The sequence below is a fragment of the Bradyrhizobium sp. 604_D8_N2_3 genome, assembly GCF_051810765.1.
Lineage (GTDB): Bacteria > Pseudomonadota > Alphaproteobacteria > Rhizobiales > Xanthobacteraceae > Bradyrhizobium > Bradyrhizobium barranii.
This window is the reverse complement of sequence record NZ_JBPWPM010000001.1, coordinates 964461-1887206: the sequence shown is the minus strand read 5'-3', so window position 1 is coordinate 1887206 and position 922746 is coordinate 964461. Positions and strand designations below refer to the sequence as shown.

At 62.3% G+C, this 922746-nt stretch carries 756 protein-coding genes, 2 tRNA genes, 1 other RNA gene, 101 pseudogenes, 1 riboswitch and 2 other annotated features (2 of these 863 running past the window's edge); of the genes and pseudogenes, 385 read left to right on the top strand and 475 right to left on the bottom strand.

The window, feature by feature from the left end:
* From AB7245_RS08825 to AB7245_RS08800, 6 genes are all read left to right on the top strand, one after another.
* Positions 1 to 491: the 3' portion of a sugar phosphate isomerase/epimerase family protein gene (locus tag AB7245_RS08825; protein WP_085403280.1), read on the top strand. Its footprint begins 343 nt before the window's first position; only the last 491 of its 834 coding nucleotides appear in the window; its start codon lies beyond the left edge, outside the window; the stop codon is at positions 489 to 491.
* A gap of 19 nt (positions 492 to 510) precedes the next feature.
* Positions 511 to 1590: a Gfo/Idh/MocA family protein gene (locus tag AB7245_RS08820; RefSeq protein WP_094184291.1), complete on the top strand. Its 1080-nt coding sequence runs from the start codon at positions 511 to 513 to the stop codon at positions 1588 to 1590.
* Positions 1591 to 1690: 100 nt separating this feature from the next.
* On the top strand, positions 1691 to 2359 hold the full coding sequence (locus AB7245_RS08815; RefSeq protein WP_085403278.1) for an amino acid ABC transporter permease: 669 nt from the start codon (positions 1691 to 1693) through the stop codon (positions 2357 to 2359).
* Between the two features lie 9 nt (positions 2360 to 2368).
* Positions 2369 to 3010: an amino acid ABC transporter permease gene (locus tag AB7245_RS08810; RefSeq protein WP_063985335.1), complete on the top strand. Its 642-nt coding sequence runs from the start codon at positions 2369 to 2371 to the stop codon at positions 3008 to 3010.
* A 22-nt stretch (positions 3011 to 3032) separates the two neighbouring features.
* Positions 3033 to 3875, top strand: a complete 843-nt coding sequence (locus AB7245_RS08805; protein ID WP_167768141.1) for a transporter substrate-binding domain-containing protein — start codon at positions 3033 to 3035, stop codon at positions 3873 to 3875.
* A gap of 41 nt (positions 3876 to 3916) precedes the next feature.
* Positions 3917 to 4675, top strand: coding sequence for an amino acid ABC transporter ATP-binding protein (locus AB7245_RS08800; protein WP_085403328.1), 759 nt, complete (start codon positions 3917 to 3919; stop codon positions 4673 to 4675).
* Positions 4676 to 4728: 53 nt separating this feature from the next.
* Here the strand turns inward: AB7245_RS08800 and AB7245_RS08795 are convergent, their stop codons facing one another.
* The 7 genes from AB7245_RS08795 to AB7245_RS08765 all read right to left on the bottom strand — a co-directional run bounded on the left by AB7245_RS08795 (position 4729) and on the right by AB7245_RS08765 (position 9536).
* Positions 4729 to 5526, bottom strand: coding sequence for an adenylate/guanylate cyclase domain-containing protein (locus AB7245_RS08795; RefSeq protein WP_085403327.1), 798 nt, complete (start codon positions 5524 to 5526; stop codon positions 4729 to 4731).
* 86 nt (positions 5527 to 5612) lie between these two features.
* The gene (locus AB7245_RS08790; protein ID WP_014497603.1) at positions 5613 to 5825 is read right to left on the bottom strand and encodes a hypothetical protein; all 213 of its coding nucleotides are present in this window, start codon (positions 5823 to 5825) and stop codon (positions 5613 to 5615) included.
* A 1-nt stretch (position 5826) separates the two neighbouring features.
* The gene (locus tag AB7245_RS08785) at positions 5827 to 6012 is read right to left on the bottom strand and encodes a hypothetical protein (RefSeq protein ID WP_085403277.1); all 186 of its coding nucleotides are present in this window, start codon (positions 6010 to 6012) and stop codon (positions 5827 to 5829) included.
* A gap of 79 nt (positions 6013 to 6091) precedes the next feature.
* Complete coding sequence (locus tag AB7245_RS08780) at positions 6092 to 6304, bottom strand: hypothetical protein (RefSeq protein WP_063985337.1); 213 nt, start codon at positions 6302 to 6304, stop codon at positions 6092 to 6094.
* Between the two features lie 704 nt (positions 6305 to 7008).
* On the bottom strand, positions 7009 to 8202 hold the full coding sequence (locus AB7245_RS08775; RefSeq protein WP_085403326.1) for an adenylate/guanylate cyclase domain-containing protein: 1194 nt from the start codon (positions 8200 to 8202) through the stop codon (positions 7009 to 7011).
* 126 nt (positions 8203 to 8328) lie between these two features.
* Complete coding sequence (locus AB7245_RS08770) at positions 8329 to 8913, bottom strand: HutD/Ves family protein (RefSeq protein WP_085403276.1); 585 nt, start codon at positions 8911 to 8913, stop codon at positions 8329 to 8331.
* A 101-nt stretch (positions 8914 to 9014) separates the two neighbouring features.
* Entirely contained in the window at positions 9015 to 9536 is a 522-nt protein-coding gene (locus tag AB7245_RS08765; protein ID WP_135215557.1) for a hypothetical protein, read from the bottom strand.
* An 800-nt stretch (positions 9537 to 10336) separates the two neighbouring features.
* Here AB7245_RS08765 and AB7245_RS08760 point away from each other — a divergent pair.
* On the top strand, positions 10337 to 10636 hold the full coding sequence (locus AB7245_RS08760) for a hypothetical protein (RefSeq protein ID WP_085403273.1): 300 nt from the start codon (positions 10337 to 10339) through the stop codon (positions 10634 to 10636).
* Positions 10637 to 10693: 57 nt separating this feature from the next.
* Here AB7245_RS08760 and AB7245_RS08755 read toward each other — a convergent pair whose 3' ends face one another.
* From AB7245_RS08755 to AB7245_RS08745, 3 genes are read right to left on the bottom strand one after another with little or no spacing between them, the layout of a single operon-like run.
* Entirely contained in the window at positions 10694 to 11539 is an 846-nt protein-coding gene (locus AB7245_RS08755; protein WP_085403272.1) for an SDR family NAD(P)-dependent oxidoreductase, read from the bottom strand.
* 10 nt (positions 11540 to 11549) lie between these two features.
* Positions 11550 to 12101, bottom strand: coding sequence for a carboxymuconolactone decarboxylase family protein (locus AB7245_RS08750; protein ID WP_085403271.1), 552 nt, complete (start codon positions 12099 to 12101; stop codon positions 11550 to 11552).
* A complete protein-coding gene (locus AB7245_RS08745) occupies positions 12079 to 12777 on the bottom strand; it encodes a TetR/AcrR family transcriptional regulator (protein ID WP_085403270.1) in 699 nt (232 codons plus the stop codon). Before AB7245_RS08745 ends, AB7245_RS08750 begins: the two co-directional genes overlap by 23 nt.
* 132 nt (positions 12778 to 12909) lie before the next feature.
* On the opposite strand from AB7245_RS08745, the pseudogene AB7245_RS08740 reads away from it, so the two are divergent.
* The 5 genes and pseudogenes from AB7245_RS08740 (at position 12910) to AB7245_RS08720 (ending at position 17473) form a co-directional block, all read left to right on the top strand.
* A pseudogene (locus AB7245_RS08740) lies at positions 12910 to 14111 on the top strand (ABC transporter substrate-binding protein).
* Positions 14112 to 14115: 4 nt separating this feature from the next.
* A complete protein-coding gene (locus AB7245_RS08735; protein WP_085403268.1) occupies positions 14116 to 15009 on the top strand; it encodes an MBL fold metallo-hydrolase in 894 nt (297 codons plus the stop codon).
* Between the two features lie 11 nt (positions 15010 to 15020).
* On the top strand, positions 15021 to 15989 hold the full coding sequence (locus tag AB7245_RS08730; RefSeq protein WP_085403267.1) for a Bug family tripartite tricarboxylate transporter substrate binding protein: 969 nt from the start codon (positions 15021 to 15023) through the stop codon (positions 15987 to 15989).
* Between the two features lie 31 nt (positions 15990 to 16020).
* On the top strand, positions 16021 to 16560 hold the full coding sequence (locus AB7245_RS08725) for a VOC family protein (RefSeq protein WP_135215556.1): 540 nt from the start codon (positions 16021 to 16023) through the stop codon (positions 16558 to 16560).
* A gap of 100 nt (positions 16561 to 16660) precedes the next feature.
* Positions 16661 to 17473 (top strand): class I SAM-dependent methyltransferase, encoded by an 813-nt coding sequence (locus tag AB7245_RS08720; RefSeq protein WP_085403265.1) that lies wholly within the window; start codon positions 16661 to 16663, stop codon positions 17471 to 17473.
* A gap of 10 nt (positions 17474 to 17483) precedes the next feature.
* Here AB7245_RS08720 and AB7245_RS08715 read toward each other — a convergent pair whose 3' ends face one another.
* Positions 17484 to 18449 (bottom strand): GlxA family transcriptional regulator, encoded by a 966-nt coding sequence (locus tag AB7245_RS08715; protein WP_439034200.1) that lies wholly within the window; start codon positions 18447 to 18449, stop codon positions 17484 to 17486.
* Between the two features lie 265 nt (positions 18450 to 18714).
* Here AB7245_RS08715 and AB7245_RS08710 point away from each other — a divergent pair, with 265 nt between their 5' ends.
* Both AB7245_RS08710 and AB7245_RS08705 read left to right on the top strand, forming a co-directional pair.
* The gene (locus AB7245_RS08710) at positions 18715 to 19008 is read left to right on the top strand and encodes a hypothetical protein (protein ID WP_085403325.1); all 294 of its coding nucleotides are present in this window, start codon (positions 18715 to 18717) and stop codon (positions 19006 to 19008) included.
* A gap of 151 nt (positions 19009 to 19159) precedes the next feature.
* A complete protein-coding gene (locus AB7245_RS08705; RefSeq protein ID WP_063985350.1) occupies positions 19160 to 19564 on the top strand; it encodes a hypothetical protein in 405 nt (134 codons plus the stop codon).
* Positions 19565 to 19657: 93 nt separating this feature from the next.
* Here AB7245_RS08705 and AB7245_RS08700 read toward each other — a convergent pair whose 3' ends face one another.
* The 17 genes from AB7245_RS08700 to AB7245_RS08620 all read right to left on the bottom strand — a co-directional run bounded on the left by AB7245_RS08700 (position 19658) and on the right by AB7245_RS08620 (position 38137).
* Positions 19658 to 21220: a L,D-transpeptidase gene (locus AB7245_RS08700; protein ID WP_085403263.1), complete on the bottom strand. Its 1563-nt coding sequence runs from the start codon at positions 21218 to 21220 to the stop codon at positions 19658 to 19660.
* Between the two features lie 220 nt (positions 21221 to 21440).
* The gene (locus AB7245_RS08695; RefSeq protein WP_085403262.1) at positions 21441 to 21659 is read right to left on the bottom strand and encodes a hypothetical protein; all 219 of its coding nucleotides are present in this window, start codon (positions 21657 to 21659) and stop codon (positions 21441 to 21443) included.
* 102 nt (positions 21660 to 21761) lie between these two features.
* Positions 21762 to 22955: a CaiB/BaiF CoA transferase family protein gene (locus AB7245_RS08690; RefSeq protein ID WP_085403261.1), complete on the bottom strand. Its 1194-nt coding sequence runs from the start codon at positions 22953 to 22955 to the stop codon at positions 21762 to 21764.
* An 88-nt stretch (positions 22956 to 23043) separates the two neighbouring features.
* Positions 23044 to 24258 carry an ABC transporter substrate-binding protein gene (locus tag AB7245_RS08685; protein WP_167768139.1) on the bottom strand — a complete coding sequence of 405 codons (1215 nt, stop codon included), beginning with the start codon at positions 24256 to 24258 and terminating at the stop codon, positions 23044 to 23046.
* A 235-nt stretch (positions 24259 to 24493) separates the two neighbouring features.
* Positions 24494 to 25189 carry an ABC transporter ATP-binding protein gene (locus AB7245_RS08680; protein WP_063985355.1) on the bottom strand — a complete coding sequence of 232 codons (696 nt, stop codon included), beginning with the start codon at positions 25187 to 25189 and terminating at the stop codon, positions 24494 to 24496.
* Positions 25189 to 25980, bottom strand: coding sequence for an ABC transporter ATP-binding protein (locus AB7245_RS08675; RefSeq protein WP_085403260.1), 792 nt, complete (start codon positions 25978 to 25980; stop codon positions 25189 to 25191). Before AB7245_RS08675 ends, AB7245_RS08680 begins: the two co-directional genes overlap by 1 nt.
* On the bottom strand, positions 25977 to 27257 hold the full coding sequence (locus AB7245_RS08670) for a branched-chain amino acid ABC transporter permease (protein ID WP_439034199.1): 1281 nt from the start codon (positions 27255 to 27257) through the stop codon (positions 25977 to 25979). Before AB7245_RS08670 ends, AB7245_RS08675 begins: the two co-directional genes overlap by 4 nt.
* Complete coding sequence (locus AB7245_RS08665) at positions 27254 to 28201, bottom strand: branched-chain amino acid ABC transporter permease (protein WP_038936438.1); 948 nt, start codon at positions 28199 to 28201, stop codon at positions 27254 to 27256. Before AB7245_RS08665 ends, AB7245_RS08670 begins: the two co-directional genes overlap by 4 nt.
* Before the next feature lie 119 nt (positions 28202 to 28320).
* Entirely contained in the window at positions 28321 to 29553 is a 1233-nt protein-coding gene (locus tag AB7245_RS08660) for a branched-chain amino acid ABC transporter substrate-binding protein (RefSeq protein ID WP_085403258.1), read from the bottom strand.
* A gap of 245 nt (positions 29554 to 29798) precedes the next feature.
* On the bottom strand, positions 29799 to 30923 hold the full coding sequence (locus AB7245_RS08655) for a mandelate racemase/muconate lactonizing enzyme family protein (RefSeq protein ID WP_085403257.1): 1125 nt from the start codon (positions 30921 to 30923) through the stop codon (positions 29799 to 29801).
* A gap of 48 nt (positions 30924 to 30971) precedes the next feature.
* Positions 30972 to 32009, bottom strand: coding sequence for a tagatose 1,6-diphosphate aldolase (locus AB7245_RS08650; protein ID WP_085403256.1), 1038 nt, complete (start codon positions 32007 to 32009; stop codon positions 30972 to 30974).
* The gene (locus AB7245_RS08645) at positions 32006 to 32965 is read right to left on the bottom strand and encodes a sugar kinase (RefSeq protein ID WP_085403255.1); all 960 of its coding nucleotides are present in this window, start codon (positions 32963 to 32965) and stop codon (positions 32006 to 32008) included. The genes AB7245_RS08650 and AB7245_RS08645 overlap by 4 nt, the downstream gene beginning before the upstream one ends.
* Positions 32962 to 34035 carry an ABC transporter ATP-binding protein gene (locus AB7245_RS08640; RefSeq protein ID WP_085403254.1) on the bottom strand — a complete coding sequence of 358 codons (1074 nt, stop codon included), beginning with the start codon at positions 34033 to 34035 and terminating at the stop codon, positions 32962 to 32964. The genes AB7245_RS08645 and AB7245_RS08640 overlap by 4 nt, the downstream gene beginning before the upstream one ends.
* Positions 34036 to 34041: 6 nt before the next feature.
* A complete protein-coding gene (locus AB7245_RS08635) occupies positions 34042 to 35046 on the bottom strand; it encodes a zinc-dependent alcohol dehydrogenase family protein (RefSeq protein WP_439034198.1) in 1005 nt (334 codons plus the stop codon).
* An 8-nt stretch (positions 35047 to 35054) separates the two neighbouring features.
* Complete coding sequence (locus tag AB7245_RS08630) at positions 35055 to 35882, bottom strand: carbohydrate ABC transporter permease (protein WP_439034197.1); 828 nt, start codon at positions 35880 to 35882, stop codon at positions 35055 to 35057.
* Between the two features lie 4 nt (positions 35883 to 35886).
* A complete protein-coding gene (locus tag AB7245_RS08625; protein WP_063986668.1) occupies positions 35887 to 36774 on the bottom strand; it encodes a carbohydrate ABC transporter permease in 888 nt (295 codons plus the stop codon).
* A 61-nt stretch (positions 36775 to 36835) separates the two neighbouring features.
* A complete protein-coding gene (locus tag AB7245_RS08620) occupies positions 36836 to 38137 on the bottom strand; it encodes an ABC transporter substrate-binding protein (protein WP_085403323.1) in 1302 nt (433 codons plus the stop codon).
* A gap of 192 nt (positions 38138 to 38329) precedes the next feature.
* Between AB7245_RS08620 and AB7245_RS08615 the strand changes: the two genes are divergently transcribed.
* Both AB7245_RS08615 and AB7245_RS08610 read left to right on the top strand, forming a co-directional pair.
* Complete coding sequence (locus AB7245_RS08615) at positions 38330 to 39370, top strand: LacI family DNA-binding transcriptional regulator (RefSeq protein ID WP_063985365.1); 1041 nt, start codon at positions 38330 to 38332, stop codon at positions 39368 to 39370.
* Positions 39371 to 39380: 10 nt separating this feature from the next.
* Positions 39381 to 40115 (top strand): SDR family NAD(P)-dependent oxidoreductase, encoded by a 735-nt coding sequence (locus tag AB7245_RS08610; RefSeq protein ID WP_085403251.1) that lies wholly within the window; start codon positions 39381 to 39383, stop codon positions 40113 to 40115.
* A 9-nt stretch (positions 40116 to 40124) separates the two neighbouring features.
* Here AB7245_RS08610 and AB7245_RS08605 read toward each other — a convergent pair whose 3' ends face one another.
* Positions 40125 to 41561, bottom strand: a complete 1437-nt coding sequence (locus AB7245_RS08605) for a lipopolysaccharide biosynthesis protein (RefSeq protein WP_085403250.1) — start codon at positions 41559 to 41561, stop codon at positions 40125 to 40127.
* Between the two features lie 353 nt (positions 41562 to 41914).
* On the opposite strand from AB7245_RS08605, the gene AB7245_RS08600 reads away from it, so the two are divergent.
* Positions 41915 to 42982: an endo-1,4-beta-xylanase gene (locus tag AB7245_RS08600; protein ID WP_439034196.1), complete on the top strand. Its 1068-nt coding sequence runs from the start codon at positions 41915 to 41917 to the stop codon at positions 42980 to 42982.
* Positions 42983 to 42991: 9 nt separating this feature from the next.
* On the opposite strand, the gene AB7245_RS08595 is transcribed toward AB7245_RS08600, so the two are convergent.
* From AB7245_RS08595 to AB7245_RS08585, 3 genes are all read right to left on the bottom strand, one after another.
* The gene (locus tag AB7245_RS08595) at positions 42992 to 43945 is read right to left on the bottom strand and encodes a DUF6492 family protein (protein ID WP_085403321.1); all 954 of its coding nucleotides are present in this window, start codon (positions 43943 to 43945) and stop codon (positions 42992 to 42994) included.
* 95 nt (positions 43946 to 44040) lie between these two features.
* Positions 44041 to 44835, bottom strand: a complete 795-nt coding sequence (locus AB7245_RS08590; protein WP_085403249.1) for a protein-L-isoaspartate O-methyltransferase family protein — start codon at positions 44833 to 44835, stop codon at positions 44041 to 44043.
* Entirely contained in the window at positions 44832 to 48302 is a 3471-nt protein-coding gene (locus AB7245_RS08585; RefSeq protein ID WP_439034195.1) for an ATP-binding protein, read from the bottom strand. The genes AB7245_RS08590 and AB7245_RS08585 overlap by 4 nt, the downstream gene beginning before the upstream one ends.
* Before the next feature lie 135 nt (positions 48303 to 48437).
* Between AB7245_RS08585 and AB7245_RS08580 the strand changes: the two genes are divergently transcribed.
* From AB7245_RS08580 to AB7245_RS08565, 4 genes are all read left to right on the top strand, one after another.
* On the top strand, positions 48438 to 54881 hold the full coding sequence (locus tag AB7245_RS08580) for an amino acid adenylation domain-containing protein (RefSeq protein WP_354079376.1): 6444 nt from the start codon (positions 48438 to 48440) through the stop codon (positions 54879 to 54881).
* Positions 54882 to 55023: 142 nt separating this feature from the next.
* The gene (locus AB7245_RS08575) at positions 55024 to 55194 is read left to right on the top strand and encodes a hypothetical protein (RefSeq protein ID WP_014497648.1); all 171 of its coding nucleotides are present in this window, start codon (positions 55024 to 55026) and stop codon (positions 55192 to 55194) included.
* A gap of 233 nt (positions 55195 to 55427) precedes the next feature.
* Positions 55428 to 56159 carry a 4'-phosphopantetheinyl transferase family protein gene (locus AB7245_RS08570; RefSeq protein WP_085403246.1) on the top strand — a complete coding sequence of 244 codons (732 nt, stop codon included), beginning with the start codon at positions 55428 to 55430 and terminating at the stop codon, positions 56157 to 56159.
* Positions 56156 to 57136, top strand: a complete 981-nt coding sequence (locus AB7245_RS08565; RefSeq protein ID WP_085403245.1) for an LLM class flavin-dependent oxidoreductase — start codon at positions 56156 to 56158, stop codon at positions 57134 to 57136. Before AB7245_RS08570 ends, AB7245_RS08565 begins: the two co-directional genes overlap by 4 nt.
* Here AB7245_RS08565 and AB7245_RS08560 read toward each other — a convergent pair.
* The 3 genes from AB7245_RS08560 to AB7245_RS08550 are packed head-to-tail and all read right to left on the bottom strand — an operon-like array spanning position 57133 to position 60138.
* A complete protein-coding gene (locus AB7245_RS08560) occupies positions 57133 to 57972 on the bottom strand; it encodes an ABC transporter ATP-binding protein (RefSeq protein WP_085403244.1) in 840 nt (279 codons plus the stop codon). The genes AB7245_RS08565 and AB7245_RS08560 overlap by 4 nt on opposite strands.
* On the bottom strand, positions 57969 to 58769 hold the full coding sequence (locus AB7245_RS08555; RefSeq protein ID WP_085403243.1) for an ABC transporter permease: 801 nt from the start codon (positions 58767 to 58769) through the stop codon (positions 57969 to 57971). Before AB7245_RS08555 ends, AB7245_RS08560 begins: the two co-directional genes overlap by 4 nt.
* 4 nt (positions 58770 to 58773) lie before the next feature.
* Entirely contained in the window at positions 58774 to 60138 is a 1365-nt protein-coding gene (locus tag AB7245_RS08550; RefSeq protein ID WP_094184296.1) for an ABC transporter substrate-binding protein, read from the bottom strand.
* Between the two features lie 19 nt (positions 60139 to 60157).
* Between AB7245_RS08550 and AB7245_RS08545 the strand changes: the two genes are divergently transcribed.
* The gene (locus tag AB7245_RS08545; RefSeq protein ID WP_094184283.1) at positions 60158 to 60412 is read left to right on the top strand and encodes a hypothetical protein; all 255 of its coding nucleotides are present in this window, start codon (positions 60158 to 60160) and stop codon (positions 60410 to 60412) included.
* Between the two features lie 87 nt (positions 60413 to 60499).
* Positions 60500 to 61339 carry a Crp/Fnr family transcriptional regulator gene (locus AB7245_RS08540; protein ID WP_135215550.1) on the top strand — a complete coding sequence of 280 codons (840 nt, stop codon included), beginning with the start codon at positions 60500 to 60502 and terminating at the stop codon, positions 61337 to 61339.
* A gap of 156 nt (positions 61340 to 61495) precedes the next feature.
* Here the strand turns inward: AB7245_RS08540 and AB7245_RS08535 are convergent, their stop codons facing one another.
* The 3 genes from AB7245_RS08535 to AB7245_RS08525 form a co-directional block, all read right to left on the bottom strand.
* Positions 61496 to 62521: a histone deacetylase family protein gene (locus AB7245_RS08535; protein ID WP_085403242.1), complete on the bottom strand. Its 1026-nt coding sequence runs from the start codon at positions 62519 to 62521 to the stop codon at positions 61496 to 61498.
* A 128-nt stretch (positions 62522 to 62649) separates the two neighbouring features.
* Positions 62650 to 63591 (bottom strand): SMP-30/gluconolactonase/LRE family protein, encoded by a 942-nt coding sequence (locus AB7245_RS08530; RefSeq protein WP_439034194.1) that lies wholly within the window; start codon positions 63589 to 63591, stop codon positions 62650 to 62652.
* On the bottom strand, positions 63548 to 65614 hold the full coding sequence (locus AB7245_RS08525; protein ID WP_085403240.1) for a PQQ-dependent sugar dehydrogenase: 2067 nt from the start codon (positions 65612 to 65614) through the stop codon (positions 63548 to 63550). Before AB7245_RS08525 ends, AB7245_RS08530 begins: the two co-directional genes overlap by 44 nt.
* Before the next feature lie 207 nt (positions 65615 to 65821).
* Here AB7245_RS08525 and AB7245_RS08520 point away from each other — a divergent pair, with 207 nt between their 5' ends.
* Both AB7245_RS08520 and AB7245_RS08515 read left to right on the top strand, forming a co-directional pair.
* Positions 65822 to 66055 (top strand): DUF6894 family protein, encoded by a 234-nt coding sequence (locus AB7245_RS08520; protein ID WP_014497658.1) that lies wholly within the window; start codon positions 65822 to 65824, stop codon positions 66053 to 66055.
* A gap of 9 nt (positions 66056 to 66064) precedes the next feature.
* A complete protein-coding gene (locus AB7245_RS08515; protein WP_201266224.1) occupies positions 66065 to 66241 on the top strand; it encodes a hypothetical protein in 177 nt (58 codons plus the stop codon).
* A gap of 136 nt (positions 66242 to 66377) precedes the next feature.
* On the opposite strand, the gene AB7245_RS08510 is transcribed toward AB7245_RS08515, so the two are convergent.
* The gene (locus AB7245_RS08510; protein WP_028149550.1) at positions 66378 to 67151 is read right to left on the bottom strand and encodes an enoyl-CoA hydratase-related protein; all 774 of its coding nucleotides are present in this window, start codon (positions 67149 to 67151) and stop codon (positions 66378 to 66380) included.
* 119 nt (positions 67152 to 67270) lie between these two features.
* Between AB7245_RS08510 and AB7245_RS08505 the strand changes: the two genes are divergently transcribed.
* Positions 67271 to 68860 (top strand): gamma-glutamyltransferase family protein, encoded by a 1590-nt coding sequence (locus tag AB7245_RS08505; protein ID WP_085403318.1) that lies wholly within the window; start codon positions 67271 to 67273, stop codon positions 68858 to 68860.
* Positions 68861 to 68951: 91 nt separating this feature from the next.
* Positions 68952 to 69182 (top strand): hypothetical protein, encoded by a 231-nt coding sequence (locus AB7245_RS08500; RefSeq protein WP_041955033.1) that lies wholly within the window; start codon positions 68952 to 68954, stop codon positions 69180 to 69182.
* 56 nt (positions 69183 to 69238) lie between these two features.
* Here AB7245_RS08500 and AB7245_RS08495 read toward each other — a convergent pair whose 3' ends face one another.
* Genes AB7245_RS08495 through AB7245_RS08480 form a run of 4 tightly spaced genes read right to left on the bottom strand, consistent with a single transcriptional unit; the run spans position 69239 to position 72704 of the window.
* The gene (locus AB7245_RS08495) at positions 69239 to 70525 is read right to left on the bottom strand and encodes an NAD(P)/FAD-dependent oxidoreductase (RefSeq protein ID WP_085403239.1); all 1287 of its coding nucleotides are present in this window, start codon (positions 70523 to 70525) and stop codon (positions 69239 to 69241) included.
* A gap of 12 nt (positions 70526 to 70537) precedes the next feature.
* Positions 70538 to 71269 carry an amino acid ABC transporter ATP-binding protein gene (locus AB7245_RS08490; RefSeq protein WP_085403238.1) on the bottom strand — a complete coding sequence of 244 codons (732 nt, stop codon included), beginning with the start codon at positions 71267 to 71269 and terminating at the stop codon, positions 70538 to 70540.
* The gene (locus AB7245_RS08485; protein WP_439034193.1) at positions 71266 to 71919 is read right to left on the bottom strand and encodes an amino acid ABC transporter permease; all 654 of its coding nucleotides are present in this window, start codon (positions 71917 to 71919) and stop codon (positions 71266 to 71268) included. The genes AB7245_RS08490 and AB7245_RS08485 overlap by 4 nt, the downstream gene beginning before the upstream one ends.
* A 26-nt stretch (positions 71920 to 71945) precedes the next feature.
* Positions 71946 to 72704: an ABC transporter substrate-binding protein gene (locus AB7245_RS08480; RefSeq protein WP_085403237.1), complete on the bottom strand. Its 759-nt coding sequence runs from the start codon at positions 72702 to 72704 to the stop codon at positions 71946 to 71948.
* A gap of 179 nt (positions 72705 to 72883) precedes the next feature.
* On the opposite strand from AB7245_RS08480, the gene AB7245_RS08475 reads away from it, so the two are divergent.
* The gene (locus tag AB7245_RS08475; protein WP_085403236.1) at positions 72884 to 73525 is read left to right on the top strand and encodes a helix-turn-helix domain-containing protein; all 642 of its coding nucleotides are present in this window, start codon (positions 72884 to 72886) and stop codon (positions 73523 to 73525) included.
* A gap of 266 nt (positions 73526 to 73791) precedes the next feature.
* Here the strand turns inward: AB7245_RS08475 and AB7245_RS08470 are convergent, their stop codons facing one another.
* Both AB7245_RS08470 and AB7245_RS08465 read right to left on the bottom strand, forming a co-directional pair.
* Positions 73792 to 75057 (bottom strand): D-amino acid dehydrogenase, encoded by a 1266-nt coding sequence (locus AB7245_RS08470; protein WP_039146040.1) that lies wholly within the window; start codon positions 75055 to 75057, stop codon positions 73792 to 73794.
* Positions 75058 to 75127: 70 nt separating this feature from the next.
* On the bottom strand, positions 75128 to 76456 hold the full coding sequence (locus tag AB7245_RS08465; RefSeq protein ID WP_085403317.1) for an aspartate aminotransferase family protein: 1329 nt from the start codon (positions 76454 to 76456) through the stop codon (positions 75128 to 75130).
* 149 nt (positions 76457 to 76605) lie between these two features.
* Between AB7245_RS08465 and AB7245_RS08460 the strand changes: the two genes are divergently transcribed.
* Together AB7245_RS08460 and AB7245_RS08455 are read left to right on the top strand one after the other, a co-directional pair.
* Positions 76606 to 77154 (top strand): cupin domain-containing protein, encoded by a 549-nt coding sequence (locus tag AB7245_RS08460; protein WP_014497670.1) that lies wholly within the window; start codon positions 76606 to 76608, stop codon positions 77152 to 77154.
* A 147-nt stretch (positions 77155 to 77301) separates the two neighbouring features.
* Entirely contained in the window at positions 77302 to 77454 is a 153-nt protein-coding gene (locus AB7245_RS08455; protein ID WP_166082130.1) for a hypothetical protein, read from the top strand.
* A 43-nt stretch (positions 77455 to 77497) separates the two neighbouring features.
* On the opposite strand, the gene AB7245_RS08450 is transcribed toward AB7245_RS08455, so the two are convergent.
* From AB7245_RS08450 to AB7245_RS08440, 3 genes are read right to left on the bottom strand one after another with little or no spacing between them, the layout of a single operon-like run.
* Positions 77498 to 79759: a xanthine dehydrogenase family protein molybdopterin-binding subunit gene (locus AB7245_RS08450; RefSeq protein ID WP_135215545.1), complete on the bottom strand. Its 2262-nt coding sequence runs from the start codon at positions 79757 to 79759 to the stop codon at positions 77498 to 77500.
* Entirely contained in the window at positions 79752 to 80807 is a 1056-nt protein-coding gene (locus AB7245_RS08445) for an FAD binding domain-containing protein (protein WP_085403234.1), read from the bottom strand. Before AB7245_RS08445 ends, AB7245_RS08450 begins: the two co-directional genes overlap by 8 nt.
* Positions 80804 to 81301 carry a (2Fe-2S)-binding protein gene (locus tag AB7245_RS08440; protein WP_085403233.1) on the bottom strand — a complete coding sequence of 166 codons (498 nt, stop codon included), beginning with the start codon at positions 81299 to 81301 and terminating at the stop codon, positions 80804 to 80806. Before AB7245_RS08440 ends, AB7245_RS08445 begins: the two co-directional genes overlap by 4 nt.
* Before the next feature lie 252 nt (positions 81302 to 81553).
* On the opposite strand from AB7245_RS08440, the gene AB7245_RS08435 reads away from it, so the two are divergent.
* Together AB7245_RS08435 and AB7245_RS08430 are read left to right on the top strand one after the other, a co-directional pair.
* Positions 81554 to 82204, top strand: a complete 651-nt coding sequence (locus AB7245_RS08435) for a TetR/AcrR family transcriptional regulator (protein WP_193560905.1) — start codon at positions 81554 to 81556, stop codon at positions 82202 to 82204.
* A 65-nt stretch (positions 82205 to 82269) separates the two neighbouring features.
* On the top strand, positions 82270 to 82677 hold the full coding sequence (locus tag AB7245_RS08430) for a DUF4864 domain-containing protein (RefSeq protein ID WP_085403231.1): 408 nt from the start codon (positions 82270 to 82272) through the stop codon (positions 82675 to 82677).
* Here the strand turns inward: AB7245_RS08430 and AB7245_RS08425 are convergent.
* The gene (locus AB7245_RS08425; protein ID WP_071916413.1) at positions 82674 to 83939 is read right to left on the bottom strand and encodes an MFS transporter; all 1266 of its coding nucleotides are present in this window, start codon (positions 83937 to 83939) and stop codon (positions 82674 to 82676) included. The genes AB7245_RS08430 and AB7245_RS08425 overlap by 4 nt on opposite strands.
* 150 nt (positions 83940 to 84089) lie before the next feature.
* On the opposite strand from AB7245_RS08425, the gene AB7245_RS08420 reads away from it, so the two are divergent.
* The 8 genes from AB7245_RS08420 (at position 84090) to AB7245_RS08385 (ending at position 91530) form a co-directional block, all read left to right on the top strand.
* Positions 84090 to 84527 (top strand): hypothetical protein, encoded by a 438-nt coding sequence (locus AB7245_RS08420; protein WP_085403230.1) that lies wholly within the window; start codon positions 84090 to 84092, stop codon positions 84525 to 84527.
* A 79-nt stretch (positions 84528 to 84606) separates the two neighbouring features.
* Positions 84607 to 84891 (top strand): hypothetical protein, encoded by a 285-nt coding sequence (locus AB7245_RS08415; RefSeq protein WP_085403229.1) that lies wholly within the window; start codon positions 84607 to 84609, stop codon positions 84889 to 84891.
* A 9-nt stretch (positions 84892 to 84900) separates the two neighbouring features.
* Positions 84901 to 86325: a TolC family protein gene (locus AB7245_RS08410; protein ID WP_085403228.1), complete on the top strand. Its 1425-nt coding sequence runs from the start codon at positions 84901 to 84903 to the stop codon at positions 86323 to 86325.
* Between the two features lie 13 nt (positions 86326 to 86338).
* Positions 86339 to 87670 carry a copper oxidase gene (locus AB7245_RS08405; protein ID WP_085403316.1) on the top strand — a complete coding sequence of 444 codons (1332 nt, stop codon included), beginning with the start codon at positions 86339 to 86341 and terminating at the stop codon, positions 87668 to 87670.
* A gap of 32 nt (positions 87671 to 87702) precedes the next feature.
* Positions 87703 to 88158 (top strand): cupredoxin domain-containing protein, encoded by a 456-nt coding sequence (locus tag AB7245_RS08400; protein ID WP_028149531.1) that lies wholly within the window; start codon positions 87703 to 87705, stop codon positions 88156 to 88158.
* A 14-nt stretch (positions 88159 to 88172) separates the two neighbouring features.
* Entirely contained in the window at positions 88173 to 88475 is a 303-nt protein-coding gene (locus AB7245_RS08395) for a copper-binding protein (RefSeq protein WP_085403227.1), read from the top strand.
* Between the two features lie 414 nt (positions 88476 to 88889).
* On the top strand, positions 88890 to 91031 hold the full coding sequence (gene flhA, locus AB7245_RS08390) for a flagellar biosynthesis protein FlhA (protein WP_071916417.1): 2142 nt from the start codon (positions 88890 to 88892) through the stop codon (positions 91029 to 91031).
* 295 nt (positions 91032 to 91326) lie between these two features.
* Positions 91327 to 91530, top strand: coding sequence for a hypothetical protein (locus AB7245_RS08385; RefSeq protein ID WP_014497685.1), 204 nt, complete (start codon positions 91327 to 91329; stop codon positions 91528 to 91530).
* A 270-nt stretch (positions 91531 to 91800) separates the two neighbouring features.
* Here the strand turns inward: AB7245_RS08385 and AB7245_RS08380 are convergent, their stop codons facing one another.
* The 6 genes from AB7245_RS08380 to fliI form a co-directional block, all read right to left on the bottom strand.
* On the bottom strand, positions 91801 to 93021 hold the full coding sequence (locus AB7245_RS08380; RefSeq protein ID WP_135215542.1) for an NAD(P)/FAD-dependent oxidoreductase: 1221 nt from the start codon (positions 93019 to 93021) through the stop codon (positions 91801 to 91803).
* A 115-nt stretch (positions 93022 to 93136) separates the two neighbouring features.
* The gene (locus AB7245_RS08375) at positions 93137 to 94096 is read right to left on the bottom strand and encodes a helix-turn-helix transcriptional regulator (protein ID WP_135215541.1); all 960 of its coding nucleotides are present in this window, start codon (positions 94094 to 94096) and stop codon (positions 93137 to 93139) included.
* Positions 94097 to 94291: 195 nt separating this feature from the next.
* The gene (locus AB7245_RS08370; protein WP_085403224.1) at positions 94292 to 95353 is read right to left on the bottom strand and encodes an anti-sigma factor; all 1062 of its coding nucleotides are present in this window, start codon (positions 95351 to 95353) and stop codon (positions 94292 to 94294) included.
* Positions 95354 to 95390: 37 nt separating this feature from the next.
* Positions 95391 to 95936, bottom strand: coding sequence for a sigma-70 family RNA polymerase sigma factor (locus AB7245_RS08365; RefSeq protein ID WP_041955015.1), 546 nt, complete (start codon positions 95934 to 95936; stop codon positions 95391 to 95393).
* 180 nt (positions 95937 to 96116) lie between these two features.
* The gene (gene fliJ, locus AB7245_RS08360; RefSeq protein ID WP_439034192.1) at positions 96117 to 96536 is read right to left on the bottom strand and encodes a flagellar export protein FliJ; all 420 of its coding nucleotides are present in this window, start codon (positions 96534 to 96536) and stop codon (positions 96117 to 96119) included.
* A 121-nt stretch (positions 96537 to 96657) separates the two neighbouring features.
* The gene (gene fliI / locus AB7245_RS08355) at positions 96658 to 97983 is read right to left on the bottom strand and encodes a flagellar protein export ATPase FliI (protein WP_085403223.1); all 1326 of its coding nucleotides are present in this window, start codon (positions 97981 to 97983) and stop codon (positions 96658 to 96660) included.
* A 431-nt stretch (positions 97984 to 98414) separates the two neighbouring features.
* Between fliI and ctrA the strand changes: the two genes are divergently transcribed.
* From ctrA to AB7245_RS08335, 4 genes are all read left to right on the top strand, one after another.
* Positions 98415 to 99116, top strand: coding sequence for a response regulator transcription factor CtrA (gene ctrA, locus AB7245_RS08350; RefSeq protein WP_008138878.1), 702 nt, complete (start codon positions 98415 to 98417; stop codon positions 99114 to 99116).
* Positions 99117 to 99286: 170 nt separating this feature from the next.
* Positions 99287 to 99691 (top strand): DUF350 domain-containing protein, encoded by a 405-nt coding sequence (locus AB7245_RS08345; RefSeq protein ID WP_014497691.1) that lies wholly within the window; start codon positions 99287 to 99289, stop codon positions 99689 to 99691.
* 1 nt (position 99692) lies between these two features.
* Positions 99693 to 100085 (top strand): hypothetical protein, encoded by a 393-nt coding sequence (locus tag AB7245_RS08340; RefSeq protein ID WP_439034191.1) that lies wholly within the window; start codon positions 99693 to 99695, stop codon positions 100083 to 100085.
* Positions 100086 to 100170: 85 nt separating this feature from the next.
* On the top strand, positions 100171 to 101331 hold the full coding sequence (locus AB7245_RS08335) for a glutathionylspermidine synthase family protein (RefSeq protein WP_085403221.1): 1161 nt from the start codon (positions 100171 to 100173) through the stop codon (positions 101329 to 101331).
* A 56-nt stretch (positions 101332 to 101387) separates the two neighbouring features.
* On the opposite strand, the gene AB7245_RS08330 is transcribed toward AB7245_RS08335, so the two are convergent.
* The 7 genes from AB7245_RS08330 to chpT all read right to left on the bottom strand — a co-directional run bounded on the left by AB7245_RS08330 (position 101388) and on the right by chpT (position 108833).
* A complete protein-coding gene (locus AB7245_RS08330; protein WP_223153690.1) occupies positions 101388 to 101828 on the bottom strand; it encodes a hypothetical protein in 441 nt (146 codons plus the stop codon).
* Positions 101829 to 102125: 297 nt separating this feature from the next.
* Positions 102126 to 102998 (bottom strand): CheR family methyltransferase, encoded by an 873-nt coding sequence (locus AB7245_RS08325; protein WP_085403220.1) that lies wholly within the window; start codon positions 102996 to 102998, stop codon positions 102126 to 102128.
* Positions 102995 to 104188 carry a protein-glutamate methylesterase/protein-glutamine glutaminase gene (locus AB7245_RS08320; protein WP_085403219.1) on the bottom strand — a complete coding sequence of 398 codons (1194 nt, stop codon included), beginning with the start codon at positions 104186 to 104188 and terminating at the stop codon, positions 102995 to 102997. The genes AB7245_RS08325 and AB7245_RS08320 overlap by 4 nt, the downstream gene beginning before the upstream one ends.
* 74 nt (positions 104189 to 104262) lie before the next feature.
* A complete protein-coding gene (locus tag AB7245_RS08315; RefSeq protein ID WP_007600538.1) occupies positions 104263 to 104628 on the bottom strand; it encodes a response regulator in 366 nt (121 codons plus the stop codon).
* Between the two features lie 71 nt (positions 104629 to 104699).
* Positions 104700 to 105173 (bottom strand): chemotaxis protein CheW, encoded by a 474-nt coding sequence (locus AB7245_RS08310; protein WP_166082010.1) that lies wholly within the window; start codon positions 105171 to 105173, stop codon positions 104700 to 104702.
* A 27-nt stretch (positions 105174 to 105200) separates the two neighbouring features.
* Positions 105201 to 107984: a hybrid sensor histidine kinase/response regulator gene (locus tag AB7245_RS08305; protein ID WP_166082008.1), complete on the bottom strand. Its 2784-nt coding sequence runs from the start codon at positions 107982 to 107984 to the stop codon at positions 105201 to 105203.
* 195 nt (positions 107985 to 108179) lie between these two features.
* A complete protein-coding gene (gene chpT / locus AB7245_RS08300) occupies positions 108180 to 108833 on the bottom strand; it encodes a histidine phosphotransferase ChpT (protein ID WP_063985400.1) in 654 nt (217 codons plus the stop codon).
* A gap of 170 nt (positions 108834 to 109003) precedes the next feature.
* Between chpT and AB7245_RS08295 the strand changes: the two genes are divergently transcribed.
* Entirely contained in the window at positions 109004 to 109834 is an 831-nt protein-coding gene (locus tag AB7245_RS08295; RefSeq protein ID WP_094183830.1) for a 3'(2'),5'-bisphosphate nucleotidase CysQ family protein, read from the top strand.
* Here AB7245_RS08295 and AB7245_RS08290 read toward each other — a convergent pair.
* Positions 109828 to 110313 carry a YHS domain-containing (seleno)protein gene (locus tag AB7245_RS08290; RefSeq protein WP_085398734.1) on the bottom strand — a complete coding sequence of 162 codons (486 nt, stop codon included), beginning with the start codon at positions 110311 to 110313 and terminating at the stop codon, positions 109828 to 109830. The genes AB7245_RS08295 and AB7245_RS08290 overlap by 7 nt on opposite strands.
* Positions 110314 to 110452: 139 nt before the next feature.
* On the opposite strand from AB7245_RS08290, the gene AB7245_RS08285 reads away from it, so the two are divergent.
* The 3 genes from AB7245_RS08285 to AB7245_RS08275 all read left to right on the top strand — a co-directional run bounded on the left by AB7245_RS08285 (position 110453) and on the right by AB7245_RS08275 (position 112809).
* Positions 110453 to 111058: a DUF1134 domain-containing protein gene (locus AB7245_RS08285; RefSeq protein ID WP_028151234.1), complete on the top strand. Its 606-nt coding sequence runs from the start codon at positions 110453 to 110455 to the stop codon at positions 111056 to 111058.
* Positions 111059 to 111278: 220 nt separating this feature from the next.
* Positions 111279 to 112577 (top strand): hypothetical protein, encoded by a 1299-nt coding sequence (locus AB7245_RS08280; protein ID WP_085398735.1) that lies wholly within the window; start codon positions 111279 to 111281, stop codon positions 112575 to 112577.
* A 157-nt stretch (positions 112578 to 112734) separates the two neighbouring features.
* Positions 112735 to 112809 (top strand) — tRNA-Val (locus AB7245_RS08275).
* An 844-nt stretch (positions 112810 to 113653) separates the two neighbouring features.
* Here the strand turns inward: AB7245_RS08275 and AB7245_RS08270 are convergent.
* From AB7245_RS08270 to AB7245_RS08260, 3 genes are all read right to left on the bottom strand, one after another.
* On the bottom strand, positions 113654 to 113857 hold the full coding sequence (locus tag AB7245_RS08270) for a cold-shock protein (RefSeq protein ID WP_439034190.1): 204 nt from the start codon (positions 113855 to 113857) through the stop codon (positions 113654 to 113656).
* A 659-nt stretch (positions 113858 to 114516) separates the two neighbouring features.
* Positions 114517 to 115041, bottom strand: coding sequence for an HK97 family phage prohead protease (locus AB7245_RS08265; RefSeq protein WP_439034189.1), 525 nt, complete (start codon positions 115039 to 115041; stop codon positions 114517 to 114519).
* Between the two features lie 1723 nt (positions 115042 to 116764).
* On the bottom strand, positions 116765 to 116977 hold the full coding sequence (locus AB7245_RS08260; protein WP_439034188.1) for a hypothetical protein: 213 nt from the start codon (positions 116975 to 116977) through the stop codon (positions 116765 to 116767).
* Positions 116978 to 117408: 431 nt separating this feature from the next.
* Between AB7245_RS08260 and AB7245_RS08255 the strand changes: the two genes are divergently transcribed.
* Positions 117409 to 117900, top strand: coding sequence for an ATP-dependent DNA ligase (locus tag AB7245_RS08255; RefSeq protein WP_439034187.1), 492 nt, complete (start codon positions 117409 to 117411; stop codon positions 117898 to 117900).
* Positions 117901 to 118238: 338 nt separating this feature from the next.
* Here the strand turns inward: AB7245_RS08255 and AB7245_RS08250 are convergent, their stop codons facing one another.
* Complete coding sequence (locus AB7245_RS08250; protein WP_439034186.1) at positions 118239 to 118451, bottom strand: hypothetical protein; 213 nt, start codon at positions 118449 to 118451, stop codon at positions 118239 to 118241.
* Positions 118452 to 118581: 130 nt separating this feature from the next.
* Positions 118582 to 118812, bottom strand: a complete 231-nt coding sequence (locus AB7245_RS08245) for a DUF6894 family protein (protein ID WP_439034185.1) — start codon at positions 118810 to 118812, stop codon at positions 118582 to 118584.
* 333 nt (positions 118813 to 119145) lie between these two features.
* On the opposite strand from AB7245_RS08245, the pseudogene AB7245_RS08240 reads away from it, so the two are divergent.
* Both AB7245_RS08240 and AB7245_RS08235 read left to right on the top strand, forming a co-directional pair.
* Positions 119146 to 119846, top strand: a pseudogene (locus tag AB7245_RS08240) (transposase); the annotation flags it as partial.
* 83 nt (positions 119847 to 119929) lie between these two features.
* The gene (locus tag AB7245_RS08235; protein ID WP_439034184.1) at positions 119930 to 120058 is read left to right on the top strand and encodes a hypothetical protein; all 129 of its coding nucleotides are present in this window, start codon (positions 119930 to 119932) and stop codon (positions 120056 to 120058) included.
* Positions 120059 to 120469: 411 nt separating this feature from the next.
* On the opposite strand, the gene AB7245_RS08230 is transcribed toward AB7245_RS08235, so the two are convergent.
* Positions 120470 to 121591, bottom strand: coding sequence for an IS630 family transposase (locus AB7245_RS08230; protein WP_063981152.1), 1122 nt, complete (start codon positions 121589 to 121591; stop codon positions 120470 to 120472).
* Between the two features lie 757 nt (positions 121592 to 122348).
* Positions 122349 to 123092, bottom strand: a complete 744-nt coding sequence (locus AB7245_RS08225; RefSeq protein WP_439034183.1) for an outer membrane protein — start codon at positions 123090 to 123092, stop codon at positions 122349 to 122351.
* Positions 123093 to 123842: 750 nt separating this feature from the next.
* Here AB7245_RS08225 and sbmA point away from each other — a divergent pair.
* Positions 123843 to 125057 carry a peptide antibiotic transporter SbmA gene (gene sbmA / locus AB7245_RS08220; protein ID WP_439034182.1) on the top strand — a complete coding sequence of 405 codons (1215 nt, stop codon included), beginning with the start codon at positions 123843 to 123845 and terminating at the stop codon, positions 125055 to 125057.
* 1504 nt (positions 125058 to 126561) lie between these two features.
* Here the strand turns inward: sbmA and AB7245_RS08215 are convergent.
* The 3 genes and pseudogenes from AB7245_RS08215 to AB7245_RS08205 all read right to left on the bottom strand — a co-directional run bounded on the left by AB7245_RS08215 (position 126562) and on the right by AB7245_RS08205 (position 129847).
* A complete protein-coding gene (locus AB7245_RS08215; protein ID WP_439034181.1) occupies positions 126562 to 127149 on the bottom strand; it encodes a GNAT family N-acetyltransferase in 588 nt (195 codons plus the stop codon).
* An 882-nt stretch (positions 127150 to 128031) separates the two neighbouring features.
* Positions 128032 to 128244 (bottom strand): annotated as a pseudogene (locus tag AB7245_RS08210) (cytochrome P450); the annotation flags it as partial.
* Positions 128245 to 128290: 46 nt separating this feature from the next.
* A complete protein-coding gene (locus tag AB7245_RS08205; RefSeq protein ID WP_354081003.1) occupies positions 128291 to 129847 on the bottom strand; it encodes an ISL3 family transposase in 1557 nt (518 codons plus the stop codon).
* Between the two features lie 107 nt (positions 129848 to 129954).
* Between AB7245_RS08205 and AB7245_RS08200 the strand changes: the two genes are divergently transcribed.
* Positions 129955 to 132117, top strand: a complete 2163-nt coding sequence (locus tag AB7245_RS08200) for a hypothetical protein (RefSeq protein WP_439034180.1) — start codon at positions 129955 to 129957, stop codon at positions 132115 to 132117.
* A gap of 56 nt (positions 132118 to 132173) precedes the next feature.
* Here AB7245_RS08200 and AB7245_RS08195 read toward each other — a convergent pair.
* A pseudogene (locus tag AB7245_RS08195) lies at positions 132174 to 132298 on the bottom strand (IS110 family transposase); the annotation flags it as partial.
* 147 nt (positions 132299 to 132445) lie between these two features.
* On the opposite strand from AB7245_RS08195, the gene AB7245_RS08190 reads away from it, so the two are divergent.
* Positions 132446 to 132640 (top strand): hypothetical protein, encoded by a 195-nt coding sequence (locus AB7245_RS08190; RefSeq protein WP_439035788.1) that lies wholly within the window; start codon positions 132446 to 132448, stop codon positions 132638 to 132640.
* Between the two features lie 357 nt (positions 132641 to 132997).
* Here AB7245_RS08190 and AB7245_RS08185 read toward each other — a convergent pair.
* A pseudogene (locus AB7245_RS08185) lies at positions 132998 to 134196 on the bottom strand (cytochrome P450).
* Between the two features lie 138 nt (positions 134197 to 134334).
* On the opposite strand from AB7245_RS08185, the gene AB7245_RS08180 reads away from it, so the two are divergent.
* From AB7245_RS08180 to AB7245_RS08160, 5 genes and pseudogenes are all read left to right on the top strand, one after another.
* The gene (locus tag AB7245_RS08180; protein WP_439034179.1) at positions 134335 to 135063 is read left to right on the top strand and encodes a TetR/AcrR family transcriptional regulator; all 729 of its coding nucleotides are present in this window, start codon (positions 134335 to 134337) and stop codon (positions 135061 to 135063) included.
* 241 nt (positions 135064 to 135304) lie between these two features.
* A pseudogene (locus AB7245_RS08175) lies at positions 135305 to 135502 on the top strand (hypothetical protein); the annotation flags it as partial.
* Complete coding sequence (locus tag AB7245_RS08170) at positions 135486 to 135812, top strand: hypothetical protein (protein ID WP_439035787.1); 327 nt, start codon at positions 135486 to 135488, stop codon at positions 135810 to 135812. The pseudogene AB7245_RS08175 and the gene AB7245_RS08170, both read left to right, overlap by 17 nt.
* Before the next feature lie 20 nt (positions 135813 to 135832).
* The gene (locus AB7245_RS08165) at positions 135833 to 136276 is read left to right on the top strand and encodes a hypothetical protein (protein WP_439034178.1); all 444 of its coding nucleotides are present in this window, start codon (positions 135833 to 135835) and stop codon (positions 136274 to 136276) included.
* Between the two features lie 200 nt (positions 136277 to 136476).
* Positions 136477 to 138009 (top strand): PLP-dependent aminotransferase family protein, encoded by a 1533-nt coding sequence (locus AB7245_RS08160; protein ID WP_439034177.1) that lies wholly within the window; start codon positions 136477 to 136479, stop codon positions 138007 to 138009.
* Positions 138010 to 138283: 274 nt separating this feature from the next.
* Here the strand turns inward: AB7245_RS08160 and AB7245_RS08155 are convergent, their stop codons facing one another.
* The 12 genes and pseudogenes from AB7245_RS08155 to AB7245_RS08100 all read right to left on the bottom strand — a co-directional run bounded on the left by AB7245_RS08155 (position 138284) and on the right by AB7245_RS08100 (position 148809).
* Positions 138284 to 138928 carry an FMN-binding negative transcriptional regulator gene (locus tag AB7245_RS08155; RefSeq protein WP_439034176.1) on the bottom strand — a complete coding sequence of 215 codons (645 nt, stop codon included), beginning with the start codon at positions 138926 to 138928 and terminating at the stop codon, positions 138284 to 138286.
* A 61-nt stretch (positions 138929 to 138989) separates the two neighbouring features.
* Positions 138990 to 139208: a rubredoxin gene (locus AB7245_RS08150; RefSeq protein WP_439034175.1), complete on the bottom strand. Its 219-nt coding sequence runs from the start codon at positions 139206 to 139208 to the stop codon at positions 138990 to 138992.
* A 304-nt stretch (positions 139209 to 139512) separates the two neighbouring features.
* Positions 139513 to 141055: pseudogene (locus AB7245_RS08145) on the bottom strand (tripartite tricarboxylate transporter permease).
* Entirely contained in the window at positions 141056 to 141523 is a 468-nt protein-coding gene (locus AB7245_RS08140) for a tripartite tricarboxylate transporter TctB family protein (protein WP_439034174.1), read from the bottom strand. It lies immediately after the preceding pseudogene.
* A gap of 11 nt (positions 141524 to 141534) precedes the next feature.
* Positions 141535 to 142068 carry a helix-turn-helix domain-containing protein gene (locus tag AB7245_RS08135; protein WP_439034173.1) on the bottom strand — a complete coding sequence of 178 codons (534 nt, stop codon included), beginning with the start codon at positions 142066 to 142068 and terminating at the stop codon, positions 141535 to 141537.
* A gap of 89 nt (positions 142069 to 142157) precedes the next feature.
* Entirely contained in the window at positions 142158 to 143108 is a 951-nt protein-coding gene (locus AB7245_RS08130; RefSeq protein WP_439034172.1) for a PDR/VanB family oxidoreductase, read from the bottom strand.
* Positions 143109 to 143618: an MOSC domain-containing protein gene (locus AB7245_RS08125; protein ID WP_439034171.1), complete on the bottom strand. Its 510-nt coding sequence runs from the start codon at positions 143616 to 143618 to the stop codon at positions 143109 to 143111.
* Positions 143619 to 143652: 34 nt separating this feature from the next.
* Entirely contained in the window at positions 143653 to 145296 is a 1644-nt protein-coding gene (locus AB7245_RS08120) for a thiamine pyrophosphate-dependent enzyme (RefSeq protein WP_439034170.1), read from the bottom strand.
* Positions 145293 to 145970: a 3-oxoacid CoA-transferase subunit B gene (locus tag AB7245_RS08115; protein WP_439034169.1), complete on the bottom strand. Its 678-nt coding sequence runs from the start codon at positions 145968 to 145970 to the stop codon at positions 145293 to 145295. The genes AB7245_RS08120 and AB7245_RS08115 overlap by 4 nt, the downstream gene beginning before the upstream one ends.
* Positions 145967 to 146629, bottom strand: a complete 663-nt coding sequence (locus AB7245_RS08110; RefSeq protein ID WP_439034168.1) for a 3-oxoacid CoA-transferase subunit A — start codon at positions 146627 to 146629, stop codon at positions 145967 to 145969. The genes AB7245_RS08115 and AB7245_RS08110 overlap by 4 nt, the downstream gene beginning before the upstream one ends.
* Positions 146630 to 146649: 20 nt before the next feature.
* A complete protein-coding gene (locus tag AB7245_RS08105) occupies positions 146650 to 147828 on the bottom strand; it encodes an acyl-CoA dehydrogenase family protein (RefSeq protein WP_439034167.1) in 1179 nt (392 codons plus the stop codon).
* A gap of 18 nt (positions 147829 to 147846) precedes the next feature.
* Complete coding sequence (locus AB7245_RS08100) at positions 147847 to 148809, bottom strand: Bug family tripartite tricarboxylate transporter substrate binding protein (protein ID WP_439034166.1); 963 nt, start codon at positions 148807 to 148809, stop codon at positions 147847 to 147849.
* Positions 148810 to 149087: 278 nt separating this feature from the next.
* Here AB7245_RS08100 and acuR point away from each other — a divergent pair, with 278 nt between their 5' ends.
* From acuR to AB7245_RS08080, 4 genes are all read left to right on the top strand, one after another.
* A complete protein-coding gene (gene acuR / locus AB7245_RS08095) occupies positions 149088 to 149756 on the top strand; it encodes an acrylate utilization transcriptional regulator AcuR (protein WP_439034165.1) in 669 nt (222 codons plus the stop codon).
* 13 nt (positions 149757 to 149769) lie between these two features.
* On the top strand, positions 149770 to 150753 hold the full coding sequence (gene acuI, locus AB7245_RS08090; protein ID WP_439034164.1) for an acrylyl-CoA reductase (NADPH): 984 nt from the start codon (positions 149770 to 149772) through the stop codon (positions 150751 to 150753).
* A gap of 351 nt (positions 150754 to 151104) precedes the next feature.
* The gene (locus AB7245_RS08085; RefSeq protein WP_439034163.1) at positions 151105 to 151731 is read left to right on the top strand and encodes a LysE family translocator; all 627 of its coding nucleotides are present in this window, start codon (positions 151105 to 151107) and stop codon (positions 151729 to 151731) included.
* A 169-nt stretch (positions 151732 to 151900) separates the two neighbouring features.
* Entirely contained in the window at positions 151901 to 153457 is a 1557-nt protein-coding gene (locus tag AB7245_RS08080; RefSeq protein ID WP_354081003.1) for an ISL3 family transposase, read from the top strand.
* Positions 153458 to 153483: 26 nt separating this feature from the next.
* On the opposite strand, the gene AB7245_RS08075 is transcribed toward AB7245_RS08080, so the two are convergent.
* The 3 genes from AB7245_RS08075 to AB7245_RS08065 form a co-directional block, all read right to left on the bottom strand.
* Complete coding sequence (locus AB7245_RS08075) at positions 153484 to 153894, bottom strand: SDR family oxidoreductase (protein ID WP_439034162.1); 411 nt, start codon at positions 153892 to 153894, stop codon at positions 153484 to 153486.
* 160 nt (positions 153895 to 154054) lie between these two features.
* Positions 154055 to 155410: an MFS transporter gene (locus tag AB7245_RS08070; RefSeq protein ID WP_439034161.1), complete on the bottom strand. Its 1356-nt coding sequence runs from the start codon at positions 155408 to 155410 to the stop codon at positions 154055 to 154057.
* A 101-nt stretch (positions 155411 to 155511) separates the two neighbouring features.
* Positions 155512 to 156501 (bottom strand): NAD(P)H-dependent flavin oxidoreductase, encoded by a 990-nt coding sequence (locus tag AB7245_RS08065; RefSeq protein WP_439034160.1) that lies wholly within the window; start codon positions 156499 to 156501, stop codon positions 155512 to 155514.
* A gap of 85 nt (positions 156502 to 156586) precedes the next feature.
* On the opposite strand from AB7245_RS08065, the gene AB7245_RS08060 reads away from it, so the two are divergent.
* Positions 156587 to 157555, top strand: a complete 969-nt coding sequence (locus AB7245_RS08060) for a LysR substrate-binding domain-containing protein (RefSeq protein WP_439034159.1) — start codon at positions 156587 to 156589, stop codon at positions 157553 to 157555.
* Here AB7245_RS08060 and AB7245_RS08055 read toward each other — a convergent pair.
* Positions 157530 to 158417, bottom strand: coding sequence for a LysR family transcriptional regulator (locus tag AB7245_RS08055; protein ID WP_439034158.1), 888 nt, complete (start codon positions 158415 to 158417; stop codon positions 157530 to 157532). The genes AB7245_RS08060 and AB7245_RS08055 overlap by 26 nt on opposite strands.
* 104 nt (positions 158418 to 158521) lie before the next feature.
* Between AB7245_RS08055 and AB7245_RS08050 the strand changes: the two genes are divergently transcribed.
* Complete coding sequence (locus tag AB7245_RS08050; protein WP_439034157.1) at positions 158522 to 160021, top strand: CoA-acylating methylmalonate-semialdehyde dehydrogenase; 1500 nt, start codon at positions 158522 to 158524, stop codon at positions 160019 to 160021.
* Positions 160022 to 160566: 545 nt separating this feature from the next.
* Here the strand turns inward: AB7245_RS08050 and AB7245_RS08045 are convergent.
* From AB7245_RS08045 to AB7245_RS08035, 3 genes are all read right to left on the bottom strand, one after another.
* A complete protein-coding gene (locus AB7245_RS08045) occupies positions 160567 to 161850 on the bottom strand; it encodes a type II toxin-antitoxin system HipA family toxin (protein WP_439034156.1) in 1284 nt (427 codons plus the stop codon).
* On the bottom strand, positions 161847 to 162134 hold the full coding sequence (locus AB7245_RS08040; protein WP_439034155.1) for a helix-turn-helix domain-containing protein: 288 nt from the start codon (positions 162132 to 162134) through the stop codon (positions 161847 to 161849). Before AB7245_RS08040 ends, AB7245_RS08045 begins: the two co-directional genes overlap by 4 nt.
* Before the next feature lie 251 nt (positions 162135 to 162385).
* Entirely contained in the window at positions 162386 to 162961 is a 576-nt protein-coding gene (locus AB7245_RS08035; protein ID WP_439035722.1) for a TauD/TfdA dioxygenase family protein, read from the bottom strand.
* A gap of 59 nt (positions 162962 to 163020) precedes the next feature.
* On the opposite strand from AB7245_RS08035, the pseudogene AB7245_RS08030 reads away from it, so the two are divergent.
* Positions 163021 to 163233, top strand: a pseudogene (locus tag AB7245_RS08030) (LLM class flavin-dependent oxidoreductase); the annotation flags it as partial.
* A gap of 208 nt (positions 163234 to 163441) precedes the next feature.
* Positions 163442 to 163618: a hypothetical protein gene (locus AB7245_RS08025; RefSeq protein ID WP_439034154.1), complete on the top strand. Its 177-nt coding sequence runs from the start codon at positions 163442 to 163444 to the stop codon at positions 163616 to 163618.
* A 633-nt stretch (positions 163619 to 164251) separates the two neighbouring features.
* Here the strand turns inward: AB7245_RS08025 and AB7245_RS08020 are convergent.
* Complete coding sequence (locus AB7245_RS08020) at positions 164252 to 164521, bottom strand: DUF3551 domain-containing protein (RefSeq protein WP_439034153.1); 270 nt, start codon at positions 164519 to 164521, stop codon at positions 164252 to 164254.
* 1362 nt (positions 164522 to 165883) lie between these two features.
* On the bottom strand, positions 165884 to 166129 hold the full coding sequence (locus AB7245_RS08015) for a DUF6894 family protein (protein WP_439034152.1): 246 nt from the start codon (positions 166127 to 166129) through the stop codon (positions 165884 to 165886).
* 274 nt (positions 166130 to 166403) lie between these two features.
* Here AB7245_RS08015 and AB7245_RS08010 point away from each other — a divergent pair, with 274 nt between their 5' ends.
* The 21 genes and pseudogenes from AB7245_RS08010 to AB7245_RS07910 all read left to right on the top strand — a co-directional run.
* Positions 166404 to 167687: an IS256 family transposase gene (locus AB7245_RS08010; protein WP_439034083.1), complete on the top strand. Its 1284-nt coding sequence runs from the start codon at positions 166404 to 166406 to the stop codon at positions 167685 to 167687.
* 433 nt (positions 167688 to 168120) lie between these two features.
* A pseudogene (locus tag AB7245_RS08005) lies at positions 168121 to 168246 on the top strand (ModD protein); the annotation flags it as partial.
* A gap of 539 nt (positions 168247 to 168785) precedes the next feature.
* Positions 168786 to 169341: pseudogene (locus AB7245_RS08000) on the top strand (HupU protein); the annotation flags it as partial.
* Positions 169338 to 170761 (top strand): annotated as a pseudogene (locus tag AB7245_RS07995) (nickel-dependent hydrogenase large subunit). The pseudogenes AB7245_RS08000 and AB7245_RS07995, both read left to right, overlap by 4 nt.
* A gap of 198 nt (positions 170762 to 170959) precedes the next feature.
* Positions 170960 to 172050, top strand: a pseudogene (locus tag AB7245_RS07990) (hydrogenase small subunit).
* Between the two features lie 29 nt (positions 172051 to 172079).
* Entirely contained in the window at positions 172080 to 173870 is a 1791-nt protein-coding gene (locus AB7245_RS07985) for a nickel-dependent hydrogenase large subunit (protein WP_439034151.1), read from the top strand.
* A gap of 9 nt (positions 173871 to 173879) precedes the next feature.
* Positions 173880 to 174623 (top strand): Ni/Fe-hydrogenase, b-type cytochrome subunit, encoded by a 744-nt coding sequence (gene cybH / locus AB7245_RS07980; RefSeq protein WP_439034150.1) that lies wholly within the window; start codon positions 173880 to 173882, stop codon positions 174621 to 174623.
* A 14-nt stretch (positions 174624 to 174637) separates the two neighbouring features.
* Positions 174638 to 175219: a HyaD/HybD family hydrogenase maturation endopeptidase gene (locus AB7245_RS07975; RefSeq protein ID WP_439034149.1), complete on the top strand. Its 582-nt coding sequence runs from the start codon at positions 174638 to 174640 to the stop codon at positions 175217 to 175219.
* Between the two features lie 26 nt (positions 175220 to 175245).
* On the top strand, positions 175246 to 175569 hold the full coding sequence (locus AB7245_RS07970; RefSeq protein ID WP_439034148.1) for a HypC/HybG/HupF family hydrogenase formation chaperone: 324 nt from the start codon (positions 175246 to 175248) through the stop codon (positions 175567 to 175569).
* A gap of 163 nt (positions 175570 to 175732) precedes the next feature.
* On the top strand, positions 175733 to 176179 hold the full coding sequence (locus tag AB7245_RS07965; RefSeq protein ID WP_439034147.1) for a hydrogenase accessory protein: 447 nt from the start codon (positions 175733 to 175735) through the stop codon (positions 176177 to 176179).
* Positions 176176 to 177039, top strand: a complete 864-nt coding sequence (locus AB7245_RS07960) for a hydrogenase expression/formation C-terminal domain-containing protein (protein ID WP_439034146.1) — start codon at positions 176176 to 176178, stop codon at positions 177037 to 177039. The genes AB7245_RS07965 and AB7245_RS07960 overlap by 4 nt, the downstream gene beginning before the upstream one ends.
* Positions 177036 to 177234, top strand: a pseudogene (locus tag AB7245_RS07955) (rubredoxin). The gene AB7245_RS07960 and the pseudogene AB7245_RS07955 overlap by 4 nt, the downstream one beginning before the upstream one ends.
* Complete coding sequence (gene hybE / locus AB7245_RS07950) at positions 177231 to 177758, top strand: [NiFe]-hydrogenase assembly chaperone HybE (RefSeq protein WP_439034145.1); 528 nt, start codon at positions 177231 to 177233, stop codon at positions 177756 to 177758. Before AB7245_RS07955 ends, hybE begins: the two are co-directional and overlap by 4 nt.
* Positions 177755 to 178849: a nickel-dependent hydrogenase large subunit gene (locus tag AB7245_RS07945; protein ID WP_439034144.1), complete on the top strand. Its 1095-nt coding sequence runs from the start codon at positions 177755 to 177757 to the stop codon at positions 178847 to 178849. The genes hybE and AB7245_RS07945 overlap by 4 nt, the downstream gene beginning before the upstream one ends.
* A complete protein-coding gene (hypA, locus tag AB7245_RS07940; RefSeq protein WP_439034143.1) occupies positions 178842 to 179183 on the top strand; it encodes a hydrogenase maturation nickel metallochaperone HypA in 342 nt (113 codons plus the stop codon). Before AB7245_RS07945 ends, hypA begins: the two co-directional genes overlap by 8 nt.
* Positions 179183 to 180103, top strand: a complete 921-nt coding sequence (gene hypB / locus AB7245_RS07935; RefSeq protein ID WP_439034142.1) for a hydrogenase nickel incorporation protein HypB — start codon at positions 179183 to 179185, stop codon at positions 180101 to 180103. Before hypA ends, hypB begins: the two co-directional genes overlap by 1 nt.
* Before the next feature lie 2 nt (positions 180104 to 180105).
* The gene (gene hypF, locus AB7245_RS07930; protein ID WP_439034141.1) at positions 180106 to 182595 is read left to right on the top strand and encodes a carbamoyltransferase HypF; all 2490 of its coding nucleotides are present in this window, start codon (positions 180106 to 180108) and stop codon (positions 182593 to 182595) included.
* On the top strand, positions 182592 to 183749 hold the full coding sequence (gene hypD, locus AB7245_RS07925) for a hydrogenase formation protein HypD (RefSeq protein WP_439034140.1): 1158 nt from the start codon (positions 182592 to 182594) through the stop codon (positions 183747 to 183749). Before hypF ends, hypD begins: the two co-directional genes overlap by 4 nt.
* The gene (gene hypE / locus AB7245_RS07920) at positions 183746 to 184786 is read left to right on the top strand and encodes a hydrogenase expression/formation protein HypE (protein WP_439034139.1); all 1041 of its coding nucleotides are present in this window, start codon (positions 183746 to 183748) and stop codon (positions 184784 to 184786) included. Before hypD ends, hypE begins: the two co-directional genes overlap by 4 nt.
* Positions 184787 to 184794: 8 nt before the next feature.
* Positions 184795 to 186495, top strand: coding sequence for a hydrogenase maturation protein (locus AB7245_RS07915; RefSeq protein WP_439034138.1), 1701 nt, complete (start codon positions 184795 to 184797; stop codon positions 186493 to 186495).
* A pseudogene (locus AB7245_RS07910) lies at positions 186492 to 187516 on the top strand (sigma-54-dependent transcriptional regulator); the annotation flags it as partial. The gene AB7245_RS07915 and the pseudogene AB7245_RS07910, both read left to right, overlap by 4 nt.
* A gap of 476 nt (positions 187517 to 187992) precedes the next feature.
* Here AB7245_RS07910 and AB7245_RS07905 read toward each other — a convergent pair.
* The 6 genes and pseudogenes from AB7245_RS07905 to panB (AB7245_RS07880) form a co-directional block, all read right to left on the bottom strand.
* The gene (locus tag AB7245_RS07905; RefSeq protein WP_439034137.1) at positions 187993 to 188562 is read right to left on the bottom strand and encodes a GNAT family N-acetyltransferase; all 570 of its coding nucleotides are present in this window, start codon (positions 188560 to 188562) and stop codon (positions 187993 to 187995) included.
* A gap of 1179 nt (positions 188563 to 189741) precedes the next feature.
* A pseudogene (locus AB7245_RS07900) lies at positions 189742 to 190514 on the bottom strand (polysaccharide deacetylase family protein).
* 842 nt (positions 190515 to 191356) lie between these two features.
* Positions 191357 to 191557: a hypothetical protein gene (locus AB7245_RS07895; RefSeq protein WP_439034136.1), complete on the bottom strand. Its 201-nt coding sequence runs from the start codon at positions 191555 to 191557 to the stop codon at positions 191357 to 191359.
* Positions 191558 to 191984: 427 nt separating this feature from the next.
* Entirely contained in the window at positions 191985 to 192200 is a 216-nt protein-coding gene (locus tag AB7245_RS07890) for a hypothetical protein (RefSeq protein WP_439034135.1), read from the bottom strand.
* A gap of 255 nt (positions 192201 to 192455) precedes the next feature.
* Positions 192456 to 193354: pseudogene (gene panC, locus AB7245_RS07885) on the bottom strand (pantoate--beta-alanine ligase).
* 13 nt (positions 193355 to 193367) lie between these two features.
* A pseudogene (gene panB / locus AB7245_RS07880) lies at positions 193368 to 194232 on the bottom strand (3-methyl-2-oxobutanoate hydroxymethyltransferase).
* A gap of 453 nt (positions 194233 to 194685) precedes the next feature.
* Between panB (AB7245_RS07880) and AB7245_RS07875 the strand changes: the two are divergent.
* The 5 genes and pseudogenes from AB7245_RS07875 to AB7245_RS07855 all read left to right on the top strand — a co-directional run bounded on the left by AB7245_RS07875 (position 194686) and on the right by AB7245_RS07855 (position 197667).
* A pseudogene (locus AB7245_RS07875) lies at positions 194686 to 195359 on the top strand (GntR family transcriptional regulator).
* 70 nt (positions 195360 to 195429) lie between these two features.
* Positions 195430 to 195695, top strand: a pseudogene (locus AB7245_RS07870) (Dabb family protein).
* Positions 195696 to 196009: 314 nt separating this feature from the next.
* Entirely contained in the window at positions 196010 to 196291 is a 282-nt protein-coding gene (locus AB7245_RS07865) for a hypothetical protein (RefSeq protein WP_439034134.1), read from the top strand.
* A gap of 216 nt (positions 196292 to 196507) precedes the next feature.
* A pseudogene (locus AB7245_RS07860) lies at positions 196508 to 197044 on the top strand (chorismate-binding protein); the annotation flags it as partial.
* Positions 197041 to 197667: an anthranilate synthase component II gene (locus tag AB7245_RS07855; RefSeq protein ID WP_439034133.1), complete on the top strand. Its 627-nt coding sequence runs from the start codon at positions 197041 to 197043 to the stop codon at positions 197665 to 197667. The pseudogene AB7245_RS07860 and the gene AB7245_RS07855, both read left to right, overlap by 4 nt.
* Positions 197668 to 198199: 532 nt before the next feature.
* On the opposite strand, the gene AB7245_RS07850 is transcribed toward AB7245_RS07855, so the two are convergent.
* From AB7245_RS07850 to AB7245_RS07835, 4 genes are all read right to left on the bottom strand, one after another.
* A complete protein-coding gene (locus AB7245_RS07850; protein ID WP_231144133.1) occupies positions 198200 to 198472 on the bottom strand; it encodes a hypothetical protein in 273 nt (90 codons plus the stop codon).
* Positions 198473 to 199715: 1243 nt separating this feature from the next.
* Positions 199716 to 200159: an EAL domain-containing protein gene (locus AB7245_RS07845; protein WP_439034132.1), complete on the bottom strand. Its 444-nt coding sequence runs from the start codon at positions 200157 to 200159 to the stop codon at positions 199716 to 199718.
* Between the two features lie 11 nt (positions 200160 to 200170).
* Positions 200171 to 200758, bottom strand: coding sequence for an EAL domain-containing protein (locus AB7245_RS07840; RefSeq protein WP_439034131.1), 588 nt, complete (start codon positions 200756 to 200758; stop codon positions 200171 to 200173).
* Between the two features lie 470 nt (positions 200759 to 201228).
* Positions 201229 to 202467: a cytochrome P450 gene (locus AB7245_RS07835; RefSeq protein WP_439035721.1), complete on the bottom strand. Its 1239-nt coding sequence runs from the start codon at positions 202465 to 202467 to the stop codon at positions 201229 to 201231.
* Between the two features lie 2771 nt (positions 202468 to 205238).
* Here AB7245_RS07835 and hemN point away from each other — a divergent pair.
* From hemN to tnpB (AB7245_RS07800), 7 genes and pseudogenes are all read left to right on the top strand, one after another.
* Positions 205239 to 206573: an oxygen-independent coproporphyrinogen III oxidase gene (gene hemN, locus AB7245_RS07830; RefSeq protein WP_439034130.1), complete on the top strand. Its 1335-nt coding sequence runs from the start codon at positions 205239 to 205241 to the stop codon at positions 206571 to 206573.
* Positions 206574 to 206793: 220 nt separating this feature from the next.
* On the top strand, positions 206794 to 207045 hold the full coding sequence (locus AB7245_RS07825; RefSeq protein WP_439034129.1) for a hypothetical protein: 252 nt from the start codon (positions 206794 to 206796) through the stop codon (positions 207043 to 207045).
* A 605-nt stretch (positions 207046 to 207650) separates the two neighbouring features.
* Positions 207651 to 208864, top strand: a protein-coding gene (locus AB7245_RS07820) for an IS3 family transposase (protein WP_425364335.1) whose coding sequence is annotated in 2 segments (ribosomal slippage) — positions 207651 to 207927 and positions 207927 to 208864 — 1215 coding nt in all. Because the reading frame shifts where the segments join, the coding sequence is not laid out codon by codon here.
* A 391-nt stretch (positions 208865 to 209255) separates the two neighbouring features.
* Positions 209256 to 210224 (top strand): carbohydrate porin, encoded by a 969-nt coding sequence (locus tag AB7245_RS07815; RefSeq protein ID WP_439034128.1) that lies wholly within the window; start codon positions 209256 to 209258, stop codon positions 210222 to 210224.
* A gap of 775 nt (positions 210225 to 210999) precedes the next feature.
* Positions 211000 to 212283: an IS256 family transposase gene (locus AB7245_RS07810; RefSeq protein WP_439034083.1), complete on the top strand. Its 1284-nt coding sequence runs from the start codon at positions 211000 to 211002 to the stop codon at positions 212281 to 212283.
* Between the two features lie 48 nt (positions 212284 to 212331).
* Positions 212332 to 212754 (top strand): IS66-like element accessory protein TnpA, encoded by a 423-nt coding sequence (gene tnpA / locus AB7245_RS07805; protein WP_439034127.1) that lies wholly within the window; start codon positions 212332 to 212334, stop codon positions 212752 to 212754.
* A pseudogene (tnpB, locus tag AB7245_RS07800) lies at positions 212748 to 213052 on the top strand (IS66 family insertion sequence element accessory protein TnpB). The gene tnpA (AB7245_RS07805) and the pseudogene tnpB (AB7245_RS07800) overlap by 7 nt, the downstream one beginning before the upstream one ends.
* On the opposite strand, the gene AB7245_RS07795 reads toward tnpB (AB7245_RS07800), so the two are convergent.
* Positions 213040 to 215127 carry a recombinase family protein gene (locus AB7245_RS07795; RefSeq protein WP_439034126.1) on the bottom strand — a complete coding sequence of 696 codons (2088 nt, stop codon included), beginning with the start codon at positions 215125 to 215127 and terminating at the stop codon, positions 213040 to 213042. The pseudogene tnpB (AB7245_RS07800) and the gene AB7245_RS07795 overlap by 13 nt on opposite strands.
* Positions 215128 to 215632: 505 nt before the next feature.
* Between AB7245_RS07795 and tnpC (AB7245_RS07790) the strand changes: the two genes are divergently transcribed.
* Entirely contained in the window at positions 215633 to 217198 is a 1566-nt protein-coding gene (gene tnpC, locus AB7245_RS07790; RefSeq protein WP_439034125.1) for an IS66 family transposase, read from the top strand.
* Complete coding sequence (locus AB7245_RS07785; protein WP_439034124.1) at positions 217147 to 217797, top strand: plasmid pRiA4b ORF-3 family protein; 651 nt, start codon at positions 217147 to 217149, stop codon at positions 217795 to 217797. Before tnpC (AB7245_RS07790) ends, AB7245_RS07785 begins: the two co-directional genes overlap by 52 nt.
* Before the next feature lie 216 nt (positions 217798 to 218013).
* Here AB7245_RS07785 and AB7245_RS07780 read toward each other — a convergent pair.
* A pseudogene (locus tag AB7245_RS07780) lies at positions 218014 to 218942 on the bottom strand (TauD/TfdA dioxygenase family protein).
* A gap of 445 nt (positions 218943 to 219387) precedes the next feature.
* Entirely contained in the window at positions 219388 to 220632 is a 1245-nt protein-coding gene (locus tag AB7245_RS07775; protein ID WP_439034123.1) for a pectate lyase family protein, read from the bottom strand.
* Between the two features lie 727 nt (positions 220633 to 221359).
* On the opposite strand from AB7245_RS07775, the pseudogene AB7245_RS07770 reads away from it, so the two are divergent.
* Positions 221360 to 221773: pseudogene (locus tag AB7245_RS07770) on the top strand (FMN-binding negative transcriptional regulator); the annotation flags it as partial.
* Positions 221774 to 221855: 82 nt separating this feature from the next.
* On the opposite strand, the gene AB7245_RS07765 reads toward AB7245_RS07770, so the two are convergent.
* Positions 221856 to 223069 (bottom strand): IS3 family transposase gene (locus AB7245_RS07765; RefSeq protein ID WP_425364335.1). Its coding sequence is split into 2 segments (ribosomal slippage): positions 221856 to 222793 and positions 222793 to 223069, totalling 1215 coding nucleotides; the frame shifts between segments, so codons are not numbered across the junction.
* Positions 223070 to 223384: 315 nt separating this feature from the next.
* Between AB7245_RS07765 and istA (AB7245_RS07760) the strand changes: the two are divergent.
* From istA (AB7245_RS07760) to AB7245_RS07750, 3 pseudogenes are all read left to right on the top strand, one after another.
* Positions 223385 to 224898 (top strand): annotated as a pseudogene (gene istA / locus AB7245_RS07760) (IS21 family transposase).
* Positions 224895 to 225706, top strand: a pseudogene (istB, locus tag AB7245_RS07755) (IS21-like element helper ATPase IstB). The pseudogenes istA (AB7245_RS07760) and istB (AB7245_RS07755) overlap by 4 nt, the downstream one beginning before the upstream one ends.
* A 130-nt stretch (positions 225707 to 225836) precedes the next feature.
* Positions 225837 to 226106: pseudogene (locus AB7245_RS07750) on the top strand (P-type DNA transfer ATPase VirB11); the annotation flags it as partial.
* Positions 226107 to 226335: 229 nt separating this feature from the next.
* On the opposite strand, the pseudogene AB7245_RS07745 reads toward AB7245_RS07750, so the two are convergent.
* Positions 226336 to 226602 (bottom strand): annotated as a pseudogene (locus AB7245_RS07745) (IS3 family transposase); the annotation flags it as partial.
* A gap of 223 nt (positions 226603 to 226825) precedes the next feature.
* On the opposite strand from AB7245_RS07745, the pseudogene AB7245_RS07740 reads away from it, so the two are divergent.
* Positions 226826 to 228182 (top strand): annotated as a pseudogene (locus AB7245_RS07740) (IS110 family transposase); the annotation flags it as partial.
* Between the two features lie 21 nt (positions 228183 to 228203).
* Here the strand turns inward: AB7245_RS07740 and AB7245_RS07735 are convergent.
* Positions 228204 to 228461 (bottom strand): annotated as a pseudogene (locus AB7245_RS07735) (transposase); the annotation flags it as partial.
* A gap of 1273 nt (positions 228462 to 229734) precedes the next feature.
* On the opposite strand from AB7245_RS07735, the gene AB7245_RS07730 reads away from it, so the two are divergent.
* From AB7245_RS07730 to AB7245_RS07720, 3 genes are all read left to right on the top strand, one after another.
* Entirely contained in the window at positions 229735 to 229983 is a 249-nt protein-coding gene (locus tag AB7245_RS07730; protein WP_439035720.1) for an oleate hydratase, read from the top strand.
* On the top strand, positions 229931 to 230938 hold the full coding sequence (locus AB7245_RS07725) for an oleate hydratase (RefSeq protein WP_439034122.1): 1008 nt from the start codon (positions 229931 to 229933) through the stop codon (positions 230936 to 230938). The genes AB7245_RS07730 and AB7245_RS07725 overlap by 53 nt, the downstream gene beginning before the upstream one ends.
* Positions 230939 to 231186: 248 nt before the next feature.
* On the top strand, positions 231187 to 232620 hold the full coding sequence (locus AB7245_RS07720; protein ID WP_439034121.1) for a hypothetical protein: 1434 nt from the start codon (positions 231187 to 231189) through the stop codon (positions 232618 to 232620).
* 61 nt (positions 232621 to 232681) lie between these two features.
* Here the strand turns inward: AB7245_RS07720 and AB7245_RS07715 are convergent.
* Positions 232682 to 233193, bottom strand: a pseudogene (locus tag AB7245_RS07715) (IS66 family transposase zinc-finger binding domain-containing protein); the annotation flags it as partial.
* Between the two features lie 216 nt (positions 233194 to 233409).
* Here AB7245_RS07715 and AB7245_RS07710 point away from each other — a divergent pair.
* A pseudogene (locus tag AB7245_RS07710) lies at positions 233410 to 233652 on the top strand (transposase); the annotation flags it as partial.
* Between the two features lie 94 nt (positions 233653 to 233746).
* Positions 233747 to 234444: pseudogene (gene istA, locus AB7245_RS07705) on the top strand (IS21 family transposase); the annotation flags it as partial.
* 206 nt (positions 234445 to 234650) lie between these two features.
* Here istA (AB7245_RS07705) and AB7245_RS07700 read toward each other — a convergent pair.
* A pseudogene (locus tag AB7245_RS07700) lies at positions 234651 to 235684 on the bottom strand (IS110 family transposase).
* A gap of 80 nt (positions 235685 to 235764) precedes the next feature.
* Here AB7245_RS07700 and AB7245_RS07695 point away from each other — a divergent pair.
* Positions 235765 to 236019 (top strand): annotated as a pseudogene (locus AB7245_RS07695) (IS21 family transposase); the annotation flags it as partial.
* A 134-nt stretch (positions 236020 to 236153) separates the two neighbouring features.
* Positions 236154 to 237676 (top strand): annotated as a pseudogene (gene istA / locus AB7245_RS07690) (IS21 family transposase).
* Between the two features lie 223 nt (positions 237677 to 237899).
* Here the strand turns inward: istA (AB7245_RS07690) and AB7245_RS07685 are convergent.
* The 3 genes from AB7245_RS07685 to AB7245_RS07675 all read right to left on the bottom strand — a co-directional run bounded on the left by AB7245_RS07685 (position 237900) and on the right by AB7245_RS07675 (position 238692).
* Complete coding sequence (locus tag AB7245_RS07685) at positions 237900 to 237992, bottom strand: Mu transposase domain-containing protein (protein ID WP_439035719.1); 93 nt, start codon at positions 237990 to 237992, stop codon at positions 237900 to 237902.
* A 6-nt stretch (positions 237993 to 237998) separates the two neighbouring features.
* On the bottom strand, positions 237999 to 238193 hold the full coding sequence (locus AB7245_RS07680; RefSeq protein ID WP_439034120.1) for a hypothetical protein: 195 nt from the start codon (positions 238191 to 238193) through the stop codon (positions 237999 to 238001).
* A gap of 70 nt (positions 238194 to 238263) precedes the next feature.
* The gene (locus tag AB7245_RS07675; protein ID WP_439035786.1) at positions 238264 to 238692 is read right to left on the bottom strand and encodes a hypothetical protein; all 429 of its coding nucleotides are present in this window, start codon (positions 238690 to 238692) and stop codon (positions 238264 to 238266) included.
* Between AB7245_RS07675 and tnpA (AB7245_RS07670) the strand changes: the two genes are divergently transcribed.
* The gene (gene tnpA, locus AB7245_RS07670; RefSeq protein WP_439035718.1) at positions 238573 to 239028 is read left to right on the top strand and encodes an IS66-like element accessory protein TnpA; all 456 of its coding nucleotides are present in this window, start codon (positions 238573 to 238575) and stop codon (positions 239026 to 239028) included. The two genes, AB7245_RS07675 and tnpA (AB7245_RS07670), sit on opposite strands and share 120 nt — an antisense overlap.
* A 29-nt stretch (positions 239029 to 239057) precedes the next feature.
* Positions 239058 to 239476 (top strand): annotated as a pseudogene (locus AB7245_RS07665) (hypothetical protein).
* Between the two features lie 16 nt (positions 239477 to 239492).
* Here the strand turns inward: AB7245_RS07665 and AB7245_RS07660 are convergent.
* Positions 239493 to 239633 (bottom strand): annotated as a pseudogene (locus tag AB7245_RS07660) (IS66 family transposase); the annotation flags it as partial.
* Positions 239634 to 239919: 286 nt separating this feature from the next.
* Between AB7245_RS07660 and AB7245_RS07655 the strand changes: the two are divergent.
* The 4 genes and pseudogenes from AB7245_RS07655 to AB7245_RS07640 all read left to right on the top strand — a co-directional run.
* Positions 239920 to 240507 carry a GNAT family N-acetyltransferase gene (locus AB7245_RS07655; RefSeq protein WP_439034119.1) on the top strand — a complete coding sequence of 196 codons (588 nt, stop codon included), beginning with the start codon at positions 239920 to 239922 and terminating at the stop codon, positions 240505 to 240507.
* A 147-nt stretch (positions 240508 to 240654) separates the two neighbouring features.
* Complete coding sequence (locus AB7245_RS07650) at positions 240655 to 241239, top strand: hypothetical protein (protein ID WP_439034118.1); 585 nt, start codon at positions 240655 to 240657, stop codon at positions 241237 to 241239.
* The gene (locus AB7245_RS07645; protein WP_439034117.1) at positions 241188 to 241955 is read left to right on the top strand and encodes an integrase catalytic domain-containing protein; all 768 of its coding nucleotides are present in this window, start codon (positions 241188 to 241190) and stop codon (positions 241953 to 241955) included. Before AB7245_RS07650 ends, AB7245_RS07645 begins: the two co-directional genes overlap by 52 nt.
* A gap of 583 nt (positions 241956 to 242538) precedes the next feature.
* Positions 242539 to 242935, top strand: a pseudogene (locus AB7245_RS07640) (transposase); the annotation flags it as partial.
* A 225-nt stretch (positions 242936 to 243160) separates the two neighbouring features.
* On the opposite strand, the pseudogene AB7245_RS07635 reads toward AB7245_RS07640, so the two are convergent.
* The 3 genes and pseudogenes from AB7245_RS07635 to AB7245_RS07625 all read right to left on the bottom strand — a co-directional run.
* Positions 243161 to 243565, bottom strand: a pseudogene (locus AB7245_RS07635) (transposase); the annotation flags it as partial.
* 358 nt (positions 243566 to 243923) lie between these two features.
* Positions 243924 to 244262, bottom strand: a complete 339-nt coding sequence (locus AB7245_RS07630; protein ID WP_439034116.1) for a helix-turn-helix domain-containing protein — start codon at positions 244260 to 244262, stop codon at positions 243924 to 243926.
* 1145 nt (positions 244263 to 245407) lie between these two features.
* Positions 245408 to 246743: pseudogene (locus AB7245_RS07625) on the bottom strand (IS5 family transposase).
* 169 nt (positions 246744 to 246912) lie between these two features.
* Between AB7245_RS07625 and AB7245_RS07620 the strand changes: the two are divergent.
* From AB7245_RS07620 to AB7245_RS07605, 4 genes and pseudogenes are all read left to right on the top strand, one after another.
* Positions 246913 to 247092 (top strand): annotated as a pseudogene (locus AB7245_RS07620) (ISL3 family transposase); the annotation flags it as partial.
* Between the two features lie 26 nt (positions 247093 to 247118).
* A pseudogene (locus AB7245_RS07615) lies at positions 247119 to 247483 on the top strand (ISL3 family transposase); the annotation flags it as partial.
* A gap of 94 nt (positions 247484 to 247577) precedes the next feature.
* Positions 247578 to 248048 (top strand): hypothetical protein, encoded by a 471-nt coding sequence (locus AB7245_RS07610; RefSeq protein ID WP_439034115.1) that lies wholly within the window; start codon positions 247578 to 247580, stop codon positions 248046 to 248048.
* A gap of 194 nt (positions 248049 to 248242) precedes the next feature.
* Positions 248243 to 248605, top strand: a complete 363-nt coding sequence (locus AB7245_RS07605; protein WP_439034114.1) for an MFS transporter — start codon at positions 248243 to 248245, stop codon at positions 248603 to 248605.
* On the opposite strand, the gene AB7245_RS07600 is transcribed toward AB7245_RS07605, so the two are convergent.
* Together AB7245_RS07600 and AB7245_RS07595 are read right to left on the bottom strand one after the other, a co-directional pair.
* On the bottom strand, positions 248581 to 249864 hold the full coding sequence (locus tag AB7245_RS07600; protein ID WP_439034083.1) for an IS256 family transposase: 1284 nt from the start codon (positions 249862 to 249864) through the stop codon (positions 248581 to 248583). The two genes, AB7245_RS07605 and AB7245_RS07600, sit on opposite strands and share 25 nt — an antisense overlap.
* A gap of 98 nt (positions 249865 to 249962) precedes the next feature.
* Positions 249963 to 250206 (bottom strand): annotated as a pseudogene (locus tag AB7245_RS07595) (FAD-dependent monooxygenase); the annotation flags it as partial.
* Positions 250207 to 250348: 142 nt separating this feature from the next.
* On the opposite strand from AB7245_RS07595, the gene AB7245_RS07590 reads away from it, so the two are divergent.
* The 3 genes and pseudogenes from AB7245_RS07590 (at position 250349) to AB7245_RS07580 (ending at position 252572) form a co-directional block, all read left to right on the top strand.
* Positions 250349 to 250675 (top strand): helix-turn-helix domain-containing protein, encoded by a 327-nt coding sequence (locus tag AB7245_RS07590; RefSeq protein WP_439034113.1) that lies wholly within the window; start codon positions 250349 to 250351, stop codon positions 250673 to 250675.
* Positions 250608 to 251221, top strand: a pseudogene (locus tag AB7245_RS07585) (IS5 family transposase); the annotation flags it as partial. The gene AB7245_RS07590 and the pseudogene AB7245_RS07585, both read left to right, overlap by 68 nt.
* 76 nt (positions 251222 to 251297) lie before the next feature.
* Entirely contained in the window at positions 251298 to 252572 is a 1275-nt protein-coding gene (locus AB7245_RS07580) for an IS256 family transposase (RefSeq protein ID WP_439034112.1), read from the top strand.
* Between the two features lie 88 nt (positions 252573 to 252660).
* Here AB7245_RS07580 and AB7245_RS07575 read toward each other — a convergent pair.
* A pseudogene (locus AB7245_RS07575) lies at positions 252661 to 252904 on the bottom strand (PRC-barrel domain-containing protein).
* A gap of 584 nt (positions 252905 to 253488) precedes the next feature.
* Here AB7245_RS07575 and AB7245_RS07570 point away from each other — a divergent pair.
* Complete coding sequence (locus tag AB7245_RS07570) at positions 253489 to 254979, top strand: SGNH/GDSL hydrolase family protein (RefSeq protein WP_439034111.1); 1491 nt, start codon at positions 253489 to 253491, stop codon at positions 254977 to 254979.
* Here AB7245_RS07570 and AB7245_RS07565 read toward each other — a convergent pair.
* The 3 genes from AB7245_RS07565 to AB7245_RS07555 form a co-directional block, all read right to left on the bottom strand.
* Positions 254879 to 255610 (bottom strand): ATP-binding protein, encoded by a 732-nt coding sequence (locus AB7245_RS07565; RefSeq protein ID WP_439035717.1) that lies wholly within the window; start codon positions 255608 to 255610, stop codon positions 254879 to 254881. The two genes, AB7245_RS07570 and AB7245_RS07565, sit on opposite strands and share 101 nt — an antisense overlap.
* A 222-nt stretch (positions 255611 to 255832) precedes the next feature.
* The gene (locus AB7245_RS07560) at positions 255833 to 256141 is read right to left on the bottom strand and encodes a hypothetical protein (RefSeq protein WP_439034110.1); all 309 of its coding nucleotides are present in this window, start codon (positions 256139 to 256141) and stop codon (positions 255833 to 255835) included.
* 265 nt (positions 256142 to 256406) lie between these two features.
* A complete protein-coding gene (locus AB7245_RS07555) occupies positions 256407 to 257963 on the bottom strand; it encodes an ISL3 family transposase (protein ID WP_439034109.1) in 1557 nt (518 codons plus the stop codon).
* Positions 257964 to 258104: 141 nt separating this feature from the next.
* On the opposite strand from AB7245_RS07555, the pseudogene AB7245_RS07550 reads away from it, so the two are divergent.
* The 5 genes and pseudogenes from AB7245_RS07550 to AB7245_RS07530 form a co-directional block, all read left to right on the top strand.
* Positions 258105 to 258398: pseudogene (locus tag AB7245_RS07550) on the top strand (IS110 family transposase); the annotation flags it as partial.
* A 68-nt stretch (positions 258399 to 258466) separates the two neighbouring features.
* Positions 258467 to 258790, top strand: coding sequence for an IS66-like element accessory protein TnpA (gene tnpA / locus AB7245_RS07545; RefSeq protein ID WP_439034108.1), 324 nt, complete (start codon positions 258467 to 258469; stop codon positions 258788 to 258790).
* Between the two features lie 63 nt (positions 258791 to 258853).
* Positions 258854 to 259201, top strand: a complete 348-nt coding sequence (gene tnpB / locus AB7245_RS07540) for an IS66 family insertion sequence element accessory protein TnpB (protein WP_439034107.1) — start codon at positions 258854 to 258856, stop codon at positions 259199 to 259201.
* Between the two features lie 45 nt (positions 259202 to 259246).
* Positions 259247 to 260899 carry an IS66 family transposase gene (gene tnpC / locus AB7245_RS07535; protein WP_439034106.1) on the top strand — a complete coding sequence of 551 codons (1653 nt, stop codon included), beginning with the start codon at positions 259247 to 259249 and terminating at the stop codon, positions 260897 to 260899.
* Positions 260900 to 260950: 51 nt separating this feature from the next.
* Positions 260951 to 261730 (top strand): annotated as a pseudogene (locus AB7245_RS07530) (IS110 family transposase); the annotation flags it as partial.
* Between the two features lie 498 nt (positions 261731 to 262228).
* On the opposite strand, the gene AB7245_RS07525 reads toward AB7245_RS07530, so the two are convergent.
* The 4 genes and pseudogenes from AB7245_RS07525 to AB7245_RS07510 all read right to left on the bottom strand — a co-directional run.
* Complete coding sequence (locus AB7245_RS07525; protein WP_439034105.1) at positions 262229 to 262987, bottom strand: glucose 1-dehydrogenase; 759 nt, start codon at positions 262985 to 262987, stop codon at positions 262229 to 262231.
* Between the two features lie 26 nt (positions 262988 to 263013).
* Complete coding sequence (locus tag AB7245_RS07520) at positions 263014 to 264627, bottom strand: oleate hydratase (RefSeq protein ID WP_439034104.1); 1614 nt, start codon at positions 264625 to 264627, stop codon at positions 263014 to 263016.
* Between the two features lie 1010 nt (positions 264628 to 265637).
* Positions 265638 to 265925, bottom strand: a complete 288-nt coding sequence (locus AB7245_RS07515; RefSeq protein WP_439035785.1) for a hypothetical protein — start codon at positions 265923 to 265925, stop codon at positions 265638 to 265640.
* A 145-nt stretch (positions 265926 to 266070) separates the two neighbouring features.
* Positions 266071 to 266391: pseudogene (locus AB7245_RS07510) on the bottom strand (MFS transporter); the annotation flags it as partial.
* A gap of 141 nt (positions 266392 to 266532) precedes the next feature.
* On the opposite strand from AB7245_RS07510, the gene AB7245_RS07505 reads away from it, so the two are divergent.
* Positions 266533 to 267816, top strand: coding sequence for an IS256 family transposase (locus tag AB7245_RS07505; protein WP_439034083.1), 1284 nt, complete (start codon positions 266533 to 266535; stop codon positions 267814 to 267816).
* A 49-nt stretch (positions 267817 to 267865) separates the two neighbouring features.
* Positions 267866 to 268265 (top strand): annotated as a pseudogene (locus AB7245_RS07500) (hypothetical protein); the annotation flags it as partial.
* Between the two features lie 12 nt (positions 268266 to 268277).
* On the opposite strand, the pseudogene tnpC (AB7245_RS07495) reads toward AB7245_RS07500, so the two are convergent.
* The 10 genes and pseudogenes from tnpC (AB7245_RS07495) to AB7245_RS07450 all read right to left on the bottom strand — a co-directional run.
* A pseudogene (tnpC, locus tag AB7245_RS07495) lies at positions 268278 to 269363 on the bottom strand (IS66 family transposase); the annotation flags it as partial.
* Between the two features lie 15 nt (positions 269364 to 269378).
* Positions 269379 to 270335: pseudogene (locus AB7245_RS07490) on the bottom strand (IS3 family transposase); the annotation flags it as partial.
* A 302-nt stretch (positions 270336 to 270637) separates the two neighbouring features.
* Positions 270638 to 270841: a hypothetical protein gene (locus AB7245_RS07485; RefSeq protein ID WP_231145775.1), complete on the bottom strand. Its 204-nt coding sequence runs from the start codon at positions 270839 to 270841 to the stop codon at positions 270638 to 270640.
* Positions 270842 to 270911: 70 nt separating this feature from the next.
* Positions 270912 to 271469: a cysteine hydrolase family protein gene (locus AB7245_RS07480; protein ID WP_231145776.1), complete on the bottom strand. Its 558-nt coding sequence runs from the start codon at positions 271467 to 271469 to the stop codon at positions 270912 to 270914.
* A 289-nt stretch (positions 271470 to 271758) separates the two neighbouring features.
* Complete coding sequence (locus AB7245_RS07475) at positions 271759 to 272316, bottom strand: hypothetical protein (protein ID WP_231145777.1); 558 nt, start codon at positions 272314 to 272316, stop codon at positions 271759 to 271761.
* Positions 272317 to 272318: 2 nt separating this feature from the next.
* Positions 272319 to 272753, bottom strand: a complete 435-nt coding sequence (locus AB7245_RS07470; RefSeq protein WP_439034103.1) for a hypothetical protein — start codon at positions 272751 to 272753, stop codon at positions 272319 to 272321.
* Entirely contained in the window at positions 272750 to 273556 is an 807-nt protein-coding gene (locus tag AB7245_RS07465) for a hypothetical protein (RefSeq protein ID WP_231145779.1), read from the bottom strand. The genes AB7245_RS07470 and AB7245_RS07465 overlap by 4 nt, the downstream gene beginning before the upstream one ends.
* An 11-nt stretch (positions 273557 to 273567) precedes the next feature.
* A complete protein-coding gene (locus tag AB7245_RS07460) occupies positions 273568 to 274038 on the bottom strand; it encodes a hypothetical protein (RefSeq protein ID WP_231145780.1) in 471 nt (156 codons plus the stop codon).
* A 37-nt stretch (positions 274039 to 274075) separates the two neighbouring features.
* Positions 274076 to 275608 carry a hypothetical protein gene (locus AB7245_RS07455; protein WP_231145781.1) on the bottom strand — a complete coding sequence of 511 codons (1533 nt, stop codon included), beginning with the start codon at positions 275606 to 275608 and terminating at the stop codon, positions 274076 to 274078.
* A gap of 2 nt (positions 275609 to 275610) precedes the next feature.
* Entirely contained in the window at positions 275611 to 277173 is a 1563-nt protein-coding gene (locus AB7245_RS07450) for a pyridoxal phosphate-dependent decarboxylase family protein (protein WP_231145782.1), read from the bottom strand.
* A gap of 1030 nt (positions 277174 to 278203) precedes the next feature.
* On the opposite strand from AB7245_RS07450, the gene AB7245_RS07445 reads away from it, so the two are divergent.
* The 3 genes from AB7245_RS07445 to tnpB (AB7245_RS07435) are packed head-to-tail and all read left to right on the top strand — an operon-like array spanning position 278204 to position 279287.
* Complete coding sequence (locus AB7245_RS07445) at positions 278204 to 278596, top strand: hypothetical protein (protein ID WP_439034102.1); 393 nt, start codon at positions 278204 to 278206, stop codon at positions 278594 to 278596.
* 29 nt (positions 278597 to 278625) lie between these two features.
* Positions 278626 to 279048 (top strand): IS66-like element accessory protein TnpA, encoded by a 423-nt coding sequence (tnpA, locus tag AB7245_RS07440; RefSeq protein ID WP_439034101.1) that lies wholly within the window; start codon positions 278626 to 278628, stop codon positions 279046 to 279048.
* Positions 279042 to 279287, top strand: coding sequence for an IS66 family insertion sequence element accessory protein TnpB (gene tnpB, locus AB7245_RS07435; RefSeq protein WP_439034100.1), 246 nt, complete (start codon positions 279042 to 279044; stop codon positions 279285 to 279287). Before tnpA (AB7245_RS07440) ends, tnpB (AB7245_RS07435) begins: the two co-directional genes overlap by 7 nt.
* On the opposite strand, the gene AB7245_RS07430 is transcribed toward tnpB (AB7245_RS07435), so the two are convergent.
* From AB7245_RS07430 to AB7245_RS07415, 4 genes and pseudogenes are all read right to left on the bottom strand, one after another.
* Complete coding sequence (locus AB7245_RS07430; RefSeq protein ID WP_439035784.1) at positions 279258 to 280229, bottom strand: hypothetical protein; 972 nt, start codon at positions 280227 to 280229, stop codon at positions 279258 to 279260. The genes tnpB (AB7245_RS07435) and AB7245_RS07430 overlap by 30 nt on opposite strands.
* A gap of 63 nt (positions 280230 to 280292) precedes the next feature.
* Positions 280293 to 280436: pseudogene (locus AB7245_RS07425) on the bottom strand (hypothetical protein); the annotation flags it as partial.
* Positions 280437 to 280510: 74 nt separating this feature from the next.
* Positions 280511 to 280951 (bottom strand): annotated as a pseudogene (locus AB7245_RS07420) (recombinase family protein); the annotation flags it as partial.
* Between the two features lie 70 nt (positions 280952 to 281021).
* Positions 281022 to 281303, bottom strand: a complete 282-nt coding sequence (locus tag AB7245_RS07415) for a hypothetical protein (RefSeq protein ID WP_439035716.1) — start codon at positions 281301 to 281303, stop codon at positions 281022 to 281024.
* 539 nt (positions 281304 to 281842) lie between these two features.
* On the opposite strand from AB7245_RS07415, the gene istA (AB7245_RS07410) reads away from it, so the two are divergent.
* Together istA (AB7245_RS07410) and AB7245_RS07405 are read left to right on the top strand one after the other, a co-directional pair.
* Positions 281843 to 283381 (top strand): IS21 family transposase, encoded by a 1539-nt coding sequence (gene istA, locus AB7245_RS07410; RefSeq protein ID WP_439035715.1) that lies wholly within the window; start codon positions 281843 to 281845, stop codon positions 283379 to 283381.
* 11 nt (positions 283382 to 283392) lie between these two features.
* Positions 283393 to 283716, top strand: a pseudogene (locus tag AB7245_RS07405) (ATP-binding protein); the annotation flags it as partial.
* A gap of 34 nt (positions 283717 to 283750) precedes the next feature.
* Here the strand turns inward: AB7245_RS07405 and AB7245_RS07400 are convergent.
* The 3 genes and pseudogenes from AB7245_RS07400 to AB7245_RS07390 all read right to left on the bottom strand — a co-directional run.
* On the bottom strand, positions 283751 to 285820 hold the full coding sequence (locus AB7245_RS07400) for a recombinase family protein (RefSeq protein ID WP_439034099.1): 2070 nt from the start codon (positions 285818 to 285820) through the stop codon (positions 283751 to 283753).
* Positions 285801 to 286001, bottom strand: coding sequence for a hypothetical protein (locus tag AB7245_RS07395; RefSeq protein ID WP_231145832.1), 201 nt, complete (start codon positions 285999 to 286001; stop codon positions 285801 to 285803). Before AB7245_RS07395 ends, AB7245_RS07400 begins: the two co-directional genes overlap by 20 nt.
* Before the next feature lie 64 nt (positions 286002 to 286065).
* A pseudogene (locus AB7245_RS07390) lies at positions 286066 to 286290 on the bottom strand (DUF5372 family protein); the annotation flags it as partial.
* A 22-nt stretch (positions 286291 to 286312) separates the two neighbouring features.
* On the opposite strand from AB7245_RS07390, the pseudogene AB7245_RS07385 reads away from it, so the two are divergent.
* Positions 286313 to 286735 (top strand): annotated as a pseudogene (locus AB7245_RS07385) (ATP-binding protein); the annotation flags it as partial.
* Positions 286736 to 287118: 383 nt separating this feature from the next.
* Here the strand turns inward: AB7245_RS07385 and AB7245_RS07380 are convergent.
* From AB7245_RS07380 to AB7245_RS07365, 4 genes and pseudogenes are all read right to left on the bottom strand, one after another.
* Positions 287119 to 287475: a hypothetical protein gene (locus tag AB7245_RS07380; protein WP_439034098.1), complete on the bottom strand. Its 357-nt coding sequence runs from the start codon at positions 287473 to 287475 to the stop codon at positions 287119 to 287121.
* Entirely contained in the window at positions 287472 to 287735 is a 264-nt protein-coding gene (locus AB7245_RS07375) for a hypothetical protein (protein ID WP_439034097.1), read from the bottom strand. Before AB7245_RS07375 ends, AB7245_RS07380 begins: the two co-directional genes overlap by 4 nt.
* 748 nt (positions 287736 to 288483) lie before the next feature.
* Positions 288484 to 288728 (bottom strand): annotated as a pseudogene (locus tag AB7245_RS07370) (TrbI/VirB10 family protein); the annotation flags it as partial.
* A 1452-nt stretch (positions 288729 to 290180) separates the two neighbouring features.
* Entirely contained in the window at positions 290181 to 290606 is a 426-nt protein-coding gene (locus AB7245_RS07365; RefSeq protein WP_439034096.1) for a hypothetical protein, read from the bottom strand.
* A gap of 779 nt (positions 290607 to 291385) precedes the next feature.
* On the opposite strand from AB7245_RS07365, the gene AB7245_RS07360 reads away from it, so the two are divergent.
* The gene (locus AB7245_RS07360; protein ID WP_439034095.1) at positions 291386 to 291805 is read left to right on the top strand and encodes a hypothetical protein; all 420 of its coding nucleotides are present in this window, start codon (positions 291386 to 291388) and stop codon (positions 291803 to 291805) included.
* 26 nt (positions 291806 to 291831) lie between these two features.
* Here AB7245_RS07360 and AB7245_RS07355 read toward each other — a convergent pair.
* Positions 291832 to 291969: pseudogene (locus AB7245_RS07355) on the bottom strand (IS66 family transposase); the annotation flags it as partial.
* Positions 291970 to 292279: 310 nt separating this feature from the next.
* Between AB7245_RS07355 and AB7245_RS07350 the strand changes: the two are divergent.
* Positions 292280 to 292867 (top strand): GNAT family N-acetyltransferase, encoded by a 588-nt coding sequence (locus AB7245_RS07350; protein ID WP_439034094.1) that lies wholly within the window; start codon positions 292280 to 292282, stop codon positions 292865 to 292867.
* Between the two features lie 512 nt (positions 292868 to 293379).
* Here the strand turns inward: AB7245_RS07350 and AB7245_RS07345 are convergent.
* Positions 293380 to 294509, bottom strand: a protein-coding gene (locus AB7245_RS07345; protein WP_439034093.1) for an IS630 family transposase whose coding sequence is annotated in 2 segments (ribosomal slippage) — positions 293380 to 293951 and positions 293951 to 294509 — 1131 coding nt in all. Because the reading frame shifts where the segments join, the coding sequence is not laid out codon by codon here.
* Between the two features lie 38 nt (positions 294510 to 294547).
* Here AB7245_RS07345 and AB7245_RS07340 point away from each other — a divergent pair.
* The 3 genes from AB7245_RS07340 (at position 294548) to AB7245_RS07330 (ending at position 296497) form a co-directional block, all read left to right on the top strand.
* Positions 294548 to 294841, top strand: a complete 294-nt coding sequence (locus tag AB7245_RS07340) for a LexA family protein (RefSeq protein WP_439034092.1) — start codon at positions 294548 to 294550, stop codon at positions 294839 to 294841.
* A gap of 85 nt (positions 294842 to 294926) precedes the next feature.
* Entirely contained in the window at positions 294927 to 295226 is a 300-nt protein-coding gene (locus AB7245_RS07335; RefSeq protein ID WP_439035714.1) for a M24 family metallopeptidase, read from the top strand.
* Positions 295227 to 295729: 503 nt separating this feature from the next.
* Positions 295730 to 296497: an outer membrane protein gene (locus AB7245_RS07330; protein ID WP_439034091.1), complete on the top strand. Its 768-nt coding sequence runs from the start codon at positions 295730 to 295732 to the stop codon at positions 296495 to 296497.
* Positions 296498 to 296588: 91 nt separating this feature from the next.
* Here AB7245_RS07330 and AB7245_RS07325 read toward each other — a convergent pair.
* Positions 296589 to 296768: pseudogene (locus AB7245_RS07325) on the bottom strand (WGR domain-containing protein); the annotation flags it as partial.
* 392 nt (positions 296769 to 297160) lie between these two features.
* Between AB7245_RS07325 and AB7245_RS07320 the strand changes: the two are divergent.
* Positions 297161 to 297778: pseudogene (locus tag AB7245_RS07320) on the top strand (IS3 family transposase); the annotation flags it as partial.
* Between the two features lie 129 nt (positions 297779 to 297907).
* Here AB7245_RS07320 and istB (AB7245_RS07315) read toward each other — a convergent pair.
* The 5 genes and pseudogenes from istB (AB7245_RS07315) to istA (AB7245_RS07295) all read right to left on the bottom strand — a co-directional run.
* Positions 297908 to 298719: pseudogene (gene istB, locus AB7245_RS07315) on the bottom strand (IS21-like element helper ATPase IstB).
* Positions 298716 to 300229, bottom strand: a pseudogene (gene istA / locus AB7245_RS07310) (IS21 family transposase). Before istA (AB7245_RS07310) ends, istB (AB7245_RS07315) begins: the two co-directional pseudogenes overlap by 4 nt.
* 510 nt (positions 300230 to 300739) lie before the next feature.
* Positions 300740 to 301465 (bottom strand): annotated as a pseudogene (locus AB7245_RS07305) (IS5 family transposase); the annotation flags it as partial.
* A gap of 272 nt (positions 301466 to 301737) precedes the next feature.
* Complete coding sequence (locus tag AB7245_RS07300) at positions 301738 to 302529, bottom strand: outer membrane protein (protein WP_439034090.1); 792 nt, start codon at positions 302527 to 302529, stop codon at positions 301738 to 301740.
* 640 nt (positions 302530 to 303169) lie between these two features.
* Positions 303170 to 304302 (bottom strand): annotated as a pseudogene (gene istA, locus AB7245_RS07295) (IS21 family transposase); the annotation flags it as partial.
* A 1253-nt stretch (positions 304303 to 305555) separates the two neighbouring features.
* On the opposite strand from istA (AB7245_RS07295), the pseudogene AB7245_RS07290 reads away from it, so the two are divergent.
* The 4 genes and pseudogenes from AB7245_RS07290 to AB7245_RS07275 all read left to right on the top strand — a co-directional run bounded on the left by AB7245_RS07290 (position 305556) and on the right by AB7245_RS07275 (position 312190).
* Positions 305556 to 306814 (top strand): annotated as a pseudogene (locus tag AB7245_RS07290) (IS1380 family transposase).
* Positions 306815 to 307161: 347 nt separating this feature from the next.
* Positions 307162 to 309555 (top strand): DUF3141 domain-containing protein, encoded by a 2394-nt coding sequence (locus AB7245_RS07285; RefSeq protein WP_439034089.1) that lies wholly within the window; start codon positions 307162 to 307164, stop codon positions 309553 to 309555.
* Positions 309556 to 309598: 43 nt separating this feature from the next.
* A pseudogene (locus tag AB7245_RS07280) lies at positions 309599 to 310867 on the top strand (malic enzyme-like NAD(P)-binding protein); the annotation flags it as partial.
* 138 nt (positions 310868 to 311005) lie between these two features.
* Positions 311006 to 312190, top strand: a pseudogene (locus tag AB7245_RS07275) (IS3 family transposase).
* Between the two features lie 99 nt (positions 312191 to 312289).
* Here the strand turns inward: AB7245_RS07275 and AB7245_RS07270 are convergent.
* The 3 genes from AB7245_RS07270 to AB7245_RS07260 all read right to left on the bottom strand — a co-directional run bounded on the left by AB7245_RS07270 (position 312290) and on the right by AB7245_RS07260 (position 315627).
* Entirely contained in the window at positions 312290 to 313099 is an 810-nt protein-coding gene (locus AB7245_RS07270; protein ID WP_439035713.1) for a VOC family protein, read from the bottom strand.
* A gap of 166 nt (positions 313100 to 313265) precedes the next feature.
* Positions 313266 to 313634 (bottom strand): avidin/streptavidin family protein, encoded by a 369-nt coding sequence (locus tag AB7245_RS07265; protein WP_439034088.1) that lies wholly within the window; start codon positions 313632 to 313634, stop codon positions 313266 to 313268.
* 205 nt (positions 313635 to 313839) lie between these two features.
* Positions 313840 to 315627 (bottom strand): di-heme-cytochrome C peroxidase, encoded by a 1788-nt coding sequence (locus AB7245_RS07260; protein WP_439034087.1) that lies wholly within the window; start codon positions 315625 to 315627, stop codon positions 313840 to 313842.
* Between the two features lie 267 nt (positions 315628 to 315894).
* Between AB7245_RS07260 and AB7245_RS07255 the strand changes: the two are divergent.
* Positions 315895 to 316152: pseudogene (locus tag AB7245_RS07255) on the top strand (transposase); the annotation flags it as partial.
* Between the two features lie 181 nt (positions 316153 to 316333).
* On the opposite strand, the gene AB7245_RS07250 reads toward AB7245_RS07255, so the two are convergent.
* The 5 genes from AB7245_RS07250 to AB7245_RS07230 all read right to left on the bottom strand — a co-directional run bounded on the left by AB7245_RS07250 (position 316334) and on the right by AB7245_RS07230 (position 322339).
* On the bottom strand, positions 316334 to 316507 hold the full coding sequence (locus AB7245_RS07250) for an NAD-dependent epimerase/dehydratase family protein (protein ID WP_231144188.1): 174 nt from the start codon (positions 316505 to 316507) through the stop codon (positions 316334 to 316336).
* Between the two features lie 45 nt (positions 316508 to 316552).
* Positions 316553 to 318601: a squalene--hopene cyclase gene (shc, locus tag AB7245_RS07245; RefSeq protein ID WP_439034086.1), complete on the bottom strand. Its 2049-nt coding sequence runs from the start codon at positions 318599 to 318601 to the stop codon at positions 316553 to 316555.
* A gap of 65 nt (positions 318602 to 318666) precedes the next feature.
* Positions 318667 to 319536, bottom strand: a complete 870-nt coding sequence (locus AB7245_RS07240; RefSeq protein WP_439034085.1) for an IS3 family transposase — start codon at positions 319534 to 319536, stop codon at positions 318667 to 318669.
* Positions 319477 to 319591 (bottom strand) — a sequence feature (AL1L pseudoknot). Its footprint overlaps the gene before it by 60 nt.
* Before the next feature lie 599 nt (positions 319592 to 320190).
* Positions 320191 to 320808 carry a phasin family protein gene (locus AB7245_RS07235; RefSeq protein WP_439034084.1) on the bottom strand — a complete coding sequence of 206 codons (618 nt, stop codon included), beginning with the start codon at positions 320806 to 320808 and terminating at the stop codon, positions 320191 to 320193.
* Positions 320809 to 321055: 247 nt separating this feature from the next.
* Positions 321056 to 322339, bottom strand: a complete 1284-nt coding sequence (locus tag AB7245_RS07230; protein ID WP_439034083.1) for an IS256 family transposase — start codon at positions 322337 to 322339, stop codon at positions 321056 to 321058.
* 162 nt (positions 322340 to 322501) lie between these two features.
* Between AB7245_RS07230 and AB7245_RS07225 the strand changes: the two are divergent.
* Positions 322502 to 323591 (top strand): annotated as a pseudogene (locus AB7245_RS07225) (IS5 family transposase).
* Positions 323592 to 323994: 403 nt separating this feature from the next.
* On the opposite strand, the pseudogene AB7245_RS07220 reads toward AB7245_RS07225, so the two are convergent.
* Positions 323995 to 325112, bottom strand: a pseudogene (locus AB7245_RS07220) (IS110 family transposase).
* 292 nt (positions 325113 to 325404) lie between these two features.
* Here AB7245_RS07220 and AB7245_RS07215 point away from each other — a divergent pair.
* Positions 325405 to 325611, top strand: a pseudogene (locus tag AB7245_RS07215) (FMN-binding negative transcriptional regulator); the annotation flags it as partial.
* A 355-nt stretch (positions 325612 to 325966) separates the two neighbouring features.
* On the opposite strand, the gene AB7245_RS07210 reads toward AB7245_RS07215, so the two are convergent.
* Both AB7245_RS07210 and AB7245_RS07205 read right to left on the bottom strand, forming a co-directional pair.
* Positions 325967 to 331528 (bottom strand): trifunctional serine/threonine-protein kinase/ATP-binding protein/sensor histidine kinase, encoded by a 5562-nt coding sequence (locus AB7245_RS07210; RefSeq protein WP_439034082.1) that lies wholly within the window; start codon positions 331526 to 331528, stop codon positions 325967 to 325969.
* 1455 nt (positions 331529 to 332983) lie between these two features.
* Positions 332984 to 333112 (bottom strand): hypothetical protein, encoded by a 129-nt coding sequence (locus AB7245_RS07205; protein WP_439034081.1) that lies wholly within the window; start codon positions 333110 to 333112, stop codon positions 332984 to 332986.
* A gap of 1789 nt (positions 333113 to 334901) precedes the next feature.
* On the opposite strand from AB7245_RS07205, the gene AB7245_RS07200 reads away from it, so the two are divergent.
* From AB7245_RS07200 to nolL, 4 genes and pseudogenes are all read left to right on the top strand, one after another.
* Entirely contained in the window at positions 334902 to 335585 is a 684-nt protein-coding gene (locus AB7245_RS07200; protein ID WP_439034080.1) for a response regulator transcription factor, read from the top strand.
* Between the two features lie 90 nt (positions 335586 to 335675).
* On the top strand, positions 335676 to 336065 hold the full coding sequence (locus AB7245_RS07195; protein WP_439034079.1) for a response regulator transcription factor: 390 nt from the start codon (positions 335676 to 335678) through the stop codon (positions 336063 to 336065).
* Positions 336066 to 337060: 995 nt separating this feature from the next.
* Positions 337061 to 338312, top strand: a pseudogene (gene ectB / locus AB7245_RS07190) (diaminobutyrate--2-oxoglutarate transaminase); the annotation flags it as partial.
* A 934-nt stretch (positions 338313 to 339246) separates the two neighbouring features.
* A complete protein-coding gene (gene nolL, locus AB7245_RS07185) occupies positions 339247 to 340368 on the top strand; it encodes a nodulation factor fucose acetyltransferase NolL (RefSeq protein WP_439034078.1) in 1122 nt (373 codons plus the stop codon).
* Between the two features lie 6 nt (positions 340369 to 340374).
* On the opposite strand, the gene AB7245_RS07180 is transcribed toward nolL, so the two are convergent.
* The 11 genes and pseudogenes from AB7245_RS07180 to AB7245_RS07130 all read right to left on the bottom strand — a co-directional run bounded on the left by AB7245_RS07180 (position 340375) and on the right by AB7245_RS07130 (position 352043).
* A protein-coding gene (locus AB7245_RS07180) for an IS630 family transposase (protein ID WP_439035712.1) occupies positions 340375 to 341323 on the bottom strand; the annotation gives its coding sequence in 2 pieces (ribosomal slippage) (positions 340375 to 340986 and positions 340988 to 341323; 948 coding nt in all).
* Between the two features lie 418 nt (positions 341324 to 341741).
* Positions 341742 to 342931, bottom strand: a pseudogene (locus AB7245_RS07175) (IS91 family transposase).
* Between the two features lie 56 nt (positions 342932 to 342987).
* A complete protein-coding gene (locus AB7245_RS07170; RefSeq protein WP_439034077.1) occupies positions 342988 to 343851 on the bottom strand; it encodes a site-specific integrase in 864 nt (287 codons plus the stop codon).
* A gap of 382 nt (positions 343852 to 344233) precedes the next feature.
* Entirely contained in the window at positions 344234 to 344773 is a 540-nt protein-coding gene (locus AB7245_RS07165; RefSeq protein ID WP_439034076.1) for a pantoate--beta-alanine ligase, read from the bottom strand.
* Positions 344774 to 344977: 204 nt separating this feature from the next.
* Positions 344978 to 345850 (bottom strand): 3-methyl-2-oxobutanoate hydroxymethyltransferase, encoded by an 873-nt coding sequence (panB, locus tag AB7245_RS07160; RefSeq protein ID WP_439034075.1) that lies wholly within the window; start codon positions 345848 to 345850, stop codon positions 344978 to 344980.
* Between the two features lie 821 nt (positions 345851 to 346671).
* Positions 346672 to 347937 carry an adenosylmethionine--8-amino-7-oxononanoate transaminase gene (locus AB7245_RS07155; protein WP_439034074.1) on the bottom strand — a complete coding sequence of 422 codons (1266 nt, stop codon included), beginning with the start codon at positions 347935 to 347937 and terminating at the stop codon, positions 346672 to 346674.
* On the bottom strand, positions 347934 to 348566 hold the full coding sequence (gene bioD / locus AB7245_RS07150; RefSeq protein WP_439034073.1) for a dethiobiotin synthase: 633 nt from the start codon (positions 348564 to 348566) through the stop codon (positions 347934 to 347936). The genes AB7245_RS07155 and bioD overlap by 4 nt, the downstream gene beginning before the upstream one ends.
* A complete protein-coding gene (locus AB7245_RS07145; protein ID WP_439034072.1) occupies positions 348563 to 349717 on the bottom strand; it encodes an 8-amino-7-oxononanoate synthase in 1155 nt (384 codons plus the stop codon). Before AB7245_RS07145 ends, bioD begins: the two co-directional genes overlap by 4 nt.
* A gap of 84 nt (positions 349718 to 349801) precedes the next feature.
* A complete protein-coding gene (gene panD, locus AB7245_RS07140; protein ID WP_231144112.1) occupies positions 349802 to 350155 on the bottom strand; it encodes an aspartate 1-decarboxylase in 354 nt (117 codons plus the stop codon).
* 51 nt (positions 350156 to 350206) lie between these two features.
* On the bottom strand, positions 350207 to 351202 hold the full coding sequence (bioB, locus tag AB7245_RS07135; protein ID WP_439035711.1) for a biotin synthase BioB: 996 nt from the start codon (positions 351200 to 351202) through the stop codon (positions 350207 to 350209).
* Between the two features lie 421 nt (positions 351203 to 351623).
* The gene (locus AB7245_RS07130) at positions 351624 to 352043 is read right to left on the bottom strand and encodes a DUF7694 domain-containing protein (protein WP_439034071.1); all 420 of its coding nucleotides are present in this window, start codon (positions 352041 to 352043) and stop codon (positions 351624 to 351626) included.
* A gap of 2822 nt (positions 352044 to 354865) precedes the next feature.
* Between AB7245_RS07130 and AB7245_RS07125 the strand changes: the two genes are divergently transcribed.
* From AB7245_RS07125 to AB7245_RS07105, 5 genes are all read left to right on the top strand, one after another.
* Positions 354866 to 356440 (top strand): hypothetical protein, encoded by a 1575-nt coding sequence (locus AB7245_RS07125; protein ID WP_439034070.1) that lies wholly within the window; start codon positions 354866 to 354868, stop codon positions 356438 to 356440.
* 3684 nt (positions 356441 to 360124) lie between these two features.
* On the top strand, positions 360125 to 361210 hold the full coding sequence (gmd, locus tag AB7245_RS07120; protein WP_439034069.1) for a GDP-mannose 4,6-dehydratase: 1086 nt from the start codon (positions 360125 to 360127) through the stop codon (positions 361208 to 361210).
* Positions 361191 to 362168, top strand: a complete 978-nt coding sequence (gene fcl, locus AB7245_RS07115; RefSeq protein ID WP_439034068.1) for a GDP-L-fucose synthase — start codon at positions 361191 to 361193, stop codon at positions 362166 to 362168. The genes gmd and fcl overlap by 20 nt, the downstream gene beginning before the upstream one ends.
* A gap of 170 nt (positions 362169 to 362338) precedes the next feature.
* Positions 362339 to 364165 carry a glutamine--fructose-6-phosphate transaminase (isomerizing) gene (gene glmS / locus AB7245_RS07110; protein WP_231144106.1) on the top strand — a complete coding sequence of 609 codons (1827 nt, stop codon included), beginning with the start codon at positions 362339 to 362341 and terminating at the stop codon, positions 364163 to 364165.
* Between the two features lie 622 nt (positions 364166 to 364787).
* Positions 364788 to 366137 (top strand): MFS transporter, encoded by a 1350-nt coding sequence (locus tag AB7245_RS07105; RefSeq protein WP_439034067.1) that lies wholly within the window; start codon positions 364788 to 364790, stop codon positions 366135 to 366137.
* A 599-nt stretch (positions 366138 to 366736) separates the two neighbouring features.
* Here the strand turns inward: AB7245_RS07105 and AB7245_RS07100 are convergent.
* The 13 genes and pseudogenes from AB7245_RS07100 to AB7245_RS07040 form a co-directional block, all read right to left on the bottom strand.
* Entirely contained in the window at positions 366737 to 367603 is an 867-nt protein-coding gene (locus AB7245_RS07100; protein WP_231144104.1) for an electron transfer flavoprotein subunit beta/FixA family protein, read from the bottom strand.
* A 408-nt stretch (positions 367604 to 368011) separates the two neighbouring features.
* On the bottom strand, positions 368012 to 369766 hold the full coding sequence (gene nifA, locus AB7245_RS07095; protein ID WP_439034066.1) for a nif-specific transcriptional activator NifA: 1755 nt from the start codon (positions 369764 to 369766) through the stop codon (positions 368012 to 368014).
* 256 nt (positions 369767 to 370022) lie between these two features.
* Positions 370023 to 370789 (bottom strand): annotated as a pseudogene (locus AB7245_RS07090) (SDR family NAD(P)-dependent oxidoreductase).
* A gap of 989 nt (positions 370790 to 371778) precedes the next feature.
* The gene (locus tag AB7245_RS07085; RefSeq protein ID WP_439034065.1) at positions 371779 to 372753 is read right to left on the bottom strand and encodes a nodulation protein NodZ; all 975 of its coding nucleotides are present in this window, start codon (positions 372751 to 372753) and stop codon (positions 371779 to 371781) included.
* A 193-nt stretch (positions 372754 to 372946) separates the two neighbouring features.
* Positions 372947 to 374959, bottom strand: coding sequence for a carbamoyltransferase family protein (locus tag AB7245_RS07080; protein ID WP_439034064.1), 2013 nt, complete (start codon positions 374957 to 374959; stop codon positions 372947 to 372949).
* Positions 374960 to 375152: 193 nt separating this feature from the next.
* Positions 375153 to 375941: an ABC transporter permease gene (locus AB7245_RS07075; RefSeq protein WP_231144100.1), complete on the bottom strand. Its 789-nt coding sequence runs from the start codon at positions 375939 to 375941 to the stop codon at positions 375153 to 375155.
* A gap of 3 nt (positions 375942 to 375944) precedes the next feature.
* A complete protein-coding gene (gene nodI / locus AB7245_RS07070; RefSeq protein ID WP_231144099.1) occupies positions 375945 to 376859 on the bottom strand; it encodes a nodulation factor ABC transporter ATP-binding protein NodI in 915 nt (304 codons plus the stop codon).
* Between the two features lie 4 nt (positions 376860 to 376863).
* Positions 376864 to 378576: a nodulation protein NodU gene (gene nodU / locus AB7245_RS07065; protein WP_439034063.1), complete on the bottom strand. Its 1713-nt coding sequence runs from the start codon at positions 378574 to 378576 to the stop codon at positions 376864 to 376866.
* A gap of 12 nt (positions 378577 to 378588) precedes the next feature.
* The gene (gene nodS / locus AB7245_RS07060; protein WP_439034062.1) at positions 378589 to 379218 is read right to left on the bottom strand and encodes a nodulation methyltransferase NodS; all 630 of its coding nucleotides are present in this window, start codon (positions 379216 to 379218) and stop codon (positions 378589 to 378591) included.
* 26 nt (positions 379219 to 379244) lie between these two features.
* Entirely contained in the window at positions 379245 to 380603 is a 1359-nt protein-coding gene (nodC, locus tag AB7245_RS07055; RefSeq protein ID WP_439034061.1) for a chitooligosaccharide synthase NodC, read from the bottom strand.
* A gap of 15 nt (positions 380604 to 380618) precedes the next feature.
* A complete protein-coding gene (nodB, locus tag AB7245_RS07050; protein WP_439034060.1) occupies positions 380619 to 381278 on the bottom strand; it encodes a chitooligosaccharide deacetylase NodB in 660 nt (219 codons plus the stop codon).
* Positions 381275 to 381907 (bottom strand): NodA family N-acyltransferase, encoded by a 633-nt coding sequence (locus AB7245_RS07045; protein ID WP_231144094.1) that lies wholly within the window; start codon positions 381905 to 381907, stop codon positions 381275 to 381277. Before AB7245_RS07045 ends, nodB begins: the two co-directional genes overlap by 4 nt.
* Positions 381904 to 382320, bottom strand: coding sequence for a response regulator transcription factor (locus AB7245_RS07040; RefSeq protein WP_439035710.1), 417 nt, complete (start codon positions 382318 to 382320; stop codon positions 381904 to 381906). Before AB7245_RS07040 ends, AB7245_RS07045 begins: the two co-directional genes overlap by 4 nt.
* A gap of 444 nt (positions 382321 to 382764) precedes the next feature.
* On the opposite strand from AB7245_RS07040, the gene AB7245_RS07035 reads away from it, so the two are divergent.
* The 14 genes and pseudogenes from AB7245_RS07035 (at position 382765) to AB7245_RS06970 (ending at position 401766) form a co-directional block, all read left to right on the top strand.
* Positions 382765 to 383709 (top strand): LysR family transcriptional regulator, encoded by a 945-nt coding sequence (locus tag AB7245_RS07035; protein WP_439034059.1) that lies wholly within the window; start codon positions 382765 to 382767, stop codon positions 383707 to 383709.
* Between the two features lie 85 nt (positions 383710 to 383794).
* Positions 383795 to 384019 carry a hypothetical protein gene (locus AB7245_RS07030; RefSeq protein WP_439034058.1) on the top strand — a complete coding sequence of 75 codons (225 nt, stop codon included), beginning with the start codon at positions 383795 to 383797 and terminating at the stop codon, positions 384017 to 384019.
* A 2346-nt stretch (positions 384020 to 386365) separates the two neighbouring features.
* Entirely contained in the window at positions 386366 to 387085 is a 720-nt protein-coding gene (locus AB7245_RS07025) for a MerR family transcriptional regulator (protein ID WP_439034057.1), read from the top strand.
* A gap of 652 nt (positions 387086 to 387737) precedes the next feature.
* Positions 387738 to 388850 carry a branched-chain amino acid ABC transporter substrate-binding protein gene (locus AB7245_RS07020; RefSeq protein WP_439034056.1) on the top strand — a complete coding sequence of 371 codons (1113 nt, stop codon included), beginning with the start codon at positions 387738 to 387740 and terminating at the stop codon, positions 388848 to 388850.
* A 656-nt stretch (positions 388851 to 389506) separates the two neighbouring features.
* The gene (hisC, locus tag AB7245_RS07015; RefSeq protein ID WP_439034055.1) at positions 389507 to 390604 is read left to right on the top strand and encodes a histidinol-phosphate transaminase; all 1098 of its coding nucleotides are present in this window, start codon (positions 389507 to 389509) and stop codon (positions 390602 to 390604) included.
* 219 nt (positions 390605 to 390823) lie between these two features.
* Positions 390824 to 391858 carry an LLM class flavin-dependent oxidoreductase gene (locus AB7245_RS07010; RefSeq protein ID WP_439034054.1) on the top strand — a complete coding sequence of 345 codons (1035 nt, stop codon included), beginning with the start codon at positions 390824 to 390826 and terminating at the stop codon, positions 391856 to 391858.
* A 1215-nt stretch (positions 391859 to 393073) separates the two neighbouring features.
* Positions 393074 to 393418, top strand: a complete 345-nt coding sequence (locus AB7245_RS07005) for a hypothetical protein (protein ID WP_439034053.1) — start codon at positions 393074 to 393076, stop codon at positions 393416 to 393418.
* Positions 393419 to 393496: 78 nt separating this feature from the next.
* A pseudogene (locus AB7245_RS07000) lies at positions 393497 to 393583 on the top strand (hypothetical protein); the annotation flags it as partial.
* Entirely contained in the window at positions 393544 to 394611 is a 1068-nt protein-coding gene (locus tag AB7245_RS06995) for an IS3 family transposase (protein ID WP_439034052.1), read from the top strand. The pseudogene AB7245_RS07000 and the gene AB7245_RS06995, both read left to right, overlap by 40 nt.
* A 975-nt stretch (positions 394612 to 395586) precedes the next feature.
* Positions 395587 to 395904, top strand: a pseudogene (locus AB7245_RS06990) (chitooligosaccharide deacetylase NodB); the annotation flags it as partial.
* A 14-nt stretch (positions 395905 to 395918) separates the two neighbouring features.
* Positions 395919 to 397404 (top strand): annotated as a pseudogene (gene nodC, locus AB7245_RS06985) (chitooligosaccharide synthase NodC).
* A 2229-nt stretch (positions 397405 to 399633) separates the two neighbouring features.
* Entirely contained in the window at positions 399634 to 399861 is a 228-nt protein-coding gene (locus AB7245_RS06980; protein WP_439034051.1) for a hypothetical protein, read from the top strand.
* A gap of 1397 nt (positions 399862 to 401258) precedes the next feature.
* Positions 401259 to 401576, top strand: a complete 318-nt coding sequence (locus AB7245_RS06975; RefSeq protein WP_439034050.1) for a transglycosylase domain-containing protein — start codon at positions 401259 to 401261, stop codon at positions 401574 to 401576.
* Positions 401476 to 401766: a transglycosylase domain-containing protein gene (locus tag AB7245_RS06970; RefSeq protein WP_439034049.1), complete on the top strand. Its 291-nt coding sequence runs from the start codon at positions 401476 to 401478 to the stop codon at positions 401764 to 401766. The genes AB7245_RS06975 and AB7245_RS06970 overlap by 101 nt, the downstream gene beginning before the upstream one ends.
* A 36-nt stretch (positions 401767 to 401802) precedes the next feature.
* On the opposite strand, the pseudogene AB7245_RS06965 reads toward AB7245_RS06970, so the two are convergent.
* Positions 401803 to 402105, bottom strand: a pseudogene (locus tag AB7245_RS06965) (integrase core domain-containing protein); the annotation flags it as partial.
* Between the two features lie 43 nt (positions 402106 to 402148).
* On the opposite strand from AB7245_RS06965, the pseudogene AB7245_RS06960 reads away from it, so the two are divergent.
* Positions 402149 to 403521 (top strand): annotated as a pseudogene (locus AB7245_RS06960) (IS30 family transposase).
* A gap of 40 nt (positions 403522 to 403561) precedes the next feature.
* On the opposite strand, the pseudogene AB7245_RS06955 reads toward AB7245_RS06960, so the two are convergent.
* Positions 403562 to 404467: pseudogene (locus AB7245_RS06955) on the bottom strand (IS3 family transposase); the annotation flags it as partial.
* Positions 404067 to 404183 (bottom strand) — a sequence feature (AL1L pseudoknot). (Overlaps the previous pseudogene by 117 nt.)
* Positions 404468 to 404656: 189 nt before the next feature.
* Here AB7245_RS06955 and AB7245_RS06950 point away from each other — a divergent pair.
* A pseudogene (locus AB7245_RS06950) lies at positions 404657 to 404770 on the top strand (LLM class flavin-dependent oxidoreductase); the annotation flags it as partial.
* An 805-nt stretch (positions 404771 to 405575) separates the two neighbouring features.
* On the opposite strand, the gene AB7245_RS06945 reads toward AB7245_RS06950, so the two are convergent.
* The 3 genes from AB7245_RS06945 to AB7245_RS06935 form a co-directional block, all read right to left on the bottom strand.
* The gene (locus AB7245_RS06945) at positions 405576 to 405890 is read right to left on the bottom strand and encodes a hypothetical protein (RefSeq protein ID WP_439034048.1); all 315 of its coding nucleotides are present in this window, start codon (positions 405888 to 405890) and stop codon (positions 405576 to 405578) included.
* 603 nt (positions 405891 to 406493) lie between these two features.
* Positions 406494 to 406883, bottom strand: a complete 390-nt coding sequence (locus AB7245_RS06940) for a hypothetical protein (protein WP_439034047.1) — start codon at positions 406881 to 406883, stop codon at positions 406494 to 406496.
* A gap of 57 nt (positions 406884 to 406940) precedes the next feature.
* Positions 406941 to 407885: an IS4/Tn5 family transposase DNA-binding protein gene (locus tag AB7245_RS06935; protein WP_439034046.1), complete on the bottom strand. Its 945-nt coding sequence runs from the start codon at positions 407883 to 407885 to the stop codon at positions 406941 to 406943.
* A gap of 1414 nt (positions 407886 to 409299) precedes the next feature.
* Here AB7245_RS06935 and AB7245_RS06930 point away from each other — a divergent pair.
* Positions 409300 to 409449 (top strand): hypothetical protein, encoded by a 150-nt coding sequence (locus AB7245_RS06930; protein ID WP_439034045.1) that lies wholly within the window; start codon positions 409300 to 409302, stop codon positions 409447 to 409449.
* Between the two features lie 397 nt (positions 409450 to 409846).
* Here the strand turns inward: AB7245_RS06930 and AB7245_RS06925 are convergent, their stop codons facing one another.
* Positions 409847 to 410572 carry a helix-turn-helix transcriptional regulator gene (locus tag AB7245_RS06925; protein WP_439034044.1) on the bottom strand — a complete coding sequence of 242 codons (726 nt, stop codon included), beginning with the start codon at positions 410570 to 410572 and terminating at the stop codon, positions 409847 to 409849.
* Between the two features lie 1509 nt (positions 410573 to 412081).
* Here AB7245_RS06925 and AB7245_RS06920 point away from each other — a divergent pair.
* From AB7245_RS06920 to AB7245_RS06885, 8 genes and pseudogenes are all read left to right on the top strand, one after another.
* Entirely contained in the window at positions 412082 to 412867 is a 786-nt protein-coding gene (locus AB7245_RS06920; protein ID WP_439034043.1) for a transglycosylase domain-containing protein, read from the top strand.
* Positions 412868 to 413136: 269 nt separating this feature from the next.
* A pseudogene (locus tag AB7245_RS06915) lies at positions 413137 to 414343 on the top strand (IS30 family transposase); the annotation flags it as partial.
* A gap of 43 nt (positions 414344 to 414386) precedes the next feature.
* Positions 414387 to 415422, top strand: a pseudogene (locus tag AB7245_RS06910) (IS630 family transposase).
* A gap of 609 nt (positions 415423 to 416031) precedes the next feature.
* Positions 416032 to 416934, top strand: a pseudogene (locus AB7245_RS06905) (IS110 family transposase); the annotation flags it as partial.
* Positions 416935 to 417085: 151 nt separating this feature from the next.
* Complete coding sequence (locus AB7245_RS06900; protein WP_439034042.1) at positions 417086 to 417562, top strand: enoyl-CoA hydratase/isomerase family protein; 477 nt, start codon at positions 417086 to 417088, stop codon at positions 417560 to 417562.
* Between the two features lie 411 nt (positions 417563 to 417973).
* A complete protein-coding gene (locus tag AB7245_RS06895; RefSeq protein ID WP_439034041.1) occupies positions 417974 to 418696 on the top strand; it encodes a helix-turn-helix transcriptional regulator in 723 nt (240 codons plus the stop codon).
* 94 nt (positions 418697 to 418790) lie between these two features.
* Positions 418791 to 419423 (top strand): acyl-homoserine-lactone synthase, encoded by a 633-nt coding sequence (locus tag AB7245_RS06890; protein WP_439034040.1) that lies wholly within the window; start codon positions 418791 to 418793, stop codon positions 419421 to 419423.
* Between the two features lie 71 nt (positions 419424 to 419494).
* Positions 419495 to 420448: a LysR substrate-binding domain-containing protein gene (locus tag AB7245_RS06885; protein WP_439034039.1), complete on the top strand. Its 954-nt coding sequence runs from the start codon at positions 419495 to 419497 to the stop codon at positions 420446 to 420448.
* Here AB7245_RS06885 and AB7245_RS06880 read toward each other — a convergent pair.
* The 14 genes from AB7245_RS06880 to AB7245_RS06815 form a co-directional block, all read right to left on the bottom strand.
* Positions 420421 to 420663 (bottom strand): DUF2274 domain-containing protein, encoded by a 243-nt coding sequence (locus tag AB7245_RS06880; RefSeq protein ID WP_439034038.1) that lies wholly within the window; start codon positions 420661 to 420663, stop codon positions 420421 to 420423. The genes AB7245_RS06885 and AB7245_RS06880 overlap by 28 nt on opposite strands.
* The gene (locus AB7245_RS06875; RefSeq protein ID WP_439034037.1) at positions 420663 to 421871 is read right to left on the bottom strand and encodes a TrbI/VirB10 family protein; all 1209 of its coding nucleotides are present in this window, start codon (positions 421869 to 421871) and stop codon (positions 420663 to 420665) included. The genes AB7245_RS06880 and AB7245_RS06875 overlap by 1 nt, the downstream gene beginning before the upstream one ends.
* The gene (gene trbG, locus AB7245_RS06870; RefSeq protein ID WP_439034036.1) at positions 421868 to 422839 is read right to left on the bottom strand and encodes a P-type conjugative transfer protein TrbG; all 972 of its coding nucleotides are present in this window, start codon (positions 422837 to 422839) and stop codon (positions 421868 to 421870) included. Before trbG ends, AB7245_RS06875 begins: the two co-directional genes overlap by 4 nt.
* A 2-nt stretch (positions 422840 to 422841) precedes the next feature.
* The gene (gene trbF / locus AB7245_RS06865; RefSeq protein WP_439034035.1) at positions 422842 to 423522 is read right to left on the bottom strand and encodes a conjugal transfer protein TrbF; all 681 of its coding nucleotides are present in this window, start codon (positions 423520 to 423522) and stop codon (positions 422842 to 422844) included.
* 48 nt (positions 423523 to 423570) lie between these two features.
* The gene (gene trbL / locus AB7245_RS06860) at positions 423571 to 424806 is read right to left on the bottom strand and encodes a P-type conjugative transfer protein TrbL (RefSeq protein WP_439034034.1); all 1236 of its coding nucleotides are present in this window, start codon (positions 424804 to 424806) and stop codon (positions 423571 to 423573) included.
* A 3-nt stretch (positions 424807 to 424809) separates the two neighbouring features.
* Positions 424810 to 425181, bottom strand: a complete 372-nt coding sequence (trbK-alt, locus tag AB7245_RS06855) for a putative entry exclusion protein TrbK-alt (protein ID WP_439034033.1) — start codon at positions 425179 to 425181, stop codon at positions 424810 to 424812.
* Positions 425181 to 425915, bottom strand: a complete 735-nt coding sequence (gene trbJ, locus AB7245_RS06850; protein ID WP_439034032.1) for a P-type conjugative transfer protein TrbJ — start codon at positions 425913 to 425915, stop codon at positions 425181 to 425183. The genes trbK-alt and trbJ overlap by 1 nt, the downstream gene beginning before the upstream one ends.
* The gene (gene trbE / locus AB7245_RS06845) at positions 425912 to 428353 is read right to left on the bottom strand and encodes a conjugal transfer protein TrbE (protein WP_439034031.1); all 2442 of its coding nucleotides are present in this window, start codon (positions 428351 to 428353) and stop codon (positions 425912 to 425914) included. The genes trbJ and trbE overlap by 4 nt, the downstream gene beginning before the upstream one ends.
* An 8-nt stretch (positions 428354 to 428361) precedes the next feature.
* Entirely contained in the window at positions 428362 to 428625 is a 264-nt protein-coding gene (locus AB7245_RS06840) for a VirB3 family type IV secretion system protein (RefSeq protein ID WP_439034030.1), read from the bottom strand.
* The gene (locus tag AB7245_RS06835; RefSeq protein ID WP_439034029.1) at positions 428625 to 428951 is read right to left on the bottom strand and encodes a TrbC/VirB2 family protein; all 327 of its coding nucleotides are present in this window, start codon (positions 428949 to 428951) and stop codon (positions 428625 to 428627) included. Before AB7245_RS06835 ends, AB7245_RS06840 begins: the two co-directional genes overlap by 1 nt.
* Positions 428948 to 429868 (bottom strand): P-type conjugative transfer ATPase TrbB, encoded by a 921-nt coding sequence (gene trbB, locus AB7245_RS06830; RefSeq protein ID WP_439034028.1) that lies wholly within the window; start codon positions 429866 to 429868, stop codon positions 428948 to 428950. Before trbB ends, AB7245_RS06835 begins: the two co-directional genes overlap by 4 nt.
* 677 nt (positions 429869 to 430545) lie before the next feature.
* A complete protein-coding gene (gene dctA, locus AB7245_RS06825; RefSeq protein ID WP_439034027.1) occupies positions 430546 to 431841 on the bottom strand; it encodes a C4-dicarboxylate transporter DctA in 1296 nt (431 codons plus the stop codon).
* Between the two features lie 531 nt (positions 431842 to 432372).
* Positions 432373 to 433575 (bottom strand): TlpA disulfide reductase family protein, encoded by a 1203-nt coding sequence (locus AB7245_RS06820; RefSeq protein ID WP_439034026.1) that lies wholly within the window; start codon positions 433573 to 433575, stop codon positions 432373 to 432375.
* Positions 433576 to 433795: 220 nt separating this feature from the next.
* On the bottom strand, positions 433796 to 435091 hold the full coding sequence (locus AB7245_RS06815; RefSeq protein ID WP_439034025.1) for an MFS transporter: 1296 nt from the start codon (positions 435089 to 435091) through the stop codon (positions 433796 to 433798).
* A 7-nt stretch (positions 435092 to 435098) separates the two neighbouring features.
* Between AB7245_RS06815 and AB7245_RS06810 the strand changes: the two genes are divergently transcribed.
* From AB7245_RS06810 to AB7245_RS06795, 4 genes are all read left to right on the top strand, one after another.
* A complete protein-coding gene (locus tag AB7245_RS06810) occupies positions 435099 to 435335 on the top strand; it encodes a hypothetical protein (protein ID WP_231144062.1) in 237 nt (78 codons plus the stop codon).
* A gap of 90 nt (positions 435336 to 435425) precedes the next feature.
* Positions 435426 to 435821 carry a hypothetical protein gene (locus AB7245_RS06805; RefSeq protein WP_439034024.1) on the top strand — a complete coding sequence of 132 codons (396 nt, stop codon included), beginning with the start codon at positions 435426 to 435428 and terminating at the stop codon, positions 435819 to 435821.
* An 826-nt stretch (positions 435822 to 436647) separates the two neighbouring features.
* Positions 436648 to 436863, top strand: coding sequence for a hypothetical protein (locus tag AB7245_RS06800; protein WP_439034023.1), 216 nt, complete (start codon positions 436648 to 436650; stop codon positions 436861 to 436863).
* Positions 436864 to 437008: 145 nt separating this feature from the next.
* Positions 437009 to 437215 (top strand): hypothetical protein, encoded by a 207-nt coding sequence (locus tag AB7245_RS06795; RefSeq protein WP_369726319.1) that lies wholly within the window; start codon positions 437009 to 437011, stop codon positions 437213 to 437215.
* A gap of 782 nt (positions 437216 to 437997) precedes the next feature.
* On the opposite strand, the pseudogene AB7245_RS06790 reads toward AB7245_RS06795, so the two are convergent.
* The 9 genes and pseudogenes from AB7245_RS06790 to AB7245_RS06750 all read right to left on the bottom strand — a co-directional run bounded on the left by AB7245_RS06790 (position 437998) and on the right by AB7245_RS06750 (position 448477).
* Positions 437998 to 438993, bottom strand: a pseudogene (locus tag AB7245_RS06790) (carbon-nitrogen hydrolase family protein).
* 71 nt (positions 438994 to 439064) lie between these two features.
* Positions 439065 to 439610: an SDR family oxidoreductase gene (locus AB7245_RS06785; protein WP_439034022.1), complete on the bottom strand. Its 546-nt coding sequence runs from the start codon at positions 439608 to 439610 to the stop codon at positions 439065 to 439067.
* Between the two features lie 101 nt (positions 439611 to 439711).
* Positions 439712 to 440038: a hypothetical protein gene (locus AB7245_RS06780; RefSeq protein WP_439034021.1), complete on the bottom strand. Its 327-nt coding sequence runs from the start codon at positions 440036 to 440038 to the stop codon at positions 439712 to 439714.
* A gap of 614 nt (positions 440039 to 440652) precedes the next feature.
* Positions 440653 to 441072: a CopG family transcriptional regulator gene (locus AB7245_RS06775; protein ID WP_439034020.1), complete on the bottom strand. Its 420-nt coding sequence runs from the start codon at positions 441070 to 441072 to the stop codon at positions 440653 to 440655.
* 13 nt (positions 441073 to 441085) lie between these two features.
* Complete coding sequence (locus AB7245_RS06770) at positions 441086 to 443065, bottom strand: conjugal transfer protein TraG (RefSeq protein WP_439034019.1); 1980 nt, start codon at positions 443063 to 443065, stop codon at positions 441086 to 441088.
* 1310 nt (positions 443066 to 444375) lie between these two features.
* Positions 444376 to 446103: a relaxase/mobilization nuclease domain-containing protein gene (locus tag AB7245_RS06765; protein ID WP_439034018.1), complete on the bottom strand. Its 1728-nt coding sequence runs from the start codon at positions 446101 to 446103 to the stop codon at positions 444376 to 444378.
* A 501-nt stretch (positions 446104 to 446604) separates the two neighbouring features.
* Positions 446605 to 447501, bottom strand: a complete 897-nt coding sequence (locus AB7245_RS06760; RefSeq protein ID WP_439034017.1) for a lytic transglycosylase domain-containing protein — start codon at positions 447499 to 447501, stop codon at positions 446605 to 446607.
* Positions 447501 to 448016 (bottom strand): S26 family signal peptidase, encoded by a 516-nt coding sequence (locus AB7245_RS06755; RefSeq protein ID WP_439034016.1) that lies wholly within the window; start codon positions 448014 to 448016, stop codon positions 447501 to 447503. Before AB7245_RS06755 ends, AB7245_RS06760 begins: the two co-directional genes overlap by 1 nt.
* The gene (locus AB7245_RS06750) at positions 448013 to 448477 is read right to left on the bottom strand and encodes a DUF2840 domain-containing protein (RefSeq protein WP_439034015.1); all 465 of its coding nucleotides are present in this window, start codon (positions 448475 to 448477) and stop codon (positions 448013 to 448015) included. Before AB7245_RS06750 ends, AB7245_RS06755 begins: the two co-directional genes overlap by 4 nt.
* 281 nt (positions 448478 to 448758) lie before the next feature.
* On the opposite strand from AB7245_RS06750, the gene AB7245_RS06745 reads away from it, so the two are divergent.
* Positions 448759 to 449808, top strand: a complete 1050-nt coding sequence (locus tag AB7245_RS06745) for an IS110 family transposase (RefSeq protein ID WP_439034014.1) — start codon at positions 448759 to 448761, stop codon at positions 449806 to 449808.
* A gap of 587 nt (positions 449809 to 450395) precedes the next feature.
* Here AB7245_RS06745 and AB7245_RS06740 read toward each other — a convergent pair.
* The 5 genes from AB7245_RS06740 to AB7245_RS06720 all read right to left on the bottom strand — a co-directional run bounded on the left by AB7245_RS06740 (position 450396) and on the right by AB7245_RS06720 (position 452922).
* Complete coding sequence (locus tag AB7245_RS06740) at positions 450396 to 451277, bottom strand: replication initiator protein A (RefSeq protein WP_439034013.1); 882 nt, start codon at positions 451275 to 451277, stop codon at positions 450396 to 450398.
* A gap of 21 nt (positions 451278 to 451298) precedes the next feature.
* The gene (locus AB7245_RS06735) at positions 451299 to 451580 is read right to left on the bottom strand and encodes a helix-turn-helix transcriptional regulator (RefSeq protein WP_018454787.1); all 282 of its coding nucleotides are present in this window, start codon (positions 451578 to 451580) and stop codon (positions 451299 to 451301) included.
* Positions 451581 to 451711: 131 nt separating this feature from the next.
* Positions 451712 to 452104, bottom strand: a complete 393-nt coding sequence (locus AB7245_RS06730) for a DUF2285 domain-containing protein (RefSeq protein ID WP_439034012.1) — start codon at positions 452102 to 452104, stop codon at positions 451712 to 451714.
* Positions 452105 to 452290: 186 nt separating this feature from the next.
* Positions 452291 to 452485 (bottom strand): transcriptional regulator domain-containing protein, encoded by a 195-nt coding sequence (locus tag AB7245_RS06725; RefSeq protein ID WP_439034011.1) that lies wholly within the window; start codon positions 452483 to 452485, stop codon positions 452291 to 452293.
* A 164-nt stretch (positions 452486 to 452649) separates the two neighbouring features.
* Complete coding sequence (locus tag AB7245_RS06720; protein WP_439034010.1) at positions 452650 to 452922, bottom strand: DUF2285 domain-containing protein; 273 nt, start codon at positions 452920 to 452922, stop codon at positions 452650 to 452652.
* 158 nt (positions 452923 to 453080) lie between these two features.
* Between AB7245_RS06720 and AB7245_RS06715 the strand changes: the two genes are divergently transcribed.
* The gene (locus AB7245_RS06715; protein ID WP_439034009.1) at positions 453081 to 453332 is read left to right on the top strand and encodes a helix-turn-helix domain-containing protein; all 252 of its coding nucleotides are present in this window, start codon (positions 453081 to 453083) and stop codon (positions 453330 to 453332) included.
* Between the two features lie 183 nt (positions 453333 to 453515).
* Here the strand turns inward: AB7245_RS06715 and AB7245_RS06710 are convergent, their stop codons facing one another.
* The 3 genes from AB7245_RS06710 to AB7245_RS06700 all read right to left on the bottom strand — a co-directional run bounded on the left by AB7245_RS06710 (position 453516) and on the right by AB7245_RS06700 (position 457275).
* Positions 453516 to 454706: a DUF932 domain-containing protein gene (locus tag AB7245_RS06710; protein WP_439035709.1), complete on the bottom strand. Its 1191-nt coding sequence runs from the start codon at positions 454704 to 454706 to the stop codon at positions 453516 to 453518.
* Between the two features lie 539 nt (positions 454707 to 455245).
* Positions 455246 to 456490, bottom strand: coding sequence for an IS110 family transposase (locus AB7245_RS06705; RefSeq protein ID WP_439034008.1), 1245 nt, complete (start codon positions 456488 to 456490; stop codon positions 455246 to 455248).
* A gap of 473 nt (positions 456491 to 456963) precedes the next feature.
* A complete protein-coding gene (locus AB7245_RS06700) occupies positions 456964 to 457275 on the bottom strand; it encodes a DUF736 domain-containing protein (protein WP_439034007.1) in 312 nt (103 codons plus the stop codon).
* 259 nt (positions 457276 to 457534) lie between these two features.
* On the opposite strand from AB7245_RS06700, the gene AB7245_RS06695 reads away from it, so the two are divergent.
* Positions 457535 to 457663, top strand: coding sequence for a hypothetical protein (locus tag AB7245_RS06695; RefSeq protein WP_439034006.1), 129 nt, complete (start codon positions 457535 to 457537; stop codon positions 457661 to 457663).
* 316 nt (positions 457664 to 457979) lie between these two features.
* Here AB7245_RS06695 and AB7245_RS06690 read toward each other — a convergent pair whose 3' ends face one another.
* Positions 457980 to 459989 (bottom strand): ParB/RepB/Spo0J family partition protein, encoded by a 2010-nt coding sequence (locus AB7245_RS06690; RefSeq protein WP_439034005.1) that lies wholly within the window; start codon positions 459987 to 459989, stop codon positions 457980 to 457982.
* A gap of 473 nt (positions 459990 to 460462) precedes the next feature.
* Between AB7245_RS06690 and AB7245_RS06685 the strand changes: the two genes are divergently transcribed.
* On the top strand, positions 460463 to 461500 hold the full coding sequence (locus tag AB7245_RS06685; protein ID WP_439034004.1) for an IS110 family transposase: 1038 nt from the start codon (positions 460463 to 460465) through the stop codon (positions 461498 to 461500).
* 723 nt (positions 461501 to 462223) lie between these two features.
* On the opposite strand, the gene AB7245_RS06680 is transcribed toward AB7245_RS06685, so the two are convergent.
* The 11 genes from AB7245_RS06680 to AB7245_RS06630 all read right to left on the bottom strand — a co-directional run bounded on the left by AB7245_RS06680 (position 462224) and on the right by AB7245_RS06630 (position 472732).
* Positions 462224 to 463267 carry an IS110 family transposase gene (locus AB7245_RS06680; protein WP_007594558.1) on the bottom strand — a complete coding sequence of 348 codons (1044 nt, stop codon included), beginning with the start codon at positions 463265 to 463267 and terminating at the stop codon, positions 462224 to 462226.
* 141 nt (positions 463268 to 463408) lie between these two features.
* Positions 463409 to 463600: a hypothetical protein gene (locus tag AB7245_RS06675; protein WP_439034003.1), complete on the bottom strand. Its 192-nt coding sequence runs from the start codon at positions 463598 to 463600 to the stop codon at positions 463409 to 463411.
* 134 nt (positions 463601 to 463734) lie between these two features.
* Complete coding sequence (locus tag AB7245_RS06670) at positions 463735 to 464415, bottom strand: thermonuclease family protein (protein ID WP_439034002.1); 681 nt, start codon at positions 464413 to 464415, stop codon at positions 463735 to 463737.
* Positions 464416 to 464694: 279 nt separating this feature from the next.
* A complete protein-coding gene (locus tag AB7245_RS06665; protein ID WP_231144032.1) occupies positions 464695 to 465699 on the bottom strand; it encodes a nucleotide kinase domain-containing protein in 1005 nt (334 codons plus the stop codon).
* Between the two features lie 370 nt (positions 465700 to 466069).
* Positions 466070 to 466933, bottom strand: coding sequence for a hypothetical protein (locus AB7245_RS06660; RefSeq protein ID WP_231144031.1), 864 nt, complete (start codon positions 466931 to 466933; stop codon positions 466070 to 466072).
* Positions 466934 to 466938: 5 nt separating this feature from the next.
* Positions 466939 to 467586 carry a C1 family peptidase gene (locus AB7245_RS06655; RefSeq protein ID WP_231144030.1) on the bottom strand — a complete coding sequence of 216 codons (648 nt, stop codon included), beginning with the start codon at positions 467584 to 467586 and terminating at the stop codon, positions 466939 to 466941.
* Positions 467587 to 467588: 2 nt separating this feature from the next.
* Positions 467589 to 468599, bottom strand: coding sequence for an ImmA/IrrE family metallo-endopeptidase (locus AB7245_RS06650; RefSeq protein WP_439034001.1), 1011 nt, complete (start codon positions 468597 to 468599; stop codon positions 467589 to 467591).
* Positions 468589 to 468981 (bottom strand): helix-turn-helix domain-containing protein, encoded by a 393-nt coding sequence (locus AB7245_RS06645; RefSeq protein ID WP_231144028.1) that lies wholly within the window; start codon positions 468979 to 468981, stop codon positions 468589 to 468591. The genes AB7245_RS06650 and AB7245_RS06645 overlap by 11 nt, the downstream gene beginning before the upstream one ends.
* A complete protein-coding gene (locus AB7245_RS06640) occupies positions 468978 to 469319 on the bottom strand; it encodes an acyl carrier protein (RefSeq protein ID WP_231144027.1) in 342 nt (113 codons plus the stop codon). Before AB7245_RS06640 ends, AB7245_RS06645 begins: the two co-directional genes overlap by 4 nt.
* 324 nt (positions 469320 to 469643) lie before the next feature.
* A complete protein-coding gene (locus AB7245_RS06635) occupies positions 469644 to 471317 on the bottom strand; it encodes a MazG nucleotide pyrophosphohydrolase domain-containing protein (RefSeq protein ID WP_439034000.1) in 1674 nt (557 codons plus the stop codon).
* A gap of 1232 nt (positions 471318 to 472549) precedes the next feature.
* Positions 472550 to 472732 carry a DUF3606 domain-containing protein gene (locus AB7245_RS06630; protein WP_439033999.1) on the bottom strand — a complete coding sequence of 61 codons (183 nt, stop codon included), beginning with the start codon at positions 472730 to 472732 and terminating at the stop codon, positions 472550 to 472552.
* 103 nt (positions 472733 to 472835) lie between these two features.
* On the opposite strand from AB7245_RS06630, the pseudogene AB7245_RS06625 reads away from it, so the two are divergent.
* A pseudogene (locus AB7245_RS06625) lies at positions 472836 to 473365 on the top strand (ATP-dependent DNA ligase); the annotation flags it as partial.
* Positions 473366 to 473542: 177 nt separating this feature from the next.
* Here the strand turns inward: AB7245_RS06625 and AB7245_RS06620 are convergent.
* The gene (locus tag AB7245_RS06620; RefSeq protein ID WP_439033998.1) at positions 473543 to 475003 is read right to left on the bottom strand and encodes a ThiF family adenylyltransferase; all 1461 of its coding nucleotides are present in this window, start codon (positions 475001 to 475003) and stop codon (positions 473543 to 473545) included.
* A gap of 23 nt (positions 475004 to 475026) precedes the next feature.
* The gene (locus AB7245_RS06615) at positions 475027 to 475848 is read right to left on the bottom strand and encodes an E2/UBC family protein (RefSeq protein ID WP_231144023.1); all 822 of its coding nucleotides are present in this window, start codon (positions 475846 to 475848) and stop codon (positions 475027 to 475029) included.
* A gap of 117 nt (positions 475849 to 475965) precedes the next feature.
* On the opposite strand from AB7245_RS06615, the gene AB7245_RS06610 reads away from it, so the two are divergent.
* Positions 475966 to 476319: a helix-turn-helix domain-containing protein gene (locus AB7245_RS06610; protein ID WP_231144022.1), complete on the top strand. Its 354-nt coding sequence runs from the start codon at positions 475966 to 475968 to the stop codon at positions 476317 to 476319.
* 67 nt (positions 476320 to 476386) lie between these two features.
* A complete protein-coding gene (locus AB7245_RS06605) occupies positions 476387 to 477214 on the top strand; it encodes an ImmA/IrrE family metallo-endopeptidase (protein WP_439035708.1) in 828 nt (275 codons plus the stop codon).
* A gap of 638 nt (positions 477215 to 477852) precedes the next feature.
* Here the strand turns inward: AB7245_RS06605 and AB7245_RS06600 are convergent.
* The 14 genes and pseudogenes from AB7245_RS06600 to AB7245_RS06535 form a co-directional block, all read right to left on the bottom strand.
* Positions 477853 to 479199 carry an alpha/beta hydrolase gene (locus AB7245_RS06600; RefSeq protein ID WP_439033997.1) on the bottom strand — a complete coding sequence of 449 codons (1347 nt, stop codon included), beginning with the start codon at positions 479197 to 479199 and terminating at the stop codon, positions 477853 to 477855.
* An 11-nt stretch (positions 479200 to 479210) separates the two neighbouring features.
* Positions 479211 to 480365: a S1 family peptidase gene (locus AB7245_RS06595; RefSeq protein WP_439033996.1), complete on the bottom strand. Its 1155-nt coding sequence runs from the start codon at positions 480363 to 480365 to the stop codon at positions 479211 to 479213.
* 20 nt (positions 480366 to 480385) lie between these two features.
* Entirely contained in the window at positions 480386 to 480961 is a 576-nt protein-coding gene (locus AB7245_RS06590; RefSeq protein WP_231144018.1) for a M12 family metallopeptidase, read from the bottom strand.
* A 103-nt stretch (positions 480962 to 481064) separates the two neighbouring features.
* The gene (locus AB7245_RS06585; RefSeq protein ID WP_439035783.1) at positions 481065 to 482147 is read right to left on the bottom strand and encodes a hypothetical protein; all 1083 of its coding nucleotides are present in this window, start codon (positions 482145 to 482147) and stop codon (positions 481065 to 481067) included.
* A 234-nt stretch (positions 482148 to 482381) separates the two neighbouring features.
* Positions 482382 to 482685 (bottom strand): annotated as a pseudogene (locus tag AB7245_RS06580) (transposase); the annotation flags it as partial.
* A gap of 97 nt (positions 482686 to 482782) precedes the next feature.
* On the bottom strand, positions 482783 to 483832 hold the full coding sequence (gene fni, locus AB7245_RS06575; RefSeq protein ID WP_439033995.1) for a type 2 isopentenyl-diphosphate Delta-isomerase: 1050 nt from the start codon (positions 483830 to 483832) through the stop codon (positions 482783 to 482785).
* 85 nt (positions 483833 to 483917) lie between these two features.
* The gene (locus AB7245_RS06570) at positions 483918 to 484820 is read right to left on the bottom strand and encodes a terpene synthase family protein (protein ID WP_439033994.1); all 903 of its coding nucleotides are present in this window, start codon (positions 484818 to 484820) and stop codon (positions 483918 to 483920) included.
* Entirely contained in the window at positions 484817 to 486367 is a 1551-nt protein-coding gene (locus AB7245_RS06565) for a hypothetical protein (protein ID WP_439033993.1), read from the bottom strand. Before AB7245_RS06565 ends, AB7245_RS06570 begins: the two co-directional genes overlap by 4 nt.
* Positions 486368 to 486675: 308 nt before the next feature.
* On the bottom strand, positions 486676 to 487674 hold the full coding sequence (locus AB7245_RS06560) for a polyprenyl synthetase family protein (RefSeq protein ID WP_439035707.1): 999 nt from the start codon (positions 487672 to 487674) through the stop codon (positions 486676 to 486678).
* A gap of 154 nt (positions 487675 to 487828) precedes the next feature.
* Positions 487829 to 489172, bottom strand: a complete 1344-nt coding sequence (locus tag AB7245_RS06555; RefSeq protein WP_439033992.1) for a cytochrome P450 — start codon at positions 489170 to 489172, stop codon at positions 487829 to 487831.
* The gene (locus AB7245_RS06550; RefSeq protein ID WP_439035706.1) at positions 489172 to 490017 is read right to left on the bottom strand and encodes an SDR family oxidoreductase; all 846 of its coding nucleotides are present in this window, start codon (positions 490015 to 490017) and stop codon (positions 489172 to 489174) included. Before AB7245_RS06550 ends, AB7245_RS06555 begins: the two co-directional genes overlap by 1 nt.
* The gene (locus tag AB7245_RS06545) at positions 490004 to 490312 is read right to left on the bottom strand and encodes a ferredoxin (protein ID WP_439033991.1); all 309 of its coding nucleotides are present in this window, start codon (positions 490310 to 490312) and stop codon (positions 490004 to 490006) included. Before AB7245_RS06545 ends, AB7245_RS06550 begins: the two co-directional genes overlap by 14 nt.
* Before the next feature lies 1 nt (position 490313).
* Entirely contained in the window at positions 490314 to 491603 is a 1290-nt protein-coding gene (locus AB7245_RS06540; RefSeq protein ID WP_439033990.1) for a cytochrome P450, read from the bottom strand.
* A gap of 94 nt (positions 491604 to 491697) precedes the next feature.
* A complete protein-coding gene (locus tag AB7245_RS06535) occupies positions 491698 to 492900 on the bottom strand; it encodes a cytochrome P450 (RefSeq protein ID WP_439033989.1) in 1203 nt (400 codons plus the stop codon).
* A 273-nt stretch (positions 492901 to 493173) separates the two neighbouring features.
* Between AB7245_RS06535 and AB7245_RS06530 the strand changes: the two genes are divergently transcribed.
* From AB7245_RS06530 to AB7245_RS06515, 4 genes and pseudogenes are all read left to right on the top strand, one after another.
* Complete coding sequence (locus tag AB7245_RS06530) at positions 493174 to 493425, top strand: recombinase family protein (protein WP_439033988.1); 252 nt, start codon at positions 493174 to 493176, stop codon at positions 493423 to 493425.
* Positions 493422 to 493547, top strand: a complete 126-nt coding sequence (locus AB7245_RS06525) for a recombinase family protein (protein ID WP_439033987.1) — start codon at positions 493422 to 493424, stop codon at positions 493545 to 493547. Before AB7245_RS06530 ends, AB7245_RS06525 begins: the two co-directional genes overlap by 4 nt.
* Entirely contained in the window at positions 493544 to 493774 is a 231-nt protein-coding gene (locus AB7245_RS06520) for a hypothetical protein (protein WP_439033986.1), read from the top strand. The genes AB7245_RS06525 and AB7245_RS06520 overlap by 4 nt, the downstream gene beginning before the upstream one ends.
* Positions 493771 to 495533: pseudogene (locus AB7245_RS06515) on the top strand (DUF4158 domain-containing protein); the annotation flags it as partial. The gene AB7245_RS06520 and the pseudogene AB7245_RS06515, both read left to right, overlap by 4 nt.
* Positions 495534 to 495818: 285 nt before the next feature.
* Here AB7245_RS06515 and AB7245_RS06510 read toward each other — a convergent pair.
* The 7 genes from AB7245_RS06510 to AB7245_RS06480 all read right to left on the bottom strand — a co-directional run bounded on the left by AB7245_RS06510 (position 495819) and on the right by AB7245_RS06480 (position 502449).
* On the bottom strand, positions 495819 to 495986 hold the full coding sequence (locus AB7245_RS06510; RefSeq protein WP_439033985.1) for a hypothetical protein: 168 nt from the start codon (positions 495984 to 495986) through the stop codon (positions 495819 to 495821).
* 517 nt (positions 495987 to 496503) lie between these two features.
* Positions 496504 to 496656 (bottom strand): hypothetical protein, encoded by a 153-nt coding sequence (locus tag AB7245_RS06505; RefSeq protein ID WP_439033984.1) that lies wholly within the window; start codon positions 496654 to 496656, stop codon positions 496504 to 496506.
* A gap of 287 nt (positions 496657 to 496943) precedes the next feature.
* Positions 496944 to 497216, bottom strand: a complete 273-nt coding sequence (locus tag AB7245_RS06500) for a hypothetical protein (protein WP_425364268.1) — start codon at positions 497214 to 497216, stop codon at positions 496944 to 496946.
* A 224-nt stretch (positions 497217 to 497440) separates the two neighbouring features.
* Complete coding sequence (locus AB7245_RS06495; protein WP_231144009.1) at positions 497441 to 497635, bottom strand: hypothetical protein; 195 nt, start codon at positions 497633 to 497635, stop codon at positions 497441 to 497443.
* 708 nt (positions 497636 to 498343) lie between these two features.
* A complete protein-coding gene (locus tag AB7245_RS06490; protein WP_439035705.1) occupies positions 498344 to 499666 on the bottom strand; it encodes a M16 family metallopeptidase in 1323 nt (440 codons plus the stop codon).
* A gap of 50 nt (positions 499667 to 499716) precedes the next feature.
* On the bottom strand, positions 499717 to 500988 hold the full coding sequence (locus tag AB7245_RS06485; protein ID WP_439033983.1) for a M16 family metallopeptidase: 1272 nt from the start codon (positions 500986 to 500988) through the stop codon (positions 499717 to 499719).
* A gap of 1278 nt (positions 500989 to 502266) precedes the next feature.
* Positions 502267 to 502449 carry a hypothetical protein gene (locus tag AB7245_RS06480; RefSeq protein WP_439033982.1) on the bottom strand — a complete coding sequence of 61 codons (183 nt, stop codon included), beginning with the start codon at positions 502447 to 502449 and terminating at the stop codon, positions 502267 to 502269.
* Between the two features lie 1012 nt (positions 502450 to 503461).
* Here AB7245_RS06480 and AB7245_RS06475 point away from each other — a divergent pair.
* Both AB7245_RS06475 and sugE read left to right on the top strand, forming a co-directional pair.
* Positions 503462 to 504304 (top strand): SPASM domain-containing protein, encoded by an 843-nt coding sequence (locus tag AB7245_RS06475; protein WP_439033981.1) that lies wholly within the window; start codon positions 503462 to 503464, stop codon positions 504302 to 504304.
* Positions 504305 to 504425: 121 nt separating this feature from the next.
* Complete coding sequence (gene sugE / locus AB7245_RS06470) at positions 504426 to 504740, top strand: quaternary ammonium compound efflux SMR transporter SugE (RefSeq protein ID WP_439033980.1); 315 nt, start codon at positions 504426 to 504428, stop codon at positions 504738 to 504740.
* Between the two features lie 1769 nt (positions 504741 to 506509).
* On the opposite strand, the gene AB7245_RS06465 is transcribed toward sugE, so the two are convergent.
* The 3 genes from AB7245_RS06465 to AB7245_RS06455 all read right to left on the bottom strand — a co-directional run bounded on the left by AB7245_RS06465 (position 506510) and on the right by AB7245_RS06455 (position 508229).
* The gene (locus AB7245_RS06465; RefSeq protein ID WP_439033979.1) at positions 506510 to 507031 is read right to left on the bottom strand and encodes a thermonuclease family protein; all 522 of its coding nucleotides are present in this window, start codon (positions 507029 to 507031) and stop codon (positions 506510 to 506512) included.
* The gene (locus AB7245_RS06460; RefSeq protein ID WP_439033978.1) at positions 507019 to 507414 is read right to left on the bottom strand and encodes a hypothetical protein; all 396 of its coding nucleotides are present in this window, start codon (positions 507412 to 507414) and stop codon (positions 507019 to 507021) included. The genes AB7245_RS06465 and AB7245_RS06460 overlap by 13 nt, the downstream gene beginning before the upstream one ends.
* A gap of 71 nt (positions 507415 to 507485) precedes the next feature.
* A complete protein-coding gene (locus tag AB7245_RS06455) occupies positions 507486 to 508229 on the bottom strand; it encodes an energy-coupling factor ABC transporter permease (RefSeq protein WP_439033977.1) in 744 nt (247 codons plus the stop codon).
* Positions 508230 to 509088: 859 nt separating this feature from the next.
* Between AB7245_RS06455 and AB7245_RS06450 the strand changes: the two genes are divergently transcribed.
* The 3 genes from AB7245_RS06450 to AB7245_RS06440 all read left to right on the top strand — a co-directional run bounded on the left by AB7245_RS06450 (position 509089) and on the right by AB7245_RS06440 (position 510534).
* The gene (locus AB7245_RS06450; protein WP_439033976.1) at positions 509089 to 509631 is read left to right on the top strand and encodes an RMD1 family protein; all 543 of its coding nucleotides are present in this window, start codon (positions 509089 to 509091) and stop codon (positions 509629 to 509631) included.
* Positions 509537 to 509791: an RMD1 family protein gene (locus tag AB7245_RS06445; RefSeq protein ID WP_439035704.1), complete on the top strand. Its 255-nt coding sequence runs from the start codon at positions 509537 to 509539 to the stop codon at positions 509789 to 509791. The genes AB7245_RS06450 and AB7245_RS06445 overlap by 95 nt, the downstream gene beginning before the upstream one ends.
* Before the next feature lie 536 nt (positions 509792 to 510327).
* Positions 510328 to 510534, top strand: coding sequence for a hypothetical protein (locus AB7245_RS06440; RefSeq protein WP_439033975.1), 207 nt, complete (start codon positions 510328 to 510330; stop codon positions 510532 to 510534).
* Between the two features lie 213 nt (positions 510535 to 510747).
* Here AB7245_RS06440 and AB7245_RS06435 read toward each other — a convergent pair whose 3' ends face one another.
* From AB7245_RS06435 to nifH, 9 genes and pseudogenes are all read right to left on the bottom strand, one after another.
* On the bottom strand, positions 510748 to 511143 hold the full coding sequence (locus AB7245_RS06435) for a hypothetical protein (RefSeq protein ID WP_439033974.1): 396 nt from the start codon (positions 511141 to 511143) through the stop codon (positions 510748 to 510750).
* 655 nt (positions 511144 to 511798) lie between these two features.
* The gene (locus tag AB7245_RS06430) at positions 511799 to 512095 is read right to left on the bottom strand and encodes a ferredoxin family protein (protein ID WP_085383486.1); all 297 of its coding nucleotides are present in this window, start codon (positions 512093 to 512095) and stop codon (positions 511799 to 511801) included.
* A gap of 41 nt (positions 512096 to 512136) precedes the next feature.
* Positions 512137 to 513444, bottom strand: coding sequence for an FAD-binding protein (locus AB7245_RS06425; RefSeq protein ID WP_439033973.1), 1308 nt, complete (start codon positions 513442 to 513444; stop codon positions 512137 to 512139).
* A 10-nt stretch (positions 513445 to 513454) separates the two neighbouring features.
* On the bottom strand, positions 513455 to 514570 hold the full coding sequence (locus tag AB7245_RS06420; RefSeq protein WP_425364267.1) for an electron transfer flavoprotein subunit alpha/FixB family protein: 1116 nt from the start codon (positions 514568 to 514570) through the stop codon (positions 513455 to 513457).
* A gap of 87 nt (positions 514571 to 514657) precedes the next feature.
* Entirely contained in the window at positions 514658 to 515224 is a 567-nt protein-coding gene (locus AB7245_RS06415) for a hypothetical protein (protein ID WP_439033972.1), read from the bottom strand.
* 504 nt (positions 515225 to 515728) lie between these two features.
* Positions 515729 to 516061: a nitrogenase stabilizing/protective protein NifW gene (gene nifW / locus AB7245_RS06410; RefSeq protein ID WP_439033971.1), complete on the bottom strand. Its 333-nt coding sequence runs from the start codon at positions 516059 to 516061 to the stop codon at positions 515729 to 515731.
* Between the two features lie 177 nt (positions 516062 to 516238).
* Positions 516239 to 516700 (bottom strand): annotated as a pseudogene (locus tag AB7245_RS06405) (homocitrate synthase); the annotation flags it as partial.
* A 595-nt stretch (positions 516701 to 517295) separates the two neighbouring features.
* Complete coding sequence (locus AB7245_RS06400) at positions 517296 to 518024, bottom strand: nitrogen fixation protein NifQ (protein ID WP_439033970.1); 729 nt, start codon at positions 518022 to 518024, stop codon at positions 517296 to 517298.
* Positions 518025 to 518090: 66 nt separating this feature from the next.
* Positions 518091 to 518981 (bottom strand): nitrogenase iron protein, encoded by an 891-nt coding sequence (gene nifH / locus AB7245_RS06395; protein ID WP_026233535.1) that lies wholly within the window; start codon positions 518979 to 518981, stop codon positions 518091 to 518093.
* Between the two features lie 537 nt (positions 518982 to 519518).
* On the opposite strand from nifH, the gene AB7245_RS06390 reads away from it, so the two are divergent.
* The 9 genes and pseudogenes from AB7245_RS06390 to AB7245_RS06350 all read left to right on the top strand — a co-directional run bounded on the left by AB7245_RS06390 (position 519519) and on the right by AB7245_RS06350 (position 529498).
* A complete protein-coding gene (locus tag AB7245_RS06390) occupies positions 519519 to 520073 on the top strand; it encodes a peroxiredoxin (RefSeq protein ID WP_439033969.1) in 555 nt (184 codons plus the stop codon).
* A gap of 221 nt (positions 520074 to 520294) precedes the next feature.
* Entirely contained in the window at positions 520295 to 521155 is an 861-nt protein-coding gene (locus AB7245_RS06385) for a tyrosine-type recombinase/integrase (RefSeq protein WP_029085027.1), read from the top strand.
* Between the two features lie 20 nt (positions 521156 to 521175).
* Positions 521176 to 522400, top strand: a pseudogene (locus AB7245_RS06380) (IS91 family transposase).
* 2022 nt (positions 522401 to 524422) lie between these two features.
* Positions 524423 to 524611, top strand: a pseudogene (locus AB7245_RS06375) (FAD-dependent oxidoreductase); the annotation flags it as partial.
* Between the two features lie 51 nt (positions 524612 to 524662).
* Positions 524663 to 525937, top strand: a complete 1275-nt coding sequence (locus AB7245_RS06370) for a GMC oxidoreductase (RefSeq protein ID WP_439035703.1) — start codon at positions 524663 to 524665, stop codon at positions 525935 to 525937.
* A 36-nt stretch (positions 525938 to 525973) separates the two neighbouring features.
* Positions 525974 to 527284, top strand: a complete 1311-nt coding sequence (locus tag AB7245_RS06365; protein ID WP_439033968.1) for an aminotransferase class III-fold pyridoxal phosphate-dependent enzyme — start codon at positions 525974 to 525976, stop codon at positions 527282 to 527284.
* 29 nt (positions 527285 to 527313) lie between these two features.
* Positions 527314 to 527976 carry a sulfotransferase gene (locus AB7245_RS06360; RefSeq protein ID WP_439033967.1) on the top strand — a complete coding sequence of 221 codons (663 nt, stop codon included), beginning with the start codon at positions 527314 to 527316 and terminating at the stop codon, positions 527974 to 527976.
* Positions 527907 to 528254, top strand: coding sequence for a sulfotransferase (locus tag AB7245_RS06355; RefSeq protein WP_439033966.1), 348 nt, complete (start codon positions 527907 to 527909; stop codon positions 528252 to 528254). Before AB7245_RS06360 ends, AB7245_RS06355 begins: the two co-directional genes overlap by 70 nt.
* A complete protein-coding gene (locus AB7245_RS06350; RefSeq protein WP_439033965.1) occupies positions 528251 to 529498 on the top strand; it encodes an MFS transporter in 1248 nt (415 codons plus the stop codon). The genes AB7245_RS06355 and AB7245_RS06350 overlap by 4 nt, the downstream gene beginning before the upstream one ends.
* 55 nt (positions 529499 to 529553) lie before the next feature.
* Here the strand turns inward: AB7245_RS06350 and trbL (AB7245_RS06345) are convergent.
* The 14 genes and pseudogenes from trbL (AB7245_RS06345) to AB7245_RS06280 form a co-directional block, all read right to left on the bottom strand.
* Positions 529554 to 530487: pseudogene (gene trbL, locus AB7245_RS06345) on the bottom strand (P-type conjugative transfer protein TrbL); the annotation flags it as partial.
* 367 nt (positions 530488 to 530854) lie between these two features.
* Entirely contained in the window at positions 530855 to 531121 is a 267-nt protein-coding gene (locus AB7245_RS06340) for a hypothetical protein (protein WP_439035782.1), read from the bottom strand.
* 666 nt (positions 531122 to 531787) lie between these two features.
* Positions 531788 to 532054, bottom strand: a complete 267-nt coding sequence (locus tag AB7245_RS06335; protein WP_439033964.1) for a DUF6129 family protein — start codon at positions 532052 to 532054, stop codon at positions 531788 to 531790.
* Between the two features lie 11 nt (positions 532055 to 532065).
* On the bottom strand, positions 532066 to 532425 hold the full coding sequence (locus AB7245_RS06330) for a DUF3024 domain-containing protein (RefSeq protein WP_439033963.1): 360 nt from the start codon (positions 532423 to 532425) through the stop codon (positions 532066 to 532068).
* Between the two features lie 11 nt (positions 532426 to 532436).
* Positions 532437 to 532676, bottom strand: a complete 240-nt coding sequence (locus AB7245_RS06325) for a nitrogen fixation protein NifZ (RefSeq protein ID WP_439033962.1) — start codon at positions 532674 to 532676, stop codon at positions 532437 to 532439.
* Positions 532676 to 532993: a nitrogen fixation protein NifZ gene (locus tag AB7245_RS06320; RefSeq protein WP_439033961.1), complete on the bottom strand. Its 318-nt coding sequence runs from the start codon at positions 532991 to 532993 to the stop codon at positions 532676 to 532678. The genes AB7245_RS06325 and AB7245_RS06320 overlap by 1 nt, the downstream gene beginning before the upstream one ends.
* The gene (locus tag AB7245_RS06315; RefSeq protein WP_439033960.1) at positions 532990 to 533373 is read right to left on the bottom strand and encodes a 4Fe4S-binding leucine-rich repeat protein; all 384 of its coding nucleotides are present in this window, start codon (positions 533371 to 533373) and stop codon (positions 532990 to 532992) included. Before AB7245_RS06315 ends, AB7245_RS06320 begins: the two co-directional genes overlap by 4 nt.
* A gap of 745 nt (positions 533374 to 534118) precedes the next feature.
* Entirely contained in the window at positions 534119 to 534343 is a 225-nt protein-coding gene (locus AB7245_RS06310; protein ID WP_231143989.1) for a 4Fe-4S binding protein, read from the bottom strand.
* A 15-nt stretch (positions 534344 to 534358) separates the two neighbouring features.
* Positions 534359 to 535915 carry a nitrogenase cofactor biosynthesis protein NifB gene (gene nifB, locus AB7245_RS06305; RefSeq protein WP_231143988.1) on the bottom strand — a complete coding sequence of 519 codons (1557 nt, stop codon included), beginning with the start codon at positions 535913 to 535915 and terminating at the stop codon, positions 534359 to 534361.
* Between the two features lie 637 nt (positions 535916 to 536552).
* Positions 536553 to 538658 (bottom strand): prolyl oligopeptidase family serine peptidase, encoded by a 2106-nt coding sequence (locus AB7245_RS06300; protein ID WP_439033959.1) that lies wholly within the window; start codon positions 538656 to 538658, stop codon positions 536553 to 536555.
* A gap of 471 nt (positions 538659 to 539129) precedes the next feature.
* On the bottom strand, positions 539130 to 539351 hold the full coding sequence (nifT, locus tag AB7245_RS06295; protein WP_439033958.1) for a putative nitrogen fixation protein NifT: 222 nt from the start codon (positions 539349 to 539351) through the stop codon (positions 539130 to 539132).
* Positions 539348 to 540541, bottom strand: coding sequence for a cysteine desulfurase NifS (nifS, locus tag AB7245_RS06290; protein ID WP_439035702.1), 1194 nt, complete (start codon positions 540539 to 540541; stop codon positions 539348 to 539350). The genes nifT and nifS overlap by 4 nt, the downstream gene beginning before the upstream one ends.
* Positions 540542 to 540559: 18 nt before the next feature.
* Positions 540560 to 540853, bottom strand: a complete 294-nt coding sequence (locus AB7245_RS06285) for a NifU family protein (RefSeq protein ID WP_439033957.1) — start codon at positions 540851 to 540853, stop codon at positions 540560 to 540562.
* Between the two features lie 39 nt (positions 540854 to 540892).
* On the bottom strand, positions 540893 to 541213 hold the full coding sequence (locus AB7245_RS06280; RefSeq protein WP_231143986.1) for an iron-sulfur cluster assembly accessory protein: 321 nt from the start codon (positions 541211 to 541213) through the stop codon (positions 540893 to 540895).
* A gap of 326 nt (positions 541214 to 541539) precedes the next feature.
* Here AB7245_RS06280 and AB7245_RS06275 point away from each other — a divergent pair, with 326 nt between their 5' ends.
* On the top strand, positions 541540 to 542130 hold the full coding sequence (locus AB7245_RS06275; RefSeq protein ID WP_231143985.1) for a hypothetical protein: 591 nt from the start codon (positions 541540 to 541542) through the stop codon (positions 542128 to 542130).
* A gap of 887 nt (positions 542131 to 543017) precedes the next feature.
* Here AB7245_RS06275 and fdxB read toward each other — a convergent pair.
* From fdxB to AB7245_RS06230, 9 genes are all read right to left on the bottom strand, one after another.
* A complete protein-coding gene (fdxB, locus tag AB7245_RS06270; protein ID WP_439033956.1) occupies positions 543018 to 543302 on the bottom strand; it encodes a ferredoxin III, nif-specific in 285 nt (94 codons plus the stop codon).
* 13 nt (positions 543303 to 543315) lie between these two features.
* Positions 543316 to 543516 (bottom strand): CCE_0567 family metalloprotein, encoded by a 201-nt coding sequence (locus tag AB7245_RS06265; protein WP_231143983.1) that lies wholly within the window; start codon positions 543514 to 543516, stop codon positions 543316 to 543318.
* Positions 543517 to 543523: 7 nt separating this feature from the next.
* Positions 543524 to 543994 carry a NifX-associated nitrogen fixation protein gene (locus tag AB7245_RS06260; protein ID WP_231143982.1) on the bottom strand — a complete coding sequence of 157 codons (471 nt, stop codon included), beginning with the start codon at positions 543992 to 543994 and terminating at the stop codon, positions 543524 to 543526.
* A gap of 10 nt (positions 543995 to 544004) precedes the next feature.
* A complete protein-coding gene (nifX, locus tag AB7245_RS06255) occupies positions 544005 to 544400 on the bottom strand; it encodes a nitrogen fixation protein NifX (protein WP_439035701.1) in 396 nt (131 codons plus the stop codon).
* A gap of 22 nt (positions 544401 to 544422) precedes the next feature.
* On the bottom strand, positions 544423 to 545805 hold the full coding sequence (gene nifN / locus AB7245_RS06250) for a nitrogenase iron-molybdenum cofactor biosynthesis protein NifN (RefSeq protein WP_439033955.1): 1383 nt from the start codon (positions 545803 to 545805) through the stop codon (positions 544423 to 544425).
* Between the two features lie 9 nt (positions 545806 to 545814).
* Positions 545815 to 547458, bottom strand: coding sequence for a nitrogenase iron-molybdenum cofactor biosynthesis protein NifE (gene nifE / locus AB7245_RS06245; protein WP_439033954.1), 1644 nt, complete (start codon positions 547456 to 547458; stop codon positions 545815 to 545817).
* A 117-nt stretch (positions 547459 to 547575) separates the two neighbouring features.
* Positions 547576 to 549135, bottom strand: a complete 1560-nt coding sequence (gene nifK / locus AB7245_RS06240; RefSeq protein WP_231143979.1) for a nitrogenase molybdenum-iron protein subunit beta — start codon at positions 549133 to 549135, stop codon at positions 547576 to 547578.
* Positions 549136 to 549216: 81 nt separating this feature from the next.
* Positions 549217 to 550719 carry a nitrogenase molybdenum-iron protein alpha chain gene (gene nifD / locus AB7245_RS06235; protein WP_439033953.1) on the bottom strand — a complete coding sequence of 501 codons (1503 nt, stop codon included), beginning with the start codon at positions 550717 to 550719 and terminating at the stop codon, positions 549217 to 549219.
* Positions 550720 to 551878: 1159 nt separating this feature from the next.
* Positions 551879 to 552220 (bottom strand): helix-turn-helix domain-containing protein, encoded by a 342-nt coding sequence (locus AB7245_RS06230; RefSeq protein WP_439033952.1) that lies wholly within the window; start codon positions 552218 to 552220, stop codon positions 551879 to 551881.
* Between the two features lie 2628 nt (positions 552221 to 554848).
* Between AB7245_RS06230 and AB7245_RS06225 the strand changes: the two genes are divergently transcribed.
* Complete coding sequence (locus tag AB7245_RS06225) at positions 554849 to 555916, top strand: cytochrome-c peroxidase (RefSeq protein ID WP_439033951.1); 1068 nt, start codon at positions 554849 to 554851, stop codon at positions 555914 to 555916.
* Positions 555917 to 556741: 825 nt separating this feature from the next.
* On the opposite strand, the gene metE is transcribed toward AB7245_RS06225, so the two are convergent.
* A complete protein-coding gene (metE, locus tag AB7245_RS06220; RefSeq protein WP_439033950.1) occupies positions 556742 to 559057 on the bottom strand; it encodes a 5-methyltetrahydropteroyltriglutamate--homocysteine S-methyltransferase in 2316 nt (771 codons plus the stop codon).
* Positions 559058 to 559156: 99 nt separating this feature from the next.
* Positions 559157 to 559356: riboswitch (cobalamin riboswitch) on the bottom strand.
* A gap of 412 nt (positions 559357 to 559768) precedes the next feature.
* Here metE and AB7245_RS06215 point away from each other — a divergent pair.
* Entirely contained in the window at positions 559769 to 560890 is a 1122-nt protein-coding gene (locus AB7245_RS06215) for an IS630 family transposase (protein ID WP_063981152.1), read from the top strand.
* A gap of 988 nt (positions 560891 to 561878) precedes the next feature.
* Here the strand turns inward: AB7245_RS06215 and AB7245_RS06210 are convergent.
* Together AB7245_RS06210 and AB7245_RS06205 are read right to left on the bottom strand one after the other, a co-directional pair.
* Positions 561879 to 562082 carry a 4Fe-4S binding protein gene (locus tag AB7245_RS06210; RefSeq protein WP_231143972.1) on the bottom strand — a complete coding sequence of 68 codons (204 nt, stop codon included), beginning with the start codon at positions 562080 to 562082 and terminating at the stop codon, positions 561879 to 561881.
* Positions 562083 to 562655: 573 nt separating this feature from the next.
* Complete coding sequence (locus tag AB7245_RS06205) at positions 562656 to 563870, bottom strand: EAL domain-containing response regulator (protein ID WP_439033949.1); 1215 nt, start codon at positions 563868 to 563870, stop codon at positions 562656 to 562658.
* A 648-nt stretch (positions 563871 to 564518) separates the two neighbouring features.
* On the opposite strand from AB7245_RS06205, the gene AB7245_RS06200 reads away from it, so the two are divergent.
* Positions 564519 to 564977, top strand: a complete 459-nt coding sequence (locus AB7245_RS06200) for a GNAT family N-acetyltransferase (protein WP_439033948.1) — start codon at positions 564519 to 564521, stop codon at positions 564975 to 564977.
* A gap of 226 nt (positions 564978 to 565203) precedes the next feature.
* On the opposite strand, the gene AB7245_RS06195 is transcribed toward AB7245_RS06200, so the two are convergent.
* Genes AB7245_RS06195 through AB7245_RS06170 form a run of 6 tightly spaced genes read right to left on the bottom strand, consistent with a single transcriptional unit; the run spans position 565204 to position 570342 of the window.
* Positions 565204 to 565542: a hypothetical protein gene (locus AB7245_RS06195; protein WP_439033947.1), complete on the bottom strand. Its 339-nt coding sequence runs from the start codon at positions 565540 to 565542 to the stop codon at positions 565204 to 565206.
* Entirely contained in the window at positions 565539 to 566366 is an 828-nt protein-coding gene (locus tag AB7245_RS06190) for a citryl-CoA lyase (protein ID WP_439033946.1), read from the bottom strand. Before AB7245_RS06190 ends, AB7245_RS06195 begins: the two co-directional genes overlap by 4 nt.
* A 55-nt stretch (positions 566367 to 566421) precedes the next feature.
* Positions 566422 to 567687, bottom strand: coding sequence for a CaiB/BaiF CoA transferase family protein (locus AB7245_RS06185; RefSeq protein ID WP_439033945.1), 1266 nt, complete (start codon positions 567685 to 567687; stop codon positions 566422 to 566424).
* A 50-nt stretch (positions 567688 to 567737) separates the two neighbouring features.
* Positions 567738 to 568760: an ABC transporter substrate-binding protein gene (locus AB7245_RS06180; RefSeq protein ID WP_439033944.1), complete on the bottom strand. Its 1023-nt coding sequence runs from the start codon at positions 568758 to 568760 to the stop codon at positions 567738 to 567740.
* A 33-nt stretch (positions 568761 to 568793) separates the two neighbouring features.
* Positions 568794 to 569567: an ABC transporter permease gene (locus AB7245_RS06175; RefSeq protein WP_439035700.1), complete on the bottom strand. Its 774-nt coding sequence runs from the start codon at positions 569565 to 569567 to the stop codon at positions 568794 to 568796.
* Complete coding sequence (locus tag AB7245_RS06170; protein WP_231143966.1) at positions 569551 to 570342, bottom strand: ABC transporter ATP-binding protein; 792 nt, start codon at positions 570340 to 570342, stop codon at positions 569551 to 569553. Before AB7245_RS06170 ends, AB7245_RS06175 begins: the two co-directional genes overlap by 17 nt.
* Before the next feature lie 164 nt (positions 570343 to 570506).
* On the opposite strand from AB7245_RS06170, the gene AB7245_RS06165 reads away from it, so the two are divergent.
* From AB7245_RS06165 to AB7245_RS06155, 3 genes and pseudogenes are all read left to right on the top strand, one after another.
* The gene (locus AB7245_RS06165) at positions 570507 to 571196 is read left to right on the top strand and encodes an IclR family transcriptional regulator (protein ID WP_439033943.1); all 690 of its coding nucleotides are present in this window, start codon (positions 570507 to 570509) and stop codon (positions 571194 to 571196) included.
* A 251-nt stretch (positions 571197 to 571447) separates the two neighbouring features.
* Positions 571448 to 571991, top strand: a pseudogene (locus AB7245_RS06160) (tyrosine-type recombinase/integrase); the annotation flags it as partial.
* Positions 571992 to 572013: 22 nt separating this feature from the next.
* Positions 572014 to 573269: pseudogene (locus tag AB7245_RS06155) on the top strand (IS91 family transposase).
* A 16-nt stretch (positions 573270 to 573285) separates the two neighbouring features.
* On the opposite strand, the gene tnpC (AB7245_RS06150) reads toward AB7245_RS06155, so the two are convergent.
* The 4 genes from tnpC (AB7245_RS06150) to AB7245_RS06135 form a co-directional block, all read right to left on the bottom strand.
* Positions 573286 to 574938 carry an IS66 family transposase gene (gene tnpC, locus AB7245_RS06150; RefSeq protein ID WP_439033942.1) on the bottom strand — a complete coding sequence of 551 codons (1653 nt, stop codon included), beginning with the start codon at positions 574936 to 574938 and terminating at the stop codon, positions 573286 to 573288.
* 44 nt (positions 574939 to 574982) lie between these two features.
* Positions 574983 to 575330: an IS66 family insertion sequence element accessory protein TnpB gene (gene tnpB, locus AB7245_RS06145; RefSeq protein WP_439033941.1), complete on the bottom strand. Its 348-nt coding sequence runs from the start codon at positions 575328 to 575330 to the stop codon at positions 574983 to 574985.
* Positions 575327 to 575725, bottom strand: coding sequence for an IS66-like element accessory protein TnpA (gene tnpA, locus AB7245_RS06140; protein WP_439033940.1), 399 nt, complete (start codon positions 575723 to 575725; stop codon positions 575327 to 575329). Before tnpA (AB7245_RS06140) ends, tnpB (AB7245_RS06145) begins: the two co-directional genes overlap by 4 nt.
* Before the next feature lie 728 nt (positions 575726 to 576453).
* Complete coding sequence (locus AB7245_RS06135; RefSeq protein ID WP_085361588.1) at positions 576454 to 576759, bottom strand: hypothetical protein; 306 nt, start codon at positions 576757 to 576759, stop codon at positions 576454 to 576456.
* A 415-nt stretch (positions 576760 to 577174) separates the two neighbouring features.
* Between AB7245_RS06135 and AB7245_RS06130 the strand changes: the two genes are divergently transcribed.
* The 7 genes and pseudogenes from AB7245_RS06130 to AB7245_RS06100 all read left to right on the top strand — a co-directional run bounded on the left by AB7245_RS06130 (position 577175) and on the right by AB7245_RS06100 (position 585767).
* Entirely contained in the window at positions 577175 to 577381 is a 207-nt protein-coding gene (locus AB7245_RS06130; RefSeq protein ID WP_439035699.1) for a cold-shock protein, read from the top strand.
* An 896-nt stretch (positions 577382 to 578277) separates the two neighbouring features.
* Positions 578278 to 578587: pseudogene (locus tag AB7245_RS06125) on the top strand (transposase); the annotation flags it as partial.
* Between the two features lie 880 nt (positions 578588 to 579467).
* Positions 579468 to 580673 carry an MFS transporter gene (locus AB7245_RS06120; RefSeq protein ID WP_439033939.1) on the top strand — a complete coding sequence of 402 codons (1206 nt, stop codon included), beginning with the start codon at positions 579468 to 579470 and terminating at the stop codon, positions 580671 to 580673.
* A 1359-nt stretch (positions 580674 to 582032) separates the two neighbouring features.
* Positions 582033 to 583154: an IS630 family transposase gene (locus AB7245_RS06115; protein ID WP_063981152.1), complete on the top strand. Its 1122-nt coding sequence runs from the start codon at positions 582033 to 582035 to the stop codon at positions 583152 to 583154.
* 58 nt (positions 583155 to 583212) lie between these two features.
* The gene (locus tag AB7245_RS06110; protein ID WP_439033938.1) at positions 583213 to 583593 is read left to right on the top strand and encodes a LysR family transcriptional regulator; all 381 of its coding nucleotides are present in this window, start codon (positions 583213 to 583215) and stop codon (positions 583591 to 583593) included.
* A gap of 41 nt (positions 583594 to 583634) precedes the next feature.
* Positions 583635 to 584267, top strand: a complete 633-nt coding sequence (locus AB7245_RS06105; RefSeq protein WP_439033937.1) for a LysR substrate-binding domain-containing protein — start codon at positions 583635 to 583637, stop codon at positions 584265 to 584267.
* 99 nt (positions 584268 to 584366) lie between these two features.
* Positions 584367 to 585767 carry an aspartate ammonia-lyase gene (locus AB7245_RS06100; RefSeq protein WP_439033936.1) on the top strand — a complete coding sequence of 467 codons (1401 nt, stop codon included), beginning with the start codon at positions 584367 to 584369 and terminating at the stop codon, positions 585765 to 585767.
* Between the two features lie 742 nt (positions 585768 to 586509).
* Here AB7245_RS06100 and AB7245_RS06095 read toward each other — a convergent pair.
* Complete coding sequence (locus AB7245_RS06095) at positions 586510 to 586773, bottom strand: hypothetical protein (protein ID WP_439033935.1); 264 nt, start codon at positions 586771 to 586773, stop codon at positions 586510 to 586512.
* A 61-nt stretch (positions 586774 to 586834) separates the two neighbouring features.
* Here AB7245_RS06095 and AB7245_RS06090 point away from each other — a divergent pair.
* Positions 586835 to 587238: pseudogene (locus AB7245_RS06090) on the top strand (IS630 family transposase); the annotation flags it as partial.
* Between the two features lie 78 nt (positions 587239 to 587316).
* On the opposite strand, the gene AB7245_RS06085 reads toward AB7245_RS06090, so the two are convergent.
* Positions 587317 to 588744, bottom strand: coding sequence for an MATE family efflux transporter (locus AB7245_RS06085; protein ID WP_439033934.1), 1428 nt, complete (start codon positions 588742 to 588744; stop codon positions 587317 to 587319).
* A 715-nt stretch (positions 588745 to 589459) separates the two neighbouring features.
* On the opposite strand from AB7245_RS06085, the gene queD reads away from it, so the two are divergent.
* Positions 589460 to 589822 (top strand): 6-carboxytetrahydropterin synthase QueD, encoded by a 363-nt coding sequence (queD, locus tag AB7245_RS06080; RefSeq protein WP_439033933.1) that lies wholly within the window; start codon positions 589460 to 589462, stop codon positions 589820 to 589822.
* Between the two features lie 1377 nt (positions 589823 to 591199).
* Here queD and AB7245_RS06075 read toward each other — a convergent pair.
* Positions 591200 to 594304 (bottom strand): efflux RND transporter permease subunit, encoded by a 3105-nt coding sequence (locus tag AB7245_RS06075; RefSeq protein WP_439033932.1) that lies wholly within the window; start codon positions 594302 to 594304, stop codon positions 591200 to 591202.
* 451 nt (positions 594305 to 594755) lie between these two features.
* Positions 594756 to 595388 carry a reverse transcriptase domain-containing protein gene (locus AB7245_RS06070; protein WP_439035698.1) on the bottom strand — a complete coding sequence of 211 codons (633 nt, stop codon included), beginning with the start codon at positions 595386 to 595388 and terminating at the stop codon, positions 594756 to 594758.
* A 393-nt stretch (positions 595389 to 595781) separates the two neighbouring features.
* On the opposite strand from AB7245_RS06070, the pseudogene AB7245_RS06065 reads away from it, so the two are divergent.
* Positions 595782 to 595942, top strand: a pseudogene (locus AB7245_RS06065) (IS256 family transposase); the annotation flags it as partial.
* 825 nt (positions 595943 to 596767) lie between these two features.
* Positions 596768 to 598471, top strand: a complete 1704-nt coding sequence (locus tag AB7245_RS06060; RefSeq protein WP_439033931.1) for a recombinase family protein — start codon at positions 596768 to 596770, stop codon at positions 598469 to 598471.
* On the opposite strand, the pseudogene AB7245_RS06055 reads toward AB7245_RS06060, so the two are convergent.
* The 7 genes and pseudogenes from AB7245_RS06055 to AB7245_RS06025 form a co-directional block, all read right to left on the bottom strand.
* Positions 598453 to 598524, bottom strand: a pseudogene (locus AB7245_RS06055) (acyl-CoA thioester hydrolase); the annotation flags it as partial. The gene AB7245_RS06060 and the pseudogene AB7245_RS06055 overlap by 19 nt on opposite strands.
* A 78-nt stretch (positions 598525 to 598602) precedes the next feature.
* Positions 598603 to 599517: a metallophosphoesterase gene (locus AB7245_RS06050; protein ID WP_085401795.1), complete on the bottom strand. Its 915-nt coding sequence runs from the start codon at positions 599515 to 599517 to the stop codon at positions 598603 to 598605.
* Between the two features lie 150 nt (positions 599518 to 599667).
* Positions 599668 to 600720 (bottom strand): Holliday junction branch migration DNA helicase RuvB, encoded by a 1053-nt coding sequence (gene ruvB, locus AB7245_RS06045; protein ID WP_085401794.1) that lies wholly within the window; start codon positions 600718 to 600720, stop codon positions 599668 to 599670.
* Positions 600717 to 601247 carry a hypothetical protein gene (locus AB7245_RS06040; protein WP_071916641.1) on the bottom strand — a complete coding sequence of 177 codons (531 nt, stop codon included), beginning with the start codon at positions 601245 to 601247 and terminating at the stop codon, positions 600717 to 600719. Before AB7245_RS06040 ends, ruvB begins: the two co-directional genes overlap by 4 nt.
* The gene (gene ruvA, locus AB7245_RS06035; protein WP_063981036.1) at positions 601244 to 601861 is read right to left on the bottom strand and encodes a Holliday junction branch migration protein RuvA; all 618 of its coding nucleotides are present in this window, start codon (positions 601859 to 601861) and stop codon (positions 601244 to 601246) included. The genes AB7245_RS06040 and ruvA overlap by 4 nt, the downstream gene beginning before the upstream one ends.
* Complete coding sequence (gene ruvC, locus AB7245_RS06030) at positions 601858 to 602385, bottom strand: crossover junction endodeoxyribonuclease RuvC (protein WP_039156321.1); 528 nt, start codon at positions 602383 to 602385, stop codon at positions 601858 to 601860. Before ruvC ends, ruvA begins: the two co-directional genes overlap by 4 nt.
* 235 nt (positions 602386 to 602620) lie before the next feature.
* A complete protein-coding gene (locus AB7245_RS06025) occupies positions 602621 to 603367 on the bottom strand; it encodes a YebC/PmpR family DNA-binding transcriptional regulator (RefSeq protein ID WP_085401793.1) in 747 nt (248 codons plus the stop codon).
* 203 nt (positions 603368 to 603570) lie between these two features.
* Here AB7245_RS06025 and AB7245_RS06020 point away from each other — a divergent pair, with 203 nt between their 5' ends.
* The 5 genes from AB7245_RS06020 (at position 603571) to AB7245_RS06000 (ending at position 611533) form a co-directional block, all read left to right on the top strand.
* Complete coding sequence (locus tag AB7245_RS06020; protein ID WP_085401792.1) at positions 603571 to 605319, top strand: methyl-accepting chemotaxis protein; 1749 nt, start codon at positions 603571 to 603573, stop codon at positions 605317 to 605319.
* Between the two features lie 108 nt (positions 605320 to 605427).
* Positions 605428 to 606852 (top strand): methyl-accepting chemotaxis protein, encoded by a 1425-nt coding sequence (locus AB7245_RS06015; protein WP_439033930.1) that lies wholly within the window; start codon positions 605428 to 605430, stop codon positions 606850 to 606852.
* Between the two features lie 699 nt (positions 606853 to 607551).
* A complete protein-coding gene (locus tag AB7245_RS06010; RefSeq protein WP_201266187.1) occupies positions 607552 to 608016 on the top strand; it encodes a (2Fe-2S)-binding protein in 465 nt (154 codons plus the stop codon).
* 8 nt (positions 608017 to 608024) lie between these two features.
* The gene (locus AB7245_RS06005; protein WP_085401790.1) at positions 608025 to 610193 is read left to right on the top strand and encodes a xanthine dehydrogenase family protein molybdopterin-binding subunit; all 2169 of its coding nucleotides are present in this window, start codon (positions 608025 to 608027) and stop codon (positions 610191 to 610193) included.
* Positions 610190 to 611533: a c-type cytochrome gene (locus AB7245_RS06000; protein WP_085401789.1), complete on the top strand. Its 1344-nt coding sequence runs from the start codon at positions 610190 to 610192 to the stop codon at positions 611531 to 611533. The genes AB7245_RS06005 and AB7245_RS06000 overlap by 4 nt, the downstream gene beginning before the upstream one ends.
* A 269-nt stretch (positions 611534 to 611802) precedes the next feature.
* Here the strand turns inward: AB7245_RS06000 and AB7245_RS05995 are convergent, their stop codons facing one another.
* A complete protein-coding gene (locus tag AB7245_RS05995; RefSeq protein WP_439033929.1) occupies positions 611803 to 612900 on the bottom strand; it encodes a cyclase family protein in 1098 nt (365 codons plus the stop codon).
* Between the two features lie 120 nt (positions 612901 to 613020).
* On the opposite strand from AB7245_RS05995, the gene AB7245_RS05990 reads away from it, so the two are divergent.
* Positions 613021 to 614088, top strand: a complete 1068-nt coding sequence (locus tag AB7245_RS05990; protein WP_085401787.1) for a CobW family GTP-binding protein — start codon at positions 613021 to 613023, stop codon at positions 614086 to 614088.
* 212 nt (positions 614089 to 614300) lie between these two features.
* On the opposite strand, the gene AB7245_RS05985 is transcribed toward AB7245_RS05990, so the two are convergent.
* The 5 genes from AB7245_RS05985 to AB7245_RS05965 all read right to left on the bottom strand — a co-directional run bounded on the left by AB7245_RS05985 (position 614301) and on the right by AB7245_RS05965 (position 616810).
* Positions 614301 to 615125: a TIGR00282 family metallophosphoesterase gene (locus AB7245_RS05985; protein WP_085401786.1), complete on the bottom strand. Its 825-nt coding sequence runs from the start codon at positions 615123 to 615125 to the stop codon at positions 614301 to 614303.
* Positions 615103 to 615699 (bottom strand): 5-formyltetrahydrofolate cyclo-ligase, encoded by a 597-nt coding sequence (locus tag AB7245_RS05980; RefSeq protein WP_071916650.1) that lies wholly within the window; start codon positions 615697 to 615699, stop codon positions 615103 to 615105. The genes AB7245_RS05985 and AB7245_RS05980 overlap by 23 nt, the downstream gene beginning before the upstream one ends.
* Before the next feature lie 190 nt (positions 615700 to 615889).
* Positions 615890 to 616050: non-coding RNA, 6S RNA (ssrS, locus tag AB7245_RS05975), on the bottom strand.
* A gap of 59 nt (positions 616051 to 616109) precedes the next feature.
* Entirely contained in the window at positions 616110 to 616493 is a 384-nt protein-coding gene (locus tag AB7245_RS05970; RefSeq protein ID WP_028150902.1) for a cell division protein ZapA, read from the bottom strand.
* Entirely contained in the window at positions 616490 to 616810 is a 321-nt protein-coding gene (locus AB7245_RS05965) for a DUF4164 domain-containing protein (protein WP_020608063.1), read from the bottom strand. Before AB7245_RS05965 ends, AB7245_RS05970 begins: the two co-directional genes overlap by 4 nt.
* 286 nt (positions 616811 to 617096) lie before the next feature.
* On the opposite strand from AB7245_RS05965, the gene tkt reads away from it, so the two are divergent.
* The 8 genes from tkt (at position 617097) to AB7245_RS05925 (ending at position 626619) form a co-directional block, all read left to right on the top strand.
* A complete protein-coding gene (tkt, locus tag AB7245_RS05960; protein WP_085401785.1) occupies positions 617097 to 619082 on the top strand; it encodes a transketolase in 1986 nt (661 codons plus the stop codon).
* Positions 619083 to 619250: 168 nt separating this feature from the next.
* Complete coding sequence (gene gap / locus AB7245_RS05955) at positions 619251 to 620258, top strand: type I glyceraldehyde-3-phosphate dehydrogenase (RefSeq protein WP_085401784.1); 1008 nt, start codon at positions 619251 to 619253, stop codon at positions 620256 to 620258.
* A gap of 138 nt (positions 620259 to 620396) precedes the next feature.
* A complete protein-coding gene (locus AB7245_RS05950; RefSeq protein ID WP_063981025.1) occupies positions 620397 to 621593 on the top strand; it encodes a phosphoglycerate kinase in 1197 nt (398 codons plus the stop codon).
* A 52-nt stretch (positions 621594 to 621645) separates the two neighbouring features.
* On the top strand, positions 621646 to 622713 hold the full coding sequence (gene fba, locus AB7245_RS05945) for a class II fructose-bisphosphate aldolase (RefSeq protein ID WP_071916654.1): 1068 nt from the start codon (positions 621646 to 621648) through the stop codon (positions 622711 to 622713).
* Positions 622714 to 622954: 241 nt separating this feature from the next.
* Entirely contained in the window at positions 622955 to 623980 is a 1026-nt protein-coding gene (locus AB7245_RS05940; protein ID WP_085401783.1) for a class I fructose-bisphosphate aldolase, read from the top strand.
* Between the two features lie 3 nt (positions 623981 to 623983).
* Positions 623984 to 624658, top strand: a complete 675-nt coding sequence (locus AB7245_RS05935; RefSeq protein ID WP_085401782.1) for a thiamine phosphate synthase — start codon at positions 623984 to 623986, stop codon at positions 624656 to 624658.
* Positions 624659 to 624666: 8 nt separating this feature from the next.
* Complete coding sequence (locus AB7245_RS05930) at positions 624667 to 625749, top strand: tetratricopeptide repeat protein (RefSeq protein ID WP_085401781.1); 1083 nt, start codon at positions 624667 to 624669, stop codon at positions 625747 to 625749.
* An 84-nt stretch (positions 625750 to 625833) separates the two neighbouring features.
* Entirely contained in the window at positions 625834 to 626619 is a 786-nt protein-coding gene (locus AB7245_RS05925; protein ID WP_028150910.1) for an inositol monophosphatase family protein, read from the top strand.
* Between the two features lie 161 nt (positions 626620 to 626780).
* Here AB7245_RS05925 and AB7245_RS05920 read toward each other — a convergent pair whose 3' ends face one another.
* The 4 genes from AB7245_RS05920 to AB7245_RS05905 all read right to left on the bottom strand — a co-directional run bounded on the left by AB7245_RS05920 (position 626781) and on the right by AB7245_RS05905 (position 633355).
* Complete coding sequence (locus AB7245_RS05920) at positions 626781 to 629936, bottom strand: multidrug efflux RND transporter permease subunit (protein ID WP_439033928.1); 3156 nt, start codon at positions 629934 to 629936, stop codon at positions 626781 to 626783.
* Positions 629937 to 629942: 6 nt separating this feature from the next.
* Positions 629943 to 631136, bottom strand: a complete 1194-nt coding sequence (locus tag AB7245_RS05915; protein ID WP_094184113.1) for an efflux RND transporter periplasmic adaptor subunit — start codon at positions 631134 to 631136, stop codon at positions 629943 to 629945.
* A gap of 327 nt (positions 631137 to 631463) precedes the next feature.
* Complete coding sequence (locus AB7245_RS05910; RefSeq protein ID WP_063981018.1) at positions 631464 to 632027, bottom strand: hemerythrin domain-containing protein; 564 nt, start codon at positions 632025 to 632027, stop codon at positions 631464 to 631466.
* A gap of 302 nt (positions 632028 to 632329) precedes the next feature.
* Positions 632330 to 633355, bottom strand: coding sequence for an SAM-dependent methyltransferase (locus tag AB7245_RS05905; protein WP_085401779.1), 1026 nt, complete (start codon positions 633353 to 633355; stop codon positions 632330 to 632332).
* A 382-nt stretch (positions 633356 to 633737) separates the two neighbouring features.
* Here AB7245_RS05905 and AB7245_RS05900 point away from each other — a divergent pair, with 382 nt between their 5' ends.
* From AB7245_RS05900 to AB7245_RS05885, 4 genes are all read left to right on the top strand, one after another.
* Positions 633738 to 634763 (top strand): flagellar motor protein MotA, encoded by a 1026-nt coding sequence (locus tag AB7245_RS05900; RefSeq protein WP_085401777.1) that lies wholly within the window; start codon positions 633738 to 633740, stop codon positions 634761 to 634763.
* Positions 634764 to 634915: 152 nt separating this feature from the next.
* Positions 634916 to 635944: a peptidoglycan -binding protein gene (locus AB7245_RS05895; RefSeq protein ID WP_085401776.1), complete on the top strand. Its 1029-nt coding sequence runs from the start codon at positions 634916 to 634918 to the stop codon at positions 635942 to 635944.
* Positions 635944 to 636390: a GNAT family N-acetyltransferase gene (locus AB7245_RS05890; protein WP_085401775.1), complete on the top strand. Its 447-nt coding sequence runs from the start codon at positions 635944 to 635946 to the stop codon at positions 636388 to 636390. The genes AB7245_RS05895 and AB7245_RS05890 overlap by 1 nt, the downstream gene beginning before the upstream one ends.
* Positions 636391 to 636666: 276 nt before the next feature.
* Positions 636667 to 637842: an IS481 family transposase gene (locus AB7245_RS05885; RefSeq protein WP_085398134.1), complete on the top strand. Its 1176-nt coding sequence runs from the start codon at positions 636667 to 636669 to the stop codon at positions 637840 to 637842.
* Positions 637843 to 637891: 49 nt separating this feature from the next.
* Here the strand turns inward: AB7245_RS05885 and AB7245_RS05880 are convergent, their stop codons facing one another.
* Positions 637892 to 639736 carry an ABC transporter ATP-binding protein/permease gene (locus AB7245_RS05880; protein WP_439033927.1) on the bottom strand — a complete coding sequence of 615 codons (1845 nt, stop codon included), beginning with the start codon at positions 639734 to 639736 and terminating at the stop codon, positions 637892 to 637894.
* Between the two features lie 200 nt (positions 639737 to 639936).
* On the opposite strand from AB7245_RS05880, the gene rpmE reads away from it, so the two are divergent.
* Positions 639937 to 640164 (top strand): 50S ribosomal protein L31, encoded by a 228-nt coding sequence (rpmE, locus tag AB7245_RS05875; protein ID WP_007599895.1) that lies wholly within the window; start codon positions 639937 to 639939, stop codon positions 640162 to 640164.
* Between the two features lie 179 nt (positions 640165 to 640343).
* On the opposite strand, the gene rcdA is transcribed toward rpmE, so the two are convergent.
* Together rcdA and AB7245_RS05865 are read right to left on the bottom strand one after the other, a co-directional pair.
* A complete protein-coding gene (gene rcdA / locus AB7245_RS05870) occupies positions 640344 to 640853 on the bottom strand; it encodes a protease adaptor protein RcdA (protein ID WP_028148425.1) in 510 nt (169 codons plus the stop codon).
* Between the two features lie 626 nt (positions 640854 to 641479).
* Positions 641480 to 641671 carry a DUF1192 domain-containing protein gene (locus tag AB7245_RS05865; protein ID WP_085401848.1) on the bottom strand — a complete coding sequence of 64 codons (192 nt, stop codon included), beginning with the start codon at positions 641669 to 641671 and terminating at the stop codon, positions 641480 to 641482.
* 275 nt (positions 641672 to 641946) lie between these two features.
* On the opposite strand from AB7245_RS05865, the gene metG reads away from it, so the two are divergent.
* From metG to AB7245_RS05850, 3 genes are all read left to right on the top strand, one after another.
* A complete protein-coding gene (gene metG, locus AB7245_RS05860) occupies positions 641947 to 643626 on the top strand; it encodes a methionine--tRNA ligase (protein WP_085401849.1) in 1680 nt (559 codons plus the stop codon).
* 67 nt (positions 643627 to 643693) lie between these two features.
* On the top strand, positions 643694 to 644692 hold the full coding sequence (locus AB7245_RS05855) for an NAD(P)H-quinone oxidoreductase (protein WP_085401850.1): 999 nt from the start codon (positions 643694 to 643696) through the stop codon (positions 644690 to 644692).
* Between the two features lie 154 nt (positions 644693 to 644846).
* Positions 644847 to 647723 carry an EAL domain-containing protein gene (locus tag AB7245_RS05850; protein WP_085401851.1) on the top strand — a complete coding sequence of 959 codons (2877 nt, stop codon included), beginning with the start codon at positions 644847 to 644849 and terminating at the stop codon, positions 647721 to 647723.
* Here the strand turns inward: AB7245_RS05850 and AB7245_RS05845 are convergent.
* The 3 genes from AB7245_RS05845 to AB7245_RS05835 form a co-directional block, all read right to left on the bottom strand.
* Positions 647720 to 647884, bottom strand: a complete 165-nt coding sequence (locus AB7245_RS05845) for a hypothetical protein (RefSeq protein ID WP_439033926.1) — start codon at positions 647882 to 647884, stop codon at positions 647720 to 647722. The genes AB7245_RS05850 and AB7245_RS05845 overlap by 4 nt on opposite strands.
* 389 nt (positions 647885 to 648273) lie before the next feature.
* On the bottom strand, positions 648274 to 648522 hold the full coding sequence (locus AB7245_RS05840) for a hypothetical protein (protein WP_144030762.1): 249 nt from the start codon (positions 648520 to 648522) through the stop codon (positions 648274 to 648276).
* 11 nt (positions 648523 to 648533) lie between these two features.
* Positions 648534 to 648791: a DUF7662 domain-containing protein gene (locus AB7245_RS05835; RefSeq protein WP_028148420.1), complete on the bottom strand. Its 258-nt coding sequence runs from the start codon at positions 648789 to 648791 to the stop codon at positions 648534 to 648536.
* A gap of 137 nt (positions 648792 to 648928) precedes the next feature.
* On the opposite strand from AB7245_RS05835, the gene AB7245_RS05830 reads away from it, so the two are divergent.
* Positions 648929 to 650425: a sensor domain-containing diguanylate cyclase gene (locus AB7245_RS05830; RefSeq protein ID WP_085401853.1), complete on the top strand. Its 1497-nt coding sequence runs from the start codon at positions 648929 to 648931 to the stop codon at positions 650423 to 650425.
* 106 nt (positions 650426 to 650531) lie between these two features.
* Here AB7245_RS05830 and galU read toward each other — a convergent pair whose 3' ends face one another.
* Positions 650532 to 651407, bottom strand: coding sequence for a UTP--glucose-1-phosphate uridylyltransferase GalU (gene galU, locus AB7245_RS05825; protein ID WP_014498169.1), 876 nt, complete (start codon positions 651405 to 651407; stop codon positions 650532 to 650534).
* Positions 651408 to 651661: 254 nt separating this feature from the next.
* Between galU and AB7245_RS05820 the strand changes: the two genes are divergently transcribed.
* Positions 651662 to 652993: a lytic murein transglycosylase gene (locus tag AB7245_RS05820; protein ID WP_245344109.1), complete on the top strand. Its 1332-nt coding sequence runs from the start codon at positions 651662 to 651664 to the stop codon at positions 652991 to 652993.
* 158 nt (positions 652994 to 653151) lie between these two features.
* On the top strand, positions 653152 to 654831 hold the full coding sequence (locus tag AB7245_RS05815; RefSeq protein ID WP_085401854.1) for an SGNH/GDSL hydrolase family protein: 1680 nt from the start codon (positions 653152 to 653154) through the stop codon (positions 654829 to 654831).
* 188 nt (positions 654832 to 655019) lie between these two features.
* Here the strand turns inward: AB7245_RS05815 and AB7245_RS05810 are convergent, their stop codons facing one another.
* Positions 655020 to 655394 carry a CsbD family protein gene (locus AB7245_RS05810; RefSeq protein ID WP_063981006.1) on the bottom strand — a complete coding sequence of 125 codons (375 nt, stop codon included), beginning with the start codon at positions 655392 to 655394 and terminating at the stop codon, positions 655020 to 655022.
* A 73-nt stretch (positions 655395 to 655467) separates the two neighbouring features.
* On the bottom strand, positions 655468 to 656205 hold the full coding sequence (locus AB7245_RS05805; protein ID WP_085401898.1) for an SDR family NAD(P)-dependent oxidoreductase: 738 nt from the start codon (positions 656203 to 656205) through the stop codon (positions 655468 to 655470).
* A 99-nt stretch (positions 656206 to 656304) separates the two neighbouring features.
* On the opposite strand from AB7245_RS05805, the gene AB7245_RS05800 reads away from it, so the two are divergent.
* A complete protein-coding gene (locus tag AB7245_RS05800) occupies positions 656305 to 657084 on the top strand; it encodes an SDR family NAD(P)-dependent oxidoreductase (RefSeq protein ID WP_085401855.1) in 780 nt (259 codons plus the stop codon).
* Between the two features lie 113 nt (positions 657085 to 657197).
* Positions 657198 to 658085 (top strand): TauD/TfdA dioxygenase family protein, encoded by an 888-nt coding sequence (locus AB7245_RS05795; RefSeq protein WP_085401856.1) that lies wholly within the window; start codon positions 657198 to 657200, stop codon positions 658083 to 658085.
* Between the two features lie 237 nt (positions 658086 to 658322).
* Here AB7245_RS05795 and AB7245_RS05790 read toward each other — a convergent pair whose 3' ends face one another.
* A complete protein-coding gene (locus AB7245_RS05790; protein WP_063981003.1) occupies positions 658323 to 658967 on the bottom strand; it encodes a YqgE/AlgH family protein in 645 nt (214 codons plus the stop codon).
* Between the two features lie 142 nt (positions 658968 to 659109).
* On the opposite strand from AB7245_RS05790, the gene AB7245_RS05785 reads away from it, so the two are divergent.
* The 3 genes from AB7245_RS05785 (at position 659110) to AB7245_RS05775 (ending at position 662656) form a co-directional block, all read left to right on the top strand.
* Positions 659110 to 659949 (top strand): protein-disulfide reductase DsbD domain-containing protein, encoded by an 840-nt coding sequence (locus tag AB7245_RS05785; protein WP_085401857.1) that lies wholly within the window; start codon positions 659110 to 659112, stop codon positions 659947 to 659949.
* A 325-nt stretch (positions 659950 to 660274) separates the two neighbouring features.
* The gene (locus AB7245_RS05780) at positions 660275 to 661642 is read left to right on the top strand and encodes a flippase (protein ID WP_439033925.1); all 1368 of its coding nucleotides are present in this window, start codon (positions 660275 to 660277) and stop codon (positions 661640 to 661642) included.
* 189 nt (positions 661643 to 661831) lie between these two features.
* Entirely contained in the window at positions 661832 to 662656 is an 825-nt protein-coding gene (locus AB7245_RS05775; RefSeq protein WP_071916674.1) for a sulfite exporter TauE/SafE family protein, read from the top strand.
* A gap of 125 nt (positions 662657 to 662781) precedes the next feature.
* On the opposite strand, the gene AB7245_RS05770 is transcribed toward AB7245_RS05775, so the two are convergent.
* The 12 genes from AB7245_RS05770 to cysG all read right to left on the bottom strand — a co-directional run bounded on the left by AB7245_RS05770 (position 662782) and on the right by cysG (position 674012).
* Complete coding sequence (locus AB7245_RS05770) at positions 662782 to 663570, bottom strand: 3-hydroxybutyrate dehydrogenase (RefSeq protein ID WP_028157423.1); 789 nt, start codon at positions 663568 to 663570, stop codon at positions 662782 to 662784.
* A 1-nt stretch (position 663571) separates the two neighbouring features.
* Entirely contained in the window at positions 663572 to 664747 is a 1176-nt protein-coding gene (locus AB7245_RS05765; RefSeq protein WP_085401859.1) for a DUF3734 domain-containing protein, read from the bottom strand.
* 78 nt (positions 664748 to 664825) lie between these two features.
* Positions 664826 to 665329, bottom strand: a complete 504-nt coding sequence (locus tag AB7245_RS05760; protein ID WP_063980998.1) for a CAP domain-containing protein — start codon at positions 665327 to 665329, stop codon at positions 664826 to 664828.
* Between the two features lie 96 nt (positions 665330 to 665425).
* Entirely contained in the window at positions 665426 to 666460 is a 1035-nt protein-coding gene (locus AB7245_RS05755) for a sulfate/molybdate ABC transporter ATP-binding protein (RefSeq protein WP_063980997.1), read from the bottom strand.
* Positions 666450 to 667361, bottom strand: coding sequence for a sulfate ABC transporter permease subunit CysW (gene cysW / locus AB7245_RS05750; RefSeq protein WP_085401860.1), 912 nt, complete (start codon positions 667359 to 667361; stop codon positions 666450 to 666452). The genes AB7245_RS05755 and cysW overlap by 11 nt, the downstream gene beginning before the upstream one ends.
* A 9-nt stretch (positions 667362 to 667370) precedes the next feature.
* On the bottom strand, positions 667371 to 668207 hold the full coding sequence (cysT, locus tag AB7245_RS05745; protein WP_071916676.1) for a sulfate ABC transporter permease subunit CysT: 837 nt from the start codon (positions 668205 to 668207) through the stop codon (positions 667371 to 667373).
* A 33-nt stretch (positions 668208 to 668240) separates the two neighbouring features.
* A complete protein-coding gene (locus tag AB7245_RS05740) occupies positions 668241 to 669242 on the bottom strand; it encodes a sulfate ABC transporter substrate-binding protein (RefSeq protein ID WP_085401899.1) in 1002 nt (333 codons plus the stop codon).
* Positions 669243 to 669366: 124 nt separating this feature from the next.
* Positions 669367 to 670098, bottom strand: coding sequence for a phosphoadenylyl-sulfate reductase (locus AB7245_RS05735; protein WP_085401861.1), 732 nt, complete (start codon positions 670096 to 670098; stop codon positions 669367 to 669369).
* On the bottom strand, positions 670095 to 670610 hold the full coding sequence (locus tag AB7245_RS05730) for a DUF934 domain-containing protein (RefSeq protein WP_085401862.1): 516 nt from the start codon (positions 670608 to 670610) through the stop codon (positions 670095 to 670097). The genes AB7245_RS05735 and AB7245_RS05730 overlap by 4 nt, the downstream gene beginning before the upstream one ends.
* Positions 670597 to 672252 carry a nitrite/sulfite reductase gene (locus AB7245_RS05725; RefSeq protein ID WP_085401863.1) on the bottom strand — a complete coding sequence of 552 codons (1656 nt, stop codon included), beginning with the start codon at positions 672250 to 672252 and terminating at the stop codon, positions 670597 to 670599. The genes AB7245_RS05730 and AB7245_RS05725 overlap by 14 nt, the downstream gene beginning before the upstream one ends.
* Positions 672253 to 672282: 30 nt before the next feature.
* Positions 672283 to 672591, bottom strand: coding sequence for a DUF2849 domain-containing protein (locus tag AB7245_RS05720; RefSeq protein WP_071916679.1), 309 nt, complete (start codon positions 672589 to 672591; stop codon positions 672283 to 672285).
* On the bottom strand, positions 672588 to 674012 hold the full coding sequence (cysG, locus tag AB7245_RS05715; protein WP_085401864.1) for a siroheme synthase CysG: 1425 nt from the start codon (positions 674010 to 674012) through the stop codon (positions 672588 to 672590). Before cysG ends, AB7245_RS05720 begins: the two co-directional genes overlap by 4 nt.
* 236 nt (positions 674013 to 674248) lie before the next feature.
* Here cysG and cysD point away from each other — a divergent pair, with 236 nt between their 5' ends.
* The 3 genes from cysD to AB7245_RS05700 all read left to right on the top strand — a co-directional run bounded on the left by cysD (position 674249) and on the right by AB7245_RS05700 (position 679443).
* Positions 674249 to 675043, top strand: a complete 795-nt coding sequence (gene cysD / locus AB7245_RS05710; RefSeq protein WP_063980990.1) for a sulfate adenylyltransferase subunit CysD — start codon at positions 674249 to 674251, stop codon at positions 675041 to 675043.
* Positions 675044 to 675063: 20 nt separating this feature from the next.
* Positions 675064 to 676980 (top strand): adenylyl-sulfate kinase, encoded by a 1917-nt coding sequence (gene cysC, locus AB7245_RS05705; protein ID WP_085401865.1) that lies wholly within the window; start codon positions 675064 to 675066, stop codon positions 676978 to 676980.
* A 297-nt stretch (positions 676981 to 677277) separates the two neighbouring features.
* Complete coding sequence (locus AB7245_RS05700) at positions 677278 to 679443, top strand: malate synthase G (protein WP_085401866.1); 2166 nt, start codon at positions 677278 to 677280, stop codon at positions 679441 to 679443.
* Positions 679444 to 679601: 158 nt separating this feature from the next.
* On the opposite strand, the gene AB7245_RS05695 is transcribed toward AB7245_RS05700, so the two are convergent.
* Complete coding sequence (locus AB7245_RS05695; protein ID WP_011084288.1) at positions 679602 to 679757, bottom strand: Thivi_2564 family membrane protein; 156 nt, start codon at positions 679755 to 679757, stop codon at positions 679602 to 679604.
* A 274-nt stretch (positions 679758 to 680031) separates the two neighbouring features.
* On the opposite strand from AB7245_RS05695, the gene AB7245_RS05690 reads away from it, so the two are divergent.
* A complete protein-coding gene (locus AB7245_RS05690; RefSeq protein ID WP_085401867.1) occupies positions 680032 to 682125 on the top strand; it encodes a methyl-accepting chemotaxis protein in 2094 nt (697 codons plus the stop codon).
* 225 nt (positions 682126 to 682350) lie between these two features.
* Here the strand turns inward: AB7245_RS05690 and AB7245_RS05685 are convergent, their stop codons facing one another.
* Positions 682351 to 683004 carry a DUF2865 domain-containing protein gene (locus tag AB7245_RS05685; protein ID WP_085401868.1) on the bottom strand — a complete coding sequence of 218 codons (654 nt, stop codon included), beginning with the start codon at positions 683002 to 683004 and terminating at the stop codon, positions 682351 to 682353.
* A 13-nt stretch (positions 683005 to 683017) separates the two neighbouring features.
* Positions 683018 to 683800: a L,D-transpeptidase gene (locus tag AB7245_RS05680; RefSeq protein ID WP_063986079.1), complete on the bottom strand. Its 783-nt coding sequence runs from the start codon at positions 683798 to 683800 to the stop codon at positions 683018 to 683020.
* A gap of 204 nt (positions 683801 to 684004) precedes the next feature.
* Here AB7245_RS05680 and AB7245_RS05675 point away from each other — a divergent pair, with 204 nt between their 5' ends.
* The 5 genes from AB7245_RS05675 to AB7245_RS05655 all read left to right on the top strand — a co-directional run bounded on the left by AB7245_RS05675 (position 684005) and on the right by AB7245_RS05655 (position 688223).
* Positions 684005 to 685117 carry an AI-2E family transporter gene (locus AB7245_RS05675; RefSeq protein WP_085401869.1) on the top strand — a complete coding sequence of 371 codons (1113 nt, stop codon included), beginning with the start codon at positions 684005 to 684007 and terminating at the stop codon, positions 685115 to 685117.
* Between the two features lie 75 nt (positions 685118 to 685192).
* Positions 685193 to 685564, top strand: a complete 372-nt coding sequence (locus AB7245_RS05670; RefSeq protein WP_028148389.1) for a DUF883 family protein — start codon at positions 685193 to 685195, stop codon at positions 685562 to 685564.
* Between the two features lie 82 nt (positions 685565 to 685646).
* Complete coding sequence (locus tag AB7245_RS05665; RefSeq protein ID WP_085401870.1) at positions 685647 to 686102, top strand: hypothetical protein; 456 nt, start codon at positions 685647 to 685649, stop codon at positions 686100 to 686102.
* 187 nt (positions 686103 to 686289) lie between these two features.
* Positions 686290 to 687432, top strand: coding sequence for an OpgC domain-containing protein (locus AB7245_RS05660; protein ID WP_085401871.1), 1143 nt, complete (start codon positions 686290 to 686292; stop codon positions 687430 to 687432).
* 182 nt (positions 687433 to 687614) lie between these two features.
* Complete coding sequence (locus tag AB7245_RS05655; RefSeq protein ID WP_038959396.1) at positions 687615 to 688223, top strand: TetR/AcrR family transcriptional regulator; 609 nt, start codon at positions 687615 to 687617, stop codon at positions 688221 to 688223.
* A 73-nt stretch (positions 688224 to 688296) separates the two neighbouring features.
* On the opposite strand, the gene AB7245_RS05650 is transcribed toward AB7245_RS05655, so the two are convergent.
* From AB7245_RS05650 to urtA, 15 genes are all read right to left on the bottom strand, one after another.
* Positions 688297 to 689955, bottom strand: a complete 1659-nt coding sequence (locus tag AB7245_RS05650; protein WP_014498206.1) for a CHASE domain-containing protein — start codon at positions 689953 to 689955, stop codon at positions 688297 to 688299.
* A 299-nt stretch (positions 689956 to 690254) separates the two neighbouring features.
* On the bottom strand, positions 690255 to 690878 hold the full coding sequence (gene ureG / locus AB7245_RS05645; protein WP_063980981.1) for an urease accessory protein UreG: 624 nt from the start codon (positions 690876 to 690878) through the stop codon (positions 690255 to 690257).
* A gap of 39 nt (positions 690879 to 690917) precedes the next feature.
* Positions 690918 to 691646: an urease accessory protein UreF gene (locus AB7245_RS05640; protein ID WP_085401872.1), complete on the bottom strand. Its 729-nt coding sequence runs from the start codon at positions 691644 to 691646 to the stop codon at positions 690918 to 690920.
* A complete protein-coding gene (locus tag AB7245_RS05635; RefSeq protein WP_085401873.1) occupies positions 691627 to 692238 on the bottom strand; it encodes an urease accessory protein UreE in 612 nt (203 codons plus the stop codon). The genes AB7245_RS05640 and AB7245_RS05635 overlap by 20 nt, the downstream gene beginning before the upstream one ends.
* Before the next feature lie 12 nt (positions 692239 to 692250).
* Positions 692251 to 692550, bottom strand: a complete 300-nt coding sequence (locus AB7245_RS05630; protein WP_014498210.1) for a putative quinol monooxygenase — start codon at positions 692548 to 692550, stop codon at positions 692251 to 692253.
* 128 nt (positions 692551 to 692678) lie between these two features.
* Entirely contained in the window at positions 692679 to 694394 is a 1716-nt protein-coding gene (gene ureC, locus AB7245_RS05625; protein ID WP_085401874.1) for an urease subunit alpha, read from the bottom strand.
* A gap of 34 nt (positions 694395 to 694428) precedes the next feature.
* Positions 694429 to 694968 carry an HD domain-containing protein gene (locus tag AB7245_RS05620; protein ID WP_085401875.1) on the bottom strand — a complete coding sequence of 180 codons (540 nt, stop codon included), beginning with the start codon at positions 694966 to 694968 and terminating at the stop codon, positions 694429 to 694431.
* 3 nt (positions 694969 to 694971) lie between these two features.
* A complete protein-coding gene (locus tag AB7245_RS05615; protein WP_085401876.1) occupies positions 694972 to 695277 on the bottom strand; it encodes an urease subunit beta in 306 nt (101 codons plus the stop codon).
* A gap of 10 nt (positions 695278 to 695287) precedes the next feature.
* Positions 695288 to 695590 carry an urease subunit gamma gene (locus AB7245_RS05610; protein ID WP_085401877.1) on the bottom strand — a complete coding sequence of 101 codons (303 nt, stop codon included), beginning with the start codon at positions 695588 to 695590 and terminating at the stop codon, positions 695288 to 695290.
* A 39-nt stretch (positions 695591 to 695629) separates the two neighbouring features.
* Positions 695630 to 696460 carry an urease accessory protein UreD gene (locus AB7245_RS05605; protein ID WP_085401878.1) on the bottom strand — a complete coding sequence of 277 codons (831 nt, stop codon included), beginning with the start codon at positions 696458 to 696460 and terminating at the stop codon, positions 695630 to 695632.
* A 36-nt stretch (positions 696461 to 696496) separates the two neighbouring features.
* Positions 696497 to 697192, bottom strand: coding sequence for an urea ABC transporter ATP-binding subunit UrtE (gene urtE / locus AB7245_RS05600; protein ID WP_008131878.1), 696 nt, complete (start codon positions 697190 to 697192; stop codon positions 696497 to 696499).
* 3 nt (positions 697193 to 697195) lie between these two features.
* Positions 697196 to 697957 (bottom strand): urea ABC transporter ATP-binding protein UrtD, encoded by a 762-nt coding sequence (gene urtD / locus AB7245_RS05595; RefSeq protein ID WP_014498216.1) that lies wholly within the window; start codon positions 697955 to 697957, stop codon positions 697196 to 697198.
* Positions 697958 to 697962: 5 nt separating this feature from the next.
* Positions 697963 to 699129, bottom strand: a complete 1167-nt coding sequence (urtC, locus tag AB7245_RS05590; RefSeq protein WP_085401879.1) for an urea ABC transporter permease subunit UrtC — start codon at positions 699127 to 699129, stop codon at positions 697963 to 697965.
* Complete coding sequence (gene urtB, locus AB7245_RS05585; RefSeq protein WP_085401880.1) at positions 699126 to 700733, bottom strand: urea ABC transporter permease subunit UrtB; 1608 nt, start codon at positions 700731 to 700733, stop codon at positions 699126 to 699128. The genes urtC and urtB overlap by 4 nt, the downstream gene beginning before the upstream one ends.
* A gap of 82 nt (positions 700734 to 700815) precedes the next feature.
* Entirely contained in the window at positions 700816 to 702138 is a 1323-nt protein-coding gene (gene urtA, locus AB7245_RS05580; RefSeq protein WP_063980975.1) for an urea ABC transporter substrate-binding protein, read from the bottom strand.
* Positions 702139 to 702645: 507 nt separating this feature from the next.
* On the opposite strand from urtA, the gene AB7245_RS05575 reads away from it, so the two are divergent.
* The 3 genes from AB7245_RS05575 (at position 702646) to AB7245_RS05565 (ending at position 704994) form a co-directional block, all read left to right on the top strand.
* Complete coding sequence (locus AB7245_RS05575) at positions 702646 to 704217, top strand: DEAD/DEAH box helicase (RefSeq protein WP_085401881.1); 1572 nt, start codon at positions 702646 to 702648, stop codon at positions 704215 to 704217.
* Positions 704218 to 704240: 23 nt separating this feature from the next.
* Positions 704241 to 704528: a translation initiation factor IF-1 gene (gene infA, locus AB7245_RS05570; RefSeq protein ID WP_008131890.1), complete on the top strand. Its 288-nt coding sequence runs from the start codon at positions 704241 to 704243 to the stop codon at positions 704526 to 704528.
* Positions 704529 to 704781: 253 nt separating this feature from the next.
* Positions 704782 to 704994: a cold-shock protein gene (locus AB7245_RS05565; protein ID WP_028148374.1), complete on the top strand. Its 213-nt coding sequence runs from the start codon at positions 704782 to 704784 to the stop codon at positions 704992 to 704994.
* A 203-nt stretch (positions 704995 to 705197) separates the two neighbouring features.
* Here AB7245_RS05565 and AB7245_RS05560 read toward each other — a convergent pair whose 3' ends face one another.
* Together AB7245_RS05560 and AB7245_RS05555 are read right to left on the bottom strand one after the other, a co-directional pair.
* Positions 705198 to 705695, bottom strand: coding sequence for a pilus assembly protein N-terminal domain-containing protein (locus tag AB7245_RS05560; RefSeq protein WP_063980973.1), 498 nt, complete (start codon positions 705693 to 705695; stop codon positions 705198 to 705200).
* 157 nt (positions 705696 to 705852) lie between these two features.
* Positions 705853 to 706680 (bottom strand): sterol desaturase family protein, encoded by an 828-nt coding sequence (locus AB7245_RS05555; protein WP_085401882.1) that lies wholly within the window; start codon positions 706678 to 706680, stop codon positions 705853 to 705855.
* A 269-nt stretch (positions 706681 to 706949) separates the two neighbouring features.
* On the opposite strand from AB7245_RS05555, the gene AB7245_RS05550 reads away from it, so the two are divergent.
* The 10 genes from AB7245_RS05550 (at position 706950) to AB7245_RS05505 (ending at position 715867) form a co-directional block, all read left to right on the top strand.
* The gene (locus tag AB7245_RS05550; protein ID WP_014498224.1) at positions 706950 to 707114 is read left to right on the top strand and encodes a Flp family type IVb pilin; all 165 of its coding nucleotides are present in this window, start codon (positions 706950 to 706952) and stop codon (positions 707112 to 707114) included.
* Between the two features lie 70 nt (positions 707115 to 707184).
* Positions 707185 to 707331: a hypothetical protein gene (locus AB7245_RS05545; RefSeq protein ID WP_167768029.1), complete on the top strand. Its 147-nt coding sequence runs from the start codon at positions 707185 to 707187 to the stop codon at positions 707329 to 707331.
* A gap of 123 nt (positions 707332 to 707454) precedes the next feature.
* Positions 707455 to 707979: an A24 family peptidase gene (locus AB7245_RS05540; protein WP_014498226.1), complete on the top strand. Its 525-nt coding sequence runs from the start codon at positions 707455 to 707457 to the stop codon at positions 707977 to 707979.
* A gap of 126 nt (positions 707980 to 708105) precedes the next feature.
* A complete protein-coding gene (gene cpaB, locus AB7245_RS05535; protein WP_063980971.1) occupies positions 708106 to 708900 on the top strand; it encodes a Flp pilus assembly protein CpaB in 795 nt (264 codons plus the stop codon).
* A gap of 11 nt (positions 708901 to 708911) precedes the next feature.
* Positions 708912 to 710387, top strand: coding sequence for a type II and III secretion system protein family protein (locus AB7245_RS05530; protein WP_085401900.1), 1476 nt, complete (start codon positions 708912 to 708914; stop codon positions 710385 to 710387).
* A gap of 20 nt (positions 710388 to 710407) precedes the next feature.
* Positions 710408 to 711142 (top strand): CpaD family pilus assembly protein, encoded by a 735-nt coding sequence (locus tag AB7245_RS05525; RefSeq protein ID WP_085401884.1) that lies wholly within the window; start codon positions 710408 to 710410, stop codon positions 711140 to 711142.
* The gene (locus tag AB7245_RS05520; RefSeq protein WP_085401885.1) at positions 711139 to 712404 is read left to right on the top strand and encodes an AAA family ATPase; all 1266 of its coding nucleotides are present in this window, start codon (positions 711139 to 711141) and stop codon (positions 712402 to 712404) included. The genes AB7245_RS05525 and AB7245_RS05520 overlap by 4 nt, the downstream gene beginning before the upstream one ends.
* A gap of 21 nt (positions 712405 to 712425) precedes the next feature.
* Complete coding sequence (locus AB7245_RS05515; protein ID WP_071916702.1) at positions 712426 to 713889, top strand: CpaF family protein; 1464 nt, start codon at positions 712426 to 712428, stop codon at positions 713887 to 713889.
* Between the two features lie 16 nt (positions 713890 to 713905).
* Positions 713906 to 714883 (top strand): type II secretion system F family protein, encoded by a 978-nt coding sequence (locus tag AB7245_RS05510; RefSeq protein WP_063980967.1) that lies wholly within the window; start codon positions 713906 to 713908, stop codon positions 714881 to 714883.
* Positions 714884 to 714892: 9 nt separating this feature from the next.
* On the top strand, positions 714893 to 715867 hold the full coding sequence (locus tag AB7245_RS05505; protein ID WP_063980966.1) for a type II secretion system F family protein: 975 nt from the start codon (positions 714893 to 714895) through the stop codon (positions 715865 to 715867).
* A 62-nt stretch (positions 715868 to 715929) separates the two neighbouring features.
* On the opposite strand, the gene AB7245_RS05500 is transcribed toward AB7245_RS05505, so the two are convergent.
* The 3 genes from AB7245_RS05500 to AB7245_RS05490 all read right to left on the bottom strand — a co-directional run bounded on the left by AB7245_RS05500 (position 715930) and on the right by AB7245_RS05490 (position 718800).
* Complete coding sequence (locus AB7245_RS05500) at positions 715930 to 716742, bottom strand: tetratricopeptide repeat protein (protein WP_085401886.1); 813 nt, start codon at positions 716740 to 716742, stop codon at positions 715930 to 715932.
* 94 nt (positions 716743 to 716836) lie between these two features.
* Positions 716837 to 718339, bottom strand: a complete 1503-nt coding sequence (locus AB7245_RS05495; protein ID WP_085401887.1) for a metallophosphoesterase family protein — start codon at positions 718337 to 718339, stop codon at positions 716837 to 716839.
* Positions 718340 to 718596: 257 nt separating this feature from the next.
* Complete coding sequence (locus tag AB7245_RS05490; RefSeq protein WP_018454690.1) at positions 718597 to 718800, bottom strand: hypothetical protein; 204 nt, start codon at positions 718798 to 718800, stop codon at positions 718597 to 718599.
* 220 nt (positions 718801 to 719020) lie between these two features.
* Here AB7245_RS05490 and AB7245_RS05485 point away from each other — a divergent pair, with 220 nt between their 5' ends.
* A complete protein-coding gene (locus AB7245_RS05485) occupies positions 719021 to 720394 on the top strand; it encodes a leucyl aminopeptidase family protein (protein ID WP_085401888.1) in 1374 nt (457 codons plus the stop codon).
* Positions 720387 to 721241: a C40 family peptidase gene (locus AB7245_RS05480; protein WP_085401889.1), complete on the top strand. Its 855-nt coding sequence runs from the start codon at positions 720387 to 720389 to the stop codon at positions 721239 to 721241. Before AB7245_RS05485 ends, AB7245_RS05480 begins: the two co-directional genes overlap by 8 nt.
* An 88-nt stretch (positions 721242 to 721329) precedes the next feature.
* Here AB7245_RS05480 and AB7245_RS05475 read toward each other — a convergent pair whose 3' ends face one another.
* The 6 genes from AB7245_RS05475 to AB7245_RS05450 form a co-directional block, all read right to left on the bottom strand.
* On the bottom strand, positions 721330 to 722967 hold the full coding sequence (locus AB7245_RS05475) for an ABC transporter ATP-binding protein (RefSeq protein WP_085401890.1): 1638 nt from the start codon (positions 722965 to 722967) through the stop codon (positions 721330 to 721332).
* 7 nt (positions 722968 to 722974) lie between these two features.
* Positions 722975 to 724153 carry an ABC transporter permease gene (locus AB7245_RS05470; protein WP_085401891.1) on the bottom strand — a complete coding sequence of 393 codons (1179 nt, stop codon included), beginning with the start codon at positions 724151 to 724153 and terminating at the stop codon, positions 722975 to 722977.
* Positions 724153 to 725262, bottom strand: a complete 1110-nt coding sequence (locus tag AB7245_RS05465) for a microcin C ABC transporter permease YejB (RefSeq protein ID WP_028148358.1) — start codon at positions 725260 to 725262, stop codon at positions 724153 to 724155. The genes AB7245_RS05470 and AB7245_RS05465 overlap by 1 nt, the downstream gene beginning before the upstream one ends.
* A gap of 2 nt (positions 725263 to 725264) precedes the next feature.
* A complete protein-coding gene (locus tag AB7245_RS05460; RefSeq protein WP_135214688.1) occupies positions 725265 to 727163 on the bottom strand; it encodes an extracellular solute-binding protein in 1899 nt (632 codons plus the stop codon).
* 14 nt (positions 727164 to 727177) lie between these two features.
* The gene (locus AB7245_RS05455; protein ID WP_085401893.1) at positions 727178 to 729079 is read right to left on the bottom strand and encodes an extracellular solute-binding protein; all 1902 of its coding nucleotides are present in this window, start codon (positions 729077 to 729079) and stop codon (positions 727178 to 727180) included.
* 212 nt (positions 729080 to 729291) lie between these two features.
* Complete coding sequence (locus tag AB7245_RS05450; protein WP_071916710.1) at positions 729292 to 729846, bottom strand: c-type cytochrome; 555 nt, start codon at positions 729844 to 729846, stop codon at positions 729292 to 729294.
* A gap of 219 nt (positions 729847 to 730065) precedes the next feature.
* Between AB7245_RS05450 and AB7245_RS05445 the strand changes: the two genes are divergently transcribed.
* On the top strand, positions 730066 to 730806 hold the full coding sequence (locus AB7245_RS05445; protein WP_014498245.1) for a 3-deoxy-manno-octulosonate cytidylyltransferase: 741 nt from the start codon (positions 730066 to 730068) through the stop codon (positions 730804 to 730806).
* A gap of 21 nt (positions 730807 to 730827) precedes the next feature.
* Positions 730828 to 731688 (top strand): prephenate dehydratase, encoded by an 861-nt coding sequence (locus tag AB7245_RS05440; protein WP_014498246.1) that lies wholly within the window; start codon positions 730828 to 730830, stop codon positions 731686 to 731688.
* Positions 731689 to 731810: 122 nt separating this feature from the next.
* Here the strand turns inward: AB7245_RS05440 and AB7245_RS05435 are convergent, their stop codons facing one another.
* Entirely contained in the window at positions 731811 to 732824 is a 1014-nt protein-coding gene (locus tag AB7245_RS05435) for an LLM class flavin-dependent oxidoreductase (RefSeq protein WP_085401894.1), read from the bottom strand.
* A 399-nt stretch (positions 732825 to 733223) separates the two neighbouring features.
* On the opposite strand from AB7245_RS05435, the gene metF reads away from it, so the two are divergent.
* From metF to AB7245_RS05420, 3 genes are all read left to right on the top strand, one after another.
* A complete protein-coding gene (gene metF / locus AB7245_RS05430; protein WP_085401895.1) occupies positions 733224 to 734165 on the top strand; it encodes a methylenetetrahydrofolate reductase [NAD(P)H] in 942 nt (313 codons plus the stop codon).
* Between the two features lie 6 nt (positions 734166 to 734171).
* Positions 734172 to 738020: a methionine synthase gene (gene metH, locus AB7245_RS05425; RefSeq protein WP_354115631.1), complete on the top strand. Its 3849-nt coding sequence runs from the start codon at positions 734172 to 734174 to the stop codon at positions 738018 to 738020.
* 697 nt (positions 738021 to 738717) lie between these two features.
* Positions 738718 to 739506 (top strand): hypothetical protein, encoded by a 789-nt coding sequence (locus AB7245_RS05420; RefSeq protein WP_071916715.1) that lies wholly within the window; start codon positions 738718 to 738720, stop codon positions 739504 to 739506.
* 12 nt (positions 739507 to 739518) lie between these two features.
* Here the strand turns inward: AB7245_RS05420 and AB7245_RS05415 are convergent, their stop codons facing one another.
* Positions 739519 to 740148 (bottom strand): glutathione S-transferase family protein, encoded by a 630-nt coding sequence (locus tag AB7245_RS05415; RefSeq protein WP_085403570.1) that lies wholly within the window; start codon positions 740146 to 740148, stop codon positions 739519 to 739521.
* 195 nt (positions 740149 to 740343) lie between these two features.
* Here AB7245_RS05415 and AB7245_RS05410 point away from each other — a divergent pair, with 195 nt between their 5' ends.
* The gene (locus AB7245_RS05410) at positions 740344 to 741498 is read left to right on the top strand and encodes a BBP7 family outer membrane beta-barrel protein (protein WP_161495885.1); all 1155 of its coding nucleotides are present in this window, start codon (positions 740344 to 740346) and stop codon (positions 741496 to 741498) included.
* Between the two features lie 17 nt (positions 741499 to 741515).
* On the opposite strand, the gene AB7245_RS05405 is transcribed toward AB7245_RS05410, so the two are convergent.
* The 9 genes and pseudogenes from AB7245_RS05405 to AB7245_RS05365 form a co-directional block, all read right to left on the bottom strand.
* Positions 741516 to 742109 (bottom strand): GNAT family N-acetyltransferase, encoded by a 594-nt coding sequence (locus tag AB7245_RS05405; RefSeq protein WP_085403568.1) that lies wholly within the window; start codon positions 742107 to 742109, stop codon positions 741516 to 741518.
* Positions 742110 to 742303: 194 nt separating this feature from the next.
* The gene (locus AB7245_RS05400) at positions 742304 to 744751 is read right to left on the bottom strand and encodes a penicillin acylase family protein (protein WP_135214683.1); all 2448 of its coding nucleotides are present in this window, start codon (positions 744749 to 744751) and stop codon (positions 742304 to 742306) included.
* Between the two features lie 122 nt (positions 744752 to 744873).
* The gene (gene glpK / locus AB7245_RS05395) at positions 744874 to 746379 is read right to left on the bottom strand and encodes a glycerol kinase GlpK (protein ID WP_085403566.1); all 1506 of its coding nucleotides are present in this window, start codon (positions 746377 to 746379) and stop codon (positions 744874 to 744876) included.
* Positions 746380 to 746643: 264 nt separating this feature from the next.
* Positions 746644 to 747422 (bottom strand): annotated as a pseudogene (locus tag AB7245_RS05390) (SDR family NAD(P)-dependent oxidoreductase).
* A gap of 155 nt (positions 747423 to 747577) precedes the next feature.
* A complete protein-coding gene (gene pimD / locus AB7245_RS05385) occupies positions 747578 to 748720 on the bottom strand; it encodes a pimeloyl-CoA dehydrogenase small subunit (protein ID WP_085403565.1) in 1143 nt (380 codons plus the stop codon).
* Positions 748721 to 748883: 163 nt separating this feature from the next.
* Positions 748884 to 750074, bottom strand: coding sequence for a pimeloyl-CoA dehydrogenase large subunit (pimC, locus tag AB7245_RS05380; protein WP_085403564.1), 1191 nt, complete (start codon positions 750072 to 750074; stop codon positions 748884 to 748886).
* Positions 750075 to 750126: 52 nt separating this feature from the next.
* Positions 750127 to 751314 carry an acetyl-CoA C-acyltransferase gene (locus AB7245_RS05375; RefSeq protein ID WP_085403563.1) on the bottom strand — a complete coding sequence of 396 codons (1188 nt, stop codon included), beginning with the start codon at positions 751312 to 751314 and terminating at the stop codon, positions 750127 to 750129.
* Entirely contained in the window at positions 751311 to 752993 is a 1683-nt protein-coding gene (gene pimA / locus AB7245_RS05370; RefSeq protein WP_085403562.1) for a dicarboxylate--CoA ligase PimA, read from the bottom strand. Before pimA ends, AB7245_RS05375 begins: the two co-directional genes overlap by 4 nt.
* Positions 752994 to 753152: 159 nt before the next feature.
* Positions 753153 to 755249: a 3-hydroxyacyl-CoA dehydrogenase NAD-binding domain-containing protein gene (locus AB7245_RS05365; protein ID WP_063980943.1), complete on the bottom strand. Its 2097-nt coding sequence runs from the start codon at positions 755247 to 755249 to the stop codon at positions 753153 to 753155.
* 130 nt (positions 755250 to 755379) lie between these two features.
* On the opposite strand from AB7245_RS05365, the gene AB7245_RS05360 reads away from it, so the two are divergent.
* The 9 genes from AB7245_RS05360 (at position 755380) to AB7245_RS05320 (ending at position 765309) form a co-directional block, all read left to right on the top strand.
* Positions 755380 to 756246, top strand: a complete 867-nt coding sequence (locus tag AB7245_RS05360) for an IclR family transcriptional regulator (protein ID WP_085403561.1) — start codon at positions 755380 to 755382, stop codon at positions 756244 to 756246.
* A 66-nt stretch (positions 756247 to 756312) separates the two neighbouring features.
* Positions 756313 to 757110, top strand: a complete 798-nt coding sequence (locus tag AB7245_RS05355) for an ABC transporter ATP-binding protein (protein WP_085403560.1) — start codon at positions 756313 to 756315, stop codon at positions 757108 to 757110.
* Positions 757107 to 757820, top strand: a complete 714-nt coding sequence (locus tag AB7245_RS05350; protein ID WP_014498266.1) for an ABC transporter ATP-binding protein — start codon at positions 757107 to 757109, stop codon at positions 757818 to 757820. The genes AB7245_RS05355 and AB7245_RS05350 overlap by 4 nt, the downstream gene beginning before the upstream one ends.
* Positions 757821 to 757832: 12 nt before the next feature.
* On the top strand, positions 757833 to 758711 hold the full coding sequence (locus AB7245_RS05345; RefSeq protein ID WP_063980940.1) for a branched-chain amino acid ABC transporter permease: 879 nt from the start codon (positions 757833 to 757835) through the stop codon (positions 758709 to 758711).
* Positions 758712 to 758713: 2 nt separating this feature from the next.
* Positions 758714 to 759733, top strand: a complete 1020-nt coding sequence (locus tag AB7245_RS05340) for a branched-chain amino acid ABC transporter permease (RefSeq protein ID WP_028151939.1) — start codon at positions 758714 to 758716, stop codon at positions 759731 to 759733.
* Between the two features lie 40 nt (positions 759734 to 759773).
* Positions 759774 to 761003 (top strand): ABC transporter substrate-binding protein, encoded by a 1230-nt coding sequence (locus AB7245_RS05335; protein WP_071916729.1) that lies wholly within the window; start codon positions 759774 to 759776, stop codon positions 761001 to 761003.
* Between the two features lie 142 nt (positions 761004 to 761145).
* On the top strand, positions 761146 to 762372 hold the full coding sequence (locus AB7245_RS05330; RefSeq protein ID WP_085403582.1) for an ABC transporter substrate-binding protein: 1227 nt from the start codon (positions 761146 to 761148) through the stop codon (positions 762370 to 762372).
* A gap of 240 nt (positions 762373 to 762612) precedes the next feature.
* Complete coding sequence (locus tag AB7245_RS05325) at positions 762613 to 763842, top strand: ABC transporter substrate-binding protein (RefSeq protein WP_085403559.1); 1230 nt, start codon at positions 762613 to 762615, stop codon at positions 763840 to 763842.
* Positions 763843 to 764025: 183 nt separating this feature from the next.
* Positions 764026 to 765309 carry a glycerate kinase type-2 family protein gene (locus AB7245_RS05320; protein ID WP_135214681.1) on the top strand — a complete coding sequence of 428 codons (1284 nt, stop codon included), beginning with the start codon at positions 764026 to 764028 and terminating at the stop codon, positions 765307 to 765309.
* 196 nt (positions 765310 to 765505) lie between these two features.
* Here AB7245_RS05320 and AB7245_RS05315 read toward each other — a convergent pair whose 3' ends face one another.
* Positions 765506 to 766027, bottom strand: coding sequence for a MarR family winged helix-turn-helix transcriptional regulator (locus AB7245_RS05315; RefSeq protein ID WP_071916733.1), 522 nt, complete (start codon positions 766025 to 766027; stop codon positions 765506 to 765508).
* 177 nt (positions 766028 to 766204) lie between these two features.
* On the opposite strand from AB7245_RS05315, the gene AB7245_RS05310 reads away from it, so the two are divergent.
* From AB7245_RS05310 to AB7245_RS05300, 3 genes are read left to right on the top strand one after another with little or no spacing between them, the layout of a single operon-like run.
* The gene (locus tag AB7245_RS05310; protein ID WP_085403557.1) at positions 766205 to 767245 is read left to right on the top strand and encodes a branched-chain amino acid ABC transporter permease; all 1041 of its coding nucleotides are present in this window, start codon (positions 766205 to 766207) and stop codon (positions 767243 to 767245) included.
* A 5-nt stretch (positions 767246 to 767250) separates the two neighbouring features.
* Positions 767251 to 769020, top strand: a complete 1770-nt coding sequence (locus AB7245_RS05305; RefSeq protein ID WP_085403556.1) for a branched-chain amino acid ABC transporter ATP-binding protein/permease — start codon at positions 767251 to 767253, stop codon at positions 769018 to 769020.
* On the top strand, positions 769017 to 769748 hold the full coding sequence (locus tag AB7245_RS05300) for an ABC transporter ATP-binding protein (RefSeq protein WP_063980934.1): 732 nt from the start codon (positions 769017 to 769019) through the stop codon (positions 769746 to 769748). Before AB7245_RS05305 ends, AB7245_RS05300 begins: the two co-directional genes overlap by 4 nt.
* Positions 769749 to 769964: 216 nt before the next feature.
* On the opposite strand, the gene AB7245_RS05295 is transcribed toward AB7245_RS05300, so the two are convergent.
* On the bottom strand, positions 769965 to 770600 hold the full coding sequence (locus AB7245_RS05295; protein WP_439033924.1) for a pyridoxamine 5'-phosphate oxidase family protein: 636 nt from the start codon (positions 770598 to 770600) through the stop codon (positions 769965 to 769967).
* Positions 770601 to 770721: 121 nt separating this feature from the next.
* On the opposite strand from AB7245_RS05295, the gene AB7245_RS05290 reads away from it, so the two are divergent.
* On the top strand, positions 770722 to 771606 hold the full coding sequence (locus AB7245_RS05290; RefSeq protein WP_085403554.1) for a LysR family transcriptional regulator: 885 nt from the start codon (positions 770722 to 770724) through the stop codon (positions 771604 to 771606).
* A 146-nt stretch (positions 771607 to 771752) separates the two neighbouring features.
* On the opposite strand, the gene AB7245_RS05285 is transcribed toward AB7245_RS05290, so the two are convergent.
* Together AB7245_RS05285 and pobA are read right to left on the bottom strand one after the other, a co-directional pair.
* Positions 771753 to 772172: a PaaI family thioesterase gene (locus AB7245_RS05285; protein WP_085403553.1), complete on the bottom strand. Its 420-nt coding sequence runs from the start codon at positions 772170 to 772172 to the stop codon at positions 771753 to 771755.
* Between the two features lie 316 nt (positions 772173 to 772488).
* Entirely contained in the window at positions 772489 to 773658 is a 1170-nt protein-coding gene (gene pobA / locus AB7245_RS05280; protein ID WP_085403552.1) for a 4-hydroxybenzoate 3-monooxygenase, read from the bottom strand.
* A 260-nt stretch (positions 773659 to 773918) separates the two neighbouring features.
* On the opposite strand from pobA, the gene AB7245_RS05275 reads away from it, so the two are divergent.
* From AB7245_RS05275 to AB7245_RS05235, 9 genes are all read left to right on the top strand, one after another.
* A complete protein-coding gene (locus AB7245_RS05275) occupies positions 773919 to 774935 on the top strand; it encodes a TRAP transporter substrate-binding protein (protein ID WP_135214680.1) in 1017 nt (338 codons plus the stop codon).
* Between the two features lie 233 nt (positions 774936 to 775168).
* Positions 775169 to 775678, top strand: coding sequence for a TRAP transporter small permease (locus tag AB7245_RS05270; protein ID WP_014498282.1), 510 nt, complete (start codon positions 775169 to 775171; stop codon positions 775676 to 775678).
* A 2-nt stretch (positions 775679 to 775680) separates the two neighbouring features.
* A complete protein-coding gene (locus AB7245_RS05265; RefSeq protein WP_071916741.1) occupies positions 775681 to 777000 on the top strand; it encodes a TRAP transporter large permease in 1320 nt (439 codons plus the stop codon).
* Between the two features lie 12 nt (positions 777001 to 777012).
* The gene (locus AB7245_RS05260; protein ID WP_085403550.1) at positions 777013 to 777474 is read left to right on the top strand and encodes a DUF3237 domain-containing protein; all 462 of its coding nucleotides are present in this window, start codon (positions 777013 to 777015) and stop codon (positions 777472 to 777474) included.
* A gap of 252 nt (positions 777475 to 777726) precedes the next feature.
* On the top strand, positions 777727 to 778536 hold the full coding sequence (locus AB7245_RS05255; protein ID WP_063980927.1) for a crotonase/enoyl-CoA hydratase family protein: 810 nt from the start codon (positions 777727 to 777729) through the stop codon (positions 778534 to 778536).
* Positions 778533 to 780416 carry a feruloyl-CoA synthase gene (locus AB7245_RS05250; RefSeq protein ID WP_085403549.1) on the top strand — a complete coding sequence of 628 codons (1884 nt, stop codon included), beginning with the start codon at positions 778533 to 778535 and terminating at the stop codon, positions 780414 to 780416. Before AB7245_RS05255 ends, AB7245_RS05250 begins: the two co-directional genes overlap by 4 nt.
* A 25-nt stretch (positions 780417 to 780441) precedes the next feature.
* Positions 780442 to 781203 carry a 3-hydroxyacyl-CoA dehydrogenase gene (locus AB7245_RS05245; RefSeq protein WP_085403548.1) on the top strand — a complete coding sequence of 254 codons (762 nt, stop codon included), beginning with the start codon at positions 780442 to 780444 and terminating at the stop codon, positions 781201 to 781203.
* 25 nt (positions 781204 to 781228) lie between these two features.
* On the top strand, positions 781229 to 781648 hold the full coding sequence (locus tag AB7245_RS05240; RefSeq protein ID WP_085403547.1) for an acyl-CoA thioesterase: 420 nt from the start codon (positions 781229 to 781231) through the stop codon (positions 781646 to 781648).
* Between the two features lie 90 nt (positions 781649 to 781738).
* Positions 781739 to 782890, top strand: a complete 1152-nt coding sequence (locus AB7245_RS05235; protein WP_439033923.1) for an ABC transporter substrate-binding protein — start codon at positions 781739 to 781741, stop codon at positions 782888 to 782890.
* A 255-nt stretch (positions 782891 to 783145) separates the two neighbouring features.
* On the opposite strand, the gene AB7245_RS05230 is transcribed toward AB7245_RS05235, so the two are convergent.
* Positions 783146 to 783874, bottom strand: a complete 729-nt coding sequence (locus tag AB7245_RS05230; RefSeq protein ID WP_085403545.1) for a glutathione S-transferase family protein — start codon at positions 783872 to 783874, stop codon at positions 783146 to 783148.
* Between the two features lie 68 nt (positions 783875 to 783942).
* Positions 783943 to 784215: a hypothetical protein gene (locus tag AB7245_RS05225; protein ID WP_085403544.1), complete on the bottom strand. Its 273-nt coding sequence runs from the start codon at positions 784213 to 784215 to the stop codon at positions 783943 to 783945.
* Positions 784216 to 784328: 113 nt separating this feature from the next.
* Here AB7245_RS05225 and AB7245_RS05220 point away from each other — a divergent pair, with 113 nt between their 5' ends.
* Positions 784329 to 785027, top strand: a complete 699-nt coding sequence (locus tag AB7245_RS05220; protein ID WP_063980922.1) for a helix-turn-helix transcriptional regulator — start codon at positions 784329 to 784331, stop codon at positions 785025 to 785027.
* A gap of 5 nt (positions 785028 to 785032) precedes the next feature.
* Complete coding sequence (locus tag AB7245_RS05215) at positions 785033 to 785356, top strand: YkgJ family cysteine cluster protein (RefSeq protein ID WP_085403543.1); 324 nt, start codon at positions 785033 to 785035, stop codon at positions 785354 to 785356.
* On the opposite strand, the gene AB7245_RS05210 is transcribed toward AB7245_RS05215, so the two are convergent.
* Positions 785353 to 785766 (bottom strand): hypothetical protein, encoded by a 414-nt coding sequence (locus AB7245_RS05210; protein ID WP_085403542.1) that lies wholly within the window; start codon positions 785764 to 785766, stop codon positions 785353 to 785355. The genes AB7245_RS05215 and AB7245_RS05210 overlap by 4 nt on opposite strands.
* Positions 785767 to 786144: 378 nt before the next feature.
* Positions 786145 to 786492, bottom strand: coding sequence for a DUF3307 domain-containing protein (locus tag AB7245_RS05205; RefSeq protein ID WP_038933545.1), 348 nt, complete (start codon positions 786490 to 786492; stop codon positions 786145 to 786147).
* 402 nt (positions 786493 to 786894) lie between these two features.
* On the opposite strand from AB7245_RS05205, the gene AB7245_RS05200 reads away from it, so the two are divergent.
* The 4 genes from AB7245_RS05200 to AB7245_RS05185 all read left to right on the top strand — a co-directional run bounded on the left by AB7245_RS05200 (position 786895) and on the right by AB7245_RS05185 (position 790738).
* On the top strand, positions 786895 to 788340 hold the full coding sequence (locus AB7245_RS05200; protein ID WP_085403541.1) for a TAXI family TRAP transporter solute-binding subunit: 1446 nt from the start codon (positions 786895 to 786897) through the stop codon (positions 788338 to 788340).
* Positions 788341 to 788464: 124 nt separating this feature from the next.
* Positions 788465 to 788683 carry a hypothetical protein gene (locus AB7245_RS05195; RefSeq protein WP_135214674.1) on the top strand — a complete coding sequence of 73 codons (219 nt, stop codon included), beginning with the start codon at positions 788465 to 788467 and terminating at the stop codon, positions 788681 to 788683.
* 147 nt (positions 788684 to 788830) lie between these two features.
* Positions 788831 to 789940 (top strand): cyclic nucleotide-gated ion channel, encoded by a 1110-nt coding sequence (locus AB7245_RS05190; RefSeq protein ID WP_085403539.1) that lies wholly within the window; start codon positions 788831 to 788833, stop codon positions 789938 to 789940.
* 12 nt (positions 789941 to 789952) lie between these two features.
* On the top strand, positions 789953 to 790738 hold the full coding sequence (locus tag AB7245_RS05185; RefSeq protein ID WP_439033922.1) for an enoyl-CoA hydratase/isomerase family protein: 786 nt from the start codon (positions 789953 to 789955) through the stop codon (positions 790736 to 790738).
* Here AB7245_RS05185 and AB7245_RS05180 read toward each other — a convergent pair whose 3' ends face one another.
* Both AB7245_RS05180 and AB7245_RS05175 read right to left on the bottom strand, forming a co-directional pair.
* Positions 790739 to 791173 (bottom strand): DUF6157 family protein, encoded by a 435-nt coding sequence (locus AB7245_RS05180; protein WP_085403537.1) that lies wholly within the window; start codon positions 791171 to 791173, stop codon positions 790739 to 790741.
* A gap of 17 nt (positions 791174 to 791190) precedes the next feature.
* The gene (locus AB7245_RS05175) at positions 791191 to 791835 is read right to left on the bottom strand and encodes a glutathione S-transferase family protein (RefSeq protein WP_085403536.1); all 645 of its coding nucleotides are present in this window, start codon (positions 791833 to 791835) and stop codon (positions 791191 to 791193) included.
* Between the two features lie 84 nt (positions 791836 to 791919).
* Between AB7245_RS05175 and AB7245_RS05170 the strand changes: the two genes are divergently transcribed.
* Entirely contained in the window at positions 791920 to 792903 is a 984-nt protein-coding gene (locus AB7245_RS05170; RefSeq protein WP_085403535.1) for a helix-turn-helix transcriptional regulator, read from the top strand.
* Positions 792904 to 793041: 138 nt separating this feature from the next.
* Positions 793042 to 793275 carry a hypothetical protein gene (locus tag AB7245_RS05165; RefSeq protein ID WP_014498305.1) on the top strand — a complete coding sequence of 78 codons (234 nt, stop codon included), beginning with the start codon at positions 793042 to 793044 and terminating at the stop codon, positions 793273 to 793275.
* A gap of 56 nt (positions 793276 to 793331) precedes the next feature.
* Here AB7245_RS05165 and AB7245_RS05160 read toward each other — a convergent pair whose 3' ends face one another.
* The 3 genes from AB7245_RS05160 to AB7245_RS05150 form a co-directional block, all read right to left on the bottom strand.
* Positions 793332 to 794279 (bottom strand): fatty acid desaturase, encoded by a 948-nt coding sequence (locus AB7245_RS05160; RefSeq protein ID WP_085403581.1) that lies wholly within the window; start codon positions 794277 to 794279, stop codon positions 793332 to 793334.
* Between the two features lie 15 nt (positions 794280 to 794294).
* On the bottom strand, positions 794295 to 795314 hold the full coding sequence (locus AB7245_RS05155; RefSeq protein ID WP_085403534.1) for an alpha/beta fold hydrolase: 1020 nt from the start codon (positions 795312 to 795314) through the stop codon (positions 794295 to 794297).
* Positions 795315 to 795470: 156 nt separating this feature from the next.
* A complete protein-coding gene (locus tag AB7245_RS05150; RefSeq protein WP_085403580.1) occupies positions 795471 to 796274 on the bottom strand; it encodes an MBL fold metallo-hydrolase in 804 nt (267 codons plus the stop codon).
* A 131-nt stretch (positions 796275 to 796405) separates the two neighbouring features.
* Between AB7245_RS05150 and AB7245_RS05145 the strand changes: the two genes are divergently transcribed.
* Entirely contained in the window at positions 796406 to 796933 is a 528-nt protein-coding gene (locus tag AB7245_RS05145) for a hypothetical protein (RefSeq protein WP_245344209.1), read from the top strand.
* A 69-nt stretch (positions 796934 to 797002) separates the two neighbouring features.
* Here the strand turns inward: AB7245_RS05145 and AB7245_RS05140 are convergent, their stop codons facing one another.
* Positions 797003 to 797143: a hypothetical protein gene (locus AB7245_RS05140; RefSeq protein ID WP_244623153.1), complete on the bottom strand. Its 141-nt coding sequence runs from the start codon at positions 797141 to 797143 to the stop codon at positions 797003 to 797005.
* Here AB7245_RS05140 and AB7245_RS05135 point away from each other — a divergent pair.
* Entirely contained in the window at positions 797142 to 797831 is a 690-nt protein-coding gene (locus tag AB7245_RS05135; RefSeq protein ID WP_245328533.1) for a helix-turn-helix domain-containing protein, read from the top strand. The two genes, AB7245_RS05140 and AB7245_RS05135, sit on opposite strands and share 2 nt — an antisense overlap.
* On the opposite strand, the gene AB7245_RS05130 is transcribed toward AB7245_RS05135, so the two are convergent.
* The 3 genes and pseudogenes from AB7245_RS05130 to AB7245_RS05120 form a co-directional block, all read right to left on the bottom strand.
* Entirely contained in the window at positions 797828 to 798835 is a 1008-nt protein-coding gene (locus AB7245_RS05130) for a zinc-dependent alcohol dehydrogenase family protein (protein ID WP_439033921.1), read from the bottom strand. The two genes, AB7245_RS05135 and AB7245_RS05130, sit on opposite strands and share 4 nt — an antisense overlap.
* A 16-nt stretch (positions 798836 to 798851) precedes the next feature.
* Positions 798852 to 800464: pseudogene (locus tag AB7245_RS05125) on the bottom strand (acyl-CoA synthetase).
* Positions 800465 to 800532: 68 nt separating this feature from the next.
* Positions 800533 to 801300, bottom strand: a complete 768-nt coding sequence (locus AB7245_RS05120; RefSeq protein WP_085403530.1) for a FadR/GntR family transcriptional regulator — start codon at positions 801298 to 801300, stop codon at positions 800533 to 800535.
* Positions 801301 to 801466: 166 nt separating this feature from the next.
* On the opposite strand from AB7245_RS05120, the gene AB7245_RS05115 reads away from it, so the two are divergent.
* Positions 801467 to 802672: an ABC transporter substrate-binding protein gene (locus AB7245_RS05115; RefSeq protein ID WP_439033920.1), complete on the top strand. Its 1206-nt coding sequence runs from the start codon at positions 801467 to 801469 to the stop codon at positions 802670 to 802672.
* Positions 802673 to 802717: 45 nt separating this feature from the next.
* Here AB7245_RS05115 and AB7245_RS05110 read toward each other — a convergent pair whose 3' ends face one another.
* Positions 802718 to 803662 (bottom strand): helix-turn-helix domain-containing protein, encoded by a 945-nt coding sequence (locus tag AB7245_RS05110; protein ID WP_028148873.1) that lies wholly within the window; start codon positions 803660 to 803662, stop codon positions 802718 to 802720.
* A gap of 279 nt (positions 803663 to 803941) precedes the next feature.
* On the opposite strand from AB7245_RS05110, the gene AB7245_RS05105 reads away from it, so the two are divergent.
* The 6 genes from AB7245_RS05105 to AB7245_RS05080 all read left to right on the top strand — a co-directional run bounded on the left by AB7245_RS05105 (position 803942) and on the right by AB7245_RS05080 (position 812683).
* Complete coding sequence (locus AB7245_RS05105; RefSeq protein ID WP_354115960.1) at positions 803942 to 805825, top strand: AMP-binding protein; 1884 nt, start codon at positions 803942 to 803944, stop codon at positions 805823 to 805825.
* Between the two features lie 40 nt (positions 805826 to 805865).
* Positions 805866 to 806837: an ABC transporter permease gene (locus AB7245_RS05100; RefSeq protein WP_085403528.1), complete on the top strand. Its 972-nt coding sequence runs from the start codon at positions 805866 to 805868 to the stop codon at positions 806835 to 806837.
* Between the two features lie 41 nt (positions 806838 to 806878).
* Positions 806879 to 807895 (top strand): sugar ABC transporter substrate-binding protein, encoded by a 1017-nt coding sequence (locus tag AB7245_RS05095; protein ID WP_135214673.1) that lies wholly within the window; start codon positions 806879 to 806881, stop codon positions 807893 to 807895.
* An 83-nt stretch (positions 807896 to 807978) separates the two neighbouring features.
* Positions 807979 to 810096 carry an ABC transporter permease subunit gene (locus tag AB7245_RS05090; RefSeq protein ID WP_167768027.1) on the top strand — a complete coding sequence of 706 codons (2118 nt, stop codon included), beginning with the start codon at positions 807979 to 807981 and terminating at the stop codon, positions 810094 to 810096.
* The gene (locus AB7245_RS05085) at positions 810093 to 811190 is read left to right on the top strand and encodes a hypothetical protein (protein WP_085403578.1); all 1098 of its coding nucleotides are present in this window, start codon (positions 810093 to 810095) and stop codon (positions 811188 to 811190) included. The genes AB7245_RS05090 and AB7245_RS05085 overlap by 4 nt, the downstream gene beginning before the upstream one ends.
* Positions 811187 to 812683: a sugar ABC transporter ATP-binding protein gene (locus AB7245_RS05080; RefSeq protein WP_085403526.1), complete on the top strand. Its 1497-nt coding sequence runs from the start codon at positions 811187 to 811189 to the stop codon at positions 812681 to 812683. Before AB7245_RS05085 ends, AB7245_RS05080 begins: the two co-directional genes overlap by 4 nt.
* Before the next feature lie 10 nt (positions 812684 to 812693).
* On the opposite strand, the gene AB7245_RS05075 is transcribed toward AB7245_RS05080, so the two are convergent.
* The 3 genes from AB7245_RS05075 to AB7245_RS05065 all read right to left on the bottom strand — a co-directional run bounded on the left by AB7245_RS05075 (position 812694) and on the right by AB7245_RS05065 (position 817844).
* Positions 812694 to 813182, bottom strand: coding sequence for a DUF2059 domain-containing protein (locus tag AB7245_RS05075; protein ID WP_085403525.1), 489 nt, complete (start codon positions 813180 to 813182; stop codon positions 812694 to 812696).
* A 41-nt stretch (positions 813183 to 813223) separates the two neighbouring features.
* Complete coding sequence (locus AB7245_RS05070; protein ID WP_085403524.1) at positions 813224 to 814444, bottom strand: OpgC domain-containing protein; 1221 nt, start codon at positions 814442 to 814444, stop codon at positions 813224 to 813226.
* A 343-nt stretch (positions 814445 to 814787) separates the two neighbouring features.
* The gene (locus tag AB7245_RS05065) at positions 814788 to 817844 is read right to left on the bottom strand and encodes an ATP-binding protein (RefSeq protein WP_085403523.1); all 3057 of its coding nucleotides are present in this window, start codon (positions 817842 to 817844) and stop codon (positions 814788 to 814790) included.
* 284 nt (positions 817845 to 818128) lie between these two features.
* Between AB7245_RS05065 and AB7245_RS05060 the strand changes: the two genes are divergently transcribed.
* The 5 genes from AB7245_RS05060 (at position 818129) to AB7245_RS05040 (ending at position 823120) form a co-directional block, all read left to right on the top strand.
* Positions 818129 to 818623 carry a hypothetical protein gene (locus AB7245_RS05060; RefSeq protein ID WP_439033919.1) on the top strand — a complete coding sequence of 165 codons (495 nt, stop codon included), beginning with the start codon at positions 818129 to 818131 and terminating at the stop codon, positions 818621 to 818623.
* Between the two features lie 241 nt (positions 818624 to 818864).
* Positions 818865 to 819902 (top strand): thermonuclease family protein, encoded by a 1038-nt coding sequence (locus AB7245_RS05055; protein ID WP_085403522.1) that lies wholly within the window; start codon positions 818865 to 818867, stop codon positions 819900 to 819902.
* 354 nt (positions 819903 to 820256) lie between these two features.
* The gene (locus tag AB7245_RS05050) at positions 820257 to 821789 is read left to right on the top strand and encodes a tyrosinase family protein (protein ID WP_085403576.1); all 1533 of its coding nucleotides are present in this window, start codon (positions 820257 to 820259) and stop codon (positions 821787 to 821789) included.
* A 9-nt stretch (positions 821790 to 821798) separates the two neighbouring features.
* Positions 821799 to 822578 (top strand): DUF2182 domain-containing protein, encoded by a 780-nt coding sequence (locus AB7245_RS05045; RefSeq protein ID WP_085403521.1) that lies wholly within the window; start codon positions 821799 to 821801, stop codon positions 822576 to 822578.
* Between the two features lie 188 nt (positions 822579 to 822766).
* A complete protein-coding gene (locus AB7245_RS05040; RefSeq protein ID WP_085403520.1) occupies positions 822767 to 823120 on the top strand; it encodes a hypothetical protein in 354 nt (117 codons plus the stop codon).
* Between the two features lie 10 nt (positions 823121 to 823130).
* Here AB7245_RS05040 and AB7245_RS05035 read toward each other — a convergent pair whose 3' ends face one another.
* From AB7245_RS05035 to AB7245_RS04975, 13 genes are all read right to left on the bottom strand, one after another.
* Entirely contained in the window at positions 823131 to 823568 is a 438-nt protein-coding gene (locus AB7245_RS05035; protein WP_085403519.1) for a VirK family protein, read from the bottom strand.
* Between the two features lie 75 nt (positions 823569 to 823643).
* The gene (locus AB7245_RS05030) at positions 823644 to 823955 is read right to left on the bottom strand and encodes a chorismate mutase (protein ID WP_085403518.1); all 312 of its coding nucleotides are present in this window, start codon (positions 823953 to 823955) and stop codon (positions 823644 to 823646) included.
* Positions 823952 to 824641, bottom strand: coding sequence for an urease accessory protein UreG (gene ureG / locus AB7245_RS05025; RefSeq protein ID WP_085403517.1), 690 nt, complete (start codon positions 824639 to 824641; stop codon positions 823952 to 823954). The genes AB7245_RS05030 and ureG (AB7245_RS05025) overlap by 4 nt, the downstream gene beginning before the upstream one ends.
* On the bottom strand, positions 824638 to 825222 hold the full coding sequence (locus AB7245_RS05020; RefSeq protein ID WP_244623152.1) for an urease accessory protein UreF: 585 nt from the start codon (positions 825220 to 825222) through the stop codon (positions 824638 to 824640). Before AB7245_RS05020 ends, ureG (AB7245_RS05025) begins: the two co-directional genes overlap by 4 nt.
* A gap of 137 nt (positions 825223 to 825359) precedes the next feature.
* A complete protein-coding gene (gene ureC / locus AB7245_RS05015) occupies positions 825360 to 827063 on the bottom strand; it encodes an urease subunit alpha (protein WP_085403515.1) in 1704 nt (567 codons plus the stop codon).
* Positions 827064 to 827075: 12 nt separating this feature from the next.
* Positions 827076 to 827414 carry an urease subunit beta gene (locus tag AB7245_RS05010; RefSeq protein ID WP_085403514.1) on the bottom strand — a complete coding sequence of 113 codons (339 nt, stop codon included), beginning with the start codon at positions 827412 to 827414 and terminating at the stop codon, positions 827076 to 827078.
* Entirely contained in the window at positions 827411 to 827986 is a 576-nt protein-coding gene (locus AB7245_RS05005) for a HupE/UreJ family protein (RefSeq protein ID WP_439033918.1), read from the bottom strand. Before AB7245_RS05005 ends, AB7245_RS05010 begins: the two co-directional genes overlap by 4 nt.
* A 9-nt stretch (positions 827987 to 827995) precedes the next feature.
* Positions 827996 to 828298, bottom strand: coding sequence for an urease subunit gamma (locus AB7245_RS05000; RefSeq protein ID WP_028148889.1), 303 nt, complete (start codon positions 828296 to 828298; stop codon positions 827996 to 827998).
* Positions 828299 to 828324: 26 nt separating this feature from the next.
* A complete protein-coding gene (locus AB7245_RS04995) occupies positions 828325 to 829236 on the bottom strand; it encodes an urease accessory protein UreD (protein ID WP_245344206.1) in 912 nt (303 codons plus the stop codon).
* A 111-nt stretch (positions 829237 to 829347) separates the two neighbouring features.
* Positions 829348 to 830622, bottom strand: a complete 1275-nt coding sequence (locus AB7245_RS04990; RefSeq protein WP_085403511.1) for a lactonase family protein — start codon at positions 830620 to 830622, stop codon at positions 829348 to 829350.
* A 62-nt stretch (positions 830623 to 830684) separates the two neighbouring features.
* The gene (locus tag AB7245_RS04985) at positions 830685 to 831266 is read right to left on the bottom strand and encodes a cytochrome P460 family protein (protein WP_085403510.1); all 582 of its coding nucleotides are present in this window, start codon (positions 831264 to 831266) and stop codon (positions 830685 to 830687) included.
* 24 nt (positions 831267 to 831290) lie between these two features.
* Entirely contained in the window at positions 831291 to 831899 is a 609-nt protein-coding gene (locus AB7245_RS04980) for a cytochrome P460 family protein (RefSeq protein WP_085403509.1), read from the bottom strand.
* 247 nt (positions 831900 to 832146) lie between these two features.
* Complete coding sequence (locus tag AB7245_RS04975; RefSeq protein WP_085403575.1) at positions 832147 to 833685, bottom strand: amidase; 1539 nt, start codon at positions 833683 to 833685, stop codon at positions 832147 to 832149.
* A gap of 222 nt (positions 833686 to 833907) precedes the next feature.
* On the opposite strand from AB7245_RS04975, the gene AB7245_RS04970 reads away from it, so the two are divergent.
* From AB7245_RS04970 to AB7245_RS04955, 4 genes are read left to right on the top strand one after another with little or no spacing between them, the layout of a single operon-like run.
* Entirely contained in the window at positions 833908 to 834525 is a 618-nt protein-coding gene (locus AB7245_RS04970; RefSeq protein WP_085403508.1) for a sulfite oxidase-like oxidoreductase, read from the top strand.
* Positions 834485 to 835273: a ferredoxin reductase gene (locus AB7245_RS04965; protein ID WP_245344205.1), complete on the top strand. Its 789-nt coding sequence runs from the start codon at positions 834485 to 834487 to the stop codon at positions 835271 to 835273. Before AB7245_RS04970 ends, AB7245_RS04965 begins: the two co-directional genes overlap by 41 nt.
* A gap of 5 nt (positions 835274 to 835278) precedes the next feature.
* On the top strand, positions 835279 to 835545 hold the full coding sequence (locus AB7245_RS04960) for a DUF6510 family protein (protein WP_224517587.1): 267 nt from the start codon (positions 835279 to 835281) through the stop codon (positions 835543 to 835545).
* Positions 835511 to 835804: a hypothetical protein gene (locus AB7245_RS04955; protein ID WP_144030811.1), complete on the top strand. Its 294-nt coding sequence runs from the start codon at positions 835511 to 835513 to the stop codon at positions 835802 to 835804. Before AB7245_RS04960 ends, AB7245_RS04955 begins: the two co-directional genes overlap by 35 nt.
* 29 nt (positions 835805 to 835833) lie before the next feature.
* Here the strand turns inward: AB7245_RS04955 and AB7245_RS04950 are convergent, their stop codons facing one another.
* The 7 genes from AB7245_RS04950 to AB7245_RS04920 all read right to left on the bottom strand — a co-directional run bounded on the left by AB7245_RS04950 (position 835834) and on the right by AB7245_RS04920 (position 842785).
* Positions 835834 to 836244 carry a DUF2000 family protein gene (locus AB7245_RS04950; RefSeq protein WP_085403505.1) on the bottom strand — a complete coding sequence of 137 codons (411 nt, stop codon included), beginning with the start codon at positions 836242 to 836244 and terminating at the stop codon, positions 835834 to 835836.
* A 123-nt stretch (positions 836245 to 836367) separates the two neighbouring features.
* Positions 836368 to 837138 (bottom strand): SDR family oxidoreductase, encoded by a 771-nt coding sequence (locus tag AB7245_RS04945; RefSeq protein ID WP_085403504.1) that lies wholly within the window; start codon positions 837136 to 837138, stop codon positions 836368 to 836370.
* 32 nt (positions 837139 to 837170) lie between these two features.
* Positions 837171 to 838145, bottom strand: a complete 975-nt coding sequence (locus AB7245_RS04940) for a zinc-binding alcohol dehydrogenase family protein (RefSeq protein ID WP_439033917.1) — start codon at positions 838143 to 838145, stop codon at positions 837171 to 837173.
* Between the two features lie 41 nt (positions 838146 to 838186).
* Positions 838187 to 839056, bottom strand: coding sequence for an alpha/beta fold hydrolase (locus AB7245_RS04935; RefSeq protein WP_135214669.1), 870 nt, complete (start codon positions 839054 to 839056; stop codon positions 838187 to 838189).
* A 186-nt stretch (positions 839057 to 839242) separates the two neighbouring features.
* Entirely contained in the window at positions 839243 to 839815 is a 573-nt protein-coding gene (locus tag AB7245_RS04930; protein WP_245344204.1) for a helix-turn-helix transcriptional regulator, read from the bottom strand.
* A gap of 706 nt (positions 839816 to 840521) precedes the next feature.
* On the bottom strand, positions 840522 to 841136 hold the full coding sequence (locus AB7245_RS04925) for a response regulator transcription factor (protein ID WP_085403500.1): 615 nt from the start codon (positions 841134 to 841136) through the stop codon (positions 840522 to 840524).
* A 2-nt stretch (positions 841137 to 841138) separates the two neighbouring features.
* Positions 841139 to 842785: an ATP-binding protein gene (locus AB7245_RS04920; protein ID WP_161495883.1), complete on the bottom strand. Its 1647-nt coding sequence runs from the start codon at positions 842783 to 842785 to the stop codon at positions 841139 to 841141.
* Between the two features lie 168 nt (positions 842786 to 842953).
* On the opposite strand from AB7245_RS04920, the gene AB7245_RS04915 reads away from it, so the two are divergent.
* Together AB7245_RS04915 and AB7245_RS04910 are read left to right on the top strand one after the other, a co-directional pair.
* Positions 842954 to 843151, top strand: coding sequence for a hypothetical protein (locus AB7245_RS04915; protein ID WP_135214668.1), 198 nt, complete (start codon positions 842954 to 842956; stop codon positions 843149 to 843151).
* Positions 843148 to 843420 (top strand): annotated as a pseudogene (locus AB7245_RS04910) (TMEM175 family protein); the annotation flags it as partial. The gene AB7245_RS04915 and the pseudogene AB7245_RS04910, both read left to right, overlap by 4 nt.
* 283 nt (positions 843421 to 843703) lie before the next feature.
* On the opposite strand, the gene AB7245_RS04905 reads toward AB7245_RS04910, so the two are convergent.
* The 6 genes from AB7245_RS04905 to AB7245_RS04880 all read right to left on the bottom strand — a co-directional run bounded on the left by AB7245_RS04905 (position 843704) and on the right by AB7245_RS04880 (position 847408).
* A complete protein-coding gene (locus AB7245_RS04905; RefSeq protein WP_085403497.1) occupies positions 843704 to 844216 on the bottom strand; it encodes a YkgB family protein in 513 nt (170 codons plus the stop codon).
* A 19-nt stretch (positions 844217 to 844235) separates the two neighbouring features.
* Positions 844236 to 844922, bottom strand: a complete 687-nt coding sequence (locus tag AB7245_RS04900) for a sensor histidine kinase (RefSeq protein WP_439033916.1) — start codon at positions 844920 to 844922, stop codon at positions 844236 to 844238.
* A gap of 37 nt (positions 844923 to 844959) precedes the next feature.
* A complete protein-coding gene (locus AB7245_RS04895; protein ID WP_063980878.1) occupies positions 844960 to 845214 on the bottom strand; it encodes a hypothetical protein in 255 nt (84 codons plus the stop codon).
* Positions 845215 to 845349: 135 nt separating this feature from the next.
* Positions 845350 to 846297, bottom strand: a complete 948-nt coding sequence (gene egtD / locus AB7245_RS04890; protein ID WP_439033915.1) for an L-histidine N(alpha)-methyltransferase — start codon at positions 846295 to 846297, stop codon at positions 845350 to 845352.
* An 89-nt stretch (positions 846298 to 846386) separates the two neighbouring features.
* Positions 846387 to 847010: a sigma-70 family RNA polymerase sigma factor gene (locus AB7245_RS04885; protein WP_439033914.1), complete on the bottom strand. Its 624-nt coding sequence runs from the start codon at positions 847008 to 847010 to the stop codon at positions 846387 to 846389.
* Positions 847011 to 847042: 32 nt separating this feature from the next.
* Complete coding sequence (locus AB7245_RS04880; RefSeq protein ID WP_063980875.1) at positions 847043 to 847408, bottom strand: response regulator transcription factor; 366 nt, start codon at positions 847406 to 847408, stop codon at positions 847043 to 847045.
* Between the two features lie 476 nt (positions 847409 to 847884).
* Here AB7245_RS04880 and AB7245_RS04875 point away from each other — a divergent pair, with 476 nt between their 5' ends.
* The 4 genes from AB7245_RS04875 to AB7245_RS04860 all read left to right on the top strand — a co-directional run bounded on the left by AB7245_RS04875 (position 847885) and on the right by AB7245_RS04860 (position 855814).
* A complete protein-coding gene (locus AB7245_RS04875; protein WP_085403493.1) occupies positions 847885 to 848412 on the top strand; it encodes a YkgB family protein in 528 nt (175 codons plus the stop codon).
* 314 nt (positions 848413 to 848726) lie between these two features.
* Positions 848727 to 854303, top strand: coding sequence for a trifunctional serine/threonine-protein kinase/ATP-binding protein/sensor histidine kinase (locus AB7245_RS04870; RefSeq protein ID WP_439033913.1), 5577 nt, complete (start codon positions 848727 to 848729; stop codon positions 854301 to 854303).
* A gap of 161 nt (positions 854304 to 854464) precedes the next feature.
* Entirely contained in the window at positions 854465 to 855385 is a 921-nt protein-coding gene (locus AB7245_RS04865) for a DUF427 domain-containing protein (RefSeq protein WP_135214666.1), read from the top strand.
* 111 nt (positions 855386 to 855496) lie between these two features.
* Positions 855497 to 855814, top strand: a complete 318-nt coding sequence (locus AB7245_RS04860; RefSeq protein ID WP_071916798.1) for a hypothetical protein — start codon at positions 855497 to 855499, stop codon at positions 855812 to 855814.
* A 29-nt stretch (positions 855815 to 855843) separates the two neighbouring features.
* Here AB7245_RS04860 and AB7245_RS04855 read toward each other — a convergent pair whose 3' ends face one another.
* Entirely contained in the window at positions 855844 to 856839 is a 996-nt protein-coding gene (locus AB7245_RS04855; RefSeq protein ID WP_135216232.1) for an AraC family transcriptional regulator, read from the bottom strand.
* A gap of 130 nt (positions 856840 to 856969) precedes the next feature.
* Between AB7245_RS04855 and AB7245_RS04850 the strand changes: the two genes are divergently transcribed.
* Together AB7245_RS04850 and AB7245_RS04845 are read left to right on the top strand one after the other, a co-directional pair.
* The gene (locus AB7245_RS04850; RefSeq protein WP_439033912.1) at positions 856970 to 857506 is read left to right on the top strand and encodes a carboxymuconolactone decarboxylase family protein; all 537 of its coding nucleotides are present in this window, start codon (positions 856970 to 856972) and stop codon (positions 857504 to 857506) included.
* A 45-nt stretch (positions 857507 to 857551) separates the two neighbouring features.
* Positions 857552 to 858061 carry a YkgB family protein gene (locus tag AB7245_RS04845; protein WP_439033911.1) on the top strand — a complete coding sequence of 170 codons (510 nt, stop codon included), beginning with the start codon at positions 857552 to 857554 and terminating at the stop codon, positions 858059 to 858061.
* 74 nt (positions 858062 to 858135) lie between these two features.
* On the opposite strand, the gene AB7245_RS04840 is transcribed toward AB7245_RS04845, so the two are convergent.
* Complete coding sequence (locus AB7245_RS04840) at positions 858136 to 859023, bottom strand: LysR family transcriptional regulator (RefSeq protein WP_135216233.1); 888 nt, start codon at positions 859021 to 859023, stop codon at positions 858136 to 858138.
* 125 nt (positions 859024 to 859148) lie between these two features.
* Between AB7245_RS04840 and AB7245_RS04835 the strand changes: the two genes are divergently transcribed.
* The 5 genes from AB7245_RS04835 (at position 859149) to AB7245_RS04815 (ending at position 863653) form a co-directional block, all read left to right on the top strand.
* Positions 859149 to 860252, top strand: coding sequence for an NADH:flavin oxidoreductase (locus AB7245_RS04835; RefSeq protein ID WP_085403487.1), 1104 nt, complete (start codon positions 859149 to 859151; stop codon positions 860250 to 860252).
* A 594-nt stretch (positions 860253 to 860846) separates the two neighbouring features.
* Positions 860847 to 861143 carry a putative quinol monooxygenase gene (locus AB7245_RS04830; protein ID WP_063980866.1) on the top strand — a complete coding sequence of 99 codons (297 nt, stop codon included), beginning with the start codon at positions 860847 to 860849 and terminating at the stop codon, positions 861141 to 861143.
* A gap of 113 nt (positions 861144 to 861256) precedes the next feature.
* The gene (locus tag AB7245_RS04825) at positions 861257 to 861982 is read left to right on the top strand and encodes an alpha/beta fold hydrolase (RefSeq protein ID WP_085403485.1); all 726 of its coding nucleotides are present in this window, start codon (positions 861257 to 861259) and stop codon (positions 861980 to 861982) included.
* Positions 861983 to 862037: 55 nt separating this feature from the next.
* A complete protein-coding gene (locus AB7245_RS04820; protein WP_135216235.1) occupies positions 862038 to 862964 on the top strand; it encodes an MBL fold metallo-hydrolase in 927 nt (308 codons plus the stop codon).
* Between the two features lie 320 nt (positions 862965 to 863284).
* Positions 863285 to 863653, top strand: a complete 369-nt coding sequence (locus tag AB7245_RS04815; RefSeq protein ID WP_085403483.1) for a hypothetical protein — start codon at positions 863285 to 863287, stop codon at positions 863651 to 863653.
* A 206-nt stretch (positions 863654 to 863859) separates the two neighbouring features.
* Here the strand turns inward: AB7245_RS04815 and AB7245_RS04810 are convergent, their stop codons facing one another.
* A complete protein-coding gene (locus tag AB7245_RS04810; protein ID WP_014498385.1) occupies positions 863860 to 864612 on the bottom strand; it encodes an SDR family NAD(P)-dependent oxidoreductase in 753 nt (250 codons plus the stop codon).
* Positions 864613 to 864707: 95 nt separating this feature from the next.
* Here AB7245_RS04810 and AB7245_RS04805 point away from each other — a divergent pair, with 95 nt between their 5' ends.
* On the top strand, positions 864708 to 865019 hold the full coding sequence (locus AB7245_RS04805) for an ArsR/SmtB family transcription factor (protein WP_085403482.1): 312 nt from the start codon (positions 864708 to 864710) through the stop codon (positions 865017 to 865019).
* A gap of 192 nt (positions 865020 to 865211) precedes the next feature.
* Here AB7245_RS04805 and AB7245_RS04800 read toward each other — a convergent pair whose 3' ends face one another.
* Positions 865212 to 866093, bottom strand: coding sequence for a PhzF family phenazine biosynthesis protein (locus AB7245_RS04800; protein WP_135216236.1), 882 nt, complete (start codon positions 866091 to 866093; stop codon positions 865212 to 865214).
* 263 nt (positions 866094 to 866356) lie between these two features.
* On the opposite strand from AB7245_RS04800, the gene AB7245_RS04795 reads away from it, so the two are divergent.
* The 3 genes from AB7245_RS04795 to AB7245_RS04785 are packed head-to-tail and all read left to right on the top strand — an operon-like array spanning position 866357 to position 869476.
* Positions 866357 to 867406 carry a type III polyketide synthase gene (locus tag AB7245_RS04795; protein ID WP_085403480.1) on the top strand — a complete coding sequence of 350 codons (1050 nt, stop codon included), beginning with the start codon at positions 866357 to 866359 and terminating at the stop codon, positions 867404 to 867406.
* Positions 867403 to 867921, top strand: a complete 519-nt coding sequence (locus tag AB7245_RS04790) for an isoprenylcysteine carboxyl methyltransferase family protein (protein ID WP_085403479.1) — start codon at positions 867403 to 867405, stop codon at positions 867919 to 867921. The genes AB7245_RS04795 and AB7245_RS04790 overlap by 4 nt, the downstream gene beginning before the upstream one ends.
* 46 nt (positions 867922 to 867967) lie before the next feature.
* A complete protein-coding gene (locus AB7245_RS04785; RefSeq protein ID WP_085403478.1) occupies positions 867968 to 869476 on the top strand; it encodes a DHA2 family efflux MFS transporter permease subunit in 1509 nt (502 codons plus the stop codon).
* Between the two features lie 199 nt (positions 869477 to 869675).
* Here the strand turns inward: AB7245_RS04785 and AB7245_RS04780 are convergent.
* Positions 869676 to 869752: transfer RNA gene (locus AB7245_RS04780), tRNA-Met, on the bottom strand.
* A 315-nt stretch (positions 869753 to 870067) separates the two neighbouring features.
* On the opposite strand from AB7245_RS04780, the gene AB7245_RS04775 reads away from it, so the two are divergent.
* From AB7245_RS04775 to AB7245_RS04760, 4 genes are all read left to right on the top strand, one after another.
* Entirely contained in the window at positions 870068 to 871513 is a 1446-nt protein-coding gene (locus AB7245_RS04775) for a coniferyl aldehyde dehydrogenase (RefSeq protein WP_439033910.1), read from the top strand.
* Between the two features lie 196 nt (positions 871514 to 871709).
* Positions 871710 to 873308, top strand: a complete 1599-nt coding sequence (locus tag AB7245_RS04770) for a GMC family oxidoreductase (protein WP_085403476.1) — start codon at positions 871710 to 871712, stop codon at positions 873306 to 873308.
* A gap of 105 nt (positions 873309 to 873413) precedes the next feature.
* Positions 873414 to 874385, top strand: coding sequence for an HlyD family secretion protein (locus tag AB7245_RS04765; RefSeq protein ID WP_085403475.1), 972 nt, complete (start codon positions 873414 to 873416; stop codon positions 874383 to 874385).
* Complete coding sequence (locus AB7245_RS04760) at positions 874382 to 875470, top strand: FUSC family protein (protein ID WP_085403474.1); 1089 nt, start codon at positions 874382 to 874384, stop codon at positions 875468 to 875470. Before AB7245_RS04765 ends, AB7245_RS04760 begins: the two co-directional genes overlap by 4 nt.
* Positions 875471 to 875637: 167 nt before the next feature.
* On the opposite strand, the gene AB7245_RS04755 is transcribed toward AB7245_RS04760, so the two are convergent.
* On the bottom strand, positions 875638 to 876399 hold the full coding sequence (locus tag AB7245_RS04755) for an SDR family oxidoreductase (RefSeq protein ID WP_085403473.1): 762 nt from the start codon (positions 876397 to 876399) through the stop codon (positions 875638 to 875640).
* A 121-nt stretch (positions 876400 to 876520) separates the two neighbouring features.
* Here AB7245_RS04755 and AB7245_RS04750 point away from each other — a divergent pair, with 121 nt between their 5' ends.
* The 3 genes from AB7245_RS04750 to AB7245_RS04740 all read left to right on the top strand — a co-directional run bounded on the left by AB7245_RS04750 (position 876521) and on the right by AB7245_RS04740 (position 878986).
* A complete protein-coding gene (locus AB7245_RS04750; RefSeq protein WP_085403574.1) occupies positions 876521 to 877033 on the top strand; it encodes a CvpA family protein in 513 nt (170 codons plus the stop codon).
* A 184-nt stretch (positions 877034 to 877217) separates the two neighbouring features.
* The gene (locus tag AB7245_RS04745) at positions 877218 to 878000 is read left to right on the top strand and encodes an SDR family oxidoreductase (RefSeq protein ID WP_014498394.1); all 783 of its coding nucleotides are present in this window, start codon (positions 877218 to 877220) and stop codon (positions 877998 to 878000) included.
* Positions 877997 to 878986 carry an NADPH:quinone reductase gene (locus tag AB7245_RS04740; protein ID WP_085403472.1) on the top strand — a complete coding sequence of 330 codons (990 nt, stop codon included), beginning with the start codon at positions 877997 to 877999 and terminating at the stop codon, positions 878984 to 878986. Before AB7245_RS04745 ends, AB7245_RS04740 begins: the two co-directional genes overlap by 4 nt.
* Before the next feature lie 4 nt (positions 878987 to 878990).
* Here AB7245_RS04740 and AB7245_RS04735 read toward each other — a convergent pair whose 3' ends face one another.
* On the bottom strand, positions 878991 to 879422 hold the full coding sequence (locus tag AB7245_RS04735) for a DUF3775 domain-containing protein (protein ID WP_028149244.1): 432 nt from the start codon (positions 879420 to 879422) through the stop codon (positions 878991 to 878993).
* A gap of 121 nt (positions 879423 to 879543) precedes the next feature.
* Here AB7245_RS04735 and AB7245_RS04730 point away from each other — a divergent pair, with 121 nt between their 5' ends.
* The 9 genes from AB7245_RS04730 to AB7245_RS04690 all read left to right on the top strand — a co-directional run bounded on the left by AB7245_RS04730 (position 879544) and on the right by AB7245_RS04690 (position 888854).
* Positions 879544 to 880395 (top strand): MBL fold metallo-hydrolase, encoded by an 852-nt coding sequence (locus AB7245_RS04730; RefSeq protein WP_085403471.1) that lies wholly within the window; start codon positions 879544 to 879546, stop codon positions 880393 to 880395.
* Between the two features lie 224 nt (positions 880396 to 880619).
* Entirely contained in the window at positions 880620 to 881462 is an 843-nt protein-coding gene (locus tag AB7245_RS04725) for a fumarylacetoacetate hydrolase family protein (RefSeq protein ID WP_439033909.1), read from the top strand.
* 186 nt (positions 881463 to 881648) lie between these two features.
* Positions 881649 to 882260 carry a glutathione S-transferase family protein gene (locus AB7245_RS04720; protein ID WP_085403469.1) on the top strand — a complete coding sequence of 204 codons (612 nt, stop codon included), beginning with the start codon at positions 881649 to 881651 and terminating at the stop codon, positions 882258 to 882260.
* A gap of 23 nt (positions 882261 to 882283) precedes the next feature.
* Complete coding sequence (locus AB7245_RS04715) at positions 882284 to 883474, top strand: serine hydrolase domain-containing protein (protein ID WP_085403468.1); 1191 nt, start codon at positions 882284 to 882286, stop codon at positions 883472 to 883474.
* 17 nt (positions 883475 to 883491) lie between these two features.
* Entirely contained in the window at positions 883492 to 884361 is an 870-nt protein-coding gene (locus tag AB7245_RS04710) for an MBL fold metallo-hydrolase (protein ID WP_085403467.1), read from the top strand.
* 126 nt (positions 884362 to 884487) lie between these two features.
* Positions 884488 to 885630, top strand: coding sequence for an alpha/beta hydrolase (locus tag AB7245_RS04705; protein WP_085403466.1), 1143 nt, complete (start codon positions 884488 to 884490; stop codon positions 885628 to 885630).
* Positions 885631 to 885697: 67 nt separating this feature from the next.
* Positions 885698 to 886669 (top strand): iron exporter MbfA, encoded by a 972-nt coding sequence (mbfA, locus tag AB7245_RS04700; protein WP_085403465.1) that lies wholly within the window; start codon positions 885698 to 885700, stop codon positions 886667 to 886669.
* Positions 886670 to 886901: 232 nt separating this feature from the next.
* Positions 886902 to 888374: an amidase gene (locus AB7245_RS04695; protein WP_085403573.1), complete on the top strand. Its 1473-nt coding sequence runs from the start codon at positions 886902 to 886904 to the stop codon at positions 888372 to 888374.
* Between the two features lie 126 nt (positions 888375 to 888500).
* Entirely contained in the window at positions 888501 to 888854 is a 354-nt protein-coding gene (locus AB7245_RS04690; protein ID WP_085403464.1) for a nuclear transport factor 2 family protein, read from the top strand.
* 149 nt (positions 888855 to 889003) lie between these two features.
* Here the strand turns inward: AB7245_RS04690 and AB7245_RS04685 are convergent, their stop codons facing one another.
* Together AB7245_RS04685 and AB7245_RS04680 are read right to left on the bottom strand one after the other, a co-directional pair.
* The gene (locus AB7245_RS04685; RefSeq protein WP_085403463.1) at positions 889004 to 890092 is read right to left on the bottom strand and encodes a Zn-dependent alcohol dehydrogenase; all 1089 of its coding nucleotides are present in this window, start codon (positions 890090 to 890092) and stop codon (positions 889004 to 889006) included.
* A gap of 45 nt (positions 890093 to 890137) precedes the next feature.
* Positions 890138 to 891922 (bottom strand): acyl-CoA dehydrogenase family protein, encoded by a 1785-nt coding sequence (locus AB7245_RS04680; protein ID WP_085403462.1) that lies wholly within the window; start codon positions 891920 to 891922, stop codon positions 890138 to 890140.
* A 222-nt stretch (positions 891923 to 892144) separates the two neighbouring features.
* Here AB7245_RS04680 and AB7245_RS04675 point away from each other — a divergent pair, with 222 nt between their 5' ends.
* The 3 genes from AB7245_RS04675 (at position 892145) to AB7245_RS04665 (ending at position 894024) form a co-directional block, all read left to right on the top strand.
* The gene (locus AB7245_RS04675; protein ID WP_439033908.1) at positions 892145 to 892846 is read left to right on the top strand and encodes an SDR family NAD(P)-dependent oxidoreductase; all 702 of its coding nucleotides are present in this window, start codon (positions 892145 to 892147) and stop codon (positions 892844 to 892846) included.
* Between the two features lie 112 nt (positions 892847 to 892958).
* Positions 892959 to 893789: an enoyl-CoA hydratase gene (locus AB7245_RS04670; RefSeq protein WP_085403460.1), complete on the top strand. Its 831-nt coding sequence runs from the start codon at positions 892959 to 892961 to the stop codon at positions 893787 to 893789.
* A gap of 64 nt (positions 893790 to 893853) precedes the next feature.
* Entirely contained in the window at positions 893854 to 894024 is a 171-nt protein-coding gene (locus AB7245_RS04665; protein WP_085403459.1) for an RNA polymerase sigma factor region1.1 domain-containing protein, read from the top strand.
* 124 nt (positions 894025 to 894148) lie between these two features.
* Here the strand turns inward: AB7245_RS04665 and AB7245_RS04660 are convergent, their stop codons facing one another.
* Positions 894149 to 895039: a LysR family transcriptional regulator gene (locus tag AB7245_RS04660; protein WP_085403458.1), complete on the bottom strand. Its 891-nt coding sequence runs from the start codon at positions 895037 to 895039 to the stop codon at positions 894149 to 894151.
* A gap of 120 nt (positions 895040 to 895159) precedes the next feature.
* Here AB7245_RS04660 and AB7245_RS04655 point away from each other — a divergent pair, with 120 nt between their 5' ends.
* Positions 895160 to 895999, top strand: coding sequence for an oxidoreductase (locus AB7245_RS04655; RefSeq protein ID WP_439033907.1), 840 nt, complete (start codon positions 895160 to 895162; stop codon positions 895997 to 895999).
* A 54-nt stretch (positions 896000 to 896053) separates the two neighbouring features.
* Here AB7245_RS04655 and AB7245_RS04650 read toward each other — a convergent pair whose 3' ends face one another.
* Positions 896054 to 896677: a GNAT family N-acetyltransferase gene (locus AB7245_RS04650; protein ID WP_085403457.1), complete on the bottom strand. Its 624-nt coding sequence runs from the start codon at positions 896675 to 896677 to the stop codon at positions 896054 to 896056.
* Positions 896678 to 896747: 70 nt separating this feature from the next.
* Positions 896748 to 896951 carry a DUF1127 domain-containing protein gene (locus AB7245_RS04645; RefSeq protein WP_063980835.1) on the bottom strand — a complete coding sequence of 68 codons (204 nt, stop codon included), beginning with the start codon at positions 896949 to 896951 and terminating at the stop codon, positions 896748 to 896750.
* Positions 896952 to 897061: 110 nt separating this feature from the next.
* On the opposite strand from AB7245_RS04645, the gene AB7245_RS04640 reads away from it, so the two are divergent.
* Complete coding sequence (locus AB7245_RS04640) at positions 897062 to 897961, top strand: transcriptional regulator GcvA (protein WP_063980834.1); 900 nt, start codon at positions 897062 to 897064, stop codon at positions 897959 to 897961.
* A 143-nt stretch (positions 897962 to 898104) separates the two neighbouring features.
* Positions 898105 to 899436, top strand: coding sequence for an MFS transporter (locus AB7245_RS04635; protein WP_071916835.1), 1332 nt, complete (start codon positions 898105 to 898107; stop codon positions 899434 to 899436).
* Positions 899437 to 899571: 135 nt separating this feature from the next.
* Here the strand turns inward: AB7245_RS04635 and AB7245_RS04630 are convergent, their stop codons facing one another.
* From AB7245_RS04630 to AB7245_RS04620, 3 genes are read right to left on the bottom strand one after another with little or no spacing between them, the layout of a single operon-like run.
* Positions 899572 to 899985: a Rieske (2Fe-2S) protein gene (locus AB7245_RS04630; RefSeq protein WP_028149261.1), complete on the bottom strand. Its 414-nt coding sequence runs from the start codon at positions 899983 to 899985 to the stop codon at positions 899572 to 899574.
* Entirely contained in the window at positions 899985 to 901094 is a 1110-nt protein-coding gene (locus AB7245_RS04625) for an amidohydrolase family protein (RefSeq protein ID WP_085403456.1), read from the bottom strand. Before AB7245_RS04625 ends, AB7245_RS04630 begins: the two co-directional genes overlap by 1 nt.
* Positions 901095 to 901118: 24 nt before the next feature.
* Positions 901119 to 902177: an amidohydrolase family protein gene (locus AB7245_RS04620; protein WP_167768238.1), complete on the bottom strand. Its 1059-nt coding sequence runs from the start codon at positions 902175 to 902177 to the stop codon at positions 901119 to 901121.
* Between the two features lie 141 nt (positions 902178 to 902318).
* Here AB7245_RS04620 and AB7245_RS04615 point away from each other — a divergent pair, with 141 nt between their 5' ends.
* Together AB7245_RS04615 and AB7245_RS04610 are read left to right on the top strand one after the other, a co-directional pair.
* Complete coding sequence (locus AB7245_RS04615; protein ID WP_085403454.1) at positions 902319 to 902801, top strand: CinA family protein; 483 nt, start codon at positions 902319 to 902321, stop codon at positions 902799 to 902801.
* Positions 902802 to 902906: 105 nt separating this feature from the next.
* Complete coding sequence (locus AB7245_RS04610) at positions 902907 to 903893, top strand: alpha/beta hydrolase family protein (protein WP_439033906.1); 987 nt, start codon at positions 902907 to 902909, stop codon at positions 903891 to 903893.
* A 29-nt stretch (positions 903894 to 903922) separates the two neighbouring features.
* Here AB7245_RS04610 and AB7245_RS04605 read toward each other — a convergent pair whose 3' ends face one another.
* The 14 genes from AB7245_RS04605 to AB7245_RS04540 all read right to left on the bottom strand — a co-directional run bounded on the left by AB7245_RS04605 (position 903923) and on the right by AB7245_RS04540 (position 918947).
* Positions 903923 to 904747, bottom strand: coding sequence for a hypothetical protein (locus tag AB7245_RS04605; RefSeq protein ID WP_135216240.1), 825 nt, complete (start codon positions 904745 to 904747; stop codon positions 903923 to 903925).
* Positions 904748 to 904814: 67 nt separating this feature from the next.
* The gene (locus AB7245_RS04600) at positions 904815 to 905090 is read right to left on the bottom strand and encodes a DUF1488 family protein (RefSeq protein ID WP_063980827.1); all 276 of its coding nucleotides are present in this window, start codon (positions 905088 to 905090) and stop codon (positions 904815 to 904817) included.
* Positions 905091 to 905225: 135 nt separating this feature from the next.
* Positions 905226 to 905843 (bottom strand): tetratricopeptide repeat protein, encoded by a 618-nt coding sequence (locus AB7245_RS04595; protein WP_085403452.1) that lies wholly within the window; start codon positions 905841 to 905843, stop codon positions 905226 to 905228.
* A gap of 120 nt (positions 905844 to 905963) precedes the next feature.
* A complete protein-coding gene (locus tag AB7245_RS04590; RefSeq protein WP_167768239.1) occupies positions 905964 to 907433 on the bottom strand; it encodes an AMP nucleosidase in 1470 nt (489 codons plus the stop codon).
* 215 nt (positions 907434 to 907648) lie between these two features.
* On the bottom strand, positions 907649 to 908983 hold the full coding sequence (locus AB7245_RS04585) for an HlyD family type I secretion periplasmic adaptor subunit (protein WP_085403450.1): 1335 nt from the start codon (positions 908981 to 908983) through the stop codon (positions 907649 to 907651).
* On the bottom strand, positions 908980 to 910728 hold the full coding sequence (locus tag AB7245_RS04580; RefSeq protein WP_085403449.1) for a type I secretion system permease/ATPase: 1749 nt from the start codon (positions 910726 to 910728) through the stop codon (positions 908980 to 908982). Before AB7245_RS04580 ends, AB7245_RS04585 begins: the two co-directional genes overlap by 4 nt.
* A 260-nt stretch (positions 910729 to 910988) precedes the next feature.
* Complete coding sequence (locus tag AB7245_RS04575) at positions 910989 to 911258, bottom strand: GlsB/YeaQ/YmgE family stress response membrane protein (RefSeq protein ID WP_063980822.1); 270 nt, start codon at positions 911256 to 911258, stop codon at positions 910989 to 910991.
* A gap of 338 nt (positions 911259 to 911596) precedes the next feature.
* Positions 911597 to 912571: an ABC transporter ATP-binding protein gene (locus tag AB7245_RS04570; protein ID WP_085403448.1), complete on the bottom strand. Its 975-nt coding sequence runs from the start codon at positions 912569 to 912571 to the stop codon at positions 911597 to 911599.
* Positions 912568 to 913983 (bottom strand): Asp-tRNA(Asn)/Glu-tRNA(Gln) amidotransferase GatCAB subunit A, encoded by a 1416-nt coding sequence (locus AB7245_RS04565; protein WP_085403447.1) that lies wholly within the window; start codon positions 913981 to 913983, stop codon positions 912568 to 912570. Before AB7245_RS04565 ends, AB7245_RS04570 begins: the two co-directional genes overlap by 4 nt.
* Positions 913980 to 914177: a hypothetical protein gene (locus tag AB7245_RS04560; RefSeq protein ID WP_018321359.1), complete on the bottom strand. Its 198-nt coding sequence runs from the start codon at positions 914175 to 914177 to the stop codon at positions 913980 to 913982. Before AB7245_RS04560 ends, AB7245_RS04565 begins: the two co-directional genes overlap by 4 nt.
* Positions 914174 to 915235: an ABC transporter ATP-binding protein gene (locus tag AB7245_RS04555; RefSeq protein ID WP_085403446.1), complete on the bottom strand. Its 1062-nt coding sequence runs from the start codon at positions 915233 to 915235 to the stop codon at positions 914174 to 914176. The genes AB7245_RS04560 and AB7245_RS04555 overlap by 4 nt, the downstream gene beginning before the upstream one ends.
* Before the next feature lie 3 nt (positions 915236 to 915238).
* Positions 915239 to 916141 (bottom strand): ABC transporter permease, encoded by a 903-nt coding sequence (locus tag AB7245_RS04550; RefSeq protein ID WP_439033905.1) that lies wholly within the window; start codon positions 916139 to 916141, stop codon positions 915239 to 915241.
* Between the two features lie 3 nt (positions 916142 to 916144).
* Complete coding sequence (locus AB7245_RS04545; protein ID WP_014498430.1) at positions 916145 to 917098, bottom strand: ABC transporter permease; 954 nt, start codon at positions 917096 to 917098, stop codon at positions 916145 to 916147.
* Positions 917099 to 917288: 190 nt separating this feature from the next.
* Positions 917289 to 918947: an ABC transporter substrate-binding protein gene (locus AB7245_RS04540; RefSeq protein ID WP_085398862.1), complete on the bottom strand. Its 1659-nt coding sequence runs from the start codon at positions 918945 to 918947 to the stop codon at positions 917289 to 917291.
* A 200-nt stretch (positions 918948 to 919147) separates the two neighbouring features.
* On the opposite strand from AB7245_RS04540, the gene AB7245_RS04535 reads away from it, so the two are divergent.
* The gene (locus tag AB7245_RS04535; RefSeq protein ID WP_085398861.1) at positions 919148 to 920743 is read left to right on the top strand and encodes an ABC transporter substrate-binding protein; all 1596 of its coding nucleotides are present in this window, start codon (positions 919148 to 919150) and stop codon (positions 920741 to 920743) included.
* A 338-nt stretch (positions 920744 to 921081) separates the two neighbouring features.
* On the opposite strand, the gene AB7245_RS04530 is transcribed toward AB7245_RS04535, so the two are convergent.
* Positions 921082 to 922746, bottom strand: partial view of a CHASE2 domain-containing protein gene (locus AB7245_RS04530; RefSeq protein WP_135216242.1) — the 3' portion only. Its footprint extends 567 nt past the window's final position; 1665 of the gene's 2232 nt are visible here — the last part of the coding sequence; the start codon falls outside the window, past its right edge — the gene reads right to left on this strand; the stop codon is at positions 921082 to 921084.

Below are 922746 nucleotides of genomic sequence, written 5' to 3'. Positions count from 1 at the left end.
GTTTCGCCGAGCTCTGCCAACTCGCCGCGTCGTTCGGACTGCGCGTCGACCTCGAATTCATGCGCTGGCGCGCGATCGGCAATTTGGCGCAGGCCGCGGCGGTCATCCGCGACGCAGGCCAGACCAACGGCGCCATCCTGGTCGACGCGTTGCACCTGGCGCGCTCCGGCGGCCGCGCCGCCGACCTGATCCCGCTTCCCGACCATTGGCTCCGCGCCGCGCAACTCTGTGATGCCGTCGCCGAAACGCCGGCAACGGACGCGGCCATCATTGCCGAGGCGCGCGCGGGACGGCTGCCGCCCGGCGACGGCGCTCTGCCGCTCGGCGCACTGCTGGAGGCGCTGCCCACTGATGCCGCCCTCAGCGTCGAGATGCCGTTGCCGGCGCTCGACGCGAGAGAGCGGATCGCCACGGCGTTCAACGCGACCAGGAACTTGCTCGAAGGCCAGGCCCGCGGCGCCAGACGCCGCGACTGCCACGGCTGGGCCTAAACCCAACGGAATGCACGAGATGACAAAAATCAGGATTGGCGTGATCGGCGCAGGATTGATCGGGCGCAAACATCTGCGCAAGCTGGCCGAGCATGGCGACTACGAGCTCGCCGGCATCGCCGACGTCAACGCCGAGCAGGTCGCGGCCGAGCAGCCCGGCGCACGCGTCTTCGCGGATTACCGGAAGCTGCTCGACGAGGCGCGGCCCGAGGCCGTGATCATCGCGTCGCCCAATCAGCTCCACGCCGAGAACGGCATCGCATGCGCGCGGGCCGGCATCCATATCCTGATCGAAAAGCCGGTCACCGATACGCTGGAGACCGCCGCCGGCCTGATCGCGGAAGTCCGCAAGGCCGGCATTCGGTCGCTGGTCGGGCATCACCGCCGCCATCATAGGCAGGTGAAGGCGCTCAAGGCGCTGCTTGGCGAGGGCCGTATCGGCGATGTCGTCGGCGTCTCGGCGATCTGGGCCACGCACAAGCCGGCCGACTATTTCAAGGCTGCGCCCTGGCGCTCGCAAGCCGGTGGCGGGCCGATCCTGATCAATCTGATCCACGAGATCGACTTCCTGCGCTTCGCGGTCGGCGAGATCGTCGCCGTGGAGGCCATCGCCGCGAACCGGCAGCGCGGCTTCGCGGTCGAGGATACCGCCGCCGCGCTGCTCGAATTCGAGAACGGCGCGCTCGGCACGTTCTTCCTCAGCGACTGCGCGGTGACGCCCTGGACGATGGAGCAGGGACTCGGCGAGGCGCCGGAGTTTCCGTTCAGCGGACAGAGCAGCTACCGCCTGATGGGCCGCCGCGGCGCGATCGAATTCCCAAGTCTCGATCAATGGACGCAGGAAGGCGGCGCGCAGGACTGGAACAGGCCGATCCAGGCGCAGGCCAATCATGCGGCGTCGACCGATCCTTATGTCGCCCAGCTCGATCATTTCCGCGACGTGGTCCGGGGCGTGACGCCGTCGCTGCAACCGGTCGAGGACGGCGCGCGAAGCCTGCTGGTGACGCTCGCGATCGCAGAGGCCGCGACGGCGCGACGGCGCATCGACCTGCGCGAGCGCTACGCGGGGCTAGGACAAGGCGAGCAGGCAACGACCTAGAGCACGGCTTTCACCGCCGTCGGACAGACGCGAACGGGCCAAGCCACGCCAAGAGGGCGGCCCGGCCACGCCAAGAGGGCGGCCCGGAGGGAGGAGCGAGGTGAACTACAAGTTCGATTTCGGACCCGTGATCGAGGGCCTGCCGGAGCTGCTCTGGGGCTGTGCCGGCACGCTCGGCCTGGCGCTGTCGGGCATGGTGCTGGCGCTGATCATCGGGATCGGCGGCGTGCTGCTGCGCGATTCCCGGCTTGCGTCGCTGCGCTGGCTAGTCATCGCGTTCGTCGAGGCGATCCGCAACACGCCATTCCTCGGCCAGATCTACTTCGTCTTCTTCGCGCTGCCGATGGTCGGCATCCGCCTCGATCCCACGCTGACCGCGATCATCGCGCTCGGCGTCAACGGCGGCGCCTATGCGATCGAGATTATCCGCGGCGGCGTGCAGTCGATCAACAAGGGGCAGGTCGAGGCGGGACTGGCGCTCGGCCTGAGCCGGACCCTGATCTTCCGCCTGATCGTGCTGAAGCCGGCGCTGCGCGCGATTTTCCCGTCGCTGACCAGCCAGTTCATCATGCTTACGCTGACGACGAGCATCGCATCGGCGATCTCGGCCTATGAGCTGACCTCGGTCGGACAGGCGATCGAGACCAATACGTTCCGCAGCTTCGAGGTCTATGGCGTCGTCACGCTGCTCTATCTCGCGATGTCGTGGATGCTGATGCAGATGTTCGCGCGGATCAACGCGCGCTTCCTGCTCTATCCCGTGAAGTGAGGACGGCGCATGGACAAGAACCAGTTCCTGTTCCTGCTCGGCGGCCTGAAATGGACGCTGGCGCTGTCCGCGATCGGCTTCGCGCTCGGCTCGGTCGCCGGCCTCGGCGTCGCACTGGCGCGCACCTCGGGCCGGCGCTGGCTCGAACGTGGCGCGGCCGCCTACATCGCGCTGTTCCAGGGCACGCCGCTGCTGATGCAGCTGTTCGTTGTCTATTACGGCCTCGCGCTCGCCGGGCTGAAGCTCGATCCCTGGGTTTCCGTCTCGATCGGCTTCACCCTGCATGCCGGCGCCTTCCTCGGCGAAATCTGGCGCGGCTCGATCGAGGCCGTGCCGCGCGGCCAGGTCGAGGCCGCCAAGGCGCTCAGCCTCGGCTATCTCGACCGGATGAAGGACGTCGTGCTGCCGCAGGCGATCCGCATTTCGCTGCCCGCGACGATCGGGTTCCTGGTGCAGTTGATCAAGGGCACCTCGCTTGCCGCCATCATCGGCTTCACCGAGCTGATGCGCGCCGGGACCATCGTCTCCAACCAGAACTTCAAGCCGCTGCTCGTGCTCGGCCTGGTCTGCGCGCTCTATTTCGCGCTGTGCTGGCCGCTTTCGCTCTATGGCGCCTGGCTGGAGCGGCGGCTCGTCACCGCGGCACGATGATGAATTCAACACAGAGGAGGGAATGATGACCAAAAAGACAATCCAGTTCAATCGCCGCCACATGCTGGCGCTCGGCGCCGCCGCGATCGCCTCGCCGTTCGTGCTGTCGCGCGCCGCTTACGCGGTGACGCCCGCGGAGATCAAGGCGCGCGGCAAGGTGCTGATCGGGATCCAGGGCGACAATCCGCCCTGGGGGTTCGTCAATTCCTCGGGCAAGCAGGAGGGCCTCGATGCCGACCTCTCCGAGCTGTTCGCAAAAGAGCTCGGCGTCGCCGCGGAATTTACACCGCTGGCCGTCGCCAATCGCATCCCGGCGCTGACGTCGGGACGCGTCGACATCCTGTTTGCGACCATGGCGATGCTGCCGGAGCGCGCCAAGGCGGTGCAGTTCTCAAGGCCCTATGGTGCCAACATCATCACCTTCATCGCGCCGAAGGAGATCGAGATCAAATCGCCGGCCGACATGGGCAAATATGTCATCGGTGTCGCGCGCGGCAGTGTGCAGGACACCGACGTGACCAAGGCGGCGCCTCCCGGCACCACCATCCGCCGCTTCGACGGCGATGCGCCGACCATGCAGGCGCTGCTGTCCGGGCAGGTGCAGGCGGTGGGCGGCAACATCTTCTACGTTCCGCGCCTCAACGAATCCAAACCCGGCACTTACGAGAACAAGCTCGAATTCACCAAACTCTATAACGGCGCCTGCACGCGGCTCGGCGAGAAGGAGATCAACGCCTTCGTCAACGGCTTCATCGACAAGATCATCGCCAGCGGCGAATGGGCCAGGATCTATCCGAAGTGGATCAACAACCCGCTGCCGGCTTTCCCCGACAGCATTCCCGGCATCCCCTTCACCGTCAGCTGAGGGAGAGTGCCATGTCGGTCACAGCCATGTCGGTCGCAGCCATGCCGGTCGCAGCCACGGCGGACACGATGATCGCGATGCGCGGTGTCAACAAATGGTACGGCACCTACCAGGTGCTCACCGACATCAACCTGGCGGTCCGTGCGAGCGAAAAGATCGTTCTGTGCGGGCCGTCCGGATCGGGCAAATCCACCCTGATCCGCTGCATCAATGCGCTCGAGAGCTACCAGAAGGGCGAGATCGTCGTCGACGGCGTCCATCTCGGCAGCCAAGGCAAGGCCGTCGATGCGGTGCGCCGCGAGGTCGGCATGGTGTTCCAGCAATTCAACCTGTTCCCGCACATGACGGTGCTGGAGAACTGCACGCTGGCGCCGATCCGCTCTCGCGGCATTCCGCGCCCGGCGGCCGAGGAGACCGCGCGGCGGCTGCTCGACCGTGTCAAAATCCTCAACCAGGCGGACAAATACCCGGCGCAATTGTCCGGCGGTCAGCAGCAGCGCGCGGCGATCGCGCGGGCGCTGTGCATGGAGCCCAAGGTGATGCTGTTCGACGAGCCGACCTCGGCGCTCGACCCGGAAATGGTCAAGGAGGTGCTCGACACCATGATCGGGCTTGCGACCGACGGCATGACCATGATCTGCGTCACCCATGAAATGGGCTTCGCCCGGCAGGTCGCCGACCGGGTGATCTTCATGGCGGAGGGACGGATCGTCGAGGAGGCGGAGCCGGAAGTCTTCTTCAGGGCCCCGCAGCACGAGCGCACCAAAAAATTCCTCGGCGAGATTCTGCCGCATCATTGAAGCCGTGCCGGCGCGGCGCGAAGGCGGTCCGGTGTCCACCCTTGCCGGACGCCTCACGCCTCCACCCGATACAGCCTCCACCGCTCCGGCACGCCCTTGAGCTGGTGCATGCCGTGATCCCTGAAGCTGATCGTCGATGGTGCCTTCAGCAAATCCTTGACCGCGCTCGAGACCAAGACTTCGCCGGCCCGCGCTTTCGCGGCGACGCGGGTGCCGATGTGGAAGGCGAGACCGACCATTTCGCCGCCGCTGATCGTATACTCGCCCGCATGCAGGCCGACCCTGATCTCTAGCCCCAGCGTGCGCACCGCCTTCTGGATCGCGGTCGCGCAACTGATCCCGGCAGCCGGCGCCTTGAACGTCGCTAGCACGCCGTCGCCCGTCGTCACGACTTCCTTTCCGCGCGAGCTCTTCAGCTCCTTGCGGACGGCTGCGTAATAATGGCCCATCACCTTGGTCCAGCGCGCATCGCCGAGCTTCGCGGCCTTGGCGGTGGAGCCGACGATATCGACGATCAGGATGGTGGCGAGCGCCCGCTTGAGATCGGTGCCGCGCTCGGCGGGGGGGCGCCGGAGCGCGATAGCTCCGGCCAGCGGCTCATAGCGATGGCTGCGGCGCCGCGCGATCGCGGCCTTTGCGTAATCCTGGGCACGCTGCGCCGTGCCGCACCGAACTGTCTTCTCCTGCGGCGAGCGCGTCCAGTAGACCTTGCGCCCGGCACCGGTGCCTTGGACCTCCACGCCGCCCCACTTCAGGAAAACCGCCGAGCCGACGCGCCTGACACACCACGCCTTCGACGTGTATCCCGATACGTTCGACTGATGGACTCCGATGCGAAGGAATTTTGGCATGAACGCGCGGCCAGTCGAAGGAACGTGGGCGGACCTCGGGCCAACGTATTCGCACATGCCTGCATTGGCAACAGGGCTCCTCGCACCTACGCTCCCCGGCGAGCCTCCTGCTTGCCGATCGAGCAGCGCCACGCCGCGAGACGTTCGGCCGGATGCTGCGCCATCCATTCGGCGAGCTGCGGCGCTCCCATCAGACAGGACTGCATCGTCACGTCAGCGAAATCCGAGGTCGTGACGATCTGCTCGTGGCAATCTGTCGGCGACGAGAGGCTGCAGAGCACGGCAATGATCTTGATCATGTCACGAGAGCTCCTTCGACGTACTCGGGCTCTGCGTCGCCGCCCGAGTGGTCGACCGCGGCTCGACGGGCCGCTCGCCGTCGGGATCGGCCCGCGGAAACACGGCGTCATAGTTAGCGCGCGCTTCGCGGATCAGCCGCGCACGCTCGCGCTCGGCTCTTGTGACCAGTCGAACAACTTCGCCCATATCGGCTCCACGGGGTGGCAAGAGAGGAAACTGACCAGACGGCCCTGATTGGGCGACCGGCTCACCGCGCAACCCGCAATCACGGGTACGATTCGTATCGCGTGCCGGCCGAACGCGCCGATGACCTCGCCGCATCGACGCTTGATGCCTTTTCGGCGCGCCGCTGATAGTCATTGGCCAGCATCTCGAGACGGGTCGCGACCACGATGTCCGTCATGGTCCGGGCCGCGCGCAGCAGGCTCTGCGCCGTCTCGAGATATTCCTTTCCTCGTCGTGACATCTGCATGGTCATAGGCGCCTCGCGCGGTTTTCTGAAAACATGTCGACAACCGACGGAAATCGACCGAACCAGTCGCGCTCACCCTGCCGGCGCGTCGCCAAACGTTCGACGCACTTTTTCGAGCAAAGGGGCTTTCGCCAAGAGTAGTAGCGGACTAGGCCAAACTTACCGTCGCACGCGGCACAGCGAGCGGTTCGACTTCCAGAAACTTGGGAACAGTTTGGCATTGTCGTCTCCTCTTGTGGTCGCGTCCGATGTGTCGATCACCTTTTCTGTTGCATCGAGGCAGCCGCATCGACTGTCCTCGACCAAATCTTGCGGCACCGTTCGCAACGCCGCCAGTGAACCCAACCTAGGCGTCCTGCGCGAACATATCTTTCAACAACGCGTCCGATATTGCCCATAAGCACGACTTCCATCGCGCGCAGGGGACGCACCCCGACGATTGCGCGTTTGCGCGATCGCCCGATTCCGGAACTGGATCGACGTCACGGCGACGCACGCATGCACCGTCAATCACGGCACATCGAGGCCATGACGGGCGGCGATGGCGACCGTCGTTCGGAGATGCCGGGGTGTGCGGGACGATGGCAAGCTGGCCGTGGCCGATGAGGATCAGGATTTCTCCGCCACGCCGCGCAATCGGTGGCGCGCGGGTCATCGGCAATCTTGCGTCAGCGAGATTTCAACCGGACGGCTGCGGCGAGCATGCCGCCTCAGCCGTGAAACGCAAACAGCTCGATCGGATCGCTGAAGCCGCGCACCTCGTATTTGCCGACATGCTCGAGCTCGAACTCCCGCTCGACCAGCTCGGCGAAGGCGCGCGAGAGCAGCACCGGTCGTCCGAGCTGCTTGGTCAGGGCTTCGAGACGGGAGGCCATGTTGACGGCGGGACCGATGACAGTGAAGTCGAGCCGGCTGGACGATCCGATATTGCCGTACATGACGTCGCCGACGTGGACGCCGATGCCGTAGTTCAGCGGCGCGCGGCCGGTCCCGTTGTTCCGTTCGTTCAGCGCGGCCATAGCCTGCCGGGCTTCAGTCACGGCGCGCAGCAGGTTTGCGCAGGCGCCGGGCCCGCTGAGCGGGAAAATGGCGAGCAGGCCGTCGCCGATGAATTTCAGGATTTCGCCGCCGTGCCGCGCGATCGGCTCCGACATCGCGTCGAAGTAGTCGTTGAGGAGATCGATGACGTCGTCGCGCGGCCAGTTGTCCGAGATCTTCGTGAAGTCACGGAGGTCGCAGATCATGATCGCGGCACGCACCGTCGTGCCGGTGCCGCGCCGCGTGGCCCCGGCCAGGATGAGCTCGCCGGCATGGGAGCCGACATAGGTCTCGAGCAGCGTTCGCGCCAGGCGGTTCTTGACGCGGATCTCGCTGACCAGCGCCAGCACCGGCAGCACGTTCTTGAGCGCAACCAGATGCGCGTCGTCGAAGCCGCCGGGGCGATCGGTCGCGAAGGTGACGAGATGGCGCTTACCGAGTGTGTGGTGGAGCGGCCAGGCGACGTAGTCGGTCAGACCTTTCGCGCGCATCTCGTCATAGACCGCGTGCCTGCGGCCGAGCGACGGATCGCCTTCGAGGTTCTCGCGGAGTTCGCTCGCACCGTCCAGCATTTCGCTGACAGGGCTGCCGATGAACTCGGATCGCTCGAGCACATCGAAGTCGACCCGCGAGATCTTCGCCTCGCGCATGCCATCCAACCACATGAAGGCGGCGCCGAGCCATTGCGGATGCTGGATCCGGACGTGCATCGTCGACCGCTTGAGCGGAATGCCCGCCTGCTGGAGGCGGATGCACATCTCGGCAAAGATGTTGTCGATGAAGCGCTCGTCGCTCGTGCCGTTGGTCAGCCAGTCGACGACGCCGTCGGATAGCGTGGTGGGGCGATTTTGGTCTGGCGCGGTCATACCCTGCCTGTTCATATCGTGCCTTGCGCGGCGGTCGGCATTGTCGGGGCAGATATCGTGTTCCGGCGCCGCTGCGTCAACCTAGCCAGGTGCATGGATTATGCGCATCCGCCGGGCGGTTGCCATCTAGCCGACGAGCTGAATCGAGCCCAGTACCGCCAGCCCTGAGACGAGTCCCAATCTGGACGCCTCGGTCAGCTCGACCTTCAGCGTGCTGCCGTCGGGAATGACAATATCCTCGCTATTGAGACGAATGCTGCATTCGCCGGAAACCGCGTAAACCAGGTGCGTGCCGGCGGACAAAGGCCGATCGCCGGGTTCCCTGAGTGCCAGCAACTCGATCTCGGCCGCGCCGCGCCGGGCCATCAGGTTGACGACCTCGACGGGACCCGCCTCGAGCGCGGTCACGATCTCCATCTCTCCGGTGAAGCGCACCGTTGTAAAAGGTTCACGCTCGTCAAAATCCTGCGTGGGCGACTTCAGCACCAGCCCACGCCCGCCGACGACCATTTGCAGGCGGTCGATGCCGGGCATGTAGGAGAAGGGCCCGGGCGCCACGATCGGCGTCGAGGCAAAACGCCAGAGCAGGCTGTCCCAATCCTTCGCCGGCGCGTCGGCGCGATGGGCATCCGCGATATCGGTGAAGATGCCGCCGCCGTTCTTCCAGGGCGAGCGGGTGTAGTCTTCGGACTTCAGCAGCGTGGTTTTCATGTCTTGAATTTATCCGGGAAAGCATGTGGCCGAGATCGCCCGCGCATCATGCGCGGGTTGGGCCGGCTTTGCCAACCGGTTTCACCAGCGATGAACTGCCGTCACGCCTTGGCGTCGAGGTTCAGCCTGGTGCTCAGCTCGTTGACGAGCGAATCCACGATCTGGTTCTGATAGGCCGAGATGCCGTTGAAATAGACCGGGCCGCCGGACTGCACCAGCAGGCCGCCGCCGGACACTTCGGCATCCTTGGCACCGCTCTCGGATTGGGTATCGAGCTTGCCCATGGCGTCGTCGAGCTGCGCGGCGGTCTTGTCGTCCATCTCGCCATTGGCTTGAAGCGTGGCGAGCAAGGCCTGGGAGGCACTGCCGAGATCGGCTCCCGTCCCCGTCTCGGCCGTCGCCGAGAACGTGCCGTTGGTCTTGCCGCTGTAGCTCTTGTAGGTCAGCGTCTCCGTGGTGGTGCCGTCGCTGTTGGTTCGATTGTCGAGCAACAGTTCGAACGCGCTGCCATAGGCGCCCGTCGTCAGCATGTTCGGATCGTTCGGATTCTTGTTCTTGCTCGCGCCTGTCTTGTCGGAGCCTGCGGTCCAGTTCGGCGGAACGGTGTAGCTGACGTTGGTCACGGCGCGAATTCCTGTGATCATTGCGCGGAAACATTCAGCAATTTTTGTGCCAGCGAAAGCGCAGTTGATTCCTGTCGGCTTTCCTTGTCGTAGCGCGCGGACTTCGCACAACGCTGCAAAAATTGCCCGGCAGTTTCATCCCGTCGCGCGATTGTGCGGAGCTTGCGCCTCAGTTCGTAGCCCGGATGAAGCGCAACGCAGTGCCGGGGGCAGCTCGCGCGATGAGGCTGTGCTCCCGGATGACGCTTCGCTCCATCCGGCCGCGCACCTCACTCTTTGTCAGGGGCATTGTTGGCCGTCAGCCTTCATGGCCGCACCAAAAGCCTTGCTGTCGAACTTGCCTATCTTCTCGGTGACGGATTTGACGAGATTTGGGGGGACGGATCGCTTCCCCTTGCCCCCGCCGGCGGCAACTTAGGTCAGAAATCTACCCCTTTTGGGTACCTTGCACGAAGCTTGAAGCGCCGCATAATACAGACACTTATCCAAAGGTAACCCGCTCGCGCCTCGGCCAGGCAATTGCGTAACGCGCTCCTCTCAGTGGGAGAATTGCAATGCCCGTGTTGGACTTGCCGTACTGGTTGATCATTGCAGGCTCCGCGTTGGTATTGGGCGGGCTCATTGGCTTAGGGGTCAGCCGCAACAGGCGGGTTGAGAGCGATCCCATTCTGCTCCCGGGCGATTTGACGGCATGGAGAGACGAGGGATCAGAGACCTCGGACCTTGCGGCTATCCGGGATTCGCACAACTGACGGCTTGCGCCCGTGGCCCATTCTGCGGAGCAAACTCTGGAGAGAGACATGACCCTGCACTTTACGCGCGTCGAGACTCCGGTGCATGAACTTGAAATCTGGATGGCGTGCAGCGGCGGATTTTCGTTCGTGATCAGTAACGAAAACCGCACCGGTCCTGGCCTTCACGGAAAGCCGGGCCTGGTTGCCTCATGGCGACCGGTCGAAGAAAACAAGTCCGCGATCAAGCTTGGCGGCTCCCCCTTCAGTACCTTCGCCGAAGCCGAGAAGGCCTGCGAGGCCGTCCTGGAGGCACTTGAGCAGATGAGCGAATCGCAAACGCCGAAGATTGCGTCCTCGCCGCAATGAAGAGAGACTCTGCTCGCCGGGGCATCGAATTCCGCGCCGCCGGATTGTACTGGCGTCTTACATTCCGCTCAGGCCGCTATCCACCGCGAGCGACTGTGCGGTGACGTAGACGCTTTCATCCGACAGAAAGAACAGCACGGCATAGGCGATCTCCCAGGCGGTGGCCTGCCGGCCGAAGGGGACGTGGCCCTTGCCGCGGCTGGGGCGGCCGGCGCCGGCTTCGCGGCCGTTGGGGGTGTCGACGAGGCCGGGATAGACGAGATTGGCGCGGATGCCGCGGCGCGAGCCGAGATGGGCGATGTTGCGCATCAGGCCGCCGAGCGCGGCTTTTGAAGAATCATACGCCGCCATCTGCGATCCCGCTTTCAGCGCGGCGATCGAGGAGATGAAGACGATGGCACCGCCATTGTCGAATTTCGGCATCGCTGCGCGGCAACAGAGCATGGGACCGCGAACGTTGACGTCGTAGATCCTGTTCCACTCCTCGGGGCTGACGGCATCGAGGCCGGTCTTGCCGAAGGTGCCGATGTTCAGCACCATGCCGTCGAGGCCGCCCATGGCGCGATGCGCCTCCTCGATCATGCGCTGGACGTCAGGCTCCGACGTGACGTCGGCAGTGATGGCAAAACCCTCGCCGCCTTCGTCGGTGATGTGCTTGACGGTCTGCTGTGCGGACGTCCGGTTGAGATCTGCCACCGCCACCTTCGCGCCCTCACGTGCGCACAAAATGCTCATGGCGCGGCCATTGCCGATTGGATCGGTGGCGGCGTCGAACACGCGCTGGCCGCCGCCGACGATCAGGATACGGCGTCCCTTCAGGCGTCCCCTGCCCGGCGCTTCGCCCAATGACTCCGCGCTTGGTGGACGGACGTAACGTTCCGGCTTGCTATCGATTTCCGCCATCTCAGCCGCCCTACTTCTTGCCGCCGTCATAGACCTTCATGCCGGCCGCGGGATCGAGATCGGTTTCGGTTGCCTCGGTCAGGCGCGCCATCATCATATAGAAGCCGAGCGCGACGATGGCTTCGACGATCTCCTGATCGCTGAAGTGTCTTCGCGCGGCAGCGAAGGTCGCCTCGGGCACCCGAACATTCTCGACCACCTCGCGGCCGAACTTCAGCAACGCGCGCTCAGCATCGCTTAAGCCGGCGGCATCGTAGTCAGCCCGCTCCACCGCATCGATCTGTCCTTGCGTGCAGCCGACCCCGATCGCGATCGGCACGTGCTGGCGCCATTCATAGGCGCCGCCCTCGAGCTGGGCGGCCTGCAAGATCAAAAGCTCGCGGTTGACGGCTGAGAGCTTCTGCTTGTGCAGGATCGAATTGCCGAGCCGCATCGCCGGGATCATGTTGGCCTCGGCATGGGCCATCATGCGGAAGATGTTGAGCTTGACCGGCATGCGGTCGAACGAGGCGCGGATATCGCCGCTCGTCGTCTCCGGATCAATCAGGGGCAGCCTTGCCACGCGTTTCTCCCTTGGGTTTTCGTTTCTTGTTGTCTTCGCCATTGCCCGCCGCGATCAGCGACAGGAAAAAGGCGAGATAGCGGTCGATCGCCTCGATCACCTTCGGCCGCGGCGAAGGTGCTGCGCCCATCACGTAATGCTCGAGGCGGATGTAGATCAGGCCGGCCGCGAACAGCCGCGCGGTCTCGCGCGGATCGGGTGTCGAGACCAAGCCGGCGAGCGCAAAACCGCGAAAGTAATCCGTCATCATGCTCTGCTCGCGCGCGTAAAAATGGTCGGCGAATTTGGCGCGGATGCCGGGCACGCGGTTACGCTCGGCGGTGATTACTTTCTGGAATTGGTGCTCGCGCGGGTCGGACCATTGCTCGACGAGATCAAGCGCGAACTGACGGCAGAACGCGGCCGGCTGGCGCGCCAGCTGCTTGTAGCGCGGCTCTTCCAACCGGCTCGCCGAACTGGCGGGGCCGTGCTCGGCCACGATCGCTTCGAGGATCGCGGCCTTGCCGGAGAAATGATTGTAGAGGCTGCTTTCGCGAATGCCGACGCGGCGCGCAAGCTCGCGCATCGAGGCGCCGCCATAGCCGCTCTGCGCGAACAGATTGAGCGCTTCGGAGAGGATGCGCTCGCGGGTCGTGGGCGCAGCCGCTTCCGCCGCGCTGGAGGTGTGGACAGCCATTTGGCTTGACTAACGAACGATCGTTCGCTAGTCAACCGTACGAACGATCGTTCGTTTCGCCAGTCTGGCGGCAGCGGTCGCGGCCCCGCAAGTCCGCTTCGGGCGCTGTTCTCGCGTTTCAACTCCGCTCCAATGAGAGGCGGAGAGCAATTTTGGGGAGACGACCTCATGGCGCGCTTTGCCCGCCTTCGCCTTCGTGCGGCCTGCATCCTGTTGCCGATGCTCGCAGCCAGTGCCGTTCAGGCCCAAAGCGCGAAATACGATCCCGGCGCCGACGACAAGACCATCAAGATCGGCACCACCGCGCCGCTGAGCGGGCCAGTGTCCGCCTTCGCGCAGATCGCGAAATCGGCGGAGGCCTATTTCCGCAAGGTGAACGACGACGGCGGCGTCAACGGCCGGCGCATCCAGATGATCATCGCCGATGATGCCTACAGCCCGCCGAAGACGGTGGAGCAGACCCGGCGGCTGGTCGAGAGCGAGGAGGTGCTGCTGATCTTCGGCGGCGTCGGCACGCCGACCAACAGCGCCGTGCACAAATATCTCAACGACCGCAAGGTGCCGCAGCTCTTCCTGGGCTCTGGCGCCGCGAAATGGGACGATCCCAAGAACTTTCCGTGGACCGTTGGCTGGCAGCCGACCTATCGCGACGAGGCGATCGCCTACGCGAAGTACATCAAGGCGAGCCATGCCAACGCGAAGATCGGCGTGCTCTACCAGAACGACGATCTCGGCAAGGATTCGCGCGCGCGGCTTACGAGACCTCGGCGCCGACGGTCGATACGCAAATCCTGCAGCTCAAGACCGCAGGCGCAGAAATCGTGCTGGTGGCGGCAACGCCAAAATTCGCGGCGCAGGCGATCCGCAAGATCGGCGAGATCGGGTGGAAGCCTGTCACCATCATCTCCAATGTCTCGGCCTCGATCAGCGGCGTGCTGGAGCCGGCCGGCAAGGACAATTCCACCGGCGTGATCTCCAGCCAGTACCTGAAGGACGCCACCGATCCCGCATCGAAGGACGATGCCGGCTACAAGGAATGGCTGGCGTTCATGGACAAGTATTTGCCGGATGCCAACAAGAACGACTGGCTCAACGTCTACGGCTACACTATCGCGCAGACGCTGGTGACGGTGCTGAAGGCGTCCGGAAACGACCTCACCCGCGCCAATGTGCTGAAGCAGGCCACGACGCTCAAGGACGTAAAGCTGCCGATGCTGATCAACGGCACCGCGGTGAACAATTCGCCCGAGCACTACACGCCGATGACGAGCCTCCAGCTCATCCGCTTCGACGGCACGCGCTGGGTGCCGTTCGGCGATCTCCTGAAGAACTGAGCCCATGCGGCAGGTCAGGATCGGCAGCATGCGGATCGATCTCGTCAGCGAGATCCCTTCGCTTGCCTTCGAGAAGACCTGGCTGTTCGCCAACGTCACCGACGAGGTGATCGCGGAGAACCGGAGCTGGCTCGATCACCGCTATATCGAACCGGAGACCGGACGCTTCATCCTCAGCCACCACTCCTATCTCGTGCGCACGCCGCGCTGGACCGCCATCGTCGACACCTGCTGCGGCAATCACAAGCCGCGGCCGCGCGTGCCGGCGTGGGACAACCTCAACCGGCCTTACCTCGACAACATGCAGGCGCTGGGCGTTGCCCCTGAAGAGGTCGACTTCGTGATGTGCACGCACCTGCATGTCGATCACGTCGGCTGGAACACGCGGCTCCTCGACGGCCGCTGGGTGCCGACCTTCCCCAACGCACGTTATCTGATGGGACGCGAGGAGTACCGCCACTTCGAGGCCGCGCACAATGCCGCGCCGAAACGCCCGGTCAACCACGGCTCTTTCGAGGACTCCGTGCTGCCGGTCGTCGCCGCCGGCCTCGCCGAGCTGGTCGAGACCGATCATCGCGTGTTCAGCGATCGCGACGCAGGCTTACGCTTTGCGCCAGCGCCGGGCCACACCGCCGGCAACATGCAGATCCACCTCAATGGCGGCCACGATCATGCGGTGATGTCGGGCGACGTCATCCACCATCCCATCCAGTGCGCCGCGCCGTGGCTGTCGAATGCCGCCGACATCGATCCGGCCGCGGCGGTCGCGACGCGGATGGCGCTGCTGGAGGAGCTCGCGGACACGCCGAGCTATCTGCTCACCGGCCATTTTCCGGCGCCGACCGCCGGGCGCGTGATCCGGCACGGCGAGGCCTACAGATTTCATTTCGAGGATTAGGGGAAGCCATCATGATGCTGCGCACCGTCACGCTGTCGTTGCTCGCATTGCTGTCGGCGGCGCTGCCGGCACGCGCCGAGGATCCTGCCGCCTACCCCACCCACAAGATCAAAATGCTTCTGCCCTATGCGGCCGGCGGCGGCGGCGACGTGATCGGCCGCTTGCTCGCCGACAAGATGGGCAAGACGCTAGGACAGGGCGTCTATATCGAGAACCACACGGGTGCTGCCGGCACACTCGGCACGCAGATGGTCGCGGCGTCGCCGAACGACGGCTACACCATCACCGTCGGCGGCATGACCACGCATGTGCTGGCGCCGGCGATCTATCCAAAACTGCCCTACGATTCGATCAAGGATTTTACGACGATCGGACGCATCGGGACGTCCTCGATCATGCTGGTGGCGACCAAAGACTTTGCTGCCAATGACATCAAGGGCCTGATCGCGCTTTCCAAGAAGGGCGAGCCGATCCAGTACGGCAGCTGGGGCGTCGGCTCGACCGGACAATTCTGTGCGGAAATCCTGATGCAGCAGACCGGCATCAAGATGGATCACGTGCCGTTCAACGGCATCGCCAAACTCGCGGGCGACCTGCTTGGCGGCCACATCTCGCTCGCGACGCTCGACATGGCGACCGCGACGCCGCTGGTGAAGGACGGCTCTATCAAGGCGCTGGCCGCCTGCGGCGAGCGCTCGCCGAGCCTGCCTGACGTCGCAACCTACAAGGAACAGGGCGTGCCGTTCGACCGCAGCCTGTCCTGGGCGATGTATGGTCCCGCCGGCCTCGCGCCGCCGATCGCACAGAAATTGTCGGCGGCGTTGAAGGACGCGCTGGGCGATGCCGAGGTGAAGGAGAAGCTTTTGGGGCTCGGCATCACGCCGCAATACGTGCCTGGCGACGAGCAGCGCGACATCAACGCCCGCGACATCGCGGCCTGGAAGCAGGTTGCCAGGGACGCAGGCATCGAAGTCAAGTGACGATCGCGAGCGATCAGAAGGGAGCGCGGGCATGAGCCGCATTTTCGGCGCGGTGCGCCAGAACGGATACGTCGTGCGGGACATCCGGGCCGCGATGAAGCATTGGATCGAGGTGATGGGCGTCGGCCCCTGGTACTACATGGACCGCGTCAAGACCGACTGGTTCCGCCATCGCGGCCAGGACTCCGCGGTCGAGATGAGCATTGCGCTGGCCAATTCCGGCGATCTCCAGATCGAGCTGATCCAGCAGCGCAACGATGCGCCCTCGCTGTACAAGGAATTCCTCGACGCCGGCCACGAGGGCCTCCAGCACATGTCCTACTGGAGCCACGACTATCAGGCGCTCTACGACAAGGCACTCGGGCTCGGCTACAGGATAGGCCATGAAGGCCAGATCGGCGGAGACAAGGGACGCTTTGCCTATTTCGACACGCAGGCCCATCCAGGAACCATCATCGAAATCTCCGACATCAGCGGCACCAAGGGGCCGTTCTTCGAGAAGGTCCGGCAGGCGGCGATGACCTGGGACGGGACGCGGCCGATCCGCGAAGTCGGCGGAGCGAAACCTTAAAATCCGACCGCAGGATTGCGACCGGAAGAGGCCGCAGATGCGGTACGACCGCGATCCATGGTAGCATGAACCTCGTGTCCGAACCTTCAGCGAGGCAAGCATGTCCAACACTGACAAGGTTTTCGCCGGCTCGATTCCGAAAATCTACGACGAGTATCTCGTCCCGCTGATCTTTGCCCACTACGCCGCCGACATCGCGAAGCGTATCGCGGCTCTTTCCCCGTCGACGATACTGGAAACCGCGGCAGGTACCGGCGCCGTTACGCGGGCCGTGACCGCGGCGCTGCCTCCCGGCATCCGTTACGTCGCAACCGATCTCAACGAGCCGATGCTCGCGATCGCGGCGCAGCGCCAGGGTGAGGACCCGCGCATGACATGGCGTCAGGCGGATGCCACCGCCCTGCCCTTTGACGAAGCCGCGTTCGACGCGGTCTGCTGCCAGTTCGGTGTCATGTTCTTTCCCGACCGCGTCAAAGGCTATGCCGAGGCAAAGCGGGTGTTGCGACCGGAAGGCACGTTCGTATTCAACGTCTGGGACCGCATCGAGGAGAACGTGTTCGCTGACGACGCCACCGCCGCGCTCGGAAAAATGTTTCCCGATGATCCGCCCCGTTTCATGGTGCGGACGCCGCATGGCTATCACGACAAGGCCATTATCAGAGCCGATCTGGAACAAGCGGGCTTCCGCCACATCTCGATCCAAACGCTTGCTGCGGTGAGCCGCGCGCCGTCGGCCGAGTATGTCGCGATCGCGCTCTGCCAGGGTACGCCGCTGCGGAGCGAGATCGAGGCCAGGGATGCCAGCAAGCTTCAGGCTGCGACCGACCTCGTCGCCGAGGCACTCCGATCGCGCCATGGGTCCGGAGCGGTCGAAGGCAAGATTCAGGCGATCGTGATCGAGGCTCGGCCGTAGGTGCGGACCCTCAGCGCAGGTTTGCGCGAAGCTCGCGCACGCCGCGTCCGAGCCGTTCCCGCAAGAGCGTCCGGAGCGTCGCGCCGTCCTCATAGCCGACCTCGGCGGCGATCGCATCGACGTCGAGACCGCTGCCATGCAGCAGTGACTGCGCGCGCTCGACTCGCAGATCCTGAAAGTAGGAGAGCGGAGACTTACCGAGCACCGACTCGCACCGGCGCTGCAAGGTGCGTGCGCTCGTCGCGAGCGCACTGGCGGCCTCCTGCAGCGAAAACCCTTGCTTGAGATGTTCGCGCGCCCAGCGCTCGAAACGCTGGATGAGCGGATCGGCCTGCGCGAGGTGATTGGGAATGATGAAGGGCGCCTGCAGGGAGCGCAGGTCGGCGAGCAGATAGCGCGACACGACGGCCGCGAGCTCGGGGCTCGCCTGGCGTATGAACCACAGCGCAAGATCGAGATGCCCCATCGCAGCGCCCGCCGTGACGACGCGGTCCGATGTCACCAGCATGCGTGCCTCATCGAGACGAACATTGGGGTAGCGTTGGCGAAACAAGGGTGACAGCCACCACGTGGTGGTCGCGTCCCGTCCATCGAGCAGCCCCGCCTCCGCCAGCACGAAGGTACCGATGCAGGACGCGGCGATGCGCGCGCCCTCGGCGTACCAGGACTGGAGCTGTTTCACTGCCTCTCTGACATCGCGCCGGTCGAGCGCCGGAATCAGCTGTTCCGGCCGGCTCCTATTCAACGCCGGCACGATGACCCAGTCCGGCTTCAGATCGGATGTTACCGATTTGACGGGGATCGCAAAGCCCTGCCCGGATCGGACCTTCTTCCGCACGCCGACAATTGAGACATCGAAGTGGGGCGCTCCGCCCGTTTGAGCGGCTGCGAAATTGTTGGCGATGGTGAATGCATCGAGCGTCACGGTCAGCCCGGTGTCCCAAAATCCCTCCAGGGCGAGCAATTGAATGCGCATGGCGGAAACGCTCTCAAAGTTGTCGTTTACGACACTACCGTTCGAACGGAAGCAAGCCTAGCTTGCGATGCAACGGCAACCGGAACGAAGGCCTTCATCGCGATCGATAGATAAGAGCAATCATCTGAACAAACAAAGCTATTCCAGATGTTCGCTCGAGGAATCGATGGCGTAAACGCCTCTAAAAATGGCGTTTTTGCCAACATTGCAGGAGGCCCTTGATCCGATGCCGTCCACTGACAAGCAGCAATCCAAAGGAGCCCACATGAAAGTCATCGCCATCGGTAACATCGGCAAGGCACCGACACCCGAGCAGCGGCAGCAGATCATGCCGAGGGAAGTGCCGGCCACGCTCAAGCTCTATCTCGACGGGAAGATCGAGCAGTTCTGGTTTCGCCAGGACAAGCCCGGCGTGATCTTCCTGATGAACGTCGAATCCCTCGAACAGGCCAAGGCGACCGTGGAAGCACTGCCGCTCGTCACCCACGGCTTCGCCACTTACGAGCTGATGCAAGTCGGTCCGCTCGCGCCGCTGGGCATGCTCATCCAGGGCAGGTGACCGCGCGTCAGACCGACGCGACGCTTCCACCAACCTTCCGAACCGGCCCGCATCGCCGCCGTTCCACGGCGGCGATGCAACGTGCGGCAATCGCTGCCGGCGAAGCATGACTAAATGAAGAGCGTAAACCTCGGAACATGGAGGATTTCAAATGAAGCTTACACTCGCTGCCGGTCTCCTGGCATTCGCCCTGTGCCTGACCTCCGCCGTCCCCGGACGAGCGCAATCACCCACGCCACCGACACCGACCACCCGAATTCTCGCGATCGGCACGGTAAACCCCGGCGCCGATGTCGCCGCTGCGCGCGCCATCCTGCCGATGGAAGTGCGCGAGACGGTGAAGCTCTATCTCGATGGCAAAATCGACCAGTGGTACTCGCTGCAAAATCGTGTCGGCGTCGCGTTCATCCTGAACGTCACGGATATCGCGGCCGCTCATGACATGCTCGAAAAGCTGCCCCTGGGGCAGGCTCATCTCATGAGCTTCGAGCTGATCCCGCTTGGCCCGCTCAATCCGCTTCGGCAGTTGCAGGGCATGTCGACGGGTCCACAGTAGACAGCCGGTATGCCCGTCGTCGGCGCCGCTGCGGTCGCCGACGACAAATATCTTCAGCTCAGGCGATGACGCGGCCCAGCGCGGCGCGCCGTCCTACCAGAAGCCCCGCTGCATCGGCTGCGCCGGCTGATAATACTGATACTGGCCGCGGCGGCGCGGATTGACGGGCTGCGGGTTCGGCTGCGGCTGGAAGAAGAAGCCGAAGCCGTTGCCGCCATTGCCCCAGCTGTCATCGCTTGCCATTTCCATCGGCGGCGGCGCGGTCGGCTTGCGGGTGATGAAGCCGCCCTGCGGATGATTGCTCAGCACCGCGACGAACTCGGTGCGGTAGTTGGTCTCGGCACTCAGCGGCTCGTCCGAAATCACGATCGACGAACGCGGCAATGCCGTCGGCCCGATGCGATCCCAGACGTCCTGCGGAATGGTGATGCGGTCGAGCGCGTCCTTGGCGTCGTCGCCGTTCTCGATCGTGACCACGCTCCAGCGCAGGCCGGTATCGGCCTTCGCCATCGCGGTGAAGATATGCGTGCCGAGCGGCTGGTCGGGATTGCGGATGGTGACGGGCACCTCGATGCTGGTGTCGAACACTTCGCCGCCGCCATCCGGCGCCGGCTTGTGCGTGTTCCGCCGCACGTAGAGCTTCTGCGTCGCGCGGCTGATGTAAACGGACACCGGCTCAAGCGCGAGCTTGGCGTCGGTCGCAGCCGTCACGGCATCGGCCTTCCTGGTTGCCGCGACCTTTGCGGCCTCCTTGGTGGCGGCAACGGCGTCGCGCTTCGGCTGCGCGGTGGCCTTGGCGGCATCGAGCGCCGACGCAGCGTCGGCGGCCTTGGTCGCAACCTTCTGCTTCAGTTCCTCGGCCTGCGCCCGCGCCTGATCGGTCTTGGCGGCCGCGATCTTCTTGTCGGCGAAAGCGAGCTCGGCGTCGGCCTTGGCCTTCTGCTGTTCCAGCTTGCGCAGCGATGCGGGAAGCGACGCGGCCTCCTTCGCGGCCGCGGCCGCAGCCTTCTTGGCCTCGGCGGCAGCCTGGATCGCCTCCTCGGCTTCAGCGGAGAGCTTGTCGGACCGGTTCGGCACGGCCGCGATGGCCTCGCGCTTCGGCACGAACAGCGAGGGATGAGTGAAATCGATCGGGGCCGCGTCGTTCGGCGAGATGATCACGCGCATGCCGATGTTGGTTTTGTCGAACAGGCCCTCGGCAAAGCCGAAGGGCATCCGCACGCAGCCGTGCGAAGCGGCATAGCCGGGCAGCGGCCCGCCATGCAGCGCGATGCCGTTCCAGGTGATGCGCTGCATGTTGGGCATCCAGGCATCGTCATACATGGTCGAACGGTGGTCCTTGTCCTTCTCGACGATGGCAAAGACGCCGGCCGGCGTCTCGCGTCCCGTCGTGCCGGTCGAGACCGGCGCACGCAGGATCCAGCCGTCGGCATCGTAGAAGGTGACCTGCTGGCTCTTGATCGACACGATCGCCATGATCGGCTCGCCGGCCTCGCGCGGCGCCACCGCCTCGGCCGGCTGGCGGGCCTGCTTGGCCGCCTCGGCGCTTCCGCTCAGCGCCGTCAGGGCAACGGCCGTTGCGAGCGCAACAAGTCCGGGGGGCCGCCAACGCCGCATCGCCGTGGTGGATTGCGCCGTCGTCATCAGGTCTTTCATGCCATTCCCCGGTCCAGTACCAGTCCGCGCCTTACGTCGATCACGTCAGATTGCGATCTTTGAATTAAGAATTCGCAGCCACCTTGCGTTCCGTATCCGGCAATATTCGGACCTATCAGGCGGCAAATCTCTCATATACGAGGGCTCGCGCGGGCGGAAGATGGGCTGGGGCCGGAGCTGGCCCGGGGCTGGTCACGAATCGCTGCGGCACAATGTCCGGTTAGTGGGTACGGCGCCCGATCAGCCGGGTCATTGCAGCGCCGAACAGGCCGAACAGCGCATACACCATGAGCGGCAGAGCGTGCGCGGCAGCCTGCCCGACCGGTTCGTGCTCCACGATTAGCAGGACCGCGAACACGGTCAGGCTCAGGAGGACGCAGATGAGGGCGGCAGCAAGGCCCAGCCTGCGCAGAACGAAGGCAAAGTCGGCGGTGGTCATGACCGCATCCGGGGCGAAGATGAACAGACCTACGCTAGACCCGCCCGCGACAGCAGGATGTGACCGTCATCACAGAGAGTCGGTTCCCGAACGCCGGCCGGCTCAGGACGCGACACCAACCGCCTTGCTGTCGACCGCCGCCTGGATTTCCGCATCGCTCAGGCCGGCCTCGCGCAACACCTCGCGCGAATGCTCGCCGAGGCGCGGCGCCATGCGATGGATGCCGGCCGGGCTTTCCGAGAATTTCGTCGCGGGCCGCGCCTGCCGGATTCGGCCTTCGGTCGGATGATCGATATCCGCAAACAATGCGACGGCGGCGAGATGCGGCTGCTCGCCGATCTCGGTGAGCCGGGCGAAGGCGGTGTGCGGCACGTCCAGCCGCAGCAGCAATTCCTCCCACTCCGCGGTGGTGCGGGTCGGCCCGATCTCGCTCATGCGGTCATAGACCTTGTCGATGTTCTGGGAACGAAGCACGGGATCGCGCACCCCGAGTTCCTCGATCAGCTCGGAACGGCCGACAGCCTCGAAGAAGGCGCACCAATTGTCTCCGGAGTAAGGCAGCATCGTCAGCCAGCCGTCCTTGGTCTGCACCGGGCGCCGGTTCTTCATCCGCTTGTAGCCGGTCGGGCCGATCGGCGGATCGAACGCGTGTCCGCCCAGCATCTCGATGCTGTTGAAGCCGGCGATGGTTTCCAGCATGGGGACTTCGACCATCTGGCCCTGCCCGCTGCGCTCGCGCCGGAACAAGGCCGCGGACACCGCGCCGACCATCGCCATCGCGCAGATCTTGTCGCCGATCAGGCTCGGAACGAATTCCGGCTCCTCGTCCGATCCGATCGATGACGCAAGGCCTGAAGCCGCCTGGATGATCTCGTCGAATGCGGGGCGCGCCGCCCACGGCCCGTCCTGGCCGAAGCCGGTCGCCGCGGCATAGATCAGCCGCGGATTGAGCTTTGCGCAGGCCTCGTAACCGAAGCCGAGCCGCGCCATCGCCGCGGGTCGCACATTGGTGACGAGCGCATCGACCGTCGGGATCAGTTTTGCCAGCGCGGCCTTGCCGTCAGGATGCTTCAGGTCGAGCGCGAGGCTGCGCTTGTTGCGGTTGACGGCCATGAACTGGCCGCTCATGCCGCGGTTCCGGAACACGCCGGTGTAGCGCCAGGTATCGCCCGCGGGCGGCTCGACCTTGATGACATCGGCGCCCCAGTCGCCGAGCATCTGCGCGGCGTAGGGGCCGAACAGCACGCTCGTCAGATCGAGAACGCGGATACCGCTGAGGGGACCGGTCGGTGTCATCGTCGTTTCACTGTCGTTGGAGGAAGCAACTGTGGGATAAGACGGGCGGGCAAGGCTGTGCCAGCCCGCCCGTCACACTGCGTCGATCCTATTCGCCGATCACGTCGCCGAACAGCTCCCAGGACTTGCCGTTGAAGCGCGCCATCTGCAACTGCCGGATCGGCGTCACCTGCTCGGCCGAGGTGTTGAGCTTGATGCCCGGCAGCAGCATCGGCAATTCGACGTCCTTGAACGACTGCGTCTGCTTCATCAAATTGGCGCGGGTGAGGTCGTTGCCGGCGCGCTGCAGCACCAGCTCCATGATCTGCGCCATGGTGTAGCCGGTGACGTTGAAGACGTCGGCCGGATCGGCGCTCGAATTGTACGTCTTCATCCACTCGCGCCAGGCTTTCATGCCGGAATCATTCTCCCAGCGCGGATCACCGGGATCCTTCTGGAAAGCACCGGTGACGATGCCGACGGAATTGTCGAGCCCGGCCGGCACCAGCACGGAGCCGACGGAGTTGGAAACGGCGGGAAGGATGATCTGCGGCTTCCAGCCGAGCTCGGCGATCTTCTTGATCGCTTGCGCCGCGAATTTCGGCGTGCACTCGTTGAAAACAACGTCGGCGCCGGCGGCCTTGAACTTGACGATCTGGGAGTCGACGGTCGGATCCGATGTCTCGTAGGTGGCCTCGGACACGATCTGGTTGACGTGCTCCCCTAACCCTTCCTTGAAGCCGGCGAGATAGTCGCGCCCGGGATCTTCGTTCGGCGTGATGACGGCGATTTTGGCATTCGGCTTGTTCGCAAGAATCCACTTGGCATAGATGCGGCCTTCGGTCCGGTAGGTCGGCTGCGAACCGGTGGTCCAGGGAAAATGCTGCGGATCGTTCCAGCGGCTGGCGCCGCTCGACGGGAACAGCTGCGGGATCTTCTTGGCGTTGAGGTATTTCTGCGCGGCGATGTTGGGACCGGTGCCGAGCATCGAGAACATCGCCAGCACCTCGTCGCTCTCGGCGAGGCGGCGAATCTGCTCGACCGTCTTCGACGGCGAATAACCGTCGTCCATGCTGAGCAGCTCGACCTTGCGGCCGTTGATGCCGCCCTTGTCGTTGAGCATCTTGAAATAGGCGATCTCGGCGCGGCCAATCGCGGAATAGGCGGAGGCCGGTCCCGAGTAGGGCATGGTCTGCCCGAGCTTGATCGACGTGTCGGTCGCGCCGGTGTCGTAGTTTCCGGCCGTCGCGGCCGAAGCGGCGCCCAGCGCCGCAAGCAGAGCAACGACTCCACGGACCAGTTGTCTTCCCGACATGCTCGGCATCTCCTTCCCAGGCAAGACGCATCGACGCGCGAGCTCACAGGCTGCCGCCGGCGCCCTCCACTTTCTTCTTGGTTATCATCGGCCGCATCGATTGCGATGCCGGCGAGCGCGACGATACAAGGATTATGAAGCGTGAGATGTAGCGAAGAATTCAGATGCGTATGCGCGGCTTGCAGCCGTTCTATTTTGCGCGCTCGTTACACGGCAATGTGAGCGTCAGACCTCGAGCCATGCGTCAGACTTCAAGCCATTCCTGGCGCACGGCGGCATTGGCCTTGAGCTCGTCCGGCGTCCCCTCGAACACGACGCGGCCGTGACCCATGATGTAGACGCGCTTCGAGATCCGCATCGCGATCGAGAGCTTCTGCTCGACCAGCAGGATTGCGACGCCGGCCTGCGCGATGCGCGCAATGAGATCGCCGACCTGCTGCACGATGAGCGGGGCGAGACCCTCGGTCGGCTCGTCGATCATGATCAGGTCCGGATCGCCCATCAGCGTCCGGCAGGTGGTGAGCATCTGCTTTTCGCCGCCCGACAGCACGCCTGCGGCCGTATCGGCACGCGCGGCGAGATTGGGGAACATCTCGAGCATGTCCTCAAGCCGCCATTTGCCGGGGCGGCGCGTGTCCTTGACGCCGAGCAGGAGGTTTTGGCGAACCGTCAGGCTCGGGAAGATATCGCGATGCTCGGGCACATAGCCGAGGCCGAGGTGCGCGATCTTGTAGCTGGGAAGGCCGGCGATGTCCTTGCCCTTGAAGCGGATCGTGCCTTGCGGCGCGACCTCGCCCATGATCGCCTTGACCGTGGTCGAGCGGCCGACACCGTTGCGGCCGAGCAGGCTCACGACCTCGCCCGCGGCGACGTCAAGGTCGACGCCCTGGAGGATGTGGCTCTTGCCGTAATAGGCGTGGAGATCCCTGACCTCGAGCATCAATGCGCTTCCTCGCCGAGATAGGCTTCCTTGACCTTCGGATCGCGCCGGATCTCTTCCGGCGTGCCCGAGGCGATGATGTGGCCGTAGACCAGCACGGAGATGCGGTCGGCAAGGCCGAATACGACGCTCATGTCGTGCTCGACGATGACCAGGGTCTTGCCCTCGGTCAGTCGCCGGATCAGCGACACCGCGCGGTCGGTTTCGGCGTGGCTCATGCCGGCGGTCGGCTCGTCGAGCATGACGACCGTGGCCCCGCTCGCGATGGTGATGCCGATCTCGAGCTCGCGCTGCTCGGCATAGGTCAGAAGTCCCGCCGGAACATCGCGCCGATGGGTGAGATGGATGTCGTCCAGGATCTGGGCCGTGCGCTCGCGCACTTCCGGCAGGCTGTCGACGTTCTTCCAGAAGGCGTAGCGATGCCCCGTCGCCCACAGCACGGCACAGCGGACGTTCTCCCAGACCGACATGCGGGCGAACACGTTGGTGACCTGGAACGAGCGCGACAGGCCGCGCCGGTTGATCTCGAACGGCCGCAGGCCGGAGATCACATCGCCGTTCAGCTTCACCTCGCCCGAGGTCGGCTTGATGTGGCCGCTGATCAGATTGAACGTCGTGGATTTTCCGGCGCCGTTCGGGCCGATGACGGCGTGACGCTCGCCTTTCGCGACGCTGAGGTTGAGGTCGCGGATGATGCCGACATTGCCGAAGCGCTTTTCGACGGCGCGGACTTCGATGGCTGCGTTCTTTCCAGATACCGCTCCGCTCGTGCCAGATACCGCTCCGCTCATGCCAGATACCCCCGGTCACGGGCGACCGTCGCAGCCCTGTCCCACGCGTCCGCGATCCTCCGCCAGCTCAGCCGCGCGACGAACGCACCGCCGACGACGAGAACTGCTGCGGAAATCCACGTCACCGGGGACTTCGCATTGAAGGGAATGCCGAACAGGTTGATCGGGTCGCCGCCGGAATAGCGCGCGACCGTCTCGATGGTGAGGATGACGCCGCAGGCGAGCGCCAGGGTCGGCACAATAGCGACGAGATAGGACGGGATCACCGTCCACAGCGTTCCGGCGCGAACCAGCGGCCGGTGCATCATCAACAGGCCGGCGATACCGCCCGGCGCGAACATCACGATGCCGATGAAGATGATGCCGAAATAGAGCTGCCAGACGCTGGTGAGGCCTGTCAGCCCGAGCTGGAGATAGGTCACCAGGATCGCGCCGAGGATCGGCCCGAAGAAATAGGCGATGCCGCCGATGAAGGTGGAGAACAGCACCAGACCGGACTGGATCGCACCGAGCAGCGCGGAGTTCGCGATCTCGAAATTGATCGCGGTCAGGCCGCCGGCGACGCCCGCGAAGAACCCGGCAAAGCAATAAGCGAGATAGCGAACGACGTGAGGATCGTAGCCGATGAACTGGACACGCTCGGGATTGTCGCGGACGGCATTGCTGATCCGTCCCAGGGGCGTCCGGGTCAGCGCGTACATCACGATGGCCGACAGCACCAGCCAGAACGCGATCAGATAATAGACCTGAAGCTGCGGCCCGAACGACCAGCCGAACATCTTGGGCAACGCCGTGCGATCCGTGGTGATGCCGGCCTCGCCGCCGAACACCGAGCGCAGGATCAGTGAGGACGACGCCACCAATTCGCCGATGCCGAGCGAGATCATCGCGAACACGGTGCCGGCGCGCTTGGTCATGACCCAGCCGATGATGACAGCGAAGACGAGACCACCGATCCCGCCGAACAGCGGAATGAACGGCAGCGGGATCGGCCAGCCGTGCGACACCACCGCATTCATCATGTGGCAGGCCGCGAAGCCGCCGAGGCCGTAATGCACGGCGTGACCGAACGACAGCAGTCCGGTCTGGCCGAGCAGGATGTTGTAGGACAGCGCGAAGACGATCGCGATGCCGATCAGGCTGAACGACGTCAGCGAGCCGCCGGAGGAGAAGATCAGCGGCAGGACGATCAGCGCTGCGATGCCGATCAGCCAGACGCCGTAGAAGCGCAGGCCGTCGCCGGCGGGCTTCGATGTCGAAATCGCTTTGGCGGTCATGACTCGCGCGTCCCCATCAGGCCCATGGGGCGAACGATCAGAATGAGCACCAGCAGCATATAGGGAACGATCGGCGCGACCTGCGCGATCGTGACGTTCCAGATGTCGGTGAGGACCGACGGTCCCGTCGACGGATCGAGCGGTCCGAACGCACTCGCCAGCGAGCCGTTCAGCGCCACCGCAAAGGTCTGCACCAGTCCGATGACGAGCGAGGCGATGAAAGCGCCGGGCAAGGAGCCGAGGCCACCGAACACGATGACGACGAACAGGATGGGCCCGAGTGCTGCGGCCATGTCCGACTGCGTCACCAGGGCCGGTCCGGCAATGACGCCGGCAATGCCGGCGAGCGCGCTGCCGACGCCGAACACCACCATGAACACGCGCCCGACATTGTGGCCGAGATGCCCGACCATGTGCGGATGCGTCAGCGCCGCCTGCACGATCAGGCCGACGCGGGTGCGCTTGAGCACGACCAGCAGCGCCACGAAGATCACGACCGACACGGCCAGCATGAAGATCTTGTAGGCGGGATAGTTGGTCGAGAAGATCGTGAAGGCCGGGAAGTCGAGCAGCGCCGGCACGCGATAGTCGACCGGGCTCTTGCCCCAGATCATCGACACGATTTCTTCGATCGCAAAAGCCAGACCGAAGGTCAGCAGCAATTCCGCGACATGGCCGTGCTTGTGGGTGTTGCGCAGGCCGTAGCGCTCCACCGCCATGCCGATGGCGCCGACCAGTAGCGGCGCCAGCACCAGCGCCGGCCAGAAGCCGATCCACTTGGTGAGCTGGAAGCCGAAGAAGGCGCCGAGCATGTAGAAGCTGGCATGCGCGAAGTTGAGCACGCCCATCATGCTGAAGATGACGGTCAGCCCGCTCGACAGCAGGAAGAGCAGCATGCCGAACAGCACGCCGTTCAGGGTCGAAATGACAATGAGTTCAAGCACAGCGCACTCGTCTCTGTCCGGGGCCTGATGGCCCCGGTGAACATCGCCCAATCAAGAATAGTCCGGCCACCGCCTTCCCGCGACCGATGTCGGCCGCGGGAAAACGACGGATGTCGTGATTACGGCCGCGCCATCTTGCAGGTCGTGGGGACCATGGCCTGCGCCGTGTCGACCTTGGAGACGAGGTGCCAGCCCCAGCCGGTGTTTTCCTCGTCGAAGGGCTCATTCTCGGTCAGCTTGCCGAAGGAGGAAATGTAGATCGGCTGAAGGAACTGGTGGTCGTCCTTGCGCATGATGCCGGTGCCGCCGTCCAGAACCTCGAACTTCAGGTCCTCGAGCGCCGCCGCCACCTTCACGGGGTCGATCGAGTTGGCCTTCTCGGCAGCCGCCTTGAACATGCGCATCTCGTTGACCGCACGCGGGTACCAGAGCGACAGATTGACCTTGGCGCGGAACGCCTTCTCGTAATCCATCGCAACCTTGTTGCCGGAATTCGCAAAGCCTTCGGTGATCTGGAAGACCTGATGATCGAGACCGGTCTGCTTGACGGCAGTGGGGCCGCCGGCGCCGCCGGCATAATAAGTGTACCAGTTGACCTTCAGGCCGGCGTCAGCGGCAGCCTTGAGCAGCAGAGCGAAGTCCTGGCCCCAGTTGCCGGTAACGACGCTGTCGGCGCCGGACGCCTTGATCTTGGCGATATAGGGCGAGAAATCGGTGACCTTCAGCAGCGGATGCAGCTCGTCGCCGACGATCTGGATGTCGGGCCGCTTGGCGCCGAGCATCTTGCGCGCGTCGGAGCGGACGGACTGACCGAACGAATAGTCCTGGTTGATCAGGTACACCTTTTTGATCGAGGCGGTGTCCTTCATGTAGTTGGTGAGCGCCTCCATCTTGATGTCGGAGCTCGCATCCCAGCGGAAATGCCAGTAGCTGCACTTCTCGTTGGTCAGGCTGGGATCGACGGCGGCGTAGTTGAAGTACAGCACTTCCTTGCCGGGATTGCGCGTGTTGTTCTTGGTGACGAAATCCGACAGCGCCGCGCCGACGGACGAGCCGTTGCCTTGCGTGATGTAGTGGACCCCGGCGTCGATCGCCTTCTGGGCCTGCACCAGGCTTTCCTGCGGATTGGTCTTGTTGTCGAGCGGCACGATCTCGATCTTGTGGCCGAGAATGCCGCCCTTGGCGTTGAGCTCGTCGGCCAGATACTGGAATGTCTTCAGACCACCCTCGCCGACGCTGGCACCACCGCCGGAGAGCGGATCGATGTAGCCGATCTTGAGGGTGTCCTCAGCCGACGCGGCATGACCGAGCATCGGGGCGATCACGGCAATGGCCAAAGTGAGCTTGCGCATTTTTTCGTTTCCTCGCTGGCTATCGACTTTAGTCGATGGGCTTTTTGCGCATGTTGCAGCGCAATTGCAGATCCCTAATGAGCAGAACGAACTTTGATTTTCAAGCTCGGCGAGACATGGCTCCGGCCATCGTTATGAAATGTGAAGGCGGCTACCCGTCTCGCCGGCAGCTTTCCGCGACGAGGAATAGAACGCAAGGGGAAACTGGCCTGCGCGGCGCCTGACGACGCAGGTGTCGCAGCCGTCTACAGGCTGCGATAGTTCGCGATTCCCGACAGGTCGGGCGTGAATCCGAGCCCCGGTTCCTCGCCGAGGACGATCGTACCATCCGTGACACTGGCAACGGCACCGCAGAACCGGTCGCGCAGCGGATTGTCGTTGGCATCGACCTCGAGCCAACCGTCGCCGCCGATGCCCGCCAGCAGATGCGCCGAGGCGAGCAGTCCGATGCCGCCGCCGAGATAATGCGGGCAGAACGTCTTGCCCGCCTTCAGAATGTCGCGCGCGACGCCAGCGCATGCGCTCAGTCCGCCCCATTTCGCGATGTCGGGCTGAACGACGCCGAGCACGTCTTCGGCCAGGACGTCCTTGAATCCCTCGACGCTCGAAATGTTCTCGCCCGCGGCAATCGGCATTTTCGCGGCTGCCCGCAGCCGGCGCCATTCCTCGCGCGGCCGGTCGGCGCGGATGGGCTCCTCCAGCCATCGCAGATCGAACGCGGCCAACCGCGGCACCATCTCCAGCGCCTGATCGACCGACCAGCCCTGATTGGCATCGGCAGCGAGCATGCCTGCACCGACGATCGCGCGCAGCGCGGCCAGATTGGCGAGGTCGGTCTCGGCACCGAAGCCGACCTTCAGCTTCAACGCGCGATGGCCACGCGCGAGCGCGGCTTCGGCCGTCTGCGCGGCGCCGCCCGGATTGATGCCGCTGGCATAGACCTTGATCCTGCGCGACTGCCCACCGAGAAGCCGCCACAGCGGCAAGCGCCGCCGACGCGCGGAGAGGTCCCACAGCGCGAGATCGATGCCCGAAACAGCCTGCGCGAACGGACCGGGCTCGCCGCATTGAAGCGCCAGCACTTCGGTCCCCTTCGTCAGGACCTCGAAAGCCTGGGCGGGACTGTCGAACCTGCGCCCGACAAGCCCCGGAGCCAGCACTTCATTGACAAGCCGGGCGCGGTGCTCGGCGCCCGGTGCAGGAAAGTTGGACCAGGCTTCGCCCCACCCCTCGACACCGTCCTCGTCGAGCGCGCGAACGAAGACGGCCGGACGGTTGAGCATCTTGCCGAACGACGTCACCACCGGCGTCGCCAAGGGATAGCGATAGCAGAAGGCCTCGATCGAGCGGATGGTGAAGCTGTCAGTCATGTTGCAGATCCTGCGATCGAGTTGAGACCACGCGGGACCGTTACCATCTCAGTAGGCGCGCGCGAAGTCACCTTCCTGCTTGATATCAGCGAACACCGGGAAGCGCGCCTTCCACGGCGTGCCCTTGGCCGTGGTCAGTTGATTGAGCCGTTCCAGCACCCCGAGGCCATCCTTGCGCAGGCTGGCCGACACCGCTGCGCGGTCCGGAAAGTTCTTCAGGACGGCATCCAGCCAGATGGTACGGCCCGCCAGGAAACCGCTTGCGCCTGCGGCATAGGAGTAGTCGAGCACGCGCTCGAACTTTTCAGGCGCAGCGCCGCCCGACAGCAACACCCAGGGGATGCTGCGTTCGCGGCAGATATCACCGATCGCATCGAACTCCTTCTGCGCCGCCTTTGCTTCCGTGCTGCCGTCACGCGCCGGCAGGCTGTTGGCTGCAAGCGGGCTCTCCAGCTTGAGAAGATCGACGCCGTATTCAGGCTTTGCGAATTCACGCACGCTGTCGATGACGAGGCCCGGGAGCTTGCCGGGCGATTCCACGTAATCGGCCGTGTGATTGGCGCTGCCGAGGAACGGGTAGACCAGCAACTCGAGCACGTACGGGATATCGTGACGGGCGCAGTCTTCGCCGATTTCGCGCACGAAACGCTTCTGGTGCTCGTTCACCGCGGCATCGGCGTCCGGCCGGTACCAGGCCAGCACCTTGACGGCGTCGCCGCCCATGGCGCGGATCTTCTCCACGCTCCAATTGGTGATCGCGCGCGACTTGCGGCCGCCCGCGGTTTCCTCAACGCGGTGCTCTTCCAGCGTCATGATCAGACCGCAGCGGGGCGGCAGCAGGTCGATCGCGGCAGGCACTGCGAAGTTCGGGTCGAACAGCATCGAGCTGCAATGCGGCGCGAGGTTCTCGACCAAGAGACGCTTGGCCGCCGTGACGTCGGAATATTCGACCTGGTCCCGCGTGATCCCCTTTGCCTTCGCAATGGCATCGAACAATGGCGGCCGCTGATCCAGCGCGACCATGCGAAAATGGCCATCCGCGTCAGCAAGCCGTGCCAGGCCGCGGTTCTTTCCAATCGTTCTCATGGCTTCGTCCTCATGAATACAAGACACTCGTTGATATCGGGGATTCCGTTCCGGCCGCCGGCGTGGCGGCATTTCATGGCGGCCGTCGCCGCCGAAAACGCCATGGCGGCGCGCACATCGAGGCCGGCGCCGATCGCGAGCGCATAGGCGCCGTGGAAGACGTCGCCCGCGCCCGTGGTGTCGACGACGTCGACGGCGTAGGCGGCCTGCCGGTGCAGCTGGCCGTTCTCGTACCAGCTCACGCCGCCCTCGCCGCGCGTAACGGCGATGACGCGGCAGCCGAAGCGCGCAAGGGCTGCGAGAGATCTATCTTCGGCCGAGCCGGCAAAGGCGGCGAGCGCGGGCTCGGAGAAGATGGCGTGATCGGCTAAGGGCAGCAGCCGCTCGAATACCTCAGCATCGGCCATGTCGCCGTCGAGCACCGTCGGAATGCCGCGCGATCGCGCTTCCCGAAACAACGTCGCGGCGCCTTCGACCCAGCGCGGATCAGCCAGCACGGAGGACGCGCGCGCTACGGCTTCGAGCGGAAGCCAGTCTGCGGTCTCTGGGTAAAGGCCACGGAAATTCACGATCTGCCGCTCGCCGCTGCTATCGACGATGATCCCGGAGACCGACGAGCGGCCATCGGGGAACAGCCGGAAATTCTCGACATCGACGCCTTCAGCGGTGAAGGCCGATTTCATCTCATGGCCCGCGGCATCATTCCCTGCCCGCCCCCAGAACGCGACGGATGCGCCGAGCTTTGCCACCGCAACAGAAGCGTTGGCGGCCATGCCGCCGCCGAGCGTGCCGTACTCGACCGCCTTGATCTTCTCGCTTCCACCCGCGAACGGCCGATCGACGCGCCAGACCTGGTCGAGCGCGGACAGGCCGAGGCAGATCACGTGCACGGGCTTCGTGCCGGACGCGAGGTCCGCCAGCGCCGAGAGATCGCCGATGTTTGCCGACGCACTCACCGCAAGACCTGTCCGTTGGATGCAGCGAACAAATGCGTCTTGCCCGACTGTGGGCGCAGATTGATGCGATCACCAACCTTCGGCCGCAGCGCCGGATCGACCCGCGCGATGGCGGAGCCGCCGGCGAGATCGAAATGGATCAGCGTGTCCGAGCCGAGCGGCTCGACCAGCCTGACGTTGATCGCGATGCCATCAGCGGCATCCGCAGCCACAGCAAAATGTTCGGGGCGAATGCCCAGCACGGCGTTGCCGGCCTTGCTCAGGCAGCCAGCGGTCTCGCCGTCCAGCGGCACCACCGTTCCGCCTTGCGACAGGATCGCGCGCTCCTGACGCCATTCGACCGGGAAGAAATTCATCGCGGGCGAGCCGATGAAGCCGGCGACGAACTGGTTGGCGGGCCGCTCGTAAACCGTCTCCGGTGTATCGTATTGCTGGATCGTGCCGCTCTGGAGCACGACGATCCGGTCGGCCATGGTCATGGCCTCGATCTGGTCATGTGTCACGAAGACCATGGTGGTCTTCAGCTCCTGCGACAGCGCCTTGATCTCCGCCCGCACCTGCCCGCGCAGCTTCGCATCGAGATTGGAGAGCGGCTCGTCGAACAAAAAGGCCTTGGGATTGCGCACGATGGCGCGGCCCATGGCGACGCGTTGGCGCTGGCCGCCGGACAACTCCTTCGGCTTGCGGTCGAGATAGGGCTCGATGTGCAGCAGTGCGGCCGCACGCCTCACGCGGGCGTCGATCTCGGCCTTCGGTGTGCCTCTCAGCTCCAGCGCAAACGACATGTTGTCGTAGACCCGCATGTGCGGGTAGAGCGCGTAATCCTGGAACACCATCGCGATATCGCGTTGCGCAGCCTGGACGCCGTTGACGCGCCTGTCGCCGATGTAGAGATCGCCCGACGAAATCGGCTCGAGGCCCGCGATGATCCGCAGCAAGGTCGACTTGCCGCAGCCGGACGGGCCGACGAACACGACGAATTCGTGGTCCGCGATCTCCAGATTGAGATCGGGGATCACGGTGAAATTGCCGTAGCGCTTGGTGAGGTTGCGGATCGAGATCGAAGCCATGATCGCTCAGTCCAGTGCCAGCACGGGCTTGATCAGCTCGCCCTTGGCGAAGCGGGCGAAATTCTCTGGCAGAGCCGACAGGCCGAACTCGCCATCGACCAGGACGCGGTACTCGTCCTTGTATTTGCGCAGCAGCTCGACATTCGGCTCGAAATCCGAGACCGGGAAATAGAAGGTCCGGATCATGTAAAAGTCCTTGCGGCGGAAGACCTTGCCTTCCTCGATGGTCCAGGGCGCGGCGTTCTCGCCGACCAGCACCAGCGCACCGCGCGGCAGGACCAGCTCGATGCCGAGGTTGCGCGCCGCATGGGCGCCGGAGCATTCCATGATGAGGGCGAAGCGCTTCGAGGTATCTCCGACCGGGTGCGCCTTTGCGCCAAAAGACTGTGCGATCTTCAGCCGTGCCGCGTTGGGATCGGCAACGTGGATGTCGTCGTAGCCGAGCGCGCGGAGCGCCAGCACGACGCCAAGGCCGACAGGCCCCGCGCCCATGACGAGAACTGGACCGGCCTCGCTCGGCGGCACCACGCGGCTGACAAAGCGGACGGCGTGGCCTGAGGTGCCGATGGTGTCGAGCAGCAGCGGCGCAAGGCTGTCCTCGATATCATCAGGCACCGGCAGCAGGCAGTTTTCCGGCACCGGCACATATTCGGCATAGCCGCCGGGCCTGTTCCAACCGATCAGGCTGGAGACTTCCAGGCACATCTGGGTATCGCCGCGCTTGCAAGCGGGGCAGTGGCCGCAGTACAAGGGGATATAGACGGCGCAGCGGCGGCCATGCAGGCGATGACCGGGCTGTTCGACGACACCAAAGATCTCATGGCCGGCGGTGAACTCGGCGCCCTTGTGCCAGAGCTTGAAGTCGGAGCCGCACAGCGCGGTGCGCGAGACGCGGACGAGCACTTCACTTGGGCCGACATCGGGCATCGCGACGCGCTCGATGGTGATGCGGTCATTGCCGTGGAAGACCGCGGCCTGCATGATCGAGTTCGGACGGGGCGACACGTTCATTTCGATACCTAGCCTTTCACCGCACCGAGCGTCAGTCCGGACACCAGCCAGCGCTGAACCAGGGCCGCCAGCACCAGCGGCGGCAACGCGATCAGCGTCGCCGCAGCCATGAGAGCGCCCCATTGCGTTGAGCCCTCACCGATGAAGTTGAAGGCCGCCGCGATCAGCGTCTTGGTGTCGCCGTTGGAGAGCACCAGCGCAAACAGGAAGTAGTTCCACGAAAACACGAAGGCGAGGATCGCCGAGACGGCGACGCCTGATGCCACCAGCGGCAGCGCGATGCGCCAGAGGATGCGCGTGACGCTGCACCCATCCACCTGCGCCGCCTCGAACACGCTGCGCGGAATGCCGTCGAAGTACGGCAGCAAAACCCAGATCACGATCGGCAGCGTGATGACGGCATGGCTGAGGATCAGCGCGGTGTAGGAGCCGATCATGCCGACCTGCCGGAACATCACGTACCACGGCAGCAGGAACAACGTGCCGGGCGCCATGCGCGCGGCGAGGGTCAGGATGGCCGGCCACGAAATCCGCGTCCAGGAGACGGCGAAGGCAGCAGGAATTCCAAACAGCAGACCGAGTGCGGTCGAGCCAACGGTGACGATGAGACTGTTGAGCGCGTAGCTGAGGAACGGTGTGGTCCTGGTCAGCTCGACATAGTTTTCCAGCGTCGGCGAGAAGCTCAGCGTCGGCGGATAGGCGGTGACCTCGAACGACGGCTTGAACGAGGACAGCACCATCCAGACCGTCGGCGCCATGATGAGCACGCCGGCGAGCAGGAGCTGCACCGTGTTGAGCCAGCGGATCCAGCGGTCGGTGTTGGCGGCATCGTTCATGACATCACCAGGCCACTGCGCCGCGCAAGCGGTTGAAGGCGAGCACGGCGCCGAACACGATCGCCGTCAGCGTCAGCATCAGGGCGCTGGCATAGCCGATGTTGAAGAATTCGAAGCCGACCCTGAAGCCGTAGATGTTGAGCGTGTTCGAGGCGTTGCCCGGGCCGCCCTGGGTCGTGATGTAAATGATGTCGAAGAAGCGCAGCAGATCGACGCTCCGCAGGATCGCCGCGGTGACGATGGTCGGTAGCAGCAGCGGCAGCGTGATGCGCTGGAAAGTCCTGAATGGAGACGCGCCGTCGATCTGCGCCGCCTCGTAGACGCTCGGCGGCAGGGATTGCAGGCCGCCCAGCACGATCAGGGCGACATAAGGCGTCCACTGCCAGCTGTCGATCAGAGCCACGGTCGGAATGACCCAGGTCGGCGAGGCCAGCCAGTCCGACGGCGGCAGGCCGAACGACTGAAGGATATAGTTGGCAGCACCGAGCGACGGATCGAGGATCACCAGCCACATCATACCCGCCACCACCGGCGGCATCATGAAGGGCGAGATGAACAGCGAGCGCACGATGCCTGGCAGCCGCTTGGCGTGGAACAGCACCAGCGCCAGCCAGACGCCGAAGACGAGCTGCAGCACCAAGGACAGCACGAACAGCGCAATGGTGATCCACAGCCCGTGCCAGAATTCGTAATCGGAGATCAGCTTCGAATAATTGGCGAGGCCCGCGAAAGACTGCTTGCCGGTCGAGGAGAAGGTCTGGAAGCCGAGCCAGATCGTATAGACGACCGGAAACGCGATCATCGCGACCGTGAAGACCACGGCCGGCGCCGAGAGCGCCGCCATCTCCAGCTTCTGCCGGTCCTGCGTGAGTGTCGCAGCCGTATCAGACATGCGTTCGTGTCCTCGATCGAGTTGGGTGCCGGCAGGCAGCAAGCCTGCCGGAATGAGGCCGTTAGTTCAGCGCGATCAGCGCATCCAGCGCCTTGTCGGCATCCGCGCAGGCCTGATCGACGGTCTTCTGCTTCAGGATCAGATCCTGTACCGCCTGCCCGATGAACTCGCGCGATTGCGGATTGGCGACGATGGGATAGCCGACCTCGGAGGAGCCCTTCGTTGCGAGCACGTCGAGCGCGGCCTGCCATTCCTTGCGGACCGGCTCCTCGTCGATCCACTTGCGATATTCGGGATCCTTGGCGACCGACGGACGCGGCGGGGCAATGCCCTGAAGCGCCATCTTCTTCTGCACCTCTGGGCTGGTCGCCCATTGCACGAAGTACCAAGCCGCATCCGGCTGCTTGCTGTGCGAGGACACTGCCATGCCCCAGCCGATCGTGGTCGGCACCTGGCCGGCATCGCCCGCCGGGAACGGCAGCAGGCCGGTGTCCTTCAGGCGCGCGCCGCCTTCCATCACCGTGCGCAACTCATTCGACGACTCAAACGCCATCGCGGCGCGGCCGCTGCGGTAGAGCGCCGAAATCTGCTGGAAGCTGTAGTTGACGACGCCAGGCGGTCCGAAATCGCGCAGCAGCCGGCTATAGGTGTCGAGCGCTTCCTTGCCCTTGGCCGAGCAGAGGTTCGACTTGCCGTTTGCGACATAGCTGCCGCCGATATTGTGCAGCATGTTGCTGAAGGTATAGGCAATCGCGGGCTTGAGGCCGCGCGAGACGAACGGCGTCACGGTGCTGTCGCAGCTCTTGATCTTCTCGGCAGCGGCCTCGACGTCCTTGATCGTCTTCGGCGCCTCGAGACCGCACTTTTTGAAGATGTCGGTGCGGTAATAGAAGATCGGGCCTTCGATGTTCATGGGCATGCTGGTCAGCTTGCCGCCGAAGGTCGCGGCCTTCAGCAGGGCCTGGCTCAACCCGTTGGAGTCGTATTCCCTGGCCACCTCGTTCTTGGCCATCGCGGTGAGATCGCCGTACCAGCCGGCGGCGGCGAACTGCTCGCCCTCGCGCGAGGGCAGCGTCATGAACACGTCCACCTCGTCGCTGTTCGCATTCATGACGGTCACCAGACGCTGGCGCATCTGCTGTTCCTGATAGCCGTCGACCTTGAGGGTCATGCCGGTCAGCTTCTCGAAATCGGCCTTGTAAGTCAGCAGCGCCTGCGACACCGGATTGTTGTTGGCGAGAAAGGTGACGGTCTTGCCCTTGAACTTCATCCAGTCGAAATCGGCGGCGTGCGCCTGCGCGGTCGCCGCAGCAATCGCGAGAACGGGCAACGCGACGTGGGTCGCGAGCATCCTGGCCTTCATCGAACTCTCCTCCCGGCTGGCCGCCTTAAGCTGGCGGACCATTTTGAACACGTTTGAGCAGCGCTTGAAAACGGTTACAAAATAGACCTCGCATTCGCCGTGTCAAGCGATGGACAAGCCGCACAATCTGCGGCAGATTTGCGACATTGCCGCTACCATGCGGTTCGCTATGCCCGATGTAACGTTACATTCATGAGACTGACCAACGCCAAGTCTGTGAAACAGGGCATCCGCGCCGTGGCGGCCCGCGCCGGCGTCTCGACGGCATCGGTCTCGCGCGCCCTCAACAACCCCGACGCGGTGAGCCCTTCCTTACGGGCGCGCATCGAGCAGGCCATCGACGCGCTCGGCTACATCCCGCACGCGCCGGCGCGCATCCTGTCGTCACGACGCTCGCGCACGCTTGGCGCAATCGTACCGACGATCGACAACACGATGTTCGCACGCGGCATCGCCTCGCTGCAGCAATATCTGTCGTCGGTCGGATACATGCTGTTTCTCACAACGAGCGGCTACGATCTCGACGTCGAATTGCAGCAGGCGCGCAATCTGATCAGCCGCGGTGTCGACGGCCTGGTGCTGCGCGGCGATTGCCATCACGACGGATTACGCAAGCTGCTGGCGGACAATGCCGTACCGTTCATCAATGTCGGCATCTACCAGCCCGACCGGCCCTATCCTTGCGTCGGCACCGACAACGAAGCCGCCGCCCATCGCGCCGCCGCGCATGTCATCGAGCTCGGCCACCGCCGCATCGGGATCGTCTCGGCGCTCCAGCGCAACAACGACCGCGCCAGCGCCCGCGTCGCCGGCTTTCGCCGCGCGCTGACGGAGAACGGGCTCGAATTGCCTTCGCAATGGCATGTCGAGGTGCCCTATACGCTGGACGACGCGCGCGAGGCGGCGCGCTATCTCCTAGGCCTCGAGGACCGCCCGACAGCCGTGGTGTGCGGCAACGACGTCATCGCCTATGGCGTGCTGCTCGAAGCCGAGCGCAGCGGTTTTTCGGTGCCGCGTGACCTCTCGGTGGTCGGCTTCGACGACCTCGACTGGAGCCGGCATTTGCGGCCGAGCCTGACCACGATCCACGTACCGACCGGAGAAACCTGGCAGCGCGCCGGTGAATATCTGGTGCGCAGCCTCGCCGGCGAGCAGACCATCATGCATCGCGAGATCGACTTCTCGCTAGTCGTCCGCGAGTCGACGGCTGCGCCTCCGAAATCCCTGAAGTGAGACACTCCCGATGAATCCGAACTTTTCCCTCGCCCCCGGCTTCCATGCCGTCGTGATCGGCGGCGCCGGCGACATTGGTGCCGCCATCAGCAATCAATTCTGCGATCTGGGTGCGACGGTGTCTGCAACGGGCGCGAACGAGGCCGATCTTGCCCGCACCCTCCTCAAACCGCGCGCGGGCCTCACGCTCGCAACGCTCGATGTCACCGATGACGAAGCCGTCACGTCCTTCGCCCGGAAGCACAAGCGCGTCGACGCGCTGATCAATTGCGCCGGCATTCTCGCGCGCGACAAGGAATTTGAGATCGAGACCTTCATGAAGGTGCTCGACGTCAATCTCACCGGCACGTTCCGCACCTGCATGGCCTTTCACTCCCTGCTCGCGGAGCAGACGGGATCGATCGTCAACATCGCTTCGATGAACGCGACGCTGGCGCTGCCGCGGATTCCCGCCTATTGCGCCAGCAAGGGTGGTGTCGTGATGCTGACCAAGGCGCTGGCTTTGAAGTGGGCCGAAGAAGGCATCCGCGTCAACGCGGTCGCGCCCGGCTATATCGAAACCGCGATCAACGCCGCCGGCCGCAGCGACCTTGCGCATTATCAGCGCATCGCCGATCGCACCGCCTTCAAGCGCTGGGGACAGCCGGAGGACATTGCCGGCGCCGTTGCCTTCCTCTGCATGCCGGCTTCGCAATATGCGACCGGCACCGTCGTTGCCGTGGATGGCGGCTTTCTGGCGGGGTAGCGCGCGGGTCTATACGCCCAGCGCCTTGCGGTTGAACGTCCGCAGGAAGCGCAGCGACAACGTCCGCACATTCGCGACGTTGAGCAGCCAGGCCGCAGCGGCGTAAGCAACCCCACCCGCGGAGCTGACGACCATCAACGCCACGATACCGGTACCGCCGACCTGCGTCCGCGCAACGAGGATAGCGCCCGCCATCGCCGCAGCCGAAGCCGCAACGCCGGCGAGGCGGTTGACGTCGAACGGCACGGGATGGGCGCGGCGCATCAGGGCGACGGCGACGACGAAGCCGAGCGCTTCGGTGGCGAGCGTGGCGAGCGCCGCGCCGTAAAGGCCGTAGCCCGCGACCAGCGCGAACATCAGTGCCACGCTCAAAACGAGCGTGAGGAACGACTGCGCCGCCAGCATGAACGGCCGCTCGGCGAGCTGGAAGCTGATCTGCACATAGAATTGATTGGCGATGCCGAAGAAGCGCGCGAGCACCAGCGTCGGCAACAGCGCCGATACGCCGGCGCGAAAATCGACGCCGACGAGCGTGCCCGCGACCTGGTCGGCCGCGAGCGCGAGCCAGACGGCGACGGGTGCGACGACGACGAGCAGCAACTCAAGGCTCTCGCTCAGCCGCTCCCGCGTCGTCTCGCTGTTTTTCTCCGACAGCGACCGGAACACCAGCGGCACGGTCGCAGCGGCGACGCTGGAGGCGATCATGACCATGAACTGGCGCGGCAGATCGGCGGCGACGCCGAAAATGCCGGCGGCGTCCTTGCCGAGCAGATAAGCGACGATGAGCCGGTCACAGGCCGAATAGACCGCAACGGACAATCCGGCCAGCGTCAGCGGCAGGCCGTAGCGCGCCAGCTGCATGAACTGGCTGCGCTCGAAGCGCGCGATCTTGGTGCGGTCGCCGACGAGATTGAGAATGATGCCGGTGAGCGAGCCCAGGCCGAACGCGGCGAGCAGTCCCAATCCACCCCAGCCGAGCCAGATGCCGAGCAGGCCAAAGCCGACGCTCGACACGCTGCGGACGATCGAGATCGCCGCGAACCTGTAGGGGCGCAGTTTGGCGCGTTCGAATTCCTGGCCGACATCGACAGCATTGGCCATGATCGCGACGAACATGCTGGCGAGCAGCAGCTCGACGCTGAGGTCGCTGCGGAACAGAATGACCAGCGGCGTGGTGGCGCAGAGGACCGCGGCCGTCAGCCCGAAGGCGACCATCGCCGTGCCGCGAAAATCCACCTCCGCCGACATCGCCTGATAGCGGGACACCGACAGCTTGATCCAGGCGAAGAAGATCGCGCCCAATATGCCGGCGAGGCTGATGCCGACGACATAGACGCCGTACTCGGCCGGCGTCAGCAGCCGCGTGTAGGCCGTGACCGCGAAGAAACCCACCGCTGCGGGCAGGATGTAGGCGACGAGATAAATCGAGAAATGGCGGTTCAGCATGCGAGCACAGGACCGGCAACGGTGTTGCGATGGTGACGGCCGTTAATCAATGACCTTGGCGGGGCGAACGAACTGCGCCGCAGCATCTCTCAAGAGTGTCACATAAGTCTGCAGATCGGGCGGCGAATGAGGCTGAGAGGCCGCTTTCGCGCGTTAGCGTTAAATTTGCCCTTTCCCTGGGGCGGTTCGAGCGATCACGACACGAAACCCTGATCCAGACTGGAACAGCGATGCAGCGCCACGCGCGTTGCGCACCGGACATCCGCAAAGGTTAACCCAACGACAGGAAACCCCGGCGTCGCAAGGCGCCGCTTGGTACGATGGCGCGTTGGTTCCAAAAGGAACGTCCCACCGTGACCAGGCTCGACAGACGCGAATTTCTCCTTGGCGGCGCCGCAGCACTCGCGGTGGGGGCAGCGGCGTCCGCCGCGCCGGCATCAAAACTCGCGCAGCGCCGTCTGGGCTTTGGCGCTGCTGCGACGCTCTGGGACCTGCAAGCAGATCCCAGGCTCGGCGAAGCCATCAGTACCTATTGCACCCAGGTGGTGCCGGTGCTCGAGCTGAAATGGCCGATGCTGCGGCCGAACGCGCACACGTTCAACTTCGAGCGCGCCGACGCGATCCTGGATTTCGCCAGGGAGAACGATCTGACAATGCGCGGTCACGCGCTCGCCTGGTATCACGACATTCCGGACTGGACCAAGCAGATCAAGGATTCCAAGGGCGTCGAGCGCGCCTATGTCGACCACATCGGCACCGTCGTGTCCTATTACAAGGACAAGCTGACGTCGTGGGACGTCGTCAACGAGCCGATCCCGGACAATCCGAAGAAGATCACCGACCGGCGCGACACGTTCTGGACGCAGCATCTGGGCAACCGCTGGATTCCGCTGGCCTTCCGCACGGCGGCCGCGGCCGATCCCTTCGTCAAGCTCGCGATCAATGAATATGACATCGAGTCGGCGAAGGACTCGTTCATTGCCAAGCGCGCGGCGTACCGCAACCTGATCATGGACCTGCTCGACCAGGGCGTGCCGCTGCACGCTGTGGGCCTGCAATCGCATCTGCACGCCGAGCTCGAGATCGACACGCATGGGCTCGCCGAGTTCGTCACCGAGCTGCGTTCCTGGGGCCTCGAGGTGCTCGTCACCGAGCTCGATGTCGACGACCAGAAACTGACGGGCAATCCGGCAGAGCGCGACGCCATCGTCGCCAAGCGCGTCGACGATCTCCTGACCGCGATCTCGACCAGCGGGCCGGTGCGCTCGATCCTGACCTGGGGCCTCTCGGATCGCTATAGCTGGATCAACGGCACCTTCGCCCGCGCGGACAAGCAGCCGAACCGCCCCTTGCCGCTTGACGGCGAGTTCAAGCCGAAGCCGTTCATGGACGTCATCAGCAAGTTCACGAGGGACGCCTGAGACGCGGCCTTAGCGCGTCTTCGCCGGCACTTCGAATTCGGCCGCATCACCCATATCTTCAGGAGACAGGCTCGGGCTGCGTCGATCCCGCGAGCTAAGGCGGAACACGTCGCGGATGTCGTCGATCGAGGTCGACGAATAGGACTGGATGCAGAGCGCGACCTGTTCGGGCGAGGCCGCGCGCATCATCGCTTCGATGGCCGGACGGTCGAGGGGCGTCTCATCCCAATGCGAGACGGCGATGCTGTCCTCGGTGACCCGATGGGTGGCCAGATGCGCCGGAGAGTTCGCGACGAAATGGCCGTACATCAGATACTCCGAGAACTTCTTCTTCCGGCACAACGCCAGAACCCAGTTCAATCCCGTTGCCGACTTGATGGCGTCGGTCATCGCGCGCGCGGTGTCCTTGTCCCAGACCAGCGCGTTGCCGACATAGTCATCGGCGGGGAAGGACCGGTCCTTGATGCCGAGCAACTGATCGACTGTGCGCAGCCACAGCCCATGCAACGGGTGGTCAGCGCCGATGTCCTTCGGGGTGACGAACAGCGGCGTCTTCTCTCCGCCGGCATATTGGCCGGCGTCGAATTCGCGGAAGAACAGATTGTCCGAATCCAGGATGCAGACGCGCTGCTCGGATGCGTTGAGCACGCCGGCGATTTTCAGGATCTGCTGGATGTGCCAGCCATGCACCGGCGACGACAGCAGCGACAGCCAGACCCGGCGCTTGCTGAGGAACTGAAGCGAGGGCGGCAGCGCCCAGAGCCATTTCGGCAGATAATTCGAGGCCGGAACGATGACGCGCTTGTCGGATGCAAACGGCGCGAACAGCGGCACGTCCTCATCGTTAACGAGAACATAATGCCGCGTGTATCCCGAGAGCCAGGTGTCGATGCTCTCGCTGAGCAGCGAAAAGCGTTCGATATCCTTGGCGTAGCTGGCGGTCAGCAGGGCAACGGAATGCATGGAGCGCGCTCGAATGGCCATCAAGCCGCACTCATAGCCGCACCGCGAGATGCTGGAAACTCACAAACGGAATCAAGGTAAAACGAAACGAAGCATTAGCCATCCGACGGCAGCCCCTGCTCGATGCCGCGAAAACGCAGTGGCGCCAGCGCGGCGGCGCGCTGCCACCAGTCGGCGACGCGGTCGTCGAGCGCGGTCACGCCGCGACCCTGGCCGGGGAAGATCCTGATCTGCTGCACCGCCTCGGCCTCGAACCCCCTGCCCTTGCGCGTGATCTTGAGGGCGGCGCCCTCGCGGTCGCGCTGCGTCAGCGGCGCCAGGAGGCGGCCGCGCGGGCGGAGCGACTGAAGCCAGAGCGGATGCGGGTGCGGGAAGCCGGCATGCACGATGATCACGTCGGCCGGCTCGCCGATCTCCTCACATCCATCGCCATGCACGACCTCGACATTGCGATAGGGGCGAAGGTAGTTCGCGGCACGCGCCGCAAGCCGCCCGTCGCATTCGATTGCATGCACCCTGCCCCTGGGCCCCACGATCTTCGACAACACCGCCGAAAAATAGCCGAGACCGCAGCCGATCTGGACCACGCGGTCCTTCTCCCCGACGTCGAGCAGATCGATGAAGTGCGCCCACAGGCTCGGCAGCCCGGTGTCGAGCCTGCGGCGCGCATCGATCGCGACCAGCACATTGTCGTAGAGATGAACGGGATCGGGATCCGGCGTCAGCCGGTAGCTGCGCGCCGCCTCGCTCTTGATGCGCCAGGGTCCCTTCGCCAGAAAATCCTCGCGCGGGATGGCGGCGAGCGCTTCGAGCAGGCGTGGCGAGGCGATCCGCTCTCGCTTCGCGATCAACTCGACGTAGCGCGCACGCGCGGCGGCAAGATCGCTCATTTCATCGCATCGGCCTGTTCAAGGACGGGCACGTCTCCGCCGAGCTCGCTGAGGAGCTGCATCGCCTGCTTCAGGTCCGGGGTATAAAAGCCCTCGCTGAACTTGCCGACGATCGGCAAAAGCAGGAGGCTTGCGTGCTCGCGCTTGCCGGCTTGGTGCGACAGGCGCGCAAGGCTGACGGCGGTCCGAAGCTCCCATGACAGCGCGCCCTGCTTGCGCGCGGTCTCCAGCGACAGGGCGAACAGGTCCTCCGCCTCCTGCACCGATGCCGGATCACCGTCCGACATCGTGATCTCGCCCTGCAGGCGATAGACCTCGGCGAGATAGGAGTGATCGCCGGTCCGTCTCGCGGTCGCGAGCGCGCCGTCCAGCGCGCGCAAGGCGGCATCGCGCATCCCGACCTTGGCATAGGCTTCCGCAAGGAGGCAGCGGAACCAGCAGCCGGCGAGCCAGGAATCCATCGCCTCGTATTCGTCGAGGCCGAGGCGCATCTGGCTGAGACCTTCGTCGGCGTCGCCGAGCTGGGCCAGCGCCCAGCCGCGCAGGATCGCCGCCTGCTGCTTCCAATGCAGGAAATTGTGCTCGGTGGCGATGATCATGGCGCGGTTGGCGTGGTCGCGCGTGCCCTCGACGTCGCGCAAATGCTGGCACAGATAGGCGCCGAACACGAGCGCGAAGGCGAGCGTGAAGGGATGGCGGATCTTCTCGGCATTCGCGATCGCCTGCTCGCTGTGCTGGCGCGCCGCGTCGGGCCGGCCGAGGAACCAGAGGAGATAGCCGAGATAGGACAGCGAAACGACGCCGGGATCGGTGCCGTGCCGCTCCATCAGATCGGAGTGCAGATCAGGACTGTAGAGGTTGATGCAGCGGTGCAGATGGTGCTGGGAAGCGGCAAAACGGCCGCGATAGAGCATCGTCATCGCGATCGAGCGGTGCGCCTCGATCAGATAGCCGGTCTGCTGTGCCGGCTGGGTGCGCTCGTTCAGCCGCTCGCGCTTGGCGAACTTCAACAGCTCGACGCTGAGATCGTGCGCGCGGCTGAGATCGGCACGGATGAAATGGCAGACCCAGAGCCCGCGCGTGGCGGCGAAGGCCTTCTCGTCGTCGTCGAGCTGCTGACCGAGCTCGAGCGCGCGGATGTAGTTCTCCTCGACCTCCTGCACAGCGTAGCCCTTGGCGGCAATCAATGCGTTGCCGAGCGCGATGCGCAGCTCCAGCTCCATCTCGTCGGCGCCCTGCATGCGCGCATTGGCCTGCACGACGCTCAAGCCCCGGCGCAAATGCCCGATCGCCTCCAGATTGGCGCCGCTCTTGGCCGCCTGCTTGCCGGCCTGGAGCCAGAAGCTGGCGGCGCCCTCGCTCTGGCCGGATTCGGTGAGGTGATGGGCCAGCAGCTCCGGTTCGCGCTCGGTCTTCTCCGGATACATCTCGGCGAGCACCTGCGCGATCCGCGAATGCAGCTTGCGCCGCTCGCTGTGCAGCAGGCTGTCGTGCGCGGCGTTCTGGATCATCACGTGCTTGAAGGAGTAGAGCGCGCCGGGCGGATGGCCGCGGCGCATGATCAACCCGGCCTCCTCCAGATGATTGAGCGCGGCCTCGATCTGCTCCGCCGGCGTGTTGGCGACCGCGTGCAGCGTCGCGTAGGAGAACTCGCGACCGATGGTGGCGCCGATCTGCGCGATTCGCTTGAACGGCCCCATCCGGTCCAGCCGCGCCATCAGCGAGTCGGTGAGGGTCGCCGGGATCGCGAGCTGCCGCCATGGACCCGACAGCACGTAGCGCCCGTGCCGCTCGGTCAGGAGGTTGGATTCGAGAACGGTCTTGGTCAGCTCTTCCAGGAACAGAGGCACGCCGTCGGTCTTGACGATGATCTCCTCGACCACCTCCTTGGGAAGCTCGCGGCCCGCGACGCGCTCGACCAGCGTCGTGCGCAGCTGTCGGCTCAGGCGGTTCAGCACCAGCGTGGTGATGTGCGAATGCGCGTTCCAGCTCGGCTGGAATTCGGAGCGCGCGGTGATGATGACAAGGACCGGCTGGTTCTGCACCCGGGCGACGAGGAGGTCGATCACCTCGCGGGAGGTCGGGTCGATCCAGTGCAGATCCTCAAGCGCGATCACCAGCGGCATGTCGCGCGCAAGGCCGAGGAAATGATTGACCAGCGCCGCGACGGTCGCATCCTTCTGCTGCTGCGGCGACAGGTCGAGCGGCGGATAGCGGTCTCCGGTCGGGATCGACAGCAGCGCGGCAAACAGCGGCGTGACCTGCTCGATGTCGCCATGGGCGGCCGCGATCGCGGTCTCCAGACCCGCCAGCGAGGTCGCGGATGGATCCTCGCGGTCGAGGCCGAGCGAGAATTTGAGCTGCTCGGAGAATGGATAGAACGCCGTGGAGGTGTAATAGGGCGAGCACTGGAACGAGACGTGTCCATGGCGGTCGCCCGCGATCCGGTCGAAGATCTCCTGGATGATGCGCGACTTGCCGATGCCGGGCTCGCCGAACTTCACCACGACCTGGCCGTCGCCGTCCTTGACCTGCTGCCAGCGTCCCATCAGCAGCGCGATCTCCTCCTCGCGGTTGACGAGCGGTGTCAACCGCCCGCCCATGGCAGCGGCGAAGCGGGTCTCCGCTCGCGAGGCGCGCACCACGTGCCAGGCCTGCGTCTTCTCCGAGATGCCTTTCAGCGCATGGACGCCGAGATTGCGGTAGTCGAACTTGCCCTTCAGCAGCGACTGTGTCGAGGACGAGATCACGACGCCGTTGGGTGGCGCCAGACCTTGCAGGCGAGCGGCGAGGTTGACGGTTTCTCCGACCGCGGAATCGCGCTCCTCGGTGCCCTGGCCAACGAGGTCGCCGACCACGACGAGGCCGGTTGCGATCCCGATGCGGACGGCGGGGGCGTGGCTCAGCGCACCGCGCGGCTCGATCGCGCGCGCAGTCGACAGCACCCGCACGATCTCGAGCCCGGCGCGCACCGATCGCTCGGCATCGTCCTCATGCGCGGTCGGATAGCCGAAATAGACAAGGATACCGTCGCCGACGAAGCGCGCGGCAAACCCTTCGTAATGCTTCACCACCCGGACGCAGGTCTCGCGAAAGCTCGCGATCATGTCGCGCACGTCTTCCGGATCGAACTGCACCGACAGCGAGGTGGAATCCACCATGTCGCAGAACATGGTGGTGAGCTGACGCCGTTCGGCACCGACTTCCGCCCGGACTTGCGGGCGCGCCGCCGCATCGGGCTTCTCTGCGGTCTCAGCCTGGAATAGCGCCGACATCGCGCGCCGAAGCCGCTTGCGATCGCCGAGCGGCAATCCGAGCTCGACCAGGTCGGATTCCGTCAGGTCCCCCATCACATCGAGATCGAGGCGGTGCTGCGCGAAGAGATCGGTGTAATGTCCAAGACCGACGCCTTCGAGCCAGCGCTTCAACCCGCCTTCAGTCCCCGTAACAGGCTCATTCTCCAGCATGGTGATTCTGCCCGACCTTCACTCCGTCGAAGGGCTTTAGGCCCCTCAACCACAGATTTTGGGGCCCGAACTTCACCTCAGACTGGACGCGCTCCCTAAGTCTTGGGAAGAATAGCTCAATCAGATCAAAAGGGAATGGCATTGTCCCACATTGCATCCGTGGCGGGAGAGGATTCGGACAGCGCAGGCGCCGAAACCAGGACGTTTGCCGATATCGGCGGCCTTCTCGACTTTTATGCGCGCAAGACGCCGTCGGCACCGGCTCTCCTCGCGCCGGGCCGGCCGGCCCTCACCTACGGCAAGCTGGGTGAGTTGGTCCAGCAACTGGTCCGCACCCTGCGGGGGCTCGGCATTGCGCCTGCCGACCGGATCGCCGTTGCGCTGCCGCGCGGCGCCGACAGCGCGCTGGCGCTGATCGCGGTCGCCTCGGCCGGCGCCTGCGTCCCGGTCAATCCCGATCTGACGGCCGACGAGCTGCAACGCTATTTCAGCGAATTGAAGCTGACCGCGCTCGTCACCCGGGCCGACATGAATTCACCAAGTCGTGACGTTGCCAAGGCGCTCGATATCGCGGTGATCGATTTCGTGCCGGGGCCGAACGACAATCTCGGCGGCTGCGCGTTCATCGGCCCGGCAGTCGGGCCCGCCAGCACGAGCGGCGCCTCGCGCGGCGACGATGACGCCTTCATCCTGTTGACGTCGGGCACGGCGGCGCGGCCGAAAATGGTGCCGCTGACGCAGCGCAATGTGTGCCTGTCCGCATACAATGCCGGCCGCGTGCTGTCGCTCGCAGCCCACGATCGCCTGCTCAATGCCCTGCCGCTGTTTCACGCCCATGGTCTGATCTCCGGCCTGCTGACGGCACTTGCCGCGGGCTCCAGCGTGATCTGCACCAACGGTTTCGACGCATTGTCCTTCTTCGGCTGGATGCGGGAGCTGCGACCGACCTGGTACACGGCGGTGCCGACCATCCATCGCGCGCTGCTGACGGCGGCCGAGGCCGACCCGGACCGCGCCCGCTCGTCGTCGCTGCGCGTGATCCGCTCGGCCTCATCCTCGCTCGCGCCCGCGATCCTGAACGGGCTGGAGGCGATGTTCGGCGTTCCCGTGCTCGAGACCTACGGCATGACGGAAGCGGCCTCGCAGATCTCCGCCAATCCGTTCGAGCTGCGCAAGGTCGGATCGGTCGGCCGCGCTGCGGGCCCCGAGATCGCGATCATGGACGGGGCGGGCCGCACGCTTGCGAGCGGCGAGCATGGCGAGATCATGCTGCGCGGGCCGAACATGAGCCGCGGCTATTATAATGACGAGGCCGCGACACGGACCGCCTTCCGCAACGGCTGGTTCCGGACCGGCGACCTCGGCTATCTCGACGCCGACGGCTATCTCTTCATCGTCGGCCGCATCAAGGACGTCATCAACCGCGGCGGGCAGAAGATCTCGCCCCTGGAGGTCGAAGAGGTCCTGCTGAGCCATCCGGCGGTGCTGGAGGCCGGCGTGTTCGCCGTCCCGCACCAGAAGCTCGGCGAAAACGTCGCCGCCGTCGTGGTGCTGCGCCCGAATTCCGAAGCAACTCCGGACCAGCTTCGGCAGTTCGCGCGCAAACGTCTTGCGGCCTACAAGGTGCCGAGCCTGATCCGCGGCGTGGCCGCACTGCCGAAAGGCGCGAGCGGCAAGGTCAAGCGTAACGCGCTGGCCGATCTGATCGCAACCGCGGAGCATGGCGTCGAAGCGCAATTGCCGCGCAACGCGCTGGAGACCCAGCTCGCGGGGATCTGGGCCGGTCTGTTGGAGCTGCCGCAGGTCGGCATCGACCAGGATGTCTTCGCGCTCGGCGCAGACTCGCTCGCGGCGACGCAGATGCGCTCGCGCTTGCGCGAACGCTTCAATGTCGACTTCTCCTTCGAGGATATCTTTGATTGCGCCACGGTCTCAGCGCTTGCGGCCCGGATCGAGACCGCCACAACCCATCGCGAGACGATGGTGCCCGCATGGCGCCAGGCGGCTGCGGCAGACGCGCCGCTGTCGTTCCAGCAGCAGCGGATGTATGTGCTCTCGCGGCTCGATCCGACCCGCTACAATTACAACGTCGTCGAAGTCGCCGTTCTCAAGGGCCTGGTCGACGTCGCCGCGCTTTCTGCGAGCCTCGCCTCGATCTGCGCGCGCCACGAGGCGCTGCGCTCGGTCTTCACCGAACGCGAGGGCGAGCCGGCGCAGCGGGTGCTGCAATCACCTCCGCGATTCGAGCGGATCAAGCTCAAGCCCTGCGCCGCGGACAAGCAGGGCGCAATCATCCGGCGCGAGGCGCTCGTGCTCGCGCAATATCCGTTCGATCTCGCGCGCGAGCCGCCGCTGAAGGTCACCCTGCTGTCGTTCGACAAATCCAGCCACGCGCTGGTGGTCAACGTCCATCACCTCGTCACCGACGGCTGGTCGCAACGGCTGTTCTGGGAGGAGCTTGCCGCCCACTATGCCGCTGCGCGCAAGGCAAGCGCGGTGACGTTGCCCTCGCCCGCCTTCCAGTATCGCGACTTTGCGCTATGGCAGCAGAGCTGGGCTCGGACGCCGGCGGCGAAGGAGCAGCTCGATTACTGGCGGACCCAGCTCGACGGTGTCACCACACTGCCGCTGCGGACCGACCGGCCACGCCCGGAGGTCTGGAGCGGTCACGGCGCCCGTCACTATCTCGAATTCTCCAAGGCACTGTCGGCCGATCTGCGCGCGCTGAGCCAGGACCAGGGCGTCACGCCTTTCATGACGCTGCTCGCGGCTTTCCAGTGCCTGTTGTTCCGCCACACCGGACACGAGGATGTCGCGACGGGATCGCTGATCGCCAACCGCAACCAGATCGAGAGCGAGCGACTGATCGGGCTGTTCGCCAACACCCTGATCCTGCGCAACGATTTCGGCGGCGATCCGGGTTTTGGCGAAATGTTGCGGCGGGTGCGGCAGGTCACGCTGGATGCCTACCGCAACCAGGACCTCCCGATCGAGGAAGTGCTGCGCGCGCTGCAGATCGCGCGCCGGAGCGACGGCAACCCGCTGTTCCGGATCATGTTCATTCTCCAGAACGCCTCGATCGAGGCGGCGCGTTTCCCCGGCCTGTCGACGCGGCGGCTGGAGGTCGACCCGAAAGTCGCGCGCTTCGACATCACGCTCGAACTGGTCGAGGCCGACGGCCGCTTCACGGGCTTCTTCGAATACGCCACCGATCTGTTCGACGCTGCGACCATCGAAGGCATGGCCGCTCAATTCAAGACCCTGCTCAAGGCCGTGATCACCAATCCGGAGCAGCGCATCTCGCGCCTGCCGCTCCTGACGGAGGCCGAACGCCGGCAGTTGCTGGCGAAAGGCCAGGGCGTGGTGGCCAATTTCACCACGCGCGGCAATCTTTGCGAACGCCTCGAGCGCCAGGCGAAGAAGACACCAAACGCGATCGCCGTCTCCGACGGCCGCACCTCCCTGACTTATCGGGAGCTCGCCCGCCGCAGCCAGGCGGCCGCACGCTGGCTCGCGCGCGAAGGTGTTGGCGCCGAGAGCGTTGTCGCCTTGCTTGCAGATCGCGGGCCCGACCTGCTCGCCGCGATGATCGCCGCGCAGCGCGTGGGCGCAGCCTTCCTCAATCTCGATCCCGACCAGCCGCCGGCGCGGCTTGCGACCATCCTCGGATCGAGCTGCGCCCGCATGCTGCTGACCGGGCGCGCCCAGTCGGCCATGGTCGAGGCGCTGCTCGAGCCGCTGGTCGAGCGCATCCATGTCGCCGAGCTCGAGGACGCGATCGCACCCGGATCGACCAGGCCGGCCCGCGCGGCGCGGCGCGCGGCCGCGAGCCTCGCCTATCTCATCTACACATCCGGCTCCTCCGGCGCGCCGAAGGGCGTCATGATCGAGCAGCGCGGGCTGTCGAACCATCTGCCGTCGCTCATTTCCGAGCTCGGCCTTACGGCCAGGGACGTGATCGCCCAGACTGCGCCGCAGAGCTTTGTCATCTCGGTCTGGCAGTTCCTTGCCGGTCCCATGGTCGGCGCGCGCGTCCATGTCTGCGACAACGCAATCGTGCAGGACCCGATCCTGCTCGCGCGGGAGATCGAGCGTGAAGGGATCAGCGTGCTCGAGATCGTCCCGTCGCTACTGCGGGTGATCCTCGACCGCATGGACGACGCGCAAGTCCAGCGCGCCTTTGCGGGATTGAGGCTCCTGATCTCGACCGGCGAGCCGCTGCCGGTCGATCTCTGCCGCAGCTGGTTCGCCCGCTGCCCGAAGGTGTCGCTGATCAACGCCTATGGCGCATCAGAATGTTCCGACGACGTCTCGCTGCATCGCCTGACCAAAGCGCCGGCGGCGGCGACGAGCAACGTCCCGGTCGGCGCGCCGCTGCCCAACACCCAGCTCCATGTGCTCGATCAAAACCTCCAGCCGCTGCCGGTCGGCGTGATCGGAGAGCTTTGCATCGGCGGCGCCGGCGTCGGCCGCGGCTACATCAACGATCCCGCGCAGAGCCGGCAGCGCTTCCTGCCCGATCCGTTCTCGCGCCAGGAAGGCGCGCGGCTGTACCGGACCGGCGACCTCGCACGCCGCCGCGCCGACGGCACCATCGAATGCCTCGGCCGCGCCGACCATCAGGTCAAGGTCCGGGGCTACCGTATCGAGCTCAAGGAGATCGAGAACGCGCTTGCCGACCATCCTGCGGTGCGCGCCGGAATCGTCGAGCCGCGCCGCGAGGCGAGCGGCGATGTCAGGCTGATCGCCCATATCGTCGCAAGGGCCGGCAGCCAGAGCAGCGCCAGCGCGCTGCGCGACTTCCTGAAGAGCCGGTTGCCGGGCCATGCCATCCCGTCCGCATTCCTGTTCCTGGACCAGATACCGCTCAATGCCCATGGCAAGATCGACCGGTCGGCGCTGCTGGCGCCCGCGCAGCAGGACATCTCCCCACCGGACGCCGCCGTGCCGGCGCGGCACTTCACCGAAAAAGTGCTCTCGGACATCTGGGTCGACCTGCTGAAGGTCGAGAGCCTCGGCGTGACCGATAATTTCTTCGATCTCGGCGGCCATTCGCTGCTGGCGGGCCAGGCGATGGCGCGCGTCGCCCGTGCGCTCGGCGTGTCCTTACCGATCAAGACCATCTTCGAGGCTCCGACGATCGAAGAACTCGCCCGGCGGGTTGACGAGGCCGTGGCAGCAAAGCCGCGCAAGCCGGCAACAGGCATGTTGCGGCCTGCTGAAAGCGGGCTCCCAACGCTCTCGATCGCACAGGACCAGATGATGCGGATCGAGCAGAACCTGCCGGGCCTGCCGCTGTTCAACCTGCCCTTTGCCTTCCGCCTCCAGGGCCCGCTCGATCCGACCACCCTCGCGCAGGCGTTCGGCGACATCGTGCGCCGCCACGAATCACTGCGGACCGGGTTCGGCCGGAGCGGCGAAGAGCCCGTCAGCCGCATCGCGACACCCGGTGAACTCGGACCGGCCCTCACGATCGAGGTCATCGGCGACGGACGTCCCCACGACAACAAGCGGCGCAAAGCCCTCGAACTCAGGAAGATCGATCTCCTGATCGAGCAGGAGACCTACGCCCCGTTCGACACTGCGCGGCCGCCGCTGTTGCGGGCGCGGCTGTTGCGGCTCCATGCCGACGATCATGTGCTGCTGCTGACGCTGCATCATGCCATTGCCGACGGCTGGTCGATCGGCGTGCTGTTCGAGGAGCTGTCCAACCGCTATGCGGCGCTGGCCGGACGTCCGTCCGTGCCGCTGCCGAAATTGCCGCTCGCCTTTTCGGACGTCGCCCGCTGGCAGCGCTGGTGGTGCGGCACCGACGCCGCCCGCCGCCAGGCCGCCGACTGGACGGAGAATCTGCGCGGCGCGGCCCCCGTCTTCGACGGCGAAGCAAGCCCCGGCGCGTCCACCGGGCATCACCCCGTCAGCCTCGAGCGCGAGCTGATCGGCCGGCTCACGGCGTTCGCCGGCCGGCATAACAGCACGCTGTTCATGTGCCTTCTCACCGGCCTGAAAGCCCTGTTGCTGGCGCAGAGCGGCCGCAGCGACATTTCGGTCGCCACCGCCATGGCCAATCGCGCCCAGCCGGATACCGACCGGGTCGTCGGTCCGTTCGAGAACACGGTGATCGTCCGTACCCGAATCACGCCGGAGCTGTCGTTCGCGCAAGCCCTGGCCCGGGTACGCCAGAGCGTGCTCGACGCGCATGCGCGCCAGGAGCTGCCGTTCAACATCCTTGCCGACCATCTGGAGCAGGAGGGGATCGAACCGGCCTCGCTGCTGCAGGTCTATTTCACCCTGCAAAATCCGCTGCGCCAGCCGCTCGATCTGGCTGACGTCACGATCGAATCGATCGGCAACGTCGCGCGCGAAGGCCAGCCGGTGCTGCCGATCGACCAGACCTGGCTGTCGCTGATGCTCAAGGAGCGCCCCACCGGAATCACCGGCTCATGCAATTACAAGGGCGAGCTGCTTGATGGCCGCAGGGTCCGTGAGTGGATGGCGAATCTCGTCGCGCTGCTGGATGCGGCCGTCGCCCACCCCAACACGCCGCTCGGCCGATTACTCGCTCGCAGGGCGGCATGACCGGCTGTACGGGACGGGAGAACACAGGTTCACTCGCCAAAGCTGTGAATGACCAAGTTGCATCTTGATTATTTGGCGCCAGCGCGCAAGATTATTCCCTCGATTTGATTTGGACGATTATTTTCAACCGGGGGAGTATGTTATGGGTTTCATCAAATTTACCAAGGGTACCTCGTTGAGCGACAAGGACCGCAAGGCCCTGCAAAAGCTGCTGGGCGCCGAGAAGAAGAAGCTCCAGTCCGCGCTCAAGGATGTCGACGCCAGCCTTTCGATGCTGGGCGGAGCGAAGAAAGCCAAGAAGAAGAAGAAGTAAGGATCGTCGGCCGGGACGCCGCACGAATCCTCAGGCTTCATTTTCCGGATATGGGCCGCTCGCTTGTCGAGTTGGGGTCTCGCACAAGCTTGCGCCTGTAAACCGGCCTGCAAATCGACAAGAAATTGCCCGGGTGGACCGTTAGAAGCGGTCCGCTCAGTTGATTCTTGCTCAGTTGATTCTTCCGTCAGGGCCGGAGACTTGGCCTCCGCCTGACGCCATGGGCCTTATTGATGGCAGACGACAGAATTGAACTGTTTGTCGGACTGATCGAGACCATTGACGCTCCGGGCGCAGTCGATGCGTGCCGGCGCCTGCTCTCGGTCGACGAACGGATCCGCGCCGATCGCTTCATGTTCGAGCGGCATCGGCGGCAGTATATCTTCGCGCACGCGATGCTGCGCCTGGCGCTGTCGCAGGCCGCGCCGGACGTCGCACCCACCGATTGGTCCTTCGGGGCCGGTCGCTACGGGCGGCCGTTTGTCGCGGCGCCCGCGACCTCGACCGCGCTGCATTTCAGCCTGTCCCATGCCGATGGCTGCGTTGCCTGCGTCGTGTCCGGGCATGAGACCGTCGGCGTCGACGTCGAAACCGTGTCACGGCGTGTCGCGCCCCTGTCCACTGCGCTTCGCTTCTTTGCGCCGGAGGAGGTCGAAACGTTGCGCGGACTGCCGGAGCCCGCCGCGATCGAGCGCTTTTTCGACTATTGGACGCTCAAGGAGGCCTATCTGAAGGCAAGGGGGTTTGGGCTCAATCTGCCGCTCGACGCTTTCGCGATGCAGGTGTCCCGGGAGGCCATCGAGATCAGCTTCAAGCCCGATATCGCCGACGATCCGCATGCATGGCGCTTCTCGCTGTGCTCGCCGTCGCCCTCGCATCGCCTCGCGATCGCCGACGGCTCCCGCGCGGACGGCGGCCTTCCCATCACCCGCAATTCCTGGCCGTTCCAGGAAGCGGCTGAATGACGCCCCCGCGGCTGCGCGTCTTTCCCGCGATCTCGCGCAACCGCGATCCCAAGAAATATGTCGGCGAGCTGATGCGGGTGGCACAGTTCGCCGACCGTAACGGCTTCGAAGGCATCCTGCTGTTCGAAGGCAACGACGTGTTCGTCGAGCCCTGGGCGATGGCCCAACACATCATGGGTGAGACCGCGCGAAGCTCGCCGCTGATCGCGGTCAATCCGGTCTACATGCACCCGTTCACCGCGGCAAAATTCGTCTCGTCCTTTGCGCAGCTCCACGGCCGCAAGGTCTATCTCAACATGATCACGGGGACCGCGGTCAGCGATTTGCAGGGGCTGGGCGACGAGCAGTCGCATGCCGACCGCTACGTCCGGCTCGGCGAATTCGTCGCGCTGATGCGCCAATTGCTGGAAAGCCCTCGCCCGGTGAATTTCGAGGGCCGGTTCTACCGCGCGAGCAATCTGCAACTTCGCCCGCGCCTGCCGGCGGAGCTGATGCCGGAATTCCTGGTCGCGGGCCAGTCGGAGGCCGCGCAGCGCGTGGCGAAGGAGACCGGCTGCATCAAGATGCAGATGCTGCCGCCCGATCTCGATCGCGGCCTCGATGCGCCCGGAATGAACTTTGGCATCTTCGCCCGCGAGGGACGCGACGAGGCACGGCAGGCGGCAACGGCGCGTTTCCGTGACAATGCCGATGACCGCGAGCTGCTCGCGCTCACCGTGGAGAACAGCGATTCCGTGTGGAAGCGGCGGCTGTATGAAGGCCAGAGCGGCGAGCTCGCTGACAATGGCTACTGGCTGCTGCCGTACCTCACCTTCCAGGCCGACTGCCCCTATCTCGTCGGCAACTACATCGAGATCGGCGCAAAGCTGAAGGATTTTGCGGCGAAGGGCCTGACCACGATCATGCTCGACATGGTCGCCGACGAGGCCGAGATGCAGCACGTCCGCAAGGCGCTCGCGGCGAGCGGGATGTTCTAGGACGTCACGCCGAGCGGACTGAGCCGTGCCAACGGCTCGCTGCCCTCCGGCCGTCGCAAAAGCTGCATGACATGACGCTTCAGGCGTACGAACTCGGGTTCGGTCACGAGATCGTGGCTGCGTGGCCGCGCGAAAGGCAGCACGACATCCTCGATCACCCGGCCGGGTCTTGCGCTCATCACGACGATACGATCGGCGAGGAACAATGCCTCGTCGATGTCGTGGGTGACGAAGACGGTTGTGGTCGGGATCTTGCTCCAGATGTCGAGCAGGACCTCCTGCATCATGCCGCGCGTCTGCGCGTCGAGCGCGCTGAAGGGCTCGTCCATCAGCAGCACCCGCGGCTGGTTGATCAGGACCCTCGCAATTTCCACGCGCTGCTGCATACCGCCCGACAATTGCGTCGGATAGAACGCCTCGAAGCCGGAAAGGCCGACCAGCTTCAGGATCGCGTCGGCGGCGCGGTCGCGCTCCCTCCTCGCGAGACCCCGCATCTTCGGGCCGAAGGCGACATTGTCACGCACCCGCTTCCAGGGAAACAGCGTGTGCTGCTGAAACACCATGCCCCGGTCCGGGCTCGGACTCTGGACCTGCTGGCCGTCGACCGTGAGACGTCCAGCCGTGATCGGCAAATGCCCGGCCAGCGCGCCGAGCAGCGTGGATTTGCCGCAGCCGGAGGGACCGAGGACGCAGACGAGCTCGCCCGGCGCAATCGCGACATCGAGACCGCTGACCGCTTCGAATGCATCACCGCCCGCTCCGAGCGAGATCGAGACATCGGCGAAGTCGATCCGACCGACGCTCTTCGTGCCGATATCCGCGACCCGAATGTTCATCGCGCCACCTTCGGGCTCCGCCAGGGCATCAGAAGCCGCCCGGCCGTCGTCAGCAGCCAGCTGGATCCCATGCCGAGCAGACCGATGATCAGCATGCCGACGATGATGTCGGCGTAGTTCTGGAGCGTGTAGGCTTCCCAGGTGTAATAGCCGATGCCGAACTGGCCTGAGATCATCTCCGCGGTGACGAGGCAGAACCACGAGGTGCCCATGCCGATTGCAAGCCCGGTGACGATGCTGGGCGCGGCGTCCGGCAGCACGACCTCCCTCAGGATCGCCAACTCCCCCGCGCCGAGGCTGCGGGCGGAGGCAACCAGCCGGCGGTCGACATTCGCGACACCGTGGACGGTGTTCAGCACGATCGGAAACAAGGCACCGATGAAGGTGATGTAGATCATCGAGAGTTCGGACGACGGAAAGATCAGGATCGACAGCGGTATCCATGCCACCGCCGGTATCGGCCGCAGCAATTCCAGCGGCGGCAGCAAAAGATCGCTCGCGGCGCGTGACCGGCCGATGGCAAAACCAAGGATCACGCCGATCACGACCGCCGCCCCGTAGCCCGCGAACACCCGCCAGAGGCTACTGGTGATATGTGCCGTCAATTTCGGCGAACGAAACAGGGCGAGCGCGGATTGAACGACCTCGACCGGCGGCGGCACGTTGCGGAAGGTCACGATCCCCAGATTGAGATGCGTGGTCGAAGCGACCTGCCAAAGGGCAATGCAGGCCAGGATCGAAAGGCCGCGGACCATCCAGCGGATGCCCGCAGGCCGCGCCTTGATAGCGGTGGCCATCGCCTCACCGGCTCGCGACGAGGGACTCGCGCGCGGCCGCGAAGTCGAGCACCGCGCCACCGTTCTTCTTCGACCAGCCCTCGGCCGCCTGCTTGAGCAGGAACGCGCTCAGCTCGCCCTTGGATGACCGCACGAACCAGGCCTGGTTTGCGAACAGCTTGATGCCGCTCTCGCGATCCTGAGCGTAGACGACGCGGATGGTCTTGCCGTCCTTCTCGAGGCCGGCGAGCGCCTTCAGCGCGTTCTCGGGCGAGGCATAGTGGCGTACATGAGCCTCGTCCTTGACCCAGATCTGCGCGACGCGGCTGTAGTCGTTGATCTCGGCGCCCGTCGCAGCGTCCTTGGCGCGAAGCGGAAGCTGCGCATAGTTCTTCAGTTCGGAGTCGTAATCGCGCCCCGCCTGCGCCGCCGCGATACGGATGAACTTGTCGGTGACGAACTGGTTGATATCGAGATCGCTGTCCGCGCGCTTGAGCAGCTTCAGCGTCTTGATCGAGGTTGCGACCGCCTGGCGGTACTCCGGCTTCCAGGTCACATCGCGGGTCTGGAGACCGAGCGGTCCGTGAAAGAGGTAATCGACCTCCGCCTCGATGCCGGTCACCTTCGCGATCAGCTCGCTGTACTTCTCCGGCTCTTCAGCGATCAGGCGATCCGCTTCCAGCGCTGCGCGCAGATAGGCGACGACGATCTCGGGATATTTCTCGGCGTATTCCGCGTCGACCAACCCACCGTGGAATGTCGGGGCATTGGCCTGCGCGCCGTCAAAGATCTTGCGCGCGAAGCCGCGCCACGGAAACAGTTCGGCGAACGGAACGAAGTCGGCATGCGCCTCGACCTTGCCTGCCTGCAAGGCCGGCCCCGCAACCTCCGGCGCCTGCGTGATGATGTTGACGTCGGTCTCGGGATTCCAGCCCTTGGCCTCGATCGCGCGGAGCAGCATGCCGTGCGAGGTCGAGGCGAAGGGAACCGAGATGGTCTTGCCTTTGAGCTCATCGAGCGATTGCACCGGCGAGCTCGACGGCACCACGATGCCGTTGCCGCTGCCCTTGGTGCTGCCGGACAGCACGCTGATGAAGAGGCTGCGGCGTCCGGCCTTCTGGAACGCCACGCCGTTCAGCGAGCCCGGAAAGTCAGCCATCGCGCCGAAATCGAGCTTGCCTGCGACCATCTCGTTGGTGAGCGGCGCGCCGCTCGTAAAATTCTTCCACTGGATGTCGTAGGTGACATCCTTGTACTTGCCATCATGGGGCAAAAATTTCTCAAGCAGCTTGAGCTCGCGGATGAGCAGTCCGCCGGTCGCGCAATTGATCGTCGTGTCCTGCGTCCCGACCGCCACACGGATCGTCTCCGCCTGGGCCGGCGCGAACATCGCAACGGTGATGGCCACAATGGCCACACTGAATCTCAAAGAGCTGAATTCGATCATCGAACTGTCCTCGGGAGGCCGGGCGCGTGCCGGCGACAACGCTGGCCGGCACTATCGAAGGCGCGGCGCAACGCTTGAAGCAATTACTTGCATCGCTGTCGCAGGACGTTCGCGCCATGATTCCGTCGCGCAACGACGCAAAGGATTTTCTCAGGACGGAGCCATGGACAGAGGAATCATTCCACTGCCGATCGCCGCGCGTATCAAGCTTTGCTAAGTGATTTGGAACGATCGCAAAGAGATGGACATCGCACCATCGCCGCACTTACCTATTCGCAGGCCCCTGGAGAGCTGACGGATTGCGATGACCATACTCAAGGAAGCTGCCGCGATCGAGCCTGCCGCTTTCGCCGACCGGCCTCATGCAGGCGTTCCGTTCGACTGGATCGACCACAAGAAGACGCGGCGGGTCCGCAGCACACGTGCAAGGCCCGCAAGCTCGGCGCTGTTCATGAGCGAGACGATCGACGGGCTGAATGCCGGCGCGCATTTCCTCGACCGTTTGTCCGCGTCGGAGCAGGCGCGCGTGCACGCGGCCGGCCGCATCATCTCGGTGCCGCAGGGCGAAATGGTATTCAGCCAGGGCGATGGCCACGACGGCATCTTCATCATCCGCCGCGGACAGGTGCGGGTCTATTACACCGCGCCGTCGGGACGCGAGATCACGCTCGCCTATTGGACGCCGGGACATTTCATCGGAGGCCCCGAGATATCCGGCGGTGGCATTCACATGTGGTCGGGCATCGCCATCGAGGCCTGCGAGATCACGACACTCTCCGGGCCGGCGCTCGAGAAGCTGTTGACCGGCATGCCGAGCTTCGCGCTGGCGCTGATCGACGGCCTCATCGCCAAGGGCAAATGCTACTCCTCGATGGCGCAGATCCTCGGCACGCGCTCGGTGATCGAGCGGCTGGCGCAGTTCCTGCTCACGCTGTCGGAGTTGCACGGCACGGCCGACGGCGACACCATCATCATCAACCGCAAGATCACCCATGACCAGATCGCGGCCATGGTGGGCTCGACCCGGCAATGGGTGACGATGATGCTGAAGCGTTTCCAGAACCGCCGCATCATCGCCATCGACGGCAGCACCATCCAGATCAGGCGGATCGACCTGCTGGAGCAGATCCTTTTCAAGGACTGAGGTTCGCCTCTCCAGCGCCAGCGCTTTGGGCGTTGAAGCACCCTCAGCGTCATGGCCGGGCTTGTCCCGGCCATCCACGTCTCACCCCTCGGCGCAAAGAACGTGGATGCCCGGGACAAGCCCGGGCATGACGACCTACGCGGGGAGAGGTGAAGCTCACCGCGCCTCTTCGAATCCCGCCAGCACCGAGGTCAGGTTCGCGCCCAGAATATCCGAGAGATAGCCGCCCTCCTGCACGAACACGGTCGGCAGGCCCATCTTCGCGATCGCCTGGCCGATGCGGCGGAAGCCCGGCGTGGTGACGGCGAGGCCCTTCAGTGGATCATGCTCGGAGGCATCTAAGCCGAGTGCGATGACGAGGGCGCCGGGGGCAAAGGATTCGATCGCCCTGCGCGCGACATCCATCGCCTGGATGTAGCCGTCGTCGCCGGTGCCGATGGCCAGGGGGACGTTGAGATTGGCGCCGAGGCCGGGTCCTTCGCCGCGCTCATGCGCGTAGCCCCACACATAAGGATAGTACGCGATGGGGTCGGCGTGGATCGACACCGTGTAGACGTCAGGGCGTGCGTAGAAGATTCCTTGCGTACCGTTGCCGTGGTGGACGTCGACGTCCAAGATCACGACGCGCTCGTGCTTCAGACGCAGATGCGCCGCGGCGATCGCGCTGTTATTGAGGAAACAGAAGCCGCCGGCCATGTCGCGGTAGGCGTGATGGCCGGGCGGACGGCAGAGTGCATAGGTCGCATCCTCGCCGTCCATCACCATCTGCGCTGCCGTGACCGCAACATCGGTGGCAGCGCAGGCCGCGGCCCAGGTGCCGGGACCGATCGGCGCCGCGGTATCGGCGGTGTGCCAGCCAAGCTTGCCGACGATGTGGGTCGGATAGGTCGCGGCATGGCGCACGGGATGGATGTTGCCGATCATCTCCGGGCCGGAATCGCCGAGCGCGGTCCAGGCGTCCCAGGCTTCGCTGAGGAACGACAGATATTCCGGGCTGTGAATCCGCGCACGCGGCCCCTGTCCGAATGTCGTCGGTTCGACCAGTTGATGCTTGCCGTCCTTCAACCCCTTGAGCAGGCGATCGGCGCGCTCGGGCTGCTCTGTGGTGCGCTTGACGACACCGCGAACCAGGAAGAATTGCGGATCGTGGCTGCGATGCAGTTCGGTATGGACGGCTTTCACTCAAACACTCCGTGGTCGCGTTGACGGTGCCCACAGATGTCTAAATGCCTGCGGCGGCCAGATGCAAGCAAGAAGAATGCCGCCGCTTTGGTGCTGCTCTGCGCCGGAGGCAGACCGCCCGTGATGCTCTAGCAGCGCCCGCGCTGGAGGCAGTGCTCGCGGCCCTGCTGGTCGGTGCGGAAGGACTCGACGAAGCCGCCCTGACGCTGGGTGACGAAGACGGTCTTGCCGTCGCTGCCGCCGAAGGCGAGATTGGTCGGCTCCTTGCCCTTCAGCGCAATCTCCCGCTCGACAGCACCATTGGGCTTCATCAGCGCGATGGTGCCCTTGAGGATGCGCGCGACATAGAGACGGCCGGCGACGTCGGTGCGCAGGCCGTCGACGGTGTCGGGCTGGAAGGCTTTGACGAGTTTTGCGCCGGTGAGCTCGTTACCGCGGACGGTGTAGGACCAGATTTCGCCGCTGCTGGATTCCCCGACATAGAGCGTCTTGCCGTCAGGGCTGAGGTCGATGCCGTTGGTGGTGCCCATCGCGCGCGGCGCGGGCATCACCTGCCCCTGCACCGTGCCGTCCGCAGATTTGGCGATGCGCCAGATGTGGCCTTCCCTGCCCTTCCAGTTCGGATCGCTCGCATAGATCGTGCCGTCGCGCGCGACCGTGATGTCGTTGGGCTGGTTCATCTCGTCGGAATGAAACCAGACGACGGGCTCGCTCGCGCCGTTCGGGACAGCGAAGATGTTGTGCTTCTTGTAGTCGGCAATGAACATGGTGCCGTCACGCGCAAAGCGGATGGCGTTGCCGACGCTGCCCGCGGGCAGTGCCGTAAACTGCTCCGAAGCCGCGCCGCCCACCGGCAGCTTGCCGATGGTGCCGGGCTTGCCAAAGTTGACCACGAAGAGATTGCCGTCGAGATCGGCCGCCGGCCCTTCGATGCCGAAGGTGTATTCGCCCGACGGCGTCACCTGCACGCTTTCGAACAGCTTTGTTTCAGCATGGGCCGGCGATGCCGCGATGACGAGAAGGAGGCTACTGCACAGGCACCAGAAATTCCTGCCGAATGTAATAGCCATCGTCGTCGCTGCACTCGCCATTCAGATAGGGATCGGCAGGCCGGAAGAATCGGCTGAAGCCGGGTTTGTCTACAGCGCTCCTTTGTGTCACGACAACGACCTTGGCGGCCGGTATTTCGCCGCATTCCTTATTGGTCTTGCCAAAGAACTTGCGCTGCGGCGGGCCGGACTTGATCTGCATCCGCGTGCCCGGAACCATTTTCGCAACCAGCAGGTCCGCGGTATCGAGCACGCGCGTGTAGCCAGGTTCGGTCCTGGGCAGGCTTTCGCCGCCCGGCGGCATCAGCTTTTCGGCGCCGATACCGCGCAGCCGCGTGCGCAGCTTGCCGGAGCCTGGATCGCCCGGATAGATCCAGCCGTCCTGCGACAGCATGAAGCGTAGCACCGTCGCGTCCTTTTCCGCATCCGATTGCCCTGCCTTCAGGCCGAAATCCGAATGGCAGCCGACGCAGTGCTTTTCGACGAGCCCCTTACGCAGCGTGGTGAGCCGGATGCTGTTCTGCGCGTCTTTTGCGACGAAGGCGGCAAGCTGATCGATCAGCGCCTGGCTGCGCATGTCGCAAGGCAACGGCGGCGGATCGCCAGCAGCGCGATCGATGCGGATTACCGTCTGGTTCTTGTCCTCGACCAGCCAGATTGCGCCGTCCTCCGCGACCGTCATGCCGACGGGCGCTCCTTGCGGCCGCGCGCCGTTGACGCGGTGCCAGCCTGCGATCAGCTCGTCGAACGGCGCGGCGGCGACGTCGCCGGCGTCGGTCTGAAAGCTGTGGGTCGGATCTGCCGCGCAACTGACGTGGTAACGCACCGGCGCCGGGGCGGGCTTCGGGAAGCCATGGTCGTCGACGTCATAGACGAGGACGCGGCTGCCGGTCGGGCGATAGCCGTGCAGGCCGACCAGCAGCTTGCCTTCCAGTTCCGGGAATTTCGCGCCGTGATAATAGAGCATCGCGAGCGGCGCGCCGTGCGGCGGCATCAGCGAGAACGGCGCCTTGTAGAGCGCATTGGCCGTGCAGAGCGATTTGTAGACCCCGGATTGCAGCACGAGCTTGAATTCGGGGCTCGGCGTCGACAGGTCGTAGCAATAGGGCCAGCCATAGTGCCTGCCCTGCTCGATCGCGTTGATCTCCTCGTTCGGCTTGAAGATGTCGGGCAGGTCGCGCCCGTTCTCGCCTTGCAGGAAGGCGTAGCCGGCATCGGGAAAATTCGGATGCAGCGCCAGCGCCATCGAATTGCGCAGGCCGCGCGCGTAGACGGTGTGCGGCGGGTCGGGATCGGCCGGCTTCAGCGCCGGGAAGGTGCCGCCCGCGGGCGGTGTGAACAGCCAGATCGAGGCCATCGCGGACGCGCCCTCGGCCGCCGCGCATGGCCTTGTGATCGGCGCCGGCGTGATGCAGTCGTCGCTGTGCGAGCCGACATTGACGAACAGCCGCCCGTTCCTGTCAAAGACGAACTGCTTGAGCGGATGCGCGCTCTCGTCGAGCCTGGTGCCGTCGGGCAATGTGATCCGGCGGCCGGGCATGTGCCGGATGATGGTCTCGACCGTGCTGCGGGGATTGTCGGCGAGCGGATCGAACCGGAAGATCGTCTCCGCGGTCGAGGCGTACAACTTCTTGTCCGGGCCAATGACGAGGCCGAACGGATATTCGATGGCGGTCAGCAACTCCTTGAACCGCTGCCCCTGGGGCGCGCGGGGATCGAGCAGCAGCAGCCGTCCATCGGTGTGGCCCCAGCCGCCCATGTCGGCGACCACGAACAGGTCACGGCCCGGCACCTGCATGATCGAGCGCGGAAATTTCAGGCGATCCTCTTCGCTGGCGACGAGGCCGGCGCAGAATCCCGCCTTCATGTCGATCTGGATTCTGGGAAAGGCGAGATCGCCGCTGCCACAGGTTTCCGTGCCGATCGCGTAGCCGCTTTTCCTCACCGGCTCGGAGGAGGCTCCCGGGGCAAGACCGAACAGCGCTCCGGCGACGATCGCCGCAAGCAGGCTTCGGCGTTCATGCCAGAATGTGAGCTGGTTCACGGCGGTCCCCCGGACTTTCGGTCCAAAGTTGTTCCATGCCATGGGAACGCCGTCCAGTTGATCATCACCCCCCTGTGATCAAACCCGCTCGGGCCTTCGCAGCGACCAATCTCCGTAGATTCCCTTACCGGGCTCGCCCCGAATGTTTCGCAAAGGCCTCGGGTGGTATCGATTTGCCATCCCAGTCGCTCCCGACAGGAGACGCATATGGTCCAGGTCTATTTTCACTGCTCCAACACCGAAGGCACGCTGATCGATCGCAGCGGCACCGCGGTGGCCAGCCTGACCGAGGCGCGTGACCGTGCGGCCCAGATCATGCACTCGATGATCTACACCCCGGGTGCCGAAGACTGGCGCGACTGGGTGATCCATGTCAGCGGCTCCGACGGCGAGGAGATCTTCGACCTTCCCTTCACCGCCATGCTCGGCAAGCCGCATTGAGGTGATGTCGTGCTGTTCGCTTCATTAACCCTGCTCTGCCAGCCCCTCAACCTCGTCGCCACCAAGTGGCAGAAGCTGGTGCGGATCGCAGGCAACCCCTACCGCCCCGAGCTGCACTACATGCGCGGGCCTGGCCCGAAATGGCACGCCAAATATCGGGCCAGCCGGCTGGATCGCAGGCTCTGAGCGCCGCGGCTCTTTTCCTGCTAACGATCTCTCGTCATGCCCGGGCTCGTCCCGGGCATCCACGTCTTGGCCACCACGAAAGAACGTGGATGGCCGGGACAGGCCCGGCCATGACGACCAGCGAGCACAGGTCACTTCACTTCCCCGTAAACTTCGCCTTGCGCTTCTCGACGAAGGCGGTGCGGCCTTCGATGGCGTCGGCGCTCTTGCGGATCGTGGCCTGAACCTCGATCTCGCGGCGGAACTGCGCCTCGTAAGCCGCATGCTCGCTCTCCTCGACAAGCGCACGCGTTGCGACCAAAGCGCGCGTCGGGCCGTCCGCCAGACGGCGCGCCAGGGCCAGCGCCTCGTCCATCAGCTTCGCATCGTCGACGACCTGCCGCACCAAGCCGATCTCCTGCGCGCGTTCGGCCGTCAGGGGCTCGTTCAGCAACATCAGCTCGAGCGCGCGCTGCCGGCCGACCAGCCGCGGCAGCAGCCAGGTCGAACCGAGGTCAGGCACCAGGGCGATCCGGCTGAACACCTGGATGAAGCTCGCCGACCGCGCCGCAACAATCATGTCGCCGGCCATCGCAAGGCTGAAGCCGCCGCCGGCCGCGACGCCGTTGACGGCGACCACGACAGGCACGCGGCATTCGCGCAACGCCTTGAACGCCGGCCAGTAGAACCGCATCACGCCGGCGGCGATGTCCTCGCCCAGCGCTTCCGATGCCTTCAAATTCTGTCCTGAGCAAAATCCGCGCCCCGCGCCGGTGAGGATCAGTGCGCGAATGCCCTCATCCCCAGTCATCTCGGCGACGGCGGCAGCGAGCGCGCCGAGCAGGTCCGGCGTCATCGCGTTCAGACTCGCCGGCTCGTCGAGCGTCAAGATCCCAACCGCGCCATCCCGCGCCTGTTTCACACCTGCCATGCCGCTTCTCCCTTTGGATTTTCTCGTTGGCGGCAATGTGCCATCCTTCGCGCGCCCCGCCAATGCTGCAGCTTCCGCGTGAAGCCAGAACAACCGAATCCAGAGATCAAGACGACATCATGCCTCATCAGTTCAGCCTCGCCCAAGCCGTCCGCAAACCCGCCGTCACATCCAAGGGCGGCATTGTCGCTTCGCAATCGCGGCGGGCGGCCGAAGTGGGCGCGCAAGTGCTGGCGGCAGGGGGCGACTGCGTGGACGCGATCGTCGCGACCACCTTTGCGCTGAACGTGCTGGAGCCCTGGAACAGCGGCATCGGCGGCGGCGGCGCGATGGTGTTGTACCGTGCCAAGGAAAATCGCACCGAGGTGATCGACTACGGCATGTGCGCGCCACAGAGCCTGCGCACCACCGACTACCCGCTCAGCGGCGAAGGCGCGGCCTCCGATCTGTTTCCGTGGCCGCGGGTCAAGGACGATCGCAACATCCACGGCCCCGGCTCGGTCGCCGTGCCCGGCGTCGTCGCCGGCATGGAGGAGGCGCATCGCCGCTACGCCAAGATGCCGTGGAAAGACCTGGTCGCACCGGCTGCCGCGCTCGCCGGCGAAGGCCTGCTGGTCGATTGGTGGACCACGCTGACGATCGCGGCATCGGCAGCCGATCTCAGGCGCTATCCCGCGAGCGCGGCCGCGTTCCTGAAGGATGGCCTGCCGCCGAGCGCGCCGTGGGGCATCAAGTCCGAGACGCGGCTGCCACTGGCCACGTTGAAGGCGACGTTGTCACACCTCGCCGCTGCCGGTCCGCGCGATTTCTACCAGGGCGACCTCGCCAAAAGCATCGCATCCGACATCAAGGCCGACGGCGGCTCGCTGTCGGTGGAGGATCTCGCCGCGTTTCGCGCCCATCTGCGCGAGCCGCTGGCGATCCCCTATCGCGACGGCAAGGTGTATGCGACGCCGGAGCTCACGGCCGGACCGACAATGGCGCATGCGCTGCGGCTGTTGCAGCAGAGTCTGAAGCCGGGAAGCGCACCCGACGCGACCACCTACAGCGAATATGCGCTCGCCTTGCAAGCGGCCTTCCGCGAGCGGCTCAAGGACATGGGCGATGCCGACGGCAAGCGCTCGCTCGGCGCCGAATATCTGGCGCCCGCCTGCACAACGCATTTCTCCGTGGTCGACCGCCACGGCAATATCGCAGCGGTCACACAGACCCTGCTCTCATCCTTCGGCTCGAAATACGTGACGCCGCACACCGGCATCGCCATGAACAACGGCATCATGTGGTTCGACCCGACGCCGGGCACCACCAACTCGCTCGCACCAGGCAAGCGCTGCCTCTGCAACTACACGCCCGTCATCGCCGAAACGAAGGACGGCAAGCGTCTCGCGGTCGGCGCCTCCGGCGGCCGCCGCATCCTGCCGTCGGTGATGCAGCTCGTGTCCTTTGCGATGGATTTCGGCATGGACCTCGATACAGCCATCCACCAGCCGCGGATCGACGCCAGCGAAGGCGCGGTCGTGATCGGCGACATCAGACTGCCGGCGGACGTACGCAAGACACTTGCCGCACGCTTCGATTATGAAGAGACGCAAGTGCAGGCCGTGCCGCAGAAGTTCGCCTGCCCCAGCGTGGTGATGCGCGAGGGCGATACGAATTCGGGCGCGGTCGAGATCTTCCAGCCCTGGGCCGACGCTGTCGCCGAATCCTGAGCGTCACGACTCCTCCGCATTTGCACGCGACACCGCGATCGATGTTCGTTCGTCGAACGGACAGATGCGTGCCTAACAGGAGAGATTTCGGATGAAGAAACTTGCGCTCGCCGCAACACTGATCATCGCGGCCGGCTTCACCATGCCAAACGCCGCATTCGCCAGGGGCGGCCACGGACATGGTCATGGCCATGGTCACGGCCATCATGGCGGATACCATGGACATCGCCATGCCACTCCTCCCGGATGGCATCACGGGCGCAAGGTCGGCTGGCGCGGCAGGGGCTGCCCGCCCGGCCTGTGGAAACAGGGCCGCTGCTGACGCCCTATCTGCAAGTCATGCAAGGCGTCGCTCCTGACGGGGCGGCGCCTTCTTCTTCAAACGCCCAGCCGATCCCGCACCCGGCCCGCGATCACAGCAGTCGTAACCCCCAAGGGCCAGAACGCGTGCATCGGGATCGGCTTGATGCCTGTGACCGGCATGTCGATCTCGGCCTTGGCACCGCCGATCAGCCGGCGCGCGAGCTGCGCGCCCATCGCGGTCGAGAGCGCGACGCCGCGGCCGTTGCAACCGAGCGAGATCAGGACGCTCTCCGTCGGCTCGTGCACATGGGGATAATGATCCTTGGTGATGGCGAGCCGGCTGTTCCAGCCGTGCGTCCAGGCGGCGCCCTTGAGCTGCGGCCATAGCCGCTCGGCATAACGCATGAGATAGGCGACGTCGTTGGGCGACTTGATCCAGCGCATCGGGCCGCGGCCGCCCATCAGCAGGCGGTTGTGCTGATCGATGCGGTAATAGACCGTGATGTGGCCGCTCTCGTAGAGCACCGGCCGTGTCGGCATGATCGAGCGGGCGACCGCGTCGGAGAGCGGCGCGGTGGCGGCAATCGAGGAGAATACCGGCACGATGGTACGGCGGAGCGCCGGCCAGAGATCGTCGGTGAAGCCGTTGGTGGCGAGCAGGACCTTGTCGGCATGCACCACCGCGTGCGGCGTCTCGATGCGCCAGCGCGCGCCGTCGCGACGGAGCGACAGCGCCGGCGTCTCGCCATGGACCTTCGCGCCCGCGGAGATCGCAGCGCGCGCAAGACCGCGGGCGTAGCTGAGCGGATGGAGATCACCGCCGCGCGTGTCCAGCATCGCGCCGATGTAGCGGTCCGTGCCGGTCATCTCGCGCAACTGCTCGCGGTTCAGATATTGCACCGGCATGCCGCGGCGGATGCATTGCTCCGCCGTCTTCTCGATCGCGGCGGCGCTGGCCTCGTTGTAGGCCGCGCGCAGCGTGCCATTCTGCCGCGCTTCGCAAGGGATCTGGTAGCGGCGGATCAGGTCGTGCGTGAAATTGGTCGTGCCGTAGGAGAAGTCGATCATGCGGCGGCCGAGCTCGGCGCCGAAATCGGCCTCGATCTGATCGGGGTCGTGCTTCAGGCCTGGATTGGTGTGGCCGCCATTGTTACCCGACGCGCCCCAGCCCGGCTCCTGCGCCTCGAGCACCAGAGCCTCGACACCTTGCTCCGCCAGATGCAAAGCCGTGGACAGCCCGGTGTAGCCGCCACCGACGATAGCAACGGAGACGGTCTTGTCGACATCGAGCGGCGGCGTGGCAACCGGCGCGACGGCGGTGTCGGCATAGAGCGAGGGCGGCAGAGGCAGGCGCGTCGTCATGACAAGGACCGATCAGAGCGGATGTAGCACGCGGCGCAAAAAGTCCTGCGTGCGCGGGTGCTGGGGTTGATTGAGGACGGCCGTCGCCGCGCCCTGCTCGACGATGACGCCGCCGTCGATGAACAGCACGCGGTCGGCGACGTCGCGGGCAAAGCCCATCTCGTGGGTGACGACGACCATGGTCATGCCGTCATCGGCGAGCTTGCGCATCACGCCGAGCACGTCACCGACCAGTTCGGGATCGAGCGCCGAGGTCGGCTCGTCGAACAGGATCGCCTTTGGCTGCATCGCGAGTGCGCGCGCGATGGCGACGCGCTGCTGCTGGCCGCCGGAGAGCTGCGGCGGATGCGCATCGGCCTTTTCGGCGAGGCCCACCTGACCGAGCAGCGCGCGGCCGCGCTCGAGCACCTGCGCACGCGGCTCCTTCTTTACAAAGAGCGGGCCTTCGACGACGTTCTCCAGCACGGTCCGATGCGGGAACAGGTTGAAGCGCTGGAACACCATCGAGACCTGGGTGCGGACCTTCACGATGGAGGACGCATCGCGATCGACCTTCAGTCCCTCGACGTTGATCTCGCCGCGGTCGTAGCTTTCCAGCCCGTTGATACAGCGCAGGATCGTCGACTTGCCGGAGCCCGAAGGGCCAATGATGCAGACCACCTCGCCCTTCTGGACGGAGGCCGTGATGCCCTTGAGCACCTCGTTCTGGCCAAAGCTCTTGTGGACGTCGGTGAGCTCGATCATTTCTTGCCCGCCCGCTTCTCGAAGTGACGGACCAGCAGGATCAGCGGGATGCTCATGGTGAGATACATCAGCGCCACCAGCGTGAACACGTTGGTGTTCTTGAAGGTCGAGGACGCGATCAGCTTGCCTTGAAGGGCGAGCTCGGCGACCGTGATGGTCGAGGCCTGCGACGAATCCTTCAGCATCATGATCATGACGTTGCCGTAGGGCGGCAGCACGATGCGCACCGCCTGGGGCAACACCACGCGGCGCATGGTCAGCCACCAGCCCATGCCGATCGACTGCGCCGCCTCGATCTGGCCCTTGTCGATCGCCTCGATGCCCGCGCGGAAATTCTCGGCCTGGTAGGCCGAATAGGCGATGCCGAGCCCGAGGATCGCGGCCTGCAAGGCCGACAGCGTGACGCCGAGATCCGGCATCACGAAGTAGAGATAGAACAACAGCACGATGATCGGGATGCCGCGGATCACGTTGATCAGGCTGGCGCTGAGCATCGACAGCACCTTGATGCCGGAGACCCGCATCATCGCCCAGATCAGACCCAGCACCGTCGAGAGCAGCAGCGAGCCGATGGTGACGACGATCGTCAGCTCGACGCCGCTCATCAGGATCGGGAAGAATTCGACGGCGTCGTGCCAGAAGCCTTTCATCGGTTAGCCTTACCAGCCTCTGTCGATCAACCCTGCGCCTTCTGACCCCACTTCTCGAGGATCTTGTCGATGGTGCCGTTGGCCTTCAGCTTCGCCAGCGAGGCGTTGATCTTGCCGAGCAGCGCGGCCTCGCCCTTGCGGACGCCGATGCCGACCGAACCGACCGTGACGGGCTTGTAGCCGTCGACGAGACGCACCTCGGGGAAACCGCCCTGCTTCAGATTGTAGGCGAGGATCGGATAGTCGGCGTAGCCGGCCTTGAGGCGACCGGTGTTGACGTCGCGCAGGATGTCCGGGATGTTGTCGTAGGCCTTGACGTCGGCGAACAGGCCGGACTTCTTCAGCGCATCGACGAAGGCGGTGCCGACCTGGGCGCCGACCGTCTCGCCCTTCAGATCATCCTGCGTGGCATAGGCCTTGGTGTCGCTCTTCGGGACCACCAGGCCTTCGCCGTAGGTGTAGATCGGATCGGAGAAGTCGACGACCTCCTTGCGCGGCGCGGTGATGAACATCGCCGCCGCAATCATGTCGATCTTGCCCGATGTGAGCGACGGGATCAGCGCCGAGAACGCCATCGGCTCGATCTGCACGCTGAGGCCGGCGTCCTTGCCGATCTCGGTGACGATGTCGACCATGATGCCCTGGATGGTGTTGGTCTTGGTGTCGAGGAAGGTGAAGGGAATGCCTGTCGGCGTCGAGCCGACCTTCAACGCCTGCTGCGCCGAAGCCGGCATCACCGCTGCAATCGCGAGCGCCGCGACCGCGGCCAGACCAAAACGCTTCATCGCATCCCCCTTTGGGCTTGGCCGATGTCGGCGCTCGCGCATGTCGTGATCAGACGTTGCGGGCCAAGCCGTTTCGGCCTATTTTCACCAATATGAAAATTTGGTCACACTTTCGCGGGCGATGCAAGCGATTTTCATGCACATGAAGGAAGCGGTTTGACGTGAGCGGTGGCAAAAGAATGCGCAAACCGGCCGCCGCAAAGCCGGCGAAGGTGAAAGCCAAGGCTACCACCAAGCCGGCCGAGCCCGCGATGGATGTCGCGGTCGGCCGCCGTATCCGCGATCTCAGGCGTGTCAGACAATTCTCGCTCGAGACCGTCGCGGCGCGCACCGACCTGTCGATCGGCTTCCTCAGCCAGATCGAGCGCGGCCTGTCGTCGCCATCGCTGCGCGTGCTGGCAACGCTCTCCGACGTGCTCGGCGTCGGCATGGCCGCTTTGTTCGGTGCGAGCCCAAGTCCCGACGGCGCCTCCGGCCAGGTGGTGACGCGCGGGCTTCAGCGGCCGGAACTGAAACTCTGGCGCAGCGGAATTTCGAAGCAATTGCTGAGCGCTGCGGGCAGCGACAACCGGCTCAACCTGTTCCTGGTGCATATCGATCCCGGCGGCTCCGCGGGCGACGAACTCTATACCCATGACGGCGAGGAAGCCGGCCTCGTGCTCGAAGGCGAGATGATGCTGACGGTGGACAGCGAGACGTGGTCGCTGAAGACGGGCGACAGTTTTCGGTTCGCGAGCCGAAGGCCGCACCGGTTTTCCAATCCGGCACAGGATGCGAAGGCTGTGGTGCTGTGGGTGAATTGCGTGACAGGGGCGGGGTAGCTTCTTTTCGCGCCGCGAGCGCAATTCCAGTCCTGTCATCCTGAGGCGCTCGCGCAGCGAGCCTCGAAGGATGCACGGCTCCGATAGAGCCGGGCCGTCGCCCTTCGAGGCTCGCTGAAGAAGCGGCCACCTCAGGGTGACGGAGAGGGAGTGAGTGAGCGATGCCTCTCCACCGTCATTGCGAGCGCAGCGAAGCAATCCAGGCTGCCACCGCGGAAAGATACTGGATTGCTTCGCTGCGCTCGCAATGACGAGCAGATGGAGTCTTAGCCGAACCGATACTTGTACCGGTCCACCGTCAGCGCGCTCACATCGACCTCCGGCTTCTTGCCCGACAGCATGTCCGCGAGCACGCGGCCGGAGCCGCAGGACATGGTCCAGCCGAGCGTGCCATGGCCGGTGTTGAGGTGGAGGTTGCCGTATTGCGTCGGGCCGATCACCGGCGGGCCGTCCGGCGTCATCGGACGCAGGCCGCTCCAGAACGTCGCCTTGGAGAGATCGCCGCCGCGCGGGAACAGATCGGTCAGCGAGTGATCGAGCGTGGCGCGGCGGGCGTCGTAGAGCTGGCTCGAATAGCCGGAGATCTCGGCGGTGCCGCCGACGCGGATGCGATTGCCGAGGCGGGTGATCGCGACCTTGTAGCTCTCGTCCATCACAGTCGATTCCGGCGCGCCGGAGGCGTCCTTGATCGGCACCGTGATCGAATAGCCCTTCACCGGATAGACCGGCAATGAGATGCCAAGCGGTGCAACGAGCCGCGACGACCAGCTTCCGAGCGCGAGAACGTAGGCATCGGCCTGCAACGTGCCCGCACTGGTCACGACACCACTGACGCGCGCGCCATCCGTGACGATGCGGTCGATGCCGGTGTTGAACATGAAGCGAACGCCGAGCGCTTCGGCATGCTTGGCCAGCGCCTGCGTGAACATGTGGCAGTCGCCGGTCTCGTCCTGCGGCAAGCGAAGCCCGCCGGCGAACTTCTCCTTCACGGCGGCGAGCGCCGGCTCGACCGCGATGCAGCCCTCCCGGCTCAACACCTCGAAAGGAACGCCATACTGCTTGAGCACGGCGATGTCCTCACCGGTGCCATCGAGCTGCGCCTGGTGACGGAACAGCTGCAGCGTGCCCTGTGAACGCTCGTCATACTGGATGCCGATGTCGCGGCGCAGGTCGCGCAGGCAATCGCGGCTGTATTCCGCGATCGGGATCATCCGGCTCTTGTTGACCGCGTAACGCGCGCTGGTGCAGTTGCGCAGCATCTTGGACAGCCAGACCCACATCACAGGGTCGAGCTTCGGCCGGATCACCAGCGGGCCATGCTTCATCAGCAGCCATTTGATCGCCTTCACCGGCACCCCGGGGCCGGCCCAGGGCGACGAATAGCCGGGCGACACCTCGCCCGCGTTGGCGAAAGAGGTCTCCAGCGCCGGCTCGGGCTGACGGTCGACGACCGTCACCTCATGTCCGGCACGCGCAAGGTAGTAGGCAGAGGTGACACCGATGACACCGCTGCCGAGGATCAGAACTTTCACGCTTCGTCAAACTCCCGCGGCATCACGCTCGCCGCTGCAAGAACAAACTCCGCAACGGCGAGAGCAATTATCAGGCCACCCGCTTGATGGCGTCGCCGAGGATCGAGACCATATCGTCGATATGGCTCTTCTCGACGATGAGGGGCGGCGACAGCGCGAAGCTATCGCCGCTCATGCGGAAGTACAGACCGCGATTGAAGCAATCGACCATGACGTCGTAACCACGCGCGCCGACCGCACCGTCACGCGACGACAGCTCGACAGCGCCCATCAGGCCGCAATTGCGGATGTCGACGACGTTCGGCAGGCCCTTCAGCGAATGCAGCGCATCGCCCCAGTACCCGGCGATCGACGCACCGCGCGTGAGCAGACCCTCGTCCTTGTAGATGTCGAGCGTCGCGATGCCGGCGGCACAGGCGGTCGGATGCGCGGAATAGGTGTAGCCGTGGAACAGCTCCATCTGGTTCTCCGGGCCGACCATCAGGCCGTCGTGAACCTTGCGGCTCGCGAACACCGCGCCGCAGGGAATGGTGCCGTTGGTGATGCCCTTGGCCGTCGTCATCAGGTCCGGCGTGACGCCGAAGAAGTCGGCGGCGAACGGCGTGCCGAGGCGGCCGAAGCCGGTGATGACCTCGTCGAAGATGAGCAGGATGCCGTGCTTGTCGCAGATCTCGCGCAGACGCTTAAGATAGCCCTTCGGCGGCGGCAGCACCGCGGTCGAGCCCGGCACCGGCTCTACGATGACGGCGGCGATCGTCTCGGCGCCATGCAGGCCGACCAGACGCTCGAGATCGTCGGCGAGCTCGGCGCCATGCTCAGGCTGGTCCTTGGCGAAGGCGTTGCGGGTGAGATCGTGGGTGTGGCGGATGTGGTCGACGCCCGGCAGGTGGGTCGCAAACGCGCGGCGATTGGCGACCATGCCGCCGACCGACATGCCGCCGAAGCCGACGCCGTGATAGCCGCGCTCGCGGCCGATCAGACGGGTGCGGCTCGCCTGGCCGTTGGCGCGGTGATAGGCGAGCGCGATCTTCAGCGCAGTGTCGACCGACTCGGAGCCGGAGTTGGTGAAGAAGATGCGGTCGAGGCCCTTCGGCGCGATCTCGGCGAGACGCTCGGCGAAGTCGAATGCCAGCGGATGGCCCATCTGGAACGACGGCGCGAAGTCCAGCGTCATCAGCTGGCGCTCGACCGCGGCGGCGATCTGCTTGCGGCCGTGGCCGGCATTGACGCACCAGAGGCCGGCGGAGCCGTCGATCACCTTGCGGCCGTCGACGGTGGTGTAGTGCATGCCCTCGGCCGAGGAGAACAGGCGCGGCGCCTTCTTGAACTGACGGTTGGCCGTGAACGGCATCCAGAACGAGTCGGTCTTGATAGTGTTCGGAATCTGATGAAGGGTCACGGGCCACGCTCCTTTGCTGACCGGATAGCAGAGGCACGGCTTCGGAAGCGCAACAAGTCCTTTTCTGGTCACCTGCAAGCCATTGATTTCACTGGGGCTGCCGGTCCATATTTGCGCGATCCGCAACACCTGCAACAGGGACCAGGGGCATGAGCGTCGACATCGGTGGACGGCTGCGATTCATCCGGGCGCACCACAAGCTGTCGCAGCGCGAGCTCGCCAAGCGCGCCGGGGTCACCAATTCGACGATCTCGCTGATCGAATCCAACCAGATGAACCCGTCGGTCGGCGCGCTCAAGCGCATCCTCGACGGCATCCCGATGGGGCTCGCCGAGTTCTTCGCGCTGGAGCCGGAGTCGCGGCGCAAGATCTTCTACCGTGCGGAGGAGCTGACCGAGGTCGGCAAGAAGCCGATCTCGTATCGCCAGATCGGCGACAATCTGTTCGGCCGCAGCCTGCAGATCCTGAAGGAGCGCTACGAGCCCGGCAGCGACACCGGGCGCGTTCACCTCGTCCATGACGGCGAGGAAGGCGGCATCGTGATCTCGGGCAAGCTCGAAGTCACCGTCGAGGACGAGCGCCGCATCCTCAATCCCGGCGATGCCTACTACTTCGAGAGCCGTCGCCCGCATCGCTTCCGCTGCGTCGGCGGCAAGCCGTGCGAAGTGATCTCGGCCTGCACGCCGCCGACGTTTTGAGGCGCATCGACATTATCCGGAATCTTACGGAGTGCCCCGGTGTCTTACGGAGCTTGAGGCATCTCAAATTCCGCGCGTCGATCCTCTATATGTTGCGAACCCAAGCCGAGGAAACATTCCGGCGCCGCTTCATAACTGGGCTCGAAGATGAAGATCACGCTCGCCAATGCAGAGGCTGCGCTCGATGAAGTGCAGCGCGACACCGACAAGCTCCATTCGCAGGAGCTGCGTAAGGCTATTGCCGACTACATCGAGACGCAGCGAGAAGCGCTGAAGGCGCTCCGCAAGAAACTGCATTAGCAGGACGCGGCGGAACGAGAAGATCTCGTCCCGCCTTTTTGCCTCAACGCTGGGTCAGCAACTCCTCGATCTTGATCGGGAAACGACGCACCCGCACGCCGGTCGCATGCCACACCGCGTTGGCGACCGCGCCGGCGCTGCCGGTAATGCCGATCTCCCCGACGCCCTTGATGCCGAGCGCATTCACATGCGGATCGTGCTCCTCGACCGTGATCACGTCGAGCGGCGGCACGTCCGCATTCACGGGGATGTGGTACTCGCCGAGATTGGCATTCATGATCCGGCCGCTGCGGCGGTCGGTGATGGCTTCCTCATGCAGCGCGAAGGACATGCCCCAGATCATGCCGCCGAACAGCTGGCTCTTCACCAGGTGCGGATTGACGATGCGCCCAGCCGCGAAAGCGCCGACCATGCGGGTGACACGGACCTGGCCGAGTTCGGGATCGACCTTCACCTCCGCGAACACCGCGCCATGGGCGTGCATCGCATACTCCTCCATCGCCGCAGGATTTGGCGCACCGGTGCCGCGGGCCTCGATCTCGGCAACGCCCGCACGGGCGAGGATCTCGACGTAGCTCTCGCCGCGGCTCTCGTCGTCGCGCCGGATCAGCCTGCCGTCGCGCGCGATCACGCCGGCATTGCCGGCACCGAACAGCGGCGAGCGCTCGTCACTGGTGGCGAGATCGGCGAGCTTTGCGACCACGGCCGCACCGGCGCTATGGATCGCAGCACCCGCGGTCGCGGTGTGCGCCGAACCACCGGCAATGCCGGCGTCGGGCAAGTCGGATGAACCAGCCTTGAACTCGACACGGTCGATGTCGAGCCCGAGTTCGTCGGCCGCGATCTGGGCGAGTGCCGTCCAGGCGCCCTGCCCCATGTCATGCGCGCCGATTTCCATCGCGCCGGAGCCGTCGCGGCGGATGACCGCGCGCGCTTCGGCCTGGAACATCAGCGCTGGGAAAGTCGCCGTGCCCATGCCCCAGCCGACGAGAAGGCCGGCATCATCACGCATCTGCCGGGGCTGGAGCGAACGCTTCGACCAGCCGAAGCGCGCCGCGCCCTGCTCGTAGCAAGCACGCAGCGCCTTGGACGAAAACGGCTTGCCAGTGATCGGCTCGACCTCGGCGTAGTTCTTCAGGCGGAAAGCCAGCGGATCGATGCCGCACGCCCAGGCCATTTCGTCGATCGCGCTTTCGAGCGCGATCGAGCCGGTGGCCTCGCCGGGCGCACGCATGAACAGCGGTGTACCGGTGTTGACGCGCACGGCGTCATGCGAGGTGCGGATTGATGGGCTGGCATAGAGTGTATGCGAGGCGTCCGCCGCGGGCTCGTAGAAATCGTCGAACGTGCTCGACACGGTCCGGGCGTGATGATCGAGCGCAGTCAGGCGCCCTTCGCCGTCCGTGCCAATGCGCAGCCGCTGACGCGTCGGTGCACGGTGACCGACCGGGCCGTACATCTGCTCACGGCGCAGTACCAGCTTGACCGGCTTGCCGACCAGCTTTGCGGCCATGATGCCGAGGACCGGCGGACCGGCCATCAGCCCCTTCGAGCCAAAGCCACCGCCGAGGAACGGGCTGCGGATGTGGATCTTGTCATGCGCGATGCCGAACAACTCTGCCACGCGCGCAAGCGACAGCATCAGACCCTGGGTCGGCATGTCGATCTGCAAATTGTCGCCATTCCATGCGGCCACTATCGCATGCGGCTCCATCGCGTTGTGATATTGCGGCGGCGTTTCGTAAAGCGCGTCGATCTGCTTCTCGGCCGCGGCAAGGCCGGCCTCGACATCGCCGAGGTGATTTTCGGTGGGGTTGCCGACGCCGACGACCGGCGGCACGTAACTCTCGCCGGCATCGAGACCGACCAGCGCAGGCAGCGTCTCGTAGCGCGGCGCCAGCAGCACCGCGCCTTCAGTCGCGGCCTCCAGCGTCTCGGCGATCACGACGGCGATGGGCTGGTTGGCGTAGCGGACCTCATTGCTCTGCAAGACCTCCATCCGGAACACGAACGGATTGGTTTTGATTTCAGGGTCGATCGCAAGCTGTGGCTTGTGGTCTGGTGTCATGACGTCGACGACGCCGGGATGGCGTTTTGCGGCGGCGACATCGAGCGAGGTGACGCGGCCATGCGCGATGCTGGCGACCGCCATCACGGCAAGCAGCATGCCGGGCGGATGATTGTCGGCGGCGTAGGTCGCCTGCCCCTTGACCTTGAGGACGCCGTCGCGGCGGGTCAGCGGCTGACCGATGTTCGAGCCGTGGCGCAGATGGGCGGGAGAGCTGGACAGATTAAGCTCAGGCATGGATGGCTCCGGACGTCGAGGCAAAGGGAGAGGCCGGCAGCGCGGGGATGCGCGCGGGCGTACCGGCGGCGGCAAGGGTCAGCGCGCGCACGACGATGCGGCGTGCGAGCTCGATCTTGAAGGCGTTGTCGCCGGACGGCTTTGCGTCGGTAAGCGCGCGCCAGGCGGCTTCCTGAAAAGCGTCGCTCGTCGGCGCGACGCCCTTGAGCACATCTTCCGCGGCGCGGGCACGCCAGGGCTTTGCGGCGACGCCGCCGAGCGCCAGCCGCGCCTCCGCGATCTTGCCGTTCTCGATCCGCAACGCAGCCGCGGTCGAGACCACGGCGAACGCGTAAGACGTGCGCTCGCGAACTTTCAGATAGCGCGCATGTGCGGCAAAGCTGCGTGCGGCAGGCGGCAGGCGCACCGCGACGATGAGGTCGCCGGGTTCGAGCGCCGTTTCACGCTCGGGCGTATTGCCCGGCAGGCGATGTAGCGCGTCGAGCGCGATCTCGCGGCGGCCGTTCCTGCCCTCGATCTCGACGACGGCATCGAGCGCGACCAGAGGTACACAGAAGTCCGACGGATGCGTGGCGATACAGCTCTCGCTCCAGCCGAGCACGGCATGCGTGCGGTTCTCGCCCTCGCGCGCGTCGCAGCCAGAGCCCGCCTCGCGCTTGTTGCAGCGGCTGGCGGTGTCGTAGAAATAGGCGCAGCGCGTCCGCTGCAGCAGATTGCCGCCGACGGTCGCGGCATTGCGCAGTTGCGCGGACGCACCGGAGAGCAGCGCCTCAGCAACGGCCGGGTAGGACTTCGCGAAGTTTGCGTCATGCGCGAGATCGGCGTTGCTCACCAGCGCGCCGATGCGCAACGATCCGTCGGCGAGAGTCTCGATCTGATCGAGTCCGTCGAGATGCGTGACATCGACCAGCCGATCCGGTCGGCTGACGCCGCCCTTCATCAGATCGAGCAGATTGGTGCCGGCGGCGAGATAGGCAGTGCCCGGCTTAGCGGCCGCCGCAACGGCCTCGGCCACTGTGGCCGGCCTGATATAATCGAACGGTTTCATGCGGAGCGCCTCTGATTGGATTCGTCCGTGCCGGCCTGGGCTTCCAGCACGGCATCGACGATGCCGGCATAAGCGCCGCAGCGGCAGAGATTGCCGCTCATGCATTCGCGGATGCGCTCGGGATCGTTGCCGGCCTGCGCCTCTTGCATCATGCCGATCGCGCTCATGATCTGGCCGGGCGTGCAGAAGCCGCACTGAAAGCCGTCATGTGCGATGAAGGCCGCCTGCACGGGATGAAGCTGGTCGCCGCGCGCGACGCCTTCGATGGTGAGGATGTCGGCGCCGTCATGGCTGATGGCCAGAGCAAGACAGGAGTTGATGCGCTTGCCGTCGACGAGAATGGTGCAGGCGCCGCACTGGCCGCGATCGCATCCCTTCTTGGTTCCGGTCAGATGGAGGCGCTCACGCAGGAGATCGAGCAGCGTGACGCGCGTATCGTCGAGGACGAAGTCGCGCCGCGCACCGTTCACGGTGAGGCTGATGGAGTGGTTCATACAAGGCTCCGATCAGATATGGACATGAGTCATCGGCCAGCGCGCCACCTCCGTGGCCGCTGTCGATATGCGTTGGCCAGGCGGAACCCAGCCAACATCTCAAGGAAGATACGGAGGCACCCTCCGCTTAACAAGGGTCGCCGAAAAATATTTGGAATTCGTCAAAAGCCCATGCGCAGACAACGCGATGCAGCCTTGCAAGGGTTCATTGCGAGGGTTCAATCTAACCAATTCGTGATCTACATTACCGTCATGGACGACCAGACCGACCAGATTCGGAAGCCCCGCGCCGATGCCGTGCGCAATCGCGAGCGCGTGCTCGAGGCGGCGAAAATCGTGTTCAACGCGGGCGGTCCCGAGGCAAGCCTGGAAGCCGTCGCAAAACGCGCCGGGGTCGGTATCGGCACGCTCTATCGGCATTTTCCAACTCGCGAGGATTTGTTCGAGGCGGTGTACCGGCGCGAGGTCGAGCAGCTCAGCGAGCTCGCTGAGCAATTGAAGAACGCCAAGGACCCGGTCGACGCGCTGCGGCGCTGGCTGCGCTCCAATGTCGAATTCGTTGCCACAAAAAAGGGCATGTCGGCCGCGCTGGCGCTGACGTTCCAGAGCTCGTCGGAACTCGCGGCGTTCTCGATGGACCGGCTCACCAAGGCGATCGGCTCGCTGCTCGACCGCGCGGTCGCGGCCGGCCAGATGCGCGGCGATGTCAGCCCGGAGGATCTGCTCAGGGCACTCGTTGGCATGTGTTACATGCACGACCAGCCGGGCTGGCAATCCTCGGTGCTGCGCATGCTCGACGTGTTCGTGGACGGGCTGCGGGTGCAGCCGGCCGGCAAGTCCGGCACCAAGGCCAAGGCGCGTGCCGCCAAGCCCGCAAAGCCCGCGGTGAAACGGAAGCGATAGCACGCCGTATTTCGCTGAGGGCGTGCTAGGATTGGCATCGCCGGGATTTCAACGCGGAGCCTGTCATGCGCATCGCCACCTTGCTCGTCGCCCTTATGATTATCCTTGGTGCCGCTCCAGCATGCGCCGCCGACGTTACTGCGGCACAGGGCGTGATCCGCGCCCAGGAGCAGGCTTTCGCGCGCGACGATGCGGCCGCGGCCTATTCCCACGCCGCGCCGGCGATCAGGGAAATCTTCCCCGCCCCTGACATCTTCATGTCCATGGTGCAAAACGGCTACGCGCCGGTCTACCGGCACAAGAGCTTTGAGTTTGGCGAGAGCAGGAGCGAAGGCAACTGGATCTCCCAGCACGTCCACATCATCGACGCCAACGGCGAAGCCTGGGAAGCGCTCTACACACTCGAGCAGCAGGCGGACGGCAGCTACAAGATCACCGGTTGCTCGCTGCTGAAGGTGGGACGAGAAGTCTAGGTCGCAAAACCCGGTCCCGTCTTGACCGCGTTCATTCGCGACCGGATCAGCAGCGTCAGCACGATGCCGACATTGAGGGCATTCCACGCCACGCCGTTCGCGAACGCCGCAGCGTAGGAGCCCGTCGCGTCGAAGATGACGCCCGACACCCAGCCGCCGAAGGACATGCCGAACACCGAGGCGAAGATCACGATGCCGACGCGGGTTGCCGCCTCGCTCGCCGGCATCGCCTCGCGCACGATGATGGCGTAGCTCGGCACGATGCCGCCCTGAAACAGGCCGAACATCGCGGAGATCAGATAGAGCGAAGTCAGGCTGTCGAAAAACAGATAGAACACCAGCGCAAAGCCCTGCGCCAGCGATCCGACCAGCAGCGTGCGGATGCCGCCGATCTTGTCGGCAAGGTAACCCGAGCCGATGCGGCTGACGATGCCGCAGGCCATCATCAGCGACAGCATCTCGGCGCCACGCGCCACGCCGTAACCGAGATCGCCGCAATAGGCGACGATGTGCACCTGCGGCATCGCCATGGCGACGCAGCAGGAGATGCTGGCGATCGAGAGCAGCACGGTCAGCGTGTTGGTCGAAAGCTTGAGATCGACCTGCGGCGGCCGCGCATTGGCGTGATTGCGGACCTTGTCGTCGCCCATCTGTGCGCGCAGGACCAGCACCAGGATCGTCATCAAAACCACGCAAACGAGGGCGATGCCGATATGCGTGGTGCGCCAGCCGATCGTCTGCATGCCCTCGCTGATGAGCGGCGGCCACATCGTGCCCGCGACGTAATTGCCGCTCGCGACGATGGTCACGGCAAGTCCGCGATAGCGCTCGAACCAGTGCGAGGCCTCCGCCATCAGAGGCGCGAAGGTCGCCGAGGTGCCGAGCCCGATCAGGAAATAGGCCGCGACGAACTGCCAGAGCTGGGTCGAGAGCCCCGCCAGCACGTTGGCAACGCCAATGAAAGCGATGCTGATCGCCATCGCCGGCACGATGCCGAACTTGTCGGTGATCTTGCCGGCGATCACGCCGCCGAGGCCGAAGCCGAACATCATCAGCGTGAAGGCCAGCGACACCGCTGCTCGCGTGGCGGCGAACTCGGTCTGCACGACGGGAATCACCACGACGACCGCCCACATGCCGACGCCGCCGATCGAACCGATCAGCAGCGCAAGCAACAGCCGCACCCAAGCCTGACGCGAATCAGGGGTGAATGAGGCCGGTCTCTGTCCTGGAAGATTTGGCGCGTGCACAGGCCGGACCATGTTCGCTGACCGCCTTGGGGTCAAGCATCGTGCCGCGATATTGGGCATGCGCGGTGCACTGCGGTAAGAAGATGCTTGGCGAAGCCGCGCTTTGCCATTAGTTTGCAATCTGCGTGTGCAACATTGCCGCGCGAGGAGCCTATCGGCGGAATGCTGTTGCGATTGACGCGATCGATGCGGATCAGGGTGGGGCGGATCATCGCCCTCGCCTATCTGTTCTGCGTGCTCGCGCCGGCAGCAGCCCTCGCCTGGGGCAGCGGCCCGGCGCCGTGCCTCGACGACGCGCTCCTCGCCGATCTCGTGCCGGTGCATCACGAGATGCAGGCCGGCCACGTGCATGACGGTGTGTCGCATGACCACGCAGGCCTGCACGCGCATCACCAGGCTGCCGCACAGGATGCGCCAGCCCAACATCACCATGACGGCAAGGCTGGCCCGTGCTGCGCGATGATGTGCGTGAGCGCCCTGCCGGCCGACCTGCCCGGCATCGCCAAGCCGCTGCAGCCTATTTCCGCCTGCGCGCCCGAGATCGTGGTCAGCCTGCACAGCGCGGCGCCGCCTCAGCGCTACCGCCCTCCCATCGCCTGATCTGACGCGACGACGTCAGGACCGCACGCGCATCCGCGCGCGCGAACCTGTGGTCTCTACGACAGATCAGGGATGACTCATGCTTACGCTTTCCGGGGCGAAGTTCGCCGCCGCATCCGCGGCGCGTGGACGACACTTTCGATTCAATTGGCCGCTGCTGGCCGCAATCGCATTGATATTGTCCGGCTGCATGCCGGCAACTGTGCCCGTGGCCGGCGCCGATCCTGCCGATCCGGCGGCGAAGGTCGCGCGCGTCGGCTATCGATCGACGATTGCGCCCTATACCAGCCTGCGGCCCGCGACGCCGGGGCCATGGCGCGACCGCAACGACGCTGTCGCACCGCAGCCGAAGCAAGACCGGTAGGGGCGCGCCATGACGCATCATTTTGCGCGGGGCCTGCTCGTGCTCACTGCGCTGGGACTCTCCGGCTGCATGGCATTCTCGCCGGACGGAGGCATGACGACGGTCTCGGAGCTCACCAGCCAGACCATCAACAAGGACGTCGCCTTCGTGCGAACGGCCGAAGGCGCGGAGGCCGTCAACGCGACCGTCCGCCGCTTGCTGGCACGCACGCTGACCACTGAGACGGCCGTGCAGATCGCGCTGCTCAACAACAAGGGATTGCAAGCGACCTATAACGAGCTGGCGCTGGCCGAGACCGAGTTGGTCGAGCAGAGCCTGCCGCCCAATCCTGTGTTCTCGATCTCGCGCATCGCAGGCAATGGCGCGAGCGAGATAGAGCGTCAGGTAGTTGGCGACATCCTCGCGCTGGCCACCCTGCCGTTCCGCTCCGACATCGCCCGCGACCGTTTCCGTCAGGCGCAATTGCGCGCGGCGTTGGCGACGCTGCGGCTGGCCGCGGATGTCCGGCGCGCCTATGTCCGCGCAGTCGCCGGCAACGAAATGGTGGCGCTGCTCACCGACGCGAAGGCGACGGCGGAATCGACGGCGCAGCTCGCGGTCAAACTCGGCGACACCGGTTCGATCAACAAGCTCGACCAGGCCCGCGAGCAGGTGTTTTATGCCGAGACCACGGCCGACCTCGCCACCGCGCGGCAGGCGGCAACGAGCGCGCGCGAAAGGCTCGCGCGCCTGATGGGGCTGTGGGACGGCGGCCTCGACTTCCGTCTGCCCGATCAACTGCCGCCGCTGCCGCGCCGGCCGCAGGCACTGCCCTCGATCGAGGCCGATGCGGTGGCCCATCGCATCGATCTTCAGATCGCGCGGCTGGAGCTGACGGCGCTGGCAAAGTCACTCAACCTCACCGAGGCGACGCGCTTCGTCACGCTGCTCGACCTCGCCGGTATCTCCCGCCGCACCCAGGATCCCGAGGGCCCGCCGTTCCGCGAACGTGGTTTTGACGTGCAGTTCCAGATCCCGATCTTCGACGGCGGCGAGGTGCGGGTGCGGCAAGCGGCGGAGACCTACAATCTCGCCTTCAACCGCCTGACCGAGCGCGCCGTCAACGTTCGCTCCGAGGCGCGCGATGCTTATCGCGCCTATCGCTCCAGCTACGACATCGCCAGCCATTATCAGCGCGAGATCCTGCCCCTGCGCAAGATCATCACCGAGGAGATGCAGCTGCGCTTCTCCAGCATGCAGGTCGATATTTTCGCGCTGCTCACCGAAGCGCGGCAGCGCCTGGCGTCGCTGCGCGGCGCGATCGATGCCAAGCAAAAACTCTTCCTCGCCCAGTCCGACCTCCAGACTGCCGTCAACGGCGGCGGCGCACCTGCGTCGGGCGGCGACACTTCAACCACCATCGCCGCGGCAGCGCCTGCCGATGGCGGTCACTGAGATGGAGGCCAACATGTATTCCCGCCGAGGATTTTTGGGCACCGCCGCGCTTGCCAGCGCGTCAGCCGTCAGCGGCCGTGTGCAGGCCGCGTCCATTCCGGAAGCGCCTCACATGGACAAGGTGGTGATGCAGCCGCCGCTGCATCCGATCAGCGGCCCGGACTACCGCCCCGTGGTCACGCTGAACGGCTGGTCACTGCCGTTCCGCATGAACGGCGACTGGAAGGAATTCCATCTCGTCGCCGAACCCGTGGTGCGCGAGTTCGCCGAAGGCATGAAAGTGAATCTGTGGGGCTATAACGGCCAGTCACCGGGCCCGACCATCGAGGCGGTCGAAGGCGACAAGATTCGTGTCTTCGTCACCAACAGGCTGCCCGAATACACCACCGTGCACTGGCACGGCATGATCATTCCCAGCGGCATGGACGGTGTCGGCGGACTGACGCAGCCGCACATCCAGCCGGGAAAAACCTTCGTCTACGAGTTCGAGATGAAGAAGAGCGGGACCTTCATGTACCACCCGCATTCCGACGAGATGGTGCAGATGGCGATGGGCATGATGGGCATGGTCGTCGTGCATCCGCGCGATCAAAGCTTCCGGCCCGTCGACCGCGACTTCGTCTTCGTGATGAGCACCTATCGCGTCGATCCCGGCACATACCTGCCGCAGGTCAACGAGATGACCGACTTCAACATGTGGACCTGGAATTCGCGGGTGTTTCCCGGCATCGATCCCTTGCCGGTCAGGCTCGGCGACAAGGTGCGCGTGCGCATCGGCAATCTCAGCATGACCAACCATCCGATCCATCTGCACGGCCACAGCTTTGCGGTGACCTGCACCGATGGCGGCTGGATTCCGGAGAGCGCGCAATATCTGGAGACGACCACCGATGTACCCGTGGGCGCGGTGCGGGTGTTCGACGTGCTCGCCGACAATCCCGGCGACTGGGCGTTCCACTGCCACAAGTCGCACCACACCATGAACGCGATGGGGCACGAGGTGCGCAATCTGATTGGCGTGTCGCGCAAGGACCTCGCCAGGGCCGTCGGCAAGCTCGCGCCCGATGCCATGGCGATGGGTTCGACCGGCATGGCCATGGGCAACATGGAGATGCCCGCGCCCGACAACACGCTGCCGATGATGACCGGCACCGGTCAGTTCGGGCCGATCGAGATGGGCGGCATGTTCACGGTGATGAAGATCCGCGACGACCTCGCGCGCGACGATTACCGCGATCCCGGCCCCTACCAATTCCCGCAAGGCACCGTCGCCTACGAGGTCACGCCGCCGTCCGCCGAGCCGGCGCGGCAGCAAGGCGCGCCGATGAAGAACATGAAGATGTGAGCGTTTCGATGAACCACCAACTGGAGAACAAGATGAAGAAGACGATCAAACTCGGACTTGCGCTGGCTGCGCTTTCGACCGCACCGGCGTTTGCCCACGACCAGCACGGGCACGGGACCTTTTCGGCCGGCGAGCCCGGCGATCCCAGGAAGCCCGCGCGCACGATCGAGATCCTGCTGAACGAGATGGACTACGCGCCCGCCAGGATCGAGGTCAAACGCGGCGAGCAGATTCGTTTCGTGCTGCGCAATGTCGGCAAGGAGGACCATGAATTCCTGCTCGCCACGACGAAGGAGAATCTCGCGCATGCCGTGGAGATGAAGAAGCATCCGCACATGGAGCACGACGATCCCAACGGTGTCCGGCTCGCACCGAACAAGACGGCCGAGATCCTCTGGAAGTTCAGCAAGGCCGGCACGTTCGAATTCTCCTGCCTGATTCCCGACCACCGCGACTACGGCATGGTCGGCCACGTCACCGTGAAGTAACAAGGAAGACTCCCATGAACCGCACCATCCGTATCGCCGCAGCGCTGGCGCTGACCGTCGGCCTTGCCGCCGAAGCCTTCGCGGCCCAGGGCGCCGCGATCAGCGGCGAGGTCAAGAAGATCGACGAAGGCGCCGGCAAGATCACGCTCAAGCACGGACCGGCGAAAAGCCTCGGCATGGATGAGCCCATGACCATGGTCTATCGCGTCAAGGACCCCGCTTTGCTCAAGCAGGTGAAGGTCGGCGACAAGGTGACCTTCGAGGCCGAGGAGGCGGCCTCGGGGTATACGGTAACGACGATGCAGAAGGCGCAGTAGGGCTACGTCCTCCGCAGCTGATTTCGGCGCCAAACGCTTCCACAACGTCATGGCCGGGCTCGTCCCGGCCATCCACGGCTTGGGCGCGACATGAAGAACGTGGGGATCCCCGGGCCTTCGCCGCGCCGAAGCGGCTTGGGCCGCGCAGGCGGGACAAGCCCGGGCATGACGACTTCGTCCCTGCCAGGTGCCCGAAACACCCCGGTCTGACCTCCTGCCGCACCCTCCGTTAACCCTTTGCTAACCATACACCCGGCAAGAATTGCCGAGTGAAGTCGAGTGTCGTCAGCCGCGTAGAACGGGAGGTTCCCCGTGGACGCCAGTGCGGTGCCTCACTTTCGAAACGGCGGCCCTTCGGCCGCCGCGCAGACATTTGGGGCGCGCGGACGGCAGTCGCGCGGGGGAGCAGCTACCATGGTCGACGTCACCGCGGGACAGGGCGTAGGCAGCACGAACGCCGGCTTCCCGACCCTTACCGAGATCGGCAACATCCTCAAGCGCGGCGATATCGCGCTGGCGCTCGGCGTCCTCACCATCCTGGTGGTGCTGATCCTGCCGCTGCCCGCGATCGTGCTCGACCTGTTCCTGGCGATCTCGATCACGCTCTCGATCCTGATCCTGATGACGTCGCTGTTCATCCAGGCGCCGCTGGAATTCTCCGCCTTCCCGACCGTCCTCCTGATCTCGACGATGCTGCGCCTGTCGCTGAACATGGCCTCGACCCGCCTGATCCTGTCGCACGGGCACGAGGGCACGGATGCCGCCGGTCACGTCATCGAAGCCTTCGGCAGCTTCGTGATGGGCGGCAATTTCGTCATCGGTATCATCGTCTTCGCCATCCTGATCATCGTCAACTTCGTCGTCATCACCAAGGGTTCGGGCCGTATCGCCGAAGTCGCCGCCCGCTTCCACCTCGACGCCATGCCCGGCAAGCAGATGGCGATCGACGCCGATCTCTCCGCCGGCCTGATCGACGAGAAGGTCGCCAAGCAGCGGCGCAAGGATCTGGAGGACGAGAGCGGCTTCTTCGGCGCCATGGACGGTGCCTCCAAATTCGTTCGCGGCGATGCCATCGCGGGCCTTTTGATCGTCTTCATCAACATCGTCGGCGGCATGATCATCGGTGTCGCGCAGCAAGGCCTCTCCTTCGCCGATGCCGGGCGCAGCTACACGCTGCTGACCGTCGGTGACGGCCTCGTCACCCAGGTGCCGGCGCTGATCGTTTCGACCGCGGCCGGCCTGCTCGTCTCCAAGGCCGGCGTGTCCGGCGCCGCCGACAAGGCGCTGATGAAACAGTTCTCCGGCTATCCGCAGGCGCTGGCGATGTCCGCGGCGGTCATGCTGGTGCTGGCGGCGCTGCCGGGCATTCCGACCATCCCCTTCCTGGCGCTCGGCGGCGGCGCCGGTGCGCTCGCCTGGCACGCCCGCAACCGCAACCGGGCGACTGCCAGGGCTGACGAAGTTGCAAAGACCGCACCCGCTCCGGGAACGCCGGGTTCACCTGGCGCCGCTGCGGCCGAAGAGCCGATCTCCGCCGCGCTCAAGATCGACGATCTCAAGATCGAGCTCGGCTATGCGCTACTGCCGCTGGTCAACGGCCCTGATGGCACCGACCGCCTCACCGAGCAGATCAAGGCGCTGCGCCGCTCGCTCGCGATCGAGATGGGCTTTGTGATGCCCGCCGTGCGCATCCTCGATAACGTCCAGCTCGAAGCCAACACCTACATCATCAAGATCAAGGAAGTGGACGCCGGCACCGGCAAGATCTGGCCGAACCAGTTCATGGTCATGGACCCCGGCGGCAGCCAGGTGCAGGTGCCCGGCATCCATACCACCGAGCCGACCTTCGGCCTGCCCGCAACCTGGGTCGATGCCAGCCTCAAAGAAGAAGCCTCGCTCAAGGGCTACACCGTCGTCGACGCCGCGACCGTGCTCTCGACCCACCTCACCGAGCTGCTCAAGGCCAACATGTCGGACCTGCTCTCCTACGGCGAGGTGCAGAAGCTGCTCAAGGAGCTGCCGAAGGAGCAGGGCGAGCTGGTCAAGGACATCGTGCCGGGCCAGGTCACGGTCTCCGGCATCCAGCGCGTGCTGCAGCTGCTGCTCGCCGAGCGCATCTCGATCCGCGACCTCTCGACCATCCTGGAAGGCATCGCCGACTCGCTCGCCTTCTCGCGCAATCCCGCGACCATGGTCGAGCATGTCCGCGCCCGCCTCGCGCGGCAGATCTGCGCGCAAAACACCTCCTACAGCGGTTATCTGCCGCTGATCGCGCTGTCAGCGCGGTGGGAACAGGCCTTCGCCGAATCCATCATCGGCCAGGGCGAGGAACGCAGCCTCGCGATGCAGCCCTCGAAGCTGTCGGAATTCATGACCGGCGTGCGCGAGGCCTTCGAGCGCGCCGCGCGCGAAGGCGAGGCGCCGGTGCTGGTCACGTCTGCGGCAATTCGTCCCTTCGTACGCTCCCTCGTCGAGCGGTTCCGGGCCCAGACGACGGTGCTGTCGCAGGCTGAAATCCACCCCAGGGCGAGATTGAAAACGGTCGGAAGCATCTGATTTGCCTTAAGAAGCCGTTTGTTTTTCGGCCACAGGCAAATGGTTTTTGAGTTCCTGGCGCCTTGTCGACCAAATGCAAACAAGGCGCCTCGCAAGCACATTACACCTTTGAAATAATTATATAATCGAACGATTGAGGGGTCGCTTTCGATCGCGATCTTTCACGTCCTGTCACGCTCTTGTGATCGCCCCTTGGGAACGAATCCCCCCAATACTAGGTTGTTGGGGACCGGAAGCATGAACCTCCCCCAACAGGGTAGCGACTACTTCGGGTAGATGGCGGCAGGAGCCTTCCATGAACCACTCGATTTACAGCGCCGATCGCTCGACCCACTTGAAAATCGTGGTCGTAGCCCTCGTCGCCGGCATCGCGGTGGCAGGCTTCGGCATCACGGCGGCGCGCACGGGTTCGGACGAAGGTCTGACCCAGACCGCCCGCGTCATCAAGGCCGGCAAGCCGGTTGTTATCACCAGCTCGAACGCATCCCTCGTTCGATAAGGAGATTTGACGAGTTTTGTGAATTCACGCGGCTCTTTACCAGCCCCCCAAAGTCGCCACGTGGATATGTAGACGACCCCAACCCCAAGTCGACTACGGAAAGCGCCCGCCCCCCACGGGCGCTTTCTCATGTCTGGGGTACCTCGTCATTGCGAGCGTAGCGAAGCAATCCAGACTGTCGCCGCGGTAAGATTCTGGATTGCTTCGCTACGCTCGCAATGACGGAGCAATTGGCACAGCCGCGATCCTCCAACCAGCCCCGATCAAATTCTACCGCGCCCCATAAGTCGGCGGCGGCGCCTGGACCGTCGGTGCTGCCGCAGCGAAGAGCTCGGCCTTGCTACCGGTGAGCGGCGGGTAGATGCGCTTGCAGTTGATGGTCTGCTTGGTCGCCTTTGCGGCCGCGCCAGTGGTGCGAACCTCGCGATCCCACCCTTCGGTATAGAGCGCGCCCCAGCCGCCGAGGTCGAGCACGGTCACGTACCAATCGATGCGCAGCGGCAGCATCGGCAGGCCCGCCAGATCGGCTACGACGTTGTGACCGGCGAAGCGGCCCATGGGACGGGCGAACTGGCAGGACATCACCGTCGGGTGCAGTCCATCGACCACGCTCGAGGCGACGTCGCCGGCGGCGAACACGCCCGGCACATCGGCCACCCGCATGAAAGGATCGACCAGCAGGCGGCCGAGGCGATCGCGCGCGCCCGCGAAGCTCTCGGCCAGCCGGCTCGCGCGCATCCCGGCGCACCAGATCACGGTTTGCGCCGGGATGAACTCGCCCGAGCTCAGGTGCATGCCGGCGGCCTCGACGGACACGACGCGCACGCCAAGCCGCGTCTCGACGTCGAGCGAGGCCAATGCCGTCTCGATGACGGGACGCGCATGCGCGCCGATGGTGGCGCCGACCGCAGGGTTGGGATCGACCAGGACGATGCGGCGGCTGCCGGTGATGCCGACGCGCGCCAGCCTGTCCGGCATCTCGGCCGCCACCTCGATGCCGGTGAATCCGGCGCCGACCACCACGACAGTCGAGCGCCCCGGCGAGGGCGCGCTGTGTCCGAGCGAGACGAGATGATTTTCGAGGATGAGCGCGGCGGCATAGGTATCGACATCGAAAGCATGCTCGGCAAGGCCGGGGATGGCGGGACGCATCACTTCGCTGCCGAGCGCCAGCACCAGGCGGTCGTAGCTCAGCGTCTCCTCGCCCCCGCTCGTGACGAGCGAAATCTCGCGCCGTGCCGGGTCGATGGCTTCGACCTCGCCAATGCCATGAGTGACGCCGATCGGATCGAGCAGTTGCGGCAACGGCAGTGCGACCTCGCTGAGGTCGGCCTCGTAATTGCGCACGCGGATGTTGTGATAGGGATTGCGATCGACGACACGGATCTCGATGTCACGGCCGGCCGCGCCGATCTCGTCGCGCCTGCGCGCGGCGCCGATGGCCGCCCATAGACCCGCAAACCCCGCGCCGAGCACGACGATACGCGCCATGTCCGTTTACTGCTTTGTCCAAGAATTCCGGCGGCCTGCCCGCGCAGGCAGATATAGCTCATTCGACCGGATCGACCAACTGCGGCGGCGCCGCTCCGCTGCATAAAATCGCGGCTCAGGCCTCGCGCAGCTCCGACGGCGTCGCGCCAAAACGCTTGCGGAAGGCGCGGTTGAAATAGGACAGGTCGGAGAAGCCCGAGGAATGCGCGATGTCGCTGATCTTGCGCGCCCTCGCGCGGGGATCGCCGAGCAGCTTGCGCGCCAGCACCAGGCGCTGCTCCAGCACGAATTCGGTGAAGGTCGTGCCGGCCTGCTCGAACAAGCGTTGCGCCTGGCGCGGGCTGAGCCCTGAGCGCGTCGCGATCTCGGACAGACAGAGATCGTTGCGGCCGAGCGCGGCCATCACGTCGGCACGCATGAGATCGAGACGGGCCGCCGCATGTCCGCGACCGCGCGCGAGGCTTGCATGCTCCGCATCGGTGCCGAGCAGCAGGCCGACGAGATCGATCACGTGCTGCGCGGTCAGGCGCTGGCCGACGGCGTCGAGATGCGGCGCGTGGTTGGCGGCGAGTGCGTGGTAGCGGAAGATCGTCTCGGCCACCGCGCCGTCCGAGAGCACTTGCGACAGCTTGTCCTCGGCACGCGGATTGATGTCGAGCAGCGCGCGGCGCGGCATGCGGATGCTGGTGAAGCGATCTTCCTGGGTGTGGCCGACGGTGCCGGTGACGCCCATGTCGACAAGCACCATCTGCGCAGGCGCAAGTTCAACGGTGTGGCCGTTCTGCCCGACGCGGACTAGACCCGCATGCGCGGCGATCAGGACCAGATCGTCGCTGCCGTCGGCCAGATGGCTCTGCGTGCGCGAGTATTGCGCGGAGGCACCTTCGGGAATGGCCAACGCGATATTGTCGACCACGCTGACCTGGAGCCGGCAATCGATGTTGTCGCCATGGCTCGGCCCGACGTCGAGGCCGCAGGGACCGAAGGCCCGCTCGCGCCAATGTTCGAAGGCCGGACCATGCGGAAGGCCCGCATATTGGTGGACGAAGATGCCCGGCGTCTTAGCTGCGTCCATCTGACTTCTAGCCCCTTTTCCGGCGCCATGATGTGCGGCGCCGACTGCAAATTCCGGGCATTTGACGCCGTGGATTGCGGGGAGGTTCAACGCGGGAGTGGATTCGGCGGGACTTGTCGGGGTGCGACGGCTGGACGGACCTTGGCGACGGTCGAGCGCCGTGTGCGCTCCATCCGGGCTACGGCGCCACGACACCTACTTCTTCGCGGGCGCCTGCGGCTGAGACGGCGGCACGGTCTCGATCAGCTTGCCGGAAAACACCGGAGCCGAGGTCGGCTGGCCGTTGGGCGAGCCGCCGGCCTGCTCGACGGTGACGGCGTAGGTCGCACCGTTGACGACCTCGGGATCGAAGGAGCCGAGCACCGGGCGCGCGGTGAAATCGCCCGCGCCAATCACGCCAAGCGAGCGCGGACGCGGCAGCTTGTCGGAGATCAGCCAGAGCTCGAAGCTCTTGCCGGCCTCCGGAGTCGCGCCCACCTTGCGCACGGTGAAATTCCGCGTCGCGCCGTCGACGGTGAGGATGAAGGCGGGACCGCCGCCCTGGCCCTGCAACAGCGCGACATACTGCGCAGCAGCCGTGAGCGGCGCCGCCGGCGTCTTCACTTCCACCGTCTGGATGCGCGGCGCCGGGCGCAAGCCGCCCGGCAGCGCATCGGGCTGGAAGATCTGAAGCGACAGCGTCACCAGCAGTGCAGCCGCAAGCGCGCCCACCGCGGAGGCGATCGTGCGCCAGCGTTTCACGCGGCCCTCGAGCCGGATGACATTGCTGTTGTCGGCAACCGGCGCCGGCGGCGCGCGCGCGACGTCAGGATCGGGTGCATGGACCTGCGGCATGAATATCGGCGCGATGTCGGGAAGCGCATCGGGTGCCGGCCGCGCCGTCCCGGGCTGCTCTGCTTCGGAAGGCTGCAGCTCCGGTTGCGGCACGGCGTCCGGCGCCAGCTCAGGCGGTGCAGCTTCGATCGAGGAGGACTCGGGCACAGGTGGCGGCGGCGGCGAAGCTTCCGGCGCAGGCGTCTCCTGCGCAAAGTCCGTCCGCGCAAGCTCGGACCGGATGTTCTCCCACACGATCGGACGCGGCTCGACCGAGCCGACCATCTGGTTGAGGACGCCGAGCCGGTAAGCCCAGGCCTGCACGACATCGGCGAACGCCTTGTCCACGGCCATCATGGTCTCGACCTGCGCGCGCTCACTGGCGTCGAGCGTACCGAGCGCATATTCCGCGGCGAGCGCGATATGGTCCTCCGTGTAGGCCATCACTTCCAGTCCAGAACCACCCTCACAATGCAAGTCCTCATAGTCCGAGGCACTCGCGGATATCCAACATGCTGCGCCGGAGCCACGTCTTCACCGTGTTGACGGGCGCGGCGAATTTTTCCGCCAATTGCTCGCGGCTCCAGCCGTTGTAATAGGCGAGAAGCACGAGCCTCTGACGATCCGGCTCGAGCCGGCCGATGCATTCCAGGAGCCGCTTCAACTCCTCGGTCATCTCCCTCCGCGCCAGCGGATCGGGGCTGTCGGCAGCGACTTCCATCGCCTGCGGCTCTTCCTCGATGGAGACTTCCGTCTTCTTGCGCACGATGTCGATGGCGCGGTTGCGCGCGATCGATGCCATCCATGTGATCGGCGACGACAAGGCCGGATTGAACTGGCCCGCGCCGTTCCAGATCTTGACGTAGGTCTCCTGAATGACCTCCTCTGCGAGATCCTGTCGACGCAAGATACGGAGCACGACGCCATAGAGTTTCGCGCGCGTGGCGACGTAGAGGCGCTCGAACGCGGCCTGATCGCCCCTGGCGACCTCCCCAATCAGCCCGACCAGCTCTGCTGGCGTCAGCATTCAGCCCCCCACGCACGGCCTGTCGCGTTCGGCGCAGGCCCTGGCACTCCGCTACCATAGCGCGCGGCAAAGCCCATCACCAAGGGGCGGCGCGCCACACTGTGGATAGCAAACGCGAAACCCGGACCTTGCGGGTCCGGGTTCGACGAATTCTCGGCTGTTGGACCGCTGGCTGCGCCGTCAGGCGACGGCGCCGATGCGGGCGCGCATCAGGCCGATGCTGTCGAGGTCGGCCTGCTCGCGGACGTTTTCTTCGGCGCGCTCGCGGGCCTGGTCACGCTCGTCGAGGAGCTCGACCTTCTTCAGTTCCTCGAAGGCTTCGGCCAGCGCGGCCTTGGCTTCGTCGAGCTGGCCCTTCAGTTCGTCGGCCGAGCGGGTCAGGTTCTCGCGGCGCTGAATCGCGGCCTTGGCATAGGTCGGATAAGCGAAGTGCGAGGGATCGTTGATCCCGGCACGCTCCTGCTCGGTCGTGATCTCGCGTTCAAGATCGGTCGACATCCGCTGGAAGTCGGCGATCATGGTCTCGATCTGGGTGACCCGGCGGCGCTTCTCGTCGACCTGAAATTTCTTCAGGCGGATGAGGGTATCACGTGACTTCATCGACTCATACTCCCCAGAAGTCCCCTGGCTGCACGTGGGACGTCACCGGTCTCCCCACAGGCCCTGATAGGGCCAAGACCGGCTCTGCTACTCTGTGAGAGCGGATGATGACCTGACAAAGTTAGCGTTCCGTTTCCAAATCACCGAGGATTTGCGCCAACTGGCGGTAGCCGTCCGCCAGTGATGCATTTTCGTCCTTGCGCTGGCGCAGGAACGCCTCCAGCGGCTCGTGCAGCCGGATCGCCTCGTCCACCTCGGGGCTGGAGCCGGCCCGGTAGGCCCCGAGCCGGATCAATTCCTCCATGTCGGCATAGGTCGCCATCACCTGGCGGGCCCGCTGGATGGTCGGCCAGAACTGCGGATCGGCCGATTTCGGCATGGTGCGGGAGACGGATTTGAGGATGTTGATGGCGGGGTAACGGCCGCGCTCGGCGATCGAGCGCTGCATCACGATATGGCCGTCGAGGATGCCGCGGACGGCATCCGCGATCGGCTCGTTATGGTCGTCGCCGTCGACCAGCACCGTGAAGATCGCGGTGATCGCGCCCTCACCGAGGCCCGGCCCCGCGCGCTCCAGAAGCTTCGGCAACTCGGTGAACACGGTCGGCGTATAGCCCTTGGCGGTCGGCGGCTCGCCGGCGGACAGGCCGATCTCGCGCTGGGCCATGGCGAAGCGCGTGACCGAGTCCATCAGGCAGAGCACGTCCTTCTCTTCATCGCGAAAGTATTCGGCGACCGCGAGCGTCAGATAGGCGGCCTGGCGCCGCATCAGCGCCGGCTCGTCCGAGGTTGCGACCACCACGACAGAGCGCGCCAGGCCCTCCTCGCCGAGGTCGTCCTGCAGGAATTCCTGGACCTCGCGGCCGCGTTCGCCGATCAGCCCGATGACGCTGACCGCGGCATCGACGTTGCGCGCGAGCATCGACAGCAGCACCGATTTGCCGACGCCGGACCCTGCGAAAATGCCCATGCGCTGGCCGCGGCAGCAGGTGAGGAACGTGTTCATCGCGCGCACGCCGAGATCGAGCGGGGCGCCGACGCGCTTGCGCGAATGCGCCGGCGGCGGCGAATTGCGGTATGGCATCGGCGCCGGGCCCTGCGGCAATGGCCCCTTGCCATCGATCGGCTCGCCCAGCGCGTTGACGACGCGGCCGAGCCAGGCCGACGACGGACGCACTTGATTGGCGGCATTGGCGATGACGGCCTTGCAGCCGCGGCGCACCCCGTCCAGGCCGGCGAACGGCATCACGACAGCGTTGTTGCCGGAGAAGCCGATCACCTCGCAGGGAATGGAACGGTTCGCGCCGGTCTCGATCACGAGCCGCGCACCGACCGACATCGCGTGAATGGGTCCGGCCACTTCGACCATCAGGCCGCGAACGCCGACCACGCGGCCATAGATGTTGACGCCGTCGATGTCGCCGATCTGTTCGGCAAGAGCCTTCATCAGGGGCGCGCCTTTAATAAGAGGACCTTCATAAGGTGATCGCCTCCGATCCCGGGCTTCATGGCGAAAGACTTAAGTTTCGCCATATTTCTGAACGGCGCTTAACTTCGTGTTTACCCGCATCGTTAATCATTGCGTCACTGTCTTTGTGACTGAGCGTGACTCCCCTTCAGAAGAAGGCTGAGTCGCGGGAGTCGGTTAGGCCCGTCTCTTAAAGTGGAACTTGAACGGTACGGGGTGACGAAAGCTGCTTCGCGCGCAAGACCTTAGGGCGATTCGACAAAAATTGCACCGGGGGGACTTGCGTTCCAGAATCAGAGTTTGTTAACCATCTGTTGTCAGGATCCGAATCAGTTGTTCAAAGGCGTTTTGTTGAGTGCCGCGAATGCGGCCGACCTGACGCCCAGGAGCGGCGACTATGGGGAACTGGCATGCGCGTTTTGCTGATTGAAGATGACAGCGCCGTCGCGCAGTCGATCGAGCTGATGCTGAAGTCTGAGAGCTTCAACGTCTACACGACCGATTTGGGGGAAGAAGGCGTCGATCTCGGTAAGTTATACGATTACGACATTATTCTTCTCGACCTCAATCTGCCCGACATGTCCGGTTACGACGTGCTCAAGCAGCTTCGGGTCTCCAAGATCAAGACACCGATTCTGATCCTCTCCGGCCTCGCCGGCATCGAGGACAAGGTCAAGGGTCTCGGCGTCGGCGCCGACGACTACATGACCAAGCCCTTCCACAAGGACGAGCTGGTAGCCCGGATCCACGCGATCGTGCGCCGCTCCAAGGGTCACGCCCAGTCGGTCATCCAGACCGGCGACCTCGTCGTCAACCTCGACACCAAGACGGTGGAAGTCGGCGGCCAGCGCGTGCATCTGACCGGCAAGGAATACCAGATGCTGGAGCTCCTCTCGCTCCGCAAGGGTACGACGCTCACCAAGGAAATGTTCCTCAACCACCTCTATGGCGGCATGGACGAGCCCGAGCTGAAGATCATCGACGTCTTCATCTGCAAGCTCCGCAAGAAGCTCGCCAACGCTTCCGAGGGCCGCAACTTCATCGAGACCGTGTGGGGCCGCGGCTACGTGCTGCGCGAGCCGCACGAGCACGAAGAGCGCATTCCCGCCTGATCACTAAGTTTACGTCGCGAGCCCCCGGGGCTCGCTCCTCCCAGCCTGGACCCCGCCGCAAATGGCGGGGTTTTGTTTTTTGGGGACGCCAACGCGGCCTCATCGTCCTTGCGCCATTGAACCGCTATCCTCCCCCCGCCGACGAATGGTCGCTGCACGATGGGGGAACGATGATCCTGCAATCACTGGCCGGCCTGCCCGCCTTCCTGGTTTATTTCTGCACCGGCCTGATCGCGATCGTGGCGTATCTGTTCGTCTACACCCGCATCACCCCGCACAACGAGTTCCAGCTCATCCGCGACAACGAGCCGGCCGCCGCGATCGCGCTCGGCCTCAGCCTGCTCGGCTTCGTGGCGCCATTGGTCAGCGCGATCGCGCATTCGGCCAATGTGCTGGACTGCCTGATCTGGGCGGTCATCGCGTTGATCGTGCAGATCATCGTGCTCTTTCTGGTGAAGGTCCCGGTGCCGAACCTGTCGGCGCGGATTGCCGCAGGCGAGCTTGCGCCGGCGATCTGGCTCGGGCTGTCTTCGCTCGCGGCGGGCCTGTTGAACGCCGCCTGCATGATCTACTGACATGGCCAAACCCTCCAAAAAGGAGTTCGGCAAGCGCCGGCCGGCGCCCGTGGCGCCGCCATCGGGTCCGCCTGTGAAGCGCTCCGGCCATGTCGCGCTGCTGGTGATGGGCACGATCGCGGTCGGCACCACCGCCTACACGCTGATGCCGCGGCAGCACTGCGAACCCTCGCCCGGAGCCGTGCCGGGCCAGATGACCACGACGTGCAGCAGTAGCAGCAGTTCATCGGGCGGAAGCGACGGCAGCAGCTCGCGCTGGTCGTCGCGATCGAGCTTCTTCAGCAGCGATTCCTCGAGCCATTCCTCATCGGGAACCTCTTCGGACTCAGGCTCCAGCAGCGTGAGCCGTGGCGGCTTCGGCTCGTTCGGCCATGGCTTCTCGGGCGGCGGCTAGCGCATGATCCGGAAAAGCGGCCACCGATTTTCCCTCGCGACAAACGCGGAACGCGTTTGCGCGGAGATCATGCGCAGGAAATAACATGCGACGCATCGTCTGCCCCGAGCGCGACGACTGGCGGCAGACCGCCGAACAATGCGGCTTCGCCTTCCACACCATCGACGGCGAACGCTATTGGGACGAGAGTGCCTATTACGCCTTCACGCTCGACGAGATCGAGTGCGGCATCGAGACGCCGACAGCCGAGATCGACGCGATGTGCCTGGAGCTTGCCGGCCGCGTGATCGGTGACGAGCGCTATCTGCGACGCTTGAAGATTCCGGAGGCGTTCTGGAGCTTGATCGCCGAGAGCTGGAAGCGCGACGATCGCAGCCTCTATGGCCGGCTCGATCTGAAGTTCGACGGACAGTCGCCTGCAAAGCTGCTCGAATACAACGCGGATACGCCGACCTCGATCTTCGAGGCTGCGGTGTTTCAATGGACCTGGCTCGAACAGGCGATCGAACGCCGCATCATTCCGGCGCGCGCCGACCAGTTCAACTCCATCCACGAGCGGCTGATCGCGGCGTGGAAGGAGATTGCCGCAGGCCGCCATGTCCATCTCACCGGCACCACCGGCAACGAGGAAGACGCCGGCACGCTCGCTTATCTCGAGGACACCGCGCGCCAGGCGGGGCTCTCGACCAGGATGCTCGACATCGAGGAGATCGGCTGGCGCGACGAGCCTGGCGGCTTCGTCGATCTCGACGACGGCGACATCGCGTTCGCCTTCAAGCTCTATCCCTGGGAATGGATGTTCCACGACGCCTTCGGCGCCAAGCTGATGAGCGCGCCGACACGCTGGATCGAGCCGCCGTGGAAGGCGGTGCTCTCCAACAAGGGCATTTTGCCGCTGCTCTGGGAGATGTTTCCGAACCATCCCAATCTGCTGCCGGCCTTCTTCGAGGACGACGCGCGGGCAGCCGAGCTCGGCAGTTCCTACGTCCGCAAGCCGCTGTTGTCGCGCGAAGGCGCCAATGTCACGCTGGTGTCCGGAGGCATGCCGCTCGACGAGCAGGCAGGACCTTACGGCGCAGAAGGCTTCGTGCGGCAGGCATTGTCACCGCTGCCGAATTTCTCAGGCTTCTACGTTGTGGTGGGAAGCTGGCTGGTGAACCACGAGCCGTGCGGCCTGTCGATCCGCGAGGACGAGAGCCCGATCACGGGAAACCGCTCGCGGCTTCTGCCGCACGCGATTTTGTGAAATGCGCTCGCGACCTCATCGGAACGGGACGCGAGCGCAGAGACTTGCGTGCTTACTCAGGGTGTCTTGACGATGAATCTCCCGTCGTAGAGGCCCGCGCCCTTGAAGCCGGCTTGCGCACTTTCGAAGCCGCCCGTGCCCGTCGCGTTTGCATACGCCCCGGTGCCCGACAGGATTGTGTATTCGCCTTTCGCCCGACCATCCTTGATCGCGCCGGCGTAGCGCGCCGTGATCGAGGATCCGTCGTCGAAGGTGTAGGTGCTGTAGCCGTAGATGGGTCCTGAGCCCTTGATCAGGTCGGCGGAGTGGACGAAGTCCTTCACCGCAACGCGGCCGTCCTTGAAGAAGGCAACGCCAAACATTTTGCCAGACATGACCGTCTGACCTTCGACGTTCGCGACCTCGGTGACCTTTAAGTCCATCGGCTTGGTGACAAGCTTGAATTCGAGGACCTGCTCGCCAGCGAGAGCAGTGGCGGGCAACGAAAGCGCCGCCAACAAGAAATACGAGGCACAAGACATTCGCATGGTATGTCCTCCTCAGTACAATTCATGATGGAATGGAATCCCGCCTCGGTTCGGCGGGACCATCGCCAGCATAGCACAACCGTCAGATGCTGATCAGGGCCGCGATTGCATTGCATCGCGGCACGAGCTCTATTGCGCGGTAGTCGAGTAATCCGCAATGCTCAAACGCGTGTGAAGCGTCACGCACTCTGACGGAACGATATCCGCCAGTTGTTGCCGATCATTCGCGACGACGGCGTTCAGTGAGATTGCCTGTCGTTCGGCGAATCACCTCGCCGCGGCGACCTTCAGCGGCTGCGGCATCAATCCGCCCATCGGACGGCCGGAGCGCGCGGGGTTGAGCTGATAGAGACCGCGGCGCTCGGTGATCGGGCGGAACGCGTCGGTGATGCCGACGACGGATTCGGCGGCGCCAAGCAGCAGCGTGCCGTCGGCTTCCAGTCCCTTCGCCATGCGCTCGAAGATCACGGCCTTGGTGTCCTGGTCGAAATAGATCAGCACGTTGCGGCAGAAGATCACGTCGAACGTGCCGAGATGGGAGAAGTCCTGCAACAGATTGAGCTGGCGGAACTGCACCATCGCGCGAATGTCGGCATTGAGCTGCCAGAGCTCGCCGACTTGCGTGAAGTATTTCATCAGGTGCTGGATCGGCAGGCCGCGCTGCACCTCGAACTGGCTGTAGATGCCAGCCCTGGATTTCTCCAGCACCTCCTGCGACAGATCGGTGGCGACGATCTCGATGCGCCAGCCGGCGAAGGCCGCGCCCATCTCCTTCACGCACATCGCGATCGAATAGGGCTCCTGCCCGGTCGACGAGGCCGCCGACCAGATGCGGAGCGACCTGCGCGCCGCGCGCGCCTGGAGCAGGCCCGGCAGGATGGTTTCGCGCAGATGATCGAACGGGATCTTGTCGCGGTAGAAGAAGGTCTCGTTGGTGGTCATCGCTTCGACCACGTCGGTCGCAAGCCGGCCGTCGCCGTTCCTGATCTTCAACACGAGATCGGGAATGCCGGGCAAGCTCGCCTTGCGGGCAAGCGGCAGCAGCCGGCTCTCGACGAGATACTGCTTGTCGGCGGAGAGATCGAGGCCGGAGCGCTCTTTCAGGAACTTGCGCAGATATTCGTAGTCGACCGGCGTCACGAGCGGTCTCCCGCGAACAGGCGGTTGACCTTGGCGCCGATCTGGTTGAGCGGCAGGATCGCCGCGCAGATGCCGGCATTGGCCGCCGCGCCCGGCATGCCCCAGACCACACTGGAGGCTTCGTCCTGCGCGATCACGTTGCCGCCGGCGGCGACGATGTCCTTGCCGCCGCGCATGCCGTCCGAGCCCATGCCCGTCAGGATCACCGAGAGGATGTTACCGTGCCAGATGTCGATGGCGGAGGTGAACAACGGATCGACCGCGGGCTTGCAGAAATTGACGGCAGGACCGTCGTCGAGCGCGATCGCCGCGTCCGCGCCACTGCGCACGACACGCATGTGCTTGCCGCCGGGCGCGAGGTAGATCCGTCCCGGCTTCACCGGCTCGCCGTCGACCGCCTCGGCCGCCGGCTTGCGGCTCGCGCGCGCCAGGTGCTCGGCGAGAATGGTGGTGAAGGTCGGCGGCATGTGCTGGGTGATCAGCACGGGGAAGCGGTCGATCACCGGGCCGAGCTCGGTGACGAGCGCCATCAGCGCCTGCGGACCGCCGGTCGAGGAGCCGATCAGCAGCACCTTCGGTGCGTGGGCCGAGAACGGGCGCGTGGACAGCGCCCCCGACGACGGCGCATGCAGAGCCGGTACGGGCGCGGCGGGCCGCACGACAGCCGGTGCACGTGCAGCCGGCGCCGGGGTCGCGGGCGCCAGCGGCGGGCTCGCGACTGCGGGCCTGCGGCGCAGCCGCGCGCCGAGGTGACGGATCTTCTGGATCAAATCGTGATGAAAGATGTCCGCGGCCGACGCTTCGCGCGTCGACTCCGGCTTCGGAATGTAGTCCGCCGCACCGAGCGACAGCGCCTTGAAGCTGATCTCCGCGTTACGGCGGGTCAGCGTCGAGGCCATGATGATGACGAGATCGCGCTTCTTCGCCAGCAGTTGCGGCAGCGCCGAGATGCCGTCGAGCTCGGGCATTTCGATGTCGAGCACCGCAACGTCGGGATTGATGCGTTCGAGCTGGTTGACCGCCTCGAGCCCGGTGCGCAGCGAGGCCGCGACCTCCATGTCATGCTCGGCACCGATCCAGCGCGAGATCAGACCGCGTATGACGACCGAGTCGTCGACGACCATCACCCGCAGCGGCCCGGCGTCGCGCGACGGACCCGTGGTCGAATTACCTGCGAACGCAACACTCATTACTCACCAACTCAGACTGAAACGGTTCAGTTGAAACAATCGCCGAAGGATCCGTTCAGCCTCCGGATGTTCGCTCAGATAAGTCCGACTTCCTGAAATTTCGCCGTCACGATGTCCTTGTCGAAGGGCTTCATGATGTATTCGTTGGCGCCGGCGTGCAGCGCACGGGCGATGTGCGCGACGTCGTTCTCGGTGGTGCAGAACACCACCTTGGGCTGGTCACCGCCGGGCATCCGCCGGAGATGGCCAAGGAATTCGTAGCCGTCCATGACCGGCATGTTCCAGTCGAGCAGCACGGCATCGGGCAAGCCGCGCTTGCAGGCCTCCAGTGCCTTCTCACCGTCCTCGGCTTCGAGAATCTGGAAGTCGAGGCCCTCCAGGATCCGGCGCGCAACCTTGCGGATGACGCTGGAATCATCAACGACGAGACAAGTGCGCATGTGAACCTCTGCTTCCTACCCCCTTGTGGGGGTACTTCCATTGCGAGTCCGTCGGCGGCGATGCCGCCGTATCAGGCCGCCATCATCTCGGGCGCGAGCTCGAGGACGCGATCGACGTCGAGGACGACCATGAGCTGGCCGTCGAGGCGGTGGACGCCGCCGGCGAGCTTGGCCATGCGGGGATCGAGGTTGACGGGGTTCTCTTCCATGCCGGCCTCGGCAAGCCGCAGCACCTCGCCGATCTGGTCGATCAGGAGGCCGTAGGATTCACCGCGCAGGTCGACGCCGACCGCCATCGGGGCCTTGCCGTCCTCGGGCTTGGGCAGGCCGAGCCGGGCGCGCATGTCGACCACGGTGACGATGCGGCCGCGCAGGTTCAGCACCCCCGCGATCTCGCGCGAGGACAAGGGAACGCGGGTGACGCGCTCGGGCATGAACACGTCCTGGACCCGGGAGATCGGCAGGCCGAACAGCTGGCCGCCGATCATCGCGGTGACGTATTCGACCATGGCGCCTTCGCCGATCTGCGTCTTCTTGTTGCTCATAGCGGTATCTCCTGATCCCCAGTGCCGTTACGCCGCTGCCCGGCTCAGCTCGGAGGCGCCGGCGGCGCCCGCGGTCTGTTCCTTCAGCGCCGCGATCAGACCGGGACGGTCGAACTTGGCGACATAGTCGTGGAAGCCGGCCTGACGGCCGCGCTCGATCGCCGCCGGCGACACCAGCGCGGACAGGCCGATGATCGGCATCGCGCCCAGATTGGTGTCGGAGCGGATCACTTCGGCGAACTCGAACCCGTTCATGTCGGGCATCTCGATGTCGGTCAGGACCACGTCGAAGCTCTGCGCACGCAGCGCAGCCAGGCCCTCCTGCGCGGTCGGCGCGGTGCGGACGCGGTAGCCGGCCGCCTTCAGCACGGGTGCCAGCATGTTGCGGAAGAACGCCGAGTCGTCGACCAGCAACACCGACTGCGAGTGCTGCGACGGCTTCATCTCCTTGCGGGTGAACCAGTCGGCGAACGCCATCGGCAGGAAGTGGCCGACGTCGATCACTTCGGTGGCCTGGCCCTTGATCACGGCCGAGCCGAGGATGCCGGAGGCGGAGCCGCCGACCTCGATGTTGAGCCGTTCCTCGACGATGTCGATGATCTCGTCGACGACGAGGCCCATGGAGCGGCCGTCGTCCGCAAACACCAGGATCGGCTGGGCGCCCTGGCTGGCGATGGTGACGCTCTCCATGGCGACGAGCGGCATCAGCTGCTCGCGGTACTGCACCATGTAGCGGCCGTTGCTGAACTCGATCTTGTCGGCCGGCAGCTCCTCCAGGCGGGTGACGAGCCCGAGCGGGACCGCCTTGGGCTGGCTGGAGCCAGCGCGGAAGACGAGCAGCGAGGTGGTCTGCTCGCCCGATCCGATGTGATGCGCGCCGTTCTCGTCGCCCATGTCATGGGCCGAGGAGCCGGCAGCACCCAGCGCCTTGGCAATGCCGTTGGGATCGATGATCATGATGACAGCGCCATCGCCCAGAATGGTGTTGCCGGAGAACATGTCGATGTGACGCAACTTCGTCGACATCGGCTTCACGACGATCTCTTCGGTGTGGAACACGCCGTCGACGACGATGCCAAAGGTCTGGCTGCCGACTTGCGTGACCACGATAAAGCCGTTCTCGGGATCGCTGGCGGCGCCGTCGTCGATCTTCAAGAGCTTCTTGAGGTGGATCAGCGGCAAGAGCTTGTTGCGCAACCTGAGGACAGCGGTGTCCTTGATGCGCTCGATGCGGTGCTCGCTGTTGGCCCGCGCACGGACGAGCTCGACCACCGAGAGCTGCGGGATCGCGAAGCGGTCGCCGGCGGCTTCGACGATCAGCGCCGAGACGATGGCCAAGGTCAGCGGGATCTTGATGGTGACGGAGGAACCCTCGCCGGCCACCGACTTGATGTCGATGGTGCCGCCGATCTGGTCGATATTGGTGCGCACCACGTCCATGCCGACGCCGCGGCCGGAGACCGAGGTGATGGCGGCCGCGGTGGAGAAGCCGGGCGCGAAGATGAACTTGTGGATCTGGGCTTCGCTCATCTTCTCGAGCTCGGCCTCGGTGACGAGACCGGAGGAGATCGCCTTGGCCTTGATCCTCTCGGTGTTGAGGCCTCTTCCGTTGTCGGCGATGCAGATGATGATGTGGCCGCCCTCGTGATAGGCGGACAGGCGGATGGTGCCCTGCTCGCCCTTACCGGACGCGAGCCGCTCGGCGGGGGTCTCCAGGCCGTGGTCGGCGGAGTTGCGCACCATGTGGGTGAGCGGGTCCTTGATCAAATCGAGCACCTGGCGGTCGAGCTCGGTGTCGGCGCCGTGCATCTCCAGCTCGATCTGCTTGCCGAGTTCGCTCGACAGGTCCCGGACGATGCGGGGCAGCTTCTGCCAGGCATTGCCGATCGGCTGCATGCGCGTCTTCATGACGCCTTCCTGCAGCTCGGCGGTGACGTTGGACAGGCGCTGCAACGGCACCTTGAACTCGGTGTCCTCGTTGCGGCGGGAGATCTCCAGCAGCTGGTTGCGGGTCAGGACCAGCTCGGAGACCATGGTCATCAGATGCTCCAGCGTATCCACGTTGACGCGGATCGACTGGTTGGCGATGCGGTCGCCCTCGGCGGCGCCCTCGTCGGCCATCGACTTCTTCGGCGCGACCTTTTCCTTGGCCGGCTTCGCAGCTTCCTTGGCGGCGGGCGCCGGAGCTTCAGCAGCCGGCGCGGGCTCGGCCTTGACGACGGGGGCCGGCGCTTCGATCGCGGTCTCGCGGAAGGCGCGCTCGAGCTCGTCGAGCGAGACTTCGCCCGGACGCAACGGGCGCTCCAGGGTCTGATCGATCAGCGAGCCCTGCGTCATCTCCTTTGCGGGCGCAGGCGCAGCAGCAACAGGGGCTTCAGGCGCCAGTGGCGGAGATTCGGCGACAGGAGCAGCGGCCCCAGCGGCCATTGCCGCCATGCCCTGCTCGACCATCGCTTCCAGCTTGTCGATGAGATCGCGGTCGGTGCCCTCGGGCTCGGCTTCGGTCGCCTCGAGGCCGGCAAGGATCTCCTTGATGCGGTCGATCGAGGACAGGATCACCGTGACGGCCTGTCCCGTCACCGGCATGCCGTCGCGGAATTTGCCCATCAGCGTCTCGCCGGCATGTGCCAGCGCTTCAAGCCGCGGCAGTCCGAGGAAACCGCACGTGCCCTTGATGGTGTGGACCAGGCGGAAGATGTTATCCAGGATCTTGGCGTTGTTCGGCTCCTGCTCGAACTTCACCAACTGATTGTCGACGGTGTCCAGGCTCTCGCTGGTCTCCGTCAAAAACTCCCGCAACAGATCATCCATGAAAACAGGCCTTCATACAGGGAGGGCGCGCACGACTTGTGATGCGCCATTTCGGAATGGGGCCAGCTTCACCGCAAAGCGTTTAATAATGGTTGAGTATGTGCAAAAGAACGGAACCAACAAAGAGATAAGGCGCTCCGGACAAGCCGAAGCGCCTCGTAAAGATTCGATTAACGTTTGAGGGCCGCGGCGCGCCTACGACGCGGTGATGGTGATGGCTTCGCCCTCGTGCGCGAGCCGCACGGTGAGCCCGCAAGCCTCTGCCAACAGCCGCGTATAATAAGGCTGGATCGCGTGCGCATCCGCGGCCGGGCCGCGCTCCCCGCTCAGGAGTTCGGAGATGTTCTGCGGCAGGCGCGCATTATGACCGGTCGCGGTGACCCGGAAGCTCATGGTCTCGCCGTCACCGATCGGATCGATCGTCAGCATGCCGCCGCGCGGGATCGTGTGCTGGGAAACAACCAGCATATTGAGCAGCAGCTTGACGCGATTCTTCGGCAGCAAGAGCCGCGGCAGATTCCACGTGATCGAGCACTTGCCGTCCTCGATATGGCCGCGCGCCATGGTCTGGGCGTCGCCGAGGTCGATCTGCGCGCCGGACGAGCCGGCCGCGCCGAAGGCCAGGCGACAGAACTGGAGGCGGGCGGAGGCGGTTTTCGCGCTCTTGCGGATCAAATCGAGCGCGAACTCGCGATCCTCGGGCTTGGGATCGTCGTCGAGCACTTCGAGCCCATTGACGATGGCGCCGACAGGGCTGATGAGATCGTGGCAGACCCGCGAGCACAGGAGCGCGGCGAGTTCGAGCGCATCTGGAGCGGTAGCGGTACCGGGTGACGAAGCGTCAGACATAAAGGGTTCCTGGAATTGCACGGCGCGGACGCGGCGAATCACGCATGCTTGACGAATGCCGCAGGTTCTAACATTCGCAAGCCCGTGGCAGCTAGCTTGCGATCGGCTCGAAGCGGCCCTAAAGCCGCAGCGAATCAGTCGAGTAGGATGGAATTGCCGATGAATGAGGCATGCAGGTGAAGCGGATCATCGACGGCCCGGCCGCCTCCCACCTGATGGAGCCGCTCACTGCGCTGGTGGTGAAGGCGGGCGAAGCGATTCTCGCGGTCAACCGCGCAGCGATGCGGGTCGACGGCAAGCAGGACGGCTCGCCGGTCACCGAGGCCGATCTCGCCGCCGACCGCATCATCGCCGACGGCCTGGCGCAGCTTGCGGGCGACGTGCCGACGCTGTCGGAAGAGCGGACCCAGCTCGCCTCGCCGCCATTCCGCGACAGCTTCTTCCTGATCGACCCGCTCGACGGCACCAAGGAGTTCGTCGCCGGCCGCGACGAGTTCACCGTCAACCTCGCCCTTGTGACCGAAGGCGTGCCGTTGCTGGGCATCGTAGCCGCGCCCGCGCTCGGTCTGCTCTGGCGCGGCATCGTCGGCCGCGGCGCCGAGCGCGTCAGTTTTGACGGCACGAGCATCGGTGCTGCCGAACCGGTCCGCACCCGCACGCTGCCGACGCAGGGCGAGCCCTGGATCGCGGCGGTGAGCCGTTCCCATGGCGACCTCAGAAGCGAGGCGTTCATCGACGGCCGGCCCAATGCGGTCAGGAAGACGGTCGGCTCGGCGGTGAAATTCGGCCGGATCGCGGAGGGCAGCGCCGACATCTATCCCCGCTTCGGACCCACTTGCGAATGGGATGTCGGGGCGGGCTGCGCGGTCGTAACGGCGGCCGGCGGCAAGGTCACCGACGGCAAGGGTGGCGAGCTCCGATTCGGCCAGCGCGGCGACACCGGCTTCATTATCCCGGAATTCATCGCCTGGGGCGATCCGCAGGCGGCGGACCGCTACTGACTGAGCTGTTCCTGGAGCGCCGGCCAGCGCTTGCGCACCTCATAGAGGAAGCGCTCCGGGTCGGCGGCGAAGGCATCGCGGTTGGCCTCCCGGCTGAACAGATAGAGCCGCTGCGCCGAAATCACGTAGAAGCGGGGATTGGCGGCGACGGCGACGCCGCGGGCGATGTCGGCCGGATCGTAGCCGCCGAACTGCGGTCCATAGATCTCGGGATGGGCCAGGAAGGACGCCCGGTTGCCCTCGTTGCGGAAACGCCAGACCGCGCCCCAGAGGTTCGCCTCGAACTCGGCCGTCCCCTGCACGGCCGCGCCATCGACGAAATAGGATACTGGGTCGAACCCCTCGATCGCCACGCCGCTGAAGCGGTTGACGACGATCCGCTCGGTGGTGGCGGCCTCGGCCGGCAAACCTGCGCAAGCGATCCAAATGCCGGCCAGCAGGCAGACCAGAAAGCGGATCAAGGCGATTCCGGGGCGCAAAGGGCTATCTTCCTGCCGTTGTGCCGTCATAGTTGCTGCGGATAACATCCGAGTCGAGGGGACATCCGGCGCAACCTAGAGCCGTGCCTGTTGGCGTCAGGTTAAGGAAGCGGCGGGATTCGATACCAGGGGTTCTTTTATGACTTTCGCATCACGCCTTGCTGCGGTCGCGCTTGCCGCGCTGGTCGGCTGGATCGTCCCGGCCTCCGCCCAGCAGCCGCCGCCGCCCAATTTGCCGCCGCCGCAGCGGAGCCCGTCACCCAGCACCTATGGGCCGGACGAGCTCGTGACCGCCGGCCACCGCTTCTTCGGCAACGTCTCGCGCGGGCTCGCCTCGATCATCGAGAAGGCCGTCAGCCAGTGGGGCCTGCCCAACGGCTATATCCTGGGTGAGGAAGGGTCCGGCGCCTTCGTTGCCGGCCTGCGCTACGGCGAAGGCACGCTCTACACCAAGAACGCCGGCGACCTGCGCGTCTATTGGCAGGGCCCCTCGCTCGGCTTCGACTGGGGCGGCGACGGCGCGCGCACCATGACGCTGGTCTATAACCTGCCCGCCACCAACGCGATCTACCAGCGCTTCGCCGGCATCGACGGCTCGGCCTATATCATCGGCGGCTTCGGCATGACGGCGCTCACCGCCAACAACATCGTGCTGGTGCCGATCCGCTCGGGCCTTGGGCTGCGGCTGGGCGCCAATATCGGCTATTTGAAATTCACCCCGCGCGCGACCTGGAACCCGTTCTAAAGCGCGATCGCGCTTTAGATTGTTGTTCGAGCATGATCTTTCCGGAAAACCGTTGCGCACTTTGCGCTGACGCGGCCCTTCGGGTCCGGATCATGCTCTAGGGCTCCCTCCTCCGGTCCGATTCCGGATTCACGTTAACAACAGGGCGGGGCTGGCTTTTTGCCGGCCCGCCATGCATTGTCTTTGGTAAATTTTTCCTTGCTTTCGGAGTTCTGGCCCCATGGTCGAACCGATCATGTACCTGGCGATCGGCTTCCTGCTCTCGATGCTGTGCGGGCTTGCCATCGTGCCGCTGGTGCATAACCGCGCGGTCCGCCTGACCACGCGCCGGCTCGAGGCCGCGACGCCTCTGTCGATGGCCGAGATCCAGGCCGACAAGGACCAGCTCCGGGCCGAATTCGCCATGTCGGCGCGGCGGCTCGAGATGAGCGTCGACCAGCTCAAGAACAAGACCACGAGCCAGCTCGCCGAGCTCGGCAAGAAGAGCGACGCTATCAACCGCATGAAGATCGAGCTCGGCGAGAAGAACGCCACGATCTTCGCGCTGGAGGCGCGCGAGAAGGCGGTGAAGGAACAGCTCCGCGCCACCGAAGAGGAATTCAGCGCCAAGACCGAGGCCCTGCGCGCCGCCGAGAATGCGCTGACCGACAAGCAGGGCGAGCTCGCAAAAATTAATTCCGAGCTGTCCGACCGCTCGATGATGGCGGAGAGCCGGCAGGTCGAGCTGGTCGCGGTGCGCGCGCAGATAGAGAACTTGAAGAATCGCGTCGGCGACGCCGAGAAGGAATTTGCCGCCACGCAGGCGCGGCTGACGCAGGAGCGGACCGAATCCGAGACCGCCTCCCGCGAGCTCGGCGATGCGCGCGGCCGTGTCGAGAATCTGAGCCAGCGCGTCACCGAGCTCGATCGCCAGCTGATCGTGCAGGTGAAAGAGGCCGAGATGCTGTCGGGCCGCGTCGCCGATCTCGAAGGCCGCCTCGCCACGCAGGGCAAGCTGCTCGCCGAGCGCGACTACGAGAACAACCAGCTCCGCCAGGCCAACGAGGGCAATGATCGCATCATCAAGGAGCTGCGCGTCGAGATCGCCGGCTTGAGCGGCGGCAAGTCGTCGGCGGCGTTCGAATCGCTCCGCGCGGAAAAGACCGCGCTGGAGGAGCAGCTGCGCACCGCGCGCGACGAGCGCGCCAAGCTCCAGCGCGACATCAATGCGATCCAGCAGCAGGCGGAGAGTTCCTGGGCGACCGAGCGCATGGAGAATGCGCTGCTGCGCGAGCGCATCAACGACATCGCAGCTGAAGTTGCAAAACTCGCGATGCAGCTCGAAGGCCCGAACTCGCCGATCGAGGCGCTGCTGGCGGCCGAGGCCGGCCAGCCCCCGAAACCGGCGCCGCGCCCGGCCAATGACGCCGCTGGCAATGGCGCGGCCGCAATCACCCTGCCCGAGGGCGGCGGAACGCTCGCCGAGCGCATCCGCGCGCTGCAGGCCCACGCCTCCCGCGCCCGCCAGCAGGGCGCATAAGCGGCCCAAACCACGGTTTCGCCTGCGATTGCGTGATTGACGGAAGGTTTTCCGGCTTCGAGGCGCCTGGAAACTTGACACCTTTGGCCCGCACTTCTAAATCGCGGGCTCCGATGTGCCGGCCGGCCGAAAGTCCGGCCGTCGGCATGATGGTCCCGGGCGCATAGCTCAGCGGGAGAGCGTTCCCTTCACACGGGAGAGGTCCAAGGTTCGATCCCTTGTGCGCCCACCATTTAGCTCTTTCGATCAGATACTTACCTATGCAATTCCCCAAGCATGTGCCCCCAGAAAGCCGGGGCACAACAGGGGCACTAATCGCCCGGCTCCGCCTTTCTGAAGACCCATCGAGAGATTGGCCGATCCATTCCGATGACATCCGTTGGACAGCATCGTTAAATGACACTGACCAATAGAGCCCTGAAGCTAGCTAGTAGGGCGTTCGACGACATCTCGGCCTTTGTGTAGGCGCGTTTGTTGAAGGGATGGGTGACGGTCTGATTTATGGGATTGTGGGCTTGGCGCCGCGGCGAACGGTTTCGCCGCGCAAGTTGTTGCCGTCATGCCCTTTGTCAGCGAGGAGCGCGCTAATGGGTGTGGCGCGAGCGCCAGGCCGCAGCAATATCGGCATCCGGGCCTGGAGCCAGATCCAGGAGGACCGGGCCGGCAGAGCGTATCACTCAGCGCATAGCGTCGTCCCGTCCTCATCCAGAGATCGGTTCGATTCCGCTACGAGCGCCAAAGCTTCTGGCAAATTCAATGCGTTAGGGTCGAAATCGGCTAACCCGGTTTTTGGGGTAGCCAAACTGTCCATTGCCATCTGCGCCAGTATACGTCTCGATCTCGGCCAAGTTCTCGTGGTCCGTTTCGCCCGAATCTGGGGCCGGGTGCAGCCTGCCTCAGCCGAGTCGAACACAGATGGCGTGCCGCAAGCCATGAGGGCTGGAATCGTTCGGCTTTCCGGTCTTTATGGGCGCCGGTGCGTTTGCAGTTTGTCGCGCCCTTAGCGCTCCGGTCCTTGTCCCACTTGGTCGGCAGGAAGGTCCGCTGGTTGCGCGGGATGTCTTTGATGTGGTGGCTCAACCGATCCGTAGATTTTCCGCTGAGTCTTTTCCGCGATTGTTCACGATGTCGAAGCTGACTTTGGCGCCCTCGGCGAGAGAAGTGAAACCGGCTTTTTCAACAGCCGAGATGTGAACAAAAACGTCCTTGCCGCCATTGTCCGGTTGGATAAACCCATACCCCTTTGTCGGGTTGAACCACTTTACCGTCCCCATAGCCACGTAACTGCTCCACTTTTCAAAAACGAAAATTAGTGCCCGAATTCCGACAAAAGGAAGGCAAGTTGCGGTCGCGAGCCGATAGACCGCACGCTGAGTTAGTCGCTATGCCCCGAGTCACGTAGATCCAAATACCGAATGTGAAGCGTGAGCGGTTGCTTGGAACCGTCTAAGAGCACACGTACCCGGTTGCTCGTAGCGCCCAGGCCAAGGACAATGCCGAGCCTGCCGGACAATCTTCGACCGGCCGCCTCAGCCAATACGATGCGACAACCCGGTGCCACCCTATCCTTGATGAGGGACAATTCTGAAAAGGGCGGACAAGACTTGTGCTCGGACATGCAGGCGAAAATATCGTAAAATTGGCCCAAATGAAAGCCGCGCAGGCTCGAAGGACACAAACCGAAACAACGAATGGTACCTTCGATCGAATATCCTCATTGGTTGATGTTGGCGGGAGCCATCTTTGTGCTGGCATGATTGGTCGGAGGGGCGGTTGAAAGAAGCCGCCCCCCACGTTGACGCGGGAGAAGTCGTAATCCCTAAAGGCTGATCAACCAGCCCTCGAACCGGAGGCGAGTGCCAGCGAGGAACGGCCCCAAGCCAAGCCGACGATGTGATGCCGACGGCGGGGGCGCTCGGGGTGCACGAGATCGCGCCCCTTACAAGGGCGCGCGCTTTCGGCAGCAGTGTTTGGGCAATTTGGCCTCAACTTTTGAATGGGAGAGACGCGCGAAACGGGGCGCGGGCACGCATCTTCGCTTCAATGCAACGTTTGGCTGCCATACCGTTGCGCGGCTGATATGAGCCGAGCTTGCGTCACCGTAAGCACGCCAAATGACGAGGCTAATCTCGTAAAGCCTTGCCTCTGTGATCAGCCGCCTGGGGACGGCGCCGCTGTCGTCCCACTCCTCAACGATCGGCGTGAAGCTCACACTGACTTCCGTGACCGTGCCGTTGCCGATGGTTGCTAATGCCTCCTGCCCTAGGGGCGCATTGGAAGTCGGGGTCAACGAGTAGTAAAGGCCGATATTGTCGGACCTGAGGGAGAGCGTGCCCTTCGATACCCTCCCTGTGGCCTGCTTGGATCGTGCACCCAGAGCGCGGCAACATCTGGATTTCGCGCGAGGTGCTTGTCGAATGCACGTCTCGCAAATCTCTCTTCGAACACAGCCGCACAATCCCACGCTGATTCCACGAAATCGGAACGCCGGAAAATAGTATCAGCCGATTTCGCTGCAATGCGTCTTTGGCGTTTCGCTTGCCTTATCTTGCGCGCAATCACGGCTGGTGAGTCCGAGCATTCGGAGTGTCGGTCTTCGCCAGGCAACTTGACACTGCGGCGGATTGGCTCTCAGTCCGCGACCTCAGAGACGCGTTCGGATCCCTTAGACTGACCTATCCAACTTTCCCATCGCGCCTATCGCCAAGAAAATGCGGAATACCGACTGTAGATAACATCTTCGCGGTCAAGATCGTCAAGCAATTCATCCTGCGACTGACGGGCCGTTTCTACCTCGGTCAGCAACTTGCACAGGAGACTGAGGCGGCGATCGTATTCAGATCGCAGGGTTGCACAGACTATCGCGCTGGCTCGGCCGCGGGGTTCTTCGATAGGACGTCGAAGGGTTTCCTGCGCGGCCTCGATATTGCCCATCTCGGTGGCAACTTCACGCAGACGCGCCGACAACAGGGTCAAGCCATCCGGACTATCGCCTAGTAGCGCAGCTACGCCAGGCGAGAGACCCTGACCGCCGCGGCCTTTTTAGCTTCGATTTCGCCGCCTAGTTTAGAGCGCTCGCTCGGCATTCAGCTCCGGTAGCGATCGTTCAACGCTTCGCGTTTGGCTACCAAGCTAGCGTAGGTTAGATCCGACTCCGCCAAGCTCGGTACGCGAAACACGTCGGCGCATTTTATCTCCAAAGGTGCCAGTTTAGAAAAGATCCTTCATCAAATTAATGAACCACTCGCCCTTCAACTCGGTGCGGCGCCTGTTGATGCGAGGCCAACTGTTCTGGCAGAACGAATCGCGTTACCGTCCATTCCGGAGGGTGCGCTAAGAGCTCCCGCCAACCGTGCACGAATTCAAATCGATCGGCGCGAACGTCGTCACGGCATCGGCCGTCCCGCTGACTGCGATTTCGGGATTTCAGTTCCAGATATTCGAGCGCTAGCGCGGAATGCTACCGGCTGTGTCAGCCGACAGTACCGCCCTGCTGGTGTCATTCCCGCATACGCGCGCGCATGGTCCACGGGTTTGTTCAATTTCGGCGCGCTCATGAGCGTCGCCAACAGCAGCACACGTCTGGCTGGTCCAGTTAGGGCGCAACGGCAGGCGCGCCGCAGGGCATTCCTGCAAGCGTCTGCTGATGTCGGCTACTGCGTGAACGCGGGAATCCAATATGCCGCTCGATGGCGTCGAGCGAATTGTTGAGCGTGCAGCCGCTTGGCGGCCCGCTCCACTCCGGCCGGGAAAAAAGGACGCCGGGATAGAACCCGCGCGAGTTTGCACGTCACCTCGGGATTCAGCATCCCTACAACTCAATACGGTCCGAGTTCAGGATAGGAACGCGCGTCTACAAAGACATCGACGGTCAGTTCAGAAACTTCACAGCGAGACGGCGCTCATCACGCCACACAACGGAGCAATCAATATCCAAGCCAGCACCTGGTACACGCAGGCCGAAAGCCGCGGGCACGAAAGGCGCGTTATCGATTTGGACGATCGCAGAGGAATCCGTGAGGTGGCGGACCTTGCACCGCACAGGACTGCCGTCCACCAATATCTGCGCAGCATAGACGTTACGTCGCCGCTCGTTCGTCACGTCTCGCATTCTCCCCCGCTCTAGCGCGCGGGAGATATTGATCGACGATTCCAGTCTCAAATGAGGCTAGACCGTGGTTTCATTGCTAGGCCGGGAGCTTTTTCTCAAGCGCGGCCGACGCCGCCAGGGCCAGATCCTCCGTTGCCACGGCCTTGGGCTCACCGGCTTTGCGATCGCCCCAACCGTTCGCAGCGGCGATGCCGCGCGCGGTCAGGCCATCGAGAGACTCCTCAAGCACATGGAAGTGTTCGCCAAGCCCCGCCCTCATGTTCGGCGCGTCCAGCCCGGCGATCAGCACATCCTTGAGGGCCGCCGCAGGGCGACGAAAATGCCGGGCGTCGCGGTGACGTTTCGGTGCGGGCGATAGCCCATGAACTCAGTGCGCCAGGCAATGCCGATCGGACAGCGCTCGGCAGGCGCAAAGCCGGCATTGGCCCGGCCTGGGTGAAGCTAGTTTGCGAACTCAGACCCTTGCGATCTATCTCCGCCCGGCGATTGTCATTGCAGGCACACGGGCTTGCGCCCAATAGGCCGCGCGAAGCCGATGATAGTTCTCGCAGTCGCTGCCCCGCTCGCGATGGGTCGACGCCACCAGAAAGCCACCACTGCCGCGAACAGCGAGGTGTCGCTGATTGTCGGCCTCCCGCTTCTCATCGGTCTAGCGGCGGGCACCCTTCACTTGCCGAAATAACACCGCAGCGTCGTGCCGGATCTTCGGCCGCGGCCGAAGTGCCGGCCGGCCTCAACTGCTTCCACGAAATTAAATTTGACGGCTACCGCATGTGCGCGCCGCGCCGGGGCGATGACGTGCGGTTGATCACCAAAAACGGCCACGACTGGACCAGCCGCTACCGATGGATTGTCGAATCCGCATTAAAGAACCGCGAGAAGCACTTTGTTCTCGACGGCGAGGCCGTGGTGCTCGGCATCGACGGCGTCGCCGACTTCAGCGCCCTACATTCGCGGAAGTACGATCACGAAGTCCAGTTTTGCGCCTTCGACGTCCTTGTGCTTGGCGGGGAGGATCTGCGGCCGCTGCCGCTCGACATGCGCAAGAGCAATCTGGAGCGGCGGCTGCTGCGCCGGCGACCGCATCTTTGTGGCACCGTTCGAACCAGGTGCGATCGGGCCGGACCTGTTCCAGAAGGCCCGCGAATGCGGCCGAGAGGGGATTGTCTCGAAGCGTCGCGACCGGCGCTATATCGCCGGCCGCACAAATGAGTGGATCAAGGTCAACAACCGGACGCATCCGGCTATGAACCGGGTTGAAGATGCGCTGTCAGCCTAAAGGACGGAGGTCAACTCAGTGGCACGAAGCAGAGCTTCGCGCCCCCCTAGGCCCCGACGTGTCTTGTCGACGCAGGGGCTGGGATATTTGAGCTGCCGCTTCCGTGGGGCGCAATTCCGCCCGACATCCCAATGTTCAACTGGGTGGAAACGCAAGACATACACGCCTACTCGATTAGCTCGCAGGACATGAAATGGGTCGGATAGCCGATCAGGCATCCGCACCCTCCGGCTCTTGATCAGAGGAATCCGGAAGTCCGAGAAAACGCTCCTCACGCCAACAATGGCAATCCAGCCAGCGCGAAGCCAAGTGACCGCTTCCCACTAGCAGTCACTTGATATGATGCTGCCACCGCGAAGCTTTGGGGATGACCGTCGATCAGCCTCCATGGCGATGTGAGGTCAACGCAAAACTCCTCCATCGCATCGCTACCGGGAACGATCATGCTGTCAGTAAGATTAGATTGCTCATTCTGCTCAAACATATCCGAATCCCTGTTGCTCGATCATAGCCGTCGCCTGGCGTGCCATGGCAGTATCTTTGTGCGTTGTCATCCACCTCTAGCTGCTACATCACAACCGCGTCTTGGCGCAACACCGCACTCCCTTCCCGTGCTATACAGCAGTGGTTATACTACCGCCCCTGTGCCGCGCGATCTCAGCATCCGGGGCGTCAACCACGATTACGACCGTGCCCGCACCACGGTGATATTCGGGATCGCCGGCGATATCCTGAGCGACACGGGCGCCGTATTGGACCGCTAGTTCAGCAGAGCGAAATAGCTCCCCCACATCATCCGCCTGTGTCTCTCCGTTGTGGAAAATCGGGAAGTAGTAACGTCGCATAGCTGCGGCCCTCGTCTTTAGCCGCGATCATGCCCACATCTCGGGACGGCCCGCACCTGTCAAAAACGACAGGCACCATGTTCAGGACCGAGCTGGCCGATTTCGGCCATGGTAACCTGTCATAGCTGCAACAACTTAGTTCATCATTCGCCAGGCGCGCCTTGTCCGGTTTCACTCCGGTCCGCACGGAGCACCAATCACGCAGGCTCCTCAAGCGGGAAGTCCGGCGCTTCACCGTGTTGGGCGCGCGGTCCAGTGCGATGATTTATCGTATTTGCGGCCAAGCCGGCGGATTCAGACGGCCGTCGCAACACTCGGAGTTTGGAGGTTGCGATGAACGTTGTAATGCGCATATCGGCGCGGTCAGGACGAGCCCGGTTGCCATGGCCAGGACGCCCCTCTGTTGCAGGCGCAGTGAACAAGAATAAATTTTGGCGGCGATTGCCGCAGGGTTAAGCAGCGAAGATGCTGCACTCGAAGCCGGATTGCACAACCTGTCGAGAAGCAGATTATCCTCCGGGCGGTACCTCTCGTTGATTGAGCGCGAGGAGATCGCACTTCTCAAGGTACACAGCCATTCCATACAGGAGACTGGACGGCGCCTGGGGCGGGCTGCTTCGACAGTCGCCCGTGAACTGCGGCGCAATGCGGCCACCCGCGGCGGGGGTTTGGAGTGTCGGGCAACAGCTGCCCAATGGCATGCGGATCGATCCGCCCGCCGGCCCAAGCCGACCAAGCTTGCGCTCAATGCAACGTTGCGCACTTATGTGGAGGAGAGACTTGCTGGCGGCGTCGTAGCCCCAACCGGCGCTCCCGTTCCTGGTCCTTCTGTCCCGTGGAAGGGGGCCGGCATGGCCCGCGCAAGAATCGGCGATGGGCCAAAGCCTGGAGCCCTGAGCAGATTGCCCGACGCTTGCGATCGACTTCCGGGACGACAAGACGATGCGCATCAGCCACGAAGTTATCTATCAGGCTCCCTTCGTTCAGGCCGCGGGGCGCTGCGCCGCGAGCTAACGGCCTGCTTGCGAACAGGCGTGTATTACGGATGCTCAGGGCGCGCGTACGCAGGTGAGGCAAGGGCTTTGTCTCGCCGGCGCTTGAGGCAAAGCGACGCGACATGACCGGGCTGAGCTTCAAAAAAACGATCCTGCCAGCCGAACAAGTTCGCCCCGACGCCGCCGGTAAACGGACACGCCGGAAGGCCCGTCAGGGCAAGATTGATGCTTCACGCGCCCAGCTTGTTTAGCACTAAGCCGGCCGGGACCATCCGATTCTGTAGGCCAACTGCGGCCGAGCATCCCTGTCCGATCTGGACAAGCACGGCTCGCAACCCAGAAGGACGACGGACCGGGATCGCGCAGGCGCGCTTGAATGTCGGCCTTGTCTGCCTGGCCGGTCTGCAAGCGGGCCTCCCTTTCTTTCCTCATCACGCTGCGATGGCGCTCTCAGCGCTCCCCTCCACGTCCGTCCCAGGGGCCTTCTTCACCCCCCTCATTGCCGGCGCTTCTCAGCCCTCCCCTGCGGCGAAAGCGAAGTCGCCCTCATCGCGCGCCTGCTACGAGGCCAGCCTACGGGGCGTAGCGACGGACGACGGCGATAGCGCTCCCGCTCGTCATCGAAATCATCGACCGCGCCCTCTAGTACCTCGTCACAGGGATTATGACTCTTTGGAAGTGGCGGGGTAGGCGCCAGCCATTTTGGCGCGAGCCTTGTCTGTTGTGAACATCCATTTGATGCGGGAGCGGGCGGCATTTCGTTGTCGTTCCCAGGCGGTGATTTCGCGGCGCAGTCGCTTAGGGTCGTCGATCCTGCGATCCAGGCACTGGCCCCGCAGGACGCCGATTTCGATCTCGACCATGTTGAGCCAGCTTGCGTGTTTTGGGGTATAGTGGAACTCGAGCCGTCGCAAAATCCGCCTGGCTTCGGCGGGCGGGAACGCCTGATAGAGGGCGCCGGCGGAGTGGGTCGATAAATTGTCCTGGACGACCCGGATGATCTCGGCGTCGGGATAATGGATGTCGACGAGATCACGCATGCATTGGGCGTAATCCCTTGCCGCTCGCCGCTCGGTGACCTTGACCTTGCGCCAGGGACGATGCACGTCGAGGAGAACGAAGAGATTGACCGTGCCATTGCGACGATACTCATAATCGTAACGTTCGAGCCTGCCGGGCTTGGCCGGGATGGGCTGACGCGTTTCGCCGATGAGTTGCACCGGGCTTTCGTCGAAGCACACCACTGGCCGCCTGGAGTCGGGTGCCTCGGCATAGAGGTCGAGCACATCCTCCATGCGGGCGACGTATTCGCCGTCGACCTGCGGAATGCACCACATGTCTTTGCGCCAGGGCTTGAGGGCATTCTCGGCCAGGCGCCGCCGAACCGTCTCGTGCGACAGGCTCTTGTGTTCGGTGAGCTTGACCATCGCACCCGCCAGCAGCTTTAGCGTCCAGCGGGCACGGCCCCTTGGCGGACTGGCGCAGGCTGTCGCCACCAGCAAGGCTTCTTCCTTGCCCGTGAGTTTGCGCTCCGCCCCGGGACGCGGCTCTTCGCTCAGCGCCCGCTCCAGATTGCCTTCCACGAAGCGTCGCTTGGTCCGGTACACGGTCGAGCCGCTCACGCCGACGCTCCTTGCGATCTCCTCGTCGCTGGTCTCGGCATCGGCGGCCAGCAAAATCTGCGCTCGCTTGAGCTTGCGGGACGCATGCTTGCCGCCGCTGAGCAGTGCCCTCAGTTCGGTGCGCTCGATTTGGCTGAGTTCGACCCGATAGCGTACATTCATGGCGTGCCTCCTCGTTCGAGGCACGCACGAACAACTGAATCGGATGGCCGGCGTGAGTCCTTCGACAAAACCCTTCACGCCCACGCAGGGGCAGTATCTGGCTTTTATCCACCTCTATACCCGGCTGCATCGCAGGCCCCCGGCCGAAACCGACATGCAGGAATATTTCCGCGTCAGCCCGCCTACGGTTCACCAGATGGTCCTGACACTGGAACGCGCCCGCCTCATCAGACGGCAGCCAAGGACGCCTCGCAGCATCGAGGTCCTCGTTGATCCGAAACTCCTGCCGGAGCTAATCTGACCGCCGGACCCAACCTGTCAAAATCACTGTGCAGAGCCACTAGTCGCGAGATCGAGCCCTCCAGTCGCGAGATCGAGCCGAGCGGCGTGACCGTGACAGGCACCTCGATCACCCCTTCGCGGGCGCGTGCAGCGCGAAAAGGGAGATGACTGTTTCGCCTTCCTGCTGGAGCTGAACGACGGCGCTCTCGATGCTCAGGTCTGTGCCTTCCAGAAATACTGCCGCAGCTACCCTTGGTATTCTCGTTAGTGCCGCGCTGCTAAGCGCTTTGCGGGTTGCAGAAGTAGATGTGGATATCGCATCGATCTTGAGACGATCGTGCTGAGCGATTTCGGCTCCCTGGGTTAGCCTCCGGTCAACCGCGCCAGTCGCGGCGCTCCGCGCCATGCTCGCCCACCCAAAACAAGCCCCCGGCCCGTGGGCCGGGGGCATTCGATCCACCGACGCAAGTACCGATCAATATTTAAGCAGAATCGGACCACCGAACTTATAGTTCAGACGTGCAGTCATAAGATCGAAATTTTGGCGGATGCGATCGCCGCCCACTGGACCAGTAGCCGTGACAAAGTTCACGTCGGCATCCCGCATGAACAAGTGGTCGTATTCGACGCTCACCGACCAGTTCGGCGCGAACCCGAATTCGATCCCGGCCCCCACAGTAGCGCCCCAAGGGCTGCTATTGGAGCTCGCGAACTGCACGCCCGCGACTACGGAGTTGACCTGATAGGTGTTGCTCGTCACTGCGGCGCCACCTTTGACGTAATACAGTACGTTGTCGAACGAATAACCGATCTGCCCCGTGATCGTACCAAACGCATCAATTTTGCTCTGGTTAAAATCCGCAAATGGGATGCTGAGATTGGATCCGCTCAGATCAGCCCAGTTCCCCTGGCCCTCGACGCCCACCACGATGTGGCCGATCTGCCATCGATAGCCGATCTGTCCACCTATGGTCATGCCGGTCGCATCATGGCAGCCCTCAGGCGTGCGGCCATTGAAATCCCAGCAATTCGAGCTTGAGCCCAAGCCGCCGTTCATACCTACGTAGAGGCCGCTCCAGTCGTAGATTGCAGCCGCGACCGCCTGCGGAGCGTTGGTGTAGAGAGGCAGGACCGGCTGCGCAGCCAGGTCCGCGCCGAATGCGGGCGGCACCGCGCCAAGCATCACAATGCTCACAGTCGCAAGCAACAACTTCTTCATTTCTACTCTCATGTCTTGAGTGCCCCGAGCCTCGTGGGTGTTAACAACGTGCGCGGGAATTGCTGTAACTGCATCGCAACATTCGGACCGAAAGAAATGCGTGAACCAGACGCTGCGTCAGGTTGCGTCGTTGCAGATCATCTCCAACAGCGTCGCAATGCTCCTTCGCGTGCGAGTAGATTGCGTAAGACTGAGCGAGCAGCGGCCCGCTCATTTGTGCGGAGAGAGCGCACGGCAAGTCAGATCGTGGCAAACCAAACCGCAAGTGAGACGAGTGAAGCGCTTTGCAAAACTCTTGCTCTTGTCCCGTGCCGCCACTAAAGACCCCGTTACGACTACGCTCGTGTTGCACCCATTGGCGCGAGAGATCAGATGAACTCTATTCGATTGAATCAATGTCCTGCAGATGCTGCCCCGTTCGTCGCAGACGCCGCTGTGTCCCGCGGTCGACAGAGCATGCGAATCACAACCTGCGCCCTCGGCGGATGAAGGATGCGGCCCGAAGGATTTTGCTTTGGTTCAGCGAGCCGTTCTCCACCCGAGGCTTCCTACCACACCGCCAATGCCCAGACCGCCGACAACGCTTGCCGACCGTTCCTGCGCTTGCCGCCAGATATTGGATGCTCCATCACCTTTGCGCGAGCGCTTGGGTGTGCGCGCGAGTAGCCTCTTGTCAGGAATCAGGTGGCCAATGACCACGGCGAGTTCATCTTCTGAGCTGAAGTTCTAAGTCGATAAAGGACAGCGAGCATGTTCGTTTCATTCTTCCCTCGACCAAAGTTGTTCTTTGCGTCGTCAATCCTTTGGACGGCGTTGGCGATGGCGTTTTGGTATGGATTTGCCAGCAATGTCTTTCAAGCGCCGGACAAGCCGGTCGGGCTTGCGACGTTCTGGTCGGCTCCGGCGCTGTGGTTCGATCTCTATTTTGCGATAGCTGTTGCGGTCTTCGCGGCCGCATGGATGTTGCTTGCCCCGCATCCCTGGGCGACGTGGTCCATTTTTGGTTCGGCGCTGATCCTGTTCACTTCTTACTTCCAGGTCCAGGTCTCAGTCGCGATCAACAGCTGGTATGGACCGTTCTATGATCTGGTCCAGGCCGCACTTTCGAAGTCGGCGCCGGTAACAGTCGCGCAGTTCTACAGCGAACTATCGACCTTTGCCGGTATCGCGCTCGTGGCCGTCTTGGTCGGCGTGATGACACGATTTTTCGTCAGCCACTACATCTTCCGCTGGCGCACGGCGATGAACGATTTCTATGTCGCCAACTGGCCACGGCTGCGCACGATCGAAGGCGCCTCCCAGCGTGTCCAGGAAGACACCATGCGCTTTGCCAGCACCATGGAAGGTCTGGGCGTCAATCTCATCAGCGCGGTGCTGACGCTCTTGGCCTTCCTGCCGGTTCTCGTGAGGCTGTCCAGTAACATCACGGAGCTGCCTCTGCTCGGCTCGATTCCTTATCCGCTGGTGTTCGCCGCAGTCATCTGGTCGATCATGGGCACCGGCGTTCTCGCGCTTATCGGCATCCGCCTGCCCGGAATAGAATTTTTCAACCAGCGGGTCGAGGCGGCCTATCGCAAGGAGCTCGTGCTCGGCGAGGATGATGCCGCGCGTGCCAATGCGCCGACATTAAGCGTGCTGTTTAGCGACATTCGCCGGAATTACTTCCGGCTTTATGTGAACTTCATGTACTTCAATATTGGACGGATCGTCTATTTGCAGACTGACGTTATCTTTCCTTACCTTCTGCTCGCGCCAACGATCATCGCGGGCAAGATCACCCTCGGCGCCATGAACCAGATCCTGAACGCGTTCACGCAAGTGCGAACCTCGTTTCAGTATCTCGTCAACTCGTGGAGCACGATTGTCGAACTGATCTCGATCTATCAGCGGCTGCGGAGCTTTGAAGCAAAGCTCCACGGGGAGCCACTGCCGTCGATCGAGACCCAAAGGGAGCCAGCCTCATGATTGGCCTCGCTGCAGGAGTTGACGAAACCCGGCCTTCCTTGGGCGCCAAACGGTGCTGCGCTTTCGGTACCGCGAATTTCATCTCTAATATTACACGGCGGCAAGGTCCCCAGGGGCCGTCAGTAATCCAAGGACTCGGCCGTCCTGAAGCTGCGTCGCAGATTGGCGCCGCGGTACTCACCGGCTATCTGGGCTCGGGGGAAAACCAGACGGTTCAACGGCATTCTCACCGAGGCCAAGCGCTTGCCTCTAATCGTCGAATTCGGCGAGGTCGATCCTGCCCGTGGCCGACATCGTTCGATTGTCCGAAACCTGAGTTTGAGCGCATTCGTTTGGTCGGGAGGCTCGCGCGGTATACGACCAGTATATTCCATGTTGTTGGCGAGCGGCCGGATGGTCGAGCTACCCAACTAATACAGCCGAGCAAAAAAAGGACCCCTTCAGAAGAAGCGGACGGATCATAAACGACCTCGTTCGGAATTCGTCATGAAGGGACAGTTCTCCCTTGCGCCCCGCTTGACTTCTTGGAGCCTCTCGCGATCTTCGCTCGCGGTGGCCTTTTCGCGAAGCAAGGCTTTGAAAAAGTGCCTCTTTTGTGGTGCTTGCTGTTGACGTCGGCGCAAAGGGTCCGAATGCGAGCGCAGATCAGGCAGCGACGACTATGGCACTTGTGCTGACCACGATCAGCGTTCGGCTCCGCGGCCGGAACCGCTCGCTCAGCATCGTAGATCCACAACATCGGCCCTGCCACGCATCGCCGCGCAAAGCACAACAAGTGCGGCCGGCGCGTGCCGCATCCGGTGCAGCCGCAGCGTAGAGTATGGAAAGCCAGATCACTATGCCAAGGGAAGACCTTAGAGGACGTTCAGTGGCACGCACAGGCGAGCTACTGGAAGCAGACCGCGGACTGCCGCACGGCCACACTCGCGGCTCGGATGGAAGACGCCCTCGGAGTTCGCCTTCACCTGCCATCGGCGCCAGGATCTGGCGCTGCGCTCTGGAGGCCTCCGCGCCCAGCTCCCGTCGGTACCACCGCCCAGCGCAAGTCCAACAGCCGGGACGAACTCAGGCAAAGCAATCGCCGTCAATGACAATCCCGCTCCTACTCACGTCAGCGCGGTAACGGCCGATGCTTGGCTGCAATTGCCTCAGCAAGATCTCCGCGAACGGATTGCTCTGCTGAAGAGTCCGACCGGATACGGAAGCCATCTGTCCTCGGACCGGTACCAAGTGCCAAATAAGAGCGTATAAGCTATGGCAGGTGGCGAACTCAATCATTCTGACTAGCATAGGACGCTCCTCGGTCGCGCATCCCCGAGCAACGCGGTCGGTGCGGAGACGAGACGAAGGACATCAAGCATGTCCTCAGCCTTATAGGCCGCAGCCGTGTGGAGCGGCTCGTCTTTGGGAAGTGCCTCAAAACGGGCACCTTTATCGGCGGCGAAATCTGGCCTCACGCTCGGCGTCCGGGAGCCGCAGCATGCGAAGCGTCTCCGAATTCCGCTCAATACGCCTTTCGCAACATCGGCGTGAGTGGCGGCGAGCAACCGTGCTGTATCTCTCCAATAGGCTTGAACCCGTGGCGTTGGTAAAAGGGAATGTTTTCAGGATTCGAACTTTCGAGGTAGGCAGCGATGCCCTGCTCATCACATCGTTGAAGAGCGTACTTCATCAGCAATGTGCCAAGCCCTTGTCCGACCCAGTTCGGATCGACAGCGATGAGGGGCAAATACCAATGTGGCTCGGAGGGATGATGTTCGGCCATTCCCTGGCGTAGGTGTGCCATATGTTCGCTGATTTCCGGGCGCAGGGACAGCGCCATGATGGCGTCCAGCGCATCCTCATCCTGCTGCACTCCGGGAGGCAGCCACAGGGCCGCGGCGCGACTCTCTTCCGTGACGTATGCCGTGCCATGCTCGAATGCTCGTCCGCCACAGGCCTTGATGAACTGAGTCATGCTGCCAAGATATTGCCCAGGGTCCGGCCAACTCCAACGCATCAAAGGATCGGCGGCAAAGCCGAGGACAATTGTCCAGACGGTTTTTGCCCGAATGCTTGCGTTCGCCGAGGTGACGCCCGGCTCCGTTGTCATGATGCCGCTTTTCGAACGCAGAGTTGCAGGTTGGATACCTTTGGACGTGAGCGGAATGGATGTACCCCCGAACATTCCTCGGCCTTTAGTGCCCTTGTCCGGCTCTCATCCCGCCTCGGAAGGCCGCCTTCGACGGCCACTTCGGACGAAGGTTCCTCGCTGGAGGCCCCGGACCCTTGGACCTGGATCTGGCTAGTACTTGTGCTTTCGGCATGAGAGCGTCATCTGGATCCCGCCCTTTCCGAAGGAAAGGGTTCGTTTTATCGGAGTCGACAACTCTTTGTAAGGTGATCTTGTTTCGCCAAACTTGCGAGTTGCATTCGCTCGGCCAGTCTAAGCACCGCAGGACAATTTGGAACCTGCTAACCCAGGTAGGTGCTTGGCATTCCTTCTAAACAATGTCTCTGCCCTAAGGATTACCCGCACTCCAGCATCAATATTGACGCTAACCGATCTCGCGTTGCGGCTGCTCGGCAGCAATGACACGCGGCGCCGCCGCGTCCAGTGCGTCGCGTTACGCGCCGTATCGGGCACGCACGAAGAGCAAGACGGAGAATGGCGTCGACTACGTCAATAAGAACGCGATCGCGGGGCATTCCTTCGCGAATTGGGTGGCATTTGAGGCATATCTCGCCGAGTGGGAGCGAGAGGTGGCGAACTTGCGTATCCACGGCACGACCGGCGAGACGCCGATCGGTCGCTTTGCATGTGACGAGGCACACCGGTTGAAGCCGCTTGGCGGGCAACGGCAGCGCACGCACGCCGCCGCGTCCCGCGCGCTCAGGCGGGCGCACGCTTGGCTTCCCCCGGCGCGCGCCGAGTGCAGCGTTGCCGCGCGTCGCCGGCGCCGCTGCCTCGCCACACGGGGCATGCGATGCCAGCTCATGAGAATCCGATGCGGACTGTCATGGACGGATGTGCGGTCGGGTAATAGCGCCGGCCTTTTTCGACGCCGCTCAGCAACCGCGGCCGCACCCCGGCCTTGTGCATGGTCAGTGCCAAGGCGATGCAGAACTGCACCAGTTCAAGCCATACCAGGTGGTAGCCGATGCAGACGTGTGGGCCGTTACCGAACTGCAGCATGTCTGTCATTCGGCCTGCAATATTGGCTCTGACGCATATTCGATGATCGTGATTGTTTTTATGGCGCGCCAATCAGCCTAGCCTGAAGGAGATCGAGCTTAGCGCGTCCGTACATTTGCCGTTTGACCAGCTTGAGCTTGGTGATCTGAGCTTCCACTTGGCCATTGGACCATGGTTGCGTGATAGCCGCGTGCACCGCGCCCTTATCGTTGGCAATGCCATTCGCGAACGAGGCAATGAGGCTCCGCTTGGATTCCTCAATCCAAGGTTCGAGCTCCATCTCGGCCTTCTTTCGGATCATCGCGTGGAAGCGGCCAATGAGAGCTTGGGCATCGGCCAGCATAGGAACGTTTTGTTCGATGACGGCAAGCGTGACGGTCTCGGCCCTGGTCAGGTGGTCGCGCTTCGTCGTCATCAGCTGCGCTATCGTCCTGGCGGCGGGGACCTTCTGCAATTGTTGATGGCTGATAGTCTCGGCACGCCGCCGTCGCGTCGCCCATTCCGCCACCACGCGCAGCGATCCCATAAAGCCTTGTCCCTTCAAACGGCGCCAGAGTTCGGCACCGTTGCGACAGCCGCCTGACCATTGCGCGTCCAGGAACGGCAGATGCCCGTCCAGGGTGCTTTGACGGGTGCGGAACATATCCGTACCGCCGCCGCGGCTAATTTGGCGAACCAGATTGCGACTATGTCCTGTGCGGCGGACGATCTCCTTGAACGGCACACCGTCGCTGACGAGAGCCGCAATTGCGGCATGGCTGTCCCGGCGCCGCAGATAGCCCTGATAGCGCAGCTTTTCCGCATAGGTCAGCAATTCCGGGTTGATCGTTGTCGCTCCGATTGCGGTTCGGATTCTGTTCATGGAGCGGCGCACCGCATCAAGGAAGGCCGCGCTCGCATTTTCCATCAGATGCCAGCGGTCGGCGACCTGGATGGCGTTCGGGAGCGCCTTAGCTGCTGCCTCGCCGTATCCACCACCGCGATCTCGCGACACAATGTTGATCGCTGGGTGCTTCGATAGCCACGCCCGAACGGTCGCAGTCTCCCTGTCGGGCAGCAGGGTAACGATCCGCCGACGCTCCAAATCGCACACGATCGTCCCGTATCGATGGTTTCTCCGGAACGCCCAGTCATCGATGCCCACAACAAGCAATGGATCTGTCGGCATCGCCGTCCGCCGACGGACCACCCGTAGCAAGGTATCGTTGCTGACAGGCAGCATGAGCCGCTTGGCGAAGCTTGCCGCCGGCCGGCCGCCGAGCGCCAACCCCAGGTGATGGACGATGTATTCCAGCCGTGCTGTCCGGCGCCGTCGCAGCGGGACGATGTCTTCTCCGAACCGCTCCGCGAAGATCCGCCGGCGGCAATGCGGCACCTCGCATGTGAAGCGCCGCGTGAGTAATCGGAGGCGCACCTTTCTGCCCGCTGATGGCAAATCGGCAACGTGCCGGACGTAGCGGCTATGGATGCGGCTCGACGCTGTCGCGCACAAAGGGCACCGAGCCTCCGCAGCTTCCGACCTAACAGACAGAATAAGCGAATCCATTGAGTCACTTACACCATCAACCACCAAACCACTCGGTACTAGCGATGAGATTTGAAAGCCCGTCCGCATGGCGCTGATTCTCCGTTTGAGAACCACAGTCGCCCGGCAAACTTCATCGGAAATGAGTCAGACCCAAATTTACAGGCCGATTGACACTCGACGCTGAGGCCGTAGGAATGCGCTATCGAAGCACCCGACAGGTTATCGGCGTTTTTGAAACCAGACCGAACCGCCCGTGCCGCATTCTTCTCGACATCATGAACGGGCGACCGCTGTATTTGCGTGGCGAGGAGCAGCCCGTGTATCTCCGGCTTCAAATCGCGCAGATGCCGCAATTGCCGGCGGGCATGCGGAACAGCCTCAATCGCTTCAACAGTCTAACCGTGCTTTGGACGGCTCTCCATCTGGTCGAGGAAGATCAACGCATTCTTATCTCCGTCGCACAGGAACCAGAGCAGACGATGCGCTGGTTCAAGGAAGCTCTCGAACTGCCGACTTGGGCGGCAGCGCCTGGCTTCGCGGCGCCCGAAGGGGAGCTGCGCGCGCGGTACGACGAAGCACGGGCTGCTTGTATTGACTATTGCGGCGTCGATTCCTTTGAGCTCGCACTCCTTGATCGGGGGATTGCGACGAGCCACGGCCAAATGCCGCAGCGGCTTCGGCGTCTGATGACCGAAATGATCGAGCGGAGAATTTGCCCGATAACGGTCGCAACCGCGACACTGACAGAGGGAGTGAACCTTCCGTTCGACCTAATTTTCCTTACATCACTTAAGCGGCGTTCCTGGGACGCAGAGAACGAGCAACAGATAGTCACTCCACTTTCCACCGCCGAGTTCCGAAATCTCGCAGGCCGGGCTGGACGGCCCGGCGCAGCCCGAGGGATCGAGGGCATGACGCTTGTGGCGATCCCAACCACGATCTCCACGACGGCAGACAGCTTCGCAGACGTTCAGCGCAGGCAACGTCGTGATCTCGTCGCAGACTATGAACGACTTCGAAGGGCGTTGCTGATCGAGGAACGCGATTCTGATGCGGTCGAGAGTCCGTTGGCGATGCTGCTGACCGCAATCCGCGATCGTGCAATCAATGTTCTTGGGCTGCCGCCTAATCGATTTCTGGACTGGCTCGATCAGGCCCTTCCGCCGAATATCAGTCGGGATGCCGGTGAGGGAGCGACCGGACTGCGCGCTCGCCTTGCAGACTGTCTTGATGAGCTTGACGGCGTGTTGCTCGCGGCGATCGAGGAGGTCGCACATGCAGACGAAGCAGACATGACCGGCGCGGAGGCCGAGGCCCAGCTCGTTGAACTATGGCGGCGAACGTTTACCGCGGTTGCTGCAGCCCAGGAGGAATGGATGGAACAGGCGTTTATACGGCGTGGCCGCGCGATAGTGGAAGCCGTCTACCCGGACGCGGACGAACGTCGACGCCTTTATCAATATGGCTTCTCGCCGCTCATTGGCCGTCGTTTCGAGGCTGTTGCTCCCCAAATCCGGGATTTGATGGCGGCAGCCCAAAATTACGGCGTTGATGATCCGGACACGCGGCTGCGCGTATTCGAACAAATCGGAGGGCTTCTCGCTAATGATCGCGGGTTTGGCTTTCGTGTACGCGCCACAGTCGGTGACCAGGCGCTTCTTGTAAATTGGCAAGGTGTGTTGGCATGGTGGATGCAAGCACCCGGCGCCGATGGACCTGATGCGGATCAGCTTCGGAGTTGGCAGCGCTTTGTCGCCGAGAACCTCGAATTCAAATTGGGCGTCGCCATGGGAGCGGTCGTCGCACAAGCTTGGTCGGCTGGCGCGGGCGATCCCTACGCGGTCCCGTCGCTTGCGGAGTGGCGCGCAACCACGGGTCTCCCGTGGTTCGGTTTTTGGGCTCGCGAACTGTTGCGGTGGGGTACCCACGATCCGTTCGTTGCCTATGCGCTCGCACAGGGGCTAGCTCACACACGAGAGCGCGCTGCCGAACGTCGTGGAGAGTTCGAAACCTGGTTGCAGGCAAACCACGTAGATATCGAGCCCGACGACTACATCGATCCGCAGCTCTTTCTCGAATGGCAGAACAGCCTGCCCAGGCGTGAGCGCACCGCCACAACGGTTGCTCCCGTGCCCGTCGAATTGACCGGAACCAACGGCGCCAGGCACCGATACACTGTGATGCCCGTTCCGTGCGATACGCATGTCAGTTGGCTTGACCCGGCCGGATTTGAGCTGGCAAGGTCGAAGGACGCCGCCGGCACGTATGACAATAGTGCGGTTCGAAGCGATTACGAGCTTCGCGCGACGCGGAGCGGGGCTTCCGTGAACAGAACTTTTCGGGCGGGCGCTCAATAGTGCGCTAAGACAAATGGACGGGTGGCTCGGTGTCCTCGGATCGCGTTGATGTGCTAAGTTCGCTGCCGAACCATCAGGCCACGGGTTCGAAACACCAGACCGCCGCCTGTTGCTCTTCGCTCTTCCCGGCCACGAACCGCATGCTCAGCCGCTGAGCGGCTTCGCAAATCGCCGCGGCGTCGATCAGAGCTAGTGATGAGCCCGGCCACATACCTCCAGCCCGACGGTGCAACTCGGCTGAGCGGCGAAGAAGTCCAGCACCTTTCCTCTGGACAAAGTATATCGAGCGACGTCCAATCTGACCTCCAACAACGCACCGCGAGAAAACATGCTTGCCCTTGGCATCTTCAAAAGCGAGAAGATCGTCTTCGCCGGCTTTTTTCTCGATTGCAATGATCCACGTGTTTCCTGGACGCACATCAGCGTTCACCAAGCTCAAGAACTGTACGATCGCTGGACCCGTTTGATCGAGCTTGTTGGCCGTAAAGGCGTCGCGCCTGCGCGTCGTTCAGCCCCTGGGTGACGCCGCCCTGAGAAACTGTCAGCGCTCGCGCCATCGTCGCCTGGGCGACCCGCGGCTGGAAAGCGACCTCGCAGGTAGACTCTCGTCAGCAGGTTGTGCATCAAGTGCGCCGCTCATTGACCAAAGAGCAGCTAGCTGGTCCATGCCGCGGAGATTCAGCGTTTCCTCGGTCCAACCGACAGCTCGGCGATAGCTGCCCACCGCCGCCCTTCGCTTGAGCGCGGTGGCGTCGCTCGGTCTCATCGGCAAAGGGCAAGACCCAAAGCGCGTCTTCGGGACAATAAGCTCGCAAAGGAAGCAAGTCCGCCAGTCGTCTTGGCGGGCAATGACAATCGCTGCAAAGAGCCCGGGCTGGCGTTATTTCGTCGTAACGCGTACCGGCAGCGAGCTAGTGCCCGCAATCCGCTGCTGTCGCGGTATACCGGCTCGCCCGTCATCTCGATTGATGCGACGCTCGCCGCCAAGGCGGCCAGAACGGCTTCGCCTTCGAGCCGCGCGACCATCTGCCCTACACAGCCGTGGATTCCGGTGCCGAAGCCGATATGCCCTGAAACGCGCCGGGTGATGTCGAACTGCTCGGGCCGTTCCCACCGCGTTTCGTCGCGATTTGCCGAACCGATCAGCAGCAACACTTTCTCGTGCTTGCCGATCGGCACCCCTGCGATCTCTGTTTCATGGGGTGTGGTCCGGAAGACGTAAGGTGCGGCGGAATCGTAGCGCAGGCTCTCATCGAACGCCGCGCGCGCCAGCGAAGGATTGGCAGCCAGTATGGCCCATTGCTCCGGATGACGGGTCAAACTAAAGAGGGCCATGCCTTGTGCAGTGATTGTCGTATCCAGTCCCGCCGAGAGAAAGGACCGGACGAGCAGAGGCGCTTCCTCCTGGGTAATTTCGCCGCTATCGGCGGCCTCGTAGACCTGCGCGCCAAAACTGCCGGGAGCTAAGGCCTCCCGTTGGCATTTTGCGGCAACCCAAGGCAAGACTTTAGGTGCCTGGGCCATAAGAGTGCGAAAATAATCGTTCTCCGGCCCCATGCCGGCAAACACCATTGCGCCGTAGGTCAGAAAATTTTCGCGGCCCTCATTGTCGATGCCCAGGGCGTCCGGAAATACAGTCACCGGAAATATTTCGGCAAGGTCGCGGACTGCATCGAACGATCTCTTTTCGATCAGTTCATCGACCAGCGCGGCGGCCTTGGCCTTGAAGCCGTTCTCGAGGCCCCGCATCGCACCCGGCGACATAATCCGCGCTAGCACCTTTCGGGTGCGTGTATGTAGCGGTGGGTCAGCTTCAAGAACAATGCTCGGCGGACGCCACGGCTTCTCCTTGAAGTAATTGACGATGCCGGCACCACCGGCATTGCTGAAGTTCACATGTTCGGCAAGGACCGCCTTCATCTCGGCAAAACGCGGCACGGCGAAGATGCCGTATTTCTCAAGCCGGACGACGGGTGCCTTCGCACGAAGGGCGGCATAGGCCGGATAGGGGTCGATGCGAGTGTCCCAGTCGAACGGATCAAAATCGCTACAGGCATACTCGTGTGCCGACGTTGCCACTGCTTCCCTCCGTTTGTTCGCTTTAAGTTAATTGACTATAGTCATTTATTACGAGAGTTGGCAAGCTACGAACGGAGTGGCGTTTTTTACTTGTGATTCCAGCCATGTAGCTGCAGGACACACCGGGCGGAGATTGGGATGTCGACCGAGAGATCAGGAAACCCTAAGCGGATGCGGCGCTTTCAGAAGCGCGCGCGCCAAGAAGCCGACAAGCGGGCGTTGCAGGCTCGAATCCTTGAAACAGCGCAAAAGGAGTTCGCGAGCGGCACACTCGAAACCGTTTCGATCCAGAAGATCGCCGATGCTCTCGGTTACTCGAAGGGCACGATTCTCAAATACTTTCCGACCAAGATCCTGCTGCTGCTGGCAGTGAAGGAGAGGAATCTGGAGGAAATGGCGGATCGGCTCGAACAAGTCCGCGCGCTCCACTCCAGCGGCGAGGCCCGGCTCCGGCGCGTCATGGAGGCCTATATCGATTATTGGGTCGACAATCCCGATCATTTTCGATCGCTCTATTCGATGGCCGGCACGGTCGAGGACAGGCGTTTTCCCGACGGGGTTTATTTCGGTCAAACTGAGATCGCACGAAAGGGCTACGGGCTCTTTGTGACCTCGATCGCGGATTATCTTTCCGAATTGGGGGTGGAGGCGACGCCAAGGCTCACGGAGCGCCTAGCGACCGGCCTGCTATCGGCAGCGCATGGGGTGATCTCGCTGCCACTGGGAACACCAACGATGAAATGGCCGGACATTCGCGGCAACGGACGATTGATCCTCGGCAATCTCATCGACGCTTGGTCGGCGAAGATCAAAGCCGCACGGCGAACACAGACCTGGCCGAGAATTTCCATTGGTGATTTTCTTTAGTTCGGCAGCACTGGCGTGCTGGCAGCCGATCTATCCTCGCAGCCAAGAAATGGGCTGACGTGCGACGGGATTCGCTGAGCGTACCGAAACGAAGGCGGACACCTACGCGACAGAAGCGACGTTTACTGGCCGGCGAGCCATAATGTCCCGAAGTATCTGAAGGATATCGGAGAGTTCTTTGGGATCGTTGGGGGCGCCGAACGTGCCTGCCCACGGAAGCGAAACGCAGGTCCTGTCCGCGTTGTTTGGCGAGGTGGTGCGCGAACCTGATCTTGCACCGCTGTTGGGCTACCATCCTCATGGTGGCGTCAGCAAGGCCTATCAGGAGACCGAACAACGCGGCATCATCAGCGGACATGTCGGGCAGGGCACCTTCGTCCGGCGCCGTTCCGCTGCGCAGGCCGAGGCGGCCACGGCAAGACATGAACCGGTCAATTTACCATGTCAGCCAGATCCTGACCGTCACATCGGCGCTGGCGATCCACGCCTGCATTGCCGACCTGCTGACCGAGCCAACCGTCGTCACAGGTTACAGCGTCGGCGAGATGGCGGCCTGGAGCATTGCCGGAATATGGACGGCCGACGAAGCCTTGCGGTTGACGGATGTTCGCGCACAGCTGATGGACCGCGTGGCCGGAGCGGATGATCGCCTCGGTATGTCCGCGGCCTCGATCAGACCACGCTCGACACCCTGCTCGAAACATATCGCTGCGAGATCGCGATCAGGAATCCCGATCGTCTTGTCGTGATCGGAGGCTCCGAGCAGGACGTGATCGACCTCTGCGAGGCGGCCATTCGACAGGGCGCCGCACGCAGCGGTGTTCTCGCCGTGAAGATCGCGTCGCACACGTCACGGCTCGCGCGCGCCTGCAAACCGTTGCAAGATGCGCTCGACGCCAGCAGGCGCATCCCGATCGCAAGCCAGCGGATCCTGCTCGCAGGAGGCGACGGCGAGCGCATGTTCTCCGCAAGCGATGCAACCGTGAAGCTCGCCTGCCAGGTCGCGCGCCCCATCGACTGGTCGGCGACGCTGGAGGCCCTGGCAGAGCTGGGGGTCAGCAGGGGGCTGGACCTCGGCCCGGGACATGCGCTCGCCGAGATGATGCAGGCCTTCCGTCCCGACATCCGCTGCTACGCAGCCGATGGATTTCGCACTCTCGATGGGCTTCGAAACTGGATAGCCTCTCAAGAACGACGCTGCTCAGCCGGTTGACCCAGCGAGGCGATCTTCCGCCTCGGGCCGGCCTACCTACGTCATGCGGAGGTGGTCGTTGACCCGCAAGGCCATCGCTGCTCGGGCTGAGATGTCAAAGCCGATTGGTAGAGCGGTGTGTGACGATTTCTTTCAATGACTCACAAAGTCGGTCTATTCTTGACTTCAAAGTACGAGCGGATAGGTAGACCAGAACGGCCATGGCCAGGCGCCGAAACATTATCGCAATTCCCTCGCTGGGTTCTCTCGACAAGACCACAGGCCGGGTCGGACACCAACTCACGCAGGTACTTCGCGAGGCGATATCAAACGGGACCCTGAAGCCGGGCGAACGGCTGCCTTCCACCCGAGCCCTCGCTGCATCGCTCAAACTCGCTAGGGGTACGGTCATCGAGGCGTTTGGTCAGCTACATGCGGAAGGCTACCTCGAAGCGCGCGCCAGAGGCGGCACGATCGTAGCGGACGTCAATGGCGATAGCGAACTCGTGAACCGAGCGCAGGCATTCATTGAGCCGCCGCGGATCGGCCCTGTGTTGCGGGAGAACGTCACCCGTCTTGCAGAGGTCGCGCAAATTCTTCGACCCCAAGGGACGACGCCATTTGCAATCGCTCATCCGGCAGGCGCAGTCGCCCCGGATGACAAGTGGCGCCGCCTTGGTAATCGCGTCCGAGCGCTACGCGTGGCTGCCCCGTCCGGATACATTGACCCGAAAGGATTGCCCGATTTGCGGATCGCGATTGCTGACTACGTCCGTAAGGCCCGTGGAGTGAAATGCGAGCCCGGTCAGGTCGTGATCACGGCAGGTACGCAGCAGGGTCTTTTTCTGGCTGCAACCGTTCTTCTTGCGGACGGAGACGCAGTATGGGCGGAAGACCCCGCCTATCCCGGTATTGTCGCGGTCCTCGGAAACTTCAGCGTCAAGACCTCTCGGATTCCCGTCGACGACCAGGGCATCGACGTCCAGGAAGGTCTCGTCCGATGTCCGAAGGCTCGGGTCGCCTTCGTTACACCATCGCATCAATACCCGCTCGGCATGCCGATGAGCATGGCCAGGCGCACGGCTCTGTTGTCGTGGGCCCGTCAAAATAATGCATGGATTGTCGAGGACGACTACGACAGCGAGCTTCGCTACGCGGGACATCCATTTCCCTCCTTGCAGGGACTCGATCCTACACGTGTCGTTTATCTCGGGACGATGAGCAAGGTGCTGTTTTCCTCGATGCGGATCGGATACGCCATCGTTCCCCTTCCCCTGGTGGATGCGTTCGCGGGCGCCCGTGCTCTTATCGACCGCCATTCTCCGATGGCCGATCAATATGTGCTCGCACAATATATGCGCGAGGGCTATTTCGAAGCTCACATACGGCGCATCCGGGGCGCTTACGCAGAACGGCGCGCGGCCCTGATCTCCGCCATCGGGAGAGAGCTGCCGTCCTGGGCAACGCTCCAACCAAGCGACCAAGGTATGCACCTGGTGCTCTGGCTTCCTGCCGGCCTCGACGATGTCAAGCTTGCCGACCAAGCACACAACGCCGGGCTGGTGGTGCGACCGATCTCGCCCATGTATCAAGATGCGCCTGCTCGCTTCGGTCTAATGCTCGGGTTTGGCGGCTTTTCCGTCGCGGAATTGCAGGCCGCCGCAGTCCGCCTGAAGGGCGTACTTGAGGCATCGGTCCGCGCGAACAGGAAGGCCAAACTGTCCAAGCGCCCACGGATGAAAACTACCACATAAATGTGGATGGCCGCGCTCAGGTCTCTTTCGCGATAATCGGCGCTCGCCGCGAATTAGAACATTGGGTCAGGTGTTCCGCGGCGCGACGGGAAGGACGCACATTGATCTCAAGTCTTTGAGTCCGACAGCGGCAGACGATCGTAGGGCAAATGAGATTCATCCATGCTTGCGCACGGCTGCCGATGGGTTTGGCCCCGCCATACCCTGCCACGACGATGACAAGTAGGTCGTTGTGCCACGATTTCTCCGTGCATGTCGCTCCGTCGGATATGGGTCAGGCCTGCTCCGCCTTGGCAGCAGCGGCGGCCAGCATTGCATCGCCGATCACATCCTTGCCCTGCGCCTTGAGCGCGTTCCCTGCACCAAGAATGTCCCGGACCTCTTTATTTTGACTAAGCTTCGACTTGCCAACGAGCCGTGTGATCTCGATTTCGATCCCGACGATCATCTTGAGCATCGTGTCGATATAATCCTTGGGGCTATCGGTCATCTTCCAAGGATTGGCCTGCTTCGCCTCATGGATGCGCGTCAGCCGCGCGACCATGCCACGGACGTAACGCTCATCGTCCCGGATCGTCGCGCGTCCGTACACATGTGCCACCATATAGTTCCAGGACGGAACCTGCTTCTTGAACTCGATCTTGCTCGGATACCAGTTCGGCGCGATGTAGGCGTCCCCGGCACGGAACACAATCAGCACCTCGTTCCCCGTAGCGATATCCTGCCAAATGGGATTTGCGCGGGCCACATGTGAATGAAGCACGCCCTGCTGCCCTTCGTTCGCGTGCAACTCGAAAGGCAGGTGATTTGCGTCGAGCCCGCCCTTCCCGTTGGTAAAGAGGATGCCGAGAGGATTTTTGTCGATGAGATCGTGAAGCGCCTCGGGGCGCGACTCGGCGAAATGTGGAGGGACGTACATGCTGGCTCCTTGGCAATTGATGAATGCCGCGCACGCTGCTCGCACCATCAACGGGATTTCTTCAGGCCTCGATCATCTGGAATTCACTCTTGCCTGCGCCGCAATCGGGGCAGATCCACTCGTCGGGGACGTCTTCCCAGCGAGTGCCCGGCGGAATGCCCTCGTCCGGCCATCCCTCCCGCTCGCTGTAAACAACCCCGCAGAGCGCGCACATCCAAGTCTTGTAAACCGGTTTGTCGACCGCCGTTTCAGAGTGCAGGTGAGCGCTTTCATTGCTCATCTCTCTAATCCTATCCCGTGGAGGGTTCATGAGACCGATGTACGCCATAACTGGATCACCCCACAGAGCCAGTTCGTGACATTATTGCTAGACCAGATTGGCACCCCCGGTGTTACTCACCGCACTGCGAGGCCCCTAGTCAGGAGGTGAATGCGTTGTTCGAGCAGGCGAAACGTTTCGCTTCCCAGTCAAGCGGCTGAAGAACATCCAGGAGACTGGGCGTTTCCAAGCATTGTGCTTCGTCAGCAATGCGCCGCTACTTCATCGCGCAAAGGCCTGTAACTTATGCCTGTGGAACTGGGGCTTACTCCGCGGCCCGGGCGACCGCAGCGCCGGTCCCCTCCGCGACGTCGGGCACCGCAAGCGCCTTCGGCCTGCGCAAGCGAACGTAGACCTGCGCCGCCAAAAGCGCCACGCACAGGAACAGAAACAACGCGCTGATCGGCCGCTCGACGAAGATCATGGCGTCGCCGCGAGAAATCAGAAGGGAACGGCGGAAGTTCTCCTCCAAGCGCGGGCCCAGCACGAAGCGAGGCCGGGTGGAAGTCGAGCAGCAGGAGCAGATAGCCGATCAACCCGACGACGACGGTCTCGCCGACCTGGAACATGTCGTTGTTGGTCGAGTAGACGCCGATCGCGACGAAGAACAATGCGCTTGGATAAAGATATTTGTACGGAATCAACAGGAGCTTCACCCACAGCCCGATCAGCGGGACGTTGAGCAGCACCAGCATAATGTTGCCTATCCAGAAGCTCGCGACCAAGCCCCAGAAGATGTCCGGATGCTCTTTGATCAGCTGGGGACCTGGCACGATGCCCTGGATCATCAGCGCGCCGAGTATGAGAGCCATGACTGCGTCCCCGGGAATGCCGAGGCTCATGGTCGGGATGAAGTCCCCCTGTACCGACGAATGCGTGGAGGCTTCCGGACAGGCGACGCCTTCGATCATTCCGGTGCCGAACTTCTCTGGTGTCTTCGAAACCTTCTTCTCGGCCGCGTACGAGATGAAGGAAGCGATCGTCGGTCCCGTTCCAGGAATGAGCGAACACAGGCTGCCGATGATGGTGCCGCGCAACATCGCCGGGATCGAGCGGCGGAGTTCATCACGTGACGGACGCAGATCGCGCAAGCCGACGTTCGAATAGCGCGTGTTCACCTCAGAATACTGGTTCACGCTCTTCATGAACTCGGCGATACCGAATAGACCGAGAGCGAGTCCGACGAGTTCGATGCCGTCAAGGAGATTCGGGATGCCGAACGTGAAGCGCTCCGCCCCGGTCTCGACGTCCGTCCCCACGATGCCTAAAAATAAGCCAAGCAACGTCATGGCGATGCCTTTGAGAGGCGAGCCTCTCGCGAGTGTCGAACCGGCGAGTAGGCCCAGAAGCATCAGCGAGCAGATTTCGGTCGGACCAAATTCCAGCGCGACCTTTACCAGTAGCGGAGCTAGAAAGATCATCTCCAAGATGCCCCAGGAAGCGCTGACGAAAGACGATAGTACCGTAATGCCAAGCGCCGCGCCGCCGCGGCCCTGCTTCGTCAGCGGAAATCCGTCAAGACACGTCACCGCGTGCGGCGGATGACAAGGCAGATTGAGCAGGATCGAGCAGATCGCGCCGCCGTATTGGGCCCCGTAGAACACGCCTGATAGCATCAGGATCGCGCCTACCGGTTTGATACCGAAGGTCAACGGCAGCAGCACCGAGATCGTGGCCAGCGGCCCCATCCCCGGCAGGACGCCCACCATGTTGCCGACCAGGACGCCGACAAAGCACCACATAACGTTCTGCGGCTCGAAGGCGACACCGAAGCCGTACCAAAGATCTGAAAGCGCGCTCGCGAACATCTAGAACCCCCAACGGTACAGCGGGAAAGGAACCCTCAGCACGTAGGAAAAGAGGAGACCGCCGGCGACAGTGACGACCGCGGCCAAGGCGGCCGAGCCTTTCAGGGTGGCCGTCCTGTCGCCGAGCGCCGAGACGAAGACGCACATGAAGGTAGCCGCGGCCATGCCCAAATAGACGCCGAAGAGGATGAACATCAGCGGGCCCGCGAGGATGCATGCCCAGCCGCGCCATTCCATCGCGGCGGGCAATATGCGCTCCCCCTCTTCGAGAGGCGTCGCCAACCCGGTGACGAAAATCAAGGCTCCGACGAGAACCATGATGACGCCGATCATGAACGGAAACATGCCCGGTCCGACGTGGGCCAAGGACCCGAGCGAATAGGCCGTCGAGTTGAGACCGATCCCCGCGCCCAGCAACACCAAGAGCAGCCCGGCGTAAAAGTCTTTCTTTCGCAGCATGATCGGCATTCTCAGCACCTCTATGCGGGTTTGGTCGCTATGACGACGAGCGCCGACGCCGGTCCGGAAGAGACCTGGATCAGCTTGTGCGGGATGGTGGAATCGAACTGGATGCAATCGCCCGGATTGAGGGTCTCCTTCCGCTTACCGATGACGAGTTCGATTCGGCCGGTGAGGATGAACAAGATCTCCTCACCTTCGTGATGACTCATGATGCGACCGCGTTTGGCCGTCTTGGTCGGCCGCACGATGAAGGCGCGCATCGTGCGTTCGGGAGCCAGTCCGGCGACGAGCGACAGGTGCGTGTCGACGTCGCCCGCCTTCCCCTTCTTGGCGCGGACGATCGTGATGGGGTCGTGGTCGTCGGGCTGACCGTAGAAGCGGTCGAGGGTCGTTCCGAGAGCCTCGGCGATCTTGAGCGCGGAGCCTATCGACGGAGAGGAGAGCCCGCGTTCCAGCTTGGAAAGATAGCTGCGGGTCAGGCCGGAATCGGCGGCAAGCTGCTCCAGAGTCATGCCGCTCTGCACGCGGAGAAATTTGAGGTTGAGTGTCATTGCGCTCGGATCTTTCCGAAGTTATTGCCTGCATCGATCTCGCACCAAACCACCGACAATTCAAATCGTGGACCGGGACCTCCGACGATCTACAGATCCAGCACCAGTCTCTGTCCCGCGCAGTCGCCCACGCACACGATGAGCTCCTGCTGCCGCTCAGCAGGCGAAAGCACGCGATCTCGATGGATAGGCGGCCCCTCAGTCCAGCGCGTGCGGCAGGCGCCGCAGATGCCGCCGCCGCAGGACACGGGTACGTCGACCCCGAGCGCTTCAAGCGTTCCGAGAAGGCCGACCTCCGGCGTGACGGTCGCCCGCTTGTTGCTCGCCGACAGAAAGAGTTCGTAGGGAGGCACGTCGCTTCTGGCGGTGATCTTCGGCGGCGTGAACATCTCGATGTGCTTGCGCTCGTCCGGCCAGTCTGAGACGGCTTCTTCGAAGTCCTTCAGCATGGTGTCAGGTCCGCAGCAAGCCGCCAGACCGGATGCGGAGAACTTGCCGATGATCTCTGCGACGATCGGCTTGTCCTGCGTAGTCGTGTCATATAATCGGACCCGGCCCGCTTTCATCGCCGGCCCGATCATATCGGCCAGGACCGGCCGCCCGCGGGTGGTCCAGTGGAGCACGTAGTTAGACTGCCCCCTGCGCTCGAGATGCTGAATGGCGGAGATGAATGGCGTTACACCGATGCCGCCTGCGACGAACAGGTTGGTCCCCTCCGGGGCCAGCGCGATCCCGCCGCGAGGTAGTGAAACGTAAACAGGCTGTCCCACCTTCACTTGATCGTGGATGAAGTTCGAGCCGCCACGGCCGTCTCGCTCGCGCTTTACCGCGATCACGTAGCGCCAATCGTCGTCCGGTTCGTTGCAGAGCGAATAGGTCCGGACAAGACTCTGCCCCAGGTGCACGTCGATGTGCGCTCCTGGCCGGAACGGCGGCAGTTCCCAATCGTCCTGGTCGACGAGGGTGAAGCGCTTAGTGTCGTTGCCGAGATCCTCGATATTGGAGAGGACTGTGGAGACAGTCTTGATCGCCTTCGCCATCTAGATCGGCCTCACGGCGTCGCCCACGCGCAGTGTGCCGCCAGCGATGATCTTGCAGTTCAACCCGGACCGGTTGATCAGTGGGTCGAATACGGCCTTGCCGAGGATCTCCTCGATGTGACGGCACGGCGTCGAAAGGCGGGTCGCCTCCACGATCGTCTCTCCAAGCCGGAAGCGACGCCCGACCAGATGATTCAGCGGGACTCCTTCGACGGTGACGTTTCGGCGATGTTCCTCCGGCAACAATTCGATCTTGTGGTCTCGCCGCAGAGCCTCGAGAGTTTCCATCTCGAAAAGCGTGATTTGCCGCCCCTCCTCTGGCTTGTGGGAGTAAAACCCCGTTTCCTGGCCTACGAAGTACCGGTCGCCCTCGATGCCGCGGCCGGCGACGAGTTCGAGCGAAGGAAACGAGCGCATCGGAAGGAAGGCTCGCGGGGTCTTGTGAAGAAAGCGTACGACGCCCTGCCAAGAGGCTGCGACCCCGGCTTTCTCGCTTGCGACGGCATCCATCATGTTTCTCCCTGCACAATGATCCGGTTCGGCCTCAGCGCGGCGCCGCAAGCGACTTGTCCAGCGTCTGACGCACGTCCGATCGCACTTCGATCACCACCGGTCCCTCGATCTGCATTGCGTCCGCCACGGTCAACGCGGCGCTGCCTGCATCGTCGATGACGAATCCCGCCGCGCCGAACGCGCGGGCAAGAGCGGCGAAGTCGGGGCTCGAAAGATCGGTGCCGTATGGGCGGCCGGGAAAGGCCCGCTCCTGGTGCGAACGGATGGTGCCGTAAGACCGGTTGTTCGACACGACGATTTTGAGGTTCGCTTTTCTCGATACCGCCGTCGCCAGTTCGTTGCCAGTCATCAGGAAGCCGCCGTCCCCGCAGAACGCCACGACCTGTCGCTCCGGAAAACGAAGGCTCGCAGCGAGCCCGGACGGGACCCCGCTGCCCATTGCACCGCAAGCCGAGCCGAGCAGCCGTGCAGTCGGCTCGAGGCTGAAGATGCGATGGACCCATCCCGCGAAGTTGCCGGAGTCCGTCGTGACGATGCCGTCGGGCTTGAAGTGTGTAGCGATGGCCGCCACGGCGTGACCGAAGACGTCTGCGGACGGTACGCCGAAACGAGGCCAACCGTGTGTGGCCGTCCGCACCGTGGCTGCTGCTCTGAGCCACTCGGTCCGGTCCGGCGCTGCCGCGGAAACGGCGAGCATGGCCGATACGAACGCATGCGATCCAGAAACGACCGCGACGTCGGTCTGGACGCGCTTTCCGATCGCATCAGGATCCGGATAGACATGGACCAACGGCTGGCGCGGCTCGGCCTGCCTCGGAAACGCAAATCCGAGCGAGGACAGGTCGCCCAGACGCGTTCCGACGGCAACGACGAGGTCGGCGCGCTCGAGCAGTTTCGCATGGGGCTGGGACGTGAAGAAGCCGAACTGACCGGCCCACAGCGGGTGAGCGTTGGGAAACTGGTCCTGCATCTTGTTCATGGTGACGGCCGGGACGCTCCACGTCTCGGAGAACGCGACCAGATCTTCGCGGAACGATGCCGTCCGGCATTCACCGCCCACCAACAGGATCGGCCGCTCCGCGGCCGTCAACGCCGCAGCCGCCTGTTTGATCGCCGCAGCGCCCGGCTGCGGACGCCCAGCCCCGTTGACCGTGGCGACAAATCCCTCGGCCGAATCCTTGAGGAGATCTTCCGGGACTTCGACCGCAACCGGACCGGGCGTTCCCGCATGTGCCACCGCGAACGCGCGGGCCATCATCTCCGGAACGAGATCGGCGGAGTTCAGACGCACCGACCATTTCAGCACGCCGGCGAACGAACGGCCACAATCGACTTCCTGGACGGCGTCCCGTCCGAGGTTCGGACGATCGACCTGACCGACCAGCATCACCAGCGGAATCGCCTCCTGCGCGGCCACGTGCAGTCCGAGCGCGGCGTTGAAAGCGCCCGGACCACGGCTCGCCATCACGACGCCGGCGCGGCCCGTGAGCTTGGCGTCGGCGACGGCCGCGAGACTCGCGCTTCCTTCGTGGCGGCAGGTCACCAGATCGAAATCGGTGCGGTCGCGCAGTGCATCGAGCACCGCCAGAAAGCTCTCCCCCGGCACCCCGAAGGCCCGGTCGACCCCATGGGCGACCAGGCAGTCCGCGACAAGTTTGGCGACGCGATAAATCATGCGACGCTCCCGTCCTGTCTGATGGTCTGGACCTCGCCGGTGACGTGCAGCGGCGCCTCCGTGCGATCGCGCAGCGCCTCCATTGTAAGACCGTCGAGGAGAGCGCGGATCGCTAGCCCTTCCTCGGTCACGTCGAGGATGGCAAGGCTGGTGAATATGCGGCTAACCACTCTGCGCGCCGTGAGCGGGTAGCCGCATCGCTCCACGATGCGGGAGCGACCATCCTTCGTGGTGTGGTCCATCATCACCCAGATCGACTTCGCGCCGACTGCCAGATCAATGGCTCCGCCGATCCCGGGCGGCGAGCCGTTGTCACCGGTCGTCCAATTCGCGAGATCGCCATCTTTCGAGACCTGGAACGCGCCGAGCACGGCGACGTCGAGATGGCCACCCCGCATCATCGCGAACGAAAGACTCGAATCGAAATAGGAGCCGCCGGTCCGCAGCGAGACCGGCATTTTCCCGGCGTTGATGAGATCCCAGTCCTCCGCGCCGGCCGCGGGCTTTGGGCCCACGTTGAGAATACCATTCTCGCTGTGAAGGATCACGCCCGAATCGGCCGGCAGGTAATCGGCCACGTGCGTCGGAGCGCCGATGCCGAGATTCACGAAGCCTTCCTCGGGAAGATGCAAGGCAACCATGCGCGCCAGCGCGTCGCGTGAAAGCGGGGTCATCGGGAGCTCCTTGCGAAAACGCGGTCGACAAAGATGCAGGGCGTGACGATGGCTTCCGGGTCCAAATCGCCCGCCTCGACCACGCGATCGACCTCAACGGCGACCGTCCGGCCGGCCGTCGCCATGACGGCGCAGTGATTGCGCGCCGACTTGTTGTAGGTGACGTTGCCGAGCGTGTCGGCGAGGTGCCCCTTGACGAAAGCAAAATCCGCGCGAAGCGGAAGCTCGAGAATGAATTCACGTCCTTCGACGACGATCTTCTCCTTGCCCTCCGCGAACACCGTCCCGACGCCGACGGGAGAAAGGAAGCCGCCGAGACCGGCGCCGCCCGCCCGTATGCGCTCCACCAGCGTTCCTTGCGGAACGAGTTCAAGCTCGACCGTGCCGGCACGATATTGTTCGGCGAACTGCTTGGCGCTGCGCGGATAGGAGCAGACGATCTTGCGGACGATTCTGGCCTCGAACCACAGCGACAGATCGTCTTCTGTCGAACCGGCGTTGTTCGATATCAGCGTCAGGTCGCGGACGCCCCGGTCGAGCACCGCCTTGACCACTCCGAGCGGAAGGCCCGCGCCGCCGAACCCGCCCATCAAGACGGTGTCGCCGTCCTTGATGCCTTCGACAGCCGCCGCCGCGTCCTCCACCACTACGTTGCGCATCGTTTCGTCCGCCGTGCTTGCTAGAGGATTGAGGCTTGGTACGTCGTGGACAGGCCGCGGCCGACCCGGTCGAGCAGCATCTCGTTGGTGCCGTCGGCGTAAGCGGCCATCCGGACCTCGGCGAAATGCATGTTCAAGCGGTGAGCCACGCCGGCGCCGGTCGCGCCCATGATCCGGACGCACTGATCGATGCCCCAGAGCGCAGTGTCGACGGCGAACTTCTTGGCTTGCGCGGCCAGCGTGACCGGATTTCTCCCGGTCTGTATCTGCTCGGCGGCGCGGAAGACGAGCGCGTTGGCGGCCTCGAGCCGGGTCGACACCTCCGCGAGCTCCCAGCGCAGGCCCTGATGCCCCGTCAGCGGTTTTCCAAAGGCTTTCCGGCCTTCGCAGTAGTCGACCGCTTCGCACAGCGCCGCGTGCAGCGTCGCGACGCACATGGCCGCCACGTGGACCCGGGCCGCGTTAACGGAAGCCATCGACGCCTTGAGCGCGGCGCCTGGCGCTGCGATCAGACACCACTCGGGCACGAAGTGACCGTCGAAGACTATTTCGGCCAAGCGGAAGGATCGCGCTCCGGGAACGACGATCTCGGTCCGCTTTACCGTCTCGGCTTGGCCGAGCGGCACATAGAAACTGGCAATGTCCCCTGCCCCCATAGTGTCGCCCACGCGGGCCAACACGATGAGACCACCGACCAGCAGACCGCCCGTCATCCACGCCTTGGTGCCGCTCAGAGCCCAGCCGCCGTCGACCGGAACGGCCGTCGTGGTAAGGGCGGAGACATCGCTGCCACCCGCCGGCTCGGTCATGGCGGTCGTCAGAAGAAGCTCGCCGCACAGCGCGGGCTTCAGGAGGCGCTCAACCTGGATTGGCGTGCCAGTCTGGGAAAGTCGCGTCGCCCCGCCTTGGTGATGATTCAGGCAGAACGCCGCGGCGAAGCCGTGACGCGCCATTTCCTGCGCGACGCGGATTTTGCACAGGTAGGACGCTTCCATCCCGCCGTGAGCGCGCTTAGCTTGAAGCCCGAACATGCCGAGCGCCGCCCATTCGGCAATCCACGTCTCGGGAAACGCCTCGCCCGCCATGTGCGCGGCGAAGACGCTGTCGGAAAAGGCCCCGGCGCAGAATGCCCGCGCCTTCGCCACGTGATCGCGCTCGTCGGCAGAGAGATGAGCATCGTACTGGTGATAGAACTCCATCGTCGATCCCTCGGCGAGCTACTTCTGAAGAGGCGCCCCGATGTCCTTGGCCCACTTATCCCAGTAGGCCTCTTCCTTTCCGACATCCGCCGTGAAGCTCTCCACGGTCGACCCCGTGATCGGCGTGGCGCCGATCGTTTCCATTTGCTTCAGGAATTCCGAATCGCTCGCAGCCTTGTCGAGGGCGGCGCCAACTTTGGCGACGACGTCTGCCGGAAGGTTCGGCGGACCCGCGACGCCGAACCACGGCGAGATATCGAGAGGTTTGCCGCCGGCCTGCTCGATCGTCGGCAGATCCGGGAAGGCCGGCGACCGGTCAGCCGATGTCACCGCGAGCGCGTTGAGGGAGCCGGCCTTGACCTGCTGACCGATCGTGGCTTCGGTAAAGAAGCCCACCTGCAAGATACCCGACATGCAATCGACGATCGGTTGATTGCCGCCCGAATAGTTGATGAACGACATCTTCGTGTCGTAGGCCATGTCGAACAGCGTGCCGCCAATGTGGGATGTCGCGCCGAACGTACCGCCGAAGTTCACTTCTCCGGGGTGGGCCTTCAGATAGGCCACCAGTTCCGGAACGCTGGATACTGGAAGTTTAGGGTTCACGACGAGCAGGTTGCGCTGCTTGGCGACCTTCCGGATGTAGGTGAAGCCTTTCTGTTGATCGTAGCGCACGGAGGAATAGAGCGCCTTGGCGCGGGTATTCGAGGATTCGACCGCGACGAGTAGCGTGTAGCCGTCGGGGTTCGCGCGGGAGACATTGGAGGCGGCAATCATTCCGCCGGCGCCACCATTGTTCTCCACGATGACGTTCTGGTTCAACTCCTTGGCGAGCAGACGCCCGATCACCCGACCGATAATATCCGTCGGGCCTCCCGGCGGAAATCCGACGACCAGCTTGATGGCGGTCGAAGGGTAGGCGTCGGCTGCGATCGCCGGCACGGAAAAAAGCCCCAGACACACGGCGCCTGCAGCGGCCAAACCCGCGGCTTTCCTGAACGATTGAATCATGACGAAGCTCTCTCCAAGGACGGCTCACATTCGAGCCAAGGACACTTTGTGTCAAGTATGAAACCACCCCGTCGCGCCGCGCAATCGCACAAGGGGGCAGCAAAAGCCGCGGAAAAAGCGTGCACATTGCATAATGAGCCGACATTTCTGCTCCCAATACCGTTTCTCCACAAGGTGGCGCCGTTTTCCGGCTTGCCAAATTCGGGCAGCTGTGTTCTAGACGATCGGTCTAATCAGGATACAATTCAGTGGCAGAAGAGAGCATTCGACGGAAACCGGGCGAGCCGGACCGACGCGACATTGGATATGCGCCGACGCGCCACGTCCTCTTACGTTGCGGGATGGAGGTGATGACCCAGCAGGGTTTTGCAGCCACCGGACTGGACGCGCTGCTGCGCCGTGCAACCGTGCCGAAGGGGTCTTTCTACCACTACTTCGAAAGCAAGGCGGACTTCGGCCGCGAAGTCATGAAGTCCTACGATTCTTTCTTCCGGCATAAGCTGGACCGGGCCCTGAACAACGAAAAGCTCGCGCCGTTGGCGCGCATGCGAGCTTTCGTCGAGGACGCCAAGGCAGGTATGGCCAAATACGGCTATGCGCGGGGCTGTCTGGTTGGAAACCTCAGCCAGGAGGTTGAGGCGCTGCCAGACGATTACAGGCGCCTGTTGGACGAGATCGTCAGGGGTTGGCAGCGGAAGGTAGCGCGTTGCCTGGAACTCGCACGCGACGCAGGCGAGATCAGCGCCGCCGCGGACTGCGATTCGTTGGCTGAGTTCTTCTGGATCGGCTGGGAGGGAGCGGTGATGCGGGCCCGCCTCGTCAAGAACGGCCGTCCGCTCGATACTTTCATCGTCGGCTTCATCGCCGGCCTACCGCGTCCGGACGGGCCGAAGGCCAGGTCCAGAAGAATCTCGTGAAAAGGAGCTCGAGTTGTTTAAAGTCGTGTTGATCGAGAAGGACGAGCGGGGATATCGCGCCGATGTTGCCGAATTACCGGAAAGCCGCCTCCCCGAAGGTGACGTGACCGTCGAGGTTGAGTTCAGCACGCTGAACTACAAGGACGGCCTCGCGATTACCGGCAAGGGCCCGATCGTGAGATCCTTCCCGCTCGTGCCCGGGATCGATTTCGCGGGTGTGGTCTCGTCGAGCTCCGATGCGGCCTTCACGCCGGGGGACCGCGTGGTCCTCAACGGCTGGGGCGTCGGCGAACAACACTGGGGCGGCCTGGCGCAACGGGCGAGGGTCAAGGCGGGCTGGTTGATCAAGCTGCCCGCTTCGATGCCTTCCCGCCGCGCGATGATCATCGGTACCGCGGGCTACACCGCGATGCTATCGGTTATCGCACTCGAGAAGTACGGAATTCGTCCCGGTTCCGGCGACGTGCTGGTGACTGGCGCAGGCGGAGGCGTCGGCAGCATCGCGATCATGCTGCTCCACAAGCTCGGCTTCCGCATCGTGGCTTCGACCGGACGACCGGACGAACAGCCGTATCTCAAGAGCCTAGGCGCTGCCGAGATCATCGATCGGTCCCAACTGTCGCAGCCCGGCAAGCCGCTGCAGAAGGAACGATGGATCGCCGCGATCGACTCGGTCGGCAGCCACACTCTCGCCAACGTGTGCGCCGGTATCAAGGCTGACGGAGCGGTCGCCGCGTGCGGTATGGCGCAAGGATTGGATTTTCCCGCAACCGTCGCGCCCTTTATCCTACGCGGAGTGGCGCTGTTCGGCATCAACAGCGTGACTCGCCCGAAAGCCGAACGCGTCGAAGCCTGGGATCGTCTCTCTTCCTTGCTCACCGAAGCGGATTTGGAGAAGACGGCGGTCGAGATCGGCCTGAACGACGTCGTCCTCGCAGCGGACCGCCTCATGAGGGGCCAAGTGCGTGGACGCACGGTTGTCAACGTCAATAGGTGACTTCGACGAGAAATTAGAGTGATGCGAGGTCTGGAAGACGAGGCAGGTTTCCTCGGCGACCTGGAGCTATCGGTGGACCGTCTTTAGTTCACCCGCAGGAGCGTTCGTCAAGGAAAGGTCAAACATGATTGCCCCGCCGTCAGGACTCGAGCCCGCTATGGACCTTGGTAGAGTTGTAAAGGGAAGTTGTCCGAAGGTTCTACAACGACATGTGGGACCATGCAGACGGCGAGCGTTACGCCGCGGGATCGGGAAGTGGCTGCCTATTTGCACTCAGGCCTGAAACGAGTGTATCCGTGATGTACGAAGACTGGCGCCACGAAGCCAGTTAAATCGATGACGGGCTAAGCGATGTTCGACTTGCAGACCTTCTTCGTGTTCCTGGCCGCGGCACTGCTCGTAGCGGTCACGCCGGGACCGGGTATCTTCTACATTGTGGCCCGGACGCTTGCTGGCGGCAGAAGCGAAGGGCTGGCATCGAGCGTTGGCCTGGGTATTGGAGGGCTTGTCCACGTTTTCGGCGGCGCTGTCGGTCTATCTGCCCTCGTTATGGCAAGCGCGGAAGCCTTCACTTTGCTGAAGATCGTCGGAGGCCTATATCTCATCTGGCTCGGGATCAAGACGTGGCGCGAAGCGCGTATCATCGAGCCGGTAGAGGTGCAGACGACCGATGCGCATTTGGCCTTTCGCGAGGGCATCATCGTCGAGGCGCTCAACCCCAAGACAGCCGCATTCTTCCTTGCGTTCATCCCGCAATTCGTCGACCCATCCGGGAGTGTCGGAGCGCAGTTCATCGTGCTAGGCCTCATTTCGGTCGGACTCAACACGAGCGTAGATCTGATTGTGACCTATTGGGCTGCGAAGGCGAGGGACGGGTTTGCAAAAAGGCCCTCATTCGTCGCTAAGACGCGACAGGCATCGGGCGCCATTATGTGTGGGCTGGGAGCGACGCTACTCTTCGCACGCCGCACGAGTTGATGATTCCAGGCAGATTCGGCGGTCGAAAAGCGCGCAGAGTCTCCACGCCCTGCCCAAGATGTCAATCGGCGTTCGACTGGGACCCCCTATCGGCATCCAAAAGGGGGTCTGACTCATTTCCGATGAAGTTTGCCGGGCGACTGTGGTTCTCAAACGGAGAATCAGCGCCATGCGGACGGGCTTTCAAATCTCATCGCTAGTACCGAGTGGTTTGGTGGTTGATGGTGTAAGTGACTCAATGGATTCGCTTATTCTGTCTGTTAGGTCGGAAGCTGCGGAGGCTCGGTGCCCTTTGTGCGCGACAGCGTCGAGCCGCATCCATAGCCGCTACGTCCGGCACGTTGCCGATTTGCCATCAGCGGGCAGAAAGGTGCGCCTCCGATTACTCACGCGGCGCTTCACATGCGAGGTGCCGCATTGCCGCCGGCGGATCTTCGCGGAGCGGTTCGGAGAAGACATCGTCCCGCTGCGACGGCGCCGGACAGCACGGCTGGAATACATCGTCCATCACCTGGGGTTGGCGCTCGGCGGCCGGCCGGCGGCAAGCTTCGCCAAGCGGCTCATGCTGCCTGTCAGCAACGATACCTTGCTACGGGTGGTCCGTCGGCGGACGGCGATGCCGACAGATCCATTGCTTGTTGTGGGCATCGATGACTGGGCGTTCCGGAGAAACCATCGATACGGGACGATCGTGTGCGATTTGGAGCGTCGGCGGATCGTTACCCTGCTGCCCGACAGGGAGACTGCGACCGTTCGGGCGTGGCTATCGAAGCACCCAGCGATCAACATTGTGTCGCGAGATCGCGGTGGTGGATACGGCGAGGCAGCAGCTAAGGCGCTCCCGAACGCCATCCAGGTCGCCGACCGCTGGCATCTGATGGAAAATGCGAGCGCGGCCTTCCTTGATGCGGTGCGCCGCTCCATGAACAGAATCCGAACCGCAATCGGAGCGACAACGATCAACCCGGAATTGCTGACCTATGCGGAAAAGCTGCGCTATCAGGGCTATCTGCGGCGCCGGGACAGCCATGCCGCAATTGCGGCTCTCGTCAGCGACGGTGTGCCGTTCAAGGAGATCGTCCGCCGCACAGGACATAGTCGCAATCTGGTTCGCCAAATTAGCCGCGGCGGCGGTACGGATATGTTCCGCACCCGTCAAAGCACCCTGGACGGGCATCTGCCGTTCCTGGACGCGCAATGGTCAGGCGGCTGTCGCAACGGTGCCGAACTCTGGCGCCGTTTGAAGGGACAAGGCTTTATGGGATCGCTGCGCGTGGTGGCGGAATGGGCGACGCGACGGCGGCGTGCCGAGACTATCAGCCATCAACAATTGCAGAAGGTCCCCGCCGCCAGGACGATAGCGCAGCTGATGACGACGAAGCGCGACCACCTGACCAGGGCCGAGACCGTCACGCTTGCCGTCATCGAACAAAACGTTCCTATGCTGGCCGATGCCCAAGCTCTCATTGGCCGCTTCCACGCGATGATCCGAAAGAAGGCCGAGATGGAGCTCGAACCTTGGATTGAGGAATCCAAGCGGAGCCTCATTGCCTCGTTCGCGAATGGCATTGCCAACGATAAGGGCGCGGTGCACGCGGCTATCACGCAACCATGGTCCAATGGCCAAGTGGAAGCTCAGATCACCAAGCTCAAGCTGGTCAAACGGCAAATGTACGGACGCGCTAAGCTCGATCTCCTTCAGGCTAGGCTGATTGGCGCGCCATAAAAACAATCACGATCATCGAATATGCGTCAGAGCCCCGATTGGATGCCGATCACCCCGAAAACGGGGTCCTTATTCCATGCCGAAACACAGAGCCCAAGACTCCTTGCCGTCAGGGGTTCTTGCTTCGCCGTGCAAGCTACTCGCCCTTGGTCGGAAGAGCCCTCATTGCAATGACACGCTCTGTACAGGGTTGGCAACACGCCCTGCGGAAAGAGCCGGATGGCGCAATGTCGATAAGCGCCATCGTGCCGCCCACCTCGGATCATGAGGCTCCGATGAGGCACTCTCCACCATCGACCCAGAATCTGCGTGCCAGCCATATAACTCGAAGCGTCTGACGCGAGAAAGAGTGCTACGCTGGAGATTTCATCCGTTTCGGCGGCGCGGCCCAACAACGAATTGCGCGCGAACACGGCCTCCACAGCCGCATCCTGCATTGCACCCTGCCAATGTTGGTGGCGAAATTAGCCGGCGCTATAAAGTTGACGAGGATGTTATGGGGCACCATACCACGTCGGAGGCGAATTCTCGCTGCGAGTTCGTGCAAGGTGTGTTGCACGAATTCGCGAGTCAGAGCGCCATTCGTGTTGCCGTATTTCAGGCGACCTGCCGACCGGCCGCAGGCGCGGCGCCGAGCTCGCCTGAGGGTTCGGTTGCGGCCGGCCTGGGCAGGCACAGGACATTGACCATCGCGGTCAAAACCGCGATTGCGATGGGATAGATCAGACCCGCGTAAATGTTGCCTGTGTAGCTGACGAGCGACAGGCCAATCAGCGGAACGAAGCCGCCGAATATCCCCGTTCCGATATGATACGGGAGTGACAGCGAGGTATATCGTAGCCGCGCAGGGAAGAGCTCGACGAGGAACGCGGCATTCGGCCCATAGACGAGCGCAACAAAGATGAGTTGCGCCAGGATAAGAGCCGTGACGACGATGTAGTTGTGAGCCGCTGCGGCCGTCGCAATTCCCGTGTAGATCGGAATGTAGAGGGCTGCAGCAAGCAATAGTCCGGTAACTATCAGCGGACGGCGTCCGATGCGGTCTGAAAGAGCGCCAATCACGACGATCAATGGTGTTCCGATCGCCAAGGCGACGGCGACGCAGAGGTTCGCGGTTAGGAAGTCCATTTTGAGGACGCTCTGTAGGAAGTACAGTGCGTAGAACTGTCCCGTGTACCATACGCAACCCAGCCCAGCTGTTGCGCCGAAAAGGGCATAGAGCGAATAGCGCAGGCCCTGCCCCGTGCCGAAGCTCTCCCGGACGGGCGCGCGAGAAACCTTACCGGCTTGACGCATCTGCTCGAAAATCGGCGACTCGCTTAGTTTGAGGCGAAGATAGATCGAAAGCACGAGGAGAAGGGCGGACAACAGAAACGGAATGCGCCATCCCCATGCGCGGAATGCCTCTTCGCCAAGCGACAGCCGACACGCGAGCACGACGAGTATCGCGACGAAGAAGCCGACGGTCGCGGTGGTTTGAATGAAGCTCGTGAAGAAGCCGCGACGATTTGCCGGAGCATGCTCAGCCACGTAAATTGCGGCGCCGCCGTACTCTCCGCCGATCGCCAACCCCTGGACGAGGCGCAGTACGACGAGCGCGATGGGCGCGGCGAACCCGATGCTCGCATATGTCGGGAGGAATCCGACCAGCGTGGTCGAAATGCCCATCAAGATCAAGGTGAGAAGGAACGTGTGCTTGCGCCCCAACCGGTCGCCGAGGCTGCCGAACAGGAGGGCGCCGAACGGACGAACCACGAATCCGGTTGCAAATGTAGCGACACTGACGAGGAGGGCTGCGGTGGGGTCGTTTGAAGGGTAGAAAAGAGTCGAAAAAAATACGGCAAGGCTGCCGTACAGATAGAAGTCGTACCACTCTATGACCGTGCCTGCGCTGGAGGCAAGCACGACGGTCCAGATACCCGGAGCCCGGGCATCAGCTTTAGGTTCGCTCATCAACATCTCCTTCGCCTTTTGGGCAAGTGATTTCCAAGGCGCGTGCGCCATAGCGCACGCGCTGTCTCCACCCGGCAATACGTAGAAAATGGGCGACTTGCTTAGGCCGCGATCGAAGTTTGCGCAGGCGCGTATCGCAAAAGACATGCGCTTGCTTCCGCCGAAATGCGCTTCACCAGCTCACCAGCAGTCGGAATGTCCCTGATCAGGCCGATGCCCTCTCCAACTGTGACATTGGCCGTGTCGTAGTCGCCCGAGACCCACGCCTTTTCGACGCGCTGCAGCTCCGCCTCCTGGAGATTGCGCAACTCGTCTTCTCGGCCGTGCCACTTCTCGATGAAGCCATTCTTCATCAGTCGGCCAGTGTATTCCGCGGGCCAAGCCTTCTTGCGAACGACGTCATAGACACGGGTCCGGATCGTTTCGTCCCCGGTGGCCGTCACTACCTTTTCCTTTGCGTTACGATGGATGACCGATTCCTGTGTGGCCCAGAAGCGCGTTCCCATCAGCGCGCCGTCGGCACCAAGCATCAGCGCCGCAGCAACGCCCCGCCCGTCGGCAATGCCACCTGCGGCAAGCAAGAGAACACGAGAAGCTCTTTGTGAGATCAGGTCGGCGACCGCCGGAACGAACGGCATCGTCGAGCGCGCCGTTAGTCCATGGCCACCTGCTTCGGTGCCTTGCGCGATAACGACGTCGGCCCCGACATCGATCGCCCTCTTCGCATGTTCAAGTGTTTGTACCTGACAGATCAGCGGAACGCCCGCCCGCTTGACTTTCGGTGCAAACGGCGCGGGATCGGAGAACGACAACATGATCGCCTTGTTATGCCGCTGTAGGGCCAGATCGAGCAAACCCGGATCGTTCGCCAGCGCCCAGGTTATGAAACCGCAACCTACGTCTGGGCGGCTCACCTTGGCCGACTGCTCTTCGAACCAGGTCCGATTTGCATAACCGCCGCCCAGCATGCCCAAGGCCCCGGCCGCGGAAACCGCTGAGGCCAGTTCGCCCCCGGAGGCTGGGTCCATCGGTGCCAGGACGATCGGGTGCTCGAGCCCGAAAAAGTCGGTCAATCTCGTCTTGATAGCCATGTTGTCGTCCTTTGCTCTGGCGCAATCCGCCTTTTCGATGGAAAGGCTAGATCAGTCATTGACAACGGGAAAGTGATTACTTTTGATGAAGGTCATCATTATGGGAGATGACCCTATGGATAGCACCGATCTCAATTTCTTTACGGCGGTGGCGATGGCGGGCGGGATCGGCCGCGCGGCAAACGACCTCCACACGGTGCAGTCCAACGTGACGCAGCGGATTCGGGCTCTCGAGGTCCAACTCGGTGTCCAGCTTTTTCACCGGTCCAAGAAAGGTGTTACGCTCACCTCGATGGGGAGCAGGTTGCTTCCTTACGCCAATCGGATCAGCGAGCTTTTGGCAGAGGCCCATCGTGCGCTCAAGGACGAGGCCTTCCCGAGCGGCGAACTGCGCATCGGTTCGATGGAGACGACGGCCGCCTTACGTTTGCCACCCCTGCTGACCCACTACGCGATCGCCTATCCCGACGTCGACGTTCAGATCGAGACGGGCCCTACGGCGATTCTGGTCGACAACGTCATTTCGCGGAAACTGGATGGAGCCTTCGTCTCCGCGCCCATCACACATGGCGAACTCGCCTGCAAAACGATCGTGCAGGAGGAGTTGGTCCTGATCACGTCACCGATGGTGACGTCCGCTCAACATCTCAACAAGTTCCTGGCAAGTGGAAGCGGCCGGAAGGTGATCGTTTTCCGCGCAGGCTGCTCCTACCGGCAGCGTTTGTCGGAATATTTGGCGCATCGTGGCTTCGTCGACCTGCGCTGGATGGAGATGGGAACGCTTGACGGTATCATCGGCTGTGTCGCGGCCTCGGTCGGCATCTCGCTGATTCCGCGTGTTGTGGCCGAGCAGGCCGAACGGCAGGGCTTGATCCGAATTCATTCGCTGCCGAATGGCACCGGCAAAGCGACAACCGTCTTTATCCATCGGAAGGATGCGTTCGTGTCATCCGCACTGCGGGCGTTCATTGAATGCGCCGGATCGGGAGCGCCCCCAGAAGCACCACCCGAGCGACCAGAGACGGCGCTCAACCCGCCTCGAAAGATGACCTAGCCGCCTTCACCGAGGCGGCGATGAAGCGATGGACCTCCTGAACTCTCCGCGTTTCGTGCGTGTCGGGATGCGAGGTGAGCCAGTAGTTTCGAACGAAGCGGAGGTCAGGAAGCAGACGCGTCAGCTCGGGGTAACGCCGGGCAGCGTAATCATGAAGAATGCCAAGGCCGTGGCCAGCTCGCACTGCCTCCATCTGTGCAACGACGCTTCCGCATTCGTAGCGTCGCGACATGAGACGGCCAAGAGCCGATGCGTAGTCCAAAGCGCGGCTGTAGACGAAATCCTCAACATGCGTGACGAACAACCGCCCCTCAAGTTCGGCCTGAGTTTTGACCGGCCCCTCCCGTGCAAGGTAAGTGTCCGCCGCGTAGACGCTGAGCGTGTAATCAGTCAATTTTGACAGGATGAGCCGCCCCTGCTTGGGCCGCTCCAGCGTGATTGCGATGTCGGCCTCTCGCCTCGACAAGGAGAAGGTCCGTGGAAGCGGGACGAGCTGAATCACCAGCCCGGGGTGGTTTGCTGCCAGCGCGCCCAGACGATCGGCCAGGAAATAGTTGCCAAGTCCGTCCGGCGCGCCGACCCGCACCGTACCGGTGATCGCCTCGCTCGCCGCTCCGATGCTGGACCCCACTTTAAGAAATTCGCTTTCTGCGCGCTCGGCCGCAGCGAGCAGGGCCTCGCCGGACGCCGTCAAGGTGCAGCCTGACGTGTGCCTTTCGAGCAATTTGGTTTTCAGACTGCGCTCCAGCGCCGTGAGCTGGCGAGCGACCGTTGCATGATTCAGGCGCAGGTTCTTTGAGGCCTTCAGAATTTGCCCCGCGCGCGCAACCTCGAGGAATATCCGGACCCGCTCCCAATCCATTGACTACACTTTCTGCACAACGAAGCCGCAAATTCGGTCGTTGATATGCATTTTTATGCGCTTCATATCGACCTTGATCAAGCTTCGTATGGAGGAGAGGACCGATGCCCGCGACTATTCTGAATTTCATCAATGGCGAGTTGGTGCCGAGCCAGGGCACCCGCACTTCACCCGTCTACAATCCGGCGACCGGCGAGCAGTCCGGAACGCTTGGACTCGCTTCGGCGCAAGATCTCCAACTGGCAGTGACGGCGGCCCGGAAAGCCTTCCCGGCCTGGGCGAACACCCCTCCGCTTCGGCGCGCGCGCATTCTCAACCGCTTTCTACGGATCATCGAAGAGCGGATCGATCAGCTTGCCGAAGTCATCACCGCCGAGCACGGCAAGGTGCTCTCGGATGCCAAGGGCGAAATCCAGCGTGGCATGGAGGTCGTCGAGTTCGCGACCGGTGCACCGCAGCTTCTCAAGGGAGAGGTCACCGAGAACGTCGGCACGCGGGTCGACAGTCACTCTTTGCGCCAGCCGCTCGGAGTCGTCGCCGGTATCACGCCCTTCAATTTTCCGGCGATGGTCCCGATGTGGATGTTTCCGGTCGCACTCGCCTGCGGCAATACTTTCATCCTCAAGCCGTCGGAACGCGATCCCTCGGCCTCGCTCGTCCTCGCGCAATGGCTAAAGGAGGCTGGGCTGCCGGACGGCGTCTTCAACGTCGTGCACGGTGACAAGGAGGCGGTCGATGCCATCCTGACCGATCCGGATATCGTCGCGGTGAGCTTTGTCGGCTCGACTCCGATTGCCCGCTATATCTATGAGACCGCCACGCGTCACGGCAAGCGCTGTCAGGCCCTCGGCGGCGCCAAGAACCACATGATCGTCATGCCGGACGCCGATATGGACCAGGCGGTCGACGCGCTGATGGGCGCAGCCTATGGGTCCGCCGGCGAACGCTGCATGGCGATTTCGGTGGCCGTGCCGATCGGGGATACCACGGCCGAACGGCTGATCGAAAAGCTGGCGCCCAAGGTCCGCGCCCTGAACATCGGTCCTGGCACTGATCCCGACGCCGAGATGGGTCCGTTGGTGACGAAGCCACATCTCGACAAGGTCCGAGGCTACATCGACGCCGGCGTCGAAGAGGGTGCAAAGTTGATTGTCGACGGACGCGACTTTCGGCGTCAGGGCTACGAGAAGGGATATTTCATCGGTGGAAGTCTGTTTGATCGCGTCACGACCAACATGAAAATTTACAGGGAAGAAATCTTCGGTCCCGTCCTCGCCGTGGCACGCGCCAAGTCCTATGATGATGCAGCGGAGATGATCAACAAGAACGAATTTGGCAACGGCACCGCCATCTTCACCAGGGATGGTGACGCGGCGCGCGAGTTTGCCCATCAAATTCAGGTCGGAATGGTTGGCATTAACGTTCCGATCCCGGTGCCGATGGCGTTCCACTCTTTCGGTGGGTGGAAAGCGTCCCTCTTCGGAGATCACCACATGCATGGTCCCGAGGGCGTCCGCTTCTACACCAAGCTCAAGACGATCACGACAAGGTGGCCGACCGGGATCCGCGCTGGAGCCGAATTCGTAATGCCGACGATGAGCTGATCGCTCTTTCGAAGCAGAAGGCCGCGGACGCTTCCCGCGGCCTTCCAAAATGCTGATCTCCGAATTCACCAATATAGCGCGCGGGTGGCAGGTTTCTCTGAACTTTGCTCGGTCAATTGTGGGAAGATCGTCTATCGAAAACCTGGTCGTGCCTGCTTCGCGGGCACGCGTCCGCGCGGCGGCGTGAACTCTCGTCAAAATGGATAGTCATGACTGCATACTCGCCTAGGGTTCGTGCCAAAAAATGAGGGCCAAAACGCCCCGCCGAATTAGAAAAGCCCGCGGAGGAGTAATCGCTGTTTGCCGGAGCCCTGATAGGAATGCCGCGAGGTGATGCTACCCGCAGCGACTACGCGGCTGCCACGGATCGCGAGCCCCACTGACATCGTCGACGTCGACATCTATATCGGGATGCCGATCACCGTGGTGCTGATGCTGGTGCTGCCGATGATGATCATCATTGGCGTCGACAACGACATGTCGATCATGCTGATCGGCACCATGCTGCCGATCAGCATGATGCTGCTGGCGGCCGTCGCCGGAAACTATGCCTCACCGAGCAGTCGACGGCATTGCCCGGCTCTTGCGATCAGGTGCTCGGCGAGACGCCCGATGATGGCATTGTCCAATCCGTCTTTCTGCGCTTGCTTCCGTACGGTGGCTACAATATCCGGAAGCTGCTCGGCCATGGAAATGAGTCCGGCGATCACCTTGTCAGGATCAAGGCGCGTTTCGCGCGCGAACTTCTGCCAATCGCGCAAATTAATCTGGCTGAGCTTGTAATCACCGCCGATTTTCATCGCGAGTTTGATCTTCTGCAGATCGACGTCATCGTAGGGAAGAATGCTGGCGATGTCGTAAAGCGGGGCGAGCCGTACGTGAGGGCCTCCGGCCAGCAGCAGCGAATAATTCTTGGCATGAGCATCCGTACCCGCAATCAGCCAATTGAAGCCTAGCGCCTCGACAAACGTGTCAACGTCGGCGACGCGATCCGTGGAGTAGGTGCGCAAAAGCTCGATCACATCGGCAGGGCTTGGTCCGCCATCGTTTTGATACTTCATGGTCGGCAGGATGCCGAGCGCCTGGCAGATATCTTCCTGATGGACACGGACGATCTCGTTGCCACTGAACTGCCGGTCGTAGCGCTCGATGACGATGGCGATTTCCTTTCCGAAATGCATCACCTGAGTGTCGGCGACGGGCAGACCGAGATTGCGCGCAAGTATGAGGCAGATATGTTCATTTTCCGCGTGTCCATCGAAATGGCCGGTCGGCGGTTTGAGGATATGCGTCGTCGGAATCCGCCCAGAGGGAATTCCCCACCTGCCCTTTTGTAGAAGCAACGCGGTTTTGGGTTGGGCTCCCGCAAGGCTGAATTGTCCAGTATCGCGCGGCAACCGCCAGGCGGCGTGATCCTCGTGTAAGGTCTGCAGACGTTTGGCGATCGCCGTTTCGTCAAGCCATTCGACCTTGTCGTCAGCACCGTTTCGCAACGCCTCCAGCCGATCGGGCGTGACGAACTGAACGGCACCCGCGCAGTCCTCGCCGACATGGGAAATAAGGGCAAACACGTTGCGCGCGGACACCTGAAATCTCCTGGCCCACCGTTCGAGCACGCGCTCGTTGTCGGGCAGGAGTCCCCAGAGGAATGCCTGCACGGCGGAAGGTCCGTGCTCTTCGGCCGCGAGCGGCATGGACAGCGACAGCGGATGGGCTCCCTCGGCCTGGCGCCAGCCCCTGTCATAGACAAAAGTGAGCCGGCCGCGGGCGTCATTGCGCACGCGGCCGATTTCCTGACCATCTAGCAGAGCAACAAGTTCGCTCGTCATGCCTTTTTCTTCCTGGCCTTGGCCACAATGGCGTTGATATCGACGGCTGGCCTGGTGGTCCCGCGGGCGGGCGCTTGGTCGGTGCCCGCATCCAGGCGAATGTCCAGGGCGTCAAGGGCGCGAAGGATCAGCCCGAGCTCAGCGCGCGCGTGACCGTGCTCAACCTCGATCACCCATTGGCGGCTGACGCCAATGCTCTTGGCAAAGGTCGATTGATCGAGTTTGAGCTTCTTGCGCCGGTCGCGAAGGACGGCGCCGAGTTCGGCCGGGGTGCGTATAAGCATGAGATTTCCAAATGTCAACGTTCGCTTACTTTAGCATAAGTCGACGTTCGTTGACAATTCGAAAATGTCAGCGTTCGATGACATATATAAATGTCATCGATCGCTGACATAGCACCCAAAATTCATGTGTTTTCAATTGAGCCAAGCGGATCGGCATAGATATTCACCCGGGCATCGGCTTCGGCTCCGGCTTCTTCCACCGGGGTCGTGATCGGCCATTATCGGCGACAATGTCTGCATCTATCAGGCGGTCAGCTCGAGGCGCCGCTTTCCGACGGAGGACAGGGCAATGTGATCAGGGGCGACAACCGCCATCCGATCGTGGAGAACGACGTCGGATCTACGCCGGCGCGACCATCCTCGGCCGCATCACGATCGGCCGCGGATCGACCATCAGCAGCAACGTCTGGCTGACGAAGGATGTGCCGCCGAACAGCGTGGTGACGCAGGCCACCGCTCGGAACGTCCGGGCGGCGCCTGATTCCAGATCTCACGCCGTCATCGGCGCCTTCCACCGCATGAAGCGCCGCTCCAGTGCCTCGAGGACGGCATGGCATAGTCATAGGCGTTGCTGTGAATGCCCACAGTTCGTCGGCGAGCTTGCGCAGCGGCACCGGCAGGTCGAGATAGGCGGCCGCCGTGTTCGACCAGACGGTATCGCCGCCGTAGGGTGGAATCACCACGCCGCGCAGCACCGAGATTTTCGGATAGGCGTCGACGAACGTGACATCCGTATGCCATTGGTCGGCGCGGCCACCGCCCCGGCCCGAGTCCCGCTCCAGGATCGAGGACGTACCCTTGACCGCCCCGACGGTCGGATGCGGCACCAACTTGCCGAGCCTGATGGCAACGCGCTCCTGTTCGGCATCGTCGAGATGTCCCTGGTCAGACCTGGTTCGAGAATGGGGCAGCCGATGGTTTCAACGTCATGCCGCTCTGGCTGCCCGGTGGATTCGACATCTTCGCCGAGCAGGTTGTGCCCATTCTACGAAAGCGCGGCCTGTTCCGTCACGACTACACGGGCACAACGCTGCGCGATCATTACAGCCTGAGGCGGCCGGCGAACCTCTTCTCCAGTTTGGTTCGGGCGATTGCATAGGTCACACTCTCAAAATCATCGGTTCTTCACGAAACAAACGTACGGACACGAGTAGGTGGCAGAGATGGTTTGATCCAATGATCGTGCGGCGAAAATGGGGTGATCGCCGGAAGGCAAGACTGACTGGAGGCGTGCTGATGCGGATGCGGCGCCGACCAACGAGGAGATCGAAGCGGCGATCAAGAATGATCCCGACTGGCAGGAGTTCATGGACGTCGGTTGGTCGGATGCCGTGCTCGTGATTCCGCCGAAGAAGGCGATCTCCATCGCGTCGATGAGGACGTGCTCGAGTTCTTCAGGCGTGAGGGCGAAGGCTATCAGCGCCGTCAACGCGGTGCTGCGGTCCTATATGCAGCAGAAGACGAAGCCGAAGAAGCGCGCGTGACGTGCGACGCTGTAGGCCTGTCCGTCGACAGCCGCTTCGCCCCCGTTTGACGTACAAGATTTGATCGCGGCTACTTGATTTCGATGCTACTGTAACGGCGGCGCCAGCCCTTTGCGACCGCATATAACAAGTAATTCCAGAATTGCATCCGGGAAGAGGCGCTCATTACCCAATCGCGGAGCCGGTATCGTTTGCGCGCAAGGCGGCGGTGGCACTCTCCGCGAGGTGTTCGAGGATGCGGAACAGAACTAGTATGCCAAGACGGCTGCCGATTTCACGCCGATGATCTTTTTCGACCCGGACGGCTTCTGGAAACACGCGCCGAGCTCGACCGCGGCAGTGTAACCAGACGCGGATTGAACGTTCTGGAGCTCATCCAGAAAGTGTTTCGTCATGGGCGCAAGGACTTGCGTCGACGCTCGGCAGCTCAGGTCCACCACGGACTTTGTGGAGATCGATGCCGTCCTTCGCGCGCGCCAATCGCACAACACAATCTGGCGTTTGCGCTGACTTCCTCCGCATGCGAGCTCCTTCGCTAATGCGCCGACAGCACTCTTCAAGAGCTTCTCGATTCATTCGCGCTGTAATCTCATCACACTGCTAATACTTGCTGCGATATCGCTTGACTGCCGCTCAGTGTAGGTCCCGATAGGCGCCGCGCCGCTGGCGCGCGAACGCATACTGGGGATTGACCCCGCGATAGGCGTTAGTACCGCTCGCGGTAGCCATGCGTTGGGCGTAGCTGGAGAATTGGCAATTGCCGGGATAACCCCATATGCGTCCTTGCAAGCAGTAGCTATCCTGCCCAGCAGGTGCAGGCAAAAAATCATAGGTCTGAGCCCGGGCTTGCCCTGCTGCCATAACCATACCCATCATCAAAATAGTCAAAGCCACAGTGCGCATTGGAACCTCCTCGAAGTCGACACAACGCTAGTGCACTTAAGCAGTAGGCAATATCGACCCAAGTCAATTCACGTTCCCCCTCACAAAACTACGCAGGCGGTGGTCCGGAATAGGTTAGCCGTAGTTAGGATATGCGCGCAGTATCACGCGTGACCGGAGATGGCCTTGATCGCTTGGGAACGGATAAAACTCGGCTGCGCTCGCGCTTTTCACTTTCAATTTGACCATCCCAATTGCGGCTTCGCAAGCGCCTCAGTCGGGATCAATCATTTCAAGCCGACGGTCTCATGTCGGCGTTTGATACATCGAGTCATTGCGATACGGCAGTTAGCACCGGCTTTTCTAACCAATTGCCGCTACGTTCGTTCATCAACGCATCCATGCCATTGCGGTGCAGTCTAAGAAGCCCTCGGGCAAGTTGCCGTAAGTCGTTGCGGTCCGCGCCAATAGGTAACCTTCTTGCACGACGGAGAGCGTCGGCAGCCTGCCGCTCCAAAGATGATAGCTTGCGTTCCATCTGCTGCCCGGCAACTCGATATTTGGCCCTTGGCGAACGCTTATCTAGCTCACTTCAGATGTCAGCATTGTGAAATAGCCCACAATTCAGCCGCCGGCTTGTGCGCCAGGCACTGTCGCTCATTTCTATACCAAATTGGTTGGCTTCCGCCCGAGGAAGAACTCTCCACCGGTGCTGGCCTAGCTCGTTAGGTGTGTCGCGCTCGCAACGTCACAATTGTTCCATTGGCCTTCGAATCGTTTTTGACTTCACAGGGCGGCGAGTCCGGCGTTTGATTATGGCGGACCCCGGGTAAGGGCTTCATCTCGAAGACGCCTTCAGGCGGGTCCAAGAGATCGCTGTCCAGCGCCAGCGGTCTCTTCGTTAGCTTCATCGGGAGAGGCCGTCCGATGCCGACGCAAGTATGGGCTCTCGCCACGTCGATCGGCTCGACAGTCGTCGTGGCCGTGATCCTGCTCTATTTGATCTTCAGCCCTGGCTAATCCGGCGGTGCGAGACGCCTAAACGTCGTCGATAGCCAGCCGTGTCCGCGGGAATGCCGGTCGGATAGACGAGATACAAGGCTGATCGTGCGACCTTAAAAGGAAGATCTGTTTCCACGTGTCGTGCAGGGGTACCTAGACGCGAAACGGGCCATCACGAATCGGAGATTGAAGGGGCGTTCGCCTGAAGAAATAGCCTTGCGCGCGATCCAGCGCTCGCTCGAGCGAGCTGCTGTTGGTCGGACCATCATCCAGCAGTTTGGATAGCTGCGCTGCCGTATGGCAAGCCGATAAATCTGCAATAAGGATCCTCGGGACCGGCAACACTATCGGGATGATGCTCAGACCGCCAACTGAGGGGCCCTACTTCTTTAGGAGCCTCGGCAGAACGGTTGCGAGGGGTACGGTACCGAGCGGTCGCCCCACCTCATCTGCGATGACCAAAACCACCGACATGTCTGGTGTACCTCTCTTGATCGCTTCGACTAGAAGCTCGCGCGCGGCTAATACGGCCTCACCCTCAGCGGCAGATAAATCTGGTAGCTCTGTTCCTTCCTCATCCAGCGTAATCTCGTCGCCGGCACGTAGGTGAAAGTAGAAGCGCCCCAAGGCGAACTCCAAATGAACAGAAACCTATTTGATGAGTGGATTTTCGCAAACGTATACCAAGCTTGGCAGGAGGCAGCGAACACCGCTAATTGGGACTACGCAACAACCGGCTCGTGTGCTGCGTTCGATGCTGTACCGTAACGAGATGTCGATATTGATAAATGCAACGCGTCGCGGAGCTATCGCCGAAAGTTGGTGACGGCGGGAATCGGGAAGGCGGCATATCGTGGGGGTGCTTGACGCCTCCACTTCTCCACCAAAGGAGCGATATGCCGTGCCCAACGATAACGTCACCAGACTGATTCAGCCAGGATTCTTCGACGATCAACTCACCGAAATCTTACGCAATGGAGCCCGTGCGCTGCTTGCCAAGGCGGTCGAGGCCGAGGTCGCGGACTTCCTCGACAAGCATGCCGATTTAAAGACCCAGGACGGTCAGCAGCGCGTCGTCCGCCACGGTCACCTGCCGGAACGCGAGGTGATGACCGGTATCGGTCCGGTCACCGTCCGCCAGCCGCGTGCGCGCGACCGCACGGCCGCCGCCGGCGATCCCGGCCGCATCCGGTTCTCACCGTCGATCCTGCCGCCCTACATGCGCCGGTCGAAGTCGATCGAGACGCTGCTGCCGATCCTTTATCTGAAGGGTATCTCGACCGGCGATTTCTCCGAGGCGCTGGCGGCGCTGATCGGCAAGGATGCTGCCGGGTTGTCGGCATCCGCCATCGGCCGCCTGAAGGACGGCTGGTTCGACGAGCACGCCGCGTGGCAGAAGCGCGATCTGTCGGCGAAACGCTACGTCTACATCTGGGCCGACGGCATCCATCTCGAAGCCCGCCTCGAGGACGAAAAGCAGTGCATCCTGGTGCTGATCGGCGCGACGCCGGAAGGCCGCAAGGAACTGGTCGGCTTCACCGATGGCGCCCGCGAGAGCGCGCACGACTGGCGTGATCTGCTGCTCGACCTGAAGCGGCGCGGGCTCGACGTGCCCCCGCGGCTCGTCATCGCCGATGGCGCACTCGGGTTCTGGAAGGCGGCCGGCGAGGTCTGGCCGAAAACGCGCGAGCAGCGCTGCTGGGTGCACAAGACCGCCAACGTGCTCGCCAAGTTACCGAAGAGCCAGCAGCCGAAAGCCAAACGCGCGTTGCAGGAGATCTGGATGGCCGAAACCAAGGCCGCCGCCGAACTGGCGTTCGAGGCATTCATCGAGAGCTACGCGTTGAAATACGACAAGGCGGCCGACTGCCTGGCCAAGGATCGGGATACGCTGCTGGCATTCTACGACTTCCCGGCCGAGCATTGGAAACACTTACGGACCACCAACCCCATTGAAAGCACCTTCGCCACCGTGCGCCATCGCACGATCCGATCGAAGGGCTGTCTGTCCAACAGGACTGCGCTCGCGATGGTCTTCAAACTGATCGAGGGCGCCCAAAAAGGCTGGCGCCGTCTCGACGGTCATAACCAGTTGCCAAAACTCGTTCTCGGTGTGACATTCAACAACGGGATCGAGGTCATCGCAAAGCCGACCGACCGTCAGCCCACAACCGCCGCCGCCTGACCGGCCCCGGCCGTCACCAAAATTTGGCGATAGCTCCGCGTCGCGTTTTGACGCTCAAATCCCGCGTTCGAGCGCGCCTTTCGACGGATTTCACCACACCGATTGTCCGATAATTGCGCAGTATTTGGATCTGCAAGGCCGGTGCGAACGCTTTCCTACGCTGTGATCCGTCTGGTTGCTCGAGGAAGCAACTCGGCAGCTCCGCGTGATGTTGACGTGTCCCAGCTGCACGCGCCGAGCTCGTGAGCCTTTCGTAAGTCGTCCCATCCGTACGCCTTGGGAGACTGGCCAGCGTTGGGCCCTTACAGAAGGCTCATCGCCGCACAGAGGCCGGCCCCCCGCGCGTCCCTTCGAGCTGGGCACGCGGATGGCTCACTCAGAACGAGGGGTCTGGCGTGCGCCGGTGCTCTCCGACTTGTCGGCTGGACTCAAAGCAGCCGCCGGTGGCATCAACGCCGGCAATGCCGCAGCCTATGCGCAGGCTGGCGCTGATGTTCTGGTGACGTCGTCGCCCTATGTGGCGAAGCCGAGAGATGTACAGGTACGGATCCTCTCGGCCAGGGGGGATGCCAGTCGGCCAATGAGTTTCAACTCCGGTACAGCCGAAGCAACTGAACTAAGTCCAAGAAAGCAGAATGCAAAGTTGGCAACCCGACTTCCTGCGCTGCTGGGGGCTGAGATTAAGTCTCTCGACCGTCCATAGAGCCAAGCTCCGCTCGGGTGCGGCAGGATCCGACAAGAGCCCATCCTTTCGGATCGCGAAGCTCAATCGCGTAGTCCGGACGTCGCGAAAGCATTACGCCAGGCTTGCGCTCCGTTGGATGGACCGGTCGCGTCCCCCAAGCCTTGCAGCGCTTGCGCGACGCGTTCCCTGGCCGTGTGACGCCCATGACGAGGGGTCGGGATCCCTCGTTCGGGAAGCCAATCGTCCGGCTGTCGAAGCTGAGGCGCCGCGGGTCGCATCGCCCGATACGCCGCCGGGAAGCGTGATGGCCGAGGCATCGCCCGTTGCGCCGCCGGACGATCCGCCTTTCCCGATGGCTCGATGTAGGCGCGCGGGCCGTCCTGCTGGCTATCTATGATGCGAGCATTTCGCGATCGGTCGGCTTGCAATTCGAAGGGGCCGACAGCGGCGATGCGCTCGGCGCGAACTTCCGCTCGCGGCTCGGTCTTCCCGTCATCAACGTCGCGGGTTGCGCGCCGCATCCGGGCTGGATGATGGAAACCATCCTGGCACTGACCACCAAGGACCTTGCCGCCACCACGGCTGCTCGCGCAACGAGTTCTACGAGTTCAAGGCCAGCGCCGAGACCATGTCGGAGAGCGCCTGCCTGATGGAGCATCTGGGCTGCAAGCGACGCAGGCGGTCGGCGACTGCAACCAGCGCTCCTGGAACGGTGGCGGCTCCTGCACCAAGGGCGGCTATACCTGCATCGCCTGCACGTCGCCGGGCTTCGAAGGGGCGCAGAACTTTCTGGAGACCGCCAAGCTCGCGGGCATTCCGGTCGGGCTTCCGACCGACATGCCGAAGGCGTGGTTCGTCGCGCTCGCCGCGTTGTCGAAGTCCGCGACGCCGCGCCGCGTGCGGCTTAACGCGACCGCCGACCATGTGGTCGTGCCGCCGGGTCGCGCGACGACGAAGGGCAAGCCATGACGCGGATCACGATCGGCCCGTTCAACCGCATCGAGGGCGATCTCGAAGTCCACCTCGATGTCGAGAGTGGCCGCGTCATGCGCGCCGAGGTGACGGCGCCGCTCTACCGAGGTTTCGAGCAGATCCTGGAAGGTCGGCCGCCGCTCGATGCGCTGGCGCTGGCACCGTGGATCTGCGGCATCTGTTCGGTCTCGCAATCTGTCGCGGCTGCGGCCGCCCTGCGCGCGCCATGTCGATCGAGGCGGCGCCCAACGGGTTGCTCGCCACCAACATCGCCCATGCCGCGGGGAACGCGGCCGACCATCTGACCCATTTCTACATCTTCTTTATGCCGGACTTTGCCCGCGAGTCCTATGACGCCCATGGCTGGCACGAGGAGGCGCGCGAGCGCTTTGCCGCCACCCGCGGCAGCGCGGTGCCTTGCCGGCGCGGGCGCGGCTGCTCGAGACCATGGGATCATGCCGGAAAATGGCCCCACAGCATGGCGTTCCAGCCCGGCGGCACCAGCGCGCCATCGATCTCGGCGAGCGGATCCGGCTCTTGTCGATCACGACGGCGTTTCGAGGTTTCCTCGAGCGTATCGTCTTCGCGGATTCGCTGGAGAACGTGCTGGCGATCGCAACCGCCGACGAGCTGGACGGCTGGCGCGAGGGCCGTGGCGGCGACTTCGCGCATTTCTTGCGGCTTGCGGACAGTCTGGCATTGACTGAGCTCGGTCGGGTCACGGGGCTGATGATGAGCTACGGCGGCTATGATGGTATCGACGGCGAGTTGTTTCCGCGCGGCCTGTTCAGCCAGCGCGCAATCGTCGAACCGCTGCCGCTGACGCAAACCACGGAGGTCGTCTCGCATGCCTGGATGCGGGATTCCTTTGCGGATCCCGCCCATAGCAGCACAGTCGCAGATCCCGACAAGCCGGCGGCCTATAGCTGGTGCAAGGCGCCGCGGCTGTCGGGCCAGCCGATCGGGGTCGGTGCCATCGCGCGCCAGACGGTGGCGGGCCAGGCACCGATCACGGATCTGGTCGCGCGGGACGGCACCAACGTGCGCAGCCGCGTGATCGCACGGCTGATCGAGACCGCGCCCATCGCGCTTGCCATGGAGCAGCGGACGCGCGCGCTGCGGCTGTCGGGGCCGTTCTGCGACAAATCGCGCGAGCTCCCCGACAGAAGCTATGTCGGGTTGGTCGAGGCCGCCCGCGGCTTCGGGCACTGGATGGCGGTGCGCGACGGCAAGATCGAGCGCTACTAGATCATCGCCGACCACCTGGAATTTCTCGCCGCGCGATTCCTTCGACGTCGGCGGCCAGCTGGAGCAGGCGCTGGTCGGCACTGATGTCGGCGACGCAGGCCCGCGTGCGGTTGCGATCCAGCACATCGTGCGCTCGTTCGATCCCTGCATGGTGTGCACCGCGCATTGACCGGAAACTTCGTTGCCGGCTGCAAATCGAATTGTTTCTGCTTCTCGTGTTGGCAGCGTCCTCGCGTACCGTTCATGAAAGTGGTTCAAATTCGCAACGTTATGGAATCCCTCCGCTTTTGAATCTCTCCAGGCTGTTGGCCTGCTTCTTGCTACCCTTCGCGTCATCGAAAAGTCAAAGCCGAAGGCGGGAGGATTCATGGGCGCGGCGACGGAAACGTTTTACAGGTGATCAGGCGGCAAGGCATCACGCGTCGGCGCTTTCATATATTCTGCAGCTTGACGGCGACAAGCCTCGGCCTCGGACCGCTGGCGGCGAGCCGCATCGCGAACGCGCTCGAGACTAAGCCGCGCGTGCCCGTGATCTGGATGCACGGCCTCGAATGCACCTGCTGTTCGGAGAGCTTCATCCGCTCCGCGCATCCGCTGGTCAAGGATGTGGTGCTGTCGATGATCTCGCTCGACTACGACGACACCATCATGGCGGCTGCGGGCCACCAGGCCGAAGCCATCCTCGAGGAGACCCGCGCCAAGCACAAAGGCCAGTATATCCTCGCGGTGGAAGGCAATCCGCCGCTGAATGAAGGCGGGATGTTCTGCATCGACGGCGGCAAGCCGTTCGTCGAGAAGCTGAAGATGATGGCCGAGGACGCGATGGCAATCATCGCCTGGGGCGCCTGCGCCTCCTGGGGCTGCGTGCAGGCGGCAAAGCCCAATCCGACACAGGCAACTCCGATCGACAAGGTGATCACCAACAAGCCCATCATCAAGGTGCCGGGATGCCCCCCGATCGCCGAGGTGATGACCGGCGTCGTCACCTTCATCACCACCTTCGGCAAGCTGCCCGAGCTCGATCGCCAGGGCCGACCGAAGATGTTCTACTCGCAGCGCATTCATGACAAGTGCTACCGGCGCCCGCATTTCGACGCGGGGCAGTTCGTCGAGGAGTGGGACGATGAGGCCGCGCGCAAGGGCTATTGCCTCTACAAGATGGGCTGCAAGGGGCCGACCACCTACAACGCCTGCTCGACCGTGCGCTGGAACGGCGGCGTGTCCTTCCCGATCCAGTCGGGTCATGGCTGCATCGGCTGCTCGGAGGACGGCTTCTGGGACAAGGGCTCGTTCTACGACCGTCTCACCAACATTAAGCAGTTCGGCATCGAGAAGAACGCCGATCAGATCGGCATGGTGGCGGCCGGCGCCGTCGGCGCCGCGGTGGCTGCGCATGCGGCTGTGACCGCTGTCAAGCGGCTCGCGACCAAGCGCGAAGACGCCGACCACAATAGCTGATCGAAAAGACACAGCAGGGCAGGACAATCATGGGTATCCAGACTCCCAACGGTTTCAATCTCGACAATTCCGGCAAGCGCATCATCGTGGACCCCGTGACACGTATCGAAGGTCACATGCGGGTCGAGGTCAATGTCGACGCCGACAACGTCATCCGCAACGCGGTCTCCACTGGCACGATGTGGCGCGGCATCGAGGTGATCCTGAAGAACCGCGATCCGCGCGACGCCTGGGCGTTCACCGAACGGATCTGCGGCGTCTGCACCGGCACGCACGCGCTGACCTCGGTGCGCGCGGTCGAGAACGCGCTCGGGATCACCATCCCGGAGAACGCCAATTCGATCCGCAACCTGATGCAGCTTGCCCTGCAGGTGCACGACCACATCGTCCATTTCTATCACCTTCACGCGCTGGACTGGGTCGACGTCGTTTCCGCGCTCTCGGCCGATCCGCGGGCGACCTCGACGCTAGCGCAGTCGATCTCGAGCTGGCCGCTGTCGTCGCCCGGCTACTTCAAGGATCTGCAGACCCGGCTGAAGAAGTTCGTCGAGTCCGGACAGCTCGGTCCGTTCAAGAATGGCTATTGGGGCAGCAAGGCCTACAGGCTGCCGCCCGAAGCCAATCTGATGGCGGTGGCGCATTATCTGGAGGCGCTCGATTTCCAGAAGGAGATCGTCAAGATTCACACCATCTTCGGCGGCAAGAACCCGCATCCTAACTGGCTCGTCGGCGGCGTGCCCTGTCCGATCAATGTCGACGGCACCGGCGCTATCGGCGCCATCAACATGGAACGGCTGAACCTGATCTCCTCGATCATCGACCGTCTGATCGAGTTCAACGAAATGGTCTATCTGCCCGACGTGGCGGCGATCGGCTCATTCTACAGGGATTGGCTCTATGGCGGCGGCCTTTCGAGCCAGAGCGTACTCTCGTATGGCGATGTGCCAGAACATGCCAACGACTATTCGGCCAAGAGCCTGAAGCTGCCGCGCGGCGCCATTATCAACGGCAACCTGTCCAAGGTGCTTCCGGTCGACCACGCCAATCCCGACGAGATCCAGGAGTTCGTGGTGCACTCCTGGTACAAATATCCCGACGAGACCAAGGGACTTCATCCCTGGGACGGCGTCACCGAGCCGAATTACGTGCTGGGACCCAACGCGAAGGGCACCAAGACGGCGATTGAGCAGCTCGACGAAGGCGGCAAGTACTCCTGGATCAAGGCGCCGCGCTGGCGCGGTCACGCCATGGAGGTCGGCCCGCTGGCGCGCTGGGTCGTCGGCTACGCGCAGAACAAGGCGGAGTTCAAGGATCCCGTCGACAAGTTCCTTCGGGATCTGCACCTGCCGATGTCGGCGCTGTTCTCGACGCTCGGCCGCACGGCGGCGCGTGCGCTCGAATCCGTCTGGGCCGGACGCCAGATGCGCTACTTCCAGGACAAGCTCGTCGCCAACATCAAGGCCGGCGACAGCTCGACCGCCAATGTCGACAAGTGGAAGCCGGAGAGCTGGCCGAAGGAGGCCAAGGGAGTCGGCTTCACCGAGGCGCCGCGCGGCGCGCTCGCGCACTGGGTCAAGATCAAGGACACCAAGATCGACAACTACCAGTGCGTGGTGCCGACGACCTGGAACGGCTCGCCGCGCGACCCCAAGGGAAATATTGGCGCCTTCGAGGCGTCGCTGATGAACACGCCGATGGTCAATCCCGAGCAGCCGCTGGAGATCCTGCGCACCATCCATTCCTTCGATCCGTGCCTGGCCTGTTCGACGCACGTCATGAGCCCGGACGGCCAGGAGCTCGCCAAGGTCAAGGTCAGGTAGGAGAGGATCATGATGGATGCAGTTGCTCCCGCCTCGGAAGCCAGGCCCGACCTCGCAGCGATCGCAGCCGATGCTTCCGGGGAACGTGCGGTGGGTCGTCCCAGCGCCTATGTCTACGAAGCGCCGGTACGGATCTGTCACTGGGTGAACGCGTTCTCGATTATCGTGCTTATGGTGACCGGCTATCTGATCGGAACGCCGTTGCCGACGGTCGCGGGCGAGGCGTCCGACAATTTCGTGATGGGCTACATCCGCTTCGCCCATTTCGCCGCGGGGCAGGTGCTTGCGGTATTCTTCCTCACGCGCATCCTGTGGGCTTTCGTCGGCAACCACCACTCTCGGCAGATCTTCTACATCCCGGTTCACCGCAATCAGTTCTGGAAGGAAGTGCTGCACGAAATCCGCTGGTACGCGTTCCTGGCGCGCGAGCCGAAGATGCATGTCGGCCACAATCCGCTGGCGCAGACCGCGATGTTCACGGGATTCACGCTGTTCGTGGCCTTCATGATCGTCTCCGGCTTTGCACTATATTCGGAAGGTCAGGGCATCGACAGCTGGCAGCACAAGCTGTTCGGCTGGGTGTTTGCGATCTGGCCGAACAGCCAGGACGTCCACACCTGGCATCATCTCGGGATGTGGGCGCTGGTCGTGTTCGTGATGGTGCACATCTACACCGCGATCCGCGAAGACATCATGTCGCGCCGGAGCATCATCTCCTCGATGATCTCGGGCGAACGGCAATTCCGCGACTGAGACGCGGACGCCAAGTGAAGCCGACATTCTCGCAAGACGATCGCATCCTGGTGCTCGGCATCGGCAATATCCTGTGGGCCGACGAAGGGTTTGGCGTGCGCGCGGTGGAGGAGTTTCACCGCCGCTACGCCGTGCCCGACAACGTCACCATCCTCGATGGCGGCACGCAGGGGCTCTATCTCGTCAACTATCTGGAAGAGGCGGACCGCCTGATCGTGTTCGACGCGATCGACTATGGCCTCGAGCCCGGCCAGTTGAAGCTTGTGCGTGACGACGAGGTGCCGCGTTTCACCGGGGCCAAGAAGATGAGCCTGCACCAGACCGGCTTCCAGGAAGTCATCAGCGCGGCCGACCTGCTCGGCCGTTGCCCGACACATTTGGTGCTGATCGGCTGCCAGCCGCTCGATCTCGAAGACTGGGGCGGACCGCTGACGCCGCCGGTGCGTGACCAGATCGCGCCGGCGATCAATCTCGCTTGCGCCATCCTGGCCGAATGGGGCCTCACGGTGAGCCAACGCGCCGAGCCATTGGCAGATATCGAGCGGCTGCTCGCCAATGACATCGATCATCTCCATTACGAGACGCGGCCGGCCTGATCGGCCACACTGCCGGAGATTTGCCCATGTGCCTCGGCCTGCCCATGACGATTGTCGAGACCGACGGGATCTCGGCGCTGTGCGCGTATCGCGGCGAGCAGCGCCCCGTCTCTGTGCTGCTGCTGTCGAATCCTCCGGTCGGCGCCAAGGTGCTGGTCTATATCGACACCGCGATCCGGCTGCTGGACGAGGACGAGGCACGCCTGATCGCGAATGCGATCGAAGGTCTCAGCGCGGCGCTCGACGGCGAGGATTGCGACCGCTTCTTCGCCGACCTCATCGACCGCGAGCCGCAACTACCCGAGCACCTTCGGTCCGACTATAGGATCGCCGCTGCTTCTCCCGTTTGATGTGTTGACGACATCAGTGACCGGCCGGCCTCGGCGGCAGTCGGCGCCAAGAAATACATGATCTGGATCAATGGGATAAATCCGGACATGTGATAACCGATCCTGGCACGTGGCTTGCTAACCTCTAGTTTGGCAAAAACACAAGCTTGTCAGGAGAGGTTCGATGGAATTCCAGGTGGGAAAGCATGATCTGGCGCGGAGTGGTCTGCCCGAGGTCGATGCTGCGACGGTCGATCATTTTCTTGGCGAAGCGGACGAGGCCGGTGCGGTCGCGGTGCTGCTGTCGGCGGGCGATCCCAACAGCTTTCCGGAGGCAATCGATGTCGCCGTGGTGCTGCCCGAGCTTATCGCAGCGTTCGGCAATCGACTGCGCGGTGCGATCATCGCACGCGACGCTGAGCGTGCGCTCGGCGAGCGCTTCGAGGTGCGGGTGCAGCCGACGCTGATCTTCGTCGCCAACGGCAAGACGCTGGGGTTGATCGCCAAGATCCAGGACTGGTCGGTCTATGCCGACCGCATCACCAAGCTGATCGACCGGCCGCGCGGGCAAGGCGCCGCAGTCGCCGTCACCATCGTTCCCCAGCATTGCGCACAAGAGGTCCGGCTATGAAGGCCGGCTTCTGGGATGTGCCCGAAGGCGCCGAGCAACCAGTCAACGTGTTTCCGATCGGCGACGAGAGTCTCAATGCAGCGAAGGGCAGCCTGACGGCGGCCGGCGCGCTCGCAAAGCTTGCAACGCTCGACAGTGCGGAGCTTGCAAAGAGCTGCCCGAACGCGGTCGCGCTGCTCGCGAGGATCGCGGATGCCATCGCGGATCAAAAGGCGAACGCGCCGACAAAACTGTTTCGGCTGGCTAATCTCAACGATCTCGAGAGCAAGCTGGTGGCCGACGTGCTCGGCGAAGGCGAGGTCGCCGGCGTCGTCGCGCTGCCGGACGGATCGCTGGCGCAGATCCAGGAATCGGTGCTGGCGGGAATTTGGCGTCTGCGGCTCGAGACCGACGCCACTTCCGAATATCTCGAGATCGGCGCGGTTCCCGAGATCGTCAAGCGTGCGGCTGCCGACCTGACATCCGCCGATTTCGAGATCGGGCAGGTGCCGGAGGGCGTCATGAACGTGCTGCCGGTGCTCGCCGAAATCCGCGAGCAGGCACAGGCCTGGCGGCCCGGCATTCGCTCGCAGATCATCAATTTCACGCTGCTGCCGATGAGCCCGGTCGACATGAGCTTCCTGCAGGACACGATCCGGAACGGACCGATTCAGCTGGTGTCGCGCGGCTACGGCACCTGCCGGGTGCTCTCCACCGGCATCCGCAATGTCTGGTCGGTGCAGTTCTTCAACGCCATGGACACTATCATTCTCGATACGCTCGAAGTCGGTGGCGTGCCGACGGTTGCGCTGGCAGCGGACGAGGATTTCGAGGATTCCGCCGAGCGGCTGCAGGAAATCATCGAGGCCTACTTCAAATGAGCGCCTTCGAGAATTTTGGCGTGCGCCAGGACGTCGCCGACTTCACGCGGCATCTGCTGGACCGTCTACGATCCGGCGGATGGCGATGAGGTAGCGCAGATCGCGCCGGGCACGCCGTTCGCGGCGCTGCCGGAGGAGTGGCACTGCCCGAATTGCGACGCGCCAAAATCCAAGTTCATGGCGATCGAAACATGACAGGCAGCGCGCCAGCGACTGCGTCAGGTCCTGCAGGCGACGCCGACGCCGCGGCGTTGGGCGAGCTTCTGGCCGCAAGCTACCGGGAGATCGGCGAGCGCGCGATGCGTGATCTACCCATCTACAACGATGCGCTCGGCGTCGAGGCGGTCGGTTTTCGTCCCTTCAACGGCACGATCGTCGGCATCATTGTCACGCCGTGGTTCATGAACGTGGCGATGACGGCGGGCGCGGTGACGCTAGCCACCTCGGGCGCGACTGTGCGAATGCGTTTTCCCGCGGGCGATATCGAATTCGCCCTCAACGAGGTCGCCCGGATCGGCCGGATCGCGAGCTGCTCGCTGTTCTCGCCGATGTTCCAATTCGCCGACATGGATGCCGCGCGAGCGACGGCCGAAGCCGCGCTTGCCGAATTGATGCTGCCGGCAGACAGCGAGGAGGCGGTTCGCCGCCGCGAGCCCGCGACAAGCCCGATCGATCGGCGTAACTTCCTGCGGGGTGCCTTGACGGAGCGGCATGGATGAGTCTCTCGTTCCGCAACGAGATCGATATTACGGTGCTGTTGTCCGGCGCCACGATCGCCGACGTCGCGATCAAGCCGCGCAACCGGCCGCCGCTGACGCGGCTGTTTCCGGGAAAGCCCGCGGCTTCGCTGCTTCCGGTACTGCCGCGTCTGTTCTCGCTGTGCTCGATCGCCCATCACGTGGCGTTCCAGTCGGCGGTGGAAGCCGCGCAAGGGCGGGAGGCGGCTCCCGCAACGGTGGGGCGCCGCGTCACCGCAGTCGTCGTCGAGCGGCTGACCGAACTGCTGCGCGGCCTGTTCGTCGGGCGGCTCGCGCTCGACGGCACAAACGCTCCGGCGGTGCGCGCCGTAATGCAGGCAAGCGCGCTGCTTGGGGGCGCGGACGAGGCCGTCCCGCCGGCCTTGCATCGCGACGCGGTGGCGCAGATCAAGGCCGCGCTCGGCGCGATGGGGATCGCCGGCGAAGAAGACGAGACGCCCGCGCCGAGCAGCCCGCTCCCCGCCTCCGTCCCGGGATGCCACGGCAAGCTGGTGTCAGAGCGGGAGGCCGATCCATCCTTCCTGACGGTGGCGGACGATTTAGACATCGTCACGCGTCTGCTGGCGGACGGTGCGGCCTATTCCGATGCGCCAGACCTCTGCGGCCGGGTACCGGAAACCGGCGTCTGGGCGCGCAGGGTACGCCGTGAAGCGGTCTCGGCGGCGGAAGCGGGCTCCGCCGCGCGTCTGAAGGCGCGGATTGCCGAGGTCGCGCGGCTCTGCGCCTGGCTCGCTCGTGGCGATGCGGATTTCGATGAAGGCGTCGTCGCGAGCTACCGGCTCGGCGCGGGCAAGGGGGCAGCCGCGGTCGAATGCGCACGCGGGCGCCTCCATCACGCCGTCGCACTGGACGACGAGGATCGCGTCGTCAACTTCGAGTTCCTGGCACCGACCGATTGGAATTTTCACGCCCGCGGACCGCTGGTCAGGAGCCTCAAGGGCGCTACGCTCGCGACCGGCCGGCAGGGACAGGACGCGGTTCGCGCGCTGGTCGGCTCCTTCGATCCCTGCGTCGGCTTCAGCCTGAAATTTCGCGAGGCCGGCCATGCATGAGATGGCGCTGTGCGAAGGCATCGTCGGTATCGTCGAGGAGGAAGCGCGCAAGCGCGCTTTCACCAAGGTGAACGTCGTCTGTCTGGAGATCGGTGCGCTGAGCCATGTCGCGCCGGAGGCGCTGAAATTCTGCTTCGAGGCCGTGGCCGCGCGGACCATCGCGCAATGCGCGCGGCTCGAGATCGTCGAGACGCCCGGCACGGCTTGGTGCATGGCCTGTTCCAAAACCGTTGAGATCGGGCAGCGTTACGAGCCGTGCCCGTCATGCGGCGGCGACCAATTGCAGGTGACGGGCGGCGAAGAGATGCGCGTAAGGGAATTGGAGGTCGACTGATGTGTACAGTCTGCGGCTGCAGCGACGGCAAGGCATCGATCGAAGATGCGCATGGTCATCATCATGATCACGGCGATGGCCATGAGCACGGCGGGCACCATCATCATCACCGCGGTGATGGCCACGACCACGGTCACCGCCATCACCACGGTGGTGCCCACGACCACGCCCCCGATGAGGCCGGGCTGCTCGACTGCGGCGCCAATCCCGCGGGCCAGAAGATCGCCGGCATGAGCAGCGACCGCGTCATCCAGGTCGAGCGCGACATCCTCGGCAAGAATGACCGGCTTGCGGCCGACAACCGCGCCCGCTTCGCGGCCGACGGTGTGCTCGCCTTCAACCTGGTCTCCAGCCCCGGCACCGGCAAAACCTCGCTGCTGGTCCGCGCCGTGTCCGAGCTGAAGGCAAGCTTTGCGATCGGCGTGATCGAAGGCGACCAGCAGACCTCTAACGATGCCGAGCGCATTCGCGCGACCGGCGTGCCGGCGATCCAGGTCAATACCGGCAAGGGCTGTCACCTCGACGCCGCCATGGTCGGCGAGGCCTATGACCGGCTGCCCTGGCTGAACGGCGGCCTGCTCTTCATCGAGAATGTCGGCAACCTGGTTTGCCCGGCGGCGTTCGATCTCGGCGAGGCCTGCAAGATCGTGGTGTTCTCGACCACCGAGGGCGAGGACAAGCCGCTGAAATACCCCGACATGTTCGCAGCCTCGTCGCTGATGCTGATCAACAAGATCGATCTCGCGCCCGTGCTCGATTTCGATCTGGCGAAGACCATCGACTATGCGCGCAGGGTCAACCCGAAGATCGAGGTGCTAACGGTGTCGGCGCGCACCGGCGAAGGCTTTGCGGCGTTCTTTGCCTGGATCCGCAAGCGGATGGCGGCGACGACGCCTTCCGCGATGACGGCGGCGGAGTGACGATGGGCGGCGAGGCCGCGGCGCGGGACGGACGGCGGCTGCGCCTGCACGTGCGCGGCGCGGTACAGGGCGTCGGCTTTCGCCCCTATGTCTACGGCCTCGCCACGCGCTACCGCCTCGGCGGCTTCGTCGCCAACGATTCCCATGGCGTCGTCATCGAGGTCGAGGGCGAGCGCGCGTCGGACTTCGTCAGGGCACTGCCGCTGGAAAAGCCGCCTCTCGCCCGGATCGACGAGATCTCGGTGCAGCCAGTCGGGGCGGTGGCGAGCGAGGGGTTTTATATCCGCGCGAGCGACCAGGGCAGGGTGTCGACACGCATCGTCGCCGATGCCGCGACCTGTCCAAAATGCCTGAGCGAGCTGTTCGATCCAGCCAGCCGGTTCTATCGCTACCCCTTCGTCAACTGCACCCATTGCGGTCCGCGCTATACCATTGCCGAGCGACTTCCTTACGACCGCGCAACCACGGCCATGAAGCGCTTTGCGATGTGCAAGGCCTGTGCGGGCGACTATGCCGATCCCGGCAGCCGCCGCTTCCATGCCGAAGCGATCGCCTGCCCGCAATGCGGCCCGCGGCTCAGCCACGGTATCGAGGACATCGCTGCCGCGATCGCCGCAGGCAAGATCGTCGCAGTCAAGGGGCTCGGCGGTTATCAGCTCGTCTGCGATGCCCGGGACGAGGCGGCCGTGCAGCGCCTGCGCCAGCGCAAGCAGCGCGGCCAGAAGCCGTTTGCCGTCATGGTCGGCTCGGTGGAGGCGGTCGCCGGCATCGCCGACGCCGATGCTGCCGAGCTCGCCTTGCTCGAGACGTCGCCGCGGCCGATTGTGCTGTTGACATCGCGCCATCGGCTCTCGCCGGCGATCGCGCCGGAGCTGGCGCGGATCGGCATCGCGCTGCCGGTCACTCCGCTCCTTCATTTGATCTTCGAGGCGCTGGATGCGGCGCATCCGCTCGCCGGCGAGAGCTGGGCGATCGTCGCCACCAGCGCCAATCCCGGCGGCGAGCCGCTTCTGATCGACAATCGCGAGGCCGAGCTGCGGCTTGCCGGCATCGCCGACCTCATCATCAGCCATGATCGCGACATCATCACCCGCGCCGACGATTCCGTGGCGGCCGTCGTCGCCGGCCGGACGCAGTTCATCCGCCGTGCCCGCGGCTACGTGCCAGAGCCGGTTCGGCTGGCGCGACCGGTGCCGCCGATCCTTGCGGTCGGCGGCGCGTTGAAGTCGACCGTGACGGTCACGCGCGGCAGCGAGGCCTTCGTTTCCCAGCACGTCGGCGACCTCGATACCGCCGAAGGCGTCCGTGTCTTCGAGGAAACCATCGGCCACCTGCTGTCGACGCTGGACGTCGAGCCGGCGGTTATCGCCCATGATCTGCACCCGAACATAGCCTCGACCCGCCTCGCCGAAGCGAGCGGGCGGCGGCTGATCGCAGTCCAGCACCATCATGCCCATGCCGCCTCCGTGATGGCGGAGCATGGCCGCGCGGGATCTGCGTTGGCGCTGGTGCTCGACGGCTTCGGCCAGGGCAGCGACGGCGGCAATTGGGGGGGCGAGCTCCTGCTGTGCGAGCGCGCGCAGTTCCGGCGGCTCGGCCATCTAGCGCCGATGAAGATGGCGGGCGGCGATCGCGCCGCGCGCGAGCCGTGGCGCATGGCTGCAAGCGCATTGCATGGCCTGGCCCGCGGCAACGCGATCGCGACCCGGTTTGCGGCGCAGCCGCAGGCTACGCGTCTCCATGCCTTGCTCGACCAGCCGGGCGTACCGGTGACGACCAGCGCCGGCCGGCTGTTCGACGCGGCGGCGGGGCTGCTCGGTCTTTGCCAGGTGCAGAGCTATGAGGGCGAAGCCGCGATGAAACTGGAGGCGCGGGTTCGCGCGCCGCGCTCCATGAAAGACGGCTGGACGATCGAGGATGGGGTGCTGTCCCTGTTTCCGTTGCTTGCGCGCCTTGCGGCCGAGGGCATCGATCCGGTCGAGGGGGCCGGGCTGTTCCATGGCACGTTCGCCGCTGCCTGCGTCGACTGGATCGCCCGTGCGGCGCGCGAGACCGGCGTCACGACCGTCGCCCTGAGCGGCGGCTGCTTTCTCAACGCGATCCTCAGTTGCGAGATCGAGCGCGGCTGTATCGCCGCCGGTCTCTTGCCGCTGCTGCCGCGGCAAGTGCCGCCCAATGACGGCGGTCTCAGCCTCGGCCAGGCCTGGATCGCCGCGCTCCAACTCGAACAGTACGGCCTCGAAGGAACCGCCCTGATGTGTCTCGCGATACCTGGTGAGGTCACGAAGCTCCTACCCGACGAGATGGCAATCGTCTCGATCGACGGCGTCAGCAAGGAGATATCGGTCGCCTTGATCGAGAATCTCGCCGTCGGCGACTATGTGATCATCCATGTCGGCTTTGCCCTGACGAAGATCGATCCGGAGGAGGCAATGCGGACGCTCGAGCTGCTGCGCGAGCTTAGCGCCGAGGGGCAGGAAGCCGCGTCATGAAATATGCCGACGAGTTTCGCGACAAGGAGATCGCGCTCGGGCTTGCGAAAGCGATCCGCGCGGAAGCCGATCCGCAAAAGCTCTATCGCTTCATGGAATTCTGCGGCGGCCATACCCACGCGATCTCGCGTTACGGCCTCGAGGACATGCTGCCGAAGAACGTGCGGATGATCCACGGCCCCGGCTGTCCGGTGTGCGTGCTGCCGGCCGGACGCATCGACATGGCGATCCGGCTCGCCGAGCGGCCGGACGTCATCCTGTGCGTCTATGGCGACCTGATGCGCGTTCCCGGCTCGCAGGGCGCATCGCTGTTGAAGGCGAAGGCGCGCGGCGCCGACATCCGCATGGTCTATTCCACCATCGACGCGATCCGGATCGCCGAGGACAATCCCGGACGCGAGGTCGTGTTCTTCGCCATCGGCTTCGAGACCACGACGCCGCCGACTGCAGTCCTGATCCGGCTGGCGGAGAAGAAGCAGCTCGAAAACTTCACCGTGTTCTGCAACCACGTGCTGACGCCGCCGGCGATGCAGAACATCCTGGAAAGTCCCGACATCCGCAACATCGGCCGGGTCGAGATCGACGGTTTCGTCGGGCCGGCCCATGTCTCGACGATCATCGGCACGGCCCCTTACGAGTTCTTTGCCGAGGAGTTCGGCAAGCCCGTGGTGATCGCGGGCTTCGAGCCACTCGACATGATGCAGGCGATCCTGATGCTGGTGCGGCAGGTCAACGAGGATAGGCACGAGGTCGAGAACCAGTACAGCCGCGCGGTGAACCGCGACGGCAATCTGCGCGCCAAGGAGGAGGTCTCCAACATCTTCGAGCTGCGCGATCAGTTCGAATGGCGGGGGCTCGGACAGGTTCCGTATAGCGGGCTGAAGCTGAAGCGCGCTTACGCCATATACGACGCCGAGGTGCGCTTCGACATGCACGAGCTGCGCGTCGACGACAATCCCGCCTGCGAATGCGGCACCATCCTGCGCGGCGTGAAGAAGCCGGTCGACTGCAAGCTGTTCGGCACCGTCTGCACGCCGGAGACGCCCATGGGCTCCTGCATGGTCTCCGCCGAAGGCGCCTGCGCCGCAGGCGCCTGCGCCGCACACTGGACCTATGGCCGCTTCCGCGACCACCAGCAAAGGCGTGTGTCATGAAGACCTACCAGCGCAAGCTCGACATCAGGAACGGCTGCGTCGACCTGTCCCACGGCTCGGGCGGCCGGGCCATGGCGCAGTTGATCTCGGGTCTGTTCCACGAGGCCTTCGGCAATGAATGGCTGGCGCGCGGCAACGACCAGTCGGCATTCGACGTTGGTGCCGGGCGCATGGTGATAACGACCGACGGCTATGTGGTCTCGCCGCTTTTCTTCCCCGGCGGCAATATCGGCTCGCTTGCAGTGCACGGCACCGTCAACGATATCGCCATGGCCGGTGCACGCCCGCTCTACCTCTCTGCAAGCTTTATCATCGAGGAAGGCTTCCGCTTCGCCGACCTCAAGATGATCGCGGAATCGATGGGCGAGGCTGCGCGCACGGCCAGCGTTCACATCGTCACCGGCGACACCAAGGTGGTCGAGCGCGGCAAGGCCGACGGCCTGTTCATCTCGACCGCCGGCGTCGGGGTCGTGCCCGACGGGCTCGATCTCTCGGCGGAGAATGCCCGCGTCGGCGATCGCGTCCTGATCTCGGGCACGCTCGGCGATCACGGCGTGGCGATAATGTCGAAGCGGCAGAATCTCGCCTTCGAGACCGAGATCGTCTCGGATTCGGCGGCGCTGAACGATCTCGTCGCGAAGATGGTCGAAGGCGGCGGCCGCGGTATCCGCCTGATGCGCGATCCCACCCGCGGCGGGCTTGCAGCCACGCTGAACGAGATCGCCCAGCAGTCCGACCTCGGCTTCCATCTTCGCGAGGAGGCGATCCCGGTCAAGCCGGGCGTCGCGGCAGCGTGCGAGCTGCTCGGGCTCGATCCGCTCCATGTCGCCAATGAGGGCAAGCTGGTCGCGATCGTGGCGCCCGAAAGTGCTGCTGCAGTGCTGGCCGCGATGCGGGCGCATCCGCTTGGCCGCGACGCCGCCGACATCGGCGAGGCCGTGGCCGACGATCATCATTTCGTGCAGATGGCCACGAGCTTCGGCGGCGGGCGGATCGTCGACTGGCTGTCGGGCGAGCAATTGCCGAGAATCTGTTGAGGCAAATCATGCGCATCCTGCTCCTGTCGCATTCCTTCAACAGCCTGACGCAGCGGCTGCATGTCGAGCTCAGGGATCGAGGCCACGATGTCGCGGTCGAGCTCGACATCCATGCCGAGGTCACGCGCGAGAGCGTGGCGCTGCATCGGCCGGACCTTGTGATCGCGCCGTTCCTGAAGCAGACGATTCCCAACGACGTCTGGCGCAGCCTTCGGTGCCTGGTCGTCCATCCCGGTCCGCCCGGCGATCGCGGTCCGGCGGCGCTCGACTGGGCGATTTTGGACGGTGCAAGCGAGTGGGGCGTCACGGTCTTGCAGGCGGATGGCGAGTTCGACGCCGGTCCGGTCTGGGCGTTCCGCAGCTTCCCGATGCGGCGCGCGCCTAAGTCCAGCATCTACCGCAATGAGGTGACGTCCTGCGCGGTTGCGGCGGTGCTCGAAGCCGTCGCGGCGATCGAATCCGGACGGCCTGCCCCGCAGCCGATGGACACGGACGACCCGCGCATTCGCGTGCGCGGACCTTGCCTCCAGGCGGGCCGGGCGATCAACTGGCAGCACGACACCACCGCGACCGTGCTGCGCAAGATCGACAGCGCCGACGGCATGCCGGGCCTGGTCGACAGCCTGTCCTTCCAGGAGGTCAGGCTGTTCGATGCGCATGAGGCGCACGGCATCTCCGGCGTGCCCGGCACCGTCGTCGCGCAATGCGACGGCGCGCTGGCGCGCGCCACGGTCGATGGTGCGGTCTGGATCGGGCATGTCAGGAAGCTCGCGCCGAAGAGCCTGAAGCTGCCGGCGGCGAAACTCTTCGCCGCCGAGGCGGCGCATCTGCCGCACCGGCCCGGCTGCGGCTACGCCCCGATCCGGTATCGCGAGCATGGCGAGGTCGGCGAGCTCGCGTTCTCCTTCTACAACGGCGCCATGCCGACCGGCGACTGTGAGGCCCTGCTCGAGGCCTATCGCGCGGTGCTGGCGCGCCCGACCAGGGTGCTGCTCCTGACCGGCGGCCGGGATTATTGGTCGAACGGCATTCATCTTGCAGAAATCGAGGCGGCCGACAGCCCCGCGGATGAGTCCTGGCGCAACATCAATGCGATCGACGATCTTGCCCGCGCGATCATCGAGACCACCGACCGCCTGGTCGTCTCGGTCATTCGCGGCAATGCGGGTGCGGGCGGCGTCTTCCTGAGTCTTGGCGCCGACGAGGTCTGGGCAAGCGACCAGATCGTCCTCAATCCGCATTACAAGGACATGGGCAATCTTTACGGCTCGGAATACTGGACCTATCTGCTGCCGCGCCATGCGGGCGCCGCGAACGCAACCCGGATCACGCAATGCCGGCTCCCGATGGGCGTGGCGGAGGCGCGGCGCCTCGGCATCGTCGATCGCGTGCTATCGGGCGAGGAGCTTGCCGATATAAGCCTCGTACAGCGCGGCGCCACCATGGCGTCGGATGCCGGCTTTGCCATGCGCCTCGCCGCCAAGCGGCAGCGGCGCGCCGCCGATGAGGCCGAGAAGCCCCTGCAATCCTACCGCGATGAGGAGCTGCGGCGGATGAAGCTGAATTTCTACGGCTTCGATCCGAGCTACCACGTCGCGCGCTACAATTTCATCCACAAGGTGCCGAAGTCGCGCACGCCGCTGACCATCGCTGGTCACCGGTCCCGGCGTGCGCCAGATCGGCCTGTCGGCATGGCGGTGCCATCGTGAGCATTCAGGGAACCATTCTTGTCGTCGACGACGAGGTCCGCTCGCAGGAAGCGCTGCGGCGCGTGCTCAGGGAGGATTTCGAGGTGCTCTGCGTCGGCAATGCGACCGATGTGGAGAAGCTGCTGGAGGGCGAGATCGCCCACGCGATCCTCTGCGACCAGCGGATGCCGCACGAATCCGGCGTGAGTCCGAGGACATCATCGCAGGACTGAACGAGGCCGGCATCTATCAATACATCACCAAGCCCTGGCAGCCGGACCAACTGGTCGAAACCGTCAAGGAAGCGGTTCAGCTCTATCGGCTGCAGAAGGAGACCGAGACCGCCGGCGTCGACGTCAAGGCGACCTCGGGGGACATCAAGAAGGTCGTCTCGGTCAAGCGCGGAGTGGCCAAGCAGCTCTACGATTTCGACCGCATCGTGCATTCGACGGAAAGCCCGATGCACGCCGTGATCGAGAGCTCGGCAGGCGCGCCGCCGACTACGATATCTCGGTTCTGATCACCGGAGAATCCGGCACCGGCAAGGAGCTTCTGGCCCGCGCGATCCATTACGGCTCGGCGCGGGCCAACAAGGCGTTCGTGGTCGAGAACTGCGGCGCGCTGCCGGACGAGCTCTCGGAAAGCGAGCTGTTCGGTTACAAGAAGGGCGCCTTCACCGGCGCCTACCAGGATCGGCCTGTTCGAGGTCGCCGATGGCGGCACGATCTTCCTCGACGAGATCGGCGAGACCTCCCCGGCGTTCCAGGTCAAGCTGGTGCGTGTACTGCAGGAGGGCGAGATCCGGCCGCTCGGCGCGCAGCGCGTGCGCAAGGTCGACGTTCGCGTGGTGGCGGCGACCAACCGCGACCTGGAGGCCGAGGTCGAGGCCGGTCGCTTCCGGCGCGACCTGTACTACCGCCTCGCCGCATTCCCGGTGCACATGCCGGCGCTCCGCGAGCGCCCGATGGACATCCCGCTGATTGCGGAGGGCGTGCTGTCGGCGGTCAAGAGCTCCTTCAACCGGCCGAATCTGCGCTTTGCGCGTTCGGTGTCATCTCCACCTTCCCGAAGACAAGTCGTCTCGGGCCAAGGCCCATCATGTTTCATCATGGCCAAGGCGGCAATGCCGATAATGGCGCCGCGCCCTGCGACGAAATGACGAGATGGAGGGAGCCCCTGACGGGCTTTGATCCGGACCGCCGCCTGAGAGACCCAGGCGGCGATCCAGTGCGAACTAAGCGAACTTGCGGAAGTTCTAAGGCCGCGCGAAACGCTAACCCGGCCGGTGCGGGCAAATCAAGTTTCGTAGTGTTGCTCCGGCCGGAGATTCATTGCAGCCACCAGGAAATTGCCACACATCGCCAACGGAGGTTCCAACGCATCACGGCCATTCGCAAGCCTCAGCGCCGCCTCGACCGCGTCCGCCAGGATCTCCTCCGACAATTGCCGATCGCTCACCGCGACAAGCCGGCATTACAAACTTCGTCGCGGGTAAACCGGGCGCCGGCAAATCGACGCTCACGCAAATCTTGAAGACGAATCCGGGATACAGCGGCCTAGCGCGCGTTGCCGCCGAGGATCTAACCGCGATCTCCCCGCAGCATTACCTTTCGCACGTTGACTAGCTAAGCCGTGTAACGGCAACTTGAGGCGTGGGCCGATCTCCGCAAAACCGGCCTTCAAGTACAATGCTGAGTTGGGGCTACGGCTCCACATGGGTTGCCTCGGCGCCCCCACTTCAAGCTGGCCCCAGTCCTTTAGCGTACCCAGGCCCACCGCAGCCTCAATGAGACGCATCGCGACCCCAGACGATCGCTGATCCGGCACCACGTAGAGTTCGGTGATAATACCGTAGGTTCCGCCCGCAAAAAGGGCGGCGCTTTCCGACAACATAATGAGGCCGACCGGGCGTTCCTCCGTGAAAGCCAGAAACCCATAGACGCGCTCTTTCATGGCCAGTAGGTCGACAGCAAGCTGGGCATCTAGTCCGCCCTGCTTTTGTCCGCCCTCAAGTTCGGCAAGTAAGGCAGCAACCATGTGAGTCACCGTTGTGGCGTCATCGATAGACACTTCACGCGTGGTCACCATGTCATATCCTCTTCTAAGGTTTAACCAACATACGACCTGATCCAGCGGCGGCCTAGGGTCAGGAGGCTGCCGCAGCCCCCGGTTCAAAACAGATACGCCGCGCGGTTGAAGGTCAGATGACGCCTTAGCTCACACTGAGGTGATAGCGTCTTCGTGTCGTTCCTAGCTAAAAACATCTCGCTCCTAGCTAAAAACATCTCAGAAAATCGAACGATAACTTGTCGAACTCCGTAATGGTCGCACGGAGCGCTCTCTTCTTCTTTGGACCTGCGTGTCGCCCCACATCGTGTTCATGCTCGGACGTTACAGGAGGGCGGCTGACCGCTTGCGAGACGGATGGATCTACTTTCCCCCTTGTAAAGCAGCTCGAGCAGCAGGCCGACCAGCGATTTTCCGGATCCAATTCCGAGCAATGACGTTCAGCGGCCCCATTGCGATGGCTGCGCGCGAGCATCATGAGCGTCCCTGACCAACAGCATTGCCTGAGATCAATGCTCTCAGAAACTTGTCGAACGCGCGAGTCCAAGACATGCTGTTTTTCTTGTGTTTAGATAATCAGTTTTCTTTAATTTCTCATCGGACGCGCCATTTGTTGCGGTGCGACGTAGAACATCGCGGGCGTCCGACAAGGGGTTCAATTTGGTCGTTGAGCTCGCGATTGAGGCCAGCTTCTCTCGTGTTCTTCGAATAGACAGCCCCCTGATGAGCCGGGTTCACGGCGAGCCATCGCTTTGCGGTTCAATGCTTTATGAGAGTAGCGTCACGCAATGTCGTGCGAGATTGTCTCTATTGTTTCCTTGGATCACTTTACGGACCTGCTTGTTGGAAGACTGTTCTAATGCTTGCGGACACGCGTTACAGCGAAAGACGGTCGCGGCATTTCAGCAGAAGAAAGCTTAGGTCATCGATGAAGCGGTGGGCTTCTGCTATTCCAGAATCAGGTAGTGCCGCACGACGAAGATGCCGGGCTATGCGCGCCAGCACTCCTGCCAGCGCGCAAACGGCTAGGACGAGGCAGGCGTCTGAAGTAACCTACTACGTCACTTTACGGTTCGTAGGACAGAGCGGTCCCGAAACGGCTCAGGCGCGCTTCGCCCTCCATCATTGCGCCGGCTAGCATAACGAAGGCTTCGTTGATTCAAGATTACTCCATTCTACGCGCGGCGTGACATTTCGCCATCAATGCGTATCAGCCTTCCTCTGCTCCGGCGCTGTCGGAACGATGTGAACGACGTGATAGCCGTTGTCGTGCAGGTGCCGTAGGAAGGCGGGCATTATCGCGGCGGTATGTGCCTTGGCGTCGTGAAATTGAATGATACCTTCCTCCCAGCATTCAGTCGGCTGGTGATGAGCTTCAGCTCCTGGTCTGGTGTCATTTCCTCCCAGTCGCTGCCCACAGGTCCGCTCCAAACACGACTATGCCCCGGTCCTGAAGCAGATCGAGCGTCTTAGGCGTCGAGTCGAAATTGGGGAAGCGGAAGAACGGCGTCGAGGGCGCAATTGTCGATATGCCATGGAGCGCCATTTCGTCGGCCGCGATCCCGCGGTCGATGTCCTCTTTCGCCTTCTCGAAGCTGATCTTCGGACGCCATCGAATGCGACCATGTGTGGTGCGCGATGGTGTGGCCTTGCGCGGCCGCGCGCCGCACGAGCTCGGAAAATTGGGCCGACGACTTGCCGACCAGGAAGAATGTGGCTCGGACGCACTCCTGCGCGAGCGCTGTCAGCACTTTTTCCGTGTACGGCGGCCGGGGCCCGTCGTCGAAGGTCAACACAACTTCGTGGTCGGCCAAGCGCAGGGTCTGAGGAAAACTCTATAGTCCGACCCGCGGATAAGTCTTGGCGTCAACGGCGAGCACGCGTGAAGTCCCGAGCGCGTCCTTACGCGGGCAGTCGGCCGCGTCCGCAGCCGCGATGCCGGCAAGCACCGCCGTCGCGGCGCTCACAAGCAGCAGGGTCCATTCGTGCAGGCATCTGCCATCAAGGTTGTGCCCGGACAGGTCTCTGGTTGCGGCATTGAACAAGATAGTCCTGCCGCCCTGGTTGGAGTTACATTAGCTTGCCGGCAGTTTCAGACGCCTCGTTTCCATTCCGGACTAGCTGACCCGTCGCGGTCGACCAGCGCTCGGATCGGACTACTTCGCTCCCGAGCGCATCAGGTTGTCCTGCAGCCAGATCATTTGCTGATTCGTCGTATTGGATAGGTTTAGCCGCGCAATCGTACTTTGCCGGTCCCCATAAACATCGGCGGTGACGTTCGCCCCTGCACAGTAGTCATATGGCGATATTGATTAATGCAATGTCGCGGCACTGACGCCTGAATTCCCTATTCTAACGCCTTTTCCGACGGATTTCGGATACCCGGCTTGTACCGACGCCGCGGCTTTTTCGCGAAGCTGCAATGCCGCAGGACGCCTCTGGATGCCGACGCATCGTTCACAGCAGCGAGACCATCGGATTTCACACTTCCATATGCACGATCTCGATCGGCTCCTCGTCGTCCGATGCAGCCGCTAAGCGAAGGCAAAGACGAGCAGGCTCGAGCAGAGCAGCGCGAGGCTGGCCGCGGTCAGTGGCAGGAAGCTACCGGAAACAAGGTCATGATTTGCGCATGAAATACACTCGATTGCACCTCAGAAGAGAGAGCAGCAATCGCTGCGTTGCGCCGTTTGACCGGTCAACACAAGTCGTCAAAATGGCCATGTCACGCTCAAACTCAGTCATCGGTGCGAATTCGTCCGGATAGCTCACCCAGGATCTTCAGGACCGTGACCTCGACATTTCATTTGAGGGACTACCTCCACATGCTCGGTCTTTGGGAAAGGGCTTCGCGGCCGATTTGTTTGAGGCGCTCGGGCGTCGTCTCACCTCTGATAGCGGCCTCCAGAATCTTCGAGGCGACGTAGGTGCGGGCACCGGTATTGTACGGGGAAAGGCTCTCGCAGACCTCGTCGAGGATCGCGCGCAGAAGCACGGTGGTAGCGGCATCCAACATTTGGAGATCTCCCCATCCCTAATGAGGAAGATAATGCATATTTCGCGTTTCGCGATTCAAGTGCGTTTGATCGGATGAGAACTCTGCGATTCCACCTCGCGACAGAGCGCTCTCTAGCTTTTCCTGACGCCTACATTCTGCGTTCGAGCGGCTTGTTTCGATGGAGTCAGCGCATCGATGGCGCGCTGGTGCTGGCCGACAAATCGCCTTGGCCGCGATCGCCAGGTCTCCGATAATTAGCGTTGGCATACGCGACGTACCTTTGGGAGGCGAACTCGCCGACCCCAGCACCGGAATTCACAATTCCATCTGTCCGATCTCAATCGGCTCGCCGCCGAGACCGTGGGAGAAGTCGCCTCTGCCCAGGCTTCTGAACCCGAGATTTCGATAAAACCTTTCAGCATTGCATTAATCGTCGCCTCGAGACTTATTGGCCCACCTTGGCCCAACCTGCCTGCTCGATTGCAATCGCCAACCGGCGGCGCCCGAGTCCGAGACCAGCGACGTCAGGCAAGGTGAATAGCCGAGTTAGTTCACTAGGCTGGGCGTCGACAAATCCAACCACAACACCGTCGCACAGACACGCGGTCAATCGTCCCTTGGCGATCAGTTCATCGTAAAAGGCCGGCTTGGGCTTACCCATCCAATTCTCGATTTCCGATAGGACGCCCCTGCAAGGCCGGCGATTGACGCCTTCGTGATGCAGTAAGTCGCCTCCGCGTCCTCGAAGCGCGCTTCTCGGAAAGAAAATATGCCGTCGGCTGTCATAAGAAGCGAGTTCCAGATCGTCGCTCAAAATCCAGGAGTCTCATTCTGACGAAGAGGACTGCCTGGAATAATCCGAGCCCGGCTCCCTCAAAAACTGTTCGTCCACGAAAACACCCATTCACTGAAAACTTCAGTATTTCATTTCTGAGCTCATTCCGTCGTTTGGTTGCGAACCGTACTGAGGGGTCGACAACGGCAGTATCACGTTGTCGATCAACCGTGTCGAACCGACGTAGGCTGCGGCGCATAGTGCAGCTGTACGCCGCAGAGAACTCTCGGCGCGCTTGAGCGTATCAGCGTCGACAAGCTCGAGGTACTGCAGTCGATCGACTGTATTCAAATGCGCCTTTGCGATCGCAATCAGCTGTTCCACGTCGCGCTCTCCTGAGCGAAACTTATCCGCAGCGGCGAACAGCCCACGGCTGATGGCAAGAGCGCGCCGGCGTTCTTCCTCGCTTAGATGGCGGTTGCGACTGCTCATCGCGAGTCCGTCCGGTTCCCGCACGGTTTGTACGGTGACGATCTCAATTGGAAGATTGAGGTCAATTGCCATGCGGCGCACCACCGCGCATTGCTGAAAATCCTTTTGCCCAAAAAAGGCGACATCCGGCTGCACTATGTTGAACAGCTTGCCGACGACAGTCACCACCCCACGAAAATGATCAGGCCTGAAAGCTCCGCACATTGGTTTTGCGAGCTCGCCCGGTTCGACGAAAGTCTCAAATTGAGTCGGATAAATCTCCTGTACATCCGCGCAAAGACGATCGCAACGCCCGCATCGCGACACAGTTCTTGATCGCGCAAGAAGTCGCGCGGATACGTGCTGAGATCCTCATTTGGCGCGAACTGAGCGGGGTTGACGAAGATGCTCACTACCGTGACGTCGGTTTGAGCCCTGCTCGCCTCGACCAGTGTCAGGTGGCCCTCGTGTAGGTAACCCATCGTCGGAACGAACCCGATGCGCTTGTCAGCCCTGCGAGCTCTCGCGACAACGTGACGCAGCTCAGCTACCGTCGTTATTGTTTGCATGTTGTGCCTTCGATCACGTTGGATTAGAGGGGGTCGAGTTCGCGAATCTATCGCGAAAGCCTTCAGGAAGCCGATAGGACTCTTGTTGTGCCGGGAATGTACCGTTACGAACATCCACAGCCCAGCGCGACAACGCCTCTTGCAACAGCTGAAAGCCACTACATAGGCCCGAACGAAATTTGGGACGATGACCTTCGGTCAATCCCAGCACATCGTGAAGTACCAGCACCTGGCCCGAGCAATTGGGTCCGGCGCCGATTCCGATCGTCGGTGTCCTCATGGATTCGGTCGCTCGCGCTGCGGGCTCAGCCGGAATACCCTCCAGGACGAAAGCAAAGCGGCCTCCTGTAGACGGTGGCGTCATCGAGCAAACGCAACGCGTCATCGGCCTTCCGGCCCTGCACCTTGAACCCACCCATGACATTGACGCTCTGAGGGGTGGGGCTGAGGTGGCCCATCACGGAAATCTCTCAATCGACCAAGGCGCGCACCATTTCGACGCGCTTGACTCCGCCCTCGAGTTTCACGGCGTCGGCGCCGCTGCAAAAAGCCGCCGGAGTTGCGTATCGTCTCCTCTGGGCTGAGATGGAAGCTAAGAAAGGGCATATCGGTCACAAGCAAGGCACGAGGCTTCGCGCGTGCAACGGCTTCGAGATAATGGTTCATCATCGCCATGCTGACCGGAATGTATCATCGAATCCAAGATAGACGCTGCCGACGCGATCCCTGACAAGGACGACATCCACGATCGGATCGACGACGCGTGCTGTAACCGCGTCGTAAGCGGCGGTCATAGAGATACGACGCCCCTCCTGCTTCCATCGCTGCAGGACTGGAATCGTGACGCGTTGAACAGGCGGCTCTAGAATATGGCTCATCTTAGATGCCGATTCTCCCCGCCTACTGGGATTCGGTGCCTCCTTGGGAAGGCGAGAGGAAGCTGTCAATGGGGAGGGAAAAAAGAACTTACCTCTCCGGGGTTAGACAGACGCATCGAAACGATGCCATTAGGTGTTAGCCGCCCGCCTTTCCCATTTGTACGCCAACTTTCATGAGTCTTCCTTCTGCACCGGCCCCAGACCATAGATATTCGGAGTAGTTATCGATAATTTCGGATCCGATGGATGCCGGTAGAGTCTTCGAGGAACTGCCTTTGGCGAATGTGCCGCCCAATGTCTTGGTTCGGCACGCCGTGAGCTAACGCTCGCGCCACCCTAAAGTCTAGTGCGATGCGAAAAGACCGCAAAAGCCGGGCGGCATTGCATTAATCCTGCGCGACGAAGCATTTCTCGCCCTTCCGGTGCCGCGCTGCCACATGATAGATAATCTCGGTGAACGGTGAGAACACGACAATCGCTGAGCGCATCGCCAACGCGCTCGGAAAGCGGATCATCAACGGGGCACTGCGCCCGGACGCACCGCTGCGACAGGATCATATCGCGCGAGAGTTCAGTTCAAGCCACGTTCCGGTACGCGAGGCATTTCGACAGCTCGAAGCCAAACTTCTGGTTGTCGCCGTCCCGCGCCGGGGCATGCGAGTGGCTTCACTGGATACTCAGTCCGTGAAGGAGATCGCCGAGATGCGAGCAGCGCTCGAGATGGTCGCCCTGCGCAATTCAGCCTCAAGGCTCACATCTTGCGGCTTTGGAGTGATCGAGCTGGCTCTGATGAATGGAGACAACGCTCGGACCATCGAGGAGCTCGAGAAGGCCAACCGTGCGTTTCACCACGCGCTGATCGCTCCTTGCGGAGTGCCGCGACCGCTTGCGAGTCTTGAATTCGCGATTGATGTTCGCGAGGGCCTGCAGTGCCGGATGGCGACCACGATCAAATCAGGATCACCGCCCGATTTTACAAGCGCTACACGTACAACGTCGATCGGGCCTGCGATCTGCTCGTCCGCCATATTCAGACGATCGAACGGCTTTCCCTTTCCGTGTCTGCACGCGGACGGCGATCTGGCACGCCCATAGCAGACGCACAGGAACGAACTGTTGAGCAGTGAGTAATGCGACGGCCATAGCAGCCATCTAAGATCGTTATCTGAACTTCTTGCGACATCAACCCAGGTCTCCATGATTCGTCACATCGTCCTGTTCAGCGCCAAAAGACGACGCCTCTATAGACCAGATCATCGCGGGTCTCTCTGTTCTCACTCTAATCCCCCATGCACGCCGGCTCGAGATTGCTCGCAATCGCAAGAGCGACCAACTCGGCAACGATATCGATGTCGTCGTCTATGGAAGAGTTTGATAACGAGACGGAACTCGCAGCGTATAAAGCCCATCATCTATACAGGGAATCGATCAGGCGCGTACGGCCGCTGTGGAGATCAGTGTGAGGAGCTTGATGAACCCCGACACGCGGTCATTGCGTCTGCATGGGTATCACGATCAAGCTACACTGTGCGCCGGCGTCTGATTTGACTGACAAGCGATGCATATTCGCGAGTTGCAGTGGATCGAGCCTATCCAAGCGATGCGACGGCTGGAGAGAGACGCGGTTTGCGGCCGACTATGACGAATCAACTGATGCCTATGTCGGCCCGATGGCGGCGGCCGGGCCGCTCGTGTCGCGCGGTGATTCATGAGGTTATGCTAAGCTTGACGGACGGAATGTCGAAACTCGGCCCATCAAAGGCACGATCGCGCGTTCATGATTGCGGATGCACAGGCGAGCTGGAATGGCGATGTTGTCAAGGGCGATCCGTGGAACGTTCTGCGCGACCTGCTGGCCAGATATCCGCAGGAGCATCGTCCTGAACTGCCGCCCTTCCAAGGCGGCGCGGCCGGGTTCTTTGGCTATGATATGAACAGGACCCTGGAGCGATTGGCAGCGCCCGCGATTTCTGGGCAGCGCTTGCCTATACGTGCTGAATGGGTCGCAGCTCAGATAGGAGCAGCGCCCAAGCCCCTCGTGCCCCGCGGCGCTGTCTAGAAAGGCAAGATTCGCCCGATCTGCCAGACACGATTAAACATCTCTGAAACGGATGGTCGAAGCTGACGACCACGTCATAAAAATGCAAGATCGCCTGCGTACGGGCTGGCCTGAGCAAGATCCTGCAGCTCGCGCCGAGCGAGCGCGCTCCAGAGCCGATGAGGTTGCAGCGCTGCTTGCCGCCCGAACGCCGCTGCAGGCTCCCCTCCCCCCGTTGACGCCAAGGAAGACCAGCGCCGGGCCGAGTTCCTCTGTGCGTCCGAAAAGGACCGCGCCGAGAACATCATGATCGTCGACCTTTTGCGTAACGATCTGTCACGCGTTTGCACCGCGCATTCGGTTGAGGTCCCGGTGCTATGTGGTCTCGAGTCTTACGCCTCGGTACACCATCTCACCTCAGTCATTACTGGCGAGCTTACACCGCAGGAAGACGCTGTGACGCTCCTTAAGGCCTGCTTTCCTGGGGGATCCATTACCGGGGCGCCAAAGATCCGATCGATGGAGATCATCAACGAAATTGAGGGGGTGGCGCGAGAAGTCTATTGCGGCTCGATTGGCTTTATTGGCTTCAGCGGCTACATGGACACGAACATTGCAATCCGCACCGTCACTGTCAGCGACGATCTGGCGGCGTTTCACGCAGGGAGCGGCATAACGGCGATGTCAGACCCCGGGGCCGAATACGACGAGGCGATCACCAAGGCGCAACGCATCTTCGATGCATTTGACGACGACGGTCATGGTGCATCGTGATCCTCATCACCGATAACTACGACTCATTCGTGTTCAATATTGCCCGCTACTTCCACAAGCTTGGCGAAGCAACCGAGGTGATCCGAAACGACGCCATCGGCGTCAGCGATCTTGTTCAACTCAGACCGCGCGCCGTTGTCATATCGCCGGGCCCATGCACACCAACGGAGGCCGGAATATCGACTGCCCTCGTCCGGGAGCTTTCAGGTTTCGTCCCAATTCTTGGGATTTGCCTCGGACATCAGTGTATCGGGAGTGCTTTCGGCGGAAGTGTGAGACGTGCCCGCCATCCAATGCACGGCCGCTCCTCATCCATCGCGCACGACGGTCGAGGATTGTTCGATGGACTCCCCTCTCCACTTCGCGTCGGCCGCTACCATTCCCTCATTGTCGAGCTTGAGGGTTCGTGTGCTCCCGATCTCACGGTGACGGCGCGCTCCGAAGAGGGCGAGATCATGGCTCTCGCCCATCGCGAGCACCCAACCTACGGCGTGCAGTTTCATCCCGAATCAATCCTGACCCAACACGGCCATTTGCTGCTGGCGAACTTCTTGCGGCTCGGATCCAGGCCAAGACCTTCGAGAACGCGTCCTACCTGGTCCGCTCACGCTCCGGGCTCGTGAAGCGCGCCATGAGTGCTCGGCCTCGGCCGCCAACCCGTGACGTAGATGGCGATTAGCCAAAGCACCGAAGCATGGGAAAGAGCGTCTTGAGTTCTTCTCCACCGGCCCTGGCGCCGTCTCTGGTTGCAAATTCGCGCTTGAGTCGCCCGTCCACCTCAAGCGCGTAACCAGAGGCCGGCGATTCACGGGTGGCAGCAACCATTTCATCCCCATTGGACGCTAGGATGATTGGGAATGATAGGTACCTTGTTGAGTCGCCAAAAGCACGGTAGTGCCATCTGCCTAACTGCGAGCATCATCCATAGCACGTTGTGGATTTCGATGAGACAGTCCGTCACCAGAATAGATGCGAAACACATGTCTTGCCCCTTTTCGCCGCCAAAAACAGTTCGGCGCAGCTGCATTCAATATGAGTCCCCCTGAATGTTCCGCTCTTCGGAGAGCCCACGTGTTCTAGGTGAAAGGGCGGAAGATCCATGGCCTCAAGTGGTGCCGCCGAGCGCGCAAGGAAGATTCAGCGAGCTCACCTCGCCTAGGATTTCGTGATCGGCCCGATCCGACGCAGCAGGGAATTGGCATACTCTTCACGCTCGCGCATGAAGCGCTCTTGCTGCGCTTTGAAGCTCTCGACCCGTTTTCTGATCTCATCGCGTTCGCTGCCGCCATAGTCGGGCAAGCTGAGGCAACCCGGCTCGACGACTTTTTTCGGCACAGAGCGGGGCCGCTCGATCTCCACCTCCAGCGACTTGGTGAATGCCATCGTTTCAGCGACGAGCGCGTCAAGTTCCTTCTTCCAATCATGCATTAGCGCCCCCGTGCATCACAAGCAGAGCTGCGACCACCGATGCCGATCGTGTATAGGGTCGGCCCAATCTTCATTCGCCTATCCTAAAAAGGGCCGCCGAGAATATCGCCAGTGGCCTTCCGAGTTTATTCTAAAATGCGTATCGTGAATGAATGCAGTCCAGCCCCGGTAGCAAAGATCCTAGACCAAAAACGCATCGTTTTCTAGTTTTGCCGTTCAGGAAGCTTAACGCAGGTCGAAGGGTTTCCACTGGAAACAGGATGCGGGGTCTGGAACAGATTACGGCCGCCCTCTTTCAAATCGTGCAATCGGCCCGGACATATATATTCGGATGGCTTGCATCAAAGCGCGTAACGAGGATGCCCGCCGCAATGCGGCGAACTGTCGCTTGACTTGCTGGAAAACTGCGGCCCATCGCGAGACCAGCAGGAATTGTGCGCGCCATTTGAATAATAATCTCAAGATTGGCTGGAGAGGGGAGCGAAGCGGCGATTGCCGATCTCTATTCCTCGCCGCAGAGGTCGTTCATGGGCAGTCATGATCTTGTCTCCAGCAGTTTCCTAGGGCTGACCGCAGCCGGAATTGCGCTACTCTGCTCGAGCTTGCTTGTCTTCGTCTTCACATGAAGTAAGCCTTCGCTCGTGCGGCCCCTCTGCGCTCATCCAGTTCATCGGCTGGACGGACTGCTCCACTGGAATTGCAGTCATCAGCGGTCGCCGATCGAGCTGCATGACCATGCAGGTCAACAAGGCCTGATCACGTTACCACCCTGAAGCGTGTTGCCGAGGATCTTGGTGAAGATGAAGACTGGCTGCTAAGAGACGTCGCCAATGAAATGGAGATCGAAGATGGTGCCATCTGGGTCTATGGCGGAGAGAACATGGCATCCAGACTTACTGAATCGGATCAAGAACCTGATCGGACTCGTTCGGATGTACGAGGAATGCCCGTAGCCGCGTAAACGCTCGCCGCCAGAACAATCCAATGAGCCCGCGGCCAAGGTCTCCGCCGAGCATGTGCTGTCCCCCGACCGATCCTCCTTAACGCACATTGCACCCGCCGTTCATGTGAGCACAACCTTAAGCCTTGGATACTCGGATACTTTACGCTGCGCAGGTTTACGCTGGGACGTGTCATGAATACTGCGACAGCAAGTTTAGGAGCCGGGTCCGTGTGGCCTGTTGAAGAATATATCCGCTTTGCGTGCGGGGTCGACGACCTGAAAGTCGCTGAGAACTGGACCTCAGTCTGGCTTCTTCAATCGGATGCCGAATGCTGAGGACAGCTTTGTCGAGCCCGCCGCAATCTCCCCTGTAAGGCCGACTGTATTAGAGGTGGGACCTCGGCTCGGACCGACCTCCGCCGCAAGGCGCTGCGGACGTCCGATCAAGTAACCCTGCATCTCGTCACAGCCCTCCTCGACAAGGAGCGACATCTGGAGCTTGGTTTCGATCCCTTCCGCAAGAACCGGTACGCCAAGACCGTGGGCAAGCCCGATGGCCGCGCGAACGATGGCCAATGATCGCTCGCTCTGTCCGAGCGAGGCGACGAACGACCGGTCGATCTTGATCGTGTCGAGGGGGAATGCCTCGGCGTAGGACAAGGAGGAATACCCGGTGCCGAAGTCATCGAGCGCGATCAGGATACCGAGGCCCTTGAGCGATCGCATCGTCTTTTTGGCGCGCAAGACGTCCTCAATCAGGACGCCTTCGGTGATTTACAGTTCCAAGCGGGACGGCGCCAGCCCGCTTTCGCGCAGCGCCTTGCGGACCTGTGCGTCGAGGTTTTTCCCTGCGGAATTGCGCGGGCCAAGACGTTGACGGCGATCCTGAAGGGCCGGTCGCACGATGCCGTCTCGCGGCAGGCCTCCATCATCACCCAGTCGTCGATCTGGGCAATCGAACCGCTCCGTTCGGCGACCGGCATGAATTCTCCGCGAGCGACGATTCCACGCTTCGGCCGCCGCCACCGAACGAGGGCCTCATATCCCGTAGTGCCGCCCTGGCGGTGCTGCTGCGGCTGATAAGCCAGATAGAGCTCTGCGCGCTCGACGGCGAACCGCAGATCATGCTCGAGCGCGCGACGGCCCTGAAGCTGCTGGTCAATCGCGCTCGTGAACAAGCGGATCGCCCCTGCCCTCGTGCTTGGCCCGATAGAGCGCGGCATCGGCGTTCGCGAGCAGAGAGACCACGTTGCCCGCATCCCTGTGAAACAACGCGGCACCGACGCAGACGCCCAGCTTACATGACCATCGACTTCGATCGGGCCCTCGAACGCGGCCCGCATCCTGGTCGCGAGGAGTTCCGCGCTTGCCTACAAAGGCACCTGGTCCGTGACGCCAAAGAACTCGTGTCCCCGCCCACCCGCCGCGTAGCAGCCTTGCGCGGCCTCCTGAAGACGCTGGGACGGTTATAACCGGACGACTCGTGGACGGGGGGATGGTTCGCCCGGAATGCCTCCGCGTCCGCCAGGGTAGCCACTCTCTGAACCGTCGAGCTGGAGGGGTGTTACGCGAGCCGCACACCAAGCTCTCCAGTAACAACGATGCGACAATCGGCGGCGTGATGAGTATCACAACGGCCCGGCCAAGATCTTCGACGGGATAACGACGCTGTGGCCCTGTCCGCAATCTTCGAAAGAACCACAAGCCCGTAACGCGACGCCGGTGAACTTACCCGGACAACTGGTCTCCATAGGGCCGTGGTCCTAACCGCCGGTTCTGCACGACCAGCGTTGAATGTCGTTCGCAAGCGAGCCTAACCTGGAATCTGCACCGGCAGTGCGGTATAACCGTGCACAAAATTAGATTCAACTCGCTCCGGTTCGCCGACCACCTTTACCTCCAGAGATCGGTTCAGCATCTCCTCCCACAGGATCTTCAGCTGCAGCTCTGCAAGAGGCCTACCCACGCAACGATGAATCCCAAATCCAAAAGAGAGATGTTGCCGTACATTTTCTCGATCAATGATGAAGCTGTTGGGGCTCGCAATGACCTCGTCGTCTCGGTTGCCAGAGATATACCACATCACAACTTTATCGCCTCGCCTGATTTGCTTGTGGCCTATTGTGAAATCGTCCACAGCGGTCCGGCGCATGTGCGCGATAGGCGTTTGGTATCGTATAATCTCGGATACCGCCCCGGGCACCAGCGAAGCATCATCGCGGAGTTTTCGCAGTTCGGACGGATTTTGACTCATGAACAAGACGCCACCGGTAATTGAGTTACGCGTAGTATCGTTACCTCCAACAATCAGCAGAATGAGGTTGCCCAGGAACTCGCGCGGCTCCATGTTTCGGGTCGCCGATGAATGCGCCATCATCGAGATCAGGTCAGCGCGCGGCTCGGAATTCACCCGTTCGCTCCAAAGTCGTGTGAAATAGTCCAGGCACTCGGACAGCACCACCTTTCGCTTTTCCCAGCTGTCGATCTGGTGGCCCATTTGTGGAGTCAAGGCGGCTACGTCCGACCAGTAGGTCAGCAGCCGTCGATCCTGAAATGGAAAATCGAACAGCGTGGCCAGCATTTGGGTCGTCAACTCGATCGAGACTCTGTCGACCCAGTTGAAGGGGTCATTGCGCGGCAAACCGTCCAAGATCTTCTTAACCCGCGAGCGGATCAAGCCTTCAAGCTTCACTAGGTTCTCCGATGCCGTTATCGGACTGACAGTCTTACGCTGCTGAGCATGGACAGGAGGACTCATCTTAATAAAACTAGGCGTCCAATACTGCTCCGGCGGGTCGACAATTGTGACACTTCGCTCTGACGAGAACACTGTGTGATTTGAGTCCACGGCTATGATGTCGCGATATTTTGTTATCGACCAATATGGTCCGTATGGGCTGTCTTCGCAATAATGGACGGGATCTTCCCTTCGCAGCCGCTCGAAACAAGGCCAAACAGTATCATCCTGAAAGCGCTTGGAGTCGCTTACATCCAGGCGGCTCAGCGGAACATCAGCTTCCTCGCGAGCGTTCTCTGTCGATAAGGCTGTCATGATTGTCTCGCGGGCATTGGCGTGCAATTTTGCTTGCTCAGGTGCGCTGTTTGGAGTTCGCATGCAAGCTCGGTCGAGAAACAACGAGCTCGGGCCGTACGGTAAAGCTGTGTGACGCATGTCCATGGCTTGGGCTCGCGAGAGCTCGCACGATCGTCAGAACTTCGAAATCATCTTACGGGCGAAGTGAGGGGAGATTTGGCTCGGCCCCTGTCGATGTAGAATATCGGAAACACGAGCGAAGCTGCCCTATCAGGATTGGGAGGCGCGCGAACTCGCTTTTGTGGTAACGGACGCAAGTACTCACGAAGGCCCACAGTCGCTTATCCTCATTTTCTCGGGCAGGTACGCCCCGTTGCCACCCGACCACTTACATTGCGCGAGCAGACGGAACCCTTATCACAGTAGGGACTGCGAAGAGATCGCGGTCCGCCAAGGGCTCGTTTTCCGTCTGCCCGCGATGCGGACTTTCGTAGAATGAATGAACAGGAGGAGGAGAAACAGGAGCACGAGACCAAACCGGCGGTGGTGCGCGAGCCGGAGGAAGGGTAAACTAGCCTGAGGTCGCAGCTGGCATTAGAGTAGCATCAATGCGCTGGATTAGAAGAGAATTGGCAGAGTTCGAAAAGCCCTGGGCCGCGCGACTGAGTGCCGCGCAGATCGCGCGTCATCTCGAGTGCAGTCGCAGTTTGCTGGGCTAACACGGTTGGGCCTGACTCGAGGTCACAAGCCACCAACAGCAAAAACCCAAGATTAGACCCGCGCCCAAGCGAGGGCCCGACATTGATCGCTGCCTGCCGCGATTGCGTCGGAAAGAAGTTGTCGCAAAAGGACACTAGATAGGCAGCGGCCTCAGGAAATGAGCAGGCGGCGGCTTTACGCAATGCTAGCTGAGACGGTCAGGAATACCGCGTAGAGCTATCAGGCACCGCGATGTCCCGGGCCTAGGCGCCGCGCTGGGTCCATTCGGATGCTTGTTGGTTTGTGCGCTTTGCGGCTATCCGACGAACAGTGACGTCGAGAACTTTCGCGGCAGGAGGTCTCGATCGTAGGTCAAGTTATCTAATCTCAAAAGGTTGGATGCACCGAAGCAGAAGAAGTCAAAGGCGTTCTGGTTTTGAGCGTCGTTTTCGGAGAAGCGCCCGGTGGCCTGATTTGCGCCAGTGTTTGGAATATTCGCTAGCAACGTGTGGAGAGCTGGACTGGGACTGAGCACGCGGGAAATCATCGAGGTTCGTCCGTGCCCGGGGGTGAGACCAGTGGCGCCCCTCCGACGGAGATCGGTCCTTGTGACTTAGACGGAGGCGCGAGTTTCCTCGCCGGCGTCGGATCGGCTTGAGCTGACGGCGGGGAGGGAACGGAAGAAGGCAAACCGGTGAGTACCAGATTTGGTAACGAGTCGATTCGTGAGGTCAGCGCTGCAATTTGATCGGAAATTCGTTTTAACTCAGCCTGCTGGGCGGTGATGCTGTAATTGAGCTCCGCTATCTCATCGCTCGCCTTCTGTTGTGCCGATAGAATCTCCGATAGGACCGCCGTGTCATCTGGAGACAAGCTCAGGGTTGGAGCGACTTCACGGGCCGCCGAGCTCTCGAGATATTGTCTGACGTCGGTCAAAAAGTAGACTCCTGCGGTGCACAGGCACACGAAAACGACCACCACCCACCCTAGGCGCGTTGACGATCTGTACAAAACCGGTGGCAAGTCTAAAGCGGCCGGCTGTTCAATTGCATCCATCACTTGTCGCTCGCCTACCCGGCTCATTACTTTTTCCATCCCAACTCAAGAACATACTCACGCCAACAGCCGTGGGCCGCGCGACGGTCGCCAATACGCTGTCCGCACTATTGCCGATGGTTTGGCGTTGGCTCCTATGCGGCTGAGCGAGCGACGCGAGACTCGTTGCACGCGGGGCGCTCCTACATCATAGCGCGCGCACAAAGCAATAGTTGTCGTGTTGATCGGCGACCTTTTGGCGCCATTTACGACGAACATTCCCACAAGCATTTATTCGCCTCCTGCCCGAATGCGAGCCGGCTGCAATTTCTTGGACCTCACCTTGATCTTGATGCGAAGAAGACCAACTGTATCGGCGCCATTGGGTGGTGATCATTTTGCAAGCACTTCGCCACTCGACATAATCTTGTGATCCCCATTTCAGTTTTTGCGGCTTACGTCCTCCGCATCCTGATCAGGATTGATAGTTGTCACCCAAATCGCGAACCCATCCACGGCTCCCTAAGCCTATCCTCAGACTGGCAGCGCTCGAGGGACCCCATGAACGAGACCCTCCGACAATCCTCGCATTGGTGAAGTTCGACTACGTACCGGGGCGGCCCCGAGCCGGCGCAGGATACCTGGGTGGATGGGGACACACCACGCGGAAGTCAACTACCAACCTTATCAGTTGATGGAGATTGCGGGGTACGTATCAATCTTGGTCGATGAACCTCGCACGAGTCAGGTCGTGAGGCAGTTCTAGCAGCGTCAACGGCCATGGTCGATGTCTCGGTGGCGAACATTGGAGATTACCGACGCGGAGTTGAATCTGGGGTCTCGTCGTGACCGTGTTGATTCGAGTATCTCGCCTGCAGCAATTTCTCTGTCTTCGAGAGGAACGCCTTGCTATCCGACAGCGTGTTTCGTCAGCAGATCGGCCGTCACGCAAGCTCCCAATTGCCTTGCGACACTCCGGATTACTGTCGGCAAACAAAGGAATGCAAAAGAATTCGCTTGCGACCACAAACTTCGTAAACATGGGATAACAATCGTTGCAGACCTCGATTCTAGCAAAGTATTGCGATGCTCGCCTTCCTTGGTACACCATCTATCCAACTGTAGCCCAGTTCTCCACAGTGGTCGGCGCCGAAGCCTCTGAGAAATGGCTGCAGCGGCTGCCGGTCAATGACTCGGTGTCGCTCTATTTTCACATTCCGTTCTGTCGATCGATTTGCTGGTATTGCGGCTTCGCTCGAAGCATCACTCGCCGGGATTCACCCATCCTAGAGTTTTTGGCGGTTCTTCGTAAGGAGATCGATTTGGTCGCGGCGCAGGTGCCGCAACCGCTGCTTGTGAGCGACGTGCACTTCGGCGGTGGAACGCCGACCCTCATCGAGGCAGCGGAGTTCCGGCGACTGATGGAATTTCTGCGCTGCCGCTTTGCGCTTTCGAAAACGGCCGCCATCGCTGTTGAGATCGACCCGCGCACGTTCACGCTCGCCACATCCGAAGGGTTAGCAGCTGCCGGAGTGAACCGCGCAAGCCTCGGCGTCCAGAGCTTCGATCCAATTGTTCAAAAGGCCATCAACCGCGTCCAGAGTGAGGCACAAACAGAGCGCGCTGTCGAAACGCTGCGGCAGCATGGAATAATCCGCATCAACTTCGACCTCATCTACGGTCTGCCAAATCAGACGGTGCAGTCCTGCGTTCAGACCGCGACAACGGCGGTGGCCATGCGACCAGACCGGCTTGCGGTATTCGGCTACGCGCACGTTCCTTCCTTTAAGAAGAATCAGCGCCTGATCGACGAGGCAGCGCTGCCAGACAGCCCTGCCCGTGCAGAACAGGCCGCCGCGATGGCCAATACACTGATTGCAGCGGGCTACCGCCAAATCGGACTCGACCATTTCGCCTTGCCGGACGATGAGCTCGCGCTGGCGCAGAAAGCCGGTCGCCTGCGGCGGAACTCACTGGGTTACTCGGCCGACACCTGCAATAAAGTGATCGGCTTCGGCCCGTCGGCCATCGGTCGGCTTGGCGACGGTTACGTCCAGAACGAAGTTACAGCAGGTTCCTACAGCGGCCAAATCAAAGCCGGCCGTCTGGCGACGTCAAAGGGCTACTGTCTCAGCCTCGAAGACCGCGTCCGGGCCGCGATCATCGAGCGGCTAATGTGCGATTTCGAGGTCGACGTGCCGGCAATTTGCGTTACTCATGGATTTGACCCGGTCTCTTTCCTCGGTTCAGGCGAACGCTTGGCAATGCTCGCTGAGGACGGGATCGTGCAAATGGAAAAGGGATTCATCCGCGTGAGGCCGGAGCATCGTTTTCTAACCCGGGCTGTGGCAGCCGCATTTGATGCTCATCTTGGCACGGCGCTCTGTTAAGACCAGCCAAGGAGCGATGACCGGATGAAATGCATTACCTTTCGCTGTACGCACCAGGAAGCGCGGCGAACGAGTTTCGCTCGCCTGGTGCAGTCACAAACAGCTCCAAATCGGTAAAGGACGTCGCGGGCAGCCGTGCGACTAGAGCCGCCGGCCCTAGCCGCGAAGACAGCTCGACGCATTGCTGCCGGGAATTTGACGCCTCCGACTGCAACGCGGCATGACCACGCACCTGGACAAGGTTCATCACATCACCACCATTGCCCTTGTGATCGCGGACCTCGACCAGGAGGACGATTGGCTGCGGGACGTCCCCAACGAGATGGAGATTGAGGACGGCTCATCTCGGTCTATGGTCAGGGAAGATGGCATCTCGGCGTTCAGCGACTTCGGTATCGAAAACCTGATCGATCTCGTCCGGATGCAATACTCCATCAGCGCGCCGTCTACGCTGGATGCGTACTCCCAGTAAACCGCAGCGATTCGTCGTGATGACACGACGGCCCCTATCGATGTGCATGATCGCCGCTCCCTACAGGCTGCGGCGTGCAATCCAGAGCAGCAACTCGTCCACGCCATGAGCTAGACCACGGGCACAAAACGACCAGCGCCGGCGCGACACGGCGCGAACGATAGTCGAGCAGCAGTTAGCACCAGATCCGGCGGAATCACGGCCTGCGAAAAGATCGTTCCCGTAAGAGCTTCGCGCAACCTGGATCGAAGCGACGATTTCCCGAATTGCACCCGTCGACGTTGCCATACCGGTCCTCCGTGAACGCCGGGACGGCCTCGCGCCGAGCGGCACAATACCTGCGATTCGCGCAGCGACAGCCGACCTCCCGCCCGGTCAACTACCAAACCTAGCAATTGATGGAGATGCCGGATGCATGCCAGTCAGTGCCGGTGAAACTCGCTCGGGCCACATCAGGCAAGAAGTCCCGACGCGATATAGATCTCGTAGATCCAATGGAGCTGATGGATGTTCTGTCTCGTCGTCCGCAGGTGAAATGGACCCCGGTTTTGGGACCAGAGGCTAAGTTGGAAAAGGGCCGCTCCGTTTGATAGACGGAGGGCATGATGACGAAGAAGACGAGACGGAAAATCGACGCGGCACTGAAGGCGAAGATTGCGCTGGAGGCGGTGCGGGAGCAGGCGACGGTGACCGAGCTGGCTCAGTGCTATGAGGTGCACCCGAACCAGATCTATGCGTGGAAGAAACAACTTCTGGAACAGGCGGCGCGGGCCTTTGACGCGGGTGTCGGGCGGGAGAGCGAGGAAACGCGCGAACGCGAGATCGAAAAGCTGCACGCCAAGATTGGGCAATTGACGGTGGAGCGCGATTTTTTAGCACGGAGGTCCGGAAGATGAGCACACCGGACCGTCGAGAAATGCTCGATCGCGCCGACCAGGCGCTGTCGATCCGCCGGCAATGCATGTTGCTTGGCATCGCGCGCTCTGGGGTCTACCGGCCGCCACGGCCGGCTAACGACAACGACCTCGCCCTGATGCAGCGGCTCGACGAGCTGTTCACCGCCTGGCCATTCCTAGGCTCGCGGCGAATGATCGCGATGCTGAAGACTGAGGGGCTTCAGGTCAATCGCAAGCGTGTGCAGCGGTTGATGCGCAAGATGGGCATCGCGGCGCTGGGACCGAAGCCGAACACGACAAAGCCGGCGCCGGGCCACAAGATCTATCCCTATCTGCTGCGCAACATGACGATCGACCGGCCGAACCAGGCGTGGGCGGCCGACATCACGTATCTGCCCATCGGGCGCGGCTTTCTCTATCTCGTCGCGATCATCGACTGGGCGAGCCGTGCGGTTCTGGCGTGGCGGCTGTCGAACACGATGGACGTCTCGTTCTGCGTGGCGGCTTTGGAAGAGGCGCTGGCGAAGTACGGCACGCCGGAGATTTTCAACACCGACCAGGGCAGCCAGTTCACCAGCACGGCCTTCACCGGCGCGCTGGCGGGCGCAGGGATCAAGATCTCGATGGATGGCCGCGGCCGCTGGATGGACAACGTCTTCATCGAGCGGCTGTGGCGGTCGCTTAAGCATGAGGATATCTATCTCAAGGGCTATGCCGACGGCCGCGAGGCCAAAGCAGGGATCGCAAACTGGATCGCCTTCTACAACAATCGCCGCCTTCATCAGGCGCTCGGCTATCGCGCGCCGATGGCGGTCTGGCGCGAACGGATGCGCACCGCGAAGGCTGTGGACATGGTGGACAACGCTGACGCGTTGACCACATGCCCACAGCAACAGCAGCAGACAGAATCTCTGGCAGCGTGATAGAAAGTGATCAGGAGCGGTCAGTTTACAACTAACAAACCGGCTCAAGTGGTCCCGTTCCGCGGGTCCATTTCATCTACCACAAAGCGCGACAGTGCCCTGGATACTGCCAAGAGCAGAATTCAAAGCCGGATCGACCCACTCGCAAAATTCGAAAACCTCCGCGAAAAAGGTGCGGCGTTTACTGCTCCTGGTCCTGCGGACACGATAGATCGGGATACAGCTTCTGTCAGATCCGAGCTTTCGGATCTCGGGATTGGATTTGCTGGCTGGACCCTAAACACGCTTGTCGACAATGAACTCGGTCACGCCGCCAGAAGCACCATCGCCAATCAGCAATATGTCGGCCAGAATCCGACATTTAGTACGATCAACTCTATGATCGTCACATATGACCTCACTCGGTTTGGAATTCCCGACGGTCAGATCGTGGTCGGAGCCGAGCATCAATACTGGACATGGAAGAGCGCCGGGCCAGACCGACTGGGACTCAATGCATTTTTCTTACTATCAAACGTTCTTCGACAGGAAGATCGAACTCAAAGTGGGTTACCTCAGGAACCAACATGAGTTTGCGGGCGCCGGAGAAAAGGTTTTTGGACCCTCGTCGAAAATGCTGTTCCAAGCAGGCATGAGCAGCAATTGGGCGCCAACGCCGGCTCTTAATCTGAAGTACAATTTTGACGATCGGATTTATAACAAGCTCTCAATCCAGCGGTCTCTCAGTCCAGCCGGTCAATATACGCATGTAAGCGAAAATCCCACTGGGTTGAACTGGAGCACGCGCGACGCAGGCATTCTTCTGCTTGATGAAGTTTGCTATAAGAACAAGCCTACTCCCGGGGTACCCGAGACTTGGCTGCGGGCTGGCGCGGGGTTTAATAACAGCAGCTACACGGACCTACAGCATCCGACGCAACCGACAGCCAAGGCGAACAGCGTCTACTATGTAGCTGCGGATAGGCAATTCTGGCAGTCTGCCGTCCACGGCTCGGCATCTCGCGGAATCTATGGCGGATTCTCTGCAATGTACGCTCCGCCCGACCTAAATAGGGCTAGTCAGTACTACGAGCTTCGCCTTTATGCGAAAGGCCTGTTTGACAGCCGGCCCACTGATCAGATGAGTCTTGTTGTCAACAACACCATCTGGAGCCATTTCGCGGTGGACGCTGCCCTTGCGAAAGGGCAGCTGGCGCACCGCGACAGCACAGCAATTTCGGGACTGTATACGGCCCATCTGGCGCCCGGGATATATACTACCGTAGGACTGACGTACATCAATCACCCGACAAGCGTTACCTACACGCCGCAAACCGGACACGCCCTGAATATATTGGTATCTACGTCGGTATTTTTCTAAGGCTTCAAGACTGCGCGTGAATTCGTCCTTTTCAACGGCTTGGGCCCACTCATCACGGCGATTTTGGTATCGCTGTGCTCCTGATGCGAAGCCGGCTACCGCGTAAATGGCCGTGATGTCCAAGGTAGTATGCTGTTGGGAATAGTAGGTTAGAGCCTTTGCTGCTTGGTCTACGAGCGATAGGCCGACGTCGTATTGCGCAAGATCTTTACCCTCCGGCCGCGGAATAATCGAATGGTCTCCGGTGCTCATTTGTTCAATCGAGTGCTGATCTTGCGGCAGCGACATTACTTTTCGATGCCTCAGACCCGCGTCCGAGCTCCACACTCTGCCATGACAACGCCCAAAGTCGTGTCCTCAGAGCTTAGTTCACCTCGCGCCGAAGCGTGGTAAGCGGAACCGCGATACAGATGCCAAGCCTAACCAACTACGGCAATCGCGCTATTTCTGTCGACCGCTGTGGCGCTGGCCGAAAGGCGATGCGCAAGGTCGGCGGACACGTAACCCCCTTCCGCGGAAAATCAACCAGCCGCGGCCGGATGACTTTCGCCACTCGAATGCTGAATCATCTTCCGCTGGGTCGAGATGAGCTGTAAGCGGGGCTGCGAGGCCCATCAGATTGTTTGTGCGTAGACCTATTAGCGCCGTTAGAAGAGTCATCTTCTGCAAGGGTGCTCGAGCTATCGCCGAAAGTTGGTGACGGCGGGAATCGGGAAGGCGGCATATCGTGGGGGTGCTTGACGCCTCCACTTCTCCACCAAAGGAGCGATATGCCGTGCCCAACGATAACGTCACCAGACTGATTCAGCCAGGATTCTTCGACGATCAACTCACCGAAATCTTACGCAATGGAGCCCGTGCGCTGCTTGCCAAGGCGGTCGAGGCCGAGGTCGCGGACTTCCTCGACAAGCATGCCGATTTAAAGACCCAGGACGGTCAGCAGCGCGTCGTCCGCCACGGTCACCTGCCGGAACGCGAGGTGATGACCGGTATCGGTCCGGTCACCGTCCGCCAGCCGCGTGCGCGCGACCGCACGGCCGCCGCCGGCGATCCCGGCCGCATCCGGTTCTCACCGTCGATCCTGCCGCCCTACATGCGCCGGTCGAAGTCGATCGAGACGCTGCTGCCGATCCTTTATCTGAAGGGTATCTCGACCGGCGATTTCTCCGAGGCGCTGGCGGCGCTGATCGGCAAGGATGCTGCCGGGTTGTCGGCATCCGCCATCGGCCGCCTGAAGGACGGCTGGTTCGACGAGCACGCCGCGTGGCAGAAGCGCGATCTGTCGGCGAAACGCTACGTCTACATCTGGGCCGACGGCATCCATCTCGAAGCCCGCCTCGAGGACGAAAAGCAGTGCATCCTGGTGCTGATCGGCGCGACGCCGGAAGGCCGCAAGGAACTGGTCGGCTTCACCGATGGCGCCCGCGAGAGCGCGCACGACTGGCGTGATCTGCTGCTCGACCTGAAGCGGCGCGGGCTCGACGTGCCCCCGCGGCTCGTCATCGCCGATGGCGCACTCGGGTTCTGGAAGGCGGCCGGCGAGGTCTGGCCGAAAACGCGCGAGCAGCGCTGCTGGGTGCACAAGACCGCCAACGTGCTCGCCAAGTTACCGAAGAGCCAGCAGCCGAAAGCCAAACGCGCGTTGCAGGAGATCTGGATGGCCGAAACCAAGGCCGCCGCCGAACTGGCGTTCGAGGCATTCATCGAGAGCTACGCGTTGAAATACGACAAGGCGGCCGACTGCCTGGCCAAGGATCGGGATACGCTGCTGGCATTCTACGACTTCCCGGCCGAGCATTGGAAACACTTACGGACCACCAACCCCATTGAAAGCACCTTCGCCACCGTGCGCCATCGCACGATCCGATCGAAGGGCTGTCTGTCCAACAGGACTGCGCTCGCGATGGTCTTCAAACTGATCGAGGGCGCCCAAAAAGGCTGGCGCCGTCTCGACGGTCATAACCAGTTGCCAAAACTCGTTCTCGGTGTGACATTCAACAACGGGATCGAGGTCATCGCAAAGCCGACCGACCGTCAGCCCACAACCGCCGCCGCCTGACCGGCCCCGGCCGTCACCAAAATTTGGCGATAGCTCAGGGTGCTCACAATGGACGACCATTCGGACGACATAAGACGACCGTTGTCACCGCGCATAGAAGTGTACGCCGGCGGCGGCCGGAAACAGTGGCCAGATGATTTGAAGGCGCAGATCGTCGCGGACAGTCTCGAGCCGGGCGCGATCGTAACAGATGTCGCACGTCGCCATGGCTGCCGGCCCCAGCAGGTGCATGACTGGCGGCGCCGGGCGCGTTCAGGTCAACTGGTGCTGCCAGCTGCGGGGGGAGCACTGTCGTTTGTGCCGTTGGTGTCGGAATCGTCGCCATCGGTGGTTGCAGCTCCCTCCGGGTCGCCGGAAGCAGCCGTTGTGACGGTTGAGCTCCATGGGGCACGAGTTGAGGTGCGAGGGACGCCTGGCCTTGCTGTGTTGAGTGATGTGTTTGTTGCGTTGCGCCGGACACGTTCATGCTGACGGCTCCCGCTGGCCTCATGATTTATGTTGCGACCCGACCTGTAGACTTCAGGAAGGGCGCAGATGGCCTGGCGCTGTTGGCGAAGGAGACGCTGGGCCACGATCCGATGAAGGGCGTGGCGGTGGTCTTCCGTGCGAAGCGCGCTGATCGGGTGAAGATTGTTGTCTGGGATGTAGTGGCCTCGTGCTGTATTGGAAGCGGCTTGAGGGCAGCGGCTTCAAATGGCCACCCATCGTGGCCGGTGTGATGCGGATGAATGCGGCCCAGCTGTCCGCGCTTCTCGATCACCCATGTTGATGCCCCTCCTTGTTAGGCTGACAGATTCTTAGATCAAGTTGCGCAAGGACGTGGTTTCGAAGGTTTCGGACAGCGTCAAGAACGGATGGTGTATTCGGGAAGAGATAGGCGCCGCTTGGCTGGCGATCAATCAGCAAACGCTTACTTCGGATCTGGACATAGAGCCAGTTCACCGGAATCTCGAGCCTTCGTGCCAGTTCGGGCGGGCTGAGGAGTGAGTCGTCATGCTCCCATCGGCTGCGCTGGGTAGCTACCTTGATGGCAGCAGCACGACGGAGCCGCCCAACGGTGATGGGCAGCACCTTATCGGCGCAACGCGGAGAGCGGTGGCCTTCTTGGGTAAGGATTGCGGCGATCTCGTCGTCTGGGACGCCGTCGCGGGCGAGCGCCAGCGAGCGCTCCCGCATCTCTGTGCCTCGTGTCAATTTGGTGACGGAGTTGACGCTCATCTTCACCTCGAGCTCCGTCACGGCGCCTCCGCGCCAGACGATCCTGGCCAGGGCCAAGTCGTTCTCGCCACGATCGAGCACGACCTTTTCGATGAGGCATCGCAGCAAAGCCTTGCGATGCGCGTCCGAGATAGCCTCGTCACCCCATATCTGCGGGAGGCGGCCGGTGAGGCTGATGACCTTGTCGTTGAGCTCCTTGCTTATGGCTACTTGCGTGATGGCTTTGGACGGCATCTGTCGGGCAAGCGCTTCTTCGGCGGCGCGCACGTCGTTTAGCGCCGCTTCCCATCGGCGCTCGAGTTCCGAGGCGACCAGCCGATTATCTGGATCAGCTCGGTTGAACTGCCGTTCGGCGAGCGCCGCCGTGTACCGCTTGCGCTCGAGCTCTCGTTCTGCGCTGGAGCGTAACGCACTGCTCATCTGCTGCTGGACCCGGCGGGAACGCGACAAGGCATCGAGTTCAGCCGGCGCTAGTGCGGTCAGGAATGCATCGCCAACGGCCGCATCGATATGAGCGGCGCGAATGTGTTGGCAGGTTGGATGACCTCCCTGGGTACGCAGGTGGTTGCATACATACTCGCCACCGCCCTTGTAGCGGACGTACATCTTATGGCCACATCGTGCGCACCAGGCGATGCCGTGGAGCAGAAGCTCGCCATTGCGAGGCGCGTCTCGGATTTTGATGCGCATGTATTCGGCTCGATTATCTCTGATGACGGCCCGGATTTTTTCATAAATTGGCCAGTCGATATAGGCTGGATATCGATCTTTGACGACGATCCGCCACTCCTCCATCGGCCGCGGAGCCTTTTGTGGCAGGGCGCCCTCCCGCTTCGGCGGCTGGAAGCGGGTTCGTCCATAGACGAAGGCGCCCGCATAGGCGGGGTTCTTCAAGATGGCCGCTACGGCAGCCAGCGTCGCGCGCGTCCAGCACAAATCACCATACCGACCACGACGCGGCAGTTCCAGGTCACGCTCGTTCAACGCTCGCATGACCTTGGCAACGCTGCGCAGCTGCAGGAACAACTGGAAGACGAGACCGAGCCGCCCTTGCACGGCCATGTCGGGATCCTTAACGACCACGCCGCTCGGGTCCCGCATCAGTCCGATTGGCAGCATAACCGCAAGTTCGCCGCGTTCGGCTTTAGCCAGCAGGCCGGCGGTCAGCCGACTGCGGATCGTATGTAGCTCAAGCTCGGAGATCGAACCTTTCAGCCCGAGAAGCAACCGTCCGTTAGGAGTGCCCGGATCATAGACACCATCGCGGTCGGCGATCAGACAGCCACGCAGACCACAGATATCCAGGAGCGGATACCAGTCGGTACAATTACGCGCCAAGCGGGTCACGTCGATCGACAGGATGAGCCCCACTTCACTCAGGCCAACACGGCCAACGAGTTCTTTGAAGCCGTTACGATGCGCTGTAGACGCGCCGCTCAACCCGAGATCGGTGTCAATCACATCGATGGCCGCCTCACGCCATCCGAGTTCGCGGGCGCGCTTGCGAAGCGCGTATTGAAGGCGCAGGCTCTCCTGATTGCTTACGACCTGGTGGGGCGTCGACTGCCGGATGTAGACTACGGCTTTGCGCGCCAAGTGGCTTGGTGTGACCAGCTCGGACTTCATGAGGGATCTCCGCCAAAATCGCGGCGACGTCTTCGACGATCTGGCGTCGGAGCGCGGGCGTCAGCGTCGACCAAAGATCGGCTGGATCCATGCTCATGTGCGTCGGGACAATCCGCTGTCGATAAAAGCTCGAGTAGAGCCTCCATACTCAGCTTAATCTGATTTGCTTCTTGTCCATAATATTCGATTGCGGTTGCCTGAATCAGGAGACTGCTTCCCGTGCGAAACTCAACTTCATACGAAGCGGGAATGCTTCGGCCTCGCTGGCCGATCTTCCTAATCACTCGATATGAGCGGCCGTACAAAGGATGGTGGGGGTCTCGAACTTGGACCACCTCCGGAAATGATTCGTCAGACTCACTATTGGGGACATTCCTCAATCCCCTCGCTGGCCGGCATGGATTGGACGCGCATGCACGCGCCTCGAATCCCGCAGCCGAAAGCGCTTGCGTAAAGATACAGATCATCGCTGCATCGGGACGCGAAGCATGGCAAGCTCGGGTCAATGAGTGATTTGCCCGATGAGCTGCCGAGCGATCCCGCCGAGTTGCGTATCTTTGCCGCGGCTCTGCTGGATCGCTGCGCCCGGCTCGAGCGGTTGCTCAAGCTTGCGAAGGATGCGCAGTTCGGTCGGTCCTCGGAAAAGCTGGACGCTGATCAGCTCCAGCTTGTTCTGGAGGATATCGATCAGGCCGTCGCGGCCCTCGAAGCCGCCGAGGACCGCGCCAATCCCAAAGCACGCGAGAAGAGAGCTGCCGAGCGCAGGGCCAATCGTGGCAAGCTGCCGGAGCATTTGCCGCGCATCATCGAGACCCTGATGCCCGCTGCAACCTGCTGCCCGTGCTGCGCAGGCGACCTTTTTGAGATCGGTCACGATGAGAGCCAGAGGCTGGACGTCGTACCGGCGCAGTATCGCGTCATCGTCACCCGCCGCCCCAAACTGGCCTGCCGCGCCTGTCACGGCGTCGTCCTCCAGCATGCTGCTCCCGAGCGATTGATCAGGGGAGGACTGCCGACCGAGCGGCTCGTCGCGCATGTGATCGACGCCAAGTATCATTGGCATTTGCCGCTTTACCGCCAGGCGCAGATGCTGGCGACGCACGGTATCGCCATCGACCGTTCCACGCTCGCCTTCTGGGTCGGCTACGCCGCCCAGGAATTGAAGCCCTTGTGGCATCGTCTGCGCCAGCTTCTGCTCGCCTCTTCGAAGCTCTGTGTCGACGAGACCCCCGCACCGGTGCTGGACCCGGGGCGCGGCAGGACCAAAACCGGCTACTTCTGGGCGCTGTCACGCGATGACAGGCCCTGGGCCGGACCTGACCCACCTGGTGTGGTTTACGCCTATGCACCGGGCCGTGGGGCCGTTCATGGCTTGCAGCTACTTGAGGGCTTTCGCGGCATCATCCACTGCGACGGTTATCAGGCTTACAAGACTATGACCCGAGAGACGCGTGCGGACGCCTTGTCCGGGACGCTCGCCTTCTGCTGGTCGCATCTCCGGCGCCAGTTTGTGAAGATCGAGCGCGAGGCCGCTCCGGCGCCAGCTCCGGTTGCCCGCGAGGCTCTTGAGCGCATCGCCCAACTTTACGCGGTCGAAAAAGCGCTCCGCGGCCGATCAGATGTCGAGCGCCGTGCTGGCAGGCAGGCGCATGCCCGACCTCTGGCTACAGCCTTGAAGCAGTGGTTTGAGGCCAAGCTTGATCACCTTGCACAGAAGAGCGACACGGCGAAGGCCTTGCGTTACGCGCTGCGTCATTGGGACGGCTTGACGCTCTATCTTGATGACGGGCGCATCGAGATGGACACGAATGCTGTCGAGCGTGCGATGCGGCCGATCAAGCTCAACGCCAAGAACTCCCTTTTTGCCGGTTGCGACGAGGGCGCCGAGAATTGGGCAGTTCTGGCTTCGTTAATCGAGACCTGTAAGCTCAATGGCGTCAGTGCCGAGCACTGGCTCGCTGATGTTCTCGCGAAGCTCGTCAATGGTTGGCCTGCGGCGCGACTGGACGAACTGCTCCCTTGGGCATCGATCTACACGATGCATGCACACGATCCGAGGCTGGCGGCATGAGCCTGAACACGACCGCGGTCCGGATCAAGGTGACCCTCAAGGACGTAAAACCGGAGGTGATGCGTCGCCTTGTCGTGCCGCTCCCGCTGCGCCTTGATCGGCTGCATCTGACGCTTCAGGAGGCATTCGGCTGGACGAACAGTCACCTCTTCGAGTTCTTCGCTGGTGAGGCACATTGGGGGGTTCCCGACCCCGACAATGATTACGGCCACCAGCCCATGGATGCCCGTAAAGCGCGGCTTTGCGATATCGTTCACGAGACCGGCGCGAAGACGATCCACTATCTCTATGACTTCGGCGACAGCTGGGATCACGTGATCAAGCTCGAAAAATGGTTCGACAACACCACGACGGAGGGCATGCCCTTCCTGCTCGAGGCCGCGAGCCGTTGTCCTCCGGAAGACGTCGGTGGTGCGCCAGGCTATGCCGAATACCTCGACGCCATCAGCGACCCTGCTCATCCGGAGCACGAAAATATGCGCCGCTGGGGCCCGGAGCGGTTCGATCCCAACGTGATCGACCGGAAGGCCCTCGAGGCCGCCGTCAACGCGTTGTCCGACACATGGAAACCGCGGCGACGCGCCACGCGGACAAAATAAGCGTCAAGCGCCAATCAAAAGGGCCGCAGCGCTACGCTTACGATGAGCTTCGCCGTCTCACTTCAGCAAGGAGGTCGCCTCTCGAGTCTACGGCGCGCCTTAACCCCTCCCATCCAATTGCGCGCAGCGTTTTGCTCGGTGAACTTCTCTTCGCAAACATCTATTCGCGCAAACATGCGATAAGAGCAGTGCATTATCGGTGAATGTGCCGAGCTGCTAGGCAACCTTCGTGGACGGGGGCTTCGTCGTCTTGAGGCGCGTTACACTGCATCGACCGTCGACGCTGACGGGCGCGTCACCATCGATTGTGGCACGATGAACGACGCGATGCTGGTCACCGTAATCGTTGACCGCATAATGCTGCGTTGCGCGGTTATCCCAAATCGCGACATCGCCTTCTTTCCAGCTCCAGCGTACGGTGTTTTCGGGCGCCGTGATATGGGACTGGAATAGATCGAACAGCCTCTGACCGTCGCGCTTTGGGATATCAATAAACCTTTGCACCACATCGCCGAGCACCAGCGCACGCTCGCCGGTCTCGGGATGTACACGGACCACCGGATGCTCGGTCTCATAGATTGTTTTGGTAAAGACCTCATCAAAATGCTTCTGGTCGATTTCGCGAACACGGCAGGTCCCGGCGTAGTCGAAGGCGTTGCTGTGAACGGTCCAGAGCTCGTCGGCAAGCCGTTGGAGCGGCCGCGGCAAATCCAGATAGTGGCCACAGCGTTCGACCAAATCGTATCGCCACCGGACGATGGGATCACAACGGCTCGCAGGACCGCAAGTTTGGGATAGGCCGCGAGAAACGTTCCATCGGCGTGCCATACATCAGCCCGACTACCTCCGCGCGCGGAATCAAGCTCGATGATCGAGGTCGTTCCATTGATGGTACCGAGCGTCGGATGCGGCACCAGCCTTCCCAAACAAGCAGCAAAGCGCTCCTGCTCCGCGTCATCAAGATGACCCTGATCGCGGAAGAAGATCACCTTGTGTTCGAGCAGCAAGCTGTTGATCGCAGCGATGGTTTGGCTCGGTAGATCACCCGAGAGCTTGACATTTCTGATTTCAACACCGATGCGCGCTGCGCGCTTGACGACGTCAGTCAGTGGAATGACCCTCTCGATCGAAGCCGTTTCTTTCATTGCGAACTTTTCCAAGCGTTGCGGATTCTTCAAGCAGACGAGGGCGCATGTCACTCGGTTTCGGAGGCGAACCTCGCGCTACGGGTACTTTCGAGCAAGCACCATGCCAGTCGGAAAACGGAGCTGTGAAGGTCCGTCAGTAGCTGATCGGATGATAATTCGAACAGTTGCCAGGAATTCGATGCCGCCTCCCCTCCTCTTTCCAACCCGAACCCGCCAAAAACCGGACGCAACAATTTGAGACGAGCGCCTGGGTCGGCGGTGAAAGGCATAGGGCGCATAACCGACAGGAATTGTACCGTTCGGCACCCGAAGAGAATGGCCATACGGTCCTCGTGCAACGTCGGGCAGCCAGCCGTGCGTGCCGTTCTCGTCCAGTATGCGCCTTCCGCTCAACTGTTTGCGGCAATCGGCCAAGTCTCGAGCCGCGTCTGCGAACGAGCCATCACCGGCTCTCAAGGTGTCCGGGGCCTGCCCCGGCCGTGATCACGGCCGGAACATCATCCGCTCGAAATGGAAGAGCAATAGATGACCTTGGAAGAGCTCCAAACGATTGAATTACGGTTTCATCCAGACGAAAGCCATTGATCTGCGGCACTGGGGTCGCGATGTTCTCGATGCAGCGACGTCCGAGCACGGTAAGGCAGATGTTCCGCACGGTCCCGCTGGGTTCGCCTAAGAAGCCAAAGATATGTCCACTACCAGTCTTTACAGGTATTTCAATATTGTCAAAGTAATTACCCTCGATCAGTGCTTGCACAGATGATCCAGCATCCACCGCATGGAAGAATCCGCCGCTCTGTTGCGCATTCGTGTTGTGGAAGTAATTGTTAACGAGATGAATATTGGCCTGCGCCCCCTCGATGTGCGGCGCCCGCCCCGAGATCTCATGGAAATAGTTATTTGCGATGGTGATCGTCTGCGGGACACCAAGAAACAGAAGATTCCAATAGTGCTCCCCGTTACAATAGGAGGAAAAGGTATCGCTGCCATCGAAGTCGTTCCAGGAAATCGTAATATTCGTTGTAGGGCCAAAGCCGCCGGCAATCATCTGCCGCCCGATGTTACGAAATCGGTTGTGGTCGATCCAAACCAGGTCGGCTCGTGCAATTGCAATAGCATCGCCGGCAAATATTACGCCTTCATTGATATCACTGATGGTCAGGTTGCGAACAACGACGTTGCTGACGCCATTCAGACGCAGTCCCTTCCCTTTGATTGTAGCGCTCGGGCCAACGCCGATCACTGTCTTGTTTGAACCAATTTCCAGCGGGCGCTTGCCGGCCCTGTCGAAGCCGACCAACGTCCTCTCCTTGCCATCGCAATGCGCGTCGTTGCCATCCATAAGAAGAAGAGATTCACGCTTGTAAGGTGCCGAACAAGCACGGCCATATTGGCAACCCTGCCCCTCGCCCCGCCCTTCCGTATCGGTAAAGTCTATGGTTCCGATTACCTGGATCTCGCGCGGACTATTGTCATCGCAGTACCCGAAGCTGTACGAACGACACAGCTCATAGTTCAGATCTTTGGTTGATCTGACCTGAACTACCTCGCCTCCAAGGCCGCCCGCCGCTCCAAAGCCAAAGCCTTTGAGGGCTTCCGATCGCACATTGTTCGATCCGAGCACGGAAGAGACGCCGAGGACGACAGCAAGTCCGAGCACGCGCAACGAACGCGTGATGTGCTTCATCGTGTCCTTCATAGGCACATGCTCTCTCTGTTACCCGGAGAATCCGCGCGAGGACTGGGACTCTCGAACCCAAATGCTGAACTGGAATAGGTCATCAGCGGGCGGCGTTAACGCCATCAGATCGTCCTCAATAAGGCAGGATCGGAATATCGGAGCCATGCTACACCACAGCCGAAGTGTGCGGCCGCAGGCTTCGTACCAGCTGCGATGGATCTGGGTTGAACAAGCGACCGTTTGATCGAGATAAGCTTGGCAGTTCCAGAATACTGAAGGCTGCAACACGTTGGCCTGGGCGAATGGGCCGTCACTCGTGAAGTTTCGCTGAACCGGCGGGAGGCGCTTCAACTCTTCGGCATTTCCCGCCAGCACCAGAACGCGTTGTGCATGATAGTCGCATCGCGCGGGAAATAGATAGGCCGGGCAATTCTGGTCGTGCCACTCATGGCCCTGAGGTGAAGCTGCTCATGTGCTGCAGTCATCGCCATGAAGAGCCGAATCCGTCTGCAAGCGCCGCGTGGAAGCCAACGGCTGGACCAGATTGCAAACGCGCTCTTTTTATCTGCACTTTTGGCGCATCATGGATTTGCCGCCCCCAGCGGTCTAGTGCGCGCGGAGGAATGAAAACTAGCCACCAAAACTGATTGTTTTTGTGATCCAGCATGAGGTGTACCAAAGCTGAAATCATGAGTCGCCCGGCTTTCCATCGGGCCGCCGGGGAACTTCGTCGATGTACACGCCGCCCTGCTTCCAAGTTGTCGATATCGCCGACCTTCATCGGATGATGCGCGATGCGCGCGCGGCGACACTGATCACCGCCACTCACGAGGGACTTGTTGGAACGATGCTGCCCGTAGTACTCGACGAGCGCGAAGGCTCCATGGGCACGATTTACGCGCACATGGCGCGTGCGAATCCGCAGTGGAAGCTGGCACCGACTGGCGAGGCGATGGCCATTTTCGCTGGGCCGCAGGCCTATATCAGCCCCTCCTGGTACGTGACCAAGCACGAAAGAGGCGAGGTCGTACCGACGTGGAACTATGTCGCTGTGCATGCCTACGGACCGGTCGAATTCTTCGACGATGCCGATCGGCTGCTGGAGGTGGTCACGCGAGTGACCGATGCGCATGAGCGCTCGGGCAAAGACCGCTTGAAATGGACCCGCGGAACGGGACCACTTGAGCCGGTTTGTTAGTTGTAAACTGACCGCTCCTGATCACTTTCTATCACGCTGCCAGAGATTCTGTCTGCTGCTGTTGCTGTGGGCATGTGGTCAACGCGTCAGCGTTGTCCACCATGTCCACAGCCTTCGCGGTGCGCATCCGTTCGCGCCAGACCGCCATCGGCGCGCGATAGCCGAGCGCCTGATGAAGGCGGCGATTGTTGTAGAAGGCGATCCAGTTTGCGATCCCTGCTTTGGCCTCGCGGCCGTCGGCATAGCCCTTGAGATAGATATCCTCATGCTTAAGCGACCGCCACAGCCGCTCGATGAAGACGTTGTCCATCCAGCGGCCGCGGCCATCCATCGAGATCTTGATCCCTGCGCCCGCCAGCGCGCCGGTGAAGGCCGTGCTGGTGAACTGGCTGCCCTGGTCGGTGTTGAAAATCTCCGGCGTGCCGTACTTCGCCAGCGCCTCTTCCAAAGCCGCCACGCAGAACGAGACGTCCATCGTGTTCGACAGCCGCCACGCCAGAACCGCACGGCTCGCCCAGTCGATGATCGCGACGAGATAGAGAAAGCCGCGCCCGATGGGCAGATACGTGATGTCGGCCGCCCACGCCTGGTTCGGCCGGTCGATCGTCATGTTGCGCAGCAGATAGGGATAGATCTTGTGGCCCGGCGCCGGCTTTGTCGTGTTCGGCTTCGGTCCCAGCGCCGCGATGCCCATCTTGCGCATCAACCGCTGCACACGCTTGCGATTGACCTGAAGCCCCTCAGTCTTCAGCATCGCGATCATTCGCCGCGAGCCTAGGAATGGCCAGGCGGTGAACAGCTCGTCGAGCCGCTGCATCAGGGCGAGGTCGTTGTCGTTAGCCGGCCGTGGCGGCCGGTAGACCCCAGAGCGCGCGATGCCAAGCAACATGCATTGCCGGCGGATCGACAGCGCCTGGTCGGCGCGATCGAGCATTTCTCGACGGTCCGGTGTGCTCATCTTCCGGACCTCCGTGCTAAAAAATCGCGCTCCACCGTCAATTGCCCAATCTTGGCGTGCAGCTTTTCGATCTCGCGTTCGCGCGTTTCCTCGCTCTCCCGCCCGACACCCGCGTCAAAGGCCCGCGCCGCCTGTTCCAGAAGTTGTTTCTTCCACGCATAGATCTGGTTCGGGTGCACCTCATAGCACTGAGCCAGCTCGGTCACCGTCGCCTGCTCCCGCACCGCCTCCAGCGCAATCTTCGCCTTCAGTGCCGCGTCGATTTTCCGTCTCGTCTTCTTCGTCATCATGCCCTCCGTCTATCAAACGGAGCGGCCCTTTTCCAACTTAGCCTCTGGTCCCAAAACCGGGGTCCATTTCAGTCCATCGCCCAGACCTGGTTCGGTCGCGTGATCTCCATGCCGCGCATGCGGCGCGGCAATCAGGATGGAAGTGCAGCGTCAATCAGGATGAGAGAGCTTCGCCGGGCTCGTGACGCAGGGAGGGCGTAGCTCGACCGGAGTTACGAGCCCGGCGACGGCGCGATCCGAGCGGACCGCGCCGTCTGGTGATCGCGGCTGGCCGGTGATGGATGGTTCTTCTCGCCAAAGAGGAATCACCCGTTGCCAGGCTGCCATGTCACCGATCACCAGATGAGGCTCTACATGAAGTTCCGTCAAACCACTTCGCCGCCAGTGGCGGCCGCGAAGGTGTCGTTCAGTTCGTCGACCGCCTATCGGCTCGAGAAGGATCTGCGTCTTCCGTCGCAAAAGAAGTCACCGCGGCAAAGGCGCCGGCCGGATCCCTTGGCCAACGTCTTCAACCTGGAGGTCGTGCCGATGCTGAAGGCGGCTCCCGGCGTGCGGCCCGTGGCTATCTTCGAGGAGATACTCCGACGCCATCCTGAGCTGGCGGCCGGAATCCGCCGCACCCTGGAGCGCCGGATCCGCGCCTGGCGAGCAATCCATGGCGCGGAGCAGGAGGTCATCTTCCGCCAGACCCACGACGTGGGCCAGGTCGGCCTCTCCGACTTCACCGATATGGGCGAGCTTGGGGTCACCATCGCGGGCGTGCCGCTCGATCATCGCCTCTATCACTTCCGGTTGGCCTATTGCCGGTTTGAACACGCCCATGTCGTGCTCGGTGGCGAGAGCTTCGTCGCATTGGCCGAAGGGCTGCAGAATGCCCTGTGGTCGCTCGGTGGGGCACCGCGGCAGCATCGGACCGACAGTCTGTCGGCCGCCTTCTGCAATCTCGATCGCAATGCGAGGGACGATCTGACCAGGCGGTACGAGGACCTCTGCGCTCACTACGGCATGCGGCCTTCCCGCAACAATCGCGGCATCGCCCACGAGAACGGGGCGATCGAGAGCTCGCATGGCCATCTCAAGCGGACGATGCCGATGCGCTGCTGTTGCGCGGCACTGCCGACTTCGATGATCTCGCCGCCTATCGCGGCTTCATCGACGAGATCGTCAGCCGCCGCAATGCCCGCAACGCCAAGCGGATCGACCACGAGCGCGCCATCCTGCAGGCGTTGCCAGATCGCCGCACCTCGGACTACGAGGAGGTGATTGTCCGCGTGACGTCAAGCGGCGGCTTCACCTTGCGCAAGGTGTTCTACACCGTGCCGTCGCGTTTGATCGGGCACCAACTGCGGGCGCGCCTTTACGACGATCGTCTCGACGTGTTCGTCGGCGGCACCCATCTCGTCACCCTGCCGCGTGGGCGGCCACATCCCAACGGCAAGCACGACCAGGTCGTCGATTATCGGCACGTGATCCATTCCTTGAGGCGCAAGCCAATGGCACTGCTCAATCTCGTCTACCGTGATCGGCTGTTCCCGCGCGATGCCTATCGCCGAACCTTCGATTGCTTGCGCGAACGGCTGCCGGACAAGAAAGCCTGCCGGATCATGGTCGATCTGCTCGCACTGGCCCATGAGCGCGGCTGCGAGGCCGAACTCGCCGATTATCTCGCGACCGACCTTGATGCCGGCCAACTGCCCGACCTCAACCGGCTGTGCGCTTACTTCGCGCCCGATCCGGCCTGCGTGCCGCACGTCGTGGTGCAGCTCGCACCACTCGCCACCTATGAGTGCCTCATCGGAGCCGGCGAGATCGGAGGTGCCGCATGAGCACGGCCAACACCATCGACACCGCGCGCCTCAATCTGTTGCTCAACGAGTTGCGGCTGCCAGCCATCAAGGTGCTGTGGCCGCAATTTGCCGAGCGGTCCGACAAGGAAGGCTGGCCGGCGGCCCGCTTCCTCGCCACCATTGCCGAGCACGAGATCGCCGAACGCGGCCGCCGCCGCGTCGAGCGCCATCTCGTCGAGGCGCGGCTGCCCGCTGGAAAGACCTTCGACAACTTCGACTTCGAGGCTGTGCCGATGATCTCCAAGGCGCAGGTGACCGCGCTCGCCGCCGGCGACGGTTGGCTCGGCAAGGGCGCCATCTGCTGCTGTTCGGCCCGCCTGGCGGCGGCAAGAGCCACTTGGCGGCAGCCATCGGCCTGGCCCTTATCGAGAACGGATGGCGCGTCCTCTTCACCCGCACCACCGATCTCGTCCAGAAGCTCCAGGTGGCGCGGCGCGACCTCAATCTCGAGGCCGCCATCAACCGCCTCGATCGCTTCGACCTGCTGATCTGCGATGATCTTGCCTACGTCACCAAGGACCAGGCCGAGACCAGCGTGCTGTTCGAGCTCATCAGCGCACGCTACGAGTGGCGTTCCATGCTGATCACCGCCAATCAGCCCTTTGGAGAGTGGAACAGGGTCTTCCCGGATCCTGCTATGACGCTCGCCGCCATCGATCGCCTCGTTCACCACGCCACCATCGTCGAGATGAACGTCGAAAGCTATCGCAGGCGCACCGCGCTCGAGCGGAAGCGTGGTCCAGGGCGACCATCCTCGCACGCGACACCAAAAACACTCGCTGATTGACGCTCCGCGACAACCAAAGCGAACAAAACTCTTGCGCGCGACAATCATCGCGGCAATCATCACCTCGCCGCGACACCAACTCGCCATCCTGATTGTCGCGCGCTTCCCATCCAGATTGTCGCGCTATAGCTTGCGGATACGGCCAGATCGGCTCCTGCTGCAGGACCTTCGCGATGGGACGGCGTTCTTCTATTTGAGGAATGTGAACTCCGAATGTCCGGGTCCATCACAACGGTCCATGCCGACAGGCCCGGCTCGCCTTCGAGCAACTGACCTTGTTGGTGAAAGGAAAGCGCGAAGGCCCTGACCTTCATCGCGACGATATCCGCTCGCTGCTGCTGCTTCTGCCGACGTCATCGTCCAGATGCAGAAGCGAGATGGCCACTACCGCATCTCGTAAATCTATTATAACCCCGTTCGCAAACGTAACCACGCCAATTATACGAGCGATTCCATGAAACCTGCGGTGGACCGGGTTGAATCAGCGCTGTGTGGCGCGAGCACTGGCCGATGGCACGCTGGTGGCCTTCGATGATCGTCCGCGACACGCCTGAGGCCAAGGCCTGGCTGGTATCGCTGGCGTATGACAGGGCCAAAGACCATGGGCTATCCGCATGAGTGGACGACGCGTAGAGCGCCTCTATTCCCTTCCGCCGCATCAGCGTTTTGACATGCCGGCGGCCGATCTTGCACCCCTCGGCAGCTAGCAGGCCTCGCAGCAGTCGCGAACCGGCGAAGGGAAACTCCAGATGCAGCCGGTCGAGGCGTTGCATGATCGCGAGATCGGCGTTCGGCACTGGGCGCGGCAGGTAATAGACGCTGCCGCGTCTGATCTGCAGAAGTCCCGCCTGCCTGGTGATCGATAGATCGAGCCCGCCGTCGATCATCGCAAAAACTGATCTTGGCGCTGCACGCCCCCTGTGGGGTAGAAACGAATTGGCGATAGACTGCGTTCGGAAGGGAGCGGCCGATACGATTTTGGTGGCATTTAACCCCGTCAAACAACCTGGTCCATGAGCTGTTGCGGACTTGAGAGTGGTGACGCCGCAAAGGCGATCCCGTTTAGGAATCTGATCAATTGCGCAGCTCAGCCCTTCTCTGTCAGCAGGAGGATTGCAGATGTACCGCAAGGAGTCGAAGTCCAAGGTCGACCGTACCATGCCCATGGTGCACCCGAATGCGGCTGCCATAGATGTTGGTGCGACTATGCACATGGCTGCCGTAGGACCTGATCACGCACTTGAGCCAGTACACAGTTTTGGCACATTCACGACTGATCTCGATCAACTGGTAAGGTGGTTTGTGGAGTGCGGAGTCGAGACCGTCGTGATGGAATCAACCAGCGTCTACTGGATTCCGATCTTTGAGCTTCTCGATGCACGAGGATTTGCCGTGTTTCTTGTCAACGCGCGCGATGCCAAGCACGTACCGGGGCGCAAGACCGACGCCAGCGATGCGCAATGGCCGCAGCGGCTCCATTCGTTCGGATTGCTGCGGGCGAGTTTTCGGCCCAAAGGGCAGATTGCGGAGCTGCGTGCCTACGTGCGTCAGCGCGAACGTCTGCTGGAGTACGCCGCCTCACACATCCAGCATATGCAAAAAGCATTGACGGAGATGAATCTTCAACTCCACCACGTTGTGGCCGACATCACGGGCGCGACTGGCCTGCGCATCATTCGCGCGATCCTTGCCGGTGAGCGCGATCCTGAGACGCTGGCGTGCTTGCGCCACTACAGTTGCCATTCCAGTGTCGAGACGATCGCGAAGGCGCTCACCGGAAGCTTCCGCGCGGAGCATCTGTTTGCACTCGATCAGGCACTCGCCCTTTACGACGCGTATTGGCATCTGCCTGCGATTCCCGAATCGAAGCTGTGTTGAAGGAACTCACTATCCATAGGGATCATGATCATGGATCAGCGCCGCCGGTCTCGCGGCGTCGGAACAGAACCGATCAAGCGAACGCTCTGGCTTTCGACGTCCGCGCGTCGTTGTTTGCGCTGCTCGGAAAGGACGTCACCGCCATCGACGGCCTCGGTCCTTACCTCTCGCTGAAGCTGATCGCAGAATGCGGCGACGACCTTGCCTCGTGGCCAAGTGCAAAACATTTTACCTCCTGGCTGGGGTTGGCACCGAGCAATAAGGTCTCCGGAGACAAAATGCTCTCGTCCCGAACGCGCCGATCCGGCGGCCGGGCCGCAGCTCTTCTGCTGCCTTGCTGCCGTAACCGTCGGACGCACTGATACCGCGCTCGGGGCCTTTTATAGAAGACTGTCGTCCGGCATTGGCAAGGCCAAAGCAGTCACCGCGACGGTCCGCAAGATAAGCAGTCCTGTTCTATAACGCTGTGCGTCACGGAATGGACTACGTCGATCCCGGGGCCTCGTCCTATGAGACACGCTATCGGACGCGAGTGATCAACAATTTGCACCGACGTGCCAAGGCATTCGGCTTTGTCCTGCACCCCTTGGAACCGGGAGCTGGGTGCCGTTTCTTAGGAATCGTTCTCCAGCGTCAGCTCCCCGATCTTGGCATGCAGCGACTTCACATCGATCCCAGGCGTAGCCGGCGCAGCGCCGCCAGGTCCAGAAACTCCGGAAGCGCTACCCCCCAGCTGCGCCTTCCACGCCGTGATCTGATTGGGGTGGACGTCAAAGTGCTCGGCCAGCTGAGCTATCGTCCGGTCGCCCTTGACGGCGGCAAGCGCCACCTTCGCCTTGAAGGCCGGTGTGTGGTTCCAGCGTGCTCTTCTGCTCATCGTCGCTCCTGATTTGCAGGCATCAGCGTGCCCGCTGTCAGGCAGAAACTCCACTTATCGACCTGTTTTTGCGGAGCCGGCTCTCACTACTCACAGAAGGGCTATAGTCACCTAGCTGAGAACCGCGGACAACGAACCTACTACTTTTGGTACAGAACCGGGTCCGCACATTTTGAAACGAGCGATGATGGAGTGTCAGCGTGACAGTGGGCACGCTGGTGCCCACTCATCAGGCGCGGCAACGAGCAGACGAGCACCGTCGTCGATGTCGACGGTGGCGCCTGCCGCCATTAAGGGCGAAGGGGCCCGGCTCGCCTATCGACGCGCGCAAGCTGCTTGACGAGATCGCCAGGAGGTCCCGAACAAGTTTTCACTCGAGGTTCCGGACTTGAGCAACTTCCAACTCAGAGTGCTGCGACCGACCGTTTGAATTCAATTGGCGCAACGCCCTGTCAGGCACGGCGCGTCTTTGCCGACGGACCATGCGCGGCGGCCCAGCAGTCGTTTGTGGGGCCGACGGTTCCGATCGACATCGATGCGGATTCTGACGCGGGAGCTGAAGCGGCGGCCCCTTGACGATCCTGATCAGCGACAAGATCGCCGTCGATCGATCATTCCGCCCGAAATGCTTTCTTTGAATCGATCAGGGCTAAACAATTTATTGTCTCTGGAGGTCGGCTGCACCACGGATGCCGCGATCCGTTCACCTGGGGCGGTCTTTGCACCACCGCGATCTCGCGAGAATGTTGATCGCGGGCTGCTTCGAAAGCCACGTCCGAACGGTCGCAGTTTCCCTGTCGGGCAGCAGGGTAACAAACTGCCGATCCGACGAACTGGATAATCTCTTGCGCGGAGTAGACGCCTTGCGGCTTCAGCAGCGTAAGGGGCGGATTAGCAAGGCGTGCGGCGGGCGCTGTCCTGCCGACGCTTCGTCCCGGCAACAGCTACCTAAAGGGGTAGGCCCAGCTCCTCCGACGATGGGTTATGTTGTGATGCGTCGCATTGGTCCGTTGGCAAGCGCGTGGGAGTGTCAGCCCACCGGGCGGGTTCACATTCGCGAAAACTCGAACAGCTCTCGGTTAAGCTGAATAAATCATGGTTGCTGCGAGTGCCGGAGACTACTTGACTCCTCCAATGCCTCCGATTTGACGCTCCGCAACGTCAGAGATCCAAATAAGAAGACCGTGGGGAGAGCAGGAGCCCCCCATTGCCCGAAACTGACGACCACCGGATCGACATACGCGATACGACCTGTGTTCTCGGAGGACCTCATGTGCCCAGCGCCCCAGTTATCGCGCCCCCTCCACAGGCGGCTCCACGTAGAACCTATTTGGTCGGAACGGGCATCGCCGCGTTGGCGGCTGCGGCCTATCTCATCAAGGAGGGCGGGCTTATGGGCCCCAGTGTGGTGCTGTTCGGAGAGACCGCGCACTTTGGCGGTAGCCTCGACGCAACGGGCAATCCGAAGGATGACGATGCGAGCCGTGCGGCTGGAGAAGGGGGCGGAGGTCACCGATATTGATGTCTTGATCCAACACGGGCAGAAGACTGCCACGTGCCTACGCTACAAGCAGGGCGGAGAGCATCGCGCTATAGATCTGACGGAGCGAGATCTGGTTTTCATCACGAACGGGTCGATGACATCCGACACCAGCTACGGCTCAATGGACACGGTTCCGGTTCTGAACAGAGAGCGAAACGGCAGCTCTTGGAAGCTATGGGAACGTTTGGCCAGCATAAGCCCGGACTTCGGTCAGCCCGCGGCCTTTGTCTCTAGTCTTGCCAAATCCAAATGGGAGTCCTTCACGGTCACGGGCGATGATTCGACCTTCTTCGATCGGCCTGAAGCCTTCACCGGAAGCAGTGCCGGGCACGGCGGACTGATCACGATCAAGAATTCCAATCGGCTTCTGACCTTTGTCCTTAACGCACAGCCACACTATTTCGAACAGCCGAAGAATGTTTGGGTCTGGTGGGGTTACGGGCTGTTCCCAGACCAACCCGGTAACTTCGTCCATAGGCCCATGTCAGAGTGCACGGGGCGTGAGGTCCTTATCGAGTTGCTTTCGCACTTGCGCTTTACGGATAGTATTCCGCACATTCTCGGCAGCTCACGCGTCGTGACCGCGATGATGCCCTACATCACGGCCCAGTTCATGCCACGGACTGGGACGGACCGACCGAAGGTCATTCCCAAGGGATCGCGCAATCTCGCCTTCACCGGCCAATTCTGCGAAATGCCTGACGACGTCGTGTTTACGGTGGAATATTCCGTTCGCGCCGCGCAAACCGCCGTGTTCACCTTGCTCGACGTTAAACGCGGGCTGACACCTGCTACTTCATTGCGCATCGACCACAGCAGAAAAGACACGACTAGCCGCGTAGGGCGGCCCAGTCAACCTCTTGCAATAATACCAAACGATCCGGAAAAATGTGAGAGAAGTCCTGCAAGGGTGCGGCAGCTATTCCGGGACTGAGACTAGTTCTCGCGGCGGTCCTTTATGCGATCCGGCAAGGTGCGTCCTGAATTCCGTCGCGGTGGACAGCCTGGCAGTTCGCGGCGCGAAATACATCCGATTCGCCAGCGAGCGCGCATGGATGTTGTGGGAGCGAGTTGCGACCTCTTCCCGAACATAGGCGGCAGATTGCCCGCCCAGGCAAGTATCACTTTGTTCCGGGACCATTTCGTTTCCCTACCTAAATCCGCAGTATGGAGTTCTTTGCCTTGGATCACGATACCATCCGCGCCGAGCTGATGTACTTGGAGTCGCTTGGCTCCCGACTCTCCGGCTCAAAGTCCCATGATCGACTTATCGAGCACGTCAAACAGCAGTGGGCCGATTTCGGCCTGCGAGTTCACGAAGACATTCTGCATTTCGATCGTTGGAGCATGGCGGCCGAAAACCGGAACAGTCTGCGTCTCGATATCGACGGACGCGACGTAGCGATCTCTTCGGTCTTTCCCTATTCCGGCACGACCGGCCCCCCAGGGATCGAAAAGCAATTGCATAGATTACGGGGCCCAATACCCCGATGGGCTAAAGCTCGCGGAGGAATTGCAGTCGTCGAGGTCCATAATCGTGAGTTCCCGCTTGGTGCGGTGGTCAAGACTTGGGACCGGGCTCGCGCATGGGGCAAGACCACTATGCCGCTGATCCCAGCTACACTCGCCGGCCTCGGCCTGACGCCTGCGAGACGAGCTGGCGTCGAAGCGGTGATCTTCGCTTGGCGCGGCATAAGCACCGCCAACGCCAAAGGACAGTATTTACCGTTCACGTTGCCCTACCAGAACATTCCAGCCGTCTTCGTGGCTGGAGACGAGGCCGACTTTGTACTCGCCGCCGCTTCACGAGGCGGCCAGGGAACGCTGATCGTTGATGCCGTGATGGAACGAGACAGCACCATGCGCACGATATGGGCGGTTGTAGAAGGTCGCAGCGCAGCCCATCAAACTGTGCTATTGGTGAGCCACAGCGACGGTACCAATATTCTCGAGGAGAACGGTCACATTGGTTTGGTCGAACTCGCCCGGCAGATGGTCGCTCAACCATTGGCGCGCACCGTCGTGTTCGTGTTAACCGCTGGACACCTGCGGATTCCGGCGCTCACTGACGATGGCCAAGCGACTTCGCGCTGGTTGCGGGATCACCCAGAGTGGTGGGCCGGCGGCCCCGGAAATCGCCACGCGGTGGCAGGTCTCGTGATGGAGCACCTCGGCGCTCGAGAATACCGGGACGATCCTGTCAACGACGCCTACGAGCCGACCGGCAAGCCCGAACCCGAATTGCTCTACGCCTCCACTCCGCAGCTGGCTGCGCTTATCGAATCAGAGTGGCGCACAACCGACGAACGACCGAGAGTGTCAGCCCCAAACGCGCTCATTCAATTCGGCGAAGGCCAGCCGCTCTACCTCAAAGGCATCCCGAACATCGCGCTCGTCACCATACCGCAGTACCTGCTAAGTGTTGAGCCGGGTGACTACGTCGACATCGCTCTGCTGAACAGACAATTGAGCAGCTTCGCGCGCCTGCTGCGACGAATAGACACCATGCCAATAAACGAGATCGGCACCGTCAAACCCATCACTTCACTCGTGAAAGCGGCTAGTGCGTTGCGTGCGATCGCTATTTTGGCTCACAACTGGTCGCACTGGCGATAAACCGCTTTCAGCAACCTGCGAATTTCGGGGAATAGATCCTCCGGTCCGGACCGAACCTGGGGACGGTTGCCTTCCTCGGCAGGCTGCCCTCGATCAGCCGGGCCAGCGTCGGCCTGCATGCGCCATCTTCGCAGGCTCGGCAGGCGTATTTGGGCGTCGGGTGACGACAACGCGGAACTGCGCCAGCACCATGTCCAGCCGCTCGCTCCTGTCTTCACCGATCTGATCCAGTCCGCCTTGGCAGGAGGAGCAGATCTTGTCGTCGGGTCGAGGACGACCTCGATCCGCGGAACATGGGCCGGAAGTGCCCCGCGATTGTTGCGGCGCTTGCGCGCCCGTTCGGTGCGACCTTCCGGAGCTGTCTCGTCCTGGCTGGCTTCCGTACAAGCCGCAACCTGTTGGACATCCTCTAGACCGAGTACCATCTGCTTCTCAGGAGGCGTCTCGGTCTTCCGGCCAAAAGCGATGACGCTGCAGCTCCTTGATGATCTGGCGCAGCCGCTCGCTCTCGTGAAGCGCTGCCAGCGGCAGCGCCTTGAGCGTTTCGGGATCATCAGGAAGGTTGTCGCTCACCGGCAATCAGCGCATATTCGCGCCAGCTTGACGATGCGCTCGATGCCCCTGATTCGCGCGGCCCACAATTATCCGGCTTTCGTCGGGACGATCGTCTCCCGTGCCGCGTGGACACACCGGCAGTCAAGCCCCTCAAGCAGCGCCGACAATTCCGCCGCCGACAAACGCGTCACGCCATCCCGATCTTCAGCCAGCGGAAGACGCAGTCTTCGCTTGATGGTCCGGCGCAAGATTGAGGCGGGACTTACCCCATGGATCGAGCGAGCCCGCGCCAGTCTCGTAGCTTCGTTCGCCAATGGTGTCGCCAAGGATGAGGCGGCAGTGCGGGCGGCGATCACTTCACCTTGGTCCAATGGGCAGACTGAGGGTCAGATCACGCGCCTCAAACTCGTTAGACGTCAAATGTACGGTCGCGGGAAAATCGACCTGCTTCAAGCCAGACTAATTGGCGCAGAATAATCGGAGCTGCACCAAAATTGCGTCAGAGCCCAAGCGGGACCCCTGGATCAGGGTCCACAGTGGCTTCCATCGAGTCATGGAAGCCGAGGTTGGGATGCTGGTGGTGGAGACGATTGGTAAGATCCGTCGCGCCTACTTTGTTGATGGTCGTCCGATCAAGGCGATCTGCCGAGAACTTGGCGTATCGCGGAAGTTCGCAAGGTCATTCGTTCTCAAGCGACGGAGTTCCGGTATGAGGGCGAGACGCAGCCACTCCCGAAGATGGGCGCCTGGAGTGCCGAGCTTGACCGGCTGCTGGCAGGGAATGAGAGCAAGGCGGCGCGGGAACGGCTGACGCTGATCCGGCTATTCGAAGAGCTTCGCGGCCTGGGTTATGCCGGCGGCTATGATGCGGTTCGTCGATACGTGCGAGGGTGGAGCAAGGAACGCGGCACCTCCACAGCGTCGGCCTATGTGCCGCTGAGCTTTGCACCAGGCGAAGCCTACCAGTTCGACTGGAGCCACGAGGTCGTCCTGCTGAGCGGCACCACGGTGATGGTGAAGGCTGCTCATGTCCAGCTCTGTCACAGCCGCATGCTGTTCGTGTGGGCCTATCCGCGGGAGACGCAGGAGATGGTGTTCGACGCCCACGACCGGGCGTTCGCCCTGTTCAAAGGCACCTGCACCCGCGGCATCTACGACAACATGAATACCGCCGTAGAGACGATCTTCGTCGGTAAAGGCCGTCTCTACAATCGCCGCTTCCTGCAGATGTGCAGCCACTTGTCTGATTGCGGTTGCTGGCACAAGGGTTCAACTCGTTACCGACAGCCTGCGAGGCTCGCTCTTGTCTACGAGGTCGACGTTCATAGCCGCCTCACGATGGTAGTCCGAAGATCGGGAGCTGCTATCTATTAGGCGCGTGCTGCAGGCACAGAGGTTGCAGCGCAGTCACCCCGACCTCGTCCTCGCAGGACGTCGTCCCGCCTTTTCGGCGGATCCGCTGAATTGCTAATTGATCATGCGGTCGCCTCCTCGCGGGTCCATCGGAACTCGCTTCCATCGGCCCAGATCCGATGCATCACGATCGCTAATTTTCGTGCGACTGCTACGACCGCTCGGCGAAGGCCGCGTCGCCTGGCCACCCTTACACCCCAAGCCTTCAATGCGGGCCAACGCTTGGTGCGGGTTAGAAGTGCAAGCGCGGCCTGATAAAGTATGGTCCTGAGCATCACATCGCCACACCTCGAAATAGCGCCATTCCGATCGGTTTCCCCAGATGCGTATTTGCGTGGCGTAAGGCCAAGATGCGCGCCAACATCGCGGGAGCGTTGAAAGCGATCCGGGTCATCAATGGTTGTTAGAAACGTGATTGCCGTCAGTGCACCTACGCCCGGTATCGTCATGAGCCGCTGACATGTCGGTTCGCGGCGTACTATTTCAAGTACCATCTTGTGCAGGACGCCGTACTGTTCACGCAGCGCGGCTCGAGCCACAAGCATTGGGCGCAGCATCGCCGCGAGTCGTGGATGGCCATCTGTAAGTTCATTAGTCTGCTGCTCAAACGTCGCTTGAGATATACGACCAGACAGCTTTAAGCCGAAGACGCGTAAGACGCCGCGAATTTCGTTCTCGATATCGATCTGCTTGATCAAAAGCGTCTTGCGATTGTTGAGAAGCATTCGTAGCTCCTGGCTCACGTCACCCTTGTATGAACAACGGTGTACCAGCCGACCCGCATTACCTGTGCAATGGCGCGAGCGTCGTTTCGATCGGTCTTAATCGGCATCGTCTTAGTCACGCCACGCAGTCTTCGGGGATCGATGCAGACTGCGTGTAAGCCGGCAGCACGCAGTTCGCTGTACAGCCAACGAGCGAGACCACCAATCTCAATCCCGATCTTGACAATGGGCAATCCGCTTTCATTGAGCCAGGCAACAATAGCCTCCGGTTCCGAAAGTGCCTTGCCCTCGCGAATGACGACGCCATTCTCGTCCACAACACAGATAGCCGTCTCCTTTAGCGAAACATCCAGACCGACATAGTGCTTCATGTTCCCGCTCCTGCTGCCACCGGCTCGCCGGCTTCCCTTCCAGGCTGAGCCTTTCGAGCAGCAACCGCAATCACCCCATCTATCTGGTCGATCCGGTCGCCTGTACGCCAGCGTCGGGCTGGGAGAAGGGGCAGGTCGAGAACCAGGTCGGGCTGGTCCGAGAACGCTTCTTCACGCCGCGGCTGCGGTTCAAAAACCTCGACGAGTTAAACGCCTGGCTGCTCGACAAATGCATCGCCTACGCCAAGGCTCATCGCCATCCGGAGCTGGCCGATCAGACGATCTGGGAGGTGTTCGAGGCAGAGCGTCTCAACCTCGTCCCCTATGCAGGTCGGTTGCGCGTTTCGCGGGATCGTGAGCACGGATTTCAGACGATCGTGAGCACGGATCGTGAGCACCTTTTGGCGGTGCCGGGGGCCGACAACTCAACTGGGCTACGGATTTCTCATTCAGCCAATGAGGAAGCCTGATGCCTACCCAGAGATTGTCGATGCACCGGATCAGAGAAGCCAGGGCCTGACCGAGCGCTTCATCGCGCGGACGTTGGAGTGAGCAATGGCGTCGTCCATGGTTACGGGCGGCGTGCCCGCCTTGCCGGGCTGAGCTGGCCGCTGCCGGAGGGCATGGAGGACGAGCGCCTGGAGCTGCTGCTGTTCCCGACGCCGACGGCAGCCTCGCAAAGCGACCGGCGACCGGCCCCCGATTGGGTTTATGTGGAGAAGGAACTGCGCCGTCGCAGCGTGACACGGCTGCTGTTGTGGGAAGAGTATCGCGCCGCCAATCCCGACGGCTTCGGCTATACTTGGTTTTGCACGACCTTCGAGGCCTGGAAGCAGCGTGCGCGCCCGAGCATGCGTCAGACCCACATCGGCGGGGAGAAGGTGTTCGGGTCGATTCCGCCGGCGACACCATCGACATCTTCGATCCCATCACCGGCGAAGTGCGCGCCATGAAGCTGTTCGTCGTCGGCGATGGGGGCCTCGAACTACACCTACGCCGAGGCGTGCCCAAGCGAGAGCCTGTCCGACTGGATCGGCGTGCATGCCAACCTGTTCAGGTACCTCGGCGGCGTGCCGAAGTTCGTGGTCTGCGATAATCTCAAGGCCGCCGTGACCAACCCCGATCGTTACGATCCTGAATCAACCGAACCTATGCCGAGATGGCCGGCCATTATGGCACCGCGATCCTGGCGGCGCCGCCAAGGCGACCAAAGGACAAGGCGAAGGTTGAGGTCGCCGTCCAGATCGCGCAGCGCTGGATCCTGGCCCGCCTGCGCAATCAGCGCTTCTTTTCCCTGGCGGAACTGAATGCTGCCATCCACGTCCTGGTCGGCGTACTCAACGCCCGCCAGATGCGCGGTTTCGGGTCAAGCCGCGCCGAACTGTTCGCCGAGATCGATCGTCTCAAGCTGGGAGAACCGCCGGACCAGCCGTATGTCTTTGCGCGCTGGAAGCGTTGTCGCGTCGCCCCTGACTACCAGTTGAGATCGACGGCCATTGGTATTCTACCCCTTACCGTCTGATCCCTGAACTCGTCGATGTCCGCATCGCCGACAAGACCGTCGAGATCTTCCACAGGGGTCAGAGGATCGCGAGCCACGCCCGTGCGCCCAACCGCCGCAGCCATGCCACGATCGCCGATCATATGCCGAGCGCCCATCGCCGCTACGGTAAGTGGATGCCGAGAGGGCTGATCGCGGCCGGCGAGAAGATCGGCCCCTCTGCCGCGGCGTTTTTCCAGGGCATCATCGCGGCAAGGCCTCATCCCGAGCAAGGCCTTCGTACCTGCCTCGGCATCCTGTCGCTGACCAGGAGCTACGACAATGCGCGCGTCGATGCGGCCTGCCGACGCGGCATCCTCATCAAGGCTCGCTCCCTCGCCTCGATCCACTCGATTCTCAAGAACGGCTTTGATCGCGCGTTCCTTGACGAGACATCCAACGATCAACCCCTGCGCCACCGCAACATCCGCGGTAAGGGTTATTTCCAGTGAACCATGGAGATCTCAATGCTGATGCATCCCACCCATGAACGGCTGATCGCACTCGGCTTGACCCGAATGGCCGAAGCCCTGGAGGAGCAGCGACGATCGTCAGATCTCGCTGCCTTATCGAGATGGGCGGAGTCGACGATCCGCAGCCGGCGCCCCTCCGATTGCTTATGGACCGCAACCTGGTGCAATCCATGGCGGACCCGCACCTCGCCAGCCGCCGCCGTTACCGCCACGCGCTCGCAATAAGGCGCCACGGTACAGAGTAGCTGTTCGTATCGATCTCGACCGCGCAATCGTTGCCGACGACGCGCCTCAGTTCGCGCTAGGATCCGAACGATGGCTGCCCGCTGAGCGGTTTCAACCGGTGCCCTTCGTCTCGCGCGAAGCGGATCATCGGCGCCTCGCCGGTCGTCCCGTGGATACGAACGTTCGCAACCTCACGCTCCCACTTGGCGAGATGCGCCTCGAACGCCTCCCAGCTCGCAAATGAATGACCCGCGATTGCGTTCTTCTTCACGTAGCCGACGCCATTCTCCGTCTTGCCCTTTGTGCGCCCGTTACGGAGCGCAGGCGCGAGGACGGAAGCCTCAATGCTTCGCGAATGCAATGAGCTTGTCGTTAAGCTGAACCGACCGGCCCACCGCGTCGTGGCGCACCACGAGCGCGCGTGGGTTGTCCATCAGCGCTTCCTCCGGCACGCCGCCGAAGGTCGTGAATGCGCTCTCGAGCCCGGCGAACCAGTGCTCTTGCTTCTCGGCTCGGAACGCACGCACAGTAAGCGCTGTTTCGGTCCCACCTTCCATTGAAGGCGTCGAGCGAGGAATGATCGATCTCTGATTGGAGATCGGCTTGTGTCTAAGCTTGAACATATGCTTGAGCCCAGGACCTCGGTTCGTCTGGTCGAGGTCATCACGGAGAGCGGCCGACGCCGGCAGTTCTCGGCCGACGACAAGGCGCGGTTCGTCGAGGAGACGCTGGCCCCGGGAGCCGTGGTATCGGAGGTCGCGCGGCGGCACGGATTGTCGCCGCAACAGCTGTTTACGTGGCGCCGGCAAATGCGACAGCCGGCTGCGATCCCTGTGGCTCCCGAGCCGCAGACGTTCGTGCCCGCTGTCGTTACCCCATCGTCCACGCCGCCGGAGCGCTCACCGCGGCAGCGCCGACGCCTCCGGAAGGCGCTCGAGGGCGCCGAGAACAGCAGCACATGTTCAAGGAGCCATCCGACGTGGCATCGATCAGCCATTGTCATGTCTAGCAAGGATCTTTGCACCGCGCACTCCGACGGAAACCATGGGATGAAGGGCGTGAGTCGACAGAGGTTCACGAACCCCCCTAAGATATCGAGCGAGTAAGTTCGCGGAAGCTGGGTACGGGTGGGGCAGTGAACTTCCAGGTGACGGTTCTCAAGGTGCTGGTCAGCTATCCAGACGGGTCGCCGCCATGGCGGACCTCAAGCGAGATATGGCGATTCTGGCCACGAGCGGACCGGACTGGACCGAAAGGACGAAGCGATTGGCAGTCCGCGTGCCCGACTTGGATATCTTCTCCCAAGGACTCATTGAGCGGATGAACGGCGGCTGGCGTGTCACTGATAAGGGACGCGCGGTTCTCGAGATCAAGGAGGCTCGGCCCGCACCCGCTCAACAAGCAAGAGAGCTGCCTGAGGTCCTCGCGGCCGAGGAGCCGGCGCCAGCCGCGACTCTGCCGCCGATGCCTTCGATAGGGCCGGTTCGACGCATGCGGGAACGAAGGCGACGCCAACGCGATGCTGCACGGCGAAGCCAAGCGAGCGCGCCGTAACGAAGCTCCGTTCACGAACAGCGCATTTCCGGCTGTGCGTGATCAGACGGATCGAACGTTCGATGATGTTGTTGTCGAGCTCGATGCGGCCATCATCGACAAAGCGCGTCACACCCTGCCAGCGTGAGGACGTCCAGCGGATGGCGACGGCGAGCTTGGCGTTTAGTCGGCTAGCCAGTATTGAAGTTGGCTGCGGGTAATCCTTAGGGCGGGGACATTGTTTAGAAGGAATGCCAAAGCACCTACCTGGCCTGGCAGGTTGCTAACTATCCTGCCGTGCGTAGACTGCTCGAGCGAATGCAACTCGCGACATCCAGCGAAACAAGATCACTTTGCAAATGCTCATCCGCCGATGAGTCCTCGAGGGTACATCCATTCAGCTCACGTCCAGAGGTATCGGTGCTGCGCTCTAAATTCACAGCTCTGCGCTCGAAAGCGCCATCATGACAGCTGAGCCGGGCGTCACCTCAGCGAACGCAAGCATGCGAGCAAGAATCGTCTGGACAATCGTCCTCGGCTTTGCCGCCGATCCGTTGATGCGTTGGACTTGGCCGGACCCCGGGCAATACGTTAGCAGTATGACTCAGTTCATCAAGGCCTGTGGCGGGCGAGCATTCGAGCATGGCACAGCATACGTCGCGGGAGAAAGTCGGGCGGCCGCCCTGTGGCTACCTCCGCGCATCCATCAGGATGAGGATGCGCTGGACGCAATCATGGCGCGGTCACTGCGCCCGGAAATCAGTGAACATATGGCACATCTGCGCCAGGGAATCGCCGAACATCATCCCTCCGAGGCACATTGGTTTTTGCCCCTCATCGCTGTCGATCCGAGCTGGGTCGGACGAGGGCTCGGTACATTGCTGATGAGATACGCTCTTCAACGATGTGATGAGCAGGGCATCGCTGCCCACCTCGTAAGCTCGAATCCTAAAAACATTCCCTTTTACCAACGTCACGGGTTCAAGATTATTGGAAAGATACAGCACGGTTGCTCGCCGCTGCTCACGCCGATGTTGCGAAAGGCGAATTGAGCGGAATTCGTAGACGCTTCGCATGCTTCGGCTCCCCGAGTGTCCTGGGAGACGCTGAACTGACCCGCATTGCCTCATCCAGAATATTACTGGACAACTTCTCGCCGACGATTGGGTCGGTGCCATCGAATTGGTTCGGTGGCGTCTATGGCGGGAAAGATCAGCATGGGCGCCCGGCGCGAGGTGGTGTCTGCGGTTACGGAGCGTTACCGGTCGGCCAAACGAGGTGAGAAGGGGCGGATCCTCGACGAGTTGTGCGCGAAGACGGGCTGGCATCGCAAGCATGCGGTGCGCGCGCTTCGGCGGAGCGCAACGGTTGGACCGGAGAAGATGGAGGCGCCCGGAGAGCGCAAGCGCAGATATGGCGCGACGATCAAGGACGCGATGACGGCGCTGTGGGAGGCGTCGGATCGGGTATGCGGTAAGCGGCTCAAGGTGATGATCCCGACCTTGCTGCCGGCGCACGAGCAACATGGCCGATTCCAGCTTGGTGAGGCCGACCGTGATCCTGTTCTGGCGATCAGCGCCGCAACCATCGACCGCTTGCTCGTCGATGTGAAGATTACGGCGAGCGGCGGCAGGCGGCGCCGTGCCGGATTCTATTCGGCAATCCGGCGCGAAGTCCCGATCCGCACGTTCAATGACTGGAACAGCCCGGTACCCGGCTTCTGCGAGGTTGATTGGTCGCGCATGGCGGCACGTCGGTGGCCGGCTCGTTCATCCAGACCCTGACGATGGCCGATGTCGCCACGGGCTGGACGGAGTGCCTGCCGTTGCTGACGCGGGAGGGTTCGCTGGTCGTCGAGGCGATCAACCGCGCCCAGAGCCTGTTCCCCTGGCTCTTGCGCGGCGTGGACTTCGACAACGACAGCGCCTTCATGAACGATGTCGTCGTGCCATGGTGCCGCGAACAGAAGCTCGAGGTCACACGCTCGCGCGCGTACAAGAAGAACGATCAGGCGTTCGTCGAGCAGAAGAATGGTGCGGTCGTCCGCCGCCTCATGGGCTATGGCCGCTTCGTTGGCGTCGAGACGGCGCGCGTGATGGGCCGCCTCTATGCGGAGGCATGGCTCTACGTCAACTTCTTCCAGCCGTCGTTCAAGCTGAAGGAGAAGCGCCGCGAAGGGGCTAAAGTGATCAAGCGCTATCATCCCCCGTCGACGCCCTATGAGCGCGCATTGGCGCATCCCAAGGTGACCGCGGCCGTGAAGAAAGGGCTGCGCGATCAGTATCGCTCGCTCGATCCGGTCGGGCTGTTGGCCGAGATTCGCGCGACCCAGGACGAACTCGGCAATCGCGTCGATCGTCGTGCCGGACAGGCGTGGCCTGCAACCCGCTTGCACGAGCACCGCGCCGGCGACCGCAGCGACGTTCGCGAAGACGCTCGGCAAGACGGCGACGGTCGCCGAGCCGCGTGCCACGCACCGGCGCACCCGTCGGCCCTATAAGAGGGTTCGCATGCCGTCCAAGCTCGACCCGCATATTGCTGCGATCGAGGGTTGGCTCGTCTAGCAGCCGCAGTTAACTGCACTCGCCATCGTCGGCCGGCTGAGCGAGAAATACCCCGAGGAGTTCGGAACGAGACAGCATTCGATCGTGCAGCGGCTGCTCAGGACGCTTAGACGGAAGACGGCCGAGCAATTGGTCGCGGAGGAGCCGCTCGGCGCCGCCACGACCGCTGCCCCATTGCCCGGGGTTGTGGACGGCTCGGGCTATGTAGGGCCCGAGCCGCCCACAGCCCCTCTCGTCGAGCAAGCCGGGAAAGCCACTTGGCGCGGCCGATCAGTCGACATCGGATCGTCATCGGCAATTGAGCTATCAGGGTAACATTCGCTGATGCGGCAATACGACGGGTCAAATTTGCAAACGATGACGTAATTGCGGTCGGCGCCCGCGGCTTGAAAGGTCCGCTATCTTCAAGCCTTCCCGCAATCTCGCAAATCGGAGTGGGCTATGAAGCAATATGTTGGGCTGGATGTCTCGCAAAGCAAGTTCGATAACGAAGTCCGCCAGTTGGCGAAGTCGGATGAGACGACGCGCCGCCTGATGACGGTTCCTGGTGTCGGCGTGGTGACCGCCTTGACCTTCCGCCATACGATCGACGACCCATCGCGCTTCCGATCGGCATCAAGCGTCGGCGCCTATCTGGGTCTTACGCCTCGACGCAACCAGTCTGGCGAAACTGACATCAATGGCAAGATATTACGATGGGGCGACCGTCTTCTCCGAACTTACCTGTACGAGGCGGCGACCGTCCTGCTTTATCGAACGAAGAAATTGTCCTCTCTCAAGGCTTGGGGCATGAAGCTCGCCAAGCGAAATGGCATGCGAAAGGCAAAGGTCGCCATCGCGCGCAAAATCGCCTGTTCTTCACTGTATCTGGGGCGACGGCACATCGTTCGATTGGGACCAGGCGAAGGAAGCCTGATCAGATCTTGTAAAATTCCTGGTCCGGTCTGCCGGACTGGCGATGTCCCGCTGGGACGGTGTTGTGGCGACCTCGGTCAATCGGCTGCTGGCGCCTCGACCGCACTCCGCTGCAAACGTTGAGGCGCCCGACCCGGACATCATCATGAGGCGCTGCGCGACCTCGGAAAGGACCATGACCCCAGCGAAGACATCAACCAGCCCCGGCGATCCAATGCCTAGCCGGCTAAGCACGTATCAGCCGCGCCCGCGCCGTCTCCGCAACCCGGACCAGCTCCGACGGCGCGAGCACTACCACCGTGCCGTGGGCGAGTTCAGAAATGTAAACTTGACAACAAACCGCAATTAAAGGGCGATTGACATTATAAGACCATGTGTGGATGACGGGGTGGCGATTGACATCGTCGATACCGGCCATGATGCGCTCCTTGAGCTCATGTTTTGATGCGACCCGGATGTGGCGCAGGACCGAACGAGCGAACTTGGAGAAGAAGCCCTCGATGAGGTTGAGCCACGAGCCGTGCTTGGGCGTGAAGGTGAACTCGAAGCGCCCGCTTGGTCGGGTAGCGAACCAGGCTTTGGTTTCTCTCGAGATGTGCGTGGAATGATTGTCGAGGATCAATTTGATCGGGTGCTCCTCGGATAAGCGGCATCGAGAAGTCTGAGGAGTTCTATGAACTCGCGGCTGCGGTGACGGTCTCTGACGAGAGCGTGAACTCTGCCGGTGAGCAGATCAATCCCGGCCAATAGGCTGAGCCTGCCGTGCCGCTTGTACTCGTGGTCGCGCGCAAAGCCGGCGTGGATGCCGGGTTCGGGCGGCAAATCCGGCGCCGTCGTTGCGATGGCCTGGATTCCGGCTTTTCGTCGCACGACACGATCGCCACCGGCTTTCCCCGTCTCTTCGACTTGGCAGGGGCTTTTTTCAGGACTGCGACTTCACGACGCACAGGACCTCGGCCATCTTCCGTTCGAACTCAGCATGGCGATTTTCAAGATAGTAGCGCACCTTGTGCGGCTTGATTTCCTCCTTGCCGAGGGTCTTGCACAAGGACCAAATTGGTCAAGCATGCATGCCCTGCAGCCGGCCCGTGTTCGCGCGCATGGCGCGCCAACAGCCGCGTCGTCCACAACTCATGTGGATAGCCGTGGTCCTTCGCCTTGTCACACGCCAACGACACCAACCAGGCTTTGGCCTCAGGCGTGATGGTTGGTTCCTTGCCGGGGCGGGGGCGATCGTCAAGGGCGGCCAGCGGGCCATCGCCAGCGCTCGCTCGACACAGCGCTGCACCGTCTGATGATGGACTCCAAGTCTTTGACCTACTGCGCAAAACGACGGATTCTCGCGATACGCCAGCAGCATCTGCGCCCGCGAGACCCGGTTCGCTAGTTCAGTTCTCGACCGCGAAAGAGCCGCCAATGCTGCGATCTCTTCGTCGGCCATCGCCAACTGGACCGCTCGCCGCCCTCCAGCCATAATACAGCTCCTCGTTTCGCCGACCGCAAACGAGGAATCCACCAACTGCCCGTCCGTTCCACCCATTCAGCCGACTCCAGCATCGCAGGTTTCATGGAATCGATTTTCTAGTGTGCGAGCGGCAAGGCAGGCCGAGCTCTTACCAGAAATGGTAGGTTCGTTCTGCGCAGGACTTCGCTATGAGTAGAGCCGCTTTTTCAGACGTATGCGTGACCAGAAGCACTCGGAAACGGGCGACTAGTGGTAGTAAGTCATCAACCTGCAGTAATGGAAAACGACATGGCTAACCCACGCCAGGAGGACAAGTCCACACGTACAAGCGATGCAGCTCGACGGCCTCGGAGCTGCGCCATGGTGCGCCCCGGTGGATCACCTCGGCCTTGTAGAGACCGTTGATGGTTTCGCCGAGAGCATTGTCGTAGCAATCTCCAACCAGATGGCTGAGTACATTCAGTGGCTTGCGTCTAAGGGAGAGCGCTCGTGTTTCGGCATGGAACAAGGCCGTATTCGGGGTAATCCGGCGTCCAATCGGGCTCTGAATTCACTTTTCATGAAGTTCAAGCGCCGGCTCGCGTTGGTTTCACGAAGGAAACTATATGATGCAACGAGCCCTACATCCATCGGCTCTGGTACCTCGCGGCTGGAGTGGCGCACAACCGTCACCGTACCTCCCCCACGAGGGGCACGAGTTTCGGTTCCGACTGCGGGACCAGTTCTAGGCGAATACATAGCCAATATCAGCGCCCTAACCGATCTGCCGCTGGCGGGAGGCAGGTTCGCCTAGTGGTCGTGGCGCGCCGCTTCGGCTGCGTTACCATTCTGTGCAGCCTGCGTATTTTCACCGAGCGCTTCGATGACCGCGCTCTGGCACGGTGGGCGCGGCGAACGAGCTGGCTCGATCTGATCGTCCATCACCCTGGCCTTGCCTTGGGAGGCCGCCCGGCGGCGCGTTTTGCCCGTGGACTTAGTCGTTCGTGAAGAACGTCCCTGAGCACCGTTTTACGCAAGGTGTGGTTGCGATAGGTGGCGACAGAGTATCCATAACAGGCCGCATAAAAGTTCGGTGAGCCAGCGGCGGAGCAGGCTGAAGTTGTAGCCGGCGGCGGCGAGCACGGCGTTGGTGCGGTCGCCGTCGCGACCCTTGAGATGGTTACGGCGCATTCGGTGGTCGTCCTTGAGATGGCCGATCACAGGCTCGACGGCGGCGCGACGCCGCATCTCGCGGCGGATGGCTTTGGTGACACGGCGAACCTGGCCGCTGATCCAGACCTTGAACCGGTCGGGATAGTTGTGGCCGCGGTAGCCCTTGTCGCCGTGGATGCGGCGCGCTGCAACACCAGTGAGCTTTTCGAGGTCGGCGATGACGGGACCGAGCGTGTGGCCGTCATAGGGATTGCCGTGCAGGGCCTTGGCATGCAGTACGAACTGCCCGCCTTTGGGCGCGGTGGCAGGCGTGGCAATCGAGACTTTGCAGCCAAATTCGTAAGGTGCCCGGGCCTTGCCTTTGCCGATGCACTCCACCTCGGGGGCGTGCAACGAGTAGACCTTGGGACCGCGCTGACGCTGCTCTTGATGGCGAACCCGGTGGGCGAGATCGAGCAGCGGACCAAAGCGATCCTCAAGCGCAGGGTCGCCCTCGATCTTGCGTCTGATGTCACGGATGATGCGGCCAAGCCGGGTGCGCAGGAATTTGAGCTCTCGCCGGGCACGCTTGAACTGGTGGGCATGCGTGTAGCGTCCCACCATGATGGCGGCGCGCCTGGCCACGCGCAGATAGCTTTGGCGCAGTTCGACGCTCTCGCGTTTGGCCAAACCGACCAGCTTCTCGATCGCCCGGTGCATGAGCCGCGCATCGCTCGGATGCGCGATCGCCTTCTCCTGTAAGGTGGTATCCACAACGACCCGCTCGAGATCTTTGGTCTCGATTGCCCCAGTTCGATGCGCCACCGAGAGGCTTTCTTGCAACAGCGCGGCGATCTGCTCCTCACCCAGCCGCTGGCGCCAGCGGGTCAGCGACGAGCGATCGAATGGCATGTCGTGCCGGAACAACACCTCGCCGCAGAAATACTGAAAATACGGGTTCTCGACCCCACCTGTCGCACAGCGCCTCGTCAGAGAGATTGTGCATGTGCTTGAGGATGAATAGTCCGGCTACCAATCGTGTCGGCAACGGTGGCTGCCCCGGCCCGAGGCGACAGACCGAACTGAAGCGTCTCGCCAGGAAGTCCCAATCGATCTCCGCCGCCAGACGCACCAACGGATGGCGAAGGTTGATGATCTTCTCCAGAGATGGACGAAACAGATCGTCCTGACGATCGTCGCGCGGATGGCTCATGGGTTCTCCCCAACAGCGAATCTCGCCGTCAAAGGAATCACGAAGCCGCCCAATCCGGAATCCAAAAACGCAAGAAAACCAGGACCTACCCACGGCTTTCTTGCAAAATCGAATACTTGCTCGCGTCAAATCACTGCGACAGATCAATCGCTTCCGAATTCTTCACGGACGACGACTTATGCTGCCCGTGAGCAACGACACAATGCTTCGGGTGGTTAGGAGGCGCGGGTATCAGCCCTTTGCTGCGCCGAGCGTTATCGGCATCGAGGATTGGGCATGGCGCCGCAATCAGCGGTACGGAGCAATCATCCACGACCTCGAGCGGCGACGACAGATCACTCTCCTACCCGAGAGTCTCGCGGAGACAGTACAGAAACGATCGCCCGCCAGATGACCAATGGCGGCGATACTCAATCAAAGTCAGAAACCGTCACCATTGCGGCGATTGAGCAAGGCGCTCCTCTCCTGGCGGAAGCTCGAGAGATCATAGGCGCTTTCCATGCGATGATCCGCAACAAGGCTCACGGAGAGCTTGGACCATGGTTGGAACGAGCATGCGCAAGCCTCATGTCTTTCGCCAGCGGCGTCATTAAGGACAAGGCCGCCGTCAGCGCAGCGATCACAACGTTTTGGTCCAACCGAAAGACAGAGGGCCCGATCACCAAGCTCAAACTAGTCAAGCGCAAAATGTACGACACGCCAAGCTCGACTTGCTGCAGGCTCGGCTGCTCGGCACCACATGGCCAGTGCTGCATCAAAATTGCGTCAGAGCCCCCTTTGGACCCAATCGGGGGTCCCAGTCCAATACCGATTGACACTTTCGCCGCTGTCGAGATGGCGCGGCCCTGGCACGCCAGGATATTGACGCCTGGGCTTGGTGGACCGGAAAACGGATATCCTCCTTCGCCTTTTGCCGTAGTTTTTGCACAGGCCCACACGCTCGGATGGAAGACGACGGCGCATGCTGGCGAAGAAGGCCCGTCAGACTATGTGGCTGCGGCGATCGGCAGGCTAGACGTCGGCCGCATAGATCATGGCGTTCAATGTGAGGCTGATCCGCGGCTGATGCGACGCCTTGCCCGAGAAGGGCATTGCCCTTGCGGTGTGCCCACTCTCAAAGTCGAACTGAAGGTGTTTCCTCCGCTCGAAGAGCACAATCTTCTCGGCTCTGCATGCTGGCCTCTACTTCAAGGTCGACTCCGACGACCCGGCATATTTCCGGAGTGCTTGGACGACACTCGTTGTCCGATCGACGGAGGCAATGGGCTTGACCGCGGACGAGCAACTGACCGTGGCAGACAATAGCCTCAGGACCGCGTTCATGAATAACAAGTACCGGCTAATCATCGACAACATGAGACGGCCGGAATCTTCTCACTCTGGGGTCCGATAATGACGAGCGACGGTACAGATTCTTCGCTCCGCATCTGGCTCGCCGTCATCGTGCTGGCATCGCCTCGTTTGATAGTGTCTCGGCAGAGTTAGCACCTATCGGGCTGTTGTCTCAGATTGCTCGCGACCTAGGACGCGATCAGGCAGCGGTCGGGCTCATCGTGAGCCTCTATGGCTGGATCGGTGCTGCGAGCGCTCTGTTGTCGCCTGTTCTGCTTCAGAAGTTTCCTCGCAAGCCGTTACTCATCGCCTTTATGCTTATTCTTTCCGCAACCAATGTTGCGGCGATGATTTCTCACAGTTTCGAAGGGCTACTGTTGGCACGCACGGTGGGCGCTGTCGTTCACGGTTTCTATTGGGCCATGGCGGCTGCGGTCGCGTCTAAGATTGCCCCGTCCCGCCGTATGGGGAGCTATCGCCAAATTTTGGTGACGGCCGGGGCCGGTCAGGCGGCGGCGGTTGTGGGCTGACGGTCGGTCGGCTTTGCGATGACCTCGATCCCGTTGTTGAATGTCACACCGAGAACGAGTTTTGGCAACTGGTTATGACCGTCGAGACGGCGCCAGCCTTTTTGGGCGCCCTCGATCAGTTTGAAGACCATCGCGAGCGCAGTCCTGTTGGACAGACAGCCCTTCGATCGGATCGTGCGATGGCGCACGGTGGCGAAGGTGCTTTCAATGGGGTTGGTGGTCCGTAAGTGTTTCCAATGCTCGGCCGGGAAGTCGTAGAATGCCAGCAGCGTATCCCGATCCTTGGCCAGGCAGTCGGCCGCCTTGTCGTATTTCAACGCGTAGCTCTCGATGAATGCCTCGAACGCCAGTTCGGCGGCGGCCTTGGTTTCGGCCATCCAGATCTCCTGCAACGCGCGTTTGGCTTTCGGCTGCTGGCTCTTCGGTAACTTGGCGAGCACGTTGGCGGTCTTGTGCACCCAGCAGCGCTGCTCGCGCGTTTTCGGCCAGACCTCGCCGGCCGCCTTCCAGAACCCGAGTGCGCCATCGGCGATGACGAGCCGCGGGGGCACGTCGAGCCCGCGCCGCTTCAGGTCGAGCAGCAGATCACGCCAGTCGTGCGCGCTCTCGCGGGCGCCATCGGTGAAGCCGACCAGTTCCTTGCGGCCTTCCGGCGTCGCGCCGATCAGCACCAGGATGCACTGCTTTTCGTCCTCGAGGCGGGCTTCGAGATGGATGCCGTCGGCCCAGATGTAGACGTAGCGTTTCGCCGACAGATCGCGCTTCTGCCACGCGGCGTGCTCGTCGAACCAGCCGTCCTTCAGGCGGCCGATGGCGGATGCCGACAACCCGGCAGCATCCTTGCCGATCAGCGCCGCCAGCGCCTCGGAGAAATCGCCGGTCGAGATACCCTTCAGATAAAGGATCGGCAGCAGCGTCTCGATCGACTTCGACCGGCGCATGTAGGGCGGCAGGATCGACGGTGAGAACCGGATGCGGCCGGGATCGCCGGCGGCGGCCGTGCGGTCGCGCGCACGCGGCTGGCGGACGGTGACCGGACCGATACCGGTCATCACCTCGCGTTCCGGCAGGTGACCGTGGCGGACGACGCGCTGCTGACCGTCCTGGGTCTTTAAATCGGCATGCTTGTCGAGGAAGTCCGCGACCTCGGCCTCGACCGCCTTGGCAAGCAGCGCACGGGCTCCATTGCGTAAGATTTCGGTGAGTTGATCGTCGAAGAATCCTGGCTGAATCAGTCTGGTGACGTTATCGTTGGGCACGGCATATCGCTCCTTTGGTGGAGAAGTGGAGGCGTCAAGCACCCCCACGATATGCCGCCTTCCCGATTCCCGCCGTCACCAACTTTCGGCGATAGCTCAACAGCGTTGAGGACACTTGCAAGCTTCCAGCCGAGATTCACCGCATCCTCGATCGCCGTGTTGTAGCCGAGACCGCCGGTGGGGGTGAAGAGGTGGGCCGCATGACGAGGAAGACCCTGCCCCGCTGCATGCTATCGGCCACCAGTGCATGGCCTGCGGTCCAGGTGAGAAATGAGAGAACCTCGCAAATATCGGCGCACCGCACGCGCGCTGAAAAGCGGTCTTCGCCTCGGTGACCTTGATCGCGTGCTGATTCCGCTCGATGTCGCCCACCATTCCGGAATGATCTCGCCCACTATTCCGGGATGATGTCGCCCGGGGGTGACGAGGCCTCTTCTGGCTCCGATACGGTCCCGCCTTTCGGCTTTGCGAAGGGGGGACCTGGATGCCGACGGAGAGGCTTGCGATGCGCCATGTGCGCGATGTGATCAGATTGAAGTCGGCCGGGATGCTGACCCGCGAGATTGCGCGGCGGGTGGGAACGGCGCCTTCAACGGTGCGGTTGACGATCCGTCGGTTCGAGGCGGCGGGGCTGACCTGGCCGTTGCCCGATGACGTCACCGACGCTGTGCTGGGGGCCCGGCTGTTCGCCAGCGCCGTTGCCGGTTCCGGCACGCGGCGGGGCCATCGCCGGCACGCGGAGCTGGCGCGATTGCCCGCCCGACTATGGCCCTTACACGACGATCTACAATGGGTTCAATCGCTGGGCTAAGCGCGGACATTGGCAGGCGATCTTTGAAGCGCTCGCCCGCTGCGGCAACGACGGCCTGACTTTGTCGATCGACTCCACCTCGATCAAAGCACATCGGTCGGCGGGCGGCGGAAAAGGGGGGAGCATGAACAGGCGATCGGCCGCTCGCGCGGCGGGCGAACCACGAAAATCCGCGCGCTGAGCGACCCTGATTGCAAACCTTGCGCATTTCGTCTCACTCCGGGACAAGCCGCAGATATTGCCGCAGGGCCGGCCCTTTTGAAGCTCGCGCCGCCCATGTCTTCCCTCATTGGAGACAACGGCTGCGATGGCGATGGCTTTCGCGCCGAAATCGTCAATCGCGGCGCGAAACCCGTCATTCCGAACAAGTCCAACAGGGTGACCCTCCACAGCTTCAGCAAACGCGCCTATAAAGGACGCAATGTTATCGAGCGCTGCTTCTGCCGGCTCAAGGATTTCAGGCGCGTCGCTACTCGCTACGACAAACTTGCCAGAAACTTCTTGGCTGCCGTCCACCTCGCCGGGGGATGTCCCGGGTTCTGTTGAATTTCTGAAGAGGTCGGCGTTGCCCACCTTGAGCCGGTAGGCTCGGGGTGCTGATTCCACAAAGGAGAGCAACGCCATGACGAGAGATATCACACCGGCTGGTCCGCCGGCGACTGGGGCTGTGGACGAAGCGTTTGCAGAGGTGCGGGCGAGCTTCGATCGGTTCTGCCTTGCGGCAGGGATCGAGGCGCTCGGCACGATGATGGAGGCGGATGTCACGGCGGCCTGCGGGCCGCGCCACGGTCGCGACGCGGCGCGGCGGGCGCACCGTTGGGGCCGAACGCGGGGACGGATCGGCTTCCACGGCGGCAAGATCGAGGTCGATCGCCCGCGGGTTCGGGGCGTGGACGGCCGCGAGGTCACGATTCCGAGCTGGGAAACGGCGGCGCAGGAGGACTGGCTCGGTCGCTGGGCGATGAACCTGATGCTGATCAACGTGTCGACGCGCCGGTTCGGCCGTGCTGTCCGGCTGCCCGAGGGTGACGTGCCGGCACCGCCCGGATCGGGGGTTTCGAAGTCGGCGGCCTCGCGGAGGTTCGTAGCGCTGTCGGCGGCGCGGCTGGCCGACTTCATGGCTGCCGACCTGTCCGCGCTCGACCTTCTGGTGGTCCAAATCGACGGGCTGCATCTCGGCGACGATCTCGTGCTGGTCGCCGCGATCGGGGTTGACGGCGAAGGCAACAAGCATCCGCTGGCGCTGGTGGAAGGGGCGACCGAGAATGCCGCAACGGTTCAGGCCCTGCTGGACAACCTGGTCTCGCGCGGGCTCGACCCGACGGTACCAAGACTGTTCATCGCCGACGGCGCGAAAGCGTTGTCGAAGGCGATCCGCCGCACCTTCGGTTCGGCCGCTGCGATCCAGCGCTGCCAGATCCACAAGGCGCGCAACATCATGGAACGCCTGCCGAAAGAACATCATGCGGCCACCCGTCGGGTGCTGCGCCAGGCCTGGGAGCTCGATGACGCCGACAAGGCTGAAAAATTGATCCGCAATCTCGCGCGTCGCCTCGACCAGCAATGGCCCGGCGTCGCGGCCAGCATCCTCGAAGGCCTCGACGAAATCCTGACTGTCGTCCGGTTGAAGCTGCCGAAGGAGCTTCATCGATCGCTCGCCTGTACCAACATCGCCGAGAATATGATGGGCACCATTCGCCGCGTCACGCGCAACGTCAAACGCTGGCGGGATGCCGGTATGGCCTTGCGATGGGTCGCGGCCGGCATGATCGAGGCCAACAAGGGCTTTCGACCATTGAAGGCGCATAAGCAATTGTCGGTTCTGCGTGCAGCCCTTCAAGCTCACCTCGATCGCATGACGATCAAGCCCATTGCCCACGTCTCGAGGGCCGCGTAACATTCATTCCGGCAACGTCGGCCCGACGTAGTTCAACACCGATCGGGACATCCCCGACGGTTGGCGGTCGGTTGGACTGCGCCGCGAGCTACTGCTGCACCAGCTTGATCGTTGAGACCGGCCACTTCCCAGGATGGCCTGCGACGGAGAGCCGCAAACCGTGCTCTTCGTCCAAAATAAAGTTGCTCGACGGTGCCCGCCTTACCGTCCGTAAGCACTACAGCCTTGCCGATCAATTCCGCCTCAGCTTGGTGATACTCCCGCAGAATTGCAGAGGCGCGTTCTTCTGCCCGGGGCGTAGCCTCAGAAACCACGAGCTCTCTTACGGACATACATGTCGAATGCGCCCGGTGCGCGTAGAATGGCCTTTTCCAATTCAATCCTGTTTCCAGCGAGCACGCACAATTGAAAACTGGCGGAAATGAACGGGGTTCCCGCCGGGAGGGATCTTCAAAGTCTGCGTCATACGGCCGCGACCCGTTGAGCAACACGAATGTGGCTGTCAAGAATGGCGTTCTGCTTCTGCGGCGAGGTGGTCGCGCAATCCCGTCGGGACCTCTGCGTCGGCAGGGGCATTGGCCGATGCCGGATAGAAGCCGCCGCAAGACCCGCGCCCCCATTGCGGTGACGACGTGGGCACGCCTGCGCGGCGGCCGATCGCGCCAACGTGGACGTCGCCAAAATAAATCAGCTACGTCTCGCGGTGCGGATCGCACAGCGACGCCGGCGGATGAGGGCGGGCATGCGGTCGTGAAAGCATACCATCAGCCATTTCGATGAAACAGCTTTGCTGTCCTTCATTCGGATCCGAAGCGGACCTGGGCATTTGAGCGCTTCACGGTGATCTGAGACTCGTCATGCAGCCTTCGTGCTAGTCTCTGTCGCGGCAGTTCTTCGTCTTGTGCGGTTCAAGAGCATGTCAAACAAACTAAGAAAACTGCGCATCTTTACCGACAGAGGTCCCCTGATTGCGCTAACCATCGCTCTGGGGATGGTGGTCGGCGTTGTCGGCCCGACATCGGCGCAGTTCTTCAATTTCGGCGGATATCAGCAGCGGCAGCAGCCGCAACGCGGTGGCGGGTTCGGCGGCGGCTGGTTTGGTAACGACACGTTTGAGCCGTCTGCTCCCCAGCCTCGTTGGAATCGGCGGCAAACCTTACCCCCCGCGCGGGAGGATTTTTCGAGGGCGCCCGCGGCCGGAAAGCGCGATGCTGTACCGGAGCGCCATGTTCTTGTGCTCGGTGATGCCATGGCGGACTGGCTCGCCTATGGTCTTGAAGACGCCTATGCCGAACAGCCTGACATGGGCGTGATCCGCAGACATAAGACCGTCTCAGGCCTTATCAAATATCAGCCGAAGGGCAATCCGGCCGATTGGGCCGCCGCTGCCAAAGGCATTCTCGCCACCGAAAAAGCGGACGCCATCGTTGTCATGCTCGGACTCGATGACCGAGTCGGGATCCTCGAGCCGCCGGCTGAGAAATCCGATATCAAGCCGTCGGACAAAAAGGTAGACAAGAAGGATGCCAGAGCCAAACCGGAGGGCGGTACGAACGCCGACGCGAAGCCGGATGGCAGACTGGTCGATACGGAATTGTCGCCAAATGACGCCGCCGACGCGCCGGCGATCGAACCGGAGAGTAGCACGCGCTCGCCGAACGGCCTCTATGAGTATCGCGAGAAACGCTGGATCGAGCTCTACAAAAACAAGATCGAACAGATGATCGGCGTGCTCAAATCTAAGGGGGTGCCGGTGCTGTGGGTTGGCCTGCCGGTGGTACGTGGCCCTAAGGCAACAGCCGACACCCTGTTTCTGGATTCGCTCTATCGCGAGGCGGCCGGCAAGGCCGGCATAACTTATGTCGATGTCTGGGACGGCTTTGTCGATGAAGCCGGCCATTTTATGCAGCGCGGTCCCGACTTCGAAGGCCAGATCCGTCAGCTGCGCTCCTCCGATGGCGTGTATTTCACCAAGCCCGGCGCCCGCAAGCTTGCGCATTATGTCGCACGCGAAATCAACCGGTTGTTGGCTACTCGTTCCGCGCCGATCGCGCTGCCGACGGAACCGGCAACACCCGACGTCAATGCGCTGCCGGGTCAACCGGACCTGCGCCCGCTCGCCGGACCGATCCTTCCCTTGGTGGCCCCCTCTATCGGCGCCGATCAATTGCTCGGCAGTCCAGGGGCGCCGGTGGAAATGGATGCGCTAGCAGCGCGTGTCTTGGTCAAAGGTGAGCCCTTGTCGGCACCGGCCGGCCGCGCCGACGATTTTGTCTGGCCGCGCCGCGAAGTCGGACGCGAACGGTCTAAGGATACTCCAATGGCATCGGCATCGCCCGATGATCGCATCCCGATATCGACCCCGGCGCCAATGCTAAAGCAGAAAAAGAATCGCAGCCAAAGGTGAGGCGCTGACGTTTTGGCCCGCAGGTTTCGCTCAGTGGGGCCGCTTCGGGGGCAATCGCATCGGTTTGCACCTGAGCCCGTGGGCGTGACAAACGCAGTGCGCACCTGGAGCAACAGCGTGGTGGTATTGTGCGCGGAGACGAACGCCTCGATGGTCGGGATGAAGCCAAAGTCATTGCTGACGAACGGTATCCATACCCGGTCAGGCACCAGCAAACGGCGCTGACCAGCGAGGTCTTGCCCGCCCCGTTGAACCCCCGAAACAGTGTGGCCGGTGCCGCGAGCTCAAGCTCGAACGGCTTGGGGTCTGAACCTCCCTCGGCGCAATGACGATGCAGCCCCCGGAATCGATGCGCCTCGATCTTGGTGAGTTGCCATTTCTGAAATTGGACCGGCGCCTTAGCCGGTGCGGACAAGGCTTTAGGTACATTGTCAAGCGCGGCGAGGACGCAATCCACCTCCCCATCCTGAATGGCAGTGTCTTTATCCGGATTCCAGTACGCTCGACGGTCTTGATTGTAGAACGCGAGAACAGCGCGGCTATCACTCAACGGCGGGAAAAATGTCTCTCCGCTGGCAACGTGCAGAATCTCTCCCGCGATGAGGTGAGATACGACCTCATCGAGGGTCATGTCTGCAATATTATGTTCCATCTCCACTCCTAAAATTATTCTTTGATCACAACTTGCAATACGTTCATATCGGCGGCGGAAACGAAGAAGCGGCACCCAGCCCACCTTCGGTATCTGATTCGTCGGTTGGCTCAACTTCTCCTGCGCGACGGTGATGGAGTGCGTGTCCGACTTGCAGACAATCGTCCCCCGTCCGGCGACGCGAGCCTCACGCCAACGCGATCAGCGAGCGCGTTCTCGTGGCGCTTGTGGACGCACGCGAGTGCGCAGCTCGTCATAGAGAGCGATTTCTCCTAGCATCGCAATAGTTACAGCAAAACCGAAGAGAACGGCATCGTCGATTGTTTCGCTCGCGTCAGGCTCGCGTTGAACTCTCGATGAAAGAGTCGTATTGGTGGTCACCACCGCGGCGCGATCGCCGCTCCAACAACGCGTGCATACCGTTCCCCGATTGATTTGGTTTCCGTTGGGCTGATTTCCGTGGGCGGCGACACCCAAGCTACCGATGTCGACCGGGTCCAGAATTTCCATGCGCACAGCCTTGTAAGCCTTGCGCCGGGAACGACCGGCGTGAGCCACGCGAGCGTGGCGGCGACGGAATGTGGCTGCGCCCTCCCGCCGATCGCGCCCGGAATTGGTATCGATATGTCGACGCTGCGCTCATTTGCCAGTGATCCGACGGCCCAGAAGGTAGCGCGATCCGCGGCGCATGCTACGGCCTCGTTCGGATAAAGGGAGCCGTAACTGTCAATCGGCTTTCGACTGGGGCTCTGACGCAAGTTTGGTGCAGCGCCGGCTATTCTGCACCGATTAGCCTGGCCTGAAGGAGATCGATTTTCCCGCGACCGTACATCTGCCTTCTCACGAGCTTGAGGCGCGTAATCTGACCTTCGGTCTGTCCGTTCGACCAAGGTGAAGTGATTGCCGCCCGTACCGCATTCTCATCCTTCGCGACGCCACTGGCGAACGAGGCGACAAGGCTGGCGCGAGCGCGCTCGATCCATGGGATGAAGCCCGCCTCGGTCTTGCGCCGGATCATCAGGTGGAATTCGGCGATGATCTCGCGTGCCTCGACCAGAGTTGGCACGCCAGCTTCGATCGCCGCGACCGTGACGGTCTCCGCTTTCGTGAGCAGGTCCCGCCCGATGGTCATGAAGCGAGCGATTGTTCTGGCTGAGGGAATCCGTTGCAGGTTCTGTGCATCGGCCTTATCGGCCTGTCGTCTGCGGGTCGCCCACTCGCTGACGACGCGGAGCGAGCCGCGGAAGCCGCGCGCTGCTAGGCGGCGCCAGAGTTCAGCCCCGTTTCGACAGCCGGACACCCATTGATTATCGAGCCATGGCAAATGCAGATCCAACGAACTTTGCCGGGTCCGAAAAACATCGGTGCGTTCGCCGCGGATCACCTGCCGTACCAGCTTCCTGCTATGGCCAGTCTGGCGCACGATCTGCTTGATGGGTATGCCGCTCTTCGACAGAGCCAGGATGGCCGCATTGGTCTCCTCGCGGCGCAGGTAGCCTTCATACTGGAGGCGCTCGGCGGCTGTGAGCAGCGCGGGATCGATCGCGGTTGCACCGATGACGGTGCGAATCTGGCGCATCGATTTGCGGACGGCGTCAAGAAAGGCCCGACTGGCGTTCTCCATCAGATGCCAGCGGTCGGCGACCTGCACCGCGTGCGGCAAGGCTTTGGCTGCCGCTTCGCCATATCCGCCGCCACGATCGCGGGCGACGATTGCGATCGTGGGATGCGCAGCGAGCCAGGCTCGGGCGGTCGCGGGCTCACGATCCGGCAGCAGGGTGACTACCCGGCGCCTTTCCAGGTTGCAGACGATGCTGGCGTATCGGTGATTGCGACGCCAGGCCCAGTCATCGATGCCAATAACCTTGAGCGGCTCAGCCGGCGGACGGTGACGGCGTCGGACCACGCGCAGAAGCGTGTCCTTGCTCACCGGTAACATCAGCCGTTTTGCGAAGCCTGCCGCCGGTCGGCCGCCAAGCGCCAGACCTAGGTGATGGACGATAGAGTCCAGCCTCGCCGTGCGTCGCGCTGATGGAGCCAATATCCCGTCGGAGAAACGCTCAGTGAAGATATGGCGCCCGCACAGGACGGCGTCGCAACGGAAGCGGCGGGCAATCACCGAGAGCTCTACGATCCGCCCCGAAAGCGGCAGATCAGTCACACGGCGCCGATAGCGGCTGTGGACACGGCGGGAAGCCGTTCCGCACGATGGACACACGCCGAAACTTCCGGACGCCCGAACCGTGATGACGGCCTTATCACCCTCGTAGCAAGCACTCTCTACAACAAACCCACGCGGCACCAGACTGGAGCGGTGGAGTGCTTGCTGCATGGCGCTGATTCTCCTCCAATCAAAACGCCAGACATCCCTCGAACTGCATCAAAAGTGATGGTGTGGAACGGCCCTTCGAACCGGCATCAAAAGTGCCTAACGTGGTCGCGTAGAGAGGCGCCACAAAGGAAGGACCGTTCCATGGAGAAAATTATCACGGTGGGTTTGGATTTGGCCAAGTCGATCTTTCAAGTTCACGGCACCGCCGAAAACGGGACAGTCTTGGTTCGTCGCACATTGCGGCGATCGCAGGTTCTACCCTTCTTTCGGAGCCTTCCAGCTTGCTTGGTAGGTATGGAGGCCTGTGCGAGTGCCCATCACTGGGCGCGCGAGATAGCGGCGCTGGGCCACGCTGTCCGCATGATGCCGCCAGCCTACGTGAAGCCTTACGTCAAACGTAACAAGACCGACGTGGCGGATGCTGAGTATTCCTGCGTTGAGGGCCGCCTTGTTTGACGGACGCGAACGCTGCAGGTCCTAGGAGTAATCCTAGGAGAAGCGCTATGACGATTTCGAGGGCGGAGGTGATCACATCGGTCGAGCGGCGGCGCCGGTGGTCACAGGATGAGAAGGAACGGCTTGTTGCAGCATCGCTCGAGCCCGGAGCCTGCGTTTCCGAGGTGGCTCGCATGGCTGGCCTTCATGTGAGCCAGCTGTTCAGGTGGCGCAAAGAGCTTTGCAAGCACGCTGAAGCGAGTATAGCGCCGTTCGTGCCGGTCGAGATTGGGGCGTCTGTGCCGCCGCGGGCGGTTGCCGAAGCGCCACTGACGACGACGGCGGCGCGTCGACGGAAGAGAACTGGGCATCATCGAGATAGATCTTGGTAGCGGGCACTGCATCCGGGTCGATGGCGACGCACTACGTCGCGTTCTCGATGCTTTGGTGCGCCGATGATCCCGGTTCCGACGGGCGCACGCGTGTGGCTTGCGACAGGCTACACGGACATGCGGCGAGGCTTTCCGACGCTGGCACTCCAGGTGCAGGAGGTGCTGCGCAAGGACCCGCTCAGCGGTCATCTGTTTGTCTTCCGCGGTCGCCGAAGCGATCTTGTGAAGGTGATCTGGCACGATGGCCAGGGAGCATGCCTGTTCACCAAAAGACTGGAGCGAGGGCGGTTCATCTGGCCTTCGGTTGCGGGCGATGCGGTGACGATCTCGCCGGCGCAGATGAGTTACCTGTTGTCCGGGATCGATTGGCGCAACCCGCAAGAAACCCAGCGTCCGACGCGGGTCGGATAGCCGTTTTGGGTTTGAATCTGCTGCTTGATCTGATTCAATGGCTTCATGATATCGAAGCCGGACGACCTTCCATCGGATCTTGTCAGTGCCCTGGCGGCGCTGCAGGCCGAGCGTGAGGCCCGGCTGCGAGCCGAGGCGATGGCTGCCAGCGCGCAAGCGGAGCTGTCAGATAACGCGGCGCTGATCGCGCATCTCGAACTGCGGATCGAGAAACTCAAACGCGAATTGTACGGGCAGCGCTCCGAGCGCACGGCGCGGCTGATCGAGCAGTTGGAATTGGAGCTCGAAGAACTCGCCACCACGGCGAGCGAGGATGAGCTTGCCGCGCGGGCCGCGGCGGCGAAAGCCCAGAGCGTGCGCGCCTTCACGCGCAAGCGGCCGGTGCGCAAGCCCTGGCCGGACGACATCGAACGCGAGCGAGTCGTCATTGAGGCGCCAACGACCTGCGCCTGTTGCGGTGGGGCGCGCCTTGCGAAGCTGGGCGAGGATGTAACCGAGACGCTGGAGGAGTTCCCGCGCCGGTTCAAGGTCATCGAGACAGTGCGCGAGAAGTTCACCTGCCGCGATTGCGAGAAGATCAGCCAGCCGCCGGCGCCGTTCCACGCGACGCCGCGCGGCTTCATCGGCCCACAATTGCTGGCGACGATTCTGTTCGACAAGTTCGGCATGCACATCCCGCTCAATCGGCAGAGTGCGCGCTTTAAGGCCGAGGGGATCGACCTGCCATTGTCGACGCTGGCCGACCAGGTCGGCCATGGGACCTTCGCCGTGATGCCGCTCTTCCACTTGATCGAACGCCATGTGCTTGCTGCCGAGCGCCTGCATGGCGACGACACCACCATCCGCGTCCTGGCGAAGGGCAAGTGCAAGACCGGTCGGATCTGGACATATGTGCGGGATGACCGGCCCTTCGCCGGGCCAGCGCCCCCGGCTGCGGTCTATTACGCCTCGAGCGACCGTCGAGGCGAGCATCCACAGAAGCATCTGGCCGCCTTCGCCGGTATCCTGCAAGCCGATTGCTACAACGGCTTCGAGCCGTTGTTCGATCCGCAGAAGAAGGTGCTGCCGATTACGCCGGCGTTTTGCTTCGCCCATGCGCGGCGGGGCTTCTTCGAGCTGGCCGACATCGAGAAGAACGCCCGGGAAGGCCACAGGGGCAAACCGGTCTCGCCGATCGCGTTGGAGGCGGTCAGACGCCTCGACGCTTTGTTCGAGATCGAGCGCGCCATCAACGGCCGCGGCGCCGACGAGCGGTGCGCCGTGCGCCAGGAAAAGAGCAAGCCGCTTCTCGAGGACATGCATGCCTGGCTGCTCCTCGAGCGCGAATCCCTCTCGCGCTCCTCCGAGGTCCTGAAGCCCATGAATTACATGCTCAGGCGCTGGGACGACTTCGCCCGCTTCCTCGACGATGGCAGGATCTGCTTGACCAACAATTGTGCTGAGCGCGCATTAAGAGGAATCGCCCTGGGAAGGCGCAATTGGACCTTCGCCGGCAGCCTGCGCGGTGCCGACCGCGCCGCCATCATGCTGACGATGATCACCACCTGCCGTCTTAACGATATCGATCCCAAGGCCTCGCTCGCCGATATCGTCGCCCGTATCGCCGATCTTCCCGTATCGCGTCTGCACGAACTGCTGCCCTGGGAATGGAAGCTCCTCCGCCAAGGCGACACTCCCGCCGATCAGCAGGCTGCCTGATCTTCACGCAACGCCCTTCATAGAGCTCGTCGCGCTCGCGCGCATCCGTCAATCAGGCGGCCTTCGTCGTATGCGTACGATGCTGAAGCCATTTGTGAGGCGGTCACCCGCCCGACAATGCGGTTCGTACCGGTGAAGACCGAACAACAAGCAGCCAGCATGATTTTGCGAACGCGAGAGATGCTAATGAGGCAGCGCAGCCAGACTGCAAATGCTCTGCGGGCTCATATGGCCGAATTGGGCATTATCGCTGGCACAGGCATGGCAAGCATCGCAAAACTCTTGGTGCTTCTCCGGGACGAAAAAGACAATAGGATCCCCGGCGCCGCCCGCTTTGCCCTGATCCTATTCGCTGAACAGATTGAGCTGCTTACAACCCGCATAGAGAAGCTCGACAGAGAGATTTTGGTTGACGTCAGAAAGGACCCCGATGCAAGGCGTCTGATGAGCATTCCGGGTGTCGGTCCTCTCTTCGCCGCTACCGTTCGGACATCGGTTTTGGATGCTCGCAATTTTGCGACTGCACGAGATTTTGCGGCTTGGACGGGGCTCACACCGAGGGCACAGTCGAGCGGCGGAAAAGAAAGGCTCGGCGCGATATCAAAGCGTGGAAATCGGCAACTACGGACGCTCTTGATCGTTGGTGCGACCTCGATCATCAAGCTTGCTAAACGAGGCTTGAAAGTCCCGCTCTGGATTCGGACCATGCTGCAAAGACGGCCGGTCAAGGTCGTATCCGTGGCGCTCGCCAATAAGATGGCGCGCACCATCTGGGCCTTGCTGGTCAGAGGCGGCATCTATCAGGCGCCGGCTGCAATGCTGAAAACCTAATCTTAAGAGCTCTCCGGCGGAAGAAGAAAGCTGCCGAGGAGGCAAGGTGCAAATCTGGATGAATCCCGAATGACGACATTCCCGGTAGCGATCAGACCGCCTGACTCACTGCGCTTCGAGCGCGAGAAATTGATTGGGCGATTGCTTCCGCGGATATCATCGTGGCCAGCGGCCAGGCGCCGCGTTTTACAGGCCGAACATATGACCGCACCGTCATCCCTTGTTCAACCAGAGAAAGATCTTGCGGCCCGGGCCGTTCCACATATGAGTCAGAGCCCTTATTCCATGCCGAAACACATATCGGCCGATCGAGCTGCGCGCTTGTTGATCTTGTCATAGGCCCTCACGTATAATTCCGCGCATTTGCCGCTGCGCCACAAGCCTGTGCCGGGCGCTCCTGCCGTCCATGCTTATCGGGATGTCGTAGTCGGCGAGCAAGGAGGGATCGGTCGAGAGTTTGAAGCTGCTTTGACGGATGACACAAGCAGTCGATGTTTCTCAAAAGATGCTTTCCGGTGGAAGACATTTGTGCGGGAGACCTATCGTCAGACCACCATCAACCACGATTTCCGAGCCGGTTAGATAGGAGGACTGGTCGCTGAGCAGGAACAACACTGCTTCCGACACTTCTTGCGGCTGGGCGGCCCGCCCGAGTGGAATAGGAAAACAGTAGCCATCACAGTTCCTGGTGGTCGGGGTGGCGACCAAGCCGGGATGAACAGAGTTCACTCGGACACCAGACGCCGCTGCCTCCAGGGCGGCGGACTTCGTCAGACCCCGAACCCCGAACTTCGAGGCGACATAGGCATTGAGCCCTGCACTACCACGCAGCCCCTCGACTGATGAGATGTTCACGATCGAACCGCCGCCAGCGCGGCGCATCGCGGGTAGAGCCGCCTGCATGCCGAGGAACACACCAGTAAGATTGACTGCGAGGGTTTTGTTCCACTGATCGAGCGAGAGCTGCTCGATCGGGGCAAAGCTGCAGATACCCGCGTTGTTGACCAGGCCGTTCAGCGCGCCGAAGCTATTTTCCGCGCTCGCGATCGCGTTGCACCACTCCTCCGGCTGTGTGACGTCCTGACGCACATATAGAGCCGACGTACCAAGTTGAGCCGCGAGGATCTCTCCTTCTTCCTGAAGAAGATCAGTGATCACCACTCTTGCCCCCTCGTCTACCAGCAGGCGGGCATGAGCGGCACCCATCCCTCGAGCTCCGCCCGTGACCAGAATGACTTTCTCATTCATACGCCTCACGACAGGGGCCACGCTTCGTTTGTTGGCTAACGGCGGTGCAGCGTTTTCCAAGCACTAAAAAGAATGCCGGGATCACGCTGGCCCTTGTAGAGGGGCGAGACCCCGCGTTTAACGTCGAGCAAGGTGAACACGGCGGTTTGCGCCGCGCGAACGGAATATTCCACCGTAAACACGACGTCGTCAGGCATTTCGCAGAATTGGCCGGTGAAGGCGAGATTGCGCGATCCCTTGGGAATGACCTTCGGTCGGTCCGTCCCAGTCCGTGGCATGAACTGGGCCGTGATGTAGGGCATCATCGCGGTCACGACGCGTGAGCTGCCGAGAATGTGCGGAATACTATCCGTAAAGCGCAAGTGCGAAAGCAACTCGATAAGGACCTCACGCCCCGTGCACTCTGACATGGGCCTATGGACGAAGTTACCGGGTTGGTCTGGGAACAGCCCGTAACCCCACCAGACCCAAACATTCTTCGGCTGTTCGAAATAGTGTGGCTGTGCGTTAAGGACAATGGTCAGAAGCCAATTGGAATCCTTGATCGTGATTAGTCCGCCGTGCCCGGCACTGCTTCCGGTGAAGGCTTCAAGCCGATCGAAGAAGGTCGAATCATCGCCCGTGACCGTGAAGGACTCCCATTTGGATTTGGCAAGACTAGAGACAAAGGCCGCGGGCTGACCGAAGTCCGGGCTTATGCTGGCCAAACGTTCCCATAGCTTCCAAGAGCTGCCGTTTCGCTCTCTGTTCAGAACCGGAACCGTGTCCATTGAGCCGTAGCTGGTGTCGGATGTCATCGACCCGTTCGTGATGAAAACCAGATCTCGCTCCGTCAGATCTATAGCGCGATGCTCCCCGCCCTGCTTGTAGCGTAGGCACGTGGCAGTCTTCTGCCCGTGTTGGATCAAGACATCAATATCGGTGACCTCCGCCCCCTTCTCCAGCCGCACGCCTCGCATCGTCAACCACGCGACGATCGGGCGAACTATGGCATCGAACTGGTTGAACCGGGTCCGGTAGATCCCCCTCATGCTGTCGATGGTCGGAAACAGGTGCAGGAACCTGAGGCAGTAGCGCTTGAACTCGACCGCACTATGCCAGGGCGCAAAAGCGAAGGTGGTGCACCAGATGAACCAAAAGTTACTGTTGAAGAACTCGGACTCGAAGCAGTCCTGAATCGTCCTAATGCCAAGCACAGATTCCGGGGTTGCGCATAAGGCCACGAGATCGAGTCGGTCTTTCTCCGTAAAACCAAGGTCAGACACGTCGACGATCTCACCGCCCGAGATCAGGCGTGCTTTGTCGTCCCAGGAGAACTCCTGATGAAACTCCATCAGTTCGTCCTTCACCGACTTGGCCGGATCGCCGATCGAGGGAATGAAGGAGAGTAAATCGAAGGTGCAGTTAAAGTTCTCCTCGAACATGCGCCCGCCGCGCATCAAATAGCCATCTTTCGGATTGCCCGTTGCATCGAGGCTACCGCCAAAGTGCTCCGTCTCCTCGAACAGCACCACATTAGGGCCCATAAGCCCGCCCTCCTTGATGAGATAGGCCGCAGCCGCCAACGCGGCGATGCCCGTTCCGACCAAATAGGCTCTACGTGGAGTCGCCTGCGGATGGGGGCGCGATAACTGGGGCGCAGGGCACATGAGGTCCTCCGAGAAACAGGTTGTACCAGGGCGTGTCGATCCGGTGATCGTCAGTTGGGGGCTCAACGGACCTATGTGACCAACCACAACATAGCTCTCCGTTGCGGGAGCTGGGCCTACCCCTTTAGGTAGCTGTCGCCGGGCCGAAGTGAGCTGCTGCCGGTTTGATGGACACCGAGATTGGGTGTTTCATGAAGCCGGAGGGGCCCGAACACTTCGATCCCAACGTCATCGTCAGCAAGGCGCTCGAGGCCGCCGTCAACGCTTCGTCTGAAATTTGGAAGCCGCGGCGCCGCGTCACGCGCTCAAAATAGGCGTCAAGCACCAATCAAAAAGGGCCGCAGAGCTACGCTTACGCTTGTGCAGCGTCGCCGCATGAAAGACCGTCCGCACCCCTTCATCGCCTGCTCGATGAACACTGGATCGCCGATTGACCCGCGTGATCGGTGAACACCGACCGCTTGATCTCTACGCCGCGCGCCGGCAACGCCGCAGAAGGACGGCTAGCATCAGCGCCGCCCAATGCCCGGCGCCACCCGTCACAAGTATTGTCATTACTTCCACATCTGTGTTGGCACTAAAAGCGTAAGAAGGCAGCTACAACTGAAGATGTGGGCGCATAAAATATGCGCAAATACTCCTCCAGTACGCCCTTCACATCTCCGGCTTTGGTATTGTCGCATTCGTTAGCGAATCTTGGGAACGGGCAGCACATACTCACGTGTGAGTTGCGCCAGCGCCAGCTTACGTCTTTCTACTTCGATTGGATTGGCCCAAGAAAGTGCTCGATCGACACCGACCGAGATGTTCGGGTACATCGGCGGACACTTCGATTCCGAGTTCCTCAATCAGTTCTTGGGACAGGGCCTCGCGTGGTGTTTTACCCCGTTCGATCTTTCGGTCTGTGCTGCATGAAACTTTCGGTCCCACGCTTGCGTACCAGCAGAATGTTACCTACGACATCCGTCATGGGGGCAGTAGCGATCTGCGTTGTGCGCCTGGCTGCGGCGTCATCCATCAAGCAACGACCCTTTTTTCAAAACAGTCTGTGGGACCGCTTGCGGTAGCACTATCAGCAGCGGGACAATGACGACCATACCGGCGGCCAGCATCACTCCCGATACGCCGGCTACAGTCAATATCTGGGCGCCAAGGACAGCTCCGAAGCCGATGGCTGAATTGATGACCGCCGAGTGTATCGCGGCAGCAGTCATGATTGTCGAACCGGCGGCGCGCAGGATCCAGGTCTGCAGTCCCGCGAACAGCGCCGCGGCGGCGGCGCCCCAGATGACCAGCAAGACAAGGACCCGATCTGTCCCAGTTGGGGACCGAACCATCCAAGGCCAACGAGCGCCAGACACAGGGCCCAGCAGTGATGATGGACTTGGTGAATCGGTGGATGAGAACGCCGGCCAGGATGTTCCCAAGAAATCCTGCTCCACCAAAGCTGAACAATAACGCGCCAATCATGACATGGGCAAGATTTGGAATCTCTCTGAGGAATGGTTCTATAAATGTGTACGCCGCGAAGTGCGCCGCCGCCATGAATGCCGTTACGGCATAGATCCCCAGCAGGTCATGTCTGCGGCAGACCGATCCAAGCTCTCTCCATCCCGCTGGCGTCCCGGCCTCCATTTTCGGAAGAACTGCCACCATCAGGGCTGAGGTGATCAGTCCGATGGCTCCAATTAATCCGAACGCTGCACGCCATCCGCTCACCTGACCGACGAGGTTCGCGAGCGGCACGCCAACAACGGTCGCCATCGAGATCCCGCCGAATACGATTGCGGTCGCAACACCCATACGGGAGCTATCGCCGAAAGTTGGTGACGGCGGGAATCGGGAAGGCGGCATATCGTGGGGGTGCTTGACGCCTCCACTTCTCCACCAAAGGAGCGATATGCCGTGCCCAACGATAACGTCACCAGACTGATTCAGCCAGGATTCTTCGACGATCAACTCACCGAAATCTTACGCAATGGAGCCCGTGCGCTGCTTGCCAAGGCGGTCGAGGCCGAGGTCGCGGACTTCCTCGACAAGCATGCCGATTTAAAGACCCAGGACGGTCAGCAGCGCGTCGTCCGCCACGGTCACCTGCCGGAACGCGAGGTGATGACCGGTATCGGTCCGGTCACCGTCCGCCAGCCGCGTGCGCGCGACCGCACGGCCGCCGCCGGCGATCCCGGCCGCATCCGGTTCTCACCGTCGATCCTGCCGCCCTACATGCGCCGGTCGAAGTCGATCGAGACGCTGCTGCCGATCCTTTATCTGAAGGGTATCTCGACCGGCGATTTCTCCGAGGCGCTGGCGGCGCTGATCGGCAAGGATGCTGCCGGGTTGTCGGCATCCGCCATCGGCCGCCTGAAGGACGGCTGGTTCGACGAGCACGCCGCGTGGCAGAAGCGCGATCTGTCGGCGAAACGCTACGTCTACATCTGGGCCGACGGCATCCATCTCGAAGCCCGCCTCGAGGACGAAAAGCAGTGCATCCTGGTGCTGATCGGCGCGACGCCGGAAGGCCGCAAGGAACTGGTCGGCTTCACCGATGGCGCCCGCGAGAGCGCGCACGACTGGCGTGATCTGCTGCTCGACCTGAAGCGGCGCGGGCTCGACGTGCCCCCGCGGCTCGTCATCGCCGATGGCGCACTCGGGTTCTGGAAGGCGGCCGGCGAGGTCTGGCCGAAAACGCGCGAGCAGCGCTGCTGGGTGCACAAGACCGCCAACGTGCTCGCCAAGTTACCGAAGAGCCAGCAGCCGAAAGCCAAACGCGCGTTGCAGGAGATCTGGATGGCCGAAACCAAGGCCGCCGCCGAACTGGCGTTCGAGGCATTCATCGAGAGCTACGCGTTGAAATACGACAAGGCGGCCGACTGCCTGGCCAAGGATCGGGATACGCTGCTGGCATTCTACGACTTCCCGGCCGAGCATTGGAAACACTTACGGACCACCAACCCCATTGAAAGCACCTTCGCCACCGTGCGCCATCGCACGATCCGATCGAAGGGCTGTCTGTCCAACAGGACTGCGCTCGCGATGGTCTTCAAACTGATCGAGGGCGCCCAAAAAGGCTGGCGCCGTCTCGACGGTCATAACCAGTTGCCAAAACTCGTTCTCGGTGTGACATTCAACAACGGGATCGAGGTCATCGCAAAGCCGACCGACCGTCAGCCCACAACCGCCGCCGCCTGACCGGCCCCGGCCGTCACCAAAATTTGGCGATAGCTCGAACGCTGTTAACCCCCCAACGCTCCTTGCGAGCTGCGATGTCGAGCGCCGTCCAGTGGCGCTCCGCAACACCGCCTACGCGGGGCAATTCGCCGACTCACTCGGACTGTTCGTCCCCTGCGTCAGAGATCGAAGACGCGACCGATGCCGGTATTGAGGCGACGCGTCGCTGGCGCGTATCTAGGCCAGCACGCGCGCGCCGAATTTAACGTTCCCGGCGTCACCTTCGGCGGGCGCTACGATGGTTCGCCCATCATCATATCCACGGCAGCGCCGCTCCGCCGGATGCAGCAAATGTCTATGTGCCGAGCGCATGTCCCGGCGGTCGGGCACCCCATGCGTGGCTCGACAACGGCATTTCCCTCTACGACTTATTCGGCTTCGAATGGACGTTGCTGCAATTCGGTGAAATGTAAGCGTCGTTATCAGGCCACGGCTTTGAGGAACTGAGTGCGGTAGGCCCAAGGCAATAGCTGGTCGATGTCGCGGTTCGGATGACCACTGACGATCCTGGTCAGGACGTCGGTGAGATAGGCAAGCGGATCGACGTCGTTGAGCTTGCAGGTCTCGACCAGGGACGCGACGACCGCCCAGTGTTCGGCACCACCGTCGGATCCGGCAAACAGCGCGTTCTTGCGACTGAGCTTGATGCCGCGGATCGATCGTTCGACCGTATTGTTGTCGAGCTCGATGCGACCGTCATCGATGAAGCGCGTCAGCCCCTGCCAGCGCGAGAGAGCGTAGCGGATGGCGGCGGCGAGCTTGATCTTCTGGCTGATGAGAGCCAGCTTGGCGCGTAACCAAGCCTCGAAGGCATCGGCCAGCGGTCGGCTTTTCTGCTGACGCACGAGACGGCGCTCCTCCGGGCTGCGGCCGCGGATCTCCTTCTCGATCGCGTAGAATGCGGCAATGTGCTTCAGCGCCTCGCTTGCGATCGGCGCGGGGCCCGCCGTCGCGAGTTCGTAGAAGTTGCGCCGCATGTGCACCCAGCAGAAGGCGAGCTCGACCTCGCCGCGCTCGGCAAGCTTTGGATAGGCGGTGTAGCCATCGACCTGCAGGACGCCCTTGTAGCCGGCAAGATGGCTGAACAACCGCTCGGCCTTGCGGTCGGGTGCATAGACATAGGCGATGCCGGGCGGATCGAGGCCGCCCCAGGGCCTGTCGTCGGCGGCATAGGCCCAGAGCTGGCCGGTCTTGGTGCGCCCTCGACCGGGATCGAGCACCGGCACCGTCGTCTCGTCGGCGAACAGCTTGGACCTCGCTCGAAGCATCGTGAGAAGGCGCTCATGCAGCGAGCGCAGGTGGAAGGCGGCATGCCCAACCCAGTCCGCCAGCGTCGATCGATCGAGAGCGATGCCCTGGCGGGCATAGATCTGGGCCTGCCGGTAGAGCGGCAGATGATCGGCATATTTGGACACCAGAACCTGGGCGACCGTGGCGTCGGTCGGCAGGCCGCCCTCGATCAGCCGGGCCGGAGCCTCGGCCTGCACGACACCATCCTCGCAGGCACGCTGGACTACGCGGCCCGTGCGCCAGAGCCGCTCGACAAACACGTTGTCGCGCCAAGCGCCCTTGCCGTCAATGATGATGGCGATCTTCGCGTTCAGCAGCACATCGGTGAACTCGAGGCTGGTGAACTGGCTGCCCTGGTCCGTGTTGAAAATCTCGCCTGCCGTGCTTCGCCAACGCCTCCTGGACCGCTTCGACGCAGAAGGCCGCCTCCATTGTGATCGAGACGCGATGGGCCAGGACCCGTCGGCTGAACACATCGACGACCGCCGCGCGATAGACGAAACCACGCCGCATCGGAATGTAGGTGATGTCCATTGCCCACGCATGGTCGCGCCGCTCGATCTTCAATCCGCGCAACAGGTACGGGTAGATCTTGTGACCCGGTGCCGGCTTGCTCGTGTTCGGGCGACGATAGACCGCCTCGATCCCCATGCGCTTCATCAGCGTCGCGATGTGGCGGCGACCAGCGTATACGCCCTCCCGCCGCAGCAACGATCGCAGCATACGCGCTCCCGCGAAGGGATAATCGAGATGCAGCTCATCGAGCCGACGCATCAAGGCAAGGTCCTCGGTCGAAACTGGCCGAGGTTCATAGTAGACCGTGCTGCGAGCCAGCTTCAGGACCTTCGCCTGGCGCACGATAGAAAGATCATGACCGCGGTCGATCATCGCTTTGCGGTCAGCAGGCCCGCCTTGGTGAGCGCGCCGGACAAAAAATCGTTTTCCAACGCCAGCTCGCCGATCTTGGCATGTAACGCCTTCAAATCGACCGGCGTCTCGGCCGATGTCTTGTCATGCCCAAACACGCCGGCGGCGCCCTCCAGGAGCTGGTTTTTCCAGATCGTGATCTGGTTCGGATGAACATCAAAAAGTTGCGCCAGCTCCGCCAGCGTCTTGTCGCCTTTGACCGCAGCCAAAGCAACCTTCGCCTTGAATGCCGGAGAATGCGTCCGGCGGCTCTTCTTCGTCATCTTCGCTCCTGATTCGCGGCAAGAATCCTCGCCGCTGTCAGGCAGAAAATCCACTCAAGCTACTGTCCGAATTTGCGGGGCCAGCTCTCTGGCAGATGCCATTGAGGTGCGCGGCGAAGCGGGGGATCGCCCCTCGTAAAAAGCTATCCGAGAATGCTTCACAGTAACGACGTCACGGGCGCACCTTCATTGCAGCATGTGAATCCCGAATGCGAACGCGAGTAGTCCCGGATTCCGGACCCGGCCGTAGCCACGGCCGTTAGACGGAGGTGGACAGGGCCGTGCGTCCCTCAGGGGAGCGCTCAATGTGCTCCGCTTGCGGTACCGTTCGAGATCGCGCGCGTTACACTTTCCAGGCGGGCTGCGATGCCGCTCATCCGGCGCGCCGCGTGTTGAAGCGCTGCTATGTCGGTCGGCCCGGCGCCAGTCGCGAGATTGAGTTCGTTTTGCAGGTGCTGGAATTCTGTCCTGCACCGGTTGGCGAGAAGCATCGCGAATTCGTCCATTGGCGAAAGGCCCTAAAGGCATGACGGCCACGATGCGTTCGTGGTAATCGCTGCCGGCGGGCCGCGGTCGTCAAACGGCAAAGCTTGTAAGATAGTCATTGGTCGTCGTGACGGTGCCATATGCAAAGCCAAGCGCGGCCATGAACGCCGCATGTACTTGCAAGGCGGGCACTGTCATGCCGCCGAAAGTCAGATCGCACGTGGCGCAGGCATCGTGCACAATCGTGATCTTGTAGCCGTGATCGGCGGCGGCCCGGCTGGTGGCGTCGATGCACATATGGCTCATCGCCCCGACGATCACGACCTCCTTAACGCCCCCGGCCTCCAGCCGCTGGTTCAGGTCGGTGCCGCGAAAGGCATTGGGATGGTGCTTGACGAGCAGAGCCTCGCGCTGCAGTGGCTGGACAACGGGATTGATCTCCACGCCCCAGGTGTTCGGAGTGAAGATAACGGCGTCCGGTGCCTGCATTTCGTGCTGAACGTAAATGACCGTATCGCCACTCGCGCGGCCGGCCTGAATGACCCTGGCCGCATTGGCAGCGGCCTGCTCGATACCAGCAAGGGGCAGCTTGCCGCATGGGAAGTATTCGTTTTGGATGTCGACAACGATGACAGCGCGCTGAGTCATGCGTACATTTCCCTTCAACTTTAGACGAGCAGTCGATCGGCATTAACCTGCGCAGCCTCGGGAGCTGATCGGCGATGTGTATTCCATGAGCTATCGCGTTCGATCGTTTCGCTCTTTGTAGCCAGACCTACTCGCTGTCGAGCTGAGCGTTCGCTGATGTAAGCCCCCTTCCACCCTAGTCTGGTTGGGATTCTCAGAAGCGCGACAGAGAGGCACGCGAGTGAAGCGACCCTCACCTTGATTTTAGTAGATCTATTAAGTGGACGGTGCCGACCGCTTGTTATCCATCCTAGGTGTCTGGATGGGTTGCGCCTAAGGCCTTCAGAGGAACCACCTGCAGCGCCGGTCCATCCAGATTGAAATAGGTTTTGCGATTGCGATCGAATGTGTCGAGTTCGAGCACGAGGCGATAGGGATAGAGCCCGGGCTCCAGTTCCAGATCGACTGAGCCCGCCCAATAATAGTAGCAGGGCGTCGACGGACTACGAATCTTGTCCGGGCCACCATAAATCTTAAGATCATTACATAATTTGCGGAGCTGCGGCGTGCCGTCGGGCAGCACGAAAACGATGTTCACGATACGCGCGAATAGAGGCCAGCTCCCGTCCGAACGCTTTTCCATGTCAGTACAATAAATCAGCCAGTTCAGGACTTGGCCCTGGCGGCATACCGTGCGCAAGGTGTTCGTACCTTTGCCGGTACTGTCGCCGCCATTGTCCATCAGCCCAGTTTTCCCGCTGAGGCCGCCGTCCCGGAGGGTGCCGGCAACGTCTATGAGCGTGACGATATTTAACTGGGTAGAGGGCAGAGTGGGGCCGTCAGGCTTCTGGGATGCCGAAGTAACCATCATCAACTCCTGGCTCGCGTGGAAAGGGCGGAATCTTCAAGAGCGGGATCGATGAGGCGGGGGTCAGCACCCTTGTCGAGCGTCCGCGTCCGGCTGCCCAGTTCTAAGGTCAGGCGATATGGTAGGTCGCCGACCGGCTGCTTCACGGAACCAACCCAGTAGGTGACATCTGATTCACGATAGGTTTCGCGCCGAACTTCGCAGATTTCCGCCGGCAGTTCGAGAGCTCGTACCGCGGCATGCGTTTCGCATTCGATCGGCAATATCGTCCAGATGATCCGGTCTCCTGGTGCCACCGCCGTAGCCAGCTCGGCGGTCGCCTGATTACGCGAGCCGCCGAGACGGTTGTCATCGATCATGTAGAGAAGGCCAGCGAGCGTATCGGCCTCCAACGCGGCCGCGACATTCACGACCATTCGAACGTTGATCGTTTTCATATTGCGTCTCCTGCACTGCACGAGGGTCCGGAGGTCAGGATCGGCAGCAGGCCTGGTACGAAGCCGCGAGTGAAGCCGTTGACGCTCGGAGCGGTGCCAACCTGAATACCGCACGACATGGTGAAGATCTGCGGCTCCCAGAGCATCTCTCCGTTCTCCTGAACGGAGCGGTAGAGTGCCACCTCCATTGTATAGTCGTGGCGACCGACCTTGGCGGTATCAACAGTGGCACTCCAGTACCAGCCCTCCGTCGACGCATCGGGCGAACCGTAGAGGGCTGGATAAAGAACACCGTGTTCTACCGCCGCGCCGCGAATGCGGATGACAACTGGAGGCACGCTGGCCGCCGCAGTGGAATCGCTCGGTTCCAGGACCTCACCGGCCGCGTTCAGCAGGGGGGTGTCATAGGTGCGAACCGCACCGCGGTCGCGAACTTGCAGGAGCTTCGGGACGCGAATGCCGCCTTTCTGGTCGGCCAGCGCGTTGGCGACATCCTCCGGAGTGCGAGCGGAGAGGCGGCTCAGCAGCCGTCGTGCGGTGGTCGCGGTGTTGAAGCGGTGGGGATAGCTGCGGGGCAGCGTCGTTGGCAACTCGGCGACGCCCAGGGTGATCCAGTTCAGAACAGCCTCCATCGCCTGCGAACCGTCGGCATTATAAACGCCGGGAACATTCGTGACGCGGACGCCGGCGCCGGTCATGGGGGCGAACGGCCCCGTATTATCGATGAGATAGGCATTTCCATCGAGAGTGCCCTCCCTCAGGGCCGTCTCGATATCGATGATCGTGATAATCGAGATCTGCATTTCGTCATCCTCTATTGGAGCGGATTCTGCGGTCGCTCGACAGGAGTCGGCGAGGGTTGAGCCAGAAAGGCCCCTTCTTGCGGTGGAGGCACGAAGAAAAGAGACGGTCCCTCGATGCTGACCGTGCGCCCACTCAGGGCGCCCATAACGAGCGTCAGCCGGTAGGCATGATGCGAGCCCGGAGGGATCCAAGTGGGGGCGTATCCCTGCCAGTGGAGCGTCCAGGGGAGCGCGCCGCCCGTTACCGCTGGAGCGTTGCCATCAAACGACACGCCGGTCAGCCAAGCCATGGTCTGGACGTCTAGCGGTGTTAAACTCCAGCGGACCAGTTGTCCTGGCCAGACCGAGCTGACCAGCTTGGAGGTGCCAAGGCCCTCTCTGCGACAGGAGCCATCGTCAAACATGAAGACGTTGCTGTCCACTGTGTTGCGAAGCAACAGATCGACAACATCGACAAAAACTCGGATGTTGAGTGGTGTCATTGTTTCTCTCCCGCCGGGTGCGGTCCTGGTTCCCGTTTCAAATGCGGTCTACGACGAGGGGCACCTTGCCGAACGCGGTGCGGACCAAATCCGCATTCCGTGGATCTACAAGCCGAATGGCAAAGCTGTAGCGGGAGCTACGCAGACTTGCCTCGTTCGCCTCCAGCGCGTTGAAGACTGACAGGGATCGGACCAAACCCGCAATGATCAAGGGCGAGGAGCCTTCGGGGCCCAGCCGCGTGGCCACCTGTGTCGAAAGGGATGCGGCTTCCGGCGTGCCGATCACTAAGTGCAACCGCCCCTTCGCGCGGTCGACCTGGAACTGCATGTCGGTAGCGACGCTATCGATGTCCAGGACTTGCCGCTGCCGGAATTCGGCAGTGATAGCTGCTAAGGCCTGCGGTGCCGAATACTGCGTGTCGCCGATATGCATGAAGTCGCCACTGCGGCCGACATATTCAAATTGCATGGCATTCAGGCCGGCCGACCGCAAGTCCGGGCGACGGACGACTCGATCGCCTACTTTGTAGCGCAGCACGGGGGCAGCATTACCAAACAGGCGCGTCACCACCAGTTCGCCTTCTTCCCCTATTGCGGCCCATTGCCCGTCCGGCTTGACCACCTCCACCAGGTGTAAGCCGGGTACCGCAGTCAGGACGGGGCTTTCCGGATCGAGCTGCAGGCCGATGGTTTCCGCCTGGGTCGCCGCGAAGTAACTGAGTACGATCAGGTTTGGATAGGCTTTTCTGAGATCCGCCCGCACCCTGGGAGTGAGCACGCCACTTCCATACAGGGCGACCCGGAAGCTGTCACGCACCTCGCGAGCTAGACCGTCGGCGAAATTGGCCATTAGCGCAATGCTTTGCGTAATGCCCATCATCGCCTTCGGCCCCGGATAGGACATCATGAGCTGGAAGACTTCTCTGCTCATCGGGCCCGCGCCGATATAGTTCACGCCAGGGATCTTCTGGAGCACGCCACCCACCATGGTGCCGCTGCTCCACATCTGATAGTCGGCTAGCGTAGTGGCTACCCATTTGGCGCCGACGCCGATAAGGTGACGTGCCATAATGTGTCTGCCTATGAAATCCCCCGCCCAGCCGTAGGTGTCCTGCAGCTCGGCGAGCGAATAGACGGTTTCCGAGGGATTGCCGCAGCTGGTACCGCCGCTGGCCACAATTTCAAAGCCGCAGCGCTCGATCGGCACGACCATACCAGGCCGCGTTTCCGTGAACATTTGCCGGAAAACTTCCTTGTCAGTAAGCGGCAGCGCCTTGAACTGCTCGTAATTTTCCACCGGACCGGTCCCGACAGCACTATCGATGCGCTCGCGCCACAACGGATTGATGCGCGAGATGGAGACAAGTTGCGAGAGCCTGCGCTCAACGATGGCGGCCTGGCTTTCTTGAGACAATTCGTCAATCCTGCAGCGGGCATCGGTCTGCGCACGCAGAAGCGAGGTTAGAAAAGAAGGTAGAGCCAGCACGTCATCCACGGTGGACGGATGCAGCGTCGTGCCCGGCAGTACCCGGCCAGCGTAGTCGCGGGAAGAAGAGGGGAACTGGCGCATGTTCATTCCTGAGGCTGCAGTCGGATGGGCCGGTTCTGCTCGCGCTGTGTGGCGTTGTTTTCGAGGATCTCGCGGGCATGGCGTCGGATCTCCGCCACGATCCCCTCGATGTCAATCTGGCCGATCCGATGATTCATGAGGACGATGCGGAGCATTGTCTGTCCATCGAGATCAACCTTGGACAAGAGGTAACGCCCGCCCGCCCGTACGCGGTTGCGCAACTCTAGTTGCAGGCCCGACAGCCGATTGCCGTACACTCCAAGCGGCCGATGGACGAAGCAGAGGATATTGGATTCTGGTCGATACGGGACGATGAAGTCAGGCTGGTCGGCCAAATAATCGTGAGCCGCTTCCGTCATCATCACCAGGTGCTCCAACTTATCCGCGAAGGCGCGGCGACCATACAGTGACCAAGCCAGCCACAGGTTCAGGATCGCCGGCCGCTTTGTGCATTCAAAGTTCTTCACGCCGCTCTGCACTGCTGTCATCTCATCTTCAAAGGGGTCAAATACGTAACTGTCCTTCTGAGGAAACGCGGTCTCCGCCAAACCCTTCTCGCGGTAGAACAGCAAGGTGCAAAGGGCCGGGAGGAACAGGGCCTTGTGGGCGTCAAGGCAAAACGAATCCGCGAGCTCCAGTCCAGCAAGCCTTGGCCGCAGCCGGTCCGAAACCAGAAAAGCGCCATTGTGGGCCGCGTCGACATGTAGCCATGCGCCGCACCGCTTCGCCAGGGCTGCAAGTTCGGGCAACGGATCATTTGCCCCAGTCGCGGTCGTTCCAGCCGAAGCGATCAGGCAAAAGATATCCAGCCCCTGCGCCGCCGCTGCGTCGAGGGTCACTGCGGCGCGCTCCAGGCAGATCTGCCGACGACCGTTGAGCGGCAGCCGTATCACCTGATCCTGGCCAATGCCAATGATGCCGGCTATGCGGGAGACGGAGAAGTGGGCGTCCTGGCCAATGGCAATGGCAGGCCGGGTTGAGCGGCCGGCCGCGAGTCCGCCGTTCCAGCTTCCGGAAACGTAGCGGTTGCGGGCTACTAGTGCCGCGGTCATGTTAGCAAGCGAGGCCCCAGACGTCGTCACCATTTCGAAGCTAGCCGGTGGCCATCCGATGAAACGGCCAAACACCTCTTCGATGAGCCGGTCGGCAATGTTGGCGAGCTGTCCCGCCTCGTAGTAGGAGGCTGGCTGCGGAGCCATTGCGGCAACCATTTCGAAGACAGCAGTGACCGGTATCACCGAACTGAACTGCCGACCCATATATCCGCGTGAGTTCACTTTGATGCAGGTTTCAAGATAAAGTTCAAGAATGTCGGCGAAGCGGGCTGCATCAAAGCCGTCCAAATCAGCCGGAGTCATGAGACTCCGGGCGCTCGCCATCAGATCGGCTGGTCTTTGGAGGTGCACACCTTCAACGTCGTCGCGCGACAGCATACCAGCGAGCCGTTCGACGGCATAATGAGCGGCTGCGGCGAAATTCCGGACGTTAAAAAGCGATTCTGTTTCGGGGGCCACCGTCTGGCGCCGCTGCGACGAACCTTCATCGAGTATATTCGGCCTATCCATACTACGCCTCAAGATTTCTGATCATTGCCGACGCACCCATGCCGCGCAGGTATTCTCGAACGCCCGAAATTGTGCTGTTGGAGCAACCAAACATTCGGACTTGTTCGCCATTCGGAAAGATCTGTCATGGAGAGGCCCTTATGTTGTCGGCGCCGCGTCCTTTGCATATCTTGGGAGCAAACGCCGTCCCAGAGCGCAGCATGCGCCGTCCCAGAGCGCAGCATGTCTTATTGGACAATGCGATCGTTTCCTCCTCTCCCGACACCCGCCCTCAAGGTGGAGGGCATCGAGCAGCAAGATGATCGGTCCCTAGAACTTGGCGTCGACAGTCTGGTACTGTGGTGGTCGTGTACTGTGGTGTGCTGTGGTGGTCGTGCTGCAGTACCCCAAGGCTACTCAACCCGTACTCTCGTCGCCACTACCAGCTCCCGTAGGTCTGGCCTTGCCCCAATATGTGGAACGGCCGGCGCACCAAAAGCGTTTTCGGTCGACTTCCACATCGGAGCGATGCGGTCATATGTCCGGCCGTTGCGGGGGGCACACGGCCGCGGGCGTCAGAGATCCGCGGAACGATCATAATGGCTTCCATCAATCCTCGCCAAAGTCGTAGGATGGAGTTTTAGGAATCGGTGACATCCCCTGGCTATGTTCGCGTGAACGGTCGCCTTATTCGCATGATAACTCGCATATTGTTCAGTTCGATCGTCCTGCTCCTGGGGATGACAGTTGCGGCGTCCTCCCAGCCGAAGCGCGTGTTGATTGTTCATTCCGTTGGTCGGGACTTTTCACCTTGGGATGACTACGCGAGGAAGGTCCGGGAGGAGTTGAGGCAGCAATCAGCCGACCCCATCGATATCTTCGAGGCCTCCCTCTCGACTGCGCGCTTCCCCGACGGGAACGAGGACGCCTTTGTCTCTTATTTGAATGCAGTGTTTTCCGAGCGGAAACTCGACCTCATCATGACGATCGGCGGTCCCGCGGCGCGATTCTTTCAGCAGAACCGTCAAAGGATTTTTCCTGCGATCCCAACTTGTACGCCGCCCTCGCGCAGCAGATGTCTTCGAACGCAGCGGCGACCGATGCAATGGTTTCGGTATCTGTCGATGCATTAAGCTCTATCGAGCAGATCATAAAGTTGGTTCCGGAGACAACCAAAGTTTTCATCGTGATCGGGAATTCTCCGATCGAGAAGCTATGGCTGGAGGAGATGCGCAAGCTGTTCCAGCCGCTGACCGGCCAGCTCGAAATTACTTATTCCAATGAACTGTCTCTGGAAGAGATTCTCAAGCAGGTGGCTAACCTGCCTCCCCGGACTTTCATCGTCTATGGGCAGATGTTAGTGGACGCCGCGGGTGTGGTGCACGGTAAGCGTAGCGCCGCGGCCCTTCAGAATGTCTGTGCGCGCTTTTGGGAGCACCGCTAGAAGAGTCATCTTCTGCAAGGGTGCTCACAATGGACGACCATTCGGACGACATAAGACGACCGTTGTCACCGCGTATCGAAGTGTACGCAGGCGCAGGTCGAAAGCGCTGGCCGGACGATTTGAAGGCACAGATTGCCGCGGACAGTCTCGAGCCGGGGGCGATTGTCACAGATGTCGCACGTCGCCATGGGTGCCGGCCCCAGCAGGTGCACGACTGGAGGCGCCGGGCGCGTTTGGGCCAGTTGGTACTGCCGGCTTCGGCGGACACGCTGTCGTTCGTGCCGGTGGTATCGGAATCGGCGTTACCGGCGGCCGCAGAGCCCACCGGGTCGCCGGAAGCAGCCGTTGTGACGGTTGAGCTCCAGGGGGCACGAGTTGAGGTGCGAGGGGCGCCTGGCCTTGCTGTGTTGAGTGATGTGTTCTTGGCGCTTCGACGGACAGGTTCATGCTGATGCCGCCCGCGAGCCTCATGATTTACGTGGCGACGCAACCTGTGGACTTCAGAAAAGGTGCGGAGGGTTTGGCGCTGTTGGCGAAGGAGACGCTGGGCCACGATCCGATGAAGGGCGTGGCGGTGGTCTTCCGTGCGAAGCGCGCTGATCGGGTGAAGATCGTTGTCTGGGATGGTAGTGGCCTCGTGCTGTATTGGAACTACGTGCATTCATACTACAGCTCCTTCAGCTTCAGTTGAGGGTTTTGGCACCGTTGCCGTCTTGAAGGGGGCGGCTCGATCGACAAGACGATTCCATCGACTGCATTGCTTGCGCGGCGGGTTCGATGCGGGAATCTCGTACAGGCAATAGTGCGCATTGTAGGCATGCCGGGCGACGAGTCCATTTTCAGCCCACCTGGCGAGCGTCGTTTCGTGGATGTTTAGGCGCGCAGCCGCTTCTCGTTTTGTCAGCATTCCGCGATCTCGCAGTCGGTCATAGCGCGAGCGCAGGCCGTCCCGATGGACGAGATAGGCGACTAGCGAGGCTGTGAAGCGGGCGCCGTGGCGGCCGCGCCGCGCTGATCCTCCCGGGCGATATCCTTGCTCGTTGAGGAGTTCGGCGATCTCCGAATAGATGTGTTTGTCGAGGAGCTTATCGACCAATTCGACGATACCGGGCGGCGTCTTCACCTGCTGCGCCGATGATTTTGGGCTCATAGTGGAAAGCGTTTGGATTTTGCCGCCCTTGAAGCGGACGTGAATCTTGGTGGTGCCCTCCGCCGGCATCTTGATGAGGGTGGCATCCTCGATGATGTGGGCGAGCAGCCGTTTGCGCTCGCGGTCCGGCGTATCCGGATCTGCCCAAAGCTTGTTGAAGTCGACTGTCATTGCGATCAGCCGCTTGCGAACAGCTTCATCGAGAATGAGCTGATCTTGCACTCGTGCGCGCTCTCGATCTTCGCGGGCTTTGGCCAACACGCGGAGCTTCTCGTTCCATTCACCTTCGAGCGTGTCGGCGACGAGACGATTGTTTGGGTCGACCAACATGAAGCGGCGCTGGGCGAGATCGGCTTCGATTTGGGCCCGTTCGATCGCGCGACAGCGCAACCGGTCTGCTTCCTCATACCGGACTTCGATCTCCCTGCGGATCTCGAGCGTCAACTCGACGGCGGCCGGCGTCATCTGTTCGGCAATCAGCATGCCGATGGCGTTGTCGATCGGAGGCCCGGCGATTGACTGACAGTTTGGTTCGCCGCGATAGCCGTGAGCGCGATCACAGACGTACCAGGCATCCAGCCGTCCACGCCGGGCAGTGTAGCGGAGACGGAAGTGCTTACCGCACAGTCCGCATACTGCCCGTCCTTGCAGCAGCGCCGTACCTTCTCGCGGAGGCGATGCGCGCGCCACCTCGTATCCCCACCATTGGTCTCGAGAATCTTGAGATTCTCCTGGAATCGTTCCCAGCTGATGTAGCCGGGATGAGCATTTGGGATGCAGGCCAGCCAATCATCGTGGTCACGCTTCCGCTGCACGATCTTCTTGCCGTCGATGGCTCGTCGATAGCGCCGCCGTCCATAGACGTAGCAGCCGGCGTAGCGTGGCTTGTTCAAGACGCGTATTGCCGTCGATGCGGTCAATGGCCGAAAGACCGTTGTCTGGCTGTTGCGCAGACGCGAGGGAAACAGAAGGCCATCCTTGCGAAAGGCTTTGACGGTTTGGCATGCAGAGCCCACGCGAGAGAACGTGTCAAAGAAATGGGCGATCGTCTCACTGACCTGCGTGTCGGGATCGAGCCTCACGTTGCCGGATTGGTCATAGATCAGGCCGGTTGGAAGGGTGCAGCGATACTCGCCGCGTCTCACCTTATTGAGGATCCCGCCGCGTAGCCGTGCCTTGATCACGTGCAACTCAGCCTCGCTCATTGTTCCCTTGAGGCCGAGCAGGAGCCGGTCGTTGAAACTTGTCGGATCGTACACGCGTCCTCGTCGAGGATCAGGGTGTCGGCCAGCGCGCAGATCTCCAGCAAACGTTGCCAGTCGGCATTGTTCCTCGCGAGCCGGGAGACCTCCAGGCCCATGACGATCCGGCGCGCCCCATGCCGACGTCGCTGACTAACCGCTGGAAACCCTCGCGCCAGGCGGCCGATGCGCCGGACTCGCCCTGATCATTGTCAACGACGATGATTTGCTCGTCGCGCCAGCCGAGGGCAGTTGCGCGTCCGCGAAGCGCATATTGCCGCTTTGTACTCTCGACGTTCTCAACGACTTGTCGCATCGAGGACTGGCGAATGTAGAGGTAGGCATCCCGTTCGAGGTGGTGAGGCTGGACTTTGAGGGACTCCCTCATGGCGTTCTCCGCTCGAGTGTGCTCATCGCCATTGTCGCGAGCACGTAAACGACAGCTGTGCGCTCGTTACGCGGCACTGGTGGAGTACGCGATGCAACTGACTGTTGAACAGAGCCCGCGGCGGCCAACGTCTGCGCCCACCCCCACATGCCCCGGCGCAGAAAAAGCATGAGGCCACTGCGGGCCGTAGGCGGCAGCGCTTCGCCGAGAGCTGCCATACGCAGCACCTCATACTGGGCCGCAATGGCGGGTGAGAGGGTCGAATGCTGATTCCGCTCGATGTCGCCCACCCTTCCGGAATGATCTCGCCCGCCGTTCCGATTTGACGTCGCCCATCATTCTGAGATGATCTCGCCCACCCTTCCGGGATGATGTCGCCCGGGGTGACGTGGCCTCTTCTGGCTCCGATACGATCCCGCCTTTCGGCTTTGCAAAGGGGGATCTGGATGCCGACGGAGAGGCTTGCGATGCGTCATGTGCGTGATGTGATCAGATTGAAGATGGCCGGGATGCCGACCCGGGAGATTGCGCGGCGGATGGGGACGGCGCCGTCCACGGTACGGCTGACGATCCGCCGGTTCGAGGCGGCCGGGCTGAGTTGGCCATTGTCCGACGACGTCACCGACACAGAGCTGGAGGCCCGGCTGTTCGCTGGTGCGGGAGCCGGTGCCGGCACCCGGCGGGGCCATCGGCGGCAGAGGGAGCCAGACTGGGCTTTGGTGCATCGCGAACTCAAGCGCAAGCACGTGACGCTGTCGATCCTGTGGGAGGAGTACATCGCCGGCGAACCCGGCGGATATCGCTATTCGCGGTTTTGCGAGCTGTACCGCGCCTGGGAAGGCCGTCTGTCGGTGACGATGCGCCAGTCGCATGCGGCCGGCGACAAGCTTTTCGTCGATTATGCCGGCGACGGGGTGCCGGTGGTGATCGACCGGCGCACTGGCGAGCGGCGCGCCGCGCAGATTTTTGTCGCGGTGCTGGGCGCGTCCAGCTTCACCTACGCGCAGGCGACGTGGACGCAGGGACTGGCCGACTGGATTGGCAGCCATGTCGGCGCCTTCGAGGCGATCGGCGGGGTGCCGGCGCTGCTGGTGCCCGACAACACCAAGGTCGCGGTGATCAAGGCCTGCCTCTACGATCCCCAGATCAACCGCAGCTACGCCGACATGGCGACGCATTACGGCACCGCCATTCTGCCGGCCCGGCCGCGGCGGCCACCGGACAAGGCGAAGGTCGAACAGGCCGTCCTTATGGTCGAGCGCTGGTTGCTTGGGCGGCTGCGCCATCGGACCTTCTACAGCCTCGCCGAGGTCAATGCGGCGCTCGCCGAGCTGCTGACCCGGCTCAACGAGGAACGGCCGATCCGGCGGCTCGGGGTGACCCGCCGCAAGCTGTTGGAGGAGATCGACCGGCCCGCGCTCATGGCGTTGCCGGAGAGCCCTTACGTGTTTGCCGAGTGGCGGATCTGCCGGGTCAGCATCGACTATCACGTCGAGGTCGAGGCACATTACTACAGCGTCCCGCATCGCTTCGTTCGCGCAGAGGTCGAGGTGCGCTTCACCGCCCGCACCGTCGAGATTTTCCACAAGGGCGAGCGGATCGCCGCGCATCAGCGCATGAGCGGCAACCACAAGCACACCACCGTGCCGGAACACATGGCGTCCAGTCATCGGCGCTACGCCGGCTGGACCATCGAGCGCATCCGCCAGGATGCCGCCGCGATCGGGTCGGCCACTGCGGCGCTGTGCGACCTGATCCTCGATGAACGCACGCACCCTGAGCAGGGCTTTCGGGCCTGTCTCGGCATCATCCGGCTCACCCGGTCCTATGGCCGCGAGCGGCTCGATGCCGCCGCCATGCGAGCGATCGATATCGGCGCGCGCACCTATGGCTCGGTCAAATCGATCCTCGCCAACAATCTCGATCGGCGTCCTTCGCAAAAGCGGTCCGCGGACGATGCGCCGATCCTCCATCCCAACATCCACGGGCCGCGCTACTACAACTAGGAGATCTCGTCTTGCTCAATCATCCGACCCTCGATCAACTCCATCAACTCGGCCTTCACGGCATGGCCAAGGCCTTCGCCGACATCGAAGCCGGCGGTGACGCCGCAAGCCTCGGACACGCCGAATGGCTCGCGTTGCTGCTGGAGCGCGAAGCTTCGCTACGACGCGACAAGCGGCTGTCGAAGCGGCTGCAATACGCCAAGCTGCGCCAGCAGGCCTGCGTCGAGGACATCGACTACCGCACTCCGCGCGGCCTCGACCGCAGCCTGCTGACGATGCTGGTCGAAGGCCAATGGATCGACGACCACGCCAACCTGCTGATCTGCGGACCCTCCGAGCCCGCTTCATAATGCTCACCTTTCTATCTCGTTAGAGTTCCAGTTCTTTTTGTAGCGGATTGCCAGACGGCGGGCGTCTGAGGCGCCGCGCGGTGGCGGCTCGTTTGACGTCTGGACGCTCAAGATCGGCTGCTTTGATGATCCAAGGTGCCCCTTTGCAAAGCTGGCCCGCCGCGAGCTGGCCGTCCTTGATCAGACGTCGCACGGTTGATGGGCTGACAGAGAGGGCCGCGGCAGCCTCGTCCAGAGTGACCTCGCCGCGGTCGCGGCGCTCGCCTTCGCGATAGGCTGCGACGTCGTTGTGGCTGCGCAAGCTGCACACTCGCGACTTGGTCCAGCCATTGCCGCGCCCCGTGGTCTTGCCGGAGCGGTTGAGCACCGACGCGATCGCTTTGTCCGGCATCTGCCGCGCCAGCACGCGCACGAGATCGACTGTCTCTCCCGCTGCACTCCAGCGGTGCTGGCCGGAGCGATTCTTCTTGACCTTGAGAGCGGAATGGTCGCCGCCGTGCCAGCGGATCACCAGATCGAGCTCGGTGTCCTCGACGCGGACGACGATCTCGTCGATCAGCGTTCGCACGATCCGCTTGCGCGTCTCGGGTGCCACGCTGGCACTCGACCAAGCACGCTCCAGGTCGGCGCCCAGCGTCATCAGCCGCTCCCTGTCCGCAGGTGTGAGATCAACAGCGGGCGAAGCCGTCAGTCCCTCCAGCTCCGTCTCCAGATTGCGCGCGACCGCCAGCCGGTCATTCCATCGCTTTTCCAGCTCGGCGGCGACGAGACGATTGTCGGGATCGACAGCATCGTATTGGCGGCGCGCCCGCCCCACCTCATAGCGAGCCTGCTCCAGCGCCAGTTCGGCTTGGCCGCGTTTGTCTTCGTTCGCACGGCTGCGCGCACCCTGCGCGGCGAGTGCCGCCTCGATACCGAGCGGTTGCAGGCGCTGGATCACCTCAGCGGCCACGTCACGATCGATCCGCATGCCGCCGAACGAGATGCAAGGGTCACCACCATGATTGTTGGCGCCGCCCCGACAATGGTAGCGCCCGGTGTTGCCGTCCTTGCCGGAGTAGGCGACGTGAAGTTTGCGCCCACAATGGCCACAGCGCAGCAGGCCGGCGAGCAGAGCCTCACCTCGGCGCAGGGCACCGCGGCTCATCGGGTTCTTGCCGTTGGCGTTATCCGCAATCAGGCCGAGGTTCCTCTCGTGGTCCGCCCAGCTCAGATAACCCTCATGATGGTTCGGGATCAACACCTCCCAATCCTTGCGCTCCCTCTTGAAGCCGCGAACCACCTTCTTGCGACCGGCCTCCATGCTGATGCGGCTGCCGGTGCGCCCGAATGCATACGCGCCGGCATAGATTGGGTTGGTCAGAATGTGCAGGATCGTGTTGTAGACCGGCAGCTTCCACTCGACCAAGTGGCCTTCGGCGCCATAGGTAACGGCGGGCAGCGGAACGCGCTCGTGTCTGAACCAGAGGTGCACCTGACGCACCGACTGCATCTCGGTGAACTTGGCGAAGACGAGCGCAATCGCCTCGCCGACGCGCCGATCCGGGTCCTTCTCGATACGGTTGTGGCCGACCCGCACGTAGCCGACGGCGACCGTCATGAACAGCTCGCCCCGGCGCGCCTTCTGCTTCAGCGCTTCGAGCGAACGCTGGCGCAGTACCGACAACTCCATCTCGCTCATGGTACCCTTCATACCGAGCAGTAGGCGATCGTTGGGCTGTCGCGGATCGTAGACGCCGTCCTCGTCGGCGATCAATGTGCCGACGAGACCGCAGAACTCGAGCAGCGTGTGCCAGTCGCGACGGTTGCGTGCGAGCCGCGACGCTTCGATCGAGACCACGACCCCGACGCGCACCTCACAGATGGCAGCCAGCAGCTTCTCGAAGCCGGGCCGCGCGACGCCACCGCCGGAGCGGCCGAGATCGTCATCGATGACGGCAACATCGCTCCAGCCCAGCTGTCGCGCGCGCTCCGGCAAATTGTACTGACGGCGCTTACTTTCCAGGTTGTGGGCGACCTGATCAGGTGTCGACTGACGGATGTAGACGACGGCCTGACGGGCGAGGTGCTCAGGCGTAACCTTGCTCATGAGCGGCCTCCCTCGTCTCTGCGGTTGGCGTGCCCGTCTCGATATTGGCGCCGTCGGCGAGGGCCTCGACCAGTAGCCCCTCGATCAGGCGCACGAGAGTGCTTCTCTGCGACGCCGGAATCGCCGGCGTCTGGCGATCCTGCTCGAACAGGCTCCGTTGCAAGTGGCGTCTTGGTTGCATGATCCCCTCCTTCACGCAGGGGCCATGCCCCGCCTCGAGAGGCGATAAGCACATCGATTCGCGCCCGCAGCTCGACGAGCCTTTCGACAGCCAACCGAGGGCTTGCTGTGAGCGTTGCAGACCGAGCAATATCCTCGCTCATCCAGGCCGGGATCAGGGCGAGTGTCCCGTCGGGCTGCACCACGACCAGATGGTCCTCGCCGGCGAAGCGCTTGCGGTGCGCGACCTGCACCATCTGCCCAGCCCGAGGATGGAACGGAAGAGGATCAAAACCTCGAACGCCGGACACCCGGCATTGTGACGCTGTCTCGACCGGGGTCGGCAAGAGCTGGCTCGCCTCGGCGCTCGGCAACAAGGCCTGCCGCGACAATCGCTCCGTGCTCTATCAACGCGTGCCGCGGCTGTTCGGTGAACTCGCTCTCGCGCGCGGCGACGGACGCCACTCCCGTCTGCTGCGCGCGCTCGGCCGCATCGATTTGGTCATCCTCGACGACTGGGGCCTCGAGCCGCTCGACGCCGCCGCCCGTCACGACCTCCTGGAGATCCTCGAGGACCGCTACGGTCGCCGTTCCACCGTCGTCACCAGCCAACTCCCCGTCGATCAATGGCACGCGCTGATCGGCGACCCTACCTACGCCGACGCCGTCCTCGACCGCCTGGTCCATAACGCCCACCGGATCAACCTCAACGGCGAGAGCATGCGGCGAACCCGCAAACCCGGCCGCGAGGCCTGAGCCCGTGGCGCTGTGGACATGCCGCTACGCTTGGACAACGCGAAGGGCGTTGCCCACATCCCCACAGCAGAGCAGCAACAGACAACGAAGACTTCGAGCCGCGATTCAAGGTTGACCTCGCGGCTTCGCCGATGCCAAAAAACCAACAGCCAGAACGCCTGACGCCCGGGCGACATCAAAATCGGAAAGGTGGGCGAGATCATCGGAATCGGCACTCCCACCGCCCAACACGGCAAATCCAGCGGCAAGGACGAACTCAGAACTGGATAAAACCTGGGTTCAAGGTCACGGTCCGCAAGCTGATCCTGCCGTGAGCCGACCAATGGGACCCGCGCGAGTCATCCCAATAAAGGGGCGAAAGAGAAGTTAGGACTTTTACGCTTTCAATCCAAACCTTCCGGGTTTCCGAGGTCAATCAATTCGTCCAAAACGTGATCTAGACTACCCGCGTCCCGATCCAGCTCGACCAAGAAGGCACCGTAGAACTCGTTATGATGGATTCGTCCAAAGCGCCGGTCCTCATAGATCTCTCTTTCCGCAGGCCGCGCTAGACGCAAGCGCATGATGCCGTAATCGTCGCACAGAGGAGCCCCGCCAGACTTCAGGGCCGAGAGTTTGGTGCGCAATTCCTCACCTTTTAAGATCGCTTCAGCTGCCACATGGGTTTTTGAAGCAAATGCAAAGGCGGGACGCCGGTCGACCTCAACCGCGAAAACGGAAAGGGAGGGGGATTCTCTCATTTCTTGATCTTCAGACCGATCTCAACGAGCCGGCGAATTGCTTCGGACAACGTTGGCTTGTCCGGCTTGCTTTCAGCCCACTCCACGATGGCGGCGCGCGTAGTTGAGTCGGCTCGAAACCCCATAAGCGGAGTGGTTCCGGTCCGGGGGCGCCCCATGATTTTTTGTTTAACAGAGCTTGATTTCTTCATACGTTCTGTATAACAAAATAACAGGCCGGAGGGAAGTGGCGCTTCCGCTCCGGGCGCCAGCGCCAGCAAGGCTGCTGGACCCCGCGTTCGCCCTTATCGCCGAGAAGAGGGCGGCCGACCTCGCTCACACCAAGGCCATTGAGCACACAGACACCTTTTCCCCCGGCGACCATTCCGACGCCTGCGTGCATGCTTGGGACGCTCACGTCGCTCGCCTCGTCTGAGTCAAAGACCCGCCCGCCGTCGAAGCGTCGTGGCTTTAACGTGAAACGTGAAACAAAAAGTGCGTTTCATGGCTTCCGAAATCGCTGTGGGCGACCTGTTCACAAGTGAAATCGGAGTTGATTGCTCCATGCAAATCATATGTGAACGAGTCTGGGGGACGGAGATAGCCCGGCGTCGCCGACAAGCTGGTGAAATACCTCCGAGCCCTCTTCAAATGGGCGATCGGCAAAGCCTCGCCTCGCACAATCCGGCTGACGGTGTTGCAAAGATCAATGAATCGGAAGGCTGGTACACTTGGACCCCCAAGAAGTGAAGCAATATCGGGATTACCACGCAATCGGCACCAAGGCGCGGTTGGCGCTCGAAATCATGCTGACCATCGGTGCTCGTCGATCTGACGCATGCCGGATAGGCAGGCAGCATGAAACCGATGGCGGGCGATGGTTCACCTTTGTTGCGTGGAAAGGCCGTAACAGAGCCAAGACGCGGAAGACGATCAACGCCGAGATTCGGCCCGAACTTCGTCGAGCGCTGGCGGTGATCCGAAGACCTGGACATTATGATTGTCGACCTCATCATTGAAGCCACCCTAGCCGTCCGCGTCCGCCATGCCTCTGATCTGCAGCGTCGAGCTGTTCGGGAAGATGATGTCAGTCCAGACCACTAGGACGCGGCTTTGTCCGAATGCATGCAAGCATGAAATCGTACCGTCCCATCAGTTTGGCGCCCTGCGGGATCAGCAGCTGATGGCCTGTGGCGCTGCCGTAGACGTTTGGCTGACCGGGGCGGTGATGCGACCGGAAACTCGGAGTTGATGCCGGTGAGGTGAAGTCGCGGTCGCGAAAGTTACACGACGCCCCGGATTATTTGGGCGCTTCTGAAAAGCGCGGGATATACCGGGGCTCCCGAGCCGCTGACTACCGTGGCCGTCGTCTGATGAACGCGGTGAGCGCCAAAGCGATCTGAGACCGGCGCAGGCCGGCAGAGCGCAAGGTGCAACAACAGGCGTCCCGAAACGAGTGAAGCGACCTGCCAAAATGCGCTCAAGCGCGTAAACTTGATCTAGCTCCTCGTTCCGCGAATCTCAGACGCCCGCGGCCGTGTGCCCCGCGCAAGGGCCGGACATATGACCGCACCGCTCCCATGTGTGAAATCGACTGAAAACGCTTTTGGCACGCCGGCCGCTCCACATATTAGGGCAAAGTCAGACCTACGTGAGCTGGTAGTGGCGACGAGAGTGCGGGTTGAGTAGCCTTGGGGTAATGCAGCACGACCGACCACGGTACCAGACTGTCGACGCCAAGTTCTTGCGAGCGATCATCTTGCTGCTCGATGCCCTCCAGATTGAGGGCGGGTGTCGGGAGAACCTTAAGCGTGGCGCAACAAGTCAACCGCATAAGGCAGATAAGATCAACACTGACGGGGTGGTACGTGTGGCCGTGGTACGCCTTCTGCGCGCCTATATTGCGGCTATCGGACAGAGCGACGCGGCACGAGCGGCACTCCTAGAACGGCTATGGGGCGAGGTTGGCGAGCGTCGTTTCGATCCGGCCGACACTCGGACTCGCAAGAGCGCCAAAGTTGAGAAAAACAGTTCGCGAGCAAAGTTAGTTATTTGACGCTAACTATGCGCGCGCAATCGGCGGCTGCGAGGCAGATCTTTATACTCGAATTCAACTGGCATTAGTAGCTTACTTTCGTCGCTGGCGCCGCTTGGATTTGGCCAGCTCTCGATCCACTGCTCCAACTGACGCAGCGTCACGCGGACCGCTTGCCCACACCCTGATGCCATGGCAGCGCCGCACAGCGTTCGCGATATGAGGGCGCATCAATGCCGAGAAGTGTGGCCGCTTGCACGCGGCTAGCGGCAATTATTGCGCGTTTTGAAGATCAATCTTCATGCTGGAGATTTTAAGGCTGCAAGACTCGACAAACAACTAACGTTTTGCGTTCGTGCTCTGCACGCGCTTTGCTCCGAAAATCACACTGCTTTCTGCGAATCATACGAGCCGGCGATCTGTCGACGACGTAGGAGACTGTTCGATCGTTATGCGCGCGATCGATCCACCGCGGAGATCAGGGAACGCGTGTCGCGCTGTTGGTGATCAGGTCCGCTTCATCTCGAACAGCGGACCTAGCCGGGGAGCGCTCGCAAGGTCTACTAAAGGCCACGAGCTGTCCATGAGGATTTGCAAAAGGCCACCAATTGAGGCTGCCTTATTCAGCTGGGGCGGAGGTTCTCATCCGGCGGGGGTTTGGCGTGGTCGGTCCACGAGTTTACTCCCGGCTTTATGCGCGCTTGGCCTCATCGGCGGCGAAGCGGGCGGCGATGGCATCAAGAACCGCTAGCCGTGCCTGTTCAACCGACGCGATCGCGTAGTCGATGGCGAAGCCGGCGTCCGACTCCAAATCCTCGGCGCGTGTCTCGGCTAACTTCACGCTGAGACCATGCTTTGCTTCGACTACATGCGCCTTGAGCGTGTTGACGTCGGCAGTAATTTTCGCTTGCAGCGCTTTCAAATCTCTGGTGGCGGATTCTCCGGCAGACTTGATTTGATGGTTGACCTTTTCGACTGCGATCTTTGCAGCAGAAAGCGCTTCTGACTTCCGCGCTTCGATCTTGTCGTGCGCTTCCTTGTTTGCGGCAGAGAGGGCGTTTTCAGCGCCTTTTGCACGTAGCGACAGGTCGGCGAGCTGTTCTGAGAGTCGCGTCATTTGCTGCTCCTTGTGAAAGACTCAAAGCGAAGCACGCCAATCGTTTAAGCCGCGTTGATCTGGGTCAATTCTTCTTTGCCCAGCATGCGATCGAGAGGCCGCTTGTTCATAGGTCAGTGCTCCGACCTCCCTTCAAGTCGTGCTTCTGCGGACGCGTTTTGCGACCGGAGGATGGCTGGCGTCAGCCTTCTTTGCCTAGGGGCAGTGATCGGCAAAGTCAGCACCTCGATTCTCTATTCGGCAACACTTTATAACATCAGCACAGGCGACAAGAAGTTTGACCGATAAAGTATTCTGACCTTTGGCGTGGGTCCGTTCTGGCTTTCGTCGGTCTTCACATCCTATTCGGCCGGCAGCCCGATCAAGATGTCCGCGTCCTCCGACAGCCGGTTACGGTCTGATTCACCTGATGCATTCACGAGGCGTGATTGAGCCCCGCAGGTTCGAGCACGAGCCTAACATCGTTTCCGTTCGTTCGCTGCCGTATTCAGGACGGTATGACGCAGGCGAAATCCATCCGATGCCGAGAGGCAGTTACGCGCTTCAGAATCTCATCCTTCGTCTCGCGAGTTGGTCGATTGTTGACGAGATCGGTCTCCGCGTGCATGTTCAAGGAGCCATCCAACGGCATCTTCAGCCATTGTCATGTTCAGCAAGGATCTTTGCACCGCGCACTCCGACGGAAACCATGGGATGAAGGGCGTGAGTCGACAGAGGTTCACGAACTCCCCTAAGATATCGAGCGAGTAAGTTCGCGGAAGCTGGGTACGGGTGGGGCAGTGAACTTCCAGGTGACGGTTCTCAAGGTGCTGGTCAGCTATCCAGACGGATTCGCCGCCATGGCGGACCTCAAGCGAGATATGGCGATTCTAGCCACGAGCGGACCGGACTGGGCCGAACGGACGAAGCGATTGGCAGTCCGCGTGCCCGACTTGGATATCTTCTCCCAAGGACTCATTGAGCGGATGAACGGCGGCTGGCGTGTCACTGATAAGGGACGCGCGGTTCTCAAGATCATGGAGGCTCGGCCCGCACCCGCTCAACAAGCAAGGGAGCTGCCTGAGGTCCTCGCTGCCGAGGAGCCGGCGCCAGCCGCGACTCTGCCGCCGATGCCTTCGATAGGGCCGGTTCGACGCATGCGGGAACGAAGGCGACGCCAACGCGATGCTGCACGGCGAAGCCAAGCGAGCGCGCCGTAACGAAGCTCCGTTCGCGAACAGCGCATTTTCCGGTTGAGCGTGATCAGACGGATCGAACGTTCGACGATGTTGTTGTCGAGCTCGATGCCATCATCGACAAAGCGCGTCACATCCTGCCAGCGTGACAACGTCCAGCGGATGGTGACGGCGAGCTTGGCGTTCTGTCGGGTAGCCAATATTGATGTTGGGATGTGGGTAATCCTTAGGGCGGAGACATTGTTTAGAAGGAATGCCAAAGCACCTACCTGGGTTGGCGGGTTGCTAACTATCCTGCCGTGCGTAGACTGCTCAAGCGAATGCAACTCGCGACATCTAGCGAAACAAGATCACCCTGCAATCTCAAACCGTGCTTTCCGCTTGCTTGCAGAAGGCCCATCCTCCGATGAATCGTCGAGGGTACATCCATTCAGTTCACGTCCAGAGGTATCGGTGCTGCGCTCTAAATTCACAGCTCTGCGCTCGAAATGCGGCGTCATGACAGCTGAGCCGGCCGTCACCTCGGCGAACGCAAGCATGCGAGCAAGAACCGTCTGGACAATTGTCCTTGGCTTTGCCGCCGATCCGTTGATGCGTTGGAGTTGGCCTGACCCTGGGCAATATCTTGGCAGCATGACTCAGTTCATCAGGGCCTGTGGCGGACGAGCATTCGAGCATGGCACAGCATACGTCACGGGAGAGAGCCGCGCCGCGGCCCTGTGGCTGCCTCCCGGCGTCCATCAGGATGAGGATACGCTGGACGCAATCATGGCGGTGTCCCTGCGCCCGGAAATCAGCGAACATATGGCACATGTGCGCCAGGGAATGGCCGAGCATCATCCCTCCGAGCCACATTGGTATTTGCCCCTCATCGCTGTCGATCCGAACTGGGTCGGACAAGGGCTTGGCACATTGCTGATGAAGTACGCTCTTCAACGATGTGATGAGCAGGGCGTCGCTGCCTACCTCGAAAGTTCGAATCCTGAAAATATTCCGTTTTACCAACGCCACGGTTTCAAGATTATTGGAGAGATACAGCACGGTTGCTCGCCACCACTCACGCCGATGATGCGAAAGGCGAATTGAGCGGAATTCGGAGAAGCTTCGCATGCTTCGGCTCCCAGAGCGTCCTTGCACCCTCCGAGCTGACCGCATTGCCTCACGCAGAATGTTACTGGACAAGTTCTCGCCGGTGATTGGGGCGGTGCCATCGAATTGGTTCAGCGGCGTCTATGGCGGGAAAGATCAGCATGGGCGCGCGCCGGGAGGCGCTGCCGACCGCAACGGAGCCACTGTAAATTCCTCTGGACTTTTTCTGGGAATAACGACGTACGTCAGTGGCCCCCTTCTAATCCATTGTGATAGTGCCCAAATCCCACTTCCGCACGTCATGTTCTCTGGCGAACTTGGGTACTGGCCTGTTTCCGACCTCAGTGGCTTAGTTTGAATTTGAGAGTGGCCTGTTTTCGTTTCGTGCCAGGCCTTGATCTATCTCAAAGGAAATTGGTCCGCGCCGAACATTCAATGAACGCCATGGAACGGCACTACCGGCTTTGGCTCGTCTGGCTGGCGATCATGGTCACCTGCCAAGTGGTTCATCACAGTGATTTTGACTCTTTAGCGGTGGCTGGATAAGCGCGGCCGAGTTTGGCGCGGGCTTTGTCGGTTGTGAACATCCATTTGATGCTGGCTCGGGTTTTGTTTCGCCGCCGTTGCCATGCTGCGATCTCGTTTCGGAGCCTTTTGGGGTCGTCGATGCGGCGGCCGAGACACTGGCGCTGCAGCACGCTGATCTCGCACTCGACCATGTTGAGCCAACTGGCGTGTTTCGGAGTGAAGTGGAATTCGAGGCGGCGCAGGATGCGTCGGGCCTCGGCGGGCGCGAAGGCCTCATACAGCGCCCCAGGTTTATGGATCGACAGATTGTCCTGCACGACACGGATGCAGGCGGCGTCGGGATAATGGACGTCGACGAGCTCACGCATGCAGTGGGCGTAGTCCACGGCGGCGCGGCGGTCGGTGACCTTGACGTTGCGCGAGCCCCGACGCGGATCGAAGGTGACGAAGAGATTGACGGTGCCGTTGCGGCGATACTCGTAATCGTATCGCTCGCGCTGTCCCGGTTGGGCCGGGACAGGCTGGCGCACCTCGCCGATCAGCTGGACGGGGGTTCGTCGAAGCAAACCAGCGGCCGGGCGGGATCCGGCGTCTCGGCGTAGAGATCGAGCACGTCCTCCATGCGGGCGACGTATTCGCCATCGACATGAGGAATGCACCACATGTCCCTGCGCCATGGCTTGAGATCGTTCTCGGCCAGCCGGCGGCGCACGGTCTCGCCCGACAGGCTGTCGTGATCGGTGAGCTTGACCATCGTGTCGGCCAGAAGCGTCAGCGTCCAGCGTTTGTGGCCGGCGGGCGGCTTGGCGCATGCGGTCGCCACCAGCAGGGCCTCCTCCTTGCCGGTCAGCTTGCGCTCTGCGCCCGGACGCGGCTCCTCGCTCAAGGCCCGCTCCAGATTGCCTTCCACGAAGCGGCGCTTGGTCTGGCCGACGGTGGAGAGGCTGACTCTCACGGTCCGGGCAATCTCCTCGTCGCGGCCGCCCCTATCGGCCGCCAGCAAAATCTGCGCCCGCTTCAGCTTGCGGGCGGCGTGTTTGCCGCCACCGAGCATCGCCGTCAGTTCATCGCGCTCGGCTTGGCTCAATTCGACCCGATAACGTACATTCATGCTTTGCCTCCTTGTCGGAGGCCAGGACGAATCCAGCGATGAGTCAAAAATCAGGCGCGCACTTCACCGAGAAGCAGGGACATTACCTGGCCTTCATCCATACCTACGCCTACATGTTCGGACGCCCACCCGCCGAAGCCGACATTCAGCGCCACTTCCGCGTCAGCCCGCCTTCGGTCCACCAGATGATTGTCATCCTCGAACAGAAGCGGCTTCATCCGACGTCAACCCGGCGTCCCCAGAAGCATCGAAATCCTCGTGCCGCCCGAAAGCTTGCCGATCCTCGAATGGCTCGGCATCAAAACATCAAAATCACTGTGGTGAACTACTAGTCGTGGTTCTCATGCAGTAAGGCCGCCTCAGTGGGCGGCCTCTTTGATTCGGGACGCGCAGTGCTATGCCCGACGTGCAGCCTTGATGCTCGCCTGGTCCATGGCGACATTATCCGGTCTGATGGCGGTGGGCGCTTCAAACATTATAGCGCCTGATATTGCGCGGATCGCCGTGTTCGGAGAGCCCTCGGCAAAGATCAAATCATACCATCGCGCGCTGCATCGCGGCGTTCAGGCTGCCCTAGAAATGATAGAACCGGGTGTGAAGGCAGCACACGTGTTCGCGAGAGCCGTCGATGTAAGGCGAAAGAGAGTATTCATCACCTTTCACGTTCGCATGTCGTACATGGGATCGACTACGATCTGCCCGACCTTACCCGACTAGACCCGACCTCATCGAGGAGGGAATGGTCATGTGCGTCGGGACACCATATTACGAGACAGGCTGGGGGGCCTTCAAGTGGAAGGCACTGTGGTCGTACGGCCGACGGGATCAAAGCGTTCATGAGCACCGAGGGCAGCTTGATGGTGTCGCGCTGGCGGATGGATGGCCCTTTTTTCAGACCTTGAGCCCGCAATAGGTGCCTCACACAAGGGAATGCTTCTTAAAGAGATGCCGCGGAACCTGTGAGATATCCGCAAGCGGTTGAGCGGGCCTTCACAAACGTGAGACCTTCCGTCTTTAGGTCAACGCGCTGCGGATTACGCTTGTAAGGAGGCGAGTTCGGTAGACCCGGTGCCGCAGCATCCTCCGGAACCAAAAAGCTCGCGTAAGCATTCCTCAGACATCTAAACCGTAAACCGGACCCTGCCAATTTTGGTAGCTGCACCCCCAGTCCACACCTGCCTTATGTAGGCTCATAGACTGTTTTTTTATGGGGACTCACAATGAAAACAAAGATCTCGGCTGCCGCTATTCTCCTCGCTTCCACAAGCCTGAGCTTCGCCGCCGATATGGCCGTCAGGGCGCCGATGGTGGCTCCCGCTGCGGTCTGGAGCTGGACCGGCTTCTACATCGGCGGTCACGCTGGCGCTGGTTGGGGCACCACCGAGACCACGCTGACCGCGATCACCGGTGCACCCGCAATTCCGGGTGGAATTGCGCTTACCCAGAACAGCAAAAGCGGATTTCTCGGCGGAGGACAGGCTGGCTACAACTGGCAGTCCGGTTGGGCCATCTTTGGCGTCCAGGGTGACATCGCCGGTATGGACGTGAAGGGCACCAGTCCCTGCCTTGGAATTGGGCCATCGTGCACGGCCAAGAGCGATTGGCTGGCGACCGTGACGGGTCGGGTCGGCGGTGTCGTTGCCGACCGGACCCTTGTGTACGTCAAGGGAGGTGCGGCCTGGATGCACACCGATCATAACTTCAGCGTCCCTGCCGGTTTCGGCAGAGGGGGTGGGACTTCCGTGAGCTCTTCCAGCACGAGCTGGGGTTGGCTGCTTGGCTTGGGTGCGGAATACGCGCTCTCGCCCAACTGGAGCGCATTTATCGAGTATAACTATATTGAGTTCGACAAGAAGAACATCGCGCTGGATGTCTCGGCCTTCGCAGGCGCCCCCGCAATTGCTAACATCGACGTGAAGAACAAGCTGTCGGTGGCCAAGGTTGGCGTGAACTATAAGTTCGGCGGGCCAGCCGTCGGATGGTATTGATTCTCAAGGCTCTGAAGGAAGGCCGCGCTCGCGCGGGGCTTTTTCTTTGGCATCTGGACTCACCAGGCGCCTCGAACCGCAAAGTTTCCGTCCGTGCGCGCTCGAGCCGTGCGAATGCTTCCCCAGCTTCCGTGCTGTCCTCGAAGGTTTGGATCATGATCTGCCCGCTCGTGCCAATCCGGCCCCAGTTGCGGATCAGCGAGACCCCGCCGAATAAAGTCGGCTGAATCGAAAGCAGGTAAAATCGCCGCATGTTGCGGGTCGCGTCGATGCGGCGAAGCTAAAGCGGCCTTTGCTTGCGGTTCAGCATGCTTGGAGTCTGGCTCCTCGCGGAAGCGAGGTCCAATGCTTTCTTTGAATCGATCAGGGCTAAACGATTCATTGTCTCCGTACATCGGCTGCACCATGGATGCCGCGATCCGTTCACCCGGGACCGCGGTAGCATTCACGCAGTACGTATGAAGACGCGTCGAAGGACAGAGCTGGCCCCGCAAATTCGGACAGTAGCTTGAGTGGATTTTCTGCCTGACAGCGGCGAGGATTCTTGCCGCGAATCAGGAGCGAAGATGACGAGAAGAGGCGGCTCCGCAAATTTGAACATGTCGATAAGTGGAGTTTCCGCCTGACAGCGGGCACGCTGGTGCCTGCGAATCAGGAGCGACGATGAGCAGACGAGCACGCCGGAACCACACACCGGCCTTCAAGGCGAAGGTGGCGCTTGCCGCCGTCAAGGGCGACCGGACGATAGCTCAGCTGGCCGATCACTTTGACGTCCACCCGAATCAGATTACGGCGTGGAAGGCGCAACTGGAGGGTGGCGCTTCCGGAGTTTTTGGACCTGGCAGCGCTGCGCACGCCTGCGATCGACGTGAAGTCGCTGCACGCCAAGATCGGCGAACTGACGCTGGAGAACGATTTTTTAGAAGGAGCGCTCACCAAGGCGGGATTGCTGAGCGCAAGGCGATGATCGACCGTGAGCACGAGCTGCCGATCACCGGGCAGGCGGAGGCTTTGAACATCAGCCGCGGTAGCGTGTACTACCTGCCGCGGCCGGTGCCGGACGCCGATCTCGCGATGATGCGGCGTCTCGACCGGCTGCATCTGGAGTTTCCCTTCGCCGGTTCGCGAATGCTGAGAGGCCTGCTGGCTGCCGAGGGGTGCAAGATCGGCCGCCGGCATGTCAAAACGCTGATGCGGCGGATGGGGATAGAGGCGCTCTATCGCCGTCCGCGCACCACCAGACCCGAGCCCGGCCACAAGATCCATCCATACCTGCTGCGCGTATAGCGCGACAATCTGGATGGGAAGCGCGCGACAATCAGGATGGCGAGTTGGTGTCGCGGCGAGGTGATGATTGCCGCGATGATTGTCGCGCGCAAGAGTTTTGTTCGCTTTGGTTGTCGCGGAGCGTCAATCAGCGAGTGTTTTTGGTGTCGCGTGCGAGGATGGTCGCCCTGGACCACGCTTCCGCTCGAGCGCGGTGCGCCTGCGATAGCTTTCGACGTTCATCTCGACGATGGTGGCGTGGTGAACGAGGCGATCGATGGCGGCGAGCGTCATAGCAGGATCCGGGAAGACCCTGTTCCACTCTCCAAAGGGCTGATTGGCGGTGATCAGCATGGAACGCCACTCGTAGCGTGCGCTGATGAGCTCGAACAGCACGCTGGTCTCGGCCTGGTCCTTGGTGACGTAGGCAAGATCATCGCAGATCAGCAGGTCGAAGCGATCGAGGCGGTTGATGGCGGCCTCGAGATTGAGGTCGCGCCGCGCCACCTGGAGCTTCTGGACGAGATCGGTGGTGCGGGTGAAGAGGACGCGCCATCCGTTCTCGATAAGGGCCAGGCCGATGGCTGCCGCCAAGTGGCTCTTGCCGCCGCCAGGCGGGCCGAACAGCAGCAGATGGCGCCCTTGCCGAGCCAACCGTCGCCGGCGGCGAGCGCGGTCACCTGCGCCTTGGAGATCATCGGCACAGCCTCGAAGTCGAAGTTGTCGAAGGTCTTTCCAGCGGGCAGCCGCGCCTCGACGAGATGGCGCTCGACGCGGCGGCGGCCGCGTTCGGCGATCTCGTGCTCGGCAATGGTGGCGAGGAAGCGGGCCGCCGGCCAGCCTTCCTTGTCGGACCGCTCGGCAAATTGCGGCCACAGCACCTTGATGGCTGGCAGCCGCAACTCGTTGAGCAACAGATTGAGGCGCGCGGTGTCGATGGTGTTGGCCGTGCTCATGCGGCACCTCCGATCTCGCCGGCTCCGATGAGGCACTCATAGGTGGCGAGTGGTGCGAGCTGCACCACGACGTGCGGCACGCAGGCCGGATCGGGCGCGAAGTAAGCGCACAGCCGGTTGAGGTCGGGCAGTTGGCCGGCATCAAGGTCGGTCGCGAGATAATCGGCGAGTTCGGCCTCGCAGCCGCGCTCATGGGCCAGTGCGAGCAGATCGACCATGATCCGGCAGGCTTTCTTGTCCGGCAGCCGTTCGCGCAAGCAATCGAAGGTTCGGCGATAGGCATCGCGCGGGAACAGCCGATCACGGTAGACGAGATTGAGCAGTGCCATTGGCTTGCGCCTCAAGGAATGGATCACGTGCCGATAATCGACGACCTGGTCGTGCTTGCCGTTGGGATGTGGCCGCCCACGCGGCAGGGTGACGAGATGGGTGCCGCCGACGAACACGTCGAGACGATCGTCGTAAAGGCGCGCCCGCAGTTGGTGCCCGATCAAACGCGACGGCACGGTGTAGAACACCTTGCGCAAGGTGAAGCCGCCGCTTGACGTCACGCGGACAATCACCTCCTCGTAGTCCGAGGTGCGGCGATCTGGCAACGCCTGCAGGATGGCGCGCTCGTGGTCGATCCGCTTGGCGTTGCGGGCATTGCGGCGGCTGACGATCTCGTCGATGAAGCCGCGATAGGCGGCGAGATCATCGAAGTCGGCAGTGCCGCGCAACAGCAGCGCATCGGCATCGTCCGCTTGAGATGGCCATGCGAGCTCTCGATCGCCCCGTTCTCGTGGGCGATGCCGCGATTGTTGCGGGAAGGCCGCATGCCGTAGTGAGCGCAGAGGTCCTCGTACCGCCTGGTCAGATCGTCCCTCGCATTGCGATCGAGATTGCAGAAGGCGGCCGACAGACTGTCGGTCCGATGCTGCCGCGGTGCCCCACCGAGCGACCACAGGGCATTCTGCAGCCCTTCGGCCAATGCGACGAAGCTCTCGCCACCGAGCACGACATGGGCGTGTTCAAACCGGCAATAGGCCAACCGGAAGTGATAGAGGCGATGATCGAGCGGCACGCCCGCGATGGTGACCCCAAGCTCGCCCATATCGGTGAAGTCGGAGAGGCCGACCTGGCCCACGTCGTGGGTCTGGCGGAAGATGACCTCCTGCTCCGCGCCATGGATTGCTCGCCAGGCGCGGATCCGGCGCTCCAGGGTGCGGCGGATTCCGGCCGCCAGCTCAGGATGGCGTCGGAGTATCTCCTCGAAGATAGCCACGGGCCGCACGCCGGGAGCCGCCTTCAGCATCGGCACGACCTCCAGGTTGAAGACGTTGGCCAAGGGATCCGGCCGGCGCCTTTGCCGCGGTGACTTCTTTTGCGACGGAAGACGCAGATCCTTCTCGAGCCGATAGGCGGTCGACGAACTGAACGACACCTTCGCGGCCGCCACTGGCGGCGAAGTGGTTTGACGGAACTTCATGTAGAGCCTCATCTGGTGATCGGTGACATGGCAGCCTGGCAACGGGTGATTCCTCTTTGGCGAGAAGAACCATCCATCACCGGCCAGCCGCGATCACCAGACGGCGCGGTCCGCTCGGATCGCGCCGTCGCCGGGCTCGTAACTCCGGTCGAGCTACGCCCTCCCTGCGTCACGAGCCCGGCGAAGCTCTCTCATCCTGATTGACGCTGCACTTCCATCCTGATTGCCGCGCCGCACGCAAGCACTCTATCATGAGAGTATCGACAACGTCACTCCTGCCGATGTCTACTCTCGGCAGAGCTGAGAGATCGCAACACCATCGCAAACCGCCGCTTGCAGCATCAATCGCAAGCAGCTTAACTCTAACCCCTGATGAGCCAGATCCTCCCTTCTTGAAACGCCTGATCAGTCTCAAATGTTCTGACGACGGACAATCCTTACGTAGTCGTCCGTTAAGAAGCCGGATCGATCGAGGCTGGGCGGGCGAGCGTGCGCCATAGCTGGGCCAGGAACAGGCACAAGAGATATCTCAGCCAGGCGAGGATGCGGCGGAAGTTGTGTCCGACGGCTGAGAGGACGACGGATCTTGCGGCGGATGTCGCGGATGATCCGGCCCAGCCGGCTACGCAGGATACGCAACTGCCGCTGATGCCGCCTGAACTGTTTGGCATGGGCGTAGCGGCCGGCCATCATCGCGGCGACCTTGGCGATGCGAGCATAGGATTGCCGCAGCCTGACGCCGTGCCTGATCGCCAGGCGGTTGAGCCCCTTGATGGCCGCATGCAGCAGCTTGGCATCGGTCGGAAAGGTGATGGCCTTCGGCTGCACCGTGGTGTCGACCGTAACCCGCTTGAGGTCCTGGCTGCGTAATGCACCGGCCTCGTGCGCTACCCGCAAGCTCTCGGCCAGCAGCAACTCCAGCTTGTCGCCAAGCCGCTTGCGCCAATGGCTCAGGTCCGAGCGCTCGTGCGGGAACGTGTGCTGAAAGAACTCTTCCCCGGCGAAGAACTGGAAGTATGGGTCATGGACCCAGCGCTCGCACACCCCCTCATCGGACAGCCCGTAAATGTGCTTGAGCAACAGCAGACCGATCATGAAGCGCGTCTCGATCCCGGGCCTGCCGTTCTCGCTGTAGAGCGGCGCGATCTCGCCGTCGATCCAGTCCCAATCGACCTTGCCGGCGAGCAGAACCAGCTCGTGCTTCATATTGATGATCTGGTCGAGCCGAGCCCGGAACAGATCGTTCGATCCCGTCGTCTTGTGCTTCTTCGGCCGCATCGTCCCCTCCGATGCAGACAAGGAATCATGCTTCCCGCTTCTAAAGCCAAATCGCAAGGTTCTGACGCCCAAAGCAGCAAAACCTTGCAATCTGGAAATGCCCCGTAGCCCAAATCGAGATTCCCGATCAGTGGCTTAGGCCTTCTTCACGGACGACTACGTAGTTTCTGGAAATGACCTACATCAATGATTGCTACCTTGAGAGACGAGCAGCGCAGGATTATTCGGCTGTTCGTGCCCCCTGTGAAGGAACGCTTTCGTTCTGGCGAAGATCAATATGTCGTGGCGACGGCGCCACCCCAGCGATAGTTCACGCGGACCACACCGATATCGACGTCCTGACCGATACGGGCAGTCCCTGCAAAAGCGTCCACCGGAACACCCGGGATTCCTGTTGAAAAAAAGAAGTCTACGTCCCGGTGACCCATGAACAGATGGTCGTACTCAACGCCGATGGACCAGTTCGGAGCGAGGCCAAATTCCAGGCCCGCCCCTACCGTGCCGCCCCAACGAGTTTCGCTGCCGTTGTCAAAACTCAGCCCGGTCGCAATATCGGAGACCCGGTATTTGTCGCGGACAACCGCCGCGCCACCTTTCACATAGAGCAGCACGTTATTCCAGGCATGGCCGACTTGGCCCGTGAACAGGCCGAATGCATCAAGCTTGGACTCATCCTGGACGCCTGCAAAAGCGAGGTTGGCGCTGGAGCCCTTGAAATCGGCCCAGTTGCCCTGCGCCTCCAGGCCGAACACCGAGTTCGCTATCTGCCAGCGATAGCCGATTTGACCGCCGACCGTGCCTCCCGTCGCATTATGGCACCCCATGCTGACGGGCGGAGCGACGACCACGTCGCCAGAATTAAGCAGGTCCCAGCACTGATGCGCGGAGCCGCCGCCGCCATTGAAGCCGATGTACAAGCCGCTCCAATCATAGATTGGAATGACCGTCGGGGGCGCTTTGACGTAGGGTCGCGGGGCCAGATCAGCGGCAGAAGCAGGAGCAGCTAGCGCAATGAAGGCTACCGTGCCCAGCAGGACGTCTTTCATCTCCAAACCCAGCTTCATATCGATTTCCTTGATGATGGATTAATGAGGATTGCCATGTGACCATCTTCTCCATCAACTCCCAAGAGAGGTAGTTGACTGGGCGCAAGCGTTGCCTGAGCATCCGATGGATGGTCAAAAGTGCGGGCCTAGCCGGTCCCGGATGCTGTGGCCCGCAGGAACGCACTTGAGCCAATTTGTTTAGAACTTTGACTGCGAGGGCCCGCAGACCATCTTCACCGAGCTCCTCGATAGATACACGCGAGCCGACAGTGATATTCGCCCGACCTTCCAGAACACTGCAAAGCTGAAGTAGATCTCCTGGCGTTAGCGCTCTCAAGGAAGCCGAACTCGCCGCCTGGATCGATCCGCTCCACGGCGCCAACCGGCTCTCCTTCAGGGGAATTTATATGGCCGCCGCCCATCAGGTGCTCTTGCATCCGTCGGCAAAGGAGACCCCCACCGCGACGCGCGAATAGTGTTTCCTGATCATCGCATCGCGACCGCCAGCGCGCGGCTTTCGCTTTGCCCGGCAAGGCTTCCGATAACGCCAGCCGGTTCAATTCGAGAAAGCCGTTCCACGCCGTATCGCGAAAGTCTGCTCGCATCGGCAACAATGCGCGTTCGGCAAGATCGCCATTGCCCGCTTGCCTCGTGGAGAAGGCGCGGGCAATGTCGGGTTCGCGATTGCCGATCGGGAGACCGCACCATTGCGACCGGCAACCCCGTCGAGGTGGGCGGAATCGATGATCCGCAGCCGGCGACCTTCCGATCGCTTATGGACCACAACCTCGCGCATGCCGTGGCCGATGCGCACCTCGCCGGCCGCAACCGTCACCGCGCGCGCTCGCCGATCAGCCGCCACGGGACCGAGTAGCTGTTCGTGTCGATCTCGACGGCTCAATCGTTGCCGACGCCGCGGGCCAGTTCGCGCAGCGATCCGAACGACGGCTGCCCGCCGAGCGGCTTCAACCGGTGTGCCTCGTCAGGCGCAAAGCGAGATCGGCGCCCCGCCGGTCGTGCCGTGGATACGTACGTTCGCCACCTCACGCTCCCACTCTGGCGAGATGCGGCTCGAATGCCTCCCAGCTCGCGAAGGAATGCCCCGCGATCGCGTTCTTCTTCACGTAGCCGACACCATTCTCCGTCTTACCCTTCGTGCGCGCCCGATGCGGCTCGCGCAGGCACGAGGACGGAACCCCAATGCTTCGCGAACGCGATGAGCTTGTCGTTAAACTGAACCGACAGGCTCACCGCATCGTGGCGCACCACGAGCGCGCGTGGGTTGTCCATCAGCACTTCCTCCGGCACGCCGCCGAAGGTCGTGAATGCACTCTCGAGCCCGGCGAACCAGTGCTCTTGCTTCTCGCCTCGAACGCACGAACATGCAGCCGCCGCGAATGCCCGAGTGTCGCCGAACACGAATGCTTTGATCTTCACCTCGCCGACCTCGACCAGGCGCTCGCCGAAGTCGATCTGCAGCTGCCGGCCCGTGGGCATCTCGAACGGTGTCGTCGCCAGCGCTTCGGCCTTGAGCGCTTGGCGATAGGACTGCACGGCGCGTTGCAGCGTTCGCCGGCTGGCTGCCACGCCTTTCTGGGCCAACAGGTCCTGGCGCACCACATCCGCATTGCCGCGATGCCGAATGAACTTCTCGCGCAGCCAACCTTCGAGATCATCGAGCCGCTTCGGGCGCTCAGGCGACTTGAACGCCTTCACCCCGCCCGCCACCACGTAGTCCCACCCGCACTCCCTCAGGCGCATCATCTCCGCCACGTCATCCGGCGTCTTCATCACCTGCCCCCGGGGATCAATCCACGACGAGCCTTCCGTGATTCGTTCCTCTTTCTTTCACTCTCTCCTTGGCTCATCCAAGGAGAGAGCAATTCCTCGTGACGCCGAGGGAGCAGTTTTCCATGGTTGGCCCCTGGGCACGCCGGCAAGTGCATGGGCGGTGTTGCGCGCCAGAATAGATATTGAACGGCTGGACCTATTGCGGCCAAAGCTCCGGCTCGACGGGAAACGGATTGGTCGGGTTGGCTAGCCTGTGACTGTCAAATCCCAGTTCCGGTAGTTGAACAAGGGCGCAATATCATCTTGAACTCTCCTGCCAAGGTTCAAAGTCGAGCTTGACGAATGATAAGGGTTTCTCCTCGAGATCATTTCGGCGTGCTCCGGCCAGCCCAGCTTGTCGCCGTCCAGGGTCGCTGGTTCGAGTGGCTGGACATTCGCACCGAGACTTTCGCCCAGCTGCGCGATCCGGTGACGCTCGAACGAGCCTGGGTGCCCCTGAGCGCGATTACCGTTCCGCCAAAACCAGACTGGGCACCGACACATCCCGCGGTCGCCCAGGCTGGTCGCCCCAGGAAATGCCGGGACCGCCCTGATTAGTATCGCATTTCTGGAGCGGATCAAGGTTCATGCGCTCGACCTGACCATTGGTCCAGGGATTGCTTGATCCAAGGCAGCCTCGCGAAACATTGTTCTGACAATCGGGACCAGCTCATAGGTCGATAAGAGCGCCCCGTCGCCGACGGACCGTGTCGGTGAGGCTGCGGCGGATATAATTGCAGACCGCCGCGGCGAAACACTTGAAACTGAAATTGGTGGTCCGAAACGTCAGGTCACGTCCCAAGTGAGCCTGTTGACGGCAGCGCGAATGATGGTGCCAATCGATCTTGTAAGAGGCCTGATAGAACGTACCGACGTGTCGTAAGTCCGACAGTCCGCGTCAGAGACGCTTGGTCGTTTCTTCGCTGCTCCGCGCGCCATAATAATCTTGACGCGCATGGTATCGGACGCTGACTACGCTAGAACGACCATGCGAGAATGTAGGGTGCGGCATGCCGCTGGGCTAGCGTTGATCGCGATGCGGCGGATTTGGAAGTGACCGTTGGATCGAGCAAGTCAACCATAACGTCCCCAACGTCGGACCGCGGATCTGCAGAACGCGCTCGAGCCACTCATCATCAATAATGATGCGTCTCTTCGGGTGATCCTGTGACGACGGCTATGTTTTGTCCTCGCGTTAGCGGATTAGGCCGGCCATGTCGTTTTGTTCGGCGTTATCGGGGCGAATGGCGCCATGGCGCGTGGAAGCACATTCGTTACGGCGCCGCCCGGACTTGATCGAGCACACCGTCGAAACGTTGCTCGGACAGCGGGTCTTTGGCATCTCACTTGGCTACGAAGACCTCAACGATCACGACGAGCTGCGGCACGATCCGCTGATGGCGGTGCTGGCGGGCAATCTTGCCGCCCGGCGCGAGGACTGCGCACCAGTGGCCGCCAAGTCGACGCTGAACCGGCTGGAACTGGGCCAGGAGGAACCTTCGCGCTATCACAAGATCGCTTACGGTGCGGCGGTGATCGAGGCGTTGCCGGTGACGCTGTTCCTGGAGGCGCACCAGCAGCCGCCGAAGCAGATCATCCTTGATCTCGACGCCACGAGGACCCCCTGCACGGGCATCAGGAGGGGAGCGTCTTCCGCGGCTGTTACGACTGCTACTGCTATCTGCCGCTGTACGTGTTCTGCGGCCGGCATTTGCTGGCGGCCAAGCTGCGGCGCGCCGACATCGACGCCAGCGCGGGCAGCATCGAGGAGGTCGCGCGGATTGTGCGGCAAATCCGCGCCCACTGGCCGTTCGTGCGCATCGTGCTGCGCGCCGACAGTGGCTTTGCGCGCGAGGCGCTGATGGCGGGGTGCGAGCGGAACCGCGTTGATTATCTGTTCGGGCTCGCCCGCAACACGCGCCTGGTCGCCATGATCGAAGGGGAGCTTGCCGCGGCGAGAGCCGCGGCCGAGACGACCGGCCGCCCGGCACGCCGCTTCAAGGACTTCCAGTGGCGTACGCGCGATAGCTGGAGCCAGGAACGCCGCGTCGTCGCCAAGGCCGAGTGGACAACAAGGCGAGGCCAATCCGCGCTTCGTCGTCACCTCGCTCAAGCAGGCCGAGGCCGGCGCGCGGCAGCTCTACAGGACATCTACTTCGCGCGCGGCGAGATGGAGAACCGCATCAAGGAGTGCCAGCTCGATCTCTACGCCGACCGCACCTCCACAGCGACCATGCGCGCCAACCAGCTGCGGCTGTGGTTCGCCACGATGGCCTATGTGCTGATCTGTGCCTTGCGGCTCTTATCGGCCTTGCCGAAACTACCGCGGACGCCACCTGCGGCACCATCCGCCTCAAGCCTGACCTATCCCACCCCGAAGAGCAATTGGCAGTGTGAGAAGTACGGGAAAGCGCCCCTCTGGGCCAATCAAGGGCCAAGGCGCTGGGAAGATTGCCTGCTGCAAACCAGCTAGGCCCGTCTGTCCGGGTGCTTGCCCACGTCAAGTCCGACATCGCTGTTATTAGTCGGACAAACCAGGAGGCAATGGAACACGAGTAGACACTGAAGTTGTCGGTCTTCTCTAGGCATGAACTCGACTTCTGCAGGAGATTGATGCTCATGTCGGCGTCGACGGCCGGCTGGCATCGCCATTGCATGTGGACCATTGGAACGGTTGAAGTCACCACTAGGCTCGTACAGCGTCGTCGTAGGCGTGGCCCACTCGCTAGATGGAATGAGCATCGATCGGGCAATCCGGCACCATAGCAAAACTACGAGCATATCGGACGGCGTCTACTCTAGAACTAGAGAGGATAAGCCATGTCGAAAGCTATTAGATTTTCCGATCCAGTCCAGTGGATCAGAGCGCAACGCGCGGAACTCGATAGTGCGGTCGTCGAAAGTCCCCTTACAGCTTGCGCCAAACGCTTCGCAGAAGCGAGCGCCGAGACCGCCAACATTCTGCATATAGCCGCATTGCGTCGCGCACACCGCATCTGCGACAGCCAGTCTAAGCGGCAGCAAGAACTTTTAGTTGGGAGCGAACGTCTGGCTGAGGCTCTACGTGAGAAGCGCGATAAGGGAAACCTTGGCCTCGATTGGATGGAATACCTGCGCGATATCGGTGAGCGCGCCGTGTTGTGCATGGATACTCTCCGAGAGCGCGGCGACATCTTCCTCGAACATGAGGCGGCCGGCTGTCCGCCGGTCCTCTTCTACGAGTACGAGATGGTAATGGACGGAGCGGATTTACCCCTGAAATCTAATTACGTGTTGTTCCGCATCATTCCACCCCAAGGGGTCACGGTCGCCGAAACCAATCGCCCATTTGTAATCATCTGTCCGCGCGCGGGACACGGTCCCGGCGTGGGGGCCCATAAGGCTGACAGTCAGGTGGGCGTCGCATTGCGGGAAGGTCACCCGGTCTATTTAATAGCCTTCCGAAGAGAACCAGAGCAGGACCAGTACCTCTCTCACGTCACGCATGCTGAAGCGGCGTTTGTTCGGGAGGTCATGCGCCGCCATCCGCACGCCCCCGCCCCGGTCATCGTCGGCAACTGCCAAGCTGGCTGGGCCACCCTCCTCGTCGTCGCGACAAATCGGGACCTGACCGGCCCAATCGTCCTCAGCGGATCGCCAGTAACACCGACCTCCGGCAACATCGGCGAAAATACACTCCGCTACATTGCGGGAATTTTCGGCGGCGCTTGGCTACCGATGCTTTTATCCGATCTAGGCGGCGGGCTTTTCGACGGCGCTCATCTCGTACAGAATTTCGAAACCCTAAACCCCGAACGCCAACTGTTCCTGAAGTATGCCGAACTGTTCCGCGATGTGGACACGGCGCACGAGACCTTTCTTGCAAGTGAGAGGTGGTGGGGCGGGTTCTGCCTGATGCGCGAGAACGAAATCCGCTGGATTGTTGAGCAACTTTTTGTTGGTAACCGGCTAGCCAGAAACAACGCATACGGCGAGCCGGAACGGCGGCATTTCGACCTCAAACGGGTTCGAGCGCCTATCATCATATTTACCAGCCATGGCGACAACGTTACGCCACCTCAGCAGGCTCTGAATTGGATCACCGAAGTGTATCAAAGCGAGGAGGAGATCCGCGTTCGCGGTCAGCAGATTGTGTATCTTGTGCACGACGACGTCGGCCATCTCGGCACGTTTGTCGCTTCGAGAGTAGTCAATAAGGAGTACAGTGAAGTTGCCACGACCTTGGAGGCTATTGAAGCACTATTACCTGGACTCTACGAGATGCGTATCAAGGACATTCAAGAAGACGGGGGCCGGAAGCGTTACAGCGTTGAGCTGGTCGAGCGCACCTTCGTGGATATTCGTGCGTTCAACGACGGCTATGACGATGATCGATCCTTTGCCGCGGTCGCCCGCGCCTCTGAAGCTCAGGCGCAGATCTATCATGCGGTTGCCCGTCCGTTCGTGCAGGCGGCAGTGACAGGTATTTCGGCAGAGGCCAGCCGAACCTTGCACCCTAAGCGTCTGGGGCGAGCGCTGCTGTCGTCCCAGAATCCCATGATGGCCGGCTACAAGGCCATTTCCGATCAGGTGCGGAAGTCGCGAGCGAAGGCCGCAGCCGACAATCCACTCCTCGCTGCCGAAGCGCTCTTTGTGCAGAGTTTGGAGCAGGCGATCGTTGCCTGGCGCGACTTGCGCGACATGGGCTACGAGCTGATATTTCACACGATATGGAGCAGCCCTTGGCAGCGTCTCTTAAGCAATCCCTACGAAGCTTATCTCAAAAGGACGACACTTGACCACTTGAGGCGGGAGCCCGAAGTCTCCATTGCGCTCAATGCAATTGCGAGCGGCGGGCTAACCGAAGCCATTATCCGCATCATAGTGCTGCTGGTTACCGATCGCGGCGGCTTCCGGCGTGACCGCCTGGCCCGCTGGTCACGTGTCCTGACTCAGGACGAACCCTTCCGCTCAGTACCTTCCGATCGTCTGGCGGACATCACTCGTCAGCAGACCGCCATCGTCACCTTTGAGCCGGAGCAAGCAATCCAGACCCTGCCACTATTGCTGACCGACCCCAAGCAGCGGCAACTAGCCTATGCAGTCGCGTGCTATGTCCCCGGCCCCGTCGCGGAAATGGCTCCAAGCACGGTCACCCTCCTACAGCGCCTCGCCGAGGTGCTTGGACTGCCATCGAAGCTGACCGATGTGATCGAGGATCCCCTAGCGGCGTGAAGCTGGACTACAACGGAGCCAAATAACCAGGTGGAGTAACTCAATGAGTCGCGATCTGCGGGACGCCGCGCTTCAATATCATCGCCTACCCAGGCCGGGAAAGATCTCCGTGGTGCCAACCACGGCTATCGCAACGCAACGCGATCTGACGCTGGCGTATACCCCCGGCGTGGCGGAGCCGTGCCTCGCCATTGCGAAGGACCCGCTGCAGGCGCATGCGTTGACGGCGCGCAGCAACTTGGTCGGCGTCATCACCAATGGGACCGCCGTGCTTGGCCTTGGGAATATTGGCCCGCTGGCGAGCAAGCCAGTGATGGAAGGCAAAGCGTGCCTGTTCAAGAAATTTGCCGGGATCGACGCGTTCGACATCGAGCTCGCCGAAGAGGATCCTGACGCACTCATCGAAACGATCGCCAGGATGGAACCGACGTTCGGCGGCATCAACTTAGAAGATATCAAAGCGCCGGAATGCTTCTACATCGAGCGCAAGCTACGGGACCGAATGAAGATACCGGTCTTCCATGATGATCAGCACGGCACCGCGGCTGTCTTAGCGGCGGCGATGCTCAATGGACTGAAGCTGGTTAAAAAGAATATCGCTGAGGTCAAGCTAGTCTGCTCCGGCGCTGGCGCGGCGGCCCTTCCATCTCTCGATCTGCTCGTCAGTCTCGGGTTACGCCACGATGCAATCATTGTGACCGATGCGGATGGTGTTGTCTACGCGGGGCGCACGGAAAGCATGGATGACAACAAAGCGCGCTATGCTGTGATAACCAACGCGCGAACGCTGGACCAAATCATTCAGGATGCGGACATCTTTCTGGGCCTTTCGACTGGAAACGTGCTTTTGCCACATATGGTCAAGAAGATGGCGCGAGATCCGTTGATCTTCGCCATGGCCAACCCGACACCCGAAATAATGCCGGCGGACGGGCTGGCGGTTCGCCCTGATGCCATCATTGCGACGGGCCGTTCGGATTGCTCCAACCAGATCAACAATATCTTATGCTTTCCATTCATCTTCAGGGGCGCGCTTGATTGTGGGGCAACCACCATCAACGACCACATGAAGCACGCAACCGTCCGCGCGCTCTCGGAGTTGACGATGGCGGAAGTGCCGGAAGAGCTTGCGGTCGCCTACAACACGCGCGGGCTTCGCTTCGGTCGCGACTATCTAATCCCAAAACCGTTAGACGTGCGTTTGCTACAGGTGATCGCGCCGGCGGTAGCCCAGGCGGCCGCCGATAGCGGCGTCGCGAGGCGGCCAATCGCCGATATGAAAGCCTATCGTCAGGAGCTCAGCCGCTTGGTCTAGCAGTCTTGCAAGGCGATGCAGTCGGTGTTCTCTAAGAAAGGTGGCAAGCCGCTGGCTAGGTAGAGAGCGGCTGACCTTGCCCCGCGGGTTTAATCCGGTTTGAAGTTCGTTCTGGCCCACGACAAGGACCAGAGCATGAAGCGCAGCCGCTTTTCGGAAGAGCAGATCATCGGGATCTTGAAGGAGCATGAGGCCGGCGTGTCGCCGATCTGTGCCGCAAGCATGGCGTCAGCGACGCCAGCGTCTACAAATGGAAGGCCAAGTGCGGCGGGCTGGAGGTCTCGGAGGCCAAGCGGCTGAAGACGCTGGAGGATGAGAACACGCGGCTGAAACGGTTGCTGGCCGACGCCATGCTGGACAACGCAGCCTTGAAGGACCTCGTGGGAAAGAAATGGTGACGCCCGCGGCCAAGCTGAAAGCTGTCGCCCATCTCCGAGACGCCTTCGGGATGAGCGAACGGCGGGCGTGTAAAGCCATCGGCTGCTGTCGCATGACCATGAGATACCAGACGACCCGGGCGGACGATGCCGGCCTTCGCCAACGCATGAGGGCGATCGCCCAGGAGCGCCGCCGCTTTGGCTATCGGCGCCTCCACGTTCTGCTCAAACGGGAGGGCTATGTGATCAACCACAAGAAGCTGTTCCGGCTCTACCGGGAAGAGAAGCTTGCGGTGCGTCGCCGTGGCGGCCGCAAGCGGGCGATCGGGACCCGGGCGCCGAAGACGGTGCCGATGGCGCCGAACGACCGCTGGTCGCTCGACTTCGTATCGGATCAGCTCACCGATGGTCGCCGCTTCCGTACCCTCACCGTGGTCGACGACTGCACCCGCGAGTGCCTGGCGCTGGTGGCCGATACCTCGCTCTCGGGCCCCCGGGTGGCGCGGGAGCTGGACCGGCTGATGATTGAGCGCGGCAAGCCGAAGATGGTGGTCAGCGACAACGGCAGCGAGCTCACCAGCAACGCCATCCTGACATGGGCTGATCAGAGCCGCGTGGCATGGCACTACATCGCGCCGGGCAAGCCCATGCAGAATGCCTTCATCGAAAGCTTCAACGGCCGGCTACGCGATGAACTGTTGAACGTGACGCTGTTCACGTCGTTGGCCCAGGCCCGCGTCGCGCTCGGATGCTGGCGGGCCGATTACAACGAGGCACGACCACACTCGCAGCTCGGATGGAAGACGCCGTCCGAGTTCGCCTTCACCTGCCACCCGCGCCGGGAGCTGGCGCTGCGCTATGCCGAGGGCTCCGCGCCAGCTCCGCCGCTGCCACCGCCCAACCGGGCAAATCCAACAGCCGGGGCGAACTCAGGACTGGATAAAACTTGCGGGCAAGGTCACGAGCGCTGCATGCACGCCAGCCTCAAGCTCAAGTGCTGTTTGAACCCCGGCGCATCCTGTTCCAAAGACGACAAATTTCATCACTGTCTCCCGTCCACCTCGACAAAGCCAACCGCTGTACCGAAATTGTTCGCGGGCGTGAGGACATGTCGGTTGCCTGTCTTTGCAAGAGGCAATTCCGCCAATGGGCCGAGAGCCCGGCAAGCGACGGTGAACCCAGCGAGATGCGGGCCGTCCTCGGGATGGGGCGGCGTTACGCCGAAGGCGGCTTCGAACGCTTGCGCGCGGGCGAGCACAATTGTGCCGGTGCCCGTTTGAATTTCGATAGCATCCGGGCGCTCGCTGAAGCTGTTTGCACCCGTGACCGTCCGAATGTAACTAGCGAGATCCATTGCCGTTTCGCCCACAATCCAGACGTCCCGGACAGTCGAAGCACCGTTGGAATGCTTGAGATATTGTGGCTGCTCGTAGTACTCGGGGCGGTAGTGCTGGCAAGCAAACAAGCCGAGCCACGGTGCCGCGGGATGGTTCACAAACGCGAGGGAGAACCCCACCTTCACATCCGTCCCGTCGGGCATCTTGCCAGTTCTCGAAAAATCGAATGGCTCAAAGGTTTTCAGACCGGCTGCATGCCAAGCCTGAATATCGGCGCGCGCATCCGAAGTATCGAGCACCATCATCGAAAAGCCGTCGTGTCTCAAAAGGTAATCGCGATTGAATGCGGCAAACGAAAAATTGCCAGCGCGATGTTCGGGGACGTCCTGCGGATTTGTAACCGAAAGCAGTTCGAGATACGTACCGCGTAGCTGAATGATGGAGTTGCCGGTCCCAAAGGGATGCTGACCGCGCGGGACAATCGTAAATCCCAACGCTTGATAGTTCGAGCGCATTGCCTCCAGGTCGCGGCCCGCGAGAATCAAATGGTTGATGCCTTTCATCGATGAACACTCGCTCGGCTGATACCCATGCGCTTCGATGCCGCGCGCGCGGGCTTCAAGGCAGCCTCGCCGGAATTCCCAGGTTTGGTCTACCTCCTCGCAAAGAAGTCCCGTCCAGTCATTTGTGAAAGTTCCAGTCCGATCCCACGTAGTACAGTGTCCATCTAGTTGGAATATTGTTAGCAGCTACACGGCCATTCCAAACTGTGATCGTTTTGCAGTTCGGAGCTGAGGGCGCCGTCCAATTGACGTAGAAATCTATCTTGCTTGCCATGACGATACCCGCGACAGGGTAAGGCTGCCCCCGGCACGAAAATCCAGTCGCGTTGTTGATATACGTTCCCGTGAAATTCCCTGTTGATGCGTCTAGCGTTTGGATCGAAAGAACCGAGCCCCTTTGATTTACCCATGTAGATGGGGCCGGCAACTGCGCGTGAGCAGGCACCGAGATGAGCGTAAAGAGCACGAGCACAAACAAGCGTGTCATGGTATTCCCCTAGGCAACAAGCAACTGCACAAACCGTGCGGGATATGAGTTCGTTCTCATGCTCAGTTCAGGCGCGGAATTGCCGATGATCTCATTTTCAAGGCCAGCCTGAACTCCGAAAGCTGCTCGCCAAAGGCAATTTGGCACGAGCGAGCGCATCGTTGCCGACAGCTGTTGAATTCGCGGGAGGAAACGACGCAGCGGGTCAAAGCGTCTTGAGGTATTCGATCAGCGCCTTTTTGTCTTGATCGCCCAAACTCGTCCCGTACTCGTGGCCGCATCGGCTGTCTCCAGAATTGATGTCATTACAATCCGTGACGGATAGTGTTTCGCTTAAGGGTTCCTGGGTGGCAGCAAGACCAACGTTTTCAATGTCGTATTTCCGCCCAATGCTAAACTGCGATTTGCGCTGTCCCGATGGCTTGAGCAATTCCGCCAGGGTAGGGACCGAGCCGTTATGAAGATAAGGTGCGGCGGCCCAAATACCCTGCAGAACACGAGCCTCGTAGGCGCCCCATGGAGGGAGCCGACCGCGAGATGCTTTTTCTGCCCCCTTCCGCTTGGCTTTTTTGACCGCTTCCGAGGTGCTGACAGCGTCGAAAGCCGTTACCAGATCCTGCAGGGTCGGCGGTAGTCTTACCAGCCCCAGAGACTCCGGGGTCTCCGACGAACCCGGATCTGACGCCGTCGCGACCCGTGCGTTGGAAGAGACACCGCCGGCCAACAGGTGTTCTGCGATCGAACCAATGACCGAGGTTGCAAGGATGTCAAGGATTTGATCGGTCTCCTTGAGCGGCGCGGTCGCGAAGGGAATGTACGCTCCATTCAGCACGCCCGTCTTCGCTTTCCAGGCGAGCACATCGTATTCTCGTGTATCCGTACCGACGTTCTGGACCACGGTTCTCCATGTTTTGATGAATGGAAAGCGCTGCTCGCCGTCTTCAATGCCATGGCAGCCGCTACATCCCCCTTCAGCGGGATCTCTTTCGAAAATCATTTTGCCCCGGATGGCTAAGGCAGCGTCAATCTTCCAGGGCCATTTCGGAGGGCCGATGCGCTTCACCAAGTTCTCAAGCTCGCTTAGGCCGTCGAAATTGGTGGAATTGCCATTGAGGAAATTGATGACCGCACCCTGACGCTTAGGCTCGAACGTAGCGAACACCCCTAGGACCTCGCCGACGTTCCGGGCCAGCCCCAAGATGTCACTTCCATTCTTTGCAAATCCCGGCCATTGCGTCTTGTCTTGCCGCGGCGCATTCCAAAGGAATGGGTATCTCACGGGAGCATCAGCGGTTTTTATGTTTTCCGGGATCATGAAATCGGGGGGCGGACCGATGTCCAGTCCGGATAAGCGGTTGAAGATCATCCCGACAGCATCCAGACGGCCCACTCCCCAGCCGTTTTTGGGCAGGGCTCGCACCATAAGCGTGTGAAACCGCAAGTACCACCTATCTACCTGCCGGCGAAGATCCTCAACATCGGCTATATCGGGAGTTGCGGACTGCAGAACAGATGCAGCAAACGAGGCAAACGAATCGTCGCTAGCAAGCACATCACCGACTGCCTTGTCCAAATCGCGAAGCAGCGCGTAGAAGTCCACGAGCCCGGGCCCACCGTCGACGCGATACACCTTGCCGTCAACTTCGATCTGGCGCGTATGACATGCCGAGCAGGTCATTCCGACAAGCTGGAAACCTTCGGGACCGGATGCTTGAAAGCCGATGGGAAGGCCGGCCTTGCTTCCAGGATTGAGTAGATAGCCGTACCGCTTCAGACCATCGGCGAGGAACGGTTGTCCGTTTCTTTGCTTGAGCGCCTGCATCCAGGATAGGGTGATCAAACGCGAGCCCTGATCGCGCACATAGAAGTCCGCTCTCGCCGCCGCGGTCCAATCTAACCCTTGGTCAACATAGATGGGATTGGCGTCAGCGCCCTGGGCGCTCGACCGTGTCGTGACAGCAACGGTTACTATCAGAAAGAGAACACGCAGCATCTTACGGCCCACCGTCTTTTAGACTCGTCCGAAGAGTTGTTCGCGGTACTAACTCCTCTCGCCGTCGCTGCAAGATGATCTCAGTCCTCGAACCTGCCTCCGACTGCAAGTCGCCGCGTTATTAAAGATCTCAGGCCCAATAAATTCAACCTACCAAGCTTGGGAGTGATGCCAGTTGCCGGAGCCGGGCTCAAGAATCTGAACAAGGCGATAAGTGGAGTTTCTGCCTGACGGGGGGCAAGATTGTCCCGCGAATCAGGAGAGACGATGAGCAAACGAGCCCGCCGGCACCGCGCACCGGCATTCAAGCCCAACGTGGCGTTAGCCGCGATCAAGGGCGAGATGACGCTGGCCCAGCTGGCTGAGTAGTTCGACGTGCATCCGAACCGGATCACGCAGTGGAAGTCCCAGTTTCAGGAAGCGGCGGCAGAGGGATTTGGTCCTGGCGGAGGCAACAGAACGATCGAGCCTGCCGTGGACGTGAAAACGCTGCACGCCAAGATCGGGGAGCTGACGGTGGAGAACGCTTCCTAAGAAACGGCAGCACCGACTTTCGGTTCCAAGGGAGAACAAAGCCGAATGCCTTGGCACGCTGATGCAAATTGTTGATCACCATCTGTGTTAGCCAAGTTGATTTGACGTTCTCGATAGCGGCGTTGTCACTCGTAACGCCGGTCTGGGCGAGTTCGAGAATTGTGCTGTCCTCTCAAGTGCCGATGTTGATCAAGCCGTTAGGGATGTCATCTCGCTCCATAAAAAACACGCAGGCATCCGCCAAATCATCGACATAGAGAAAGCCGTGCTCGGCCCTGATCCCAGACCGGGTAAGCCGCTCTCCCCTCTCCTTTGCATCCTTTGCCTTGCGGATCAAAGCGCGCACGACATGCTATTGTTCTGCTCATAATCGTTCTTGGGGCCGTACAGGTTACCCGAGCGCCCGAGCGGCGGCTCGTCCCAATGCGAGAAGTGGAAAATAATGGCGATACATGTTGAAGCTCAACATGAATCCACGTGATAGCTCGGTGCCCTGTTGCAGCCGGTTTGCGAGCTCCTGGGCCGCTAAGTTCGTACGAGCGCCAATCCCGTAGCCCGGAAAGCCCGTCGCGGTGTAGAAGTCTTCATCCCAGGTCCCATCGGCCTTTTGGGTAGCACAGAGATACTCAACACTCTTCTGTATCGCCGCACTGGTTTCGCGGCTGCTATCGACCGAAAGAAGGCACATGAGACCCCACGCAGTTTGTGATGGCGTGCTCGGCCCCCTCCCGCGAAGCTCCGGATCCATGTAGGATGCGCAAGTTTCACCCCAGCCACCGTCTTGATTCTGTTTCGATAGAATCCAAGTAATAGCGCGCATCACATAGGCCTGTGTCATGTCCTCGCCTATCGCTTGGAGAGCGGGCAATACGGCAGCGGTGCCGTATATGTGATTGACCCCCCATCGCCCAAACCAGCTCCCCGCTTCTTCTTGTTCGCTCCGGATGTAATCTAGAGCGCGGTGAATAGCCGGATGCTTGATGTCGTGTCCTAGCGCGGCAAAGGCTTCAAGGACGTGTGCGGTCACATCGACGCTTGGTGGATCGATCGCCTCTCCGAAATTGCAAAATGGAATCTTCGAGATAATCTCGTTGTTGTTGTCTCTGTCAAAAGCACCCCAACCGCCGTTGCGGCACTGCATAGCCAACGTCCACTCGACACCGAGTCCAATCGCTCGCTCGACTCGTTCTCTCAGACCTCCGATCGTCGACCTCAGTTTCCCGAGAACAAGTAAGGCGACGGCCGTATCATCAACGTCGGGATAGGAGTTGTTGGCGCGTTCAAAAGCCCAGCCACCGGGGCTTACGTCCCTAACCTTTACAGACCAGTCTCCAGGAACAAGAACCTGCTGATTGAGAACCCATTCTAGAGCTTTGCAAAGTTCGGTCTTGTCGGAGGACACGCCAGCCTCGAGGAGCGCAAGGACCGAGAGTAACGTGTCCCACACTGGAGATTCGCTAGCCTGAATATGGGTAGCGCCGTTACGCTCGTAGCTCCAGTGTGCTCCCAACGCGGAGATAGCCTTGGCCACCGAAGGATGATCAAGCCGGTAGCCCTCGTTGACTAGCGCAATTAATCCATAGACCCAGGGTGGTTGGAGACCTCCCCATGCGCCGTCGGCATCTTGATGCCTGATCATCCATTCGAGACAAAGCCTAATGGAATTCTCACGAAAGGGAATCAGCTTCGATCGTTGGGCTTCGTGAAGACCGCGATCAATCTTTAGGAAGAGCCATTCTAACGAAAGCAGGCGGGTGTGCTTCGCGGGAATTGAGAAATCGAAATCCTCATAAGGACAGGGAAAGAGTTCTTCGAGCTTGCTCCCGTCGGGAAGAGGCCAAACAGGCGTCCGCGCCGCGACGACGGTGAGAGGCACCATCGTCGCGCGAGCCCATTGAGCGAAGTTATAGATGTTGAACGGAAACCAAAGCGGCAGCCGAATTATCTCTGGGGGCAGATTGGGCGTGTGTTGCCACGGCCAAACCCCCAACATGGCCAGCCAATATCGCGAGAACACCCGGAGATTTCTTAGCGCGTCATGCTTCTGAATCCATGCACGCGCACCAGCGAGTTCGTCGCAGTGCAGGTCTAGCCCCTTGGCGCGCAGCGCCGCGTAGACCTCCACGGTCGAGTTGATGTCACCATCCGGTGCTCCTGGATATATGCCCCAAGAACCGTCCGGCCGCTGCCGTTGCAGCAAGGCCATAATGATTTTCTCTTCAGAGGGCAAATGAAACCCGGCTATGTGACTGGCGAGCAGCCACTCGGCCTCAATGGTCGAGTTTGACTCGACCATGCCAACCCAAAATCCAGATGGATTCTGAGACTTCCACAGCCAGTCGATCGCCGATTCGATTGTTTGACATAGGCGACCGGTCCCGAGTTGAGCGGGCAACGAGTCTTCCGAATCATCGGAATCCATAAGAGTTTCGGACGCCATGTTGCGGATCCCTACAGTTAGATGACATGAACCGCCCGCCCCGGATCTGCCGGGGCCATTTGGTTTTAAGTTATGCCGCCATAGCCGGTTGTTCCAGCCTGGTGTAGTTCGGCCGGCGGTATGTTTCCAATGATCTCCAGGAGCCGCCGGTTGTTGAACCAATCGACCCATTCGAGGGTGGCGAATTCAACGGCCTCGAAGTATCGCCATGGTCCGCGCCGATGGATCACCTCGGCCTTGTAGAGACTGTTGGACCGTTGATGGTTTCGAGCGTTGTCATAGGAATCTCCGGCGCTGCCGATAGAAGGCTCGACGTCAGCTTCAGCCAGGCGTTCGGTGTACTTGATAGAGACGTATTGGGCGGCCCCTGTCGCTATGATGCACGAGCCCGCGGCGATGGACCGGCCATCGATCATGCAGTGCCTGCTAAGCCCATCGAACGCGAAGCCCGCATGCGCCGTGCGCGAGGCCCGCCAGCCCACGATCCTGCGGGCATAGGCGTCGATGACGAAGGCGACGTAGACGAAGCCGGTCCAGGTAGCGACATAGGTGAAGTCGGAGAGCCAAAAGACGTTTGGCCTTGGCGCCTTGAACTTGCGGTTGACGTGATCCAGCGGGCATGGCGCAGCCTTGTCGCTGATCATGGTCTTGACGGATTTGCCGAAACCCATGTCCTGCATCAGTCGCGCCACGGTACAACGGGCAACATCGAAGCCTTCCCGCTTGAGCTGCCGCCAGACCTTGCGCACGCCGTAGACGCGGAAGTTCCGATCGAAGACGCGCCTGACCTCGATTTTCAGCGTAGCATCCTGCCGGGCGCGCGCCGACAGCCTGGCGGGATCCCGCCGCCTGGCCACATGGGCGTGATAGGTCGAGGGGACGATCGGCAGGACCTTGCAGATCGCTCGACCCCATGCGCCCACGATGATTGTCAATGAAGGCGATCATGGCTTGGACCGGCGGTCGAGCTCCGCCATCGCAAAATAGGCGCTTGCCTTGAGCAGGATCTCGTTGGCCTGCCGAAGCTCGCGGTTCTCTCGTTCAAGGGCTTTCGGCTTCCGGCCCGCTGCCCTCTATCGATCTCGGCCTTCTTGACCCAGTCATGCAGCGTCTGCGGTGTGGAGCCGATTTTGGCAGCAGTCGAGGTCACTGCCGCCCAGCGCGACGGGTGCTCGCCGGCGTGATCTAGAACCATCCGAACCGCTCGGTCCCGGATTTCAGGCGAAAACGTGTTCGTGGTCTTGCTCGTCATGGCTCATCCTCTCAGGAGTTGGAGCCTCCGGCAAATCCGGGGCGGTTCACAAGCATGAGGACATCTATCTAAGGCTATGCCGACTGCGAGGCTAAGGCAGGAAGCGCAAACTCCGATCGCCTTCTATAATGGTCGTCGCCTTCATAGGCCATCGCAGGCCGATGGTGGTTTGGCGCGAATGGATGAAAGCCGAGGGCTGTGGGCATGTGGACAACGCTGACGCGTTGACCGCATGCCCACAGCAACAGACAGACTCTCTGGCCGCGCGATAAAAAGTAATCAGGAGCGGTCAGCTAGCAACTAATAAGCTGATTCAGCTAGGCGAGTGCCGGACCTCTTATATACTTTGCTTAATCTGCTTTCCGGTTTCGTCGGTCATTTTGATCGACAGGTCGGCGATTCGACGACTGATATCCAGAGCAGCTTCCAGCGTCTGCCGCAGAACCTGACTTTGTACGGCAACAAAGTCCTGAGGAGTTCGACAGAGCCACAGCTTTCGGCTGTAGTCCATGTGAGTCTCTACTTCTTTCCGAACCATCTGGCAGTACTCTTGAGCTATTTCACTCCCTAATTTGGCAGCAGCCGTACTAGCGAAAAGGATCGTTCGCCCCTCGCGCGCCCACCCTTCGGTTGCTTCTGTTGCGTGCTGCAGCCGTTCTCCTGAGACACCGAACATGTGACCAAATTGCTCCGTATACCGTCCAATGGCTGAGGTCGTCGCTTGCAGGCCGGCTCGCCATGCGCGCTGCACCGTCTCGAAGTTCTGCTCAGCGATATTGGCCGTTGATCGGGCTATTTCTTCTCCGGCTTGAGCCGCACTCTGGCCAACGCGCGCACTCTGATCAGCTGCAGCCTGTTCCTTACGGTTGGTCTGTTCAGCCGCTTTCTCGCCGGAGTGGCGAGCTGCATCTTCCATTCTTTGTGTGGACTTATCCTCTTGGCGTGGGTTTGCCATGTTTGTTCTCCAGTTATTGCAGGTTGACGACTTGCTTCGTATTAGCTTGAATCGTCCCGAGTGCTTCGGGCTTAAGTTGCACCGCGTGCTTCTCACCAAACGGCTCTACTCACCTAGCTGAGAACTGAGTAGAACGAACCTACTAATTCTGGCACCACGCTATATTGCGAACTTCTGGTTCAGGACACTAGCAGTCTGCTGAAGAACCCATGAGCTATCGCCAAATTTTGGTGACGGCCGGGGCCGGTCAGGCGGCGGCGGTTGTGGGCTGACGGTCGGTCGGCTTTGCGATGACCTCGATCCCGTTGTTGAATGTCACACCGAGAACGAGTTTTGGCAACTGGTTATGACCGTCGAGACGGCGCCAGCCTTTTTGGGCGCCCTCGATCAGTTTGAAGACCATCGCGAGCGCAGTCCTGTTGGACAGACAGCCCTTCGATCGGATCGTGCGATGGCGCACGGTGGCGAAGGTGCTTTCAATGGGGTTGGTGGTCCGTAAGTGTTTCCAATGCTCGGCCGGGAAGTCGTAGAATGCCAGCAGCGTATCCCGATCCTTGGCCAGGCAGTCGGCCGCCTTGTCGTATTTCAACGCGTAGCTCTCGATGAATGCCTCGAACGCCAGTTCGGCGGCGGCCTTGGTTTCGGCCATCCAGATCTCCTGCAACGCGCGTTTGGCTTTCGGCTGCTGGCTCTTCGGTAACTTGGCGAGCACGTTGGCGGTCTTGTGCACCCAGCAGCGCTGCTCGCGCGTTTTCGGCCAGACCTCGCCGGCCGCCTTCCAGAACCCGAGTGCGCCATCGGCGATGACGAGCCGCGGGGGCACGTCGAGCCCGCGCCGCTTCAGGTCGAGCAGCAGATCACGCCAGTCGTGCGCGCTCTCGCGGGCGCCATCGGTGAAGCCGACCAGTTCCTTGCGGCCTTCCGGCGTCGCGCCGATCAGCACCAGGATGCACTGCTTTTCGTCCTCGAGGCGGGCTTCGAGATGGATGCCGTCGGCCCAGATGTAGACGTAGCGTTTCGCCGACAGATCGCGCTTCTGCCACGCGGCGTGCTCGTCGAACCAGCCGTCCTTCAGGCGGCCGATGGCGGATGCCGACAACCCGGCAGCATCCTTGCCGATCAGCGCCGCCAGCGCCTCGGAGAAATCGCCGGTCGAGATACCCTTCAGATAAAGGATCGGCAGCAGCGTCTCGATCGACTTCGACCGGCGCATGTAGGGCGGCAGGATCGACGGTGAGAACCGGATGCGGCCGGGATCGCCGGCGGCGGCCGTGCGGTCGCGCGCACGCGGCTGGCGGACGGTGACCGGACCGATACCGGTCATCACCTCGCGTTCCGGCAGGTGACCGTGGCGGACGACGCGCTGCTGACCGTCCTGGGTCTTTAAATCGGCATGCTTGTCGAGGAAGTCCGCGACCTCGGCCTCGACCGCCTTGGCAAGCAGCGCACGGGCTCCATTGCGTAAGATTTCGGTGAGTTGATCGTCGAAGAATCCTGGCTGAATCAGTCTGGTGACGTTATCGTTGGGCACGGCATATCGCTCCTTTGGTGGAGAAGTGGAGGCGTCAAGCACCCCCACGATATGCCGCCTTCCCGATTCCCGCCGTCACCAACTTTCGGCGATAGCTCGAACCCATCGCCACGGAGGAGACTTGATGATTCACTTTGTCATCTCGAATCGGCGGAGGCGATCATGCGCGGCAGGTTTGCGGACCAGGGCGGCCTGTTTTCGTACATCGCGCCCGATAAGCGTGTGCCAGCGAACCATCCGCTGCGGAAGGTCCGGGAACTTGTCCGGAATGTTTTGAGTGATTTGAACCGCAGCCTTGGGAAGCTCTCCCCCAGCGAGGGGCGTCCTTCGATCCCGCCGGAGCAATTGTTGAGCGCCTTGCTGCTGCAGGTGTTCTACGGCATCCGCTCGGAACGCCAGTTGATGGAGCAACTGGACTTCAATCGTTTGTATCGCTGGTTCGTGGGACTGTCGCCGGACGATCCGGTCTGGGACCCGACCACCTTCACCAAGAACCGCGAGCGGCTGCAGAACGGCGATGTGTTCACGAAGTTCATGACCAGCCTTCTGAACCATCTGAAGGTCCAGCCACTGCTGTCGGACGAGCACTTCTCGTTGGATGGAACGCTGATCGAAGCCTGGGTTTCACAGAAGAGCTTTCGTCCCAAGGACGGTAGCGGTGATGATGATGACGGCGCCAACTTCCACGGCCGGAAGCGTAAGAACGACACCCATGCCAGCACCAGCGACCCGGACAGCAGGCTTTATCGCAAGGCGGCCGGACAGGAGGCCAAGCTTTGCTATATGGGCCACGCCACCATGGAGAACCGCCATGGGCTGGCGGTAGCCGGCAGGGTCACGCATGCCAATGGCACCGCCGAACGCCGGGCTTCGGAGACCACGCTGAAGGCCAGACGCAAAGCCGCGGGCCGTCGCATCACTGCCGGCGAGGACAAGGCGTCCGATACCGCCGATCATGTCGCCAACCTTCGCGCCATCGGCGTGACGCCGCATGTGACACAGAGCCAGGCCGTCACCAAAACCGGCAAAACCCGCAACAGCGCCATCGACGAACGAACAAACGAACCACACGGCGTCCCGGATATGGCATGTCGCAGTCGCGCCGGGCGATGGTCGAGTGCATCTCGGATGGGGCAAGCAGCACGGCACCATGCGCAAGACCAAACATCGCGGCATCGCTCGCGCCGCCGACTTCCTGCTCAATCTGATCGCCTACAACCTGATCCGAATCCCCAGACTGCTTGCCGCTTAGCCGCCCCGCATCAGGGTACACCAAACACCAGGCTAGAAATTACCTCCAACTCCGCCGCGCCGCCCCAACAACGACCGGTCAGAATAAGAAAAACTCTCAGTTTCAAGGTTTTTCAGCAGACTGCTCTCATGTTTGCTGTCAAGGGACTCGATCAAGCGGAGCCGCTTCCGGCTGAGCGCCCGGACGCTGGACTTCGAAGGTGCCCACGGTAGAGGCAGGGCCAAAGACGACGGTTGATCAAGCTCTCATGCGCGGGTTGGCTACCGCATGACCGTGGTTTCGTCTTGGGGCTGCCTCGGTCTAGGGGGCGAGCGTCGGCAATGCCGGCTCATAACAGGCCACGAGGATTTCCCACCGCGTCCCGCCTCCTGCCCTGGGCACCGATATGGTCGAGCAGCGCCCTTCAGGCGACCGGCCCGAGTTGTACTTGACGAGTGATCGCCCACAGGAAGCCGAACCATCTCGCGTGCAATGGCGGTGGTGACGATCACCTTACCTTGGGTTTGCCGACCGCCGACAAGCGGCGATAGCGGGCGCACAGCCTGACCTGGGCCTTCCAGGCGATATCGCGGATAGCTTGAGGCAGGCGCTCGTTACGGTCATGGAGCTTGCGACTGACGCGAGCTTACATGCGATAGGTCCATGCCCCCTCAATCAGAGCCCGCCTGGCCAGAGCGTTGCCAGCCTTGGTGATGCCGCCGCGTCGGATGGTTGCGCCGCTCGAATACTCCGACGGCACGAGGCCGAGAAAGGCCATCAACTGGCGGGGGTTGTCAAAGCGAGAGAAGTCGCCAACCTCGGCAACCACCGTTACGGCAACGATGAAGGCGACGCCGCGCATGGCCTGCACGGCCTCTACGAATGGCGTCATCGACCATTGTGGCGCCAGCTCCTCGATCCGCTTGGTCAAGCAGCCACACGGGCCTCAGCGTCGGTCACGGCATGAATGTAGTCCTGCAGAACGATTTGGCTCGCCGGGTGATCGAAGCGCACCGTGGTGAGCCAGCGACGATAAGCCAGAGTCCACCCCCTCTTCCCGGCATAGATGCGCCCATGGCGCAGCAGGAAGCCTTGGAGGTGTTGTCGCGCCTTGCCGAGCACACGCATCGCCGTGGCGCGGGCTCTCACCAAGTCGCGCATGGCCTCATGCGCCGCATCCGGAACCCACACGGCTGTCAGCTCGTCGCTCCGGTGCAGCTTGGCCAGCATCGCCGCATCGCGCCGGTCGGTTTTTACCCGATCCCCGGCTTTCGTCGGGATCAGCGAGGGGGCCACCACGATGCAGTTGTGCCCCAGTCCAGTCAGTTGTCGATGCAGGCCGTATCCGCAGGGGCCGGCTTCATAACAAAAACTTACCTGCCGGTCACCCTTGCCAAGCTTCTTTGCCAGCTTGGCGATTTGATCGGCGCGATTAGGGATGATCCCCAAGTTACGAACTTCCCCGCCGCGCAGCGCTTCGGCCACTGCAACCGAAATCGTCGCCTTGTGCACATCCAGCCCCACGAAAATGCTATCGTTCATCAGGCCCGCTCCCCATGCTTGAGGCTCGGCGCCGGACCATCCGGCGCAACCCTCGATAGGAGCTTGCCGCGGGGCGGGCCGCCCGTCACCTCACAGGGCAAACATAGGGTCTAGGTGACAACGCGCGGTTAAGGTCCGCGCCCCTGATGTTGTGTTGATAGCGTCGGCATGCTTTGATTGGAACAGCAAGGGGCCTATCCGCAGGATGCTTGCTTAAGTCATTGAAATGGACCCGCGGAACGGGACCACTTGAGCCGGTTTGTTAGTTGTAAACTGACCGCTCCTGATCAGCTGGACTGTCTCGGACGCCCCTGCCGATTTCATTAAAGCGGAGCTTAAGGGGGTTGTCGGTCTGCGAATGCAAATTACACGGCTCGATGGCACGCGCAAGATGAGCCAGAACCGCAACGCGGCGGATCGCGCCGGCGTCATTGATGGCTTGTCGAAGAGCGACCGTGACGAATCCCGTCGCGTGGCTCACCTCATTCCGAAAGGATGACCAACCCGCACGAGGTATTGTAAACGACCCCGTATCACGTGGATTTCCTCCATTTCCTCTATGGCGATTGCCGTCATTCTCGCGAACACTCCTTCTGCTGCTGTCGTCCGATTCCGCTTGACGGCCCTAGGCTTAGGAGATTTGCAAAGAGCCGGCGAAGCGTCTTGAATCTGACCACTGCGGCCAGATCCGGACTTTTCTGACAATTCGCGACAATTTGCGGTCGCTCCAACATCCCCGACGGGCAGCAAGAAGCGAATGTCTCAAATTCCCAAGTTCACGCCGCTCGCTTCTGTCACGATGATCGGGGCTCCCGGAGCATCCCTGCTCGACATCGAAATCGAGCCCAAGACGTTCAAGAGACCTGTTCCGCCCGATCCAGGCCCTCCGGCGCAACGGGCATGCTGAACTGAAAGACGGCCCCGCGGGGATCATTGGCGCCCGCCCACATCCGGCCCCCGTGCGCCTCAATAATAGAATGGCAAATGGCAAGCCCCATGCCCATGCCTTCGGATTTGGTGGTGTAAAACGCCTCGAACACGCGGTCTGCGCTGTTTGGATTGAGTCCTGGACCCGTATCCCGAAACGTGACCAATACGTTATTCGAGCTATCTGTCCGCGCAGTGATCAGTAGTTCGCGGTCGCCTTCCTTGAGATCGCTCATGGCCTCAATGGCGTTCGTGATCAAATTAAGAATCACCTGCCGGACCTGAACGCGATCTGCTCGAACAAGCGGCAGAGTCTCAGACCGTCGGGTTCGCACCCAGACATCATTTTTTGCGAGCTCCGCGCGAACTAGGGTCAGCACCTCTAAGATCAATTCGTCAAGTGCAAGAAGCTCCGTTTGTATCGGAGCCTTATTCATAAGAGCGCGGATCCGACGGATCACGTTACCTGCGCGCATACTGTCACGGACAATCAATCCGAAGGTCTGCCGAACTTCTTCCAGATTTGGCGGTTGAGCACCGAGCCAATTTAGCCCTGCCCCCGCATTGCTGCTGATCGCCGCAATCGGCTGGTTGACCTCATGCGCGATCGAGGCGGCCAGCTGTCCCATTGTCGTGATCCGATTGGCGTGTGCAAGGCCCATCAGAGTCTCGCGATACCGCCGTTCGCTTTCACGAGCTTCCGCTTCCGCTCTCTTTCGCTCTGTCAGGTCGAGGACGAAGCCAACACCTTGGTCCTGTCGCTCATCGAATACGGCGAGGCCAATTAGCACCGGCACGCGGCTGCCATCCTTCCGAACATACTCTTTCTCGAACTGCTGAACAGCTCCGGTCCTTTTTGCTTCTGTCCGAGCCTCCATTGTGCGCTCGTGCCATTCTGGCGGTGTCAGGTCCAGACCGTTCACCCGCCCTGCGACAAGATCCTCTTGGTCGTATCCAACCATTGTGAGGAAGGCCCGATTTGCCTCGATGATCTCGCCCCCTTCGCGGATGATAAAGATCCCGATGATGTTAGCGTCGAGTAAGCGACGGATTTTCGCCTCCCGTTGCTGCACTTCGCTGTACAACCGGCTGTTTTCCAGCGCGGTTGCAGCTTGAGAGGCAAGCATTTTCTGCAGGGAGCTGCGGGCAGCCGAGAATATGCGCGGGGCGAGATTGTTCTCCAGATAAAGTACGCCGATCAGCTTGCCCTGCGTGATCATTGGCAGGCAAAGAATAGAACGCGCTTTGCGCTCGCGGATATACGGATCTTCCGCAAATGAAGGCTGGGCAGCAGCATCTTCGAGAATGACGTTTTCGCGGACACGTAGGACGAAATGCAGCACGGACTCGGGAAGAGCCATCGGAGTCACGGGCTGTTCATCCACATTTACAAGCAGCGTATCCGCTACCGTTGTGGCTTCCGCCTGGATCCGTGGCTCGCCTCCATCCAGCAGAATCAACAAACCTCGTTCGGCGCCGGCCTGCTCAACGGCAGTCCGCATAAGCTTGTCGATTAGCTTCTGAAGCACAATCTCGCCGGAAATCGCCTGCGACACTTTTGTCACCGTCGCCAGATCAAGATGCTCAACCGGAGCTCCGATCCTCATGCCATTCACGGCAAGGGTGGTCTCCTCATGGCTGAGATGGTGATTCAGTTCGTCGAGTTGACGCACCTTACCATCTGCTCCCCAACGAAGGTAGCCGCGCCGCGCGTCCTGCAGGTAAACCCGGGAGATCCTGTCAAAACCGCGCGCAGCATAAAAGCGCGCTGCAAGTTCACAAGCGATCCCCTCGTGGTGGGGGAAACCGTTACGCCCGGCGGTCTGGATTGAGTGTTCGTACAGTCGCATTGCGTCTACATCCCGGCACTCCAGCCTCGCAATCTCAGCCCCGACCAAAGCAGCCCGATTCTCAAAGTTTTCGGGGCAATTCGTCGCCCATATCTGCAGCTGTCTGTAATGTGCATCAATGATATCTCGATGTTGCTGTTGTTCGCTTTCGCTCAGCCTGTCGCAATAACATGAGTGAGACAGCGCACCATAGAAGTGAAACTCCGCGATCAAGGACTCTGTTGGTATGGTCCATAGTTTGGGCTCGGCCTTCGAGCGAGCACCAACAGCCGCAGCATAGTCGCCGGATAGGAACCGCGCCTGAAGTTTGCGGATCCAGTAGACGGTTTCGCTAGGTGAAGGCTCCGGACTTCCTGCCAACGATCGTTCAACGTCTAGCTCGTCAAATTGCTGGTCATCGAAGCAACCGAGCGAGCGCGTGAGGCCGCGCATGGTTCTGATGACTGCGAGCTGAGCGGTTACGGCATCAGCAGCAAATTGGACCTTTCTGTTCCGGATCGTAGCAGCGCTTTTCTCTAACTCGTTCTGTACCTCTTTGAGGTGATCTCCGGCCAACATCATATTTGAGGTTAGATGAACCAAACTGTACGCCTCATAGATGACATCGCCGCTACTGACCGCAGCTTCGAGCGCTCGCCGGATCCAAACTCGGCCATCTCTAAGGGGCTTCGTCCACGGGATTACGTTGCATCCGACGGCCAAATAGACGGGAGCCCGAAAACGGGAGAACTCACCGCGATCAACCAGATCGCAAGCAAGACGACCAAATTTATCAGCCGCTTGGTAGTCACCGAAGCGTCCGGCCGAGATTCGGCCTAGCCATGCGTAATGGGCACAGGAAGCATCAGTGTTGCCGTATTCGAGGCTGATTCTGACGGCTCTGCAGATGACCAAAGCAGATAAATTGGCGTCCGTGAAACCTGCCGGCGGAAGAATCCGCGTCAAGACGGCAAGCGTGGCAAGCGAGGTCTGGTCTGTCATTCCAGGCAAACCAGCAAGATCCTCGATTGCGTCGGGCAGCTGTGACCACATCCGCTGATATTCGGCCAGTGTTTCCTGGTCCGTCGGACACTGCGACCACTCGATCCCGACGTCGCGAAGATATTCGAGACCTATGGCCACTGCCCGGCCGTGCTGACCGAGCGTCAAGTAAAGATCGACCCGCAAACATGCGACCGTTGCTCGTTGGGGCGCGTTCAAAGCCCGCTTCGACAGTGCGGATAGGAGGCTCTCTGCAATGTCAAGCTGGCCTACTAGGAATTCGCATTCGGCCCGGCTTGTCTCCAGTGCGAATGCGAGTTCGTGGCGCCTTTGCCACGAATCCTGCGCGAGCAGCGCAGCACCGACGGTGAAATATGTGAGTGCCGAGGCGTAGGCCGCCGACGCCCTGGCACGCTGTCCGGCGATTAAATTCAACTCCGCGAGCTGCTCTCGCTCCTGACCGGAAGCGATTAGCGCGACACCTCGATTGAGTTGACTGACAACATCGAAGCTAGTCTCTTCACGTTTGTGCGCAGGGACATGTGCCGCAAGCATCCGACCGATCCGCAAATGGGCAGGAGCGCGCGAGGATTCCGGCACCAGCAAGTAAGCCGCCTCTTGAACGCGATCGTGGACAAAGCGGTAGACTGTTCCCTGGCGCGCGATCAGTTCCTGCCGGATCGCTGGCCATAGCCTCGCATGTACCTGTTCCCGTGACGTTTCGAGCACGATCGCAAGCTCTGCCGTCTCGGCCATGTTGCCGAAACAGGCCAGCTGTTGCAGCGCGTCCTGCGTTTCCTCGGGCAGCCGGATGAGCTTGCCCAGCATCAGATCGACGACGTTCTCGGTGTACGCTTTTGCGTGAATGCGCTCGAGATCCCAACGCCAGCGCGCCGGCTCGTGATCGAACGTCAACAGCTGCTCTTCGGCCAGTTCAGACAAGAATTGAATAGCGAAGAACGGATTGCCCATCGTCTTTTGATGCACCAACTTTGCAAGCGGAGCGGCGCGTTTTGGTCCGCAGCGAAGGGTATCCGCGACCAACTGCGCGACATCGTCTGCAGTGAGCGGCGAAAGCGTTATCTCCTCTAGATTTACGCCGGCTCTCCTGATGGACTCGAGCTTACGTTTGAGTGGATGGCCTGCATCAACCTCGTTGCTGCGATAAGCTCCAATGAGCAGCAGGTGCAGGTCCGACTGCGTCAGAAGATCCTCGATCAGGTCGAGTGTTGCGGCGTCATGCCACTGCAAATCGTCGAGGAAGAGCACCAATGGATGGGTTCGCCGCGCGAACACACCAATAAAGCGGCGAAGCACCAGCTGGAAACGATTTTGCGCTTGCCGGGCTGGAAGCTCAGCAGGCGCGGGCTGCTCGCCAATGATCAGACTCAGATCGGGGATCAATTCGACCATCAGCCGTCCATTCGCGCCGAGCGCCTCCTGGAGCGCTTGCCGCCAGGTCGCGAGTTCACCCTCACTTTTGCTGAGAAGAGGACGCACAAGACTCTGAAAGGTCTGCACTAATGTCGCATAGGGAACATCGCGTTTCAGTTGGTCGAATTTGCCTGATGCCAACAGTCCGCGCGAGGGCACGAGTACTTTGTGTAGCTCCTGGACAAGCGAGGACTTACCGATGCCGGAGTAGCCGGCAACCAGCACCAACCTCGGCGCACCGCTGTTCACCGCGCGATCGAAAGAGCCAAGCAAGGTCTCGATCTCGCGGGCTCTGCCATAGAGCTTCTCGGGGATGAGCAACCGATCAGGTGTGTCGTCTGCGCCGAGCTCAAATGTGTCGATGCGACCGTGGTTGGCCCATGCTGCCAGACAGTGTTGCAGATCGTGCTCAAGGCCAGCGGCAGTCTGATAGCGTTCCTCGGCGGTTTTCGCGAGGAGTTTCATCACAATCTGAGAGATTGGCTCCGGGAGGTTTTGCGATTTCTCGACAGGCGGTGTTGCTTTTCTTGCGATATGACAATGGATCCACTCCAAGGGATCTGAGCCCGTGAACGGGAGCGCGCCGGTCAGCATCTGATAGAATATCACGCCAAGTGAATAGAGATCACTGCGACAGTCGACTGAGCGATTCATTCGTCCGGTCTGTTCGGGCGCCATGTAGGGCAGCGAGCCGGCGATGAACTCGGCAGGCTCAGGCGGCACGCGCTCGCGGGAAAGACGGGAAGCCAGACCAAACCCAGTGAGTCGCACCTGTTCGTCAGGACAATTGACCAGAATGTGAGCGGGTTTCAGGTCCTTGTGGACCAAGCCGTGCCGGTGAAGCTTGCCCACGGCCCTCGTGATACCAACAGCGAGGCGCAGGAAGCGCTTGGGTTCCATGCGGACCCCGAGTAAATTTAGCAGTGGCTCGCCGCATGGATCCTCCAGGACCAGCATAGTCCGACCAGCTTCCCGGATGAGTTCCAACGGCCGCACCGCCCATGCCTCCTCTAGCTCCTCCCTCAGCTCACACTCATGGGCGAGGCGGTCGAGCGTCGCTGGGTGTTCCGCGATGGGCCGCACCACAAGCACGACAGCCCTGCTGCCGTGGATTTGCCGGCGCCACGCACGGCAGAACGCGCGATCACCGTCCTGCCACAGGGGCTGGATGTCACTGTCGACATTTGAGCCGAACAGAGTTCGGTTGATGGGGTCCCGCGGCATTTGCCCGCCCAGTCAAGAGGATTGAGCCAAAATCTGACACATATGGGGCGAGCTTGTGAAGGGACTTCGCAAAACGGCTCGAGTACCGATCAAGGCCGCCAAAGACTGGGACGCGGCGACCAAGATGCGACTTACACACCCAATACGTCACAGCCCGATCGTGTCAATCCAGCCCAATCCTGCGCGCAGGCCGGGCCTGCACAGCATCGGCGGCGGGCGCTCCCGACTAGCACAGTGTGTGGCCGAGGGATTCTTTTTGATAGAGCGGCTCGTGGCCGTTACCGACCACCAGCGGCCCACTGCCCGACGTTCAGCAGTGCTCCAGATCGCGGCTACTGCTTAAGCAGGCAATGACGTATGAAAGCTGATCGGTTTGCCCATGTCGGCGCAACGCGCGAGGCCATTGGACGCCGGCTTCTGACGGCTGCATCGGCCTCAGCGGCCGGGGCGCGATGCGCAATGCCATCCCTATGAGCTATCGCGAAATCTCCTGGCGCGAACTGACCTCCCGAGCTCCACAACTTGCTTCGCACAACGTCGTTCGAGTATGTCTTTCGAGCAAGCGACCATACCGTCGACGCACACAGTCTTCAGCACCGAACTAACATGGCGTTGGGCCGAGAAACGAGTCTTCACAAGTTTTGAGCCGTCCCGGCGCGCGCTGTCGTGGCCTTAGCCGTGCGCCCGGTCCGTCCCGGCGTCACCTGTGAAATCTTGATCATGCTGTCCCCGTGAAACAGGTAGCGCGACGACACTGAGGTCGCCGTACCGAGCTAAGGAAGCACAGAGCCTGTGCATCCAACACGATATTGAAGGAGCTCACCGTACACAATTTTGCACTTGAGGAAGGCCGCCCCTTCGACAACGCCTCTCAGACACTAGTCACGAGCTTGATTCACAAATCGCAGGAGAGACTTAGCTCGAACGAGACGAATCCAATGATGCGGCGGCGCCGTTTGGACTTTGACGATCAACAAACCACAAGGCCTGATCGAGTGATTTGAGCCAAAGAACTGAGGCAGCTTCTTGGTAAGCTTGAGCCCCTCGAAATCGGTTATCCTAAGCTTAGAGCGCTCGGTCTATTGCGGCAAATCGGACAGCTGGACCTTTTCGCCGCCTCGATGGCTACCCCGCGGACATAAGCGCGACCGATATTGCTTTTTCGACCTGAAACTGCACTGGCGCAGTTTCAGCTCAGCCTATCGAGGCCTGCACCAAGCTGTCGATCCCCGGGCGGTCCATAGATCTGAGGTTGATGCCGGCCGAGGAATACCGGACGCCAGGGCGCGTGCCTCTTTACGCTGACCGGCGGAAATGTCGCTTCCCTGGTTGACTATGGTGCGAACCGCTCTGAATTTGATCAGACGATCAGTGAGCTCGGCGATCGCCTCGCTGATATCTGGCGTGTTGAACTACCCTTTCTCACAGAAGCCGGTCCCGAGAATTCGCCCACGCTTAACAGCACTGCCGCCAAAGAAGTTTGCTCCACAATCGGCCATTTTCTAAGCTGAACATAAACGCCGCAAGGACGCTCAGGCTAGAAATCCCGCCGACACCCGCCTTGATGTCGAGATCGACGTTCACTCCTGGCTCCTGGCTCCGTTGTTGGAAGGCGCCACGCAGTCATCGACTCTGAACCACAGCATCAAGGGCAGATCTGAGAGCCACCGTGAGCGAAACCGCGCCCATGACTATTCTCTTCATTCCTGCTCCCATTGATGGGGCAACTGACCCGCGACAACCGCACTCCTGATGCTCACAAAGCGCCCGTACAGGCCCTCACTGATCGGAATGCCGCTCGCTGCGGTTCGCAGGAGGGCGATTGCCGGCCATGCGAAGCCGATATTGCGGCACTAGTTTCTGGGTCGCGCGTCCTCCGCCAGACATAGGCGAGCATCGAAAGGCTTCGATGCTCGCCGAGAGAGTTCTCGCTGCTTAAATCGCTGTTCAAGCAAGACGTAAGCTATCCCAAAACCGGTGAAGAGAATTGCAATTAAAATGGAAAAACAGCGGAACGCCTTCTCCGCGCCACGCGCCCTGTGACAACATTTATCCAACCTTTGCCAACGAGAACTTTGCCGGATCGGACTTTGCCAATTCGATAGATCCACACTGGCATCGAACAACGTGACGCTACGGACGATTCAAGCCCTTCCTGACCGGTACGAAGTAGCAGGAAGTCACGACCTACTCTGCCTTGCTGAGCGAGCCTCAGTTTTGCCACGCTGCTTGCTTCATTGGAGGCAGCATCACCACGGATGTACTGGCGATGTGGGGCGAACCCGACGCACGTTCTCGGCGGAGTGCGTCGGGCCGCCTTTAATGACCCTGCCTGGGTCTCAGGCCCTTAGCGGATCGATAAGCTACTGGCAGGCCTGACAACAGATTCAGGTTGACCGCTCGCGGCGCGTTTTGTCGTTGCTATGTAGGTCAACGAGCGGAGCTTCAACTCCAGGCTGCCCGGCACGGACCCGTGATGTCCGCCAACTCTGGTAGGAGAATGATTCTTTGGCTGGATCAGCGGTTGTTGCCTGATGCAGGAGAGCAAGTGCAGCTGCCTCTTGCCGAGCTGGTCCGCAGCCGGACACCGAATGGAGTGTATCCCGCCTCTCCATTCAGATTACGCCGCCTTGATCTTGGGGTGCGAGCCTGGTGAAGGAAGCAACGAGGCGAACGAACGTGAGCGTCCCTGCAGCAGCTCGAGTTCGAGCATCTTTCCTACAAACATGACGGAAAGGACTTGAATCGCACCTTGCGTCAGGTTGTACGAGGTCGATGCAAGGATGGTTTCCCGAAGCTCGCAAAGACGCAACTCACAGGCGCTCTGACGGCGGAAAAGAAGAGTTCATGTGTTGATGCCGCTGCTACTTGTTCTGATTTCTATTTTCTCTAGTGCGGCTGCGATAGTCTACGCCGCTTGCCGCTCGCAACGCCGGCGTGATCGGCGCATGCACAATCGCGCCAATTCGTTCAGCTCGCGCCCCCGCGTTCAACTACCAAGGCGGCGGGCATTCTGAGCCTTCAGCCGCAAAATGAGTCGTTCGCTGCAGCCCCACTCGCGAAGGCCATGCGACACGCGCCGCCGTGCTAAAGCGAGCGTTTCAAGTCCTGGATTCGGTGCTTCTCGACCGGCTGTTGATCGATGCCGCGGGGCCGATCCAACGCGACGGCGGACAGACGCGAAAGGCAGTTCTCGACCACTCAGGCGGTTTTTGCTAGACTTTCCTGTAGTGGGTCACGCTGGCGCGAATGGCTGACCAGTCACATACCTGGAAAATCTCAAAGATTCGCACTGCGTGAAAGCCTGCGTATCAATCAAAGGTCGTCGTGACGCGACAATTCTACTGTAAATCGTAGAAAAGAGGCTCTTATCGTGACCCAGCGCTCTGAACCGCGGAAGGAAGCCGCAAATGTCGTAGGGCCGGAGGCGAGGCCGAGCGTCTTCGTCGTCGACGATGACATCTCCATGCGCGAATCGCTGGTCAACCTATTTCGTTCGATCGGTCTAGATGTCGTTGCTTACGGATCGGCCCAGGAACTGCTCCAGAGCGAGCTTCCTGATGTTCCTAGCTGCCTTGTGCTTGACATCAGGCTGCCAGGATCGAGCGGGCTAGAGCTCCAGAGTGAGTTAGCCAGACTGAAGATTCACATTCCCATCATTTTCATCACCGCTCATGGCGATATTCCGATGACCGTCAAAGCCATGAAGAGTGGAGCAATCGATTTTCTCAGCAAACCGTTTCGCGATCAGGAACTGCTCGATGGCGTAGTCGCAGCTATCGAACAAGATCGGAACAGGCGGGGTATAGACAAGGTGGTCAGGAGGCTGCAGTCCTTGTTTGAGGCCCTCAGTCCACGAGAGCAGGATGTCTTGAAACTGGTCGCCGCCGGCCTATTGAACAAACAGGTAGCCGCGGAACTCGGACTCGCCGAGATTACAGTTAAGATCTATCGCGGGCACGTGATGAAGAAGATGGGCGCTCGATCGCTAGCCGATTTGATCAGGATGGCTGAGAGGCTGGGAATTGGGACCGACCGTCTCAGGGTACAAACCTAAGTATGATTTTACAATTTCATCGCACACGCGCACCCTTCGACTGGCCGTCATGCTTCGGCCGCCGCCTTCACCCAACTAGAACGGGTCGTCTTGTCAAAGTATCCAACTGTTTCCGTTATCGACGACGATCCTTCGATTCGTGCCGCACTGAACAACCTTTTGAAATCGCAGGGCCACGTCGTTCATACGTTTGCGTCGGCTGAGGACTTCTTGCGGTCGTCTCAATTGAACGACACGTCCTGTGTCATTGCAGACGTGCACATGCCCATGATGAGCGGCTTTGAACTTTTGGAACATATGCGGGCCCAGGGTCACGCTGCGCCATTCATCTTGATTACTGCCTTCGCGGATGATCGCACGCGAGCCCGCGCGTTGAGCGCCGGCGTAACTGCCTTTTTCGCCAAACCCTTTGCCGGTCCGGAGTTGATAGCCTGCCTCGATGAAGCGCTACGCGAGCATCGTGGCGAAACGGACGCGTGAAAGATGGGGAAGCAGTCTGAACCAAACAGCGCCCGCGCAGCGCTTACGATATCGACCAATGTGCCGCTGCCAGTCCTTACCTCGTGCTGGTGGCGACCATCGCCTTTCCATCTTGCCGCATTCCTGTCGCTGTTGTTGTGCTTTCGGCATCTCATCGAAGCACTTGCAGCGGGGGACTCCTGACAAAGCACCTCATCTGGTATGATCGCGTAATCAGACGAGGCGAGGCCCTCCTCGCCCTAACGAGGGTGCGCGCCTGCGACGATGCTGAGCTTAGGTCGAAAGTACCACGGCAGCGGCTTGCCAGGCAGGACTTTGCCGAAAAGGGGTCACCCGACACTTTTGCGAATGCTCCAGCGAAGTCCGGCGCCGGAGCGTGTGGGAGGATGACGCGCCGATCACAGCCAAATCACGCAGCCTTTCAAGACGATCGCTGCATTCACAAAAGGCTGCAGGCCATGTTGGACTTCCGAACCATCCACAGTTTGCACCGCGAGATTCGTGCGATCGATTCCAGCAACCTTCGGCGGGCCGCATCACCCGAAACTTACGCATCCGTACCGCTGGTCGATGTGATCTCAAGCCATGCCTTTGCTACCGACGGGAGCGCATCGGACCATTTTGGGTAACAATGAAAGTTATTCCATTCTTTCTCCTCTCCAGAATCTATCCTAACGCAAGCTACCCGCACGGCATGCGCAAATTCCTCGCGCGCGGCTAAGCAAGCCTGTCCGCGAAAGACGACCTTAGTCAGTGGCGTTCGCTGGATCTGAACGACACTACTAGACATAGTAGCTTTGTTCCGCACGGTTCTCAGGTAAATCGCTGGAGCTGATTTTCAGACGCGCTACGCGCGACCCAAAGGACGTCGAGAGACGCGGAGCCGCGCGTTCACCGTTTGCCTCTCTTGTACGATGTTGGCCGCGCGCATGTTCGTCGGGCAGATTTTCTTGTCGAGGAGACGACCACATGGTTGAGTACACGGGCCGCGCAGAATGAAGACAATCGAAACGCTAGAGTCCAATGTGCGCTCGTACTCACGCTCCTTTCCTGCTGTCTTCGGTAGGGCGCGCGGCTCGATTATGTTCGCAGAGGGTGACCGAAAGGTCATTGACTTTCTGTCCGGCGCTGGAGCGCTAAACTATGGCCACAACAATCAGGAGATCAAAGCGGCTATCAGCCAGTATCTGGAATCAGACGGCGTCGTCCACGCCTTGGACATGGCCACTCCAGCAAAGGTCGAATTCATGGAGACCTTTAGCTCTGTCATCCTTCGTGAACGGAATCTTTCCTACCGCTTTCAATTTACGGGGCCCACGGGAGCTAACGCCGTTGAAGCCGCTCTAAAGCTCTCGCGTAAGATCACAGGGCGTCACAACGTCATTTCTTTCACGAATGGATATCACGGCCAAAGCCTTGGAGCCATAGCTGCGAGCGGAAACCGCTTTTACCGCAAAGCCAGCAGCAATCCCGTTATCCGGCACAACTTTCATGCCGTATGATGGGTATCTTGGCTCCGCTGACAGTCCGGCGGATTACGTGCGAAAGGTATTAATGGACGAGAGCAGTGGTATTGACCTTCCCGCCGCCATTCTCGTCGAAACCGTACCAGGAGAGGGAGGCATTAACGTCGCCGGTAAGGAATGGTTGCAGTCAATTCAGGCTTTGGCAAAAGAGGTCGGAGCTATCTTCATAGTTGACGATATTCAAATGGGCTGTGGTCGTACAGGCGAGTTCTTCAGTTTCGAATTCGCTGCCTTGTCGCCAGACATTGTTGTGATGTCGAAATCGCTGAGTGGGTACGGCTTGCCGTTGTCGATGCTCTTGATAAAAGAAGCGATCGACGCATGGGAACCAGGCGAGCACACGGGAACGTTTCGGGGAAACAACCTTGCACTCGTTTCTGGCAAAGCGGCTTTGACTCTGTATTGGCGCAACAAGACGTTCTCGCAACAGGTCCAACGCTTGGGCGAATTCATGCGGCGTCGACTCGATGCTATCGCGCATCAGCACGGAAACAGGTTTGGTGTTCGTGGACGGGGCATGGTATGCGGTTTCGATTGCAAAACGACCGAGATCGCGGAGGCGACGGCACATAAAGCGTTTGAGAAGGGATTGATTATCGAGCGATGCGGACCGACGGATCAGGTTGTGAAGTTCTTGCCCGCACTTACGATCGACCAAGAAACGTTGGGACAAGGCCTAGACATATTCGAGGAGTCATTGACCGAAAACGTTGAATTCAGCCCGAGGAAGCTGATTTGTAGGCACACGAGAGAGAATGTGGCTAGCAACAACATCGCCGCACAAGTGACTGGCGCGAGTCCTCGCTTGCCGCCGGAACGTTCAGGATTTTTGAAGCCATGAATATGGACGTGACGCCTGAACGCCAATGCTATCTGTGATCCGACGAGTCGGCTGATGCGCGAAGAACGCCTGCTGCCCTCCTTGGTCCACAACACCGAGTGCGAGCAGCACCTTTGACCAAAGAACCTCGCAATCGCGAGCGACTCTGGTCGAGCAGGTTCGCTATCAGTCATCCTGCGAGTACGATCCAACTAAGGTCTTCGCGGATGCACACCAAGCCACGAGCTCCACTAAGAGATGGTCCGACGAAAATCGTCAAGGCACGCGCGGTTGACGGCGTCAGTTATACGAAACCGAACAAGCGTCTCAATCAGAAAGGTCGGTGCTCGGCTTTTGCGCCAGAACTGCAGAGCATCGCTATCGGCGTGCGCGCGTAGCACGCTGCCGTACCCCAATGTTGGCGTGATCGAGTTCAGCTATCAGAAGCCCCTATGGGCGTGAACACCTCGGCGTCAAGCGAAGGCGACGGACCAAATGTCGCCTATGCTGGGCCAACCGAGGAAGCCCGACGCATCTGCCGGGTCTGAGATGCGTCGGGCCGAGTGGAAGACTGAGAGGGACAGTCTTCCTCCCACAAAGGCGTCTGCAAGTAGTATGCCGTGCCGATGCTGCTACAGCCGTGTCTCAAATTAGATACCTTGTCGTTGCCACAAAGTTCCCAGGCATTCAGAGACGCTCGGCCCACACCTGGTTCTTGGAAGGCGCTGAGCCTATTCCCCTTCCAAAAACTCCCGCCATGACCTTTCGTTTGGATCAAAAATGAGGCAGAAGAAGCGGACAACGGGCCGCCGGCCCGTCAACAACAGATATCTAGATGTTTGATACATCGCTACCCCTGACTGGAACGATCGTCCCCAGTTCGCGCACCGCAGAGGCAAACGATCGAGATCTAAGTTTAGATTTCGCGAAAGGTGCACTCATTGTTTTGGTGATTGTTGGGCACCTGATCCAGTATGTCATCTACCGAGACGACGGGTTTTGGTATTCGCCGTACTACAAATCGATCTATATGTTTCACATGCCACTCTTTATGGCGATAAGCGGATATCTTTCTTCTCGATCGCTGCTGCAAAAGTCGTTCACTCAAGCCGCCAGCGACCGTGCGAAGCAGCTCTTGCTGCCGATGCTGTTTTGGTGGACGTTCATGGAGACAGCGAAGTTAGCGGCATTGTGGCGCGCGACCAGCCAAACGAGCGGACTTTTGGAATTTGTCGAAGATCTCGCTGGCACTTACTGGTTCATCTGGGCCACGTTTGTTTCCTACCTTCTCATCAAGATTTCTACCAGGCTCAACCACGGATCGTGGGTCATATCTGGCTCAGCCATATTGGTCGCACTCGCACCTCTGACATTCTCCATATCACCCCTGATCAGATTCACTTACCCGTTCTTCTGCTTCGGCTTCTTGCTTGCTCAGTCGCGAGAACGACGGACGAGTACATTGCGACATCACAAGCCGCTCCTGATTTTGTTTCTCTCGATAGTGACTTGCATGTCCTTTCTAACTTGGAGCAAGGACACTTATGTCTACAATAATCTTGGGGTAATTCACGATTTTCGGTCGGCTAAAGACGTGCTTCTGATGTTTGTTGGCTCCGCAGCTGCTTCAGCAATCGCTATCGAACTCCTGCTGCAATGCTGGAGCTTTGGCCATTCAAATCGAATGTCCCGCTTTATCGCTGTGGAGTTGGGCCAGACCACGCTGCTGCTCTACCTGGTCCAGGGGACTGTGTTCCGTCTCATGGATTACATACAGTTCGGAGAACTTTGGGATCTCACGACCCGGTTGATCATCGCGGGTATGCTCGGAGCGGCGATTATTGCGACCGCGCTAACGATCCGCTCGATTGTTCGCGGCGTTCCATATTTGTCTCAGCTCGTCCTAGGAATGCCGCCACGCTCAGGTCTCTCGCAAGCCAAACCTGCAATGAACTAGAGCGTTTCATTTTTTGATGGAAGCGTATCCGGCATTCACGAAGTAGTTGCTGCATTCGCCGGGCAGAATGCTTGTGACGAGGTGGCCGATGTGGTCGCAGGCGTCGTCGATCGTGCGTTTCTGTGCGATGCGCATCCAGTGCTTGATCTTGGCGAAGACTTGCTCGATCGGATTGAGGTCGGGTGAGTACGGCGGCAGGTACCACAGCCTTGCACCGGCTTTCCGGATCATCTGCCGGACGGCCGGCGACTTGTGGCTACCGAGATTATCCATGACGACGATGTCGCCCGGTTTGAGCACTTTGACGAGTTGCTGTACGACATAGGCGCGGAAGCTTTCGCCGTTGATCGGTCCGTCGAACACGCATGGCGCAGTGAGCTGGTCAGAGCGTAGGGCACCGAGGAAGGTCAGGGTTCGCCAGTGACCGTGCGGTGCAAAGCCGCGCAACCGCTCGCCCTTGGATCCCCAGCCGCGCAGCGGGGCCATGTTGGTCTTGATCCAGGTCTCGTCGATGAACACCAGGCGGTTTGGATCGAGGCGATCCTGCAAGCTGCGCCAGCGCTGCCGCCGCCGCGCGACGTCGGCGCGGCCCTGCTCAAGGGCGAACAGTGTTTTTTTTGAAGCTGAGACCTTCGCGTCGCAGAAAGGTCCATACTGCATGATGCGAGACTTTCACGCCTCGCGCGGCAAGTTCGTCCTTCAGCCCGTGCAGCGTGAGATGCGGCATCTGCCTGATCCGCTCCACGATGAACGTGCGATGCGGCTCCAGAACCGGCTTACGGTGACCGCCCATCTTGCCCGGCGCCACCGAACCCGTCGCGCGATAGCGCTGCCGCCACTTCACGACGGACCACACTGCAACATCGAACCGGGCCGCCACAGCATGGCAACTCTCGCCGGATTCCACCGCCTTTACAGCTCTTTCACGAAGATCATTCGAAAGAGGTCGGACCATCCGATACTGGCCTCCGATCCAGCCAGCATCTTGAATCACAAACCGCCGCCCGACGGAATCTGGAGGGTTCTGTGAGGTCGCGTTCACGCGATGGTGCGGCAGGTGCAGTTGTGCGACCTCATTGAAGCCGGATTGAACGAAGGCGCGGGCGGTTATGCGCGGTTTTGCAGCTATGGGGATTGTTGGAGATCGCGAGGTCCGGTCTGCCGGCTCGGCGTGTGCGGCAGCGACACGAGATGTGCGCATCGGCAATGGATTGGGATCAGACGCGCTTTGCGAGCGGTGGCGATCGGCGGAGCGCTGCATCGGGCGGTTGTTGTCGCACAATGTGGCAGCACGGATTCGACAGCGTCCACGATGATCGAGCCGCTGGGAGTGGGATGACACATGATGATTGTCGTACATGGCATGAGCTGGCTCACGATGTGTCGCACTGGAACGGTGATGTTCGAGGGCTGGAGCAATTGAAGCTGTGTCGAAAGCGCTCGACGATGCGCATGACGCCGCCACAATCGGGACAGGGAGGAACCTCGGCCCGCGTCGGAGGGTCCGAACTCACGGGCGACGCCTCAATATTGTTTGGCGCTGTCCGCTCATGATCAAGAAGGGCACGGCAAAGCGCGAGCCTGGCGGCGCGATGGCGGTTAGCCATGAAGCCGAAATGGCGGATGCGGTGGAAGCCGTCGGGCAACGTGTGAAGAAGGAAGCGGCGGATGAACTCGTCGGCCTTGAGCTTCATGATCTTTGTCGCGCCGTTCTGGCGGTAGTCCTTCCAGGTAAAGGCGACGTGATCCTCGTCGAGGGCTACGAGCCGGCTGTTGGCTATTGCAACGCGATGGGTATAGCGGCCGAGATAGGCCAGCACCTGCGCAGGGCCGCCGAACGGCCGCTTGGCGTAGACAACCCAGCTGATGCGCCGCAGAGCGACGAGATGAGCTGCGAAGGCAGCAGGCTCGGCCAGGGATGCGAGATCGCCGAAGAAGTTCAGGGTGCCGGCGTCGAAGGCGGCGGTCAGACGTTCGAGGAACAGGCGTCTGAACAGCCGGGCGAGCGGTTTGACGGCCAGGAAGAAGTTTGGTCGGCTGGCGATCCAGCGTGTTCCATCAGGTGACGGGCCGCCGCCCGGCACGACACAGTGGATGTGGGGATGATGCGTTAGCGCTTGTCCCCGGGTGTGCAGGACCGCGACGCCGCCGATCTCCGCGCCGAGCCGGCGCGGATTGGCAGCAAGCTCGTCATCGCCTGGGCGGCGGCCTTAAACAGGATGGCATAGACTACGGCCTTGTTTTGGAAAGCAATCGCGGCGATCGGTGCAGGAAGCGTAAAGACGACGTGGAAGTAGGGAACCGGCAGCAGGTCGGCTTCTCGCGCGGCACGGCACGCGGCTCGGGCTGGCCCCTGACACTTCGGACAATGCCGATTCCGGCAGGAATTATAGGCGATCCGCGTCATGCCGCAGTCATTGCGGGCCTCGACGTGGCCGCCGAGCGCCTCGGTTCGGCACCCAACAATGGCGCTCACCACCCGCCGCTCGACGCGACCGTGATGACCGGCATGGTCACGACGATAGGCGTCGCCATGCCGGCGCAAGATATCGGCAATGTCGATGGCGGGTCGGTGCGGGCGGACGTCGGGGGGTCATAAGCCGGATCCCGGAGCCGTTGTCATGCCGGTGGCGTCACCTCCAGCGACAGGCGGTCGAGCGGGCTCTGGGGCGCCCGGATCGTATGGGTGGCGACCTGCGTGTAGCGCGCCGTCGACGACGGATTATTTTGCCCGAGCAGAACCTGGATGATCCGGATGTCGATTCCGTTCTCCAGAAGATGTGTCGCGAAGCTGTGGCGCAGCGTGTGCAGCGTGAAGCGCTTGGTCAGGCCCGCAGCCTTGACCGCCGAGCGGCAGGCGGCATGCAACACGGTCGGATCAATCGGGTGACCTTCGTCACGCCCAGGGAACAGATAAAGCCGCGGCCGGGCGAGCCGCCAGTAGGTGCGCAGGATGCCGAGCAGTTGGGACGACAGCATCACGTTGCGATCCTTCGCGCCTTTGCCGTGGCGCACCTGGATGACACCGCGGGTGCTGTAGATGTCTTCGATCCGCAGTCCCGCGACCTCGGAGGCCCTGAGTCCGGCCGCATAGGCGGTGGTGAGCGCGGCGCGGCTCTTCAGGCTCGACACCGCCTCGAGGAACTGCACCACTTCGTCGGCGCTGAGAACGACCGGCAGCTTGCGGGGCTCTCGCGCATAGGGAATGCGCTCCGGGATGAGCGCCTCGCCGAGCGTGACGCCGTAGAAAAACCGTAGCGCACAGACGATGATCTGGTTCAGCGCCGGCCATGAGATGTCGGTCGAGACCAGATGCACCTGGAAGGCCCGGACGTCTTCCAGCTCCAACCGCTCAGGCGATCGGCCGAAATAGCGGCTGAACTTCGAAACCGCGCTGATGTAGGATCGCTGCGTCGCCGGCGACAGATTGCGGACTGTCATATCCTCGATCATGCGGCGGCGAAGAGGGCTCAAATCGGCCATCTCAATACCCTGTCTGAGGGGGGCTCCAACACCCACATCCTCTCCGCCAGGAGGCGATCTACGCTACCTTGCCCCTCACGCCGCGGCAGCGGCTTCGTTCAATCCCTCCCGATTCAATCAATCGATGAACCGCTCTAGCTGTATGCATTTGATCGTTCGAGTACGGCAGGGTGCCGATAGCATCGACTTGTGACGCCGCTCGAATAGCGTTCGAACCCAGATCCGGCGGCGACGGCGCGCCGTCGAGCCGGTGATCGGCAAAAGAGCAACCCGATCGAAGCGTGTATTGCTCGGGGTTTGTATTGCACCGGCGAACTCAGCCCATTGCCGTCCATCCAAATACGGTCGAGTGTCCTAAGATTCGCTTCGCTGTACCGGTCGTCTAGCTAGCCGCCAGTTTTCGACCCAGATCTGGCGATCGAACCCAATCCAACCACACTCGGCGAGATGGTTCTTTGAGTGCCGTACTGAACCCGAGACGTCCCAGTCGTTCGAATCTCCGTCTCGACCCGCAGCTGCCCGAAGTAAAGGGCCCTCGGCAACCAACAAGCCGTTCTTGTTCGATGAGATGGCGGTCCGATTGCTCATCGCGAGCCTGTCGGCTTCTCACCGTCTCGAAACGGTGAGGATCTCGATCGAAGGATTTAGATTCACGACCATGCGGCGCACGACCGCGCGTTGTTGAACCCTTTTCTCCAATGCACGCGACAATGGGCTGCACGATCCTGATCAGCTTGCACACGTACTTCGCAACGCCGCGAAAATGCAAGCGTGCAGAGGCTTGGCGAGTTCGCCGGTTCGACGAGGTCGCAATAAAGCCGGACAAGTCTCCCGGGATCCGGCGCAGAGACGATACCGACCGCTTCGCAGCGCGGCTTCTCACCGTTTGGGAAGTCACGAGACTATCTACCGAGATCCTCATTTGGTCTCAACTGGGGCGGGTGCGAGGAAGGTGCTCACCACGGGTGATATCGGAGGTCGTCGAGCTTTCGGCCAGGCTAGATGGCGCTCGTGCGGGCAACCTATTGTCGCAGCGGGCCCGCCTCGCTATCGGACTGGCGCTTCTCTGCATGGACGCCGCGCAGTCCCCCGACCGTACTTGCTAGTTTGCATGTTGGACCTTGCACTAGCTTGACTTGGAAGGCAACCAGTTAACGACCGCCTCGCGCAATCCGTCCGGAATCCGATATGACTCCTGCGGCGCAGGGAATGCTCCGCTGCGGACATCAACTGCCCAGCGCGAGAGGCCCTCCTGCAGCAGCTGATGGCCCTCTACATAGACACGCACGAATTTGGGATAATGACTTCCTGTGAGCCCCAACACGTCGTGGAACACTAGAACTTGGCCGGAGCAACTTGGACCCGCTCCGATCCCAATCGTTGGTATGGTCAGAGATTCAGTCGCTCGGGCAGCGAGCTCGGCCGGGATGCCTTCGAGGACAAGAGCAAAGCATCCGGCCTGCTGTAGCTGGTGCGCATCGTCAAGCAGACGTAGGGCATCGTTCGCGTTCCGACCTTGTACCTTGAAGCCACCCATCGCGTTGACGCTTTGTGGCGTGAGACCAAGATGGCCCATCACGGGAATTTCGCAATTCACCAAGGCTCGGATCATCTCGACACGCTTACTCCCTCCCTCAAGCTTGACGGCGTCGGCGCCACGCTGCAGGAAGCCTCCAGCGTTGCGTATCGTGTCGTCGGGACTGAGATGAAAGCTGAGAAACGGCATGTCAGCTACAAGCATGGCGCGAGGCCTTGTTCGCGCGACCGCCTCCAGGTGGTGATTCATCATCGCCATGCTGACCGGTAAAGTGTCGTCAAACCCAAGGCATACGTTGCCGACGCTATCGCCAACAAGAATGACGTCGACGACAGGATCGGCGATACGTGCCGTTACCGCATCATAAGCCGTGGTCATGACAATGGCGCGCCTTTCATCCTTGCATCGTTGCAGAACTGGAATCGTGACGCGCTCAACTGACAGCTGCGAAATGTCGCTCATGTTCGATCTGACCCGGCCCCGCATGTCTCTGGACATGGCCTTTCCCTTGGAAGAGCAAAAGATATCTGTCAATAGGGAGGCCGAACAGGCGCGTCACTGAGAAGTTGGAAGGCACAAAGTTTCCAATGATTGCGCAATCAGCAAATAAGATCTTTCAAGATGTTGCTCCGCGCCGTGGTTCTGGGACTCACCATCCGAACATTCTGCGCGTCAAAACGGCGGCCTGGAGACGACGCACGCGAGCGGCGACAGTAGATGTCCTTATGAGGCTTCGATCTACGTCTCAAAGCCCACGTCAAGGCGGCATGTCGATTTCTTATCGCTGCTGATTGGCTTATGGCGCTCAAAGGGCGGCTTCGGCACATTCCGAAGCCCGGGCGAGGGAAATAGGAAAGATGCACCAAGGCTCGCGCGGCTGCCGCAAACTCCAGAATGCGGATGACGTGTCCACCATCTTCGCGCCGTAGCCGCCTGATAAAACCTGCCGTCCAGGCAATCTCCTCTAATCGAAATAACGGAAGAACTTCCGCAATAGGCCGCCACCAATGGGCGCATAACTTCATCACCTTGTGCCGCATTCGCGCGGGTCATCCACACAGATGAACGGGTACCCAATCGCGATGACGCGATCGGATTGAAACCGAACGCACGGTGACACTGTGGACCGGCCTGCGGTCGCCCGGCCGTGCGGCACCCACATTGCAGGACGCGAGGCAACAATCGTCCATTTCGTATGCAGTCTATGGCAAGGTTCTCTCAAGTCGTTCGAGAAGCGGACGACAGCTCAGAATCCTTGATCTTGCGCCCCCGCGCGCGCGTCTTCAGACCAGCGCATCGGCAGCGTCACAGATGCCTGCATATATTTCGCCTAGGTCTCCTGCTGTTACGCAATACGGCGGCATCACGTAAATCGTATTACCGAGTGGGCGCAGCAAGAGATTGCGGTCTTTAAAGGAGGCGTGAAGCTTCGGGCCGACGCCTGCGAGATAGCCGGTATCTCTCGTTTTCAGATCGAGTGCTGTGATTGTGCCGCAACGGCGAACGTTTGCAAAGCGCGGATTGGCGCGCAATGCTTCAATTGCCTGCTCTTGCATGGTTGCGACCGCAGCGATGCGCTGGTGACATTCCTGATCTTTCCACAGATCCAGGTTAGCCTTGGCGGCGGCACAGGCGACCGGATTTGCCGTATACGAACTCGAGTGAAAGAATGTGCGCGTACGGTCTTTTGAATAATGAGCATCGAAAATCTCTGCCCGGCAGAGTGTCACGGCGAGCGGCAGCGCCCCTCCCGTGAGACCCTTCGAATAGCACGCTATATCCGGCACGACATTGGCCTGCTCACAGGCGAAGATCGTTCCGGTGCGGCCCCAGCCCGTCATGACCTCATCGGCAATGAACAGGACGTCCGACACCTCGCAGATCCGCTTCATCTCTCTTAGCACCCAAGCTGGATACATCAGCATTCCGCCTGCCCCTAACACCAGGGGCTCGACAATAAAGGCCGCGGGATTTTCGTTTCGACATGCTGACTCAAGCGCATCAAGCGTCGCCTGCTCACGACCGCTCGCAGGGAATGGGATTGAGGTCACGTCGAACAGGAGGGGTCCGTACGCCGCGTTGAAGACACCGCGGGCACCAACCGACATCGCGCCGAACGTGTCGCCGTGATAGGAGTGCTGCATGACAACGATGCGCGTTCGCGGTTCGCCTATATTGTGCCAAAAGCCGAGTGCCATCTTCAAGGCGACTTCTACGCTGGCTGAGCCACTATCCGAGTAAAACACATGGTCGACGCCTTGGGGTGCGAGTTTCAAAAGGAGCCGAGCGACCTCTTCAGCCGGATCGTGCGTGTAGCCGGCGAAAATGATTTGGTTCAGCTTGCCGGCCTGTTCCTGAATCGCGCTCACGATCTGCGGATGGCAATGGCCGTGAGTGACGACCCACCAGGATGAGATTGCATCTATGATTCGATGATCATCCGCAGTGTAGAGATAAGCACCGTCGCCACGCACAACCTTGGTCATCTCGTTGTCAAGAGCATGCTGCGTGAATGGATGCCAAATTGGCCACCTCTTGTTTGGCATCATCGCTTGAAATCGCCGGGGATAAACGAGCCCTTGAAGACAGCCTGTAGGCTGTCTGCCGTCAGAGGAGAAATCCAGGGCAGCCGTCCTAACCAACGCACCCGCGTGATGTCACAAATTGCGCTCTCAGTTTCAGCATTTCTTTCCCCGACGAATGCGATCCCAAGAATGTCGATCTGGCGCTTTCTCAAGGCCTCTATCGATAGCAGGGAGTGATTGATGGTCCCGAGTAGCGTGCGGGCGCAAAGCACGACGGGAAGCCGCCACCGCTCGAAGACGTCGACGTAGAGTGCGCTAGAACTCAGCGGCACCATCAGCCCGCCGGCGCCTTCGATGACGAGCGGTCGCTCCCCGGTATCCGGCACAACGAGCGAATCGGGATCGATGCGAATTGCGTCTATTTCGGCGGAATGATGCGGGGAAGCGGGCGTTCTAAGGCGGTAACGCTCCGGAACGATCCGATCGGCCGAGAGACCGCCCAGTCGAGCGACCAGTTGGCTATCGGTCTCATCTTCAAGACCGGCCTGAATTGGTTTCCAATAATTCGCGCCGAGAAGCTGGGCAAGGCCTGCCGAAAAGACAGTTTTGCCGATCCCTGTATCTGTGCCAGTCACCACGATCCGCTGACTCATCGAAACCCGCCCCTCGTCTCCTCAGCGAGCGCATCGAGCATCGCACGCACCTCATCCTCTCCGACGTTGAGCGTCAGTGAAATTCGTAAACGGGCCGTGCCGGCCGGCACGGTTGGCGGTCTGACTCCTCGGATGTCAAATCCGCGAGCCTGTAGGGCGGAGGCTAACCTCATGGCGCAGGCATTCTCGCCAACGATGTAGGGCAGGATCTGCGAGTTCGAAGGACTTCTCTCGCCTCGCGCAACCATCTCCCGATGCGTGAATGCGACAAGCATCGCCAACCGCTGTTGGCGCTCCGGCTCCTCCTGCAGGATCAACAGAGCCTCCCGTACGGCCGCTGCCATTAAGGGCGAAGGGGCAGTCGCGAAAATAAACGGGCGACAGCGATTGATTATGAAGTCGCGCAGCACGCCAGAGGCGGTGACAAGCGCGCCGGCAGCTCCCAGCGCCTTGCCGCAGGTATGAACAACGAGGAGATTTTCGCGTCCTTCATAGGGCGCAGCGAGCCCTCGTCCCTGCTCGCCGTAGACGCCGGTGGCATGAGCCTCGTCCACAATCAAGAACGCATCGTGCCGGTCCGCGATCGCGAGCAGGTCTTCAAGCGGTGCGAAATCGCCGTCCATGCTGTAGAGGCTCTCGACTACGATCCAGACCTGCCCGGCTCCGCCCGCAGTCCGCCAGTCGCAAATTGCGCTTTCGACAGCCTGCGGGTCGTTATGGGCACTGATTCGAAACGCAGCTCGGCCAGCACGCGCGCCTTCGCGAATACTGGCGTGAACCAGGGAATCAAGGACGAGCAGGTCGTCCCGTTGCGGCAGCGTTGTCAGCACCGCAAAATTTGCGACATAACCACCGCCGAAGAAGAGCGCGGTCTGCGCCCCGAAGAACCGCGCCGCTTCTGCTTCGAGGCATTCGTGCTCCTCGCAGTTGCCGCGCAGAAGCCGTGATCCGCCGGCTCCGATCGGAGTACCGGCTTCGAGCGCAGTGACGATGGCTTTTTTCATGCGCGGCGCGCTCGCCAGGGCCAGATAATCGTTTGATGAAAAGTCGATTCCGGTGCGCGGCCTGAGACTGCGCAGGCGGTCGTCTTCTTTAAGCGCATCCAAGCCTGCCATGTAGCTGGCGAATTTCGCGGCAATGATGGAATTCATTCTTCACTCGCTGAGCAACGATGGACGCCGCTAAACTCCAACCGGCGGCGAAGAACGGGGTCTTCCCACGTTGGCTGTTTGGATTCAAACCGGCAGGATACGATTGTCTCGATCAACCAGCACAATGCGCGGCCTGAAGATTCTTGCATCCTCCTCGTCAAATGACGCGTATGCGACGATACTTATCTTATCTCCGGGCATCGCGAGTCGGGCCGCCGCACCGTTCACGTCTACGGTGCCGGATCCTTGTGGCGCTTCTGTCACAAACGTTGCAAAGCGTGCCCCCGTCTCGAGATTGTAGAGCTCGACGCGTTCGTTGATCAAGATATCGGCCGCGTCCAGCAGTGCGCGATCAATCGAGATCGAGCCTTCATAGTGCAGGTCGGAGTCAGTTACGGAGGCGCAATGAATCGTTCCCTTCATCAAGACAATCTGCATTTCTCACCTACGTTGATCGCTTGCACGCAGCACCTCTATTGTTCCGACAATCTAAGCGAGTCCAGACGTAATGCCGAGCCGGGCGAACAAACTTGCGTCACGGTCAAGTTGAGGGTTTTTGGTAGTCAGCAACACATCGCCGACAAAGATGGAATTTGCCCCCGCCAAGAAGCATAGCCCTTGGAGTTCATCAGTCATGTACTGGCGCCCGGCAGCCAACCGTACGACGCTCTCGGGCATCATGATCCGCGCGGTCGCGACCAGGCGCACCAGGGCAATCGGATCTGGACGCTCCGCCGTGACCTTCACCGGCACGCCATTCACCTCGTTCCAGAGGTTGATCGGTATGCTTTCCGGATGGTTGGGAAGATTGGCGAGCAGTACCAGCATGCCGAGACGGTCCTCGACCTGCTCACCCATGCCAATAATGCCGCCGCAGCAGACTTTGATGCCCACCTCGCGCACGTGTGTAAGAGTGTCGATCCGATCCTGCAAGGTCCGGGTAGTAATGATGCTGCGATAGAACTCCGGCGACGAGTCCACGTTGTGATTGTAAAAGTCGAGGCCGGCGTCGGCGAGCCGTGCGGCTTGCTTTGGCGTGAGCATGCCGAGCGTTACACACGTCTCCATGCCAACACGTTTAATGGCGGCAATCATGTCGCAGACCTGATCGAGGTCGCGGTCCTTTGGACTGCGCCAGGCCGCGGCCATGCAGAAGCGAGTCGCCCCGGCCGCCTTGGCGCGCTGCGCGGCGGCGACCACCTCAGCGCGATCCATCAAGCGAGTCGCCTTCAGGCCAGTGTCGTAATGCACGCTCTGTGCGCAGTAGGCGCAGTCTTCAGGACAACCGCCGGTCTTGATGCTGAGCAGGCTCGCGGCTTCGACGTGGTTTGGGTCGAAATTGCCACGATGAACGGCCTGGGCCCGAAATAGGAGGTCGGCAAATGGCAGCGCGTAAAGCCCTTCCGCCTCGGCACGTTCCCAGTCGCGGCGGACCGGCGCGCCGTTGCGGCCGCTATTGCCTTCGACTTCCACAGCATCCCCCAAGACTTTCGCTCGATCTACAGACGAAGCCATCGTGCGCAGCTCCGCAAAAGCAACACTCTTGCCCGGTATTAAACGAGAATTATCGCCGAGTTGCGCCGGGATGGCGCTCATATCAGGCTTAATAGCCGCCTCTCACGCAGGATTTCCTCGCAGCATCGAGGCACGCGCAACAACATTCCTCGACGCGCCTCACTCGGGCAACTAGCCAATGCGTACAGTGGTTGCGCCCCATAGGTCCTTTGTTGCCTCCCGCCGCCTTCTTGGCGGGTCTGTCCATCATTAGGTCACCTGGGCTCCATCGACGGTGTGCTCGTCGCCCATGACTGTGGTGAGCAAATCCGTCTGGAGTCTCGAAGATGCTCTGCGGGAACAGCAGAGTACTTTGCCGCCGCTCGATTTAACACCGACGCGGCGAGATCCACTATGACACCGCACTCATCTGCGCAAACAGAATTGCGGCTTCAGACGGTCCGAGCCCGACGATGCCCACGAAGGCTGCCGGAGGCATCGGAATGACCTGACGTGTCGGCCTCCAGAGATGCAGGCAATAGCGACTATTGTTTACATACTGCGAACGAGGAGGATGCAGCTGCATCACGCATTCCTCCTGATCCCAAAACAGATCTTTGACGAGGCACATTTCATCCCAGTTTGGAGAACGCCTTGGCGTCGACACAGAGACATGCTCCCATCCCGGACGGACGAAGCCGATGATCTTGAGTTGACAGCCACAAGGCCCCTGCACGTAGAAGAGACCGGAAGGACCAGATCCCGGTGCGGTGGCAAATCGGCCGTCGCGGACGCGCCCCGCCTCGAGTCTTTCTGCAATTTGGCTCCTCACGCGTTCTCCTTCTTTTGGCCGATAGAGTGGACTCCGGCACCACTCGTGTCGTCCGAATCATACATCGAGCGGCTGCCACCCCGGCATGGGAAACCCCAAATACTCCTGATCATCTGCACCGAACTTATCTGGATGAAGAACATCGGCTCTGTCCGGAATCGTCCACCGGAGAGTTCTCTTGCGGTTGGTCTTTCGACTATGATTTCTACTTGTATTTTCTCGTCATGCGTGACTTCGTTGCGAACTTGCCTCATGCAGACGATCCGTGCAGACACCTACGATGGTTTCGCTACGCAAGCCGCGTCAGCGGGAGCTGACGCTCGCCTCTTCGCCTAAACAAGTCCGCAACGTTATGGCGTTGAGCTAACCGTGTTTGGTGCAAGATGCCAGAACTCGACTAAAACGCCTCACAGCCAAACGGCGGCGGAAGCCAATTCGCTTGGGATGATCCGGCGAACCTACTTTGTCACCCAAAGACACGTCGCCGGCTTCAGCAGATGATGCAAAGCGACGCCAATGCTTCGCCAATTCGTCGAGCGAGAAGCATGTAATTTCGCTCTTGCGACGATCCGACGGTGGGCTTTCATCTCATTCCTTATGTCTGACGGTTAGCCGGCTTGCCGCCTCAGACACCGTCAATGCGTCATCTATGTGGCCGGCGAGACTGATTTACAATTGATTCACGGCCAGAGGCTCGGACGCGCGGACGCGCGGACCGCACGCATTCAGCAGCCTCCCTCTTTGGCGTTACCGCATGAGGGGCGTTTCGCAGTTCAGCCCTAGAGCCGTCCAACGGAAATGCTTCCGCTGCGATCACAACGCCTTTGACCTACGATGCAATCGTCCGCTCCCGCGGCGATCAGAACTGCCCGTCAACCTCATTTCTTTGCCGCCCCTCCGCGAGGCGAGCCAGCTTATCATATTCCTCAGCGACCTTGAGGAGCCTGCATCTGGATGTGTCGTCCTCGAGCGACTCCGCTTTTATTCGCGTCGCTTCCGCACGGCCTCGCCAATGTTTGGCGTCTGAGAATGGCTTTTTCTGCTTCATGCGGAAGACGATGCAATTTTTAGATCAAGAAAATGCGACACACGCCCTACGTAGGATCCCGTAGGCTGGCTTTCGCAAAAGCACCTCATTTGCCGTTATCTGCCATCCGCTCTGTCAATGTCTGAGATGCGACAAGCCGCTCGCAACAAACGCAAGCGGGAGTAAGCTTCATTGCAGCCTTCTCAGTTAAGAACGCCCGATTGGAAACGCCACGCGGACCGAGGATGATAGGCGAGATTGGGCTTCACTAGTGGTTCGCGTCAAATTCTGCGCGACATGCGCGACTCTCGACATAAGGGGCTTGAATCGTACGTGGCGTCAGATTGTAGAGTCTTCTTGTAGCTGGCGACCGTGCCTGGTCGCACAACAGCTTCCGGGCGACACAATTGAGAGTGTGCCATTTTTGGAGTTCAGATCGCAGAACGCCCGCGTTCCCCAAACGCCGCAGGCCGCCTCCACGGTATGTGTCGCGATGAAACCAGGGCTGCAGGAGAACCGGATGCTAAGATCGGAGCAGCATCGTCGCGTGACGATTGCTCGATTTGAGAGATTGCGCACGACGAGGTCGCCATTCCGGAGATCGGCGCCTCGCAGCCCAGAGTGGAATGGAAATGATCCCCGCCGCGAACCTGCAAATGGCTTTCCCACACCGAAACGGGGCAGCTGTAGGCATACGCTACGCCTCCTCCTATCGCGATGTTTTCGCCATGCCTTGCTGGAACGATTGGGCCATCCTACGAAAGCTGGTCGGATTGTGAGCTGCCTCACAGCTTGGTGAGCGATCCCAGGAGTGTTCCGGACTTAGAAATTACCAACGCTTCGTCGATATTCGGATCGAAAACTCAAGGAGCCGGACTCCATGCCCGCGTCATTCGCGACGCAACGATCGGCTCTTGCATGGGTCGCATGTCGGATGACGGCTCCCCTATGGTTGTCCTGCGGCCCTGAGCGAGCAAAGCATCAATTCAATTGCGCACAGGGTCGCCTTGGCAGCTTTTGACGATTGAACAATTCCGTCCCGGTTCCGATAGCAGGTCATATTGCGTGCCGTGGCAGGAATGACAAGACCGCGGATCTACGAACTGAAAAAGGACCGCGTGAACCGAAGGCAGAATACGTATGGATCCTGGATTCTCGACACTGAGCGCTACCCGATAGCCATCGTTCGTGCCGTTGCGACGCCTACCACTTTAATTCCTGCGCGGGCGAGCGTCCACGATCGCCTGCCGATGGCTTGGGAGCGACATGCTTGCACACCGGACGAACTTCGCCTCTGTCGCGGACCGCGTGAGGCCATCGCTGCAGCCAGCTTGAGTGAGCAAGGTCGCCATTTGATTTCAGTTCGATATCCTGGTCAGGGAGGGGTCGGCAGATGACACGCTCTGGACAAGCAGCCTCGCTCGACCGGCTCCCGTTGGAGCAGCACGTTCGCGTTGAACACTCAGAACCACCAAATCGAACGATGGCCACACTCGATGAGCTTCTCGCAAGGATCGGCCATGCATGCTGTGGTCACGACGTATGTGCATTCTCACGTTCACTACTAGACGATACCCAGCAGCTCACGAGATCAAATCGACCGCGCTTCCTGCGAAAGGCCGCGACTGCCTTCAGAATCGCATTTGTTCCACGGTTTGAGGTAGACATCCGCCTCAAGCAAGCATCGGGATACGCCACGATATGTAATGAGCTCAGCCGCCAGTCTGGAGGTCAGGCAGGCGCGGAACTTTGCAAAGCTTTGGCAGCTCGGCTCTCGCGCCTTGATCACGCACTGATGGAACAAGTCGGCTTCAGATCGCTTTCGCTTTTCGCATGTTCATTTGGTCGCCACTCTGCCTCTTCCGAATGCAGGGATGGCACGATCAGAATTGCTGAACTTTGTCGCGATACGAGCGAGACCCTCCATGACCTTACCGGCCTGCACTTGTCGTTGCTGGTAAACGGCTTTAGCAAGTGGCCGGATCAACCGGCGCTTCGTGAAGCCGCGGTCAAGATCGCGACTGAGATCATTTGCCGGATGCGTTCCGACGATCGTCTCTCAGCGTTCACTCAGCAGCATCTCGCAACGCTCGTGAACGGCTTCGGAAAATGGCGAGGAGCTGAATGCTTTCACGCGGCCGTTGCCACGATCGCAGATGAGCTTCTGCGCCGAAGCGATCGACTCTCTGATTTTACTCAGCAACAGCTGGCGAGTCTGGTCAACGTCTTCAGCAAATGGCCGGAAGCGTCGAGTTGTCGCAAAGCAGCGATCGCTATCAGCAACGAGCTTCTGCGCCGCTCCGATCAGCTCTCCGATTTCAGTCAGCAGCGACTGGCTAAGCTCGTAAACGGATTCAGCAGGTGGCCGGGCGAGTTCGCGCCTCGGCAAGCCACAGTCAAGCTCGCAGGTGAACTCGTTCACCGCGCGCTTTCCGTCGGTCAGCTCGGTGACTTCACTCGCCATGAACTGGCGAGTTTGGTCAACGGCTTCAGCAAGTGGACGAACGAGGCTGCCTGTCTAACGGCTACCGTTGCCATCGCGGATGAGGTCATCCGTCATACTCGCCGTGCCGAGCGCCTCTCTTGTTTTCGCTACCAGGAACTCGGCATGCTGGTAAACGGTTTCAGCAAATGGCGGCAGGACACGACCTGCCGCCGAGCCACAATTGAAATTGCCGATGAAGTGCTCGCGCGCAGTCGCGTCGCCGACGGAGTCTCCTGCATTACTGACCAGGGACTGGCGAACCTCGTAAACGGCTTCAGCAAGTGGCCACAACAAGCGTCTCTTCGCGATGCAACGGCCGTGATCGCCCAGGAGGTCGTTTGCCGCGCCCGCCGCGCGGGTCAGCTCTCTGAATTTACGCCGCAGGGACTGGCTATTCTCTTGAACGGCTTCAGTAAATGGCCAACAACGGTTCCACTGCGCGAAGCTTCGACTGCAATCGCCTACGAGGTCCTTGGTCGGGCTTGCCGTACCGACGGGCTTTCTCATTTTACGCATCGAGGACTGGCGATCCTCGCCAACGGCTTCAGCAAGTGGCGGCAAGAGGCGAGCTCTCGCCATGCGACAGTAGCCATCGCGGAGGAGATTCTTCGCCGCACCTACCAGATTCGTGATTTTAGCGAGCAGGAGCTTGCCCAGCTCGTGCGAGCGTTCGGCAGCCGGCCGGAAGAGGTCACCTCTCGCGAAGTCGTAGTCGTGATCTCCGAGGAGGTCCTCCGCCGTCTTACCGAGACTGCTCGTTTCACCGAGCAAGAGTTCGCATACCTGGGGAACGGGTTGACCAAGTGGCCCGAAGTGGCGATCTGTCGTCGAGCCGCTGCGGCTATCGGCGATTTGAGAGCGCTGCGTGACGGACAACGAACATAATGTCATCCGTCGTCTTACAAAGAGAGAACACGGCACCGCTCTTGTGAATGCGGAAAGGACCGCGCCGCTCCAAAGGATGACAATTCAATGCGGGACCACGCGAGCAAGTCCCGCAACCAACGGCAGCACACCTTTATGAGCGAGGCGATCGTGATAGGCGGAAAGATCTGTTCGCAACTTCGTTCAGCGGAGCGGATTTCCGATGGTACTTTCAGCCATTAAGGCGAATGATCCGGAAAGCTTTTCGCACAGCGGGCGGGGCTATCGGAGCGCCCTTGCTCCTGAGATCTTCGGCGGGCCGGCGGCAGTAAGGCCATGCGGATTGTGTGCGGCCTCGATACTCTGGAAGACGCCATTGTCGGGACGCGTATTGAGAGCGCGGTCCCTGGGGCAGCCGGCTCTACGTCGAACGATACATTGGACGGCCGCGGCATATCGATGTGCAGATGCTCGCCGTGATCCGTTCAACGTCGGTTCGAGAAGCGCACCGAGGCGGCGCCATCGAAGGCATTGTCGCCAGAGATGCGTCAACTGGTCGCTCACGCCGGACCCCCCTTCGGGTGCCTGGATTGCCTCCGTGCGCGTCTCGATCGTGGTTTTCGTTTCCGGGACTGGCGACACGGCCTTCGGGGTATCAATGGCTTCTGCAGCTTTGGCTACCAAGTAGAATGTTCAACTGATGACCACGTAGTGTGCGAGCTCAGACCTCAAGGAAGTCTCGATCTATGCTCTGCCCGAAATGTCACATAGAAAGCTGGTGCGAGATCGCAATGCACGTGGACTGGCCGGCCGGTGATCACCTGCAATACCTGCGGTGAGTATGCCGAGTACGATTGCCTCCAGCGCAAAACGGCGCACGCGATCATCGCCGCCACGTTGGCCTGTAACGTGAGCATAGAGGACCAGCGCGATCCGCGGGCGGTTGCTGATAGACTTTTGGATGCGCTGGAGAATGCCGGCCTAACAATCGCTCGCGTCCCAAGATGAATGGGAGGAACGCCGATCGGCGCCGCTACGAGGCCCTGGCGGCCCATCAGAGAGCATGGCCAACTGCGCCGCTCGTTCCATCAGCCGTCTGATTGCCTCCAGAACCGCCGTCTTTCCCCTCGGCCGATCTGGAGTTGCACCCCACATAGCAACTCTTTGGTACCAACCACGATTGTAGCAAACACGCCAATCGGGACCCAAGCCGCGATACTCAACGGGACCAGGGCTGAGCACCGCTTGGGCGGCCTTTCCAACGTATGACGGCCAGGCAGATCTTCCCACAAGTATCGAACCTGCAATGATCGTTGACCTGACGTAGCCTGGACCTGACGGCGCATTTCGAGGTCGACAGTTCAAAGTTGTCGAGAACGGTCGGAATTGGCTCATTGACCAGAATAGCGCGCTGCCGTTTGTCTCATTCTGCCCAGCCGCCGCGGCCCGATAAATCGATAAATCCCGGGAAGCAGCCCCATTGAGATGGTGACAGCGGACAGCTCGGCTGGGGAGGCGAAGCCAATTCGCACAGACGCGAGAGAGCATTCTAGCCACGGACGATTGATTCCGCCGGCGAGGCAGCTCCTATCCCATAGACATTCCAAGAACTTCATTGGCTCGCGTGGTCACTCGTTGCCGGTGACGAGCAGCCTCACTCTGAGTGCGTCGCTAAGCGCGCACATCTGAGCGGACCTGAGCTGCGCGGTTCCGCAGACGACGAATACCGAAAGCCAGCTGCTTTTGGTGAAGCGCCTACCGCCCTCCTCGCTTTGCGGTCGGCTCCTGGCGAACGAATACGAGTTTGACATATTCACGCGATAAGACCGCAGGGGGATTGAACCGCACGTAGCGTCAGATTGTAGAGTGCGCAGCCAGGTAGCACCAATCTTCGGTCGCTTCGGAATTCCTGTGGACAAAAGCGGACCAGGCCGATCGCGTGCGATGAGAGGTCTTCTGCCAAAGCGGCCGAGGATCGCGCTCTGTGCGAAGGACGCTGTCTCTGTTCTGTCCACGCAGATCGCCGAGCCGTATGAAGACACGATCGCCCACATGTAAGAAGGACCAATCCAGCTTTGGAGGCTTCGAAATACGTTTGCGGGCGCCGAGTGCCCAACGAGCCGCCGCGCAGTTGATGCGCTACCCCGGAGCGGTAATGTGAGAAGTCCCGATGGATCCAACAGGGTCCTGCTCGTCGATCACTGTGAGGGCCAATGCCGGGCCATTGTTGGCTTCAAGAATGGCGATCCTGGAACCGCGTATATGTGCGGCGAGCCTGTTGTGACGGGACCGCGCCACAAGCTGTCATCCTGGTGCGATTATCACTATGCCCGAATGCACGTCGTGCCATGGTCGGACGGACGCCGCGTCCTTGAAGGAAAGCAGACTAGATGACCAACAGTAATCCGAGACGACCGCGCGCAATTGTTGGGCATGGGTAACGGTCATCGCGCGAGCAAGAGAGCTACCGACAGGTCCGCGAGCCGGACCTGCTCGACATGCCAGCCTGACGGTTGCCCCGGGGCCGCACGCCCATCCAGGCAATGAGGCACAATCAAGACCTGACGAACGAGTATCGAGAAGCTCATGTGAGCGCCTCGGAAAGGAAATGATGTGGAAGTCTAGACCCGCGAGCGACTGAAGATTTGATCTCGGCACCTTGATTGAGCGCAACGCGACATTCGAACCCGATAAGCCGGCGATCCAGTTCGAGGGCGCGCCTCTAAGCTTACGCTGCTTTTGACGCATTCGAGCAGGCGGCGTGTGGCTAAAAGGCCCGGGTCGACTCCCTCCGCGAGTAGCTCATCCCAACTCTTTCTGCCGAGCGGCTGCAGATCAAGTGCGATAATTAAGGTAGAACGCAGTTGATTCAGTTCAGGCTGGTGCCCCCCGAAAGCTTGCTCAAGAACCGGGATTATGCCGCCGGTATTGATAACAGAAGGGACGCTCGGGATCAGCAAACCGCCAGTTTCAATGACACTGGCATGTGCTCAAGGCGGTTTGTTCGCGCGAGCAATGAACCGCCAGATTCTTTCCGAATTCGTGGTTAGGGGGCACCGAGCACAGTGCTCGTCGCGGTAATCTCCCTTGAGGTCCGGTATAGCAGGTGCACTGGCCTCAATCGTGCAGCGTTTTGCTGTGAACTCAAACAGCACAAAGCTAATATGCACGCCTTCACTTTTGCTTGCCCGACCAAAACATGATTGTCCAGAAATGGATCGATGATGATAAGGACTGCGCGACAGAGAACGAATTTCAAGGCTTTGTTTGCCGGGCTTGCTCGCAGTGCACTGGATGAACAGCAAGACTGGCAAACTCTTAGGCAAGGACAAGAAATGAGGAGAGACTGCCTGGCGCGAAGCGCGAGTTAAGCACGCAGAGACTGCGGAACGCTTCTCGGCCCGACGGGTCTGCTTATGTCCTATCCGCGCCGCATTTCCATTGGTCGCACCCAAGCAATAGAGAAACGCCTTAGCCTAGGACGAAGGCCGAACGAAATCCGCCGAATTGCAAACTTTCGTATAGTCCCTTAAAACCCTTTCGATGTGGAAGGTTTACCTCCGTACAGTTGAGCGATCGATGCAATGCCTCTACACGGTTCAGAATTCGGTGCTTCGAGAGCGTGACGCTTGCGCATTCGAAGAGGCCAGACGCGATTGATGGTCGTCGATCGCGGAACGACATTAGCCTGGGTAGAGAATCGATTTGTCAAACCAAGAGAGCAAACGGCGGGTCGCTCTAATCACCGGCGTGACCGGGCAGGACGGCGCGTATTTGGCCGAACATCTGCTCTCGCTCGGCTACGTCGTACACGGCATCAAGCGGCGCTCGTCCTCATTCAACACCGCGCGGGTCGATCATCTCTACCAGGACCCGCATGTCGGCAACGTGCCGTTCCTGATGCATTATGGCGACATGACCGATTCGACTAATCTGATCCGTCTGGTGCAGCAGATCCGGCCGACCGAAATCTACAATCTCGCCGCCCAAAGCCACGTCGCCGTCAGTTTCGAGAGCCCGGAATACACCGCGAATGCCGACGGCATCGGCGTGCTGCGGCTTCTGGAGGCGATCCGCATCCTCGGCATGGAGAAGGAGACGCGGTTCTACCAGGCCTCGACCTCCGAGCTCTATGGCCTGGTGCAGGAGATTCCGCAGAAGGAGACCACGCCGTTCTATCCGCGCTCGCCTTACGGCGTCGCCAAGCTCTACGGCTACTGGATCACGGTGAACTACCGCGAAGCCTACGGCATGTTCGCGGCCAACGGCATCTTGTTCAACCATGAGAGCCCGATCCGCGGCGAGACCTTCGTCACCCGAAAGATCACCCGCGGCGTCGCCCGCATCGAGGTCGGGCTGGAGCAGACGCTCTATCTCGGCAATCTGGCGGCCAAGCGCGACTGGGGCCATGCGAGGGATTATGTCGAGGGCATGCACATGATCCTACAGGCCGACAAGCCCGACGATTTCGTGCTCGCCACGGGCGAGACGCGCTCGGTGCGCGAGATGGTCGAATTGTCGTTCGCGCAAGTCGGCCGCCGCATCGAATGGTGCGGTGAGGCCGTCGAGGAGACCGGAATCGACGTCAAGAGCGGCAAGACCGTGGTGAAGATCGACCCGACCTATTTTCGCCCGACCGAGGTCGATCTCCTCGTCGGCGACGCCAGCAAGGCGCGCGCGGTGCTGGGCTGGAAGCCGAAGCGAAATTTTGCCGAGCTCGTCGCGGAGATGATGGCGAGCGATCTTGCCGAGGCCAAACGGGATGCGGCCGGTGGCAAACGCACCGTTTGAGCTGAAGGGTAGAAGCGTCTACGTCGCCGGCCATCGCGGCATGGTCGGAGCCGCGATTGCGCGCCGGCTGGCGCGGGAGGACGTGAGGCTCGTCACGGTGGACCGGCGCGAGGTCGATCTCTGCAACCAGGCCGCGGTGTTCGACTGGTTCGCGAAGGCGCGGCCGCAGGTGATCTTCCTCGCCGCAGCAAAAGTCGGCGGCATCGTCGCCAACAACACGCTGCGCGCCGAGTTCATCTACGACAACATCGCGATCGCCGCGAACGTGATCCACGCCGCGCATGTGAACCGCGCCGAGAAGCTGATGTTCCTCGGCTCGTCCTGCATCTATCCAAAGCTCGCACCGCAGCCCTTGCGCGAGGACAGCGTGCTGACCGGCCCGCTGGAGCCGACCAACGAGCCTTATGCGATTGCCAAGATCGCCGGCATCAAGATGGCGGAGGCCTATCGCAGCCAGTACGGCAGCGACTTCATCAGCGTGATGCCGACCAACCTCTACGGCCCCGGCGACAATTATCATCCCGAATACAGCCACGTGGTCGCCGCCCTGATCAGGCGCTTCCATGAGGCAAAGGTTTCGGGCGCAAGAAGCGTCGTGGTCTGGGGCACCGGCACGCCGCGGCGCGAGTTCCTCTATGTCGACGACATGGCCGATGCCTGCGTGCATCTGATGAAGACCTATTCGGGTGCGGAGCTGATCAACATCGGCACCGGCGAGGATATCACCATTGCCGAGTTTGCCCGCATCGTCGCCGAGGTCGTCGGCTACGTCGGCGAGATCACGTTCGACACTTCACGCCCCGACGGCACGCCGCGCAAGCTGCTCGACGTCAGCCGTCTCGCGAGCCTCGGCTGGCGCGCGAGGACATGGCTCGCACATGGAATGCGGAAGGCCTACCAGGCCTTCTTGGCGGCATCAGCTACACCGGACAAAAGGAGCGAATCATGCAGCTGCTAGCAGCTGACGGCGTTGATTGATCGGTTGCCAGAAAGTTGTTCGGCTCGCGCACCGCGGGGTGACGCGTGCCCGATGGAGGGCAGGCACGGCTAGACTGGCCGATAGCTAGAGCGAGTGACAGGCGCGCCTTGCGGCATGCTCTGTTTTGAACTTGAGGTAAACTGATTAGCATGTGCGGAATTGTCGGCATCTTGGGGCGCGGTCCGGTCGCGGATCGACTCATCGATTCACTTAAGCGACTTGAATATCGCGGCTACGACTCAGCAGGCATCGGAACGCTCAAAGGAAATCATATCGAGCTTCGGCGCGCCGAGGGCAAGCTGAGGAACCTTGAGACACGCGTTCGCTGCCATCCGCTCTCAGGCCATGTTGGGATCGGGCATACGCGCTGGGCTACTCATGGCAAGCCGACCGAGCACAATGCGCATCCGCATGCAACGGACAATGTTGCAGTCGTCCATAACGGCATTATCGAGAATTTCCGCGAGCTGCGCGCGGAGCTGAAACAGCATGGCGCCTGTTTCGCCTCTGAAACAGACACCGAGGTGGTGGCGCACCTCATCGACTCTTATCTGAAAAATGGCTGCTCGCCGCAGGACGCAGTAAAAGCGTCGCTGCCGCGGCTAGCGGGCGCGTTTGCGCTTGCAATCCTGTTTAAGGGTCAACACGACCTCATGATCGGCGCGCGCAAGGGCTCACCGCTCGCGATCGGCCATGGCGAAGGCGAAATGTATCTCGGATCGGATGCTATCGCGCTCTCGCCCCTTACCGATTTGATCACCTACCTTGAGGACGGCGATTGGGCTGTGCTCAACCGCAACTTCAGCGTGGTTTACGACGCGCAAGGCACAGTCGCCCGCCGCGAGGTGGTGAAATCTGGCGCCTCGTCGGTTCTCGTCGACAAAGCAAACTACCGCCACTTCATGGCAAAGGAAATCCACGAACAGCCAGAGGTGATCGGGCAGACACTGGCGCGTTACGTTGATATCGCGACCGAGAGCGTGGCACTGCAGCAGGAGCTTCCGTTCGATTTCAACGAGATCGGACATATCTCGATCACGGCCTGCGGTACGGCAGGCTATGCCGGCCATATCGCCAAATACTGGTTCGAGCAGCTGGCCCGTATTCCGGTCGAGCTCGATGTCGCCTCGGAATTTCGCTATCGTGAGGCACCGATGCGCAAGGGAGATCTTGCTATCTTCATCTCGCAGTCCGGCGAGACGGCCGATACGCTGGCCGCGCTCCGCTATGCCAAATCGCAAGGCCTGCATACGCTCTCGATCGTGAACGTTCTGAGTTCGACCATTGCGCGCGAAAGCGGGACAGTGTTGCAGACACTCGCCGGACCTGAAATCGGCGTTGCCTCAACCAAGGCGTTCACATGCCAGTTGGTCGTCCTGGCGGCGCTTGCGGTCGCTGCTGGCAAGGCGCGCGGTGAATTGTCGGAGAGCGACGACATCGATCTGGTGCGAGCGCTGATCGAAATTCCCCGGCTAGTTACAGCGGCGCTTGCCAGCGAGCCGCAGATCGAGAAGCTCGCACGCGACATCGCCAAATCGCGTGACGTACTATATCTTGGTCGCGGCACGTCGTTTCCACTGGCGCTGGAAGGGGCACTGAAGCTGAAGGAGATCTCCTATATTCACGCCGAGGGCTATGCGGCCGGAGAGCTCAAGCACGGCCCGATCGCCTTGGTCGACGAGAGCGTTCCCGTAATCGTCATTGCTCCTTCCGACCGGGTGTTCGAAAAGACCATCTCGAACATGCAGGAGGTCGCCGCACGCGGTGGCAAAATTATCTTGATAACGGACGCTCGGGGAGCCGCAGAGGCGTCCACGGAGTCACTCGCGACGATTGTGCTGCCGCAGATGGGTGCGACATTTACATCGATTGTCTATGCGATTCCGGTGCAGCTTCTGGCCTATCACACGGCCATCCTCATGGGCACGGACGTCGACCAACCGCGAAATCTCGCGAAATCGGTAACCGTCGAATAAGGTGACGCCACCTGGACTTGTCGTGAGTCAGATACCGAATGCGCGCAAGCCCCGGTCAAGATCTCGTCACGATGTGCCGCCCAGCTCCAGGCCCGATGCCACCGCATGGTTTGTGCCGGTTCATGGCCCTTGTTTACGGAGGCTGAGACTCATATGCAAAATCTGCGGCCAATCAGGTTGCGAGGCTGGCGTGGCGTTGCCTCCGCCAAGCAAGGAGTCACATATGACTTATCGCGGCATTCCGATTGCTTCGACCTGGCGAGCTGCTCTAGCGCGACCTATCTCACGAAGCTCTTCCTGCCGCGCGGCGTATTCCGCGCATCTCGTGCTCCCCTTTCATTCCAGGTCGGTGCGCTCGATGAGAAATTCCGCCACGCCGCAAGCAACAACACCGAGAATCACCCGAGGTTTCAGTAGATTGAGAGTCACTCCTGCCGCGCGAGCGGAATAAGGCCGGAAAATCCATGCGACATTGCGGCAATTGCCGAAAATAAGCCGGAAACGTCAGGCGCTTACGGGTTGGTCGATAGTGCCCTGACGGCAGATTCGCGGCCATGAACTTCAATCGGCTGGCGTGAGATTTTCTCCGGGACCGGCCATTTCAAACCGAGAGGAACCTTGCATGTCACCAGCGTCCATTGCGCACGGGTCAAATGTCAAATCGCGCATTGGCGCCATCTTACGTGCGACGAGCGGCAACTTCCTCGAGCAGTTCGACTTCTTCTTGTTCGGGTTCTACGCCAGTGCCATCGGAAATGCGTTCTTTCCATCAGGAAGTGAAACGGCTTCACTGCTTAACACCTTCGGTGTGTTCTGGCTCGGTGCCTTGATGCGACCTGTTGGCGCGATCGTGCTTGGAGCCTATATTGACCAGATTGGCCGTCGGCAAGGCCTGATCATCACGCTTTCGATCATGGCCATTGGCACCATCATCATCGCCTTTTGTCCCGGCTATGCGACGATCGGCATTGCCGCACCTGTGATCGTGCTGTTCGGACGGCTTTTGCAGGGCTTTTCTGCCGGCGTTGAGGTTGGCGGCGTTTCCGTCTACCTCTCCGAGATTGCCACTCCGGGTAACCGCGGTTTTTACACATCGTTTCAGTCCTCGAGCCAGCAGGTTGCGATCTTTGTCGCGGCTCTTATCGGATATTTTTTAAGCGAAGCACTCCCGGCCGAAATGGTTGCCGCCTGGGGTTGGCGGATCCCGTTCTTCCTTGGCTGCTTGATCGTTCCGCTTATCTTCTTCCTGCGCCGGACGCTGGAAGAAACTCCGGAGTTTCTGGTCATGAAGAACCACCCAACGGCCCGCGAGGTCTTCGCCTCCACAGTTGCGAACTGGCGCATTGTCATTCTCGGCATGATGATCGCGATGCTGACGACCACGACCTTCTATTTCGTCACGGTGTACACGCCGACGTTCGGCAAGCACGTATTGCAGCTGTCCTCGCAGAACACGCTCTTGGTGACGCTTTTGGTCGCCGTGACGAACTTCATCTGGAACCCAATTGGCGGCGCGATTTCCGACAAAATCGGCCGTAAGCCGGTCTTGCTGACGATTGCCGGCCTCGCCTTGGTGACCGTATATCCGGCGTTGTCTTGGCTTGTGACCGACCCAAGCTTTGGCAAGATGCTGGCAGTGGAGATGATGTTCTCGTTCTACTTTGGCACCTATAGCGGCGCCATGTTGGGCGCTCTGGTCGAAATCGTGCCGAAGCACGTTCGCACAACCTGCTTTTCTTTAGCCTTCGCACTCGCAGCAGCTCTCTTTGGCACGTTTACGCCGCTCGCATCGACTTGGCTGATCGAACGGACCAATGATAAGGCGTCCCCCGGTTTCTGGTTGATGTTTGCAGCTTTGCTCGGCATCATCGCCGCACTGACGATCTATCCAGGAAACACCAAGAGAGTTGCGAAGCCGTCGCGGCTCGATCGGTCTAACAGGGCCCTAACCGCGCAATTTCTCACGCATTAGCATGCGCGGCCACCGGGACGTTGACGGCCCAAGACTCAATTGAACTTGGTGCGTGAGGGTCCTTCGGATGATCTCACGGTGGCGCGCGGGCCACTCTGCCGGTCACGGTTCTTCCTATCGATCCGGGGCAGTATCGGGACGAGCTGGCGATGATGTTGACCGGGAATGGCTGAGCATGATCAGCTAACCTCGATTCCGTCCTGTGGTCGAACCTCGCGATGATAATGCCCGCACGTTGCAGGCACGTGAAATGCGGCGGATCTCGTGCGAGGGGATAGATCCCTCGCGCGAACTTCACGCGGTGAATTCAGCGGGCGCTCTGTCCGGCTGCCACACAAACTGAACGGGCACGACTTCAGGCTCCATGAATTCTCCAGCGAACTGGTGTCTCGCAAGTCGCCAAACCTTACGAGAGGTCTGGTATATTGATCCGATACCTGCCGCTCGGCGCTCAGATACGCAAGTTGAATGCTCACCCTTCTTATCGTATTTGGAGAGGAGCAGCCGACAACGCCGATGCGGCCTCGTGCGATCGAGCGACGGGCCAATGCAAGACCACGACCCGGGCCATCGCTGGCTCTGCTAGATCAGCCGCGACTTCACGCGCCGGTCGCTTGTGCGGATGAGGTACCGCGCGCGAGCTGTGCGAGTTCCGTTTCGAGCATAGGGTTGCGCTTGAACATGGCGTCGATCAGTGCTTGCGCCGGCTGCTCGACCGCCTCCACCCAGACCGCCTTCTCCGCTCGCGCGGAGGGCGCGAAAACACGTTTGACCACGGTCGGCGACCCCCTCAGACCGCATTTGGCCATGTCATCCACGCCAGCATTTTGGGCGCTCCATTTTACGATTGTGGCACGGGCGGCACGCAACGCATCTATCATTGCTCCGCGGCGAATTTGATTGGTTGCCTCTAACATGCTGACGAGACACGGCAGCTTGGAGCGCAACACCTGGACGCCGCCTTCGCAGCGCCGTTCCGCCTCGATTGTGCGTACTTTGAAGTCCAACGCTTTGATTGTGGAAACATAAGTAAGCTGCTGGACCCCGAGCCGCTTTGCAATGCCAGGTCCCACCTGCGCCGTATCGCCGTCGATAGTCTGCTTGCCAGTGAATATGATGTCGGGTGGGCCATATTCCCTCCCGATATTGCGAATCGCACATGCCAGCGCGTAACTCGTCGCCAGCGTATCGGAGCCCGCGAAGCTACGATCGGTGAGCAGGACAGCGCGATCGGCACCAAATGTCAGTGCCTTTCGGAGAGATTCTTCGGCCGACGGCGGCCCCATTGTCAGGGCGGTAATTTCGCCGCCGAACTTATCTCTTAGCTCGAGTGCAGCTTCCAGTGCGAAGAGATCATATGGGTTGATGATTGTCGGCACGCCCTGGCGCATGATTGTATTCGTAACGGGGTGCACCCGGATTTGTGCGGAATCGGGCACCTGTTTGATGCAGACGATGCTGTGCATAAGCTTCTCCTAAGATGTTGAGCAGGCTCCCCACGAATAGCAAGTGTCATACCACCCAGGCATTTCGCCGATGAGGAACGCATGCAATGACTGACGACAGACGGCGAGCCGATTGTCGCGACTGCGACGGGCTGCGCAGCGGGCGTGATCTCAAATTGGGACGGCCAGCAACGTAGCCGCAGCGATCACGAGCCGGTTCGACGCCACGCTATTTTTCAGGCGAATACGTTGTAAGCAGACGATGACACGACCGGCCGACGCGAAGAGGCCCCTGCGCTTCGCCGGCGGGTGAATCCGAGCCAAGGAAGGCAGCATCCGCATCATCCACCAGAGCTGGCAACCGCCTCTTGTCACGCACTCCTATTCCATCAGCCGAGGCACGGGAGAGAAGCGAGCCCGACGCTTTGTTCAGAAGCGCTTGATCTCGATACCGTGTCTTCTCAAGGCATAGCCAATCTGGCGCGGGGTAAGTCCGAGCAGGCGCGCCGCCTTCGCCTGTACCCACCCGGATCTTTCCATGGCCGCGATGACGCGCTCGCGATCGGTGACTTTCGCAGCACCCACTACGGGTCGCCCGGGCGGCCCTAGCGGTGTCAGCTCGCTACTGACCGGCTGAACGGGTGTCACAGCTTCTGTTGGCGGCATGCTTAGCCTCGCGGGCAGTGAGATTGTCGGGCTCGGCTGTCGCGCCATTTCCTCCGGTCCACACTTCCATAGCATGGCCGACAGGCATTGCCCGTGGCAGCACGCAAAATCATGTCTTGCGATCGACGATCCTTGCGCGAGCGTCGCGGTCCGCTGCACGCAGTTCTCGAGCTCGCGGACATTGCCGGGAAATCCGCAACTCATGAGGACCTCAATCGCACTTGGATCGAACACTAGAGCCCGGCCGTTCTCATTATTGAAGTTCTTCAAGAACCGAGCGGCGAGAAGCGGAATATCAGTGCGTCTTTCGCGCAGCGGCGGCAGTAGCAGAGGAACCACGCTGATGCGATAATAGAGATCGGCACGAAACTCCTTCCTTGCCACCGCCTCTTCAAGATTCTTATTCGTGGCCGCGATCACGCGGACGTCGACTTTGACCGTCTGATTGCCGCCCACGCGCTCGAATTCCTGCTCCTGAAGTACGCGCAGGAGCTTCGCCTGGAACGACGCCGAGATCTCTCCAATCTCATCCAGAAACAACGTTCCCTTGTCGGCGAGCTCGAAGCGCCCCTTGCGCGTGTTGAATGCGCCCGTAAACGCCCCCTTCTCGTGACCGAACAATTCTGATTCCAGCACCGTCTCGGTGAGGGCTGCGCAATTCAGCTTGATAAAGGGGCGTTTGGCGCGCGCTGAGCGCTCGTGAATCGCCTTCGCGACCAGCTCTTTGCCGGTACCCGATTCGCCACGCAACAGAACCGTGCTGTTCGATTTTGCGATCACCTCGATCTTCTCAAGTAGCGCGCGGAGCGCCGGGCTGTCGCCTATGATTCCGTCGACTTGAACCTTCTTGCGCTCCCGCCCATGAGGCTTGAGTTCGGAGAGCTGCTTCTGCAGGCGGAACTCCTCGTCCATAAGGCGCCCGCGATCGCGGACAAAAAGGCAATGCAGCTTCGCCGTCTGGCCCAGAAGGCTAGCGACCATCGTCAGCAGGCGGAGGTCGTCCTCGAGCTGCGCACGCGTCCCGTTGTCCGCTATGCGGTCGATGCTCAGCGTACCCATAACTTTTTCGTCCATGTCTATGGGAACGCCGATGAACGCAACACGCGTATTACCCGCGGCATCTAGCATCTCGACGTCCGAAGGACTGAAGGCCGAATGCAGCGCTACGTCTTCGACGATGAGCGGCCGCCCCGTCGTCACAATTTGATCAATTGCTCCTTGCGGCAAGCGCACCCCGCAGCGCGCATCGCGACCTTCGCTCCTGCCGTCGTCTACGATGATCTCCGGCCCGCCGTCATGATCGAACAGACATACGATGCCACGCCGCATCTGCACGAGCGATGGCAGACGCTCGATGACGCTCGCCAGCTTGGCTTCGAGCCGGCATAGGCCGGAGAGCGTGTGCGCTATTTCAAAGATCGTGTTTAGCGATTTCTCTTGCGATGGCACAATATAACCGGAAGGGACTACCTCGGAGGTTGAGTTTGGTTTTTCGCGCAAGGAAACGCTGTCCAGCATAACGACTTCTCCTTTCCTTTCTTGATCCTCCCCATCACCTTGATCGGACTAGTTGGGCGCGTGTTGCATGCCCCCCTCGATCTGACATCCAGTTCTCCGGGCGGGGCGTGAGATGACGCCTCTTCATGGCACGTCGACAGCACCTACAGTGACCAGATTTTCTGCTTTATTCTTTCCAACTCCCTGCGCGCCCCGGCCAACATGACTTCCATCGATGAAGCTCAGATTAGCCGGGGTTCGCCAGGGGCGGATTCACTCACAAGTGCTGTCCGCCATTGATCGGCACTTCGGCGCCAGTGACATAACTTGCCGCATCTGAACATAGGAAGAAAATGACCTTGGCGACCTCTTCGGGTGTACCCACCCGGCGAAGTGGGATCTTTGGCACAAAATGCGCTTCCGTGTCAGGCGACATAATGTCCGTCTTGATTTCGCCGAGCGCATCGCATTGACGCGAATGCCGTGTGAGGCCTAATCGTGCGCCATTTCGCGCGTAAGACAAGCGAGCGCAGCTTTCGAAGTTGCATATGCCGTGCCTGCAAATGGATGCACCATCGAGCCGGCGATCGAGGTCACATTGCCGATCGAGCCTGACGCCGCTTTTAGCTCATCGAATAGACCTTGAGCGAGCAGGATCGGCGCCACCAGATTGAGGTGGAACACGCTCATCCAGGTATCGACTGAGGTCGCCAGCGACGTCAGGCGGGTACCGTTCGGCGCTTTTGGTGGGTTTCCGGCATTGTTTATCGGTCCGTGCAGCGGTGCGCCGGCTAGGCACTCCTTGATCTCGGCAATCACGCGCGGCAGCGTCCGATGATCGCTCAGGTCGACTTCGATATAGCTGTCGTCCTCTGAGGCCCATGGGCAGCGCACCGCGTCGAATGGTTGGCGCGCGCAAGAAATGACGCGCCAACCAGCTTCCGAAAACAATTTTCCGGTGGCGCGACCGATACCGCGCGATGCCCCGGTCAAAACCAGCGTCTTCCGCGCACGCAGCGGGCGGCCCGTTCGATCAGCGTGAATTGGACCGCCAAGGTCCGTTTCCGACGATTGAGCTGCGGCCGCGTTGTCATCTGGTAGACCTAGACTCACACGCGCTCCCTTCCGCTCCCCTCGCCTGCCCACCTGGTGCAGGATCCGGGCCAGAACGATGCAGGTCACAATGGGCGCACTTTTGCGACCCAAATGGCAGGTTCCGAACATCTGGCCTGTTTGCTTTTCGACAGCAGCAACGCCGCAGCAATTGTCGTCGAGCTTCCGGGCGCGCCGCCCAATGCGTGCCGCTACGTCTTGGAGCCGAGAGGCTTGAGTGCTCCCAGGGCGAGCTGACTGCGTCGCACTCCACGGGTGGTCGGTGGCTCATTCGGGCTGGCGGAGATAGATCAGCCGCCTTTGGCGGAGATCAGGACCGATGGCCAGTTCGTCCAAGTTGCTCTTGACCGTTGGACGCGCGGGCGCACATGCGGCCTATCGATGGGCTGCCGGTCGTGCTGTTCATGAACTGTGACCGAAAGGATTTCTGCAACCGGCGCATGAATAAGGCTGTCGTCAAGATAACGAGCTGGCCGCAAAGGGATTGCCCAGCAAAGGCCATCCATCTACCGGACGCGCCTCCTTCCTGCTGGGACATTCTGACGTGATTATCTGCTACGTCAGATTTCCTCGGCAGCCCGGAACTCCATTGGCGTGCTCTTCACCGTCTGGCCAGCGATGGCGGTTTGGGCCGGATCATGACAGGACCATAACCCTTCCGCGCGACTCGACTTACACAGGACAGCCCGAAGCATTGGGGGCAAGGCCGCCGGCGCTCGCCGGCATTGGCCTACGTCTCGCGGACGTTCGCGCTCCTACCCGCACCGCATCCGTGCTAGTGCGCCGGTCAGCCGTCGCCTGCGGACGGACGTCACCATGCACCGTTTCTGCGAGAGGTTGCGAAACTCGATGATGTCCTAGCCAGCAGTGTCAGCCTGATGATCTAGCCGACCATTGCTCAGGCTCAGATTCGTGGCACTTCATGAAGCCGCAAAATGCTCGTATGGGTTATCGATCATGGTCAGATGCTCCGGATTGCTCAGATCGAATTCAATAATGCGTGGCACGAGCAGACGGGCATAGCGCGTGAAGGCGCTGGTGGGGGGAAAGCGGATCACGGTAGCGCATCGCGCAAGAAGATACATGTCGACGAGAGCGGAAACTCCACCTTCAATTCCCATTTCCGCACTATGCAACGGCCCTGCCCGATCGGCCTGGAAACGTTTCGGTACGGCGAAGACATCGGGAAACAAGCCCGATACCTGATCGAGCACCTGTGCACTATCCGTGCACAGGAAGACCTTGACAGGCTTTGGATATGGCAAAGCCTTGGCTTTACGGATTGCCATGCCCACCTGACGAAGGGCGAGCTCTGAATCGGCCCAGTACGGCGCATGCCCCATGATATCTTCGCCATTGCCGTGGCGAACATGAACGCCGATGACGCTATAACCGCTAAAGTGCTCCTCATATAACGCGTCGATCCGCGCTCGAATCTCAGACCTGAGCTTGATGTTCCGAAAGATCAGCCGTTCGGCTTCCTCGCTACAACGCCACATCAGGCAAGCGTCACAGACAATGGTGTTGGCTTCGTTATCTTCTCTTGCCTGGAACAGCTCGGTTAGTTCGTCACGTTCTCGGAAGATCTGCTCGTCCGGACGATTGATGCAGTCGATCGATGGCCTATTCCACCAGCGCGGAAAGAACGGTCCGGGAAACGAGAGCTGGTTGACCCGGTCATCGCAAATCACCGGCACTCCAGCGATGTCATCAACCGGTTCGAAGAACACCGGAAAGGCGTTGCTGAACGGTTGGCCGACGTAACAGGAACCGCGCCAGTCAATGACGAGCGTCCGTCCGGTCCGCTGCGCGTACGACCAGGCTGACGCCAGCGACCAGAGGCAATCACCAAAGCCGGTACGCCTCCGAGAAATAACAAAGCGTTCCTTCGTCAAGTTGTCAAACCCTTCTCGTTGCGCAAGATCAGTCTTGTGTGGCGCACCTACTCACCTGCGATTCCGATCCTTTCAATGGACCGGTGGTGATCCGGACGCGAGGCGATCAACCCGCAAGCCCATCCTCCACGGCACCGCGATTGGCAGGTCAGCAAGAGGCGTCCACGGAGTCCTCTTCCACATTGCCCACCTTTTACGACAGCGCAGTCTGTGACGGACGCAGCCGAATACGGCGCTGATCCCAGAGCCCGCGCAGTTCGTTCACGAGAGCTTCTCGCCTCGTCCCGTCAGAGGTGACCCCGGCGAGAAGATCGCCAACAACAGCTTCCTTCTCAATTTGCATCAGCATGTCGAACAGGTCATGCGAGACGCGCACGCTGTCATGGCTGGAGTGACCCATGCGGATCTCGCAGACTGTCTCCTGGCGTTCTCGGCCCGCATGAGCGCGAACCCGGTAAAGAGATACATGGGGTGGCAGTGATACAGCGAGTGCGGTCCAGCTCTCGAGCGTTGTTGCCCGCTTCTTGACGAGGAATGACCCGACCACAAGGCCATCCAGCTCGGTCGACAAAAACGCCGTAATCGCATCGGCAACGGAATCTACGATCGGTTCGGCATTGTTGTTGAATGACGTGTTTAGCAGAATCGGTACGCCTGTCCGGCTCTTGAACGCATGGATGAGTTCCCAATAGGCGGCATTGCTCGTTCGGGAAACCGTTTGCAGCCGGGCCGTACCATCGATATGCGTGATCGCGCCCAGCAAAGCACGCTTGGATTCGCGCACGCGAACGACGAAATTCATGAAGGGATATTCTGCGCGTCCATCCGGCAACTCAAAGAACGCGCCCGCATCCTCCTCCAGGACCGATGGTGCAAACGGTCGATAACTCTCGCGCTTCTTGACCATCGCGTTGATCCGGTCCTTGTTTGCCGCGGGTCTCGGGTCCGCAAGAATACTGCGGTTGCCGAGCGCACGAGGGCCGAACTCGGAGCGGCCCTGTACCCACCCGATCACGGCGCCGTCAGCGATCCACTCGGCTGCTCTGGCTGCGACGTCAGCGGTTCGTTCAATTTCGAGGTGTCCGGCCCATCCCTTCAGTTCCTGTTCGATGCTGTCGTCGCCGCCGACATCGGGCCCCCAATAAACCGCCTGCAGTCGCTCGCGCGGCGCCGGCTGCCCGGCCTCGTTCGACACCATCAGTGCCGCGCCCAATGCGCATCCGGCATCATGCGCAGCGGGCTGCACGAAGATATCTTCGAACAGGCCCGAATAGAGGAGTTTTCCGTTCAGAGTGCAGTTGTGGGCCACCCCGCCGGCCAGGCACAACCGCTTCATTCCGGTCGACTCACGGTAATGCCGAAGAATGTGAAACACGATCCGCTCCAGCGCCTCCTGCAACGATGCGCTCACATCGCGATGCTGTTGCGTGAACGGCATTCCCTTTCGCCGGACCTCGATATTGCGCAGCAATGCAGGGCCGATACGGTCGAGGTGAACGCGGTATCCACCGTTTTCGGAGAGCTCATAGAATTGCGCAAAGAGCTCACGATAGCGAGCGGGATCTCCGTAAGGAGCCAGTCCCATAACCTTATACTCGTCGAACAGGCCGTAGCCGAGATATCGGATCGTCTCCAGATAGAACAGTCCGAGAGAGTTATTTTCTGGAAACGTCGCAAGCTCGGTCATTTGGGTGCCCGACCCGACCGCCAAGAGACCCGACAGGAAGTCGCCACAACCGTCGATCGCGAGAACCAGGCTTTCTTCAAAACCCGACATCGCCAGAGCGCTCACGGCATGCGCCTGATGGTGGCCTACGAATGACACCCGCGAGGGATCAATTTCGGTGCCGAACTCCGCCGCTAGAAGGTGCCGTAATAGCAGATTGGCATTTAGCGGAATTGAGATCTCAGGTTGTGAGATGAACAGCCGTTCGAGCATCGCGTTGCAATAGGCTTCGGTGGCGTAGAACGCAATGCGATCGACGTCGCGCAGCTCCACACCCGCGGCTGCAAGACAGTATTCAATCGCACTGCTCGGGAGCTTGTTCGAGTGTTTGATCCGGTTGAGACGCTCCTCTTCGACGGCAGCGATGACGCGCCCGTCCTTGACAAGTACTGCGGCGCCGTCGTGCAGAAACGTGTTCGGTAGTTCAAGCGGGTTTTCATAGACCCTGTCGAGTCCGCCACTCAATCCTAGACACAGCATCTTGTTCTCCGTTCATACTGAAGGCCTGTTGGCCTATTTCGTATCGCTTGCCTTGCGAGTAGACCGCACATCGCCACGGCGCAGATCAGGCATAGCTATCGTAACGAGGCTCACATAAGCGTCGCACGCAAATCGCGTTACGCCCGATATCTGATCTCGCACACGCGATGCTTCGCTTGAGGTCTTGTTCCTCTCACCGCATCAGCCGTTGCCGAAGCAGCGCGGCCGAGACGAGGAAGGGAAACGCTGCGTAAATGCAAAGTGCGCCCACATGCAAGCCGACGCTGTCGACCGGCCGACCCAGCATTACCGGACGAATGAGATCGACCGAATGAGCGAGCGGCAAGAAGGCGGCTATGCGTTGAAATGGCCCTGGCAACTGGCTCATTGGGAAGATCGTCCCGCTCAAATACATCATGGGCGTGAGAATGAGTGACTGGTAGAAGATGAAATAGTCGTGGCTCGGTGCAAGTGCTGAAACGACCATTGCGAGGCTCGCGAACGTAACGCCAGTGAGGGCGATGGCTGGTAACGCATAGGGGATGGATGACCACTCCGCATAACCCAGTGCAACGGCAACAATCGTAATCGCCGTCCCGGCGAGCAAGGCCTTGCTCGCTGCCCATGCCACTTCACCGAGAACAATGTCGCCGAGCGTAAGTGGCGTACAGAGTACTGCCTCCCACGTGCAACCTGTCTGCATGCGAGCGTAAGCTGCATAGATCGTTTCGAAGGTTGCGGAGACCATCGCGCTTGTGGCCACCATGCCTGCCGCCAGAAACGAGATGTATGAGGTCCCCTCAACGCCACCTATGATCATTCCAAGGCCAAAACCGAGACCGAACAGAGAGCTCATCGGCTCGGCCAGATTCCCAAGAATCGATGCCAGAGCGACTTTCCGCCAGACTAGAAAATTTCGGCGCCATACCGCGATCCAGTTCCATGGATTAGCAGGGAGCGCCGGCGCAAAACGTTGCCACATCGTTCAGTCCTTCATCTCTCGCCCGGTTAGCCGCAAGAAGACATCCTCCAGATTTGGAGGACGCTGCAGAAGGCGGAGATCCGTGCGGTTAGCGAGCCGCAGGCGCACTTGCTCTGGATCCGTGACATAGCAGAACAGCGTCTCCCCGCTCACCTCAGCGCGCTGCACCTGGGGTTTGACCAGCGGCAGCAGTTCATGCGGATTACCACCGTAAATCTCGATCACTTGGCAGCCGATCTGCTCCTCGATCAGCGCGTGAGGCCGGCCTTCGGCGATCTTACGGCCGTGCTCAAGAACGCACAGGCGGTCGCACAATCGCTCCGCCTCTTCCATGAAATGGGTGGTGAGAAGAATCGTTTTGCCGCGCCCTAATAGCGAGCGCAAGCGTTCCCAAATCAGGTGACGGCCGTGCGGATCGAGGCCGGTCGTCGGCTCATCAAGCACCAAGAGCTGCGGGTCGTTAATGAGGGCACGAGCCAGCGTCAGGCGCCGCTTCATGCCACCGGACAGTTCCGCGACGCGGGCATCCGCCTTGTTCTCCAGGCGAGCGAATTCGAGCAGTGACGGCGTGACCGCTTTGACCTCGGTCGCGTTCATGGCGAAGTAGCGTCCGAAAACGAGCAAGTTTTCGCGCACCGTGAGCTGAAGATCAAGGTTGTCGAATTGTGGGACAACCCCGATGCCCCTGCGTGCCAAGCGCGCACGTGCCGGCACCGGCTCGCCAAGCACTCGGATCTTACCCGCGTCGGGCGATGCAACACCCAGGATCAAACGCGCAAGCGTACTTTTACCCGCGCCGTTTGGTCCCAGGAGACCGAAGCACTCTCCCGGCGAGACCGTAAACGAAAGAGCGTCCACGACGACCCTGTCGGTGTAGGACTTGCTTACCTCGAATAGGTCGACTGCCGCGGTTGACATTTGCTTACGCCATCGCGACGGATGTTGTTCGCGCCGCTTCCCCGCTCGCGCGCTGTTTTGTCCAAAGCAGGCCGTCACACCAGACGTGATCGACGCGTCCCCACTGGCACGCGGCGGCAGCATCCGGGAAGAAGCCGCGTCCATGCAGATTGGCGCTGGTATTGCAAAGCAGCGGAATGGCTGTGAGCTTCTCGTACTCGACGAGAAGTTCGGCCACTTTATGCTGAGAGGTTCTGGAAACCGTCTGTAGGCGAGCAGATCCATCGAGATGCACGACGGCGGGAATTTTGTCCCGCCATTCGGGTCGCGTCTGGTGATCGAACAGCATGTACGGATCGGGTATTCCAGGGCTAAAAATCTCCGCCGCGCGATCCTCCAGGCATATCGGCGCTACCGGCCTGAAATGCTCGCGAAGTTTGATGTCGTTGAGATGATCTTTCATTCCTTCCCAGCTCGCAGCCGCGAGAATGCTTCTGCCACCCAAGGCTCGTGGTCCGAGCTCGGCACGCCCTGCAAGGAAGACCACGGGCTTGTCGCTCGCGAGGATTGCCGCAAGTTCGCCCATAGTGCAGGGCGCGCACTCCCATTCGGGCGGGACTTCGCTCGGACGAACGGCCGGACCACTGTAGACCGACCATTCGAGAGCTTTAAAGCCTTGCTGTGCCGCCAGTGCAGAGCAAGCAGCACCTATGGCTGAGCCGCTGTCGTTCGGAAAGGGCGGCACCCACACAACATCGAACAGGCCGGTCGCACGAAATGCGCTATTCCACTTAATATTCAGGCCACAGCCGCCGGCTATACAGAGGTTACGCACCCCCGCAAGACCCGAATGCCGCTGCACAACGTCAGCAATTGTGCGAACCAGCAGACGCTCTAGAAAAACGTGAAATGACGCAAGGATGTCTTCGGCTTGCTTGGCCTTCAATCGCAGTGCGCACGCATCGAAGAAGTCGTGCAGAGCTTCGAGTGGCGATTGTGAGCTATTGATATCTTCAAGCTCAGGACAAGCGCCGTCAGCATCCGCGGCAAAGTGCGCCTCGTAAAGTTCCTGAAACGTCTTAATAATGTCCTCGTCGGGCGATCCCAGCGCGATATAAGCCATCAGCTTGCCGGCAATACCGAGATCCCAGCTGGTCCGGTCTGCCCGCCTGTAAGGTCCAAAGTGATGTCCTGCCGTCGCATAGGCGTGACCTATCATCGGAAACAGGCACTCGATGAATCGGATGCCGTGGGGCTCTACATAGTAGAGGCGTGGAAACATGCAGCCGTCCCACACCAAGCAGAAAGCAGATTGTGCGGATTGGGCAAACGAGCTGGCGCAGTACGCGGACGCTATGTGCCCGGTGACATGGGGATAGCTTTGATAGGGATATAGCTTGCCAGCAAGCATGAGGCCGATGCGATCGCGGGACGTCAGGGGGCTGTCGCCTTGCCGTTCGACATACGGCGCGCCCTTGAGCTTGATGGTCGTCGTCCCACTAAGGACCTCAAACTGCGATTCGAACTCTCCATCCCAGCCATCAATGACGAACTGATCAACATCGCTCGGATCCAGCCCGTGCTCCGCCAAGGCGTTAACGACGGCATCCAGGTTGTCTATGGTTTGATAACGCGGATTGTTGTTCAGCTTCTCCTGTTCGACACAAAACACCACCCGGCCGTCCTCGATCAGAGCGACTGCCCCGTCATGCGTCAGCTTGATACCGCAGATACGCATAGTGACTCCCTTTCAAGCTCGCCCGTTGGGGCGGATCGAAGATCGCTCCGGATTGCGAAAGCGGGCCAACAAGCAGTCTTCGTCAGCCGACTGCCCCTGGCACTGCACGCGCTCGATCTCAGTGAGCGCTTCAGTCAAAATCGTGATGACCGTCTCGGCGCCAGCGACATGCCCCCATCGCCTGCAGGTGGCATCACGTGCAGATCCGAAGACCAGATGCCCACCTGGAGCAAGCATCTTCACCATGTTGTCGATTGCGGTACGCATCCGTGTTAGGTCCTCGAGATAGTAGAGAACTTCGGCGACCACGATCAGATCGAACAGCTCCGCGGTCGAGAACTGCAAAATGTCAGTCGCGGCCCAGCTGATATGCGACCACCTCTTGGTCCGCTGGCACGCGCGACCGATCGCTCGCGGCATAACATCGATGACCGTGAGCCGTTTGCAGTGAGGAGCAAGCTTCTCTGTGAATGCACCGGCCGCGCACCCGATCTCAAGACCGTTTGACACAGCACCGCTCAACAGCGATAGCCGCAGCAATTGGGTGTGACGCTCACGTTCAAACGGATTGTCGTCAAGCCGCCACGGGTCGTCGTTAGCCAGCTCACGTTCCAGCGATTGATATGTGTTATCTACGCTCACGAGTTGATTCCCCCTACAAAAACTGCTCAGTCAGTCTCGGCCGCAATGCCATCCGACGCGATCAGCCGCGAGGAGGCGCGCGAAAGGCCTGCCCTGCGAATTGGGCCAGGCGTTTCCGATGCCGGGTTAAGGCTTGGCCCAGTTGTCGCGCCTTCGACGGAGGGCTTCGAATCATCAACGTCTGATGATTTCGCTATTGTGCGCGAGAGCCAATCGCTGTTGCTCAAGGTACAGAGCGCATAGACTTTCATCGGGAGCAGGAGGAAAATGTTGATCGGGGTGTGCAGCGAGAAGCCGAGAAATCGAAGCTCGCCGGCACGAAGGGCCGCTACGCTGCATCGAATCATGGTCATCGCGACGATGGTCAGACCGGTCCACCACGGCACGCTGTCCGTGAGCGCGAGCTGTGCGAGCGCGGCAATCGATGAGATGGCGAGCAGCAGCGGCCCGAGGTTCTGTCCGAGCACATCGAGCGTGAGGTACCGATCGAGGCCGGGCAGCAGGTGCAAACCGAGCAGCGTGTCACGGTAGGTGCTCCGCGCCCAGCGGAGCTGTTGGCGCAGATAGGGCAAGAGCCTATCCGGGACCACCGTTGCGGCGATGGCGTCAGGAACGTACTCGGTTCGAAACCCTGCCTTGAGCATGAGGATCGTCAGATGACGGTCCTCACCGAAGTCGCTCGGCTTTCCCCGGAAGAACTGCGTCTCGTACTGGTCGAGCAGCAACATGAGCGCGGAGCGGCGGTACATGGCGCAGGGCCCGCAGCAGCACATGACGGCACCAAAGCGCGTCTGGGCTGCGCGCTCCTCGTTGCAAGCCAACCAGTACTCCATGTCGATCAATCGGGTCAGCCAGCTGTCGTTCCGGTTGCTGGCCGTCAATTGGCCCATGGTCGCGCCGACGGCTGGATCCTGCATCTTGCATACCAGCTTGCTGACCACGTCGGGGGCGATTTCCGTGTCGGAATCGACATTGAGCACGAGATCGCCGAATGACCGGCGTATCGCGGCGATCTGTGCCTTGCGTTTTCCCACGTTGCTTGGCAGCAGAATGACACTGAACCTCGGGTCATATGCGTAGCTCGCGTGAACGGCTGCCACTGCACCGACATTTGCAGAGCCGTCATCGACCACATAGACCTGTAATCGCCCCGGGTAGTCCTGGCTCGCGATCGACTTCAGGCAGGCCGCCAGCGTGCGCGGGTCCTCGTTGAAGCAGGGCACGATGACATCCACGCTAGGCAGAGCACCGGTGTCGACCGCGTCGTATCTCGGCAGTGAAGTGTCGCTTCGCAGCGCATAAAGCGCCTGCGCGCTCTTATGGACGCTGGAGAGCAACGCGTAGGAGGCAACAGCAGCTGTGCTGATGGTGGCAAGCAGGCTCATGGGAATCGATCTATTTCAGTGAGGTTGAGGAAGCGACCGGATGGCAAATCCATGGTCATGCAGTGCTGGAATGAGCTGGGCGAGCGCCGTCACAGTCTGGTCGCGCCGACCAGCATGAGGGCAGCGTGCCAACTCGTCGGGTGGGCATCCGTCGTGTAGGAGGACGATTGCCCCCGGCCGGACCGAGGCCAGCACCGCGGCAACAATCGCCTCGCTGCCAGGACGAGACCAGTCTTGCGGGTCGACTGACCAGTGCAGCGGTGCCAGTTCGGCCTTCGCCGATGCGGCGAGGGCCTCCTTGGTCCATATCCCATACGGCGCACGCATGTGCCGCACGGAGGCTCCGGGGCAGGCCATTCCGATGACCTTGTTCGTCGTGAGGATCTCGTATTCCACCTCATCCGGCATGCACTTGGACAAGTCCGGGTGCGTCATTGTGTGGTTTGCGATCTCGTGCCCTTCTGCAACGATCCGCTGAATCAGCTGCGGCTGGCCCGCTGCATATGCACCGATCACGCAGAAGGTGGCGGGCGTCCGATGCTGCGCCAGCACATCCAGGATAGCCGGCGTGCAAAGCGGGTTGGGACCATCATCAAAGCTCAGATAGACGCAGGGCTCTCCACCGGCCTCGGCGTAGTCGCTCCGCGCTTCAGTCGCTTGGTTTGTGGACGTCACAGTTCTGGCCCGTTCCGTTCGATCATTTCACCGGCCGGCCATTCACTCATTGGCCTCGCAATCGGCAGAACGAGGACGACCACATCCTCCACACGCGTCGGAGGCACAGTGAGACAGATATCGGGGCGAGCGGACCGGACGCGAAATCCTGGCAGAACGGTCGCCAATCCCTGTCGCCCGAGCAGCCTGGTAATATGTTTCTGCAGGGCGGATCGGACTGTGCCAAAGCCGAATGGTACGCCAAGATCTCGTAATACGGGGTACATCACGCGGATGGAGTGGGTGATGCCGAGCCCCTCCAGATCCGGGCGTACCCCGTACAATCCGAGTTCAGCCACGAGCAGATCGATCTCACCGACTTTTATGAATCGGCGCAGTGCCGCGATGTGGATCGCGACGCCACGATCATCGTAGCCGATTGCCCGAATCTCGGGCCTTGCGCCGGCCCAGCTTCGATGACCTTCAAAGGGCTTTGCATTGAATTCCCCAGTCGGACCATAGGTTTTTCGGAAGAAGTCCGACAATTCAATATGGTCGGCAAGTTCAAGCTCATTCTCCCAGCACAGCCTCCAACGAACTGGAGGGCGCGCCGAAACACCTCGTGTGGATACGGGCGCGCTCATGTTCATAGAGAGTAATTCCTGTTCGTTATCTGGCTCCTGACGCAGGCCAGCAGTTCGCTACGTTCGAAAGGCTTGCTCAAGAACTGGAGTCCAGCTTGCAGGGCTCGCCTTAGATCGCCCTCGGAGTGGCTTGTGAGCAGAACGGTGGGAATCGCGCCTCCGGATGCGACCAGATGATGGAAAAGCTCAAGGCCACTCATCACGCTAGACTGCATGTCCGCGATCAAGCACGACGTGATCAAACGGCGGCCTGATTTCAAGAACGCGTCTGCGCTCTCGAATGGTTCGGGCAAGTAACCCGCGGAAAACACCACATCGGTGAGAGCCTCACGCACTGACTGATCTGCATTCACAATCGCGACCACATCGAGCGTGTGCGCAACTCGCATCAGATTCGCCAAGGACGACTTCGCTTGCATGATCCGCACGATTTCACTCCAACAAGCACGCAATCCAATCGGATGCGGCCACGACACATTCAGCACCCGCAACCGGTGGGGTCCGACTGGAGGGAAATCTACGGCCAAGTTGAGCGTTCGCTCAATTCTACGGCGGTACACGGCGGATATAGAATGGGTTGGCAAAGCCAAACGAAGGTTTGCTCGTCGTATACGCCAACGCAAGTTTGCGGATCCCCACCGTGCTGGATCGAGATATGGCTTGCGCAACACGCGCGAAACTGCGACCGCACAATCCAGACGTCTTGATCGATCCCTTGCGCTGGGCTGAGACGCGCAACGATTTGTAACCATTCTGGTAGATCTGACTTCTCGCTAAACTATCGTTTGCTATCCTCACTCGGTACAAATGGTAAAATCGATTGTATCGATAGAACACATTCACACCGTGGATCACTCAGGATCATGCGTTTCAAGGGCCTCGATCTGAATCTCCTCGTCGCGTTCGACGCCCTGGTGACGCAAGGCAACCTCACGTCGGCGGCAAGAAGCATCAACCTCAGTCAACCTGCCATGAGTGCCGCCGTCGCGCGGCTTCGCACCTACTTTCGAGATGAGCTATTCACGATGAGGGGCCGAAAACTGGTTCCAACGCCGCGGGCTGAAGCGCTCGCAGCCCCGATTCGCGAGGCTCTCGCTCACATTCAGCTCTCCATCATTTCTCCGGACGACTTCAATCCGTCTCAATCAAATCGGCGATTCAGGATCATCCTGTCCGACTTCATGACTGTCGTATTTTTTCGACGAATCGTGGACCGCGTCGTGCGGGAGGCTCCTAGAATCACTTTCGAGTTGCTGCCGCCCGCAGAGGAACCCGATGACCTTCTCCGGCGCGGTGAAGTCGATTTTCTCATGTATCCGGAGATGTTCATGTCGAGTGCGCATCCCAAGGCGGCGCTTTTCGAGGACAACTTTGTTTGCGTGGGCTGCCCCATGAACAAGCAACTGGCATCGCGACTCACGTTCGAGAAATACATGTCGATCGGGCACGTGGAAGCCCAGTTCGGGCGCTCCCTGAGGCCCTCGTTCCACGAATGGCTCTTGCTCGAGCATGGTTTCAAGATACGCACCGAGGTCGCCGTGCAGGGTTTTGGTATGATTCCGCCTATGTTATTGGGCACCAACCGTATTGCGAGCATGCCCTCAAGACTCGTCAGCCATTTCGCAAAGACGATGCCCCTGCGGGTTGTCGAACCTCCGTTGCGACTTCTCACATTCACCGAGGCCGTCCAATGGCCCGCCATTCATAATATTGATCCCGCAAGCATTTGGATGCGCAACATATTCTTCCAAGAGGCATCCACGATGGTCTCTCCATCCGAGACCAGCCAATGTCACAGCCCGTTGTAGGATTGTTCGGGCCCGTTGCGACCTGCTCTCGGATAACAAGATCTACGCCAGGCTCGAAGCTCCGGTCCTCTGACTGACGTTGGGCATGGTCGACATTGGCGCGCTTGAGCGCGGTTTGATCGGGTCGCAGGCGCTATTGATCTCGCGCTGCCGTGACGATCTTGCGCATCATACAGCTCGCTCGGCGGCGCTCCGCAATGATATTCCGCTGATCCGGACCGGCTGCATCGCACCGGTCCACGTGAGCCGAGCTCAGAGCTCGCGAAATGATCCGGCGATTCAGGTGAACAATATCTGGCCTCAGCACTAAAAACTCTCCTGAATCGCACGCCGCGTCAGGTTGTAGACCAGCACCTGCGATCGAGGCTGCAACGTGGACGCTGGTAGCGCACCCGGATCGCTCTTCGCCTGATGGTGGGCATTCTCCTTACCGTCAACTGTCCCAGCGATCGAAGCAATGCCGAAGCACCCCGGTAGCTAGACGTCTATGTGGCGGGCGACCTACAGGGGGCGATGCCCGCACGTTCGCGTCGAGCCAACTTGATCTGCCGAACGCCAAGGCCGTCCACGGTCGCGCCCGCAAAGCCCGACCTGACGTAAACTCGGAAGAGCGGAACCTGCAAGTGAGAGGTATTGCGCAAGGCTCGAATGGAGGTTGGGACACGTCATCTCAACGGCGCTTATCTTACTCTTATTGTACTCGATCCGGCATGATCGACCGCAACCGCAAAGTCGCTGGCCGCAGGCTCAACCTGGATCGACCGGCCATGAGCTCGCGGCATTATCCCGCTGCGCGCATTTCGGTAACGCGCGTTTATCATGAGAGGACGGACACTGCGCCAATGTCCGCGCATGGAACGGAAGGGCTCGCCGCTCCCATTCGCCAAGCCCTGCTCCACCCACAGCTTTTGATCATTTCGGCCGACATGTTCACCCAAGCCAAATCGGATCATGCGTGCGGGGTCCTTCTTTCAGATATCGCGACAGTCGTGTTCTTTCGAAACTGTCGTGGCGTGACGCGCGCGACGCCGCCGCCGTCGGTCTCGAGTTGCTGCCCTCACCGCTGAGCCGAAGGGCTCCTTCGGCGCGGCAAACGATGATTTGCCTATCTTACCCGAAGCATCTATGCACAGGCACGCCAAACCGATACTGCTCGAGGATGGAATTGAGTGAGTGAGCTGCCGGACGAGCAAGCCAATACCGCGACAGGAGAACTTCGAGCCTTATGTTCGATAGGATACTTGCGGGGAATTCGCCAGACACTGGCTCCCCAGATTCGAGGGGTAGCTTTGGGTTGAGCATCGCCTAAAGATGCGCATAAAGGTCCTCGTCCAAGCTATCGCGTCATCCTCCTTTGCTATTGCGGACCCGTATGGCGCGGCTGCCAGCAAGGCTGCCAAGCTTTGTGCAAAGACTGCCGCTACGGATCCTTGCACTTCTAGTGCATTGCATCTGGCGAGGCCGTGCGACTGCGCTCCGCGACTCTGATCCGGCATACGGCCGGATATGCGAGTTATTGCTGTAGGAGCCATGACACGTCGGCGCTTGCCGGGCGTGACCGCGCGGTGGCGGGGGCTACCCGTAGACCCATTTTGAGCGCCTCCACGTCCAGCGGATGCCGGAGCGATCCTTCGAGACTCGGTCCTTAATCGCGAACAACTTTTCGTCAGCCGCGCGAGATGCGCTTGCGTTGAGACGCATGCCGGGAATGATTTTGAGGCCCGCCTTCGCTCATTCTCCCGACGCCTCGCGGCCGCAGACTTGCGCCATTGAACAGCGGTCATCATCTTGTGGCACTCCAAAACCAGATGCCGCCATGCGCGAGCAATGCCTTCGCGCCCACAATGACATCTCGACACATCTCAACAGGACTAGCAGACCGTCGAAGAAGCTGTTAGGCGCCGAGCCGGTGGCCACGCCACGACGTGGTGGCAGAACTGATCTGCGATCATTGACCAATCAGCGCCCGGCTCGACGATAGACATCACGGCAAGGATTGCGATCGAAAGAGGCTCATCTGATCAGATCAGTACTGTGTCTGGGGCCGCCGTTTCGTGAAGCAGTATCTTAAGCGGAGCTGTATGCACCTGCTTTCGCTTCTCGTGCCGATCAGACAGCAGATGGCCACCGCTGCGGCAGCATGCAGGAGAAATTGCACCGTTTCAGTTAGCGCAGTCTTGCACAAAGAAAGCATACGCCGTGTTGCACAACGGCATCACGCGCCCCTCCCTGTCACATTCTTTCACGCCCGTCGCCGGTCCGTCTCGTTTTTGCCGCACCACGGCCAAACGGCTTCGTCACGTGCGGCGCGAGTGCGACAATGAAAGGAGCCTACTCTTGGATGAGTCGAGTGGAGTCTACGATCCGGAGGATCTCGCGATGTTGGGACACCTTTTTGATCAAGCAATCACATGTTTACCGACATGCATGCGAACCAGCGAGAACCGCGCGGCGATCGCGAGACTCGTTCTGCAACGCGCAGCGAGGGATGAATTGGGGTCGCTGGCGAACTTGATGCTTGCACTTGTCTCGGCCGCTTGATCAACAGCATGCTCTCAGTCCTTCTGCGGTCCGCAGCAAGAGACGCATCATCTAGATCATTGAAATAACTTGATTCTCACGTGACGTCAGGTTGTACGCTTGAAAATTGAGGACCATGACAAACGCCACACCACGACGGCGCCGATGGCGCATTGGAGAACTTGCAGAGGCGACCGGCGTAACGGTACGCACTCTGCATCACTACGAGCATACCGGGTTGTTGACGGTCTCGGAACGTACCGATGGCGGTCACCGCATGTACGATCGCGAAAGCCTGCAACGCGTCTCTCAGATTCGCGCGCTGCGTGAGCTCGGCTTTTCACTTCCTGAGATCCGCAAAGCAATCGAGGGGCGGACGTCTCTCACGGACCTGTTGCGCAACCATCTGGAACGGATTGAACTTCAAGTCGCGCGGACGACATTATTAAGGGACCGATTGCGAGATATGACGACGCAAGGTGAGACACAAGTCAGTGTCGACGAACTGCCGGCCACGTTAGACGCATTGTCACGGATTGAGAAGCGTACCCCCTCGGCGATCTGCACATGCGCCTCAAACGCTAGCCGCGAAGATCGGTGGCGCAAGATTCGCGACGAGCTACGAAGCTGCATGGGTCAGGGCGAGCCTCCATGCAGTGAGCGGGCAAATGCAGTCGCGCGTCAGGCCCGTTCGCTGCTGACTGAGATCGCAGGAGTTGATTCGACTGTCTCAATGATACTCAAAGTGCTGACGCGATTGACCGAACCACACAATCTCGCCGGCTGGGATGCGAGCCTCATGCGATACCTCGATCTCGCCCTCGCCGCGCTGGAGGATCAGCTGGGACAGAATTGACGCGGTTGCGCGCGCTCTCGGTTGTCGGAATAACTCTAAACCCAATGAGTTGATGGTGACCGTTCAATTCTGACTGACAAGATCGTTGGCCCGCAGCAGTTCCTCTCCGACTCTCGATTGTCGGCACTCATTGGGTCTTCTCTGTTTATCTTTGGCAAACAACCTCGACGAGCACGCTTCGAGGCACTTGATTCGCACGTAGCGTCATATTGTACCGTCTAACGCATCGTCGCAGCGACGGGGCGGATAGAGCGCCGGCTAGACCGAGGGAGACTCCAATGATCGGCATCACTTTCGGAACGTCCCGGTGAGAGCTGTCGGCGAGAACAAGTCGGTGGATGATCGTCCGGGCCTTCCAAGCGCCTCCTCTCCACACATCTGCCGAGCACAGGAGATTGGCGAGTGTACCGGATGCCGGCAGGATGTTCGATATGGGCCCCGTCAACGTCTAGAGGACGGATTCTCCTGACCAGTCCCGGAACGTCCGTTCGTCCGTACCCGCCCGATACTTATGGCTGAACCTGGCAACAACCTGAGCCTGTTCGTACCACTCTGAGTTCGATTCAAACATCATAGCGCCGGACTGCTGGTCGCCGCGTCATACCAAGATGGCGACGCAGACCAAGATGTCGCGCGATATCGGGAGCTCCACATGTCGATTTTTCCCGTTCATAGGCTTGCAACTGCTGCGCTCCTTTCCTTGATCCTGAGTTCGAGCGCCTGGGCAAAAGATGTTTACATTGCGGTAGCGGGCCCAATGACGGGAAGCACTGCGGCGCTCGGCGCGCAGATACGCGACGGAGCGGCCGCGGCCGTGGATTCGATAAATGCATCGGGTCTGCTGCCTGACACAAAGCTCATATTGAGGATTGCCGACGACGCATGCGATCCCAAGCAGGCCGTCGCTGTTGCCAATCGCTTGACAACTGACGGGATCAAGCTAGTCGTTGGGCACTTCTGTTCAGCTTCGTCGATTCCGGCTTCAGATATATACGCCGAAGCGGAGGTGATTCAGATTTCACCTGGCTCGACGAATCCCCGTCTGACAGAGCGTGGCCTAACCACGCTGTTTCGGATTTGCGGCCGCGATGACCAACAAGGCAGGGTTGCGGCCGACTACATCGTGCGGCACCACCAAGGCGCAAAGCTCGCGGTCCTCGACGATAAGAGTACAGCAGGCAAAGGCATCGCTGATATCGTTGAATCGCGGCTTCGTGCAGCTGGCGAGCACACTGTTCGACAAAGCTATGTTGCCGGCGAGAAGGATTACACCGCTCTGGTTTCGAGACTGAAGAGAGAGGGAATCCAGATCGTCTATATTGGCGGCTATTACAACGACATCGGCCTTATCGTGCGTCAAGCTGCGGAGGCGAGCGCGCGTCTAGCCGTCATAGCCAACGATCCGCTGATGACAAGCGACTTTTTGGCCATTGCCGGCGACGCCGCAAACGGCACGCTCTTCACCTTTATGCCGGACCCGACGAAGAATGCTGCAGGGGTAGCCGCTGTCGCTAGGCTCAAGGGTTCGAGCCTGTCTGCCGCGGGTTACACGCTCTACGCTTATGCCGCGGTTCAAGCATGGGCAGACTCCGTCAAACGGGCCGGCACCTTCGATGCCATCCGGGTCGCTGCGGCCCTACGCGCGGGCTCAATCGAAACGGCCATTGGCACGGTTCGATTCGACTCTAAGGGAGACAATGCCACTCCTGGCTTCATCGTTTACCGCTGGCGCAACAATACCGTCGAAGCGGTCGAGCAAAACTGATCGCCCGTCCCAACACCGCACGGAGCGTTCGAAAGATGAACCATCCTCGATCTAGCGATTACGCGCTGCTCACGTGCCTCGCAGTCGCCGCAGTCGCAGCATTTCTCGCCCTCGCGGCTGTGCTATCACAGCTGTCGTGCGCGCCCGAACGGCCGCCCGAAGAGTACGTTCCCATTCGCCTGGTGCCACTGCAGTGAGCACCGCTTCCAGATTCATAAGGCCGACGAACATCGGCACCTTCTTCCCGCTAGTCGAACTGATGCGCGCCGAGCTCTCGGGAGTGAACTGTCACGGCCTCTTCAAACGGAACGTACCTTATGAACAAGATGTCAGTCGCGCACAGTCGCTCTGCGATTTGCGCGAGTTTGAGCCAATCGTTAGCAGCGCTGTTCGGCGGAGTGGACGTGGCGTCCCTTCCCTCCGTGGAAACAGGTATCCGCTTGGATGGCGCCGTGCGGCGCCTCTTCCGTGCTGATCGCTACCGGTTTGATAGCGGAGCTCTGATGCGCGGCGGTTATATCTAAGTCGGCCTGTGCCCCCCAACACTCGCATTCAGTCATGTCTTGCGCTTTCTGGCCCCGAACATTGCGCCCGTATCGACTAGACTCGATGAGCGCCCTCAACTGCTCTCGTCGACACAAAGGGAGAACACCAAGTTGGATACGAAATTACAAACTCTGCTTTCCTCCATCTCGCCGGTTGCTCGCGAATTGGGTGCTCTGCCGTCGGGCCGGCCTACCCCGGACAATGGTTGCGTGAAACTGAACACAAATGAGAACCCATTTCCTTTGCCTGGCGTCGTGATGCAAAGCGCGATTGCAGCTCTTGAGCTGCAATATCTTTATCCAGAGGACGACAATATCAGCTTGAGAGAAGCGGCCGCAGCTGCCTATGGCATCGCAACCGATCGCGTGATGGCTGGCAATGGATCATCTGAACTCCTCAGTCTGATCTACAGAGCCTTCCTTGCCCCCGGCGAGGGCATCGCAATGATGTCGCCCGGCTTCTCATTCAATCGCAAGCTTGCCATGTTGCAAGGGGCCCGCTTCATTGAAATTCCCTGGTCTGAACCTGACTGCTTGCCGATGGATGAGCTGCTTTTCGGTGCGGCTAAAGATGCCAAATTCATTCTGCTGGCCAACCCAAACAATCCGACCGGAACTTTTGTTCCGCTCGCTGAGATCGAACGCCTCGTTATACGATCTGACCAATTGATCGTATTGGACGAAGCCTATGTCGATTTCGCACCTGAGGACGGCCTACGCCTTGTTGAGCGCCATTCGAATCTTTTGGTCCTGCGCACGTTTTCCAAGAGTTATTCCGCCGCTGGCATTCGCGTCGGCTTCGGTTTTGGCCATCCCGAGCTGATTGGGCGACTTCGCAACATCCAGAATGTTTTCAACATGAATGTGGTCGCTCAAGCGGTGGGCATGAGCGTCCTTGCGCATCGCGACGCCTACGAGGAGAACCATCGCCACGTCAGGCTTGAGCGGCAGCGCGTAGCGGCCGCCCTCTCAGACTTTGGGTTCTCTGTAACGCCTTCCTACGCGAATTTCCTCCTCGCCCGTGTGCCGGTGGGCCAGGGTGGCAGATGGTGGCAGGCGGCGTTGGAAGACCAGAAAGTCCTTGTTGCGTTCTTTCCGGATGCCGGCCTGGAAGAGTGCATTCGGGTTAGCATCGGTACAAAGCGCCAGATGGATGCCTTTCTGGCGGCTATCGGCAGCATTCTTAGGAAAGTGGGATGCCGTGGCTAGTGGCGCCTTCCACGCATGTCGCAGATCCGCGCACGTAATCGATCCGGACGAACACCTGATGCAGCTTCGCGACGCAGCCGGAGTCCGTTTTTATCCAGTCGGCGCACTTCGAGCAGTTGAGAACGGCTTCGCAGCCTATGCAGCGCGTTCCCAGCGAGCACCTCTTGCACTCCCCGAAACCCGGCGGACTCCGGTCCTCTCTCTATAGGAGATAACTGAGTGAGAAACGTTCTTCCCTCAAACCTGACCTGCGGCATCTTTGATCACCTTGACGACGACGGCCGCGATATCGCACGGCAATACGCGGACCGCCTCACGCTCGCGGAGGCCTACGACCGGCTCGGTTTCTATGCCTATCATCTAGCGGAGCATCATTGCACTCCCCATGGACGGGGTCCATCGCCGAACTTGTTTCTGTCGAGCGTCATACAACGCACACGGCGACTTCGCGTTGGTCCCTTGGTCATGCTGCTCAACCTCTATCATCCGCTGCGTGCATTCGAGGAGATCTGCATGTTGGATCACCTGAGCAGCGGCAGAGTTGAGGTCGGCCTTGGTCGCGGCTCCTTGCCGATCGAACTGAGCTACTTTGGGGTTGGAGCCGATGTTGCGTCGAGCCGTTACGAGGAAGCTTCCCAAATCTTCGTTGGCGCGATGAATGGCGGTCCGCTCTCATACCAAGGGCGACATTTTGCGCTGACCGAAGTTCCCTTGACGCTTTCACCTCACCAGCATCCTTGTCCCCCCACATGGATTGCAACAAATCGGCCAGACTCAGCCCGGTGGGCGGCGGCAAATGACGCCAATCTCGCGTGCATGGGCCCCTCTTCTGCCGTTCGCAAGATAACCGATGTCTATCGCACTCATCGAAACGCGAAGGGTGACGCCAACGGTGCAGCACCATTTCTGGCATTGCTCCGCATGGTCGTAATCGCCAACTCTGAAGCAGCCGCCCGGTCCCTAGCGGCGCCAGCCTATGAAACATGGCTCAAGAACTTCAAGTTCCTGTATGACCTCAATGACATCGCGCCTCCATCCAACCTGCCCCTGACCTTGGATGCCGCGATCGAGAGTGAACTGTGCGTTGTCGGAACGCGCGCTTCGGTGCGCCAGACTCTTCTCGATCACGTGGAAGAGGCAGGCGCCAACTATCTCCTTTGTCAGCTCGCCTTCGGATCTCTGTCACTGGATGCCTGCCTCAACACAGCAACTGCGATTCACTCCGAGCTCATAGCGGCAGAGCGCGGGCTATGACCCACAGCGGGTCCGATAAGTTCGCGGTTGACCTGCTAATAAAGGGCAATAGCGACGCCGATGAGCACCGCTGCCGAATGGCTCGATCAGCCGCTGCTATCGTTCAGATGGCTTTTACAACCAAGCGACCCTTTCGGCTGCATCAGCAAGCAGAAGGCTTAACGGCAATAAATCGCCTTCTCTCATTTTGTACGCGTTGAGAATGCCCGAGCATTGGTTTGCCTGGACACGTGAGTTGGTTCACGCCGATCCCGCTTTGGCGCGCCGGCTCGTCGATCGCATTCCAGACGAATCCAAGGTGTGGCTTATCGCCCGAGCGGGCCTGTCGTGACGCGGTCCCGGCAGCGCTCCGATCGGACGGAGGAGATCGCGCGTAAGCTCGAGATCGTGCTGGCGGAGTTGGCTTCGCTGCGCATTCTGCTGGCTGCGCACGGCATTAGCACCCCTCCACCTCTGCATGAGGACTACCTCACTGTTCAGCGGTTCGCAGCAATGAACCACATAAGCCCCGAAGCCGTGCTCTCTCGGATCCGCCGCGGCAAATTGCGCGCGGATAAGCGCGGTGGCCGCTGGTGGGTGAAATGCACGGTTCGCACAGCATAGCCGTGCAGTGACGAGAGCAGTAAGAGAGACGAAGTGATTCAATCCGAGATACGGACTCCGGCAGATGAAAACGATCTGCGCATATAACTCGCTATCACTGCTGGGCTCGACCGGGCAGTCGATGGAGAACCAATAGGTTGATCGAGGTCGACCTGACGCACGACCAACACACGCGATCGCCGACTCGGGAGGGTCGATCTCGATGCCTTCACGCAATGACGAAACGCGTCGACGCTCGGAGCAACGGGATATCGGATGACCAGCTTTGCGTGAGCGGGATCACTCAGCCGATTCGGCGTCGTCAACAGAGCGATCGCAGTGCACAAGCGGAAGAGCACGGATGCTTGGCAGTAGATGTCCACCTCCAATACCTCTTGCAACGTATGGCAAAACGGAGACGGCGCACGCCCTCGATGTCGGCTTTGGACGCCATCTCACGCACAGGGAATAAGTGCCATTTGAAGGTCCGTCTCACGCCCGCCGGGGCATAGCAGCGGAAATGTAATCCCAGTCATTCCCCTGTTCAGGATCACCTCGCACATCGGTGTCAATCGGGGACGTGTCTGATTTGGCGGATGGCCGCCAGACTCTGACTGGAGAAGGAGATCGCCTATGATGTCACCAAGACTGATGTCAGTCCTGGGGTCGATGGTAGCAGTCGAGCGTATGTTTTGGAAACTTCGAGAATTGATCGATGGCGACAGCTCAATCTTACCTGACGTTCGAGAGACGCTTCATGTGATTTTAGACGCGAAGCTTCTTTCCGCAAAAGATAAGATTATGAGCGACGCGCGCGCTGCGATCGACGCAACTCCTGATTTGCCGCAGGCAGTCCGCGAGCGGGCATACAGCTCGCTCGATTCTGCAATGGCAATGTTCATGGCCAGCGAACCCCACCGCACCCAGGATCTCCTTAGCGAGATCGGCATGTTGAGCGCTCATCGCAAGATGCATTGATGCATGCCCCGCTCCGTTGATCCCTTGCCGCGACATTTGGCTGTGCACGGTTGATGTTAGGCGAGGCAATTCGCGGAGCTGCTGAGCAGCTATCTAGCCTGGTGGAATGAAGCGACGCTGTACAATTGGAAGGCGAAGTTCGGCGGTCTGGACGTCTCCGATGCCAAGCGGTTGCGGCAACTCGAGGACGAGAACGCCAAGCTGAAGAAGCTGCTGGCCGAGCAGATGCTGGATGCTGCAGCGCTACGCGAGCTTTTGTCAAAAAAATGGTAGGGCCCGTCGCCAAGCGCGAAGCCGTCGCGCACCTGCAGGCCGTCATGGGTCTGTCGGAGCGGCGGGCCTGCGGCATCGTCGGCGCTGACCGCAAGATGGTTCGGTACCGATCGTGCCGACCGCCGGACACCGAACTACGCGGCCACTTGCGCGAGCTTGCTAATGCCCGTCGGCGGTTCGGCTACCGCTGGCTGTTCGTGCTGCTTCGCCAGCAGGGCGAGCCGTCCGGGCGGAACCGGATCTACCGTCTGTATCGAGAGGAAGGCCTCAGCGTGCGCAAGCGCCGGGCCCGCCGCCGCGCCGTGGGCACCCGAGCGCCGATACTGGTCGAGGCTCGGCCGAACGCCCGGTGGTCGCTGGATTTTGTCCACGACCAGTTCGCCAGCGGCCGTCGCTTCCGGGTCCTGAATATCGTCGATGACGTGACCCGGGAATGTCTGGCGGCCATCCCCGACACCTCGAACCAGGGGCGGCGGGTGGCACGCGAACTGACGGCGCTGATCAATCAGCGCGGCAAGCCGGGCATGATCGTCTCCGACAACGGCACCGAGTTCACCTGCAATGCCATGCTGGCCTGGTCGGAGGAGAACAAGATCGACTGGCACTTCATTGCGCCGGGCAAGCCGATGCAGAACGGCTTCTGTGAAAGCTTCAACGGCCGGATGCGGGACGAGCTTCTCAACGAAACCTTGTTCTTCGGCCTCGATCACGCCCGCGCCAAGATTGCGGATTGGGTCGGCGACTACAACGGCCAACGCCCGCATTCCTCGCTCGGCTATCTGACCCCTGCGGCCTATGCCGCCTACCTCACCGCAACGTGCGATCGGCTGCGCAACCCCGACCAGCTCCGCCGATCGCACGTTGCTCACACCGCGCCAAACGGCGTAACATCCGCCGAGACTCTAACCGCTACTGGGTGAAACTTCAGGGGCAGGTCAGAGCGACAGCACCACGCTAGTTGATCAATCTAGTGCCTCCCTGGCGGCCGGCAGGGCTTGAGTGGAGACCTGCCGAAACGCTGCAGGCTCGGATTTATCTCGTGCATCGCGAACGACGCTTCTCTGGCCAGCCTCAACGGCCCGCTGCATCGAACAAGTGCGGGTCCCCTTCAGCTCTGCAACTTAATCACCGAAAGGACCGGCCACTCGTCGTCATCGCCACTGGCAATCGCCCGACTTTGCTCCTGTGAAGCTCACTTGAGGTGATCCAGCTCAAGCACCATGATTCGCGTTTCCCGAGATGGGTTCGATGCTCGGCCAGGACTTTGCACCGAAAGGACGGTCGCACGCTGAGCCACTCTATCGCGTTGGCCTGATCAAGTGGATCAAGAGCATCGGCTTGCCCACCGAACGTTGATCCCTCTTGGCCCATCCGCAGCATGGATACGTCACATCAAAAGAATCGATTTTAACAATAATCGACAAATCCACATAGCTAGCCGCCTGCAATCGCAAGGACGATTGAGGACAAGGCGCGCGATGACGTATTGACTATTTTCAATGCAATTGACGGATGGCGTGCAAGCGTCAGCACATGTTCACCTCTTGCGCCCAGATCGAGGCCCTCTTGGTTTGGCTATCCTGACTGCGGCGAGCGTGGCGTATCGTATTGCGTCGGCGAGCCACCGGCGCGCGGGAGCTGCTTCGATACATCAATCTGGATCGAACATCAATAATGAAGCAGCATGAACAGCTTGCGCTCAGAGCTCTGGCCAAGCAAGAGCGGCGCAGCAAACGCCAGTAACGACAAGGGCGATATGCGCCGTTGGGTGCAGCTCTCTGTCAACTGCGATTCCGGATGGCTGCGCTTGACGCGCATCGGTCAGGCGTCGCGCCGCTCGAGAGAGCTTGGCGAGAACAGGGAACTGGAGTGTTTTCGATGCGGGCTCGAGGCCGCGGCACATGCGTGCGCCATACGGGATCTGGAGCAAGGAGGCCTTCGTCGCGTCGGCGAAGGCCGAACTGGCAGCCCTGCACTGGTCAGTCGATCCGCAAGACTGGTCTCGTCCCGGCGTCGAGGCGATCGTTGCCGCGGTGCTGGCCTCGGTCCCGCCGGGGGCAATCGTGCTCCTGCACGACGGGTGCCCTCCCGACGAGTTGGGACGCTGCCCTCATGCTGGTCAGCGCGACCAGACCGTGACGGCGCTCGCCCAACTCATTCCAGCACTGCATGACCGTGGATTTGCAATCCGGTCGCTTCCTCAACCTCACTGAATAGGTCGATTCCCATGAGCCTGCTTGCCACCATCAGCACCGCTGCTGTTGCCTCCTACGTGTTGCTCTCCAGCGTCCATAAGAGCGCGCAGGCGCTTTATGCGCTGCGAAGCGACGCTCCACTGCCGCCGTACGACCCGGTCGACGCCGATGCTCTGCCCAGCGTCGATGTCATCGTGCCCTGCTTCAACGAGGACCCCCGCACGCTCGCGGCCTGCCTGAAGTCTATCGCAAGTCAGGATTACCCAGGGCGATTGCAGGTCTACGTGGTCGACGACGGCTCTGCAAATGTCGGCGCAGTGGACGCGGTCCACGCCAGCTACGCGTATGACCCGAGATTCACCATCATTCTGCTGCGAAGCAATGTTGGAAACCGCAAGGCGCAGATCGCAGCGATTCGCCGCTCATTCGGCGATCTCGTGCTCAACGTCGACTCCGACACGGAAATCGACAGCGACGTGGTCAGCAAGCTCGTGCGCAAGATGCAGGATCCAGCCGTCGGCGCGGCCATGGGCCAATTGAAGGCCAGCAACCGAAACGACAGCTGGCTGACCCGATTGATCGACATGGAGTACTGGTTGGCTTGCAACGAGGAGCGCGCGGCGCAGACGCGGTTTGGTGCCGTCATGTGCTGCTGCGGGCCGTGCGCCATGTACCGGCGCTCCGCGCTGCTGTTGCTGCTCGAGCAATACGAGACGCAGTTCTTCCGGGGAAAACCCAGCGACTTCGGTGAGGACCGTCATCTGACCATCCTCATGCTCAAGGCAGGGTTCCGAACGGAGTACGTTCCGGACGCCATCGCCGCCACGGTGGTCCCGGACACGCTCTTGCCGTATCTGCGCCAACAGCTCCGCTGGGCGCAGCACCTACCGCGACCCCCTGCTCGGTTTGCACCTGCTGCCCGGCCTCGATCGGTACCTCACGCTCGATGTGCTCGGACAAAACCTCGGGCCGCTGCTGCTCGCCATCTCATCGATTGCCGCGCTCGCTCAGCTCGCGCTCACGGACAGCGTGCCGTGGTGGACCGGTCTGACCATCGTCGCGATGACCATGATTCGAAGCAGCGTGGCAGCCCTGCGCGCCGGCGAGCTTCGATTTCTCGGCTTCTCGCTGCACACCCCGATCAACATCTTCCTCCTGCTCCCGATGAAAGCCTATGCGCTCTGTACCTTGAGCAACAGCGATTGGCTCTCGCGCAAGGTATCCGTTTCTGCCGACGCAAGTGGAACGAATGGCCACCTTTTTTGCCTGGCTCCCATAACCGAGAAACCGGAGGAGATTGTTTGCACGTCGCGCATTCAGCATCTAGAGAACCGGATTGCTCTCCAATTGAAGCTCGTGGCTCAGCTGATCTGCCAGGACACACGGCGCTCCGAGCCGTCAAGCTGCTGGACGAACTCACAAGCGAACTCGTCGCGGCCAGACTGGTTAAGCACCATGATCGAGGCTAGCGCCCCGGAGCGCGAGCAGGCGAACAGTCCCAGCGAAAGGGCACGGTGACCTCTTCTATCCAGAAGACCTCCGCATTCTGGCCAACATTTTCAACGAGACGCTCGCAGCTTTACCGCCAGATCGCCGGACCATCGCCGATCGTATGCAAATCGCCAAACCTATTCTCGCTCGGGGACTGACAAGTGAACTCAAGTCAAATGATAGAGCCCGCATCTTTGGCGATTTCATCGATCAGACATTCATCTCTTCCTGGCCCAATCAAATCGAGGTTACGGCTAACACCTGGCGAACTTCTGCTTAAGGCGCAGGTTCACTCACTCAACGACGGCAGGAAGACATCGCCGTCAATTTTTCGAGATTGCCGAGCGGTCCATGTAAGACAGCGTCTTTCTGGTAGCGGGTTTGTCTCATGGTCAGTAGGCATGCCGCGGGAAAAGATCGCCGCGCCACCTTCCCAAGCATCGAGGCGACGACCGCATGATTTAGGCGCTCGATTTCAAAGGATGAGTGCGACCGCCCTTGCATTTCATTGTGGCCCGCCGACAGCCTGCCGACGCGCAAACAACCCGGGCGTCACGAGAGTCGCGCCGATCGCGCAACCAGATGGCTAGCCTCTTCCACGTTTCAGATGCCACCTGAAACGCTTTGTCCGTTGCCCACCAGCAGGGAAGATGGGCAATGCCGTCGGAATCGGCGCACCAGTCTGACCAGCCACATCGACCGGCACAACGCATTTCGCTTCCTGCAACGAGCGCGGCGTGGACTGCTCTGGCAGGCATCCGCAAAGCTGTGCCACGCTACGCACACCGCTGCTGTACGCCACATCGAGCTGGAATGCATTTCGGCTCGAAGTCGCCGGATGGACTCGGCTGATACGTAGCGTCTCGTCCTCGGAATCAAGCATCTGCCGAATCGCGCCGACCAATTGTCGACCAGCGATGCAGGAGCGTGACGTAGCACATCAAGGCACTGCTCGGGATTAGAGGTTGAGGATGACGACAGCACTTCTCTTCTTACGATCTTCTTCGCCGGCTTTGGATTTGGCAACGAAGTGCCGAGCTGGCGTTCCCGCAAAGGACGTGGCGCGCCCGGCTCTATGGTGCTCTCTTTCCTTCCGATGCTTCTGCAACGCTGCCGCCCCGAGTTCCCGCACCCGGTTTCTAGCGTCGCTTTCGGCCTCGCTCGAGCAAGGAAATTGCCGATCCGCCACGCGAGGGCGAACGCCTTCCGCCGCCACTTCGACGAGCATAGATGCGCAATCCAGATTGGCGGCCACGCGCGTGCTCGCGTAGAGTCAAGCCCGACAGCATCTGTATGGCCTTAGCATGTGCGGAAGCTATTGCCGGGCAGAACTTCCACCAGAGATCGTTGAAAATTCGCGCGCGAGCTAGCGCTTGAATTGAATTGGACGCGAGCGCGATTGCGGCAGCCTCGGTGAGGAGCATTTTCAATTTCCTACAGCATCTACGGCGCTTCGATGCCCCTCACGATCTGCACTGCGAGAGATGCAGAGCGCTCCGACGCCTCGGATCTGATCTCGCGTCAGGATCAAGCTCGCGTTGACCATGACCATGACCAATGGTCCTGGCCGAGCTAGATTCCCTGAAGCAGCCTACCCAAACTGGTAGTTTCGAAGGTGGGGCTTCCTTCCTAGAACTCGATCTGCGACGGGCAGAACGGCAGAACAGCGGATGCATCATGAAGCCTGACGAGCGCCTCGCCGAAGTCGTTGAGAATAGCGCATTTTTTGATGATGAGGCATGGGAGGTGTGGGCACAGTGCCTCTCACCCGCTGATCGGCTTGCGTATATTCGCAAGCATCGGTCTCACTTCCGGTTTTCAGATTACGATGACATGATAGCTGTTGTACGCGGTCGGCGCTTCACCGGTTGCTCATCGCAGCTCCTTCGATGGCGCCACAGGATACGAGCGAGGACGTTGCAAAGCGCCTTGCTCTGCTCCGTTGCGGTGTGGCAGGTCATCATTTTGCTTGCGGTGTGCTTTATCCGCTGAGATCAGCAGCCCACTTTTCGTCAAAGTAGGATAGCTGTGCCCGCATGCGTCCGAGCATTGTGGGCGCAGTTGGAGATGACCTGAAAAGCCGCAACCTGACGCAGCGTTCGGTTCGCACATTGTTTTGGGCGCAAATGTTGCGAAGCAGTTACAGCAAATCGCGCGGACGTTGTTAAAGACGCACGAGGCTGGGGGCGCCCAAGAGATGAGAGTAGAAATGAAGAACTTTTTGCCTGAGACTGTAAGCATTATGGCGCCGGCGCGGTGACGCCCGCATTCGGCGCGGATCTGCCTGCGCAGGCCGTCCGACCTCTCTACACCAAAGCTCCGCAGCCTGTCGCGGCTGCGATCTACGACTGGAGCAGCTACTATATCGGCATGGACGGTGGCTTCGGCTCAAGGTCGAATTGCTGGGGCTTCAATTGCGGCACGGCCGAGGGCTGTCATGATGCGACCGGCGTAACTGTGGCTCGATGGCAGATGGGCCAGTAGAGCAAGGGCTGGGCGAGATGCGCAGGTTGCGCGCTTCAGGCGGATTACCCTGCACGGCCCGATTGACTGGGCACGATTGAACTTCTTGTCCGACAACAGATGCGCCATGTGCGCAATTCGCCAAGCCGACAAATTCGGAACCATACTCATCCGTATCGACAAGCGCCTTTTTAGGAAGCTCGGGGGGTGGCCTTGCCTTTGCAGATACCGCTCTCAGTCGCGTGCACTCACATGGTGTTCAGATCGAAAGCTAGCATGAATTTGCGCAGATAAGAGGGATAACCGCGGCGGCGACAGCCTCTTTCGCGTGAGGGACATATGCTAGGGCACTACGCCGAGACCACACAACTTGCAACAGCCGAACACCTGGGCCAATCGAGCATTGGTCTTACACAATGTCCTGAGTGATCCAGCAACCATGCCGCCCAAGACCTCTTAAAGACTTGAATCGTACCCAGCGTCAAGTTGTACCAACTGGCGGTTCGATTCGCTCAACTGAGACATAACTCGCCTCATGACGACGGCACAGCACATTTACGATCTGCGAGGCGCTGCTGGAAATGGATATATCTTGATGATGGCATCTGTTCTTCTCGTTCTGATCTTTATCGCAGGCTCTGGCGCCGGCTATGCCGTCCGCAGCTGGCATTCTCGCAGGCGGCGAGAGCGCGCGCGGCTGTATATGGCTTATGCCCACTCCGCTGCTCCTGCGAAACCATCGCTTAAATGTCCCGGACGCGCGAGCAATGATGTACCAAAGCGACAGCTTCAGTTGTGATGCCGACTAGCGAAGCTCCCTCAAACGACTCGCTTGCTGGCAACAAGCATCGGGTGCTGCAGACTAGATGCCATCGAGAATACAGCGTGACGGCTGAACGACTCACGACCCGCGATCACCCTCATAACTGCAGGCGTACTGGCCTCATCCCCTCAGAGCTGACGCCCGATTTGCAAGCTTGCATGTGTCCTTCTAGTCGCAGCGTGTCGCATTTCCTGACTTGTCTGATTGCCCCACACAAGCTTTTCTTCGGCGCTTTCAATGAAAAACATGGAAACAAGAAGGCCGAGCGGCATGCCGACAGCGGCACGCGTTTCGCCGCGCGTACTCCAGATAATTGAAAGAAGCAAGTGAATCAGATGATGCCGCGAAGCCGGACCGCCGCGATCCAAGAGCGTATAATGGGAACAGCCAGGCGTATCTGTTCAATCACCACTATGGTTACGGAGCTGATGGGGGGTGCGCTGCGTGTTGGCCGACCGCTACGCTGGGTGATTGTCCACCCGCTTTCGGAGTCTTTAACATTCGGGATCATCAGCCTGATACTGTCATTGATCGTGACAATCCCGGTTTTTCATAGACCGCAGGTCAGAATTGGGGCGAGGACTCTGACCCTACAGTGTGTCTGCCGGACTGCCGCGCGGGTCAGACCAGCTCTTGCGCTACGTATATCTCGATTGGACTGAAAGAGCTTCCGGACGTCTTAATCAAGGCGACGCTTGCGACCGAGGATCACCGCTTCTACAGCCATTTCGGGAATGACCCTGCTGCTATCGCCCGCTCATTCCATGCTAATTGGAACCTAGACGGCATACATTCGACCGTTAGCCAGCAGGTTGCGAGGATTCAAAATCCCTTCAAATGGAGCCGCTGTCGAGGACAGAATTCACGAGGCACTTGTCGCGATTTGGCTCGAACGGCGGCTCACCAAGGATGAACTCCTAACGATCTATTTGAACCGGGTGCAGATCGGAGCCGCTATCTTCGGAGTGAGTGATGCGGCACGGCTCTATCTCAACAAACGCGTTCAGGACACCGACCTGAGCGAAGCGGCCACGCTTGCCGGCTTGCTAAATGAGCCGCTCGATGTAGCTTCGCACATTGGTCTTCGGAATGTGCGTCAGTGAACCGCCCCGGGTTTGCCGGAGGCCATTTGGTTTAAGTTATGCCGCCATGGCCGGTTGTTCCAGCATGGCGTAGTAGCGTTGCTCGGCTTCGGCCGGCGGTATGTTGCCGATGGGCTCCAGGAGCCGCCGGTTGTTGAACCAGTCCACCCATTCCAGCGTCGCGAACTCGACGGCCTCGAAGCTTCGCCATGGTCCGCGCCGATGGATCACCTCGGCCTTGTAGAGACCGTTGATGGTTTCGGCGAGAGCGTTGTCATAGGAATCTCCGACGCTGCCGACAGAAGGCTCGACGCCAGCTTCAGCCAGGCGTTCGGTGTATTTGATAGAGACGTATTGGGCGGATTCAAACGGTCGTCGCAACACTCGGAGGTTGGAGGTTGCGATGAACGTTGTAAGACGCCGATCGGCGCGGTCAGGACGAGCCCCATTGCCATCGCCAGGACGGCCGTCTGTTGCAGGACGCGATGAACAGAATAGATTTTGGCTGGCGATTGCCGCGGGGCTAAGCAGCGAGGATGCTGCGCTGGAAGCCGGATTGTCACAACCTGTCGGAAGCAGATTATTCCGAAAGGCGGGCGGCATGCCACCAGCGATGTTCAGATCTTCGGCAAAGGTACTCTCCGGGCGGTACCTCTCATTGGTAGAGCGCGAGGAGATCGCACTCCTCAAGGTGCAGGGCCATTCCAGGCAAGAGATTGGACGTCGCCTGGGGCGGGCTGCTCGACAATATCCCGTGAACTGCGACGCAACGCGGCTACCCGCGGCGGCGGGTTGGAGTATCGGGCAACAACTGCCCAATGGCATGCGAATCGATCCGCCCGCCGACCCAAGCCGACCAAGCTTGCGCTCAATGCAACCTTGCGCACTTATGTGCAGGAGAGACTTGCTGGCGACGTCGTAGCCCCGAGCGGCGCTCCCGTTCTTGGTCCCGTCGTTCCGTGGAAGGGGCGCCGGCATGGCCCGCGCAAGGATCGGCGATGGGCCAAAGCCTGGAGCCCCGAGCAGATTGCCCGACGCTTGCCGATCGACTTCCCGGACGACAAGACGATGCGCATCAGCCACGAAGCTATCTATCAAGCTCTCTTCGTCCAGGGCCGTGGGGCGCTACGCCGCGAGCTGACGGCCTGCTTGCGAACAGGGCGTGTATTACGGATGCCCAGAGCGCGCGTACGCAGGCGAGGCAAGGGGTTTGTCTCGCCGGAGATCATGATCAGTGAGCGCCCTGCTGAAGCTGCCGATCGAGCAGTGCCGGGACATTGGGAGGGAGACCTCATCCTCGGTCTTGGCAGCTCGGCAATCGGCACGCTGGTCGAGCGCACGACGCGCTTCACGATGCTATTGCACCTTCCCCGGTTGGCGGGGCACGGCGAAGCTCCGCGCGCGAAGAACGGACCTGCGCTCGCGGGACACGGGGCCGAGGCCGTGCGCGACGCGATCACGCGCACCGTCATCACCTTGCCCGAAGAACTGCGTCGCTCGCTGACCTGGGATCAGGGAGCCGAAATGGCTCAGCACGATCGTCTCAAGATCGATGCGGGTATCCAGGTCTACTTCTGCGACCCGCAAAGCCCTTGGCAGCGCGGTACTAACGAGAACACCAACGGGTTGCTGCGACAGTACTTCCCGAAAGGCACAGACCTCAGCATCCATAGCGCCGACGAGATATCCGCTGTGGCAGCGGCCCACAATGCCCGTCCGAGAAAGACACTAGGCTGGAAAACGCCGGCGGAGGCGCTTGACGAATTGCTGTTATGAGTGAAAACAACTGGTGTTGCGACGACCGTTTGAATCCGCCTTGGCTGCCTCTGTCGCTGTGGTGCACGAGCCCGCTGCGATGGACCGGCCGGGAGCACGAAGCCTGCGTGCGCCGTGCGGGAGGCCCGCCAGCCCACGATCCTGCGGGCATAGGCGTCGATCACAATGGCGACGTAGACGAAGCCGGTCCAGGTCGCGACATAGGTGAAGTCGGAGAGCCAGAGGACGTTCGGCCTTGGTGCCTTGAACTGGCGATTGACGTGATCCAGCGGGCATGGCGCGGCCTTGTCGCTGATCGTGGTCTTGACGGATTTGCCGCGGATGACCCCTTGCAAACCCATGTCCTGCATCAGTCGCGACACTGTGCAACGGGCAACATCGAAGCCTTCGCGCTTGAGCTGCCGCCAGACCTTGCGCACGCCGTAGACGGAGAAGTTTTGATCGAAGACGCGCCGAACCTCGATCTTCAGCGCGGCGTCCTGCCTGGCGCGCGCCGACAGCTTGGCGGGATCGCGCCGCTTGGCCACATGGGCGTGGTAGGTCGAGGGGGCGATCGGCAAGACCTTGCAGATCGGCTCGACCCCATGCGCCCCACGATGATCGTCGATGAAGGCGATCATGGTTTGGACCGGCGGTCGAGCTCCGCCATCGCAAAATAGGCGCTTGCCTTGCGCAGGATCTCGTTGGCCTGCCGAAGCTCGCGGTTCTCCCGTTCGAGCGCCTTCAGCTTCTCGGCCGTGTCGGTCGGAACGCCGGCCCGCTGCCCGCTATCGACCTCGGCCTTCTTGACCCAGTCATGCAGCGTCTGCGGCGTGCAGCCGATCTTGGCCGCGATTGACGTCACGGCCGCCCAGCGCGACGGGTGCTCGCTGGCGTGATCCAGAACCATCCGAACCGCTCGAGTCCGGACCTCAGGTGAAAACTTGTTCGTCGTCTTGCTCGTCATGGCTCCATCCTCTCAGGAATGGAGCCTCCGGCAAACCCGGGGCGGTTCATCAGCGTGCAAGCCTGGTTCTCGATAAGCTGGTCCAGACCGGATTCATGACTGATGACCAGGTGTTTGGTGCAAGGCACTATCCGGCACAGCTAATGTTCAGGCCCGACGAGGGGTCGTTAAACCAGGGCAATCGACAACGAGGTTCCCGCGAACTATCTGCTTTGCCAGCTCGCCTTCGGATGTCTCCCATTGGATGCTTGCCTCAACACGGCAGCGGCAATTCACTCCGAACTCATAGCGACGGGATGCTGATGGTCAGAAGGAATGGAGTGAAGAGCCATACCTACGATGCTTTCGGCCACCCTAGCTGGCACGATATCGTCAACGAATGCCGTTCCGTTAGTTTGCATCGACGGAGCCAGCTCCTACGTTTGCTTGCTCCGGCGGGCAAGTCTGCTCACGCCCCTTCAGGTCTGGCACGTCAGTCCCGCATTCTACACAAATCCAAGATGTGGTTTGCTGCTACTGTGCCCCAGTCCGGACCGACTCGGGCAGCCGCAACTGAAACAAAAGACATGGAGTTAATACTGAGCTGGACCAAACTCCGACAATCGAGCCCTCGCGCCAGCGCGGCGAGGCTGGTGCCAGTGTCACTCTGAAACCTGCGCGACCAAGATGGCCGTGGACCTTGATCGTGGGCTACGTCTGCCGCGTCACACCCCGACGCTCCGGCGGGTGGCGGCCGAGGGACGCTGTCTCATTCCCCTCTTCAGGTCGGCCGAGAGACTTTCGAACCGGACAGACATCCGTTTCGTGCGATGGTCCATAAAGTTAGTTGGATGAAGGAACGACCAATGGTGTCACAACGACTGTCATCGTTCTATGCGTCAATGATATTAATTGATCGCATGTTTTGGAAATTCGCGAATTGATAGATAGCGACAGCTCAATTGGGTCCGATCTTCGACAGACGCTTCATGTCATATTGGACGCGAAGCGCCTTTCGGCAAAGCATTCAATAGTGAGCAACGCGCGGGCCGCGATTGAGGCGGCGCCTGAGTTGCCGCAGGTGGTCCGAGACCGGGCATATAAGTCTCTGGATTCCGCAATGGACATGCTAATGACGAGCGAACCGCGTGAGCCCGAGAAGCACCGAACGAATTCGTTGGTTTAGCAGTAGAGGATCTGTGGCGCTGGCAATCACCACGCCTGCGACGCTCTGACGTGGACTGTTGGCTGGCAATGCAGTGTCATGCGCTCCGAACGTGTCGACCATCGGCGGCCGCAGCGCCGCAGCAGCGACACCGGCAATCTCGCCGGATTGCATGTGCTGCGGATTGGCCGCCTCTCCTACGGTGCCAGGCGCAATTGCCTGGCGAGAGAAGCGAACGACATACATCGAGCAGAACAAGGGTTTCCGGTGCCCGCTCACGGCGCGGTACTCCCGACGGGGGCGCAAGCCTCCTGATCCGGGTAAGCTGTAGGCTGGGATAAAATATTGGCTGGCATGGCCAAAAACCCTTGAATCGGACGTAGCGCAAGATTGTACCAAGCAGATATTCGCGCATTTGCTCTACCGGCTGCTATCGCTGGTGGCGGGAGTGCGAATCAAGACCTCCAGCGAAGTAGTCGTCCTGATGACAATGGCCATTCTTGTTATCACTATGATCTTCTTCGTCGGCTTTGGAGTTGGTTATGGCGTTCGCGCCCCGCCGCCCTTTCGAGATCCTCCAGGCCGTTTTTAGGGATTGGAATTATCCCGCCTGAGGAGCAATTGCGGCAACTTGGTAGGCGGTCCGCTGCCGTCCCGTCTTGCCTAGAGACGATGCGCAGAGCACGTGCAGGCGACGTGCTCACCCGCTTGCAACGCGTTTCAACTGCGCGGCCTCAGGATAGACAAGTGGGTGTCTGACGGGACCTGTGAAGGACGGAGTTGAATACGGGGCGAACACCATCGCTCCATTGCCGAGGAGCCACTTCGCGCTTGTTCGACATATAGAACTGTTATGAGCCCAGTCAGCCTCCGGTGGAGCTTTCAATTACCCACAAATTCTCCTCCGACCAAGGCGCCTAACGCGATGTCGGTGAGGCGCGACAGCCCGCGCCACATGACCATATTGCCGGGAGGCGGATCGCTGGCGCGGGCGAGATCACCGCCGAGCCGGGCGATCTTGATGAGATAGTGCGAAAGCGTCTTCTGTCTCGCTTTGGGTTTGTCGTTGACGAAGCGATCGAGCACGCCGATTTCGGTCGCGGTTAACGCGAGGGTTGGCGGCGCGTCTGGAGCGGAACGGTTGAGCATCGTCATCCAGAAGACCCGCCAACTCAGGATGCAAAAGAGCGAGATCAGATTGGTCAGACGCTGGGCGGTCCTAAGCTTCGACTCCTCAGCTTTGCAGCCTGATTTGAGGATCTTGTGGAACACTCGATCTTCCATCTCAAAGCATACCATTCGAGCTTCTTAATGGCGTCAGTGCGGGAGCTAACAGGCAGATCTGTGATCAGCTTCCACTCGATTTTCTTTCTGTTCTTCGGCGTCACGCGCTCTTCGGCATGGATCACCGTCAAGGTACAGCGCGGGATAGCGCTTCTGCTTTCCGATCGGCGGCAAGACGCGAATCTTGCGATATCTGATCTCGAGGACGGCTTCATCGGGATCACCGTTGCTGTTTCTGACGTCGATGCAATGCAGTCCTTTGACGGCGACCTGGTCCATTTCGTCGGCGATCGTGTGATCTCCATCCCCAGCCAAACGGTTAACGCAAGTCCTAATCACGAAATGCGTTCCAGCTTCTCGAGCCGCGCAGAACAGCTCATAGATGTCGCTCTCGCGATCACCGACATGAACGCATCGTCCCGGATCGCCCAGCAACTCCGTGGATTGCCGGACATTGTCCAGCCACCGAATGCTCTCCTTCTTCTCGATGGGAACGCGGGTCGGATTGATCTTCTTCTTAAGTGCGGCGGTCCCCTTGAATTTCTTCCGGGTCCAAAACTTGACGGCCGTCAGTCCAAGCGCCAGCCCATCGGTTGTCACCGCCAGGCTCGAGTGCATCAGGATGCCGCAAACCGTGTGCGATCTCAGGCGGCCCGCCTTGTCCCGGCCGCTGTTTATGCTCTTGGTGATCCCGATCGCGTCTGAGTTCTCTCTTTGATAGCTGAACTCGGTCGTATCATGGAGCACTAGAACAGGACCGTCGGTGGCAATCGTGCGCTCACGCGTTGATTGAAAGTGGCCGGCCAGAATGTCCGCCTCACTGACCCGGTCGTTGGAGAAGAAACGATACGCAGCCTTGGTGTTGGCCCAGTCTTGGCACACCAGCGGAATACTTTCGCCCATGGCGCTCCCGATCTGCGCTACCAGTTTGCGGAGCCGCTTGTTCAGGCGCTCGTCGGCAAAGGCTGCAGCCTGCGAGCTCGCGATCAAACCATGCGTCGGCTTCCTCGTCCATCGGCACCGCCCCTGCGAATCGGTGCAGACAAGGAATCACGGTCGATTCCTGCGTTGCAATGGTTTGTGCGCTCCCTCAGCCCGTTCGACTAAATGTGGGTAATTGAAAGCCTCACCGGACGGTTACTGAGCCCACGCGGTCTGCGCGAATGGAAAAGAACCCCAGCGTCAAATTGTGGCCGGGGCGATCTCGCGTCAGGGACCCACAGAGCGTAGTTGTGATCGATGACGCCTGCACGTTCCGCTGCTGAACTAGACTACCAAAGTTGGGAGGTTCCGAACCCAAACCAACTTCCTAGAACTGGCTCCGCGAGAGTGGGTCTAGCGGATGCACAATGAAGCCTAGTGGACGTCTTACCGAAGTCCTTGAGAATAGCGCTTGCTTTGATGATGAGGCATGGGAAGTCTGGGCACAGTGCCTCTCACCCGCCGAGCGGCTGGCGTATATCCGCAAGCATCGCTCGGAGTTCCGGTTCACGGATCACAACGAGGTAGTTGCCGTTGTACGTGGCCGGCGCTTCACCGGTTGCTCTTCGCGGCTCCTTCAGTGGCGCCACAGCAGGCGAGTGAGGACGTTGAAGGCCGCCTTACTGTTCTGCCTATGTGTATGGGCCGGTGTTATCTGGCTCATGGTGCGATTGATCGATTAGATGCAGCAGACGGCGGCTCGCTCAGGCGGGCGCAGGGAGAATCGCACCAATCGAACATTGCCGTCTGACAGATGAGGCCAGGACGGCAAACGTACTCAGCGTACGAGTGGAACGTTCTTTGAAATGCTGTTGCGGACTCAGCAGTTCGCGACCGCGCTCTTGATGCGTAAGCGGACCCGGGGCAATCAGACGAACGTAGAAAATGAAGGGAGCACCTGTTAGCGACACTCGGCGTGATTAAGTCAGGGATACTGGCGCTCGCATTCGGTACCAATCCGCTGCGGCGCCCGTCTAGCCCTATCCCCAAGTTCCGCCGCCTGTGGTGTCGGCAATCGGCGACTGATGCGCGTACGAGCTCGGTAGGAGAGGGTGTCATGCCGCCAACTACGGCGTCCTGGAATCCAGTGGCGGCGCGCCTAAACGCTGTCATGATGAGACCGGCGTTACCTTGGGTGGGCAGATCGGCTATGGCTGGCCCAGTGGCCACATCGTGGCGGGGGTTGAACGCGAGGGAATAAGGCGCATCCGAGCAGATAAGAGTCCAATGTAGCGTCCTCCGCGTTTAACCGGGGCAAGCGATGCGTTCGCTACGACTGAGGAGATTTGTTGCCCGGACCATCTCTTGTCTTGTGCCAGAGGTGGCGCTGGTTGTCATGAGCAACACTTATCGAACGCTCAGCGTCCCAGTTAGGCAACAGCGAGCAAGACTTTGGGAAGCGCACTGCGAGCTCGGATCGGATATGGCAGGCGACCTGCTCGATGCCCTCGAAGACCGGCACTTGCTCAATCAGCCGGGAGCGCGAAGTTCGCCTCGCCCGCTGGCGACGGTGATCGCATCCACCAGGACCTCCATCTTCTTGCTGCTGGACATCTCGTTTCATCTGAAATAGTGATCCGTCCCGGGAAAAGTGACCGAAAGCCGGGCCCGGCTAGGGAGCGGTAATGCGAGCACGTACTTGCAGCATCAAAGGAAATTATGTTTTCATAGGCGAGTAAAATCCGCAATCCGCGCCTGCCAAGCTCGTGCTGAAGAGTTCCCTCACCGCATGCGCGCCAGCGATGCGGTGAACACTTCCCGTGGCCGGTCGGCGTCTGAGTGGCCGACCTACGGAGTGCACCCTCTTCGCGCGCTCCCTAATCCGCCATGGGCTCGTCTCTCAGGGCGCCTACGCAAGACGACAGAGACCTCACCCACTAACTTCGACATCTGCCCGGCGCCTGTACCTTCGCCCGACTTATCTCGAGCAGTCGCGTCGCTCGCGCGTTACGTGCGGGCGGCTGCCGAAATCATATAAGACCGAGGCGGATTGCCTTGGCGACGCAGTGAGTACGGCTGCTCGTCTCCAACTTTCGCATTGCATTCTTCAGGTGAAAGTTCACGGTATTCTCGCTGACCTGCAGGATGACTCCGATTTCCCAGGACGATTTCCCCTCCTCCACCCAGCGAAGGCAATCCCTTTCTCGTCCGGATAGCGCCACTTGCACATCGCATTTGCCGTCCGACGACGGCGCGATCTCTGCAAGAGCGTGATGAAATTGCCAAGCCAAGATGTTGAGACGACCGAGACGATACTGAGGGTCGGCATCGTCGTGCATGGATGCAAACGACGCGACCGAAAGCTGTCCAAATGGTCCGCACAGCGGTACGCTTACTCCGTGCTTCAGTCCGGCCTCTTTGGCCTCGTTTAACACTCGGAGTTCGCTCGGCTGCAATTGATGTTTGTCAGCGAGCTGGTCCCATAGAAAAGGGCCGGACAACCTTGTCGTACGTCGAACCACGGGGTCGATGGCCATATATCGGCCTTCAGCATAGCGCTCGCACCAAGCGGAAGGAAAGTTCACTGTCACCGTGGTTGGGAGATACTCTGGCTGCCGATTCGGCGCCGCCTCTGTCAACGCCCCGTAAGCGACCTGGCTGAAGCCCTGTTCGGACGAACAGCTCACGAGCAGGTCGAATAACGCCGCGATAGAGCGGCTCTGTTTCGCGCATTCGATGAAGCAAAATAGGTCCATTTGGCGCCTCCCACACCGACTTAGACGAACGGAGCTTACGTATTCTGATGAACCGACTTGAAGAAGGGCCCTGCGCCATTGCAATCTGCTCTGCGTTGCGAGCTGCTCCACCGAACGCAACAGAAATGTATTTCGCGAAGTGCTCCTATCGAGTCGCCTCACATCGGTAGTTGCTGTAATGGCATCCGACACTCGCGTGTCTTTCGAATGATGCGGTGCTGACGCTTCCAGCAAATGTCGTACCAGCTGCGGAGTGGGAGTAGCGCCCAGCGCGCGAGGCTGGAGGACTGATGATGCAACAATTTCTGCTACAATGCGGACATTGGTCGCAAGACAGACAATCTTGTCGGCTTCGCTAGCTACGGAGTACATACGGCATCTGCAAGAGCGAGCACTGTCGCTTCCTGCGATCAGCCTCCGGCTGGTTGCCCGGTCGTCCAGGCGAAGGGAGACCCAGCTCCTACGCCGTAAGGCGTGGATGCCAATCGGCGCACAGCGGGCATTCATCCGGGTGCTTTTGCTACCCTTGATGTTTGCCATGGAATGGCGCCCTAGCGAACAGAACCAGAGAGTCCCGGGTGCGCGACCGCGTCACGTCAGCGCGCGTTCAAAGCGGCCTGACATGCGTTGTCGTATTGTTCACCGAAGGAGGACGCTGGGAGCTGCGCCTAGAATGACATCCGACCAAGGGCATTATTCCCAAGAACCAGCTGCAGAATGGCAGATCATCGCTCCGTATCCGCACATGGCCATGAGATCGAGACGGTCTGCGCCAAGAGACTCTCTGTTTGCGTTCCAATCGATCCATTCGCGAAGTCGACGCACTACGCGCCGGTGCGATCAGATCCGATCAGGGCCGAGTGGCGAACCCCTTGGGCTCATCTTGATCGTGCGATTTGGCGCCGCGGTCGCGCTTGCTGCACCGCGATAGGCAATTGGGCCGGGCCGCTACGCGGCCCGATCACTTACACGAGCCAAACGCCTGTCTGAATGGTGAGCCGCCCTTAAGAGACTTGAATCGTACCTAGCGTCAAGTTGTACCAACTAACCGTTCGATTCGGCGAATTGGGACACGTACCAGCCTCAAGATGGCGGCACGGCACACTTTGGATCTGTGAGGCGCGTTCGATGACGGTGTCAGCTCCCATTCTCTTCCGTTGTCGGAGCCGGTTCGGCGCCCATCCGCGCTTTCGCGAGCAGCGCGCGGCTGCAGATGGCTGCCGCCTCCTCCGCAGATAGCTGCAGCAGTCATGCGGGATTGTCGCTCGAGCAATCCGCCTGCTGGCAGCAGAGCCCGATCCTGCGGACGGATTGCGCTCGCAGGCGTTCGCGAGGGCAAGCGATTCACCCCCAAGGGCTTGCTGCGTCGCGGCGCACGCCTGTGCAGAGCCACAAGTTCAGGCCCGAAGTGAGCAAGAGAGTCAGATGATCCCGCGACCGCGAAGATCCGTGATTCATGCTCGTATGATGGCTTTCGCTACGCGTATAACTTCAATGGCGTGTATGAGTATGGAGTTGATGCGCCGGGCGAGGCTTCTGCGTGGTTCGTTGCGCTGTGCGATCCTCGAGCCGCTCTCGGAGACTTTAACATTCGGGTTTATGAGTCTACTTCTGTTCCTGATCTTAGCAAATCCCGTATTACACAAGACTGGTAATCTGGGTTGGAGTGAAAGCTCCGATCGCGCAGTCGATCTGCCGGTGTGCCGCACGGGTCTGACCACCGCCTGCGGGAAGTACAGCACACCTTCGGTGCAAGAGCTTCCTGACGTTCTGGTGATGGGGACCTTGGCAGCTGGGGATCGGCGCTTCTATAGCCATTTCGGGATTGACCTTGGCGCGATTGCGCTCTCATTGCATGCTGGTCCGGACACGAATCCCCTGCGTCCGTCTATTGGCCAGCAGGTTGCGAGGCTGCTAGTCCCCTTCGATCAGCACAGTGCGGATGCGTGGTTTCATGAGGCGCTTGTCGCAATTTGGCTGGAATGGCGCCTCAGTAAGGATGAAATCCTGAATATCTACCTCAATCGTGTGCAGATCGGAGCTGACATCTTCGGCGTCAGTGAGGCGGCGCAAAATTATTTCCAGAAGCAGGTTCAGGATATCGAACTCAGCGAAGCGGCCCTGCTTGCCGGCCTCATAAATGCGCCACCCGTTCCATATTCGCATGTTGCACTTTCGAATGCGCGTGAGCGTGCAAACCGCGTTTTGGACATGCTCCTCGAGAGTGGAATCATTACGAATGATCAGGCGTTCGCAGCAAAGGAACGCCCGGCACGCCTGATTCTAAGGAAGTAGGATGCGCCGGCAGGTTAAGCTGATTGAAGTGAGCGTAAGGGCGAAAGATGATTGCTAAGTGCGGCAAAGCTGCGGAAGGTCGGGCGGCTGATCGGCCTCAAAACCTTATCGCACCAATGGGTGATTAACTGCGGGGCATTGTCGTAGAATCGGGCTTGCGACTCATCGATGCGCGATGCCGGCGCCCTTGAGCTCGTCACCATAGGCCTGTGAGGCATATTGGGCGGATTCAAACGGTCGTCGCAACACTCGGAGGTCGGAGGCTTGCGATGAACGTTGTAATGCGTCGATCGGCGCGGTCACGACCAGCCCCCTTGCCATCGCCAGGACGGCTCTCTGTTGCAAGGCGTGATGAACAAAGCAAATTTGGCGGGCGATAGCCGCCGCGCTAACCAGCGAAGCTGCTGCAGTCGACCCCGGATTGTCACAACCTGTCCGAAGCAGATCATTCCGAAAGGCGGGAGCGGTAGCCCTGGTTGATTGAGCGCGAGGAGATCGCACTTCTCAAGGTGCAGGGCCACTCCATACAGGAGATCGGACGTCGCCTGGGGCGGGCTGCTTCGACAATCTCCCGTGAACTGCGGCGCAATGCGGCCACCCGCGGCGGCGGGTTGGAGTATCGGGCAACAACTGCCCAGTGGCATGCAGATCGATCCGCCCGCCGGCCCAAGCCGGCCAAGCTTGCGCTCAATGCAACCTTGCGCACTTATGTGGAGGAGAGACTTGCTGGCGGCGTCGTTGCCCCGACCGGCGCTCCCGTTCCCGATCCCGCCGTTCCGTGGAAGGGGCGCCGGCATGGCCCGCGCAAGGATCGGCGATGGGCCAAAGCCTGGAGCCCTGAGCAGATTGCTCGACGCTTGCCGATCGACTTCCCGGACGACAAGACGATGCGCATCAGCCACGAAGCTATCTATCAAGCTCTCTTCGTTCAGGGCCGTGGGGCGCTGCGCCGCGAGCTGACGGCCTGCTTGCGAACAGGGCGTGTATTACGGATGCCCAGAGCGCGCGTAGGCAGGCGAGGCAAGGGCTTTGTCTGCCCGGAGATCCTGATCAGTGAGCGCCCCTGCTGAAGCTGCCGATCGAGCAGTGCCGGGACATTGGGAGGGAGACCTCATCCTCGGTGTTGGCAGCTCGGCAATCGGCACGCTGGTCGAGCGCACGACGCGCTTCACGATGCTATTGCACCTTCCCCGGTTGGCGGGGCATGGCGAAGCTCCGCGCGTGAAGAACGGACCTGCGCTCGCGGGACACGGGGTCGAAGCCGTGCGCGATGCGATCACGCGCACCGTCATCACCTTACCCGAAGAACTGCGTCGCTCGCTGACCTGGGATCAGGGAGCCGAAATGGCTCAGCACGATCGTCTCAAGATCGATGCGGGTATCCAGGTCTACTTCTGCGACCCGCAAAGCCCTTGGCAGCGCGGTACTAACGAGAACACCAACGGGTTGCTGCGACAGTACTTCCAAGAGGACACTAGTACCCACGTTCTTGGATCGTGAGTCGTGATTCAAGACATGGATGATACCCGAAGCAAGAGAAGTCCACCTTTCGAGGAAAGATCGCAAGGTGCTTGAGGCGTGTTGTCGCTCACCGGTGACGTTGCAGCGCGATTTGAAGCGGGCGCGGATAGTTCTGTTGGCGGCGGACGGGCGCAGCACCCGGTCGATTGCCAAGGAAGTTGGGGTCCAGCCGCGGATTGTCAGCCTTTGGCGGCATCGCTATGCTGACGATGGCCTTGAAGCGCTGAAAGACAAGCCGCGGCCTGGCAAGCAGCCGATTTATACGAAGACGACCGACAAGCGGATTCTGAAGCTGCTGGATAAGCCGCCCCCGCAAGGGTTTGCGCGCTGGACCGGCCCACTGCTGGCCGAGGCGTTGGGCGATGTTGACGTCCAATATGTCTGGCGGTTCCTGCGCAGCCACAAGATTGACCTCGCGGCTCGCAAGTCCTGGTGCGAGAGCACCGACCCGAACTTTACAGCCAAAGCCGCCGCTGTTGTTGGCCTCTACGTCGCCCCGCCCGCGAAGGCCATTGTGCTATGCGTGGACGAGAAGCGCTCGATCCAGGCCTTGGAGCGAGCGCAGGGTTATCGGCCAGAGCCACGATTACAAGCCGCATGGCACCACAACATTGTTTGCGGCGCTCGAAGTCGCCACCGGAAAGATCATCGCGACTCATTCAAAACGTCGTCGCCGCGTCGAATTTCTCGACTTCATGAACAGCGTTGCCGCGGCCTTTCCTGGCCGAAAGCTTCACGTTATCCTCGACAACCTCAACACCCACAAGAAAAACGAACATTGGCTCAAGGCCCACCCCAACGTGCAATTTCATTTCACGCCGACAAGTGCGTCCTGGCTCAATCAGGTCGAAGTATGGTTTTCGATCTTGCAGGGTCAGTCGCTTAGCGGCACCTCCTTCACAAGCCTCAAGCAGCTTCAGGAACACATCGATGCCTACGTCAACGCGTACAACGACAAAGCCGAGCCCTTCGTCTGGACCAAGAAAAAGGTCCGTCAACGCCGCTTCAAAGGCCGCCGTATCACTCAGCTCTGATTCCGGGTACTAGGCTGGAAAACGCCAGCGGAGGCGCTTGCCGGTCTGCTGTCATGAATGAGAATAACTCGTGTTGCGACGACTGCTTGAACCCGCCCGGTATGCTTCACGCGCCTATCGCGATGCTCTTACCGGGCGCCGACATCACGGCATCGCTGAGTCTCAAGGGCCGATTGCTACGACAATGCCCAATAGAGAGCTTCTTCTGTACCTTCAAGACCGAGCTCGTCGATCATCCCCCCACAATACCGGCGCCCGAGCCCAACGCATATCGTCGCCTTCATCGAGGCTACCGGACCGGGCTTGATCCCGCCGTCAAATATATCGTCTTCGCCTGACACCGCTCGACCGTGTTAGTAACCGGTATGAGAGTTTCTCGGCGCCGATGTTCCGCTGCGACATTCAAGATCGTAGCGTATGGTGCGACCATCGGGACAGAGGCACCGGGAGCACGAAAGGTGCGGGCAGGCCGATGCATTCGATGAGCCGCGAGCTCGAGTTAGTAGCTGGCCGCCTCTGCGACTCGCCCGGTTGCGCTGAGAGCGCGAATCCGTAGTTGTCGTGTCGCCCGTAGCTCCCGTCTTGTGGTCTGATTGGCAGGAGGTGCGAATGCGACGGGTGATTGGCATCGACGTCCACCGAACCTTCGGGGAGGTGGTGGTTTGGGAGGATGGCAGGCTCCGACATGCGGGCCGCTTGATATGACGCGGACTGCGTTGGAGGGATTTGGCAAGACCCTGCTGGCCAGTGATGAGGTGGTGGTCGAAGCGACCGGCAACAGCATGGCGGTATCGCGGGTTCTGGCACCGTTCGTGGCACAGGTGATTATCGCCAATCCGCTGCAGTTGAAGGCGATCGCCCAGGCTCACGTCAAGACCGACAAGATCGATGCCGGCACGCTCGCCAGTCTGCAGGCGGCCGGGTACCTGCCGCAGATCTGGACGCCTGACGCGGAGACGGAACGCAAGCGTCGGCTGGTGGCGCGGCGCCACCAGGTCGTGCCGCTTCGCACGCGGCTCAAGAACGAGGTGCATTCGATTCTGCACGCGCACCTGATCCCGAAGTGCCCGCATGCCGATCTCTTCAACGGCCGCGGCCGGACGTGGTTGGCCGCCCAACCGTTGCCGGACGATGAGCGCGCGGCGATCGATCGCCACGTGCGCGAGCTTGACCGGCTGACGGAAGATCTGGGCCCTGCTCGACCGCGAGATCGCGCAGGACGCCATAGACGATTCCGCGCTCAACAGATTGATGACGATCACCGGCGTCAACTTGGCGGTCGCTGGGCGCCGCCCATCACGGCCGCATCAGCAAGATCGGCCGCAGTCACGCGCGCGCCATGCTGGTCGAGGCGGCCTGGGCAGCGGCCAAGGCGCCCGGTCCGCTGCATGCGTTTTTCCTGCGCATCCGAGCCCGGCGCGGCCAAAGCTCACCGTGCTTTGCTGGCATTTGTTGACGAAGGGCGAGGATTACCTGTGGGCGCGCCCGGCACTGGTCGCTATCAAGACCCGCGACCCTATCACCTGCACCCCGACGGGAAGCTCATCGATAGCGAGGAGTGGCATTGTGATGGTTGGAGCACCAAGCACAGAGGTGACGGCATTGTAGTTTGGCAAGCCGGTCGGCACCGATCACTGTTTAGCAACGGGCTCGACAACAATCGATGGTAATAGGTCGGCACGCCGATGACGGGGGAGCCACTGACTTCGCGCTCGCGTGCGACTTCCGCATCGGGGTCGAAGGTTGTCGTTTGCAGATGTCTCCTGCACGGCTAGGCATCCAGTACTACCATTCCGGTCTCCGCCGATACGTAGAGAGACTCGGCTTGCCCGAAGCCAAGCGGTTGTTTCTAATGGGAGAGCAGATTGACACCGCCACAATGTTGCGGATCGGCTTTCTCACCGAAACCTGTGCGCCCGAGAGGTTCGAAGCGCGATTGGAGGTCGTTGCCGGAATGCTCGCTCAGCGTTCTCCGGGTTCGCTCCGCGGTCTCAAGGCGACGCTCAATTCAATTTGCCGAGGCACTGCCGATCCGGCAGAGATCAACGCGAGGTTCTTTGAAAGTCTCTCTTGCGCCGATGCTCAGGAAGGGCTGAAGGCTTGGTCTGAGCGCCGCCTTCCTGACTTCGCGGCCGTATGAGGTCTTGCACGCTCTTGCAGCCGGGAGGGCGCGGGGCGTTGATATCCGGATCCGATTTCGCGTCACCCAAAAGACGCATGGTTACTGAGGCGGCGTGACGATAAGAGCAGAAGCGCCGTACAAACCTCCACTTGGAACGCAAGGACGCAGCAATCCGGCGACCTTCGGCGTCCTCTTGCAGGATTTCAAACAGACGACGGAGTTCGCGGACTTGGCCGCGATGATATCACAACTTGAGCGCGAGGAATCGGCTGACCCGATACGCCTCAACCACCCGATGTAGGGTCTCGCGATCAAGATCGATCGAAGCCGAAATGGATCGACTTCTTCGTTGTTTTGCCCCATTCGCGGTGATGCTCGATCCGATAATGCTAGGAGCGCCTACCAGGGAGGCCCGTGGGCTCATGCGCGATGGATCGGGTTTTTCAAAGATTTGCTGAGCAATTGACCGAAAGCACGCATCGAGACGCAGCTCAGGAGAGCATGGCCGAGGTCGCCGCTGCGCTCGAACTGTCGTGCTTCGCATATCTCGCTTTTCCCCGTAGGCCGGGCAGTGCTCCTAATCTGATCTCGACATATCCACCTTCCTGGACCGCCATCTATCTGCAGCGCGGCTACGAATCCGTCGATCCGGTGGTACGTCGGGCAATGCGCCAACCTAAGCCCTTCCGCTGGGGCCTTGGATTCGAAGCGCAAAATCGGTCGGAGGCAGAACGCGCTCTGTTCGAAGAAGCCGCCAAATTTGGGATTCGCTGCGGATTTACATTCCCTATTCACGATGACAAGGGCGCAATCGCCGCGCTGAGCTTTGCAAGCGACGACCGTCGAACTGACTTCGAGCGCTCGCTGGTCGAGCACGCCCAGAGCCTGCGGTTAATCGCAATGTTTTTCCATGCACATGCAAAACGCTTCTGGACGATTGATCGCATGATCGGTGGGGTAGTGCTATCTCCTCGCGAGTACCAGTGTCTCGAATGGTCCGCGCGCGGCAAATCAGCCGGGGAGATCGGGATCATTCTCAGCATCGCAGAGCGAACCGCGGGATTTCACCTGGATAACGCTCGCGCGAAGCTTGGTGTTAGCTCGCTTCGTCAAGCGATCGTGCTGTTGACCGAATCAAAACTTCGAAAATAGATCAACCGCAAGCTGCAAGCACCTGTGCAACTCTACAGGATGTGCTTTCCTGCCTTCTCTGCTTGCTTGCCTGAAGCAAGGCAAGGAGGCAAGAATGATGCAGCTCATCACGCCGGAATACTACGGGGAATTCGTCGACGACCTCACCGAGATGCACCGGCTGCGGTATCGCGTTTTCAAACAGCGCCTGGACTGGAACGTCGAAGTCAGCGGCGAGATAGAAGTCGACGAGTTTGATGTCCTTCGACCCGTGCACCTCCTGAACCGCTCGAACGCTGGACGTATTCAGGGTTGCGTCCGGCTTCTGCCTTCGACCGGCCCAACCATGCTGAGAGACACCTTCCCGATCCTTCTGGACGGGCAGCGGGCGCCACGAAGCGACCGGATTTGGGAGAGCAGTCGATTCGCGCTCGATGTTCCTCCGGATGCGCCGAAGGCAAGTGGTGGACTTAATACTGCTACTTACGAGCTGTTTGCGGGCATGATTGAATTCGGCCTTTCGATTGAATTGACCGAAATCGTTACGGTCACTGACGCCCGGATGGAACGCATTCTTCGCCGCGCGGGCTGGCCGCTCCGCAAAATCGGAAAAGCTCGTCCTCTCGGAAACACCACGGCCATTGCTGGATATCTGGAAGTGTCGACTGATGCTTTGGAACGCATCCGCCAAGCGGGACACATCTCAGGTCCGGTGCTCTGGGCTCCGGTCATCCGAGCGGCCGCCTAGGATCTGGAAGCAAGTACAAACGGGGCATCGCTGCGCATTGGAGCGGAAAGCCCATCTGCTTAAGACTTACGATGCACAAACCACGTCGATCAACACCCTCCCCTCAAGCCGGCAAGGCAATCGAACTGAAACACCTGCGATCGGCCGTTGCTGCGGCCGATTGCGGCAGCTTCCGCGGAGCCGCGGAGTTGCTGAGGTCGCAACAATCGAGTCTCAGCCGAAGAATCGATGAAATCGAGCACAATTTGGGCATCGCCATCTTCGAGCGCCATAGCGGAGGCGTGCGCCCGACGCAGGCCGGCCGCGACGTGCTTCGGCTGGCAAGGACCATTCTGGATGAATTCGACGCGCTCATCGCCACCGCGCGATCTGTTCATAACAGCGGAATCGGCCGTCTGACCGTCGGCTTCTGCACCTCGCTTTCGGCAGGCAATCTGCAAGCCTCGCTACTCGCGTTCAAAGAGCGGTTCCCGCAGATCGCACTTGCGACGGTCGAACGATCACGGACGCGTTTGGCAGCGGCACTTCGAAACGGCGCAATTGATGTCCTGATCGTGACAGGAAACCTCCCATTGTTGGAAACTGAAGAAATGCCGCTTTGGAGGGAGCCTGTTCTTGTAGCCTTGCCCCATGATCATCCGCTCGCCGGGCGCGAGACTGTGTGCTGGACTGACCTGCGCGGCGAGACAGTGCTACTCAGCTACTATGACGCGGGAAAGGAGCTCGAAGATCTTCTGATTTCCAAGCTCCTCTCGCCCGAGGATCGCCCCAAGATCGAGCGCCACGACGTCAGTCGCGCAATCGTCAAAAGCCTCATCAGCATGCACACAGGAATAAGCCTGGTGCTCGAGTCCGATATGGGGGCAAATTATGCGGGCCTGACCTACCGAGAGCTGCGCGATGGCACGGGTCCGAGCCGTTTCGACTTTTCGGCCCATTGGCGAGCCGAAAATAATAATCCAGCCCTGCAGGAATTCCTGAATCTGCTCTCTGAGCGCTATTCCCCGCCGCCCGTCGGACGTTGATGCGCCCGTCGAGCTTTCCGGAAATTCCGGTCCGCGGCCATGAACCGCGCCAACATCGGGGCGATAAGCTTAGCTGGATCCCCGATCGGTTGGCCGGTCTCCTGCGCAAGGATTTCAGCATAGGCCACAAGATCCCGGTGGATACGCGCGGGCAGTTCGTGCGTGACCTTGAGTGGCTTATCGTCCTCGATTGCACCGAGTTTGAGTTTGGCCATTATCGTCCCCTGTACGGCTCGAGCACCAAGTCGCGATTGACGATCACCCGCACCGGATATCCCGGACGAATCGTCAAGGTCGGCTGGATATTGAGATTGCGGCGGACCACCTGCTGGCCCGTCTGGTTCATCGAGTCCGCCGCCCCGCGGCGGAGCGCAGCGATGAGGTCGCTGTTGGTGCTGCCCGTATCCGATCCGGAATTCACCTCGGTGCCGACGGCGAGCAGCGTCGAAAGCGCAGCGGCCCCCAACAGCTCCTTCCAATGGTTGTCGACCTCATCCTCAAGCCCAGAGTAGCCCGCGGCATCTGCGCCCGGCTGCCGCTCCAGCACGATTGACCGCCCATTTGGCATGATGAGGCGCGTCCACACCAGGAGGACGCGCGATTGGCCAAATGCGACTTGGCTATCATACGTCCCGATCAACCGGGCTCCTTGCGGGATAAGGCGAGCTCGCCCGGTAGGGGAATCGTATACCGCTTCCGTGACTTGGGCCGTGATCTGCCCAGGCAGGTCGGACCGAATCCCCGTGATGAGAGCAGCCGGAATGACCGTTCCCGCCTGGACCACAAAGGGAGAGACCGGTCTTGCCAGGCGATCGGGACTGGTGGTTCGACGGTCAACGGAAGCACTGACGAACGCAAGTTTTCGATCCTGGCCATTCTGGGCAAATGCTTCGTCGGATGATGGCGCTGCAATCGATGGGGCTTCACTTGCCGATGTGACAGGAGCCTGTGCGCGGACGTTGGTGCTGGCAAACACCTTGCTGGTGCGTGCCGCCTCGCTCTCCTGATTGACGCGCTGCTGTTCAGCGTCAACACCGAGCGGGCTGGACGTCGAAGAGCCCTGTGCTGCAACGATCGGCCGCCCAAGATCGCCTGGTAAAGGGGGTCCAAGGCGCGGCACCTCCTTCGGTATCTCAGCATAATCCTTCGGCAACGTTGCAAGCTGATCGGCGACATTGTGGTGGTCGGTCGCGTAAAGCTCCTCGGCGGCCGGCGAGCGCGATTGCTTCTCCTGAAGAGCCCAGAAGACCGCACCACAGATGAGCACCAGCAAAAGGGCGCTGCCACCCGCAAGCACCTTGCGCGATAGGCGCGTAACTTGCGGCCGATCTGGCCGGAGCCGAAGGGTTTCGACGATATTTTCCGGCGGCTTAAACCGAGGAGCGTCCTTGGGTGTGTCATTGGGCTGGCCAGTCTCTGTCACAGCGACCTCCCGTCGGTTCGGACGATTCTGACCTTCTGCTGGTGCTCCTCGCCCAGCCTCAGTTCCGCGGCCGCGAACAGCCGGTCCACGATCAGCACATTGCCGTAAGCGCGATAGTTGACGAGCTCGGTCTTGCCATCAGGCCCGATCACGAACAGCGGCGGCATCTCGCCCTGGCCGACGCCGGGTGAAAACTCGATGTAGACCTTGCGTCCATCGTCATAGGCATTGACAGGACGCCAGGGTGGGCTGTCTCCCTCGATGGCGTAGCGGTAACGGCGCTGCACCTGATCCGGAATGACGGGTGTGGGCGGCAGGGCTCGACCACGCGCGGTCCGGTCCTCCGGATAGAACCATGCGACCTGTGGCATGTAGGGCTTTTCCCGGGAGCGGAGTTCGATCAGGTAAGTGCGCCGATCCGTGTTGACGACGAGATTGGTCTCGATCGCCGGACGTGTCGGCTTCACCATGATGTGCACGCGTCTCGTGTCGCCGCTGCCGCTTTCGGTGTCGCCGACCACCCAGCGGGCGGTGTCACCGGCGGCGACCGGTCCCGAGCCGATCAGCTGCTCACCGGGCTCCAGCGAAATGTCCGTGATCTGCCCCGGCGCGGCATAGATTTGATAGAGAGCGCCCGGACTATACGAAAACACCTGCACCGCATTGAAGTAGCCGGCCTTTCGCGGCTGCACACGTGCGGCGTCATTCGCGGTCTCAATCCGTTCAATCGGCTCCTTGGCTTCCGCGTTCTTGCCGCCGCGCGCCGCCTTCCAGGCCGGTGGGACATGCAGCGGCCGCGGCCGATCGTCGGCAAGCGCCGGCAGATCTGGAGCCGGCGGGACATCGCTATCATAGCTGATTTGCGGCGGCTTGAACGTGGTGCACCCGCCAAGGGTGGACACACCAATAGCGAGAGCCAGAGCCAGGCTCGGGCGGACCCTCTGTGACGCAATGAGACCTGACAGCATGACTAGCCCAGCTCCTTCGACCAGTTGATGGCGTTGATATAGATGCCAAGCGGATTCTTGCGGAGGCGATCGAGATCGCGCGGCATCTCCACGATGATGCTAACGATCGCGCTCCACCGCTCGGTTGCGGCCAGCTGACCGTTGTCGTAGCGGCGTTCGACCCAGGCGAGGCGGAAACTCTCAGGCGAAGCCCGGATGACGCTCGAGACCTCGATCGCAATTTGCGTCTTGCCGAGCTTGGCGAATGGATCGTTGTTGCGGGCGTAGTCATTCAGTGCGGCCGCGCCGCGATCGGTTGTAAAGTCGTAGGCGCGGAGCCAGTTTTCGCGCAGGACAATGGCGTCCATCGGGAGGCCTCGCACATGCTCGATGAAGCGCGCCAGGTGAAAGGCGACTTGCGGATCGGTCGGTTGATAGCTGGCGTTTGCCGGAGCAACGGCTTTCGCCTCCCCCAATTTATCGACCTCGACCACCCAGGGCGTGATCGTCCCTTGAGCGGATTGCCAGACCAGGGCGGCGGCAAAGCCGGCTGATAAGAAGAGGCAGCTAAAGCCCATCAAGCGCCAGTTCTTGGCCTGCACGCGCGCAGACCCAATGCGATCATCCCAGACCTGGGCTGCGCGTTGATAGGGAGTGACGGCTTCTGGCGTGCGGCCATAGTGAACGGCCGATCGTTTGAACATTGCTTGACCTCAAGAGATAGCGGGGAACCGAATTCGAAAGAAAGGAGTTCAGTGGTCCTCTTGCGAGAGGTCGACAGATCCGCCGCCGCCTCCGTGATCACCTGAGCGGATCGCGTGGGTTGCCGCTGATGCGCCATGACTGATCGTCTGCGCTCTCTTCATGCGCCGAACCCAGGCGGGCGCACTGTCGGAAGCTCTCGAGGAATCCCCTTCCCCCTTACCGGCATCGCTCGCCGGTCCACCAAGACCAGCTGCGACCGAACGCAAGGGACTTGCGGCGCCGGACGCGCTCGCCTCGGAGCCGGACTGACTCCCCGCCCGAAACACGCTCATGGTGCCGCTTGCAATCGCGCTTCCACCGCGTAGCGAGCCTGCAATCGCTCCGCCGGCGAGACCGGCAGCACCGGCCGCAACGCCAGCGCCAGCCGCAACGACACCACCGGCGGCAAGTCCCGTCCCAACGGCGCTGCCTGCGCCGAGCTGCGGACCTCCGGAGACGATGCCGTTGGCAATCCCGGGTCCGAAAATGCCGAGGCCCAACAAGGCGAGCGCGCCGAGCACCAGCGCCATCGCGTTCTCGATGGTCGGCTGGTTGCCGCCGAAACCTGCCGTGAACTGCGAGAATAAGGTCGATCCAATGCCGACGATGACGGCGAGGACCAAAACCTTGACGCCGGAGGAGATGACGTTGCCCAGCACCCGTTCGGCCGCAAAGGCGGTCTTGCCGAACAGACCGAAGGGGATCAGGACGAAACCTGCAAGCGTCGTCAGCTTGAACTCGATCAGCGTGACGAAGAGCTGGATGGCGAGAATAAAGAAGGCCAGCAGCACCACGATCCAGGCGAACAGCAGGACCGCGATCTGGACGAAATTTTCGAAGAAGCTGACATACCCCATCAGGCCCGAGATGGAGTCCAGGATCGGACGGCCGGCATCGAGCCCCACTTGCGCGATCCGACCTGGCCGCAAGAAATCTGCCGATGACAGGCTCGTGCCCGAGGCTTTGAGGCCAAGACCTGCAAAGCTCTCGAAGACGATGCGGGCAAGGCTGTTCCAATTACCGATCAGGTAGGCAAAGACACCGACAAACAAGGTTTTCTTGACGAGCCGGGCAAGAATCTCCTCATCACTTCCGAGGGACCAGAACAGGCCCGCAAGCGTAAGGTCGATTGCAGCTAGCGTCGTGGCGAGATAGCCGACTTCGCCCCCGACCAGGCCGAATCCGGAATCGATATAGCGCGTGAAGGTTTCCAGGAACTGGTCGATGACGGAGGTGCCGCCCATTGCTCACTCGCTCTGGCTTGGAACGGAGGGTGAGAGGGACGGGAGGCGGCTTTCGTCCTTGCGCGGCACAGGCGAGGAAAATGGCGCGGCGCCTACCCCGCTATCACCGTCTACCGATCCGCTTTTCCCCAAGAACTGGCTGCGCCGTTCCGCCCAGATCCTCTGGCAGTCGAGCAGAGCCTCTCTCTGCTCGTAGGTGACGGTGCGGCATTGCTCGAGCTTTGCCGCCGTCGGATCGGGCTTCGCAGCGGGCGAGGCGGAAGATTGGGTCGCGCTATCGTCGCCGCGCAGGCGAATGGCGCAGGCGGCGACGACCAGGACTGTGAGGCTAACCGCCACCGCGATCGGCAGCCGTTCAAATCTGTTCTTTATCATCAGTGGAACATCTGCACGGTTGTCGGTTGATAGCCCTGACCTTGGGTCAGAAAGCGCCGCATTTGCTCCCTCCCCTGATCCTGGGCACTTGCTCTTTGCGCGGCTTCGAGCGTTTGTGCGCGCCCCTGCGCGGCCACGGTCGCGGTGAGATCCGCAAGCTGCTGGGCTTGCAGCGCAAGGAGCTGGTTGCCGGCCTGACTTGCCTGCAGAGCACCTGACGCGCCCTGGCTCGCCGTGACCAGGGCCGACATCTGGGTGCGGTTGGTATCGAGATTGCCGACCACGGTTGCCTGCACCCGCATGGCGTCCTGCAGGCCGGCAACCACATTCTGCCAGCGTGTCTGGGCGTTGGCGGCGAGGAGCCCATTGGACATGCTCGCGGACGTGGGCGCGTAAGTGGTGGAGAACGCGCGATCGATCTGCTGGACATCGTAGGCAATGCGCTGCGCTTGACTGAGCAGCTGCTGCGTGCGCTGGATCGATTGCACGAGCTGCTGCAACGACGAATATGGCAGGCTCGCCAGGTTCTTCGCCTGATTGATCAACATCTGCGCTTCGTTTTGCAGCGAAGTGATCTGGTTGTTAATCTGCTGCAGCTCGCGCGCGGCCGTCAGCACATTTTGCACGTAGTTGTTGGGATCGAATACGATCCACTGTGCCTTTCCTTCCCGGGGCGCTTGGGTCAGGCTAATTGCGATGATACTTGCTGCCAGCAGCGGACGGAGACGTTTCATGACAAGCCACCTTCCTTGGCAAGCTGCGGAATGAGATTGCAGGCCCAGCCGAGGTCGCGCGCCTTGAGCCAGCCGGTGACGAAATCGTCTCGTCCGTGCTCCTCAAGAACGCGCTCGATGAGAGCCTGGTCGGTCTTGGACGACGCGGCCGCAAAAGCCAGCGCGATTTCGCCAAGGCCGAGCTCGAACAGCCGGTTGCCCCGGCGCGACTGGCAGTAGTAGTCGCGCTTTGGCGTCGCGCGGGCGAGGATCTCGATCTGCCGGTCATTTAGTCCAAAGCGCCGGTAGACGCCTAAGATTTGCGGCTCGATGGCGCGGTCATTGGGAAGAAGGATCCGGGTCGGACAGCTCTCGATGATGGCAGGCGCAATGGCGGAGCCGTCGATATCGGCCAGCGACTGGGTCGCAAACACGACGGAGGCGTTCTTCTTGCGCAGCGTCTTCAGCCATTCGCGGAGCTTGCCGGCAAAATCGGCATCGTCGAGCGCAAGCCAGCCCTCATCGATGATGAGCAGAGTCGGACGGCCGTCGAAGCGATCCTCAATCCGGTGGAACAAATAGGAGAGAACCGCCGGCGCGACACCGGTCCCGATCAACCCGTCGGTCTCAAACACCTGGACGGAGCCCTCTCCCAGCCGCTCACCTTCCGCATCCAGCAGCCGCTCAAACGGACCGCCGAGGCAATAGGGTTGCAGCGCGCGCTTCAAGGCATTGGATTGCAGAAGAACGGACAAGCCAGTCAGCGTCCGCTCCCCAACTGGCGCCGAGGCGAGCGAGGTCAATGCCGACCAGACATGATCCTTGGTCTCGGGCGTGACCTCGATGCGCTCGCGCGCAAGGATCGATGCGATCCAATCGGCTGCCCAACCGCGCTCACCGGTCTCCTCGATCCGCGCAAGCGGCTGGAGCGCCACGAATTCTGCCGAGTCTCCACCAACCGCGCCGCCAAGATCATGCCAGTCGCCACCCATGGCGATGGCCGCTGCACGGATCGACCCACCGAAATCGAAGGCAAAGATCTGAGCGGCTGGATAGCGCCGGAACTGCAGCGCCATCAGCGCGAGCAGCACCGATTTCCCGGCGCCGGTCGGTCCAACGATCAGAGTGTGTCCGACATCGCCGACATGGAGCGAGAAGCGGAAAGGGGTCGATCCTTCAGTCTTGCCGAAGAACAGCGGAGGCGCCCTGAAATGATGGTCCCTCACCTCTCCCGCCCAGACCGCGGAGAGCGGGATCATGTGGGCGAGATTTAGCGTCGACACCGGCGGCTGACGCACGTTTGCATAGACCTGTCCCGGCAGGCTGCCGAGCCAGGCTTCGACGGCATTCACCGTCTCAGCCATGCAGGTGAAGTCCCGGCCCTGGATCACCTTTTCGACGAGGCGGAGCTTTTCTTCGGCCGCGCTAGGATCCCTGTCCCAGACCGTGACCGTTGCCGTCACGAAGGCCTCTCCAATCTGATCGGAGCCCAGCTCCTGGAGCGCGCTGTCTGCATCCATCGCCTTATTGTAGGCATCGGTATCCAGAAGCGTGGACGCCTCGTTGGTCATCACCTCCTTCAGGATCGCGGCAATCGACTTGCGCTTGGCAAACCATTGCCGCCTGATCCTGGTCAAGAGCTTTAGAGCATCCGTCTTGTCGAGCATAATCGCCCGGGTCGACCACCGGTACGGGAACGCCAGCCGGTTGAGATCATCGAGAATTCCGGGCGTGGTCACCGTGGGAAACCCCACAACCGTCAGGACACGCACATGTGCGTCACCCAGCATCGGCTCAAGCCCGCCTGTCAGCGGCTGATCGGCAAGGAGCGCATCGAGATACATCGGGATTTCCGGCACCCGAACGCGATGCCGCTTGGTCGAGACCGTCGAGTGCAGGTAGGTGAGCGTTGCCTCGTCATCGAGCCAGCCGCATTCCGGCATAAAGCCCTCAACGAGCTGCAGCACGCGGTTGGTCCGGTCGACGAAGCCACTCAGCACCTCGCGCGCATCCGCCCCGGGGCCGCGATGGCTGCCCTCGTACAGGAGACGCTCGGCCACAGCTGCACTTTCTGCCGGCGGCAGATAAAGGAAGGTCAGGTAGTAGCTCGATTCATAATGGCTGCCAGCCTCCTCGAATTGCGCTTTGCGCTCCGCATCCACCAAGGCGGATGCGACATCCGGGAACGTGTCAGGCGGATAGCGCCCTGCCGAATGCCGTTGCGCCTCGACGAAAACTGCCCACCCCGATCCGTGACGCCGGAGCGCGTTGTTCAGCCGGCTTGCGAGCCCAACAAGCTCAGCCGGCGCAGAACTGTCAAGGTCCGGTCCCCTGAACCGCGCCGTCCGCTGAAACGAGCCATTCTTGTTCAATACAATTCCCTCGTCGACGAGCGCGGCCCAGGGGAGGAAGTCGGCAAGGCGCGTATTCGAGCGGCGATATTCGGCAAGATTCATCATAGGCGACTCTAGGAGCTGAGGTGGCTTGGAATGCGGACGTGCCGGCGCACGACTTCCACGAAATCGGGATCGCGTTTTGCGGCCCAGACGGCGGCCATGTGGCCGACGAACCAGAAAAGAAGGCCGGCAACCCACAGGCGCAGCCCAAGACCGAGTGCAGCCGCTAACGTGCCGTTGGCGATCGCCACGGCGCGCGGCGCACCGCCCATCAGGATCGGCTCGGTAAGCGCACGATGTACGGGCGCGATAAAGCCTGCGATAGGCTCCTCCATCAGATCACCACGCCGCCGCCGAAGGAGAAGAAAGACAGAAAGAAGCTTGATGCCGCAAAGGCAATGGACAGACCGAACACGATCTGAACCAGGCGACGAAAGCCACCAGACGTATCGCCAAATGCGAGCGATAGCCCGGTCACGATGATAATGATGACGGCGATAATCTTGGCGACGGGACCCTCGACCGATTGCAAAATTTGATTAAGCGGCTGCTCCCACGGCATGTTTGAGCCAGCGGCCCAAGCCGGGACATTGCTCAGCCAGAGGGTAATAATGGCCGTGGCGGGAATGCTGGCGCGGCGGAGAGATGAAGGCAGCGTCATGACCGGTCTCCAATTGCAGATAGGCTGTAATCACCTGATGTTCCTAAGCCGGTGACGCGGGCGAGCTCGCTCAAGCGGCGCTCAGTGCCGCGGCCGCTGAGCACCGCGATCAGGTTGATTGTTTCGGCGATAAGCGGCCGCGGGACTGTGACGACAGCTTCCTGGACCAGTTGCTCGAGCCGGCGTAGCGCCCCGAGCGTCGTTCCGGCATGGATCGTGCCGATTCCGCCCGGATGTCCTGTGCCCCAAGCCTTGAGCAAGTCGAGCGCTTCGGCTCCGCGCACCTCACCAATGGGAATACGATCGGGGCGCAGACGGAGCGACGAGCGGACCAGGTCGGAGAGCGAGATCAAGCCGTCCTTCGTGCGGAGCGCCACCAGGTTCGGCGCCAAGCACTGAAGTTCACGCGTATCTTCGATGAGAACGACCCGATCAGTCGTTTTAGCGACCTCCGCGAGAAGGGCATTGGTCAGTGTCGTCTTTCCGGTCGAGGTGCCGCCGGCGACCAGAATGTTCTTGCGCGCCTGAACTGCATCCCTCAATGCACTTGCCTGGTCCGGCGTCATGATGCCGACTGCGACGTAGTCCTCGAGGCTGAACACGGCAACCGCCGGCTTTCTGATCGCGAATGTTGGCGCGGCAACGACCGGCGGCAGCAGTCCCTCGAACCGCTCCCCCGTCTCGGGCAGCTCGGCAGAAATCCTTGGGCTCCCCGGATGAACCTCGGCACCCACGTAGTGAGCCACCACGCGGATAATTCGCTCTCCGTCAGAGGGGGATATATTCTCGCCAGTATCCGCAAGGCCGCTCGACAGTCGGTCGATCCACAATCGGCCATCGGGATTGAGCATCACCTCAACGATTGCCGGATCTTCCAAGTATCCTGCGATCGCAGGCCCCAGCGCGGTACGCAGCATACGCGCTCCGCGCAAGTTCGCTTCTGAATCAAAAGAATGGATCGCCACGATTTGCCCCAAGCTGCTGAGGCCGCTTCGGCGCCCTCATCTGGAGGCAAATAAAAGGCAGAGACCTGTATGACCGCAACAAAGGGAAAATGCCGTTCGTAGCCTAGCGTAGAAGAAGAAACATTTGAAAAGAGCTAGCTTGTCGCCACGACCAGTCGACGGCGGAGCCGAGAAATCAGCAATGCCCCATGACCCGGCTTCGCAATTTTTACGTCTCTCGCGTTAGCGATGTTGGCTCATGGTCCTTGGCCTCCTTTCCTGAACTGCCGTCGCTCCCTGGCTTGCGCGCGATTGAGATCCCGTTTTTTAAGGCAGCTCAAACCAGGGATAATGAACCACACCAGCCGGCGGGCTGGCGCAAACACCAATGCCCAAGGCTAGTCCGGTAGACCACCGAGTTTCGTGCCCCCTGCAGGACCATTTCTTCCCAATCAGGCCGGTCCAATGCTGCACGACAATTGCCAACGCAAAATGCAGGAGTGCAAAGGGTGTTTTCTAGTCCGCAATTGCAACAAGTTCTGGAAATCTCAACGCCTTCAGCTGGCGCTCCTGAACAGGATTGAACTACGAATTTGATGGCCCGTTGGCGACGGTATTAGCGGTTGCAGGGCCGAGCTGAGACCGCACATCTACTTAAGCTCCGCGTGTAGCGAGACATGGTCAAGTTCGCCTTCCCACCAGGACACAAATACCGCGGCAATGCCGTTCCCGATGATGTTCGTAAGCGCGCGCACCTCGCTCATGAACTTGTCGATCGAGAATACGATCGCAATGCCGGGGACAAGCTCAGGACTGACCACCGTCAACGTTGCGGCCAGGGTGACGAAGCCGGCACCGGTAACACCGCTTGCGCCCTTCGAGGTGAGCATAGCCACAACCAGTATCGTAAGCTGCTGGCCGAAGTTGAGATCGACCCCGAGCGCCTGCGCGATGAACAAGGTCGCCAACGTCATGTAAATGTTGGTCCCATCCAAATTGAAAGAGTATCCTGTCGGCACCACTAGGCCAACGACCGGCTTGGAACAGCCCAGCCGTTCGAGCTTTTCCATCAACTGCGGCAGCGCGCTTTCGGACGACGACGTTCCGAGCACGATCAGCAGCTCATCCTTGATGTAGACGATGAACTTTAGGATGGAAAAGCCGACCAGCCGCGCGATGAGGCCAAGCACAATGATCACGAAGAGCCCGGCTGTCACATAGAACAGCGCAACCAATCCGATGAGTTTACCGAGCGCGGAGGGTCCGAATTCGCCGATGGTGTAGGCCATGGCGCCGAATGCCCCAATCGGCGCTGCCTTCATTACGATCCTAATCACACCAAACACCGCGTGCGCAGCATCGTCTACCAGACCGCGCATCCGCTCACCCCGCTCGCCGAGCGCCATCAGCGAGAACCCGAATAGGATAGCAAACAGCAGCACCTGTAGCACGTCGCCTCGCGCCAGGGCGCCAACCACGCTATCAGGAATGATATTGAGGAAGAAATCGACCGCCTTCTGCCCTTCCGCCCTTTTGACGTAGTTGGCTACCGCCGCTGCATCAGTCCTGGGAGCGAGCCCATGGCCGGCCTGAACGAGATTGCCCATCACCAGACCCAGGACAAGCGCGAAGGTTGATACGATCTCGAAGTAAAGCAGCGCCTTCACGCCCACTCGGCCGACCTTTCGTGCATCCTGAACATGCGCAATTCCGGACACAACGGTGCAGAAGATGATCGGCGCGATCACCATTTTGATCAGCTTGATGAATCCGTCACCAAGCGCTTTGACCCAGCTGCTCGTCCCCACAGCAGGCCACAACCAGCCAACGAGAATGCCCATCAGGATCGCGATGAGTACCTGGATGTAAAGAACTTTGTACCAGGGGCCAGATGGCTGGAACAGGGCGGCGGCTTTGACAGAGCGGCGCTGGCGGTGAATGTACATCACGCTCGACCCGGCGCCGTGGTACCAAAGAAGGGCGGCACCGAAGGTACAGCGTCGCTCAGTGTTTCTTCAGTGCGGGGCGCCGGGGAATCTGACCGCTCCAGATGGCCCCGTCCATTGCCGCGGATTGGCGCCCCTCCCGAATCGGCTGTTGGTCGACGCGAAACGAAGTTCTGAATCGCTTCTGACGGCAGCGATAGAATCTTGAGAAAGCTTCCTTGAGAGCTTGAAAGCATCAGCGTCACCACCCATTTCTATCTTCTTTGTTGTTCGAAGATGCCATCCAGCATCTTCTAGGACGCCAACCTTAGCAGCCGGCGACCGCTCTTCACTTCGGCAGGCACTCTCGCCGGAGCGCGACGAACCTTGAGAAAGCGTTCGCCATAAAGAACTCGTGGTGGTGCGGCCTCGCCTGCGTTCACCGGCTCGCTCCTCCCGTCCTCACTTCATGTGAATGCCCCGACATTCCCAACAGGCATCGATTTCGATCGCAAAACCACGAGGCCGAAAAGACATGCCAAGCAGCATTGCTCACGATGCCTCCCTTGGCGATCTCGGTTCCGGCTTTTCGCGAGCCGTGTTTTGCGCGGCTGAACAGCACTCCTCGTAAGAGAGCTTCTCACTCCTGTAGCTCGCCAAGGCCTGCAGAGAGCGCTGCACGACGTCCCGTTTCGCTCGATCCGGGGCAGGCGCTGCATCCAGCCACTTCAGCGCCGCCTCGACCAATTCGATCGCGCGATCCCTCTTACCTGTCTCGTAATAGTACTGAGCAACAGCTCCGTACGACAGGAACTTCGCGCCCTCGCCGCCTTGCGGTGGATTCGCCGCCAGGATGTGTTCGGAAAGGTCCTTGCCCATGGCAAAGCGCTCGGCGTGTGGAAAATCGGAGTAGTCTTTCGCGGGGTCGAACAGTTGGCGGATCGCCACGCTCATCCAAACCACGGATTTCTTCTCGATCGCATCGCGAATTAGTTGGCGCAACACCGGCAGGCCAGCCCGCATATCGCGTATCCTGTGAAGCAACAATTCCACATGAAGCCCACGGAAGGTGACCTCGTCCGGCATCGCAGCGAGGGCCTCCTCGATAGCTAAAAGGGCCGTCGGCCAATCCTTTCTCTTCATGGCGGGCTCAAGTTTGCCAAAGATCGCTCGCTTCTGCGATAGTTCACGCTTTATGCGTCGACCCGTGTTTATCCTTTCCGCATCCAGCGCTTTGGCTTCATGGCTCATTGCCCAGGATCCGTTCAGAACTTTGGGCAAGGCATTATCGAGCTGCGTCGGATGGCCAATAAAGGCGATGCGGCCGTCACGGTCGACGACGAATGACGTGGGAATCCCGACAGAAAGGCTGGAATCCATCCAAAGCTTGTTCATTTCGCCGGCGTAGTCGAATGCGATCGCGAAGTTCAGATTTGGCAAGCTCTTCGTCAACCAGGCGTCCAGGCTGGCTCGCGCTTCATCCGCTGTCGAAGCTTGTTCGCGAGCCGCGATGCCCACCACCTCAACTCCGTTGCTCCTGTATTTGCCTTGCAGGATCACCAAATTCGGCATCGAGGCGATACATGGCCCGCACCACGTCGCCCAAAATTCGAGGATGTATACTTTCCCAGGTTCGAACTCTCTAACGGGCTGGCCGCGTAGCCAGTGCTCCACTTTGATCGACGGGGCTGGCGAACCGACGCTCAGCACGTTCGCCGCACCGACTTGACTTGCGCTCTCAGTCAGGCTGGTCATTGCTCAAATCCGCTTTACCTGGCTCTGCGGAGAAAAATTGCAAGTCGCATGCCAACCAACGCTCGTTGATATCGCGCATTTTTCGTATCATTCCTGTCGACCTTGCGACGCATGTCGCATATCCGACCAGCTGTTTGGAGCTTCTCAGGCAATCAGTCGGCCGGCGTTCTTGACGCCTGTAGACCGACGAGGCGGGAAGTCAGGCAGCGCAAGGCCGAGTTCACCACTCCACATCCTGATCGGTTTCCAGGATGACCATTTCGGCACTCGGGATCATGACGTGAACTGACCTGTTTTGGCCCGTCGATTTGCGCTTGAGGGCGACCTCAGATTTCCAATTCAACTCTTTGAGCCAAGGAGCGATGAACCAGACCAGGGCGGCCAGCTGCAGCACAACATTGATGCTGAACGCCGTCTGATACGCGATTGAGGGGTAGTGTCCGTCCTTGGCCGGCCATTGCTCGAGAATTAACCCCGTCACGTACTGGACGAGGAAAGCCCACCCGAAATGCAGAACGTTGAGCACGCCGTTTGCGCGGGCGATCAATTCGGCCGGAAAGTAATCTCCGATGATCGCGTAGCTGAGGGCGATTGCTGATCCGACCACCGCCACAATGATCCATGACGGTAGCGACAGGAAAGGTGGATGCACGATCAGCGCGAGTTCGGCTGCAATGAACACAGAAGCTATGATCGCGAGCAACGTTTCAATGTTCTTGCCGTGCCGACGCAGCGAATCGGCGACCACGCCGAGCAGCAATGCGCCAATGCTTAGGGCTATCGCCATGACGAGCAATTGTGTGACAAGGCTCGTTCGATCCAACCCTTCCACATCGCTCAGCCAAGAGGCTGCCCACAAGGACTGCAAGGCCCACGCGGACCCGATACATGTTGAAGAAATCGGCGTAATTCTCCAGAATCGCCCATCCGTATAGACGGTTTTCAGACTGACTGTCCCTGGAGGGCTCTTCGCAGTTGCCTCTTGCTCTGGAACTAAAAAATAGATCGCAGCGGCTGCGGTGGCACTGGATGCGGCAAGCACCTCAAACAGGCCGCGCCAACCTATCCAGCTAAGCAATGCCTCGGCTGGTGCGGTTGCCGTTACCGCGCCCAGTGCACCCAGCATGATCATAAAGCCGTTCAGGAGCGCCACGCGCTCTCTCGGAAACCAGAGGACGACCGTTTTCAGGCCAGACATGAGGGAAGCTGCGGTGCCAAACGCTATCATCGTGCGACCAAGCAAAAGCGACAGGAATCCGGTCGACAATCCGAAAAGCGCAGCGCCTGCGGCGGCCATCAGCAAGAGCGCACTTTGGACCCGGCGCGGACCAAAGCGATCCAAGAGCATGCCCAGCGGAATCTGGCTGCCGGTAACGACCAGAAAGTAGATCGAGGCCAACAGCCCCAAATCCGCCGTATCAAGCTCGAATTCAGAGGCGAGGCGGCCACAAATGAGCGTATTGATCATCCGAAACAGATAGGAAAGATAATATCCCGCGGCAAAGGGAAGGAACACGCAAGAGATGATCCGCCAGCTCCAAGGCCGGATGACCGGCTTTTCGCGTGATATCTGCCCAGTGGCATCGCTGCGCGTGCTTCTCAAAGCGCGGCTATTGGCCTTAGCAAAAGGCGTTTGGCAGCTGTCGAAAGTTGATATTGCTGCCGCCCTCCTCGGCGACAGCACACGCTTCCGATTTTTCACCTACGGCGGCCACACAGTGGCGTTCTTCTTCAATTGGCGCTCGCGCAGCGGCGCGTGACGCCCCGCCGCCAATTTCAGACCCGGATCGGCTGGAATTTCCAAGGCGAGCGATCGTCTCCTGCAGCAAGGGCCGACCAAACCGTACGCGATGATCGACCTGCTCGGCAAAGACCTTGAAGCGCTCAAGGCCGAGTACGCACGCCTCGTCCTGCTTGGATGGCGGCATCGGCGGCGTCAGCGTGAGGTGGTATCGTGCATGGAGAGCCACTATTTCCGCGATCATCGCGATGTCCGTACGCAGACTAAGCACCTGCTCATTCGTTCGCTCGATCGCCTCGTATACAAGACCCTCTATAGTCGGCGCCGGATCCAGGAAGCGCTCAAGAGCCGCCTCTACGACGACGCTCTTGCCCATCCCTGGGCGGTCAGTCGCGGCTTCAAGTCGCTGGAAAATGCTCTCCGAAACTTGAATCGTTATCTTTCTGGTCCGCTGAGCTTCGCTCGGGCTCGGCTGCGCGTCCACCTCAGCTTCATTCCGACTTGAGCTCGGTTCTTTCCGGCGCTCACCGCTAATCTGCATACTCCAGCTTCCTTCTCTCTGCGACTGCACACCGCCCGCGCGCTTGCACGCGCGTGGTCTGGATGTTCGGTCGAACGGATGAATCGCCCTGCGATGACGCACGACAAAAGGGCCGAGACCGCATGCCGCTTCAACCGCAGGGACATTCTGCGCGCAGTCTGGCGTACCGAAAGAAGGAAACGGCGGACTCCTAAAGACCAGCGCCAGACGTCTCGTAGCCTCTTGTCCCTCAGAATCGAAAAAGCTACTGATCCGAAAAGGAGGTCCAGCGCGATCTAGACAGCGCGCTCGCGCCGCGACGTCGCGAACGACCGCCGCAGATGCGCCGGCATCATCCCTTTCCGCCTAATGCGCCTCATACCAACCGCACCAGCTCACGCGCGCGCGACGGAATACACCTGCCTTGTCGATTTCCGGTATGCACAACCGTTCGCGCGCCGCGCGTCGAGCCCCCTCAGGATCATCGAAACGTATCTGCTGGCCCCGGTGCGACCACTCACTTGTCGGGAGGCTTAGGGGGACTGTCGGCCCCATTTGCGGGCGGCTAAATTCCCCCTCGGTGTGGCTGCAAACGTAGCGCTCGTTGTGTCCCCGCCAGCCAGGAGATTCATCGATCCCCCCGCACTCCGGGCATCGCTTCCGGATCCGACGGAGGACTGCCATGAATTGCCGCTGCCGACGGCGAACTTACTTGCGTTAGATCGGCTGCTACAGGCTCGTCGCCCGCCTTGACGTCGGAGCCGTCGATGTACTTAAGTGCAGCCCTGGTAGCGTTGCGTGGGGGCACATCATGGATGTCGAGTTCTACAAGGGCTTTGCACAGCGAGCCCGCGATCTGGCCGATAAGGCCGACCCGTTCACGCGAAAGCGGCTTCTGGTTCTGGCCGAGAGATACGATGCCAAGCTCGGCAAGCCGTCGCCGGCCAGCCGCAACCTTCAACGCACGCTGCCGCTTCCCCGCACCGTGCCAGCCGTGAGCTCCGTCTCCGATGCTGGCGAGGCTTGACGAAGAGCGCCGGCAGCGAGGTCGACTGCGACGTCTGCAGCGGCAGCAAGCATCAGCCCTCGCATGGGGCTCCAAGGCGCTGGATTTTCCAAGGACGATACACGACCTACACCGGGAAAGGATGCGCACCCAAACCGGAGTGAGCATGCCGGATGTCACGGGTTGGCCGCAGTCACCGCACTTCGGAAGCACTGCGGTCGCCGAGCAGCTTGCCGGTGGAGGCATTCACCAAATGGACCGACGAGCATGCCGGACAAACGACCGGCAGATGAGTGTCGAGACCGATCTGCTCCAGTCCTGTCAGCAGGTGCTGCACGTTTATGCCGGTGCGCGGGCACCTGAAAAGTACTGATTGCTCCATCCGGCCAGCATAGGCCTGGATACTGAGCCCTGAAACTGCGGTTGTTTACTGAGGGCGGGCGCGCACCTCCCGGAGCACCGTGCGGCGGCAGTAATGAATCTTGATGGCGTCTGGAGGCCGGCTCTGCGACAGGGCTTTGCGTATTCTTTGGCCCAGTGCTCAAGCCGCGCGGCCGGGTCCGCATCGTTGATCGAGCGCGCAAGCGGGGGTACCTTCTCGCCGGCATTCTGTTTTATCGTCCTCCATGGAATCCTAACCCGAAATGGGCGCTCGTGTTGCGCGCTCTTGCATGGAGATCACATACCTACAGTGCGCGCTTCACTTTCAGCCACCAGCTTGCCCGGCGAGGATCGCCCGGACCTGATCTCACGCCGGTGGGGCGCCGCTCGGTGAGACCTGCCAGGACGAGCCGTCTCGAGCCGACGATGTGGACTTCCGATATGAGCGGATCCTCATCCGAGGCAACATCCAGATCTCGAGACGAGGCGCCGCAAGGATGGACAATGCGCCGCCAGCGTAACAGTCCGGACACCTGAGCGGACTTGCCGCTGCAGTGACGAGATGCGCTGTAGCCTGGCGGTCGGCGAGGCTCCGCAGCAGGGCGTTTCTCCAATGGAGAACCGGTCTGGATCATGCGAGTGTCCGCACGGCCCCGCTGCAAACTAGTTCTTTCTCTTTGCCTATCCGGCTCTCGGACGGTTACCCCTATCCGGGCTCAGGTCGAAGCCGGGATACGCCCTGTCCCGGCCCCGGCGGGGGAAGACCATTGAGGCCTAAGCGGCGTCGCCAGCACGGTTCTCACGGTGAAGGCCGTTTGGAGCCACGCCCCTGGGAGGAACAATCCGTTCGTGGACGTGCGAAGAAGGTGTCCGGTCGATCAAGAGGCTGATCAGTTCAGGGCGACTGTAGTGACCGCTTGCATCAATCACTCTCTTGCGCCCGTCGATTTCGATGAAGTCGAGCTCGGCAATCACCTCTCCTTCACCTTCCTTCATGGGCTCGCCGATCAATTGACCGTCGGGGGGCAACGATAGCGGTGAAGCAACCGCCCGAAATCGGACCGATAGCACCGCCCGTGTCGTTGGCAATTTGGGCTTGTTGGTCGGCGTTGAGCCATGCGGTTGCGCTGACGACGAAGCAGGCCGACTCAAGGGCATGCTGCCGGGTGCTCACTTCCGTTTGCTGGGAGAAGAGGGGGCCGAAGATCGAACCGGGGTACATCGCCGAGTGGATCTGCTCGCCATCGGCAATCAAGGCGTATCTGGCCAGCGGGAGATAATGCTCCCAGCACGCAAGCTGGCCGATCCGGCCAACGGCGCTGTCTACGGCGCGAAGGCCGTCACCGTCGCCTTGGCCTCAGACCATCCGCTCATGATAGGTGGGGGTGATCTTGCGGCGACGCTGGATCAGCGTGCCGTCCGCATCGAATAGGAGCTGAGTGTTATAGATCGATCCTCCGTCCCGCTCGTTGGCGCCGACCGAAACGACCATTTGGGCGTCCTCGCGGCTTCGGCGATCGCGTGCGTCTCCGCAGAGGGAACCGTAAGGGATTGCTCAAGCAGCCTCTGATGCTCCTTGGCAAGCGCGAAGGGCGGCTGGACGAACGAGAAATACGGGTAGTATCGAATGATGGTCTCAGGAAACGTGGCGAAACGCACCCCCTTCTTGCTTAATTCGCGAATCTTTTTGGTGATCTTCTCGACCGTCCCCTCTCGGCTGTACAACACGGGGCTGATCTGTACGGCGGCTGCCTTGACGATGTTTGTCATTGTCTTCTCCTGCTCATTGTCGGGATCGGAGGCGTGGCATTGGCACTGGTGTAGAGGACGACGGATGACTCTCACGGGGCTGGTTCGAGCACACCGGCAGGGCTTGTTGGACTCAGGGCTGCGTGCTGCGTCCGCCATCGACAGCCACGTCGATGCCGGTGATGTAAGATGCGCCGTCGGAAACGAGAAAAGTCACCCGTCGCGATCTTCCGCGGCTTTCCGAAGTGTTTCGCGGATATCTGCTCCAGCAGGGCCTTTCGGTTTGCTTGAACGCTGACCTCGGAAATGCCGAGCCTCCTAAACAGCGGGCCTTCGATGACGCCCGAGCTCTCGGTGTTTACCCGGACGCTCCGGCGGATCAGCTCGGCGCCAAGCCTTCGCGTAAAGTTGCGCCGTACAGCCCTCGATGCCGATACGGTCGATGTGGCCGCGATTCCGGCCTGATCGAACAAAGAAGACGTGAAAACGATCGCGCTGCTGTTGTGCATCAGACGTAATGCCTTCTGAACGTTGAAATAGGATCCGCGGAAGTTGGCGGTCAAGACGTCAAAGCTCTGCTGCGTTGTCGAGCCGAGTTCGGCATTGGCGTCGAAATGGGCTATGATAGTTTCGCGCATTCCATGGAAGCGGGATAGCCGGCGCGAAAAGCGGCAACAGCCAAGCCTCGCTGTCCGGATAGCTGCGCAACGCCCTGCAGGACTTTGGCTCATGACGCGTTTTACGCATCGCTCGGCTTGTGCATTGAGGGATAAGGCTTTCTGCCCGCTGTGTGGGTAGTCGCGTCGGCTACTGCCGTAGTCGAACGATGCGCCATCATGTAGTACGTGGTGAAGTGGCCGCTCTTGCTGGCGATCTTGCCATTCTTGCGAGTGACTTTGCCCTTCTCACGTTTGGTAATCAGCTGCATCTTGCACCGCTTGGCGATCAGGGGCATCGGGACAAGCTTCCATCCCGTGGCCTTGCGCAACACTGCCTGCGTAACGCCGTCTGGCGGCGAGGCGAGAGAGCTGATCAGATTGGTCTTGGTGTGAGGATGCTTGGCCATCGTCGCCACCCGGGGGAATTGGACCTCATTGAACAGCTCCAGGCCAGTGTGCTTTTCTTGGGCTAGTTGTCCCTTTCATCGAAAGGGGACGATTTAGTTCCGCTCCTTTGGAATTGCCGAAACATATTGCAGGCGGTCTCATGCGCTGGCTGATTGCAATCCGACGTAAACGGATAACGTCGCACCAGTTCGCTGAAGTTTGGGGCAGTGCACGTTTACGCATTTTTCGACACGGTGCTCGCGAAGTCAGGCCCGACAATGTGGATTGCTAACACAGAGGACCTGCCGTGCAATCCGCAAAAACTGGTAGGGGCACTACTGGGAAGACCTTGGCTGGAGAGACTTGCGCTTATTCAAGCAAGCAGTCTCACTCCATTTGAGCGGCAGCTCGGATGGAGGCCGGCCTTTTCTTAACTCGCCATGCAGTCTGTCCCCTCAGATATCCGTCCTCGGTCCTGATCAAACGCGCTCGCACGATTCGATTTGGCCCTATTGTTGTTTGCGGCCGAATGCACTCGGCGAGAGGTACCTTCGGAAGTTCCCTTGTGGTCCTCGCGCGCAATCGCAGCCTGTTCTCAAACAGCATGATCCGCCCGCTCCGACCGTCGATCGACTTACTCTGGAATTCCGGCGTTCAAATCGGAGCTCACCTCTTTCAGAACGCTTGATCCGCTGGAAAGCCTTCGGCCGAGCGCTTCAACGAATCGATCATAACGTTCGGCGCCTTTGGCGCGAGCGGCTGGACTGGATTGTTCTGGCAATGCTGGCACCGATGTCAACCAGAAGCGGATGAACAGGGCGAGCGTCTCGAGCGTGATGCTGTCATTGCGTTCGAGACGCTCGAGCAGCCGTGCGATCCGATCCAGCCGCTTGGCAATGATCGCCTCGCGTCGGTCGGAATCGTCAGGCGAAAGAAATGACGCGATCGCAGCCTCTGCGACCAGCGACTTGGGCTGGCCACGACGCTCTGCGAAGACATCAAGGGTTCTGAATGTCTGCGGATCAAGGTAGACACTGAGCTGAATCTTTTTCACCGATTTGGCCCGCTCACAGGTCCATGCCATCGTCAGGGTCGAGGCTGGTCGCGCGCGCTACTCCCCGCATTGCGCGGCTTAGGGCTTGTGCCTGGACCGCATCTGCGTCCGGCTCATCGGGACCAGCATCGAACTCATGTTCCGGAAGCGGTGCCTCGATTTCGATCTCCTCGTGCTGCGGCAATTCTGGCTCGCGCCGCAGCCCCCCATTCGGATCGCTACGTTTTCGTTGCCGGGGCGCAAGCAGTTCGATCGAGGGCGCAGCGGTTGGGTGCCCTGACCAGTCCTCATCCGGGCGCGTGGACAAGAGAATCGTTCCTGTTCTGGCGGGCTTGAAGATTCGCTTCTGAAATTGCGGGTCCTCATAGTAGCGAACCTTAGTGGCCCGCAGGGGATGGAGGCCCGACACCATCACAATCGCCTCCTTCGATGAGAGCTGCATGACTTCGCCGGGCGTCAGGAGCGGACGGGACGTCTCTTGGCGGCTCACCATCAAGTGTCCAAGCCAGGGGCTTAAGCGATGCCCGGCATAGTTTTTCATGGCGCGCAGTTCGGTCGCGGTCCCCAGCGCGTCCGAGACGCGCTTAGCGGTGCGCTCGTCATTCGTGGAGAAGGCGATCCGGATGTGGCAATTGTCGAGGATCGCGTGGTTCGGTCCATAGGCGCGTTCTAATTGATTCAAGCTCTGAGTGATCAGGAAACTGCGAATGCCATAGCCCGCCATGAAGGCAAGCTGGCTCTCGAAGAAGTCGAGCCGGCCAAGGGCTGCAAACTCGTCGAGCATCAGGAGGAGTTTTTGGCGGTGCCGGTCGGGATCCAGGCTCTCGGTCAGGCGCCGCCCGATTTGATTAAGGATGAGCCGCATCAGGGGCTTTGTGCGGACGATGTCGGATGGCGGCACGACAAGATAGAGCGAAACGGGCTGCGGTCTGTCGACGAGATCGCGAATCCGCCAATCGCTCCGCGCGGTGACCTTAGCGACGACCGGATCGCGATAAAGGCCCAGGAAGCTCATTGTGGTCGACAGCACGCCCGACCGCTCGTTCTCGCTCTTGTTGAGCAGCTCTCGCGCAGCGGAAGCGACGACAGGATGAACGCGATCACCAAGATGAAGAGTCGCAAGCATCGCATTCAGCGTGGTCTCGATCGGGCGGCACGGGTCCGAAAGGAATCTGGCGACCCCGGCAAGTGTCTTGTCAGCTTCAGCATAAAGGACATGCAGGATCGCGCCGACGAGCAGAGAATGGCTGGTTTTTTCCCAATGATTGCGGCGCTCGAGTGCCCCTTCGGGATCGACCAGGATATCCGCCACGTTTTGGGCGTCTCGTACTTCGCAATCACCACGGCGAATCTCAAGAAGGGGATTGTAGGCCGCACTTGCCGCGTTTGTCGGGTCGAACAAGAGTACATCTCCAAGGCGGGCGCGCCATCCCGAGGTCAACTGGAAATTCTCGCCCTTGATATCGTGGACGATCACCGAGCGCGGCCAAGTCAAAAGAGTTGGAACGACCAGGCCGACCCCCTTGCCCGAACGGGTAGGCGCAAAGCAGAGCACGTGCTCAGGGCCATCATGGCGAAGATATCGACCGTCGAAACGCCCGAGTACGAGGCCATCGGCGCCTAGCAGCCCCGCCCGTTTGACCTCGCGCGTATCGGCCCAACGCGCTGATCCGTAAGTCGTGACATCGCGAGCCTCATGCGCGCGCAAGACCGAAAGCACCATTGCTGCGGCGACTGCCGCGATCCCACCGCTCCCGGCAATGGCGCCCCCCTGGAGGAATATCGCGGGCGCGTAAGCGTCGAATTCGAACCACCAGATGAAGAAGGCAAACGGCTCGTAGATGGGCCAGGCCCCTAGCCTGAACCAGGCCGGTCCAAGCTGCGGCTGGAACGCAAGCTGATACGCGGTCCATTCGGTCGCTGCCCACACGAAGGTGAACGCGATCAGGCAAACCAGGATCACCTGATGCCAGATGATTTTTGTCGCTGACATGGCTTGCAGATATCGACACCATCGACCTGTTGGCCACAATCAGGGGCTTACGTTTCTCGTAGTCGCGCGCGCCCTAGCGAAGGGATCGGCGGGTCAGATCGGGAAGCGGCGTTTGGGCCGAAAAAGTTCGCTCCCCCTAGAACAGGCTGCCTCAAGGAACCGTCCAACCAGCTTCGCGTGATCGGCGCTTGGATGATGACAGAATCAACTCGTACCGTGCTGCCGCTCGAGGCGAACCGGCCGGCCTTCGCGAAGCGACGCTCCGGGTTATAGAATCCTGCGAAGGCTAGCTCGCGTCTTCCCCTAAGCCCTCCGTCAAGCGCGCACGATCCAGGGAGCGTGCGGCGTGCCACAACTCCTTGTTGATGAGGCGGACGTTCGCGGATTAAATCGGCAGGAGGCGGGGTTCGCGGAGTTGGAGTATAAGGCTCATGCGGGGAGCGTCCCGGCAGGAGCGCTTATTCCCGACGGAACGACACTGCCGGGCCGACGGTCATCGAGATACTCCCGCAGATCGGTATCGAGCGAGTCCCTCCTCCAGCCGGTCGCCTATTGGCGCCCTATTGTTTTGGCCCGCTAGATGCTTGGAAGTTGCACATCAGCTGTTGCGGTCTCTCTGGAGATTGGGACAGGCGACTAGCGTTTGCCAAATCATCATTGCGCGAATCGGCTGCAGTTCGCCTATCCACTCCTCAAGCTGGATTGCCGGCCCGGAGTTGTCCGATTGCTCGCCGGCCTGCATACGCGGATAACCTCGCGCGAATGCCTCCACAGTCGAGCAGATAAAATCGCTATTCGCCCGCTCGATGACACCCGCACAACGGAACGGGGTCCAGCAAACTGGACTCTGGCGGACGGAAAAGCGGTGAGCGAAGCGGCGGGGTCTTTTGCAGAACATCTGAGCATCGGCATCCGAGACCAGCACGCACGGAGGTATCACCGCTCAAGCCACAGCCAGACACCTTCCGATCACTTCAAGATCGAAGGTCCCTTGCCGTTTCCGCGCACGGGGTGGCCATCTCGATTCGAAGGGTCCTGCTAGCCGATTTTGCCGTGAGAGGCTGACGAGCCTCAGCAAGCTCAACGGCGCATTTTTCCACACGGCTGCGTCCAGCCGACCATCGAGCGCCACCAAGGTCGAGGGAACCCAGAGGCGATAAAGAGATACGTCCAGAACGGTGGATCCTCCATTTGCCATTCGCTGCTCACTGTCGCTCCTCTCCCATTTTTCCGTCTTGACCTGTCCACGCGGGGGCAACCAAGTCTCGCCCGCCCTGCAATTGGGCGCAGTGCAGCGCCAGGACCTCAGGTCAGAGCGATAGGCCGCGCTTGCGCCCGAAGTCCCAGTCGACGCTGCCTGGACCGGCGATGCCGCTGACCTGTTTGCCCAATTCCCGCTCGAGCGAAGGCGACCAGGGCACAAGCTGAAAGCCGAGGCCGTTGTCGATCATCGCGAAGCGCCCCGAGGCCAATGACAGGCGCCGACGACAAACCCCCGAAATCTGCTCACCTGCGTCAGATGGCAAGTGCGGAAGGCCCGTTTCCTCCATGAGGCGTCGTGTGACGACGTCGAGTTCGCGATCCCGGAGGGCGTCGATCAGATTGCGGCTTAGCCGGACCTTGTTGCCATGGCGCTGGGCGAGCCCTTGGCCGGCCAACACATCGATGCGCTGTTCGAGTGCCGCACGAACCTCGGCGCCAAACGCATTGCGGGAGAGCTCGGCAGGAGCTCGCGCGACGAGCTGCCGGTCCAGCCACGTGGCTCCCTCCGCCGCGACCTGCTGATCCAGAACGAGTTCCGAGCGAACCGCGAACGCAATCCGTGTCCGACCACGGGCGTCCGCAAACCGGCGCAGTTCCACAATCCCACCGATCGGCCCATCACCGGCCGCCTCGAGGTCAGGAAGCTTCACGTGATGCACGCGCCCGTCAATCCCATCGACAATGGCAAACGCTGTGCCCTTGAGCTCGTCATCAAGCCCGCGCGCGATGAGACGGCCAACGATCGGTTCGCCATGACTTTCGCCTTCGAGTGCCCAGCATGCAGGTGCGCGGCTGGCGCCGTCCCGCGTGAGACTTTTGTGCAGCCGCCTGATGATGTCACCGCGCTCGCCAAGCGCGCGCAACCGCGCCTCTGCATCGGCGGCCAGGACCCAGACCGCGGGCCCGGCAGGTTCCGCCAAGCCGAGCCGCTCGAGCGTCCGCATCCGCCCGATCCGAATTTCCCGCAGTGGATCGCGCCCGGCATCCCGCTCTAACCTCAAATCGATGACGCCGTCCGCCGTCCCCGCTTCCCGGGACAGCGCCCGGTCGAGCCTGGTCCAGCGTTCGGCAGTCATGTCCGCCTCAAGGCTCTGGCGGATCTCGAGCTCCGAGCGAGGGCCAAGTTCGCGCGTGACAAGGTCACTGGCGCGGGCGCGTAAGCCCATAGCGATATAATCGCGACTGATGACGAGGTCGGCACCGTCATCCGTACGGCCCCGCACGAGGATGTGAATGTGCGGATGCTCGGTATTCCAATGGTCGACCGCGACCCAGTCAAGCCGTGTGCCAAGGTCGCGCGAGGCCTGGTCCATCAGCTCCCGAGTGAAGCTACGCAGGCAGGCAAGTTCACCAGCATCATCAGGCGAGACGATGAACCTGAAATGATGGCGGTCACCCTCGCAACGCGTGACGAAGGCGCGACCATCCGCATCGTCTCCCGCAGCGTCGAATAGTTTGCCCGGAGCGCCGTCGCGCGTGACTCCATCGCGCTGCAGGTAACCGATATGAGCGCGCAACGCGCCCGGCGAACGCATCCGCCGCACCACCCGGGCCTTGACCATAGCGCCGCGGCCGCGGGCGTTGAGGAGCCGTGCCGCAGCGATGCTCGCGGCGCGGCCGCGTCCAAACTTACGGCCATGGCCATGCTTGCCTCGCGAGAGGCCGCCGGCCTTCTGAGCCGCAGTGAGTGCCTGCGCCAGAAAGGGCTTTGTCCGAGGCGCGCGCGTGGAACGGATACGGCCGGGACGGATCCGAAGATCATCGTCACGCGTCATTCCGGCTGCCGCAAGGTACCGAAAGCCGTGTAAGAACAGCGCGTTGGCGAAAGCTGAACCTTGCTCCGAGTCCGCGTAATGTTTACTCGATCATTGAAATCGATACACTTTCTCGCACAACCGACCGGCCGCACCTTGCGGCTTTTATCCTGCCGTCCTGCCGTCGTCGTCTCCCGGTCGCTGCTTCCCAGGGGCCGACCTCCAAGCCAACAGACTCTCGGTACTCTCGATCTGCGACAAGATGCAGTTCGGGTCATTGCGACAGACCTTCAATAGCGCCTCCCCGAACACGTCGGCTGGTGCCCGATTCATTGCGAAAGAGCCGCCGCGACTTGGCAGCCAACTTGCGAAGCCCGACTGCTTCCGGGCGCTTGCGATAGCGATCGTTACCCGAAGGGCCGAGACACCCGAAGGGTGGCTCGGTGAGGAGCGAAGCGACGAGTAGAGCGCGGGCCGAAGGCATCGCCCGTACCCCATCAGCTTGCGAACCCACACACTTGGTCATTGCGATGCTCCCGAATCCGATCGAGGGACGAACACGCCAATAGGCCTGGGGACCATGGGTGAAACATCGGGCGCCGAGATTGCGGTCGTGACACCGCTCGACGGGATGAGCGCCAGCAACCGATCTCGCGTTTTCATGAGATCGGATCGCGCGACGAATAGCGTCTCAGTTGCTGATGACTGTCCGCTGGGCGTCCACCTCGGCGGCAGTTGGATGGCAAGCAGATTTGCAAGCTTTGTGACGTATGCTCGCGTCTCGTCTGGCAAAGAGCCGCCAGCGAGATGCTCTTCATAGCGAGATGGTCCCGCGTTGTACGCGGCAAACACGCCAGGCGAGCCATACCGATCGAGCAGTTCGCGCAAGTAGGCCGTGCCGGCCAGAATGTTTTCGCGCGGGTCGTAGGGATCGTTCCCGAGATTGTAGCGCTCGCGAAGTTCCGCCCAAGTCGCCGGCATGATTTGCATCAGCCCCATGGCACCCTTCGGTGACCTGGCACGCCTGTCTCCCGCGCTTTCGACGTCCAGGACTGCGCGGATCCAGCGCGCCGGCACGCCGAAGCGGCGCGAGGCCTGCTCGACAAACTCCGAAACCGGATCGCCAGCTCGATGACTCGCTGAAGGCTCCGCGGGTCGCGTCTCGGCGACAGCAGTGGCGTTACTCACGGTCAGCGCAATCAACAACGGTACGACAGCGCGCAGGCTCCCTTCGAACAAGCGCAAGCCTGCCGTCGTGCTCGCGCCCGTCCAGGGTAAAGCCGCTTCGCGCCGGCCGTTCGGCCGCCCTGGACCGCCGCTGCGCGCAACGACCGCGCAATTGTCGGTCGGGACGGAGGAATGGTGCAGCATGCGGCCGAACAGAGGAATTGCTGTTCGGAAACTCAATACGGGCACCATCAATCCTCCCAGGTCCACACCGGCAGCGCGCGCCCAATGAGAGCCGATGCCGGCAAGAGCCCGAAATAACGGCCATCCAGTGAGCTGGTGGACTGCCAGTTCATCACAAAGAATTCGCCCTCACCGACCATGCGACAGCCCTGCCATTTCGGGAGGGGACGGCCACGGCCGTCACGCTCCCGGGCTTCGCCCATTTGGATGGAGTCAACCGAAATGGTGAGCCCGCTTCGGCAAACGGTCTGCCCGGGAAGCGCCAGCACGCGTTTGAGCATCGGCAATCCGGCTGGCAGGTACCCGTTCAGATCGAGGAAGGTGGCGAGCGGCTCCGGTGGCTGTACGGCGATGAGTTCCGTAACCAATAGTTTGTCCGCAGGCTGCACGCGGTAGAGTCCGATCGGTACACTCTCGGATGCATTCCAGATGTAGGCCGGCGTAATCTCCAGAACGATTGGCGCGATAAGTGCGACGGCACCGCCGAGCATCGTGGTCAACGTCTTGAGCCGCCGCGGTGTCATCGCATGACCCTCTGCCGGTGAAGCCAGGCCTGGTGGCGCGCCTTCGTATAGGGACGCGGGTTTTCGTTGACGGACAGACGGTTATGCACGTGATGCCAATGATCAGGCGCGACGTCGGCTGGATGGATGCCGAGCGCCTCGATGGCATCGGTCATCTGGAGCACTCGTTCGACCTTCGGCCAGCCGGAGAGCCGCAGCAAAATCTCTCCGCCGGGCGTCACATACGGTACGGTCGAGCAGCGCTGTCCCGCTGCGACCGCGCGCAAGATGTCGATGCGCGAAATGATCGTGCCGAAATCGTTCGAGGTCCAACGGACGAAGGCAAAGATGCTGCCGGGTGCAAATGACAGAACACGCCGGTGACGATCAAGCTTCCGCTCGTTGACGATGCGACCGAACCGAATGCGGTTTTCGATGCGCTTCTCAAGCCACAGCACTTCTACTTCGGTGAGGTCACTCATGCCGCGGCTCCCTGGTGCTGGAGCTGAGAGCCGTGAGCTTTGCGCTTGGCGAAGTACGTATGCGGCTGGTGAAGGCAAGCACGACTCGCGGCCCGGCCTCGCCAATCGCGTCCAATGTGGCGTTCGGTCCGGTCCGTTAGAAGAAATCCGAAGGATTTCTGGTTAGCCGGGGTACTGACCGGTGCCCCCTCGCCGGCCCTGCGGCTGCGAAAATGCTGCACAGCGATTCGCGAACGGAACGCGCGGTGCGGTCCGGCGGTCGGCGGTGGTGGAGGCGCATGATGGACTTCTATGCAGGGCTTGATGTGTCGCTCGAGGCGACCAACATTTGCGTGGTGGACGGCGACGGCAAGGTGGTCCGGGAGGCGAAACTCGAGACCGATCCGGACGCGATCGAACTGTTCCTGGCGGAATGGGGTATCCAGCTGAAGCGCGTCGGGCTGGAAGCGTTCTCGTACAGTGCGTGGCTGTTCACGGCGCTTTCCGACAAGGGCCTGCCCGTGATCTGCATCGAGACCCGGCACGCCAAGGCGGCGCTGAACGCGATGCTGAACAAGACCGACCGCAACGACGCCAAGGGCATTGCCCAGATGATGCGGACCGGCTGGTTCCGCGCGGTTCACGTCAAGTCGGAGAGCGCACAGACGGTGCGGGCGCTGCTGGTCGGGCGCAAGGCCTTGCTCGGCAAGGTGCTGGACATGGAGAACATGATCCGCGGCCTGTTGCGCCCGTTCGGCCTCAAGGTCGGCGAGATCTCGGTCGGCCGTTTTGAGGCGCGGGTGCGCGATCTCCTGGCCGGGAAGAAGGAATTGGAAGCGATCGTCGGGCCGCTGCTGGACGCCCGCAACGCCATGCGGCTGCAGCTGGCAAAACTGCACCGCCTGGCGCTGGCGGCAGCGCGCGGCGACAGCGCGGTGCGGCGGATGATGACCGTGCCCGGCGTCGGCGCGCTCGTGGCGCTGACATTCCGCGCCACCGTCGACGATCCGGCGCGATTCAGGAAGTCGACCAATGTCGGCGCCCATTTCGGGCTGACGCCGCGGCGCTATCAATCCGGCCAGACCGACCGGATCGGCAGCATCTCCAAATGCGGCGACGAGCTGACGCGGGCGATGTTGTATGAGGCGGCCATCGCGATCCTGACGCGCATTCCGAAGAACTTCAAGCTGCGGCTCTGGGGCCTGCGGCTGGCCAGGAAGAAGGGTCTGAAGCGCGCGGCGACGGCGGTGGCGCGCGCGCTCGCCGTGCTGCTGCACAAGATCTGGATCGATGGCACCACCTTCCGGTTTGGCACCGGCGGCAAGCGCGGCCGGGTCGCTGCGGCGGCGTAACGGCCTCCGCGACCCGGCCGCTTCCACGCGCGCCTTTTCCTTCCGCCACGGCGGAGCAGCGTCTCCCGAGGAGACGGGGATTTGGGTGAGATCGCAACTTTTCTTGCCGGCGGCTTCATGACGACGTTTGAAGCCATCAAGCACGGCGCTGGTTAGCCTGACCGCCCTTTCCTCAGATTCCGGCTTGTGGTGGCCATCGTGCCAACCACGGATGTTAGCGAGTTCTCCTCGACGAGCGAGTGGCTGCAAAAGGACGTGACGCGCACCAGGCAATGATGTCGACGCCAACGATCGCGAAGATTTGCGCGCGATCGCGTTCGCGCGCGCAGATTGGAGATAACAATCGTATTGCAGCGAAGCTTTGCGCGTGGGAGTGTGGATGCATGAGGCATCCTCGTTGCACGCGCGGGCGACTTGTTCACAACGTACTGATTCACAACAAGAAGTTAGTGTCAGTATGTTAGTAAAGTTGGAGTGGCCGGAACGCGCAGTAAAACAAGCACTTAAGCTCGATTCCGGTCCCCGATAGCACGAGGATCGGGTCCCCGATAGCACGAGGGTTGCGGTCCTCGATAGCACGAGCTGATTCACAGGTTGTCCTCCGAATTTGGAATGAGTCCGCGCCGGCGCAGGCGTGCCGTTAAGGGATCAACGAGCGTGGGCACGAAGTTCAGCCGCTCGGCGCCATCAGGATCGCGTGTGAGCACGAGCCGATAGCCGGGCAATGTCTGACGCTGCACGATCTGACGTATGTCGTAGGCAAAATGCTTGAGCGGCGAGAGGATGCCGGACTTGGCATGGAGGTGCACAAGGTCAAAACTCCAGCCGCCGTCCTGGTGACCGCCATGCTTGCGCACGAGGCGGTAGAGCCACCGCTCAAGCCCGCCCGTCAGATCGAAATAGCCGCGATCAATTGTCAGCACGAGCGCGTCATCGATAACGCCCGCATAGAACCAATCGGGCAGGATCAGCTCGAGCCCAAATGGTCGACCATTTGCATCGGCCGTCTCCTTCCATTCGTTGATCCAGGAGAAGCGATGCCGCCGCCGTTCTGCCGGCTGACGGATCGACGTCAGCACGGTCGTTGACTGCAACCTGTCGAGACCCGCCTTCAGCCGGTCATAGTCGCGCGCGCTGGTGCCGCGGCCGACAAACGTCAGGATCTCGTAAGGCGTTGCAGCCATCAGGCGCGACGTCTTCAACCCGGCGTCACGGGCTTCGACGACCTGGGACGCGGCCCAGATCAGAACGTCGGCATCCCATATTGTCGCCATGCCGTGTTCCGGCACCGCCTCGACACGAATGGCGATCGCACCGGCACGGAAATCAATTGGCACAATGCGCTTTGTTTTTGCGAGCGAGAAGAACGGATAAGCCATGAGATCCTGCGCATCGCGGGGCGCGAGGTCGCCGGGCAGCGCCCGAAAGAGCTCAAGCTGGTCGCGCTCGGAATGGTGTTTGCGCCGCATGCTCACTGCTCTCGCCCGCGATCAGCGACGTTCCTGGCCTGCATATGGGCGCAGCACCGGATGCTTCTTTGCCGGCAGCACGGTCCCCTTCCCCGGGTCAGACGTCGACGTTTTGGCGCCGAGGTCAGCCCAGGCTTTCAGATCGTCTACGGCGTAGACGACACGTCCGCCGATCTTCCGATAGGTCGGTCCGGTGCCGTAGGTGCGGTGCTTCTCGAGCGTGCGACCGGAGAGGCCAAGGTAACGCGCAGCCTCCGGCGTTCGCAGGAAGCGCGGAGGTAGACCGGCCGTCGAATCGGGCATTTGAGAACTCCAGGATGACAGCGCACCGCGCATGGCGGCGCTGGCGTGTGTGCGGTCATCATGGAGAAGCGCGATCTCGGAGGGGGATGCCGAATATCGGGGGGTCGATTTGCGGCCCCCCAGCAAGGGCGCTACTCGTCTCTGCGTCTTGGCCGAAGCAGCTTGCGATAGCCTCCGCGCACAAATGCGAGGCCGCTTTGTACAAGGCGACGGGTTCGGCTGCGCAGATCGTGTGTTTTCCAGCCTCGATCCGAGATGCGCCCCTTGCCAAACAGAGCTTCTGCGATGCTGCGATAAGTCGCGCCGGCGAGATACGCCGCGGCCGCGCGAAGGGCTGCGCACAGTCGTTCACGCCGCTGTTTGGGAACGCGATGAAACGGAGGCCCTGGCGCGCGTCCATTCATCGCGCGCCACAGCCGCGTGGCGGCATGCGCGCGCGCCTCGAAATCGCGATCAAACGGCAACTCGGCCGCATAGCGAGCGCCTGCCGTCAGCGGCTGTTTCGACCAGATGCGGTGCTCCACCGAACCGATTGCAGCACGGCATGCCAGCCGTCAGCGGCACGGCGCACCTGACCAGATGCAAGATCCAGCGGCGGCTGAGGCGTTTGGTCTTGACCAGGCGTTGAAGCGGTTACAGTGACCGGGACGACGGTCGGGAGAACCTCGGGCGCCCAAAAGATTGTCTTCTCGTGGAACGATCCCTGCGGGTCATGGGCGAAAGCAGAGGCCCCACCTCCTCCTGAATTCCTCAGTCACCGCGCCATCTGAGTTGTTGACGATGATCGCATCGTAGTCACGTTGGTAGTCCACGTTCATACGAAGACCTACCCAGGCGATTTCAGTGATGTCGGCATTCTCTAGGCTCTTAAACGAATCCGGCGACCGCCAGTCGAATTCAGGCATTGCTTCCGCCCCATTGCATGCAGCTAATAAGGATTGCGGCGCAATAATTATAAACGACGCGGTTGTAGGAAGCCCCTAGTTTGGCACCACGTGGTGCATGAGCATGACCACCCGTAAGCGGAAGAAAAGCATTCCGGCTGCGCGCCCCTAGTCGGCGATTTTTTCTATTTTGAGCCGTCGCCACGTAAAAGACGTCCCTGCTCGGTCACCCATTTGGCGCGTGCAAGATGGCTCTGATATGCGGTCCGTGCACGGTCCGGCTCCCGCTGCGGATCGAGATGTAAGACGATTCGAGCGACCTCACGCCAGTCCGCCCCCTCACCCTCCGCCTGCAGAAGGCGAATGTACGTGACGACATGCTGTTCGTCATACGGCGTTAGCTTCGGATCAGAGGGGGCAGCGTCCGCAATGTCGGGATCGAGCGGCGGCTTCTTCATGGCTTCCAATCCACTTGCAACGATTCTAGACGCTTGGCCGCCAGAGTGGTGAACGCGTCCAAATTTAGCCGTATTCCGCCGACGGGGCCAGCACGGGATAGTTGAATACATATTATAGGAGATAAACCTCATAGTATGTAAAGCCGCAACTTGCGCCGATGGACATGCGCAAGTTGGTCGGTCGGAATTTCGCAAGACTGCGGAAGCAGAAGCGCTTCACGCAGGAGAAATTCGCCGAAGCGTCCGGCTTTACCCAACAATATGTCAGTGACCTGGAGCGCGGCCGCCGCAATCCAACTGTCGTAACCTTGTTTGAACTCGCCAGCACGTTGGGCGTCAGCCACGTCGATCTCGTTCTCCCAGATGACGAGGCGCGAGCCGAGCGATCAAAGCCCGCTAAGCGGAAGTGATCGGCTCGTGGGAATCCATTTTCAACAATCGTAGAGCCTGACTTCGCGAGCCGGGCCGAAGGCCCGGCGAGCGCCGGACGCGGACACGCGTTGCCGCCGCCGATCCGGCTTGCCGGATCGGCGGCGGTGCACCAGGCATTGAGGGAAGCCGCGCAACCTTTCCCGGTTGCGCGGCTTACAGTGTCAGATTGCACGCTCCATCAAGCGCTTTGCCTTGCCTTCTAGTTCAAGGCGCGTGTCCTGATGAGCCTTGCCACGAGCAAATGCGGTAATGCCCTGCACAAAGTCGAAGATCCCCTCCGGCTTGCGGTTTTCCTCGCCCAGAACAGTTTCAATGATCTTCGAGGCCTCGGATTTGGAAAACCCGCCTTTGCGGAGGAAGGTCTCTCGGTCCTCGTCAGTCCGGGCAACGATCCGCTCGCGCGCCGCCTTAATGCCGGCGACGAATGGCGCAGGTGACGACTTGGCAAAGCTCGTCAACGCGGGGGCGGCTTCATGCGCAAAGCGTTGTGCGGCAAATTTGGAATGCCGGATCGATATCTCCTCGAAATTCTCGACACCCCACAGATTGCGGTTCATGCAGACGGCCCGGAGGTAAAAGCTCGCAATGCCCAGTGTCTTGCTGCCAACTTCGCTGTTCCAGCAGTAAAATCCCCGGAAATACAAATCCGGTGATCCATCCGGCAACCGGCCCGCCTCGATCGGGTTAGTGTCGTCGACCAGAAACAGGAACACGTCGCGGTCGCTGGCGTAAAGCGTCGTCGTGTCCTTGGTCACGTCCACAAAGGGGTTGTGGGTCATCGTTGACCAATCCAGCACACCCGGCACTTTCCAGCGCGTGTCGCCGGTGCCGTTGCCTGCGATCTTCATGACGGCCGCGACCAACTCATGATCCCAGATGCGGCCATAGTCCGGCCCGGTGACAGCACGAAGCTCGACGCGCCCGTTATCGGTCTCCAAGGTTTTCACGAGCTCGGCGCGATGCGACAGCAAGCCGTGTTGCAGATTGATGGCCGACAGGGCCGCGGGAAGCTGCCGCAGATACGATGTCGGCGTGCCGACGAGCGTACACAACTGGCCAAAGCTCCAATGCGTCGGGGCCACCGGCTCGTCACGTCCCGGCACAGTGAGGGCCAGACGCTCAGCATTGTCCCGGCTCGCCTCCACGCGGATGGTCCGGCTTTCCACCGTCCGCGCCTGCGCGCGCTCGGCCCGTCCTCGTACTGCTTCATAGAGGTCCGGCAGGTTCAGATACCGCTCGTCATCCGGTCGCGCAAACCACTCGGACGACACGCGGCCGATCCGCTGGCCGCGCGATACGTCCACGCGAAAGCCGCCGGAAGCAGGCTGTTGGCCTTCTGACAAAGTCATCATGTTCATGGTCGTTCTCCTATGGGCTGAGGTTGAAGCGCAGCGCTGCGCTGCAACCCTGCCCGTCGGCGAGACCTGGGGTAGCAAGGGCAAGGGCGGCCGGAGCGGAGGGGACTCCCCACCTTTTGCAAGAGCCTTCTTCTCGCAAGTTCGCTCAAACATTTGCAGCTTCCCGTTCTCACCTTTGGGCAGGGTGAAGAGCGCAACATCGCGCTCGAAGCCCTGCCTCGCGGCGAGCAGCGGGTGTGCAAGCGGAGCGAGTGCCTTCGCGGGGAACCGGCTGCAGGGAGCGTGGATATCTGTCGCCGATCGCGTCAGTGAGAAGCGACCGAAGCTGGGCGGAAGGCACTCCGCAGCGCGCTGAGGGCGGAGCCCTAAGCCTTCGCCGCGGGAGCGCAGCGACGCGCAAAACAACGCCGGCACGGCAACAACACTCCAAGTGTCATCGCTCGCAGATGTGAAGAAACGACTGGTTACATCCGGGCCTGTCGTCGTCGCGACGCTACGCAATTTGGAAGCTTCGCGTCTCGCCGACGACAGGATCAGGCCGCAGCGGACTGCGGCGGTCGGCCGTTGTCGAAGAGTTCGCCGGTCCTGAGCATGGCACAAGCAACGCCAATCAACCTGCTGCCGATTGATCGGAGCGCGCGAGCATGGGAATGCCCGCGCTTGCGTAAGGCGGCATATCGATTGCGCGTTTGGAAGTCATGCAGCACCGCAACGCGTGCCCAATGATAGACAGCGGTCCTCAGACGGTGCGGACAAGACTGCCTCATGACCACGACAATTTGCTTACCGCTGCGTCGCGTGACGGGCACGACGCCCGATAATCCCCGAAGCGCCTGAGCGTCTCGGCGAACGATCGCATCGTGTCCTTCGGACAGAAGTGCCGCGAGGACGATCGTTCCGATTCCAGGCATCGACCGCAAGATCTCGGGATCGGCGTGATGCGCGATGCCGGTCGCTGATGGAAGTTCGGCCACCGCCGAACACAGGCGCTCGAGTTCCTTCATGGCAAGCTTCATCTGCTGCATAACCAGCCGCAGACGGCCTAGAATGAGCTCGCAGTGCGCCACGCAGGCCTCCGTCACACCGGATGCAACAGATATCGGTGTGCTGCGGAGATGATTGAGCAAGGTGTCCGCAGTCCACCTCTTTACCCTGCTCTCCTTAAGGCGCCTTGCGATCGTCGACGTCCTCACGGCGCGTGCCCTTGCCGGCGTGGGGATCAGATCCCAAAGATCCAATATCCACTGCTGCGACCAGTCTTCCGCGAGCTCAAGCATTTGCGGGAAATAGCGCCAGAGCTGATGACGAAAGCGGTTGGCCAGGCGATTGCGTTCGGCAGACAAGTCCTCCGTCATGCGCGACCACTCACGTAGCTGAATGATCGTCGGATGCACTGGCTCCAGGAATCGATAGAAACGGCTATCGGTCCGCAGAGCATCAGCGAGCACGAACGCGTCGAGCCGATCATCCTTGGCGCCGGCCATGGTGAAGCGATCTCGAAATCGATCGAGCTGCTTTGGATTTAGCGCATGAACCAGGAAGCCCGAATCCATCAAGCTCTCGACGACGGGCCCATGCGGGACCTCGATGCCAATCGCGATCCGGCCTGGTTCAGCACCCGTCGTGCGCTGGATCCAGTCTGCCAGTTCAGCCAACCCGTCACCGCTATGTTGGAACGAACGATGGCCGAGTTTTGCGCCTTGGGCATCCAATGCGTAAGCGTAGTGTGTCGCCGATGCCCAATCGACACCCACGTAGGCAGCTATGTCTTCATTCATTCCCTTCCCTCCTTCGCAGTCGGGCAGCTGCGATCTTCGCCGGCCCTGTTCTGGCGCTCAATGGCGCAACTCCCCACGGAGCGTCGAACGCAGCTCATCCGTCGGGGCACTCGTCCCCTCTGGGCGCTCACGGCGCAGGATCACCAGGTGGCTCCCAACAAATCAGCCCGTAGGCCAACGATAGCCCCGTGAGGAGCATCCTGATTGGAACAGGGATCACCCGCCTGACCAGGGCGCGCTAAGAGCGCGCGTCTGCACGCGCCTGATGACATCGTCGTCATGAAGATCCTTTGCGCGGAAGACCGGGGATACCGCTCCGGCCGGCACGCGAAGTGTGCTTCACCCTTGCCCGCGCGAGGGCGGAGCCCTTAGCAATCTCCTCAAAGAAGAAATGCTCTTCTTCCTGCAAAGCGGCGCAAGAAATGCAAAAAGGGCCCCGCCTCCGAGGAGGCGGGGCTGAGGATTCATCGGGATCAGTCGCCGTTCCGGCGGGACCAGATCAGGGCGAAGCTCTCGTCGCCTTCGACCTTCACCAGCGAGGCGTAGATCGGGGCCGGGAAGGTCGGATCGTCGAGCTTGACCGAGAGGTATTCGCGATCGGTCTCGCGGGCGGTCTTCTTCCAGGCGGCACCGAGCTCGGTCGTACCGGCGAAGATGCGGTAATCGGGCGCCTTGTCGTTGTCCTTCTCGTATGCCGCGAACTTTGCCTTGACGTTCACGGTCAGCGTCTTGATCGAACCGATGTAGCCATTGTCCGAAGCGGTGAAGGTGCCGATGGTAGCCATTGTGGTCTCCGTTTGTTGCTCGGGCCGCGCCCATCGCAGCCTCGATGGCGATCCTTGGACCGGGGAGCGATCGGCCCGCAGCCTTCAGGCCCGCAGCGACAGCGGAGGACGGCGATAGCCTGCTTTTTTGTCTTCCGCGAGGAATGCCGCCCCTTCGCGGCAGGGGAAAAAAGCAGGCGCAGCCGTTGCGGGAAGGCGATCGAGGCTCTTGCCGGCCCTCGGGCCTGATCAGCCCATTCGAGGTTGCGTTGGACGCGCCATGAATGAACTGACGGAGACCACCATGACGGCCGACATCGACGCAGCACAAGGACACAGCCGGATCAATCGGGCACCTGCTGACACCAGCGCATCAACGGCAAAAACGGCGCGTCCCGGCAAACGCTAGCGATCCTGATCGCACTCCCGCGTACGGGGGCGAAGGTGTGCTTGGAATAATCCGTCAGGCAGCGATCTCGATACTCCGGTCAACACCAATCAAAGCTGCCGGCCTTATCACCTGCTGCTGACTGGCGAGCACGACAGAGCAGTAACCTTCGGCTGCCGCTGACGGCGTAGATCAGAGTGATCGAAGTCTGGCTCGTGACGGGCCTTCCATGCTTCGATCGCCGCTGTGCGCAAAAAGAAGCGACCGCGCGCCGGTCAGGCGCGCGGCCGAAAATTTTAAGCTGGCCGGGGCCGCTCGCGCGGCCCCGGCTCAATCCTCATTCTGCGGCTTGCGAATACGCATCACCGCTCTGCGTCTCGTTTGGCTCATCTGACCGATCCTTGGGCTTGGCCGTCCTGAGCAAAGACGGCAGCCAGTCGGTCGCGGCCAGCAACTGTTCGACGGCTTCCGCCATATCGACCTTCTTCATATCCACCATACGCTCGGCCGCCTCACCGCTCACGCCTTCGCAAACCGCCTCCAGAATACGCGCCTTGGTGACGCGCCCCAGATAGCTGCGCACCGTCGGCCGCCAGTATCCGGTCATGTCGAGAGACACGGCTTCCGCCAGCCGGTCGGCTGTTGCCATCGCGCGCGGCCGCCGCTCCCACGGCAGCTTCACCGCATTGACGGTCAATGCGGTGCAATGCGCAAACAAGGCCATGCGGCTATCATGGTCGAGTTCGGCCACGAAAGTCCAAAGACCAGTGACGTCCCGGGGCATCTGCCTAGCCCAAATGGCATGACGATCCGCCCAAGCCTTGCCAGCAGGCGTATCCTCGATCCCGTCCGCATGCGAAGCCAAATCGGTCTTGACCGGCTGGATGCCGACGACATGCGCATCCGCACCGAGATAGAAGATTTGCGCGGCGAGCGCGTGTGTCATTGCCAAGATCGCAGTTTCGGGCTGTTCGCTCAGATTGAGGCGCAGTCCCAAGGTGCGATGTGCGGTGAGGTCCCGAACGAGCAGGTCAGATAGCGGTCGGTCGTCCTCCTCTTCCTCTGCAAGGACTTCTTCTCTATCACCCTGCGCTGTCGGGTCATCTGTCCCGCCGCCCTCATTGGGCGCCTGCGCGTCGCTCCCCTCCTCGGTTTCGGCTTGGGGCTTCTCGTCTGCGGGACGGATGAACCCGCGCTCAATCCGAATGGTGCCATCGTGATTGAGGATCACGAAAGCGCCAACGCGCGCGATGTCGTCAGGATCATAGGCCTGCCGCTTCGCTTCCAGCCGCTCGATTTCGGCCTCAAGCTCGCCGAACCGCACATCCACGTCGTCAGGAAGTTCCTCGGCCGCCCGATGCTCTTCCGTCAGTCGGTCAAATGCCGTCTGCGCCGTTGCAAGTGCGGCCTGATCTTCCGCGGAAAGCTCGACCGAATGCGGATAGGTCCGCCTCATGCCGTGCGCGTGCGGGAAATCAAGATGGGCTTCCGTCCATTTCCAGCCTTCGGCTGCCCGCACGGCGTCGGCCTGACGGCCAAGCTTTGCGGTCACCAGCAGATCGAGCAGCGCGACATCTTCCAGATAGCCGCCGCGATCCTCCGTGAAGAGGTCACGAAGGATCGAGCCGCCAGCCTCTGTGTAGGCCTCCATTCCGACAAAGCGCGCGCGGCGGTCCGTAGCAGGCACGTGCGTTTCGGTGAGCATGCGACGGATGGTGCTGGCGTCGCGGTTATAAGAAAGCCGCTCATACACGCTCTCCTGACGGGCATGGTCATCGGTAATGGCAAAGGCCATCAACTGTTCAAGCGTCAGATCGCCAGCGCGATAGACCTGAATCAGTTTCGGGGAGACCGCGCCGAGCCGCAGGCGTTGACGCACCACATGCGGGGTCACACCGAAGCGGGCGGCGATTTCCTCCGCGCCGAAGCCGCGTTCTTCCGCCAGCTTCTTGAAGGCCTCGAACTGATCGGCGGGATGCATGTTTTCCCGGGTGAAGTTCTCGTCCAGGCTGATTTCGTGCGGATCGTTCGCGGTGTCGACGATGCAGCGGATCGGCTCGGTCTTCTTGATCTCCTTCCGCTTCACCCGCAGAAGCTGGGCAAGCCGCCTGCCCTCGCCGATGGTCACGAAATAGAAACCAGTGGCCGCGCCCTCTCCATCGACCTCTGGCTCGACGACCAGATTTTGCAAGATGCCCTTGGCCGCGATGCTCGCCGCGTAGGCCTCGATCGCCGCATCGCTGTGCGGCGTCTTGCGCGCATTCTTCGGCGACTTCTTGAGCTTGTTGAGCGGAATGAGAACTTGCGTTCCGTTCTCGGGGAGTTGTTCAACGAGCTTGGCCGACATGATCGATCTCCTTTGCTTTCATGGGTGCAGGGCGCACTCCGCGCCTGCGCCCCTGCCCGTCGGCGAGACCAGGGGTAGCAAGTGCCAGGGCGACCCGAGCGGAGGGGGATCGCCCGCCCGAAAGGGCCGCTCGAAGAGCGGGTCTGCACAAGCTGCCAGGATTTCTGGTGTTGGGGCTCTGAGAAAGCGCGGAAGACCGGGGAAACCGCTCGGATCGGCGCCGGCACCAGCCGGCGCTTCACCCTGGCGCGCGCGAGGGGCGGAGCCCCTTAGAGCCAGAGGACGGTTGGCTGGTGCAGGCCGTGCCCGGCAGAGAAAAAGGCACCCGCAGGAGGGTCAGCATAGCGCCGACGCGTAGCGGCGGGACCCGGGACCGAGTGCAGTCGCGAGATGAGGTAACTGGGGTTGGACGGTCCTCCCAGCGGCGCATGCTACGCTAGCGCCCTTGATAACAATATAAGAGGGAGGCCTTGATGAACTACTTTGCTGGACTCGACGTGTCTTTAAGGCTGACCGCGATTTGCGTCGTCGATGGGGATGGCAACGTGGTGCGGGAGGGCGTGGCGGACACCCAGCCGGAACTGTTGGTTTCGTGGCTGAAGGACACCGGTTTGGCATTCTCGCGCATCGGCCTCGAGGCCGGCCAGTGCTCGTCCTGGCTGCACAAGGGCCTTGCGCTTGCCGGCTTCCCCGTTGTCTGCGTCGAGACGCGCCACGCCAAGGGCGTCATGCAAGCACAAAGCGTCAAGACCGGCCGTAACGACGCACGGGCGCTGGCGCAGATGATGCGGACCGGCTGGTTCAAGGCGGTCCATATCAAAGGTGAAGACAGTCAGAAGCTACGGACGCTCATGGGAAGCCGCCGCTGCCTGCTCGACAAGCAGCGTGATCTCGACAATCACATTCGAGCGTCGTTGCGGGTATTTGGGTTCAAGGTCGGGCTCATCGGGCAAAGCCGTTTCGAGGAGCGCGTGCGGGAATTGATTGCCGGAGACGATGATCTGGAGGTGGGCATTGTCGCGCTGCTGGACGCCAGGCGGGCCTTGCAAGGACAGGTTCGGCTTCTCACCCGCACGATCGAAGGCCTTGCCAGGAAAGACGAGATCTGTCGCCGCCTGATGACGGCCCCAGGCGTTGGGCCGCTGACGGCGCTCGCGTTCAAGACGGCGATCGATGATCCGGTGCGCTTTGCCAAATCGCGCAATGTCGCCGTTCATCTGGGCCTGACGCCCCGCAAATATGCGTCGGGCGAGGTGGACTACAATGGGGGCATCACACGATGTGGCGATGACTTTGTCCGCAAGCATCTCTACGAGGCGGCGCATTCATTGCTGGTCAATACGAAGAGGTGGTTCGCGCTAAAAGCATGGGGCGTGCGCCTCGCCAAGCGCAGCTCGTTCAAAAATGCCTGCGTCGCCGTGGCTCGCAAGCTTGCCGTCATCCTGCACCGCATGTGGATCGATGGCACCGACTTCCGCTGGGGACACGAAGAACAGGCTGCGGCCGCCTAGCCAATACACGATCAGCAACAGTCCAGCCGAAGGGCTGTCAAGGCGTCCGGCAGGACGGGGAATGGTGAGGGCGGTAACCGGTCTGCAGCGCAATCCGCAGGGCTTGACGACTGCGTTCGCGAGATGGCCCCACCACTCTTCCACGAACATCATCATGAGGCGGAAACCCGACCTCGAAGAGAAGCGCGCTCGCCGGCGACTTGACACCCCTCGGGTATAAACATGCGGGGAACGACAGGATGGATTGAACGCACTTGACGGACCACCCCCAGTTAGAGAAGACCGGATAAGAAGGCACCCGAACGCGGGACAGTGATAGCGACGCCGGCATGCAATGACGGCGGGGCCCGCGAGCGAGTGCCTCCGGCGAGCGACACATTATTCTGCATTCTGCGCGAGGGATCGAAGCCGCACGGCCGAGACGCTACGCGGCTCGGTTCATATGTGGACGGCCCCCGACTTGCAAGGATTGGCTCGGGCAGCATGCTCGGATCGCTTGCGCTCATATGTCCGGCCTATTATCGGGTCTTGCGACCACTGGCCAAGATGGGCTTCGCGGACAGTGAGCTCCAAACACGAGAGCGGCATTTGCTGCCGGTAAACCGAGCGGAGTGTCTCACATGACCGGCTCGCGCCGAACGTACCACCTCTTCCTTTCCTGCAAGTTCCGGCCCCAGCGTCAGATCTGCCCGTCTGACGCCAAGCTCTTTTTGTCGTTCAAGTCTATGTCGGCGTTGGCATCGGTACGGCGCTCGCAGGCCGGTACCGTTCGCCGCTGACCATCAGTTTCCAAGCAATCCGCGCCAGCTTGTTTGCTAACGCTATCGCCACCAGCTTTGGCGGCTTGCGAGCGATCATGTCTTTCAGCCAGGACCAAGGGCGACTCCCGCGTCGTCGCATATCCGCGATCACTGCCGTCGCGCCAGCTACCAAAACGGTTCGCAACATGCCGTCGCCGGCGCGGGTGATGACCCCGAGCCGATTCTTGCCGGCCGTCGAGTGATTCTTTGGCGTCAGGCCAAGCCACGCGGCAAAGTTTCTTGCCGACTTGAATCCGCGCGCATCCACGACCTTGATTGACAGCAGCGTCGCGCCGATCGGACCAATTCCTGGAATGGTCGCAAGTCTTCGGCTCATCTCGCTGCTCCGATGGAGTTGCATGAGCTTCTTGTCGAGCGTAACGATTTGATCATCGACGCGCGCCATTTCTGCAGCCAACGCCTCTATCAACTCCATCGCCAAGTCCGGGACTGTCGCATCAGCCCTAATATCGATCAGCAATTGCGGAAGCCTTGAAAGCCCCTTGGGCGCGGTAAAGCCGAACTCTGCGGCGTAGCCGCGGATCGAATTGGCGAGCTGGGTGCGCCTGCCAATGAACTGGTTGCGTACACGAGTCAGCATCTGTGCGCCCTGCTGCTCGGGACTTTTGATTGGCACGAAGTTCTTCTGCAATTTCGGTCGACTCGCGGCTTCGCAAATCGCCTCGGCGTCCGCCGCATCGGATTTCCCACGTTGCACGTACGGTTTGACATATTGCGGCGGGATCATCGCCACCTCATGCCCCAGCGAACGCAGCTCCCTCGCCCAATAGTGCGACGCTCCGCAAGCCTCCATCGCGACAAGCGTAGGCGGCAGACGGCCGAAGAACGCCAGAACCTGGCCGCGTCTCAACTTGCGTCGCAAGACCGGCTGCTCCATCCCGTCAACGCCATGCAACTGAAATACGCTCTTTGACGTGTCCAAACCGATACGAACAATCGTTTCCACGGGCGGCTCCTTCGTTTGAGGTCATCGACGACCCCATCCTGCCACGCAGACCGGCGGAAGGGGGCCGTCCACCCCAACACGAGAGCCCGGTGCGGCGAAAGCCGCACGCGCGCAAGCGGAAGAACTCCGCCAAGACCTGAATCAGCGGACCTGGATTTCCTCGCGCGCATGCGTCTGCGCGTCATAGATCCTGATCTGAAGCATGGGAAAACGCCTCTTCAGTTCTTCGCCACCTGCCCTGGCGCCGTCTCTGGTTGTAAATTCGGCTTTGAGCCGGCCGTCGACTTCAAGCGCGTAACCGGAGGCCGGCAATTCACGGGTGGCTGCAACCATTTCATTCCCATTGTGCAGTGAGGTGGTCCAGAATGATGGGTAGCGTGAGTCGCCCAAACCGCGCCAGAGCTACCCGGCCCAAGTGCGGTGATAGGCCAATGCACGTTGTGGATTGGTGCCTCGCAGGGACCTCATCAAGGATGGGCATTTGCATCGTCCGAACAGGCGGGCGGCTTTCCACTTGCGCGGATGCATGCACGATAGAGCCACGGCTCCACATAGCTGCCGTTCCAGAGACCCTGGCCGGTGCGCTCGGCCTCGCGCTGAGCTTCGCGATATCTGCCCTTCGAATATTGAGGCCAATCCAACGCAAGACCGTTGTGCACAAGCCATTCGCCGAGGTCCGCACCACCAACCGAGCAGGTCGCCACCGTGCGGCCATACGGGTCGAGGCTGACTGGAACACAATTGACGGGACGGCGGGCAATGAAGGCGTCAAGGTCATTTGCGGCTTGCGCACCACATCGATACTGTAAGCTGTCTTCGCCGCGGCAGAGCTGGCTGCTCTCCGGTGCATCGACGCCCCAAAGCCGGATGCGCACTCCATGCATTTCCAGCGTGTCGCCGTCGATCACGCTCGCCTGTCCGACAAAATCGTCGGCCAGCGCCGCACCCGAGACGATGGCGAGTATCAATGCGACAGAGCCTCCACGCATTCCAATGACCTTAAAGCTGTCGCAAGTCTCGCGCATTGGATTCTGCCAGTTCTCGAGTGATTTCAGCGCCGGCAGCTTCTCGGGCCGCTCGAGATAGTGAAACTCTGTCCCGCACAGCCAGCGTCCCTCGAACAGAGCGCAGAGCAGAATCGCCTCCATCTGCCCAACTGACTTCATAAAGGTACCAGACCGCCTGATTCATTATAGCTTCGCCGCTAGCGTTGAATGGCAGACCTGCGGCCAGTTCTCCTTGCCGCCACCTGTTGAGCAGGAGATTTCCGCCTACGTTGCGGACAGCTACGGTCTGACCGACAGCATCTCAATAGTTGTGAAGGGTCCGAACTGGACCTTTGTGGTTTGTAATGCAGCCCAAGACCGCGCCTTCATCCGCTGTATCAACCTGGAGCTCCGTTCTAAGCATTCTGGCGGCGAGTAGATTTAGAATAATGAGGGTTGCAACGGTGCTGAAAAAGGCGATTTGCGCGGTGTCGGAGGATACGGCACGTGTAATCCCCAACGGGCGGGGAATTGCGGTGTTGGTGGAGGCAGCAGATTTTGACGATAGATCTGCTTGATCCGTGTTCGGTTGGCTACGCCACCAATCTCGGGATGTGCCACGCGAGCATATTTTGAAATCTCGCAAAAAACGTTCTGACAATCTATTGGCTGGAGGGGACGCCCATAAAGACCCGAAAAGCGCAATCCCAGTCTCTTGAACTGCGCCTCCTGCTGTTCCGCCATCCAAAAAATAATCTGCTCCGGCGTCTTTCCAGCGGTGTCCGTGAAGCATTTGGAAATGCCGTCGAGCGCACCGGGACCGGCGACGACAAAATCAGCCTCGGAGAAGTCCAGCATCGAGGCGTAGTTCAGGTCGATCGAGTATTGAAATGCGAGGAACTTTCCAATTCCTGGATATTTCAAAATGAGCTCGTATACGGCTTGGAGCGACGGCGCCTGACAAGCTCGCTCGGGAACCCGATCCTCCATCATCTGCAGCAACAGCGCTATATGATTGCTGTGCTTACGCGAATGGCCGTAGGCCGGCGATGGCATGATGTAGGCGGCCGAATAGATGCTCTGCCCCCGACAGCGCAGGTCCTCCAGCACGCGGTCAAGAGCCTCAGGATCGAGACGCGCCCACGTGATGGGGCCAAGCCGCCGCTCCAATGCCTCCCATGTCTCGATCCGATTGAAAATCTTAAACAGCATGGTGCGAAAGAACACCTCGCGGGGAGCTTGGGGGCGATCGGGCCGCGTCTGCACTTGCGCGATGAGGTACTGACTGACGCGATCGGTTGCGCGATAGGTGTTCGTGAACCGATAGGATCTCAAAACGGGATCCGTGGTGCATGGCTCAAAGGGCTCGGCCAAGCGGCGGTAGAACATCGCAAGCCGCTCTGCCGCAAACCGCCAATAGGTATCGAAGACAATGGTGGGGGTCATTCGACGCCTTATACTTGGGGCTGCCGCCGACGATATAGGGTCGGTCCAGCGGATAACGAATCGGCGCTACGATATACTGTCCAAAAGAGACAGTCACGCGGCCCTCGTGCAATCGCGACAGGACGGAAGAAAGCGTTGATTGGGCGGCTATCGGCGGGCCTGAGCCAACCGAAGGCCGGGGCAAGCGAGCGAGTTGGACGGAGCCTACATGCCGCTGTTACGGCTTACCGACCTGGTCAGCGCCCGCGAAAAAGCCTCACAACGCCGGAGATACACGACGCATTTTTCGAAACTGTTTGCTGGTGTGGTCCCCGCGCCGCGCTGCTGTCGCACCTCGCGCTTCCCTGTACAGTTTTGTGACGTGGCGTTATTACGGCCGATCCGAAGAAGCAGGCGATCCGATTTGAGCAATGGCGGTCGAATTGACCGCTGCCTGCGATGGACGATCGTTGAAGAGGTTTCGGCACTGCCGAACGAGGGCGTTTGCCTCACTCACGGTCCATCCCTGCACAACGCCGTCATGGTCCTTCTTTCCTGCGTCGATTTCAGCGTGCGTGGATACGCAAGTCAGCGAACCCAGCGTCGCGTCTGTTTGAGCGGCGACGAAAGCTTGCAAGCGCCCAAGGCCAATGAAGTTGCCGAGGCTTCGCGCGACATACATGTGGTTGCGATACATCGCCGTGAGCAGCAGGGTGTTGTCGTCTGTAAGCTTGAAACTCAGGAAGCTTAAGCACTGTCGGTTCGACACTTTGCCGGCGTCCCGAGCCGGATCATAGATCGTCATTTCGTACGCGTTGCGGTAGGTTCGCCTTGATGCAATCTGAGTCTTCATGAACCGCACAAGGTCATCGAGGGGGTTAATGAGCTTAACCTCTTTGCCATTTATTTTTTTCCAAGCCGTCATCCGATCGAAATAGCGGCCCCAGTCCCTGGTCATTTGCTTCATCCGCGGCAACAACTCACCGTAGGCGGCATAAAGCCCATCAGCACCGTGCCGATCAAGCAGACCTTGGGGGAAGATGGTGTTTGCTATGCTCGAAATGCTATAGGCGTGATGCTCGCGAAGAAACGTGTCGACTGTGGTCAGGATCGCATGGTCGACTGGCGCAATCGATATCGGATCGGCGATATCGATAATAACGTTGTGAGCCTCGCCACCGGCATCCTGCACGGCGGCGGCGGCGGCGATCCAGGCTTGGGCGTTCGTCTGCTGGGACGGAATTGGCATGTACATGGACGTCACGGCTCCGTGGTCAGGATGGCAGTTGCAATAAGACGGGGGGCCAAATAATTAGCCGCGAGCCACGCACACCCCTGAAGACCCCAAGCCTCGCCCCACGAATTGCGGATCAGCACGAATCTAGCGCCCGCCTTTTCGCCGTACCCGACCGCGACCACCGCGTGGCGTCGTTTGGAATCGATCGGCTCCGTCGCAAAGATTGTTCCATCAGCACCAGGGACATAAAACGCGTTGGACAAGCTCATTGTTACGAGGACAGGCGAACCTGCATCGAGGCGATCGAGAATCTCTTGAATGTCCGGCGGCTGCGTGCCGTGATTGCGAAAGAACAGCTCTGCAGGTGATCCCGGCGGCTTCCAGGAGGCGACATCGATCACGTGGTTGCGAATATAAGGCCAGTGGGCTTCTCTGGGCTGACCGTCCGACTTGATGGTCTCGAGCATCGAAGCGAGCGTAGAGCCATCTCCGGGCGTCCCACCATCACGCTTCACAGCATGGTAGTAAGCCCATTCCGTCGAGAGTGGTGTCCAGCCGGACCGCATGGCCGCATGAGTGTCACTTGCTGCGAAGGCAAGGCACGTGGGACGAGAATGCTGGTCCCGCGCCGCCCCGAAGCTGCCGCGCAGGTCGACGATGCTCTTGATCATGGTTATGCTGCCTGCAACACCCGCTTCAGTTCAGGCTCCCACATGCCCGGGCTTTCGGGGCCGCGCAGATCATACCGAAGAAGCAGCTGGTGAAGGGGCGTGTCGGCGGCCCAGGGTCGTGCCTCTTGAAGAGTGACCTCGCCCTCCACACGATCTTCGGACCGGGCAGTGACAGTGCGGGTCAAGACCCCTCCGATCGTGTCGGGACTGGCGTCCTCGCGATCATCTATAACAAGCGCGAATCCGGCGTCGCGCAACTGATCGAAATTCCAAAGATAGCCGGCGCCACTGTTCTCACGGAGCTTCATAACGAAGAGGTCATTCCGGCCACCTTCGATAAGTAGGCCTTCATCGCGCTGGGTCAGGAGCCAAACATCGGACCGCCAATCGGGCGGCTCGTATCCAGCAAGGAAATGCTGCTTGATCGTCTTCGGCTCGACATCGACCAGCCGCGCGCATTGAGTGCTGCTGATGACCTTGTGTCTTTCAAGGGCATAGCAGGTGGCGCGATAGCTGGTGCCGAGCCGCAGTGAGGCTTGATAGACAAATTCCGGCTCAGCCAGCTGACGTGCTGACCATCCGTGGCGCTGTAGAGTTAATGCAATAAGCCAAGCTGGACTCAGGAACATCGATGCGAATGCGTCGGCCTCACGCTCCTGCCGATCGGCGCGCCCGGCCGTCGAGAACGGAGACCGCCGCAAGATGCTCGCGTCATCCAAACTGGGTTGATGACTCATATAGAGATGTCCCAGCTCATGAGCGCCGGTGAAGCGCTGGACGGGGAGCGGGCGTTTTGTGGTAATCAGAACTCCGAGCTCTTCTCCCGGCAAATAAGCGCCAAGCAACTTGTCGAGTGGCTGGAACATCAATGTCGCGCCAAGCTTGGCGATAGCTCCGAATACATCTACCCGGCCACCACCGCCACGCTCGATCTGTTCGCGAATCCCGAGATCACGATGCAGAGTGTGCGCGGCCTTTGCACCGGACAATATGGCTGCGCGATTATCGGCCATCGGATCCGGCCTTTGCGCGAGCGCGGGATTTCAGGAAATCGGCAAAGCGCGCCAGCTCTTGGCGATCCTGCTGGGAGAGCGTCGCCGCAGCTCTCGCGACATGTGCAACCTCCTTGGGAAGCTCCGATCCAATTTCAGGATTCTCCCCCGTGAACCACGCCAATGGGCGCTGATACAATTTAGCGAGTCGTGAGAGTTCGATAGCATCTACTTTGCGCGTACCAGCCTCGACATTGGAGAGAGCGCTCCGCGGGATGCCGACTGACTTGGCCACATCCTCCTGCTTGAGACCCATGTACTCGCGCGCCTGCTTCAGGCGTTCGCTGAGCCCTATGCGATCAGCTTCGGGTGAAGGCTGTGAAAAACCGATTCGATCCTTCATGATATTCTCTCACTGGTCAGTTGATTCCATGCGGCGCTCGCTTCAGACAGGAGGTCATTCACACAGGCCTCGGCCGAGTCGTAGCCGCCTTTTGGAGAAAACGTCGCCGGCAACTTGATGCCTAAAAGCTCCTCGACCGCGCAGATAACCTCCACTGCAACCAGAGAGTCGATTTCGGGCTCCCAGGAAGTAGCCGGAACGATTCCCGGGATCTGGGGTGCTCTCGGCCTCAGAATGGCCTGATCAGCGGCCTGGACGGCCAAAGTATCCCTGATACACGCCTCCACTTGCGCGGCAGGAAAAGCCGCCGATTGCGTGGTCGAAACTGCCGTGGGCATGCCGCCTCCGTAGTTGTCGAAAACACCGCGTCTGATTATCGCACTAACAATATACACAATGTCCGATTTTCAGACAAGAGCCATTATCCCAGGAGGGGTCCATTTTGGCTGAAGGCGCCATATTCGTTGTAACCATCTGTTTCTACAAAGAAATATTTGGGCCTCTCCCTAAAAAACCCCCCTGCTTCCAGGCGCGCCTTCCGCGCCTTGCAAACGCGCACAAGTCGGGGCTCGAGGGAGATAGAGGGCGTGGCCGTATCGACTGCTGATCGGGATTGCCGGACCACTGCATGGATGGGTTTTGCAGTCGCGGTCCACGCATGATTACTTTGATACATCGCGCAAATCCGCGATGGCGCTTGCCGTGCAAATCGTTTCTCCAGCCACAGCAGTGAAGGCGACCCTATAATCGACAGCCTTCAACTTCCAGGCTCTTTCCTGGACAGCTTTGGTTGCCTTCATATAGACACGCTTTGTGCGATCCAGCCGAACCTCAAGCTCAGAATAGAGCCCGCACGATTCTTTATCCAAACCGAGAGAGTCGAGAATCGCGCGCTTTGCGGCCACGGTTTCCAAGACCAGGGCCATTTGACGCGCCGAATCATACTCAGCAGCGCTGAGTATCTCTTCGCCGAGGGGCGCTTGCGAATTGGCTGATCCCATCCCAAGGCCAACTGCGGCTCCATGGATCGATGGAGACACTGTCGGCGAAAACGTTAGTTTGCGCGCAGTGAGATCAACGACGACGGTCCCCTGTTTCTCATTGCAAAGGCGGTAGAACATTTCGCAGCCTTCAAAAACTGCATCTTCCCATTCCCAGAAGGCATTCTTCTCGACCTCGAGGCCATCAACGTACATCCGCAAGGTTTTCAGCAGCCTAAAGTTAATAAGGCTGCGAGCAGGAAAAAGTCGCGTTGCAGCGCCAATACCGCAGCGGCCAGCCGCCTTCGCCTGCTTGTCGCCCTCGGAATGAATAGCCTTGATAACAAGCTCCTCGACCACCTTGGCCCGGCCGCCGTCTTCGACCTCATCGACACGATCGTTCCCACTGTCGCGCTTGCGTCTCATGAGGCCTCGAACAACCGGCGACCATCCCAGGTGGGCAATCAGAGCAAGATGAATAACATCATGGAACCTGTATCCATCGTCATCGTAGAAATTGTCGGTTAGATCATCGCCAAGCGGCCTGCCATCGAAGTACATGCGGGATTTTTGGGGACCGACGCGAACGAACGCCACCTCAAACAAGCGTGGGAATTGTTCTTTTGTATCGCGCCCTTCATCATGTAGCGGCGTGTGCGCGCCTCGTTCTGAGCGAAAACGAACCTTTGCGCAGTTTGCTTCCACCACATCATCGAGGGACATGTGGTATAAACTCGCCATCGCCGACAAATGCCACGTGATTTCCCCAAGCACGATGTTCGACGGGCGGTCGGCTACATTCTTGTTCAGTGTGATCTCGATCTTGGGCAGTGTTACTCGCAAAAGCTCTGCACCGAGCTGCCAAAGCACGGCCAAGCAGACCTCGAGCAGAACGCGGCCATCAGTGCGCGCCGTCTGAAACGCGAGGTGCTGGTAGGCATCGAATGTATAGCCGCCCACGGGAGGGAAATGTTTTGCTGCCTCCAAAAATTCCGCTCGCTTTGCGGGGTCTAGAGAGGTCGCGATTTTCTGCGCACGCTCGTCTGCGCTGCCGATTTCAGTTCGTAGTGCTGCAATATCAGCGGCGAGGATGTCGAAATGGCTGTCGTTGGTAATCTGAGAGACCGAGTAGCAATACCAGAGCGCATCTCCGAGCTCCTCTTTGATTTCGTCATTCGGTCGGTCCCAGCGCGCCTCTTCGCCTCCTTCGGCGAGGATTTTCTTCTTTATGGCAGCGACGAGCGACCCGATTTCGCCGACCAGGCCGTACAATGCGATGGAGCGCATTTCCTCCTTTGGCTTGTGAGCGAACTGGGTCGTCGTGCGAACAAAATTGTCATAGTCCTTAACGTTCATCTCCGCTCCATCGTAAAATCTTGTTTGCCCTGCCGGGTAAAAACTCTCAGTCGGCCGGCTGATCTATGTAAGTACGCCTTGGTCAACTCTACTTGTTTGTGATGCCAAACGATAACCACTGCTTCTGCCAATTCGTTTAGCGGTTTTCTGGCACGCAGGCCCAAACTACGAAAGAGAACGGCTACATCAGACTCGCGACTGGTAGTCCCGCTACCCTGCCGCGTTCGAGCGGATGAAGAAGATGGGCATAACCGCTCCGAGCTTGCGCAGCAATTCGCCGATTGCCGGCGGATTGCAGAGTTTCGGCACATGCCGGCCATTTTGAGCAGATTTGCTGCATCGCATCTCTCGGATCTCGTTTCGTGCGGAGGATATTTCGGATGCGAAGGGCGGGAGCTCTGCGGGGGCGGCAGCACGCGAATCAGAGTAATGTCGCCGGCATCCTCACCGGCTATCCTCCTGCAACCGGCCTGATGGTTGGGCCCTCACCCGACCACGCGTGCGCCACGGGCGCATAGTCTCAACAGAGAATGGCACCGGCAGGAGCGTGAGCATAGCGACGCCGAAGGGGCACGCCGGTCCGAGTGCAGCGGCGAAACCAGGTCAATCGCGGCACCCGGGACAGAGGCAGCGACAGCAATCGCCGCAGGCGAGCCCCTTTTCCGAGTGCCCCCGGCGAGGAGCTCCGCATCCGTTTGCGAGAGAGACGCCGCACGGCCGAATGCCATCGTCGAGCGGTTGAGGCAAAAGGCGCTGTAGCGCCGTCGACTAGACGAGGCGCTGAAAGTCGTCATGCGCGACGCGGACAAGGAAACAAGATGCTGCATGGCTGGTTTTGCACAGGCCGGCCGAAGACGTCGAAAAGCACGTGCCCCGACGACTTGGAATCCCTGCTCTGTGTTAGCAGCCGGAACGAATCGAGGGCCGCAAGGATTCGTCGTTCGCGGAGGGCGATCTTGATGCTGATGAACAAGGAGCGGCGGACGACGATCCGCACCTTATGAGGGTGGGCGATAGCCGCAGGGGCGATCCGCGACTGTGAGTACCACGCACGGATGCGGGATCGCGCAGACCCGCACGTCCCAGCGGGCGTTCGAAATCGCCCGCTCAGGATCGGCCACAGGGCCTTTCGGCGCGGTCACTGAGGTCCTGAACTCAATTGGCAACACCTGCCCCGAATGCCTGCCCGAGGTCTAGGCAACGTTCCGAACAATCGACACCAGCAAAGATGACTAGCGCGCGAGACGCTTCTCCGCGCGCTTCCGGCTGTTGCCGACCTTCTTGACAGATTTCTTAACCGCTGACGCCGACCGTCCTGTGTTCTTGGACTCGTACCACTTCATACGTTGCCCGCCGGCCACACGGGCCCGGTCCTGCTTGCGCCCGCGCGCTGTCTTCTTCTTCGCTGCCGCCATCGGCTCCCCCCGTCGGATTTGATGACAAACCAACGCAGCAGGGGATTCGCGGGTTCCGGAACGATTCGAACTGTGTCAGTTTGAATCAGCTGTGAGCGCTTCAATGGCGTTTCAGCGTACAAAGCCCTGGCCGTTCGCGTGAAGGCGCCGTTGCCCAGCTTCATCGGACCGGCCTTGGCAACCTCGGTCGAGAAGGTGCCGTCCGGCAGGCGATTGATTCACGAAATCAAGTTGGACGGGTGCAGGTGCATCTGACCAACGAGGTGGCCAAGATCTTTACTCGGCGGGGACACGACTGGACCGCACCGCTTCAAGAAGGTTGCCCACGATGGCGGGCGCATCAAGGCGCTCCGCCGTCATCAACGGCGAGATCGTCATTTCCGCCGCCGACGGCACGCCGATTTTCTCGGTGCTGCAGAACGAGCTCAAGCGCAAGTCGACCAAGATCGTGATGGTGGAGTTCGATCTGCTCTATGACCTCGGAAGCTGCCACTGATCCAGAGGAAAGCCGAGCTGAGGAAGATCGTCGATGGTACCGACGTCCAGTTCAGCGAAAGCCTCCAGATCGAGGACCGCGAGATGTTCGCGCACGCCTGCAAACTCGGTGTAGAATGTGTCGTCTCGAAGGTGCGAGACGGTCCTAAGCACTACCTCTACGTCATTGTCGTCGCGGAGCCGGAATGCGTCGTGGCCGCCGGGGCTAGGCTGGAATCGCGCGATGTCGGCGAAGCGCCATCAGTCGTCGCGGATGTCGAACGTGTCCGCACCTGTTGCAAGGTCGAAACGCATGCATCGATCCTTCGTTACCCGTCAGCCGATGAAAAGGTGCTTGAGTGCGCGAGAGATTCGCTGGAACAGGCTCGGCGTCTCGGTGGGCAATTTCTTGACGACAGGATCTCTGTTCGCTGGAGGAGCGCCAGTCACCTCAAACCCACAGTGATCCCCCCGTGCGGCGATATCAGAAGACAGACATTCGGGGCTGCATTTCCCATGTTCGCTCGGCTCCATAAAGCTGCCGACGAAATGATAGAGCTGCTTACCGGGATTCGATCGGCCAAGAGGATCGAGGACCATCGCCAGCATTTGGAGCGTCTGAAGACTCGCGCAGGCCATCGAAAACGCAAAAACGTTCTCGCGAGCTTTTAACGGATGGCCCTTCTCCAAGCCTTGGATGTAGGTCGGGTCGTCCAGGTACCCCTCGCGTTCCAGCTGAACAAGCCCAGCATCGTACTGCCCCATGCATTGCATACATTGATGCCCCACAGTGACTGTATGAGCGCGCCAGTCAGCCGCAGCCAACACCTCATGGCGGTTCGTGCGAACGGAAATGCCACCATCAATGACAGGAATCAGGTGGGCATAGGCAATCAAATTGAGGACATGTCTTCCCCAAGGGCGATCAACGCAGGAAAACAGAACGTCGCAATCCAGCGCGGCACAGAAGCCGACTTCCTCGTAGACGGCGGCCACCACCGGAAGGGCGTCGAATCTCGCCCCGGTCGCGCATTCTCCTAAGTGGTCAGCCAATGCCGTTGCTTTCAGCGCCCCGACGTTGCCCCGCTTCGCGTACAGGAGGCGGTCCAGATTTTTGATTTCGATCCTGTCGAAATCGATCACCGTGATGTCTTCAATCCCAGTACGTGCCATGCCCTCAGCGATGAAGGCGCCAACACTGCCTGCTCCGATGATGCCCACCCGAAGCCTCGCGAGGTCGGCTTGCTTCTTCTTCCCCCAGGCGGAAATCGTTCGAATCTGCGCTTCTGTCCCATGCGGGACCGGCGCGAGCGCTTCCATGAATGTGGTTCGAAGCCTTTCTCCAACCACGCGAACGGTGGCGCAGTCCCGCCTCGCGTACTGGCGTGGTGCCGTGCGCTCCCAGAATCTGGCGCTCCAGGCCCCATCGCCAGCCATGGTCAAGCCGACAAACGGAAGTCTTGTGGCGCCATAGGCGGCCGCTGCGTGACCTTGCTCGGTATTGATGTCGTCCGGACTCATGCCTTGCCATGCCATGCCACCGGGGTGGCTGTGCATGAGGGCTAGGCCCGCGCCTGCCTGCGCGGCTTCCGAAAGGGCTCGGGTGAAATAGTGGGATTCGAAGCTGGCATTCCCATGTACGTTCCGCTCACCCTCTCGCGGCAAGATCAGCAGTTCAACCACTGCGGTCGCCCGCGTCTGCCCCGTGCTTGGATGCCAGAGCGCGAAGCAAAGATCTTCCTGGCGGTCGGCGCGTAACAGGTGACGTCGCGCTAGCGCGTCGACCGCCTCGGACATGGCCGCACTTCGGACGGCCCTTGTCATTGCGTGTCCCACAATTTCCAGACGTGGCTCATGTAGGTGGCGACCGCCTTCTTCGCGGCGCCCCAGTTCGTGTAGGGGCGAGACCAGTAGTGCCATTCACCACCCACCGCTTGCTGAAAGTCCGCGCTGTCATGAATGCCACCGGTCGGGTGTGCGCCTCCGCCTTGATTGGGATAAAACCTGGGCGACACGTGGATTCCCCCGGGCGATGTCATCGGGAAGTCTCCGGGTACGACTAGACCCAGCTTGATCTGCCGTCCGGCGAATTTGCCCGTCGGAATTTCGTAATCGAAGTAAACATGCTCAGTCTTGCCGGGGGCAATCGCGGGATTGAACCCGAGCGATTTCAGACCCGCCATGAAGAAAGGCACGCCACTTCTCGCGGTCCCGTCGGAGACCGGAGCAGGACCGACCGAGATGACCTGAAAGCTCGCACCATCATGCAATTCGAAGGGAACGTCGCCCTTGCCCTGAAAACTGGCCTGATGATGGGGATCGGTTTCGATGAGGTAGTGTGTTGCGATATCCAGGCCGGAGAAGTCCTTGATGATCGCGTTCGGCGTCCACTTGCGCTGTTCGGTCTCGTAATTCTCGCCGTCCACCGAGAAATGGATGATTTTCGGATGGCGGTGGGCTTCCTCAAGTTCTTCCTCGGCCGCATCGAGTTCTTTCTCGGCCGCGTCCAGGTCCTTCATGCCCTGGCCGATCTCCTCCTTGGCCTTCTCGATGTCGGCCTTGGCCTTCTCAATGTCGTGCAGAGCCTCCGCTTCATCGTGGCCGCTGACCTCGCGGCCCTCGTCGCCGTTCACATTTTCCATGGCTGTGGTTCCTTTCGATTGTGCTTGCGCCATGCGCTTCCGCCATGGCATGATTGACGATATCGCCATGATGCCCTGAAATGGCGAAACCGTCAATAGAGGAATGTCGAATTCGCCATGAATGCGGAAGCTACTGATATCTTTAGGGAAAGACTGAAAGCGGCGCGAGAACTGCGAGGATTGAGCCAAAGCCAGCTGGCTGCAAGGGCGGATCTTCCACCGAGTTCGGTTTCGCATTTTGAGTCGGGCGCCAGGAAACCCTCCTTTGAAAACCTCAAACGGCTCTCCGCCGCCCTGGACGTCACTACCGACTACCTCTTGGGCCGTGCGGATACGCCCGAAGCATCGGGCACTGTTGGGCGCCTTCACCGTGACATCCACAACCTGAGCCACGACGACATGAAGCTAGCCGAGGATTTTGTCGGTATGCTCCTGAGCCGGGCCAATGCAGACAAGAAAGGCCGCTCTTGAGCGCCAAGCCCCGCATGGCCCGAAAGATGATCGCGGAAGGTGCCGCAAGCGTTGTCTCTTGGGCGAAATGAAAATTGAAGGCTTGCGGGTGGATCCAATCGAGATCGCCACCCGCAAGGGCATCGCGGTCGAGGCTAAGCCGAGTACCGTTCAAGGCGTATCCGGCATGTTGGTGAAGGCTGGCGATAACTTCGGCATCCTGTACGCGACGCACGTGTCCAGCAAAGGGTTTCAAAAATTCTGCGTCGCCCACGAGCTTGGGCACTATTGCATCGAGGGTCATGCCAATGCGCTGCTCGCGCATGGCCCGCACTATTCCCATGCGCACTTCACGTCGAACGATCCGTTCGAGATGGAAGCCGATTATTTTGCCGCCGCTCTGTTGATGCCCGAGGTGCCGTTCCGCAAGGAGGCCAACCGGAATGATCCTGGTCTCACCGCCATCGAGACGCTCGCCAGGGACTGCGAAACGTCGCTTACTGCGACGGCTATCAGGTACGCAGGCCTTACGCGTGACGCGGTCGCCGTGATTCTTAGCACGGGACCTTCCATCGACTGGTGCTTCATGTCCGAAGGGCTGAAGGAAGCTAAGAAGCTGGAATGGATTCGCAAAGGTACGCCAGTCCCGAGCGGAACGGCTACCGAGAGTTTTAACGCGCAGGCTGAAAATGTTAGACTCGGCAAAAAGGACTCCGGTGACGGACGTCTGAACGACTGGATGGGGGGAGAGCGGGTCTATCGCATTACCGAGGAAGTCGTCGGGCTTGGACAGTACGGTCGCACTCTGACCGTTCTGACTTGCGAGACCCTAACAGCGCAGGCAAACGGCGACGAATCCGACGAAGACGGCGAGGCTGAACTCGTGGAAAGCTGGACCCCTAAATTCCGGCGGTAACGCCGCGGTCTGTCTTTCGGATCGCGTCGGAGCTAACTCGCTGAGTGCACAATCTGAGCTGAGAGGGAGAGAATGACGACGTGCACACAACGCGTCAGAAAGTGCGCGGGCATTCGTGCCGAATGGCGGTCTTAAGCACTTCCGCAATGTCACAATTTCATCGGGAATAGTGCTTCGGGCCGGAGCCTTCCCCGTTTTCGACATCGAGAGCCGGTGAACCCTGTATTCCTCCGCCTTGCCCGGTGTGATCTCGGACAGACCCATGTCGCCAAAGAACGGCATCAGGTGAAGGCGCAGGGTTCGAATGTACGGAGCATTGCGCTCTTTGCGAGTTCTGCGGCGACAACGCAGAGCAGAAACAGGCCCTTGAGGGCGGGACAACACTTGTTGCTTCAACAGCGATCGCCGACCGTTTGTAACCCAGCGTGACCCGAGCCAATGGCGCGCTGCCAGTAACTGCCGCCCTTTCGTTTTGGTGGGCGCACCAGGCCCTTGAGCCTGGGACCCGCTGAATTAGAGACCCCTCCCACCTGCAATCAAAGACTTTTCGAGTCGGGCGCGCTTTTCGCGCTGAACGCGCCCACATCTGCCAGTTCTGTGGCCGCCCGCATCTCTCCAAACAGCCGAAGAGCGATGTCTTAATAGGGATACATCCAATAAGTCGTATTCGAATCATCGGGCATCGATCGCAAGGTCGGGGTCCGCTGCGGGGGTTTAAGATGCGTCGAAGACGAGATGATCCGGCCTATGTCATCGAGAACCGCACGGCTGGTTGAGTACGTACTGTGATTTAGAGCAAACATTTCGCTTCCCACAGCAGAAACGTCGACCGTTTCGATACCGGGCACGAGAGTTGGCCCGCTCTTGGTTACGAACCCCATTCGCGATGCGGATTGCGCTTTCTTCATGGAGGCGAGCAACGCGAGATCCGTCGAGGACGCGTATAGCGTCACGGCGCCCGCCGCTGCCTTGATCTGGCTCGCGCGCTGTAGATAAACGTCCCGATCCACGTCCGGGGCCGCAAAAATCAATTCAGTAATCCCGAGCGTCGTCTGGCTCAGCGCGGCTTGCTGCAAGGCGCCTAAAACGACCTCGCTGCCCAGACTATGCGCGATCACGATAATCCGTGAGACTTTGCCGGCCTTTTTGATGAGCTGGAGGAGATCGAACAACCCATCCGGAGCGTACAAAGCACTCTCCCGATCGTAGTCATAGTCCTTCACTCCGCCCTTGGACGGCCATGAGTACATCATGACGCGGCCTTTGTAGTTCGCGTCGAAGGCAATTTGAGCCGCCTTGAAGGCTGCGTCGGAAAAGGCAACGTTGTAGCCGTGCACAAAGAGCATCAGGCTGTCGGCCCGATTTGCGATAGCGGAAGCAAACTCCTCGCGGGAAAGACGATCGAGCTTCTGGATTCGGAAATGCTTTCCGTCGTCCTCCGCCTCCTTGCGCATCCCGAAGAAGCTTGTACTCGGCGTTTCCACTTCTCCCATCTTGCGAACGATGGGAATGCTAACCGTCACGTAGCCAAATGTGTTGCTGGCCGCACGACCATAGGAGATTTGGCTCAATTCCAGACCGGATCCACCCGTCACCACGCGATTGGTGGCGAAGTAGACGGGTACCAATCCCTTAATCACAGATTTGTTGACCACCACCTCGGCTCCGGTGCTGCTTTTTTCGGGAGGCGCCTCCTCGCTCGCCTCACCGGTTGTCCGTCGCCACGGCCGATAGGCATGATAATGCCGGACATGATGGTAGTACCCTGGGCCATAGCGATAGCCGTATTTCTTGAACGCGCTCTCATGTTTCTGGGGCGCCTTCTGTATTTGCCGCTTGGCCTGCTGCGAGGCCGGCTCCTGGTGGGCGCAACCGGTCGCGAGCGCGCAAAACAAGACAATGAGCACTGTTCGAAGCTGCTGGAAGGCGTGGCCGAGCCGATGCAACCGGTTCGAACCTCGAATTGGCAAGACGAGCATGACCATCGATCAGCTACCTACTTCGCAAGGATTTGGGAAACGTTGACCGTAGCGCCCAGCCATCCGCGATACCTGTCGACAGCAGGTCCGCTGGTGAGCTTGTAGGTGAAGCGAACCTCCGCCCCACCGCCGTTGATTGCGCAACCGATATTGCTGGCGCCATTGGCGGTCTCAACGTGCCACGTGCACCCCGTGATGCGGTAGCCGGGCTCAGCAGGGAAAGTATCGGCATAGTCCGCCGAATGCTCCGCAAATACGACCGGGTGATCGTCCTTGGTTTTGTCCACCGTATACGACCGCTCGATCAGCTTCGGCTCGACGAGCTGCGACACCGGGACGTTCACGATGAGCCGACGGTCTTCGGGCAGAAGCGTATGGATCGCTTCGGCGAGGATTTCGGGGATCTTCACGCCGGCATTGGCTTGCGTCTGCACATGCGTGGAATTCAGCCTGCTCCAGTTCTCAAACGAGATCGTTGTCTCGACCCACTTGGTCCAGCAAACAGACGGCTGCGGAATGGCCGCGATCATGCTGTACAGGGGGCTTGCAGTAATCACAGTGGCGGGAATGATGAAGTTGACGCCAGAAACATCCGCCTCGTTCCACTTGACGATGCCGCCAACTGCGATCCCTAGCAGAGCGCCGAACTCGTTGAATGCGGGGCCACCGCTGTTGCCGACATTCATGACCGTGTCGGTTTGCCAGCGACCATTGGGGCTAGTCTGGTTGCTTATCAGACCGCTCGATATGCTCAGATCCAGATCGAGTGGATAACCGAGCAGATAAAGCTGAGTCCCCATCGGGGCCTGCTGGTTGTCATCGATCACGGGCATTGGACAACGAGAGGCGCCTCCGCTGTTTCCGGCGGGCTGCGACAGCTCGAGAAGAGCCAAGTCTCTGGCATCGTCGCGATGAACCGCAGTGACCTTGATCGGGTTCGCATTGCGTGACCCGAGACGGGCATTGACTTCGAAGCTCTTATAGTTCTCCTCGCGTCCGATCACATGGCTGTTGGTCAGCACGAGGCTGTCGCCGATGAGCAGCCCGGAGCCGCCGCCGACTTCCTGCTTGTCGTTGTACATCACGCCAACGAACTGGACATGAACCGTCCTGACGTTGTAACGCGCAGCGATTTGCACTGCCGCGCGATCCGCCTGCGCGGGAGCGCTCATGGATACCAAAAGACCGAGTGTCAGGACGGATAGAATGTCCTGACAGCGGCGATATCGAGAGGGCTGAGCTGTCCGTTTCCGTTCCATGCTGGATTACAATAGTTCATTATGGAATTGGGGTCGTACTTGGTGACTTTGTAATCGCCGACCGAGCCAGAAGCTTTCTCGTTCCGGCACTGCTCCGGCGCATCGTCGCGGTTCTGTTCATGCGTGAAACCAAGAGCATGTCCGAACTCGTGGACTGCAACCGCACGAATGCAGAACTCGCGTCTATGTCGACAGCCTTTGCTCCAATGATCGAAACTGAAATTGAGAGTCATGCCCGATGGCTTGCCGTCGAGATACTTGCCGACGACGTCGGTGTGGGCGCCTTCATCAGCGACCCGCACGTGCACACCTGGCGCGCCGCCCGTGCAGGACGGCCAAGTCTTCGCAAACCACACGCCACCTTGCGCCGCACTCTCCCACGTGTCCGCAACCGCTTTTCGAACCAGATCGGCATAGTTTTGATCTTTCGGCTGCAGGTTTTCCCAGCAGACCGGTATCTCTTTGATGTCCCATTTCGAGCCGCGAATGACCGTGCCGTACAGCTCCATTTCGGAGACTCCCGAAGGAAGCGCAGGCTGAGCGTTCGCCTCCCAGCAGAACAAGAGGACGAGCAACAGAACGAGTCTGGGCAGCCACAGGCGAAACATTTTCCTACTGCGTCGGTGTTGGGGTCGGCGGGAACACAGGCACCGGCGCCACAATGAAACCATTTGTCCGAGGCCCACCGCCCGTACGGCGCCCGGTGGATCCGGCTCCTCCGGGGAATTCCTGCGACTTTTCTCCTCCCGGCGAAGGTGCGGTGTAAATTGGATTGTCCTTTGATCCAAGCGGCGGCGTCTTGGCCGCATAGCCGGCGGACCCGGATTTGGCCGCGTTCGCAAGAACGGCATTCGGACCGTTGATGTAGATTCCGAGATTACTGAACTGCTGAGCGGAGGCCGACGCCTGGACTGCAGCAGGCGTCCAGCGCGACGAAGTGAGAGAGTATTTTGCCTCGACGCCGCCAGTAACCTGGACTGAAAACGTGTACGTCATTTGCGCTGGCTCCGCGCTCTCCGAAGGCATGGCCGGCGTGAGATTGTTGGCGGCTATGAGGATCGCGTTGTCCCGTAACCAAGCTGCGAGTGGCTTGGATGCATCGACAATGATGCGCTTGTAGGCGGCGCGGTCCGGATACTTATCCTCGGCGAGTCCCTCGAGCTCGATCAGGTCCGCAGGCGTTCCTCGATAGCAGCCACGCTCATACATTGCTGGATCCGCCGACGCCGGCGTCGTATCGGACGCAAGCTGGGCGTTCTGCTTCATCAGAAATGACCAGATCAGGTCATAGGTATCCTGGGCTGAAGCAGTGGGGCCCACATGGGTCACCTCATTACTGGTCGCGCTCACAACCCGTTTGTAATCGAATGCTGTACCGGATCCGAGCCCGCCCGTATCGGTCACCTTCAACTCCAGGAAGAACGTGCCGTACAGGAACGGGTCGATGTCAAAATGAGCATACCTATCGAACGCCTCTTCAGGGCGCCTCTTGTAGATCTTCAGGTATTCCTTTCGCCTCTCGCGTTCGATCTGGTAGAAAGTCACGACCTCACACCTGATCGATTTCAGAAAGTACGGCAGCTCACCCGCCGTGATCACGCCTGTCTGCGGGTCATGAATATGATACAGGCTGGTGCACCCGCCCATGGCAAGGCAAATGCCAATGCCAGCCGCGGCTCGGCTGAATATCCACATATGAACGCCCCCCGTCCGCGTGCCTGAGCACCCGCGGATCTCCCGTCCACATTGAAAAACAGTCCGTATGGGTTCGTCAATAGCATCGTGACAACAATGCAGCTTTTCGTTGTCCCCGCTCGGTTTTGCGCAGATTTTCACTGCGGCCGTACACTTCTGCGAAAGCGGGTCGGTGGTGGCGGCTCGGCACCGGCCGATGAAGTGTGAGCAACTCGTCGAGCCGATTGCAAAATAGTCGGCGCACAGACCGATGAGCCAGCGGTACAGCAGGTTGTACCGCACCTGCTCCATCAATGGCCGTTCGAACGGACGCTGTAGAACACCTGCAACAACATGGCCCGCAGCAGTTTCTCCAGCGCAATGCTGGGGCGACCGCCTTTGCACCGCAGGCGTACATGCCGGAAAACAAGCCGTCTAGCCGCACCAGCGCTTCATCGACCATCAGCCGGATCGGGCGCAGTGGATGATCGGCTGGAACGAAATCCTCCAACCGCTTCATCGTGAACAGCTGCTCCATGAACACATCGCTCCCAGGCATCGAACCGCCTCGCCAAGGTGAATCAGTAGTGTATCTTTGGCGTAGGTATTTCAGCAGCCTGCTAGGCGCCCGCCGCCACGTGCGGGCGACGCCCGCATCAACCGGCCGGCAGATGCGCAGAGGGCAACAAGCGCGCCTGACGCAATGCCTCCAGATCAGCAGAGCCGGTGCAGAAGCAGGCGACGGCCAACTGGCGGATGACGATCTCGAAATGCGCGACAACCGCCTCGGTGGACACCGTCGCCGCGCGCAGCACGCCGGCCGCCTGCCCGGCGATGTCCGCGCCCAGGCGGATGGCCTTGGCCACGTCGACCCCGTCGCGGATCCCGCCCGACGCGATCAGCTTCACCGTTGGCAGCGCCCGACGTACCGCCTGCACGCTGGCCGGGGTCGGAATCCCCCAATCGGCAAACGCCATCGCCACTGCACGGTCGGCGGCATCGCGGGCGCGCTCGCCCTCCACCGCGGCCCAACTGGTGCCGCCGGCGCCGGCGACATCGATCACCGCCACGCCCGCCTCGACGAGCGCACAGGCCACCGAGGCGGAGAGGCCCGACCCCACTTCCTTGGCCACGATCGGCACGCCCACGCTGCGCGCGGCGCGAGCGATCTGCGCCAGAACGCCGCGCCAATCGCGGTCGCCCTCCGGCTGTACCGCTTCCTGCAGCGGATTGAGATGGACGATGAGTCCATCGGCCTCCAGCGCATCCACCGCCCGGTGCGCCAGGTCCAGGCCGTCGGCCTCGCGCAGTTGCGCGGCGCCGATATTGGCCAGCAAGGGAATGTCTGGGGCGAGGCGGCGCAGCGCGCGCGTCAGCCCCTGGCAGTTCCGGGATTGCAGGCTCACGCGCTGCGAACCGACGCACATGGCGATCCCCAAGGCTTGCGCTGCCTCGCTCAGATGCCGGTTGATGGCCTCGGCGCGTGGCATGCCGCCGGTCATGGAGCTGATCAGCAACGGCGCGCGCATGGTCTTGCCCAGCAGCGAGGCGCGCAGCTCGATCTGCGTCAGGTCCAACTCGGGCAATGCGCAGTGTTCGAACCGGATGTACTCCCAGCCGGCGGCGACCGTGACCGGCGCCGTTCGCCGATCCAGCACGATGTCCAGATGGTCATCCTTGCGCCGGCGCAGGGCGGTATCGCTCATGCTCGCTCCATCCGTCGCATCGTGCGACGGCGTTGCGTCGGATCGGACCGACGGCAGCGCGCGCACGCCGCCGCCTCCCGCGCGTTCAGGCCGGCGCACGCTGGCCTCCCCCCGCAGCGTCGCTGCGGTAGCGGCTGGTCGAGGTCCGGTAGTACTGCGCGCTGATAGCCGCCATGGCCTCGATCAACGGTCCCCACGGCGCGGGAAAGCGTTCTTCCGCCATCACCCGGTGCAGCATGCGCGTATGGCCGGCCAGCTCGTCGTTGAGGAATTCCACCACAGGCATAGCCGGATAGCGCTGCAGCAGCAGGATCGCCGCGTTGTCGGCCTCGCCGGCCGACCTGTCCTTGTCGCGTCCATGCAGATCGTTCTGCAGGCGCCCTATCGCGGAGATGAGCCGCAGGACCTGGCGAAACGCCGGACGCGCGCGCAAGGTCGCCATGTCCAGCCCCCACAGCAACGACAGGCAACAGAACACGTTCGCGTAGGCGATCGAATCGATGCCGTTGTGCAGGTACTCGGCGTAGGACCAGCGTTCCGCCCCTCCCGCCTGCGCGCGTCCGGCGCGCAGCGCCGCGCAGTAGCACCGGGTATCCTCGAGAAGCTGAGCATAGTCGCGACGATCGTAGGCGAGCGCGGCCAGCGAAGCGCGCAGCACAGCGCAGCCCTCGAATCCGGGGAGCGCGCACGGCACGCCCTGCCCCAGCGCCTGCTCCACCGCGGCGAGCTGCTCCGGCGCGATCAGGCCGAGGTCGTTGCAATCGTCGAGCCAGAACAGCAGCGCCAGTTCGCGATAGAACGCCACGATCAGCGTTTCGTCCTGCGGATCGCGGCCGGTGCGGACGCTGGTGTCGCGCAGGCTCGGGTGGATGCGCTGCAGGATGTACTGGCCGCCCCTGACCGCTTCCACGGCATGCTCGTCGGCGAACCCGGTCAGGGAACGCCCCCACTCCAGCACCTGCTGTAGCGCGCGTTCGGTCTGGATCATGGCGCCGCTCCTGCTCCTTCGGCCAGGACGCGCCGCCCCCAACGAAGCGCCAGCCACAACCCGGCGAGTTCGGCCAAGCGCACGACCCGGGTGGGGCAATACAGTTCCTTGCCGATCCACAGCGGCGTCCGCGGCAGTGCATGCGCCGCATGGCGGGCCAGCATCCACTCCAGCGCACGCGCCACCGCCTGGGCGATGCGCCGGCGCCCTGTCGGCTCTTCGCTCCTGTCCATCACGTGCAACGCGAACAGCGCATAGGCGGTTTCCTCGAATGTGGACGCGCGACCGGCACCCCAGCCGCCGTCGTCGCGCTGCGCCTGCAGCAGCGCCGCCAGCGCGCGCTCGTCGCGCCACTGGGGCTTGCCTTGCGCCAGCGCAGCGACCGCATGCGCGGTGGGATACAGCCACGAAACGTGCCATTTTTCGTTGTCCCATAGACCGTGCGGGTTGCGATTGGCCTCGACGTAGGCGCTGGTGCCGGCGGCGGGCTTTCCCAACAGTCGCAACGCATGCAGGGCATGGATGTTGGTCGACACCGAGGCATTGCGCTCGCCAGGGAAGGTGACGAACAGCTCGCCGATTTCGAAATGGCGCAATGCATCGACCGCCGCGTCGCGGCCTGCAAGGCGCAGGACGCACAACGCAACGGCGGTGTCGTCCGCATCGGCCGCGAAGTGCAAGGCCGGGCCCAAACCGCGCACGCCCAGGCGGGCGTCGAGCTGCGCGGCGATCACGCGCACCGCCTCTTCGAGCGCGGGATGCGCGAACAGCCCGGCCAGATGCAGGGTGTACAGCGACCAGCATGGCTCGAACACATTGATCGGCCAGACGTTGGGAACGATACCTTCGATGCCGCTGCGCGTCGCCCGCGACGCCGCCTGCAGATACGCGTCGGCGCGCCCGACTTGCGGTGTGCTCCCCTGTGTCACGGCGTGCGCACGCCACGCGGCGGTGGCCGCCGGACTGATGCCGATGCTGCCGTCGTGATCCGGGCATGCGGTGGTCGGCGACGTCCCCCAGGCTTCCCAGGAGTGCAGCAACGGATGGCCGCTCGGCAATTTCGCCACCGCCCGCAGCTTGACCAGGCGCGCTTGCCGCAACGGCAACAGCGCCGGGTGGCGCGGAAACGCCACGCCGCCCAGCAAGGATGCGGCCTCGCCGCAAAGCTGCGGCAGGATCAGCTCCGCGCCGATCGGCGCGTCTTCCGGCACCGCATGCGCGTAGGGATCGGGCTGGCGCTCGAGGAACCGGGTTGCAGCCTGGACTGCGTCGGCAGCGCCGGGAAGAGGATCGGCACGGTGCAATGCCAGCAACGCCGCCCACGTGGGCGCATGGCGGAACAGCGGGAAGTCTGCGCTTCCCCATCCGCCATCGGCCTGTTGCTGCGCGATGAGCCACGCGTATGCGTCCTGCCGACCGGTGACGTTGCCGTGGAACTGCAGAGCTCGCGCCGTGTCGTAGACGGACGGACCGACGCTGCCGCCGTCGCTCATCTCGCTCAGCAGGTGGCGCAATTCGAAAAGGATCTGTTCGGACAGCGCGTTCACGCGGGATGTTCCTTCTGCAGACGGTTGACGAGAACCAGGATCGAGCAAACGCCGCGCACGGCGCCGCAGGCCCGTCGCGGCCCGGCGCATGGGCAGCGCCGGACGGCCGCCCTGCTCCGGCGCGGCGACGCGCCCCGATGCTGGCGCCGGTCCGCCGCACAGGCTTGCGCGCAGCGCGCCGTGAGCGCCGCGGCCCGTGCTGGGCAAGCGCTGCGATCGGCGCCGCGGACTCGCACACAGTGCAGCATGGACCGCTGCTGCCGGCCGATCGCAGCGGCACAGGGGCGACTCCATGCGGACGGGCGCGCTCATGCGCATGGCGCGTGCTTGAACAGATACGCGTTGGCCCGCTGCAGCATCTGCGCCAACCGTTCCGCACGCGGCCCCAGCGGGGCGATGGCCTCCCCGGCGTCGCGCAACAGATCCAGCGCGAACTGGCGCGCTGCCTGCAGCCCCATGATCGACGCGCAGGTCGGCTTCTGCGCCGCCGCGTCCTTGCCGGGGGTCTTGCCCAGCGTCGCGGTATCCGCTGTCGCGTCGAGAATGTCGTCGACCACCTGCAACGCCAGGCCGAAACAGGCGCTGTAGCGATCGAGCGCACAGTACAGCGCAGCGTGCGTGGCATCCTCCGCGATGGTGCATAGCGCGCCCATGCGAACGGACGCGCGCACTAGCGCGCCGCTCTTCATCCGGTGCATCGCCACGATCCTGTCCAGCTCGACGTGCTTTCCAACCAGCGACAGATCCATGGCCTGCCCGCCTGCGGCACCCTCGGCCGACACCGCCTGCGCCAGTTCGCGCACGAGCGCGATACGGTTGTCGCCCGGCGCATCCAGGCTCGCCAGGGTCAGGAAGGCGTGCGCCTGCAGCGCATCGCCGACCAGGATCGCAGTGGCTTCGCCGAACTTGACGTGCACGGTCGGAAGGCCGCGGCGAAGCACGTCATCGTCCATCGCGGGCAGGTCGTCGTGGACCAGGGTACAGGCGTGCATCATCTCGATGGCGGCGCCGACGTCGTCGAGCATGTGCGCCGGCGTGTCGGCCAGTGCGCCGGCAGCCAGACAGAGCAAGGCGCGGGTGCGCTTCCCGCCTTGCAAGGTGGCGTAGCGCATCGCCGCCATCAGCTCGGTCTCACCGTCGTCTTCGGCGCAGAGAAGACGCGCCAGCGCCTGTTCGACCCGCTTTGCGCCGTCCTGCATCCAGATCTCCGGCGGCAGCCTGCCGGATGCGCCGCGCGCCTGCGCGCCCAATCCGCCGAGCGCGGAAACGCCAGTTCGGTCGTCGTGTAGCGTGGAACCGGTCTGCATGCTGTTCATGTCCTTGTACCTGACAGGGGACGGCCACGGCGAGCGGCGAGCCGCCGCGGTGTTGCCAGCGTCGCACCGAGCGCGCGCGCCGAGTCCAGCAATGCCGCGCGTCGCCGGCGCCGCTGCCTCGCCACACGGGGCATGCGATGCCAACTCATGAGAATCCGATGCGGACTGTCATGGACGGATGTGCGGTCGGGTAATAGCGCCGGCCTTTTTCGACGCCGCTCAGCAACCGCGGCCGCACCCCGGCCTTGTGCATGGTCAGTGCCAGGGCGATGCAGAACTGCACCAGTTCAAGCCATACCAGGTGGTAGCCGATGCAGACGTGTGGGCCGTTACCGAACTGCAGCATGTCCACCGGCCGGATCGGCCCCGTGCGTTGCAGCCAGCGCGTCAGGCGGAACTGATCAGGCGCCTCGTGCAGGAGCGCCGAGGTCGAGAAATGCAGCAGCGGGATGCACAGATGGGTGCCCGCGGGAATGCGCCGTTGGCCGAGTTGCAATTCCTGTAGCGCGCGACGCAGCACGAGCGTGGTCGGCGGATGCACGCGCAGCGTCTCGCGGAACAGCGCCTCGGCGACCGGACACTGCGCCAGATCCGCGTGCCGGGTCGGCACCGCACCCACGCGTTGCGCCTCCTCGACCAAGGCATCCCACAGCACAGGCTGCCGCGCCAGCTCGATCACCATCCAGGCCATCGTCGAGGCGGTGGTGTCGTGACCGCCAAGCAGCAGCAAGCGGATATTGGCGACCAGGACGTCATCGGAGAGCGCATCGTCGCTGCGATCGAAGGCGCTCACCATGTCGTTGATCAACCCGGTGCGCGCGGCATGCGCGCGCGCGTCGCGGACGAACTGGCGCAACTGCGCGTCGATCCAGTCGCGGGCGGCGCGGCCGCGCCGCAAGGGCAGTCCGGGCAGGTCGACCGGAGGCGCGACGATCAACTGCAGCAGTTGCCGGTACTTGCGATACCATCCCGGCAGGTCCTGCGCGGGGATTCCCATGAAGCTGAAGATGAGCTTGAGCATCAGGTCGCCGGTTTCGCGCAGGATGCTTACCTCGCCGCGGTCGCACCACGCCTGCACCCGCGCCCGGATGACGGGCGCGAACAGGTCGCCGATGCCGGCCTGGGTCAGCCCCTTGGGCAGGAACGCCGCCTTGATCGCATCGCGCGCCTGCCGGTGCGCGCCGCCGTCCTGGGCGACCAACGTTCCGGCAAGCAATTCGGGCGCGATCTCTTCGATCAGCGCCGAGGACACGTCCTTGTGCCGGAGCAGTGCAAACGCATCCGGATCCACGCAAGTCATCAGGTGTCCGGCAGGGCCGAAATCCAGCCAGAAGTGGCTGCCCAGCGTCCGTTCCGCGCGCCGCAGCAGGCGCGGCAGGTCGCGGACGATGGCGGGAAGATGCCCGACCAGGGGGAAAGCGCCGGGCACAACAGGGATGTCGTACCGCAGCCGGTGCCGACGAGCCAGAGGGTTGAGCAGCATGTCCATCAGCAGCGCGGCGCCGCAGGCGTTTCGGCGGAGTCGCCGGCAGGCCGCGCGGCGCGGCTGTTGCCACCGTCGGCGTACGTCGGCACATGCGCCAGCATGCCGCCGTCGATGCACACGACCTGGCCGGTGATGAACGCAGCATCGTCGGAGAGCAGGAACGCCACCAGCGCGGCCACGTCCTCGGGGCGGCCGACGCGCGGCAGGAGCTGGTGCCGGCGCAGATGCCGTTGCATGCTCTCGTCCAGCTTGGCGAGGAGACGCTCGGTCATGATGAGACCCGGCGCAACCGCGTTGCAGCGGATCTGCGCATGACCGTACTGGGTGGCGAGCGAGGCCGACAGCATGTTCATCGCCGCCTTCGACGCGGCGTAGGACGTCTGCGCAGTGTCGCCGCTGAGCCCCTGGCACGATGACATGTTGACGATCGCGCCACCGCCGCGGGCGATCATCCGTGGGATGGCCTGCCGGCAGCAGAGCAGCGTGCCGCGCAGATTGGTCGCCATGGTCTGATCCCAGACCGCCAGGTCCAGGTCGAGGATCGCGCGATCGCGCGGGGTCAGATGCATGGCGCTCGCGTTGTTCACCAGCAGGTCGACCCCACCGAAGTGCCGCTCCGCCGTCTCGAACAGCGCTGCCACCGCCTGCGCATCGGCGATGTCCATGGCCAGGGCCAGCGCGTGGCCCGCTTCGGCGGCGATTTGCGCCGTGCAGGCGATGGCCGCCGAGCCATCGATGTCGGCCACCACCACTCTGCCGCCCTCGCGCGCGATGGCGAGGGCGCATGCCCTGCCGATGCCGGCGCCGGCGCCGGTCACCACGGCCACCTTGCCTTCAAACCGTCCCATCGTATCCTCGCGGATTGCGTTGGTTTTTCGCGGCATGCCGCTCGGCCTCCGCCGGAGAAGGCGCAGGGTCGGCGCTGGCGCGCTTGTCATCGCCAGCGTCGCTTTCGATGACCCGAATGGCAGCGACCGGGCACTGGCTGGCCGCGAGCCGCACGACGGCGTGCAGCGCCTGCGGGACCGTCGCCACGCACACTTCGGCCACCCCGTCCGGTTCGCGCTGGCGAAAGGTGCCCGGCAGCGTCAGCACGCACTGCCCGGTGGTTCCGCACAGATCCTGGTCGACCACGACCCGCATCTCAGGCCCCCCCCTGCGCATGCAGCCGCACGGGCAGCGCGCGGAACGTCCTAAGGAACGCGGAGGGCTCCCGGGTCGGCTGCTCGGCCAATGCCAGCGTGGGGAAGCGCGCCTGGATCCGCGGCAGGCTCTCGGCCAACTCGATCCGGGCCAGTTGCGCACCGGGGCAGAAGTGGATGCCGTGGCCGAAGCTCAGCATGATCTTCCCGTCAGTCGACATGCCAGGATTGGTGCCGTAGAACCGCGCGGGATCGAAGCGGTCGGGATCGGCGAAGGCGTCCGGATCGCGATTGCCGGCCGCGATCAGCAGGCGCACGTCCGCGTCCTTCGGGATCACCACGCCGCCCAGTTCGATGTCGCGCTGGGTGATACGCGGAGTGGCGCTGAACAGGACGGGCGCGTCGCAGCGCAGGACTTCTTCGACGAATGCCTTCACCCCCGCAGCGTCTCCCTGCAGCCAGTGCCGCTGTTCGGGATACGCCAGCATCGCCAGGACTGCGTGGTCGATGGTCGCAGCAGTGGTGGTGAAGCCGCCCAGCAACATGCCCCACAGCATGCTGATCAACTCCGCATCTGACAGCGTGTCGGCATCGTCGTCGTGTGCGCCGACCAGCATCGACACGATGTCGTGGCGGGGATCGGTGCGCTTGCGCTGTATGAGGTCGCCGAAGTAGGCCTGTAGCCTGGCGCTGCCCGCGTCCGCCGCGGCGAGCTGGGGATCGCTGGCGTGCGGGCTCAGGCCTTCTACAATGGCGCCGATGTCGGCTCCGAGCCCGAACATGTCGTCCTGGGGCAGGCCGAACAGTTCGGCGAAGACCAGCATGGGCAAGGCCAGCGCGAATTCCCGATGCAGGTCCACCGCCTCCCCGCGCTCCAGCGCGGCCGCCATGCCGTCCAGACGCGCTGCGACGATGCGCGCGATGCTCGGCCGCAGGTTGTCGATCTGGCCCACGGTGAAATCGCGAGAGATCAGCCGGCGCAGACGCGTATGCGTCGGTGGGTCCTTCATCGCTATCGTGGACGCCATCAGATTGAGCGACAGGCTGTTCGCCGCACGCGGGATATAGCGCGCCAGTTCGCCCGGCGCAGGTCCCCGAAACGCATCGCCCGTGGCCTTGAGCGCCCAGTAGATGTCGGCGTGGCGGCTCAACAGAAAGATGCCCGAGGCCGCGCGATGCACCGGATCGTGCTCGCGCAACCACCGCATGAACGGATACGGGTCGTGGATACACGCTGGCGACGCCAGTTCGGCGAAGGCGTCCCGGCCTGCCGTGGTTTCTTGCACGTCCATCTTAGTTACCTGTTGGCTGGCTGATCTGACCGGCGCGCACCAAGCGCGCCGGCAAACTGCGCAGAAGATCGCGATTCCCGGCGGCGTCCGCGCATCACCAGAGCACCGGCAACTCCTCGAACCCGCCAGTGATGATCTCCTTGCGCAACTTCAGTTCTTCGGGCGCCACGGCCAGGCGCAGCGCGGGAAAGCGCTGGAAGATCGAACCGAGCACCACCTTGAGTTCCAGCCTGGCCACCGCCAAGCCGATGCAGTGGTGCGGCCCGTAGGAGAACGCCAGGTGCGGCTTTTCATCGCGTCCGATGTCGAAGATTTCCGGGTCTTTGAAATGGCGCGGATCGAACGACGTCGCCGGCAGGCCGACCAGCACCTTGCTCTCCGCGGGAATATGCACGCCCGCGATGGTCACGTCGGTCCTCGGATAGCGCATGATGCCGTCCCAGCCCGCGCCCGGCGGGTACATGCGCAGGATTTCCTCCACCGCCTTGTCCACCAGGGATGGATCGCCGACCAGGCGTTCGCGCTGTTGCGGATGGCGGAACATGGCCAGCAGGCCGAATTCGAGCTGCGCGACGGTGCTCTCGTGCCCCGCCACCAGCATGCCCGCCGCCAGGCCGATCGCCTCTTCCTCGGTCGCCTTGCCCTTGTCGACCGCCGCGAGCAGATCCGTCAGCAGGTTGTCGCCCGGATCCTGGCGCTTGTCCCGCATCTTGCCGCGAATGTAGGCGCGCAATTCTTCCCAGGCTAGGCGCGAGGCGCTGCGCGGGCCGCTTTCATGCTGGTGCGTCATCACCTCGTCCGACAGCCCGGCGAAAAAGGCGTGATCCTCGTAGAGCACGCCCATCAGCGCGCTGATGACCATGGCCGGAAGTGGAAAGCAGAGGTGGCGTCGCAGGTCGGCGGGCTGGGGCTGGGCCGCCAGCGTCTCGAACAGCTGCGCGGCGATTGCATCGACCTGCTGCGCGAGCAGCTTCACCCTGAGGTCGCTGAAGGCCGGCGCCACGATCGTGCGTAACCGGGCATGCTCGCCCCCCTCGTGGGAGACCAGCCACCCCGGCGAACCGAGCATCACCGAATCGGGGGTGAATGCCGCCGGCGGCATTCCGGCGGGCCGGAACGCCGCGTCGGACAGCACCGCCTTGGCCTCGTCGTAGCCGGTCACCCACCAGCCTTCGTGCCCGGACGGGAAGCGCACGCGGTGGATCGGAGCGTTGGCGCGTAGTGCCAACATCTCGGGCGAGGGCTCAATGTGATCGACGCGCCACATCGGCAGCGTCGGCAAGGGTTGTTCGGACATGGTGGCACTTCACTCTCTAAGCGATGGAAGGGCGGAAGGTGACCGGCAGGCGCCGCGGGCAGCGGCTTCACGCGCGCTTGCGTTCAGTTCTGTTCGTCGACGATGATCGACGGGGAAGGCGGCCGGACCCTAGGGCCTCAAGGTGGCTTTAGCCAACTACCGAATCTTGTAGTTGCGCCCTAAGCTAAACGCCTGGTGGCGCAAAAAAATATGCGGAAAACTTTGTCGCCACGCGCTGCCATACGGAAACCTATTTCCGATGGGCATCCGCCTATGTTGGTTGGCTACATGCGCGTGTCGTCGGACTCCGACCGCCAGAGCACGGAGTTGCAGCGCGATGCGCTGCTCGCCGCCGGAGTTGATCCGCGTCACCTGTTCGAGGATCACCCCTCGGGCGCAAAGGATGACCGCACCGGCTTGGCGCGAGCGCTCGAATTCGTCCGGCCCGGCGACGTGCTGGTCGTGTGGAAACTCGACCGGCTTGGCCGCCCCTGCCGCTCCTGCCGCTCCTGCTCGCCATCGTGACCTCGCTCAAGGACAATCGGGTGGCGTTCCGCTCGGTGACCGAGAACCTGGACACCACGACGCCCTCGGGCGAATTCCTGTTCCAGTTGTTCGGCGCGCTCGCGCAGTATGAGCGGCTTTGACCCAGGAGCGTGTCGTCGCCGGCCTGGCCGCCGCGCGCAAGTGCGGTCGGATCGGCGGCTGGCAGCAGGCGATCACCGGCGAGAAGCTGGACGCCATCATCGCCGCGCTGGATGGCGGCATGTCCAAAGCGGCAGTATGGCGCAACTTCGGCGTCAGGCGAACCACGCTGCTCGAGACCTTGGCGCGGGTCGGTTGGATGGGCTCCCGTGGAGCGTCATCGGGATGACGACCAAGAGCGAAAGCTTGACCGTCCTATCGGACGCCGAGCATGAAGCCCTGCACGGCCTGCCGGATTTATACCTGGCCTTGACCGAAACCGAACTGGCGCTTGCCAGCAGCCGCCGCAGCCTCACCGCACGGGTTTATTGCATCCTGTCCAAAGCCAACCATGCCTTCTTTCGCTTTGACTGGAACGAGGTCGAGGACGATTGCGCCTTCGTGCTGAGTCGCTATTTCCACGGCGATGGGTTCGAGCGCAAGCTGATCATCAAGCACGAACACTACAGCCAGCGCGAGCGAAACGCTGCGCTGTTCTGCTACTGGCCGGGGGCGGCTGACTTCCTGCAGCAGCTCGCGCAGCAAGCCGCGCAAATCGTTCGGCGCGACGTGACGCCAGGATTCGTCGCCGCCGAGTTGATTGGCTGGCTCAATGAGCACAAGACCATCCGGCCCGGCTACACCGCCCTGCAAGAGCTGGTCAGCGAAGCCCTGTCCGCCGAGCGTCGGCGGCTGGGCGGTCTACTGGCGAAAATGCTGGACGAACAGGCCAAGGCCGCGCTGAGTCACCTCTTGGTGCGCGACGAGACCCTGTCCCAATTGGCGGCACTCAGGCAGGACGCCAAGGATTTTGGCTGGCGGCAGATGGCTCGCGAGCGCGAGAAGCGCGCCACGCTGGAGCCGCTGCACGGGATCGCCAAGGCGTTGCTGCCCAAGCTCGGCGTCTCGCAGCAAAACCTTCTGTACTACGCGAGCCTGGCGAATCTTCTACACCATCCACGACCTGCGCAATCTGAAGGCCAATCAGATTAACCTCTATCTGCTGTGCTATGCATGGTGCGCTACCGGCAGCTCTCTGACAATCTGGTCGATGCGATGGCCTATCATATGAAGCACTTGGAAGACGAGAGCAGTGCGGGTGCAAGCAATCCTTTGTCGCGGAGCAGGTGCGCCGTCAGCAAGACACGCCACAGGTCGGTCGCCTGCTGTCGCTTTACATCGACGACAGCGTGCCCGATCCCACGCGTTCGGCGATGTACGCCAGCGCGCCTACAAGATCATGCCCCGCGATACGCTGCAAACCACGGCACTGCGCATGAGCGTGGAGTCGGTGAGCAAACTGGCTTTGCATTGGCAGGCGGTGGACGGCCTGGCCGAGCGTATCCGTCGGCATCTTCGACCGCTGTACGCCGTGCTCGATCTCGCCGGCACCGACCCGGACAGCCTGTGACTCGTGGCGCTGGCCTGGGCCAAGGGTGTGTTCGCCAAACAGCAGCGCCTATCGCAACGGCCGCAGATGTCCAGCAGCCACGCTGCCGAAACGCTTGCAGCCGTGCCTGCTGACCTTCGACGCTGATGGCAAGCCATCGGGCCTGCAAGCCGACCGCTACGATGCGCTGGCGGCCGAGCTGCAAGCGCAATGGCTGGCCTTCAACCGCGAGCTGAAACAGGGGAAGCCGATACACCTAGAATACGACAAGACCTCGCAGAAGCTGACTTGGCGAAAGCCCAAAGGCGAGAACCAGAAGACCCGCGACAAGGCGTTCTACGAGCAACTGCCATTCTGCGACCTGGCCGACGTGTTCCGCTTCGTCAACGGCCAGTGGCAATTCCTATCAGCGCTGACACCCTTGCAGCCGCGCTATGCAAAGAAGGTCGCCGACGCCGACAGCCTGATGGCGGTCATCGTCGCGCAGGCAATGAACCATGGCAACCAGGTCAGGGCGCGCGCCAGCGACATCCCGTACCACGTGCTGGACAACGCCTACTTGCGGGTCACCTGGGTAGCTTGGCCGGTCCCGGTTCTTCAAGCCCTTATCCTTTAGGGAGCGGGCCTCGCGCTGGGTCCACCCGACTGACCGTGCGCTATGGCGCTGCCCCATTCTCAAGCAGGCCCGCGCCTGACTTCGAGCCAGCCTCGCGCGAGTTCCTGTCCCGCCGAACCCGTGGCGAACCTTCCCAATTTGGCCCCATAGCGCGATTGGACAGCCGACAAGTACCGTGCTTTACCCGAGGCGAGCGGACGCCGCCGAACTGGATGCGCCGACCAGCAATCAAACTGACGCATACCAATCTTCCGGAAACGGAATGAACGGCCACGTCACATCGTTGTCGTTCGCGGCTGTAGGTTCTGTTCCTCGCGTTTGGGGATCGACCTGCCGGTCCTTCAACGCAAGATCACTTGGCGCGGTATCCGCCGCCAACCTGAAATCAATTCGCATACTAAGCTCCCGTATCGGAAGCACGTGTTCTATATGGTGGGATCCCCGAGAGAGGTAGCCCCTGTGCCGCTGAGCCAAAATGCGGCCCATCCGGGTTCTCGTCAGTTCAATTGTAGACCCGATCGAGGATTCGCTGCGGTCTCTTCCGATCACAAACACGTGCTGAGGCGCGATCGTCCCCGTAGGACGGGGCTGCGCCTCCTCGCCGAAGCAGAAAGTGAACCTTTACGCTGCCTGTCCAGGCCAATGGATATCCGGGATTTTGCTTGTCCCTCTCGGGGCTGGAACGCCGCCGCCCGCGCTTCATTTAAGCGGGCGGCATTTTAATGAGAACAGCCTAATTGCGAATTTCAAGGACGGTGGCCCAAATCAATGGCTGCGGCCTGTTTTGCATCGCCGAATTTGGTATCTATTCTGACGGAACAGGCGCCTATTCATTCCATTACCGGCCCCATCACGGCATCTGTCGGTGACTGAGAGCTGCTCGTGCTCCGCCCTTAGGCGAAGCCATCCCATGCTAACCAGAAAGAAACAAGTCATTCCCCTGACCGCTCGACGCGCTCAGTTGGCGGACGAAGCCCGCCGCTGCGCAGAGGCGGCACCGCCCGGAGCGAAGCGCGAAACGCTGCTCGCGGCGCGCATAAGCGAAACCGCCCTCCAGCTTCAGCATTGGATTAGCTCCCCAGGATTGAGAGCGCCGAGCTAATGACAAGGGCCGACCCAGTCGGCCGCCTCTTTTCTTTGGGCGTAGCTGTGACGGCTCGACTGGCACCAACCGGAGAAGGGGCGTAGTCGTCGGCCGGAACGATCCGATAGCCGGGCGATTGCTCCTTGAATTGGAGTTGCGTCATGCGTCGTGCGCAGTCGATCCTGCCGCTGGATCGGCTCGACCGGGCTGGTGCGCGGGGCGGAGAAGGAAGATAAGCCGGCAGCTTGAACCCGAGCGGCTTCGGGAGGTTAGCTCGGCGCAGCGCCATCCAACCGCGCCAGCCCAGCCTCGATCACGATGATATCTTTCTCGATCTGCTCGACAGTTGTCTGGAAATCAAAACCTGTACGTCCTTTTAGGCCCGCGGCCAGCTTCCGGCGCTGCATGTGCAAATCGTCGAGAGCCCTCCGGTCTTGCAGGCTAACGTAACCATCCACAATGAGTTCGATCGCACTTGGCATCCCCGACCGCAGTCCTTTATCAAATCGCCCGGCGAAACTTACCCCGGCGACGCCGTTCAAAACGGCATCTCTTCGCAAAGGAGGGCAAGGGGGCTGCACATTTCAATGGAAAGAGACCGGCTCCCATTATCGCAATGCCCATTGTTCATCCCTATTGAGATCAGCCCATGGGCTGCCTTCTATCACGCGCCGCTGCCCCAAAGAATTATTTAGAACCCAAACGCGAGACTGATTTGCTGCAGCATAGCTAACGCCCAATGCGGAGTTATATGACGGTTGGCCTCTTACGAGAGGTCCGGGCTCAGCCTTCCGCCGAAGGCATACGGCAGCAATCGCGGCCGTAATTTTTTCCAGTCGTCGAGCAAGGCCGGCAAGACCGACCGGGTCAAACCAGCATCGTCCATCAGGACCATCGGGATTACCGACGTCCCCATCAACCGCGCAAGACCTTCCTCACACTCGAGGATTGCGCTGATCACCAGCTCTCCGAGAGTTGGGCATGGACATCAACTTGCGCTGCAACACCACTTCAACGCTCAAGCCCAAGATCAATTGCAGTCGGATGTTTGCGGGCGGATGGTTTTTCTGTGTTAACACGCGTTCGACGGTGGTCGCACCTAAACCCTCCGTCCATATTCGGCACTGAAGATAGACCGCACACAATAGGTCATACACCTGTTTCTCAGTGACGGCCGGACCCGTGCTAAGTCGGTGCAAACCTTGTCCGATAGCGAAACAATCGCCTGAAATTCCAGAGTTTGGTGGTTCAGCGCGGAGCGAGATGAAATCGATTCCGCTTCTGAGATCCGGCTGGAGCCGGTGACCTGCTTCTTCAGAGCGGAGTGACCGTTGAACGTGTGGCCCAGCTCATGATCGAACAGGTGATCAATCGCTGCAAGAGCGATGTCAGAGGCGTACTTCGCGCGTGCTGGATCCCTCGGCTGCCAGTTGCGTGCGCGGTGGTCGTCAGATCACACGATTTGCCAACCCAGTTCGGCTCGAACCACCGACCTCCTGTTCCAAAGTCAAGAGCGTCGCCGCCCGTTGATTATCGAGTTGCAGAGCTGGCTGCGCGAGCAGCATGCCAAGCTCTCCAGGAACAACGACACGACCAGCGCGAACAATGCAAGCGGGGGCACGGCAGAGCCAGGCTCGCGCCTACGCCGCCCCCCAAGCTACTTGAAAAGTTAATTGGGGGCCGCCGGCTTCGCGGCCGATGGCGGGGTCGTCGACTCGGCTGCTGCCGGTGGAGAGCGGCCGACGATGACACTGAGCACGCCTTGGCCCCATAGCCGCCGCGCGACTTTCTCGGTGTCCTCCAGCGTCACGGCATCGACCAGGACGTTGAGCTTCTCGATATAGTCGATCGGCAGTTCGTCTAGCTGATATTGCAACAGCGCCTGGGCGAGCTTTGACGACGTATCGAGCATCAGCATCTGCGAGCCCTTCAGATACGACTGGGCCTCATCCAGCTCTTTCTGGGTCGGGCCCTCCTTGGCAATGCGGCGGATTTCCTTTTCGATCAGATCGAGGGTTTGGCCGGCACGGTCGGTGCCGGTGCCGGTACCACCGACAAACACCGCGGAGTGCTCCATCCAGAGCAGCGATTCATGGACCGAATAGGCCAGCCCGCGTTTCTCCCGGACCTCTTGGAAAAGTCGCGACGACAACCCGCCGCCGAGGATATGGTTGACGACGTACCCCGCCATGAAATCCGGATCATTGCGGCGGATGCCGGGACCGCCGAACTGCAGGATGGTCTGCGGCACATCGAGTGGAATGAAGGCGCGCTGCGGCGGCTTTGCCGCTAGCACATCAGGAACGGGCCTAAGGTTAGCTTTGGCGGGCAAGCTGCCAAACGTCTTGTCGAGCAGTTTGCCGAGCGTATCGGCGTCAATATCGCCGACGACCGCAATCCGCAGCGTATCCTTGGCGATCACGTGGCCGACATAGTCCCTCAGGTCGGCGACAACGATTCTTGGCACGCTATCCAGCGTTCCCCTCGATCCCCGGCCATAGGCATGGCCGCCGAACGCGATTTCGAGGAACTTTCGTTCGGCGAGCGCGCTGGGGTTGGTGCTGTCGCGGCGTAGCCCCGAGAGCACCTGGGCACGAATCCGCTCGACGTCGCTGGCCTCGAAATGCGGCGCGGTCAGCGCCATGCGCAGGAGATCGTAGGCCTCCTCCTTGTTGCCTTTCAGCATGCGCAGCGAGCCGCGGAAATGATCCCGGGTCGAGGAGAAGTTGAGTTCGATGGCGCGGCGATCGAGACGCTCGCGAAAGGTTTTGGAATCGAGGTCGGCGGAGCCTTCGTCGAGTAGATCGGCGACCAGATTGCCCACGCCGGGCTTGTCGGCCGGGTCCTGAGCCGCGCCGCCATCGAAGGCATATTCCATCGCGATCAGGGGAACGGTGGCGTCCTGAACGAACCAGGCCGCGATGCCGCCGGTGGAAACCACCCGCTGGATCTTTCCGGCGGCCTGAGACGGCGCCGAAGAGAACATCATCATCGCAACGCAGGCGCTGCCGATCAGCGCCGAGCGGCAGGTTAAGCGGTTGATCACGAGCGCTTCTCCTCGCGTTTCGGCGCGGCATCCTTGATGAGGTAGCCGGTCACCGAGCGTTTCTTGTCGAGCCATTTTTGTGCGGCTTCGCTGACCTGCGCGGCGGTGACCGCGCGAATGCGGTCCGGCCAGCTTATGATATCGTCGATGCTCAGCCCCGTGGTGAGCGCGCCGCCATACCAGCCCGCCAGCCTCTGCTGGTTGTCCTGGGCGTAGATCGCTTGCGCGATCAACTGCGTCTTGACGCGCTCGAGGTCTTCGCCGCGGGCCGGATTTTGCGCGATTTCGGCGATCACGCCATCGATCACGAGTTCGATCTGCGAAAATTCCACGCCGGGTTTCGGCGTCACTGAGATGGAGAACTGCGAAGCATCGAGCGCGATGTCGGCGTAGCCGGCGCGGGCAGAGACCGCGAGCGGGCGGTCGATCACCAGTGCCCGATACAGATAGGAATTGGAGCCGCCACCCATCAGTCGCGCGAGCACGTCGAGCGCCGGGCTTTCGCCGGCGGTCGCTGTGGCTGCGGAAGGCACGAGATAATAACGGCGCAACCCGGGCTGCTCGACTCGCGGATCTGACAGTGTCACGGTGCGCGGCGCCGCCGGGATGGGTTCTTGCGGACGCATGCGTTTGGCGGGGATCACCGGGTGCGCAGGGATATCAGCGAAATTCTTCTCGACCAGAAGACGGACTTCATTGGCGTCGACGTCGCCGGCGATGACCAGGATCGCGTTGTTTGGCGCGTAGAAGCGCTTGTAGAAGGCGAGCGCATCCTCGCGATCAAGTTTCGCGATCTCCTGGCGCCAGCCGATCACGGGCCGGCCGTAGGGGTGGTTGAGGTAGAGCGCAGCCATGATCTGCTCGGTCAACCGTGCATCCGGATTGTTGGCGACCAGCATGTTGAATTCTTCCAGCACGACGTCGCGCTCGGGCAGCACGTTCTCCTCCTTCAGGATCAGGCCGGTCATGCGGTCGGCTTCGAACTCCATCATCCGCGCGAGCTGCTCTCTCGGCACGCGCTGGAAATATGCGGTGTAATCGAGCGAGGTGAAGGCATTCTCGTTGCCGCCGACCCGCTGCACGGTCTGAGAGAATTCGCCGGCCGGATGGTTGGCCGTTCCCTTGAACATCAGATGTTCAAGGAAATGCGCCAATCCCGATTTGCCCGGCTTCTCGTCGGCGGAGCCGACCTTGTACCAGATCATCTCCGTCACCACCGGCGTGCGGTGATCGACGATCACCACAACTTGCAGGCCGTTCTGAAGCATGAAGCTCGCCGGTCGTTCCCAGGTGGGTGTGATCTGAGCAAGAACGCTCCTGTTCACAGGAACGTCCTGGGAGCTAGGATCCCGGCTATTTTCCGTTTTGTATTCGACCGTCAGCGCGGTACGCGCCATCAAGGCCAGGGCAAAAGTGACAGTGCCTAGCACCTTGATTGTCAGGGAGCTGGAATTCTTCATGTCATGGCCTTTGGTCACCTAGAGTTTCACGTTCTGCAGCGAACACCGACAAAGCAGTGAGCCGCACGCCGTTGGCAAGAAGCGGAGCAAAAGTCAGGCCAATGACCCGACGCTTCTGCGCACGGGCCGCTGCGCGGCCAACTGGACGCAAGCGAAGCGCAACGCCCGAAAGCCAACCCGCACTTGTTTGTTATCCTCCAACATGCTGCGAACACGACATTGCACACGAACCCGCACGACAATTCGCCGCCTCACGCTGGCCTCAATCCTGCGGAGCCACATGCCGCATCGAGGGCCGTTGTCCCACTTTTCTGAGACCCTACGACTTCGTTTCCGAAGGGCTCGAACGGCTCGTCGCAGGGAGCCGCACCAACGCTACTAGGAAAGGACTTCCACGCCTGTTTACGTGCAAGGCTTTCTCGCGCGTCAGGACACGAGCCCCAGCAGGTCGAGGAACTGACGACCTCGCTGAGGGGGATCATCGAGCAGCTCGGCGGCGACACGACAAGGTAATTGGAGCGTGCGCACCAGCTCAATAATCGGAGGTTTCGATGAATTCTCTTCGGGTCCAAGCCGCGCCGTCCCGGCATGCTTTACACGGGCGGCCCTGTCCACAGGCGATCCGCATCAGTGCTCGCTAGGATCATAGCTATCGATTGATGTCCGTAGTCCCGGATGGGTCCGCTTCACTACCACAGGTCCGGATCTATTCCTTCCACCCCATAGAGGGTAACCAGTAGATCCCGGTCGCTTCCATCGCGACCGATCGCACCGATGTTCGGCCAAATAGTCGCGCAGCGCATGCAGTTGCGAGGTCACCGTGCCGAACACCGCGGTTGGCCCTCTCGCGATCGACGCATACATTTTCTCGCTGCCGACATCGAGAAAGGCTGCACGCGGATCCAATACCGCCAAGTTACTCATTCGCGCCCTCATGTGCTTCTGCCGTCCATTCTAACGCGAAGTCCCGCCAGGAGGCCAAACGGGCTATGAAATTGCAAACCTCTCCAACGGGAAGCGCAATGCTCGCCATAATATGCAATCGCCAGCGATCGGAACCAACCTCAGGGCTGGGCAACGAGTGCATCAGAGGATCAGCGGCCATACTGCTCCCGACGGCCCTCCCCAGGCCAGGATGTCGAGTTCATGACCCGTGTGCAGCGCCGGTTCGGAGCTGGGGGCTGGTCTTTGGCTTGCGGAGAGATCGTCAACCGTCATGGTGAGGAGCGCCGCCTTCGGCGCGTCTCGGACCATGCGGGCCGAGCTCATCCGGCGAACTCGAACTATCATATGCGATAGCCCTGCCGGGAAGAGGGGCCGTTCAACGACGCACTTGGTTAAGTAGATTTCCTGAAGCGCCGGCACAGCGATCGTCCATGCACCGAAAGCAGCGCTCGCGTAGCGAAGTCACCCGGCTGAATTTCCATGGCTGCATCGTGTTCGGATAACAATCCTCCCTTGTTGACAAGGAATGCAAGGAATTCAGACGATTCCTATTCAAAGGTGAGAGTGGAAGGTCTCCCTAGCTCCGCCGGATGGGCACTATCGATCCTTGCCATCAATCGCCCCTCACGTTTGCAGAGATTCGTATCTCACCAACGGCGTGGGCGAGCAACATCCCAAAGGACCATGCGGCGAGCGTACAAGCCATATGGGCAGCACCTTCAGGCGTTCGTCACCGTTTTCCAGTGTTGAAATTCATGATTTGCTGCATCAAGGCGCGATGAAGAATTTGTGTTCTCGACTGCGGCCGACGGCGCTCGAAATCGTACCTTCGGGACCGATGCCGACACACGTCGATCATAATGACATGGCGCTCCGGAGGGCGGCAACGCCGCCACATTTCACAAGAAAGCTGCCATTCAAATCATTTTCGAGAGAGCTTGAATCGTACGTAGCGTCATATTGTACGCTTTCGATCGCGTAGAGTTGCGCTCCGCTTGCGCAATTATGACGACATTTGTCGCGGACGTGTCGACTACTGGACACTACCGCACTTGGCATGAGTGATGCTTTTTGGAACAAGCGAGACGTTAGACCAACCCATCGATGCATGTCCACACGGCAACTGCCCTATACTGCAGGACTGGGCGCGCTAGGGGGAAGAGCCGTGGCGCTCTCTTCATCTGTCACAGCCGCGCTTACGAGCGTGCCGTGTCGCGCTGATTGACGATTCGAGAATGATGCAACAGCGGACCGGCATGAGGAATGCAGATCGACGGTCCCCCTCAAGAGCTCTTTCTTCCAAACGCGGAGCGCGGAAGTGGATAATATACAATCAATGACTCTACAGGAGCTGCGCTCTACCATCGGCGGCAGGATCCTGGAGGTAACTACGACAACGGGCTGTGTCGTCGGATGTTCTTATTGCCAGCAGGACAAGTTTGCCGAACGGCAAAGAACGATATCCGACGTGAAGCATCTTTCTCTCCAAGATTTCAAGCGATGCCTGGCGCGCGTGCCAGCTGCTATCGACATCAGCTTTTCCGGGTATTCGGAGCCTTGGCTCAATCCGGCTTGCACCGAAATGGTTGAGCATGCCTACGCGTGTGGCCATGGAGTCCGGATTTTCACAAGCCTCGTAGGAATGAACGGGCGGGATCTAAGACGCTTGCGTGCGCTGCAGTTCCGCGTTTTCCTGGTGCACGTTTTTGATGACGGCACGCACATGGACAGTGGTCTTGTCACGAGTAACTATGTCGATTTGATGCGCCAACTTGTCGATGCCGACATTTCATCATTGCTCTTCATAGTCATGGGGGAGGTGCATCCCGCACTTGTCGACATAATTCCTGACGAAGCGCTGCTTCGCTCGCGACCGCCGCGCAGCAGGGCTGGCAGCGGCGAGCTTAAGATGGTTGAAGCACGACAGCAATTCCTTGGAGCACTGACATGTCCTGACGAACGGCAATATCGTAATGTTCTTCTCCCAAACGGCGATGTTACTTTCTGTTGCATGGATTTTGAGCGACGACACGTTTTGGGCAACCTCCTCCGCGACAGGTACAAGGATCTCTTCGAAGGGGCGACTTTCTGCAACATTGCCGATCGCATGAACGGAGCAGAGGGTTTTCTGCTTTGTCGATCGTGTGAATTCGCCGAACCATTAACGTCCGAACGCTGATCTTTGAGAGAAGTTGCCTCCCTGCCTGATCGAAGCGAATTGCGAGCTCTGGCGAGAGCGGCCTTACAGCTCATCATCATATCAGCCGCGGGGACGACCCTGCCACGAACGGAGGATCGCCATGTCCTGGAGCATTTTGTTGGTCGCCGGCCTGCTGGAGGTCGCCTGGGCAATCGGCCTCAAATACACCGAGGGCTTTACCAAGCTCGTTCCGTCGGTGCTCACGCTCGCGGCCATGGCCGGTAGCGTGATCCTGCTCGGCCTCGCTCTGAAGACGCTGCCCATTGGAACTGCCTATGCGGTCTGGACCGGCATTGGTGCGGTCGGCACCGCAGCGCTCGGCATCATCCTGTTCGGGGAGCCGGCCGCCGCGTTTCGCCTTGCCAGCATCGGACTGATCGTCGCCGGCATTGTTGGGCTGAAGCTCGTGTCCTGACAAAATACATCGATAGCATTGACCCCCACCAGGTCAGCGCCGCAACGATGGCCGAGGCCGGCACCGTGATTGTCCAGGCATGGACAATTGGGCTGGCCGCGTTCCAGCGCACCGCCGTGGGGCGCGGCTTGGAGTGGCCGAGGAAACTAGCCATGAACCAGATGCCGATGCAGGCCCTCTGGGCCGAGACCTGCTGGCCGCGACTCTCAGTTGTCGCAATGCGAAAGCCCATGGTGCGGACGATACGGCAGCCGCCCATCAGCGTCCCCACCGCCATTGCGTTTGGCACGATAGCACCGGCCAGAATGGCACGAACAATTCGCTGCCGAGCTCACATGCGAATAGAACAGCAACGGATCCCCAGCTATCCGGCTGATCTACGGGCGGCGGCCAAAAAAGGTCGCATGCCGGAGTCAGGCAATCCTTGGTCTGCGGAGCAGCAGGGGTGAAGATGCATCACAGAGCGATGTGATCGGCAGATCGTGTTCGTTTGCTCCGCACTGCTTGCGACCATCCCGCGCCGGCACGATCACGGACTGCCGACCAGTTCAACTCTTACATCGGATCAGTCAGGTGAGCTTGCGACAGCTCCGAGCCTCGAACCGGGTACGGCTTCATTGTTTCGGTTGTAAAGAAGCTGGAGCACCTAATCTCTTTCGCAGGAGCGTTCACAAAAATCATCGACCTGAGGCGCCGGCGCGCGACATGCGATTGGTGTTCGACCTCAGACCGGCGGCTTGTTTGCACAATGACCGCTCTTGTCGCGTAGACGACATCGCGATTGAAAATGCCGGAAGCTTGCATCGCATCCCTCGACACAGTGTCTGCACACCACGAGGGCGTCGGAGCGACGCGGCGACCTCAGGGGCTCAAGCTTCATTGAAGGCACGGACGACCTGCTCGGGAGATGATATGCGATCGGATGTTCTTGTTCGGGCCGCCGCTGTAGTTGCGCTCGCCACATGCGATGTTGCTCATTCGGCGGATATCGAGCCAGTGGTGAGCGGGCCACGCTGTTTTCTAGCCATATGAACAGATGTATTGCCTTCTCTGGCATTGTTGTGATCGGCGCCTCCAACGCAGGTTCACACGTCTTTGTCACCGAAACGGCACGTGTTGTGTTACGCCTGTTGCCCGCACGGTCAAACGCTGGACTACGTCGCAGCAGCCGTGGCTTGGAAAGGCAATCCCGGCTGATATCGCCAACAGCAGCGAAAGTTTCCGAGAAGGGACCTATCTGGCTTCCCGCGGCAAACGCCGCAATTCGACTACCATCGTTTCGATGGCCCCCTCGGAGCCGGTGTTGAGCAAGCGCTCACACCTGCTCGGTCCGTCAGATTTGAGTGCGCGTATAAAAGTTTGGGGGACAGCATCTGGCGGCCTCTGGGAATCAGCTCTGGGAATGTCAAAGCCTGAGAGTTAGAGTCGTGGAGTGGAGGTAGGCTGCATCCCAAGCCACATTGGTGTTGCCTACCTTGCCCAGTGGTGCCTTGAACCCCACTGGGCTTCTTTCTTTCCGCTCAACCTCTACCCGTCGGAATCTGATGTTGTTTCCGTGCCACGCCATTGTCTTGTTAGGCCGGAGAACTCCGTCTTCTTCCGAGGCGAATGCGTCTCTCTCTCGAACTCAAAAGGCGGCGCCCTGGCATGACCGGGAGTCCAAGGTTTGCAAGCGGCCCAGATGGTGTCGTTTCCTGCGGAGCCGCGACCTCGTGACTGTCAACTCACGCGGAGCCGATTATCGCACATTCTAGTGTGGGGAATACCCGTTAAGGATGTGCATTCACGTCATCAGAACAGCGGGCTGGCCCACCCCCTAACCGAACGCACGCTCGATATAACCAAGGTACGGCAAAGCTGCCCGCCCATAAGCCCAGTCCGGCACTATCAGCCGCGCGTTGCGCAGCGTGGTATCGTCCCCCCGAATATCGCGTCCAATCGAGCACGAGACCGTTACGGACCAGCCATTCTCCGAGATCGGTGCCATGAGCTGAACAGGTCGCCGTCGTCCGTCCACACTCATCCTTCAGGACTGACAGGCAACTGACTTCGCGATCTTCAATGAAGCCTTCAAGATTGCTCGCGGTCCTGAGGCCACATTGATATAGATTGCCGTTGATATCTCGGCACATTTGAGTCTTGTCCGGCGCATCGATGCCCCAGAGCCGAACGCGTGTCCCGTGAATTTCAAGGGTGTCGGTGCTGATGACCTTTGCCGGCCCCGTCAACTCGCCGGCCAACACGATTGTGCACAGTGCGAGCATGGTCAACACCACGATCAATCCATGCATGGCGATCTTCTTTGTCGAACTGCGAACATTCCCGCCGAGTGCAGCAGAGCATTGGCAAGCGCCGAGAGGCGCTCCATCGCAGCAGTGCTTAGGAGGGTGCTAATGTTCCATAGGTAAGCTCGTTCGACGGATGAATCCTCTTTTATCAGCAGCGCAAGACGCCCCCGTCCAACCTCGCCCGCGATGCTCTGCGACCAGGCTGCTGCGCTGACCGCATCCGGCCTTTGCTCCACGTCGTTGCGGCAATCCGCCTCGGCCGCATCGCGCACCAGCAGGTCGAACTCCGTGGTTTGCGTCCGCTGATTAGCGAGCAAGCCGGCGCAGACGGCCGGCCGCAAGTCGGCGAGATATGATTTCCCGGTCGCCTTGTGCGGAATGAGCATAAGCTCGGCCGCATCGCTGTGACGGACAGCAGCGAGCGCGCGCCGCCAGGGACCGCTGCAGCCGGTCGCTATCAGGGAAAGCGTATGCATCGCTTGAGCAAAACGGGCGACCCGACGGCCATCGTTGTTATCAACGGCAACATGCCTTCTACAGGCGATGGGCGACAGATCCGCCCGCAATCGCGCCGCCCAATTTGCTTTGCGAGCGCCGGCACAGCCAGATCAGCGACCAGTTGGACCAAGGCCACAACTGCATAGGAAACCGCGAACCATGCGATATTATAGAGGTTGGCGGCGTCGAAGCCCGCGCCATAGAGGGCCCAAAACGCGACCCAGACAAATATGCCGGACTGATACGCGGTCGAGAGCGCAAGCGCCTTGCTGTACTGCAGATCGCGATAGGCGGTGTCGGATGGAATGAGCCGCTTGGCGAGCGCCTGGATCGCAAACAGCGGCAATAGAAGCGTCGTGACATTCATACCATATTGCGGCAGGTCGGTCGGAACAAAGAGGACGCCTTGCAGCAAGAGGCCGAGCGCAAGACCAAAGGCAGCCGGCGCCGCGCCGAACAACAGGAACAGCGTCGAGCCGAGGACGAAGTGCACCTCGGAGACCCCAACCGCAAAGTGCGGGAGAATCTCGAAGAACGTGAACACAAGCCCCGTCGCGGCCATGGCTTGCACAGCAAATGACAGGGCGCCCCGCTCGCGCATATTTTCGACCACAAGCTTGGCGGCGACGCCGCCCGTCGCAAGGCCTGTCGCGTAGCTCAAGCCGAGCTTGGCGCCTGTTCCTATTCCCGGTTCGATATGCATGGTCTCAAGTCCTGCCTGTCATTGTACTCGGGGTCTTAGCTCAAGAATTTGCCGGGCCGTCTTTTGGCTGACGGTTGGAAACGGCACTTCACCTTCCCCACCCTCGGTCAACCGGTCAACGTCCTGTCTCGCCAATCGAATTGGGGGTGCACTCAGCCTTCGCTCGGACTTCGACATGTCGATAGCAACAGCTATGCCAGCGCCGCCACCGCGGTTAAGGCTCTGATTTCGCTTTGAAAAGCTCCGCAGCGCGCGACATTCCACGTGTTCTGTAGCTGACATGCTCTGGGCGAAATTGAACACACATGGCGCCGCTGTCTTTGCTCAACCTGTGCCGTTTCGAACAAACATTCTCGCTCGCCCATTGAAGCGGAAATCCTCTGGCCGCTGGCGCGAAGGCACCGGTTCGGCATCAATCTTGCTCGACCTTGTTCAAGGACGGCGCCTCGAGCGCCGCCAAATGTTTGGCGGGCTCGTCGAATCGGAAAACCTCTCATTGCCTCCAAGGGCTTGCTGGGTCGTCCGATTGATCTTGCGGCCAAGCACGCACGAACATGGAAATAGCGACGATCCGTCCAAACTGTGGAGCCGGCATTTGCGGGATCGCAGCATCATCTCTCAGCGACGCGCCCGGCAAATTCCGCTGCACCATCTGCGACGAAGTTCTGGACGTGTTTGACCGTCCCGGGGGAACGCCTATCGCGTCGCAGTGGCGGCAAACCGGATGCTAAAGTGAACATGGATCAACTTACGCCCGGTAAGACTGCCGTCTCCGGACAGACGGCGGCCGCCTCAATGCTGCGCATTCGCGCTGCTGGGCGATCGTATCAACCCGTCGGCTCTCGAAATCGGAACGCTGGTGTCCTCGACGCCGGTCGCTTTCCGTACACATGCGGGCCTTGTCGTGATCTTCCGCTATGGTGTTGTGGTGCTCATCGGGTTGTCGCCCTCGGAGGAAACCGCTCTGATCGATACATTGAGGTCGCGCGTCATCGATGAACTCAGCTCCTATGAAGAGGAGAGCGCGCAGGTGCAGCTCTGCAACGACCAGGACGCGGAGGTCATCCTGCCGGGCGGTCGGATTTGTCTCAGCGAGTTTACCGACGACCGGCTGCTTCTGATCGCCGATACGCTGGCCAAGAGCACGGCGCTGGAGCGAGATGAGCGCCGTGTCGCCGCGGTGTTCGACGTGATCGAACCCTTTGCACGTGAACTAGCCGAGCGCGGCCGGACGCCGCGGGGCCGCAGGTCTCCAACTGATCGGCAATGCGCTCCTGGTCCAGCAGCGCGTCGCGGGCCGCGTCGCCATTGCCGAAAAGCCCGACGCACTCTGGGACAAGCCGGAGCTCGAGCGGTTCTATTCGCGTCTGAAAGACGAGTACGAACTGAAGGAGCGTCTTGAGATGCTCGAGCGCAAGCTGTCGGCCATCTCCGGAACAGCCAACGCACTGACGGACATCATCGACACACGGCGCTCGCTGCGTCTGGAGTGGGTTATAGTCGTGCTGATCGTGATGGAAGTTGCGATCGGATGCTTTCAGATTATTACAGTAGCTCACTGAAGTGCGGCTACCGCAGCACGCGAGGCGCCTTCGTGGGCTTTGAGCGGGCTGACTAACCGATCAGACCGGCATTGGCGGGAGACGCGCCGTTCGGCCGCACACTCAGCCGCGGATTTCGGCCATGTCTTCGCCGTGTTCGTGCACGCGAGGTAAATCCGGTGCGGCTCGCGAACCCAGCAAATAAACGAGGCGACTTCCGGCGCATTTCCCTGGGTATCGGGCAAGGATATGGGGTGATGGCGTACACGCGCGGAGCGTTTATCTCGACCAGGAAAGACGACTCTTTGCCCGCTATGCAGGGGACCGCCACTGAGCTTGTCTGCTATTCTCTATTGGATCGCAGAATACTTTGCCGGGCCTCTCCGGCCGTCCACCAGCGCGCACCCAGCGACTACCGGAACAAGGACAGCCGATTTCAACCAAAGCGCCTCGATGAGTTGAGCGACCGCCTTCGCCGCTCTGGGTGCATCGCCGCGGCTCGGTCGTCGACCTCTCCTGCCGTGATTTCCCTTGCTTGGGAATTAGTGAAGAGTTCCATGAACCGCACCATTTCCAGCGCAAGGAGCGTGCTGCAACTGAAGATGAACCTCAGAAGTACGGATCTCGTCCTCACCAACAGGGAAGTCGCCGCGCTTGACGGGGCCGGGGACTGCGACCGGGCTGCCTGCAATAGCGGCTCCGCGTCGACGATAAACGCTAAACGGATGAAAAGGACTGCGCAGCGAATTTCGACGCGGTTTTGACCTCGCAACCAAGCGCCTGATGTCCCCCGTTCCGATTGGACGTTCCATCTACAGGGACTTTCCCTTAAAGCGCTCTGGACACTCACGTGCCGCCGGCAGCTCCCCTCAAATCCGCTTCCGAACGGATCCCGGCATGGCGGTCCTTCGCTGGTTCGTTCAGCAGCCCGGCGAGCCGGAGGCCTTCAAGGACCCCTTCGAGCCGCTGTACGCGAACTATGGCGGCGAGCAGCGAAACGGCCTCCTCCCGATGGACGGCGAAACGAACGTCAGGCGCTCGCTGAACCAAGACGTCAAGCAAGGAAGGTCAGCAACGTGGTGGCGTAAGGTCGAGACCACATCACTCGCAAGATAGGTCGCCAAATCAGCTTTCGGCGGCGGATCAAAGTCCAACGCGACCTCGGCGCGCTTCTCGATCGCTTGTCGTTTCAACTCGCCCTGCCGTCTTGCATTGATCGAGAGCATGAACACCGCATCCGCGAGCTTCTCACGCGGCAAGCTTCTCAGTTCGGCTATGCGGGCCTGGATGTCGTCGACCGAACTCTCACGGCGCGCCTGTGCTCGCCGCGCGTTGGTGGCTGCTTTGCTCTTTTGTACTCGAACCATCGTCATGCTCTCCGCCCGACGATATATCCTGCCGATTCGGTCGAATGAAAGTGCAAAATTGTGTGCTGCATGCGGGCGGCCCGGCTGACGAACGCGGAACCGGCGGTCCCGAAGGAGTCAGATTGCGCTAATTTCGTGATCTGCTCGTGCTTGGCGGCTACTAGATCTTGGCCTGGTGCACTGGAAAGCGCCGCTTCAGGTCCGTGGCACCGCTTTCGGCACCATGTCTCGTCTCGAACTCAGTGTTCGCACAGCCACTTGGATCGCAGCCACTCGTCGGGAGACCTCGCGTTGCATTCCGCACGCTAAGGTCCATTTTCAAGAATTGGGTCCGGTATGGTTGCGGAGCCACTCGTCTTTGATGAGATCGGTCGACCGGGCCTCGAACTCATCATTCAACGCGAGCTGAGCAGTAGATTGCGAAGTGCGTTCGAATATAGACGGTTGGCATCAAGATTGCGCTTACCGGGCTCTGCCTAGTCGTCCGTGAAGAAGGCTGATTTCTGAGTTCGTCAGAAGGCCGAGGGAGAGTGCTGTCAGGAACAGACGCGCCAAGAGCCTGAGCAAGCGCATGAGGCGGCCAAGTTGTAGCCGGCGGCGGCGTTGACGGCGTCGCCGCGCTACGCCGCATCCTACCAAGGTCAGGCCCTCCCCTGAACTTTCAACCAAACTTGAATAGCACACCGTAACCGCCGCGCGGGTAGCTCCACTCGATATCACCACTTTCTTCGCAGATCACCCTGCAGGTGCCGCACTCGATACACCCGTCGACTGTAACTTCAACATGACCTTTATCGTTGAGCTCGTAGCACCGTGCCGGGCAAGCCTTCAGCATCGATAAGAGCCGCGACGATGGCGTGGTGTGCGGCCGCACCTTGATATGGGCGCGGCCGGAATCAACAAGATAACGGTTGTAGAATAGCTTGTCCTCGACACGTTGGGATGGCTCGCTCGGCATTGTTTCTGGCTCCGTCATTCGTCGTTGTCTGTGCTTCGCGATCAGCGCCAGGCCCGGGCAATGCGGAGGGCATCGCTGAACAGTCCACTCCACGACCGCGCCTTGATGAACGAGTTCAGCATCAGCTTCTCTTTCTCGAGCTTTGATGTGCCGTCGACGCGCACGTAATCCTGCATCGCCCTCGAGAAGAGCTGCGGATATGTGAGAAAGAAGTTCTGCGAGTGGGTATGCATCAGAGCCGGCATATCCTTGTACTTCTTCAGGTCCTTGATCACGAAGGAATCATTCAGCATTTTCTTGTAAAGTGAAAGGTTTTTGGCCGTCATCGGATCTTTTCGCGATTTGATGAGACAAATCGCTTCCGCCGCGATACGGCCCGATGTCATCGCCAGATTGGACCCCTCGCGATGGATGGCGTTGTTGAGCTGGGCGGCGTCTCCGACGACGACCCAGCCCTCACCACAAAGCTGCGGGATCGCCTTGTACCCACCTTCGGGGATCAAGTGCGCGGAGTATTCCTTTACTTCCGAACCCTCGATCAGCGGCGCGACGGAGGGGTGACGCTTGAAACCCTCGAGCAGGCCGTAAGGCGTCTCGCCGGTACGCTGGAAGTCGGCAACAAGACAGCCAATACCGAGGGAGATGCATTCCTTGTTGGAATAGATGAAGCCCATACCGGTCATGCCCCGGGAGATAGTTCCGGCGGCTTCGATGGCGAGCCCCTCGTCGCCTTTGAGATTGAAGCGAGCATCGATTGTCTCGCGCGACAGGAAATGCATCTCCTTGACCGCGAGCGCGACCTTATCCGGTTTCGGCCGCCCTCTTAGGCCCGCACGCGTGCCGAGCACTCCGTTCACCCCCTCGGCCAGCACGACGACATCTGCATGGATTTCACCCCCATCGCGGTCTGTGCGCACCCCGACGACCTTCCCATGGGAATCCTGGAGGAGATCGATCACCGTGGTCTCGCACAGCACCGTAGCGCCGGCCTCGCGGACCTTGTGCGAGAACCATTTATCGAATTGGGCGCGGATGATGGTGTAGCGGTTCGGCTTCTCCTCGTTGAAATCATCGGAGCGATAGTGAAGCCCCGTGTGCGAACGCTCGTCCATGATCCAGAAGCGTTGCTCGACCAGGTGCCGCTCAAGTGGTGCGTCTTCTCGGAAATCAGGGATCAGCTTCTCCAGCATATCGGCATAAAGGATGGCGCCTTGCACGTTCTTCGACCCCGAATACTCGCCGCGCTCCAGCTGCAGCACTTTCAGGCCACGCTCGGCCATGGTAAGCGCCGCCGCATTCCCGCCCATGCCAGCACCGACGACGATCGCGTCGAATCTTTCTTCGATCATAACAAGCTCCCTAGCCGGCGATGCGGTCGTGCGAGTGCGGCGACAGCTGCGCGCGGAATGCAGAGGTCAATGCCGGCAACAGTCGAATGGCGTCGGTGACGATACCAATATGGGCGAAGTCGAAGATCGGGGCGTTCTTGTCGGTGTTGATGGCAACGATGAGGTCGCCCCCCTCCACTCCGACGCGATGCTGGATCGCCCCGGAAATACCGGCCGCGATATAGAGCTTCGGCCGAATGGTTTTCCCGGTCTGGCCGATTTGTCGGTCCGAGGTGACCCAGCCCTTCTGGACCAGCGGCCGCGAGCAGCCATATTCGGCACCAAGCACGTCTGCGAGCTGCTGTACCAGTTGGAAGTTCTCAGGCGATCCCAGACCGAGCCCTCCAGCGACGACCACGTCGGCATAGGCAAGGTTCGACTTTGTAGAATCGCGGTCCGGCAGGAATGACAGGACCTTTGTGACGATATCTTCTTCTACAAGCCCGAGCGGATGCGAGATAACGCGCCAGACGGCGCCTGTCACGCGCTCGGGCATCGGCATCACGCGCGGGCGGACGGTTGCCATCTGTGGACGATAGTTGAGTGTGTAGATCGTGCACAACAGTGAGCCGCCAAACGTCGGCCGGGTCGCTGCAAGCGAGCCGTCGGCGTCCACATCGAGCTCGGTGCAGTCGGCAGTTAGGCCGGTGAGCAGGGTGGTGGCCACTGAGCCGGCGAGATCGCGGCCGAGTGTGGTCGCCCCTAGGAGTAGGATTTCCGGCTTGTAAGTGTTGACTAGCTCGGAGAGCGCCTTGGTATAGGACTCGTTGCGATAATCGGCCAAGAGATTGTCCGCGACGATATAGGCGAGGTCGGCGCCGTAGCAGAAGGATTCGGCGACCGCCTGCTGCGTTGTCTCCCCGACCGGGCCGATGACAACCGCGGCGAGGTCAACGTTGAGCTTGTCGGCGAGCCGGCGGCCGGCACCCATCAGCTCCCAGGAGACGGGGTGCACAACCCCGCGTTCCTGCTCGATGAAGACCCAGACGTGCCTATACGCCTTAAATCGTTCGGGCAGCTCCCTCTTGGTCGCCGCGCGACCACCACCCGCGGCCGGAGCTGCGCTTTTGGGTGCGGTGCTCATCATCTGTACTCCCATTCGTGTTCAGTAGCGGCTCGCCAGCGGAGCGTGCTCCGCCTCCAGCTTTGAATTCGCGCTTGAAGATAGCTTCAGTTAAAAGTTCGGCCGCGTGCCCGCCGCCATTCTGTCAGCACCGCTTGGCAGCAGCGCGGGGCCGAGACAGACATTGCTCAATGTGTCGACGAGCCCGAAAGCACGCGTTTCGGGTTCTTTCCGGGTTCGGCATTCTGGGGCCGCCATTTGGCAACGGGCACTGGTAAGGCACCCAACCACGCGGGTCACGCGAGCCGATCGATTGATCCCCCTCATCTTCGAGATGCAAGCGAGCCGGAACAGATCGAGGATCTGCCAGAGCCTCGGCTCGGCCGCGTGCCTGCCGGTGAAAACGCGCTCCCCCGCTCCGAATGCCCTCGAGATCTTGCCTATTGCAGCGACAAGCCCGCAACTCTTGGCGAAGGCACGAGCACCGGCGGTCAAGCCGCCCGTCAACGGCGCCGCATGGTCGGCGCTGGAGAGCAAGGCCTGCCCCGGCGAAACCTCGGCCATGGATCGACCAACGGCGGTGATTTCGTCGACGAACCTTTGGCGCGGATCAAGCGCAGCTTTCAGCTCAGCCAGGCCGAAATATGCGACCATCGTTTTGGCGTCGCCACGCATCATGGTGCCGACAGGCAGCGCGCGCGAAGCTGCGCGGCGTCACCAACGAAATCGATACGGACCAAGAGGTGCATGCGCTTCTCCAGACTAGCTGAGCATATGTCAGCAATTGTCGTACCAATTGCGCAGGTGATGAAAATTGACCGCCAATACAGACTCTTACTGAAGGAAATCGGATTGGCAGCCTCTCGCGAAGATCGGAACATTCGATAACCGTGCTGACCGATGTCCGGAATGCGACAGAAGACAGTCATCCGAATCATGATGCGCTTTCCTCGCCAAATGTGCGCTCTCCGCTGCCGAACCGTCGCAGGAGATAGATGCACCATGAGCACCAGCTAAGGATGGAAATACCAGGGCTGAGCCGTGATTGGCCCTTAACGAGCCGAGTGTTGAAGCTGCGGATCCGCGGGGCGGCAACTTCAACTTTCGCTTGAATTCGATACCTTCGGTGGCTGGCAGGTTCTCCGAACCTTCACGGTCCAGAGCACGAGATATAAACTCAATTCACTCCAAGGAACCGAGCTGGACCAATGCTGGATGCTTGTTCGGTTGTGGTGCGGCCGCATCCTTCAGGACCTTGAACACGCGCTGTTCGATTGGGGAGGACGTGACGAAGTCGGCATAGGCGCGCTCAAGCGTGGCCTTGCAACGCGAGGCGATGTCAGGATCGGATGCACCGGCAAGCTCCTCATCCGCGAGATATTGACCCATGCGACGCAGGATGTGAAGCCGCGCCACGTCGATGATTTTCGCATCGTACTCGACGCCGAGCAGTGCAAAAAACTCCTCTGCCGCCGACGCCTTGTTCAATTGCGCAAGGATCCCGTCCGTCGTCATTGTCAACCTCCATCTAGATCTGCGCCCGGAAACCATCCAGGCTCGAACGTTCCAACCCGATCACGCGACGCGCATGGCTGACCAACCGATCACCGGCCGTTGACCAGCGAGCTCTCGTGAATGTCGCGCCAGATCGCCACCACCGTTTCCTGGGCAACCGGGCCTTTTTGTTCGAACACGCGAGGAGTCTTCGCCACCCACCGCAACATCCAGTCGCTTGTCGCGAGCGTAGCTCACGACGCGCTTCACCCGCTCCAGCGCGGCTAAACGGCCGCCACCGAGTTTCGCCGCAATCTGCACGTCAGACGATGGAATCGATAGGTTGACCATCGAAACGCCGGCCTCGATCGCCGCATCGACGTCCGCGGGTTTCATCCGGCACCAGCCAATGGTCGTGGCCGCAAGGCCCGCTTCGGCGACCGCTGGGATCGCGGTTATCTCTTCGTGACCCATCGCCGGCGTGCCGGCCTCGATCTCCGTGACCCCGGCCGCCGCTAGAGCACGCGCGATCGATACCTTTTCCGTTGTCGTGAACGCCACGCCGGGCGCCTGTTCGCCGTCGCGCAACGTAGCGTCATTAAGGACTATGGACCTCGACCGATCTTTGTCGGGCCCGGTGATCGCGGCAGCGAACGCCATCAGCGGCTCCGTATGTTTATTCCGGAAACTCTTCAGCAACTGCCGTGCCAACCCGTTCGAATTCCCAAGAGCCTCTGACGGACGTCGAATTTTAGATGACTCGAGTGTGTCGCAATTCCGACAGGGTGGAAACGGCGGAGCGTGAGGTTCGGTGCGCTTGCGACTGAGTTGAAGGCAGGTGCCGAGCTTGGAAGCTTCCTAGCCGGGCAACGGTTCGGGTCTCACCTCAAGCTGCAGCACTTCGGGGAAGGCGGCCGCATTCTGGGATGCGCGTCGAAGAAGAGTTTTGAGCCGCCGGGTTCGGTCCAACCACAGGTCGGCGTTCGTAAACAAATTCAGCGGGTGCGATCGAGAGCCGGATGTTGGCCTCGATCGCGCGTCAACATAGAATATCTCGGCCGGTGAATGTGACGGCCGCCTCCGCCAAATATCAACCCGCGATCATCAGGCGCATCCGCGTCGGCCTTAGGCCGGCTGCGCGCAATCGTTTATCCCAGTTGTCTTTTCATACCCTCAGTCTCCTCTTGTGACAGCTGGCCGAAAGCTCGTCCGATATACCGGGAATCGCGCCGACGAGGGGCAATCCATGATGAGCTCAGTCTTGCGAACTTGGGATCGCTTGGACGGAGTCATCGAGACGACGCAGATGATCCCGCCGGCGTCCGGCCATCCGGCTCTCGCCGCTCTCCTCGCCGAAGCAAAGATCAAAATCATTGCATTCCGTGCAGACCGGCGCGGTACACATCACCAGGCCGTCATCTTCGCATAGCATGCGATAGAAGAAGCGCTTCCAGCGCATGTTCTTGGTGTTGCGAGCCGCTAGCGGCGCGAAATGGCGCGTCAGGAGGCGGGACAATTCGTCCCGCTTCCGCAGACCGAGATCTTCCCACAAGTGATTAGGCTCCATGGCGCGCCGCGCGATCATCGTCGCCAACCAGCCGCCGACCTCGCCATGGGTGGAACGTTGCGCAAGCAGGAGGTCGCGCACCATAATCGTCTCGTCAGGAGACGGTAACGCGGACTGTTCGCGCCAGGTACAGCTCCTGATCGGCGTGGATGGGAAGTATTGCACCAAGAGCACATTGAGCTCCTGGTTGGTCAAGCCAGCCCGTTCGGGAAGTTGGCCGACATCCATAGCGGATGTGGCAAGAATGCAAGCGAGCACATGGCGATCGAAATCGTCATTGTCGCTGATGTCGACATCTGCTGGATGGCGCCCGGTCAGAAGGCCGTAGAGCTCACTCGCATCGCGCTGCTCGGCGACGTGAGCCGCCGATACAGGAGGTGACATCGTATCGGCCAATTTTCTTTGTGTACCAATCATGAAGGTCCCCCAGCTTCTGAGTGGATGATGTCGGCCTTCCCCGGTCGAGAAGGCCGACAACATGAACTATGCCGAAACAGCGGCAAGCTCGGCGGCGGTCTTGCCGACCAGGCTCTCGTCGACAGGCTTGATGATGCCGTGCTCCATGAGCATATCCTCGAGCTCGTCCATGCTGATTGGCGTCGGGATAGCGCCTTGTCCAGCATTATTGTGGATCTTGGTCGCGAGATTGCGATAGTGATCCGCCTGCTTGGACTCTGGCGCGTATTCCAGCACAGTCATGCGGCGCAGCTCCGCGTGCTGCACGACATTGTCGCGCGGCACGAAGTAGATCAGCCGGCTGCCGAGCTTCTTGGCAAGAGCATCCGCAAGCTCCAGCTCCTTGTCGGTCTGCCGCTCGTTGCAGATCAGGCCGCCGAGGCGCACGCCGCCGGAATTCGCATACTTCAGAATACCCTTGGAGATGTTGTTAGCGGCATACATCGCCATCATCTCGCCGGACATCACGATGTAGATTTCCTGTGCCTTATTCTCGCGGATAGGCATCGCGAAGCCGCCGCAGACGACGTCGCCGAGCACGTCGTAAGAGACGTAGTCGATGTCCTCATAGGCGCCATTCTCCTCGAGAAAGTTGATCGAAGTAATCACGCCTCTTCCGGCACAACCGACCCCCGGCTCCGGACCGCCGGACTCGACGCATCGAATGTCCTTGTAGCCGAGCTTGATGACGTCCTCGATTTCGAGGTCCTCGACACTGCCGGCATTCGCCGCGAGGCTCAGAATGGTGTCCTGCGCTTTGGCGTGCAGGATGAGGCGAGTCGAATCCGCTTTGGGATCACAGCCGACGATCAGAATCCTTTGGCCCAGCTCTGCAAGGGCCGCCAGCGTATTTTGCGACGTTGTCGATTTACCGATGCCACCCTTGCCATAAAACGCGATTTGTCTCAGCGAAGACATGTTGCTCTCCATCAACCGATTGCCAATTTTTTCGCGCCGAATGCGCGAGGCTGTTTCTCTCTCAGAAACGTGGGCACACGGGTTTCGGGAAGGAGGCCATCGCTCGCCATCGGCGTCGGCGTGCCCTCAGCCCTCACTCGTTGTTGCTGCATCCATTTAGCAACTGGCGTGCCATTTCGTTCGCACGCGCATTAAGCGTCTGAGCATGCTGGACTAATAGCGCGGCGTCCAAGACCGGATGCGGTGGCGGACCCGACAGCGGCAAGGGCTTTGACAGAAACCGGACAAAGCCCCGGCGCGTGGATTCCACTACGAGCGCCGGGCGAAAGAGCGCGGAACGGGGAATGCCGGGCCTTAAGCCCGAGACGATTGAGGAGACCACACGGTGCAGATCGGGTTCGAGGACACCGCCATCATCAAAGGCGAATGTTTCACGACCGGCATGTCGGGTACTTGCCGTTGGATCGGGGTGGCATATCGCTTGCTTTGCTGGTCGCGAAACGCTGTTTCCGCGTGACGCGATATTGAGAGGACAATATGCCTGGAATTGGAAGTAAGTTGCCGCCGTTCGACATCACAGGCGTAAAGCCCGGCTTTCACCAGCAAGAGGAGAACGGGCAGAGCGCCTTCGAGACCCTGACTGAGAGGAGTTTCCCCGGCAAATGGAAAGTCATCTTCTTTTACCCGAAGGATTTCACATTCGTCTGCCCAACCGAAATCGCTGAGTTTGCCCGCCTGTCCAAGGATTTCGCCGATCGCGATGCAGTCGTGCTTGGTGGCTCGACCGATAACGAGTTCTGCAAGCTCGCCTGGCGGCGTGAGCACAAGGACCTGCACCGTCTATCGATCTGGCAGTTTGCCGACACCAAGGGCGCACTGGTCGATGGCCTTGGAGTGCGCTCGCGTGACGGCATCGCGCATCGCTACACCTTCATCGTCGATCCTGAGAACACGATCCAGCATGTCTATGCGACAAGCCTCAATGTCGGCCGGAGCCCAAAGGACACGCTACGCGTTCTGGATGCGATACAGACTGATGAGCTCTGCCCTTGCAACCGCGAGATCGGCGGCGACACGCTTAAAATTGCCTAAGGCAACATGTCGATCGTGCAGTTGAAGGAGCAGCTCCTGCATTCGAAGGACGCCAGACTCAGTACAGTCTAACGTGGAGGCTAGAGCATTTCCGACCTGGCGGAATCGGAAGGGATTGAACGAAGCCGCTGCCGCGGCGTAAGGGCCAAGGTGGCGTAGTTCGCCTCCTGGCTGAGAGGATGTGGGTGTTGGAGCCCACCCCCTCAGACAGGAGTATCGAGATGGCGGATTTGAGCCCTCTTCGCCGCCGCATGATCGAAGACATGACCGTCCGCAATCTGTCGCCGGCGACGCAGCGATCCTACATCAGCGCGGTTTCGAAGTTCAGCCGCTATTTTGGCCGATCACCTGATCGGTTAGAGCTGGAAGACGTCCGCGCCTTCCAGGTGCATCTGGTCTCGACCGGCATATCATGGCCGGCGCTGAACCAGATTGTCTGTGCGCTACGGTTTTTCTACGGCGTCACGCTCGGCGAGGCGCTCATCCCAGAGCGCATTCCCTATGCGCGAGAACCGCGCAAGCTGCCGGTCGTGCTCAGCGCCGACGAAGTGGTTCAGTTTCTTGAAGCGGTATCGAGCCTGAAGAGCCGCGCCGCGCTCACCACCGCCTATGCGGCCGGGCTCAGGGCCTCGGAGGTTGCGGGACTGCGGATCGAAGACATCGACAGCGCCCGCGGCGTCATCCAGGTGCGCCACGGCAAGGGCGCGAAGGATCGCAACGTGATGCTGTCGCCCCAGCTGCTGGGCATCCTGCGCACCTACTGGCGGCTCGCCCGGCCGCGGCTTTATCTGTTTCCTGGCCGTGACGAAGATCATCCGATCGATCAGACCGTGTTGCATGCCGCCTGCCGGTCGGCGGTGAAGGCTGCAGGCCTGACCAAGCGCGTCACGCTCCACACGCTGCGCCACAGCTTCGCGACACATCTTCTCGAGAACGGAACCGATATCCGGATCATTCAGGTCTTGCTCGGACACAATAATTTGTCGTCGACGGCGCGCTACACGCAGGTCGCCACCGATACGATCCGAGCGACCCAGAGCCCGCTCGATCGCCTGTCGCTGGAGGTGACGCCACCTGGATGATCCGCGGCGGGAAGCGGGTCATGACCCGCTCCGACAGCCGCTCCAACAGGCCCGCCATCGAGATTGCCGATATTCTGCGCCGGCATGGCGACGCCTATCGCCGTGTACATGCCGGTCATCTCGGTCGGGCCGAGCGGCGCGTGATGAGCGCGATCGTGGCGTGCCGGACCGAGGCGCTCGGTGGCCACGTGGAGGCTTGCGACGACTGCGGCACGACACGCGTTGCCTATAATTCCTGCCGCAACCGGCACTGTCCGAAGTGTCAGGGGAGAGCCCGAGCCGCGTGGCTCGCCGCGCGTCAAGCCGACCTGCTTCCGGTTCCCTATTTCCACGTCGTCTTTACACTTCCCGCACCGATCGCCGCGATCGCTTTCCAGAAAGGCCGTCGTCTATGCCATCCTGTTCAAGGCTGCCGCCGAGGCGATGACGACGCTCACCGCCAATCCACGCCGGCTCGGCGGTGCGATCGGCGGCGTCGCCGTCCTCCACACCTGGGGACAGGCGCTGATGCATCATCCCCACGTCCACTGCGTCGTTCCGAGTGGTGGCTCTCGCCCGATGGCGCGCGCTGGATCGCTTGCCGACCGAACTTCTTCCTGGCCGTCAAACCGTTGTCCAGACTATTTCGCACACTTTTTCTCAAACGTCTGTCGGCAGCCTTCAACTCCGGTGCCTTGCGTTTCTTCGGCGATCTCGGAGCTCTGGCCGAGCCGGCTGCCTTCGCGGCCCACCTCGACGTCATGCGACGCATCAACTGGGTTGTTTACGCCAAGCGGCCCTTCGGCGGGCCCGCACAGGTGCTGGCCTATCTCGGCCGCTACACCCATCGCGTCGCCATCGCCAACGGCCGGCTCGTAGCCCTCGACGAGGATCACGTCGCCTTTACCTGGAAGGACTACCGCCAGAACGGCGCGACAAAAATCATGAGGCTCAAGCCCGACGAGTTCATCCGCCGCTTCCTTTCTTCACACGCTGCCCGACGGCTTCCATCGCATCCGCCACTTCGGCTTCATGGCCAACGGCCATCGCGCTGCCAAACTCGCCCTCTGCCGCAAACTTCTCGATGATGAGCGGACAGCGCCAAACAATGCCGAGCCGTCGCCCTTGGATTCGGCCCTCCATACCCGGGCCGAGGTTCCTGCCTGTCCCGATTGTGGGGGCGTCATGCGCATCGTCGAGCGCTTTCGACACAGCTGCAGCCGCTCCAGCCCTCGAACCCCACCGTTCCGATGCGACACGTCGTGAGCCAGTTCGTGCCCTGCACGACGATCATCATTCCCAGCGTCTCGATCACCGCCGACGCGGTCGAAGCCGTGCGGCCACACCGCGCGACGACAACCATTCAATGCAGCGGACCATCGATCGCGACCGCCTGCAAAACGCTCCCGGTCTCAAATTGCCGCCGATGCGCAGCCAGCACGTCTCCGCTTCAGATGCACAGTCTGCCGATAGCTAGTTGCGATCTCGAACAATCCCCATAGCCTCACCACCGTGCTCACCCTCCCGCGCCTTCGTTCAATCCGGCTTCAATGAGGTCGCGTGATAAGCGCTTGCCGCGCCCTCGCGTGAGCGCGACCTCACAGAACCCTCCAGATTCCCTTGCGAGGCAAATCGTGATTCACCCTGAGGGCTGGTGATGGAGGCCAGCCCCCCATGGCTAAACCACTCTCGCCGGACCTTCGCCTTCGCATTATTCGGGCTGTGGAGGATGAAGGCATGAGCTGTCGGGGCGCCGCCAGCCGGTTCGGCGTGGCGCCATCGACAGCGATGGAGCTGGTCAGCGAGTCGCGAAGCACCGGCGCCTGTGAGGCGGGAGCGCAGGGCGGAGACCGGCGTTTAGCTCGGATCGAGGGGCATGCTGCGGAGATCCTCTCCCTGGTCAGAGCTACGCCTGACATGACGCTGGCCGAGATCGCTGACCATCTCTTCAAAGTCCAAGGCGAGCGTTCGTGCCGAGCGTGGTCTGACGATTCTTCGATCGCCACAACATCACATTCAAAAAACATCGCACGCCAGCGAGCAGGATCGACCGGACGTGGCCGCTGAGCGCGCGGCGTGGAGGGATCTCAGCCTGAGATCGGCATCCATCGGTTGGTGTTCATCGACGAGACGGGAGCCTCGACCAAGATGGCGCGGCGCTATGGCTGCGAATTGAGTCCGGCCGACAAATAATGCCGCTATATCGCCGATGTGTTGCTGCATTGTGAGGCATGGCAAGCGGCGCCTTCGCCACGGCCGTTCCTGGATCCAGGGCACACACCGCCTCTAGCTCGACATGAGTCTAGATCTCGTCATAAAAATTGCCGGCTGGAGCTGCTCTGCGAAACTTGGTTGTGCCTGGACATTGCGGTTCTCCACGACGGGCACCGCGGGCCTCTCTCGCGGCTAGAATCCCGTCACGGCAATCCAGGCCGCCACTCTAGCTCTCTGGAGATCTCCTCGTCTCAGCCATCTCGGTGCGTCTCGACCGTGAATGCGATCCAGAGTCCCATCCTCCTCAAAGCCCAGGTCGTGGAAAATCGGTGTGGCCTCCGTCAATGTCCGGCGAGTGGGTTACGCGAGAAGGGGACGAAGCTCATGTTGCTGACATCGAAATCGTGCGCAAGTATCGCGGCGTTCTGACTCTACATGCGAATTTGCGATCCGATCGAAATGCGTAGCATGGCACGCGCCGGTCACGCGCGGGCGTTGTCTAATTGCCGGCGCAGGGTCAATTTTTTGTGGCTCTCAGCCCCCGAGACCATAGACCTCGGCAGCATGGACGGGCGGCCTCAGTTAGTTTGCTGTAAGCGTGGACCGTGAAATCCTCTTCCAGCAGTTGGCGGTACCCCACCGCAAGTCTCCGAGGGCGCCGCGCGCATTGCCAAAAAGGAATTGCCTTCAACCCGGATCAAGTCCGTGGGGCAAGGTCCGGATGCATCAGCCCCTCGATCCTTGTCCGCTTTCTGACAGCGGTGCACAAAGCTGCGAGATTCAAAACACCCTGCGCCGTCTGCGCATCGCGAACTGTTTCAAAGCACAATCAGGCGCTTAATGCGCGCGAGGAGCGCTGGCACGGCCGTTGCTCTATCTCGCCGTAGGGCAATAGGCGCCAATTTGAGCTGAACATCAACGGCACGACAGGATCTTGGATTACGGAGAGAAAGCGCTGATGCCGAGTTAAAGAACAGACCAAGGCCAAAGAGGTTCGCGGCACTTCGATCCACAGCGGTTTTGGAAGCATATCACAGGACGCGATAGTTGCGGCTAGAGGGGCCAGGTATCACAATGATGACCAGTGCGGTTGACGTATGCGTTGTCGGGAGTGGTGCCAGTGGCTCGATAGTCGCCCACGAGATCGCTCGAAACGGATTCCGGGTGCTCGTCCTCGAGGAAGGCCGGACGCTTCCCCCCGGCGCTTCACTGGCGACTGTCCAAAGTGGTTTCGATGACGCCTTGGTGCCCTCCCCTGCCGGGACGTTGACGCCGTTCGGGCGCCCCTGGACCGTGTCGGCACTCGGCGGTGGAATGACGCTGTACGCCGGGATCGCCTTCCGTTATCGGACCGTCGATTTTGACGCGCGAGCGCATGTGGCCGCGGACGCGCTCGACCCAGTCTGGCCGATCGACTACGCCGAACTACGCCCCTATTACGAGGAGCTCGAACGGCGGACGGGGGTGGCCCGGCTCCCTGGCGCGGACCCGCTCGAGCCACCCAGCGATCCCGCCGTGCTGCCGCCGCACGAGTACAGCCCACAGGGCCTGTTGATCGCCAAGGCGGGCGGACGCCTAGGCCGGCTGCCGTTCCCCACCCCGCTGGCTATCAACTCGTTGCCCTATGGCGGCCGCCCGGCGTGTCACTGCTGCGGCCCCTGCAACGAACACCTGTGTCCGACCGGTGCGAGGGCCGACGCGCGGTCCCCGTTCACTGACGTACCCCTGCCGCCCGGCGCACTGACAGTTGCCCTGGGCAGCAAGGCCGTGCGTATCGATCTGGGCAACGTGAGCCGCGCGGACTCGGTGGAATGGCTGGACACCGTCACCAGTCAACGCGCTCGGGTTCGCGCCCGCTGCGTGGTGCTCACCGGCAACGCGGTGCAGTCTGCCGCCTTGCTGCTACGGTCGGCGCAGTCCATGGCGCCCAACGGCATCGGCAATGCCACTGGCATGGTCGGCAGCGGCATCTCGTTCAAAATCAGTGGCTACGTGTCCGGCAACACCACGCTGGACCGGCTGCCCGCGCGATCGCCGGGCGGCCCGTTCTCCACGGTCGCAATGTCGGATCACTACCTCGACGACGAGGCGCCCTCCGGGCTGGGCGGAATGATCTACGAAGCCAGTCCTGCCGAACAGGCGGTTTGTGACGGCAATATAGCGCTACGGCTTCATTTCCTGGCGGCCGATCAGCCCATGCGCAAAAACACGGTGCGACTGGCCAACAGTCGAGATCGGCTAGGTCTGCAGAAAATCATTCTTGAGTACTGGACTCATCCGCTGGACAAACGCCGATTAGGCTATTTGTCCCGACGCGCGTCGGAATTGCTGGCCGAAGCCGGCGTGAAAAAAGTCGATTACCAGGATTCCAACTATCAGTTCGGTAGCAGGCATCTGCATGGCGGCTGCCGAGCAGGGGTCGATCCAACAGAGTCTGTAGTCGACCGCTGGGGTCGGGTGCACGACATCGACAATCTCTATGTCGCGGACGGCGGGTTCTTTCCGTATTCCGGAGGCGTCAACCCGACCTTCACTATTCAGGCGAACGCGCTGCGCATCGCTCGAAGAATAGCCACGCAGCTCGCCTGACCGACGCATGTGCGAAGAATCAACCGGAGACCGTTCATGTCCATGAACACGCCCAGTGCCACCGTCGCCGCGACCGACGCGCAAAACACCGCGCTCCGCCGCGCGCTGCGGATCACCGCGTCGGAGAAATGGGATCTTAACCGGCGTTTTCCAGTGGTGATGAGCCGCGCGTCCGGCGCGCATGTCTGGGATGTTAATGGAAAACAATACGTCGATTTCACCTCATGTAGCGGGGCCGCACCGTTGGGAGCCGGATACGAACCTGTGCTCGCGCACGTCACCACGGAAATGCGCCGCACCGGCGGCATCCTACCCGGGCCGTTGTCCGTGCACCGGGTCGAGGTGGCCGAACGGCTCGCGGAAATCTTCCCGGTCGCGCAACGCTCGGTGTTCTTCCGCACAGGCTCGTGCGCCACCACCGCCGCAGTCCGCCTCGCCCGCGCGCACACTGGCGTCAACCTGGTGCTTACTAGCGGATATCACGGCTGGCACGACTGGCACTTACAGGACCGGCCAGCGATGGGGCTGCCCGGGCGGGACCCGGACACCGTGGAGTTCCGCTACGATCTGGACCTGCTTGAGAAGTTGGCCAACGTCCAGCGCGTCGCCGCAGTGATCATCACCCCCGAGGTCAACTTCTTCCCTGCCGAATACCACCGGCGATTGCAGACGCTGGTGCACCAGCACGGTGCCCTGTTGATCCTGGACGAGGTTATGACCGGCTTTCGCTACGCCCTCGGCGGATACCACACCGCAGTCGGCCTCACGCCCGACCTGATCACACTGAGCAAAGGACTGGCGAACGGCATGGCGCTGTCTGCGGTGGCCGGTCGGGCGGACGTGATCAACGCCACCGAAAAGACCTACCTGGGCAACACCTATCAGCGCGAGGTTACCCCGTTCGCGGCCGCGCTGAGCACCTTAGACGCGCTGCGCGACGGGACCGCACTGGCGCGGATGCGTCAGGTTGGCGAGCAACTCATTAGGGGGCTCAACGAGGTCTTCGTTGGCCAGCAGGTCGAGGCGTGGGCGTTCGCCTGGCCTACCATGTTCGACGTCATGTTTGCCGACGCCGAACTCGGCCACGCGTTTTTCCAGGAGATGTGGTCGCGGGGCTTCCTCATGCAGTACGGCGGCCGGTTCATGCCATCCGCGGCACTGTCCGACGCTGACGTACGGGGCGCGATCGAAGCCGCCGGACACGCTTTGCCGGCGGCACTGGCGCGAGTGGATCGCATCGGCGGCGACCCGGATCCGATGGCCGCTGCCGTGCGGTTCGCCGGTGATCACTTCGTGGCTACCCCGGATTCTGTCCGGCGCTGGTTCACTGCGCCCAGCCACCCATGAGCAGCAGCTGTCAAACAGGGGGCACCGCTATGCCGGAGGCCGACCCATTTCCCACTTCGCCGGTTCTGCTCGGCGGCGACAACAGGTCCGGCACGACCTTGCTGAGCGTGGTGCTGGACTCGCATCCCGATCTGGTGATCGGGCCGGAGATCGACTTCCTGGAGCCGCCGAATCTCGGTCCGCACATCCTGCGCGCGATCGACCTGCTGGACGCCCGCGACCCGAAGGTCACCGGCACTACAAAAAGCGCGATCGATCCATTCTGGTACGACGGCGTGCACTTCGCGGTGCAGTGCCGACGCTTTGGCCTGGACTTCGACGACGTGCGCGAACTGGTCACCAAGGTAATGGTCGAGGTGGCCAATGACATTGTATCGTTCGCCGACCGGTGCCGGCTGATCAACGAGATCGGTGAGTTCCGCAGGGCTCACACCGGAGCCCTGCGGTTGGGACTAAAACTACAGCGCAAGATCGCTCAGATCGATTCTTACGCCCGGCTGTGGCCGAGGGCGCATTTCGTGCACATCGTGCGCGACGGTCGGGACCTGGCCGCCTCGCACCTGAAAACCGTGCCAGATTGGGGTTACCGGACCGCCGCCGAAGCCGCGCGGGCTGGCTTGAAGTGGTTTCCCGGCCGCATCGGGTCGCGCCGCCGGACCGCTACCTCGAGCTGCGCTACGAGGATCTGGTAAGTCGTCCTCGACCCACCCTGACCCAAATCCTGGAGCACCTCGGCTTGCCTTGGGACGAGGCGGTGCTGCGGCACGCCGAGTATCAGCACGCGCTCTTCGACCATCCGTACGGCCACCCGGCGGCGGAATCCGCTGGCAGACCGCTGCACTCGGGCCGGCTCGGTCGCTACGCCGAGGATCTGACGCGCGCTCAGATCGCGGAGTTCGAGCGGATTGCCGGCAGTGAACTGGCCCGGCTAGGCTATCTATCGGCCCCGACCTTGAGCGTCGAAGCGTGAGGCGCGCCCACTGTTCCGCCGCCCTGCTCCGACTGCCGCGCGGCTACCTGGCGCTGCTCGTTGGCCAAACCGTGTCGTTGCTGGGCTCCCAGGTGACCATGCTGGCGCTGCCGCTTACCGCGATCACTCTGCTGGGCGCGGGACCCGTGCAGACCGGGCTGCTGCTGGCTTGCGGTCGGGCGCCGTACCTGTTGGCGGGCCCGTTCGCCGGCGTCATCGTGGACCGCCTCCCGCATCGGTGGATTCTGTTGATCGCCAACTTCGTGATGGCGGCAACGCTGGCCACGATTCCGGTGCTGGCCGGCCTCGAACATCTCGGAATGGTCCAGCTGTGTACGGCGACGGCGCTGGTCGGGGTGGCGGCGGTAAACGCCGAGGTGGCCTATCTGGCGTGCGTACCCACGGTGGTGGACCGGACTCAGCTGGTCCAGGCGCAGAGTTTGTTGGAGCTCAGCCAGGCGAGCGCGTTGGCAGCGGGTCCGTTCCTGGCCGGCTGGCTGGTGAGCACGTTCTCCGCGCCGACCGCGATCCTGGCCGACTCGGCCTCGTTCCTGATCGCTGCCGCGTTGTTGTCGCTCGTGCCGATGCGCGCGGCCGCGCGCTCAGCGGTCGGGTCGACCCAGCTACTCGGCCAAATGGCCGAAGGGCTGACCACCGTGTTCAGCACCCCGATTCTGCGGGCAGTCACGTTGGCCACTGGCACCTTCATCTTTTGGTACAACGCATATTCGGCGGTCTTCCTTCTGCACCTGACGAAAGATCTGGGTTTGGAGGGCGGGACTGTCGGCATGGTGCTCGGCATCGGTGCACTCGGTGGCGTCGTCGGCGCGGTTACCGCACCGTGGGCGGGACGCGCGATCGGCCTCGGGCCGGTGCTGATGGTTGCGCTGGCGCTCAGCGCTGGAGGCATGAGCTTGGCGGCGCTTCTCACCCGGCCATTGTGGGCCGCGTTGGTGTGCGTGGCACTGTCTCAATTCCTGCTATCGGTTGGCCAAGGGATTTACAACGTGCAGCAGGTCCCCATTCGATATGCGCTGGCCCCGCACCGGATGCAGGGCCGGGTGAACGCGAGTATCCGGAGCGTGGTGTGGGGGCTGGCGCCGCTGGGCGCGCTGGTCGGCGGCGCGGCGGCTGCCGCATCGGGCCTGCGTGCCACGTTGCTGGCCAGCAGCGTGCTGGGCGCGGCGTCGGTGCTGTGGATCTGGCGGTCGCCGCTGCGCCACACGCACAGTTTGCGTCTTTGACTAGCGGACAGGACCGCTTATGGAGATCAAATCACTGGACGCGCTTGGCCACCCGGGCCATCGCCGCACCACCACGCGCGGCGGCCGCAGCACCGTGGCCGCCGCCATCGCTCCCTTCCGGCGAGAGCGAGCGAAGCGCCGCTCGCCATCGCCGTGCCGGCGACGGCGAGGCTAGTTCCGACAGCAGCGCCCGCGCCAAGCTGCGGCGCGCCGGAGAACAGACCGGTGGCGATGCCGGGCGCCGGGGCCGAGCATGGCGAGTGCGGCGAGCACGACAGAAAGCGCTTGCTCGATCATCGGCTGGCCGCCGCCATAGGTGGTGGTGAACTGCGAGAACAGTCCGGTGCCGATGCCGACGATGACAGCGAGCACCATCACCTTCACGCCGGAGGCGACGACATTGCTCAGCACCTTCTCGGCGAGGAAGGCAGTCTTGTTGAAGAGGGCGAAGGGAATGAGGATGAAGCCGGCGAGCGTTGTCAGCTTGAACTCGATCAGCGTGACGAACAGCTGCACCGCCAGAATGAAGAAGGCGATCAGGACCAGGAGCCAGGACACCATCAGCACGGCAACCTGGACGAAGTTCGCAAAGAAGCTGGCGAAGCCAATCATCTGGCTTGCGGCGTCCAGCAGTAGGTGCGCCGCGTCGAGACCGGCCTGCGCGAGCCGGCCGGCCCGCAGGAAATCGGCTGTCGAGATTGAGGAGCCGCCGGCCTTCAGGCCAAGGCCGGCGAAGCTATTGAAGATGACGCCCGAGAGAGTGTTGAAGTTGGTGAAGGCGAAGAATCCGATGTAGAGCGTCTTCTTCACCAGCCGCTGGAGGATGCCTTCGTCAGCGCCCTACGCCCAGAACAGGCCGGCCAAGGTGATGTCGATGACGATCAGCGTCGAGGCGAGAGACGTGACCTCGCCTTTGATCAGGCCGAAGCCTGATTCGTATAGGTGGTGAAGGTGTTGAGGAAGGTGTCGATGACGCCGACGTTGTTCATCGTTATCTCCTTCCACAGCGTTCGTCGTCGACGGTGTGGCCGGCGCGGCCTGTTGCGGCACGGGCCGCGCCGGCCTGCCGAAGAAGCGCGCGCGGTTCTCCTCCCAGACCGTCGGCACGCTCGCGGACCGCATTTCCGGGTGGTAGATCTATATTCACAGATGCGCCCTTATCAGTCGCTGATTGAAACCATGACAATCGATGAGGTCTAAGCCAAGTGGGCCGGTCCATCGGCAGACCGGTCAGCTCGCTCATTGCGCGAGCTGATCCTCGGACGCAGGGACCTGAAACGATCAGCTGGCCCGGCGGTCGTAATCCGCCTGGCCGGCTCGATCACGCCTGTCAATTTCCGAAAACTGAATCGTATCTCAGCGCTGGTGACCCAAGCCAATCCCCAAGGTACGTGCTTTCTGTCGTAGAGACCCCTCGGATCGCTTCATCAGCTTTGAAACCCTAGCTACAGGGGTGCGGGCCTTTGAGTGCGCTTTGAGCAGCTTGACGTCATCCTTACTGTACTCTTTGCGTTTGGCGGTTTTTGCCACGTAATGCTCTCCGATCTCGCTTTGCCCATTTGCCTGTAGCGCCTTGTTTTTGGCGAAGGCGCAACTGCTTCCCATTACCATATCAATGGTCATCGACAACTATTCAAGCGGATTTTTCTCTTCGAGATAAGAACTGGAACTACACGCGAATTTGTCCTCCCTGCATTTTTATCTGCGTGACAAACCCGATTGTCGACATGCACGTCACCCAGCTTCAACATGGAAGCAAGCCATAGGGAAGGGACGCTCGATGCGTCTTCGAAAGGCAAGTCGAAAAGCGCTTCTTGCTTGAATGCTCCGACCTCAGCTCACCAAGACATTTCGTAGAATGATATTTCCAGGCGGCAATATTGATGGAATACCACTGGATCGGCCGGGACACTCGCACCGCTCACTTGCGCGCGCATCATCAACGGGCCTCCACGGCGAGTGCACGGCGTTACCGCGCGAAGAATAAACGTCGTCTCCTATTTTCTGAAGTCCTGCGGACTTAAGGCGAGTACTCATAAAGGCAAATCTTGCGATGGCTGAGCGTTACTCCTCGTCAGCTAATCGAGCACGGCTCGCTCATCCTCATTGGTCTGCCGCAGTATCCTTGATTTAATAAGCCACGACGAGATACCCAGGCAATTCCGCCCTCAGCGAACACTTCTGCGAGACCGTCGCCTGCCCCCGTCTCATGGACCACGACCGCATGACAAACAACCCGGTGGGCCTGGCCGTCCTGTGTGAGCTTGGCACGGGCAGGCGATTGCTTGATCATGACTTGGCAGAGCGCTTGGCCAGCACAATGCCGGTGGCGCGCTGCGGATCATTCGTGATCTGTGTACAGTGACCGCCACTGTCGAGCAGATGCAGGTCGAACTGTCCAACGCAGCGGAACGGACTCTGCGTTATGTCGGAGGCCTCGCAACAAATCCAGGCGAGATGTGGGAATTTCTGCCGGAGCATCAGGCAGGGCTCAGAGGCTGTATCAATAGAGGCGAGCGTTTGCTCGATGTTCGTCAGTTCGCCTTCGAGCACCATCTCCACAATCCTTATTGCCAGAACAAACGTTCACGGTCGGCGTTCAGAACCGCTGTCGCCGAGGCAAGCCGTTGATGCGTCGAATGCCACTCCCAGATGCCGTTGCCGTGATCTTTGCGGAACAGCTGCCATGCCGCCCCAGTTCTATCGTGGTGCAGCAGCGCGACGTCGACGAGGCCGCCCTTCGCATCGATATTGCCTGAGCAGCACGGGCTCTCGACCAGATAGCCGCCAGCAACCCCTGTCACCTTTGGCGAGACATATCGGTAGCGCTCGCGCCTCGTCAGCGCGCGCACGATCCGCCACCGGTCGAGCTCGTTGGGATGCGCAGGCAATCCGGAATGATGTCGTCTGATGATTGCGGCGTTCATTGCGCGATGTCCTAGACTGCGGAGATTTCTGTCTCGAGGCAGCCAACCACCAACTGCTTGCCGAAGTCGACCATATAAATGGGTAAGTTCGCTTCCGTATGGCGACCGACCTGGACGATCTCACCAATGTGCCCGACGCTGACCAGACACTCCTCCGCCGACGCGTCGGGAAAGGAACCGTCGTTGAGCAGATCGATTGTCGCCTTGACACGTTGGCCTGAGCGGTATTTTGGCAGTCTTGGTTCGATCATCAGGGTGCCGCTCCTGGCAAGAAAGGCTCCTCGCCTCCGCGGCTTCGCGTGACCAGATCGAGCTCCTTGCATTTCATGCCGACGCGATAGCCGGAATCGAGGAATTCGACCCCATAGATATAAAATTGTTGCAGGAACGTGCCGATCGAGACGACATAGCCAAGCTCGCCTTTCTTGACCAGAACCTCACCGATCTCCTTGCCCACATAGGTGCCGTCGTTGCGGATGGTGCGGTTGGCCCGCACCTTATCGCCATAATCAAAGAAGGGGGCGTCCGTCAGCTCGACGATGTCACTATCACCGGCGATGTTGCTCATGCTGCCGTCCCCGTTCCATGGTTTAACTGTACCGCGCCTCGCGGGCACCCGGCCTTCCGGACCGCCTCATCATGATCCTCGATCAACCCCCTCAATTCCCGCGCGGCGGCGCGGGTTGCGATGACGGATTGCATGAGCCTGTCGGGATCCCAGTGCGGCAACATCAACGCCCGCAACTTAAAATGCAGATGCTCGAGATAACTATCCGTGAGCCCATGGTTGATGTTGAAGAAGCCATCGACGCGGCACGCGCGTCTGTCATCGACGTAGGCGTGCTCGAGCCGGCCGCGAGCCGCGCGCTTCAGCGCGAGACGCGCCCAGCCGGCACAATCGACCTGATTGGCCCGGCAGCTGAGGGCATCGTGGATGACATCACTCATGGCCCCAGCCATACGCTCGAGCGCTCCCAACAGCACCATGGCGCCCACCTTATCTGCGGACCGAGCCCCAGCAGTCTCTCGATAGCCGCCGTCATTGCTCGAGCTGCCCGAGGCGCATCTGCAAGTAGGCAATAAGCGTTGAGCGAGAACAGGAAGACCCGCGCCAGGGTGCCTTCATAGCGACCGAACTCGGCTTTGGTGGCGCGGACCGCGCTAGTCGGCAGCAAAATCAACTCCGCATCACGTGATCGGGTGCGAACGCCTTAGCTTGGCGCAGGTGGATTTTCGGCACCTTCATCGAGGTGATAGGATAGTCCTGCCGCCCTGGGATGATGCTCGGCCGCCTCAGCGCGCGACCAACACAGGACTCGGTGAGGGCGCCCTCTTTTCTCTCGGATGGCGAACTGAAGAAGGCCTCGGGCATGCATGTCGCCTGTTCAATGATGGCCGCAGGTGGGTGGTGATGTCGCGGAAGACGGGTCCGCTCTTCGTGGGCGCATCGGCGAAATCGATTCCCGACGCTCAAGACGGCGGCCTTCGGGCCGACAGGAATAGCTTAACGCGTTGCCGCCGACGTTCGCGTCGCCAGAATATGGCTCGGCAACTGGCGAAAAAGTCGGCGACCAGCGCGAGCCGTCCACCCGGTCTGAGAAGACGACAGCCGCGGCCGGCGCCTCGTCAAGGCGGAGCATTATCTGCCCGAGTTCCTGAGCCGTTAGTGTGGTCGTGACATCCATCGTGGCCCTCAAGCGGGCGCCTGATGGCGCGGCAGCGTCGTGTCGAGCACGCATGTATTGTCAACCGGGCAAACTGCCACGCATTGCGGCTCGTCAAAGTAGGCGGCGCACTCGGTGCATTTCTCAGGATCGATCAGGAAAACGCCGGCTCGCTCGGAAATAGCGAGATTCGGGCATTGCGTTTCGCACGCCGAACAGCCCGTACATTGCGAAGCGATGATCTTGAACGGCATTATCTAAACCTATCCTCAGGCGGCAGAAATCAGCGCGTTATGGCGGGCCGCCGGATCAACCCGTTCAACGTGCTTGATCTTCCCCTCATTGACTTTATCGAGATAGAGTTTGAACCAGGCGATCGCCGAGCCGTCGATGAACTCGCAGGCGTATTGATCGACGGGCTCGATGCCGGCCTTGATCAATTCGGCCTTCGGGCAGCCGCCGACCTTTGACACGAAAACGGCGTGGCAATCCTTGATGGCGCCGATGGCGATTTCGAGCTTGTTCTCCTCGCCATAGCCGCCCTGGCAATAAGGATGGATAGGACGATGGCCAACGAATTTTGCGCCTGAAGTCGAGAGCTCGTAGATCTGGAACTCCTTGGCATGACCGAAGTGCTGGTTGATCAATCCCGAGCCCTTGGTTGCAACCGCCACCAGCACCTTGATTTCGCTGGAAGCGCTGGCGAGCCCCGCGAGCTCATCCTGCTTGGCCGCAAGCTTTGTAATGCGCGCCTTCTCGACCTTGGCCTGATACTCCTTTCGGGCCTGCTCGTCGTATTTGATGTCCATCGCCATGATCTTTTCCATGGTGAACTCCGCGCCACGGTCCTCCCCGAGCAGTCCGACGGCGTCGGCCCGGCATTGGCGACAATGACGCATCATGTTCATCTCGCTTTCGCAGCTATCCTGCAACGCTGTCACTTCCTGTGCGGTCGGGCCGCGTTGCCCCCTGAGACCGAACACGGTGCCGTGCTCGGGCGACGATATCAGCGGCATCACGTTATGCAGGAAGGCCCCGCGCGACTTCACAGCCTTGTTAACCTCAACCAGATGGCGATCGTTAATCCCGGGAATCATCACCGAGTTGACTTTGCACAGGATGCCGCGCGCGGTGAGCATCTCCAGGCCCTGGAGCTGCCGGCTGCTGAGGATGGTTGCAGCTTCAATGCCGGTGTAGCGCTTGTGGCGGTAAAAGATCCAGGGATAGATCTTTGCACCAATTTCGGGATCGATCATGTTGATCGTGATTGTCACGTGATCGACCTTGAGTCTCGCGATCGTGTCGACATGATCGGCTAGCGCAAGCCCGTTCGTCGAGAGGCACAGCTTGATATCTGGCGCGAGCTTGTTGACGAGCTCGAACGTCTTGAATGTCTTGTCCGGGTTCGCCAGGGGGTCGCCAGGGCCGGCAACGCCGACCACGCTCATCTGAGGGATCGCGGAAGCGACCGCCAGCACCTTCTTGGCGGCCTGCTCCGGCGTCAACTTCTCGCTGACAATGCCGGGGCGCGATTCGTTGGCGCAATCGTATTTACGATTGCAGTAATTGCACTGGATGTTGCAGGCGGGAGCGACCGCGACATGCATGCGGGCATAATGGTGGTGCGCCTCCTCGCTGTAGCAGGGATGGTTCTTCACCTTTTCCCAGATCTCATTTGGAAGATTGCTGATGCCGGCCTGAGATCCGCAGCTCGCCTTACCGCTGCCGCCGATCGTACCGCAGCCCTTGTGCTTAGCCATGACTTGCATGGAATCGCTGATCTTGCCGCCACCGCAGGATACCTGGTGTTGCGCTGAAGTACTCATTTTTCCAATTCTCTTCGCAAGCCGAATCCTTCCGGCTGGCATCCCCGGAGTCGTTTCTGAAAAGCCAAGAGCAACTGGCGTGCCATGCCTGCCACAAATGACTTTTGTGGTTCACTTCAAGCAGTTAGCTAATGCCTGCTCGAATGTCAGTTTTATCAACTCATGTGGGAAAGCTGACAGAGATTGCGATCACAAGAGCGCTGGCAGCGTTGTTTTGACGACGGGTAGATTGCTTCAGCTATGCCCTTGCGCAAAGAGCAGGGCGGCTGGCGTCGTTCAAAGTTGATCTTGTCGCCAAAATGTGACGCCTTCGCAAGACACGATCCGCAAAAGACGTTCCGGACGCTTTGAAGGACAACTTGATGTGGAGATCCTTCCTAGATGCAGACAAGAAGCAGTCCCGTTACCGACCTATAACGTGGAAGATCACGCGGGCCCCGGCCTGACATTCCGGACGGCATTGTCAGGCAGGAAGAGAAACGCCTGATGGCCAGGGTCCAGATGGCCACGAATTCGACCGTGCGTCCAAACGTTGGTTGGCATCTCGAATAGCACGTGCGGGTGTAGATGCAGATCAGATTCGCAAGGCTGCAGCCACCTCGGTCGACATCGCACGAGCTGCCGTCCAACAACTACGCTACCTCGCTGAGCTCTCGGCATCCAGCCAGCCGATCCTGCTCTTCAGGAAACGCAGGCCCAGCACCAACAAGCCGGCGTGCTCCCTGTTGTCCTTGCCATAGCCGTGGCCGCCAGCGGCATGCTCGTAGAAATATGCCTCATAGCCCATCGCCTGCAGCTTCGCTGCCATTTTGCGCGCATGTCCGGGATGGACGCGATCGTCCCGTCGTCTGGTGGCCATCAGGATCGGTGGATAGGACTGCCCGGGTCTTGCGGCATGATAGGCGGAATAGGTCTTCAGCCACTCCCACTCCTCAGCGTTGTCGGGATCGCCATATTCGGCGAGCCAGCTCGCCCCGGCGAACAGTTTTGTGTAGCGGCGCATGTCGATCAGCGGGATCGTGCAGAACAGTGCGCCAAAGAGCTCGGGATATCGCGTTAGCATGTTGGTAATGAGGATGCCGCCGTTCGATCCACTTTCGGCCGCGATCCGCTTGGCCTGTGTCACGCCGCGCTTAACGAGATCGGCGGCGACCGCTGCGAAATCATCATGCGACAATCTCTTGCCGGCCAGCCGGCCGGCGTCGTGCCAGCGCGTGCCGAACTCGCCGCCGCCGCGCAAATTTGCCTGAACCGTGGTGCCGCCGCAGTCGAGCCAAAGCTTACCGAGCGTGGAATTGTAATACGGTTTCATGGAGATCCCAAACCCGCCATATCCGCTCAGATGGACCGGCGCGTTGCCGGTCTGTCTGACCGGGCCGGTCTGTAAATAGGGAATTCGCTCACCGTCGATCGAGATGGCCTCGTGCCGCGTGACCACGCAGTGCTCCGCGGCAAATGTCTTCGGCGCCTGCTTCAGCACGGCGGAAGTGGCAACGCCCCGCTCCATCAGGATGAGCGACGGCGGGGTGAGCGGATCCTCGACGTGGGCCAGCAAGTCGCCATTGCTCTCGGACGGATCGCGATCGAGAGACCAGATGTCGACGACGCCAAGATCAGGAAGGCCGCCCAGTTGCTCGCGGTTCCAGCCATGATCGGATGGCGTGCAGATCTCGAAGACTGGCCGGAGTTCGTCCAGAATACAAAGCACGAGCTTGCCCGCACTCCAAAAGAAGCTCTGCAGCGCACGGTGCGGGCCCGGCTCGAAGAGAATCTCGAACTGGCCGCTGCCCGCCAGGAATGCCGGCAGCGGGATGACGAGCACCGTATCCGCGGCATAGGTCTGCCCTGCCACAGACCAGAATTCGCGCGGCTTCAGCGCAAGCCAGTTGCAATGCGACCGCAACCAGATGTTACTTGGCAGATCGAGCCTCGTCTTGGCGCCTGTTTCATCGCCGAGCCAGACCACGCAATTCAAGACGTCTGTCGCATCGAGGAACCAGATCCTGGGCGGCACGACAGTGTCGTCAACACTGCAACCGACTGACACATGAGCGGCCTTGGTCTCAAAGATCACTGCCGCTTGGTCAACATGCGTACCGCGCCGCCACAGCCTCACCGTGCGCGCATAGCCGGTGGTCGCGGCCATGCCGTCGCCATGGGAGCTTAACAACACCAGCGTATCAGAATCGAGCCATACGCCGCTGCCTTTGGCTTCGGGCAAGATAAAGCCATCGTGGATGAAGAGCTTCGTGTCGGTGTCGAATTCACGCAAAGTCACGGCATCGCTTCCGCCGCGCGATAGACTCAAGATCCACCGCGAATGATTTCCAGGCGGTGCGGCCGTGGCGTTCAGAAGCCAGTCCTCGCCTTCGCTGACGGCGAGTTGATCGAGGTCGAGCAGGATGTCCCATGATGGGTTCGGCCTGCGATACTCTTCCAGAGTGGTTCGCCGCCAGAGGCCGCGTGGATTGTTGGCGTCCTTCCATAGATTGTAGAGGTACCCGCCGCGCCGGGTGACATAGGGGATATTGTCGGGCCGGTCGTAAATCGCGGTCAGCGCATCTCTGTCTCGTTCGGCTGCCGGTCCGCCAAACACCTCCAGCGTTCTGCTATTCTGCCGCTTCACGAAGTTCAGCGCGCGCGCGCCTTCGATCTGTTCCAACCATAGATAGGGATCATCATCAGGGGCGGAGGGCGTTGGCCTTCCAGTTTGCCAGTTCGTCGAGGCTCTTTGCTTGACCATGCTTCATTACAACGTTGGTATTGACGCGCAGCTTCGAGATGATTCAAGGATTTTCATGGCGGACGTCGCATCACGATTTTTAAGTTTACGACCTGGCCTGGCGCGAGATCCAATCCTCTCGAAACTGAATGTTGCGGAGTTACAGCCGGTGGCCTGACGCTGTGAAGACGCGCGGAATACAACGAGCGGGCTGGCGATGTGGGCGCAAGGGGGCGTCGAACGCCGCCCCCATCAACGCCATCGCTGGCCTGACGGCTCAGTGCTGCGCCCAGGCCCCAGATATTGCCGTTGACACCGCGCCGCGATCTTGGTTCCGAAGAACGCTGCGATGGCTTCCGGAGTGATCGGCACGCTCGGTCCGCCAGGCACAAGCCAGGGAATGTTGTCGCGTTCCCCGCAGGTGCCGGACCGCCGCCAAGAATCGGCTCGGCATCCGGCAGTTGGCGAGGTTCCGGGGAACCGCAGCATTCATCATTCGGTTGCTTCGCCGCTGCGCTTCTTGGCGTTGATAGTGATTGGTAGGGTGGTGTCACTCGCCATCGCCGGTAGGTCGAGCACCCAGCCGTTCGCGATTCTAATCCAACCACCCCACAGCGTCTCGTGCTCCCATTCGACAATCGGCTCCTCAAGATCCTTCTTGGGCACATAAATCGAAAGGCCCGTCTCGGGCGAACGGCGAATCATGACCTTCATAGGAGCTCCGCAAGTTGTGAGCTCTCGCCCGCGCGATCCTGACACGCACGCCACAAGGCTCTCTGTTTGGCAGTGATGTCCGGCAGGACTTGGAGGACACGATCAATCTCATCCGGCGCCGTCTCGCACGACAGCGAGAAGCGAACCGCACCGCGCAAAAAGGCCGGCGGTACTCTCATCGCGCGCAGGACGTGGGATGGCTCCATCGAACCGGACGCGCAGGCTGAACCGAGCGAGACGGCAATGCCGTTCCGGTTGAGGTGATGGACAATCGCCTCTGCTTCGAGATGCTCGAAAGCAATGTTCGACGTATTGGGCAAGCGGTTCTTGAGATGACCAAGCACCATGCAACCGCCGAGAGCGAGAATGCCTTGCTCCAGCCGGTCGCGAAGGGTGCCAATCTGCATCTGCTTTTGTATGAGGTGTGCCGCAGCGAGTTCCGCCGCCTTGCCGAGCCCAATAATGCCCGGAACGTTTTGGGTGCCAGCGCGGCGACGCCGCTCCTGTGCGCCGCCGAAGATCAGCGGCCGGAACTTGATGTCCTTGCGCACATACAGCGCGCCGATCCCCTTCGGACCATGGAGCTTGTGGCCGGAGAGCGACAGCATGTCGATGTCCGTAGTCTTCAGGTCAATCGGAATCCGCCCGACCGCCTGGACCGCATCGGTGTGAAAGAGCGCGCCGACTGAGCGCGCCATCTTGGCGAGGGATTTCACCGGAAAGATCGTACCGGTCTCATTATTGGCCCACATGACCGAGGCGATTGACGTGCGCCTCGACAATGCGTTCCGATAAGTCTCGATGTCCAATCGGCCGCTTGCATCGACCGGAATGACATGGGTCTTGATTCCTCGTCGGCCCAGCTCCTCGGCAAGGGACAGCACGGCCGGATGCTCAACGGCCGTTGTGACGATCTCGTCGCGTCCCTCCTGCACGGCGAGCGCGGACAGGATCGCTGTGTTGTCGGATTCAGTCGCGCCCGAGGTGAAGACGATCTCGTGATCGAATGCCGCGCCAATGAGGGCCTGCAAGTTCCGGCGCGCCTGTTTCAATGCGGGCGCAACCTCGCTGCCGAATGCATGCGCGGACGACGCATTGCCGAATTGCGCAGAGAAGAACGGCAGCATCGCCGCAACGACCAAAGGATGTGCACGGGTCGTCGCGTTGTTATCCAGGTAGATCGGCCGCACCAACTGTCCGCCCTGCACTTAATGTCCCACTTTGGCAGCTCCGGGCAGCGGGATCAGGCGGACGAACTCGCCGAGCCGCTCGATCAGGCAAGCCTGAATGGCCGCCAGCGTCGTGCCCGCAAGCTTGCATAGCATGCAGGCGCCGGTGAGCCTGACCATGATCTTGTTGCCGTCGATTTCGACGAGCTCACAATCTCCACGATCACGCCTGAAGCTTGGCCGAATCTCATCGAGCACGGCGCGGACAATCCGCTCGCGTTCGGAAGGCTCGGCAGTCGACGACCGCTTCGTTCGTTCAGCCTTCAGGCTCATGTTCGATGCTCCTTCCATTGCCAATGGTCCGAAGGCCACTTAGCTGAACGATTTACCGCAGGAACAGCTCGATTTGGCATTTGGGTTATCGAAGCGGAACCCTGATCCTTCGAGCGACACCACGAAATCGATCGTGGTGCCGTTGAGATGCGCTAGGCTCGCGTTGTCGACGTAGACTTTAATCCCGCCTTGCTCGAACACGGTCTCAGCGGAGCTCGGCTCATGAGCAAGATCCATTTTGTATGTGAACCCTTGGCAGCCGCCGCCTTCGATCATGATCCGCAAACCGCTTGCCGGCTGCGCTGTCGAGGAGATTGCAGCCTTCAACGCGCTGATGGCGCTATCCGTTAGGTTGATCATCTCTGGCTCGCTCTCACTTCTGTCGCAAGGAAGGATTCGCAAATCCCATGCCAGTCGAAATGCAGCTGAACACAGTTGGTTTTGCAGGCGGCGACCATTCGATTTGCGACCTGTCGGATTTGCGACAGGCGGTTTTCCAGCGTCCCGACGTCATCGGGGCGAGAACTCGTGATGGTGCCAGCACGTATCCATGCACATCGCGCCAAGCCGCCGCTTACGCTCGACGTCGCGGCAGACATAGGAGGACGGCAAACAACTTGCATGAGGGTAGCGGACACGTCGCATTGGGCGACGCATGCACACCACACATTGATGAGGAGCCTTCTATGACGTCGATCGACAACACCGCTCTTGGCCCGTTGGACAAGGAGGGGCGGCTGCTGAATGCGGTGCTTAAGAGTGAAACAACGAAGTCGGGGCGATTTGGATTTCGGGGCGACATCGCGCTGAAGTTCCAAGCCCAGCTCGCCGACGAAAAACGACCGCCGGATTATTCCATCGAACAAGTTCTTGCAATCGCGCAGGAAGGCGAACCGACCATCCCAGTCCTTGCCGGATATCTGCATTCCTTCGCGTATCTACCCGAGGCCGCGAAGGTGCTGGATGGCAGGCTGAGCCCCAAAGGCAGCTATTTCATCTTCTGCAACAACATTGATCTGCTCGCGAAGTACCGCACCAGGATAGGCGACATCACCTTCCGCATTCTGCCTTGCGACGAATCGACTGTGTGGAAGGAGATGATGGACCTCGCCGGCGTCGACAAGAATGACATCAAGAAGCTCGGTACGGCCGGTAGGCTCGACTACTTGCTCGACGCGGCCAAGGACATCGATGGATCATACACGGAGATCTCATATGAGGAGGGCTTGGCCAAAATGGAGCCGGTGAAGAGCAGAAGCGAAAACCGTCCCGTCTGAGGCATCGCCTCAGACCCTCTCTCTCGCCAGCTCGATGAGTCTGCCGCAGAGAGGGTCACTGCCCCCGCTTCGCCTGGGACCGGCTCTGACAAACCCTGGTGATGGACTTCTCGGCCTACGTTTCGGGAGGTCACACCGCCGCTCTGCCAGTCGTGTCTCGTTGGCCAAGAGCACTGTCGTCAATTGCAGCGAGGGGCGGCTGGCCGGGACGGTCCGGCTGACTGCGTCCATCGGCATCCGGACATTCCAATGCTGATCGGTTCATGATCGCGGTCACATCTCAGAGGGCTGATCGACGATGTATGGATCGGCTTTGGCCGTTGTGCTCCTGGCCTTTGCCGGCCTGAGCGGCGCTGAGATGTCGCGCGTCGATGCTCGCCAGCCGTGAGGTTATCGACGAGCGTGCGCCCATCACGGCAATGATGGGGGAATCCGACGCGGGGATTGAGTAACGCGCAAGTTCGAGAGAACCCAGAGCGTGCCAGTGTCAAACGGTTGCCTCGGACATGCAGTTCCGCAGAGCTTCAATGCGGCCGCGGGATGCCGGTTGGTCCAGCCAGGCCAAGCGATAGCTGAGCAGACTTGGCCGCACGTCCTCAATGTCGTGAGAACGAAGCGAAGCTATGCAGAATGCCGCAACCGAAGCTGTCCTAGCTCATCAGCTGCTTGCGCCGACGGGCGACTGCAGTCCGCCTCAACGGGTCGAGCGCGCTCGTCTTGCGATCTGCCCCATCCAACCGAAGATCGGCGAGTTGGCTCAAGCGAGGTCACGGCCGACTCGGCTAATGCCGGCTTCACGCCATTAAATTACAACAGGTTGGATGTTGGCGTTCCTTACCAGCTTGTGTCTGACAACTGACTCGCCGATATGGTGGAACAAAGGCAAATCAACCAAGTGGTGTATGGGTCTGGCAGTTCGTTGGGCACACCCGGGCGCAGGCGCTGCAGCCGATGCAAGCGCCTTCGTCCTTCAGCACCATGATCTTCTTTTCGACCTCATCGTCGTCCTCGTCGAGATCGATGATCTCGCCACCCTCGCTTAGTCCCCTCAGCGTCATGACCTCGCGGCCGCAGACCTTATAGCAGCGGCCGCAGCCGATGCACTTCTTGGGATCGATAGAAACCAGGTAGTCCGGCCTCCAATTGCGACCATCGCGGGTACTGAATGACATGGCTTAAGGTCCGTTATGTTTTGTCCAGCTCCTGGAGGTATTGGCGCTTGCTTTCGAGCTCGCTGAAGGCAGCGTGAGCCTTCTGGGCCACGCTCAGGATCGAGGACCAGTTGACTGGCAGCTCCTCGGAGAGGTCGTGGAGGTCCATCTTGGCTTGGGTCGCCTTGGCCGACAGCTTCTTTATTTCCGCTTTCAGGCTTTCAACATCGCTCATGCTTGCCTCAATAATTCGCCACTTCCGGGAACTTACGGATCATCTCAACGCCACTGTTGACGAATTTGTCGCCTTGATCGGCGAGATCAGAAAAATGGTCGAAACCAAAGCGATGCACGTCGCGCAGCTGCTTGCTCACGACAACGAGCCGGCCGCCGATCAGCACGATCCGACCGAACCCTTCGTGGTGCATCTTCAGCATTGGCGAGATCATCACACCGGTCGCCTTCTCGATCGAGAGCGCAACCGCGTCAAAGAACAGCTCCAGCCGCCATGTCGTGTCGGGGTCGGGATTGCCGACGATCGGCAGCGCACGGCGCTTGCGCTTGTCGAGAACGTAGGGTTCGAGCAGCTCGAGATCCTTCTTGCCCTCCCAGGCACCGTGGGTGTCCTGGGCGCGCCAGATCTTGATGAGCTCTTTCAGAAATGAACCCTCCGCCGCGGCGGCGGTTGGAGTGATTTCAGACGGGTCGGCCATCCTTGTTCCTTCAGGCTTCGAAATCCACCGTACGATCCGGGCTTTTGGTGAGCAGCTTCCGCAGCCAGGGCGGCGGCGACCCCTTCAGCACGGTTTCGAGTTTGACGCAAAGGTCGTCGATGGGCTCTGGTTGCAGCACTTTCATCGGATGGATGTTGCTCGCGACGACCCGTGCAGCACCCGAGCCGCCGATCGCCGTAACATAGAGGATTGCGCAGCCCCTGATCGCCTCGATCTTCGGCGCGAGCCTATCCTCATTGCCGTCTTCCGTGAGGTCACCGTCAAACTGGATCGCCTCAACAAAGCGGTGCCCGTCCGGGCCGACCTCGTAGATCGCGATGTTCTTGGCCCAGCCGAAGTGCGCATCAACTTGCTTCAAGTCCTGAGTGGCGAATGCAACTTTCATCCGTGTTGTTTTCTCTCCCTGCTCAATGCAACTTGGGCGGATGGACCTGCAGGTCACCGCTGGTGGATCGCCAGGTGTCGGGCGTCGGCCCATGGTTGGTTTCGCGGTCGGTGATGATTAGATTGGCGATGTCAAAGATCAGATCGCGCGTGCCGCGATAGCCAACCGTCGTGAGGTGCGCAGCGCCAAGGCGATCGAACATCGGAAAGCCCACTCGGAAGAACGGAACATTGAGTCGCCAAGCGGCCTGGCGACCATGTGAATGCGACATCAAGAAGTCGCAGTCACGCGACCTGGCAAGCTCTTCAAGATCCTCCAGATCGCCGATCAAGACGTCCTCGGTCCTGACCCGTTGGAGCACCGGTGAGTTCGTCGTAGTCACTGCAGCAGTTACCTGCGCTCCCATGTCGTGGAGCAAGCTTGAGAGATCGAACAACAGGTCCGGTTCGGCGCCGATCGCGAGCTTGCGGCCGCCGATATGGAAATGCGCATCCAGCATGGCGTCTGCCAGCTGTCCACGCTGCCGGCGATATTTCGAGGGCACCGACCGGCCGCTGATCTGGCTCAGGAATGCGATGAATTCGTCGTTTGGGATAAGGCCGCAGAGCCGCTCGAACAGACGGAACGGCGTGCCTGTCCGCGCCTGCATGGTCTCGGCCGCACGGCGCATTTGCGCGCCGATCGCGATCGTCCAAGCCGCCTGCCCCATCGTCGCGATCTCGTCCACTCCAATGCCCCCGATCGTGGTCGGCGTGAATTCGTCGGGGATGTGGCCGTCCAGCGAACCGGCAAGGTCCGGCAAGAAGGAGGGCTTGAGCCCAAAATCCTCAAAGATCGTGCGAAGCTCGTCGAGATCGCCCGGCGTGAGGTGGCAACCAGGTAGCACGTTAACACGGGAGGCATCGCGCGGTCTCGCTGCGTCGACGGGAGCCACAAGCACCTCGATCATCCGCGCCACTGTCTTGCCCCAGCCATCCTGAAAGGCATCCTTAAAATCCGGTGTCGAGACGTAGACAAGGGAAAGCTTTTCGAGCTGCGGATGCTTGTGTCGGATCAACCGGATGAAGGCCTCGACGTCATCGCCGTTGGTCTCGGTGACGCCAGTCGAATTGATGCCAATGATCTCGGGCTCGACGCGATTGTAGATGTTGAGGATCGCCTGTTCGAGATTCTCGTGGCCGCCGAGCACGGTGGCAACCTCGCTCATGGCAGTTGTCTGCATCGGCACGGCTTCGTTGAAATGGCGCACGAACAGCGTCAGCCCGAAGGAGGCGCAACCTTGCGGGCCGTGCAAAAGCGGCATCGCGCCGCGCAAGCCCATGAAGGCAAATGAGCCGCCGATCGGCTGGCTCATCTTGAGCGGATTGACCGAACAGGCTTTCTTCGAGGCAGTAACGATCGCCATGTCGTTTCCCTACTCCGCCGCCTGCTGCGCCGAGGGCCTGAGATCGGAACGAATGTCCTTACAAACAACGCACCGTGCGCTGGAATTGGTGCACGGCTTGGCGGGCTCGGCGAGGTTCGGGCCATGCGCCGCAATCGCGCTCTCACCATCCCCGACCTCACTTTGATTGGAGAAACTTATCGTCTTGACGCCGTTCGTGTTCGCGTCCCGAACTGGATCGGCGGCTTGCGCATGCATCTGCGCAACCGTCTTTGCCTGACGCTTCCGGTCGAACTCATCCCATGGCGCGGCTTGGCGGAGCTGATCCCATATCGGATTGTAGAGCGCTTTCTCGATCTCCTCCATAAGCTTGACAATCCCGACATAGCCCATATAGGCGTGGCAGCGCTCCTGGTTAATATCGAGCCATGGCATCGCAGCCTTTAGTGCGACGAACTGCGACTTGCCGCCGGAGAGCATGATGTCGGCTTTTGCGTCCTTGAGCATCTTGTAGATCTCGCGAGGCGACATGTCCTCGATCATATGGGCGTGCTGGCCCATTAATTCCTTGATACGTTCCTTGTCCTTCGTGGTCGATTTCTTCACGGACGTGCCGACGATCTCGAGCCCGGCCTCCTGCAGAGCGGCCACCATCGACCAGGATTTCACGCCGCCGGTGATGAGAAGAACCCTATTGGCGGAAAAGCGCGGCTTGAAACGTTCAATCGCAGCCCAGGCTTTGGTCTCTTCGCGTGCGATCAGAGCTTGCGTGCGTTCCATCAGCTCAGCCGGCGCGCCACGGTCGATCAGCATGCGCGCGATCTGGCGCAGTGAATTGCTGGAATCCTCAATACCGTAGAACGAGCCTTCAAAAAACGGGATGCCGTAGCGCTGCCTCATCTTGCGTGCGACGTTGATCATTGCCTTTGAGCAGACCATCATCGCGGCTTTGGCTCGGTGCGAGTAAGCGACCTCGCGGTACTTGCCGTCCCCCGAGATGCACGACAGGATCCGAATTCCGAGCTCATCGAGCAGCGGCTTGACCTGCCAGAGCTCGCCGGACAGGTTGTATTCGCCGATGATGTTGATGTCGTACGGAGTGGTGTAATCGGGCTCTCCGGTACCGATGACGTGCTCCAGCAGCGCTTCGCCCGCGAGCTTGTTACCAAGGTTCTTCGACCCCACAAATCCTGGTGCATTGACGGGAATGACCGGTTTGCCGAATTTGGCGGAAGCCGCCTTGCAGACCATATCGATGTCGTCACCGATCATTGCGGGCACGCATGTCTGGTAGACGAAGATGGCCTGTGGGTCGTATTTCTCTGTGATCTCCTTGACTGCCCTGTACAGCCGCTTCTCGCCGCCGAACACGACGTCGGTCTCGCTCATGTCAGTGGTGAAGCTTCTGCGCCACAGATCGGAGCCGGAGGAGACGGAACCGCGATTGTCCCAAGAATTGCCCTCACACGCGATTGGACCATGCACAAGATGGGCGACATCGGTGAAGGGCTGCAGTGCGATTTTGGCGCCATCGAAGGCGCACCCGCCGGCGGCGCCGCCCGGCTTCAGCTGCTTGGTGCATCCATTCTTGCGCTCGACGTTCGACTTGCTCGCATTCCTGGCGCAGCCCGGTTCGTTAAAGACGTCCTGTATGGTCGTGGGAAGCGAAGTCATGGTGTCTCTTTCCGGGATGTCAAGACACCGCACAGACCAAGAGGATGGCCGGCGGATAACCTGTGATCCCCGCCACAGCGCCGCTGTTCCTGCGGACGATGAGGCGGGGCGCTCGCCTTAGCGTATGATGTCGAAGCTGTAGTCTGTCTTGCCAACCGAGCTGGTTTTTCTATCGATCTCATCAAAGATCTTGTCGAGAATCTTGACCAGCACATTCATGCTACCCTGATAACCCCACACTGGATAACGATGGTGATGATGGCGATCGAAGATGGGAAACCCGATGCGGACTAGCGGCGTTCCAGTGTCACGCTCGAGATACTTGCCGTAGGTGTTACCGATCAGGAAGTCGACCGGTTCTGTGAACAGGAGCGACCGCATGTGCCAGAGATCCTTGCCCGGGAAGGCGCGGCAGTTTTTACCGAACGGCGAGCTCGCGAACAGCGCCTGCATCTTCTGCTCCCAGGCCTTACTCCCGTTCGTCGAGAGCACGTGGGTCGGCTCAGCGCCGAGCTCCAGCAAGAATGCGGCCAGGCCATAGCAGAGGTCGGGATCGCCGTAGATCGCGAACTTCTTGCCGTGAATATGCGCGCTAGAGTCAGCCATTGCGTCTACCAGACGCCCGCGCTCCTGTTCCAGCGCATATGGAATTGCCTTATTGGCGATACGCGACAGCGTCATCAGGAACTCGTCCGTGGCGCTGACGCCCAGCGGGTGATTGAAGGCGACGACCTCCTGGTCGTGCCCCTTGATGAAGGACAACGTCTTCTCCGTACAATATTGCTGCATGGAAATGGTTGCCTTCGCGTGGACTGCATTCGCGGCGTCCTTTAGTGTGGTGCCGCCATCATACATGCGGAATTCACCGTCGGTTGGGGTATCGAACACGTCACTATTATCCGCGAGGATCGTGTAGCCGATTCCCATCAACGCGAAGATGCGCTTTATCTCGCGGATGTTGCCGACAGTGTAGCCGTCGAAGCCGCCGATGAAGTTGATCGTGTTGTTCGCTTTTCGCTGGAGTTTTGGCGCCGTGCCGGCTTTGCCATCCCAGAAATGCTCGAGGATGCCCTTAAGCGTGTTGTCGTAGCCGGTGACGTGGCTGCCGACGAATGCAGGAGTGTGAGCGAATGGTACGTCGTAGTCCGCGGGGACTGAACCTTTTTCCTTGGACGTTTTGATGAAGGCGTTGAGGTCGTCGCCGATGACTTCCGCCATGCAGGTCGTCGCGACCGCAATCATCTTCGGCTTGTACATGTTGTAGCTGTTGGCAAGCCCGTCGGTCAGATTGTTGAGGCCCCCGAACACAGCCGCGTCTTCCGTCATGGACGAGGAGACGCATGAGGTCGGCTCCTTGAAGTGCCGTGACAGATGGCTGCGATAATACGCCACGCAGCCCTGTGAGCCGTGGACGAACGGCAGCGTGCGCTCGAACCCGAGCGCGGCGAACACCGCACCTAGCGGCTGGCAAGCCTTCGCCGGATTGACGGTTAGCGCCTCGCGGGCGAAGTTCTTCTCACGGTATTCGGGCGTCTTGGACCATTCTCTGATACGGTCGACTTCGGCGGGATCATGCGGATTCTCAAATAGCGCCTTCTTATTGGCCAGCATCTGCTGGTATTCGTCTCCCCGGAAAAGCTCAGAGTGGTCGAGTATGTGTTCGGCGTTCTGTGTCATCATGGCACTCTTTAAGTTCTTGTGTTCGTTCTCCTGCCCTTCCCCTCCTCTGCGGAAGAAAGGGCCCGGGCGTCGGCTTTCCTATTCGGCCGCCATGAGGCTTGGCCGCGGAGCGTCCTTCCAAGGTGCCGTGGTCTTCCCCCAAATCGGGGAGTTGATCGCCATGTCCATGTCGCGGGCGAAGATCGCGAAGCCGTCATAGCCGTGGTAAGGACCCGAGTAGTCCCAGGAATGCATTTGACGGAACGGCACGCCCATTTTCTGGAAGACGTATTTTTCCTTGATACCGGAACCGACGAGGTCTGGCCGGATCTTTTCGACGAAGCGCTCGAATTCGTAGCCGGTGACATCGTCGTAGATCAGCGTGCCATCTTTGACGTAGTGCTGAGCGGTGCGTTGGTAGTCATCGTTATGCGCGAACTCATAGCCCGTGCCGACAACATCCATGCCGAGGTCCTCGTAGGCGCCGATGACGTGGCGAGGACGTAAGCCGCCGACGAACAGCATTACGGTCTTGCCTTCGAGCCGCGGCCGGTATTTCGCGGTCACCGCGTCGACAAGCGGCTGATATTTCGCGATGACGCGCTCGGCGCCTTCCTTGATCTTGTCATCGAAGAAGCCTGCAATTTTGCGCAGCGACTCCGCGATTTTGGACGGCCCGAAGAAGTTATACTCGCACCAGGGAATCCCGAATTTTTCCTCCATGTGCCGTGAGATGTAGTTCATCGAGCGATAGCAATGCAATATGTTGAGCTTCGCTTTCGGCGTCGCCTCCAATTCAGCGAGAGATCCATCCCCGGACCACTGGGCGATGACGCGCAGGCCCATTTCTTCGAGCAGGATCCGTGACGACCAGGCATCGCCGCCGATGTTGTAATCGCCGATAATCGCAACGTCATATGGCGTCGGCTCAAATTTGGAGCTGGCCTCTGGGGCGCTCTTGTCGAAGATCCAATCTCGAACGGCGTCGTTCGCGATGTGATGGCCGAGCGATTGTGACACGCCACGAAAACCCTCGCACCGCACAGGCACGATCGTTTTGCCGCCATATTCCTTTGACTTTTCTCGGGAGACCGCCTCGATATCGTCGCCGATCAAACCGATCGGACATTCGGACTGAATGGTGATGCCCCTGTTGAGAGGAAATAGCTCCTGGAGCTCGTCGATGAGTTTGTTGACCTTTTTATCGCCGCCGAACACAATATCCTTTTCCTGGAAATCGGAGGTGAACTGCAGTGTCACGAAGGTGTCGATGCCGGTCGTGCCGACGTAGTAGTTGCGCCGCGAGCCCCATGAGTACTGACCACAGCCGACCGGACCGTGGCTAATGTGGATCATATCCTTGATCGGCCCCCAGACCACGCCCTTGGAGCCCGCGTAGGCGCAGCCACGGATGGTCATCACGCCAGGAATGGACTTGATATTCGACTTGACGCCACAATCCGACTTCCCCGCCTCGTGAACACTGAGATGCTTGGCGCGCCTTTTGGCGGTCTTCTCTGGGTAGACCTTCAACACCTCATCGATTAGCTGCTTGTTGCGCGCCTTGATCTCTGCGACGCTCTGGGTAGTTGTTCGGCTCATACAAATTTCCTTTCGATTGTCGTCTCAAATCAAGAAGCGGCGCATTTACGGTAGACCGACGGATTTCCTATCCGGCGTTCAGGTGTAAAGCGTGATCTCTGCGAGCGGTCCTACCGATCGCAACTTCGCGGCCTTCTGGATCATGCCGCAGCGGTCGTTCACGACCTTGTAGCTCATCTCGGCTGAGCGCCTACGAGCGCCATGTGTGACGCTGTTGATCGCTGACCAAGACGCGTCTCGGTGAAGTCATGCCTGCTTTCCATTGGTTTCTCATATCGGCTTCTTTATTCACTCGCGTGCCATCACGGGGCCTGTCCCTGTGCATGGCGATGCAAAGGGCTAACAGCCGCCTCTTGCGCAGGGGTCTGCAACGAGTGTGCCAGCGCTGGTTGAATACAAAAAAGCACCGTCTGTAGAGCTAGATAGCTGGCGGGATGCGGATTGTTATAAAGCCGACCCTGTCTGGCACCGACAAGCGTAGCCGCTAACGCCCTGTCTGAAACAAAACAATCAGTTACGCTCTCCGCCAGCGACACGGCTGGAGTCTTCCCGCGCGCCGAGGTCACTGCACCTGGATGTTGGCCATCCTGATCGTCTTTGGCTTCACCGTGCTTGGCTGGATGGGTTCTTCATGCCGACGCTGATTGGTCCTGGGAAATCCGCATTGGACGCCATGTCACAGCATTCGGCACTCGGCCTGGCGAAGACCCCAGCCGGGATCCCGGTCTAACGATGCCCGATTACGATGTGCGCTCCAGACGGAAAATATCCATCGTGCAAGCCGAGATCTTCTCCTTCGAGAGAGAGGGAGCTCCGGTGGAATCAGCCGAATCTGTCAAGCAGCCTCGCGCACCTTCCTCGCTTCTGTAGCGACGAATGGGGCCCACTCAGCCGGCAGTCTGTTCACGAGCTGGCGTTCGACCTGCTCACGAACCCTTTGCAGCTTCTCGCGCTCCTGCTGGAGCGCTTCGGTCTGTCGGGCGACCTCTGCGTCCTTGCTCACCAGGTTGGTTGTGGGAACGCTGCGGGTCTTCGCGAGAGGTGGGCCGGCGAGGCATCAGTCAGCTGAATCTCATGGTTGCAGATCGGAAACTGCAGGGCGGGTTCATGAGCGCGCTTGGCCGCCGTCGCCTTAGGCGTCATGCCCCCTTCGCAGCTCTTAGGACGGAATAAACGTGATCCGGCCCGCTTCGCCACGCTTCCGATGTGGCTTTAGCGTTATTTCGACGTCCCGATCGAACGCCGTCAGCATGCGCAGCAGCTTTTCCACAGAAACCAACTTGAACTGCCCCCGAAGCAGCTTGGACAAGTTGGGCTGCTTCACATGAACCAGCTTCGCGGCTTCGGTTTGACTCATCTCCCGCTCCGCCATCAACCGCTTCAGTTGTACGACGAGGGCTGCCTTGAGTTGGTGCTCGTGGGCGTTCGGCAGGCCGAGGTCAGCATAAATGTTCCCGGAGCCCCGGCTGTGGGCCGGCCACTTCTTCTTCTTCCTGCTCATCATCGGGCTGCGTTTGTTCCTTGTGGATAGCTTCGGCGTCGCGCAGGCGCTGCCGAAGGGATGCCCCTTCTGCGAGGCCAGTTCGTCCCTGATGCGGATCAGTGCCCTAGCCCTAAAGAGCTGCTGATCTGCTCGGGTGAAGGTTAATTGAACGCTCTACCGCGCTCGAGTGCCTTCGGAGTTTTAGCTTGACTTGTTGCGGGTGTGCTCGTCTGGGAGGACGGCACACAGGCCGGGGAGCACGCATTGCGTGAGGCCAAGAGTATGGACAGTAATTCGTGCGCCCGAGCACCTGCGGAAATCAGCGTAAGACACGAGTCACTTCCATAGGAGAGATTCTGGCCAATCTGTGAACTCCAATTCGAAGCTACGTAGGCCACTGGGTTTGGTCGTGAATTTAAGGGTCTTCCCTGAAAGGTCGGCCAATGAACCAGATGCAAACTTGAAAACTGTCGTGCCGGAAGTTGCGACCCCAATGCCTTGCTCGCCATCCATGCTAGAGAAGCCGGTCGCCTCAGAGAGTTGCCCAATTGCAACTCCCTCCAGCGCGTGGTGAAATTCCATGGAGGCCAAGTATGTTCCTTTGTCAGCAGCCCACTCGCTGACCGACACTGCTGTGATCCCCGCGTCGGTCAAGAGACCACCCGCGATCCGGCAGCCATATTGAACGGTGAGAATAACCCGCTCATTCCGAACTCCGGCCGGCTCTCGATCGGCGGCAGTGATCGTGCACGCGTACCGCCTTGTTTCCGCAACCGCCCCCATGCTTAGTCCGATCCACTCGAGAGCGGAACACAATACAAAAGCGAGAGCGGGTCTTATCATTCGGCTGCACCTGGTCTGGAAGATCGTTCGCCTGCTCTTTACAATCTGACGCTACGGCCGATTCAAGCTTCTTCGATCGCTCTGTCGGATGAAAGCTACTCACCGCGGTGTCGTGGAAACGACGCGCTCGGTATCCCCCCGGAGTGCCCGAACGATCTCAATATCGGTGCTCACGGGGCGCAGCGGGCCAGCACGTCGGTGAATCGAGGCTATGGACCGACGCCTTTCAGCTCGGCGGCGGCCATGAGGGGCGCTCCGGCCCGCGGCGCCGGAGCGCTACGTTCCTGACGCAGGCGCAGGCGCCCTGTGAGCGGACGCCATTTTCCGCGGAATGACCCCGCGGCGCAGGTCCCGAATTTTGCTTCACAGTGTCAATGTAAAAGGAAACGTGGTCGCTAGGAGCCGTTCAAAGGCAGACTGTCGCTCAAGCAAGCGCTCTTCGAGGATCTTACGCTCGAGATCACTTAGCTCGCTTTGGAGCCTTCTGCGACAGCGCCAAATGTCATTCCGCACGTATCTGATCTCATTCAAGCGATCGTCAATCGAAGCCATCACGGATACCGTATCTAACTTGAACCATCCATCGACAACTGGTCAATCACGTCGTTCCCCCCGTAAGACGACGATGAGATCCGACGACCTGGCCATCTGCGGACATGATGTCACGATCTCCTTCCAGCATGTCCTCTTGTATCGAAGTCTTCCAACGCAGGAGCACGAAGTGACGGTTGCTTCTGCAGAAGTTCAGCGGTTTTTGCCATCACCGCGCAGGATTTCAAAAGCTGCCACTGGCCCGTGAGTGGGCCGAACGGCTATCTTGTTCCAACCACCCCCGGCCGGATCAGGTGTCGGGCCGGCCACTTAAGCGGGTGCCGAATGGGAGTATCCGGCTAATCGGACGGTCGCACCGTCAAACTCTGGGTAACCGCACCTTTCAGATTTGAGATCGGCAATTGCCATGCCAGCGAACCTCAGGTGGGACTGAAGACAAGCCATGTTCAGGCTCGGGGCCTCGTCTGTTACAAGCGAGCGGGATTTCGTGGCGGCGGCGCGCCAGAGAGGCCCGGATATGTGTCGGAGAGGCTTCAGTCGGCCGGGCGAGGCGAAATCGTGAGCGATACGCACCGCCGGACGCCTCGGCTCAGTGTCTCGCCACACCTGCGTAGATCTTATTACCACCGTTCCTGCGTGCGGCCGGCAAGCTGGCAATTTCATCTCATCACAAAAGTTTCTGTGCGATGATGTCTAGCCGGGACTAGCGCTTGTCGCATCTGTGACACTGCATGTATTCATCAAACCAAGCCATCCGACGTTGTTTGTTCGCCCGGACTCGTTCTGCAACTAAATCAGCAGCTTGCATCTCAGATGCAACTGGCATGGCTGTTGCTATTTGTTCAGCCGCACCGTGAGCGCTGCGCGCGACCAGCGGTGTAAGACGTATACGATCAACTTCGCGGGAGCGTATTAGCCACCCAATCGCTTGATGGAGAACCGATGCGGCCACCGGGCAGCTTACCCTTTTGCGGCACACTTGTTGTTGTCAGATCGACCATCACGCCGAAGGTTGAGGCACTAGTCTGATCTACCAACGCGAACGGCGCGCTCTAGCTCAAAGCGAACTCGCCAATCAAATAAGGGCCCGAAAGCCTCGTGGGCGAACGCCGGCAGCGAGCACCTCGAATTTGATGCAGCCTCGCTTTCAGAGGATCCGGCGCATGCTGCGCCGACCCGTTGAAGCAACGGAGGGTGGCATCGTTTTCGACTGTTTCCTTGATTAACAATCAGAACTGATGAGGCGGGTGTATGAACAAATTGATCCGGGAGCTTCGGCTTGTGGCTGAAGCATCTGTTTTGGCGATTGGGCTGCTGATGTCGTCACGAGCTAACGCGGACGATGATCTGATGAGAGCCGCCAAGCAGATCTTCCATCCGATCCCCTCAGTCATTCCTGCGGTAAAGGACAATCCAGTCACACATGAAAAGGTCGAGCTTGGCAAGATGCTGTTCTTTGATCCGCGGCTATCGGCAAGCGAGATCATTAGCTGCAATACGTGCCACAATCTCGGCAGCGGCGGCGTCGATGCCGGTCCGACCTCCGTCGGTCACGGCTGGAAGATCGGCCCACGTCGGGCCCCAACCGTCTACAACGCTGTGTTCAATGTGGCGCAATTCTGGGACGGACGCGCCGCGGACCTCAAGGCACAAGCCACCGGCCCTGTGCAGGCGAGTGCCGAAATGAATGCGACTCCGGATCATGTGCTCGACACCTTGAACTCAATGGCCACCTACGTCGACTTGTTCAAAAACGCTTTCCCGAACGAAGCGAGACCAGTCACCTTTGAAAACTTTGCGAAGGCAATCGAGGCTTTTGAAGCGACTCTCATTACACCTGCGGCCCCATTCGATCGGTATCTGGAGGGCAATACACATGCTCTCGATGATCAGCAGAAATCAGGGTTGGCACTGTTTATGGAGAAGGGATGCTCCTCTTGCCACAATGGAATCAACATCGGTGGACAGGCCTACTTCCCATTCGGCGTGATGAAAACGCCGGACGCAAGCCTGCTTCCGGCCGCCGATAAGGGCCGGTTCGCGGTTACCAAGGCGGTTGGCGACGAATATGTCTTCCGCGCGGCGCCGTTGCGGAATGTCGCGTTGCGAGCCCCTTACTTTCATTCGGGCCAGGTTTGGAGCCTGAAGCAAGCTGTTGCACTGATGAGTGAAATCCAGCTCGGCGCCAAGCTTAGCGATAAGGAAGAGAACGAGATCGTCGCATTTCTGAATTCGCTGACCGGGCGGCTACCTAAGATCGAGTATCCGACACTACCCACGCGTACGAACACGACGCCAAGGCCTTCTATAGACAGATAGGACTAACAGACCGGCGTCATGCCTTGCGAGTACTAACAGATGGGACGCAAGAACCCGGGGTCCCGCAATGACGCCGAATGATCCCGTGCTGTCACACATAACCAGGCACATAAAAAACGCCCGGCCTCCTCGGGAGGCCGGGCGAAAGTCACGTAGGAGCGACGCTGCTTTACGCATCGCACCAGCTTTCGTCGGTAGGGAGGACTACCGGCGATCGATTTACGGCGAGGGCATTCGCCGTCAAACAACGAGAAGCGGATATCGCTCCGCGCGAAATCTGGAGCCACTTGCCTTCCGCTCATGTCGGAAACTTCAGGAGTTGCCCAGCACTCGCCCGCTGTCCGGTTGGCAAGGGCAGTGCCTTGATCGAGCTGGGATCCTTCGCGCAAGCGGTTTGGCTGCCGTGCCCTGAAACTTAAGCGGCAGTTTGCCGTCGCGCAGCAGCATTTTGCACCCCAAACACCAACAACGCTCGATTGTCTTCGCGAAGATCGGTGCCAAGGCGCCCATTTCGTATGACATTCCGAAAGGGCGGTAAAATTGATTGTTGTGATGTAACGCATCCACGCGATGGATAAATAAAAACGTCGGGCTGTGGTTCGTGTCGAGCGTTAATGACTTCGGAATATTTCACCTGATCGGCATCGCCGGCGCGCGGTCGGCCGTCGGATCGAGAGAGGTTGTCGCCGGCTATATGCGATCGCCTCCGCCAGCGCCGGCCGGCATTCCCAGGCGCTGAATACCTTGGGAAGCTCGCAAGCACATCGCGAGCTCCCAAAGCGCGTGTATCTTATTCAAAAACGCGTTGGCGAAACGTTCGTACCGTCATGGCTCAGCCCGCAACTCGCGTGCGGCGGCCACCATATTGACGAGCGCGGGACCCACCTCCTCCCACTTTCGCGTTTTCAGTCCGCAGTCGGGATTGATCCAGAGCTGCCGATCGGAAACTCGCTGCCGCGCCAACACAATCAGCTGCTTGATCTCCGCCGCTGCTGGAACGCGCGGTGAATGAATGTCATAGACGCCGGGCCCGATCTCATTAGGATATTTGTAGGTCTTGAAGGCGTCGAGCAATTCCATTTTAGAACGCGACGTCTCGATTGAAATGACGTCGGCATCCATTGCTGCGATCGCATCGATGATTTCGTTGAACTCGGAATAACACATGTGGGTATGGATCTGAGTTCCGTCGGCGACAGCGGAGGAGCAAACGCGGAAACTGTCCACTGCCCAATCGAGATAGTCCTTCCACTGCGATTTGCGTAGCGGCAATCCCTCCCGCAATGCAGCCTCGTCGATCTGGATCATGGTCGCTCCAGCCGCCTCAAGGTCGATGACCTCATCTCGGATCGCGAGAGCGATCTGTCGGCATGTCTCGCTCCGCGGGATGTCGTCACGGACAAACGACCAGTTCAGGATCGTCACCGGTCCGGTCAGCATAGCCTTGATGGGTTTTTTGGTCAGAGACTGCGCATAGCGCCACCATTCAACGGTCATGGGCTTCGGCCGGGAGACATCTCCAAACAGGATAGGAGGACGAACGCACCGCGAGCCATAAGACTGAACCCAGCCGTGCTTGGTGAAAGCGAAGCCCAAGAGCTGCTCGCCAAAGTATTGAACCATGTCATTGCGCTCGAACTCACCGTGTACGAGCACGTCCAGGCCGATATCTTCCTGCCACTGGACGGTACGGGCTGTCTCCGCTCTCAGAAACTGCTCGTACTGCGTGTCATTCAGCGCTCCCCGCGCATGAGCCGCGCGCGCATTCCGGACGTCTGCCGTTTGCGGGAAGGATCCGATGGTTGTCGTTGGAAACATCGGCAATGCGAAGGCGACGCGCTGGACGTTGGCGCGCTGGGTGAACGCACTGCGACGGCGACGCATGCTATCGTCGATCGCGGCCATTCGTCCGGCGACCTTCGCATTGTGGATCTTGGGCGATGTTCCGCGGGTGACGGCTGCGTCCTCCGAGAGCGCAAGTTCATCGGCCACCTCGGCAGCATGGCCGGCCAGCGCTTTGCCCAATATCGAAAGTTCCTTGATCTTCTGAACTGAGAACGCCAGCCACGTCTTCAGATTGGGATCGAGATCGGTCTCTAGCTCAATGTCGATCGGAACATGAAGCAGCGAGCAGGAGGGAGCAATCTGAACACGGTCCCTGCCCAGTTTTTTGACCATAGGAGCAAGTTGGTCGAGCAGCGCCGGGAGATTGGAGCGCCACACGTTGCGACCATCAACGACGCCTAGCGAGACCACGAGATCTCTATGGGCTGTGGCGACAATTGCGTCCAACTGGTCGGGTGCCCGAACCAGGTCGACATGAAGCCCGGCAACGGGCAAGGCCAAAGTTGTTTCAAGATTGTCACCGATCGCCCCGAAATATGTGGCCAGCATGATTTTGAGGGCCGGCACGGCCTTGGCGAAATGAGCATAGGCCCGGCGGACAGCCGCCCGAGATGCGTCGTCGACGTCCGTCACTAGGCATGGCTCGTCGAGCTGAACCCATTCAGCACCGCGCGAGGCTAGTTCGCGGAGAACATCGACATAGACTGGGAGGAGCCGATCAAGCAGCGACAGCGGATTGAATGCGGGATTTACGCTTTTGCCGAGCTTCAGGAAAGTAACTGGGCCAACTAGGACGGGGCGCGTCTGGTAGCCGAGGCTTCTTGCCTCCTCATATTCCTCGATCGGCTTCCGAGAGGAATACTTAAAGATCTGATCCTGGTGAAATTCCGGCACCATGTAGTGGTAGTTGGTATCGAACCACTTCGTCATCTCCTGTGCGGCTACACCAGGCCCATGCTGAGCGTGACCACCGTCCGGAGCGCCACGCGCCATGGTGAAGTAGGTATTGAGCGACACAGGACCTTCGGTCCAGCCGTAGACGTCGGGAATGGCGCCGACCATTACGCTGGTATCGAGCACATGATCGTAGAGCGAGAAGTCATTCGAAGGAATGACGGTCGCACCGCGGGATTTCTGCCGTGCCCAATTAGCGGCACGAAGTCCACTCCCGGCCTCGAGGAGCTCGGCTTCGCTGGACTTTCCCGCCCAGTAGCTCTCGAGCGCGAATTTGAGTTCGCGTCGTGGGCCGATGCGTGACGTCCCCAGTGTGGCAACGGGAAGCGAAAGAATAGACATAGTTTAGACCCCATGATTGGGGCAAAGGCCATGGCGGACGTATGCAGCGAATATCGCTGAGCGACAGCTGCTTGGCGCACACCGGGACACCCCGCCCGTGGACGATATATTGTCGAGGCAGGTCTCCTGGCTCGCGGGTCGTCGCTGCTGTCCGGCCTTCCCGAAGCCGCATGGCTCCAGTGACTTCGTTGGACAGCGGCTCGCCGCTTACAGTTGCGGGGGCAGCGCCGGCATTGCACCGGCTTCCCTCTTAGCTCCGGATCAAACGAAATCCGGAGACCACGACGGCAGGCATTATGCGCACGAGGATCGATGCGTCAACCTACTGATTGTCGCTGCGATATTGCCCAAGCGATTGCGAGCTGTACTAGTGGCTCTGCACAGTGATTTTGACAGGTTGGGTCCGGCGGTCAGATTAGCTCCGGCAGGAGTTTCGGATCAACGAGGACCTCGATGCTGCGAGGCGTCCTTGGCTGCCGTCTGATGAGGCGGGCGCGTTCCAGTGTCAGGACCATCTGGTGAACCGTAGGCGGGCTGACGCGGAAATATTCCTGCATGTCGGTTTCGGCCGGGGGCCTGCGATGCAGCCGGGTATAGAGGTGGATAAAAGCCAGATACTGCCCCTGCGTGGGCGTGAAGGGTTTTGTCGAAGGACTCACGCCGGCCATCCGATTCAGTTGTTCGTGCGTGCCTCGAACGAGGAGGCACGCCATGAATGTACGCTATCGGGTCGAACTCAGCCAAATCGAGCGCACCGAACTGAGGGCACTGCTCAGCGGCGGCAAGCATGCGTCCCGCAAGCTCAAGCGAGCGCAGATTTTGCTGGCCGCCGATGCCGAGACCAGCGACGAGGAGATCGCAAGGAGCGTCGGCGTGAGCGGCTCGACCGTGTACCGGACCAAGCGACGCTTCGTGGAAGGCAATCTGGAGCGGGCGCTGAGCGAAGAGCCGCGTCCCGGGGCGGAGCGCAAACTCACGGGCAAGGAAGAAGCCTTGCTGGTGGCGACAGCCTGCGCCAGTCCGCCAAGGGGCCGTGCCCGCTGGACGCTAAAGCTGCTGGCGGGTGCGATGGTCAAGCTCACCGAACACAAGAGCCTGTCGCACGAGACGGTTCGGCGGCGCCTGGCCGAGAATGCCCTCAAGCCCTGGCGCAAAGACATGTGGTGCATTCCGCAGGTCGACGGCGAATACGTCGCCCGCATGGAGGATGTGCTCGACCTCTATGCCGAGGCACCCGACTCCAGGCGGCCAGTGGTGTGCTTCGACGAAAGCCCGGTGCAACTCATCGGCGAAACGCGTCAGCCCATCCCGGCCAAGCCCGGCAGGCTCGAACGTTACGATTATGAGTATCGTCGCAATGGCACGGTCAATCTCTTCGTTCTCCTCGACGTGCATCGTCCCTGGCGCAAGGTCAAGGTCACCGAGCGGCGAGCGGCAAGGGATTACGCCCAATGCATGCGTGATCTCGTCGACATCCATTATCCCGACGCCGAGATCATCCGGGTCGTCCAGGACAATTTATCGACCCACTCCGCCGGCGCCCTCTATCAGGCGTTCCCGCCCGCCGAAGCCAGGCGGATTTTGCGACGGCTCGAGTTCCACTATACCCCAAAACACGCAAGCTGGCTCAACATGGTCGAGATCGAAATCGGCGTCCTGCGGGGCCAGTGCCTGGATCGCAGGATCGACGACCCTAAGCGACTGCGCCGCGAAATCACCGCCTGGGAACGACAACGAAATGCCGCCCGCTCCCGCATCAAATGGATGTTCACAACAGACAAGGCTCGCGCCAAAATGGCTGGCGCCTACCCCGCCACTTCCAAAGAGTCATAATCCCTGTGACGAGGTACTAGGTAGGATATGACGGTCTTGCTCCCGGCCTGGTGAACACGCGTGGATCTGTGGAGGCTCCGCTTGTGAATGGATCGCGTTCTATACCCTGTTCGCGTAACCGGATGAGCTCCGCCGCCGGAACGAACCCGAGCCGCCTTCGATATCTGTGTGATCGCGACGGGCCTGGTCTTTTCCGTCAGCAGCTTCTCGAACTCGTCGTCAGGAAGTTGCGATCATCCTCGGCCGGTGTCCGTTTGATCACAGCGCCATGAGGCTCCTTAGGAATTGCCAATGGATTGCTCCAGGATCGCACGGATGATCAGGTCGGACTCCTTGGTGTTCGCTGGCCCCGCGACGAGGCACGAGCTCGATCGCCTCCGTGAGGTTGGTCAAGATGATCTCCTCGGTGCGCCAGTTATTCACGTGCTGAGCGACTTTGGTGGGCGCCTTCGATGCGTCCGTCGCCGCTTGGCAAGATAGTGTTGCTTGGGCACCGGCCGGCGCGACATGCAGGAACAGTTCCGGACCTCAGGATGCACGCTGACTTGCGAAACTGAATCAAGCGGCAAGAGCGCGGGCGGCGGGATCGTGCTATGATCCTAGTATCCACTTTTCTTGGATCGCGAGTCGTGTTTCAAGATCTGGATGATACCCGAAGCAAGAGAAGTCCACCTTTTCCGGAGCGATCTCGTCGCCCGAGGAGACCGTCTCTTCGGCTTCGGCCTGACGTAGCTTTAGATATCCTGCAAGTCGAGCTTGGGTTATTCGACGCCCGTCTACCTCGCCTCGGCCCGTCAACCAGCGACCATAAGCCTCAACGCGGCCACTGGAGCATCGAGGCGGCCTTGTCCGTGACAAATTCGACGGTGTCCTCCGACAGAGCCCTTCGAGGGGCTCAGCGCCCCATGCGGTCGCTGGTCACCTCAAGCTCGACATCTACGACTACGTTCGCGAAATCGAGCGATGAGGCCTTCTGGACGCGGGCTGCTTATGCTGTCTTAGACGGGACACAGGTGTCAGGCACCGGACAGACGACCGCGCATTGCGCCGTGTCGCAATGGCCCTCGCACTCCGTGCACTTTTTGGCATCGATAACGTAAATGTCGCGCTTGAGGCTGATCGCCGCGTTGGGACACTCGAACTCACATGCACCACAAACGGTGCATTGCGAAGCGACGATCTTGTAAGCCATGCCTTCGGACTCCTTGGGCGAGCGATGCTATTGGCGATCCCCTTCAAATGCCGTGCCAAACACAGACGCGCTCAATGGTGGGCAATTTGCCCAATTGGGCTGTCCCGGGTCTGAGACCATGTTTCATCTGCGACAGTAACAGGCCGCTTCAATTTCAGGCTAAACCGCTGCGAGCTTCCGTCGGTTTGTCTGGCAGGGCGGCGCGAGCCCAAGCGACGCACAACGATGCCAAAACCGGCGGCGCGACTAAAAGCCGCGAGCCGACTCACGTCTACGCCGGATCTCGGCAAAACCTCCGGTCACATGCCCTGACCGGAGGTTTTGTGCAAACCTCGCTCATGGCTGTAACGTTACCGCCGCGGATTGACTCGCTGGAGGCTTGCCAAAACGGGTTTGTGCTACAAAAAGCTCCGGCGTCGCTTCGAAGGGAAATGAAGTTGCGCCGGGAGGAGCCGACACCGGCTTTGCAAAGTGACCGCTCGAATTGCAGTCAGCCTGGTGCCGAGTAGGCATGGCGGTGCGGGCGAGCGCTGGTACGCTTTGCCTGGCCGTGCTCAACCACTCGTCATGCAACTATTTTGGACGAAGTGGAGCAGGGCTGAAAGATGACTGTGCAAATTGCTTCAGCGGCATGGCCTTTCCGAACAGATGGCCCTGCGCAAGGTCGAAGCCGAGTTCGGTCACAGCGATCAGGTCGGCCTGGTTCTCCACACCTTCGGCGACGGTGCGCACACTATACTCTTTGGCTAGAGCGACGATATGGCGGCACACCGTTCGCTTCAGGGGCCCATTTCCGCAACCGGAGACGTACTGCCGGTCCACTTTCAATTTGATGAACGGGAATTTTTCTACCCCCATCAGCTGCGGCCAATTGGCGCCGACATTGTCGATTGCAAGGCCAATGTTGTGAAAGCGAACCTCACGCGCAACCTCAATCAGAAGATCTAGGTTCTGGATGGCTTCCTCGCTCTCGATTTCAATCGTCAAGCCGCCGAAAGCGGGGTGCGACGGCATGCGCTGACAGAGATCGCGCACCGCCTGCGGGTCAACCAGGAATGCTGCCGGGAGATTGATGGAGAGATCGATCGAAGTTTGCTGCTCCAGAAGATACTGCCAATCCTTGATTGCGCGGTCGATCACGAACTGCGACAACTCCCTAAAATGCGGATCGTGAGGCTCCGGGATGAAATAGGCCGATGGAACAACGCCCCAGGTCGGGTGCCGCATTCGCACAAGCGCCTCGGCGCCGCGGCGGCTGAGGGTGCACACATCAAACTTCGGCTCATACCAGAGCTCAAGCCAGCCAGCGTGTAAGGCTTCTCCGACATGGACCGCGGGACGGGGCGCCGGCTCTCTGGGCAAGAGCATGGCGACCCGATCGCGCAGCGTCTCGGCTGCAAACGGCGTCCTCAGCGGCGGCAGCATAGCAAGTCCATATTCCCCCCCGACCTGCTGCACTGCCGTCATGATGATCGACTCGCGGGCGCCGAACGCCAGCACTCTGCCTGCAAATTCTTCGCGTACGAGTATCTCGAGCAACCGTCCAGGCTCGATGCGATCCGAGCCAATGCCGAGCAGGATCAGATCAGGGAACTCCGTGCAGAGTACGTGGGGCAGCTCGTCAGCAGTCCCGCATTCGCTGATAATAAACCCCATATCCTCCAGCACATCCCGTAGAAAGGCGCGCAGATGCCGCTTACCGACGGCCACGCACGCTCGCGGCCGCACCTTACGCTGTCCGAAGATTACAGGTTTCCCTCCGATCAGTTCGGCCTGCCCATGCTCCATCGCAACCACTCCCGTTCCGTGACGGTCCCTTAAACGAGGAGCGAAGGTCCAAACAAGTTGTGCTTGCCCTTATCTTTCGATTCTTCGCGGTAAGCTTAAGATAGTGCATTAGCGTGCAAAATCCTTCGCGATGTTGCTCAGATGATCTTGTCGGGCGCACGCGCATGATACCTATCCCGCTTCGCGCAACTTTGCACGAGTGACGCACGCGAGTGCGGGGACTCTCACCTTCGCACGCTCCGAGCTGATGCGCTCTATGACGCGGCGATCATCGGGGTGCAAGATCTACTGCATGGAGACCGATCGTGAGTGACGATCGGCAATCACTCTTAGGAATGTTTGATCGGCATGGCCGGCCTGCCCACGCGCGAACGTGCCGTCTGGCGGGTTTATTTTTCAATCGAAGGAAGTCCATGATGAGTTCGCAGCTGGTCAGGCCGCAGTCGATTCTGAGCGGCAACAGCTTGCACTTACCTCACCTCTGTTGCTTATAGCGAGTGCGAACGTCCTATTCCCTATCGAGCTTGATAGTTGCTCTCAGTTGCGTTTTCTGTATCCTTCTGACTATGGATTTCCTCAAGTGGGACTAACGTGACGGGTGTTCGGGTTGGCGCTGAAGCGCAAGGCCTGCCCCACGGGGGCACGGCTTTGCGCAAAGGCGTGCCAGGAGATGAGAACGCGATCGCAGAAACGGTCGAAAAGCTACTTTCTGAATTAGGTGGCCCCGGACCCGAGTTCAGCCTTGAAGGCGCGAAGCAAGCGGCTTTACGCCTGATCCAGGATCGTGAAGACGGCTTCGTTTTTGTCATCGAGGAACAAGCCACGGGGCAGATTGTAGGGGTCGCCACCATCTCGGCCGTACAGGCCGTGAGAGCAGCCGGAGCGTACGGTGTGCTTCAGGAGCTATGGATTTCTCGCGGCTTCCGAAGCTCTCACCACGGTCGGCATCTGCTCGAGGCGGTACATTCGGAGGCGAAGCGCCGAGGCTGGCAAATGATTGAGGTTGCGCTGCCTCCGGATGGCTATCCGGCCTTGGAACGGGTACGCCGCTTCTACGAGGAGAGGGGATATCGGATTGGAGGATTGCGGGCGCGCAAGAGGCTGTGACAGGACTACGACCGCTGCTCAACACAGTTAAAGCGCTCCTAGGCTAGCGTGCTATCAGTAAAGTCTTTCAAAGCAGCGAATCCTGCGATTTTTTTGGTTCTCAAAACGAACGCTTCAACGCGTGCGTCGCGGCCGAGCATGATCGAGAACCCGGACGCTGATGCGGTGCTGACTCCCACTGCGAGCGGTTACCTCTTCGACCTTCTTGGCGCGAACGTTCAAAATATCAGCCATCAAATCGTTCTTCAATTGGGCGAAGCGATACGATGGTCTTGCCGAGGCTCGTGGACCGCGAGCCGAGACCCGCCCAGCTAAAAGGCGCGGAGGCTCGCATCAGCGGCACGCGCCAGACGCTGTTGTCGCGCGTCATTGCAACGAACAACACGGTCTCGTCCGGACTGAGCACTACTCTAGGCCGTTCGGACTCGGCCCGTTGGAAATCAGGCATTCCCCGGCGGTTTGCCTCTGCCCATTCCGAGGAAACACCCGGGCGACGAAACTCCGCCGGCATCGACGAGAACATGCGGGTCTCAATCAGCCTGGGCGGCTTTTCGAGATACATCATGATGCGCCTCCCAGACTGCGGCGCGGCTGGCCCTCGTAGTTGTAGCCGAACTGCTTGGGCATCGGGCCTTTGTTGCGATCCTTGCGCCCAGTTTGCTCCCAGGCGTGAGCCAGGATTCCGACCGCGCGCGACAAGCAGAAGAGCCCCCGCGCGAGCGGAGAGGCGAAGCCCAGCTCGCCGTAAATGACTGCGGTCGCGCCATCAATGTTCATCGGAATGAGTTTGCTCTTGCGCTGCTGCATCACGCGCTCGATCGCGCGGGCGGCCTTGGCATAATCGCCGCCGACACTGCCCTCGTCGGCTGCGGCATCCACCAGCGCCAACAGCGGCGCCGCCCGCGGGTCGACTGGATGAAACCGGTGGCCGAAGCCCGGCAGATATTTGCTGCGTGTTGCGGTGAAATGGTCGATTGCAGCGCCAGCGGCCTGCTCGATCTCTCGCCCTTCGCGCCGTCGCAGCACATCTTCGTAGAGTTCGATCGCCTGCTCCCCTGCTCCGCCGTGCACGTCATCGAGCGTATTGATCGCCGAGGCCATGGCACCGTTCAGGGGCAGGCCGCAGCTCACCGCCATCTGGGCAATTGCAATGGAGGGCGCGTGCGGACCATGGTCAACTGACGCAACCAGCGCAGCTTGCAGCAGCCGCTCCTGCGCTGGCGTCGGCAGATCGCCGCGCAACATCAGCCAGATCATGGCGGGAAAGGAAATTCGGCCGATCAGATCTTCGATTGGATAACCCCGATAGGCGATGCGACCGGGCGCGATATCGCAGATGGAGGTTCGCCACCAACGGGCCGCTTGCTGTCGCAATTCTTCTTCGCTCATTTCCGGTTCCGTCCATTCAACCTGCCGATCGCCAACCGCCGCAAGCCGTCGGATCTCATGATATCGGTCCGTCCGCGGCTACGCGGACAGGCAGGAAATCTGCCTCTCCTTGCTTTGGCGTCCCGACGGCCCGGCTTGAGACCAGTTGCTCGACCTCCGCATACGAATAGCCGAGCCGCTGCAGCCATCGCTCGGTGTCTGCTCCGAGCGTCGCAGGCGGTGAAGGCACCGAAAACTCCTCATCCAGCCGGAAGCCCGGCCGCGTGATTCGTAACGGCTGCGCGCCGTCTTGTTCTGGGGCCAAAGTCTCGACGAATCCGCGCTCGAGAAGCTGTGGCTGCTGCAACACTTGCGAGACCGTCAGCACGCGGCCTGCGGGAACACCAGCCAGATTCATTTGGGCCTCCCATTCCTCGGCGGTCTTGCAACTCAATGCCTTGTTCAACTCCGTGCTCAGCGCTGCGCGGTTCACCTTGCGCATCTCGCGCCCAGCAAAGCGTGGATCCGTCTTCAGGTCCGGTCGGCCAATCAGGTCGCATAGGGATTGGTACTGCTTCTGCTCGTTGGCGGAAATGTTCAGCGGGCCTGTTGCGGTGCGGAACGTGCCCGAGGGAGCCGCGGTGAAGTTCTCGTTGCCGATGGGCTGCGGCTCGACACCAGCGTTCAGGTGGTTGGAGACGGCCCATCCCATCGCTGCAACGGTGGCTTCGAGCAGGGACACGTCAATGAACCGACCGCGGCCGCTATGCCGCTGTTCGACCAGAGCCGCGGCAATGGCAAAGGCAGCAGTCAGTCCCGCAATCGTGTCCGAGATCGGAAAGCCCGTGCGCAGGGGAGCCGAGGCCGTATCGCCAGTGACGCTCATGGCACCAGACAGACCCTGGACGATCTGGTCATAGGCCGGACGGGCGGACCACGGCCCGCTCTGCCCAAAGCCGGAGATCGCGCAGTAGACGAGACGTGGGTTCTGCCTGCTGAGCACATCAAACCCCAGGCTAAGCCGTTCCATCACCTTCGGCCGGAAGTTTTCGAGCACCACGTCGGCTTCCTTGACCAGTCGCAAGAACACCTCGCGGCCCGCTTCCGATTTCAGGTCCAGTGCAATCGATTGCTTGCCGGCGTTCACGGCGACAAACGAGAGTCCCTGCAGGCGCTCCGCTCTTTGCGGATCCGCGCCGAGGCGCCGCGCCAGGTCGCCGCCGTTCGGATTTTCCACCTTAATGACCTCCGCGCCAAGGCGCGCAAGATGGTAACCGCAGAACGGACCCGCCAACACGTTTGACAGGTCGAGAACGCGGATACCGGTTAGCGGCAGAGACATCTGAAGAGCCTTCTTGTAGGTGATCCGATAGCGAGCGCTTAGTACGCAACTTATTTCAGTTGCTGCGCAGCACGTTCCGCGAATCGATTCGTGAAGGTCTTGATCAGGTCGATCTTTGCGGCTGCGATCTTCGGATCAAAGTCGCCTAGGACAGCCAGCGGGACCTTGGCCGCGTCGATGTCCATCTGACCGGTTGGCGAGAACAGCGCTTTCGACGCGTTGATGATCTCGATGTTCACCTCGCGATTGTCGGTCTTGTATCCAGAAGGCATCGCGTCGACGAGCTGCTCCGCCGAAACCGTGTTGATCCAGCGATGAGTTTTGAACAAGGCGTTGACGAGGCGCTGGACCGTTTCCGGATTTTTGTCGATGAAGGACTGCTGAAGGTAAAGGCACGCGGTCGGATAGATTCCGCCAAAGGCCTGCCTTGAGCCTTCGACCGTGCGCGCGTCGAACAGCGGTGTCGCACTCTTCTTGCGCGCGAGAAGGGTCGCAATCGGATCGAAATAGACGAGCGCGTCGATATTCTTGGCCTCGAGCGCCACCATGCCGGGTGCACCACTGCCAACCGCGATGATGCTTACATCGCGCGGGCCCAATCCCGATTTTTTGATGTAGTAGCGCGCCATGGTATCGGTCGAGGACCCCGGCGCCGTGATCCCGAGCTTCAGGCCCTTCAGACCGGCACCCGTCTTGACCCTGTCAGCGAGGTCGCCGCGGACACCGAGCAACACGCCGGGAATGTCATTGAGCAGGAACACGCAGGAAATTTGCTTGCCTTGGGCCTGCATCTGAATGGTGTGATCATAAAAGCCGACGGTCCCGTCCACCGAGCCGCCGATCAACGCCTGCAAAGCCTTTGAGCCACCGGCCTGGAAGTTCTCGACGGTCACGTCAACCCCTTCTTCCTTGAAGGCGCCCAGCTTCACGCCAAGTTCGAGAGGCATATAGTTGAGGATCTGTGACCCCACCGCGATCTTCAATTTTGTCTTCTCGGGCTCGGCGGCATAAGTCGAGATGACCGGGAATGCGGCTATCGCGATGACCAGCATCAGTCGTGGAAAAGCGTGCATGGGAAACTCCATGAGAATGGGAGAGCGGTACGATCAGGCTTCGTGGGCAGGTGCGGGCCGCCACACCAGGAGCCGTTTTTCCGCGCGGTCGACAATGGCATCGAGAGCAACGACGAAGGCGGAGAGGACGATGATTCCTGCGAACACTCCGGTCGCGTCGAGGACGCCCTCGGCCTGCGCAATCAGGTGCCCCAATCCCGCGGACGAACCGAGATATTCGGCGACCACTGCTCCCATCACAGCCATGCCGACCGACACCCGCAGGCTCGACAGGATCCACGTGGTGGCGGACGGCAGGTAGACGTGGCGCAGCAGGGAGGACTTCGATGCACGTAGCAGGCGCGCGTTCGCGAGCACGACCGGATTGACCTCGCGAACGCCCTGAAAGGTGTTGAAAAAAGCGACGAAGAGAACCAGCGTCACGCCCAGCGCGACCTTGGAGGTGAGGCCCAATCCGAACCAGATGACAAAAATGGGCCCCAGCAAGATGCGCGGGATCGCATTGAACATCTTGATGAAGGGCTGAACGACCTCGGCCGCAAACGGGCTTAAGCCCAACCAGATACCAAGCGCCGTGCCGATCCCGATACCAGCCAGGAAAGACAGGATCGTCTCCAGCAGTGTTATGCTGACATCGGTCCAGAAGTCGGCCGTTGACATCCACTCTCCGATCCTTGCGATGAGTGTCGACGGGGCCGGAAAGAAGAACGGGTCGATCAACCCGGCCCGCACGCCCAATTCCCAGATCAGGATCAGCCCAAGCACGATGGCGAACTGCGTGAGAGCGACCTTACCCCTGCGTGGCATAGCTTTTCTCCACTTCGGCGCCGAGCAGCGACCAGATTTCACGGTAAAGCGCGACGAACTCGTCGGTGGTCTGTAGCGCCGAGACGTCGCGGGGACGAGGCAGCGTGATCCTGACATCGCCAACCATGCGGCTCGCGGGACCGGCAGACATCACAACGACGCGGTCCGCCAGCGTGATCGCCTCATCGAGGTCATGGGTGATGAAAACGAGTGAGCGCCGGTCCGCCTGCCAGAGATCGAGCAGGATACGGTGCATGAGACGACGGGTGTGAACGTCCAGCGCTGAGAAAGGCTCATCCATCAGGACGATCTTCGGCTGCATGATCAGGGTCTGCGTCATGGCGACCCGCTTGCGCTGGCCGCCGGACAATTGGTGCGGATAGCGCTCCTCGAACCCTTTCAAGCCAACCTTGGCGAGCCAGGGCCGCGCCTGCTCGCGCGCTTTCGCGATCGAGCTTCCCTGAAACACCAGCCCGAGGCCGACATTGTCCTGGGCTGTTTTCCAGGGCAGCAGCCCTTCCTGTTGCAGCATGTAGCCGGACTGACCGTTCAGGCCCCTAAGCGATTTGCCGAAAATGCGAACCTCGCCGGCGGCCGGCTTCAGCAGTCCGGTGACAGTATTGAGAATGGTCGATTTTCCGCAGCCGGTCGGCCCGACCACTGCAACGAATTCGGTTTCGCCGACCTGGAGGTTCATGCTTTTCACGGCGGTGAAGTCGCCGAAGCGAATCATCACGTCGCGCAGGTCAACGGCAAGTGCCGGCTGCCCTTCCATTGTTTCGCTCCGCAGAACCTGTTCTAAGCCTCAAAACAGGTAACTGGCGCTATATCCGGAGTCAATCGCATTCTGCAACGTAGAACGCAGATGAGCCTGGGGTATTGGACTTTCTATCCATTCTGGATATCTGTTCTGCGGAACAGAACACGAGGGCTGTATCAATGGCGAAGACAGGGGTTGATGCGGTCCGGCGCGCGCTGGCGATCCTCAAGGCCTTCGGCCCTGAGCGCGCAGCCATGACGCTGACCGAGATTGCCGAGGCGACCGACTTCTACAAGAGCACGGTCCTTCGCCTTGCCGCATCCCTGGAAGCGGACGGATTCATGGTGCGGGGGACCGACCGGCTATTTCGACCCGGACCGGAGCTATGGCGCCTTGGGGCGCTCTATCAGCGTGGGCTGGACCTCGGTGACCTGATCAGACCCTCGCTCCATCGTCTGGTCGAAGCAACCGGAGAGACCGCATCCTTCTACATCGCGGAGGGCGACGAGCGCATTTGCCTTTATCGCGTTAATTCTCCGCGTTCCGTCCGCCATCACCTCGAAGAAGGACAACGATTGCCGATTGATCGCGGCGCTGCGGGCCGCGTTCTTACCGCTTACCGCGATTTTGCATTAGCTGATGGAAAGAAGATCAGAGATCGTGGCTTCTACGTCTCGATCGGCGAGCGTGATCCTGAGGTTGCGGCCGCAGCGGTGCCCGTAATCGATGTCTATGGCAAATTGCGGGGCGCGCTCTCAGTCTCCGCCATTCGCACTCGCTTTGATGCAGATGCTCGGAAATCTGCCGTTGAAGTGCTGAAGTCCGAGGCTAAAGCGCTGATTGATCTGCTGCCTGCAAGTGAGCGCTGAGCTACAATGGCAGCGTTCCGTTTATAACGCACAGCTCAGCCGGTGCCGCAATGGCCTCTCCTGAGCGTAGCGCGCATTTCTCGCATTGTTGAGGCCTGCAGATCATCCTCGATCTCGACGCGCCACCCATCCCTGCACGGGAATCAGGAGGGAGGCTTCTTCAAGGCTATTTCGCTGCTCGTGTGATGTGTGCTGGTGCGCGTGTTCTGAAGCCGTCATGGCCTGACGGCCAAGCTGCGGCGCGCCGACACGCCGACGAAGTGGTGCAGTTCCTCGAGGCGGTGTCGAGCCTGAAGAGCCGCGCCGCGCTCACCACCGCCTATGCGGCCGGGCCCAAGGGTCTCCGAGGTCGCGGGACTGCGGATCGAAGACATCGACAGCACCCGCGGTGTCATCCAGGTGCGCCACGGCAAAGGCGCGAAGGATCGCAACGTGATGCTGTCGTCCCAACTGCGCGGCATCCTGCGCACCTACTGGCGGCTCGCCCGGCCGCGGCTTTATCTGTTCCCTGGGCGTGACGAAGGTCACCCGATTGATGCGACCGTGTTGCATGCCGCCTGCCGCTCGGCGGTCAAGGCTGCGGGCCTGACCAAGCGCGTCACGCTGCACACGCTGCGCCACAGCTTCGCGACACATCTTCTGGAGAACGGAACCGACATCCGGATCGTCCAGGTTCTGCTCGGGCACAATAATCCGTCGTCGACGGCGCGCTACACGCAGGTCGCCACCCATACGATCCGGGCGACGCAGAGCCCGCTCGACCGCCTGTCGCTGAAGGTGACGCCACCGGCATGACAACGCGTCCGGGATGCGGCTTATGACCCGCCCCGACGTCCGCCCGCACCGACCCGCCATCGGGATTGCCGATATCTTGCGCCGGCATGGCGACGCTTATCGTCGTGACCATGCCGGTCATCTCGGTCGCGTCGACGGCGGGTGATGAGCGCCATTGTTGCGCGCCGAACCGAGGCGCTCGGCGGCCACGTCGAGCCTGCAATGACTGCGGCATGACGCGGATCGCCTATAATTCCTGCCGGAATCGGCATTGTCCGAAGTGTCAGGGGCCAGCCCGAGCCGCGTGGCTTGCCGCGCGAGAAGCCAACCTGCTGCCGGTTCCCTACTTCCACGTCGTCTTTACGCTTCCTGCACCGATCGCCGCGATCGCTTTCCAAAACAAGGCCGTCGTCTATGCCATCCTGTTTAAGGCCGCCGCCGAGGCGTTGACGACGCTTGCTGCCGATCCACGCCGGCTCGGCGCGGAGATTGGCGGCGTCGCGATCCTGCACACCTGGGGACAAGCGCTAACGCATCATCCCCACATTCACTGCGTCGTGCCGGGCGCCGGCCCGTCACCTGATGGAACACGCTGGATCGCCAGCCGACCGAACTTCTTCCTGGCCGTCCAACCGCTGTCCCGGCTCTTTCGCTGGCTTTCTCTCAAACGCCTGATCGGGGCTTCAACGCCGGCGCCTTGCGCTTCCTCGGCGATCTTGCTTCTCTTGCCGAATTCGACGCTTTCGCTGGTCACATCAAAGCCATGCAGCGCGTCAACTGGGTCGTTTACGCCAAGCGGCCCTTCGGCGGACCGGCACAGGTGCTGGCCTATCTCGGCCGCTACACCCATCGCGTCGCGATCACCAACAGCCGGCTCGTCGCACTCGACAACGATCATGTTACCTTCGCATGGAAGGATTACCGCCAGGATGGCGCGACAAAGATCATGAAGCTCAAGCCCGACGAGTTCATTCGCCGCTTCCTGCTTCATACGCTGCCGACGGTTTCCATCGCATCCGCCACTTCGGCTTCATGGCCAACCGCCATCGCGCTGCCAAGCTCGCCCTTTGCCGCGAACTTCTCGATCATGAGACAGCCCCAAACGACAGCCGGCCGCCGCCTGTGGATTCGGAAGCTCAAACCTGGGCCGAAGTTCCTGCCTGTCCCGATTGTGGTGGCGTCATGCGCATCATTGAGAGCTTTCGACACAGCTTCAGACGCTCCAGCCCTCGAACAGTACGCCCACGACGAAGGCCGCCTGATTGCCGCGTGCGCGCGGGCACGGCGAGCTATATGTGATGGCGTTGGGTGAAGGTCAGGCGGCTTGCTGATCGTCGGATTTGCCGGCCTGGCGCAACAGCTTCCATTCCCAGGGCAGCAGTTCGTGCAGCCGCGATGCAGGAAGATCAGCGATACGGGCGAGGACGTCGGCAAGCCAGGCCTTTGGATCGACGTCATTGAGACGACACGTCGTGATCATCGTCAGCATGATGGCGGCACGGTCGGCACCACGCTGGCTGCCAGCGAAGGTCCAGTTGCGCCGTCCCAAGGCGATGCCTCTCAAAGCGCGTTCAGCGCAATTGTTGGTCAAGCAGATCCTCCCGTCGTCGAGGAAGCGGGCGAAGCCCTCCCAGCGCCTGAGCATGTAGTTGATCGGCTTCAGGACCTCGGACGAGCGCGAGAGGGTTTCGCGCTCGCGCAGCAGCCATGCGTGCATGTCGTCGAGAAGCGGCTTGCTCTGTTCCTGGCGCACGGCGCGTCGCTCGTCGGCGCTGCAGCCGTTGATGGCGCGCTCGATCTCGAACAACGCGTCCACCCGCCTGACCGCCTCCAGTGCGATCGGGGAGACCGGTTTGCCCTTCTTGCCTTCCCGAGCATTTTTCTCAATGTCAGCCAGCTCGAAGAAGCCTCGCCGTGCATGGGCAAAGCAATAGGCCGGCGTAATTGGCAGTGTCTTCTTCTGCGGATCGAACAGCGGCTCGAAGCCATTGTAGCAGTCGGCTTGCAGGATGCCGGCGAAGACCGCTAGATGCTTTTGGGGATGCTCGCCTCGTCGGTCGCTCGAGGCGTAATAGACCGCAGCCGGCGGCGCAGGCCCGGCGAAGGGCCGGTCATCCCGCACATATGTCCAGATCCGCCCAGTCTTGCATTTGCCCTTCGCCAGGATACGGATGGTGGTGTCGTCGCCATGTAGGCGCTCGGCCGCAAGCACATGATGCTCGATCAAGTGGAAGAGCGGCATGACGGCAAAGGTCCCGTGGCCGATCTGGTCAGCCAGTGTCGATAATGGCAAATCGATCCTCTCGGCCTTAAAGCGCACGCTCTGGCGGTTGAGCGGGATATGCATGCCGAATTTGTCGAACAGGATCGTCGCCAACAATTGTGGACCGATGAAGCCACGCGGCGTGGCATGGAACGGCGCCGGCGGCTGGCTGATCTTCTCGCAATCCCGGCAGGTGAACTTCTCGCGCACCGTCTCGATGACCTTGAAGCGGCGCGGGATCTCCTCCAGCGTCTTGGTCACATCCTCGCCGACCTTCGCCAGTCGCGATCCACCGCAGCAGGCGCAGGTCGTTGGAGCTTCAACAACGACGCGCTCGTGTTCGATATCGTCCGGCCAAGGCTTGCGCACCGGCCGCTTACGCGTGAAGGGACGGACGTTCTGCGTCTTCGCTGCCGCCGCCTGTGCGGCCAGCTCGTCCTCGCTCGCCGTGGTGATGAGTTCCTCGAGCTCCAACTCCAACTGCTCGAGCAGCCGTGCCGAGCGCTCGGATCGCTGCCCGTGCAGTTCGCGTTTGAGCTTCTCAATTCGCAGCTCAAGATGCGCAATCAGCGCCTCGTTGTCCGACAGCTCCGCCAACGCACTGGCAGCCACCGCTTCGGCTCGCAGCCGCGCCTCACGCTCGGCCTGCAGCGCCGCTAGAGCGCTGACAAGGTCCGACGGAAGATCGTCCGGCTTCGATATCACGACGCCATTGAATCAGATCAAGCCGCAGATTCAACCAAAAACGACTATCCGACCCGTGTCGGACGCTGTGCTTCTTGCGGGTTGCGCCAATCGATTCCGGACAACATATAGCTCATCTGCGCTGGCGAGATCGTCACAGCTTCACCCGCAACGGATGGCCATATAAACCTTCCACTCTCCAGTCTCTTGGTAAACAGGCATGCCCCCTGGCCATCGTGCCAGATCACCTTCACTAGATCGCTGCGGCGACCCCGGAAGACGAACAAATGACCGCTGAGCGGATCCTTGCGCAGCACCTCCTGCACCTGGAGTGCCAACGATGGAAAGCCCCGGCGCATATCCGTGTGGCCTGTCGCGAGCCACACTCGCGCGCCTGTCGGAACCGGGATCATCGGTGGGCCAAAGCATCGAGAACGCGACGTAGCGCGTCTCCATCAACGTCGCCATCGACCCGGATGCGATGCCCGCTATCGAGATCGATCTCGATGATGCCATCGCTCTTGCGTCGCCGCGCCGTCGTCGTCAACGGCGCTTCGGCCAGCTCCCGCGGTGACGCAGGCGGCCCAATCTCGACTGGAACAAACGGAGCCATGCTCGCTTCGCCGTGCTTGCAGAGATCCTTGCGCCACCTGAACAGCTGGCTCACATGAAGCCCGGCCACGCGAGCCACCTCGGAAACACTGGCGCCGGGCTCGAGCGATGCTGCAACAAGCCGCTCTTTCTCGTCCTGCGACCACCGGCGCCGCCGCTCGACCGATGTGATTACCTCCGTCCTCGAAATCGTCATAGCGCTTCTCCTAGGATTACCCCTAGGACCTGCAGCTATCCCGTTCGTCAAACAAGGCGGCCTTCAATGGAGGGATACCTCGAACATCACCGTTCCGATGCGACACATCGTGAGCCAAGTCATGCCGTGCACGACGATCATCATTCGTCATTTCGCTCCCAGCGTCTCGATCATCGCGGACGATGTCGACTCCGTGCTTTCACACTGCGCGACAACAACGGTCCGATGCAGCAAAATGCCTATCGCGATCTCCAGTGAAGCGCGTCTGATCTCAACTCTTCCCCGACGCGCACATCTCGTGTCTCTGCCTCACGCGCCGAGCCAGCAGATCGGGCCTTCCGATCTCGAACGTGCTGCATGCTCTGGTCCTCGTCTTCGGCCAGAACGAACGTCAAACTGGATTAAGCCCGAGGGGTAGGGTCAACACCCACGCCTTCCTCGGCGGTGCAAAATCCATGCGCCAGATTCGTGTGGGCGTCGGCGGCGCCACTACAACGATCGCGCGGTTGCCCCCCAGCGCATCCAGTACGAGGGCAACCTATGGCGTGAGGACACCACGCGGCAATCCTCAGCGCGCGGCAATCCTCAGATGGGCTGTGACGGGCGTCTTTTGGAGACTCGTACGACTCTCACGGCTACTCGCCGTTCCCAGCCGGTGGTCGGCCGCAGTCGACTCTTCTGGCGCGATTTGGCGGATTGTTAGCAAAGTTGCGCGACTGTCCGACCGCCTACATCTGTTCGTCGGAGCCGTGGCCTCTCGCGAGATCCCGTGTCCGTTGCATCGTGCGGGAAAAATATTCGTCGCGCTCGCGGCGCACGCGCTCTTGATGCGCTCTGAAATTCGCAACTCGTTTGCTGATGTGCTCTCGCTCGGAGGTGTCCCAGCTCAACCGCCGGGGAGAATCGGGCGGGGAAGCTTTTGCGATTGGCGCGATGGGTGCTATCAGCTTTGGAATAGGCGCTACGCTCCGTGCGCGTTCTACGAGTGCCGCGGATTGTTGAACCAGCGCCTCCAGTTCCTTCTTCCAGTTCATCTTCCATGGTCTCCGAACAGTCATGGGAGCATGCTAATTTGGTGCGGTACGCTCGTCCAGCTACCCCTTTTGGTAGTTGCGAGGCCGCTGCTTGTCCGCAAAATAGTGGCCGATGAGCCATCTGGGCCGATGAAATTCGCGGCTTCCCTGCTAGGAGAACCCACCCACGTGACCTTCGTCACCCAAGTGACGCGACAGGATGGAAGATCAGAACGATGCGACCTGGGTCAAACCCGTCGGCTGTGCCTGGTCTCTGGCATGAAAGCATGATCGCCCAGGCTCGCCATACTCGAACTCCTCAAGCGAACTACGCTGACGCCGAAGCAGCGGAGATTGTGCGTCAATGCGGGAATCGGTGCCGCCCGAATGTTCCGACCAGAACTACTCTACAGTATTGCTCAAATGGGAGATGGGAGTGGCGAGGGGTGTTGTGAAATGGTTTAACGCGACGAAGGGTTTCGGCTTCATTCAGCCGGATGGGGGCGGCCAAGATGTTTTTGTACACATAAGCGCCCTGGAGCGCGCTGGCCTCTCTGACCTGCGGGAAGGGCAGGCAGTCTCTTACGAGCTTAAAGCCGACCCGAGGCGCGGTAAAAGCAGTGCGGAAAATCTGCGTGTCTGATTTCATGTCGTAGGCGTCTGGCCTCAGCCCCCCGCCCAAGTCTGGCGCTTACCTCGGAACGACCCCAGCCGCTTTAAGCACTGGGGTCGTTCCATTTCTCGCCAATTTTCGACGTTTCGCGGGTCCGAATACAAGAAAACGTAGCTAGCGATGCTTGCTAGCGCATCGCCTCTTTGTCCCGTTTGGTAGACGGGTAACAGTCAGTCCGCCCGCTCGTCATAGCGCGATTTGAAGGCGCTCGCGAGCGGCTTATTGGTCGGAAGGTCATCCTCGCCGATCATCCTGGACTGGAGGTGGTGGCGCCGGCGCTGATCAAACCCGATACCGTGCTGCGGCGCGAGTTCAACAGTGTGGACCAACGAAGGGATAGGAAAGCTAAGCAAGGACTCTCGAGCGGTTCGAGAGGGCTACGATATCAGGCTATTGCTGCGCGAGCTCCCCTCGCCGGACGTTGGATCCGGTCAAGGTCGCCAGCCTCGAGGGCTCACAAGCAGGCAATTCGTAGATTGTGGGCAGGCTCCTCAACGCCCTCCATCAGGAGCCTTCGGGGATCTCGGGGAGCACGACGCCGCACCTGCGGCCGCGGTTGTGCATGCGGTCGCCGCGTTCTTTGCTCAGCCACACGCCTGGCGCGTACGCTGAAGCTGCAACCGCGTAGTCGCCCTTCAAGTGCTGGATGATCTCGCCGAGAAATGATAGCTCGTCACGCAGCGGCGATGTAACCGCGGAACGCTTCCGTCCATCATTAGGGCTTCGCACGGACCAACATACGGCCCGTTGGCATCGCGTTGAAGCCCACTTGAGGATTCAAAGCCGGAGCGGCTGCTAGCATCAATGCTAAAGCTCGATCCGTCCTCCTAATGAACCAGCGCATGCGACGGCACCTTGAAACATCGCGCTTCCGATCGGCATCAAGCGTCGGCGCCTATCTGGGTCTTACGCCTCGACGCAACCACTCTGGCGAAACTGGGCAAGATATCACGATGGGACGACCATCTTCTCCCAACCTACCTGTACGAGGCGGCGATCGTCCTGCTTCATCGAACGAAGAAATGGTCCTCTCTTAAGGCTTGGGGCATGAAGCTCGCTAAGCGGATTGGCATGCGAAAGGCAAAGGTCGCCATGGCGCGCAAACTCGCCATCCTTCTTCACTGTATCTGGGTCTACGGCACATCGTTCGACTGGGGCCAGGGCAAGGAAGCCTGATCCGATCTTGTAGAGTTCCTGGTCCGGTCTGCCGGACTGGCGATGTCTCGCTGGGACGGTGTTGTGGCGACCTCGGTCAATCAGGCGGTGGCGGCTCGTCCGCACTCCGCTGCAAACGTTGAGGCGCCCGACCCCGACATCATCATGAGGCGCTGCGCGACCTTGGAAAGGACCACGATCCCAGCGAAGACCTCAACCAGCCCCGGCGATCCAATGCACGTATCAGCCGGCCCGCGCCGTCTCCGCAATCCGGACCAGCTCCGACGGCGCGAGCACTACCACCGTGCCGTGGGCGAGTTCAGAAATGTAAGTTTGACAACAAACCGCAATTAAAGGGCCGATTGACACCCAGCGCGCGCGTACGCAGGCGAGGCAATGGCGGCTCCCCGGAGATCATGATCCGCGAGCGCCCTGCTAAAGCTGCCGAAGCAGTGCCGGGACATTGTGAGTGAGACCTCCTCCTCGGTGTTGGCAGCTCGGCAATCTGCAGGCCGTCGAGCGCACGAAAGGCATCACGATGCTATTGCACCGTCCGTTTGGCGGGGTTGGCGACGCGCAGCGCCTGGTGGCGAGCGACGCAGCTCTTCGAGTAAGGTCAGGCCCTCTTTCACGATGCCGGCCGGAACGACAGTCCCACTCAGGACGCCAGTCGGAGGACACCGAGTGCCCTTTGTCGTGTGTCAACTATCAACTCTCGCCGTTGATGGAGAGAACGACCCATGCAACCGTAACGATCGGATACCAGCGATGCAGGTCGATTAACATCCGGAGAGACGCCCATGCCATGCGGCGACACGTCCATGGATGAAAAATGCGTACAAGCAGCGGCTGATTATCGACAAATGAAACGGGCGGATCCTTCGTACAGTGATGTTTAATAATGACGAGTGACGGCACAGAATCTTCGCTCCGCATCTGGCTCGCCGTCATCGTGCTAGGCATCGCCTCGTTTCACATCGTCTTGGCAGAGATAGCACCTATCGGGCTGTTGTCTCAGATTGCTCGCGACCTCGGACGAGATCAGGCAGCGGTCGGGCTCACGGTGGCCCTCTATGCCTGGATCGGTGCTGCCAGCGCTCTGTTGTCGCCCGTTCTGCTTCAGAAGTTTCCTCGCAAGCCGCTACTCATCGCCTTGACTCTTATCCTTTCCGCAACAACGTTTGCGGCGACGATGTCGCACACTTTCGAAGGGTTGTTGCTGGCACGCACGGTGGGCGCTGTCGTTCACGGTTTCTATTGGGCCATGGCGGCTGCGGTTGCGTCTAAGATTGCGCCGTCCCGCAGTATGGGTGTTGCGACGGCAATCGTATTCGGCGGGATCTCGATGGCGACCGTTGTTGGCGTGCCGCTCGCGAACTTCGTCGGCCAGGTGAGCGGATGGCGTGCAGCGTTCAGATTAATTGGCGCCATCGGACTGATCACCTCAGCCCTGATGGTGGCAGTTCTTCCGAAAATGCAGGCCGGGACGCCAGCGGGATGGAGAGAGCTTGGATCAGTCTGCCGCAGGCATGACCTGTTGGGGATCTATGCCGTAACGACATTCATGGCGGCGGCGCATTTCGGGGCGTACACATTTATAGAACCATTCCTCAGCGAGATTCCAAACGTTGCCCAAGACATGATTGGCGCGCTGTTGTTCGGCTTTGGCGGAGCAGGATTCTTGGGGAACATCCTGGCGGGCGTCCTCATCGACCGCTTCATGAAGCCCATCATCACTGCGGGGCTGCTTGCTCTGTGTCTGGCGCTCGTTGGCCTTGGATGGTTTGGTCCCCACTTGGGGACAGGCCGGGTCCTTGTCTTGCTGGTCATCTGGGGCGCTGCCGTCGCGGCGCTGTTCGCCGGACTCCAGACCTGGATCCTGCGCGCCGCCGGTTCGACAGTGATGACTGCCGCCGCGATGCACTCAGCGGTCATCAATTCGGCCATCGGCTTCGGAGCCGTCCTTGGCGCCCAGATGTTGACTGTAGCCGGCCCATCAGGAGTGATGCTGGCAGCTGGTATGGTCGTCATCATCCCTCTGCTGATAGTTCTCCCGCAAGCAGCCCCAGAGGGTGATCTAAAAAAGGGGGCGTTGCTTGATGGATAACGCCGCAGCCGTGCGCACAGCGCGGATCGCCGCGTGCCCTACCACGAATGTCGCACGAAACCTTCCGCTGGTACGCGAGCGTTGGACCAAAATGTTCGCGCAGCCAGGCGGACCGGTCGAAGGGGGTGAAACACCACGCCAGGCCTTGCCCGAGAACTCGTTGAGGAACTCGGCATCGAAGTTTCTGGCGATGTACGCGAACATCTCGGGCGATTGCGCCGTTGCGGCATTGCGAGGAGCATTCGGTCGAGCGGTCTACCGCACTGCGGAACACTTTTGCATTCTTTCCACACAACAATGTCTCTGTCCTGAGATTACCCGGCATTCTAGCATCATAATTGGCGCTACCCGACAGACGGGCAAGCTCGCCTTCTTCATCCCGTGAGCGTCCTCACGCTGGCGTGTGACGCGCTTCTCGATGATCGGTCCTATCGCGCTCAACCGAAGGCGCTCTTTGCTGGCTCTTCTGAGGCGCTGCCGAGCAGCTGAGCCATCATCGCCTTCCTGCGCGAAATGAGCAAGCTGATGACCTATTTGCGTGCTTTCCTGATTGAGCGCTCACCAGCATCACAATGGCATTCCAAGCAGCGACTTCGATCAATTGCGTCCTTAGACCCACTGGGATCTCAAAGCCATGGTCTAGAACCGGGCTTACTGTCAATGAACACGCATGATGGTGCCGAAGACGAGACGCAAGATCGGCGCGGCCTCTAGATCAAGTTTACGCGCTAGACACGTCCGACCAACGGCCGATGATCCAATGCGACGGCCATCCCGAAACGAGTGAAGCGACCTGCCACAATGCGCTCGGAAATGTTGTCATCTGGCGCGGACTCTCCAGACACACCGGATCGAACTCTGCGCCGAAATTGGAGCGGTTGGAAATGTGGGTAAATGAAGTCTCATCGAACAGTTCCACCGCTGCGGCTTTGGAGCGGCTGTTTCCGCGGTAAGCGCGAGTTTCCGGTGCGCCAACCTGTCGAGCAGATTGACTCGCCGCAACTGCAAAAATGGACTAGTGGCTCTGCACAGTGATTTTGACAGGTTGGGTCCGGCGGTCAGATTAGCTCCGGCAGGAGTTTCGGATCAACGAGGACCTCGATGCTGCGAGGCGTCCTTGGCTGCCGTCTGATGAGGCGGGCGCGTTCCAGTGTCAGGACCATCTGGTGAACCGTAGGCGGGCTGACGCGGAAATATTCCTGCATGTCGGTTTCGGCCGGGGGCCTGCGATGCAGCCGGGTATAGAGGTGGATAAAAGCCAGATACTGCCCCTGCGTGGGCGTGAAGGGTTTTGTCGAAGGACTCACGCCGGCCATCCGATTCAGTTGTTCGTGCGTGCCTCGAACGAGGAGGCACGCCATGAATGTACGCTATCGGGTCGAACTCAGCCAAATCGAGCGCACCGAACTGAGGGCACTGCTCAGCGGCGGCAAGCATGCGTCCCGCAAGCTCAAGCGAGCGCAGATTTTGCTGGCCGCCGATGCCGAGACCAGCGACGAGGAGATCGCAAGGAGCGTCGGCGTGAGCGGCTCGACCGTGTACCGGACCAAGCGACGCTTCGTGGAAGGCAATCTGGAGCGGGCGCTGAGCGAAGAGCCGCGTCCCGGGGCGGAGCGCAAACTCACGGGCAAGGAAGAAGCCTTGCTGGTGGCGACAGCCTGCGCCAGTCCGCCAAGGGGCCGTGCCCGCTGGACGCTAAAGCTGCTGGCGGGTGCGATGGTCAAGCTCACCGAACACAAGAGCCTGTCGCACGAGACGGTTCGGCGGCGCCTGGCCGAGAATGCCCTCAAGCCCTGGCGCAAAGACATGTGGTGCATTCCGCAGGTCGACGGCGAATACGTCGCCCGCATGGAGGATGTGCTCGACCTCTATGCCGAGGCACCCGACTCCAGGCGGCCAGTGGTGTGCTTCGACGAAAGCCCGGTGCAACTCATCGGCGAAACGCGTCAGCCCATCCCGGCCAAGCCCGGCAGGCTCGAACGTTACGATTATGAGTATCGTCGCAATGGCACGGTCAATCTCTTCGTTCTCCTCGACGTGCATCGTCCCTGGCGCAAGGTCAAGGTCACCGAGCGGCGAGCGGCAAGGGATTACGCCCAATGCATGCGTGATCTCGTCGACATCCATTATCCCGACGCCGAGATCATCCGGGTCGTCCAGGACAATTTATCGACCCACTCCGCCGGCGCCCTCTATCAGGCGTTCCCGCCCGCCGAAGCCAGGCGGATTTTGCGACGGCTCGAGTTCCACTATACCCCAAAACACGCAAGCTGGCTCAACATGGTCGAGATCGAAATCGGCGTCCTGCGGGGCCAGTGCCTGGATCGCAGGATCGACGACCCTAAGCGACTGCGCCGCGAAATCACCGCCTGGGAACGACAACGAAATGCCGCCCGCTCCCGCATCAAATGGATGTTCACAACAGACAAGGCTCGCGCCAAAATGGCTGGCGCCTACCCCGCCACTTCCAAAGAGTCATAATCCCTGTGACGAGGTACTAGTGGCACACCCGATAAAAATCCATTAGCGTAAGCTTCCTATGTTTAGTTTGCCTGATTTGCGTGTACTGGAAGTCGCGGCTGTCGTCATCGAAGAGGGCAGCATGAGCGCGGCCGGCCTCAGACTTGGCATCACTCAATCGGCCGTTTCACAAGCGATGAGGCGCGCGGAGGCGCATATTGGCGCGACCCTCGTCCGTCGCGATCGTCGTCCCCTTGGGCCCACGGAGGCGGGGCAAGCTCTGCTCACCCACATGCGCGAGATAACCCTGCGCGTCGGACGAGCTGTCGAGGAAATGCGGGCCGCCGCAGCGCGTCCCGAACGCGAGGACCTTCGGCTCGGGATGATCGACACGTTCGCGTCCACAGTGGGACCACTGTTGGCCGCAGCCTCATGGCGGGTTCAATCGCGCTTCGCGTGAGCGCGTATTCGGGGCTGGTACCCGCGCACGCCGAGGCATTGATGCGCAACGAGATCGATGCAGCTGTCACATCGGATCCAATGGAGGGCGTTGACGAAGTTACCCCCTTACCCCTATTGCGCGAGCCATTCCTCCTGGTAGCACCGATTGCCTGGGCGGACACTCTTCGCGATCGTCCACTGGACGACCTACTCCTCGAGCACCGACTTATCCGCTACACTGCGCGTTCGCACATGGGAACGCAAATTGAACGTCATCTCCGGCGTCTAAGGATAGAGCATCCGCAGACGATGTCGTTCGACACGTCGGACGCGCTGCTCTCGATGGTCGCCAATGGCATGGGCGTGGCGATTACAACACCCCTGTGCATATTGCAGGCTGCCGTCCATCGACCGGCGCTCGAAGTCATGCCATTGCCGGCGACCGGCCTCTCGCGCACGATCACGTTGGTGACTAAGCAAGGCGGATTAGACACGTTGGCTGCGCGAATAGCGGATGATATTCGTGTGCTCCTGCGGAATTGGACCTTGCCCCAGATCGCTGCTCAAATTCCCTGGATGGCTCGTTCCGTCGGCAGCATCGTGTTGGATCCGCTCGCTCACGAGGACGCCGCCTGCCGGTGCGTTGCGGGTGGCTCCACCCGGACTCTCGACGAACAGTATAACCCTAATTAATCATACTTATTAGCCTCCATACAATCTCCGATCTTAGCTTTAACTCTCGCCCGTCTTCGGAGAGAGTTGTTTGCGTAGCGTCCGAACCCGGGATCAGAGATGTCAGCGACTCGCACCGAAATAGACAGTCTAGGAACGCGCGAGCTGCCGCTGCGCGCCCTGTACGGCTTGGCCTCCCTGCGTGGGAGCGAGAATTTCGACATCTCACTCCAGAAGCTCGGTGATCAGCCGGCACTTCTTCGGGCACTAGCGCGCATCAAGCGCGCTGCCGCGGCGGCGAACCGTGAGCTCGGAGCCCTCGACGCCAAAGTAGCAGGAGCACTAATCGCGGCTGCGGACGAGGTCATTGCTGGTAAACACGATCGGCAGTTTATCATCGATTTGCTCGAAGGCTCCGGCGGCACATCGATCAACATGAACATGAACGAGGTTCTGGCGAACCGGGCCCTGCAAATTGTCGGTGAAAAGCCCGGCCGGTACGACGTGATCCACCCAAATGATCACGTGAACCTTTGCCAGTCGACGAACGATGTGCTGCCCTCGGCGCTCAAGTTGGCGGCGCACGAAAAGTCCGGCGATCTGGTGGGTGCGCTGGAACAGGTGGCGGCCGCTCTTTCGGAGCGGGCCATTGTATTCGCTGACGTATTGCGCGTCGGCCGCACATGCATGCAGGCCGCCCAGCCGATGACGCTCGGTCAGGCGTTCGGCGGTTACGCATCAGCGATCAAGCGGCTCTCCTTGAAGCTGTCCGTGGCGCGCCAGGAATTGATGGTGCTTCCCCTCGGAGGCACTGCGATTGGCACCGGGCTGGGAGCAGTGCCGGGCTATCGCCGTGCCGTCTATGGACATCTTGCGGCGATCTTGGGCGCCGCGGTACGCCCAGGCGACGACATGTTCGATGCCATGCAGAACGCCGACGCCTTCGCACGCGTGTCGTCGGAAATCCGCATCGCAGCAGAGGTAATGGCGAAAATCGCCTCTGACCTGATCATCCTTTCCTCTGGGCCAAATACGGGGCTTGGCGAATTGCGGTTGCCCGCTCTCCAGCCCGGTTCTTCGATCATGCCAGGTAAACTCAATCCAGTTCTGCCGATGATGATCCAGCAAGTTGCGTTCGCTATCGTGGGCAACGACGCCGCAGTATCTCTCTCTGCGTTGAGCGGCCAACTCGAAATCAATCACTTCGAGCCAGTCATCGCCTCGCGCCTGTTCGATTCGATCGAGCTTTTGACGCGATCGGCCAGAATATTTGCCGACCACTGCATCTCGGGGATCCGGGCAAATCGGGAACGGTCGCTCAGCAACTTGATGCAATCTTCGGCTCTTGCGACCGTGTTCGTACCGCGCCTGGGTTATGAACAGGTATCGACACTTGTGCTTGCAGCCGCTGAGCAAATGCGGCCCTTCGTCGAAATCGCGATCGACCGCGGACTTCTGAACCGTAGCGCGGTTTTGCAGATGCTGCACGAGAGCACCCGTTATCGCGAGAATGGCGCATGAGCCGCGATTCTGCACTTGCCCTTGTACGGGAAGGGCTCACGAGCATGCCGCGAGTCGATGCACAACACCGGAGGATCAACCTACGAAGGTCATGCCACAGCCAACTCGCCATCGGCCTGTCTCAACCCGATGCGGCGGATGAGACGATGCGCCGCGATCGAGAGGCCGCTAGTTCATGGGTCAGTGCTCCGGCCTCTCTTCAAGTCGTGCTTATACGGACGCGCCTGGCCGAAGTGCCAGGGGCAGTGATCGGCAAATCAGCAAACACGTAAGAAATTGTCGATAACGTATTCTAACCATTCGCGTGGGGCCGTCCTGTCCTCCGCCAATCTTCACATCCTGTTCGGCCGGTAGCCCGATCAAGATTAGTTCTCCGATAGCTGGTTACGGCCTGATTCACCTGATGATACATTCACGAGGCGTGATCGAGTCCCGCAGGTTCGAACACGGGCCCAACATCTTTTCGTTCGTTCGCTGCCGTATTCAAGAAGGCATGAGGCACGCGAAATCCATCCGATGCCGAGAGGCAGCTGCGCGCGTCAGAATCTCATCCGTCGCCTCGACTGGGCCCAGCTGAAGTTTCCCCACCCCAGCCGTTGTTTATGTCGTATGCGACATTGCTGTTTGAGTTTGAGGTAAGGTCAATCAAGATGCTCTGGCTGTAGGCCTTCTATGACCGTGCCAGTGTTTACCTGGTTTGTAGCAAAAGTTAGCATCACGTTTTGTATTGGCGCCATTGCATTTAGCTGCTTGCCATAGAGTGGGGAAGCGCAAAGGGGTTCGCATTTCCATTCACTAATTCGGAAACGCCGCATGTTACTGGTGTGACAGTCAGGTTCTCGATTGAGATCACCCCCGCTTCACCGTCGACGACATTGCCACTGCCTTGGGGCGTTTCGACTTCCAGCCTTTGGCCGATATCAATGCCGTAAGAGCTGATGCCCTTAATTTGGCCGTCAGGGCGCGCAATCGGGCCGCCAAGCAGTTTGGAGGTGGCGATCAGCACGGCGATCGGCTGGATGAAGCGGGTCGATGAGACCGGCAGCGTTGCTCCGGGCCAGATGGGTTGGAAAACCATGACCTTTCTGGCGGCCCTGCGCCATGACCGGATCGATGCGCCATGGTTCATCGAGGGACCAATCATGGCGTGAGCTTCCGGATCTATGTCGAGAAGGTTCTCCTGCCGACCCTTCGGCCCGGCGACATCGTCGTCCCGGACAATCTCGGCAGCCACAAAAGCAAAGCCGTGCGCCAGCTCATCTGCTCCGCGGGAGCCAAGCTCTTGTTCCTGCCAAAATACTCACCCGACCTGAACCCCATCGAACAAGTCTTTGCCAAACTCAAGCATCTGCTCCGCAAGGCAGCCGCACGAACCGTCGATGCGGTCTGCGCCGCCATCGGCGAACTCCTTGATGCATTTACACCCGAAGAATGCGCCAACTACCTCAAAAACTCAGGCTATCGAAGCTAGTCCCATCACGCTTTAACGGCGAGCCTCCCAGAAGGCTAGCGCCCAATGCTCTGTGCCTCGATCATATCCGTTCTCAGCTCAACCCGCTATCCCGATCGCTCTTGAAGGACCATGCCGGAGCGCTCGTCTGAGCTCGCCGAACTGGTTGAACATGACGATGAGAGCGATTATTCCGGCGCCAAGCTCTGCGAGCGCTTGACTGGCTAACAGTCCGTTAAAACCCGCTACCAGCGGGAATAACAGTACGGCCGGTATGAAGAGATACCCCTGCCTGGCCAAGGACACAATTGCACTGAGGCGCGCTCTCCCAAATGACTGAAGCATTGCCGTCACGAAACTCTGCACCCCAAACAGTCCAAAGAAGAGATGGAACACGATGCAGGTCGAGACGGCAATTTCGGTGACGTTCTCGTTATCGCTAAATAGGCTCACCAAAGGCCTCGCAAAAATCACAACGGCCGCAGAATACAGCACCGAGAATGCGATCGTCACGAAGAGCATGAACTTCGCAGCCCTCAATATATGAGCATAGTCGCGTGCGCCCCAACCGAAACCCAGGATAGCTTGAGCGCCAATACAGAACCCGGTGATAGGCAGTGCGCCGACCATCAAGATACGCACAGCTATTCCAACCGCGGCGATGGAATCGTCGCCGAACGGCGCAGCAGCTCCGTACAAGAGCATAACGGCAAGAGCAGATAAGATACTCGTCATTGTCGCCGGCGCGCCTACCAACGCGAGCTGTCTGATGCGATCTGCTCGCAACGATATGTGAGATATCCTGACGAGAACCGTCCCGCCAAGCTTCGTAAAATACGCGATATACAGTCCGACAGCAGCGATCTGAGACACCAGCGTTGCGACGGCTGCGCCTCGCACGCCAAGGTCAAATGAGAATATGAAGACGGGATCAAGCACAGCGTTCAGGATAAACGCGGTCATCATCACCCACATGCTAAATCGTGTATAGCCCTCGGCTCTTACAATGAACCCGCTGACGGTATTTAGTAGCATCGGGGTGTACCCCAACAAAACCGTTCCCGCGTAGTCGAGCGCCACGGGCATGATGGTTGGGGTTGCTCCGAGCGTTGCAAATATCCCTGGCAGATTTGGAAGCAGAGTGACGGTGACTATGATACCGATCGGAGCGGCGAGCGCGAGTGCCGTGCTTGCGCCTCGACTCGCCTCTAGGTACTCACGAGCGCCCAGATGACGAGATATGAACGACGCTGCTCCAACACCGATCCCCTGTCCGGCTGCGGCGAGCAGGACCACGATCGGCAAGGTCATGCTAACAGCTGCGATCGCCTGCGCGCCTAGGGCGCCAACAAAGATCGCGTTGACGACCTGCTGCAGCGCATGGATCGATAATCCAACAACAGACGGAATGGCGAGCCGCAGGATAAGACTCAAGAGATTCTGGTCCGATAGATCGACGTGCTGTTTCTTCTTTGGCATCACATTGCGCTCGCTGTCGATTGCGAATTCCGCATCCGGCTCATTCACGGACGAACATGTCTTTAACGTTTTCCAAATTCGCCGATGGCGTACTCAGCGCAATCCTCTCCGGATCTGCTCTTCACCAAAGCTGATTTTTGCCTGGTCGATTTTCCTACGCCTCCCATCAGTCCTAGCCTTCCGCGCCTCTGAACAACGAGGATCCCGACTGAGGTGCTCGTGGGTAGCCACCCAGGTTCTGCCAGTCATATTGTGCCGTTCCGCCCTTTTGTTGTGCTTCGTGCGGTTGCGTTCACTTCTGTCGATGATGATCGCTGGGGGAACGCGGCCGGACCCTAGGGCCTCAAGTCGCCTTTGGCATCTACCGGATCTTGTAGTAGACGCTCCATCGTCTGCATGGCACACCTAATGAACGTGCTCAGAACCACTGTTGCGATTCGACGATCTCGTGCAACCTTTGCACGACATCGGGTCCTCGCCGCGTCGAGACGAACAGCAGGCTGCCGGTCCCGGCCAGCGTGGTGACTGGATTTGCGTCAGCAAATCGCGCCGGGCAGGCCGTCACTCGCGGACACGAACTCAAAATTCGTGTTGCCGCAGCCGGCAGCCTGCCAGACCGGTCGATGAGAGTGGCTTGGATAATTTTTGCTTCGACCGACAGACCGCCCTGACGCCGTCGACCACATGCGGCGGGCCATCGCGTACTGCCTGGCTCATCCGAAATGGCGACTCAGCGTGCAATTCCACAAACACTCGGCGTCACATGAAGATATCCCAAGCATTTAAGTTCGAGGCAGCGCACCGACTTCCAAATGTCCCGCAGATACATCGATGCCATCGGATGCACGGTCATTCCTATCGGGTCGAGGTCGTGCTGAACGGGGCCGTCGATCCGCACACCGGATTCGTAATGGATTTCTTCAACATGGAGGAAGCGTTCGGCCTTCTTATAAAGAAGCTCGATCACCATTGCCTGAACGAAGTCCCAGGACTGGAAAATCCGACGGCGGAAAATATCGCCATCTGGATCTGGGACCACGCGAAACCGCGCCTCGCCCAACTCTGGAGCGTGAGGGTGTACGAGACGACCGATAGTTGGGCGGAATATGACCGGCCCGATCGCTGAATTCAGCGCTCATTTGGGACTGTGTCGATGCGGCTCACCTGTCGTTCTTCGGCTCAGAAGCGGACTTGCTCGATCTGCGATTCGGCTCTTCATCCGCCTCGACAGCGGCCAGATTTCCGCGCTCACAGAAGAGCCCTTGGATCCGACGGGAGCGCCCGGTTTGGCTATGATGACACCCATCACGTGACCGCATTCGAAAAGCTTCCGGCCAAACGATTCGGAATCCCGCGTTGTGCTAACCGCCGGAACGATCTGAGGGGATTCGTCCTGAGGAGCGAATTCGATGCTGATTGTACCGGCGAGACGACCCGCCATCCCGGACGCTGCGGCTGGGCGACTTGGTGCTGCAGCAGGTCGGCGCTAGCCGCCAATGCGAGGAGCACGGGTGGATGCAAGATCGCGCAACCGCATGTGCGCGAGCGTGCCATAGACATCGCCGTCAATACCCCCCGTTCGACACTTCAACGGGCGAAGCCTCAATTGAAGCTGGCGAGGTGCCGGACTCGAGCGTCCGCGCTGACTGGTCACGGATGCATCCCTTGGCCGACTGGTTATTTCCACCCAGCCGATAGCTGCGGACGTAAACCGGGAGAACAGCTGTCCACAGGAACCGATGCCTCGCCCCGCCGCATCCGATAGAGTGCAGTCAGGCCCGCACCGACCGCGGGTTCATCCCGGGAACCTCCGATCCCTAAACCTTAGCCGAAATGGCGGCCGCGCTCGAGCAATCGCCGGACTATCGCGTCTTGCGCCGGCTCGTTTCGCAGCCAAAATTCACGGGGATCGAGTTTCTTGGCAACTATCTAAGCCTTGCAGCAAATCAGCGGTCTCTTTTCAGACACCAATTGCAGCGCGCTCAGGAAGTGAATAATTCTCTCCACCAAGAACCAATTGAAAAATGGGTACGCCACTCATTCGGGGAACATGGATTCTGTCCCTGTCCCGGGCGACGTCAATCTTGCGAGTTATGCTGCCGTGATGTCCGGCAAATCACACGGCGGTGGGCCTGCTCGGTGAGGTAACAACAGCATCCGCCTGTCGGAGCAGAAACGGATCCGCGACGCGCTCTTCGCCGAACACATGATTCCCCCAAGCTTCGCACCACCGGCTTGAAGGTCCGGACGCGCAAGGGACCGTGAAAGCCTCCCAGGCATCCGTCGCTCACCACATCTGCACAATGAAGCGGCCGTATTTGGTCGCGATGTAGTCCTTCACCTCGGGCAAGCAGTAGATCGAGACGAAGCGCAGCAGCCGCGGATCATCCTTCCTGTCCGCCGCCATGAACTGCAGCACCCAGTGCGATCAAGTTACCGCGGTCGGCGAGCAGCGCCCCTACGCTAGCGGAGCGATCGAGCAAACCCGAGTTGATCGTTAGGATCATCGCTTGGCCAGGTGGGCATCGGATGCTCCGATGAAGGCGAGCTCAGCGGCGTTCTGGACGTGATCGGAACTCGCGTCGGCGCGGTGATCCGACGCGATCGCGACATAGAGCGCCGGCAGCACGAAAAGCGTGAACAGCGTGCCGATGGACATGCCCGCGACGACCACGAGCCCGATCGAGAAGCGGCTCGCGGCGCCAGCACCCGTTGCGGTCAACAAAGGTAAGAGGCCCGTGACCATCGCCGCGGTGGTCATCAAGATTGGACGGAGGCGGACGCGCGCCGCCATCTCGATGGCCGAGCGGGAATCGAGTCTCTCCTTGAGCTGCAGCTGATTGGCGAACTGGACCATCAGAATACCGTGCTTGGATATCAGCCCAGCTAATGTCAACAGTCCGATTTGGGTGTAGATGTTCATCGTCGCCAAGCCAAAGAATAGCGGGATTAAGGCGCCGGCGATTGCCATGGGAACGCTGAACATGATGATGAGGGGATCGCGCAGACTTTCGAACTGCGCCGCAAGCACCAAGAAGATGACGATGAGTGCAAACGCAAAGGTGATGACCAGTTTGTTACCCTCCTGCACATATTGACGGGCGTCCCCGAGGAAGTCGTGGCTGAACTCTGCGGGCAGTTTCATTGCCTCGCCGTCGAGGAAGTCCACAGCCTGACCGATCGTGACGCCGGGCATCGGTACGGCTTGGAAGGTCGCGGAGTTGAGCTGGTTGTAGTGGGTGAGTGCGTTCGGATTGGTCGCAGTCTCGATGGAGACCACGGTCGATAGCGGCAGCATCGAGCCCGCCGCTGTCTTGATATAATAGCTCCCAAGTGATTCCGGCGTCAGGCGTTTCTCGCGCGGCACCTGCGGGATCACTTCGTAGGAGCGGCCCTGCAGGTTGAAGCGATTGACGTAGTTTTCGCCAAGGAGGGTCGCGAGCGCGCTACCGACGTTCTGCATGGTGATGCCAAGGTCGCTCGCCTTGGATCGATCGACCTTGATTCGCACCCCCGGCTGGTTGAACTCAAGGTCAGAGTCGCTGACCATGAACAGACCGTTCTTGCGCGCGGCATCCTTCAGCTTCGACATCTGCTCGTAAATGTACTGGAAACCGAGCGTCGACTTGATCACCATCTGCACTGGTAAGCCGCCCGAACCGCCCGGAAGCGGCGGCAAGCTAAAGGCAAATGCGTTGATGCCTTCCAGTTTAGACAGCTCGGCCTGGACCAGCGATTTCAGCGCGATCGATGAGCGCTTGCGCTCGGCCCAAGGCTTAAGCAACATCCCGGCCATGCCGCCCTGCGGACCGCTGATGCCGTTGAGCACGAAGCGAAAATCCGTCTCGGGAAACTTCTGGAGTGCCTTGTCGAGCTTGGCGCCGTAATAATCCAGGTAATCAATATTGGCGTATTTCGGCGCTTTTGTCAGTGCGAATACGATGCCCTGATCCTCCTCGGGTGCGAGTTCCTTGGAAGTGTGCATATACAGAAAGGCGACGAGGCCCAGCATGGTCAGCGCAAACAGCCCGGTAATCGGGCGATAGTCGAGCGAGCGGTCGAGCTTGCGGCCGTACCAGCGCGTCATGGCGCTGAACACACGATTCACAAACTTTGCAAACCGCCCCTCTTCAGCGCTCTTCAGGAAGAACGCGCACATCATGGGCGACAGCGTCAACGCGATCACGCCCGACACGATCACCGAACCCGCCAGTGTAAACGCGAATTCGCGGAACAGCGCGCCGGTGAGGCCGCCGAGAAAGCCGATGGGCGCGTACACGGCGGCCAACGTAATCGTCATGGAGAGGACGGGGCCGACGATCTCGCCCGCGCCATTCGTAGCGGCCTGCGCGGGCGACGCACCTTCTTCCATATGGCGATGAACGTTCTCCACCACGACAATTGCGTCGTCAACCACGAGACCGATCGCAAGCACCATCGCAAGGAGGGTCAGCAGATTGAATGAGAACCCCAGCGCCAGCATCATACTGTAGACGCCAATAATGGACAGCGGAATGGTGACGACCGGAATGATGACAGACCGCAGGGAGGCCAGGAACAGGAAGATCACCAACACCACGATTGCGACGGCCTCAAGGAGCGTCTTCTCCACCTCGTCTATCGATGATTGGATGAACTTGGTGGAGTCGTAGGCCACTTCCATCTTCAGCGATGGCGGCAGGCTGCGCTTCATTTCTGGAAGCAGTGCCCGAACGCCTCGCACTATGTTCAGTGGATTACCTTCTGGGCTCGCCTGCACGGCGACGAAGATCGCGTGTTCGCCGTTCATCGCGACGCTGGCGTTTGTGCTCTGCGCCGCAAGCTCGACTGTCGCGATGTCCTCCATGCGCACAAAGCCGCCGTCGTTGGCTTTGACGATCATGCGCTTGAAGTCATCAATACTCCGCAGATCAGTGTTGACCGTGACGTCGGAGAGAGTGAAATAGCCCTTAGTCTGGCCGGCCGCAGCCTGGAAGTTGTTGGCCGCGATTGCAGCCGAAACATCAGCTGGCGACACGCCGTGGCCCGCCATTCTCGCGGGATCGAGCCATAACCGCATCGCAAAACTCTGGCCGCCGAGGATGTCTGCCGCTCCGACGCCGTCTACAGTTGACATAATCGGTTGCACCACGCGCGAGAGATAGTCGGAGATCGCGCTGGCCGTCAGTTCTTCGCTGGAGAAGGCGATATACATGACAGCTGTGGTCTGACCGGCAGATTTGGTGACGACCGGATCGTTCGATTCCTTAGGGATTAAATATTTGACCGAGTTGACCTTGGAGAGCACTTCAGTGAGCGCCTCGTTGGGCTCGAAATTGAGCTTGATATAGACCTGGATCGTCGAGGTACCGAGCACCGAGGAGGACGTAATGTAATCAACGCCTTCGGCCGAAGCGAGCGCTTGCTCAAGGGGCGTGGTGATGAACCCCTGGATCATGTCGGCGGAGGCGCCAGGATAAGAGGTTGTGATATTGACGACCGTGTTGGTCAGCTTAGGATACTGCCGGATTGGCAAAACGGTGGCCGCGCCAATGCCGGTCAGCAGGATCAGGAGACTGACGACGATAGACAATATCGGACGTTTGATGAAGAGCTCGGTAAATGCCATCGCGACGCTCGCATTCAAGAGACTGACGGAAAATTCGCCAGTAAGCCAGGCTACAGCAACAGTCATCAACGCGGCGACTGTGGCTAGCGGCACCTTCTCAGGGTGAGCCCCATGTTTCTCTTAAGCTAGAAACCGCCCCGGGGGTCCGGCTCGAACCAGTAGAGCTGAGCCTCTGGGCAAAGCCGCAGACAACGTAAAGAGTCAGCTCCGTCGTAGCAGCCGATGTCCAAGATCACTGGGTCTTGCTTCTGGAGGAAGCACACAATGTGCTGATGGACCTCCAAGGCGGAAGTGGGCTCACGTATTTCCATTTAACCTCGTCCCACGCCTCAATGGCGGCAATGCCTTGCAGCACACTTATCAACTCAGCTTAGGATTTCGCGCCGCCCCACCCTTCGGACGATCCAGCTTCGACGCTGAAACTACAGACAAGCCGACGGGCAGCTCAACTCTACAGAGGTAAGCGGGGGATATAGAACGGGTTGCAGAACCTATACCAACGTTTGTCGACGCGCGACGCCCGCATGAGCCGCGCGAGACTTGTGATGTTGCTCGAGAGCACAGGCGTTTCCCTTCGGTCTTGTGCTTCACGATGAACCGGCCATCTCGGGTCCGCCCGCAACAGTAAGTGAAGCCCAGGAAGGCGAAGGTCTCGGCCACCGCTCGCCGCGCGGCTGACGCGGGAGGGCCGCGAACCGCGCCAAACTCGATCAACCGGGTTTTGTCCGCATGGAGCGTCGGCCAATCGCGCCTTGAGGGCCAAGAGCATTTCCTGGGCATCTGCCTTGCTCTCGAAGCCGATGACGAAGTCGTCCGCAAAGCGCACGGTCACAACGCGACCGCCTGCATGGCGACGACTCCAGTGGTCGGCCCAGAGATCGAGGATGTAATGCAGGAAGATGTTGGCAAGGAGCGGACTGATCCTGCCCTTTGCGGCGTGTGTCTTGCTTCTCGCCGCTCTCAAGAACGCCAGCTCGCAGCCGCAGCTCGATGAGCTGCAGGATACGAGGATCGGCAATCCTGTGCGCCACCATCCGCAGCAGCCACTCGTGGTCGACCGAATCGAAGACACTGGATATGTCATGATAGTCGGATGCAGGACATCAAGCTCCATCTGAGGATTCCGCCCCGGCCGGAAGCGATAGGAGAACCCGAGGAATTCGACCTGATAGGCGGCGCTCAACACCTCGGCCACCGCGCTTTGGACGATCTTGTCCTCTAGCGGCCGGCACACCGAGAGGCCGCCTACCCCCGTCGGCTTGGGGATGTAGACGCGCCGCACCGGCTGTAGCCGGTAGGGACAGTGTGGACCCGTGCGCAGAGATCGCGGATTGGTCCGTGAGCCCCTCTTCGTACTTTGCCTCCGTTATCGCATCGACCTCCGCGCCGGCCTGCGGGCTTTTGTCGTCGAAACGCCCGAAGCAGAGCGTCTTTGTCGATGTGGTGCAGCAAGGCTGTGAACCGGTTTGGACATATGGTCGGCATGTTCCCCAACGAGGAGGCCATGGTTCGCCTCATTGGAGCGGTCCTGCTCGAACAGAACGACAATGGGCCGTCCAGCGCGCCCGTTACATGACGCTAGAAACCATCGCGCCTTTGAGCGATGATTCGAGCGTCAGCCTTCCGGCCGCCAGCTGACCGGCCCGGCTCTCTTGCCGGCGAACAGGTTGCCCGAGCGCCAGTTACGGCATGCTGAGGAACACGAGTATTTCTGACAGTGCTTTTCGCGCCCTACTGCGGAGCTCACGAAGACGCGATTGCTGGCTCTTGGAGCCTCGACGCAAGAGCGATCGAACAAGCGGAATAAGAAAAGACCCAATCATCGAAGGGGCCTTGGGGTCGGACCACCGCGTCTGGGCTGAACGTTACAGTTCGCCGGGGCTCTGCGGCAGCCACTACAATCTGTGGGGAACCGAGGACGGCTCCTACGCACCGGGCACCCGCACCCGCACCCGCACCCGCACCCGCACCCGCACCCGCACCCGCACCCGCACCCGCACCCGCACCCGCACCCGCACCCGCACCCGCACCCGCACCCGATAACAAACTTACGCCGCCGCCACCCGCAAGTATTTTTACTCCGCTTTGCTTAGCATTTCTGCTCTGGACTACGCGCCTCATCGCCAGGAATGCCCTCACGCACGCTGCGGCACTTGACGAATTTCATTTTCATTCGACGCTGCCGAAGTCAGCATGACGGACGCGTTGCGAGTAATCGCTGCGGCTTGGCCGTAGCGCAGCGCGGAAATTTACGCTAGCTTCCGCTCGCGAGTTTGCAAATGCCTACCCGCATCCGATCTTTCCGAAGACAACGAGCGACCATTCGACCGCTTGCCCCCTCCCATCCTCAGAGCTGGGATAATCCGGACAATGAGGAAATCTGGTTTGAGTTGGCGCGCGCCATCGGACGTCAGATCGCACGGGATGAAAACCATGGCTCGGGGCAGCCGATAGAGGACCGGCATGACGACACCGTCATCGAAGAAAACGGCCGTAATATACGCGCGCTATTCGAGCGACATGCAAAAGGCGAGCTCGATTGACGGTCAGCTGTTACTCTGCCGCAAGGTCGCATTGCGCAACAACCTCGATGTCGTCGGCGAGTTTGTGGATGCCGCAAAATCTGGTCTTACCGAAGGTGCGCGGGACGGCTATCAGCGCTTGCTCAACGGTGTGCGAAGCCGGCAGTTTGACGTAGTCGTCGTTGAGCATTTCGACCGCTTGTCGCGCGATCCCGCAACCATCCAGCGTCTCAAGCAGGTTTTCGAGTTCAACGGCGTTGAGCTGATGGATCAGAAAGGAGTCTACGCGACCGCCACTGACATTAGCATCGCAAGTCTGTACAATACGATTTACAAGCCGCAGCTCGCCGAAAAGGTTCGGCGCGGCCATGACAACGCTGTTGCGAACGGAAGAATTCCGGGCTCATACGCCTATGGTTATCGGCCGAGGCCGGGCGCGCCCGGCGAGCGCGTAATCGATGAGAACGAAGCAAAGATTGTGCTCCGCATCTTCAATGAATATGCAGCGGGCCGCTCGACCCGAACTATCGCCGCTGACCTCACCCGCGAAGGCGTGCCCTCACCAGGGGCAACTCGTCACAAGAACAAGGCGGGTCGCACCACCTGGAACCATCAGTGCATCACAGGCGGTCGGCATGGTCGCGGCATTATCGGCAACGAACTATACATCGGCGAGATACATTGGAACGTTCGCTCGACAATTCTTAACCCAGAGACGCAGAAGAAACAGAAGCGCCGCAATCCAGCAGAACGCCACATTATCGTCAAAAAGCCAGAGCTGCGGATCGTTCCGAAAGGGCTCTGGGATCTAGCGCAGAAGGTTCGTAGGGTGCGCGCGGTGTCTATGTTCGGACCGACTGGCCAGCCGCGGCGTCGCGCCGTGAGTCCGCGCAACAATGAGCACCCGCTTGCCGGTGTGCTCCGGTGTGGCGTCTGCAATGGCCATATGCGAATCGCTCAATCCTCGCGTAACGGTGCGCCGCGCGCGGCATGCGCGAGCGCGCATCAGCGGGGCACCTGCGAGCACACCCGTAGCTTTGATATGGACGTTCTGCTCGAGGATGCCTCCGAAAAAATCCAGGTGAAATTGCTTTCGCCGAAAGCCATTGAAGAGGCGATGCGTACTTGGAAGGAGGAGCGCAAAAACGATCGGAACAATGGCAGCGAACACAATAAGCTAGAGCGTCGACGCCGCGTATTGACTACCGAGATCGAACGCCTCTCTTATGCCATCGCAAATAGCCGCCGCAAGCCGGACGAATTGCTCAAGCGGATCGATGAGTGCGACCTGGAGCGGGAAAGCGTTGAAGAGCGCTTGCGGCTGCTGGGCGGTGGCGGCGAAAATATAGTTGGCTTCGATCGCCCGAAATTCAGTGACCGATACTCCTCGGAGGTTAGAAGGCTTATCACCGCGCTCAAAACCAATCCGAAGGCGATCGAAACTCGCATTGCCTTCCGCAACTTGATTGAATGCATAGTAGTGCATCCGGTTCGCAAGCGGATGCCCTACGAATATACGCCCTACCTGAACAGCTCCGCGCTTTACGGAAAGAACCTTTTTCCCGAAAACCGCAGCAAGGAGCGAGAGATCAGCACGTTTGCATACTACGACAATGGCAAGTCAGGGAAGTCCGTATCCTCGTAGTAGACGCGGACCTGCATGTGATGGCGGCCGTCGCGGATCTCGCCGTCGAGATGGGCTGTCACGTCGCGAGCCTCTTCGCTTTTTGCAACCGGTCCGTTTTGCGCAAAAACAGCCGGCCGCGCAAGCGCAGGTTATGCCACGGCCGGCGTCCTTCCCAGCGTCACCTCGACGATTTCCGGCGGCACGCCGACGCGGACCGGCATGATGCTGCAACCGAGGCCGCCGGAGACGATGACGTCGCATTTCAGCCGGAAGTGACCATAGGCGAGCCGCAGGCCGTGCTGAGGCGAAACAGCCGGCGACCAGCCGAACAGGCGGACCTGGCCGCCATGGGTATGGCCGGACAGTTGCAGCGCGACGCGCGCGGGTACGAGCGGCGCGATATTGGGCTCGTGCGCGAGCAAGATGACCGGCGCATCGTCGGTGACCTTCGCCAGCGTACCCGCGAGATCGTCGGCGCCAAGCCGGTGCACGCGGCCATAGCGCTTCGCGGGATAGTAGGCGAGCTGATCGCCGAGGCCCGCGAGCCAGAAGGAGCGTCCGTCCTTGGTGAGACGCACGACGTCGTTCTCGTAGACGGGAATACCGGCCGCCTCCAGCGCGCGATGGGCGGCTGTCGGCCCGTGCCCGGCCTGCTGCACGGCCCTGTCCACCCAATAGTCGTGATTGCCCATGACGGCATGGACGCCGAGCGGTGCCTTGAGGCCCGCGAGCACCTTGGCCCATTCGCTCGACGGAATGATGCGCGTGACCTGGTGAACACCCGCGACATAGTCGCCGAGCAACACGATGACATCGGCGTTGAGCGCATTGGTGCGATCGACGATGCCCTCGATCCGCTCCAGCGACATCCAGGGATCGCAGGCATGAATGTCGGTGACGATGGCGATCTTGAGCGGAAAATCCGCCGGCCATTGCCGCGGGGTCGGGTGATAACGGGTGACGCGGAGCCGCAGCGGCTCGATGCCGACGCCATAGGCCGCGGTCGAGACGCCGAGCGCGGACAGGCCGCCGATGGAACGGATGAGATGACGACGCGTGATCATGGAAGCCCGATGGTGATGCAGCTTTGTGATGCGGTCCGATTGGAGCGGAATTGGGGTCCGCTCGTGCAGACGGCCTGCATTCGCGTGCAGACCGTTTGCACAAAGGTTACCGGAAGTTCATGACAACCGACGCACCTTGCATCAACGCAATCAGTCGTCGCTCTCGTCCGTGCCGAACAGGCCGAACTGTGCCGCGGCATCGCGCGAGGGCTCGGCGATGCCGAGATGGCGGAAGGCGTGCGAGGTGAGCAGGCGGCCGCGCGGGGTGCGCTGGAGATAGCCGCACTGAATGAGATAAGGCTCGATGATGTCCTCGATCGCATCGCGCGGCTCGGACAGCGCGGCGGCCATCGTCTCGACGCCGACCGGGCCGCCGCCATAGTTCTGCGCGATGGTCGTGAGGTAGCGGCGGTCCATGGCGTCAAGGCCCGCGGCGTCGACCTCGAGCGCGCTCAGCGCGTGGTCGGCGATCTTGCGGTCGATCGAGGCGGCATCGGCGGCGGAGGCGAAATCGCGCACGCGCCGCAACAGGCGGCCGGCGATGCGCGGCGTGCCGCGGGCGCGGCGCGCGATCTCGTTGGCACCGTCGGCGCTCATGCCGACATTGAGCACGCGCGCGCCGCGGGTGACGATGCTTTCCAGCTCTTCGATGGTGTAAAAATTGAGCCGGACCGGGATGCCGAAGCGGTCGCGCAAGGGATTGGTGAGGAGGCCGGCGCGCGTGGTAGCGCCGACGAGCGTGAATTTCGACAGCTCGATCTTCACCGAGCGTGCCGCCGGGCCCTCGCCGATGATCAGGTCGAGCTGAAAGTCCTCCATCGCGGGATAGAGCACCTCTTCCACCGCCGGGCTCAGGCGATGGATCTCGTCGATGAAGAGCACGTCGCGCTCTTCGAGGTTGGTGAGGAGTGCGGCGAGATCGCCGGCCTTGGCGATCACCGGACCCGAGGTGGCGCGAAAGCCGACGCCGAGCTCCTTGGCGACGATCTGCGCCAGCGTGGTCTTGCCGAGGCCAGGGGGGCCTACGAACAGCACGTGATCCAGCGCCTCGCCGCGCTTGCGCGCCGCCTCGATGAAGATCGAGAGGTTCTTGCGCGCCTGCTGCTGGCCGACGAAGTCGGACAGCGATTGCGGACGTAGCGCGGTGTCGCCGACGTCATCGGAGCGGCGCTCGGGCGTGACGATGCGTGGGGGAGTGGTCATGCGGGCAGGATAACACGATGCAGCGGTTTCGCGAGCCACCAGCACAGGCTGGCCGGAATGACGGCGACGACGGCGAGCATCGCCGAAAGCTTCAGCGCCTCGGGCGCGGAACGGACACTCGGCACGATCACCGCCGAGGTTTCGGAGGGCACGACGAACATGCCAACCATGACGAAGCCGGCCGCGCCCACGGCCGCGGCGAGCCACGCCATCCAGATCATGTTGAGATCGGCGTAGACCGCCGCCAACGCAAATATCAGGCCGGCGACGACTGCAGGAAGGAACGAGGCGAGAATCGTGACGATGGCCAACAGCACGACCGCGATCGAAACCAGAGCACGCAGTGCTTCCAGTTCGAGGAACACGAGAAACATCTGCAGCACCGCGGCGCCGAGCGCCGTTACCGTCACAGCAACCAACGCGGCGGTCGTCAGCGGCCCGACAATGGAGAAAATCACGACGATACCGGCCACGCGCGAAAGGCGACGAAACAGGGCGGCGACGGGATTGGCGTGGGCCGCGCTCACTTCGACAGCTCCTTCAGGCCTAGCCGGATGAGTTGCGCGGTCTCGGCGCTCTCGCCCGCGCTGCGCGATGCGGATGCAATAGCGGCAGCCGCCTGCGGCTGGCCGTAGCCGAGATTGACCAGCGCAGAGATCGCATCTGCCACCGGGCGCGGCGCGCGCTGGTCGTCGACGGCGCCGGCGAGATGCACGACGGCGGGATCGACATTGGCGAAAGCAGGCGCCTTGTCCTTCAGCTCGGTAACGATGCGCTCGGCAACCTTGGGGCCGACGCCCGGCGTGCGTGCCACCGCGGCCTTGTCGCGCAGCGCAATCGCGTTGGCGAGGTCGGAAGGCGCCAGCGTGCCGAGCACGGCGAGCGCGACCTTGGCGCCGACGCCCTGCACGGTCTGGAGCAGGCGAAACCATTCGCGCTCCTGGTCGGTGCGGAAGCCGAACAGCTTTATCTGGTCCTCGCGGACGTAAGTCTCGATCGACAGCACCGCGGCCTCGCCGGGCGAGGGCAGATGCTGCAGCGTGCGGGCCGAGCAATGCACCTGATAGCCGACCCCGCCGACGTCGAGGAGCACATAATCCTCGCCGTAGGAATCGATCAGGCCCTTGAGCTTGCCGATCATAAGCCCGCCACCTTCAGCCTGAGCGCCGTGCTTTGGCGATGATGGGCGTGGGTAATGGCGATGGCGAGCGCGTCGGCGGCGTCCGCTGACGGCGGCTCGGCTTTCGGCAGCAAAATCTTCAGCATCATCGCGATCTGGTGCTTGTCGGCGTGGCCGGCGCCGACCACCGTCTTCTTGACTTGGTTCGGCGCGTATTCGGCGACAGTAATGCCGAACATCGCGGGCGCCAGCATGGCGACGCCGCGGGCCTGGCCGAGCTTCAGCGTCGCGACGCCGTCCTTGTTCACAAAGGTCTGCTCGACCGCGGCTTCCATCGGCTTGTGACCGGACAGGACAGCGGCAAGCCCCTCATGGATCGCGAGCAGCCGGCTCGCCAGCGGCAAATCGTCCGGCGGTTCCACCGAGCCGCAGGCGACGTAGATCAGGCGATTGCCCTCGGCCTCGATCACGCCCCAGCCGGTGCGGCGCAGGCCGGGGTCGATGCCGATGATGCGAACGGGGCCACGAATCGGGAGCGCAGTCATGGGCCAGTGATAGCGGCTGGCTGCGGTGGGGGAAACAGAAACAGAACGGAAGTAACAGGGGAAGTGGGGTGTCGCGATTGGGCGCCCGCGATGACGACCACAAGGCACGCGGTCATACCCCGCGAAAGCGGGGTATCCAGTACGCCGCGGCTTCTCCGTATCCTTCTGGCGTCTCTGGAATACTGGGTCGCCCGGTCAAGCCGGGCGACGACAGCGGAGATTGGGATTAGCGACCTCAGCCGCCCATCTTCGCCAACAGCGCGTCCGACATCTCGAAATTGGCGTAGACGTGCTGGACGTCGTCGTGCTCGTTGAGCAGATCCATCAGCTTCAGGAGCTTCTCGCCGGTCTCGTCGTCGACCGCGACCGTATTCTGCGGCTTCCAGATCAGCGCAGCCTTGCGCGGCTCGCCGAACTTGGCTTCCAGCGCCTTGGCGACGTCGCGATAGCCTTCGGTCGAGGCGTAGATCTCGTGTCCGCCTTCGCTCGATACCACGTCGTCGGCGCCGGCCTCGATCGCGGCATCCAGCACCGCGTCGTCGGAGGCGACGCTGCGGTCGTATTCGATGATGCCGGTGCGGTCGAACATGAAGGAGACCGAGCCGGTTTCGCCGAGATTGCCGCCCGATTTGGTGAAGAAGGAGCGGATGTCGGAGGCGGCGCGGTTGCGGTTGTCGGTCAGCGCCTCGACGATGACGGCGACGCCGCCGGGGCCGTAACCCTCGTAGCGGATCTCGTCATAGTTCTCGCCCTCATTGCCGAGCGCCTTCTTGACGGCGCGCTCGATATTGTCCTTCGGCATGTTCTCCTGGCGCGCCGCGATGATGGCGGCGCGCAGGCGCGGGTTCATGTTGGGGTCGGGCGTGCCCAGCTTGGCCGCGACGGTGATTTCCCGCGCCAGCTTGCCGAACAGCTTCGACTTCTGGGCATCCTGCCGCCCCTTGCGGTGCATGATGTTCTTGAATTGGGAATGTCCGGCCATGCGTGTCTCGTAAGGAATCGTGCGCCAAAGGTGAGCGTGGGAAGCGCGGCCTTATAGGCCGCCAACCCACCGGAATGAAAGAGGCTCTACGACTTTAAGGTAATACCGTAGTGCCCCGTGCCTAGGAGCCAGGCACCGTTAACCCTGATTTCATTCCGGCCTGCGAAAATAGCAACCGCCCGTTCCCCGACAAGAGTGACCTGATGGCGTTCGCATTGTTTCGGAAGCGTCTGCCCGACTTGTCCGCGCCCGTGGCACCCCCGCAGGCCGCGCCGTCGCCGGTCGATCCCGCGCCTGCCCTGTCGGCCGAGGGCGATTCCGCCAGGGAAATCCTGGAACTGCTGGAACTCGAGCTCGGCGCCATGATCCGCCAGCTCGAGCGGGCCGCCAACTCGGTCGCCGGCGGCGCGGAGGCGACCGCGGCAACGCTCGCGGATATTCGCGAGCGCACCGACGCCCTCACCGGTCGCACCAATGCGGCGCAGTCGAACGCCTCAACCTTCGCCCATGCCGCCGACAAGTTCACCCAGTCCGCGCAAGGCATCGGCGCGCAGGTGCGCGAGGCCGCCAAGCTCGCCGACGAAGCCAGCGCCGCAGCGCAGGAAGCCCGCGCCAACGTTGACCGCCTGCGTGAATCCTCCGCCGCCATCGGCAACGTCGTCAATCTGATCGCGCAGATCGCGCGGCAGACGACGCTGCTCGCGCTCAACTCCACCATCGAGGCCGCGCGTGCGGGTGCGGCCGGCAAGGGCTTTGCGGTCGTAGCCACCGAAGTGAAGGCGCTCGCGGTGCAGACCCAGGGCGCGACGGAGGAGATCACCAGGAAGATCGACGCGCTCCAGCGCGACGCCGCCGGCTCGGCCGACGCCGTGCATCGCATCGCGCAGGCGATCGAGGCGATCCGCCCGGTGTTCGACACCGTCAACGGCGCGGTCGCCGAGCAGAATGCCACCACCAGCGAGGTGTCCGGCAACGCGGCCAGCGCATCGCAGTTCATCATCTCGGTCGGCGAGAGCGCGGCCGAGATCGACGCCGCGACCAAGGCGGCCGAGACCCACGGCGAGAACGTCGCCAGCGCCGGCAAGGCCGTCACCACCTTCGCGCGCAAGCTGAAATCGCGCTGTGCGGTGCTGCTGCGCCAGAGCGAGCACGACGACCGCCGCAAGACCGAGCGGCTGCCCTGCCATCTCAAGTTCGAAGCCGCGCGCGGCGTGTTGCAGGTCTACGAGATCGCGATGGATGGCGTGCTGATCGGCGGCGCGGAGGCGGCGAAGCTTGCCACGCAGGCCGTCGTCGACGGTACCCTCGAAGGCGTCGGTGCCTGCCGCCTGCGCGTGATCGAGCAGTCCAAGGCCGGCGCCCGCGCGCAATTCGTCAGCCCGAACGCCGATCTCAGCGAGAAGATCGAAGACAGGCTCTGGTCGATCCACGAGGAGAGCACCGAGTTCGTCACCCGCGCCATGGAAGCCGGCACCGCGCTGACCCGGATTTTCGAGCAGGCGGTCGCGCGCGGCGAGGTCAAGATCGACGACCTCTTCGACACCGATTATGCGGAGATCGCCGGCACCAATCCGCAGCAATACCGCACCAGATATCTGGACTGGGCCGACCGCGCGCTGCAGCCGTTCCAGGAAGCCTTTCTCGCCAAGGAACCGCGCATGGCGTTCTGCGCCATGGTCGACCGCAACGGCTTCCTGCCGGTGCACAACAAGATCTATTCGCATCCGCAGCGGCCGGGCGACACCGCCTGGAACACTGCCAACAGCCGCAACCGGCGGATCTTCAACGATCCGGCGGGGCTCGCCGCCGCGCGCAACCTGCGCTCGTACCTGGTCCAGAGCTATGCGCGCGACATGGGCAACGGCAACACCGTGATGATGCGCGAGATCGACGTTCCGATCCGCGTCCAGGGCCGGCACTGGGGCGGATTCCGCACGGCTTACAAGCTGTAGTGCACGCTCAGGCAAGACGCCGGCCGCGAATCATCCTTTAAGGCTGGAATTGGAATGGGAATGCCGCGGAGGGCCGGCGAACGGCTCTGACTGGAGGACTCTCAAAACATGTCCGTCGCACAACTTGCAGTCCTGGACACCGGCTCCAACCGGACACTTGCCGAACGTCTGATCGACCAGCTCGCCGACCGCATCGGCGGCCTCGGCGTCGAGCTCGCCGACATCGCCGGCAACGTCCAGGAAGTCGCAAACCGCGTCGCGAACCAGTCCGAACGGTTCCATCATCTCCAGGAGACGGCCGAGACCATGGTCTCGGCCAATCACGATATCGCCAACGCATCGCAGGCGGTGCAATCGACCGCATCGGCGGCGGTCGGCGAGATCGCGCAGTCGCGCAGCGCGGTCGACACCGCGGTCAGCCACATCTCCGAGCTCGTCGCAGCCGTGGAGCGGATCGAGGCGCGCTTGAGCGCCGTCGGCTCGGCGCTGGCGCAGGTGGCAAAAGTGTCCGGCTCGATCGAGGCGATCGCCAAGCAGACCAACTTGCTCGCGCTCAACGCCACCATCGAAGCGGCCCGCGCCGGCAATGCCGGCCGCGGATTTGCGGTGGTGGCAAGCGAGGTCAAGAATCTCGCGGAGGCTACCCGTGCGGCCACGCATCAGATCTCCGACACCGTGCGCGATCTCGACGGCCAGATCGAAGGCCTGATCGGCGAGAGCAGCGACGCCTCGCAACGCGCCAAGACTGCCGGCGAAGGCGCCCAGCAGATCTCCGGCATCATCTCGCGGGTCCAGCAGGGTTTTGCCTCGGTGGAGGCGGAGATCGACAGCGTCACGCGCGCCGCGACCTCCAATCTCGGCCATTGCGACACGGTCATCAGCGAGCTCAACGAGCTCGCCAAGGGCGTCGACCTGTCCTCGCGCGATCTCAAGAACGCCGATCAGCGCGTGACAAAACTGCTCGACACGTCCGAAGCGCTGATCGCGATGATCGCCGACAGCGGCGTGGAGACATCGGATGCGCCGCTGATCCGCGTCGTCGTCGCGACCGCAAAGCGGATCTCGGACGAGTTCGAGGCCGCAATCGACCGCGGCGAGATCACGCTCGACCAGCTCATGGACGAGACCTACCGGGAAATCCCCGGCACCGATCCCAAGCAATACAAGACCAACTACGTCGACTTCACCGACCGCGTGCTGCCCGCCATCCAGGACCCGATCCAGAAGTCAGACCCCCGCATCGTGTTCTGCGTCGCCTGGGCCAAGGGCGGCTATCTGCCGACCCACAACCCGAACTACCGCCTGCCGCAGGGCAAGGACCCCGTCTGGAACAACGCCAATTGCCGCAACCGCCGCCTGTTCAGCGACCGCGCGGTGAAGAAGGTCGCGGCCAACACAAAACCGTTCCTGCTCCAGACCTATCGCCGCGACATGGGCGGCGGGCAGTTCGTGCTGATGAAGGATTTGTCCTCGCCGATCGTGATCCGCGGCAAGCACTGGGGCGCCTTCCGGATGGGTTTTCGGCAGAGCTGACGCCCGCCGCGCCTACGACCCTGAATCAAAAATCTGGAAAACAACCCCATGCACAGTAACCGGGGCGTGGGGAATCAATGGCTTACGCCGGCAGGCCAGGACGCAGTTTGAGACGCAGTTTGACTCGTCGGGCAAAACAGGCGCACAATACTACTATTCCGAAATTCCCATCTCCTCCTCTTCCCTTCTCCCCTTGTGGGAGAAGGTGGCGCGAAGCGCCGCATGAGGGGTCTCTATCGGCGGACGAGGCTGCTTCGGAATGAGAGAGCATCATACGCGGAGACGGACCCCTCACCCGATTGAGTCTGCGTCTACCGGCGTCGCTGCCCTCTCCCACAAGGGGAGAGGGCACAGCAATGAGCCGCTGGGACTGATCCCGCCAGACTCGTCGTCCGACTTTCCCAATCGCACGAATTTCGTCATCGCATGATTTTCCGCATTCGCACGATCATCTGCGGCGATCAACGATGCGTACGACGAAAATGCGTCACAACATGACGATTATCATATCAATTAGCCCAATTCCGCTGCAGCGATCGCCGCACAAATTCGTGAACGTCATGGCCTGACGCGTCGGCAGCGCAAATATGCATCGCCGGAAATTCTGGCGCTTCATCGTTTCGCATCAGTATGATTATTGTCGCGCACGAATTCGCCGACGAGATCGCCGCAAGCGATCAAGCGAGCAAGGGGATGCTTATGGCAACAACTCTCACCATCAACGGCGAAACCAAATCGTTCGACGCGCCGCCGGAAATGCCGCTGCTGTGGGTGCTGCGCGACATCCTCGGAATGACGGGCACGAAATTCGGCTGCGGCATCGCGCAATGCGGTGCCTGCACGGTGCATGTGGACGGCAAGGCCGTGCGCTCCTGCGTCCTGCCGGTCAGCGCGGTTGCGAACCGCGCCATCACCACCATCGAACATGTCGGCAATACGCCCGCAGGCGCGAAGGTGCAGAAAGCCTGGCTCGATCTCGAGGTGGTCCAGTGCGGCTATTGCCAATCCGGCCAGATCATGGCGGCCGCCGCTCTACTGGCAACCACCTCTCATCCGGATGATTCCGACATCGACGCCGCGATGGCTGGCAACATCTGCCGCTGCGGCACCTATGTCCGCATCCGCGAGGCCATCAAGCAGGCGGCCTCCGGCCGGCAGTCGTGAGGTCCGCCATGAATGCACACAACAGCCTCTCCCGCCGCACGCTTCTGACCAGCGGTCTCGCGACCGGTTTCCTGCTCGCCTTTCACCTGCCCCTGCGGGCCGCCGTCAACGAGCCGGAGCAGCCGAGGGATACGACCGACGGCAAGTTCGCGCCCAACGCCTTCATCCGTATCGACGAGACCGGCCAGACCACGCTGATCATGCCGCAGGTGGAGATGGGTCAGGGCATCTACACCTCGATCTCGATGGTTCTGGCCGAAGAGCTCGACGCCGATTGGGCAAAGGTCGGGGCGTTGCACGCGCCGCCAAACGACAAGTTCTACGCCAATCCCGCCTTCGGACTGCAGGCGACGGGTGGTTCGACGTCGATCCGCGCCTGGTGGAAGCCGCTACGCGAAGCGGGTGCCAGCGCGCGCGCGATGCTGGTGCAGGCCGCCGCCGCGCAATGGCAGGTCGAGCCAGCGAGTTGCACGACGTCCAAGGGCGAAGTCATCCATGCGGCAAGCGGCCGCAAGCTCGGCTATGGTGAGCTCGCGCTGGCGGCACAGAGCCAGACACCTCCGAAGGATGTCCCGGTCAAGGACCCCAAGGACTTCGTCCTCATAGGCCAACCGCTGAAGCGGCTGGATACACCGGACAAGGTCAACGGCAAAGTCGTCTACGGCATCGACGCGATCCTGCCCAACATGAAGATTGCCGCGATCGCCAATTGCCCGGTGTTCGGCGGCAAGGTCGGCAAGGTCGATGACAGCGCAGCGATGAAAGTCGCCGGCGTGCGCAAGGTCGTCGTGCTCGACGACGCCGTCGCCGTGATCGGCGATCACATGTGGGCGGCCAAGAAGGGTCTCGAAGCGCTCAAGATCGAGTGGAACGAAGGACCGAACGCCAAGATCTCCACCAAGGACATCTGGGACGATTTACGCAAGGCCAGCGAGAAGGATGGCGCGATCGCGAAATCCGTCGGCGACATCGCCAAGGGGCTTGCCAGCGGAGACAAGTTCGAGGCGAGCTTCGAACTGCCGTTCCTCGCGCATGCCTCGATGGAGCCGATCAACGCCACCGTTCACGTCAGGCCGGATGCCTGCGAGATCTGGACCGGCACACAAATCATGACGCGCGTGCAGTCGGAGGCGGCGAAGGCCGCCGGCCTTCCCGTCGAGAAGGTGATCGTCAACCAGCACCTGCTCGGCGGCGGTTTCGGCCGCAAGCTCGAACCCGACATGGTGGTTGCGGCGGTCAAGATCGCCAAGCAGGTCGACTATCCCGTCAAGGTGATATGGACCCGCGAGGAGGACATCCAGCACGACGTCTACCGCCCGGTCTATCGCGACCAGGTCAATGCGACCCTGGTCGACGGCAAGGTGGCGGCCTGGAAGTACAAGATCGCAGGTTCTGCGGTGATTGCCCGCTGGCTGCCGCCAGCGTTCCAGAAGGGCGTCGATATCGACGCGGTCGACGCCGCCGTGGAGACGCCCTACGACTTTCCCAACTTCCACGTCGAATATGTCCGTGCCGAGCCACCGGCTGTGCCGACCGGCTTCTGGCGCGGTGTCGGCCCGAACAACAATGTGTTCGCGTTCGAATGCGCGCTGGACGAACTTGCGCGCAAGGCCGGCAAGGATCCGGTCGAATTCCGAAGGTCGATGCTGACCAAGACTCCGCGTGCGCTCGCGGTGCTCAACCTTGCCGCGGAGAAATCCGGCTGGGGCCAACCGCTGCCGGCCCGCGTTGGACGTGGCGTCTGCCTGCAGCCATCGTTTGCGAGCTTCCTCGCAACTGTTGTGGAAGCCGAGATCGACGACATCGGCGAGATCACGCTGCGCCGCATCACCTCGGTGGTCGACACCGGCATTGCGGTCAACCCCGATACGGTGAAGGCGCAGATCGAGGGCGGGCTGATCTTCGGCCTCACGGCCGCGCTCTATGGCGAGATCACCATCGACAAGGGCCGCGTGCAGCAGTCGAACTTCCACGACTACCGCATGATGCGCATCAACGAGACGCCGAAGATCGAGGTCATCGTGGTCAAGAGCGGCGAAGCGCCCGGCGGCATCGGCGAAGCCGGCGTCAATGCCGGACCACCGGCGCTGCGCAACGCGATCTACGCCGCAACCGGCGTGGCGCTGCGGCGCCTGCCGATCGACCGGAAACTTCTGGCTGTGGGGAAGAAGGCATGAGCGGCAAGATGCGTATCCTCACAAGCCTGGTCGTGATCGCCATCGTGGTGGCGGCGCTCGGCGTCTGGATCATCCGCGGGCCCGGTCCGCTCGACTTCGCCGGCGGCACCAAAGTGGCGCTGGCGGATTATCGCGCCGGCAAGCCGACCGGCGTACCGGCCAAGCTGGAGAAAGCGAGTGTGGTCGAGCGCGGCGAGTATCTCGCGAAGGCGGCCGACTGCATGGTCTGCCACACCAAGCCCGGGGAGAAGGAATATTCCGGCGGGCTCGGCTTCAAGCTACCGTTCGGCACGCTCTATTCGACCAACATCACGCCGGACAAGGACACCGGCATCGGCAATTACAGCGACCAGGATTTCCTCAACGCTGTCCAGCGCGGCACGCGTCATGACGGCGCGCGGCTCTATCCGGCCATGCCCTACACGTCCTACACCTACATGACGGACGAGGACGTGCTGGCGGTGAAGGCGTATCTGTTCAGCCTGCCGGCAGTGCGCGCGAAAGCGCCCGACAACACGCTGTCGTTCCCGTTCAACCAGCGCTGGGCGATGATCTTCTGGTCGGCCGTGTTCAATCCGGACACGCGCTTTACGCCGGATACCTCGAAGAGCCCGGAGTGGAACAGAGGTGCGTATCTCGCCGAAGCGCTGGCGCATTGCGGCGAGTGCCACACGCCGCGCAATCTCGGCTTTGCGCTCGACAACCGCAAGAAGTTCGGCGGCGCGATCACGGCCGGCTGGCGCGCTTTCAACATCTCCTCCGACAAGGCCACCGGCCTCGGCAATTGGCGCGACGAGGACCTGATCTCGTATCTCTCGCTCGGCCACGCGCCGGGCCACGGCTCGGCCTCGGGTCCGATGGGCGAAGCGGTCGATCGCAGCTTCAGCCAGTTCGCTCCCGAAGACATCCGCGCGGTCGTCGCCTATCTGCGTAGCGTGCCGCCGGTGGCCTCGCCCGACCTGCCTGCGACCACGGCGCCGGTCGCGCCCGCCTCGCACAAGGACGGCGTCACGGCCGACGCACGCGGCAAGATGGTGTTCGCCAGCGCCTGCGCCAGCTGCCACGGCTGGAGCGGCGAGAGCCCGGTCTCGCCGATGGCGACGCTGACCGGCACCTGGGCCGTCAACGACCCGGCCGCCACCAACGTCGCCCAGATCGTACTCTCGGGCACCAAGCGGCATACGCCGGATGGCGCTCTCTCGATGCCGGCATTCGGCGATGCGTATAGCGACGACGAGATCGCGGCGGTGGCGAACTACGTCACGGCACGGTTCGGCACCAAGGGCTCGAAGCTGACGGCGAAGGATGTTGCGGAGCTGCGGGAGCAGACGGCGGAGTAGTGTACGACGAGATTGACGCGTGATCGCGCGCCAATCTCCGCCGTCGTCCCGGACAAGCGAAGCGCAGATCCGGGACCCATACCCACAGGGCGGGATTTGGCGAAGATTCGGTGTGGGAGCTGTGCCCCACACCACTCCCTGGGGTTATGGGTCCCCGCCCCCCGTGCGCAATTGCGCACTAGGCGGGGACGACACCGAGGATGTGGCAACGCTTTCAGCCCAACCAAAACATCGGCGTGGGCTTCCCTCACCCACGCCGATGCGTATCGTCACGTAATCGCAATCGGGCAGCCGTTGCTTCCCGTCGCGCCCTTGATGGGCGCCGGGGTGAACGAATAGACGAACTGATACTTCTTCTCGGCGATCAGATCGTCGAAGATCAGATTCTCATGGTTGTGGATGCCGTACTTGGTCTGCAGCTCGGCGTGGACCACGAAAGCGAGCGACTTGTCGGGAATGGGCACCACCTCGACCGCCCAGGTGTCGGCGCCGGTCAGCGCAAGATCCTTTTCGACCACCCACTTCGCAGCATCGAGGCCGATGCCCGGCTCGCCGCTGTTGAAGCGATCGTTGTTCTTCATCCACAGCGAGCCCCAGCCGGTGTGGAACATGATCGCGTCGCCAGGCTTGATGTCGCTCTCGGGGATGTTCTGCTTCGCCAGCGCCGCCTTGATGTCAGCCGAGGTGATCTCCTGCCCCGCATCCATCATGCCGCCCTTGAGCGCGACCATGTCGAGCAGATGCGCGCGGGTGAAGATCGGCTTAAGCTTCTCGACGCCAAGCTTCTTGAGCCCGTATGCGTCGCTAATTTCTGCGGCTGTGAAGCCATTGTAGAATCGCATCTCGCTCTTGTCGCCGTCCTTGCCCATCTGGATGCCGATATGGCCGAGGCCGTCGAACTGCGTACCGGTCTGGCCGATCTCGGTGGCCAGGAATTCGTCGTGATAGACCATCTTGTTGTCACCGAACGGGCCGCCGGTCGGGCTGCCGGGAATGCGCAGTGCGAATATGCGCGCACCAAACAGCGGCATGGCGGCTTCGTAGACGCGGCCGATCTTGTAGATCTTGCCGTCCTTGATCCATTTCGCCGCGTCGAGGACCTTCGCCGGGGTGATGTGGTTGGATGCGCCGGACTCGTCATCCTTACCCCATTTCGATGGCCACCAGGGCTTGTCGGTGCCCTTGGGCATGGAGGTTGCAGTCTGCGCCTGGGCCTCACTGATCGGTGCAAGCGCGAACTTGCCGTGCATCGAGCCGGCGAGCGCGGCTCCAGCAACGCCGGCGATGCCCGCGGTGCGGAGCAGGGTCCGGCGATCCGTCGTGGAGCCGCCGCCGTCTTGATCTACGTTATTGATCTCGTTAGACATTCCACCCTCCCAGGTTGTGGTCAGAACAATGTCTGACTCTAAAATTGTTTCCGCTAGCCTCCTCCTCCGCTACGCTATTGTCCAGCGACAAAAATAAGACGGCCGACGCGAGAGCTTCCCATGGGCCTGTTCGAAAGCGATAAATCCGCGCAGCGACTTCCGGTCTCGCTGATCACCGGCTTTCTCGGCAGCGGCAAGACCACGCTGCTCAATCGCCTGCTGCGCCACGACGACATGAAGGACAGCGCCGTCATCATCAACGAGTACGGCGAAGTCAGCCTCGACCATCTCCTGGTCGAACGCGTCGACGGCGAAGTCGCCGTGCTTGCGAGCGGATGCATCTGCTGCACCATCCGCAGCGACCTGGAGCAGACGCTGCGAGACCTTCTGGTGAAGCGGGACCGCGGCGAGATTCCGCCGTTCCGCCGTATCCTGGTCGAGACCACCGGGCTCGCCGACCCCGCGCCGATCGTGCAGCTCCTGCTCAACAATCCGCTCGTCTCGCACTTCCTGCGGCTCGACACGGTCGTGACCACGGTCGATGCGGTCAACGCGCCGCATCAGCTAGACCGGCAGTATGAGGCGGTGAAACAGGTCGCGTTGGCCGACCGGCTGTTGATCACCAAGAGTGACCTGGTCGAGGACATCGCGGCGCTTGAGCTGCGTCTGCGGCGGCTCAATCCCGGCGCCAGAATCGAAAGCGTCAGTTATGGCGAGATCGATCCCGCGCAGCTATTCGGCGCCGGCCTGATCGATCCCGAGCTGAAAAGGATAGACGTCGAGCGCTGGCTCAACGAGCGGGCCTTCGCGGAACCAGATGCGCACGCCGGCCATGCGCATCACGATCATCACGCGCACCATGATCATGGCCATCATGATCACGATGCGTCGATCGCGAGCTTCATGCTGGCGTTCGACGAGCCGCTCGACTGGATGGCCGTGACGCACTGGCTTGCGCATTTACGCAACGCGCGCGGCCAGGATCTGCTGCGGGTGAAGGGGATCCTCAATCTTCGTGACGAACCGACGCCGATCGTGATCCATGGCGTGCATCACGTCTTCCATCCGCCGGTCGCGCTTAGCGGCTGGCCCGACAGCGATCGCCGCTCGCGCATCGTGTTCATCACGCGCGGGATCTTGCGTGCGGACGTGCTTGAGCTCTGGCAGGCGGTTCGCGCCGCGGCGTGAGGCGATTGATGCGCAGTTGCGCGCGTCAATTTCAACTGTCGTCCCGGACAAGCGAAGCGCAGATCCGGGACCCATACCCACAGGAAGCAGTTTTGCGAAGACTCGGAGTGGCCAGTCTAGCACCACAACTACTCCCTGGGGTTATGGGTCCCCGCGCCCCGTGCGCAATTGCGCACTAGGCGGGGACGACACCGAGGGTGTGGCGGCGTACTTCAGCTCAACCAGAATTTCGGCGTCGCCGGCTCCAGCCGGCCGCCCACGCGCACAGGCGCAATCCGCAGCGCGAGGCCCGTCGCATCATCCGTCTCGACCGCCACGCCGCTCAGCGTCGCGACGCCAGCCGCCGGCTCGAACCGGCCGGAGGGAATCCCCGACGTGAAGCGCCGCAGCGGTTCTTCCTTCTGCATGCCGATGATGGAATCGTAGTCACCGGTCATGCCGGCGTCGGTCATGTAGGCCGTGCCGCCCGACAGGATCTGGTGGTCGGCGGTCGGCACATGGGTGTGGGTGCCGACGACGAGGCTGGCGCGGCCGTCGCAGAAGAAGCCGATGCCCTGCTTCTCGCTGGTCGCCTCGCAATGGAAGTCGACGACGATGGCGTCGGCGGCAACGCCGAGCGGACAGGCGCCAAGCTCGCGCTCGAGCGCGGCAAAGGGATCGTCGAACGGGGTCATGAAGACCCGGCCGAGCGCGTTGACGACGAGCGCATGCTTGCCGTTCTTGGTCTCCACCAGCGCGGCGCCGCGGCCGGGCGTGCCGCGCGGGTAGTTCGTCGGCCGCACCAGGCGTTCGGCGCGCTCGATGAACACCAGGGCTTCACGCTGGTCCCAGGAGTGATTGCCGAGCGTCACCGCGTCGGCCCCGGCATCGAGAAACTCCTGATAGATCGCTTCCGTGATGCCGAAGCCGCCGGCGGAATTCTCACCGTTGACGACGACGAAATCGAGCGACCAGTCCTTGACCATGCCGGGCAGATATTCGGCGATGGCGTTGCGGCCGCTACGGCCGACGACATCACCCACGAAGAGAATGCGCAACTTCAGAACTCCGGAAATCGAACACGTCCGATTCCGTTAGCACATAATCCAGCGCGACGTCGTGCGATAGTGCCGGAACCGCCTTGATCTCCTGGGCTGCAAAAGCAAGCCCGATACCGACGATCTGCTTGGTCTTGCGCAGATGCGCGAAGGTGTGGTCGTAGTGCCCCGCGCCATAGCCGATGCGATGGCCGAGACGGTCGAAGGCCGCGAGCGGCGTCAGCATGATGTCGGGGATGACTTCGGCCGCGGCCGGCGACGGCTCGGGAATGCCGAGCGGGCCGAGCATCAGGCGGTCGTTCGGATGGAAGATGCGGAAGATCAGCGACTGGCCGCGGGCGGTGACGCAGGGCAGCGCGAGCTTTGCGCCCGCCTCGGCGAGTGCCTTCATCAGCGGCAGCGGATCGATCTCGCTGCGGATCGGGGAATAGCCGGAGACGATGCTGCCGGGCAAAAGCGGGAACGGCAGCCCGCGCTTGGCGAGCTTTGCGGCGGCGGCGGTGCGCTTCTTCTCGCTCAGCGCGTCACGCGCCGCGAGGGCTTTGGCACGGAGTTCGGCTTTCGAATTGGACATGCGCTTTGGTCCCCCACGTCATCACCCACCTTGTGCGCCCTCGCGCACCGGGGCGGGTGATCCAGTATTCCAGAGGCGGTGGTGATTCACACAGAGGCCGCGGCGTACTGAATGCCCCGGGCGAGCCGGAGCACGACATCTACCGAACTGGCCGCAGTCGTTTCGACAAGCACAAACCAAGCAAAAAAAGTGCGAAGCCGCGAACGCCGTTGAAGCACTCGATCCCGGAGTTCCCTACGAAAGTAGGTGGGCACCATATGTCCGAGCCCACGGGCCCGGCCAGGGACAGTTCCCTAAAGGATCGATAAGGCCCCGGGGATATATGGCTCCTGACGCACGTCGCAGCCTCGCCCGCGCAATGTAACAACGATACTGACGAACCGCCAGCCCAACGGGCGGTCCGCCCAAAATCAGCCGATCGCGATGCCGTTGCCCACCGTCCGGTTCAGGACCTGGGTCGACTTCTCGATGCGCTCGGCGGCGGCGTTGAGCGCATTCACCACGGCGGTCTGGGTCATCCGGGCGCGCTCGACGGCGGCGTTGCGGAAATCCCTGAGCTCAGTCAGCTCCTGCTCCATGGTGCGGACGCGGTTGCCGACGTCGACCAGCTCGTCGCAGACGGTCAGCGCCGCCATCACGGTGAGCCTGGCATCACCGATCTCGCCGAATTTTCCGCGCAGCGACTGAATTCGCGTCTCCAGGCTTTCGGCGAGCTTGAGCAGCCGCACCTCCTGGCCCTCCTCGCAGGCCATGCGGTATTGCCGGCCGTTGATGGTGACGTTGATGTGGCTCATCCGTCCTCTCCGGTATCGAGCACCGAGCGTATCGTGACGATTGCGGAATCCAGCCGATCGGAGATTTCGCGATTGGTGCGCTCGAGCTTGCGCGCCTTCACCAGCGCGCCGTCGAGCTCATCGGCAAGCCGCGAGCGATCCGCGCCCAGTGCCTGGATTCGTGCCGCGAGCTCGTTCTCGTCGCGATCGGCATCGCGCCGCCGCTCCACCGCGCTTTCGAGCGCGTCGAGCGCCGCCATGAGTCTGCGGGTCGCGATCTCGATCTCGACGGCCGAGGACTCCGTCATGGCAGAGCTGTTGGAAACGCGATCGTTCATGCAGTCAGCGGCGGAACCTGTGGCCTTGCCCGTGGGGCTTGCCGTCCGGCAAAAGACTCGGTTCGGCAAACGGTTAGAAGCAGAAATTTACGTGGCAAGCTAGCGGAGCGCAACGCCGCCGCGAAACTATGCACTGCTAAGCAACTTTTACGGCCAAACCGACGTTTGATTGCCTTGGACTCCCGGAACCGAGGTGCTATCCCAGCCCAACCTTCCGTGGCCGCCAGGCTCCCCCCCACGCGGCCCGCACCACTGCCAAGCGCCTCATTTCAGACGGATTTCAGACATGACGCAAGTCGACCACAACCGCATGGCCAACGCGATCCGTGGCCTCTCGATGGACGCTGTCGAGAAGGCGAAATCGGGCCATCCCGGCCTGCCGATGGGCGCCGCCGACGTCGCCACGGTGCTGTTCACGCAATTCCTGAAATTCGACGCCACTGCCACCGACTGGCCCGACCGCGACCGCTTCGTGCTCTCGGCCGGCCACGGTTCGATGCTGCTCTATTCGCTGCTGTATCTGACCGGCAATGCCGACATGACGCTGGATCAGCTCAAGCAGTTCCGCCAGCTCGGCGGCTTGACCCCGGGGCATCCCGAGAACTTCCACACCAAGGGCATCGAGACCACTACCGGTCCGCTCGGCCAGGGGATCTCGACCGCGGTCGGCATGGCGCTCGCCGAGAAGATGCTGGCCGCCGAATTCGGCAAGAAGATCGTCGACCACCACACCTATGTGCTCGCCTCCGACGGCGACCTGATGGAAGGCGTGTCGCAGGAAGCGATCGCGATGGCCGGGCACTGGAAGCTCGGCAAGCTGATCGTGCTCTACGACGACAACGGCATCTCGATCGACGGGCCGACCTCGATCTCCGATTCCGTCGACCAGGTAAAGCGCTTCAAGTCCGCGGGCTGGGCCGCCGAAAAGATCGACGGCCATGACCAGGCCGCCATCACTGCTGCGATCACCCGCGCGCAAAAATCCAACAAGCCGACGCTGATCGCCTGCCGCACCACCATCGGCTTCGGCGCGCCGCACAAGGCCGGCACCGCGAAGGCGCATGGCGAGGCGCTCGGCGCCGACGAGCTCAAGGCCGCCAAGGAAAATCTCGGCATCTCGCTCGAGCCGTTCTCGGTGCCGGATGACGTGCTGAAGGCCTGGCGCGCCGCCGGCAGCCGCGGCGCGGCGGCACGGCAGGAATGGGAGGGACGGCTCGGTGGGCTCGGCAGCCGCAAGCGCGCCGAGTTCGAGCGCCGTCTGCGTCATGAGCGTCCGGCCTCGCTCGCGAAGGCCGTGCGCGCGTACAAGAAGGAGCTGCTGGAAAAGCCGATGACCGCGGCGACCCGCAAATCCTCGGAAGCGGTGATCGAAGTCATCGCCGGCGCGATGCCGATGGAATTCCTCGCAGGCTCCGCCGACCTCACCGGCTCCAACAACAACAAGGCGAAGTCGGCCACAGCTTTCTCGGCCAAGACGCCAAAAGGCCGCTTCATCCATTACGGCATCCGCGAGCACGGCATGGCGGCTGCAATGAACGGCATCTTCCTGCATGGCGGCTTCGCGCCGAACGGTGCGACCTTCCTGGTGTTCACCGACTATGCGCGTCCCGCGATGCGCCTTGCCGCGTTGATGGGCGCCGGCGTCGTCTACGTGATGACGCACGACTCCATCGGCCTCGGCGAAGACGGCCCGACCCACCAGCCGGTCGAGCATCTCGCCGCACTTCGCGCCATTCCGAACATGCGCGTGTTCCGCCCGGCTGACTCCATCGAGGTCGCCGAGTGCTGGGAGCTTGCGCTCAATCGTATCGACGGGCCGACCGTGCTGGCGCTGACGCGTCAGAACCTGCCGCAGCTCCGCACCAATGCGCCGAACGACATTCCTTGCGCGGCCGGCGCCTACGAGCTGGTCGCCGCCCAGGGCGAAGCCAAGGCAACGCTGTTCGCTTCCGGCTCCGAGGTCGAGATCGCGGTCGCCGCCCAGAAGCAGCTCGCCGAGCGCGGCATCGCGTCACGGGTGGTCTCGGTGCCCTCGCTCGAGCTTTTGTTAGCGCAACCAGAAGCCAAGCGTGCCGAGATCATCGGCAACGCGCCGGTGAAGGTCGCGATCGAGGCCGCAGTGCGCTGGGGCTGGGATGCCGTGATCGGCCAGGATGGCGATTTTATCGGCATGCATTCGTTCGGCGCGAGCGCGCCGGCGAAGGATCTTTACAAGCATTTCGGCATTACCGCCGAGGCTGCGGTTAACGCTGTGCTGAAGCGCGTTAGCTGAGAGTTGAGCTTGCCAAAAAAAAGGACTACGTAGTCTCTCATATGATCAAGCATCGCCCGGCCGAACCGGGCGTCCGCCCTAAAAAACCCTCGCAGGCGCGCTAAGCGCGTTGTGCGGGATGATCGGGGTTATCGAACACGTCATTGAACGGTCATAAGGAGATGAAACATGGCAGTCCGCGTCGGAATTAACGGTTTTGGCCGCATCGGCCGCAACATCCTGCGGGCTATTGCCGAGTCCGGCCGCAAGGACATCGAGGTCGTCGGCATCAACGACCTCGGCCCGGTCGAGACCAACGCGCACCTCCTTCGCTTCGACAGCGTCCATGGCCGCTTCCCCGGCACCGTGACCGTCGATGGCGACTCCATCAACCTCGGCGGCGGCAAGATCAAGGTGACCGCCGAGCGCGATCCCTCGAAGCTGCCCTGGAAGGATCTCGGCGTTGACATCGCGATGGAATGCACCGGCATCTTCACCGCGAAGGACAAGGCGTCCGCGCATCTCACCGCCGGCGCCAAGCGCGTTCTCGTTTCCGCGCCCGCCGACGGCGCCGACGCCACCATCGTCTACGGCGTCAACCACGACACGCTGACCAAGGATCACCTGGTCGTCTCCAACGGCTCCTGCACCACCAACTGCCTCGCGCCGGTCGCCAAGGTGCTGAACGACCTGGTCGGCATCGAGACCGGCTTCATGACCACGATCCACGCCTACACCGGCGACCAGCCGACGCTGGACACGCTACACAAGGATCTCTACCGCGGCCGTGCGGCGGCGATGTCGATGATCCCGACCTCGACCGGCGCGGCGAAGGCAATCGGCCTCGTGCTCCCGGAACTCAAGGGCAAGCTCGACGGCGTCTCGATCCGCGTGCCGTCCCCGAACGTCTCGGTCATCGACCTCAAGATCGTCGCCAAGCGCGCCACCGACGCCAAGGAAATCAACGCGGCGATGAAGCGTGCCTCCGAGCAGCAGCTCAAGGGCATTCTCGGCTATACCAATCAGCCGAACGTCTCGATCGACTTCAACCACGATCCGCACTCCTCGACCTTCCACGAGGACCAGACCAAGGTGCAGAACGGCACGCTGGTGCGTGTGATGTCCTGGTACGACAACGAGTGGGGCTTCTCGAACCGCATGGCGGACACCGCCGTCGCGTTCGCGAAGGTGATCTAACTCCGCTCTCGTGTCCCGGACGCGATGCAGCGTGAAACGCTGCGTCGCAGATCCGGGACCCATGTCCCTCCAGCGTAGGTCCCGGTTCTGCACGGCGGCACTCCGCGCCGCTTTGCGCCCGGGACAAGAGAGTGTCCGATGACCAACAAATTCCGCACCCTCGACGACGTCGATGTGAAGGGCAAGCGCGTGCTGCTGCGCGTCGATCTCAACGTGCCCATGGACAACGGGCGCGTCAGCGACGCAACCCGGCTCGAGCGCGTTGCGCCGACCATCACCGAAATCTCGGACAAGGGCGGCAAGGTCATCCTGCTCGCGCATTTCGGCCGACCGAAGGGACGCGACCCCAAGGAGTCGCTCAAGCCGGTTGCTGAAGCGCTGTCGAAGGTCGTGAACAGGCCCGTCGCCTTCGCGGACGACTGCGTCGGCGAGCCCGCGGCCACGGCCGTAGCGGCGTTGAAGGATGGCGACATCCTGTGCCTGGAAAATACCCGCTTCCACAAGGAAGAGGAAAAGAACGATCCCGCCTTCGTCGCCGAGTTGGCGAAACTCGGGGACATCTGGGTCAATGACGCCTTCTCGGCCGCGCACCGCGCCCATGCCACGACCGAAGGCCTCGGCCACAAGCTGCCGGCCTATGCCGGCCGCACCATGCAGGCCGAGCTCGTCGCGCTGGAGAAGGCGCTGGGCTCGCCGACCAAGCCCGTCATCGCGATCATCGGCGGCGCCAAGGTCTCGACCAAGATCGATCTGCTCGAAAACCTCGTCACCAAGGTCGACGCGCTCGTGATCGGCGGCGGCATGGCCAACACCTTCCTGCACGCCCAGGGCGTTGGGATCGGCAAGTCGCTGGCCGAGAAGGATCTTGCCGCGACGGCGATCCGCATCATGGAGAAGGCGGAAGCCGCCAATTGCGCGATCATCCTGCCGGTCGACGCCACCGTCGCCTATCATTTCGCGGCGAACGCGCCCTCGCATGCCTACGGGCTCGATGCGATCCCGGCCGACGGCATGATCCTCGACGTCGGCCCGCAATCGATCGCGCGTGTCCACGCCGCCATCGACGACGCCGCCACGCTGGTCTGGAACGGACCGCTCGGCGCCTTCGAGATGCAGCCGTTCGACCGCGGAACCGTGTCGGCCGCCAAGCATGCCGCCGAGCGCACCAAGGCCAAGAAGCTGATCTCGATCGCGGGCGGCGGCGACACGGTCGCGGCCCTCAACCAGGCCCATGTGGCCGGTCAATTCACCTATGTCTCGACCGCCGGTGGCGCATTTCTTGAATGGATGGAAGGCAAGCCCCTTCCCGGCGTCGAAGTTCTGCGCACCAAGTAATCAGTCGGCCTTTTAAGTCGGCCTTGCAGGCCCAAACCGGAGAAAAAGACAGATGGCTCGGATCACGTTACGTCAATTGCTCGACCATGCAGCGGAGAACGATTACGGCGTACCGGCCTTCAACATCAACAACATGGAGCAGGCGCTGGCGATCATGGACGCGGCCAACACGGTCGACGCGCCCGTCATCATCCAGGCCTCGCGCGGTGCGCGCTCCTACGCCAACGACATCATGCTCAAGCACATGATGGACGCGGTGACCGAGATCTATCCGCACATTCCGGTCTGCGTGCATCTCGACCACGGCAACGAGGCCGCGACCTGCATGACCGCGATCCAGGCCGGCTTCACCTCGGTCATGATGGACGGCTCGCTCAAGGCCGACGGCAAGAGCCCGGCCGACTGGACTTACAATGTCGGCGTCACCAAGACCGTGACCGACATGGCCCATCTCGGCGGCATCTCGGTCGAGGGTGAGCTCGGCGTGCTCGGCTCGCTCGAAACAGGCATGGGCGACAAGGAAGACGGCCACGGCGCCGAAGGCAAGCTGAGCCACGACCAGCTCCTGACCAATCCGGACGAGGCCGTGAAGTTCGTCCAGGAGACCAAGGTGGACGCGCTCGCGATCGCGATGGGCACCTCGCATGGCGCCTACAAATTCACCCGCAAGCCCGACGGCGACATCCTCGCCATGAAGGTGATCGAGGAGATCCACCGCAAGCTGCCGAACACGCATCTCGTGATGCACGGCTCCTCGTCGGTGCCGCAGGACCTCCAGGACATCATCAACGAGTTCGGCGGCAAGATGAAGCCGACCTGGGGCGTTCCGGTCGCCGAGATCCAGCGCGGCATCAAGAACGGCGTGCGCAAGATCAACATCGACACCGACAACCGCATGGCCATGACCGGCCAGATCCGCAAGGTGTTCAAGGAGCACCCGGAAGAGTTCGACCCGCGCAAGTACCTGAAGCCGGCGATGGAAGCGATGACCAAGCTGTGCAAGCAGCGGCTCCAGGAGTTCAATACCGCAGGCCAGGCCTCCAAGTTCAAGAAGGTCCTGACCCCCGCCGAGATGGCCAAGCGCTACGCCAAGGGCGAGCTGGATCCGAAGGTGGCGTAAGGCCTTCAGCCACATCCTCCCGTCATTCCGGGACACGCGAAGCGTGGGCTATGATGCGCAATTGCGCATCTGAGAATCCATAACCACAGCCTGGGGTTATGGATTCCGGGCCTGCGCCTTTCGGCGCATCCCGGAAGGACAGAGGGCCCCCTTTACCCTGCGACGAACGTTAACTCGGCAATTGCCCGAGAACGGTCTATTTTCACAGGCAAGGGCAGCATCGTTTTGGGAGGACCTCTCGATGAATCTGACTGAGCTCAACAGGATCGCGACCGCCATGGTCGCGCCCGGCAAGGGCATCCTTGCCGCCGACGAATCCTCCGGCACCATCAAGAAGCGATTTGACGCGATCGGGGTGGAATCGACGGAAGGCAATCGCCGCGACTATCGCGAGATGCTGTTCCGCTCCAGGGAGGCCATGAGCCAGTACATCTCCGGCGTGATCCTCTATGACGAGACGATCTGGCAAGACGCGAAGGACGGCACGCCACTGGTCAAGCTGATCGAACAGAGCGGCGCCATCCCCGGCATCAAGGTCGACGAGGGCACGCAAGCCCTGCCGATGTGCCCGGGCGAGCTCGTCACCGTCGGGCTCGACAAGCTCGCCGAGCGCCTGAAGAAATATTACGAGCGCGGCGCGCGCTTCGCCAAATGGCGCGCCGTGATCGATATCGGCAGCGGCATTCCGTCGATGACCGCGATCGGCGTCAACGCCCATGCGCTGGCCCGCTACGCAGCGCTGTGCCAGGCCGCGCAGATCGTGCCGATCGTCGAGCCGGAAGTGCTGATGGACGGCGATCACGACATCGACCGCTGCTATGAAGTGACGACCCGCGTGCTCAACAAGACCTTCCAGGAATTGCGCGTGCAGCGCGTTGCGCTCGAAGGCATGGTGCTGAAGCCGAACATGGCGATCTCGGGCAAGAAGTGCGCGAAGCAGGCTCCCGTCGAGGAAGTCGCGGAGAAGACAATTCGGCTGCTGAAGGCCTGCGTGCCCGCGGCCGTGCCCGGTATCGCCTTCCTCTCCGGCGGCCAGTCGGGCGAAGAGGCGACGGCGCATCTCAACGCCATGCACAAGCTTGGCCCGCTGCCCTGGGGCCTGACCTTCTCCTACGGCCGCGCGCTGCAGGCCGCGCCGCAGAAGGCCTGGTCCGGCAAGGCCGAGAATGTCGCAGCCGGCCAAAGTGCATTCAGCCATCGCGCCCGGATGAATGGTCTGGCGTCCAAGGGCGAATGGCAAAGCAGCCTGGAAAAGAAAGCAGCCTAGATCTTGTCGAACAAATCGCCTCCGCCGCGCCCGGCGCCGCGTCTCTATCTCGCGACGCCTGCCATCGATGATCCCGCTGCGTTCGTCGCCGAGCTGCCGGGCCTGCTCGCTGCCGCCGACGTCGCGGCCGTGCTGCTGCGGCTGAAGGAGACCGACCAGCGCACCATGATCACGCGCATCAAGGCGCTGGCCCCGCCGGTCCAGAAGGCGGGCGCCGCGCTGCTCGTTGAAGGTCATGCCGAACTGGTCGCACGTGGCGGCGCCGACGGCGCGCACCTGCCCGGCATCGCCGCGCTGAAAGAGGCGCTGCCATCGCTCAAGCCCGATCGCATCGCCGGCGTCGGCGGGCTGACGACGCGGCACCATTCCATGGATGCGGGCGAGATAGGCGCGGACTACGTGCTGTTCGGCGAACCTGATGCAAAGGGCCAACGCCCGTCGTCCCAGGCGATCGCCGAGCGGCTGGACTGGTGGGCCGAGCTGTTCGAGCCGCCCTGCGTCGGCTTTGCCACCTCGCTCGAAGAGGCGCACGACTTCGCCGCCAGCGGCGCCGATTTCGTGCTGGTCGGCGAATTCGTCTGGTCCGATCCGCGCGGTCCCAAGGCCGCGCTGATCGAGGTCGACGCTGAGATCAAGAAGGCCCATGCGGCCGCGCTTGCGGGTCAGGAGCACGGCTAGCGCCCGACATGAAGCTCCCGCGCATCACCATCCTGGCCACGCTGCTGCTGACGGCGCCCGCGGCCGCGCAGCTCCAGATCACGCCGCCGGTGGCCACGCCGAGCGCCGTGCCTGAGAAAGAGAAGCCCAAGCCGCCTCCGGCCGCCAAGAAGAAGGAGGCCGCGCCGGCGCCAAAACCTTCGGCCTCGCCCAAGCCGGCCGCCTCGCCCAAGCCGGCGCTGCCCGCAACCGTGATCCCCGCACCGGCAACCGACAATCCCAATGTCGACCTGGTGTTCGGCGCCTATCAGCGCGGCCAGTACAAGACGGCGTTCGATCTCGCCACCGCCCGCGCACAAGCGGGCGACCCCAAGGCGATGACCATGCTCGGCGAGCTCTATTCCAACGCCATGGGCATCCGCCGCGACTACGCCAAGGCGCTGGAATGGTACAAGCGCGCCTCCGATGCCGGCGACCGCGAGGCGATGTTCGCGCTCGCCATGCTGCGAATTTCCGGCCGCGGCGGCTCGGTCGACAAAAGCGAGGCGGTGAAGCTGATGGCTTCCGCCGCCAAGCTCGGCGAGCCCAAGGCGGCCTATAACCTCGCGCTGCTTTACCTCGACGGCCAGACCCTGCCGCAGGACGTCAAGCGGTCCGCCGAGCTGCTGCGTCAGGCCGCCGACGCCGGCCTGCCCGAGGCGCAATACGCGCTGGCGACCTTCTACAAGGAAGGCACCGGCGTGCCGAAGGACCCGGAACGCGCGGTGCGGCTGCTCCAGGCGGCTTCACTGGCGGACAATGTCGATGCCGAGGTCGAATATGCCATCGCCATGTTCAACGGCACCGGCACGGTGAAGAACCAGCCGGCCGCCGTCGCGTTGCTCCGCAAGGCCTCCCGCCAGGGCAGCGCGATCGCGCAGAACCGCCTGGCCTGGGTGCTGATCAACGGCATGGGCACGTCCGTGGACAAGGTCGAGGGCTTTAAATGGCACCTGGTGGCGAAAACCTCCGGCAAGGGCGATCCGGAGCTCGACAAGCAATTGTCCGACCTGCCGGCCGAGGACCGGGGCAAGGCCGAGGCCGCCGCCAGAAAATGGCTCGGGACCAAATGACTTGACGCAAAGGCCCTCGCAGGGCACCCCATCCTTCAAACAGGCGCGATTTCGCGCCATTTCCCCCGATCAAGACCAGAGCACATGCTGTATTCCGCCACTATCAACGTCATGGTCAAGGCCGCGCGCCGCGCCGGCCGCAGCCTCAAGCGCGATCTCGGCGAGATCGAGCATCTCCAGGTCTCGCTGAAGGGGCCGGCCAATTTCGTCTCGCTCGCCGACAAGCGCGCCGAGGAGATCCTCTACCAGGACCTCGCCAAGGCCCGCCCCGGCTACGGCTTCATCGGCGAGGAAGGCGGCACCCGCGAAGGCAGCGACAAGAGCCACACCTGGATCGTCGACCCGCTCGACGGCACCACCAACTTCCTGCACGGCATCCCGCAATTCGCGATCTCGATCGGCCTCGTGCGCGAGGGCACGATCATTGCGGGCGTGATCTACAACCCCGCCAATGACGAGCTCTACATCGCCGAGCGCGGCAAGGGCGCCTTCCTCAACGACCAGCGCCTGCGCGTGGCCGGCCGCCGCCAGCTCAACGAATGCGTGGTGGCCTGTGGCCTGCCGCATATCGGCCGCGGCGACCACGAGGAATTCCGCCGCGAGATGACCGCGATCCAGGACCGCGTCGCGGGCCTCCGCCGTTTCGGCGCCGCCTCGCTCGACCTGGCCTTCGTCGCCGCCGGCCGCCTCGACGGCTACTGGGAGCGCAACCTGCAATCCTGGGACATCGCCGCCGGCATGATCATGGTGCGCGAGGCGGGCGGCACGGTGAGCGACATCGCAACGCCGGGCGACGCGCTGGTGACCGGGCATGTCGTGTGCGGCAACGAGTTCGTGCACGGGGAGCTGGTGAAGATTTTGCGGAAGTAGGCGTAAGGCGAAGCCCTGCGCTTCACACTCCGCCGTCATCACCCGCCTTGTGCGCACTTGCGCACTGGAGCGGGTGATCCAGTATTCCAGAGACGTTTGTTGGATACGGAAGGGCCGCGGCGTACTGGATGCCCCGCCTGCGCGGGGCATGACAGCTCGCCTTATGGCTTCACCGGCGCGGGCGGCCCGTACGCCTCGCCGTCCTTCGCCGCAGCCGGCTCCCGATCTCCCGCGAGCACGCGCTGCACCGAGACGAAGAACACCGGCACCATCAGCAGCGCCAGGATCACCACCGCGATCATGCCGCCCATCACGATGCTGCCGAGCGCCTGCTGGCTGGCGCCGCCGGCGCCGTGCGCAATCGCCATCGGCAGCACGCCGCAGATGAAGGCAAGGCCGGTCATCAGGATCGGGCGGAAGCGCAGGCGGCAGGCTTCGATGGTGGCGTCCACCAGCGGCTTGCCTTCCTTGCGCAGGTCCTTGGCGAACTCGATGATCAGAATCGCGTCCTTTGCCGCGAGGCCGATGATGGTGATCAGGCCGACGGTGAAATAGACGTCGTTGGGCAGGCCGCGCAGCATCGCCGCGGCCACCGCGCCGACGATGCCGAGCGGCACCGTGAGCAGCACCGCGAGCGGAATGGTCCAGCTCTCGTAGAGCGCGGCAAGACACAGGAACACCACGAACACCGACAGTGCCAGCAGGAACGGCGCCTGCGAGCCCGACAGTTTTTCCTGGAGCGACTGTCCGGTCCATTCATAGCCGAAGCCGCGCGGCAATTTGCCGGCAAGCCGCTCCATCTCGGCGATCGCGTCGCCCGAGGTGAAGCCGGGTTTCGCCTCGCCGGAGATGCGCACTGCCGGATAATAATTGAAGCCCGCGATCTGCGTCGGGCCGCGCGCCCATTCGACCGTGGCGAAGGACGAGAACGGCACGAGCTGGCCACGGCTGTTCTTGACGTTGTAGTTGAGGATGTCCTCGGTCCGCATGCGGTCGCGGGCATCGGCCTGCACCACGACGCGCTGCATGCGGCCGCGGTTCGGGAAGTCGTTGATGTAGTTCGAGCCGAGATTGGTCGAGATCGTGTTGTTGATGTCCTCGAAGGTGACACCGAAGGCGCCGGCCTTCTCGCGGTCGATCACGAGATTGACCACGCCGGCCTCGGGCAGGCCCTCGATATAGACCTTCTGAAGCACCGGGCTCGCATTGGCCTCCGCGATCAGCTGGTCGGCGGCGCGCATCAATGCCGGATAGCCTTTCTGGCCGCGGTCCTGGAGGCGGAACGAGAAGCCCGAGGAGTTGCCGAGATTGTCGATCGGCGGCGGCTGGAGCGCAGAGATCTTTGCATCGCGGATCGACGACGACAGATCGCGGTTGATGTCGTTGACGATCGCCGCGGCAGAGTCCTTCGGCCCGCGCTCCGACCAGTCCTTCAGCGTGATGAAGGCCTGCGCGGTGTTCATGCCCTGGCCAGAGAAGCTGAAGCCGGTGAGGAAGGTGACATCCTTCACACCCGGCCGCTCGCCGAGATATTTCTCGACCTTCTCGATGACGGCCTCGGTGCGGGGATACGACGAATCCGACGGCGTCTGCACGTCGGTGGTGACGAAGCCCTGGTCGTCGATCGGCAGGAAGCCGCCGGGCAGGCTGACGAAGGCCCAGGAGAGACCAGCCAGCAGCGCGACATAGACCAGCATCAGGCGGCCGGTCCGCTTCAGCGAGAAGCCGACGGTGCGGGAATAGCCCTCCTTGCCGCCTTCGAGCATGCGGTTGAACCAGCCGAACACGCCCCGCTTCGCATGGCCGTGGCCGGCCGCGACGGGCTTCAGAATCGTCGCGCACAGCGCCGGCGTCAGCGACAGCGCGAGGAAGGCGGAGAAGCCGATCGCGGCGACCATGGTCACCGAGAACTGGCGGTAGATGATGCCGACCGAGCCTGGGAAGAACGCCATCGGCACGAACACCGCCATCAGCACCAGCGTGATGCCGATGATGGCGCCCGATATCTGCGCCATCGCCTTGCGCGTCGCTTCCTTCGGCGGCAGGCCTTCCTCGGACATGATGCGTTCGACGTTCTCGACCACGACGATGGCGTCGTCGACGAGGATGCCGACCGCGAGCACCATGCCGAACATCGAGAGCATGTTGATGGAATAGCCGGCGAGCAGCAGCGTGGTACACGCGCCCAGCAGCGCCACGGGCACCACGATGGTCGGGATGATGGTGTAGCGGATGTTCTGCAGGAACAGGAACATCACCACGAATACCAGCACCACGGCTTCGACCAGCGTCGTCAGCACCTTCTTGATCGAGGCCTCGACCACGGGCGTGATGTTGTAGGGGATCTCGTAGGAGATGTTGGCCGGGAAGAAGCGCGACAGCTCCTTCATCTTCTCCTCGACCGCGCTCGCGGTCGCCAGCGCGTTGCCGGTCGGCGACATCAGCACGGAGAGGCCCGCGGTCGGCTTGCCGTTCAGGCGCGTGTTGAACTGGTAGCTGAGGCCGCCGACCTCGATGCGTGCGACGTCGCGCAACCGCACGGTCGAACCGTCGGCATTGGCGCGCAGGATGATGGAACCGAATTCGTCCGGCGACGAGAGCTGGCCCTTGACCAGCACCAGCGAGGAGGTGCGCTGGCTCGAGGTCGACGGCTCGGCGCCGATGCTGCCCGAAGCGACCTGTGCGTTCTGCGCGGCGATCGCCTTGTTGACGTCGTCCGCGGTCAGCCCGTAGCCGACCAGCTTTGCCGGATCGACCCAGACGCGCAAGCTACGTTCGGTCGAATAGAGCGTGGCCCGGCCGACGCCGGGGATGCGGCGGATCTCGCCGAGCACGTTGCGGATCATGAAGTCGCCGAGGCCGACTTCGTCGAGGCTGCCGTCGGTCGAGTTCAGCGTGATGATCTGGAGCACGGCGCTCGAGGCTTCCTCGATCAGGATGCCCTGCTGGATCACCGCACGCGGCAGCCGCGCTTCGACGCGCTTGATGCGGTTCTGCACCTCGACGGAGGCGGCGCTGGTATCGGTGCCCGGCTGGAAATTGGCGATGATCTCGACCTGGCCGAGCGAGTCGCTGGTCGATTCGAAATTGAGGATGCCGGAGGCGCCGTTGAGCTCCTCCTCGATCAGCCGGGTGACGCTGTTGTAGAGGTTTTCGGGCGAGGCGCCGGGATAGCTGGTCGAGATCGAGATCGAGGGCGGCGCGATGATCGGATATTGCGCGATCGGCAGCAGCGGGACCGCGATCGCGCCGATCAAGCAGATGAACAGCGCGACCACCCAGGCGAAGATCGGCCTGTCGATGAAGAAACTCGCCATGGCGCGTTACCGCGTCAGCTTCTGGGCGTGCCGATTGTCCGCGGTGGCGTCCGCTTCCGACCAGGATTGCGGCTTCACCTTGTCGCCGGCCGCGAACTTCTGGAAGCCTTCGACCACGACCTTGTCGCCGGCCTTCAGGCCCTCGGTCACGAACCAGAGTCCGTCCTGCACCGAGCCCGTGCGCACCGGCTGCACGGCGATGTGGTTGTCGTCCTTGACGACGAACACCTCGCTGCCGCCGCCGCCGTTGCGCTGGATCGCCTGCTGCGGCACCGCGATTGCGTCGCTGTCGAGTCCCTGGTCGATCCGGACGCGGACATACATGCCCGGCAGCAGCTCGCGCTTGGGATTGCGGAATTCGCCGCGCAGGGTCACCTGGCCGGTATGGGCATCGACCTTGGCGTCCGAGAACAGCAGCTTGCCGTCGAGCGAATAAAGGGTGTTGTCGTCGAGCACGAGGCGCACCTTGGCGGCATCGGCGGCGATGCGCTCGAGGTCGCCGCTCTCGAAGGCGCGGCGGAGCTGGTTGAGCTCGGTCACCGACTGGGTGAAGTCGGCATAGATCGGATCGAGCTGCTGGATGCTGGCGAGGTTGGTCTCGTTCTGCACCGCGAGCGCACCCTCGCTGACCAGCGCCGCACCGACGACGCCGTCGATCGGCGCGCGCACGGTGGCGTAGTCGAGATTGAGTTTGGCGCGCGCGAGTTCCGCCTTGCGGCCTTCGACCTCGGCATGGGCCTGACGCTCGGCCGCGATCGCCTTCTCGTTCTCGGCTTCTGGGGCAGCGCGATCCTTGGTGAGGGTGGCGATGCGGTGCGCCTGCTGTCTCGCCTGCATCAACCCGGCCTCGGCCTTGGCGACGGCCGCCTCGGTGGCCATCACCTCGACCTCGAACGGACGCGGATCGATGCGATAGAGCGCATCGCCGGCCTTCACTTCGCTGCCCTGACGGAACAGGCGCTCGACCACGATGCCGGAGATGCGCGGCCGCACGTCGGAGACGCGCGTCGGCGCGATGCGGCCCGGCAGCTCGCGCACCACGGCGCGCGGCTGCGGCTTGACGATGACGATGCTGACGTCAGGATCGGCGGGCTGGGCAGCGGACACCGCAGAGACGGATTCGTCGCAGCCCGCGAGCAGCGGCGTAAGGGCCGCGAGCATCATTGCAACGCATGCCGATCGCGCGCGAAGTCCTGACATGAAGTTAAGTGCCCCGATGTTGTTGAAACTGAAATCACGCTCCGCGCGAACCCGTTCTGGGCGATTCCATGCGGCTGATGCCGTCAAGATAGAAGGTACTTGCTGCGACGCAACGCATTGCGCGGGCGGCTCAATGCCACATGACCTATCATGCTGAGTTCAGGGCGCTTTTCGGGACTCACCGGATTGTGAGTCGGGTTCCATCACCGCGAGCTGCGACAGAAGATCGCAACGGAACGTTACGAGGGTGTGTACCCATAAAGACGATCAAAGCGTTATGCGCGTGATCCGAAGCCGACGTCACCCGCGAGAGCAACGCTCGCTCGACTAATGTCGGCCGGCTTCAGCCTCCTGCTCTAACTGCAAGATCCGTGCTCGTAGCGTGTCAAAGGTTTCTTCGGCAGCCTCGCTAAACAGCGGGTCCTCATGATTGATTGAAGCAGAAGCGATCTCGGTCCAATCCTGAGGCTCTAAAGCCTTGAGGGCGGCAGGAAAGAAATCACGATCTTCCATCATGATGTGACGCCGCTCGCTCTCTATGAAATCGCGAACGACCTTGTCCACATTTTGCCGCAGGATTTCACGATCCGCGAGGACGTAATCGACCGCTTGAGCGACGCGGCGCAAACGCTCGGTCCCCTTCTGGTGCTCAAGTGTGAGGTTACCGATCTTTGCAGCCGCAGCGGGATCGCGACGTTTTAGCTTGGCGAAGACCAGCTCCTCAAGAGGATGATGGTACATCTCGGGATAGAGTTCGAAATAGCTGATAACCGCGCGAATAACTTCGTAGTCAGGGCGGTCCCCGCGATCGAAAATTTCCAGCTCGCGCTCGAGGACGGCGAGCAGTGTCTCGATATTGCGATGTTCTCGGGACAAGCGCTCAATGATCATTGCAGCCTCCAATGAAGTCATTGAGAAAAAATTACATTAGCGTGAAAACATCTCAGCGCTTTGCGCTAGATCAAACCCGGGCCGGAAAGGGAAAAGACGTTATGTCATTGACCAGGGGTCAGTGGGTCACAATGGCTTTCCTGAGGCATTCAGATGTGTTGGCGCCGCGCAGCCTCATCACATTCACCCGCCTTTTGGACCCAACCCGGACCTCTGGCGAGGTCCGCTATCGCGCCTATCAGGGGCGCCGCGAACCTCATACCCTTCCCTGATCTTCGGCGCGAAATTGACGTGTACTCGCCCTAACCCGCCTTCATCCGGTAGTGGCTGACACCCCATTCGCTGCCATCGGCGTAGCCGAACAGCCCTGATGTCGCGAGGAAGAACCAGCGCCAGCGTCGCATCCACAAAGCGGTCTCCTCGCCATGGACGCTGCGCAGGGACGCTTCGATCGTGTCGCGATGCGCATCGAAATTGGCGAGCCAGTCGTTCGCGGTGCGCTGATAGTGTGTACCGCTCCAGCACCATTCCTTCTCGATCCTGAAGACGTCGCCGAATTGCCTGACGAGGTGATGGCTCGGCATCAATCCATCCATGAAGACATGCTGCGCGATCCAGTCCTCGCGATTGGCGCGGTCGAACAGATGAGAGCCGGAACGATGGGTGACGATGTGCATGAAGAAGCGCCCGTCAGGCGCGAGCCAGGACCGCACGCGCGTCATCAGCTTGCGCCAGTTCATCATCTGCTCGAACATCTCGACCGAGACGATGCGGTCGAACTCCCCATCGGGCGCGAACACGTTCATGTCCGCGGCGACCACGCGCAGGTTCAACAGCCCGCGCAGCCGCGCCTGCTCCTCGACATAGGCGCGCTGGGCCTGCGAGTTCGACACCGCCGTCACCTTCGCATGCGGGAACCGCCGCGCCATCCACAGCGACAGCGAGCCCCAGCCGCAGCCGAGCTCGAGGATGGTCTGGCCGTCGGCGAGACCGGCGTGCTCGACGGTCTGGCGCAGCGCCTCCTCCTCCGCCTCCTGCAGGGTGCTCGCATCGGACTTGTAGAAGCAGGACGAATAATTGCGGTTGGGGCCGAGCACCTCCGCAAAGAACGCCGCGGGCACCTCGTCATGCCCGGCATTGACGGCATCCGCGTCCCCGGCGATCGGCCGCAGGATCATCCGCCCGGCGAAGGCGGCATCGTCGGCCGCGCCCAACGCGGACATGCGCGTCGCCGTGCGCGAGCACAGGCGCTGGATCGCGGCGCGGATCACGACGTCCGGCAGCGGCACGCGTTCGGCAGTCCCGAAGATCGCGGAAACGACGCTCATGCGATCACTCCGTTGATCAGGTCTCGTTGTGGCGGCGGCGGAAGGAACGGGCAGGTTCGGGCGTTGCCACCGGCCCGGCGGGCTCTGAGGTCCAGACAGGATCGACCGCGCCGCAGATGCTGCCGCGCCACCCAGGCGAGCGCCATCCGGACCGCGAGCAAGAGCGCGATGACGGCCACTCCCCAGGATTCGTCACCATGCAAAAAATCCGACCTAAGCCTGCGGAATGCCGAAGTTTTGCAAATTGCGCCTCTATCAAAGCGCGGTTTCAGCTTTGGGTTCCGAGAGCTCTCCACGAAATCGGCACATCCGGCGCTTTTTTTGGGCTGCCGCTGTGCCATAGTGCGCCCCGCAAGCAAGTTCGTAACGGATGATACCGGCCATGCCGCCAGGCGCCTCGCCCCGCTCCCCCATCGATATCGAATATACCAAGCTATCCTCGCCCAGCGTTTTCCTGGTGCGGATGCTGGTCTTTCTGGTGCTGTGCACCCTGGTCGGCGTGGTGCTCTACAAGCAGATCATCCTGGCCTTCTTCGCCAATCCCGGCCTCAATGCCCTGATCGGCGGCGTGCTGTTCATCGGCATCATCCTGGCCTTCCGCCAGGTGATCCGGCTCTACCCCGAAGTCTCCTGGGTCAACAATTTCCGCATCGCCGATCCCGGCCTGGCGCCGTCCCGGCACCCGAAACTGCTGGCGCCGATGGCCATGATCCTCGGCGGCGAGCGCACCGGGCGGATGACGATCACCCAGACCACCATGCGGCACCTGCTCGATTCGATCGCGACCCGCCTGGACGAGGCCCGGGACATCTCCCGCTACATGACCGGCTTGCTGGTCTTCCTCGGCCTGCTCGGCACCTTCTGGGGCCTGATCGAGACGGTCGGTTCGGTCGGCAAGGTGATCGACGGGCTCAAGGTCGGGGGCGATTCCGGCGCCCTGTTCGACACGCTGAAGGAGGGCCTCGCCGCCCCGCTCGGCGGCATGGGCATCTCGTTCTCGAGCTCGCTGTTCGGCCTCGCCGGCTCGCTGATCCTCGGCTTCCTCGATCTGCAATCGAGCCAGGCCCAGAACCGCTTCTACACCGACCTCGAAGACTGGCTCGCCACTACCGTGCGCGAATATGGCCACGGCGAGGTTGCGGTCGCAGCCGCCGGTGGCAGCGGCGGCGTTGCCAGCGGCGAGCTCCAGGCCGCCGTCGAGCGCTTACGCTCCGTGCTCGAGGAAGGCAGCGCCAGCCGCGGCACCACGGCGGCAATGGCGAGCCTTGCCGAAGCCATCCAGGCGCTGGTCTCGCACATGCGGACCGAGCAGCAGATGATCCGCGAATGGGCCGACGGCCAGGGCGAGCAGAACCGCGAGATCCGCCGCCTGCTGGAGCGCATCGCGCGCCAGCCCGAGAAGGGCTGAGCCGCGCAAGAAGTATCGTGCGCCGGACGCAGCGCAGCACGCAGTGATGCGCTGCTGAGCCGGGGCCCAGAGAAACAAGGAATGGGTCCCGGCTCTGCGCAGCAGCGTTGCACGCTGCAGCGCGTCCGGGACACGAGAGAACGGAGACGACAATGGCTCTAGCCCGCGGCCGCCGCAGCGAAGCCGGCTTCAACTACTGGCCCGGATTCGTCGACGCGCTGTCGACGCTGGTGCTGTCGATCGTGTTCCTGCTGTCGGTGTTCCTGGTCGTGCAGTTCTTCCTGTCGCAGGAGGTCACCGGCAAGGACAAGGCGCTGGAGCAGCTCAACGCCAAGATCGCCCAGCTCAACGAGCTCTTGTCGCTGGAGAAGCTCGGCAAGCTCACGCTGGACGACCAGGTCTCGCAATTGAAAGCGGGCCTCGCCTCGGCCGAGACCGAGCGAGATCGCATCAAGGGCCTCTATGACGGCCTCGCCGCTGCCGGCAACGACGCCCAGGGCAAGACCACCGAGCTCGGCAAGGCGCTGGACTCGGAGAAGGCGGTCTCGGCGCGGGCGCTGGCGCAGATCGAGGTGCTGAACCAGCAGATCAGCGCGCTGCGCCGGCAACTGGCCGCGCTGGAGGAGGCGCTCGACGCCAGCGAGAAGCGCGACAAGGAATCGCAGAACCGCATCGCCGATCTCGGGTCTCGCCTGAATGTCGCGCTGGCGCAGCGCGTGCAGGAATTGTCGCGTTATCGCTCGGAGTTCTTCGGCCGCCTGCGCACCATTCTGGGCAATCGCCCTGACATCCGCATCGTCGGCGACCGCTTCGTGTTCCAGTCCGAAGTGTTCTTCGACACCGGCCAGGCGACACTTCTGCCCGAGGGCCGCGCCGAGCTCGACACATTGGCGACCGCGCTGATCGATCTCGACAAGAAGATCCCGAGCGAAATCCCCTGGGTGCTGCGCGTCGACGGCCACACCGACATACGCCCGGTCAGCGGCGCGAATTTCAAATCGAACTGGGACCTGTCCGCGGCGCGCTCGATCTCGGTGGTGCAATATCTGATCTCGCTCGGCGTGCCCGCCCAGCGCCTCGTCGCAGCCGGCTTCGGCGAATTCCAGCCGCTCGACACCGCCAACACGGAAGAGGCCTACAAGCGCAACCGCCGCATCGAGCTGAAGCTGACGGAGCGGTAGTGAGCGCCCTCCGCCTCCGCCCCTACCGCCCCGAGGACGAAACCGCCTCGATCGACCTCTGGCATCGCACCTGGCAGCAAGCCTATCCGCAGATCGATTTCGCCGCGCGGCTGGACTGGTGGCGCGAGCGCTGGCGCAAGGATCTGGTGCCGAAAGCCTCGATCGTGGTCGCAGAAGCGGACGGCGTTCTGACCGGCTTCGTCACCATCGACGGCGAAGGCTATCTCGACCAGCTCGTGGTCGATCCCGCGCACTGGGGCTCGGATGCGGCCAGGCTGCTGGTGGATGAGGCCAAGCGCCTGTCACCGTCGGGCGTCACGCTGCTCGTCAACAAGGACAATGCCCGCGCCATCCGATTCTACGAGCGCAACGGCTTTGCCCATGCCGGAGACGATTTGAACCCGACCTCGGGACGGCCGGTGCTGAAGATGACATGGCGGGCGTGACGAGGTTTGCTGCCGCCCCCCTCCGCTGTCATGCCCCGGCTTGCCGCCTTCGCTGAAGCTTCGGCGTGCCGAGCGCTCGTGTGGGCCTCGGCGTAGCCTTGGCGGAGCCGGGACCGAGACATCCAGTACGCCGCGACTTCTCCGAATCCCACTACTGTCTCTGGAATACTGGATCACCCGCTTTCTTGTTTAGCCCGGACAGATCACTGACGGGTGTTCGGAGACATAGCTGACACATCAACATTGGCTGGATTGGTCCGATTCGGGAGGCCGTCCATGCCTTGGAGCGAGGTGTCAGTGATGGATCAGCGCCACGAGTTTGTGCGGCTGGCTTTGCAGGAGGGCGCCAACCGGCGCGAACTGTGCCGTCGGTTCAACATCAGTCCTGACGTCGGCTACAAGTGGCTGGCGCGCTGGCAGGCCGGCGATCGGGAGCTGGCCGACTGTTCCCGGCGCCCGCATGCGATGCCCAAGCGGAGTGAGGCTGCGGTCGAGGCAGAAGTCCTGGCTGTACGCGACAAGCATCCGGCTTGGGGAGCACGGAAGATTGCCCATTGCCTGAAGCGGGGCGGGCAGACGGTGCCTGTGCCATCAACGGTGCACCAGATCCTGTGTCGGAACGACCGGATCAAACCGAGTGAGAATGCGCCGCCCAATCCGGGCCACCGGTTCGAGAAGGAAGCTCCCAACCTGCTGTGGCAGATGGACTTCAAGGGTCACCTGCCGCTCGCCAATGGGACGCGGTGCCATCCGCTAACGATCGTCGACGATCACTCGCGCTACGTGCTGTGCCTGAAGGCATGTGCCGACGAGCAGCGCCTCACCGTGCAGAATCACCTGTCGACGACGTTCCGCTGCTATGGCCTGCCGGAGGCCTTCTACACCGACAATGGCTCACCCTGGGGCGATACGTCCGGCATTCGTTGGACCGGACTGAAGGTGTGGCTGCTCAAGCTTGGCGTCAGGGTGGTGCACGCAAGGCCATGCCACCCACAGGCCCGCGGCAAGAACGAACGCTTCCATCGCACCCTGAAGGCCGAGGTGTTTGCAATGCGCCGCTTCCGAACTCTCCCGGAAGTCCAGCGCGCCTTCGACGCCTGGCGGCCGGTCTACAATCTGGAGCGGCCTCACCAAGGCCTCGATATGCAGGTCCCTGCCGATCGCTTCCGGCCAAGTGCTCGCCCCATGCCGGCCCGCGTTCCGAACGTCGAATACGACAGCGGCGAGATCGTGCGCAGGGTCTCATCGACAAGACCCTACATCTCCTTCAAGGGACACTTCTGGAAAGTTCCCCAGGCCTTCGCCCGCGAACGCCTTGCCATCCGGCCGCTGGATCGTGACGGCCACTACGGAATCTTCTTCGCCAGCTGGCAGGTCGCATCGATCGACTTGACCAATGGCCAACCTGTCAGTGATGTGTCCGAACAGGTGTCAGCCATGTCTCCGGGCTAAACATTTCGCGGGTGATGACACCGTCAGTGAGGCGACAGTCAGGAGCCCCTCACGCCCCCTCGAACTGCAACCTCGCGAGCCTCGCATAGAGCCCGTTCTTGGCGACGAGCTCCGCGTGCGTGCCCTGCTCGACGATCTTGCCCTGGTCCATCACCAGGATGCGGTCGCAGGAGAGGACGGTGGCGAGACGATGGGCGATCACCAGCGTGGTGCGGTGTCGCATCAGCTCTTCCAGCGCGGTCTGCACCAGCGTCTCGCTTTCGGCATCGAGCGCGGAGGTCGCTTCATCGAGCAGCAAGAGCGGCGCATCGCGCAGGATCGCGCGCGCGATGGCGATGCGCTGGCGCTGGCCGCCGGAGAGCGTGACGCCGCGTTCGCCGAGCGGGGCCTCGAAACCTTCGGGCAGGCGGCGGATGAACTCGGCGGCATGCGCGAGTTCGGCGGCACGCTCGACCTCGGCATCGGTCGCATCGGGCCGGCCGAAGCGGATGTTCTCGCGGGCGCTCGCGGCAAACACGTTGGATTCCTGCGGCACCAGTGCGATGCGCAAGCGGAAATCGCGCGGGTCGGCGGATTTGACCGGCACGCCGTCGAGGGAGATCGCGCCGCCCCGCGGGTCGTAGAAGCGCAGCAGGAGATGAAAGATGGTGCTCTTGCCGGCGCCTGAGGGCCCGACGATCGCGACCTTCTCGCCGGGGCGCACGGTGAACGACACGGCATCGAGCACATTGACGTGAGGCCGCGCCGGATAAGCGAAGCTGACCTGGTCGAAGCCGACCTCGCCGCGCGCCGGCACGGGCAGCGCGCGCGGTGACGCCGGCGCGGTGATCTCGGGCCGCACATGCAGGATCTCGAACAGCCGCTCGGCGGCGCCGGAGGCGGCCGAGACTTCGCCCCAGACCTCGCTGAGCTGGCCGAGGCCGGCCGCGGCAAACGCCGCATAGAGCACGAACTGGCCGAGCCGGCCCGGCGAGATCGTGCCGATCAGGACGTCATGCGAGCCGATCCAGAGGATCGCGACCACGCTTGCGAACACGATGAAGATGATGATGGCGGTGAGCACGGCGCGGGCCTGCGTGGAGGTGCGCGCGGCTTCATAGGCCTGCTCGACCTCGCCGCCAAAACGCTTCTCGGCGAGCCCTTCGCTGGTATAGGCCTGCACGGTGCGGATGGCGCCGACCAACTCGCCCGCATAGGCGGAGGCATCGGCCAGCGTGTCCTGCGCATTGCGCGACAGACGCCGCACCCAGCGCCCGAACGCGACCAGCGGCAGCACGATCAGGGGAATGGCGAGCAGCACGAAGCCGGAGAGGCGCGGGCTGGTGATCACCATCATCGCCGCCGCACCGAAGAACATCATGAGATTGCGCAGCGCGATCGAGACGGAGGCACCGACCGCGGACTTGATGTGGGTGGTGTCGGCCGTGAGCCGCGACACCAGCTCACCGCTGCGCGCGGAATCGAAGAAGGCCGGCGAGAGCGAGAGCAGATGCGCGAAGACGTCGCGCCGGAGGTCGGCGACGATGCGCTCGCCGATCGTCATCACGAGGTAGTATCGCGAGGCGCTGGCAAGCGCGAGCACGGCGACGACCGCGATCATCACGGAGAAGTAGCTGTTGATCAGCGCGATGCCTTCCGGCGTCAGGCCGAAATCGATCATCCGCCTCACAGCGATCGGCACCAGTAGCGTCGTCAGCGCCGCGACCGTGAGCGCGACGAAGGCGAGTGCCGCGCGGCCGCGATAGCGGGCCACATAGGGCGCGAGCGCCAGCAGCGGCCGCAGCTTCGCGCGGCCCTTCGCCGGCGTCTCGATCAACTCGGCTTCGATCGACGGGGCCTCAGGCCCGGCGCGCTCGTCGCGGTACTGGTCGTCAAGCCGTTCCACAGCGCTCATGAGATCGGACCCAAGGAGACATATTACCTCCACATAGGCCGCTGCGGGGGGAGTGGCAAATCCGGGATGTCCCTTAGGGGACGGCCCGGTTCTCCTTTGCCCACAATGGCTTGTTTTAAAGGGGCCTGTGGGGTATAGACCCCGCCAAATCCGTCATTCGATAGCCACTCAAGACAGGCGCCGGGCGCCGAGGAATTGCCATGAAAGCCGAAATTCATCCGAATTATCATACGATTAAGGTCGTGATGACCGACGGAACCGAGTACCTGACCCGCTCCACCTGGGGCAAGGAAGGCGACACGCTGAACCTCGACATCGACCCGAAGTCGCACCCGGCCTGGACCGGCGGCAACGCCCAGCTGATGGATCGCGGCGGCCGTGTCTCGCGCTTCCAGAAGAAGTTTTCGGGCTTTCTCAAAAAGGATTGATCCCGCCCGCAAGGCTGGACACGAAAAACGCCCCCGGTCAGACCGGGGGCGTTTTTGTTTTGCCGTCATTCCGGGGCGCGACGAAGTCGCGAGAATCCATACTCCCGATCGTGGTTATGGATTCCGGGCCCGCGCCAAGAGGCGCGTCCCGGAATGACGACCGTGATTGTTGATAGACCTTACCGCTCGAACGCGGCCTTCAGCGCGTTGAGCTGCGGCACCAGCGGGTTGCCGATCGCCACGTATTCGACCGGCGGGGTGTGGATGGTGGTGTCGAGGCGGCGCACGCGGGTCTGAAGGCTCATCGAGCGATGGATCAGATCCTGCAGCTGCGAGGGCAGCTTCTCGACGGTATCGGACGGGCCGGGATCGGCGGCGCTGAGCTTGACCTTGGTCTTCTCGCGATTGGCCTGGCTCAGCGTCATCTCGCCTTCCTTCACCGCGCGGTGCAGCAGCAGCCATGAGGCAAGCTGCATCAGGCGGGTGGTCAGGCGCATGCTCTCGGTCGCATAGGTGAGGCTGACGGCGCGATCGAGCGCCTTGGCCTCGGTGCGGCCGGCGCCATCGAGATAGGCGGCCGTCTCTTCCACCAGGTCCATGCCCTCACGGAACAGGACGCCGAACGCCGCAGAATTGGTGAACCGCTCGCTGAGTTGAACGAGAGCACCTTCGGCTTGCAAACGTTCCATGGTTAACGCCCCTTACGCAACTGTCTGACTGTCCGGCTTTGGCGCCGGCTTATGATGAACAAATCATTGCGCGAGCCGGACGCGGAGTCCAGCGACAAGCGCGGATATGGTTTCCGCGCGTCTTTCCTCGGAATTCAACCGGAACGGGACCCAAAAAGGCAAAAAAAGAGCCGCCGGAGACCGGCGGCTTTGAAAGTTGATAACAGGGAGGCGTCAAACAGAGTGGACAGGAGCCACTCGGTGTCCAAACGAGGACAGCTCCAGTCATAAACCCGAAAGCTTAATTGGAAGTAAACGAGCTAATTTTTTGAGAGTTCGTTAGCCATGTCGGTCACTGGCCGAGGGGGCGGCGGAACAAACTCGGCACTCGTCATTCCGGGGCGCCACGAAGTCGCGAGCTTTGATGCGCAATTGCGCATCTGAGAATCCATAGCCACAGGCGGATGCGGTGGCCCGGCTCAGCCTGCCCGTTTCAACTGCCCGTGATTATGGATTCCGGGCTCGGCGCTGCACGCCGCCCCGGAATGACGACGCGAGATAGTTTTGCGCGAAGCATGGGTCCCGTCTCTGCGGAGCAGCGCTACGCGCTGCACCGCGTCCGGGACACGAGAGGTGAGCGCTGGGCCCTACTTCTTGAAAAAACTATCCGCCGCATTGCGCGAGGCTCGCTTCTTGGTGGCGGCTTCCTCGAGCCTTGCGATCTCGGTGTTGAGCAGCGCCACGCGCTCGGTCAGTTCTTCCACTGACAGGAGTGAGAGATCCTGTCCGATTTCATGGCTGACCTTCTTGCGCGGCTTGTCGTCGTCCTCGATGGCCATGTGTCCTCCCGGGCAGTCCTGTCCTGAACGACGCCGATCTGGCGCTTTCCGAGCCGAAATGGTATCGCTTCTGCACAAGGAGAATTTGCAGTGACTTTCGCGAGCGCGCAACACCTGACGCGAATGCCCCGGCCCGACCGCAAGGAGGTTGACCGGACGGGATAAGCGCGCGTCCACGCGCGTGAGGCATGAGCCGACCCCAAGCCCTTCCGATCATGCGGGAGGGCTTTTGATTTTTCGTCGGTCGGCATCACCAAACGCGAAAGACCGCAGTCATGACCAAAATTCTCATCACCAGCGCCCTTCCCTACGTGAACGGCGTCAAGCATCTCGGCAATCTCATAGGCTCGCTCCTCCCTGCCGATGTCCATGCCCGCTTCAGGCGGCAGATCGGCGACGACGTGCTCTTCATCTGCGCCACCGACGAGCACGGCACGCCGGCCGAGCTCGGCGCCGTTCGCGCCGGACAGGATGTCCGCACTTTCTGCGACGCGCAGCACGCAATCCAGGCCGACATCTACCGCCGGTTCGGCCTCTCCTTCGACCATTTCGGGCGAACCAGCTCGCCACAGAACAGCGCTCTGACGCAGCACTTCTATCGCAGGCTCGACGATGCCGGATTGATCGAGGAACGTAAGTTGCCGCAGGTCTGGTCACCCACGGACGGCCGCTTCCTGCCGGACCGCTACGTGCTCGGCACCTGCCCGCATTGCGGCGACCCGTCCGCGCGCGGTGATCAATGTGACCAGTGTGGCGCGCTGCTCGATCCGCCCGAACTGATCGACCCGCGGTCTGCGCTGTCGGGCGACCGGGCGCTGGAGGTCCGAGAAAGCCGCCATCTGTTCCTGCGCCAGTCGCAACTTGTCGGAGCGTTGAGCGCGTGGATCGATAGCCGCTCCGGCTGGCCCTCCTTCGTGGTATCGACCGCGAAAGGCTGGCTGACAGCCGATCTGCGCGATCGCTGCATCACGCGCGATCTGGCCTGGGGCATCCCGGTTCCGCGACAGGGATTCGCCGACAAGGTCTTCTATGTCTGGTTCGACGCGCCGATCGGTTACATCGCCGCCACCCAGGAATGGGCCGCCGCCGCGCCGAGCCGCGACTGGCGAAAATGGTGGTGGCAGGCCGATGACGTCCGCTACGTCCAGTTCCTCGGCAAGGACAACATCCCATTCCACACCGTGAGCTTCCCGGCGACGCTGATCGGCTCGAACGAGCCGTGGAAGAGCGTGGACGTGATCAAGGGATTCCACTGGCTCAATTACGAGGGCGGCAAGTTCTCGACCAGCCGCAATCGGGGCATCTTTACCGACCAGGCCCTGGAGGAATTGCCCGCCGATCTCTGGCGCTGGTGGCTGGTCGCCAACGCGCCCGAGAGCGCCGACACCGATTTCAACGTTGCCAGGTTCGTCGCCGACGTGAACAAGGATCTCGCCGACATCTTCGGCAACCTCGTCAATCGCATTGTCAGCTTTGCCCATCGGGCCTTCGACGGCCGGATTCCGGAAGGCGGCGCTCCTGACGAGGCCGAGCACCTGCTCGCACGGGAACTGGAGCAGCGTATCGCGACGCTGCGACGCCACCACGAGGCGCTCGAGTTTCGTGCCGCGGCCGCCGCAACGCGTGCGATCTGGGATGTGGCGAACGCTTACCTGCAGCATGCCGCGCCGTGGACGGCCATCAAGTCCGATCGGCTTCGCGCGGCGATCGTGACGCGAACAGCCCTCAATCTGGTCCGCACCTGCGCCGTGCTGGCGTGGAGTATCGTGCCCAGCCTGTCGGAAAATGTGCTGCACGCCTTCGGTGGCGAAGATGCCGCGCCACGCTGGCCCCGTGGCCCAATTGCGGACCTGCTCGACGGCGGCGCCGGCACAGCGATCGCGCCGATCGGTCCACTGGTCGAAAAAATCTCTCCCGAAAGAGCAAGCCATCTGGCGGCGCGGTTCGGGCCTTAATGTCGTTTCACTTCGGCGGAAAAAGGCGATATGCCATTCGCCGAATTCATTCATCCAAGGACACATCATGGACAAGCTGCCCGCGCAAATGACCGTGGTCGCCATCTCCAAGCCCGGCGGACCGGAGGTGCTGGTGCCGGAACAACGTGCCGTTCCGCAGCCCGGTCCCGACGAGATCCTGGTCAAGGTGCAGGCCGCGGGCGTCAACCGGCCCGACGTGGCGCAGCGCTCCGGCGCCTATCCGCCGCCGCCCGGCGCCAGCGACCTGCCGGGGCTCGAGATCGCCGGCGAAGTGGTGGCGGTCGGCAGCAACGCCAAACGGCACAAGATCGGCGACAAGGTGATGTCGCTGGTCGCCGGCGGCGGTTATGCGCAGTACTGCATCGCGCAGGACGCCCAGGCGATGAGCGTGCCGCCGGCGCTGTCGATCAAGGAAGCCGGCGCGCTGCCGGAAACCCTGATGACGGTCTGGCACAACCTGTTCGAGCGCGGCGGCCTGAAGGCCGGCGAGACGCTGCTGATCCATGGCGGCTCCTCCGGCATCGGCACCATGGCGATCCAGCTTGCGAAAGCCTTTGGCGCGAAAGTGTTCGTCACCGTGGGATCGCAGGACAAGATCGATGCCTGCCTCAAGTTAGGTGCCGACCGCGCCATCAACTACAAGACCGAGGACTTCGTCGCCGTGGTCAAGGCGGAGACCAATAATACCGGCGCCAACCTGATCCTCGACATGGTGGCCGGCGAGTATGTCGACCGCAACTATGATGCCGCGGCGGTCGACGGCCGCATCGTGCAGATCGCAACCCTCAACGGCCCCAAGGTCAGCGTCAACATCGCCAAGGTGATGGTGAAGCGCCTGACCCATACCGGCTCGACCCTGCGCCCCCGTAGTAATGCGGACAAGGCGGCCATGGTGGCCGCAATCGAGGCGAAAGTGATGCCGCTGTTGCGCGAAGGCCGCGTCAAGCCGCTGATGGACAGCAGTTTCCCGCTGGAAAAGGCATCCGATGCGCACCGGCGCATGGAGACCTCGGCACATATTGGCAAAATTGTGTTGGAGGTCTAGGCCAACGGCCCATCAGGCAAGGCGGAAACCCTTTGATTTTCCTCGCTTTCGTGGCATCTATCGCGACGCGCCGAACCATCTTGCTCCGTTCGGAAAACGCCTTGCACTGACCATCTTGCACTGAAGAGTTTGCGTCGAACGCGGAGAACCGACCTTGCGTCTGATCAGGTGCCTCGCGCCCATAGCGCTGGGCCTCATGATTCTCGTCGCCGCATCCCAGGCGCGCGCGCTGGATGCCGTCAGCGTCCGCGGCGACGCGCCCGCGATCGACCTCACCGGCGTGCTCGAGCATCAGCGCAGTGACGCCGATCGCATCCAGGTCTCCACCGCACCCGGCACCGACGGCATCGTCCGCCGCATCGAGGTGCGCGCCCGCGAGGGCGGCCAGAACTGGGTGGTGTTCGCGCTCGCCAACAACACCGACGACCAGCTCGACCGCCTGATCGTCGCCCCGCATTACCGCATCGTCTCGTCGGGCCTGCTGTGGCCCGACCTCGGGCTGTCGCGCATCGCGACCATCACGCCCTCGATCGGCGACCGCCCGGAGCGCCAGGAGAGCGCGACGGCCGACGTGTTCCGCATCACGCTCGATCCCGGCGCCGTCGTCACCTTTGTCGCGGAACTGCGCACCGACAAGCTGCCGCAGCTCTATCTGTGGGAGCCCGAGTCCTACAAGGACAAGGTCAATTCCTTCACGCTCTACCAGGGCATCGTGATCGGCATCTCCGGGCTTTTGGCGCTCGTGCTCACCATTCTGTTCGTGGTGAAGGGCAGCATCATGTTCCCGGCCGCCGCGGCGCTGGCCTGGGCGGTGCTGGTCTATATCGGCGTCGATTTCGGCTTCTGGGGCAAGGTGCTCGATATGTCGAACAACGCCGAGCGCATCTGGCGCGCGGCGGGTGAAGCGATATTGGCGGCGACGCTGCTGGTGTTCCTGTTCGCCTATCTCAACCTCAGTCGATGGCACGTGCGCTATTCGCACATTACGGTGCTCTGGCTTGCCTTCCTGGGTTCGCTGGTGGCGCTGGCCTTGTTCGACCCGGCGGTGGCTTCCGGCATCGCCCGCATGTCGCTGGTGCTGATCGCCTTCGCTGGCTTCGCGCTGATCGTCTACCTCTCCACACATGGCTTCGACCGCGCGGTGCTCTTGATCCCGACCTGGTTCCTGCTGGTGGTCTGGGTGGTCGCGGCCGGCATGACGGTCGCGGGCTCCGTCACCAACGACATCGTCGGCCCGGCTCTGCTCGGCGGCCTCGTGCTGATCGTGATGCTGATCGGCTTCACGGTGATGCAGCACGCCTTTGCCGGCGGCAGCGCCAGCACCGGCGTCGTCTCCGACATCGAGCGGCGGGCGCTGGCGCTGGCCGGCTCCGGCGATCTGATCTGGGACTGGGACGTCTCCGCCGACAAGGTGTTCACCAGCCCGGAGACCGAAGCCCTGCTCGGCCTCAAGCGCGGCACGCTGGAAGGCCCGGCCGCCTCATGGCTTGAGGTGCTGCATCCGCTCGACCAGGACCGGTTCCGCGCCGCGCTCGACAGCGTGCTCGACCAGCGCCGCGGCCGCCTGGTGCAGGATTTCCGGCTGCGCACGCCGGACGGTCATTTCATGTGGTTCGCGCTGAAGGCGCGCCCGGTGGTCGGCTCGGACGGCGAGGTCTCGCGCGTGGTCGGCACGCTGACCGACGTCACCGAGCTGCGCAACGCCGAGGAGCGCCTGCTGCACGATTCCGTGCATGACAACCTCACCGGCCTGCCCAACCGCAAACTGTTCATGGACCGGCTGGGTGCGGTCGCGCATTTCGCCAAGACCATGCCGACGCTGCGGCCGACGCTGATGGTGATCGACCTCGACCGCTTCAAGCAGGTCAACGATTCCGTCGGCATCGCGGTCGGCGACTCGATCCTGCTGACGCTGGCCCGCCGCCTCACCCGCATCCTGAAGCCGCAGGACACGCTGGCGCGGCTCGCCGGCGACCAGTTCGGCCTGATCCTGCTCTCGGAGCAGGACCCTGCCCGCATCACCGCCTTCGCCGAAACCATCCGCAAGACCATCCGCGCCCCGATCGCCTTCAACGACCGCGAGATTTTTCTCACCGCCTCGATCGGGCTGGCGCTGTCCGATCCGCAGACACAATTGACGGACGAGATCATCAAGGACGCCGAGCTTGCGATGTATCATTCCAAGCGCATCGGCGGCGACCGCATCGACGTCTACAAGCCGGCGATGCGCGCGCGAAAGACCGACCGCCTGACGCTGGAGAGCGAGCTGCGCCGCGCCATCGAGCGGCAGGAGCTCACGATCCTGTACCAGCCGATCGTGCGGCTGGAGGATCGTTCGATCGCCGGCTTCGAGGCGCTGGTGCGCTGGGATCATCCGAAGCTCGGACGCATGGCGCCGTCGGAATTCATCAGCATCGCGGAAGAGACCGGCCTGATCGTCGACCTCGGCATGTTCGTGCTCGACCAGACCGCAAAGCAGCTTTCGGTGTGGCAACGCGCGATGCGCTCGCGCGAGCCGATCTTCGCCTCCGTCAACGTCTCCTCGCGGCAGCTCTTGCGCCACGACCTGATCCACGACATCCGCACCGTGCTGTCGCGCTCCTCTGTGGCGCGCGGCACGCTGAAGCTGGAATTGACGGAATCGCTGGTGATGGAGAACCCGGAGCACGCAGCCCAGATGCTGACGCGCATCCGCGAGCTCGGCACCGGGCTGTCGCTCGACGATTTCGGCACCGGCCATTCCTCGCTCGCCTATCTCCAGCGCTTCCCGTTCGACACCATCAAGATCGACCAGTCGTTCGTGCGCACCACCAACCGCGGCACCCGTCCGGTGATCCTGAAGTCGATCATCGCGCTCGCGCATGACCTCGGCATGGACGTGGTCGCGGAAGGCGCCGAGACAGACTCCGACGCGGTCGAGCTCTACCAGATGGGCTGCGAATACGCGCAGGGCTTCGCCTTCGGCGAGCCGATGGACGCGGACGCGGCGATGCGTCTGCTCACGGAAGTGCGGCTGGAAGCGGCGAGTTAGCGCTTATCTTCTTCCGCTCTCCTCCCGGAAAGGGTCGCTCGCAAAGCGAGCGTGGGGTGCCGCACCGGCGCGCTCATGCCGGGCTTGATCCAGATCAATGGGTCCTGCTCGACCACCATGAAAGATGGCACGCAGCATTCGATCCAGAACGGCTTCGTCATCGAGGTCACTGGGCTCGCAGCTGTCGTTCTCAGAATGAGCAGACCACGCGTCTTTCTCAGGAGTCACGGATGACTCGGCACCTTTTCTACGCGATGACCCTCATCGGCACCGGAGTGTTCCTCGCCTCATCGGCCGAAGCAGTGACAGCCGCACGATGCGAGGATCGAGGCGCAAATTGCCTCGGCACATGTGCCGACTACACCGGCGGGGCCGGTGACGTTCGAGGGCGCCAGAACACATGCGTGCGCGTCTGCGACCGGCAGACAACCAGATGCCTGATACGAGCCCATGACGAACGCTGGCCCCATAATCGCCAATGAAGGCCGTGGTTCTACACTTGGGCTAACGCCCCCCGTCTCGCGCTTGCGGCGCACCGCGTCCAGCTGACCTACCCTGGCTTGCGTCGTAGCCCCGCGACCAAACAAAATCCCACCACCAGCGAGATCGCGGCAAGACCGCCCCAGACCATTCCCGCCTGTTCGAGATAAACATCCTGCGTTACCGGGTCGTAGCAGCGGCCGAGCTCGTTGAAGCAGTCGCGCCAGCGCCAGTAGCGGGCCTCGAAGGCGAGCGCGAACAGCACGCCTGTTGCAATCAGGGCTGCGCCAACAATCCCCCTTAGCCAGCGCAAAATCATGCAGCGTCAGCTCACCTGCGCTGCTTCTTCTTGGTGAAGCGCACGCTCTGGCCGTCCGGCATCCGCGTCGCGACGAACCCCGCGGCGAGGCAGGCTTCGCGCTGGGGCATCTGGATGTCGGGGCTGCGGAGGCTGTCCCACCATGAGGCGCGATTCGCCGCCCGCGGCAGGGCCGAGCCGATGATCTCCTCGATCTGCTCGAAACTCAGCACGAATTCCGTTTGCTTCTGCCGCATCAGGTAATCCCGCAGCGCGTCGTAATCGTTCACAATCGTCCTCTCGTCCCAGCTCCGCTGCCCAAAAGCGATGCCCGCGGAAACCAATTCTTAACTCATTGTGGCAGCGCCGTCCCGGCTTAAACACTACGCAAGATTTCGGGCGCATCCACTAGTGTTGGGAGCACTCGATGCAGTCTGGATGGCGCGACGTCACGACCCGCCGGCCGTGGCGGATTTCGGCGAAGCTGCTGATCATATCGTCCGTCGTGACGGTGATCGGCTTTTCCGCCATTTGCGTCAACGTCATGCTGGACATGCGCCGCGGCGAGGAGGCCCTCGCGCGCCAGACGCTGGACAATCTGGCCACCTCCATCGAAGCAGATATCAGCCGCAACATCGAGATCTACGATCTCTCCCTGAAGGCGGTCGCCAGCAACATGCTGCTGCCGGAGATCAACGCGGTCTCGAAGCCGATCCGTCACCTGATCCTGTTCGATCACGCCACCACGGCGCGGCACTTCGGCGCCATCCAGGTGTTCGATGCCGAGGGCAGGCTGACCATCGACGCCTCCACGCTCGATCCCCTGCCGGAGAACCGGAGCGAGGAGGACTACTTCAGGGTTCATCGCGACGATCCCGACGCCGGCCTCTTCATCAGCCGTCCGATGCTGTTCCGCGGCGCCTATTCCATCGTGCTGAGCCGGCGCATCAGCGATACCGACGGCGGCTTCTTGGGGGTCGTCACCGGCTCGATCCGTTTCAGCTATTTCCACGAATTGTTCGAGCGCCTGAACCTCGATCCCGACGATACCATCACCGTGCTGACGCGCGATCGCACCATCATGATGCGGCGGCCGTTCGATCTCGACGTCATCGGCAAGAATCTGGGGACGCGGCAGAGCTGGAAGGCCGACAATCTCAAGGCCGGCGGGTCCTATGCGGGCCAGGGCCCGGTGGACGCGACGCCGCGCCTCTATGTCCGCAGCACCGGCCCGGGTCCGCTGTTCGTGGTGGCAGGCAAGCCGCTCGCCGCCGTGTTCGAGCTCTGGCAGAAGGAAGCCTACCGCATCGGCGCGGTAGTCCTGGCGCTCATCCTGTTCATGCTGGCCTCGACGCTGGTGCTCGCCCGCGAGATCGGCCGGCGTGCCGAAGCCGAGCGCAAGCTCGAGGAGATGGCGACGACGGATGCGCTCACCGGCCTGAAGAACCGCCGCAAGTTCGATCAGGTCATCGACGTCGAATGGCGCCGCGCGATGCGCCAGAAGACGCCGGTCGCGCTGCTGATGATCGATGCCGATCACTTCAAGGCCTACAACGACACGTTCGGCCATCAGGCCGGCGACCAGGTGCTGGTCGGCATCGCCATCTGCATTTCCGATTCGGTGCGGCGGTCCGGCGACTGCGCCGCGCGCTATGGCGGCGAGGAATTCGCGGTGCTACTGCCGAACACTTCGGCCGCCGAGGCCTTCAATGTCGCCGAGACGATCCGCGGCAAGGTGCAGGGTTGGTCCGACGACCAGGCGATGTCGACGGTCTCCTGCGGGATTGCGGGCCTGGTCCCTACCACCGGCCTGGACTGGCCGGTCCTGGTCGCCGCCGCCGACAAGGCGCTCTATGCGGCGAAAGCCGGCGGCCGCAACCAGTCCGTGGTCGCGAGCCTTCCGAAGCTATCGCTGGTGGCGTGAGGGGCCCCCTCCGTCATTGCGAGCGAAGCGAAGCAATCCAGACTGTCTCCGCGGAGGCAGCCTGGATTGCTTCGTCGCTTCGCTCCTCGCAATGACGAGTGGAGCGCTACTGCCCCAGATACTTCTTCATCTCCGCGATGAGCCCATCGCGCAGTTCCGGCCGCTTCAGGCCGTAGGCGATGTTGGCGCGGAGGAAGCCGGGCTTGGAGCCGCAATCATGGCGCTCGCCCTCGAACTCGACGCCGTAGAATTTCTGCGACTTGGCGAGGCCGATCATGGCGTCGGTGAGCTGGATCTCGCCGCCGGCGCCGCGCTCCTGGGTCTCCAGGATCTTGAAGATCTCCGGCTGAAGGATGTAGCGGCCGGTGATGGAGAGGTTGGAGGGCGCGGTGCCCTTGGCCGGCTTCTCGACCATGCCGTCGACCTCGAACATCTTGCCGGTGCGCTTGCCGACGCCGCAGATGCCGTATTGATGGGTAAGATGGTCGGGCACCGCCTCGACCGCGATGACGTTGGATTTTTCGCCGAGCGTTGAAGCCGTCTCGATCATCTGCTTCAGGCAGCCGGTCGTGTTGAGCACGAGCTCATCGGGCAGCACGACCGCGAACGGCTCGTTGCCGACGATGTCGCGCGCGCACCAGACCGCGTGGCCGAGACCGAGCGGCGCCTGCTGGCGGGTGAAGCTGACGGCGCCGGCCTCCGGCTGGTTCTGCGCCAGGATGTCCTGCTCGGCCTTCTTGCCGCGCGCGGCGAGCGTCGCGTCGAGCTCGAACATCTTGTCGAAATGATCTTCGATGACGTTTTTGTTGCGGCCGGTGACGAAGATGAAGTGCTCGATGCCGGCTTCCCTCGCCTCGTCATAGACGTACTGGATCAGCGGCTTGTCGACGATGGTCAGCATTTCCTTCGGCATCGCCTTGGTGGCGGGCAGGACGCGGGTGCCGAGGCCGGCGACGGGGAATACGGCTTTGCGAATTTTCATGGGACAGATCGAATACCTGAGGACGTGAAGGGAGCAATGGTATCTTGCTAGCTTGTTTGCAGCCGCTAACAAAGGCGGATGTGGGGCCTCGCGCTCACAGAGTTGAGAAAAAGGCCGACACCAAAATTTCACCTTTGTTAAGCTATTGGCAACCGGTACCGGGCCTCCTGAAGGCGGATTTTCGGCCGGACAGGTAGGGTATGATGCAATCAGTGGCAGGGCTGGCAAAACGTGCTGGATTTGTGACCGGCGCAATGATGCTTGCGGCCGCTGTGCTGCTGCCTGTCAGCGCGCGCGCCCAGGCGCAGAACGGCTTGTCGAACCTGTTCGGCGGTATTTTCTCCGGCTCGAATCCAGCGCCCTCTCAGCCGGCGCCCGGCCCCGGCGGCGCCTTGCCATGGACCGGCGAGGACGGCGCCTCCGGCCACCCGTTGATGACGGCCGCCGCGATCCGCGAAGCGGCCTCCAACTTCAACAATTGCGTGGCGGGGATGTGGCCCGATGCCGCACGGCGCAACATCACGCAGGAGAATTTCCAGCGCTTCACGGCCGGGCTGTCGCCCGACCTGCGCATCATGGATCTGATGGATTCGCAGCCGGAGTTCACCAAGTCGATCTGGGACTATCTCGACATCCTCGTGAACGACAACCGCCTCGCCACGGGCCGCGAGGTCCTCGCCAAATACAAGGCGCAGTTCGACGCCACCGAAAAGGCTACCGGCGTCGACCGCTACATCATCGCCTCGATCTGGGGCATCGAGTCCAATTACTCGACGCAGATGGGCGACCGCAGCGTGCTGCAATCGACCGCGACGCTCGCCTGCATCGGCCGCCGCCAGGCCTATTTCAAGGACGAGTTTCTCTCCGCGCTGGAGATCCTCAACCGCGGCGATCTCAGGCCTGAGCAAATGCGCGGCTCCTGGGCCGGCGCCTTCGGCCCGACCCAGTTCATGCCGACTGCGTTCAAGCGCTTTGCCGTGGATGGCGATGGCGACGGACGGCGCGACGTCGTCGACAATCCCACCGATCTGATCGCCTCGACCGCCAACAATCTGAAGAAGGACGGCTGGCAGGCCGGCCAGACCTGGGGCTACGAGGTCGTGGTGCCCCAGGGCTTCAACTACATGCTGGCCGATCGCGCCAAGGCGATGACGATCCCGCAGTGGGAGAAGCTCGGGCTCAAGCGCCCGGCCAACCACCCCTTCCCGCATCCGGCCGAGAAAGCCTATCTGCTGGCGCCCGCCGGGGCGCAGGGCCCGGGCTTCCTGATGCTGCAGAATTACCGCGTCATCATGAAGTACAACCCGGCCGAGGCTTATGCGCTGGCGATCGGCCATTTCGCCGACCGCCTGCGCGGCGGCCAGCCCTTCGTGCAGCCCTGGCCGCGGCAGGAGCGCGAGCTGTCCCGCACTGAACGGCTGGAACTCCAGCAGCTCTTGGCCCAGCGCGGCTTCTACAAGGGCACCCCGGACGGCCAGTTCGGCGGCCAGACCCGGGAGGCGCTGCGCAATTTCCAAGCCTCGATCGGGGTCCCCGCCGACGGATTTGCCTCCTCGGACGTGCTGGATCGCCTCCGCGGGCGGTAAAACCGCCCCGAAAGTAACCCTGAACAGGGAAATTGCCCGATCGCCTTGACGGGGACGGCGGTTCCCCGGTGTATGGCAGAAGAATCTGCCCGTTTGGCGCCTGATTCCGCTATTATATCGAGCCTGTCCCAATCCCCATTGCGCGTGCCTGAGATCGCATGTCGAAGAAGTCCCTGTTCAAGGCGCTGACCGAGACCGGCCCGCTGATCGCGCTGGGGACGGCGCTTGCGATCCTGGTCTCCGTTGCGGGACCCGCCTCGGCGCAGTTCTTCAACTTCCCCGGCTTCGGCGGCCCGCCGCAGCGGCAGGCCCCGCCACCGCGAAACGGTGGAGGCGGCGGCTGGTTCGGTGGCGACTTCTTCGCGCCATTCCAGCAGCAGCAGCAGCAGGCGCCGCGCCAGGATTTTTCGCGCGCGCCGGCACCAGCCAAGCGCGACACCACGCCCGACAAGAACGTGCTGGTGATCGGCGACGCCATGGCCGACTGGCTCGCCTACGGCCTCGAAGACGCCTACACCGAGCAGCCCGACATGGGCGTGATCCGCAAGCACAAGACCACGTCCGGCCTGATCAAGTACCAGCCGAAGGGTGAGCCCGCAGACTGGGCGGCGGCAGCGAAGGGCATCCTCGAGACCGAGAAGCCTGATGTGATCGTCGTCATGCTCGGCCTCAACGACCGCATCTCGATCCGCGAGGCCGCGCCCGACAAGGCGACGGACAAGGACAAGAAGAACGACAAGGGCGCGCGCGCCAAGCCACCGGCCAAGCCGGGCGATGCTAAACCCGACACGGCCGCCAAGCCGGACGACAAGCCCGCCGACGCCGACCTGCCGCAGGACGATGCCGACAACGCCGACACGCCGGCGGTCGCAGCGCCGGAGAAGACCGCGCGCAACCCGAACGGCCTCTACGAATTCCGCGACGAGCGCTGGGTCGAACTCTACAGCAAGAAGATCGAGGAGCTGGCCAACGTTCTCAAGTCCAAGGGCGTTCCGGTGCTCTGGGTCGGCCTGCCCGCGATCCGCGGCCCCAAGGGCACCGCGGACATGCTGTTCCTGGATTCGCTCTACCGCGAAGGCGCGGCCAAGGCCGGCATCACCTATGTCGATGTCTGGGACGGCTTTGTCGACGAAGCCGGCCGCTTCCTCCAGAAGGGCCCGGACTTCGAGGGCCAGATCCGCCAGCTCCGCAGCTATGACGGCGTCTATTTCACGAAACCCGGCGCACGCAAGCTCGCCCACTATGTCGAGCGCGAGATCACGCGCCTGCTCGCCGGACGCTCCGGCCCGATTGCGCTGCCGAGCGAGCCTGCGACCCCCGACACCAGCGCCGAGCCCGGCAAGCCCGCGCCGCGGCCGCTGGCGGGACCGATCGTGCCGCTGGTTGCGGCCTCGATCTCGGCCGATCAATTGCTGGGCGGACCGGGTTCGCGTCCCGCTGCCGTCGATGCGCTCGCCGCGAAGACGATGGTGAAGGGTGAGCCGCTGGCCGCGCCCGCCGGCCGTGCCGATGATTATGCCTGGCCGCGCCGCGAAGTCGGCCGCGAGCAGGCCAAGGGCGATACGCCGATGGCTGCGACGACGCCGGATGGTGCTGCTGCTGCTCCCGGTACGCCAAGCGCTGCCGCCGCGATCGCGCCGCCCAGACTCGCGCCGAAGAAGCCGCCGGTGCAGCAGCCGCAGCAGCCGGCCCAGGCAACGCCGGCATTCCGCGATTTCTTCGGCTTCGGCTCTCCGCAGCCACCGCCGCGTCAATTCGCACCAGCGCCGCGTAATCCCAATCCCGCGATCCCGCGCCCGCCTGGTAACGTCGGGCGATCGGCGGAGATGTTCCGGTAGTTTTTCTGAATTGAGATCTCGTGTCCCGGACGCGCTGCAGCGTGTAACGCTGCTGCGCAGAGCCGGGACCCAGCACTGCGACATTCACAAAGAATGGGCCCCGGCTCAGCAAAGCGGCGTTGCCGGACGATGCCTACGCATCGCCTAGTCCGCATTGCGTCCGGGGCACGAGAGACGGGGGCTTTGGCTCAGCCGTAATAGCGCCAGCGCGGCGGCGGGCGACGGGCGGGACGCGACATCAGAAGCGCGAGTGCGAAGCCGATCCCGCCGGCGATCAGCAGCGCACCGAGCGGATTGTCCTGCACCTTCTTGGCAATCGCCTGCGAACCGTCGCGCAAGGTCTCGGCCGGCTTGTCGTAGGCATCCTTGGCGTAGCCGGCCGCAGTCTCGCCGGCGTCGCGCACGGCGTCCTTGGCCTGGCCGTAGAGATTCTGCACGGTGCCGGCGGCTTCCCGCGCCTTGCCTGACGCCTGCGTCTGCGCATCGCCAGCGAGATCACCGACGGCGCCTTCTGCGCGCCCAGCGAATTCCTTGGCCGATCCGACGATCCGATCCTTGTCCATGTTGCTCCTCCTCGGGGGTCAACCCAAGTAACCGATCAGGAGCAGCGCAGTTCCAATCGCCTCGCGCAATCGCCTAAAGAATAAGCCCCCCATCGACGACCAATGTCTGTCCGATGATGTAGGACGACAGCGGCGAGGCGAGGAACAGCGCCGCGCCCGCCATGTCAGCCGGCGTGCCCAATCGCCGCAGCGGAATGCGTGACAGCGCGCCTTCGAGCCGCTTGGGATTGTCGGTGGTCACCTTCGTCATCTTGGTGTCGACGAGGCCGGGCGCGATACCGTTGACGCGGATGCCATCCTCGGCCCAGGCCTCGCCCAGCGTCCGCGTCAATCCGACTGCGCCGGTCTTCGAGGCGTTGTAGGCGGGATTGCCCATGGTGGAATGATAGGCTGCGGTCGAGGACACCATGATCAGCGCGCCCTTGCTATCGCGCAGCATGGAGTGAAAGCGCGTCGCGCAGGCCATCAGGCTCATCAGATTGACCTCGACGACCTTGCGGAAGCCGGCCATCTCGAACTCGCCGCGGCGATAGAGCACCGCGCCCTGCGCGAGCACGAGCACATCGAGACGGTCGAAGGACGGCTTGAACGCTTCCACCGCGCCGGCGTTGCCGACGTCGAGCTGCGCATAGGAAAGACCCGTGAGATCGGAGCCTTCTTGCGCCGAATATTCCGCGGGATGAGCACGCGTGCCGCAGACTGCAACTTGCGCGCCCCTGGTGCGAAAGGCTTGCGCGATGCCGTTGCCGATACCGCTGGAACCGCCGACCACCAGCACCTGCTTGCCTGAGAAATCGAGCTCGTTCGCCATCGCGGCCTCCCCTTTTGTTTTGCTTGTTTGACCTGTCTGCGGATCGATGCCAGCCTTGTCCCATCTCATAACAAGAAACAAGAGACGCGAGGAAACGGCATGTCCGAATTCAAGGAGCTCAGCCGGTCGGTGAAGGGCCTGACCGTTCTCGTCACGGGTGCGGCGAGCGGCATGGGGCGCGCCACCGCGCGCGTGTTCGCCGCTGAAGGCGCGAACGTCGCCGTTACCGACTTTGACGAGCAGGGCGCGCTGTCCGTTGCCAAGGAGATTGCCGCGAACGCCGGATCCGCGAAGGCGTGGAAGCTCGATGTCGCCGATGGCGGCGAGATCAAGCGCGTGGTTGGCGATGTCGCGGCGCATTTCGGCGGGCTCGACATCGTCGTCAACAATGCCGGCATCTCCGTGCGCGTCGCGATCGACGACGAGGCTTACGAAGACGCCTGGGCCAAGGGCATCGCCGTGATGCTGACGGCGCATCCGCGCATCATCCGCGCCGCGCTGCCGCACCTGCGCAAGTCGAAGAGCCCGCGCATCGTCAACATCGCCTCGACCGAGGCGCTCGGCGCCACCGCATTGCACAGCCCCTATTCGGCGGCGAAGGGCGGCGTGGCGAGCCTCACGCGCTCGCTCGCCGTCGAGCTCGGCCGCGAAGGCATCACCGTCAACTGCATCTGCCCGGGCCCGATCCGCACCGCCATCACCGACCGGATCTCCGAAGAGCACAAGACCATCTACGCCAAGCGCCGCACTGCACTCGGCCGTTACGGCGACCCCGAGGAGGTCGCGCATACGACGCTGAGCCTGTGCCTGCCGGCTGCGTCTTTCCTCACCGGCGCGGTGATCCCTGTCGACGGCGGCCTGATGGCGCGCAACGCGTGAGAGCCATGACGCTTAAGAGATATGCACGCCGAGCGTTGACAAGTCCGGTCGCGGGAGTAGCTTTTTCACCGGCAGAGCGGGACCAACCGCTCGCGGCTCGCGGGAGAAACACCATGACGATCGCCATCCAGCAGCTTCAGAAACATTTTGCCGGCGAGGTTTCCGGCCTCGATCTGCGAAAGCCTCTCACCGAGGCCGAGGCGCGCGAGGTCGAGGCAGCCATGGACAAATATGCGGTGCTGGTCTTCCACGACCAGGACATCACCGACGAGCAGCAGATGGCCTTCGCGCTGAATTTCGGCCAGCGCGAGGACGCGCGCGGCGGCACTGTGACCAAGGAAAAGGACTACCGGCTCCAATCGGGCCTCAACGACGTCTCCAATCTCGGCAAGGATGGCAAGCCGCTGGCGAAGGACAGCCGCGCGCATCTGTTCAATCTCGGCAACTGCCTGTGGCATTCCGACAGCTCGTTTCGCCCGATCCCCGCAAAATTCTCGCTGCTGTCGGCGCGGGTGGTGAACCCGAAGGGCGGCAATACCGAGTTCGCCGACATGCGCGCGGCCTATGACGCGCTCGATGACGACACCAAGGCCGAGATCGAGGATCTGGTCTGCGAGCACTCGCTGATGTATTCGCGCGGATCGCTCGGCTTCACCGAGTACACCGACGACGAAAAGCAGATGTTCAAGCCGGTGCTGCAACGCCTGGTGCGCACCCATCCGGTGCATCGCCGCAAGTCGCTGTACCTCTCATCGCATGCCGGCAAGATCGTCAGCATGAGCGTCCCCGAAGGCCGGCTGCTGCTGCGCGATCTGAACGAGCATGCGACGAACGCAGAGTTCGTCTATGTCCACAAATGGAAGCTGCATGATCTCGTGATGTGGGACAACCGCCAGACCATGCATCGCGTCCGCCGCTACGACCAGTCCCAGCCCCGCGACATGCGCCGCGCGACGGTGGCGGGGACAGAGCCGACGGTACAGCAGCAGGCGGCGGAATAGGCGGCATTGGAGTAGCCACAAATTCCGCCGTCGTCCCGGACAAGCGTAGCAAAGCGAAGCGCAGATCCGGGACCTATAACCACAGGCCGTGGTTTGGCGAAGACTAGTGGTGACCAGCCCGCTTCAACAACGACTTCCTGGGATTATGGGTCCCGGATCTGCGCTCCGTTCTGGACAACGCTACGCGTTGCCAGAAGCTCCGCTTGTCCGGGACGACAGCGGAGGTTGGCGCAACAGCTACGCGTGTCCCGCATCGTTCGAGAGCATGCCGGGATCGATGCCGATCTTGCGCAGCGCGCGGCCGTACTTCTCGTCGACATCGTCGCCGAAGATCAAATCCGAATCCGCATCGCAGTGCAGCCAGCCATTGCTCTGGATTTCGGTCTCGAGCTGGCCCGGCGCCCAGCCGGCATAACCAAGCGCGAGGATGGCGTGCTTCGGGCCGGAGCCGTTGGCGATCGCCCGCAGGATATCGACGGTCGCGGTGAGGCAGACGCCGTCGTCGATCCGGAGCGTCGCGTTCTCGATGTAGAAATCGCTGGAATGCAGCACGAAGCCGCGGCCGGTATCGACCGGCCCGCCACGCAGCACCTTCATGCTTTCGGCGTTCTCCGGCAGCTTGATGTGCTCGCCCTTCTTGATGATGCCGAGCTGCTGCAACAGCTCGGGGAAGTCGATGCTGCCGGCGGGATGATTGACGATGATGCCCATCGCGCCCTCGGCGGAATGCGCACAGAGATAGATCACCGAGCGCTCGAAGCGCTCATCGCCCATCACGGGCATCGCGATCAGGAGCTGGCCGTCGAGATAGCCGGCCGAGCTGGGAAGCGCGGGGGCCGCGCTGCGGGTGCTTTCGCCCGTCCTTTTGCCTGTGGGAGCCATCGGTGAAGCACTCCGGTTTCGATTCCTATCCTGATGTCGGGCCGGGCTGCTGTCAAATCAAGGCTTGCATAGACTTGATTCAGGTGCATCCATCACAAGCAATTCAATGGTTTGCCCAGGGGCGACCCTGTAAAGACGTGCCATGCTGACAAGAGTTCCCCTGCATGCGGCGTTTGGCGTCGCAACAACCCTGCTTGCGTCGTCGATGACGCTTGCTGCCCGCGCCGACGACGCTTCGCCCTGGCAGCGCGACGGCCATTCCGCAGTGCGATTGCTGGCGGGATCGCGCAGCGGCGCCGTCCTGCTCGGCGGTATCGCCTTCCAGCTCCAGCAGGGATGGAAGACCTACTGGCGCATCCCCGGCGATTCCGGCGTTCCGCCGCGGTTCGATTTCTCCAAATCGGACAATGTCGAAGCGGTGACGGTGATGTGGCCGGCGCCGCTGAAATTCGATGACGGCGCGGGCGGGCATTCGATCGGCTATCACGGCCAGATCGTGCTGCCTCTGCGCATCGTGCCCAAGGCGCCCGACAAGCCGGTGACGCTGCGTGCCGAGATCAACTACGCCGTGTGCGAGAAGCTCTGCGTTCCCGTCGAGGCCAATGTCGAGCTCGGCTTCAACAACGTCGCCTCGACCGAGGACGCCAATCTGCGTGCCGCGCTCGACACCGTGCCGAAGCCTGCCACGATCGGTGATCCCAATCCGCTGACCATCCGCGACGTCAAACGTGACGGTCCCAAGAATGTCGTGGTCGACGTGGTCGTGCCCGATAGCCGCGGCGTCAATTTGTTCGTGGAAGGGCCGACGCTCGATTGGGCGTTGCCGATTCCGGCGCCGGTCGAGCGCAGCCCACCCGGTGTGCAGCGATTTTCATTCGAGCTCGACGGACTGCCGCCGGGCGCCAAGCCCGACGGGGCGGCGCTGAAGTTCACGCTCGTCGCGCCTGAGAAATCGTACGAGTTCAATACGAATTTGGAGTGAGCCGGAGCTGAGTTGCGCTGCCAGCGCCCCATATTCAGCTGTCGTCCCGGGGCGCGCGCAGCGCGAGCCCGGGACCCATAACCACAGGGAGTGGTTTGGCGAAGACTCGGAGTTACCAGCCAGCGCAACGATTTCTCGCTGGGGTTATGGGTCCCCGCCTCCCGTGCGCAATTGCGCACTAGGCGGGGACGACGCCGGTGGCTGGAGCGGCAGCATGCCTCACCCAACCCAATCTTAACGAATGGTTGCTAATCCCCAAGGGCTACCGCATCGGGCCTGCCGCAGCATGCGGGACGCCTGATACGGACGCCCTGGGGATCTCGAATTGGCCGTGATGGATGCAGAACCCGCTACGACCGGACCTGCCGGCCTCATCGCGCGGCTGCGCGCGAAGCTGACGGGCGGGTCGAACGAAGCGTCGCTGACGCGGCGGTTGGCCGGCACCATCTTCATCATCCGGGTGATCAGCGCGGGCCTCGCCTATTTCTCGCAAGTTCTGCTCGCGCGCTGGATGGGGACGTCCGACTACGGCATCTATGTCTACGTCTGGACCTGGGTGCTGCTGCTCGGCAGCATGATGGACTTCGGCATCTCGGCCTCCGCGCAAAAGATCATTCCCGAGCATCGCACCAGCGGCGAGCATGCGCTGCTGCGCGGCTTTCTCTCCGGCAGCCGCTGGCTGACCTTTGCCGCGTCCACGCTGGTGTCGCTGGGGCTCGCCGGTATCGTCAAGCTGCTCTCCCCCTGGATCGATCCGGCCGAGGTGCTGCCGCTCTATATCGGCTGCATGACGCTGCCCGCCTTCGTCGTCGCCAACACCCAGGACGGCATCGCGCGCTCGCATGACTGGATGCAGCTTGGCCTGATGCCGCAATTCATCATCCGCCAGGCGCTGATCATCGGCATCACGGCCGCTGCCTTCCTGCTCGGCTATCACCTCGGCGCAGTCGCCGCGATGGTCGCGAGCGCCGGCGCGGTGTGGATCGCGATGACCGGGCAGATGGTGGTGCTGAACCGCAAGCTCGCCGATCACATCGAGCCGGGCCCCAAGACCTACGACATCGGTGGCTGGCTCGCCGTCTCGCTGCCGATCCTGCTGGTCGAGAGCTTTTACCTGCTGCTGTCCTATACCGACGTGCTGGTGCTTCAGCAGTTCCGCCCATCGGACGAGGTCGGTGTCTATTTCGCGGTGGTGAAGACGCTCGCCCTGGTCTCGTTCATCCACTACGCGATGTCGGCGACCACAGCGCATCGCTTCGCCGAGTACAACGCGCTCGGCGACAAGGCGCGCCTGTCGGCCTATGTCGCGCATGCCATCAACTGGACGTTCTGGCCGTCGCTGGCAGCGACCATCGTGCTGCTTGCGCTCGGCAAGCCGCTGCTCTGGCTGTTCGGCCCGCAATTCACGGTCGGCTACGACATCATGTTCGTCGCCGCGATCGGCCTCGTGGTGCGCGCCGCGATCGGACCGGTCGAGCGCCTGCTCAACATGCTCGGCCAGCAGAAGATCTGCGCGCTGGCCTACGCGCTGGCCTTCGTGATGAACCTCGTGCTCTGCATCGCGCTGGTGCCGCGCTTCGGTGGCCACGGCGCCGCGGCCGCGACCTCGATCTCGCTGACATTCGAGACGGTGCTGCTGTTCTGGATCGTGCGCCAGCGGCTCGGCCTGCACGTGCTGGCGTTTGGCAAATAGGCGCTGCCACCCGGTTGCCGGCCTGGAGAATGGCTGTTTCGCGCCTTGCGCGGCGGCGACTGAAACCCCCTACCCGCCAGCCGTCCGTAGCAAGATTTTTCTTATTCAATCGAAGCGATTGCGCTTCAGGGAAATTTTATTCTACGTCATATTGCTCAACCGACGAGATAAACCTAAGATTCCCCAGACATGATTGATCCGCTCTATGTCGCCTCCGGATTTGGCGTCGGCCTGCTTGTCGGGATGACCGGCGTGGGTGGCGGCTCGCTGATGACGCCGCTGCTGATCCTGCTGTTCGGCATCCACCCCTCCACCGCCGTCGGCACTGACCTGCTCTATGCCGCCGCCACCAAGACCGGCGGCAGCGTGGTGCATGGCTGGTCGCGGAGCGTGCACTGGCCCGCCGTGCTGCGGCTCGCCTGCGGCAGCATCCCGGCGAGCGCGCTGACGCTGCTCGTGCTGTGGAAGCTCGACCTCAGGAGCGATTCCGAGCGCAGCCTGGTCAATCTGGTGCTGTGCTTTGCACTGCTGCTGACCGCGACCTCGCTGATCTTCCGCAAGGCCCTCATGGAGCGCTATCGGAAGCGCCTCGAGCAGGTCAATGAGCGCACCACCGCGATCGCGACCGTCGTCACCGGCATCGTGCTCGGCGTGCTGGTGTCGATCTCGTCCGTCGGTGCCGGCGCGGTCGGCGTCACCGTGCTGCTGCTGCTCTATCCGCGCCTGCCGATGGCGACCATCGTCGGCTCGGACATCGCGCATGCGGTGCCGCTGACGCTGGTCGCGGGCATCGGACATTGGGCGCTTGGCGACGTCGATTGGGCCCTGATGGGCGTGCTGCTGCTGGGCTCGCTGCCCGGCATCATCGTCGGCAGCCTCAGTGCGACGCGCGTCCCCGAGACGGTGCTGCGCCTGACGCTTGCCTGCGTGCTGTTCGTGGTCGCCGGCAAGATCATGTTCGCGGAGCTGAACCTGTCGTCGGCGATCGTGACGGCGCTGGCCTGGACGCATTGAACGAAGACTAAGCGCAGCTCTCGTAGGGTGGGCAAAGCGAAGTGCGCCCACCGCTTTTCATCAATCGGAGAAGAATGGTGGGCACGGCGCTGACGCGCCTTTGCCCACCCTACGGCATCGCGTGATTACTCCGCCGTCCAGCCGCCGTCGATCGACAGGTTGGTGCCGGTGATCTGCGCGGCATCGTCGCCGCACAGGAACAGCGCGAGGGCTGCGACCTGCTCGGAGGTGACGAACTCCTTGGTCGGCTGCGCGTCGAGCAGCACGTCGTTGATGACCTGCTCGCGCGTGAGGTTGCGCGCCTTCATCGTGTCGGGGATCTGCTTCTCCACCAGCGGCGTCCAGACATAGCCGGGGCTGATGCAGTTGCAGGTGATCTTGTGGGTCGCGACCTCGAGCGCCACGGTCTTGGTCAGTCCGGCGATGCCGTGCTTGGCCGACACATAGGCGGACTTGAAGGGCGAGGCGACCAGCGAGTGCGCCGACGCCGTGTTGATGATACGGCCCCAGCCCTTCTTCTTCATGCCGGGCACCGCCGCGCGGATGGCATGGAAAGCCGAGGACAGGTTGATCGCGATGATCTGGTCCCACTTCTCGACCGGGAATTCCTCGATCGGCGAGACGAACTGGATGCCGGCATTGTTGACGAGGATGTCGACCGAGCCGAACGACTTCTCGCCGAGCGCGATCATCCCGGCGATCTCGGCGGGCTTGGTCATGTCGGCCGGCGAATACACCGCCTTCACGCCGAAGTCGGACTCGATCTTGGCGCGCTCCTTCTCGATATCTTCCGGCGAGCCGAAGCCGTTGATGACGACATTGGCGCCGGCGGCGGCGAAGGCGCGCGCGTAGGCGAGCCCGATGCCGCTGGTCGAACCGGTCACGACGGCGTTCTTGCCTGACAGACTACCCATGTTATTCGCTCCTTTTTGGCGGGGGCGCGGTGACGTCCCCCGTGAGATCGTAGGTCACCATGGTCTCGCCGGACTGCGGCCGCTCGAGCCAGTCCTTATGGCGCATCGACAGATGCACGTCGCGCACCCCGGCTTCCCAATGCTCGACCATGGCGACATGCGAGAAGTCGTAATCCTTCGACGAGGATTCGTAGTTCTTGCTGCGATAGATCAGGTGCACCACGGTGACGGTGCTTTCGCGCGACACCTTCGCGAGGAATTCGACGGAAGGATCATTCTTCAGATAATCGGGCAATTTGGAAATCAGATCGCGCACGGCCCGGCGCGCATTATGGATCTGCTTGTTCTTGTCGGTGTTCATCCGCGTTCGGCTGGAGAAGCGGATGTCCTTCTCGCGCTCGGTCGCCTCGAGCAGCGAATTCGGCAGATCGCCGCGGGCGCTGAACAGATCGACCTGGAAGATCAGCATGTCGCGAGCGACCTCGGCATCGAGTACGTAGTCGAGCGGCGTGTTGGAGGCGATGCCGCCGTCCCAATAATGCTCGCCTTCGATCACGACGGACGGAAAGCCCGGCGGCAGCGCGCCGGAGGCCATGATGTGCTCGGGGCCGATGGTCTTGCCGAGCTTCTTGAACTCGTAATTGTCGAAATATTTGAAGTTGCCCGAGGTGACGCCGACGGCGCCGACCGACAGGCGCGTCTTCAGATCGTTGATGCGGTCAAAATCGACCAGGCGCTCCAGCGTCTTCTTCAGCGGCGCGGTGTCGTAATAACTCTCGGCCTGCTTGCTGCCGGGCGGCCAGAGCGGCGCGGGCGGAATGCGCGGCGTGAAGAAACCGGGCACGCCGAAGGTCGCGATCAATGCGGCACTGGTCGAATTGAACAGCTCGCGGCTGTGATCGCTCTTGCCGATCGGCTTCCACGGCACCGGCGCCGACACCATCTCCCAGAATTCCTTGAGCCGCTTGACGCGGGTCTGTCCCTCGTTGCCGGCGATGATGGCGGCGTTGACCGCGCCGATCGAGATGCCGGCGACCCATTCCGGCTCGAAGTCGAAATGGCACAGCGACTGGTAGGCGCCGGCCTGATAGGAGCCGAGCGCGCCGCCGCCCTGGAGGACCAGGACGCGCTGCGCCTTCGCGGGGACTGTTGCGACTTCCGGGCTATGATCTGTCATCTGGGAACAATAGCAAAAGGCGAGCCACCGTGGCGACAGTCCGCCGCGGCGTCAATGCATCCCGGGATCAAGTCTGGCTTATCGGGGGTCCGTCGAGGCCAGGATCATGGTCCAGAACACCTTGTATTTGGTGCCGGGAGCATAGCCCGCCGCGATGCCCAGTTTTGTGACACCGCTCTTGAGCATGTTGGCGCGGTGCGGAGGCGAGTCGCGCCAGCCGGAAAACGCTTCCGCCAGCGTATGATAGCCGGCCGAGACGTTCTCGACCGCCACCGTCGCCGGATAGCCGCCCGCGCTGAGGCGCTTGGCCAGCGGTGCGCGGACGTCATGGTCCATCTTGTTGGCCGCCGCCATGGCCTGGGACTGGGATTCGGCGAGCCGCATCAGATCGGGGTCGATCACGACGGTGCCGAGGGCGTTGTTCTGGCGGTATTGCGAGATCATGATCGCTGCCGCCTGCGCATCGAGCTTGGTGCCCGGGACCGACATGTCGGCATACATCGACGGCTGCTGGACCGGTGCTTCGTTGCCGGCGCAGCCGGCGAGAAGCAAAGTGATGAGTATTGCGGCCGCAGCGCGCATGTTCAGGGGCCCCCAAATGAGGGGCCGTTGTTGCATACCAACCGTGGCTGAAAGGTGAATATTGAGGAAGATTTGAGCTTTCGGCCGAGGCGCCTGCTAGCCCGCAAATATCCGGTAGCGGCGCGGTTCGAGGCCGATCGTGTCGCCGGCGCGCAGTTCCCTGTCGCGGGGGGCGTCGATCTCGATGGTCTCGCCGCCGGATAGCGCCACCTCGGCCCGCTGCACGGGGCCGAAATTCCGGACGTGCTGCACAGCGCCCTCGAAGGCACCGCTTCCGGGCGGGCCGACCAGCATATCATGTCGCCGCACGAACAGTTTTGACGCGCCAGACACCAAGCCGTCTGCTGCAAGATTGAGTGGGCGGTCGCCGAGCCTGATGACGCCGCCTTCGACCTGGACCGGCAGCTCGATGGATTCGCCGATGAAGCCGTGGACGAAGGCGGTCGCCGGGCTTTCATAGACGTCGTCGGGCGAGCCGATCTGCTCGATCCTACCCTTGTCCATCACCACGACGCGGTTGGCGACTTCGAGCGCCTCCTCCTGGTCGTGGGTGACGAAGATCGAGGTGACGTTGATCTCCTGGTGCAGCGAGCGCAGCCATCGGCGCAGCTCCTTGCGCACCTTAGCATCGAGCGCGCCGAAGGGCTCGTCGAGCAGGAGGATGCGCGGCTCGATCGCGAGCGCGCGGGCGAGTGCGATGCGCTGGCGCTGGCCGCCGGAGAGCTGGCTCGGATAGCGGTCGGCGAGCCAATCGAGCTGCACGAGATCGAGCAGCTCCTTGACGCGCGCACGAATGGTGGACTCATCCTTGCGGCTGGCGCGCGGCTGCACGCGCAGGCCGAAGGCGACGTTCTCGAACACCGTCATGTGGCGGAACAGCGCGTAGTGCTGGAACACGAAGCCGACGTTCCGTTCGCGCGCGCCCCGCGCCAGCGCATCCTCGCCATTGAAGGAAACCTCGCCGGAATCAGGCCAGTCGAGGCCGGCGATGATGCGCAGCAGCGTGGTCTTGCCGGAGCCGGACGGACCGAGCAGCGCCAGCAGCTCGCCATTGTCGACCTTGAGATCGACGCCATCGAGGGCTTTGAAGCTACCGAACTGCTTGACGAGATTCCTGACTTCAATGGTCACTTGCGTCGTGTCCTTCGTCGAGGTGACGTTCCAGAACGGTCTTGGCGATCAGCGTGATCAGGGCCAGCATCGCCAGCAGCGAGGCGATCGCAAACGCAGCGACGAACTGGTACTCGTTGTAGAGAATCTCGACCAGCAGCGGCATGGTGTTGGTCTCGCCGCGGATGTGTCCTGATACCACCGACACGGCGCCGAATTCGCCCATCGCGCGCGCGTTGCAGAGCAGCACGCCGTAGAGCACGCCCCATTTGATGTTGGGCAGGGTGACGCGGAAGAAGGTTTGCAGGCCGGAGGCGCCGAGCGAGATCGCGGCCTCCTCCTCCTGCGTGCCCTGCTCCTGCATCAGGGGGATCAGCGCGCGCGCCACGAACGGGAAGGTCACGAAGGTGGTGGCGAGCGCGATGCCGGGCACCGCGAACAGGATCTGGATATCATGATCCCTAAGCCAGCTGCCGAAATAGCCCTGCGCGCCGAACAGCAGCACGAAGACGAGGCCCGAGATCACCGGGCTCACCGAGAACGGCAGGTCGATCAGCGTGATCAGGAAGGTCTTGCCGCGAAACTCGAACTTGGCGATGGCCCATGCCGCGACGAGGCCGAATACGAGATTGAGGCCGACCGAGATCGCCGCCACGATCAACGTCAGCTTGATCGCAGCCAGCGCTTCAGGCTCGGCAAGCGCAGAGAAATAAGCGAGAACGCCTCTCGAAAAGGCCTGCGCGAACACCAGAACCAGCGGCAGCACGACGAAGACGCTGAGGAAGATCACCGCCAGAGCGATGATGGCGATACGTATTGCGGGTGGCTCGGTGCGGAGGCTGTCGCGTGCCGCAGCGGCGTGCGCACGTGCGCGCGCATCGGTCGAAGGCAGCGAGACGGAATCTGCGATCTGCATCGTCATGATCTGCCCTCAGCGCGCCGGAATCCGGCTCTGCGCCCAGCGCTGGAGCCGGTTGACGGCGAAGATGATGACGAAGGAGACGACGAGCATGACCACGGCGATGGCGGTCGCGTCGGCATAGCGGAATTCGGACAGCCGGATCACGATCAGGAGCGGCGCGATCTCGGAGACATTAGGCAGATTGCCGGCGATGAAGATCACCGAGCCGTATTCGCCGACCGCGCGGGCGAAGGCGAGCGCGAGGCCGGTGAGCAGCGCCGGTCCGAGCGAGGGCAGGATCACGCGGATGATGGTCTGCCAGCGGCTGGCGCCGAGGCTGCCGGCGGCCTCCTCGATCTCGGGGTCGAGGTCCTGGAGCACCGGCTGCACGGTGCGCACCACGAAGGGGATGCCGATGAAGATCATGGCGACGAAGATGCCGATCGGCGTGAATGCCACCTTGATACCGAGCGCGGCGAGCGGCGCACCCAGCCAGCCCGTCTCGGCAAACAGCGCGGTCAGCGCGACGCCGGCGACCGCCGTCGGCAGCGCGAACGGCACGTCGACGATAGCGTCGAACAACCGGCGCCCGGGGAAGCGGTAACGCACCAGCGCCCAGACGATGATGCTGCCCATGACGAGATTGACGCAGGCCGCCGCAAAGGCGAGGCCGAAGGAGACGCGCAAGGCGTTGAGGGTGCGGCGGCTGGACAGGATGTTCCAGAATTGCTCGGGGCTAAGCTCCAGCGATTTCAGGAACAGCCCGGCGAGCGGAATCAGGATGATGATGGAGAGCCAGGAAAGCGTCAGTCCCATCGTGAGACCGAAGCCCGGCAATGTCCGTCGTCGTGCTGCAACTGCGCTCACCAGGCCCCCTGCTACTCCTAAGACGGCGCCCGATCAGTTCTTGTAGATCTGATCAAAGACGCCGCCGTCGGCAAAATGTTCCTTCTGCGCCTTGGTCCAGCCGCCGAAAACGTCGTCGATCGTGAACAGTTCGACCTTGGCGAAGGAGTTTTCGTACTTCTTGGCAATCTCGGCGTCGCGCGGACGGTAGAAATTGCGCGCGGCGATTTCTTGACCTTCCTTGGTATACCAATACTGGAGGTAGGCATCGGCCGCGTTGCGGGTGCCTTTTTTATCGGCAACCTTGTCGACGATCGCGACCGGCGGCTCGGCGAGGATCGATTGCGGCGGCGCCACGATCTCGAACTTCTGCGCACCAAACTCCTTCAGGGCGAGATAGGCCTCGTTCTCCCAGGCCAGCAGCACGTCGCCGACGCCGCGCTCGACGAAGGTCACGGTGGCGCCGCGCGCACCGGTGTCGAGCACCGGCACCTGCTGGTAGAGCTTTCCGATGAAGTCCTTGGCCTTGTCGGCCGAGCCGTATTTCTTTTGGGCAAAGCCCCAGGCGGCGAGATAATTCCAGCGCGCCCCGCCGGAGGTCTTCGGGTTCGGCGTGATCACCGAGACACCGGTCTTGAGCAGATCGTCCCAGTCCTTGATGCCCTTCGGATTGCCCTTGCGCACCAGAAACACGATGGTCGAGGTATAGGGCGATGAATTCTGCGGCAGACGCTTCTGCCAGTCGGTCGCGGTGAGGCCCTTGTTCGCGACGGCGTCGATGTCATAGGCGAGCGCGAGCGTCACCACATCGGCCTGCAATCCGTCGATCACGGCACGCGCCTGCGAGCCGCTGCCGCCATGCGACTGCTTGATCTCGACGCTCTTGCCGGTTTCCTTCTGATAGGCATTCGCGAACGCCTTGTTGAACTCGGCATAGAGCTCACGCGTCGGATCGTACGACACGTTCAAGAGATTGATGTCAGCGGCGAGAGCCGAGCTTACCAACAATCCAGTCAAGAGCAGCCCTGCCGCGAGCGGAACGATACGGCGCATCATGTCCATCTCCATTTACCTCGACGACGTCATCGTCATCGATGGCACGCGGGCATAACTCGGGGCGAAACGCTCTCAAGTCAACGGAACCGGATTTTCTTGTTCGTAGCCGGACAGCTCGACTGTGCTACGAAGTCTTCATCGTGTGGATGCCGCATTCTGTCTTGGCTCGGCCGCGCCAGCGACCGGCGCGTGCATCCTCGCCCTCGGCCGTTCTGCTGGTGCAAGGCATACACCCAACCGACAGGAAACCGGACTCCACCAGCGGATGACGCGGCAATTTGGCGCGGACGAAAATGGCTTCGAGTTCCTCGCGCGAGACATTGGCGAAGGGGTTGAACTTCAACCGCGCGCCATCATCCTCGACCACCGGAATGTCGGTGCGCGCATTGCCCTGAAAGCGCTTGCGGCCATTGAGCCACGCATCGAACGGCTTCAGCGCACGCGCCAGCGGCTCGACCTTGCGGATGCGGCAGCAGGCGTCTGGATCGGAGAACCAGAGGTCGCGGTCGGGATCTTCGCGCGACAGCGTCTCCTCGGCAGGCTTGATCGAGCGGACGTCCTTCAAGCCGAGTTCCGCGATCAGCGTATCGCGATAGGCCAGCGTCTCCTCGAACAGCCAGCCGGTGTCGAGGAAGATCACGGGGATCGCCGGATCGACGTCGGCCATGACCTTCAGCAGCGTCGCCGATTCCGTGCCGAAGGACGACACCAGCGCAAGCTTCTCGCGCCCGACCGCCTTCAACGCCGCGGCGATGACCTCCGCGGGCGAAGCATCGCGCAGCGCACGATCGAGCTCCTCCGCCGAGGGCAGCGCAGACACGGACACTGAAGCGACCTGGGGCGCGATTGCGTTCACGTGCCGACACCTTCGGAGTGACGCAGCTGCATTCGCCTGTGCAGCGCGGTGATGCGGCCGTCGCCGGTCGGCTGATAGAACACCGAATAGCGCTTCGCGGTCTGCATGAAGGCTTCCGCGTCGGCCTGCTTCTTGACCTCGAAGGAATCGAAGCCGGCGCGCAGCATGAACACGAACTGGTCGCGCAGCACCTGGCCGGTGGCACGCAAATCGCCGCGATAATTATAGCGCTCGCGCAGCAGGCGCGCCTGGCTGTAGGCGCGGCCATCGCGGAAGCTCGGGAACACCAATGCGACGACGGCGATCTTGCCGAGATAGGGCACGAGCTCGGCGATATCGCGATTGTTCGGCCAGATCACGCCGACCTTGCCGCCGCGCTTGAGCAGCGCGTCCGCATCGCTGAGGAAGCGCTCGGCCGGCACCAGGATGTCGCCGCCCTCGGGCAGCGGCGTGTCGACGGCAAGCTTGGCGAAGCTGTCGTCGGCGATTTTTCCGCCGTTAACGAGTGGCATAGACGCGCTCCTTGAAGGGTTCGACGCCGAGGCGCTTCACCGTGTCGACGAACAGCTCCTCCGGCCGCTCGCGCAGCGCCAGATAGGCTTCCACGATGTCCTCGACGACGTCAGCGACCTCGTCAAACTTGACGCCGGGGCCGATCAGATTGCCAAGCGCGGCGCTCTCGTCGGCACGGCCGCCGATGGTGATCTGGTAGACCTCCTCGCCGTTCTTCTCGACACCGAGAATGCCGATATGGCCAACATGATGATGGCCGCAGGCATTGATGCAGCCGGAGATGTTGATATGCAGCCGCCCGATCAGATTGGCGAGCTCATGGTTGGCAAAGCGCCGCGTCAGCTCCTGCGCGATCGGGATCGAGCGCGCATTGGCCAACGAGCAATAGTCGAGCCCCGGGCAGGCGATGATGTCGGTGATCAGGTTGACGTTCGGCGTCGCCAGCCCAAGCTTGTCGAGCGCCTTCCACAGCGCCGGCAGGTCGCGCTTGGCAACATGCGGCAGCGCCAAATTCTGCTCATGACCGACGCGGATCTCGCCGAAGGAATATTTGTCGGCGAGATCGGCCAGCGCATCCATCTGCTCGGCGGTGGCATCGCCCGGAGGCGCGCCGATCGGCTTCAGCGAGATCGTGACGATGGAGTAGCCCGGGTTCTTGTGCGCGGCGACCGAGTTCTTGCGCCACGCCTCGAAATCGGGATCGGCCGCGGCCTGGCGCAGCTCGTCCGGCATGTGCGGCAGCTTCTCATAAGCCGGATAGATGAAGCGCGAGCGGATGTCCTCGATCACCTCGTCGTCGATCTGAAGCGAGGAGTTGCGGATATGCTGCCACTCCTCCTCGACCTCGCGGGAGAACTTCTCGATGCCGAGCTCGTGCACCAGGATCTTGATGCGCGCCTTGTAGATATTGTCGCGGCGTCCGTACTGGTTGTAGACGCGCAGGATCGCCTCGATATAGCTCAGGAGATCGCGGCCGTGGACGAAGTGCTTGATGGTCTTGCCGATGAACGGCGTGCGGCCGAGACCGCCGCCGACCAGCACCTCGAAGCCGGTTTCGCCCTTCTCGTTCTTGATCAGCCGCAGGCCGATGTCGTGGACCTTGATCGCAGCGCGGTCGTGATCCGAAGCGGTGATCGCGATCTTGAACTTGCGCGGCAGGAACGAGAATTCCGGATGCAACGTAGTGTGCTGGCGGATCAGCTCCGACCAGATGCGGGGATCCTCGATCTCGCCCGGCGCGACGCCGGCCCACTGATCCGAGGTTACGTTGCGCATGTTGTTGCCGGAGGTCTGCATCGCGTGGATGCCGACGTCGGCAAGATCGGCCAGCGCATCCGGCAGGTCCGAAAGCTTGATCCAGTTGAACTGGATGTTCTGGCGCGTGGTGAAATGGCCGTAGCCGCGGTCATATTTGCGCGCGACATGGGCAAGCTGCCGCAACTGGTTCGACGCCAGCGTTCCGTAGGGAATCGCGACGCGGAACATGTAGGCGTGCAGTTGCAGATAGACGCCGTTCTGCAAGCGCAGCATCTTGAATTCGTCCTCGGTCAACTCGCCCGAGAGACGGCGTTGCACCTGGTCGCGGAATTCCGAGACGCGCTCGTTGACCAGCGTGCGATCGATTTCGTCGTAAGCGTACATGATTAAAGTGCCTTACAGCCCGACCTGCGATTAAACCGGCAAGTCGATGGTCACGCCATCGCGGCGGATCTGCTCGCGCAGATTTCCGGGCACGATCTTGCCGTCCTCGCCGATCTGGACCGGAGCGATATAGGGACCAATCGCGCCGACGTCATCGGCCACGGCCTCGGCGAGCAACGCTTTCGCCTCATCGGAGTTTCGCACGATCGCGGCGTCTGCGAGGTCAGCCGACCAGCCCTTGGCAGCAGTGCGGTAGACCACGACGCCATCCCAGGTACGGTTAGCGGTCACGACGGAGGAATCGCTGATTTTAAGTTTCTTTTGCAAGGGAGAGGTCATTCGGCAGCATCCAGGAGGTCAGAGATGATTTGTTTGGGTGTTTCGCGGCGAAGTGAACCGGTATGCCGGACCACGTCGCCGATGATGAGGATGGCGGGACCGCCATGGGTCCGCCGCACGAGCTCGGGCAGGTCGCGCAGCGTGCCGATCGCGCCTTGTGCGTCCGGCCGCGTGACGCGGGCGAACACGCCGACGGGCGTCTCGGGCGAACGGCCGGCCGCGAACAAGCCTTCGCGGATCGCGGGGGCCGCGGTCATGCCCATGTAGACCACGACGGTCATTTTGGTGTCGGTCAGCGTCGACCAGTCCACGTTCTCGGCATCGCGCGCCTTGTGCGCGGTGAGGAAGGTGATGCGGGTCGCTTCATGACGGTAGGTGAGCGGCACCTCGAAATCGGCGGCGCCGCCGAGCCCGGCAGTGATGCCGGGAATAATCGAATAGGCGATACCAGCGGCGCGCAGCGCTTCGACCTCTTCGCCGCCGCGGCCGAACACGAAGGGGTCGCCGCCCTTCAGCCGCACCACGCGCTGGCCGGATTGCGCGGCCTCGATCATGCGCTTGTTGATGGCGTCCTGGCCGATGCCGGGCTTGCCGACGCGGCGGCCGACCGGAACGCGCGTGGTGTCGCGGCGGATGCGGTCGAGAATTTCAGGGGAGACCAGTTCGTCATGGAAGACGATGTCGGCATCCTGGAGCGCGCGCAGCGCCTTGATGGTGAGAAGGTCGGGATCGCCGGGCCCAGCGCCGACCAGCGCGACGGAGCCTTCCGGCTTGTCGGCACGCGCGAACGCGGACGGATCGGAAATCGCCCTGATCGCGGCGTCGGCCTCGCCCTTGCGGCCCGCGAGCACAGACGCGCCGATCGGACCGTCGATGACGCGCTCCCAGAAGCGGCGGCGCAGCGGAAACTCGGCGATGCGCTCGTTGATGGATTTGCGGAAGCCGCCGATGAACTCGGCGAGCTCACCGATGCGGGCCGGCAGCAGCGCCTCGATCTTCTCGCGCACGCGCCGCGCCACCACCGGCGAGGTGCCGCCGGTGCCGATCGCGACCACGACATCACCGCGATCGACGATCGCCGGGAAGATGAAGCTGGAATGTTCGAGATCGTCCATGACGTTGACGGGCAGGCCGAGCGCCTTGGCGCGCGCCGACATGGCAACGCCGACATCGCCCGCGCCGGCGCAAACGATGGCAATGACGCCCGAGAGATCGGCGGTGAGCGGATCGCCAGTGGCGATTTCAACCCGCGCAGCGTCTTCGGAACTGAGGCTCAGGTCCTGATTGCCGTCGATCGCATGCACGCGGATGCGCGCACCGGCAGCAGCGAGCACGCGCAGCTTGGCGCGCAAAAGCTCACCCGCGCCGATGAGGACCACCGGACCGGCCTTGAGATCGAGGAACACCGGCAAGAACCGCATGCGATACTCGCTTCCCCCACATCCGGGGTTGACTGGAATTATTTTCTATATATGTGTCGTTTCGAGCGCGCAAAGAGAAAATTTTTTCTTCTCTTCTGCACCGCAACTATAGAAAATTCGCCTCCAAACGCAAAGTGGCAGAGATGCATCTTCTCAGGACCGATTCCGGTGCAGATGGACGGGACTTCCGGGCTCCCGTTTCCGAGCAAATTCCCGTCGGGCTGACCGCCCCCAGCATGGACCATTTGGACCAGCTTGAGGCGCAGAGCATCTACATTTTCCGCGAGGCCTTCGGCCGCCTGAAGAAGATCGCCCTGCTGTGGTCGCTCGGCAAGGACTCCAACGTCATGATCTGGCTGGCGCGCAAGGCGTTCTTCGGCCGGCTGCCGTTCCCGGCCCTCCACGTCGATACCGGCAAGAAGTTTCCGGAGATGTATCGCTTCCGCGATCACTACGGGAAAGAGTGGGAGCTCGACCTGCGCGTCGAACCCTGCCCGCCGATCGATGCCGTCGACCCAACGCTGCCGCCGGCGGCCCGTTCCGCTGCGCGCAAGACCGAAGGTCTGAAGATGGCGCTCGCCAAATTCGGCTTTGACGGCCTGATCGCCGGCATCCGCCGCGACGAAGAGGCGACGCGCGCCAAGGAGCGCGTGTTCTCGCCGCGCGGGCTCGAAGGCAATTGGGACGTGCGCGATCAGCCGCCGGAGTTCTGGGACCATTTCAACGCCTCGCCGCCGCAAGGCGCGCATTTGCGCATCCATCCGATCCTGCATTGGACCGAGGCCGACATCTGGGCCTACACCAAGCGCGAGAACATTCCGATCATCCCGCTGTATCTCGCCAAGGACGGCAAGCGCTATCGCTCGCTGGGCGATCAGGACATCACCAATCCGGTCGCGTCGACCGCGTCGACCATCGACGAGATCCTGGTCGAGCTCGAGCAGACCAAGGTGCCGGAGCGCGCCGGCCGTGCGCTCGACCACGAGACCGAGGACGCCTTCGAGCGTCTGCGCGTCGCCGGCTATCTCTGATTCAAGGACGCAACGCGGCTATGAACATGATCGTCACCCCCGCTTCGCCCGCCACTCCGAACGGCACCACGCGTCCGCAGGTCCGCATCGTCATCGTCGGCCATGTCGATCACGGCAAGTCGACGCTGGTCGGGCGCCTGCTGCACGAGACCGGCAGCCTGCCCGACGGCAAGCTCGAGATGCTGAAAGCCGTCAGCGCGCGGCGCGGCATGCCGTTCGAATGGTCGTTTCTGCTCGACGCGCTCCAGACCGAGCGCGACCAGGGCATCACCATCGACACCACGCAGATCCGCTTCCGCACCAATTCGCGCGACATCGTGCTGATCGACGCGCCGGGCCATGCCGAATTCCTGCGCAACATGATCACCGGCGCCTCGCAGGCTGACGGCGCGGTGCTGATCATCGATGCGCTCGAAGGCGTGCGCGACCAGACCCGGCGGCACGGCTATCTGCTGCACCTGCTTGGCGTGAAGCAGGTCGCGATCGTCGTCAACAAGATGGACCGCGTCGATTTCAGCGCCGAGCGCTTCAAAGAAATCAGCGACGAGATCTCGGCGCATTTGCAGGGCCTCGGCGTGACGCCGACGGCCGTGATCCCGATCTCGGCCCGCGACGGCGACGGCGTCGCGGAGCGCACCGACCGCATCAGCTGGTACAAGGGTCCGACCGTGGTCGAGGCGCTGGACCAGCTCGAGCCGGCGCGTCCGCTGGAAGCCCTCGCCCTGCGCCTGCCGGTGCAGGCGATCTACAAGTTCGACGACCGCCGCATCGTCGCGGGCCGCATCGAATCCGGCAGCCTCATTGCCGGCGACGAGATCGTGATCATGCCGGCCGGCAAGATCGCCAGGATCAAGACGGTCGAAAGCTGGCCGGTAACGCCGGTCGCGGGACGGCAGGGCGCGGGCCGCTCGGTCGGCATCACGCTCGACCGCGAATTGTTCATCGAGCGCGGCGACATCGTCGCGCATGTCGGCTCCGCACCGCGCGAGACCCGCCGTCTGCGCGCGCGCATCTTCTGGCTGCACGACAAGCCGCTCGCCAAGGGCGACCAGCTGCTGGTCCGCTGCGGCCCGAAGGAGAGCCGCGCCACCGTCGTCGCCATCGAGAAGGCGGTCGATCCCGGCGAGCTGTCGAGCGTCGAGAACAAGGCGATCGGCCGCAACCATGTCGGCGAGATCGACATTTCCCTTTCGAGCCCGATTGCCGCCGATCCCTACACCGAGAATCCGCGGACCGGCCGTCTCGTGATCGAGGTTTCGGGGCGCATCGCCGGCGGTGGTCTCGTGCTGTCGGTCGATGCCGGCCAGCGCGCCGTGCCGGTCGACATCGTGCCGGTGGAATCGGCGCTGCGGCCCGACGAACGCTCCGCGCGCTACCGCCACAACGGCGCGGTGGTCTGGCTCACCGGCCTGCCGGCGTCCGGCAAATCGACGTTGGCAAAGGCGCTGGAACGTCGGCTGTTCACCAATGGCGGCTCGCCGATCCTGCTCGACGGCGACACGTTGCGCGCCGGGCTCAACAACGATCTCGGCTTCTCCGCCGCCGACCGCAGCGAGAACATCCGCCGCCTCGCGGAGGTCGCGACCCATCTCGCCCGCAACGGCCACATTGCGATCGTCGCCGCCGTCTCGCCGGCCCGCGAGGACCGCGCGACCGCGCGACGCATCGCCGACACCGCGTTCCGCGAGATCCACGTCGCGACGCCGGCAGAGGTCTGCGAGGATCGCGATCCCAAGGGCCATTACAAGAAGGCCCGCGCCGGCGCGCTGGCGTCGTTCACCGGCATCGGCAACGACTACGAGCGACCCGAGGCTGCCGAGCTCGTGATCGACACGTCGGCCCGCACGGTTGCGGACGCTGCTGACGAGATCGAACGGATGCTGAAGACCACCGGCGTGCTGTTCGACGAGCTCGTGGACCTCGCCGCGAATATTTGAGGCCGTCCTATTTTCCCCGGCTGTCGTCGCCCGGCTTGACCGGGCGACCCAGTATTCCAGAAACAGCGTTGGGTCACGGAGAAGCCGCGGCGTACTGGATTCCCCGCCTTCGCGGGGAATGACAACGGTGCGTCGGGCCGCACACCTCGCCTTGACATTTTGACAACTTTTGGAGGCCTTCTCACGGCCCCGATTTTGAGGCTAATAGGCCCTGAAAGCCGCCCCCTATGGGCGCATTTTGCTGCTGTCGGGTCAAAAGCAGCCAAAAAACAGCCATTTCCAACAAGAAAGCCCATCATGAAACGCGTCGACGCCCACGGATTGAAGATCGCTCCCGTCCTGTTTGACTTCATCGCCAAGGAAGCGGCCCCGAAAACGGCGATCGCGCCGGATGCGTTCTGGGCCGGGGTCGCCGCCATCATCAAGGATCTGGGGCCGAAGAACCGCGCGCTGCTCGCCGTGCGCGACACGCTGCAGGCCAAGATCGACGACTGGCACCGTGCCAACAAGGGCAAGGCGTTCGACCTCGATGCCTATACCGCGTTCCTGAAGGAGATCGGCTATCTCGTCCCCGAGCCGGCGACGCAGAAGGTCGAGACCGCCAATGTGGACGAAGAGATCGGCAAGATCTGCGGCCCGCAGCTCGTCGTGCCCCTCACCAACGCGCGCTATGCGCTGAACGCGGCGAACGCGCGCTGGGGCTCGCTCTATGACGCCTTCTACGGCACCGACGCGATTCCGCACGATCCTTCCGAGAGCGGCAAGGGCTACAACAAGGCGCGCGGCGACAAGGTGATCGCCAAGGCCAAGGCGTTCCTCGATGCCGCCGTGCCGCTGGCGACCGGCAGCCACACCGACGTCACCGCCTACAGCGTCGTCGCGGGCCAGCTCGCGGTGAAGCTGAAGAGCGGCAACGCAACGGCGCTGAAGAACGCCGCGCAATTCGCGGGCTTCCAGGGTGATGCCGCCGCGCCGTCCGCCGTGCTCCTCACCAACAACGGCCTGCACGTCGAGGTCAAGATCGACCGCAGCAGCACGATCGGCAAGGACGACCCGGCCGGCGTCGCCGACATGATCATGGAATCCGCAGTCTCGACCATCCTCGACATGGAGGACTCGGTCGCCGCGGTCGACGCCGAGGACAAGGTGCTGGTCTATCGCAACACGCTCGGCCTGATGAACGGCACGCTCTCGGCCGATTTCGAGAAGGGCGGCAAAACGCTGACCCGTTCGCTCAATGCCGACCGCAGCTACAAGACGCCTGACGGCAAGGGCGAGGTCAAGCTGCACGGCCGCAGCCTGCTGCTGATGCGCAATTGCGGTCACCACATGTTCACCGACGCCGTGCTGGACGAGAAGGGCGAGGAGATTCCGGAAGGCCTGCTCGACGCTGCCGTCTCAGGGCTTCTTGCCATTCACGACATCAAGGGCAACTCCAAGGTCAAGAACAGCCGCACCGGATCTGCCTATATCGTCAAGCCGAAGATGCATGGCCCGGACGAGGTGTCGCTGACCTGCGAGATCTTTGACCGCGTCGAGAAGATGCTCTCGCTGCCCGAGAACACGCTCAAGGTCGGCATCATGGACGAGGAGCGGCGCACCACCGTCAACCTCAAGGCCTGCATCCAGCGCGCCTCCAAGCGCATCATGTTCATCAACACCGGCTTCCTCGACCGCACCGGCGACGAGATCCACACCTCGATGGAAGCGGGCCCGATGATCCGCAAGAACGAGATGAAGGCGCAGGCCTGGATCAAGGCCTATGAGGACTGGAACGTCGACATGGGCCTGATCGACGGCCTGCCCGGCCACGCCCAGATCGGCAAAGGCATGTGGGCCGCGCCCGACAAGATGGCGGACATGCTGCAACAGAAGCTCGCGCATCCGCAGGCCGGCGCCACCACCGCCTGGGTGCCGTCGCCGACCGCTGCGACGCTGCACGCCCTGCACTATCACCAGGTCAACGTCACCGCGCGCCAGCAGGAACTCACCAAAGGCGGTCCGCGCGCGAAGCTGTCCGACATCCTCACCATTCCGGTGTCGAAGTCGAACTGGGCGCCCGACGACGTCAAGCAGGAGATCGACAACAACTGCCAGGGCATTCTCGGTTACGTCGTGCGCTGGATCGACCAGGGCGTCGGCTGCTCCAAGGTGCCTGACATCCACGATGTCGGCCTGATGGAAGACCGCGCCACCTTGCGCATCTCGAGCCAGCATCTCGCCAACTGGCTGCACCAGGGTGTCATCACCGAGGCGCAGGTGATGGAATCGCTCAAGCGCATGGCCGTCGTCGTCGACAAGCAGAACGCGGGCGACGCGATCTACAAGCCGATGGCGCCCGCCTTCGACGGGGTCGCCTTCAAGGCCGCCTGCGACCTCATCTTCAAGGGCCGCACGCAGCCGAACGGCTACACCGAATACATCCTCACCGCGCGCCGCCGCGAGGCCAAGGCTGCGGGCTAAAGCCCGATCATTCAAACACCAAAGCCCCGGCTCGCGCCGGGGCTTTTTTGTTTTCGGGCCGTAGCCCGGATGGAGCGCAGCGCAATCCGGGACCGGCGTTGCTTGGGGCAGGCCCCCGGATTTCGCTGCGCTCCATCCGGGCTACACGCCCCATCCCGCTAAAACACCGTCAGATATTTCAACAGCGACACGACGCCGATGATGATGACGACCACGCGCGCGATCTGCTTGGCGCGACCGTCCATGGGCAGCATGTTGATGAGATAGAGCACGAGAATGACGACGAGAAAGGTGACGAGTACGCCGACCAGCATCGCAAGGACCCCCCTTCAGGCAAATTGTCTGACGGTGTTCTAACGCCCATCTCCCGCGCAGGTTCCATCACCGCAACCCACTGCAACTTCTAGTAAATACGTACTTCTACGATCAGCCGGCCTGCCTAAAACTTTACCCTTTTCGTTTCAGATGCAGAAACCGTTTGGGTGATGCGCCGCAAACGGCATGCGATTGCCGATCTGCCTGCCCCTCCGTTTTGATGTTGCCGGGGCGTCTTGACGAACTTTGCAATGGGAATTTTGGGGGGCTTCGATGCTGAATCGTCTGACCGTGTCCGCGCTGCTGAAGGCGGTGATCGCCATCACGTCGGTCTGTGTGGTGATTGCACTCTCGCTCACCGCCTACGCCTCCTGGGACCGCCTCAAGACCGCCAACCGCATCTCGCAGATCGCCGACGCCTCCGCCGATCTGTTCAAGGCGATGCACAATCTGCGCACCGACCGCTCGACCACGTCCCGGCTGCTGAACGCGACCGAGCCGATGGACTCCGAGATCGAGAGATATCTGCGCGCGCTGCGCGATGCCCAGATGCCGGCGATGGCCCGCGCGCTCGAGCTGCTGCCGAGCATCGACTTCCCGCAATCGGGCGCGCTGGTGCCTGAGCTCGCGCGGCTCTACAAGCTGCTGGGCGAAGAGCAGAAGCAGTTCTGGGAGGATGTTGCCAAACCGAAGGACCAGCGCCGCGCCGGCCTGACCAAGGAATACATGGAGACGACGCAGGGGCTGCTCGACGTGCTCGACAAGCTCTCGGGCGTCCTCGCCGCCACCGTCAACCACCAGGATGCCGTGATCGACCAGCTGCTGTCGATCAAGCAGAGCGCCTGGCTGCTCCGCAACACCGCGGGCGAGGCCTCACTGATCGTCTCGACCGGACTTGCGGCCGGCAAGATCTCGCCGGAGGGCCGCTACAACTATACCCAATTTGTCGGCGGTACGGCCGCGATGTGGAAAGCGCTGGAATTGTCGACCTCGGGCATGCAATTGCCGCCCGCGCTCGCATCCGCCATGACCACGGCCAAGACCGCTTATTTCGAGCCGCAATATCTCACCCTGCGCGACCGTCTCGCGGACACCCTGGTCAAGGGTGAGAAGGCCGAGCTGACGGCCAACCAGTGGAGCCCGCTCACGGTCGGCCGTATGGCCAGTGCGGTCGCGGTGGCCGAAGCCGCGCTCGACGCCGCCCGGAGCTACACGCAGGAGCAGCGCAGTACCGCACAGCGCGCGCTGATCGTGCAGCTTGCACTCCTGGCGCTCGCCATCGGCCTCGCCGTCGGCGCGGTCATGCTGGTCAGCCGCCGCGTCATCCATCCCCTCAACACCATCCGCGACGCCATGCTCAAGGTCGCCGGCGGCGACCTTGCCGTCGACAGCGGCTATCTCGACCGCCAGGACGAGATCGGCGCGCTTGCCGGCGCGCTGGAAACCTTCAAGCAGCAGGCGACCGAGAAGCTCAAGATCGAAGAGCATGAGCGCGAGCGCAATGTCGGCGCGGCCGCGCGCCAGCGCGCCGTCGAGACTTATGTCGGCGAGTTCGAGGGCGCGGTGCGCAAGACGCTCGGCGAACTGAGCGAAGCGTCCGGCGAGATGCGCAAGACCTCGGGCGACCTCTCCGCGGTGTCGCGCCAGACCAACGACCGCGTCCAGGTCGCCGGCAAGGCCTCCAACGACGCCTCCATGAGCGTCGACAGCGTCGCCGCCGCGGCCGAGGAGCTGTCTGCCTCGATCAACGACATCAGCCAGCAGGCGGCGCACGCCGCGGGCATTGCCAGCCGCGCCGTCAACCAGGCCCGCGAGACCGACGGCACGGTGCAAGGGCTGGCGCAGTCCGCAGGACGCATCGGCGAGGTCGTCGGCCTGATCAACACCATCGCGGCGCAGACCAATCTGCTCGCGCTCAACGCCACGATCGAGGCCGCACGTGCGGGCGAAGCCGGGCGCGGTTTCGCGGTCGTCGCCTCCGAGGTGAAATCGCTGGCCAGCCAGACCGCAAAAGCCACCGAGGAAATCTCCGGGCAGATCGCCGACATTCAGAGGGTGGCGAGCGACGCCATCAACGCGATCCAGACCATCGGTGGCATCATCGGCGAAGTGAACGAGGTCGCGACCGCGATTGCCGCCGCCGTGCAGGAGCAGGGCGCGGCGACCCAGGAGATCACGCGCAGCACGCAATTTGCGGCGCAGGGCACCAGGAACGTCTCGGACAACATCACCGGCGTGAAGGCCGACGCGGATGCTGCCGCCGGTGCGGCGGACAACGTCAAGCAGGCCTCGGAAACGCTGGAGACGCAGAGCCGCCAGCTCGGCCAGCAGGTCAGCGACTTCCTGGGGAAGATCCGCGCGGCGTAGGACTTGCGGATTGGATAGAAAGCTGCCGCTACACCTTCAGTGTCGTCCCGGCGAACGCCGGGACCCATAACCACAGGGAGAAGTTGTCGCGCGCGAGCTGCTAACCACGTGCCTTCGTCAAACCGCTTCCTGTGGTTATGGATCCCGGATCTGCGCTCCGCTTGTCCGGGACGACACTGGAGATCGAGGCGCTAGCGCCGCAACCTACTTGAGGCCGCACCGCCCCTACTCCTTCGCGACCACCGGCACCTGGCGGAACCTGGCGCGCACCGAATCCGGCAGCGGCGAAAAATTCATCGCGACGCCGCGGCGGTCGTTGGCGTTGCGGTTGGCGACCACCAGGCCATCGCTGCCCGCGACGATGTCACCCTTGCGCAAGGTCGGATCGTCCTCGACCTTGACCTGGGCAAGTCCGACCGGATCCTTGCCGTTGCACGTGCAGCCCGCGACGATCTCGTTGCGGAAGCGGAACGCGTTGGGCAGGTCGGAATAGGATTTTCCCTTGTCCGTCGTGGCGTCGTCGATGTTGCTGCCATAGACCAGCGAGGTTTCCGACGTCGGGCAGAAGCTCTTGCAGGATTTCGCCTTGCTTTCGGCGTCGTTTCCTTGCGCCGGGAAGTAGCGGCCATCGCAGCTGCGCACGCAATAGGCGATGCCGCCGCCATAAGAGGTCCGCTGGCGCGGCGTGTCGTAGCGCGGCATGTCATCGGTCGGGAACGGCATGCGGATCTCCGGCGCGGAGCGCGCGCGGAAGCCGCCGAACAGCGCCGAGAAGAAGTCTTCCGCATGCGCCGACGGCGTCAACGCGAGGCCGAGCGAGGCGACGGCGAAGCACGCCGCCGCGCCGCCGGCCAGTTTGCCGATCGAACGTCTGTTCATATGACCTCGCCCATCAGTTCACTGCCGACGTCGTGATGTTCAGCGCCTGCCGTCCCGAAGGCAGCGTCGTCACCGGCGGGCGCTTGCGTACCGGGTCGCCGCCCTTGTCGTACCCCTTGGCCATCAGCGGGGCGTTCTTCGGCAGCACCACCACCTTGGCGCCGACATTGACGCGGCTGAACAGGTCCGTGACGTCCTCGTTGGTCATGCGAATGCAACCAGAGGACACGAACTTGCCGATCGTGGTGGGATCGTTGGTGCCGTGGATGCGGTATTCGCTCGAACCGAGATACATCGCGCGTGCGCCGAGCGGATTGCCGGGACCGCCGGCGACGAAGCGCGGTAGATAAGGCTGACGCGCGATCATCTCGGCCGGCGGATGCCAGTCCGGCCACTCGGCCTTGCGACTGACGCTCTGCACGCCGGCCCAGGTGAAACCTTGTCGGCCGACGCCGACGCCGTAACGGATCGCGCGGCCATTGCCGAGCACGTAATAGAGGTAAGTGTTGCCGGTATCGATGACGATGGTCCCGGCCGGCTCGTTCCGGTCGAAGCTGACGATCTGCTTGCGCAGCCGGTCGGGCAGCGCGGCATCCTCGTCGGCGGCCTGCGGCGCCGCGTTGACATAACCCCGCGAATAGCTCGGGTCCTGCGGATATCCCTGCGGCTGCATCGGCGCGTAGCCGAGCGTCTGGGCCTGTGCCGCGAAGGGCACGGTCAGCAATGCTGTCGCGAAGGCAATGGCGGTGGTGGCGCGCAGCGAGAAGCGGCGACGGACTGGAGAGAACCTTGTCATGTGCTGCCCCGTTGGATGTGCATCAGGTGATGCGGCTCCCAACAAACGCAGCTGGACCGACTCAAGTTCCACCGCTCGTTGCGGCAGCGAGGTCACAGTCAAGCGAGCAAAACTTCACGAAACCGCGATGGAACCGGAACGTCCGCCCGGACGTTCTACTGCCAACAATGGGCGCGCGGAGGCTTCCGTGCGGGAGGAGATATTGTGCGCGTCCTTCCCACTGAACGTCTGATTTCCGGCAACAACGAGGGCGACCCGCTTCCCGACAGCCATGTCGAGCTGCCGCCGGTGATCCGCCGCACCGAGTTTGTCGCCTTTACGCTCGCCGGTCTGTTTCTGATTGCCGTGGTCGCGGTGCTCTACGTCGCCAGGGCGTTCTTCCTCCCGGTCGTGATGGCGGTCGTCGCCGGCACCATGTTGTCGCCGGCCGCCAGCTTTCTCGAGCGGCGGCATGTGCCGCGCGCCCTCGGCGCCGTGCTGATCGTGATCGCGGTGACGACGGTGGTCGCCTTCGTCGTCGCGCTGATTGCCGTGCCAGCGATGGAGTGGAGCTCGCGCCTGCCGGAATTGGGCGCGCAGTTGAAGGAGAAGATGCACGTCTTCGACCGGCCGCTGGCGCTGTGGAAGGAGTTGCAGACGATGGTGGGCGGCTCCGAGGGGCTGCCAAGCCTTCCGCTGCCGAAAGCCGAATGGGTGCAACCGACGCTGGAATTCCTGTCGCCGACCTTCGCCGAATTCCTACTGTTCTTCGCCACCCTGATCCTGTTCATCGCGAGCTGGCGCGACCTGCGGCGGGCGCTGATCATGAATTTCGGCGATCGCGATGCGCGGCTGCGCACGCTGCGGATCCTCAACGAGATCGAGGTCCATCTCGGCAACTATCTTTTGACGGTGACACTGATCAACGTCGGCGTGGGCATCGCAACCGGTCTCATCTGCGCCATCACCGGCATGCCCAATCCGGCCGGGCTCGGCGCGCTTGCGGCGGCGCTCAACTTCATCCCGATCATCGGACCGGTCGCGATGTTCGTCATTCTGGTCGTGGTGGGGCTCGTCGCCTTCCCGACCATCGGCGGCGGACTGATGGCGGGGCTCGCCTTCGGCGGCATCACCTTCCTGGAAGGGCACTTCGTCACGCCGACCATCATCGGGCGCAGGCTTTCCCTGAACGCGCTTGCCGTCTTCATCGCGCTGGCCTTCTGGACCTGGCTGTGGGGGCCGATGGGCGCATTCCTGTCGTCGCCGCTCCTGATCGTCGGGCTGATCCTGAAGGAGCATCTGCTGCCGGAGAATTCGCCGCAGCTGCCGCAGGCATGACCGGTTTCCCGAACGGAACTTACCCGGGCACGAAACGTTTTCCGGCTATCTCAGCCGCCAACAGCTTTGGAGCTCCTGATGTCAACCAATGGCGAAACCGGGATGAGAGACTGGACCGACAAAGCCACCAGAGAACGCCTCGAGAAGGATGTAGCAGCCGTGAAAAGCGATATCGCCGCCCTCACCGATCAGATCACCGACGCGCTCAACACCTTTGCCAATTCCACCAGCAAGCAGGCCCGCCGCGGCTATCGCCAGGCCCGCGAGAGCGTGGATTCCGCGGTCGACGACATGTCGGATCGCGGCAGCGCCATGATGGAAGCTGCGCAAGACGCCTACGGCTCGATCGAGGAAACGCTGGAAGATGCCATCACGCAGCGGCCGCTCGCGACCGTCGGACTCGCGCTCGGCATCGGCTTCCTGATCGGCGTCGCCTGGCGCCGGTAGCGTGGGCGCAAAACCTTGACGTTGTTACGGCGGCGCTGTTGCGCCGTCGCTGCCGGCTTGCGGGGATCTGAGGAGCAAGGCCATGTTACAGCGCATCATCGACGGCATCAGCGCATCGACGGGCACGACCGTCCGCCTGACATCGCTCGCCGCGGGCGCGGCACTCGCGCTCTTCATCACCACGGGCTTTCTCTGCGCGGCCGCCTTCATCTCGGTCCTTCAGACCTACGGACCGGTGCAGGCCTGCCTCGCCGGCGCCGGCATCTTCTTCCTGCTGACGCTTGCCGCGGCGGGGAGCTATTGGGGCTACAAGCGGGAGATGCGGAAGCGCGCCCGGATCGCCGCCGAGCGCGCCGCGAAGTCGGCCGCTTCGAGCATGCTCGCCGACCCCATGCTGCTCGCGACGGGCCTCCAGATCGTTCGCGCCATCGGAATCAAGCGGCTGCTGCCGATCCTGGCGATCGGCGGCGTCGCCCTTGGAATCATGGCGAGTCGCGCCGGCGCATCCGACGACGCCTCGGCTGAACCGGCCGAATAGCGGTCGAAGCGCTAAGATAATTTCGTCGTCGGCGGAACGAGCGAGCTTGCGGGAATTCCATCCGGCGATCATGCGCAATTTTGCGCCAGATTGGACAATTCCAGCCCCCCTCACGCAAACGCTACTCGGATAGGCGGGCGGTTGCCGCTAAAAGCAGCGCCCGTGATTCTAAAAGTCATTTTCCGCGATGAAACCGTCCGTCAAGGCGAACCTCGCCGCATTCCATCACGATGCCAGATTGTATTTGACGCTCGGCATTGCCAACTGGTCGGTGTTCGTCGACCACATCCCGAACAACGTCGTTAATCTCCTGACGCTCCGAAATTTCGGCTTCAGCGGCGCCGCTGACCTGTTCGTGTTCGTGGTGGGTTATGGCGTCGCCATCATTCACGGCAGGATGGCGCTGGAGCGCGGTTACGTCGTCGCGGCGACGCGCATCTTCCGCCGCGTCTGGCGGCTCTACGCTGCCTATGTCGTGCTCTTCGTGATCTATATCGACACCATCGCCTATGTCGCCTCGCAATCGATGGCGCCGGAGATCATCCACGAATACAACATCTCGGGCATTCTCGATCATCCGCTGCGCATCCTGGTCCGCGGCCTCGTGCTCCAGGAAGAGCCGCTGAACCTCGACCTCCTGCAACTGATGATCCCGCTGATGGCGTTCTTTCCGTTTGCGCTATGGGGTTTGTTGCGGCGGCCGAACCTGACGCTGGCGGCATCGGTCGCGCTATACGTTGCGGCGCGCTGGTTCGAATGGAATTTCCGGGTCTATCCGGACCAGGACTGGACCTTCAATCCGCTGTGCTGGCAGATGCTGATGGTCCTGGGCGGCTGGTTCGCCGTAACAGGCGCCTCCGGACGCGCGTTGCACGGCATGTCCTGGCTGCGGATCCTCGCGGGTGCCTATCTCATCTTCGCGATGGCCGTCACCTTGATGCGGCATTCGCCCGCGCTGGCCGTCTATTTGCCGGACTTCGTCGTCAACAGCATCGCGCCGACAGACAAGGAAAACCTCGCGCCCTATCGCGTGATCCATTTCCTCGCGCTCGCCTTCCTCGCGACCCATCTCATTCCGGCCGACCACCCCGGCCTGAAGTTGCGGCCGCTTCAGGCGGTGATCACATGCGGCGAGGAATGGCTCGCGGTGTTCTGCGTTGCCGTGTTCCTGTCCTTCGCCGGCCATCTCATCCTGATCACCGGACCGAACCTCGTGGTGATGCAGATCGCGGTAAGCCTCGTTGGCTTCGCGGCGATGACGGCTGTGGCCTATTACATCTCGTGGTCGAGGCGGCAGGACCTTCCGGCCGCCCTGCGGCAGCAGGCCTAGAGCTCCGTTCCGATCCAATCGGAACGGAGCTCTGGATTCCTGTCTTGACGCGTTTTCTTCACGCGGACCGGTATCCACTTCGCTCGAAAACGCTCTAGCCAAATAATCGTGCGATTCTGCTAGGCCGAGACCTGTGGCTGCGCTATGCGGGGAGCCTCTGCGTGAGGGGACCGGGCGTGGCGATGGCAAAGGGCGGGGGTGATGAGGCTGACAGCGCGCCCCGGCGCGGCCGGCCGCGATCGATCGAGACCACCAACGCCATTCTCGAAAGCGCCTATGCGCTGATGGCCGCCACCGGCCTTGCCGCCACCTCCATCGACGCCGTCGCACGCCACTCCAGCGTCTCCAAGATGACGATCTACAAATGGTGGCCGTCGCGGGAAGCGCTGCTGATCGACGCCTTCCTTCATCATGCCGCGCAGATGCTGCCGCTGCCGCCTGCGAGCTCCGGCAGCCCCGCGGCGCGCGCACGCCGCCATGCCGCGGCCTATGCCGAGGCGCTCCAGGGCGAGTTCGGCAAGGTGCAGCTCGCCGTCGTCTCCGAATGCATTTCCAAGACCGGCTCGGCGGAGCTGTTCTATGCCCGCTACCTGCAATTCCGCCGCGACGCACTGGTCGAGATGATCGCCGCGGGCCAGACGGATGGCAGCATCCTGGCGGAGGGAGCGCCCGAGGATCTCTACGACGCCATCTATGGCAGCCTGTTCTACCGCTACGTCTTCGGCATTGCACCGATCACGCCGGCCTACGCGCGCAATCTGGTCGACCTGGTGCTGCGGCCGAAGGGTTAGAGCATGATCCGGAAAAGTGTGAAGCGGTTTTCCGAAAAGATCATGCTCAAAACAACAATCTGAAGCGCGACCTCTATCGCACCGGCCTGACCGGCGCCGAGATCTTGTCCGTGCGGTCGCGCTCGGACATGTCGACCACCGTCTCCATCGGCGCCGTCAATTCATAGACGTAGGAGGCGTCGGTGAAGTAGCGCTTGGCGGTGCCGCCGAGCGCTTCGGGCGCGACACGGTCGAGCAGGATCAGGCCGAAATCGGAATCCGGGCGGCGCGTCGCCTCGCTGGTGTTGAACTCCTCCCAGCGGAAATGGAAGACCTCGTCGGTCCCCTCGCCCGTCACCGTCCAATTCGCGGTGATGTGCGGATGCTTTCCGACCAGCGACAGACCTTCGTCGGAGTGCGAGGCGAGCTCGAAGAACAGGAGCGACAGGCTCTGCGCGGCGCGTGCGCTGACCGCGATGTCGGGGCCGGTGACGGCGATGCGGTCGGCATGCGGGATGGCGCGCGCCTCGAACAGGCCCTTCAGCTTGACGCCCTGCCACTGGCTCTCGCTGAGCAGCGAGACCACGTTGGACATGGCGTGGATGCGGCCGATCAGCAGTTCACGCGCAACGTCGATGTCCGAGCCGTGGCGCAGCGTGCGCGTCACGATCGACTGGATCACCGCCAGGATGTTCTTGACCCGGTGGTTGAGCTCGTCGATGACGGCGGTCAGCCGGCGCTCGAAGCCGATCCGCACCTGGATTTCCCGGCTGAGCCGCAGATTGTTGTAGGCGACATAGCCGAACAGGCCGCACACCATCGCGGTGATGGCAAAACCGATCGCCGCCACGATGATCGCCGTCTGCTCGGCGCGCCGCGCCGAATTGGTCTTGGCGTAGTAGCCGAGATGCCAGTCGCGCCCGCCAAAGCTCACCGTGCGCGTCGCCGACGGCGCCGGCCCGTCCGCGGCCGTCATGCGTGACGAGACCACGCCCTGGTCGTTGGCAACGAGCTCGCCACCTTCCCTGCGCGGATCCTTCAGCGCGACAGAGAACAACGACATGTCGTCATTGGTCAGCATCAGGGAGGCGAGCTCGTAGGAAAATGTGACGAAGCCGGCCGGCTCGGTCGCACCCTCGGGAATGACGGGCGCGGCCACGATGATGCCGATGGGCCCGCCGCCCCGCAGCAACTGAACCGGGTCCGAGGCGACCGACCTCTTCTCGACACGCGCACGCGTCAGCATGGCGCTGCGCACCTGATCCTGCTCGTAGCTGCGGCCGGGCAGCGCCTTGGTCTCGTTGCTGCGCGGCTCGAGGTCCATCAGCACGTCGATCGGCTGGGTGACCTTCGCAAGATCGATCGGCTTGTCGTCATACGAGCGGATCTGCGGATTGGGGAAGCCGGCGCTCGCGATCGCGTCCTCCGCCGGCAGAAGCTCGTTCGGCTTCAGCCGGGCGACCCACCCGGCGACCACGAAATCGGTCTTGAAGGCGTAGATGGCCGAGCGCAGCGGCTCCAGCATGTTCGGCTTGATGACCGACGGCGCACGGAACAAGCCTGAGGCGACACGCGCGAGCAGCTCGCGCTCGGTCAGCCGGTCCTGGACCAGGCTCGCATGGACGTCGATCGCGCGCGCCAGCGCGATCCGGTCCAGTGCCAGCTCCTGGTCGTGGACGCGATAGGCCGCGAGCCCGGAGAGCAGGGCTCCGAGCAGGGCGATGAAACCGATGATAAAACCCAGCCGGACCACTTCGACTACTCAGGCGAAAACAGCAGGTCGGCAATAAACACGGAGCATATCAACGCCGCTCGAACGGCCATGTGCCGAAACAGAGTGGACCCCAGTAACGGAGATAATGAAGGAGGAGGCATCAGTACGCAACTTCGGTCGCCTGAAAAGCTTAATTCGCCCGGCCGATGGTCTGGCCATGAAGGCTTTGCTCCGGGCACCGGAGGTAGTTAATCGCCGTGTCCGAAATTTGTTCCGCGGATGCGGCTTTTGCCCCAGACGTTAACGGCGGAAAACGCCTGCGCCACGTCGTCGCGCCGTCAGCCCGCCCGTTTCAGGCCGCCTTTGGCCTCGATGAAGCCGACGATCTGGTCGAGCCCCTCGCTCTTTTTCAGGTTGGTCATGACGAAGGGGCGCGCGCCGCGCATGCGCCTGGCGTCCGTCTCCATCTTCTCCAGGGAGGCGCCGACATGGGGCGCGAGGTCGATCTTGTTGATGACCAGGAGGTCGGAGCGGGTGATGCCGGGGCCGCCCTTGGACGGGATCTTGTCGCCGGCCGCCACGTCGATGACGTAGATGGTGAGGTCGGCGAGCTCCGGGGAAAAAGTGGCAGCCAGATTGTCGCCGCCGGACTCGATCAGCACGAGGTCGAGCCCGGGGAATTTTGCGCGCATGTCGGCGACCGCGGCCAGGTTCATCGAAGCGTCCTCGCGGATCGCGGTGTGCGGGCAGCCGCCGGTCTCGACGCCGGCGATACGGTCCGGCGTCAGCGAGCCCGAGCGCACGAGGAATTCCGCATCCCATTTGGTGTAGATGTCGTTGGTGATCGCCGCGATGTCATAGCGCTCGCGCATAGTCTTGCAGAGCAGGTCCATCAGCGCGGTCTTGCCCGATCCGACCGGGCCGCCTATTCCGACACGCAAGGGGCCGTGAGATTTCGACATGTCACTCGCTCTCTCTTGATGGATTAAAGGCCGCACCGCTCACGAGCGAAACAGCCGCGTATATTGCGTCTCGTGCCGCAGACTGGCGAGATCGGCGCGGAAGGTCGCGCTGCCGAGGTCGTTCAATGTCGCATTCAACGCACGATTGGCGGTCGCAGCAACGGCGGCTTCCAGCTTCACCAGCACCCGCTGGCTGTCGGTCTGGCCGAGCGGAATGAGGCGGCTCGCCGCCGAAATCCAGTTCGAAACCAGCGCATGCAGGAAGGCATGCAGCGTCGGCGCCAGCGGCACGCCGTGCACCGCGGCGACCACACCGACGGCGACAGGATAGACCAGTGCCGTGCGACATGCCGCAACCATGGCATCCAGCCCGTTGGCGTCCCACGCGGCACGGGAGATGTCGATGAAGGCGCGGCCCTGCGAGGTCGTCTCGAGCTGCCGCTCGCGCGACGGCACGAAGGCGGCGGCGAGCTCCGCGATATCGTTCAAGGTGGTGTCTTCGCCCAACTCAGTGGCGCGATAGGCGTGGACCAGGAACGTCGCATCGCAAAAGCCGGAACCATCGCCCAGCATGGCGTCGAGCCAGTCGGCCAGCGTCGCGGTGTCGGTGATGTCGCCCGCCTCGACCGCCCATTCGATGCCGCTGGAATAGGAGAAGCCGCCGACCGGAAAGGCCGGCGACAGCCACGTCATCAGCCGGTACAGCGCCGCCGCCTCGCGCTCGGCGAGGTCACCGGCACTCACCGGCTCATTTGTGGTCATGAGCATGCTTGTGGCCGTGGTGGTGGTCGGGGTGGTCGCAATGCTCGTCGTGGTGATGGTCGTGGCCGTGGTCATGCGCGGCATGATCGTGGTTATCGTGGCCATGATCGTGGTGGTGATGGCCGTGATCGTGATGCGCATGGTCGTCGTGGCCATGTGCATGGCCGGCATCGGCGTAAGCGCCGCCTTCGGGATCGAACGGCGCCTCGATCTCGATCACGCGCGCACCGAGGCCCTTCACCATGGCCTCGATGACATGGTCGCGGCGGATGCGCAGGCCCTTGGCCATGATCTGCGTCGGCAAATGACGATTGCCGAGATGCCAGCCGACGCGAATGAGGTGGTGCGGATCGCGACCGCGGATCTCCAGCAGCGGCTCGGGCGCCGCGACCACTTCGACCAGCCGGCCGTCCTCCAGCACTAACGCATCACCGCCGCGCAGCGCGACGGCATTCTCCAGGTCGAGCAGGAATTCGAGGCCCCGCGTCCCCGTCATCGCCATGCGGCGGCGGTGCCGGTCGTCGAAATCGAGCACCACCGTATCCGCCGGCGTCTCCGTGAAGCCGTGCTGTCCCTTAACCTGCGTCGCCCGGATCATGCTTTTACCCCGTTACCGTGTCTCGACCTTCTCGGGCGTGATCACTTCAATCTTCGGCGGCGCCGTAAAACACTTCACCGCGACGCGACCGAACGTCTTCATGTGCTCCATGGCGCGATGCGGCACCAGCGCCTCGGCGCTCTCCCACTGCTCGACGAATACCATCTTGGCGGGATCGGTGACGCTCTCGTGCAAATCATAGGCGATATTGCCGGGCTCCTTCCGCGTCTCCTTGATGCAGGCGGTGGCGGCCGCAATGAATTCGGCGCGCGTCTCGGGCTTGATGGTCAAGGTGGCAACGACGTAAATCACGAGAAATCCTCCCGGCTTTTCTTCTAAGGTAAGATACCGGGCGGGACCTTAGACCAGGCGGGGTCGAACGCAAAACCGGAAAAGCCGCCCCCCGGGCCTGCGCCGGGGGCATGCGTCCAGGCGCTATTTCAGTACATGAAATATCGCTGCGCCATCGGCAGCACCTCGGCGGGCGCGCAGGTGAGCAGTTCGCCGTCGGCGCGCACCTCGTAGGTCTCGGGATCGACCTCGATATTGGGCGTGGCGTCGTTGTGGATCATGCTCTTCTTCGAGATTTTTCCGCGGGTGTTCTGCACCGCATAGAGCTTCTTGTCGATGCCGAGCTTTCGCGCGAGGCCGCCGGTGACCGCCGCCTTCGAGGTGAACACCACGGACGACGTGGTGCGCGCCTTGCCGAAGGCACCGAACATCGGCTGATAGTGCACCGGCTGCGGCGTCGGGATCGAGGCGTTGGGATCGCCCATGGGGGCGGCGACGATCGAGCCGCCCTTGATGATGCAGTCCGGCTTGACGCCGAAGAAGGCCGGCGACCACAGCACGAGATCGGCGAGCTTGCCCTTCTCGACCGATCCGATCAGCTTCGACACGCCGTGCGCGATCGCAGGATTGATCGTGTACTTGGCGATGTAGCGCTTGACGCGGAAATTGTCGTTGTCCTTGCCTTTGTCCTGGTCGAGCGACCCGCGCTGCTTCTTCATCTTGTCCGCGGTCTGCCACGTCCGGATGATGACCTCGCCGAGTCGGCCCATGGCCTGCGAGTCCGAGGACATCATCGAGAGCGCGCCGAGATCGTGCAGGATATCCTCGGCCGCGATGGTCTCCTTGCGGATGCGGCTCTCCGCAAACGCGAGGTCTTCCGCGATCGAGGGATCGAGATGGTGGCACACCATCAGCATGTCCAGATGCTCGTCGATGGTGTTGCGGGTGAAGGGCCGCGTCGGGTTGGTCGAGGACGGCAGCACATTCTTCAGCCCCGCGACCTTGATGATGTCTGGGGCGTGACCGCCGCCGGCGCCCTCGGTGTGGAAGGCGTGGATGGTACGGCCCTTGAAGGCCTTGATCGTATCCTCGACGAAGCCGGATTCGTTCAGCGTGTCGGAATGCAGCATGACCTGGACGTCGTAATCGTCGGCCACCGACAGGCAGTTGTCGATCGCAGCCGGCGTGGTGCCCCAGTCCTCGTGCAGCTTCAGCGCGCAGGCGCCGCCCTTGATCATCTCGACCAGGGCGGCAGGCCGCGACGCGTTACCCTTGCCGGAGATGCCGAGATTGACCGGGAAGGCGTCGAACGACTGGATCATCCGCCCCATGTGCCACGGTCCCGGCGTGCAGGTGGTGGCGAACGTGCCGTGCGAGGGACCGGTGCCGCCGCCGAGCATCGAGGTGACGCCAGACATCAGCGCGTGCTCGATCTGCTGCGGACAGATGAAATGGATGTGGCTGTCGAAGCCGCCTGCAGTGAGGATTTTTCCTTCGCCCGCGATCACGTCGGTGCCGGGGCCGACGATGATGGTGACGCCCGGCTGGATGTCGGGATTGCCAGCCTTGCCGATCGCCGAAATCATGCCGTCCTTGATCGCAACGTCGGCCTTCACGATGCCCCAGTGGTCGACGATCAGCGCATTAGTGATGACGGTGTCGGCCGCGCCCTGCTTGTTGGTGACCTGCGACTGCCCCATGCCGTCGCGGATCACCTTGCCGCCGCCGAACTTCACCTCCTCGCCGTAGGTGGTAAAATCCTTCTCGACCTCGATGATGAGATCGGTGTCGGCCAACCGCACCTTGTCGCCGGTGGTCGGGCCGAACATGTCGGCATAGACGGAACGCTTTATTTTGACGGACATCACAAGCCCCGTTTGCGTTTGAATTTTTGGTTGTTCACAGCGAAGCCCTCGCTGCGCTTACGGCATCGTCGAATTTTGCATCGAGCCACGAATTGCCGCCACGGCATCCGGCGACGACTTGCTCAGCCCAGCCCGTGTAGTCGGCGAGATCGTCGCGCTCTTCGGCGGACGGGTCGGAATGAATGCGCGCGCCGATATTGCTGATCTTGTCGGCGATCTTGATCAGCTTGGCGCCGGCCGATTTCTTCGGTGCATCGACGATCTGCCGGCGTCGCCGCTCTGGCTTGGGCAGGCTCATGTCGTCGGTGCATTCAACGACGAGAGAGGCGACGCGATCAGAGAATTTCTGTGCGAGCTCCTCGCGAGTGGTGTCGGTGTCCTCGATCACGTCGTGCAGCCACCCGGCCGCGACCAGCTCGGCATCCGCGCCATCGGTCGCCGTCGCCAGCAGGTTCGCGACCTCCGCGAGATGATTGATGTAAGGCTCGTTCCCCCGCCCCTTGCGCGCCATGCCATTGTGCCGGCGCGCGGCCAGCTCAGCGGCTTCCGAGATAAGGCGGATGGCGGGAAGCATGACTCACAGCTTCCCCATCACGTCGCCACGAAAACCGTAGATCGTCTTCTTCCCCGCCACCGCGACGAGCTGGACGTCGCGGGTCTGGCCGGGTTCGAAGCGGACGGCGGTGCCGGCGGCGATGTCGAGGCGCATGCCGCGGGCTTTCTTGCGATTGAATTTCAGCGCCGGGTTGGTCTCGAAGAAGTGGTAGTGCGAGCCGACCTGGATCGGGCGGTCGCCGGTGTTGGCGACCGTCAGCGTCACGGTCTTGCGGCCGGCATTGAGCTCGATCTCGCCGTCCTGGATGAAGAGTTCGCCGGGGATCATGCTCTCGCTCCTACCTGATCGGCTCGTGCACGGTGACAAGCTTGGTGCCGTCCGGAAAGGTCGCCTCGACCTGGATGTCGTGGATCATTTCGGGAATGCCCGGCATCACCTGGTCGCGGGTGAGGACCTGCGCGCCGGATTGCATCAGCTCGGCGACGGTGCGGCCGTCGCGCGCGCCTTCGAGGATGAAGTCGGAGATGATCGCGATCGCCTCGGGATAGTTGAGCTTGACGCCGCGATCCAGCCGGCGGCGGGCGACGATGGCCGCCATCGAGATCAGGAGCTTGTCCTTTTCGCGGGGAGACAGGTTCATGCAGCATCTCTTCCGTTCAATGCATCAATTCAGCAGCCATCAACTCAGCCACAGCCGCGGCAGCGCCGCGCCGGTCCGCGCCAGCACCGCCATCATGTCGGCGCGCAAGCGCGCGGCATCTTGGGCACAGAACCGCGCCATTGCAAAGCCATTCCAGGCGGAGATTCCGACCTCGCCGGCGAATGACTCCGAGGCCTCGCGGATACGCTCGATCAGCCGCTCGTCGCCGGGAACGATCAGCGCCGTGCCGATCGCGGCACCGCCCTTGGCCACCGCCGATCGCCCAAGTTTTGCACCGATATTGCCGTCGAGCCTGACGGTTTCGGCGAACACCAGCTTGCCCCCACGACGCAGCCGCCAGCGATCAAAGAACTCGCCCTGCTCCATCCGCTCGCCCATGGCGGTGCGGCCGAACACGACGATCTCGCAAAGCAGAAGCGAGGCGGCCTCGTCGAGTTCGATGTCGAAACGACGATGGACCCGGGCGCGATCGAACAGGATCGTCTCCTGGGGCAGCCAGCCGAGATGCGCGCCTGCGGCGACCTTCAAGGCGATATTGAGCTGCGCCGCCGCCCCTGGCGCGCGATAGACCTTCTCGGCCGCAGCGGTGGTCAATGTCAGGCGCGACCCCTGCCCTGCCGCGATCTCGATGTCAAAACTATCTCCGCCGGCAACACCGCCAGCCGTGTTGACGAACACGCCGGAGAGCCCCTCGCCCTCCGGCGAGGGAAAGCGCACGCGCAGGGAGCCGGACTCATGCAAGACGCCACGCCGCGTCACGCCATCGCGCGCATGGACGTCGAAGCGCACCGCGCCGCGGGCGCGGTTCGCCTCGAAAACCGAAGATGTCGTCAAAGCGTCGCTGCGCATCCGTCTCCCCAGCCGGCCGCGGCAGAAATTTTCGGATTACAGCGCCATCTGGCGGCTGATTTCGGCCGGATCGAGATTGGATCGGTCGCAGGAGAACTTCACCGCGCCGCGATCCATCACCGCGAAACTGTCGCCGAGTTCGCAGGCAAAGTCGAGATATTGTTCGACCAGCACGATGGCGATGTTGCCGAGGTTACGCAGGTAGGAGATGGCACGGCCGATGTCCTTGATGATCGACGGCTGGATGCCTTCGGTCGGCTCGTCGAGCAGCAGCAGCTTTGGCCGCATCACCAGCGCACGCCCGATCGCGAGCTGCTGCTGCTGGCCGCCGGAGAGGTCGCCGCCCCGCCGGCCGAGCATGGACTGCAGCACCGGGAACAGCGAGAACACGTCGTCCGGGATGTGCTTGTCCTCGCGCTTGAGCGGGCCGAAGCCGGTCTTGAGATTCTCCTCGACCGTCAACAGCGGAAATATCTCGCGGCCCTGCGGCACGAAGCCGATGCCCTTGCGCGCCCGCTCATAGGGCTTCAGGCCCGTGATGTCGCTGCCGTCGAGCACGATCGCGCCGGAGGAGATCGGATACTGGCCGACCATGGCGCGCAACAGCGAGGTCTTGCCGACGCCGTTGCGCCCGAGCACGCACGTGACCTTGCCGGGCTCTGCGGCGATGGAGACGCCGCGCAGCGCCTGCGCCGCGCCGTAGAACAGGTTGATGTCCTTGACCTCAAGCATCGCTCAGCGCCCCAGATAGACTTCGATGACCCGCTCGTTGGACGAGACCTGGTCGATGGTTCCTTCCGCAAGCACGGTGCCTTCATGCAGGCAGGTGACCTTGACGCCGAGCTCGCGCACGAACGTCATGTCGTGCTCGACGACCATCACGGTGTGGGTCTTGTTGATCTCTTTCAGCAGCTCGGCGGTGAGATGGGTCTCGACGTCGGTCATGCCCGCGACGGGCTCGTCGACGAGCAGCAGCTTCGGATCCTGCGCCAGCAGCATGCCGATCTCGAGCCACTGCTTCTGACCGTGGCTGAGGCTGCCGGCGAGCCGGTTGCGGGCGTCGGTGAGGCGGATCGTCTCCAGCACCTTGTCGATGCGCTCCGATTCCGCCCTGCTGCCGCGCCAGAACAGCGTGCCCTTGACGCTGTGGTCGACATTGAGCGCGAGCAGGAGGTTGTCCTGCACGGTCTGGCTCTCGAACACGGTCGGCTTCTGGAATTTGCGGCCGATGCCGAGCTCGGCGATGCGGGTCTCGTCCAGACGCGTCAAATCGGTGACGCCGTCGAACAGCACCGTGCCCTCGTCGGGCTTGGTCTTGCCGGTGATGATGTCCATCATCGTGGTCTTGCCGGCGCCGTTCGGGCCGATGATGGCGCGCATCTCGCCGGGCGCGAGCGTCAGCGACAGATTGTTGATGGCGTGGAAGCCGTCGAACGAGACGTGCACGCCGTCGAGATAGAGCATCGCGGAGGTCGCGCGGGTATCCATGACGTTCATTGCGCCTACTCCGCCATCTTGGGTTCGGTGACGCCATCTTCGGCCGCGGCGCTCGCGCTGGCTGCGGTGCGTTTTTCTTTTGACGACTCCCACCAGGCATTGAAGGTGCCGACGATGCCCTTCGGCAGCAGCAGCGTCACCAGGATGAACAGCGCGCCCAGCATGAACAGCCAGTAGGGCGCGAGCATGCCCGAGGTGAAGAACGTTTTTGCGTAGTTGACGACGACGGCGCCGAGTGCAGCGCCGATCAGCGTACCGCGGCCGCCGACCGCGACCCAGATCACCGCCTCGATCGAATTGCCGGGTGCAAATTCGCTCGGGTTGATGATGCCGACCTGGGGCACGTAGAGCGCACCGGCAACGCCGGCCATGCAGGCCGACAACGTGAACACGAACAGCTTGTAGGATTCGACGCGGTAACCGAGGAACCGGCTACGCGATTCCGCGTCGCGGATTGCGATCAGAACCTTGCCGAGCTTGGAGGACACGACGGAGCGGCAGATCAGGAAGCTCAGGATCAGCGCCAGGCAGCTCAGCGCAAACAGCGCGGCACGGGTGCCCTCGGCCTGCACGTTGAAGCCGAGGATGTCCTTGAAGTCGGTCAGGCCGTTGTTGCCGCCGAAGCCGAAATCATTGCGGAAGAAGGCGAGCAGCAGTGCATAGGTCATCGCCTGCGTGATGATCGACAGGTACACGCCGGTGACGCGGGAGCGGAAGGCGAGCCAGCCGAAGCAGAAGGCGAGCAGGCCGGGGACGACCAGCACCATCAGCGCCGCGAACCAGAACATGTCGAAGCCGTACCAGTACCAGGGCAGCTTCGAATAGTTCAGGAAGACCATGAAGTCGGGCAGGATCGGGTTGCCGTAGACGCCGCGGGTGCCGATCTGCCGCATCAGGTACATGCCCATCGCGTAGCCGCCGAGCGCGAAGAAGGCGCCGTGGCCGAGCGAGAGGATGCCGCAATAGCCCCAGATCAGGTCAATCGAGAGCGCGAGGATCGCGTAGCAGACATATTTGCCCCAGAGCGCGACCAGATAGGTCGGCACCTGCAGGAACGAGCCCGCGGGCAGCAGCAGGTTGGAGAGCGGGATGAGGATGCCGCAGGCCGCGACGATGGCGAGAAAGATCGTCGCGCCGCGGTCCAGCGACCTGGTCAGCATGTGGGGGGTCATGCTTCCACCGCACGGCCCTTGAGCGCGAACAGGCCGCGCGGCCGCTTTTGAATGAACAGGATGATGAGAACGAGGATCGCGATCTTGCCGAGCACGGCGCCGGCGACCGGCTCCAGGAACTTGTTGGCGATGCCAAGCGTGAAGGCGCCGACCAGCGTGCCCCAGAGATTGCCGACGCCGCCGAACACCACGACCATGAAGCTGTCGATGATGTAGCTCTGGCCGAGATTGGGGCTGACATTGTCGATCTGCGACAGCGCCACGCCCGCGATGCCGGCAATACCGGAGCCGAGACCGAAGGTCAGCGCGTCGACGCGCGAGGTGGCGATGCCCATCGAGGCCGCCATGCGGCGGTTCTGCGTCACCGCGCGCATCTCGAGGCCGAGCGCGGTGTAGCGCAGCATCGCGAGCAGGATCGCGAACACTGCGAGCGTGAAGACGAGGATCCAGAGCCGGTTATAGGTGATGGTGATCTGGCCGAGTTCGAACGCGCCGCTCATCCAGGAGGGATTGCCGACCTCGCGGTTGGTCGGGCCGAACATGGTGCGCACCGCCTGCTGCAGCACCAGCGACAGGCCCCAGGTTGCCAGCAGCGTCTCCAGCGGACGGCCGTAGAGGAAACGGATGATGCTGCGCTCGATCAGCACGCCGATGCCGCCGGCGACGAGGAAGGCGAGCGGCACGGCGATCAAGAGCGAATAATCGAAGAGTGCGGGATAGCGGGTGCGGATCACCTCCTGCACCACGAAGGTGGTGTAGGCGCCGATCATCACCATCTCGCCATGGGCCATGTTGATGACGCCCATCACGCCGAAGGTGATGGCGAGCCCGATCGCGGCGAGCAGCAGCACCGAGCCGAGCGAGAGGCCGTACCAGGCATTCTGCACCGTGGACCAGACCGCGAGCGAGCCCTGGATCGAGCTGATTGCGCTCGCAGCGGCCTTGGTCACCGAGGCCGGCTGATCGCCCATGCCTGTCAGCAGCGCCATCGCCTCCTGGTCGCCGCGCGCCTTGAGGGTCGCGACCGCCTCGAGCTTCTCGACCTCGGTGGCATCGGACTTGAACAGCAGGATCGCGGCGCGGGCATCGCCGAGTGCGGCCTTGACCGATTTGCTGGTTTCCTTGGCGAGCGCGGCATCGACCGGCTCGAGCGCGGTCTCCTCGTGCGACTTGAAGACGGATTGCGCCGCCTGGAGGCGCGTTCCGACATCCGGCGACTGGAGCGTCAGGCTGCCGATCGCAGCGTCGACGCTGCGGCGCAGGCGGTTGTTGAGGCGCACCGCGCTGGCGCTATCGGGAACGCTGGCGACGGGCTCGCCGGTCGCAGCATCGATCGACTTGCCGTCGGCACTGGTGACGTAAACCTTCTTGCTATCAGGGTCGGCCATGAGGCGACCGTCCTGGAGCGCGCTGATGATGGGGAAAGCCAGCTTGTTGCCGCTGCTCGCGACGACGCCTATCGCCTCATCGGTGTCGGAGAAATCGTCATTGGCGAATTTGGCGACCGCATCCTCGAACGGACCGGCAAAGGCCGGCAGTGCGAACGCGATCAGAAACAACGAGAGGACAAAGGTACAGAGACGAGCGGACAAATTGGTTGGCACTTTGAATCACCCCGGCAGAAGTGGGGAGAAGGCGGCGGAATAGCCGCCTCCTCCCGTCGTGCAATGAACCGACAGATCGGGATCAGGAGCCCGAGCCGAGGCACTTGTTGGTCTTGGTGTTGAAGTTGCCGCACTTCTTGCCGACCCAGTCGCCGACTAGGTCCTTGGAGCCATCGAGCTCCTTCGACCAGGCGTCGCCTGCGACAAGACCCGGGGTCTTCCACACCACGTCGAACTGGCCGTTGGCTTTGATTTCGCCAATGAACACCGGCTTGGTGATGTGATGGTTCGGAAGCATCTTGGAGGTGCCGCCGGTCAGGTTCTTGGCTTCGATGCCGGGCAGCGCGTCGATCACCTTGTCCGGATCGGTCGACTTCACCTTCTCGACCGCCTTGACCCACATGTCGAAACCGATGACGTGCGCTTCCATCGGATCGTTGGTCACGCGCTTCGGGTTCTTGGTGTAGGTCTGCCAGGCCTTGATGAACTTCTCGTTCTCGGGCGACTTGATCGACTGGAAGTAGTTCCAGGCGGCAAGATGACCGAGCAGCGGCTTGGTGTCGATGCCGGCGAGCTCTTCCTCACCCACCGAGAACGCGACCACCGGGATGTCCTTGGCCTTGATGCCCTGGTTGCCGAGCTCCTTGTAGAAGGGAACGTTGGCGTCGCCGTTGATGGTCGAAACCACCGCGGTCTTCTTGCCGGCCGAGCCGAACTTCTTGATGTCGGCCACGATCGTCTGCCAGTCGGAGTGACCGAACGGCGTGTAGTTGATCATGATGTCTTCCTGGGCGACACCCTTCGACTTCAGGTAGGCTTCCAGGATCTTGTTGGTGGTGCGCGGATAGACGTAGTCGGTGCCCGCGAGCACCCAGCGCTTCACCTTCTCGTCCTTCATCAGATAGTCGACGGCGGGGATCGCCTGCTGGTTCGGCGCAGCACCCGTGTAGAACACGTTGCGCTCGCTCTCCTCGCCCTCGTACTGCACGGGGTAGAACAGGATGCTGTTCAGCTCCTTGAAGACCGGGAGCACGGACTTGCGCGACACCGAGGTCCAGCAGCCGAACACGACCGCGACCTTGTCCTTGGTGATCAGCTCGCGCGCCTTTTCGGCGAACAGCGGCCAGTTCGAGGCAGGATCGACCACGACGGCTTCGAGCTTCTTGCCGTTGACGCCGCCCTTCTTGTTCTGCTCGTCGATGAGGAAGAGGATGGTGTCCTTCAGCGTGGTTTCGCTGATGGCCATGGTGCCGGAGAGAGAATGAAGGACGCCGACCTTGATGGTGTCGTCCGCGGCCTTTGCGCCGGTCAATGAAGCCAGACCCATCATCAGTCCGGCGGTCGCGGCGAGAACGCCACGGCGGCTAAATGACGCCGCTATATCGTGAGTGGATTTGTTAAGCATGGATGTATCATCTCCCTGACGCAGACGTGAAAAAGACGCTGCGAAACGGCCCCACGGCCGCCTGCGATTAACGGAATCGCAAGAACCATGCCATGGGCTGGGCACATGCCAACCTATTGGTCAGATTATATAATTTCGCTGCAATCCAACTTTCGCCGCAGTCCAATTGCCCAAATCTTAGGCGAGTAAAATGTATGCCAATGCGGCAGACAGGTTATTTTTTAAGCAAAACAGCAACCCTGTCTAAATTTCCGGCATAACTATTTCTGCACTGCAATCGCGGTTTGAGGCCGCGTTGCCTTGAAACCGCCCCCTGAATGTTCCATATGGAGGTTCGAGACCTCTTGCGAATCAAGGGGTCGTAGCGAGCCGCGTGTTCTTAAGCCCTTTCCGGGCCTCTGGCTTGCCCCATCCCATCAAGCCATCCGACACCCCAAACACGCAGGTGTCCATTCGACACCCTTATTGCCCGTGCCCCGCTGATTGCGCTGGGCGCCCGCTTTCGACATGGAAAGAACCCATCTTTTGACTTCCTTTCAGGACTTCGGCCTTGCCGAACCCATCGCGCGTGCTCTCGCCGAAGAGAATTACGTCACCCCCACCCCCATCCAGGCCCAGACGATTCCCACGGCGCTGACCGGCCGCGACGTCGTCGGCATCGCCCAGACCGGCACCGGCAAGACCGCGTCCTTCGCGCTGCCGATCCTGCACCGCCTGCTCGAGAACCGCATCAAGCCGCAGCCGAAGACCTGCCGGGTGCTGGTGCTCTCGCCCACCCGCGAGCTGTCCGGCCAGATCCTCGATAGCTTCAACGCCTACGGCCGCCACATCCGGCTGTCCTCGACACTCGCCATCGGCGGCGTGCCGATGGGCCGCCAGGTTCGCGCGCTGATGCCTGGCCTCGAGGTTTTGGTGGCGACCCCCGGCCGGCTGCTCGACCTCGTGCAGAGCAACGGACTGAAGCTTGGAAGCGTCGAATTCCTCGTGCTCGACGAGGCCGATCGCATGCTCGACATGGGCTTCATCAACGATATCCGCAAAATCGTCGCCAAGCTGCCGATCAGGCGGCAGACGCTGTTCTTCTCGGCCACCATGCCGAAGGACATCGCCGAGCTCGCCGACGCGATGCTGCGGGACCCCGCCCGCGTTGCGGTGACCCCGGTGTCCTCGACCGCCGAGCGGATCAACCAGCGCATCATCCAGGTCGATTTCTCCGCCAAGCCCGCCTTCCTGACCAAGCTCCTGAAGGACGAGCCGGTCAATCGCGCGCTGGTCTTCACCCGCACCAAGCATGGTGCCGACAAGGTCGTGAAGACACTTGAGAAGGCTGGCATCGCCGCCAGCGCCATCCATGGCAACAAGTCACAGAACCATCGCGAGCGGACGCTCGCCCAGTTCCGTTCCGGCGAAATCCGCACCCTGGTCGCCACCGACATCGCGGCCCGCGGTATCGATGTCGACGGCATCAGCCACGTCATCAATTTCGACCTGCCGAACGTGCCGGAGACCTATGTGCACCGCATCGGGCGCACCGCGCGTGCCGGTGCCGAAGGCACCGCGATCTCGCTGGTCGCCGGCGGCGAGGAACTGAGCTATCTCCGCGACATCGAGCGGCTGATCAAGGTAACGCTATCGCGTGAGGATCACCGCACCGATGCCGGGCGCCGCGATGCGGGCCCGCCCCCGCCGCAGCAACGACAGGGCCGGCCGGGCCGCCCGGGCCAGCGCCCGCAAGGCGCAAGGCATGGTGAGGGACGTCACACTGACGGACGACGCAGCGACGAAAGGCATGCCGACGGACGCCACCATAGCGCCGGCAAGCATGGCGACGGAAGGCCCGGCGAAGGTCGGCACGGTGACGGAAGGCATGTTGACGGACGTCCCGGTGGTAGCCAGAAGGTCTCGAAGGGGTCTCGCCGCCAACGGTCCGGTGGTAAGACGCATTCTTCCCCAACCGAGCGCCCGGAACAGCGTTCCGCGCATAGCGCCGGCAAGCCCGATGGGATACAAGGCGTGGCCTTTTTACGCCGCGAGAGTCGGCCGATGGGCCAACCGACCCGCAAACCCTATTCGCACTAGCCGTCCACGACCTGGAGAAATTCATGGCTAAGGAAGAGCTGATCCAGTTCGAAGGACTGGTCACCGAAATCCTCCCCGACGCGCGCTACCGCGTGCAGCTCGACGCCGGGCACGAGATCGTCGCCTACACCGCCGGCAAGATGAAGAAGAACCGCATCAAGACGCTGGCGGGTGACCGCGTGACTGTGGAAATGTCGCCCTACGACCTCGAGAAGGGCCGGCTGATTTTCCGCCACAAGGACGAACGTCCGAGTGGCGTGGGCGGGCCTCCCCGTCCCGGACAGCGCGGTGGCCAGTTCCGCCGCCGTTGATCCGCTTCCAGCACATCGGTCGCGACCTGTATGCTGATCCGCCGTGTCGATCGCGGCGGATCAAAAAATCGTGCACGTCAGGATTGTTTTGGTGCCTTAATTCCAATAAAATCACTCATCGATTTTCGGCCGGACGACATTGGCATCCACCGGTACAGCCGGTTCAGACACGCTGACGACCCTTCCAGAAACTCGATCTAACCCGCCTGCGAAAGTAGGCTTCGACACTGCACATCTGAGAAGGAACTACCCCGTGAGCATGGGAACCGTGAAGTGGTTTAACGCGACCAAGGGCTTTGGCTTCATCCAGCCCGACGATGGCGGCCAGGACGTCTTCGTACACATCAGCGCCGTCGAGCGCGCCGGTCTCGGCACGCTGCGTGAAGGTCAGAAGGTCTCTTACGAGATCGTGGCCGACCGTCGTTCCGGCAAGTCGGCAGCGGACAACCTCCGCGCCGCCGGTTGAGCCCACGGGCCTTTGGCCCGGACGGCTCTAGCGAGCAAGCAACAGGAAAAGGCCGTGCGCAACGCACGGCCTTTTTTCATGTCCGAAAGAGCGGATGGACTCAGCAGGTCGTACCGGCCGCATCCGCGCTGTCGTAGACGCAACTGGACGACGCGTCGGTCTTGCCAGTTCGTCTTGCCAGTTCGTCTTGCGAGTTCGTCCTGCTAGTTCGTTTTGGCGGCCGCGCCAGCATTGCCGCTGGCGTTGTTGCTCAACGAACCGGCCTGGCTCATCGTGTTGTTGAAATAGTTGTCGCTGTCGCCGAGCGTCACGCGGCGCTGGCACAGCGGCATGCAGCTGTAGGATTCGCGCTCGACCCCGCGATAGACGGTGACGAGCCGGTCGCTCGGACCTTCGACCTGGATCTGACGGTCGACCAGGATCTCACCGCCTCGGTCGAGCGCGATGAAATTGGTGGCACCGTAGCCCTTCCCGGTCACGACGATCATGCCGCCGGGCTGGAGCGTGACGTCGGCGATCAGGGGATTGCCGACCACGATGGTCGCCACCTTGCCGGGCAGCCGGACCAGCTTGGCCTGGTCGACATTGACGGCGATGGTGTCGGCGGTCGCCTCGGCAAGGCTGGCGGCCGGCGATGCCAGCACCGCAGCCGCAACCAGAAGACAAACGCGCGCATGACGGCGCAGCAACTCTTTACGCATATTCTTACCCCCGGGACGTCACAAACCGGCAGAAGCGATTCGATACACAGCGGAGCCGGTGCCCGACCCGGCTAACCTGCCCTTAATTCGTGAACGTTCCGCAAACTCGCCGACTATTGTTTGAACGGACTGGCGCTTTGCTGCCTCAGAAGATCCCTTACTGGCGGAACGGATAGGCGAGCTGGCCCCCGATCTCCTTCGGCATGGTCGCTTCGTCCTTGCCGTAGTCCTGCGGCAGTTTCCCCTCCGGCATGCGGAAGGTGCCGAACAGCACGTCCCAGATCGGAAACGTCCCGGCAAAATTGGTGTCACCGCCCTCTTCGAGCGCGGTGTGGTGCCAGCGGTGGAACACCGGCGTCGCCAGCACATATTTGAACGGCCCGAAGGTCCAGTTCAGGTTGGCGTGCACGAAGGCCGAATGGAAGGTGGTGAACGGACCGAGCCAGATCATGACGTTCGGGGAGATGCCGGCCATCAGCAGCACGACGTCGACGCCGATCGTCCCGAGCATGAGATTGACGGGATGAAAGCGGGCCGCGGAAATCCACCCGATCTCCTCCGACGAATGATGGATGGCGTGGTACTTCCAGAATCCGCCGTCGTGGAACAGCCGGTGCAGCCAGTACAACATGAAGTCAGACAGCACCAGGAACAGTATGCCCTGTACCCACAGCGGCAACTGCGCCAGCGGGCCATGGCCGTTGTCGTAGAAGGCGATCAGGTCGTCGGCATCGTGGATGTTGAAGACGGCACCGGCACCGACGATCAATAGTCCGATCCGCATGGTGCGGGCGAACACCGGAACGAAGAACCAGTAGCAGATGTCGGTGAGGATCTCGCGCTTGCGCCACCACGGCGCGCCGGGATTGCAGGCCCAGAAATGCTCGAGCACGGTGAAGACCGCCGCGAGCACGAAGGTGACGGGGACCATCTTCTGGATGGTCTCGCCGAGCATCAAGGCAACTTGCATGGGCAGGCTCGACATCGTCGCCTCTCTTCCAAACTTCTGATCCCGCTTAGGCCTACTCCCCGAAATTTAAGGGAGGGTGAAGTCCACGGCGCGCTTGGGGCGCATTTGGAACAGGAAGAATTTCGATTTCGTCCTTAAGGCCAAATTCACTCTGGGCAAAAGCATCGGGCTGGAAGCGGGTTTGCCCGATCGAATTAACTCTACCGAAAGAGCTCGGATCTCATGTTTATCGCGTCAAGCACAGCGCCGAACGAGGCGATCACACCCCAGACGGAGTTTAGTTCATGAAGAACCTGATTGCGCGTTTCGCGAAGGATGAATCCGGCGCCACCGCCATCGAATACGGCCTGATTGCCGCCGGCATCGCACTGGCCATCATCACCGTCGTCAACAACCTCGGCAGCTCGCTGAACACCAAGTTCGGCTCGATCAGCTCCTCGCTGAAGTAAGCAACCGATCAACGACGGCAAAAGCCCCGGACCTCCGGGGCCTTTGTTTTTCTGAATGCGGCGAGTTCCAGTGGCGTTACGCGAGTACAGAACCGAAGCCGCGGTTGCGGCGAGCGAGGCGGAGGCGGCCGAGACCTCTTCGCCGGCGTACTGGGTTTGCCTTGCGCTGCTGCTCGCGACGGCCGTCCTCGCCGCGCGCATTGCCAGCATCTGGTGAGTGCGTCTCCGGCAGGTCCCTGCTCGCAGCGCCGCTGCCGCCGTTGTCGGTTTGTTTAGCACTGCCGGCTAGCATGCGGCGACACCCCGATCCCGCGATGAACCCAAGCTCAAGACGCCGCCCATGATCCTCGACCTTGCGCGCCTTCTGCTCTTCCCGGCCCTGATGGCCTTCGCCGCCGCGAGCGATCTCTTCACGATGACCATCTCGAACCGCGTGTCGCTGGCGCTGATCGCGGGCTTCTTCGTGCTCGCGTTCGCCGGTGGCATGGCACCTTACGAGATGCTGAGCCATGTCGGCGCCGGCGCACTGCTCCTCGTCGTGGCCTTCGGCTGCTTTGCGATGGGCTGGATGGGCGGCGGCGACGCCAAGGTTGCGGCTTCGGTCGCGCTCTGGTTCGGCTTCGCGCAATTGATGGATTTCCTGCTCTACGCCTCGCTGTTCGGCGGAGCCCTGACGCTGCTCCTGCTCCAGTTCCGGCAATGGCCATTGCCTTACGGGCTGGCGGGCCAGGCCTGGCTGGCACGGCTGCACGACAAGGAGAGCGGCATTCCTTACGGCATCGCGCTCACGCTCGGCGCGCTGATGGTCTATCCGGAGACCGAATGGGTGAAGGCGATCGACCTCGCTCACCTCGCACTGCGCTGAACGCACCGGGTAAGCCGGCGTTAAGCCGATTTAGATACGCCTCATTAACCATGCTTTGACGAATAGCTGGTCAACTGCCGATTACGGCGGCGGCTGCGTCGCTGCGTTTTGTGGAAAGTGAAGCGTATGAATAGGGCACGCATTGTCGTCCTGACGGTCGCCATCTGCGCCGGCGGTGTCGCCGCGTACCTGGCGAGCGGCTCGGACTCTGCGCCGCCACCGGCGGCTCCGGTCGCACAGCTTCCGACCGTCGACGTCCTGGTCGCCAAGAACGACATCGGCCTCGGCCAGACCGTGAAGCCGGAAGACGTGCAATGGCAGACCTGGCCGGCTGCGACCGCCAGCTCCACCTTCATCCGCCGCAACGAGCGCCCCGAGGGCGCAACCCAGGTCATCGGCTCGATCGCCCGCGCGCCCTTCATCCAGGGTGAGCCGATCCGCGACCAGAAGCTGGTCAGGGCCGAGGGCTCCGGCTTCATGGCGGCGATCCTGCCGACCGGCATGCGCGCGATCTCGACCGAGATCTCGCCGGAGACCGGCGCGGGCGGCTTCATCCTGCCCAACGACCGCGTCGACGTGCTTCTGACGCGCCGCCTCAAGAACGCCGACCAGGGCGCCGGCGCCCAGGACATCGTCACGTCCGAGATCATCCTGGCCAACGTCCGCGTGCTGGCCATCGACCAGGCGCCGAAGGAAAAGGACGGCCAGAACGCCGTGGTGGGCAAGACTGTCACGCTCGAGCTCAATCCCGCGCAGACGGCGACGCTCTCCGCGGCCCGGCAGAGCGGCACGCTGTCGCTGGCGCTGCGCAGCATCGCCGACGTCAAGATGAGCGAGATCACGCTCGATGATTCCGCGAAGCGCGATGGCGTTTCGATCATTCGCTACGGCATCCCAAGCGCGACGGCGAAGGCACGATGAGGACTGTCGATATGAAATGCAGGGCAGATTTGGCGACGATGCGAACCTCAATGGTCCGCGCCCTGTCGTTATCGGCCGCCTTCGCGCTGACCCTCAACCCGGTGCTCACCCCGGCGATCGCCGCCGACTACCGCCCCGTGGCGCAGGTCGCGGCCGACGGTCAGATGAACGCACGCTTCCTCTCGCTCGGCGTCGGCAAGTCGATCGTGATCGATCTGCCGCGCGACATCAAGGACGTGCTCGTCGCCGATCCCAAGATCGCCAATGCGGTGGTCCGCTCGTCGCAGCGCGCCTACATCATCGGCGCCTCGGTCGGCCAGACCAACATCGTGTTCTTCGATTCCGCCGGCCAGCAGATCGCGGCCTATGACATCGCGGTCAAGCGCGACCTCAACGGCCTGCGCGCAGCGCTCAAGCAGGTCCTGCCCAATTCCGACATCCAGATCGACGGCCTCGGCGACGGTGTCGTCCTGACCGGCTCGGCGGCGAACCCGCTGGAAGCGCAGCAGGCCAATGATCTCGCCGCGCGCCTCGCCGGCGGTGCCGAAAAGGTGGTGAACTCGATCGTGGTCCGCGGCCGCGACCAGGTCATGCTGAAGGTGACCGTCGCCGAAGTCGCGCGCACCATCATCAAGCAGCTTGGCATCGATCTCACCGCGAACCTGAACTACGGCACCTCAGTGGTGAGCTTCACCAACTCCAACCCCTTCACGGCTCTCGGCAAGAACCTGGTGGACGGCAACGCCCTGACCACGAAGTTCGGCGCGACGCCGTCGGTGCAGGCGACCCTGCGCGCGATGGAGAGCGCCGGCGTCATCCGGACGCTGGCCGAGCCGAACCTGACCGCGATCTCCGGTGAGTCCGCGACCTTCATCGCCGGCGGCGAATTCCCGGTACCAGCGGGCTATGCGTGCGATCCCACCACGCATGTCTGTACCACCCAGATCAGCTTCAAGAAGTTCGGTATCTCGCTCAACTTCACCCCCATCGTGCTGAGCGAGGGCAAGATCAGCCTGCGCGTGATGACCGAGGTCTCGGAACTGTCGAACGAAAATTCGATCACGCTGTCGCAGGCTGTGACCTCGAACTCGGTGAACTCGCTGACGGTGCCCTCGATCAAGACCCGCCGCGCCGAAACCTCGCTCGAAATTCCCTCCGGCGGCGCGATGGCCATGGCCGGCCTGATCCAGCAGCAGACCAAGCAGGCGGTCAGCGGGTTGCCGGGACTGATGCAGCTCCCGATCCTCGGTACGCTGTTCCGCAGCCGTGACTTCGTCAACAACGCGACCGAGCTGGTGGTGATCGTGACACCTTATGTCGTTCGCGCCGCGTCGCCAAAGGACCTGTCGCGGCCGGATGACGGCTTCGCCGCGCCTGCAGACCCGCAGGCCGAGCTGCTCGGCAATATCAACCGCATCTACGGCGTGCCCGGCCGGACCGAACCGGCCAAGAACTACCGCGGCACCTACGGCTTCATTACTGACTGAGGCGGAACGGGGATTTCACGATGATCACAGCACCACCCCAGATTCGCAAACGCGCCATCCGTTTCGGTGGCGCGCTCGTCGGCATGGCGCTCGCCCTCGGCGGCTGCCAGCACAACGAAGCGGTCACGGCCTCCATCCCCGACGATTACAAGCAGCGCCATCCGATCGCGATCGAGGAGCAGAACCGCTCGATCGTTGTCTTCGTCGGCCACGCCCGCGGCGGATTGACCGCCGCCCAGCGCGCCGACGTGATGGGCGTCGCCTCGGCCTGGCTGCACGAAGGCACCGGCGCCATCCGCATCGACGTGCCGTCCGGTACGCCCAACGCGCGTCCGGTCGCGGACACGATGCGCGAGATCCAGGCGATGCTGGCGGGTGCGGGCGTTCCGCCGCGCGGCGTCAACATTCGCCCCTACCAGCCGGAAGACAGGCGCTTCCTGCCGCCGATCCGGCTCACCTATTCCAAGATCGCCGCGGTCGCCGGTCCCTGTGGCCTGTGGCCGGACGACATCGGCCCCTCGATGAAGAACAAGAGCTGGTTCGAGAACAAGGACTATTACAATTACGGCTGCGCCTATCAGCGCAACATGGCGGCGATGATCGACAATCCGTCGGACCTCGAGCAGCCGCGGCCTGAAACGCCGTCCTATACGGCGCGTCGCACCACGGCCTTCGAGAAGTATCGCAAGGGAACGACGACGGCGACCACCTATCCTGAGGCCGAGAAGGCCAAACTCAGCGACACCGGCAAATGATCAGCTACGCTCGCCAGACTCAACAAGAGCAGCCCGAGGCGCCGACGCCGGTCGAGGAGCATATTGCTCCCTCGCCGCGCGTGTCGGTCCAGGCTTTCTGCGAGACCGTCGAGACCGCTGCCGCGGTGCAGTCGGCCGGCGAGGACCGTCGTCTCGGCAAGGCCCATCTGAAGATCCAGATGGGCGGCATGGCGGCGGCGATCGAAGCCTACCGCTCGGCGCCGACGCCGAACGTGATCGTGCTTGAGAGCGACGGCCGCAACGATCTTCTGACCGGCCTCGACCATCTCGCCACGGTCTGCGACGCCGGCACCCGCGTGGTCGTGATCGGCCGCATCAACGACGTCACGCTCTACCGCGAGCTGGTGCGCCGCGGCGTCAGCGACTACGTGCTCGCGCCGGTCGGCGCGATCGACGTCGTGCGCTCGATCTGCAACCTGTTCTCGGCGCCCGAAGCCAAGGCGGTCGGCCGCATCATCGCCGTGGTCGGCGCCAAGGGCGGCGTCGGTGCGTCCACCATCTCCCACAACGTCGCCTGGGCGATCGCGCGCGACCTCGCAATGGACTCGGTCGTCGCCGATCTCGACCTCGCCTTCGGCACCGCCGGGCTCGACTACAACCAGGACCCGCCGCAAGGTATCGCGGATGCTGTGTTCTCGCCGGATCGCGTCGACACCGCCTTCATCGACCGCCTGCTATCGAAATGCACCGACCATCTCAGCCTGCTGGCGGCGCCGGCGACGCTCGACCGGGTCTATGATTTCGGCACCGACGCCTTCGACGCCGTGTTCGACACGCTGCGCTCCACCATGCCCTGCATCGTACTCGACGTTCCGCATCAATGGTCGGGCTGGACCAAGCGCGCCCTGATCGGGGCGGACGACATCCTGATCGTGGCGGCGCCTGATCTCGCCAATTTGCGCAACACCAAGAACCTGTTCGATCTGCTGAAGGCCTCGCGGCCCAACGATCGGCCTCCGCTCTACTGCCTGAACCAGGTCGGCGTCCCGAAACGGCCCGAAATTGCCGCCGCCGAGTTCGCCAAGGCGATCGAGAGCCAGCCGGTCGTCTCGATCCCGTTCGAGCCGCAGATCTTCGGCTCGGCCGCCAATAACGGCCAGATGATCGCGGAGATCTCCGCCAACCACAAGTCGATCGAGATGTTCCTTCAGATCGCCCAGCGCCTGACCGGCCGCAGCGAGACGAAGAAGCAAAAGTCTTCCTTGCTTTCACCGCTGATTGACAAGTTGCGGGGAAAATAAGCCGCCGCATGGAGTTGTTAAGTGTTCGGTAAGCGTAGCGGAACAGACACCGATACTCGGGCTCCCAAGCCCGGCGCCGTGTCGCCAGAGCCTGCCCAGGCTCCGGCGCCTGCGGTGTCGCGCGCGCCGCCCCCGCCGGCCGTCGCCTCGCCGCCGCTTGCCCCCGCACGGCCGGCGCCGGCCATGGAATCCCGCCGCTCGGACAATTACTACGAGGTCAAGGCGACGATCTTCGGTGCGCTGATCGAGGCCATCGACCTCGCCCAGCTCGCCAAGCTCGACTCCGAGTCCGCGCGCGAGGAAATCCGCGACATCGTCAACGAGATCATCGCGATCAAGAATATCGTGATGTCGATCGCCGAGCAGGAAGAGCTGCTCGACGATATCTGCAACGACGTTCTCGGCTACGGCCCGCTGGAGCCTCTGCTGTCGCGCGACGACATCGCCGACATCATGGTCAACGGCGCCGACACCGTCTACATCGAAGTCGCCGGCAAGATCCAGCGCACCGGCATCCGCTTCCGCGACAACCAGCAGCTCCTCAACATCTGCCAGCGCATCGTCAGCCAGGTCGGCCGGCGCGTCGACGAATCCTCGCCGATCTGCGACGCGCGCCTCGCCGACGGCTCCCGCGTCAACGCCATCGTGCCGCCGCTCTCGATCGACGGGCCCACGCTCACCATTCGAAAATTCAGGAAGGACAAGCTGACGCTGGATCAGCTGGTCAGGTTCGGCGCGATCTCGCCGGAGGGCGCGGAAATCCTCCAGATCATCGGCCGCGTCCGCTGCAACGTGCTGATCTCCGGCGGCACCGGCTCCGGCAAGACCACGCTGCTCAACTGCCTGACCAACTACATCGAGCACGACGAGCGCATCATCACCTGCGAAGACGCGGCCGAGCTCCAGCTCCAGCAGCCGCACGTGGTACGACTGGAAACCCGTCCGCCCAACATCGAGGGCGAAGGCCAGGTCACCATGCGCGAATTGGTGCGCAACTGCCTGCGTATGCGCCCCGAACGCATCATCGTCGGCGAAGTCCGCGGACCCGAGGCGTTCGACCTGCTCCAGGCCATGAACACCGGCCATGACGGCTCGATGGGCACGCTCCACGCCAACAATCCGCGCGAAGCACTGTCGCGCTGCGAATCCATGATCACGATGGGCGGCTTCTCACTGCCCTCGCGCACCATCCGCGAGATGATCTGCGCTTCGATCGACGTCATCGTCCAGGCCGCGCGCCTGCGCGACGGCTCGCGCCGCATCACGCACATCACCGAGGTGATGGGCATGGAAGGCGACACCATCATCACCCAGGACATCTTCCTCTACGACATGGTCGGCGAGGACGCCAACGGCAAGATCATCGGCCGGCACCGCTCGACCGGCATCGGCCGCCCGAAATTCTGGGAGCGTGCGCGCTATTACGGCGACGAGAAGCGCCTTGCCGCCGCGCTCGATGCGGCGGAAGTCGCGCCGAAGACATGAGCAGATCGGCGCAGCCATGAACATGCAGGTCCTTGCCCTCGCCTTCCTAGCCACCGCCGCCGTCGGCGGCATCGCCTGGGTGTTCCTTTATCCGCTCCTGTCCGGAGAACGGAAGGCGGAAAACCGCCGTGCCTCGATCGCGCGCGCCGATGCGCCCGCGGCCAAGCAGACCGAAAAGAGCCAGCGGTCGCGCCGCGAGCAGGTCGAGACGTCGCTCAAGGATCTCGAGGCGCGGCGCCAGCAGGAGAAGAGCGTTCCGCTCGGTGTTCGCCTGTCGCAGGCAGGGCTCGACTGGACGCCACAGAAATTCTGGATCGTGTCCGCCGTCGTGGCGGGAGTGCTGTTCGCGGCCGCCATGTTCGTCGGCGGCGGCCTGCTTGGCGCCGCCGGCCTTGCCTTTGCCGGCGGCTTCGGCCTGCCGCGCTGGGCGCTGGGCTTCCTGAAGAAGCGACGCGAAAACAAATTCCTGGCAGCGCTGCCCGATGCGGTCGACGTGATCGTTCGCGGCATCAAGGCGGGCCTGCCGCTGTTCGAGTCGATCAAGGTCGTCGCCGCCGACTCGCCCGAGCCGCTGCGCAGCGAGTTCCTGGCCATCATCGAGACCCAGGCGATCGGCATGCCGCTCGGCGAGGCCTGCTCGCGTCTGTACGAGCGCATGCCGCTGCCGGAAGCCAACTTCTTCGGCATCGTCATCTCGATCCAGCAAAAATCCGGCGGCAACCTCTCCGAAGCGCTCGGCAACCTCTCCAAGGTGCTGCGCGACCGCAAGAAGATGAAGGAAAAGATCCAGGCGATGTCGATGGAGGCCAAGGCCTCGGCCGGCATCATCGGTTCGCTGCCGCCGATCGTGATGTTCCTCGTCTATCTCACGACTCCGCACTACATCTCGCTGCTTTGGACCCATCCGACCGGCCAGCTCATGCTGGTCGGCTGCGTCGTCTGGATGTCGATCGGCATCATGGTGATGAAGAAGATGATCAATTTCGATTTCTGATGGTGCCGTATGGTCGAATTCCTCGTTTCGAAACTGCATGACGTCCGCTTCATGACCATGCTGCTGGCGGCCATCGCCGCCAGCGCCACCGTCTATACGCTGGTGATGCCGCTTTTCGCCGGCGAAGGCCTCGCCAAGCGCATGAAGGCGGTGGCGAGCGAGCGCGAGCGCATCCGCCAGCGCGAGCGCGAGCGCCTCAACAAGAGCGAGAAGGTCTCGCTGCGCCAAACGCCGAAGCAGGTCGTCTCCCGGGTCGTCGAGGACTTCAACCTCACCAAATGGCTCGCGCAGGAAGCCGCGCGCGACAAGCTGATCATGGCGGGCTATCGCGGCCAGGCGCCCTACATCACCTTCCTCTTCGCCCGCATGGTGGCTCCGCTCGTGCTGTTCGTCGGCTCGATCATCTACGTGTTCCTGATCGCGCATATGCAGCAGTCGATGCCGATCAAGATCGGCATCTGCATCGGCGCGGCCTATCTCGGCCTTCAGGCGCCCATGCTGTTCCTCAAGAATGCGATCTCCAAGCGCCAGCTATCGATCAAGCGCGCCTTCCCCGATGCGCTCGACCTGCTCCTGATCTGCATCGAATCCGGCATGTCGGTCGAAATGGCGTTCCGCAAGGTCGCTACCGAAATCGTGGGCCAGTCGATCGCGCTGTCCGAGGAGTTCACCCTGACCACGGCCGAGCTGTCCTATTTGCAGGATCGCAAGGTCGCCTATGAGAACCTGGCGCGGCGCACCGGGCTCGAGGGCGTCAAGTCGGTGTGTCTCGCGCTTCAGCAGGCGGAGCGCTACGGCACCCCGCTCGGGCATTCCTTGCGCGTCATGGCGCAGGAAAACCGCGACATGCGCATGAACGAGGCCGAGAAGAAGGCCGCCGCGCTGCCGCCGAAGTTGACGGTGCCGATGATCCTGTTCTTCCTGCCGGTGCTGTTCGTCGTCATTCTCGGACCGACCGGCATCAAGATCAGCGAGCTGCACTGACGTCGAGACGCGGACCGCGCGCGGTCCGCCGGCAGCTTCAGGATTGCAAGATCAGGTTCTGATCAGTCGGGCTGGCTGAGCGAGGCGACCGGCGTCCGCTTCGGTGCACCGCGCGGAGCGTCGCTGCGGCTCAGCATTTCCTTGAGGTAAGCGACATTGGCCGCGGCTTGGTCCGGCGGCAGGTCGGCCTTCACGATCGTCTCGGCTTCGGCAAAGCGGCCCTGGAGACCGACGACGAGGCCGAGATTCTGCCGCACCCGGGTACTGGCGCGCGGCGAGGCGTAGGCCTGCCGCAACGCCTCTTCGGCCTTCGGCAGGTCCTTCGACAACATGTAGGACAGGCCGAGATTGGAGAGCACGCCGGGATCGCCCGGCGCGATCCTCAGCGCGCTCGCATAATAGGAACGCGCCTCGTCGTGGCGGCCCATCTGATCGAGCGCGGTGCCCTGCACCGAGAGCAGGCGCCAGTCCGGATTGTCGGGCGAGTGCGCCTTCGACAGCACGTCGAAGGCCTGCTGAAAATTGCCGTTGTCGGCGAGCGCGCGGCCATACTGCGCGAGCAGCGCCTTGTTGCCGGGATTGGCGATGGTCGCCTGCTCGAGCACGGCGGCGGCCTGGGCGCGCTGGCCGTTGGCGCGCAAGGCCTGGCCGTAGCCGAGCGCCGCGTCGGCGTCCTTGGGATTGGCACGGTAGCGCTCGCCATAGACGTCGACGGCGCGCGCGGGATCGGCGGGGGCGGCTTCCGTCCGCGGCCCGACAGAGCCTGTGACGTCGGAGAGTTTCGACATGGCCGTGCAGCCGCCGAGGCCCATGGCCACTGCCGCCACCAGCGAAGTGGACGCGAGAAGCCGGGCAAGACTGAACCGTTGACGCATGACGCTTTTGACTCACGAGCCGATTGATCGAGCCGAACGCGCCAGCAATAGACTGTTAACCCTAACGGCGGGTTAACGTCAGCCTGGCTGCCCCTCACGGCGGTGTCTGCGGCGGCGGCTCGCCACCGAGTGCCAGATCGAGACCGAGCACCCTCACCGGCTCGTTCAGGTCGTGCAGCAGCAATTGCAGCCGCCGCCGCGCCTGAGAAACATCGACGCCTGCGCTCGGCATCCCGGGCCATTCGCGCCGGAAGTCGTCGCGGTTGACCAGCCGCTTCGCAAGCAGCTCGTCGAGCTGAACATCGTCAATGCCGAGCACGTCGGCGCAGTGCTCGATCAAGCGGCGCAGCAACAACTTCACCGCGGCCAGCGCCTCGGCGTCATCTCTACGCTCCGATCTCGCGAACTTGCCCCCGATATCGGCCCAGACCCATGAGGTGACGAGATAGGCGTGGAGCGCGCTCGGCCAATCCACCTCGCCGTCGGCATAGAAAGCGCGGCGCATCAGGAGCCGGCGGGCCTGTGCGACAACTTGATCACGCTTCAGCATCGCACATGAGGCGATCTCGATGGCCGACTGGACGGCGGGATCGCGGGAAAAATCCCGTCCTGCCGGCAACCTGATGACGCCGTCCGGCAGGTTCGAGTCGAGCAGCCCGAAGGTGCCGTCGTTGCGCGGCCGCGAATAGCGCGTGATCGCGAACTGGTGCTCCGTGCGGCCGGCCTGGGACGATGCGCCAAAATGAATGATGTTGAAGCCGGCATCGTCACCGGCCTGCCCGGTCGAGGACGGACAGGAGAGCACGTAGATCGTACGCCAGAAGGCTTCACCGCTCGCGCTCCGCGTGGCACGCGGATCCGGGATCGAATAGCGGGTGAGCCCCTCGACATGCCGGTGTCCGTGCAGGACCAGATTGACGTTGAGCGACGTCGCCGCTTCGAGGAAAGTTGCGGGCGCCGCGAGATACATCAGCGGTTCGTCGGGCACGCCGAGAAACCGCTTTCCTTCGCCGGTCGCCTGCGGCAGCGGATGATGATGCAACGCCAGTACGCGCACCAGGTTTTCCGCCGACTCGGCATAGTCGGCGCGTCCCACGGATCCCATGCTGCCCGCGAGCTCGACGCTCAGCCGGGCGGAATCCGCGACAAGCGCGCTGTAGGCGCTCTCGTCGATATTGCCGCTCGCGAGCGTCGAGAGGCTCGCGCGGTTGGAGTCGAGCAGCACCAGATCAAGCCCAGCCTGGCGGTAATAGACGCTCTTCGAGCTCCGCGGCAGATGCAAATAATCATAGACGTCGTGGCGGCCCGCGCGCTGTTTCGGGCGCTTGACGTCGTGATTGCCCGCGACCGCCTGGATGTCGGTGAACAGCCCGGTCTGCCGGAAGGACGCGATGACGGCGAGCGCTTCGTCCAGCGCACGCGGCGTCGGGTCGTCCACGAGATCACCGGTGATCAGCAGAATGCGATCGGGAACGTCCGCGAAGTCCGCCATCGCCTCACGGATTGCGGCACTGAGCGCCTCGGTCGTCGCCAGCAGCCGGCCTGACCCGTCCAGATGCAGGTCGGAAATCTGCGCAATAACGAACGCTCTATCCATTTTGCGCCGCTCATTTGCGAATGCTGCGCCGCCCAAACGATGAGAAGAATGCTTTCGACGAACAGGTTTGGCCGGATATCAAGCCGGCCCGCCGCGTTGCTGCGCAAGATGCCAGCAGAACCGCACGGCACAATCTAAAATATCCGTCAATAATGCCACAACCGCGGCGCTAGTAAAGCCCCGCGGCCGCGCTCTCGTGAACGGCAGTTCTCAGCCTGTGATACGAGATCCGCCCGGCGATTGTTTCGCTCACCCGATCAATATTCGATGGCCAGCCGCTTGCGGATTTCGTCGATGCGCTTGTCGAGCGCATCGAACCGCGCGTGGACGGAGCGGTCGTGGAGATAGAAGACGTAGCCGCCGGCAAGGAATGCGAAGATCCAGTGATGATGCTCGACATAACCAAAAATCGCCTCGACGGCCTGGCCGATGAATGTGACCACGCTCCACACAAATTCCATTGCAGTTTCCTCCCGGCAGGCCTCGTCTTCGGCCGCCGGTCATCTCCTGCACACTTTTCCCAGTCGATCCGGCGGCCGTTGCCGGAACCTAGCATGGGCCCCCTGCGGCGAGTAGCGGGTCGCTGAACGGTGACAGCAAAGCCGATTGCAGCCGCGGCGAAACTCTGCGAAGTCTCGTCCGTTCGCATGACCTGCTTGATCTGACGATCCGGACCCGCCAATGCCTTCTGTCTTCGAGACATCGCCCACCGCCATCCCGATCACCTTTGTCACCAAGTCGAGCTGGGATCAGGTCGCCGAGAAATTGCCGCCGGTGCAACGCCAGTTCGCCACCGCGAGCGCCTTTGCCGCCAAGCCGGGCGGCTATCTCGCGCTGCCCGCGCCGGACGGCGCGATCGCGCAAGTGCTGTTCGGACTCGAGGACGAGGGCGCGAGATCACGCGACCTGTTCCGGCCGGGCGCCCTGCCCGGCCTGCTGCCGCCGGGCATCTATCGCTTTGCCAATGCCCCCCACGATGCGCGGTTGGCGTCGCTCGCCTTTGCACTCGGCAGCTATCGCTTCGCCCGATACCGCAAGGCTGACCGCCCCGCCGTCCGACTGGTACCGCCCGATGGCGTGGACGCGGCCGAGATCAATCGCATGGCGGACGCCGCGATGCTGGCGCGCGACCTCATCAACACGCCGTCCAACGACATGGGCCCGGAAGAGCTCGCTGCGGCCGCGCAAGCGCTCGCCACGGAATTCGGTGCCAGCTTTGCCTGCACCATCGGCGAGGACCTGAAGACGAATTTTCCACTGATCCACGCCGTCGGCATGGCCTCGGACCGCGCGCCGCGGCTGATCGACATCGGCTGGGGCGATCCTGATCATCCCAAGGTGACGCTGGTCGGCAAGGGCGTCTGCTTCGACACCGGCGGGCTCGACCTCAAGCCGTCGAGCGGCATGCTGATCATGAAGAAGGACATGGGCGGCGCCGCCAACGTGCTGGCGCTCGCGCGCATGGTGATGGATGCGAAGCTCAAGGTCCGCCTGCGCGTGCTGATTCCGGCGGTAGAAAATGCCGTCTCCAGCAATGCCTTCCGGCCGCTCGACATCTTCACCTCGCGCAAGGGCATCACGGTCGAGATCGGCAACACCGACGCGGAGGGCCGGCTCGTGCTCGCCGACGCGCTGGCACTGGCCGACGAGGAGAAGCCGGACCTTCTGATCGATCTGGGCACGCTGACCGGCGCGGCGCGCGTCGCGCTGGGGCCGGATTTACCGCCCTTTTACACCAATGATGAGACGCTGGCCGCCGACGTCGCGCGTTGCGCGGCGAAGGAGAACGATCCCTTGTGGCGCATGCCGCTGTGGCCGCCTTACGATGCGTGGCTGGACTCCAAGACCGCCACCATCACCAACGCACCCTCAGGCGGCTTTGCCGGCTCGATCACCTGCGCGCTGTTCCTGCAACGGTTCGTCGAGCAGGCGAAGAGCTGGCTTCATGTCGACATCTACGGCTGGACCCCGTCGGCAAAGCCGGCGCGGCCCGAAGGCGGCGAATGCCAGGCCGCGCGCGCCATCTACACATTGCTGAGCGAGCGCTATGCATGATCCAGGACACGATCCAAGGCTGACACCGGCGCGCGGCGACCTCGCCGCGAAATATCTCGAAGGCAAGGTGGAAGCCGACCGCTTCGTCACGGGCGAGGAATTCGAGGTGTTCGAGGCGATCACACCCGTGCGCGAGCAGCCGTCGTCGAACGCGATGCTGATGACGGAGGCGCTGCGCGGCGAACGCGTCACGGTCTACGATCGCAACGGCGAAGGCTGGGCCTGGGGCCAGCTTGGCGGCGATGGTTATGTCGGCTGGCTGCCTGATGCAGCGCTGATGAAGCCATCGGCCGCCCCGACCCACAAGGTGAGCGCGCTCCGGACATTCGCCTTCCCCGGTCCCTCGATCAAGCTGCCGCCGGCCGGCACGCTCGCGCTGGGCTCGAAGGTTGCGGTGGTGCACGAGGACGGCAGCTTCGCCGTGACGCGCGACGGACAATATCTGCCGAAGGCCCATATCGCCCCGCTCGATCACCGCGAGCCGGACTTCGTCGCGGTCGCCGAACGCTTCGTCGGCACGCCCTATCTCTGGGGCGGCAAGAGCAGCCTCGGCATCGACTGCTCCGGCCTCGTGCAGGTCTCGCTGACAGCAGCAGGCATCGGCTGCCCGCGCGACAGCGACATGCAGCAGGCAGGGCTCGGCCGCGCGCTGGAGACGCATGAGCGGACCAAGCTGCAACGCGGCGATCTCATTTTCTGGAAGGGCCATGTCGCCATCGTCCGCGATGGCGGCACCATGGTTCACGCCAACGCGCATCACATGGCAACCGTGATCGAGGCGACCGAGCCGGCGATCGCGCGGATCAAGGCGGCAGGCAGCGAAATCGTCGCGATCAAGCGGCTGTAGCGCGACTTCGTGGGATGGGTAGAGCGCAGCGAAACCCATCATTCTCACCACGCGCCGTTTCGCTTCGCTCTACCCATCCGACTGAAGACTACGTCGCCACCGCCCCGTTCCCCGCCGTCTCCAGCCGGAACGCCGCCGCGAACAGCGCGCGTGTGTAATCCGTCTTCGGGCTCTTGAACAGTTCGGCGGCCTGTCCCTCCTCGACCACCTTCCCCCCGCGCATCACGATGAGATGGCTGGCGAGCGAGGCGACGACGCGCAGATCGTGCGAGATGAACATGTAGGTGAGATCGCGCCTGCGCTGGAGCTCCCGCAAGAGGTCGACCATCTGCGCTTGAATCAGCATGTCGAGTGCGCTGGTCGGCTCGTCCAGCACCACGAAATCCGGCTCCAGCACCACCGCCCGCGCGATGCTGATGCGCTGGCGCTGGCCGCCGGAGAACTCATGCGGATAGCGATAGCGGGTGTCTGCCTTCAACCCGACGTCCTCGAGCGCCTTGACGACGCGCTCCTCACGCTCCTCGCGCGACAGCTTTGGCTGGTGCACGGTGAGGCCCTCGGCGATGATGTCGGCGACCGACATGCGCGGACTGAGCGAGCCGAACGGATCCTGGAACACGATCTGCATGTCGCGCCGGAACGGTCGCATCTCCTTGAAGCGCAGGCCCTGGATGTCCTTGCCGAGGAACACGATGCGGCCATTGGAGGAGATCAGCCGCATCAGCGCCAGCCCGAGCGTGGTCTTGCCCGAGCCGGACTCGCCGACGACGCCGAGCGTCTCGCCCTTGCGTACGGCAATGCTGACGCCATCGACCGCCTTGATGTGGCCAACCGTCTTGCGCATCAAGCCGCGCTTGATCGGAAACCAGACCTTCAAATCATCGGCGGACATCACCACCGGTGCATTCGGCTGCGGCGGCGCCGGATCGGGCTTCGGCTCCGCCGCGAGCAGGTCGCGCGTATAGGGATGGTTCGGGGTCCTGAAGACCTGCTCGACCGGCCCCTGCTCGACGATCTCACCGCCCTTCATGACACAGACATGGTCGGCGATGCGGCGCACGATGCCGAGATCGTGGGTGATGAAGAGCAGGCTCATGCCGAGCCGGGAGCGGATCTCGGCGAGCAGCGCCAGGATCTGCGCCTGCACGGTGACGTCGAGCGCCGTGGTCGGCTCGTCCGCGATCAGGAGGTCCGGTTCGTTGGCGAGCGCCATCGCGATCATGACGCGCTGACGCTGGCCGCCGGAGAGCTGGTGCGGATAGCTGTTGAGCCGCGTTTCGGGCTCGGGGATGCCGACCTGCGTCAGCAGTTCCAGCGTCCGCTTGCGCGCTTCGGCATTGCTGGTCGGATTGTGGAGCTGGATGATCTCGCCGATCTGCGCCTCGATCGTGTGCAGCGGATTGAGCGAGGTCATCGGCTCCTGGAAGATGATGGAGATATCGCTGCCGCGAATCTCCCGCATCTGCTGCTCGGACTGGTCGATCAGCTCCCGCCCCTTGAAGCGGATGCTGCCCGAGGGATGCGAGGCATTCGGATAGGGCAGAAGCTTCAGGATCGAGAGCGCGCTGACCGACTTGCCGGAGCCGGACTCGCCGACTAGCGCGACGCATTCGCCGCGCTTGATCTGGAACGAGACCTTGTCGACCGCGAGCGTCGTCGCGCCGCCCTGGTGGAAGGCCACCGAGAGGTCGCGGACGGCAAGCAGGGGCTGGTTGATCGCGTCCATCACGCCCTCACTTGAACGTCTTGCGCGGATCGAAGGCGTCGCGCACGGCTTCGCCGATGAAGATCAAGAGCGACAGCATGATCGCGACCGAGAAGAAGCCGGAGAAACCCAGCCAGGGCGCCTGCACGTTGGATTTGCCCTGCGACAGCAGTTCGCCGAGCGACGGCGAGCCGGGCGGCAGCCCGAAGCCGAGGAAATCGAGGGCCGTGAGCGTCATGACCGACGAGGAGACGATGAACGGAAGGAACGTCATCGTCGCGACCATCGCGTTCGGCAGCAAATGCTTGAACATGATCACGGCGTTCGACACGCCCAGCGCGCGCGCGGCCTGGATGTACTCGAAATTGCGCCCGCGCAGGAATTCCGCGCGCACGAGTCCGACCAGCGACACCCAGGAAAACAGGAGCAGGATGCCGAGCAGCACGAAGAAGCCGGGCACGAGCACCGACGAGAGGATCAGCAAGAGGTAGAGCGAAGGGATCGCAGTCCATATCTCGATGAAACGCTGGAACAACAGATCGACCCAGCCGCCGAAATAGCCCTGCACCGCGCCGGCCGCGATGCCGACGACGGAGGAGACAATGGTTAGGCACAGGCCGAACAGCACCGAGATGCGGAAACCGTAGATCAGGCGCGCAACCACGTCGCGGCCCTGATCGTCGGTGCCGAGCCAGTTGTATTCGAGGTCGCGGCAGCTCTTGAGGCCCTTCTTCTCGACGACAGGCTTGCACTGCGCCTCCGTCAGCATCCAGGTCGGCGGCGACGGCGCCGGTGTCGGCAGGTCGAGATTGTGGGTGTCGTAGGAATAGCGGATCAGCGGCCAGACGATGCTGCCGCCCTTGTCCTTGATCAGCTTCTGCAAATAGGGATCGCGGTAGTCGGCCGCCGTCTCGAAGTCGCCACCGAAGGTCGTCTCGGAATAGGTGACGAAGGCCGGCCAGTAGAGATGGCCGTCGTACTTGATCAGGAACGGCCGGTCATTGGCGATCAGCTCGGCAAACAGCGACACCACGAACAGGATCATGAAGATCCAGAACGACCAGTAACCGCGCCGGTTCGCCCTAAAATTCTGCCAGCGCCGCCGGTTGAGCGGCGATGGCACGAACGGCTTGCGCGTGATCGGCACGGCATCGCCGAGCGGCGACTTTGCGGTGGTTTCGATCGGGGTCGGGGCGGCCAGTGTCATCAGACCTCCCGCGCCTCGAAATCGATCCGCGGATCGATCCACATATAGGTGAGGTCAGAGATGAGGTTGATCACGAGGCCGACGAGCGAAAAGATGAAGAGCGTGCCGAACACCACGGGATAGTCGCGGTTGAGAACGCTCTCGAAACTGAGCAGTCCGAGCCCATCCAGTGAGAAGATGGTCTCGATCAGAAGCGAGCCCGAGAAGAAAGCGTGAATGAAGGTGCTGGGAAAGCCCGCGATCACGATGAGCATCGCGTTGCGGAAGACGTGGCCATAGAGCACCCGATTCTCGCTGCAGCCCTTCGCGCGCGCAGTCATCACGTATTGCTTGCGAATCTCATCCAGAAACGAGTTCTTGGTCAGGAACGTCATGGTGGTGAACGCGCCGAGCCCCATGGCGATCAGCGGCAGCGTCAAATGCCAGAAGTAATCGATGATCTTCCAGTACCAGGGAAATTGCGACCAGCCGTCTGACGTCAGTCCGCGCAATGGGAACCAGTTGAAGAACGAGCCTCCGGCGAACAGGATGATCAGGAGGATCGCGAACAGGAAGCCGGGAATCGCGTAGCCGAGCACGAGTACGCTCGACGTCCAGGTGTCGAAGCGCGTTCCGTCCTTGACCGCCTTGCGGATGCCGAGCGGAATCGAGATCAAGTAGGTCAGCAGCGTCAGCCAGATGCCAAGCGAGATCGAGACCGGGAGCTTTTCCTTGATCAGCTGGAGCACGCTGACATCGCGAAAATAGCTGTTGCCGAAATCGAAGCGGGCGAAATTCCACACCATCAGCGCGAAGCGTTCGGGGGCCGGCTTGTCGAAGCCGAATTGCTTCTCCAGCTTCTTGATGAAGTCGGGGTCCAGGCCCTGCGCGCCGCGATATTTCGAATTGATGGCATCGCCACCAGCGCCCAGCTGACCGGGCGCGCGCTGAGCGAAATCACCGCCGCCCGAGATGCGCGAGCTGCCGCCGGTGTCAGCGCCCGAGAGCTGCGCGATGACGCGCTCGACCGGGCCGCCCGGCGCGAACTGCACGACGACGAAGGAGACGAAGAGGATCCCGAGCAGCGTCGGGATCATCAGGAGGATGCGGCGGGCGATATAGGCGCTCATGATTATTTCGCCTGCTCGAGCTTGGCCGCCTTGGCGCGGTCATACCACCACAAGGTCCGCTCACCGACGCCGCTTGCATAGTCGGAGATCGCGTAACGCGGCAGGTTCGCGGGATGGCTGAACTGGTCCCAATAAGCCAGCCGGTGGCTGGTATTGTACCATTGCGGCACCCAGTAGCGGCCGGCGCGGAAGACACGATCGATCGCGCGGCACGCGATCGTCAGCTCATTGCGTGTTTCCGCCGCCATGGCCTTCTCGACCAGCGCGTCGAGCGCAGGACTGCCGGCGCCGGCATAGTTGTAAGACCCCTTGGTCGCCGCAGCTTGCGAGGTGAAGTACGTCCGCAAGCTATCGCCGGGCGTCGCCGACATCGTGAGGCGCTGTATTGCAAAGTCGAAATCGAAGGACTCGAGCCGCGCACGATATTGCACGGCGTCGATGAGACGCAGATTGGCCTCGATACCAAGCACGCCGAGATTCTTGAGGAACGAGGCATGGTGCGGCTGGAACGAGGCCTCGTCTGTCAGGAATTCGACGGCGAAGACTTCGCCATTCGGCAGCAGCCGTTTGCCATCCTTGACCGGAAACTGTGCCTCCTGGAGCAATTGCTGGGCCCTGCGCAAGAGCGCACGATCCTGGCCGGAGCCGTCCGACACCGGCGGCACGAACGGCTCACCGAACACGTCGTCGGGCACCTGGCCGCGGAAGGGCTCGAGCAGCTTCAACTCCTCGGGCGACGGCAGGCCCTCCGCGACGAGGTCCGAATTCTGGAACGGCGAGCGCGTGCGCGCATAGGCGCCGTACATGATGGTCTTGTTGGTCCATTCGAAGTCGAACGCGCAGTTCAGCGCTTCGCGCACCTTCGGGTTCTTAAACTTGTCCCGCCGCGTGTTGATGAACCAGCCCTGGCCGCCCGACGGAGTCTGATCCGGCACCTGCTCGCGCTTGACGCGGCCGTCCCTGATCGCCGGGAAGTCGTAACGCGTGGCCCAGATGCGCGAGGTGAACTCCTCGCGATACAAATAATTCTTGCCGGTAAAGCCTTCAAAGGCGACGTCGCGGTCGCGATAGAATTCGTAGCGGATCACGTCGAAATTGTTGCTGCCGCGGCAGACCGGCAGGTCCGCGCCCCACCAGTCCTTGACACGTTCGAACTCGATGAATCGATTGATCTCGAACTTGCCCACCTTGTAGGGACCGGAGCCCAGCGGCGTCTCGGTCGTGGTTTCTTCGAACGACCGGTTGGCGTAGTAGGCCTTCGAGAAGATCGGCAAACCCGCGACATAGAGCGGCACGTCACGTGCCCGCTTCTCGGCGAAGGTCACGACCACGGTGGCGTCGTCCAGTGCTTCGGCGCCCTTGACGTCGCGCATCTGGATCTGGATCAGCGGATGCCCCTTCTCCTTCAGCACATTGATCGAGAACGCGACGTCATGCGCGGTCAGTTTCGAGCCATCGTGAAACCGTGCCTCGGGCCGCATCGTGAACCGATAGGCGAGCTTGTCAGCCGAGAGCTGCACTGATTTCGCGGCGAAGCCATACATCGCGTCGGGCTCGTCGCCGGCATGCGCCATCAGCGTGACGAAGGTCAGATCCATGCCCTGCGCGCCCTCGCCCTTCAGAATGAAGGCATTGAGCGAATTGAAGGTCTGGAACGACTGGTTGTAGCCTTTCGTTGATGGAATGAGCGAGAACGTGCCGCCCTTCGGCGCATCGAGATTGACATAGTCGAAATGGTGGAAGTCGGCGGAATATTTGAGATCGCCGAACGCCGAGATGCCGTGCGCCTCGATCCCCGCCTCCGATGCGCGTGCGCCGGGCAACATCAGCGCGCCGAGGGACGCACTGAGAGTGCCGCCGACACCCAAGACCAGCACATGGCGGCGTGACATCTGCGTCATGCGGGGGATGTCCTTCACGACTTCTTTGCGATCCGTGCCGCCTTGTCTGCGTCGTACCACCAGATGAACGGGAAGCCGGACTGACCGTATTTGGGCAATTCCGCCGGCCGGCCGAAGCGATCCCAGCGCGCGGTGCGGATCTTCGAATAGGTCCATTGCGGAACGACGTAGTTATTCCACAGCAGCACGCGGTCGAGCGCTTTGGTTGCCGCGACGAGATCGTCGCGGCCCGTGGCGTAGATCAGCCGCTCGATCAGCTTGTCGACCGCCGGATTCTTGATGCCGGCAATATTGCGCGAACCAGCGATGTCGGCCGTCTTGGACGACCAGAACTCGCGCTGCTCGTTGCCCGGCGACTGCGACTCGCCCCATGAGTTGGTGACGACGTCGAAATCCCAGTCCCGCGTCCTGTTCTCGTATTGAGTCGGGTCGACCGTGCGCACGCTGACCGCGATGCCGAGCCGTTCCAGAGACGGCTTGTAGAACAGCGTGACCCGCTCGAAGCTCGGATCCTGGTTCAGCAGCTCCAGGGTGAACTGCGCACCGGTCTTGACGTCGACCAGCTTGCGGTCGCGCACCTCGTAACCGGCCTCCTTGAACAGGCGCAGCGCCTCGCGAAGATTGTCGCGCACGGCTTCCGGACTGCCGCCGACCGGATTGGTGTAGGCCGTCGTGAACACTTCCGGCGGGACCTCGGCGCGGACGGTCTCGAGGATCTCGAGCTCTTTCCCTTGCGGCAACCCGGTCGCCATGAGCTCGTCGATGCCATCGAAATAGCTGCTGACGCGCTTGTATTGACCGTAGAAGATCTGCTTGTTCATCTCCTCGAAGTCGAACGCATAGTTGAGCGCACGACGCACGCGCGGATCTTTGAATTTGGCGCGGCGCAGGTTCGGCACGAAAGCCTGCATCACACCCGAGCTGCGATTGGCGAACTCCTCGAGGATCACCCGCTTTTCGGTCACGGCCGGGAAGTCGTAGGCTGTCGCCCAGTTCTTCGCACTGTTCTCGGTGCGCCAGTCCACCTGATCGGCCTTGAAAGCCTCGATCGCCACGGTGGCATCGCGGAAATACTCGTAGCGCATCTCGTCGAAATTGTTGCGGCCCACATTGGTGGCGAAATCGCGCCCCCAATAATCCTTGACGCGCTCCAGCGCGATCGACCGTCCCGCCACGAATTCCTTGACCATGTAGGGGCCGGAACCGAGCGGTATTTCGAGCGTGGTCGCGGAGACATCGCGCTTGCGGCCCTGCGCGTCGGTCCCCTCCCACCAATGCTTCGGCAAAACCGTGAGCTGCCCGACGATCTGCGGCAGCTCGCGGTTGCCCGGTGCGTCGAACACGAACTTCACCTCGCGCTCACCGACCTTCTCGGCCTTCACCACATGGCTGTAATAGGCCGAGTACATCGGGTGATGCTTCTTGAAGGCATCCAGCGAGAAGATCACGTCGTCCGCAGTGACCGGCTTGCCGTCATGCCATTTGGCCTGCGGCCGCAAACGATAGGTGACGAAGGAAAAGTCGGCCGGGTGGCTGACGGCCTCGGCCAGCGCGCCGTATTCGGTCGAGACTTCGTCGAGCGACGGCGTCGTGAGGGATTCGTAGATGAACGCGACGGCACCGGCGACCTGCCCCTTCACTCCCGCCACTACGATATTGAAATTATCGAAAGTGCCGACGGCGATCTGGCGCGCGACACCGCCTTTGGGCGCTTCCGGATTGACGTAATCGAAGCGCTTGAAGTCGGCGGGATATTTGACCTGTCCGAACAGCGACAGCGCGTGGCGCCAGGGCGCCTCACTGGCGGATTGCGCCGCGGCCGTGCCGATGACGGGAAGGCCCCCTACGGAACCGAGGGCGGGGAGCGCTACGGCAGCAGTGCCGGTGAGCAGGAGATCGCGTCGGGTAATGGCCAAATCAACATTCCTGATCTTGAAGGAGGTTACCCCTTTAAGTGCTCAATATAGGCGAGGTTTCGACGGAATATGTTGCTTTTTCCTCATGTTGGAAGCCCCGGCGGCCTGTCGGATGCGGCCAAACGCCCCGATAAACTCACCGCGAGGCCCGGATAAGCAAACGGCCAGGCTTTTCAGCCTGGCCGCACATTCAAGATTGGCTTTTGACGGCCTTACTTCGACGCCGTCGGGATCGGCTGAGGATGCTCTGACAGCGAATTCAGATAGGCGATGACGTCGGCGCGCTCGGAGTCCTTCGGGATGCCGGCAAAGCCCATCGCGGTGCCCGGGATGAAGCCCTTCGGGTTTGCAATGAACTTGTTGAGGTCGTCGAACGACCAGGTGCCGCCCTTGGCCTTCATGGCGGCCGAGAAGTTGAAGCCGTTGCGGCCCTCGCCCCTGGCTTCGCCGACGACGCCATAGAGGTTCGGACCGACGCGATTCGGGCCGCCCTTCTCGAAGGTGTGGCAGGCGCCGCACTTCTTGGCAGCCGAAGCGCCCTTTTCGACGGAAGCGGTCTGGAGCAGCTTTTCGATCGGCTCGGAGGGCGCAGCAGCGGCGCCACCTTCCTTGCCGTGGCCAGCATCTTCCTTCACGGCGATCTCGAAACCAGGCTTCGCCAGCGGCTTCGGTGTGAACAGCGCCTGGGCGGCAAAGCTCGTCACAAGCAGAATGAGACAGGTGCCAAGCACGGCACCGAGGATCTTGTTCAGTTCGAAAGAGTCCATTTCCGGCCAGGCCCCACACCACAGTAAGGAAATAGCGGCCGAGCGGCCGCCAGGACGAGCCTCGGGAGAATCAAACGTTCCTTGTTGTTTCCCCGAGTTTTGCCATTGAGATATCGGTTTGCCCGGGGTCTGGCAACCCGTATAAGCGACCCGGCTTTCAGCCCGTCCCCACCCCATTTCTCGACGCGGAAAACCTCTCGTTTCCAGGCCCTTGACCCGATGATCGATCCCCGCATCCTGGTGCTGATCCCGGCCCGCATGGCCGCCACCCGCCTGCCCGGCAAGCCGCTCGCAGACATCGCGGGCCTGCCGATGATCGTGCATGTGATGCGGCGGGCAGAGGCCGCCGGCATCGGCCGGGTCGCGGTCGCAACCGATACGGACGAGATCGCCTCCGTGGTCACCGCCCATGGCGGCGAAGCCGTGATGACCCGCCCGGAGCACCCCTCTGGCTCGGACCGCATCCACGAGGCGATGCAGAAGCTCGATCCCTCAGGCAAGGCCGAGATCGTGGTCAATCTCCAGGGCGATTTCCCGACCATCACGATCGACAACATCCGCGAGGTGCTGCCGCCGCTGCAAGATCCGGCCGTGGACATCGCGACGCTGGCCTCGCAGATCCATACCGAGGAGGAGGACCTCGCGCCGAGCGTCGTAAAGGCGATCGGAACCTCGCTGGGCGGGAAACGCATGCGCGCACTTTATTTCACTCGCGCGACCGCGCCGACCGGCGACGGACCGCGCTACCACCATATCGGCCTCTACGCCTATCGCCGCGCCGCGTTGGAGCGCTACGTCTCGCTGCCGCCATCCCCGCTGGAATTGCAGGAGAAGCTCGAGCAGCTCCGGGCGCTGGAAGCCGGGATGCGGATCGACTTCACCATCGTCGACACCGTGCCCCGCGGGGTCGACACGCCGGCGGACCTGGAGACCGCCCGCAGCATCCTTTCCAAATCCTGAGCCGCTGTTACAAGGCCGATCATGAGCAAGCTGAAAATCGCATTCCAGGGCGAGCCTGGGGCCAACTCCCACATCGCCATCGTCGAGGCCTATCCCGACGCCGAGCCGATGCCCTGCGCCACCTTCGAGGACGCGCTGTCGGCGATCTCGTCGGGCGAGGCCGACCTCGGCATGATCCCGATCGAGAATTCGGTCGCAGGCCGCGTCGCCGACATCCATCATCTGCTGCCGGCCTCCGGCCTCTTCATCATCGGCGAATGGTTTCTGCCGGTCCGCCATCAGCTGATGGCGGTGAAGGGGACGAAGCTTGAGGACATCAAGAGCGTCGAGAGCCACGTGCATGCGCTCGGCCAGTGCCGGCGCATCATCCGCAAACTCGGAATCAAGCCGATCGTGCACGCCGACACCGCCGGCAGCGCCCGCGATATCTCCGAGCGCAACGACAAGGCCGTCGCCGCGATCGCCTCGCGGCTTGCGGCAAAGATCTACGGCCTCGACATCCTGGCCGAGGACATCGAGGACGAGGCGCACAACACCACGCGCTTCGTGGTGCTGGCGCGCGAGCCGAAATGGGCGGCGCAGGGCTCGGGGCCGCTGGTCACGACTTTTGTATTTCGCGTGCGCAACTTGCCCGCCGCGCTCTACAAGGCGCTCGGTGGCTTCGCCACCAACGGCGTCAACATGACCAAGCTCGAAAGCTACATGGTCGACGGCAATTTCTTCGCCACGCAGTTTTATGCCGACGTCGACGGCCACCCTGAAGACAAGGGCCTGGCGTTCGCGATCGAGGAGCTGAAATTCTTCTCGCGCGAATTCCGCATCGTCGGCGTGTATCCGGGGCACCCCTTCCGCGCGACGTTCAGCGAAACGCAACAGGATTGATTGAGTGTCCCGGACGCGCGGAGCGCGAGCCGGGACCCTGGGGCCACGATACCCGGAGCGCGATGGGCCCCGGCTCTGCAGCGCACCGCTTCGCGCTGCGCCGCGTCCGGGACACGAGAGCTTTACGCGGCCGCTCTCAGCCCGAACGCCTCCGCCAGCAGCGAATACGACTTCTTCCGTGCGTCGTGGTCGTACACGGCCGTAATCACCATCAACTCGTCCGGTTTGCTCGCATCGATCAACGGCTGCAGCTTCTTCTGCACCGTCGCCGGATTGCCGACGAAGAGGCGTGAACGGTTGCGCGAGATCGAAATGCGCTCGGCGTCCGTATAGGGATAGGCCAGCGCCTCCTCGACACTCGGCAGCGGCAGATATTGCCCGCGGTCGCGGCGCAGGCGGTTGAGATCGAACGAGGTGGCGAGCTTTTCGGCCTCCTCATCCGTGTCGGCCGCGATGACGGCGACCGCGAGGATCGCGCGCGGGCTCGCGCTCCAGGCCGAGGGCTGGAAACGGTTGCGGTAATGCACCATCGCATCGATCGCGTCATGGGATGCGAAATGATGGGCGAAGGCGAAGCCCATGCCGACCTGCGCGGCGAGCTCCGAGGAATAATCGCTGGAGCCGAGCAGCCAGATCGGCGGCAGCTTGGTGTCGTCGGGCATCGCGACCACGTTGTTGTAGGGGTGCCCTGCGGGAAATTCGCGGGTCTCCCACAGAATCAGTTCGTGCAGCCGCTCCAGGAAGTCGTCGCCCTCGCGGCGGTCGAGACGGCTGCGCAGGGCGTAGGCCGTGGCGCCATCGGTACCGGGGGCGCGGCCGAGACCGAGATCGATGCGGCCGGGAAACAGCGCCTCCAGCATCTTGAAGCGCTCGGCCACCACGAGCGGGGCGTGGTTGGGCAGCATCACCCCGCCAGAGCCGACGCGGATGTGCTTCGTCACCGCTGCGATCTGCCCGATCATCACGTCGGGCGCCGGGCTCGCCACCGAGGCGAGGTTGTGATGCTCGGCGAGCCAGTAGCGGACATAGCCAAGCCCATCGACATGGCGCGCCAGATCGATGCTGTTGCGCAGCGCCGCGGCGGGTTTTGTACTTGTGGTGACGACGGAGAGGTCGAGGACTGAGAGCGGGATCATGGCGCGCTAAGGTAGTGAAGGCCGGCGCGGCGGCAATGGGCAGACTGCGCAGGTCTGGCGTGTGCGGGCCGCGAACCCGCACGGCAGCGCCAGTTGAGGCGATGGGACAAGATTTGTCGCGGCAACACCATCTTCACACTGCCCACACCCCATATTTGCTCCTGCCCGTCGCCAAAACTGTTGCAATTTGTTGATTTATATAACATTTTATTACACCTACGCACTTCCCACTCACACCCTCTTCCGTTCAATATTTCCACCGGTACCGGTGAAAGTGGGCCACTTCCCATCCCCGATGGGCTGTCGAGTGCGACCGCTTTGGCTTATCTTGCCCACATCCAATCGAGACCTGACTGCCGGCCGCCAAAAACCGGACGAGCCCTTGGAGTGAGTGGTGCCATGACTGATCTGACGACACCTGCCCGAGCCGAAGGGCAAGACGGGCACCTCCAAAACGGGCACCTCTCCTCGAAGCGGCCTGCAATCTCCTTCGAGTTCTTTCCGCCCAAGACGGAAGAGATGGAGCGCAATCTCTGGGAGACCATCAACCGGCTCGCCCCGCTCGACCCGAAATTCGTCTCCGTGACCTACGGGGCCGGCGGCTCGACCCGCGAGCGCACCCATTCGACCATCACCCGCATCCTCAGGGAAACCGCGCTGCTGCCGGCCGCACATTTGACCTGCGTCGGCGCCTCGCGCGGGGAGATCGACGAGATCGTCGACCGCTATCACGAGGTCGGCGTCCGCCACATCGTCGGCCTGCGCGGCGATCCCGCCGGCGGCATCGGCGCGCCCTATTCCAGCCATCCCGACGGCTACCAGAGTTCCGCCGACCTCGTTGCGGGCATCAAGAAGCGGCACGGCGACATCGAAGTCTCCGTGTCCGCCTATCCCGAGAAGCACCCTGAAGCGCGCGACTTCGACGCCGACATCGACACCCTGAAGGCCAAGGTCGATGCGGGTGCGACGCGCGCGATCACGCAGGTGTTCTTCGATAACGACCTCTACTTCCGCTATCTCGACCGCGTCCGTGCCCGAGGCATCGACATCCCGATCGTGCCCGGCATCATGCCCATGCACAATTTCAAGCAGGCCCGCAATTTCGTCACCCGCGCCGGCACCTCCGTGCCGGATTGGCTGGCGGAGAAATTCGACGGCCTCGACGACGACGCCGAGACCCGCAAGCTGGTGGCCGCGACGGTTGCCGCCGGCCAGGTGCAGAAGCTGGCGAAGCGCGGCGTCGACACCTTTCATTTCTACACCATGAACCGCGCCGATCTCGTGTTCGCGATCAGCCATTTGCTCGGCATCCGCGCCAAGAGCGCGCAGAAGGCGGCTTAAGATAAAATGACCACTCCCGTTTCTCCCAAGCGAACTGCCCTGCTCAATGCCGCGCGCGAGCGCATCCTCGTGCTCGACGGCGCCATGGGCACGATGATCCAGAACCTCCAGTTCGACGAGGCCGCCTTCCGCGGCGAGCGCTTCAAGAATTTTCATCGCGACCTGCGCGGCAACAACGATCTGTTGATCTTGACCCAGCCGCAGGCGATCGAGGACATCCACGCCGCCTATTTGCGTGCCGGCGCCGACATCGTCGCGACCAACACCTTCTCGACGACCTCGATCGCGCAGGCGGATTACGATCTCACCGACATCGTCTACGAGATGGCGCGCGAAGGCGCCCGCCTCGCCGGCAACGCCGCAAGGCGCGTCGAGGCCGAGGACGGCAAGCCCCGCTTCGTTGCGGGTGCCATCGGCCCGACCAACCGCACCGCCTCGATCTCGCCCGACGTTTCCAACCCCGGCTACCGGGCCGTCACGTTCGACGATTTGCGCAAATCCTATGGCGAGCAGATCAACGGCATGCTCGACGGCGGTGTCGATCTGCTGCTGGTCGAGACCATCTTCGACACGCTGAACGCCAAGGCGGCGCTGTATGCGATCGCCGAAATCACCGAAGAGCGCGGCATCGACGTGCCCGTGATGGTGTCGGGCACCATCACCGACAAATCCGGCCGCCTGCTGTCGGGCCAGATGCCGGAGGCATTCTGGAATTCGGTGCGACACGCAAAGCCCGTCACCATCGGCTTCAACTGCGCGCTCGGCGCGGAAGATCTGCGCGCCCACATCGCCGACATCGGCCGCGTCGCCGACACGCTGGTGTGCGCCTATCCGAACGCCGGCCTGCCCAACGAATTCGGCCAGTACGACGAGACCCCGGAGTACATGGCGCGCCTGGTCGGCGAATTCGCGCGCGACGGCCTCATCAACATCGTCGGCGGCTGCTGCGGCACCACGCCGGACCATATCGCGGCGATTGCGGCGGCCGTCGCCCCGCACAAGCCGCGCATCGTGCCGGAAATCGAACCGCGGCTGCGCCTCTCCGGTCTCGAGCCATTCATCCTGACGGACGCCATCCCGTTCGTGAACGTCGGCGAGCGCACCAACGTCACCGGCTCCGCTCGCTTCCGCAAGCTGATCACCGCCGGCGACTACACCGCCGCGCTGCAGGTCGCCCGCGACCAGGTCGAGAACGGCGCGCAGATCATCGACGTCAACATGGACGAAGGGCTTCTGGATTCGGAAGCCGCGATGGTGACCTTCCTCAACCTCGTCGCCGCCGAGCCCGACATCGCCCGGGTCCCCGTGATGGTCGATTCCTCGAAATTCTCGGTGATCGAAGCCGGCCTGAAATGCGTGCAGGGCAAGCCGGTCGTCAACTCGATCTCGATGAAGGAAGGCGAGGAGAAGTTCATTCACGAGGCGAAGATCGCCCGGCGCCACGGCGCAGCCGTGGTGGTGATGGCGTTCGACGAAGTCGGCCAGGCCGATACGTTCGCGCGCAAGACCGAGATCTGCAAGCGCGCCTACGACATCCTGGTGGACCGCGTCGGCTTCCCGCCTGAGGACATCATCTTCGATCCGAACATCTTTGCGATCGCGACCGGCATCGAGGAGCACAACAATTACGGCGTCGACTTCATCGAGGCGACGCGCTGGATCCGCCAGAACCTGCCGCACGCGCATATTTCCGGCGGCGTCTCCAATCTGTCGTTCTCGTTCCGCGGCAACGAGCCGGTGCGCGAGGCGATGCACTCGGTGTTCCTGTATCACGCCATCAAGGCGGGCATGGACATGGGCATCGTCAATGCCGGGCAGATGATCGTGTATGACGACATCGATGCCGAGCTGCGCCAGGTATGCGAGGACGTCATCCTCAATCGCGACCCCGGTGCGTCCGAGCGCCTGCTGGCGCTCGCGGAGAAATTCCGCGGCAACAAGACCCAGACCAAAGAAGCCGACCTCGCCTGGCGCGAATGGCCGGTGGCGAAGCGGCTGTCGCATTCGCTGGTGCATGGGATCACCGAGTTCATCGAAGTGGACACTGAGGAGGCCCGCAAGGCATCCAAGCGTCCGCTCGACGTGATCGAGGGCCCCTTGATGGCCGGCATGAACGTGGTCGGCGACCTCTTCGGCGACGGCAAGATGTTCCTGCCGCAGGTGGTGAAGTCCGCGCGCGTGATGAAGCAGGCGGTGGCGTGGCTGATGCCGTTCATGGAGGAAGAGAAGGCGCGCAACCTCGCCAACGGCATCGGCACCGAAGGCTCCTCGTCCGCCGGCAAGATCGTGCTCGCGACCGTCAAGGGCGACGTCCACGACATCGGCAAGAACATCGTCGGCATCGTGCTCCAGTGCAACAATTTCGAGGTCATCGACCTCGGCGTGATGGTGCCGGCCGCAAAAATCGTCGAGACCGTGAAGGCGGAGAAGGCCGACATCGTCGGGCTATCAGGCCTGATCACGCCCTCACTCGACGAGATGGCGTTCTTCGCCGGCGAATTGCAGCGCGAAGGTTTGAAGCTGCCGCTGCTGATCGGCGGCGCCACCACGAGCCGTGTGCACACGGCCGTCAAGATCGACCCGAGCTATCGCGCCGGTCCCGTCGTGCATGTGAATGACGCCAGCCGCGCCGTCGGCGTTGCCTCCTCGCTGCTCTCGCCGGAGAAGCGCGAGGCTTACGCCGCCGAGGTGCGTGCCGAATACGCAAAAATCTCGGACGCGCATCTGCGCGCGCAGGCGGACAAGAAGCGCCTGAAGCTCGCGGCCGCGCGCGCCAACCGCGTGCCGGTCGACTTTGCCAAGAACAAGCCGGTGAAGCCGACCTTCTTGGGCATCCGCAGCTTTGACGAATACGATCTCGCCGAGCTCGTGCCCTATATCGACTGGACGCCGTTCTTCCAGACCTGGGAGCTTGCCGGCCGCTTCCCCGCCATCCTTGACGATTCCAAGGTCGGCGAAGTCGCACGCTCGCTCTACGACGACGCGCGCAAGATGCTCGATCTGATCGTCAAGGAAAAGTGGTTCAGGGCGCGCGCCACCGTCGGCTTCTGGCCGGCGAATGCGCAAGGCGACGACATCGTGCTCTATGCCGACGAAAGCCGGACCAAGCAGATCGCGACGCTGCACACGCTGCGCCAGCAGCTCGAGAAGCGCGAGGGCCGGTTCAACGCCGCGCTCGCCGACTTCGTCGCGCCCGCCGGCGTCCCCGATTATGTCGGCGGCTTCGTCGTCACAGCCGGCATCGGCGAGGACGTGGTCGCCGACCGCTTCAAGATGGCCAATGACGACTACTCCTCGATCCTGTGCAAGGCGCTGGCCGACCGCCTCGCCGAGGCCTTTGCGGAACGCATGCACGCCCGCGCGCGCCGCGAGTTCTGGGCCTACGCGCCGGACGAAGCACTCTCCTGCGACGATCTGATCCTCGAAAAGTACCAGGGCATCCGTCCAGCGCCGGGCTATCCCGCGCAACCCGATCACACCGAGAAGGCGACGCTGTTCGAGCTGCTCGACGCGGAAGCGACTGCCGGCGTGAAGCTGACCGAGAGCTTTGCGATGTGGCCGGGCTCTTCCGTGTCCGGGCTCTATTTCGCGAACCCCGAGAGCTATTATTTCGGCGTCGGCAAGATCGAGCGTGACCAGGTCGAGGACTATGCCGCACGCAAGGGAATGACGGTGGCGGAAACCGAGCGCTGGCTCGCGCCGGTCTTGAACTACATCCCGTCGCAGCAGACCGACAAGGCCTTCGTGGCAACGCCCGCGAACGATGAGACGTCGAAGGACCTCGCCTCGCATCCGCCCGGCTGCACCTGCGCGGTGCATCTCGTTTGGCAGAAGAAGCGCGCGGGGGCGGGGTAGGCCCGCCTTCGCTTCCCAAGACGAAAAAAGTGAAAAACAACCCCATGCACAGTAGAGGTGGGGTTGAAAGGGTTGAGGAATTTCGGTCTTACCGAAACGACTTGCTCCGTCGGGCAAAACACCGGTAATATTCCATCATCGCCTGCCATGCCGATGGTTGCCACACGTGCGGTCCCCATCCTCCCCTGGAGGGCGAGAATCGGTTCGCATGCAGCGAAGCGGAATGCGGACCGAGGTGGCGTGACGGTCTCTCCGCGTTGAACACTACCCGTGTTGAGAGGTCTCCCCACCCCGCTCGCGCTTCGCGCCCACGACCCTCCCCCTCCAGGGGAGGGTAGAGACCTCGCTCCTTCGGCGGCGCCGGCGGCTGCACGATCTCCCTGGACGGCGCCTGCGCCTCGCAACAACCGGCAGTGCGCGACGCAAAGAGCGGCCTGCTCCTTTCTGACACACCACCAGGACGAGCCGCGGTCCGGAATTCGGCTCACCGGCAATTTCGCGCAGGAACCGGGCGGTGTGAACTCGTTCACTTGTCCGCTCAACCTTGATTCGATACTCTGTCGGTCTACTACCTTCAAACCGATGGTTTGCTTGGGATCGAGCATATGAACCAGTTCATTGCACTGTTCGTCGCCGCGATCGCCCTTGTCGTGCTGCCTACGATTGCCGCGGCTGACTGTCCGAAAGGCTACGTGCCATGCGGCGAACGAAACCAGTTGTGCTGCCCGCGAAAGTAGCAAGTCGCAAATGGCTTTGGCTTGGTAGCCTCGTCTTTGTCGCGATCGGCCTGGTGATGGTTGCAGCCTGGGTCGGGTTCCCGCGAAAGAAACAGACGATCACGGCCATCCTCTCCGAGACCGGATATTTCGAGGTGGTCCCGCCGAGCACGTTCGGCGGTCCCGGCACCATCAACACGATCGAATATCTGAGCAATGGCCGGCTGGAGCTGCATCCGACCTGCGATATCGACCCCGCGCTGCTGGCCGACAAGATCCGGAAATCACCGACCGTGGATCGGGACCTGAAGCAGTCGCTCGAGAAGAATCTCGACGTGTCCGCGCAGGTCAGGGACAAGCTGTCGGCGGTCGCCGGAATGCAGCAGGTTGATTCAATTCACCTCAAGCTCGAGAACGCCAACATTCTCCTGATTTCCGACGAGTCGCTGATATCGACCCGCAATGCATTGCTGAAGGCCGAATGCGAGGACGCGATCGCCCTGAACCTTTCGAGCGGCGGAGTCGTCTGCCAGACGCGGTCCGTACTGGAGGCCGACGTCGTCTACGAGATCAAATATCACAACACGATTTCGATGGAGGAGCGGGCCAAGCTGACATCCGAGATCGCAGCGAAGCTCGAGCTGGACGCCCACCAGGGATCGGACGACAAGGTGTCCGGCTCTCAATTGTTCTTTGGCATAAGACTGTCGCCAAATCCGATCGTCCTGAAGTCCGCGGCGGGTGAGATCAAGCCCTGCAACAGGCGATAGGACGCCGCGCTTTCACCCCTTCGGCGGGGTCAGCGGCTGCACGATCTCCTTGAACGGTGCCAGCGCCTCGCAGCGTTCGGCATGTGCCGACAGCGCCGGATAGCGCGATGGCTCGAACAGAAGCGGATGCGCTTCACGGGTGAAGCGCACGACGCAGGCAACCGCAATGTCGGCGTGGCCGATCCGGCCGGCCAGCCAATACGGCGTCGTCACCCCGGCGCGTTCGGCCTCCAGCACGCCGAGCACGTCGGCGATCTGCGCCTGGCAGCGCTCGACCCACAACGCAAGCTGCTCCTTCCGCAGCACGCGCTCATAGAGCAGGCTCACCGCCTTGTCGCCGAGACCGGTGGCGAGTGCGCAGATGCGCAAATGCTTTCGTCGCTCGGCGCCGCCGCGCGGCAGCATCGCCTTCTCCGGCCCGACGAGCTCATCGAGATAATCGAGAATGATCGTGCTCTCGATCAGCGCCTCGCCGTCGTCGAGCACCAGGGTCGGCACGCGGCGCAGCGGATTATACGGCGCGATCTTGTCGGCGTCGCCGAAGGTGGACCATGGCCGGTGCTCAAAGGCGAGGCCGTAGAGCCGCAGCGCGATCGCGACACGGCGGACGAAGGGAGAATCGTATTGGCCAATCAGGAACATGGTTCTCGCTCACTAGTCAGTGCCGGGGCTCGAAGCCGGCCATTCACCTTCTTCACAAGGCTATTATCGAACGACACAGCCAGCGAGCGGTGCCCAACGGCAACAGCTACACATTTTCGTCTCGGCACCGCCTCAACTCCAGCTTGCCGAACAAATTGTCGCATGGTTCATTCCGCGGACCCAGAGGGAAGCCAAATGAATCGGCGGGCATTGAGAGCGGCAGCGGTCGGCCTGGCTCTTACGGCGATCGTGCCCGACGTCACGTCAGCAGCCGATCTGCCGATGAAGGCGCCGCCCAAACCTGCCGACTTCAATCCGTTCTGGGCCGAGGCCGACTACCTTGCCTGGAGCGTGACGGGCGACAAGCTGCCGGCGCTGGTGACCACGAGCCCGGTCGGCACGCCGCTGGGAGTTGTCGGCGTGCTCGGCCAGCCCACGACGACCGTGCTGTTCGGCAATTCCAGTGTGAACAACGACTGGCGTTCGGGCGGGCGCATCACCGCCGGCTACTGGTTCGATCCGCAGCGCAGCCGCGGCATTGAAGCCTCGTTCTTCGGGCTGGAGAATCTCTCGACCGGATTTGCGACCGACACCAATGCCAATCCGATCCTGGCACGGCCATTCACCAATGCGCTGACGGGATTTCCCGACGCGCTGATCGCGGGATTTCCGGGGCTGGCCACCGGCAGCGCCAGCGCGAGCGAAACCTCGCGCCTGCTCGGCGCCGGCGCGCTCTATCGCTGGGATCTCGGCGCGTGGAGCGGACAGCGCGTCAGCGCGCTGGTTGGCTATCGCTATCTGCGGTCGACCGACACGCTGACGATCTCCAATACCGCGACCATTCTTGCCTTCGGCACCTTCAGCCCCACCGACAATTTCAAGGCGTCGAGCAATTTCCACGGCCTCGATCTCGGCCTTACCGGCGACTGGCGCAATGGCCCGTGGTCGCTGGAGTGGCGCGGCAAGGTGGCGCTCGGCGCCAATCTCAACAGTGCCGACATTTCGGGCTCGACCGCCTCGACCGTGGCCGGCGTCACCACGACGGCCCCCGGCGGCTTCCTCGCGCTGTCGAGCAATATAGGCCATTACGACCAAACCCGCTTCGCCGTGGTGCCGGAGCTGTCGTTGAAGGCGGGATATCAGGTTGCGCCCGGCTGGCGGCTGATCGCCGGCTACGACGTGATGTACTGGACCGGCGTACAGCGCGCCGGCGGGCTGATCGACACCACCGTCAATCCGAACCTCGCGCCACCGCCGGCCGGCGGCGGGCCGAACCGGCCCGCGCCGGTGCTCAACACGACGAACCTGCTTGCGCAGGGGTTCAGCTTTGGCGTGCGGTATAATTATTGAGGGCGCGTAGCCCGGCATTACTCAATGATCGGCACATGCCTCGCCGCCGTCGGCGATGCCGTTCCATCGAGGCGCGGATCATCGGCCACCTCGATCTGGCGACGGAACGCACGAAATCCCGAGCGCTGATAGAACGTAACGGCGGACGGATGATCAAAGGTGCAGGTGTGCACCCAGACGCGGCGTAGCTCGCGCGACCAGGCAGTCTCCAGCGCACGGTTCATCAGGAAGCGAGCGGCGCCCGTCCCGATCAATCCGGCGGTGACGCCGAAATAGACCAGCTCGCACTGACCGGCCTCGCGAAAATCCAGCTCCAGCAGGCCTTCGTCGCGGCCGTCCACGACCAGGGCATAGACCTCGACGCCCGGCGCGTGGACGATCGCGGCAAGCTCCCTGTCATTCAGGCGCGCACGCGAGAACCACAGCCACTCCTCGCCGACACGGCGATGGAGGTCGCGATACCAATGAAGCGCGGGCGCGTCGACCTTGCGCAAGGACCAGCGGCCTGGAGGATCGTCGCGGCGCGCGGGAGGCGCGGTCATCTCCAGATGGGTGACGACCGCGGCGATCTTGCCAGCGGGGATGTCGGAATAGCCGTCGGGGATGATCATGGGGCCTCTCGGAAAGACATGGCGAACAGCTCGCTTGCGGCCCCATCCTTCGAGACGCCCGCCTATGGCGGGCCCTCAGGATGAGGCCGCGTTTCGCGGCGAGATATCAGACCCTCATGGTGAGGAGCCCGCCTAAGCGGGCGTCTCGAACCATGCAGGCCGCGCTCTTCCGCACTCTCCAGCCAACAAGTCGCTCATCGCGGCGTCAAGATGATCGCTTCCGCGGTCGCGGCTTCGACGGCCGGGCGGCTGTAGAGCAGCGGGACATATTGGCCCGTCGCCCAGAGCGGCGCGAGGTCGCGGTAATGGGCGCTGAAGGGATCGCCGGATTGGCCGGGCGTGTTGATGGTGCGGCTCGCATCCCAATTACCGACGTCGAGCACCATGCGGAACGATGCGCCGGCGAACAGCTGGTAATCGGCGCGGCGGTAGGTGGCCGCGCGCGGCACATTGGCGGCGCCGCCATAGGCGAGCGGGCCGACCGAGAGCTGTGCGGCGGTCGCCTTGTCGGCGAGCGGCATCAGCGCATGGTCGAATTTCGCGACATGCAGCCGGCCCCAGCGCCAGGTCGAGGCATCAGCCCCGAGCTTGCCCGTGACGTCGGCCACTGCGGCGCCGAGGCTGTCGCGCAGGATCTGGTCGCGCGCGGCAGCGGGATCGGAGCCGAACGACGCATCGGGAGATTCCAGATAGGCGACCAGCGCCGAAATGCTCGACGCCTCCGGCGCGATCAGATCGGCGGCCTTGGGAGCCGTGGTTTTCAGCAGCACCGGCCCAAGATGATTGGCGATCCAGACCTCGAACACGGCCGCCGCCGCGCTGTCGGCGGCATCGCGCGCGTCCCATGGCTTGAGCAGCTCGAGACCCTTCTTCACATTGGGATCGTCGGAGGTGAGCGGCTGCAACAGCTTGACGAGGCGTCGCCCCAGCATCGCGGTGTCGTCGTTCTGCAAATCCATGGCGTCGGCGAGCGTCACCTTGCTGTTGGCCGCGAGCACCTCGGTGATGCGTTGCCAGCGCGCGCTGTCGGACCATTCGAATCCGACCTTGCGTTCGGCTATCGGGTAATCGGCCGGCAGGTTCATCTGGTTGGCGGTGGCGAGAAAGCCCTGCTTGGGCTGATAGGCTTTCGGCAATTCGTCGAGCGAGAGAAAGCCCTGCCACTCATAGCGGCCGTCGCCGGGCACCGGCATCAGGCCGTCGAAGTTGGCGCGCCGCGGCGTCTTGCCGGCGGCGACCCAGCCGATATTGCCGCGGGTGTCGGCATAGACCTGGTTCTCCGACGGCGCGCCCCAGCGCCGCATGGCGGCGAGGAAGCCGTTCCAGTCCTTCGCGGTCATGTAGTCGGACGAGCCGAAATAGGCTGACGTGCCGGGCTCGAACCAGATCGAGCGCACGGCGAAGGCGCGCTTGTTCGCATCGTCGACGAAGATGACGGGACCGTGCCGGGTGAACTTCAGCTCGAGGTCGCGATCGGCCTCGCCTTTGACCTGCTCGGTCTCGTGGACGACGCGCATGTCTTCCCAGCCATTGCCATAGCGGTACTGGTTGGGGTTTTGCGGATTGAGCTCGTAGACGTAGAGGTCTTCCTGGTCGACGTTGAAGATGGTGAGGCCGAAGGCGATGGTGCCGTTGTGGCCGATCGAGATGCCGGGCAGCGCCGGCTCGCCGGCGCCGATCACCGAGAGGCCGGGCGCATTGAGGCCGACGATGTAGCGCAGCGAGGGCACGCTGTGCTCGCGATGCGGATCGTTGGCGAGGATCGGGCGGCCCGTCGCCGTGCGCGAGGCCGCGATCACCCAATTGTTGGAGCCGATGGTGTCGCGCTGCTGGTCGGCCTCGGTGAGGTATTTGTCGGGATCATGCGCGAGTGCGGCCTGCTTGTCCTTCGGTGCGGCAAAGGCCACCGGGCGCGTCGCGAGATCGTAGGCCGCGAGCACGGCCTTCGGCACGCTGCAGGGGTCGAGACCATCGGGGACTTTCGTGGTCCATGCCGGCTCGAGCTTGACGCGGAAACGATCGGCATCGAGGCCGGCCGCGCAGGCGACCAGCGAGCGTTTGACCTCGGAGGCGACATTGCGCGTCAGGCCGTGGCTGCGGATGCGGACGACGTCGTCCGCCGTCCACGGATCAGGCATCGTGCCGGCGATCCTGAACTCGATCGGCAGCGGACGCTTGCCCGCGCGCACATCGGCGACATAGGCATTGACGCCTGCGACGAACGCGTCCGCATAGGTCTTCGCCTTGGGGCCGTAGGCCACCCACTCTGCATTCATGTCGCCGCGATAGAGGAACAGCCGCAGCGCCTTGTCCTGCTCGGCATAGGCCGAGCCGAAATCCTTTGCGAGCAGGCCGAGCCCGCGCTTGCGCCAGAGATCGATCTGCCAGAGCCGGTCGCGCGCGGCGTTGAAACCCTGCAGGAAGAACAGGTCGTGCTCGTTGCCGGCATAGATGTGCGGGATGCCCCAGACGTCGACCAGGATCTGGGCGGGGGCGTCGAGGCCTGCGACGTCGGTCTTGAGCTGCCGCGCGCTTCCGAGCGGGTTCGCCTTCTCGCGCGCGATGGCTGTCGAGGTCAGCAGCGCGGCGCAGATGGCCGCGCCGCAGAGTTTTTGGATGACCCGGTTGAGATCCGTGTTCATTGTCGTCTCCCGTTGTTGTTATTTTAGCCCGTAGCCCGGATGGAGCGAAGCGTAATCCGGGAATCTTACTCGCGGAGAAAACCCCGGATTGCGCTTCGCTCCATCCGGGCTACGACATCCGCCTATCCCTCTCCTTCGTCGCTCGCGAGCACGCCCTTCACCGCGCGCGCCCAGCCCGCGAGCTTCCGCTCCCGCGTCGCCTGGCTCATGTTCGGCTTGAAGCGATGCTCGAGGCGCCAATTGTCGGCGAACTTCGTCGGCTCGGGATAGACGCCGGCCTGGAGGCCGGCGAGATAGGCCGCGCCCAACGCGGTCGTTTCCTGGATCACGGGGCGATCGACTGGTGCGTCCAAGAGATCGGCGAGGCGCTGCATGGTCCAGTCGGAGGCGGTCATGCCGCCGTCGACGCGCAGCACGACGCTCGCGACTTCCGAGCTCGGCCAGTCCGCGCGCATCGCGGCCCAGAGGTCGAAGGTCTGGTAACACACGCTCTCCAGCGCGGCGTGCGCGAGCTCGGCCGGGCCGGTGTTGCGGGTGAGGCCGAACAGCGCGCCGCGCACGCGCGGATTCCAGTAGGGCGCCCCCATGCCGACGAAGGCCGGGACCAGATAGACGCTCTGCATGGAATCGGACTGATCAGCGAGCGGGCCGGTCTCGGCGGCGTGCTTGATGATGCCGAGGCCGTCGCGCAGCCACTGCACCGCCGAGCCTGCGACGAAGATCGAGCCTTCGAGCGCGTAGGTGCGCTTGCCGTCGAGCTGATAGGCGACGGTTGTGAGCAGCTTGTTCTTGGAGACGACCGGCGTGGTGCCGGTGTTGAGCAGGGCAAAACAGCCGGTGCCGTAGGTCGACTTCATCATGCCCGGGCGGAAGCAGGCTTGGCCGATGGTCGCGGCCTGCTGGTCACCCGCGATGCCTGAGATCGCGATCGCGCCGCCGAACAGGTCCGGCGTGCTCTCGCCGAAGCGGGCGGAGGAATCCTTCACCTCGGGCAGCATCGAGCGCGGCACGCCGATGATCTCCAAGAGCTCGTCGTCCCACTGGCCGGTGTGGATGTTGAACAGCAGCGTGCGCGAGGCGTTGGTGGCGTCGGTGGCGTGCACCTTGCCGCCGGTGAGGCGCCAGAGCAGATAGCAGTCGACGGTGCCGAACATCAGCTCGCCGCGCGCGGCACGCGCCCGTGCGCCGGGGACGTGGTCCAGGATCCAGGCGACCTTGGTGCCAGAGAAATAGGGATCGATGATCAGGCCGGTCTTTTGCGAGATCACGGGCTCGCGGCCTTCTGCTTTCAATTTTGCGCAGATGTCGGCGGTGCGGCGGTCCTGCCAGACGATGGCGCGGTGCACGGCCTGGCCGGTGGCGCGGTCCCACACCACGGTGGTCTCGCGCTGATTGGTGATGCCGATCGCGGCGATGCCCTTGGGCCCGATGCCGGCCTGCTCGATCGCGTCGCGGCAGACCATCACGGTCGAGGTCCAGATGTCCTCCGGCTCGTGCTCGACCCAGCCCGAGGCCGGAAAATGCTGCGGAAACTCCTGCTGCGCGCGGGCGGCAATCGAGATGTCACTGCGAAAAACGATGGCGCGCGACGAGGTGGTGCCCTGGTCGATGGCGAGGACGAAAGACATGGAAGCTACCTTGGCGTTTCCCTGAGAGGGGGTCATTGTGTCGCGCCAAAGGGAGCGGATTAGGGCGGCAAGGTCAAGATTGGATCAACGCGCGCGGCTCCCCTTCCTTCTCCCCTTGCGGGAGAAGGTGGCGCGAAGCGCCGGATGAGGGGTATGCTTTAGCGAATTCAGCGGTAAGAGGGTTGCACATGGAGAGAAACCCCTCACCCGTCTCGCCGCTACGCGGCGAGCCACCCTCTCCCGCAAGGGGAGAGGGGAAGAAGGCTACACCGCCGCCGTCGTCACGCCGCCGTCGATGACGATGGTCTGGCCGGTCATGAAGCTTGAGGCGTCGGAGGCGAGGTAGGCGACGGCGCCGGCGATCTCGTCGGGCTCGCCGATGCGGCGGAGCGGCGTGGTGGCAGTGCGGCGCTTGAGGTTGGCTTCGTCTTCCCACAGCGCGCGGGCGAAATCGGTCTTGACGAGGCCGGGCGCGATGCAGTTGACGCGGACGCCTTTCGGGCCCCATTCGCCGGCGAGCGAGCGGCACAGCGCGAAATCGGCGGCCTTGGAGATGCCGTAGGCGCCGATCACGGTCGAGCCGCGCAGGCCCCCGATCGAGGAGATGATGACGACGGAGCCGTTGCCGCGCTCGGCCATTTGCGGGATCGCCAGCGCGGAGAGCCAGATGTTGCTCTTGACGTTGCTGCCCATGATCTTGTCGAAGGCCTCGTCGGTGATGTCGAGCAGCGGACCGTAATACGGGTTCACGGCGGCGTTGCAGACGAGGATGTCGATCTTGCCGTAGTGCTTGATCGTGCCCGAGATCAGCGCCTCGACCTCGGCCTTGCGCGCGATGTTGCAGGGAATGACGATGGCATCGCCACCGGCCGCGATGATGCCGTCGGCGACTTCCTTGCAGGCGTCCGCTTTCCGTGATGACATCACGACCTTGGCGCCGAGCTTTGCGAGCAGCTCCGCCGAGGAGCGGCCGATGCCGCGGCTGGAGCCGGTGACGATTGCGATGCGACCTTGCCGGTGAGATCGAACGGGGTGTTTTTCATTTTAGTGGCTCCCTCTTCTTTGCATCGTCAAACTCGCCGTCATGGCCGGGCTTGTCCCGGCCATCCACGTTCTTCCCTTGCCGCCAAGACGTGGATGCCCGGGACAAGCCCGGGCATGACGATCTCTGTGCGGCTACCGCCTCGCGATACGGTGACTAGATCAACCCGCTCCCATCCGCGACGCGGCGCTGGTGGTAGTCGGTATCACCAAAGCTGTTCTCGATCATGGTGAGGCGCTTGAAGTAGTGGCCGATCTTCGCCTCCATGGTCATGCCGATGCCGCCGTGGAGCTGGATCGCCTGCTGTCCCACGAACTTCAGCGACTTGCCGATCTGCACCTTGGCGGCGGCGATGGCGTTGGAACGCTCCTTGGCGTCCTCGAAATCCCCGGCCATGGTCGCGAACATCGACATCGATCGCGCCTGCTCGGCGGCGACGAACATGTCGGAGGCGCGGTGCTGCAACGACTGGAACGAGCCGATCGCAACGCCAAACTGCTTGCGCGTCTTGATGTACTCGACCGTGGTCTTGAGCGACTCGTCCATCAGGCCGACGGCCTCGGCGCAGAGCGCGATGCGGGCTTCGTCGACGACGCGCTCGATCAGCGCGAGCGAGTCGTCGGGATTGCCGATCGCGGCGTCCGCGCCCACTTCAACACCGGTGAAGGTGATGTCGGCGGCATGCAGGCCGTCCTGCGTCGGGTACGACTTCTTCGTCACGCCCTTGGCGCCCGCCGGCACCAGGAACACGCCGATGCCGGTCTTGTCGCGGCGGTCGCCCTTGGTGCGGGCGGTGACGATCAGGGTCTCGGCGTTCTCGCCGTTCAGAACGACGAACTTCTCGCCGTCGATCACCCAGCCGTCGCCCTTCTTCTTCGCCGTCGTCGAGACGTCGAAGAGATCGTAGCGCGAGTTCTTCTCGAGCTGGGCGAACGCCAGCGTCTTGCTGCCGTCGATGATCCCGGACACGTGCGCGGCCTTCTGCGCATCGGAGCCGGCGTGGCGCAGGAAGCCACCGCCGATCACGACGGTGGCCAGATAAGGCTCGAGCACCAGCGCCTTGCCGAGCGCTTCCATCACGATCATGGTCTCGACACCGCCGCCGCCGAAGCCGCCATCGGCCTCCGCGAAGGGCAGGCCAAGCAGGCCCTGCTCGGCGAGCTTGCCCCAGACGGCCTGGCTCCAGCCGCCCTTCTCCTTCATGTACTTCTTGCGGCTCTCGAAATCGTAGGAATCGGTCAGCAGGCCGTCGATGCTGTCCTTGAGAAGCCGCTGCTCCTCGTTCAGATCAAAATCCATGTTTCTCTCCAAATCGGCGGGAATTGCCCTGCCGTCGCCTTACCCTCAGACGTCATCCCCGCGAAGGCGGGGATCCAGTAAACGCAGCCGCCTGCCGTACTCGCGACCGCCGCGGCGTACTGGGTCCCCCGCCTTCGCGGGGGACGACACCGTCATTGTTGACTCACAGCCCCAGCACCGCCTTGGCGATGATGTTGCGCTGGATCTCGTTGGAGCCGCCGTAGATCGAGACCTTGCGGTTGTTGAAGTAGCTCGGCGCGATCTGGGCGGTCCACTCCATGGCTTCGTTCGAGCCGTCGTCGCCGTGCACGTCGTAGGGTGCTGCGAACGGACCGATCACTTCCATCAAGAGCTCGGTGGTGGTCTGCTGGATCTCGGAGCCCTTGATCTTCAGCACCGAGGACGCCGGATTGGGCTTGCCCTTGCCGTGCTTGCCCTCGTCGGCGACGACGCGCAGTTGCGTCAGCTCGAGCGCCTTCAGCTCGATCTCGCAGGCCGCCAGCTTCTCGCGGAAGGCGGCGTCCTGGATGATCGGCTTGCCGCCGGATTCGACCTTGGAGGCCAAGTCGCGGATGCGGCGCAGCCGCTCCTTGGACACGCCGACCCGGGCGATGCCGGTACGCTCATTGCCGAGCAGGAATTTGGCGTAATCCCAGCCCTTGTTCTCTTCGCCGATCAGGTTCTCGATGGGCACCTCGACGTCGTCGAAGAACACCTCGTTGACCTCGACGCCGCCGTCGATGGTCTGGATCGGACGCACGGTGACGCCCTTCGACTTCATGCTGAAGACGATGAAGGAGATGCCCATCTGCTTCTTGGCGGAGGGGTCGGTGCGGCAGAGGCAGAATATCATGTCGGCGTGCTGGGCGAGCGTGGTCCAGGTCTTCTGGCCGTTGATGATCCACTTGTCGCCCTTGCGCTCGGCCTTGGTCTTGAGCGAGGCAAGGTCGGAGCCGGAGCCGGGCTCGGAGAAGCCTTGGCACCACCAGTCGTCGACATTGGCGATGCGCGGCAGATACTGCTTCTTCTGCTCTTCGTTGCCGAAGGTGTAGATCACGGGGCCGACCATGCTGACGCCGAAGGCGAGCGGCTGCGGCGCCGGATAGGACTGCAGCTCCTCGTTGAAGATGTAGTGCTGCACGGAGGTCCAGCCGGTGCCACCATACTGCTTCGGCCAGTGGCTGACGCCCCAGCCCTTCTTGTTGAGGATGCGCCACCACGTCACCATCTCGTCCTTCGAGAGGTGGCGGCCCTCGACCAGCTTGCGCCGCGTATCCGGCGGTACGTTGTCGCGGAAGAATGATCGCACTTCCTCGCGAAACGCCTGCTCTTCCCTAGTGAATGCGAGATCCATCGGATCCTCCTGTGAGCTTCTTTGTTTCGTCGTCGTCAGGACGACGGTGAAATTACTGCAACACCTCGAACAGCCCGGCCGCGCCCATGCCGCCGCCGACGCACATGGTGACGACCGCATACTTCGCCTTGCGGCGGCGGCCCTCGATCAGGGCGTGACCGGTCAGGCGCGCGCCCGACATGCCGTAGGGATGGCCGACCGAGATCGCGCCGCCGTCGACGTTGATCTTCTCGGGGTCGATGCCGAGCTTGTCGCGGCAATACAGCACCTGCACCGCGAAGGCTTCGTTCAGCTCCCAGAGGCCGATGTCGTCGACGGTGAGGCCGTGGCGCTTGAGCAGGCGCGGCACGGCGAAGACCGGGCCGATGCCCATCTCGTCCGGCTCGCAGCCGGCGGAGACGAAGCCGCGGAAGATGCCGAGCGGCTTGAGGCCGCGCTTTGAGGCTTCCTTGTCGCTCATGATGACGGAGGCGCTGGCGCCGTCGGAGAGCTGGCTGGCATTGCCGGCGGTGATCGAAAAGCCTTCGCCGCGCACCGGCTTGAGGCCGGCAAGGCCTTCAGCCGTGGTCTCGGGGCGCGGGCCTTCGTCCTGCGACAAGGTCACCTCCTTGAACGAGACGGCGCCGGTCGCCTTGTCGGTGACCGCCATCTGCGTCGTGATCGGCGCGAGCTCGTCCTTGAACTTGCCGCCCTGCTGGGCCGCGGCGGTGCGGCGCTGGCTCTCCAGCGAATATTCATCCTGCTTCTCGCGCGAGATGCCGTAGCGCTTGGCGACGACTTCGGCGGTGTCGATCATGGGCATGTAGACCTCGCCCTTGATCTTGAGCAGCGCCGGGTCCTGGGCATGGAAGCCGTTCATCTTGTCGTTCTGCACGAGGCTGATCGACTCGCCGCCACCGCCGACAGCGATCTCGACGCCGTCGAAGATCACCGAGCGCGCGGCGAGCGCGATCGCCTGGAGGCCCGAGGCGCATTGCCGGTCGATGGTGGTGCCGGCGACGGTCACGGGGAGACCTGCGCGGAGCAGCGCCTTGCGCGCGATGTTGCCGCCGGTCGCGCCCTGCTGCAGCGCCGCGCCCATCACGACGTCCTCGACCTCCTTTAGATCGACCTTGGCGCGGGCGACGGCCTCGCCGATGGCGTGGCCGAGCAGCGTTGCGCCCTCGGTGGCGTTGAGCATGCCGCGATAGGCCTTGCCGATCGGGGTGCGGGCGGTGGAAACGATGACGGCGTCGGTCAAGAGCGACCTCCTGATGGGTGTTGGGTGGATTGTGATGGTTTCTGCTGCTGGCGCAATTCGTGGCGCGACAATTTTCCGACCGGCGTGCGCGGCAGATCGTCGACGAACTCGACCGCTGCCGGCAGTTCGTGCTTGCCGACCTTGCCGGCGAGTTGCGCGCGCAGCTCGTCGAGCGAAAACGGCTTGGCGTCCGGCTTGAGCTTGATGAAAGCCTTGGCGGCCTCGCCGCGATACTGGTCGGGAATGCCGAGCACGATCACCTCGTGCACGCCTGGAATGGTGTAGATCGCCTGCTCGATCATCTGCGGATAGACGTTGAAGCCGCCGGAGATGATCATGTCCTTCTTGCGGTCCACCAGGAAGAAGTAGCCGTCGGTGTCGACATAGCCGATGTCGCCGGTGAGGAAGCGGCCGTCTGAAAACGACTCCGCGGACTCCTTCGCCTTGTTCCAGTAGCCCTTGGTGACGTTCGGGCCCTTGATGCGGATCTCGCCGACTTCGCCCGGCGGCAGAACTTTTGTCGGATCATCCAGCGAGACCACGTCCATCTCGATGCCGGGCAGCATCAGGCCGATCGACCCCGGCTTGTCCGGTCCCGTCGGCGGGTGGCCGGTGCCGGGCGAGCAGGTCTCGGTCATGCCCCAGCCGCTGCGCAGCTTCTTGCCGACCTTGCGCTCGAAGAAGTTCGCGATCTCCACCGGCAGCGGCGCGCCGCCGGAGCCGATGACGGCGAGCGAGGAGAAGTCGCGCTTATCGAGATCGGGCAGTGCCGCGATCGCGATCCACATCGTCGGCACGCCCGGGAAGTACGTCGCGCGCTTGATTTCGATGTCGCGCATCACCGCCTCGACATCGAAGCGCTGGTGGAGCGAGATCAGATTGCCACGGCTGAGCGAGGACAGCAGCACGACGGTGAGCGCATAGATGTGGAACAGCGGCAGCACGCAGATCACGCGCTCGACGACGTCGCCGCGCGCCGCACGCGACGGCTTGCCCCAGACATCGTAGATCGACACCGCGGAGGTGAGATTGCCGTGGGTGAGCATCGCGCCCTTGGGCAGGCCGGTGGTGCCGCCGGTATATTGCAGCAGCGCGACGTCGTCGGCCGTTACGGACGGCCACTCAGCCGGCGCGGTCGCGCCCTCGACGAAGCTCTTGAAGGTGACGACGCGGGGATCATCGGGGATCGGCGCCTGCGGCGTGCCGACCTTGCCCCAATCGTCGTCCTCGCAGACGACGAGGCGATCGATCAGGCCCTTCTCCAAGAACTTCAGCGCGGTCGGCAGCAGCGCCGCGAGGTTGGAGGTGACGAGCAGGCGCGAGCCGGAATCCGAGACCTTGTGCGTCAGAGCGATCTCGCCGTCGAGCGGGGAGAGATGCGCGACGCGGGCACCGGCCTTGAGCGCGCCGAAGAAATTGACCGGATGGTCCGGCGTATTGCCGAGGAACAGCGCCACGGAGCTGTTCTTGCCGCAGCCGGCACGCAGGAACGCCGCTGCCGCGCGCTCGGCCATGGCGGCGAGCTCGGTATAGCTGATCGGACGATCGCGGAATTCCAGCGCGGTCCGCGGGCCGAAGTCGGCGGCGGCGTTCGACAAGAGGTCAGGCAGCGAGCCCTGGACGATGGTGTCGTCCCAACGCACGCCCTCGGGATAAAACTGTTCGCCGGGATGGGTCATTATTCTTGATTGGTTGAGCGAGCAACTAACAGAGACCGTCATTCCGGGGCGCGACAAAGTCGCGAGCCCGGAATCCATAACCACCAGCTGGGGTTATGGATTCCGGGCCTGCGCCTTGCGGCGCATCCCGGAATGACGAGGGTTGAGATGAAGCGGCCATCACGCCGCCTTCGACGCCGCGGCCAGCGACGCGAACGTCTTGCCTTCGGCCGCGAGCTTCTTCAGCAAGGGCGCGGGCTCGAGGCTCGGGTCGTTGGTCTCCTTGGCGTAGAAGGAGAGACGATCAGCGATGTGCTTGAGGCCGACGGTGTCGGCCCAGAACATCGGGCCGCCGCGGTAGATCGGCCAACCGTAGCCGTAGAGCCAGACCACGTCGATGTCGGAAGGACGCGCCGCGATGCCCTCTTCGAGGATCTTCGCGCCCTCGTTGATCATCGGGTACATCATACGCTCGAGGATCTCCTCGTCGCTGACGACGCGCTTCTTGCGGCCGAGACGGAGCAGCGTCTCGTCGATCAGCTTTTCGACCTCCGGATCGGGCAGCGCGGAGCGACTTCCTGCTTCATACTTGTAGTAGCCCTTGCCGGTCTTCTGGCCGAAGCGGCCGGCTTCGCAGAGTGCGTCCGCGATCTCCGACTTGATGCCGCGGTCCTTGCGCGAGCGCCAGCCGATGTCGAGGCCGGCGAGGTCGCCCATCGCGAACGGCCCCATCGGCATGCCGAATTTGGTAACCACGGCATCGACCTGCTGCGGCAAGGCACCTTCGAACAGCAGCTTCTCCGATTGCTTGCCACGCTGCGCCAGCATGCGGTTGCCGACGAAGCCGTCGCAGACGCCGACCACGGCCGGCACCTTCGCGATCTTGCGCGCGATGGTCACGGCGGTGACCAGCGCATCCGGCGCGGTCTTGTCGGCGCGCACGATCTCGCACAGCTTCATGACGTTGGCGGGCGAGAAGAAGTGCATGCCGAGAACGTCCTGCGGCCGCTTGGTCGACTTCGCGATCTCGTCGATGTTGAGGTAGGAGGTGTTGGAGGCGAGTACGGCACCGGGCTTGACGTATTGGTCGAGCTTGCCGAACACTTCCTTCTTCACCGCCATGGTCTCGAACACGGCCTCGATCACCAGGTCAGCATCGCCGACGTTCTCGATGCCGACAACGCCGTTGATCAGCGCCATGCGCTTGGCGGGCGCGTCGGCCGGGATGCCGCCGCGCGCGGCGGTCGCTTCCCAGTTCTTCTGCATGATGCCCATGCCGCGCTTGAGCTGCTCCTCGCCGGTCTCGATCAGGGTGACTGGCACGCCGGCATTGGCAAAGGACATCGCGATGCCGCCGCCCATGGTGCCGGCACCGAGGATGGCGACGCGGTTCACGGGCCGCGACTTGGTGCCTTCAGGGACGCCGGCGATCTTGCTGGCCTCGCGCTCGGCGAAGAAGGCATAACGCTGCGCCTTGGACTGGTCGCTGGAGACGAGCTTGAGGAAGCCCTCGCGCTCCTTCTTCAGCCCCTCGTCGAACGGCAGGTCGATGGCGTAGCCGACGGCGTCGGCGGCGGCGAACGGCGCTTCCAGGCCGCGCGACTTCTTGGTCATGGCGGCGACCGCATTGGTGAAGATCGAGCGGTCGGCCTTGGCCGCGGCGAGCTTGGAATCGTCGTCGCGCAGGCGCCGCAGCGGACGCTTCTCGGCGAGCAGCTTGCGCACGAAGGCTTCGCCGCCGGAGGCCGGACCTTCGACGATCTCCTCGATCAGGCCATTCTTGAGCGCTTCGGCAGCACCGATCGGATCACCGCCGACGATCATCTTGACCGCGAGTTCCGGCCCGACCGCGCGCGGCAGACGCTGGGTGCCGCCGGCGCCCGGCAGCAGGCCGAGCTTCACCTCGGGCAGGCCGAGCTTGGCTTCCTTCACGGCCACGCGGAAATGACAGGCCAGCGCGACCTCGAGGCCGCCGCCGAGCGCGGTGCCGTGGATCGCGGCGACGACCGGCTTGGGCGAGTTCTCGATCTCGGCCAGGACGTCGTTGAGGGCGGGCGGCTTCGGCGGCTTGCCGAATTCGGTGATGTCGGCGCCGGCGATAAAGGTGCGGCCGGCGCAGGTCAGGACGATGCCCTTGATCGCGGGATCGGCGATCGCGGCCTTGATGCATTCGAGAATGCCGCCGCGCACTGCGGCACTCAGCGCATTGACCGGAGGACTGTTGACCGTGACGATCCCGACTTCGTCATGACGCTCAAGCTTGACCACTTCGCTCACGGCTTCCCTCCTTGGTGGGGATTTACTTTTGTTCGATTTCGCGGTGCGGAATTTAATTCCGCATCTTGACGGCAGGGTTATTTTGAAGCACGGACGTTGTCAACGACTCCGCGCAAGAAGCAGATCAGGGATGAAGCGTACAGGCAAGAAGACTGCGATCGATCGGAATTTCGTCGTCGCGCTTTCCCGCGGACTAGATGTATTGCGCGCATTCCAACCCAGCGACGGACTTCTCGGCAACCAGGAGATCGCCGCGCGGACGAACCTGCCCAAGCCGACCGTTTCGCGCCTGACCTACACGTTGACGAAGCTCGGTTATCTGACACCGGTTCCCCGTTTCGAGAAGTATCAGCTCGCGCCCGCCGCGATGGCGCTCGGTTATGCGGCGTTATCCAATCTCGGCGTTCGGCATTTGTCCGAGCCATTTCGCGAGGAATTGATGCGCGCGACCGGCGGCGCCGTCGCAATCGGCGGCCGCGACCGTCACAGCATGATCTATTTCGGGCAAAGTCGCGGCAGCGAGACGGTCGGCGTTCAACTTGACGTCGGCTCCCGCGTGCCGATTGCAACCAGCGCGATGGGCCGTGCCTATTTCTGGGCGCTCGACGAAGAAGGTCGCGCCGAGGTGTCCCGCATCCTGCGCGAACATTACGGCAGCCGCTGGCCGAAGATGCGCGACGGACTGGAACGTTCAGGCGAGACCGTTGCGAAATACGGTTTCGCGATGTCCGTCGGCGACTGGCACGACGACATCGGCGCCGCCGGCGTCGCGCTCAAGCTCAACGACGGAACCGGACCTTACGCATTCAATTGCGGCGCGCCCGCATTCCGCTTCACGGAAGAGCGTTTGATCAACGACATTGGACCGCGTCTGCTGGCGATGGTAAGGAACATTGAAGCGGCACTCGGGGGACTGATGCCGCAATCCAAAAAAGAAGTCAGCAAAAAGCTGAAATCAGGAGGAAAAGTTGCGCGTGTGGCCGAGGGGTTCAGATAGCCTTTGTCATCACCGGGAGCGGTTCGCATCGCCCCTTCGCCCACTGACGTATGTGGGCGAGACGAGATGACGCAGGCACAGCTCGCGCGGGGGACATCGCCCCTGCTCGCGGTTCGCGACGTCAGCGTCGTGTTCGGCGGCATCATTGCGCTCAACGGCGTGTCCTTTGACATGCACAAGGGCCAGATCCTCGGATTGATCGGCCCCAACGGCGCCGGCAAGACCACGCTCTTCAACTGCCTCTCGCGGCTCTATCAGCCGTCGTCGGGCGACATCCTGATGGAAGGCGCGAGCATCCTGTCGCGGCCTCCGCACCGGATCGCCGAGATCGGCATCGGCCGCACCTTCCAGAACGTGGCGCTGTTTCCGAACCTCTCGGTGATGGACAACGTCCGCGTCGGCGCCCATTCGAAGACCTCCAGCGACATCATCAGCGACTCGCTTCGGCTCGCCTGGGTCCGGCGCAGCGAGACCGAGGTCAACAAGAAGGTGCAGGAGATCCTCGCCTATCTCAAGCTCGAGGACGTCGCCCACACCATCGTGTCCGGCCTGCCCTTCGGCACGCAGAAACGCGTCGAGCTGGCGCGCGCGCTCGCGGCAGACCCGAAGATCCTGCTGCTCGACGAGCCGGCCGGCGGCCTCAACCACGAGGAAGTCTATCTGCTCGGCGACCTCATCCGCCGCATCCGCGACGACCGCCACATGACCGTGCTGCTGGTCGAGCACCACATGGGCCTCGTGATGTCGATCGCCGACCACGTCGTCGCGCTGAATTTCGGCAAGAAGCTCGCGGAAGGCACGCCGGCCCAGGTGCAGGCGGACCCCGACGTCATCAAGGCCTATCTCGGGAGCAAGGACCAATGACGACGCTGCTCAACGTCAAGGACCTGCGCGCCTATTACGGCCAGGTCCAGGCGCTCCATGGCCTGTCCTTCTCGCTCAACGAGGGATCGTTGACGACGCTGCTCGGCGCCAATGGCGCCGGCAAGACCACCACCCTGCGCGCGATCTGCAACATGGTGCGTTCCACCGGCGCGATCGAGTTCGAAGGCAAGCCGCTCAGCAACCGCTCCACCGAGAGCATCGTGCGGTTCGGCATCGCCCACGTGCCGCAGGGCCGCGGCACCTTCACGACCATGACGGTCGAGGAGAACCTCCAGCTCGGGGCCATCACCCGCAAGGACAGCGCCGGCATCGTTTCCGACATCGAGCGCATGTACGCGCATTTCCCGGTGCTCAAGCAGCGCCACACCCAGCAGGCCGGCACGCTCTCGGGCGGCGAGCAGCAGATGCTCGCGGTCGCCCGTGCGCTGATGCTGCGGCCGCGCCTGATGCTACTCGACGAGCCGTCCTTCGGACTGGCGCCGCTGGTCGTGCGCGACCTGTTCGGCATCCTCGGCAAGATCAATCGCGAGGACAAGGTGTCGATCCTGGTGGTCGAGCAGAACGCCCAGCTCGCGCTCGAGCTCGCCGACCAGGCCTATGTGATCGAGACCGGACGCATCGTGATGTCGGGCAATGCCAAGGACATCGCGAACAACGAAGAAATCCGCAAATCCTATCTGGGTTACTGAGGAGCCGGCACGATGGAGCTGTTCACCAACCAAGTGCTGGCCGGCATCGCCACGGGCGCGATCTACGCCTGCATGGCGCTCGCCGTGGTCATGATCTACCAGGCGATCGACCATCTCAACTTCGCGCAGGGCGAGATGGCGATGTTCTCGACCTTCATCTCCTGGCAGCTGATGCAGTGGGGCGTGCCTTACTGGGCCGCCTTCATCCTCACGCTGGCGCTCTCCTTCGTCGCCGGTATCGCGATCGAGCGCATCCTGTTCAAGCCGCTGGCGAAAGCGCCGGTGCTGACCAACGTCGCCGGCTTCATCGCCCTGTTTGCGATCATCAACTCCTCGGCCGGCCTGATCTGGGACTTCACCATCAAGCAGTACCCGACCCCGTTCGGCTCCGCGCCGTTCCTGGGAAGCCAGCTGATCTCGACCCACCAGGCCGGCATGATCGGCGTCACGGTGCTGCTGCTGCTCGGCCTCTACTTCTTCTTCCAGTACACGCGCATCGGCCTGGCCATGCGCGCGGCCGCCTCGGTGCCTGAATCGGCCCGCCTCGTCGGCATCAACACGTCCTGGATGATCGCGCTCGGCTGGGGCATGGCGACCGCGATCGGCGCAATCGCCGGCATGCTGATCGCCCCTGTCGTGTTCCTCGAGCCCAACATGATGGGCGGCGTGCTGATCTACGGCTTTGCCGCCGCGGTGCTCGGCGGTCTCACCAGCCCGTTCGGCGCCGTGGTCGGCGGCTTCCTGGTCGGGATCTTCGAGAACCTCGCCGGCACCTACATCCCCGGCGTCGGCAATGAGCTGAAGCTCCCGATCGCGCTCGCGCTGATCATCTCCGTCCTGGTCGTCAAACCCGCTGGCCTGTTCGGCCGGCACATCGTCAAGCGAGTTTGATCATGAGCGCTGCAGAAGAAGTCGTTGCAGAAGGCCACGAGGCGGTCGAGGCTGTTCCGAAGCGGGCCATGACGCTGGGCACCGGCACCTCGCTGGTGGTGCTCGCGGCACTGCTGATCGCACCCGTTTTCGTCAAGAACTTCATCATCTTCCAGATGACGATGCTCCTGATCTACGGGCTCGCGGTGCTGGCGCTGAACATCCTGACCGGCGGAAGCGGCCAATTCTCGCTCGGCCAGAGCGCGTTCTACGCGGTCGGTGCCTATACGACAGCGGTGCTGATGGAGCACTTCAACGTCAATTACGCGCTGACGCTGCCGATCGCCGGCGTCGTCTGTTTCGGCTTCGGCTTCCTGTTCGGGCAGCCGGCGCTGCGGCTCTCCGGCGTCTACCTCGCGCTTGCGACCTTCGCGCTCGCCACCGCCATGCCGCAGCTCCTCAAGCTGAACTTCCTCGAGCACTGGACCGGCGGCGTGCAGGGCCTCGTCGTCACCAAGCCGGACGCGCCGTTCGGGCTGCCGATGTCGCAGGACATGTGGCTGTATTACTTCACGCTCGTGGTCGTGATTGCGATCTACATCTTCTCGGTGAACCTGCTGCGTTCCCGCTCGGGCCGCGCCTTCATGGCGATCCGCGACAACGAGATCGCGGCCTCCGCGATGGGCGTCGACGTCGCGCTGTACAAGACGCTGGCCTTCGGCGTCTCCGCCGCCATCACCGGCATCGCCGGCTCGCTCGGCGCCATCGCGGTGCAATTCGTCGCGCCCGACAGCTACACCATCACGCTCGCGATCTCGCTGTTCCTCGGCATGGTCGTCGGCGGCGTCGGCTGGCTGCCCGGCTCGATCGTCGGCGCTGCCTTCATCATCTTCGTGCCGAACATCGCGGAGGGCATCTCCAAGGGCCTCTCCGGCGCGGTGTTCGGCGTGCTCCTGTTCCTCGTCATCTACCTCGTGCCGCATGGCGCAAGGCAAGTCGCGATCCTGGGCCAGCAACTCGCCGGTCGGCTCAGGAAGAACTGAAACGTCCATCCAGACTGTTGTTTTAACCAAGGAGACCCAATTGCTTTTCGGAAGAATACTGCGAACCACCGCACTCGTAACGGCGGTCGCGACCCTCACCTCCGGCGCAGCACTTGCCCAGAAGAAATACGACACCGGCGCGTCCGATACCGAGATCAAGATCGGCAACATCATGCCGTACAGCGGTCCGGCGTCGGCCTATGGCATCATCGGCAAGACCGAAGAAGCCTATTTCAAGATGATCAACGACAAAGGCGGCATCAACGGCCGCAAGATCAACTTCGTCACCTATGACGACGCCTATTCGCCGCCGAAGGCCGTCGAGCAGGTCCGCAAGCTGGTCGAGAGCGACGAAGTGCTGGCCGTGTACAATCCGCTCGGCACGCCCTCGAACACGGCGATCCAGAAGTACCTGAACGCCAAGAAGATCCCGCAGCTGTTCGTCGCCACCGGCGCCACCAAGTGGAACGACGCGAAGAACTTCCCCTGGACCATCGGCTGGCAGCCCTCCTACCAGAGCGAAGCGCAGATCTACGCGAAATGGCTGATGAAGGAAAAGCCGAACGCCAAGGTCGCGATCCTCTACCAGAACGACGATTTCGGCAAAGACTACCTCAAGGGCACCAAGGACGGTCTCGGCGCCAAGGGCGCGTCCATGATCATCATGGAAGAGAGCTACGAGATCTCCGAGCCGTCGATCGACGGCCACATCGTCAAGATCAAGGCCGCCAATCCCGACGTGCTGCTGATCTACGCGACGCCGAAGTTCGCGGCCCAGACCATCAAGAAGACCGCCGAGCTCAGCTGGAAGCCGCTCCAGATCCTCACCAACGTGTCGATCTCGGTCGGCAGCGTGATGAAGCCGGCCGGCTTCGAGGCCTCGCAGGACGTGCTGTCGGCGGCCTATGCCAAGGATTCCACCGACCCGCAGTGGAACAACGATCCCGGCATGAAGAAGTGGAACGAGTTCGTCGACAAGTACATGCCCGGCGCCGACAAGACCGACACCGGCATGGTCTACGGCTACGGCGCGGCGTCGACCCTGGTCAAGACGCTGGAGATGTGCGGTGACGACCTCACCCGCGCCAACCTGATGAAGCAGGCCGCTTCCTTGAAGGATTTTGCACCGGACACGCTGCTGCCCGGCGTCAAGATCAACACCAGCGCCACCGACTTCGCCCCGATTTCGCAGCTCCAGATGCAGCGCTTCAAGGGCGAGAAGTGGGAACTGTTCGGCGAGATCATCAGCGGCGACGTCGCCTCCGAGTGACGCTGACGCAATAGTCCAAGTCTGGTCAGTTCAAGTCTAGTCAAATCTGACAAAGCCCCCGCGGGCGACCGCGGGGGCTTTTTGTTGACGTCAGGCGTCAATCTTGTTCAATGCGGCGCCGATCCATTCCGGGTGGAGAAAGATGACTGTCGTTCGATTTCAGGTTGCGGCCGTTTCGGCCGCGCTCGCGTTGTGCACTGCGGTGAGCAGCCCGGCACTGGCGCAAAAGAAATACGACAGCGGCGCTTCCGATACCGAGATCAAGATCGGCAACATCATGCCCTATAGCGGGCCGGCCTCCGCCTATGCCGCGATCGGCAAGGCCGAGGAAGCCTATTTCAACAAGATCAATGCCGAGGGTGGCATCAACGGCCGCAAGATCAAGTTCATCTCCTACGACGACGGCTATTCGCCGCCGAAGACGGTGGAGCAGGCGCGCAGGCTGGTCGAGAGCGACGGCGTGCTGCTGATCTTCGGCTCGCTCGGCACCTCCACCAACGGCGCCATCCGCAAATACATGAACGAGAAGAAGGTGCCGCAGCTGTTCGTGGCGAGCGGCGCCTCCAAGTGGAACGATCCGAAGCAATATCCGTGGACCATGGGCTGGCAGCCGAGCTACGCCAGCGAGGCGCGCATCTACGCCAAATACATCATGAAGGAGAAGCCGGACGCGAAGATCGGCGTGCTCTACCAGAACGACGATTTCGGCAAGGACTATCTGAGAGGGCTGAAGGACGGCTTAGGGGCCAAGGCGTCGATGATCGTGCTCGAAGACGGCTACGACACGTCGGAGCCTGCGATCGACGAGCACGTCGTGAAGCTGAAGGCCTCGGGCGCCGACGTCTTCCTCAGCATCACCACGCCGAAATTCGCCGCGCAGGCGATCAAGAAGGCGGCCGAGATCAACTGGCATCCGGTCCACATCATCTCCAACGTCTCGGCGTCGGTCGGCGGCGTGCTCGAGCCCGCGGGCATGGAGATCTCGCAAGGCATCCTGTCGGCGAGCTACACCAAGGACGGCTCCGACCCGCAATGGAATGCCGATGACGGCATGAAGAAGTTCTATAGCTTCCTCGCGCAGTACGACCCCAAGGCCAACAAGCTCGATGCCGGCGTGGTGTTCGGCTATGCCGCGGCCCAGACCATGGTGAAGGTGCTGCAGATGTGCGGCGACGAGCTCACCCATGAGAACGTCATGAAGCAGGCCGCTTCCTTGAAGGATTTCGAGCCCGACACGCTGCTGCCCGGCATCAAGATCAACACCTCCGCCGATAATTTCGCCCCGATCGAGCAGCTCCAGATGATGCGGTTCAAGGGCAGGAAATGGGAGCTGTTCGGCGACATCATCTCGAGCGAGCTCGGCCACTGAAGCCGCGCAACTCAAAATCGCCTCCGACTGGTTAATCAACTCAAGACAGCGGCGCCGTCTCGCAGTCGCACACGAGCGCGCGCCGGTCCTTGACTACTAAAGGAGCAGCCCCTGCGACACAGCCGCGGGGGCTTTCTGTTGAAGGCTCCCGGTAAATCGTATTGAATTGCCTCCGCGCCGCCAAAAATCATCAAGCCAAGAAAAGGGACGCACACACACCAAGAAAATAGGGAGATAGGAATGCCCGCTGTCACCGGCAAACTTGCGGCCGCGTCACTGGCGCTTGCGCTCATTGCGGCCTCGGCCTCCACTGCATCGGCCCAGAAGAAATACGATACCGGCGCGACCGACACCGAAATCAAGATCGGCAACATCATGCCCTACAGCGGACCGGCCTCCGCCTACGGCATCATCGGGCGGACCGAAGCCGCCTACTTCAAGAAGATCAACGACGAGGGCGGCATCAACGGCCGCAAGATCAATTACATCTCCTATGACGACGCCTACTCGCCGCCGAAGACGGTGGAGCAGGCTCGCAAGCTGGTCGAGAGCGACGAGGTGCTGTTCATCTTCAACTCGCTCGGCACGCCGCCGAACTCGGCGATCCACAAATACATGAACTCGAAGAAGGTGCCGCAGCTGTTCGTCGCGACCGGCGCCACCAAGTGGAACGATCCGCAGAACTTCCCCTGGACGATGGGCTGGCAGCCCAATTACCAGAGCGAGACGCAGATCTATGCGAAGTGGCTGCTGAAGAACAAGCCGGACGCCAAGATCGCCGTGCTGTTCCAGAACGACGATTACGGCAAGGACTATCTCAAGGGCCTGAAGGATGGCCTCGGCTCGAAAGCCGCCTCGATGATCATCATCGAAGAGAGCTACGAGACCTCCGAGCCGACCATCGACAACCACATCGTCAAGCTGAAGTCGACCGGCGCCGACGTCTTCATGAACATCACGACGCCGAAATTCGCCGCGCAAGCGATCAAGAAGAATTCCGAGATCGGCTGGAAGCCGCTGCACTTCCTCAACAACGTCTCGGCCTCCGTCGGCAGCGTGATGAAGCCGGCCGGCTTCGAGAACGGCCAGGACATCATCTCGGCCGACTATCTCAAGGACGTGTCGGATCCCGCGTGGAACAACGATCCCGGCATGAAGGAGTTTCTGGCGTTCATGACCAAATACTTCCCCGAGGGCGACAAGCTCGATAAGGGCACGATCGTCGGCTATGCCGTGGCGCAGACACTGGTCCAGGTCTTGAAGCAGTGCGGTGACAATCTCACGCGCGAGAACATCATGAAGCAGGCGGCGAACCTGAAGGACTTCCGCACCGAGGCGCTGCTGCCGGGCGTGAAGGTCAACACCTCGCCGACCGATTTCGCGCCGATCAGCCAGCTTCAACTCGAGAAGTTCAAGGGCGAGAAGTGGGAGCTGTTCGGAGACGTGATCAGCGCCGACGTCGGCGGCTAACCCCAAACGACAGAGAGCCCCCTGCGCGGCCATCGCAGGGGGCTTTTGCTTGCGCGCGGATTATGATCACGCGATTGCACAATCGAATGATGGTAAAGCCCGCTTACGCTTTGGCGCCTGATGCGGTAGGCAGGGAGCCGGCGATTTTGTCGCCATCATTTCAGTTCGCTGAAGGCCTTCGCCATGACCGACCGACGTCCCCTGCTCCGCGCGCTCTACGACGCCGCCGTTGCCGCCGCCCATCCCAGCACGATTCTGGCGCCGCATCTGCGGCCCGCGCCGAAAGGGCGTGTGATCTGCCTCGCCGCCGGCAAGGGCGCGGGTGCGATGGCCGCGGCAGCCGAGCGGCATTATCTCGACACGCTCAAGCTCGCGCCGGAGCGCCTCGTCGGCATCGCCACCACGCGCCATGGCTACGGCGTGCCGACCCGCCGCATCCGCGTGGTCGAGGCCGGCCATCCCGTTCCCGATGAAGCCGGCCTGAAGGGCGCCGCCGATACGCTCGCGCTCGCGAGCGAGGCCGGGCCCGACGATCTGCTGCTGGTGCTGCTCACCGGCGGCGGCTCGGCGAACTGGATCGCGCCGGTGGACGGCATCAGCTTCGCGCAGAAGCAGGCGGTCAACAAGGCGCTGCTCCGCTCGGGCGCGCCGATCGGCGAGATGAACACGGTCCGGAAACATTTGTCGCGGATCAAGGGCGGCCGGCTGGCGCGCGCCGGCAAGAATGCCGCCGAGATCGTGACGCTCGCGATTTCCGACGTGCCGCACGACGATCCGTCCGCCATTGCCTCCGGCCCCACCGTGCCCGATCCGACCACGCTGGCGGATGCGCGCGCGATCGTCGCGAAGTACAAGCTCGTCATCGACGACGCCGTCCGCCGCGCGCTCGACGATCCCGCCAACGAAAGCGCTAAGCCTGACGATACCGCCTTTGCCCGCGCGCATTTCGAGCTGATCGCGCGGCCCAAGCAATCGCTCGACGCCGCGGTGAAGCTCGCCAAGGAAGCTGGCTACGAGACCATCGATCTCGGCGCCGATCTCGAAGGCGAGGCGCGCGAGGTCGCAGCCGATCACGCCAGGCTCGCGCTTCAGGCGCGCGCGCAAGGCAAGCGCCTCGCGATCCTCTCCGGCGGCGAACTCACCGTTACCGTGCGCGGCAATGGGCGCGGCGGCCCCAACCAGGAATACGCGCTGGCGCTCACCGGCCTGTTGAAGGACACGCCTGATGTTTCCGCTCTCGCCGGCGACACCGACGGCGCCGATGGCGGCGCCGGCCATCCCACCGATCCCGCGGGCGCGCTGATTGATGCTGCGACGTTCGCCAAGATGAAGGCGCTGGCGCTTCAGCCGCAGGCGTACCTGGACAACAACGACGCGACGACGTTCTTCGAGGCAACCGGCGATTTGCTGATGCCGGGACCGACACTGACGAACGTGAACGATATCAGGGTGATCTTGGTGGATTGAGGCGCCTGCCCAGGTCTCACTGTCATTCCCCGCGACCCGGCTACGCCAAGGCTTCGCCGGGGTTGAGGTCCAGGGGCGCCGAAGCTTTAGCGTAGGCGGCAGGCGGGGAATCCAGTACGCCGCGGCCTATCGGTTCGATCACAAACGTCTCGGAGTACTGGATCGCCCGGTCAAGCCGGGCGATGACAGCCGGGCCTCAAAACTCGTTCGCGATCTTCGAGAGCATCCCGATCAGGGCTTCGCGGTTGGCCTGCCCGAGCAGCTCGTTCAGCCGGGACTCGTGCTTGGTGGCGACGAGCTTTTTCGCCCGGGTCAGCACGGCCTTGCCCTTGTCGGTCAGCACCAGGATGTGCGAGCGGCGGTCGTTGGTGGAGCGGATCCGCGCGCAGAGGTCGCGGCTCTCCAGATTGTCGAGCATCGCCACGAAGTTCGGGCGCAGGATGCCCAGCGTCGAGGCGATCTCGGTCTGGTTACGGCCCGGATTCTTCTCGACCAGCAGCAGCACGGAGAACTGCGCGGGCGTGAGCTGGAGCGAGGCCATGCAGCGCAAAAAGTTCTCGAACACCTTGAGCTGCGCCCGCTTCAGCACGTAGCCGAGCTGTTCGGAGAGCTCGCCAAGCTGGAGGGCTTCAGGCTGGGCCTCGGCCGCGTCCTTGCGGCCCTTGGCCGCGTCGCCGGGCTTTTCAGAAGACTTTTCAGCGGTTTTGGAAACGGTCATCGCCTCGTGCTCGTGATCCCGCTAAATTCGGGGCGGGTCGTCCGCCCCACCCTTGAAGTTATATTTGATAATTGTTATGGACCATATCAAATATCGTCAGCGTTTCAATGGCTGTGAGCGGACCGTCCACCGCAATTGCGGAGCCCGGTCCCGATCTTTGAGGGGGAGCGTCCGGTCTTGAATACCACCATCATGCTGTTCCTGGTACAGGACGGCATCACCAATGGCGCGATCTATGCGCTGCTCGGCCTGGCGCTGGTGCTGGTGTTCGCCGTCACGCGCGTCATCCTCATTCCCCAGGGCGAATTCGTCACCTACGGCGCGCTGACCTATGCCTCGCTGGCCGCGGGCCAGATGCCGGGCACGGCAAAGCTCGCGCTGGCGCTGGGCATCGGCGCCTTCGTGTTCGACCTGTTCGTGGCGCGCAAGGCGCTGCACGGCCGCCTGATCGTGCGCAGCCTCGTCACCAACGTCGTGCTGCCGGCCATCGTGCTGGCGCTGACCATCTACTTCGCCGCCCAGAAGCCGCCGGTGGCGGTCTGCATCGCGCTGTCGCTGGTGATCGTGGCGATGATCGGCCTCTACCTCTACCGCATCGCGTTCCAGCCGCTGGCGCACACCTCCGTGCTGGTGCTGCTGATCGCATCGGTGGGCGTCCACCTGGCGCTGCAGGGCCTCGGCCTGCTGTTCTTCGGCGCCGAAGGCCAGCGCGGACCTGCCGTGCTATCAGGCTCCTTCACCGCCGGTGCACTGCGCTTCACCGGCCAGAGCATCACCGTCTACGGCATCACCATCGCCTTCATCGTCGGGCTCTGGCTGTTTTTCGGGCTGACGCTCTACGGCAAGGCGCTGCGCGCGACCGCCGTGAACCGGCTCGGCGCCCGCCTTGCCGGCATCCGCACCACGCTGTCCGGCCAGATCGCCTTCCTGCTGGCGTCCGTCATCGGCGCGCTGTCGGGCATCATGATCGTGCCGATCACGACGCTCTATTACGACTCCGGGTTCCTGATCGGCCTGAAGGGCTTCGTTGCCGCGATCATCGGCGGCCTCGTCAGCTATCCGCTCACCGCCGTCGCGGCGCTGGTCGTCGGCATCGTCGAGGCGTTCTCGTCCTTCTACGCCTCCAACTACAAGGAAGTGATCGTCTTCATGCTGCTGATCCCCGTGCTGCTGCTGCGCTCGCTCGCCGCGCCCGCGGTCGAGGAAGAGAAGGACTGACGCGCATGCAGAGCCGGCTTCCCATCCTCGTCTTCGCGCTTCTCATGGCGGCGATCCCGCATCTCCCGGGCATGCCGCCGTTCTGGATCGTGCTGCTCGACAATATCGGCCTTGCCGCCCTCGTCGCGATGGGCCTCGTGCTGCTCACCGGCGTCGGCGGCCTGACCTCGTTTGGCCAGGCGGCTTTCGTCGGCTTCGGCGCCTACACCACCGCGGTGCTGTCGACGGCCTATGGCCTGTCGCCGTGGCTGACCTTGCCGCTGTCGCTGCTGGTCAGCGGATCGTTGGCGGTGCTGCTCGGGCTGGTGACCGTCCGTCTCTCCGGGCACTATCTGCCCCTCGGCACGCTCGCCTGGGGGCTGGGCCTGTTCTATCTCTTCAGCAAGCTGGAATTCTTGGGAAGAAACGACGGCATCTCGGCGATCCCGCCCCTGTCGATCGGCTCGTTCAAGATGCTCTCGCCCGGCTCGATCTATTACGCGATCTGGGTTGCCGTGATCCTCTCGGCCCTGCTCACGATGAACCTGCTGGATTCCCGCACCGGCCGCGCCATCCGCGCGCTGCGGCGCGGACACGTCGCGGCCGAAGCGTTCGGCGTGCACACGCCGCGCGCAAAGCTGCTGGTGTTCATCCATGCCGCGGTGCTCGCCGGCCTCTCCGGCTGGCTCTACGCGCATCTCCAGCGCGCGGTGAACCCGACGCCGTTCGGCGCACAGGCCGGTATCGAATATCTCTTCATCGCGGTGGTCGGCGGCGCCGGCTATGTCTGGGGCGGCGTGCTGGGCGCGGCCATCGTCGTGGTCCTGAAGGAGGTGCTGCAAAGCTATTTGCCGCTGATCCTGCCCGGCTCCGGACAGGTCGAGACCATCGTGTTCGGCATCATGCTGGTGGCGCTGCTCCAGCTTGCGCCCGGCGGCGTCTGGCCCTGGCTGATGTCGTTCCTGCCCGAGCGAACCCGCGGCAAGAAGCCGGACACCTCGCTGAAACTGGAGCAGCGCACCCGCGCGGCCGGCCAGTCCGGGGTCCTGCTCCAGGTCGAGAAGGCGCGAAAGCAGTTCGGTGGCGTGATCGCGGTCAACAACGTCTCCTTCGACGTGCAGGCCCGCGAGATCGTCGCGTTGATCGGACCGAACGGCGCCGGCAAGAGCACGACATTCAACCTGATCACCGGCGTTCTGTCGGCAACATCGGGCTCGATCTCGGTGCTCGGCAAGAAGGTCGACAGGGCGCCTCCGCAGGAGATCGTCAAGCTCGGCATCTCCCGCACCTTCCAGCATGTGAAGCTCGTCCCTGACATGACCGTGCTGGAGAATGTCGCGATCGGCGCGCATCTGCGCGGCCATTCGGGACCGATCTCCTCGATGCTGCGGCTCGACCGCGCCGATGAAGCGAGGCTGCTCGCGGAGGCCGCCCGCCAGATCGAGCGCGTGGGCCTCGCCGAGCAGATGCATCAGCTCGCAGGCTCGCTCTCGCTCGGCCAGCAGCGCATCGTCGAGATCGCGCGTGCGCTGTGCGTCGATCCGATGCTGCTGCTGCTCGACGAGCCGGCCGCCGGCCTGCGCCACATGGAGAAGCAGCGCCTTGCCGCGCTGCTGCGCGAATTGCGCGACGGCGGCATGAGCGTGCTTCTTGTCGAGCACGACATGGGCTTCGTGATGAACCTCGCCGACCGCATCGTGGTGCTCGATTTCGGCACCAAGATCGCGGAAGGCACGCCCGCCACGATCAAGACCAATCCCGAAGTGATCAAGGCCTATCTCGGAGTGGCGGCATGAGCGCGCTGTTGTCCGTCGCCGACGCACATGTCGCCTATGGCAAGGTCGAGGCCGTGCGTTCGGTCTCGCTCGAGGTCGGCGCCAACCAGATCGTCACCATCGTCGGGGCCAATGGCGCCGGCAAGACCACGCTGCTCTCCGCCATCATGGGCATTCTGCCGCTGAAAGGCCGCGTCGCCTTCGCAGGGCAGGATCTGTCACGGCTCGACATCGAGGACCGCGTCGCGATGGGGCTCGGCCTCGTCCCCGAGCACCGCGAATTGTTCGTGACCATGAATGTCGAGGACAATCTCGAGCTCGGGGCCTTCCGCATCGAGCGCAGCAAGGCGAAAACCTCGATGGAGCGCGTCTACACGCTGTTTCCGCGGCTGAAGGAGCGGCGCAAGCAGCTCGCGGGCACCCTCTCCGGCGGCGAGCAGCAGATGCTCGCGATGGGCCGCGCACTGATGGGCGAGCCGAAGCTCTTGATGCTGGACGAGCCGAGCCTCGGCCTCGCCCCGATCATCGTCGCCGACATCTTCCGCATCGTCACTGAGCTGCGCGCCAGCGGCGTCTCCGTGCTTCTGGTCGAGCAGAACGCACAAGCCGCGCTGAAGATCGCGGACCAGGCCTATGTGATGGAGCTCGGCGAGTTTGTGCTCAGCGGCAAGGCGAGCGATGTCGCGGCGAACGAGCGCGTCGCGGCCAGCTATCTCGGCTTCCAGCACGAAGGCGCGAGTGTGATCTGATTTCTTGGCTAGGTCCGCTTCCCTTCGCGGCCTTCGGCCGCCGTTCTTAAGAACGCCGATGCTTCGCATCGGCGGCTATCGCGCCTGATGAGGGGCTCTCTCCGCCAATTGCGACGTGGGACCATCGCAGGCGGAGAGAAACCCCTCACCCGTCTCGTCGCTACGCGACGAGCCACCCTCTCCCGCAAGGGGAGAGGGTACACCGTGCGAGCCGGACTAGCTTTCGCTTGAAGGCAGACTCGCTTTTCCCTTCAACGCCGCGACCTCCGCTTCCAGCTCCGCGATCCTCGCATCCCTCGCCGCCAGCGCTGCCGCGACATCCGGCGCATCGAACTTCTGCGGAATGTGCTGCGGGCAGTTGGTGTCCCACGCTGCGATCTTGAACAGGATCACCTGCTCCGGGCGCGCGCGGTAGCCCTTGGGCATCAGCGACGTCGTCAGCGCCTCGTCGTCCTCGACGACGCGCGCCTCGCCCCAGATCTTGACGCGGCGGCGATGGGCGTAGTCCATCACGAAGATATAGACCTTGGGATTCTCGGACAGGTTTCCCTGCGTGATGTATTGCCGGTTGCCGGCGTAGTCCGTGAAAGCCAGCGTCTGCTTGTCCAGCACCTTCAGAAACCCCTTCGGGCCGCCGCGGTGCTGGATGTAGGGCTGGCCATCGGCCGAGGCGGTGGCGAAATAGAAGCTGCTGGCGTCAGCCAGGAACGCCGCGAGGTTCTCATCGACCTCGGTGCGCCATCCGCGCTGCTCGGCATGAGCATAGCCTTCGCGTGATCCCTTTCGGGTCTGGATCGATTTCACCGCCGGCGTGAACGCGACGTCGCTGGCGTAGGTGTGAGTTGCCGTCATCGGAACATCTCCTGAAATCCCGGCGCATCCCTGCGTCTTTCGCTGTCTAAGATGGACCTTCCGGCGGGCAAAACAATCTGGCCACTTGACACTTAATCATTGCGATATATGCAATAATACCATGGACCGCCTCGAAGCCATGCACGTCTTCGTCACCGTCGCCGATCTGCGCGGCTTTGCGCCGGCGGCGCGCAAGCTGCAGCTGTCGCCGTCGGCCGTGACGCGGCTGATCGCGGCGCTGGAGGAGCATCTCGGCGCGCGGCTGCTGCAGCGCACCACCCGGCAGGTGAGATTGACCGATGTCGGCACGCGCTATCTGGAGCGCGCGCGGCGCATCCTCGCCGATGTCGAGGAGGCCGACGGCTCCGCGCGCGAGGAGCGCAACCGGCCGAGCGGCCGTCTGGTGGTGTCGGCGCCCCTCGGCTTCGGGCGGCTGCATGTCTCGCCGGTCATGACCGATTATCTCAAGCGCTATCCGGAGGTCACGGCCGAGCTCAGGCTCTCGGACAACCTCGTCAATCTCGTCGAGGACGCAGTCGATGCCGCGGTGCGGATCGGCCATCTCGCCGATTCTTCGCTGGTCGCACGCCAGGTCGGCGAGATGCGGCGGATCACGGTGGCGACGCCGGGCTACCTGAAGCGCCACGGCGAGCCGAAGACGCCCCAGGAATTGCTCGCGCACCAGACCATCGCGTTCGGCCCCTACGCCAATTGGCACTTCGTGCAGGACGGCCGCGATATCGAGTGGACGCCGACGCCACGTTTTACCAGCAACAGCGCCGACGCCGCCCTGCAATATGCAGAAGCCGGCGGGGGCATCACGCGGGTGCTGGCCTATCAGGCCGCGGAGGGGTTGAAGCGCGGGCGGCTAAAAATCGTGCTGGCGAAATACGAGCAGCCGGCGCTGCCGATCCACATCGTCTATCCGACCTCGCGTTTGCTGTCGGCCAAGGTGCGGGCGTTCGTCGATCTCGTGGTGGAGACGGCGGAGTGGCGGTTTGGGTGATGGTCTCGTGTCCCGGACGCGCTGCAACGCGTAGCGTTGCTGCGCAGAGCCGGGCCCCAGAAGGCCAGAGCAAGGGCCGCGGATGGATGGGCCCCGGCTCTGCGGAGCGGCACTTCGCGCCGCACCGCGTCCGGGGCACGAGGGCCTTACCCCTTCTTCGGAACCACCCGAAATGTCCCGCTGGCGCGCGCGATCACGGTGTCGTCCGCCTTCACCAGACATTGCGCGAAACAGATCGTCTTGCCGGTCCGGATCACGTCGCTCTCGATCGCGAGCCACTGACCGATCTCGGCGGAGCCGACGAAATCGACCGTGAGCGAGATCGTGACGAACGAGATGGTCCAGTTCGTCATCTGCGCGCAGCTATAGCCCATGGCGTTGTCCGCGAGTGCGGCGATGAGGCCGCCATGGATCAGGCCGCGGCCGTTGGTGTGCGGCCTGGCGAGACGCAGGCCGATGATCACGGCCTTGTCGGTTTTCTTCGCGTAGAGCGGCTCCCACGGCTCGGTGAGCGGACTCTTGCGGGAAAGCGGCTCGAAGCCGTCGGGGATGTCGGTGTCGGTCATAGCGTGTCTCGCGTTGCTGGCTGGCGCCATTGAACGCGATGGACGTGACGGACGCATCACCTACAAAGTTTTAAACGGAATTTGCGCGGGTGTTTGAAATGGGCACTCCCGTCATTGCGAGGAGCGAAGCGACGAAGCAATCCAGACTTTCTCCGCGGAAACAGTCTGGATTGCTTCGCTTCGCTCGCAATGACGATGTGGAGAAAACACGCGATGCCGTAGGGTGGGCAAAGGCGCATCGCGCCGTGCCCACCATCTCATAGCAAACGCAAAAGCTGGTGGGCACGCTGCGTTTTGCCCACCCTACGGCACCCTCCTAAAACGGCAGCCCCACATAGTTCTCCGACAGCGACGTCACCGCGGCCTGCGACTGCGTGACGTAGTCGAGCTCGGCGAGCTGGATGCGCCCGCCGATGGTGCCGGTGTCGGGGAATTTGTGCAGCATCGAGGTCATCCACCAGGAGAAGCGCACCGCTTTCCAGACCCGCGCCAGCGCCGTGGCGGAATAGGCGTCGATGCCGGCGTTGGATTTCTCGTCGTAGAATTCGCGCAGTGCGTTCGACAGATAATGCGCATCGCTGGCAGCTAAGTTCAGCCCCTTCGCACCGGTCGGCGGCACGATGTGGGCGGCGTCGCCGCACAGGAACATCTTGCCGAACCGCATCGGCTCGGCGACGAAGCTGCGCAGCGGCGCAATGCTCTTCTCGATCGAGGGGCCCGTGACCAGACTGTCGGCCGCCTCCTGGTCGAGCCGGCGCTTCAATTCGTCCCAGAAGCGGTCGTCCGGCCATTGGTCGACATGGTCGTCGAGCGCGCACTGCACGTAGTAGCGGCTGCGCTTGGTCGAGCGCATGGTGCAGAGCGCAAAGCCGCGGGCGTGGTTGGAATAGATCAGCTCGTGGCTGACAGGGGGCGTCTCCGAGAGGATGCCGAGCCAGCCGAACGGATAGATCCGCTCGAACTCCTCAATCGCCGTGGCCGGGACGCTGGCGCGGCTGACGCCGTGAAAGCCATCGCAGCCGGCGATGAAGTCGCAATCGATCGTGTGGGTGACCCCGTCCTTGACATAGGTGACGCGCGGCCGACTGCCGTCGAAATCATGCGGCTGCACGTCCTTGGCCTCGTAGACCGAGGTGAGACCCGCGGCCTTGCGCGCATTCATCAGGTCGAGCGTGACCTCGGTCTGGCCATAGATCATGACCGTCTTGCCGGTCGCGGCCTTCATGTCGATGCGGTGACGGCGGCCGGAAAAGGCGAGCTCGATGCCTTCATGCACCAGGCCTTCGGCATGCGCCCGCGCGCTGGCGCCGATCTGGTCGAGCAGCGCGACGGTTCCCTCCTCGAGGAGGCCGGCACGGATGCGGCCCAGCACGTAGTCCGGGCTCTGCCGCTCCAGAATCACATTGTCGATGCCGTATTGGTGCAGCAGTTGCCCAAGCAACAATCCGGCCGGCCCGGCCCCGATGATTGCGACTTTTGTCCGCAATACTTGCTCCTCCCGATCCTGTAGGTTTTCGCCGCGGCTCGCTTGTCGCGTCGGTCCGCGCAAGATAATTATATCATATAATCGTTGGGCAAAAGGGGAGTGCGCCCGAGCAGCGACAAATCCATGCAACATGGCTGACGTAGATGACGCGGCGGCACGCCGCGCCAGTTCCGGCTTGAACGCGCCGGCAAATTAGATAACATGTTAATTAATGAGACCGGGCGATCGAAGCCCGCCGTCGAAACAGGGAGAGACGACCGATGAGGAAAGCCTGTCTGGCGTTGCTGCTGGCAGCAAGCGTGAGCCCCGCGTTCGCGCAGGACAAGACCTTCGACCTGAAGGTTTCGCACTGGGTGCCGGCCTCGCATCCGCTGCAGAAGTCCCTGGAAGACTGGGTGGCCGCGGTGAATAAGGATTCCGGCGGCACCATCACGGGCAAGGTGTTTCCCGCCCAGCAACTCGGCAAGGCATTCGACCATTACGACATGGCGCGCGACGGCATCGCCGACGTCACCTACGTCAATCCCGGCTATCAGCCCGGCCGCTTCCCGATCGTCGGCGCCGGCGAATTGCCGTTCCTGATCTCGGACGCCAAGGGCGGCTCGATGGGCCTGGATGCCTGGTATCGCAAATATGCCGAGAAGGAGATGAAGGACGTCAAATACTGCCTCGCCTTCGTCCACTCGCCTTCGTCGTTCCATTCCAAGACGAAGAAGATCGTGATGCCGGAGGACGTGAAGGGCCTGAAGATCCGTCCCGCGCACGCCACCATGGCGAATTTCGTCACCTCACTCGGCGGCACCAATGTGCAGTCCTCCGCACCTGAGGTCCGCGACATCATCGAGCGCGGCGTTGCCGACGGCGTCACCTTCCCCTGGGGCTCGCTGGTGCTGTTCGGCATCGACAAGGTGACCAAGTACGACATGGAGGCGCCGCTCTACACCACGACCTTCGTGTTCGTGATCAACAAGGACAAGTACAACGCGATGTCCGACAAGCAGAAGGCCGCGGTCGACAAGAACTGCTCGACCGAGATGGCCGGCGTGGTCGGCGAGCACTGGGGCAAGTTCGAGGACGCCGGCGTCGACAAGGTGAAGGCGGAAGCCGGCCACGAGGTCTACAAGCTGACGCCGGAACAGACCGCCGCCTGGAAGAAGGCCGCCGATCCCTTGGTCAAGACCTGGGGAGAAGGCGCCAAGAAGGCCGGCGCCGATCCCGACGCGGCGCTTAGCGAGCTCAAGGCGTCGCTGAAGAAGTACAACGCGCTGGCGGAGTGACGCCAAGCTGCGGCCGCGGCCGGCTCTCTTCTTCCCCCCTCCCCGTTCTTACGGGGACAGGGTTGGGGTGAGGGGCTGCTTCCGCAGAGACGGTGACAGCTCGATTCGCGGAGAGTCCCCCTCACCCGAATTCGAGCGACGCTCGAATTCGACCTCTCCCCGCAAGCGGGGCGAGGTGAAGTGCGCGGCGAGACCGAGATCAAACAATGACAGCACACGACGTGACACCTCCCATGAAGCGCTCCTGGATGGACCGCATCATCGACACGATCGAATGGATCGCGGCCGGCTTCGTCGGCATCGTCGCGCTCGACATCTTCCTGTCGGTGCTGCTGCGCAACACACTGAATTACTCGATCCCCGATTCGTTCGATATCGGCCGCATGCTGCTCGGCATTCTCATCTTCTGGGGCATCGCGGCGACGTCCTATCGCGGCACCCACATCACGGTCGACCTTGTCTGGGGCAATGTTGGGCCGCGCTATCAGCGCTGGATCGACGTGTTCGCAACGCTGGTGCTGCTGTTCGTCGTCACCGTGCAGACCTGGACGCTGTTCGACAAGGTGCGCGGCACCTACAACGACAATGTCCAGACCTTCGACATGCACATGCCGACCTGGCCGTTCTTCGCGGTCGCGTGGATCGGTGATGCCGCGGCCGTGCTGCTGATCGCGATCCGCACCTACCGCCTGATCTTCCATCCCGAAGACATGCACGATCCCAAATTGAAGGCGACGGAGTAATCATGAGCACCGATGCCGTCGCCTTAATCGGCTTCGTTTCCCTGTTCGTCCTGATGCTGCTGCGCGTGCCCGTCGGCATGGCCATGGGCCTCGTCGGCGTGACCGGCTTCGCCTATCTCGTCAACGGCACTGCGGCGCTGAAACTGGTCGGCCAGACCTCGATGCGTACGGTCACCGACTACACGTTCGGCGTCATCCCGATGTTCCTGCTGATGGGCTCCTTCGTCAGCAATTCCGGCATGAGCCGCGAGCTGTTCCGCGCCGCCAACGGTTTCGTCGGGCATCTGCGCGGCGGGCTCGGCATCGCCACCGTCGGCGCCTGCGGCGGCTTTGCCGCGATCTGCGGCTCCTCCGTCGCGACCGCCGCGACCTTCTCCGCGGTCGCCTATCCCGAGATGCGCCGCTTCGGCTATCCGCAATCGTTCGCCACCGGCGTGATCGCCGCCGGCGGCACGCTGGGCGCGATGCTGCCGCCGTCCACCGTGCTCGCGGTCTACGGCATCATCACCGAGCAGGACATCGGAAAGCTCTTCATCGCCGGCATCATTCCGGGCCTCCTGGCGATGACCATGTACATGATCACGATCTTCCTGATCGGTCATTTCCGCCCGGACTTCCTGCCCAAGGGCAAGGTGCTGCCGTGGCGCGAGCGCTTTGCGGGCCTGAAGGACATCTGGGCGCCGGTCTTGCTGTTCGTGTTCGTGATCGGCGGCCTCTACGGCCTGCCGTTCCTGCCGCGCTTCACGCCGACCGAAGCCGGCGGCGTCGGCGCCGCGGGCGCCTTCATCATCGGCGTGGTCACGGGGCGGCTCGACCGCGAGAAGATCCTGGCCTCGCTGCTGCAGGCGACGCGCACCGCGGCCGCCGTGTTCACCGTGCTGATCGGCGCGTTGATCTTCGGCTATTTCCTCACGGTGACGCAGACGCCGCAGAAGGTCACCGAATTCCTCACCGGTCTCGGTCTCGGCCCCTACGGCGTGCTGGCGCTGATCATGGTGATGTATCTCGTGCTCGGCTGCCTGATGGACGCCATGGCGATGATCATCCTCACCGTGCCGATCATCTTTCCCGTCATCACGCATCTCGGATTTGATCCGATCTGGTTCGGCGTCATCATCGTGATGACCGTCGAGCTCGGCCTGATCCATCCGCCGGTCGGGATGAACGTCTTTGTCATCAAGAGCGTGGTGAAGGACGTTTCCTTCTCCACGATCTTCAAGGGCGTGATCCCGTTCGTGGCGACGGATCTGGTGCGGCTGGTGATTTTGATCGCGTTCCCGCTGCTCGCGACCTGGCTGCCGACACGGATGATGGCGCACTGACGAGGTGAAGCGATGACCACACCGGCGCTCGAGACCAAATACGTCTTCACCGTCACCGCTGAGATCGGCGACGTCGTCACGGCCGGCGAGACCGGCATTGGGGTCCGCCGCATCATTCCGATTATCGGCGGCGAGGTGACCGGCACGATCACCGGCAAGGTGCTGCCGTTCGGCGCCGACTTCCAGACCATCCGCCCCAACGAGCTGATCGATCTCGAAGCGAAATACGCCTTCGAGACCGATGACGGCGCTATCGTCTATGTCGAGAACAAGGGCATGCGCTTCGGCCCGGTCGAGCTGCTGCAAAAGCTCAAGCGCGGCGAGCCGGTCGATCCGAAGCTGATCTATTTCCGCACAGTCCCGAAGTTCGAGACGGGGCACGAAAAATATCGCTGGCTGATGGAGCACGTTTTTGTCGGCTCAGCCGCACGCCATGCCGATCGCGTGGTGATCGACGTGCATCAGGTGCTGTGAGAAAGCTGCCACCTCGTCATTGCAAGCGCAGCGAAGCAATCCAGCATCTTTCCGCGGAGAGACTCTGGATTGCTTCGCTGCGCTCGCAATGACGGAGGATGTGGCAACAGCAGCGTATCACGAGGCCGTAGAGACCCCTGACCGCCGGATGAGACCCAGGCAATTCAATCCCCGCCAGGGGTGATATCCTCCCGCCCTCCTTGACTCCCCCAGAATTCGTTATACAACATAACTATTCTGACAAGGACGCAAATGACACAGGGAAACGCCGAGACCGCTGACGCGGGCGCCTCCGGGCTTTTGAGGATCGAGCGGGCGGACCGGGTTCTGACCGTGGGCCTGAACCGGCCGGCCAAGCGCAATGCGCTCAATGACGGCATTATCCTCGAAATCGGCGAGTGCTTTGCCTCCCTGCCCGAGGATATCGGCGCGGTCGTCATCCACGGCATCGGCGATCATTTCTCCTCCGGTCTCGACCTCTCCGAGCTTCAGGACCACGACGCAACCGGCGGCCTCCTGCATTCCCAGATGTGGCACCGGGTGTTCGACCGCATCCAGTACAGCCGCGTGCCTGTGATCGCTGCGCTGCGGGGCGCGGTGATCGGCGGCGGGCTGGAGCTTGCCTGCGCCGCCCATATCCGCGTCGCCGAGCCCTCGACCTATTTCGCCCTGCCGGAAGGGCAGCGCGGCATCTTCGTCGGCGGCGGCGGCTCGGTGCGGCTGCCGCGGCTGATCGGCGTTGCCAGGATGATGGACATGATGCTGACCGGCCGCGTCTATAGCGCGACCGAAGGCGCCTCCTACGGCTTTACACAATATGTGACGGAGGCCGGCAACGGGCTCGGCAAGGCGCTGGAGCTTGCGACCAAGGTCGCCTCCAACGCGCCGCTGACGAACTTCGCCGTGCTCCAGGCGCTGCCGATGATCGCGGAGGCCAATCCGCAGGCCGGCCTGCTGATGGAATCGCTGATGGCAACGGTTGCGCAGAGCGACAAAGAGGCAAAACGCAGGATTCGCGAATTCCTCGAACACAAGACCGCAAAGGTGAAGCCGAAGTCATGAGCGGGCAGCCGTCCTCTTCCAGCATGGAGCGCGGCGCGAGCACCTCCCCGCTGCGGCCCATTTCGTTCGGCGATCCCGTCGTCAACATCGAGCGGCGCGACGACGGCACGATTTATCTGCGGCCCAAACAGCCGCTCGGCGACTATCCGGTCCGCCTCACCGACCGCCTGCATCATTGGGCGACGACGACGCCGGACCGCGTCTTCATGGCCGAGCGCGAAGGCGGCCGCGGTTGGCGCAAGATCACTTACGCCGAGCTGCTCGCCGCCAGCCGGCACATTGCCTCCGGCTTGATTGCGCGCGGCCTGTCGGCGGAGCGGCCAGTCGTCATCCTCTCAGGCAATTCGATCGACCACGCGCTGCTGGCGTTCGGCGCGTTCTATGCCGGCATTCCGTTCTGCCCGGTTTCGCCGGCCTATTCGCTGGTGTCGAAGGATTACGGCAAGCTCTCTTACCTGATGAAGCTGCTGACGCCCGGCCTCGTCTTCGCCGAGGACGCCAGCAAGTTCGCGGATGCGCTCGCCGCCAATGTCACGCTCGGCACCGAGATCGCCGCGTCCTGGGGCAGCGTGCCGGGCCGCGACGTCACCCTGCTCGCCGACCTCATGGCGACGCCGCTCCACGGCGATCTCGACGCGATACACGACAAAATCGGCCCCGACACGATCGCAAAGTTCTTGCTGACCTCGGGCTCGACCGGCAATCCCAAGGCCGTCATCAACACCCAGCGCATGATCTGCGCCAACCAGGTGATGCTGCGCGAGACGCTCGCCTTCCTCAAGGACGAGCCGCCCGTCATCATCGACTGGCTGCCCTGGAATCATACGTTTGGCGGCAACCACAATATCGGGCTGACGCTCTACAATGGCGGCTCGATGTATCTCGACGCCGGCAAGCCGGTGCCGGGCGGCATCGAGGAGACCGTGCGCAATCTCCAGGAGATTTCACCGACGGTCTATTTCAACGTTCCCAAGGGCTATGAATCGCTGCTGCCGTATTTGCGCGACGACCAGGGCCTGCGCGCAAAGTTCTTCGACCGGCTGCACGCGATGTTCTTCTCGGGCGCCGCGCTGTCGCCGTTCGTCTGGAACAGCCTCGACGAGCTCGCGGTGAAGGAGAAGGGCTACCGCGTGCCGATGCTGACCGGCCTTGGCGCCACCGAGACCGCGCCGTTCTTCATGTCGGTCAATCCGCGCACCAGCCGTTCCGGCCATGTCGGGTTGCCCGTGTCGGGCAATGACGCCAAGCTGGTGCCGAACAACGGCAAGATGGAAGTGCGTGCCAAGGGGCCGAACGTGATGCCCGGCTATTGGCGCCAACCCGACATCACCGCGAAATCCTTCGACGAGGAAGGATTCTACAAGATGGGCGACGCGCTCAAGCCCGTCGATCCCGATGATCTCAACGCCGGCTTCGATTTCGACGGCCGCGTCAGCGAAGACTTCAAGCTCGGCAGCGGAACCTGGGTCAGTGTCGGCCCGCTGCGTGCGCGCTTCGTCGCCGCCTGCGCGCCGCTGGTGCGCGACGTCGTCATCGCCGGCATCAACCGCGACGAAATCTCCGCGCTGGTGCTGCTCGATCTCGACGGTTGCCGGCTGATCAACCCGACGCTGCCGGCCGACGATCTCACCGTCACCGCCCGCGACCGGCTGGTGCGCGAGGCCTTCCGCGAGCGCCTGACGGGCTTTCTGTCTTCGGCCACCGGTTCCTCGACGCGGATCACGCGCGCGATCCTGCTGGATACGCCGCTTTCGATCGACAAGGGTGAAGTCACCGACAAGGGCTCGATCAACCAGCGCGCGGTGCTGGAACATCGCGACGCGCTGATCGAGGAGCTCTACGCTGCCAATCCATCGGACCGTGTGATATCGGTCGGCTAAGAAACCATCGCCAAAGGAGAACGCCATGTTGTTGAAGGATCAGGCAGTCATCGTTACCGGCGGTGCATCGGGACTGGGCGCGGCGACCGCGCGAAAGCTGGCGGCGCAGGGTGCCAAGGTCGCGGTGTTCGACCTCAATGCCAAGCTTGCGGAGACCGTCGCCGCCGAGCTCAAGGGCGTCGCCGTGACCTGCGACGTCTCCGATGCCACCTCGGCTGAGGCCGCGATCACGCAGGCGACCAAGGCGCATGGACCCGCGCGCGTGCTGGTCAATTGCGCCGGCATCGGCGTCGCCAAGCGCGTGGTCGGCCGCGACGGGCCGATGGCGCTTGCCGATTTCGACAAGGTGATCAAGGTCAACCTCATCGGCACCTTCAACATGCTGCGCCTCGCCGCGACCGAGATGTCCAAGCTCGAGCCGCAGGCGACCGGCGAGCGCGGCGTCATCATCAATACGGCGTCCGTTGCCGCCTATGACGGCCAGATCGGCCAGTCGGCCTATTCCGCCTCCAAGGGCGGCATCGTCGGCATGACGCTGCCGATCGCACGCGAGCTCGCGCAGTTCGGCGTCCGCGTGCTGACGATCGCGCCCGGCCTGTTCCTGACGCCGCTGCTCGCCAACCTGCCGCAGGAAGCCCAGGACTCGCTCGCCGCCGCGATCCCGTTCCCGCGCCGGCTCGGCCACGCCGACGAGTTCGCCGCGCTCGCGCTGCACATGGTCGAGAATTCGTACCTGAACGGCGAAGTGGTGCGCCTCGACGGCTCGCTGCGCATGGCGCCGAAGTAAGGCGCAACGAAAGCAGGGCCATCGCATGTTCGTGAACCGGCGCGACGTCCAGATCCAGTGGGGCGACTGCGACCCCGCCAACATCGTCTATTACCCGCGCTATTTCGCGATGTTCGACGATTCGACGTCGACCCTGTTCGAGGTCGCCGGATTCTCAAAGCAGGATTTGGTCCGCAAATACGGCCTGGTGGGCATCCCCATGGTCGACACGCGGTCCAAGTTCTACATCCCCTCGACCTATGGCGACTGGATTACCATCGAGACGAAGATCGAGAGCATCAAGCGCTCGAGCTTCGAGGTGAAGCACAACGTCTACAAGGGCGAGGCGCTGGCGATTGAGGGTTTTGAGACCCGCGTCCTGGTCCGCCGCGATCCCGTTAACCCCGACAAGCTGAAATCGGCACCGTTTCCGGCCGAAATGGTAGCCAAATTCACGGGGAGCTAGGTCTGGAGCTAAATCGCCGCATCACCAAAAGAGGGGGCTGAATTACCCCCCGATTTCTGCTTTCAAAGAAACACGTCAAGGGAGGAATAGATGAAACGCTTTTACCTGACCGCCGCCATCGCCGCGGCGACGCTTGCCCTGCCGGCTCTGCCTGCGCTGGCCCAGACTAGCGAAATCACCATCGGCATCACCACCACCACGACCGGCCCGGGCGCGGCGCTCGGCATTCCCGAGCGCAACGCGCTGGAATTCGTGCCGAAGGAGATCGGCGGCGTGCCGCTGAAGATGATCGTGCTCGACGACGGCGGCGATCCCACCACGGCGACCACCAACGCCCGCCGCTTCGTGACCGAATCCAAGGCCGACATCATCATGGGCTCGGCGCTGACGCCGCCGACCATCGCCGTCTCCAACGTCGCTAACGAGGCCGGCATTCCGCATTTCGGCCTGGCGCCGTTCCCGATCACGCCTGAGCGCATGAAGTGGTCGGTGGCGATGCCGCAGCCGATCCCGATCGTGGGCAAGGTGCTGTACGACCACATGAAGTCGAAGGGTGTGAAGACCGTCGGCTATATCGGCTATTCCGACTCCTATGGCGACCTCTGGTTCAACGACCTGAAGGCCCAGGCCGTGCCGATGGGCATCACCATCGCCGATGAGGAGCGCTTCGCCCGCCCTGATACCTCGGTGACCGGACAGGTGCTGAAGCTCGTCGCCGCCAACCCCGACGCGATCCTGGTCGGCGCCTCCGGTACCGCGGCCGCGCTGCCGCAGACCGAGCTGCGCGAGCGCGGCTATCAGGGCCTGATCTACCAGACCCATGGCGCCGCCAGCATGGACTTCATCCGCATCGCCGGCAAAGCAGCGGAAGGCGTGCTGATGGCCTCCGGTCCCGTCATGGACCCCGAGGACCAGCCCGACGAGGCCGCCACCAAGAAGCCGGGCCTGGCGCTCAACACCGCCTATGAGGCCAAGTACGGCCCGAACAGCCGCAGCCAGTTCGCCGGTCATTCCTACGATGCGTTCGAGATCCTCAAGCGCATCATTCCGACGGCGCTGAAAACCGCAAAGCCCGGCACGCCGGAATTCCGCGAGGCGATCCGCCAGGCGCTGCTGTCGGAGAAGGAGCTGGCAGCGAGCCAGGGCGTCTACAACTTCACCGAAAAGGACCGCTACGGCCTCGACGAGCGCTCGCGCATCCTGCTCACGGTGAAGAACGGCAAGTACACGCTCGTGAGGTAAGGCGCGACAAGAGTTTTGAGACGACGAGAGCCGGCCCGTTGGGCCGGCTCTTTTGTTTTTCTTCTGGGGCGAATTGCCTACCGAGGTCGTCATGCCCGGGCTTGTCCCGCCTGCGCGGCCGAAGCCGCTTCGGCGAGGCGAAGGCCCGGGCATCCACGTTCTTTGCACCGTACCGCAAGGCGTGGATGGCCGGGACAAGCCCGGCCATGACGGTGTGGAGAGTTCAGCGCCTCGAGAACTACGGTCTTGTGAGCGCTAAGCCGCCTGCCGCAGCGGGGTCCAGGCGAACTCCGGATAATAATCGTCCATCATGCGGTCGACATAGGCGGTGAGGTTTGCAAATCCCTCGGCGCGCTGACGCAGGCCGGATTCGAAGAAGGGCGTCAAAATTCCGGCGAGCGCGCCGAAGGCGGTGGCATCGACACCGCCGGGCTTGTTGCCCATCAGGTAGGCCTTGTCGCCGAGCTGGACCGAGAGCGCGAACAGCGAACGTACCGCGAGATCGACATCGTCATCGGGCGCGTGGCGGCCGAGGCCCGAGAGCAGATAGTTCTCGGCGACACGGAATTGCGCATCCTCGCGCAACTTTTCGCGATTGTGCTCCGGCGCGCCGTCGAAGAAATGCGCGGGCCCCTTGGCGAAGTTGACCGGATCGACCCAGCGCGCCCCGACCAGCGCCCAGTAGACGTGATGCTCGATCATCCGCTCGAACGCCCAGGCCTGCGCCCGCTCGGCCAGCGACAGCCCGGCGTCGAAATCGAAGCCATAGCGGCGCTCGATATGGGCGCGAATGAAGGTGGAATCGGCCACCGCCTCGCCGCCATCGTCGATGAACGGCAGCTGCCCCTTGGGCGAGGCCGGCGGCATCGCCCGCTCCTTCCGGTAGGGCAGTCCCGCCATCTTGAGCTGCACCTCGGTCTTGGTGACGAAGGGGCTGATTTCCGGCAGGCCGAAGCCGGCGCCAAAGCCATAAAGCGTGATCATGCGAACTCTCTCCTGGACCTGCGAAATTTGGGCTTGCGAAATTTGGACTTGCGAAACTTTGAGGGAACCTAGTGACCGGCTGCTGCCACCATGGTGGCAGCAGCCGTGATATCTTCTGCGAAACGGGCCCCCCGCCAGGCGCGGGCCATGACACTACGAACGACATGGCGGGCCAGCGCGTCCGCAGCCTGGGTCAGCAAGCGTGCCATCACGCTTGCGAGAGCAAATCGGAGGTCGACGGCCATGAGATCGAGCGAAACGAGACGGCTGAGCGCCCAGGCGGACCAGACCTGTGCCCGCAACATCGGAATCGCCGGGCCAAAATGGGTTGGAATGATCATGGACAAATCCTCTTCAGTCGATGTGTTGTCCCGGTATAGACACCCCCTGCTGCCAACATCCTGTCAGCAGCAGCGCGCCATTTTCTGATCCGTCCCCCGATAAGAGAATTGCCATGAGACGCGCCGACCGGCTGTTTCAGATCATCCAGGTGCTGAGGCGCACGCGTAAGCCGCTGACCGCGGACGCGATCGCGGCCGAGCTCGAGACCTCGAAGCGCACCATCTATCGCGACATCGCAACCTTGATCGGCCAGCGCGTGCCGATCCGCGGCGAAGCCGGGATGGGCTATATCCTCGAGAAGGGTTTCGACCTGCCGCCCTTGATGCTGACACCCGACGAGATCGAGGCGGCGGTGCTGGGCGCGCAATGGGTCGCGGGCCATGCCGATTCCGCGCTGGCACGCGCGGCCGAAGATTTGATGGCCAAGATCGCCGACACCGTGCCTGAGCGCTTGCGTCCCTTCGTGCTGGAGCCGGCAAGCCGCGCGCGGCCGAGCTGGAACAGGGAGCCGGATCGCCTCGACATGGCGCGCACGCGCACCCAGATCCACGAAGGCAGGAAGATCATGCTGCGCTACCGCGACGAGCAGGGCCGCCCCAGCGAGCGCATGATCTGGCCGATCTCGGTCGGCTATCTCGAAGCCGTGCGCCTGCTTGCGGCCTGGTGCGAGCTGCGCGGCGACTTCCGCAGCTTCCGCACCGACCGCGTCGTGGATGCGAACTATCTCGACGATAAATATCCGGAGCGGCGCGACGTGCTGCGCGCAAGATGGCGGCAGAGCCTGGTCTGGGGCCCGCCAAAGGACACGTGAGCGCGATGGAAGAGATCTCCCCCGTCGACCTGTCGAGCTGGTGCCAGAGCTGCGGCGCCTGCTGTGGCTATTCGGAGAACTGGCCGCGCTTCTCGATCGAGAGCGACGAGGAGCTTGCCGCAATTCCCGAAACGCTCGTCAACGCGCGCCAATCCGGCATGCGCTGCGAGGGCGATCGCTGTTCGGCGTTGCGGGGGGAGATCGGAAAGCAGACGGCCTGCGGCATTTACGAGGTGCGGCCGGAGGTGTGCCGCACCTGCATGCCGGGAGACGCCGAATGCGCGATGGCACGGCGGAAATTCGGACTGCCGGCAATCGAGGTCGCTTAGGCTGGAACGGCTGCAGCTGGAACGGCTTCGCTGACCTCGTCGTCGAACCCGTCCTCAAGCGGTGCAAGCACCGAGAGCGGCTTGGTCGACAGCGTGATCGGCTTGCGGCCCCCCGACAGCGACGGCGACGATTTGACCGTGCTTTCGCGCGACAGCGCGTAGAGCGTCGAGCCGACGCGGCCGCCGTTGTCGATCAGGTCACGCTCGTTGCAGCTGGCTGCGATCGCGACCGCCAGCGAGTGCAGATGGCTGCGGCGATAGCAGAACAGCGCCAGCCTGGCGCGCGCGTCAGGGGAAACACTCTCAACCAGCCTCGGCAGGCCACTCTCGCTGGCGCGATACATCTCACCAAGGAGCTCGTCGCGGACCGGGCAGAAATCGCTTTCATATGCGTCGCGGCTTGAAAACATTGCGGTTCTCCTCGTTGCCGAAGATGCAGCGCAATTCTCTAATGAAAGGTTAACCACGCCGCCCGGTAGTCACCCGGGGTCCTTGCGCCCTGGTCGCGAATCGGAGGCGCCCGAATGGGGGTCGGGCCACCACATCTGAGCCGATAAGTCGGGACGCCAATGCCTCCACGGCGTCATGGCCGGGCATAGCCGTCCGAAGGACGGCGTCGCTTCCGCTCGCCTTTGTCCTGGCCATCCACGGCTGGCCACGCGGCACGAAGAACGTGGATGCCCGGCCTTCGCCGCGCCGAAGCGGCTTCGGCCGCGCAGGCGGGACAAGCCCGGGCATGACGACCTCTTGTGAGTGCCGATCGACGACTATCCGCAGGCCCGCCGGCCTCAGTTCGCCGCCATGAAGATGGAAAGGCCGAAGCCGGTCAAATGATGCAGGGCCTGGTCGACGCCGATCAGGGTCCAGAACCAGGGATGCGCCAGGTCGACACCGAAATTGGCGGAGACGAACCCCTTGGCGCGGTCGATGGTGATGTGGATCGCGAAGTCGATGAACGCGACGAACCAGAATCGCGGCGCCACCAACAGGATCAGCGGCAGCGCAACCGCGAGGTGAATCAGGCAATGCACCAGAAGCGGCAAAGCCCAGCCGTGCTTCTGGTCCTTGCCGTGCGCCATCCAGGCGGTCTGGAGCACGAAATCGGCGATGATGTGCTTGAAGGTGAGCAGCAACATCCAGCCAATGAGCGCTTCGACCGGAACCGCCGATGACATGGGTGGAAACGACAAGCTGACGCCCTCATTGACGTGACAAGAAAGATCGGAGCGTTAGCGCAACTTCTTTTTGGACCGGTCAAATCGCCGGGACGTGTGATTTATGACATCTCCCGCGACGGAATGCAGCCGGGGGGAACTGGAAAATCGCCAACTGTGGCTAACTGGTGATAGGATGACCAATCGCCGCGGCCAGATCGAGTAAGGTTACCTCCGGCTCGAATTTTGCATTCCGGTACCGGCGCGCTATCATTGTCGGCAGAGAATATCGTTCTTTTTTCAAACGTTTAGGAATTGCAGGGCGCCCGCCGCGATCGCATCCGCGAGCCGCCCGCCACTCAGGAATAAGGCCGGAGTGCTGACATGAGTACTGAAGGCCCGACCTCGCCACCGACCGAACCGCCGCCGCGGCGCCCCAAGGTGATCAAGACCAATCAGCAGCAAGTCCTCCTCTACGTCGTGCTGACCCTGCTGCTGTCGCTCGCCACCGTCTGGGGCGGCCGCGCCATGCTGCACAATTCGGAGACGCTGACCTTTGCCGTCGGCACCCCCAACAGCGACGAGGCGCTGTTCGCCGCCAAGCTCGCCACGCTGCTGAAGAACAACGCCTCGCGCTTCCGGATCAAGATCGTCAACAACGCAGACAATGCCAAGGCGCTCGCACAGTTCGACCGCAAGCAGGCCGACCTCGCCGTCCTTCGCACCGACGCCAAGGTGCCGCTGCGGGCGCGCACGCTCGCGATCCTCGAGCACGATCTGGTGCTCCTGCTCGGTCCCGGCAACAAGAAGATCAAGTCGCTCGCCGAGTTGAAGAAGAAGAAAGTTGCGGTCCTCGCCGAGAACGAATCCTCGCTCGCCTTCGTCCGCAGCATCCTCGACATCCCCGATGGTCCGGATGCTGCCAGGATCCAGATGGCGCCGCAGGGTGCAACGCTCGACAAGCTGTTTGCGCCGGCGAGCGGCTTTGGCGCGGTGATCGCCATCGTCCATGCCTCCAGGGCGGTGCGGGACAAGGCCTATGAGCAGGTCGCCAAGCGCGGCGGCTTCACGCTGAACGCGATCGACGAGGCCAAGGCGCTGGCGCGCAAGATTCCCGGCATTTCCAGCGAAACGCTGACTGCGGGCACGCTGTCCGCATCGCCGGAAATCCCCGACGACGACCTCGACACGATCGGGCTCGAATGGCTGCTGGTCGCGCAATCCAGGATGTCGGCGAGCACGGCGGGCGAGCTCGCGCGCGTCGTCTATGAGAACAAGTCCGCGCTCGGGCTCGACAACGGCTTCGCCAGCCGAATCGAGCCGGCCTCCGTCGAGAAGGATGCCTACGTGATGGCGCATCAGGGGGCGGCCGACTACATCAACGACGACACCAAGTCGTTCATGGATAAGTACAGCGACCTGATGTATCTGGGCGCCGCCGCGCTCAGCGTGATCGGCTCGATCTTCGCCGCGATCTACGCCAAGATCACCCGGATCGCGCCGGAGAAGGCTGGCGAGCTTTCCACCGCCGTCCTCGACATCGGCGAACGCATCGAGCACGCCCATTCGCTGGACCAGCTCGAATGTCTCCAGGACGAGCTGGAGGGCATTCTGCGCGGCGCGGTCATAGGTCTCAGGGACGGCACGATCAGTACCGACGGGCTCGACACCTTCAAGCTCGGCTACGAGTTCGTCCGCGACGAGATCGGCATGCGCCGCGACTATCTCAAACGCCACTGCGGCGAGGCCGACAAGGTCGCCCAGGATACGGCCCCTCCCCAGCAGGACGAGAGCAAGATCGTCGTGGTGAAGACAGCTCAGAGTGCCTGACCTATCGATTTGACGGCTTTCGCAGCGGCGTCTTGCCGGCATTTCCCGCGAATCCCCGGGCAGAATCCGGGAACCGTCCCCCGTCCGCAACCGTTTGCTCCCGGATACAACCGGAGCACGCGCCATGCGTACACTCCTCGTCATCATCCTTCTGGGCATGCTGGTGGCGGCTGGATATTTCGCCTATTCCGCCATGGCGATCGAGGGCGAGCCGATCCCGACGGAAGGCTATGTGGCGTTGGCGCTGGGAGCGGGTTTCGCCATCGTCGTCGGCATCGGCCTGATGATGCTGCTTTTTTTCAGCAGCCGCCGTGGCTACGACGAGCCGCCGCATTTCAGGTAGCGCCCCCTGATCCACCACGGCACCGGGCTCACCGCACACCTGCGGGCAGTCCCCTGCCCGTCGTTGACGGCTCCTGCCCGGGCGGGCACTTTGGCGGTGGCGTCCCAGCCGGGACCGCAAGAGACACGACCGAGCCCGCCTTCCCGCATGTCCAAGCCGCTGATCCCCGCACTGGCCCAGTTCGTGGCCGCCACGGCCGGCCGCAACATGACCAAGGCGGCCTATGTGGCGGTCGGCCTCGGCGTGCTCAGCATGGTGCTGCTGACGGTCAACCCGGCCTACGAGACGGTGCACCGCTGGGTCGACGCCCTGCTATGGGCCTGCCTCGTCTATTTCGTGTTCGAATGGGTGGTCCGGCTGCGCCACATGGCACAAACGGGGCGCCTGTCGCTCTACATGACCTCCTCGGCCGGAGTGGTCGATGCTCTGGGCGCGCTGGCCGTGCCGGTCGCGCTCCTGATCGGCATCGAGCCGAAGACGGCGTGGCTGCTCAGCGTGCTCTGGGTATTGAAGGTGGTGCCGGGCATTCCGGGCCTGCGGCAGCTGCGCCGGGTGCTGGTGCTGGAATCGGGGCCGCTGGTCAGCGTGCTCGTGATCTTCCTGATGGTGGTGTTCCTCGCTTCCGTCGCCGAATATTTCCTGGAGCGGGACGTGCAGCCGCAGACTTTCGGCAGCGTCCCCGCCGCGCTGTGGTGGGCTGTCGTCACGCTGACGACGACGGGCTATGGCGACGTCGTGCCGGTGACGCCGCTCGGGCGCATCGTGGCGGCGATGGTGATGATCTCCGGCCTCGGCGTGTTCGGACTGTGGACCGGTATCCTGGCGACCGGCTTTGCCGCCGAGACCCGCCGCGACAACTTCCTCAAGACCTGGGAATCCGTCAGCAAGGTGCCGTTCTTCGCAGCGCTCGGCCCTGCCGCCATCGCCGACGTCACCCACATGCTGCGCACCATGGAGCTGCCGGCGCGCACCATGATCATCCGCAAGGGCACGCAGGGCGACTGCATGTATTTCATCGCCGCCGGCGAGGTCGAGGTCGACCTGCCCGGCAAGAAGGTCCAGCTCGGCGAGGGCGCGTTCTTCGGCGAGATGGCGCTGCTCGGCAACAACAAGCGCGGCGCCAATGTCTCGACCACGAAGGTGTCGCGGCTGCTGGTGCTCGACCTCGTCGATTTCCGCGTGCTGATGGCGCGGCATCCCGATCTCGCCGAGACCATCGATGCGGAAGCCAAGCGCCGCACACTCGAAAACAAATAAATGGAGACAAGAATGTCGGACACAGCCGACGCAGCCTCAGGCCCCGTGCTCGAACGCAACGGCGCACGCGCCACCATCCGCCTCAACCGGCCCAAACATCTCAACCGGCTCCAGGCCGAGGATCTCGGCGAGCTGGTCAGGCTTTTCGACCGGATCGAGGCCGATCCTGATATCCGCGTGCTGGTGCTGACCGGCACGGGGCGGGCCTTCTCGGCGGGCTATGACCTCAACTCGGTTGCCGAGCGCGCGGTCAGCGCCAACGAGCAGCAGAGCGCGGGCTCGGCGTTCGAGGTCGTCGTCAACCGGCTGGAGGATCTCGGCGTGCCGACGATCTGCCGGCTCAATGGCGGCGTCTATGGCGGCTCGACCGACCTCGCGCTCGCCTGCGATTTCCGCATCGGCGTTGACACCGCCGAGATGTTCATGCCGGCGGCACGGCTCGGGCTGCATTACTACAGAAACGGCATCAAGCGTTACGTGACGCGGCTCGGCGTCGACAATGCGAAAAAGCTGTTCCTCACCGCGCAGAAGATCAGCGCGCCGGAGATGCTGCGGATCGGCTATCTCACCGCCATGGTGCCTGTGGAATTCCTGGACGAGGAGGTCGACAAGCTCTCCACGGTTCTCGCCGGCAACGCGCCGCAGGCAATGGCCGGCATGAAGCGCGCCATCAACGAATTCGCCCGCGGCGAATTGGACGAAGCGGCCGCCGATCAGCGCCACCGCGACAGCATGCGCGGCGACGAGATCAAGGAGGGTATCAAGGCGTTCGCGGAAAAACGGCCGCCAAAATTCTGATCACGCCCGCTGCGACCGCATCGCGCGCACCTGCGTGAGCTTGGGATCGCGGACGAGCGCCTGGTAGCGCTTGCTGTCGACGGCGTAAATCGCGATCCGGCCCTCATTGTCGGCATGAACGCCCCAGCCGAAGCGCTTGCCCAGGCTCGACGCCCTCATGCACGCCTGCCCCCGGGAGAAGAACGCTTCACGGGCCGCATGCCTCTCCGTCTTCGGAGCCTTCGCATCGAGCTCGCGTCCCGGCGCAGACGTCGCGAAGATCACGTCGTCGGACGTGTGCTTGTAGGGCGCCTTGGCGATCATCTCGTATTGCAGGCATGCCACCGTCGGCTTTCCCGCGCGCAGCGACGGCTCCTCGCCAGTATGCGCGGGACAGTCTTCAGCGACCCGGATGAAGGTGTTGAAGCAGTTGGTCGTGTGGATCGACTTTGTCATCTGCAACCCTGGATCATTCAACCACCAGCAGCCGCGGCGTGCTGCGCCGCCATCTCATCGTCGGCGGCATTGATCCGCTGGAACGCAGGCCGCGAGGTCATGCGTTCGGCATAGCGAACGAATACATCTTTTTTCGGCACGATGCCAAACATCATGGTCCAGCTGAACGCGACGCCCCACAACACATCCGCCGCCGTCATGCGCTCGCCGAGCAGATACGGCCCCTTTGACAATTGCGCCTCGATCGCGCCCAGCATGGTGTCGTAATCGGCATAGGGTGACTGCATGATCGGTGCCGGCTCGCGCTGCATGAACTTGTCGATCAGGGCCGGCTCGAACGATGCGCCGTAATAGGCGATCCAGCGCAGGTAGGGACCGCGCAGCGGATCGTTCAGCGCGGGCGTCAGCCCCGCCTGCGGAAACAGATCGGCGAGATAGATGGTGATCGCGACCTGCTCGGTCACCAGCGCCTCGCCGTGGCGGACCGCCGGCACCTTGCCGAGCGGATTGAGGGCGAGATAGGCGGGCTTGCGCTGCTCGCCGGCCTTCATGTTGAGGACGTGGAGATCGTAGGGCGCGCCCAGCTCCTCCAGCAGCACCCGCGTGCCGGTGGCGCGGCTTTGCGGCGAATAATACAGGGTGATGCGGTTCTGATCGGTCATAACAGGGCTCCATCTGGCCGGCTGGCGATGGCGCTTGTAGCGGACCATACCTGACATCCTGTGTCAGGTATGGTTTAAGGGATCATGCGCGCGAGCAGAATGCTGTCGATCCTCACCACCCTGCAGGCCAGGGGGCAGGTCACTGCGCCCGAGCTTGCGGAAGCCTGCGAGGTCTCGGTGCGCACGATCTATCGCGACATCGACGCGCTCGCGGCGTCCGGCGTCCCCGTTTACGCCGACCGCGGCGCGGAGGGCGGCTATCGCCTGCTCGACGGTTATCGCGTGCGTTTGAACGGCCTGTCGCAGAACGAGGCGGAGGCCCTGTTCCTTGCGGGACTGCCGGGACCGGCCGCGGCGCTCGGGCTGGACGCAGCGATGATCGCCGCGCAGAACAAGCTGATGGCGGCCTTGCCTGCCAATCTTCGCGAAGACGCCGGGCGGATGCAGGAGCGTTTTCACCTGGACGCACCCGGCTGGTTCGGTGAGACGGAAGAACCCAAACATCTGCGCACCATTGCCGGCGCGGCTCTGCGCGGGACGTTGATCAAGATCCGCTACCAGAGCTGGCGCGCGGAGAAGCAGCGCCGCGTTGCACCGCTCGGGCTCGTGCTGAAGGGCGGCAGCTGGTATCTCGCCGGTCACGTCGACGGCAGCACGCGCACCTATCGCATCGCGCGCGTGCTGGACTGTACCGCGCTCGACGATCGCTTCGATCGTCCCGCCGCGTTCGATCTCGCCGGCTATTGGCAGGCCGCGACGCTTCGCCTCGAAGCCGAGATGCATCCCAATGTCGCGATCGTGCGGCTGTCGCCGTTCGGCGTCAAACTGCTCGACGCGCTGAGCCAGCCTTACGTCAAGGCGCGCACCCAGCTTGAAGAGAGCGCGGATGCGGACGGCTGGCGCATCGCGCGCGTTCCGACCGGCAAGACGTCATGGCACGCGGCATCCGAATTGTTGCGGCTGGGGTCCGAAGCCGAAGTGCTGGAGCCCGCCGATCTCCGCGAGAAGATGGCGGAGATGACGCAGGCGATGGCTGCGCGCTATCGCGCAGCGGCGCGAAAAGCCTGACAGCGGCGCATTTCACCGAAGCTCACGAAACATTCCTGAAACACGATTCCTGCCTCGCGCCCTGAACGCGTTCGCGTCTCAGCCCGACGGAGAAGCAGGGACACAACAACGGCCTTAGCGCCACACTGGAGAATGAAAGTGTTTCGTAAGCTTGCTCTTGGTCTGATCGCTGCTGGTTCGCTCGGTGCTGCCGCTCTCGCGCCCACCGCGGCTTCGGCCCACGGCTTCCATCATCACTGGGGTCCCGGCTGGGGCTTTGGCGGCGTCTACGTCAACACCGGCGTCAGCAATTGCTACCAGGAGCGCGTCGTCAGGACCCGCCATGGCCTGCGCGTCCGCGTCGTGAATGTCTGCGCCTACGGGATCTACTGATATCTGATGCCCTCGACAAAGCTCCGGTCGCACTGCGGCCGGAGTTTTGCATTGGGTTAACCAATCTGCCGATGCCGGCGAAACCAGGCCCAGGTCTCCCGCGTCGTCCTGATATAGCCGCGGCCGCGATGAACGATCTCGTCGTCGACGATCTCGTTCAGCTTCGGCAGCGCGTGAAACGGGATCGAGGGATAGGCGTGGTGCTCGACGTGGTAGGGCATATTCCACGCGAACCATTTGACGATCGCGCCGGTATAGGTGGTGCGGGTGTTCTGGAAGGCGCTGCGGGTGCGGTCGCAGCCGGTGTGCTCGGCATAGAGATAGGGCCGCAGGAAGAACTGCCCGATCATCAGCGGGACGATCCAGACCCAGAGCAGCAACGCTGAGGAAAACCACAGCGAGAGTGCGAGCAGAAGCGCATAGAGCCCAGCATAGGCGCGCGCCTCGCGCACGATGACGGCGCGCTTGTTTTCGGGAATCCAGGGCACGGTGACCTTGCCCGTGACGGCGTGGCCGAGCATCAACCGGAGGCGGCCGGCGACCTGAAGCAGGCCGCTATAGGCGAGCGCGAGCTGCGTGTCGGATTTCGGCTTCACGCCGACGATCAGCTCCGGGTCCTTGTCCGGATCCTGGGTGTAGCGGTGATGGTCCCAGTGAAACAGGCAGTAATATTCGTAAGGTTGTCCGATGATGAGGGCCGAGGGATAGCCGACCGCAAGGTTGAGGCCACGGCTCCTGAACGCGGTCTTGTGCGCGGTCTCGTGCAGCGCCATGAACAGGAAGGCGACGAAATAGCCCTGCACCGCCATCAGCGGGAGCGCCCACAACACGCCCCAGGCTGAAGAGACCTTCCAGACCAGCGTGCCGACCAGCACGACCAGGCCGTAATGGCTGAGACTTTTCGCGGCCCCCCTGAGATTGGAGCGCACCGACAATTCGCGCAGCATGGCCGGGCTCAGCGGCTTCAGACGATGGCCGGGCTCTGAAACGGTCGCGTCAGTCATCATCGAAGGCTCGCCCTACTTGCTGAGAAGCTCTGCGACCTCGGCCTTGAGGAAGGCCTGATCGCGCGGATTGTTGACGGGGTTGCCGGCGCGATGGCCGTGCAGCGACGGGATCGGATGCAGCACCGCCGATTTTGCGTTGACCAGCCTGCCGAGTTCGTCCTCATTGTCGCGGACGTCGAAATAGCGGTCGGTCGCACCCGGCATCAGCAGCATATGCGCCTTGATCGCGGCCAGCGCCCGATCGAGGTCGCCATCGAATGAAGCGCAACGACTGATGTCACCGCGCTGCCAGATCCCGGCCTGCGCGAGGAGATCGTTGGCATCACGCCGGGCAAAGGTCGCGTCCCAGTTCCGAACCAGATAGTCCTCGAGCGAGGTGAAGCCCGCCTCGCGCCAGAGCTCGTCACGATAGAAGCCGTGCGACATCGCCCACCCGGCATAGACGCGTCCCATGGCGCGATAGCCGGCAACGGGCTTCTCGACGAAGCGGCCGTCGCGGAAGGCGGGATCACCGGTCAGCGCAGCCTTCACGCTTTCGAGGAAGACGTAATTATATGGCGCGCAGCGCGCACTGCCGCAGACCACCGCGGCCCGCGCCACCATGTCAGGATGCAGCGCCGCCCAATGATAGGTCTGCATGCCGCCCATCGACCAGCCATAGACCAGCGCGAGTTTTGTGATGCTGAAACGCTCGGTCAGCAGCCGGTGCTGGATCGCGATGGCGTCGTGATAGGTGATTTGGGGGAATGGCGCCTCGCCGGAATTCGACGGCGAGGACGACAGGCCGTTGCCGAACAGGTTCGGGATGATGATGAAGTAGCGCGTAGGGTCGAGCACGCCATCGGGCCCGATCAGCCATTCCGTGTCGTAGTGTTGGGCGCTGAACGAGGTCGGGTAGAGGATGACGTTGTCCCTGGCGGGGTTGAGGGTGCCGTAGGTCTTGTAGGCGAGCTTCATCGCGGGGAAGACGGCGCCGGACTGAAGCGTGACGTCGCCGGCCTCAAATATCTCGTAGTCGCGCTGCCCGGTCATGCGTCCAACTCCCGCTCACGCGGCCGCAGCATGCGCCCGCCGAGACAACGATGCATTGTTCGTGCCGGACCGGCAAACGCATCATTGCGTCGCGCTTAATATCTGTACTTATAGTACAGTTATTAGATCGGAACAAGGGGGTTTGGTCGTCACGCGTCAGGCGATGGCCGCGATGTATCGCTGCACGGACGCCGCGAATGCGGCCTTGGCGCCGGAGGCGATGTTGCGGCCCCACCAGGCGCCGTAGATGCGGTCAAAGGCGAGCGGCTCCACAGCGGCCGCGATCCGCCGCACCGCGGCGGCGTTGAGCGGCATGTAGTTCGGATAGGAGTACATGAAGCTGACGAAGCGCCGGTCCATCGTCACCTGCGCGATATCGCCGGTGAGCAGCGCGCCCTTGCCCTCCGCACCGCGCACATGGTGCAGCATGGTGGCGCCCGCGAAATGACCGCCGGTGCGCAGCAGCAGCACATCGTCGGAGATGCGCTGCTGATCGCCGGTCCAGTGCACGATGGCGGGATGCGGCCGCATCACCCACTGGCGGTCATCAGCATGCAGATAGACCGGCACGCCGCCGAACGCCTCGCTCCAGTCGGCAAACGCGCCGTAGAAGTGTGGATGCGAGATCGCGATCGCCTTCAGCCCGCCGAGCGAGCGCACATGCGCGATGGCTTCCGGCGTCGCCAGCGGGACGCAGTCCCACATCAGACAGCCGTCGCCGAGCGGCACCAACAGCGCGCGCTGGCCGATGGCGAAGCTCGGCTCGGACCCGATGCCGTTGAGGCCGAGATCATCCCGCCAGGCAAGGCGGTGCCGTTCCGCCAACGCTTCGCGTGTGAGGAAGGTTTGGCCCTTCCAGTTCACGAACTGCCGCTCGTCCTCGCAGATCGGACAGGATGCGGGCGGTTTTTCGCTTTCAGGAAATTGGGCGCCGCAGGTTTCGCAGGTCCAGAGGGGCATGGCCGTGATCCAGAAGAAGAAGAAGGGGACACCCACGAGATGACGCCGTGGCCCTCCCATCGCAAGTGCGGAGGAACCAACCCGCTAGCACATGTTACTTTCCGGTCCGCCCCGGCGCCAGTTGGCCGGTCATGTCAGCCCGTCTTGTCAGCCCTGCGTGTGCAAGACCGTCTCCGCCGGCAGTCGCTCAACGTCTCGATGGCATCGCGCTCCGCTCCCCGCCTCTGTCGGGCTATCTCGGCTACAAGTTCGGCTATGTCGCCGTGTTCGTGCTGGCGGCCGCGTTCGGCGTCATCGCAATCGCCTGCGTGCTGATGATCCCCGCAAAGGCGATCGACGATCGCGCCTCGCGCGGCTGCAACGAGGATGACCCCGACAGCGCGCCGGATGCGTTCACCATGCTGCTCAAGCACCGGACGCTGCTCGTGCTGGCGCTCGCGCTCGCGCTTTTTCATCTCGGCAACGCCGGGCTGCGGCACCAGGTCGCGGTCACAGCGCGTCATTGCGAGTGGCTTATCACGCAATCCGGCGCTTTTGCGGTTGCGGAGCACCGGCCTGACGATACAACCTGCCGTAAATCGCCAACTAACCTGCCCTTCCCGATCGATGATCCAGCCTCAACTCTCATTCGATGGCGACCCGAATGGCCAGGCCTATGAAAGATGGCGCGAGCAGTTTTGCCGCCAGGTCGCCGACGTCGATTTCGTTCCGATCGGGGAAGGACGTGTTCACCGGACCATTTCGCCGGCCATCCTTCCGCGCCTCCGACTCTCGGCCTCGTTCGGCACGCCGATGTCCTTCGTATCGCTGGGGACGAACGACGAATTGGTGATCACGATGTCGCCGAATTCGGCGCTGAGCGGGGTCATGGGACGACGTCCGCTGGAGGTCGCCGCCGGCGACGTCACGATCGGCGACCCCTCGATCAAGGGCGCCCATATCACCCAGACGACGCACGGCAACTTCCAGACCGCGCTGCTGCCGCGCAAGGCGCTGCTGCGCGCGTGCCCGAATGCCGAGGACCTGATCGCGCAGTCGATCCCCGGCGCCAATCCGATCACGTCGATGTTCCTGCGATATTATGACCTCGCGCACACTTATGCCGACAAGCTCGCGCCCGCGGAGCTCGATGCGGTCTCGCAGCATTTGTTCGACCTCTCCGTGCTGATGATCGGAGCGCGTGGCGATGTCGCCGAGCAAGCTCGCATGCGCGGCCTTGCGGCGGCGCGTCTCGAAACCCTCAAATCCGACATCCTGGCCCAGCTCGACAACCCCGCGCTGTCGCTCACCGTCCTTTCAGCCGCGCACCGGATCAGCCCGCGCACGATTCAGTTGATGTTCGAGCAGGCCGGCATCACCTACAGCGGCTTCGTGCTGGAGCAGCGGCTACTGCGCGCCGAGCGGTTGCTTCGAAATCCAAACCTGCGCGCGCGCAAGATCATCGAGATCGCGCACCTCGCCGGCTTTCACGACGTTTCCTACTTCCACCGCGCATTCCGCCGCCGCTTCGGACGGACGCCCGACGACGTCAGGAAGCTTTCTGGCGAGATGGGCTAAGGAAACTCAACCACGATCTTGCCGAAGTGACCGCCCTGCTGCATCAGCCGCAACGCGTCCGGCACGGCATCGAAGCCGAACGCACGGTCGATGACTGGCTTCATGCCGTTACGGCCTATCGCGGCCGTCATCCCCTCGAACATCCGACGGCTGCCGACTGACAGGCCGATGACGTGCAGGTTCTTGGAGAACAGGCTCGGTATCGCGATCTGCTGCGAGAAGCCGGTGAGCACGCCGATCACCAGAATGTTGCCACCGACCCTGATAACCTCGAGCGACTGCGCAAAGGTATCCTTGCCGCCGACCTCGACGACGTGGTCGACGCCGCCGCCGGTCCAGTCGGCCGCCGCCTTGCCCCATTCCGGCACCGAACGATAGTTGATGGTGTGGTCGGCGCCGAGCGTTTTGGCACGTTCGAGCTTCTCGTCGCTCGACGACGTCACGATCACGCTCGCGCCGGCGAGCTTTGCGAATTGCAACGCGAAGATCGAGACACCGCCGGTGCCCTGCACCAGCACAGTGTCACCGGGTTTCACCCTGGCCTCCTCGAACAGCGCGCGCCACGCCGTGAGCCCGGCGCAGGGCAGCGTCGCCGCTTCCAGGAATGAAAGGTGCGATGGAATGCGGCTGACGCCCTCGGCATCGAGCAGCATCACCTCCTGCAACACGCCCGGCCGCGTACCGCCGAGCGCATAGCGGCGGCTTGTCGCCGACACCTTTCCGTCGATCCAGGACTGGAAGAACATCGGACAGACGCGATCGCCAACCGCGACGCGGGCAACGCCGTCGCCGACCGCGATGACTTCGCCGGCACCATCCGAGAACGGGATCAGCGGCAATCGTGAGACGCCGCCCTTGCCCTGCACCGTGAGCAGATCACGATAGTTGAGCGATGCCGCCTTCATCCGCACCGCGACCTGGCCCGGACCAGGCGCGGGCTCGGGCAGATCGGCCAGCTCCATCCCCTCGATCGACCAGTCGCGCGCGACCTGCCAGACCTTCATGGCGACCGCTCCATGCTTACGTCCCAAAATTCTTCTGGATCGCCTTGTCGAGCGTCTCGCCGCCGACGAAGCGCTGGCGCAGCTCGCGCTTGAGCAGCTTGCCGCTCGGGTTCTTCGGCAGGCTGTCGACGAAGATGACGCGCTTGGGCACCTTGAAATGCGCCATCTGGCCGGCGCAGTGCTTGATGACCGCGTCCTCATCCAGCGTCTCGCCGGTCTTGACCACGACGATCGCGGTGACCGCCTCGATCCAGCGCGGATCGGGCAGCCCGACCACGGCAACCTCGGAGACCGCAGGGATGCGGTAGACCATCTCCTCGACCTCGCGGCTGGCGACATTCTCGCCGCCGGTCTTGATCATGTCCTTGACGCGGTCGACCACCGTGATGTGGCCCTCGGCATCGACGGTGGCGAGATCGCCGGAGTGAAACCAGCCGCCGGAGAACGCCGCCGCGGTCTTCACGGGGTCATTGTAATAGCCGGAGAGCAGATGCGGCGAGCGATGCACGATCTCCCCGACCTCGCCGACTTTCACGTCTTCCATCGCCGTGTTGACCACGCGCGTCTCGACATTGAGCACGGGCTTGCCGGCCGAGCCGGCCTTGCGCAGCTGGTCCTCGGGCCGCAGTACGGTCGCGAGTGGCGCGATCTCGGTCTGGCCGTAGAAATTCCAGAATTTGACATTGGGCAGGCGGCGCTGCAGTCGAGCAGCACCTCCACGGGCATGATCGAGGCGCCGTAATAGCCCTTCTGAAGCGTCGACAGATCGGTCTTGTCGAAATTCGGCGAGCGCAGCATCGCGATCCAGATCGTCGGCGGCGCGAAGAAGGACGTGATCTTGTGCGCCTGGATCAGCGCCAGGATACTGTCGGCGGTCGGCTTGCCCGTGATCACGCCGGAGGCGCCGAGATAGATCTGCGGCCCCAGGAAGACGTCGAGCTGGGCGCAATGATAGAGCGGCAGCGCGTGCAGGAACTTGTCGTCCGCGCTCATGCCGCCGTCGATGATGCAGCTCACGTACTGCCACATCACGGCTTCATGGGTCAGCATCGCGCCCTTGGGCAGCGATTCGGTGCCGCTGGTGTAGACGATCTGGGCGAGATCGCGGCTGTCGACCGAGGCCTCCAGGAACGACCCGTCGGGGCTGAGGAGATCGTCGAAAGTGGTGAGACCCGCGGGCGCCGTGGCCGGATCCTCGCCCGGCAGCCAGATCATCTTTTCGACCGCGCAATCCCTGGCGCTTGCGGCCTTTGCCGGCTCGACGAAATCGGGACCGGTCGCAAGCAGCTTCGCGCCGGAGCTTTTCAGGATGAAATTGATCTCATCCGGGTTGAGCATGAAATTGATCGGCACCAGCACCGCACCGATCCGCGCCAGCGCGAAGCGCAACGCCGCAAACGCATGCGAATTGCGCGAGAGCACGGCAACGCGATCGCCCTTGCTGACGCCGAGCCCGAGCAGACCGCGGCCGAGCCGGTTGCAGATCGCGTCCATCTCGGCGAACGTCCAGTTCACATCGCCGCAGCTCACTGCGAGCTTGTTCGGCTCGCGCCCCGCCGAGCGGCGCAAGAGGTCGCCGATGGAATGCTCGCGCGCTTTCGAGATGGTGGCCGCGATGTCGCCGGTCATGTGCTCCTCCGTGTGATGTCTTTGTTTGTTGGATTTCTTGACTGAAATCTTGCGTCTTCATCAGGCGCCTATCTGCGCCGGGCCGCCTGGGCGTGCTCCATGTACATGTGCTCGACCGACCGATCGAGCGAGGCGATTTTCTCGAAACCGCGCCGCCAGTCCTGCAAGTGCCGGCGCGTCCAGAGCACGCCCGCCTCGCGGTCGCGGCGGCGGATCGCCTCGATCAGATGGCGGTGCGCGGCGACGAGGCGTGGGCCGCCTTCGGCAACGCCGGTCACGATCATCTCGGTGGTCGGATAGAACAGCTGCGCCGCCGGCTCGCGTGCGAGCTGGAGCACGCGGTTCTGCGAGGCCTTGGCGACCAGCACGTGGAATTCGGCATCGCATTCGGCGAGCGTGGCGGGATCGCCGACCACGGCCTCGCTGCGCACGAGATTGTTGGTGAGCTCGGCGAGGTTCTCTTCGGTCGCGCGCTCCACCGCGCCTTCGATGCTCGCCACCTCCAGCGTCATCGAGGCCTCGTAGAGCTCGCGGAACGTCACCTCGTGCAGCACCAGTGCGCGGCTCAGGCGGCTTGCGAGCTTGGTGTAGCGCGGCAGGCAGGCGTGCAGACGGCGCGAGGAATCGCGGCTGATCAAGCCGCCCTCCTCCAGCACACGGATGCCTTCGCGAATGGTCGAGCGGTTGACGCCGAACTGGCGCACCAGATCATGCTCGGTGCCGATGGGATCGCCGGGCTTGATACGCCCATTGACGATCTCGCGCTCGATGGCGTCGGCGACTTTCTGATAGGCCGGCGCGACATCGATCGGACGGAAGAGCGGCGAAATCGGCACGATAGCCCCCAATGGCGATTGTCCGACAAATTATAGGATCGCCCCGAAGACGCGTCAAACTGCCGTCATTCATGCCGCAGATGCAGCAAATTGACTCCTGGGGAACCTCCCTCTAACTTTGTCGGACAAAGGGACAGAATAGTCCCGTACAAGAGGAAACGTATCCATGAGACCTATCGCAGCACTCGTGTCTGCGGCCGGCTTGCTGTCGGCTGCCCTGATCGTCCCCGCCTCCGCCCAGCAGACCCCGCTCAAGATCGGCGTGCTCTCCGACTTCTCCTCGGTCTATTCCGACATCGGCGGCCAGGGGAATGTCGAAGCCACCAAGATGGCGATCGAGGATTTTGGCGGGCAGATGTTCGGCAAGCCGATCGAGATGGTCGCAGCCGACGTGCTCAACAAGCCCGACGTCGCCTCTACCATCGCCCGCAAATGGTGGGAGACCGAGGGCGTCGACATGATCATCGACCTGCCGACCTCGGCCACCGCGCTCGCGGTGATGGAGCTGTCCAAGCAGTACGAGAAGGTGATGATCGTGACCGATGCGGCAAGCTCCGACATCACCGGAAAATCCTGCTCGCCCTACACCGCGCACTGGACCTACGACACCTATTCCAACGCCCACACCGTCGGCAGCGCCATCGTCAAGAACGGCGGCAACAGCTGGTTCTTCCTCACCGCGGACTACGTGTTCGGTCATTCGATCGAGCGCGACACCGGCGACGTGGTAAAGGCAGCCGGCGGCAAGGTGCTCGGCAGCGTCAAGCATCCGCTCAACACGGCCGATTTCTCGTCATTCCTGCTTCAGGCCCAGGCCTCCAAGGCCAAGATCATCGGGCTCGCCAATGGCGGCGGCGACACCATCAACGCGATCAAGCAGGCCGGCGAGTTCGGCATCGTCGCCGGCGGCCAGAACCTGGCTGCGATCGTGATGTTCATCTCCGACGTGCACAGCCTGGGACTCAAGCTCGCGCAGGGCCTGATCATCACCGAGGCCTACTACTGGGACCTCAATGACAAGACCCGCGCCTTCGGCAAGCGTTTCCAGGAGCGCATCAAGCGCATGCCGACGATGAACCAGGCCGCGACCTACAGCGCTACGCTGCACTACCTCAAGGCCGTGCAGGCCGCCGGCACCAAGGACACCAAGACCGTGATGGCCAAGATGCGCGAGTTGCCGGTGAAGGATGCCTTCACCGACAACGGCATCCTGCGCGAGGACGGCCGCATGGTGCACAGCATGTTCCTGTTCCAGGTGAAGAAGCCCGAGGAATCCAAGGGCCCGTGGGACTATTACAAGCTGCTCGCGGAAGTGCCCGCCGATCAGGCCTTCCGTCCGCTGAAGGACGGCGGCTGCCCGCTGGTGAAGTAACGCTGACGATGACGGACCTGCATCGCCGCGCGCGGTGCAGGTTCTCTAGCGCCGTCGCAGGTCAGACGGGCTGTGGCCGAACTTCCTGCGGAACACCGTGCTGAAATAGGACGAACTGCTGAAGCCCAGCTGATAGGCGACCTCGGTGATCGACAGCGACCGCAGTTCCGGCCGCGTCAGCACGTCGTAGCAGCGCTGCAGCCGGCGATCCAGAATCCATTCGGACACCGAGACATCGGTCAGCCGAAAGAGATAATGCAGATGCCTGAGCGAGACGCCATTGCTCTTCGCAATCTTCTCCAGCGACAGATCCGCATCGGTGAGGTGCGCCTCGATCCAGGCCTTGACCGAGCGCAGGCGGGCCTGCGCAGCGCTCGCATCCTCGGAGAATTCGTCCCGCTCGCCCATGTCGAGCGCGAGCGCCAGCACGTCCATCAGCTCACCGCCCAATCGCGTTCTCGCGGTCTCGTCGAGCGGCGCGCCCTCCGCGGCGAGCGTCGCACAGAACTCGGCGGCAATCCGGCCAAGGCCGCGGCTCGTGGCCATCGTAGTGACGACCGGCAGCCGCCCCTCGCTGAAGCGCGCCGAGAATTCCGCGCGCGGAATCTCGAGATAGAGCGATCGCACCTTGCCGACGCATTCGAGATCATAGGCCTCGGACGCCGAGAAGATCGCGCTCACGCCGGGATTCGACAGCAGGGTCTGGCCGGCCTGGAGCACGTTGACCCGGCCCTGCTGGACGAATTCGACGTAGTAGCAATCCTTGTCGAGCTTCGCGATATGCCGTTCGCGACGCGAGATGCGCTGCTCCGACAGCAGGACGTCGGTCATCGTCACGGCGCCGAACCGCGCCTCGCGGATGAAGCCGTGATAGTCGGACCGCTCCTCCGCGTTCACGTCGACATGGACGTAGACGTCGCAGATCGCGCCTTGCCACGCGGCGTAGCGTTTGGACGGCTCCAGATCGTCTGTCGAAAACACCAGGTTCATCGTCCGCCCATCCGTTGCGCCGCCATGATGAACGTCGTTTGTGCATCGCACAAGCTGGCCACGCGTCGAGATTCTAGAGGGCCGCCGCCTACACGCAAGACCGTTTGCGCGGAGAAGCAAAAGCTTTGCGCTCCGGAGCAAGCCGCGCTCCGGCATGTGGCCTATGAAGAACAAAAAGCAGTCCACAAAATAGGCGGGAAACGTTCGCTTGCGTCAGGTCCAGTCAACTGCTGCACAGCTTGCCGTGCCGCCCGAATGGCGATGCCCGTGAGCAGCGCCTTGTCATCGCAAATCACAACGCGGTTCACGCAGCCGGTCAAAACCATCGCCGATATCGAGGCGTTGGAGCAGCGGCCTTACGATTCGCTGGTCCCTTCCCGCAATCTGCTCGATCTCTTCGAAGCCACGGCGCACCTGCATCCCGATCGGCCCGCACTAACGGTGCTGACCAAAGGCTCGCGCGAGCCGGGCGACGCGACGCTGACGCACCGGCAATTGCTTGCGGAGATCATCCGCGCGGCCAATCTGTTCCGGTCGCACGGGATCGGCGAGAGCGGCGGGACCGCCGCGTTCCTCTGTCCAATCCTGCCGCCGCTGTTCCCCGCATTGCTCGGCGCCCAGGTCGCGGGCGTCGCCAGCTCGATCAACTATCTCCTGAACGAAGACGCAATCGCCGACCTGCTCGAGGCGCAGAACGCGACTGTGCTGGTGATCCCGGCCGAAGCGGCCGATCCCGCGATCTGGGCCAAGGCGGCCAATGTCGCGAAACGCGTCCCGTCGCTGAAGACCATTTTTGTGATGGGCGCGAACGGTCCGCTGCCTGGAGGATTTCTAAACTTCAATGAGACGGCCGCGAGCGCGCGCGGCACACTGGACTTCGCACCTTCGACCGATCGCAATGCGATCTGCGCCCTCTTCCACACCGGCGGGACCACCGGACGACCTAAGTTGGTTCGGCTGACACATGGCAACCAGATCCATGCGGCCTGGAGCTTTGCGCAGGTCCACGGACTGGATGAGCTGGATGCCGCCGTGAACGGTTTTCCGCTGTTTCACGTCGGCGGCACCATGACGCTCGGCCTGTCGATTCTCGCTGCCGGCGGTCATGTGATCATCCCCTCACCGTACAGCCTCAGAAGCCCCGACGCGATCCGCGACTATTGGCACACCGTGGAGCGGTTTCGCGCGACCATCGTGAGCGGAGTGCCGACTTCGATTGCCGCTCTTGCCGAGGTGCCGATCGGGTCCTCCGATGTCAGCACCGTTCGCATGGCGCTCACCGGCGGGGCCGTGGCTCCCAAGGCGGTCAGCGACAGGTTTCAGGCGCGGACCGGGATTACCTTGTTCGAGACCTACGGGATGACAGAAACCGCGGCCGCGATCGCTTTCAATCCCGGCCGTGGCACTCCCGTGCAAGGCAGCGTCGGCTTCAGGGCGCCGTTCGCAAAGACCAAAATCGTCGCTCTGGCTGATGCCGATTTGCGAGAGGAGTGCCCGCCGCTCTCCAGTGGCCTCGTCCTCGTCAGCGGACCGCAAGTGTTTCCCGGATACGTCGATTCCCAGCACAATAAGGGCGTGCTCACCGACGACCACTGGATCGTCACCGGCGACGTGGGCTATCTCACCCCGGATCAACGCCTCGTGCTGACGGGGCGCGAGAAGGACCTCATTGTACGAAGCGGTCACAACATCGACCCTGCCGCAATCGAGGACGTCGCGAACGCCTTCCCCGGTGTCCAGATGAGCTCGGCCGTCGGCATGCCCGACGCCTACGCGGGAGAGGTTCCAGTTCTCTTCGTGGTGCCCTCCCCCGGACAGACAATCGATCTGGCGCAATTGCGCGAGCATCTCGAACACAACGTCAATGAGCCGCCTGCGAGGCCAAAGCGCGTCGTCCTGCTCGAAGCTCTTCCGGTTACCGCCGTCGGGAAGATCTTCAAGCCCACGCTTCGCGATCTCGCCGTCCGGGAAAAGGTCAGGACCGAGATCGATCGCATCTTCGGCCCCGACACCGCGGCAGATATCCTCGTCGAGAAAGACGAGAAGCTCAATACAGTCGTCAGCATCTCGGTCCATTCCGGTGATCTGGATCGAACAAAGATGCTCGTCGAAAGCCTTGCAACGCTTCCACAAACCTATCGCATCGAGAACCGATCGTCCTGACGGTCGCGCAACAGCCGGGTCGAAGAAAGGCAAGACGGGGATGAAGCGCTTTCGTTTCAATCAGCAAGAGATCGTCTTCGCAGTCTTTGCGCTGCTGTTCCTTGTGTTTTCGATCTTCCTGCGCGGCTTTCTGACGCCGGACAACATGCTGACGCTGCTCCAGAACGTGGCAGTGCTCGGCATCCTCGGCCTTGCCATGGCGATCGTCGTGATCGGACGCGGCATCGACATTTCGCTGATCGCAGCCCTTGCGGTGCCGCCGGGACTGGTGCTCCAGATGGTGCAGAACGGTCATTCGCTACCGGCCTCGCTGCTGACCGCCGTCCTGCTCACGATTGCCTTTGGCCTCGTCAACGGCTGGCTGATCGCCTATGCCGAAGTCCCTTCGCTGTTTGCGACGCTGGCGTCAGGCCTGTTGCTGGCCGGGCTCGGGCAGACCGCACTGTTCCAGCTCGACGTCGTGCAATGGAGCCCGGGCATGGACGGCTTCGAGCGGCTCGGACAGGGCACCATTCTCGGCATTCCGACGTCGATCTGGATGTTCGCAATCGCCTGCGTCGTGGTCGCGTTCCTGCTGCGCCAGACGCGCTGGGGCGCCTATATCTATGCGATCGGCGACAACCCCTACGCCGCGCGTGTCACCGGCATTCCCTCTCGCCCGATCATCGTCCTGCAATATGTGATCACCGCCCTGATCGGCTGCTTTGCCGGCCTCGTGATGGCGGCATCCGTCAACTCGATGCCGACCCGCATCTTCAACTCGACGCTTATCTATGACGTCATCCTGGTCGTCGTACTTGGCGGCATCGGGCTGTCAGGCGGCCGTGGCGGCGTGCTCAACGTCGTCATCGGCACGCTCGTTATCGGAACGATGCTCAACGGCATGACCATCATGGACATCTCCTACGCCGGGCAGAATCTCATCAAGGGCGTGGTGCTGCTGCTCGCCGTCATCACGGATTCCTTCCTGAATCCGCGCAACGAGGAAACGGCACAACAGGGCGACATCTAAGCGATCCAACAATAACGACGACCACAACCAAGGAGGAAGCAATGAAGCATTTCGGCAGCCCGACAAAGACAATCGTTGCCGCACTGGGTCTTGCGGCGATGACCGCCCCGGCCCTGGCCCAGCAGGGCCTCGACGAGCCATTCCAGAAGCCGTTCAAGGAGGCACTGGCCGGCAAGACCGTGGCCTATGTGCCGGTCGCCATGAATTTCGACCTCACCGAGGGCTGGTATGCCGGACTAAAGAAGGAGCTCGAGCCGTTCGGCGTCAAGTTCGTGATCCGCGACGCCAACTGGAACACCAATGCCGGCGCGCAGGCCGTCACCTCGCTGATCTCGGAGAAGCCGGCGGTGATGGTGGTTCATAATCCGGACGTGCAGACCTACGCCAAGCTGCTGCAGCGCGCCGAGAACGAAGGCATCTACGTCATCCAGATCAACATGGGCTCTGCCTATCGCAGCTCGGCCTTCGTCGGCGCCAATTGGGTCGAGATCGGCGAACGCCAAACCGAAGGCGTGGTCAAGGCCTGCGAGGGCAAGTCCAACAAGATCGCGATCATCCAGGGTGCGCTGTCGGCCGCCGCGAGCGCCTATACGCTGAAGGGCGTCGAGAACGTTCTGGCCAAGCACCCTGAAATCAAGGTGGTCTCCAGCCAGGCCGCCGATTGGGACGCCGCCAAGGCCAAGGCGATCACGCAGACGGTGCTGAAGCAAAATCCCGATCTCTGCGGCATCGTCGGCTTCTGGGATGGCATGGACATCGGCACCGCGGCGGCGGTCAAGGAAGCCGGCCTCACCGGCAAGGTGTTTGTCGCGACCTCAGGCGGCGGCGAGCGCAAGGGCGCCTGTGAACTGGTGAAGTCGGGCGCGTTCGATCTCAACATGAGCTACGACGTGCCGACCCAGGCCGCGCAGATGGCCGGCACCATCAAATGGCTGCTGTCGTCGGGCGTCAAGCCCGGCTCGGTCAAGGGCTCGGAATACACCACGCTCATTCCGATCACCAAGGAGAACGCCGACAGCCAGATGGCCTGCTGGAATCTCAGCGACCTCAAGAAATAATTGTCGCGACGCAAGACCCTGGCGTCCCGGACGATCTCACGTCCGGGACGCGGTCTCGAAACTTGCAAGGTCCCGGAATTCCGATGCGCGACACTCTGACAAGCCTGCGTTACCGCTACTGGCCCGATCATCTCCTCGGTGAAATCCTGTCCAAGCGATGGACCGAGACAGCTATCCCGGTCATCCTCCTCCTGATCGTCGGCCTCGCGCTCAGCCGGTCCATCGACAATTTCCTGTCGCCAGCGAGCCTCGCCGACACCGCGCGCCAGGCTGGAGAGATCGGCTTCATCGCGCTCGGGCTGGCGCTGGTCGTCATCGTCGGCGGCATCGACCTCTCCGTCGGTTCGATCTTCGCACTGACCGATTTCTGTGCCCTCTATCTGCTCGACGTGCTGGGCTGGCCGGTCCCGGCGGTGGTGGCGGCCACCCTGCTTTGCGGTGCGCTGCTCGGCGCCGTCAACGGCATCCTGATCGGATATCTGCGACTGCGGGCCTTCATCACCACGCTGATCACCCTGATCATCTACCGCTCGGCCTACGATCTCCTGATCCAGCGTTACTCCAACGCGATCGCGTCGGCCTTCCCCGACATCCCGTCCTGGGATTTCATCGGCAGCGGCAGCGTCTTCGGCATTCCGACCGTGGCGCTCGTCTATATCGTCATCGCCATCTTCGGTCATATCTTCATGACCCGGCTGCGCCCGGGCTGGCACATCACCGCGATCGGCGGCTCGCGTCGCTCGGCGTACAATTCCGGCATCCCCGTCCGCCGCACCATCGCGCTCTGCTACGTCGCAAGCGGCGTGCTGACCAGCATCGGTGCGCTGTTCTTCGCGTCCCGGCTCGGCACCGTCGGTGGCGACATCGGCGTCGGCCTGGAGGTGATCGTGCTGACCGCGACGGTGCTGGGCGGCATCACGCTCGGCGGCGGCAAGGGCTCGGTCGCCAAATCGGCAGTCGGGGTGCTGATCGTGCTCCTGATCACCAATGGCCTGACGACCATGAATGCACGTGGCGGCGTCAACCGGATGGCGCTTGCCGGCATCCTGCTCGTTGCTGCCATGGTCGACATCCGCTGGCAGAAGAACCGGACGCGCATCATCAGCAAGGTCTACGTGGCCCCCACCTATCACGCGCTGCCGCCACCGCCGCCGACCGAGATCGGGCAAGGCGGCCCGTTCGAGCAGAACGACAAGCTGCGCAACGTCGAGTCGATCGGCCTCGGCCGCATCGAGGCGCCGGAGGACGTCATCCTCGACCGCCACGACAATCTCTATGCGGGTTCGCGCCACGGCGACATCATGCGCTTCCTCGCGCCCGACTATCAGAAGATGGAGGTGTTCGCCCATATCGGCGGTCAACCACTCGGCATGGCCTTCGACCGCGAGGACAATCTCTACGTCTGCATCGGCGGCATGGGGCTCTACCGGATCAAGCCTGACGGCACGGTTGAAAAGGCGACCGACGAGACCAATCGCAGCATGCGCTCGGTCAACGACGACAGCCGCCTGCGGCTCGCCGACGATCTCGACATCACCGACGACGGCCTGATCTTCTTCTCCGAGGCAACCGTGCGTTACGAGATGGACGAATGGCCGATCGACGGCCTCGAGGCGCGCGGCAATGGCCGCATCATCTCCTACGACACCAAGACCGGCGTGACGCGCACCGAACTGCGCGGCCTCAAATTCCCCAACGGCATCTGCGTCGCCAGCGACGGCCAGTCGATTCTGTTCGCCGAAACCTTCGGCTGCTCGATCAAGCGCTATTGGTTCGCAGGGTCAAAGAAGGGCAAGGTCGAGGTCGTCATGGACAATCTGCCGGGCTACCCCGATAACATCAACCTCGCCTCCGACGGCAATTACTGGCTGGCACTGGTCGGCATGCGCAGCCCCTCGCTCGACCTCGCCTGGAAGATGCCCGGCTTCCGTCGCCGCATGGGCAAGCGCGTTCCGGTCGATGAGTGGCTATTCCCCAACATCAACACCGGCTGCGTGGTCAAGTTCAACGAGCAGGGCAAGATCGTCGAATCGTTCTGGGACCTGCGCGGCGAAAACCATCCGATGATCACCTCGATGCGCGAGCATCGCGGCTATCTCTATCTCGGCGGCATCCTCAACAACCGGATCGGCCGCTACAAGCTCGACAACGCCGATCCGAACTTCGTCCAGTATGACAAGCGATGGGGGAAGCTGTCGTGATCGCGGCCGTCAGGGAGTTCGCCAACCGCTTTCTCGGGCGCGGCGACGCCACCATCACCGTGCCGTCCTTCGACGGCGCATTGAAGCCCAACCAGAAGCTGGAATCCGCCGAAACCTTGCTGACATGCGAGGCGCCGGAGGATCTCGCCACCGATGGCCGCAACCTCTTCATCGCGGACGGCCAGCGGCTGCTGTCTCTGAATGACGGCACGGCATCGGAAGTCCGCAGCTTCGAGCGGCCAATCTCGGCACTGTGTGCCCTCCCCGGCGGCGGTCTTGCGGTTGCGCTCGGGGGACGCGAGGTGCGGCTCTACGCAAGCCCCTCGGCCGAGCAGCCAAGCGTGACGTTTGCGGATGGCGCGTTCAACGCCGTCAACGCGCTCGCGTTAGCGGACGACGGCACGCTGATCGCGACGGACGGCTCGGCGACATGCGGCGTCGACGACTGGGCGCGCGACCTGATGGAACTCAACCGGACCGGCCGCGTGTTCAGGCTCGATCCCGCCAGCAAGACCGTGACACCGCTGGCTCAGGGGCTCGGCCATGCCTTCGGCGCCTGCGCGCATGGCAATGGCGTGCTGGTCAGCGAGAGCTGGCGCCACCGGCTCGTCCTTGTTGCGCCGGGCGCACCGCCGCGGACCGTGCTCGCTCACCTTCCCGTCTACCCCTCGCGGCTGTCGAAGGCCGCGGGCGGCGGCTACTGGCTCACCGCCTTCACCGCGCGCACGCAGCTGATCGAGTTCGTGCTGCGCGAGCCGGCCTACCGGCGCCGCATGATGGCGGAGATCGATCCAGCATATTGGGTTGCCCCACGCCTGCGCTCGGGCTTCTCGTTCAAGGAGCCGATGCAGGGTGCACACATCAAGACCATGGGCGTGATCAAGCCGTGGGCGCCGCCGCGCTCCTATGGCCTCGTCATCCGACTCGATGCAGATGGCCAGCCGCTCTATTCGCTGCACAGCCGGGTCGACGGCGCCAATCACGGTATCGTTGCGGCGATCGAGATGGGCGGCGATCTCGTCCTGATCGCCAAGGGACCGGGCCGCGTGCTGCGACTGCCGCTGTCCGGTCTTGCCGAGGAGTTCCGCTCATGAGCGACATCGCACTCTCGCTGCGCAAGGCCACAAAACTTTACGCCGGCGTGCCCGCCATCGACGGGGTCGACTTCGACCTCCGCCGCGGCGAGATCCACGCGCTGGTCGGCGAGAACGGCGCCGGCAAATCGACACTGACCAAGGTGATGGCCGGCGTGGTGACACTGACGTCAGGGACCATGACGATCGACGGCGCCGACGTCGCACCACGGACACCGCTGGAGGCGCGCAATCTCGGCATCGCCATGGTGTTCCAGGAAAACAGCCTGGTCCCGACCATGACGGTGGCGCAGAATCTGTTTCTCGGGCAGGAGAAGTTCTATAACCGCCTGCGCGGCATCTACATCGCTGCGCAACAGTTCCTGCAATCACTCAATTTCGACGTCACGCCGACCGCCACCGTCGGCGGCCTCGGCGCCGCCAAGAAGCAGATGGTGGAGATCGCGCGCGCGGTTTTGCACCGCGCCAAGGTCATCATCTTCGACGAGCCGACGGCGTCGCTGACGCCGGAAGAGAAGAAATACTTCTTTGACCTCGTCCGCGATCTCAAGAAGCGCGGCGTCTCGATCGTCTTCATCTCGCACGCCCTGGAAGAAGCTTTGCTGCTCGCCGACCGCATCACGGTCCTGCGCGACGGCAAGCACGTCGTCACCGACGATGCCACCAACTTCGACCGCGCGGCGATCGTGCAGGCCATGGTCGGGCGCGACCTCTCCAACACGCTCTACGGTGCGCGAAAGAGCAGCGTGCGGCCGGCCGGCGCGCGCGTGCTGACGGTGCAGAACCTGAAGATGGCGCCGATGGTGAAGAATAATTCCCTGTCGGTATTCGCGGGCCAGATCACCGGCGTGTTCGGCCTCGTCGGGGCCGGCCGCACCGAAACGTTCAAGATCGTCTCCGGCGTGCTGAAGCGCGACTTCTTCCATGGCGGCGAGATCCTGCTGCACGACAAGCCGGTGCGCTACCGGGTGCCGGCGCCGGCGGTGCAGGCCGGCATCGCCTATGTGACTGAAGACCGCAAGGTCGAAGGTTTCTTCGAGACGTCCTCGATCGCACGCAACATCTATCTCGGCCTTCTGTCGAAATTTCCCAAGGGCCGCATGATGCTGTCGCGGCGAGAGAACGAGGCGATCGGCAGGACCTGGATCGAACGGCTCAAGGTTCGCGCGATCGGCAACGACGGCAAGGTGGTCGAGCTTTCCGGCGGCAATCAGCAGAAGGTCGTGATCGCCAAATCGCTGGTTCAGGAGCCCGACCTGATCATCTTCGACGAACCCACGCGCGGCGTCGACGTCGGCGCCATCGTCGAGATCCACGAGTTGATCAACCAGCTCGCCGACGAGGGCAAGGCGGTCGTGGTCATCTCATCCTACCTGCCCGAGATCATGGCGCTCTCCGACCGCATCCTGGTCTCGCGCCAGGGCAAGGTCGTGGAGGAATTCTCCGCACTGGAGGCGACAGAGGAGAGGATCATGTACGCCGCGATCCACTGAGCATGACGGTCTACGGCTTGTGCGCTTTCTGGCGCAGCGCCTCGATGAGGCGCAGCTTTAGTTCATCTGCGGCCTTCTGGCTGACGTCCTGGCCGATCTGCGCGCTCGCCTGCGCCAGCGCATCGGACTTTTCCATAAACTTCCGGCCAGCAGGCTGGGCATAGAACGCCTCGATCTGGCGCAGCTCGTCGACGGTGAAGTTTTGGGCATAGAGCGCGGCGATCTGGTCGATCATCGAGGCAAAGAACGGCGCGTAGATGTCGGAGCCCGGCGCCGTCATTGCGTCATAGTCGCGCTCGATCTCAGGCCGGTCCTGCGCGACCACGGGTCTCAGCTTGAGCAGGAGCTGCGGGAGCGCCGCGCGATACTGATCAGCGATCTTCAGCGTGGCGACGAGTTTTCGCGCAGCATCCATCGCCTCGGGCGACGGCGCTTGCGCCGACGCGTTGCAGACGAGGAGCAGGAGGGCGCCGGCAATCGTCAACAAAAATCTCGACATGCATCTCTCCCGAAAAATCGTCCCGGCGACGCGATGTGCTCTCAGCGGCGAGCCGGAGCCGCGCCGATGATCGTTACCGGCGCGCCTTCGGCGGCGGCCTCCCGCTCGTCGTCGACATCCGTCACCTTGACGAAGAGGCTGGGCACCCGCTCGGCGCGGTCGAGCAGCCACGCCGCCCCGAACATGATGACGAAGCCGGCGAACGAGACGGCGAGTTGCTCCCAGACGCCCCTGGTGAATTGCATCAGGATCCAATGCGCCGAGAACGACAGGAACACGCTGAGGCAAAAGATCGGCAGCGAATGCTGGCCGCAGAGGATGACCGGGTGCAGCCATTTCAAATGCAACGCCTTCCAGTGGCGCGGGATAAAATAGATCACCCAGACCGCCAGCGCCAGAAAGTGCGTGAAGCGCAGCATGTCGAGGTCGGTCTTGTCGATCGGGTAGATCGCCTTGATCATCCATTTCGGGATCAGCGCCTCGAGCGCAGGGATGTGCCAGGTCATCACGATCAGGAACGCGAAGGCGAGCCAGGCCGCCGCCAGTCCCATCACCGCCTTCGACCACACCCATGTTGCGATCTTGTCGATCTGGCCGACGCCACACCAGGCCGCGAACACGAACATCAGCTGCCAGCAGAACGGGTTGAAGTACCAGGTCGTGCCCGGCGGATAGGAGGCGATGTTCCAGTCGAACCGGCGCGCCAACACATACAACACCACGGAGGCAGCCAGCGTCAGGTTCGGCCGGCGCACCAGGCCCCACACGATGAAGGGCGCGGCGAGCACCAGCGTGATGTAGAGCGGCAGCACGTCGAGATTGACCGGCTTGTAGCGCAGCGAAAGCGCCTGACCTATCAGGATGTCCGGATGGTCGAGAAAATTGTGAACGTTGAACTCGTCCGCATACATCGGGTTGTCGAACCTCCTGACCGTGCGCGCGATCTGCGCCGTGAACAGCAGGAACAGCATGATGTGGGCAACGTACATCTCGCCCGCGCGCCGCCACAGCCGCTTCAGCGCGGCGAGAAACCAGCCACCGGCGACGATCGGCCCGTAGATCCAGCCGACCAGATAGCCGGAGATGAAGACGAAGAACTCGGCGGCGTCGCTGAAGCCGTAGTTGCGCAAGGTCAGCCAGGCCACGACGTCGTGCGGGATGTGATCGAGGAAGATCATCCACAACCCGATGCCGCGGAAGAGATCGAGCCGCAAATCGCGCTCGACCGGCGCCAACAAAGCTGACTGGTCCCGTGTGCTCATGGCCCCGCCTCGTCCGGTGGGCGTCGCGCCGTCGCGGCGCCGAAGAAGATGCTAAAAAATGTAAATCAAAAGTCACCTGGCCCTGCGGCTAGTGCCGACGGTAGCCGACCTTGGCGTCCGTGCAAGGGGCTTCGTCATCGGGGCGCACAGACCGCGTCCGGCAAGTCATGAGACCTTGAACGGCGCCGGCTGGAGGTGGTGGTCCTCCCTGTAAAATGTCGAAAACAACCCATGCACAGTAGAGACGGTCTCTTAAGTCCTTGCTTTGCCTGCGAAACTCAAACGGCCCGTCGGGCAAAAAATCAGCCCCTCGGTACGATCGCACGCCAGGGAGGGAGCAGGGTCAGGTCAGCTCGCCGCCCCGGGCAAGCATCTCGGTCAGCATCGCCTCGGCCTTGTGCTGGAGCGGCAGCGCGCCGCTCTCGGAGGCGATCGCGATGGCCGCGCGCAAGGCGACGATGATCGCGGCCTTGTTCGCCGCATCCGTCGGCGGCGTCACCACGGCCTCGCCGAACAGCGCCTCGGCCTCGAGGCCGGAAAACCCCTGCTGGCGGGCGGTGTTGCGCGCCTCGCGCAGCATGTTCTGCGCGGCCTGGACGTCGCCGAGGCGGAAGGTTGCGAGCGCAAGGTAGATCGAGCTGCGCAGCACCGCCGAGGTATAGCCGACCGCCTTCGCCTCCTCGCGCGCCTCGGCCAGCATGCCGCGCGCCCGGTCGAACAGCCCCTGCTCCAGATAGGCGATGCCGAGATGACAGGCGAGCACCGGCACGAACAGCCGGATGCCGTGCTTCTGCGCCAGCACAAAACCGTCTTCGAGAATGGCAGCGGCCGCGGCCGGCTCATTGCGGCCGAGCATCAGCCAGCCGCCGCTATAGGCGGCGGCGACGCGGTCGTAGGGGCGGCCCGTCTCCTCCGCGATCGCAGCGGCTTGTTGCTGGAGCTGGCCAGCGGTGTCGAGCTCACCCATGACGGTGTGCGTGAAGCTCTTCATCATGCAGCAGAGGAGGAGCGTGTATTTTGGGGGAGTTCCGAAGGGCGCGCTTGCGTCCGGCCCCATGAGATTAGCGCCGCCTTGCGCCAACATCTGCTCCGCTTCGCGATATCGACCGGCGAGAAAATAGGCCTGTCCCAGATTGTATTGTGCAAGGTTGCGCCAACCCGGGTTGCCTGACTTCTCGGCGAGGCCAACGACCTCCTGGCCGAGCGCAACCGCTTCAGTTGGCGTTCCGTAGAAATTCTGTCCACCCGCCATGACGGTCATGGCGGCGACCTTTCTTCCGATGTCGTCAATTCCACTAGCCCGGCGTTCGGCCTCTTTTCCGAGATCGATCCACTCGGCAACCTGACCGGACCAGATGAATGCCATTCGCGCCTCCATCCGGAGGTCAATTGCATCTGCCTCCCGCGAGAGAGTCATCGGCATCTTGTCGAGCGAACTCATCGCGATCCCGAAATAGTCGACCGCATCGGCATACGCCGAGCGCACAAGACATTTCTGCGCGGCACCTCTCCCGTACCCGAACGCTTTCAGCCAATCCTTCGCGCGCATTGCGTGGTAGCAAAGCGTGTCAGGACCGTCGCTCCATGTCTCGTCGCTTTCGAAGGCCGCAAGTATTCGCCCATGTATATTTTCGCGCACCTTTTCGACCATCGACTCGTAGGTCACTTGGCGGACCATCTCGTGCTGGAACTCGATCGAGTCCTCAAGTTCACTATCGATCCTGACGAGGATCTCGGCTCGGTCGAGCGCTCCGAGGCAATCCTGGAGGATGTCTTCGGGCAGCGCGGCGACGTTCCGCAGCATCATCACGCTTGAGCGCGGCCCCAGCGCCGCCGCTATTTGGAGAACCGAGCGCTCCTGCCTTGAGACACGATCGAGCCGCGCCGCAATCACCCCCTGAATGCTGGTAGGGATGCCGAGCTCGTCAATAGGTCGAACGAGCGCAAGGTCACCCCACTGACCGCGAAGCGTGCCACTATCTTTCAGTCCACGGCAGACTTCCTCGAGAAATAGAGGAACGTTGGCAGTATGAGAGATGATCCGGTTCTTCAAATCGGTGTTCATCGCCGACGGTCCGAGCATATCGGCCAACATGGCCAATCCCGAATCGTCATCCAGAGGGCGCATTGCAATCACTTCCGCATGGCAGCGTGCGATCCACTCGGGCATGCCGTTCGGCCTGCTCGTGAGAAAAACTATCAGGTTGGGACTCTGTAACGACGCAATTGCAGCAACAACCGCATCGCTGGCTCGGTCGATCCAGTGCAGGTCCTCGATGAGAAGAACCGTACGCTGTTGAAAGGCCAGGCTTTGCACGATGGCGCAACTTGCATCGGAAATGGCACGCGCGCGCGCGTAAGGCTCCAGTTCACTCCAGCGATGATCCGCGACCGGAATATCCAATATGGAATCGATCGCGAGCTGATGGATTGCCGGCAACTCCTTTCGGATGTCGACCAGACTATCCGAATCTCTGGCGGCAAGTTCGATGATCGAAAGTATGGTGCGCTTGAGCGCGCTGAACGGCACGCCCTGAAGGTTCGGACTACACTCGGCGTCAATCAGCCGCCAGCCATCGGACTTGAGCTCCTGGGCGAACTCATGCGCGAGCCGCGATTTTCCGATGCCTGCATCGCCGATCAGCAGGACCGTCTGCCGGCTTGCACTGGACCTCTCCGCGGCACGTGCCAAAAGGGCCCGCTCAGTCGTGCGATCGACAAACCGCGAAACGCTCCGCGCTCGTCGCACCCGCCAGCTTGAAAGGTCGCTCGCTCCGACGACACGGTAGACCGGCAGCGGCTCGTTGAAACCGCGCAGCACCTTGCGACCCAAGGCTTCGAATCGGACATGTCCATCCGCGAGTTTCTGGCAGGCCTCCGACACGTAGATCCGATTGGCCTCGGCCGCGGCCTCCAGCCTCGCGGCAAGATGCTGAGCGGCTCCTCCGATCTCGTAGACCTTGGAAAACTCGCTGGCGACCATATAGGCGACGACGTGCCCCGAATGGAGGCCGACCCGAACCTGAAGTCCGGGATCGCCAAGGCTGCCGACCCGCCGGACAAGCTCGATGGCCGCATGGCAGGCCAGCGGAGCATGGTTGTCGTCGGCGATCGGGGCACCAAAGACAGCGGCCAAGCCGTCCCCCAACTCCTTGCTGACGATGCCGCCAAACTGGCGTACCGCGCCCCTCATGGCCGCCAGCGCTGGCTCCAGGCGTGAGACGGCCTCCTCCGGCTCCAATTCGGCAACAAGCCCTGTGGAGTCGATGACGTCGGCTCGGAGAATTGTCACAAACCGCCGCTCGCTGTCGGGATCAGCACGCCGACGTACCGCCGCCCCACACTTGGAGCACCAGCTATCGTCCGAATCAATCGCCGACTGGCACGCGAAGCAATGCATTCCTGCGCCTTCAAGGATCGCGGCGTCGCTGTCGTCCAGCGCCCGCGAGCAACTCGTGGTAAGAATACCTATCAAGAACCGCTTAGCAATCGGACTTGCCCATCGCCGTTAGCGGAGCACGGTGCGGTTGGCGATCTGGACGAAACACAGTCCTGAGTGGTAGCCTATGCAAATCCCAGCAAAGATGGGGCATATATTCGGCGAAGCCGGGTTGGCAAAACTAACCGGCGTCGCGGAGCTGTATGTATTTTCACAAAGCCAAGGACATATTGAGGGAAAAGACGATGGGGTCGAGAACTTACACCGGGGCTTCATTCAAAGATTTGATGAACGACAATTATTTCCCTCTGGAAAATATGCAGAGGAGCGTGGACATCCTCAAGGCGTCGCCGGACATCCACGTGCCGACCCTGGAGTACGGCCAGTACCATCTGATCCTGACGCCGGCGGACAAATGGCCGGACGGGAGCGCGGCGTACTGGTACAAGGAGAAGGGACGGGCTCGCGTCGACCTCACCACGCAGTTGAATACGGTCCCGCTGTCCAAGGACGAGCCCGGCGTGATCCCGCTGACGCGATGCGCGCTGCTCGATGCCTGCGTGCGGAAGTGCTTCAATTCCGAGCCGCCGATCCCGATGAAGACCAATATCATCACCCACGCGGCGAGCGATGCCTATGCCGACCGGCACGAGATCCGGCTGGAGTGGGAGTACGACAACGGTGAGGACCAGGCGCCGACGCTGCTCCACCTGACGATGGTCTGTCCGTACCGCCCCTGATTCCGAGCGGGAGCGGCAGCGCGGAGGCTTCCGCACCAATCGAAGATGGTCCGTCGTCGCCACAGCATGCGTTGCACGACGGACCAATCATGCCCCGCCCTCTCCGCTCGAAGGCCGCGTTGCACTGTCTCGCGGCCGCGCCCTGTCATGGACCTGTCGCACGAAAATGATCCGCTTCCGCCGTGCGCGTGCGAGTCGCCTGCTTGAAGCAGTCGCCGCGTTCGTTTGACAGGAGCGGCCGATGCCCGTTGGACTGCTGGAGGTCGTAGGCACCATCGATGTCGGCCAGTTCTGGCCGGAGGGCCGGTCGGACGCCGACACGACCAAGGTCGTGGTGAATGTCGCCCCTGACGCGATCCGCTTCCGCAAGAACGACCAGGTGCCGTTCCAGCCGACCCACGTCTTCGAGGGCGCCAAGGTCAAGGGCCGGACCGCGACGGCGCCGATCAAGAACGGCAAGCTCACCATTCGCCTTCAGGGCATCGACGCGCCGGAGCTGCATTATCAGCCCTCGCCGCTCTCGGCCGCCGAGAAGAAGGGCCTGAGCGACGCCAAGCGGCAGGCCTATCACGAGGTCACACACCCCTACCGGCAGTTTCTTGGCGCGACGACGAGCAAGGCGCTGCATGACTTCCTCAGCAGCGCCGGCGGGCCGACGCTCGCCTGCCGCGTGTTCACCCATGTCGATGCGCCGAACGAGGTGTTCGACACCTATGGCCGGCTGGTCGGCGACATCGAGGTGACGGTCGCCGGCAAGAAAATCGACATCAACCACTGGCTGGTCGAGCAGGGCTTTGCCTATCCGACCTTCTATTCTTCGATGAACGACGACGAGATCAAGGCCTTCCTCGCGCTTGCGAAGCCCGCACGCGCGCAGAAGCTGCCGGTCTGGAAGCATCTCGCCAAGACGATTCCCGCCTTCGACTTCGACCTGCGCGAACCCAGGAAGAACGAGACCGACGTGCTCGCGACCGACAAGGGCCCGGTGATCCTGCCAAAGCTCTATCGCCGCTACACCAACTGGTCGGCGCGCAAGAAGGCGAAGGTGACGAGCCAGACCTTCCAGAAATTCTTGGGCGAAGGTTCCGGCGGCAAGCCCGACACCTGCTACGAGATCGACGACTTCCTGACCAACGGTGTGCACTCGGCCACGCCGCGCAATTTCGCCGACTTCGTCGAGGGCGGCAAGACGATCAAGTTTCAGCCGGAGGGGCTGGTGTTCGGCGAAGCGCCGTCGAGCCTCGTGGGGGCGGACGGCAAGCCGATCACGACGTTCTGAGGACGCGCGCGGCCGACCGGGATTGACGGCGTTTTGTCGCAGATTGTTGCCGGCCGTGAGCTCGCACGTTCATGCGCCGCTATTCTCCTGTCGTTGCAGGCATTTCCGGCGGCCGAGCCTGGCCGATCAAAGACCGCTCGCGCTAACGGTTAGAATTCGCTACTACACAACCATAGATTTTTCGTCTATTTTCCTGGCCGCGGCGATTGCAGGGCGTCCTCGGTCGAAGTCCGAGTGACCCAAGATGCCGGCTCTCAAGGCGAGCTGGTGGATGAGAGGAAGATCAATCCGGCGGAGCCGCCTGCCCGTTCTCTCGGCCGGCCGGCGCCGCAGTCAAGCGACAAGGAGAACGGCATGCTGGTTCGACAGAACGTGTGGGAGCTTGGCGGCGACTGGGCGGATCCGATTCTCTGGTACGCGCGCGCGGTTGGCGCATTGAGGCCGAAGCCGCTCAACGATCGAACCAGCTGGCGCTTCTGGGCCGGCATGCACGGCTATCATCAGGGCCTGTGGGAGTTCTACGGCTACAAGGCGCCTGCCGAGCAAGTTCCTGCCCAGGCCGACTTCGACGAGTTCTGGCAGCAATGTCAGCACGGCAGCTGGTATTTTCTGCCGTGGCACCGCGGCTATCTGATCGGATTTGAGAAGCTCATTCGTTCGACCGTCGTGACGCTCGGCGGGCCGCCTGACTGGACCTTGCCCTACTGGAACTACTTCAAACCCGGTCAGGATGGCTTGCCGCCGGCATTCGGCAGCCCGGACTGGCCGGACGGCACAGGCAACAATCCCCTCTTCATTGAACAGCGGTGGGGACCCGGCGATCCCTCGCAGCCCGGCAAGGTCTTCGTCCCGCTCGACGCCGTGAACCTGGACGCGATGGACGTTCACGAGTTCACCGGTGTGGCAAGTGGCGGCGACCGCGGCTTCGGTGGCATCGACACCGGCTTCGAGCACGGCGGCACCAAGCATGGCGACATCGAAAGTCAACCGCACGACCAGGTTCACGGCCTTGTCGGCGGCGAGAAGATGTTCCCGGAGGCGAGCACGAGGCCATTGCCGGGACTGATGTCGTCACCGGTGACGGCCGGCCTGGATCCCATCTTCTGGCTGCACCACGCGAATATCGATCGGCTGTGGCAAAGCTGGAGGCAGAGCGATTCCCAAAACACGGATCCGGAAGAAGCCAGCTGGAAGAAGGGACCTGCCAGCCTCGGCCAGCACAAATTTGTCGTTCCTCTCCCCGACGGCTCGCAGTGGGAGTACACGCCGGAACAGATGTCGGACTTTGCCGGGGTGGGCTATACTTACAGCGATTTCTCGCCGGCAGGCGCGCCATTGGCGGCCGTCGCCGGCAGGACAGCGACATCACCCGGAGCGGTCGCGATGGCGAGATCGACTGGAGCAGCAGTTGAGGTGCTTGGCGCCAATGCCCAAGCGCTTCCCGTCGCTGGGAAAGGCGCCGAGACCTCCGTCCAGCTTGATGCGCGTACGCATACGAAAGTTGCCGCCAGGCTGGCTGCCGGCCCTGCGCCCGGGGCACGCGCTGAGCAGGTCTTCCTCAATCTGGAGAATGTGCGCGGATATTCCGACGCCACCGTGCTGCAGGTGTATCTGCAGTTTGCGGGGAAGGACGGCGCGCCGTCCTTCGAGCGGCAGGTCGGGAGCATCGGGCTCTTCGGCATCACCAAGGCGACGGAGGGCGATACCGGGCACGCGGGAGACGGCTTGTCGTACGCGCTGAACATTACCAAGCCCTATTCGGAGTTCGCCGGTTCGGGCAATACCGATCTCGCAAAGGTCGGCGTTCGTCTCCAGGCCGTCGCGCCGGTGCAGCAGTCGGCCGACGTGAGTGTCGGCCGCATCAGCATCGTCCGACAGGGCGATTGACGGCCGCTCATGACGCCCGCGGCCTACGAGCGTCTGCAAATCCGTATTCCGCTCACCGTCGCGGCAGCCGCCGCGTGGGCGGCCGTCGTGGCGTTGTCGGACCAGCGCAGGCTCGTCGCCTTCTGCAACAGCGATGTCTGGCCGGCACTGTCGCTCGATCAGCTCGCCCTTGCCATGACGTTCTATTCGCCGGCAAGACTCGCCGGCGAATGGATGCTGATGGTCGCGGCGATGATGATGCCGATGCTCGCGGGCGCTCTTGGGCACGTGCGTGCGCGAAGCCTGCCGCGCCGACGCATGCGGTCGATGGCGCTCTTCATGATCGGATATTGCGCCATCTGGGTTGCCTGTGGCGTTCCCATCGTGCTGGCCGTCCTGGCGCTGCAACTGGTGCAATCATCATCGATCGTCACGATCGCATTGGCGGGATCGCTCGTCCTGGTCTGGCAATTCTCCCCCGGGAAACAGATTTGCCTGAACCACTGCCACGACCAGCCGCCGCTAGCGGCGTATGGGATCAGGGCCGATCTGGCTGCTCTCGGATATGGCGTCACCCAGGGGATCTGGTGTTGCGGAGCCTGCTGGGCGCTGATGCTCGTTCCGTTGGCGACGCAAGGCGGGCATTTGCCGGCGATGGCCGCGACCAGTGCATTCCTGATTGCCGAGCGCCTGGACAAACCGCGGCGCCCGGCGTGGGAGGTGCGATGGCCATCGACCGCTGCCAGGCTGCTATGGTTCAGGCTCGGCCTTTGGCGACGCTCGGAGAGCGCCGGAGTGAAGGCAACCTGATCGGTGCCGACGGCACGCGCGACGACGCGATTCCCGCAGGCGACCGGGCAAACTTTGCCGGCGACACCGCCGCACCGGCAATTTTTTCAAGCTGCCGATGAGCGCGAGCCCGGAAACATCGGGAAATCCAACGAATTGATTTGGCACGCACGTTGCTTGCCCTTCGCGATCGTCTCGAGGGGCCTAACATGCAAGTCACGCCAGGAGCATCAATCTTCGGCTACCAGCCTGCAAAAGCCGGCTCAGCGACCGGTGCATCGAAGCCGTCGGTGACCGACAATGGCGGGCCCTCGCAAGCAAGCGAAGATGGCGCATCGGGCGACAGCAGCGTCGTGCAGGAATTCCTGAAATACGCGAAGATGAATCCCTTCGACCGTATGCGGGCTGCCATTCTGAAGAGCATGAATCTCAGCGAGGCCGACCTCGCCAACATGACCCCGGACCAGAAAGCGGCGGTGGAGCAGAAGATCCGGGACGCCATCGAAAAGGAGCTGGAGAAGAAGGGCCAGCAGCCCGGCAGCCTGGTCGACCAGTCCGCGTAACGACCGCGCATCACCAGTGGAATGTCGCGCCTTTTCCAATCTCGCAATCGAATGCCGTATCCTTGAGAACGGCGTCATTGACGGCGTCCAGGATCATCGTGCGCGCTTCGATCCTGCCGTTTGGGTGCACCCTGAACGACAGGAATTCCCTGACCGCCTTGTCCGGTCTCACCGTGAAATGGGTCGTCGCGAAAGCGATCGTCCCGTCAGGCTGGATCATGTATCCGTCAAACCGCATGCTCGCCTTGACCGGAGGTCCCGCCGCGCCCGTGCCGCGAACTTGACAGGCTGAAAGGTCCACGAGCATGCGAAATTCCTTGCCATCGACGATCGCCTTGTTCAGCGCCGCATAGTCGGCGTTTCCGGGTTCGTCCGCGATCGCGGGGCGCGTCCAGAAGCTTGCTACGATCGCCAGAGCGGCAGCGCAGTTGCGCAGATCATTCGACAAATGTGGCTCCCAGGGATGGCGGCTCTCGGCTGGACCTCGTTTCGCCGGAGCAGGCTTGCGATGATATTCGTCGCTCTAGCCGGCTCCCGACTCGAACTTCACCGCCTCATGATTGGTGATGACCTCTCGAACGACCAGGGCATGCAGCTTCCGGGTAAAGTCCGGATCGAGCCCGCTCTGTGCGGCGAGCATGCGAAGCCGCTTCAATTGCGCCGCTTCACGTCTGGGATCCCGGGATTCCAGTCCATGCCTGGCCTTGAGCTCTCCGATCGCATCCGTGCAGCGAAAGCGTTCTGCGAGCAGGTGCACCATCGCCGCATCCAGATTGTCGATGCTGCGGCGCAGCCTGGCGAGATCGCCGGCAAACTCCTGGTCATCATCCGTCATCGATCGGCACCTCCAGGCAGCGCCGCGGCGGACAACCCGCCCTTCTGCAGAATGAAGCCCGCGATCTCATCGACACCCTGGCCACTCTTCAGATTGGAGAAGATGAACGGTCGCGCGCCTCGCATCCGCCGTGCGTCCGCTTCCATGATCTCCAGATTCGCGCCCACCATGGGAGCCAGATCGATCTTGTTGATCACCAGCAGATCGGATCGCATGATCCCCGGCCCACCCTTGCGCGGGATCTTCTCTCCTGCGGCGACGTCGATGACGTAGACGGTCAGGTCCGCAAGCTCCGGGCTGAAGGTGGCGGCGAGATTGTCGCCGCCCGATTCGACGAAGCAAAGCTCCGCGTCCGGAAACTTCAGGTTCATGTCGTGGATCGCCGCCAGGTTCATCGAGGCGTCCTCCCGTATGGCCGTATGCGGACAGCCACCCGTTTCCACCCCCATGATGCGCTCTGCCGCCAAGGCCTGCGCGCGGGTCAGGATGAGCTGATCCTCCTTGGTGTAGATGTCGTTGGTGATGACGTAGATCTCGTAGAAATCGCGCAGGTGCTTGCACAGCGCCTCGACCAGCGCCGTCTTTCCGGAACCGACAGGGCCGCCGATGCCGACGCGCAGCGGCCCGTTGGTTGCCGCAATGCCGGACGTGCGGAGAGACCTGCTCTCGCGTTCAATCGTCTTCATGAGCGAAACAACCTCGTATATTGGAGCTCGTGTGCGATGGACGCGAGTTCAACCATCAGGCCCGCCGAACCGAGATCGTCGACCGTCTCACGGCTTGCGATTTCACTGCGCGACAGGATCGGCAGCTCGAGCGCCGCGATGGCAAGCTGACCATCGGTCTGGCCGAGAGGCACCAATCGCACGCCCGCGCTCACCAGATTGGCGACGTAGCTGTGCAGGAATGCCGGCAGCGCGATTTCGACGGCAATCCGCTCGCGCGCCGCCCGCGCTCCGAGCAGGACAGCCAGCACGGGCGGGCATTTCGGGTCGGAGAACATGTCCAGAATTCGATCCGGCCAGACGCTGCGAAGGGTCGTAAGGCACGCGGACGATTGCTGGGCGGATTCGAGCACGAATTCGGATGTGCCGCGGGAAGCGGCTGCGAGCTCGGCCAGATCCGGAAGCTGGTCCTCGACGCCCTCGGCCACGCATCGGTAGGCTTCGCTGAAGAAGATGGCTTCGTTTCGGCCGGAGCCATAGCAAAGGTCGGCCTCGAGCCAATCGATCAGGCTGCGCCGATCGGAGACATAGCCGGCCTCCACGGCCCACTCCAGTCCGTGCGAGTAGCTGTAGGCCCCGTTCGGAAACGACGGCGAGAGCCAGCTCTGCAGCCTCAGGAACGCCAGCGCCTGCTGTCCATAACTCTGGTCTGTCATCGCACCACCATGCCGGCAACGCGTCAGTACATGAAATAGCGCTGCGCCATCGGGACCACATTCACCGGCGGACACGTGAGCAGCCGTCCGTCGGCCCGCACCTCGTAGGTTTCGGGATCGACCTCCATGAGGGGCAGCGCGTCGTTGAGGATCATGGAATGCTTGCCGATCGATCGCGTGTTCGAGACCGGCAGGAGTTGCTTGGCCAGGCCCAATTGTCTCGTCGTTTCGAGCGAGGCCTGACTGACGAAGGTCACGGAATTTCTGCCGGGAGAACGGCCAAAGGCGCCGAACATCGGCCGGTAATATTCCGGCTGAGGCGTCGGGATCGACGCATTGGGGTCGCCCATGATCGCGGCGACGATCATGCCGGATTTCAGGACCATGTCGGGCTTGATCCCGAAGAACGCCGGATCCCAGACGACGATGTCCGCGAGCTTTCCGACCTCGACCGAACCGACATGGCGTGACATTCCCTGCACGATGGCCGGATTGATCGTGTATTTCGCGACGTAGCGCCGCGCCCTGAAATTGTCGTTCTGCCCGGTCTCCTCCGGCAACCGCCCGAACTGCTTCTTCATCTTGTCGGCGGTCTGCCATGTCCGGGTGATCACCTCGCCGACGCGCCCCATCGCCTGGCTATCCGACGACACGATCGAGAACGCGCCGAGGTCGTGCAGGATGTCCTCGGCGGCGATCGTCTCCTTTCGGATGCGGCTCTCCGCGAAGGCGACATCCTCCGGAATGCGGCGGTCCAGATGGTGGGTCACCATCAGCATGTCGAGTGCTTCGTCGAGCGTGTTCGCGGTGTAGGGACGCGTCGGATTTGTCGAGGCCGGAATGACGTTGCTCTCGCCGCAGACCTTGATGATGTCAGGCGCATGCCCGCCGCCGGCCCCTTCCGTATGGGCCGCATGGATCGTCCTGCCCTTGAACGCGGCGATCGTGCGCTCGACGAACCCGCCTTCGTTCAGGGAATCGGTGTGGATCATGACCTGCACGTCCATGTCGTCCGCGACAGAGAGGCAGCAGTCGATCGATGCGGGCGTTGCGCCCCAGTCTTCGTGCAGCTTCAGGCCGCACGCGCCGGCTTCGATCTGCTCGACCAGGCCCGCGGGTAGGCTCGCATTGCCCTTGCCGAAAATGCCGAAGTTCATCGGGAACCCATCCAGCGCCTCGAGCATCCGATGGATGTGCCATGGCCCCGGCGTACAGGTCGTCGCCGTCGTCCCTGCGGCAGGTCCGGTGCCGCCACCCATCATGGTCGTGACGCCCGAGAAGAGCGCCTCGTCGATCTGCTGCGGGCAGATGAAATGAATGTGCGTATCCATTCCGCCGGCGGTGATGATCTTGCCCTCGCCCGCGATGATTTCCGTCCCCGGCCCAATGATGATGGAGACACCCGGCTGAATGTCGGGGTTGCCCGCCTTGCCGATGGCCGCAATGAGCCCGTCCCTGATCGCGATGTCGGCCTTGACGATTCCCCAGTGATCGAGGATCAGCGCGTTGGTAATGACCGTATCGACCGCCCCCTGCGCGCGCGTGAGCTGCGATTGTCCCATGCCGTCGCGAATGACCTTGCCGCCGCCGAACTTGACCTCCTCGCCATAGATCGTGAGGTCCCTCTCGGGCTCGATGAACAGGTCGGTATCCGCCAGGCGCACCTTGTCGCCGACCGTAGGGCCGAACATCTGCGCATAGGCCGCGCGGCTCATCGTGTGGGGCATGTCTTCCTCACCTTATTCGTTGGCGCCGGACGCACCGGTCGCCGATTCCAGAGGTCCCATCACGCCGCCGCTGAAGCCGTAGATGCGCCGCGCTCCGGCAAACGGGATCAATGAGACCTCGCGCGACTGGCCCGGCTCGAACCGCACGGCCGTCCCGGCCGGGATATCGAGGCGACACCCACGGGCAGCGGATCGATCGAACGCGAGTGCGGCGTTCACTTCGGCGAAATGATAATGGCTGCCCACCTGGACCGGCCGATCGCCGGTGTTGGCTACGGCAATCGATGGTCCGGTCCGGTCCCCGTTCAGGACGATGTCGCCGTCAGCCGGAATGACCTCCCCGGGAATCATGCCACGCCTCCAAGCAGCAGCAGCCCGACAAGCCCGGCGCATACGCCCGCCGCGCGAAGCAAACTTCTTCTGGCCGCGTTTCCTCCTGAGAACCCGATGACCATGCCGGTCAGGAGAAGAGCGGCGGTCGCCGTCGTGAAGCCGATCACGTAGGGAACAAGCATCGCAGCGGCGTCAGTTCCGTGGGCGTGACCATGGAAGAACGCAAACAGGCCGACGGCCGCCGCGCCGAGCATGACGGGTATCCTGAATTCGAACGCAACGAACGCTCCCAGCGCCACCACCGAGAGGCTGATCGCCGCCTCCACAAAGCCCATCTGAAGTCCCGCGCTTGCGGCGGCGAAGCCGCCCAGCATCGCGATCAGAAAGGTCAGCGGCCACACGGCTCTCGCGGATCCGCCCACAAGCGCGCTCCACGTTCCCACCAAGGTGATCGCAATCAGATGATCCGCGCCGCTGAACGGATGGACGAGACCGGCGTCGAACGAACTGCCCGCGCCCGGAATGGGATGAGCGAAGGCCGGCGCCGCAAGCAGGCTCAACGCGGCGACGCAAATCGGGATGATACGCATCATCAGCTCCTATCGGATCGGGTTGTGCACCGGGACAAGCTTGGTCCCGTCCGGAAACGTCGCCTCCACCTGGATCTCGCGGATCATTTCCGGGATGCCCTCCATGACCTGGTCGCGGCGCAGCAGCCGGCCGCCTTCGGACATGAGATCCGCGACCGATCGTCCGTCGCGGGCGCCTTCCATGATGGCATCCGAAATCAATGCGATGCTTTCGGGATAATTCAGCTTGACGCCGCGCGCGAGCCGGCCGCGCGCAACGATCGCGGCGAGGGCTATCATCAGCTTGTCTCGTTCCCGTGGCGTCAGATTCAAGATGCTCCTCCCACTTGGCCGCGCTGCTAACAGGACCACATCTTCGGCACTCCGAAGGGACCGGATCCGAGCTCATGGTCGAGTTGATCGAGGAAGCGGCGCAGACCTCGCCTGAGATCCACGCTTGCAATCGCGGCGACCCGGACGACGATGATCGCGCCCACGATCGTGACGCCGCACGCGCATTCCAGCGAAGCACCGATCTCGCGCAATCTCTCGAGCCGGGCCTCAAGGCCCGGACCGAAATAGATCATCGTCGCAATAGCCTTCCAGTTCGAGAGCAGCGCCGTCTTCCGAAGCTGCAGGAGCGCCTGGTCGGAGGCGAGGAAGCCATCTGCCCACACCAGACGGCCGTCGACCCTGACGCGCCAACTGTCCAGGATATGTCCGGCAAGAACCTCCTCGCCGCTCTCGATGCGGCCAAGAACCAGCCATTCGAGGGCAATCAATTCGGTGCCCGAGCACACATCGATCTCGGTGTGCCGCGCGATGCGCGCCTGGTTGAAGACGATGGTCTCTTGCGGAAGCCACGCAAGCCGGGCATTTCCCTCAGCCCTTAACCGCGTCCGGATTCGGGCGGGCCGATCCAGCGCGCGATAGACCTTCTCCGCGGCCTGCGTGGTCACCGCGACCGACGCGTTGCCTTGAGCGACCACCTCGATCCTGATCTCGTCGCCACCCGCGACACCGCCCGAGGTATTAATGAGGACCGCCTCCTTGCGCCGGCGATCGTCGACATTCGGGAAGGCAACGGCCATCGGAAACTTCTGATAGACGTCGATGATCTCCGTGCCGTTTGCGGCGCCGGAGAACACCACGCGAGCTTCCCCGACAGCGCGCTGCAGATCGAATTTTTCCGTGGCGCCCTGCCCTTCTCCCGGATGGCCGGGATGAGCCGCGGATGTCCCGCGAGAGCGCTCATGAATTGCTTCAAACATCCGTCTCGGGGCTCATGATTGACCGTGTGTGTCTCGCATATCGGCGAGGGAGAGGCCGGGCGTGGAACGGCAATGCCGACCACGCCCGGACCTCATGTCGCGAAACCGGGATCAGAAACCCGCAAGACCCTGGGAGCCATTGTACGGGATCTTGACGCTGCCGATCTCCTTCAGCGAACCGTCCGGCTGGGTGCTGTAGCTGACCAGCTTCGAGGCGTTGCCGTAGATCTGATAGAGATAGGCGCCGTCCGGCGAGATCCAGCTATCGCTGGGACCGCTCGTCACGGTTCCGTTCAATCCCCTCGCGGTGCCGTCGCCGGGCACCTTCGGACACGCCGGATCGCACGCAATCTCCAGGCCGCTACCGTTGATGCGGTAGCTACTGATGTTGCTGTAGCCGAAGTTCGTTGCGTAAATCGTGCGATCATCGGGCGCGATGGCCAGCCAGCACAGCTCGGACGGCAGGCCCGCGCTGGTGTCGATCTTGACGAGCTGGCCGATCTTGATCGAGCCGTCCTTCTCGATGGTGCAAATGGAGCATCCGTCGCCGACGGCATAGCCGATCACGAACGTATTCGGACGCTGATTCAGGAACGCGATGTAGAACGGAGAACCGCCCTTCGCATCGTAGAACCTGGCCGTGCCGAGCGAGCCGTCCTTTTGCAGGGCGAACACGGCAAGGCCGTCCGGATCCGGTGCATTCGACGCAATCGAGTGCAACGCACCGCCGGCGCGCTGGACCCAGAGAATCGGCGAGCCGTCGGGATACAAGCCGGTGAGCGCGATCGGCTCATCGAAAGTGGTGCCGACAAGCACAAGCTCCTCGTTGGGCGAGACCACGACCATGGTGGAGACACGATTCCGCTTGCTGTACGTGTTCACCGTGTATCGCTCGGGCCGCGTCTTGAGCATGCCTTCGGCATCGACCGACATCAGCCGAAGGTGATCCGGTCCGAACGCGTGCAGCACGAAGAGGGTGCGCGTCGACGGAGCGAAAGCCAGCGATTTGGCCGTGCCGCTCCTGCCCTCGACCGGGTTGCCGGTCGACTTCACGTCGAGCAGCGTGAGACGACCGTCGCTCTCCAGGCGGAAGCTCGAAACGGAATTGTCTCCGCCATTGGTCGCAAACAAAAAGCGCCGATCGGATGTAATGATGACGCTTCCTGCACCCTCGTAAGAGTTGGGCGCGCTGTCCTGGCCGCTGATCGGCTTGAATTCACCGGAGCCGGCGCCGCCCGTCTTGATACGCGCGACCTCGGCCAGCTTGCCGTCCGCCTGCCGCGTGTAGTGGATAATGGCGTTGTCGATCTCATTGGTCTGGATATAGAGATGGCCAGTCTGCCCCTTCGACATTCCCATCTCGCTCGCCGTCGCTTCTTTAGCCATCTCTCGCTCCTTTGATGATTGGCTTTGGTAAATCGAATGACTTTCGGTGACCTGCACCATCGCTATGGCTTCAACGGAGGGTATCCATCGATGTAAACCCAGTCGGACGTCCGCACGGGCACATGGCACGCCTGGCATTGCGCCTTGTAATTCGTCGTCGTCGTTTTTGAACGATCGCCCGCGTCGAACCACGACCATCCCCAGCCGTCGCCCCACAGCGCGCTCTCCGGGTGACGGTTCGACGTGTCCTTCACCATGACGAACCATCCCTTCAAAGCATCGGCGCGGCTGACGGTGCCGGTCGTCATTTCCGAGGTTGCCGCCTTGAACACCTCCTTGACCAGCACCGCACCGTCCGGGAAGCGCCTGTCCTTCCGATAGGCGTCGATCACTCCCGGCGAGGCGTACACGACGTGAAGCTCCTTCGAGCCGTGAGTGTCGTCTGCCGCGATCGCCCAGCTTCCGAGGATCTGATAGGTCGTACGATAGTCATCGGGCACGTGCAGATGCCTGTCGCGGTCGGCGACACTCGCACCGGCCGAAACGCCATCCGCCGCATTCGCCGGCAGCTGTGATTGCCTGACCACGGCCGCGACCCCAAGGATCACGACGACGGCGACACAGGCGGCTTTGAGGATTTTCATGCCGATCTTCCGCCGATCACGCGGTCACCGCGCGTCCTTGTCGTCCAGCAGCGGATAGAACTGGGTCCAGACCTCATCCTTCTTGGCGTTGGCGATATGGCAGTAGGCGCACTCGTCCTTCGACTTCACCTTGGCCGTCGGCGCCTTCGGTTCGTGGTGATTGAAGTTGAAATAGCCCCACCCGTTGGTGTCGGCGAAGCGCTTCGAGTCCTTGACGGTCACGTCGGCGCCGTTCCACTTGCCCGGGAAGTAGCCACGTCCCGACGCTTCCGTTCGCGAGCCGTCGGCATTCTCCTGCGGCAACGTCAGCTGCAGCTCCTTGAACAGGATCGTCCCCTCGGGGAATTCGCCGGTCTTCTTGTAGATCGCGTACGAGCCCGGCTCGATATAGACGTTGTGGAATTCCGGGAAGTTCGCCTGTCCGCCGTTGAGGGCATTTGGCGTCAGCGGCGAGCCGACATAGACCCACTCGTGGAAATTCTTCGGCAGGAGCAACTGCCCGTCCGCGGTGTATTCCGGCAGATAGCGCGTATTGCTCTGGGCATTGCTATCCCTAAGCGATCCGAAGAACAGAATCGTTGCGACCGCACTGCCTACGATGACCGCCGCTGCTGCCTGGACTCTCACGCGCATTGTCTTCTCCCGCGACTGCGGCCGAACGCGCGAGGCGCCGGCACGATTGACCTGTCGAGAGATGACTTAGCCAGTCGCGGAAGATCCTGCGCGCTGGGGATTGCTTCCGCTTTGGCCATCTTGATGCATTCCGTGCCGAACCTGCGATCGGTGAAGAGGTTGACGCTGCGGAAGCAGGACGCGCGACCCCAATCGGCGCCGCGATCGCGGCGCGGACGGCCATGGAAGCGACCGAGAGGGTGCAAGGTCAGCGGGTGAGGTCTGAAAGCGGGGCTGTTCTCAGGGGGCGCTCGCGGCAGATCCGGTAGTTGTCCTGCCAGGGACGAAGCCGCTCGAAAGCCGCGCTCGCCGCCAGCACGTCGAAGTCGGCGTTTCGCCGACCTATGATCTGCATCCCGACCGGAAGCCCGTCGGACAGACCCGCCGGAATCGAGGCTGCCGGATGGCCCGTAAAGTTGACGAAGTAGGTCAGGGCCCATCCGATCAGAGGATCTATCTCGACACCATTGATCGACTTCGGCCCAGCCGTGTTGCCGTCGCTGGCGTTGTCGACCGGCGGGCACGCGACGGTCGGCGTGACCAACAGATCGAATCTTTCAAGGACGTTCTGGAAGGCATCGTAGACCTCCGACCGGACGGCCTGGTCGCGGAAGAAATCGAGCCCCGACATGCGATTGGTCTTCTCGACCCAATCCATGTATTCAGGCGGAAAGTCGTCGCGATGCTTGCCGAACAGATCGATTCCGTCGCGCTTCATGTTCTCGATCGCCTGCAGGTTCAGAAGCATGTAGAGACGCGACCAGACGTCGCTCAGCTCCCGTTGCGAGCGAACGATGCCGAGCTTCACCTCCTCGACGTGAGCACCGGCTTCCTCGAACGCCTGTACCGCGCGGCGGACCGTCGCCGCGACTTTTCCGTCGACCGGAAAGACGTCCAGATCCGGACTATAGGCAATCTTGAGGCCACGGATCGAACGACGGGTCGCCGCGGTGAAGTCGACGGGCGGCTCGATCAGGCTGAAGGGATCTCGCGGATCAGGGCCGGCAAGTACGTTCAACGCGATTGCGGCATCTTCGACCGTCCGCGTGATGGGCCCTTCGAACAGGAACGGAGAGTCGGCCACGCCGAACGCGTTGGGACGCACGAGGAACGGCACGCGTCCGAACGACGCCTTGTAGCCATAGACTCCACACCAGGCGGAGGGGATCCGTATCGAGCCGCCGGCGTCCGTACCTTCTGCAATAGGTAGCAGTCCATCGGCGACCGCCGCGGCGCTTCCTCCGGATGAGCCACCCGTGTTCTTGGCAAGATTGAACGGGTTGCGCGTGGGACCAAAGAGGTAGTTGTCGCAGGTGCCTCGGAATCCCATGAGGGGGCTGTTGGTCTTGCCGAGGAACACGGCGCCGCCACGCTTCTCCATGCGCTCGCAGAACACGCAGTAACCGTTCACGACGTGATGCTTGAGCGCGCGGATGCCGCCCAGGCTTGCAGGCCAGCCCGGCTTGAAGTCGAACAGATCCTTGAGCGCCGACGGGATGCCGTGCAGCGGTCCCCACGACTCGCCGGCAACCAATGCGCGCTCGGCCTCTTTTGCCCTCGCGCGGGCGCCGTCGAAATCGAGATAGACTAGCGCATTCAGGCTCGGGTTGCGCGCTTCGATGCGCCGGATGAACGCATCGACCACGTCAACCGGCGACAGATCACGTCGCCGGATGCGAGCTGCCAGTTCGTGCGCGGTGAGGTAAGCGAGTTCGTCGGAATGCAAGGGCTGGCTCACGCTCGACATCGTCTCCTCCTTCTGAACCACTTCAGGACGAAGCCGCATTTGACATTGAAACAGTTCTTGCCTGCGCAGCCGTGATTGCTTCGTCTTTCGCAATCTTGATGCATTCGCCGCGACGGCCATCGACAAGGCATCGCTCAGGGTTCATGTGCGCTGACGTGGGCTGCAGGTTACGCCGACGCGCGTTGGCACATCCTGCGCGTCACCGCACAAGGGCACGCTTCCATGGACCGACCTCCCGTTTCTCGCGGCTTCAAATCCAGGCGACAGACACCCGAAGCCGCCCGGCTGCCACCGGGTCAGTATCTGACGACCGACTTCCCGGTGCTGTCCGCCGGACCCACGCCGGATATCCGTGTCGCTGACTGGAAGATTTCGCTTCAACTCGGCGGATCGTTGCTGGGGAAATGGACCTGGGACGAATTCGAGGCACTGCCCCAGACCACGATCACGGTCGACATTCACTGCGTCACCAAATGGACGAAGCTCGGCACGGTCTGGCAGGGCGTCAGCTTCGACGATCTTCTGAAGGTGGTCGGGGTGAGCGAGCCGCCGAACGCCTATGTCATGGCGCATTGCGACGGCGGATACACGACGAACCTTCCGGTGACCGACCTGGTCGCGGGAAAGGCGATGATCGCGACCCGCTATGAGGGCCTGCCGCTCGCCCCGGCGCACGGCGGCCCCGCGCGACTCCTGGTGCCGCATCTCTACTTCTGGAAGAGCGCAAAGTGGCTGCGAAGGCTCCGCTTCATGCCCAAGGACGAGCCCGGGTTCTGGGAATCGCGTGGTTATCACAATTATGGCGATCCCTGGCGGGAGCAACGTTATGACGGCGATTGATGCGCCTCTGCAGCAGCCCAGGATCGCGTGGCAGACCGGTCGCGTGCAGGCCATCGTGGCTGAAACAAGCCGGGTGAAGAGCATCATCCTGCAGCCGGCCAACTGGTCCGGGCACTGGCCCGGCCAGCACGTCGACATCCGTCTCACCGCCGATGACGGCTATCAGGCCGAACGAAGCTACTCGATCGCATCGCCCCCGGAAGAAAAGCGGCTCACTCTCACCGTCGAACGGGTCGAGGACGGTGAGGTGTCGTCCTATCTCCTCGACGAATTGCAGGTTGGCGACGCTCTCGAATTTCGGGGACCCATTGGGCGGCATTTCATCTGGAGCCAAACGCGCGGTGGACCGATTTGCCTGGTCGCGGGCGGTACCGGGATTACGCCTTTGATGGCCATGTTGCGCCACCGCAGGAGGTCGCTCGCACGCATACCGGCATCATTGATCTATTCGGCACGCAGCCTTGCCGACGTCGTGTATCGGGATGAACTCGATACGATGGCTCGCGGCGATCGCGACCTCCGCCTGGTCTATGCGCTCACCCGCGAGCATCCGAGCGACTGGAACGGACATCGGGGACGGGTCAACGAGGCGCTGCTCGCAGAGAACAGCTTTACGCGCGAGCAGAATCCCACGTTCTTCATTTGCGGTCCCACCGGGTTTGTCGAGGGCATCTCGAGCATGCTCGTGAAGCTCGGCTTCGACCCTCTCGCCATAAGAACCGAGCGTTTCGGGCCAACAGGAGCATGATCGCCATGGCAGACAACATCGCCGACCTCATTCTTGGCGGTGACCCCGGCACACACTTGCTTCAAGAAGCCTTTGCCTTTGACATCACCCTGACGAAGATCCGGTGCGCGGCATGCAACACCGTGTCCTGCCTTGGCTCTCTCGCCGTCGACGGCGGGCCGCTGGAGGCGCTCGTCAAATGCGCCGATTGCGGAAGCGATCTGATGAAGGCGACGCGCACTCAGAGGGGATGTGTCCTTGAAATGCACGGTGCCCGGCACCTGTACTTCTGAATGCCGCGCCCGATCGCCCGCCAAGCCCCGAAATCAAAGACCCGCCATGCACGGTGAAGACATCCACCTCGCTGAAATCGAGCGCCAGATTGCCGCCACGGCGGCGAAGCTTCGCGAGCTGATTGAACAGTCCGCCTCACATCTCGCCGCGATGAGCGAAGAGCTTGTCGGCCAGCGAATTGACGATCAGGCCGCACGGCTCGAGATTCTGATCAGGCGCCGCGACGAGCTCCTCAGAGCCAGATCCGGCGAAGACTGAAAAGGACGGCCGGGGCAGATCGGGAAGCGTCAGCCGTGAAATTTCAACCCGTCGACGATCTTGTCGATCACCTTGCGCTCGGCGCGCATGGAAATCCCAACCAGATTCAGGTCTGTGCGGGAAACGGCCTTCACGACTTCGCGGTTGGCGGCATCGTGAGTGGTCGTGAACATGTCCTCGGTATAGAGCCCCGGCGTCACCCCGCGAGACAGTGCGCGATCGAGCGCGCGTGACAGCGCCGCGCGGTCGGCGCCATAGATCAGGATGGGCTGGCCGATCAGCGGCAGATATTTCGTCCCGGAGCCGTCTTCGTAGGGGTCGCCGATGCAGGCCGGAAAAGCCGCCGCGATCCCGCCGGCGAGGAAAGAGGCCACGTTCAGCTTCTGCCACGGCTCAAGGTCGGTGCGGACCACGACCGCGATCTTGGTGTCAAATTGCATGACGGATTTATCGCTATTCCTCAGCGCTCGCGAAGAGCGAAAGAGCCCTTACTCCATGCTTGCGCGCATCGAACGCTTTTGCAAGTGGGCCACTTCCGCGGACGCCCTTCGGGTGCAAACCGATTATATCGATTTCACCTCGCCGCCGTCCATCCGCAATGCCGAGCCGGTCATCCAGCGCGCGCCGGGCGATACGAGGAACGCCATCAACTCGGCGATCTCTTCCGGCTCGCCGTAACGCGCGATCCCGGCGTCCTTGGGAAACTTCGCCGTGGCTTCCTCGACGGTCATGTTGTGCAGGGGCGCCCAGTGCTCGAGGTAGGAGCGGCGGCGGCCCGTCATCACCGGCCCCGGCAGGACGCTGTTGACCTGGACGCCATCACTGATTCCCTTGTCGGAGAACGCCTTTGCCAAGGCGACGATTGCAGCGTTGATGGTGCCGACCGCGGCATAGGGCGCCTTGGGGAAAGAGGCCGAGTTTCCCGACATCAAGACCACCGCCCCCTTTGCGGCCATGAGCGACGGCCAGGCGGCGATCGTGAGCCGCCGGGCGCCATGCAGCTTCAACGCCAGTCCGGCGTCCCACTGTGCCTCCGTCGTCTCGAACAGATCGACCTGAGGTACCGCGCCTGCGATATTGAGCAGGGCATCGATCCGGCCGAACGCCGCCAAGGTCTGGTCGACGACAGATTGAGCGGCACGAGGTTCGGCCAGATCGGCGTCGATCACCAGCACCCCGGCGCCGGCGGCCCTGACCGCCTTTGCGGTGTCCTCGAGATTGGCGCGGTTTCGTGCGACCAGGGCAAGCGCCGGGAAATCGCGCGCCAGGCGCACCGCGGTCGCCCGGCCGATTCCCTGGCTCGCCCCCGTCACGATCGCGACTGATTTCGACATATCAACCCTCCCCAATACCAAGCTTGTAAATATCAGTCGCGAACGACGACCATCTTTCCGACCGCCTCGTTCGCCTCCATGACGCGATGCGCCTCGCGAATCTCGTCGAAGCGAAAGACCCGCGCCGGCTTGACGTCCAGCCGGCCGGCTGCGGCGTCGGCGGCGATTTCCCTCAGCGGCACGTCGGAGAGCGGGAACCCGGGCGTGCCGAACACGAAGCTACCGAAGAAGGTCAGGTAGACGCCGCTCGGCATCTGCAGCAGCGGGTTGAAATCCGGAATCGGATCAAGCCCGCCGAGCCAGCCGGCGAGACAGGAGCGGCCGCCGCGGCGAAGCATGGCGAGGGAGTCGAGCACGACGCTGTTGCCGACGAGGTCCAGGACTGCGTCGACCTGCTTCGCCTCGGGCAGATGCTTTGAGAGATCGCGCCGTTCAATTTCGCACCGCGCGGCTCCGAGCTTCTCCAGCATCGCAAAGCGCTCCCGGCTGCGCGTCGTCGCGATGACCCGCGCGCCGGCATTGACCGCGAGCTTGAGTGCCGCCTGACCGAACGAGGACGTCGCTCCGCGGATGACGAGAAGCTGACCTTTCGCGAGATCGAGATTTCGAAAGAGACAGGTCCATGCCGTCGCGAAGGTTTCGGGGATCGCTGCGAGCTCGGCCCATGGCAAATCCGCATCGATCGATGCGACATTCGAGACCGGCGCACGCGTGTATTCGGCGTAGCTGCCGTTGATGGTCCGGCCGAGACCGCCCATCAATGCGGCCACCTTTGCGCCCACCGGAAATTCGCCGCCCGGGCACGACTTCACGAGACCGACGCATTCGATACCGCTGATCGGCGCCGCTTCGGCCCATTCACCCCGGCGCATGTGCATTTCCGCATGATTGATGCGGAATCCCTTGACTTCGATGACGGCATGACCGGGCTGCGGCTCCGGCTCCGGAACGTCCCGATAGACGAGGCTGTCCAGGCCGCCGAATTTTTCAAGGACGATAGCGCGCATGATGGCTCTCCTGACGTTTCTCGCGGCGAGGGAAGCGACCGTTACCTATTCGAATTCAGCTGGCCAAGAAACTCACCGATCGCCGCTGCGATCTCCCGCGCGTGAGTCTCGAGCGCAAAGTGCCCTGTGTCGAAGAAGCGCACTTCGGCGCCCGGCATGTCGCGCTGAAACGCCGTCGCGCCCGCCGGCAGGAAAAAGGGATCGTTCTTGCCCCAGACCGCCAGGAAGGGCGGCTTGTGCTTGCGGAAGTAGGCCTGGAATTCCGAATACATGGCGACGTTGGTCCTGTAGTCGCCGAAGAGATCGAGCTGGACCTCGTCCGCGCCTGGGCGCTCGAGATAATGGTTGTCCAGCGTGTATCCGTCAGGGGAGACCAGGGAGACGTCAGGCACCCCGTGGGTGTATTGCCAGACCGTCGTCTCCGGCGAAAGGAATGATCGCAGCGCCGCCCGATTCACTTGCGATGCATCTTGCCAGTAAGCCCGGATCGGGCTCCAGCCTTCGCTCAATCCCTCCTCATAGGCATTGCCATTCTGCGAGATGATGGAAACGATGCGTTCGGGATGTCGAAGGGCCATCCGAAAGCCCGTCGGCGCGCCATAGTCGAAGACGTAGAGCGAGAAACGGGCGAGTCCGATGACTTCCGTAAATCGTTCGATCACCTGCGCCAACGCGGCGAACGTATAGGCAAAGCTCTCGGGGGCCGGCATGTCGGACTGGCCGAACCCGGGCAAATCCGGCGCCACCAGTCGGAAGCGATCCGAGAGCGCCGGGATCAAATCGCGGAACATGTGGCCAGCGGTCGGAAATCCGTGCAGCAGCAGCAAGGCGGGCGCGTCAGCCCGACCAGCCTCCCGGTAAAATACGTTCAGTCCGTCCACGTCCGCCTTGCGGTATCGAATGCTCGTCATTTGTGGTCCCTCCCTCGACACCTGTTGCGCCCGGTGAAATCGATGATCCGATGGCGGCCGATCCGAGGCGGTCTCACCTGGACATTCGTGACTCGGGACGATCCGGTTACAGACTCCCCGGGGATTTCTGCCCGTACGAGACGGCCTGTCGCCTCCTCTGCCCGATCTATCGCCCCTCGGATCTATTCATTCGAACTCCCTGCGATAGTCCGTAGGAGTCCAACCCGTCGCTTTGCGAAAGGCGGAGCTGAAGGAGCTCGTTTGCGCATAGCCCAGGCTGAGTGCGATGTCCGTAATCGATACCGCGCGATCCGCCAGCCGCAGCTTGGCGAACTCCATGCGTCGCTGCACCTGATACTGGTAGGCCGGGATTCCGAACGACTTCTTGAAAGCGCGGCAGAAGTGGTGAACGCTGAGCCTGACGAGCTCGGCGAGCGTGAGGAGGCAGACCTGTTCTCCCAGATGCCCCTCGACGTACTCGACCACGACACGCTTCTGCCAACCCGCGAGACCTCCACGACTGACCGCTGCCGGTTCGCGAACAACATCGTGATCAGACCTGGAAAGCTCGTGGGCGAGCACGCCGCAGAGCGCCTCGAGGTAAGGCGCGCAATTCGTCTCTGCGCTCTCGATCGCCTTCTTCAATTTGGAGGCGGTCTCCCAGACCAGCGGATCCTCGAAGTATATTCTTGGCGCGAGCCCGGCCGCGCCGTCGTCGGACTTGTGAAACGCGGCGGGATCGAAGTAGAGGAAGGTCACCTGCGCCGACGAGGCAGTCTCATGCCATTCCCGATAAGCGCGTCCCGCCGGGACAAAGGTCAGCCTGTGCTCGGAGCCTCGCAGCTTCGACGAGCAGAGGCCATCGATTGAGGTCTCACCGCTTTTCCGCGCTCCCTCGTTGTACAACGCCAGGAGATGTCTCGATCCCTGAAAGCGAAATTCAATCCTGTTTCCGACCGGGAGGTGAACGCTCTCCGAAAACCACCAGCGCCAGCCGATCCCAAGGCGCTTCACCGGCTCGGAAGGCGTTATGCTGACCGTCGGATGAAGCGCCGCGTCGGACGGCCTGGAAGACAGTGTCTCGTCCACCGGCCGGATTGGCGAAGCGGAGACCGCCATCCGTGGCGTGGTCTCACTCGAATTTGATACGTACATCCCCATCGTCGTCGCCCTGTTCTGTGCTCCGGATGGCCGCGTCCAATCGTCAACGAATTTCTGCACGGAGGAGATGCCCTGATCGCCTGGATACGGGCGTTGAAGCCGCAAGCTGCACGTGGCGTTACCTCTCCGGTCAAGGCGCGCTGCCAACGCCGGCTGGCAGCACCGCACAGGGGCAACATGCTTTTCATCGCGCTGGCGGACAATCTCACGCTTGTGCTGTTCCGGCCCATACTTAGGTATGGGTCGCGTGCAGGGACGGCGCCGAGATGATTCAGCACGAGATGCCAGTCCCGGAGGCGAAGCTTCAGCCCTGGAGTTGGAGCGCTTCGGCCATTCGCACGAGCATTGCCGCGGTTCTTGCCCCGAGCTTCCGCATCACGCTGCCACGATGCATCTTGACTGTCGCTTCGCTGATCGAGAGCTCGCTGGCGACCTGCTTGTTCATCAGACCGGATGCCACCAGCGTCATCACTTGCCGCTCGCGCGTGGTCAGCAGTGCAAACTTCTCCTGCAACTGCGCCAGGTGCGCGCTGTCGTCGCGCCGATCGATGTCCTTTCGGATCGCGGCCGTGATCGCATCGAGAAGATCCTGATCCCGTATCGGCTTGGTGAGAAAATCGACCGCCCCCAGCTTCATGCCTCTTACCGACATGGGAATGTCGCCAAAGGCGGTCATCAGGATCACCGGGATTCCGACATTGATTTTCGTCAGGTACTCCTGCAGCTCCAAGCCACTCGTGCCGGGCAATCTGACATCGAGCACCAGACACGCAGGGGCGTCAGACAGTTCAACCTTCAGGAAGTCCGAAGCAGATCCGTACAGGGCGACCTTGTAGTGCAGGGACTCGAGCAGGTCGCCAAGGGACTCGCGAACCGCGCGGTCATCGTCGACGATATGAACAACGCCGGAGGGAGGCATGTCTACCGGCTTTCCGACGTCTGAACCGCCTGGCGAAGCGGGAGAGCGAAGGTGAACTTCGCTCCGCACCTCCCGTTTTCTTCCACCCATAGCTGTCCTCCGTGGAGTTTCACTATCTTGCGGCAGATCGACAGTCCCAGACCGAGTCCCGCTCCCTTCGTCGTATAGAGCGTCTCGAAGACCCGCTCTCTATCAGCCGGGCTGATGCCGCCCCCCGTATCCGCGATTGCCACGGAAATCATACCATCGGCGACCCCCGAAGAGAGGGCCAAAATGCGGTTCCCGTCCTCGACCCCGGCCATGGCCTCGATCGCATTGCGCACGAGATTGAGCGCGACCTGCTGGACCTGAACACGGTCTGCTTCGACACGCGGCGATGATCGATCGAAGTCGGTACGGACGATGACCCCGGCCCGCTCGATTTCCCTGTTCGACAGAAGCAGAACCTCCGCAACCGCATCGTTGATATCGAACTCGGCAAAATGGACCTGCGTGCCCCGCACCAGAGAGCGGACCCCGGTCACAACCTCCGCAGCTCGACGCGCCTGCCTGATGATGCGCGCGACCGATTTCCGGGCCTCCCCGGCTTGAACGGGATCCCGGGCGAGCCATCGGAGGCAAGCTTCCGCGCTCATGATCATGCCCGTCAGCGGCTGATCGATCTCGTGAATGATCGAGCCGGCGAGCTCGCCAAGGGACGTCAGACCCGTCGCCCGCGCAAGCTCGTTTCGCGCGTCGGCGAGAGCCTGCTCCGCCGCCTTCCGTTGCGACACATCCGTGATGATGCCTTCCAGCTCGAGGTCTCCCGTGGGCCCCTCATCGAATTGCCCGACGGCCACGACATGCAACGTCTTGCCGTCCCGGTGAACCACCCGGTACTCGTGGGTGAATGGCGACTTTGTGCTGATCGCCTCGGTGAGGTCCTGCTCCAGCGCGGGATAATCCTCGGGGTGGACCCGGCTCCTGAACACCTCGAAGGGCACGGGGTTTACGTCCAGGTCGATATCCAGGATGCGGTAACATTCGCGCGATCCGCGGGAGAGCAGGGTCCGCGTGTTCCAGCGATAGCTGCCCATCCCGCCGATCTGCTGACCTCTGACCATCCACATATTGGTCTCGCGCAGCGCCTCGAACAGGCGGACGGATTCGAATGAGACGGCGGCCTGATTGGCCAGCATGGATGTCACCCAGACGCATCGCGGCGTGAAGATCTCCGCATCTCCATCCGCTTCGAGATAGAGAACGCCGATCGCCCAGTGCTGGTGAATCAACGGCAGGCACAGCTGCGCTATCTTTCCAGACGGCGGGTTTGCGGGATCGATCAGTGCCGAGCTCTCCGCGCCGGCTTGCCTCACGACCGTTTGCTTTCGATCGAGCACCTGTTCGGCAAGGTCGCTCGGCAGGCGGAATTCGGCGTGCGGCGGGAAGGAGGCAAGGAAGTTCGCCCTCTCGCGCGGGAAGCTCGCATCGGCCTTGGCAAGCAGCTCTCGTTGCCCGCTGAGCAGGATCGCCCCCCGACTGGCCCCGGAGTAGCTCAGCGCCTCCATGAGGAGAGCCTTGGCCAATCCCTGATAGCTGATTTCTCTCGAGATAATCTGAAACGCCTTTGCGACCAGATCGAGTTCGTGCGTCTCGTTATCAAGCCTCATACCGAGATGTCTCGTCGTGAAAATCATTTCCAGACGTCTCGACGCATCACCCCGCCGCTTGCGTATCGAGGGGTGGGACGAGAGCGCGTCAGTACGCCGCAACATGTAACGGGACTTGCGAACGTTGCCAAGTTTGGTCGCGAGAGCCGCGGTTCACGAGCCCGCGCCATGCACGTCGTTGCGCATTCGCCCGATTTTTTCGAAGCAGGTGTAACCGATGCGACGTTTGCTCCGAATGTCTACGAAAGTGCGGAGCAGCGGCATTGCGCCCCGCTGGCCGTCGGCATGACTCGCTTGCCGCTCAGCCTTAATCGGGGCGCCGAGACACTGCCGCGCAGGCCTGCATCGGCAAGGAAACAGGAATGATGACCGCGGACTCTCCGAAGACAGAACGCCTGAATGCCCTCTCGGACGCGGTTTTTGCAGTCGTTATTACAATTCTCGCCCTGGACCTGCGCCCGCCGCACGCTCCGAGCCTCGATGCTCTGTTCGAACTCTGGCCGACCGTCATCGGCTACGCAGTCAGCTATCTCTTCATCGCCATCGTCTGGGTGAACCATCACCATCTTCTGCACTATGCCAGCGCGGCGACGCCCCGATTGATCTGGGGAAACTTCGCTCATCTGTTTTCAGTATCGCTTCTGCCGTTCTCGACAGCCTGGATCGCGAGCTCAAAGCTGGCGCCCCTGCCCGTCACCGTCTATGCCGGCGTATTCGCCCTGGTGAACGCGACCTATCTGCTGCTGTGCTGGGAAGCCGTCGACCGGCCGGCGATCGAGGCGATCCCGGACAAGGCGCGCATGATGATGCGGATGCGATCCTTGACCACCCTGTTCGGCTTCCTCGCCGCGGCGGCCGTCTCGTTGCACTATCCCATTCTCGCGCTGGCCATGATCTGCATCTGCCTTGCCGTGTATCTCAAGCCTCAGGTCGCAGGACACGGGCCGCATCCTGCTTCAGCAGATACAACGATACCGCAAGCAGCACGACATCCTTCATCAGGAACGGAACGTTGCCCGTCATCGCCGGAAAGCCGCCTGCAGCAGCATCCCAACCGTCCGGCATAAACGGAATGATCGTGACTGTTGCGATGAAGGTGCCGGTCGATCCAAGGGCGCCCAGAATGCCGAGGCGCTTGCTCCAGAAGCCCGCGAATATCAAAGCACCAACGGTCCATTCGGCGACGCCGAGGAACCAACTGGCACCTTGATGGCCGAAAGCGGGATAGAGCCACCAGATCAGCGGACCGTTGCTGATGAAGGGGTCCAGGCGGTCCGCCTCGTACGCCCACCATTTCTGGTAGCCGAAGAAGAAGAACAGGATCACCATCGACGCCCGGACGATGTGGTAATCTAGGTCACCCGCAAGCAGCCCCGATATCGGCAGCCTGCTTGCGAATGATTTGCGCGGGGCACTCGCCAATGTACTCATGGTGTCGATCCTCCTGATCCTAACTGACAGGCCCTTGCGTGGTCAGCGTCTGACCGAGATCGATCAGAAGCCGGCAGACAAGACCGCCGGGCGCGAAGTCGAGATCGACCTGCGCGCCCGGCAGGGCCCTTGCGATCAATTGCGTGCCAAAGCCTCTGCGTTCGGGCTTGGTCACAATCGGTCCGCCGCGCTCGCGCCACTGGATCGCAAGACCTTGTCCGCCGAGATAGGGCGGGCTTTCCCAGATCACTTCGACGGCTCCTGCCGTCGATGTCAGCGCGCCGTACTTGCTCGCGTTGGTAGCCAGCTCGTGAATGATGACGTGCAGCGCCAAGGCGATGTGCGGCTCCAGCGTGAGGTCCGGCCCCGCGAGCAGAATGCGGCCTCTGTGAAACATCGCGTGCGGCTTGAGCGTTCGCTCCAGCATCGCCGCGAGGGACACGCGCTGATCTCCCGCGGATTCAATCATCCTGTAGGCGTCGGACAGGGTCGCGATCCGTGCCGAGAGCGCCTCGCGAAAATCGGCGGTCGTATTCGCATCGGTGTTGTTCACGAGGCACAGAACGATGCTCAGGATATTGCGCATGCGATGCTGCAGTTCCCTGACGACAAGCTCAAGCCCGTCATCCCGGATCGGGGCGATCCGCTCATAGTGCGCGCACCCGCTTCCGCCGTCGTGGAACGAACCGGTGACAGTGTGCCTCATGTGCGGACCTATCGCTGTTTGCTGAACCGGATTTCGATCAACACCCGCGGCAGATTTTCAGCTTCTTGTCGAGATCTGCGTCCAGACCTTCCAGTTTCCGGTTGAAGTCGGTAATGCGCTTCTGCAACGCATCCTCGGCGACTGAATTCGGCATGAATTCATTGCCGCGCGGCTGCACCTGGACGGTCTCGGCCGGGCTCGGCGCTTTCGGCGACGGCGCCGGGAGCGGATCTGCCAGGGCGGTTAGAGGAATGGCGGCGAAGCTCAGGATGAGGGATGAACGGAGTTGCATGGTCGCGCCTCAACGCAGTTGATTGCCATGATGACGCGCACATTATGCAGCATGTGTACGAGCCTCGCTGTTCGTGGATTGCGCCGATTGAGGCGATATTGTTGGAAATGATTCCGTTTGCGCCCCCGATTCATCCTAGGGTGCCGCCGGCGCGGGCCTTTGCTCCGCGAGAATGACCGAGAAGAGCCCGCTGTCGTCACTCCAATCGGCGACGGGATGCCATCCGCCGGCCTGCAGCAGGACGAAGGCATCCCTCCGCCCGTATTTGAGGCTGTTCTCCGTGTGGATGGTCTCGCCCTTCGACAACGAGAAGACGCGACCGTCGACCTCGAAGCGGACGTCGCGCGTGGCTTCCAGATGCATCTCGATACGCGCCTCCGCATCATTCCAGCGCGCCAAGTGGCGAAACGCGCCCAGGGGAATCGAGCCGCCCAGCTCGCGGTTGATCCGGTGCAAGAGGTTGAGATTGAATGCGGCCGTCAGCCCTTGCGCGTCGTCATATGCTGGCAGGAGAACATCCTGATCCTTGATACGGTCGATGCCGATCAGCAGCATCGATCCGGCCCCCAGGGTCACCGCCATCGCCCGCAACAGGTCGACCGCCGCAGGCACAGTGAGGTTTCCGATCGTCGACCCCGGAAAGAAGCCAAGGCGCGCAGTCGAGGCAATCTCGTCCGGCAGCGCAAAGGGATAGGTGAAATCGGCCTCGGTTGGATAGATCGGCAGTCCCGGGAATGCATGCGACAAGCCTACCGCAACCTCCCGGAGGAATTCGCCCGAGATGTCGATCGGCACATAGGCGGAAGGCTCCGTCTCTGCCAGCAACAGTCGCGTCTTTGCCGACGAGCCTGAGCCGAATTCTATGACTGCGCGGCCCGGCCCCGCGAGCGCGGCGATTTCCGATGCTGCGGACGCAAGGATCGATCGCTCGGTTCGTGTCGGGTAGTATTCGGGCAGCAGCGTGATGGCTTCAAACAGAGCCGATCCGCGGCGGTCATAAAGCCATCTCGCCGGAATTGCCTTTGGCGCGAGGCTCAGCCCTTCCATGATGTCATAGCGGAACGCCGCCGTCAGGTCGGCCACCGTAGATCGCATTTCGTTCTGGAGTTGAAGCAATTTCGGCTTTCCTTCGCACGACGTCTCGGTCGGCCCGGCCCGCGGCCGCAATGACGTCAGGAGACCAATGTGGACAATTTCTTCAGGCCGCGATGGATATTGATCTTAACCAGGGCCGCCGACTGTCCGGTCGCACCGGCCGCTCGCGCGATGCTCAGACCATTGAGCTTCACGAGGCGGATCACGCTCTCTTGCGCAGGCTTCAACCGCCCAAGCAGCTGGTCCAGCGCGGCAGCGCTGATCGCGGCACCTTCGTGATCCTCGATTGCGATGTCTTCGTCGAGCGCGAGCGCGCTGTAGCGAGACGCATCGCGCACACGATCGACCCATTTATAGCGGGCAATCGCCGTGACCCAGGCGCCGAAGGGCTTCGAGGCCGCAAACGTGTGGCGTTTCGCGTGAATGGCCAGGAGCACCTCCTGCCTCGCATCGTCGGCGGCGGGATAGGGAAGCCGGCGCGCGTAGTAGGCCCGAAGCCACAGATCCAGCTCCCGCAGCAATCGCTCATATGCGTCTCCATCCCCTGCTCGCGCCGCAAGCAAGAGCCGGCCCCATCGCTCCGAACAATCGTTCCATCTCTCCCAACGGGCCGCCTTTCGGCGATCATGTCGCGGCGAATCCGTCTCCCCCCGGGGTCGTGCACGCCCGGGCTCGTCGCCGCCGGACGATTGCGTCGCCATAGAGGACGAGATGTCGTCATCCGAGAGCGCTTTCATCTTCGAAGGCTCCTGTCGAGACACTCAAGCAGCGCGCTCGTTTCGAACGGCTTTCTGAGAAGGCAGAATGCGCCGATCGAGGCCGCTTCGGCGTCCAGCTGCTTGTGAGGAAGCGCGGTAATGAGAATCACCGGCGCTCCGACCTTCTGCTGCTGGAGCTCGCGAACGAGGTTGAGCCCACCCATTCCAGGCATGTGAACGTCGGCAATGATGCAGTCGAAGCTGAACCGGCCGGCGTAGCTCAGCAGCGCTTCGGCCCTGTCAAACGGCTCGGAGCGGTAGCCGATCGATCGCATCAGATCCACCAAAGACAGGCACAGGGCCTCGTCGTCATCGACGACACCTACGTAAGGGACCTTCACCTGACTTACCCTCGCAAGACGCGATCATCATCGAAACGCGATCGCAACACGGGCGATTGAAGCGCAAGCCGCTCTCCAGTTGACCAGGCGGCTGCTGTCGTGACGTTCGATGCTTGTTCGCGAGAGGCACATGTTCGGTCTCCCCAACTGAGGAAAATCCAGTAGCTGCGCCAGGATCGGTTGCGCATGTCGGCCTCGAGCATGCGTTCGGTGGGCGCCTCCGGCAATCTCGCGATTGTGATGCACAGACCCATACTTTGGTATGGGTTTGCGGCGCCAAGAGCGAGCCACCGAGGGCGACGCGATGTCAGGCCACGCCGATCCCGACCGCCTGCGGCCGAACAGCGCAAGTTTGAAAAAAGCACGATAATCCGCGCACAGCGCGTTCTTCGAAGCTTGGCTACCGTTCAGATCACGACAGACGTCGACGCCGCCCTTGGCGCCAATCCGCGACCTCGAGGATGAGACGACATCCGATGGACCATCTCATAAAGAAACTGTCCGAGCTCGATCTGGTCAGAGGCGATTTTGACTACCATGCCACGCGTGTGGCGATGATCATCGTGTTCTTCGTCTTCAGCTGCCAGAAATGGTTCGACTACGAAGCGCACGCGTTGATTCCGTTCATCAGCAATGGTCCGCTGATCTTCTGGCTGTATCCGGTGTTTGGCGTGCGCGGCGCGGCCTACTTCCTGGGTTCAGCGGAATTGCTGTTTGGATTGCTTCTTCTGCTCGGCTTCTGGAGCAGAAGACTGGCGATCCTGGGATCGCTGGGTTCATGCGCGACCTATGTCGCCACCGTGACGATCATTCCGTTCTTTCCCGACGCCTGGGCCGCGCCGGCTGGCGGATTTCCTGCGGCCACGTTGCCGTTCCTCTTCCTCATGAAGGATGTGGTACTGCTTGCGGCTTCCATCTATCTGCTCAAGCGTGACCTCCTCCGGGCAGCAGCCGACGTGTCGCCGGCTCAGAACGGGATTGTTCGACAGGAAGCGATGCAATAGCGCCGGTTGGCAGGCGATCATGCAGAGCTGCGAGGGACGGACGCCAAGTTTATTCTCCACGTGAACGTAGGTTTGGGGCGACGGCTCATAGACCTTGACGCTGTCCACGCTGAACGGCCTTTCGAAGAATCCCGCAGTTTCCCCGCGCTCAAGCTGGATGCATCATCCGCGGTTGAGCGGAATTGCCGATCAGAGCGCATCGGAACAACTCTTGTCGGTGACGCTGGATCCGAACGGAATGTGGCCCATACCACGACTCCGATCCCGGCTATTGTTGGGGATTGGCGTTGGGAGTACGTTCCCGGACGGGACAGGTGAACACCTTTCCCTCCTTTTCAATCGACTGGCCGGCTAGTTCCGGAGTCCGGCAGATGCACGTATCCTCGCGGGTATCCACGAATGGCAATGCCGGTCTCAAAGCGTCATGGGACGACGGCGAGCGCGTCTTTTGTCGCGAATGGCGCCGGGGCGCCGATGGCGATGTCAACAGTGTCCTGACCGTTAGGGCGGCTGCGGAACATCCGCCGGCCGCGGTCCTCGACCGGCTCGCCCATGAATACGCCTTGCGCGACGAGCTCGATGGGACCTGGGCCGTACGGCCGCTGGAGCTGATCCGCGACGGTGGTCGAACCTTGCTGATATTGGAAGATCCCGGCAGCGAGCCGCTCGAGCAGTTGCTCGGCGCGCCGATGAAGCTGGACCATTTCTTGCGATTGGCTCTCGGCATCACCACCGCCGTCGACCAGCTGCATCGGCAGGGCCTGGTCCACAAGGATTTGAAGCCGGCCAATCTTCTGGTGAGCGGAGCAGACGAGGTCAGGATCACCGGATTTGGCCTTGCATCTCGCCTGCCGCGCGAGCGACAGCAGCTCGAACCACCGGAGACCATGGCGGGCACGCTGGCCTACATGGCGCCCGAGCAGACCGGCCGCATGAATCGGTCCGTGGATTCCCGCAGCGATCTGTACGCAATCGGCGTGACGTTCTACCGGATGCTGACGGGCGTACTGCCGTTTACCGCGGCCAATCCGATGGAATGGGTGCACAGCCACATCGCGAGACGTGCCGTTCCGCCCGCCGAACGAGTCAATGGTGTGCCTTACGCCGTGTCGGCGATCATCATGAAGCTCCTCGCCAAGACGGCCGAGGACCGCTACCAGACCGCCGCCGGTCTCAAGAGCGACCTCGAACGGTCGCTCGCCGAGTGGGAAGCGCAGGGACGGATCGATGATTTCGTCCTCGCACAAACCGATATACCGGACCGCCTGCTGATTCCCGAACGGCTCTACGGCAGGGAGCACGAGATCGAGGCGTTGCTCACCTCGTTCGATCGCGTCACCCGGAGCGGCACGCCCGAGTTGATCCTGGTGTCCGGCCCCTCCGGTATCGGCAAGTCCGCTTTCGTCGACGAAATGCAGAAGGCCTTGGTCCCGTTGGGAGGCTTCTTCGCCTCCGGCAAGTTCGATCAGCACAAGCGCGATATGCCTTACGCGACGCTCGCGCATGCGCTTCAAGGCCTTATCCGAGGCCTCCTCGCCAAGAGCGATGCCGATCTGGCACCCTGGCGTAACGCACTGCACGACGCGCTGGGCCAGCTCGGTCAGCTGATGTTGGATCTCGTACCGGAGCTGCGGCTGGTGATCGGGGATCAACCACCTGTCCCGGAGGCCCCCCCGCAAGACGCACAGCGACGCTTCCAACTCGTCGTTCGACGCTTCATTGGCATCTTCGCCAAGCCTCACCATCCGCTCGTGCTTTTCTTCGACGACCTGCAGTGGCTCGACGTGGCCACACTGGATCTGATCGCGTTTCTTCTGAACAGATCCGACCTGCAAAATCTGCTTCTCATCGCCGCCTATCGACGCAAGGATGTCGACGTCAAACATCCGCTGGCACAACGGCTCGTCGAAATTCGCGCCTCCCGTAAACGGGTGCGGGAAATCGACCTGGCACCCCTCACCCGCGCTGCCGTCGAGGAATTCACCGCGGATGCACTTCACTGCGAGCCGGCATACGCCATGCCCCTGGCGCAGCTGATATACGAGAAGACTAACGGGAATCCGTTCTTTCTCACGCAGTTTTTGCGGGCACTGGCCGAAGAAGAACTACTGGCCTTCGATCATGACAAGCGACAGTGGCACTGGGATCTCGAACGCATCAAGGAAAAAAGCTACGCCGAAAACGTCGCGCGTCTCATGGTCGGCAAGCTGAGCGGTTTGCGCGACGAGACACGTCAGGCCCTGCTGGAGCTGGCCTGCCTGGGCAACAGCGCCGAGATCGCAATGCTCTGCCTCGTGCACGGAGCATCGGAGCAGACGCTGCACGCGGATTTGAAAGACGCGACGCGTCTCGAACTGGTCCGACGCCTCAAGAGCTCTTACGCGTTCGTCCACGATCGCGTGCAAGAGGCCGCTTATGCGCTTCAACCGGACCAGGACAGGCGAACGGCCCTGCACCTTCGGATGGGTCTGGTCCTGGCAGCGCAGCTGACGCCCGACGAAACCAACGAGCGCGTCTATATCGTTGCCAACCAGCTGAACCGCGGCATCGCCGCTTTGACGAACGGCGCGGAACGCGAACAGGTCATTGCCGTCAATCTCGCCGCGGGCCGGCGCGCGCGAAATGCAACGGCTTACCATGCGGCGGCAACCTACCTTGAAATCGCCCGCGAACTGCTCGGAGAGGAAGGGCGTCCGCGGTACAGCCGGGACGCCTTCGCGATCGGCCTGCTCCACGCCGAATGCAAATTCCTGCTCGGCGAGCTGAACACGGCGGAAGCGGAATTGACGGTCCTGTCGCAGAGCTGTTCGGACATTCAGGCGAGCGCCGAGGTCGCCAGACTCCAGGCGCAGCTATACACCACCGCGGGACAGCTCGAGCGCGCGGTTGACGTTTGCCTCGCATTTTTGCGCAGAACCGGGATTGACTGGTCTCCTCATCCCAGCCGCAGCGAGGTGGACGAGGATCGGCGACGCCTGCGGAGCTTGACCGAAAAGCTGTCCGACGAGCAGCTTCATGCGCTACCGCCGATGACCGATCCGGATCATCGTGCGACCATGGGCGTCCTGGCCGATCTCCTCACGCCTGCGTTTCTCACCGATCGCAACCTCTCCGACACCATGCTCTTGGAGGCCACTCGACTGACGCTCCAGCACGGGACCAGCCCTGAAGCGTGCTACCCGCTGACCGCCATATTCGGCGTGCTCGCGAGCAATTCAACCGATGCCGAACTTGGATTCCGGCTATCGCAATTTGGCGCAGCCCTTGCCGACAGGCAGCCGCAGACAGGGCTGAGCGGCCGGGCGCTTTTGGTATTCGGCCTTCACGTGACCCCATGGATTCTCCCGATCCGATCGGGACGGCCGTTCATTCGGCGCGCACTCGCAATCTGCTTGACGACCGGAGATCTGGCATTCGCGGCGTATTCGCATCGCGGACTGATATCGGTGGATCTCTTCTGCGGCGATCCGCTCATGGACGTCTGCTCGCGCGCCGAGCGGTCTCTGGCATTCGCCGAGGGTCTGGGCGTCCGATTGGCTGCGGAGGGCCTCATCAGGCAACGAGATCTGGCGCAGAGCCTTATGGGGCGCAATGGCCGGAATGACTTCGAGAGCCCCGCGGCGCTTCAGCCCTCGGATGCGAGCGAACCGATAAGCGCCTTCTTCTACTACGCGACGCAAATTCAGATCGAAGTCATTGCCGGACGTGACGATGTCGCGATTGCCCTCGCCGCACGCGCAGAAGCGCTCTCATGGTGCGCCCGCTCTTATTCGGATTTCACCGAATACCGGTTCTACACGGCGCTCGCTCATGCCGGGGCTTATCACGCATCACGCCCCGAGGATCGCGAGCGGCGCCTCGGCGACCTCCGGGAACACCACCGCAAGCTGACGGTCTGGTCCAACCGCTGCCCCGCAAACTTCGCCGCCCGGCAGAAGCTCGTCACGGCGGAGCTTGCGCGCATCGAAGGTCGCGAACTCGAGGCGGAACAGCTGTACGAGGAATCGATCCGATTGGCGCAAGAATCCGGCTTCGCGCAGATCGAGGCGATCGCTGCGGAACGCGCGGCAGGGTTCTACGAGGCGCGCGGCATTCGAACGGTCGTTCTTTCCTACCTGACAAAAGCGCGCGATTGCTACGCGCGCTGGGGCGCCGAGGCGAAGGTGAGCCAGCTCGAGAAACTTCATCCCAACCTGCGGGAGCGAGGATCCGCGCTCAGCACCGCAGGCACGATCGGTGCACCTGTCGAACAGCTGGACCTTGCGACGGTTCTCAAGGTGTCGGAGGCTGTTTCAGGCGAGATCGTGCTGGAGAAGCTCACGGAGACCCTGCTTCGTTCGGCCATCGAGCACGCGGGTGCGGAACGCGGCGTGCTGATTTTGCCGAGGGGTTCCGAGCTGAGAATTCGGGCGGACGCCGTGACTGGCGGCGGTTCGGTCGCTCTCGATCTCGCCGATTCACCGATCTCCGCCGCTGAAGTGCCGATGTCGATCGTACTTTACACGGCTCGCACCCAGGAAAGCGTCGTGCTCGACGATGCCTCGACGAGCAGCGCGTTCGGCGGCGACGAGTACATCCAGAAGAAGCACGTCCGGTCAGCCTTGTGCGTGCCGCTCGTCAAGCAAGGCAGGGCGGTGGCATTTCTGTATCTGGAGAACAATCTCGCCTCGCGCGTCTTCACACCCGCCCGGATCGCGATCCTCAAGTTTCTCGCATCCGAGGCCGCGACCTCGCTCGACAATGCCCGTCTGTACCGGGAGCTTCAGGAGCGGGAGTCGAGGATCCGCCGGCTGGTCGAGGCCAACATCATCGGGATATTCATCTTCGATCACACCCCCGACATTCTCGATGCCAACGACGCGTTCCTGAAGACCATGGGATATGATCGCGAGGATCTTGCCGCAGGCCGGTTGCGCTGGGCAGATCTGACGCCGCCCGAATGGCAGGAGCGCACCGACCGCGCCCGGGCCGAATTGAAGGCGACGCGGGTCGTCCACCCGTTCGAGAAGGCGTTCTTCCGCAAGGACGGCAGCCGGGTGCCGGTGCTGACCGGCGGAGCCCTGTTCGACGACGAACAGGAGCAAGGCGTTGCCTTCGTGCTGGATCTCAGCGAGCGCAAGCGCGCCGAAACCGAGGCACGCGAGAACGAGCAGCGTTACCGCGTGGCTCAGATGGAGCTGGCCCACGCCAACCGCGTGGCGGTGATGGGACAGCTGACGGCGTCGATCGCCCACGAGGTCAATCAGCCGAACACCGCCGTCATCGCCAGCGCGCAAGCGGCCTTGAGCTGGCTCGATCACCAACCGCCGGCGCTGGAGCAGACGCGCAGGGCGCTGACACGCGCCATCGAGAACGGCATCCGCTCCAGCGAGGTCATCGAGCGAATCCGGGATCTCGTCAAGAAATCACCGCCCAAACGGGATTCCCTGGCGATCAACAACGTCATCGGCCAAGTCATCGAACTCACGCAGGCCGAAGCGGCGCGGCACGATGTGTCGATCCAGACGATATTCGCCGATCGTCTGCCCAAGGTCATCGGGGATCGCGTCGAGCTGCAGCAGGTCACGCTCAACCTGATCCTGAACGCCATCGAGGCAATGAGCGAGACAACGGGGGGCAAGCGCGAGCTGTTGATCCAGACCGCGAGAGCGGATGCCGAGAGCATACGCGTATCGATCACGGATTCGGGACCAGGCTTGTCGGCGGAGGGCCTCGCGCGGCTGTTCGAACCCTTCTACACGACCAAGTCGGGCGGCCTCGGTGTCGGACTGTCGATATGCCGCTCGATCATCATTGCGCATGGCGGCAGGCTCTGGGCGACTGCAAACGAACCGCGCGGAGCCGTCTTCCAGTTCACTGTTCCGATCGATGACGGCTTTACGGTTGGTTGAATCATCTCGGCTGGCGTCATCACACCGCAAAATTGGTGCGATGACCTGTAACCAAGGCCGGGCCGCGAACGAAATATAGCCGTCGGATCGCGCCGGCGAAGCCAAGCACGGGTCGGAACAGGTCCGCCACCGACCGACGGTGCGCTGCAGGGAGAGATCAGTTGGGACTGTCCTGGCAACAAGGCCCGTTTTCAACGGGAGCAATCGGCCGCTTTCTCGTCCCCGAGCAGCTGCCCAAGCGACTCCTGTACGTCGAACCGTTACGCCGCCGCCTCCGCGTGCGCTTTGGGGGAAGCTGGGTCGCCGATAGCGAGCGGGTGCTCCTCCTTTTCGAACCGGGCCATTATCCCGTGGCCTATTTCCCGGAGGCCGATGTTTCCCCACATGTGCTGGAACGCACCGAGCACATCACTCAACACGCCGATCTTGGGCCGACGTCCTGGTACAGCGTTCGGGTCGACGAGCAACACATCGCGGCGCGAGGAGCATGGCGGCACACCAACCTGCCCGCCCATGCAGGCGATTTGCAGGGTCTGATCGCTTTTGCCTGGCGGGCCATGGATGCCTTCTACGAGGAAGACGAACGCATCGTGGGCCATGCCGCCGATCCCTATCACCGCATCGACATCCGCCAGACCGCTCGTAACCTCGTGGTCAACCACCAGGGCCGGGTCATCGCCGATACAAAGCAGCCGCTGGTCCTTTACGAGTCCGGCTTTGCACCCCGTTGGTATGTTCCACGTGCCGACATCGATGAGGCTGCCCTCACTCCGGTAAAGCTCCAGACCTTCTGCCCGTACAAGGGCCTCTGCAGCTATTACTCCATCGGAGACGCGCGCCAGGCGGCATGGTCGTATCCCGACGCCTATCCCGAAGTCCGCCGCATCTCCAATTTTGTATCGTTCGAGCCGGACATCGTGACGGTCCATCTCGATGGCACGCAGCTGCGTCTCGAACCCGGTCAATTGGTGGTTCCACACGGCCCCGATCGCAATCTTGACATCGCCGAGGTGGTCGCCGAGCCAGCGCCTGGTGGCCGGCCCGCTGAAGCGGCAACCAGTCCCCTCCATCGACGCGCGTGAGACGAACGAGCATATCTTCGAGATCGCGCGGCATTCAGCCTTTCGCGTCCACGACTATTGTGGCCCTCAACGGAGCCGCTCATCCCGAGCCTCCACTACGGGAGCGCCACAATGTCCCATCGTTCGAACCAGACACGCTCGATCCGCTCCGCTTTTGCGGGCCTTCTCCTGATCGGCTTGCTGTCGCCCGCACATGCCTCCGACCGGAACAGCTCTCTCGACGCCCTCCCCGATCTGCCGTCGCGGGCCGCCGCGCGTTTCGCCTCGGCCGAGCCGACGTCGCGCCTGCCCTGGCTCGCTCCGGTCGGCCACCGTCAGCCGAGCCGGGCCGATGCGCCTCAATCAGATGCTCTGTCGGCCTGGGAGCGTGAGCAGCAGCAGCGCGATCAGATGCTGGATCGCAAGCTCATCATCTGCCGCGGATGCTGAGCTAGCCCGGCCACCTCACGCTCGCCTGCCTAGGCATTCTCGCCAGCCGATGCCGTCTCTGCGCTCTTCGCCAGCTCCAGCTCGCCAATCGTCGCAGGCGACTGCGCAGCCTTTCGCCATTGCGCGGGAGTGATGCCCATGTGGCTCTTGAACGCCCGCTGGAATGCCGCCTCGGACAGATATCCGACCGCTTCAGCCACCGCTCCGGTCGAGAGCGAGGATTTCCTCAGTTCGTTCGTTGCCAGCGTCATGCGGATGTCGGTCAACAGCTCGCTCGGCGAACGTCCGACCTTCTCCTGGAATTGACGAGCGAGTGTCGCACGCGACATGTTGGCGAGCTGCGCGAGCTCGGGCAGCGTCCATGCGCGCGCGGGCGCGTTGAACATGGCCGCGACGACCGGCGCGAGGCGTGGGTGACCTGCGAGCGCAAGCAGCCCGCGTGGCGCGTCTCCGGTCTCGCTGGCGAGGCGCAGCACGAGCGCGAACATCGCCGTCGACAACGCGTTCAGCATCGCGCGGCCACCCAGCTGATCGTCTGCGGTCTCGCCGCGCATCAAGGCAACGAGACCCGCGAGCTGCCCCGCCGTGTCCCGCTCTCCGGCCTGCGCGCCGGCCCTCACGATCAGCACCGGCGGCAGATAGTTGCGCAGCAGCCGGTCGTGCGGCGGGGCGATCGAAAAATGTCCGCACAGCAGATCGAGCCGGGCGTCCGAGCCGGGATTCTCGCTGATCGTGAAGTTGAGTGACGCGCGGTTGCGGGCCTTCAGCGGCGCGGCTCCGCTGCCGTCGTGCATGACGTGCCGGGGGTTGCGCGGCAGCAGCAGAATGTCGCCGGCCTCCAGTAGCAACGGCCGGCCTCCCGCCGGATCGTCCAGCACCGCCGAGCCTACGAGCACCGCATGGTACGGGATCTCGTTGACCTCGCCCGGCCCCTGCTCGATCCGCCAGGGCGCGCCGTAGGAGCAGCGCAGGTCCAGACGGCCGCGCACCGGCATCATCTCGAACAGCCGGCTCAGCCAATCCATCGTATTCGCCTCTCAGTACGTCATTTGAGACGATTGAGCATATATACAAGCCTATAAAGCATTCAACATCTCACATCGCGACCCTACTGTCACTCCGCAATCGTTCACCACCCCAACACGGAGTGCCATCATGTCCCGACTTTCCGTCCCGAACCTCGAAACTGACGCCGGCCCCTCCGGCCAGGTCTATGCCCAGATCAAGAAGGCCATCGGCAGCGTGCCGAACACCTTTGCGGCCATCGCCGCCCATGGCCCCGCTGCGCTCAAGGCCGTGCTCGCTGCCGACACCGTGCTCGCCTCCGGCGGACTGACCAAGTCCGACAAGGAGATCATCAAGCTCGTCATCAGCGAAGCCGCCGGCTGTGACTATTGTGTCGCCGCCCACAGCCATCTCGCAAAGCTCGTCGGGCTGGCGCCGGAGATCCTGAAGCAGATCCGCGATGGCCGGCCCACCGGTGATGCCCAGCGTGATGCGCTGGTCGCTTTCGTCGACAAGCTTGCGCGCACCAGCGGCACCGTCAGCCACAAGGATTTCGTCGCGATCAAGGCCGCCGGCTACAGCGACGCGCAGCTCGTCGACATCAGCCTCGCCTTTGCCACCACCGCGTTCACCAACGTCTTCAACCGCATCAACGATACCGAGATCGACTTCCCGGCGCTCGCCTAACGCGACGGCCGCCACGTCGCTCATCTCACATCAGGGATCACGACCATGACCACGCTTGCCAACACCCACACCGCCCAAAATCCTCTCGTCCGCGCCCTGCAGGGATCCGGCCTGCTCGCGGAAGATCTCGACTACCATGTCGTCCGCGCCTCGATGGTGATCATGTTCTTCTTCTTCGGTTACCAGAAGTGGTTTCCGTACGAATTCGAACGGTTGGTCCCGTTCATCAGCAACGGCCCGTTGATCTGGTGGCTCTATCCCGTGTTCGGCCATGCCGGCGCCAGCTATTTCCTCGGTGTCTCCGAATGGACCTTCGGCGGGCTGCTGCTCGCGGGCTTCTGGAGCCACCGGCTTGGCGTGCTCGGCGCCCTCGGCTCGACCGGCACCTTCATCGCGACCGTCACGATCATTCCCTTCATGCCGGAGGGCTGGGACCTCGCCGCGGGAGGCTTCCCCGCGATGACGGGCAACGTGCCCTTCCTGATGAAGGAGGTCGTGCTGCTCGCAGTCTCCTTCTATCTGCTAAGGCAGGATCTGGTTCGCCTGACGCGGTAACAGGTTGCATTCTGCCCAGGGCGACGCGTCGCCGGCGAGCTTTCCCGCTCGCCGGCGATGGCACGTCGCGACGATCACGGCAGTGTGCCCGCAAGCAGCCGCTTTCGCAGAGCATCAATGAACGCTCTTACCCGGACGGGCATTTGCGCGCGAGTCAGGAAAACCGCCCATATCCCAAGCTCGACCGGCGCGGCATCCGCCAGAACGATACGCTTCAACTCTCCGCGTTCAATCTGCTCGTACACATCCCAATAGGTCATCATGGCGACCCCCACGCCCGCAAGACAAGCCGCTCGAACAGCGTCGACTGTGCTGGCCGACAGCGGGCCGGCGATCCGGATCTGCTCCAATTCGCCTCCACGTACGAACGGCCAGGTCTCCATCGCATGAAGCTTGATGCAGGGGTGGCTCACCAGATCGCCCAAGGTTGCCGGTTCGCCGAAGCGAGCGATGTATGCTGGCGATGCGCAGAGGATGTAGGGATTGTCGGCGAGCCTTGTCGCGATCATGTCGGAAGGCTTCATCGGCGCCACTCGGATCGCAACGTCGAGACCCATCGAAGCGATGTCGACGCGATCGTCGCTCAGGACAAGATTGACCCGAAGCGCCGGGTTGTCCGCGATCAGCCCGGCCACGACGGGTACGATGACCGCATGGCCGATGACGTTCGGTGCGGTGACCTTGAGCACACCTGAGAGGCCCGAGCCGGCGGACGCCACGGACTCGAATGCTGAATCGCGGGCGGCTATCAGGGCGGCGGCGTGAGGCAAGAAGGCCTCGCCCTCAGGGGTGAGCGACAGTGAGCGCGTGGTCCGATGAAACAGGCGCGCGCCGAGCTCAGCTTCAAGCGCTGCGAGCCTTCGACTGACCAACATTGGCGTGGTGCCCATCTCTCGCGCCGCAGCGGACAGGCTACCGGCGGTCACGATGCTGCGAAACAGGGCCACATCTGCGAAATCCATTTTATAACGATAATTGATAAAGTGCTTAGCTTCCAGCCGGACTTCTGTCGGCTCACGGCAAGCTCTAGATCGATTTTCAGCAAGGGAGGCGACTCCCGAAGGTAAAGGCCCTGGAGATTCAGATTATGGACAACGAAGCGAAGGCGCTTTTCACGCCAATCGATATAAACGGCCGTACCGCAAAGAACCGTCTTGCTGTTGCGCCAATGACGCGCATCACGGCGACCCAGGACGGACGGGCCACCGAAACCATGACGCGATACTACGAGCGGTTCGCGCGAGGCGAGTTTGGAACGGTCATCACCGAAGGCATCTACACAGACCAGGCGTTCTCGCAGGGCTACGTCCATCAGCCCGGCATGACCGACGACGTGCAGGCCAGGGCCTGGAAGCCGGTCGTCAACGGCATCAAGGCGCACGGAGCGGTGGCCATTGCTCAGATGATGCATGCCGGAGCGATCAGTCAAGGCAATCGCTTTCGCGACAGCACGGTGGCGCCGTCTGCCATTCAGCCCAAGGGCGAGCAGATGACATTCTATCACGGAAAGGACCGCTACATGCTGCCGGCAGCCATCACGGAAGAGCAGATCGCCGACGCCATTGCTGGCTTCGCGGGCTCGGCCGCGCGAGCGATCCACATCGCCGGGTTCGACGCCATCGAGATTCACGGCGCCAACGGCTACCTGCTCGACCAGTTCCTGACCGACTACGCCAACAGCAGAACCGATCGCTGGGGCGGCACCACGGAGAACCGCGTGCGGTTAATCGTGGAAACCTTCAAGGCGGTGCGCGCGAAGGTCGGAAGCGCGGTGCCGGTCGGCGTCCGCATCTCGCAAGGCAAGGTGAACGACTATCATCACAAATGGGCGGGTGCGGAGCGTGACGCCGAAATCATCTTCGGCAGCCTCGGCGATGCCGGCGCCGACTTCGTCCATGTGACCGAGTTTGAGGCGTGGAAGCCCGCTTTCGCCAAGGCCGGCCCGTCATTGATGCGCCTCGCCAAGCGCTACGCCCCCAAAGCGACGATTTTCGCCAATGGCAGCCTGCACAACATCGAGCAGGCGGTGGCTGCGCTCGACGATGGCGCCGATGTCGTCACGATAGGCCGCGGGGCCTTGGCGAACCCCGATCTGCCCAAGCGTCTGTTGGACCGCAGCTCTCTGGATGAGTTTGACCCTGCGATCCTCGGCCCCATCGCTGACATCAAGGACACCGAACTGATGATGTGAGCGCGTCCCGCGACGTCGATGCCGAGGGCCGACGCTCTGAAGATCGTGCACGCATCGAAAGGAGCGATCATGACGGACGCGATCTCCGATGCCTCGGTGGCGTTGTCGCTCATGCTGGAAGCATTGCGCATGCTCGATGGGCCCGAGCATTCGAAGGCTGCGGCCCACCTTCGAGCAGCCATCGAGCAGCTATCGCCTCACGCCGCGCAACACTTGCTTCCACCTCTCGGTGAGGCTCCGAGCAGGTCCTAAGTCGTCATCGGGCGTGTAACCGCGACGACCTCATTCATCGTTTCGGCACCGCTCATCTCACCGCACGACCCGTGAAGACGGCAAGGCCGTGATGGTCGAGGCCGCCTGTGATTTTGTAAAAAGACTTCAGATATAACGCATATGAATCTCAATATTAATTCTTGATCACGACTCGCGACCGAAGATCATAACTAAACCAAGTAATTGAAATTACGCATATATATTATTCGCTTCGGTCACGACAAAGCGAACCAATCCCACGCGTTCTTTGGTGTGTTTTTATAAAAACACATTTTACATAGAGACGTCCAACAGTCGGATGTAATCGAAAGGATCAATGGCATGGCCAAGTTCGCCTTCTTCGTCGAGTTGAAAGCCAATCGGGGCAAGGAAGCGGAAGTCGAAGCTTTCCTGAAGCAGGGCGCCGCGATGGCGAAGGCAGAGGCCGGAATAGCGGCGTGGTACGGGCTCAAGGAAGAGGAGCCGGGACGCTACGGAATCATCGACACGTTCAATGACGAAGTTGGACGAGACGCGCATTTGAACGGCGAACTTGCAAAGGCGCTGTTCGCGAAGGCAGGCGAGCTGTTTTCCGAAGCTCCCAAGGTGCACCGGCTTCACGTCATCGCCCAGAAATAGAGCGTCTTACCGAGGCTCTTCGCTGCAAGGCAGATGATGAGCTTGGGCGGCGCGACTTAACGAACACTTCAGCGAAGCGACCTCCTCCCGAATTCTCCCGAAAAGGACTCACGATGAACCAGGAATCGCCCAAGCCCACTGTCGTCCTTGTGCACGGGGCCTTCGAAGACGCGTCGATCTGGAATGGAGTGATTGAGAGGCTCCAGCGCGACGGCTACCCGGTCGTCGCCTTCGGCAATCCGCTGCTGGGCCCGGCAATCGACACCGCGTACCTGCGCAGCCTGTTGGACAAGATCCACGGGCCCGTGATCCTAGCGGCCCACTCCTACGGCGGGGCCGTCATCACGCAGGCCGGGGACGACCCCAAGGTCAAGGGCCTTGTCTACGCGGCCTCCATCATGCCCGCGGTCGGGGAGGCCGCAACCCATTTGCTCGAACGGTACCCCGGCAGCACATTCCCCACGTCCGTCGAGCCGACCACGTACACCCTGCCCGACGGGACCAGCGGCACGTATCTCCTCTACCAGCCCGACAAGTTCCACAGCAACGTTGCCGCCGACGTGCCCGCGAGCGTGGCCGCCCTGATGCTCGCCGGCCAACGCCCCATGAACCTGGCGGCCCTGACCGAACCGCTGACATCCGCAGCATGGACGAGCAAGCCGAGCTGGCAAGTCAGGCCCCTGCAGGATCGCGCCATTCCGGTCGACGAATACAAGTTCGAAGCCGATCGCGCCCACTCCACCGTCATCGAGGTGAACGCTTCGCACGCCGTCCCCGTCTCCAACCCGGACGTCGTGGCTGACGCAATCAAACAGGCCGCCCGCGCAGCAGCGAAGTAACGGCGTCCGCAAAGCGTGGTCGCTTGGCATCATTCAAACAGGGAGGACCCATCCGATGACGCAGGACGGTGAGCAAGAAGCAACGCCGCCCTGGGATGCGGCTCGGGTGAACCTCACATCGAACGAACTGGCCCCCGGCGTTTTCGCGGTCATGCCTGACGACGTGTTCGAGAAAGACCACGTCGCCACCACCGCCGGCTTCGTGATCGGCGAACGCAGCGTACTCGTCGTCGAGTCAATGCTGAATGGCGATCTCGCCGCGCAGCTTATCGGGCTCGTACGTCAAGTGACGTCGAAGCCGATCCGCTTCCTCGTCAACACCAGCTATCACGGTGACCATGCCTACGGGAATTACCTGTTCCCCGACAGTACTGTCGTGATTCAGCATCCGGCGACCAAGCGCTACATGGAAGAAAGCTTCGAGGACGATCGCCGTTTCATGATCAGCCTCATGGGCAAGGGGAAGGGCATTGAACGCGTGCAGGCACGCGCCGCTGACATCACCGTCCCCGACATGATTAGCGTCGATCTTGGCCGCCGCATCGTCGAGGTCCGCCACTTTGGGTTCGCGCAGACGCCAGGCGATTTGGTCATATGGACGCCAGACGCGAAGGTGCTTTGGGTCGGTAACATGATCCAAGCACCGTCTCCGGCGCTTCCGTGGCTCCTCGAAGGGCGGCACAAGGAGACGATGACGACCCTTGCCCGCGTGCGCGACTTCCTGCCGGAAGACGCGACCATCATTCCCGGCCACGGCCGGCCGATGCGTCCCGCGGACATCGAATTCCCGCTTCGCTATCTTCGCGAGCTCGACAGCGCCGTGCGCACGGCGATCGCAGAAGGCCGATCGATCGAGGCCACGCTCGAGGCGGTCGCAATGGCGCACTACGGTGAGTACAGCCTGTTCGATTGGGCGCACAACTCCGTCAACGTGCCCGCCGCCTTCCGCCACCTGCAAGAGCCGGGCGGCGGAGTGGCCTAGAGGAAGATGCATCGGGGTCGACCGCGAGCCTTGAGCATCTCGTCGCGTTCGCAACCCTATCGATGTAGCTGATGTTACATCGATTTTTCAATCGCATCGCCGGGAGAACGTCGGCACGCCGACGTGTGAACGCAGCAGCGATCGAAGCGCTTGCTGTGTGCATCACCTCATTGTCGGCTCGCAAGGCAACCCCTTTCGCTGATAGACACGGGATCGGAGGCAGCTTTCGCCATGGAGCAGTTCGACTCGCTCCGAATCTTCCGGACCGCAGGTCAGAAAGCGACTGCGGATTGGTCGGCGCAAGGAAGTCTGCCCCCGTTGTGGTCTTCGCCCCTTGGGCGATCAATTTGCGGGAGCAACCCTTGGCGAAAGGGTTACAGGAAGGGGAAATCAAGCAGGAGCTGCAAAATGGCGGGCACCTGCGCAATGTCCTCATCATCACCAAGACGATTGAGGGTATGGCCGAACACCTGGCCTATGTTCGGCCGAGCTGGCGACGCGAATTCCTGCCGCTGCGAACCTGGGGCGACAAGGAAGATCGTACCTACAAGGATCTGGACCGGCTGCTCGTGCTTCTCCGCGACGACTTCGGCTATCGGGGCTTCATTGGGCTCTACATGGATTGTGATCCCGATCTCGTGCGCTATCGCGCGCTTTCGGAAAGCGAAGAGGCCGACGACAAGCCGTAAAGTTCGGATCCGACGGTGCCGCTGCCTCACTGCGAGGCTCGCGGTGACATCAGGACTCTCACCCGCAGAATAAAAATGGCTCGCTTGATGCGAGCCATTTTCTCATCGGGACCGGTGAAGTCCGAACGTGGCGGCGGGATACACTACCGCGACCATGCTGGGACGACGCCGTTCAGCAATTTCGGGCCGCCAGGGCACGTCGCGCGTCAGCGAAGGCCGCCGGTGACGTGAAGTGTCTCGCCCGTGACGTAGGAGGCTTCGTCCGAAGCGAAGAAGGCCACCGCGGCAGCGATCTCCTCAACCTTGCCGATGCGGCCGAGCGGGGTGGTGGATTCGATCCAGTTGCGCATGTCGCCCTCGTGCAGGCCGGCGGACACGACGCCTTCGGTGGCGATCATGCCCGGATTGACGGCGTTGACGCGGATCTTGCGCGGCGCAAGCTCCTTCGACAGCACGGAGGAGATCGCATCCACCGATGCCTTCGTCGCGGTGTAGACGGCGGTATTCGCCGGCGCGATGGTCGATACGCCGGAGCTGATGTTGATGATGCTGCCCCCGTTGGGATTGAAGTGCTGCACCGCTTCCCCCGAAATCAAGAGAAGCCCGAGCACATTGAGGTCGAAATGCTTGTGGAAATGCTCAGGCGTGATGGCCTCGAGCGCCGCGAACTCGTAGATGCCCGCGTTGTTGACGAGGATGTCGATCGCACCGAACGCCTTCACGGTCTCGGCGACGACGCTCTTCACGTTTTTGGCATCGGCCAGGTTGCCGTGGACGGCGACGGCTTTGCCACCCTTGGCGATGATGGCGGCGACCACGCGGTCGGCGGCCTCTTTGCTGGCGCTGTAGTTGACGGCAACCGCCGCACCCTCGGCCGCAAGCCGGGCGGAGATTTCGGCACCAATGCCTTTGGATGCGCCGGTCACGAGCGCAACTTTGCCTTCGAGTCTCTTGGTCATCGCATGTCTTCCGTTGTTCGGCGGGATGCCGATATTCAATAGTTCAATACTAGTGAACTATTGAATGAGTTCAAGGGACGTGCTATATTTTGGACATGGTGCAGTTCGTTCACCCATCGCAGGACGAGATTACACTCGCCGGGGTGCTTGGAGCTCTCGCGGATCCGATGCGGCTGCGCATCGTCAAAAGCCTGGCCGCGCAAAACGATTGCATGTCGTGCACCGAGGCGGCGCCTTGCCCCGACATGGCGAAGTCGACCCTGTCGAACCATTTTCGGATCCTGCGGGAGGCCGGCCTAATCCGGACGTCAAAGCAAGGCGTCCAGCACCGCAACGTTTTGCGCGAAGAGGACATCAACGCGCGGTTTCCGAAACTGCTGAAAATGATCCTGAGCTTTCCAGACTGAGGGCATTCGCGCACGACAGATTTGTGGAGCGCGCAAGGTATCGGCTGATGTTGCCACCGGGCGTGTCCCAAAACAAAAATGGCTCGAGCTTCCGTCTCGGCGCAGCGCGTTGCCCGGCGTTCGCGCCATGATCGATTTTCTGGCTACAGCGCCGAAGGCCCAGGTCTAGCGCGCCGTCTCTAAGCCGACCTGCTAGGGCTGCAAGACATGTTGCTCCGCGCGCGTGACGGAGCCTCCAAGCAGGCAACCTACGGGCCGGCTGTCAGCGAAGCCGAGCCGCACCCGGATCTCGGACAACGACCCCATCGCCCGGCCCTGCATGATGGTGATCCGCGCGCTGTTGCGCTCGACCAGGCCGTTCTTGAGCAGTCCGAACGCGAGCGCCGCGGCGGCAATGCCGGTGGCAGCATCTTCCGGGTAGCCTGATGACTTCGGAAACTGTCGCGCCTCGAAGCGCCGTTCGCCCTGATGTTCGATGGCGTAGGGGTAAAGTCCGGTGGACCCGATCCGCCCGCAGCACGCCTCGATCTGCGCCGGGTCCGGCACCAGCTCATTGAGCTCGCGGACGCCCTTGATCGGGATGAGCGTCTTCACGCGCGACGTGACGGCGTTCTGCACCGGCATATCAAGCAGATCGCGGCGCGACAGCTTGAGCGTCGACAGAACGTCCTCCTCTTCGGCACGCGAGAGATCGACGACCTTGCCGACAGGCTGGCTGATCTCGACGGACGGTTCGCCCGAGTCCACACGATCGACATAGCCCGTCACCGATCCGCTGCGTGTCTCGATGCGGACCTGTTCGCCCGGCAGGCGCCCCTTGGTCGCGAGGACCCAGAGCGCGCCGATGGTCGCGTGACCGCACATTTCCATCTCGTGTCGCGGAACCCAGAACCGGAAGACGTAGTCAGAGTCGAGTCCCGGCGCCGGCAGGACGAAGCCCGACTCATGCCCGAAGTGCCGGGCCACCGACTGCATCCCCGCAGCAGTCAGGTTCGATGCATCGATGACAATTGGACAGGGGTTGCCGCCGCGCCCCGTGTGGGTGAACACGTTGACAAGGTCGATCTCGGTCATCGGATAGCTCGCTTCATGGAGTGCGCGACGGCGTCAACGATCGCGTTGGCAACGGTTTGATGGATCATGGTCAGATTCTGACGGCGCTCGAATGCCTCGCTGGGCGGAAGCGACAACCTCTGCATGTCGAATCCAAACCTGGGAAGTCGTAACGCTATTCAAGTTTTAGTGACATGTCCGGCTAGATCATTTCTTACAAGCGTCGAAATATTTGCACCGCGCCGATGTTTCTTATGCTGATGACAGCAACACCAGGATCCCCGATGCCCCCGGCTGCGCTGGTCTCCCTGGCGACGTCGGTGCCTCCCCACGTGTTTTTGCAAGAGGACGTGCTGACGGCGGCATGGGATGTCTTCGGCGCCCGCTTTCCCGAATTCGAACGGTTCTCAAGCATTTTCTCGAATACCGGCATAGTCAAGCGTCACGGCGTCAAGCCGTTCGACTGGTATCTCGAACGACGAGGCTGGCCCGAACGCACCGAGGCCTTTCTCGAGGGAGCTGAAGCGCTATTTGTCGATGTCGCCGAGAAGGCGCTGGCGAGCGCGCAACTTGCCGGCGGCGAGGTCGACACTGTCGTGACCGTCTCTTCCACGGGAATCGCGACACCAAGTCTCGAGGCGCGCGTTGCTCGCCGGATGGGCTTCCGGTCCGACACGATGCGTGTACCGGTGTTTGGTCTTGGCTGTGCGGGCGGGGTTTCGGGTCTATCGATTGCGTCGCGCCTCGCCCAAGCCCGCCCTGGCACCAACGTGCTACTGGTCACGATCGAGCTCTGCTCACTCGCACTTCGCCTGGACGAACTTACGAAGGCCAACATCGTCGCCGTCAGCCTGTTTGGCGACGGTGCTGCTGCAATCGTGTTGCGCGCGGGCGATGGCGGTGCGACGCAGATCGAGGCTGCCGGCGAACACCTTTGGCCGGATACGCTTGGCATCATGGGATGGAGTGTCGATCCGGAAGGATTCGGCGTCATCTTTCGCCGCACCATACCTGACTTCGTCACGAGGCATTTCAACTCCGCCGTGACCGAAATTCTTTCCAGAATGCGTCTTTCAGTGGAAGACATTGACCGGTTCATCTGCCATCCCGGCGGCGCGAAGGTGATCTGTGCATTGGAAGGCGCGCTCGCGCTCGACCAAGGAACGCTTTCCCATGAACGACAGATTATCGCCGACTTTGGTAACATGTCGTCACCCACAGTATTGTTCGTGCTTGAGCAGGCTCGCGCGAAAGGGCTGCCGGCGCGCTCACTGTTGACGGCGCTCGGACCCGGCTTCACCGCGAGCTGTGTCACGCTACGGCACACTGCGTGACGTTTGCTGAACTCATTCTCGGCGCCATCACGCTGCAGCGCGTCGGCGAGCTCGTGATTTCGCGCGCTAACACTCGAAAGCTCCTGGCCCGCGGCGCCGTCGAGGTGGCACCCCGGCATTATCCGTTGATCATCACGGTTCATGCCGCCTGGCTGTTGTCGCTGTGGGTGTTCGGCCGCGACCAACCGGTGAATGTCGTTGCCCTGGCCGGCTATCTTATCCTTCAGTGCCTTCGCTTCTGGGTCATCTGGACGCTCGGCTCACGATGGACGACGCGGATTATTGTTCTGCCCGAACAGCCGCTCGTGTCAGCGGGACCCTATCGATTTCTGTCGCATCCCAACTATGCCGTGGTTGCCGGCGAGATTGCCGTGCTCCCTTTGGTTCTGGGTCTGCCGCTGCTGGCCATCGTCTTCACCATCCTCAACGCCGCGGTTCTCGCGATCCGCATACGGGCCGAAAACCTCGCCCTCGCCGCATCCCGTGAGACATTGTACGTAGCGCATAATGACTGAACGGGTTACCGAGCCGAGTGCAGCTACGTGGCTTGGCTTCGTCCTGATGTGCCTCGGCATGTTCATGGCGATCCTCGACATTCAGGTCGTCGCCACTTCGCTACCCACGATCCAGAGTACACTCGCCATATCGCGAGAGGCGATGAGCTGGATTCAAACCGCGTATCTGATCGCCGAGATCATCGCCATTCCACTGACCGGGTGGCTTACGCGCGTTCTGACGCTGCGATGGCTGTTCGTTATTGCGATCAGCCTCTTTACCCTTGCCTCCATCGGCTGCGCGTTCAGCAGCAGTTTTACGACGCTTGTCAGCTTCCGCGTGCTTCAGGGTTTCGCTGGCGGCGTACTGATTCCGGCGGTTTTTTCCGCTGTCTTTCTGCTGTTTCCGATCCGTTTGCATCCCGTTGCCACCACCATGGCCGGCATTATGGCCGTGCTGGCGCCCACGGTCGGGCCGGTGGTCGGTGGCTGGATCACCGACACCTGGTCCTGGCATTGGCTGTTTCTGATCAATGTCGCTCCCGGGGTGGTCGCCGCACTCGCCACGCCAATGCTGCTGCCGCGCGAACGACCCCGGCTTTCTGATCTGGCTACACTCGACGTGCCGTCTCTCGGACTTCTTGCGGTTTCGCTTGCATGCCTGGAGATCGGTCTGAAGGAAGGCCCGCAACGCGGGTGGCTTTCTCCATTCTGCTCCATCCTGATCGTCTTGAGTGCTGCCGCGGCAACCGTCTTCGCCATCCGAACACTCAGGGCCGCGCATCCAGTGGTCGAACTGTCGACATTTAGATCGCGCTCGTTTGCGATCGGTTGCGCATTGAGCTTCTTCCTCGGAGTTGGATTGTTCGGCTCGGTCTATCTCATGCCGGTCTTCCTCGCCTATGTTCGACATCATGACGCATTTGAAATCGGCACGATCATGCTCGTCACCGGCGTTGCGCAGCTTGCCACCGCGCCGATTGCGGGCCTGCTGGAAAGCAGGTTTGATCCCCGCTGGTTGTCGGCGGCGGGGTTTGGTCTGTTCGCGATCGGGCTGGGTTGCAGTGCATTCGAGAGCCGTGTCGCCGACTTCCAAGAAATGTTCTGGCCGCAAGTCTTGCGCGGCGTTGCGATCATGTTTTGCCTGCTGCCTCCGACCCGGCTGGCGTTGGGTTCGCTGACCGCATCACGGGTACCCGACGCAAGCGGCCTGTTTAACCTGATGCGAAACCTCGGGGGCGCAATCGGCATCGCGCTGATCGATACGATCCTTTACGGGCGCACCGGCGGGCACGCCGACGCTTTGCGCGAGCGCCTGATTGCGGGCGATGTGACTGCGGCTCAGGCAATCGGGCTTGACCTCACGCTGTTTACCCACCGCCCTCCGCAGGTCTCCGATGCCACGGTTGAAGCCTATCTGCGTCCCATGGTCGAAAAGGCCGCGTTCGCGCTCAGCGCCAACGAAGCCTGGGCCCTCCTCGCTTGCGTGGCGCTGCTCGGACTGTTGCTCATTCCGTTCGCGGCCGGTCCCTTGGAAGGCACTGATGAGAATTCTGGTGATGGCGCACTCAATTGAGTGGTGAATAGAGATCGCAATTGCCGCGACGCCCCGCCCAACCGGCGAAGTTCGGCGTGGTTCGCTTACCTATCTGAGGAAGGCCGCACTGACCGAGGGGCTCGTCGTGACCTGAGACGGTAGGTGCCCGCCCCACCAAACAAAAATGGCCCGCGTGACGCGGGCCATTTTCGTATCGGAACCGGTAAAAGTCCGAACTTGGTTGCGGGGATAGGATTTGAACCTATGACCTTCAGGTTATGAGCCTGACGAGCTACCGGGCTGCTCCACCCCGCGTTAAACCGTCGCTTTGCCTAGGCCAAGATGCCGGGGACGGTGGATGAAGTGGCCGGCGCTGTTCGCGTGGCTTGCTTCGTCCGTCCCAAAGGCTTCCTTGGAAGGCAACCCCGGGGCAAAGCCCCTCGGGTGCGAGGCGTATGTACCAACCCGGGCTGCCTTTGGAAAGGGCCGTGGGGACGTTTTTTTCGACTTTATGACAGTGAGTTGGGCCGATTTCCGGCCCGTTTGGTGCGCTCTTGCCAGAAGTTCCACAAAGGGCCAGCTTGCGGCAACAAAACGTGGGGGGCCAACGCCATTTTCAGGAGGAACGCCATGGACCAGCCCCTGGATAAGTCCCCGGCGGGCGCCCCGCTTCGGGCCCTCTACGAGGCCTTCCACGCCATGGTCGCGCGGGCGCGGGCCGAGCCTGCACCTGACCTGGCCGAGCGGCTCGACCGGCTGGCGCGGCTGCGCACTGTCGTCGCTGACAACGAGGAACGCTTCCGGCAGGCGATCTCGGCCGATTTCGGCCACCGCTCGGCCGTCGAGACCACCATCGCCGAGACGATGCTGGTGTTCTCCGAGATCCGGCATGCGACCAAGCACCTGAAGAGCTGGATGGCGCCGCAGCGCGTGGCCACCGCGCTGCAATTCCTGCCCGCGCGCAACCGCCTGATCCCGCAGCCGCTCGGCGTCGTCGGCATCATCGCGCCCTGGAATTATCCGCTCCAGCTCACGCTTGCGCCCGCGATCGGCGCGATCGCCGCAGGCAACCGGGTCATCATCAAGCCAAGCGAACTCTCGCCGCACTTCTCAGTGGTGCTGAAGGAGACGGTGGCCGCGAAATTCGATGCCACCGAGCTACTGGTGACAGGCGTCGAGGACGAAATCGCAAAAGCCTTCGCACACCTCCCCTTCGACCATCTCGTCTTCACCGGCTCGACCCGGGTCGGCCGGCTGGTCGCGGAGGCCGCCGGGCGCAATCTCACGCCCGTAACGCTCGAGCTCGGCGGCAAGTCGCCGGCGATCATCGACGCCTCCGCCGCTCTCGAGGAGGCGGCCGAGCGCATCGCCTACGGAAAGCTGCTCAATGCCGGGCAGACCTGCATCGCGCCGGACTATGTGCTGGTGCCCGAGCGCTCGTTGCAGGCCTTCGCCGAAAAAGTACGCGCGCAGATGCGGCGCATGTTCGGCACCGATCCGGCCAACAAGGACTACACCTCCGTCATCTCCGACCGGCACTATGCGCGGCTGGAAAATCTCGTCGCGGACGCCGCCCAGCGCGGCGCAAAGATCCTGCAACCGGCGAGAGCAGACGATCCGAACTGGAAAGCACACCGCAAATTCCCGCCGACACTGATCGTCGGCGCGACCGAGGCGATGGCGGCGATGCAGGAGGAGATTTTCGGCCCCATTCTGCCGGTGCTGGGCTATCGCGATCCGGCGGAGGCGATCGCTTTCGTCAATGCCCGCGACCGGCCGCTCGCGCTCTACTGGTTCGGAAAGGATCGCGCCGCCCGCGACGAGGTGCTGTCACGCACGATCTCCGGCGGCGTCACCGTCAACGACTGCCTGTTCCACTTCGCGCAAGCCAACCAGCCGATGGGCGGCGTCGGCGCATCCGGCACCGGCGCCTATCACGGCGATTGGGGCTTTCGCACGTTCAGCAAACTGAAGCCGGTGTTTTATCGCTCCAAGTTCAACCGCCTCGCCGACCTCTATCCGCCCTACGGCGGCAAGATCGCGCGGCTGGAGAAGTTGATGCGGTTCATGTCGTAGCTTGCGTCAACACCGTCATTGCGAGCGTAAAGGCAATGCAAAAATCCAATCCTCACCCTGAGGAGCGCGCCAGCGACGCGCGTCTCGAAGGGCGAGGCCACAGACCGGGCCTTCATCCTTCGAGACGCGCGTTCCGCGCTCCTCAGGATGAGGAACGGAGACGCAACAACAAAGAACAATGCAGGGGGAAACATCAGTGACTGACACATTCGACTTCGTCGTCGTGGGCGCGGGCTCCGGCGGCTGCGCGATGGCGGGGCGGCTGTCGGAGGATGCGGCGACATCCGTGGCGCTGCTCGACGCCGGCGGGCGGAACGACAATTGGCGGATCACCACGCCATTCGGGCTCGCTTTGCCATACAGCGCGGCCAACTGGGCTTTCGATACCGTGCCGCAGAAGGGATTGAACGGCCGCATCGGCTATCAACCGCGCGGCAAGGGCCTCGGCGGCTCCTCGGCGATCAACGCCATGGTCTACATCCGCGGCCACAAATCGGACTACGACCACTGGGCCTCGCTCGGCAATGCCGGCTGGTCGTATGCCGACGTGCTGCCCTATTTCAAGCGTTCGGAAAACAATTCCGATTTCGACGGCGAGTATCATGGCAAGGGCGGCCCGCTGCATGTCAACAGACTGCGCTCGGACAATCCGATCCATGACGTCTTCCACCAGGCCGCGCGCGAGGCGCAGTTCCGCGTCCGCGAGGACTTCAACGCCGAGGACCATGAAGGGCTCGGCAGCTACCAGGTGACGCAGCACCATGGCGAGCGCTGGAGCGCGGCACGCGCCTATCTGCATCCCCACATGGACAAGCGCGCGAATCTGCGCGTCGAGACGGGGGCGCAGGCCACGAAAATCCTGTTCGAAGGCGGGCGCGCGGTCGGCATCGAATATGTGCAGGGCAAGCAGACCAAGCAGCTGCGCGCCCGCCGCGAGGTGATCCTCGCCGGCGGCGCCTTCCAGTCACCGCAGCTGCTGATGCTGTCGGGTGTCGGCGATGGCGATGCGCTTGCCGCGCACGGCATTGGCGTCATGCATCACTTGCCGGGCGTCGGGCGCAATCTGCAGGACCATCCGGATTTCGTGTTCGTCTACGCCTCCGACTATCCGCACTTCGTTCATTCATCGCTCGGCCGGTTGCCATCCCTGCTCCGCGCCATCCAGCGGTATCGCCGGGAGCGACGCGGCCTGATGACCACCAATTTCGCCGAGTGTGGCGGCTTCCTGAAGACCAGGCCCGACCTCGCGGTGCCAGACATCCAGCTGCACTTCGTCATCGCGATGCTCGACGACCACGGCCGCAAGAAGCACAAAGAGGCGGGCTTCTCGTGCCATGTCTGCCTGCTCAGACCGAAGAGCCGCGGCAGCGTATGGCTGAAGAGCGCCGATCCGCTCGCTGCACCGATGATCGATCCGAACTTTCTGGGCGAGGCGGAAGATCTCGAGTCGATGGTCGCGGGCTTCAAGACCACGCGGCGGCTGATGGAGACGCCCGCGCTGCGCGCGTTGCAGAAGAAGGACATGTTCACGTCGGATGTGAGAACGGACGACGACATCCGCGCCATCCTGCGCAATCGCGTCGACACCGTCTATCACCCCGTCGGCACCTGCAAGATGGGCACCGATGCGATGTCGGTGGTCGATCCGAAGCTGAAGATGCACGGCATCGAGGGCTTGCGCGTCGTCGACGCCTCGATCATGCCGACGCTGATCGGTGGCAACACCAACGCGCCGACCATCATGATCGGGGAGAAGGCGGCGGATATGATCAGGGCGGAGATGCGGACAAACTAGCGGTGCGGCACGAACGGGACTTTTCGAGCTGCAACCGGCCGGGATAGACTGCTCATCTAGCCCGGAGAAGTTGATACGCGCCGCTGCCTCGGAGTTTTGCCTGACATGACGCGTGGACGACGAGTCGGACTTGCGGCAGCGATCGCGCTGGCGCTTTTCGTTGCCTATGAGGTGATATCGTCGTTCGTCGCCTTCACCGACGACGCCTATGTTCAGTCCGATCTGGTCGCGCTCGCGCCTCAGGTGACTGGGCGCATCATTGCCGTAGATGTCGCCGACAATCAGGATGTGGCCGAGGGCAACCTGCTTGCGAGCATCGATCCCGTACCTTTCCAGTTGGCCCTGGATCAGCGGCGTGCCGATCTTGCCGAGGCCCGCGCGCAGATCGCCTCCGACCAGCACCGGATCGCATCGGCACGGGACGCGTTGGCGGCGGCGAGCTCGGCCGCGGATTTTGCGAGCGAAAACGAAAAGCGTCTGACGACGCTCGCCTCGGCCCAGGATGTCTCCCGCGTCGCGCTCGACCAGGCGAGCGATACGCTGCGACGCGCGAATGCGGCACGCGACGCTGCACAGGAGTCGGTCGCGGCGACGGAGGCCACGCTATCCATGCATCAAGCGAGCCACGCCCGCGCCAATTCGGCGCTGGCGCTCGCAGAATGGCAGCTCGCCCGCACCAAGCTGGTCGCACCAACCAGCGGCACGGTGACGTCGCTCAGCCTGCGCGTGGGCGACACTGCACAGGCCGATGTGCCGCTGATCGGCATCGTCGATGCCCGCGCCTGGCGCATCGTCGCCAACTTCAAGGAAAGCTACATCCGCGGCTTTGCCGTCGGCAGCACGGCCTGGGTGTCGCTGGACTCAAATCCCTGGCATCTACGCCGTGCCAAGGTGACCGGCATTGCTCGTGGCATCAGCCGCGAACCCGTGCCCAATCGCCTCCTCAACTACGTGGCGCCGACCACTGACTGGATCCGCCTCAAGCGCCGCTTTCCGGTGACGCTGACGCTGGTCGATCCGCCACCCGACCTGAGACTCTATATGGGTGCCGACGCCAGGGTGGTCGTGCTGCCATGAGCGGGGCCGCGACGAGAGCGATCTCTGCATTGCGGCGGGAGTTGCTGGAGATCGATCTGGCCGGCCCACGCGGCCATCATTGCAGCCGCGTTGCACTGGCCGTCACGCTGGCCGTGATCGTGGCGCTTGTGCTGCGGGTGGACGCACCATGGTGGGCGGCGATCAGTGCCTTCGTCTCGACGCAGGTGACGGCGCCCTCTTCCTTGCGTCGCGGCGCCCTGCGCATCGTCGGTACGGCGATCGGTGCCGCTGCAGGCCTGCTCTTGAGCCCGTGGCTGATCGAGGACCAGGTTGCACTGAGCCTCGCACTGTTCATCGCAAGCAGCATCGGCGTGCTCGGCCTGCAAGTCAGTCGCCACGGATATGCCTGGCTGCTCGGCGCCGTCACGGCCGACATGGTGCTGCTCGCAACGCTCGACGATCCGACCTCGGCGCTGTCAGTCGCCTGCAACCGTACTGCCGAGGTGACGATCGGCACTCTCGCCGCCATTCTGGTCTCGCACCTGCTGTCGCCGCGCGAGGATCATGCGCCGCCACGTGCGCGGGCGCCGGGCTGGTCCGACCTTCTCGGCGCGCAATGGGCCTCGACCCAGCACGCAATGCGCGCGGGCCTTGGTGTGATGCTGGTGCCGCTGGCATGGAGCTGGCTGCAATTGCCGAGCTTCTCGCAGGCCGCGATCACGGTCGCGGCCGTGATGGCCGTGCCGGCAATATCCGACGACGATGCTGCGAATCGCGAGAAGATCGCGGCCCGTGGCACGCATCGCATCCTCGGCTGCCTGATCGGCGGCCTCGCCGGCCTGGCGGTGCTGATCGCCTCGTTCGAAAACTTCCTGCCCTGGCTTGCCGCGCTTGCCATCGGGGTCTGGGTCGGTGCGCATGTCCAGGCGAGCGCGCGCGATATCGGCTATGTCGGCACACAGGGCGCGGTCGTCTTCATCATGACGATGGTGCAGGGATCAGGGCCGCCGTCCAGCATCATTCCCGGCATCGAGCGCCTTGCCGGTATCACCGGCGGGCTGCTGATCGTCGAGATCGTGGCTATCCTGCTGACGCCCTCGGCTAGGAACGCTGAAACAAGATAATGCGGTAGCTCTTCTCCCTCTCCCCGTTCTTACGGGGAGAGGGTTGGGGTGAAGGGCTATCTCGGCAAAAACGGTGATAGCTGGACTCGCGGAGACTCCCTCTCACCCGGAATTTGCTCTCGCAAACTCCGGCCTCTCCCCGCTTGCGGGGAGAGGCGAAGTCGGGCTCAATTCAGCAGGAAACCACCATCGACAGTGATGACACTCCCCGTCATGTACCGCGACGCCCGTGACGCCAGCAGCAGGATCGCGCCATCGAGATCGGACTCGGCGCCGACGCGGCGCTGCGGGATGCGTTTGGCCAATCGCTCGCCCGCGGGCGTCGACCAGAAGGCGTGATTCATTTCGGTATCGATATAGCCTGGCGCCAGCGCGTTGATGCGGATGTTCTGGCCTGCGAGCTCCAGCGCCATCGCCCTGGTCGCCTGGAGGATACCGGCCTTGGAGATCGCATAGGGCGACACCGCTTTCAGCACGCCGGTGCCGAGCACGGAAGCGATGTTGACGATGTTGCCTTCCTGCTTGCGCGCGATCATGCGGCGCGCGACTTCGGTCGCGAGGAAATAAGCGCCTTTCAGATTGGCGCCGATCACGGCGTCCCAATCGGCTTCGGTCTGCTCGGTCGCGAGCTTCTCGATGGCGATGCCGGCATTGTTGATCAGCACCGTGATCGGACCGAGCGCGGCTTCCGTGGCATCCACGGCCTTGGCGATCGATGACATGTCAGTGACGTCGAGCGCGACCGCGGCAGCGCGGCCGCCCTTGCCGCGGATCTCCTCCTCCAGGCTCTTCAGCTTGTCGGCCTGCCGCGCGGCGAGCGCGACGGCCGCGCCATGGTCCGCCAGAACCCGGGCAAATTGCCGCCCCAGCCCCTGGCTCGCGCCCGTCACTAGGATGGTTTCTTGACTGACGTCGAATAAGTCTGACATGACGCTTGCCTTGAGTGTTTTCCCTGAGCTTTGGAGCCACCAATACAGACGATTTTAACGATCTGAAACCGGAATGATCGGTCCGGCGTTCATTCGTTCCATCGAGGCAGGCCTGACGCTCATGAACAGTTTCGATCTCGCGGTCTATGCGGCACTCGTCGTCGCGATCGGCTTCGGTTTCAGGACCGGCCTGCTCGGCAGCGCCATGACCATTCTCGCCTATCTCCTGGCCGCTCCCATCGCCGTCGCGCTGATGCCGTTGATCGTGCCGCAGGTCGCGACCAATCCGAACGCGCCACTGCTGCAAAACTGGATCTGGTTCTTCGGCATCTTCGTGGTCGTCGGCATGCTCCTTGGTTATATCGGCCGCCTCGCGCTGAACGACACGATACGCGAAGCCGGGATCGGCGACCGGCTCGCCGGCGCCGCACTCGGCGCCGTCAGGGTCGGCCTCGTCGCCACCACGCTGGTGCTGGTGTTCGACCAGATCGTGCCGGCCAACCGCCAGCCGCCGTTCCTCGCCGGTTCGCATCTGCGGCCGCTGTTCTCGGCGGCCGGCAAGATGGGCTTCAAGACATTGCCGCCGGAGGCCGCGGCCGCGATCGACCGCCTCAAGCAGGAACGGCGTATCTAGCTTATTGTCTGGGCATGATCTTTTCGGAAGACCGCTGCACACTTTTCCGGATCATGCCCGCACATTTGCATCGCCGCGCGACCGCGCCATGCATTTTGACGCGGCCCCCTCCCTTATCAGCGGCGCCACGATTGGCTAGAGTGCGGCCTGTCTAAAACCTGCCTGACATTACGGGAGTGAAACAGTGGATCTTGGGATCAAAGGTCGCCGCGCCATCGTCTGCGCATCCAGCAAGGGCCTCGGCCGCGCCTGCGCCATCTCGCTGGCGGAAGCCGGCGTTGACGTCACGCTGACCGCGCGGGGCGCCGAAGCCCTGAAGAAGACGGCCGACGACATCCGCAAGGCCTATCCTGGCGTGAAGGTCACCGAGATCGTCGGCGACATCACGACGCCTGCGGGCCGCGAGGCCGTGCTGAAGGCCTGCCCCGAGCCGGACATCTTGATCAACAATGCCGGCGGCCCGCCGCCCGGCGATTTCCGCAACTGGACCCGCGACGACTGGATCAAGGCGATCGACGCCAACATGCTCACGCCGATCGAGCTGATCAAGTCGACCGTCGACGGCATGATGGCGCGCAAGTTCGGCCGCATCGTCAACATCACCTCGGCGGCGGTGAAGGCGCCGATCGACATCCTCGGCCTCTCCAACGGCGCGCGCGCCGGCCTGACCGGCTTCATCGCCGGCCTGTCGCGCAAGACCGTGATCAATAATGTCACCATCAACGGCCTGTTGCCGGGTCCGTTCGAGACCGACCGCCTGACCGGCACCGCAAAGGCCGAGGCCGACAAGCGCGGCACGACGCCGGAGCAGATCCTGGCCGAGCGCGCCAAGCTCAACCCCGCCGGCCGCTTCGGCCAGCCCGACGAGTTCGGCTATGCCTGCGCCTTCCTCTGCGGCGCCAAGGCCGGCTTCATCACGGGCCAGAACATCTTGCTCGACGGCGGCGCCTTCCCCGGAACGCTGTGAGAGCAGTCTGGTACGAGCAAACAGGACCGGCGGCGGATGTCCTCACCTATGGTGAGATGGCGACGCCGGTCGCTGGCCCAGGCGAAGTTCGCATTCGCCTGGAAGCCTCCGGCGTCAATCCGGCCGATGTCGGCCGGCGCGGCGGCAGCTATCGCGCGATGGAATTTTCGCGCGTCATCCCGAACAGCGACGGCGCGGGTTTTGTCGACCAGATCGGCGACGGCGTAACGCGCTTCAAGGTCGGCGACCGGGTCTGGCTGTTCAACGGCCAGCGCAACGGCCGCGCCTTCGGCACGGCGGCCGAATATATCGCGCTCGCCGAGCAGCTGGTGACGCCGCTGCCGGATCATCTTTCCTTTGCGGAAGGTGCAACGCTCGGCATTCCCGCGATGACCGCGTGGTGCAGCCTGTTTGCGGACGGGCCGATCGTCGGCAAGACCGTGCTTGTCACCGGCGGCGCCGGCGCGGTTGGCCATTATGCCGTGCAGCTCGCCAAATGGGGCGGCGCGCAGGTGATCGCGACCGTCAGCTCGGCGATGAAGGGCGAGCAGGCCCGGCGCGCGGGCGCCGATCTCGTGGTCAATTACAGGGACGAGGACGTCGTTGCCAAGGCGATGGCGTTCACCGGCGGACGTGGTGTCGATCGCGTGGTCGATGTCGATTTCGGCGGCAACATCGCGACCACGTTGAAGCTGATGGCGCTCAATTCGACGATCGCCGTCTACGCCACCAACGGCAACCGCACACCCACGGTGCCGATGCGCGAACTGATGGAGAAGTGCATCACGCTCCGGACGCTGGTGCTGTTCGCGCTGCCGCCGGCGCTGCTCGCGGCGGCGCAGGCCGACATCACGAAATGGCTGGCGGCAGGGCCGCGCATTCACAACGTCGCGGCGCAGTTCGCGCTATCGGATACCGCGCAGGCGCATCTCGCGGTCGAGAAGGGTGACAAGCTCGGCACCGTGATCGTCGACTGCGCGCGATGACGACTTAGGATACCGGCGTGGTCCGCTCGTCGGTCCAGTCGATGCCGAGTTCGTCCATGCCATCGGCGAGCAGATCGCCCAGCATCGGCTCGCCCAGCAGATATTGCACCGTTTCACGACGCGGGTTCTTGTATTCACCGCGCGCCTCGGCGGCGCGGGCACGCAGATCGTCCCACTCCTCCACTTCGCCGTCGCCGCGGCCGAGCCACATCATCGTGACGAGGTCGAGCTGCTCGTCCTCGTTCAGCGCGCGGATGAAACCGGAGAGCTCGGCTGCGACCGGGTCGGAATTGGTGTCCTCGAGCACGTCGATCTCGTCATCATCAGAGGGATTGGAGCCCGAGTCAGGGTCGGACGCCGCCTCCTTGACGTCGAATTCGCGGGCCTTCTCGATGATGAAGGCGACCTTCTCGGCGGAAATGGCAAGCTCTGGCATCGTCGCTCTCTCTGGCTGTCTCGGGGTTCCCCCGATAACGCAACATCGCGACAGATGATCCATTGCGTTCGACGGCGGAAGGCCGCATCTTTCGCGAAAGCAAGAAAATTGGGATCGCCGCATGCCGTGGACCGTGGGCAAGGTCAAAATCACCAAGATCGTGGAAATGGAGACGGTCGGCTCGACCCGCTTCATCCTGCCGGCCGCGACCAATGACGAGATCCAGAAGCTGCCCTGGCTGATCCCGCATTTCGCCACCGAGGAGGGCCGGCTGAAAATGTCGATCCACTCGCTGGTGGTGGAGATGCCGACGCGCCGCATCGTGGTCGACACCGGCCTTGGCAACGACAAGCAGGGTCGCGGTGTCCCGGTCTGGAATAACCGCAGCACGCCGTTTCTGGAGACGATGACGGCAGCGGGCTTTCCCCCTGACAGCATCGACACCGTGCTGTGCACGCATCTTCATGTCGATCATGTCGGCTGGAATACGAGGCTCGTCGATGGCAAATGGGTGCCGACTTTCCCCAGGGCGCGCTACCTGTTCGGCAAGACCGAGTACGAATATTGGCGCGACTATACGGCCGAGCCGGACAAGGTCGCGGTGTTCAAGGATTCCGTGAAGCCGGTCGTCGATGCGGGCCTGGCCGAGTTGATCCCGAGCGATCACCGGCTCTGCGAGGAGATCAGCGTGATCCCGACCCCCGGCCACAGCCCCGGGCATATGAGCGTCCTGATCGAGTCCGGCGGCGAACAAGGGTTGCTCAGCGGCGACGTCGCCCATCACCCCTGCCAGATGGCGCATCTCGACTGGTGCTCGGTCGTCGACACCGATACCGCCCAGTCGGCGGAAACCCGGCACAAGGTGTTCTCGCGCTTTGCCGATACCCCGACGCTGGTGATCGGCGGCCATTTCTCGGCCGGGCACATCAAGCGGGACGGGGATGCGTTCAAATTTGTGGCGCTGCAATCGTAGGGTGGGCAAAGCCACCGGGTCGCGCGAATGCGCGCCCGATGACAGGCTCCGCGTGCCCACCATACCGGGCCATCAAAAAGAATTGGTGGGCACGGCGCTCCGCGCCTTTGCCCACCCTACAAAGGAAGGGCTGCAATGCGCCCCACTTTGAGCGGTTGAATTTCCCGCCGCCCTGTTCCATGAAGCTATTTAACCGATCGGTCCATCTCCAGGGAGAAACGAGAATGAAGCTTATTCGTTATGGCGAAAAGGGTGCGGAAAAGCCCGGCCTGATCGACAAATCCGGCCAATTGCGCGACCTGTCGGCGCACGTGAAGGACCTGACCGGCGAGGCCTATTCGCCGGAATCCCTGAAGAAGCTGGCGAGCCTTGACCCGGCCTCCCTGCCCGCCGTCTCCGGCAAGCCGCGCTTCGGCGCGCCCGTCACCGGCATCTCGAAATTCGTCGCCATCGGCCTCAACTACACCGACCACGCCAAAGAAACCGGCGCCGCGATCCCGACCGAGCCGATCATCTTCATGAAGGCCAACACCTCGCTGTCCGGCCCGAACGACGCGGTCGAGAAGCCGCGCGGCTCGACCAAGCTCGACTGGGAAGTCGAGATCGCCGCCATCATCGGCACCCGCGCCAAATATGTCTCGGAAGCCGATGCGCTGAACTACGTCGCCGGCTATTGCGTCTGCAACGACGTCTCCGAGCGCGCCTTCCAGACCGAGCGCCTGGGTCAGTGGACCAAGGGCAAGTCACACGACACCTTCGGCCCGGTCGGCCCGTGGCTCGCCACCAAGGACGAGATCAAGGACGTCCAGAACCTGTCGATGTGGCTCGACGTCAACGGCCAGCGTCGCCAGACCGGCTCGACCCAGACCATGATCTTCTCCATGGCCAAATGCGTCTCCTACGTCTCGCAGTTCATGACGCTGTTGCCGGGCGACATCATCACCACCGGCACCCCGCCCGGCGTCGGTCTCGGCATGAAGCCGCCGACCTTCCTCAATGTCGGCGATGTCGTTACGCTCGGCATCGAAGGCCTCGGCGAGCAGCGCCAGGAGATCGTGGCGGCGTAAGGTCTCCGCCCTCATCCTGAGGAGCGCGCAACGCGCGCGTCTCGAAGGATGCGCCAAGAATACAGTCACCCGACGTTCGCGCCGGGTGACCCAAGAACACCTCCCGTTGTCCATCCTTCGAGACGCGCGCCAAGCTGCGCGCTCCTCAGGATGAGGACCGTCTGTCTGGATAGAGGTTATTTCCCCATGAAACTCTCCTTCTCCGCCGCCTCGCCCTTCGCCCGCAAGGTGCGCATCGCCGCGATCGAGCTCGGGCTGATCGACAAGATCGAGCTGACGCCCGCGACCGTCGCGCCGGGCACGGTCAATGAGGATTATTCGCGCATCACGCCGCTGAAGAAGCTGCCGGTGCTGATCACCAATGACGGCGACGTCATTCTGGATTCCTACGTGATCGTCGAATATCTCAACGAGATGGCCGGCGGCAGCCTGATCCCCGATTACGGCCCGCGGCGCTGGAAGGCAAAGACCAATCACTCCCTGATCAACGGCATGCTCGATTCCATGCTGCTGTGCCGCTACGAGAAGATGGTGCGGCCGCAGGGCCTGCAATGGCAGGCATGGTCGGACGACCACTGGAACCGGGCCTGGACCGGCATGGCGCGCTTCGAGAACATGCCCGAAGTTTTGAACGGCCCGTTCGACATCTCGCAGATCGGCCTCGTCTGCGTGCTCGGCTATGCCGACTTCCGCTTCGCCGATTGCGGCTGGCGCAAGGCCTATCCGAAACTCGACGCCTTCCACCAGAAGATGCTGGAGCGCCCCTCGGTCAAGATCTCGGTGCCGCCTACGGCGTAAACTAGGCTGCGGGGAGAAGGACGATGCGCGATCGCTTCCCCCGCCTCAGCATTCTCGGCGCGAGCCTCGTGCTCGCGTTGACCGTCTCAGCCACTTCCGTGCAGGCCGACGGCATGGCGACTGGACGACAAAACCTCGCCTGTGGATCGCGTTCGTCAATCGACGACGGGTGGACGACTGCGTCGCCCGACAGCGTTGGCATGGACGGCATGCGGCTCTGCAGCATCGCCGCACGGCTCGATCAACGCGCGACCTCGGTCCATTCGGTTGTCGTCGTGCGCCACGGCAAGCTCGTCTTCGAGCAGTATTTTCCCGGCTACGACCAACCCTGGGGACAACCGGACGGCCAGCACGAATTCACCGCGACGACGAAGCATGACATGCGTTCGGCATCGAAGAGTGTCGCTTCGCTGCTCGTCGGCATCGCGATCGATCGCAAGCTGATCGAAGGCGTCGACGAGCCCGTGCTCAAATTCTTCCCCGACCATCAGGCGGCGAAGCAGGCGGGCTGGGAGGCCATCACGCTGCGCCATCTGCTAACGATGTCCTCCGGCATTGAATGGGACGAGGCACGGTCCTGGACCGATCCGAAAAACGACGAGCCGCATCTCACCTTTGAGGCCGATCCGATCGGCTATGTGCTCGCAAAGCCAGTCGCTGCGCCGCCCGACGTGCTGTGGACTTATAATGGCGGCGGGACTGAACTGCTCGGCAACATCCTCGAACGCGTCTCGGGCAAGCCGCTGGAGGCATTTGCTCGTGAGGTGCTGTTCCAGCCGCTCGGGATCAGCGATTTCGAGTGGAAAGCCTATAAGAACGGCAAGATCGCAGCGGCCGCGGGCCTTCGCTTGCGGCCGCGCGATGCGGCGAAGATCGGCCAGCTCGTGCTCAATCGCGGCCAGTGGAACGGCCGGCAGATCGTCTCGGCCGACTGGATCGCACAATCGATCACGCCGCGCTTCCAGGCGATCGGCTATTTCGGCAGCACGATGTTCTACGGCTATCAATGGTGGATGGGCCGCTCGCTCGCCGGCGACAAGGAAATCAAATGGGTTGCTGCCTTCGGCTGGGGCGGCCAGCGCATCTTCATCGTGCCCGAGCTTGATCTCGTCATCATGACGACCGCCGCGCAATACGGCCAGCCCAAAGAGGGTCTGGCCGCGATCGACATTCTCACCAACATCGTCATTCCATCCGTGCGCGACGCGCACTGATCACTGGGGAAGCGAGCATGAGCCTGAAATATGCGGTCGGCGATCTCACCATCCATCGCGTCATCGAGCAGGAAACCTCGTTCGTCCCGGCACTGGAAATGCTGCCGGGATTGACGGCCGAGGTGCTGGCCGAGAACCGGGCATGGATGCGGCAGGCCAAGGCGCTGGACGAGCAGGACGTACTGCTCCTGTGCTTCCAGTCCTATGTGGTGAAGACACCGCACCACACCATCCTGATCGACAGCTGCATCGGCAACGACAAGCCGCGCCCGCAGCGGCCGAAATGGAACATGAAGACCGACGACACGTACTTGCGCGGACTCAACGCAGCCGGGTTTGCGGTCGACGACATCGATTTCGTGATGTGCACGCATCTGCATGTCGATCACGTCGGCTGGAACACGCGATTGGAGAACGGCCGCTGGGTGCCGACCTTCCCCAAGGCGCGCTATCTCTTTGCGAAGCAGGAATACGACCACTGGTTCGCGGAGAATGCAAAGGCGGAGATTCCGCCCTTCGCCGACAGCGTGCTGCCGGTGGTCGAGGCCAGGCGCCACGAGCTGGTCGGCAACGATCACCAGATCGGCGATCACGTCCGCATCCTACCGACGCCGGGACATACGCCCGGCCATATCGCCATCACGATGGGCCGCGGCAAGGACGACGCCGTGTTCTCCGGCGACCTCATGCATTCGCCGCTGCAGACGCTCTATCCGGAGCTGTCGATCAAGTTCGACGTCGACCCGGCCGCGGCGGCGAAAACGCGCCGCAGCCTTCTGGAGCGCTATTGCGACACCGACACGCTGTGCTGCACCGCGCATTTCCCCTCGCCGTCGGTTGGGAAGATCAAGCGCAAGGGCAGCGCGTTCGTGTGTGCGGCGGTTTAGCAAGATGCCGTAGGGTGGGCAAAGGCGCGCGCTTCGCGCGCCGTGCCCACCATTCCTTAACGCGTTTGGCATGGTGGGCACGCTCCGCTTTGCCCACCCTACGATTCCACCCGTGTGGAGAAAGCAATGACAACACTCCCCGACATCCCTCTCCCCGCCGGCATCCGCTCGCGCTATGTCGACGGCATCAACGTCTTGCGCATGCACGTGCTCGAAGCCGGCTTCGAGACCAAAGGCCGGCCCTGCATCCTGCTGCTGCACGGCTTTCCTGAGCTCGCCTTCTCCTGGCGCAAGGTGATGCCGGTGCTGGCTGCGGCCGGCTATCACGTGATCGCGCCGGACCAGCGCGGCTATGGCCGCACCACGGGATGGACCGCGGATTACGACGGCGATCTCACGCCGTTCTCGCTGCTCAACCTCGTGCGTGACGCCCTCGCCCTGGTGTCGGCGTTCGGCTACCGGCAGGTCGATCTCGCCGGGCATGATTTCGGCAGCCCGGTCGCGGCCTGGTGCGCCATGATCCGGCCCGACGTGTTTCGCTCGGTGACGCTGATGAGCGCGCCGTTCGGCGGGGCGCCACCGATGCCGTTTGGCACGGTCGATGTGCCGGCAAAGCCTGCAGTCGAAGACCCCGTGCATCGCGAGCTCGCCGCGCTGCCACGCCCGCGCAAACACTATCAATGGTATTACGCGACGCGTCCGGCCAACGCCGACATGCAGCACGCGCCGCAGGGCGTGCACGATTTCCTGCGCGCTTACTATCACCACAAGAGTGCGGACTGGACCGAAAACAAGCCATATCCGTTGACGTCGTGGTCCGCGGGCGAACTCGCAAAACTGCCGACCTACTACGTGATGGACGCCGGTGAGACCATGGCGGAGACGGTTGCGAAGGAGATGCCCTCGCCGGCCGCGATCGCCGCCAACCAATGGCTGCCGGACAGCGACCTCGCCTATTACAGCGCCGAATACGGCCGCACCGGATTCCAGGGGGGCTTGCAATGGTACCGCTACGGCACGTCGGGCATGCTCAACAGCGAGATGCAGCTGTTTGCGGGCCGCAGCATCGACGTGCCCTCCTGCTTCATCTCGGGCAAACAGGATTGGGGCACCTATCAGCGCCCGGGCGTGTTCGAGGCGATGCAGGGGCGCGGATGCACAAGAATGTTCGGCTGCCATCTCGTCGACGGCGCCGGCCATTGGGTGCAGCAGGAACAGCCGGCCGAGGTGAGCCGCTTGCTGCTCGAGTTCCTCGCAAAAGCCGCCTGATTTGACCCGGGAACCCCGGCGCCTTATATAATTTAGAATAATTCTAAACTATCAAAACAGGGCCGCCGTGAAGACTTTTGCCGAACTGACCGAGCGCGAGGTGCTTGCGGTCGCGATCTCCTCCGAGGAGGAGGACAGCCGCATCTACATGACCTTCGCCGAGGACTTGCGCGAGCGTTACCCGGACACGTCGAAGATTTTCGAGGAGATGGCCGAGGAGGAACGCGGCCACCGGCATCGGCTGCTGAAACTCTATGAGGAACGCTTCGGCCAGCACCTGCCGCCGATCCGCCGCGAGAACGTCAAAGGCTTTCTGCGCCGGCGGCCGATCTGGCTGACGAAAAACCTGCCGCTCGACACCATCCGGAAAGAGGTCGAGACCATGGAGCTCGAGGCCGAGCGCTTCTACGCGCGGGCCGCCGAGCAGGCCGAGGATGTCGGCGTGCGCCGCCTGCTCGGCGATCTCGCCGAGGAGGAAAAGCATCACGAGAACCGCGCCGTCGCGCTGACCGACGAAATCCTGAAGCCGGACGTGCGCGCCGAGGAAGATCGCACGCGACGGCGGATGTTCGTGCTGCAATATGTGCAGCCGGGCCTCGCCGGCCTGATGGACGGATCGGTCTCGACGCTGGCGCCGCTGTTCGCCGCAGCTTTCGCCACCCACCAGAACTGGCAGACGTTTCTGGTCGGCCTCGCCGCCTCGATCGGCGCCGGCATCAGCATGGGCTTTGCGGAGGCGCTGTCCGACGACGGCTCGCTCACCGGACGCGGCTCGCCATGGCTGCGCGGCATCACCTGCGGCGCGATGACGACGCTCGGCGGGCTCGGCCACACCCTGCCTTATCTTGTCCCAGACAGCTGGCCGAACGCATTCTGGATCGCGACGGGAATCGCCGGCGTCGTCGTGTTCTTCGAATTGTGGGCAATCGCCTTCATCCGCGCGCGCTACATGGACACCCCGTTCCTCCAGGCCGTGTTCCAGATCGTGCTCGGCGGCGCCATCGTGCTCGCGGTGGGGATCTTGATCGGGGCGGCGTAGCTACCTCGGTGTCATGCCCCGCGAAAGCGGGGCATCCAGTACGCCGCGGCCTATCCGATCAATCACAGCCGTCTCGGAATACTGGATCGCCCGGTCAAGCCGGGCGATGACACCGACCTTGTGCTTGGCTGTCCTCGTTCCGTCCTACCGGCATATCAATCGCGATCAAACGGCGGTTGCGGCTTTGGGCCAAACTGCGCATCATCCTTTCAGGGAAGCGCAGGAGCATGTCGTGGCGAAATCGGAATGGAGTTACAAGAGCGCGGTCGAGATGTCGGCCGCGTTGACCGCAAAGAAGGTCTCCGCGGTCGAGCTCACGCAGGATGCGATCGATCGCATCGAACGTCACGACGGCAAGATCAACGCGATCTGCGTCCGGGATTTCGACCGCGCGCTTAGCGCCGCGCGGGACGCGGACGCGGCGCGGGCGCGCGGCGAGCGGAAGCCGCTGCTCGGCCTCCCAATCACCGTGAAGGAATCCTACAACGTCGCCGGCCTGCCCACGACCTGGGGCATTCCCGCGCAGAAGGATTTTGTCGCAAAGGAAGACGCACTGCCAGTCACGCGGGTGAAGGACGCCGGCACCGTCATCGTCGGCAAGACCAACGTGCCGCTCGGACTCGGCGACTGGCAGAGCTACAACGACATCTACGGCACCACCAACAACCCCTACGATCTCGGCCGCACGCCGGGCGGCTCGTCCGGCGGCTCGTCTGCCGCGCTCGCCGCGGGCTATGGCCCGCTGTCGATTGGCTCCGACATCGGCGGCTCGCTGCGCGTGCCGGCGTTCCATTGCGGCATCTATGCGCACAAGCCGACCTTCAGCCTCGTCGCCATGCGCGGCCACACGCCGCCGCCGCTGCCGCCTTTGCCGTTCGAGCGCGATCTTTCGGTGATCGGCCCGATGGCGCGCAGCGCCGCCGATCTTTCGCTTGTGCTCGACGTGATGGCCGGGCCCGATCCGATCGACGCTGGCCTCGCCTACCGGCTCGAGCTGCCGGCGGCGCGCCACACGGCATTCAGGGATTTCCGCGTGCTGGTGATCGACACCGATCCGGTGATGCCGACCGACACCGCCGTGCGCGGCACGATCAACCGGCTGGCCGACAATCTCGCCAAGGCTGGCGTCAAGATCGAGCGCAGCAGCCGGCTGCTGCCGGATTTCGCGGCCTCCTCGCGGCTCTATATGCGCATGCTGATGTCGTTCCTCGGCTCGACCTTCGCGCCGGATGTCTACGCCGGCGCCAAGGCAGCCGCAGCGGCGTTGCCAGAGGGCGACAACAGCTTGGCTGCCGAACGGCTGCGCGGTATCGCGCTCAACCATCGCGACTGGCAGGCGGCAAATGCCGGACGCACGCGGCTGCGGGCGCAATGGCGCGAGCTGTTCAAGACGTACGACGCGGTGATCTGCCCGGTGATGCCGACGGCAGCCTATCCCCACGACCATTCGCCCGAGCAGGAAAAGCGCCGGATCAAGATCGACGGCAAGGAGCACGTCTATCCGGACCAGCTCGCCTGGCCGGGCATCGCGACGCTCCCCGGTCTGCCCTCGACCGCGATTCCGACGGGCTTTGCGCCTGATGGACTACCCATCGGCGTGCAGATCGTCGGCCCGTGGCTGGAAGACCGCACGCCGCTCAAGCTCGCCGAACTGATCGAGCGCGAATTCGGCGGGTTCGTGCCGCCCCCTTTGTTCAATGACTAGTGCCTCCCGTCATTGCGAGGAGCCCTTGCGACGAAGCAATCCAGACTGCATCCGCGGAGACATTTCTGGATTGCTTCGCTACGCTCGCAATGACGGAGTAAAATAACATAGAGGGAGAGAAACGTCATGAGCCAAGACCTCGACCAGCTCACCACGCTCAACCACGACTATGTCGCCTCCGTGCAAAACTGCGACGTTAAACGCTTCGACGAAATCCTCGCGCCGGAGTTCTTTTGCTCCAATCCCGACAAGACATTGGTCGACCGCGCCGCCTTCCTGGAGCAGACGGCACGGCCGATTGCGATCCGCAATCTGCATGCGCATGATGTCATCATCCGCATCATGGGCGATTTTGCCATCATCCACGCCGCCACCAGCTACACCACCGCCGACGGCCAGCAGGCAACGGGGCGGTACACGGATTGCTGGACGAAGAAGAACGGGACGTGGCTCGCGGTGTCAGCGCACGTGTCGCGGTGAGTTGAGGTCAGCCATCCTCACACTCCGCTGTCATGCCCCGGCTTGACCGGGGCATCCAGTACGCCGCGGCAATAGTCGGTTCACACAGCTTCCGCCGCGGAGTACTGGATCGCCCGCTTTCGCGGGCGATGACACCGTCATTGCGGTTGCTAGCTGTCAAACACAATCACGCTACGCAGCGTCTTGCCGGCCTTCATGTTGGCAAAACCCTCATTGATCTCCGGCAGTTTCAGCTTGGCCGAGATCCAGTCCTCGAGGTGCAGCCGGCCGCGCAGGTAGAAATCGACCAGCCTCGGCATGTCCACGCGAAAATGGTTGGAGCCCATCGATGAGCCCTGGATCCTGCGCTCGCGCAGGAAGTCGAAGCCGTGCAGCTCGATCTTCTGACCGAACGGAATCATGCCGACGATGGTGGCCGTGCCGCCGGACGCCAGCATGCCAAAAGCCTGCTCCGCGGTCTCCTTGCGGCCGAGCACCTCGAAAGAATGATGCACGCCGCCATTGGTGAGGTCGCGCACCTGCTTCACGACGTCGCCGTCGGCGGGATTGATGATGTCGGTCGCGCCCAGCTTGGTCGCGAGCTGCAGCTTTGCCGGATTGGTGTCGATGGCGATAATGCGTCCGGCGCCGGCGATCTGCGCGCCGTTGATCGCGGCCATGCCGACGCCGCCACAGCCGATCACGGCCACGGTCTCGCCGGCCGTCACCTTCGCCGTGTTCACGACCGCGCCGTAGCCGGTGATGACGCCGCAGCCGATCAGCGCGGCGAGATCGAGCGGCATCTCCTTCCGGATTTTGACGATCGCATTCTCGTGCACCAGCATCTGCTCGGCGAAGGACGAGAGGTTGAGGAACTGATGCAGCTTCTCGGACTTCGACCATTGCATCCGGTTGGAGGCGCCCGGCAGCAGCTTTACGGTGGTGTCGGTGCAGAGCACGGTGCGGCCCGTGGTGCAATTGTCGCAGGTGCCGCAAAACACCGACAGGCACGTCACGACGTGATCGCCGGGCTTTACGTAAGTCACGTCGGAGCCGACCTGCTCGACGATGCCGGCGGACTCGTGCCCGAGCACCGCGGGCAACGGATGCGGATACAGGCCTTCCATGAAGTGCAGGTCGGAGTGGCAGAGGCCGGCGACCGCCGTGCGGATCAAAACCTCGCGCGGGCCCGGCTTCGGCAGGCTGACATCCTCGATGACCAGCGGCTGATTGACTTCATAGAGGACGGCGGCCTTCATCGAGCACTCCCTATCGCGTTTCTTGGTTTGAGCGTGGCGTGCAGCCTACGCTGCCAGAACCAGTTCGCCAACCTCGCTCATGCCGGCGTCGCGATCGCCGAGCAGCAGCGCGGCGATCTTCGCTTGCGCGGCATTTTCCGTCAGCCGGAACGGATCGCTCGGCGACACGCGATGGTCGATCACCAGCCGCGATAGCAGCAGGCGGCGCGCATCGCCGCGCATCTCCTGGATGCGATGCGCTTCCCAGGCGAGCGCGACCGCGCTTGCGACGTGATAGAGCAGGCTGGTCGCACGCCGCGCATCGGCCTCGTTCTCGGAATTGCCCGCGACCTCGCGCGCGAAGCCGACGGCACGATCGACGAGACCGCGCAAATTGTCGCGCCAGGCCTGCGGGACCGACACGCTATCATCGAGCCGCGCATGCAGATCGGCTGACAGCGCGGATTCGGCGCCGTGGCGGCCGACCGCGCGCCGGAGCGCATCGATCGCGACGATGTTGCCGGTCCCCTCCCAGACCGAGCCGAGATGCGCATCGCGCAGCAGGCGGGGCGTGGCGAATTCCTCGATATAACCGATGCCGCCGCGCATCTCGAGCGCGTCGCCGCAGACCTTGCGCGCATCGCGCGTCGCACGGAATTTCAGCGTCGGGGTCAGGATACGCAGCAGCGCAGCCGCCTCCTGACTGCCAGCCTCGGCGCGGTCGAGCGCGTCGGCAGTCAGAAAACTCATCGACAGCGCCTGCTCGACCGGCAGCATGATCTTCAGCATCTGCCGGCGTCCGAGCGGCAGATCGATGATGCGCTTGCCGAACACCACGCGGTTCTTCGCCACCGTCATCGCGTCATGATAGGCGCGGCGCATCAGTGCGGTGGATTTGACGCCGTTGGAGAGCCGCGACGAATTGACCATCTCGGCCATCTGCACAAAGCCGCGGTCGAGCTTGCCGACCGCATAGGCGATCGCGCCTTCGAGCTTGATCTCGCCGGAGGCCATCGAGCGGGTGCCGAGCTTGTCCTTGAGGCGCACGATCCGATAGTGGTTCTGCGAGCCGTCGTCGAGGAAGCGCGGCATCAGGAACAGGCCGACGCCGCGCGTGCCGGGGCCGGCGCCTTCGGGACGCGCCAGCAGCATCACGACCTTGGCATCGGCGTTCGAGCAGAACCATTTCTCGCCATGGAGGCGCCAATGGTCGCCCTCCTGCGCGGCGCGCGTGGTCAGTGTACCGACATCGGAGCCGCCCTCCTTCTCGGTCATGAACTGGCCGCCCTGGGTCAGCTTGCTCATGTCGGTCTGGGTCAGGCCGTCGAGATATTTCGCCTTCAGCGCCTCGCTGCCGAAATTCGCCAAGAGCTTGGCGCAGCCGTCGGTGACGTTGATCGGGCAGCCCATGCCGAATTCGGTCTGGTTGAACAGGAAGGTGAAGGCGTGCTTGGCCACGACGGGATATTTGTCCGGCCATCCCATGATGCCCTTGCGGATCGACAACGCATGGATGCCGAACTCGCCGAACGCGGCGTTCTCCAGTTCGCGATAGGCCGGGTGATATTCGATCCACTGCACGTCGCGGCCGAACTTGTCGCGCTGGTGCAGTACCGGCGTGTGCCGGTCGGCGAGCCGCGCGCATTCGTCGAGATGGCCGCCGGCGAGTTCGCCGAGGCGATCGAGATGCGGCTCGATGTGGCGGAAGAGCGTGTCCGGCAGATGGATACGCAACAGATCCGTTAGCGCCGGATCGGCGCGATAGAAATTCATGCCTGATGTATCGGGCGCCAGCAGACCGGATGGTGCGGCCGCGACACTTTTTGGCTCACCTGTGACCGGCTTGTGCATGATCGTCCTCTTCGTTCCCGCCCGACGGCAATTCTTATCGCTTGCCGCTTGGGATGATGTCGATCATGCTCCAGTCGCAAAGGCGGATAAAGCCGCAAATTGTCAGGGAGGCATGATCGCCGTGAAGGAGCAATTCGCTCTGCGGAATTATGATCGACCCGGCTGGTTGTCCGCACGGCGGATGCATAGATCAGCGGCTTCCCGTCTCCGAGAGATCACGCCATGGAACATCCGAAATACAAGATCGCCCTCATCGTCGGCGCCGGCGAAGGCCTGAGCGCCTCGCTGGCGCGTCTGCTGTCCGCGCAAGGCATCCGCGTCGCGCTGGCCGCGCGCAAGATCGAGAAATTAGGCGCGCTCTGTCGCGAGACCGGCGCCAAGGCCTATGCCTGCAACGCCACCGAGCCTGAGGAGGTCGAGCGGCTGTTCGGCCTGGTCGAACGCGAGATCGGCACGCCCGACCTCGTCGTCTACAACGCCAGCGGCCGCACGCGCGGGCCGTTCGTCGATCTCGTTCCGGCCGATGTCGCGCAGGCGATCGCGATCAGCGCCTATGGCGGCTTCCTGGTGGCGCAGCAGGCGGCCAAGCGCATGCTGCCGAACAAGCACGGCGCGATCCTGTTCACCGGCGCGTCCGCCAGCGTCAAGGGCTATGCGCAGTCGGCCTCATTCGCGATGGGCAAGTTCGCGCTGCGCGGGCTGGCGCAGAGCCTGGCGCGCGAGCTCTCGCCGCATGGCATCCACATTGCGCATTTCGTGATCGACGGCGGCATCCGCAGCGCGGCGCGGACCGAACCCGCCGACAAGCCGGATTCGATGCTCGATCCTGATGCAATCGCGCAGAGCTATTGGAATGTACTGCAGCAACCGCGTAGCGCCTGGAGCTGGGAGCTGGAGCTGCGGCCGTGGGTGGAGAAGTTTTGAGTTGAGCTGTCGTAGGGTGGGCAAAGGCGCATAGCGCCGTGCCCACCGCCGTGAATGAACAAACAGATGGTGGGCACGCTACGCTTTGCCCACCCTACAAGGGCGGGAAACAATGACCACGGAAACCACCATCGACACCGGCACCAACGAACTCCTCTGCGTCATCCGCGACCGCGTCGCGGTGATCACGCTGAACCGGCCGGAGGCGCGCAACGCGCTGTCTGACACCTTGACGCCGGCTCTGCGGACGATGATCCGCACCTGCGGCGAGAGCCCCGAAGTCGGCGCGCTGCTGATCACCGGCGCGGGCGCGGCCTTCTGTGCCGGCGGCAACGTCAAGGGCATGGGCGCGCATCGCGACCAAGCCAAGCTCGACATGTCCTTTGACGACAAGGTCGCCGATCTCCAGGAACGGCAGCGGCTGCTCACCGGCGCGCTGGTCTCGGTGCGCAAGCCGACCATCGCCGCCCTGCCCGGTCCCGCGGTCGGCGCCGGGCTCGCCATTGCCATGGCCTGCGACATCCGCATCGCCGCGCAATCGGCCTTCGTCGCCACCGGCTACGCCCGCATCGCGCTTTCCGGCGACTACGGCATCGCCTGGCTGCTCACCCGGCTGGTCGGCACCGCGCGGGCCCGCGAGCTGCTGTTCACCGGCGATCGCGTCGACGCCGCGCGTGCCGAGGCCATCGGCCTCGTCAACCGCGTCGTGCCCGACGACAGGCTGCAAGACGAGGCCTTTGCGCTGGCCAAGTCGCTCGCCGAAGGCCCGCGTCAGGCGCTGCGCTACATGAAGGACAATCTCGACGAGGCGCTGCTGTTCGATTTCGAGACCGCTCGCGACCACGAAGCCGGACGGCTGATCCGCCTGACCACGACCGCTGATCACAAGGAAGCCGTGCAAGCCTTCATCGAGAAGCGGAAGGCAGTGTTCACGGGGAAGTAGGGCTACGCAGCCAAGACCATCAGATCATTCCATAGAGTAGGTACCCCATTTTCAGGAGGGCTGAATGGATTGGTCTGAGATTGTGCGGAAAGCCGTGCTCCTGGCGGAGAAGACTGGGTATGTCACGTTCGATCAACTGAACGAACTGATGCCGTCCACCAGGCTGGAACCGGAAGACATCGAGGCCATACTGACCGCTTTGAGCGACCGGGGTATCTGGATTGCGGAGGAGTAAGGTTCGCTCCTCCGTCCTCGTAGTAGGTCCGTAGCCCGGATGGAGCGGAGCGTAATCCGGGGCCGCTGGCGCACGTGGCACGAATCCCGGATTGCGCTTCGCTCCATCCGGGCTACGCAGCTCACTACTTGGCGGGCGCCCTCGCGAAATCCACGAACGCGCGCAACGCGGCCGGCAATTGGCGGCGGCTTGGGTAGTACAGGAAGAAGCCGGGATAGGCCGGGCACCAGTCAGCGAGCACGCGAACCAGCTTGCGCTTGGCGAGCAGCGCTTCGACCTGCGCCTCAAACACGTAGGCGAGCCCGATGCCGTCGAGGGCGGCATCGACCATCAGATCCTGGTCGTTCATCGTCAGCGGTCCCGCGACGTCGATCGCGAGCTCGATGCCGCCGCGCTCGAATTCCCAATGATAGAGCGCGCCTGAGGTGAAACGGTAGCGGATGCAGGGCAGGCCTTTCAGGTCGCGCGGCGTGGTGGGCGGCTTGCGCGATTTGAAGAACCCGGGCGTGCCGACCACGGCAAAACGGTGCCGCGGGCCGATCGGGACCGCAATCATGTCGGCGGCAATGGTCTCGCCGAAACGCACGCCGGCATCGAAGCCGGCCGCGACCATGTCGATCAGGGCGTCGTTGATGACGATCTCGACGCTGACGTCGGGGAATGATTTCAAGAAGCGCGTCACGATCGGCAGCAGCACCAGCTGCGCGGACTGGCGCGCGGCGGTGAAGCGCAGCGTGCCGGCGGGCTTGCCGCGGAAATTGTTGAGGTCCTCGAGCGCGTCGTCGATGTCGCGAAAGGCCGGCGTGATGCGGGCAAACAGCCGCTCGCCGGCCTCGGTGAGCGCGACGCTGCGGGTGGTGCGGTTGACGAGGCGCAGGCCGAGCCGCTCTTCGACATTGCGCAAAGCGTGGGACAGCGCCGATGGCGTGACGCCGAGCTCGGTCGCCGCCGCGCGAAAACTGCGGTGGCGGGCGATGGCGAGGAAGGTCGCGAGGTCGGACGGGTCGATCCGCATTGATGAATTTTTCTCAAGAGCTTGCAAAATATATAGCTGATTATCTCAGCTATAGCGAGCCGCTACACCTTGCCCGTCGGCTTCGGCACACCGCCGGACCAAATTGGAAAGGGCAACATCATGCGTGTCTGGTTCATCACAGGAGCATCCCGCGGATTTGGCGCTTTGATCGCCGAAGCCGCCTTGAAGGCAGGTGACGCCGTGGTCGCGACCGCGCGCGATCCGTCCACCGTCACGGCGCGGCTCGGCAGCCACGAGCGTCTGCTGGCAACCCGGCTCGACGTCACAAGTGAGACCGAGGCGCATGAGGCCGCAGGTCAGGCCGTTAAAAAGTTCGGCCGCATCGATATCCTGGTCAACAATGCCGGCTACGGCCTGCTCGGCGCGATCGAGGAGGCCAGCGGCGCGGAGACGCAAAAGCTGTTCGGCACGAATGTGTTCGGCCTGCTCGGCGTCACCCGCGCGGTGCTGCCGCATATGCGCCGCCAGCGTTCCGGCCACGTCATCAACATCTCGTCGGTCCGCGGTTACACCGGTTATCCCGGGTGGGGCGTCTATGGCGCGACCAAGTTCGCGGTCGAGGGTCTAAGCGAAGCGCTGGCCGGCGAAGTCGCGCCACTCGGCATCAAGGTCACCGTGGTCGAGCCGGGCTTCTTCCGCACCGACTTCCTCGACGACACCTCGCTGTCGCGCACCGCGCAGGTGATCGACGACTATCACGAGAGCGTCGGCAAGACCCGCGCTCACGCCGCCGAATTCAACCACGGCCAGCGCGGCGATCCGCGCAAGCTGGCGCAGGCCTTCCTGACGCTGGTCGATGCCAAGAACCCGCCGCTGCGCCTGCCGCTCGGCAGCGACACGGTGGAGCGGATCGAGGCGAAGAACGCATTCGTTGCGCGGGAGCTGGCGGGATGGCGATCGGTCGCGACCTCGACCGACTTCGCCAATGACGGCGCATAAGCGAAGGCAAAAAAAGGCCCGGCCCTGGATGACCAGGCCGGGCTCGCAGTGGTGTCAGGCCGAGGCTGAGGGGCTGTCGGCCTGACGGGAAAGGGCGGCGAGGCGCCAGCTCGCGCAGGGAATGTCTTTCGGTGCGACGGCGATCTCCTTGTTGAAGCGCACCAGCTTCCAGTCGTCGGGATGATTGACGAAAGCGAAACCGGATTTGCGGGCGAGCGAGATCATGGTCTCGTTGGAGCGCAGCGTGTCGCCGAACATATGCTCGGCACCAAGAGCTGCCGCGCGGCATTCGAGATTCTTCATCAGCGCGGTGGCGATGCCGTGGCCCTGCCAGCGGTCGTCGACCGACAGGCCGAACTCGAGTGTGGAGGTCTCTGGATGGAAGGCGTAGCGCGCTTCGGCGACGATGGTCTCGAAGCCGTCGACCATCTTGGTCGCAACAACGGTGAAGCGCTCGCGCGCTCCAACGTCGAGGAACTCGCTCAGCAGGCCCTTCGGCAATTCGCTGATCGCACCGAAGAAGCGGTTGTAGCGGGAGCGGGTCGAGAGCGAGCGGAAATAGTGCTGGAGCTCCTCGGTGTCGCGCGGCTCGACGAAGCGAACGTTGATCGCCTCACCCTGCCGGGTGCGCAGCACGTCCGAATATTGCTTCAGATCTTCCAGGCGAAGAGTGCTCATGACACGAGCCCTTGCGGAAAGAGGGACCGCCGGCGCCCCTGTGATCAGGCGGCGCCGGCCTGGCGGCCAATCAGGCCCGCCAGAAGGGTTTGTCAGCCTCGTAGGCGATGTCGGTCCAGGACAGGCCAACGTCGTGGAGATCGCGGGCCGTCCAGTGGGTCAGTTCGCGGCGGGTCCGGTAGCGCTCGTGCCAGACGTGAAGCGTCTCGCCGATCTGCTGGATGAGGCCGGGTGCATGATGATTTGTCATCGAATTGTGGGTCAAAGTAGACATTTTCAGCTCCTTGAGCTAAGATCGCCGCCAATATCTGCTTGCTACCGCGCTGCGACAAACGACAATTTGTACCCCTTCGCATGAAATAACGTCATGCATCCTGCTGCCAGATGACTGCCAGATTGCCCTCCCTGAACGGATTGCGGGCCTTTGAGGCCGCCGCGCGCCATCTCAGCTTCACGCTGGCCGCGTCCGAGCTGAACGTGACCCAGACCGCGATCAGCCATCAGATCCGGCGGCTCGAGGAGGAGCTCGGCATCCGCCTGTTCGTCCGGCAGAACCGCGCGCTGGCGCTGACGCCGGAAGCGCGCGACTATTTGCCGGGCGTCCGCGCCGCCTTCAACGACCTCCGCCTTGCGACCGACCGGCTGCTGCGCAAGGACGACGACAAGGTGCTGACCGTCTCGACGCTGGCATCGCTCGCCGCGAAATGGCTGCTGCCGCGGCTGACCGATTTCCAGGAGCAGCACCCCGGCATCGACGTCCGCATCACCACCTCGACCAGCCTCGTCGATTTCCAGCGCGACAATGTCGATGCCGCGATTCGCTATGGCCGCGGTCAATGGCCGGGCCTGCGCGCCGACTGGCTGATGGCGGACGAGCTGTTTCCGGTGTGCAGTCCGTCGCTGCTGCGCGGCGACAAGCCGCTGCGCCAGCCTGAGGATCTCAAGGGCTATCCGCTGCTGCACACCTCCAATGCCAACAGCGATGACTGGCGGCTATGGCTGACGGCGGCCGGCCTTCCGGGCGACATCGCCAGGCAGCCCGGCATCACCTTCGACATGATCTTCATGACCATCCAGGCCGCAATCGACGGCATCGGCGTGGCAATGGGGCGAACCTCCTACGTCCAGGACGACATCGCCAAGGGCCGGCTCGTGGTGCCCTTCAAGATCGCGCTGCCGGCCGATGCCGGCTTCTACCTGGTCGCGCCGGAGGGCCGGCGCGAGGCGCCGAAGCTGGCCGCGTTCCGCGAGTGGATGATCGCTGCAACGCAGAATAAAGCGTGAAAAATCATCAGCTTCCCCGGTGAAATCGATTGACTCGCCGCGCCCCGCGCGAGAGGGGTAGGACAGATTGTCGCAGCCGACAATCTGATGCCTTGCCGTGAAATGAGTTCCGGTCCGGCCGCGCCTTCCAGGGGAGAAACGTCATGGCTGGACCAGCAACCAATCCGCCCGAGATCAAGTCGCGCATCGGCGCGATCCTGCGCGCCACCTCCGGCAATTTTCTCGAGCAGTTCGATTTCTTCCTGTTCGGCTTCTATGCCGCCGCCATCGGCAAGGCGTTCTTTCCCTCCAGTAACGAGACAGCCTCGCTGCTCAACACTTTTGGCGTGTTCTGGCTCGGCGCGCTGATGCGCCCCGTCGGCGCGATCGTGCTCGGCGCCTACATCGACCGCATCGGCCGCCGCCAGGGCCTGATCGTCACGCTCGGCATCATGGCCATCGGCACCGTCGTGATCGCGTTCTGCCCGAGCTATGCGACCATCGGCATCGCGGCGCCCGTCATCGTGCTGATCGGCCGCCTGCTGCAGGGCTTCTCCGCCGGCGTCGAGCTCGGCGGCGTCTCGGTCTATCTCGCGGAGATCTCCACGCCCGGCAATCGCGGCTTCTACACCTCGTTCCAGTCGTCGAGCCAGCAGGTCGCGATCTTCGTGGCCTCGATCCTCGGCTTCATCCTGTCCGAGGTGATGCCGGCGGACGTCGTGACCGCCTGGGGCTGGCGCATTCCCTTCTTCGTCGGTTGCCTCATCATTCCCCTGATCTTCATGCTGCGGCGGACGCTCGAGGAAACGCCGGCCTTCCTCGCCATGAAGAAGCACCCGACGGCAAACGAGGTGTTCGCCTCCGCGCTCGCCAACTGGCGCATCGTCATCCTCGGCATGATGATCGCGGTCCTGACCACGACGACATTCTACTTCGTCACCGTGTACACGCCGACCTTCGGCAAGACGGTGCTGAAGCTCTCGACGCAGGACGCACTGCTCGTGACGCTGCTCGTCGCCGTGACCAACTTCTTCTGGAATCCCGTCGGCGGCGCGCTGTCCGATCGCATCGGCCGCAAGCCGGTACTGCTCGCCATCGCCGGCCTGGCGCTCGTCACCGCCTACCCGGCACTGTCCTGGCTGGTCGCCGCGCCGACTTTCGGCAAACTGCTCGCGGTCGAGATGTTGTTCTCGTTCTATTTCGGCATGTACAGCGGCACCATGCTCGGTGCTCTCGTCGAGATCGTGCCGGCGCATGTCCGCACCACCTGCTTCTCGCTGGCCTTCGCGCTCGCCGCCGCGCTGTTCGGCACGTTCACGCCATTCGCCTCGACCTTGCTGATCGACTACACCGGCAACAAAGCCTCACCCGGCTTCTGGCTGATGTTCGCCGCTGCGCTTGGCATCATTGCCGCATCGATCGTCTATCGCGGTGGCCGCCAAGCGGTGACGACGTACGATGCGACCGGTGAAGCGGCGCCGGCGGTGAGCCACTGATGGTCATTCCGGGGCGCCTCGAAGAGGCGAACCCGGAATCCATTTCTCCCAACATTCTTGCGGCACGGTGGATTCTCCGATGCGCAATTGCGCATCAGAGCTCGATGCTTCGCATCGCCCCGGAATGACAGCAACCTAAAGCTCCACCACCACGTAATCGCTCTCGACCTTCACCGGGATGGTCTCGGCGACATACGGGCCCTTCACCACACTCGCACCCGGCTCGACATGCGCCGGATAGGCCTTCACGCGGAAGCGGCGGGGGTCGCAATAGGACTGGCCGGTGCGGATGTCGAACTCCCAACCGTGCCAGGGGCAGCGGATGATCTCGCCGAGCTTGGTGTATTCGATCTCGCCGGGATCCTTTGATTGCGCGAGCCCGATCAGCGGGCCCTCGCACAGCGCGGCGCCCTGATGCGGGCAGCGGTTCATCAGGCCGAAATACTCGCCCTTGATGTTGAAGACCGCGATCGGCCGTCCGTCGATCTCCAGAAATTTTCGCGTGCCCGGCGGAAGCTCATCCACCGCCGCAATCACGTGCCGCGCCATCAAGCAATCCCATAGAGCTTGCGCGCATTGCCGAGATAGAACGCTTCGCGGTTGGCGTCGCTGACGCCCGCCGGCAGCACGCGCGACGGCTCGTCATAGTCCCAATGCGGATAGTCGGTCGCGAACAGCAGTCGGTCCCAGCCGATCCATTTGATGACGTCGAACAGATCCTCGCGCCGCTCCGGGTCCTCCATCGGCTGCGTGGTCCACCACACCTGCTCGCGGATATATTCCGACGGCGGCCGCTTCACATGCGGCACTTCGCTGCGCAGCCGGTGCCAGACCTTGTCGAGCCGCCAGGCGAGCGACGGGGCCCAGCCGAAGCCAGCCTCGATCATCACCATCTTCAGCTTCGGAAAGCGCTCGAACACGCCTTCCAAGACAAGGCTCGCCAGCGCCGATTGCTGACACTGCGAGTGGCCCACCATCTCCTCGATGTAATAGGAAGGCCAGCCGGACGGCGTGATCGGATTGCCGCCGAAGCCGAAAGCGTGCACGCCGACGGGAAGCCCTGCCTCTTCCGCGGCCTGATAGATCGGCCAGTAACGGCGCTGGCCGAGCGGCTCGACATTGCGGCTGAGCAGCAGCACCTGCACGAAATTCTTGTCGCCGGCGCGCTCGCGGATCTCAGCGGCGGCCGACAGGCCGTCCTCATTGCCGACGACAATGGACGCCTTCAGACGCTTGTCCTTGCTGGTCCATTTGTCGATCTGCCAGTCGTTGATCGCCGAGCACAGCGCCGCCGAAAGCTCGTGATTGCGGATGCCCTGCCCGGTGTTGAGCGGATTGAGCACGCCGAGTTCCACGTTGTTGGGATCGAGCAGCTGCTTCCGCATGAAGGACAACGAAGAGCCCTGCGGCCCGCCTTCCGGCGGATAGGCGTCGCGACGCGAGGCGTTGGGCTGGGCCTTCGGATAGGGCGGGCCTTCCATCATGCCCTGATAGGCATGGACGCCGTAGACTTCGAGATGATGCTGCCAGCGTTTCGCCAGATAAGGATAGAGCTCGGTGCGGGTGGCGCGTGCCGGATGGATGTCGCAGTCCGCGATTGCGGTTTTGACGGTCAGTGGGGAAGCGGCTTCGGTGCTCTCGCGGAATTGGACGTTCATCGCCTTGCCTCCTTTGGCAGCGGGCTAAGTCAGGCGGGGATAGGTCGCATGCGGATTTTCGATCATGATCTTGCGCACGAGATCGGGGGTGAGGCCCTCGGGCAGCGCGTCCTGGCCGTCGAATTGCCAGTGCGGATAGTCCGTGGAGAATAGAACCAATTCGTCGGACTGCATATGATCAAACAGGCGAATTAATGTCTCAGGTTCCGGCGGCGCATCAAATGGCTGTAAAGAGAACCGGATGTTGCTGCGCACAATGTCGAGCGGCGCGCGATCGATCCATGGCGTCTCCATTCGCACCCCGCGCCAGAACTTGTGCAGGCGCCAGAGAAAAGGGGAGATCCAGGAGACGCCGGATTCGAGCATGACCATTTTCAGCTGCGGATATTTGGCGAACACGCCCTCGACGATCAGACTGGTGAGCTGAGTCTGGAACGCCTGGGCCTGACCGACATAATCCTCGATGTGATAGGAACCCCAGCCCACGGCAGTCGGCGGATTGTGATAGGCGGAACCGGCGTGAATCCCGACGGGCAGCTGGAGCCGTTCCGCCGCTTCGTAGATCGGCCACAGCGCGCGCTTGCCGAGCGGCGTGTCGCCCATGACCAGCATCAGCACCTGCACGAAGCGGCGGTCCTGTGCGCAGCGCTCGATCTCGGCGACGGCTTTCTCGACACTTTGCGTGGGGATCACGATCGAACCACGCAGCCGTGAATCGCGATCGAGCCATTCCTTCACCAGCCACTCGTTCAACGCGCGGCAGAAGGCGGCCTGCAAATCTTCCGAAAACACCATCTGCACGCCGTAGAGTGGATTGCAGATGGCGTGCTTAAGCTGGAAGGGTTCGAGCAGATGGCGCTGCATGTCCTCCAGGCTTGCGCCGGGCTTGCCGGTTTCCGGCCGCCAATCGGGACGCGCAACGATCGGCGAGTTCTGCGGATAGGATTGCGAGACAAGGTCGACCATGCCGCGCGTCGTCACCTGATCGCGCCAATAGTCATTCAGGTACGGCAGCAGGCTGGTCAGATGCGGCACGGCCGGATGCACGTCGCAATCCACCCCGCCGGCGATCAGGGACGCCATCACGTCTCCTTCACGTTTCCTCGTCACGTTTTGTCTTGCCCACCATTCAAGCAGGCCTGCCCGTCGCCCGCAACTCGGCCAAGGCCGCTGTCATATGCTAGGAAGGCACAGCTCCGTTGCGAGGACTGAGAGGTTAAAGGGATGAAAGAGCTCGTCGGCATTGCGGAACAGGTTGCGGCCCGACTAATCGCGCGCAAACAGACCATTGCAGTGGCTGAATCCTCGACCGGCGGCCTGATCTCGGCCAGCCTGCTCGCGGTGCCCGGCGCCTCCGCCTATTTCCTCGGCGGCGCCGTGGTCTACACCCGCGATGCCAGGCGTGAGCTGATGGATATTTCGGACGAAGGAATGAAGGGCTTTCGTTCCTCGTCGGAGCCATATGCGAGGCTCCTCGCCGAACAGATGCGCAGCCGCTTCAGCTGCGACTGGGGCCTGTCCGAAACCGGCGCCGCCGGCCCCACCGGCAACCGCTACGGCGACGCCGCCGGGCACAGTTGCATGGCCGTCGCTGGCCCTGCGGCGGAGGTGATCACGCTGGAGACGGGCAACAACGACCGGTTTGCGAACATGCAGGTGTTTGCTGCCACCGCGCTGAAGCTGTTGCTGCGGAAGCTGGAGGGGTGAACGCCCTCACATGGGAACCGCACGCGCTCCCCATCTCTTGCCGGACTGACCGTCGTGCCGGCGCATGAGCGAGCGCGTCACCGCCCAGGCGCGATAGGAGCAATGATGCAACTTCCTGCGTTCGTCTTCGCTGCCCTGCTCGTCCTTGGGATAACGACGGCGCAAGCCGCCGGGGTCAGAAACTTCGACATTCCTGCCGGTCCGGCGGGACCGGCAATCCGATTGCTGGTCTGGACTCCGTGTGCAGAGCCACCTCGCGAGATGGATGCGCGTGGCGCCACCTTCTTCGCCGTGCCCGCATGTCCGGTCACCGGAGAAAAGCTTCCACTCATCGTGATGTCGCACGGCCGCCGAGGATGGTTCGGCGGTCACCATGACACCGCCGCGGCTTTGGCCGATGCCGGGTTCGTCGTGGCGGCGCTCGATCATCCCGGCGACACCATGCGTGACACCAGCCGCACCGACAGTCTTTCGGTTCTCGTCGAGCGCCCCACGGATATGAGCCGGCTCATCGACTATATGCTGGACGGGTGGCCGGACGCATCCCGCATCGATCCTCAGCGCATCGGGCTCTACGGGTTTTCGTTTGGCGGTTACACCGGCCTCGTCGTCATCGGCGGCAATCCCGATCTGCGCAAGGGATTGCCAAATTGCGAGACCTCCAGCCTGAAGGCGTGCAAGCAGCTCGAAAGCGGCGAGCTTCCTGATCAGCCGACGACCCATGATAGGCGCGTCAAGGCCGCAGTCATCATCGATCCCTATCCGGTGTTCGTCTTCCCGGAGGAGAATCTGAAAGCGATAACAGTGCCGGTTCAATTGTGGAGTTCTGACCCCGCGCAGAATGCCGATGGTCTATCCGGATGCTGTGCGGCAGCGATCAATCAAAGGCTTCCGATCAAGCCGGACTACCATTTCGTGGACAATGCCCGGCATTTTTCCTTCCTCGCGACCTGCACCCCAAAGGACGCCCGGGAGGCGCCCGCCGTCTGCACCGATGCGCCGGATTTCGATCGCGTCGATTTCCACCGACGGCTTCACACAGATGTCGTTGCGTTCTTCCGCAAGTATTTCGCCGAAAGCGCCAAGCCGTAACGCGGCCCACGGCCCGGCGCCGCGCCGGCCTAAGAGCAGGACAAGCCGTTGCCGGGCTCGCGGCATAGCTTCGCGCGAACCTCGACGACATCGATGTTGTAATTCCCGGCTCTCCGCTTGCGCGAGGCGGAGGCCGAGTCGGCACTGTCCATTGAAAGCAGATTGAGCTGCTTCTTGGTCGCCGCGCTGCACATCAGAGCGGCGTTGCCGCCGAGGTATCTCGACTGGGCGCCAAGCTCCTGCCGGGTGAGCTCCGCGAATGGCCCCAGACGCAATTGCGTTTCGACCGCTGCGATTTCAGCGTCGCTCGCCTGCGTCCGGGCAACACCCTTCATCCTGCGTTCGAAGCCGTTTGCGATCGCCGCCCCATGTGCCGCACCAAGATCCGCAACCTCTTGCGCTGCGTCCGTAAACTCACCGCGCTGGGAACCGGCCAACAGATAGGACTTGCAAGCCAACGGGTTGCTCGCGAGCTTCAGGAGGGTCGCCAGTTCCGCCCGGTCCAGGGCATTGATGTGCTCGTCGTCGGCATAGACTTCCATCTCGCTCGCCAGGATCATGTTGAGTGCACCATTGGCGGCGGACCATCCGCCCTCGTTGAAGGCCTCTTCGGTCTCCCGAAGGAAGACCGCCCTGAGCGCGGGATCGCTGCGGGCAATCGACGCGGCCAAAGGGAAGCGCGCGATGTTCTGATCGAAATCGCGCGCAAACGCGCTCGGCCCGGAGAGGCTCGCATATGCCAGGTTTCCGGCCAGCAGGGCGACGACGACGAGCAGCAGGATTGATCTTCTGGTCATGTGAGAGTTTTGGTGTGGGTTACCGCGAGAGATCATCTCACGCCGGGTCACCGCCATCCATTGCAACTACAGGCTGCCCTTAATGAATCCTTTCGCAGCCGTGGCGAGTTGCGCGGATGCCCTGCTATCTTGCCAGATGCCGCATGAAGATCCGCACCACATATCCCTGGACCCGCGGCGCTTCGTCATAGATATCCGACGCGAGCCGCTCGATGGTCTCACGCAGGGATAGGAACTGCGCCTGGCGCGCGCTGCTCTCGGTGCCCTGCATGCCCGCGAGCTCGTCCATCGCGGCATCGCTGATCTGGCAATGCACGACCTCATCCTCACGCATCATCGTGAAGCGAAAGGCCAACCGTTCGAGGTCGTGGCCGATGATCCTGTCGCGCGACAGCGGCATTCAATTGTCCCGTTCGCGCCCCCGAACGGGACAATGCTGAAAATCTGGCGCTTTGTCACCATCCGCGCCAGGAGGCATCGCTGTCATGCGATGTTCATCAACAGCGAGCTTCCGTCGGTCGGCCCGGCTCCAGCGTCAGTAGGCGAGCGCCGTGCCGGTCGGCTTGTCGAGTGCCGCGGCCAGCGATCGATACTCCTCACAATCCGTCCCGCAGATCGCAGCGATCCGGCTGAGATGATAGAGCGCCTGCTCGCGGTTACCCCGCTCGAGCTGCCACAACCCGTAATACTGCCACGTCAATACGTGGTTCGGATCTGCCTTCAACGCGCGCTCGTACCAGACCTGCGACTGCTCGTAGTCGCCGAGCTTGCGGTAGGAATAGCCGATGAGGTTGGCGACGTTCGGATGGTCGTCATGGCCGAGCGATTTTAATTCCGCGATCGCGGTCGCATAGTCGTTGCGCTCGTAGATGGTGTCATAAGCCACGCGGTAGCCGGCCGCGAAAGCGGGATCGCCGATACTGGACTGGTTGTTCGGCTTCCTGCCTTTGTGTGTCGCCTTGGTGCCCCAGCGTTTCGGGTAGACTGGCTGCGGCTGCGGCCTCGGATCCGCATAGGCTCCGGCATAGGGATCGGTGGAGCTGATGCCGCCCCCGCCGCCACCACCGCCGCCGCCGGCGGCAAAGGCCGGCGAGCTCAACAGTACTGCCGCAAATGTACCGAGCGTGACGAGCCTGATCATCGCTATGATCATGTCTGCCTCCTGTCCTGTTCAAGCGGCCCCGGACGACGTGATAACCCTGCGTCGGCCGCGATATTCCGGGACACTGTGCTCACAGAGACGTCAGCGTTCGTACGACAGTCACGTTGTCCTTTACTGGAACGCGACCTCGGCGAAGCTTCGCAGCTTTCGCGAATGCAGCCGTTCCGATTCCTGCTGCTTGAGCCGCTCCAGCGCCTTCAGGCCGATCTCGAGATGCTGGCCGACGCGGCGGCGGTAGAATTCGCTGGCCATGCCCGCGAGCTTGATCTCGCCATGCAGCGGCTTGTCGGAGACGCACAGCAGCGTGCCGTAGGGAACGCGGAAGCGGTAGCCGTTGGCGGCGATCGCGGCCGATTCCATGTCGAGCGCGACCGCGCGCGACTGCGACATGCGGCGGATCACCTCGGGCCCCGAGATCTCCCAGTTGCGGTTGTCGACACTCGCGACGGTGCCCGTGCGCATCAGGCGCTTCAGCTCGAAACCTTCGAGGCCGGTGACGTCCTCGACCGCCTGTTCGAGCGCGACCTGCATCTCGGCCAGTGCCGGGATCGGCACCCAGAGCGGCAGCTCGCGGTCGAGCACGTGGTCCTCGCGTACATAGCCGTGGGCAAGCACGTAGTCGCCGAGCCGCTGCGTGTTGCGCAGGCCTGCGCAATGGCCGAGCATCAGCCAGGCATGTGGGCGCAGCACTGCGACGTGATCCGTGACGTTGCGCGCGTTCGACGGGCCGGTGCCGATGTTGATCAGGGTGATGCCGCGATAGCCAGGCGCGACCAGATGGAAAGCCGGCATCTGCGGCGCGCGGGCAGGCGCCACCCCGCTGGTTGCGCCGCCGCTGCCCGTGATCACATTGCCGGGCGCGACGAAGGCTTCGAGGCCGGCTTCGCCGGACTGCAGCCGCTGCTGGCAGAGCTGCGCGAAGGCATCGACATAGAACTGGTAGTTGGTGAAGATCACGAAATTCTGGAAATGCTCCGGATCGGTGCCGGTGTAGTGATAGAGCCGCCGCAACGAATAATCGACACGGGCGGCGCGAAACAATGACAACGGCTCGGGCGCGCCTGGCTGGAGTTCGAAGGTGCCGTCGGCGATCGAATCGTCCATGGTGGCGAGGTCGGGCACGTCGAACGCATCGCGCAGCGATCGCGTCACAAGGGAATTCTCGCTGGTGGTGATGGCGGCTTCGATGTTGATGTCGCGGCGATAGGCGAAGTGGATCGGGATCGACTCGGCGGATTCGCCGATCTCGACGGGAACGCCGTGGTTCTGGATCAACAATCCGATCTGCTCGGTGAGATAGGCGCGGAACAGATCCGGCCGCGTGACGCTGGTCTCGTGCACGCCGGGGCCGGCGACGAAGCCGTAGGCCAGACGCGAGTCCAGCCGCGCATACGTCGCGGTGGTGACGCGGACGAAGGGATAATAGGCCCGCACCCGCGTCGTGATCGCCTCGCCGTTGACATAGGCCTCGAACCGGTCGCGCAGGAATTTCGTGTTGCGCTCGTAGATTTCCTCGAGGCGGGCGACGGCGAGGACGGCGTCGGTGAAGGATTTGGTGGCGATGGAGGGTGGGGACTGCATTGTTCGACCGCCGGGTTGCTGGGCTTGAGTCGAACTATAGCAAAGAAGAAGGTGCTGTAGGGTGGGCAAAGCGGAGCGTGCCCACCATCTTGATCATCGCACGAAGAGCGGTGGGCACGGCGCGTTGCGCCTTTGCCCACCCTACGAGATCGCGTATGTCGCCCGAGATCCCGGATGCGCGCTAAGCGCGCTCCGGGACGACGCGCTTTCGCGCGTCACTTCTCGCGGAAGGCCCGCATCAGCTGGTCGTGCAGCGGCTTCATCAGATAGGACAGCATGGTGCGGTCGCCGGTCTGGACGAAGGCTTCCGCCGGCATGCCGGGGATCAGCTTGGAGTCGCCGAGCTTGGCGACCTCTTCCGGGGACATCGACACGCGGATGGTGTAGTAGCTCTGGCCGGTGCGCTGGTCGGTGGTGACGTCGGGCGAAACGCGGCTGACGACGCCGTTGAGCTCGGGCGTGGTGCGCTGGTTGAACGCGGACAGGCGCAGCAGCGTCTTCTGGCCGATCTGGAGCTTGTCGATATCGACAGGATTGACCTTGGCCTCGACCTGGAGATCGTCCGCCTGCGGCACGATCAGCATGAGCGCATCGCCGGCGGTGACGACGCCGCCGACGGTATGCACCGTCGATTGCAGCACCATGCCGTCCTGCGGCGCACGGATATCGACGCGGCGGAGCTGGTCTTCGGCGGCGACCTTGCGCTCGATCATTTCACCGATCTTGTCGTTGGTCTCGCGCAGATCCTTGGAGACCTCGCTCACCATGTCCTTGTCGACCTGGATGATCTGGAGCTCGGTCTCGGTGATCTTGCCCTTGGCCTGCGCGCGCGAGGCGATGTATTGCGCGCGCTCGCCGTTGAGGCGGGCGCTGTCGCGTTCCAGCGTGGTCAGGCGCGAGATCTGCACCAGGTGCTTCTCGTAGAGATCGCGGACACCGACCAGCTCCTGCTGCACCAGGACGATCTCCCTGTCCTTGGCCTTTTCCTGCGCGGAGAGTCCTTCGATCTCCTCGTTGAGCTGCTGGACACGCTCGCGGAGCTGCGCCTTCTGCCCGGCGCGGCCATTGACGCGGACGTCGAACAACTTGGTTTCGGCGGAGAGCAGGTTCTTGACGTCGGGATCGTTGCCGCGATCGAGGAGCGATTGCGGAAACTCGATCTTGTCGACACCGCGCTGCTCGGCCTGGAGCCGCGCCGTGCGCGCCAGCGCGGCGTCGAGATTCTTGGTGACGATGGCGAGGTTCGCCTTGGTGACCGTGTCGTCGAGCCGCACCACGATATCGCCGGCCTTGACCACGTCGCCGTCGCGGGCACGCAGCTCGCCGACCACGCCGCCGGTCGGATGCTGTACCTTCTTGACGTTGGATTCGACCACGACCTGGCCCGGCGCGATCAGGGCTCCCGAGATCAGCACCGTCGACGCCCAGCCGCCGAGACCGATGACGAGGGCCAGCACGATGGCCAGCCCGAGCATCAGATGAAACCTGATGGAATCCCGCACGGTCCTCTTCGCGGCGGGCTTCCTGCCGCCGATAGCCATCGTGCTCATGACTTGGGCACTCCGCCTTCGCTGACGATCTTGATCGGTGCCGGCGGCGTCACGCGCGGCTGGAGCACCTGGGCAAGCACCTGCTCCTTCGGCCCGAACGCCTGCATACGGCCGTCGCGCAGCACCAGGATCTGGTCGACCGCCTCGACGCCGATCGGGCGATGCGCCACCACGATGACGATGGCGCCGCGCTCGCGCGCGCTGCGGATCGCGCGGGTCAGCGCCTCGTCGCCTTCGGTGTCGAGATTGGAATTTGGCTCGTCGAGCACGATCAGGAACGGGCTGCCGTAGAGCGCGCGCGCCAGCGCCACGCGCTGCGCCTGGCCCGCGGAGAGCGCGGTGCCCTGCTCGCCGACCTGCGTGTTGTAGCCCTCGCGCATCTTGATGATCATCTCGTGCACGCCGGCTTCCTTCGCCGCGGAAATGATGCCGTCAGAGGTGGCCTCGGGATCGAAACGGCTGATGTTCTGCGCGATGGTGCCGCCGAACAATTCGACGTCCTGCGGCAGATAGCCGATGTGGCGGCCGAGCATGTCGGAGGCCCACTGGTCGAGCGCCGCGCCGTCGAGCCGCACCTTGCCACGGACCGGATGCCAGACGCCGACAAGCGCGCGGATCAGCGACGATTTACCGGAGCCGCTCGGCCCGATCACGCCGAGGCCATTGCCGGCGGTGAGCGCGAAGCTGACGTCCTGCACGATGAGGCGCTGATCGCCCGGCGGCACCATGGCGATGCCTTCGACCGACAGACGACTGGTGGGCGCCTGCAACTGGGTCGGCATCGTCTGCGGCGGCATCTGCTCCAGCAGGCGCGTGAGGCGCTGCCAGCTCTGACGTGCCGCGACAAAGGATTTCCAGTGCGCGATGGCGAGATCGACCGGCGCGAGCGCGCGGGCGGAGAGGATCGAGCCGGCAATGATGATGCCTGCGGTCGCTTCCTGGTGGATGACGAGATAGGCGCCGACTGCGAGCACGGCCGATTGCAGCATCATGCGCAGCACTTTTGCGACCGCACCGAGGCCGCCGGCGACGTCGCTCGCACGCTGATTGCCGTCGAGGTATTTTTCGTTGGCTTCGCTCCAGCGCTGGTTCATCCGGCCGGTCATGCCCATCGAGACCATGACTTCGGCGTTGCGCCGGCTGGAGGCGGCGAGATCGTTGCGCTGGGCGGCGAGGCCCATCGCGTCCTTCGCCGGCTGGCGGGACATGAATTCGGTGACCAGCGTCAGCCCGACCAGGATGATGGCGCCGACCAGAGCGGTGAGGCCGATCATGACGTGGAAGGCGAAGCAGATGGCGAGATAGAGCGGCAGCCAGGGCAGGTCGAAGAACGCGCTCGGGCCCATGCCGCCGAGGAACGAGCGGACATTGTCGAGGTCGCGCAGCGGCTGCAGGCCCTCGTTGCGGCTGCCGACCAGGAGCGGCAGGCGCACGACGGTGTCGAACACGCGCTTGTTGAGGGCTTCATCAAGCGCCGTGCCGATCCGCCCCAGGATCCGGTTTCGGATCATGTCGAGCATGCCCTGCGCCATATAGAGGAAGCTGGCGATGATGATCAGGCCGACGAGAGTCGGAACGCTGCGGCTCGGCAGAACCCGGTCGTAGACCTCCAGCATGAAGATCGACCCAGTCAGATAGAGCAGGTTGATCATGCAGCTCATCAAGCCGACGCCGACGAACGCCGTGCGACAAGCACGCAAGGCGTCACCGAGCTCTGAACGGCGGACGCCGGGTACGGCTGCCATCAGTCTGATCTCTTTCGGGTAAGGGGCAACGCCCCTGATTTCCTAGGTCGTTCAGGGGTACGCGACCTGGATTAACATCGTATTCCCCCGCGACGAACGCGGTCGAATTAATCCAGGTCCCTGATAGGCCACCTCTACCCCTGACGGCCTCGCACGCAAGTCCGGTATTTCACAGTCTTTGCGGCTTTTTATAGCAGACATCGCGGCCTCTCCCCAGCGGGGGAGAGGCGAAAGTTCTGGCTCACCGAGCCAATGTGACGCTAGAGCCGGCCGCCGCCGCGCACCAGCCGCACCACCAGGAGCAGGATGATGGCGCCGATGGCGGAATAGATGATCTCGGACACGAGGCCGGTGCCGAGATGGATGCCGAGCTTCGGGAACAGGAAGCTTGCGACAAACGCGCCGGCGATGCCGATCACGATGTCGCCAATGATGCCGAACCCGCTGCCGCGCACCACCTTGCCGGCGAGCCAGCCGGCGACGAGGCCGACGAACAGGATGACGATGAGGCCTTGGCCAGAAATGTACATAAGTTGAAGTCCCTCTCCATGAACGGGGGCATGGAACCGGAACCGGGATGAATGGGGTCTGAATGGTCGGTTCGGATAAAAATGTCGAAAACAACCCCATGCACAGTAGGCGTGCAGTTGGCCGGTGGTGCGAGGTGAACTGTGACAAGTCGGTGTTGTCGTAGAGGGATTCTGAAGAAGTGCGCGGGGCTCTTCACCTCTCCCCGCCTGCGGGGAGAGGTCGGATCGCCCTTGCGATCCGGGTGAGGGGGTACAGGTCCCTCGACAATCTCATCCGCGGAAAGAGGCCCCTCACCCCAGCCCTCTCCCCGCAAGAGCGGGGCGAGGGAGCCCACCGGTTACGTCGCTCCCACCGGCTCCGCCAACACGCACCTCGCCGCCCGGCCCGGTCCGACCTCCACATTCGCAGGCAATTGCTCCAGACACCGCGACTGGGCGACCGCGCAACGGGGGGCGAAGGAGCAGTTGTTCGGCTTTTCGGCCAGCGAGGGCGGGGTGCCGGGGATGGTCTCCAGCCGGGCGCCGCGCTTGGCGCCGTGGATGGTGGAGGCGAGCAGGCCCTTGGCGTAGGGGTGCACCGGCGTGCGGACGATGTCGCGGAGCGTGCCCTGCTCAACGATCTGGCCGGCATACATCACCGCGACGCGGTCGCAGATCTCGATCGCAACACCAATGTCATGGGTGACGAAGATGACGGACATGCCGAATTCGCGCTGAAGCTCACGCAGCAACAGCAGGATCTGGATCTGCACGGTGGCATCGAGCGCGGTGGTCGGCTCATCCGCGAGCAAGATCTTCGGGCGGCAGGCGAGCGCCAGGGCAATCATCGCGCGCTGGCGCATGCCGCCGGACATTTCGTGCGGATAGGCATCCAGCCGTCGCCTGGCCGAGGGAATGCGCACGACCTCGAGCATTTCGAGTGCTCGCGCCCTGCCCTCCGCATAGCTCTTGCCTTCGTGACGCACGACGCTTTCGGCGATCTGCGCGCCGATGGTGTAGACCGGATCGAGCGCGAGCGCGGGCTCCTGAAAGATCATCGACACGGTCTGGCCGCGGAACGACGACAGCTCCTCGTCGTTCATGGCGAGCACGTCGCGGCCCATCACGTTGACCTTGCCCGAAATCTGCGTGCGCTTCTTCGGCAGCAGCCGCATCAGCGCACGCAGGGTCACGCTCTTGCCGGAACCGGACTCGCCGAGCAGGCCCAGCACCTCGCCGTCACCGAGCGAGAGGCTGAGATCGTTCACGGCATAGACCGTGCGCTCCCCGGTGAAGCGGATGTTGAGGCCTGAGATCTCGACGAGCTTTGTCATGACGGCAGTTTCGGCAACCTATCGTGATAGTCGGTGACGCGCTGGAAGGCGGCGCCGATGGTGAGCAGGGTCGCTTCATCGAAGGAGCGGCCGATCAGCTGCATGCCAACCGGCAGGCCGCTTTTGGTGAAGCCGGAGGGAATGGTGAGCGACGGCAGGCCGAGAAAATTCACCGGGCGGGTGAACAGCGTCAGCCGCTGCACCATGGCCGGCGCGTTCGGGCCGCCGCCGACATCGCTCTCCTCGATCGTCGGTGCCGGCACCGGCGATGCCGGCGCGATGATCGCGTCAACTCCAGCCGTGGCTGCATTGTGCGCGGCGAGTGCGGGGCCGCGCCAACGCATGGCTTCGAGATAGGTGATTGCGGGAACGGCAAGACCGTTCTGAAGCCGCATCAGGACCTGCGGGCCATAGTCCTGCGGACGCTCGATCATCCAGCGCTTGTGGAAGGCGGCGGCTTCCGCCGCGAGCACGAGCTGGCTTGCCGCAGACAATTGCCGCTGGTCGGGCAGCTCGACCGTGACGATATCGGCGCCCTCGCGCTTGAGCACCGCGATGGTCTCGTCCAGCACGCGCGCGACCTCGCCGTCGAGATCGTCGACATAGAAGGACGCTGGCACGCCGATCTTGAGGCCCTTCAGCGAGCCCTTGGTCGCACCGACATAGTCGGACAGCGGCTCTTGGCTGCAGGTCGAATCCGCGGGATCGGGACCGGCCATCAGCGCCAGCAGCAGCGCACAATCTTCCGCTGTGCGGGCGAGCGGGCCGACGGTGTCGAGCGATTGCGACAGCGGCATCGCGCCGGCGCGGCTGACGCGGCCGACGGTGGTCTTCAGCCCGGTGACGCCGCAGAAATGCGCGGGCATGCGGATCGAACCACCGGTGTCGGAGCCGAGCGCCGCGAACGTCAGGCGCGCCGCGACCGACGAGCCGGAGCCGGAGGACGAGCCGCCGGTGATGTGCGCGACGTTCCAGGGATTGCGCACCGGGCCGTAATGGGCGTTGTGGCCGGTCGGGCCATAGGCGAATTCGGCCAGATGCAGCGTACCGAGGCGGACCTGGCCGGCATCCTTCAGCCGCTGCAAGGCAGTGGACGTGACGGTCGGCACGAAATCGCGGCGGATCAGCGAGCCGCAGGTCGAGACGTGGCCCGCGTCGTAATACATGTCCTTGTGCGCGAGCGGCACGCCGTGCAGCGGACCGCGGACATTGCCCTTGGCGAGCTCGGCATCCGCGGCCTCGGCAGCCTTCAACGCGGGCTCGGCTTCAACCGACATGAAGGCGTTGAGATGCGGCTGCCACTGCGCGATGCGGTGCAGTAGCGCGCGCGTTACCTCATGCGAGGACGCCTGCTTCATCGCAATCGCACGCGCGACCTCGGTGAGCGTCATCAATGCAGGCTCACGGCTCATTTCGACACCTTCTGCGTCTGCGCGATTGGATAGAGCGCGGGCTCGAGATCGAACGGCAGCGTGCCGGCGATGGCCGCAAAGCCTTCGAAGGCCGGCCCGATGGAATTGGAGATGCGCGTCGCGATCTCGTCATCAACAGGGACGCCGGCGATCTGCGCGATCGGCTTGATCTCTTTGGGTGTCGGTCTTGTCATGCTGTTTCCTCTGCGGGCGCGCGGCTATGGCCTGAACCCGGAATCGCCATGTAGCACGCGGCCTCGTGGCCCATTCTATCGAGCGCGGTGAGCTTTGGTGCTGCATTTGCGCAGAGCGGCTCCGCAAACGCGCAGCGGGTGTGGAAGCGGCAACCCGGGGGCGGATCGATCGGATTGGGCGGATCGCCGGTGATCGGCGGTTTTTCGGTGCGACGATCCGGATCCGACGACGGCATCGCAGCAAGGAGTGCGCGCGTGTAGGGATGCGCAGGGTTATCCCAGACCTGGTCGACCGGGCCGAGCTCGACGACCTCGCCGAGATACATCACCAGCACGCGGTCCGAGATGTAGCGCACCACGTTGAGGTCGTGGCTGATGAAGAGATAGGTCAGCCCGAACTCGCGCTTGAGGTCGGCGAGCAAATTGAGCACTTGTGCCTCGACGGACTTGTCGAGCGCCGAGACGGCTTCGTCCAAAATCACCAGTCGCGGCGACAGCGCCAGCGCACGCGCGATGTTGACGCGCTGGCGCTGGCCGCCGGAGATCTCGTGCGGATAGCGGTTGGCGAAGTTTTCCGGCCGCAGGCCCACCTTGCCGAGCAGCTCGCGCGCCAGCGCCCGCGCCGTGCCATCGGCCATGCCGTGCACTTTCGGGCCGAACGCGATCGATTCCTCGATCGTCAGGCGCGGATTGAGCGAGGCATAGGAATCCTGGAACACCATCTGCATGCCGCGGCGCAGCTCGCGCAACGACAGCGCCTGGCCGACGGTCATGCCGTCATAGATGATGTCCCCGGTATCGCGCGGCATCAGATGCATCAGCAGCCGCGCAGTGGTCGACTTGCCGCAGCCGGATTCGCCGACGATGCCGACAGTCTCACCCTTCGCGACCGAGAAGGAGACGTTGTCCACCGCGCGCACGGTGCGCTTCGCGGCGAACAATCCGCCACGAACCGGAAAATGCTTGGTCAGGCCGTTGACCTGGAGCAGCGGCTGCGCGACGCCGCCAACGTCCTCGACCGGCTCCAGCATTTCAACGGATGTGTTGCTCTCGCTCATGGCCTAGTTCCTGATGTCCATGGCGCTGCGCAGGCCGTCCGAGAGCAGGTTGAAGCAGATCGAGACCGCGAAGATCATCGCGCCCGGCAGCGCGGCAACCCAGGGATTGACGTAGATCGCGGTGCGGAGCGTGTTCAGCATCAGGCCCCATTCCGGCTCCGGCGGTTTTGTGCCGAGGCCGAGGAAGGAGAGACCTGCGGCCAAAATCATCGAGACCGAGATCAGACTGGTGGCATAGACGAAGATCGCGCCCAAGACGTTGCCGAGGATATGCACGCGCATGATGGTGAAGGGTCCTGCGCCGGAGGCGCGCGCCGCTTCGACGAAGTCCATGTTGCGCACGCCGGTGGTGACGCTTTCGGCAACGCGGGTGATCTGCGGCACGAACACGACGGTCAGCGACACGATGGAGTTGAGGATGCCGGCCCCGAGCGCGCCGGAGATCGCGATGGCGAGCAGCACGGAGGGAAAGGCGAAGAACACGTCGATCGTGCGCATGATCGCGGTGTTGAGCTTTCCGCCGACATAGCCGGCGACGAGGCCGAGCGACGTGCCGATGCAGAAGGCGAGGATCACGGGCAGGATGCCGATGACCAGCGACAACCGCCCGCCGTAGATCAGCCGCGCCAGCATGTCGCGGCCGAGCTCGTCGGTGCCGAGGGGGTAGCCTGCTGTGCCGATGTGGCGGAGGCGGCGGATCATCGAGCCCTTGTAGGGATCTTCAAGTCCGAGCCACGGCGCGAGCACCGCGGAGAGGAAGATCAGCAGCAGCACCAGCGCGCAGGCCATGCTGACCTTGTCGCGGGCGATGCGGCGGCCGACGGTCGCCCAATAGCCGCGCGCCTTGGTGGCAGGCGCGGCCTGCAGCGCGGCATCGGCGGTGGCCGAAAACGGAAGCTCGCTCATCGGCTAGCCCCGCTTGATGCGCGGATCGATCGCGGCTTGCGCGATGTCGACCAGCAGATTGAGGAAGACGAAGAACAGCGCCAGGATCAGGATCGTGCCCTGCAGCAGCGGCAGGTCGCGCTGGAAGATCGCCGAGTTGAGCAGGAAGCCCGAGCCCGGCCAGGAGAACACGGTCTCGATCAGGATCGAGCCGCCAAGCATGTAGCCGAGCTGAAGCCCCATCACCGCGAGCGCGGTGGGCGCGGCATTCTTGATGACGTGGCGGAACACGCCGGTTTCGTGCAGGCCTTTTGCGCGCAGCGCCTCGACGAAATCCTGCGAGAGGATGTCGCCGGTGAGCGCCCGCACGGTGCGGGTGACGATGCCCATCGGGATCACCGAGGTCGTGATCGCCGGCAGCACCAGGTATTTCAGATGCGCCCAGTCCCAGGCCCAGGAGTTGGAGCCGTTCGGCCCGGCGCCGACCGCGGGCAGCCAGTTCAGCTGCACCGAGAAGATGATGACGAGCACCATGCCGAGCCAGTAATGCGGCACCGAGACGCCGGCGATGGCGAAGGAGGTCGCGACCTTGTCGATCCAGGTCTCGCGGAAATAGCCGGCGATCAGGCCGAGCAGGATGCCCATCGTGAAGCCGATGATGGCTGCCGCAATCGCGAGCGTGACGGTGTTGCTGACCGCGCGCATGACCTCGGCGAGCACCGGGCGCCCCGTGGCGATGGAATTGCCGAGATCGCCATGAAGGGCACGCAAGAGCCACAAGCCGAACTGCACCGGCAGCGGGCGGTCGAAGCCGTAGGCGGCGCGCAGCTGCGCCGCGAGCTCCTGCGAGGCGTCGGCCGGCAGCACCGCCACCAGCGGATCGCCCGGCGTGATGTGCACGAGCAGAAAGCACACCAGCGCCACGCTGATGACGATCGGAATGACATAGACGATGCGGCGAGCGATATAGGCGAGCACTGATTGACCTAACGTGATGTCGCACGATTGGGTGCGCGGGCTTGAGTGAGGGACGCGCGATGCGAGGGTTCCCTCCCCCCTTGCGGGGGAGGGTTAGGGAGAGGGGTAGCCACACAGGGACCGCCCGTGTGAACCCCCTTCCCCAACCCCTCCCCGCAAGGGGGAGGGGAGCCCTACCAGCGTGCTCGCCTCACGGCGTTATCGACACCAGCGAGAAGTCGATGAACCAGCTCTTCGGCTGCACGACGCCCGTCACCTTCGGGCTGATGGCACGGGGGCCGACGTCGTGGGCGACGTAGAGGAAGGCGGCATCGTCGACGGAGGCCGCGTGCAGCTCGGCGAGCGCCGCGTCGCGCGCGGCGGGGTCGAAGGTCTGGCGCGCCTTCTTCACCAGCTCGTCGAACTTGGGCTCGTGGATGAAGCCCCAATTGTTCGAGACCGGCGGCGCCATGCCCGATTGAAGGAAGCGCACCAGCGCGAAGAACGGGTCCATCGCCGCATAGGTGACGTTGGTCGCGTTCGAGCCGTTGGCGCTGGGATCCTTGGCGCCGCGGCGCCAGTTGGTGAACAGCGTGTTCCACTCGATGACGTCGAGCTTCACATCGAAATAGCATTCGGCGAGCGCCTGCTGGAGATATTCGTTCATCGGCAGCGGTTGCATCTGGCCCGAGCCCGACGCAGACGTCTGGATCTTCACCGTCAGCTTCTTTGACGGACCGAAGCCGGCCTCCTGCATCAGCTTTTGCGCAGCCGCCTTGTCATACTTGATCTCGAAGGTCGGCTTGCCGCGCCAGGGATGGCCGGGCTCGAAGGTGCCGGTCGCCGGCACCATCAGGCCCGCGAGCAGGCCGTCCTTGAGACCCTCGCGATCGACGCAGAGATTGGCGGCCTTGCGGACCCGGATGTCGTTCCAGGGCGAGCCCTCGACGCGCGAGAACTGCCACGGCCAGACATGCGGCTGCTCGTTGGCGTAGAGCTTGAAACCGCGCTGCTTGAGCTCGGGCAACGCGTCGGGCGCCGGCGCCTCGACCCAATCGACCTGCCCGGAGAGCAGCGCCGCGGTGCGCGCGTTCGCCTCCGGCATCGGCAAGAGCACCATCTTGTCGACCTTGGGCACCCGCGCCTTGTCCCAATAGGCCGCATTCTTCACGAGCTCGAGCCGCTCGCGCGGCGTGAAGCTCGCCATCTTCCACGGGCCGGTGCCCGCGGCGTCCTTGGCGAACGCGGTCCACGCGGCCTGCGACTTCGCCTTGGCGTCAGCGCCTTCCGCCTTGTCGTAGAAATGCTGCCACTTCGCCGGGCTCACCATGAACAGGTTGGTGAGGTTGATCGGCAGGAAGCTGTCGGGCTCCTTGGTGGTGAGCTCGACCGTCATGTCGTCGATCTTCTTCGCGGAGGCCAGCGTCGGCATGCGCGACGCGGTGACGCCGACCTGGCTGGCGTCGAACTGCGGTGCATCCTGCTTCAGCACCTTCTCGACGTTCCACACCACGGCATCGGCATTGAACGGCGAGCCGTCATGGAAGGTGACGCCGGGGCGGAGCTTGAAGATCCACTTGGTCTTGTCGGCATCGTCGACCTTCCACTCGGTCGCAAGGCCCGGGATTACCACGCTCGCCTTGTCGGCCGAGGACAGGTCCCAGCCGGTGAGCGCGTCGTACATGGTGAGGCCGGTGAAGCGGTTGCCTTCAAAACCCTGATCGGGCTGGCCCAATGTGCGCGGAATATCGGCAGCGGTCATGCCGATGCGCAGCACGGTTTCGGCGCTTGCCACGCTCGGCCACGCGGCCGCAGTCGTCAGAGCCAGCGCAGCAATCAGCGCCGCGCGGGTGGTTGTCTTCATAAGCATCGTCTCAGTCCTCTTCCGGCTTTCAATGACTAATTTTGATGCAAACGTATGCAATGGCTATGCCAATGGGGAAACTTTTTCTGCAAATTGCCCCTGCGACGACAAGTCTGTGTGATCACGTGTCGGCAAAGGCACCGTCCTGCCTATTCTGGCATCAAGATTGCAAGTTTGGCCCTGAAATCTCCTGGGAGCCTTGGGCCATGCGTATCCGACTATCGACCTGTCTCGCCGTGCTTGCGCTGGCGTTATCCGCGATCACGGCACGCGCCGAAACGGTGGTGCGCTACGGCATCTCGATGGCGGACATCCCGCTGACGACGGGCCAGCCCGATCGCGGCGCCGGCGCCTATCAGTTCACGGCGTACACCATCTACGATCCGCTGGTCGCCTGGGAGATGGACGTCGCCGACCGCCCCGGCAAGCTGGTGCCCGGGCTCGCCACCGAATGGAAGGTGGATGATGCCGACAAGACCAAATGGCGGTTTGCTTTGCGCAAGGGCGTGAAGTTTCACGACGGCAGCGAGTTCAACGCCGATGCGGTGATCTGGAATCTGGACAAGGTGCTCAACGACAAGGCGCCGCAATTCGACAAGCGGCAGAGCGCGCAGGTGAAGACCCGTCTGCCTTCGGTCGCTAGCTACGCCAAGATCGACGATTTCACGGTGGAGATCACGACCAAGACGGTCGATTCCTTCTTTCCCTACCAGATGCTGTGGTTCCTGGTCTCGAGCCCGGCGCAGTACGAGAAGCTCGGCAAGGATTGGGACAAGTTCGCGAGCCAGCCCTCCGGCACCGGTCCGTTCAAATTGACCAAGCTCGTGCCGCGCGAGCTTGCGGAGCTCACGAAGAATCCGGACTACTGGAACAAGAAGCGCATTCCAAAGGCCGACAAGATCGTGCTGGTGCCGATGCCGGAAGCGCTGACGCGCACCAATGCGCTGCTCGCAGGGCAAGTGGACCTGATCGAGACGCCGGCGCCGGACGCCGTGCCGCAGCTGAAAGCCGCCGGCATGAAGATCGTCGACAATGTCACGCCACATGTCTGGAACTATCACCTCAGCGTGCTGCCGGGCTCGCCCTGGACCGACATCCGCCTGCGCAAGGCGTTGAACCTCGCGATCAATCGTGACGAAGTCGTCGGCCTGATGAATGGCCTCGCAAAACCGGCCAAGGGCCAGGTCGACCCGTCGAGCCCGTGGTTCGGCAAACCGAGCTTTGAGCTGAAATATGATCTGGCTGCGGCCAAGAAACTGGTCGAAGAGGCAGGCTACTCCAAGGCAAAACCGCTGAAGGCCACCTTCATCATCGCCCAGGGCGGCACCGGCCAGATGCTGTCGCTGCCGATGAACGAATTTTTGCAGCAAAGCTTCAAGGAGATCGGCATCGACATCGACTTCAAGGTGGTCGAGCTCGAGACATTATATACGCATTGGCGCAAGGGCGCGGCCGACGAGATGAACGCCGGCATCACCGCCAACAACATCGCCTATGTCACCTCCGACCCGCTCTACGCCATCGTCCGCTTCTTCGCCTCCGATCAGATCGCGCCGGTCGGCGTCAACTGGGGCGGCTACAAGAACCCTGAGGTCGATGCGCTGATCAACAAGGCCAAGCAGACGTTCGACACCGCCAAGCAGGACGATCTGATCGCGCAGGCGCATGCGCTGATCGTCGATGATGCCGTGCTGGTCTGGGTCGTCCACGACACCAACCCGCACGCGCTGTCGCCGAAGATCAAGCAGTTCGTGCAGGCGCAGCACTGGTTCCAGGATCTGACGACAATCGGGACGGAGTGAAGGCGGCAAACGCCGGTGTCGTAGGGTGGGCAAAGCGTAAGCGTGCCCACCACCTCTATACGCGGAGTAAGATGGTGGGCACAGCGCTAGCGCGCCTTTGCCCACCCTACGGGAGTTGATGTTGGCGGCGAAGAGCAGACGGACGCTACCGCGTCAAACATCGCTGTCGTCCCGGGGCGCGACGTAGTCGCGAGCCCGGGACCCATAACCACAGGAGTGGTTTGGCGAAGACTCGGAGTTACCGAGTCGCGCGATAACCGCTCCCTGTGGTTATGGGTCCCTGCGTGCACAGGGACGACAGCGAGTGTGAGGCCCCGAGCGGGGGCCTCAAGCACCCCCTACTTCGTCAGCAGCGCATACGCCCCGGTCCATCCCTCCGCCGGCGGATTGATCTGGAATTCCTTGATGCGCGCCTCGTACAGCTTGAACAGCTTTTCCAGCGTGTCGGCATCCTCGCTGTGGCGGCCGCGCTCGATCGCATCCAGCGCGCCCTGCCAGTCGCGGCCGCGGTAGCAGCCGAGCATCTCGATGGTGACGTTGCGCAGACGCTGGAAGGCGCCCGAATGCATCACGTCCTCGCGGCCGGCGATGGCGTAGATCACCTCGGGTTCGGTCTTGCCCTTGACCATGATGAAGTCGAGCTCGAGGATCGCGAACTTGTCCTTGGCGGCGAGCGCGGTCCTGGAGCCGACGATGATGGGAAAGCCGTATTCCTTCGACTGGCCTTCCAGGCGCGAGGCGAGGTTCACGCTGTCGCCGAGCACCGAATAGTTCTTCTTCAGATCGGAGCCCATGTTGCCGACGACGCCGATGCCGGTGTTGAGGCCGATGCCGACATTGAGCGGGATGTAGACATGACCGCCATCGGCGGCCTCCTGCTCGCGCTCCTTGTTGACCGCGTCGATCTGCTCCAGCATCTGGATCGCGGCCTCGCAGGCGTTGACCTCGTGCTCGGCATCGTCGAGCGGCGCGTTCCAGAACGCCATGATGGCGTCGCCCATGTACTTGTCGATATAGCCCTTCTGATCGATGATGACGTCTGTCAACGGCGTCAGGAAGCGGTTCATCAGCGCGATCAGGCCTTGCGGATCCTGCTTGTAGCTCTCCGAGATCGTGGTGAAGCCGCGCACATCGGAAAACATGATCGTCATCTCGCGCTCCTCGCCGCCGAGCACCAGCTTTTCGGGCGACTGCGCGAGCTGCTCGACCAGGACGGGCGACATGTATTGCGCGAACATGCCGCGGATCTGCACGCGCTGACGCTGCTCGCGCACGAAGCTCGCGAAGATCAGTGTCAGATAGATCGCGGTGGTCGAGAGCAATGGGTAGGTGAAGTCGATGAGATAGCGATACTGCGCATAGAAGAACCAGGATACGCCGACCAGGATGGCGGCGAACATGGCACCCGCGAGCCCAAGGCGCACCGGTCCGAGATTCGGCGTGAAGATGATGACGAGCAGGCCGATCACGAGCGCGGCGATCAGCTCGACGCCGAGCGCATAGTTCGGCTGGGAGATCACCGCGCCGCTGAGCACGCTCTCCAGCACCTGGGCATGAATCTCGACACCCGGCATGGTCGATGACACCGGCGTGGTCTTGATGTCGTTCAGCCCGACCGCCGAGGTGCCGACCAGCACCAGCTTGCCGGCGATCCTGTTCGGCGGCACGGTGTTGTCGAGCACATCAGCGGCGGAGACGTAGATCGAGGGATCCTGGCGGGCATAGTGCACCCAGAGCTGGCCGTTCTTGTCGGTCGGAATCTCCACGCCCTTGAGGCGCACGGCCCTGATGCCGGTCTTGTCGGTCCGGACCAACAGCGTCGGCGTTCCCGTGACGACGCGTAAAATCTCGAGGCTGAGCGAGGGCATGATGTTGCCCTGGGCGCGCATGATCAACGGCACGCGGCGGATCAGGCCGTCGCGCTCGGTCTTGATCGAGAACAGGCCGCGGCCGGCCGCGACCTTCTCGATGACAGGCACGTTGCGCAAGAGGCCGGGGAATTC

Bases quoted from the DNA above. Each gene is read 5' to 3' on its own strand.
- AB7245_RS08820 (WP_094184291.1), top strand. From the start codon at position 511: ATGACAAAAATCAGGATTGGCGTGATCGGCGCAGGATTGATCGGGCGC.
- AB7245_RS08810 (WP_063985335.1), top strand. From the start codon at position 2,369: ATGGACAAGAACCAGTTCCTGTTCCTGCTCGGCGGCCTGAAATGGACG.
- AB7245_RS08805 (WP_167768141.1), top strand. From the start codon at position 3,033: ATGATGACCAAAAAGACAATCCAGTTCAATCGCCGCCACATGCTGGCG.
- AB7245_RS08800 (WP_085403328.1), top strand. From the start codon at position 3,917: ATGCCGGTCGCAGCCACGGCGGACACGATGATCGCGATGCGCGGTGTC.
- AB7245_RS08795 (WP_085403327.1), bottom strand. From the start codon at position 5,526: ATGCCAAAATTCCTTCGCATCGGAGTCCATCAGTCGAACGTATCGGGA.
- AB7245_RS08790 (WP_014497603.1), bottom strand. From the start codon at position 5,825: ATGATCAAGATCATTGCCGTGCTCTGCAGCCTCTCGTCGCCGACAGAT.
- AB7245_RS08785 (WP_085403277.1), bottom strand. From the start codon at position 6,012: ATGGGCGAAGTTGTTCGACTGGTCACAAGAGCCGAGCGCGAGCGTGCG.
- AB7245_RS08780 (WP_063985337.1), bottom strand. From the start codon at position 6,304: ATGACCATGCAGATGTCACGACGAGGAAAGGAATATCTCGAGACGGCG.
- AB7245_RS08775 (WP_085403326.1), bottom strand. From the start codon at position 8,202: ATGACCGCGCCAGACCAAAATCGCCCCACCACGCTATCCGACGGCGTC.
- AB7245_RS08770 (WP_085403276.1), bottom strand. From the start codon at position 8,913: ATGAAAACCACGCTGCTGAAGTCCGAAGACTACACCCGCTCGCCCTGG.
- AB7245_RS08760 (WP_085403273.1), top strand. From the start codon at position 10,337: ATGACCCTGCACTTTACGCGCGTCGAGACTCCGGTGCATGAACTTGAA.
- AB7245_RS08755 (WP_085403272.1), bottom strand. From the start codon at position 11,539: ATGGCGGAAATCGATAGCAAGCCGGAACGTTACGTCCGTCCACCAAGC.
- AB7245_RS08745 (WP_085403270.1), bottom strand. From the start codon at position 12,777: ATGGCTGTCCACACCTCCAGCGCGGCGGAAGCGGCTGCGCCCACGACC.
- AB7245_RS08735 (WP_085403268.1), top strand. From the start codon at position 14,116: ATGCGGCAGGTCAGGATCGGCAGCATGCGGATCGATCTCGTCAGCGAG.
- AB7245_RS08730 (WP_085403267.1), top strand. From the start codon at position 15,021: ATGATGCTGCGCACCGTCACGCTGTCGTTGCTCGCATTGCTGTCGGCG.
- AB7245_RS08725 (WP_135215556.1), top strand. From the start codon at position 16,021: ATGAGCCGCATTTTCGGCGCGGTGCGCCAGAACGGATACGTCGTGCGG.
- AB7245_RS08720 (WP_085403265.1), top strand. From the start codon at position 16,661: ATGTCCAACACTGACAAGGTTTTCGCCGGCTCGATTCCGAAAATCTAC.
- AB7245_RS08715 (WP_439034200.1), bottom strand. From the start codon at position 18,449: ATGCGCATTCAATTGCTCGCCCTGGAGGGATTTTGGGACACCGGGCTG.
- AB7245_RS08710 (WP_085403325.1), top strand. From the start codon at position 18,715: ATGAAAGTCATCGCCATCGGTAACATCGGCAAGGCACCGACACCCGAG.
- AB7245_RS08705 (WP_063985350.1), top strand. From the start codon at position 19,160: ATGAAGCTTACACTCGCTGCCGGTCTCCTGGCATTCGCCCTGTGCCTG.
- AB7245_RS08700 (WP_085403263.1), bottom strand. From the start codon at position 21,220: ATGAAAGACCTGATGACGACGGCGCAATCCACCACGGCGATGCGGCGT.
- AB7245_RS08695 (WP_085403262.1), bottom strand. From the start codon at position 21,659: ATGACCACCGCCGACTTTGCCTTCGTTCTGCGCAGGCTGGGCCTTGCT.
- AB7245_RS08690 (WP_085403261.1), bottom strand. From the start codon at position 22,955: ATGACACCGACCGGTCCCCTCAGCGGTATCCGCGTTCTCGATCTGACG.
- AB7245_RS08685 (WP_167768139.1), bottom strand. From the start codon at position 24,258: ATGCCGAGCATGTCGGGAAGACAACTGGTCCGTGGAGTCGTTGCTCTG.
- AB7245_RS08680 (WP_063985355.1), bottom strand. From the start codon at position 25,189: ATGCTCGAGGTCAGGGATCTCCACGCCTATTACGGCAAGAGCCACATC.
- AB7245_RS08675 (WP_085403260.1), bottom strand. From the start codon at position 25,980: ATGAGCGGAGCGGTATCTGGCACGAGCGGAGCGGTATCTGGAAAGAAC.
- AB7245_RS08670 (WP_439034199.1), bottom strand. From the start codon at position 27,257: ATGACCGCCAAAGCGATTTCGACATCGAAGCCCGCCGGCGACGGCCTG.
- AB7245_RS08660 (WP_085403258.1), bottom strand. From the start codon at position 29,553: ATGCGCAAGCTCACTTTGGCCATTGCCGTGATCGCCCCGATGCTCGGT.
- AB7245_RS08655 (WP_085403257.1), bottom strand. From the start codon at position 30,923: ATGACTGACAGCTTCACCATCCGCTCGATCGAGGCCTTCTGCTATCGC.
- AB7245_RS08650 (WP_085403256.1), bottom strand. From the start codon at position 32,009: ATGAGAACGATTGGAAAGAACCGCGGCCTGGCACGGCTTGCTGACGCG.
- AB7245_RS08640 (WP_085403254.1), bottom strand. From the start codon at position 34,035: ATGGCTTCGATCTCGATCCGCAACCTCACCAAGCGCTACGGCAATTTC.
- AB7245_RS08635 (WP_439034198.1), bottom strand. From the start codon at position 35,046: ATGAACGTGTCGCCCCGTCCGAACTCGATCATGCAGGCCGCGGTCTTC.
- AB7245_RS08630 (WP_439034197.1), bottom strand. From the start codon at position 35,882: ATGAACGATGCCGCCAACACCGACCGCTGGATCCGCTGGCTCAACACG.
- AB7245_RS08625 (WP_063986668.1), bottom strand. From the start codon at position 36,774: ATGTCTGATACGGCTGCGACACTCACGCAGGACCGGCAGAAGCTGGAG.
- AB7245_RS08620 (WP_085403323.1), bottom strand. From the start codon at position 38,137: ATGAAGGCCAGGATGCTCGCGACCCACGTCGCGTTGCCCGTTCTCGCG.
- AB7245_RS08615 (WP_063985365.1), top strand. From the start codon at position 38,330: ATGAGACTGACCAACGCCAAGTCTGTGAAACAGGGCATCCGCGCCGTG.
- AB7245_RS08610 (WP_085403251.1), top strand. From the start codon at position 39,381: ATGAATCCGAACTTTTCCCTCGCCCCCGGCTTCCATGCCGTCGTGATC.
- AB7245_RS08605 (WP_085403250.1), bottom strand. From the start codon at position 41,561: ATGCTGAACCGCCATTTCTCGATTTATCTCGTCGCCTACATCCTGCCC.
- AB7245_RS08595 (WP_085403321.1), bottom strand. From the start codon at position 43,945: ATGCATTCCGTTGCCCTGCTGACCGCCAGCTACGCCAAGGATATCGAA.
- AB7245_RS08590 (WP_085403249.1), bottom strand. From the start codon at position 44,835: ATGAGCGATCTTGCCGCCGCGCGTGCGCGCTACGTCGAGTTGATCGCG.
- AB7245_RS08585 (WP_439034195.1), bottom strand. From the start codon at position 48,302: ATGCTGGAGAATGAGCCTGTTACGGGGACTGAAGGCGGGTTGAAGCGC.
- AB7245_RS08580 (WP_354079376.1), top strand. From the start codon at position 48,438: ATGGCATTGTCCCACATTGCATCCGTGGCGGGAGAGGATTCGGACAGC.
- AB7245_RS08575 (WP_014497648.1), top strand. From the start codon at position 55,024: ATGGGTTTCATCAAATTTACCAAGGGTACCTCGTTGAGCGACAAGGAC.
- AB7245_RS08570 (WP_085403246.1), top strand. From the start codon at position 55,428: ATGGCAGACGACAGAATTGAACTGTTTGTCGGACTGATCGAGACCATT.
- AB7245_RS08565 (WP_085403245.1), top strand. From the start codon at position 56,156: ATGACGCCCCCGCGGCTGCGCGTCTTTCCCGCGATCTCGCGCAACCGC.
- AB7245_RS08560 (WP_085403244.1), bottom strand. From the start codon at position 57,972: ATGAACATTCGGGTCGCGGATATCGGCACGAAGAGCGTCGGTCGGATC.
- AB7245_RS08555 (WP_085403243.1), bottom strand. From the start codon at position 58,769: ATGGCCACCGCTATCAAGGCGCGGCCTGCGGGCATCCGCTGGATGGTC.
- AB7245_RS08550 (WP_094184296.1), bottom strand. From the start codon at position 60,138: ATGTTCGCGCCGGCCCAGGCGGAGACGATCCGTGTGGCGGTCGGGACG.
- AB7245_RS08545 (WP_094184283.1), top strand. From the start codon at position 60,158: ATGGCCACACTGAATCTCAAAGAGCTGAATTCGATCATCGAACTGTCC.
- AB7245_RS08540 (WP_135215550.1), top strand. From the start codon at position 60,500: ATGACCATACTCAAGGAAGCTGCCGCGATCGAGCCTGCCGCTTTCGCC.
- AB7245_RS08530 (WP_439034194.1), bottom strand. From the start codon at position 63,591: ATGGCTATTACATTCGGCAGGAATTTCTGGTGCCTGTGCAGTAGCCTC.
- AB7245_RS08520 (WP_014497658.1), top strand. From the start codon at position 65,822: ATGGTCCAGGTCTATTTTCACTGCTCCAACACCGAAGGCACGCTGATC.
- AB7245_RS08510 (WP_028149550.1), bottom strand. From the start codon at position 67,151: ATGGCAGGTGTGAAACAGGCGCGGGATGGCGCGGTTGGGATCTTGACG.
- AB7245_RS08505 (WP_085403318.1), top strand. From the start codon at position 67,271: ATGCCTCATCAGTTCAGCCTCGCCCAAGCCGTCCGCAAACCCGCCGTC.
- AB7245_RS08500 (WP_041955033.1), top strand. From the start codon at position 68,952: ATGAAGAAACTTGCGCTCGCCGCAACACTGATCATCGCGGCCGGCTTC.
- AB7245_RS08495 (WP_085403239.1), bottom strand. From the start codon at position 70,525: ATGACGACGCGCCTGCCTCTGCCGCCCTCGCTCTATGCCGACACCGCC.
- AB7245_RS08490 (WP_085403238.1), bottom strand. From the start codon at position 71,269: ATGATCGAGCTCACCGACGTCCACAAGAGCTTTGGCCAGAACGAGGTG.
- AB7245_RS08485 (WP_439034193.1), bottom strand. From the start codon at position 71,919: ATGAAAGGCTTCTGGCACGACGCCGTCGAATTCTTCCCGATCCTGATG.
- AB7245_RS08480 (WP_085403237.1), bottom strand. From the start codon at position 72,704: ATGAAGCGTTTTGGTCTGGCCGCGGTCGCGGCGCTCGCGATTGCAGCG.
- AB7245_RS08475 (WP_085403236.1), top strand. From the start codon at position 72,884: ATGCGCAAACCGGCCGCCGCAAAGCCGGCGAAGGTGAAAGCCAAGGCT.
- AB7245_RS08460 (WP_014497670.1), top strand. From the start codon at position 76,606: ATGAGCGTCGACATCGGTGGACGGCTGCGATTCATCCGGGCGCACCAC.
- AB7245_RS08455 (WP_166082130.1), top strand. From the start codon at position 77,302: ATGAAGATCACGCTCGCCAATGCAGAGGCTGCGCTCGATGAAGTGCAG.
- AB7245_RS08450 (WP_135215545.1), bottom strand. From the start codon at position 79,759: ATGCCTGAGCTTAATCTGTCCAGCTCTCCCGCCCATCTGCGCCACGGC.
- AB7245_RS08445 (WP_085403234.1), bottom strand. From the start codon at position 80,807: ATGAAACCGTTCGATTATATCAGGCCGGCCACAGTGGCCGAGGCCGTT.
- AB7245_RS08440 (WP_085403233.1), bottom strand. From the start codon at position 81,301: ATGAACCACTCCATCAGCCTCACCGTGAACGGTGCGCGGCGCGACTTC.
- AB7245_RS08435 (WP_193560905.1), top strand. From the start codon at position 81,554: ATGGACGACCAGACCGACCAGATTCGGAAGCCCCGCGCCGATGCCGTG.
- AB7245_RS08430 (WP_085403231.1), top strand. From the start codon at position 82,270: ATGCGCATCGCCACCTTGCTCGTCGCCCTTATGATTATCCTTGGTGCC.
- AB7245_RS08425 (WP_071916413.1), bottom strand. From the start codon at position 83,939: ATGGTCCGGCCTGTGCACGCGCCAAATCTTCCAGGACAGAGACCGGCC.
- AB7245_RS08420 (WP_085403230.1), top strand. From the start codon at position 84,090: ATGCTGTTGCGATTGACGCGATCGATGCGGATCAGGGTGGGGCGGATC.
- AB7245_RS08415 (WP_085403229.1), top strand. From the start codon at position 84,607: ATGCTTACGCTTTCCGGGGCGAAGTTCGCCGCCGCATCCGCGGCGCGT.
- AB7245_RS08410 (WP_085403228.1), top strand. From the start codon at position 84,901: ATGACGCATCATTTTGCGCGGGGCCTGCTCGTGCTCACTGCGCTGGGA.
- AB7245_RS08405 (WP_085403316.1), top strand. From the start codon at position 86,339: ATGTATTCCCGCCGAGGATTTTTGGGCACCGCCGCGCTTGCCAGCGCG.
- AB7245_RS08400 (WP_028149531.1), top strand. From the start codon at position 87,703: ATGAAGAAGACGATCAAACTCGGACTTGCGCTGGCTGCGCTTTCGACC.
- AB7245_RS08395 (WP_085403227.1), top strand. From the start codon at position 88,173: ATGAACCGCACCATCCGTATCGCCGCAGCGCTGGCGCTGACCGTCGGC.
- flhA (WP_071916417.1), top strand. From the start codon at position 88,890: ATGGTCGACGTCACCGCGGGACAGGGCGTAGGCAGCACGAACGCCGGC.
- AB7245_RS08385 (WP_014497685.1), top strand. From the start codon at position 91,327: ATGAACCACTCGATTTACAGCGCCGATCGCTCGACCCACTTGAAAATC.
- AB7245_RS08380 (WP_135215542.1), bottom strand. From the start codon at position 93,021: ATGGCGCGTATCGTCGTGCTCGGCGCGGGGTTTGCGGGTCTATGGGCG.
- AB7245_RS08375 (WP_135215541.1), bottom strand. From the start codon at position 94,096: ATGGACGCAGCTAAGACGCCGGGCATCTTCGTCCACCAATATGCGGGC.
- AB7245_RS08370 (WP_085403224.1), bottom strand. From the start codon at position 95,353: ATGGCCTACACGGAGGACCATATCGCGCTCGCCGCGGAATATGCGCTC.
- AB7245_RS08365 (WP_041955015.1), bottom strand. From the start codon at position 95,936: ATGCTGACGCCAGCAGAGCTGGTCGGGCTGATTGGGGAGGTCGCCAGG.
- fliJ (WP_439034192.1), bottom strand. From the start codon at position 96,536: ATGAAGTCACGTGATACCCTCATCCGCCTGAAGAAATTTCAGGTCGAC.
- fliI (WP_085403223.1), bottom strand. From the start codon at position 97,983: ATGAAGGCTCTTGCCGAACAGATCGGCGACATCGACGGCGTCAACATC.
- ctrA (WP_008138878.1), top strand. From the start codon at position 98,415: ATGCGCGTTTTGCTGATTGAAGATGACAGCGCCGTCGCGCAGTCGATC.
- AB7245_RS08345 (WP_014497691.1), top strand. From the start codon at position 99,287: ATGATCCTGCAATCACTGGCCGGCCTGCCCGCCTTCCTGGTTTATTTC.
- AB7245_RS08340 (WP_439034191.1), top strand. From the start codon at position 99,693: ATGGCCAAACCCTCCAAAAAGGAGTTCGGCAAGCGCCGGCCGGCGCCC.
- AB7245_RS08335 (WP_085403221.1), top strand. From the start codon at position 100,171: ATGCGACGCATCGTCTGCCCCGAGCGCGACGACTGGCGGCAGACCGCC.
- AB7245_RS08320 (WP_085403219.1), bottom strand. From the start codon at position 104,188: ATGAGTGTTGCGTTCGCAGGTAATTCGACCACGGGTCCGTCGCGCGAC.
- AB7245_RS08315 (WP_007600538.1), bottom strand. From the start codon at position 104,628: ATGCGCACTTGTCTCGTCGTTGATGATTCCAGCGTCATCCGCAAGGTT.
- AB7245_RS08310 (WP_166082010.1), bottom strand. From the start codon at position 105,173: ATGAGCAACAAGAAGACGCAGATCGGCGAAGGCGCCATGGTCGAATAC.
- AB7245_RS08305 (WP_166082008.1), bottom strand. From the start codon at position 107,984: ATGGATGATCTGTTGCGGGAGTTTTTGACGGAGACCAGCGAGAGCCTG.
- chpT (WP_063985400.1), bottom strand. From the start codon at position 108,833: ATGTCTGACGCTTCGTCACCCGGTACCGCTACCGCTCCAGATGCGCTC.
- AB7245_RS08295 (WP_094183830.1), top strand. From the start codon at position 109,004: ATGCAGGTGAAGCGGATCATCGACGGCCCGGCCGCCTCCCACCTGATG.
- AB7245_RS08285 (WP_028151234.1), top strand. From the start codon at position 110,453: ATGACTTTCGCATCACGCCTTGCTGCGGTCGCGCTTGCCGCGCTGGTC.
- AB7245_RS08280 (WP_085398735.1), top strand. From the start codon at position 111,279: ATGGTCGAACCGATCATGTACCTGGCGATCGGCTTCCTGCTCTCGATG.
- AB7245_RS08250 (WP_439034186.1), bottom strand. From the start codon at position 118,451: ATGTTTGAGCAGAATGAGCAATCTAATCTTACTGACAGCATGATCGTT.
- AB7245_RS08245 (WP_439034185.1), bottom strand. From the start codon at position 118,812: ATGCGACGTTACTACTTCCCGATTTTCCACAACGGAGAGACACAGGCG.
- AB7245_RS08235 (WP_439034184.1), top strand. From the start codon at position 119,930: ATGACCGGGCTGAGCTTCAAAAAAACGATCCTGCCAGCCGAACAAGTT.
- AB7245_RS08230 (WP_063981152.1), bottom strand. From the start codon at position 121,591: ATGAATGTACGCTATCGGGTCGAACTCAGCCAAATCGAGCGCACCGAA.
- AB7245_RS08225 (WP_439034183.1), bottom strand. From the start codon at position 123,092: ATGAAGAAGTTGTTGCTTGCGACTGTGAGCATTGTGATGCTTGGCGCG.
- sbmA (WP_439034182.1), top strand. From the start codon at position 123,843: ATGTTCGTTTCATTCTTCCCTCGACCAAAGTTGTTCTTTGCGTCGTCA.
- AB7245_RS08215 (WP_439034181.1), bottom strand. From the start codon at position 127,149: ATGACAACGGAGCCGGGCGTCACCTCGGCGAACGCAAGCATTCGGGCA.
- AB7245_RS08205 (WP_354081003.1), bottom strand. From the start codon at position 129,847: ATGCGGACGGGCTTTCAAATCTCATCGCTAGTACCGAGTGGTTTGGTG.
- AB7245_RS08200 (WP_439034180.1), top strand. From the start codon at position 129,955: ATGCGCTATCGAAGCACCCGACAGGTTATCGGCGTTTTTGAAACCAGA.
- AB7245_RS08190 (WP_439035788.1), top strand. From the start codon at position 132,446: ATGCTTGCCCTTGGCATCTTCAAAAGCGAGAAGATCGTCTTCGCCGGC.
- AB7245_RS08180 (WP_439034179.1), top strand. From the start codon at position 134,335: ATGTCGACCGAGAGATCAGGAAACCCTAAGCGGATGCGGCGCTTTCAG.
- AB7245_RS08170 (WP_439035787.1), top strand. From the start codon at position 135,486: ATGAACCGGTCAATTTACCATGTCAGCCAGATCCTGACCGTCACATCG.
- AB7245_RS08160 (WP_439034177.1), top strand. From the start codon at position 136,477: ATGGCCAGGCGCCGAAACATTATCGCAATTCCCTCGCTGGGTTCTCTC.
- AB7245_RS08155 (WP_439034176.1), bottom strand. From the start codon at position 138,928: ATGTACGTCCCTCCACATTTCGCCGAGTCGCGCCCCGAGGCGCTTCAC.
- AB7245_RS08150 (WP_439034175.1), bottom strand. From the start codon at position 139,208: ATGAGCAATGAAAGCGCTCACCTGCACTCTGAAACGGCGGTCGACAAA.
- AB7245_RS08140 (WP_439034174.1), bottom strand. From the start codon at position 141,523: ATGCCGATCATGCTGCGAAAGAAAGACTTTTACGCCGGGCTGCTCTTG.
- AB7245_RS08135 (WP_439034173.1), bottom strand. From the start codon at position 142,068: ATGACACTCAACCTCAAATTTCTCCGCGTGCAGAGCGGCATGACTCTG.
- AB7245_RS08130 (WP_439034172.1), bottom strand. From the start codon at position 143,108: ATGGCGAAGGCGATCAAGACTGTCTCCACAGTCCTCTCCAATATCGAG.
- AB7245_RS08125 (WP_439034171.1), bottom strand. From the start codon at position 143,618: ATGGATGCCGTCGCAAGCGAGAAAGCCGGGGTCGCAGCCTCTTGGCAG.
- AB7245_RS08120 (WP_439034170.1), bottom strand. From the start codon at position 145,296: ATGATTTATCGCGTCGCCAAACTTGTCGCGGACTGCCTGGTCGCCCAT.
- AB7245_RS08115 (WP_439034169.1), bottom strand. From the start codon at position 145,970: ATGACCCCGCTTTCACGCGACGCGCTGGCGCGCATGGTTGCCTTGCAT.
- AB7245_RS08110 (WP_439034168.1), bottom strand. From the start codon at position 146,629: ATGCGCAACGTAGTGGTGGAGGACGCGGCGGCGGCTGTCGAAGGCATC.
- AB7245_RS08105 (WP_439034167.1), bottom strand. From the start codon at position 147,828: ATGGAGTTCTATCACCAGTACGATGCTCATCTCTCTGCCGACGAGCGC.
- AB7245_RS08085 (WP_439034163.1), top strand. From the start codon at position 151,105: ATGTTCGACTTGCAGACCTTCTTCGTGTTCCTGGCCGCGGCACTGCTC.
- AB7245_RS08080 (WP_354081003.1), top strand. From the start codon at position 151,901: ATGCGGACGGGCTTTCAAATCTCATCGCTAGTACCGAGTGGTTTGGTG.
- AB7245_RS08075 (WP_439034162.1), bottom strand. From the start codon at position 153,894: ATGCAGGATGCGGCTGTGGAGGCCGTGTTCGCGCGCAATTCGTTGTTG.
- AB7245_RS08070 (WP_439034161.1), bottom strand. From the start codon at position 155,410: ATGAGCGAACCTAAAGCTGATGCCCGGGCTCCGGGTATCTGGACCGTC.
- AB7245_RS08065 (WP_439034160.1), bottom strand. From the start codon at position 156,501: ATGGCTATCAAGACGAGATTGACCGACTTTTTCGGGCTCGAGCACCCG.
- AB7245_RS08060 (WP_439034159.1), top strand. From the start codon at position 156,587: ATGAAGGTCATCATTATGGGAGATGACCCTATGGATAGCACCGATCTC.
- AB7245_RS08055 (WP_439034158.1), bottom strand. From the start codon at position 158,417: ATGGATTGGGAGCGGGTCCGGATATTCCTCGAGGTTGCGCGCGCGGGG.
- AB7245_RS08050 (WP_439034157.1), top strand. From the start codon at position 158,522: ATGCCCGCGACTATTCTGAATTTCATCAATGGCGAGTTGGTGCCGAGC.
- AB7245_RS08045 (WP_439034156.1), bottom strand. From the start codon at position 161,850: ATGACGAGCGAACTTGTTGCTCTGCTAGATGGTCAGGAAATCGGCCGC.
- AB7245_RS08040 (WP_439034155.1), bottom strand. From the start codon at position 162,134: ATGCTTATACGCACCCCGGCCGAACTCGGCGCCGTCCTTCGCGACCGG.
- AB7245_RS08025 (WP_439034154.1), top strand. From the start codon at position 163,442: ATGGACGTCGGTTGGTCGGATGCCGTGCTCGTGATTCCGCCGAAGAAG.
- AB7245_RS08020 (WP_439034153.1), bottom strand. From the start codon at position 164,521: ATGCGCACTGTGGCTTTGACTATTTTGATGATGGGTATGGTTATGGCA.
- AB7245_RS07985 (WP_439034151.1), top strand. From the start codon at position 172,080: ATGGGTATCCAGACTCCCAACGGTTTCAATCTCGACAATTCCGGCAAG.
- cybH (WP_439034150.1), top strand. From the start codon at position 173,880: ATGATGGATGCAGTTGCTCCCGCCTCGGAAGCCAGGCCCGACCTCGCA.
- AB7245_RS07970 (WP_439034148.1), top strand. From the start codon at position 175,246: ATGTGCCTCGGCCTGCCCATGACGATTGTCGAGACCGACGGGATCTCG.
- AB7245_RS07965 (WP_439034147.1), top strand. From the start codon at position 175,733: ATGGAATTCCAGGTGGGAAAGCATGATCTGGCGCGGAGTGGTCTGCCC.
- AB7245_RS07960 (WP_439034146.1), top strand. From the start codon at position 176,176: ATGAAGGCCGGCTTCTGGGATGTGCCCGAAGGCGCCGAGCAACCAGTC.
- hybE (WP_439034145.1), top strand. From the start codon at position 177,231: ATGACAGGCAGCGCGCCAGCGACTGCGTCAGGTCCTGCAGGCGACGCC.
- AB7245_RS07945 (WP_439034144.1), top strand. From the start codon at position 177,755: ATGAGTCTCTCGTTCCGCAACGAGATCGATATTACGGTGCTGTTGTCC.
- hypA (WP_439034143.1), top strand. From the start codon at position 178,842: ATGCATGAGATGGCGCTGTGCGAAGGCATCGTCGGTATCGTCGAGGAG.
- hypB (WP_439034142.1), top strand. From the start codon at position 179,183: ATGTGTACAGTCTGCGGCTGCAGCGACGGCAAGGCATCGATCGAAGAT.
- hypF (WP_439034141.1), top strand. From the start codon at position 180,106: ATGGGCGGCGAGGCCGCGGCGCGGGACGGACGGCGGCTGCGCCTGCAC.
- hypD (WP_439034140.1), top strand. From the start codon at position 182,592: ATGAAATATGCCGACGAGTTTCGCGACAAGGAGATCGCGCTCGGGCTT.
- hypE (WP_439034139.1), top strand. From the start codon at position 183,746: ATGAAGACCTACCAGCGCAAGCTCGACATCAGGAACGGCTGCGTCGAC.
- AB7245_RS07915 (WP_439034138.1), top strand. From the start codon at position 184,795: ATGCGCATCCTGCTCCTGTCGCATTCCTTCAACAGCCTGACGCAGCGG.
- AB7245_RS07905 (WP_439034137.1), bottom strand. From the start codon at position 188,562: ATGGTGACCACGCGTGAAGTGTCTATCGATGACGCCACAACGGTGACT.
- AB7245_RS07895 (WP_439034136.1), bottom strand. From the start codon at position 191,557: ATGTTGGATGCCGCTACCACCGTGCTTCTGCGCGCGATCCTCGACGAG.
- AB7245_RS07890 (WP_439034135.1), bottom strand. From the start codon at position 192,200: ATGGGTAAGCCCAAGCCGGCCTTTTACGATGAACTGATCGCCAAGGGA.
- AB7245_RS07865 (WP_439034134.1), top strand. From the start codon at position 196,010: ATGATTGCGGATGCACAGGCGAGCTGGAATGGCGATGTTGTCAAGGGC.
- AB7245_RS07850 (WP_231144133.1), bottom strand. From the start codon at position 198,472: ATGCATGATTGGAAGAAGGAACTTGACGCGCTCGTCGCTGAAACGATG.
- AB7245_RS07840 (WP_439034131.1), bottom strand. From the start codon at position 200,758: ATGCGGGCCGCGTTCGAGGGCCCGATCGAAGTCGATGGTCATGTAAGC.
- AB7245_RS07835 (WP_439035721.1), bottom strand. From the start codon at position 202,467: ATGACAGCCTTATCGACAGAGAACGCTCGCGAGGAAGCTGATGTTCCG.
- AB7245_RS07825 (WP_439034129.1), top strand. From the start codon at position 206,794: ATGACCACGCACCTGGACAAGGTTCATCACATCACCACCATTGCCCTT.
- AB7245_RS07815 (WP_439034128.1), top strand. From the start codon at position 209,256: ATGACCTCACTCGGTTTGGAATTCCCGACGGTCAGATCGTGGTCGGAG.
- tnpA (WP_439034127.1), top strand. From the start codon at position 212,332: ATGGACGACCATTCGGACGACATAAGACGACCGTTGTCACCGCGCATA.
- AB7245_RS07795 (WP_439034126.1), bottom strand. From the start codon at position 215,127: ATGAAGTCCGAGCTGGTCACACCAAGCCACTTGGCGCGCAAAGCCGTA.
- tnpC (WP_439034125.1), top strand. From the start codon at position 215,633: ATGAGTGATTTGCCCGATGAGCTGCCGAGCGATCCCGCCGAGTTGCGT.
- AB7245_RS07775 (WP_439034123.1), bottom strand. From the start codon at position 220,632: ATGAAGCACATCACGCGTTCGTTGCGCGTGCTCGGACTTGCTGTCGTC.
- AB7245_RS07725 (WP_439034122.1), top strand. From the start codon at position 229,931: ATGACGATGCGAGCCGTGCGGCTGGAGAAGGGGGCGGAGGTCACCGAT.
- AB7245_RS07655 (WP_439034119.1), top strand. From the start codon at position 239,920: ATGACAGCTGAGCCGGGCGTCACCTCAGCGAACGCAAGCATGCGAGCA.
- AB7245_RS07650 (WP_439034118.1), top strand. From the start codon at position 240,655: ATGGCGGGAAAGATCAGCATGGGCGCCCGGCGCGAGGTGGTGTCTGCG.
- AB7245_RS07610 (WP_439034115.1), top strand. From the start codon at position 247,578: ATGGCGCGGCCCTGGCACGCCAGGATATTGACGCCTGGGCTTGGTGGA.
- AB7245_RS07590 (WP_439034113.1), top strand. From the start codon at position 250,349: ATGCCGACGGAGAGGCTTGCGATGCGCCATGTGCGCGATGTGATCAGA.
- AB7245_RS07580 (WP_439034112.1), top strand. From the start codon at position 251,298: ATGACGAGAGATATCACACCGGCTGGTCCGCCGGCGACTGGGGCTGTG.
- AB7245_RS07570 (WP_439034111.1), top strand. From the start codon at position 253,489: ATGTCAAACAAACTAAGAAAACTGCGCATCTTTACCGACAGAGGTCCC.
- AB7245_RS07565 (WP_439035717.1), bottom strand. From the start codon at position 255,610: ATGACCCTCGATGAGGTCGTATCTCACCTCATCGCGGGAGAGATTCTG.
- AB7245_RS07560 (WP_439034110.1), bottom strand. From the start codon at position 256,141: ATGGAAATTCTGGACCCGGTCGACATCGGTAGCTTGGGTGTCGCCGCC.
- AB7245_RS07555 (WP_439034109.1), bottom strand. From the start codon at position 257,963: ATGCAGCAAGCACTCCACCGCTCCAGTCTGGTGCCGCGTGGGTTTGTT.
- tnpA (WP_439034108.1), top strand. From the start codon at position 258,467: ATGACGATTTCGAGGGCGGAGGTGATCACATCGGTCGAGCGGCGGCGC.
- tnpB (WP_439034107.1), top strand. From the start codon at position 258,854: ATGATCCCGGTTCCGACGGGCGCACGCGTGTGGCTTGCGACAGGCTAC.
- tnpC (WP_439034106.1), top strand. From the start codon at position 259,247: ATGATATCGAAGCCGGACGACCTTCCATCGGATCTTGTCAGTGCCCTG.
- AB7245_RS07520 (WP_439034104.1), bottom strand. From the start codon at position 264,627: ATGTGCCCTGCGCCCCAGTTATCGCGCCCCCATCCGCAGGCGACTCCA.
- AB7245_RS07485 (WP_231145775.1), bottom strand. From the start codon at position 270,841: ATGGACGAATTCGCGATGCTTCTCGCCAACCGGTGCAGGACAGAATTC.
- AB7245_RS07480 (WP_231145776.1), bottom strand. From the start codon at position 271,469: ATGACTCAGCGCGCTGTCATCGTTGTCGACATCCAAAACGAATACTTC.
- AB7245_RS07475 (WP_231145777.1), bottom strand. From the start codon at position 272,316: ATGGTTACTTCGGCATCCCAGAAGCCTGACGGCCCCACTCTGCCCTCT.
- AB7245_RS07470 (WP_439034103.1), bottom strand. From the start codon at position 272,753: ATGAAAACGATCAACGTTCGAATGGTCGTGAATGTCGCGGCCGCGTTG.
- AB7245_RS07465 (WP_231145779.1), bottom strand. From the start codon at position 273,556: ATGCAGATCTCGATTATCACGATCATCGATATCGAGACGGCCCTGAGG.
- AB7245_RS07460 (WP_231145780.1), bottom strand. From the start codon at position 274,038: ATGACACCACTCAACATCCGAGTTTTTGTCGATGTTGTCGATCTGTTG.
- AB7245_RS07455 (WP_231145781.1), bottom strand. From the start codon at position 275,608: ATGCGCCAGTTCCCCTCTTCTTCCCGCGACTACGCTGGCCGGGTACTG.
- AB7245_RS07450 (WP_231145782.1), bottom strand. From the start codon at position 277,173: ATGGATAGGCCGAATATACTCGATGAAGGTTCGTCGCAGCGGCGCCAG.
- tnpA (WP_439034101.1), top strand. From the start codon at position 278,626: ATGGACGACCATTCGGACGACATAAGACGACCGTTGTCACCGCGTATC.
- tnpB (WP_439034100.1), top strand. From the start codon at position 279,042: ATGCTGATGCCGCCCGCGAGCCTCATGATTTACGTGGCGACGCAACCT.
- AB7245_RS07430 (WP_439035784.1), bottom strand. From the start codon at position 280,229: ATGCTGATTGCCGAACAGATGACGCCGGCCGCCGTCGAGTTGACGCTC.
- AB7245_RS07415 (WP_439035716.1), bottom strand. From the start codon at position 281,303: ATGCGACAAGTCGTTGAGAACGTCGAGAGTACAAAGCGGCAATATGCG.
- istA (WP_439035715.1), top strand. From the start codon at position 281,843: ATGCGTCATGTGCGTGATGTGATCAGATTGAAGATGGCCGGGATGCCG.
- AB7245_RS07400 (WP_439034099.1), bottom strand. From the start codon at position 285,820: ATGAGCAAGGTTACGCCTGAGCACCTCGCCCGTCAGGCCGTCGTCTAC.
- AB7245_RS07395 (WP_231145832.1), bottom strand. From the start codon at position 286,001: ATGCAACCAAGACGCCACTTGCAACGGAGCCTGTTCGAGCAGGATCGC.
- AB7245_RS07380 (WP_439034098.1), bottom strand. From the start codon at position 287,475: ATGAGAGAATCCCCCTCCCTTTCCGTTTTCGCGGTTGAGGTCGACCGG.
- AB7245_RS07365 (WP_439034096.1), bottom strand. From the start codon at position 290,606: ATGACGCGACTCTCAGAACAGCTCGCCGACCTGTCGCTACGTGCAAAA.
- AB7245_RS07350 (WP_439034094.1), top strand. From the start codon at position 292,280: ATGACAGCTGAGCCGGCCGTCACCTCGGCGAACGCAAGCATGCGAGCA.
- AB7245_RS07340 (WP_439034092.1), top strand. From the start codon at position 294,548: ATGAGTCAAAAATCAGGCGCGCACTTCACCGAGAAGCAGGGACATTAC.
- AB7245_RS07335 (WP_439035714.1), top strand. From the start codon at position 294,927: ATGCTCGCCTGGTCCATGGCGACATTATCCGGTCTGATGGCGGTGGGC.
- AB7245_RS07330 (WP_439034091.1), top strand. From the start codon at position 295,730: ATGAAAACAAAGATCTCGGCTGCCGCTATTCTCCTCGCTTCCACAAGC.
- AB7245_RS07300 (WP_439034090.1), bottom strand. From the start codon at position 302,529: ATGAAGCTGGGTTTGGAGATGAAAGACGTCCTGCTGGGCACGGTAGCC.
- AB7245_RS07285 (WP_439034089.1), top strand. From the start codon at position 307,162: ATGTCGAAAGCTATTAGATTTTCCGATCCAGTCCAGTGGATCAGAGCG.
- AB7245_RS07270 (WP_439035713.1), bottom strand. From the start codon at position 313,099: ATGCGCTCGAACTATCAAGCGTTGGGATTTACGATTGTCCCGCGCGGT.
- AB7245_RS07265 (WP_439034088.1), bottom strand. From the start codon at position 313,634: ATGACACGCTTGTTTGTGCTCGTGCTCTTTACGCTCATCTCGGTGCCT.
- AB7245_RS07260 (WP_439034087.1), bottom strand. From the start codon at position 315,627: ATGCTGCGTGTTCTCTTTCTGATAGTAACCGTTGCTGTCACGACACGG.
- shc (WP_439034086.1), bottom strand. From the start codon at position 318,601: ATGGCGTCCGAAACTCTTATGGATTCCGATGATTCGGAAGACTCGTTG.
- AB7245_RS07235 (WP_439034084.1), bottom strand. From the start codon at position 320,808: ATGGCAAACCCACGCCAAGAGGATAAGTCCACACAAAGAATGGAAGAT.
- AB7245_RS07210 (WP_439034082.1), bottom strand. From the start codon at position 331,528: ATGCCGCGGGACCCCATCAACCGAACTCTGTTCGGCTCAAATGTCGAC.
- nolL (WP_439034078.1), top strand. From the start codon at position 339,247: ATGTTTGATACATCGCTACCCCTGACTGGAACGATCGTCCCCAGTTCG.
- AB7245_RS07170 (WP_439034077.1), bottom strand. From the start codon at position 343,851: ATGGCCGATTTGAGCCCTCTTCGCCGCCGCATGATCGAGGATATGACA.
- AB7245_RS07165 (WP_439034076.1), bottom strand. From the start codon at position 344,773: ATGAGGATCTCGGTAGATAGTCTCGTGACTTCCCAAACGGTGAGAAGC.
- panB (WP_439034075.1), bottom strand. From the start codon at position 345,850: ATGAGCGACATTTCGCAGCTGTCAGTTGAGCGCGTCACGATTCCAGTT.
- AB7245_RS07155 (WP_439034074.1), bottom strand. From the start codon at position 347,937: ATGATGCCAAACAAGAGGTGGCCAATTTGGCATCCATTCACGCAGCAT.
- bioD (WP_439034073.1), bottom strand. From the start codon at position 348,566: ATGAGTCAGCGGATCGTGGTGACTGGCACAGATACAGGGATCGGCAAA.
- AB7245_RS07145 (WP_439034072.1), bottom strand. From the start codon at position 349,717: ATGAATTCCATCATTGCCGCGAAATTCGCCAGCTACATGGCAGGCTTG.
- panD (WP_231144112.1), bottom strand. From the start codon at position 350,155: ATGCAGATTGTCTTGATGAAGGGAACGATTCATTGCGCCTCCGTAACT.
- AB7245_RS07125 (WP_439034070.1), top strand. From the start codon at position 354,866: ATGGAACAAGTCGGCTTCAGATCGCTTTCGCTTTTCGCATGTTCATTT.
- glmS (WP_231144106.1), top strand. From the start codon at position 362,339: ATGTGCGGAATTGTCGGCATCTTGGGGCGCGGTCCGGTCGCGGATCGA.
- AB7245_RS07105 (WP_439034067.1), top strand. From the start codon at position 364,788: ATGTCACCAGCGTCCATTGCGCACGGGTCAAATGTCAAATCGCGCATT.
- AB7245_RS07100 (WP_231144104.1), bottom strand. From the start codon at position 367,603: ATGCACAGCATCGTCTGCATCAAACAGGTGCCCGATTCCGCACAAATC.
- nifA (WP_439034066.1), bottom strand. From the start codon at position 369,766: ATGCTGGACAGCGTTTCCTTGCGCGAAAAACCAAACTCAACCTCCGAG.
- AB7245_RS07080 (WP_439034064.1), bottom strand. From the start codon at position 374,959: ATGCTGTGTCTAGGATTGAGTGGCGGACTCGACAGGGTCTATGAAAAC.
- AB7245_RS07075 (WP_231144100.1), bottom strand. From the start codon at position 375,941: ATGTGGCAACGTTTTGCGCCGGCGCTCCCTGCTAATCCATGGAACTGG.
- nodI (WP_231144099.1), bottom strand. From the start codon at position 376,859: ATGTCAACCGCGGCAGTCGACCTATTCGAGGTAAGCAAGTCCTACACC.
- nodU (WP_439034063.1), bottom strand. From the start codon at position 378,576: ATGCGTATCTGCGGTATCAAGCTGACGCATGACGGGGCAGTCGCTCTG.
- nodC (WP_439034061.1), bottom strand. From the start codon at position 380,603: ATGAGCCTGCTTGCCACCATCAGCACAGCTGCTGTTGCCTCCTACGCG.
- AB7245_RS07045 (WP_231144094.1), bottom strand. From the start codon at position 381,907: ATGAACATGAGCGCGCCCGTATCCACACGAGGTGTTTCGGCGCGCCCT.
- AB7245_RS07040 (WP_439035710.1), bottom strand. From the start codon at position 382,320: ATGCAAGCGAAGTCGTCCTTGGCGAATCTGATGCGAGTTGCGCACACG.
- AB7245_RS07035 (WP_439034059.1), top strand. From the start codon at position 382,765: ATGCGTTTCAAGGGCCTCGATCTGAATCTCCTCGTCGCGTTCGACGCC.
- AB7245_RS07030 (WP_439034058.1), top strand. From the start codon at position 383,795: ATGGTCGACATTGGCGCGCTTGAGCGCGGTTTGATCGGGTCGCAGGCG.
- AB7245_RS07025 (WP_439034057.1), top strand. From the start codon at position 386,366: ATGACAAACGCCACACCACGACGGCGCCGATGGCGCATTGGAGAACTT.
- AB7245_RS07020 (WP_439034056.1), top strand. From the start codon at position 387,738: ATGTCGATTTTTCCCGTTCATAGGCTTGCAACTGCTGCGCTCCTTTCC.
- AB7245_RS07005 (WP_439034053.1), top strand. From the start codon at position 393,074: ATGATGTCACCAAGACTGATGTCAGTCCTGGGGTCGATGGTAGCAGTC.
- AB7245_RS06930 (WP_439034045.1), top strand. From the start codon at position 409,300: ATGGCAGGCGACCTGCTCGATGCCCTCGAAGACCGGCACTTGCTCAAT.
- AB7245_RS06925 (WP_439034044.1), bottom strand. From the start codon at position 410,572: ATGGACCTATTTTGCTTCATCGAATGCGCGAAACAGAGCCGCTCTATC.
- AB7245_RS06920 (WP_439034043.1), top strand. From the start codon at position 412,082: ATGGAGTTGATGCGCCGGGCGAGGCTTCTGCGTGGTTCGTTGCGCTGT.
- AB7245_RS06900 (WP_439034042.1), top strand. From the start codon at position 417,086: ATGGTAATAGGTCGGCACGCCGATGACGGGGGAGCCACTGACTTCGCG.
- AB7245_RS06895 (WP_439034041.1), top strand. From the start codon at position 417,974: ATGGATCGGGTTTTTCAAAGATTTGCTGAGCAATTGACCGAAAGCACG.
- AB7245_RS06890 (WP_439034040.1), top strand. From the start codon at position 418,791: ATGATGCAGCTCATCACGCCGGAATACTACGGGGAATTCGTCGACGAC.
- AB7245_RS06885 (WP_439034039.1), top strand. From the start codon at position 419,495: ATGCACAAACCACGTCGATCAACACCCTCCCCTCAAGCCGGCAAGGCA.
- AB7245_RS06880 (WP_439034038.1), bottom strand. From the start codon at position 420,663: ATGGCCAAACTCAAACTCGGTGCAATCGAGGACGATAAGCCACTCAAG.
- trbG (WP_439034036.1), bottom strand. From the start codon at position 422,839: ATGCTGTCAGGTCTCATTGCGTCACAGAGGGTCCGCCCGAGCCTGGCT.
- trbF (WP_439034035.1), bottom strand. From the start codon at position 423,522: ATGTTCAAACGATCGGCCGTTCACTATGGCCGCACGCCAGAAGCCGTC.
- trbL (WP_439034034.1), bottom strand. From the start codon at position 424,806: ATGGGCGGCACCTCCGTCATCGACCAGTTCCTGGAAACCTTCACGCGC.
- trbK-alt (WP_439034033.1), bottom strand. From the start codon at position 425,181: ATGATAAAGAACAGATTTGAACGGCTGCCGATCGCGGTGGCGGTTAGC.
- trbJ (WP_439034032.1), bottom strand. From the start codon at position 425,915: ATGAAACGTCTCCGTCCGCTGCTGGCAGCAAGTATCATCGCAATTAGC.
- trbE (WP_439034031.1), bottom strand. From the start codon at position 428,353: ATGATGAATCTTGCCGAATATCGCCGCTCGAATACGCGCCTTGCCGAC.
- AB7245_RS06840 (WP_439034030.1), bottom strand. From the start codon at position 428,625: ATGGAGGAGCCTATCGCAGGCTTTATCGCGCCCGTACATCGTGCGCTT.
- AB7245_RS06835 (WP_439034029.1), bottom strand. From the start codon at position 428,951: ATGACGCTGCCTTCATCTCTCCGCCGCGCCAGCATTCCCGCCACGGCC.
- trbB (WP_439034028.1), bottom strand. From the start codon at position 429,868: ATGCTGCGTACCGCGCTGGGGCCTGCGATCGCAGGATACTTGGAAGAT.
- dctA (WP_439034027.1), bottom strand. From the start codon at position 431,841: ATGTACATTCACCGCCAGCGCCGCTCTGTCAAAGCCGCCGCCCTGTTC.
- AB7245_RS06820 (WP_439034026.1), bottom strand. From the start codon at position 433,575: ATGACCAGCCTGACTGAGAGCGCAAGTCAAGTCGGTGCGGCGAACGTG.
- AB7245_RS06810 (WP_231144062.1), top strand. From the start codon at position 435,099: ATGATCCGCCAGCTCCAAGGCCGGATGACCGGCTTTTCGCGTGATATC.
- AB7245_RS06805 (WP_439034024.1), top strand. From the start codon at position 435,426: ATGATCGACCTGCTCGGCAAAGACCTTGAAGCGCTCAAGGCCGAGTAC.
- AB7245_RS06800 (WP_439034023.1), top strand. From the start codon at position 436,648: ATGGATGTCGAGTTCTACAAGGGCTTTGCACAGCGAGCCCGCGATCTG.
- AB7245_RS06795 (WP_369726319.1), top strand. From the start codon at position 437,009: ATGCCGGATGTCACGGGTTGGCCGCAGTCACCGCACTTCGGAAGCACT.
- AB7245_RS06785 (WP_439034022.1), bottom strand. From the start codon at position 439,610: ATGCGCGAAACTATCATAGCCCATTTCGACGCCAATGCCGAACTCGGC.
- AB7245_RS06780 (WP_439034021.1), bottom strand. From the start codon at position 440,038: ATGGCCAAGCATCCTCACACCAAGACCAATCTGATCAGCTCTCTCGCC.
- AB7245_RS06770 (WP_439034019.1), bottom strand. From the start codon at position 443,065: ATGTCAGCGACAAAAATCATCTGGCATCAGGTGATCCTGGTTTGCCTG.
- AB7245_RS06765 (WP_439034018.1), bottom strand. From the start codon at position 446,103: ATGACGCGTGACGATGATCTTCGGATCCGTCCCGGCCGTATCCGTTCC.
- AB7245_RS06760 (WP_439034017.1), bottom strand. From the start codon at position 447,501: ATGGTGCCCGTATTGAGTTTCCGAACAGCAATTCCTCTGTTCGGCCGC.
- AB7245_RS06755 (WP_439034016.1), bottom strand. From the start codon at position 448,016: ATGACACCGCGGCGGCTCAAGACGTTGACCACGATGCTCGGCGGTGCC.
- AB7245_RS06750 (WP_439034015.1), bottom strand. From the start codon at position 448,477: ATGAGTGACCTCACCGAAGTAGAAGTGCTGTGGCTTGAGAAGCGCATC.
- AB7245_RS06745 (WP_439034014.1), top strand. From the start codon at position 448,759: ATGGACTTCTATGCAGGGCTTGATGTGTCGCTCGAGGCGACCAACATT.
- AB7245_RS06740 (WP_439034013.1), bottom strand. From the start codon at position 451,277: ATGCGGCGCAAACACCATTCCGAGCGCGACCAGCTTGAGCTCTTTCGG.
- AB7245_RS06735 (WP_018454787.1), bottom strand. From the start codon at position 451,580: ATGCCCGATTCGACGGCCGGTCTACCTCCGCGCTTCCTGCGAACGCCG.
- AB7245_RS06725 (WP_439034011.1), bottom strand. From the start codon at position 452,485: ATGCCTGAATTCGACTGGCGGTCGCCGGATTCGTTTAAGAGCCTAGAG.
- AB7245_RS06720 (WP_439034010.1), bottom strand. From the start codon at position 452,922: ATGAAGAAGCCGCCGCTCGATCCCGACATTGCGGACGCTGCCCCCTCT.
- AB7245_RS06715 (WP_439034009.1), top strand. From the start codon at position 453,081: ATGGACATGCGCAAGTTGGTCGGTCGGAATTTCGCAAGACTGCGGAAG.
- AB7245_RS06710 (WP_439035709.1), bottom strand. From the start codon at position 454,706: ATGATGACTTTGTCAGAAGGCCAACAGCCTGCTTCCGGCGGCTTTCGC.
- AB7245_RS06705 (WP_439034008.1), bottom strand. From the start codon at position 456,490: ATGAATGAAGACATAGCTGCCTACGTGGGTGTCGATTGGGCATCGGCG.
- AB7245_RS06700 (WP_439034007.1), bottom strand. From the start codon at position 457,275: ATGGCTACCATCGGCACCTTCACCGCTTCGGACAATGGCTACATCGGT.
- AB7245_RS06695 (WP_439034006.1), top strand. From the start codon at position 457,535: ATGAATGAACTGACGGAGACCACCATGACGGCCGACATCGACGCAGCA.
- AB7245_RS06690 (WP_439034005.1), bottom strand. From the start codon at position 459,989: ATGTCGGCCAAGCTCGTTGAACAACTCCCCGAGAACGGAACGCAAGTT.
- AB7245_RS06685 (WP_439034004.1), top strand. From the start codon at position 460,463: ATGAACTACTTTGCTGGACTCGACGTGTCTTTAAGGCTGACCGCGATT.
- AB7245_RS06675 (WP_439034003.1), bottom strand. From the start codon at position 463,600: ATGGTTGCAGCCACCCGTGAATTGCCGGCCTCCGGTTACGCGCTTGAA.
- AB7245_RS06670 (WP_439034002.1), bottom strand. From the start codon at position 464,415: ATGGAGGCGATTCTGCTCTGCGCTCTGTTCGAGGGACGCTGGCTGTGC.
- AB7245_RS06665 (WP_231144032.1), bottom strand. From the start codon at position 465,699: ATGACCCCCACCATTGTCTTCGATACCTATTGGCGGTTTGCGGCAGAG.
- AB7245_RS06660 (WP_231144031.1), bottom strand. From the start codon at position 466,933: ATGTACATGCCAATTCCGTCCCAGCAGACGAACGCCCAAGCCTGGATC.
- AB7245_RS06655 (WP_231144030.1), bottom strand. From the start codon at position 467,586: ATGATCAAGAGCATCGTCGACCTGCGCGGCAGCTTCGGGGCGGCGCGG.
- AB7245_RS06650 (WP_439034001.1), bottom strand. From the start codon at position 468,599: ATGGCCGATAATCGCGCAGCCATATTGTCCGGTGCAAAGGCCGCGCAC.
- AB7245_RS06645 (WP_231144028.1), bottom strand. From the start codon at position 468,981: ATGAAGGATCGAATCGGTTTTTCACAGCCTTCACCCGAAGCTGATCGC.
- AB7245_RS06640 (WP_231144027.1), bottom strand. From the start codon at position 469,319: ATGCCCACGGCAGTTTCGACCACGCAATCGGCGGCTTTTCCTGCCGCG.
- AB7245_RS06635 (WP_439034000.1), bottom strand. From the start codon at position 471,317: ATGAACGTTAAGGACTATGACAATTTTGTTCGCACGACGACCCAGTTC.
- AB7245_RS06630 (WP_439033999.1), bottom strand. From the start codon at position 472,732: ATGGCGGCAGCGAAGAAGAAGACAGCGCGCGGGCGCAAGCAGGACCGG.
- AB7245_RS06620 (WP_439033998.1), bottom strand. From the start codon at position 475,003: ATGTCCGAGGCGGTCGACGCGCTAGCGCGACGTCACCTGTTACGCGCC.
- AB7245_RS06615 (WP_231144023.1), bottom strand. From the start codon at position 475,848: ATGGAAAATGTGAACGGCGACGAGGGCCGCGAGGTCAGCGGCCACGAT.
- AB7245_RS06610 (WP_231144022.1), top strand. From the start codon at position 475,966: ATGAATGCGGAAGCTACTGATATCTTTAGGGAAAGACTGAAAGCGGCG.
- AB7245_RS06605 (WP_439035708.1), top strand. From the start codon at position 476,387: ATGAAAATTGAAGGCTTGCGGGTGGATCCAATCGAGATCGCCACCCGC.
- AB7245_RS06600 (WP_439033997.1), bottom strand. From the start codon at position 479,199: ATGGTCATGCTCGTCTTGCCAATTCGAGGTTCGAACCGGTTGCATCGG.
- AB7245_RS06595 (WP_439033996.1), bottom strand. From the start codon at position 480,365: ATGAGCGCTCCCGCGCAGGCGGATCGCGCGGCAGTGCAAATCGCTGCG.
- AB7245_RS06590 (WP_231144018.1), bottom strand. From the start codon at position 480,961: ATGGAGCTGTACGGCACGGTCATTCGCGGCTCGAAATGGGACATCAAA.
- AB7245_RS06585 (WP_439035783.1), bottom strand. From the start codon at position 482,147: ATGTGGATATTCAGCCGAGCCGCGGCTGGCATTGGCATTTGCCTTGCC.
- fni (WP_439033995.1), bottom strand. From the start codon at position 483,832: ATGAGCGATACCGCCCTGCGCCGGCGCAAGGATGACCATCTGGACATC.
- AB7245_RS06570 (WP_439033994.1), bottom strand. From the start codon at position 484,820: ATGATCCAGACCGAACGCGCGCTACAGCAGGTGCTGGAGTGGGGGCGT.
- AB7245_RS06560 (WP_439035707.1), bottom strand. From the start codon at position 487,674: ATGCAGACCGGTTCCACGCTACACGACGACCGAACTGGCGTTTCCGCG.
- AB7245_RS06555 (WP_439033992.1), bottom strand. From the start codon at position 489,172: ATGGACATGCTGCTCAACCCTCTGGCTCGTCGGCACCGGCTGCGGTAC.
- AB7245_RS06550 (WP_439035706.1), bottom strand. From the start codon at position 490,017: ATGGGACGGTTTGAAGGCAAGGTGGCCGTGGTGACCGGCGCCGGCGCC.
- AB7245_RS06545 (WP_439033991.1), bottom strand. From the start codon at position 490,312: ATGCGGGTCGTGGTCGACCAGGATCTGTGCGGAACCACCGGGCAGTGC.
- AB7245_RS06540 (WP_439033990.1), bottom strand. From the start codon at position 491,603: ATGGACGTGCAAGAAACCACGGCAGGCCGGGACGCCTTCGCCGAACTG.
- AB7245_RS06535 (WP_439033989.1), bottom strand. From the start codon at position 492,900: ATGTCCGAACAACCCTTGCCGACGCTGCCGATGTGGCGCGTCGATCAC.
- AB7245_RS06530 (WP_439033988.1), top strand. From the start codon at position 493,174: ATGTTGGTTGGCTACATGCGCGTGTCGTCGGACTCCGACCGCCAGAGC.
- AB7245_RS06510 (WP_439033985.1), bottom strand. From the start codon at position 495,986: ATGCGAATTGATTTCAGGTTGGCGGCGGATACCGCGCCAAGTGATCTT.
- AB7245_RS06505 (WP_439033984.1), bottom strand. From the start codon at position 496,656: ATGCTGAAGCTGGAGGGCGGTTTCGCTTATGCGCGCCGCGAGCAGCGT.
- AB7245_RS06490 (WP_439035705.1), bottom strand. From the start codon at position 499,666: ATGATGATGTTCTCTTCGGCGCCGTCTCAGGCCGCCGGAAAGATCCAG.
- AB7245_RS06485 (WP_439033983.1), bottom strand. From the start codon at position 500,988: ATGCTTCAGAACGGCCTGCAAGTTGTGGTGATCGTCGATCACCGCACG.
- AB7245_RS06480 (WP_439033982.1), bottom strand. From the start codon at position 502,449: ATGAGCTCGGCCCGCATGGTCCGAGACGCGCCGAAGGCGGCGCTCCTC.
- AB7245_RS06475 (WP_439033981.1), top strand. From the start codon at position 503,462: ATGACTCTACAGGAGCTGCGCTCTACCATCGGCGGCAGGATCCTGGAG.
- sugE (WP_439033980.1), top strand. From the start codon at position 504,426: ATGTCCTGGAGCATTTTGTTGGTCGCCGGCCTGCTGGAGGTCGCCTGG.
- AB7245_RS06465 (WP_439033979.1), bottom strand. From the start codon at position 507,031: ATGCATGGATTGATCGTGGTGTTGACCATGCTCGCACTGTGCACAATC.
- AB7245_RS06460 (WP_439033978.1), bottom strand. From the start codon at position 507,414: ATGCTCATTCCGCACAAGGCGACCGGGAAATCATATCTCGCCGACTTG.
- AB7245_RS06455 (WP_439033977.1), bottom strand. From the start codon at position 508,229: ATGCATATCGAACCGGGAATAGGAACAGGCGCCAAGCTCGGCTTGAGC.
- AB7245_RS06440 (WP_439033975.1), top strand. From the start codon at position 510,328: ATGAACCGCACCATTTCCAGCGCAAGGAGCGTGCTGCAACTGAAGATG.
- AB7245_RS06435 (WP_439033974.1), bottom strand. From the start codon at position 511,143: ATGACGATGGTTCGAGTACAAAAGAGCAAAGCAGCCACCAACGCGCGG.
- AB7245_RS06430 (WP_085383486.1), bottom strand. From the start codon at position 512,095: ATGCCGAGCGAGCCATCCCAACGTGTCGAGGACAAGCTATTCTACAAC.
- AB7245_RS06425 (WP_439033973.1), bottom strand. From the start codon at position 513,444: ATGATCGAAGAAAGATTCGACGCGATCGTCGTCGGTGCTGGCATGGGC.
- AB7245_RS06420 (WP_425364267.1), bottom strand. From the start codon at position 514,570: ATGATGAGCACCGCACCCAAAAGCGCAGCTCCGGCCGCGGGTGGTGGT.
- AB7245_RS06415 (WP_439033972.1), bottom strand. From the start codon at position 515,224: ATGATGCGTGGCGACGCCAAAACGATGGTCGCATATTTCGGCCTGGCT.
- nifW (WP_439033971.1), bottom strand. From the start codon at position 516,061: ATGACGACGGACGGGATCCTTGCGCAATTGAACAAGGCGTCGGCGGCA.
- AB7245_RS06400 (WP_439033970.1), bottom strand. From the start codon at position 518,024: ATGATTGGTACACAAAGAAAATTGGCCGATACGATGTCACCTCCTGTA.
- nifH (WP_026233535.1), bottom strand. From the start codon at position 518,981: ATGTCTTCGCTGAGACAAATCGCGTTTTATGGCAAGGGTGGCATCGGT.
- AB7245_RS06390 (WP_439033969.1), top strand. From the start codon at position 519,519: ATGCCTGGAATTGGAAGTAAGTTGCCGCCGTTCGACATCACAGGCGTA.
- AB7245_RS06385 (WP_029085027.1), top strand. From the start codon at position 520,295: ATGGCGGATTTGAGCCCTCTTCGCCGCCGCATGATCGAAGACATGACC.
- AB7245_RS06370 (WP_439035703.1), top strand. From the start codon at position 524,663: ATGACGCTGTACGCCGGGATCGCCTTCCGTTATCGGACCGTCGATTTT.
- AB7245_RS06365 (WP_439033968.1), top strand. From the start codon at position 525,974: ATGTCCATGAACACGCCCAGTGCCACCGTCGCCGCGACCGACGCGCAA.
- AB7245_RS06360 (WP_439033967.1), top strand. From the start codon at position 527,314: ATGCCGGAGGCCGACCCATTTCCCACTTCGCCGGTTCTGCTCGGCGGC.
- AB7245_RS06340 (WP_439035782.1), bottom strand. From the start codon at position 531,121: ATGACCATTGATATGGTAATGGGAAGCAGTTGCGCCTTCGCCAAAAAC.
- AB7245_RS06335 (WP_439033964.1), bottom strand. From the start codon at position 532,054: ATGGTGCTCGAAGGCGAACTGACGAACATCGAGCAAACGCTCGCCTCT.
- AB7245_RS06330 (WP_439033963.1), bottom strand. From the start codon at position 532,425: ATGAACGCCGCAATCATCAGACGACATCATTCCGGATTGCCTGCGCAT.
- AB7245_RS06325 (WP_439033962.1), bottom strand. From the start codon at position 532,676: ATGATCGAACCAAGACTGCCAAAATACCGCTCAGGCCAACGTGTCAAG.
- AB7245_RS06320 (WP_439033961.1), bottom strand. From the start codon at position 532,993: ATGAGCAACATCGCCGGTGATAGTGACATCGTCGAGCTGACGGACGCC.
- AB7245_RS06315 (WP_439033960.1), bottom strand. From the start codon at position 533,373: ATGAGTGATGTCATCCACGATGCCCTCAGCTGCCGGGCCAATCAGGTC.
- AB7245_RS06310 (WP_231143989.1), bottom strand. From the start codon at position 534,343: ATGCCGTTCAAGATCATCGCTTCGCAATGTACGGGCTGTTCGGCGTGC.
- nifB (WP_231143988.1), bottom strand. From the start codon at position 535,915: ATGAGTACTTCAGCGCAACACCAGGTATCCTGCGGTGGCGGCAAGATC.
- AB7245_RS06300 (WP_439033959.1), bottom strand. From the start codon at position 538,658: ATGGTCAAGCAAAGAGCCTCGACGAACTGGCAAACTGGAAGGCCAACG.
- nifT (WP_439033958.1), bottom strand. From the start codon at position 539,351: ATGAAGGTCATGATTCGCCGTTCGCCCGAGACGGGCCTTTCGATTTAT.
- AB7245_RS06285 (WP_439033957.1), bottom strand. From the start codon at position 540,853: ATGAGCCTGAAGGCTGAACGAACGAAGCGGTCGTCGACTGCCGAGCCT.
- AB7245_RS06280 (WP_231143986.1), bottom strand. From the start codon at position 541,213: ATGATCAACCTAACGGATAGCGCCATCAGCGCGTTGAAGGCTGCAATC.
- AB7245_RS06275 (WP_231143985.1), top strand. From the start codon at position 541,540: ATGACGTCGATCGACAACACCGCTCTTGGCCCGTTGGACAAGGAGGGG.
- fdxB (WP_439033956.1), bottom strand. From the start codon at position 543,302: ATGTCATTCAGTACCCGCGATGGTCGCAATTGGAGGCCGGACTACCTG.
- AB7245_RS06265 (WP_231143983.1), bottom strand. From the start codon at position 543,516: ATGAGCGATGTTGAAAGCCTGAAAGCGGAAATAAAGAAGCTGTCGGCC.
- AB7245_RS06260 (WP_231143982.1), bottom strand. From the start codon at position 543,994: ATGGCCGACCCGTCTGAAATCACTCCAACCGCCGCCGCGGCGGAGGGT.
- nifX (WP_439035701.1), bottom strand. From the start codon at position 544,400: ATGAAAGTTGCATTCGCCACTCAGGACTTGAAGCAAGTTGATGCGCAC.
- nifN (WP_439033955.1), bottom strand. From the start codon at position 545,805: ATGGCGATCGTTACTGCCTCGAAGAAAGCCTGTTCGGTCAATCCGCTC.
- nifE (WP_439033954.1), bottom strand. From the start codon at position 547,458: ATGACTTCGCTTCCCACGACCATACAGGACGTCTTTAACGAACCGGGC.
- nifK (WP_231143979.1), bottom strand. From the start codon at position 549,135: ATGACACAGAACGCCGAACACATACTCGACCACTCTGAGCTTTTCCGG.
- nifD (WP_439033953.1), bottom strand. From the start codon at position 550,719: ATGAGCCGAACAACTACCCAGAGCGTCGCAGAGATCAAGGCGCGCAAC.
- AB7245_RS06230 (WP_439033952.1), bottom strand. From the start codon at position 552,220: ATGAGCAGGAAGAAGAAGAAGTGGCCGGCCCACAGCCGGGGCTCCGGG.
- AB7245_RS06225 (WP_439033951.1), top strand. From the start codon at position 554,849: ATGAACAAATTGATCCGGGAGCTTCGGCTTGTGGCTGAAGCATCTGTT.
- metE (WP_439033950.1), bottom strand. From the start codon at position 559,057: ATGTCTATTCTTTCGCTTCCCGTTGCCACACTGGGGACGTCACGCATC.
- AB7245_RS06215 (WP_063981152.1), top strand. From the start codon at position 559,769: ATGAATGTACGCTATCGGGTCGAACTCAGCCAAATCGAGCGCACCGAA.
- AB7245_RS06210 (WP_231143972.1), bottom strand. From the start codon at position 562,082: ATGGCTTACAAGATCGTCGCTTCGCAATGCACCGTTTGTGGTGCATGT.
- AB7245_RS06205 (WP_439033949.1), bottom strand. From the start codon at position 563,870: ATGGAGCATGGGCAGGCCGAACTGATCGGAGGGAAACCTGTAATCTTC.
- AB7245_RS06195 (WP_439033947.1), bottom strand. From the start codon at position 565,542: ATGATGTATCTCGAAAAGCCGCCCAGGCTGATTGAGACCCGCATGTTC.
- AB7245_RS06190 (WP_439033946.1), bottom strand. From the start codon at position 566,366: ATGAGCGAAGAAGAATTGCGACAGCAAGCGGCCCGTTGGTGGCGAACC.
- AB7245_RS06185 (WP_439033945.1), bottom strand. From the start codon at position 567,687: ATGTCTCTGCCGCTAACCGGTATCCGCGTTCTCGACCTGTCAAACGTG.
- AB7245_RS06180 (WP_439033944.1), bottom strand. From the start codon at position 568,760: ATGCACGCTTTTCCACGACTGATGCTGGTCATCGCGATAGCCGCATTC.
- AB7245_RS06175 (WP_439035700.1), bottom strand. From the start codon at position 569,567: ATGCCACGCAGGGGTAAGGTCGCTCTCACGCAGTTCGCCATCGTGCTT.
- AB7245_RS06170 (WP_231143966.1), bottom strand. From the start codon at position 570,342: ATGGAAGGGCAGCCGGCACTTGCCGTTGACCTGCGCGACGTGATGATT.
- AB7245_RS06165 (WP_439033943.1), top strand. From the start codon at position 570,507: ATGGCGAAGACAGGGGTTGATGCGGTCCGGCGCGCGCTGGCGATCCTC.
- tnpB (WP_439033941.1), bottom strand. From the start codon at position 575,330: ATGATCCCGGTTCCGACAGGCGCGCGAGTGTGGCTCGCGACAGGCCAC.
- tnpA (WP_439033940.1), bottom strand. From the start codon at position 575,725: ATGACGATTTCGAGGACGGAGGTAATCACATCGGTCGAGCGGCGGCGC.
- AB7245_RS06135 (WP_085361588.1), bottom strand. From the start codon at position 576,759: ATGAACTGGAAGAAGGAACTGGAGGCGCTGGTTCAACAATCCGCGGCA.
- AB7245_RS06120 (WP_439033939.1), top strand. From the start codon at position 579,468: ATGACGAGTGACGGCACAGAATCTTCGCTCCGCATCTGGCTCGCCGTC.
- AB7245_RS06115 (WP_063981152.1), top strand. From the start codon at position 582,033: ATGAATGTACGCTATCGGGTCGAACTCAGCCAAATCGAGCGCACCGAA.
- AB7245_RS06110 (WP_439033938.1), top strand. From the start codon at position 583,213: ATGTTTAGTTTGCCTGATTTGCGTGTACTGGAAGTCGCGGCTGTCGTC.
- AB7245_RS06105 (WP_439033937.1), top strand. From the start codon at position 583,635: ATGCGCAACGAGATCGATGCAGCTGTCACATCGGATCCAATGGAGGGC.
- AB7245_RS06100 (WP_439033936.1), top strand. From the start codon at position 584,367: ATGTCAGCGACTCGCACCGAAATAGACAGTCTAGGAACGCGCGAGCTG.
- queD (WP_439033933.1), top strand. From the start codon at position 589,460: ATGAAGATATCCCAAGCATTTAAGTTCGAGGCAGCGCACCGACTTCCA.
- AB7245_RS06075 (WP_439033932.1), bottom strand. From the start codon at position 594,304: ATGGCATTTACCGAGCTCTTCATCAAACGTCCGATATTGTCTATCGTC.
- AB7245_RS06070 (WP_439035698.1), bottom strand. From the start codon at position 595,388: ATGACATATCCAGTGTCTTCGATTCGGTCGACCACGAGTGGCTGCTGC.
- AB7245_RS06060 (WP_439033931.1), top strand. From the start codon at position 596,768: ATGACGACACCGTCATCGAAGAAAACGGCCGTAATATACGCGCGCTAT.
- AB7245_RS06050 (WP_085401795.1), bottom strand. From the start codon at position 599,517: ATGATCACGCGTCGTCATCTCATCCGTTCCATCGGCGGCCTGTCCGCG.
- ruvB (WP_085401794.1), bottom strand. From the start codon at position 600,720: ATGACCACTCCCCCACGCATCGTCACGCCCGAGCGCCGCTCCGATGAC.
- ruvA (WP_063981036.1), bottom strand. From the start codon at position 601,861: ATGATCGGCAAGCTCAAGGGCCTGATCGATTCCTACGGCGAGGATTAT.
- ruvC (WP_039156321.1), bottom strand. From the start codon at position 602,385: ATGACTGCGCTCCCGATTCGTGGCCCCGTTCGCATCATCGGCATCGAC.
- AB7245_RS06025 (WP_085401793.1), bottom strand. From the start codon at position 603,367: ATGGCCGGACATTCCCAATTCAAGAACATCATGCACCGCAAGGGGCGG.
- AB7245_RS06020 (WP_085401792.1), top strand. From the start codon at position 603,571: ATGGCGTTCGCATTGTTTCGGAAGCGTCTGCCCGACTTGTCCGCGCCC.
- AB7245_RS06015 (WP_439033930.1), top strand. From the start codon at position 605,428: ATGTCCGTCGCACAACTTGCAGTCCTGGACACCGGCTCCAACCGGACA.
- AB7245_RS06010 (WP_201266187.1), top strand. From the start codon at position 607,552: ATGGCAACAACTCTCACCATCAACGGCGAAACCAAATCGTTCGACGCG.
- AB7245_RS06005 (WP_085401790.1), top strand. From the start codon at position 608,025: ATGAATGCACACAACAGCCTCTCCCGCCGCACGCTTCTGACCAGCGGT.
- AB7245_RS06000 (WP_085401789.1), top strand. From the start codon at position 610,190: ATGAGCGGCAAGATGCGTATCCTCACAAGCCTGGTCGTGATCGCCATC.
- AB7245_RS05995 (WP_439033929.1), bottom strand. From the start codon at position 612,900: ATGTCTAACGAGATCAATAACGTAGATCAAGACGGCGGCGGCTCCACG.
- AB7245_RS05990 (WP_085401787.1), top strand. From the start codon at position 613,021: ATGGGCCTGTTCGAAAGCGATAAATCCGCGCAGCGACTTCCGGTCTCG.
- AB7245_RS05980 (WP_071916650.1), bottom strand. From the start codon at position 615,699: ATGTCCAATTCGAAAGCCGAACTCCGTGCCAAAGCCCTCGCGGCGCGT.
- AB7245_RS05970 (WP_028150902.1), bottom strand. From the start codon at position 616,493: ATGAGCCACATCAACGTCACCATCAACGGCCGGCAATACCGCATGGCC.
- AB7245_RS05965 (WP_020608063.1), bottom strand. From the start codon at position 616,810: ATGAACGATCGCGTTTCCAACAGCTCTGCCATGACGGAGTCCTCGGCC.
- tkt (WP_085401785.1), top strand. From the start codon at position 617,097: ATGACGCAAGTCGACCACAACCGCATGGCCAACGCGATCCGTGGCCTC.
- gap (WP_085401784.1), top strand. From the start codon at position 619,251: ATGGCAGTCCGCGTCGGAATTAACGGTTTTGGCCGCATCGGCCGCAAC.
- AB7245_RS05950 (WP_063981025.1), top strand. From the start codon at position 620,397: ATGACCAACAAATTCCGCACCCTCGACGACGTCGATGTGAAGGGCAAG.
- fba (WP_071916654.1), top strand. From the start codon at position 621,646: ATGGCTCGGATCACGTTACGTCAATTGCTCGACCATGCAGCGGAGAAC.
- AB7245_RS05940 (WP_085401783.1), top strand. From the start codon at position 622,955: ATGAATCTGACTGAGCTCAACAGGATCGCGACCGCCATGGTCGCGCCC.
- AB7245_RS05930 (WP_085401781.1), top strand. From the start codon at position 624,667: ATGAAGCTCCCGCGCATCACCATCCTGGCCACGCTGCTGCTGACGGCG.
- AB7245_RS05925 (WP_028150910.1), top strand. From the start codon at position 625,834: ATGCTGTATTCCGCCACTATCAACGTCATGGTCAAGGCCGCGCGCCGC.
- AB7245_RS05920 (WP_439033928.1), bottom strand. From the start codon at position 629,936: ATGGCGAGTTTCTTCATCGACAGGCCGATCTTCGCCTGGGTGGTCGCG.
- AB7245_RS05915 (WP_094184113.1), bottom strand. From the start codon at position 631,136: ATGTCAGGACTTCGCGCGCGATCGGCATGCGTTGCAATGATGCTCGCG.
- AB7245_RS05910 (WP_063981018.1), bottom strand. From the start codon at position 632,027: ATGATCATTGAGCGCTTGTCCCGAGAACATCGCAATATCGAGACACTG.
- AB7245_RS05905 (WP_085401779.1), bottom strand. From the start codon at position 633,355: ATGAGCGTCGTTTCCGCGATCTTCGGGACTGCCGAACGCGTGCCGCTG.
- AB7245_RS05900 (WP_085401777.1), top strand. From the start codon at position 633,738: ATGCCGCCAGGCGCCTCGCCCCGCTCCCCCATCGATATCGAATATACC.
- AB7245_RS05895 (WP_085401776.1), top strand. From the start codon at position 634,916: ATGGCTCTAGCCCGCGGCCGCCGCAGCGAAGCCGGCTTCAACTACTGG.
- AB7245_RS05885 (WP_085398134.1), top strand. From the start codon at position 636,667: ATGCCTTGGAGCGAGGTGTCAGTGATGGATCAGCGCCACGAGTTTGTG.
- AB7245_RS05880 (WP_439033927.1), bottom strand. From the start codon at position 639,736: ATGAGCGCTGTGGAACGGCTTGACGACCAGTACCGCGACGAGCGCGCC.
- rpmE (WP_007599895.1), top strand. From the start codon at position 639,937: ATGAAAGCCGAAATTCATCCGAATTATCATACGATTAAGGTCGTGATG.
- rcdA (WP_028148425.1), bottom strand. From the start codon at position 640,853: ATGGAACGTTTGCAAGCCGAAGGTGCTCTCGTTCAACTCAGCGAGCGG.
- AB7245_RS05865 (WP_085401848.1), bottom strand. From the start codon at position 641,671: ATGGCCATCGAGGACGACGACAAGCCGCGCAAGAAGGTCAGCCATGAA.
- metG (WP_085401849.1), top strand. From the start codon at position 641,947: ATGACCAAAATTCTCATCACCAGCGCCCTTCCCTACGTGAACGGCGTC.
- AB7245_RS05855 (WP_085401850.1), top strand. From the start codon at position 643,694: ATGGACAAGCTGCCCGCGCAAATGACCGTGGTCGCCATCTCCAAGCCC.
- AB7245_RS05845 (WP_439033926.1), bottom strand. From the start codon at position 647,884: ATGACGAAGCCGTTCTGGATCGAATGCTGCGTGCCATCTTTCATGGTG.
- AB7245_RS05840 (WP_144030762.1), bottom strand. From the start codon at position 648,522: ATGATTTTGCGCTGGCTAAGGGGGATTGTTGGCGCAGCCCTGATTGCA.
- AB7245_RS05830 (WP_085401853.1), top strand. From the start codon at position 648,929: ATGCAGTCTGGATGGCGCGACGTCACGACCCGCCGGCCGTGGCGGATT.
- galU (WP_014498169.1), bottom strand. From the start codon at position 651,407: ATGAAAATTCGCAAAGCCGTATTCCCCGTCGCCGGCCTCGGCACCCGC.
- AB7245_RS05820 (WP_245344109.1), top strand. From the start codon at position 651,662: ATGATGCTTGCGGCCGCTGTGCTGCTGCCTGTCAGCGCGCGCGCCCAG.
- AB7245_RS05815 (WP_085401854.1), top strand. From the start codon at position 653,152: ATGTCGAAGAAGTCCCTGTTCAAGGCGCTGACCGAGACCGGCCCGCTG.
- AB7245_RS05810 (WP_063981006.1), bottom strand. From the start codon at position 655,394: ATGGACAAGGATCGGATCGTCGGATCGGCCAAGGAATTCGCTGGGCGC.
- AB7245_RS05805 (WP_085401898.1), bottom strand. From the start codon at position 656,205: ATGGCGAACGAGCTCGATTTCTCAGGCAAGCAGGTGCTGGTGGTCGGC.
- AB7245_RS05800 (WP_085401855.1), top strand. From the start codon at position 656,305: ATGTCCGAATTCAAGGAGCTCAGCCGGTCGGTGAAGGGCCTGACCGTT.
- AB7245_RS05795 (WP_085401856.1), top strand. From the start codon at position 657,198: ATGACGATCGCCATCCAGCAGCTTCAGAAACATTTTGCCGGCGAGGTT.
- AB7245_RS05790 (WP_063981003.1), bottom strand. From the start codon at position 658,967: ATGGCTCCCACAGGCAAAAGGACGGGCGAAAGCACCCGCAGCGCGGCC.
- AB7245_RS05785 (WP_085401857.1), top strand. From the start codon at position 659,110: ATGCTGACAAGAGTTCCCCTGCATGCGGCGTTTGGCGTCGCAACAACC.
- AB7245_RS05775 (WP_071916674.1), top strand. From the start codon at position 661,832: ATGATTGATCCGCTCTATGTCGCCTCCGGATTTGGCGTCGGCCTGCTT.
- AB7245_RS05770 (WP_028157423.1), bottom strand. From the start codon at position 663,570: ATGGGTAGTCTGTCAGGCAAGAACGCCGTCGTGACCGGTTCGACCAGC.
- AB7245_RS05765 (WP_085401859.1), bottom strand. From the start codon at position 664,747: ATGACAGATCATAGCCCGGAAGTCGCAACAGTCCCCGCGAAGGCGCAG.
- AB7245_RS05760 (WP_063980998.1), bottom strand. From the start codon at position 665,329: ATGCGCGCTGCGGCCGCAATACTCATCACTTTGCTTCTCGCCGGCTGC.
- cysW (WP_085401860.1), bottom strand. From the start codon at position 667,361: ATGACGATGCAGATCGCAGATTCCGTCTCGCTGCCTTCGACCGATGCG.
- AB7245_RS05740 (WP_085401899.1), bottom strand. From the start codon at position 669,242: ATGATGCGCCGTATCGTTCCGCTCGCGGCAGGGCTGCTCTTGACTGGA.
- AB7245_RS05730 (WP_085401862.1), bottom strand. From the start codon at position 670,610: ATGCCACTCGTTAACGGCGGAAAAATCGCCGACGACAGCTTCGCCAAG.
- AB7245_RS05725 (WP_085401863.1), bottom strand. From the start codon at position 672,252: ATGTACGCTTACGACGAAATCGATCGCACGCTGGTCAACGAGCGCGTC.
- AB7245_RS05720 (WP_071916679.1), bottom strand. From the start codon at position 672,591: ATGACCTCTCCCTTGCAAAAGAAACTTAAAATCAGCGATTCCTCCGTC.
- cysG (WP_085401864.1), bottom strand. From the start codon at position 674,012: ATGCGGTTCTTGCCGGTGTTCCTCGATCTCAAGGCCGGTCCGGTGGTC.
- cysD (WP_063980990.1), top strand. From the start codon at position 674,249: ATGGACCATTTGGACCAGCTTGAGGCGCAGAGCATCTACATTTTCCGC.
- cysC (WP_085401865.1), top strand. From the start codon at position 675,064: ATGAACATGATCGTCACCCCCGCTTCGCCCGCCACTCCGAACGGCACC.
- AB7245_RS05700 (WP_085401866.1), top strand. From the start codon at position 677,278: ATGAAACGCGTCGACGCCCACGGATTGAAGATCGCTCCCGTCCTGTTT.
- AB7245_RS05695 (WP_011084288.1), bottom strand. From the start codon at position 679,757: ATGCTGGTCGGCGTACTCGTCACCTTTCTCGTCGTCATTCTCGTGCTC.
- AB7245_RS05690 (WP_085401867.1), top strand. From the start codon at position 680,032: ATGCTGAATCGTCTGACCGTGTCCGCGCTGCTGAAGGCGGTGATCGCC.
- AB7245_RS05685 (WP_085401868.1), bottom strand. From the start codon at position 683,004: ATGAACAGACGTTCGATCGGCAAACTGGCCGGCGGCGCGGCGGCGTGC.
- AB7245_RS05680 (WP_063986079.1), bottom strand. From the start codon at position 683,800: ATGACAAGGTTCTCTCCAGTCCGTCGCCGCTTCTCGCTGCGCGCCACC.
- AB7245_RS05665 (WP_085401870.1), top strand. From the start codon at position 685,647: ATGTTACAGCGCATCATCGACGGCATCAGCGCATCGACGGGCACGACC.
- AB7245_RS05660 (WP_085401871.1), top strand. From the start codon at position 686,290: ATGAAACCGTCCGTCAAGGCGAACCTCGCCGCATTCCATCACGATGCC.
- AB7245_RS05655 (WP_038959396.1), top strand. From the start codon at position 687,615: ATGGCAAAGGGCGGGGGTGATGAGGCTGACAGCGCGCCCCGGCGCGGC.
- ureG (WP_063980981.1), bottom strand. From the start codon at position 690,878: ATGTCGAAATCTCACGGCCCCTTGCGTGTCGGAATAGGCGGCCCGGTC.
- AB7245_RS05640 (WP_085401872.1), bottom strand. From the start codon at position 691,646: ATGCTCATGACCACAAATGAGCCGGTGAGTGCCGGTGACCTCGCCGAG.
- AB7245_RS05635 (WP_085401873.1), bottom strand. From the start codon at position 692,238: ATGATCCGGGCGACGCAGGTTAAGGGACAGCACGGCTTCACGGAGACG.
- ureC (WP_085401874.1), bottom strand. From the start codon at position 694,394: ATGTCCGTCAAAATAAAGCGTTCCGTCTATGCCGACATGTTCGGCCCG.
- AB7245_RS05620 (WP_085401875.1), bottom strand. From the start codon at position 694,968: ATGCTTCCCGCCATCCGCCTTATCTCGGAAGCCGCTGAGCTGGCCGCG.
- AB7245_RS05615 (WP_085401876.1), bottom strand. From the start codon at position 695,277: ATGATCCCCGGCGAACTCTTCATCCAGGACGGCGAGATCGAGCTCAAT.
- AB7245_RS05610 (WP_085401877.1), bottom strand. From the start codon at position 695,590: ATGAACCTGTCTCCCCGCGAAAAGGACAAGCTCCTGATCTCGATGGCG.
- AB7245_RS05605 (WP_085401878.1), bottom strand. From the start codon at position 696,460: ATGCGCAGCGACGCTTTGACGACATCTTCGGTTTTCGAGGCGAACCGC.
- urtE (WP_008131878.1), bottom strand. From the start codon at position 697,192: ATGCTTGAGGTCAAGGACATCAACCTGTTCTACGGCGCGGCGCAGGCG.
- urtD (WP_014498216.1), bottom strand. From the start codon at position 697,957: ATGAACGTCATGGATACCCGCGCGACCTCCGCGATGCTCTATCTCGAC.
- urtC (WP_085401879.1), bottom strand. From the start codon at position 699,129: ATGACCCCCCACATGCTGACCAGGTCGCTGGACCGCGGCGCGACGATC.
- urtA (WP_063980975.1), bottom strand. From the start codon at position 702,138: ATGCTTAACAAATCCACTCACGATATAGCGGCGTCATTTAGCCGCCGT.
- AB7245_RS05575 (WP_085401881.1), top strand. From the start codon at position 702,646: ATGGAAAGAACCCATCTTTTGACTTCCTTTCAGGACTTCGGCCTTGCC.
- infA (WP_008131890.1), top strand. From the start codon at position 704,241: ATGGCTAAGGAAGAGCTGATCCAGTTCGAAGGACTGGTCACCGAAATC.
- AB7245_RS05560 (WP_063980973.1), bottom strand. From the start codon at position 705,695: ATGCGTAAAGAGTTGCTGCGCCGTCATGCGCGCGTTTGTCTTCTGGTT.
- AB7245_RS05555 (WP_085401882.1), bottom strand. From the start codon at position 706,680: ATGTCGAGCCTGCCCATGCAAGTTGCCTTGATGCTCGGCGAGACCATC.
- AB7245_RS05550 (WP_014498224.1), top strand. From the start codon at position 706,950: ATGAAGAACCTGATTGCGCGTTTCGCGAAGGATGAATCCGGCGCCACC.
- AB7245_RS05540 (WP_014498226.1), top strand. From the start codon at position 707,455: ATGATCCTCGACCTTGCGCGCCTTCTGCTCTTCCCGGCCCTGATGGCC.
- cpaB (WP_063980971.1), top strand. From the start codon at position 708,106: ATGAATAGGGCACGCATTGTCGTCCTGACGGTCGCCATCTGCGCCGGC.
- AB7245_RS05530 (WP_085401900.1), top strand. From the start codon at position 708,912: ATGAAATGCAGGGCAGATTTGGCGACGATGCGAACCTCAATGGTCCGC.
- AB7245_RS05525 (WP_085401884.1), top strand. From the start codon at position 710,408: ATGATCACAGCACCACCCCAGATTCGCAAACGCGCCATCCGTTTCGGT.
- AB7245_RS05520 (WP_085401885.1), top strand. From the start codon at position 711,139: ATGATCAGCTACGCTCGCCAGACTCAACAAGAGCAGCCCGAGGCGCCG.
- AB7245_RS05510 (WP_063980967.1), top strand. From the start codon at position 713,906: ATGAACATGCAGGTCCTTGCCCTCGCCTTCCTAGCCACCGCCGCCGTC.
- AB7245_RS05505 (WP_063980966.1), top strand. From the start codon at position 714,893: ATGGTCGAATTCCTCGTTTCGAAACTGCATGACGTCCGCTTCATGACC.
- AB7245_RS05500 (WP_085401886.1), bottom strand. From the start codon at position 716,742: ATGCGTCAACGGTTCAGTCTTGCCCGGCTTCTCGCGTCCACTTCGCTG.
- AB7245_RS05495 (WP_085401887.1), bottom strand. From the start codon at position 718,339: ATGGATAGAGCGTTCGTTATTGCGCAGATTTCCGACCTGCATCTGGAC.
- AB7245_RS05490 (WP_018454690.1), bottom strand. From the start codon at position 718,800: ATGGAATTTGTGTGGAGCGTGGTCACATTCATCGGCCAGGCCGTCGAG.
- AB7245_RS05485 (WP_085401888.1), top strand. From the start codon at position 719,021: ATGCCTTCTGTCTTCGAGACATCGCCCACCGCCATCCCGATCACCTTT.
- AB7245_RS05480 (WP_085401889.1), top strand. From the start codon at position 720,387: ATGCATGATCCAGGACACGATCCAAGGCTGACACCGGCGCGCGGCGAC.
- AB7245_RS05475 (WP_085401890.1), bottom strand. From the start codon at position 722,967: ATGGACGCGATCAACCAGCCCCTGCTTGCCGTCCGCGACCTCTCGGTG.
- AB7245_RS05470 (WP_085401891.1), bottom strand. From the start codon at position 724,153: ATGACACTGGCCGCCCCGACCCCGATCGAAACCACCGCAAAGTCGCCG.
- AB7245_RS05465 (WP_028148358.1), bottom strand. From the start codon at position 725,262: ATGAGCGCCTATATCGCCCGCCGCATCCTCCTGATGATCCCGACGCTG.
- AB7245_RS05460 (WP_135214688.1), bottom strand. From the start codon at position 727,163: ATGACGCAGATGTCACGCCGCCATGTGCTGGTCTTGGGTGTCGGCGGC.
- AB7245_RS05450 (WP_071916710.1), bottom strand. From the start codon at position 729,846: ATGGACTCTTTCGAACTGAACAAGATCCTCGGTGCCGTGCTTGGCACC.
- AB7245_RS05445 (WP_014498245.1), top strand. From the start codon at position 730,066: ATGATCGATCCCCGCATCCTGGTGCTGATCCCGGCCCGCATGGCCGCC.
- AB7245_RS05440 (WP_014498246.1), top strand. From the start codon at position 730,828: ATGAGCAAGCTGAAAATCGCATTCCAGGGCGAGCCTGGGGCCAACTCC.
- AB7245_RS05435 (WP_085401894.1), bottom strand. From the start codon at position 732,824: ATGATCCCGCTCTCAGTCCTCGACCTCTCCGTCGTCACCACAAGTACA.
- metF (WP_085401895.1), top strand. From the start codon at position 733,224: ATGACTGATCTGACGACACCTGCCCGAGCCGAAGGGCAAGACGGGCAC.
- metH (WP_354115631.1), top strand. From the start codon at position 734,172: ATGACCACTCCCGTTTCTCCCAAGCGAACTGCCCTGCTCAATGCCGCG.
- AB7245_RS05420 (WP_071916715.1), top strand. From the start codon at position 738,718: ATGCGGCGAACGAAACCAGTTGTGCTGCCCGCGAAAGTAGCAAGTCGC.
- AB7245_RS05415 (WP_085403570.1), bottom strand. From the start codon at position 740,148: ATGTTCCTGATTGGCCAATACGATTCTCCCTTCGTCCGCCGTGTCGCG.
- AB7245_RS05410 (WP_161495885.1), top strand. From the start codon at position 740,344: ATGAATCGGCGGGCATTGAGAGCGGCAGCGGTCGGCCTGGCTCTTACG.
- AB7245_RS05405 (WP_085403568.1), bottom strand. From the start codon at position 742,109: ATGATCATCCCCGACGGCTATTCCGACATCCCCGCTGGCAAGATCGCC.
- AB7245_RS05400 (WP_135214683.1), bottom strand. From the start codon at position 744,751: ATGAACACGGATCTCAACCGGGTCATCCAAAAACTCTGCGGCGCGGCC.
- glpK (WP_085403566.1), bottom strand. From the start codon at position 746,379: ATGTCTTTCGTCCTCGCCATCGACCAGGGCACCACCTCGTCGCGCGCC.
- pimD (WP_085403565.1), bottom strand. From the start codon at position 748,720: ATGGATTTTGATCTGAACGAGGAGCAGCGGCTTCTCAAGGACAGCATC.
- pimC (WP_085403564.1), bottom strand. From the start codon at position 750,074: ATGGATCTCGCATTCACTAGGGAAGAGCAGGCGTTTCGCGAGGAAGTG.
- pimA (WP_085403562.1), bottom strand. From the start codon at position 752,993: ATGACCCATCCCGGCGAACAGTTTTATCCCGAGGGCGTGCGTTGGGAC.
- AB7245_RS05360 (WP_085403561.1), top strand. From the start codon at position 755,380: ATGAAGCGTACAGGCAAGAAGACTGCGATCGATCGGAATTTCGTCGTC.
- AB7245_RS05355 (WP_085403560.1), top strand. From the start codon at position 756,313: ATGACGCAGGCACAGCTCGCGCGGGGGACATCGCCCCTGCTCGCGGTT.
- AB7245_RS05350 (WP_014498266.1), top strand. From the start codon at position 757,107: ATGACGACGCTGCTCAACGTCAAGGACCTGCGCGCCTATTACGGCCAG.
- AB7245_RS05345 (WP_063980940.1), top strand. From the start codon at position 757,833: ATGGAGCTGTTCACCAACCAAGTGCTGGCCGGCATCGCCACGGGCGCG.
- AB7245_RS05340 (WP_028151939.1), top strand. From the start codon at position 758,714: ATGAGCGCTGCAGAAGAAGTCGTTGCAGAAGGCCACGAGGCGGTCGAG.
- AB7245_RS05330 (WP_085403582.1), top strand. From the start codon at position 761,146: ATGACTGTCGTTCGATTTCAGGTTGCGGCCGTTTCGGCCGCGCTCGCG.
- AB7245_RS05325 (WP_085403559.1), top strand. From the start codon at position 762,613: ATGCCCGCTGTCACCGGCAAACTTGCGGCCGCGTCACTGGCGCTTGCG.
- AB7245_RS05320 (WP_135214681.1), top strand. From the start codon at position 764,026: ATGACCGACCGACGTCCCCTGCTCCGCGCGCTCTACGACGCCGCCGTT.
- AB7245_RS05315 (WP_071916733.1), bottom strand. From the start codon at position 766,027: ATGACCGTTTCCAAAACCGCTGAAAAGTCTTCTGAAAAGCCCGGCGAC.
- AB7245_RS05305 (WP_085403556.1), top strand. From the start codon at position 767,251: ATGCAGAGCCGGCTTCCCATCCTCGTCTTCGCGCTTCTCATGGCGGCG.
- AB7245_RS05300 (WP_063980934.1), top strand. From the start codon at position 769,017: ATGAGCGCGCTGTTGTCCGTCGCCGACGCACATGTCGCCTATGGCAAG.
- AB7245_RS05295 (WP_439033924.1), bottom strand. From the start codon at position 770,600: ATGACGGCAACTCACACCTACGCCAGCGACGTCGCGTTCACGCCGGCG.
- AB7245_RS05290 (WP_085403554.1), top strand. From the start codon at position 770,722: ATGGACCGCCTCGAAGCCATGCACGTCTTCGTCACCGTCGCCGATCTG.
- AB7245_RS05285 (WP_085403553.1), bottom strand. From the start codon at position 772,172: ATGACCGACACCGACATCCCCGACGGCTTCGAGCCGCTTTCCCGCAAG.
- AB7245_RS05275 (WP_135214680.1), top strand. From the start codon at position 773,919: ATGAGGAAAGCCTGTCTGGCGTTGCTGCTGGCAGCAAGCGTGAGCCCC.
- AB7245_RS05270 (WP_014498282.1), top strand. From the start codon at position 775,169: ATGAAGCGCTCCTGGATGGACCGCATCATCGACACGATCGAATGGATC.
- AB7245_RS05265 (WP_071916741.1), top strand. From the start codon at position 775,681: ATGAGCACCGATGCCGTCGCCTTAATCGGCTTCGTTTCCCTGTTCGTC.
- AB7245_RS05260 (WP_085403550.1), top strand. From the start codon at position 777,013: ATGACCACACCGGCGCTCGAGACCAAATACGTCTTCACCGTCACCGCT.
- AB7245_RS05255 (WP_063980927.1), top strand. From the start codon at position 777,727: ATGACACAGGGAAACGCCGAGACCGCTGACGCGGGCGCCTCCGGGCTT.
- AB7245_RS05250 (WP_085403549.1), top strand. From the start codon at position 778,533: ATGAGCGGGCAGCCGTCCTCTTCCAGCATGGAGCGCGGCGCGAGCACC.
- AB7245_RS05245 (WP_085403548.1), top strand. From the start codon at position 780,442: ATGTTGTTGAAGGATCAGGCAGTCATCGTTACCGGCGGTGCATCGGGA.
- AB7245_RS05240 (WP_085403547.1), top strand. From the start codon at position 781,229: ATGTTCGTGAACCGGCGCGACGTCCAGATCCAGTGGGGCGACTGCGAC.
- AB7245_RS05235 (WP_439033923.1), top strand. From the start codon at position 781,739: ATGAAACGCTTTTACCTGACCGCCGCCATCGCCGCGGCGACGCTTGCC.
- AB7245_RS05230 (WP_085403545.1), bottom strand. From the start codon at position 783,874: ATGATCACGCTTTATGGCTTTGGCGCCGGCTTCGGCCTGCCGGAAATC.
- AB7245_RS05225 (WP_085403544.1), bottom strand. From the start codon at position 784,215: ATGATCATTCCAACCCATTTTGGCCCGGCGATTCCGATGTTGCGGGCA.
- AB7245_RS05220 (WP_063980922.1), top strand. From the start codon at position 784,329: ATGAGACGCGCCGACCGGCTGTTTCAGATCATCCAGGTGCTGAGGCGC.
- AB7245_RS05215 (WP_085403543.1), top strand. From the start codon at position 785,033: ATGGAAGAGATCTCCCCCGTCGACCTGTCGAGCTGGTGCCAGAGCTGC.
- AB7245_RS05210 (WP_085403542.1), bottom strand. From the start codon at position 785,766: ATGTTTTCAAGCCGCGACGCATATGAAAGCGATTTCTGCCCGGTCCGC.
- AB7245_RS05205 (WP_038933545.1), bottom strand. From the start codon at position 786,492: ATGTTGCTGCTCACCTTCAAGCACATCATCGCCGATTTCGTGCTCCAG.
- AB7245_RS05200 (WP_085403541.1), top strand. From the start codon at position 786,895: ATGAGTACTGAAGGCCCGACCTCGCCACCGACCGAACCGCCGCCGCGG.
- AB7245_RS05195 (WP_135214674.1), top strand. From the start codon at position 788,465: ATGCGTACACTCCTCGTCATCATCCTTCTGGGCATGCTGGTGGCGGCT.
- AB7245_RS05190 (WP_085403539.1), top strand. From the start codon at position 788,831: ATGTCCAAGCCGCTGATCCCCGCACTGGCCCAGTTCGTGGCCGCCACG.
- AB7245_RS05185 (WP_439033922.1), top strand. From the start codon at position 789,953: ATGTCGGACACAGCCGACGCAGCCTCAGGCCCCGTGCTCGAACGCAAC.
- AB7245_RS05180 (WP_085403537.1), bottom strand. From the start codon at position 791,173: ATGACAAAGTCGATCCACACGACCAACTGCTTCAACACCTTCATCCGG.
- AB7245_RS05175 (WP_085403536.1), bottom strand. From the start codon at position 791,835: ATGACCGATCAGAACCGCATCACCCTGTATTATTCGCCGCAAAGCCGC.
- AB7245_RS05170 (WP_085403535.1), top strand. From the start codon at position 791,920: ATGCGCGCGAGCAGAATGCTGTCGATCCTCACCACCCTGCAGGCCAGG.
- AB7245_RS05160 (WP_085403581.1), bottom strand. From the start codon at position 794,279: ATGACTGACGCGACCGTTTCAGAGCCCGGCCATCGTCTGAAGCCGCTG.
- AB7245_RS05155 (WP_085403534.1), bottom strand. From the start codon at position 795,314: ATGACCGGGCAGCGCGACTACGAGATATTTGAGGCCGGCGACGTCACG.
- AB7245_RS05150 (WP_085403580.1), bottom strand. From the start codon at position 796,274: ATGCCCCTCTGGACCTGCGAAACCTGCGGCGCCCAATTTCCTGAAAGC.
- AB7245_RS05145 (WP_245344209.1), top strand. From the start codon at position 796,406: ATGTCAGCCCGTCTTGTCAGCCCTGCGTGTGCAAGACCGTCTCCGCCG.
- AB7245_RS05135 (WP_245328533.1), top strand. From the start codon at position 797,142: ATGGGACGACGTCCGCTGGAGGTCGCCGCCGGCGACGTCACGATCGGC.
- AB7245_RS05140 (WP_244623153.1), bottom strand. From the start codon at position 797,143: ATGACCCCGCTCAGCGCCGAATTCGGCGACATCGTGATCACCAATTCG.
- AB7245_RS05130 (WP_439033921.1), bottom strand. From the start codon at position 798,835: ATGAAGGTCTGGCAGGTCGCGCGCGACTGGTCGATCGAGGGGATGGAG.
- AB7245_RS05115 (WP_439033920.1), top strand. From the start codon at position 801,467: ATGAGACCTATCGCAGCACTCGTGTCTGCGGCCGGCTTGCTGTCGGCT.
- AB7245_RS05110 (WP_028148873.1), bottom strand. From the start codon at position 803,662: ATGAACCTGGTGTTTTCGACAGACGATCTGGAGCCGTCCAAACGCTAC.
- AB7245_RS05100 (WP_085403528.1), top strand. From the start codon at position 805,866: ATGAAGCGCTTTCGTTTCAATCAGCAAGAGATCGTCTTCGCAGTCTTT.
- AB7245_RS05095 (WP_135214673.1), top strand. From the start codon at position 806,879: ATGAAGCATTTCGGCAGCCCGACAAAGACAATCGTTGCCGCACTGGGT.
- AB7245_RS05090 (WP_167768027.1), top strand. From the start codon at position 807,979: ATGCGCGACACTCTGACAAGCCTGCGTTACCGCTACTGGCCCGATCAT.
- AB7245_RS05080 (WP_085403526.1), top strand. From the start codon at position 811,187: ATGAGCGACATCGCACTCTCGCTGCGCAAGGCCACAAAACTTTACGCC.
- AB7245_RS05075 (WP_085403525.1), bottom strand. From the start codon at position 813,182: ATGTCGAGATTTTTGTTGACGATTGCCGGCGCCCTCCTGCTCCTCGTC.
- AB7245_RS05070 (WP_085403524.1), bottom strand. From the start codon at position 814,444: ATGAGCACACGGGACCAGTCAGCTTTGTTGGCGCCGGTCGAGCGCGAT.
- AB7245_RS05065 (WP_085403523.1), bottom strand. From the start codon at position 817,844: ATGCATTGCTTCGCGTGCCAGTCGGCGATTGATTCGGACGATAGCTGG.
- AB7245_RS05060 (WP_439033919.1), top strand. From the start codon at position 818,129: ATGGGGTCGAGAACTTACACCGGGGCTTCATTCAAAGATTTGATGAAC.
- AB7245_RS05055 (WP_085403522.1), top strand. From the start codon at position 818,865: ATGCCCGTTGGACTGCTGGAGGTCGTAGGCACCATCGATGTCGGCCAG.
- AB7245_RS05050 (WP_085403576.1), top strand. From the start codon at position 820,257: ATGCTGGTTCGACAGAACGTGTGGGAGCTTGGCGGCGACTGGGCGGAT.
- AB7245_RS05045 (WP_085403521.1), top strand. From the start codon at position 821,799: ATGACGCCCGCGGCCTACGAGCGTCTGCAAATCCGTATTCCGCTCACC.
- AB7245_RS05040 (WP_085403520.1), top strand. From the start codon at position 822,767: ATGCAAGTCACGCCAGGAGCATCAATCTTCGGCTACCAGCCTGCAAAA.
- AB7245_RS05030 (WP_085403518.1), bottom strand. From the start codon at position 823,955: ATGACGGATGATGACCAGGAGTTTGCCGGCGATCTCGCCAGGCTGCGC.
- ureG (WP_085403517.1), bottom strand. From the start codon at position 824,641: ATGAAGACGATTGAACGCGAGAGCAGGTCTCTCCGCACGTCCGGCATT.
- ureC (WP_085403515.1), bottom strand. From the start codon at position 827,063: ATGCCCCACACGATGAGCCGCGCGGCCTATGCGCAGATGTTCGGCCCT.
- AB7245_RS05010 (WP_085403514.1), bottom strand. From the start codon at position 827,414: ATGATTCCCGGGGAGGTCATTCCGGCTGACGGCGACATCGTCCTGAAC.
- AB7245_RS05005 (WP_439033918.1), bottom strand. From the start codon at position 827,986: ATGCGTATCATCCCGATTTGCGTCGCCGCGTTGAGCCTGCTTGCGGCG.
- AB7245_RS04995 (WP_245344206.1), bottom strand. From the start codon at position 829,236: ATGTTTGAAGCAATTCATGAGCGCTCTCGCGGGACATCCGCGGCTCAT.
- AB7245_RS04990 (WP_085403511.1), bottom strand. From the start codon at position 830,622: ATGGCTAAAGAAGCGACGGCGAGCGAGATGGGAATGTCGAAGGGGCAG.
- AB7245_RS04985 (WP_085403510.1), bottom strand. From the start codon at position 831,266: ATGAAAATCCTCAAAGCCGCCTGTGTCGCCGTCGTCGTGATCCTTGGG.
- AB7245_RS04980 (WP_085403509.1), bottom strand. From the start codon at position 831,899: ATGCGCGTGAGAGTCCAGGCAGCAGCGGCGGTCATCGTAGGCAGTGCG.
- AB7245_RS04975 (WP_085403575.1), bottom strand. From the start codon at position 833,685: ATGTCGAGCGTGAGCCAGCCCTTGCATTCCGACGAACTCGCTTACCTC.
- AB7245_RS04970 (WP_085403508.1), top strand. From the start codon at position 833,908: ATGGACCGACCTCCCGTTTCTCGCGGCTTCAAATCCAGGCGACAGACA.
- AB7245_RS04965 (WP_245344205.1), top strand. From the start codon at position 834,485: ATGGCGATCCCTGGCGGGAGCAACGTTATGACGGCGATTGATGCGCCT.
- AB7245_RS04960 (WP_224517587.1), top strand. From the start codon at position 835,279: ATGGCAGACAACATCGCCGACCTCATTCTTGGCGGTGACCCCGGCACA.
- AB7245_RS04950 (WP_085403505.1), bottom strand. From the start codon at position 836,244: ATGCAATTTGACACCAAGATCGCGGTCGTGGTCCGCACCGACCTTGAG.
- AB7245_RS04945 (WP_085403504.1), bottom strand. From the start codon at position 837,138: ATGTCGAAATCAGTCGCGATCGTGACGGGGGCGAGCCAGGGAATCGGC.
- AB7245_RS04940 (WP_439033917.1), bottom strand. From the start codon at position 838,145: ATGCGCGCTATCGTCCTTGAAAAATTCGGCGGCCTGGACAGCCTCGTC.
- AB7245_RS04935 (WP_135214669.1), bottom strand. From the start codon at position 839,056: ATGACGAGCATTCGATACCGCAAGGCGGACGTGGACGGACTGAACGTA.
- AB7245_RS04925 (WP_085403500.1), bottom strand. From the start codon at position 841,136: ATGCCTCCCTCCGGCGTTGTTCATATCGTCGACGATGACCGCGCGGTT.
- AB7245_RS04920 (WP_161495883.1), bottom strand. From the start codon at position 842,785: ATGAGGCTTGATAACGAGACGCACGAACTCGATCTGGTCGCAAAGGCG.
- AB7245_RS04915 (WP_135214668.1), top strand. From the start codon at position 842,954: ATGCACGTCGTTGCGCATTCGCCCGATTTTTTCGAAGCAGGTGTAACC.
- AB7245_RS04905 (WP_085403497.1), bottom strand. From the start codon at position 844,216: ATGAGTACATTGGCGAGTGCCCCGCGCAAATCATTCGCAAGCAGGCTG.
- AB7245_RS04900 (WP_439033916.1), bottom strand. From the start codon at position 844,922: ATGAGGCACACTGTCACCGGTTCGTTCCACGACGGCGGAAGCGGGTGC.
- AB7245_RS04895 (WP_063980878.1), bottom strand. From the start codon at position 845,214: ATGCAACTCCGTTCATCCCTCATCCTGAGCTTCGCCGCCATTCCTCTA.
- AB7245_RS04885 (WP_439033914.1), bottom strand. From the start codon at position 847,010: ATGGCGACGCAATCGTCCGGCGGCGACGAGCCCGGGCGTGCACGACCC.
- AB7245_RS04875 (WP_085403493.1), top strand. From the start codon at position 847,885: ATGGACCATCTCATAAAGAAACTGTCCGAGCTCGATCTGGTCAGAGGC.
- AB7245_RS04860 (WP_071916798.1), top strand. From the start codon at position 855,497: ATGTCCCATCGTTCGAACCAGACACGCTCGATCCGCTCCGCTTTTGCG.
- AB7245_RS04855 (WP_135216232.1), bottom strand. From the start codon at position 856,839: ATGGATTGGCTGAGCCGGCTGTTCGAGATGATGCCGGTGCGCGGCCGT.
- AB7245_RS04850 (WP_439033912.1), top strand. From the start codon at position 856,970: ATGTCCCGACTTTCCGTCCCGAACCTCGAAACTGACGCCGGCCCCTCC.
- AB7245_RS04845 (WP_439033911.1), top strand. From the start codon at position 857,552: ATGACCACGCTTGCCAACACCCACACCGCCCAAAATCCTCTCGTCCGC.
- AB7245_RS04840 (WP_135216233.1), bottom strand. From the start codon at position 859,023: ATGGATTTCGCAGATGTGGCCCTGTTTCGCAGCATCGTGACCGCCGGT.
- AB7245_RS04835 (WP_085403487.1), top strand. From the start codon at position 859,149: ATGGACAACGAAGCGAAGGCGCTTTTCACGCCAATCGATATAAACGGC.
- AB7245_RS04830 (WP_063980866.1), top strand. From the start codon at position 860,847: ATGGCCAAGTTCGCCTTCTTCGTCGAGTTGAAAGCCAATCGGGGCAAG.
- AB7245_RS04825 (WP_085403485.1), top strand. From the start codon at position 861,257: ATGAACCAGGAATCGCCCAAGCCCACTGTCGTCCTTGTGCACGGGGCC.
- AB7245_RS04820 (WP_135216235.1), top strand. From the start codon at position 862,038: ATGACGCAGGACGGTGAGCAAGAAGCAACGCCGCCCTGGGATGCGGCT.
- AB7245_RS04810 (WP_014498385.1), bottom strand. From the start codon at position 864,612: ATGACCAAGAGACTCGAAGGCAAAGTTGCGCTCGTGACCGGCGCATCC.
- AB7245_RS04805 (WP_085403482.1), top strand. From the start codon at position 864,708: ATGGTGCAGTTCGTTCACCCATCGCAGGACGAGATTACACTCGCCGGG.
- AB7245_RS04800 (WP_135216236.1), bottom strand. From the start codon at position 866,093: ATGACCGAGATCGACCTTGTCAACGTGTTCACCCACACGGGGCGCGGC.
- AB7245_RS04795 (WP_085403480.1), top strand. From the start codon at position 866,357: ATGCCCCCGGCTGCGCTGGTCTCCCTGGCGACGTCGGTGCCTCCCCAC.
- AB7245_RS04785 (WP_085403478.1), top strand. From the start codon at position 867,968: ATGTGCCTCGGCATGTTCATGGCGATCCTCGACATTCAGGTCGTCGCC.
- AB7245_RS04775 (WP_439033910.1), top strand. From the start codon at position 870,068: ATGGACCAGCCCCTGGATAAGTCCCCGGCGGGCGCCCCGCTTCGGGCC.
- AB7245_RS04765 (WP_085403475.1), top strand. From the start codon at position 873,414: ATGACGCGTGGACGACGAGTCGGACTTGCGGCAGCGATCGCGCTGGCG.
- AB7245_RS04760 (WP_085403474.1), top strand. From the start codon at position 874,382: ATGAGCGGGGCCGCGACGAGAGCGATCTCTGCATTGCGGCGGGAGTTG.
- AB7245_RS04755 (WP_085403473.1), bottom strand. From the start codon at position 876,399: ATGTCAGACTTATTCGACGTCAGTCAAGAAACCATCCTAGTGACGGGC.
- AB7245_RS04750 (WP_085403574.1), top strand. From the start codon at position 876,521: ATGAACAGTTTCGATCTCGCGGTCTATGCGGCACTCGTCGTCGCGATC.
- AB7245_RS04735 (WP_028149244.1), bottom strand. From the start codon at position 879,422: ATGCCAGAGCTTGCCATTTCCGCCGAGAAGGTCGCCTTCATCATCGAG.
- AB7245_RS04730 (WP_085403471.1), top strand. From the start codon at position 879,544: ATGCCGTGGACCGTGGGCAAGGTCAAAATCACCAAGATCGTGGAAATG.
- AB7245_RS04725 (WP_439033909.1), top strand. From the start codon at position 880,620: ATGAAGCTTATTCGTTATGGCGAAAAGGGTGCGGAAAAGCCCGGCCTG.
- AB7245_RS04720 (WP_085403469.1), top strand. From the start codon at position 881,649: ATGAAACTCTCCTTCTCCGCCGCCTCGCCCTTCGCCCGCAAGGTGCGC.
- AB7245_RS04715 (WP_085403468.1), top strand. From the start codon at position 882,284: ATGCGCGATCGCTTCCCCCGCCTCAGCATTCTCGGCGCGAGCCTCGTG.
- AB7245_RS04710 (WP_085403467.1), top strand. From the start codon at position 883,492: ATGAGCCTGAAATATGCGGTCGGCGATCTCACCATCCATCGCGTCATC.
- AB7245_RS04705 (WP_085403466.1), top strand. From the start codon at position 884,488: ATGACAACACTCCCCGACATCCCTCTCCCCGCCGGCATCCGCTCGCGC.
- AB7245_RS04690 (WP_085403464.1), top strand. From the start codon at position 888,501: ATGAGCCAAGACCTCGACCAGCTCACCACGCTCAACCACGACTATGTC.
- AB7245_RS04685 (WP_085403463.1), bottom strand. From the start codon at position 890,092: ATGAAGGCCGCCGTCCTCTATGAAGTCAATCAGCCGCTGGTCATCGAG.
- AB7245_RS04680 (WP_085403462.1), bottom strand. From the start codon at position 891,922: ATGCACAAGCCGGTCACAGGTGAGCCAAAAAGTGTCGCGGCCGCACCA.
- AB7245_RS04675 (WP_439033908.1), top strand. From the start codon at position 892,145: ATGGAACATCCGAAATACAAGATCGCCCTCATCGTCGGCGCCGGCGAA.
- AB7245_RS04670 (WP_085403460.1), top strand. From the start codon at position 892,959: ATGACCACGGAAACCACCATCGACACCGGCACCAACGAACTCCTCTGC.
- AB7245_RS04665 (WP_085403459.1), top strand. From the start codon at position 893,854: ATGGATTGGTCTGAGATTGTGCGGAAAGCCGTGCTCCTGGCGGAGAAG.
- AB7245_RS04660 (WP_085403458.1), bottom strand. From the start codon at position 895,039: ATGCGGATCGACCCGTCCGACCTCGCGACCTTCCTCGCCATCGCCCGC.
- AB7245_RS04655 (WP_439033907.1), top strand. From the start codon at position 895,160: ATGCGTGTCTGGTTCATCACAGGAGCATCCCGCGGATTTGGCGCTTTG.
- AB7245_RS04650 (WP_085403457.1), bottom strand. From the start codon at position 896,677: ATGAGCACTCTTCGCCTGGAAGATCTGAAGCAATATTCGGACGTGCTG.
- AB7245_RS04645 (WP_063980835.1), bottom strand. From the start codon at position 896,951: ATGTCTACTTTGACCCACAATTCGATGACAAATCATCATGCACCCGGC.
- AB7245_RS04640 (WP_063980834.1), top strand. From the start codon at position 897,062: ATGACTGCCAGATTGCCCTCCCTGAACGGATTGCGGGCCTTTGAGGCC.
- AB7245_RS04635 (WP_071916835.1), top strand. From the start codon at position 898,105: ATGGCTGGACCAGCAACCAATCCGCCCGAGATCAAGTCGCGCATCGGC.
- AB7245_RS04630 (WP_028149261.1), bottom strand. From the start codon at position 899,985: ATGGCGCGGCACGTGATTGCGGCGGTGGATGAGCTTCCGCCGGGCACG.
- AB7245_RS04625 (WP_085403456.1), bottom strand. From the start codon at position 901,094: ATGAACGTCCAATTCCGCGAGAGCACCGAAGCCGCTTCCCCACTGACC.
- AB7245_RS04620 (WP_167768238.1), bottom strand. From the start codon at position 902,177: ATGGCGTCCCTGATCGCCGGCGGGGTGGATTGCGACGTGCATCCGGCC.
- AB7245_RS04615 (WP_085403454.1), top strand. From the start codon at position 902,319: ATGAAAGAGCTCGTCGGCATTGCGGAACAGGTTGCGGCCCGACTAATC.
- AB7245_RS04610 (WP_439033906.1), top strand. From the start codon at position 902,907: ATGCAACTTCCTGCGTTCGTCTTCGCTGCCCTGCTCGTCCTTGGGATA.
- AB7245_RS04605 (WP_135216240.1), bottom strand. From the start codon at position 904,747: ATGGCGGTGACCCGGCGTGAGATGATCTCTCGCGGTAACCCACACCAA.
- AB7245_RS04600 (WP_063980827.1), bottom strand. From the start codon at position 905,090: ATGCCGCTGTCGCGCGACAGGATCATCGGCCACGACCTCGAACGGTTG.
- AB7245_RS04595 (WP_085403452.1), bottom strand. From the start codon at position 905,843: ATGATCATAGCGATGATCAGGCTCGTCACGCTCGGTACATTTGCGGCA.
- AB7245_RS04590 (WP_167768239.1), bottom strand. From the start codon at position 907,433: ATGCAGTCCCCACCCTCCATCGCCACCAAATCCTTCACCGACGCCGTC.
- AB7245_RS04585 (WP_085403450.1), bottom strand. From the start codon at position 908,983: ATGAGCACGATGGCTATCGGCGGCAGGAAGCCCGCCGCGAAGAGGACC.
- AB7245_RS04580 (WP_085403449.1), bottom strand. From the start codon at position 910,728: ATGGCAGCCGTACCCGGCGTCCGCCGTTCAGAGCTCGGTGACGCCTTG.
- AB7245_RS04575 (WP_063980822.1), bottom strand. From the start codon at position 911,258: ATGTACATTTCTGGCCAAGGCCTCATCGTCATCCTGTTCGTCGGCCTC.
- AB7245_RS04570 (WP_085403448.1), bottom strand. From the start codon at position 912,571: ATGACAAAGCTCGTCGAGATCTCAGGCCTCAACATCCGCTTCACCGGG.
- AB7245_RS04565 (WP_085403447.1), bottom strand. From the start codon at position 913,983: ATGAGCCGTGAGCCTGCATTGATGACGCTCACCGAGGTCGCGCGTGCG.
- AB7245_RS04560 (WP_018321359.1), bottom strand. From the start codon at position 914,177: ATGACAAGACCGACACCCAAAGAGATCAAGCCGATCGCGCAGATCGCC.
- AB7245_RS04555 (WP_085403446.1), bottom strand. From the start codon at position 915,235: ATGAGCGAGAGCAACACATCCGTTGAAATGCTGGAGCCGGTCGAGGAC.
- AB7245_RS04550 (WP_439033905.1), bottom strand. From the start codon at position 916,141: ATGAGCGAGCTTCCGTTTTCGGCCACCGCCGATGCCGCGCTGCAGGCC.
- AB7245_RS04540 (WP_085398862.1), bottom strand. From the start codon at position 918,947: ATGCTTATGAAGACAACCACCCGCGCGGCGCTGATTGCTGCGCTGGCT.
- AB7245_RS04535 (WP_085398861.1), top strand. From the start codon at position 919,148: ATGCGTATCCGACTATCGACCTGTCTCGCCGTGCTTGCGCTGGCGTTA.